The 802,626-nt window shown below is 69.2% G+C and carries 725 protein-coding genes, 13 tRNA genes, 2 other RNA genes and 1 pseudogene (1 of these 741 running past the window's edge); 427 read left to right on the forward strand and 314 right to left on the reverse strand.

What is annotated here, in order from left to right:
* The 10 genes from AC0N04_RS08730 to AC0N04_RS08775 all read left to right on the forward strand — a co-directional run.
* Positions 1 to 168, forward strand: the 3' end of a protein-coding gene (locus tag AC0N04_RS08730; RefSeq protein WP_474280619.1) for a glycogen/starch/alpha-glucan phosphorylase. Its footprint begins 2,337 nt before the window's first position; 168 of the gene's 2,505 nt are visible here — the last part of the coding sequence; its start codon lies beyond the left edge, outside the window; its stop codon occupies positions 166 to 168.
* A gap of 50 nt (positions 169 to 218) precedes the next feature.
* Positions 219 to 2,408 carry a 1,4-alpha-glucan branching protein GlgB gene (gene glgB / locus AC0N04_RS08735; RefSeq protein ID WP_474280621.1) on the forward strand — a complete coding sequence of 730 codons (2,190 nt, stop codon included), beginning with the start codon at positions 219 to 221 and terminating at the stop codon, positions 2,406 to 2,408.
* Positions 2,409 to 2,427: 19 nt separating this feature from the next.
* Positions 2,428 to 4,569, forward strand: coding sequence for a glycogen debranching protein GlgX (gene glgX / locus AC0N04_RS08740; protein ID WP_474280623.1), 2,142 nt, complete (start codon positions 2,428 to 2,430; stop codon positions 4,567 to 4,569).
* Between the two features lie 51 nt (positions 4,570 to 4,620).
* Complete coding sequence (malQ, locus tag AC0N04_RS08745; protein WP_474280625.1) at positions 4,621 to 6,147, forward strand: 4-alpha-glucanotransferase; 1,527 nt, start codon at positions 4,621 to 4,623, stop codon at positions 6,145 to 6,147.
* Between the two features lie 127 nt (positions 6,148 to 6,274).
* A complete protein-coding gene (locus AC0N04_RS08750) occupies positions 6,275 to 6,952 on the forward strand; it encodes a PEP-CTERM sorting domain-containing protein (protein ID WP_474280626.1) in 678 nt (225 codons plus the stop codon).
* A 30-nt stretch (positions 6,953 to 6,982) separates the two neighbouring features.
* Entirely contained in the window at positions 6,983 to 7,489 is a 507-nt protein-coding gene (locus AC0N04_RS08755) for a phage tail protein (RefSeq protein ID WP_474280628.1), read from the forward strand.
* 15 nt (positions 7,490 to 7,504) lie between these two features.
* Positions 7,505 to 8,008, forward strand: a complete 504-nt coding sequence (locus AC0N04_RS08760) for a phage tail protein (protein ID WP_474280630.1) — start codon at positions 7,505 to 7,507, stop codon at positions 8,006 to 8,008.
* Between the two features lie 11 nt (positions 8,009 to 8,019).
* The gene (locus AC0N04_RS08765; protein WP_474280632.1) at positions 8,020 to 8,541 is read left to right on the forward strand and encodes a phage tail protein; all 522 of its coding nucleotides are present in this window, start codon (positions 8,020 to 8,022) and stop codon (positions 8,539 to 8,541) included.
* Positions 8,542 to 8,553: 12 nt separating this feature from the next.
* Positions 8,554 to 9,093, forward strand: coding sequence for a GNAT family N-acetyltransferase (locus AC0N04_RS08770; protein ID WP_474280634.1), 540 nt, complete (start codon positions 8,554 to 8,556; stop codon positions 9,091 to 9,093).
* Positions 9,080 to 9,463 carry a DUF6916 family protein gene (locus tag AC0N04_RS08775; protein WP_474280636.1) on the forward strand — a complete coding sequence of 128 codons (384 nt, stop codon included), beginning with the start codon at positions 9,080 to 9,082 and terminating at the stop codon, positions 9,461 to 9,463. Before AC0N04_RS08770 ends, AC0N04_RS08775 begins: the two co-directional genes overlap by 14 nt.
* 57 nt (positions 9,464 to 9,520) lie before the next feature.
* Here the strand turns inward: AC0N04_RS08775 and AC0N04_RS08780 are convergent, their stop codons facing one another.
* The 5 genes from AC0N04_RS08780 to AC0N04_RS08800 form a co-directional block, all read right to left on the reverse strand.
* Positions 9,521 to 11,062, reverse strand: a complete 1,542-nt coding sequence (locus tag AC0N04_RS08780; protein ID WP_474280638.1) for an MDR family MFS transporter — start codon at positions 11,060 to 11,062, stop codon at positions 9,521 to 9,523.
* Entirely contained in the window at positions 11,059 to 11,517 is a 459-nt protein-coding gene (locus tag AC0N04_RS08785) for a MarR family winged helix-turn-helix transcriptional regulator (protein ID WP_474280640.1), read from the reverse strand. The genes AC0N04_RS08780 and AC0N04_RS08785 overlap by 4 nt, the downstream gene beginning before the upstream one ends.
* 129 nt (positions 11,518 to 11,646) lie before the next feature.
* Complete coding sequence (locus tag AC0N04_RS08790; protein WP_474280642.1) at positions 11,647 to 12,048, reverse strand: DUF3597 domain-containing protein; 402 nt, start codon at positions 12,046 to 12,048, stop codon at positions 11,647 to 11,649.
* A 146-nt stretch (positions 12,049 to 12,194) separates the two neighbouring features.
* The gene (locus AC0N04_RS08795; protein ID WP_474280644.1) at positions 12,195 to 13,856 is read right to left on the reverse strand and encodes an alpha-amylase family glycosyl hydrolase; all 1,662 of its coding nucleotides are present in this window, start codon (positions 13,854 to 13,856) and stop codon (positions 12,195 to 12,197) included.
* A gap of 10 nt (positions 13,857 to 13,866) precedes the next feature.
* The gene (locus AC0N04_RS08800) at positions 13,867 to 15,444 is read right to left on the reverse strand and encodes an alpha-amylase family glycosyl hydrolase (RefSeq protein WP_474280646.1); all 1,578 of its coding nucleotides are present in this window, start codon (positions 15,442 to 15,444) and stop codon (positions 13,867 to 13,869) included.
* 150 nt (positions 15,445 to 15,594) lie between these two features.
* Here AC0N04_RS08800 and AC0N04_RS08805 point away from each other — a divergent pair, with 150 nt between their 5' ends.
* The 23 genes from AC0N04_RS08805 to AC0N04_RS08915 all read left to right on the forward strand — a co-directional run bounded on the left by AC0N04_RS08805 (position 15,595) and on the right by AC0N04_RS08915 (position 41,386).
* Entirely contained in the window at positions 15,595 to 18,396 is a 2,802-nt protein-coding gene (locus AC0N04_RS08805; RefSeq protein ID WP_474280648.1) for an alpha-1,6-glucosidase domain-containing protein, read from the forward strand.
* A gap of 86 nt (positions 18,397 to 18,482) precedes the next feature.
* On the forward strand, positions 18,483 to 19,076 hold the full coding sequence (gene yfiR, locus AC0N04_RS08810; protein WP_474280650.1) for a regulatory sequestration protein YfiR: 594 nt from the start codon (positions 18,483 to 18,485) through the stop codon (positions 19,074 to 19,076).
* A complete protein-coding gene (dgcN, locus tag AC0N04_RS08815; protein WP_474280652.1) occupies positions 19,073 to 20,311 on the forward strand; it encodes a diguanylate cyclase DgcN/YfiN in 1,239 nt (412 codons plus the stop codon). The genes yfiR and dgcN overlap by 4 nt, the downstream gene beginning before the upstream one ends.
* A 104-nt stretch (positions 20,312 to 20,415) precedes the next feature.
* A complete protein-coding gene (gene yfiB / locus AC0N04_RS08820) occupies positions 20,416 to 20,880 on the forward strand; it encodes an outer membrane lipoprotein YfiB (RefSeq protein ID WP_474280654.1) in 465 nt (154 codons plus the stop codon).
* A 270-nt stretch (positions 20,881 to 21,150) separates the two neighbouring features.
* Positions 21,151 to 21,579, forward strand: a complete 429-nt coding sequence (locus AC0N04_RS08825; protein WP_474282011.1) for a division/cell wall cluster transcriptional repressor MraZ — start codon at positions 21,151 to 21,153, stop codon at positions 21,577 to 21,579.
* Between the two features lie 10 nt (positions 21,580 to 21,589).
* Positions 21,590 to 22,540 (forward strand): 16S rRNA (cytosine(1402)-N(4))-methyltransferase RsmH, encoded by a 951-nt coding sequence (gene rsmH, locus AC0N04_RS08830; RefSeq protein ID WP_474280656.1) that lies wholly within the window; start codon positions 21,590 to 21,592, stop codon positions 22,538 to 22,540.
* A complete protein-coding gene (gene ftsL, locus AC0N04_RS08835) occupies positions 22,537 to 22,830 on the forward strand; it encodes a cell division protein FtsL (RefSeq protein WP_474280658.1) in 294 nt (97 codons plus the stop codon). Before rsmH ends, ftsL begins: the two co-directional genes overlap by 4 nt.
* Positions 22,827 to 24,620, forward strand: coding sequence for a peptidoglycan D,D-transpeptidase FtsI family protein (locus tag AC0N04_RS08840; RefSeq protein ID WP_474280660.1), 1,794 nt, complete (start codon positions 22,827 to 22,829; stop codon positions 24,618 to 24,620). The genes ftsL and AC0N04_RS08840 overlap by 4 nt, the downstream gene beginning before the upstream one ends.
* A gap of 1 nt (position 24,621) precedes the next feature.
* Positions 24,622 to 26,133 carry a UDP-N-acetylmuramoyl-L-alanyl-D-glutamate--2,6-diaminopimelate ligase gene (locus AC0N04_RS08845; protein ID WP_474280662.1) on the forward strand — a complete coding sequence of 504 codons (1,512 nt, stop codon included), beginning with the start codon at positions 24,622 to 24,624 and terminating at the stop codon, positions 26,131 to 26,133.
* Positions 26,130 to 27,524: a UDP-N-acetylmuramoyl-tripeptide--D-alanyl-D-alanine ligase gene (locus AC0N04_RS08850; protein WP_474280664.1), complete on the forward strand. Its 1,395-nt coding sequence runs from the start codon at positions 26,130 to 26,132 to the stop codon at positions 27,522 to 27,524. The genes AC0N04_RS08845 and AC0N04_RS08850 overlap by 4 nt, the downstream gene beginning before the upstream one ends.
* Complete coding sequence (mraY, locus tag AC0N04_RS08855; RefSeq protein ID WP_474280666.1) at positions 27,515 to 28,696, forward strand: phospho-N-acetylmuramoyl-pentapeptide-transferase; 1,182 nt, start codon at positions 27,515 to 27,517, stop codon at positions 28,694 to 28,696. Before AC0N04_RS08850 ends, mraY begins: the two co-directional genes overlap by 10 nt.
* An 11-nt stretch (positions 28,697 to 28,707) precedes the next feature.
* Positions 28,708 to 30,567, forward strand: coding sequence for a Mur ligase family protein (locus tag AC0N04_RS08860; protein WP_474280668.1), 1,860 nt, complete (start codon positions 28,708 to 28,710; stop codon positions 30,565 to 30,567).
* Between the two features lie 11 nt (positions 30,568 to 30,578).
* Entirely contained in the window at positions 30,579 to 31,841 is a 1,263-nt protein-coding gene (ftsW, locus tag AC0N04_RS08865) for a putative lipid II flippase FtsW (RefSeq protein ID WP_474282013.1), read from the forward strand.
* Positions 31,842 to 31,914: 73 nt separating this feature from the next.
* Positions 31,915 to 32,994 (forward strand): undecaprenyldiphospho-muramoylpentapeptide beta-N-acetylglucosaminyltransferase, encoded by a 1,080-nt coding sequence (gene murG / locus AC0N04_RS08870; protein ID WP_474280670.1) that lies wholly within the window; start codon positions 31,915 to 31,917, stop codon positions 32,992 to 32,994.
* On the forward strand, positions 32,991 to 34,448 hold the full coding sequence (gene murC, locus AC0N04_RS08875) for a UDP-N-acetylmuramate--L-alanine ligase (RefSeq protein ID WP_474280672.1): 1,458 nt from the start codon (positions 32,991 to 32,993) through the stop codon (positions 34,446 to 34,448). The genes murG and murC overlap by 4 nt, the downstream gene beginning before the upstream one ends.
* Positions 34,445 to 35,422, forward strand: coding sequence for a D-alanine--D-alanine ligase (locus tag AC0N04_RS08880; protein WP_474280674.1), 978 nt, complete (start codon positions 34,445 to 34,447; stop codon positions 35,420 to 35,422). The genes murC and AC0N04_RS08880 overlap by 4 nt, the downstream gene beginning before the upstream one ends.
* Positions 35,423 to 35,425: 3 nt before the next feature.
* Positions 35,426 to 36,208, forward strand: a complete 783-nt coding sequence (locus AC0N04_RS08885) for a cell division protein FtsQ/DivIB (RefSeq protein WP_474280676.1) — start codon at positions 35,426 to 35,428, stop codon at positions 36,206 to 36,208.
* Between the two features lie 15 nt (positions 36,209 to 36,223).
* Entirely contained in the window at positions 36,224 to 37,453 is a 1,230-nt protein-coding gene (gene ftsA / locus AC0N04_RS08890; RefSeq protein WP_474280677.1) for a cell division protein FtsA, read from the forward strand.
* 89 nt (positions 37,454 to 37,542) lie between these two features.
* Entirely contained in the window at positions 37,543 to 38,772 is a 1,230-nt protein-coding gene (gene ftsZ, locus AC0N04_RS08895; protein WP_474280679.1) for a cell division protein FtsZ, read from the forward strand.
* Positions 38,773 to 38,854: 82 nt separating this feature from the next.
* Positions 38,855 to 39,790, forward strand: coding sequence for a UDP-3-O-acyl-N-acetylglucosamine deacetylase (gene lpxC / locus AC0N04_RS08900; RefSeq protein WP_474280681.1), 936 nt, complete (start codon positions 38,855 to 38,857; stop codon positions 39,788 to 39,790).
* Positions 39,791 to 39,836: 46 nt separating this feature from the next.
* Complete coding sequence (locus AC0N04_RS08905) at positions 39,837 to 40,022, forward strand: hypothetical protein (protein ID WP_474282015.1); 186 nt, start codon at positions 39,837 to 39,839, stop codon at positions 40,020 to 40,022.
* A 49-nt stretch (positions 40,023 to 40,071) separates the two neighbouring features.
* Positions 40,072 to 40,626, forward strand: coding sequence for a crossover junction endodeoxyribonuclease RuvC (gene ruvC, locus AC0N04_RS08910; RefSeq protein ID WP_474280683.1), 555 nt, complete (start codon positions 40,072 to 40,074; stop codon positions 40,624 to 40,626).
* A gap of 52 nt (positions 40,627 to 40,678) precedes the next feature.
* Positions 40,679 to 41,386 carry a dienelactone hydrolase family protein gene (locus AC0N04_RS08915; RefSeq protein WP_474280685.1) on the forward strand — a complete coding sequence of 236 codons (708 nt, stop codon included), beginning with the start codon at positions 40,679 to 40,681 and terminating at the stop codon, positions 41,384 to 41,386.
* A gap of 13 nt (positions 41,387 to 41,399) precedes the next feature.
* Here the strand turns inward: AC0N04_RS08915 and AC0N04_RS08920 are convergent, their stop codons facing one another.
* Complete coding sequence (locus AC0N04_RS08920) at positions 41,400 to 42,239, reverse strand: class III extradiol dioxygenase family protein (protein WP_474280687.1); 840 nt, start codon at positions 42,237 to 42,239, stop codon at positions 41,400 to 41,402.
* Between the two features lie 31 nt (positions 42,240 to 42,270).
* Positions 42,271 to 42,612, reverse strand: coding sequence for a protocatechuate 4,5-dioxygenase subunit alpha (locus AC0N04_RS08925; RefSeq protein WP_474280689.1), 342 nt, complete (start codon positions 42,610 to 42,612; stop codon positions 42,271 to 42,273).
* A 120-nt stretch (positions 42,613 to 42,732) separates the two neighbouring features.
* Between AC0N04_RS08925 and AC0N04_RS08930 the strand changes: the two genes are divergently transcribed.
* From AC0N04_RS08930 to AC0N04_RS08940, 3 genes are read left to right on the forward strand one after another with little or no spacing between them, the layout of a single operon-like run.
* A complete protein-coding gene (locus AC0N04_RS08930) occupies positions 42,733 to 43,683 on the forward strand; it encodes a LysR family transcriptional regulator (protein WP_474280691.1) in 951 nt (316 codons plus the stop codon).
* 30 nt (positions 43,684 to 43,713) lie between these two features.
* Positions 43,714 to 44,109, forward strand: coding sequence for an antitoxin Xre/MbcA/ParS toxin-binding domain-containing protein (locus AC0N04_RS08935; protein ID WP_474280693.1), 396 nt, complete (start codon positions 43,714 to 43,716; stop codon positions 44,107 to 44,109).
* Positions 44,069 to 44,791, forward strand: coding sequence for an RES family NAD+ phosphorylase (locus AC0N04_RS08940; protein WP_474280695.1), 723 nt, complete (start codon positions 44,069 to 44,071; stop codon positions 44,789 to 44,791). Before AC0N04_RS08935 ends, AC0N04_RS08940 begins: the two co-directional genes overlap by 41 nt.
* Before the next feature lie 24 nt (positions 44,792 to 44,815).
* On the opposite strand, the gene AC0N04_RS08945 is transcribed toward AC0N04_RS08940, so the two are convergent.
* Positions 44,816 to 45,754 carry a helix-turn-helix domain-containing protein gene (locus tag AC0N04_RS08945; RefSeq protein ID WP_474280697.1) on the reverse strand — a complete coding sequence of 313 codons (939 nt, stop codon included), beginning with the start codon at positions 45,752 to 45,754 and terminating at the stop codon, positions 44,816 to 44,818.
* 134 nt (positions 45,755 to 45,888) lie between these two features.
* On the opposite strand from AC0N04_RS08945, the gene AC0N04_RS08950 reads away from it, so the two are divergent.
* From AC0N04_RS08950 to AC0N04_RS08960, 3 genes are read left to right on the forward strand one after another with little or no spacing between them, the layout of a single operon-like run.
* On the forward strand, positions 45,889 to 47,067 hold the full coding sequence (locus AC0N04_RS08950) for a cytochrome P450 (RefSeq protein WP_474280699.1): 1,179 nt from the start codon (positions 45,889 to 45,891) through the stop codon (positions 47,065 to 47,067).
* 52 nt (positions 47,068 to 47,119) lie between these two features.
* Complete coding sequence (locus AC0N04_RS08955; RefSeq protein WP_474280701.1) at positions 47,120 to 47,443, forward strand: 2Fe-2S iron-sulfur cluster-binding protein; 324 nt, start codon at positions 47,120 to 47,122, stop codon at positions 47,441 to 47,443.
* On the forward strand, positions 47,440 to 48,693 hold the full coding sequence (locus AC0N04_RS08960; protein ID WP_474280703.1) for an NAD(P)/FAD-dependent oxidoreductase: 1,254 nt from the start codon (positions 47,440 to 47,442) through the stop codon (positions 48,691 to 48,693). Before AC0N04_RS08955 ends, AC0N04_RS08960 begins: the two co-directional genes overlap by 4 nt.
* 20 nt (positions 48,694 to 48,713) lie before the next feature.
* Here the strand turns inward: AC0N04_RS08960 and AC0N04_RS08965 are convergent, their stop codons facing one another.
* The 10 genes from AC0N04_RS08965 to lysS form a co-directional block, all read right to left on the reverse strand.
* Positions 48,714 to 49,709, reverse strand: a complete 996-nt coding sequence (locus AC0N04_RS08965; RefSeq protein WP_474280705.1) for an aldo/keto reductase — start codon at positions 49,707 to 49,709, stop codon at positions 48,714 to 48,716.
* Positions 49,710 to 49,779: 70 nt separating this feature from the next.
* Entirely contained in the window at positions 49,780 to 50,736 is a 957-nt protein-coding gene (locus AC0N04_RS08970) for a Gfo/Idh/MocA family oxidoreductase (RefSeq protein ID WP_474280707.1), read from the reverse strand.
* 1 nt (position 50,737) lies between these two features.
* A complete protein-coding gene (locus tag AC0N04_RS08975; protein WP_474280709.1) occupies positions 50,738 to 51,604 on the reverse strand; it encodes a class III extradiol dioxygenase subunit beta in 867 nt (288 codons plus the stop codon).
* Position 51,605: 1 nt separating this feature from the next.
* On the reverse strand, positions 51,606 to 52,046 hold the full coding sequence (gene ligA / locus AC0N04_RS08980) for a protocatechuate 4,5-dioxygenase subunit alpha (RefSeq protein WP_474280711.1): 441 nt from the start codon (positions 52,044 to 52,046) through the stop codon (positions 51,606 to 51,608).
* Between the two features lie 28 nt (positions 52,047 to 52,074).
* The gene (locus AC0N04_RS08985) at positions 52,075 to 53,007 is read right to left on the reverse strand and encodes an amidohydrolase family protein (protein ID WP_474280713.1); all 933 of its coding nucleotides are present in this window, start codon (positions 53,005 to 53,007) and stop codon (positions 52,075 to 52,077) included.
* Between the two features lie 43 nt (positions 53,008 to 53,050).
* Complete coding sequence (gene ligK / locus AC0N04_RS08990) at positions 53,051 to 53,734, reverse strand: 4-carboxy-4-hydroxy-2-oxoadipate aldolase/oxaloacetate decarboxylase (RefSeq protein ID WP_474280715.1); 684 nt, start codon at positions 53,732 to 53,734, stop codon at positions 53,051 to 53,053.
* Between the two features lie 21 nt (positions 53,735 to 53,755).
* Positions 53,756 to 54,784 carry an amidohydrolase family protein gene (locus AC0N04_RS08995; protein WP_474280717.1) on the reverse strand — a complete coding sequence of 343 codons (1,029 nt, stop codon included), beginning with the start codon at positions 54,782 to 54,784 and terminating at the stop codon, positions 53,756 to 53,758.
* Positions 54,785 to 54,825: 41 nt separating this feature from the next.
* On the reverse strand, positions 54,826 to 55,485 hold the full coding sequence (locus tag AC0N04_RS09000; protein WP_474280719.1) for a substrate-binding domain-containing protein: 660 nt from the start codon (positions 55,483 to 55,485) through the stop codon (positions 54,826 to 54,828).
* Between the two features lie 143 nt (positions 55,486 to 55,628).
* On the reverse strand, positions 55,629 to 56,210 hold the full coding sequence (locus tag AC0N04_RS09005; protein WP_474280721.1) for a pyridoxamine 5'-phosphate oxidase: 582 nt from the start codon (positions 56,208 to 56,210) through the stop codon (positions 55,629 to 55,631).
* Positions 56,211 to 56,278: 68 nt separating this feature from the next.
* Positions 56,279 to 57,802: a lysine--tRNA ligase gene (gene lysS / locus AC0N04_RS09010; protein WP_474280723.1), complete on the reverse strand. Its 1,524-nt coding sequence runs from the start codon at positions 57,800 to 57,802 to the stop codon at positions 56,279 to 56,281.
* A 157-nt stretch (positions 57,803 to 57,959) separates the two neighbouring features.
* On the opposite strand from lysS, the gene AC0N04_RS09015 reads away from it, so the two are divergent.
* The 10 genes from AC0N04_RS09015 (at position 57,960) to AC0N04_RS09060 (ending at position 68,185) form a co-directional block, all read left to right on the forward strand.
* On the forward strand, positions 57,960 to 59,243 hold the full coding sequence (locus AC0N04_RS09015) for a nucleotide sugar dehydrogenase (RefSeq protein WP_474280725.1): 1,284 nt from the start codon (positions 57,960 to 57,962) through the stop codon (positions 59,241 to 59,243).
* An 11-nt stretch (positions 59,244 to 59,254) separates the two neighbouring features.
* On the forward strand, positions 59,255 to 60,328 hold the full coding sequence (locus AC0N04_RS09020) for a Gfo/Idh/MocA family protein (RefSeq protein WP_474280727.1): 1,074 nt from the start codon (positions 59,255 to 59,257) through the stop codon (positions 60,326 to 60,328).
* A gap of 2 nt (positions 60,329 to 60,330) precedes the next feature.
* A complete protein-coding gene (locus AC0N04_RS09025; protein WP_474280729.1) occupies positions 60,331 to 60,924 on the forward strand; it encodes an acyltransferase in 594 nt (197 codons plus the stop codon).
* Between the two features lie 7 nt (positions 60,925 to 60,931).
* Positions 60,932 to 62,032, forward strand: coding sequence for a DegT/DnrJ/EryC1/StrS family aminotransferase (locus AC0N04_RS09030; RefSeq protein ID WP_474280731.1), 1,101 nt, complete (start codon positions 60,932 to 60,934; stop codon positions 62,030 to 62,032).
* Positions 62,025 to 63,323, forward strand: a complete 1,299-nt coding sequence (locus tag AC0N04_RS09035) for a lipopolysaccharide biosynthesis protein (protein WP_474280733.1) — start codon at positions 62,025 to 62,027, stop codon at positions 63,321 to 63,323. The genes AC0N04_RS09030 and AC0N04_RS09035 overlap by 8 nt, the downstream gene beginning before the upstream one ends.
* The gene (locus tag AC0N04_RS09040) at positions 63,323 to 63,955 is read left to right on the forward strand and encodes an acyltransferase (protein WP_474280735.1); all 633 of its coding nucleotides are present in this window, start codon (positions 63,323 to 63,325) and stop codon (positions 63,953 to 63,955) included. The genes AC0N04_RS09035 and AC0N04_RS09040 overlap by 1 nt, the downstream gene beginning before the upstream one ends.
* Positions 63,952 to 65,031, forward strand: coding sequence for a glycosyltransferase (locus tag AC0N04_RS09045; protein WP_474280738.1), 1,080 nt, complete (start codon positions 63,952 to 63,954; stop codon positions 65,029 to 65,031). The genes AC0N04_RS09040 and AC0N04_RS09045 overlap by 4 nt, the downstream gene beginning before the upstream one ends.
* Positions 65,028 to 66,266: a glycosyltransferase family 4 protein gene (locus AC0N04_RS09050; protein ID WP_474280740.1), complete on the forward strand. Its 1,239-nt coding sequence runs from the start codon at positions 65,028 to 65,030 to the stop codon at positions 66,264 to 66,266. The genes AC0N04_RS09045 and AC0N04_RS09050 overlap by 4 nt, the downstream gene beginning before the upstream one ends.
* A 120-nt stretch (positions 66,267 to 66,386) precedes the next feature.
* Positions 66,387 to 67,556 (forward strand): DegT/DnrJ/EryC1/StrS family aminotransferase, encoded by a 1,170-nt coding sequence (locus AC0N04_RS09055; protein WP_474280742.1) that lies wholly within the window; start codon positions 66,387 to 66,389, stop codon positions 67,554 to 67,556.
* A 23-nt stretch (positions 67,557 to 67,579) separates the two neighbouring features.
* The gene (locus tag AC0N04_RS09060; protein ID WP_474280744.1) at positions 67,580 to 68,185 is read left to right on the forward strand and encodes a sugar transferase; all 606 of its coding nucleotides are present in this window, start codon (positions 67,580 to 67,582) and stop codon (positions 68,183 to 68,185) included.
* A gap of 31 nt (positions 68,186 to 68,216) precedes the next feature.
* Here AC0N04_RS09060 and AC0N04_RS09065 read toward each other — a convergent pair whose 3' ends face one another.
* Positions 68,217 to 68,783 carry a Uma2 family endonuclease gene (locus AC0N04_RS09065; protein ID WP_474280746.1) on the reverse strand — a complete coding sequence of 189 codons (567 nt, stop codon included), beginning with the start codon at positions 68,781 to 68,783 and terminating at the stop codon, positions 68,217 to 68,219.
* A 211-nt stretch (positions 68,784 to 68,994) separates the two neighbouring features.
* Here AC0N04_RS09065 and galE point away from each other — a divergent pair, with 211 nt between their 5' ends.
* Together galE and AC0N04_RS09075 are read left to right on the forward strand one after the other, a co-directional pair.
* Positions 68,995 to 70,017 (forward strand): UDP-glucose 4-epimerase GalE, encoded by a 1,023-nt coding sequence (gene galE / locus AC0N04_RS09070; protein WP_474280748.1) that lies wholly within the window; start codon positions 68,995 to 68,997, stop codon positions 70,015 to 70,017.
* The gene (locus AC0N04_RS09075; RefSeq protein WP_474280750.1) at positions 70,014 to 71,903 is read left to right on the forward strand and encodes a polysaccharide biosynthesis protein; all 1,890 of its coding nucleotides are present in this window, start codon (positions 70,014 to 70,016) and stop codon (positions 71,901 to 71,903) included. Before galE ends, AC0N04_RS09075 begins: the two co-directional genes overlap by 4 nt.
* Before the next feature lie 50 nt (positions 71,904 to 71,953).
* Here the strand turns inward: AC0N04_RS09075 and asnB are convergent, their stop codons facing one another.
* The 10 genes from asnB to AC0N04_RS09125 all read right to left on the reverse strand — a co-directional run bounded on the left by asnB (position 71,954) and on the right by AC0N04_RS09125 (position 81,797).
* The gene (asnB, locus tag AC0N04_RS09080; RefSeq protein WP_474280752.1) at positions 71,954 to 73,936 is read right to left on the reverse strand and encodes an asparagine synthase (glutamine-hydrolyzing); all 1,983 of its coding nucleotides are present in this window, start codon (positions 73,934 to 73,936) and stop codon (positions 71,954 to 71,956) included.
* Positions 73,937 to 73,957: 21 nt separating this feature from the next.
* The gene (locus AC0N04_RS09085) at positions 73,958 to 74,758 is read right to left on the reverse strand and encodes a glycosyltransferase (RefSeq protein WP_474280754.1); all 801 of its coding nucleotides are present in this window, start codon (positions 74,756 to 74,758) and stop codon (positions 73,958 to 73,960) included.
* A 70-nt stretch (positions 74,759 to 74,828) separates the two neighbouring features.
* Positions 74,829 to 75,704: a glycosyltransferase family protein gene (locus tag AC0N04_RS09090; RefSeq protein WP_474280756.1), complete on the reverse strand. Its 876-nt coding sequence runs from the start codon at positions 75,702 to 75,704 to the stop codon at positions 74,829 to 74,831.
* Complete coding sequence (locus AC0N04_RS09095) at positions 75,701 to 76,978, reverse strand: O-antigen polymerase (protein WP_474280758.1); 1,278 nt, start codon at positions 76,976 to 76,978, stop codon at positions 75,701 to 75,703. Before AC0N04_RS09095 ends, AC0N04_RS09090 begins: the two co-directional genes overlap by 4 nt.
* Positions 76,941 to 77,927: a glycosyltransferase family 2 protein gene (locus AC0N04_RS09100; RefSeq protein ID WP_474280760.1), complete on the reverse strand. Its 987-nt coding sequence runs from the start codon at positions 77,925 to 77,927 to the stop codon at positions 76,941 to 76,943. The genes AC0N04_RS09095 and AC0N04_RS09100 overlap by 38 nt, the downstream gene beginning before the upstream one ends.
* Positions 77,924 to 79,240 (reverse strand): O-antigen translocase, encoded by a 1,317-nt coding sequence (locus AC0N04_RS09105; RefSeq protein ID WP_474280761.1) that lies wholly within the window; start codon positions 79,238 to 79,240, stop codon positions 77,924 to 77,926. Before AC0N04_RS09105 ends, AC0N04_RS09100 begins: the two co-directional genes overlap by 4 nt.
* Entirely contained in the window at positions 79,241 to 80,353 is a 1,113-nt protein-coding gene (locus AC0N04_RS09110; protein ID WP_474280762.1) for a DegT/DnrJ/EryC1/StrS family aminotransferase, read from the reverse strand.
* Complete coding sequence (locus tag AC0N04_RS09115) at positions 80,350 to 80,760, reverse strand: sugar 3,4-ketoisomerase (RefSeq protein ID WP_474280763.1); 411 nt, start codon at positions 80,758 to 80,760, stop codon at positions 80,350 to 80,352. Before AC0N04_RS09115 ends, AC0N04_RS09110 begins: the two co-directional genes overlap by 4 nt.
* A gap of 19 nt (positions 80,761 to 80,779) precedes the next feature.
* Positions 80,780 to 81,367 carry a GNAT family N-acetyltransferase gene (locus AC0N04_RS09120; RefSeq protein ID WP_474280765.1) on the reverse strand — a complete coding sequence of 196 codons (588 nt, stop codon included), beginning with the start codon at positions 81,365 to 81,367 and terminating at the stop codon, positions 80,780 to 80,782.
* A 31-nt stretch (positions 81,368 to 81,398) separates the two neighbouring features.
* On the reverse strand, positions 81,399 to 81,797 hold the full coding sequence (locus AC0N04_RS09125; RefSeq protein WP_474280767.1) for a MarR family EPS-associated transcriptional regulator: 399 nt from the start codon (positions 81,795 to 81,797) through the stop codon (positions 81,399 to 81,401).
* 401 nt (positions 81,798 to 82,198) lie between these two features.
* On the opposite strand from AC0N04_RS09125, the gene AC0N04_RS09130 reads away from it, so the two are divergent.
* Positions 82,199 to 83,371 carry a nucleotide sugar dehydrogenase gene (locus tag AC0N04_RS09130; RefSeq protein ID WP_474280769.1) on the forward strand — a complete coding sequence of 391 codons (1,173 nt, stop codon included), beginning with the start codon at positions 82,199 to 82,201 and terminating at the stop codon, positions 83,369 to 83,371.
* Positions 83,372 to 83,407: 36 nt separating this feature from the next.
* Here AC0N04_RS09130 and AC0N04_RS09135 read toward each other — a convergent pair whose 3' ends face one another.
* From AC0N04_RS09135 to AC0N04_RS09165, 7 genes are all read right to left on the reverse strand, one after another.
* Complete coding sequence (locus tag AC0N04_RS09135; RefSeq protein WP_474280771.1) at positions 83,408 to 84,415, reverse strand: NAD-dependent epimerase; 1,008 nt, start codon at positions 84,413 to 84,415, stop codon at positions 83,408 to 83,410.
* Positions 84,416 to 84,720: 305 nt separating this feature from the next.
* Positions 84,721 to 85,863, reverse strand: coding sequence for a Wzz/FepE/Etk N-terminal domain-containing protein (locus tag AC0N04_RS09140; RefSeq protein ID WP_474280773.1), 1,143 nt, complete (start codon positions 85,861 to 85,863; stop codon positions 84,721 to 84,723).
* A 10-nt stretch (positions 85,864 to 85,873) separates the two neighbouring features.
* Positions 85,874 to 87,736, reverse strand: a complete 1,863-nt coding sequence (locus AC0N04_RS09145; RefSeq protein WP_474280775.1) for an SLBB domain-containing protein — start codon at positions 87,734 to 87,736, stop codon at positions 85,874 to 85,876.
* Positions 87,737 to 87,941: 205 nt separating this feature from the next.
* The gene (gene rfbD / locus AC0N04_RS09150; RefSeq protein ID WP_474280777.1) at positions 87,942 to 88,829 is read right to left on the reverse strand and encodes a dTDP-4-dehydrorhamnose reductase; all 888 of its coding nucleotides are present in this window, start codon (positions 88,827 to 88,829) and stop codon (positions 87,942 to 87,944) included.
* 1 nt (position 88,830) lies between these two features.
* Positions 88,831 to 89,898 carry a dTDP-glucose 4,6-dehydratase gene (gene rfbB, locus AC0N04_RS09155; protein ID WP_474280779.1) on the reverse strand — a complete coding sequence of 356 codons (1,068 nt, stop codon included), beginning with the start codon at positions 89,896 to 89,898 and terminating at the stop codon, positions 88,831 to 88,833.
* A gap of 37 nt (positions 89,899 to 89,935) precedes the next feature.
* On the reverse strand, positions 89,936 to 90,814 hold the full coding sequence (rfbA, locus tag AC0N04_RS09160; protein ID WP_474280781.1) for a glucose-1-phosphate thymidylyltransferase RfbA: 879 nt from the start codon (positions 90,812 to 90,814) through the stop codon (positions 89,936 to 89,938).
* A gap of 26 nt (positions 90,815 to 90,840) precedes the next feature.
* Positions 90,841 to 91,938 carry an MraY family glycosyltransferase gene (locus tag AC0N04_RS09165; RefSeq protein ID WP_474280783.1) on the reverse strand — a complete coding sequence of 366 codons (1,098 nt, stop codon included), beginning with the start codon at positions 91,936 to 91,938 and terminating at the stop codon, positions 90,841 to 90,843.
* A 122-nt stretch (positions 91,939 to 92,060) separates the two neighbouring features.
* Between AC0N04_RS09165 and AC0N04_RS09170 the strand changes: the two genes are divergently transcribed.
* Positions 92,061 to 93,530: a DEAD/DEAH box helicase gene (locus AC0N04_RS09170; RefSeq protein WP_474280785.1), complete on the forward strand. Its 1,470-nt coding sequence runs from the start codon at positions 92,061 to 92,063 to the stop codon at positions 93,528 to 93,530.
* A gap of 193 nt (positions 93,531 to 93,723) precedes the next feature.
* Here the strand turns inward: AC0N04_RS09170 and AC0N04_RS09175 are convergent, their stop codons facing one another.
* Positions 93,724 to 94,572 carry an SAM-dependent methyltransferase gene (locus AC0N04_RS09175; RefSeq protein ID WP_474280787.1) on the reverse strand — a complete coding sequence of 283 codons (849 nt, stop codon included), beginning with the start codon at positions 94,570 to 94,572 and terminating at the stop codon, positions 93,724 to 93,726.
* Entirely contained in the window at positions 94,569 to 95,177 is a 609-nt protein-coding gene (locus tag AC0N04_RS09180; RefSeq protein ID WP_474280789.1) for a Maf family nucleotide pyrophosphatase, read from the reverse strand. Before AC0N04_RS09180 ends, AC0N04_RS09175 begins: the two co-directional genes overlap by 4 nt.
* Before the next feature lie 45 nt (positions 95,178 to 95,222).
* On the opposite strand from AC0N04_RS09180, the gene AC0N04_RS09185 reads away from it, so the two are divergent.
* The 22 genes from AC0N04_RS09185 to nagZ all read left to right on the forward strand — a co-directional run bounded on the left by AC0N04_RS09185 (position 95,223) and on the right by nagZ (position 114,899).
* On the forward strand, positions 95,223 to 95,777 hold the full coding sequence (locus AC0N04_RS09185; protein ID WP_474280791.1) for a YceD family protein: 555 nt from the start codon (positions 95,223 to 95,225) through the stop codon (positions 95,775 to 95,777).
* 255 nt (positions 95,778 to 96,032) lie between these two features.
* Complete coding sequence (rpmF, locus tag AC0N04_RS09190) at positions 96,033 to 96,215, forward strand: 50S ribosomal protein L32 (protein WP_474280793.1); 183 nt, start codon at positions 96,033 to 96,035, stop codon at positions 96,213 to 96,215.
* Between the two features lie 209 nt (positions 96,216 to 96,424).
* Positions 96,425 to 97,492 carry a phosphate acyltransferase PlsX gene (gene plsX / locus AC0N04_RS09195; RefSeq protein WP_474280796.1) on the forward strand — a complete coding sequence of 356 codons (1,068 nt, stop codon included), beginning with the start codon at positions 96,425 to 96,427 and terminating at the stop codon, positions 97,490 to 97,492.
* Positions 97,489 to 98,496, forward strand: coding sequence for a beta-ketoacyl-ACP synthase III (locus AC0N04_RS09200; protein WP_474280798.1), 1,008 nt, complete (start codon positions 97,489 to 97,491; stop codon positions 98,494 to 98,496). Before plsX ends, AC0N04_RS09200 begins: the two co-directional genes overlap by 4 nt.
* Before the next feature lie 39 nt (positions 98,497 to 98,535).
* Positions 98,536 to 99,474, forward strand: a complete 939-nt coding sequence (fabD, locus tag AC0N04_RS09205; protein WP_474280800.1) for an ACP S-malonyltransferase — start codon at positions 98,536 to 98,538, stop codon at positions 99,472 to 99,474.
* Positions 99,471 to 100,223: a 3-oxoacyl-ACP reductase FabG gene (fabG, locus tag AC0N04_RS09210; RefSeq protein WP_474280802.1), complete on the forward strand. Its 753-nt coding sequence runs from the start codon at positions 99,471 to 99,473 to the stop codon at positions 100,221 to 100,223. The genes fabD and fabG overlap by 4 nt, the downstream gene beginning before the upstream one ends.
* A gap of 70 nt (positions 100,224 to 100,293) precedes the next feature.
* On the forward strand, positions 100,294 to 100,533 hold the full coding sequence (gene acpP / locus AC0N04_RS09215; protein WP_474280804.1) for an acyl carrier protein: 240 nt from the start codon (positions 100,294 to 100,296) through the stop codon (positions 100,531 to 100,533).
* Positions 100,534 to 100,568: 35 nt separating this feature from the next.
* Positions 100,569 to 101,813: a beta-ketoacyl-ACP synthase II gene (fabF, locus tag AC0N04_RS09220; protein ID WP_474280806.1), complete on the forward strand. Its 1,245-nt coding sequence runs from the start codon at positions 100,569 to 100,571 to the stop codon at positions 101,811 to 101,813.
* Between the two features lie 20 nt (positions 101,814 to 101,833).
* Positions 101,834 to 102,340 carry a hypothetical protein gene (locus AC0N04_RS09225; RefSeq protein WP_474280808.1) on the forward strand — a complete coding sequence of 169 codons (507 nt, stop codon included), beginning with the start codon at positions 101,834 to 101,836 and terminating at the stop codon, positions 102,338 to 102,340.
* On the forward strand, positions 102,337 to 102,948 hold the full coding sequence (gene rpoE, locus AC0N04_RS09230; RefSeq protein WP_474280810.1) for an RNA polymerase sigma factor RpoE: 612 nt from the start codon (positions 102,337 to 102,339) through the stop codon (positions 102,946 to 102,948). The genes AC0N04_RS09225 and rpoE overlap by 4 nt, the downstream gene beginning before the upstream one ends.
* A 37-nt stretch (positions 102,949 to 102,985) precedes the next feature.
* Positions 102,986 to 103,657: a sigma-E factor negative regulatory protein gene (locus tag AC0N04_RS09235; protein WP_474280812.1), complete on the forward strand. Its 672-nt coding sequence runs from the start codon at positions 102,986 to 102,988 to the stop codon at positions 103,655 to 103,657.
* Positions 103,658 to 103,684: 27 nt separating this feature from the next.
* A complete protein-coding gene (locus AC0N04_RS09240; RefSeq protein ID WP_474280814.1) occupies positions 103,685 to 104,725 on the forward strand; it encodes a MucB/RseB C-terminal domain-containing protein in 1,041 nt (346 codons plus the stop codon).
* A gap of 73 nt (positions 104,726 to 104,798) precedes the next feature.
* The gene (locus AC0N04_RS09245; protein ID WP_474282017.1) at positions 104,799 to 106,274 is read left to right on the forward strand and encodes a DegQ family serine endoprotease; all 1,476 of its coding nucleotides are present in this window, start codon (positions 104,799 to 104,801) and stop codon (positions 106,272 to 106,274) included.
* A gap of 528 nt (positions 106,275 to 106,802) precedes the next feature.
* Positions 106,803 to 108,611 (forward strand): translation elongation factor 4, encoded by a 1,809-nt coding sequence (gene lepA / locus AC0N04_RS09250; RefSeq protein WP_474280816.1) that lies wholly within the window; start codon positions 106,803 to 106,805, stop codon positions 108,609 to 108,611.
* A 10-nt stretch (positions 108,612 to 108,621) separates the two neighbouring features.
* Positions 108,622 to 109,590 (forward strand): signal peptidase I, encoded by a 969-nt coding sequence (gene lepB, locus AC0N04_RS09255; RefSeq protein ID WP_474280818.1) that lies wholly within the window; start codon positions 108,622 to 108,624, stop codon positions 109,588 to 109,590.
* 23 nt (positions 109,591 to 109,613) lie between these two features.
* Entirely contained in the window at positions 109,614 to 109,985 is a 372-nt protein-coding gene (locus AC0N04_RS09260; protein ID WP_474280820.1) for a DUF4845 domain-containing protein, read from the forward strand.
* Between the two features lie 7 nt (positions 109,986 to 109,992).
* On the forward strand, positions 109,993 to 110,682 hold the full coding sequence (gene rnc, locus AC0N04_RS09265; protein ID WP_474280822.1) for a ribonuclease III: 690 nt from the start codon (positions 109,993 to 109,995) through the stop codon (positions 110,680 to 110,682).
* 88 nt (positions 110,683 to 110,770) lie between these two features.
* Positions 110,771 to 111,802, forward strand: coding sequence for a GTPase Era (gene era, locus AC0N04_RS09270; RefSeq protein ID WP_474280824.1), 1,032 nt, complete (start codon positions 110,771 to 110,773; stop codon positions 111,800 to 111,802).
* A gap of 30 nt (positions 111,803 to 111,832) precedes the next feature.
* The gene (gene recO, locus AC0N04_RS09275) at positions 111,833 to 112,612 is read left to right on the forward strand and encodes a DNA repair protein RecO (protein ID WP_474280826.1); all 780 of its coding nucleotides are present in this window, start codon (positions 111,833 to 111,835) and stop codon (positions 112,610 to 112,612) included.
* A gap of 16 nt (positions 112,613 to 112,628) precedes the next feature.
* A complete protein-coding gene (locus AC0N04_RS09280; protein ID WP_474280828.1) occupies positions 112,629 to 113,423 on the forward strand; it encodes a pyridoxine 5'-phosphate synthase in 795 nt (264 codons plus the stop codon).
* Between the two features lie 10 nt (positions 113,424 to 113,433).
* Entirely contained in the window at positions 113,434 to 113,838 is a 405-nt protein-coding gene (acpS, locus tag AC0N04_RS09285) for a holo-ACP synthase (RefSeq protein ID WP_474280830.1), read from the forward strand.
* Entirely contained in the window at positions 113,835 to 114,899 is a 1,065-nt protein-coding gene (nagZ, locus tag AC0N04_RS09290; protein ID WP_474280832.1) for a beta-N-acetylhexosaminidase, read from the forward strand. The genes acpS and nagZ overlap by 4 nt, the downstream gene beginning before the upstream one ends.
* Before the next feature lie 74 nt (positions 114,900 to 114,973).
* Here the strand turns inward: nagZ and AC0N04_RS09295 are convergent, their stop codons facing one another.
* Positions 114,974 to 117,895, reverse strand: coding sequence for an Rne/Rng family ribonuclease (locus AC0N04_RS09295; protein ID WP_474280834.1), 2,922 nt, complete (start codon positions 117,893 to 117,895; stop codon positions 114,974 to 114,976).
* A gap of 821 nt (positions 117,896 to 118,716) precedes the next feature.
* Here AC0N04_RS09295 and AC0N04_RS09300 point away from each other — a divergent pair.
* The 11 genes from AC0N04_RS09300 (at position 118,717) to AC0N04_RS09350 (ending at position 128,432) form a co-directional block, all read left to right on the forward strand.
* Positions 118,717 to 119,667, forward strand: a complete 951-nt coding sequence (locus AC0N04_RS09300) for an RluA family pseudouridine synthase (protein WP_474282019.1) — start codon at positions 118,717 to 118,719, stop codon at positions 119,665 to 119,667.
* Position 119,668: 1 nt separating this feature from the next.
* Entirely contained in the window at positions 119,669 to 120,334 is a 666-nt protein-coding gene (locus AC0N04_RS09305; protein ID WP_474280836.1) for an HAD family hydrolase, read from the forward strand.
* Positions 120,335 to 120,433: 99 nt separating this feature from the next.
* A complete protein-coding gene (locus AC0N04_RS09310) occupies positions 120,434 to 120,835 on the forward strand; it encodes a Rieske (2Fe-2S) protein (RefSeq protein ID WP_474280838.1) in 402 nt (133 codons plus the stop codon).
* 128 nt (positions 120,836 to 120,963) lie between these two features.
* Positions 120,964 to 121,827 carry a 3-methyl-2-oxobutanoate hydroxymethyltransferase gene (gene panB, locus AC0N04_RS09315; RefSeq protein ID WP_474280840.1) on the forward strand — a complete coding sequence of 288 codons (864 nt, stop codon included), beginning with the start codon at positions 120,964 to 120,966 and terminating at the stop codon, positions 121,825 to 121,827.
* Positions 121,828 to 121,873: 46 nt separating this feature from the next.
* Positions 121,874 to 122,713 (forward strand): pantoate--beta-alanine ligase, encoded by an 840-nt coding sequence (panC, locus tag AC0N04_RS09320; RefSeq protein ID WP_474280842.1) that lies wholly within the window; start codon positions 121,874 to 121,876, stop codon positions 122,711 to 122,713.
* Between the two features lie 13 nt (positions 122,714 to 122,726).
* Entirely contained in the window at positions 122,727 to 123,746 is a 1,020-nt protein-coding gene (gene bioB, locus AC0N04_RS09325; RefSeq protein ID WP_474280844.1) for a biotin synthase BioB, read from the forward strand.
* Positions 123,747 to 123,823: 77 nt separating this feature from the next.
* Positions 123,824 to 124,228: an aspartate 1-decarboxylase gene (gene panD, locus AC0N04_RS09330; protein ID WP_474280846.1), complete on the forward strand. Its 405-nt coding sequence runs from the start codon at positions 123,824 to 123,826 to the stop codon at positions 124,226 to 124,228.
* A complete protein-coding gene (bioA, locus tag AC0N04_RS09335; protein WP_474280848.1) occupies positions 124,149 to 125,615 on the forward strand; it encodes an adenosylmethionine--8-amino-7-oxononanoate transaminase in 1,467 nt (488 codons plus the stop codon). Before panD ends, bioA begins: the two co-directional genes overlap by 80 nt.
* On the forward strand, positions 125,605 to 126,291 hold the full coding sequence (gene bioD, locus AC0N04_RS09340; protein ID WP_474280850.1) for a dethiobiotin synthase: 687 nt from the start codon (positions 125,605 to 125,607) through the stop codon (positions 126,289 to 126,291). Before bioA ends, bioD begins: the two co-directional genes overlap by 11 nt.
* Entirely contained in the window at positions 126,288 to 127,499 is a 1,212-nt protein-coding gene (locus tag AC0N04_RS09345; RefSeq protein ID WP_474280852.1) for an aminotransferase class I/II-fold pyridoxal phosphate-dependent enzyme, read from the forward strand. Before bioD ends, AC0N04_RS09345 begins: the two co-directional genes overlap by 4 nt.
* Positions 127,500 to 127,559: 60 nt before the next feature.
* Positions 127,560 to 128,432, forward strand: a complete 873-nt coding sequence (locus tag AC0N04_RS09350; protein ID WP_474280854.1) for a Kdo hydroxylase family protein — start codon at positions 127,560 to 127,562, stop codon at positions 128,430 to 128,432.
* Between the two features lie 299 nt (positions 128,433 to 128,731).
* On the opposite strand, the gene ureG is transcribed toward AC0N04_RS09350, so the two are convergent.
* From ureG to ureE, 5 genes are all read right to left on the reverse strand, one after another.
* Positions 128,732 to 129,382 (reverse strand): urease accessory protein UreG, encoded by a 651-nt coding sequence (ureG, locus tag AC0N04_RS09355; protein ID WP_474280856.1) that lies wholly within the window; start codon positions 129,380 to 129,382, stop codon positions 128,732 to 128,734.
* A 55-nt stretch (positions 129,383 to 129,437) separates the two neighbouring features.
* Positions 129,438 to 130,001, reverse strand: coding sequence for a hypothetical protein (locus AC0N04_RS09360; protein ID WP_474280858.1), 564 nt, complete (start codon positions 129,999 to 130,001; stop codon positions 129,438 to 129,440).
* Between the two features lies 1 nt (position 130,002).
* The gene (locus AC0N04_RS09365; RefSeq protein WP_474280860.1) at positions 130,003 to 130,404 is read right to left on the reverse strand and encodes a DUF488 domain-containing protein; all 402 of its coding nucleotides are present in this window, start codon (positions 130,402 to 130,404) and stop codon (positions 130,003 to 130,005) included.
* A 111-nt stretch (positions 130,405 to 130,515) separates the two neighbouring features.
* Positions 130,516 to 131,247, reverse strand: a complete 732-nt coding sequence (locus AC0N04_RS09370) for an urease accessory protein UreF (RefSeq protein ID WP_474280862.1) — start codon at positions 131,245 to 131,247, stop codon at positions 130,516 to 130,518.
* Positions 131,213 to 131,944, reverse strand: coding sequence for an urease accessory protein UreE (gene ureE, locus AC0N04_RS09375; RefSeq protein ID WP_474280864.1), 732 nt, complete (start codon positions 131,942 to 131,944; stop codon positions 131,213 to 131,215). The genes AC0N04_RS09370 and ureE overlap by 35 nt, the downstream gene beginning before the upstream one ends.
* 176 nt (positions 131,945 to 132,120) lie before the next feature.
* On the opposite strand from ureE, the gene AC0N04_RS09380 reads away from it, so the two are divergent.
* Positions 132,121 to 132,591 (forward strand): rhodanese-like domain-containing protein, encoded by a 471-nt coding sequence (locus AC0N04_RS09380; protein WP_474280866.1) that lies wholly within the window; start codon positions 132,121 to 132,123, stop codon positions 132,589 to 132,591.
* A gap of 134 nt (positions 132,592 to 132,725) precedes the next feature.
* Here the strand turns inward: AC0N04_RS09380 and AC0N04_RS09385 are convergent, their stop codons facing one another.
* From AC0N04_RS09385 to AC0N04_RS09410, 6 genes are all read right to left on the reverse strand, one after another.
* Positions 132,726 to 135,779 carry an efflux RND transporter permease subunit gene (locus tag AC0N04_RS09385; RefSeq protein WP_474280868.1) on the reverse strand — a complete coding sequence of 1,018 codons (3,054 nt, stop codon included), beginning with the start codon at positions 135,777 to 135,779 and terminating at the stop codon, positions 132,726 to 132,728.
* A 7-nt stretch (positions 135,780 to 135,786) separates the two neighbouring features.
* Positions 135,787 to 136,914, reverse strand: coding sequence for an efflux RND transporter periplasmic adaptor subunit (locus AC0N04_RS09390; protein WP_474280870.1), 1,128 nt, complete (start codon positions 136,912 to 136,914; stop codon positions 135,787 to 135,789).
* An 18-nt stretch (positions 136,915 to 136,932) separates the two neighbouring features.
* Positions 136,933 to 138,471: an efflux transporter outer membrane subunit gene (locus AC0N04_RS09395; protein WP_474280872.1), complete on the reverse strand. Its 1,539-nt coding sequence runs from the start codon at positions 138,469 to 138,471 to the stop codon at positions 136,933 to 136,935.
* A 221-nt stretch (positions 138,472 to 138,692) separates the two neighbouring features.
* A complete protein-coding gene (ureC, locus tag AC0N04_RS09400; RefSeq protein ID WP_474280874.1) occupies positions 138,693 to 140,420 on the reverse strand; it encodes an urease subunit alpha in 1,728 nt (575 codons plus the stop codon).
* Positions 140,420 to 140,725 (reverse strand): urease subunit beta, encoded by a 306-nt coding sequence (locus tag AC0N04_RS09405; RefSeq protein ID WP_474280876.1) that lies wholly within the window; start codon positions 140,723 to 140,725, stop codon positions 140,420 to 140,422. The genes ureC and AC0N04_RS09405 overlap by 1 nt, the downstream gene beginning before the upstream one ends.
* A 98-nt stretch (positions 140,726 to 140,823) precedes the next feature.
* Complete coding sequence (locus AC0N04_RS09410; RefSeq protein ID WP_474280878.1) at positions 140,824 to 141,126, reverse strand: urease subunit gamma; 303 nt, start codon at positions 141,124 to 141,126, stop codon at positions 140,824 to 140,826.
* Between the two features lie 269 nt (positions 141,127 to 141,395).
* On the opposite strand from AC0N04_RS09410, the gene glgC reads away from it, so the two are divergent.
* The 6 genes from glgC (at position 141,396) to AC0N04_RS09440 (ending at position 150,242) form a co-directional block, all read left to right on the forward strand.
* Positions 141,396 to 142,679: a glucose-1-phosphate adenylyltransferase gene (gene glgC, locus AC0N04_RS09415; RefSeq protein ID WP_474280880.1), complete on the forward strand. Its 1,284-nt coding sequence runs from the start codon at positions 141,396 to 141,398 to the stop codon at positions 142,677 to 142,679.
* A gap of 5 nt (positions 142,680 to 142,684) precedes the next feature.
* Positions 142,685 to 144,130 (forward strand): glycogen synthase GlgA, encoded by a 1,446-nt coding sequence (gene glgA, locus AC0N04_RS09420; RefSeq protein ID WP_474282021.1) that lies wholly within the window; start codon positions 142,685 to 142,687, stop codon positions 144,128 to 144,130.
* A gap of 49 nt (positions 144,131 to 144,179) precedes the next feature.
* Positions 144,180 to 146,648 carry a glycogen/starch/alpha-glucan phosphorylase gene (locus AC0N04_RS09425; protein ID WP_474280882.1) on the forward strand — a complete coding sequence of 823 codons (2,469 nt, stop codon included), beginning with the start codon at positions 144,180 to 144,182 and terminating at the stop codon, positions 146,646 to 146,648.
* 94 nt (positions 146,649 to 146,742) lie between these two features.
* Entirely contained in the window at positions 146,743 to 147,096 is a 354-nt protein-coding gene (locus tag AC0N04_RS09430) for a hypothetical protein (RefSeq protein WP_474280885.1), read from the forward strand.
* Between the two features lie 82 nt (positions 147,097 to 147,178).
* A complete protein-coding gene (locus AC0N04_RS09435) occupies positions 147,179 to 148,909 on the forward strand; it encodes an ABC transporter permease (RefSeq protein WP_474280887.1) in 1,731 nt (576 codons plus the stop codon).
* A 22-nt stretch (positions 148,910 to 148,931) separates the two neighbouring features.
* Positions 148,932 to 150,242 carry an ABC transporter ATP-binding protein gene (locus AC0N04_RS09440; RefSeq protein ID WP_474280889.1) on the forward strand — a complete coding sequence of 437 codons (1,311 nt, stop codon included), beginning with the start codon at positions 148,932 to 148,934 and terminating at the stop codon, positions 150,240 to 150,242.
* 79 nt (positions 150,243 to 150,321) lie between these two features.
* Here AC0N04_RS09440 and AC0N04_RS09445 read toward each other — a convergent pair whose 3' ends face one another.
* The 4 genes from AC0N04_RS09445 to AC0N04_RS09460 all read right to left on the reverse strand — a co-directional run bounded on the left by AC0N04_RS09445 (position 150,322) and on the right by AC0N04_RS09460 (position 156,647).
* The gene (locus tag AC0N04_RS09445) at positions 150,322 to 150,624 is read right to left on the reverse strand and encodes a hypothetical protein (RefSeq protein ID WP_474280891.1); all 303 of its coding nucleotides are present in this window, start codon (positions 150,622 to 150,624) and stop codon (positions 150,322 to 150,324) included.
* Between the two features lie 248 nt (positions 150,625 to 150,872).
* On the reverse strand, positions 150,873 to 152,366 hold the full coding sequence (locus AC0N04_RS09450; protein ID WP_474280893.1) for a hypothetical protein: 1,494 nt from the start codon (positions 152,364 to 152,366) through the stop codon (positions 150,873 to 150,875).
* Positions 152,367 to 152,387: 21 nt separating this feature from the next.
* Complete coding sequence (locus AC0N04_RS09455; RefSeq protein WP_474280895.1) at positions 152,388 to 155,348, reverse strand: type VI secretion system Vgr family protein; 2,961 nt, start codon at positions 155,346 to 155,348, stop codon at positions 152,388 to 152,390.
* A 171-nt stretch (positions 155,349 to 155,519) separates the two neighbouring features.
* Positions 155,520 to 156,647: a GGDEF domain-containing protein gene (locus tag AC0N04_RS09460; RefSeq protein ID WP_474280897.1), complete on the reverse strand. Its 1,128-nt coding sequence runs from the start codon at positions 156,645 to 156,647 to the stop codon at positions 155,520 to 155,522.
* A 205-nt stretch (positions 156,648 to 156,852) separates the two neighbouring features.
* On the opposite strand from AC0N04_RS09460, the gene AC0N04_RS09465 reads away from it, so the two are divergent.
* The 4 genes from AC0N04_RS09465 to AC0N04_RS09480 all read left to right on the forward strand — a co-directional run bounded on the left by AC0N04_RS09465 (position 156,853) and on the right by AC0N04_RS09480 (position 159,707).
* A complete protein-coding gene (locus AC0N04_RS09465; RefSeq protein WP_474282023.1) occupies positions 156,853 to 157,230 on the forward strand; it encodes a COG4315 family predicted lipoprotein in 378 nt (125 codons plus the stop codon).
* A 19-nt stretch (positions 157,231 to 157,249) separates the two neighbouring features.
* Positions 157,250 to 157,768 (forward strand): RNA polymerase sigma factor, encoded by a 519-nt coding sequence (locus AC0N04_RS09470; protein WP_474280900.1) that lies wholly within the window; start codon positions 157,250 to 157,252, stop codon positions 157,766 to 157,768.
* Complete coding sequence (locus tag AC0N04_RS09475; RefSeq protein WP_474280903.1) at positions 157,765 to 158,580, forward strand: anti-sigma factor family protein; 816 nt, start codon at positions 157,765 to 157,767, stop codon at positions 158,578 to 158,580. Before AC0N04_RS09470 ends, AC0N04_RS09475 begins: the two co-directional genes overlap by 4 nt.
* Positions 158,581 to 158,726: 146 nt before the next feature.
* Positions 158,727 to 159,707: a recombination-associated protein RdgC gene (locus AC0N04_RS09480; protein ID WP_474280905.1), complete on the forward strand. Its 981-nt coding sequence runs from the start codon at positions 158,727 to 158,729 to the stop codon at positions 159,705 to 159,707.
* Between the two features lie 72 nt (positions 159,708 to 159,779).
* On the opposite strand, the gene AC0N04_RS09485 is transcribed toward AC0N04_RS09480, so the two are convergent.
* From AC0N04_RS09485 to AC0N04_RS09530, 10 genes are all read right to left on the reverse strand, one after another.
* Positions 159,780 to 163,178, reverse strand: a complete 3,399-nt coding sequence (locus tag AC0N04_RS09485; RefSeq protein WP_474280908.1) for a GH36-type glycosyl hydrolase domain-containing protein — start codon at positions 163,176 to 163,178, stop codon at positions 159,780 to 159,782.
* A gap of 50 nt (positions 163,179 to 163,228) precedes the next feature.
* Entirely contained in the window at positions 163,229 to 163,915 is a 687-nt protein-coding gene (locus tag AC0N04_RS09490; protein WP_474280911.1) for a carboxylesterase family protein, read from the reverse strand.
* An 86-nt stretch (positions 163,916 to 164,001) separates the two neighbouring features.
* A complete protein-coding gene (locus AC0N04_RS09495) occupies positions 164,002 to 167,244 on the reverse strand; it encodes a discoidin domain-containing protein (RefSeq protein WP_474280914.1) in 3,243 nt (1,080 codons plus the stop codon).
* Entirely contained in the window at positions 167,241 to 168,062 is an 822-nt protein-coding gene (locus AC0N04_RS09500) for a carbohydrate ABC transporter permease (RefSeq protein ID WP_474280916.1), read from the reverse strand. Before AC0N04_RS09500 ends, AC0N04_RS09495 begins: the two co-directional genes overlap by 4 nt.
* Positions 168,059 to 168,940: a carbohydrate ABC transporter permease gene (locus AC0N04_RS09505; RefSeq protein ID WP_474280918.1), complete on the reverse strand. Its 882-nt coding sequence runs from the start codon at positions 168,938 to 168,940 to the stop codon at positions 168,059 to 168,061. Before AC0N04_RS09505 ends, AC0N04_RS09500 begins: the two co-directional genes overlap by 4 nt.
* On the reverse strand, positions 168,937 to 170,241 hold the full coding sequence (locus tag AC0N04_RS09510) for an extracellular solute-binding protein (RefSeq protein ID WP_474280921.1): 1,305 nt from the start codon (positions 170,239 to 170,241) through the stop codon (positions 168,937 to 168,939). The genes AC0N04_RS09505 and AC0N04_RS09510 overlap by 4 nt, the downstream gene beginning before the upstream one ends.
* An 11-nt stretch (positions 170,242 to 170,252) precedes the next feature.
* Positions 170,253 to 171,776 (reverse strand): glucoamylase family protein, encoded by a 1,524-nt coding sequence (locus tag AC0N04_RS09515; RefSeq protein ID WP_474280924.1) that lies wholly within the window; start codon positions 171,774 to 171,776, stop codon positions 170,253 to 170,255.
* A 142-nt stretch (positions 171,777 to 171,918) separates the two neighbouring features.
* Entirely contained in the window at positions 171,919 to 174,870 is a 2,952-nt protein-coding gene (locus AC0N04_RS09520) for a TonB-dependent receptor (protein WP_474280927.1), read from the reverse strand.
* A gap of 39 nt (positions 174,871 to 174,909) precedes the next feature.
* The gene (locus tag AC0N04_RS09525; RefSeq protein ID WP_474280929.1) at positions 174,910 to 175,974 is read right to left on the reverse strand and encodes a LacI family DNA-binding transcriptional regulator; all 1,065 of its coding nucleotides are present in this window, start codon (positions 175,972 to 175,974) and stop codon (positions 174,910 to 174,912) included.
* Between the two features lie 5 nt (positions 175,975 to 175,979).
* A complete protein-coding gene (locus tag AC0N04_RS09530; RefSeq protein ID WP_474280931.1) occupies positions 175,980 to 177,341 on the reverse strand; it encodes a GH1 family beta-glucosidase in 1,362 nt (453 codons plus the stop codon).
* A 312-nt stretch (positions 177,342 to 177,653) separates the two neighbouring features.
* On the opposite strand from AC0N04_RS09530, the gene AC0N04_RS09535 reads away from it, so the two are divergent.
* The 3 genes from AC0N04_RS09535 to AC0N04_RS09545 all read left to right on the forward strand — a co-directional run bounded on the left by AC0N04_RS09535 (position 177,654) and on the right by AC0N04_RS09545 (position 182,828).
* Positions 177,654 to 181,160 (forward strand): hybrid sensor histidine kinase/response regulator, encoded by a 3,507-nt coding sequence (locus AC0N04_RS09535; protein WP_474280933.1) that lies wholly within the window; start codon positions 177,654 to 177,656, stop codon positions 181,158 to 181,160.
* On the forward strand, positions 181,141 to 182,106 hold the full coding sequence (locus AC0N04_RS09540; protein ID WP_474280936.1) for a response regulator: 966 nt from the start codon (positions 181,141 to 181,143) through the stop codon (positions 182,104 to 182,106). Before AC0N04_RS09535 ends, AC0N04_RS09540 begins: the two co-directional genes overlap by 20 nt.
* Positions 182,107 to 182,336: 230 nt before the next feature.
* On the forward strand, positions 182,337 to 182,828 hold the full coding sequence (locus tag AC0N04_RS09545; protein ID WP_474282025.1) for an aspartate carbamoyltransferase: 492 nt from the start codon (positions 182,337 to 182,339) through the stop codon (positions 182,826 to 182,828).
* Positions 182,829 to 182,850: 22 nt separating this feature from the next.
* Here the strand turns inward: AC0N04_RS09545 and AC0N04_RS09550 are convergent, their stop codons facing one another.
* A complete protein-coding gene (locus AC0N04_RS09550; protein ID WP_474280938.1) occupies positions 182,851 to 183,798 on the reverse strand; it encodes a CsgG/HfaB family protein in 948 nt (315 codons plus the stop codon).
* A 229-nt stretch (positions 183,799 to 184,027) separates the two neighbouring features.
* On the opposite strand from AC0N04_RS09550, the gene urtA reads away from it, so the two are divergent.
* The 5 genes from urtA to urtE all read left to right on the forward strand — a co-directional run bounded on the left by urtA (position 184,028) and on the right by urtE (position 189,690).
* On the forward strand, positions 184,028 to 185,287 hold the full coding sequence (gene urtA, locus AC0N04_RS09555) for an urea ABC transporter substrate-binding protein (RefSeq protein ID WP_474282027.1): 1,260 nt from the start codon (positions 184,028 to 184,030) through the stop codon (positions 185,285 to 185,287).
* Positions 185,288 to 185,386: 99 nt separating this feature from the next.
* Positions 185,387 to 186,970, forward strand: a complete 1,584-nt coding sequence (gene urtB / locus AC0N04_RS09560) for an urea ABC transporter permease subunit UrtB (RefSeq protein WP_474280940.1) — start codon at positions 185,387 to 185,389, stop codon at positions 186,968 to 186,970.
* A gap of 71 nt (positions 186,971 to 187,041) precedes the next feature.
* Positions 187,042 to 188,124, forward strand: a complete 1,083-nt coding sequence (gene urtC, locus AC0N04_RS09565; RefSeq protein ID WP_474282029.1) for an urea ABC transporter permease subunit UrtC — start codon at positions 187,042 to 187,044, stop codon at positions 188,122 to 188,124.
* On the forward strand, positions 188,121 to 188,996 hold the full coding sequence (gene urtD / locus AC0N04_RS09570; protein ID WP_474280942.1) for an urea ABC transporter ATP-binding protein UrtD: 876 nt from the start codon (positions 188,121 to 188,123) through the stop codon (positions 188,994 to 188,996). Before urtC ends, urtD begins: the two co-directional genes overlap by 4 nt.
* A 1-nt stretch (position 188,997) precedes the next feature.
* On the forward strand, positions 188,998 to 189,690 hold the full coding sequence (urtE, locus tag AC0N04_RS09575) for an urea ABC transporter ATP-binding subunit UrtE (protein ID WP_474280944.1): 693 nt from the start codon (positions 188,998 to 189,000) through the stop codon (positions 189,688 to 189,690).
* 60 nt (positions 189,691 to 189,750) lie between these two features.
* Here urtE and AC0N04_RS09580 read toward each other — a convergent pair whose 3' ends face one another.
* The 5 genes from AC0N04_RS09580 to AC0N04_RS09600 all read right to left on the reverse strand — a co-directional run bounded on the left by AC0N04_RS09580 (position 189,751) and on the right by AC0N04_RS09600 (position 192,949).
* On the reverse strand, positions 189,751 to 190,200 hold the full coding sequence (locus AC0N04_RS09580; RefSeq protein ID WP_474280946.1) for a hypothetical protein: 450 nt from the start codon (positions 190,198 to 190,200) through the stop codon (positions 189,751 to 189,753).
* 103 nt (positions 190,201 to 190,303) lie between these two features.
* Entirely contained in the window at positions 190,304 to 191,698 is a 1,395-nt protein-coding gene (locus tag AC0N04_RS09585; protein ID WP_474280948.1) for an 8-oxoguanine deaminase, read from the reverse strand.
* Positions 191,699 to 192,104: 406 nt separating this feature from the next.
* Positions 192,105 to 192,344, reverse strand: a complete 240-nt coding sequence (gene infA / locus AC0N04_RS09590; protein WP_474280950.1) for a translation initiation factor IF-1 — start codon at positions 192,342 to 192,344, stop codon at positions 192,105 to 192,107.
* A 2-nt stretch (positions 192,345 to 192,346) separates the two neighbouring features.
* Positions 192,347 to 192,517 carry a hypothetical protein gene (locus tag AC0N04_RS09595; RefSeq protein WP_474280952.1) on the reverse strand — a complete coding sequence of 57 codons (171 nt, stop codon included), beginning with the start codon at positions 192,515 to 192,517 and terminating at the stop codon, positions 192,347 to 192,349.
* A gap of 216 nt (positions 192,518 to 192,733) precedes the next feature.
* Positions 192,734 to 192,949 (reverse strand): cold-shock protein, encoded by a 216-nt coding sequence (locus AC0N04_RS09600; RefSeq protein WP_474280954.1) that lies wholly within the window; start codon positions 192,947 to 192,949, stop codon positions 192,734 to 192,736.
* Between the two features lie 390 nt (positions 192,950 to 193,339).
* Between AC0N04_RS09600 and AC0N04_RS09605 the strand changes: the two genes are divergently transcribed.
* The gene (locus tag AC0N04_RS09605; RefSeq protein ID WP_474280956.1) at positions 193,340 to 194,215 is read left to right on the forward strand and encodes a Crp/Fnr family transcriptional regulator; all 876 of its coding nucleotides are present in this window, start codon (positions 193,340 to 193,342) and stop codon (positions 194,213 to 194,215) included.
* A gap of 10 nt (positions 194,216 to 194,225) precedes the next feature.
* On the opposite strand, the gene AC0N04_RS09610 is transcribed toward AC0N04_RS09605, so the two are convergent.
* From AC0N04_RS09610 to xdhA, 4 genes are all read right to left on the reverse strand, one after another.
* Complete coding sequence (locus AC0N04_RS09610; RefSeq protein ID WP_474280958.1) at positions 194,226 to 195,014, reverse strand: sulfite exporter TauE/SafE family protein; 789 nt, start codon at positions 195,012 to 195,014, stop codon at positions 194,226 to 194,228.
* Positions 195,015 to 195,094: 80 nt separating this feature from the next.
* Positions 195,095 to 195,952 carry a xanthine dehydrogenase accessory protein XdhC gene (gene xdhC / locus AC0N04_RS09615; protein WP_474280960.1) on the reverse strand — a complete coding sequence of 286 codons (858 nt, stop codon included), beginning with the start codon at positions 195,950 to 195,952 and terminating at the stop codon, positions 195,095 to 195,097.
* Complete coding sequence (gene xdhB, locus AC0N04_RS09620; protein ID WP_474282031.1) at positions 195,952 to 198,303, reverse strand: xanthine dehydrogenase molybdopterin binding subunit; 2,352 nt, start codon at positions 198,301 to 198,303, stop codon at positions 195,952 to 195,954. The genes xdhC and xdhB overlap by 1 nt, the downstream gene beginning before the upstream one ends.
* 16 nt (positions 198,304 to 198,319) lie before the next feature.
* Entirely contained in the window at positions 198,320 to 199,843 is a 1,524-nt protein-coding gene (gene xdhA, locus AC0N04_RS09625; protein ID WP_474280962.1) for a xanthine dehydrogenase small subunit, read from the reverse strand.
* 70 nt (positions 199,844 to 199,913) lie between these two features.
* Between xdhA and AC0N04_RS09630 the strand changes: the two genes are divergently transcribed.
* The 9 genes from AC0N04_RS09630 (at position 199,914) to AC0N04_RS09670 (ending at position 208,973) form a co-directional block, all read left to right on the forward strand.
* Positions 199,914 to 200,894 carry a LysR family transcriptional regulator gene (locus tag AC0N04_RS09630; RefSeq protein ID WP_474280964.1) on the forward strand — a complete coding sequence of 327 codons (981 nt, stop codon included), beginning with the start codon at positions 199,914 to 199,916 and terminating at the stop codon, positions 200,892 to 200,894.
* Entirely contained in the window at positions 200,894 to 202,198 is a 1,305-nt protein-coding gene (guaD, locus tag AC0N04_RS09635; RefSeq protein ID WP_474280966.1) for a guanine deaminase, read from the forward strand. Before AC0N04_RS09630 ends, guaD begins: the two co-directional genes overlap by 1 nt.
* Positions 202,199 to 202,240: 42 nt before the next feature.
* Positions 202,241 to 203,779: an ABC transporter ATP-binding protein gene (locus tag AC0N04_RS09640; protein WP_474280968.1), complete on the forward strand. Its 1,539-nt coding sequence runs from the start codon at positions 202,241 to 202,243 to the stop codon at positions 203,777 to 203,779.
* Positions 203,766 to 204,830 (forward strand): ABC transporter permease, encoded by a 1,065-nt coding sequence (locus AC0N04_RS09645; RefSeq protein ID WP_474280970.1) that lies wholly within the window; start codon positions 203,766 to 203,768, stop codon positions 204,828 to 204,830. Before AC0N04_RS09640 ends, AC0N04_RS09645 begins: the two co-directional genes overlap by 14 nt.
* Positions 204,827 to 205,747: an ABC transporter permease gene (locus AC0N04_RS09650; protein ID WP_474280972.1), complete on the forward strand. Its 921-nt coding sequence runs from the start codon at positions 204,827 to 204,829 to the stop codon at positions 205,745 to 205,747. The genes AC0N04_RS09645 and AC0N04_RS09650 overlap by 4 nt, the downstream gene beginning before the upstream one ends.
* Before the next feature lie 81 nt (positions 205,748 to 205,828).
* Complete coding sequence (locus AC0N04_RS09655) at positions 205,829 to 207,001, forward strand: BMP family ABC transporter substrate-binding protein (RefSeq protein WP_474282033.1); 1,173 nt, start codon at positions 205,829 to 205,831, stop codon at positions 206,999 to 207,001.
* A 136-nt stretch (positions 207,002 to 207,137) separates the two neighbouring features.
* Positions 207,138 to 207,761, forward strand: coding sequence for a ParA family protein (locus AC0N04_RS09660; RefSeq protein ID WP_474280974.1), 624 nt, complete (start codon positions 207,138 to 207,140; stop codon positions 207,759 to 207,761).
* Between the two features lie 27 nt (positions 207,762 to 207,788).
* A complete protein-coding gene (locus AC0N04_RS09665; RefSeq protein ID WP_474280976.1) occupies positions 207,789 to 208,241 on the forward strand; it encodes a MaoC family dehydratase in 453 nt (150 codons plus the stop codon).
* A gap of 21 nt (positions 208,242 to 208,262) precedes the next feature.
* The gene (locus AC0N04_RS09670; protein ID WP_474280978.1) at positions 208,263 to 208,973 is read left to right on the forward strand and encodes a response regulator; all 711 of its coding nucleotides are present in this window, start codon (positions 208,263 to 208,265) and stop codon (positions 208,971 to 208,973) included.
* 24 nt (positions 208,974 to 208,997) lie between these two features.
* Here the strand turns inward: AC0N04_RS09670 and AC0N04_RS09675 are convergent, their stop codons facing one another.
* Complete coding sequence (locus AC0N04_RS09675) at positions 208,998 to 209,861, reverse strand: segregation and condensation protein A (protein ID WP_474282035.1); 864 nt, start codon at positions 209,859 to 209,861, stop codon at positions 208,998 to 209,000.
* Positions 209,862 to 209,926: 65 nt separating this feature from the next.
* Positions 209,927 to 210,130, reverse strand: a complete 204-nt coding sequence (locus AC0N04_RS09680; RefSeq protein WP_474280980.1) for a DUF3460 family protein — start codon at positions 210,128 to 210,130, stop codon at positions 209,927 to 209,929.
* 102 nt (positions 210,131 to 210,232) lie between these two features.
* Between AC0N04_RS09680 and AC0N04_RS09685 the strand changes: the two genes are divergently transcribed.
* From AC0N04_RS09685 to AC0N04_RS09695, 3 genes are all read left to right on the forward strand, one after another.
* Positions 210,233 to 211,795, forward strand: coding sequence for a CYTH and CHAD domain-containing protein (locus AC0N04_RS09685; protein WP_474280982.1), 1,563 nt, complete (start codon positions 210,233 to 210,235; stop codon positions 211,793 to 211,795).
* Between the two features lie 149 nt (positions 211,796 to 211,944).
* Entirely contained in the window at positions 211,945 to 213,747 is a 1,803-nt protein-coding gene (locus AC0N04_RS09690) for an EAL domain-containing protein (protein ID WP_474280984.1), read from the forward strand.
* 193 nt (positions 213,748 to 213,940) lie between these two features.
* Complete coding sequence (locus AC0N04_RS09695) at positions 213,941 to 215,848, forward strand: methyl-accepting chemotaxis protein (protein WP_474280986.1); 1,908 nt, start codon at positions 213,941 to 213,943, stop codon at positions 215,846 to 215,848.
* Between the two features lie 21 nt (positions 215,849 to 215,869).
* Here AC0N04_RS09695 and metG read toward each other — a convergent pair whose 3' ends face one another.
* Positions 215,870 to 217,915, reverse strand: coding sequence for a methionine--tRNA ligase (metG, locus tag AC0N04_RS09700; RefSeq protein WP_474280988.1), 2,046 nt, complete (start codon positions 217,913 to 217,915; stop codon positions 215,870 to 215,872).
* A 165-nt stretch (positions 217,916 to 218,080) separates the two neighbouring features.
* On the opposite strand from metG, the gene AC0N04_RS09705 reads away from it, so the two are divergent.
* On the forward strand, positions 218,081 to 219,361 hold the full coding sequence (locus tag AC0N04_RS09705; RefSeq protein ID WP_474280990.1) for an esterase/lipase family protein: 1,281 nt from the start codon (positions 218,081 to 218,083) through the stop codon (positions 219,359 to 219,361).
* A gap of 21 nt (positions 219,362 to 219,382) precedes the next feature.
* On the opposite strand, the gene AC0N04_RS09710 is transcribed toward AC0N04_RS09705, so the two are convergent.
* Positions 219,383 to 219,934 carry an Mpo1 family 2-hydroxy fatty acid dioxygenase gene (locus AC0N04_RS09710; RefSeq protein ID WP_474280992.1) on the reverse strand — a complete coding sequence of 184 codons (552 nt, stop codon included), beginning with the start codon at positions 219,932 to 219,934 and terminating at the stop codon, positions 219,383 to 219,385.
* Positions 219,935 to 220,053: 119 nt separating this feature from the next.
* Positions 220,054 to 221,109 (reverse strand): 2-dehydropantoate 2-reductase, encoded by a 1,056-nt coding sequence (locus AC0N04_RS09715; protein ID WP_474280994.1) that lies wholly within the window; start codon positions 221,107 to 221,109, stop codon positions 220,054 to 220,056.
* 86 nt (positions 221,110 to 221,195) lie between these two features.
* Between AC0N04_RS09715 and AC0N04_RS09720 the strand changes: the two genes are divergently transcribed.
* The 3 genes from AC0N04_RS09720 (at position 221,196) to AC0N04_RS09730 (ending at position 223,150) form a co-directional block, all read left to right on the forward strand.
* Complete coding sequence (locus AC0N04_RS09720; RefSeq protein ID WP_474280996.1) at positions 221,196 to 221,729, forward strand: deoxycytidylate deaminase; 534 nt, start codon at positions 221,196 to 221,198, stop codon at positions 221,727 to 221,729.
* Between the two features lie 94 nt (positions 221,730 to 221,823).
* Positions 221,824 to 222,717: a KPN_02809 family neutral zinc metallopeptidase gene (ypfJ, locus tag AC0N04_RS09725; RefSeq protein ID WP_474280998.1), complete on the forward strand. Its 894-nt coding sequence runs from the start codon at positions 221,824 to 221,826 to the stop codon at positions 222,715 to 222,717.
* Between the two features lie 16 nt (positions 222,718 to 222,733).
* Positions 222,734 to 223,150, forward strand: coding sequence for a DUF1801 domain-containing protein (locus AC0N04_RS09730; protein WP_474281000.1), 417 nt, complete (start codon positions 222,734 to 222,736; stop codon positions 223,148 to 223,150).
* 30 nt (positions 223,151 to 223,180) lie between these two features.
* On the opposite strand, the gene fliE is transcribed toward AC0N04_RS09730, so the two are convergent.
* Positions 223,181 to 223,522, reverse strand: a complete 342-nt coding sequence (fliE, locus tag AC0N04_RS09735; RefSeq protein ID WP_474281002.1) for a flagellar hook-basal body complex protein FliE — start codon at positions 223,520 to 223,522, stop codon at positions 223,181 to 223,183.
* Between the two features lie 189 nt (positions 223,523 to 223,711).
* Here fliE and fliF point away from each other — a divergent pair, with 189 nt between their 5' ends.
* The 13 genes from fliF (at position 223,712) to fliR (ending at position 235,087) form a co-directional block, all read left to right on the forward strand.
* Positions 223,712 to 225,394, forward strand: a complete 1,683-nt coding sequence (gene fliF / locus AC0N04_RS09740) for a flagellar basal-body MS-ring/collar protein FliF (protein WP_474281004.1) — start codon at positions 223,712 to 223,714, stop codon at positions 225,392 to 225,394.
* 84 nt (positions 225,395 to 225,478) lie between these two features.
* Positions 225,479 to 226,477 carry a flagellar motor switch protein FliG gene (gene fliG, locus AC0N04_RS09745; RefSeq protein WP_474281007.1) on the forward strand — a complete coding sequence of 333 codons (999 nt, stop codon included), beginning with the start codon at positions 225,479 to 225,481 and terminating at the stop codon, positions 226,475 to 226,477.
* Positions 226,464 to 227,297 (forward strand): FliH/SctL family protein, encoded by an 834-nt coding sequence (locus AC0N04_RS09750; protein ID WP_474281009.1) that lies wholly within the window; start codon positions 226,464 to 226,466, stop codon positions 227,295 to 227,297. Before fliG ends, AC0N04_RS09750 begins: the two co-directional genes overlap by 14 nt.
* On the forward strand, positions 227,294 to 228,694 hold the full coding sequence (gene fliI, locus AC0N04_RS09755; RefSeq protein WP_474281011.1) for a flagellar protein export ATPase FliI: 1,401 nt from the start codon (positions 227,294 to 227,296) through the stop codon (positions 228,692 to 228,694). Before AC0N04_RS09750 ends, fliI begins: the two co-directional genes overlap by 4 nt.
* A 26-nt stretch (positions 228,695 to 228,720) precedes the next feature.
* Positions 228,721 to 229,179, forward strand: a complete 459-nt coding sequence (gene fliJ, locus AC0N04_RS09760) for a flagellar export protein FliJ (protein ID WP_474281013.1) — start codon at positions 228,721 to 228,723, stop codon at positions 229,177 to 229,179.
* A gap of 19 nt (positions 229,180 to 229,198) precedes the next feature.
* Complete coding sequence (locus tag AC0N04_RS09765) at positions 229,199 to 230,452, forward strand: flagellar hook-length control protein FliK (RefSeq protein ID WP_474281015.1); 1,254 nt, start codon at positions 229,199 to 229,201, stop codon at positions 230,450 to 230,452.
* Positions 230,453 to 230,712: 260 nt separating this feature from the next.
* Positions 230,713 to 231,336 carry a flagellar basal body-associated FliL family protein gene (locus tag AC0N04_RS09770; protein WP_474281017.1) on the forward strand — a complete coding sequence of 208 codons (624 nt, stop codon included), beginning with the start codon at positions 230,713 to 230,715 and terminating at the stop codon, positions 231,334 to 231,336.
* Between the two features lie 112 nt (positions 231,337 to 231,448).
* Entirely contained in the window at positions 231,449 to 232,453 is a 1,005-nt protein-coding gene (gene fliM / locus AC0N04_RS09775) for a flagellar motor switch protein FliM (protein WP_474281018.1), read from the forward strand.
* A complete protein-coding gene (fliN, locus tag AC0N04_RS09780) occupies positions 232,443 to 232,880 on the forward strand; it encodes a flagellar motor switch protein FliN (protein ID WP_474281020.1) in 438 nt (145 codons plus the stop codon). Before fliM ends, fliN begins: the two co-directional genes overlap by 11 nt.
* 23 nt (positions 232,881 to 232,903) lie before the next feature.
* Positions 232,904 to 233,260, forward strand: a complete 357-nt coding sequence (locus AC0N04_RS09785) for a FliO/MopB family protein (RefSeq protein WP_474281022.1) — start codon at positions 232,904 to 232,906, stop codon at positions 233,258 to 233,260.
* Entirely contained in the window at positions 233,253 to 234,029 is a 777-nt protein-coding gene (fliP, locus tag AC0N04_RS09790) for a flagellar type III secretion system pore protein FliP (RefSeq protein WP_474281024.1), read from the forward strand. The genes AC0N04_RS09785 and fliP overlap by 8 nt, the downstream gene beginning before the upstream one ends.
* A 19-nt stretch (positions 234,030 to 234,048) precedes the next feature.
* Entirely contained in the window at positions 234,049 to 234,318 is a 270-nt protein-coding gene (fliQ, locus tag AC0N04_RS09795) for a flagellar biosynthesis protein FliQ (protein ID WP_474281026.1), read from the forward strand.
* 7 nt (positions 234,319 to 234,325) lie between these two features.
* A complete protein-coding gene (gene fliR, locus AC0N04_RS09800; protein ID WP_474281028.1) occupies positions 234,326 to 235,087 on the forward strand; it encodes a flagellar biosynthetic protein FliR in 762 nt (253 codons plus the stop codon).
* Between the two features lie 69 nt (positions 235,088 to 235,156).
* Here the strand turns inward: fliR and AC0N04_RS09805 are convergent, their stop codons facing one another.
* The 3 genes from AC0N04_RS09805 to flgA form a co-directional block, all read right to left on the reverse strand.
* Positions 235,157 to 235,567, reverse strand: a complete 411-nt coding sequence (locus tag AC0N04_RS09805) for a hypothetical protein (RefSeq protein WP_474281030.1) — start codon at positions 235,565 to 235,567, stop codon at positions 235,157 to 235,159.
* 94 nt (positions 235,568 to 235,661) lie between these two features.
* Positions 235,662 to 235,973 (reverse strand): flagellar biosynthesis anti-sigma factor FlgM, encoded by a 312-nt coding sequence (gene flgM / locus AC0N04_RS09810; RefSeq protein ID WP_474281032.1) that lies wholly within the window; start codon positions 235,971 to 235,973, stop codon positions 235,662 to 235,664.
* Positions 235,974 to 236,085: 112 nt separating this feature from the next.
* The gene (flgA, locus tag AC0N04_RS09815; RefSeq protein ID WP_474281034.1) at positions 236,086 to 236,835 is read right to left on the reverse strand and encodes a flagellar basal body P-ring formation chaperone FlgA; all 750 of its coding nucleotides are present in this window, start codon (positions 236,833 to 236,835) and stop codon (positions 236,086 to 236,088) included.
* A 195-nt stretch (positions 236,836 to 237,030) separates the two neighbouring features.
* On the opposite strand from flgA, the gene flgB reads away from it, so the two are divergent.
* The 14 genes from flgB (at position 237,031) to AC0N04_RS09885 (ending at position 252,547) form a co-directional block, all read left to right on the forward strand.
* On the forward strand, positions 237,031 to 237,444 hold the full coding sequence (flgB, locus tag AC0N04_RS09820; RefSeq protein ID WP_474281036.1) for a flagellar basal body rod protein FlgB: 414 nt from the start codon (positions 237,031 to 237,033) through the stop codon (positions 237,442 to 237,444).
* A 20-nt stretch (positions 237,445 to 237,464) separates the two neighbouring features.
* On the forward strand, positions 237,465 to 237,902 hold the full coding sequence (flgC, locus tag AC0N04_RS09825) for a flagellar basal body rod protein FlgC (protein ID WP_474281038.1): 438 nt from the start codon (positions 237,465 to 237,467) through the stop codon (positions 237,900 to 237,902).
* 33 nt (positions 237,903 to 237,935) lie between these two features.
* A complete protein-coding gene (locus AC0N04_RS09830) occupies positions 237,936 to 238,589 on the forward strand; it encodes a flagellar hook assembly protein FlgD (RefSeq protein ID WP_474281040.1) in 654 nt (217 codons plus the stop codon).
* 49 nt (positions 238,590 to 238,638) lie between these two features.
* Entirely contained in the window at positions 238,639 to 239,895 is a 1,257-nt protein-coding gene (gene flgE / locus AC0N04_RS09835; RefSeq protein ID WP_474281042.1) for a flagellar hook protein FlgE, read from the forward strand.
* A 39-nt stretch (positions 239,896 to 239,934) separates the two neighbouring features.
* Positions 239,935 to 240,660: a flagellar basal-body rod protein FlgF gene (gene flgF / locus AC0N04_RS09840; protein WP_474281044.1), complete on the forward strand. Its 726-nt coding sequence runs from the start codon at positions 239,935 to 239,937 to the stop codon at positions 240,658 to 240,660.
* A gap of 115 nt (positions 240,661 to 240,775) precedes the next feature.
* Positions 240,776 to 241,558, forward strand: a complete 783-nt coding sequence (flgG, locus tag AC0N04_RS09845; RefSeq protein WP_474281046.1) for a flagellar basal-body rod protein FlgG — start codon at positions 240,776 to 240,778, stop codon at positions 241,556 to 241,558.
* Complete coding sequence (locus AC0N04_RS09850; RefSeq protein WP_474281048.1) at positions 241,558 to 242,277, forward strand: flagellar basal body L-ring protein FlgH; 720 nt, start codon at positions 241,558 to 241,560, stop codon at positions 242,275 to 242,277. The genes flgG and AC0N04_RS09850 overlap by 1 nt, the downstream gene beginning before the upstream one ends.
* Positions 242,278 to 242,325: 48 nt before the next feature.
* On the forward strand, positions 242,326 to 243,468 hold the full coding sequence (locus AC0N04_RS09855; RefSeq protein WP_474281050.1) for a flagellar basal body P-ring protein FlgI: 1,143 nt from the start codon (positions 242,326 to 242,328) through the stop codon (positions 243,466 to 243,468).
* A 1-nt stretch (position 243,469) separates the two neighbouring features.
* Positions 243,470 to 244,354, forward strand: a complete 885-nt coding sequence (flgJ, locus tag AC0N04_RS09860) for a flagellar assembly peptidoglycan hydrolase FlgJ (RefSeq protein WP_474281052.1) — start codon at positions 243,470 to 243,472, stop codon at positions 244,352 to 244,354.
* Between the two features lie 22 nt (positions 244,355 to 244,376).
* Positions 244,377 to 246,344 (forward strand): flagellar hook-associated protein FlgK, encoded by a 1,968-nt coding sequence (gene flgK, locus AC0N04_RS09865; protein WP_474281054.1) that lies wholly within the window; start codon positions 244,377 to 244,379, stop codon positions 246,342 to 246,344.
* A 23-nt stretch (positions 246,345 to 246,367) separates the two neighbouring features.
* A complete protein-coding gene (flgL, locus tag AC0N04_RS09870; protein ID WP_474281056.1) occupies positions 246,368 to 247,591 on the forward strand; it encodes a flagellar hook-associated protein FlgL in 1,224 nt (407 codons plus the stop codon).
* Between the two features lie 7 nt (positions 247,592 to 247,598).
* A complete protein-coding gene (locus AC0N04_RS09875) occupies positions 247,599 to 248,822 on the forward strand; it encodes an EAL and HDOD domain-containing protein (protein WP_474281058.1) in 1,224 nt (407 codons plus the stop codon).
* Positions 248,823 to 248,918: 96 nt separating this feature from the next.
* Entirely contained in the window at positions 248,919 to 251,849 is a 2,931-nt protein-coding gene (locus AC0N04_RS09880) for a PAS domain-containing sensor histidine kinase (protein WP_474281060.1), read from the forward strand.
* 44 nt (positions 251,850 to 251,893) lie between these two features.
* The gene (locus AC0N04_RS09885; protein WP_474281062.1) at positions 251,894 to 252,547 is read left to right on the forward strand and encodes a response regulator; all 654 of its coding nucleotides are present in this window, start codon (positions 251,894 to 251,896) and stop codon (positions 252,545 to 252,547) included.
* Positions 252,548 to 252,602: 55 nt separating this feature from the next.
* On the opposite strand, the gene AC0N04_RS09890 is transcribed toward AC0N04_RS09885, so the two are convergent.
* Entirely contained in the window at positions 252,603 to 253,745 is a 1,143-nt protein-coding gene (locus tag AC0N04_RS09890; protein ID WP_474281064.1) for a substrate-binding domain-containing protein, read from the reverse strand.
* A gap of 139 nt (positions 253,746 to 253,884) precedes the next feature.
* Between AC0N04_RS09890 and selD the strand changes: the two genes are divergently transcribed.
* Positions 253,885 to 254,946 carry a selenide, water dikinase SelD gene (selD, locus tag AC0N04_RS09895; RefSeq protein ID WP_474281066.1) on the forward strand — a complete coding sequence of 354 codons (1,062 nt, stop codon included), beginning with the start codon at positions 253,885 to 253,887 and terminating at the stop codon, positions 254,944 to 254,946.
* Positions 254,947 to 255,004: 58 nt separating this feature from the next.
* Here the strand turns inward: selD and AC0N04_RS09900 are convergent, their stop codons facing one another.
* Genes AC0N04_RS09900 through AC0N04_RS09920 form a run of 5 tightly spaced genes read right to left on the reverse strand, consistent with a single transcriptional unit; the run spans position 255,005 to position 259,355 of the window.
* Positions 255,005 to 255,304 carry a hypothetical protein gene (locus AC0N04_RS09900; RefSeq protein WP_474281068.1) on the reverse strand — a complete coding sequence of 100 codons (300 nt, stop codon included), beginning with the start codon at positions 255,302 to 255,304 and terminating at the stop codon, positions 255,005 to 255,007.
* Positions 255,305 to 255,332: 28 nt separating this feature from the next.
* Positions 255,333 to 255,587: a sulfur carrier protein ThiS gene (gene thiS / locus AC0N04_RS09905; protein WP_474281070.1), complete on the reverse strand. Its 255-nt coding sequence runs from the start codon at positions 255,585 to 255,587 to the stop codon at positions 255,333 to 255,335.
* Positions 255,588 to 255,629: 42 nt separating this feature from the next.
* A complete protein-coding gene (locus AC0N04_RS09910) occupies positions 255,630 to 257,009 on the reverse strand; it encodes an NAD(P)/FAD-dependent oxidoreductase (RefSeq protein ID WP_474281072.1) in 1,380 nt (459 codons plus the stop codon).
* Between the two features lies 1 nt (position 257,010).
* Entirely contained in the window at positions 257,011 to 258,867 is a 1,857-nt protein-coding gene (locus tag AC0N04_RS09915; protein WP_474281074.1) for an aldehyde ferredoxin oxidoreductase family protein, read from the reverse strand.
* 11 nt (positions 258,868 to 258,878) lie between these two features.
* Positions 258,879 to 259,355: a 4Fe-4S dicluster domain-containing protein gene (locus AC0N04_RS09920; protein ID WP_474281076.1), complete on the reverse strand. Its 477-nt coding sequence runs from the start codon at positions 259,353 to 259,355 to the stop codon at positions 258,879 to 258,881.
* Positions 259,356 to 259,600: 245 nt separating this feature from the next.
* Between AC0N04_RS09920 and AC0N04_RS09925 the strand changes: the two genes are divergently transcribed.
* The 4 genes from AC0N04_RS09925 to AC0N04_RS09940 all read left to right on the forward strand — a co-directional run bounded on the left by AC0N04_RS09925 (position 259,601) and on the right by AC0N04_RS09940 (position 263,229).
* Positions 259,601 to 260,341, forward strand: a complete 741-nt coding sequence (locus AC0N04_RS09925; RefSeq protein WP_474281078.1) for a 2OG-Fe dioxygenase family protein — start codon at positions 259,601 to 259,603, stop codon at positions 260,339 to 260,341.
* Positions 260,342 to 260,356: 15 nt separating this feature from the next.
* Positions 260,357 to 261,874 (forward strand): S10 family peptidase, encoded by a 1,518-nt coding sequence (locus tag AC0N04_RS09930; RefSeq protein ID WP_474281080.1) that lies wholly within the window; start codon positions 260,357 to 260,359, stop codon positions 261,872 to 261,874.
* 1 nt (position 261,875) lies between these two features.
* A complete protein-coding gene (locus AC0N04_RS09935) occupies positions 261,876 to 262,952 on the forward strand; it encodes a 6-phosphofructokinase (protein WP_474281082.1) in 1,077 nt (358 codons plus the stop codon).
* Between the two features lie 112 nt (positions 262,953 to 263,064).
* Positions 263,065 to 263,229 (forward strand): DUF3149 domain-containing protein, encoded by a 165-nt coding sequence (locus tag AC0N04_RS09940; RefSeq protein WP_474281084.1) that lies wholly within the window; start codon positions 263,065 to 263,067, stop codon positions 263,227 to 263,229.
* A gap of 16 nt (positions 263,230 to 263,245) precedes the next feature.
* Here the strand turns inward: AC0N04_RS09940 and AC0N04_RS09945 are convergent, their stop codons facing one another.
* The gene (locus AC0N04_RS09945; protein WP_474282037.1) at positions 263,246 to 264,010 is read right to left on the reverse strand and encodes an SDR family NAD(P)-dependent oxidoreductase; all 765 of its coding nucleotides are present in this window, start codon (positions 264,008 to 264,010) and stop codon (positions 263,246 to 263,248) included.
* 53 nt (positions 264,011 to 264,063) lie between these two features.
* Between AC0N04_RS09945 and AC0N04_RS09950 the strand changes: the two genes are divergently transcribed.
* Complete coding sequence (locus AC0N04_RS09950) at positions 264,064 to 264,834, forward strand: hypothetical protein (RefSeq protein WP_474281086.1); 771 nt, start codon at positions 264,064 to 264,066, stop codon at positions 264,832 to 264,834.
* 19 nt (positions 264,835 to 264,853) lie between these two features.
* Here the strand turns inward: AC0N04_RS09950 and AC0N04_RS09955 are convergent, their stop codons facing one another.
* The 4 genes from AC0N04_RS09955 to AC0N04_RS09970 are packed head-to-tail and all read right to left on the reverse strand — an operon-like array spanning position 264,854 to position 267,786.
* Positions 264,854 to 265,417, reverse strand: a complete 564-nt coding sequence (locus AC0N04_RS09955) for a flavin reductase family protein (protein WP_474281088.1) — start codon at positions 265,415 to 265,417, stop codon at positions 264,854 to 264,856.
* Positions 265,418 to 265,442: 25 nt separating this feature from the next.
* On the reverse strand, positions 265,443 to 266,078 hold the full coding sequence (locus AC0N04_RS09960; protein WP_474281090.1) for an RluA family pseudouridine synthase: 636 nt from the start codon (positions 266,076 to 266,078) through the stop codon (positions 265,443 to 265,445).
* A complete protein-coding gene (locus AC0N04_RS09965; protein WP_474281092.1) occupies positions 266,075 to 266,845 on the reverse strand; it encodes a sulfotransferase-like domain-containing protein in 771 nt (256 codons plus the stop codon). Before AC0N04_RS09965 ends, AC0N04_RS09960 begins: the two co-directional genes overlap by 4 nt.
* Complete coding sequence (locus AC0N04_RS09970; protein ID WP_474281094.1) at positions 266,842 to 267,786, reverse strand: aminotransferase class IV; 945 nt, start codon at positions 267,784 to 267,786, stop codon at positions 266,842 to 266,844. Before AC0N04_RS09970 ends, AC0N04_RS09965 begins: the two co-directional genes overlap by 4 nt.
* Before the next feature lie 212 nt (positions 267,787 to 267,998).
* Between AC0N04_RS09970 and AC0N04_RS09975 the strand changes: the two genes are divergently transcribed.
* Both AC0N04_RS09975 and trhP read left to right on the forward strand, forming a co-directional pair.
* The gene (locus tag AC0N04_RS09975; protein ID WP_474281096.1) at positions 267,999 to 268,697 is read left to right on the forward strand and encodes a hypothetical protein; all 699 of its coding nucleotides are present in this window, start codon (positions 267,999 to 268,001) and stop codon (positions 268,695 to 268,697) included.
* Between the two features lie 33 nt (positions 268,698 to 268,730).
* Positions 268,731 to 270,095: a prephenate-dependent tRNA uridine(34) hydroxylase TrhP gene (trhP, locus tag AC0N04_RS09980; protein ID WP_474281098.1), complete on the forward strand. Its 1,365-nt coding sequence runs from the start codon at positions 268,731 to 268,733 to the stop codon at positions 270,093 to 270,095.
* A gap of 136 nt (positions 270,096 to 270,231) precedes the next feature.
* On the opposite strand, the gene acnB is transcribed toward trhP, so the two are convergent.
* From acnB to AC0N04_RS10000, 4 genes are all read right to left on the reverse strand, one after another.
* Positions 270,232 to 272,823 carry a bifunctional aconitate hydratase 2/2-methylisocitrate dehydratase gene (gene acnB, locus AC0N04_RS09985; RefSeq protein ID WP_474281100.1) on the reverse strand — a complete coding sequence of 864 codons (2,592 nt, stop codon included), beginning with the start codon at positions 272,821 to 272,823 and terminating at the stop codon, positions 270,232 to 270,234.
* A 273-nt stretch (positions 272,824 to 273,096) separates the two neighbouring features.
* Positions 273,097 to 273,597 (reverse strand): hypothetical protein, encoded by a 501-nt coding sequence (locus AC0N04_RS09990; RefSeq protein WP_474281102.1) that lies wholly within the window; start codon positions 273,595 to 273,597, stop codon positions 273,097 to 273,099.
* Between the two features lie 110 nt (positions 273,598 to 273,707).
* Positions 273,708 to 274,739, reverse strand: coding sequence for an HpcH/HpaI aldolase/citrate lyase family protein (locus tag AC0N04_RS09995; RefSeq protein ID WP_474281104.1), 1,032 nt, complete (start codon positions 274,737 to 274,739; stop codon positions 273,708 to 273,710).
* A gap of 114 nt (positions 274,740 to 274,853) precedes the next feature.
* Positions 274,854 to 275,840: a malate dehydrogenase gene (locus AC0N04_RS10000; protein ID WP_474281106.1), complete on the reverse strand. Its 987-nt coding sequence runs from the start codon at positions 275,838 to 275,840 to the stop codon at positions 274,854 to 274,856.
* Between the two features lie 208 nt (positions 275,841 to 276,048).
* On the opposite strand from AC0N04_RS10000, the gene AC0N04_RS10005 reads away from it, so the two are divergent.
* From AC0N04_RS10005 to AC0N04_RS10035, 7 genes are all read left to right on the forward strand, one after another.
* The gene (locus AC0N04_RS10005; protein WP_474281108.1) at positions 276,049 to 276,810 is read left to right on the forward strand and encodes a GntR family transcriptional regulator; all 762 of its coding nucleotides are present in this window, start codon (positions 276,049 to 276,051) and stop codon (positions 276,808 to 276,810) included.
* 154 nt (positions 276,811 to 276,964) lie between these two features.
* The gene (gene sdhC, locus AC0N04_RS10010) at positions 276,965 to 277,396 is read left to right on the forward strand and encodes a succinate dehydrogenase, cytochrome b556 subunit (protein WP_474281110.1); all 432 of its coding nucleotides are present in this window, start codon (positions 276,965 to 276,967) and stop codon (positions 277,394 to 277,396) included.
* Between the two features lie 20 nt (positions 277,397 to 277,416).
* Positions 277,417 to 277,782 (forward strand): succinate dehydrogenase, hydrophobic membrane anchor protein, encoded by a 366-nt coding sequence (gene sdhD / locus AC0N04_RS10015; protein ID WP_474281112.1) that lies wholly within the window; start codon positions 277,417 to 277,419, stop codon positions 277,780 to 277,782.
* Positions 277,783 to 277,791: 9 nt separating this feature from the next.
* A complete protein-coding gene (gene sdhA, locus AC0N04_RS10020; RefSeq protein ID WP_474281114.1) occupies positions 277,792 to 279,564 on the forward strand; it encodes a succinate dehydrogenase flavoprotein subunit in 1,773 nt (590 codons plus the stop codon).
* Positions 279,565 to 279,598: 34 nt separating this feature from the next.
* Positions 279,599 to 280,306 carry a succinate dehydrogenase iron-sulfur subunit gene (locus AC0N04_RS10025; protein WP_474281116.1) on the forward strand — a complete coding sequence of 236 codons (708 nt, stop codon included), beginning with the start codon at positions 279,599 to 279,601 and terminating at the stop codon, positions 280,304 to 280,306.
* Between the two features lie 34 nt (positions 280,307 to 280,340).
* Complete coding sequence (locus AC0N04_RS10030) at positions 280,341 to 280,607, forward strand: FAD assembly factor SdhE (protein WP_474281117.1); 267 nt, start codon at positions 280,341 to 280,343, stop codon at positions 280,605 to 280,607.
* 28 nt (positions 280,608 to 280,635) lie between these two features.
* Positions 280,636 to 281,946: a citrate synthase gene (locus tag AC0N04_RS10035; protein ID WP_474281119.1), complete on the forward strand. Its 1,311-nt coding sequence runs from the start codon at positions 280,636 to 280,638 to the stop codon at positions 281,944 to 281,946.
* A gap of 81 nt (positions 281,947 to 282,027) precedes the next feature.
* Here the strand turns inward: AC0N04_RS10035 and AC0N04_RS10040 are convergent, their stop codons facing one another.
* Both AC0N04_RS10040 and AC0N04_RS10045 read right to left on the reverse strand, forming a co-directional pair.
* The gene (locus AC0N04_RS10040) at positions 282,028 to 283,344 is read right to left on the reverse strand and encodes an SUMF1/EgtB/PvdO family nonheme iron enzyme (protein WP_474281121.1); all 1,317 of its coding nucleotides are present in this window, start codon (positions 283,342 to 283,344) and stop codon (positions 282,028 to 282,030) included.
* 70 nt (positions 283,345 to 283,414) lie between these two features.
* Positions 283,415 to 284,062, reverse strand: a complete 648-nt coding sequence (locus AC0N04_RS10045) for a GntR family transcriptional regulator (protein ID WP_474281123.1) — start codon at positions 284,060 to 284,062, stop codon at positions 283,415 to 283,417.
* A gap of 128 nt (positions 284,063 to 284,190) precedes the next feature.
* Between AC0N04_RS10045 and scpA the strand changes: the two genes are divergently transcribed.
* The 9 genes from scpA (at position 284,191) to AC0N04_RS10090 (ending at position 296,705) form a co-directional block, all read left to right on the forward strand.
* Entirely contained in the window at positions 284,191 to 286,350 is a 2,160-nt protein-coding gene (scpA, locus tag AC0N04_RS10050) for a methylmalonyl-CoA mutase (protein WP_474281125.1), read from the forward strand.
* Between the two features lie 31 nt (positions 286,351 to 286,381).
* Positions 286,382 to 286,843 carry a GNAT family N-acetyltransferase gene (locus AC0N04_RS10055; protein ID WP_474281127.1) on the forward strand — a complete coding sequence of 154 codons (462 nt, stop codon included), beginning with the start codon at positions 286,382 to 286,384 and terminating at the stop codon, positions 286,841 to 286,843.
* A gap of 116 nt (positions 286,844 to 286,959) precedes the next feature.
* The gene (gene meaB, locus AC0N04_RS10060; protein WP_474282039.1) at positions 286,960 to 287,952 is read left to right on the forward strand and encodes a methylmalonyl Co-A mutase-associated GTPase MeaB; all 993 of its coding nucleotides are present in this window, start codon (positions 286,960 to 286,962) and stop codon (positions 287,950 to 287,952) included.
* Positions 287,953 to 287,985: 33 nt separating this feature from the next.
* On the forward strand, positions 287,986 to 289,518 hold the full coding sequence (locus AC0N04_RS10065; protein WP_474281128.1) for an acyl-CoA carboxylase subunit beta: 1,533 nt from the start codon (positions 287,986 to 287,988) through the stop codon (positions 289,516 to 289,518).
* A gap of 26 nt (positions 289,519 to 289,544) precedes the next feature.
* Positions 289,545 to 289,667 carry a hypothetical protein gene (locus AC0N04_RS10070; RefSeq protein ID WP_474281130.1) on the forward strand — a complete coding sequence of 41 codons (123 nt, stop codon included), beginning with the start codon at positions 289,545 to 289,547 and terminating at the stop codon, positions 289,665 to 289,667.
* Entirely contained in the window at positions 289,660 to 291,735 is a 2,076-nt protein-coding gene (locus tag AC0N04_RS10075) for an acetyl-CoA carboxylase biotin carboxylase subunit (protein WP_474281132.1), read from the forward strand. The genes AC0N04_RS10070 and AC0N04_RS10075 overlap by 8 nt, the downstream gene beginning before the upstream one ends.
* Before the next feature lie 8 nt (positions 291,736 to 291,743).
* Positions 291,744 to 292,205 carry a VOC family protein gene (locus AC0N04_RS10080; protein WP_474281134.1) on the forward strand — a complete coding sequence of 154 codons (462 nt, stop codon included), beginning with the start codon at positions 291,744 to 291,746 and terminating at the stop codon, positions 292,203 to 292,205.
* A 101-nt stretch (positions 292,206 to 292,306) separates the two neighbouring features.
* Positions 292,307 to 294,238 carry a propionate--CoA ligase gene (locus AC0N04_RS10085; RefSeq protein WP_474281136.1) on the forward strand — a complete coding sequence of 644 codons (1,932 nt, stop codon included), beginning with the start codon at positions 292,307 to 292,309 and terminating at the stop codon, positions 294,236 to 294,238.
* A gap of 235 nt (positions 294,239 to 294,473) precedes the next feature.
* Positions 294,474 to 296,705 (forward strand): NADP-dependent isocitrate dehydrogenase, encoded by a 2,232-nt coding sequence (locus AC0N04_RS10090; protein WP_474281138.1) that lies wholly within the window; start codon positions 294,474 to 294,476, stop codon positions 296,703 to 296,705.
* 78 nt (positions 296,706 to 296,783) lie between these two features.
* Here the strand turns inward: AC0N04_RS10090 and AC0N04_RS10095 are convergent, their stop codons facing one another.
* The 5 genes from AC0N04_RS10095 to AC0N04_RS10115 form a co-directional block, all read right to left on the reverse strand.
* Entirely contained in the window at positions 296,784 to 297,263 is a 480-nt protein-coding gene (locus AC0N04_RS10095; protein WP_474281140.1) for a CZB domain-containing protein, read from the reverse strand.
* A 211-nt stretch (positions 297,264 to 297,474) separates the two neighbouring features.
* Positions 297,475 to 298,152: a PqiC family protein gene (locus tag AC0N04_RS10100; protein WP_474281142.1), complete on the reverse strand. Its 678-nt coding sequence runs from the start codon at positions 298,150 to 298,152 to the stop codon at positions 297,475 to 297,477.
* 15 nt (positions 298,153 to 298,167) lie between these two features.
* Complete coding sequence (locus AC0N04_RS10105; protein ID WP_474281144.1) at positions 298,168 to 299,193, reverse strand: MlaD family protein; 1,026 nt, start codon at positions 299,191 to 299,193, stop codon at positions 298,168 to 298,170.
* A gap of 120 nt (positions 299,194 to 299,313) precedes the next feature.
* A complete protein-coding gene (locus tag AC0N04_RS10110; RefSeq protein WP_474281145.1) occupies positions 299,314 to 300,084 on the reverse strand; it encodes an ABC transporter ATP-binding protein in 771 nt (256 codons plus the stop codon).
* Positions 300,084 to 301,205: an MlaE family ABC transporter permease gene (locus AC0N04_RS10115; protein ID WP_474281147.1), complete on the reverse strand. Its 1,122-nt coding sequence runs from the start codon at positions 301,203 to 301,205 to the stop codon at positions 300,084 to 300,086. The genes AC0N04_RS10110 and AC0N04_RS10115 overlap by 1 nt, the downstream gene beginning before the upstream one ends.
* Positions 301,206 to 301,483: 278 nt before the next feature.
* Here AC0N04_RS10115 and AC0N04_RS10120 point away from each other — a divergent pair, with 278 nt between their 5' ends.
* The 20 genes from AC0N04_RS10120 (at position 301,484) to AC0N04_RS10215 (ending at position 320,802) form a co-directional block, all read left to right on the forward strand.
* Positions 301,484 to 302,413 carry a LysR family transcriptional regulator gene (locus AC0N04_RS10120; protein ID WP_474281149.1) on the forward strand — a complete coding sequence of 310 codons (930 nt, stop codon included), beginning with the start codon at positions 301,484 to 301,486 and terminating at the stop codon, positions 302,411 to 302,413.
* A 16-nt stretch (positions 302,414 to 302,429) separates the two neighbouring features.
* Entirely contained in the window at positions 302,430 to 303,842 is a 1,413-nt protein-coding gene (gene leuC / locus AC0N04_RS10125; protein ID WP_474281151.1) for a 3-isopropylmalate dehydratase large subunit, read from the forward strand.
* A gap of 14 nt (positions 303,843 to 303,856) precedes the next feature.
* Complete coding sequence (locus AC0N04_RS10130; RefSeq protein WP_474281153.1) at positions 303,857 to 303,994, forward strand: entericidin A/B family lipoprotein; 138 nt, start codon at positions 303,857 to 303,859, stop codon at positions 303,992 to 303,994.
* Between the two features lie 63 nt (positions 303,995 to 304,057).
* Entirely contained in the window at positions 304,058 to 304,708 is a 651-nt protein-coding gene (leuD, locus tag AC0N04_RS10135; RefSeq protein WP_474281155.1) for a 3-isopropylmalate dehydratase small subunit, read from the forward strand.
* Between the two features lie 34 nt (positions 304,709 to 304,742).
* Complete coding sequence (gene leuB / locus AC0N04_RS10140; protein ID WP_474282041.1) at positions 304,743 to 305,846, forward strand: 3-isopropylmalate dehydrogenase; 1,104 nt, start codon at positions 304,743 to 304,745, stop codon at positions 305,844 to 305,846.
* 94 nt (positions 305,847 to 305,940) lie between these two features.
* Entirely contained in the window at positions 305,941 to 307,068 is a 1,128-nt protein-coding gene (gene asd, locus AC0N04_RS10145; RefSeq protein WP_474281157.1) for an aspartate-semialdehyde dehydrogenase, read from the forward strand.
* Positions 307,069 to 307,351: 283 nt separating this feature from the next.
* The gene (locus AC0N04_RS10150; RefSeq protein WP_474281159.1) at positions 307,352 to 309,859 is read left to right on the forward strand and encodes a motility hub landmark protein FimV; all 2,508 of its coding nucleotides are present in this window, start codon (positions 307,352 to 307,354) and stop codon (positions 309,857 to 309,859) included.
* Positions 309,846 to 310,688, forward strand: coding sequence for a tRNA pseudouridine(38-40) synthase TruA (gene truA, locus AC0N04_RS10155; protein WP_474281161.1), 843 nt, complete (start codon positions 309,846 to 309,848; stop codon positions 310,686 to 310,688). The genes AC0N04_RS10150 and truA overlap by 14 nt, the downstream gene beginning before the upstream one ends.
* Before the next feature lie 46 nt (positions 310,689 to 310,734).
* Entirely contained in the window at positions 310,735 to 311,394 is a 660-nt protein-coding gene (locus AC0N04_RS10160; RefSeq protein WP_474281163.1) for a phosphoribosylanthranilate isomerase, read from the forward strand.
* 17 nt (positions 311,395 to 311,411) lie between these two features.
* On the forward strand, positions 311,412 to 312,707 hold the full coding sequence (gene trpB / locus AC0N04_RS10165; protein ID WP_474281165.1) for a tryptophan synthase subunit beta: 1,296 nt from the start codon (positions 311,412 to 311,414) through the stop codon (positions 312,705 to 312,707).
* The gene (trpA, locus tag AC0N04_RS10170) at positions 312,704 to 313,516 is read left to right on the forward strand and encodes a tryptophan synthase subunit alpha (RefSeq protein ID WP_474281167.1); all 813 of its coding nucleotides are present in this window, start codon (positions 312,704 to 312,706) and stop codon (positions 313,514 to 313,516) included. The genes trpB and trpA overlap by 4 nt, the downstream gene beginning before the upstream one ends.
* Before the next feature lie 47 nt (positions 313,517 to 313,563).
* Positions 313,564 to 314,436, forward strand: coding sequence for an acetyl-CoA carboxylase, carboxyltransferase subunit beta (accD, locus tag AC0N04_RS10175; RefSeq protein WP_474281169.1), 873 nt, complete (start codon positions 313,564 to 313,566; stop codon positions 314,434 to 314,436).
* Between the two features lie 118 nt (positions 314,437 to 314,554).
* Entirely contained in the window at positions 314,555 to 315,847 is a 1,293-nt protein-coding gene (gene folC, locus AC0N04_RS10180; RefSeq protein WP_474281171.1) for a bifunctional tetrahydrofolate synthase/dihydrofolate synthase, read from the forward strand.
* Positions 315,848 to 315,978: 131 nt separating this feature from the next.
* Positions 315,979 to 316,839 (forward strand): SPOR domain-containing protein, encoded by an 861-nt coding sequence (locus AC0N04_RS10185; protein WP_474281173.1) that lies wholly within the window; start codon positions 315,979 to 315,981, stop codon positions 316,837 to 316,839.
* Between the two features lie 13 nt (positions 316,840 to 316,852).
* Positions 316,853 to 317,356, forward strand: a complete 504-nt coding sequence (locus AC0N04_RS10190; protein WP_474281175.1) for a CvpA family protein — start codon at positions 316,853 to 316,855, stop codon at positions 317,354 to 317,356.
* Between the two features lie 50 nt (positions 317,357 to 317,406).
* The gene (gene purF, locus AC0N04_RS10195; protein ID WP_474281177.1) at positions 317,407 to 318,939 is read left to right on the forward strand and encodes an amidophosphoribosyltransferase; all 1,533 of its coding nucleotides are present in this window, start codon (positions 317,407 to 317,409) and stop codon (positions 318,937 to 318,939) included.
* Between the two features lie 22 nt (positions 318,940 to 318,961).
* Positions 318,962 to 320,362, forward strand: coding sequence for a glutamate--tRNA ligase (gltX, locus tag AC0N04_RS10200; protein ID WP_474281179.1), 1,401 nt, complete (start codon positions 318,962 to 318,964; stop codon positions 320,360 to 320,362).
* A 97-nt stretch (positions 320,363 to 320,459) separates the two neighbouring features.
* Positions 320,460 to 320,535: transfer RNA gene (locus AC0N04_RS10205), tRNA-Ala, on the forward strand.
* Between the two features lie 33 nt (positions 320,536 to 320,568).
* Positions 320,569 to 320,644, forward strand: a tRNA-Glu gene (locus tag AC0N04_RS10210).
* Positions 320,645 to 320,725: 81 nt separating this feature from the next.
* A tRNA-Asp gene (locus tag AC0N04_RS10215) sits at positions 320,726 to 320,802 on the forward strand.
* A gap of 199 nt (positions 320,803 to 321,001) precedes the next feature.
* Here AC0N04_RS10215 and AC0N04_RS10220 read toward each other — a convergent pair.
* Entirely contained in the window at positions 321,002 to 321,481 is a 480-nt protein-coding gene (locus AC0N04_RS10220) for a BON domain-containing protein (RefSeq protein WP_474281181.1), read from the reverse strand.
* 213 nt (positions 321,482 to 321,694) lie between these two features.
* Positions 321,695 to 321,770: transfer RNA gene (locus tag AC0N04_RS10225), tRNA-Thr, on the reverse strand.
* A 301-nt stretch (positions 321,771 to 322,071) separates the two neighbouring features.
* Between AC0N04_RS10225 and AC0N04_RS10230 the strand changes: the two genes are divergently transcribed.
* Positions 322,072 to 323,229 carry a hypothetical protein gene (locus AC0N04_RS10230; protein ID WP_474281183.1) on the forward strand — a complete coding sequence of 386 codons (1,158 nt, stop codon included), beginning with the start codon at positions 322,072 to 322,074 and terminating at the stop codon, positions 323,227 to 323,229.
* Positions 323,230 to 323,245: 16 nt separating this feature from the next.
* Here the strand turns inward: AC0N04_RS10230 and AC0N04_RS10235 are convergent, their stop codons facing one another.
* From AC0N04_RS10235 to AC0N04_RS10265, 7 genes are all read right to left on the reverse strand, one after another.
* Positions 323,246 to 326,851 carry a PAS domain-containing hybrid sensor histidine kinase/response regulator gene (locus AC0N04_RS10235; RefSeq protein ID WP_474281185.1) on the reverse strand — a complete coding sequence of 1,202 codons (3,606 nt, stop codon included), beginning with the start codon at positions 326,849 to 326,851 and terminating at the stop codon, positions 323,246 to 323,248.
* Positions 326,852 to 326,878: 27 nt separating this feature from the next.
* Positions 326,879 to 328,012, reverse strand: a complete 1,134-nt coding sequence (locus tag AC0N04_RS10240; RefSeq protein ID WP_474281187.1) for an HD-GYP domain-containing protein — start codon at positions 328,010 to 328,012, stop codon at positions 326,879 to 326,881.
* Between the two features lie 158 nt (positions 328,013 to 328,170).
* On the reverse strand, positions 328,171 to 329,316 hold the full coding sequence (locus AC0N04_RS10245) for an ABC transporter substrate-binding protein (protein ID WP_474281189.1): 1,146 nt from the start codon (positions 329,314 to 329,316) through the stop codon (positions 328,171 to 328,173).
* Positions 329,313 to 330,008, reverse strand: coding sequence for a TetR/AcrR family transcriptional regulator (locus AC0N04_RS10250; RefSeq protein WP_474281191.1), 696 nt, complete (start codon positions 330,006 to 330,008; stop codon positions 329,313 to 329,315). The genes AC0N04_RS10245 and AC0N04_RS10250 overlap by 4 nt, the downstream gene beginning before the upstream one ends.
* A 26-nt stretch (positions 330,009 to 330,034) precedes the next feature.
* The gene (gene paaK / locus AC0N04_RS10255; protein ID WP_474281193.1) at positions 330,035 to 331,357 is read right to left on the reverse strand and encodes a phenylacetate--CoA ligase PaaK; all 1,323 of its coding nucleotides are present in this window, start codon (positions 331,355 to 331,357) and stop codon (positions 330,035 to 330,037) included.
* A 23-nt stretch (positions 331,358 to 331,380) separates the two neighbouring features.
* Positions 331,381 to 331,851 carry a hydroxyphenylacetyl-CoA thioesterase PaaI gene (gene paaI, locus AC0N04_RS10260; RefSeq protein WP_474281195.1) on the reverse strand — a complete coding sequence of 157 codons (471 nt, stop codon included), beginning with the start codon at positions 331,849 to 331,851 and terminating at the stop codon, positions 331,381 to 331,383.
* A complete protein-coding gene (locus tag AC0N04_RS10265) occupies positions 331,848 to 332,642 on the reverse strand; it encodes an enoyl-CoA hydratase-related protein (protein ID WP_474281197.1) in 795 nt (264 codons plus the stop codon). Before AC0N04_RS10265 ends, paaI begins: the two co-directional genes overlap by 4 nt.
* 375 nt (positions 332,643 to 333,017) lie before the next feature.
* On the opposite strand from AC0N04_RS10265, the gene AC0N04_RS10270 reads away from it, so the two are divergent.
* Positions 333,018 to 333,911 (forward strand): ion transporter, encoded by an 894-nt coding sequence (locus AC0N04_RS10270; RefSeq protein ID WP_474281199.1) that lies wholly within the window; start codon positions 333,018 to 333,020, stop codon positions 333,909 to 333,911.
* A gap of 23 nt (positions 333,912 to 333,934) precedes the next feature.
* Here the strand turns inward: AC0N04_RS10270 and polA are convergent, their stop codons facing one another.
* A complete protein-coding gene (gene polA, locus AC0N04_RS10275) occupies positions 333,935 to 336,721 on the reverse strand; it encodes a DNA polymerase I (RefSeq protein WP_474281201.1) in 2,787 nt (928 codons plus the stop codon).
* 57 nt (positions 336,722 to 336,778) lie between these two features.
* Here polA and AC0N04_RS10280 point away from each other — a divergent pair, with 57 nt between their 5' ends.
* The 3 genes from AC0N04_RS10280 to AC0N04_RS10290 are packed head-to-tail and all read left to right on the forward strand — an operon-like array spanning position 336,779 to position 338,935.
* Positions 336,779 to 337,099: a hypothetical protein gene (locus AC0N04_RS10280; RefSeq protein WP_474281203.1), complete on the forward strand. Its 321-nt coding sequence runs from the start codon at positions 336,779 to 336,781 to the stop codon at positions 337,097 to 337,099.
* 45 nt (positions 337,100 to 337,144) lie between these two features.
* The gene (locus AC0N04_RS10285) at positions 337,145 to 338,128 is read left to right on the forward strand and encodes a homoserine kinase (protein WP_474281205.1); all 984 of its coding nucleotides are present in this window, start codon (positions 337,145 to 337,147) and stop codon (positions 338,126 to 338,128) included.
* 9 nt (positions 338,129 to 338,137) lie between these two features.
* The gene (locus AC0N04_RS10290; protein WP_474281207.1) at positions 338,138 to 338,935 is read left to right on the forward strand and encodes a BPSS1780 family membrane protein; all 798 of its coding nucleotides are present in this window, start codon (positions 338,138 to 338,140) and stop codon (positions 338,933 to 338,935) included.
* On the opposite strand, the gene AC0N04_RS10295 is transcribed toward AC0N04_RS10290, so the two are convergent.
* The 3 genes from AC0N04_RS10295 to AC0N04_RS10305 all read right to left on the reverse strand — a co-directional run bounded on the left by AC0N04_RS10295 (position 338,888) and on the right by AC0N04_RS10305 (position 345,753).
* Positions 338,888 to 341,017 carry a GGDEF domain-containing protein gene (locus AC0N04_RS10295; RefSeq protein ID WP_474281209.1) on the reverse strand — a complete coding sequence of 710 codons (2,130 nt, stop codon included), beginning with the start codon at positions 341,015 to 341,017 and terminating at the stop codon, positions 338,888 to 338,890. The two genes, AC0N04_RS10290 and AC0N04_RS10295, sit on opposite strands and share 48 nt — an antisense overlap.
* 58 nt (positions 341,018 to 341,075) lie before the next feature.
* Positions 341,076 to 343,079 carry a GGDEF domain-containing protein gene (locus AC0N04_RS10300; protein WP_474281211.1) on the reverse strand — a complete coding sequence of 668 codons (2,004 nt, stop codon included), beginning with the start codon at positions 343,077 to 343,079 and terminating at the stop codon, positions 341,076 to 341,078.
* Positions 343,080 to 343,350: 271 nt separating this feature from the next.
* Positions 343,351 to 345,753: a UvrD-helicase domain-containing protein gene (locus AC0N04_RS10305; RefSeq protein WP_474281213.1), complete on the reverse strand. Its 2,403-nt coding sequence runs from the start codon at positions 345,751 to 345,753 to the stop codon at positions 343,351 to 343,353.
* 587 nt (positions 345,754 to 346,340) lie between these two features.
* Between AC0N04_RS10305 and AC0N04_RS10310 the strand changes: the two genes are divergently transcribed.
* Positions 346,341 to 347,318 (forward strand): GMP reductase, encoded by a 978-nt coding sequence (locus AC0N04_RS10310; RefSeq protein WP_474281215.1) that lies wholly within the window; start codon positions 346,341 to 346,343, stop codon positions 347,316 to 347,318.
* Positions 347,319 to 347,382: 64 nt separating this feature from the next.
* On the opposite strand, the gene AC0N04_RS10315 is transcribed toward AC0N04_RS10310, so the two are convergent.
* The gene (locus tag AC0N04_RS10315) at positions 347,383 to 348,747 is read right to left on the reverse strand and encodes a S41 family peptidase (protein WP_474281217.1); all 1,365 of its coding nucleotides are present in this window, start codon (positions 348,745 to 348,747) and stop codon (positions 347,383 to 347,385) included.
* A 203-nt stretch (positions 348,748 to 348,950) separates the two neighbouring features.
* On the opposite strand from AC0N04_RS10315, the gene AC0N04_RS10320 reads away from it, so the two are divergent.
* Together AC0N04_RS10320 and galU are read left to right on the forward strand one after the other, a co-directional pair.
* Positions 348,951 to 351,806 (forward strand): valine--tRNA ligase, encoded by a 2,856-nt coding sequence (locus tag AC0N04_RS10320; RefSeq protein ID WP_474281219.1) that lies wholly within the window; start codon positions 348,951 to 348,953, stop codon positions 351,804 to 351,806.
* 111 nt (positions 351,807 to 351,917) lie between these two features.
* Positions 351,918 to 352,784, forward strand: a complete 867-nt coding sequence (galU, locus tag AC0N04_RS10325) for a UTP--glucose-1-phosphate uridylyltransferase GalU (RefSeq protein ID WP_474281221.1) — start codon at positions 351,918 to 351,920, stop codon at positions 352,782 to 352,784.
* 25 nt (positions 352,785 to 352,809) lie between these two features.
* Here the strand turns inward: galU and AC0N04_RS10330 are convergent, their stop codons facing one another.
* The 3 genes from AC0N04_RS10330 to cysM all read right to left on the reverse strand — a co-directional run bounded on the left by AC0N04_RS10330 (position 352,810) and on the right by cysM (position 354,684).
* Positions 352,810 to 353,037: a sulfurtransferase TusA family protein gene (locus AC0N04_RS10330; protein ID WP_474281223.1), complete on the reverse strand. Its 228-nt coding sequence runs from the start codon at positions 353,035 to 353,037 to the stop codon at positions 352,810 to 352,812.
* A gap of 30 nt (positions 353,038 to 353,067) precedes the next feature.
* A complete protein-coding gene (locus tag AC0N04_RS10335) occupies positions 353,068 to 353,625 on the reverse strand; it encodes an NUDIX domain-containing protein (protein WP_474281225.1) in 558 nt (185 codons plus the stop codon).
* Between the two features lie 153 nt (positions 353,626 to 353,778).
* Complete coding sequence (cysM, locus tag AC0N04_RS10340) at positions 353,779 to 354,684, reverse strand: cysteine synthase CysM (protein ID WP_474281227.1); 906 nt, start codon at positions 354,682 to 354,684, stop codon at positions 353,779 to 353,781.
* Between the two features lie 117 nt (positions 354,685 to 354,801).
* Between cysM and AC0N04_RS10345 the strand changes: the two genes are divergently transcribed.
* Both AC0N04_RS10345 and AC0N04_RS10350 read left to right on the forward strand, forming a co-directional pair.
* Positions 354,802 to 354,886, forward strand: a tRNA-Leu gene (locus AC0N04_RS10345).
* Positions 354,887 to 354,954: 68 nt separating this feature from the next.
* Entirely contained in the window at positions 354,955 to 355,545 is a 591-nt protein-coding gene (locus AC0N04_RS10350) for a rhomboid family intramembrane serine protease (RefSeq protein WP_474281229.1), read from the forward strand.
* On the opposite strand, the gene AC0N04_RS10355 is transcribed toward AC0N04_RS10350, so the two are convergent.
* Positions 355,519 to 356,457, reverse strand: coding sequence for an SDR family oxidoreductase (locus AC0N04_RS10355; protein ID WP_474281231.1), 939 nt, complete (start codon positions 356,455 to 356,457; stop codon positions 355,519 to 355,521). The genes AC0N04_RS10350 and AC0N04_RS10355 overlap by 27 nt on opposite strands.
* Positions 356,458 to 356,535: 78 nt before the next feature.
* On the opposite strand from AC0N04_RS10355, the gene AC0N04_RS10360 reads away from it, so the two are divergent.
* Positions 356,536 to 357,570, forward strand: a complete 1,035-nt coding sequence (locus tag AC0N04_RS10360; RefSeq protein ID WP_474281233.1) for a CDP-6-deoxy-delta-3,4-glucoseen reductase — start codon at positions 356,536 to 356,538, stop codon at positions 357,568 to 357,570.
* Here AC0N04_RS10360 and AC0N04_RS10365 read toward each other — a convergent pair whose 3' ends face one another.
* Positions 357,571 to 358,491, reverse strand: a complete 921-nt coding sequence (locus AC0N04_RS10365) for a LysR substrate-binding domain-containing protein (protein ID WP_474281235.1) — start codon at positions 358,489 to 358,491, stop codon at positions 357,571 to 357,573.
* A gap of 111 nt (positions 358,492 to 358,602) precedes the next feature.
* Here AC0N04_RS10365 and AC0N04_RS10370 point away from each other — a divergent pair, with 111 nt between their 5' ends.
* The 4 genes from AC0N04_RS10370 to AC0N04_RS10385 all read left to right on the forward strand — a co-directional run bounded on the left by AC0N04_RS10370 (position 358,603) and on the right by AC0N04_RS10385 (position 362,635).
* Positions 358,603 to 359,790 (forward strand): acyl-CoA dehydrogenase, encoded by a 1,188-nt coding sequence (locus AC0N04_RS10370; protein ID WP_474281237.1) that lies wholly within the window; start codon positions 358,603 to 358,605, stop codon positions 359,788 to 359,790.
* Between the two features lie 305 nt (positions 359,791 to 360,095).
* Complete coding sequence (locus tag AC0N04_RS10375; RefSeq protein ID WP_474281239.1) at positions 360,096 to 361,292, forward strand: CaiB/BaiF CoA transferase family protein; 1,197 nt, start codon at positions 360,096 to 360,098, stop codon at positions 361,290 to 361,292.
* A gap of 186 nt (positions 361,293 to 361,478) precedes the next feature.
* The gene (locus tag AC0N04_RS10380; RefSeq protein ID WP_474281241.1) at positions 361,479 to 361,673 is read left to right on the forward strand and encodes a hypothetical protein; all 195 of its coding nucleotides are present in this window, start codon (positions 361,479 to 361,481) and stop codon (positions 361,671 to 361,673) included.
* Positions 361,674 to 361,861: 188 nt separating this feature from the next.
* On the forward strand, positions 361,862 to 362,635 hold the full coding sequence (locus AC0N04_RS10385) for a ferredoxin--NADP reductase (protein ID WP_474281243.1): 774 nt from the start codon (positions 361,862 to 361,864) through the stop codon (positions 362,633 to 362,635).
* 50 nt (positions 362,636 to 362,685) lie between these two features.
* Here the strand turns inward: AC0N04_RS10385 and AC0N04_RS10390 are convergent, their stop codons facing one another.
* The 7 genes from AC0N04_RS10390 to AC0N04_RS10420 all read right to left on the reverse strand — a co-directional run bounded on the left by AC0N04_RS10390 (position 362,686) and on the right by AC0N04_RS10420 (position 368,527).
* Positions 362,686 to 363,102 carry a DUF6691 family protein gene (locus AC0N04_RS10390; protein WP_474281245.1) on the reverse strand — a complete coding sequence of 139 codons (417 nt, stop codon included), beginning with the start codon at positions 363,100 to 363,102 and terminating at the stop codon, positions 362,686 to 362,688.
* Between the two features lies 1 nt (position 363,103).
* Complete coding sequence (locus tag AC0N04_RS10395) at positions 363,104 to 363,571, reverse strand: YeeE/YedE family protein (RefSeq protein ID WP_474281247.1); 468 nt, start codon at positions 363,569 to 363,571, stop codon at positions 363,104 to 363,106.
* Positions 363,572 to 363,713: 142 nt separating this feature from the next.
* Positions 363,714 to 365,036 carry a fumarylacetoacetase gene (fahA, locus tag AC0N04_RS10400; RefSeq protein WP_474281249.1) on the reverse strand — a complete coding sequence of 441 codons (1,323 nt, stop codon included), beginning with the start codon at positions 365,034 to 365,036 and terminating at the stop codon, positions 363,714 to 363,716.
* The gene (locus tag AC0N04_RS10405) at positions 365,033 to 365,572 is read right to left on the reverse strand and encodes a VOC family protein (protein ID WP_474281251.1); all 540 of its coding nucleotides are present in this window, start codon (positions 365,570 to 365,572) and stop codon (positions 365,033 to 365,035) included. The genes fahA and AC0N04_RS10405 overlap by 4 nt, the downstream gene beginning before the upstream one ends.
* A 2-nt stretch (positions 365,573 to 365,574) precedes the next feature.
* Positions 365,575 to 365,829: a DUF2783 domain-containing protein gene (locus tag AC0N04_RS10410; RefSeq protein ID WP_474281253.1), complete on the reverse strand. Its 255-nt coding sequence runs from the start codon at positions 365,827 to 365,829 to the stop codon at positions 365,575 to 365,577.
* 14 nt (positions 365,830 to 365,843) lie between these two features.
* The gene (locus tag AC0N04_RS10415; RefSeq protein WP_474281255.1) at positions 365,844 to 367,526 is read right to left on the reverse strand and encodes an FAD-dependent oxidoreductase; all 1,683 of its coding nucleotides are present in this window, start codon (positions 367,524 to 367,526) and stop codon (positions 365,844 to 365,846) included.
* A gap of 41 nt (positions 367,527 to 367,567) precedes the next feature.
* On the reverse strand, positions 367,568 to 368,527 hold the full coding sequence (locus tag AC0N04_RS10420) for an MBL fold metallo-hydrolase (RefSeq protein WP_474281257.1): 960 nt from the start codon (positions 368,525 to 368,527) through the stop codon (positions 367,568 to 367,570).
* Between the two features lie 102 nt (positions 368,528 to 368,629).
* Here AC0N04_RS10420 and AC0N04_RS10425 point away from each other — a divergent pair, with 102 nt between their 5' ends.
* On the forward strand, positions 368,630 to 369,421 hold the full coding sequence (locus AC0N04_RS10425) for an IclR family transcriptional regulator (protein ID WP_474281259.1): 792 nt from the start codon (positions 368,630 to 368,632) through the stop codon (positions 369,419 to 369,421).
* A gap of 19 nt (positions 369,422 to 369,440) precedes the next feature.
* Here AC0N04_RS10425 and AC0N04_RS10430 read toward each other — a convergent pair whose 3' ends face one another.
* Both AC0N04_RS10430 and AC0N04_RS10435 read right to left on the reverse strand, forming a co-directional pair.
* A complete protein-coding gene (locus AC0N04_RS10430; RefSeq protein WP_474281261.1) occupies positions 369,441 to 370,220 on the reverse strand; it encodes a SapC family protein in 780 nt (259 codons plus the stop codon).
* The gene (locus AC0N04_RS10435; RefSeq protein ID WP_474281263.1) at positions 370,217 to 371,521 is read right to left on the reverse strand and encodes a hemolysin family protein; all 1,305 of its coding nucleotides are present in this window, start codon (positions 371,519 to 371,521) and stop codon (positions 370,217 to 370,219) included. Before AC0N04_RS10435 ends, AC0N04_RS10430 begins: the two co-directional genes overlap by 4 nt.
* Before the next feature lie 66 nt (positions 371,522 to 371,587).
* Between AC0N04_RS10435 and AC0N04_RS10440 the strand changes: the two genes are divergently transcribed.
* From AC0N04_RS10440 to AC0N04_RS10450, 3 genes are all read left to right on the forward strand, one after another.
* Entirely contained in the window at positions 371,588 to 372,409 is an 822-nt protein-coding gene (locus AC0N04_RS10440; RefSeq protein WP_474281265.1) for a symmetrical bis(5'-nucleosyl)-tetraphosphatase, read from the forward strand.
* Between the two features lie 40 nt (positions 372,410 to 372,449).
* Positions 372,450 to 372,537 (forward strand) — tRNA-Ser (locus AC0N04_RS10445).
* A gap of 219 nt (positions 372,538 to 372,756) precedes the next feature.
* Positions 372,757 to 373,206 carry a host attachment protein gene (locus tag AC0N04_RS10450; RefSeq protein ID WP_474281267.1) on the forward strand — a complete coding sequence of 150 codons (450 nt, stop codon included), beginning with the start codon at positions 372,757 to 372,759 and terminating at the stop codon, positions 373,204 to 373,206.
* A 10-nt stretch (positions 373,207 to 373,216) separates the two neighbouring features.
* On the opposite strand, the gene AC0N04_RS10455 is transcribed toward AC0N04_RS10450, so the two are convergent.
* From AC0N04_RS10455 to AC0N04_RS10485, 7 genes are all read right to left on the reverse strand, one after another.
* Positions 373,217 to 373,621 (reverse strand): hypothetical protein, encoded by a 405-nt coding sequence (locus AC0N04_RS10455; RefSeq protein WP_474281269.1) that lies wholly within the window; start codon positions 373,619 to 373,621, stop codon positions 373,217 to 373,219.
* A gap of 145 nt (positions 373,622 to 373,766) precedes the next feature.
* Positions 373,767 to 374,780: an ABC transporter ATP-binding protein gene (locus AC0N04_RS10460; RefSeq protein WP_474281271.1), complete on the reverse strand. Its 1,014-nt coding sequence runs from the start codon at positions 374,778 to 374,780 to the stop codon at positions 373,767 to 373,769.
* A complete protein-coding gene (locus AC0N04_RS10465) occupies positions 374,756 to 375,559 on the reverse strand; it encodes an ABC transporter permease (RefSeq protein WP_474281273.1) in 804 nt (267 codons plus the stop codon). Before AC0N04_RS10465 ends, AC0N04_RS10460 begins: the two co-directional genes overlap by 25 nt.
* The gene (locus AC0N04_RS10470; RefSeq protein ID WP_474281275.1) at positions 375,556 to 376,383 is read right to left on the reverse strand and encodes an ABC transporter permease; all 828 of its coding nucleotides are present in this window, start codon (positions 376,381 to 376,383) and stop codon (positions 375,556 to 375,558) included. Before AC0N04_RS10470 ends, AC0N04_RS10465 begins: the two co-directional genes overlap by 4 nt.
* On the reverse strand, positions 376,374 to 377,186 hold the full coding sequence (locus tag AC0N04_RS10475) for an alkaline phosphatase family protein (protein ID WP_474281277.1): 813 nt from the start codon (positions 377,184 to 377,186) through the stop codon (positions 376,374 to 376,376). The genes AC0N04_RS10470 and AC0N04_RS10475 overlap by 10 nt, the downstream gene beginning before the upstream one ends.
* On the reverse strand, positions 377,183 to 378,256 hold the full coding sequence (locus AC0N04_RS10480) for an ABC transporter substrate-binding protein (RefSeq protein ID WP_474281279.1): 1,074 nt from the start codon (positions 378,254 to 378,256) through the stop codon (positions 377,183 to 377,185). Before AC0N04_RS10480 ends, AC0N04_RS10475 begins: the two co-directional genes overlap by 4 nt.
* A gap of 84 nt (positions 378,257 to 378,340) precedes the next feature.
* Positions 378,341 to 380,602 carry a TonB-dependent receptor gene (locus AC0N04_RS10485; protein ID WP_474281281.1) on the reverse strand — a complete coding sequence of 754 codons (2,262 nt, stop codon included), beginning with the start codon at positions 380,600 to 380,602 and terminating at the stop codon, positions 378,341 to 378,343.
* Positions 380,603 to 380,892: 290 nt separating this feature from the next.
* Between AC0N04_RS10485 and AC0N04_RS10490 the strand changes: the two genes are divergently transcribed.
* A complete protein-coding gene (locus AC0N04_RS10490) occupies positions 380,893 to 381,795 on the forward strand; it encodes a DMT family transporter (protein WP_474281283.1) in 903 nt (300 codons plus the stop codon).
* 25 nt (positions 381,796 to 381,820) lie between these two features.
* On the opposite strand, the gene AC0N04_RS10495 is transcribed toward AC0N04_RS10490, so the two are convergent.
* Positions 381,821 to 382,732 carry a DMT family transporter gene (locus AC0N04_RS10495; protein ID WP_474281285.1) on the reverse strand — a complete coding sequence of 304 codons (912 nt, stop codon included), beginning with the start codon at positions 382,730 to 382,732 and terminating at the stop codon, positions 381,821 to 381,823.
* Between the two features lie 100 nt (positions 382,733 to 382,832).
* Here AC0N04_RS10495 and AC0N04_RS10500 point away from each other — a divergent pair, with 100 nt between their 5' ends.
* Positions 382,833 to 383,825: a quinone oxidoreductase family protein gene (locus AC0N04_RS10500; RefSeq protein WP_474281287.1), complete on the forward strand. Its 993-nt coding sequence runs from the start codon at positions 382,833 to 382,835 to the stop codon at positions 383,823 to 383,825.
* Between the two features lie 68 nt (positions 383,826 to 383,893).
* A complete protein-coding gene (locus AC0N04_RS10505; RefSeq protein ID WP_474281288.1) occupies positions 383,894 to 384,424 on the forward strand; it encodes an SRPBCC family protein in 531 nt (176 codons plus the stop codon).
* A gap of 12 nt (positions 384,425 to 384,436) precedes the next feature.
* Here AC0N04_RS10505 and AC0N04_RS10510 read toward each other — a convergent pair whose 3' ends face one another.
* From AC0N04_RS10510 to AC0N04_RS10525, 4 genes are all read right to left on the reverse strand, one after another.
* A complete protein-coding gene (locus AC0N04_RS10510; protein ID WP_474281290.1) occupies positions 384,437 to 385,210 on the reverse strand; it encodes a YdcF family protein in 774 nt (257 codons plus the stop codon).
* A gap of 52 nt (positions 385,211 to 385,262) precedes the next feature.
* Positions 385,263 to 385,544 (reverse strand): GNAT family N-acetyltransferase, encoded by a 282-nt coding sequence (locus AC0N04_RS10515; protein ID WP_474281292.1) that lies wholly within the window; start codon positions 385,542 to 385,544, stop codon positions 385,263 to 385,265.
* Positions 385,545 to 385,554: 10 nt separating this feature from the next.
* The gene (locus tag AC0N04_RS10520) at positions 385,555 to 387,744 is read right to left on the reverse strand and encodes a prolyl oligopeptidase family serine peptidase (protein ID WP_474281294.1); all 2,190 of its coding nucleotides are present in this window, start codon (positions 387,742 to 387,744) and stop codon (positions 385,555 to 385,557) included.
* Positions 387,745 to 387,866: 122 nt separating this feature from the next.
* A complete protein-coding gene (locus AC0N04_RS10525) occupies positions 387,867 to 388,442 on the reverse strand; it encodes a YaeQ family protein (protein WP_474281296.1) in 576 nt (191 codons plus the stop codon).
* A 262-nt stretch (positions 388,443 to 388,704) separates the two neighbouring features.
* Here AC0N04_RS10525 and AC0N04_RS10530 point away from each other — a divergent pair, with 262 nt between their 5' ends.
* Positions 388,705 to 392,229, forward strand: coding sequence for a PAS domain S-box protein (locus tag AC0N04_RS10530; RefSeq protein ID WP_474281298.1), 3,525 nt, complete (start codon positions 388,705 to 388,707; stop codon positions 392,227 to 392,229).
* Between the two features lie 132 nt (positions 392,230 to 392,361).
* Here the strand turns inward: AC0N04_RS10530 and AC0N04_RS10535 are convergent, their stop codons facing one another.
* Together AC0N04_RS10535 and AC0N04_RS10540 are read right to left on the reverse strand one after the other, a co-directional pair.
* On the reverse strand, positions 392,362 to 394,128 hold the full coding sequence (locus AC0N04_RS10535) for a DEAD/DEAH box helicase (protein ID WP_474281300.1): 1,767 nt from the start codon (positions 394,126 to 394,128) through the stop codon (positions 392,362 to 392,364).
* Between the two features lie 341 nt (positions 394,129 to 394,469).
* The gene (locus tag AC0N04_RS10540; RefSeq protein ID WP_474281302.1) at positions 394,470 to 394,691 is read right to left on the reverse strand and encodes an RNA-binding S4 domain-containing protein; all 222 of its coding nucleotides are present in this window, start codon (positions 394,689 to 394,691) and stop codon (positions 394,470 to 394,472) included.
* Positions 394,692 to 394,827: 136 nt separating this feature from the next.
* Here AC0N04_RS10540 and AC0N04_RS10545 point away from each other — a divergent pair, with 136 nt between their 5' ends.
* The gene (locus tag AC0N04_RS10545; protein ID WP_474281305.1) at positions 394,828 to 395,718 is read left to right on the forward strand and encodes a hypothetical protein; all 891 of its coding nucleotides are present in this window, start codon (positions 394,828 to 394,830) and stop codon (positions 395,716 to 395,718) included.
* A 48-nt stretch (positions 395,719 to 395,766) separates the two neighbouring features.
* On the opposite strand, the gene AC0N04_RS10550 is transcribed toward AC0N04_RS10545, so the two are convergent.
* Entirely contained in the window at positions 395,767 to 396,297 is a 531-nt protein-coding gene (locus AC0N04_RS10550; protein ID WP_474282043.1) for a peroxiredoxin, read from the reverse strand.
* 307 nt (positions 396,298 to 396,604) lie between these two features.
* Between AC0N04_RS10550 and AC0N04_RS10555 the strand changes: the two genes are divergently transcribed.
* Positions 396,605 to 396,823, forward strand: a complete 219-nt coding sequence (locus AC0N04_RS10555) for a hypothetical protein (protein ID WP_474281307.1) — start codon at positions 396,605 to 396,607, stop codon at positions 396,821 to 396,823.
* A gap of 22 nt (positions 396,824 to 396,845) precedes the next feature.
* Here the strand turns inward: AC0N04_RS10555 and rarD are convergent, their stop codons facing one another.
* Both rarD and AC0N04_RS10565 read right to left on the reverse strand, forming a co-directional pair.
* Positions 396,846 to 397,724 (reverse strand): EamA family transporter RarD, encoded by an 879-nt coding sequence (gene rarD, locus AC0N04_RS10560; protein WP_474281309.1) that lies wholly within the window; start codon positions 397,722 to 397,724, stop codon positions 396,846 to 396,848.
* A 53-nt stretch (positions 397,725 to 397,777) separates the two neighbouring features.
* Positions 397,778 to 398,539, reverse strand: coding sequence for a pseudouridine synthase (locus AC0N04_RS10565; RefSeq protein ID WP_474281311.1), 762 nt, complete (start codon positions 398,537 to 398,539; stop codon positions 397,778 to 397,780).
* A 109-nt stretch (positions 398,540 to 398,648) separates the two neighbouring features.
* On the opposite strand from AC0N04_RS10565, the gene AC0N04_RS10570 reads away from it, so the two are divergent.
* On the forward strand, positions 398,649 to 399,110 hold the full coding sequence (locus AC0N04_RS10570; protein WP_474281313.1) for a hypothetical protein: 462 nt from the start codon (positions 398,649 to 398,651) through the stop codon (positions 399,108 to 399,110).
* Here AC0N04_RS10570 and AC0N04_RS10575 read toward each other — a convergent pair.
* A complete protein-coding gene (locus AC0N04_RS10575) occupies positions 399,100 to 399,540 on the reverse strand; it encodes a YchJ family protein (protein ID WP_474281315.1) in 441 nt (146 codons plus the stop codon). The two genes, AC0N04_RS10570 and AC0N04_RS10575, sit on opposite strands and share 11 nt — an antisense overlap.
* 102 nt (positions 399,541 to 399,642) lie before the next feature.
* On the opposite strand from AC0N04_RS10575, the gene AC0N04_RS10580 reads away from it, so the two are divergent.
* Both AC0N04_RS10580 and AC0N04_RS10585 read left to right on the forward strand, forming a co-directional pair.
* Positions 399,643 to 403,947, forward strand: a complete 4,305-nt coding sequence (locus tag AC0N04_RS10580; protein WP_474281317.1) for a DEAD/DEAH box helicase — start codon at positions 399,643 to 399,645, stop codon at positions 403,945 to 403,947.
* A 68-nt stretch (positions 403,948 to 404,015) separates the two neighbouring features.
* Positions 404,016 to 404,106: transfer RNA gene (locus AC0N04_RS10585), tRNA-Ser, on the forward strand.
* A gap of 263 nt (positions 404,107 to 404,369) precedes the next feature.
* On the opposite strand, the gene AC0N04_RS10590 is transcribed toward AC0N04_RS10585, so the two are convergent.
* Positions 404,370 to 405,356, reverse strand: coding sequence for a hypothetical protein (locus AC0N04_RS10590; RefSeq protein WP_474281319.1), 987 nt, complete (start codon positions 405,354 to 405,356; stop codon positions 404,370 to 404,372).
* Positions 405,357 to 406,131: 775 nt separating this feature from the next.
* Here AC0N04_RS10590 and AC0N04_RS10595 point away from each other — a divergent pair.
* From AC0N04_RS10595 to AC0N04_RS10645, 11 genes are all read left to right on the forward strand, one after another.
* Positions 406,132 to 408,177, forward strand: coding sequence for a M3 family metallopeptidase (locus AC0N04_RS10595; protein ID WP_474281321.1), 2,046 nt, complete (start codon positions 406,132 to 406,134; stop codon positions 408,175 to 408,177).
* An 83-nt stretch (positions 408,178 to 408,260) separates the two neighbouring features.
* A complete protein-coding gene (locus AC0N04_RS10600; RefSeq protein WP_474282045.1) occupies positions 408,261 to 409,679 on the forward strand; it encodes a phosphocholine-specific phospholipase C in 1,419 nt (472 codons plus the stop codon).
* Positions 409,680 to 409,822: 143 nt separating this feature from the next.
* On the forward strand, positions 409,823 to 410,566 hold the full coding sequence (locus AC0N04_RS10605) for a GntR family transcriptional regulator (RefSeq protein WP_474281323.1): 744 nt from the start codon (positions 409,823 to 409,825) through the stop codon (positions 410,564 to 410,566).
* Complete coding sequence (nagA, locus tag AC0N04_RS10610) at positions 410,563 to 411,693, forward strand: N-acetylglucosamine-6-phosphate deacetylase (protein ID WP_474281325.1); 1,131 nt, start codon at positions 410,563 to 410,565, stop codon at positions 411,691 to 411,693. Before AC0N04_RS10605 ends, nagA begins: the two co-directional genes overlap by 4 nt.
* Positions 411,683 to 412,693 carry an SIS domain-containing protein gene (locus tag AC0N04_RS10615; protein WP_474281327.1) on the forward strand — a complete coding sequence of 337 codons (1,011 nt, stop codon included), beginning with the start codon at positions 411,683 to 411,685 and terminating at the stop codon, positions 412,691 to 412,693. The genes nagA and AC0N04_RS10615 overlap by 11 nt, the downstream gene beginning before the upstream one ends.
* Before the next feature lie 225 nt (positions 412,694 to 412,918).
* Positions 412,919 to 415,621 (forward strand): TonB-dependent receptor, encoded by a 2,703-nt coding sequence (locus AC0N04_RS10620; RefSeq protein ID WP_474281329.1) that lies wholly within the window; start codon positions 412,919 to 412,921, stop codon positions 415,619 to 415,621.
* Between the two features lie 60 nt (positions 415,622 to 415,681).
* A complete protein-coding gene (locus tag AC0N04_RS10625; RefSeq protein WP_474281331.1) occupies positions 415,682 to 416,380 on the forward strand; it encodes an SGNH/GDSL hydrolase family protein in 699 nt (232 codons plus the stop codon).
* Positions 416,377 to 417,489, forward strand: a complete 1,113-nt coding sequence (locus AC0N04_RS10630; RefSeq protein WP_474281333.1) for an acyltransferase family protein — start codon at positions 416,377 to 416,379, stop codon at positions 417,487 to 417,489. The genes AC0N04_RS10625 and AC0N04_RS10630 overlap by 4 nt, the downstream gene beginning before the upstream one ends.
* A 5-nt stretch (positions 417,490 to 417,494) precedes the next feature.
* Positions 417,495 to 419,558 (forward strand): phosphoenolpyruvate--protein phosphotransferase, encoded by a 2,064-nt coding sequence (ptsP, locus tag AC0N04_RS10635; protein ID WP_474281335.1) that lies wholly within the window; start codon positions 417,495 to 417,497, stop codon positions 419,556 to 419,558.
* A gap of 80 nt (positions 419,559 to 419,638) precedes the next feature.
* Entirely contained in the window at positions 419,639 to 421,681 is a 2,043-nt protein-coding gene (gene nagE / locus AC0N04_RS10640; protein WP_474281337.1) for an N-acetylglucosamine-specific PTS transporter subunit IIBC, read from the forward strand.
* A 130-nt stretch (positions 421,682 to 421,811) separates the two neighbouring features.
* On the forward strand, positions 421,812 to 424,349 hold the full coding sequence (locus AC0N04_RS10645) for a family 20 glycosylhydrolase (RefSeq protein WP_474281339.1): 2,538 nt from the start codon (positions 421,812 to 421,814) through the stop codon (positions 424,347 to 424,349).
* A 16-nt stretch (positions 424,350 to 424,365) separates the two neighbouring features.
* Here AC0N04_RS10645 and AC0N04_RS10650 read toward each other — a convergent pair whose 3' ends face one another.
* Together AC0N04_RS10650 and AC0N04_RS10655 are read right to left on the reverse strand one after the other, a co-directional pair.
* The gene (locus AC0N04_RS10650) at positions 424,366 to 424,899 is read right to left on the reverse strand and encodes a 2,4'-dihydroxyacetophenone dioxygenase family protein (protein ID WP_474281341.1); all 534 of its coding nucleotides are present in this window, start codon (positions 424,897 to 424,899) and stop codon (positions 424,366 to 424,368) included.
* Between the two features lie 58 nt (positions 424,900 to 424,957).
* Positions 424,958 to 426,124, reverse strand: a complete 1,167-nt coding sequence (locus AC0N04_RS10655; protein ID WP_474281343.1) for a mandelate racemase/muconate lactonizing enzyme family protein — start codon at positions 426,122 to 426,124, stop codon at positions 424,958 to 424,960.
* A 113-nt stretch (positions 426,125 to 426,237) separates the two neighbouring features.
* Here AC0N04_RS10655 and AC0N04_RS10660 point away from each other — a divergent pair, with 113 nt between their 5' ends.
* The 12 genes from AC0N04_RS10660 (at position 426,238) to AC0N04_RS10715 (ending at position 441,337) form a co-directional block, all read left to right on the forward strand.
* Positions 426,238 to 427,152: a LysR family transcriptional regulator gene (locus AC0N04_RS10660; protein WP_474281345.1), complete on the forward strand. Its 915-nt coding sequence runs from the start codon at positions 426,238 to 426,240 to the stop codon at positions 427,150 to 427,152.
* Positions 427,153 to 427,335: 183 nt separating this feature from the next.
* Positions 427,336 to 428,052: a 3-oxoacid CoA-transferase subunit A gene (locus tag AC0N04_RS10665; protein WP_474281347.1), complete on the forward strand. Its 717-nt coding sequence runs from the start codon at positions 427,336 to 427,338 to the stop codon at positions 428,050 to 428,052.
* A gap of 14 nt (positions 428,053 to 428,066) precedes the next feature.
* Entirely contained in the window at positions 428,067 to 428,723 is a 657-nt protein-coding gene (locus AC0N04_RS10670) for a 3-oxoacid CoA-transferase subunit B (RefSeq protein WP_474281349.1), read from the forward strand.
* A 133-nt stretch (positions 428,724 to 428,856) separates the two neighbouring features.
* Positions 428,857 to 429,591: a DUF3348 family protein gene (locus tag AC0N04_RS10675; RefSeq protein ID WP_474281351.1), complete on the forward strand. Its 735-nt coding sequence runs from the start codon at positions 428,857 to 428,859 to the stop codon at positions 429,589 to 429,591.
* Complete coding sequence (locus AC0N04_RS10680) at positions 429,588 to 431,615, forward strand: DUF802 domain-containing protein (protein WP_474281353.1); 2,028 nt, start codon at positions 429,588 to 429,590, stop codon at positions 431,613 to 431,615. The genes AC0N04_RS10675 and AC0N04_RS10680 overlap by 4 nt, the downstream gene beginning before the upstream one ends.
* Complete coding sequence (locus tag AC0N04_RS10685) at positions 431,612 to 432,259, forward strand: OmpA family protein (protein ID WP_474281355.1); 648 nt, start codon at positions 431,612 to 431,614, stop codon at positions 432,257 to 432,259. The genes AC0N04_RS10680 and AC0N04_RS10685 overlap by 4 nt, the downstream gene beginning before the upstream one ends.
* Positions 432,252 to 432,944, forward strand: a complete 693-nt coding sequence (locus AC0N04_RS10690) for a DUF2894 domain-containing protein (RefSeq protein WP_474281357.1) — start codon at positions 432,252 to 432,254, stop codon at positions 432,942 to 432,944. Before AC0N04_RS10685 ends, AC0N04_RS10690 begins: the two co-directional genes overlap by 8 nt.
* A gap of 312 nt (positions 432,945 to 433,256) precedes the next feature.
* A complete protein-coding gene (locus AC0N04_RS10695; RefSeq protein WP_474281359.1) occupies positions 433,257 to 434,804 on the forward strand; it encodes a methyl-accepting chemotaxis protein in 1,548 nt (515 codons plus the stop codon).
* Between the two features lie 28 nt (positions 434,805 to 434,832).
* Complete coding sequence (locus AC0N04_RS10700) at positions 434,833 to 435,999, forward strand: GGDEF domain-containing protein (RefSeq protein ID WP_474281361.1); 1,167 nt, start codon at positions 434,833 to 434,835, stop codon at positions 435,997 to 435,999.
* Positions 436,000 to 436,131: 132 nt separating this feature from the next.
* Positions 436,132 to 436,965, forward strand: coding sequence for a translesion DNA synthesis-associated protein ImuA (gene imuA, locus AC0N04_RS10705; protein ID WP_474281363.1), 834 nt, complete (start codon positions 436,132 to 436,134; stop codon positions 436,963 to 436,965).
* Entirely contained in the window at positions 436,907 to 438,220 is a 1,314-nt protein-coding gene (locus AC0N04_RS10710) for a Y-family DNA polymerase (protein ID WP_474281365.1), read from the forward strand. The genes imuA and AC0N04_RS10710 overlap by 59 nt, the downstream gene beginning before the upstream one ends.
* Positions 438,221 to 438,229: 9 nt before the next feature.
* Complete coding sequence (locus tag AC0N04_RS10715) at positions 438,230 to 441,337, forward strand: error-prone DNA polymerase (protein WP_474281367.1); 3,108 nt, start codon at positions 438,230 to 438,232, stop codon at positions 441,335 to 441,337.
* Positions 441,338 to 441,567: 230 nt separating this feature from the next.
* Here AC0N04_RS10715 and AC0N04_RS10720 read toward each other — a convergent pair whose 3' ends face one another.
* Complete coding sequence (locus AC0N04_RS10720; protein ID WP_474282047.1) at positions 441,568 to 442,905, reverse strand: cytochrome-c peroxidase; 1,338 nt, start codon at positions 442,903 to 442,905, stop codon at positions 441,568 to 441,570.
* Positions 442,906 to 443,010: 105 nt separating this feature from the next.
* Entirely contained in the window at positions 443,011 to 444,729 is a 1,719-nt protein-coding gene (locus tag AC0N04_RS10725; RefSeq protein WP_474281369.1) for a phospholipase C, read from the reverse strand.
* Between the two features lie 223 nt (positions 444,730 to 444,952).
* Between AC0N04_RS10725 and pstS the strand changes: the two genes are divergently transcribed.
* A complete protein-coding gene (gene pstS, locus AC0N04_RS10730) occupies positions 444,953 to 446,029 on the forward strand; it encodes a phosphate ABC transporter substrate-binding protein PstS (RefSeq protein WP_474281371.1) in 1,077 nt (358 codons plus the stop codon).
* A 3-nt stretch (positions 446,030 to 446,032) separates the two neighbouring features.
* Here pstS and AC0N04_RS10735 read toward each other — a convergent pair whose 3' ends face one another.
* Entirely contained in the window at positions 446,033 to 447,178 is a 1,146-nt protein-coding gene (locus tag AC0N04_RS10735; RefSeq protein WP_474281373.1) for a GGDEF domain-containing protein, read from the reverse strand.
* A gap of 291 nt (positions 447,179 to 447,469) precedes the next feature.
* On the opposite strand from AC0N04_RS10735, the gene AC0N04_RS10740 reads away from it, so the two are divergent.
* From AC0N04_RS10740 to AC0N04_RS10755, 4 genes are all read left to right on the forward strand, one after another.
* Positions 447,470 to 450,067 (forward strand): hybrid sensor histidine kinase/response regulator, encoded by a 2,598-nt coding sequence (locus AC0N04_RS10740; RefSeq protein ID WP_474281375.1) that lies wholly within the window; start codon positions 447,470 to 447,472, stop codon positions 450,065 to 450,067.
* Positions 450,068 to 450,151: 84 nt separating this feature from the next.
* Positions 450,152 to 450,745, forward strand: coding sequence for a Spy/CpxP family protein refolding chaperone (locus AC0N04_RS10745; protein WP_474281377.1), 594 nt, complete (start codon positions 450,152 to 450,154; stop codon positions 450,743 to 450,745).
* A gap of 91 nt (positions 450,746 to 450,836) precedes the next feature.
* Positions 450,837 to 451,544, forward strand: a complete 708-nt coding sequence (locus AC0N04_RS10750; RefSeq protein ID WP_474281379.1) for a winged helix-turn-helix domain-containing protein — start codon at positions 450,837 to 450,839, stop codon at positions 451,542 to 451,544.
* A 73-nt stretch (positions 451,545 to 451,617) separates the two neighbouring features.
* Positions 451,618 to 453,093 carry a sensor histidine kinase gene (locus AC0N04_RS10755; protein ID WP_474281381.1) on the forward strand — a complete coding sequence of 492 codons (1,476 nt, stop codon included), beginning with the start codon at positions 451,618 to 451,620 and terminating at the stop codon, positions 453,091 to 453,093.
* A gap of 12 nt (positions 453,094 to 453,105) precedes the next feature.
* Here the strand turns inward: AC0N04_RS10755 and AC0N04_RS10760 are convergent, their stop codons facing one another.
* From AC0N04_RS10760 to AC0N04_RS10785, 6 genes are all read right to left on the reverse strand, one after another.
* On the reverse strand, positions 453,106 to 453,576 hold the full coding sequence (locus AC0N04_RS10760; RefSeq protein ID WP_474281383.1) for a DUF3717 domain-containing protein: 471 nt from the start codon (positions 453,574 to 453,576) through the stop codon (positions 453,106 to 453,108).
* 6 nt (positions 453,577 to 453,582) lie between these two features.
* Complete coding sequence (locus tag AC0N04_RS10765) at positions 453,583 to 456,273, reverse strand: bifunctional acetate--CoA ligase family protein/GNAT family N-acetyltransferase (RefSeq protein WP_474281385.1); 2,691 nt, start codon at positions 456,271 to 456,273, stop codon at positions 453,583 to 453,585.
* Between the two features lie 99 nt (positions 456,274 to 456,372).
* Complete coding sequence (locus AC0N04_RS10770) at positions 456,373 to 457,152, reverse strand: HvfC/BufC family peptide modification chaperone (RefSeq protein WP_474281387.1); 780 nt, start codon at positions 457,150 to 457,152, stop codon at positions 456,373 to 456,375.
* Positions 457,149 to 458,012, reverse strand: coding sequence for an MNIO family bufferin maturase (gene bufB / locus AC0N04_RS10775; RefSeq protein ID WP_474281389.1), 864 nt, complete (start codon positions 458,010 to 458,012; stop codon positions 457,149 to 457,151). The genes AC0N04_RS10770 and bufB overlap by 4 nt, the downstream gene beginning before the upstream one ends.
* Before the next feature lie 78 nt (positions 458,013 to 458,090).
* Complete coding sequence (gene bufA2 / locus AC0N04_RS10780; protein WP_474281391.1) at positions 458,091 to 458,366, reverse strand: BufA2 family periplasmic bufferin-type metallophore; 276 nt, start codon at positions 458,364 to 458,366, stop codon at positions 458,091 to 458,093.
* Between the two features lie 151 nt (positions 458,367 to 458,517).
* The gene (locus AC0N04_RS10785; protein ID WP_474281393.1) at positions 458,518 to 459,639 is read right to left on the reverse strand and encodes an aromatic ring-hydroxylating oxygenase subunit alpha; all 1,122 of its coding nucleotides are present in this window, start codon (positions 459,637 to 459,639) and stop codon (positions 458,518 to 458,520) included.
* Positions 459,640 to 459,948: 309 nt separating this feature from the next.
* On the opposite strand from AC0N04_RS10785, the gene xseB reads away from it, so the two are divergent.
* The 4 genes from xseB to folE2 all read left to right on the forward strand — a co-directional run bounded on the left by xseB (position 459,949) and on the right by folE2 (position 463,905).
* Positions 459,949 to 460,188, forward strand: a complete 240-nt coding sequence (gene xseB, locus AC0N04_RS10790; RefSeq protein ID WP_474281395.1) for an exodeoxyribonuclease VII small subunit — start codon at positions 459,949 to 459,951, stop codon at positions 460,186 to 460,188.
* The gene (locus AC0N04_RS10795) at positions 460,185 to 461,072 is read left to right on the forward strand and encodes a polyprenyl synthetase family protein (RefSeq protein WP_474281397.1); all 888 of its coding nucleotides are present in this window, start codon (positions 460,185 to 460,187) and stop codon (positions 461,070 to 461,072) included. Before xseB ends, AC0N04_RS10795 begins: the two co-directional genes overlap by 4 nt.
* Positions 461,073 to 461,077: 5 nt before the next feature.
* Positions 461,078 to 463,015, forward strand: coding sequence for a 1-deoxy-D-xylulose-5-phosphate synthase (gene dxs / locus AC0N04_RS10800; RefSeq protein ID WP_474281399.1), 1,938 nt, complete (start codon positions 461,078 to 461,080; stop codon positions 463,013 to 463,015).
* Positions 463,016 to 463,101: 86 nt separating this feature from the next.
* Positions 463,102 to 463,905 (forward strand): GTP cyclohydrolase FolE2, encoded by an 804-nt coding sequence (gene folE2 / locus AC0N04_RS10805; RefSeq protein ID WP_474281401.1) that lies wholly within the window; start codon positions 463,102 to 463,104, stop codon positions 463,903 to 463,905.
* A 26-nt stretch (positions 463,906 to 463,931) separates the two neighbouring features.
* On the opposite strand, the gene AC0N04_RS10810 is transcribed toward folE2, so the two are convergent.
* From AC0N04_RS10810 to AC0N04_RS10825, 4 genes are read right to left on the reverse strand one after another with little or no spacing between them, the layout of a single operon-like run.
* Positions 463,932 to 464,585, reverse strand: coding sequence for a GntR family transcriptional regulator (locus tag AC0N04_RS10810; protein WP_474281403.1), 654 nt, complete (start codon positions 464,583 to 464,585; stop codon positions 463,932 to 463,934).
* Complete coding sequence (locus AC0N04_RS10815; RefSeq protein ID WP_474281405.1) at positions 464,582 to 466,036, reverse strand: aspartate aminotransferase family protein; 1,455 nt, start codon at positions 466,034 to 466,036, stop codon at positions 464,582 to 464,584. The genes AC0N04_RS10810 and AC0N04_RS10815 overlap by 4 nt, the downstream gene beginning before the upstream one ends.
* A gap of 9 nt (positions 466,037 to 466,045) precedes the next feature.
* Positions 466,046 to 467,383, reverse strand: coding sequence for a glutamine synthetase family protein (locus AC0N04_RS10820; protein WP_474281407.1), 1,338 nt, complete (start codon positions 467,381 to 467,383; stop codon positions 466,046 to 466,048).
* Between the two features lie 59 nt (positions 467,384 to 467,442).
* Complete coding sequence (locus AC0N04_RS10825; protein WP_474281409.1) at positions 467,443 to 467,610, reverse strand: hypothetical protein; 168 nt, start codon at positions 467,608 to 467,610, stop codon at positions 467,443 to 467,445.
* Here AC0N04_RS10825 and aroQ point away from each other — a divergent pair.
* From aroQ to AC0N04_RS10845, 4 genes are all read left to right on the forward strand, one after another.
* Positions 467,609 to 468,049 carry a type II 3-dehydroquinate dehydratase gene (aroQ, locus tag AC0N04_RS10830; RefSeq protein WP_474281411.1) on the forward strand — a complete coding sequence of 147 codons (441 nt, stop codon included), beginning with the start codon at positions 467,609 to 467,611 and terminating at the stop codon, positions 468,047 to 468,049. The two genes, AC0N04_RS10825 and aroQ, sit on opposite strands and share 2 nt — an antisense overlap.
* Positions 468,050 to 468,263: 214 nt before the next feature.
* The gene (locus tag AC0N04_RS10835) at positions 468,264 to 470,396 is read left to right on the forward strand and encodes a TonB-dependent receptor family protein (RefSeq protein WP_474281413.1); all 2,133 of its coding nucleotides are present in this window, start codon (positions 468,264 to 468,266) and stop codon (positions 470,394 to 470,396) included.
* Positions 470,397 to 470,417: 21 nt separating this feature from the next.
* A complete protein-coding gene (locus AC0N04_RS10840) occupies positions 470,418 to 471,215 on the forward strand; it encodes a quinoprotein dehydrogenase-associated SoxYZ-like carrier (protein WP_474281415.1) in 798 nt (265 codons plus the stop codon).
* A 5-nt stretch (positions 471,216 to 471,220) separates the two neighbouring features.
* Positions 471,221 to 472,192 (forward strand): quinoprotein relay system zinc metallohydrolase 1, encoded by a 972-nt coding sequence (locus AC0N04_RS10845; RefSeq protein ID WP_474281417.1) that lies wholly within the window; start codon positions 471,221 to 471,223, stop codon positions 472,190 to 472,192.
* Between the two features lie 57 nt (positions 472,193 to 472,249).
* Here the strand turns inward: AC0N04_RS10845 and AC0N04_RS10850 are convergent, their stop codons facing one another.
* Positions 472,250 to 473,842: a sensor histidine kinase gene (locus AC0N04_RS10850; RefSeq protein WP_474281418.1), complete on the reverse strand. Its 1,593-nt coding sequence runs from the start codon at positions 473,840 to 473,842 to the stop codon at positions 472,250 to 472,252.
* A 252-nt stretch (positions 473,843 to 474,094) separates the two neighbouring features.
* On the opposite strand from AC0N04_RS10850, the gene AC0N04_RS10855 reads away from it, so the two are divergent.
* The 3 genes from AC0N04_RS10855 to AC0N04_RS10865 are packed head-to-tail and all read left to right on the forward strand — an operon-like array spanning position 474,095 to position 478,581.
* On the forward strand, positions 474,095 to 474,526 hold the full coding sequence (locus AC0N04_RS10855) for an Hpt domain-containing protein (protein WP_474281420.1): 432 nt from the start codon (positions 474,095 to 474,097) through the stop codon (positions 474,524 to 474,526).
* The gene (locus tag AC0N04_RS10860; protein ID WP_474281422.1) at positions 474,523 to 476,775 is read left to right on the forward strand and encodes a putative bifunctional diguanylate cyclase/phosphodiesterase; all 2,253 of its coding nucleotides are present in this window, start codon (positions 474,523 to 474,525) and stop codon (positions 476,773 to 476,775) included. The genes AC0N04_RS10855 and AC0N04_RS10860 overlap by 4 nt, the downstream gene beginning before the upstream one ends.
* A gap of 27 nt (positions 476,776 to 476,802) precedes the next feature.
* Positions 476,803 to 478,581 (forward strand): diguanylate cyclase domain-containing protein, encoded by a 1,779-nt coding sequence (locus AC0N04_RS10865; RefSeq protein WP_474281424.1) that lies wholly within the window; start codon positions 476,803 to 476,805, stop codon positions 478,579 to 478,581.
* A gap of 7 nt (positions 478,582 to 478,588) precedes the next feature.
* Here AC0N04_RS10865 and AC0N04_RS10870 read toward each other — a convergent pair whose 3' ends face one another.
* Positions 478,589 to 479,326 carry a ZIP family metal transporter gene (locus tag AC0N04_RS10870; protein WP_474281426.1) on the reverse strand — a complete coding sequence of 246 codons (738 nt, stop codon included), beginning with the start codon at positions 479,324 to 479,326 and terminating at the stop codon, positions 478,589 to 478,591.
* Between the two features lie 119 nt (positions 479,327 to 479,445).
* Here AC0N04_RS10870 and AC0N04_RS10875 point away from each other — a divergent pair, with 119 nt between their 5' ends.
* Positions 479,446 to 479,754 carry a hypothetical protein gene (locus AC0N04_RS10875; RefSeq protein ID WP_474281428.1) on the forward strand — a complete coding sequence of 103 codons (309 nt, stop codon included), beginning with the start codon at positions 479,446 to 479,448 and terminating at the stop codon, positions 479,752 to 479,754.
* 72 nt (positions 479,755 to 479,826) lie between these two features.
* On the forward strand, positions 479,827 to 481,989 hold the full coding sequence (locus AC0N04_RS10880; protein ID WP_474281430.1) for a TonB-dependent receptor: 2,163 nt from the start codon (positions 479,827 to 479,829) through the stop codon (positions 481,987 to 481,989).
* A gap of 269 nt (positions 481,990 to 482,258) precedes the next feature.
* Here the strand turns inward: AC0N04_RS10880 and AC0N04_RS10885 are convergent, their stop codons facing one another.
* From AC0N04_RS10885 to AC0N04_RS10895, 3 genes are all read right to left on the reverse strand, one after another.
* Positions 482,259 to 483,155: a DMT family transporter gene (locus AC0N04_RS10885; RefSeq protein ID WP_474281432.1), complete on the reverse strand. Its 897-nt coding sequence runs from the start codon at positions 483,153 to 483,155 to the stop codon at positions 482,259 to 482,261.
* Between the two features lie 40 nt (positions 483,156 to 483,195).
* Positions 483,196 to 483,660 carry a methylated-DNA--[protein]-cysteine S-methyltransferase gene (locus AC0N04_RS10890; protein WP_474282049.1) on the reverse strand — a complete coding sequence of 155 codons (465 nt, stop codon included), beginning with the start codon at positions 483,658 to 483,660 and terminating at the stop codon, positions 483,196 to 483,198.
* Positions 483,661 to 483,755: 95 nt separating this feature from the next.
* A complete protein-coding gene (locus tag AC0N04_RS10895) occupies positions 483,756 to 485,267 on the reverse strand; it encodes an Ada metal-binding domain-containing protein (RefSeq protein ID WP_474281434.1) in 1,512 nt (503 codons plus the stop codon).
* A 180-nt stretch (positions 485,268 to 485,447) separates the two neighbouring features.
* Here AC0N04_RS10895 and AC0N04_RS10900 point away from each other — a divergent pair, with 180 nt between their 5' ends.
* On the forward strand, positions 485,448 to 486,836 hold the full coding sequence (locus tag AC0N04_RS10900) for a phosphomannomutase/phosphoglucomutase (protein WP_474281436.1): 1,389 nt from the start codon (positions 485,448 to 485,450) through the stop codon (positions 486,834 to 486,836).
* A 4-nt stretch (positions 486,837 to 486,840) separates the two neighbouring features.
* The gene (locus AC0N04_RS10905) at positions 486,841 to 488,166 is read left to right on the forward strand and encodes a 3-deoxy-D-manno-octulosonic acid transferase (RefSeq protein WP_474281438.1); all 1,326 of its coding nucleotides are present in this window, start codon (positions 486,841 to 486,843) and stop codon (positions 488,164 to 488,166) included.
* Here AC0N04_RS10905 and AC0N04_RS10910 read toward each other — a convergent pair.
* Together AC0N04_RS10910 and AC0N04_RS10915 are read right to left on the reverse strand one after the other, a co-directional pair.
* Positions 488,144 to 489,508, reverse strand: a complete 1,365-nt coding sequence (locus tag AC0N04_RS10910) for a TolC family outer membrane protein (protein WP_474281440.1) — start codon at positions 489,506 to 489,508, stop codon at positions 488,144 to 488,146. The genes AC0N04_RS10905 and AC0N04_RS10910 overlap by 23 nt on opposite strands.
* 201 nt (positions 489,509 to 489,709) lie before the next feature.
* Positions 489,710 to 490,363 carry a protein-L-isoaspartate O-methyltransferase family protein gene (locus tag AC0N04_RS10915; RefSeq protein ID WP_474281442.1) on the reverse strand — a complete coding sequence of 218 codons (654 nt, stop codon included), beginning with the start codon at positions 490,361 to 490,363 and terminating at the stop codon, positions 489,710 to 489,712.
* A gap of 223 nt (positions 490,364 to 490,586) precedes the next feature.
* Between AC0N04_RS10915 and AC0N04_RS10920 the strand changes: the two genes are divergently transcribed.
* Entirely contained in the window at positions 490,587 to 491,144 is a 558-nt protein-coding gene (locus tag AC0N04_RS10920; protein WP_474281444.1) for a DUF1439 domain-containing protein, read from the forward strand.
* A gap of 91 nt (positions 491,145 to 491,235) precedes the next feature.
* Entirely contained in the window at positions 491,236 to 492,081 is an 846-nt protein-coding gene (locus AC0N04_RS10925; protein WP_474281446.1) for an undecaprenyl-diphosphate phosphatase, read from the forward strand.
* Positions 492,082 to 492,141: 60 nt separating this feature from the next.
* Here the strand turns inward: AC0N04_RS10925 and trmB are convergent, their stop codons facing one another.
* On the reverse strand, positions 492,142 to 492,876 hold the full coding sequence (trmB, locus tag AC0N04_RS10930; protein WP_474281448.1) for a tRNA (guanosine(46)-N7)-methyltransferase TrmB: 735 nt from the start codon (positions 492,874 to 492,876) through the stop codon (positions 492,142 to 492,144).
* 92 nt (positions 492,877 to 492,968) lie between these two features.
* Complete coding sequence (locus AC0N04_RS10935) at positions 492,969 to 493,418, reverse strand: DsrE family protein (RefSeq protein WP_474281450.1); 450 nt, start codon at positions 493,416 to 493,418, stop codon at positions 492,969 to 492,971.
* Between the two features lie 177 nt (positions 493,419 to 493,595).
* Here AC0N04_RS10935 and AC0N04_RS10940 point away from each other — a divergent pair.
* From AC0N04_RS10940 to AC0N04_RS10955, 4 genes are all read left to right on the forward strand, one after another.
* A tRNA-Gly gene (locus AC0N04_RS10940) sits at positions 493,596 to 493,669 on the forward strand.
* Positions 493,670 to 494,081: 412 nt separating this feature from the next.
* Positions 494,082 to 495,368 carry an AAA family ATPase gene (locus AC0N04_RS10945; protein ID WP_474281452.1) on the forward strand — a complete coding sequence of 429 codons (1,287 nt, stop codon included), beginning with the start codon at positions 494,082 to 494,084 and terminating at the stop codon, positions 495,366 to 495,368.
* A complete protein-coding gene (locus AC0N04_RS10950) occupies positions 495,361 to 495,870 on the forward strand; it encodes a hypothetical protein (protein WP_474281454.1) in 510 nt (169 codons plus the stop codon). The genes AC0N04_RS10945 and AC0N04_RS10950 overlap by 8 nt, the downstream gene beginning before the upstream one ends.
* Positions 495,871 to 496,196: 326 nt before the next feature.
* Positions 496,197 to 497,096 carry a GGDEF domain-containing protein gene (locus AC0N04_RS10955; RefSeq protein WP_474281456.1) on the forward strand — a complete coding sequence of 300 codons (900 nt, stop codon included), beginning with the start codon at positions 496,197 to 496,199 and terminating at the stop codon, positions 497,094 to 497,096.
* Positions 497,097 to 497,344: 248 nt separating this feature from the next.
* On the opposite strand, the gene AC0N04_RS10960 is transcribed toward AC0N04_RS10955, so the two are convergent.
* Positions 497,345 to 498,832, reverse strand: a complete 1,488-nt coding sequence (locus AC0N04_RS10960; RefSeq protein WP_474281458.1) for an NAD-dependent succinate-semialdehyde dehydrogenase — start codon at positions 498,830 to 498,832, stop codon at positions 497,345 to 497,347.
* 86 nt (positions 498,833 to 498,918) lie between these two features.
* Positions 498,919 to 500,235, reverse strand: coding sequence for a 4-aminobutyrate--2-oxoglutarate transaminase (gene gabT / locus AC0N04_RS10965; RefSeq protein WP_474281460.1), 1,317 nt, complete (start codon positions 500,233 to 500,235; stop codon positions 498,919 to 498,921).
* 120 nt (positions 500,236 to 500,355) lie between these two features.
* Between gabT and AC0N04_RS10970 the strand changes: the two genes are divergently transcribed.
* From AC0N04_RS10970 to AC0N04_RS11000, 7 genes are all read left to right on the forward strand, one after another.
* Positions 500,356 to 501,801: an aminotransferase-like domain-containing protein gene (locus AC0N04_RS10970; protein WP_474281462.1), complete on the forward strand. Its 1,446-nt coding sequence runs from the start codon at positions 500,356 to 500,358 to the stop codon at positions 501,799 to 501,801.
* Between the two features lie 182 nt (positions 501,802 to 501,983).
* Positions 501,984 to 503,039, forward strand: a complete 1,056-nt coding sequence (locus AC0N04_RS10975) for a beta-keto acid cleavage family enzyme (protein ID WP_474281464.1) — start codon at positions 501,984 to 501,986, stop codon at positions 503,037 to 503,039.
* A gap of 65 nt (positions 503,040 to 503,104) precedes the next feature.
* Positions 503,105 to 503,680: an RBBP9/YdeN family alpha/beta hydrolase gene (locus tag AC0N04_RS10980; RefSeq protein WP_474281466.1), complete on the forward strand. Its 576-nt coding sequence runs from the start codon at positions 503,105 to 503,107 to the stop codon at positions 503,678 to 503,680.
* 9 nt (positions 503,681 to 503,689) lie between these two features.
* The gene (locus tag AC0N04_RS10985) at positions 503,690 to 505,324 is read left to right on the forward strand and encodes a 3-(methylthio)propionyl-CoA ligase (RefSeq protein ID WP_474281468.1); all 1,635 of its coding nucleotides are present in this window, start codon (positions 503,690 to 503,692) and stop codon (positions 505,322 to 505,324) included.
* A 176-nt stretch (positions 505,325 to 505,500) separates the two neighbouring features.
* On the forward strand, positions 505,501 to 506,508 hold the full coding sequence (locus AC0N04_RS10990; protein ID WP_474281470.1) for a porin: 1,008 nt from the start codon (positions 505,501 to 505,503) through the stop codon (positions 506,506 to 506,508).
* 62 nt (positions 506,509 to 506,570) lie between these two features.
* Positions 506,571 to 507,917: an MFS transporter gene (locus AC0N04_RS10995; RefSeq protein ID WP_474281472.1), complete on the forward strand. Its 1,347-nt coding sequence runs from the start codon at positions 506,571 to 506,573 to the stop codon at positions 507,915 to 507,917.
* A gap of 43 nt (positions 507,918 to 507,960) precedes the next feature.
* Positions 507,961 to 508,944 carry a quinone oxidoreductase family protein gene (locus AC0N04_RS11000; RefSeq protein ID WP_474281474.1) on the forward strand — a complete coding sequence of 328 codons (984 nt, stop codon included), beginning with the start codon at positions 507,961 to 507,963 and terminating at the stop codon, positions 508,942 to 508,944.
* A gap of 28 nt (positions 508,945 to 508,972) precedes the next feature.
* On the opposite strand, the gene AC0N04_RS11005 is transcribed toward AC0N04_RS11000, so the two are convergent.
* Complete coding sequence (locus AC0N04_RS11005; protein ID WP_474281476.1) at positions 508,973 to 510,007, reverse strand: AraC family transcriptional regulator; 1,035 nt, start codon at positions 510,005 to 510,007, stop codon at positions 508,973 to 508,975.
* A 171-nt stretch (positions 510,008 to 510,178) separates the two neighbouring features.
* Here AC0N04_RS11005 and AC0N04_RS11010 point away from each other — a divergent pair, with 171 nt between their 5' ends.
* From AC0N04_RS11010 to AC0N04_RS11040, 7 genes are all read left to right on the forward strand, one after another.
* Complete coding sequence (locus AC0N04_RS11010; protein ID WP_474282051.1) at positions 510,179 to 511,027, forward strand: TauD/TfdA dioxygenase family protein; 849 nt, start codon at positions 510,179 to 510,181, stop codon at positions 511,025 to 511,027.
* Positions 511,028 to 511,163: 136 nt separating this feature from the next.
* Positions 511,164 to 513,884 (forward strand): alanine--tRNA ligase, encoded by a 2,721-nt coding sequence (alaS, locus tag AC0N04_RS11015; protein WP_474281478.1) that lies wholly within the window; start codon positions 511,164 to 511,166, stop codon positions 513,882 to 513,884.
* Positions 513,881 to 514,525 (forward strand): hypothetical protein, encoded by a 645-nt coding sequence (locus tag AC0N04_RS11020; RefSeq protein ID WP_474281480.1) that lies wholly within the window; start codon positions 513,881 to 513,883, stop codon positions 514,523 to 514,525. Before alaS ends, AC0N04_RS11020 begins: the two co-directional genes overlap by 4 nt.
* A gap of 211 nt (positions 514,526 to 514,736) precedes the next feature.
* Positions 514,737 to 515,279 (forward strand): GNAT family N-acetyltransferase, encoded by a 543-nt coding sequence (locus tag AC0N04_RS11025; protein ID WP_474281482.1) that lies wholly within the window; start codon positions 514,737 to 514,739, stop codon positions 515,277 to 515,279.
* A 73-nt stretch (positions 515,280 to 515,352) separates the two neighbouring features.
* Positions 515,353 to 515,874 (forward strand): DUF1993 domain-containing protein, encoded by a 522-nt coding sequence (locus AC0N04_RS11030; RefSeq protein WP_474281484.1) that lies wholly within the window; start codon positions 515,353 to 515,355, stop codon positions 515,872 to 515,874.
* 60 nt (positions 515,875 to 515,934) lie between these two features.
* The gene (locus tag AC0N04_RS11035) at positions 515,935 to 517,452 is read left to right on the forward strand and encodes a thymidine phosphorylase family protein (RefSeq protein ID WP_474281486.1); all 1,518 of its coding nucleotides are present in this window, start codon (positions 515,935 to 515,937) and stop codon (positions 517,450 to 517,452) included.
* Positions 517,449 to 518,357, forward strand: coding sequence for a ribose-phosphate diphosphokinase (locus tag AC0N04_RS11040; protein ID WP_474281488.1), 909 nt, complete (start codon positions 517,449 to 517,451; stop codon positions 518,355 to 518,357). The genes AC0N04_RS11035 and AC0N04_RS11040 overlap by 4 nt, the downstream gene beginning before the upstream one ends.
* A gap of 13 nt (positions 518,358 to 518,370) precedes the next feature.
* Here AC0N04_RS11040 and AC0N04_RS11045 read toward each other — a convergent pair whose 3' ends face one another.
* The 4 genes from AC0N04_RS11045 to AC0N04_RS11060 all read right to left on the reverse strand — a co-directional run bounded on the left by AC0N04_RS11045 (position 518,371) and on the right by AC0N04_RS11060 (position 520,981).
* Positions 518,371 to 518,820 (reverse strand): GNAT family acetyltransferase, encoded by a 450-nt coding sequence (locus tag AC0N04_RS11045; protein WP_474281490.1) that lies wholly within the window; start codon positions 518,818 to 518,820, stop codon positions 518,371 to 518,373.
* Entirely contained in the window at positions 518,817 to 519,407 is a 591-nt protein-coding gene (locus AC0N04_RS11050) for a TMEM175 family protein (RefSeq protein WP_474281492.1), read from the reverse strand. The genes AC0N04_RS11045 and AC0N04_RS11050 overlap by 4 nt, the downstream gene beginning before the upstream one ends.
* Before the next feature lie 70 nt (positions 519,408 to 519,477).
* Positions 519,478 to 519,966, reverse strand: a complete 489-nt coding sequence (locus tag AC0N04_RS11055) for a thioredoxin family protein (protein ID WP_474281494.1) — start codon at positions 519,964 to 519,966, stop codon at positions 519,478 to 519,480.
* A gap of 34 nt (positions 519,967 to 520,000) precedes the next feature.
* A complete protein-coding gene (locus AC0N04_RS11060; protein ID WP_474281496.1) occupies positions 520,001 to 520,981 on the reverse strand; it encodes a sulfurtransferase in 981 nt (326 codons plus the stop codon).
* Positions 520,982 to 521,153: 172 nt separating this feature from the next.
* On the opposite strand from AC0N04_RS11060, the gene AC0N04_RS11065 reads away from it, so the two are divergent.
* Positions 521,154 to 521,753 (forward strand): D-sedoheptulose-7-phosphate isomerase, encoded by a 600-nt coding sequence (locus tag AC0N04_RS11065; RefSeq protein ID WP_474281498.1) that lies wholly within the window; start codon positions 521,154 to 521,156, stop codon positions 521,751 to 521,753.
* A 6-nt stretch (positions 521,754 to 521,759) separates the two neighbouring features.
* On the opposite strand, the gene AC0N04_RS11070 is transcribed toward AC0N04_RS11065, so the two are convergent.
* The 5 genes from AC0N04_RS11070 to prfB form a co-directional block, all read right to left on the reverse strand.
* Positions 521,760 to 522,470, reverse strand: coding sequence for a hypothetical protein (locus tag AC0N04_RS11070; RefSeq protein ID WP_474281500.1), 711 nt, complete (start codon positions 522,468 to 522,470; stop codon positions 521,760 to 521,762).
* Between the two features lie 31 nt (positions 522,471 to 522,501).
* Positions 522,502 to 523,515, reverse strand: coding sequence for a class 1 fructose-bisphosphatase (locus tag AC0N04_RS11075; protein ID WP_474281502.1), 1,014 nt, complete (start codon positions 523,513 to 523,515; stop codon positions 522,502 to 522,504).
* Between the two features lie 38 nt (positions 523,516 to 523,553).
* Positions 523,554 to 526,208, reverse strand: coding sequence for an aminopeptidase N (gene pepN, locus AC0N04_RS11080; RefSeq protein WP_474282053.1), 2,655 nt, complete (start codon positions 526,206 to 526,208; stop codon positions 523,554 to 523,556).
* Between the two features lie 24 nt (positions 526,209 to 526,232).
* Positions 526,233 to 526,901 carry an HAD family hydrolase gene (locus AC0N04_RS11085; protein ID WP_474281504.1) on the reverse strand — a complete coding sequence of 223 codons (669 nt, stop codon included), beginning with the start codon at positions 526,899 to 526,901 and terminating at the stop codon, positions 526,233 to 526,235.
* Positions 526,901 to 528,005 (reverse strand): peptide chain release factor 2 gene (gene prfB / locus AC0N04_RS11090; protein ID WP_474281506.1). Its coding sequence is split into 2 segments (ribosomal slippage): positions 526,901 to 527,923 and positions 527,925 to 528,005, totalling 1,104 coding nucleotides; the frame shifts between segments, so codons are not numbered across the junction. The genes AC0N04_RS11085 and prfB overlap by 1 nt, the downstream gene beginning before the upstream one ends.
* A gap of 140 nt (positions 528,006 to 528,145) precedes the next feature.
* On the opposite strand from prfB, the gene AC0N04_RS11095 reads away from it, so the two are divergent.
* Genes AC0N04_RS11095 through AC0N04_RS11105 form a run of 3 tightly spaced genes read left to right on the forward strand, consistent with a single transcriptional unit; the run spans position 528,146 to position 530,782 of the window.
* Complete coding sequence (locus AC0N04_RS11095; RefSeq protein ID WP_474281508.1) at positions 528,146 to 528,403, forward strand: hypothetical protein; 258 nt, start codon at positions 528,146 to 528,148, stop codon at positions 528,401 to 528,403.
* The gene (locus tag AC0N04_RS11100; protein WP_474281510.1) at positions 528,394 to 528,669 is read left to right on the forward strand and encodes a DUF4212 domain-containing protein; all 276 of its coding nucleotides are present in this window, start codon (positions 528,394 to 528,396) and stop codon (positions 528,667 to 528,669) included. The genes AC0N04_RS11095 and AC0N04_RS11100 overlap by 10 nt, the downstream gene beginning before the upstream one ends.
* A complete protein-coding gene (locus AC0N04_RS11105) occupies positions 528,647 to 530,782 on the forward strand; it encodes a sodium:solute symporter family protein (protein WP_474281512.1) in 2,136 nt (711 codons plus the stop codon). Before AC0N04_RS11100 ends, AC0N04_RS11105 begins: the two co-directional genes overlap by 23 nt.
* Here the strand turns inward: AC0N04_RS11105 and AC0N04_RS11110 are convergent.
* Entirely contained in the window at positions 530,749 to 531,735 is a 987-nt protein-coding gene (locus tag AC0N04_RS11110) for an alpha/beta fold hydrolase (protein ID WP_474281514.1), read from the reverse strand. The two genes, AC0N04_RS11105 and AC0N04_RS11110, sit on opposite strands and share 34 nt — an antisense overlap.
* 61 nt (positions 531,736 to 531,796) lie before the next feature.
* Here AC0N04_RS11110 and AC0N04_RS11115 point away from each other — a divergent pair, with 61 nt between their 5' ends.
* Positions 531,797 to 532,309, forward strand: coding sequence for an N-acetyltransferase family protein (locus tag AC0N04_RS11115; RefSeq protein ID WP_474281516.1), 513 nt, complete (start codon positions 531,797 to 531,799; stop codon positions 532,307 to 532,309).
* Between the two features lie 9 nt (positions 532,310 to 532,318).
* Here the strand turns inward: AC0N04_RS11115 and chrA are convergent, their stop codons facing one another.
* A complete protein-coding gene (gene chrA / locus AC0N04_RS11120; RefSeq protein ID WP_474281518.1) occupies positions 532,319 to 533,701 on the reverse strand; it encodes a chromate efflux transporter in 1,383 nt (460 codons plus the stop codon).
* Positions 533,702 to 533,853: 152 nt separating this feature from the next.
* Here chrA and AC0N04_RS11125 point away from each other — a divergent pair, with 152 nt between their 5' ends.
* From AC0N04_RS11125 to AC0N04_RS11145, 5 genes are all read left to right on the forward strand, one after another.
* Complete coding sequence (locus tag AC0N04_RS11125) at positions 533,854 to 534,915, forward strand: aldo/keto reductase (RefSeq protein WP_474281520.1); 1,062 nt, start codon at positions 533,854 to 533,856, stop codon at positions 534,913 to 534,915.
* Between the two features lie 26 nt (positions 534,916 to 534,941).
* Entirely contained in the window at positions 534,942 to 535,430 is a 489-nt protein-coding gene (locus tag AC0N04_RS11130; protein ID WP_474281522.1) for an aminoacyl-tRNA deacylase, read from the forward strand.
* A gap of 89 nt (positions 535,431 to 535,519) precedes the next feature.
* The gene (gene plsY / locus AC0N04_RS11135) at positions 535,520 to 536,188 is read left to right on the forward strand and encodes a glycerol-3-phosphate 1-O-acyltransferase PlsY (RefSeq protein ID WP_474281524.1); all 669 of its coding nucleotides are present in this window, start codon (positions 535,520 to 535,522) and stop codon (positions 536,186 to 536,188) included.
* Between the two features lie 2 nt (positions 536,189 to 536,190).
* Entirely contained in the window at positions 536,191 to 536,535 is a 345-nt protein-coding gene (locus AC0N04_RS11140; RefSeq protein WP_474281526.1) for a RidA family protein, read from the forward strand.
* 10 nt (positions 536,536 to 536,545) lie between these two features.
* The gene (locus AC0N04_RS11145; RefSeq protein WP_474281528.1) at positions 536,546 to 536,917 is read left to right on the forward strand and encodes a glutaredoxin family protein; all 372 of its coding nucleotides are present in this window, start codon (positions 536,546 to 536,548) and stop codon (positions 536,915 to 536,917) included.
* Between the two features lie 42 nt (positions 536,918 to 536,959).
* On the opposite strand, the gene AC0N04_RS11150 is transcribed toward AC0N04_RS11145, so the two are convergent.
* Complete coding sequence (locus AC0N04_RS11150; protein WP_474281530.1) at positions 536,960 to 537,583, reverse strand: L-threonylcarbamoyladenylate synthase; 624 nt, start codon at positions 537,581 to 537,583, stop codon at positions 536,960 to 536,962.
* Positions 537,584 to 537,797: 214 nt separating this feature from the next.
* Here AC0N04_RS11150 and AC0N04_RS11155 point away from each other — a divergent pair, with 214 nt between their 5' ends.
* Positions 537,798 to 539,303: a porin gene (locus AC0N04_RS11155; protein ID WP_474281532.1), complete on the forward strand. Its 1,506-nt coding sequence runs from the start codon at positions 537,798 to 537,800 to the stop codon at positions 539,301 to 539,303.
* A 132-nt stretch (positions 539,304 to 539,435) separates the two neighbouring features.
* On the opposite strand, the gene AC0N04_RS11160 is transcribed toward AC0N04_RS11155, so the two are convergent.
* Entirely contained in the window at positions 539,436 to 540,326 is an 891-nt protein-coding gene (locus tag AC0N04_RS11160) for a 3',5'-nucleoside bisphosphate phosphatase (RefSeq protein WP_474281534.1), read from the reverse strand.
* Positions 540,327 to 540,578: 252 nt separating this feature from the next.
* Here AC0N04_RS11160 and AC0N04_RS11165 point away from each other — a divergent pair, with 252 nt between their 5' ends.
* The 6 genes from AC0N04_RS11165 (at position 540,579) to AC0N04_RS11190 (ending at position 549,698) form a co-directional block, all read left to right on the forward strand.
* Complete coding sequence (locus tag AC0N04_RS11165) at positions 540,579 to 542,129, forward strand: methyl-accepting chemotaxis protein (RefSeq protein WP_474282055.1); 1,551 nt, start codon at positions 540,579 to 540,581, stop codon at positions 542,127 to 542,129.
* Between the two features lie 76 nt (positions 542,130 to 542,205).
* Complete coding sequence (locus tag AC0N04_RS11170; RefSeq protein ID WP_474281536.1) at positions 542,206 to 544,506, forward strand: hybrid sensor histidine kinase/response regulator; 2,301 nt, start codon at positions 542,206 to 542,208, stop codon at positions 544,504 to 544,506.
* Between the two features lie 112 nt (positions 544,507 to 544,618).
* Positions 544,619 to 547,105, forward strand: coding sequence for a putative bifunctional diguanylate cyclase/phosphodiesterase (locus tag AC0N04_RS11175; RefSeq protein ID WP_474281538.1), 2,487 nt, complete (start codon positions 544,619 to 544,621; stop codon positions 547,103 to 547,105).
* A gap of 109 nt (positions 547,106 to 547,214) precedes the next feature.
* On the forward strand, positions 547,215 to 547,982 hold the full coding sequence (gene ypfH, locus AC0N04_RS11180; protein WP_474281540.1) for an esterase: 768 nt from the start codon (positions 547,215 to 547,217) through the stop codon (positions 547,980 to 547,982).
* Between the two features lie 4 nt (positions 547,983 to 547,986).
* Positions 547,987 to 548,784 (forward strand): peroxide stress protein YaaA, encoded by a 798-nt coding sequence (yaaA, locus tag AC0N04_RS11185; RefSeq protein WP_474281542.1) that lies wholly within the window; start codon positions 547,987 to 547,989, stop codon positions 548,782 to 548,784.
* Positions 548,781 to 549,698 (forward strand): 2OG-Fe(II) oxygenase, encoded by a 918-nt coding sequence (locus AC0N04_RS11190; protein WP_474281544.1) that lies wholly within the window; start codon positions 548,781 to 548,783, stop codon positions 549,696 to 549,698. The genes yaaA and AC0N04_RS11190 overlap by 4 nt, the downstream gene beginning before the upstream one ends.
* A gap of 57 nt (positions 549,699 to 549,755) precedes the next feature.
* On the opposite strand, the gene AC0N04_RS11195 is transcribed toward AC0N04_RS11190, so the two are convergent.
* From AC0N04_RS11195 to AC0N04_RS11240, 10 genes are all read right to left on the reverse strand, one after another.
* Positions 549,756 to 550,469 (reverse strand): RNA polymerase sigma factor FliA, encoded by a 714-nt coding sequence (locus tag AC0N04_RS11195; protein WP_474281546.1) that lies wholly within the window; start codon positions 550,467 to 550,469, stop codon positions 549,756 to 549,758.
* An 18-nt stretch (positions 550,470 to 550,487) separates the two neighbouring features.
* Entirely contained in the window at positions 550,488 to 551,279 is a 792-nt protein-coding gene (locus AC0N04_RS11200) for a MinD/ParA family ATP-binding protein (RefSeq protein WP_474281548.1), read from the reverse strand.
* A gap of 22 nt (positions 551,280 to 551,301) precedes the next feature.
* A complete protein-coding gene (flhF, locus tag AC0N04_RS11205; RefSeq protein WP_474281550.1) occupies positions 551,302 to 552,813 on the reverse strand; it encodes a flagellar biosynthesis protein FlhF in 1,512 nt (503 codons plus the stop codon).
* Positions 552,814 to 552,886: 73 nt separating this feature from the next.
* Positions 552,887 to 554,977 carry a flagellar biosynthesis protein FlhA gene (gene flhA / locus AC0N04_RS11210; RefSeq protein WP_474281552.1) on the reverse strand — a complete coding sequence of 697 codons (2,091 nt, stop codon included), beginning with the start codon at positions 554,975 to 554,977 and terminating at the stop codon, positions 552,887 to 552,889.
* The gene (locus AC0N04_RS11215; RefSeq protein WP_474281554.1) at positions 554,974 to 556,116 is read right to left on the reverse strand and encodes an EscU/YscU/HrcU family type III secretion system export apparatus switch protein; all 1,143 of its coding nucleotides are present in this window, start codon (positions 556,114 to 556,116) and stop codon (positions 554,974 to 554,976) included. Before AC0N04_RS11215 ends, flhA begins: the two co-directional genes overlap by 4 nt.
* A gap of 128 nt (positions 556,117 to 556,244) precedes the next feature.
* Positions 556,245 to 556,586 carry a YkgJ family cysteine cluster protein gene (locus AC0N04_RS11220; RefSeq protein ID WP_474281556.1) on the reverse strand — a complete coding sequence of 114 codons (342 nt, stop codon included), beginning with the start codon at positions 556,584 to 556,586 and terminating at the stop codon, positions 556,245 to 556,247.
* A 10-nt stretch (positions 556,587 to 556,596) separates the two neighbouring features.
* Entirely contained in the window at positions 556,597 to 558,105 is a 1,509-nt protein-coding gene (locus AC0N04_RS11225; RefSeq protein ID WP_474281558.1) for a serine/threonine protein kinase, read from the reverse strand.
* Entirely contained in the window at positions 558,095 to 558,838 is a 744-nt protein-coding gene (locus tag AC0N04_RS11230; RefSeq protein ID WP_474281560.1) for a metallophosphoesterase family protein, read from the reverse strand. The genes AC0N04_RS11225 and AC0N04_RS11230 overlap by 11 nt, the downstream gene beginning before the upstream one ends.
* A gap of 228 nt (positions 558,839 to 559,066) precedes the next feature.
* Positions 559,067 to 560,029, reverse strand: coding sequence for an ornithine carbamoyltransferase (argF, locus tag AC0N04_RS11235; RefSeq protein ID WP_474281562.1), 963 nt, complete (start codon positions 560,027 to 560,029; stop codon positions 559,067 to 559,069).
* Positions 560,026 to 561,219, reverse strand: coding sequence for an acetylornithine/succinylornithine family transaminase (locus tag AC0N04_RS11240; RefSeq protein ID WP_474281564.1), 1,194 nt, complete (start codon positions 561,217 to 561,219; stop codon positions 560,026 to 560,028). Before AC0N04_RS11240 ends, argF begins: the two co-directional genes overlap by 4 nt.
* Before the next feature lie 279 nt (positions 561,220 to 561,498).
* Here AC0N04_RS11240 and AC0N04_RS11245 point away from each other — a divergent pair, with 279 nt between their 5' ends.
* Positions 561,499 to 561,822, forward strand: a complete 324-nt coding sequence (locus tag AC0N04_RS11245; protein ID WP_474281566.1) for a DUF3579 domain-containing protein — start codon at positions 561,499 to 561,501, stop codon at positions 561,820 to 561,822.
* A gap of 90 nt (positions 561,823 to 561,912) precedes the next feature.
* Here the strand turns inward: AC0N04_RS11245 and rpsT are convergent, their stop codons facing one another.
* Positions 561,913 to 562,209, reverse strand: a complete 297-nt coding sequence (gene rpsT, locus AC0N04_RS11250) for a 30S ribosomal protein S20 (RefSeq protein ID WP_474281568.1) — start codon at positions 562,207 to 562,209, stop codon at positions 561,913 to 561,915.
* Positions 562,210 to 562,373: 164 nt separating this feature from the next.
* Between rpsT and murJ the strand changes: the two genes are divergently transcribed.
* From murJ to AC0N04_RS11295, 9 genes are all read left to right on the forward strand, one after another.
* Positions 562,374 to 563,930 carry a murein biosynthesis integral membrane protein MurJ gene (gene murJ / locus AC0N04_RS11255; RefSeq protein WP_474281570.1) on the forward strand — a complete coding sequence of 519 codons (1,557 nt, stop codon included), beginning with the start codon at positions 562,374 to 562,376 and terminating at the stop codon, positions 563,928 to 563,930.
* Between the two features lie 20 nt (positions 563,931 to 563,950).
* A complete protein-coding gene (locus tag AC0N04_RS11260; RefSeq protein WP_474281572.1) occupies positions 563,951 to 564,820 on the forward strand; it encodes a SirB1 family protein in 870 nt (289 codons plus the stop codon).
* A 100-nt stretch (positions 564,821 to 564,920) separates the two neighbouring features.
* Positions 564,921 to 565,982: an AI-2E family transporter gene (locus AC0N04_RS11265; RefSeq protein ID WP_474281574.1), complete on the forward strand. Its 1,062-nt coding sequence runs from the start codon at positions 564,921 to 564,923 to the stop codon at positions 565,980 to 565,982.
* The gene (gene hda / locus AC0N04_RS11270; RefSeq protein WP_474281576.1) at positions 565,979 to 566,653 is read left to right on the forward strand and encodes a DnaA regulatory inactivator Hda; all 675 of its coding nucleotides are present in this window, start codon (positions 565,979 to 565,981) and stop codon (positions 566,651 to 566,653) included. The genes AC0N04_RS11265 and hda overlap by 4 nt, the downstream gene beginning before the upstream one ends.
* Positions 566,650 to 567,324, forward strand: a complete 675-nt coding sequence (locus AC0N04_RS11275; RefSeq protein WP_474281578.1) for a histidinol-phosphatase — start codon at positions 566,650 to 566,652, stop codon at positions 567,322 to 567,324. The genes hda and AC0N04_RS11275 overlap by 4 nt, the downstream gene beginning before the upstream one ends.
* Positions 567,321 to 568,913 (forward strand): polynucleotide adenylyltransferase PcnB, encoded by a 1,593-nt coding sequence (gene pcnB / locus AC0N04_RS11280; protein WP_474281580.1) that lies wholly within the window; start codon positions 567,321 to 567,323, stop codon positions 568,911 to 568,913. The genes AC0N04_RS11275 and pcnB overlap by 4 nt, the downstream gene beginning before the upstream one ends.
* The gene (gene folK / locus AC0N04_RS11285; protein ID WP_474281582.1) at positions 568,897 to 569,403 is read left to right on the forward strand and encodes a 2-amino-4-hydroxy-6-hydroxymethyldihydropteridine diphosphokinase; all 507 of its coding nucleotides are present in this window, start codon (positions 568,897 to 568,899) and stop codon (positions 569,401 to 569,403) included. Before pcnB ends, folK begins: the two co-directional genes overlap by 17 nt.
* A gap of 169 nt (positions 569,404 to 569,572) precedes the next feature.
* Positions 569,573 to 570,220: a DUF47 domain-containing protein gene (locus AC0N04_RS11290; protein ID WP_474281584.1), complete on the forward strand. Its 648-nt coding sequence runs from the start codon at positions 569,573 to 569,575 to the stop codon at positions 570,218 to 570,220.
* A 24-nt stretch (positions 570,221 to 570,244) separates the two neighbouring features.
* Entirely contained in the window at positions 570,245 to 571,258 is a 1,014-nt protein-coding gene (locus tag AC0N04_RS11295; protein ID WP_474281586.1) for an inorganic phosphate transporter, read from the forward strand.
* A gap of 51 nt (positions 571,259 to 571,309) precedes the next feature.
* On the opposite strand, the gene AC0N04_RS11300 is transcribed toward AC0N04_RS11295, so the two are convergent.
* Positions 571,310 to 571,765 carry a hypothetical protein gene (locus AC0N04_RS11300; protein ID WP_474281588.1) on the reverse strand — a complete coding sequence of 152 codons (456 nt, stop codon included), beginning with the start codon at positions 571,763 to 571,765 and terminating at the stop codon, positions 571,310 to 571,312.
* On the reverse strand, positions 571,765 to 572,307 hold the full coding sequence (locus AC0N04_RS11305; protein WP_474281590.1) for an N-acetyltransferase family protein: 543 nt from the start codon (positions 572,305 to 572,307) through the stop codon (positions 571,765 to 571,767). The genes AC0N04_RS11300 and AC0N04_RS11305 overlap by 1 nt, the downstream gene beginning before the upstream one ends.
* A gap of 229 nt (positions 572,308 to 572,536) precedes the next feature.
* Here AC0N04_RS11305 and rpsP point away from each other — a divergent pair, with 229 nt between their 5' ends.
* From rpsP to AC0N04_RS11335, 6 genes are all read left to right on the forward strand, one after another.
* Complete coding sequence (rpsP, locus tag AC0N04_RS11310; protein ID WP_474281592.1) at positions 572,537 to 572,791, forward strand: 30S ribosomal protein S16; 255 nt, start codon at positions 572,537 to 572,539, stop codon at positions 572,789 to 572,791.
* A 44-nt stretch (positions 572,792 to 572,835) separates the two neighbouring features.
* Positions 572,836 to 573,429, forward strand: a complete 594-nt coding sequence (gene rimM / locus AC0N04_RS11315) for a ribosome maturation factor RimM (RefSeq protein ID WP_474281594.1) — start codon at positions 572,836 to 572,838, stop codon at positions 573,427 to 573,429.
* Between the two features lie 54 nt (positions 573,430 to 573,483).
* A complete protein-coding gene (trmD, locus tag AC0N04_RS11320) occupies positions 573,484 to 574,251 on the forward strand; it encodes a tRNA (guanosine(37)-N1)-methyltransferase TrmD (RefSeq protein ID WP_474281596.1) in 768 nt (255 codons plus the stop codon).
* Positions 574,252 to 574,354: 103 nt separating this feature from the next.
* Complete coding sequence (rplS, locus tag AC0N04_RS11325; protein WP_474281598.1) at positions 574,355 to 574,708, forward strand: 50S ribosomal protein L19; 354 nt, start codon at positions 574,355 to 574,357, stop codon at positions 574,706 to 574,708.
* Positions 574,709 to 574,852: 144 nt separating this feature from the next.
* Positions 574,853 to 575,572, forward strand: a complete 720-nt coding sequence (locus tag AC0N04_RS11330) for a CoA pyrophosphatase (protein WP_474281600.1) — start codon at positions 574,853 to 574,855, stop codon at positions 575,570 to 575,572.
* A gap of 46 nt (positions 575,573 to 575,618) precedes the next feature.
* Complete coding sequence (locus tag AC0N04_RS11335; protein WP_474281602.1) at positions 575,619 to 576,611, forward strand: CobD/CbiB family protein; 993 nt, start codon at positions 575,619 to 575,621, stop codon at positions 576,609 to 576,611.
* Positions 576,612 to 576,623: 12 nt separating this feature from the next.
* Here the strand turns inward: AC0N04_RS11335 and rsgA are convergent, their stop codons facing one another.
* Both rsgA and AC0N04_RS11345 read right to left on the reverse strand, forming a co-directional pair.
* Positions 576,624 to 577,550 (reverse strand): ribosome small subunit-dependent GTPase A, encoded by a 927-nt coding sequence (gene rsgA, locus AC0N04_RS11340; RefSeq protein WP_474281604.1) that lies wholly within the window; start codon positions 577,548 to 577,550, stop codon positions 576,624 to 576,626.
* Positions 577,547 to 578,812, reverse strand: a complete 1,266-nt coding sequence (locus AC0N04_RS11345; protein ID WP_474281606.1) for a M48 family metallopeptidase — start codon at positions 578,810 to 578,812, stop codon at positions 577,547 to 577,549. The genes rsgA and AC0N04_RS11345 overlap by 4 nt, the downstream gene beginning before the upstream one ends.
* A gap of 49 nt (positions 578,813 to 578,861) precedes the next feature.
* On the opposite strand from AC0N04_RS11345, the gene orn reads away from it, so the two are divergent.
* Positions 578,862 to 579,428 (forward strand): oligoribonuclease, encoded by a 567-nt coding sequence (orn, locus tag AC0N04_RS11350; protein WP_474281608.1) that lies wholly within the window; start codon positions 578,862 to 578,864, stop codon positions 579,426 to 579,428.
* Positions 579,429 to 579,456: 28 nt separating this feature from the next.
* On the opposite strand, the gene ftsH is transcribed toward orn, so the two are convergent.
* The 6 genes from ftsH to AC0N04_RS11380 form a co-directional block, all read right to left on the reverse strand.
* On the reverse strand, positions 579,457 to 581,286 hold the full coding sequence (ftsH, locus tag AC0N04_RS11355; RefSeq protein WP_474281610.1) for an ATP-dependent zinc metalloprotease FtsH: 1,830 nt from the start codon (positions 581,284 to 581,286) through the stop codon (positions 579,457 to 579,459).
* A gap of 187 nt (positions 581,287 to 581,473) precedes the next feature.
* Positions 581,474 to 582,271 carry a peptidylprolyl isomerase gene (locus AC0N04_RS11360; protein WP_474281612.1) on the reverse strand — a complete coding sequence of 266 codons (798 nt, stop codon included), beginning with the start codon at positions 582,269 to 582,271 and terminating at the stop codon, positions 581,474 to 581,476.
* Between the two features lie 184 nt (positions 582,272 to 582,455).
* Entirely contained in the window at positions 582,456 to 582,746 is a 291-nt protein-coding gene (locus AC0N04_RS11365) for a BolA family protein (protein WP_474281614.1), read from the reverse strand.
* A 10-nt stretch (positions 582,747 to 582,756) separates the two neighbouring features.
* On the reverse strand, positions 582,757 to 583,425 hold the full coding sequence (locus AC0N04_RS11370) for a septation protein A (protein WP_474281616.1): 669 nt from the start codon (positions 583,423 to 583,425) through the stop codon (positions 582,757 to 582,759).
* Positions 583,422 to 583,865, reverse strand: a complete 444-nt coding sequence (msrB, locus tag AC0N04_RS11375; RefSeq protein WP_474281618.1) for a peptide-methionine (R)-S-oxide reductase MsrB — start codon at positions 583,863 to 583,865, stop codon at positions 583,422 to 583,424. Before msrB ends, AC0N04_RS11370 begins: the two co-directional genes overlap by 4 nt.
* Positions 583,862 to 585,367, reverse strand: a complete 1,506-nt coding sequence (locus AC0N04_RS11380) for a protein adenylyltransferase SelO (RefSeq protein WP_474281620.1) — start codon at positions 585,365 to 585,367, stop codon at positions 583,862 to 583,864. The genes msrB and AC0N04_RS11380 overlap by 4 nt, the downstream gene beginning before the upstream one ends.
* Positions 585,368 to 585,493: 126 nt before the next feature.
* Here AC0N04_RS11380 and AC0N04_RS11385 point away from each other — a divergent pair, with 126 nt between their 5' ends.
* The gene (locus AC0N04_RS11385; RefSeq protein ID WP_474281622.1) at positions 585,494 to 587,143 is read left to right on the forward strand and encodes a 3-(methylthio)propionyl-CoA ligase; all 1,650 of its coding nucleotides are present in this window, start codon (positions 585,494 to 585,496) and stop codon (positions 587,141 to 587,143) included.
* Positions 587,144 to 587,180: 37 nt separating this feature from the next.
* Here the strand turns inward: AC0N04_RS11385 and AC0N04_RS11390 are convergent, their stop codons facing one another.
* The 4 genes and pseudogenes from AC0N04_RS11390 to AC0N04_RS11405 form a co-directional block, all read right to left on the reverse strand.
* Positions 587,181 to 587,516, reverse strand: a complete 336-nt coding sequence (locus tag AC0N04_RS11390; RefSeq protein ID WP_474282057.1) for an FKBP-type peptidyl-prolyl cis-trans isomerase — start codon at positions 587,514 to 587,516, stop codon at positions 587,181 to 587,183.
* A gap of 21 nt (positions 587,517 to 587,537) precedes the next feature.
* Positions 587,538 to 587,885: pseudogene (locus tag AC0N04_RS11395) on the reverse strand (FKBP-type peptidyl-prolyl cis-trans isomerase); the annotation flags it as partial.
* A gap of 9 nt (positions 587,886 to 587,894) precedes the next feature.
* On the reverse strand, positions 587,895 to 588,857 hold the full coding sequence (gene gluQRS, locus AC0N04_RS11400) for a tRNA glutamyl-Q(34) synthetase GluQRS (RefSeq protein ID WP_474281624.1): 963 nt from the start codon (positions 588,855 to 588,857) through the stop codon (positions 587,895 to 587,897).
* On the reverse strand, positions 588,847 to 589,836 hold the full coding sequence (locus AC0N04_RS11405) for a LysR family transcriptional regulator (protein WP_474281626.1): 990 nt from the start codon (positions 589,834 to 589,836) through the stop codon (positions 588,847 to 588,849). The genes gluQRS and AC0N04_RS11405 overlap by 11 nt, the downstream gene beginning before the upstream one ends.
* A gap of 102 nt (positions 589,837 to 589,938) precedes the next feature.
* On the opposite strand from AC0N04_RS11405, the gene AC0N04_RS11410 reads away from it, so the two are divergent.
* Complete coding sequence (locus AC0N04_RS11410; protein WP_474281628.1) at positions 589,939 to 590,643, forward strand: pirin family protein; 705 nt, start codon at positions 589,939 to 589,941, stop codon at positions 590,641 to 590,643.
* 21 nt (positions 590,644 to 590,664) lie between these two features.
* Here AC0N04_RS11410 and AC0N04_RS11415 read toward each other — a convergent pair whose 3' ends face one another.
* Both AC0N04_RS11415 and AC0N04_RS11420 read right to left on the reverse strand, forming a co-directional pair.
* Complete coding sequence (locus AC0N04_RS11415; RefSeq protein WP_474281630.1) at positions 590,665 to 590,970, reverse strand: hypothetical protein; 306 nt, start codon at positions 590,968 to 590,970, stop codon at positions 590,665 to 590,667.
* A gap of 184 nt (positions 590,971 to 591,154) precedes the next feature.
* On the reverse strand, positions 591,155 to 592,108 hold the full coding sequence (locus AC0N04_RS11420) for an alpha/beta fold hydrolase (protein WP_474281632.1): 954 nt from the start codon (positions 592,106 to 592,108) through the stop codon (positions 591,155 to 591,157).
* A 132-nt stretch (positions 592,109 to 592,240) separates the two neighbouring features.
* Between AC0N04_RS11420 and dnaE the strand changes: the two genes are divergently transcribed.
* The 3 genes from dnaE to AC0N04_RS11435 all read left to right on the forward strand — a co-directional run bounded on the left by dnaE (position 592,241) and on the right by AC0N04_RS11435 (position 597,783).
* Entirely contained in the window at positions 592,241 to 595,783 is a 3,543-nt protein-coding gene (dnaE, locus tag AC0N04_RS11425; RefSeq protein ID WP_474281634.1) for a DNA polymerase III subunit alpha, read from the forward strand.
* Between the two features lie 146 nt (positions 595,784 to 595,929).
* Positions 595,930 to 596,418, forward strand: a complete 489-nt coding sequence (locus tag AC0N04_RS11430; protein WP_474281636.1) for a hypothetical protein — start codon at positions 595,930 to 595,932, stop codon at positions 596,416 to 596,418.
* A gap of 120 nt (positions 596,419 to 596,538) precedes the next feature.
* Complete coding sequence (locus AC0N04_RS11435) at positions 596,539 to 597,783, forward strand: patatin-like phospholipase family protein (RefSeq protein ID WP_474281638.1); 1,245 nt, start codon at positions 596,539 to 596,541, stop codon at positions 597,781 to 597,783.
* A 42-nt stretch (positions 597,784 to 597,825) separates the two neighbouring features.
* Here the strand turns inward: AC0N04_RS11435 and AC0N04_RS11440 are convergent, their stop codons facing one another.
* From AC0N04_RS11440 to gyrA, 15 genes are all read right to left on the reverse strand, one after another.
* Positions 597,826 to 598,194, reverse strand: coding sequence for a ComEA family DNA-binding protein (locus AC0N04_RS11440; RefSeq protein ID WP_474281640.1), 369 nt, complete (start codon positions 598,192 to 598,194; stop codon positions 597,826 to 597,828).
* Positions 598,191 to 599,222, reverse strand: a complete 1,032-nt coding sequence (locus AC0N04_RS11445; protein WP_474281642.1) for a glycosyltransferase family 10 domain-containing protein — start codon at positions 599,220 to 599,222, stop codon at positions 598,191 to 598,193. Before AC0N04_RS11445 ends, AC0N04_RS11440 begins: the two co-directional genes overlap by 4 nt.
* A 10-nt stretch (positions 599,223 to 599,232) precedes the next feature.
* Positions 599,233 to 600,186, reverse strand: coding sequence for a WaaS/CpsH family glycosyltransferase (locus AC0N04_RS11450; protein ID WP_474281644.1), 954 nt, complete (start codon positions 600,184 to 600,186; stop codon positions 599,233 to 599,235).
* Between the two features lie 97 nt (positions 600,187 to 600,283).
* The gene (locus tag AC0N04_RS11455) at positions 600,284 to 601,291 is read right to left on the reverse strand and encodes a glycosyltransferase family protein (RefSeq protein ID WP_474281646.1); all 1,008 of its coding nucleotides are present in this window, start codon (positions 601,289 to 601,291) and stop codon (positions 600,284 to 600,286) included.
* A 21-nt stretch (positions 601,292 to 601,312) separates the two neighbouring features.
* The gene (locus AC0N04_RS11460) at positions 601,313 to 602,068 is read right to left on the reverse strand and encodes a glycosyltransferase (RefSeq protein ID WP_474281648.1); all 756 of its coding nucleotides are present in this window, start codon (positions 602,066 to 602,068) and stop codon (positions 601,313 to 601,315) included.
* Positions 602,068 to 603,216, reverse strand: a complete 1,149-nt coding sequence (gene lapB, locus AC0N04_RS11465; RefSeq protein ID WP_474281650.1) for a lipopolysaccharide assembly protein LapB — start codon at positions 603,214 to 603,216, stop codon at positions 602,068 to 602,070. The genes AC0N04_RS11460 and lapB overlap by 1 nt, the downstream gene beginning before the upstream one ends.
* Positions 603,206 to 603,505, reverse strand: coding sequence for a LapA family protein (locus AC0N04_RS11470; RefSeq protein ID WP_474281652.1), 300 nt, complete (start codon positions 603,503 to 603,505; stop codon positions 603,206 to 603,208). The genes lapB and AC0N04_RS11470 overlap by 11 nt, the downstream gene beginning before the upstream one ends.
* 122 nt (positions 603,506 to 603,627) lie before the next feature.
* Positions 603,628 to 603,927: an integration host factor subunit beta gene (locus AC0N04_RS11475; RefSeq protein WP_474281654.1), complete on the reverse strand. Its 300-nt coding sequence runs from the start codon at positions 603,925 to 603,927 to the stop codon at positions 603,628 to 603,630.
* Positions 603,928 to 603,956: 29 nt separating this feature from the next.
* On the reverse strand, positions 603,957 to 605,672 hold the full coding sequence (rpsA, locus tag AC0N04_RS11480; RefSeq protein WP_474281656.1) for a 30S ribosomal protein S1: 1,716 nt from the start codon (positions 605,670 to 605,672) through the stop codon (positions 603,957 to 603,959).
* Between the two features lie 176 nt (positions 605,673 to 605,848).
* Positions 605,849 to 607,867, reverse strand: coding sequence for a bifunctional 3-phosphoshikimate 1-carboxyvinyltransferase/cytidylate kinase (locus AC0N04_RS11485; protein ID WP_474281658.1), 2,019 nt, complete (start codon positions 607,865 to 607,867; stop codon positions 605,849 to 605,851).
* A 45-nt stretch (positions 607,868 to 607,912) separates the two neighbouring features.
* A complete protein-coding gene (locus AC0N04_RS11490) occupies positions 607,913 to 608,800 on the reverse strand; it encodes a prephenate dehydrogenase (RefSeq protein WP_474281660.1) in 888 nt (295 codons plus the stop codon).
* A 13-nt stretch (positions 608,801 to 608,813) separates the two neighbouring features.
* Positions 608,814 to 609,932: a prephenate dehydratase gene (pheA, locus tag AC0N04_RS11495; protein ID WP_474281662.1), complete on the reverse strand. Its 1,119-nt coding sequence runs from the start codon at positions 609,930 to 609,932 to the stop codon at positions 608,814 to 608,816.
* Positions 609,925 to 611,022, reverse strand: a complete 1,098-nt coding sequence (serC, locus tag AC0N04_RS11500; protein WP_474281664.1) for a 3-phosphoserine/phosphohydroxythreonine transaminase — start codon at positions 611,020 to 611,022, stop codon at positions 609,925 to 609,927. Before serC ends, pheA begins: the two co-directional genes overlap by 8 nt.
* 2 nt (positions 611,023 to 611,024) lie before the next feature.
* The gene (locus tag AC0N04_RS11505) at positions 611,025 to 611,600 is read right to left on the reverse strand and encodes a DUF2059 domain-containing protein (RefSeq protein WP_474281666.1); all 576 of its coding nucleotides are present in this window, start codon (positions 611,598 to 611,600) and stop codon (positions 611,025 to 611,027) included.
* Positions 611,600 to 614,242, reverse strand: coding sequence for a DNA gyrase subunit A (gene gyrA / locus AC0N04_RS11510; protein WP_474281668.1), 2,643 nt, complete (start codon positions 614,240 to 614,242; stop codon positions 611,600 to 611,602). Before gyrA ends, AC0N04_RS11505 begins: the two co-directional genes overlap by 1 nt.
* Positions 614,243 to 614,507: 265 nt before the next feature.
* Here gyrA and ompA point away from each other — a divergent pair, with 265 nt between their 5' ends.
* The 11 genes from ompA to ntrC all read left to right on the forward strand — a co-directional run bounded on the left by ompA (position 614,508) and on the right by ntrC (position 624,821).
* Complete coding sequence (gene ompA / locus AC0N04_RS11515; RefSeq protein WP_474282059.1) at positions 614,508 to 615,167, forward strand: outer membrane protein OmpA; 660 nt, start codon at positions 614,508 to 614,510, stop codon at positions 615,165 to 615,167.
* 118 nt (positions 615,168 to 615,285) lie between these two features.
* On the forward strand, positions 615,286 to 615,987 hold the full coding sequence (gene ubiG, locus AC0N04_RS11520) for a bifunctional 2-polyprenyl-6-hydroxyphenol methylase/3-demethylubiquinol 3-O-methyltransferase UbiG (RefSeq protein ID WP_474282061.1): 702 nt from the start codon (positions 615,286 to 615,288) through the stop codon (positions 615,985 to 615,987).
* A complete protein-coding gene (gph, locus tag AC0N04_RS11525; RefSeq protein ID WP_474281670.1) occupies positions 615,984 to 616,649 on the forward strand; it encodes a phosphoglycolate phosphatase in 666 nt (221 codons plus the stop codon). The genes ubiG and gph overlap by 4 nt, the downstream gene beginning before the upstream one ends.
* Before the next feature lie 15 nt (positions 616,650 to 616,664).
* Positions 616,665 to 617,037, forward strand: a transfer-messenger RNA (tmRNA) gene (gene ssrA, locus AC0N04_RS11530).
* An 89-nt stretch (positions 617,038 to 617,126) separates the two neighbouring features.
* The gene (locus tag AC0N04_RS11535; protein ID WP_474281672.1) at positions 617,127 to 617,939 is read left to right on the forward strand and encodes a TIGR00266 family protein; all 813 of its coding nucleotides are present in this window, start codon (positions 617,127 to 617,129) and stop codon (positions 617,937 to 617,939) included.
* A 54-nt stretch (positions 617,940 to 617,993) separates the two neighbouring features.
* A complete protein-coding gene (locus tag AC0N04_RS11540) occupies positions 617,994 to 618,878 on the forward strand; it encodes an EI24 domain-containing protein (RefSeq protein ID WP_474281674.1) in 885 nt (294 codons plus the stop codon).
* Positions 618,879 to 618,926: 48 nt separating this feature from the next.
* Positions 618,927 to 619,712 (forward strand): competence/damage-inducible protein A, encoded by a 786-nt coding sequence (locus AC0N04_RS11545; protein WP_474281676.1) that lies wholly within the window; start codon positions 618,927 to 618,929, stop codon positions 619,710 to 619,712.
* A gap of 341 nt (positions 619,713 to 620,053) precedes the next feature.
* The gene (glnA, locus tag AC0N04_RS11550; RefSeq protein ID WP_474281678.1) at positions 620,054 to 621,469 is read left to right on the forward strand and encodes a type I glutamate--ammonia ligase; all 1,416 of its coding nucleotides are present in this window, start codon (positions 620,054 to 620,056) and stop codon (positions 621,467 to 621,469) included.
* A 142-nt stretch (positions 621,470 to 621,611) separates the two neighbouring features.
* Positions 621,612 to 622,139 carry a hypothetical protein gene (locus tag AC0N04_RS11555; RefSeq protein WP_474281680.1) on the forward strand — a complete coding sequence of 176 codons (528 nt, stop codon included), beginning with the start codon at positions 621,612 to 621,614 and terminating at the stop codon, positions 622,137 to 622,139.
* Positions 622,108 to 623,220, forward strand: coding sequence for a nitrogen regulation protein NR(II) (gene glnL, locus AC0N04_RS11560; RefSeq protein WP_474281682.1), 1,113 nt, complete (start codon positions 622,108 to 622,110; stop codon positions 623,218 to 623,220). Before AC0N04_RS11555 ends, glnL begins: the two co-directional genes overlap by 32 nt.
* Before the next feature lie 98 nt (positions 623,221 to 623,318).
* On the forward strand, positions 623,319 to 624,821 hold the full coding sequence (gene ntrC / locus AC0N04_RS11565) for a nitrogen regulation protein NR(I) (RefSeq protein ID WP_474281684.1): 1,503 nt from the start codon (positions 623,319 to 623,321) through the stop codon (positions 624,819 to 624,821).
* A 24-nt stretch (positions 624,822 to 624,845) separates the two neighbouring features.
* On the opposite strand, the gene xth is transcribed toward ntrC, so the two are convergent.
* The 5 genes from xth to AC0N04_RS11590 form a co-directional block, all read right to left on the reverse strand.
* Entirely contained in the window at positions 624,846 to 625,613 is a 768-nt protein-coding gene (gene xth / locus AC0N04_RS11570) for an exodeoxyribonuclease III (protein WP_474281686.1), read from the reverse strand.
* Positions 625,614 to 625,626: 13 nt separating this feature from the next.
* Positions 625,627 to 626,202 carry a DUF4337 domain-containing protein gene (locus AC0N04_RS11575; RefSeq protein ID WP_474281688.1) on the reverse strand — a complete coding sequence of 192 codons (576 nt, stop codon included), beginning with the start codon at positions 626,200 to 626,202 and terminating at the stop codon, positions 625,627 to 625,629.
* Positions 626,195 to 626,716, reverse strand: coding sequence for a dihydrofolate reductase (locus AC0N04_RS11580; RefSeq protein ID WP_474281690.1), 522 nt, complete (start codon positions 626,714 to 626,716; stop codon positions 626,195 to 626,197). The genes AC0N04_RS11575 and AC0N04_RS11580 overlap by 8 nt, the downstream gene beginning before the upstream one ends.
* On the reverse strand, positions 626,713 to 627,507 hold the full coding sequence (locus AC0N04_RS11585) for a thymidylate synthase (protein WP_474282063.1): 795 nt from the start codon (positions 627,505 to 627,507) through the stop codon (positions 626,713 to 626,715). The genes AC0N04_RS11580 and AC0N04_RS11585 overlap by 4 nt, the downstream gene beginning before the upstream one ends.
* 102 nt (positions 627,508 to 627,609) lie before the next feature.
* Positions 627,610 to 629,400 (reverse strand): ABC transporter transmembrane domain-containing protein, encoded by a 1,791-nt coding sequence (locus tag AC0N04_RS11590; RefSeq protein ID WP_474281692.1) that lies wholly within the window; start codon positions 629,398 to 629,400, stop codon positions 627,610 to 627,612.
* A 117-nt stretch (positions 629,401 to 629,517) separates the two neighbouring features.
* Between AC0N04_RS11590 and AC0N04_RS11595 the strand changes: the two genes are divergently transcribed.
* The 4 genes from AC0N04_RS11595 to AC0N04_RS11610 are packed head-to-tail and all read left to right on the forward strand — an operon-like array spanning position 629,518 to position 634,370.
* Positions 629,518 to 630,009: a MarR family winged helix-turn-helix transcriptional regulator gene (locus tag AC0N04_RS11595; protein ID WP_474281694.1), complete on the forward strand. Its 492-nt coding sequence runs from the start codon at positions 629,518 to 629,520 to the stop codon at positions 630,007 to 630,009.
* 20 nt (positions 630,010 to 630,029) lie between these two features.
* A complete protein-coding gene (locus tag AC0N04_RS11600; protein WP_474281696.1) occupies positions 630,030 to 631,490 on the forward strand; it encodes an efflux transporter outer membrane subunit in 1,461 nt (486 codons plus the stop codon).
* Between the two features lie 44 nt (positions 631,491 to 631,534).
* Complete coding sequence (locus AC0N04_RS11605; RefSeq protein WP_474281698.1) at positions 631,535 to 632,773, forward strand: EmrA/EmrK family multidrug efflux transporter periplasmic adaptor subunit; 1,239 nt, start codon at positions 631,535 to 631,537, stop codon at positions 632,771 to 632,773.
* A 19-nt stretch (positions 632,774 to 632,792) separates the two neighbouring features.
* Positions 632,793 to 634,370: a DHA2 family efflux MFS transporter permease subunit gene (locus tag AC0N04_RS11610; protein ID WP_474281700.1), complete on the forward strand. Its 1,578-nt coding sequence runs from the start codon at positions 632,793 to 632,795 to the stop codon at positions 634,368 to 634,370.
* 2 nt (positions 634,371 to 634,372) lie between these two features.
* Here the strand turns inward: AC0N04_RS11610 and AC0N04_RS11615 are convergent, their stop codons facing one another.
* The 4 genes from AC0N04_RS11615 to AC0N04_RS11630 form a co-directional block, all read right to left on the reverse strand.
* A complete protein-coding gene (locus AC0N04_RS11615; RefSeq protein ID WP_474281702.1) occupies positions 634,373 to 634,594 on the reverse strand; it encodes a type II toxin-antitoxin system antitoxin in 222 nt (73 codons plus the stop codon).
* Positions 634,591 to 635,094, reverse strand: a complete 504-nt coding sequence (locus tag AC0N04_RS11620; RefSeq protein ID WP_474281704.1) for an SdpI family protein — start codon at positions 635,092 to 635,094, stop codon at positions 634,591 to 634,593. The genes AC0N04_RS11615 and AC0N04_RS11620 overlap by 4 nt, the downstream gene beginning before the upstream one ends.
* Positions 635,095 to 635,102: 8 nt before the next feature.
* Entirely contained in the window at positions 635,103 to 635,993 is an 891-nt protein-coding gene (locus AC0N04_RS11625; RefSeq protein WP_474281706.1) for an SPFH domain-containing protein, read from the reverse strand.
* A 146-nt stretch (positions 635,994 to 636,139) separates the two neighbouring features.
* Complete coding sequence (locus AC0N04_RS11630; protein WP_474281708.1) at positions 636,140 to 638,275, reverse strand: acetyl-CoA hydrolase/transferase C-terminal domain-containing protein; 2,136 nt, start codon at positions 638,273 to 638,275, stop codon at positions 636,140 to 636,142.
* Positions 638,276 to 638,474: 199 nt separating this feature from the next.
* Here AC0N04_RS11630 and AC0N04_RS11635 point away from each other — a divergent pair, with 199 nt between their 5' ends.
* Positions 638,475 to 639,287: a GGDEF domain-containing protein gene (locus AC0N04_RS11635; protein ID WP_474281710.1), complete on the forward strand. Its 813-nt coding sequence runs from the start codon at positions 638,475 to 638,477 to the stop codon at positions 639,285 to 639,287.
* A gap of 19 nt (positions 639,288 to 639,306) precedes the next feature.
* Here AC0N04_RS11635 and AC0N04_RS11640 read toward each other — a convergent pair whose 3' ends face one another.
* From AC0N04_RS11640 to mutL, 4 genes are all read right to left on the reverse strand, one after another.
* Positions 639,307 to 640,077, reverse strand: coding sequence for an oxygen-binding di-iron domain-containing protein (locus AC0N04_RS11640; protein WP_474281712.1), 771 nt, complete (start codon positions 640,075 to 640,077; stop codon positions 639,307 to 639,309).
* 43 nt (positions 640,078 to 640,120) lie between these two features.
* Positions 640,121 to 641,074 (reverse strand): tRNA (adenosine(37)-N6)-dimethylallyltransferase MiaA, encoded by a 954-nt coding sequence (miaA, locus tag AC0N04_RS11645; protein WP_474281714.1) that lies wholly within the window; start codon positions 641,072 to 641,074, stop codon positions 640,121 to 640,123.
* A gap of 45 nt (positions 641,075 to 641,119) precedes the next feature.
* On the reverse strand, positions 641,120 to 642,376 hold the full coding sequence (locus AC0N04_RS11650; RefSeq protein ID WP_474281716.1) for a pseudouridine synthase: 1,257 nt from the start codon (positions 642,374 to 642,376) through the stop codon (positions 641,120 to 641,122).
* Positions 642,377 to 642,476: 100 nt separating this feature from the next.
* Positions 642,477 to 644,399, reverse strand: a complete 1,923-nt coding sequence (gene mutL / locus AC0N04_RS11655; protein WP_474281718.1) for a DNA mismatch repair endonuclease MutL — start codon at positions 644,397 to 644,399, stop codon at positions 642,477 to 642,479.
* 60 nt (positions 644,400 to 644,459) lie between these two features.
* On the opposite strand from mutL, the gene AC0N04_RS11660 reads away from it, so the two are divergent.
* From AC0N04_RS11660 to kdpE, 7 genes are all read left to right on the forward strand, one after another.
* Complete coding sequence (locus AC0N04_RS11660) at positions 644,460 to 645,098, forward strand: DedA family protein (RefSeq protein WP_474281720.1); 639 nt, start codon at positions 644,460 to 644,462, stop codon at positions 645,096 to 645,098.
* 183 nt (positions 645,099 to 645,281) lie between these two features.
* Positions 645,282 to 645,374, forward strand: a complete 93-nt coding sequence (kdpF, locus tag AC0N04_RS11665; protein ID WP_474281722.1) for a K(+)-transporting ATPase subunit F — start codon at positions 645,282 to 645,284, stop codon at positions 645,372 to 645,374.
* Positions 645,371 to 647,167: a potassium-transporting ATPase subunit KdpA gene (gene kdpA, locus AC0N04_RS11670; RefSeq protein ID WP_474281724.1), complete on the forward strand. Its 1,797-nt coding sequence runs from the start codon at positions 645,371 to 645,373 to the stop codon at positions 647,165 to 647,167. Before kdpF ends, kdpA begins: the two co-directional genes overlap by 4 nt.
* Positions 647,164 to 649,242 (forward strand): potassium-transporting ATPase subunit KdpB, encoded by a 2,079-nt coding sequence (kdpB, locus tag AC0N04_RS11675; RefSeq protein WP_474281726.1) that lies wholly within the window; start codon positions 647,164 to 647,166, stop codon positions 649,240 to 649,242. The genes kdpA and kdpB overlap by 4 nt, the downstream gene beginning before the upstream one ends.
* A 32-nt stretch (positions 649,243 to 649,274) precedes the next feature.
* Positions 649,275 to 649,907 (forward strand): potassium-transporting ATPase subunit KdpC, encoded by a 633-nt coding sequence (kdpC, locus tag AC0N04_RS11680; RefSeq protein WP_474281728.1) that lies wholly within the window; start codon positions 649,275 to 649,277, stop codon positions 649,905 to 649,907.
* A 7-nt stretch (positions 649,908 to 649,914) separates the two neighbouring features.
* Positions 649,915 to 652,623, forward strand: coding sequence for a DUF4118 domain-containing protein (locus tag AC0N04_RS11685; protein WP_474281730.1), 2,709 nt, complete (start codon positions 649,915 to 649,917; stop codon positions 652,621 to 652,623).
* Positions 652,620 to 653,312, forward strand: coding sequence for a two-component system response regulator KdpE (gene kdpE / locus AC0N04_RS11690; RefSeq protein WP_474281732.1), 693 nt, complete (start codon positions 652,620 to 652,622; stop codon positions 653,310 to 653,312). The genes AC0N04_RS11685 and kdpE overlap by 4 nt, the downstream gene beginning before the upstream one ends.
* A gap of 37 nt (positions 653,313 to 653,349) precedes the next feature.
* On the opposite strand, the gene AC0N04_RS11695 is transcribed toward kdpE, so the two are convergent.
* Complete coding sequence (locus AC0N04_RS11695) at positions 653,350 to 654,699, reverse strand: N-acetylmuramoyl-L-alanine amidase (RefSeq protein ID WP_474281734.1); 1,350 nt, start codon at positions 654,697 to 654,699, stop codon at positions 653,350 to 653,352.
* Complete coding sequence (tsaE, locus tag AC0N04_RS11700) at positions 654,696 to 655,178, reverse strand: tRNA (adenosine(37)-N6)-threonylcarbamoyltransferase complex ATPase subunit type 1 TsaE (RefSeq protein ID WP_474281736.1); 483 nt, start codon at positions 655,176 to 655,178, stop codon at positions 654,696 to 654,698. Before tsaE ends, AC0N04_RS11695 begins: the two co-directional genes overlap by 4 nt.
* Here tsaE and queG point away from each other — a divergent pair.
* On the forward strand, positions 655,170 to 656,300 hold the full coding sequence (gene queG / locus AC0N04_RS11705; RefSeq protein WP_474281738.1) for a tRNA epoxyqueuosine(34) reductase QueG: 1,131 nt from the start codon (positions 655,170 to 655,172) through the stop codon (positions 656,298 to 656,300). The genes tsaE and queG overlap by 9 nt on opposite strands.
* Before the next feature lie 7 nt (positions 656,301 to 656,307).
* Here the strand turns inward: queG and AC0N04_RS11710 are convergent, their stop codons facing one another.
* Entirely contained in the window at positions 656,308 to 657,219 is a 912-nt protein-coding gene (locus AC0N04_RS11710) for an AEC family transporter (protein ID WP_474281740.1), read from the reverse strand.
* Between the two features lie 81 nt (positions 657,220 to 657,300).
* On the opposite strand from AC0N04_RS11710, the gene xerD reads away from it, so the two are divergent.
* A complete protein-coding gene (gene xerD, locus AC0N04_RS11715) occupies positions 657,301 to 658,257 on the forward strand; it encodes a site-specific tyrosine recombinase XerD (RefSeq protein WP_474281742.1) in 957 nt (318 codons plus the stop codon).
* Between the two features lie 86 nt (positions 658,258 to 658,343).
* Here the strand turns inward: xerD and AC0N04_RS11720 are convergent, their stop codons facing one another.
* Positions 658,344 to 659,339 (reverse strand): porin, encoded by a 996-nt coding sequence (locus tag AC0N04_RS11720; protein ID WP_474281744.1) that lies wholly within the window; start codon positions 659,337 to 659,339, stop codon positions 658,344 to 658,346.
* Between the two features lie 234 nt (positions 659,340 to 659,573).
* On the opposite strand from AC0N04_RS11720, the gene AC0N04_RS11725 reads away from it, so the two are divergent.
* Positions 659,574 to 660,173, forward strand: coding sequence for a MarC family protein (locus AC0N04_RS11725; protein WP_474281746.1), 600 nt, complete (start codon positions 659,574 to 659,576; stop codon positions 660,171 to 660,173).
* A 57-nt stretch (positions 660,174 to 660,230) separates the two neighbouring features.
* Here AC0N04_RS11725 and AC0N04_RS11730 read toward each other — a convergent pair whose 3' ends face one another.
* The 3 genes from AC0N04_RS11730 to AC0N04_RS11740 form a co-directional block, all read right to left on the reverse strand.
* Positions 660,231 to 660,983: an amino acid ABC transporter permease gene (locus AC0N04_RS11730; protein WP_474281748.1), complete on the reverse strand. Its 753-nt coding sequence runs from the start codon at positions 660,981 to 660,983 to the stop codon at positions 660,231 to 660,233.
* A gap of 16 nt (positions 660,984 to 660,999) precedes the next feature.
* Complete coding sequence (locus AC0N04_RS11735) at positions 661,000 to 661,869, reverse strand: basic amino acid ABC transporter substrate-binding protein (protein ID WP_474281750.1); 870 nt, start codon at positions 661,867 to 661,869, stop codon at positions 661,000 to 661,002.
* 94 nt (positions 661,870 to 661,963) lie between these two features.
* Positions 661,964 to 662,791 carry a ferritin-like domain-containing protein gene (locus AC0N04_RS11740; RefSeq protein ID WP_474281752.1) on the reverse strand — a complete coding sequence of 276 codons (828 nt, stop codon included), beginning with the start codon at positions 662,789 to 662,791 and terminating at the stop codon, positions 661,964 to 661,966.
* A 79-nt stretch (positions 662,792 to 662,870) separates the two neighbouring features.
* On the opposite strand from AC0N04_RS11740, the gene hslO reads away from it, so the two are divergent.
* Positions 662,871 to 663,827 (forward strand): Hsp33 family molecular chaperone HslO, encoded by a 957-nt coding sequence (hslO, locus tag AC0N04_RS11745; protein WP_474281754.1) that lies wholly within the window; start codon positions 662,871 to 662,873, stop codon positions 663,825 to 663,827.
* On the opposite strand, the gene AC0N04_RS11750 is transcribed toward hslO, so the two are convergent.
* The 6 genes from AC0N04_RS11750 to AC0N04_RS11775 form a co-directional block, all read right to left on the reverse strand.
* Positions 663,810 to 664,523 (reverse strand): AAA family ATPase, encoded by a 714-nt coding sequence (locus AC0N04_RS11750; protein WP_474281756.1) that lies wholly within the window; start codon positions 664,521 to 664,523, stop codon positions 663,810 to 663,812. The two genes, hslO and AC0N04_RS11750, sit on opposite strands and share 18 nt — an antisense overlap.
* Positions 664,513 to 665,142, reverse strand: coding sequence for a nicotinamide riboside transporter PnuC (gene pnuC, locus AC0N04_RS11755; RefSeq protein ID WP_474281758.1), 630 nt, complete (start codon positions 665,140 to 665,142; stop codon positions 664,513 to 664,515). Before pnuC ends, AC0N04_RS11750 begins: the two co-directional genes overlap by 11 nt.
* Positions 665,143 to 665,242: 100 nt before the next feature.
* Positions 665,243 to 665,521, reverse strand: a complete 279-nt coding sequence (gene ftsB, locus AC0N04_RS11760; protein ID WP_474281760.1) for a cell division protein FtsB — start codon at positions 665,519 to 665,521, stop codon at positions 665,243 to 665,245.
* A 48-nt stretch (positions 665,522 to 665,569) separates the two neighbouring features.
* On the reverse strand, positions 665,570 to 666,853 hold the full coding sequence (gene eno / locus AC0N04_RS11765; protein WP_474281762.1) for a phosphopyruvate hydratase: 1,284 nt from the start codon (positions 666,851 to 666,853) through the stop codon (positions 665,570 to 665,572).
* A 126-nt stretch (positions 666,854 to 666,979) separates the two neighbouring features.
* Positions 666,980 to 667,837 carry a 3-deoxy-8-phosphooctulonate synthase gene (gene kdsA, locus AC0N04_RS11770; protein ID WP_474281764.1) on the reverse strand — a complete coding sequence of 286 codons (858 nt, stop codon included), beginning with the start codon at positions 667,835 to 667,837 and terminating at the stop codon, positions 666,980 to 666,982.
* Entirely contained in the window at positions 667,834 to 669,498 is a 1,665-nt protein-coding gene (locus tag AC0N04_RS11775) for a CTP synthase (protein ID WP_474281766.1), read from the reverse strand. The genes kdsA and AC0N04_RS11775 overlap by 4 nt, the downstream gene beginning before the upstream one ends.
* Before the next feature lie 123 nt (positions 669,499 to 669,621).
* Between AC0N04_RS11775 and AC0N04_RS11780 the strand changes: the two genes are divergently transcribed.
* Positions 669,622 to 670,032, forward strand: coding sequence for a 4a-hydroxytetrahydrobiopterin dehydratase (locus AC0N04_RS11780; protein ID WP_474281768.1), 411 nt, complete (start codon positions 669,622 to 669,624; stop codon positions 670,030 to 670,032).
* Here the strand turns inward: AC0N04_RS11780 and AC0N04_RS11785 are convergent.
* Genes AC0N04_RS11785 through mutS form a run of 3 tightly spaced genes read right to left on the reverse strand, consistent with a single transcriptional unit; the run spans position 670,021 to position 674,194 of the window.
* Positions 670,021 to 670,815 carry an alpha/beta fold hydrolase gene (locus AC0N04_RS11785; protein WP_474281770.1) on the reverse strand — a complete coding sequence of 265 codons (795 nt, stop codon included), beginning with the start codon at positions 670,813 to 670,815 and terminating at the stop codon, positions 670,021 to 670,023. The two genes, AC0N04_RS11780 and AC0N04_RS11785, sit on opposite strands and share 12 nt — an antisense overlap.
* Before the next feature lie 11 nt (positions 670,816 to 670,826).
* Positions 670,827 to 671,651, reverse strand: a complete 825-nt coding sequence (locus tag AC0N04_RS11790; protein WP_474281772.1) for a proteasome-type protease — start codon at positions 671,649 to 671,651, stop codon at positions 670,827 to 670,829.
* The gene (gene mutS, locus AC0N04_RS11795) at positions 671,648 to 674,194 is read right to left on the reverse strand and encodes a DNA mismatch repair protein MutS (RefSeq protein WP_474281774.1); all 2,547 of its coding nucleotides are present in this window, start codon (positions 674,192 to 674,194) and stop codon (positions 671,648 to 671,650) included. Before mutS ends, AC0N04_RS11790 begins: the two co-directional genes overlap by 4 nt.
* A 191-nt stretch (positions 674,195 to 674,385) precedes the next feature.
* Here mutS and AC0N04_RS11800 point away from each other — a divergent pair, with 191 nt between their 5' ends.
* The 4 genes from AC0N04_RS11800 to AC0N04_RS11815 all read left to right on the forward strand — a co-directional run bounded on the left by AC0N04_RS11800 (position 674,386) and on the right by AC0N04_RS11815 (position 677,338).
* Positions 674,386 to 675,831, forward strand: a complete 1,446-nt coding sequence (locus AC0N04_RS11800; protein WP_474281776.1) for a tyrosine-type recombinase/integrase — start codon at positions 674,386 to 674,388, stop codon at positions 675,829 to 675,831.
* A complete protein-coding gene (locus AC0N04_RS11805) occupies positions 675,828 to 676,493 on the forward strand; it encodes a helix-turn-helix transcriptional regulator (protein ID WP_474281778.1) in 666 nt (221 codons plus the stop codon). The genes AC0N04_RS11800 and AC0N04_RS11805 overlap by 4 nt, the downstream gene beginning before the upstream one ends.
* A 97-nt stretch (positions 676,494 to 676,590) precedes the next feature.
* A complete protein-coding gene (locus tag AC0N04_RS11810) occupies positions 676,591 to 676,881 on the forward strand; it encodes a hypothetical protein (protein ID WP_474281780.1) in 291 nt (96 codons plus the stop codon).
* A gap of 136 nt (positions 676,882 to 677,017) precedes the next feature.
* Entirely contained in the window at positions 677,018 to 677,338 is a 321-nt protein-coding gene (locus tag AC0N04_RS11815; RefSeq protein WP_474281782.1) for a hypothetical protein, read from the forward strand.
* A 661-nt stretch (positions 677,339 to 677,999) separates the two neighbouring features.
* On the opposite strand, the gene AC0N04_RS11820 is transcribed toward AC0N04_RS11815, so the two are convergent.
* Together AC0N04_RS11820 and AC0N04_RS11825 are read right to left on the reverse strand one after the other, a co-directional pair.
* A complete protein-coding gene (locus AC0N04_RS11820) occupies positions 678,000 to 678,743 on the reverse strand; it encodes a DNA-binding protein (protein ID WP_474281784.1) in 744 nt (247 codons plus the stop codon).
* A gap of 82 nt (positions 678,744 to 678,825) precedes the next feature.
* The gene (locus tag AC0N04_RS11825; protein WP_474281786.1) at positions 678,826 to 680,898 is read right to left on the reverse strand and encodes a hypothetical protein; all 2,073 of its coding nucleotides are present in this window, start codon (positions 680,896 to 680,898) and stop codon (positions 678,826 to 678,828) included.
* Between the two features lie 421 nt (positions 680,899 to 681,319).
* On the opposite strand from AC0N04_RS11825, the gene AC0N04_RS11830 reads away from it, so the two are divergent.
* Positions 681,320 to 682,531, forward strand: coding sequence for an AlbA family DNA-binding domain-containing protein (locus AC0N04_RS11830; RefSeq protein ID WP_474281788.1), 1,212 nt, complete (start codon positions 681,320 to 681,322; stop codon positions 682,529 to 682,531).
* A 221-nt stretch (positions 682,532 to 682,752) separates the two neighbouring features.
* Entirely contained in the window at positions 682,753 to 682,992 is a 240-nt protein-coding gene (locus AC0N04_RS11835) for a hypothetical protein (protein WP_474281790.1), read from the forward strand.
* 38 nt (positions 682,993 to 683,030) lie between these two features.
* On the opposite strand, the gene AC0N04_RS11840 is transcribed toward AC0N04_RS11835, so the two are convergent.
* A complete protein-coding gene (locus tag AC0N04_RS11840) occupies positions 683,031 to 683,987 on the reverse strand; it encodes a hypothetical protein (protein ID WP_474281792.1) in 957 nt (318 codons plus the stop codon).
* A gap of 505 nt (positions 683,988 to 684,492) precedes the next feature.
* Here AC0N04_RS11840 and AC0N04_RS11845 point away from each other — a divergent pair.
* The gene (locus AC0N04_RS11845) at positions 684,493 to 684,906 is read left to right on the forward strand and encodes a hypothetical protein (RefSeq protein ID WP_474281794.1); all 414 of its coding nucleotides are present in this window, start codon (positions 684,493 to 684,495) and stop codon (positions 684,904 to 684,906) included.
* Between the two features lie 446 nt (positions 684,907 to 685,352).
* Positions 685,353 to 685,829 carry a hypothetical protein gene (locus AC0N04_RS11850; protein WP_474281796.1) on the forward strand — a complete coding sequence of 159 codons (477 nt, stop codon included), beginning with the start codon at positions 685,353 to 685,355 and terminating at the stop codon, positions 685,827 to 685,829.
* Here the strand turns inward: AC0N04_RS11850 and AC0N04_RS11855 are convergent.
* The 3 genes from AC0N04_RS11855 to AC0N04_RS11865 all read right to left on the reverse strand — a co-directional run bounded on the left by AC0N04_RS11855 (position 685,813) and on the right by AC0N04_RS11865 (position 688,434).
* Positions 685,813 to 687,057, reverse strand: a complete 1,245-nt coding sequence (locus AC0N04_RS11855) for an HNH endonuclease (protein ID WP_474281798.1) — start codon at positions 687,055 to 687,057, stop codon at positions 685,813 to 685,815. The genes AC0N04_RS11850 and AC0N04_RS11855 overlap by 17 nt on opposite strands.
* Positions 687,058 to 687,088: 31 nt before the next feature.
* Positions 687,089 to 687,325 carry a hypothetical protein gene (locus AC0N04_RS11860; RefSeq protein WP_474281800.1) on the reverse strand — a complete coding sequence of 79 codons (237 nt, stop codon included), beginning with the start codon at positions 687,323 to 687,325 and terminating at the stop codon, positions 687,089 to 687,091.
* A 761-nt stretch (positions 687,326 to 688,086) separates the two neighbouring features.
* Positions 688,087 to 688,434: a helix-turn-helix domain-containing protein gene (locus AC0N04_RS11865; RefSeq protein ID WP_474281802.1), complete on the reverse strand. Its 348-nt coding sequence runs from the start codon at positions 688,432 to 688,434 to the stop codon at positions 688,087 to 688,089.
* Between the two features lie 167 nt (positions 688,435 to 688,601).
* Between AC0N04_RS11865 and AC0N04_RS11870 the strand changes: the two genes are divergently transcribed.
* The 3 genes from AC0N04_RS11870 to AC0N04_RS11880 all read left to right on the forward strand — a co-directional run bounded on the left by AC0N04_RS11870 (position 688,602) and on the right by AC0N04_RS11880 (position 696,614).
* A complete protein-coding gene (locus tag AC0N04_RS11870; RefSeq protein WP_474281804.1) occupies positions 688,602 to 691,724 on the forward strand; it encodes a hypothetical protein in 3,123 nt (1,040 codons plus the stop codon).
* Positions 691,717 to 695,571, forward strand: coding sequence for a hypothetical protein (locus AC0N04_RS11875; RefSeq protein WP_474281806.1), 3,855 nt, complete (start codon positions 691,717 to 691,719; stop codon positions 695,569 to 695,571). Before AC0N04_RS11870 ends, AC0N04_RS11875 begins: the two co-directional genes overlap by 8 nt.
* A 473-nt stretch (positions 695,572 to 696,044) precedes the next feature.
* Positions 696,045 to 696,614 carry a hypothetical protein gene (locus AC0N04_RS11880; RefSeq protein ID WP_474281808.1) on the forward strand — a complete coding sequence of 190 codons (570 nt, stop codon included), beginning with the start codon at positions 696,045 to 696,047 and terminating at the stop codon, positions 696,612 to 696,614.
* Positions 696,615 to 697,111: 497 nt separating this feature from the next.
* On the opposite strand, the gene AC0N04_RS11885 is transcribed toward AC0N04_RS11880, so the two are convergent.
* The 5 genes from AC0N04_RS11885 to AC0N04_RS11905 are packed head-to-tail and all read right to left on the reverse strand — an operon-like array spanning position 697,112 to position 703,430.
* Positions 697,112 to 699,223, reverse strand: coding sequence for an N-6 DNA methylase (locus AC0N04_RS11885; protein WP_474281810.1), 2,112 nt, complete (start codon positions 699,221 to 699,223; stop codon positions 697,112 to 697,114).
* Positions 699,220 to 700,503 (reverse strand): 5-methylcytosine restriction system specificity protein McrC, encoded by a 1,284-nt coding sequence (locus AC0N04_RS11890; RefSeq protein ID WP_474281812.1) that lies wholly within the window; start codon positions 700,501 to 700,503, stop codon positions 699,220 to 699,222. The genes AC0N04_RS11885 and AC0N04_RS11890 overlap by 4 nt, the downstream gene beginning before the upstream one ends.
* 6 nt (positions 700,504 to 700,509) lie before the next feature.
* Complete coding sequence (locus tag AC0N04_RS11895; protein WP_474281813.1) at positions 700,510 to 702,276, reverse strand: AAA family ATPase; 1,767 nt, start codon at positions 702,274 to 702,276, stop codon at positions 700,510 to 700,512.
* On the reverse strand, positions 702,273 to 703,190 hold the full coding sequence (locus AC0N04_RS11900; RefSeq protein WP_474281815.1) for a DNA adenine methylase: 918 nt from the start codon (positions 703,188 to 703,190) through the stop codon (positions 702,273 to 702,275). The genes AC0N04_RS11895 and AC0N04_RS11900 overlap by 4 nt, the downstream gene beginning before the upstream one ends.
* Before the next feature lie 33 nt (positions 703,191 to 703,223).
* A complete protein-coding gene (locus AC0N04_RS11905) occupies positions 703,224 to 703,430 on the reverse strand; it encodes a hypothetical protein (RefSeq protein WP_474281817.1) in 207 nt (68 codons plus the stop codon).
* A gap of 290 nt (positions 703,431 to 703,720) precedes the next feature.
* On the opposite strand from AC0N04_RS11905, the gene AC0N04_RS11910 reads away from it, so the two are divergent.
* The 4 genes from AC0N04_RS11910 (at position 703,721) to AC0N04_RS11925 (ending at position 707,456) form a co-directional block, all read left to right on the forward strand.
* A complete protein-coding gene (locus AC0N04_RS11910) occupies positions 703,721 to 703,924 on the forward strand; it encodes a type II toxin-antitoxin system CcdA family antitoxin (RefSeq protein ID WP_474281819.1) in 204 nt (67 codons plus the stop codon).
* 392 nt (positions 703,925 to 704,316) lie between these two features.
* The gene (locus tag AC0N04_RS11915; protein ID WP_474281821.1) at positions 704,317 to 705,954 is read left to right on the forward strand and encodes a DUF5906 domain-containing protein; all 1,638 of its coding nucleotides are present in this window, start codon (positions 704,317 to 704,319) and stop codon (positions 705,952 to 705,954) included.
* 124 nt (positions 705,955 to 706,078) lie between these two features.
* On the forward strand, positions 706,079 to 706,552 hold the full coding sequence (locus AC0N04_RS11920) for a helix-turn-helix domain-containing protein (RefSeq protein ID WP_474281823.1): 474 nt from the start codon (positions 706,079 to 706,081) through the stop codon (positions 706,550 to 706,552).
* A gap of 148 nt (positions 706,553 to 706,700) precedes the next feature.
* Complete coding sequence (locus AC0N04_RS11925) at positions 706,701 to 707,456, forward strand: OST-HTH/LOTUS domain-containing protein (protein ID WP_474281825.1); 756 nt, start codon at positions 706,701 to 706,703, stop codon at positions 707,454 to 707,456.
* A gap of 67 nt (positions 707,457 to 707,523) precedes the next feature.
* On the opposite strand, the gene AC0N04_RS11930 is transcribed toward AC0N04_RS11925, so the two are convergent.
* Both AC0N04_RS11930 and AC0N04_RS11935 read right to left on the reverse strand, forming a co-directional pair.
* Positions 707,524 to 708,615, reverse strand: a complete 1,092-nt coding sequence (locus tag AC0N04_RS11930; RefSeq protein ID WP_474281827.1) for a hypothetical protein — start codon at positions 708,613 to 708,615, stop codon at positions 707,524 to 707,526.
* A 176-nt stretch (positions 708,616 to 708,791) separates the two neighbouring features.
* Positions 708,792 to 710,318, reverse strand: coding sequence for a hypothetical protein (locus AC0N04_RS11935; RefSeq protein ID WP_474281829.1), 1,527 nt, complete (start codon positions 710,316 to 710,318; stop codon positions 708,792 to 708,794).
* A 271-nt stretch (positions 710,319 to 710,589) separates the two neighbouring features.
* On the opposite strand from AC0N04_RS11935, the gene AC0N04_RS11940 reads away from it, so the two are divergent.
* The 4 genes from AC0N04_RS11940 to AC0N04_RS11955 all read left to right on the forward strand — a co-directional run bounded on the left by AC0N04_RS11940 (position 710,590) and on the right by AC0N04_RS11955 (position 715,361).
* Complete coding sequence (locus AC0N04_RS11940) at positions 710,590 to 710,745, forward strand: hypothetical protein (RefSeq protein ID WP_474281831.1); 156 nt, start codon at positions 710,590 to 710,592, stop codon at positions 710,743 to 710,745.
* 184 nt (positions 710,746 to 710,929) lie between these two features.
* Complete coding sequence (locus AC0N04_RS11945; RefSeq protein WP_474281834.1) at positions 710,930 to 712,195, forward strand: hypothetical protein; 1,266 nt, start codon at positions 710,930 to 710,932, stop codon at positions 712,193 to 712,195.
* Positions 712,196 to 713,148: 953 nt separating this feature from the next.
* Entirely contained in the window at positions 713,149 to 713,769 is a 621-nt protein-coding gene (locus AC0N04_RS11950; protein ID WP_474281836.1) for a hypothetical protein, read from the forward strand.
* A 71-nt stretch (positions 713,770 to 713,840) separates the two neighbouring features.
* A complete protein-coding gene (locus tag AC0N04_RS11955; protein ID WP_474281838.1) occupies positions 713,841 to 715,361 on the forward strand; it encodes a hypothetical protein in 1,521 nt (506 codons plus the stop codon).
* Between the two features lie 209 nt (positions 715,362 to 715,570).
* Here AC0N04_RS11955 and AC0N04_RS11960 read toward each other — a convergent pair whose 3' ends face one another.
* Positions 715,571 to 716,512 carry an inositol monophosphatase family protein gene (locus AC0N04_RS11960; RefSeq protein WP_474281840.1) on the reverse strand — a complete coding sequence of 314 codons (942 nt, stop codon included), beginning with the start codon at positions 716,510 to 716,512 and terminating at the stop codon, positions 715,571 to 715,573.
* A gap of 123 nt (positions 716,513 to 716,635) precedes the next feature.
* Here AC0N04_RS11960 and AC0N04_RS11965 point away from each other — a divergent pair, with 123 nt between their 5' ends.
* The gene (locus AC0N04_RS11965; RefSeq protein WP_474281842.1) at positions 716,636 to 717,421 is read left to right on the forward strand and encodes an RNA methyltransferase; all 786 of its coding nucleotides are present in this window, start codon (positions 716,636 to 716,638) and stop codon (positions 717,419 to 717,421) included.
* An 81-nt stretch (positions 717,422 to 717,502) separates the two neighbouring features.
* Positions 717,503 to 718,282: a serine O-acetyltransferase gene (cysE, locus tag AC0N04_RS11970; protein ID WP_474281844.1), complete on the forward strand. Its 780-nt coding sequence runs from the start codon at positions 717,503 to 717,505 to the stop codon at positions 718,280 to 718,282.
* 18 nt (positions 718,283 to 718,300) lie between these two features.
* Here the strand turns inward: cysE and AC0N04_RS11975 are convergent, their stop codons facing one another.
* Genes AC0N04_RS11975 through yjgA form a run of 3 tightly spaced genes read right to left on the reverse strand, consistent with a single transcriptional unit; the run spans position 718,301 to position 721,125 of the window.
* Positions 718,301 to 719,935: a FecR domain-containing protein gene (locus AC0N04_RS11975; protein WP_474281846.1), complete on the reverse strand. Its 1,635-nt coding sequence runs from the start codon at positions 719,933 to 719,935 to the stop codon at positions 718,301 to 718,303.
* A 9-nt stretch (positions 719,936 to 719,944) separates the two neighbouring features.
* Positions 719,945 to 720,535, reverse strand: coding sequence for a molybdopterin adenylyltransferase (mog, locus tag AC0N04_RS11980; protein WP_474281848.1), 591 nt, complete (start codon positions 720,533 to 720,535; stop codon positions 719,945 to 719,947).
* Between the two features lie 5 nt (positions 720,536 to 720,540).
* Positions 720,541 to 721,125 carry a ribosome biogenesis factor YjgA gene (gene yjgA / locus AC0N04_RS11985; RefSeq protein WP_474281850.1) on the reverse strand — a complete coding sequence of 195 codons (585 nt, stop codon included), beginning with the start codon at positions 721,123 to 721,125 and terminating at the stop codon, positions 720,541 to 720,543.
* 124 nt (positions 721,126 to 721,249) lie between these two features.
* On the opposite strand from yjgA, the gene pmbA reads away from it, so the two are divergent.
* The 6 genes from pmbA to AC0N04_RS12015 all read left to right on the forward strand — a co-directional run bounded on the left by pmbA (position 721,250) and on the right by AC0N04_RS12015 (position 727,345).
* Positions 721,250 to 722,620 (forward strand): metalloprotease PmbA, encoded by a 1,371-nt coding sequence (gene pmbA, locus AC0N04_RS11990; protein ID WP_474281852.1) that lies wholly within the window; start codon positions 721,250 to 721,252, stop codon positions 722,618 to 722,620.
* 106 nt (positions 722,621 to 722,726) lie between these two features.
* Positions 722,727 to 723,854 (forward strand): ABC transporter substrate-binding protein, encoded by a 1,128-nt coding sequence (locus tag AC0N04_RS11995; protein ID WP_474282065.1) that lies wholly within the window; start codon positions 722,727 to 722,729, stop codon positions 723,852 to 723,854.
* A gap of 76 nt (positions 723,855 to 723,930) precedes the next feature.
* Complete coding sequence (locus AC0N04_RS12000) at positions 723,931 to 724,812, forward strand: branched-chain amino acid ABC transporter permease (protein WP_474281854.1); 882 nt, start codon at positions 723,931 to 723,933, stop codon at positions 724,810 to 724,812.
* Positions 724,813 to 724,896: 84 nt separating this feature from the next.
* Entirely contained in the window at positions 724,897 to 725,751 is an 855-nt protein-coding gene (locus AC0N04_RS12005; RefSeq protein ID WP_474281857.1) for a branched-chain amino acid ABC transporter permease, read from the forward strand.
* 14 nt (positions 725,752 to 725,765) lie between these two features.
* Complete coding sequence (locus AC0N04_RS12010; protein ID WP_474281859.1) at positions 725,766 to 726,551, forward strand: ABC transporter ATP-binding protein; 786 nt, start codon at positions 725,766 to 725,768, stop codon at positions 726,549 to 726,551.
* Positions 726,548 to 727,345: an ABC transporter ATP-binding protein gene (locus tag AC0N04_RS12015; RefSeq protein WP_474281861.1), complete on the forward strand. Its 798-nt coding sequence runs from the start codon at positions 726,548 to 726,550 to the stop codon at positions 727,343 to 727,345. Before AC0N04_RS12010 ends, AC0N04_RS12015 begins: the two co-directional genes overlap by 4 nt.
* A gap of 33 nt (positions 727,346 to 727,378) precedes the next feature.
* On the opposite strand, the gene AC0N04_RS12020 is transcribed toward AC0N04_RS12015, so the two are convergent.
* From AC0N04_RS12020 to lysA, 3 genes are read right to left on the reverse strand one after another with little or no spacing between them, the layout of a single operon-like run.
* Positions 727,379 to 727,726: a protein tyrosine phosphatase family protein gene (locus AC0N04_RS12020; protein ID WP_474281863.1), complete on the reverse strand. Its 348-nt coding sequence runs from the start codon at positions 727,724 to 727,726 to the stop codon at positions 727,379 to 727,381.
* Between the two features lie 26 nt (positions 727,727 to 727,752).
* Positions 727,753 to 728,199 carry a GatB/YqeY domain-containing protein gene (locus AC0N04_RS12025; protein ID WP_474281865.1) on the reverse strand — a complete coding sequence of 149 codons (447 nt, stop codon included), beginning with the start codon at positions 728,197 to 728,199 and terminating at the stop codon, positions 727,753 to 727,755.
* 59 nt (positions 728,200 to 728,258) lie between these two features.
* The gene (gene lysA, locus AC0N04_RS12030) at positions 728,259 to 729,497 is read right to left on the reverse strand and encodes a diaminopimelate decarboxylase (RefSeq protein WP_474281867.1); all 1,239 of its coding nucleotides are present in this window, start codon (positions 729,495 to 729,497) and stop codon (positions 728,259 to 728,261) included.
* A gap of 69 nt (positions 729,498 to 729,566) precedes the next feature.
* Between lysA and AC0N04_RS12035 the strand changes: the two genes are divergently transcribed.
* Positions 729,567 to 730,484, forward strand: a complete 918-nt coding sequence (locus AC0N04_RS12035) for a LysR family transcriptional regulator (RefSeq protein ID WP_474281869.1) — start codon at positions 729,567 to 729,569, stop codon at positions 730,482 to 730,484.
* Between the two features lie 61 nt (positions 730,485 to 730,545).
* Here AC0N04_RS12035 and rpsU read toward each other — a convergent pair whose 3' ends face one another.
* Positions 730,546 to 730,758 (reverse strand): 30S ribosomal protein S21, encoded by a 213-nt coding sequence (gene rpsU / locus AC0N04_RS12040; protein ID WP_474281871.1) that lies wholly within the window; start codon positions 730,756 to 730,758, stop codon positions 730,546 to 730,548.
* A 258-nt stretch (positions 730,759 to 731,016) separates the two neighbouring features.
* On the opposite strand from rpsU, the gene AC0N04_RS12045 reads away from it, so the two are divergent.
* Complete coding sequence (locus AC0N04_RS12045; protein WP_474281873.1) at positions 731,017 to 731,865, forward strand: 3-hydroxybutyryl-CoA dehydrogenase; 849 nt, start codon at positions 731,017 to 731,019, stop codon at positions 731,863 to 731,865.
* A 31-nt stretch (positions 731,866 to 731,896) separates the two neighbouring features.
* Here the strand turns inward: AC0N04_RS12045 and AC0N04_RS12050 are convergent, their stop codons facing one another.
* The 9 genes from AC0N04_RS12050 to AC0N04_RS12090 form a co-directional block, all read right to left on the reverse strand.
* Positions 731,897 to 733,189: a BaiN/RdsA family NAD(P)/FAD-dependent oxidoreductase gene (locus tag AC0N04_RS12050; protein WP_474281875.1), complete on the reverse strand. Its 1,293-nt coding sequence runs from the start codon at positions 733,187 to 733,189 to the stop codon at positions 731,897 to 731,899.
* Positions 733,190 to 733,268: 79 nt separating this feature from the next.
* Entirely contained in the window at positions 733,269 to 733,736 is a 468-nt protein-coding gene (locus tag AC0N04_RS12055; protein ID WP_474281877.1) for an EVE domain-containing protein, read from the reverse strand.
* 28 nt (positions 733,737 to 733,764) lie between these two features.
* A non-coding RNA gene (gene ssrS / locus AC0N04_RS12060) (6S RNA) lies at positions 733,765 to 733,945 on the reverse strand.
* An 85-nt stretch (positions 733,946 to 734,030) separates the two neighbouring features.
* The gene (locus AC0N04_RS12065; RefSeq protein WP_474281880.1) at positions 734,031 to 734,360 is read right to left on the reverse strand and encodes a cell division protein ZapA; all 330 of its coding nucleotides are present in this window, start codon (positions 734,358 to 734,360) and stop codon (positions 734,031 to 734,033) included.
* Positions 734,357 to 734,581, reverse strand: coding sequence for a DUF904 domain-containing protein (locus tag AC0N04_RS12070; RefSeq protein ID WP_474281882.1), 225 nt, complete (start codon positions 734,579 to 734,581; stop codon positions 734,357 to 734,359). The genes AC0N04_RS12065 and AC0N04_RS12070 overlap by 4 nt, the downstream gene beginning before the upstream one ends.
* Before the next feature lie 44 nt (positions 734,582 to 734,625).
* On the reverse strand, positions 734,626 to 735,822 hold the full coding sequence (gene mltB, locus AC0N04_RS12075) for a lytic murein transglycosylase B (protein ID WP_474281884.1): 1,197 nt from the start codon (positions 735,820 to 735,822) through the stop codon (positions 734,626 to 734,628).
* 146 nt (positions 735,823 to 735,968) lie between these two features.
* The gene (locus AC0N04_RS12080; protein ID WP_474281886.1) at positions 735,969 to 738,026 is read right to left on the reverse strand and encodes a transglutaminase TgpA family protein; all 2,058 of its coding nucleotides are present in this window, start codon (positions 738,024 to 738,026) and stop codon (positions 735,969 to 735,971) included.
* On the reverse strand, positions 738,014 to 738,976 hold the full coding sequence (locus AC0N04_RS12085; protein WP_474281888.1) for a DUF58 domain-containing protein: 963 nt from the start codon (positions 738,974 to 738,976) through the stop codon (positions 738,014 to 738,016). Before AC0N04_RS12085 ends, AC0N04_RS12080 begins: the two co-directional genes overlap by 13 nt.
* 10 nt (positions 738,977 to 738,986) lie before the next feature.
* Entirely contained in the window at positions 738,987 to 739,916 is a 930-nt protein-coding gene (locus tag AC0N04_RS12090; protein WP_474281890.1) for an AAA family ATPase, read from the reverse strand.
* Between the two features lie 61 nt (positions 739,917 to 739,977).
* Between AC0N04_RS12090 and AC0N04_RS12095 the strand changes: the two genes are divergently transcribed.
* Positions 739,978 to 740,913, forward strand: a complete 936-nt coding sequence (locus AC0N04_RS12095) for a histone deacetylase family protein (protein ID WP_474281892.1) — start codon at positions 739,978 to 739,980, stop codon at positions 740,911 to 740,913.
* Between the two features lie 30 nt (positions 740,914 to 740,943).
* The gene (locus AC0N04_RS12100; RefSeq protein WP_474281894.1) at positions 740,944 to 742,209 is read left to right on the forward strand and encodes a mechanosensitive ion channel family protein; all 1,266 of its coding nucleotides are present in this window, start codon (positions 740,944 to 740,946) and stop codon (positions 742,207 to 742,209) included.
* 54 nt (positions 742,210 to 742,263) lie between these two features.
* On the opposite strand, the gene AC0N04_RS12105 is transcribed toward AC0N04_RS12100, so the two are convergent.
* Positions 742,264 to 743,787 carry a fumarate hydratase gene (locus AC0N04_RS12105; RefSeq protein ID WP_474281896.1) on the reverse strand — a complete coding sequence of 508 codons (1,524 nt, stop codon included), beginning with the start codon at positions 743,785 to 743,787 and terminating at the stop codon, positions 742,264 to 742,266.
* Between the two features lie 308 nt (positions 743,788 to 744,095).
* Between AC0N04_RS12105 and acs the strand changes: the two genes are divergently transcribed.
* The gene (acs, locus tag AC0N04_RS12110) at positions 744,096 to 746,063 is read left to right on the forward strand and encodes an acetate--CoA ligase (RefSeq protein WP_474281898.1); all 1,968 of its coding nucleotides are present in this window, start codon (positions 744,096 to 744,098) and stop codon (positions 746,061 to 746,063) included.
* A 91-nt stretch (positions 746,064 to 746,154) separates the two neighbouring features.
* On the opposite strand, the gene AC0N04_RS12115 is transcribed toward acs, so the two are convergent.
* Positions 746,155 to 746,466, reverse strand: a complete 312-nt coding sequence (locus tag AC0N04_RS12115) for a c-type cytochrome (protein WP_474281900.1) — start codon at positions 746,464 to 746,466, stop codon at positions 746,155 to 746,157.
* A 110-nt stretch (positions 746,467 to 746,576) separates the two neighbouring features.
* On the opposite strand from AC0N04_RS12115, the gene AC0N04_RS12120 reads away from it, so the two are divergent.
* Entirely contained in the window at positions 746,577 to 746,840 is a 264-nt protein-coding gene (locus AC0N04_RS12120) for a TIGR04438 family Trp-rich protein (protein WP_474281902.1), read from the forward strand.
* 51 nt (positions 746,841 to 746,891) lie between these two features.
* On the opposite strand, the gene ilvD is transcribed toward AC0N04_RS12120, so the two are convergent.
* Positions 746,892 to 748,739, reverse strand: coding sequence for a dihydroxy-acid dehydratase (gene ilvD, locus AC0N04_RS12125; protein WP_474281904.1), 1,848 nt, complete (start codon positions 748,737 to 748,739; stop codon positions 746,892 to 746,894).
* A gap of 103 nt (positions 748,740 to 748,842) precedes the next feature.
* On the opposite strand from ilvD, the gene lgt reads away from it, so the two are divergent.
* The 5 genes from lgt (at position 748,843) to AC0N04_RS12150 (ending at position 753,284) form a co-directional block, all read left to right on the forward strand.
* A complete protein-coding gene (lgt, locus tag AC0N04_RS12130; protein WP_474281906.1) occupies positions 748,843 to 749,673 on the forward strand; it encodes a prolipoprotein diacylglyceryl transferase in 831 nt (276 codons plus the stop codon).
* On the forward strand, positions 749,670 to 750,374 hold the full coding sequence (dnaQ, locus tag AC0N04_RS12135) for a DNA polymerase III subunit epsilon (protein WP_474281908.1): 705 nt from the start codon (positions 749,670 to 749,672) through the stop codon (positions 750,372 to 750,374). The genes lgt and dnaQ overlap by 4 nt, the downstream gene beginning before the upstream one ends.
* 63 nt (positions 750,375 to 750,437) lie before the next feature.
* Positions 750,438 to 750,512, forward strand: a tRNA-Val gene (locus AC0N04_RS12140).
* Between the two features lie 988 nt (positions 750,513 to 751,500).
* Positions 751,501 to 752,703, forward strand: coding sequence for an AAA family ATPase (locus AC0N04_RS12145; protein ID WP_474281910.1), 1,203 nt, complete (start codon positions 751,501 to 751,503; stop codon positions 752,701 to 752,703).
* Positions 752,700 to 753,284, forward strand: coding sequence for a DUF4276 family protein (locus tag AC0N04_RS12150; protein WP_474281912.1), 585 nt, complete (start codon positions 752,700 to 752,702; stop codon positions 753,282 to 753,284). Before AC0N04_RS12145 ends, AC0N04_RS12150 begins: the two co-directional genes overlap by 4 nt.
* A 449-nt stretch (positions 753,285 to 753,733) precedes the next feature.
* On the opposite strand, the gene AC0N04_RS12155 is transcribed toward AC0N04_RS12150, so the two are convergent.
* Positions 753,734 to 753,809, reverse strand: a tRNA-Ala gene (locus AC0N04_RS12155).
* A gap of 79 nt (positions 753,810 to 753,888) precedes the next feature.
* Positions 753,889 to 754,995, reverse strand: a complete 1,107-nt coding sequence (locus tag AC0N04_RS12160; RefSeq protein WP_474281914.1) for a YeiH family protein — start codon at positions 754,993 to 754,995, stop codon at positions 753,889 to 753,891.
* Between the two features lie 82 nt (positions 754,996 to 755,077).
* Between AC0N04_RS12160 and AC0N04_RS12165 the strand changes: the two genes are divergently transcribed.
* The 9 genes from AC0N04_RS12165 (at position 755,078) to minE (ending at position 763,053) form a co-directional block, all read left to right on the forward strand.
* Positions 755,078 to 755,950 carry a LysR family transcriptional regulator gene (locus tag AC0N04_RS12165; RefSeq protein WP_474281916.1) on the forward strand — a complete coding sequence of 291 codons (873 nt, stop codon included), beginning with the start codon at positions 755,078 to 755,080 and terminating at the stop codon, positions 755,948 to 755,950.
* A 173-nt stretch (positions 755,951 to 756,123) separates the two neighbouring features.
* Positions 756,124 to 756,543, forward strand: coding sequence for a rubrerythrin family protein (locus AC0N04_RS12170; protein WP_474281918.1), 420 nt, complete (start codon positions 756,124 to 756,126; stop codon positions 756,541 to 756,543).
* A gap of 69 nt (positions 756,544 to 756,612) precedes the next feature.
* Positions 756,613 to 757,959 (forward strand): (Fe-S)-binding protein, encoded by a 1,347-nt coding sequence (locus tag AC0N04_RS12175; RefSeq protein WP_474281920.1) that lies wholly within the window; start codon positions 756,613 to 756,615, stop codon positions 757,957 to 757,959.
* 31 nt (positions 757,960 to 757,990) lie between these two features.
* Entirely contained in the window at positions 757,991 to 758,569 is a 579-nt protein-coding gene (locus AC0N04_RS12180; RefSeq protein WP_474281922.1) for a DUF3501 family protein, read from the forward strand.
* A 64-nt stretch (positions 758,570 to 758,633) separates the two neighbouring features.
* Positions 758,634 to 759,965, forward strand: a complete 1,332-nt coding sequence (locus AC0N04_RS12185; RefSeq protein ID WP_474281924.1) for a TAXI family TRAP transporter solute-binding subunit — start codon at positions 758,634 to 758,636, stop codon at positions 759,963 to 759,965.
* Between the two features lie 92 nt (positions 759,966 to 760,057).
* A complete protein-coding gene (locus AC0N04_RS12190) occupies positions 760,058 to 761,029 on the forward strand; it encodes a tRNA dihydrouridine synthase (RefSeq protein ID WP_474281927.1) in 972 nt (323 codons plus the stop codon).
* 31 nt (positions 761,030 to 761,060) lie between these two features.
* Complete coding sequence (gene minC / locus AC0N04_RS12195; protein ID WP_474281929.1) at positions 761,061 to 761,912, forward strand: septum site-determining protein MinC; 852 nt, start codon at positions 761,061 to 761,063, stop codon at positions 761,910 to 761,912.
* Between the two features lie 56 nt (positions 761,913 to 761,968).
* Positions 761,969 to 762,784, forward strand: a complete 816-nt coding sequence (gene minD, locus AC0N04_RS12200; RefSeq protein ID WP_474281931.1) for a septum site-determining protein MinD — start codon at positions 761,969 to 761,971, stop codon at positions 762,782 to 762,784.
* 5 nt (positions 762,785 to 762,789) lie between these two features.
* Positions 762,790 to 763,053, forward strand: coding sequence for a cell division topological specificity factor MinE (gene minE / locus AC0N04_RS12205; RefSeq protein WP_474281933.1), 264 nt, complete (start codon positions 762,790 to 762,792; stop codon positions 763,051 to 763,053).
* Between the two features lie 10 nt (positions 763,054 to 763,063).
* Here minE and AC0N04_RS12210 read toward each other — a convergent pair whose 3' ends face one another.
* Together AC0N04_RS12210 and AC0N04_RS12215 are read right to left on the reverse strand one after the other, a co-directional pair.
* On the reverse strand, positions 763,064 to 763,948 hold the full coding sequence (locus tag AC0N04_RS12210; RefSeq protein WP_474281935.1) for an HDOD domain-containing protein: 885 nt from the start codon (positions 763,946 to 763,948) through the stop codon (positions 763,064 to 763,066).
* Positions 763,949 to 764,045: 97 nt separating this feature from the next.
* Entirely contained in the window at positions 764,046 to 764,453 is a 408-nt protein-coding gene (locus AC0N04_RS12215) for a GlcG/HbpS family heme-binding protein (protein WP_474281937.1), read from the reverse strand.
* A gap of 114 nt (positions 764,454 to 764,567) precedes the next feature.
* Between AC0N04_RS12215 and AC0N04_RS12220 the strand changes: the two genes are divergently transcribed.
* Positions 764,568 to 765,155: a M48 metallopeptidase family protein gene (locus tag AC0N04_RS12220; RefSeq protein ID WP_474281940.1), complete on the forward strand. Its 588-nt coding sequence runs from the start codon at positions 764,568 to 764,570 to the stop codon at positions 765,153 to 765,155.
* Here AC0N04_RS12220 and AC0N04_RS12225 read toward each other — a convergent pair.
* Together AC0N04_RS12225 and AC0N04_RS12230 are read right to left on the reverse strand one after the other, a co-directional pair.
* Positions 765,152 to 765,532: a methylglyoxal synthase gene (locus AC0N04_RS12225; RefSeq protein WP_474281942.1), complete on the reverse strand. Its 381-nt coding sequence runs from the start codon at positions 765,530 to 765,532 to the stop codon at positions 765,152 to 765,154. The two genes, AC0N04_RS12220 and AC0N04_RS12225, sit on opposite strands and share 4 nt — an antisense overlap.
* A gap of 52 nt (positions 765,533 to 765,584) precedes the next feature.
* Positions 765,585 to 766,388 carry a ParA family protein gene (locus AC0N04_RS12230; protein ID WP_474281944.1) on the reverse strand — a complete coding sequence of 268 codons (804 nt, stop codon included), beginning with the start codon at positions 766,386 to 766,388 and terminating at the stop codon, positions 765,585 to 765,587.
* A gap of 168 nt (positions 766,389 to 766,556) precedes the next feature.
* Between AC0N04_RS12230 and AC0N04_RS12235 the strand changes: the two genes are divergently transcribed.
* Positions 766,557 to 766,898 carry a DMT family transporter gene (locus AC0N04_RS12235; RefSeq protein WP_474281946.1) on the forward strand — a complete coding sequence of 114 codons (342 nt, stop codon included), beginning with the start codon at positions 766,557 to 766,559 and terminating at the stop codon, positions 766,896 to 766,898.
* Between the two features lie 61 nt (positions 766,899 to 766,959).
* On the opposite strand, the gene AC0N04_RS12240 is transcribed toward AC0N04_RS12235, so the two are convergent.
* Positions 766,960 to 768,786: a glutamine--tRNA ligase/YqeY domain fusion protein gene (locus tag AC0N04_RS12240; RefSeq protein ID WP_474281948.1), complete on the reverse strand. Its 1,827-nt coding sequence runs from the start codon at positions 768,784 to 768,786 to the stop codon at positions 766,960 to 766,962.
* Between the two features lie 128 nt (positions 768,787 to 768,914).
* Positions 768,915 to 770,474: a helicase HerA-like domain-containing protein gene (locus tag AC0N04_RS12245; RefSeq protein WP_474281949.1), complete on the reverse strand. Its 1,560-nt coding sequence runs from the start codon at positions 770,472 to 770,474 to the stop codon at positions 768,915 to 768,917.
* A gap of 154 nt (positions 770,475 to 770,628) precedes the next feature.
* Between AC0N04_RS12245 and AC0N04_RS12250 the strand changes: the two genes are divergently transcribed.
* The 9 genes from AC0N04_RS12250 to rng are packed head-to-tail and all read left to right on the forward strand — an operon-like array spanning position 770,629 to position 778,255.
* Positions 770,629 to 771,354 carry a YebC/PmpR family DNA-binding transcriptional regulator gene (locus AC0N04_RS12250; RefSeq protein WP_474281951.1) on the forward strand — a complete coding sequence of 242 codons (726 nt, stop codon included), beginning with the start codon at positions 770,629 to 770,631 and terminating at the stop codon, positions 771,352 to 771,354.
* Positions 771,351 to 772,640 carry a phosphoribosylamine--glycine ligase gene (purD, locus tag AC0N04_RS12255; RefSeq protein WP_474281953.1) on the forward strand — a complete coding sequence of 430 codons (1,290 nt, stop codon included), beginning with the start codon at positions 771,351 to 771,353 and terminating at the stop codon, positions 772,638 to 772,640. The genes AC0N04_RS12250 and purD overlap by 4 nt, the downstream gene beginning before the upstream one ends.
* Positions 772,624 to 773,262, forward strand: a complete 639-nt coding sequence (locus AC0N04_RS12260) for a 1-acyl-sn-glycerol-3-phosphate acyltransferase (RefSeq protein WP_474281955.1) — start codon at positions 772,624 to 772,626, stop codon at positions 773,260 to 773,262. The genes purD and AC0N04_RS12260 overlap by 17 nt, the downstream gene beginning before the upstream one ends.
* A gap of 5 nt (positions 773,263 to 773,267) precedes the next feature.
* Positions 773,268 to 774,188 carry an oxygen-dependent coproporphyrinogen oxidase gene (gene hemF, locus AC0N04_RS12265; protein ID WP_474281956.1) on the forward strand — a complete coding sequence of 307 codons (921 nt, stop codon included), beginning with the start codon at positions 773,268 to 773,270 and terminating at the stop codon, positions 774,186 to 774,188.
* A complete protein-coding gene (gene nadD, locus AC0N04_RS12270; RefSeq protein ID WP_474281958.1) occupies positions 774,185 to 774,799 on the forward strand; it encodes a nicotinate-nucleotide adenylyltransferase in 615 nt (204 codons plus the stop codon). The genes hemF and nadD overlap by 4 nt, the downstream gene beginning before the upstream one ends.
* Entirely contained in the window at positions 774,800 to 775,579 is a 780-nt protein-coding gene (rsfS, locus tag AC0N04_RS12275; RefSeq protein ID WP_474281960.1) for a ribosome silencing factor, read from the forward strand.
* A 59-nt stretch (positions 775,580 to 775,638) separates the two neighbouring features.
* Positions 775,639 to 776,106, forward strand: a complete 468-nt coding sequence (gene rlmH / locus AC0N04_RS12280; protein WP_474281962.1) for a 23S rRNA (pseudouridine(1915)-N(3))-methyltransferase RlmH — start codon at positions 775,639 to 775,641, stop codon at positions 776,104 to 776,106.
* Between the two features lie 7 nt (positions 776,107 to 776,113).
* A complete protein-coding gene (locus AC0N04_RS12285) occupies positions 776,114 to 776,728 on the forward strand; it encodes a Maf family protein (protein ID WP_474282067.1) in 615 nt (204 codons plus the stop codon).
* 54 nt (positions 776,729 to 776,782) lie between these two features.
* Positions 776,783 to 778,255: a ribonuclease G gene (gene rng, locus AC0N04_RS12290; RefSeq protein ID WP_474281964.1), complete on the forward strand. Its 1,473-nt coding sequence runs from the start codon at positions 776,783 to 776,785 to the stop codon at positions 778,253 to 778,255.
* A gap of 21 nt (positions 778,256 to 778,276) precedes the next feature.
* On the opposite strand, the gene msbA is transcribed toward rng, so the two are convergent.
* Positions 778,277 to 780,001 carry a lipid A export permease/ATP-binding protein MsbA gene (gene msbA, locus AC0N04_RS12295; RefSeq protein ID WP_474281966.1) on the reverse strand — a complete coding sequence of 575 codons (1,725 nt, stop codon included), beginning with the start codon at positions 779,999 to 780,001 and terminating at the stop codon, positions 778,277 to 778,279.
* 126 nt (positions 780,002 to 780,127) lie between these two features.
* On the opposite strand from msbA, the gene tolB reads away from it, so the two are divergent.
* The 9 genes from tolB (at position 780,128) to AC0N04_RS12340 (ending at position 785,612) form a co-directional block, all read left to right on the forward strand.
* A complete protein-coding gene (gene tolB, locus AC0N04_RS12300) occupies positions 780,128 to 781,405 on the forward strand; it encodes a Tol-Pal system beta propeller repeat protein TolB (RefSeq protein WP_474281968.1) in 1,278 nt (425 codons plus the stop codon).
* Between the two features lie 46 nt (positions 781,406 to 781,451).
* A complete protein-coding gene (gene pal, locus AC0N04_RS12305) occupies positions 781,452 to 782,024 on the forward strand; it encodes a peptidoglycan-associated lipoprotein Pal (protein ID WP_474281971.1) in 573 nt (190 codons plus the stop codon).
* 4 nt (positions 782,025 to 782,028) lie between these two features.
* On the forward strand, positions 782,029 to 782,802 hold the full coding sequence (gene ybgF / locus AC0N04_RS12310) for a tol-pal system protein YbgF (protein ID WP_474281973.1): 774 nt from the start codon (positions 782,029 to 782,031) through the stop codon (positions 782,800 to 782,802).
* Positions 782,803 to 782,914: 112 nt separating this feature from the next.
* The gene (locus AC0N04_RS12315) at positions 782,915 to 784,027 is read left to right on the forward strand and encodes a YeeE/YedE family protein (protein WP_474281975.1); all 1,113 of its coding nucleotides are present in this window, start codon (positions 782,915 to 782,917) and stop codon (positions 784,025 to 784,027) included.
* On the forward strand, positions 784,024 to 784,809 hold the full coding sequence (locus AC0N04_RS12320; RefSeq protein ID WP_474281977.1) for a tRNA threonylcarbamoyladenosine dehydratase: 786 nt from the start codon (positions 784,024 to 784,026) through the stop codon (positions 784,807 to 784,809). The genes AC0N04_RS12315 and AC0N04_RS12320 overlap by 4 nt, the downstream gene beginning before the upstream one ends.
* A gap of 47 nt (positions 784,810 to 784,856) precedes the next feature.
* A tRNA-Lys gene (locus AC0N04_RS12325) sits at positions 784,857 to 784,932 on the forward strand.
* A gap of 31 nt (positions 784,933 to 784,963) precedes the next feature.
* A tRNA-Lys gene (locus AC0N04_RS12330) sits at positions 784,964 to 785,039 on the forward strand.
* Positions 785,040 to 785,088: 49 nt separating this feature from the next.
* A tRNA-Lys gene (locus tag AC0N04_RS12335) sits at positions 785,089 to 785,164 on the forward strand.
* A 76-nt stretch (positions 785,165 to 785,240) separates the two neighbouring features.
* A complete protein-coding gene (locus AC0N04_RS12340; RefSeq protein ID WP_474281979.1) occupies positions 785,241 to 785,612 on the forward strand; it encodes an arsenate reductase in 372 nt (123 codons plus the stop codon).
* Between the two features lie 15 nt (positions 785,613 to 785,627).
* On the opposite strand, the gene AC0N04_RS12345 is transcribed toward AC0N04_RS12340, so the two are convergent.
* On the reverse strand, positions 785,628 to 787,145 hold the full coding sequence (locus tag AC0N04_RS12345; RefSeq protein WP_474281981.1) for a Ppx/GppA phosphatase family protein: 1,518 nt from the start codon (positions 787,143 to 787,145) through the stop codon (positions 785,628 to 785,630).
* A gap of 118 nt (positions 787,146 to 787,263) precedes the next feature.
* On the opposite strand from AC0N04_RS12345, the gene AC0N04_RS12350 reads away from it, so the two are divergent.
* Entirely contained in the window at positions 787,264 to 788,151 is an 888-nt protein-coding gene (locus AC0N04_RS12350; RefSeq protein ID WP_474281983.1) for a dienelactone hydrolase family protein, read from the forward strand.
* 49 nt (positions 788,152 to 788,200) lie between these two features.
* Here the strand turns inward: AC0N04_RS12350 and AC0N04_RS12355 are convergent, their stop codons facing one another.
* The 3 genes from AC0N04_RS12355 to AC0N04_RS12365 all read right to left on the reverse strand — a co-directional run bounded on the left by AC0N04_RS12355 (position 788,201) and on the right by AC0N04_RS12365 (position 790,546).
* Complete coding sequence (locus tag AC0N04_RS12355; RefSeq protein ID WP_474281985.1) at positions 788,201 to 788,635, reverse strand: universal stress protein; 435 nt, start codon at positions 788,633 to 788,635, stop codon at positions 788,201 to 788,203.
* Between the two features lie 123 nt (positions 788,636 to 788,758).
* Positions 788,759 to 789,625 carry a sulfurtransferase gene (locus AC0N04_RS12360; protein ID WP_474281987.1) on the reverse strand — a complete coding sequence of 289 codons (867 nt, stop codon included), beginning with the start codon at positions 789,623 to 789,625 and terminating at the stop codon, positions 788,759 to 788,761.
* A 30-nt stretch (positions 789,626 to 789,655) separates the two neighbouring features.
* Positions 789,656 to 790,546: a DMT family transporter gene (locus AC0N04_RS12365; RefSeq protein WP_474281989.1), complete on the reverse strand. Its 891-nt coding sequence runs from the start codon at positions 790,544 to 790,546 to the stop codon at positions 789,656 to 789,658.
* A gap of 42 nt (positions 790,547 to 790,588) precedes the next feature.
* Here AC0N04_RS12365 and purN point away from each other — a divergent pair, with 42 nt between their 5' ends.
* On the forward strand, positions 790,589 to 791,236 hold the full coding sequence (gene purN / locus AC0N04_RS12370) for a phosphoribosylglycinamide formyltransferase (protein ID WP_474281991.1): 648 nt from the start codon (positions 790,589 to 790,591) through the stop codon (positions 791,234 to 791,236).
* Positions 791,237 to 791,287: 51 nt separating this feature from the next.
* Here the strand turns inward: purN and AC0N04_RS12375 are convergent, their stop codons facing one another.
* Positions 791,288 to 791,926 (reverse strand): DUF1345 domain-containing protein, encoded by a 639-nt coding sequence (locus AC0N04_RS12375; protein WP_474281993.1) that lies wholly within the window; start codon positions 791,924 to 791,926, stop codon positions 791,288 to 791,290.
* An 85-nt stretch (positions 791,927 to 792,011) separates the two neighbouring features.
* On the opposite strand from AC0N04_RS12375, the gene AC0N04_RS12380 reads away from it, so the two are divergent.
* Together AC0N04_RS12380 and AC0N04_RS12385 are read left to right on the forward strand one after the other, a co-directional pair.
* A complete protein-coding gene (locus AC0N04_RS12380; RefSeq protein ID WP_474281995.1) occupies positions 792,012 to 793,271 on the forward strand; it encodes an RsmB/NOP family class I SAM-dependent RNA methyltransferase in 1,260 nt (419 codons plus the stop codon).
* Between the two features lie 147 nt (positions 793,272 to 793,418).
* Entirely contained in the window at positions 793,419 to 794,636 is a 1,218-nt protein-coding gene (locus AC0N04_RS12385) for a DesA family fatty acid desaturase (protein ID WP_474281997.1), read from the forward strand.
* 133 nt (positions 794,637 to 794,769) lie between these two features.
* Here the strand turns inward: AC0N04_RS12385 and rpmG are convergent, their stop codons facing one another.
* The 3 genes from rpmG to trxB form a co-directional block, all read right to left on the reverse strand.
* Entirely contained in the window at positions 794,770 to 794,940 is a 171-nt protein-coding gene (rpmG, locus tag AC0N04_RS12390) for a 50S ribosomal protein L33 (RefSeq protein ID WP_025564431.1), read from the reverse strand.
* Between the two features lie 19 nt (positions 794,941 to 794,959).
* Positions 794,960 to 795,193 carry a 50S ribosomal protein L28 gene (rpmB, locus tag AC0N04_RS12395; RefSeq protein ID WP_198101395.1) on the reverse strand — a complete coding sequence of 78 codons (234 nt, stop codon included), beginning with the start codon at positions 795,191 to 795,193 and terminating at the stop codon, positions 794,960 to 794,962.
* Between the two features lie 179 nt (positions 795,194 to 795,372).
* Entirely contained in the window at positions 795,373 to 796,332 is a 960-nt protein-coding gene (gene trxB / locus AC0N04_RS12400; protein WP_474282000.1) for a thioredoxin-disulfide reductase, read from the reverse strand.
* Between the two features lie 183 nt (positions 796,333 to 796,515).
* Between trxB and AC0N04_RS12405 the strand changes: the two genes are divergently transcribed.
* Genes AC0N04_RS12405 through lolA form a run of 3 tightly spaced genes read left to right on the forward strand, consistent with a single transcriptional unit; the run spans position 796,516 to position 800,176 of the window.
* A complete protein-coding gene (locus AC0N04_RS12405; protein WP_474282002.1) occupies positions 796,516 to 797,181 on the forward strand; it encodes a Crp/Fnr family transcriptional regulator in 666 nt (221 codons plus the stop codon).
* A gap of 54 nt (positions 797,182 to 797,235) precedes the next feature.
* A complete protein-coding gene (locus AC0N04_RS12410) occupies positions 797,236 to 799,545 on the forward strand; it encodes a DNA translocase FtsK (RefSeq protein ID WP_474282004.1) in 2,310 nt (769 codons plus the stop codon).
* 25 nt (positions 799,546 to 799,570) lie between these two features.
* A complete protein-coding gene (gene lolA / locus AC0N04_RS12415) occupies positions 799,571 to 800,176 on the forward strand; it encodes an outer membrane lipoprotein periplasmic chaperone LolA (protein WP_474282069.1) in 606 nt (201 codons plus the stop codon).
* A gap of 44 nt (positions 800,177 to 800,220) precedes the next feature.
* Here the strand turns inward: lolA and AC0N04_RS12420 are convergent, their stop codons facing one another.
* Positions 800,221 to 800,748 carry a chemotaxis protein CheW gene (locus AC0N04_RS12420; RefSeq protein ID WP_474282006.1) on the reverse strand — a complete coding sequence of 176 codons (528 nt, stop codon included), beginning with the start codon at positions 800,746 to 800,748 and terminating at the stop codon, positions 800,221 to 800,223.
* 186 nt (positions 800,749 to 800,934) lie between these two features.
* Between AC0N04_RS12420 and AC0N04_RS12425 the strand changes: the two genes are divergently transcribed.
* Complete coding sequence (locus AC0N04_RS12425; protein WP_474282071.1) at positions 800,935 to 802,302, forward strand: replication-associated recombination protein A; 1,368 nt, start codon at positions 800,935 to 800,937, stop codon at positions 802,300 to 802,302.
* A gap of 200 nt (positions 802,303 to 802,502) precedes the next feature.
* On the forward strand, positions 802,503 to 802,626 hold a 124-nt coding region (locus AC0N04_RS12430; RefSeq protein ID WP_474280484.1), incomplete at its 3' end, for an ABC transporter permease subunit.

The following is an 802,626-nucleotide window of genomic DNA, read 5'->3' on the forward strand; positions in this document are numbered from 1 at the left end:
GCCGCCTATGTCGACACCCAGCACGCGGTGGACGCGCTGTATGCCCAGCCGGCGGCCTGGGCCGCGCGGGCCCTGCGCAACATCGCCGGCATGGGGGGGTTCAGCACAGACCGTACCATCGCCGAGTATGTGCAGAAGGTCTGGCTCGCGCCGGGCCGGCCTGCCTGACCGGGGCCGGGTTCCGCCGGCTCCGAACGCCTGCCTGAAAGGTTGCCGCTGTGCTGTCTGCCGCCGATGTCGATGCCTTGCTGGGGGCGCGCCATGCCGACCCGTTCGCCGTGCTCGGCTTGCAGGCCGACCCCCAGGGCGGGCTGTGGCTGCGGGCGTTGCTGCCCGGTGCCACGACGGTGGCGGTGCACGAGGCCGCCAGCGGTCGCCGGCTGGCGGTGCTGGCGCAGCGCGATGCGGCGGGGCTGTTCGAAGGCCCGATCCCGCGCCGCAGGAACCGCTTCGCGTACCGGTTGCAGGTCGACTGGGCGCATGGCGCCTCGACCCGCCTGGCCGACCCCTATGCGTTCGGCCCGCTGCTGGGCGACCAGGACCTGCACTTCTTCAGCGAGGGCACCCACCTGCGGCCGTTCGAGATGCTGGGCGCCTTGCCGCTGACGCTGGGCGAGGGCGCGCTGGCGGTGGCCGGCGTGCGCTTCGCCGTCTGGGCGCCGAACGCCCGGCGGGTCAGCGTGGTCGGCGACTTCAATGCCTGGGACGGCCGGCGCCACCCGATGCGCTCGCGCGGGGCCTCGGGCGTGTGGGAGCTGTTCGTGCCGCATGCCGCGGTGGGCGACGCCTACAAGTTCGAGCTGCTCGGTCCGGACGGCCCGCCGCTGCCCTTGAAGGCCGACCCCTACGCCCGCGCGGCCGAGCTGCGGCCCGGCACCGCCAGCCTCGTCGCGCCGCTGCCGCCGCGGCGCCTGCGGGCGCCCGAGCGCTCGCACCCCGACACGCGCGGCGAGCCGGTCGCGATCTATGAGCTGCATCCCGGCTCCTGGCGCCGCCACCCCGACGGCCGCTACCACTCCTGGGACGAGTTGGCCGCCGCGCTGCCGGCCTACGTCGCCGGGCTGGGCTTCACGCACGTCGAGCTGATGCCGGTCAGCGAACACCCGTTCGACGGTTCCTGGGGTTACCAGACGCTGGGCCTGTACGCGCCGACCGCGCGCTTCGGCCCGCCCGAGGCCTTCGACCGTTTCGTCGAGGCCTGCCACAGCCACGGCCTGGGCGTGTTGCTCGACTGGGTGCCCGCGCATTTCCCGGCCGACGCGCACGGCCTGGCGCAGTTCGACGGCACCGCGCTGTACGAGTACGCCGACCCGAAGGAAGGCTTTCACCGCGACTGGAACACGCTGATCTACAACTTCGGCCGCCACGAGGTGCGCAACTTCCTGGTCGGCAGCGCGCTGTACTGGGTCGAGCGCCACGGCGTCGACGGGCTGCGCGTGGACGCCGTGGCCTCGATGCTGTACCGCGACTACAGCCGCCAGGCCGGCGAGTGGATCCCCAACGTCGACGGCGGACGCGAGAACCTGGAGGCGATCGCCCTGCTCAAGCGCTGCAGCGAGGTGCTGGGCGCCGAGACGCCCGGCGCCTTGCTGATCGCCGAGGAATCCACCGCCTTTCCCGGCGTGTCGGCGCCGACCTTCGCGGGCGGCCTGGGCTTTCACTACAAGTGGAACATGGGCTGGATGCACGACACGCTGGCCTACATGGCGCAGGACCCGGTGCATCGCCGCTGGCACCACGACAAGATGAGCTTCGGCCTGGTCTACGCCTACAGCGAGAACTTCGTGCTGCCGCTCTCGCACGACGAGGTGGTGCATGGCAAGGGATCGTTGTGGGCCAAGATGCCCGGCGACGACTGGCAGAAGTTCGCCAACCTGCGGGCCTACTTCGGTTTCATGTGGGGCCACCCCGGCAAGAAGCTGCTGTTCATGGGGCAGGAATTCGCCCAGCCCACCGAGTGGAACCACGACGCCGAGCTGCCCTGGCCCTTGCTGGGCGACGACCGCCACGCCGGCGTGCAGCGTCTGGTGGGCGACCTGAACCGGCTCTACCGCGACCTGCCGGCGCTGCACCGGCTGGACTGCGAGAGCCGCGGCTTCGACTGGATCGCCGCGCACGACACGGACAGCTCGGTGTTCGCCTGGCTGCGCTCGGACGGCGCCGGCGCGCAGGTGCTGGTGGTCAGCAACTTCACGCCGGTGCCGCGCGAGGGCTACCGCATCGGCGTGCCCGAAGGGCCTGGCGCCTGGCGCGAACGGCTCAACACCGACGCGGCGCGGTACGGCGGCGCCAACCTGGGCAATGCCGGTGCGGCGCTGCCGGTGCAGGCGCAGGGTGCGCACGGCCGCAGCCGCTCGATCGCGCTGACCCTGCCGCCGCTGGCGACGCTGTTCCTGGTGCCGGCCTGATGGCTGAATCACTGTCCGCATGACCGCCTCCCACCCGCTGCCCGCCGCGCTCGGCGAAGGCCGCCCCGAACCGATGGGCACGCTGGCCCGCGACGGCGGCGTCAACATCGCCGTCTTTTCTCAGCACGCCCAGGCGATCGAGTTCTGCGTCTTCGATGGCGACGGCACGCGCGAGCTGCGCCGCTACCGGCTGCACGGGCCGCACGACGGCGTGTTCCACGGCTTCCTGCCTGGCGTCGGGCCGGGCCTGGTCTACGGCCTGCGGGCCCACGGGCCGTACCAGCCCGAGCAAGGTCACCGCTTCAACCCGAACAAGCTGCTGCTCGATCCGTGCGCGCGCGAGATCGTCGGCCGCTTCCACTGGGCGCCGGAGCACCACGGCTACGAGCTCGGCCACCCCGAAGGCACGCGGTCCTTCGACGGCCGCGACAACGCCGTCTCGGCGCTGAAGGCCCGAGTCGCGCCGCCGCCCGCCGTGGCGCCGGGCCGCGCCCATCCGCCGCGGGTGGCCGCCGCCGATCTGGTGCTGTACGAGGTGCACGTGCAGGGCTTCAGCCAGGCCCACCCGGGCATCCCGCCCGAGCTGCGCGGCAGCTACGCTGCGCTGGCGCACCCGGCGGCGATCGCTCACTTCAAGGCGCTGGGCGTGACCACGCTGTCCTTGCTGCCGGTGCACTACCACCTCGACGAGCCCGGCCTGGTCGAGCGCGGCCAGGTCAACTACTGGGGCTACAACACGCTGGGCTTCTTCGCCGCCGAGCCGCGGCTGGCGCAGGCGGCGCACCGTGGCGATCCCGGCGCGGTCAACGACGAGTTCCGCCAGATGGTGGCCACGCTGCACCAGCACGGCCTGGAGGTGGTGCTGGACGTGGTCTACAACCACACGCCGGAAGGCAGCGAGGCCGGCGGCACGCTGAGCTGGCGCGGGCTGGACAATGCCAGCTGGTACCGCCTGGTGGCCGACGATCCGGGCCGCAGCGAGAACCTCACCGGCTGCGGCAACACTTTGAATGTCGCGCACCCGAGGGTGACGCAGTTCGTGCTCGATTCGCTGCGCTACTGGGTGCAGGAGATGGGCGTGGACGGCTTCCGCTTCGACCTGGCGCCGGTCCTGGGCCGCACCCGCCACGGCTTCGACCCGCAGGCGGCCTTCTTCACCGCGCTGCGCCAGGACCCGCTGCTGGCCCAGGTGCACCTGATCGCCGAACCCTGGGACGCCGGCTTCGACGGCTACCAGGTGGGCCGCTTCCCCGGCCGCTTCCTGGAGTGGAACGACAAGTTCCGCGACACCGTGCGACGCTACTGGCTGGACCGCAGCGTGCGCCGCGGCGAGCTGGCGCGGCGCTTCACCGCGTCCAGCGACCTGTTCCACCACGGCCAGCGCCGGCCCAGCGCGTCGGTCAACTTCATCGCGGTGCACGACGGGTTCACGCTGGCCGACCTGGTCAGCCACAGCCGCAAGCACAACACGGCCAACGGCGAGGGCAACCGCGACGGCCGCGATGGCGAGCCGTGCGCCAATTTCGGCGTCGAAGGCCCGACCGACGACGAAGCCGTGCGCGCGTTGCGCGGCCGGGTCCAGCGCGCGATGCTCGCCACGCTGCTGTTGGCACAGGGCACGCCGATGCTGGGTGGCGGCGACGAGATCGGCCGCAGCCAGCAGGGCAACAACAACGCCTACTGCAGCGCGGCCGGGGCCGACCCGGCGATCGGCTGGTACGACTGGGCGACGGCCGACACCGCGCTGCTGCGCTTCGTCGGCGACCTGTTGGCGCTGCGCCGCGCCGAGCCTTCGCTGCGCCATGACCACTGGTTCCAGCACCCTCCGGCCCAGCCTGGCGAGCGCAGCCTGATGTGGCTGACGCCGGCCGGCCGCGAGATGCAGATCACCGATTGGCATGATGCGCAAAGCCACGCCTTTGCCTGCCAGATCCTGCCCGGTGGCGTGGATGCGGCGCACCCGGATGCCGGCGGCAGCCCGCGGCTGATCCTGGCCTTCAACCCCGACATCCTGCCCACCCGCTTCAGCCTGCCGGGCGGCCGCTGGCAGCTGGCGCTGGACAGCAGCGGCGAGCTGCAGCGCGGCGGGCTGGCACCCGAGGACCAGCCGCTCCGGGTGCCGGCCCATGCGCTGGTGGTGCTGCGCAGCGTCGGCGCCTGATTCGATGTGACCCCCACCCCTCCCGACACGAGACAAGAGATCGAGCTTTCCATGGACCTTTCCCAACGCGCCTCCGGCGTGCTGCTGCACGTCACCTCGCTGCCCGGCCCGCACGGCATCGGCGACTTCGGTCCCGGCGCCTACCACTTCGTCGACTGGATGGTCTCCGCCGGCCAGCGGATCTGGCAGTGGCTGCCGACCACGCCGATCGGCCCCGGGAATTCGCCCTACATGAGCGTGTCGGCCTTTGCCGGCAGCCCGTTGATGGTGGCGCTGGAGCCGCTGGTCGACCAGGGCTGGCTGACCCTGGGCGCGTTGCCGCCGTTCGATCCGCAGTCGGTCGATTTCGGCCAGGTCGTGCCCTGGCGCATGGCGCGGCTGCGCGAGGCCTTCGCCGGCTTCGAAGCCCTTGCCACGGCTGACCAGCGCGCCGCCCTGGCCGCCTGGAGCCAGGGCCAGGCCCACTGGCTGGACGATTACGCGCTGTTCATGGCGCTGGAAACCGCGCATGGCGGCCAGCCCTGGTGGCTGTGGCCGGCGCCGCTGCGCCGGCGCCAGGCCGTGGCGCTGAAGAAGGCGCGGGACGAGCACGCCGCCGAGATCGCGTTCTGGCAGTTCGTGCAGTGGCAGTTCGACACCCAGGCCGCGGCGCTCAAGTCGCATGCCCATGCCCGCGGCGTCGCGATCATGGGCGACCTGCCGATCTTCATCGCCCACCACAGCGCCGACTGCTGGGCCCGGCCCGACCTCTACTTCCTCGACGACGACAGCCAGCCCACCGTGGTGGCGGGCGTGCCGCCCGACGTGTTCAGCGCCGAGGGCCAGCGCTGGGGCAATCCGCTGTACCGCTGGGACCGCATGGCCAAGGAAGACTTCGCCTGGTGGACGGCGCGCATCCGCCGCGCGATGGACCAGGCCGACGTGTTCCGCATCGACCACTTCCGCGGCTTCGCCGGTTACTACGAGATCCCCGCCCGCTGTCCGACCGCGGTTGAGGGCACCTGGCGGCCCGGCCCCGGCATCGCGCTGTTCCAGGCGATCGAGAAGGCGCTCGGGCCGCTGCCCATCGTCGCCGAGGACCTGGGCCTGGTCACCCCCGATGTCATCGACCTGCTGGAGGCTAGCGGCTTTCCGCGCATGAAGATCGTGCAGTTCGCGTTCGGTGGCGACGGCACGCACGAATTCCTGCCGCACAACTACGAGCGCAACACCGTGGTCTACACCGGCACCCACGACAACGAGACGGTACAGGGCTGGTGGGCCGACAGCGCGACGCCGCGCGAGCGCGAATACGCCTGCAGCTACCTGGCCTGCGGGCCGCAGGACCTGCACTGGGGCATGATCCGCGCCGCGGCGAACTCGGTCGCCAACATGGCCGTGTTCCCGCTGCAAGACGTGCTGGGCCTGGGGGCTGAGCACCGCATGAACCTGCCCGGCTCGCTGGGGGGGCGCAACTGGGCCTGGCGCTTCACCTGGGACCGCGTGGGCAGCGAGCCCGCGCGGGTGCTGGGCCTGATCACCGCCGCCAGCGGGCGCGGGCCGTTCGAGTTGCTGCGTCTTCCAGGCAGCGGCGCCTGAACCCGGCCGCCGCCGGGATGGGTGGGGGCAAAGGGTCATCCCCTCCCTAGCTTCAAGGTCGACCGGGCCACCCCAAACACGGTCGGGCCACCGATACTGAACCGACACACCAGCCTCTGGAGGGCCCATGGCAGTTCGGTTCACCCACAAAGGATTCCTGAGGCTGGGCATCGCGATGCTCTGTGCCATGGCGCCGGCGCTGCAGGCCTGGGCCACGCTGAACGACACGGTGAGCGTCACGCTGTCGGCGCCAGGCGGCATTGACGGCGTGGATTCCACGCCGATCAATGTCACCGATCCGGCGCCCTTGGCCACCGGGATCGCCGTCGGCGACGGCTCGAACATCGGCAGCGGCTACATGCTGGCCGGCGAATCGATCAGCTTCAATGCCGCCACCGATTCGATCGCGCTGCAGATCGCTGCCGGCGCCGTGGATGCCGGTGGCCACTTGATCACCGGCTACCTCGGCAGCGGCGGCAACCCGGCGCAGTACCTGTTCACCGGGCTGGGCGTCAGCGGCGCCCAGATCACCGGCTACAACGCCAGCTTCAGCGGGCTGGACGCGCCGACCCAGGCCAGCTCCTTCATCCACCTGCTGTCGCCCACCAGCCTGGCGGTGCAGCTCGACAACCTGGTGTTCACACCGGTCGCGGGCGGGCAGTCGAATGCCTACGCGCTGGTCAACATCAGCCTGGTCACGGCGCCGGTGCCCGAACCCGCCAGCATGGCCTTGCTGCTGTCCGGGCTGGCGGCGCTGTCGCTGGGGTCGTGGGTCCGCAGGCGCGCCGGGCAGGTCCGCCGCTGACCCTCGCCTTCAACACTCCGGGAGATTCGCATGGACCCGTATCTGGGTGAGATTCGCGCGGTCGGCTTTGCGTTCGCGCCCAAGGGCTGGGCCCTGTGCAACGGCCAGACGCTGGCGATCAATCAGAACCAGGCCTTGTTCGCGATCCTTGGCACGACCTACGGTGGCAACGGGACGACGACGTTCCAACTGCCGAACCTGAATGCCCGCATGCCCATGCATGCCGGCCCGGGCTATGTGCAAGGGCAGCTGGGGGGCGAAGCGGCCCACACACTGACGGTGGCCGAGATGCCGGCGCACGGCCATGCGCTGCATGCCTCGACCGATTTCGCCAACACCAGCCTGCCGTCCAACGCCTTGCCCGGGGCGAAGCCGCGGGGCGGGCAGAACATCTACGGCCCGCCGGGCTCGCCGGTCGGCCTGGCGCCGACGGCGGTGGCCGCCGCTGGCGGCAACCAGCCCCACGACAACATGCCGCCCTATCTGGTGCTGAACTTCATCATCGCCCTGCAGGGGATCTTCCCTTCGCGCAACTGAGCCACGAGGATCACCATGGCACAACCCTTTGTCGGTGAGATCCGCATGTTCGCGGGCAACTTCGCGCCGTATGGCTGGCTGTTCTGCGACGGCTCGCTGCAGAGCATCGCCAACAACGAGACGCTGTTCACGTTGATCGGCACCACCTACGGCGGCGATGGCGTCCAGACCTTTGCGCTGCCCGACCTGCGCGGTCGCGTGCCGGTTCACCAGGGCAACGGCGCGGTGATCGGGCAGATGGCGGGCGAGGAACAGGTGACGCTGGGCCTCTCGCAGCTGCCTTCGCACAGCCACACCCAGGTGGCCAGCGCGGCGCCGGCATCGGCTGCGGCGACGGCGTCGGGCAACCTGCTCGCCGCGTCTTCGGCGATCCAGTTCTACGGCCCGGTTCCGGGCACGGCGATGGCGTCGGGAGCGCTGGACACGGCCGGTGGCGGGCAGCCTCACGACAACATGGCGCCGTTCCTGACCCTCAGCTTCATCATCGCCCAAGTCGGCATTTACCCCTCGCAGAACTGAGGAGCACGACGATGTCGTACCAATACCTGGGCGAGATTCGGATCTTTGCCGGCAACTTCGCGCCGTCTGGATGGGCGCTGTGCAACGGCCAGTTGCTGCCGATCTCGCAGAACACGGCGCTGTTCTCGCTGCTGGGCACCTACTACGGGGGCGATGGCCGGAGCACCTTCGCGTTGCCGAACCTGCAGGCGGCCTTTCCGATGCACCAAGGCCAGGGCCCCGGGCTGTCGCCGCGCGTGATCGGCGAGTCCGGGGGGCAGGCGAGCGTGACCTTGGCCGCCGGCCAGATGCCGGTCCATCGCCACACGTTGCAAAGCGCGTCGTCGGCCACCACTGGCACGCCGGACGGCAGCGTCGCCCTGGCGACGGCCAGCGCGAGTGCGCCGATCTACCGCAGTTCCACCAACACCACGACGATGGCCGCGCAGAGCATCGCGGCGTCCGGCGGCGGTCAGCCGCACAACAACCTGCCGCCGTACCTGACGCTGACCTTCATCATCGCGATGCAGGGCATCTACCCGCCGCGGTCCTGAGGGGGCGGCCCGATGTCCCTGTACCACCCTCTTCGCGAGGCGCTTCCGAGCGATCAGGCCTGGCTGGCGACGCTGTACGCCGAGGTCCGGCACGACGAGGTGGCGTCCTTCGGCTGGGATGCGGCGAGCGCCGGGCGATTCCTGGCGCAGCAGTTCGCGGCCCAGCAGGCCGGCTACCGTGCGGCCTGGCCGCAGTCGCGCTGCCTGATCGTCGAGCAAGGCGACGGCACCGATCCATCGGCCGACCGCCGGATCGGCCGGTTCTGGGTCGACCGCTCGACCGGCGTCCTGCGCGTGCTCGACATCAGCCTGCTGCGGGCCTGGCGGGGGCGGGGCGTCGGCACGCAGGTCCTGCGCTCGTTTGTCGACGAAGCGGACCGCGCTCAGCAGCCGGTGCTGCTTCAGGTGGCCGACGGTAATCCCGCGCGCCGGCTTTATGAACGGTGCGGCTTCGAGGTCGATCAGCGCGTACCGCCCTACCTCGTGATGCACAGGCGCCCCGCCGCGGTTCGGCCCCCTGGTCAAGTGGAGGTGTGTGATGGACAAACGTGAATTCATGGTCGATTGCTGTGCGGGCACGCTGGCTTCGGTCGCTCTCGTCCGTGGGGCCTGGGCCGCCGACGCGATCGTGCCGGCGGCCCAGGGCGCCGATCACTGGCGCAACCAGCTGGGCCGGCATTTCGAGGCGCCCGCGATCGGTCGGCTGCGCCTGCACGAGGTCCGCCCGGCTCCGCCGTCCCGGGGATTGAGCCAGTTCACGCTGGTGTTCGTCGACGACACCGGCGCACACGCCCGGCCCGCCGGTGCAGTGGTGCTGCGCAGCGCCGGCGCCGGCCCGGTGGCGCTGTACCTGGAGCCGATGAGCGCGGACCGCACGACGGGGTGCGCGCGCTACGCCGCCCACTTCAGCCTGCTGGCCTGAACACGCCGCTGCCGACGGCGCTCGGTCGCCGCCTCGGGCGGCCGTCAGCCAACGAGGTCAGTGGGCGGCCTCGGCCGCCGTGCCGCCCATCGCTCGGCCGGTCGCCGGCGTCGGCCGGCGGATCAGCAGCAGCAGCGGCATCGCGGCCAGCGTGATCAGCATCATCACGCGGAAATCGTCGATGTAGGCCATCATCGCCGCCTGGCGCGTCACCTCGGCGTTGATGGCGGCCAGGCCGGCGGTGCTGTGCAGGTCGAAGGCCGGCGGCAGCCACGGCATCATCGGGTTGGTGTTCGAGATGTCGCTGGCCAGTTCGGCGTGGGCGCTGGCCAGGCGCTCGGTGAACAAGGCCTGCACGATCGAGATGCCCACGCTGCTGCCGATGTTGCGCATCAGGCTGTAGATCGGCGTGCCGTCGTTGCGCAACTGCGGGGCCAGCGTCGCGAAGGCGGCGGCACTCAGCGGCACGAAGGTGAAGCCGATGCCCAGGCCTTGCAGGAAGCCCGAGACGATGATCAGGCGGCTGCCCATTTCCAGCGTCATGCCGGTCATCTGGTAGAGCGAGATCGCGGTCAGCGAAAAACCGAAAGCCATGATCACCCGCAGATCGATGCGCTGCACCAGCCGTCCGACGATCAGCATCGCCAGCATCGTGCCGACGCCGCGCGGCGCCATCACCTCGCCGGTGTAGATCACCGGGTAGTTCAGCAAGCCCTGCAGCAGCGTGGGCAGCAGCGCCATCGTGGCGTAGAGGATCATGCCGACGACGAAGCCGAACAGCACACCGGTGACGAAGTTGCGGTCGCGCAGCAGGCCGCGGTTCAGGAACGACTGGCCGGTGGTGGTGGCGGTATGGACGATGAACAGCGCCAGGGCGATCGCGCAGCCGGCGGCTTCGAGGCGGATCTCGGTCGCGTTGAACCAGTCCAGCTGCTCGCCGCGGTCGAGGAACATCTGCAGCAGCCCGACCGCCAGGCTCAGCGTGGCGAAGCCGAACAGGTCCAGGCGCTCGCCCTCGGGCCGACTTTCGGGCAGGTAGCGCGCAATGCCGTACAGCGCCATCACGCCCACCGGCAGGTTGATGAAGAAGACCCAGCGCCAGTTGGCGTTCTCGGTCAGCCAGCCACCCAGCATCGGTCCGAGGATGGGGCCGATCATGATGCCGGCACCCCACAGCGCCATCGCCTGGCCGACCTTTTCCTTCGGGTTGATGTCCAGCAGCACGGCCTGCGACAGCGGCACCAGCGCCGCGCCGAACACGCCTTGCAGCAGCCGCGCGGCCACGATCTGCCACAGGCTGCCGGCCATGCCGCACAGCGCGGACGCGACGGTGAAGCCCACCACCGCGATCATGAACACCTGGCGCCGGCCCCACTGGCTGCAAAGCCAGCCGGTCAGCGGCGTGGCGATCGCGGCGGCGACGATGTACGAGGTCAGCACCCAGCTGATCTGGTCCTGCGAGCTTTGCAGGCTGCCCTGCATGTGCGGCAGCGCGACGTTGGCGATGGTGGTGTCCAGCGCCTGCATGATGGTGGCGAGCATGATGGACACGGTGATCATGCCCCGGTGCGGCACCGGGAAACGCAGGTCGGCACTCATGGCCTGGCGGCCTCGCTGAGGTTGGCATGGGCGCGCTGCAGCAGCGCCAGCAACTGTGCGCGTTCCGCGGCGCTGAGCCCGGCCAGGGCCTGGGTCTGCAGCTTTTCGCCGATCGCCAGCGCGGCGTCCAGCGCGTCCTCGGCCTTGGGTTCCAGCTCGATCGCATTGGCGCGCCGGTCGGTGCTGCTGGGGCGGCGGCGGATCCAGCCGGCCTGCGCCATGCGCTCGCACAGCGTGGCCACGCCCATCGCGGTCAGGTCCAGCCGGTCGGCCAGTTCGGCCTGCGACAGCGGCCGCTCGCCGGGGTGGCTCGCCAGCACCCCCAGCAAGCGGCATTGGGCGCGCGACAGGCCGATCTGTTCACGCGCGAGCTGGTCGAACCGGCGGCCGTAGAGCCGGCCGACCTCGTTGACGAGAAAGCCGAAGCGATGCTGGAAATTACGCACGGTGACCATGCGCAATGATAAGCATGTTTATTAAACCGACGAGAGGCCGGGGCGTTTCCGCAGTTGCGAGATCGACTTCCCGCCGTGCCGTCGTGCCAGCCGGAGCGACGCCCGAAAGCTGCGGCGGCGGACGTCGGATCAGAGCAGGTCGTCGGGGACGTTGCCGCCGTTGGCGGCGATCTTCTGCAGCACGGTCTTGTGCAGCCACAGGTTCATCGACGCCGAGTCGCCCATCGTGGCGGCCGGGCAGCCCAGTTCGGTCGCCAGCTGCTTGCGCGATGCCAGGCTGCTGTCCATGCCCAGCAGCTTGAGCAGGTCGACGATCGAGGTCTTCCAGTTCAGTGGCTCGGCGCTGTTGGCCGCCAGCGCTTCCAGGTTGGCGACCACGTCGACCATGTCCATGGCTTCGGGCGCGGCCGGCGCGGGCGGCGGCGTATCGGCGGCGGCCGGGTCTGCGGCGGCCACGGGCGCTGGCGCCGCTGCGGCGACATCCGGATGGCTGAAACCGAGTTTGTTGAGAATGGTGTTGAACAAGCCCATGGTCGCTCCTTGAATGTGGATGGAAGGAGCTGCAGGCTATCGGCGAAGCGGGCGGATTCGGGTGGCGGCTCGCGCATCGACCTCGGCACAACGGCAATGGCGCACACCGTCATGCCGTGCACGCAACACCCACGGCGCAGGCCGGGTCAGCGCGTGACCACCCGCACCTGCAGCGATTGCGGCGCCAGGGTCAGGACGGCACGTCCGTCGGTGCCGACGGCGATGTCTTCGGCGTCGCTCGGGTAGGCCGCCTGCAGGCGGGCGCCGGCGGGCAGTCCTTGCAGCGTCCAGGTGCGAGGCGTCAGGCCGTAGTTGATCAGGACCTGCACCGTCTGCGTGCCCAGGCGGCGCTGGTAGCCCAGCAGCAGGTCGTCGGCGAAGGCGTTCTCGAAGCGGCCCTGGGCGATCGCCGGCAGCGTGTTGCGCAGCCTCAGCATCGCCCGGTAGAACGCCAGCAGCGAGTTCGGGTCGTGCTGTTCGGCCTGGACGTTGAAACGGTCGGCGTTGGGCGCCAGCGGGCGGAACGGCCGGCCGGTGGTGAAGCCGCCCGGGGCCGTGGCCGGCGCCCAGCTCATCGGCGAGCGGATCGGCAGGTCCCCCTTCAGGCCGGTGACGCTGGCCTGGCCGACCTCCTCGCCGTAGTAGATGAACGGCGTGCCCGGCTGCAGCAGGTAGCCGGCGGCGGCGAGCCGGTAGCGCGCGAGATCGCCATGCACCTGGTCCCACAGGCGCAGGCCGCCGAAGATGTCGTGGTTCGACACGAACGTGTCCATCGTCGCGGGGGCGCTCTGGTAATACGTCGCCAGTTGCTGGACCGAGGCAGCCTGGCCCATCGCCGCACCGACGAAGTGCTGCGTGTAGCCGAACGCGAAGGCGCCGCCGCAGACCGACGCTGCGCCGTAGGCGAGCGGGTTGGCGGTGGCTTCGCAGACCACGAAGCGGTTCGGATAGGCGGTGATCAGCTGCTGCAGTTCGTGGGTCAGCGCGCGGCTTTCGGGCTGGTCGTTCCAGTGCCGGGCGTCGTTCTCGATCAGGTGCGGCACCGCGTCGAGCCGGAAGCCGTCCAGCCCCCGGTTGAGCCAGAAGCGCAGGTTGTCCTCATGCCAGGCGACGACCCGGGGGTTGCGCAGATTGAAGTCGGGCATGTCACCGCCGAAGGTGCCGTAGTAGTGCTGCTGCGCGCCGGCGGGCGGGGCGGGAAATGCCGTCCAGTCGCCGGTGTAGCGCCACGGCTTGGCGCCGGCCCAGTACCACGGGTTCTTGCCCCAGATGTTCCAGCCTTGGGGGGCATCGGCCGACCAGACGTACCAATCGCGGTACGGGTTGCCGGGTCCCTTGCGCGATGCGACGAACAGCGGGTGCGACGCCGCGCTGTGGTTGATCGCGTAGTCCATCACCACGCCGATGCCGCGTGCGTGCGCCTGGCGCAGCAAGTCGTCGAGATCGGCCAGCGAGCCGTAGTCGGGTTCGACCCGCCGGTAATCGGTGGTGGCGTAGCCGTGGTCGTGGTCGGCGCTGGCGGTGATCGGCATCAGCCACAGGCCGCGCACCCCCAGTGCCTGCAGGTAGTCCAGCCGGCGGATCAGGCCCTGGAGATCGCCGATGCCGTCGCCGTTGCTGTCCTGGTAGGCGCGGACGAAGATTTCCATGAAGGCGCCGTGCTGCCAGCCCGGGCTCAGCGCGCTGGGGGCATCCCTCTGAGGCTGAGGCGACAGATCGGCCGGTGCGTCCTGGCCGAGCGCGGTGCCGTGCAAGGTGGCGGCCAGGCCCAGCGCGACGAGCTGGCGGTGGAGGGGGAGTGCGGGCATCGGGACGGTCTCAGGCATGAAGATCGATCAGGCGCAGGCTTTGCGCCGGCACCGTCAGCGGGGCGGTGCCGCTGGCGTCGGCCTGGGCCGTGCCGCCAGCGGCCGGATACAGAGGGCTCATCAGCGTGTTCGCGCCCAGGGCGGTGACGCCGACGTGGGCGTCCGCGGTGCCGGTGTTGATCAGCACCAGCGTGCGTTCGCTGCCCAGCGTGCGTTGCCAGCCCATCACCGTGCCGCTGCTGAACGGGGCCTCATAGCGGCCCCGCGCCAGCGAGGGCCGGCGGTTGCGCCAGCCCAGCAGCTGTTTGTAGAACGCCAGGATCGAGTCGGGGTCGGCCCGCTGCATCTGGACGTTCTGCGTCGCGACGTTGGCGGACAGCGCGCGCCACGGCGTGCCGGTGGTGAAGCCGGCGCGCTGGGGGTCGGGCGTCCAGCTCATCGGCGTGCGCAGGCGGGCGTCGCCGCTCAGCGACGCGGCGCCGGCCAGGCCGATCTCCTCGCCGTAGTAGATGAAGGGCGTGCCCGGCAGCAGGAGGTAGATCGCCGCGGCCAGCTTGTAGTGCGAGACATCGCCGCCCAACTGATCCCACAGCCGCTGGCCGGCGAAGCTGTCGTGGTTCGACAGGAAGGTGGCCATGCCGGCCGGCGCGGTGACGAAATACTGCACCACGGCCGGCAGCGCCGACACGTCGCCTTGCGCGGCGCGAAGGATGTCGGCCGACAGGTCGAAGCTGAACGCGCCGCCGCCGGCGCTGTCGGCGCCGAAGCCCTGGGGGTCGGCCGGCGCCTCGCAGACCAGGTAGCGCTGGTCATAGCCGTCGATCAGGCTCTTGACCTCGCGCATCAGCACGTAGTTCTCGGGCTGGTTCTCCCAGGCGTCAGGGCCGTTTTCCACCAGGTTGCCGACCGCATCGAAGCGGAAACCGTCGACGCCGCGGTTGAGCCAGAAGCGCAGGTTGTCGTGGTGCCAGGCCACGGTGGCGCGGTGGCGCAGGTTGAAATCGGGCATGTTGGCCGAGAAGGCCGTGAAATAGCTGCCCGTGGCCGAGGGCCGCCACGGGTTGCCGCCGTTGATCCGCCAGCCGGTCGGTGCCGGGTCGGCCCAGACGTACCAGTCGCGGTAGGGGTTGTCGACGGCGGCCGAGGCATGGGCGAACAGCGGGTGCAGGGCGGCGCTGTGGTTCATCACGTAGTCCAGCACCACGCCGATGCCGCGGGCATGCGCCTGGGCGAGCAACTCGTCGAGGTCGACCATCGAGCCGTAGCTTGCTTCGACGCTGCGGTAATCGGTGACCGCATAGCCGTGATCATGGTCCTGACTCTGGGCGATCGGCATCAGCCAAAGGCCGCGAATGCCCAGGTCGTGCAGATAGTCCAGCCGCTGGATCAGTCCCCGCAGGTCGCCCTGGCCGTCGCCGTCGCTGTCCTGGTAGCCGCGCACGTAGATTTGCATGAAGGCGCCGTGCTGCCAGCCGGCGGGCAGCGTGCTGCCGGGGTCAGCCTGGGCCACCGGGCTGAGATCGACCGTCGGCAGCGACGCGGCGCCTCCCCCGGAAGGTGCGAAGGGCGGGTTGGGATGGGAATGCACTTTGTAGTTGAAGTACTTAATGAACGAATGATTGGCATCATCAATCAGAGCGATGCGATTTGAATCGGGGAATTCTCCTGTATTAAATAAATGTAGTTTAGGTACATTTCTAACCATTGGAGCGACGCGTAACGCGATCGGATCTTGACCATGATGAGACCGTTGGGCAGGTGGGTGTGGGTCGGTGGGCTGCTGGCGGGCGGGCTGCTGTCGGCGTGGGCGGGGGACGTGGCGGCGCCGCTGCCGGATCGCGTCGACCCGGCGCAAGGGGCCTCGCTGAAGGCTGCCTGCGACGGTCCGGCGTTCCAGACCGTGCTGCGCCGGGTCGAGCCGGCTGCGCCGTCCGTGCAGGCCGAGGCGTACTGGCTGGATCGGCGCCAGCTTCAATGGCCGGGCGTGCAAGCGGGAGGGGGCGAGGGCGGTACGTTCTGGTTGCTGAGCTCCCGCCGGGCCGCGCTGCAGGTGCAGGTGGGATCGGCGCCGCAGGGGGCTGAGCTGGCGTTGCCGCTGCAGGCGGTTCCGGCCGCCGAAGCCGCCGCGCTGCCGCCGGGCTTCGGCTTCATCGGCGCCGGCGTGCGCCTGGTCTTGCGCGCGGCCGACGAGGCGAGTCTGCCCGGCCTGTTGCGCGGCCAGACCGAGCTGGTGAAACTGGATGCGGCGGGGCGGGTGCTGCGTGCCACGGCCGCGCAGACGCCGGGGGCGCTGGACGATCGCTACGCGGCGGCCGAGGACCTGGCGCTGGGCGCGCAGCCCGGTGCCGCCGCCACCACGTTCCGGCTCTGGGCTCCGACCGCCCAGCAGGTGGCCCTGTGCCTTTATCCCGATGCCGAGGGCGCGGCCGACCGGGTTGTTCCCCTGCAGGCCGATGCGGCCACCGGAGCGTGGTCGCTGTCGCTGCCGGGCCAGCTCAGCGGGCGCTACTTCCGCTACCTGGTCGATGTCTTCGTGCCGGGCGTCGGCCTGGTGCGCAACCGCGTCACCGACCCGTATTCGCTGAGCCTGAGCGCCGATTCGCGGCGGAGCTACATCACTGGCCTGGCCGAGCCGGCGGTGACGCCGGCGGGCTGGCGCGAGGATCGCGCCCCCGAGACCGTGAAGGCGGCCACCGACATGGTGGTCTACGAGCTGCACCTGCGCGACTTCTCGGCCAGCGACGCCAGCGTGCCCGCCGCCGAGCGCGGCAAGTACCTGGCCTTCACCCAGGCCGACTCGAACGGCATGCGTGAACTTGCCGCGCTGGCGCGTGCCGGCGTGACCGACGTCCATCTGCTGCCGGTGTTCGATTTCGGCTCGGTGCCCGAGCGCGGCTGCGTCTCACCCGATCCGCGCGGCGCGCCCGATGGCACGACGCAGCAGGCCGCGGTCCGGGCGGCCGCCGGGCGGGACTGCTTCAACTGGGGCTACGACCCGGTGCACTACAGCGCGCCCGAAGGCAGTTATGCCAGCGACGCCGACGACGGCGCGGTGCGGCTGCGCGAGTTCCGGCAAATGGTGATGGCGCTGCACCGCGTCGGCCTGCGGGTGGGCATGGACGTGGTCTACAACCACAGTTTCGCGGCCGGTCAGCAGGAAAAATCGGTGTTCGACCGCATCGTGCCCGGCTATTACCAGCGCCTGGACGCACAGGGCCGCATCGAGCGCTCGACCTGTTGCGACAACACCGCGACCGAACACCGGATGATGGGCAAGCTGCTGGTCGATTCGGTGCTGACCTGGGCGCGGGACCAGCATGTCGACTCGTTCCGCTTCGATCTGATGGGCCACCAGCCCCGGGCCGTGATGGTGCAGTTGCAACAGCGGCTGAAGCAGGCGCTGGGACATGAGGTCTTCCTGATCGGCGAGGGCTGGAACTTCGGCGAGGTGGCCGACGGCCGGCGCTTCGTGCAGGCCTCGCAGGGATCGTTGAACGGCACCGGCATCGGCACTTTCAACGACCGAGGCCGCGACGCGGCACGCGGCGGCGGTGCCGGCGACCAGGGCGAGGCGATGGTCGCCCGCCAGGGCTGGGTCAACGGCCTGGTCTACGACCCGAATGGAGCCGCGCCGACGCCATCGCGCGAGGCCCTGCTGCGCAGCGCCGATCTGTTGCGCGCGACGCTGGCCGGTTCGCTGCGCGACTACCCGCTGACGACCTGGACTGGCCAGGTGAGGCCGCTGTCGGCCATCGACGACGCGGGCCGGCCCGCCGGTTACGCCAGCGAGCCCGCCGAAGTCGTCAACTACGTCGAGAACCACGACAACCAGACGCTGTTCGACACCGATGCGATGAAACTGCCGCGCGGCACCTCGCGCGAGGATCGCGCCCGGGTGCAGATCCTGGCGGCGGCGCTGCCGGCCTTCAGCGAGGGCGTGGCTTATTTCCATGGCGGGGTCGAGCGGCTGCGCAGCAAGTCGCTGGACCGCAACAGCTACGCGTCCGGCGACTGGTTCAACCGGATCGACTGGAGCGGGCAGACCAACCACTTCGGCAGCGGCCTGCCGCCCGAGCCGGACAACGGCGCCGACTGGCCGCTGATGCGGCCGCTGCTGGCCGACCCGTCGATCGCGCCGACACCGGCCACGCTGGCCTGGACCCGGGCCGCGTTCTTCGATCTGCTGCGCATCCGGGCCAGCAGTGCGCTGTTCCACCTGCCCAGCGCCGCCGAGGTGCGGGCCCGCCTGCACTTCTTCAACACCGGTCCGGCGCAGGAGCCGACCGTGCTGGCCGCGCACCTGGACGGTCGGGGTTTGCCCGGGGCGGGCTTTGCGGAACTGGTCTACCTGCTCAACGCGGACACCCGTGCGCACCGGGTCGTCGCGCCGGACCTCGCCGGCCATGCCTTCGTGTTGCACCCGGTGCTTCGCGACGGCCGCGCGGCAGACGCCCGGGCCGCAGCCGCGCGCTTCGACCCGCGGACCGGCGGATTCGAGGTGCCGGCCCGGACGGTGACGGTCTTCGTCGTCGATCGCTGACGGGCACCGCGGGAGAAGGGGGTGCCCGCCACGGGGCTCTCGGTAGAATGGAACCCATGCTCAGTCCTTGAGCGCAGGATCTTGCAGTGCCTGTCTTCCATCGTCGCTCGGCCCTGGCCCTGCTGGGTGCCGTATTTCCATGGTGCGTGATGCTGGCCGGCGGCGCGTGCCAGGCCCAGACTTCGCCGGCCGACCAGGGGGGCGCCCATGCGCAGTCCACCGCCGGCGCCGTGACGAGCGTGCCGGACTTGATCGCCGGGGTGCTGCACTACACCCGCTGGCCCACGGCGCTGGAGGCGGTGAGGCTGTGCGTCGATGCCGATGATCCCGATGCCGACGCGATCGGCCGCCGCTTCCTGGCGCGCGACGCGGCCCGTCCGCGGGTGGTGACCAGCCAGCGCCGGCTTCGTGCCGAGCCGCTGCTCGACTGCCAGGCGGTGTATTTCGGCCATGCCAATCCGAAGGACCTCGCGCCGCTGCTGATGCAATTGGTCAAGCTGCCGATCCTGACGATCGGGCAGGGCGAGGACTTCTGTTCCTATGCCGGTCTGTTCTGCCTGATCGAAACGCCGGTCGGGGTGCGCTTCGGCGCCAATCTCGATGCCATCTCCCGCAGCGGATTGCACATCAACCCGCAGTTGCTCCGGCTCACGGCGCGCGATCCCGGAGGCCGCCTGTGACCCGCCCGACGCGGAGCATCGCCACCCTGGTGCGCCAAGGGCAATGGCAGTCCGCAGGGGTCGCCCTGCTGTGTGTCAGCGCGCTGATGCTGGCGGTGTCGTTCGTCAGCCTGCATGAGTTCGCCGGCCGGGCCACCGACCTGGCGGCGCGCACGCTCGCCTTCGCGGGCGAGCCGGCGCTGCGCTTCAAGGACCGGGACGCGATGCGCGAGATGGCGCAGGAACTGGCCGATGGCCAGCAACTCGCGGAGGTGTCGGTCTTCGACCGCGACGGCCGGCTGTGGATGCGCTACGACAGCCCTTCGCCGGGGCGCCTGAATCAATGGGCCGTGGCCATCGACCGGATGTTGTTTCCGCAGCCGGCCCGCGCGGCGATCGAGTCCGACGGGCAGGTCGAAGGGATGATCGCGCTGCGTTCGAACGGGCAATTCCTGTTGCACTACCTGGCGTGGGCCTTGTCGGCGGTGCTGCTGGGCGTGGCGCTGACCGCGGTGGCCATCCTGGCGGTGTCGAGGCGGCTGTCGCGGGCGATCGTCGAGCCGGTCGATCGCCTGGCGGCGCTGACGCGCAGGGTCGGGACCAGCCGCAGCTTCGAGCACCGCGCCGAGGCGACGTCGGTGCGGGAGATCGACGCGCTGGCCGAGGACTTCAACGGGCTGTTGGCGGAACTGCAGGTGCAGCAGCGCAAGGTCGTGTCTCGCCACAACCACCTGCGCCGCGCCAACGATGTGCTGCGCCATGCCAGTCGCCACGATGGCCTGACCCAGCTGCCGAATCGGATGTACCTGATGGAACACCTGGGCCAGGTCCTGGCCCGCTGCAGCGAACGCCAGCAGCGGGCGGCGGCGCTGTTCATCGACGTCGACAAATTCAAGGCCGTCAACGACAGCCTCGGCCACGAGGCGGGGGACGCGCTGCTGGTCGAGCTGGCCGGCCGCCTGCAAGGCTCGCTGCGCGAGACCGATTTCGTCTCGCGCCTGGGCGGTGACGAGTTCGTGGTCGTGATCTCGCCGGTGACCGAGTTGAGCGAAGTGGACCGCTGCGTCGAGCGTCTGCGCGCGGCGATGGCGCCGCCATGGCAGTTCAAGAACGGGCCGCGCCTGTCACTGGAGGTTACAATTGGTCGCGCCATCTATCCGGATCAGGCGCAATCTGTGGACGAATTGATCCGCTGCGCCGATGCGGCCATGTACGTTGCCAAGACCGATACGGCCGGCTGGCTGGCCCAGCCCTAGCGAGTTCCATGCGTTTACCCCGTCCCTGCGCTGAAGTGAGCCGTCCACACCCGCACCCGCTTCCAGGGCAAACGCCCGCTGGTCAGCCAAGCCGGCGAAGCGTGGTGGGGGCGCTGCTCTTCCTGGCCAGTGCCGGATTCACCGCCTGCAGCACGCCCGGCTCGCTCGCGGCACCGCAGGCGCAGGCTCTGCGGGCCCTGGGATTCAGGCCGACCGACGAGGGCTGGGAGCTGGATCTGTCCGGCCGCCTGACCTTCGCGCTGAACGACGCCTCGTTGTCCAGCGAAGCGCTGCTCACCGTGGCGCGCGTCGCCAAGTCGCTGCTGGCGGTCGGGATCGCGCACGTCACGGTCGACGGCCACACCGACGACCTGGGCACCGAGGCCTATAACCAGGACCTGTCCAAGCGGCGCGCCGATGCGGTCGCGGCCGCGTTCATCGCCCAAGGCTTTGCCTCGGCGAACATCCGGCGGCGCTGGTTCGGCTACCACCGGCCGATCGACGACAACGCGACCGAAGCGGGTCGGCAGCAAAACCGCCGCGTGGCGATCATCGTCGAATCGGCCTAGCGAGCGCGTCGCGCCCGCGGCCGCGTGGGTCGGTGGGCTGGGCGCATGCCGGGCCAGGGTCCGAGGGCGGGTGGCCAAGGTCTTGAGGCTTCACTTTCGAAGCTTGGTGCAAGTCCTTATTTTTGAAGCATATTTTTCCACCTCCTGGATTTCAAATCGGATCTAAGTATCTGATTTGATTGATTTTTTTCCTGAGTTTCGTTGACCCACCCCTGTCCCTGCGTTAAAGTGGGGAAAAGTGCATTTTTGTGGGGTGATGTGTCCGAATTCGTGTTCCAGGGTGAGTCGGCGTTGACGCTGGATGGGAAAGGGCGGGTCACCGTGCCGGCCCGGTTCCGCGACGCGCTGTCGGCCCTGTGCGCCGGGCAGATGACCCTGACCAAACACCCCTCGCGCTGCCTGCTGCTGTTTCCGCGCCCGGCCTGGGTGGCGTTCCGCACCAAGCTGATGGGGTTGCCGATGGATTCCGAGGCCTGGCGTCGGCTGTTTCTGGGCAGTGCGATGGACGTCGACATCGATGCCGGCTCGCGCGTGCTGCTCTCACCCGAGTTGCGCGCCTGGGCGGGCCTGGGCAAGGACCTGATGCTGGTCGGCATGGGGCCGCGGATGGAGATCTGGGATCGCGAGCGCTACCTGGCCGCCGAGGACCTGGCGCTGTCCCAACCGATGCCCGATGGCTTGCGCACGCTGGTGATCTGAGGACGGCGCGGTGACCTTTTCCCACACCACCGTGCTGCTCGAAGAGACCGTCGCGGCGGTGCTCACCGATCCGGACGGCCTGTACATCGACGGCACCTATGGTCGCGGCGGGCATGCGCGACACCTGCTGGCGCGCCTGGGACCGAAGGCGAGGCTGATCGCGTTCGACAAGGACCCGGAGGCGGTGGCCGCAGCCACCGCGGGCGCCGACGCGATCGATGACCCGCGCTTCTCGATCCGCCACGCCAGCTTCGCCGCGATGGCTGCGGTGTTGCAGGCCGAGGCGGCCGGGCAGGCCGCCGGCGTGATGCTGGATCTGGGGGTCAGCTCGCCCCAGATCGACAACCCCGAGCGCGGCTTCAGCTTCCGCTTCGACGGTCCGCTGGACATGCGCATGGACACCACCCGTGGCGAGAGTGCCGCGGACTTCCTGGCTCGCGCCGACGAGCGCCACATTGCACAGGTGATACGCGACTATGGCGAAGAGCGGTTTGCTGTATCGATTTCAAAGGCGATTGCTGCTCGCCGCGCAAGCGGAGTCCCGCTCCGCACCACCCGCGAGCTGGCCGAGCTCGTGGCTGGCGCGGTCAAGACCCGCGAAGCGGGCCAGAACCCTGCGACACGGACCTTTCAGGCTCTTCGGATTCTCGTCAATGCCGAGCTTGAAGAGCTCGAACAAGGGCTGAAGGCGGCGCTGTCGCTGTTGCAGCCCGGCGGGCACCTGGCGGTGATCAGCTTCCACTCGCTCGAAGACCGCATCGTCAAGACCTTCATCGGCCACGAGGCGCGTGCCGAATTCGATCGCCGCGCGCCGTTCGCCGAGCCGACCCGGGCGCTGCGCCTGAAGGCGCTGGGGCGCATCCGCGCGACCGCCGCCGAGGTCGCGGCCAACCCGCGTGCGCGCTCGGCGGTGCTGCGCGTGGCCGAGCGCCTGGCCGACGTCCAGCGGGTGGCGGCATGACGCGCCTGTCGCTGCTGCTGTTGATGGCCCTGGTGGGCAGCGGCCTGTACCTGGTGCGCACCCAGTACGAGGCGCGTCGCCTGTTCGCCGACATCGAGAAGGCCAAGGCCGAGGCGGTTCAGCTGCAATCCGACGCCAAACGCCTGGATGCCGAGCGGCAGGCGCAGGCCACCAACCTGCGGGTCGAACGCGTGGCGCGCGACAAGCTGGGCATGCGTCTGGCCACGCCCGACGTCACCCGCTATGTCGCCGACGCCTATGCGCCGCCGGCGTCGGGAGCCACGCCATGAGCCGGTCGTCGCGCCGCACGAATGCCGCGCTGGGCGCCTCGGTGCGGGGCGTCAATTACTCCACCAGCCCGCTGTTGGCGGAAAAGACGCCGCCCTGGCGCAGCCGCTTCCTGGTGCTGCTGGTGGGCGTGGGCTTCTCGGTGCTGGTCGGGCGCGCGCTGTACGTGCAGGTGATCCAGGCCGACTTCTTCCAGAAGAAGGGCGAGGAGCGCTTCGCGTCGACGCTGGACCTGCCCGCCAGCCGCGGGCGGATCCTGGACCGCAACGGCCAGATCCTGGCGATCAGCGTCAACGCGCCGACGATCACCGTCAACCCGCAACAGTTCAAGGCGACCGACGACCAGAAACGCGAGCTGGCTGCGCTGCTGCACCTGAGCGCACGCGAACTCGATGCCAAGATCGACAAGGACAGTGCCTACGCGGTCCTGCAGCGCCAGGTGGACGACGGCGTCGCGCAGCAGATCCGTGCGATGCGGCTCAAGGGCCTGCGTTTCGAGCCGGGCTACATCCGGCGCTACCCGGAAGGCGAGGCGGCGGCGCATCTGGTGGGCTTCACCGACGTGTCCGATCGCGGCCAGGAAGGGGTCGAGTTCGCCTACCAGCAGCAGTTGCAGGGCACCGACGGCTCGCGCGGCGTGGTCAAGGACCGCATCGGCCGCATCGTCGAGGACCTGGGCGACCCGGTGCGCCCGCACGACGGCCAGGACGTGACGCTGACCATCGATTCGCGCCTGCAGGCCCTGGCCTACCAGCGCATCCGCGACGCGGTCGAGGCCCACAAGGCCAAGGCGGGCAGCATCGTGGCGCTGGACGCGCAGACCGGCGAGGTGCTGGCGCTGGCCAACTACCCCAGCTACGTGCCGGGCGACCGCAAGAACCTCAGCGGCGGCCAGTTGCGCAACCGCGCGATCACCGACGTCTTCGAGCCCGGCTCCACCGTCAAGCCCTTCGTGATCGGCAAGGCGATCGAGGAGGGGCTGGTGCGGCCGGACACAATGATCGACGCGCGCTCGTTCACCGTCGGACCGTTGACCGTGCGCGACGCCGAAGAGCATGCGCCGATGCTCACCGTGGCCCAGGTGGTGCAGATCTCCAGCAACATCGGCACGGTGCGCATCTCGCAAAAGCTCGATGCGCGCACGATGGGCGAGCTGTTCCAGAGCATCGGCTTTGGCCAGAAGCCCCAGATCGGCTTCCCGGGAGCGGCCAACGGCCGCCTGCGGCCGTGGCGGACCTGGCGGCCGGTCGAGAAGGCGACCATGGCCTACGGCTACGGCGAATCGGCCTCGTTGTTGCAGATCGCCCATGCCTACACCGCGCTGACCCGCGACGGCACGATGGCGCCGCTGTCGCTGATCGAGGGCCGCACCACGCTGCCGCCGGTGCGCATCTTCAAGCCCGAGACCGCGCGCACCATGCGCGAGATCATGCGCGGCACCGTGAGCAAGAACGGCACCGCGCCGCTGGCCCAGCCGGTGGGCTATTCGGCCGGCGGCAAGACCGGCACGGCCGCCAAGCTGGAAGGGCGCAGCTACTCCAAGACCAAGTACCGCGCCTGGTTCACCGGCTTCTCGCCGATCGAGCATCCGCGCGTCATCGTCTCGGTGATGGTCGACGAACCCACCGGCATTTACTACGGCGGCATCGTCGCAGCGCCGGTCTTCAAGTCCTTCGTCGAGCAGGCGTTGCGCACGCTCAATGTGCCGCCCGACCTGGACATCAAGACGCAGCCCGGTGGCCGGCCTCAAATCGTCGCTCAGGGGGGAGAGGCGCCTCCGGTGCCGCACTGACATGCCACTGACCCGACTCAAGAATCCCCAGGCCGCGGCCCGCTGGCTCAGCTCGTGGGTGCGCGGCGAGCTGCGCACCGACAGCCGCCAGCTGCAGCCGGGCGATGCGTTCATCGCCTGGCCGGGCTACGCCCGCGATGGACGCGCCTTCGTCAGGGACGCGCTGGCGGCCGGCGCCTCGACCTGCCTGGTCGAGGACGAGGGCGCGGGGGCTTTCCGCTTCGAGGACGCGCGGGTGGCCACGCTGCCGGGCCTGAAGGCCGCCACCGGCCTGATCGCCGACGCGTTCTACCGTCACCCCAGCCAGTCGTTGCGCATCGTGGCCGTCACCGGCACCAACGGCAAGACCTCCAGCAGCTGGTGGGTCGCGCAGGCGCTGACCCGCCTCGGGCTGCGCTGCGGCGTGGTCGGCACGCTGGGCATCGGCGAGCCGCCGCGGCCCGGCCACGACGACGGCCACATCGCGTTCACCGGGCTGACCACGCCCGATCCGGTGCAGCTGCAGGCCGGCTTGCGCAAGATGGTGGACGACGGCTTCTCGGCCTGTGCGCTCGAGGCATCGTCGATCGGCATCGTCGAACAGCGTCTGACGGGCCTGTCGGTCGAGGTGGCGATCTTCACCAACTTCACGCGCGATCACCTCGACTACCACGGCGCCATGGACGCCTACTGGGCCGCCAAGCGTCAACTGTTCGACTGGCCGGGCCTGAAGACGGCCGTGATCAATGTCGACGACGCGCAGGGCGCGGTGCTGGTGGCCGAGCTGGCCGGCCGGGGTCTGGACCTGTGGACGGTGTCGATGGCGGACGATGCCCGGCTGCGCGCGACCGACCTGCAGTACCTCGACAGCGGCCTGGCCTTCACCCTGGTCGAGGGGGGCGACAGCGCCGCCGTGAGCACCGGCCTGATCGGCGACTACAACGTCAGCAACCTGCTCGGGGTCCTCGCCAGCCTGCGCGCGCTGGGCGTGCCGCTGGCCGATGCCGCCGCCGCCGTGTCGGCCGTCACGCCGGTGCCCGGGCGCATGCAGCGCCTGCGGTCGGTGGCGGGGGCGCCCGAAGTGGTGGTGGACTACGCCCACACGCCCGACGCGCTGGAAAAGGCCCTGGTCGCGCTGGCGCCGCTGGCGCGTGCCCGACAGGGCCAGTTGTGGTGCGTGTTCGGCTGCGGCGGGGACCGCGACATCAGCAAGCGTCCGCTGATGGGCGCGATCGCGGCCACCCAGGCCGATCGGGTCGTGGTCACCAGCGACAACCCGCGCAGCGAGCCGCCGATGGGCATCGTCAAGCAGATCGTCGCCGGCATCCCGGGCGGCATGGCCGCGCCGACGCTGCAGGTCGAGTCCGACCGCCGGCTGGCGATCCTCGAAACCCTGGCGGCCGCGGCGCCGCAGGACGTGGTGCTGATCGCCGGCAAGGGCCACGAGGACTACCAGGACATCGCCGGCGTCAAGCACCCGTTCTCGGATGCCGCGGTGGCCGCGGCGGCCCTGGCCGCGAGGAGCGCCGCATGAGCCGGGACCGGCCGCTGATGACGCTGGGCCAGGCCGCGGCCCTGCTGCCCGGTGCGACCCTGAAGGGCGATCCGGCGCTGGTCCTGCGCCGCGTCCACACCGACACCCGCACGCTGGCGCCGGGGGATTTGTTCGTGGCGCTGCAGGGCGAACGCTTCGATGCCCACGACTTCCTGCCCGCGGCCCGCGACGCCGGCGCGGTGGCGGCACTGGCCCAGCGCGGCCTGGACGCCGCGGGCCTGCCGGGATTGCAGGTCGACGACAGCCTGGCCGCGCTGCAGCAGCTGGCCACCGCGTGGCGGGCCACGCAGCAGCTGCCGCTGATCGCCGTGACCGGCAGCAACGGCAAGACCACGGTGACCCAGATGCTCGCCAGCATCCTGCGGGCCGCCTGGGGCGACGAGGCCCTGGCCACCGCCGGCAATCTGAACAACCACATCGGCGTGCCGCTGACGGTGCTGCGCCTGAACGGACACCGCGCGGCGGTGGTCGAACTGGGCATGAACCATCCCGGCGAGATCGCGGCGCTGGCGGCGATCGCCCAACCCACGGTCGGGTTGATCAACAACGCGCAGCGCGAGCACCAGGAATTCATGCACACCGTCGAGGCCGTGGCGCGCGAGAACGCCAGCGTGCTGGCGGCGCTGCCGGCCGACGGCGTCGCGGTCTTCCCCGCCGACGATGCCTTCACCGCCTTGTGGCGCGAGCTGGCCGCAGGCCGCCGCTGCCTGGGGTTCGCGCTTGATGGCGATGCCGACGTGACCGCCGACGCGGCCTGGCAGACCGACCATTGGCAGCTGCGGCTGCGCACGCCCGCCGGCCCGGCCGCGCTGGACCTGCACATCGCCGGCCGGCACAACGTCAAGAACGCGCTGGCCGCCACCGCCGCGGCGCTGGCGGCCGGGGTGCCGCTGCCCGCCGTCGTCCAGGGCCTGGGCGCGTTCCGCCCGGTCTCGGGCCGCTCGCAGGTGCGTCCGTTGCAGCGCGGCGGCCTGGCGCTGACCCTGATCGACGACACCTACAACGCCAACCCCGATTCGGTGCGGGCGGCGATCGACGTGCTGGCCGCGCTGCCCGGGCCGCGCTGGCTGCTGCTGGGCGACATGGGCGAGGTCGGGGACCAGGGCCCGCGCTTTCACGCCGAGGTCGGCAGCCATGCGCAGGCCAGCGGCATCGAGCAGCTGTGGTGCGTCGGTGCGATGGCCCGTGAGGCGGCCGTGGCCTATGGACCCGCGGCCCGCCATTTCGACAGCGTGGCGGCGTTGATCGCGGCCTTGCCCGGGGCGCCGGCATTCCGCTCGGTGCTGGTCAAGGGCTCGCGCTTCATGAAGATGGAACAAGTGGTCGCCGCGCTGCAGGCCGCCGACGGGGAGGTCAAGGCATGCTGTTGAGTCTGGCGCAATGGCTGCAGGGCCTGTACCCCGAGCAACTGGGCTTTCTGCGGGTGTTCCAGTACCTGACCTTCCGGGCCGTGCTCTCGGCGATGACCGCGCTGCTGATCGGCCTGGCCTTCGGCCCGTGGCTGATCCGCCGGCTGACCGAGCTGAAGATCGGCCAGCCAATCCGCGGCTACGCGATGCAGAGCCACCTGGCCAAGAGCGGCACGCCGACGATGGGCGGCGCGCTGATCCTGATCGGCATCGGCGTGGCCACGCTGATGTGGAGCGACTGGAGCAACCGCTTCATCTGGATCGTGATGATCGTCACCTTCGGCTTCGGCGCGATCGGCTGGACCGACGACTGGCGCAAGGTGGTCGACAAGAACCCCGAGGGCATGGCCTCGCGCGAGAAGTTCATGTGGCAGTCGATCATCGGCATCCTGGCGGCGATCTACCTGGCGTTCAGCGTCTCCGAAACCTCCAACCTGCGCGTGCTGGAGCTGTTCCTGCGCTGGGTGCAGAGCGGCTTCTCGAACAGCCTGCCGCCCAAGGCCGACCTGATGCTGCCGTTCTTCAAGACGGTGAGCTACCCGCTGGGCGTGTTCGGCTTCATGGGCCTGACCTATTTCGTCATCGTCGGCGCCAGCAACGCGGTCAACCTGACCGACGGCCTGGACGGCCTGGCCATCATGCCGGTCGTGCTGGTCGCGGGCGCGCTGGCGATCTTCAGCTACGTGGTCGGCAACGCGGTGTATTCGAGGTACCTGCTGTTCCCCTACATCCCCGGGGCCGGCGAGCTGATGATCTTCTGTGCCGCGATCGCCGGCGCGGGCCTGGCCTTCCTGTGGTTCAACGCCCATCCGGCCCAGGTCTTCATGGGCGACGTGGGCGCGTTGTCGCTGGGCGGCGCGCTGGGCACGGTGGCGGTGATCACGCGCCAGGAGATCCTGCTGGGCATCATGGGCGGCGTGTTCGTCGCCGAGGCGCTGTCGGTGATGCTGCAGGTCGGCTGGTTCAAGTACACGAAGAAGAAGTATGGCGAGGGCCGCCGCATCCTCAAGATGGCGCCGCTGCACCACCACTTCGAGAAGTCGGGCTGGAACGAGACCCAGGTCGTGATCCGCTTCTGGATCGTCACCATGCTGCTGTGCCTGGTCGGCCTGGCGAGCCTGAAGCTGCGGTGAACGGGACGCGCGTGAAACACCTGCACGGTCTGCACATCATGATCCTGGGCCTGGGTGCGTCCGGCCTGGCGATGGCGCGCTGGTGCGCGCAGCACGGCGCCGCCTCGCTGCGGGTGTGGGATTCGCGCAGCGCACCGCCCCAGGCCGCGGCGCTGGCTGCCGAGCTGCCGTCGGTGCAACTGTTCAGCGGCGAGCTGACGGCGGCTTCGCTGGGCGACGCGCAACTGGTGTTGAAGAGCCCGGGCCTGGCGCCGGGCGACCCGCGCATCGCGCCGCTGCTGGCCGCGGCCCGCGGTGCCGGCGTTGCCGTGGCCGGCGAACTCGATCTGTTTGCCCGCGCGCTCGCCGACCTCAAGATCGAGCGCCGCTACGCCCCGAAGCTGATCGCGATCACCGGAACCAACGGCAAGACCACCACCACCGCGCTGACGGCGATGCTGGTCGAGCGTGCCGGCCGTCGCGTGGCCGTGGCCGGCAACATCGGCCCGACCCTGCTCGACACGCTGGCCGGCGTCCTGGCGCTGCAGCAGGCGGCGGATGCGGCTGCCCCGGAGGCCGTGGCGCGGGCGTCGACGCCCGAGAGCGAGCCGTCCGGGGACGGCGTCGGGACGGTGCCGGCGATCGGAGATGTCGTCGAGGCACAGGCCCCCGAGGCGCAGGTCGCTGAGGCGGCCGCCGAAGGTGGCGACGCGCCGACCGTGCCGGCCCCGTCGGCCGACGACGAGGCACCGTTGGTGCTGGCGCCGCCGCCCGAGCCCGAGCCGGTGTTCGAGCACCTGCCCGAGGTCTGGGTGCTGGAGCTGTCCAGCTTCCAGCTCGACGGCGTGCAGGGCTTCGAGCCGAGCGCGGCCGTCGTGCTCAACCTCACGCAGGACCACCTGGACTGGCACGGCAGCCTGGCGGCCTATGCCGCGGCGAAGGCGCACGTCTTCGGCGAGCACGCGCTGATGGTGGTCAACCGCGACGACGCCGGCGTCGAGGCGATGGTGCCCGCGCCGGTGATGGTCAAGGGCGGCCGTGGCAAGCCGAGCAAGGCGGTCGGCCGCGCGGTGCGGCGCTTCGGCCTGGAGGCGCCGACGCATCCCGGCGATTTCGGCCTGGTGACCGAGAACGGCATGGCCTGGCTCGTCTATGCACTGCCGGCCGACGAGACCCTCAAGCGGAAAACGCGGCCTCCGGGTCGCCGCAACGCGGCGGCCGTCCCCCAGGGGGAGCACGAAGCCGTGGGGCGGCCCGGCGGCTTCGAGGACGAGGACGAGGAAATCCACCTGCAGCGCATGATGCCGGCCGAGGCGCTGCGCATCCGCGGTCGCCACAACGCCAGCAACGCGCTGGCCGCGCTGGCGCTGGCCACGGGCATCGGTTGTCCGCTGGCGCCGATGCTGCACGGCCTGCGCGAGTACCGCGGCGAGCCGCACCGGGTCGAGCTGATCGGCCAGGTCGGCGGCGTCGAGGCCTTCGACGACAGCAAGGGCACCAACGTCGGTGCCACGGTGGCGGCGTTGAACGGCCTGGGCGATGACCGGCTCAGCGCCAAGCTGGTGGTGATCCTGGGCGGCGACGGCAAGGGCCAGGACTTCGGCCCGCTGGCCGCGCCGGTGGCCCGCCACGTGCGCGCGGTGGCCACGATCGGCCGCGACGCCGAGGCGATCGAACAGGCGCTGGCGGCGACCGGCGTGCCGCTGCAGCGCCACGCGACGCTGCAGGCCGCCGTGGCCTGGTGCTTCGCCCAGGCCCTGGCCGGCGACGCGGTGCTGCTGAGCCCGGCCTGCGCCAGCCTGGACATGTTCCGCGACTACGCCCACCGCGCCGAGGTCTTCGTCGCGGCCGTGCAGGCCCTGGCGGCCGAGCGCGGGGAGGTGCTGGCATGAAGCTCGGCGCGATGACCTGGCGGGCCGACGTGTCGGGCTGGAGCGAGCGCCTGCGCGGCGTCTTCGGCCGCCGCGGCGACGCCGGCGAGGCGCTGCCGATCCGCGACTGGATCAAGGTCGGCGAGAGCCGGCCTTCGCAGGCCTGGGGCTACGACCGGGCGCTGATCTGGGTCACGCTGTGCATGCTGGCGCTGGGGCTGGTGATGGTGTATTCGGCCTCGGTGGCGATGCCCGACAACCCGAAGTTCGCGCGCTACTCGTCGACCTTCTTCCTCAGCCGCCAGGCGATGTTCATCGCGATCTCGTTCGTCGCCGCGCTGGTGACGCTGCAGATCCCGATCGCGGTCTGGGAGAAATGGGCGCCGTGGCTGTTCGCCGCCTCGCTGGCGATGCTGATCCTGGTCCTGGTGCCGTTCATCGGCAAGGGCGTCAACGGTTCGCGCCGCTGGATCCCGCTGGGCATCATGAACTTCCAGCCCAGCGAGCTGGCCAAACTCTCGATCGCGATGTACGCAGCCAGCTACATGGTGCGCAAGATGGACGTCAAGGAGAACTTCATCAAGGCCGTCTGGCCGATGGCGGTGTCGCTGGCGGTGATCGGCACGCTGCTGCTTGCCGAGCCCGACATGGGCGCGTTCATGGTGATCGCCGCGGTGGCGCTGGGCATCCTGTTCCTGGGCGGCGTCAACGGCCGCATGTTCCTGCTCAGCGTGGCGGTGCTGGTGGGGGCGTTCGTGCTGATGATCGTGTTCAGCGAATTCCGGCGCCAGCGCATCTTCGCCTACCTGGATCCCTGGAACCCGGAATACGCCCAGGGCAAGGCCTACCAGCTGACCCACTCGCTGATCGCCTTCGGCCGCGGCGGCCTGTTCGGCCAGGGGCTGGGCGCGTCGATCGAAAAGCTCAACTACCTGCCCGAGGCGCACACCGACTTCCTGCTCGCGGTGATCGGCGAGGAGCTGGGTTTCGTCACCGTGGTGATCGTGATCGGCGCGTTCTTCTGGCTGACCCGGCGCATCTTCGTCATCGGACGCCAGGCGATCGCACTGGACCGTGTGTTCGCCGGCCTGATGGCGCAAGGCATCGGCATCTGCTTCGGCGGCCAGAGCTTCATCAACATGGGCGTCAACCTGGGCGTGCTGCCGACCAAGGGCCTGACCCTGCCGCTGCTGAGCTACGGTGGCTCAGGCGTGCTGCTGAACCTGGTCGCGCTCGCCATCGTGCTTCGCGTCGATCACGAAAACAGGCAGCTCATGCGAGGAGGCCGAGCATGATCGCCGCCGGGCCGCTCCCAAGGCGATCGCTCCCCCTCGGGGGGGCCGGCGCGCAGCGCCGTTGGGGGCCGACATGAGCAAGCACCTCGTGATCATGGCGGCGGGCACCGGCGGGCATGTGATCCCCGGCCTGGCGGTGGCGCGCGAGATGCAGTCGCGTGGCTGGAGCGTCACCTGGCTGGGCACCGCGGGCGGCATGGAGAACCGCCTGGTGCCTCCCACCGGCATCGCGATGGACACGCTGGCGTTTTCGGGCCTGCGCGGCAAAGGGCCGGGCCACGCGCTGGCCGGCGGCTTCAAGCTGCTCAAGGCCTTCTGGGATTCGGCCCGCATCCTGCGCCGCCGCTCGGCCGACGTGGTGCTGGGCATGGGTGGCTACGTGTGCTTTCCCGGCGGCTTGATGGCCTGGCTGCGCCGCACGCCGCTGATGCTGGTCAACGCCGACGCCGCCTTGCTGATGAGCAACAAGGCCTTGCTGCCGATGGCCGCGCGGGTGGCCTTCGGCTTCGACGGCCCGGACGTGGCCGCCGTCCGCCAGGCCCTGGTGACCGGCAATCCGGTGCGTGCCGAGATCGAGGCGCTGCCCGCACCGGACCAGCGCTTCGCCGGCCGCAGCGGTCCGCTGCGGGTGCTGGTGGTGGGTGGCAGCCTGGGTGCGAAGGTGCTCAACGAAACGATGCCGGCAGCGCTGGCCCACCTGCCGGCCGAGGCGCGTCCACAGGTCACGCACCAGACCGGCATGGCCCACCTGGACAGCGTGCGCGCCTGCTACGCCACGCTGAACCTGCACGCCGAGGTGCTGCCCTTCATCGACAACATGGACCAGCGCCTGGCCGAATGCGACCTGATCGTCTGCCGCGCCGGTGCGATCACGGTCAGCGAGCTGTGCGCGGCCGGCGTGGCCAGCGTGCTGGTGCCGCTGGTGGTGTCGACCACCTCGCACCAGCGCGACAACGCTGCCTGGATGGCCGAGCGGGGCGCCGCCATCCACCTGCCGCAGACCGAACTGGGCCCGCAGGCGCTGGCCAACCTGCTGCACAGCCTGACGCGCGAGCGCCTGCTGGCGATGGCCACCGCGGCGCGCGCGCTGGCCCAACCGCGGGCCGCCGCCAAGGTGGCCGATGAACTCGAAAGGCTGGTGAGGCCCTCATGAAACACGCGGTCAAGCACATCCACTTCGTCGGCGTGGGCGGTGCCGGCATGAGCGGCATTGCCGAGATCCTGCACAACCTGGGCTACGCGGTGTCGGGCTCGGACCAGGCCGACAGCGCCACCACGCGCCGCCTGGCCGGGCTGGGCATCCGCATCCACCAAGGGCACGACGCGGCCCACATCGCCGGCGCCGAGGCGGTGGTGACCTCGACCGCGGTCAAGGGCGACAACCCCGAGGTGATCGCCGCGCGCGCCCACCGCGTGCCGGTGGTGCCGCGGGCCGTGATGCTGGCCGAGCTGATGCGGCTGCGCAAGGGCATCGCGATCGCCGGCACCCATGGCAAGACCACCACCACCTCGCTGGTCACCAGCGTGCTGGCCGAGGCCGGGCTGGACCCGACCTTCGTCATCGGCGGCAAGCTCAATTCGGCCGGCGCCAATTCGGCGCTGGGCGCGGGCGAGTTCATCGTCGTCGAGGCCGACGAGTCGGATGCGTCGTTCCTGAACCTGATGCCGGTGCTGAGCGTGGTCACCAACATCGACGCCGACCACATGGACACCTACGGCCACGACTTCGCGCGGCTGAAGGGCGCCTTCGTCGAGTTCCTGCACCGCATGCCGTTCTACGGCGCGGCCATTCTGTGCGGCGACGACCCGGGCGTGAAAAGCGTGATCCCGATGATCTCGCGACCGGTGGTCACCTACGGCCTGGGCGAGGACGTGCAGGTGCGCGCCGTCCAGGTCACCGCGCTCGAGGGCGGACAGATGCGCTTCATCTGCCAGCGCCGCAACGGCGTGGTGATGCCCGACCTGGAGATCACGCTGAACCTGCCGGGCGAGCACAACGTGCGCAACGCGCTGGCGGCGATCGCGGTGGCGACCGAGCTGGAACTGCCCGACGCGCCCATCGTCGCCGCGCTGGCCCAATTCAGCGGCGTCGGCCGACGCTTCCAGCGCTATGGCGATCTTCCCGTCGTCGGAGCGGCAACGCCACCGTCGCAAGGTCGCTCCGAAGGCGGCGGCCGGGGCGCCACGTTCACGCTGATCGACGACTATGGCCACCATCCGGTCGAGATGGCCGCGGTGATCGCAGCGGCGCGCGGTGCCTTTCCGGGGCGGCGTTTGGTGCTGGCCTTCCAGCCGCACCGCTACACCCGCACCCGCGACTGCTTCGAGGATTTCGTCAAGGTGATGGGCCAGGCCGACGCGGTGCTGCTGACCGAGGTCTACGCGGCCGGCGAGGCGCCGATCGTCGCGGCCGACGGCCGTTCGCTGGCGCGGGCCTTGCGGGTCGCCGGCAAGACCGACCCGGTGTTCGTCGACGATGTGGCGCTGCTGCCGCGGCAGATCCTCGATTTCGCCCAGCCGGGCGACGTGGTGATCGCGATGGGCGCGGGCTCGATCGGCGCGGTGGCGGCCAAGGTGGTCGAACTGAGCGGAGGAGGGGCGGCATGAGCGGGGCGATCGACGTGAAGGCGCTGGGCCGCGTGGCGGTGCTGATGGGCGGCTCGTCCGCCGAACGGCCGGTCTCGCTGATGTCGGGCCAGGGCGTGCTGGACGCGCTGCGCAGCCAGGGCGTGGATGCCCATGCCTTCGACCCCGCCGAGCGCGATCTCGAAGCCCTCAAGCGCGATGGCTACGCGCGCTGCTTCATCGCGCTGCACGGCCGCCACGGCGAGGACGGCACGGTCCAGGGTGCGCTGGAGCTGCTGGGCATCCCCTACACCGGCTCCGGCGTGATGGCGTCGGCGATCGCGATGGACAAGGTCATGACCAAGCGGGTCTGGTCGCACGAAGGCCTGCCCACGCCGAAATGGCAGTTGCTGGGCAAGGGCCGGCACGGGCGCGAGCACAGCCGGGAGGTGCCCGACACCTTGGGGCTGCCGCTGATCGTCAAGCCGGCGCGCGAGGGGTCTTCGTTCGGTGTCTCCAAGGTCACGGGGTATTCCGGGATGATGGACGCGGTGACTCTCGCGGCACAATACGACTCCGACGTGCTCTGCGAAGAATTCATCGACGGCGAAGAGGTGACCTGCCCGGTCCTGGGAGACGCCGACGCCGCCGTCGCTTTGCCGGTGATCCGCATCCAGGCGCCTGGCGGCAACTACGACTTCGAGCACAAGTACATCTCCAACGACACCTGCTATCTGTGCCCGAGCGGCCTGCCCGAGGCCGAGGAGCGCGAGATCCAGCGTCTGGTCGTCGAAGCCTACCGCCTGCTGGGCTGCCGTGGCTGGGGTCGCGCCGACCTGATGATCCGCGCCTCGGACCGCAAGCCCTTCCTGCTGGAGATGAACACCTCGCCGGGGATGACCAGCCATTCGCTGGTGCCCAAGTCGGCGGCCTGCGCCGGCATCAGCTACGAGCAGCTGTGCCTGCAACTGCTGGCCGGCGCCACGCTGGATTCGACCGTGAGCCGGGAGGCCTGAACCATGGCTGCCGCCACGTTGCCGCCCGACGTTCGCCTGATGAACGCCACCGCCTCGCTGGCCTTGCTGCTGGCGGCCGGGCTGTTGCTGGCACTGGGGGCCCACTGGCTGGCGCGCCAGCCGATGTTCACGCTGCGCCAGATCCGACTGGAAGGTGATGTCTCGCACAACAACGCGGCCACGGTGCGCGCCAACGTGGCGCCGCGCCTGGCCGGCAATTTCTTCACGCTGGACCTGCAGTCGGCCCGCGAGGCCTTCGAGGCCGTGCCCTGGGTGCGCCACGCGGTGGTGCGCAAGGTCTGGCCGAACCGGTTGGTGGTGCAGCTCGAAGAGCACAAGCCGGTGGCGGTCTGGAAGGGCGACGAGGGCGATGACCGGCTGGTCAACTCCTTCGGCGAGGTGTTCGACGCCAACCTCGGCGACGTCGACGAAGACCAGTTGCCGGACTTCAGCGGCGCCGAATCGGCCGCGCCGCAGATCCTGGCGATGTACCGCCGCCTGGTGCCGGCGTTCAGCCCGTTGGGCGTCGAGCCCACCGCGCTCACCGAGTCGGTGCGTGGTTCGTGGCAGGTGCAGCTGGACGACGGCGCCGAGGTCGAGCTCGGCCGCGGCAGCGACGACGAGGTGCTGGCCCGCACCGCCCGCTTCGTGCGCACCGTGACCCAGGTCACCGGCGGCAATCGCCACCCGTTCGCATACGCCGACCTGCGGCACGCCGACGGCTACGCCGTGCGGCTGCAGGACGGTTCCGGCGCCCCGTCCGCGGCGCCCGCGGCCAAGCATTGAGATCAAGGAAGCAACGTGGCCAAAGACTACAAGGACCTCGTCGTCGGACTCGACATCGGCACCGCCAAGGTGATGGCGGTGGTGGCCGAGGTCGTCGGCGGCGAGCTGCGGGTGGCGGGGCTGGGGGTGTCGTCGTCGCATGGCCTGAAGCGCGGCGTGGTGGTCAACATCGACGCGACGGTGCAAAGCATCCAGCAGGCGCTGAAGGAGGCCGAGATGATGGCCGCCTGCAAGATCACCAGCGTCTACACCGGCATCACCGGCAGCCACATCCGCGGCCAGAACTCGACCGGCATGGTGATCGTGCGCGACAACCGCGAGGTCACGCCGGTGGACGTGGCGCGGGTGATCGAGACCGCCAAGGCGATCAACATTCCGAACGACCAGCGCCTGCTGCTGGTCGAGTCGCAGGAGTTCGTGATCGACGGCCACGAGGTCAAGGAGCCGATCGGCATGAGCGGCAGCCGGCTGGAGGTCAAGGTCCACATCGCCACCGGCGCGCAGAGCGCGGCCGAGAACATCGTCAAGTGTGTGCGCCGCTGCGGGCTGGAAGTCGAGCAGCTGGCGCTGAGCCCGACAGCCTCGGCCGCCGCGGTGCTGACCGACGACGAGAAGGACCTGGGCGTGGCCGTGGTGGACATCGGCGCCGGCACCACCGACGTGTCGATCTTCACCGGCGGCTCGATCCGCCACACCGCGGTGATCCCGATCGCCGGCGACCTGATCACCAGCGACATCGCGATGGCGCTGCGCACGCCCACCAAGGACGCCGAGGAGATCAAGGTCGAGTACGGCGTCGCCAAGCAGATGCTGGCCGACCCGAACGAACAGGTCGAGGTGCCGGGCCTGGGCGACCGCGCGCCGCGCATGCTCAGCCGCCAGGCGCTGGCCGGCGTGATCGAGCCGCGGGTCGAGGAGATCTACTCGCTGGTGCACCAGGTGATCCGCGAATCGGGCTACGAGGAGCTGCTGTCCTCGGGCATCGTGATCACCGGCGGCACGGCGGTGATGCCGGGCATGGTCGAGCTGGGCGAGGACATCTTCCTCAAGCCGGTCCGCAAGGGCCTGCCGACCTATTCCGGTCCGTTGTTCGACATGGTGGCCAACCCGCGTTCGGCCACGGTGATGGGGCTGCTCGAAGAGGCCCGGCTGGCCCACACGCGGGGCCACAAGGCCGCGCAGCAGGCCGGTTCGGTGAAGACGATGTTCGGCAAGGCGCGGGATTGGTTTCTGGGTAATTTCTGATTCAGGCACGACGACAAGGGGCGCACCAAGGCCTCGGGATTTTTGGTTTCAACACACACGGCAACTGCAACTAGCGACGGAGGTTCCACATGGCCATCGAAATGATCGAAGAATTTGACCAGGGCACGCAAATCAAGGTGATCGGCGTGGGCGGCGGCGGCGGCAACGCGGTCGACCACATGATTGCGCAGGGCGTGCAGGGGGTGGAGTTCATCGTCGCCAACACCGACGCCCAGGCGCTCAACCGCAGCGCCGCGGCGCAACTGGTGCAGCTGGGCGCGACCGGCCTGGGCGCGGGCTCCAAGCCCGACGTCGGCAAGTCGGCGGCCGAGGAAGCCGAAGGCCGCATCCGCCAGGCGATCGACGGTGCGCACATGCTGTTCATCACCGCCGGCATGGGCGGCGGCACCGGCACCGGGGCGGCGCCGGTGATCGCCCGCGTGGCCAAGGAAATGGGCATCCTGACCGTCGGCGTCGTGACCAAGCCGTTCGAGTTCGAGGGCAACCGCCGCGGCAAGCAGGCCGACCTGGGCGTGTCGGAGCTGGAAGCGAATGTCGATTCGCTGATCGTGGTGCTGAACGAGAAGCTGCTGGAAGTGCTGGGCGACGACGTCACGCAGGACCAGGCCTTCGCGCACGCCAACGACGTGCTGAAGAACGCGGTCGGCGGCATCAGCGACATCATCCACATCCCCGGCCTGGTCAACGTCGACTTCGAGGACGTCAAGACCGTGATGAGCGAGCCCGGCAAGGCGATGATGGGCACGGCGATCGCCAGCGGCCCGGACCGCGCCACCAAGGCCGCCGACGCGGCCGTGGCCTGCCCGCTGCTGGAGGGCATCGACCTGTCCGGCGCGCGCGGCGTGCTGGTGCTGATCGCCGCGGCGCGCTCGACCTTCAAGCTGGCCGAGAGCAAGAACGCGATGAACACGATCCGGCGCTACGCGGCCGAAGATGCCCATGTGATCTACGGTACCGCCTACGACGACACGCTGGGCGACCAGCTCCGCGTCACCGTGATCGCCACCGGCCTGTCGTCGGCCTCGCGCCGGGTCCAGGCGCCGCTGACCGTGGTGCAGACCACGCCGATGCTGCGCACCGGCACCGACAACCTACCGATGCTGAACACGCCGGTCGGCGCCAGCGCCGCGCCGACGCTGGGCGGCATGGCCCACCAGGCCACCGACTACGGCCAGCTCGCCACGCCCAGCGTCTGGCGCACCGGCCGCACACAGGCGGCGGCCAAGGTCGAGGCGCTGAGCTCGAACGGCATGGACGAGATCGAGATCCCGGCCTTCCTGCGCAAGCAGGCCGACTGATCCCGCACGGGCGGTCCGTCCGCTGCGGACGGACCGCCCGCGGCCGGCGAGGACCGCGGACTTCGCCGACAATCGGCCGTCCATGCTGAAGCAACGCACGATCAAGTCCCTGACCCGCGCCGTCGGCGTGGGGCTGCACAGTGGCCAGCGGGTCGAGATGACCTTGCGCCCGGCGCCGCCCGACACCGGCATCGTGTTCCGCCGGGTCGATCTGCCGGTGCCGGTGGAGATCCCGGTGCGGGTCGATTCGGTCAGCGACACCCGCATGGCCTCGACCATCTCGGCCGGCGGCGACCCGGGCGCGCCCAAGGTCCAGACCATCGAGCACCTGATGTCGGCCTGTGCCGGCCTGGGGTTGGACAACCTGATCATCGACATCACTGCCGACGAGGTGCCCATCCTCGACGGCTCGTCGGCGAGCTTCGTCTTCCTGCTGCAGAGCGCCGGCATCGACTTGCAGGACGCCCCCAAGCGCTTCCTGCGGGTCAGGAAGACCATCGAGCTGCGTGAAGGCGAGGGCGAGCGGCTGATGTGGGCCCGGCTCGAGCCGCACCACGGCTACACGCTGACCTTCGAGATCGACTTCAACCACCCCGCGCTCGACGCCACCGGCCAGCAGGTGAGCTTCGACATGGGGCAGGGCAACTACAAGCAGCAGATCGCGCGGGCGCGGACCTTCGGCTTCACCCGCGACGTCGAGGCGATGCGCTCGCGCGGGCTGACGCTGGGCGGCAGCATGGACAACGCGATCGTGATCGACGACGTGCGGGTGCTCAACAGCGAGGGCCTGCGCTACGACGACGAGTTCGCCAAACACAAGATCCTCGACGCGATCGGCGACCTCTATGTCGCCGGCCACCCCTTGCTGGCGGCCTACACCTCGTTCAAGGGCGGCCACGCGCTGAACAACAAGCTGCTGCGCAAGCTGATGGCCGACCCGAGCGCGTGGGAGCTGGTCAGCTTCGACGACGAGTCGCTCGCGCCGGCCGGCTTCGCCGCGCTGGCGCCGGCCTGGTGAGCGTCGTGGCCGGCGGCACGCTGACCGACCTGGGGGGGTGGCTGCGATGATGCTGTTTCGCCTGATCATCGGCCTGCTGTTGCTGGCCGGCCTGCTGTGCCTGGCGGCCTATGTCGCGACGCGCGACCCGCGCTGGCGCCGGCGCGGCCAGGTGATCATCCGCTGGACGGTGATCGCCAGCCTCGGCTTGCTGGCGGTGCTGCTGCTGGAACGCCTGCCGCTGCTGCTGTGAGCCGGCCGGCCGCCGCCGAGGCGCCGCGCCGGACGGTACCATCGCCGCCATGACACGCGTCTTGGGCATCGACCCCGGCCTGATGTGCACCGGCTTCGGCGTCGTCGAACAGCAGGGCGCCGAGCTGCACTACATCGCCAGCGGCACCATCCGCACCACCTCCGGCGTGGCCCAGGGCGACCTGCCGGGGCGGCTGAAGATCATCTTCGACGGCGTGCGCGAGGTGGCGGAGCGCTACCAGCCCACCGAGGCCTCGTGCGAGATCGTCTTCGTCAACGTCAACCCGCAGAGCACGCTGCTGCTCGGGCAGGCGCGCGGGGCCGCGCTCACCGCCCTGGTGACGGCGGGGCTGAAGGTGTCGGAGTACACCGCGCTGCAGATGAAGAAATCCGTGGTCGGCCATGGTCATGCCAGCAAGGATCAGGTGCAGGCCATGGTGATGCGGCTGCTGTCGCTGCCGGGGCTGCCCGGCAAGGACGCGGCCGACGCGCTGGGCATCGCGATCACCCACGCCCATGCCGGTGGCTCGTTCGCCGCGATGGCCCAGGCCACCCAGCTCAACCGTCGCACGCATGCCCAGTTCAAGGGCGGCCGAACCTACTGAACCCCGGGGCGGCGCACGCGCCGCCCTCCCTTGACCTCGAAGGATCTCGATGATGACGACCCCCGTGCACACCGCTTGGATGTCTCTGGCCGATGGCGACGGCGCGAACGCCTACGACGGTTACCTGGCCTTGCCGCCGGCCGGGCGCGGCCCGGGCCTGCTGCTGCTGCAGGAGATCTTCGGCGTCAACCGCCACATCCGCGCGGTGGCCGAGCAGTACGCGCTGGACGGCTTCGTGGTGCTGGCGCCCGATCTGTTCTGGCGCGACGCGCAGCGCGTCGATCTGGCCTACGACGGGGCCGACCGCGAGCGCGCCTATGGCTTGATGAAGAGCCTGCAGCCGCAGGCCGTCGCGGCCGACGTGCAGGCGGCGGTGGCGGCGTTGCGCCGGCACCCGGCGGTCACCGGCCAGGTCGGCGCGATCGGCTACTGCATGGGCGGCCGGCTGGCTTTCTCGGCCGCCGCGCAGGGCGGGGTCGACGCCGCGGTGGCCTATTACGGCGGCGGCATCCACACCCAGCTGGAACTGGCCTCGCAGATCGCCTGCCCGCTGCAATTGCACTTCGCCGAGCGCGACGATCACATCCCGATGAGCGCAGTCGAGCAGGTGCGCGCCGCGGTCGCCGGCCTGCGCGCCGAGGTGCATGTCTACCCCGGCGCGCTGCACGGCTTCAACTGCTGGGACCGCAGCGCCTACCACGCCGCCAGCGCCGCGCTGGCCCACGGGCGCAGTCTGCAGTTCCTGGCACAGCTGTTCTGATCGTCCCGGGGCGTCAGGCCACCGGCTCCATCAGCATCAGGCCGGAGGCCGTGTTCGAGATCGGGATGTGGTAGTTCTGGTGCAGGCACCTGACCTGGCGGCCCAGCGCCGCCCGGGTGGCCAGCCACATCAGCAGCTCGACCCCCTGGGTGCCGGCCTTTTCCACCAGTTCCAGGCTGCTGAAGCGGGTGGCCCAGGTCGGGTCGTGCAGCAGGCTTTCCATGAACTGCAGGTCGAAGTCCTTGTTGATGAAGCCAGCGCGCTCGCCGTCGAGCTGGTGGCTGAGGCCACCGGTGCCCAGCACGGCGACGCGGGCATCGCTGTCCCACGATGCCACGGCATCGCCGATCGCCTCGCCCAGCGCATAGCAGCGCTTGGCCGAGGGCAGCGGGAACTGCACGGTGTTGATGCAGACCGGCACCACCTTCACCGGCCACTTCTGGTCGGGCCACAGCAGCGCCATCGGCAGCGTGAAGGCGTGATCCACCACCATCTCCTGGCAGGTGGTGATGTCGAACTCGTGCTCGACCAGGTGGTTGATCAGATGCCAGGACAGGTCTTGCTCGCCCTGGAAGGCCGGCACCGTCGGGATGCCCCAGCCCTCGTCGGCGTTCGTGTAACCGGGCGCGGCGCCGACCGAGAAGGTCGGCATCTTGTCGAGGAAGAAGTTCAGGCCGTGGTCGTTGTAGAGCACGACGACGACGTCGGGCTCGTGCTGCGCCAGCCAGCGGTGCACCGGGGCGAAACCGTCGAAGAACGGCTTCCAGTACGGGTCCTGCTGCAGGTTCTTGGCAATCGCGCGGCCGATGGTCGGCACGTGGGAGGTGGTGATGCCACCGATGATCTTGGCCATGTCGTGAGGGTCCTGTGGTTCGGTGCGGGAATCAGCGCGCGTAGGCGGCCAGCTTGGCCTTGAATTCGTCCTTGCTCATGCCGGTCTGCTGGGCGCCGATGTCCTGCATGTCCAGGCCGAAGATGCCGGCGAACTTGGCCAGGTAATAGGCATTGCCGCCGGCGGCGATCAGCTGCAGCACGTTCCTGGCGCGGATGGCCGCGGCCTGCGCTGCGTTCAGGCCGAATTTCTTCATGTAGCCCTCTTCATCGGCCAGGAAGGCTGCGCGGTTGGCAGCCTCGTTGAACGAATAGCACATCTTGTTCAGCGCGTAGCCTTTGATGGCCTGGGTGCCATCGAAGGGCGTGGTGCCGGGAATCTCGGGGGTGCACATGGCGGGTCTCCTGGGCTCGGTGTCGTGGATCGGTGGCGCGCGCCGGTCCGGGGCGCTGCGACGGGGGGCAGTATTGCGAGCCCCACGGCATCGGTAAAGCGGGGCATACTCATCAGATTCATGAGCAATTTCGATCATTTGGATCTCGACGGCCATGGCCTGCAGCTGCTGCTGGCGGTGCACGAGGAGGGGTCGGTCACGCGTGCCGCGCAGCGTCTGGGCGTGACCCAGTCGGCGGTCAGCCACGGGCTGGACAAGCTGCGGGCGATCGTCGGCGACCCGCTGTTCGTCAAGTCGGGCCGCGGCATCGTGGCCACCGCGCAGGCGGGGCTGCTGGCGCGCCGGGCCCGCGGGCTGCTGGACGAGTTGCGCGCCTTCAGCGTCGCGGCGGGGTTCGAGCCGGCGCGGCTCGCCGCCCGCTTCACGATCGCTGCCAACGACTTGCAGCGCGACCTGCTGCTGCCGGCCTTGCTGCGCCGCCTGCGCGAACAGGCCCCCGGCGTCACGCTGCGGGTGATCGCCTCCGGGGCGCCGGAGCCGGCGATGCTGCGCGACGAGGCCTGCCAGCTGATCATCACGCCGCGCCCGCCCGACGGGGCCGACATCCTGCAAAAGCGCTTGTTCGAGGACCATTACCGGGTGTTCTTCGACGCCGGCCAGCGCGCGGCGCCGCGGAGCCGCGCGGCCTATCTGGCTGCCGAGCACGTGACCGTGCTTTACGAACCCCGCCGCGCCCTCGACATCGATCAGTGGCTGGACGGCCAGGGCCTGCAGCGTCGGGTCGTGGCCACGGTGCCAGGCCTGGCCGGCCTCGGCGCGCTGCTTCGAGGCGGGCCCTGGCTGGCGACGGCGCCTTCGCTGCTGGCCGGCGGTGCGCTGCGCGGCCTGGCATCGGCGGCGGTGCCGCTGGCCACGCCGCCGATGCCGATGTACCTGGTTTGGCATCAGCGCCACCACGCCGACCCGGTGCACCGCTGGCTGCGCGGCGAGCTGGAGTCCGTGGTCGCCCCCGCCCTGCGGCAGGCCGGGGGCGTGGTGCGTCCCGATGCCTTGCTTCAGAAACCCGCCTGACCTAAAATTTCCATAGAAACTGTGATCGCCATGTCCGCCGTCCTGCCCCTCGACGCCACGCCGCCACCGGCCGCACCCGCACAGGCCGCGGCGGTGTTGAGCAAGGCCGTCACCCGCGCCGCCGAGCGGCTGGGCCAGCCGCGCGCCTGGCTGGCCCAGGTGCTGGGACTGAGCCCGGCGACGGTCAGCCGCCTGTTCGCAGGTCACTACACGCTGGCGGCCGGCCGCAAGGAGTGGGATTTCGCGTTGCTGTTCGTGCGGGCCTTCCGCTCGCTGGATTCGATCGTCGGGGACGAGGCCACCGCACGGCGCTGGCTGCACAGCCCGAACCTGGCGCTCGGCGGCACGCCGGCCGAGCTGATGACCCGGACCGAGGGCCTGGTGCGTGTCGTCCACTACCTGGACGCCAGCCGCGCTGTCGTCTGAGCGCCGGCCCTGGCGGGCGCGCGCCTGGCGCGTCGTCGAGGCCCAGCACGTGGCCTCGACGATGAAGCTGGTCGACGATCTGGAGGAGCAGGCGTTGCTGGAACGCCTGCTCGACCAGCACAAGCCGCCCCCGCCACCGACGGCCCAGCCCCTGCACTATCTGCTGGCCACGCCGTTTCGTTACCCGCCGCCGCCGGGCGGCTCGCGCTTTCGCGCCGGCACCGACCCGGGGGTCTTCTACGGCGCGCAAACCGTGCGCACGGCCTGTGCCGAGCTGGCGTACTGGCGCTGGAAATTCCTGCACGACGCGGTCGACCTGCAGCGCCTGGAGCCGGTGGCCCACACCGCGTTCGCCGCGGCGCTGGAGGGCCTGGCGATCGATCTGCGCGTGCCGCCGTTGAACCGCGACCAGGCCGCCTGGACCGATCTGCGCGACTACACGGCCACCCAGCGTCTGGCCCGTGTCGCGCGCGAGGCCGGCACCGGCGCGATCGTCTACCGCTCGGTGCGCGATGCGCAGCCGGCCTGGTGCGTGGCCGTGCTGAGCCCCACCGTGTTCGCCCGCAGCGCGCCGGAGCCGGCGATGCAGACCTGGTGGTTGACGGTTCAGCCCGATGCGGTGCTGTGGCGGCGCGACCAGCAAGCGCACCGGGTCGCCGTGCCGCCGGCCTGGCGTCGCTGATGCCCCCTCGGCGGACCTGGCCGCTCAGCGCGCCAGCGCCTGCGCCCGGTAGTCGCGCGGCGACAGGCCGGCGTGGCGCTTGAAGAATCGGCAGAAATAGGCGGGGTCCTCGAAGCCCAGCTCGAAGGCGAGCTTGGACACCGGGGCGGCCACGTGCACCAGCCGCCGGCACGCCTCGCGCGCCAGGCGGGCGTGCAGCAGGGCCTGGGCGGGGAGGCCGGTCTCGGCCCGGACCAGGCGGTTCAGGCGTTCGGTCGACAGGCCCAGGCGCTCGGCGTAGCGCGATACCGGCCAGTGTTCGCGGTAGTGCTGCTCCATCAGCACCACCCAGCGCGTGTACAGCGCCGGCTGGGCGGCGCCGCCGCGCCGTGCCCCGCCTTGCGCTTCGCGCTGCGCGCGCTGGGCCAGCCGCCAGACCAGCGCGCGTGCCAGCCAGCGCGGCACCGGGCCGCCCGCGGGGTCGCCGGCGTCGTCCGCCTGGATGTGCGTCTGCAGGATCTCGAACAGCGCCCGCAGTCGCTGCACCTCGGCGGTGCCGGCGTCCAGCGCCACGCTGCGCGCGCTGGCGAACAGGGTCTGCAGGGCCTCGCCGGCGGCCGCGTCGCCCTCGGCCAGCAAGGCGGCGTTGAGCGTCAGCACATGGCCGTCGCAACCCGGCGAGAAACGGAAGGCGTGCGCGACGCCGGGCGGGATGACCAGCATCGCCGGGCCTTGCGCCACGACGCGAGATTCGTCCAACATCGCATCCACTTCGCCGGCTTGCAGCCACAGCACTTGGTGCAAACCCTGATGCACGTGGGCGTCGATCTCCCAGTCGTACAGGCGGCTGCGCGAATCGATCGATTCGATGTGCAGCAACGAGGCGCCGGGCGCGCCGGCCTCGCCGTAGAGGGCGAACGCGGGCAGGCTGCCGCGGCCTGCGGCGGCGCGGCGGCGGGGCGCGGGGCGGGAGGGGCCGGGCATGTCAGGCAATGTACGTCAAAAGTGCAAGTCAAGTGGGTCCTTTGTCCACTGCGCCGATGGCCCCGCTTGCCCAGAATCCGCTCCCAGGCTGACGCCGGCGCCCCGGCCTGCGAACCGACCCCAGGAGACACGCCATGCCCTTTCATTTCGATCCGTACTCGCCCGCCGTCGACGCCGATCCGTTCCCGTTCTACCAGCGGTTGCGCGACGAGCATCCCTGCTTCTGGAGCGAGGAGGCGCAGATGTGGGTGCTGTCGCGCTACGCCGACATCGTCTCGGCCGGCCAGGACTGGCAGACCTATTCGTCCGCCAGCGGCAACCTGATGACCGAACTGCCGGGGCGCGCCGGAGCGACGCTGGGCAGCTCGGATCCGCCCAAGCACGACCGCCTGCGCGGCCTGATCCAGCATGCCTTCATGAAGCGCAACCTGATGGCGCTGGAAGAGCCGATCCGCGACGTCGCCAGGCAGGTCTTCGGCCCGTTGAAGGGCGTCAAGGCGTTCGATTTCAAGGACGTCTCGTCGCAGTTCACCGTCAAGGTGCTGATGGCCGCGCTGGGCCTGCCGATGGGCGACGAAGCGCTGGTGCCCGAGGCCGAGGTGCGCGAGAACGCGGTGCTGATGGTGCAGAGCGATGCCCGGACCCGGGCCAAGGGCCCCGAGCACATCGCCGCCTACAACTGGATGCAGGCCTACGCCAGCCAGGTCGTCGCGATGCGCCGCGCCGCGCCGCGCAACGACCTGATCAGCAACTTCGCGCTGGCCGAGATCGACGGCGACCGCCTGGACGACCGCGAGGTGCTGCTGACCACCACCACGCTGATCATGGCCGGCGTCGAGTCGCTGGGCGGCTTCATGATGATGTTCGCCTACAACCTCGCGAGCTTCGACGAGGCGCGCCGCGCGGTGGTGGCCCACCCCGAGCTGCTGCCCGACGCGATCGAGGAAAGCCTGCGCTACAACACCTCGGCGCAGCGCTTCCGCCGCCGCCTGATGAAAGATGTCACGCTGCACGGCGAAACCATGAGGGAAGGCGATTTCGTCTGCTTGGCCTACGGCTCGGGCAACCGCGACGAGCGCCAGTATCCCGACCCCGACGTCTACGACATCGCCCGCAAGCCGCGCGGCCACCTCGGCTTCGGCGGCGGCGTGCACGCCTGCCTGGGCACGGCCATCGCCCGTTTGGCGGTGAAGATCGCCTTCGACGAGTTCCACCAGGTGGTGCCCGAGTACCGCCGCGTGGCCGAGCAGCTGCCGTGGATGCCGTCGTCCACCTTCCGCAGTCCGCTGGTGCTGGACCTGGCAGTACAGTGAGCCCCGGCCCGTTCCGCTACTTCTGATCCACCGCTGACTCACCGAATCCCTCATGGCCCACATCACCTACATCGAAGCCCATGGCGCCAGCGTCACCGTCGACGTGCCCGAGGGCTGGAGCCTGATGCAGGCCGCCACCGCCAACGGCGTGGACGGCATCCTCGGCGAATGCGGTGGCTCCTGCGCCTGCGCCACCTGCCATTGCTACGTGGACGACCTGCTGATGGCGGTGCTGCCCGCGCCCCAGGCCGGCGAGCTGGACATGCTGGCCAACGTCGCCGCCGAGCGCCGGCCCAACAGCCGGCTGGCCTGCCAGATCAAGGCCAGCGCGGCGCTGGAAGGCGGCACCGTCCACCTGCCCGAGACGCAGGAATGAGCGCGGCGGCGGCGCAGGTCGTGATCGTCGGTGCCGGCCAGGCCGGCGTGATGACCGCCGAGTCGCTGCGCAGCGGCGGGTTCGACGGCGCCATCACGCTGCTGGGCGACGAGGCGCACGGCCCCTACCACCGCCCGCCGCTGTCCAAGGCCTGGCTGGCTGGCGAGATCTCCGAGCCGCAGCTGGTGATGCGCGCGCCCGAGATGCTGGCCAGGAAGAACATCGACCTGCGCACCGGCGCCCGCGTGGCCGCGATCGACCGCGCGGCCCAGACCCTGACGCTCGCCAGCGGCGAGACCCTGCACTACACCGGCCTGGTGCTGGCCACCGGCGCCTCGCCTCGCACGCTGCCGCTGCCGGGCATGGAGGCGGCCAACGTGCTGCCGCTGCGCTCGCGCGACGACGCCAGCCGCATCGCGGCCGGCCTGGCGCGCTGCGCCGAGCAGGATCTGCCGGTGGTGGTGATCGGCGGCGGCTTCATCGGCCTGGAAGTGGCGGCCACGGCGCGCAAGAAGGGCCTGGCGGTCACCGTGCTGGAAGCCGCGCCGCGCCTGCTCGGGCGCGTGCTGCCGCCGCTGCTCAGCGACTGGTATGCTGAACTGCACCGGGGCCACGGCGTGACCGTGGTGCTGGACGCGCGCATCGCCGCCGTGGAGACGAAAGACGGCCAGGCGCAGGCCCTCCAGATGGCCGATGGCACGCGCCTGCCCTGCGGCCTGGTGGTGCTGGGCGTCGGCGTCGGCGCCAACGACGCGCTGGCGCGCGAGGCCGGCCTGGAATGCGACCGCGGCATCGTCGTCGACGCCTGCGGCCGTACCGCCGATCCGCGGATCGTCGCCGCTGGCGACTGCACCGCGCGCCGCCTGGACGACGGCACGCTGCTGCGGCTGGAGTCGGTCCAGAACGCCACCGAGCAGGCCAAGTCGGCCGCGGCCGCGCTGCTGGGTCAGCCGCGCCCCTTCGTGGCCACGCCCTGGTTCTGGAGCGACCAGTACGACAAGAAGCTGCAGATGGCGGGCCTCTCCGCCGGCGCCGACGCATGGGCCGTTCGTGGTGACATGGGCGGCGACCCGGCCGGCCCGGCGTTCTCGGTCTACCACTTCCGCGCCGGCCGCCTGATCGCCGTGGATTCGGTCAACGCCGCCAAGGACCACCTGCAGGCGCGCAAGCTGCTGGACGCCGGCGTCTCGCCCACGCCGGGGCAGGCGGCCGATCCGGGCTTCGATCTGGCCGCATTGCTGCCGGCGTGACGGCGCCCGCGCCGGCGGGCTCAGAACTCCTCGGTGTCGATCTCGGCCTGGGTGGCGGTGTTGTAGCGCGCGCCATGCACCGTGTGGCGGTTGATCGCCGCGTCCAGCCGCTGCATCTGGGCCGGGCTCAGCATGATGCTCGTGGCGGCGAGGTTGTCTTCCAGGTGGGCGAGGTTCGTGGTGCCGGGGATGGGGATGATGTCGGGCCCGCGCTGCAGCAGCCAGGCCAGCGCGACCTGGGCGACGGTGGCGCCGGCCTCGTCGGCCACGGCCTGCACGGCGGGCAGCAGGGCCAGGTTGGCGGCGTAGTTGGCCGGCGCGAAACGCGGCATGCTGCGGCGGATGTCCTTGGCGTCGAAGCCGCTCACGTCGGTGAGCGTGCCCAGGAAGCCGCGCGCCACCGGGCTGAAGGCGACGAAGGCCACGCCCAGTTCGCGGCAGACGTCGAGCACCGCGATCTCGGGGTTGCGGGTCCACAGCGAGTACTCGGTCTGCAGCGCGGTGATCGGGTGCACCGCGTGGGCGCGGCGCAGCGTGGCGGCCGAGACCTCCGACAGGCCCAGCGTGCGGACCTTGCCTTGCTCCACCAGGCGCGCCATCGCGCCCACCGACTCCTCGATCGGCACCTGCATGTCCAGGCGGTGCAGGTAGTACAGGTCGATCACGTCGGTGCCGAGGTTGCGCAGGCTGTCCTCGCAGTTGCGGCGCAGGGCCTCGGGGCGGCCGTCGATGACGCGCTTCACCCCATCGGGAGACTGCACGCCGGCCATGCCGCCCTTGCTGCACAGCGTGATGTGCCGGCGATGCGGTTTGAGCACCGGGCCCACCAGCCTCTCGTTGGCGCCGAAGCCGTACAGCGCGGCGGTGTCGAACAGCGTGCAGCCCAGATCCAGCGCACGGTGCAGCAGCGCGCGCCCGGCCTCGGGCGACGGCGGCTGGCCATAGGCGTGGCTGAGGTTCATGCAGCCCAGGCCGATGGCGCTGACCTGGAAGGGGCCGAGGGTTCGTGTGAGCATGGGCAAGGTCTCTGAAGGCGCAGCGGCGCCCGCCCGAAGGCGGGCGCCGGCGGGGGGCGATCCGGCGGGCTCAGGCAGCGAGCTGCTGCTCCAGCTGATGCAGCACCTGGTAGCAGGGCAGCACGCTGGCGACGCTGCTGTTGGGCTGGCGGCCTTCGCGGATGGCGGCGAAGAATTCGCGGTCCTGCAACTCGATGCCGTTCATCGACACCGCCACCTGCGAGACGTCGATCTTCTCGTCCTTGCCGGTGTACAAGTCGTCGTAGCGGGCGAGGTAGGTGGCGCTGTCGCCGATGTAGCGGAAGAAGGTGCCCAGCGGGCCGTCGTTGTTGAACGACAGGCTCAGCGTGCAGATCGCGCCGTTGGCGGCCTTGAGCTGGATGCTCATGTCCATCGCGATGCCCAGCGTCGGGTGGATCGGGCCCTGGATCGCGTTGGCCTTGACGATCGGGCTGCTGCATTGGTACGCGAACAGGTCCACCGTGTGCGCGGCGTGGTGCCACAGCAGGTGGTCGGTCCAGCTGCGCGGCTGGCCCAGCGCGTTCATGTTGCTGCGGCGGAAGAAGTAGGTCTGCACATCCATCTGCTGGATGCCGAAGGTGCCGGCCGTGACCTGCTGGTGCACGTACTGGTGGCTGGGGTTGAAGCGGCGGGTGTGGCCGCACATCGCGACCAGGCCGCTGGCCTGCGCCACGCGCGCCACTTCCTCGCCCTCGGCCAGCACGTCGCACAGCGGGATCTCCACCTGCACGTGCTTGCCGGCCTTCAGGCAGGCCAGCGTCTGGCTGGCATGCATCTGCGTCGGGGTGCACAGGATGACCGCGTCCACCTCAGGTCTTGCCAGGCTGTCGGCCAGGTCGGTGGTGACATGGCCGATGCCGTAGCGGGCCGCGACCTCGCGGGTCTTGTCCAGGTCGCGGCTGATCAGCGAGACGACCTCCACGCCCTCGATGTTCCGGATGCCGTCCAGGTGCTTGATGCCGAAGGCGCCGGCGCCGGCCAGCGCGACCTTGATGGGTTTGCTCATGTCAGTGGTTCTCCAGAATCAGATGGCCCACCGCCGTGTTGCTGGCGGGCACATGGTAGAAGCGGTGGCGCACGGTGGGCCTGGGCCCGCCGTTCACGTCGGCCATCGCGCCGCGGGCGATCAGCCACATCACCAGCTCGATGCCTTCGGAGCCGGCCTCGCGCACGTAGTCGATGTGCGGCGTCGCGGCGGCGGCGGCCGGGTCGGCGATCAGCTTGTCCAGCCAGGCGTTGTCCCACTCGCGGTTGATCAGGCCGGCGCGCGCGCCCTGCAGCTGGTGGCTCATGCCGCCGGTGCCCCAGATCTGCACGTTGAGCGGCTGGTCGTAGCTCTCGACGGCCTTGCGGATCGCCTTGCCGAGGTTGAAGCAGCGCTGGCCCGAAGGCACCGGGTACTGCACCACGTTGACCGCGAACGGAATCACCGGGCAGGGCCAGGCCGGGTGCTCGCCGGACGGCTGGCCGCACATCAGCGACAGCGGCACCGTCAGGCCGTGGTCCACGTCCATCTTGTTGACGATGGTGAGATCGAAGTCGTCCTGGATCACGCTTTGCGCGATGTGCGCGGCCAGTTCGGGGTGGCCGACGACCTTGGGCACCGGCCGCGGGCCCCAGCCTTCGTCGGCTGGCGTGAACTCGGCGGCGCAGCCGATCGCGAAGGTCGGGATCATTTCCAGGCTGAACGCGGTGGCGTGGTCGTTGTAGACGAGGAAGATCACGTCGGGCGTGTTCTCCTTCATCCACTGCTTGGAGGGCTCGTAGCCCTTGAACAAGGGTTGCCAGTAGGGCTCGGACGTCTTGCCCAGATCGATGGCCGCGCCGATGGCGGGCACGTGCGAGGTGTAGACGGATGCGGTGATGCGGGCCATGTCAGTCGGGCTTTCGGTGGGCTGCGCCTTGCGGCTGGTTCTGCGGCTGGGCGTCGCCGTTCTCCCCCAGGCGGCGATTGCCCTCGGCGGAGCGGCCGCCGCCCAGCATCATCGCCATGTACTCCTCCTGGGTCATGCCGGTCATGCTGGCGGCCATGTACTGGAAGCTCTTGCCGTCGGTTGCGCCGATCTTGGCCAGGAAGTAGATGTTGCCGCCGGCGGCGATGCAGCGGTTCAGGTCGCGCGCCAGCACCGCCTGCTTCTGCTCTTCGGTCATCGCCCATTCGTCGAGGTAGGCGCGCTCGTCGGCCTTGAAGCGCTCGCGGTTGGCGGCCTTCATCAGGCTCATGCAGAACTGGTTCAGCCAGTAGCCCTTGCGCGACTGCTCGGCGTCGAAGATGGTCGTGCCGGGCACGTCCTGGTAGGGTTTGTCGAGGGCCATGATCGTCCTGTGTCGTCCTGCGAGGGTTCTACGCTTCTTCGGGCCAGTAGAGCTTCATCGGGTTGTCCACCAGCAGCTTGCGCTGCAGTTCCGCGGTGGGTGCGATGTGCGGGATGAAGTCCACCAGCAGGCCGTCGTCGGGCATGTGGTCCTTCAGGTTCGGGTGCGGCCAGTCGGTGCCCCACAGCACGCGGTCGGGGAATTGCTCGACGATGCGGCGCGCGAACGGAACCACGTCGACATAGGCCTGGCGCTCGCCGTTCAATGCCTTGGGCCCGGTCACGCTGAGGCGTTCGGGGCAGCTCACCTTGCTCCACACGTTGGGGTGCTCGCGCATCAAGCGTTCGAACAGGGCGAACTGCGGTCCGTCCAGCGGCAGGCTCACGTCGGGCCGGCCCAAGTGGTCCACCACCACGGTGGTGGGCAGCGCGGTGAAGAAGTCCCACAGCTCGGGCAGGTCCACCGCCTCGAAGTAGATCACCACATGCCAGCCCCACTTCGCGATGCGGCCGGCGATCTCCATCAGCTCGTCCTTGGGCGTGAAGTCGACCAGGCGCTTGACGAAGTTGAAGCGCACGCCGCGCACGCCGGCGTCGTGCATGGCCTGGATCTCGGCGTCGCTGACCGTGCGCCGGACGGTGGCCACGCCGCGCGCCTTGCCGCCGCTGTGGACCAGCGCGTCCACCATCGCCCGGTTGTCGGCGCCGTGGCAGGTGGCCTGCACCACCACGTTGCGGGCGAATCCGAGGTGGTCGCGCAAGGCGTAGAGCTGCTGCTTCGACGCGTCGCAGGGCGTGTACTTGCGCTCGGGCGCATAGGGGAACTCGGCGCCGGGGCCGAAGACGTGGCAGTGCGCGTCGACGGCGCCGGCCGGCAGCGTGAAGCGCGGCTTGGACGGGCCGTCGTACCAGTCCATCCAGCCGGCGGTCTTGGTGAAGTCACCTGTGGTCGGTTTGCTCATGGGGGGCGATCCTCGGGGTTCAGACGGGCCGGCGCATGCCGGTTCAACCGATGTACTTCAGGCCGGCCTTCTCGAGCGGCTCGCGCATCTTGTACATGTCCAGCCCGAGCACGCCCGAGGCCAGCTTGGCGCGCTTCTCGCCCTCGAAGCTCTCGCGCTTGATCGCCGCTTCCAGCGTGGCCACGGCCTTGGCGGCCGGAACGCACACCACGCCGTCGTCGTCGGCGACGATCACGTCGCCCGGCGTCACCCAGGCGCCGGCGCAGACGATGGGGATGTTGACCGAGCCCAGCGTGGCCTTGATCGTGCCCTTGGACGAGATGAACCGGCTCCAGACCGGGAAGTTCATCTCCTTGAGCGTCTTCACGTCGCGCACGCCGGCCTCGATGATCAGGCCGCGCGCCCCGCGGGCCTGGAAGCTGGTGGCCAGCAGGTCGCCGAAGTAGCCGTCGCTGCATTCGGCGGTGACGGTGGCGACCACGATGTCGCCGGGCTGGATCTGCTCGGCGGCCACGTGCATCATCCAGTTGTCGCCCGGCTGCAGCAGCACGGTCACGGCCGTGCCCGACACCTGCACCCCCGTCTGGATGGGCCGCATGTAGGGCTTCATCAGGCCGACGCGGCCCATCGCTTCGTGCACCGTGGCCGAGCCCAGCGCGGCCAGGCCGTCGGCGGCGGCGCGGTCGGCGCGCGGGGTGTTGCGGTAACAGACGCCCAGTTCGTACATGGTTCATGTCTCCTTGAGGGATTACAGGCCCTTGGCCTGGAGGGCCGCGTCCAGACGCGGGAAGACGCGGCGCGCGTTGCCTTCGTAGACCATGAAGCGCTCTTCGTCGCTCAGGTTGGCGGTGGCCGCCACGTAGCGCTTGGTGTCGTCGTAGTAATGGCCGGTCTCGGGGTCGATGCCGCGCACCGCGCCGATCATCTCGCTGGCGAACAGGATGTTCTTCACCGGGATCACCTTGGTCAGCAGGTCGATGCCCGGCTGGTGGTAGACGCAGGTGTCGAAGAAGATGTTGTTCAGCAGATGGTCCTGCAGCAGCGGCTTCTTCAGCTCCTGCGCCAAGCCGCGGAAACGGCCCCAGTGGTAGGGCACCGCGCCGCCGCCGTGCGGGATCAGGAACTTCAGCGTCGGGAAGTCCTTGAACAGGTCGCTGGTCAGGCACTGCATGAAGGCCGTGGTGTCGGCGTTCAGGTAATGCGAGCCGGTGGTGTGGAAGCAGGCGTTGCAGCTGGTGCTGACGTGGATCATCGCCGGGATGTCGTACTCGACCATCTTCTCGTAGATCGGGTACCAGTGCCTGTCGCTGAGCGGCGGCGAGGTCCAGTGGCCGCCCGACGGGTCCGGGTTCAGGTTGATGCCGACATTGCCGTATTGCTCGACGCACTTCACCAGCTCGGGGAGGCAGGTCTTGGGATCGACACCGGGCGATTGCGGCAGCATCGCGGCGGGGATGAAGTGATCCGGGAACAGCTGGCTGACCCGGTAGCACAGCTCGTTGCAGATCGCCGCCCAGGTGCTCGAGGTGTTGAAGTCGCCGATGTGGTGGGCCATGAAGCTGGCACGCGGGCTGAAGATGGTCAGGTCGCTGCCGCGCTCCTTCATCAGTTTCAGCTGGTTCGTCTCGATGGTCTCGCGGATCTCGTCGTCGCTGATCTTCAGCGAGGCGGCGCTGGGCGCCTTGGACGGGTCCTTGAGTCCGGCGATCTGCAGGTCGCGCCAGGCGCCCAGGGCGGCCGGCGCGGTGGTGTAGTGGCCGTGTACGTCGATGATCATCGGGGTCTCCTGAGGAATCGGGGAACGGGACGGGGCGCGGCTCAGGCCGGCTCCATGCCCTGGCGGCGCTTGGCCTCGGCCGTGGCCGGCGAGCGCAGGAAGTCCAGCAGCGCGCGTGCGGCCTCCGGCTGGGTCGTGCCGGCGCACACGCCGGCCGAGAAGGTGGTGGTGATCTGGATCTCCGGCGGCAGCGGGCCGGCGACGGTGATGCCGGGCAGGTCGATCAGCTCGCTGAGCTGCTGCAAGCCCAGCGCCACCTCGCCGCTCGCCACCAGGCTGCCCACCGGCACGCCGGGCGGCGGGGTGACGATGCGGCCCTGCAATTCGCCGGTCAGGCCCCAGCGCTCGAACAGCCGGGCCAGGGCGACGCCGCTGGGACCGGTGGAGTAGCTCAGCTTGCGCGCGCCGCGCACGGCCTGGCGGACGGCTTGTTCCGAGCCCAGGTCCGGCAGCGGATCGCCCGCTCGCACGGCCACCGCCACGCCCGAATGCACCAGGTCCACCTTGCTGCCGGCCAGCACCTGGCCGCTGGCGATCAGCTTGTCGATCGCGTCGGAGGCCAGGATCACCAGGTCGAAGGCCTCGCCGGCCTGGACCCGCCTGGCGGCGTCCACGCCGCCGACCGACTCGATCACGACCTCGACGCCGGTCGCCTGCCGGTAGGCGGCGACCAGCTCGGCCAGCACCTGGCGGGTGGCCATCGATGAAATTCCCTTGATCCCAGTCTTCATATCGGCCCACGAACAGCGTGAGCGGATTCTGGCGAGGCTCCGCCATGCCGACTAGGCAGATGAGCGTCTAGCTGATAGTTCGGATCGGCATCGCCGCGGACGGCCCGCCGCGTTCAGGGCTGCAGCCAGCGCGGCCGGGCGGTGCCGGAAAAACAGGCCCGGCGCTGGCCTTCGCGGCGCAGGTCCAGCCAATCGATGGCCTGCACCCGGGCGGTGACCACGGCGAAGTGCTCGCGGGTGCCCCGCTCCGGCGTCGGGTGCGCGATCTCGGCGCCCGGCGGCAGCGGCGACAGGTAGTCGAAGGTGGCCGGCGTCATCTTCAGCCGGGCCCAGTGCGACGAGACCGCCAGCCCGCTGGTGGCGATCGTCAGGCCGACCGTCAGGCGCAACTGCCAGCCCAGGGCCGGCGACCACATCATCAGCACGCCCTGCGGCCGCAGCGCCATCTGCGCCACCTTGGGCGAGCGCGCGTCGGTGAAGAAGACCAGGTCGCGCTGTTCGACATTCACCTCGCGGATCACGACGCTGCGCGCATCGGCCTCGCCCTCGGCGGTGACGGTGGCCAGCACCGCGGTGCGCCAGGCGTGGCCCTTGTCGCGGGCGGCCTGGGCCAGTTCCTGCCACAGCCGGGCCTCGATCTCCGCCAGCGACGGGGCGGGGTCGGGCGACGGGGTCTGGGCGGCGGCGGAGCTCATCGCGTCACTGTCTCAAACCCCGGGGAACGGCGCCACAGGGCTTGCCCTTCCTCCGGGCTTGTGCCAGGTCATGCCTCGCGGCGCAGCGCCGGGAACAGGATCACGTCGCGGATGCTGGGCGAATCGGTCAGCAGCATCATCAGACGGTCGATGCCGATGCCGCAGCCGCCGGTGGGCGGCATGCCGTATTCCAGCGCGCGGATGAAATCGGCGTCGTAGTACATCGCCTCCTCGTCGCCGGCGTCCTTGTTGGCCACCTGCGAGTGGAAGCGCGCCGCCTGGTCCTCGGCGTCGTTCAGCTCCGAGAAGCCGTTGCCGAACTCGCGCCCGGTGATGAACAGCTCGAAGCGCTCGGTGATCGCCGGGTTGGCGTCCGACGCCCGGGCCAGCGGGCTGACCTCGACCGGATAGTCGATGATGAAGGTGGGCTGCCAAAGCTTTTCCTCCACCACCGCCTCGAACAGGCCGAACTGCAGCTGGGCCAGGCCCCAATGCTTGGGCGGCTCCTCGCCCAGCGCGGTCAGCCGGGCGTGGATGGCGCCGGCGTCGTCGGCCTCGGCCTCGCTCAGGCCCGCGTGCGCGACCAGCGAGTTGCGCACCGACAGGCGGGCGAACGGCTCGTCGAGCAGCACCTCCTTGCCGGCGTAGGTCAGGCGCGCGGTGCCGGTGGCGGCGCGGGCAGCGTGGCGCAGCAGGGCCTCGGTGAAGTCCATCAGGTCGTGATGGTTCCAGTAGGCCGCGTAGAACTCCATCATCGTGAATTCGGGGTTGTGCCGAACCGAGATGCCTTCGTTGCGGAAGTTGCGGTTGATCTCGAACACGCGCTCGAAGCCGCCGACGATCAGGCGCTTCAAGTACAGCTCGGGCGCGATGCGCAGGAACATCTGCTGGTCCAGCGCGTTGTGGTGGGTGATGAAGGGCTTGGCGTTGGCGCCGCCGGGGATGGGGTGCAGCATCGGCGTCTCCACCTCCAGGAAGCCGTGCTCGACCATGAAGTTGCGGATCGACGCCACGCCCTTGCTGCGGGCGACGAAGCGGGTGCGCGCCGCGTCGTCCATCATCAGGTCGACGTAGCGCTGGCGGTACTTCTGCTCCTGGTCGGTCATGCCGTGGAACTTGTCGGGCAGCGGCCGCAGGCTCTTGGTCAGCAGCCGCACCGACGAGGCCTTGACCGACAGCTCGCCGGTCTTGGTGCGGAACAGCAGGCCCTCGCAGGCGACGATGTCGCCCAGGTCCCAGTGCTTGAACGCGGCCAGCACCTCCGGCCCGACCGCGTCCTGCGTGATGTAGAGCTGGATGCGGCCGGTGCCGTCCTGCACCGTGGCGAAGCAGGCCTTGCCCATCACGCGCTTGAGCATCATCCGGCCAGCGACGCTGACGGCCACCGCCTGGGGTTCCAGCTCCTCGTTCGGCAGCTGGCCGTAGGTCGGGTGCAGGTCGGCCGCGCGGTGCTGCGGCTTGAAGTCGTTCGGGAACACCGCCGTCCCGCGCGCGCGGGCCTGCTCGCGCAGCCCGGCCAGTTTCTCGCGGCGCTCGGCGATCAGCTGGTTGTCGTCGTCGGGCGTCAGCGGCTGGGGAGTGTCTTGGTTCATGGGGCAGGGCAGGGGAGGTTCGGGGCTGCGGCGTGGCGGGCAGGGGCCCGGCGCAGGCGTTACCGGCAATTTTAGGGGCGCCGCCCGGGGCAAGACCTAAAATCGCCGCTTTTGTTCGCCGGAGCCGGGACTGCAGGGTTCGAGGTCCGCCTGATTCATGCATCGAAAACTCGCTGTCGTCGGCCTGGGCTACGTCGGCCTGCCCGTGGCCGTGGCGTTCGGGCGCCATGCGCCCATCGTCGGCTTCGACATCAACGCCACCCGCATCGCCGAGCTGCAGCGCGGCCACGACCGCACCGGCGAGGTCCCGGACGCCGACCTGCGCGCCGCCCAGGTGCGCTACACCGACCGCATCGACGACTTGCGCGGCGCCGACTTCTTCATCGTCGCGGTGCCCACGCCGGTCGACGGCGCGAACAAGCCCGACCTGTCGCCGCTGATCGCCGCGTCCCGCACCGTCGGCCAGGCGCTCAAGAAGGGCGACATCGTGGTCTTCGAGTCCACCGTCTATCCCGGCGCCACCGAGGAAGACTGCGTGCCGGTGCTGGAGCAGGTCTCGGGCCTGACGCACCGGGTCGATTTCTTCTGCGGCTACAGCCCCGAGCGCATCAACCCGGGCGACCGCGAGCACACCTTCACGACGATCCGCAAGATCGTCTCGGGCTGCGACGCCGCCACGCTGGACACCGTGGCCGAGGTCTACGCCTCGGTCGTCACCGCCGGCGTGCACCGCGCGTCCAGCCTGCGTGTGGCCGAGGCCGCCAAGGTGATCGAGAACACCCAGCGCGACCTGAACATCGCGCTGATGAACGAGCTGTCGGTGGTCTTCGCCCGCATGGGCATCGACACCGCCGAGGTGCTGGAGGCCGCCGGCTCGAAATGGAACTTCCTGCCGTTCCGGCCCGGCCTGGTCGGCGGCCACTGCATCGGCGTCGATCCGTACTACCTGACCTACAAGGCCGAGCAGCTGGGCTACATCCCGCAGGTGATCCTGGCCGGCCGGCGCATCAACGACAACATGGGCCGCTACGTGGCGCGCAACACCGTCAAGCGGATGCTGAAGAACGGCCTGGACGTGCCGCGCTGCCGGGTCGGCGTGCTGGGCATGACCTTCAAGGAGAACTGCCCCGACATCCGCAACTCCAAGGTGGTCGACCTGATCCACGAGTTGCAGGACCACGGCACGTCGGTGGTGGTGATGGATCCGCACGCCGATGCCGACGAGGTCCGGGCCGAGTGCGGCATCACGCTGGTCGACCCGGCCGCCCAGGCCCCGTTCGACGCCCTGGTGGTGGCTGTGGCGCACCGCGAATACCGCGCCCTGAGCGTCGCGCAGCTGCGTGCGATGGTGCGCGGCGAGCGGCCGGTGCTGGCCGACGTGAAATCGCTTTACCCGCGCGCTGAGCTGGACGCCGCCGGCTTCACCGTGTTCCGCCTTTGAAGATGCCTGCCATGACCGCCGTGCCGCTGCCCATCACCGATCGACGCATCCGCGTGGCCCTGGTCGGCTGCGGCCGCATCAGTGCCAACCATTTTGGAGCGCTGTCGCAGCACGCCGCGCGGGCCGAGCTGGTGGCCGTCTGCGATACCCATACCGGCCGGCTGCAGTCCGCGGTCGAACGCACCGGCGCGCGCGGCTACGGCTCGCTGGCCGCCTTGTTGGCCGAAACCGACCCGACCGTGCAGCCCGATCTGGTGGTGCTGACCACGCCCAGCGGCCTGCACCCGCAGCAGGCCATCCAGGCGGCGGCGGCCGGTCGGCACGTGCTGTCGGAAAAGCCGATGGCGACGAAGTGGGACGAGGGCACGGCGATGGTGCGCGCCTGCCGCGACGCCGGGGTGAAGCTGTTCGTCGTCAAGCAGAACCGGCTCAACGCGACGATGCAGCGGCTCAAGGCGGCGATCACCCAGGGCCGTTTCGGCCGCATCCACCTGGTGACCGTCAACGTGTTCTGGACCCGGCCGCAAAGCTATTACGACGACGCGCCGTGGCGCGGCCGCTGGGACATGGACGGCGGCGCGTTCATGAACCAGGCCAGCCACTACGTGGACATGGTGGACTGGCTGGTCGGACCGGTCGACAACGTGCACGCCTACACCGGAACGCTGGCGCGCGACATCGAGGCCGAGGACACCGGCGTGATGAGCCTGCGCCTGCGCCACGGCGGGCTGGCGTCGATCAACGTGACCATGCTGACCTACCCCAAGAACCTCGAGGGCTCGATCACGATCCTGGGCGAGAAGGGCACGGTGCGCATCGGCGGCGTGGCGGTCAACGAGATCTTGCACTGGCAGTTCGACGAGCCCCGGCCCGAGGACGCCGACATCGCGTCGGCCAGCTACGGAACGGCCTCGGTCTACGGCTTCGGTCACCCGCTGTTCTACGACAACGTGCTGGCCACGCTGCAGGGCCAGGCCCACGCCGAGGTCGACGGCTACGAAGGCCTGCGCTCGCTGGAAGTGATCATCGCCGCCTACCGCTCGGCGCGAGACGGCTGCCGCGTCGGCCTGCCGCTGGTGTTCTGATCATGGCCGCGGCCTGGCATCACCCCAGCGCGATCGTCGACGCGGGCGCCCAGCTCGGCGAGGACACCAAGGTCTGGCACTTCAGCCATGTCTGCGCGGGCGCCCGCATCGGCGCACGCTGCTCGCTGGGGCAGAACGTCTTCGTCGCCAACGACGTGGGCATCGGGCACAACGTCAAGATCCAGAACAACGTCTCGGTCTACGACGCGGTGACGCTGGAAGACGACGTGTTCTGCGGCCCGAGCGTGGTCTTCACCAACGTGCACAACCCGCGCGCGGCGGTGGTGCGCAAGAGCGAATACCGCCGCACCCGCGTGAAGCGCGGCGCCACGCTGGGGGCCAACAGCACACTGGTGTGCGGCGTGACGGTGGGCGAATACGCCTTCATCGGCGCCGGCGCCGTGGTCACCCGCGACGTGCCCGATTTCGCGCTGATGACCGGCGTGCCGGCGCGCCAGGTGGGCTGGATGAGCCGCCACGGCGAGAAGCTCGCGCTGCCGCTGGCGGCGCCCGCCGGCCAGGCGGTCGAGGCGGCCTGCCCCGCCACCGGCGAACGCTACCGGCTGGAGCCGGCCGGCCTGGCCCGAATCTCCTGAGGCTGCGATGCAATTCACCGACCTGAAGACCCAGTACGGCGCCCTGAAGCCGGCGATCGACGCACGCATCCAGCAGGTGCTGGACCATGGCCAGTACATCATGGGCCCGGAGGTCGGCGAGCTCGAAGCCGCGCTGGCCGCGTTCACCGGCACGCGGCACTGCATCACCGTGGCCAGCGGCACCGAGGCGCTGCTGATCGCGCTGATGGCGCTGGGCCTGCAGCCCGGCGACGAGGTCATCACTTCGCCGTTCACCTTCGCAGCCACCGCCGAGGTCATCGCGCTGCTGGGCGCGGTGCCGGTGTTCGTCGACGTGCAGCCCGACACCTGCAACATCGACCCGTCGCAGATCGAGGCGGCCATCACGCCGCGCACCCGCGCCCTGATGCCGGTCAGCCTGTACGGCCAGGTCGCCGACATGGCCGAGATCAACGCCATCGCCGCGCGCCATGGCCTGCCGGTGATCGAGGACGCGGCGCAAAGCTTCGGCGCGACCTACCAGGGCCGGCGCAGTGCCGGCCTGTCGACCTTCGGCGCGACCAGTTTCTTCCCCAGCAAGCCGCTGGGCTGCTATGGCGACGGCGGCGCCTTGTTCACCGACGACGCCGCGCTGGCGCAGGCCGCGCGCGAGATCCGCGTGCATGGACAGAGCGCGCGCTACACCCACACCCGGATCGGCGTCGGCGGGCGCATGGACACGCTGCAATGCGCCATCGTGCTGGCGAAGCTGCCGCGCTTCGAGTGGGAGCTGGCGTGCCGCCACGCACTCGGGGCGCGCTACGGCCAGGCGCTGGCCGGCCTGAACCTCGATCTGCTGAGCGTACGGCCCGATCGCGACTGCGTCTGGGGCCAGTACACCGTGTTCGTCGAGCAGCGCGAGGCGGTCCAGCAGGCGCTCAAGGAGCGCGGCGTGCCCACGGCCGTGCATTACCCCCGGCCGCTGCACCGCCAGCTCGCGTACCAGCGCTTCGCGCCGGCGGGCGGCTGCCCGGTGAGCGACGCGGTGGCGGCGCGCGTGCTGAGCCTGCCGATGAGCGCGGACCTGAGCGAGGCGGACCAGGACCAGGTTGTCGCCGCACTGGCCCAGGCCGTGGGCCGGCGTGGCTGATCCCGCGTCCTCGGCCGACGCCGCGCGTGCCGCGCCATCGGGCGGCAGCCCCCCCTTGCACGGCCTGGTGCGGGCCAGCCTGACCCTGGTGGCGGGCGGGGCCTTGGCCCAGGCCTTGCCGCTGCTGCTGGGGCCGCTGTTGACGCGGCTGTTCACGCCGGCGGCGTTCGGCCACTATCACCTGTTCGCGGCCGTCGCCGCCAACCTGGGCGTGGTGGCCTGCGCCCGCTACGAGTTCGCGCTGCCGATGGCGTCCGACGACGCCGAGGCGGAGGCGCTGCGCCGCCTGGCCTGGCGCATCCTGGTCGGGGTCACGGCCGGCAGCGCGCTGGGCGCGCTGGGCTGGTGGTGGGCCGGCGCGGCGGCCTGGGTGGCCTGGCTGCCGGCGGCCGTCGCGGCGGCCGGTGCCGTCTCGCTGGCCACCTTGTGGGCCACGCGCCGGCAGCAGTTCTCGGCGCTGGCGGCGGCGCGGGTGCTGCAGTACGGCGGGGCCGCCGTGGCCCAGGTGGCGGCGGGTTGGGCCGGCTGGGGCGTGGCGGGCTTGATCGCGGCGCCGGTCGCCGCGGCGGCGCTGGCCACGGTCTGGCTGCGGCTGCCGCTGCGCGCGGCGCCGCGGTCCCCGGCGGCGGACCCGGCCCGTGCCGGCACGTTGCGGGAGGTGGCGCGCAAGTACCGCCAGTTCCCGTTGCTCAACACGCCGCACGCCTTCACCGGCGCCTTGCAGGACACGGTCGCGGTGGCCTTGCTGTCGGCCACGCTGGGGCCGGCGGCGGCGGGCTTCTGGGGCCTGGGGCTGCGCTACCTGAAGGCACCGTCCACGCTGGTGGGCAGTGCGGTGTCGCAGGCGCTGTACCCCAAGCTGGCGCAGGCCGGCTCGCAACCCACCCGCGCCGCGCGCCAGGCGCTGCGGCGGGTGATGGCCACGCTGGCGCTGCTGGCGCTGCCGCTGGTGCTGGGTCTGTGGTGGGGCGGGCCGTGGGCGTTCGCCGCGCTGTTCGGCGCGCCCTGGCGCGCGGCCGGCGAACTGGCGCGGGCGCTGGCGCTTTACATCGGCCTGCACTTCGTCGCCGCGCCGCTGGCGGTGGTGACCATGGCCTGGCAGGCCCAGGCCTGGGCGCTCAAGCTGGCGCTGGTGGGGCAGGTGGCCTTCGTCGCGGCGCTGGCGCTGGGGCTCCACCTGGGCGGCCTGAACGGCGCCGGCTGGGCCGTGTCGGCGGCGATGCTGGGATATTTCGGCTTCTACTTCGTTCGCCTGGCGACCTGGCCGGTGGTGGAAGAATCGGCGCCGTGATGAATCTGCGTCCCTGGCTGAATCGTTGGCGCCGACGCGTGGTGCGGGCCTGGCTCTACCGCGTCGTGTTCGGCGAGCGCTCGGGTGGCCGCTGGCTGGCGCACACCCGCATCTCGCCCGCCGCGTGCATCGAGCACGAGGACCGGCTGGTGCTGGGCGACCATGTCTACATCGGCCCGTTCAACTTCATCGAGGCCAGCGGCGGCATCACGCTGGGCGACGGGGTGCAGGTCACCAGCCACGTCAGCCTGGTGACGCACGCCTCGCACCGCTCGCAGCGCCTGCTCGGCGCGGCCTACGCCGACTGGCCCGGCGCCGAGGCGCCGTCCACGCCGGACTGGGCGGCCGCGCCGGTGCCGCCGCGGCCGGGCTGGATCGCCGGGCCGATCCACATCGGCGCCTACAGCTTCATCGGCCCGCATTCGCTGATCGAGGCCAACACCCGGCTGGGGCGCGGCACGCTGGTGTGTGCCGGCAGTTTCGTGCGTGGCGACTACCCCGACTTCGCGATCCTCGAAGGCCGGCCCGCCCGCATCGTCGGCGACACCCGGCACGGCGACGAGCGGCTGCTGGCGCAGCACCCCGAGCTCAGGCCGCTGTACGAGGCCTGGGCCGCACGCGGCGAGCCATGATCCGGCTGGTGCTGATCGGCGACGGCGAGAGCCCGCACTTGCTGAAATGGGCCCGCGCGCTGGCGCCGCAGGTGGAACTGTGGGCGGCGTCCAGCCGCGGCTTTCTGCCCGGTTTCGACGCGGTGCTGCCGGCCGGGCGGCGGCTCGCGCTGGGCACGCGGCCGCGCTTCGGCGGCGGCAACGTGGGCCTGCTGCGGGCGCTTCCCACCCTGGTGCGCTGGCTGCGCAAGGTGCAGCCGGACTGGCTCGCGCCGCATTACCTCAGCTCGCACGGCACGCTGGCCTGGCTGGCGGTGCGCTGGGGCGGGGTGCACGCGCGCATCGCCGGTTCGGCCTGGGGCTCGGACATCCTGGTGGCGCCCGAGCGCAGCTGGCTGATGCGGGGCCTGACGCGGCGCGTGCTGCAGGCCTGCACGCTGGCGACCAGCGATTCGGCGTACATGGGGCAGCGCATGAAGGCGCTGGGCGCCGGCGAGTTGATGGTGTTTCCGTTCGGCCTCGAAGCCCTGCCGGCCCCGCCGGGGCCCAAGGATGCGGCGCTGTTCTTCGCCAACCGGGGCCTGGAGCCGATCTACGCCCCCGAGCGCGTGCTGGCCGTGTTCGCCTCGCTGGCCCGGGATTGGCCCGAGGCCCGCCTGGTGGTGGCGAACGACGGGTCGCTGCGCCCCGCGCTGGAAGCCCGCGCGGCCGAGCCCGACCTGGCCGGCCGGGTGCGCTTTGTCGGCCGGCTGGACGCCGACACGCAGGCCGGCTGGTATGCCCGCGCCCGCTGGTACCTGAGCCTGCCGCGCAGCGACTCGGTGTCGGTGTCGGTGCTGGAGGCGATGGCGCATGGCGCGATCCCGCTGCTGTCCGACCTGCCCGCCAACCGCGAACTGGTGGACGACGGCCGCAACGGCGTGATCCTGGCGGACGCCGAACGGCCGGGCCGCGAACGCCTGGCACCGCTGGCCGAGCGGGCCGATGCGGTGGCAGCCGAATTGCGCGACTGGGTCGGTCGGCATGCGATGTTTCCCGCCAGCGTGCGCGCCTATGTGGAGCGACTCGAGGCCCTGACGCCGCGGACGATGCGATGAACATCCTGTACCTGAACCACTACGCCGGCTCGCCGCAGCTGGGCATGGAATTCCGCCCCTACTACCTGGCCCGCGAGTGGGTGCGCGCCGGGCACCGGGTGCGCATGGTGGCGGCCGGCTACTCGCATGTGCGCGCGCGCCAGCCCGAGGTGGGCCCGCAAGGCGCATGCGAAGCCATCGACGGCATCGAATACCAGTGGTTCGCCGCGCCGCCCTACCAGGGCAACGGCCTGGGCCGGGTGAAGAACATCTGGGCGTTCCTGCGCCAGGTCTGGGCCGCCGCCGACGCGCTGGTGGCCGAGGTCCGGCCCGACGTGGTGATCGCCTCCAGCACCTACCCGATGGACATCTGGGTCGCGCGGCGTCTGGCTCGCAAGGCCGGCGCGCGGCTGGTGTTCGAGGTGCACGACCTGTGGCCGCTCTCGCCCATCGAGCTGTCGGGCATGTCGCCCTGGCATCCGTTCGCGCTGCTGTGCGGCTGGGCCGAGAGGACCGCCTACCGCGACGCCGACGTGGTGGTCTCGATGCTGCCCAAGGTGGCCGACCACATGGCCTCGCGCGGGCTGGACCTGCGCAAGCTGGCGATCGTGCCCAACGGCATCTCGCCCGACGACTGGGCTGGCGCACCGGCGCCCTTGCGCGACGACGTGGCCGCCGCGATCGCCAGTGCGCGCGCCGCCGGCCGCGCGGTGCTGGGCTACGCCGGTTCGATGGGCGAACCCAATGCGCTGGACATCTTGCTCGACGCCGCCGCGCTGCTGCGCGACGAAGCGGTGGAGATCGTGCTGGTGGGCGACGGCCACGAGCGCGAGCGCCTGCAGCGCCGCATCGCCGACGAAGGCCTGACGCGGGTGCACTGGTTGGCGCCGATCGCCAAGGCGCAGATCCCGGCGTTCCTGGCGGCGATCGACATCGCCTACATCGGCTGGCGGCGGGTGCCGATCTACCGCTTCGGCATTGCGCCCAACAAGCTGATGGACTACATGATGGCGGGCTGCCCGGTGCTGCATTCGGTCGAGGCGGGCAACGACCCGGTGGCCGAAGCCGGCTGCGGGCTGACCGTCGCGCCCGAGTCGGCCCAGGCCGTGGCCGACGGGCTGCGCCGCCTGCTGGCCGTGCCGGCCGACGAGCGCCGCGCGATGGGCCAGCGGGGGCGGGCCTTCGTGCAGGCCCGGCACACCTACCCGGTGCTGGCGGCGCGGTTTCTGCAGGCCTGCGAGTCCGCCCGGCGCTGATCGGCGACGGCGCCCGTGCGGCGCGCGCGGCGGCGGCCCTGCCGCGTCCCCACCCGTAAAATGCCGCGATCCCTCTGCCCGGCGCACGGCCTCCCGCCGCCCGTCACCCTGCATCCACCCATGACTGCCTCTGCCGCCCCCTTCCTGCCCTTCGCGCTGCCCGAGATCGGCGAGGAGGAAATCGCCGAGGTGGTGGACACGCTGCGCTCGGGCTGGGTCACCACCGGCCCCAAGGCCCGGCGTTTCGAGGCCGCGTTCACCGAGTTCCTGGGCGATCCGTCGCTGCAGTCCCTGGCCGTCAACTCGGCCACCGCCGGCCTGCATCTGGCGCTCGAAGCGCTGGGCATCGGCCCCGGCGACGAGGTCATCACCACGACCCACACCTTCACGGCCACCGCCGAGGTGGTGCGCTACCTGGGCGCCGACGTCAAGCTGGTGGACATCGACCCGGCCACGCTGAACATCGCCCCGGCGGCGGTGGAAGCGGCGATCACGCCCCGGACCAAGTGCATCATTCCGGTCCACTACGGCGGCCTGGCGGTGGACATGACCGCCATCCTGGACATCGCGCGCCGCCATGGCCTCAAGGTCGTCGAGGACGCGGCCCACGCCTTGCCCACCACCCACGCCAGGCAATTGATCGGCACGCTGGGCAGCGACGCCACCGTGTTCAGCTTCTACGCCAACAAGACGATGACCACCGGCGAAGGCGGCATGCTGGTCACGCGCGACCCGGCGATCGCCGCGCGCGCCCGCGTGATGCGCTTGCACGGCATCAACCGCGACGCCTTCGACCGCTTCACCGCCAAGGTGCCGAGCTGGTATTACGAGATCGTCGCCCCTGGCTTCAAGTACAACCTGACCGACATCGCTGCCGCGCTGGGCCTGCATCAGCTGGGGCGGGCGCGGGGCTTCCAGCAGCAACGCGCCGCGCTGGCGGCCCAGTACCGCGAGGCCCTGGCGGACTTGCCGCTGCTGCTGCCGCCCGAACCGGCGCCGGGCGAATTGCATTCCTGGCACCTCTACCCGGTGCGCCTGACCGATGCGGCCCCCATCGGCCGGGACGCCTTCATCGAAGCCTTGTTCGCCGACGGCATCGGCTGCAGCGTGCACTACATCCCGCTGCACCAGCATCCGTATTGGCGCGAGTGCTACGGCCTGCGGGCCGAAGACTTCCCGCACAGCCAGCACGCCTACGAGCGCATGGCCAGCTTGCCGCTGTACACCCGCATGACGGCGGCCGACGTGCAGCGCGTGGCGGCGGCGGCGCGGCGCGCGCTGCAGGCCTGAGCCCGCTTCGCGCGCGCCAGGCCATGGCCAAGCGCCTGTTCGATCTGCTGCTGGCCTCGGTGGGCCTGGCGGTGCTGGCGCTGCCCGGCCTGCTGGTGGCGCTGCTGATCAAACTCGATTCGCCCGGGCCGGTCTTCTTCCGACAGGAGCGCGTCGGCCGTGGCGGCCGGCGGTTTCGCATCCACAAGCTGCGCACCATGCGCGCCGACGCCGAGCGCCAGGGCGGCCAGCTGACGGTCGGTGCCGATGCCCGGATCACCCGCATCGGCGCCTGGCTGCGGCGCAGCAAGCTCGACGAGTTGCCGCAGCTGATCGACGTCTGGGTCGGCGACATGAGCCTGGTCGGCCCGCGCCCCGAGGTGCCGCGCTACGTGGCGTTCTATCCGGCCGATCTGCGCGACGTGGTGCTGTCGGTGCGCCCCGGCATCACCGACCCGGCCTCGCTGCGCCTGGCCGACGAAAGCGCGCTGCTGGCCGCGGCGGCCGATCCCGAACGCGAGTACGTGGAGGTGATCTTGCCGGCCAAGCTGCGCGAGGCGGCGGCCTACGCGCAGCAGGCCACCTTGATGAGCGATCTGCGCACGCTGTGGCGCACCGCGCTGTTGCTGGTCGGCCGGCTGGGCCGCTGAGCGCCTCGTGCTCGGGCCGTTGTTCAGCGGCTCACGGCGCCTCGGGCGGCCCCTCGGGCACGGCGCTCTCCACCTCGGCGAACAGCAGCTCGGCGTCCAGGCTCAAGGCCACGCTGGCCAGCGTCACCGTGGCACCGGCATCGAACGGATGCAACACCCACAGGCCATCGCCGCCTTTGCGGTAGACGTCGGTGCGGCGACTGTCCACATCGATGAAGGCCACTTCCTGCAGCGACGGGATCTGGCGGTAGTGGGCGAACTTCTCGCCGCGGTCATAGGCCGCCGTGCCCGGTGACAGCACCTCGGCGATGAACCGCGGTTCGCGCTTGATCATCGGGCTGGCGCGGTCGGCCTCGCTGCAGGTGACCACCACGTCGGGATAGAAGTACGCCTTGCCGTGCGCCGCCTCCACCTTCATGTCGGCGATGAAGGTACGGCAGGGGCCGCCGGACAGGTGCTGGCGCAGGGCCATCGCCAGATTGAGTGAGACCGTGACATGACGATCCTCGGCGCCGGCCATTGCAAACACCTCGCCCGCGACGAAATCGTGGCGTTCGGTCTGCGTGGCTTCCCAGGCCAGGTAGTCGGCGGCAGTCATGGCAAGTCGGGGAGTGGCGAGTCCCATGGGCGTGATCTCCGGCGGAGTGGGGCCAGGAGGAGGGGCGCGATCTACCTCCAGACCTCCATGATGATACGGCCGCGGCTGCGCCGCCTGACCCCGGGGCGTCAGTAGAATCGGCAGCCTGCGTCATGCCCCCAGGCCGGCCCCGGCCGCCGCCGGGGTCGATGCCCACTCCCGGAGCCCCATCTTGCCCACCGTCCTCCTGACCGGCGCCACCGGCTACATCGGCTCGCACACCTGGCTGGCCCTGCAATCGGCGGGTTTCCAGGTGGTGGGGGTGGACGATTTTTCCAACAGCTCGCCGGTGGTGCTGGAGCGCCTGGTGGCGTTGGGGGGGCGGCCTGTGGTGTTCGAGCAGGCCAATGTCTGCGACGCGCAGGCGATGGACGGCGTTTTCGCGCGCCATGCGATCGACGCGGTGGTGCATTTCGCGGCCTTCAAGGCGGTGGGTGAGTCGGCGCAGATGCCGCTGGCCTATTACGCCAACAACATCGGCGGGCTGGTGACGACCTGCGAGGTGATGGCGCGGCACGGCGTGAAGACGCTGGTGTTCAGCTCCAGCGCCACCGTCTACGGCGAGCCGAAATTCCTTCCGTACACCGAGGCCCACCCGCTGTCGGCGATGAACGTCTACGGCCGCACCAAGCTGATGGGCGAGCAGATCCTGCGTGACCTCGAAAGCTCGGACCCGGCATGGAACATCGCCTGGCTGCGCTACTTCAACCCGGTCGGGGCCCACGAAAGCGGCCGCATCGGCGAAGACCCACGCGGCGTGCCGAACAATCTGATGCCCTACGTCACCCAGGTGGCGGTGGGCCGGCGGGAATTCCTGTCGGTCTATGGCGGCGATTACGACACGCCTGACGGCACCGGCGTGCGCGATTACCTGCATGTGATGGATCTGGCCGAAGGCCATGTCGCGGCATTGCGCTACCTGCTCGGTGAACGGAAGTCGGTCACGGTCAACCTGGGCACGGGCGTGGGCTACAGCGTGCTCGATCTGGTCAAGGCCTTCGAGCGGGCCAGCAGCCGCCCCATTCCCTACCAGGTGGTGGACCGCCGGCCCGGCGACTTGCCCAGCTACTACGCCGACGCCTCGCAGGCCAAGGCCTTGCTCGGCTGGCAGGCCCGCCGCGGACTGGACGCGATGTGCGCGGACAGCTGGCGCTGGCAGAGCCAGAACCCCGACGGGTTTGCGCCGGCCTCATGAGCGACGCAGCACCGTCGGTCTGGCACCGGCTGGACCGCTTCCTGGCGCGCTTGCGCCCGCATCGCGAGCCGATCTCGATGGCCGTCGATGCGCTGATGATCGCGCTGGCCTGGAACGCCACCTACCTGTTCCGCCTCGGTTTCGAGCGCTGGCTCAAAGAGCGCCCGCCGTATGACGCCTGGGTGCTGCTGGGCGTGATCGCCACCTATCTGGCCGCCTTCGCGCTGCTGAAGGTGCCGCAGAGCATGTGGCGCTTCTCGGGCTTCGGCGAGGTCAAGCGCCTGACGCTGGGCTGCCTGGGCGCGGGCTTCGTCAGCGCCGCCGGGGTCATGGGGCTGGGTCTGTACGGCGTGCCGCGGGCCGTGCTGGCGATGCATCCGTTTGTCGCGCTGATCGCGGTCTGCGGCGTGCGCGTGTCCTACCGCATGCTGTACGAGCATGCCCGCTCGCGCATCACCGGGGGCGAGCTGGACGTGCGCCGCGCGCTGGTGCTGGGGGCCGGCGAGGCGGCCAAGCGCCTGCTGGCGGGCATCCACCAGCAAGGCTGGGTGGTGCTGGGTCTGCTGGACGACGATCCGCACAAGCAGGGCGCGCGCATCGCCGGCGTGCCGGTGCTGGGGCCGCTGGAGGCCGTCAAGGACAAGGGTGTGCGCGGCGGCGCCACCCACCTCATCATCGCGCTGCCGGCCGCCACGGCCGCACAGCGCCGGCGCGCGGTGGCCCTGGCCGGCGAGGCCGGCCTGCCGGTGCTGACCGTGCCCTCGGCTGAAGAGCTGCGCAGCGGCGGCGAGCGGGTGGACCGGGTGCGCGACATCGAGCCCGAAGACCTGCTGGGCCGCGAGCCGGTGCAACTGGACGAAGCCGGCATCGGCGAGGTGCTGCAGGGCAAGACCGTGCTGATCACCGGCGCCGGCGGCAGCATCGGCAGCGAACTGTGCCGGCAGGTGGCGCGCTTCAAGCCCGCGCGGCTGGTGCTGTACGAACTCTCCGAGTTCAACCTCTACACCATCGAACAGGAACTGACCGAGGCCTTCCCCGGCCTGCCGCTGGTGCGCCTGATCGGCGACGTGAAGGACCTGGCGCATGTGCGCGCCCTCTACGCCCGCTGGCAGCCGCAGGTGGTGTTCCACGCCGCCGCCTACAAGCACGTGCCCTTGATGGAGGAGCACAACGCCTGGGCCGCGCTGCGCAACAACACGCTGGGCACCTACCACGCGGCGCTGGCTGCGGCGGAGCACCGGGCAGAGCGCTTCGTGCTGATCAGCACCGACAAGGCCGTCAACCCCACCAACGTGATGGGCGCCACCAAGCGCGCGGCCGAGATGGTGATCTCGGCGCTGGCCGCGGAGCACCCCGGTACGCGCTTCATGGCCGTGCGCTTCGGCAACGTGCTGGGTTCGTCAGGCAGCGTGATCCCGAAGTTCAAGGAGCAGATCGCCAAGGGCGGCCCGGTGACCGTGACCCACCCGGACATCATCCGCTACTTCATGACCATCCCCGAGGCCGCGCGGCTGGTGCTGCAGGCCGCCGCCATCGGCGAGAGCGGGCAGGTGCTGGTGCTGGACATGGGCGAGCCGGTGAAGATCGTCGACCTGGCCCGGCAACTCATTCGGCTCGCGGGTTTGACCCTGGAGGACGTGCCCATCGTCTTCAGCGGCCTGCGGCCAGGCGAGAAGCTCTACGAAGAACTGCTGGCGGATGGGGATACCACCTTGCCCACGCCGTTCAAACGATTGCGTTTAGCCAAGCTGGACGATGCGGGATCGGGTGGGTTGGTGGCGAAGTGGCTGGTTGAATTGGACTCGAGTGTGTTCAGCGATGCTCGTGATGAGCTGGTGCGCGGCCAATTGCAAGCCTTGGTTCCGGAGTTTCAGCCTGCAATGTGAACTAGGAAAGACTTGGCACGTTGATGAACAGCGCTTCGATCCCGACCTCGTCAGCTTGCTCGCCTTTTCACAGGCTCGCTCGGTTGCCTCGACCACGACGCATCGTTGCGCAGCCACGCCTGTAGCATGAGCACTGTCCATAGTGCACGCTGGTGATTAGCCCGGCCGCACAAGTGTTCCTGCCAGATTGAACGGACCTGCCGGGGTTCCCAGATCGCCGAATGATCCAGGGACACAGGCTCCAGCAGGTCTTCCGCCCATGCCCGAAGGGGTCCCCTCAGCCACTGTGCGAGGGGCAACGTGAAGCCCTGCTTCGGGCGCTCCGTCAAGGCGCGCGGCACGTGCTGCTCAAGTAGTTGCCTCAAGATCCACTTCGTCGTTCCGCCGCGGATCTTGAATTGCATCGGCAGCTTCAGCGCGAGTTCGACCAGTCGATGATCGAGAAACGGGACCCGAGTCTCGAGGCTGCACGACATCGCTGCGCGGTCGACCTTTACCAAAATGTCGTCGGGTAGGTAGGTCTTCATATCCCACCACATCAACTCTTGTGCAAGTGGTGTTTTTTCGCGATTTTTTTCCAGCGCCGGCAGCCTCAGCGGAGCAATCATGTGCTTGACGGGCATGTCGCTGTCTCGTAGCCACTGCGAGACGGTTCGCTGGTACGCCTGCTCCGGCGAGGCAGCGGAAATGAATCCGGCTATGCGGGCGACCTTCTCGCCGATGCCGGGCGGCAGTCGCAGGCCACGTCGCAGGCTCGCGCTGCCTGACGCTGCGTCCCACATGCGGCTCGGCACGGCTTGGAGACATGCGCCGGATGCCGCGCGCAGCCAAACGGGCATCGACGCCAGCATCGGTTCGAGGCGCGATGCTGTCAGGTGCCGGTTGTAGCCGCCGAAGAGCTCATCGCCGGCATCGCCTGACAGCGCCACTGTGACGTGGGCGCGCGTCTTGCGACTCAGCAACACCGTGGGAACCTGGGAAGCGTCGGCGAACGGCTCGTCGTAGATCTGAACCAGGTCAGGGACGACGTCCAGCACGTCCTGGGGCGTCACCATCAGTTCGGTATGGTCGGTGCGCAGATGCCGGGCCACCAGGGTGGCATGTGCGGACTCGTCCTCCACAGAGTCCCGCACTCCCATCGAGAACGTGCGGACGGGCTGGTTGGCGGCGCGCTGCATCATGGCGACGATCAGCGACGAGTCGATCCCGCCAGAGAGGAACGCACCCAGCGGCACGTCCCCCAATAGTTGCTGCCGTACAGCCTGGTCTATGGCATCGCCCACCACCGTGATCCATTGAGACTCCGTGCGTACGGCATTGTCGCCGGTCGGCGATTCGAGATGCCCGGAGGGCTGCGGTAGCGTCCAGTAGACCTGCGTCGTTCCCTCATCTGCTGGCGAGTGGAGCACCAAAATGGTGCCAGGAAGCAGCTTGCGCACGGCTTTGTAGGCGCTGCCGGGTGTGGGAATGTAGCCGTAGCGGGCGTAGTGCTGCAGGGACTCCGGGTCAAGCGAGAGGTCCAAGCCGGGCACGGGGCGCATGGCCTTGAGCTCCGAGGCGAAGGCTAGGGTGTCGCGGCCGCGGCCGACGTACAGGGGCTTCTCCCCCATCCGGTCGCGCGCGAGCGATAACGTACCCCGAGCGCGGTCCCATAACCCGAGCGCGAACATACCCACGCAGGACTTGAGCGCCCGTTCCAGGCCCCATTGATCGATCGCCTCGAGTAGCGTTTCGGTGTCCGAGTGTCCGCGCCACGCGACGTCGCCCAGCTGCTTGCGCAGGTCCAAGTGGTTGTAGATCTCGCCGTTGAACGTGATCAGGAAGCGGCCACTGCGCGAGCGCATCGGCTGCGCGCCTTCGATGGTGAGGTCGATGATGGCGAGCCGGAGGTGGCCCAGGCAGATCCGCCCGTCGGGCGACGTCCATCGGCCGCTCGAATCGGGCCCGCGGTGGACAAGCGCCTCCATCATCGCGGTGACCGACGCTTCCGGGTCGCTCAGCGCCGTACTCCAGATTCCTGCAATGCCGCACATGTTGGTTCGTATGGGTAAGAGTCAGCGTGCCCGCCGGTAGGCCAGGCGCTTGAGGCGCTCGGGCGCGATGCGCGCGAGCAGCAACGCGAACAGCTTGGCCAAGTGAATGGGACGCAGCAGCTGCATCTCGCGGGCATATTCGATCCGCATTCGAACTTCTTTCAGCGCGCGAGTGAGGCCGCTGCGTCGCTGGAAGAATCCGTCGGCCATTCGATACCAGAGCAGGTACTCTGGAACGTTGGAGATCATGAATCCGGCGCGGACGAGTCGCGACCAGAGATCGTAGTCCTGCATCTGCAGCAGCGAAGGTTCGTAACGGAACCCCGCGTCGAAGATCTTTCGACGAAACATCACAGTCGGATGCGCCAGGGGGCTGCGGCACACCATGAAATCGAGCAACTCCGAACGTGTGGACGGCAGGCGTTTGTGGAATTGTGGGATGCCCGCTTCTGCGAATTCGATGCACCAAGTGCCGACCAGATCGACCTCGGGCGTCGACCGCATGAATTCGACTTGGCGCGCAATGCGCTCCGGCATTGACAGGTCGTCGGCGTCCATGCGGGCGAGGAATTCGACGTCGGTGTCCCGCATTGCGCGATCGATCAGTCGGTTGAGCGCGGTCGGCAGCCCGACTGACACCGCGCTGCGTAAGACGGCGTCGCCGGCCTGAGACTGCGTGTAGCGATCCAGCAGCGCCTCATGAGTTTCCGGGAGCTTGCCGTCGCAGAACAGGAACAGGCGCAGCCGCGCATGCGTCTGTGCTCGGAGGCTGGCCAACGACTCAGCCAAATGCTCGGCATCCGCGCCCGCATGGATGGCCATGAGGATAGCGACGGGGGTGTCGTGGCGGGTAGCGATCGGGCTGGAGGAAGGTGCAAGGGTCATACGCTGTTCACCGCGACAGGCGGGCAGCGGCAGCGCCGATGCCGCGGACCCGGCACAGCGCGTCTCGCACGCCCCAGAGCATCCACCGCACACGTTCGATGCCGTGGTCGAGGATGAATGGGTACACCATCATCTTGAGGGGCAGGACGCAAAGCAGCCGTAACTTCGAATACAGCGGAACATAGCGGCGCGGCAACAGCCGGAGGGTGTCGCGGAACTGGAAGTAGTGCCGGTATGGCGCGGGAACGTGGAAGCGGATTCCCATCCAGTGGCGCTCCGCCACGCCCAGCCGGTGGCGCATCTGCACCGACGTGTCGCGCAGGAAACGCCAGCCGCCAGAGCGCAAGCGCCAACACCATTCGAAGTCGGCAAGGTCGAGGAAGAAGTCGTCGGCGAAGCCATCGTCGGGTCCCAGCGACGCGACGTGGACCGTCATGCCGGACGTGGGCAGGCAGGTGACACCCTGGAACCTGTCGAGCGGCGTCGCCCCTCGCCGCCAGCGGCTGGCCTGGACGGTGCCAGTCGCGTCGTCGACATGCGTCGGCCCGACGCCCGTCAGCGGCCCGTGCAGGCGGATCGCCTCGTGCAGGGAATCGACCATGCCGCTCACGAACGTTGCTGACGGTGTGCTGTCCTGGTCGAACAAGATGATGTCGTCGGCGCCGAGTCGACGGGCTTCCGCCACGCCGGCGTTCAACGCCAGGCCCAGGCCGAGGTTGGTCATGTTGCGCAGCACGTGGAAGCCGGGCGGTAGGTCGAACTGCCGATGGCCGCCCGGCGTGTTGTCGACGACGACGACCGCTCCGCAGACTTTGAGCAGCGCCTCGAACCGGGCGCGCAGGCCGTTGTCGGGCTTGTAAGTGGTGATGACTGAAATGATCATGCGGGAGAGAGCGTCGAATTGGACGGCTTGGCAGTGGCTGCCGCATTGGTGGCGCGCCTCGTGCGTCGGCGCCGGCCCCTGCCGATGAAGAGAAGGTGCGTCAGGCCGTAGAACACGGCTAGGTAGGCCAGCACGGAGCCGTTGGCGAACAACTGCTCCTCGAAAATTTGCAGCAGGAGCGAATTGAGCACGATTGGATAGATGAAGGCACCAAAGCCCTGACGGTTGAAAGCGGAGAAATAGATGGCCTCAATCAGGTAGCCGACCGCGAACAGTGCGATCGGGTAGCCCCAGCCGAAGTCCTCCCAGTACGCGCGCAGGAATGTGTACACGTTGGTCGCTACCGGGACGAAGACGAAGTCCAGTTCCCGGACGTCGCAATGTTCGAAGAAGCCGAACTTCTTGGCCAGGTCGACCGGATAGGAAAAGATGTTGCTGCAGACGTTGGTCACTGATTGATGGTGGACGACGATTTCCTGCATCGCGGCCGGCGCGGAGAAAAAATAGACCTTTGCTAAGTTACTGACGGCCTCTAGGGCGTTGCCGTCGCCTAGGCCCTCCTTGCCGAGCGCCAGTGCGACGAGGAAGAACATAGCGATCGACAGCACAAAGAACGAGCCGATGATGCGCCGAGTCGTGTAAAGCCTGAAGCGCAGGCAGTAGACGGCGTAGCAGATGATCACGAGCAGGGGCGCCGTGCGGCCGGTGGTCAGCAGGCCGGCGCAGAAGGTTGCGATTGCGATCAGGTTGACCGGGGCGCGCGATTGCGGCTGCCCGAGCTTCGCGCCGAGCGCATGGTTGAGCGCCGCGTGATAGAGCGTGGCGATGCCCAGCAACGTAAGGTGGGTAGTGTAGATGAACAGCTTGTCGCGTTCGCCGCGCGTCTCCTCGAGGTAGACGTTGCGCATCTGGACCAGTCCCAGTGGATCGAGCGAGGGCACGACCAGCGAGTATTGGTAAATAAAGAACGCGATGGCAACGACGAGGATCACAAGCATGACGGACGACCAGAGACGTCCCCGCGCCCACTGGCGCAGGAGCTGCGGCGATGCAGGGACCGGGCCGGCGCGGCTAAAGCGTCTCATCGTGGTCAGGCGGCGCACGGCCATGCCGGCCATGTGCGCGCCGACGCCGAGGGCCATGAACGCCAGGAATTCGGGTGTTAGGTCGTTAAGATCACCCCAGGTGGCACCGGCCAGGACGAACGTCCACATGGCCAAGGTCACCCAGATCGGGTCAACGAATCTTGTTCGTGAGGCGATGGCGTAGTTCATTCAGGAACCAACGGAATATCCGAAAAATACCCGGTTTGGTGGCCAGCGCGGATCGGGAGAACGTGCGGGCCCGCCAGTGCTGGCCTCGCTTGAGCGAGGCCAGTACCTGCGCGGCATACAGCGCGAAGAGGTTGCGACCTAGTTCCTCGTTGCGCGCCAGGCGTTGGATCACCCGCTTCTGTCCGATGTACTGTCGATAGCGACGCTTCGAGACGTTGCTGTCGTGGCGGCGGTAGGCGCTCACTTGCCCGTCGACGAAGCGGCATCCATCCGGGAAGCGGTCGAACAGGCGGATGTTCAGCGGCCAGTCGTCGATGCCCAGTTGTTCGTCCCAGCCGTCGATGGCGTCCAGCGCCGTGCGCCGGAACAGCGCGCAATGGGTGAACAGCGCTGGCACCGGCTGGAACAGCGACGGCCGCTCGCTCGCCCGCGAAGCCTTAAGCAGCTTGAGCGCGTGCGCATCGTGGATTGGCGTGTCCGATAGCACGCCGGCGGCGTCGCAGACATAGCCGTTCGAATAGGCGAAAGCGGCGGCGGGGTCGGACGAGAGCTTCACCACCTGGGCGCCGAAGCGGCTCGGCAGCAGGTAGTCGTCCCCTGCGATGACGGCAATGAACTCCGCGCGCGTGGCCTCCCGGGCCCGATTCAGCGCCCAGGCGACGCCGGTGCCGCGCGGATTCGATTGCACCGAGGCGTCGATCCCGAGCGCACGGGCGGATTCGCGGAAGGTTATCAATGCCGCGAGAGAGGCGTCAGACGACCCATTGTCGACCAGGACCAGCTCGCGGATGTCGGCGCGGTTGAGGGCGATCGATTCGAATAATTGCGGGAGATAGCGCGCGTGGTTGAACGCGAGCACGAGCAACGCAACGCTGGCCGCCTGCGGCACATCCGGGACCGGCGTGGCGCGGTCCGGGGTCTCGACGGTGAATGTGGTAGAGATGTTCATCGTGCGAGACCGCCTTCTTCGAGTGCCGGATCAACTGCGTCGGCGTGCGTAGGAGCACGCTCGCCTAGCTCGGATACCAAGCGCTCGAACAGGACATACATCGTCATCCAATAGATGACATAGACCCCGATGTAGGCGATGGCTGCTCCCTTGAGCCCGAAGTAGTGGGTCATCACGATGATGCCACCCGCTGTTAGCAACGTGAATACGATCTCGGTTACGACGAATGTTCGCGTGCGCGCATGGCTAACCATCGTGAACGACATAACCCAACTGCACACCTTAAAGACGTCGCCGATCAACTGCAGGCCGAGAACTGGGGCGATTGCGGCGAATTTCGGCGACAACAGCATGCGCACAAGTGGATCCCGAAGCAGGAACAACCCCAGCGCGGAACAGACCACCAGCGGGACCACGAAGCGATAGGCGGACATCACCTCCTTGCGCAACTCGGAGCCGGTACGGATTTCGGACAGCCTCGGCAGGAAGTAGACAGACAGCACCGAGGTCAGGAGCAGCAGGTGCGTCTCGCTGACCTTCCACAGCGCCTGCCAAAGGCCGGCCACCGACCAGCCGAAGTCGGCTGCGATCGAGTTACGAGTGAGCACCTGACCGACCGGTACGACCAGCGCGGTGGTCGCCGCCATCAGGGCGAAGCTCCCCAGGCGCCGCGTCATGGCCGGATCAAATGCCCTCTTGAGGCCGGGCCAGTCGATGTGGCAGACGCGGCGGAAGACCAGCCACGTGGCGCCGCAGGCGCAGGCAGGCCCGACCGTCAGCGCCACAAGTGCGCCCCAGATCCCGAAGCGCAACACGAGCGCGGTGGAGATCGCCGCGCCCAGAAGGCTGCCGGCTACGTTGGCCGCGACCAGATGCCGCACGGCCTTGTAGCCGTTCAGGATCGCGAGGAAGAGTCCGTTCACGCCCGTGAACGCGAGCGTGAGGCCCAGGTATACGATGATGTCGGAGTATTCGGCGCTTCCGAAAATGACTTTCGAGAGCGGGATTCGAAGCAGCACGAGCACGATGCTGGCCACGACGGAGCCCAGCAGGCTCAGTGCCAGTGCGGTCGACCACACGCTTTGCTGGCGCGCCGGATCAGCGGAATACTCGGCTGTGTACTTAGTCACGCCGATCTGCACGGCACCGCCACCAAGGGCTGTGACGACCGACACCAGGCTCTGAAACTGGCCGATCAGCGCAAAGCCCGCAGGGCCAACCAGCACCGCCAGGATTTTATTCAGGTAGATCGAAACGGACAGCCGAGTGAATACTGCCAGCGCGCTCAGCAGACTCGTGCGGAAGAGCGTCATTCAGCCGGCAGCCAATGAGTGCGCGAGGTCAACTACGGTCCGGACGACCGCGTGCACTTGCGCATCCGACAGTCGTGGGCCCATGGGTAGGCTCAGCACCTCATGCTGCAGCGCCTCGGCGATCGGCAGGCTACCGCGCGCCAGGCCCATCGCCCTGTAGGCAGGCTGCATGTGCGGCGCGACTGGGTAGTGGATCAAGGTCCCGACGCCGTTCTGTTGCAGGCCGCGCGCCAGTTCGTCGCGCCGCGCGTGGCGCACCACGAACAGATGCCAGGAGGAGGCTATGCCTTCGGTGGTCGTCGGTAGCGTAAGGCCCGGGGCCTGCATATCGGCGAGATAGATGGCGGCGACCTGATCGCGCCGGGCATTGTCCGCGTCGAGCGTTCGAAGCTTGATGCGCAGCATAGCCGCCTGGATCTCGTCGAGACGCGAGTTGAAGCCCATGACCTCGTGGTGGTACTTCACCGTCGACCCGTAGTTGCGCAGCATGCGCAGGCGTTTGGCGAGAGTGTCGTCATCGGTGGTGATTGCTCCGCCGTCGCCAAGCGCCCCGAGGTTCTTGCCGGGGTAGAAACTCCAGGTCACCGCCTGGCCATGATGGCCGATGCGCTGTCCGCGGTAGCGGGCGCCGTGGGCCTGGGCGGCGTCCTCGACGACGTGGATGCCGCGGCGGACGGCGATGTCAAGCAGCGGCGCGAGGTCGCTGGGGCGCCCATAGAGGTGCACCGGCAGTACGGCACGCGTGCGCGGCGTGATCGCCGCCTCGACGCGACTCGGGTCCAGGTTGTACGTGGTTGGGTCGACCTCCACTGGCACCGGCACGGCGCCGGCATGGCTCACACCGAGCCAACTCGCGACGAAGGTATGAGATGGGACGATGACCTCGTCGCCGGGCTGGATGCCCAGTGCCAGCAGCGAGAGCGTGATCGCGTCGAGCCCGTTCGCCACGCCGATGCAGTGGCGCGCACCGCAATAAGCCGCGAACTCGCTTTCGAAGGCTTCAGTTTCGGCCCCGAGGATGTACCAGCCCGACTCGATGACACGCGCCGCAGCGGCCGTCAACTCTGCATTCATGGACTCGTTGACTTGCTTCAGGTTCAAGAAATCGATCACGTGCGCGGTCTTTCGTTCATGAATTGCTGGTAGTCCCGGTAGTAGTCGCTCTCGTCATAGCGATTCGACGCCAGCACCATGCACACCGACCCGGAAGAGAAATTGTTCAGATCTCGCCAGATCATTGGGCACACGTACAGGCCGAAGTAGGAGCGGTTCAAATGGAAGGTCTTCTTCTCGTCGCCATCGTCCAGAACGACGTCGAAGCTACCCGACATGGCGATGATCAACTGTTGCAGCGCCTTGTGTGCGTGCCCGCCGCGCTCGGAGCCGCCCGGCACGTCGTACAAGTAGTAGACGCGCTGGATATCGAAACCGACGTGGGTGCCGCCTTCGACGAAGGTCAGGTTGCCCCGCGGGTCGTTGATCCGGGGGAGTTCGATGATTCTGCAGTCCGACAGGGGCATGTTGGTTCGAGCGACGCGGTCAGGCGGTGAAGCGGCGAGGCATGTAGCCCGTCAACTCGGTGAGCGCGGGAAGCTTCGCCCGGAACCCGTTTGCTTCGAGCCTGAAATAGATATTGAGATCGTCCTGCGAGGTCTCGATCGCACCGAAGCGCTTGTGGAACGAGATGACTCCGACATTGTCGCGTCGCACGTCGAAATGGCTGGCCTTGTAGCCGAGCACGCCGAACGCGAAGTCGTAGACGAACATGGCCGACTCCACGGCTGCCATACGTGGCTTTGTGTGGTCAAGGATCCAACTGCCCCAGCAGAAGGATTCCGGCTGCAGGTCGTAGAGCCTCACCACGCCGCATGGCTCACCGGTCTGCCGCTTGATGATCACGAAATAGAACTCCGTTCCCGCATCTTCGCGTTCCCGGTAGCCCCTCAGGAACTCACGCTGTGCTTCCACTGACGGCGGCGCGGCGGAAAGGTGCTTGTTGTAGTCCGGATTGATGCGAAGGCCGTAGATGTATTGGGCGTCTTCGAGTCGCGCTAGTCGCATCGAGATGCTGGGGGGCGCATCGAACAACTCGATGTCAATGTGTTGCGGTCGGGCGGTTGACTTCATGCGAGCATCGCTCTGGATTGGTGAACTTCTGTCATGCTTCGTCGGACGCACTGCAAATTGGGGCGCGCAGTTCCTTGCTAAGCGATTCGATTTCTACGCGCAACTGCTCGAATTCGTTCATCTTGCGCTTGAGGAACCGTGTGGTCAGGCTCGCCTTGTGTGCAAGGCCTTTGGGGGTGAGCAGGTAGGCGAAAGCAAGCTTGTTCGAGCTTTGGCGGAAATTTTGGATCTTCACCCAGCCTCTTTCCACTAGAGCACGCAGACAGTAGTTGACGCCACCAAGGCTGATGCCGAGTGCATCCGCGAGTTCCCGCTGGGACATCCGCGGATTGTTTTCCAGCAGTCGCATCACTCGGAATTTGGTGTCTTCCTTCAACTGATCCTGGCGGCTTTGCTTCAAGGGGCGCGAGCTTTGTTCAACCTTGAACATTGTACCTTCGTCGGCCCTGGAAAGATGGCCGGTCCGGCGAGGCGGGTCGACCACCGGTGCTATGTGCGCGAATCTGTGTGCGCAGCACCGATTGGTGCCGGCTCGCGATGCCGCGTCGATCAACAGCGAGGTTCGGCGCTTGGAAGCCGCGCTTAACGCAGGAGGCGTGGCACACCGGAAAGATCCCTGATCCCGGTTGAAAAGAGGCTCTCCCGCCTACCGTCGTTTGCTCAAGGTCGCTGAGGGAAATCAATTACTGTTCCTCGCTCCAATGGATGGGTGAAAACGGGGGCCTCAGCGACATCAATTTCCGCGCCCGTGCTCACCAGCTATCGACCATGGCGATAATCACCAAACGTCATCGCACCGCCTATTTTTCTCACGCCTTACCGTACCATCTCATGACTCTCAAGATCGCCGTTGCCGGCACCGGCTACGTGGGCCTGTCCAACGCCGTGCTGCTGGCCCAGCACAACGAAGTGGTGGCGCTGGACATCGACGCGGCCAAGGTCGCGCTGCTGCAGTCCCGCCGCAGCCCCATCTCCGACCCCGAGATCGAGCACTACCTGGCCCACCAGCCCCTGCGCCTGCGCTTCACGCTCAGCCAGGCCGAGGCCTACGCCGGCGCCGACTTCGTCGTCATCGCCACCCCCACCGACTACGACCCGGTGACCAACACCTTCGACACTCGCTCGGTCGAGGCCGTGGTGCGCGACGTGATCGCGCTCAATCCCCATGCGGTCATGGTCATCAAGAGCACCGTGCCGGTGGGCTACACCCAGGCCCTGCGCGAGCGCCTGGGTTGCCCCAACATTCTGTTCTCGCCCGAGTTCCTGCGCGAGGGCAAGGCGCTGCACGACAACCTGTATCCCTCTCGCATCGTCGTGGGCGAGCAGAGCGAGCGCGCCCAGGTCTTCGCCGATCTGCTGCGCCAGGGCTCGCTCAAGCCTGACACCCCCATGCTGCTGACCCGCAGCACCGAGGCCGAGGCGATCAAGCTGTTCGCCAACACCTACCTGGCGATGCGCGTGGCCTACTTCAACGAGCTCGACACCTACGCCGCCAGCCACGGCCTGGACACCCGCCAGATCATCGACGGCGTCTGCCTGGACCCGCGCATCGGCCACCACTACAACAACCCCAGCTTCGGCTACGGCGGCTACTGCCTGCCCAAGGACACCAAGCAGCTGCTGGCCAACTACAGCCAGGTGCCTCAGAACCTGATCGAGGCCATCGTCAACGCCAACACCACGCGCAAGGACTTCGTCGCGCAAGACATCCTTCGCCGCAAGCCCAAGGTGGTGGGCATCTACCGCCTGATCATGAAGGCCGACTCCGACAACTTCCGCGCCAGCAGCGTGCAAGGCATCATGAAGCGCATCAAGGCCAAGGGCGTCGAGGTGATCGTCTACGAGCCCGCCCTGGCCGACGAGCACTTCTTCGGCTCGCGCGTCGTGCGCGACCTCGACGCCTTCAAACAGCAGGCCGACGTGATCGTCGCAAATCGGAGCAGTGCCGAACTGGCTGACGTCAAGCAGAAAATATACACGCGCGATCTGTTCGGCGGCGATTGAGCCAATACGAAACCAGCGCAGCGCAAGACAATCCCGTCAAACGCCGTGGTATGAACGATACCAAGCCACGAACCGCGCAATGCCTTCGCCCAACGAGATGTGCGGCTTCACGCTGGTCCAGGCTTCCAGGGCCGACACGTCGGCGTAGGTCGCCACCACGTCACCCGGCTGCATCGGCTGCATGTCCTTGATTGCCTCGCGACCCAGCGCCTTCTCCAGCGCGGCAATGAAGTCCGCCAACTCAATGGGATCGTTGTTACCGATGTTGAATACCCGAAATGGCGCGGTTGACCGAGCGGGGTGGGGCTCGCGCCCATCGAAATTACCATCCGGTGTGGCGGGGCGATCCAGCGCCGCAATCACCCCATCCACGATGTCATCGATGAACGTGAAATCGCGCTTCATCCTGCCCTGGTTAAAGACTTTGATCGGGCGCCCGGCCAAGATGTCTTGTGTGAAGCTGAAATAAGCCATATCCGGTCGGCCCCAGGGACCATAGACCGTGAAGAAACGCAATCCCGTGGTTGGAATGCCGTACAGATGACTGTACGTGTGAGCCATCAACTCGTTCGCCTTTTTGGTAGCCGCGTAGAGACTGACCGGGTGATCGACCGCATCGGCCTCCGAGAACGGCATCTTCAGATTGCCTCCATATACGCTCGAACTGCTGGCGTAGACCAAATGTTTGACCTGTGCATGGCGGCAGGCTTCGAGCATGTTTACGAATCCGGTCAGATTCGATTCGGCATATGCGCGTGGGTTGGTCAGTGAATATCGGACCCCAGCTTGCGCCGCCAAATGCACGACGCGATCTATCGAGTGCCTCGATAACAATGCCTCTACACCTTCATGATCGGCTACGTCCAAGCGCTCAAACGCAAAGTTCGGATTTGGGCTTAATTTGGCCAGACGCGCGCGCTTTAGTGCAGGGTCATAGTAATCGTTGACATTGTCGATGCCGAGAACTTGCTCACCTCTTTGGAGCAGTCGCTCACACACGTGCATGCCGATGAACCCGGCGGCACCGGTCACGAGAATTTTCATCGAATGTTGCATTAATTATTTAGCACTAACAATGTGCCTAAGCATTGAATCTGACAGCCTACTCCAGGACGTCTGGAAGGGAGGTCGGGGCAAGTTGAGAAAATGACTTGGTTAGTCATTGATTTATGGTTACACGAGGCGGACGGAAACCCTGCGCCTTGAAGACTGGACTGTAGATGTGCTTCTTATGGCGTGCTGATTTTTGACCATCAAGAAATTCAACCCACTAGACCTTTCACAGCTCGGTCAAAAAATCTCAGTTTCCACTTGTTCGTTATTCTTCCCTGTGCAGTCGCGTTCGCTGTTCACGATCCGATACCGGGATCTGAAACAGTATGTCGTTGCCGCTGTCTCACAATCAGCCAAACCGACAGCAGTAAAAAGGATGCTATGGCGGTTGCCATCGAGATCAGCGCACGTTTGGGTTTGCTCTTGCGTTCGGCGGGTTGGGCGGGGTCGACCACCTGGATCAGCGCACCTTCGCGGCTCTCGTCGACCCGGGCAATCTCGTATTGCTTGGACATCAGGTCGAACAAGGTTTCCTGGTACTTGAACTCGCGATATTTGTTGACGTAGTCCGGGTCGCTGGCCGACGGGCCGCTGCTGCGCTCCAGTTGGCTGACGCGTTCACGCAGGGCCTGGACGGTGGCCAGTTGCTGATGAACTTCCGGCGCGCCATCCGCCATCGCGCCGCGCAGGGTTTGAAGCCGCACTTCGGCGGCCGTGAGCTCGGCGCTCATGCGGGCGAACTCTTCTGCCGCCGCCTTGGGTTCGGTCTTCAGCGTGGCGGCAGAGATGCCGCTTTGCTGCAGCGCCAGTTGCGCGGCGGCCAGGCGGGTCTTGGTCTCCTGCATCTGCTTTTCGAAGAACACGCGGCGCTGCTGAGCCTCCGATACCGCCAGCACCGAGGTCATCCGGCGCAGCTCATTGACGTACTGGTTCGCGATGTCCGCGGCACGTTGGGGGCTGGTGTCTTCGACGCTGACGCTGATCAATCCGTCCTTCTTGCCGATCTGGATGGACGCGTACTTGCTCAGTGCCTTCCGGGCGTCCTGCCGCAGCTTGACGTCGTAGACCTTCAGCAGCTTGAACTGGTCGATTAGGCGGTCGCTGACTGTCACGCTTTGCATCAGCGCCACGTACTCTTCCGCTGGGCTTTTGACGCCAGCAATGCCACCCGCGATACCCGCCAAGGCACCCAGTGACGCCAGAGCAGACGCGGCGGTGCTCTGCTGCTGCTGTGGCGGGAGAAAGGTGGTGGTGGAAGTAAAAACCGGGGTGATGAGATAACTGCCCGCGGCGCCCAGCGCACCGGCCAGCACCGGCACGGCCAGCATCAGCCTCCAGTGCTGCAGCAGCGGCCGAAGCAACTCGCGCAGATTGATCTCGTCGTCAAAATCTTCGTCGACGGCCATATGGTGCGCGATGGGGGTCTCGTTCTGCGTCATGTCGGCCACCTCACAGCCCCACGGCCTTGATGCCTGCCACGCCCAAGCCGAACTGGTACAGGATCTGTGTCCAGTCCTTGGCGTCCTGCGTGAAGGTGCTCTTGTCCATCTGTTCGGGGACAAAGACCGTGTCGCCAGGCAAGGACCTTGCGGAGGCGAAGGCGCTGCCGGAGCCCCAGAACGAGGCACCCTGGCGTGCGCTGATCACCGAACCGTTGGCGCGGATCACGAACATGCTGCCCTTGTCGGCGCCGCGGGTCGGGCCCCCGGCCAGGTTCAGGAAGTCGGACAGCGTCTTGCCGTTGGCGAACACATAGCTGCCCGGGTTGAACACGCTGCCGAACACGCCCACCGACGTCGCGCGGCTGGGGATGTAGAGCCGGTCGCCGTCTTCCAGCGCCAGATCGGGCAGCTGCGTGGCGTCGGGGGCGAGCTGCAGCACGACGCGGCCGCTGGGCTGTACTTGGCGCAGTCGGTCGATCAGGCGAGAGGTGGCACTGGTGCTGCTGGTCAGGCTGGCGGCGTCTTCGGCCGAGCCGACGTGGCGGCTGGCCTGGTTCTTGGCCATGTCGGTTTCCAGATCGCGCAGTGCGCGCTCGTAGTTCTGCTGTTGGGTCTGGCGCACGCTTTCCCGGTCGAATTCGGTGCCGAACACATAGGCCTGGTTCGTCAGGCCGCCCGCTGCGCGCAGAGCGTCGGCGACGCTGCTGCCCGCGGGCAGCACGTAGTCGCCGGGATGCAGCACCTCGCCTTCCACGCGCACCCGCTTGCGCTGCTTGTCCTGCGGCAGCACGGCGGTGATGGCACTGAAGGCGCGCACCACGTCACCAGTGCCCAGGGGCAGGTCGCCGCCGCCCGGCATGGCCACTTCGGCCACCCGGCCTGTCGTGCGGTCGGCCAGGCGCTCCACCGCCACGCGGCTGCGGTCGGCCACGGCGTCGAAACCGCCGGCCATCGCGATCGCATCGTTCAGCGTCTCGCCGGGCTTCAACTCGAACACCGCCTGCTGGTTCACGCTGCCCAGCACGCCGACCTGGGTGCCGATCGGGCCGATGCGGATCACGTCGTCGGGCTGGATGATCTGGTCGGCCTTGCGGTCGCCCTTGAGCAGCAAGTCGTACAGGTCGAAATGGGAGACGACCTGGCCGCCGCGGATCAGCGCGATGTCGCGGAAGCTGCCGGCGGCCGAGGGCCCGCCCGCCCGCATGATGACATGCAGCACCGAGGACAGGCTGCTGACCGTCAGGCTGCCCGGGCGCTGGGCATAGCCGCTGACGAACACGCGCACCGCCCGCAGCTGGCCGAGCGTGGCGGTGAGCTGGAAGTTCTTGAAGACCTCGGCGACGCGGCGGCTGATGGCCGGGCCCAGATCGGCATTGCGCAGCCCGGCCACCGAGATCGCGCCGACGCGCGGCACCGAGATGCGGCCCGCACGGTCCACGACCAGGCGCAGATCGGCGTCGGCGGTGCCCCAGATCGTCAGCACCACCTCGTCGCCCGGCTTGACGATGTAGTCGGCCGGCACCAGCGGCAGCGGGTCCTGGCGCGAAGACAGGTTGCTGGGATCGGTCACCAGGTTGGCACCGAAGCGGCGAATCGGCGACGTCGTCTGGCCGGCCTGGTCCTGAACGTAGCGTTCGAACTCGCTGGGCACGTAGGGCGCGGGGCGCTCCGTCGGGAGGCGGGTCGTGTCCTCGTCCTGGCGGGTGTCGACGTTCACCGGCGCCTGCTTCAGCGTGACGGTGCCGGGGGCCTGCGCCTGCGCGGCCGGGCCGCTCGTGGACGTCAAGTCGTAAGACTGAGGTGTCAGTTGCTGCGCGCTTACGCTGCCCAGGCCGCCCGCCCAGAGCAGGGCCACGAGGGTGATGCCCATCAGGCGACGGACGGATCGCAGGCGCGTCGAAGTGAAGGAGCGTGTCGGGTGCATGTGGGGCATGGGCAAGGCGGGCCGGTGCGCGCGCCAGAAGAGACCGCCCGATGCAGGCGGCAGGGCGGCCGGCACACCCGAAGGGCGCACGCCAGCCACGGCAATCAGCGCGGATTCTAGCCGTCCACGCTGCGCGGCTTGGAGGCCGGGGTCAGTCCGCCAGCACCTCGGCCACCAGGCGCTTCACGCCCTGCTGCCAGGGTGGCAGCGTGAGGCCGAAGGCGTCGCGAAACCGCTGCGTGGCCAGCCTCGAGTTCAGCGGCCGCGCGGCCGGGGTGGGGTAAGCCGTGGTCGGGATGGGCAGCACGGCGTCCGGCCCCGCTTTGAGGGCTGCGCCCTGTGCGATGGCCAGGTCGATCACCTCGCGGGCATAGCCGTGCCAACTTGTCTCGCCGCGGGCAGCCACGTGGTACAGGCCGGCCAGTTCGGGTTGCGCGTCCAGCCGGCGCAGCGCGTGGGCGCTGACGTCGGCCAAGAGATCGGCGCCGGTGGGCGCACCGACCTGGTCATTGATGACCTTGAGCTGTTCTCGCTCGGTGGCCAGCCGCAGCATGGTCTTGGCAAAGTTGCCGCCGCGTGCCGCATAGACCCAGCTGGTGCGCAGGATCAAGTGGCGGCAGCCGCTGGTCTGGATCTGCTGCTCGCCTTCGAGCTTGGTGCGGCCGTAGACGCTCAAAGGACCGGTGGCCGCGGTCTCATCCCGCGCCTGCGCGCCCGAGCCATCGAAGACGTAGTCGCTGCTGTAGTGCACCAGGGTCGCACCCAGCGCGGCCGCTTCGCGCGCCAGCACGCCGGGAGCCCGCGCGTTGAGGGTGTGCGCGAGTTCGGGTTCGCTCTCGGCCCGGTCCACCGCGGTGTAGGCGGCGGCATTGACGATCCATTGGGGCTGGATGGCGCGCACCGTGGCGGCCAGGGCGTCCAGGTTCGCCAGGTCGCCGCCCTGGCCGCGGCCGCAGGCATGAACCTCGCCCAGCGGCGCCAACGCACGTTGCAATTCCCAGCCCAGTTGGCCATTCGGCCCCAGCAAGAGGATCTTCACGTCAGCGCGCCTGGTAGTTCTGGTCGACCCAGGCCTGGTAGGCGCCGCTCTGCACGTCGGCCACCCAGTCGGCGTGGTCCAGGTACCACTGCACCGTCTTGCGGATGCCGGTGTCGAAGGTCTCGGCGGGGCGCCAGCCCAGTTCCCGCTCGATCTTGCGCGCATCGATGGCGTAGCGGCGGTCATGGCCGGGCCGGTCGGTCACATAGGTGATCAGCCGGCGGTAGGGCCCGGCCGGGTCGGGCCGCAATTCGTCGAGCAAGGCACACACGGTCTTGACGATGTCCAGGTTGGCCTTCTCGTTCCAGCCGCCGATGTTGTAGGTCTCTCCGACGCGGCCTCTGGCCAGCACGGCGCGGATGCCGGCGCAGTGGTCCTTGACGTAGAGCCAGTCGCGGATCTGCTGGCCGTCGCCATATACAGGCAGCGGTTTGCCGGCCAGCGCGTTGACGATCATCAGCGGGATCAGCTTCTCGGGGAAATGGTAGGGGCCGTAGTTGTTCGAGCAGTTGGTGGTCAGCACCGGCAGGCCGTAGGTGTGGTGCCAGGCGCGCACCAGGTGGTCGCTGGCGGCCTTGCTGGCCGAGTAGGGGCTGTTGGGTTCGTAGGGGTTCGTCTCGCTGAACGGCGGATCGGTGGGCTTCAGGCTGCCGTAGACCTCGTCGGTGCTGACATGGTGGAAGCGGAACGCGGCCTTCTCGTCGGCGGGCAGTGCGCTCCAGTGCGCGCGCGCGGCCTCCAGCAGCGTGAAGGTACCGTCGACATTGGTCTTCATGAATGCGCCGGGGCCGTGGATCGAGCGGTCCACGTGGCTTTCGGCCGCGAAGTGCACGATGGCGCGCGGCCGGTGCGTGGCCAGCAGGCGGTCGACCAGCATGCGGTCGCCGATGTCGCCATGCACGAAATGGTGGCGTGGGTCGCCGGACAATGAAGCCAAGTTGGCGCGGTTGCCGGCGTAGGTCAGCGCGTCGAGGTTGACGACGCCTTCGTGGTGGGTGGCCGGGTCGGCCAGCCAGTCGAGCACGAAATTGCTGCCGATGAAGCCGGCGCCGCCGGTGACGAGGATCATGCTGGGAGGTCTCCGGGAGTCGAAGTCGATATCGACGTTAAAACACGCGTTCGCGCAAGATGTGTCGCAGGTACTGGCCGTAGCCGCTCTTGGCCAGCGGGGCAGCGAGGGCTTCGAGTTGCGCATCGTCGATCCAGCCCTGGCGCCAGCAGATCTCCTCGGGGCAGCAGACCTTCAGGCCCTGGCGCTTTTCCAGGGTCTGCACAAAGGCGCTGGCTTCCAGCAGGCTGTCGTGGGTACCGGTGTCCAGCCAGGCGTCGCCGCGGCCGAAGCGTTGCACGTCCAGCGTGCCGGCCTCCAGGTACAAGCGGTTCAGGTCGGTGATTTCCAGCTCGCCGCGTGGGCTGGGTTTCAGCGCCTTGGCGTAATCCACCACCTGCCGGTCGTAGAAATAAAGCCCGGTGACCGCGTGGCGGCTTTTGGGGGCTTGGGGCTTTTCTTCCAGGCTGATCGCCTGGCCGGCGGCATTGAACTCGACCACGCCGTAGCGTTCCGGGTCCGACACCGGGTAGGCGAATACGGTGGCGCCGCTGCTTCGCGCATCGGCCGCTGCGAGCCGATGCCCCAGGTCGTGGCCGAAGAAGATGTTGTCGCCCAGCACCAGCGCGCTGGGGGCTGAGCCGATGAACGATTCGCCGATCAGGAAGGCCTGGGCCAGGCCATCCGGGCTGGGCTGGACGGCGTATTGCAGGTCCAGGCCCCAGCGCGCGCCATCGCCCAGCAGTTGCCGGAAGCGCGGGGTGTCTTGCGGGGTGCTGATGACCAGGATGTCTCTGATGCCCGCCAGCAGCAGCGCGCTCAGCGGGTAGTAGATCATCGGCTTGTCGTAGACCGGGATCAGCTGTTTGCTGATCGCCAGCGTTGCCGGATGCAGCCGGGTGCCCGAGCCACCGGCCAGGATGATGCCTTTGCGCATTGTTCTATAACACTCCGTGATGTGATTTATTTTCGCCGAACCATCCATTGTGGCGTCTGAAATCGAACTATTCGCCAGTACACCGTCAAGTAAGCGCCTGCGAATGCGAGCATCGCCCCAAACATGGACCAGCTGTTATTCCACCAAACCATAGCAGGAATCACCGCAATGGCATGCAGGCACCACAAGTAAGGAGATGTCAGCGAATTGGCCAAGACCTTGGCGTGCGGCGCATCGTTCTGGGCAATCCACCGCATCCTTCGTCGGTAGATCAGCGTGTGCAGGTGAATGCCGTCTGGTTGGCTGACCGCCCTGCCTTTCAGGACCTTGCGCCGGTACATCGTAAACAAGGTCTCGAAGACGGGGTAGGCGACTAAGCAAAGAGGAGCGTAAGGTGAAACGGCGGGGTTGCGCTGGATCAGCATCAGCCCGAGTTCGGCAGACAGGAATCCAAGCAGGTAAGCGCCGCCATCACCGAGAAAAATCAGTCCGCGGGGGTAATTGCAGACGAAGAAACCGGCGCATGCGGCCAAGGTCGTCAGGGCAAGACCCGCCACCAGAGGGTCTCCGACCTGATGCGCAATGAACCAGAGAGCCCCCATGGACATCATGACGGTCATGGAGGCCAGTCCATTCAGGCCGTCGATGATGTTGGTGGCGTTGACAATCCCGGCGACGGCAAACACCGTCAGCAAGACGGCCAGAACGCTTCCTGGCAACCAGGCGTCCAGTGCGCTCCAACCCGTACGAACAAGTTCGGCGTTGACCAGATAAACGCCTAGCAGGGCCGATAGGCTTGCCGCCACCAGGCGTCGACGGGGAGAGACCGATTTGGTGAAATCCTCGATCAGACCGAAAAGGCACGCGGGACTCGCGGCGGTCGCTGTCAACACAGCGAGTTTTCCCAACTCGGGACCTTGGACGAACCAGATGGTCGCGACGCCGACGACCAGTCCCGACACGATCCCGATCCCCCCCACCCGGGGTACCACATGAGCGTGCATCTTTTGAGGACCGGATTGATCATGGTCTGCCGACCAATGTTCATGATGGTCGGCTGTCTTGATCACGGTGAGCGTGACAGCGAACGCCACGAAGGCGGTGAGCACCAGGGTCCAGATCATCAGGATGGGGGTTCTAGTTGGATTTCGAATTATCGTAGCTTTGTATTTCGGTCCCGGGTCGTGTCGGTGCTCCGAGGTCGGTCCAGGAACGGGGCTTTCGCCTCGGGTGATAATCGGGGAACATGAATTCCACCTCCCAGGCCTGCGCGGAGCCTGTCACTGAATCCGCGCCCCCCGCCCGTTTTGACACCCTGCCGCTGGACGCCAAGCTCCTGCGCGCGGTCGACGATCAGGGTTATGCCACGATGACGCCGATCCAGGCCAAGGCGATTCCCATCGTTCTGGCGGGCCGCGACGTGATGGGGGCGGCGCAGACCGGCACCGGCAAGACGGCGGCGTTTTCCATTCCGCTGCTGCAGAAGATGCTGCGCCACGAGAACGCCAGCGCCTCGCCGGCGCGCCACCCGGTGCGTGCGCTGGTGCTGGCACCGACGCGTGAACTGGCCGATCAGGTCGCCAACAACGTCAAGGCCTATGCCAAGCACTGCAACCTGCGGGCGGCGGTGGTCTTCGGCGGGGTCGACATGAAGCCGCAGACGCTGGAGCTGAAGGGCGGCGTCGAGGTGCTGATCGCCACCCCTGGCCGCCTGCTGGACCACATCGAGGCCAAGAACTGCGTGCTCAACCAGGTCGAGTACGTGGTGCTCGACGAAGCCGACCGCATGCTCGACATCGGTTTCCTGCCCGATCTGCAGCGCATCCTCAGCTACCTGCCCAAGCAGCGTCAGACGCTGCTGTTCTCGGCCACCTTCTCGCCCGAGATCAAGCGCCTGGCCAACAGCTATCTGCAAGACCCGGTGCTGGTCGAGGTGGCGCGCCCGAATGCGACCGCCACCAACGTCGAGCAGCGCTTCCTCAGCGTGTCCGACGACGACAAGCGACGCGCCGTGCTCAAGGTGCTGCGCGACCGGGAGATCAAGCAGGCCATCATCTTCGTCAATTCCAAGCTCGGCGCGGCGCGCCTGGCGCGCTCGTTCGAGCGCGACGGCCTGCGCACCTCGGCCCTGCATGGCGACAAGTCGCAGGACGAACGCCTGAAATCTCTGGCCGCCTTCAAGGCCGGCGAAGTCGACATCCTGGTGGCCACCGACGTGGCCGCGCGCGGCCTGGACATCGCCGATCTGCCGGCGGTGTTCAACTTCGACGTGCCGTTCAACGCCGAGGACTACGTGCACCGCATCGGCCGCACCGGCCGCGCTGGCGCGTCGGGCATCGCGATCACGCTGGTCACGCGCGACGATGCGCGCCTGATCGGTGACGTCGAAAAGCTGCTGAAGAAAAAGATCGAGCTGGAGCCCATCGAACTCGACGACGAGCGCCCGCGCCGTCCGCCGCGTTCCCGCGAAGAGGGCGCATACGAGCCGCGTCCGGTGGCCGCTGCGCCCTACGCGGCCGCGCCGCGCCGCGAATCCACTCGCTCCGCATCGCGCGATCCGTTCTTCGACAAGCCCTACGAGGCGTCGACCAGCGATGCGCCGGCCGCCTGGGAGAAGAACGCACCGTCGGCCCCCGCGGCCACGGGCAGCCGCCTGTCGCCCAACATCCGCCCGAAGCGCAAAGTCGCCGCCCTCCTCGGCGGCGTCAAGGCCTGAGCCGGACGAAGACTGTCCCTGCGGACAGGCTTCGCCTGCGAAGGGGCGGGGCCTCAGGCCCCGCGCGGGCTGCAAGCCTGAGCCGGACGAAGACTGTCCCTGCGGACAGGCTTCGCCTGCGAAGGGGCGGGGCCTCAGGCCCCGCGCGGGCTGCAAGCCTGAGCCGGACGAAGACGGTCACTGCGGCCGGTTCTCAACCGGCCAGCCACATGAACACGGCGGGCAGGTCGGCCGGCATGGCGGACAGCGGCTGCGCACCAGGCTGGCGCCACTGCGCCACCGCCATCGTGCGGCACCAGCCGCCGGGGGAGGTCAGACCGCAGGCCACGCTCAGGCGCGTGCTGGGCTGGAGTTGCTGGACCAGGGCGGCGAGCAGCGCGGCATTGCGATAAGGCGTTTCGATCACCAGCTGGGTCTGGCCTTCGCGCAGCGATCGGGCTTCCAGTTCCTTCACACGCTTGTGGCGCTCGTCGGCCTGTTGCGGCAGGTAGCCTTCGAAGGCAAAGCGCTGGCCGTTCAGGCCGCTGGCCGCCAGCGCCAGGGTCAGCGAACTCGGGCCCGGCAAGGGCTCGACGACGATGCCTGCGGCATGGGCGGCAGCCACCAGGGCGGCGCCCGGATCGGCCACTGCGGGCAGGCCGGCGTCTGACAGCAGGCCCAGGTCCTGCCCCGCCAGGGCGGGCGCCAGCAGCGCGGCCCAGTCGCGCGGATCCACGCCGGCATGGGGGCTGCCCTTGCGCGGCTTCGGCAGTTCTTTGAGGTCGAGCGCCTGCAGCGGCTGGGCCAGCGGCACGACCTCCCCGACGCGCTTCAGAAAGGCGCGCGATGCCTTGGCGTTTTCCACCACCCAGTGGCCCAGGCCGGCGGCGCGCTGCAGCACGCCCTGGCTCAGCACCTGCTCGATGGGGGTGGGCTCGGTGCCCAGGTCCAGCGTGCTGGGCACCAGCACCAGGCGGCCTGCCGCTGCGGAGCCGCCCTGGGGGTTGTGGCCCGCTCCCTCCGGGGAGGAATTCGCCCCTTCGGGCGGCCGGGCGGCGCTCATGTCCGCGCGCCCAGCAGTGGATCCAGCCCCGCCGCGCGCAGCATCTGGCAGGTGCGGATCAGCGGCAGCCCGACCAGGGCGGTCGGATCGTCGGACTCGATGGCTTCGAGCAGCGCAATGCCCAGCGTCTCGCACTTGGCGCTGCCGGCGCAGTCGTAGGGCTGCTCCAGCCGCAGGTAATGCTCGATCTCGTCGTCGCTGAGCGTGCGAAAGCGCACCGTCACCGGCGCCAGCGCGACCGCCTCGAACCGGGTGTCGGCCCGCACCACCGCCACGGCGGTCTGGAACACGATGGTGCGTCCGCTCATCATGCGCAGCTGCGCGACCGCCCGCGCATGCGTGCCCGGCTTGCCGATGGCGTGGCCGTCCACGTCGGCCACCTGGTCCGAGCCGATGACGACGGCGCCCGGGAAACGATCGGCCACGGCATGGGCCTTGGCCAACGCGAGCCGGCGCGCCAGCGCGGCCGGCGGCTCGTCGGGCTGCGGCGTTTCATCGACCTGCGGCGAGGCGACCTCGAACGGCAGGCGCAGGCGTTCCAGCAGCTCGCGCCGGTAGCGCGAGGTGGAGCCCAGGATCAGGGCGGGCGTTGAAGCATGTGACATGGGTCGGATTGTCCCTTGCGCGGCGCCAGCCTCTACACTGATCACATGACCCTCAAACCGATCGATGCACTGCGGCTGGACGTGGCCGCACTGGCTGCCCAGGGCGGCGAACTCGCGGGCGCCTGGCCGCTGGACGCGCTGCCGCGCTTGGCCGAGGCCGCGATGGCGGGCGAGACCCCGCGCGCCGAAGTGAACTGGCAGGTGCGGGGCGAACTGCGCCCGGTCACCGGAGGGCAGGCCGAGGTCTGGCTGCACCTGCGGGCCGAGGTGGAGCTGGCCCTGTGTTGTCAGCGCTGCCTGGGGCCGGTGCCGACCGCGGTGGCCGTGGACCGTCCGCTGCGCTTCGTCGCCGATGAGCATCAGGCGGCGGTGCTCGATGCCGAGATGGAAGACGATGTGCTGGCGCTCGAGCGCGAACTCGACCTGCGCGAACTGGTGGAAGACGAGTTGCTGCTGGCCCTCCCGCTGGTGCCTCGGCATGCCGAGTGTCCTGCGCCGCTGCCGATGCCGGAGAACGAGCCGGAGGCGGAGGAGCAGCCTCACCCGTTCGCGGTGTTGGCGGGCCTCAAGCGCGGGCCGGCAGACGGCAAGAGTGGTTGAAAACCGCCCGCATGCTATACTTCTCAGCTTTCCCGGATTTGCCCTGAGCGTTTTCGCGTCGGGGGTCGTGCTGGTGTTGCTGGGTGTTTGTGTCGGGTCCGCGTGTTTCATCGTGCGGCCGGCACCGCGTCAGGCGCCCGGCGGGCACCGGTTCCACCGTTTAGAAGTTGCGGTGCCGCTCCAGCGGGCTCAGAGCCAATGGATATCAGCGTGCACCTTTGATCGCCGGGTCTTTCGGCGTCCCAGGAGAACTCCATGGCCGTTCAGCAAAACAAGAAGTCGCCCTCCAAGCGTGGCATGCACCGTTCGCACAATGCGCTGACCACTCCGGGCACCGCCATTGAGCCGACCACCGGCGAGAATCACCTGCGCCACCACATCAGCCCGACCGGCTTCTACCGGGGCCGCAAGGTCCTGAAGACCAAGGCCGACGCCTGACGTCCTGGCTGCAGCGGGTCGGCCCATGCCTGCCCTGTGCCGCAGCGTCGTTGGTGACGAGGCGCCCTCTGCGGGCTCGGTCTCGTTGCTGCCAGTCCCCTTGTGGCGCTCGACCCTGGGTCGGTGCGTCCTGGGTGTGTCCGCGTGGGCTTCGCCCGACGCCTGCACGGGCCTGAGCCCCGCTTGACACCGTGCCTCATACTGCTTCCGTGACACCGCTGGACCGGGTCCGCATCGCCGTCGACTGCATGGGCGGTGACCACGGTCCGTCGGTGACGCTGCCTGCCTGTCAGGCCTTTCTGGCGTCCCATCCCCGGGCCGAACTGGTGCTGGTCGGCACCGCCGAGGCCTTGGCCCCCACCGTGGGCTGGGCGCGCTGCACGCAGGTGACGGCCGCCGAGATCGTCGCGATGGACGATCCGATCGAGGTCGCGCTGCGGCGCAAGAAAGACTCCTCGATGCGCGTGGCGATCGCGCAGCTCAAGGCCGACGAGGCGGGTGTGCCGGCGGCGGATGCCTGCGTGTCGGCCGGCAATACCGGGGCTCTGATGGCGCTGGCGCGCTACCTGCTGAAGACGCTGGACGGCATCGACCGGCCGGCGATCGCGTCGGTGCTGCCCAACGAGACCGGCGGCTTCACCACCATGCTCGACCTGGGGGCGAACGTCGACTGCACCCCCGAGCACCTGCTCCAGTTCGCGGTGATGGGCAGTGCGCTGGTGGCGGCCGTGGACGGCAAGCCCGACCCGTCGGTGGGCCTGCTGAACATCGGTTCCGAGGTGATCAAGGGCAGCGAGATCATCAAGCGTGCCGGCGACCTGCTCCGTGCCGCAGCCGCCGACGGTCACCTGAACTACTACGGCAACGTCGAAGGCGACGACATCTTCAAGGGCACGACCGACCTGGTGGTCTGCGACGGCTTCGTCGGCAACGTGGCGCTCAAGACCAGCGAGGGCCTGGCCCACGCGCTGGGCCATTTCATCCGCGAAGAATTCACCCGCAACTGGCTGACCAAGCTGGCGGCGCTGGCGGCGATGCCGGTGCTCAAGCGCTTTCGCAGCCGGGTCGATCCGCGGGGCTACAACGGCGCGGCCCTGCTGGGCCTGCGCGGTCTGGTGTTCAAGAGCCACGGCTCGGCCGACGCCTTCGCCTTCGCCAATGCGCTGGCGCGGGCTTATGATGCGGCCCGCAACGGTCTGCTCGCCCAGGTGCACGACCGCATCGTCGAAACGCTGCAGGCCATGCCCGACCATCCGGGCGAGCCGACGGCAGCATGACCTCCAACTCCTCGATCCGCGTGGACGCCCAACGATTTGCCCGCATCACCGGCACCGGCAGCGCACTGCCGGCGCGCCGCGTCACCAATGCCGAGCTGGCCGCCGATCTGGCGACGCGCGGTCACGACACCTCGGACGAGTGGATCGTCGAGCGCACCGGCATCCGGGCGCGCTACTTCGCGGCACCCGACCAGTCGTCCAGCGATCTCGGCGCCGCTGCGGCGCGCCACGCGCTGGAAGCGGCTGGCCGCCGACCCGACGATGTCGACCTGATCATCGTCGCGACCTCGACGCCGGACATGGTCTTCCCGTCCACCGCCACCATCGTCCAGCGCAAGCTGGGCATCGAGGGCTGCCCGGCCTTCGACCTGCAGGCGGTGTGCTCGGGCTTCATCTATGCGTTGACGGTCGCCGAATCGATGATCCGCACCGGCGCGGCGCAGTGCGCGCTGGTGATCGGCGCCGAAGTGTTCTCGCGCATCCTCGATTTCAACGATCGCACCACCTGCGTGCTGTTCGGCGACGGTGCCGGCGCCGTCGTGCTCGAAGCCTCCACCGAACCGGGCATCCTGGCCAGCCGGCTCCATGCCGATGGCCGGCATCGCGAGATCCTGTGCGTGCCGGGCACGGTCTCCGGCGGCCAGGTGCTGGGCGATCCGCTGCTGAAGATGGACGGGCAGGCGGTGTTCAAGCTGGCGGTCGGCGTGCTCGACGAGGTGGCGCGCGAAGTGCTCGAGGCCGCCGGGCGCACGGCGGCCGACGTCGATTGGCTGGTCCCCCACCAGGCCAACATCCGCATCATGCAGAGCACGGCCCGCAAGCTCAAGCTGCCGGCCGAACGCGTGGTGGTGACGGTGCACGAGCATGGCAACACCTCGGCGGCGTCGATCCCTCTGGCGCTGGACCACGCCGTGCGCAGCGGCCAGGTCAAGCCCGGCGAGACCCTGTTGCTCGAAGGCGTCGGCGGCGGCTTCACCTGGGGCGCGGTGCTGCTCGACCTCTGATGCCGGCGGCGCGGTGCCGCCCCCGTTCAGGAAGACCTCATGACTCCCTTTGCATTCATCTTTCCCGGCCAGGGCTCGCAAGCCGTGGGCATGCTGGACGCCTGGGGCGACCACCCTGCGGTGGCCGCCACCCTGGCCGAAGCCTCGGCCGCGCTGGGCGAGGACATCGGCGCGTTGATCCACGCCGGCCCGAAGGATCAACTCGACCTGACCACCCACACCCAGCCCGTCATGTTGACGGCCGGCATCGCCTGCTACCGCGCCTGGCTGGCCGACACCGGCCTCGTGCCGGCGGCCGTGGCGGGTCACTCGCTGGGCGAGTACACCGCGCTGGTGGCCGCGGGCAGCCTGAGCCTGGCCGATGCGCTGCCGCTGGTGCGCCTGCGCGCCCAGGCGATGCAGCAGGCCGTGCCGGTGGGCGTGGGCGCGATGGCGGCCATCCTGGGCCTGGACGCCGACGCGGTGCGTGTGGGCTGCGCCGAGGCGGCCGCAGCCAGCGGCGAGGTCTGCGAAGCGGTGAACTTCAATGACCCGAAACAGACCGTGATCGCCGGTACCAAGGCCGGTGTCGACAAGGGCTGCGAACTGCTCAAGGCCCGCGGGGCCAAGCGCGCACTGGCGTTGCCGGTCTCCGCGCCGTTCCATTCCAGCCTGATGAAGCCGGCGGCCGAGCGCCTGAAGCAGCGCCTGGCGGAGGTGGAGATCGCTGCCCCGACGATTCCGGTGGTCAACAACGTCGACGTCGCGGTGGTGAGCGATCCCGACGCGATCCGGGACGCGCTCTATCGGCAGGCCTTCGGTCCGGTGCGCTGGGTCGAGGTGGTGCAGGCGCTGCGCGCGCGCGGCCTCACCCATATCCTGGAATGTGGTCCGGGCAAGGTGCTGGCCGGCATGGTCAAGCGCATCGACGCCGAGGTGGTGAGCGCCACCGTGTACGACCCGGCCTCGCTGGCCGAAGCCAAGGGACTGCTGGCATGAGCGAGCTTCAAGTTTCGAGCGATCAGGTGGCCCTGGTCACCGGCGCGTCGCGCGGCATCGGCCGTGCGATCGCACTGGCACTGGCGGCCAAGGGCATGAAGGTCATCGGCACCGCCACCAGCGATGCCGGCGCCGCGGCCATCTCGCAGGCGTTGTCGTCCTTTGCCGGGTGCAAGGGCATCACGCTGGATGTCAACGATGCCGCCGGCGTCGACGCGGCGGTCGACGCCATCGTCAAGGAGCAGGGCGCGTTGCAGGTGCTGGTCAACAATGCCGGCATCACGCGCGACACACTGGCGATGCGCATGAAGGACGACGACTGGGACGCGGTGCTCGACACCAATTTGAAGGCGGTGTTCCGCCTGTCACGCGCGGTGATCCGGCCGATGATGAAGCAGCGCTACGGCCGCATCATCAGCATCACCTCGGTGGTCGGGGCTTCGGGCAACCCGGGGCAGGCCAACTATGCGGCGGCCAAGGCGGGCGTCGCGGGCATGACGCGTGCGCTGGCACGCGAACTCGGCAGTCGCAACATCACGGTCAACTGCGTGGCACCCGGCTTCATCGCCACCGACATGACCGAGGCGCTGCCCGAGGCGCAGAAGGCCGCGCTGCTGCAGCAGATCCCGCTGCAGCGCCTGGGGCGGCCGGAAGAAATCGCCCACACGGTCGCCTTTCTGGCCTCGCCCGAGGCCGGCTACATCACAGGAACTGAACTGCACGTCAACGGCGGCATGTTCATGAACTGATCCCCCGCCGGACGACTGGCGCTGCCAAGTTAGAATCCGGCCCGTTTTGCACCAACCTCCTGGAGGAGTCATGAGCGATATCGAAGCACGCGTGAAGAAGATCATTGCCGAGCAACTGGGCGTTCCCGAAGCGGACGTCACGAACGAGAAGGCCTTCGTGGCCGATCTGGGCGCGGATTCGCTGGACACCGTCGAACTGGTGATGGCGCTGGAAGATGAATTCAGCATCGAGATTCCCGACGAAGAAGCCGAGAAGATCACCACCGTCCAGTTGGCGATCGACTACGCCAAGGGCCACGCCAAGGCCTGATCGGCCGCTGGCCATCACCTACCCCTCCTGATCGCATGACTCGTCGACGCGTCGTCATCACCGGCCTGGGGCTGATCAGCCCGGTCGGCAACACGGTGTCCGACGGCTGGGCCAATTTGTTGGCCGGCCGTTCGGGCATTGCCAACATCACCAAGTTCGATGCGTCCGGCATCACCTGCCAGTTTGCCGGCGAGGTCAAGGGCTTCAAGGTCGAGGACTACATCCCCGGCAAGGAAGCCAAGGCGATGGACAGTTTCATCCACTTCGGCATGGCAGCGGCCATCCAAGCCGTGCAGGATGCCGGGCTGCCCACCGGCGACGCGCTGAGCGAGGAGGCGGCCGAGCGCATCGGCTGCATGATCGGCTCCGGCATCGGCGGCCTGCCCGAGATCGAGGCCACCACGCGCACCGTGGTGGAGCGCGGTCCGCGGCGGATCTCGCCGTTCTTCGTGCCGGCGTCGATCATCAACATGATCTCCGGCCATGTCTCGATCCGTTTCGGCTTCACCGGCCCCAACCTGGCCATCGTGACGGCCTGCACCACCGGGCTGCATTGCATCGGCGAAGCCGGGCGGATGATCGAATACGGCGATGTGGACGTGATGGTGGCCGGCGGGTCGGAAGCCACCGTGTCGATGCTGGGCGTGGGCGGCTTTGCCGCCGCGCGCGCGCTGTCGACCCGCAACGACGACCCCACCACGGCCTCGCGTCCCTGGGACCGCGATCGCGATGGTTTCGTGCTTGGCGAGGGCGCCGGCGTGATGGTGCTCGAAGAGTACGAGCATGCCAAGAAGCGCGGCGCCAAGATCTACGCCGAGCTGATCGGCTTCGGCATGGGCGCGGACGCCTATCACATGACCGCGCCGAACGTCGACGGACCCAAGCGCTCGATGAAGGCGGCGCTGCGCAATGCGCGCATCAACGCCGACCAGGTCCAGTACCTGAATGCCCACGGCACCTCGACGCCGCTGGGCGACCTGAACGAGACCAACGCGATCAAGCTCGCGTTCGGCGATCACGCGAAGAAGCTGGTGGTCAACTCCACCAAGTCGATGACCGGCCATCTGCTGGGTGGCGCGGGCGGCATCGAATCGATCTTCACCGTGCTGGCCTTGCATCATCAGGTCTCACCGCCGACGATCAACATCTTCAACCAGGATCCCGCGTGTGACCTGGATTACTGCGCCAACGTGGCGCGCGAGATGAAGATCGACCTGGCCGTGAAGAACAACTTCGGCTTCGGCGGCACCAACGGCACGCTGGTGTTCGGGCGCGTCTGACGCGCTCCGCACCGCGCCCGATGCGCGCCGCGCCTCCGGTCTCCGTTCGGGCTGCCTGGCACGGTGGCTGGTGGGCCGCCGCCGTCGGCCTGTGGCTGGCTTGCGCGGCGAGCGTCATCGGCTGGCTGGTCTGGCATCTGGGCACCGACGGCGTTTCGGTGGGGCTGGGCGCGGCCGCCCTGGGGGCTGTCGGACTGCTGGCCGTTTCGGCGGTGTCGATGCGGCGTGCTCGCCGCCGTCCTGCCTGGCTGACCTGGGATGGCACCCACTGGCGACTGGCGCCCGCGCAGGCGGACACCGATCGACCGTCGCCCGGGCGGGGGGCGGCCGTTGGCGACGTGGACCGGGTCCTGGATCTGGGAAGCGCCGTGCTGCTGCGCTGGCGGCCTGAACCGGAGGGCGCGCGGTCCGCGACGCCGGCGTGGCTGCCGCTGGCGCGCACCGCCCAGCCGGACGCCTGGCACGCACTGCGGGTGGCGCTGAATTTGCCGGGCCGCCCCGCGGCGCCGGCCGAGGGGGCGGCATGACCGCGCTGGGTCCCGATCCGGACGCGATCCTGGTGGATCGCGTCAAGAGGGGCGAGGTCAAGGCCTTCGAGATGCTGGTCGTCAAGTACCAGCGCCGCATCGAACGCCTGATCGGCCGCATGGTGCGCGACGTGGATCTGGTCCAGGACATCGCCCAGGAAACCTTCATCCGCGCCTACCGTGCGCTGCCGCAATTCCGCGGGGAGAGTGCGTTCTACACCTGGCTGTACCGGATCGCGGTCAACACGGCGAAGAAGGCGCTGCTGGAACTCAAGCACGACCCGCTGGTCACCGAGGCCGCGATGGCGCCGGATGACGACGACGAAACTTCCCGGCGCCAATCGGAACCAATCGACATGGCGACCCCGGACGCCCTGCTGGCGAGCAAGGAAATCGCGGGGGTGGTGAATGCGGCGATCGAGGCCTTGTCCGAGGATTTGCGCCAGGCGATCACGCTGCGCGAGATTGAAGGATTGAGCTACGAAGAGATCTCCGAGGCGATGAACTGCCCGATCGGAACGGTGCGTTCGAGGATCTTCCGGGCCCGCGAGGCGATCGCATTGCGTTTGCGTCCGCTGCTCGATACCCAGGAAGGCGAACGCTGGTAGCCCGTGGTGCGGGGCGAAGCGGCATGAAAGGTGTGACATGGACAACGTGAAGTCTGCTGCGGCTGCAGAGCCGTTCCTGGCCCCGAACGAGGGGCTGTCTGCGTTGGCCGACGGCGAGTGCGATGGCGAACTGGCCGGCATGGCCTGCCGGGCCTGGCGCGAGGATCCCGGTGCCCGCGCGGTCTGGCACGCTTACGCCCTGATCGGCGACGTGCTGCGGTCCGAGGATCTGGCGGCGTCGCCGGCCCACGATGCCGCTTTCCTGGACCGGCTGCGCCTGCGTCTGGCCGACGAACCGGTCGTGCTGGCACCCCGCCCGGCGATGTCGCAGGACGGGGCGGTGTCGAATCGGCGGCCCGCTCGCCGATGGGTGGCGGATCACCGTCGCTGGGGCGCGTCGGCGGCGGTGGCTGCCGGAGTGCTGGCCGTCGCAGGTGTCACCACGTTGATGCGCGGCGGGCCGGTCGACGATGGTGCGGCGACCCGGCTGGCTTCGGCCGGGCCGGTCGCGCTGCAAAGCCTGGCCGAGCCGGCGCCGGTCGTGGCCATGCTCGGCGGCGACAGCGCGGGTGACGGGGCCGCTGCGAGCTATGTGCGCGACCCGGACATCGATCGTTATCTGGCGGCGCACCGTCATTACGCATTGAACCCGGTGCTGGCGACGCCGGGAGGGCTGAGGCAGGTCCTGGCCTCGCCCGCCGAGCGCTGAGATCGGGCGCGGATGTCGGCGACCACCGTGAGTCTTCGTGCCGTGGGCCAGCGGGTCTTGTGGGGGACCACGATCGCCCTGGCCTTGTCGACGGCGCAAGCCCAGCCGGCCAAGCCGGCCGCAGCCGATCGCGCGCCGTGGCCGCCGTCGACCGAAGCGGTGCGTGACGCGCGGGCCTGGCTGGTGCGCAGCCACGAGGCCGCGTCGTCCCGCAATTACCAGGGCGTTCTGGTGTCCTCCACCGAGGGACAGTCCAGCAGTTCCCGGGTGGCCCACTATGTCGAAGGCCCGGTCCAGGCCGAGCGCATCGATGCGCTGGACGGCGAGGACCACGACGTGCTGCGGCTCAACGACACCGTCCACACGCTGTGGCCGCGTACCAAGCTGGCGGTGGTCGAGCAACGCGATGTGCGCGCCAATTTCCCGTCGATCTTTTCGGATTCCGAGCGTCAGGTGCTGGATTCCTACGAATTTCAGCCGATCGGCAAAGGGCGGGTGGCCGGGTTCGACGCCGATGTCGTGCTGCTCAAGGCGCGCGACCCCCTGCGTTACAGCGAACGCCTGTGGGCCGAGCGCCAGACCGGCCTGCTGCTGCGCACGGACATCCTGGGTCCGCAAGGCAAGGTGCTGGAGTCGTCCGCCTTCTCGGAGCTTCAGCTCGACGTGGTGCCCCAGATCGACGCGGTGAGGGCCCAACTCGGGCATCTGGCGGGCTACCGGGTGGTGCGTCCGGTGTCGATGCCGGTGTCGCTGGCGGCCGAGGGCTGGCAGATGCCGCATCCACCGGCCGGATTCCGCGAGGTGCAGTGCCATCGGCGCTCGCTCGATCCGCTGGAAGGCTCGCGTTCACCCGTCGTGCTGCAAGCGGTGTTCTCTGACGGGCTGACCTATTTGTCGCTGTTCATCGAGCCCTATCAGCCGGGTCGCCACCAGGGGCCGGCCAGCCACGCCATCGGCGCCACCCACACCTTGATGATGCGGCGCGGACCGGACTGGATCACGGTCATTGGCGACGTGCCGGCGGACACGCTGAAGGCACTCGCCGACGCGCTGGAGCGGCGACACTGAGGGCGGCCGATCCGCGGGCAGGCGGCGACGCGCTGCGGCGGGCGGCTGGGAATCGACGAGGGGAGGGATGAACATGTCTTTGTGGTCTGCAGGCGCCGGCACCGTGACTGGCGTGCGCGGTGGTTTCCCGGGCGCGGTCCGGCTGCTCGGCTGCGCACTGGTGCTGGCCGTGCCGCTGCAAGCGGCTCGGGCCCAGGTCCGCGTGTTGCCCGACTTCACCGACCTGGTCGAGCAGGTCGGCCCATCGGTGGTCAACATCCGCACGGCCGAGAAGGCACCGCCGGCGGCAGCGGGCGGGTCCGGTCAGATGGATCCGTCGTTGCAGGACTTCTTCCGCCGCTTCGGGATTCCGCTGCCGAACGGCGCCAACCCGCATGGCGGCAATGGCCCGGGCGACGATGGCGCGGCACCTCAGCGGCGCGGCGTCGGTTCCGGCTTCATCCTCAGCGCCGATGGGTTCGTGATGACCAATGCCCATGTCGTCGACGGCGCCGACGAACTCACCGTCACCTTGCCGGACAAGAGGGAATTCAAAGCGCGGGTGGTCGGTGCCGATGCCCGCAGCGACGTGGCGGTGGTGAAGATCGACGCCACCGGGCTGCCGGCCGTCAAGATCGGCGATGCCAACCGACTCAAGGTCGGCGAATGGGTGATGGCGATCGGCTCGCCGTTCGGCCTGGCCAACACCGTCACGGCGGGCATCGTCAGCGCCAAGCAGCGCGACACCGGCGACTACCTGCCCTTCATCCAGACCGACGTGGCGATCAACCCCGGCAACTCGGGCGGACCGTTGATCAACATGCGCGGCGAGGTGGTGGGCATCAATTCGCAGATCTACAGCCCGTCGGGCGGATTTGCGGGCATCTCGTTCGCGATCCCGATCGACGAAGCGACGCGCGTGGCCGACCAGCTGCGTGCGACCGGCCGGGTGATCCGTGGTCGCATTGGCGTGCGCATCGCGCCGGTGACGCCGGACGTCGCGGACGCGCTGGGACTGGGCAAGCCGATCGGCGCGCTGGTCCAGGGGGTGGAAGCGGGGACGCCGGCCGACAAGGCAGGCATCGAGGCCGGCGACATCATTCTCATGGTCAACGGCAAGACGGTCGAGAAGTCGGGCGACCTGCCGCGGGTCATCGGCAGCCTGAAGCCGGGAACGCAGGCGACGCTTCAGGTCTTGCGCCGCGGTAGCCGCCGCGACGTGATCGTGACCGTGGCCGAGATTCAAGCGGACGCGGCGACGAAGGTCGTGCCGCAGCCGAGCGCCCCGGCCGCCGCGAATGCGCTGGGCCTGAGCGTGTCCGATCTGAGTCCGGCCCAAAAGCGCGAGCTGCATCTGCAAGGAGGCGTCCGGGTCGATGCCGTGGAGGGGCTCGCCGCCAAGGCCGGCATCCGCGAAGGCGATGTGATCCAGACCCTGGGCAACACCGAGGTCCGCGACGCGCGGCAGTTTGCCGGGCTCGTCGCAGGCTGGGACAAGGCGCGCCCCGTCACGCTGCTGGTCCGTCGCGGCGAGTGGGTGAACTACATCGTCATCCGGCCGCTTCACTGACCCGCCGTCAGCCCATCATCCGACCCTGATGATGGGTCTTTTCATGTCGTGGGAGCTTTGACTCGAAAGCGCTGCCGGAGATCGGCAATGGCCGTGGCATGATGGCGACAAATTGGTGGGTGAGTGCAAACAAACATCCTGAGCGACGACCGATTGACCTGCGAGCTGTCTACAATGAGGCCGCAGATGGGCGCATTTAACGTCGAACGGTGTTGTCGTCAGACGCGCGTTCGACGGAACTCGTTGTGTGCATCCAACCTTGTGCATAAGCTGTGCATAAGATAATTGTTGGCACCCCGCAACGACGACTTCCGGCGCCAACAAGCGGCTTGCGGCGGGGGGCTTTTCGCTACAATGAAAGCCCAACATGCAGTTGCCAAACGTTTTGTTGGAAGGCGCGTCTTCTCTTGGACGTGCCTTTTTTTTGTTCATGGTCCAGCCCGCTGGGCCTTCCCTTCGTCTCGCGATTGAGCGCCTTTGCGGGCGACGCCCAGGTCGCCCCGTCGTGAGGCTTGCGCTCCCAAGTTCATGGACCACATCCGCAACTTTTCCATCATTGCCCACATCGATCATGGCAAGAGCACGCTGGCCGACCGGATCATTCAGCGATGCGGCGGCCTGAGTGATCGCGAGATGGAGGCCCAGGTGCTCGACTCGATGGACATCGAGCGCGAGCGCGGCATCACCATCAAGGCCCAGACGGCGGCGTTGCAGTACAAGGCCCAGGACGGCAAGGTCTACAACCTCAACCTGATCGACACCCCCGGGCATGTCGACTTCTCGTACGAGGTGAGCCGCTCGCTGTCGGCCTGCGAAGGCGCGCTGCTGGTGGTCGATGCCTCGCAGGGCGTCGAGGCGCAGACGGTGGCCAATTGCTACACCGCACTCGATCTGGGCGTCGAAGTGGTGCCGGTGCTGAACAAGATCGACCTGCCGGCCGCCGATCCGGACAACGCGCGGGCCGAGATCGAGGACGTGATCGGCATCGACGCGACCGACGCGATCCCCTGCTCGGCCAAGATGGGGATCGGCATCGACGAGATCCTGGAGGCGGTGATTCATCGCATGCCGCCGCCCAAGGGCAACCCCGAGGGGCCGCCGCGGGCGATGATCATCGACAGCTGGTTCGACAACTACGTCGGCGTGGTGATGCTGGTGCGGGTGGTGGACGGCGAGTTCAAGAAGGCCGAGCGCATCCGCATGATGGCGACCAACACGGTCTACCCGATCGAGCACCTGGGTGTGTTCACGCCCAAGAGCGAGAACCGCGAGGCGCTGAAGGCCGGCGAGGTGGGTTTCGTGATCTGCGGCATCAAGGAGCTGCAGGCGGCCAAGGTCGGCGACACCCTGACGCTGGAAAAGAAGCTGCCCAACAACGCCGGGCCCGCCACCGAACCGCTGCCGGGCTTCAAGGAAATCCAGCCCCAGGTCTTTGCCGGCCTGTACCCGACCGAGGCCAGCGAGTACGACCAGTTGCGCGACGCGCTGGAAAAGCTCAAGCTCAACGACAGCTCGCTGCGCTACGAGCCCGAGGTTTCCCAGGCGCTGGGGTTCGGGTTCCGCTGCGGCTTCCTGGGCCTGCTGCACATGGAGATCGTGCAGGAGCGGCTGGAGCGCGAATTCGACCAGGACCTGATCACCACCGCGCCCAGCGTGATCTACCAGGTCGAATTGAACGACGGCACCGTGTTCGAGGTCGAGAACCCCTCGAAGATGCCCGATCCCGGCCGCATCCGGGAGATCCGCGAACCCATCGTCACCGTGCACCTGTACATGCCGCAGGACTATGTGGGCGTGGTCATGACGCTGGCCAACCAGAAGCGCGGCGTGCAGCTGAACATGGCCTACCACGGTCGCCAGGTCATGCTGACCTACGAGATGCCGCTGGCCGAGATCGTGCTGGACTTCTTCGACAAGTTGAAGAGCGTCTCGCGCGGCTATGCGTCGATGGACTACGAGTTCAAGGAATACCGCGCCTCCGACGTCGTCAAGGTGGACCTGCTGATCAACGGCGACCGCATCGACGCCTTGTCCATCATCGTGCACCGTGCGCAAAGCCAGTACCGCGGCCGCGCGGTGGCGGCCAAGATGCGCGAGCAGATTCCGCGCCAGATGTACGACGTCGCGATCCAGGCGGCGATCGGCGCGAACATCATTGCCCGCGAGAACATCAAGGCACTGCGCAAGAACGTGCTGGCAAAATGCTACGGCGGTGACATCACGCGCAAGAAGAAGCTGCTCGAAAAGCAAAAGGCCGGCAAGAAGCGCATGAAGCAGATCGGATCTGTCGAAGTGCCGCAGGAAGCCTTCCTGGCCATCCTCCAAGTGGACGACTGAAACACATCACATGAGTGCATTGACCGCCGCGCTGTATGGCGCCCTTGTCGTCTATCTGGGCGGCTGGTACCTCGACTATTGGCATGGCGACTTCGCGCTGCTGCTGATGATCCTGACCGTCGTGACCTTCGTCTACTGGCTGGCCGAGCGCTACCGCTTCCAGCCGGCCCGGGTGGCGGCGGCGAAGAACCTTGAGGTGCAGGACGCGCAGCGCCGCGCCGAACTGGCCCGTCTGGGCATCGAGAAGGTCGACGGCGACGTCACGCAGGCGCGCGAGAAGCTGTTGATGCAGCCCTGGTGGCTGGACTGGACGGCCGGCCTGTTCCCGGTGATCGTGCTGGTGTTCGTGATGCGATCGTTCCTGTTCGAGCCGTTCAAGATCCCGTCGGGGTCGATGATCCCGACCCTGCAGGTCGGCGACCTGATCCTGGTGAACAAGTTCCACTACGGCATCCGCCTGCCGGTGTTCGACAAGAAGATCATCGCCAACCACGATCCCGAGCGCGGCGATGTGGTGGTGTTCCGCTACCCGGTCGACCCCAGCGTCGACTACATCAAGCGCGTGGTCGGCTTGCCGGGCGACGAGGTGTCCTACCTCAACGCGCAGCTCAAGATCAATGGCGTACCGGTGAAGACCACGCCGCTGCCCGATGCCTACGACGACGAGACCATGCGCTACATGTCGCGGTATACCGAGACGCTGGGTGCGGTGACGCATCCGATCCAGCGCTTCTCGCAGGTGCTGCCCTTCAATCCGACGGCGACCTTCGATTTCCCCAACAAGAAGCTGTGCACCTACAGCGTCGAGGGCTTCGTCTGCAAGGTGCCGCCCGGCCATTACTTCATGATGGGCGACAACCGCGACAACTCCGAGGATTCGCGCTATTGGGGCTTCGTGCCGGACCGCAACCTGGTCGGCAAGGCTTTCTTCGTATGGATGAACTTCGGTAACCTCGGTCGTATCGGCTCTTTCCAGTGACTCCAACTCAGGACGCCTCTGCCATGCACCCTCCGCTGACCTTGACCGGCCGCGCCCAGCGCGGATTGACCCTGTTCGGCCTGTTGTTCTGGGCGATTGCGATCAGCTTCATCGGGCTGGTCACGGTGAAGGTGCTGCCGACGCTGAACGAATACTTCACGATCCAGCGCGCGATCAAGACCGTGATGGCGGAGAACCCGACCTCGATTCCGGCGATCCGCGTGGCCTTCGAGAAGCAGAAGGCGATCGAGTACGCGATCAGCACGATCGGCGGCAAGGACCTCGACATCCAGCAGGATGGCGATTCGTTCACCGTGCGCTTCGCGTACGACAAGGAAATCGAGCTGATCGACCCGGTCTACCTGCTGATCAAGTACCACGGCGGCAACCGCTGAACCGGCCATGGACCCTCGCCTGGAGCACCTGCAGGATCGGCTGGGCTATCGCTTCGCCCAACCGGGGCTGATGGCGCGCGCGCTGACCCACCGCAGCTTCGGTGCCGAGCACAACGAGCGTCTTGAATTCCTGGGCGATGCGGTGCTGAACCTGGCCGTCTCGCGTCTGCTGTTCGACCGCTTCGGCGGTTCCGACGAAGGCGATCTGACCCGCGTCCGCGCCCACCTGGTGCGCGAGGACAGCCTGCACAAGGCGGCGCTGGTGCTGCGACTCAACGAGGCGCTGCGCCTGTCCGAAGGCGAGGCCCGTGGCGGCGGTGCCCAGCGCGCGTCGATCCTGGCCGATGCGATGGAAGCGGTGATCGGCGCGGTCTACCTCGATGGCGGGTTCGACGCCGCCAGCCGCCTGATCGAACAGCTGTTCGGCGAGGTGATCGCGTCGACCGGCATGGACAACTGGCGCAAGGACGCCAAGACCGAACTGCAGGAATGGCTGCAAGGCCGGCGGCTGCCGGTGCCGGTCTATCGCATCGTCTCCACGCGCGGCCAGGCACATGCCCAGACGTTCGAGGTCGAATGCGCGGTGGCCGCGCTGGACATCGCCGCCACGGGCGAAGGGCGCTCGCGCCGCACCGCCGAACAGGAAGCCGCGAGCAAGGTGCTGGCCCGGGTGCAGGCGGCCCCCCCAGGCGCCTGAGCCGATCGGGGAGCGGCCGGCCCTGGAAGGGCATCGTCTCCCGCATCTTGACCCGCCGCGCGCAGCGCAACTGACCGACAATCCCCCCGTGCCATCCTCATCCCCCGACCTCCCCGGCGACGCCGCCGCCGAACCTTCTTCCGAAGGCGCCGCCGCGCCCCAGCGCTGCGGCCTGCTGGCCATCGTCGGCCGCCCGAACGTGGGCAAGTCCACGCTGCTCAACGCGTTGGTCGGGCAGAAGATCAGCATCACCTCCAAAAAGGCGCAGACCACGCGCCACCGCATCACCGGCATGCGCACCGTCGGCGAGGCGCAGTTCGTGTTCGTCGACACGCCGGGCTTCCAGATGAAGCACGCCACGGCGCTCAACCGCAACCTGAACCGCACTGTCCAGGCGACGTTGAGCGATGTGGACGTGGTGCTGTTCCTGGTCGAGGCAGGCCGCTTCGACAGCGCCGATGCCAAGGTGCTCGCGCTGCTGCCGCAAGGCAAGCCGGTCGTTCTGATCGCCAACAAGCTCGACGAGATCCAGCGCCGCACCGATCTGCTGCCCTGGCTGCAGTCGATGCAGCAGCGCCATGCGTTCGCCGAGTTCGTGCCGATGTCGGCCACCAAGAAGGCCGATGTCGAGCGGCTGTTCGGCATCCTCAAGCCCTACCTGCCCGAGCAGGCCTGGTACTACGAGGAAGACGCGCTGACCGACCGCAGCGAAAAGTTCCTGGCCAGCGAGATCATCCGGGAAAAGCTGTTCCGGCTGACCGGCGACGAACTGCCCTACACCTCCACCGTCGTGATCGACAAGTGGGAGGAGGAAGCCGCCGACCGCCAGGCTTCGGCTTCGCCGTCGCCCCCCCCCGAGGGGGCTGGGGCCGCTTGGGACGGCCCGGCGCTGCCCCGGGCGTCCAGGGTGCGCATCAGCGCCTCGATCGTCGTCGAGCGCGACGCCCACAAGGGCATGATCATCGGTGCCGGCGGCGAGCGCCTCAAGCGCATCGGCAGCGACGCCCGCCAGGAGCTTGAACGGCTGATGCAGGCCCGCGTGTTCCTGGAGCTGTGGGTCAAGGTCCGCTCGGGCTGGGCCGACAGCGAGGAGCACCTGCGCTCCTACGGCTACGAATAAGCCTCGCCCCGGCCGATTCGAGAGACCGACGTGCGGCGCCCGCCCGCCTCCAGCCCCGCCTACGTGCTGCACCGCTACGACTGGAGCGAGACCAGCCTGATCCTGGACCTGTTCACCCGTGACCAGGGCCGGCTCACCGTGGCGGCCAAGGGCGCGAAGCGACCCTATTCGCAGCTGCGCTCGGTGTTGTTGCCGTTCCAGTGCATCCTGGCCGGCATCGGCCGACCGCCGCGCGACGAAGCCGCCGAAGTGTTGACGCTGCGCGGCGCCGAATGGGCCGGCGGCGCGCCGATGCTGGCCGGCGCGGCGCTGTTCACCGGCTTCTATCTGAACGAGCTGCTGATGAAGCTGCTGGCGCGCGGCGACGCCCACCCGGTGCTGTTCGACGCCTATGCCGCCACCTTGCCGGCGCTGGCGGCGGACGACGACACGCTGACCCAGGCGGCGCTGCGTGCGTTCGAGATCGTGTTGCTGCGCGAGATCGGTCTGTTGCCGCAGCTCGATGCCGTCACCGCCACGCAGCAGGCGGTGCAGGCGCAGGCCGACTACCAGCTGCTGGCCGACCAGGGCGTGGTCGCGTATCGCCATGGCGATGCGCCGTTGTCCGGCCCCCTGCTTGCCGCCCTGCAGCGGGCGCTGGACGGCGGCGATCTGCGCGCGCTCCAGGTGGTCTGTGCCCAGGCCTTGCCGCCGCTCAAGAGCACGCTGCGGCTGTGTCTTCACTATCATCTGGGCCATACCCCGCTGCGCACCCGCGATGTGATGCTGGCCGCGCAGCAATTGGTCGACCTGCCGCCGCGGGCGGCCTGAGCCTGGAACCGCTGCCATGAACCCCCTCGTCGCTCCCGAAGCCGGCCGCACCGGCCACCCCGGCACCGCGCTGTCGGTGAACCTGAACAAGGTCGCGCTGCTGCGCAACACGCGCCACCTGGGCCTGCCCAGCGTCACCCGAGCCGCCACGCTGGTGCTGCAGGCCGGCGCCGACGGCATCACCGTCCATCCGCGGCCCGACGAGCGTCACATCCGTCACCAGGACGTGCTGGACCTGGCCGCGCTGCTGCGCCGTGACTGGCCCGGCGTCGAGTTCAACATCGAGGGCAATCCGCTGCACAACCTGATGGACGTGATCCGCGAGGTCCGCCCCGATCAGGCCACGTTCGTGCCCGACAGCGTCGGCCAGTTCACCTCCGACCACGGCTGGGACCTGCCGGCCGACGCGCCCACGCTGCGCCCGCTGATCGACGAATGCCATGCACTGGGCGTGCGGGTGAGCCTGTTCATGGATCCGCTGCCGCAGGCCATGGCGGCCGCGCGCGAGGTCGGTGCCGACCGGGTCGAGCTCTACACCGAAAGTTATGCCGCCGCCCATGGCACGCCGCGCGAGGCCGAGGTGCGTGCGCAGTTCGCCGCCGCGGCCCGCGCGGCCTTGGCCGTCGGTCTGGGTGTCAACGCCGGGCACGATCTGAACCGGGACAACCTGGGCGCGTTCCTGCGGGAGGTCCCCGGCGTCTGCGAAGTCTCGATCGGCCATGCGCTGATCGGCGATGCGCTGGAGCTGGGCTACGACGCGACGATCCGCGACTACCTGCGCTGCATTCGGCGCGCGGCCGACGCGGCCTGAGGCCTCCGGGATGGTCTACGGCATCGGCACCGACGTCTGCGACCTGCGCCGCATCGCCGCCACGCTGGCACGGCGCGGCGACCGGTTTGCCGAGAAGGTCCTGGGTCCGTCCGAGCTTCAGGTTTTCCACGCCCGCCGGGCTCGGGCGCCATCGCGCGGCCTGGCCTATCTGGGCACGCGGTTTTCCGCGAAGGAAAGCTTCTCCAAGGCGATCGGCCTGGGCCTGCACATGCCCATGGCCTGGCGATCGTGCGAGATCCTCAATCACCCCAGCGGCCAGCCCTTCGTCCGCCTGCACGACGGGCTGGCCGACTGGTTCGCGGCGCGCCAGCTCCGCGCCCAGGTGACGCTGAGCGACGAGTCGGACTATGCCGTCAGCTTCGTCGTCGTCGAGACCCACACGCCCTCACCATGACCGTTCAATCGCCCGTCATCATCGACATCGCAGGCCCGCAACTCGATGCCAGCGACCGGCGTCGCCTGCTGCATCCGCTGACCGGGGGGCTGATCCTGTTTGCCCGTCACTGGCAAAGCCGGTTCCAGCTGGAGCAGCTGATCGCGGAGATCAAGTCGCTGCGCAAGGACCTGCTGATCTGCGTCGACCATGAAGGCGGCCGGGTGCAGCGCTTTCGCACCGACGGCTTCACCCACCTGCCGCCGATGCGCCGCCTGGGCGAGCTGTGGATGCGCGACGCGTTGCATGCCACCGATGTCGCCACCGCGGCCGGCTACGTGCTCGCCAGCGAGTTGCGCAGCTGCGGGGTGGACCTGAGCTTCACGCCGGTGCTCGACCTGGACCACGGCCCCAGCGGCGTCATCGGCGATCGTGCCTTTCACCGCGACGCGCGCGTGGTCACCTTGCTCGCCAAGAGCCTGATGCATGGCCTGCTCCAGGCGGGCATGGCGAACTGTGGCAAGCACTTCCCCGGCCACGGCTTCGTCGCCGCCGACAGCCACGTCGACGCACCGGTGGATCGGCGCACGCGCAAGGCCATCCTGTCGGACGATGCCTTGCCCTACGGCTGGCTCAGCAGCTCGCTGGCCAGCGTGATGCCGGCCCACGTGATCTACCCGAAGGTGGACCGACGCCCGGCGGGCTTTTCCAGCCGCTGGCTGCAGGACATCCTGCGCGTGCAGCTGGGTTTTCGCGGCGCGGTGTTCAGCGACGACCTCAGCATGGCCGGTGCTTGCCAGATCGACGGCAAGGCCGTCACGCCGGTGGAGGCCGCGGTGGCGGCCCTGCTGGCGGGCTGCGACATGGTGCTGCTGTGCAACCAGTCCCAGGTGGACGGCGGCCGCGCCGTGGACGACTTGCTGGAGGGCCTGGCCAAGGCCCGCGTGCGCGGCCAATGGGCGATGAACGGGCACAGTGAGCGGCGCCGGCTGGCGCTGTTGCCACAGGTACCTGCGTTGGTCTGGGATGACCTGATGCGCCACCCGCCCTACGTGAGGGCGCGCGATCTGCTGGGCGACTAGCGCGGCCCCACCGGGCAGAAAAAAGCCGCCCGAGGGCGGCTTTTTCGATGGGGCGGCGATGCCGCCTCGGACGCTCAGTTCGACGGGGTCGGGCTGGGCAGGTCGAACGGCAAGGACAAGGTGCTCAGGTCCTTTTTCGTCTCGACCAGCACCAGCGGACCCTCGTCGACGATCACCAGCGGCGGCCGCTCGCGCGGCACGTGCACCGGCCGCGGCTCGGCGGCGATCGCCTGTTGCGCGGCGCGGATCTTGTCGGCATCCGAGTTCACCCAGGTCAGGCCGGCCTGCGTCGCGATGCGGTGCAGTTCGTCCAGCCCCAGCACATAGGGCTGAACGCGGGCCGGTTGGACCGGCGCGGGTTGGACGGGCGCCGGGGCAGCGGCCGCCGGCGGGGCCTGCTGCAGGTCGGCCGCCGGCATGGGGGCCTCGGCGGTGGCTGCCGGTGCCGGCTCCGAGGCCTCGACGGAACCTTCGTCCGCCACGGCTTGCGGGGCGCCGCCCTCGTCGCCAGCGCCGCGGTCGCGCCGACCCCGGCCGCCTCGGCCGCGGCGGCGACCGGCGTCGCGCGCCTCGTCGCCGTCACCCGGCTCGGTGGCGGGTGACGCCTCGCCCGCGATCGTCGCCTCAGTGACCGTCGCGGCGGCCTCGCCGCCCTCGGCTTCGCCGGCGCCGGTGGCCTCGTCGCGGCTTTCCTCGCGGCCCTTGTCACGGCCGCGTCCGCCACGGCGGCGGCGGCGGCCTGCGCGCTCGGCATCACCCGCAGCGGCCTGTTCGGCGTCGACGCCTTCGGCACTTGCCAGGCCCTCGACCAAGGGCTTGACCTCGGCCTCGACCGGCGCCTGCGGCATCAGGTCGAGTTCAGGCTGCTGGCGCGCACGCCGGTTGTCCTGGCGTGCCTCGCCCTGGGCCGCCAGCGCCTGGGTGCGCTCGAATTCCTCCGGGCGGCCCGTGGTCTGGCCCTTGCGGCCGCTGTCGCCGCGCGGCTCGCCGCGCTGGCCGTCACGGCGGCGGTTGTCGTTGCCGCGGCCTTCGGCCCGGGGCGCGTCGCTTCGGCCGCTGCCTTGGCGCGGTGCGTCTCCGGGCTTGCCGCCACGGTTGCCACCACGGTCGTTGCGGTTGCCACCGCGGGCGTTGCCGCGGTTGCCGTCGCGACCGGCGTCGCGGCTCGCGTCACGGCCCTCCGCCGGGCGCGGCGCGGTGCCGACGCCGGCGCTGCGCGAAGGCGCTGCAGGCGGCGTCGCCGCGGGCATGCCGAACAAGGCCTTGAGCCAACCGATGAAGCCACCGCCGCTGGCCGGCTTGGCCACCGGCTGGCGTGGCACGCCCGCCGGGGCTGCCACGGCCACCGGCGCAGGCGCCGGAGCGGGAGCAGGTGCGGGGGCCGCCACCGGGGCCGGCTGGTCGGGCAGCACGCCCTTGATCACCGGCTCCTGCTTGGCCTTGGTCTTCTCGCGGCGCGAGATGGCGACTTCGTCATCCGGCTCCTCGATCATGGTGTAGCTGGCCTGCAGGTTCTCCAGGCGCGGATCGTCGTGGCGCAGGCGCTCGAGCTTGTAGTTCGGTGTCTCGAGATGCTTGTTCGGCACCAGCAGCACGGTGGTGCGCTGCTTCAGCTCGATCTTGGTGATTTCGGTGCGCTTCTCGTTGAGCAGGAAGCTGGTCACTTCCACCGGCACCTGCACGTGCACGGCGGCGGTGTTTTCCTTCAGCGCCTCTTCCTGGATGATGCGCAGGATCTGCAGCGCCGAGGATTCGGTGTCGCGGATGTGGCCGGTGCCGTTGCAGCGCGGGCAGGTGATGTGGCTGCCTTCCGAGAGGGCCGGGCGCAGGCGCTGGCGCGAGAGTTCGAGCAGGCCGAACTTGCTGATCGAGCTGAACTGCACGCGGGCACGGTCGAAGCGCAGCGCGTCGCGCAGGCGCTGTTCGACGTCGCGGCGGTTCTTGCTCTCCTCCATGTCGATGAAGTCGACCACGATCAGGCCGCCCAGGTCGCGCAGCCGGCACTGGCGGGCGATCTCGTCGGCGGCTTCGAGGTTGGTGCGGGTGGCCGTTTCCTCGATGTCGGTGCCGCGCGTCGAGCGGGCCGAGTTCACGTCCACCGCCACCAGGGCTTCGGTGTGGTCGATCACGATGGCCCCGCCCGACGGCAGGTTCACCGTGCGGCTGAAGGCGGTCTCGATCTGGTGCTCGATCTGGAAGCGGCTGAACAGCGGCGCGTCGTCGCGGTAGCGCTTCACGCGCGAGGCCGACTCCGGCATCACGTGGTTCATGAACTGCTGGGCCTGATCGTAGATGTCGTCGGTGTCGATCAGGATCTCGCCCACGTCGGCGGTGAAGTAGTCGCGGATCGCGCGGATCACCAGGCTCGACTCCTGGTAGATCAGGAACGCGCCCTTGCCCGACTTGGCGGCGCCGTCGATGGCCTCCCACAGCTTGAGCATGTAGTTGAGGTCCCACTGCAGCTCGGGCGCCGAGCGGCCGATGCCGGCGGTGCGGGCGATCAGGCTCATGCCCTTGGGGTAGTCGAGCTGGTCGAGGTTTTCCTTCAGCTCCTCGCGCTGCTCGCCCTCGATGCGGCGGCTGACGCCACCGCCGCGCGGGTTGTTGGGCATCAGCACCAGGTAGCGGCCGGCCAGGCTGACGAAGGTGGTCAGCGCCGCCCCCTTGTTGCCGCGCTCTTCCTTCTCGACCTGGACCAGCAGTTCCTGGCCGTTGGAGATCACGTCGGCGATCTTGGCGTCCCGGACCGAGACCCCTTCCTTGAAGTACTGCTTGGAGATTTCCTTGAACGGCAGGAAGCCGTGGCGATCTTCGCCGTAATCGACGAAACAGGCTTCGAGCGAAGGCTCGACGCGGGTCACGACGGCCTTGTAGATGTTGCCCTTGCGCTGTTCGCGGCCTTCGATCTCGGTCTCGAAATCGAGCAGCTTCTGCCCGTCGACGATCGCGAGGCGCCGCTCTTCCGGCTGCGTCGCATTGATCAGCATGCGTTTCATGTGCACTCCTTCCAGGCACGGCCTTGCGGTGCAAGCCGTGCCAGCCCTTTTGAAGGTGCCGGCCGGCCGAAGCCGATCAGCACCCCAACCGACGCACGAGAAACAAGGAACGGCCGGGAAGAAGGAATCGCCCTGGACTGTGGTGGCCGATACCGCTCGTGGCGGTGAAGGGCCTTACAGCGTTGGCGCGTGCGGTGCAGCCTGGACGGTCAGAGGGGGCAGGCTTGTCGCGTGCGGCAACCGGGCGCCGAGCGCCTGAGGTTGCGGCCGGCCGCCTTCAGGCCGAGCCGGCGTACTGCCGGGGCCTCTTGAGGGCGGGTGGGGGGCGCGTTGCGACAACATGCGGGGTTCTGAGCGAAATGCTGGACCGCCGGGACCGTGGCCCTCGCGCCAAGAACAGCGCAGGACCTCGTGCCCGCAATAAACCTTTTGGAAGTCCCTGCAGCGCAGGGCGGCACATCCGATATCTCTCTGCCACCGCTTGCGGCGCCGGCCGGCGGTCACGTGGGGACCCGCCATTCCGGCACCTCAGGCGGTGTTGCATCACCTGATTTGCACGCCGCAGGGGCGCGCATCGCCACGATCATCCCGCAAGTGCCCGGGTAAACTCTGAAAAATCAAGCACTTACGGCTCCATCGTGGCTCAGAAGATTATAAAGGCGAAATCCCGTCCGGCCGCGACCCGGACGGCGCTCGCCGCAAAAGCCGCACCGGCCCCCCGGCGTCCGCCGTCGGGCAGGGGCCTGCCGCCGAGGGGCACGCGGGTGCCCGCACCGCCGGCCGCCGTGGCGGCGCCTGCCGCAGCGGCGCTCGCGCCGGCCGTGCGTCTGGTGACCATCGACGAGGGCTCGGCCGGTCAGCGGCTGGACAATTTCCTGCTGCGCGAGCTCAAAGGCGTGCCCAAGACCCATGTCTACCGCGTCATCCGCGCCGGCGAGGTGCGGGTGAACAAGGGCCGGGCGGCGGCCGACACCCGTCTGGTCCTGGGCGACGTGGTGCGGGTGCCGCCGGTGCGCGTCGCCGCGCCCGCAACGGACGACGCGCTGGCCCGGGTGCCGCCGCGCGAGTTCCCGGTGCTGTTCGAGGACGATCACCTGCTGGTGATCGACAAGCCGGCCGGCGTGGCGGTGCACGGGGGCTCGGGAGTCAGCTTCGGTGTGATCGAGCAGCTGCGCCGGGCCCGTCCCGAGGCCCGCTTCCTGGAGTTGGTGCACCGGCTCGACAAGGAAACCTCCGGCCTGCTGCTGCTGGCCAAGAAGCGCAGCGCGCTCACCGCCCTGCAAGACCAGTTCCGCCAACGCGAGACCGGCAAAACCTACGCCGCGCTGGTGACCGGTGCCTGGCCGGCCGGCAAGAAGGTGGTCGACGTGGCGCTGCACAAGTACCTCAACGCGGAGGGTGAGCGCCGCGTGCGCGCGGTGGCCAACGACGACGGCGACGGCCGCCGTTCGATCTCTCTGGTGCGTATCGTGCAGGCCTTCGCCGGCTTCACGCTGCTGGACGTGACGATCAAGACCGGCCGCACCCACCAGATCCGCGTCCACCTGGCGTCCGAGGGCCACCCGATCGTCGGCGACGACAAATATGGCGACTTCGCGCTGAACAAGGCACTGGCATCGGGGCGTCATCTGGCGGGGGTTCAATTCGGGCGCATGTTCCTGCATGCCCGCCGCCTGGCCTTCGACCATCCTGCCAGCGGGGCCCGCATCGAACTGGCCGCCCCGCTGCCCACGGAATGCGAGACACTGCTCGCCCATTTGCCCCCGCCCTGACATGACGACCCGACTGCGCCGCTTCGACCTGATCGCCTTCGATTGGGACGGCACCCTGTTCGACTCCACCGCGCTGATCGTGCGCTGCATCCAGGCCGCCTGCCGCGATCTGGGGGTGCCGGTGCCCGGCCCCGAGCAGGCCGCCTACGTGATCGGCCTGGGCCTGCACGACGCGCTGCAGCATGCGGTGCCCGGCCTGCCGGCGGAGCGCTACCCCGAGCTGGGCCTGCGCTACCGCCATCACTACTTCGCCAAGCAGCACGAGATCACCTTGTTCGACGGCACGCTGGAGATGCTGCGCGCGCTCAAGACCCGCCACCACTGGCTCGCCGTGGCGACCGGCAAGACCCGCCGAGGCCTGGACGAAGCGCTGGCCAGCACCCAGTTGCACGGCCTGTTCGACGCCAGCCGCACCGCGGACGAAACCTTTTCCAAGCCGCATCCCCGCATGCTGCAGGAGCTGATGGCGACCTTCGGGGTCGATCCCGAGCGCACGCTGATGATCGGCGACACCACCCACGACCTGCAGCTGGCCCGCAATGCCGGCGCGCCATCGGTCGGGGTCAGCTACGGCGCGCACGACGCGGCCTCGTTCGACGCGCTGGAGCCGCTGTTCGTCGCCCACTCGACCGCCGAGTTGCGCGACTGGCTGCTGGCCAATGCCTGAGCGGCGCCCCCGGTGGCGGCGTACCGCAAGCCCTTGCCGCGGGGGCTCGCGACGCGCCAGAGCGGCCGCGGCCCGGTCGGGTCACCGGCAGGGCGACGCATGACGAACGGCGACGACTTGCCGCTGTGCGCCAGCGCCGACCTGGCCGAGCGCGGCCTGGCGGTGCTGTTCGACGTGCGGCTGTGGGGCGAGCCGGCGCGGGCCTTCGCCTTGCGCTTCGACGGCCGGGTCGTGGCCTACCTGAACCGCTGCGCCCACGTGCCCACCGAACTCGACTGGCAGGCCGGCGAGTTCCTCGATGGCGACCGCCGCTGGATCGTCTGTTCGATCCACGGCGCCACCTACGAGCCCGCCAACGGCCGCTGCCTGTGGGGTCCGTGCAAGGGCGCCGGCCTGATCCCGGTGGACGTGACCGAGCGCGACGGACAGGTCTTCTGGCGGCCGCGCGCCGAAGTCCAGTCACCGCTGCCGGCGCAGACTCCGCCGCCGCCAGCGGCCTGAGCCCGCCGCCGGCCGGCCGGCGCATGCCCCTGCGCCGCAGTGGGACATGCGTCAGCCAATGCAGGCAGAATGCGCGCCTTGTTGCAGCGCAACACCTGCCACACTGACGCCCAACCAGGATCGTGACGATGAGTGTCCACCCCGTCGATGCCGCATCACCCGCCCAGCGCCCGGGCCTGAGCCTGCCGCGCCTGCGCGAGATGGCCGCTCGCGGCGAAAAGATCGCCATGCTGACCGCCTACGACGCCACCTTCGCCCGGGTGCTGGACGACGCCGGCGTCGACGTGCTGCTGGTCGGCGACTCGCTGGGCAACGTGGTCCAGGGCGAACGCAGCACGCTGCCGGTGACGCTGGAGCACATGGCCTACCACACCGCCTGCGTCGACCGCGGCCGCCGCAGCGCCTGGCTGATCACCGACCTGCCTTTCGGCGCCTACGAGGCGAGCCCGCAGCTGGCGATGGCGTCCGCCGTGGCGCTGATGCGGGCCGGCGCGCAGATGGTCAAGCTCGAAGGCGGCGGCGTCACGGCCGAGACCGTGCGCTTCCTGACCGAGCGTGGCATTCCGGTCTGCGCCCACCTGGGGCTGACGCCGCAGCGCGTCCATGCGCTGGGCGGCTTTCGGGTCCAGGGGCGCGACGAGGCGGCGGCGGCGCTGCTGCGCGCCGACGCCGCCGCGCTGGCCCAGGCCGGTGCGGCGATGGTGGTGCTCGAACTCGTGCCCTCGGCACTGGCGGCCGAGATCACGCGGGCCCATCCGCAGATGATGACCATCGGCATCGGCGCCGGCGCGGCCACCGCCGGCCAGGTGCTGGTGATGCACGATCTGCTGGGCCTGACGCCGGGCAAGCGCCCGCGCTTCGTGCGCGACTTCACCCGCGTGCCCGGCAGCGGGGCGGCGGCGCCCGGCCTGGGCATCGCGCAGGCGGTGCAGGCCTATGTGCAGGCCGTCAAGGACGGCAGCTTTCCCGACGATGCGGTGCACGGCTACTGATCTCCAGGCGCCAGGGCGCCTTCCCCGGTGTTTGTGAAAGTCCGCGATGCAGATCATCCATACCATTGCCGAGTTGCGGGCCGCGCTGGCCGGCCAGGCCCGCACGGCCTTCGTGCCGACCATGGGCAACCTGCACGAAGGCCACCTCTCGCTGGTGCGCGAGGCCAAACGCCACGGCGGGCCGGTGGTGGCCAGCATCTTCGTCAACCGGCTGCAGTTCCTGCCGCACGAGGATTTCGACCAGTACCCGCGCACGCTGGCGCGCGACGCGGAGATGCTGCGCAGCGTGGGCTGCAACTTCGTGTTCGCGCCCAGCGAAGCCGAGCTCTATCCCGAACGGCAGCACTACAAGGTGGCGCCGCCGGCCGAACTGGCCGACTTGCTGGAAGGCGAATTCCGGCCCGGCTTCTTCACCGGCGTCTGCACCGTGGTGATGAAGCTGTTCCAGTGCGTGCAGCCGGCCGTCGCGGTGTTCGGGCAGAAGGACTACCAGCAGCTCAAGGTCATCAGCGGCATGGCGCGCCAGTTCGCGATGCCGGTGCAGATCGTCGGCGCACCGACGGTGCGTGCCGACGATGGCCTGGCGCTGTCCTCGCGCAACGGCTACCTGGGCGAAGCCGAGCGGCGCGAAGCGGTGGCCCTGCCGCATGCACTGCAGCACCTCGCCGCGGCGGCACGCAAACCCGGCCAGACCCTGGCGCAGATGGAGGCGGCCGCCGCCGACGAATTGCGCCAGCGCGGCTGGGTGCCCGATTACCTGACGCTGCGGCGGCGCAGCGACCTGCTGCCTCCCAGCGACGAACAACGCTGCGGCACCGAACCGCTGGTGGCACTGGGCGCGGCGCGCCTGGGCGCGACGCGGCTGATCGACAACCTCGAACTCTGAAAGCGCGAGTCCCATGACTTCTCCCACCTGCGCCGGCGACGTCCAGCCGCTCACCTTCCACAAGCCGGCCAGCACGCCGGCCGCCGGCACCGGCCGCTGGGCCGTGGCCGACATCGAGGCCTTGTTCGACCTGCCGTTCCCCGAGCTGCTGTTCCGCGCCCAGCAGGTGCATCGCGAGCATTTCGACCCGACCGAGGTGGAGCTGGCGACGCTGCTGTCGATCAAGACCGGCGGCTGCCCCGAGGACTGCGGCTACTGCCCGCAGTCGGTGCACTACGACACCGGGGTCGAGGCCGGCAAGCTGATGGATCTGGACGCGGTGCGCGAGGCGGCCGTCGCCGCCAAGGGCGCGGGCGCGACCCGTTTCTGCATGGGCGCCGCCTGGCGCGCGCCCAAGGACCGCGACATCGAGAACGTCGCCACGCTGGTGCGCGAGGTCAAGTCGCTGGGCCTGGAGGCCTGCTGCACCCTGGGCATGCTGAGCCAGGACCAGGCCCGTTCGCTGAAGGACGCCGGGCTCGACTACTACAACCACAACCTCGACACCGCGCCCGAAGCCTATGGCCGCGTCATCACGACGCGCGATTACCAGGACCGGCTGGACACGCTGGCCCACGTGCGCGAGGCCGGCATGTCGGTCTGCTGCGGCGGCATCGTCGGCATGGGCGAGAGCCGCGCCGAGCGCGCCGGCCTGGTCGCGCAGCTGGCCAACCTCGACCCGTACCCGGAATCGGTGCCGATCAACGAGCTGGTCCAGGTCGAAGGCACGCCGCTGGCCGGCACCGAGAAGATCGACCCGTTCGAGTTCGTGCGCACCATCGCCGTGGCCCGCATCACCATGCCCACCGCGCGCGTGCGCCTGTCGGCCGGCCGCCAGCAGATGGACGAGGCCTTGCAGGCGCTGTGCCTGCTGGCCGGTGCCAATTCGATCTTCTATGGCGACAAGCTGCTGACCACCGGCAATCCCGACGCCGATCGCGACCGCGCCTTGCTCGCCCGCCTCGGGCTGAAGCCGCGCCATGTGATGGGCTGACGCCCAGCGCGACGCGGCCGCGCCGCATCATCGCCGTGCCGCCCGTGGGCGGCGTGTCCCTCCGGAGCCGTCCGACCATGTTCCGCACCCTGCTGAAATCCAAGATCCACCGCGCCACCGTCACGCACTGCGAGCTGCACTACGAAGGCTCCTGCGGCATCGACCAGGACTTGCTCGATGCCAGCGACATCCGCGCCAACGAGCAGGTGCACATCTGGAACGTCAACAACGGCGAGCGCTTCATCACCTACGCGATCAGCGCGCCGCGCGGCAGCGGCATCATCTCGCTCAACGGCTCGGCGGCGCGCCGCGCCAGCGTGGGCGACCTGGTGATCATCGCGGCCTTCGGCATGGTGCACGAAGACAAGCTCGACGCCTGCGATCCCAGGCTCGTGTTCCCCGATGCGAACAACCGCATCGTCGAAGTGCGCAGCGAGCCGGCCGGGCCGCAGGCCGGCGACGCGACCACGCCCTCCCGCTGAGATGAGCCGCAACGACGACTGGCGCCGGCGCAGCCTGGCGGCCGTCTGGCACCCCTGCACGCAGATGAAGCTGCACGAGGCCGGCCCGGCCGCACAGCCGCTGATCCCGATCGCGCGCGCCGAAGGCGTCTGGCTGCACGACATGGACGGCCACCGCGTGCTCGACGGCATCAGCTCGTGGTGGGTCAACCTGTTCGGCCACAACCACCCGGTCATCCGCGAGGCGCTGGTCGACCAGTTGCAGCGCCTGGATCACGTGATGCTGGCCGGCTTCACCCATGCGCCGGTGGTCGAGTTGTCGGAGCGGCTGGCCGCACTGACCGGCCTGGGCCATGCGTTCTACGGCAGCGATGGCGCCTCCGCCACCGAGATCGCGCTGAAGATGAGCGCCCACCACTGGCGCAACGCCGGCCGGCCGCGCAAGTGCCGCTTCGTCGGCGTCGCCGGCGGCTACCACGGCGAGACCGTGGGCGCGCTGGCGGTGACCGACATCGCGCTGTTCCGCGAAGCCTATGCGCCCCTGGTGCGGCTGGCCGCCACGGTGCCCAGCCCCGACGTGCGGGGCGCCGCAGCGGGCGAAAGCGCGGCCGAGGTGGCCGAGCGCGCCGCCGCGGCACTGGAGGCCTGGCTGGTCGAGCACCATGAGGACACGGCGGCGCTGATCGTCGAGCCGCTGGTGCAGTGCGCCGCCGGCATGGCGATGCACGACCCGCTCTACCTGCAGCGGGTGCGGGCCTTGTGCGACCGCTTCGAGGTGCACCTGGTGCTCGACGAGATCGCCGTCGGCTTCGGCCGCACCGGCACGCTGTTCGCGCACCAGCAGGCCGGCATCCGGCCCGATCTGCTGTGCCTGTCCAAGGGCTTGACCGGCGGCACGCTGCCGCTGTCGGCGGTGCTGTGCAGCGACGCGGTCTACGCCGCCTTCTACGACGATGCGGTGGCGCGGGGCTTCCTGCATTCGCACAGCTACACCGGCAATCCGCTGGCCTGTCGCGCGGCGCTGGCCACGCTGGACCTGTTCGAGCAGACCGACGCGATTCGCGCCAACCGCGCCACCGCCGAGCGGCTGGCGGCGCAGTTCGAACCGCTGACCCGGCACCCGGCGGTGCGCCATGCGCGCCGGCGCGGCATGATCTTCGCCTGGGACGTGGCCACCGGCCTGCCCGATTTCGCCCGCCGCTACGCCCGCCACGCGCTGGCCGCCGGCGTGCTGCTGCGGCCGATCGGCCACACGCTGTACGCGATGCCACCTTATGTGATCTCGGACGACGAAGGCGCATTTCTCGCCGCCGGTGCGCTGTCCGCGCTGCAGGCCACGCTGGCCGACGATGCCGGCGGTGCCGACCGTGCCGCGGTGGTCCGGCCGGGGGTCATCGATGGCGTCTGAAGCCCTCAGTCTGTTCGTGACCGGCACCGACACCGGGGTCGGCAAGACCCGGGTCAGTGCCGGGTTGCTGCGTGCGCTGGCACGGCACCACGCCCGCGTGGTCGGCATGAAGCCGGTCGCGGCAGGGCTGGTGCAGCAGGGCGGTGCCTGGGTCAGCGAGGACGTGCAGGCGCTGCGGGCTGCGTCCACGCTGGCCGTGCCGCCGACCTGGGACAACCCGGTCGCGCTGCCCGAGCCGCTGTCGCCGCACCTGGCGGCCGCGCGCGCCGGGCGTCCCGTCTCGGTGGCTGAACTGAAGCAGGCGCACGACGCCCTGGCCGCACAGGCCGACGTGGTGGTGGTCGAGGGCGCGGGCGGCTGGCGGGTGCCGATCAACGAGCGCGAGACCCTGGCCGATCTGGCCCGGGCACTGGACGCACCGGTGGTGCTGGTGGTGGGGCTGCGCCTGGGCTGCCTGAACCACGCGCTGCTGAGTGCCGAAGCGGTGCGCGCCGACGGGCTGGTGCTGGCGGGCTGGGTGGCCAACGCGATCGACCCGGCGATGGCGTGCGCGGCCGAGAACCTGGCCTATCTGCGGGCCCACCTGGGCGCGCCGTTGCTGGCCGAATTGCCCTGGGCACCGACGGCGGATGCGCAGCCGACGGCGTTCCAGCTGCCCGAGGAGTGGTTGCGATGAGCTGGCTGGACGATTTCGATACCCGGCTGGCCGAGCTGGACGCCGCGCGCCTGCTGCGCCGGCGCCGCAGCGTGGTGCCCGAGCACGGCGCCCGCTTGAACGTCGACGGCCAGTCGCTGCTGGCGTTCTGCAGCAATGATTACCTGGGCCTCGCCACGGCGCCCGCGCTCAAGTCCGCGGTGCACGAGGCGGTGGATGTCTACGGCGTGGGTTCGGGGGCCTCGCCGATGGTCAGCGGCCACAGCGCCGCCAACGCGGCGCTGGAGCGCGAACTGGCCGAGTTCGTCCAGTTGCCGCGGGCCTTGTACTTCTATGCCGGCTTCGCCACCAACGCCAGCATCGTGCCGGCGCTGGTGGGGCCGGGCGACGCGCTGTTCTCCGATCGCCTCAACCATGCCTGCCTGATCGACGGCGCGCGCCTGTCGAAGGCCCAGATTCACCGCTTCGACCATGCCGACCTGGGCGCGCTGGCCGCGCAGCTGGCGGCCAGCCCGGCGCGGCGCAAGCTGGTGCTGAGCGACGCGGTCTTCAGCATGGACGGCGACGTCGCCGACGTCGCCGCGCTGCGCACGCTGTGCGAGCGCCATGACGCGCTGCTGCTGATCGACGACGCCCATGGCTTCGGCGTGCTCGGGCCGCAGGGCCGAGGCGCGCTGGCGGCCGTCGGCGGCACCGGCGGGGGCGCGTCGCGCCATGTGCTCTACATGGCCACGCTGGGCAAGGCCCTGGGCGTGGCGGGCGCCTTCGTGGCCGGCGACGAGCGGCTGATCGAATGGCTGCTGCAGACCACCCGCAGCTACACCTATGCCACGGCACCGCCGGCGCTGCTGGCCCAGGCGCTGCGCGCCAGCCTGCGCTGTGTCGCCGGCGCCGACGGCGACCGGCGGCGGGCCCATCTGCAGGCGCTGATCGGGCGGCTGCGCACCGGCCTGGCGCCGGGCGCCGATCCCGCCCTCGATGCAGCCGGCTGGCGGCTGCTGCCGTCGCAGACCGCCATCCAGCCGCTGGTGATCGGCGCCAATGCCCAGGCGCTGGCGGTGATGGAGGGCTTGCGCGAGCGCGGCCTGTGGGTGCCGGCGATCCGGCCGCCGACGGTGCCGGCCGGCACCGCCCGGCTGCGCATCGCGTTGTCGGCGGCGCACACCGAGGCCGATGTCGACGCCTTGCTCGGCGCGTTGCGCGTGCTGTGCCGGGTGTCCTGCGCGTGAGCAGGTGATTGATCCGGGCACCGACTTGTGCCAAGGTGGCGCGGCTATCGAAAGGCTGCGATGGACCCCATCCACACCCTGGCGCTCGATCGATGGACGCCCGCGGCGGCGGCCGGGACCGGGCTGGCCGCGGTGATCGAATCCGGCCAGGTACTGTACCTGCCGCAGCTGCGCTTCGCGCTCGCCGATGACGAGGCGCGCTTTCTCGATCCGCGCTGGCAGGACCCCGCCAGCAAGAACATCGCGTGGACCGGGGGGGACGCCGGCTTGCGGGGGGCCCGGGCCGCCGGCCAGGATGCCGATGACCTGCGCGCACTGATGGCACGCTTTCGCAGCCAGGCCTGCGCGCTGGTGGCGCGGCTGTGTCCGGGCTACGTCACGGCGATGCAGCCGGGCAGCACCAGCTACCGGCCGCTGCGCATCGACACCCGCCGCAGCGACTGGCGCAGCGACGACCGGCTGCTGCATCTCGATGCCTTTCCCCGCAGCCCGACCGGCGGGCGCCGCATCCTGCGGGTGTTCAGCAATGTGCACCCGCTGGGCGAGCCGCGCGAGTGGCGCTTGGGCGAACGCTTCGAGACCGTGACTCGCCGGCTGTTGCCCCGGGTGCCGCGGCCCTGGCCCGGCGCCGCGGCGTGGCTGCAGCTGACCCGGCGTACCCGCGGCCGGCGCAGCGAGTACGACCACCTGATGCTGGGCCTGCACGACGCGATGAAGCGCGACCCTGCCGAGCAGCTCGAAGCCCGCATGACCGCGCTGTCCTGCGCGGCCGGCAGCACCTGGATCTGCTTCGCCGATCAGGTGCCGCATGCGGTGCGCAGCGGCCAGTTCATGTTCGAGCAGACGCTGCTGCTGCCGGTCGCGGCCCAGGCCGACCCCGCGACCTCGCCGCTGCGCACTCTGGAGCGGCTCACCGGGCGCCGGCTGGCCTGACCGCGTCCCACGCCCGCCGGGCTTGCTCGGTCCGGCCTGTGCGTTCACACCCCACGCCCGGGCCTGCATGCCCGGGCGCTTCGGCAGGCACTCGCAAGCCCGCAGGGGCTTGCTCGGTCTGGCCTGTGCCTTCGCACCCCACGCCCGGGCTTGCATGCCCGGGCGCTTCGGCAGGCACTCGCAAGCCCGCAGGGGCTTGCTCGGTCCGGCTTGTGCGTTCGCATCCCACGCCCGGGCTTTGCATGCCCGGGCGCTTCGGCAGGCACTCGCAAGCCCGCAGGGGCTTGCTCGGTCCGGCCTCAGCCCACCAGCAAGCCCTGGGTTTCGATGAAGTGGACCACCTCGTCCAGGCCTTGCCGGGTTTTCAGGTTGGTCATCACGAAGGGGCGCACGCCCTGGGCGGTCTGGCGCATGCGGCGGGTGTCGGCCTCCATCACCGACAGGTCGGCGCCCACGTGCGGCGCCAGATCGGTCTTGTTGATCACGAACAGGTCGCTCTTGGTGATGCCGGGGCCGCCCTTGCGCGGGATCTTCTCGCCGGCCGCGACGTCGATCACGTAGATCGTCAGGTCGCTCAGTTCGGGGCTGAAGGTGGCGGCCAGGTTGTCGCCGCCCGATTCGATGAACACGATGTCGGCGTCGGGAAACTTCTCGAGCATCCGGTCCACCGCTTCGAGATTGATCGACGCGTCCTCGCGGATCGCCGTGTGCGGGCAGCCGCCGGTTTCCACGCCCATGATGCGCTCGGGTTCCAGCGCCCCGGCGACGGTCAGCAGGCGCTGGTCTTCCTTGGTGTAGATGTCGTTGGTCACCACCACCAGGTCCCATTGCTCGCGCATGGTCTTGCACAGCATCTCGACCAAGGTGGTCTTGCCCGAGCCCACCGGGCCGCCGACGCCGACGCGCAACGGAGGCAGGGTCTTGGTGCGATGGGCGGGGCGGTCGGTCATGGCGGGTGGAGCAGGGTGAGGGGAGTGGATGCGGGCATGCACGGAGCGTGCCGGCTCAACGTTTGCCGTCTGGCGGCGGGCGGGGCGCGGCCGGCGGGGCGCAATGCAGCGCCTGGCCCAGTCCTTTGAGGTAGGCGCGGCGCACGGTGCCCGCGGCCACGGCGGCGGCCACCGCCTTCGAGTGGCGATCGGCGCCGCTGAGCCGGCGTACCCAGGCGCGGAACGGGATCATGCCCTCGGCCGCGCTCTTGATCGTGTCGATCGCGGCATCGCCGGCTTCCTCGCCACCGCGTTCGAGCAGGCTGGGTTCGCTGGCGGGCTGGTCCAGGTCGGCGCCCAGGGCCAGGTCGATCTGGCCGATTTCGCGCGCCAGTTCGGGGCAGGTTCGGGGGGCGGGCGGGCGGTACGGCTCGCGCCGCGCCTCGGTCAGGACCGGCGGAATGCTGGCCTGCACGAGGTTCAGGTCGGCCAGCGGCGACGCGGCCGCGTCGGCCACCCGGGTCGACGCGTCGCCTTTCGACGGCGTGGTGCTGCAGGCGCCCAGCAAGGCCAGCAGGCCCATCAGTCCGGCCCGGGTGGCATGGGACCGCGTCGGCGGAGACAGGCCGGCACGCGCCATGTCAGGCCTGCACGGGCGGGGCGATCACGGCGCCGCGCTCGGCCAGCAGGGTGCGCAGCACCGCACGGTGGCAGCGGGCCTCGTCGGCGCAGTAGCAGCCGACGGAGAAGTCGGTCCGCGCCGACAGCGCGGCCAGCAGGTCCAGCGAGCGGCTGGCGTCGGGGGCTGCCATCTCGGTCCTGAACTTGCGGACGAATGCCTGCCAGGCGCGGTCGTCGGCGGCCTGCCGGCCCAGCACCATCAACTCGGCGCTGGGGGCGAGGTTGGGATACCAGAGGTCGTACCAGTCGGCCGAGGCGAACTCGGCCTTGGCAACCCCGCGGGGCGGTCGGCGCACGGTGCCGATGCGCAGGCCCTCATGCGCGCCGCGCGGGCTGCCCAGACGAACGATGTGCACCGACATGGTGTGATCCTTCCAGCGAGTTGGACGCCGCGCCAAGCGGCGTGGTGGCGAACCGAGTGGCCGACGGGCCGCGACAGGATTGGCCGTGAGCTGTCGCACCGCCGTCGTACCTCAGGAGCGGAACAGGCGCGAGTACTGCGCCTCGTGCTGGGCGCACAGGATGGCCAGCATCGGGGTGAAGGCCTGTCGCTCGTCGTCGCCCAGGGCCTGGGCGCCGCTGACCGTGGCCGGGATCGCCTCGCACAGCGCGCCCAGGATGCGCTGGCCGGCGCTCTGCCCCAGCGGCACCGCCTTCAACGCGGCCTGCACCATGTTCTCGGCCCAGCCGAACGCGTGGGCCAGCAGCGCCTCGTGCGGCGGCGCGCCGGTGTGCACGGCCGCCAGCGCGAACGACAGCGGCCAGGTCGGCGCCGGGCGCAAGGCCCCCAGCAGGGCGACCCGCGGATCGTCGGGGCGGCGCTGGCGCAGCCAGTCGTGCAGCGAGCGACCCATCTGCTCGGCCTGCTGTCGGCTTTCGCTGCCTTCCCGGGTTTCGCGAACCCAGCGGTTGAGCGCCTCGACGCGCGCCGCGTCGTGCTGCCGCCAGGCTGCCATGGCCTGGGCCACGACGGCCAGATCGGCTCGGCCCAGGCCCAGGCGGAGCTGGTCCAGCAGCCAGACCTTCGCCTCGGCCTCGGACGCGACCGCGCCGGCTTCGACCGCGGCTTCAAGGCCTTCCGAGTAGCTGAAACCGCCCACCGGCAGCGCCGGCGACGCGAGCCACATCAGCTGCAGCAGCGCGGCGCCACCGAGCGGCGCCACGGCGTCCTCAATGACCGTGGCGGTGTCCTGCAGGGTGGGCATGGCCGTGCTCGTCCGTGTGCGCATCGTCGTTCGGGTGGGCGTGGTCGTGGCCACAGCCCGGGCCGTGCACGTGGGGTACCGGTGCCGTGCTGACGCCGATGCCCAGCGGCCTGCCCCGCGATGCCGGCGCGGCGGCAGCGTGGTCGTGGCCGCAGCCCGGGCCGTGAACATGGCCGGCCACCGGCGCCGCGCCGTGGGCGTGGGCGTGGGCGTGGGCGTGGGCCGGCGAACCGGCTGCCGGTGCGTGGGCATAGGCGCCGCCTTCGGGCTCGAACGGGGCCTCGGCCTCGCTGACGATCAGGTGCATCTGCCGCAGCAGATCGGCCAGCACATGGTCGGGTTCCAGCGTCAGCACCTCGGGTGCCAGCGCCAGCGGCACGTGGCGATTGCCCAGGTGATAAGCCGCGCGCAGCAGATCGAACGGGCTGCCGTGCTCGGCGCAGACGCGCACCTGCAGCACCGGCTGGGCGGCCGCCTGGACGCGGATCAGCGAGCCGTCCTCGGCCACCAGCACGTCGCCGCCGCGCACCACGCTGCCGCGCGGCAGGAAGATGCCGAGTCGACGTCCCAGCGAGTCATGGGCCTCGAAGCGGCTTTTCTGGCGCAGGTCCCAGCCCAGTTCGACGCTGGCCGCGCGCTTGAGCAGCACAGTGGCCAGGCCGCGGCCTTGAGGAATGAGTTTGTGGATCGACAGCATGGGCAGGGGGGGCGCAGGCGCGCGAATCGGCGTGTACGGCGATGGTACCCGCCGTCCCCGCAGCGCGGGCGCCGGGGCGTGCGGGACGGCCGCGCGGCGGCACAATCGGGCCTCAGGGCAAAGCAGAGGCCGCACGGCGTTCGTGACGGTCCGAACGCCCGCCCGAGGAGTCCTTCATGTCCGCCATCGACGCTGCGCCCAGCCCTGACACCGATCCCGATCAGGCCGAACGCGACGTGCTGGAGATCAGTCTGGGCGCGGCGCTGGAGTTGTGCCGGCTGGAACTGGCGACGATGGTCGACATCCGGCAGGCCTTCGAGATCGAGATGAAGGGCGCGATGCCGGACACGGTGCACATCCCGCTGTTCGAGGTCAAGCTGCTGCTGGGTCACGCGCTGACCGAGGACGAGCAGGACATCCTCGACGCGGGTGAGCCCACGCCGATCGACGTGCAGGGGTTCTTCACGATGATCAACCAGGTGCACCACGTGCACGACCGCATCGTGCTGTGCGTCTGCAACAGCGGCCGGCGCAGCCTGTACGCGGCGCGCCTGTTGCGCTCGCTGGGCTACGCCAAGGCCTTGTCGGTGGCGGGCGGCTTCCAGGCCTGGAAGAAGCTGATGGCCGCGGCGGCGCCGAAGGCCTGAGGCCCAGGCCGATTCGGAAGGTTTCCGGGGGCTGACCCGGAACGGCCCGTGGCGGCCGTTCCCTTCATCAGGTCCCGAGCCGTGGGCGCGGGCGCAGTCGAGTTCCGCAGGGGAGTCGCTGCGCCCGGCCGGGCTCAGGCGGCGGCCACCTCGCTCGCGGGCCGGGTGGCGTGGCGGTCGGCACCGATGAACAGGTACATCGCCGGCACCACGAACAGCGTGAACAGCGTGCCGATCGACAGGCCGGTGAAGATCACCAGGCCCATCGCCTGGCGCCCGGCGGCGCCCGCGCCGGCGGCAATCACCAGCGGGATCACGCCGAAGACCATCGCGGCGGTGGTCATCAGGATCGGACGCAAGCGGATGCCGGCCGCCTCCTCGATCGCCTCGCGCTTGGACCTGCCCTCGCGCTGCAGGTGGTTGGCCACCTCCACGATCAGGATGCCGTGCTTGCTGATCAGCCCCATCAGCGTCACCAGGCCGACCTCGGTGTAGATGTTGATCGACGCAAAGCCCAGGAAGATGAAGATCATCGCGCCGAACAGCGCCAGCGGCACCGAGATCAGGATCACCACCGGGTCGCGGAAGCTCTCGAACAGCGCCGCCAACGCGAGGAACACGATAACGACCGCGAACAGCATCGTCACCAGGAAGCCGCCGGATTCCTGCACGAACTGGCGCGACTGCCCCGAGTAGTCGGCCGTGTAGCCCACCGGCGCAACCTCCTTGACGATGTCGCGCATCAACTGCAGCGCGTCGCCCTGCGAGATGCCGGCCACGCCGGAGATCGTCACCGAGTTCAGCTGCTGGAAGCGGTTGATCGATTCCGGCACGACCTTGTAGCTCAGGTGGGCCACGGTGCTGGCCGGGACCAGGGCGCCGCCGGGCAGCTTGAGGTTGTAGTCCAGCAGGTTGGCCGGGTTCAGGCGGTCCACCTGCAAGACCTGCGGAATCACCTTGTACGAACGCCCGGCGATCGAGAAGTAGTTGATGTAGCCGCCGCCCAGCGCGGCGCCCAGCGCACCGCCGACGTCCTGCTCGGTCAGGCCCAGCGTCGCCACCTTGTCCTTGTCGACCACCACGGTGGCCTGGGGCTTGTCGAGCTTCAGGTCGGAGTCCAGGAAGTAGAACTTGCCCGAAGCACGGGCCTTGTCCATCACCTGCTGGGCCACCGCGTTCAGGTTCTCGAACGGCTCGGTGGTGGTGATCACGAACTGCACCGGCAGGCCCGACGAGCCGGGCAGCGACGGGAACTGGAAGGCCACCACGCTCGCGCCGGCGATCTTGTTCCACTTCTGCTGCAGCTCGACCTGCACGTCGTGCGCGCTGCGCACCCGGTCGCCCCAGTCCTTCAGCACCAGGCCGCCGAAGCCCTTGTTGACGGTCGGCGTGCCGGTGATCTGGAACATCTGCTTGTATTCGGGCAGATCCTTGCCGATCGTGAAAACCTGGTCCGAGTAGCGCAGCATCTGGTCGGCGCTGGCCGTCGGCGGGCCGGTGACCAGCGAGCCGACGATGCCCTGGTCTTCCTCCGGCGCGAGTTCGGACTTCGACATCTTGAACATCGCCAGCAGCGCCGCGAACAGCAGCACCGCCATCACGATCAGCACCGGCCAGGTCGTCAGCAGGCTGTGCAGCAGCCGCTTGTAGCCGTGGCGCACGCGCTCGAAGACGCGGTCGATCGCCATCACGAAGCGTCCGCTGTCCTGCTCCCGCGTGAAGACGCGCGAGCACATCATCGGCGACAGCGTCAGCGCGACGATGCCCGACACCGTCACCGCGCCGGCCAGCGTGAACGCGAACTCGGTGAACAGCGCGCCGGTCAGGCCGCCCTGGAAGCCGATCGGCACATAGACCGCGATCAGCACCACCGTCATCGCCAGGATGGGGCCACCCAGTTCGCGCGCGGCCATCAGCGCGGCTTCGAACGGCGTCTTGCCGTCCTCGCGCATGTGGCGGTCGACGTTCTCGACCACGATGATCGCGTCGTCCACCACCAGCCCGATCGCCAGCACCAGCGCGAGCAGGGTCAGCAGGTTGATCGAGTAGCCCAGCGCCAGCATCACGAAGAAGGTGCCGACCAGCGACAGCGGCATCGCGATCACCGGCACCAGCACCGCCCGGAAGCTGCCGAGGAACAGGTAGATCACCACGGTGACGATCAGCAAGGCCTCGACCAGCGTTTTGACGACTTCGGTGATCGACGAATTGATGAAATCGGTCGAGTCGTAGACGATCTGCCCGGTCAGCCCGGTCGGCAACTGGCTCTGCACGTCCGGGAAAACCTTGCGCACCCGCTTGGCCACGTCGAGGATGTTGGCCTCGGGGGCGACCTTGATGCCGATGAACACCGAGCGCACGCCGCTGAAGGCGACGTTGAAGTCGTAGTTCTCGCTGCCCAGCGTGACGGTGGCCACGTCGGCCAGCCGCACGACGGTGTCGCCGCTGCGCTTGACGGCCAGCTGCTTGAACTCGTCGACCGAATGCAGGTCGGTGCCGGCGGTCAGCGGCACGGTGACCATCTGGCCCTTGGACGATCCCAGCGCGGCCAGGTAGTTGTTGGCGGCCAGCGCGGCGCTGACGTCGGCGGCCGTCACGCCGTGGGCGGCCATCTTGTCGGCGTCCAGCCAGGCGCGCAGCGCGAACAGCCGCCCGCCCAGGATCTCGGCGGTCTGCACGCCTTCGATCGAATCGAGCTTGGGCTTGACGACCCGGATCAGGAAGTCGGTGACGTTGTTGGTGGGCAGCTGGTCGCTGTAGAAGCCCATGTACATCGCGTCGGTGGTCTGGCCAGTCTGCACCGTCAGCACCGGCTGCTGGGCCTGGGCCGGCAGCTGGTTGCGCACCGAGGCCACCTGGGTGTTGATCTCGGTCAGCGCGCGGTTGGCGTCGTAGTTCAGCCGCAGCGTGGCGGTGATCGTCGAGACGCCGCTGGTGCTGGACGACGACAGGTAGTCGATGCCCTGGGCCTGGGCGATCGCCGATTCCAGCGGCTGGGTGATGAAGCCGGCCACGGTTTGCGCATCGGCGCCGTAATAGGCCGTCGACACCGTGACGACCGCGTTCTGGGTGCGCGGGAACTGGTTGATCGGCAGGCCGAACAGCGAGCGCAGGCCCAGCACGATGATCAGCAGGCTGATCACCGAGGCCAGGACCGGCCGGCGGATGAAGATGTCGGTGAAGTTCATCGTGGCCTCAACGTTCCTGCGGCGTCGGGTTCGCGCTGTTGGCGGGCTGCACCGAGTTGTCCACCAGCACCGGCGTGCCGGTCTTGAGCTTGAGTTGCCCGCTGGTGACGACCTGCTGGCCGGCCTCCAGGCCCTTCAGGATCGCCACCTGGTCGCCCCGGGTGTCGCCGGTGGTGACGAAGACCTGCTGCGCCACCAGGCCGGTCTTGCCGTCGGCGCCCGGCTTGTCGGCGGGCTTGAGCACGAACACGGTCGAGCCGTAGGGGTTGTAGGTGATCGCGGTCTGCGGCAGCGTCAGGTAGCGCTGCGGCGCGCCCACGTTGACGTTGACCTTGGCGAACATGCCCGGCAGCAGCTTGTGGCCGGCGTTGTCCAGCGTGGCCTCGACCTGCACGTTGCGGGTGGCCGGGTCGAGCTTGCTGTTGATCGCGCTGATCTTGCCGACGATGGCCTGGCCCGGCAGCGCGTCGACGCCGACGTCCACCGTCTGCCCGACGGCCAGCTGCGCAATGCGCTGCTGCGGCAGGTTGAAGTCGACGTAGATCGGGTTGACGTTCTGCAGCGTGACGATCTTGTCGCCGGTGTTCAGGTACTGTCCGGGCATCACGGTGCTGATGCCGAGCTGGCCCGCGAACGGTGCGCGGATCGTCTTCTTCTCGACGGTCGCGCGTTGCTGCGCCACCTGGGCCTGCTTGGCCTTCAGGTCGGCGCGGTCGGCGTCGAGCTGGGCCTGGCTGATCGCGTGGATCTCGGCCTGGGCGCTGTCGCGCTTGAGCACCACCGCCGACAGGTCGGCCGCCGCCTCGGCGACCTGCAGCAAGGCCTTGTCGCTGTCGGCATTGAGCTGCACCAGCACCTGGCCGGCCTTGACCGTCTGGCCCGACTTGAATTCGACGCTGCGCACCAGACCGGTGACCTCGGTGCTCAGGTCCACGCCGCGCACCGGCACCAGGGTGCCGATCGAGTTGAGCTGCGGCTGCCATTCGAGCGATTCGACCCGGGTCGTGCTGACGGTCTGCGGCCCGGGCTTGGGCGCGCTGGCGATCAGCTTCTGGATGTGCAGGTAAAAGCCGAAGGCGAGGGCGGCCACCAGCAGCAGCACCGCGCCGAGCATGATCAGCATGCGTTTGGTCATTGTTCTTCTCCGTGCAATTCAGGAATTCTTGGAAGCCAGGGCCGGCGCGTGCCACCAGCCGCCACCGAGCGACTGGAACAGCGCCGCGGTGTCGGCGTAGCGGGCGGCGCGCGCGCCCACCAGGTTGATGCGGGCCTGTTGCTCGCCGCGCTGGGCGTCCAGCAGCGCGAGGTAGCCGACGGCGCCGAGCTGGTACTGCTGGGTGGTCAGCGTCAAGGTCTGGTGCGCCAGCGCTGCCGCGTCCGTCTGAGTCTGCAGCACCTGGGCGTCGAACTCGATCGCGCGCAGGCTGTCGGCCACGTTCTGGAAAGCCTGCAGCACCGTGCCGCGGTACTGCGCCGCGGCGGCGTCCAGGGCGGCCTGAGCGGCGCGCTGCTTCGCGCTCAACGCCCCGCCGTTGAAGATCGGCTGGGTCACGCCGGCCAGCAGGCTCCAGAAGCCCCAGCCGCTGCCGAACAGGTTGCTCTCCTTGAGCGCGGCCGAACCCAGGCTGGCGCTGAGGTTGATCTGCGGGTACAGGTTGGCGGTGGCGACGCCGAGCTGGGCCGCTGCGGCGTGCAACTGGGCCTCGCTGGCGCGGATGTCCGGGCGCTGGCGCACCAGGTTCGAGGCCAGCGAGACCGGCAGGTCCTGCGGCAGGCTCAGCGCATCGAGGCTGAAGGGGCCCTGGCCCGGCTCGCTGGGCAGGCGCCCGGCCAGCACGGCCAGCAGGTGGCGCGTCTGGGCCAGCGATTTCTCCAGCGCCGGCACGCCGGCGCGGGTCGCGGCCACCGCGCCTTGCTGGGCGACCACCGGCAACTGGCCGACGGCGCCCAACTGGAACTGGCGTTGCAGCAAGGCCAACTGCTGCTCCTGCGCGGCCAGCAGCTCGTTCGTCGCCTGCAACTGGGCGCGCAGCGCCGCCTCGCGGATCGCCGCCGTCACCACGTTGGCGCTGAGCGCCAGCCGCGCCGCTTCCAGCTGGTACTGCTGGGTGTCGACCAGGGCCTGCTGGCCCTCCAGCGCGCGGCGATTGGCGCCGAACAGATCGACCGTGTACGAGACGTTGACCGCCGCGTTGTACAGCGTGTATTCGACGCCGCCGGGCGCGCCGCTGGAGACCGCCGAGGCGTGCTGGCGACTGATGCCCAGCTGGCCGGTCACGCTGGGCATCTCCAGCTGTCCCGAGGCGGCGCGATAGCTCTCCTGGGCCTGGCGCAGCGTGGCCTGGGCGGCGGCCAGCGTCGGGCTGTTCTTCAGCGCCTGGTCGATCAGCCGGTTCAGCGCCTCGGAGTGGTACAGCGTCCACCATTGGGCCGGGATGTCCTGGTCGGCGACGAAACGCTGGGCCACGCCGTCGGCGCCCGTCGAGGCCACCGTCTGGTCCGGCAGCGGGCCTTCGGTGTAGTGCGCACCTTGCGCGGCTGCGGGGGGCGCCGGCGCCTTGAAGTCGGGGCCCATGGCGCAACCGCCCAGCGCGGCACACACCAGTAGCCATCCCAGCGGTCGGCGCCGCAGCCGCGCGGGCAGCCTCGCCGTCTTGCACACCGCTCCGGGCGATGCTTCGAGTGTCAACATTTCGTCCTCCAGACGCAGGCGGCGGTCTCCGCGGCGAACCTTTCGCGTGATCGGCCAGCCGGCCACACCCCGAGCAAGGCCCTCGCCGTTGCTGCACCGCATTCTTCGCAGCCGGCGATTCTGGCAGGAGTCGCGCCGCCATGCTGGCGCGAGGTCGGGCTGCGATGTAAAGCCCCCGCAACGCCCGCCCGTTCGCGAGGTCGGCCACCGCGGGCGGCCCGTCAGAACAGGAAGTAGCGCTGCGCCATCGGCAGCACGGTGGCCGGCTCGCAGGACAGCAACTGGCCGTCGGCGCGCACCTGGTAGGTCTGGGCGTCGATCTCCATCACCGGCGTGTAGTGGTTGTGCACCATGTGCTGCTTCTTGACCGTGCGGCACGCCTTCACCGCGGCCAGCCGCTTGTGCAGGCCGTAGCCTTCGGCGGCACCGCTGGCCAGCGCGGCCTGGCTGACGAAGCTTAGCGAGCCGCGCGACAGCGCGCCGCCGAAGCTGCCGAACATCGGCCGGTAGTGCACCGGTTGCGGCGTGGGGATGCTGGCGTTCGGGTCGCCCATCGCGGCCATCGCGATGAAGCCGCCCTTGAGGATCAGGCTGGGCTTCACGCCGAAGAAGGCCGGGCGCCAGAACACCAGGTCGGCCCACTTGCCGACCTCGATGCTGCCGACCTCGTGGGCGATGCCGTGCGACAGCGCCGGGTTGATGGTCAGCTTGGCCAGGTAGCGCTTGACGCGGGCGTTGTCGTGGCGTTCGGTGTCGCCCGGCAACGGCCCGCGCTGCTGCTTCATCTTGTGCGCGGTCTGCCAGCAGCGGATGCTGACCTCGCCGACGCGGCCCATGGCCTGCGAGTCGGAGCTGAACATGCTGATGGCGCCCAGGTCGTGCAGGATGTCCTCGGCGGCGATGGTCTCGCGGCGGATGCGGCTCTCGGCGAAGGCCAGGTCCTCGGCGATGGAGGCATCCAGATGGTGACAGACCATCAGCATGTCCAGGTGCTCGTCCAGCGTGTTCACCGTGTACGGTCGTGTCGGGTTGGTGGAGGAGGGCAGCACGTTGGCCTCGCCCACCACCTTCATGATGTCGGGCGCGTGGCCGCCGCCGGCGCCTTCGGTGTGGAAGCTGTGGATGGTGCGGCCCTTGAACGCGGCGATGGTGTCCTCGACGAAGCCCGATTCGTTCAGCGTGTCGGTGTGGATCGCCACCTGCACGTCGGTCTGCTCGGCCACGCCCAGGCAGCAGTCGATCGCCGCCGGCGTGGTGCCCCAGTCCTCGTGCAGCTTCAGGCCGATCGCGCCGGCCTCGACCTGCTGCTCCAGCGCCGCCGGGCGGCTGGCGTTGCCCTTGCCGAAGAAGCCCAGGTTCATCGCGAAGCCGTCGGCCGCCTGCAGCATGCGGGCGATGTTCTCGGGGCCGGGCGTGCAGGTGGTGGCGAAGGTGCCGGTGGCCGGTCCGGTGCCGCCGCCCAGCATCGTCGTGACGCCGCTGGCCAGCGCCTCTTCGATCTGCTGCGGGCAGATGAAATGGATGTGGGTGTCGACGGCGCCGGCGGTGACGATCAGGCCCTCGGCCGCAATCACCTCGGTGCCCGGGCCGATGACGATGTCGACCCCGGGCTGCACGTCGGGGTTGCCGGCCTTGCCGATGGCCGCGATGCGCTGGCCGCGCAGGCCGATGTCGGCCTTGACGATGCCCCAGTGGTCGAGGATCAGCGCATTGGTGATCACGCAGTCCACCGCCTCGCGCACGCCCGGGCCGTTGGGCACCTGGCTCTGGCCCATGCCGTCGCGGATGGTCTTGCCGCCGCCGAACTTCACCTCTTCGCCGTAGCCGCCGGCGCGCAGGGTGTAGTCGTCCTCGACCTCGATGATCAGGTCGGTGTCGGCCAGCCGCACGCGGTCGCCGAGCGTCGGGCCGAACATCTCGGCGTAGGCACGCTTGCCGATCTGAGCCATCAGAGTTTTCCTTGCACTTGGCCGCGGAAGCCATAGACCGTCCGGCTGCCGGCGTAGTCCACCAGCTCCACGGTGCGCTGCTGGCCGGGCTCGAAACGCACGGCCGTGCCGCTGGCGATGTTCAGCCGCATGCCGAAGGCGGCGTCGCGGTCGAAGCGCAAGCCGGCGTTGGTCTCGGCGAAGTGGTAATGCGAGCCGACCTGGATCGGCCGATCACCGGCGTTTTCCACCACCAGGCTGCGGGTGCGGCGGCCGGGGTTCAGGGGCAGGTCGCCGGGGTCGGTGAGCAATTCGCCAGGGATCATGGGGAGCTCCGTTCAGGGGCGCCGCAGCCCGATGCGGGCGGGGCGCCTCGGGTCATGCGACGGTGGGGTGGGGCGCTCGACACCAGGATGGTGCATCCTCAGTCGATCGGTTGGTGCACGGTCACCAGCTTGGTGCCGTCGGGGAAGGTGGCTTCGATCTGGATCTCGGGCACCATCTCGGCCACGCCGTCCATCACCTGGCGACGGCTGAGCACGGTCTTGCCTTCGCTCATCAGCTGCGCGACCGACTTGCCGTCGCGCGCGCCTTCCATGATGGCGGCGCTGATCAGCGCGATCGCCTCCGGCACGTTCAGCTTCAGCCCGCGCGCCAGGCGGCGCTCGGCCAGCAGGGCGGCGGTGAAGATCAGCAGCTTGTCTTTTTCGCGAGGGGTCAAGTCCATCCAGGTCTCCTGCCGGCGGCGGCCGCGACGACGGCCGTGCGGCGGCACTTGGGTGCGTCGGCAAGTATCCAGCAAGGCCCGGGCCACCGCCAGCTTTCCGGCCGGGCCGGGTCTCGCTTCGGGTTCATCGCGAGGGGCCGCGCCAGAGAGGCGTCCGGTTTCCAGGGCAAGATGGGAGGCCGGCATGAAAAGCGCAAGACAGAATCGCAACATCCCAGCGTTCGTGCTGCCCGGCGCCGGCGGCATCGCGAAGATTCGGAGACAAGCCCATGGACCTCACCCGCAATGCTCGATCGCGCCAACTCGCCCGCCGCACCCTGGCCCTGGTGCTGGCCGGGGGGCGAGGCTCCCGCCTGATGGATTTGACGAACAACCGCGCCAAGCCGGCGGTGCATTTCGGCGGCAAGTTCCGCATCATCGATTTCGCGATGTCGAACTGCCTGAATTCGGGCATGCGCCGGATCGGCGTGATCACCCAGTACAAGTCGCATTCGCTGCTGCGCCATCTGCAGCGCGGCTGGAGCTTCATGCGCAATGAGATGAACGAGTTCGTCGACCTGCTGCCCGCCCAGCAGCGGCTGGACGAGGAGCACTGGTACCGCGGCACCGCCGATGCGATCTGGCAGAACCTGGACATCATCCGCAACTCGACGCCGCCCGACTACGTCGTGGTGCTGGCGGGCGACCATGTCTACAAGATGGATTACTCCATCATGCTGGCCGACCATGTCGACAGCGGCCGCGGCGTCACGGTCGGCTGCATCGAGGTACCGCGCGAGGAGGCCAAGGGCTTCGGCGTGATGGCGATCGACGCCCAGCGCCGCATCACCGAATTCGTCGAAAAGCCCGCCGATCCGCCGGCGATGCCCGGCAACCCCGGCCTGTCGCTGGCCAGCATGGGCATCTACGTGTTCAGCGCCGACTACCTGTTCCGGCTGCTCGAAGAGGACGCTGCCGAGCCGTCGTCCAGCCACGATTTCGGCAAGGACCTGATCCCCAAGGCCGTGCGCGAAGGCCAGGCGCTGGCGCACCCGTTCTCGATGTCGGCGATCGCCAACCCGCCGTTCTCGCGCGCCTACTGGCGCGACGTCGGCACCGTCGATGCGTACTGGGCCGCCAACCTGGATCTGGCCTCGACCACGCCCGAGCTGAACATGTACGACGGCGAATGGCCGATCTGGACCTACCAGGAGCAGCTGCCGCCGGCCAAGTTCGTGCACGACGAGCCCGCCGCCGGCCGGGTCGGCCAGGCCATCGACAGCCTGGTCTCGGGCGGCTGCATCGTCTCCGGCGCCACGGTGCGCGATTCGGTGCTGTTCTCGAACGTGCTGGTGCGCTCCTACAGCCAGATCGACCACACCGTGGTGCTGCCCGACGTGCAGATCAATCGCCACTGCCGGATCAAAAACGCGGTGATCGATCGCCGCTGCAAGCTGCCCGAAGGCCTGGTGATCGGCGAGGATGCCGAGCTCGACGCCAGCCGCTTCTACCGCAGCCCGGGGGGCGTCGTGCTGGTGACGCGCGACATGATCGCCCGCCTGGGCAAGGGGTGACTCCGATGCGCGTGCTGCAGGTTTGCGCCGAGATCTTTCCCCTGCTCAAGACGGGCGGGCTGGCCGACGTGGCCGGGGCGCTGCCGGCCGCGCTGGCGGCGGCCGGTGTCGACGCGCGTGTGCTGCTGCCGGGCTTCGAGGCCATCCTAGCCGGCCTGCACGAGCCGGTCGCCGTGGCCGAGCTGCCCCCGCATGGCCGGGTGCCCGGCGCCCGCCTGCTGTTGGGCGCGCTGCCGGCCTGCGGCTGCCAGGCCTATGTGGTGGACGCGCCGTCGCTGTACCGCCGCGACGGCGGGCCCTACGCCGACGCGCGTCAGCATCCGTTTGCCGACAACCACCTGCGCTTCGCCCGGCTGGGTTGGGCGGCCGCCGAACTGGCGCGCGGCATCGACCCGGCGTGGCGCGCCGAACTCGTGCATGCGCACGACTGGCACGCCGCGCTGGCGCCGGCGTGCATCAAGGCGCTGGGGGCGCCGACGGCCTCGGTCTACACGGTGCACAACCTGGCGTACCAGGGCCACTTCGACGCCCGGCTGTTCCCCGACCTCGGCCTGCCGCCGAGCTATTTCCAGCCCGAGGGGCTGGAGTGCTACGGGCAGCTCAACTTCATGAAGGCCGGGCTGTATTTCGCCGACCGGCTGACCACCGTCAGTCCCACCTATGCCCGCGAGATCCAGCAGCCCGAACAGGGCCAGGGGCTGGACGGCCTGCTGCGGGCGCGGGCTGGCGTGCTGTACGGCATCCTGAACGGGGTCGACGCGGCGGTCTGGCAGCCGGCGTGCGACCCGCTGATCGAATCGACCTACGACGCGGGCGAGATGGCCGGCAAGGCGCGCTGCAAGGCCGCCCTGCAGGCGCGGCTGGGCCTGGCCGGCGACGCCCGCGGGCCGCTGTTCGTCGTCGTCTCGCGGCTGACCGAGCAGAAGGGCCTGCACCTGGTCCAGGAGACGCTGCCCGCGCTGGTCGAGCGCGGCGGGCAGTTCGCCTTGCTGGGCAGCGGCGATGCGGGCATGGAAGCTGCGTTCACCGCGCTGGCCCAGGCCCACCCGCGCGCTGTGGCGGTGCGCATCGGCTACGACGAGCCGTTTGCGCACCAGTTGGTGGCGGGCGGCGACGTGATCATGGTGCCCTCGCGCTTCGAACCCTGCGGATTGACCCAGCTCTACGGCCTGGCCTATGGCTGCCTGCCGCTGGTGCGGCGCGTCGGCGGCCTGGCCGATACCGTCACCGATGCCTCGCTCGAAGCGCTGGACGAAGGCCGCGCCACCGGCTTCGTGTTCGACGAGTTCAGTCCCGCGGGGCTGGACGCGGCGATCCGGCGCGCCTTCGCGCTGTACCGGCGCGAAGGCGACTGGCGGGCGGTGCAGCGCAGCGCGATGGCCCAGCGCCACGACTGGGCCGTCGCGGCCCGGGCCTACGTGCAGGTCTACCGCCAGGCGCTGTCGCATTGACGCGCCGATGGACCGGCCGATTTCATTGACCCCCCAAGCGGATCCCCCGATGGACCTGACCCAGTTCGAGCACCAGTACGACCAACTCGCCGGCGATGTGCCGGCGCTCAAGCGCGCGATCGCCAACAAGCTGATGTACCAGGTCGGCAAGGACCCGATCTCGGCCCGGCCCGAGGACTGGATGCACGCCGCGGCCTACGCGGTGCGCGATCACCTGGTCGAGCGCTGGATGAAGACCACCCGCGCGCAGTACGCGCAGGACGTCAAGCGGGTCTACTACCTGTCGATGGAGTTCCTGATCGGCCGCACCTTCAGCAACGCGGTGCTCGCGCTGGACCTGATGCCGGCGCTCAGGCAGGCCTTGTCGGAGCTGGAGGTCGACATCGACGGCCTGTTCGAGCTCGAACCCGATGCCGCGCTGGGCAACGGCGGTCTGGGCCGGCTGGCGGCCTGCTTTCTCGATTCGATGGCGACGCTGGGCGTGCCGGGTTTCGGCTACGGCATCCGCTACGACTACGGCATGTTCCGCCAGCAGATCGTCGACGGCCGCCAGGTCGAGGCGCCGGACTACTGGCTGACCGGCGGCAACCCCTGGGAGTTCCCGCGGCCCGAGGTCACCTTCCGGGTGCGTTTCGGCGGCCGGCTCGAAGAGCAGGGCAGCGGCGCCGGCACGGTGGTGCGCTGGCTCGACACCGACGACGTGCTGGCGATGGCCTACGACACCATCATCCCCGGCTACGGCACCACCGCCACCAACACGCTGCGCCTGTGGAGCGCCAAGGCCACCGAGGAGATGGACCTCAAGGCCTTCAATCAGGGCAATTACTTCGGCGCGGTCGAGGGCAAGAACCACAGCGAGAACGTCTCGCGCGTGCTCTATCCGGACGACTCGACGCTGTCCGGGCGCGAACTGCGGCTGCGCCAGGAATACTTCTTCGTCAGCGCCAGCGTGCAGGACCTGGTGCGGCGCTACCTGCGCGGCCATGCCGGCTTCGAGCGCCTGGCCGACAAGGTCAGCATCCACCTGAACGACACCCACCCGGTGCTGGCCATCCCCGAGCTGATGCGGGTGCTGCTGGACGAGCACCGCCTGGCCTGGGACCAGGCCTGGGCGCTGTGCCAGAAGGTCTTCAGCTACACCAACCACACGCTGATGCACGAGGCGCTGGAGACCTGGCCGGTGGAGATGTTCGGCCGCGTGCTGCCGCGCCACCTGCGCATCGTCTTCGACATCAATGCCCATTTCCTGACCGAGCTCACGCGCAGCCACGGTGCCGACCCGGAGCTGATGCGCCGCCTGTCTCTGATCGACGAATCGGGCGAGCGCCGCGTGCGCATGGCCTACCTGGCGGTGGTGGCCAGCCACTCGGTCAACGGCGTTTCGGCGCTGCACTCCGAGCTGATGCAGCAAAGCATCTTCGCCGACTTCGCCCGGCTGTGGCCCGAGCGCTTCAACAACAAGACCAACGGCGTCACGCCGCGGCGCTGGCTGGCCCACGCAAATCCGGGCCTGGCGGCGCTGCTGGACGCCCGCATCGGCCATGGCTGGCGGCGCGATCTCGACCAGTTGCAGGGCATCAGGGCGGCGATCGAGCTGCCCGGCTTCCTGGGCGCGTTCCGCCGCGTCAAGCGCCAGAACAAGGAGCGACTGGCCGCGCTGGTGGCCCGGCAGCTCGGCGTGAACCTGAACCCCGACGCCTTGTTCGACGTGCAGGTCAAGCGCATCCACGAGTACAAGCGCCAGTTGCTCAACGTGCTGCACGTGATCACCCGCTACCAGCGCATCCTGGCCGATCCGGACGGCCACGGGGTGCCGCGGGCGGTGGTGTTCGCCGGCAAGGCCGCCTCGGCCTACAAGACGGCCAAGCTGATCATCCAGCTGATCAACGACGTGGGCCGGGTCGTCAACAACGACCCGCGGGTGGGCGACCGGCTCAAGGTCGTCTTCATTCCGAACTACAGCGTCAGCTTGGCCGAGGTCATCATGCCGGCGGCCGACCTGAGCGAGCAGATCTCCACCGCCGGCACCGAGGCCTCCGGCACCGGCAACATGAAGTTCGCACTCAACGGCGCGCTGACCATCGGCACGCTCGACGGCGCCAACGTCGAGATGCGCGATCATGTGGGCGCGGACAACATCTTCATCTTCGGCCACACCACGCCCGAGGTCGCCGAGTTGAAGGCCGGGGGCTACCAGCCGCGCGACTGGGTCGACAAGGACCCTGAACTCGCGGCCGTGCTGGACGCCCTGCGCAGCGGCGTCTTCAGCCCCGGCGAGCCCGGCCGCTACCAGGCCATCGTCGACGCGCTCGTCCACTGGGGCGACCATTACCTGCTGCTGGCCGACTACCGGAGCTACGTCGACACCCAGGACCAGGTGGACATGCTCTACCGCAGCGCCGATGCCTGGACCCGCAAGGCCGTGTTGAACGTCGCCGGCATGGGCTACTTTTCATCCGACCGCACGATCGCCGAATACGCCCACGAGATCTGGCACAGCCCGCCGGTGCAGCTGTAATCCAGCCCGGGCACGCGGCCCGCGCGGCCGCGGCGCCGGCGCCCCGCGGCTAGAATCCGCCGCTTCCTTCTTCCGACGCCCGAGGCACCCCGCCGTGGACCTGAAACTGCCCATCCGAATCATCGACGAGCTGGCCGACAGCGTGGTCGAATCCACCGGCGTGCTCGACCTGGCCAGCGGCGAGATCCGGGATGTCCGGCTGTCGGACGACAACGACCCGCCGTACGACGGCTTCCCGGGCGAGGACGAAGACTACGACTTCACCAGCGGCATCCTCAGCAACGGCAAGAAAGAGGTCGAGTTCCGGGTCGAGGTCGACGTGGTCGGCCGCAAGTACTCGGTCACGCCGAGCGAGTTGCTGGAGCTCAAGGGCCGGGCGGCGCGGCTGTTTTCGGCCGCTCCGGGCCAGCCTCCGGCGGCCGACAGCGGCGGCCGCACGCGACGCTGACCTTCCGCGCTTCATCGTTCCGTCACGCGCCAGCGCGACAATGGCGGGTTGACCGGGGCGCACCACGCACCCCCAGCCGGCCATGACCAACTTCAAGACCTACTTTCCTCGCCAGGTGGTGGACGCTGGCGGCAACCGCTGGGACTGGGCGCTGTTCCCGCTGGTGATGGCGATCCTGGTCGGCCTGGCCTATGGCGCGCGGCAGATGGCCACGCCCTACCAGCTGGGCACCGAGCTGCCGATCTCGCTCGATCCCATCGGCCTGCCTTATTACCTGCTGCGCACCACCTTGCGCATGTTCATGGCGCTGGCGCTGGCGCTGGGCTTCAGCATCGGTTTCGCGGTGTTGGCGGCACGTTACCGGGCGGCCGAAAAGGTGCTGGTGCCGCTGCTCGACATCCTGCAGTCGATCCCCATCCTGGGTTTCCAGGCGATCGCCGTCGCGCCGTTCATCGCGCTGTTCCCGGGCAATCTGTTCGGGGTCGAATGCGCGGCGATCTTCGCGATCTTCACCTCGCAGGCCTGGAACATGGCGTTCAGCCTGTACCAGTCGCTCAAGACCGTGCCGCCCGAGTTGCAGGAGGCCGCGCGGGTGTTCCAGATGTCGGGCTGGCAGCGTTTCTGGCGGCTGGACATGCCGTTCGCGATGCCCGCGCTGCTGTGGAACATGATGATGTCGATGTCGGGCGGGTGGTTCTTCGTGGTCGCGTCGGAGGCGATCTCGGTGTCGAACCAGAGCATCAAGCTGCCGGGCATCGGCTCGTACATCGCGCAGGCGATCGAGGCCAAGAACCTGGGGGCGATCGGCTGGGCGGTGGGCGCGATGCTGGTGGGCGTGCTGCTGTACGACCAGCTGTTCTTCCGCCCGTTGCTGGCCTGGGCCGACCGCTTCCGATTCGAGGAGATCGGTGGCGGCCAGGCACAGGACTCGTGGCTGCTGACCTGGCTGCGCCGTACCGATCGGCTGCAAAGCATGGCCGGCGTCGTCTCGCGCGGGCTGGATCGCTCGATCACGCTGTTTCGCATCTCGCACGACGGCACGTCGATCCGTGCCCGCGCGACACCCACCTCGCCGACCGTGACCCGGGTCTGGGACGCGGTGGTGGCCGCGCTGGTGATGCTGGCGGCGTGGCGGTTGTTCGATTTCATCCATGCCGAGGTCGGCTGGGCCGAAGTCGGCCACGTGGTCCTGCTCGGCTTCTTGACGCTGATCCGGGTGGTGGTGCTGATCGCGTTGGCGGCGCTGTTCTGGGTGCCGGTGGGCATCTGGATCGGCATGAATCCGCGGCTGTCCGAGCGCATGCAGGCGGTGGCGCAGTTTCTGGCGGCGTTTCCGGCGAACCTGATGTTCCCGGTCTTCGTGCTGGTGATCGTGCGTTTCCACCTGAATGCCGACCTGTGGCTGTCGCCGCTGATGATCTTCGGCACCCAGTGGTACCTGCTGTTCAACGTCATCGCCGGCGCGTCGACCATTCCCACCGAGCTGCGCTACGCGGCGCGCAACCTGGGACTCAAGGGGGCGCTGAAGTGGCGTCGCTACCTGCTGCCGGCAGTGTTTCCGAGCTTCGTCACCGGCGCCATCACCGCCAGCGGCGGTTCGTGGAACGCCAGCATCGTGTCCGAGTACGTGACCTGGGGCAGCACCACGGTGCAGGCCCACGGCATCGGCAGCTACATCGCCCAGATGACCGCCGCCGGCGACTTCCCGCGCATCGCGCTGGGCATCGGCGTGATGTGCATCTACGTGATGACGCTGAACCATTTCGTCTGGCGCCGGTTGTACCGGATGACCGAAGATCGACTGAATTTCTGAGCCTTGCAGGCGCACCCGCACCATGAGCCAACCCATCGTTGAACTGAAAGGCGTCGGCAAGTCGTTCAAGGCCGCCGACGGCGCGCCGCGCAACGTGCTCGACGCGGTCGACTTCACGCTGCGCGAGCGCGAGATCGTCGCGCTGTTGGGCCAGTCGGGCTCGGGCAAGTCGACGTTGCTGCGCATCATGGCCGGCCTGATCGAAGCCGACCGCGGCGACGTGCTCTACCGCGGCCAGCCGCTGTACGGTCCGGCCCGCGGCATCAGCATGGTGTTCCAGTCGTTCGCGCTGTTCCCGTGGCTGACGGTGCAGCAGAACGTCGAGATCGGCCTGGAGGCTCGCGGCATGCCGCCCGAGGAACGCGCCCGCCGCGCCGAGGCGGCGATCGAGCTGATCGGCCTCTCGGGTTTCGAGAGCGCGCTGCCGCGCGAACTGTCGGGCGGCATGCGCCAGCGGGTGGGCATCGCCCGAGCGCTGGTGGTCGACCCTGACGTGCTGCTGATGGATGAGGCCTTCTCGGCGCTGGACGTGCTGACCGGCGAGGGCCTGCGCGACGACATCCTGGAACTGTGGGAGGAGCAGCAGATCCCGACCAAGGCCATCCTGGTGGTCTCGCACAACATCGAAGAGGCAGTGATGATGGCCGACCGCGTGCTGATCTTCGCCAGCGACCCCGGCCGCGTGAAGTTCCAGATGGTGGTCAACCTGCCGCGCCCTCGCAATGCCGACAGCGCCGAGGTGCGCGCGCTGGTCGACGAGATCTACGCGGTGATGACGGCCGGCCGCGTGCGCACCGGCCGCGCGGCGGAGGAGCCGGAGCGCATGCGCCTGGACGAGCGCCTGCCCGAGGCCAACATCGGCCGCATGGAGGACTTGCTGGAGCGCCTGCTCGACGAGCCGTTCAAGGGCCGTGCCGACCTGCCGCAACTGGCCGAGGAAACCGAGCTCACCGACGAGGAACTGCTGCCGCTGGTCGAGGCACTGGCGATGCTCGACCTGGCGCAGCTGGCCGGCGGCGACGTCACCGTGACCCCGCTGGGCATCCACTACGTGGAAGCCGAAAACGCCGAGCGCCAGGTCTTGTTCGGCCAGCAGCTGCTGGCCCGGGTGCCGCTGGCCGCGCACATCCGCCACAGCCTGCTCCAGGAGCCTTCGGGCGAACTGCCCGAGGAGCCGTTCCTGCGGCTGCTGCGCGAGAGCCTGGACGCCGAAGAGGCCGAGCGCGTGCTGCGGGTGGCGATCGAATGGGGCCGCCACGGCGAAGCCTACGACTACAACTACAACACCGGCCTGATCCAGCTGCCGGAACCGACCCGGCCCGAGGCGGCCTGAGGCGCCCTGAGGCGCCCTGAGCCACGCGGTCCGCGCCCAGGGCGCCCGCGCGGTTCCGTTCACGCCGGCGGCGCACACGTCACTTCGGCAAAGGAACCTCTTCGGCGAACGGAATGGCGTCCTCCTCGGCCAGTCCGCCGCCGCGGCTGGAGTGCGGCGGCTCGATCATCTCGAACAGCCGGGCCCCCTTGGCGGGCGGTGTCAGCTTGCCGTCCTCGTAGACGAACCGGACGTTGTTCTTCAGCGCAATGACGCTGCGCTTCTTGCCCCACGACGCCCAATGGAATTCGTTGCAGGCGTTCTTGACGCCGAAGGCGATGACCTTGACGGGTTGGCGGGAGAGGTCGATCAGGTAGAGGTTGGTTGAGCAACCGGTCTCCACAGGGAAGTGTCCACTCTTGAAAATCCATACAGATAAGTCATCGCTTCGGTCTTCTCGAAAAAGGGCTTCGTCCTCAACGATCTTGGTCAGACCGACAGATAGGGAAACCTGATATTGCCCTTCCCCAACTTTGCAGGTTGTAGTGAAAAGTCTCCCGAACTGTGTGTCTACTCCTCGGCCCTTCTCGCAGGGCTCAACGCCAGAGCAGACCCCACACAAAGTCATCATCGCAAGGAATATCAATGGCCTCATAGTGAGGAAACCTCCTCTCCGCCAACCGCTACCAAAATGCCTGAAAGATCGTTGGGCAGCGCTGGGCTTGAACAGTGAAACCTCTTGCTCTCCCTGAATCGATCGTCGATGTACTTCGCAAGCCAAGATCTGTAGGCATCCTCAACGTCGTCACCAGATTCCCGCATTGCTTTTTCGACCCCGCTGTTCCCGATCTGCGCCACAAACTTCCGTCTGAGTGCCTGCTTGGCCTTGTCCGTCGGCGCCAGCGTGTTGCTGATGAACGCTGGCCCGGCCCCCTCGCCTTCGTGATGCATCAGGTACATCAGCTTGGCCTTGTCCATGTCGGCCAGTCCGTCGATCTTGAAACCCTTGGCCTTGAGGAGTTGAAGGTTGGCATGGCCATAGTCTGCGGCGGCGTTGATCGACCAGGTGGGGTCCATGCGCATCGACAGACAGGCCTTGACATGGGCATCCGTGCGATGTGACGCAGGCGCGAGGGTGGTCTGGCCATCGGCCAACACGAACACCCAGCGTTGACCGAGTTTGGGGACGTCTTCCAGGCGCACCCAGCCTGCGATTCTGCTTTGATCGTGGATGTAGCGTCCAGGGATGAGCACGTGGCCCAGCCAAGTGCTCGCAAGAAACTGCGTGAGCCCGGCCGCGCCGCTCTGCGCGTTGCCGGAGTCGGCCTTCCAGAGCTCGTGGACCGTTCTCATGCGAGCCTGGCCTGTCCTGTCCCTGAGCGGATTTCCGTCCCGATCTCGCAGCGCGATGTGCTCGGCCACCTTGGCGGCTTCGCAGTCGATGAGCGCGCAGATCGCCTGGGGGATCAGGCCCAGGCGCTGGGCTGCACCCAGGATGGCCTCGCGATAGACGTTGTTCTTGCCCAGCACCAGTTGGTCTTTGTTCGGGCACTCCGGTCCCGCCACCAGCGTCACCGGGTTGCCCGAGGTGGTCAGGCCATGCTGGGCCGCTGGGTTGCGCGCAGCTTGCAAAGTGTGCGCTGCAATGACGGGGGAAAATGCCGTCTCTGCCGCGGCCCGGGCGCCGTTGGCTTGCCACCAGGGCACCGACAGATCCACTTTCCGTGGCCTCGGCTTCGAGGGATGGGGGGGCGGTTCGGGGGCAGCCTGGTCCGCCGTCCGTGGTGCCGGGGGCAGCGTTTGCTGGTGCGCGCGCAGGGGCATGTCCACCACCACCTTGGGACTGCGGATGATCACGGCATGCGTGCATTGCGCCAGGTCGAGCACGCACACCTGTTGGCGCTTGCCGGTGGCATCGAGAACATCGACCGGCGCGTGAGCGGTGCTGTCCACATCAAACGCCATCGTGATGTCACCTGCTGCCGAGGTGACGGCTGCCAGCTCGCCAGCGGGCAGGCCGACGAACACCTGAAGGTTTCTGATGGGTTGATCCAGGGCATCCCGGAACAGCAGCGGAACCAGGTATTCCTCTTCGGCCTGGCTCCCATCCGGGGCGTGGGCAGGGGCGGTTTGCGTTTCTGACATGGCTCTGTCGCGACGGTGGATTCAGGGGACCAGGCCATCATCGACCGCTGCGGGTCGTGGGGCGTCCTGGAGGTAGCTCACTCGCCACGCGCCGGCGGGGCCGACGAGCAAGACGTTGTCTTCTGGACGCTCGCGCAGTCGTCGCGGCGCCATGGCGCCATGGCGGACGCGGGCCTGATCGACCAAGGACTGGTCAGCCACGAGTCGAACGCCCAACGGGGTGCCGTCGGCCTGCAAGGGGTGGTACAGCGCCAGGCGCTCGCTGTGCTGCGCCGCCGGAGCCGACATCAGCGGCATGGCGGCGACAGCCGTCGCCAGCCCACTTGGCAACTCCGCCGCCCCTGCCGCACCGCTCCCGCCCGCACGGAACCCATGCGCGCTGCCTCGGGCTGTCCAGGTGCCCGGGGTGGTGAAGGTGATGTCGGGGCCGTCGAGCGCGATGGCGCTGTCGCCACCGACGAGCTCGATCCTGTCGTGCGCGGTGAGGTGGATCTCGCCATTGACGCTGAGGATCTGGATGTTCTGATCGGCCAGGATCTGCAGGGCGTCGGTGTGGGCGCGCAGGCTGAGGGGACCGCGGGCGGCGATGGCCTGCAGGCCACCGGCGTGGGTGTAGAGGCTGGCGGTGCGGCCGGCCACGGTGCTGTGGGTGTGGGCGGCGGCGTCGTGCTGGTCGCCCTGGCTGGTCAGGCCGAGGACCTGGCCCGCCAGGTGGGTGAGGGCGCCATCACTGGCCCAGGCCAGGGTGCTGGGGGTGTCCATCACGATCAGCGGCTTGGCAAAGGCCTCCACCGGACCGGCCAGGTTCCGGTCGTGGGCCTTGAGCGCATCCTGGCCGTGGACCTGGGCCGGGTGCCTGCCCTCTTGCGTGGGGTCGATGGCCTGGGTGACTTGAGCCAGGGCCTGGCCGGCATCGACGCTGTGCAGGGCCTGCGCGGTGCCGGTCTGCGCGGCCTGGCTCAGCGCCTGGGCCAGGCCGCGGGCGGCCTGCAGGTGGCTCAGCGTCTCGGCGGCGTCCATCTGGGTGGCGTCGGCGCCGCCATCGCCGGCGCTGCGCACGTGGGTGCTGAGGATCAGGCCGCGGGCGGCGCGCAGGCTGGTCCAGGCCTGGGTACCGGCTTCGAAGCCCGAGCCGCGCCAGGCTCCGCGCCGGGCCCCCTGGGCCGGCTGGGCGATCAGATGGCCCAGGCCCAGTTCGGCCGCGCTGTAGCTGCACAGCAGGCGCATGCGCAACTGGCCGGTGGCGTCGTCCATCACCCATTGGTTGTAGCCTGCCGAGTCCAGGCTGGGCGTGTGCAGGCCGCTGAGGACGCCGGGGTGGTTCGCACCCGAATCCACGCCCGCCGCAAAGGGGGGCGTGTCCTGGCCGTTGTACAGGGCGGCGACGATGACCGGCCGGTCGATGTCGGCCTCGATGAAATCCACCAGCACTTCGCTGCCGACGCGCGGGGTGAACACCGCGCCCCAGTTGGCGCCGGCACTCGGGCCGGCCACCCGCACCCAGGTGCCCGAGTGCTCGTTGCCGGGGGCGTTGCCTCGGGCGTCGGGGCCGGGGTCATGGGCCAGGCCGCCGGCCAGCGGGCGCGTGCCGCGTTGCCAGGGGAACTGGATCTTGACCCGGTGGTCGCGGTCGGTGGTGAGGGCTTCGCCCGAGAGGCCGACCACGACGGCGGTCTGGCATCCGGGGGCGGTGGGTTTGCGCTGCAGGCGCGGCACCACCGGGGCGGCGGCCGGGCTGGCGAGGAAGTGGTTCTTGTAGCTGCCGCGCTCCAGGTCGGTGGTGCTCAGCAACAGGGCGGCCTGGGCACCGAGGTTGTTGGCCGCGTGGTGTTCGACGGCCAGCAGCGTGAAACGGTTGTCCGGGCGCGGATGGGTGCCGAGCGCGGCCGCCGGGAGGGTGGCGTGGGCGCCGTACAAGGGGTGGTCGATCAGCGCGAACTGGCTGCCAGCCTGGAGGTGTCGGGCGCTGCCCTGGCCCTCGAACTGCTTGACGCCCAACTCCAGCGCCGCCAGTGCCAGTTCGGCCGCGCGCCGGGCATGGGTGGTGTCCTGGTAGCGGTAGGCGCCCGCACCGTCGTAGAACTCCAGCGTGGGCAACTCGCCCAAGGCCAGCACGCTGCCGAGTTCGACGCCGGTGCCGGCCAGTTGGCGGTAGTTCCAGCTGCCCAGGCTCACCGCCGTCGGTTGCAGGCTGCGCCGCGCGGCAAAGGCGGTGACGGCCTCATGCTGGCCGGCAAAGCGCAGGTCGCCCAGGTCGGGGCGCGGTGCCTGGCGGTCGCTGACGACCAGGGTGTGCAGTGCGGCGCTGGCGCGGTCCACCGTGGCATGGGCGTCGTGTTCGAAGTGGTAGGCCAGGCCCTCTTCCGCCAGCAGCCGGGTGACGAAGTCCAGGTCGCTCTCGCGGAACTGGCAGCACAGGCTGCGGGTGCGCAGGGTCTCGGTGACCTCGAGCCGGTAGGCCGCCTGCGGGTAATCGGCAAAGATGTCCTCGATGATCTGGGTGGCCGTCTTGTCCTGGTAGATGAAACTGTCGCGTCGCAGGCCCAGCAACGACAGCCAGGGCCGCATCACCAGACGGTAGCGGGCCAGGCCGCCGTCGGAGCCGAGCTGCGCGGCTTCGAACACGTAGCCGTGCCAGGGCCGGTAGCGGCCATCGGCCTGCAGCAGACCGAGCGACATCTGCTGGCCGATCAGGCGCTTGAGCGGCAGATGGGCGCTGGTCGACAGGCTGTCGACGATCAGTTCGAAAGGCTGGCTGACGGCCTCGCGCATCACCAGCCGCTCGGGAATCAGCGCCAGTTCCGGCAGCGCGGTGTGCATTCGCAGCAGCCGGCCCTGCTGCGCGATGCTGGCGAGGAAATCCAGGCGCGACGCCGCGCCGTGCAGCAGGCTGGTTCCGACGTGATCGGCGACGCCCTCGGGCTGGTGGCCCTGTCCCTCCGGGAGGGCGTTCGCCCCGTCGGGCGGCCGGGCGGTGCTCATGACGGCTCCCTTGTCCGTGATTCGTTATGGCGGGGATTTTGTCGATGAACCGCGGGTTTGGGACGGGACTGGAATCACCCATTGGGGGGGGCGGCGACCGGGGCGTGCGCACAAGAAGGGGCGTCGACGCCCCCACGCCTGACGGTCTGCGGCACCGCGCCGCGATGCAGGTCAGTTCGCTTCGACGCGGTCGCGGCCGGCGGCCTTGGCCCGGTAGAGCGCCGCATCGGCGCGGCCAAGCAGGTCGTCGTCGGTGTCGCCGGGCTGCCAGACCGAGATGCCCCAGCTTGCGCTCGGAATCTGGATGCGATCGGCGGCCGGCCGGGCCAGACGACTGCGCAGGCGCTCGACCCGTTGCATGGCCGCGTCGGTCGTGCGGCCCGGCAGCAGCAGACAGAACTCTTCACCGCCATAGCGAAACGCCTGGTCCGGCGCCTGCAGGCCCGCCTGCAACTGGTGGGCAAAGCGGGTCAGCACCCGGTCGCCGACGTGGTGGCCCAACTGGTCGTTGACCGCCTTGAAGTGATCCAGGTCGACCATCACCACCGCAAACGGACGCTGGCTGCGCTGCGCCGTGCCCAGGCTTAGCGCCAGCGCTTCGCCCAGGGCGCGTCGGTTCGGCAGCCCCGTCAGGCCATCGGTCAGTGCCTGGTGGCGCGCCGCCGCTTCGGCGCGCAGCTTGCACATCAGCAGGTAGCCCAGATTGGTGACGACGATGTAGAGAAACCCGTAGACGTAAAGAGGCTGTTGCCAGCTGTCCGGCAGGTTCAGCGCGCCCGGTGTGCTCAGCGTCAGCCACAGCAGCGCCGCCCGGACCGGCAGGACCACGCCCATCGACAGGCACCACAGTGCGACCACCCGCTGCACGCGGCGCGCGTCGGCCGGTGGCTTGCGCCACAGCAGGCGACCGTTGAGCAGCTCGGTCGCGCCGTAGACGAAGCCGTTGAAGATCGTGCTGACGTGGGGATCGGCGCCGCCGGCCACGGCCACGGCCGTGACGGCCCCGACCATCGCCAGCAGCGCCCGCCACGGCACCGGACGCGCGAAATACTGCCGCAGCGCCGCGAAGATCAGCGCCACGCTGAGGCCGCCCAGCAGGTTTCCCACCGACGTGGCCAGCCAGGCCGGCCAGTGCTGCTGGTGGGCCAGCAGCAGGTAGGCCAATCCCTCGGCGGTCAGGCCCAGGGTCCAGGTGCGCAGGCCGTTGTCGCGGTCGCTCTTGCCCTGGGCGAGCCAGAACATCACCGCCGTGGCCACCAGGGCGCAGGTTTCGGCGATGAACAGGGTGCGTACATCCAAGGGAAGGGGCTCCAGGCGGGAACGGGCGCTCGCGAACGCGCGATGCTAGCCTGTGGTCGGCGCAGCGCGGGCCGCACCGCCCCCGGGGAAGACCGGGCGCCGTGACGATTCCCGGGATTTCGGCACGGACGACGGAATATTCAGCGCCGCTGCGGTGTTCATGCAGGTGTCCCTACCTCTTCACTGGAGACTTCCGATGACCAAGATGCCCTCTCTTTCGTCCCTGACCCTGGCCCTGGCGGCGGTCCTGGCCTCAGGCTGCGCGATGACCGGCGGCGGGCCGGCCCAAGTCAGCGAGGGCGTGCTGGTCAGCCCTGGCGGCCTGTCGCTCTACACCTTCGACATGGATCCGGCGGGCGGCGGCAAGAGCGCCTGCAACGGGCCTTGCGCCACCAACTGGCCGCCGCTGCTGGCGGCGATGGACGCCACGCCGCACGGCGACTGGAGCATCGTCCACCGCGACGACGGCCGTCTGCAGTGGGCTTACAAAGGCAAGCCGGTGTATCGCTGGGCCAAGGACACCAAGCCGGGCGACCGCAGCGGCGACGGCTTCAAGTCCGTCTGGCACCTGGCCCGGCCCTGAGCGCTGACGCCGTCGGCCCGTGGGCGTCGAACAGACCCTCGTTCACCTGTCCGCGTTGCGGCGTTATGCCCGCCTGCTGACGGGCGATGCGAGCCGGGCCGACGACCTGGTGCAGGACACGCTGGAGCGTGCCTGCGTCAAGTGGGCGCTGTGGCAGCCGGGATCGGCCCTGCGCGCTTGGCTGCTCTCGCTGATGCACAACCTCTACCTGAACCAGCGACGCGACTGGCGCCACGACGACGACCATGACGAGCTCGACGACCGCCACGAGCCCGCCCACGAGCCCTCGCTCGGGGCGGGCGAGCGCATGGACCTGGAGCGCGCGCTGGCCCGCCTGCCGGCGCCGATGCGCGAGGTGCTGCTGCTGGTGAGCGTCGAGGAATACACCTACGAGGAAGCGGCGGCGCTGCTGGGCGTGCCGGTGGGCACGGTGATGTCGCGCCTGCACCGGGCCCGCGAGCGGCTGCGGCAGCTGCTGGCCGACGGCGGCGGCGCTGCCGCACCGCGTCCGCTCCCCCTGCATCTGGTGAAGCGATGAATCCGTCCCCCGATCCGATCCGTGACGACGAACTGCACGCCTTCGTCGATGGCCTGCTGGCCCCAGAGCGCGCGCCGGCGGTGCTGGCCTGGCTGAGCGCGCATGCGGGCGACGCTGCGCGGGTGGCCGAATGGCAGGCCCACCGTCTGGCGCTGCGGCAGCTCGCGCGCCAGCTGGAACTGGGCGAGGCCCCCGCCGCGCTGACCGAGCGGGTGCGGCGCGAGGCCGGCGGGACGCCGCCGCGCGGCCTGCGCCGCACCCCGCTCTGGACGCAGGCGGTGGCGGCGCTGCTGCTGCTGGCCGTCGGCGTGGCCGGCGGCTGGGGGTGGGGCCGGCGCGAGGCCGGCGTTGACGCCTTGCTGGCCGCGGGTGCCGCGCCGGCCTTCGTCCACGAGGCCTGGGCGGCGCACGCGGTGTTCGTGCCCGAGACGCGCCACCCGGTGGAGGTGGCCGCCGCCGACCAGGCGCACCTGGTGCAGTGGCTCAGCCGGCGCCTCGGGGCGCCGCTGAAAGTGCCGTCGCTGGCCGCCGAGGGCTACCAGCTGCTGGGCGGCCGGCTGCTGCCCGGCGACGGCGTGCCGCGGGCGCAATTCATGTACCAGGACGCCGGCGGCACCCGCGTGACCCTGTACGTGGCGGTGTTCGCGCCCGGCCAGGGCCCGGCCGAGACCGCGTTCCGCTCGGCGCGCGAGGGCGACGGCGAGACGTTCTACTGGGTCGACGATCGCTTCGGCTACGCCCTCAGCGGCCAGATCCCGGCGGCCCGCCTGCAGCGCCTGGCCCGGGCGGTCTACACCCAGCTCGGCGCCTGATCCGGCACCGCGCGCACCCAGGTAGGCACGGCGGCACGGCCCGGGCGACGGGTCGAGGACAATCCCCGCTTTTGGCGGCGCCCGGCGCACGCTGCGCCAAGCCGGCGCAGCCCCGGCCGACGGCGCCCTGGCCCAGAGGGAATCGCTTGTTCAAGAATCTGATCGTTTATCGCGTCGGGCCGGAATGGTCCGCCTCGCTCAGCCAGGCGGAAGAGGCCCTGGCCAAGGCCCGCTTCACCGAATGCGGGGCGACCCAGCCGCAATCCAGCGGCTGGGTCGAGCCGCGCGGCGTGGCCCACGGGCCGCTGGTCGAATCGGTGGGCGGCCAGTGGCTGATGGCGCTGATGGTCGAGCAGCGCATCCTGCCCGGCTCGGTGGTCAAGCGCCGCGTCGAGGAGATGGCCCGCCAGATCGAGCAAAGCACCGGCCGCAAGCCCGGCCGCAAGGAAAGCAAGGACCTGCGCGAGGAGGCCACCCTGGCGCTGCTGCCGCAGGCCTTCACCAAGCAGGCCCGGATCCGCGTCTGGCTCGATCCGACGGCCCGCCTGCTGATGATCGACGCCGGCAGCGCCAAGCGCGCCGAAGAGGTGGCCACGCAGCTGATCAAGGCCTGGAGCGGCCTGGTGCTGCTGCCGCTGCAGACCACGCTGTCGCCCGCCGTGGCGATGGCCGCCTGGCTGGCCCAGGGCGAGGCGCCGGCGGGCTTCACGGTGGACCGCGAATGCGAGCTGAAGGCCGGCGACGAGACCAAGGCCGTGGTGCGCTACGCGCGGCACCTGCTCGACACCGACGACGTGCGCGGCCACATCGCGCTGGGCAAGCAGCCGACCCGGCTGGCGCTGACCTGGCACGGCCGGGTCTCGTTCGTGCTCACCGAGACCTTGCAGATCAAGAAGGTCGGCTTCGACGACGTGGTCTTCGAGAGCCACAAAGGCTCGCAGAACCACCAGGACGACGGCTTCGACGCCGACGCCGCGATCGCCACCGGCGAGCTGTGCCAGCTGATTCCCGATCTGATCGAGGCGCTCGACGGCGAACTGGTGCCGGGCGCGGCGCCGGCGCTCGCTCCGGTGTCCGCGCCGTCCGCCGCCGCAGCGCAGGGCGCCGAGGCTCCGCCCTGGGATTGAACTGGGCGCAGCGCCGCAGCAGGCGTCACGCGCCAGCCGCCGCAGGCGCCGGCGACCCGGCTGTCCAGCGCCTCAGTGCTGGCCGAGCGTCAACGCCAGGCGGGCCGGGGCCGTGCGGTCGCTCCGGGCCAGCGCCGCCTGCCAATCGTCGCGCGCCACCACGGCCGCGCCGAGCCGGTAGCGATGGGCCCGGCGGGTGAAGGGCAGTTCGACGTCGTTGAGCACGATGCGGCTGACGCCGTGTCCGCGCGGTCCGACCCGGTAGCTCAGCGCCAGGCGCTGGTCGCCCAGGGTCACGTCCAGGGCCAGCCCGTCCATCGAGGCCGGCATGACCGGGTCCAGCACCATCGCGCCGGCCTCGCTGCGCAGGCCCAGCAGATGCCGCATCACCAGCCCGAGACCGATGCCGGCGCCGCTCGAGTAGATCCGCCAGCCGCCCTCCAGGGTCACCGCGCCCTGGCCGATGCGGCCGTAGTGCCGGGCCGCCTCGTAGCGGTCGGCGAAGGCCGCGTCGGAGCTGGAGTAATAGCAGTTGGCTTGGCGACGCGCGCTGCTCGGCGAGCGTTCGTGCAGCCCCACCGGATGGGCCAGGCCCAGAGCCTGCGCAAAGGCCTCGGCCTCCCCCAGATGGGCCAGCGCCTCGGCCCAGCGCAGATGGGCGTGGGTGTACATCAGGCCGATTTCCCGGCCGAAGTAGCTGCTGCTCTCGGCGCGCTGGAACCAGGTCTGCGGACCGCCGCGGTAGTCCATCGGCCGGTCGAACAGCCGCGCGCCGTCCGGGCCGCTGAGGTGGCGCCGGATCAGCGCCACGTGATGGCGCGCCTGCTCGGGGCTCAGCAAGTCGTTGAGCAGGGCATGCATCATCGGCAGCAGGCTGTGGTGGACGCCGGTCGCTCGATCCTGCGGATGCAGCAGCGGCTGCACCGTGCCTTCGGGCTGGAACAGCGCATAGCCGGCGATCTCGCCGTCCACCACCAGCAGCCGGTGGAAATCGTCGTGGACACGTTGCGCCTGTGCGTCCAGCGCATCGGCCGTCGCGACGTCTCGCCCGACCGCGCGCAGCGCCCGCGCCAGCGTGGTCAGCACCTGATGGTGCAGGGTCACGGTCCAGCTGCTGCACAGGCGTTCGCGCAGCGCCGGGTCGGCCGGCTGCAGCGCGTCGTTCCAGTCGCCGTGGCCGTAGGCGGCCAGCGCGGTGCCGGCGATGGTGCGCTCGTCGGCCAGGCACAGCGCGCGCTGGGCGTGCTGCCACAGCGGTTCGGCGGCGCCGGGTTCGAAGTAGGGCAGCGGCTCGTCGAGCAGCGCGCCGTCGCCGGTGGCCAGCAGGTACTGGCCCAGCGCCAGCAGCGGCCAGTAGACGATGTCGCCGTGCGAGTCACCCGCCCGCAGCGTCCGCTCGCGCTCGAAGAACATGAACCATTGCGGCCAGTCGCCGCTGCGGCCTTGTGCAGCGAAGACCCGGCACAGCAGGTCGCGGATCGGCGCCGGCCGGCCCAGCGCCAGCAGCAGCTCGACCGGCCCCTGGCAGACATCGCGCGTGCCCCAGCCTCCGCCCGAGAATTGTTCCAGGCCGCGCGGCGCCAGGTAGTGCACCAGCGCGTTGTGCTGGAACCAGGGCAGGATGCTGGCCAGTTGCCGCAGCTGCGCGGCGGCCTCCGGATCGGCCGGCGGGGTCAGTGCCTGCCAGGGCGATGCGGCGACGGCGGGCGGCATCGCGCCCGGCGGTCGTTCGGGGGCGGCCTCGTCCACCAGCTCGCCGACCACGTCGAGCCGGCCTTCGGTCAAGGGCGCGCTGCGCAGGCACAGCCAGGCCTCGCCGCGCGACCTGCCATCCGGGTAGAGCAGCCCATCGCCGCCCACCTCGTCGAGCTGCAGGCCGGCCGTCGCGTCCAGGCGGAAGGCGCCACGCGGGAAGCGCTGGCCGAGCGTGCTTTCCGGCGCCGGCCTCACCCGCACGGCCTGGCCCTCGCGCTGCCAGCGCGGCGGGCCGGCGTCGAGGCCATCGTCGCCGTCGAGCGCGATCTGCAGGCTGAACAGGCAGCGCAGCGGGGCGCCGCGCCGAACGTGGATCGCCAGTTCCAGGCGGTGCGGATCCGAGCGGGCCAGGGCGCAGACCTCGATCAGCCCGCCGGCATGCGGGTAGTACCAGTGCGCGCGATCCGGTTCCATCGCGAAGGCGGCGGGCTGGTCCAGCAGCTGCCATCGGCCGTCGAGTTCGACGAACACGCGCAGGCCCTGCGAGCGGAACTGGCCCAGGTAGCCCCGCACGGTGCCGAGGAAGCGGTTGATGCCGACATGACCCTGGGTGACCATCGAATGGAAGACGCCGCCCATCCAGCAGGTGGAGGTGAGCGCGGTTTCGTCCGGCGTCAGGTGGGTGCCGGTGCGCAGCAGGTGGCCGTGCGGGCGCAGCACCTGCAATTCCTTGGCGCGCAGCACGACGTGCCGGCTGCCTTGGAAGAAGGACAGCAGTCGGCCATCGATGTCGTGCTCGGGCTGCTCGCGCAGCGGGCCGAACCAGGCCGCCAGATCGGCGTCGTCCAGCGGCGGCACCGACAGGCGGGGCGCGGTCGCGAACAGGCTGGCGGCTTCGCGCGGCCGTGCCGGGGCGTCGTCCGGCACCGGCGGCGGGCAGGTGGCCTCGGGCAGGGCCAGCGCCTGCTCGACCCAGCGCAGGTCGGCCGGGCCGCTGGCCTCGGGATGGTCGGCCACCAGCAAGCCATAGAAGCCCAGTTGCGCATGGGCGCGTGCGGGCAGGGTCAGCGGCTCGTCCTGCAGCGCGGCCAGCGCGTGTTCGTGCTGCAGCCGGCGGCCGGGCAGGCCCAGCGTGGCGGCCTGCAGCGCGGCATCGGCGCGGGTGCCCAGGCCGTGCCACTGCAGGCCGTCGGTGGCCCAGGCCACACAGCGCCGCAGCGAGCCGCTCAGCAGCCAGGGGTGCCGGCCGTCCACCGCCAGGTTCTGCCGCGTCGCCAGCACCGTGCCGTGGCGCGGATGCGCCAGCGGGGTGTGGTCGAGGTAGTGGCTGACGTAGTACTCGTTGGTGCGCAGCGCGGCCCAGGGCGCCAGGGCGAGGTCCTGCGCGTGCAGCAGATCGACCTCGCAGGACTGGTCGCCGTCGTTGTCCAGGTCCAGGTGCCAGAACCAGGCCGGCGCCTGGGCCGACAGCAGCAGCTGCAGCGTGTAGCGCAGCGCACCCCAGCGGCCCTGCGCGACCATGCCCAGCGGCGTGCGCCGGATCTGCGATGGGCTGCGTGGCCCCAGCAGCGGCACCCAGCCCCCGTCGCGGCCCAGGCGGCGCAGCACCAGGGTGTCGATGCCGCCTTCCAGCGTGTTGGCGGCGAACAGGTTGATGTTCAGGCCGTGCCAGGCCAGTTGCCGCAGGCTGCCGTGGCGGGTGAGACGGCAGCGCAGGCCCGAGGGGCTGGTCAGGTGCAGGTCGTCGGACGTGGAAGGGGCGGAGACAGCGGTCATGGCGATGAAGAAAGGGGGCTCGCGGGTCGCGCAGCCCAGGGGATGGCGGATCAGCGGTTGCCTGCGGGCCGGCGCTGCGCCAGCAGCCAGGCGTAGAGCGCGGGGTCGGCGTAGGCGGCCGTCCAGGCGTCGTGGCCGACGCCCGGGTATTCGGTCCAGCGGGGGTGGCCGCCGGCGGCCCGTAGCGTGGCGATGGTGCGGCGGTCCAGCTCAACCGGCACGACGGTGTCGGCGCCGCCGTGGAAGGCCCACACCGGCAGGTCGCGGATGCGCTCGACCCGGTCTTCGTCGCCGATGCCGCAGACCGGCGCGATGGCGGCCAGGTCGTGCGGGTACTCGATGGCCCAGGCCCAGGTGCCGTAGCCACCCATCGACAACCCGGTCGCGACGACGCGGTCCGGGTCCACCGGCAGCGTTTGCTCCAGCGACTGCAACAGCGCATGCAGCAGGTGCGGGTCCCAGGCCCCGCCCAGATCGACCTGGGGCGCGACGACGATGAACGGCAGGTCGGGCTGGGCGTCCAGCCAGTGCCAGGGGCCGTGCGCGCGGACCTGGTCCAGGTCCTTGCCGCGCTCGCCGGAACCGTGCAAGAACACCATCAACGGCCAGCGCCGGTTCGGCTCGGCGGAAGCGGCGCGCGGCATCTGAACCCAGTAGCGCAGCGTGGCCTGCGCGGTGAACGTGAGGGTCTGGCGGTGGGCCGACAGGCCGGCCGGGGGCAGGGAGGCGAGGGTCATGGTGGGGGGTGGGTGGGCGCAACCGGACAGCAGCGCGGGCAGGAGGGCGAGCCACCGGCGGCGGCGCAGGAGGTGAGGCGTGGTGGTCATGGCAGGTGGTGGGGATCGGGAGGGGATGCCGCGTCCGCCGCGGCGCCGGAGGCCGGCGGCGTCGGTGGTGCCGGGTCGATCAGGCGGACGTCGAGCACGCCGGCCGGCAGCACCAGCTCGCGTCCCTGCCAGAGCAGGCGCTGGCCGACCTCGTCGCGGGCGATCGGCTGCGGCAGATCGGCGGGCCAGACCAGACGCAGGCCGCCGGAGGGGAGCCGCAACCCGGGCGCCAGCGTCAAGCGCCAGCCCTCGCCATCCGGGCGCAGCGCATAGCCCAGCGTGCCGTGGCGGGTGTCCAGCCCAGCGATTCCGAACGGCTGGCGCGCACGCAGCCAGCGGCCGCGCAGGCCGGCGCCCAGCACCAGGGTGTGGTCCCGCTCGCGCTCGTAGGCGAACAGGTCGAGCGCGCTGCGCAGGAAGTCGGAGCTGATCCAGGCGTGCGGCATGTCGCCGAGAAAGTGGCGCTCGCGCGGGTCGTGCATCACCACCTCGGCCCATTGATTCCAGCCGGTCGGGCGCTGGTCGCGAAAGAAGAATTCCAGCATCGTCCAGGCGCGCTCGGGGTGGCCCAGGCGCAGCAGCGAGCCGACGGTGCGCAGTTCGTAGGGCGTGTAATCGGTCCAGGCGCGCCGGCCGCTGCGGCGGGCTTCGGCCTGCTGCCAATAGCGCTCGAAGGTGGCCTGCAGCCAGGCGGGGGGCAGGATGTCATCGGCCTGCGCCGGGCTCAGCGCGACGGTGGTCGAGGTGGCGTCGAAATCGCCCAGCTCGGCCGCCCCGGGGACGTAGTCGATCCGGTGCGCTGCCATCGCGGCGGCGATCGACGCCTTCAGCTCCACCTGGAATTCATCGCGCCAGCGCGCGACCTGATCGGCGTCGGCGGCATGGCCGTCGGCGCGGACCAGCTCGGCAGCGTCGCGGTAGCCCCGCAAGGCCCAGAAATCGTCCCAGTACGAGTGCATCGGCCGGGCCGAATAGCCTTCGTGGCTGATCGACGCCGGCATCAGGCCGAAGAAGGCCGCGCGGCCGGGCTGGCGGTTGGCGTCGCTGCGCTCGCTCTGGCGCATCTGCTCCATGTAGCGCACGGCCGCCCATACCTGCGGCTCGCGGCGGGCCAGGGCGGCGCGATCGCCGGTGTGCCGCCACAACAGCGCGACGGCATGGATGAACTCGCCGCTGCTGTCGTTCTCGGGCACCGGGTCGGCGCCGCGGTGGTCGACGCAGCAGGGCACCTTGCCGCTGGCGAACAGATGCGCGCCGTACCAGTCGACGAAGGCGTCGGCGGCATCGACTTCGCCCATCCGCAACAGGCCCTCGACCATCATCGCGCCGTCGCGGATCCAGCTGCGCGCATAGCTGCGCGTGCCGGGCTGCAGCGCGGGACCGTCGCGCGACATCAGGATCTGCGCCAGCGCGCTGCGCAGCGTGTCGGCCACCGGCGGGGCGTCGGCGGGCAGCGTCAGCCGCACGCGGTTGAGCCGGGCCCGCCAGCGCTCGGCCACGGCGTCGAAGACGGCGGCGTCGTCCGCTTCGGGCGCCGCGGCGCCCGGCGCGCGCGCGGCAAGCGCTGCGCCGGCGGCGTTCGACAACGGCAACTCGATGTCGATGCGCCGCGTTCCCCCTGCCGGCAGGTCCAGGCCATACGCGAGCGCGGCCGAGGCCAGAGCTTGCGGATCGTCGACGGTCGCCGGGTGGCGGCCGCCCCCGCCCGAGGCCTGGGCCAGCCCCGCATCAAAGGGGCGCAGGTCGATCTGGTCTGGCGTCTGCTCGCTGCGCAGCGCACGGTGACCGTTGACCTGCAGCAGGGGGTCCTGCCAGGCCAGCCGGTGGATCAGGCTGACGCCGCCCGGCGTGTTGAGGAACTGCTGCGGCGGGTTGACCTGCCAGGGCCGCACGCCCAGCATCAGGCGGCCCCGCAGCGCATGGTCGGCGGGCGCCCGCACGGTGTAGCGCACATGCAGTGTCGGCGCGTCGGGGGGGCCGTCGGCGACGGCGGCGACCTGCAACTGCGCCTGCGGGTGCCGCCATTGCACCGACGGGATCGGCAGATAGCCGTCGCGCAGCGTGTGCTGCACCTGCACGTTGGCCCAGGTCAGCAGCGGGCCACCGGCGATCTGCAGCGAGGGTTCGACGCTGAAGCCGTCGGCGCCGGCCTCGACCGCGCCGTCCTCCGAGATCAGGCCCGAGCGCGCGCCGCCACCGTCGACCCCGACCAGCGTCCAGTAGTTCTGCTGGCCCAGCGCCGAGCGCGGATAGGTGCCGGGCGGCGCGAGCGCCGCCAGCGCCGCGATCAGGTCATTGCGCGTCTTCCAGGCGCCGGGTTCGATGCGGGTGAATTCGGCCAGCGCGGCGCCGTGCGGGCGGCGCGGCAGGCTCAGGCGCAGGTAGCGCGCTTCGCCATCGGGCAGCCACAGCGCGTCGACGTCGCCGGTGGCGCCATGCACGGCGCGCAACCGCCGCCAGTGGCGTGCGTCGTCGGAGGCGTCGACGCGATAGTCGGCGGCACGCCGGCCCGGCAGCCAGCGCAGCATCAGGCCGCTGAATTCGCGCACCGCGCCGTAGTCCACTTGCCACGCGCTCGCCGCCGGGCCGGTGCGCCAGGCGGTGGCCAGGTCGCCATCGAGCGCGAGATCGGCGCCCGACGGGGCCTGCCGCGCCGGTGCGCTCGCCCGCGGCTCGGGCCAGTGCGCGGGAGGGGCTGCGGTTGCACGCCATCGGCCGTCGGCCAGGCAGACTTCGCCCTTGCCGCCGGCCTTGCCGGCCGCGACGGCCACCTCGATCGAGGCGACATGGCGCAGCGCCTGGTCCGGGTTGGGGCCCCAGGCGAACGACAGGTCGCGCTGGCGCAGCGACCAGTCGGTCAAGCGTGCCGGCATCACCTGGTTCGGCCGGAGGAACCACCAGACGTTGTCGCCCGAGGCGTCGATCAGCTTGATCTGGACATCGTTGGGGCCGCCGCTGCCACGCACCCGCAGGTCGAAGCGGTAGTGCGCCGGAAGGTCGATCGACAGCGGCCTGCGCATCGCGGCATAGCCCGAGACCGCGCCGAAGTCGTAGGCCAGGCACAGGCCGCCTTGCGGGCCGCCCGGCCGCAGCCTGGCCCGCACCTGGTCGGACGACGTGACCCGCCAGGCGCCGGGGTGGCGGAAGTCGTTCAGCCGGTGCGAGACGCTGCCGGCCCGGGCCGCCAGCGCCAGCGCGCAACCCAGCATCCCGATGGCGAAGCGGCCACACCGGTTCATTGCTTGACCCCGCCCATCGTCAACCCCTGCATGTAATGGCGTTGCAGCGTCAGGAACAGCAGCAGCACCGGAAGAATCGTCACCACCGCGCCGGCCATCATCAACTCGCTGTCCTGCACGTGCTCGCGCGAGAGGCTGGACAGCACCACGGGCAAGGTCTGCAGGTCGCCGTCGGTCAGCACGATCAACGGCCACATGAAGTCGTTCCAGCTGCCCAGGAAGGCGAACACCGCCAGCGTCACCAGCACCGGCTTGAGCAGCGGCAGCACCACCGCGAAGAAGATGCGGAACTCGCCGGCGCCGTCCATGCGCGCGGCCTCCAGCAACTCGTCCGGGATGCCGCGCGCGTACTGGCGCACCAGGAAGATGCCGAAGATCGAGGCCAGCGACGGCACCAGCACGCCGGCATAGGTGTTGACCAGGCCCATCTGCTTGAGCATCAGGAACAGCGGCAGCATCGCCACCTGGCCGGGGATCACCAGCGCCGCGATCAGCGTGTTGAACAGGCGCTCGCGGCCGACGAAGCGCAATTTGGCGAAGGCGTAGCCTGCGAGCGTGTTGAGCAGGGTCGACATCGCCGTGGCCGCGCAGGCCAGCCCGAGGCTGTTGGCGAACTGGCGCGCGATGCCGCCCTGCGACAGCAGCGTTCGGTAATGCTCCAGCGTCGGCGCGCTGGGCCACAGCGGCGGCGGGTAGGTGCTGGCCTGCCCGGCGGGCATCAGCGACACCGACAGCATCCACAGCAGCGGTGCGGCGGCGATCAGCGCCCCCAGCGCCAGCACGGCGTTGAGGCCCCAGGTGCGCCAGGGGTGCGTCATGCGGCACCTGCCTTGCGCGCCAGCGCCATCAGCACGCGGGTGACGGCGACGATGATCAGGAACAGCAGCACGGCCACGGCCGAGGCCTGGCCCAGGTTCCACCACCGGAAGCCCTCCTCGTACATCATGTAGAGCACGCTCACCGTGCTCTGCAGCGGGCCGCCCTGGGTCATCACATAGGGCTCGGCGAAGAGCTGGAAGTAGCCGGCCACGGTGAGGATGCTGACCATCAGCGTGGTCGGCGCGAGCAGCGGCAGCGTGACGTGGCGGAATTGGGCCCAGGCCCGCGCGCCGTCGAGGCGGGCGGCTTCGTACAGGTCCTCGGGGATGGCCTGCAGGGCGGCGATGAAGATGATCATGTTGCCGCCGAAGTTCTTCCAGGCGGCGAACAGGATGATGGTGGGCATCGACCAGCGCGGGTCGCCCAGCCAGTCGATCGGGCCCAGACCGGCGAAGCCCAGCAGGTGGTTGACCCAGCCGTAGCGCACATGGAACAGGTAGCGCCAGATCACCGCCACCGCCACCAGCGTGGTCACCACCGGCGCGAACAGCGCGGTGCGCCAGAGCGGCTTGAAGCGTGCCAGCCTGGACTGCAGCAGCACCGCGCTCAGCAGCGACAGGCCGATCGACAGCGGCACGCCCAGCACCACGAAATAGGCCGTGTTGCCCAGTGCCCTCCAGAACAGCGGCATCTGCAGCACGTGGACGTAATTGGCCAGGCCGACGAAGCGCAGATTGTGCAGGTCGGCCAGGGCATAGAGGTCGAAGTCGGTCAGGCTCAGCAGCAGGCCGGCCACGACCGGCACGCCGAAGAACAACCCGATCACGCTCACCGCGGGCAGCACGAAGGCCCAGGCGGCCAGGCTGGGGCGGCTCATGCGGAGGCTCCTGAGCGGGCTGCGCGGTCCAGCATCCAGCGCCGCTTGGCCAGGATGTCGTCGACGCGCGCGTCGAGCGCCTGGCCCACCCGCAACGGGTCGGCGTGCTCGTGAACGGCGCGGGCGGCGAACAGCTGCATCTCCTGCGCGATGCGCTCCCACTCGGGCACCGCCGGTGCGGGACGCACGCGTTCGAGCTGCTCGGCGAAGGCGCGCACCTGCGGGTCGCTGCGCAGCGGCTCGAAGGCCCAGGTGGCGCGGCGCGGCGGCAGGTTGCCGGTGAGCTGGAAGAACTTCAGCTGCACCGCCGGCCGGCTCAGGTACTCGATCAGCGCCCAGGCCTCGGGCTTGCGGCGCGAACGGCGGAACATCACCAGGCTGGCGCCGCCGGCGATCGAGGCGCCCGGGCCGGCCGGCCCGGGCAGCGCGGCGGTGGTCCAGCGCGACTGCTGGCCGGGCAGGCGGCTGCGGAACTCACCGATGTTCCAGGGACCGGAGAGGTAGAAGGCGAAGCTGCCGCGGCCGAATTCCTGCCACAGGTTGGCGATCTGGTTGTTGGTGACGTCCGGCGCCAGGCCCTGGTCGAACAAGTCCATGTAGAAGCGCAGCGCGCGCTGGAAGCCGGCGCCGGCGAAGTGGCCCCAGCGCCCGCCGTCGCGCAGCAGCGGCTCGTCCTGCTGCAGCGCAAACGCCAGCAAGGGCTCGTATTCGTTGACCGGCAGCAGCATCGGGTGCGGCACCTCGGTCTGCATCGCGCGCATCGCGGCGGTCCAGCCGACCCAGTTCGTCGGCACCTGGGCAAAGCCGGCGCGGGCCAGCAGGTCTCGGCGATAGAACAGCAGCCGGGTGTCGACGTACCAGGGCAGGCCGCGCATCACATGATCGATGCGGTTGGCCTGCCAGATGCCGGCGAAATGGTCGCCGGCCTGCAGGGCGGGTGTGCGCTCCAACCAGCCGTCCAGCGGCTCCAGCGCTCCCAGCGCCGCCATTTCCGGCAGCCAGGTGTTGCCCATCTGGGCGACGTCGGGCGTGGCGTCGCCGGCAAACGCGGTCAGCAGCTTTTCGTGGGCGGCCGTCCATGGCAACTGCTCGATGTGCAGGTCGATCTCGGGGTGCTCGGCGCGGAAGCCGGCCAGCAGCGCCGGCGCCACCTCGCCCTCGCGGCCCATCGCCCAGAAGCGCAGCCGCCGGTCGCTGGCATGCACGCCGCAGCCGGTCAGCACCGCGGCTCCGGCGAGCGCGGTCGCACCCAGCCAGCGGCGGCGCTCGGCGTCGGGCGCAGGAATGGGCGTTGCCGTCATCGTGCCGGTTCTCAGCCCAACCAGCCGCCGCGGAAGCCGGCCCGCTCGAGGCCGCGCACCAGCGCCGGCTGGCGCTTCATCGTGTTCCAGATCAGTCCGTTGCGATGGTTGGAGATCATCGCGACGATCGGACCCTGGTCGATGCCGATGACATCGGTGTCGACCCAGCCGAAGTCCGGGACGTAACGGCCATTGCCGAGCCGGGCGCCGGCGGCGCGGAAGCTCGGGTTGAAGGCGTCGACGAAGCCATAGCGGCCGTAGATCAGGCCACCGAAGCGCTCGCGCAGCGCGCGCAGCGTGGGCAGCACGATCTCGGGCGCGAACGGCAGCGACGACAGCGCGGCGGTCGGTGCGATGGTGCCGTCGTCGGCGGTGTGGCGCAGGCCGGCGCCGCGGGCGCGGTAGTCCCAGTACTGGCGCGTGCGTCCGAGGTGGTCGGGGCCGGCGATCATGCCCGGTCCGTCGCAGGCGGTCAGGCCCCAGACCGTGGCGCCGTAGTCGTTCCAGCCCATCGGGTTGCGGATCGCGTAGGCCTGCTGGGCCAGCGTGGCGCGGCGGCTGTTCTCGAAATAGTCCAGCCCCTTGGACCGCATGAAGGCGTCCTGGATGCCGCGAAAGTCCACCCACACCTGCGAGTACTGATGAAAGAACAGCGGCGCGCCGCCCAGGTGTTCCTGGCCCATGTAGCGGCCCCAACTGAGGTCGTAGCTGCGGGTGAAGTCGGCCCAGGCCTGAGGATGGGCCGGATGCGTGGGCGATCCCAGCGCCAGCAGCACCATCAGCATCGCCTCGTCGTAGCCGGTGTAGTCGATGAAATCGCGAAAGCCGTGCTCGGGATTCCAGCCCATGCTGATCAGCGCGCCGCGCTGCTGCATCCACGGCCAGTTCACGCGGCCGTGGATCTGGTCGACGCGGTCGCGGATCTCGCGCTCGGCGTGGTCGTCGCCGTCGAAATACGCCTGCGCGCAGAGCAGTCCCGCCAGCAGCAGGGCGGTGTCGATGGTCGACAGTTCCACGCCAGCGTCGAAGCGCTGCCCGGTCTGCCGATCGAGGAAGTGATAGAAGAAACCGTTGTGGCCGGCTACGCCCGTGGCCTGCGGACCTTGCGGCGCGTCGGCGAAGAAGCGGACGGTGGTCAGGACCCGCGTCCGCGCTTCGGCCCGGCCGACCCAGCCGGCGTCGACGCCGGCCACGTAGGCGGTCAGCGCGAAACCGACCGAGGCCACGCTGGCCAGGCGCGGGTGGGCCGGCCAGCGGTCGGGCACCAGGCCGTTGGCCGGGTGGGCGGTGTCCCAGAAGAAGCGGAAGGTGCGTGCCTGCAGGTCGGCCAGCAAGGCCGCGTCGCCGAGTCGGGCGGCCTCGGGGTCGCCGAAGGGCGACGCCGTGTCCGCCGCGGGGGTCGCGCAGGCTCCCAACGCCATCGAGGCGGCCAGGCCGCCCATCGAGGCGAGCCAGCGCCGCCGGGGCAGGTGGGGTGCGGCACGGGGCGCTGAGAGGGGCTGGTCGGGCAAGTTCATGCGAACGGCAGAGGACATCGACGAAAGAGCGCAGGCGCCGGCTCGCAGCGGAACCTGCCTTCAGCTCGGAACAGGAGGTGGCGCGATGGCGCAGCGCCGGTTGCACGCCAGTGTGCCCGCGGGCGGCGTCCGCGCGGACGCCGCCCGCGGCGCGGCTCGGTCAGAAGCTGTAGCCCAGGCCCAGGCGCACGGTACGCGGGTTGCCGCGAATGGCATTCGGCGTATCGAGGTTCGGGTTGTTGCCGCCCAGGCGGTTGGTCGGATCGCCGGCGGCGCGGGGCGAGCCGACCCAGTCGTCGAAGCCGCCGTAGTTGTAGGTGTTGAACAGGTTCAGCACGTCCATGCGCAGCGTCAGCTTGCCCGGGCCGGCCGAGATCGCCTTGCTGAGGCTGATGTCGAATTGCCGGAAGCTCGGCGCCTGTCCCTCGCGGTAGACGCAGTTGTTCCAGCCGGCCGAGCAATCGGTCAGCAGGCGCGGCAGGCCGCTGGCCCAGGTCATCTTCGGCGCCACGGTCATGCCCCAGGGCAGGTCCACCACGCCGGCGGCGACGATGCGGTTCTTGTCGACCAGCTTCGAGGGGTTCCAGCCGGCACGCCCGGGTTTGCCATAGGTCCAGTCGAAGATGTCGTTCGCCCATTCCTTGTTGGTGGTCTGGGCGTCGCTGTAGGTGTAGGCGACGGTCACGCCGTAGCCCGAGGCCTTGGTGTAGGGTTTCTCCAGCTTGCCCAGGACCGAGTTGGTCTTGGTCTCGTCGACGAAGGCGCCCAGCACCAGGCTGCCGTAGCCGTTCGGACCGCCCCACAGCGGGTCGATGATGCTCTGGTTGGCGTAGCCGCCGTTCGGATCGCGGTTGCCGCTGAACCAGGTGAACTGGTTCTTCGCATGGATCTGGCTCAGTGCGATGTCGGCGTTCCATGCGCCGAGGGCCTGGCGCAGGCCGATCGAGAACTGGTCGGCGTACGGCATCTTGAAGTCGTTCTTGATCAGCCAGATCTCGCCGCCGGGCTGGCTGTTCTTCTGCAGTTCGTCCAGCGTGTTGTTGGCCATCTGCCGGTCGTAGGAGCGACCCCAGCCGCCGTAGATCACCGATGACTTGTCGCCCTTCAGGTCATAGGACGCTCCCAGGCGCGGCGCGAAGGCGCCGGTGTAGGGCTTGCGGGAGTGGCCGTCGGCGATGTAGTCGCCGATGTTGACGCCGCCCTTGGCCAGCGACTGTGCGTAGGTCTGGCCGGGCGGCACGACGATGGGCACGCCGTTGTGGTCGGTGAAGCCGGTGCGCGTGTCCAGGCCCGTCAGCGCGGCCACGCGGTCGGCCGGCGTGACATAGCTGTTGTTCAGCATGTTGCTCTCGTAGTCCCAGCGCACGCCCAGGTTCAGCTCGAGCTGCTTGTTCACCGACCAGTCGTCCTGCAGGTACAGGCCGATCTGGTTGTTGTTGAATTTCACCGAGCTGCCCGGAATGGCCTTGCTGATGCTGCACTGGTCGCTGTTCAGCCCGTTGTTGATGATGTTGGTGCCGGTGCACAGGCCGTTGGCGTAGTACGGGTCGCCGGTGGTCGGGTCGATCACGGTGGTGACGGTGTCGACGCTGAACGCGGTGCCCGACAGGCTGTAGCTCATCGCGTTGAACTTGGCGCCGCCCTTGATCACATGGCCTTTGGCGCCGGTCCAGGTCAGGTCTTCGGAGACGAAATTGCTCTTCTGCGCACGGTCCTGCGAATCCGGCGAGCCGCCGACATAGATCACGTCGGCCGCCCCCGTGAGCATGGGCGGGTTGGCGTTCGAATACTGGTACTTGATGAAGGGCGTGGTGGCGCTGGAGTGCGGACTCCACTCGTATTCTTCGTGGCCCAGGCGAGCCTCGCTGAGCAGGTCGCCGCGCGACCATTCGTGCAGCAGGTTGATCGAGGTCTCGTCGTTGGTGCGGCTCTTGTCGTTGCCCGGCGCGCTGAAGGTGCTGTTCTCGGGCAGGTGGTCCTTCTCGCGGCGCAGCTTGGCGCTCAGGGTCAGCTTGTTCTCGTCGTTGATCTGCGCGTCGACCTTGCCGAACAGCAGGTCCTCGTGGAAGGTGCTGATGGTGCTGCCGGCGTCGGCCACCAGGGTCGGCACGATGCCGGCATTGGGCAGGTCGGCCAGGTGCTGCGGACTGACGATGCGCGAGTCGTTGATGTTCTTGCCGTCGTAGGCGAAGAAGAAGTGCACCTGGTCCTTCTTGATCGGGCCGCCGAGGTCGAAGCCGAACTCGTCCTGGGTGGACGGGGGCAGCTTGAGACCGGTGGCCGCCTCGTTCTGCTTCTCGAACGGCGTCAGCGCGCGCCAGTCGGTGCCGGTGCGGTCGAAGTAGGCGTCGCCATGCAACTCGTTGGTGCCCGAGCGCGTGACGGCGGTGATGGCGGCGCTGCTGACCTGGTCGAATTCGGCCTTGTAGTTCTGCGTCAGCACCTTGTACTCGGCGATCGCCGATTGCGGAAACGGATTGCCGCGCGAGCTGTCCTGGCCGACCATGCCGCCGCGCAGGATGTCGTTCTTCTGGCCGACGCCGTCGATGAAGACGTTGACGTGGTCGAAGTTCTGCGCGCCCGACTGGATGGTGGCATTGCCGTTGCCGTCGGTCTGGAAGGCCACGCCCGGCGCCAGGTCGGCCGAGCTCATGAAGTTGTGGGTCGACTGCGGCAAGGTGTCGATCAGCTTGCGCGAGACCGTCGTGCCGACCTGGGAGTCCTTGACGCCCTGGCGGCTGGACGCGCCGATCACGGTGATGGTCTGGGTGCCGCTGTCCGGCAGACGCAGGTCCAGCGACGCGGTCTGGCCGACCTCCAGCGTGATGATCTCGGCGCTCTGGCCGCCGCCGATGCGGATCTCGTAGCGGCCCGGGGCCATGCCGGGCAGCACGTAGCTGCCGTCGGCCAGCGTGTTGGTGCGGTAGGTGTTGCCGTTGTCCTTGTTGACCGCGACCACGCTCAGGCCAGGGCGTGCCGCGATGGTTCCCGCCGTGACCTGCCCGCGCAAGGTGGCGGTGCTGACCTGGGCCTGGGCCGCGCCGGCGGCCCAGGCCAGCACCACGGCGGCGGCGAGGGCGTGCCTGTGAAAACCTTTTCTCATCTGCGTCATGTGAGTCTCCGTTGTGGTTCGTGGCAGGAAAAAGCGGGCTCAGCGGCCGGCCGGCCCGAGGGGCGGATCGGCGCGGGGCGTCAAGGTCGGGGCAGATTCGCCGATGGGGCGCAGGAGGCACGACTGGCGCACGACCAGTTCGGCGCGCAGCGTGTGCTGCCGGGCGCCGGGGTGCCCGGGCATCTCGATCGACGAGGCCAACTCTTCCAGCGCCAGGGCGCCGAGCTCGACGATGGGCACCTTGACGGTGGTCAGCGCCGGGGTGACGTAGCGGGCGATGGGGATGTCGTCGAAGCCGGCCAGCGCGATGTCGGCGGGCACCGACAGGCCGGCCCGCTGCAGCGACGCGAGGCAGCCCAGCGCCATCATGTCGTTGCCGGCGAAGACCGCCGAGGGGCGATCCCGCAACGCGGCCAGCGCGTTGCCGGCGTGCCAGCCGGAGGCTTCGGTGAAGTCGCCCTGCAGCACCCGTTCGTGCGCGCCCGGCAGCCATTCGGCGAGCGCCTCGCGGTAGCCCGCCAGGCGCTGCTGGGCCTCGTAGTTGTGCTCGGGGCCGGCGATGAAGGCGATGCTGCGGTGGCCGCTTGCGACCAGGTGGGCCACCATCGCCCGGGCGCCGCCGCGGTTGTCCACGCCGAAGCAGGCATGGGCGCAGTCCTGCGGATCGGAATTCATCAGCACGGCGGGGAGGTCGGCCGGCAGGTTGCCGCCGAGAAAGCCCGGATCGGCATGGGGGGACATCACCAGCAGGCCGTCAACCCGGCCGTGCATCGCCCGCAGTGCCGCGGCGGCCTCGCTCGCGTTGCCGTGCGAACTCGACAGCAGCAGGTGCAGGCCGCGCGCCCGGGCGGCCAGGTCGATGCCGCGGATGAGCTCGGAAAAATACTCGCCGTGCAGGTCCGGCAGCAGCGCGCCGACGGCGTGGGTGCGCCGGGTGATCAGGCTGCGCGCGGCGCTCGACGGCGTGAAGCGCAGTTCGGCCGCCACCTTCAACACCCGCTCACGGGTCTCCGGGGTGACCCGGGCGTTGCCGTTGAGCGCACGCGAGACCGTCGCCACCGACGCGCCGGCAAGGCGGGCCACATCCTTGATCGTGACGGCCATGGTGCTCAGGCCCCGGCCGCCGGAGCGGGCAAGGCGTTGCGGGCGATCACCTCGGCGTAGGCCCGGGCGCTGGCCTTGAGGGTGCGGCGTTGGGTCTCGAAGTCGACATGGACCAGGCCGAAGCGCTTCGAGTACCCGTGCGCCCATTCGAGGTTGTCCAGCAGCGACCATGCGAAGTAGCCGCGCACGTCGACGCCTTGCCGCAGGGCGGCGTGCAGCGCCCGCAGGTGCTTGTGCAAGGTGGCGACGCGCAGCGGGTCTTGCAGCAGATCGCCTTCGACGCTGGGGGGATCGAAGAACGCCGAGCCGTTCTCGGTGATGTAGAGCGGGATGTCGCCATAGCGTTGGCGCACCCACAGCAGCGTGTCGGTCAGGCCTTGGGGGTAGACCTCCCAGCCGGTCTCGGTGTGCAGTACGGCCCGCTGCGGCACCGGGCTGGCCCGCACCGGCCAGGCCGCCGGATCGTCGCGGTTGACGCTGCGGGTGTAGTAGTTGATGCCGAGAAAATCGATCGGCTGGCGGATCAGGTCCAGGTCGGCCTGAGGCCAGTCCTGCCAGGCCTCGCCGAAGACCTCGCGCAACTCGTCGGGATAGCGGCCGAGGAAGACCGGATCCAGGTACTGCCGGTTCATGTAGGCGTCGGCACGGGCGGTGGCGGCGAGGTCGCGCGGGTCCTGGCTGGCGGGGGTCTTGGGCTCCAGGTTCACCACCAGGCCGATCTGGTGGCGGCCCTGCGCGCGGTAGGCCTGGACCGCACGGGCATGGGCGCGCAGCAGCTGGTGCGACGCGATCGTAGCCTCGAAGGCGCTGCGGTGGCCGGGCGCCAGCGTGCCGCGCAGGTAGCCGCCGTCGCTGACCACCCACGGCTCGTTGAGCGTGGCCCACAGCGGCACCCGGTCGTCGAGCCGGCGGAAGACCGCCTGGGCGTAGTCGGCGAACCACTCGGCGATGTCGGGGTTGAGCCAGCCGCCGCGATCGTTCAGCGCCGCCGGCAAGTCCCAGTGGTAGAGGGTGACATTGGGCTGGATGCCGGCGGCCAGCAGGGCGTCGACCAGACGCTCGTAATGGTCCAGCCCGGCGCCGTTGAGCCGGCCCCGGCCCTCGGGAAAGATGCGCGACCACGAGACGCTGAAGCGGTAGCTCTGCAGGCCCAGGCTGCGCATCAGGGCCACGTCGTCGCGGAAACGGCGGTACTGGTCGCAGGCGACGTCGCCGGTGTCGCCATCGCGCACCATGCCGGGCGTGTGGCTGAACCGGTGCCAGATGCTGGGCCCGGCGCCGTCGGCCAGCGGCGAGCCTTCGACCTGGTAGGCGGCCGTGGCGCAACCCCACAGGAAAGAGGACGGGAAGGCGAGGGCGTCAGACATGGGCGCAGCGTGGAATTGCGGAGGAATGGTGTCGTGTAAACGTTTCCACGGCATGTTAATGCCCCGTGAACGGCCTGGATACAGGGTTCACCCGAGTGGGGCGGCGGCACCAGAATGCGGCAAAGCCGTGCGGCGAAGGGCGATCCGCGATGCACTGCCTTGGTGCCATCGGCGCCGAAATGCGCCGTTGACGGGCCACCGGGCGCCCGACGTGCCCGTGCAGCGCCCCGCCAGGCTGGTGCGCTTCTTGAGTACGGACCGGCATGGGCACCCGGTGGTGCCGCGCCTGCTTGCCGTCTTCTCTCGCTGCCGATGTCTTCCCGCCCCGCTTCTTCAGTCGCTGCACGCTCCGCGCCGGCCGGCCCCGATGCGGCGGTGCAGCGCGTGGTGACGATCCGGCGCGACTACAACGCCTGGGTCGCCAGCGAGTCGCTGGAGGATTACGCGCTGCGCTTCACGCCACGGGCGTTCCGGCGCTGGAGCGAATGGCGGGTGGCCAACACCGCCTTCGGAGCGGCGTCGTTCCTGGTGCTCGAAGCGGTGGGCGCGACGCTGCTGGTCCGGTACGGCTTCGCCAACACGCTGTGGGCGATCCTGGCCACCGGCGCGGTGATCTTCGCGGCGGGCTGGCCGATCAGCGTCTACGCGGCGCGCTACGGGCTGGACATGGACTTGCTGACCCGCGGCGCCGGCTTCGGCTACCTGGGCTCGACCATCACCTCGCTCATCTATGCCAGCTTCACCTTCATCTTCTTCGCGCTCGAAGCGGCGGTGATGGCGTATGCGCTGGACCTGGCCTTCGACATCCCGCCGGCCTGGGGCTATTTGCTGTGCGCGCTGGCGGTGATCCCGCTGGTGACCTGGGGCGTGACGCTGATCAGCCGGCTGCAGGTCTGGACGCAGCCGCTGTGGGTGGCGATGCTGGTGCTGCCCTACGCCGTCGTGCTGCACCGCAACCCGGGCTTGCTGGGCCGCCTGGCGCGCTACGCCGGCGAATCGGGTACGCATGCGGGCTTCCAGTGGGCTGCCTTCGGTGCCGCCACCACGGTGGGCATCGCGCTGATCACGCAGATGGGCGAGCAGGCCGACTACCTGCGCTTCATGCCGGAATGCGCGCCCGGCCATCGCCGTCGCTGGTGGTTCAACGTGCTGGCGGGCGGGCCGGGCTGGGTGCTGCCCGGTGTGCTGAAGATGTTGGGCGGCGCGCTGCTGGCCTTTCTGGCGCTGGGCAACAGCGTGCCATCCGATCGCGCGGTGGACCCGAACCAGATGTACCTGGCAGCCTATGAGCAGGTGTTCGGCCGCGAGGGCTGGGCCGTGGCCGCAACCGCGCTGTTCGTGGTCGTCTCGCAGCTCAAGATCAACGTCACCAATGCCTATGCCGGCTCGCTGGCCTGGAGCAACTTCTTCTCGCGCGTCACCCACAGCCATCCGGGCCGGGTGGTGTGGATGGTGTTCAACACCTTGATCGCGCTGATGCTGATGGAGCTGGGCGTGTTCCAGGCGCTGGCCGCGGTGCTGGGCCTGTTTTCCAACATCGCGATCTCGTGGATCATGGCCGTGGTGGCGGACCTGGTGATCAACAAGCCGATGGGCTGGAGCCCCCGGGGCATCGAATTTCGCCGGGCCTATCTGCACGACATCAACCCGGTGGGCGTGGGCGCGATGGGCCTGGCGTCGGTGCTGTCGGTGGCGGCGCACCTGGGCGCCTTCGGGCCGCTGGCCCAGGCCTTTTCGGCGCTGATTGCGCTGCTCACCGCGCTGGTCGCCTCGCCGCTGATCGCCTGGGCCACCGGCGGGCGCTACTACCTGGCCCGCACGCCGCAGGCGGCGGCCGCGCCGGACGAGGGGGTGCCGCTGGCCGCCGTGCTGCGGCGCTGCGTGATCTGCGAGCGCGACTACGAGGCCGAGGACATGGCGCAGTGCCCCGCCTACGGCGGCACGATCTGCTCTCTGTGCTGCACGCTGGATGCGCGCTGCCACGACCGCTGCAAGCCCCAGCCCCGGCTGGTGGACCGGGTCTGGGCCGGCTGGTCGCACACGCTCGCGCGCCTGTTGCCGCGCCGGCTCGGCCCGCGGATCGACACCGGGCTGGGCCAGTACCTGCTGCTGATGGGCTTGATCGCGCCGTCGCTGGCGGGCCTGTTCGGCCTGCTCTACCACCATGACCGGTTCACGCTGGCCTCGCAGGCCGGCGCGCCGGTGCTGGACGAGGCCTGGCCGGCGCTGCTGGCGGGCACGCTGCGCGCCGGCTACCTCAAGGCCTACGCGGCGCTGCTGCTGGTGGCCGGGGTGGTCGCCTGGTGGCTGGTGCTGGCCCACCAGAGCCGGCAGGTGGCGATGGAGGAGACCACGCGCCAGACCGAGGCCCTGGTGCGCGAGATCGACTCCCACCGCCGCACCGACCTGCAGTTGCAAGAGGCCAAGCGCATCGCCGAGGCCGCGAACCTGGCCAAGACACGCTACATCAGCACCATCAGCCACGAGTTGCGCACACCGCTCAACAGCATCCTGGGCTATGCCCAGTTGCTGGAGGACGACCCGCTGCTGCCGGCCCACCGGCGCCAGGCGGTCAGCGTGATCCGCCGCGGCGGCGACCACCTGCTGAGCCTGATCGAGGGCACGCTGGACGTTGCCCGCATCGAGGGCGGCAAGCTCACGCTCGAGGTGCGGCCGATGCGCTTTCGCGAGGGCATGGTCGAGCTGGCGCGGATGTTCGAGCCGCAGGCCGCCGCCAAGGGCATCGCCTTCCATTTCGAGGGCGGCGACGACCTGCCCGAGGTGGTGCGGGCCGACGAGCGCCGGCTGCGCCAGATCCTGATCAACCTGCTGGGCAACGCGGTGAAGTTCACGTCGCAAGGCCAGGTCACGCTGCGCCTGCTCCACCAGCGCGAGATGGCGCGCATCGACATCATCGACACCGGGCCGGGCATGGGCGAGGCCGAGCTCGAGCGGGTCTTCGAGCCCTTCGTGCGCGGCTCGGCCGCCAGCGCCGGCGGCACTGGCCTGGGCCTGACCATCAGCAAGATGCTGACCGATCTGATGGGGGGCGAGATGACGGTGCGCAGCAGCCCGGGCGAGGGCAGCACCTTCAGCCTGCGCCTGTTCCTTCCCGAGCTGCGCGCCGAGCTGGCCGAGCGCGAATGGCCGCGCGTGCAGCGCCATGGCTATGCCGGCGCGCGCCGCTGCATCCTGGTGGTGGACAACGAAGAGGCCGACCGCCAGTGGCTGCTGGACCTGCTGCAGCCGCTGGGCTTCCAGATCGAGCAGGCCGAGTCGGGCGAAGCCTGCCTGGCGCGGCTGGCGACACTGCAGCCCGATGCAATCTTCATGGACCTGGCGATGCCCGGCATCGACGGCTGGGAGACGATCCGCCGGCTGCGCGAGCAAGGCCTGAGCGACGCGCCGGTGGCGATCGTCTCGGCCAATGCCTTCGACAAGGGGCTGGACAACATCGTCGACCTGCCGGCGGCGGACTTCCTGGTCAAGCCGGTGCGCATCGCCGACCTGCTGGACTGGCTGGGCACGCGCCTGCAGCTGCAGTGGCTGAGCGCGCCGCTCGCCGAGCCGGCGCCAACGCCTGCCGAGGCCGCCGAGGAGCCGACGGTCTATCCGCCGGCCGAGGCGCTGCAGGCCCTGCGCGAGCTGGTGGGGCTGGGCTACCTGCGCGGCATCACCCGTCTGCTCGACCGCATCGAGGCCGAGCATGCGGCGAGCGCCGGCTTCGTCGCGCGGCTGCGCGCCATGGCACGCGAGTTCCAGCTCGACGCGCTGAATCTGACCTTGGAGAGAGCGCTCGATGAACTCCGACGGGCTTGACCTCAACGCCTCCGATCTGGTGCTGATCGTCGACGACGTGCCGGACAACCTGGCCGTGCTGCACGACGCGCTGGACGAGTCCGGCTACACCGTGCTGGTGGCCACCAGCGGCGAGGCGGCGCTCAAAACGGCCGCGCAGAGCCGGCCCGACATCGTGCTGCTGGACGCGCTGATGCCGGGCATGGACGGCTTTGAGGTGGCCCGGCGGCTGAAGGCCGACCCGGCCACCGCCACCATCCCGATCGTGTTCATGACCGGCCTGACCGAGACCGAGCACGTGCTGGCCGCCTTCGGCGCGGGCGGCATCGATTACGTCACCAAGCCGATCCGGCCGCGCGAGGTGCTGGCGCGCATCGCCGCCCATCTGGTCAGCGCGCGCGCGCAGCGCCAGGCGCGCAACGCGCTCGACGCCTTCGGCCACGCGACGATGGTGGTGCTGGAACGCAATGGCCGGCGCGTCTGGCAGACGGCACTCGCACGCCGTCTGATGAAGGAATACTTCGCCGACACGCCCGAGGTGACCACGCCGGCCGAGGTGATGGCCTGGGTCGCCCGCGAATCGCTGCGCCGCCGCGCCGGCGCCGACCCGCTGACGCTGACCATCGCACGCGGCGCCCAGCGTCTGAACTTCACGCTGCACGCGATGAGCGACGAACAGGGCCACGAGGGCGAGTGGCTGCTGGTGCTGCGCGAGGAATCCGAGACCGCGCTGCTCGAGGCGCTGGCCCAGTCCTTCCCGACGCTGACCGCGCGCGAATCGGAGGTGCTGTACTGGGTCATCCAGGGCAAGACCAACCGCGACATCGGCGACATCCTGGGCACCAGCCCGCGCACCGTGCACAAGCACCTGGAGCACGTGTTCGAGAAGCTCGGCGTCGAGACCCGCACCGCCGCGGCCGGCATGGCGCTGACGCGCATCCGCGGCGGCCGCGGCGAGGGCGGCTGAGCGGCGAGCCGGCGGCTGCCGCGCGCCGCCGATCCAGCGGGCGCGGAGTTTCTGCCTATGATGACGCCCCTTGTCCTGCATCGCCGCGGCCCTCCGGCTCGCTGCAGGCTCTCCGGAGAATCACGATGTTCAAGACCGCTCTGTCCACCGCCGCGCTGCTGGCGTTCGCCGCCGGCTCCCAGGCCCAGGCTCCGTCCGCGATGAACCCCGGCGGGATGGACCCGGCCTCGATGGACCACGCCTCGATGGACCACGCGGCCCACATGGCCGCCATGGCCAGCGCGCAGCGCCAGGCCGAGGTGTCTCATCGCGGCAAGGACGTGATGCCGTTCAGCCTGTCGGCGACCACCCATGTCTTCACCAAGAATGCCGAAGGCGGGGTCCAGGCCGTGGTGGTCAAGCAGCCGGACGACGCTGCCCAGGTGGCGCTGATCCGGCGCCACCTGCAGGATATCCGGGCCCAGTTCCTCCAGGGCGACTTCTCCGGACCGTCCCACATCCACGGCCAGGACATGCCGGGCCTGGCCGATCTCCGGTCCGCCCGACCCGGCCAGATCGCGATCGCCTACCGGGAGATCAAGGGCGGTGCCGAGCTGACCTACGCCACGTCGGACGCCAGTCTGGTGGCGGCGCTGCACACCTGGTTCGATGCCCAGCTGTCCGATCATGGCAAGGACGCGATGGCGGGCCATGCCCACCACCCGGGCATGACGATGAACTGAGGGTGCGGGCCGCGCCACCCACTCAGGGCGCGACCAGGGTGCGCTGGACCCATCCGCTGACGTTGGCCGCGTCGACGCGCACGAAGCCGCCCTCGACTTCGCCGGTGGCGACCATCTCGTCCGAGCGCTGCAGGCTGCCCAGCACCCGGGCGTTGCGCGACGGACCGTCGTAGACCTTGACGTTGGCGATCTTGGGCCTGAGCATCGCCCCGGCGGCGATCGGTGCCCCGGCTTTCGTCGAGGCCGCGGCGTTGGCGTCGCCGGCGGCCGAGCTCTGGCGGATCAACTGGGGCTGGTTGCGGATCTGGACGACGATGTTGTTGTAGTTGTCGAGCAGGCTGGCGGCCACCATCTTGCCTTCGGGGGTGCTGGTGTAGCCTCCCAGCGCACCGGCGGCGGCGCCGCCGAACGCCCAGCCGCCGATGCCGAAATCGGTCTTGGTGGCCTTGCCTTCGGCCGCCGCCACCTGGATGCTGGAGCGCACGTCGGACACCAGGATGCTGGTCGAGGCTTCCTTGAACTTCAGGCCGCCCACCAGCGCACCCAGCGCGCCGAACCGGCCCGCCAGGGCCCCGCCCAGGCCGCCGGTGGTCGACGATCCGACCTGCACGTTCGGCGTCATCACGAAGTCGGCGGCCTGCATCTGGCCCTTGCCCAGGTTGGAGTCCTGGCGCAGCTCGCCGCCGGCGGCCAGCGCGCGCTCCTCCTGCAGGTTCTGCATCGCGGCGCCGCGCTCGACCACGTCGAAGCAGCCGGATTGCTGAACCATCATGCGCAGCAGGGCGGCCGGCGAGCCCAGGCCGTACTGCTGCAGGTAGCCCCAGCCGTTCTGCGGCTCGACCACGGCGAGCACGCCCAGCTTGTGCTCGCACCGCTCGACCTGCGAGCTGGTCTCCTGGGCCTGTGCAGACAGGCTGGCCAGCGTGGCCAGGCCGATCCCGGCGATCCAGGTCGCTTGTTGGCGTTCCATGAGCGTCCTCCTGTGAGGCCCGGTGACGGCGCGGGCCGGTCAGCTCGCAGTGTGCGCTTCAATCCGTCCGGTCGAGGTGCGGGCCGGGGCTGCCAATCGAGGGATTGAGGCGCGGCGGGGTGTCTGCGTACGCCATCCTGCGTATGGGTGCGAGCAAGGGGCGAGGGAACACTACGGACATCCGCTGTTTCCCCTCGTCCTTTCTTCACTCAGGAGCCCTTTCATGAAGATGTCCCGCCGTTCTCTCACCGCCCTGGCCGCTGCGGCCTGCGTGCTGGGCCTGCCGTCGCTGGCCAGCGCGGCCGACACCATCAAGGTCGGCATCCTGCACTCGCTGTCCGGCACGATGGCGATCTCGGAGACCGCCCTCAAGGACATGGCCTTGATGACCATCGACGACATCAACGCCCACGGCGGCGTGCTGGGCAAGAAGCTCGAACCGGTGGTGGTCGACCCGGCGTCGAACTGGCCGCTGTTCGCCGAGAAGGCCAAGCAGCTGATCGACCAGGACAAGGTGGCGGTGGTGTTCGGCTGCTGGACCTCGGTCTCGCGCAAGAGCGTGCTGCCGGTGTTCGAGGAGAAGAACTCGCTGCTGTTCTACCCGGTGCAGTACGAGGGCGAGGAGCTGAGCAAGAACGTGTTCTACACCGGCGCCGCGCCGAACCAGCAGGCCATCCCCGCGGTGGAATACCTGATGAGCAAGGACGGCGGCTCGGCCAAGCGCTTCGTGCTGCTCGGCACCGACTACGTCTACCCGCGCACCACCAACAAGATCCTGCGCGCCTTCCTGCATTCCAAGGGCGTGAAGGACGAGGACATCATGGAGGAGTACACGCCCTTCGGCCACTCCGACTACCAAAGCATCATCGCCAAGATCAAGCAGTTCGCCTCGGCTGGCAAGAAGACCGCCGTGGTCTCGACGATCAACGGCGACTCCAACGTGCCGTTCTACAAGGAGCTGGGCAACCAGGGCCTGAAGTCGACCGATGTGCCGGTGGTGGCCTTCTCGGTCGGCGAGGAGGAGCTGCGCGGCGTCGACGCCAAGCCGCTGGTCGGCCACCTGGCGGCATGGAACTACTTCATGTCGATCAAGAACCCGACCAATGCGGCCTTCATCAAGCAGTGGAGCGCCTACGCCAAGGCCAAGAACATTCCGGGCCAGTCCACCAAGCCGCTGACCAACGACCCGATGGAGGCGACCTGGATCGGCATGCACATGTGGGCGCAGGCCGTGGCGAAGGCCAAGTCCACCGACACCGACAAGGTGATCGCGGCGATGGCCGGCCAGACCTTCAAGGCGCCCGACGGCTTCACCGTGGAGATGGACCCGAAGAACCACCACCTGCACAAGCCGGTGTTCATCGGCGAGGTCAAGGCCGACGGCCAGTTCAACGTGGTGTGGAAGACCCCGGGACCGATCAAGGCGCAGCCCTGGAGCCCCTACATCCCCGAGGACAAGGGCAAGAAGGACGAGCCCGCGACCAAGTGAGGGCGGCGGCCGGCGCGAGCCGGCCGATCGCCTGAACGCTCTGCTGCCCGTCTCACCCCGGGCCGGCGCCGGCCGGCCCGCCACTCCCCGGCTGCCCCGATGTTCTTCCTGCGTCGCTTGCCCTTGCTTCTCGCCGGCCTGCTGAGCCTGTGGGCCGTGTCCGCCCAGGCACTGACGGCGGCCCAGGTCCGCGCCATCGCCGACGGCGGCACCGATGCCCGCATCGTCGCGCTGGACCAGGCGGCCGCAGCGGCCGATCCGGGTCTGCAGGCCTTGGTGCAGGCGCTGCTCGACGATGCGGTCAAGCTGACGCCGGCCCAGGTGCTGGTGGTCGACGGCGACAAAGTGCGCGATGCCGTCACCGGCGCCGCGGCGACGCTGCCCGACAGCGCCGAAGACATCGTCAACAACAACCGCATGCGCGGTGCGCTGCAGGCTGTGCTGTCCTCGCTGAAGCTGGCCTCGCCGGACCTCGCCACGCGCCAGGCCGCCGCCGCCGATCTGGCGTCGCAGGACCTGGACGAAAGCCAGCTGCCGCTGATCGACAAGGCCTTGCAGGCCGAGACCGACCCGGCGCTGAAGGAGGCGCTCGGCCGGATGCGGGCGCGCATGCTGATTTCGTCGAGCGACCGCGGCAGGCGCCTCGCCGCAGCGCAGGCGCTGGGGGCCAGCGGTCAGGCCAGCGTGCGCAGCCTGCTCGAGGACCGCCTGGCGGTGGAAACCGACCCCGAGGTGCAGAAGGCGCTGCGCCACTCGCTCGCCGAGGTGTCCGACAAGCTGGCCTGGGGCGAACGCCTGGGCGTGGTCTTCACCGGCCTGAGCCTGGGCTCGATCCTGCTGCTGGTGGCACTGGGCCTGGCCATCACCTACGGCCTGATGGGCGTGATCAACATGGCGCACGGCGAGCTGATGATGATCGGCGCCTACGCCACCTACCTGGTGCAGGTGGGCTTCAAGGCCTGGCTGCCGGGCCTGTTCGACTACTACGTGTGGCTGGCGATCCCGGCCGCGTTCCTGGCCAGCGCGCTGGTGGGCGCCGCGCTGGAGCGCACGGTGCTGCGCTGGCTCTATGGCCGGCCGCTGGAGACGCTGCTGGCCACCTGGGGCATCAGCCTGGTGCTGATGCAGACGGTGCGCACCTTGTTCGGCGCCCAGAACGTTCCGGTGGAGAACCCGGCCTGGCTGTCGGGCGGGGTGGCGGTGATGAGCAACCTGACGCTGCCCTACAACCGCATCGCGATCATCGCCTTCGCCCTGGCCGTGCTGGCGGCGGTGGCGCTGCTGATCGCCAGGACCCGGCTCGGCCTGTTCGTTCGCGGCGTCACGCAGAACCGCCGCATGGCCGCGTGCATGGGCGTCAACACGGCCCGCATCGACACCTACGCGTTCTCGCTCGGCGCCGGCATCGCCGGCCTGGCGGGCTGCGCGCTGAGCCAGGTCGGCAACGTCGGTCCCGATCTGGGCCAGAGCTACATCGTCGACTCGTTCATGGTCGTGGTGCTGGGCGGCGTCGGTCAGTTGGCGGGCACCGTCTATGCGGCGCTGGGGCTGGGCGTGCTGAACAAGCTGCTGGAAGGCTGGACCGGCCCGGTGCTGGCGAAGATCATGGTGCTGGTGTTCATCGTGGTCTTCATCCAGAAGCGGCCGCAGGGCCTGTTCGCGATGAAGGGGAGAGAGGCGTGACACCCACCTTGCAAGCGCCGCGCAGCGGCCTGTTGTTGCCCCCCGCGGGCTGGGCGGCGGTGTTCGCGGCCATGCTGGCGGTGATGCTGCTGGTGCCGCTGGCCAACCTGTGGCTGCCGCCGGCCAGCCCGTTCCACCTGGGCGATTTCTACGTTGCGTTGATCGCCAAGATCATGTGCTACGCGATCTGCGCGCTGGCGATGGACCTGATCTGGGGCTACACCGGCATTCTTTCGCTGGGCCACGGCCTGTTCTTCGCGCTCGGCGGCTACGCGATGGGGATGTACCTGATGCGCCAGATCGGCCGCGACGGCGAGTACCACATGGACATGCCCGACTTCATGGTCTTCCTGAACTGGAAGACCTATCCCTGGAGCTGGGCGGTCAGCGACTCCTTCGTGCTGCAGATGGCGCTGGTGGTGCTGGTGCCGGCGCTGCTGGCCTGGGTCTTCGGCTTCTTTGCGTTCCGCTCGCGCATCAAGGGGGTCTATTTCTCGATCATCACGCAGGCCATGACTTACGCGGCGATGCTGCTGTTCTTCCGCAACGAAACCGGCTTCGGCGGCAACAACGGCTTCACCGATTTCAAGCGCATCCTGAACCTGCCGCTGGCCCAGCCGTCGACCCGCATGGCGCTGTTCGTGATCACCGGGCTGACGCTGATCGGCTTCTTCCTGATGGCGCGGGCGATCGTGGCCAGCAAGTTCGGCCGGGTGCTGCAGGCCATCCGCGATGCCGAGACCCGGGTCATGTTCACGGGCTACGACCCGCTGGCCTACAAGCTCGCGATCTGGACCCTGTCGGCGGCGATGTGCGGCGTCGCCGGGGCGCTGTACGTGCCGCAGGTCGGCATCATCAACCCGAGCGAGATGAGCCCCGCCGCGTCGATCGAGATCGCGATCTGGACCGCGGTGGGCGGCCGCGCGACGCTGATCGGGCCCATCGTCGGCGCGTTCTTCGTCAACGGGGCCAAGAGCTGGTTCACCCAGGTCTTCCCCGAGTTCTGGCTCTTCTTCCTCGGCGGCCTGTTCATCGCCGTGACGCTGTTCCTGCCCGAAGGCCTGGTCGGACTGGTCGGGGCCTTGCGCAGGGCGGGCGGCTGGCGCGGCGTGTGGGCTCGCGTGACGGGTCGGGCCATCCAGGAGCCCGCATGACCCCCGAGTTGCAGGAAGCCGGCGCCCGGGTGCGGCAGCAGCACCAGGAGAAGGCCACGCCAGGGTCGGGCGACCGCGAGGCGTCGTTCGGCCGGCTGCTCAAGCACGGCCAACCCGATTTCGCCCATGGCGTGGCGCTGTACCTGGACGACATCACGGTCAGCTTCGACGGCTTCAAGGCGCTCGACAGCCTGAGCCTGGCGATCCAGGTCGGCGAGCTGCGCTGCATCATCGGGCCCAACGGCGCGGGCAAGACGACGATGATGGACGTGATCACCGGCAAGACCCGGCCCGATGCCGGCACCGCCTCGTTCGGCTCCACCATCGACCTGCTGCGGCTGCGCGAGAACGAGATCGCGCAGATCGGCATCGGCCGCAAGTTCCAGAAGCCCACCGTCTACGAGCCGCTCAGCGTGTTCGAGAACCTGGAGCTGGCGCTCAAGGCCGACCGCCGTGCGCGCGCCAGCCTGTTCGCGCGCCTTGGCGGAGCCCAGCGCGATCGCATCGCCGAGGTGCTGCAGCTGATCCACCTGCTGCCCGAGGCCGGGCGCACCGCCGGCCTGCTCAGCCATGGGCAGAAGCAATGGCTGGAGATCGGCATGCTGCTGATGCAGGAGCCGACGCTGCTGCTGCTGGACGAGCCGGTGGCCGGCATGACCGACGAGGAAACCGAGCGCACCGCCGAGTTGTTCCTGTCGCTCGAAGGTCGGCATTCACTCGTGGTGGTCGAACACGACATGAGCTTCGTGGCCCAGTTGACCCAGGGGCGCAAGACGGTGACCGTGCTGCACGAGGGCCGCGTGCTGGCCGAGGGGCTGCTGGCGGACGTGCAGGCCAACGAGAAGGTGGTCGAGGTGTACCTGGGGCGCTGACATGCTGAAAGTCGATTCACTCAACCAGTACTACGGCGGCAGCCACATCCTGCGCGGCGTCTCGTTCGAAGCCCGGCTGGGCGAGGTCACCGTGGTGCTGGGGCGCAACGGCGTGGGCAAGACCACGTTGCTGAAGAGCCTGCTGGGCGTGGTGCCGGTGAAGACCGGTACGGTGCAGCTCGACGGACGCGACATCACCCGCGATCCGCCCTACGAGCGGGTGCGCAAGGGCGTGGGCTACGTGCCGCAGGGCCGCGAGATCTTCGGCCGCCTGACGGTCGAGGACAACCTGCGCATGGGGCTGGCCTACCTCCCGGCGCGCACGCCGATCCCGGCCGAGCTGTTCGAGCTGTTCCCGGTGCTCAAGCAGATGCTGCACCGGCGCGGCGGTGACCTGTCGGGCGGCCAGCAGCAGCAGCTCGCGATCGCCCGGGCGCTGGCCGCGGGCCCGAAGCTGCTGGTGCTGGACGAGCCGACCGAGGGCATCCAGCCCAGCATCATCAAGGACATCGCCCGGGTCATTCGCATGCTGGCCGACCGCCGGACCCTGGCCATCGTGCTGGTGGAGCAGTACTACGACTTCGCCGCCGAGCTGGCCGACCAGTACCTCGTGATGGAGCGCGGCGAGATCATCCGCCGCGGCCGCGGCGATCAGATGCAGGCCGACGGCGTGCGCGCGCTGATGTCCATCTGACGGCGGCGGGGTCAGTCCTTCGGGCGCAGTGAAAAGCGCCGAGCCCCGCGGGCACCCAAGTCAGCGCCAGCCGAAGTGGCCGCGCAGCTGCTGTGCCGAGGTGTTGATCGGCTGGTGCAGCACGTTGGGAAAGCGCGCCACGTCACCCAGCTTGGGTTGCAACGGGTGGGCCCCCAGCAGCGCGACCCGGGCGATGTGCCAGCCTGCCGCCTGGAAGGCCGTCAGGTAGTGCTCGGCGTCCGGGTAGCGCTGCGTGTCGAGCGGATTGGCCTCGGGCAGCAGCGCCAGCACCACGTCGCTGCAGCGGCTGTGATAGGCCTCGGCGATGAAGTCCGCCGGCTCGGTGCGCGAGGCCTGCAGGGCCGCGACGCGGGCATATACGCGCACGCTGCCGCCGCGCAGCAGCTCGATGTCGCGCACGCTGCGGTTGAAGCAGCCGGTCAGGCAGCGGATCAGGGTCGACTTGCGGGTATGGGGCCCGCCGATCAGGACGTAGGCGTTCATGGGCATGGGGCGGCGTCCAGCAGGATCGGGGCCGTGGCTGCAGGCGAGGTCGCACCCATGTCGAGGTCACGCAACGGTGCCACCGGGTGGATCGCGGGCAGGACGGCAGTCATCGGGGCGCGGCGGCGAGTTGCACCGCCAGGCGGTTGTGGCGCTCGACCAGCGGCCCCAGGTCGACCGTGGTGAGCTGTCCCTCGCGCACCACCACCCGGCCAGCGACGACGGTGTAGGCCGCGGTGGCCGACGCGCACATCAGCAAGGCGCCGATGGCATCGTGCACCGCGCCGCCGGCGAAGCCCAGCGTGCGGATGTCGAAGAGGGCCAGATCGGCCGCCATGCCCGGCGCCAGGTGGCCGATGTCGTCGCGCCCCAGCACGCGCGCGCCGCCGCGGGTGGCCACCTCCAGCATGTGGCGGGCGGTCATCTCGGCGGGGCCGTGGTCGCAACCGAAGTGATCGAGCGCCCGGCCCACGCGCGCCAGCAGCATCGCCTGGCGGGCCTCGGCCAGCAGGTGGGCGCCATCGTTGCTGGCGCTGCCGTCCACGCCCAGGCCCACCGGCACGCCGGCGTCGAGCATCCTGCGGATCGGCGCGATGCCCGAGGCCAGACGCATGTTGCTGCAGGGGCAATGCGCCACCCCGGTGCCGGTGGCGGCGAAGCGGGCGATGCCCGCGGCGTCGAGCTTGACGCCGTGGGCATGCCAGACGTCGTCGCCCACCCAGCCCAGGCTCTCGGCATACTCAGCCGGGGTCATGCCGAATTTCTCGCGGCTGTACGCGACGTCGTGGTCGTTTTCGGCCAGGTGGGTGTGCATCCGGGTGCGCAGCGAACGCGCGAGCCGGGCCGATTCGCGCATCAGGTCGCGGCTGACGCTGAACGGCGAGCAGGGGGCGGCCACGACGCGCAGCATCGCGTAACGGCCTTCGTCGTGGTGGGTCTCGATCAGCCGCTGGGTGTCCTTCAGGATCGCATCCTCCCGCTCCACCAGCCGGTCGGGCGGCAGGCCTCCGGCACTCTCACCCACGCTCATGCTGCCGCGCGCGGCGTGAAAGCGCATGCCGATCTCGCGCGCGGCGGCGATGCTGTCGTCCAGCCGCACGCCGTTCGGAAAGAGATAGAGATGGTCGGAACTGGTGGTGCAGCCCGACAACAGCAGTTCGGCCATCGCCACCTGGGTCGAGACATGGATCATCTCGGGCGTCAACCCGCCCCAGATCGGGTAGAGCGTGCGCAGCCAGCCGAACAGCTCGGCGTTCTGTGCCGCCGGGATCGCCCGGGTGAGCGACTGGTACATGTGGTGGTGGGTGTTGACCAGGCCTGGAATCACCACATGGCCCTGGGCGTCGATCACCTCGTCGGCGTCGGTGGGCAACTCCGCCGCGACGCCGAGCGCCTCGATCACGCCGCCGCGGATCAACACGCTGGCACCGCTTAGCTCACGTCGCTCGGCGTCCAACGTGGCAATGACATCGGCGTTGCGGATCAGCAGGGTTTTCGGGGTCATGCGGTGGATTCTCCTGCGGACAGCGACGGCTTGGCAGCGCCGAAGTGTTGCACGCCGCCGCAGGCGGTGCCTGCGCACGGCGGCGGGCCGCGCGAAGGCCGCCCCGTTCACCGAGGGCCGGGACCGGCACAGCCTCGGAAATGGGGTGCGAAGACCTTGTTTTTTGTCATGGCGCCGTCACACGGCGCAAGCACAATGGGACCACTGCGACAACAACAACCGACCGCACCACTGGGCGGCAGCCGGAACCCGTCACCGGCGTCACAGAATCCCGCCAGGCTGAAGCCGGGCGGTCGCATGAAGGGCCACGAGAGTGGCCCTTTGTCGTTGGGGAAGCGCCCGGTCCGCTGCGCCGGCATCCGGCCGACGCAGCCCGGCGCCTGGAGGGCGCCCGGGCCAGCGGCATTCAGATCGGGCGGCGCGAATTGCCCAGGTGCCGGAAGGTGATGCGGCCCTTGCTCAGGTCGTACGGCGACAACTCCAGTGACACCGGGTCGCCGGCCAGGATGCGGATGTGGTGCTTGCGCATCTTGCCCGAGGTGTAGGCGACGAGTTGGTGGCCGTTGTCCAGCAGGACGCGGAAACGCGAGTCGGGCAGCACTTCCTGCACCACGCCTTGCATCTCGATCAGTTCTTCCTTGGCCATGATCAGTTTCCTTGGCCGTGCAGGCCGGTTGGTTCGGGATGGTGGGCGCCGCGCACCCAGGCCAGGCCTTGCTCGGTGGCGTAGCGTCCCGCAGACGGTGCGTCGGCGAAGATCGGCAGCAGCCGCAGCACCCTGTCGTGGGTACCTCGGCCGTGACCCGAACGGATGGACACCGACGCGGCGTAGCGGTTCAAACCAAGCTCGCGCGTCAGCGGTGATACCAGGTACTTGCCGACCTGGATGGGAATAAAGGTATCGATGAAAGTCTTCCTGTTCGCCGCGGGCTGCTCGGCATCGTCGCCGGAGGGCGATCGGCCGGGCCCCTCGCGGGGAGGTACCGGCCTGCGGTGCGCGCGGCGAAGGGGCGGGGCCGCGGCCCCGCCGTGGCGTCAGATGACGCGAATGTTCGACGCTTGCAGGCCCTTCTGGCCTTGCGTCACTTCGAACTCGACGCGCTGGTTCTCGACCAGGGTCTTGAAACCCTCGGCCTTGATCTCGCGGAAATGGGCGAACAGGTCCTTGCTGCCGTCGTCGGGAGCGATGAAGCCGTAGCCCTTGGAGTCATTGAACCAGGTCACGCGGCCAGTTTGGGTGGGGTTGCTCATGGAAATTCCTTAATTGAGTCAGTGATGAAGCGCGGTCGTGACGCAAAAACTGCACGACAGCGCGGCGCAGTCACACGCACAAGATCACCGGGGGAATTTCGACCGAGCCCAACCGGGCAGAAGCCGGTGGAATACAGCAGAGACCTTCAGAACGACGGTCCGGAGCGAGGATTACCGACGCATTCTACCCTGAATTGATCGACAAGGGTGAGGGCGCGTGATGCCGCGCTGCGCAACGCCGCGCACGGCGTGCTCGGGTTTGAGGCAGGTCGCGAGGACGCGCGGGTCCCGTCGCGGCGGGGAGCGTGCTTGATCTGGCGCAACACGAGGCCGCTGAGGCTGCGTGACAGTGCCCACCATCAAGCAGGGAAACAAGAGCGCGAGCATCGCATGGATCACCAGAGCATCAGCCCCCGTAAGGACGCCGCCGGCGCGGCCTCGGTGCCGCCAGGCATCCGCGCGCCGCAGGGGGCTCTCGGTGCGCTGGACGAGGGGGGGCTTCCCGAGCGCGCACCGCTGACCCGCCTGCGGGCGTCGGCCCGCCCGCCGGCCGCGCCGGCCCTGGGCGGCTTGCCGGCTTCCTTGCTGCCCGATGTGCGGCAGTGGGGTGCGCTGTTCGGCGGGCTGGCCGTCACCGCGGGCGAGTGCAACGCACTGAATGAAGTGGCGCGGGCCCGCCGCGTGGCCCCTGGCGCGACCTTGTTTGCCCGCCAGGAGCGGGCCCGCTCGTTGATCCTGATCACCGAGGGCGACGTTGCGCTGGGCGTGCGTGCCGACGAGGGCGCCTTCCGGACCGAGCGCCACATGCACGGTCCGGCCTGGTTGGACGTGAGCGCCGGCTGGCTGGGCGAGAACTACGCGCTGGATGCGCGGGCGATGAGCACCACCACGGTGGTGGATCTGCCGCGCGAGGCCTTGCAGTCGGTGCTGGAGCGCAATCCGGGGCTGTCGCGCCGGTTGATCACGTCGCTGGCACGCGAAGTCCGTGAACTGGCGGGCAATACCCACGACCTGATGCACAAGGATGCGCCGGCCCGCCTGGCCGCCTGGCTCAGTGAGCGCTGCCTGCCCGATCCGGCGGCGCCGGGACGCGGTCAGGTGCAGTTGCCGATGCGCAAGCGCGACATCGCGTCTCAGCTCGCGATCACGCCCGAGACCTTGTCGCGTCTGATGCGCAGCTTCTCGAGCCAAGGGGTGATCGCCGTTGCCGGCTACACGGTGCACGTGCTCAACCGGGCCCGCCTGAGCGATCTGGCGGGCACCTGACCCGCGCGGGTCAGCGCATCAGCATCTTCACCGCCACGGCGCTCAGCGTGGTGGCCATCGCATAGCGCACCAGCAGGCCCGGCGCCCGCGCGCTGACCAGGGCGCCGAGGACCACGCCAGGGACGGACCCCAGCAACAGGTTCAGCAGCAGGCTGCCGTTCACGTTGCCCAGGCCCAGGTGGCCCAGGCCGGCGATCAGGGCCAGCGGGATGGCGTGGGCCAGATCGGTGCCGACCAGCTTGCCTGAATTCAGGCGCAGCGGGTACAGGTAGACCAGCATCACGGTGCCCAGCGCGCCGGCGCCGATCGAGGTCAGCGTCACCAGCACGCCCAGCAGCAGCCCGGCGGCGACCGTCAAGGCCGGCTGGGCGAGCTTGAACTGCTGCGCCTGGCTCAGCCGCAGATGGCGGCCCAGCCCATGCAGCCGCTCTTTCAGCAGCATGCCGGTCGCGGTGACCAGCAGCATCACGGCCACCATGTCGATGATCACGCTGTCCTTGACCGGCGAGGTGTGCGAGAGCTTCATCCATGCCAGCGTCAGCGCCGCAGCCGGCAGGCTGCCCCAGGCCAGGCGTCGCACCACCGGCCAGTCCACCGAGCCGTGCCGCTGGTGGACGGCGGTGCCGAACAGCTTCGTGACGGAGGCGAACAGCAGGTCGGTTCCGACGGCGGTCTGCGGCGCGACGCCGAACAGCAGCACCAGGATTGGGGTCATCAGCGAGCCGCCGCCGACGCCGGTCACGCCCACCATCAAGCCCACGATCAGCCCGGCCAGGGCGGTCATGCCATCGATGTTCATCAAAACCTCCTCTGTCAGCGGGCCTGCGGCAGATTGTTGCACCGCGGGAGCGACGTGAGTGGCCTTTGAGCGTCCAACCCCTAAAACATTTTTTGACTGAACTTATGCTGCTGCAGCATTTGGGCCACCACCGAGACGGCGATGACCGCGGGCTCCTTGCCGGCGATCCCGGGCAAACCGATCGGGCAGACCATCCGCTCCAGCGTGGCGGGCGCGATGCCTCGCGCACTCAGCCGGTGGTCGAAGCGGGCGCGCTTGGTCGCCGAGCCGATCATGCCGAACCAACCGACATCGTCACGCCGCAGAATCGCCTCGGCCAGCGCGAGGTCGCGGTCGTGGCGGTGGGTCATCACCAGGTGAAAGGCGCCGGGCGGCGCGGCGGCCACTTCGTCGACGAGCGGCTCGGCGCCGACCGCCTCGATGTGGGCGGGCAGCGCGATGCCCGCGAACGCGTCGTCGCGCTCGTCGACCCAGCGCACCTGGCAGGGCAACTGGGCGAGCAGGCGGACGATCGCCCGGCCGACATGCCCGGCGCCATACAGCTGCAGGGCGAACCGCGGTGCCGGGGCCGGCCACGCGGCCACGCTGGCTGGGTTCAGAACCTCGAATCGCAGCGTCAAGGTGCCGCCGCAACATTGGCCCAGCGAGGGCCCCAGGGCCACCGGCCAGGCCGGGGGGGGGGCTTGGCCGGCGGCCAGGTACTGGCGGGCCCGTGCGATCGCCTGCCATTCGAGATGGCCGCCCCCGATGGTACCGGCCACGAGCTCGTCGCTGACCAGCATGCGGGTGCCGTCGTTGCGGGGCACCGACCCCCGGGTGGCTTCGACCGAGACCACGAGGGCGGCGATGCCGGCGTCCAGCCAGCGCTGCGCCAGCGCGGCATCGGCTTCAGGCTCGCCAACGGCCTCGTCGAAGGCGCCTGGGGCGGCCGACCCCATCACCGGCCACCCGTGGCCTGCACCGCGTGCACCGCACGCAGCAAGGCCTCGGGCGTGGCCGGGGCCGACAGCGGCGGCTGGGCGCCGGCCGGTCCGCAGGCGGCCACCGCATCGCGCAGCGCCAGGAACACCGCGAAGCCCAGCAGCAGCGGGGGCTCGCCCACCGCCTTGCTGCGATGGATGCTGTCGAGCGCGTTGGCGTTGTCGAACAGCCGGGTGTGGAAGGCGGCCGGCACGTCGTTGGCGGTCGGGATCTTGTAGGTCGACGGCGCATGGGTCAGCAGCGCGCCGCTCTGTGGGTGCCAGACCAGTTCCTCGCTGGTGAGCCAGCCCATGCCCTGGACGAAGCCGCCTTCGATCTGGCCGATGTCGATGGCCGGGTTCAGCGACCGGCCCACATCGTGCAGCAGGTCGGCGCGCAGCAGCCGCCATTCGCCGGTCAGCGTGTCCAGCACCACCTCGGCCACCGCCGCCCCGTACGCGAAATAGTAGAACGGGTGGCCGGTGAGGGTCTGGTAGTCCCAGTGCAGGCCGGGCGTGGCGTAGAAGCCGTCGCTCCACAACTGGACCCGGGCGACGTAGGCTTTGCGGACCAGCTCGGAGAAAGGCATCCGGCGGCCGTCGGGCGCGTGGACCGAGCCGCCGGAGAAGCTCAGCGTGTCGGCGGCCAGCGACCATTCGGCCGCCGCGACGGCGGCCAGCCGGTCGCGGATCCGGCGCGCCGCGTCCTGGGCCGCCTTGCCGTTCAGGTCGCTGCCGGTGGACGCCGCCGTGGCCGAAGTGTTGGCGATCTTGGCCGTGTCGGTGGCGCTGCTGCGCACGCGCTCCAGCGGCAGCCCCAGTTCGTGCGCCACCACCTGGGCCACCTTGGTGTTCAGTCCCTGGCCCATCTCGGTGCCGCCATGGTTGACCAGCACCGACCCGTCCAGGTAGACGTGCACCAGGGCGCCGGCCTGGTTGAAGTGGTTGACGTTGAACGAGATGCCGAACTTCACTGGCGTCAGCGCCAGGCCCTTCTTCAGCACCGGGCTGTGGGCGTTGAAGGCGTCGATCTCGCGCCGGCGCGCGATCGGGTCGGCCGTGCGGACCAGTTCATCGACCAGCGGCGCGATCACGTTGTCGCTCACCGTCTGCCCGTACGGCGTGACGTTGCGCTCGCTGCAGCCATACCAGTTGGCGCGGCGCACGGCCAGCGGGTCGAGCCCGAGGTGGCGGGCGATCTGGTCGATCACCAGCTCGATCACCAGCGCGCCCTGCGGCCCGCCGAAGCCGCGGAACGCGGTGTTGCTCTGCGTGTGGGTGCGCGGCAGGTAGCCGTGGATCTCGACCTCGGGCAGCCAGTAGGCGTTGTCCAGGTGGCAGATCGCCCGCGTCAGCACCGGCGCGGAGAGATCGGCCGAGTGGCCGGCCTGGCCCAGCATCGTCACGGCCAGTCCCAGCACCCGGCCGTCGTCGCCGAAGCCGGCCTCCCAGTCGAACTCGAAGCCGTGGCGCCGGCCGGTGATCAGAAAGTCATCGTCGCGGTCGACCCGCAGCTTGACCGGCCGGCGCAGACGGGCGGCCGCCAGCGCGGCCACGCAGGCGAACAGCGCCGATTGCGACTCCTTGCCGCCGAAGCCGCCGCCCATGCGCCTGCAGCTGACCTGCACGCTGTGCAGCGGCAGCGCCAGCGCATGCGCCACGACGGCCTGCATCTCGCTGGGATGCTGGGTCGAGCAATGCACCAGCAGGCCGCCGTCGTCCTGTGGCCAGGCGAATGCGACCTGACCTTCCAGGTAGAACTGCTCCTGTCCGCCCAGGCGAAAGCTGTCGGCGAGCCGGTGCGGCGCGCTGGCGATCGCGCCGGCGACGCCATCGGATCGGGTCGAGCGGGTCAGGTGCATCGGCGGCACCACGTACTGACCGGCGGCATGGGCCTCGCGCAGGTCCAGCACCGGCGGCAGTGGTTCGATCGCCAACACGTGGCGGGCCCGGGCGGCGGCGCGGCGGGCCGCGTCACGGTCGCCGGCGATCACGGCATACACCGGCTGTCCCAGGTAGCTCAGGGTCTGGTCCGCCAGGATCGGATCGTCGTGGACGATCGGCCCGCAGTCGTTCAGGCCCGGCACGTCGGCCGCGGTCAGCACCGCCACCACGCCCGGCATCTCGCGCAGCGCGGCAAGGTCGATCGACAGCAGCCGGCCATGTGCCACCGGCGACAGGCCGAGCGCCGCGTGCAGCGTGCCGGCGGGTTCGGGAAGGTCGTCGGTGTAGGCCGCGCGGCCGGTCACGTGCAGGTGCGCCGATTCGTGCGGCAACGGGCGGCCCACGGCGGATTCGGACGAGGCGGCCGGAGGCCAGGGCGAGGTCATGTCCATCGGTGGCACCTCAATGCGTGCCGGCGAACGCACGCAGCGCGTCGGCCGGCAGCGGGTTCGTGGTCCGGGTTTCCAGCCACAGCCGCTGCAGCAGGCCGCGTGCGGCCAGGCGGCGATAGCCGGCGCTGGCGCGCAGGTCGCTCAGCGGGCTGAAGTCGGTGTCGAGCGCGGTCATCGCGCCGGCCAGCGTGGCCTCGTCCCAGGGCTGCCCCTGCATCGCCGCCTCGGCGGCGGCGGCGCGCTTGACGATGCCGGCCATGCCGCCGAACGCGAGCCGGGCCTCGACCACCGCATCGCCCTGCAGCCGGATCGCCAGCCCGGCGCTGACGGCGGAGATGTCGCAATCGAACCGCTTCGAGATCTTCCAGGCCCTCAGGGTCCAGCCCTCGGCCGATGCCGCCGCGTCGGCCGGTATCCAAACGGCCTCGACGAACTCGCCCGCCTCCAGCGCGTTCTTCATGTAGTCGAGATAGAAGTCCTGCAGCGGCAGCTCGCGGCGCCGCGCGCCCCGGCGCAGGCGCAGGCGGGCCCCCAGCGCGATCAACGCCGGCGCGCTGTCGCCGATCGGCGAGCCGTTGGCCAGGTTGCCCACCAGCGTGCCGGCGTGGCGCACCGGCGGCCCGGCGAAGCGCCGGCCCATCTCGGTCAGCGCTGGCCAGCGCCGGGCCAGCGCGTGCCAGGCGTCCTCCAGTGGCACGGCGGCGCCGATGCTCAGCCCGCCGTCGGCAACGCGCATCTGCCGCAGCTCGGCCACATCGCCCAGCCAGAGAATGTCGCCGAGTGGGCGTAGCTGCTTGGTCACCCACAGGCCCACGTCGGTGGCGCCGGCCACCAGCCGCGCCTCGGGCAGGCGCACGCGCAGCGCCGCGAGGTCGTCCAGGCGGCGGGGCGCGTGGTATCGCCCGGGCCAGTCCAGCGCCGGGGCCGTCTGCAGCGCGCGCAGGGCGTCGGCCAGGCCCTCCAGAGCCAGGCCGTGCTGGGGCTGCTCGCCCATGCGCTCGGCGGCGTCGAGGATGGGTCGGTAGCCGGTGCAGCGGCACAGATTGCCGGCGAGGTCGTCCGCCAGTTCGGCGCGTCCCGGGCGCCGGCCGCTGCAGCGGTGGCGTTCGTGCGAGATCGCCATCGACACGGCGAAGCCCGGGGTGCAGAAGCCGCATTGCGATCCGTGCGTGTCCAGCAAGGCCTGCTGGGCTGGATGCAGCGTCGCGTCGGGACCGCTGCCGGCCAGGTCTTCGACGGTCAGCAAGGCCTTGCCGTCCAGCGTGGGCAGGAAGCGAATGCAGGCGTTGACCGGCCGCAGCGCGACGCCGTCGCGCACGACCGCGCGCGAGTCGCCCTGCACGGCGTCGGCCAGCTCGGCCACGATGACCGTGCAGGCGCCGCAGTCGCCTTCGGCGCAACCTTCCTTGCTGCCGCAGGCCCGGGCGTCCTCGCGCAGCCACTGCAGCACGCTGCGGGTCGGTTCGGCGGCGGGGACTTCCACGGTCTGGCCGCGAAAGACGAAGCGGATCGGGCGGGGCGAATCTTCAAGCATGGCAGGACAGTAGCCCGTGGATACGGGATTTCTATACGATATGACACATGAAGTGGATATGCAAAGACGTATGACCATGCGGCCGGAATTCGCGAACATCGACCTCCATCTTGTCAAGGTCCTCCACACCGTGATCTCGGAACGCAGTGTCTCGCGCGCCGCCCTGCGGCTGGGCAGCACCCAGCCCTTGGTCAGCGCCCAGCTGCGGCGCCTGCGCACGCTGACCGGCGACGCTTTGTTGGTGCGCGGCGGCACCGGCATGGTGCCCACCGACACCGCGCAAGCCTTGCTGGCGCCCGCCGAGCATCTGTTGCAGGAAGCGGACCGGTTGTTCGGGCGAGGCGCTGCCGGGGCCCGGTTCGACCCGAAGCGGGCCACCCACGTCGTGCGGGTGGCCGCCAGCGACTACCTGGATCCGCTCTTTCTGCCGGGCATCGTCCACCGGCTGCAGCGCGAGGCCCCGTTGCTGCAGATCGAGATCGACCCGCTGTCGGCGGATTTCGACTACCGGCGCAAGCTGGCCACCGGCGAGGTCGACCTGGTGATCGGCAACTGGCTGCAGCCGCCGGGCGAGCTGCACCTGGGGCGACTGACCTCGGACGAAGTCGTGTGCCTGGTCGCCGCCGATCATCCCGCGGTGACCAACCCGCGCCAGTGGAACGAGGCCCGCTATCTCGACAGCGACCACGTGGCGCCGACGGCGCTGCACGCGGGCGGGCGCGGCATCATCGACGAGCACCTGGCCCTGCAGGGCAAGCAGCGCCGCATCACGGTCCGCAGCGCCCACTTCAGCCTGGTGCCGACGATGGTTGCTCAGAGCCGGCTGGTGCTGACCACCGGACGCCAGTTCTGCCTGCGTCATCTGGGCCGCCTGCCGGTGCGCATCGTGCGCTGCCCGGTGAGCTTTCCGGCCTTGGCCTACTACCAGCTGTGGCACGAGCGCACGCACGCCTCGGCCGGTGCACGCTGGGTGCGTGAGCAGGTGCGCGAGGTGGCGCGCGGCTTGGCGGCCGACGCCGCCGGCCGCCCGGGCGGCAAGGCGGGCGCCTGATGCCGCACAGCCCGACCCGCCTGGCCTTGTTCGGCGACTTGCTCGACTTCGCCGGCGAGCCGGCGCTGGACGATCCGTCGCCGCACGGGGTCCGCTACCGCGCCGCGCACTGGCTGCTGATCGAGGACGGGCGTATCGCCGGCGTGCAGGCCGAGGCGCCGGACGCGAGCTGGCCGCAGCAGCGCCACGCCGGCCGGCTGATCCTGCCCGGCTTCATCGACACCCATGTGCACAGCGCGCAGATCGACGTGCTGGGTGCCTGGGGCTCGGCCCTGCTGGACTGGCTGGAGACGCACACCTTTCCCGCCGAGGCGCGGATGGCCGATCCGGCCCACGCGGCGGCGATGTCCGGCCTGTTCCTGGACGGCCTGCTGGCCACCGGGACCACGTCGGCGATGGTGTTTCCGACGGTCCACAAGGGCTCGGTCGACGCGCTGTTCGAGGCTGCCCGGTCGCGCGGCATGCGGCTGATCGCCGGCAAGGTGCTGATGGATCGCCATGCCCCCGACGCCTTGCGGGACGACGTGATCCACGCTGAGCGCGATTGCGCCGACCTGATCGCCCGCTGGCATGGCCGCGGCCGGCTGGCCTACGCGGTGACGCCGCGCTTCGCGCCGACCTCGAGCGAGGGCCAGCTGGCGATGGCCGGCGCGCTGATCGCCGCGCACCCGGGCGTCTACCTGCAGACCCACGTGGCCGAGAACCGCGACGAGGTGCGCTGGGTCGCCGAGCTGTTCCCCTGGTCGCGCAGCTACCTGGACGTGTACCGGCATTTCGGGCTGCTCGGCCCGAGGTCGATGCTGGCCCATGGCATCTGGCTCGACGATCGCGACCGCGCGCTGCTGCAGGACAGCGGCGCCGTCCTGGCGTTCTGCCCCTCATCGAACCTGTTCCTGGGCAGCGGCCTGTTCGATTGGCCGGCGGCGCGGGCGCGGGGCGCGGCGGTCACGATGGCCTGCGACGTCGGCGGCGGGACCAGCCTGTCCATGCTGCGCACGCTGGCCGATGCCTACAAGGTGCAGGCGCTGGCCGGCCGGCGGGTCACGGCCTGGGCCTTGCTGCATGCCGCGACCCGCGGCGCGGCCGAGGCGCTGGGCCTGGCCCACGAAATCGGCAGTTTCGACGCCGGTACACTCGCCGACGTCGTCATCTGGGATCGCGCGCGAAGTCCGGTGGAAACACGGAGACAGGCGGTGGCGCGAGACTTGCATGATGCGCTGTTTGCCTGGCTGACGCTGGCCGGTGACGACCATGTGGTCAGCACGCGGGTGGCCGGCGTCGAGTTGTACCGGCGCGCCGATTGAGTTGTTGTTCCGCTGTCCTTTCACCTCCCACCCGCCATCCCCATGCCGCCTCCACCGCCGCGCCTGCAACTGCAAGGCATCACCAAGCAATACCCGGCGGTGAGGGCCAACGACGGCATCGGCCTCACGGTCGCGCCGGGCCAGATCCATGCCGTGCTGGGCGAGAACGGCGCCGGCAAGTCCACGTTGATGAAGATCATCTACGGCGCGGTCAAGCCGGATGCCGGAACGCTGCTGTGGAATGGCCAGCCGGTGCAGGTCCACAGCCCGGCGCAGGCCCGGCAACTGGGCATCAGCATGGTCTACCAGCATTTCTCGCTGTTCGACACGCTGACCGCCGCCGAGAACGTCTGGCTCGGCCTGGACAAGGCGATGAGCCTGGCCGAGGTCACCGCGCGCATCCGCGAGGTGGCGGCCGGCTACGGGCTGGAGGTCGACCCGCTGCGCCCGGTGCACACCCTCAGCGTGGGCGAGCGGCAGCGGGTCGAGATCGTTCGTGCGCTGCTGACCCAGCCGCAGCTGCTGATCCTGGACGAGCCGACCTCGGTGCTGACGCCGCAGGCGGTCGACAAGCTCTTCATCACGCTGCGCAAGCTCAGCGACGAGGGCTGCAGCATCCTCTACATCAGCCACAAGCTCGACGAGATCCGCGCGCTGTGCCACCACTGCACGGTGCTGCGCGGCGGCAAGGTCACCGGCGAGGTCGACCCGACGCTGGAGACCAACGCCAGCCTGTCGCGGCTGATGATCGGGGCCGAGCCGCCGGCGCTGACGCACCGTGCGTCGGCCGCCGGCGACGTGGTGCTGCAGGTGCAGGGGTTGTCGCTGGCGCAGCAGGACCCGTTCGGCATGGCCTTGCGCGACGTCGCCTTGAGCGTGCGCGCCGGCGAGGTGGTCGGCATCGCCGGCGTCTCGGGCAACGGGCAGCAGGAGTTGATGGCCGCGCTGTCGGGCGAGGATCCGCGGGCCCCGCAAGGCTCGGTCACGCTGTTCGGGCAGGACATCTCGGCGACCTCGCCGCGCACCCGCCGCGACCGCGGCCTGCATTTCGTACCCGAGGAGCGGCTGGGGCGCGGCGCCGTGCCCACGCTGTCGCTGGCCCAGAACACCTTGCTGACCCGCACCGAGAACGTCGGCGCCTCGGGCTGGCTGGACCTGAAGGCCACGCGTGCGCTGGCGGCCGAGCTGATCGCGCGCTTCAAGGTCAAGGCCGGCGGGCCGGACGCGGTGGCACGCTCGCTGTCGGGCGGCAACCTGCAGAAGTTCATCGTCGGGCGCGAAATCGACGCACGGCCCAAGCTGTTGATCGTTTCGCAACCCACCTGGGGCGTCGACGTGGGTGCCGCGGCGCAGATCCGCGGCGAGTTGCTGGCCCTGCGCGATGCCGGCTGCGCGGTGCTGGTGGTCAGCGAGGAGCTGGACGAACTGTTCGAGATCTGCGACCGCCTGCAGGTGATCGCCCAGGGGCGCTTGTCGCCCTCGGTCGCCACCCGGGACGCCACGGTGGAAATGATCGGCGAATGGATGTCCGGACTGTGGCAGGGCGCTTCGGCGACCGGAGGCGCGCATGCTGAAGCTTGAAACCCGGCCCCAGCCGTCGCAGTGGATGTCCTTCGCCTCGCCGCTGATCGCGCTGGCGATCACGGTGCTGGTGGGCATCGGATTGTTCGTCTTGCTCGGCAAGAGCCCGCTCGCCGGACTGGAGCTGTTCTTCGTCGAACCGGTGAAGGACGCCTATGCCTGGTCCGAACTGAGCGTGAAGGCCGCGCCGCTCGTGCTGATCGCGCTCGGTCTGGCGGTGTGCTACCGCTCCAACGTCTGGAACATCGGCGCCGAGGGGCAGTTCGTGCTCGGCGCGCTGGCGGGCGGCTGGGTGGCGATGCAGGCCGGCCCCGCCACCGGGCGCTGGATCGTCGCGCTCATCCTGGTGGCCGGGGTGCTGGGCGGCATGCTGTGGGGGGCCATCGTCGCGCTGCTGCGCGACCGCTTCAACGCCAGCGAGATCCTGGTCAGCCTGATGCTGGTCTACGTGGCCAACATGCTGCTGGCCTACCTGGTGTACGGGCCCTGGAAGGACCCGAACGGCTACAACTTCCCGCAGAGCATCACGTTCCTGCCGGTGACCCAGATTCCCCGCCTGTTCGAAGGCCTGCGGGCCAACATCGGCGTCGTGATCGCGCTGGCCGGCGTCGGCGGACTGTGGGCCTTCCTGTTCCGCACCTACCAGGGTTTCGCGCTGCAGGTCGGCGGGCTGGCGCCGGCGGCCGCGCGCTATGCCGGCTTCTCGTCGCGCAAGGCCTTGTGGGTGGCCTTGATGATCTCGGCCGGCGCCGCCGGACTGGCAGGCGCCCTGGAAGTGGCCGGGCCGCTGGGCCAGCTCTCGCCCTATGTGCCGGCGGGCTATGGCTTCGCCGCGATCATCGTGGCCTACGTCGGGCGCCTGCACCCGGTGGGCATCGTGTTCTCGTCGATCCTGATGAGCATGTTCTACATCGGCGGCGAACTGGCGCAATCGCGCCTGGGCCTGCCCAAGGCGCTGACCGGCGTGTTCCAGGGCCTGCTGCTGTTCGCGCTGCTGGCCTGCGACACGCTGATCCACTACCGCATCCGGTTCCGGGGAGTGAAGGCATGAACGAACTGGCACTGCTGATCGCATCGACGCTGAATGCCGGCACGGTGCTGGCCATCGCCGGGCTGGGCCTGCTGATCAACGAACGCTCCGGCGTCATCAACCTGGGGGCCGAGGGCTTGTTGCTGGTGTCGGCGATCGCCGGCTTCGCGACCGCCTTCCACACCGGCTCGGACGTGGCCGGCTTTGCCGCCGGGGCCGTTTCGGGCGCGCTGCTGTCGGCGGTGTTCGGCTGGCTGGTGATCTGGCTCAACACCAACCAGTACGCCACCGGGCTGGCGCTGAGCCTGTTCGGCAGCGGCATCTCGGCCTTTGCCGGCATCAACTACACCCAGGCCCACCTGACCGACCGGGTCAACTACGCGATTCCCGGCCTGTCGCACCTGCCGTTCTTCGGCCCGGCCCTGTTCCGCCAGCACCCCATGGTCTACCTGACCGTGCTGCTGATGTTCGCGGTGACCTGGTTCCTCTACCGCACCCGCGCCGGACTGGTGTTGCGCGCGGTGGGCGAGTCGCCCGAGTCGGCGCACGCGCTGGGCTATCCGGTGCGCCGCATCCGCCTGGCCGCGGTGGTGGCCGGCGGCGCCTTGTGCGGGCTGGCGGGGGCCTACCTGTCGGTGATCTACACGCCGCTGTGGGTCGAGGGCATGGTGGCGGGCAAGGGCTGGATCGCGCTGGCGCTGACCACCTTCGCCACCTGGCGGCCGGCCCGCATCTTGCTCGGTGCCTACCTGTTCGGCGGCGTCACGATGCTGCAGTTCCAGTTGCAGGGTGAAGGCGTGCAGATCGCCAGCCAGTGGCTGACGATGCTGCCTTACCTGGCGACCGTCGTCGTGCTGGTGCTGATCTCGCGCAACCCGACCTGGATCCGCGTCAACATGCCGGCGTCGCTGGGCAAACCCTTCTTCCCGGGCGGCTGAGCGCCCCCTTGTTCCCTGCCGCAGCCCTCGCGTCGCGCGGCTACACTTTTTCACCCACCCACCGGAGAGCCCATGTCCGACATCCCGAAGTTCCAGAAACGTCGCCTGCTGCAACTGGCAGGCTGGTCCACGCTGGCCGCCACCGCGGCGCTGGTGGGTTGCGGCAAGAAGGACGAGGCGCCTGCCGCGCCGGCCGAGCCCGCGGCGGTCGCCTCGGCCCCCGCCGCCGCCGCGTCCACGGCCCCGCTGAAAGTGGCCTTCGCCTACGTCGGCCCGGTCGGGGACGGCGGCTGGACCTTCGCGCACGACAACGCGCGCAAGGCGCTGGAAAAGGAACTCGGCGACAAGATCAAGACCACCTATGTCGAGAACGTGCCGGAGGCGGCTGACGCCGAGCGCGTCTTCCGCGACCTGATCGGCCAGGGCAACACGCTGATCTTCGGCACCACCTTCGGCTACATGGAGCCGATGCTCAAGGTGGCCGCCGACAACCCCAAGGTCATCTTCGAGCATGCCACCGGCTTCAAGACCGCGCCCAACATGGGCACCTACGACACCCGCACCTACGAGGGCGCGTACATGTGCGGCATCATCGCCGGCGGCATGACCAAGACCAACACGCTGGGCGTGGTCGGTTCGATCCCCATCCCCGAGGTGATCCGCAACATCAACGCGTTCACGCTGGGCGCGCAAAGCGTGAACCCGAAGATCAAGACCAAGGTCGTCTGGGTCAACGAGTGGTTCAACCCGCCCAAGGAAACCGAGGCGGCCACCGCGCTGATCAACGGCGGCGCCGACATCCTGATGCAGAACACCGACTCGCCGGCGGTGCTCAAGACCGCCCAGGAGAAAGGCAAGCGCGCGTTCGGCTGGGACTCCGACATGAGCGCCTACGGCCCGAAGGCCCACCTGGCCTCGTCGGCGATCAACTGGGCGCCGTTCTACATCAAGGCTACCCAGGACGTGCTCAACGGCACCTGGAAGTCCAGCCGTGAGTGGTGGGGCGTCAAGGAAGGCGCGATCGACCTGGTGTCGGTGGCGCCCGACGTGCCGGCGGAACTCAAGGACAAGGTCGACAAGGTCAAGGCCGGGCTGAAGGACGGCAGCTTCTCGATCTGGAAAGGGCCGATCGTCGACAACACCGGCAAGGTCGAGATCGCCAAGGACGCGGTGGCGGACGACGCCTTCCTGGGCGGCGTGAAGTTCTTCGTCAAGGGGGTCGAGGGCAAGGTGCCCGGCGGCGACGGCAAGTAAGCCCCCCGTCCCTGCGACAGCAGTCCAGGCCGCCGGCGCACGCCGGCGGCCTTTTTTCGTCGCGCCGGCCCTGCCGTTAACATAGGGCTCATGCCGGCATCCCACGGAGGCGCCGGCTCAACGCGACGGAGGATCCATGCCCGTGATCGCAGTGGCCAACCCCAAGGGAGGGGTTGGCAAGAGCACGCTGGCCACCCAAGTGGCCGGCTGGTTGGCTCGCCAGGGCCACGCGGTGATGCTGGGCGACCTGGACCGCCAGCAGTCGTCCCGCCAGTGGCTGGCCCTGCGCCCGCCCCAGGCGCCCGCGATCCAGGGCTGGGACGTGCGCGAGGGCGGCCAGGCCCTGCGCCCGCCGGCCGGCACCACCCACGCGGTGATCGACACGCCCGCGGGCCTGCACGGCAAGAAGCTCGATGCCTTGCTGAAGGTGGCCGACCGCCTGCTGATTCCGCTGCAGCCCAGCCTGTTCGACATCCAGGCCACCCACGCTTTCCTGAGCGAGTTGCGCGCCCATCCGCGGGCCGGCCGCATCGCGCTGGCCCTGGTGGGCATGCGCGTGAAGGACCACACCTTCGCCCAGGAGCGGCTGCAGCAATACACCGCCACGCTGCCTGCGCCGATGATCGGCTCGCTGCGCGACACGCAGAACTACGTCCATCTGGCGGCCCATGGCCTGACGCTGTGGGACGTGGCACCGGGCCGCGTCGAGCGCGATCTGGCCCAGTGGGCGCCGATCCTGGCCTGGCTGGCCGCGCCCTGATCGACGGACTCCCGACCCGGACTTGCCATGAACCGCTTCGAACACCTCGCCGATCTTCAGTCCCGCGTCGGCCAGACCCTGGGGACCAGCGACTGGCTGACCATCACCCAGGATCGCATCCAGCAGTTCGCCGATGCCACCGGCGACCAGCAATGGATCCACACCGATCCGGTGCGCGCGGCGGCCGGACCGTTCGGGGCGCCGGTCGCGCACGGCTTTCTGACGCTCTCGCTGCTGCCCTGGCTGTTCGAGAGCGGCTTCGACATCGCCGATGTGCGCATGGGCGTCAACTACGGGCTGAACAAGGTGCGGTTTCCAGCTCCGGTGCCGGTGGGCAGCCGCCTGCGCGGCCACTTCCGCCTGCTGTCATTCGAGGCCCTGGCCGGTGGCGCGCAGCTCACCGTCGAGGTGACCGTGGAGCGCGAGGGAAGCGACAAGCCGGTCTGCGTGGCCGAATCGGTGACGCGCCGCTACACCTGAGCCGACCCGCCGCGCCCGTCCATGAAAGTCCTGCTGGTCGACGACCATCCGCTGATCCTCGCCGCGCTGAAGGCGATGGTCGAAAAGCTGCAGCCGGGCGTGCAGGTGACGGCGCTGGCCAGCGCCTCGGCGGTGCGCGAGACGCTGGCGCGCGATGCCGAGCACGATCTGGTGCTGCTGGACCTCCAGCTCGACGACGCCCACGGCTTCGAGCTGTTGAGCGAGCTGCGCAGCCACTGGCCGGCGCTGCCGGTGGTGGTGATTTCGGCGTTCGACCGCTCCAGCGACGTGATCCGGGCGATCGACCTGGGGGCGATGGGCTTCCTGCCCAAGCGCATGTCCACCGAGGCGCTGGTCGACGCGCTCAAGCTGGTCATGGGGGGCGGCATCTTCGTGCCCGCGATGACGGCCGGCGACGCGGCCGAGGCCTCGCCGCCGCCCTTCAAACCGGGCGACTCGTCCAACCTCGCGCCGTCGGTCTATCCGACGCAGGCGGCGATCGACCAGCTGGGCATCACGCCGCGCCAGACCGAGGTCCTGACCTTGCTGCTGCAGGGCAAGCCGAACAAGGACATCGCGCGGCGTCTGGGCCTGTCGGTCGAGACCATCAAGGACCACGTGCAGGCGGTGCTGCGGGCCCTGGGCGTCAGCTCGCGGACCCAGGCGGTGCTGGCGGTGGGGCAGATGACGCGCCAGCGCTGGAGCGGCGGTGCGGCCCGGTCCGACGGCTGAGCGCGCTCGCCGTCGGGCCTGCGCTCAGACGGGCGTGTAGGCCAGGCGCACGTAGATCGGCGCGAAGGCTTCGGCCTGGGTCAGTTCCAGCAGGCGCTCACGGGCCAGTTCCAGCATCGCGATGAAGGTCACCACCATCACCGGTGCGCCGCGGCTCACGTCGAACAAGTCCTGGAATTCGACGAAGCGCTCGCCCTGCAGGCGGCGCAGCACGCTGCTCATGAATTCGCGCACGCTGAGCTGCTCGCGCGAGATGCGGTGGTGCTGGTGCAGCTTGGCGCGCCTGAGGATATCGGCCCAGGCTTCGCGGATGTCGTCGACCGAGACCTCGGGGAAGCGAGGCACCAGCGATTGCTCGATCGTCACCTGCGCGCGCAGCACGTCGCGCCCGAGCTGGGGCAGCGCATCCAGGCGGGCGGCCGCCAGCTTCATCTGCTCGTATTCGAGCAGCCGCCGCACCAGTTCCGCCCGCGGGTCTTCCGGCTCCTGGCCGTCGTCGGTCTTCTTCGGCGGCAGCAGCATGCGCGACTTGATCTCGATCAGCATCGCCGCCATCAGCAGGTAATCGGCCGCCAGTTCCAGGTTGTGCTGCCGGATCTGATCGACATAGCGCAGGTACTGGCGGGTGACATCCGCCATCGGGATGTCGAGGATGTTGAAGTTCTGCTTTCGGATCAGGTAGAGCAGCAGATCCAGCGGGCCCTGGAAGGCTTCGAGGAAGACCTCCAGCGCGTCCGGCGGGATGTAGAGGTCGTTCGGCATCGCGAACAGCGGCTCGCCGTACAGGCGTGCCACGGCCACGCCGTCGATCTCCTGCGGCGTGTCGACTTCCGGCGCCACGGTGGGGGGAAGTTCGGTGGGGGGCGAGGCGTCGGCGGGCACCGGCAGGCGGCCGTCGGCGGCGTCGCGGAACTCAGCCAAGGCAGGCCAGGCGCCGGGCGCGGGACCCGCGCTCAGCGGTTCTTGCCGAAATAGACATAGGCCGGCTGGGCCACCCGGCCGGCGCGAAACTCGGCGTCGTCGTCGGCGGTCGTCGCCTTGTCCCACAGCAACGCGCGGCCGGCGCGCTGCTCGGCTTCCAGCGTCGGCTTGGCGGCCTTCAGCCCGTCGATGAATTGGGTGACGTCGGATTGGTACGGTGTCCAGAACAGCGGCATGGCGGGTCCAGCCCTCGGCAGGGCAGTGAGAGAGCAACAAGGCAGGGTCCAATTCTACGGGTCGGGCAGAATCGGCCGGTACACGGTCGTCGGCGCCGCGCCATGGAGGGGCAGTTGCAGGAAATCGAGCTCAAGTTCCAGGTGCCGCAGGCGGCCCGGGCCGCGGTGCTGAAGGCCGTGCAGACCGCCACCGCGCGCCAGACCCGCCTGCAGGCCCGCTACCTCGACACCGCCGAGCGCCACCTGGCCCTCGCCCGTGCGGCCTTGCGCCTGCGCCGCGAGGGCCGGCGCTGGGTGCAGACCCTCAAGGCGGAAGGCGACAACCCGATGCAGCGCCTGGAGCACGAGGTGGTGCTGCCGGTCGGCCAGGGCGCCCCGGTGCTTGACCTGCGCCGCCACCTTGATACGCCGGCCGCCGCGGCGCTGGCGCGGGCCCTCGGCCTGGATCCGAAGGTCTGTGCCGAGCGCATCCGGGACGGCGACGACCTGGGCCTGGCGGTGCGCTTCGAGACCGACATCCTGCGCACCCATCGCGAACTGCGCGTGGCCGGCGGGCGGGTCGAACTCGCCTTCGATCAGGGCCGCATCCGTGCCGCCGGCCGGACGCTGGCCGTGTGCGAGTTGGAGATGGAGCTCTGCGCCGGCACGCCCGCCGCGCTGGTGGCGCTGGCCCGGCGCTGGGTGCAGCGGCATGGGCTGTGGCTGGACGTGCGCAGCAAGGCCGAGCGGGGCGACCTGCTCGCCCGCGGCGCCTGGGCGTCGCCGCCGGCGCACGCCCGGCCGGTCCTGCTGAGCGCGTCGATGCCGCCGGGCGAGGCCGTGCGCGCGATGCTGCGCAACGGCCTGGTGCAGGTGCTGGCCAACGCTAGCGTGCTGGCCGACGACGCCGTCACGCGGCGACTGCCCCCGGGGGATCGCGAGGAACATCTTCACCAGTGGCGGGTCGGCCTGCGGCGCTTGCGCAGTGCGCTGCAGGTCTTCGGTCCGGCCTTGCCGGCCGAGTCCGAGGGCACGCCGGGCGGGTTCGCGCCTTCGCCGCAATGGGAGCCGGCGCTGTCGCGCTGCTTCGACGCGCTGGGCGCTTCGCGCGATCTCGACGCGATCTCCGCCAGCGTGCTGCCGGCCCTGCGCGAGGCCGGCGCGCCCTGGACCGCGTTGCCCCCGCCCACCCAGGCCGATGCCGCCTCGGCAGGCCGACTCGCGCGCGACCCGGAGTTCACGCTGCTGATGCTGGCGCTGCTCGGCGGCGCCCTGGCCCAGGCCGCGCCGCCTGCGCCCAAGGGGGCGTTGCGCGCCTGGCTGCAGTCCTGCCTGGCGGCGTCGGCGCACGCCGTGCACAAAGGGGGCCAGCGCTTCGAGACCCTGGACGACGCGGCCCGCCATCGCCTGCGCCGCCGCGTCAAACGCCTGCGCTACGGGCTGGAGTTCGGCCAGGCGGTGCTGCCGGCCCGGGCCACCGCGGCCCAGCTGGCGGCGCTCAAGCCGGTCGGCGAGGCCTTGGGGCGCTACCAGGACCTGTGCGTGGCGCGCCAGATGTTCGACGCCTGCCGCGATGCCGAGCCGCGTGCCTACTGGGCCCTGGGCTGGCTGGCCGCGCGGCGCGAGGCCGAGGTGGCCCAATGCGCCCGGGTCTTGCGCCAGGCCGCGCCGCTTTTCAAGCGCTGAGCGGGCATCGACCGACGGCAGGGCGCCACGACCTGCCGGCGTGATCCCACGCCTGTCACATTTGCCTGTCACATTGGCGTGACAAGCTCGGAAGGGCTCAATTGCGGCCGGGTCCAGCCGATATCCCGAGCTGAATTCGTAGGAACCCGATGGTCGACCTTCTTGCACCTTTCCGTCAGCCCCCCGCCAGCGTGACAGGCCTGATCGCGGCCGGCACGCTGCAGCCGAATTTCCAGCCCATCGTCCAGTTGCAGGATGGTGCGGTTCACGCCTACGAGGCCTTGATCCGCACGCCCCCGGATTGCCCGTGGCGCCACCCGGATGCCTTGTTCGCGGCCGCACGTGCGCAAGGCGAGCTCATCAACCTCGAGATCGAATGCGTCAGGCGCTCGCTGCTGGTCTGGTCGAGCGCCGGCGTGCCGGGGCGTCTGTTCCTCAACCTGAGCGCCGAGGCCCTGGTGACGGCGCTGGCGCAGCGCGATCTGGAACTGCTGATGAACCTGTCGCGCGGCTCGTCGCTGGCGCCCGACGGTGTGGTGATCGAGTTGACCGAGCACGAGCACGTGGCGGATTTCGAGGCCCTCGCCGCGGCGGTCGGCCGCCTGCGCCGCCACGGCGTCCAGCTGGCGCTAGACGATTTCGGCGACGGCCGCTCCAGCCTGCGGCTGTGGTCCGAGCTGAAGCCCGAGATCGTCAAGATCGACAAATATTTCATCCACGACCTGCCGCAGCATCCCGAAAAGCTGCAGACCCTGCGGGCGTTGCTCAAGATATCGGAGACGCTGGGGTCGACCTTGGTGGCCGAAGGCATCGAGACCCCGGCCGAGCTGCATCTGGTGCGCGACCTGGGCATCTCGCTGGGCCAGGGCTGGGCGCTGGGGCGGCCGCAGCCGCAGCCCGCCACCGAGGTGCTGGCGCCAGCGCTCGAAGTCATCCGCAGCCGCGATGTCGCGGTCTTTCCGGAGCGCCGCCGCGCGACCCAGCAGCGCGCCAACGCGTGGACCTTCCTGAACGAGGCGCCGGCGGTCAGTCCGTCGGCGACGAACCAGGAACTCTTCGACCGCTTTGACGCCGACGAATCGCTGCTGGCGCTGGCCATCGTTGACGAGGGGCGGCCGGTCGGACTGATCGGCCGCCAGCGTTTCGTCGATCGCTACGCCAAGCCCTTCGTGCGCGAGCTCTACGGCCGCCAATCCTGCACCTTGTTCGCCAACCTCTCGCCGCGCCTGGTCGACATCAATGCGGGCATCGACGACCTGACGGCCGTGTTGACCTCCGACGACCAGCGCTACCTGTCCGACGGCTTCGTGATCACCCAGGGCGGGCTCTACCGGGGCATCGGGCGCGGCGAGGACCTGGTGCGCGCGGTGACCGAGGCGCGCATCGAGGCCGCGCGCCACGCCAACCCCTTGACCCTGCTGCCAGGCAACATTCCGCTGACCCAGCACATCCAGCGCCTGCTCGGGTCCGGGCGCGATTTCGTCGCCTGCTACTGCGACCTGAATCATTTCAAGCCCTTCAACGACTTGTACGGCTATTGGCGCGGCGACGAGATGATCCACCTGGCGGCGCGGGCCATCCTCGGCCAAGCCGACGCGCGGCGCGACTTCGTCGGCCACGTCGGCGGCGACGACTTCGTGATCCTGTTCCAGAGCGACGACTGGGACCGCCGTTGCCAGGCGGTGGTCGACACCTTCAACGCGGACGCGCTGACGCTGTACGACGAGCCGGCGCGCGAGGCCGGCGGCGTGATGGCCGAGGACCGTTACGGCGTGCAGCGCTTCCATCCGCTGACGACGATGAGCATCGGCATCGTCCGCGTGGCCGGGCGAGACGAGTCGGTGCGTCCGGAAGACGTGGCCAATGCCGCCGCGCGGGCCAAGCGGCGGGCCAAGCAAGGCGGCTCCGGCTTGTTCGTGCTCGACTTGAAGACCGCGTCCGCCGGCGTATGAGGCGCGCTGCGGGCCCGTTCCGCAAGACGCCGGTCCGGGCGGGTCGAAGATGACCGCCATGTGACAGGCAAACACCGCGACAGCGCCTCGATGACAGCGCTTTTCATCTGCGCCGCGGGCCGATGAATTCCGATACTCACCAGCCATTGGCACTAGCGTCGCAGTGGCGGCGCGACACGGCATGGAGAACCCTGTGAACACACCTTTTCGATGGCTGTCCGAGGCCAGCCTGCGTTCGCGACTGTCCGCGGTCGCCGTGCTCTGCATGCTGCTGGCGCTGGTGCCCAGCACGCAGCTCTACTTGCGCGACAGCGGCGATCTCGCCTTCGTCCGTTCCGAGCGCAGTGCGCTGCCGGCCGACCGGGCCTGGCAGCAGGCGCTGACGCAGATCCAGCAGCATCGCGAGCTCGCGGCGCTGGCGCTGGCGACGCAGCCCGAGGCCGAGGCGCGCCGCGGCGAGGCCGCCCGGCAGGTCGACCAGCGCCTGGACGCGGTGGCCCAGGCCCTGAAGGCGGCCGGCGCCGACCCGCAGCGCGTGGCCGAACTGGGGCCGATCCGGCAGGCTTTCGACACCATGGCGCGTGCGGTCGGGGCGCACCAGCTCGACGTCCAGCACATGCTGCTGGCCCATCGCGAGGTGATGGACCGTGCGATGGAGGCGATGGCCCAGCTCAACGCCGACAAATCGCTGCTGCTGGACCCCGAGGCCGATGCCTACTTCGCGATCATCGCCGGTCTGCAGGACGGCCCGCGCGTCGCCGATGCGCTGTCCGAACTGAGCGCCGTGGCCAATGCAGCCGCGGTCGACGACGTGGGCACGGTGGCCGCGGCCCAGGCCCGCTACCAGGAAAACGCCGGGCTGCTGCAGCACGACCTGGACCGGGCCCGCCTGGCCAATCCGGCCCATGCGGCGCCACTGGCCCAGGCGCTGGCGCAGCTGGCGCCGCAGCGCCGCATGGTCACCCAGACCATCGATGCCGCCAAGCTGGACGTCAACTACCCGCTGCCGCGCATGGCGGCTGCGTTCACCCAGGCCTCGCACCTGCAGGCCGGGCTGTCGGACACGGTGCTGGGCAACATCGACGAGGTGCTGGCGCGGCGCGACGCCACGCTGACCCGCCAGCGCACCTGGCTGCTGGTGCTGATGCCGCTGCTGCTCGGCGCGGTGGGGCTGACACTGTGGCGCATCATGCGCGGCATCCTCGATCCGGTGATGGTCACCGTTCGCACCACCGAGCGCATCGCCGGCGGCGACCTGTCGGTGCCGGTGGCGCCAGGGCGCGACGACGAGCTGGGCCGCGTGCTGCGCGCGGTCGGGCTGATGCAGGACCGCCTGCGCGAGCTGCTGGCCGACATCCAGCGCGCCGCCGGCACGATGAGCCAGGCCTCGCGCGACATCGCGGCGGGCAACGACGACCTGCAGCGCCAGACCCAGGACACCGCGGCCCACCTGCAGGACGCCGCCGGCCATGTCGAATCGCTGGGCGACACCGTGCGCCACAGCGCCGCCGCGGCCCGCCAGGCCAACGGCCTGGCGGTCGAGGCCGCGAACTCGGCGGCGCGCGGCGGCGACGTGGTCGATCAGGTGGTCGGCACCATCACCGAGATCCACGACGCCTCGGGCCGCATCGCCAGCATCATCGGCGTGATCGACGGCATCGCGTTCCAGACCAACATCCTGGCGCTGAACGCCGCGGTGGAAGCGGCCCGAGCGGGCGAGCAGGGCCGCGGCTTTGCGGTGGTGGCTGCCGAGGTGCGCTCGCTGGCCCAGCGCAGCGCGGCGGCCGCGCGCGAAATCAAGACGCTGATCACCGGGTCGGTGGAACGCGTCGAGCATGGCACCCGCCTGGCACGCGAGGCCGGCCAGTCGATGCGCCAGATCGTCGACAGCGTCGGCCGGGTCTCGGGGATGATTGGCGGCATCGCCGGCGACGCCGAGGCGCAGGCGGCCTCGATGGCGCAGGTGGTGGGCACCGTCGGCAAGATCGACCAGATGACCCGCGGCAACGCGGTGCGGGTGCAGCAGTCCGCGGCGGCATCGCAGGCGGTGCGCGAACAGGCCGAGCAGATGAGCCGCCTGGTCGGCAGCTTCAGGCTGTAGGCGCGGTGCGCGCCGGCCGGGTCAGCGCACCCGCATGCCCGGCTGCGCGCCGGGGAAGGGCTCCAGCACGAAGATGCCCGGATGGGCCTTCTCGTCGGCGTGACTGGCGGCCAGCACCATGCCTTCGCTGAGGCCGAACTTCATCTTGCGCGGGGCCAGGTTGGCCACCATCACCGTCAGCTTGCCTTCCAGGTCCTCGGGGCGGTAGGCGCTCTTGATGCCGCTGAAGACATTGCGCAGCCGTCCCTCGCCCACGTCCAGCGTCAGGCGCAGCAGCTTGTCGGAGCCTTCGACGTGCTCGGCCTTGACGATCTTGGCGATGCGCAGATCGACCTTGGCGAAATCGTCGATCTTGATCTCGGGAGCCAGGTCTTCGCCGCCCGGCAGCGGCCGGGGTGCGGCGGGCGCCTCGAACAAGGCCTCCAGCAGCTTGGCGTCGACCCGCTGCATCAGGTGCTTGTACTCGCCGATGGCGTGGCCGCCGAGCGCGCGCGAGACATCGGCAAAGGCCAGCGGCTCGACCTTCAGGAAGGCCTCGACCTGGGCCACCAGGGCCGGCAGCACCGGCTTGAGGTAGATGCTGAGCAGGCGGAAGGCCTCGATGCAGGTGCTGCACACATCATGCAGGCGCGCGTCCGCGCCCTCCTGCTTGGCCAGCTCCCAGGGCTTGTTGGCATCGACGAATTCGTTGACCTTGTCGGCCAGCGCCATCACCTCGCGCAGCGCCTTGCCGAACTCTCGCTCCTCGTAGAGTTCTTCCACGGTGCTGCGGTGCGCACGCAAGGTGTCGAGCAGGCTGCGGCCTTCCACGCCCAGGTCCGCGCTGAGCATGCCGCCGAAGCGCTTGCTGAGGAAGCCGGCGGCCCGGCTCGCGATGTTGATGTACTTGCCGACCAGGTCCGAGTTGACGCGGGCGATGAAATCGTCGGGGTTGAAGTCGATGTCCTCGACCCGTGCATTGAGCTTGGCGGCGATGTAGTAGCGCAGCCACTCCGGGTGCAGCCCCAGTTCCAGGTACTTCAGCGGCGAGATGCCGGTGCCGCGGCTCTTGCTCATCTTCTCGCCGCCATTGACGGTGATGAAGCCGTGCACGTTGACCTTGTCCGGCGTCTTGCGGCCGCTGAAATGCAGCATCGCCGGCCAGAACAGCGTGTGGAAGTAGGTGATGTCCTTGCCGATGAAATGCACCTGCTCCACCGCCGGGTCGGCAAAAAAGGCGTCGTAGTCCCGGCCGATCTTGCCGAAGTAGTTCTTCAGCGACGCGAGGTAGCCGATCGGCGCGTCCAGCCAGACGTAGAAATACTTGCCCGGCGCATCCGGAATCTGGATGCCGAAGTAGGGCGCGTCGCGCGAGATGTCCCAGTCCCCCAGGCCGCCATTGCCTTCGGCGTCCTTGGTGAACCATTCCTTGATCTTGTTCAGCACCTCGGGCTGCAGCCGGCCGGGCGTGTTCGTCCAGCCTTCGAGGAAGTCGACGCAGCGCGGGTCGGAGAGCTTGAAGAAGTAATGGTCCGAACTCTTCATCACCGGCGTCGCGCCCGACAGCGCCGAGTACGGATGCTTCAGCTCGGTCGGGGCGTAGACCGCGCCGCAGCTCTCGCACGAATCGCCGTACTGATCCTTGGCGCCGCACTTGGGGCATTCGCCCTTGATGAAGCGGTCGGGCAGGAACATGCCCTTCTCGGGATCGAAGAACTGCTCGATCGTCTTCACGCTGATCAGCTCGTTCTTGCGCAGCGCAAGATAGATGTCCTGCGCCAGCTGGTGGTTCTCGGGACCGTCGGTGGAGTGCCAGTTGTCGAAACCGATGTGGAAGCCGTCCAGGTACTGCTTGCGCCCGGCCGCGACTTCGCCGACGAAGGCCTGAGGCGTCTTGCCGGCCTTCTCGGCGGCGATCATGATCGGCGCGCCGTGGGCGTCGTCGGCGCAGACGAAATGCACTTCGGCGCCCTTCATCCGCTGCGCCCGCACCCAGATGTCGGCCTGGATGTACTCCATCATGTGCCCGATGTGGAAGGGCGCATTGGCATAGGGCAGGGCAGTGGTGACGAAGAGTTTGCGGGTCATGGGGCGAGGCCTGGCGCCGCCACGGGCCGGCGGCCCGCGTGCGGGGAAGCCGGCATTTTAGGCGTTGGGGTGCGGCGGCAACGCAAGCGCCCGGCCCCGGGACGCGCGCTCCGGCATGCGGTGGGCCGTGGCAGACTGCACGATCGCATTCAAGGTCGATCATCCATGGTCCGCGCCCCCGCCACGTCCAAGCGCTCGCCGCTGCATCATCTGCGCGCGTCGGACCTGCGCGGCGCGGCGGGCCTTGCGACCGAGGCCGTGGTGGCGGTGTCGCGGGTGGCCGAAGGCGTGCACCGCTCGGTTCACGGCGTGCTGGGACTCAGCGCCGGCGCGCCGCCGGGGCGGACCGGCGGCCTGACCGGCTGGGTCTACCAGAGCGTGCGCGGCATGGCGCAGTGGGTGGGCGGGGGCGCCGAGCGGCTGCTGGGCGCGCTGCAGCCGGCGCTGGAAGCGGCCGAGGCGGCGGCGCCCGAATCGCCCGAACGCGAAGCGGTGCTGGCGGCGCTGAACGGCGTGATGGGCGACCGGCTCGCCGCCAGCGGCAGCCCGTTCGCCACCCCGATGACGCTGCGCTGCGATGGTGCGGTGTGCGTGGCTCCCGAGGGCGTGCGGACGATGCCGCCCGCCGCGCAAGCCCGCGGCCACCTGCTGCTGCTGTTGCATGGCCTGTGCATGAACGACCTGCAATGGCACCCGTTGCGCGGCGGCGCAGCGGTCGATCACGGCCAGGTGCTGGCCGAGGCTCTCGCCGCCACGCGGGTCCACGGGCGCTACAACAGCGGCCTGCACACCTCGCAGAACGGCCACGAGCTGGCCAGGCAGCTGGACCGCCTGGTGGCGGCCTGGCCGGTGCCGGTGGATTCGATCACCGTGCTGGCCCACAGCATGGGCGGGCTGGTGATGCGCAGCGCCTGTCACGCCGCTGCCGAGGCGGGGTTGCCCTGGCTCGGTCGGCTTCGGCACATCGTCTTTCTCGGCACGCCGCACCATGGCGCGCCGCTGGAACGCGCCGGCCACGGGCTGGACCTGCTGCTGGCGGCGACGCCGTGGACGGCGCCCTTTGCACGCCTGGGCCGGCTGCGCAGTGCCGGCATCACCGACCTGCGCTACGGCCACGCCCTGGACGCCGACTGGCAAGGTCACGACCGCTTCCGGCGCAGCCCGGACCGGCGCCAGCCCCTGCCGCTGCCGCCCGGCGTGGCCTGTTTCGCGGTGGCCGCCTGCCTGGCGCCCCGGCGCGGCCCGTTGGCCGAGCGTCTGGTGGGGGACGGTCTGGTGCCGCTGCGCAGCGCGTTGGGCGAACACGACGACCCGCGCCTGCGGCTGGATTTTCCGAAGCCGCGGCAGTGGATCGCCTACCGCATGGGCCACCTGGACCTGCTCAGGCGGCCCGAGGTGACGCAGCAACTGCTGCACTGGCTCGCGCCCGGATCGGCTCCGGCCTGACGCGGGCCGCTGCGGCCGGTCTCAGGTGGCGGGCAGCGTCAGGTCGCGCAGCCGGGGCGGGCCGGCCCGCTGCTCGATCTCGCGGCGCAGGGACTGGCCCCAGCCGAGCGCGAACAAGGCTTCGGCGGTGACGAACTGCGGCCCGACCAGCAGGCCCACCAGATCGTCGACGAAGGCGGGCTTGCGGCCCTCGTAGTAGTGGCCGATGAACTGGATGATCCAGCCGGCGACGAAGCTGCCGACGCCCCAGGCCAGCCAGTGCGCCGTGGCGCCATGCGCCAACGGCGCGCCCAGCGCCAGCAGGACGAAGTTCAAGGCGCTGACCGCCAGGCCCAGCACGAACTGGCCCCGCGTCAGGTACCACAGCGTGGCGGCCAGCCACAACAGCCACGCCGGCGTCAGCGCCAGCCCGGCGGCCAGCGGGTTGCCCAGCGCCGGGCGGGCCAGCAGCACGCCGATGGCGAAGACGATCAGCGGAATGCCGACGAAGTGCGTGACGATGTTGCGCGGATCCCGGTGATAGCGGGCGTACTGGGTCAGCAGGTCGGTGGCGGGGCGAAAGGGCGACGGCATGGGGATCTCCGTGGCGCGTTGAACAGTGGCGTCGATGCTAGCCCCGTTGGCCTTGCCTGCACAGCCGCGAGGGTGGGGGAGCGGTGCTTTTTGGCGGGCGGCGCGAGGGCGGGGTGCGCTCAGAGCCCCAGCGCCTTCTTCAGCGCGGCCGAGCTGGCGCGGACGCCGGGCGGCGGCCAGTGCCCGACCAGCGCAGCGATGCGCTCGTTCAGCGGCGCACTGCCGCCATGGGCCCGGGCCAGCCGCAGCACCGCGCCGCAGATCGCGTCGACCTCGGTCGGCCGGCCCAGCGCCAGGTCGTCGGCCATGCTGGAGCGGGCCTTCTCGTCGATGCGCAGCAGGCGCCGCGCCAGCACGCGGAACAGCGGGTTGGGCAGGCGCAGCAGCATGGGCAGGCGGTGCGGCGGCACGGTCGCCATCTGGGTCGGCGCGATGCCGGCCGCGGCCATCGCCGCCAGGGCCTCGGTCTGCAGCGCGGCGAAGATCTGGCGGTAGCCCCGGTCCAGCAGTTCGGCGCGCAGCGGCAGGCCCGACAGCGCGTTGACCGGGTTGTTCAGGTTCAGCAGCAGCTTGCCCCACTGCACCGGGGCCAGGTCGGCATGCAGCCGCAGCGGCAGGCGGGCGCGCTCGAACAGCGGCAGCAGGCGGCGCAGCACGGGGGCCTCCTGCGCCGCCAGCCGGCCCTGCGTGCCGCGGTGCAGGTGGCCGGGCGCCAGCTCGGCGATGTTGTACGGCACCATGCCGGCCAGCCAGACCAGGTCCGGCGCGACCTGCTCGCCGACCTGGGCATTGCCGATGCCGTTCTGCATCGACAGCACCGGCGTCCCCGGCGGCAGCGCCGCTGCCAGTTCGCGGGCCGCCTCGGCGGTGGCGCCGCATTTCACCGTGAGCAGCACCAGGTCGGGGCGCAGCCCGGCCGGCACCTGCGCGTGCAGCCGGAGCTCGGCGGGCGGGATGCGGGTGTCGCGGCCATCGAGGTCGCTGACGGTCAGGCCGTGCGCCTGCAGCGCCTGCAGCATGCGCGGACGGACCACGCAATGCACCTGTGCGCCGGCGGCCTGCAGCGCGCCGGCCAGGTAGCCGCCGACGCTGCCGGTGCCCATCACCAGCAGCGTCGGGGGGGCGGGCAGGGGGGCGAGGCCCGGGGAGGACGGCAGGGCGGAGGGGGTGGACATGGGCCGCAAGCATAGCGGCTGCCGGCATCGGCTATGCTGGCCGCCGACGGGACTTTGCGCGCCTGCAGCGCGCCGCGACACAGGGTATGAGCAACACGGCATTGATCGGCTGGCATGCGATGTTCATGGGCGTGGCCCTGCTGGCTTCGGCGCGCTCCAAGGACGGCCTGACCCGCAACGGTGCCTGCATCGCGAGCGCCGACCACCGCATCCTGGGCGTCGGCTACAACGGCCTGCCGCGCGGCTGCTCGGACGCCGACCCGGTGTACTGGTCCGACCAGGACGACGATCCGTACCTGTCGCGCCACAGCTATGTCGTGCACGCCGAGATGAACGCGATCCTGAACTGCGTGACCCTGCCGCTGACCGGCAGCCGGATCTACGCCACCCAGTTTCCGTGTCCGCGCTGCACCCAGTCCATCATCCAGGTGGGCATCAAGGAGGTCGTGTGGCTGCGCCGGAAGCCGCACCAGGCCCGCTACAACGAAGCCTCGGCCAAGATGCTGGCCGATGCCGGCGTGGGCATCGTCAGCCTGAACGAAGCCGACGCCAGCGCCGATGCCTGGGTGCTGGCGCTCGACGCGCACCTCGCCGGCACGCCGCCGCAGGCCGGCCGCTGAGCCGCACGGCCGGCCGGGGCGCAACTGGCGACAATGGCGCTCGCGGACCTGCCGGACCTGAGGCGGGCCGCGTTCCAACCACAGGGAGGCAAGCATGCGCTGGGAAGGCAATCGGGAGAGCGACAACGTCGAAGACCGCCGCGACGATGGCGGCAGTGACCTCGGAGGGGGCGGCGGATTCCGCATCGGCGGCGGCCACATCGGCGTGGGCAGCGTGGTCATCGCGCTGCTGGCCGGCTGGATCTTCGGCGTCAATCCGCTGACGGTGCTGGGGTTGCTCAGCGGCGGTGGGGGCGCCCCGGTGGCGACCCAGTCGGCCCCGGCCGCGCACCGACCGATCGCCAACGACACCACGACCCAGTTCGTGCGCACCGTGCTGGCCAGCACCGAAGACGTGTGGGGCGAGATCTTCAGCGCGTCCCAACGGCGCTACACCGCGCCGACGCTGGTGATCTTCCGCAACGCCACGCCCACCGCCTGCGGCACCGGCCAGACCGCGACCGGCCCGTTCTACTGCCCGGAGGACCAGAAGGTCTACATCGACCTGGCCTTCTACGACACGCTGCGGCGCCAGCTCAACTCGCCCGGCGAATTCGCCGAGGCCTACGTGGTGGCGCACGAGGTCGGTCACCACGTGCAGAACCTGCTGGGCATCACCGGCAAGGTCGACGCGATACGCGCGCGCCAGTCCGAGGTGCAGGCCAACGCCACCTCGGTGCGGCTGGAGCTGCAGGCCGACTGCTTCGCCGGCGTCTGGGCCCAGCATTCGAACGCCCAGAAGCACTGGCTGGACGAGAGCGACATCGAGTCGGCGCTGAACGCGGCCTCGCACATCGGCGACGACAGCCTGCAGCAGGCCGCCGGCCGCCAGGTGGTGCCCGACAGCTTCACCCACGGCAGCAGCGCGCAGCGGGTGACCTGGTTCAAGCGCGGCCTGGCCAACGGCCGCGTCCAGGACTGCGACACCTTTGCCGCGGCCCGGCTCTGAGCGCACACTGCACGGCATGCGCTCCACCACCCGCCCCAAGGCCCTGGTCGCGTCCTGGTTCGACTTCCAGCCGGCCGCGGTGCGCAGCGTGGCCGAGGCCTTGCAACAGGCGGTGCGCGAGGCGGCGCCCGACCTGAGCGAGACCGTCAAATGGGGCAACCTGGTGTTCCAGCTGGACGGCCAGGTGCTGCTGGCGATCGCGCCGCACAAGGCGCACGTCAACCTGCAGCTCTTCAACGGCCATCTGTTGCCGGACGAGCTCGGTCCGCTGGACGGCGTGGGCCGCGGCCCGCGCAGCTTGCGCTGCAGGCTGCACCAGGCGATCGACCCGGTGCAGGTGCAGATGCTGGTCTCGGCCAGCGTGGCGCTGGCGCGCCAGCAGGCCGACCCGCGTCCGCCGCGTCCGGCCCCCGGCGATGAGCCGATGGCCTGACGCCGGTGCGCCGCGGGGCGGTCGGGCCGCTCAGACCTGCATGTTCATCACGTCGGTGTAAGCCTGCACCATGCGGTTGCGCACGGTCAGCACCGCCTGGAAGCCGATCTGCGACTTCTGCATCGCGACCATGGTCTGCTCCAGGCTGACGGTCGGGTTGTCCAGCTGCAGGTCGCGCTGCATGCCCTCGGCCTGCAGCTGCGCGCTGCTGACGTCCTTGAGCGCCTGGGTCATCGCGCTCTGAAAGCCGCCCTTCGCCACCGCCGTCGCCGGCGTGGCCGCGCCGACCCGCGACAGCGGGGTGCCGTCGGGGGACATGCCGGCCCGGGCCACCGCCTGGGCGAAGTCGAAGGGTTTGAGTTTCAGGTCCATGGGGCCCCTCCGGAAAAGGGGAGGTGGGATGCTCGCCATCGTACGCAGCCCCGGGCCGGCCGAAGAAGCGAACTGCCGGGCGTTTGCCGGGCTTCTTGCGCCATGGCGGGGTCCGGCTTGGACCAACAATCAGACCCAACCCCAACACCGGGCGTGCCCCCCACGGACCGCCTGCCTGTCTGAACACCCATGGACCAAGCCGTCGTCACCGCTCCCACCCTGGTGCCCGTCCCCAGCGGCACCGGCTTTGCGTCGCGCCTGGGCGCCTTGCCCGCCGGCACCAAGATGAAGCTCGGCGCCGGCCTGGCCGCGCTGCTGGCCACGCTGGTGGCCATCAGCCTGTGGGCCAGCCAGGGCGACTACAAGGTCTTGTACGCCAACCTGCCCGACAAGGAAGCCGGCGCGATCATCGCCCAGCTGGCGCAGATGAACGTGCCCTACCGCTACACCGACGGCGGCGCGGCCATCCTGGTGCCGGCCGACCGGGTCTACGACCTGAAGATGAAGCTGGCGGCGGCCGGCCTGCCCAAGTCCTCGGTCACCGGCAACGAGTTGCTGGACAACGCCCGCTTCGGCCAGACCGACCGCCAGGAGCGCATGAACATGCAGCGCGCGCTCGAAGGCGAGCTGGTGCGCACCATCACCCAGCTCGACGGCGTCTCGGACGCCCGGGTGCACCTGGCGCTGCCGAACCAGAACGGTTTCTTCCGCGAGCAGCAAAAGCCCAGCGCCAGCGTGATGCTGACCCTGGTCGGCGGCCGAACGCTCGACCGCGCCCAGACCGCGGCGATCGTGCACCTCGTGTCGTCCAGCGTGCCGGACCTCAATCCCAAGGCGGTCAGCGTGCTCGACCAGCATGGCGAACTGCTGTCGGGCGGCGGCGACGACGCCGCCGCGACGCTCAACGACGAGCAGTTGCAGTACCGCCAGCAGGTGGAGGCGGGCTACCTCAAGCGGGTCAACGACCTGCTGGTGCCGGTGCTCGGCCGCGACAACATGCGCGCCACCGTCACCGCCGACATCGATTTCACGCAGACCGAGGCCACGTCGGAGCTCTACAGCCCCAACCAGGGCGGCCAGCCGGCGGCGGTGCGCAGCCTGCAGACCTCGGAGTCCGCCGCCCCCGGCAGCGTCACCCCGACGGGCGTGCCCGGTGCGGCCAGCAACCAGCCGCCGCTGCCGGTGAGCGCGCCGGTCAATGGCGCCTCGGCACCGCTGCAGGGCGCGCCCACCGGCGCGATGGCCGGCACCGAGCGGCGCGAGAACGTCACCAACTACGAGGTCGACAAGACGGTGCGCGTCACCCGCAACCCGACCGGCGTCGTCAAGCGCCTGAACGTCGCGGTGGTGGCCAACCTGCGCACCACGGTCGATGCCAAGGGCAAGTCCACCACCACGCCGCTGCCGCAGGAGGAGCTGGACAAGCTGACCGCGCTGGTGCAGGAGGCGGTCGGTTTCAACAAGGACCGGGGCGATTCGGTCAAGGTGATCAACGCGCCGTTCCATGTCGATGCGCCGGCCAAGCCCGACGCCGTGCCCTTGCTGAAGCAGCCCTGGCTGCTGGACCTGCTGCGGGCCGGCGCGGTGCCGGGCGCGCTGGCGGTGGTGGCGCTGGGCCTGATCTTCGGCGTGGTCCGTCCGGCGCTCAAGCAGGCGATGGCGCCGGCCGGCGGCGACGAGGCCGGGCGCGCGCAGCAACTCGACGCGGTGGTCGACGACGTCACCGCCCTGCCGGGCGCCGAGGGCCTGCCCGCGCTGGAGGCGCCCAAGGAGAACTCCCGGCTCGAAGCCGCGCGCCGGCTGGCCCGCGAGAATCCGGCCGCCGTCGCCAACATCATGCGCGAGTGGGTCAACGGCGAAGCCGCCGCCTGAGCATCGCACCATGGTCCACCACGCTTCCATCTTGGTGCCTCGGCCTGAACGCCGGGCTGCCACGGCCCGGCCAGGGAGGGTCTCGTGAGCGACGACGACCGCATCGAGAACGCCGCGATCCTGCTGATGTCGCTGGGCGAGGAGGAAGCGGCGCAGGTGTTCAAGCACCTGGGGCCGAAGGAAGTCCAGAAGCTCGGCGAGACCATCGCCAAGATGAAGATCATCCCGCGCGAGCGGGTCGAGCAGGTGCTGGAGAAATTCACCGACGTGGCGGCCGAGCAGCACATGCTGGTGCCCGACACCGACGAGTACGTGAAGTCGGTGCTGCGCAAGGCCCTGGGCGACGACAAGGCCAACCTGCTGATCGACCGCATCCTGCAAGGCAGCGACATCAGCGGCATCGAGAGCCTGAAGTGGATGGACGCCGGCTCGGTGGCCGAATTGCTGCGCAACGAGCATCCGCAGATCGTCGCGGCGATCCTGGTCCATCTGGATTTCGACCAGTCCTCCTCGGTGCTGAAGAGCTTCGCCGAGCGCCAGCGCAACGAAGTGCTGATCCGGATCGCGACGCTGGACGGCATCCAGCCGGCCGCGCTGAAGGACTTGAACGAGGTGCTGTCCAAGGTGCTGGCCGGTGGCGACCGCCTGAAGAAGGCCTCGCTGGGGGGCGCCAAGGCCGCGGCCGAGATCATCAACCTGATGGGCTCGTCGGTCGAGACCTCGGCGCTGGATTACATCCGCGAGGCCGACGCCGACCTCGCGCAGAAGGTGATGGACAACATGTTCACCTTCGAGGACATGAACAAGCTCGACGACAAGGGCTTCCAGGCCGTGCTCAAGGAAGTGCAGAGCGAATCGCTGGTCATCGCGCTCAAGGGCGCCACGCCCGAGCTGCGCGAACGGGTGTTCAAGAACATGTCCAGCCGTGCCGCCGAGACCTTGCGCGAAGACCTCGAATCGCGCGGCCCGGTGCGGGTCTCGGAGGTCGAGGCCGAGCAGAAGGAAATGCTGAAGACCGTGCGCCGCCTGGTCGACGAAGGCCAGATCGTGCTGGCCTCGGGAGCTGCCGATGACTTCGTCTAAGCCCGGCCCGCGGCCGGTGCCGCCGCCGGTGGGCGCCGCCCCCCGGCCGGCCAACGCCTATTCGCGCTTCATCCCGCGCGAGGAGCTGGCCGATTTCGCCAGCTGGACGCCCGACGCCTTCGCCGCGGCGGCCCACCCCGACGCCACCATCAACCCGGCCTCCGCCGCGCGCGCCGCGGCCGCCGACCGGCGCCAGGGCGACCGGCGCCAGTCGCCGCCGCCGGCGCCGCCGACCCCCACCGAGGCCGAGTGGCTGGCCCGCATCCAGGCCGCGCGCCAGCAGGGCTGGCAGGACGGCCACCGCGACGGCCTGGAGGCGCTGGAGGCCGCCAAGCGCCAGTTCGCCCAGCAGATCACCGCCCAGGTGGGCGCCGTCGTGGCCGCCTTCGACCAGGGTGTGCAAGCCCTCGAGGAGCGCATGGCCCAGGCCGTGATCGACACCGCCGTGACGCTGGCCCGTCAGGTGGTGCGCAGCGAACTCACCCAGCGCCCGGACTGCGTCGCGCTGGTGGCGCAGGAAGCCGTGGGCGCGGTGCTGCTGTCGGCGCGCCACCTGCGCCTGCGCATGAACCCGCAGGACCTGGCGCTGATCGAGGCCGGCGCCGGCGAAGCCTTGCGTGCCCGCGAGGTGGTGCTGCAGGCCGACGCCGCGATCAGCCGCGGCGGTTGCGTGGTCGAATCCGACCTCGGCCAGGTGGACGCCCGCATCGAGCGCCGCTGGGCCCAGGCGGCCGCGGTGTTCGGCGCCGGCCCGGCCTGGGACGAGCCGGCGAGCCCGCCGGCCGCCGGCGACGCCGAGGAAGAGGCAGGCCTCGCATGAGCGACCGCGACCAGCGCTGGGACGGCTTCCTGGCCGATCTGCGCAACTACGCCAGCCTGCCGCAGCCGCTGGAGATGGAAGGCTCGCTGGTGCGGGTGACCGGCCTGGTGCTGGAAGCCGCCGGGGTGCGCGCGCCGGTCGGCGCGGTCTGCTCGGTGGGCATGCCGGGCGATGCGCCGGTGACCGCCGAGGTGGTCGGCTTCAACGGCGACCGCGCCTACCTGATGCCCACCGGCGAGGTGCACGGCCTGGCCAGCGGCGCCCGGGTGGTGCCGTTGCCGGTGCCGCAGATTCCGCCGCGCCTGGGGGTCGAGAACCATCCCTGGCGCCGCACCGAGGACCGCGGCCTGCACCTGCCGATCGGCGACGGGCTGCTGGGCCGCGTCGTCGACGCCCATGGCCAGCCGATGGACCGCGGCGGCCCGCTGGGCGAGGTGCAGAGCGAGCCGATGGTGCGCCGGCCGATCAACGCGATGGACCGCGACCCGATCCGCCAGCCGCTGGACACCGGCGTGCGGGCGATCAACGCGATGCTCACGGTCGGCCGTGGCCAGCGCCTGGGCCTGTTCGCCGGCACCGGCGTCGGCAAATCGGTGCTGCTGGGCATGATGGCGCGCTACACCGCCGCCGACGTGATCGTGGTCGGGCTGATCGGCGAACGCGGCCGCGAAGTCAAGGAATTCATCGAGGACATCCTGGGCGAGGACGGCCGCCAGCGCGCGGTCGTGGTCGCCGCGCCGGCCGACGCGCCGCCGCTGGTGCGCATGCAGGGCGCCAGCTACGCCACCGCGATCGCCGAGCACTTCCGCGACCGCGGCCAGCACGTGCTGCTGCTGATGGACTCGCTGACCCGCTACGCGATGGCGCAGCGCGAGATCGCGCTGGCGATCGGCGAGCCGCCCGCCACCAAGGGCTATCCGCCGAGCTGCTTCGCCAAGCTGCCGCAGCTGGTCGAGCGCTCGGGCAACGGCCTGCACGGCCAGGGCTCGATCACCGCGTTCTACACCGTGCTGACCGAAGGCGACGATCCGCAGGATCCGATTGCCGATGCGGCGCGCGGCATCCTCGACGGCCACATCGTGCTCTCGCGCGAGCTGGCCGAGGCCGGCCACTTCCCGGCGATCGACGTCGAGCGCTCGATCTCGCGCGTGATGACCTCGGTGGCCCCGCGCGAGCACCTCGACGGCGCCCGCCGCGCCCGCCAATGGCTGGCCCGCTACAACAAGGCGCGCGACCTGATCCAGCTCGGCGCCTACACGGCGGGCTCCGACCCCGAGCTCGACGCGGCCGTGCGCGTGCAGCCGCAGATCAACGCGCTGCTGCAGCAGGACATGCACGAATGTGCGCCGCTCGACGCCAGCCGCCGGCAGTTGCTGGCGCTGAACCCTGCCGGATGAACTGAACCTTGCCACCGGAACCACCCATGGATCGCCTGCCACTCCTCGCCACCTTGCTCGATCGGGAAGAACGCCGCCGCGACGCTGCGCTGATCGAGTGGCGCGACGCCACCCGCCTGGCCGAGCAGGCGCGCCAGCAGGCCGACGCGCTGCAGACCTACCGCGACGACTACCGCCAGCGCTGGTCGGCGCAGTTCAAGCAGAGCGCGACGATGGAGATCCTGCGCTGCTACCAGGGCTTCATCGAGCGGCTGGACCAGGCCATCGCCGCCCAGCAGGCCCAGGTGGTGCTGAGCGGGCAGCGCGCCGAGCAAAGCCAGGCGCGGCTGCATCAGCGCGAGACCCGTGTCGCGATGGTGCGCAAGCTGATCGAGCGCCGCCGGCTGGCGCAGCGCCAGCAGAGCGACCGGCGCGACCAGAAGGCCTGCGACGAAGCCGCGCAGCGCCAGGGCTGGGCAGCGCGCCAGGCCCTGGCGACCCATTGAACCCGCAGGACGCCCAACCATGACCGCCACTTCGCCCCTGACCCCGCTCGCGCCCGGCGGCGCCCACGCGCCGGCCCGTGGCGGCGCCCGCCATGCCGTGGCCGCCAGCGCCGCCGATGCCGGCGACCCGTCCGGCGCCACGCCGTTCTCGCGGTGGCTGCGCGACCAGAACCAGGCCCCGTCCCCGCCCGCCACCGCGGCACCCGCCGCACCGACGAGCCATACGGCGGCCAAGACCGGCCATGCCGGCGCGGGCGCCGACGACGCGGCCGGCTCCGGGCCCACCGCCCGACACACCGACACCAAGGCGGCCGACGCCAGGACAAACGGCGACGGCGCCGCCGTGGCCCCGCCGCCGGCGGCCGCGCCGCTGGCCCTGCCGACGCCGGTCGTCGCCGTGCCGGCGGCAGGCGCTCCGGCGACGGCCCAGACCGCCGACGCCGCGACCTCCTCCGACCCGCTGGCCGCGTTGCGCGACGCCCTGGGCCGGGCGCCGGGCGCGGCGATCCGCGACGACGCGGGGGCCGATCCGGCGGCGGCTGGCGCTGGCGCCAGCGCCAGCGCGGCGGCCGGTGCGGCGGGCAGCCGCGCGCTCGCCACCGGCCACGGCGCCGCCGCGTTCGCGGCGGCCCACGACGCGGCCATGGCGGCGCTGGACCCCGCTGCCGCCGACCGCGGAACCCGGCACGCCACCTCGTCGACCGAAGGCGACGGCACGCTGCCCAGCCTGGGCACCGTTGGCGAGGCCCTGCTCGCGTCGACCCCGCCGGCGCCACCGCCGGTCAGCGACGCCCCCGCCGCGGCCCCGCCGCCCCAGGCCCAGGCCAGCCTCTCGGCCGCCCCGGGCACGGCCGCCTTCGTGCCGGCGCTGGGCCTGCAGCTCAGCACCTGGCTGCGCGACGGCGTGCAGCATGCGTCGCTGGAACTGCATCCTCAGGACCTGGGTCCGATCGAGGTGCGCATTGCCGTCCATGGCGGCCACACCCGGATCGACCTGGCCGCCGACGTGGCCGCCACCCGCCAGGCGCTGAGCGACGGCCTGCCGCAGCTGTCGGCCGCGCTGGGCGACGTCGGCCTGAGCTTGTCCGGCGGCGGTGTCTCCGATCAAGGCGCGCAGCGGCAGAACGCCCAGGCCGGAGCGCCCGGCAGCGGCAGTGCCGGATCCGGCCGGAGCGGCGTGACCGGCCCGGCGACCGGCGTGGCCGCGGCGGACGCCCGCGCGACGCCCGCCCGCGTCAGCCGCCACCGCAGCCTGCTCGACCTGTACGCCTGAGCCGCGCCGGCCGCCGGCCCCAGGCTTGCGGGCGGTGGGCAGGTGCGCCGTGCCCTTCCAAGGCCCTCTGCGGATTGCCGCCTTGTTCGGGGTCGGATCAGGTCCGCCGGGTTCTGGGGGACCGGGACGGCGGGATTTCCCCCGCTTTTCATGGCATCGATGCCGAGGGCTGCTCCCAATAATGGCTTGAACCCGGATCTCGGCGCCGCGACCCCCTTTTCCAGGGGCGCTGCGGGGCCGCCGCCACCGAAGGAGCCGACATGTCTGCAGCCGCCGCCCCCGTCAAAGCGGGCGAAGCCGCGCCCAAGAAGGGCAAGAAGAAGCTGATCATCCTCCTCGCCGCCGTGCTGCTGCTGCTCATGGTGGCGGGCGGGGGCGCGGTGTTCTACCTGAAGAAGAAGGCCGCCGACGAGGCCGCCGCCGAGGACGACGGCGGCGATGGCACGGCCCAGGTCGACCGCCACGCCAAGAAGGACAAGAAGAAGGACGAAAAGAAGACCCCGCCGGCCTTCGTGCCGCTGGACCCGTTCGTCGTCAACCTGGCCGACCATGACGTCGATCGCTTCGCGCAGATCGGCATCACGCTGCAGGTCGACGACGAGAAGGCCACCGAGGAAATCAAGACCTACCTGCCGGCGATCCGCAACAACATCCTGCTGCTGCTGTCGCGCAAGACCTCGCAGGACCTGGCGGGCGCCGACGGCAAGGCCTTGCTGGCACGCGAGGTGCTGCGCGCCGCCGTGCTGCCGATGGGCGTCGAGCTGCCCGATCCGGACGCCGCGGCCTCGCAGCCCGCGGGTGACGGCAAGCACAAGAAGCATGGCGACAGCCTGGACGACTCGCCGGTCAAGGCGGTCCAGTTCTCCAGCTTCATCATCCAGTGACCATGGCCCGTCTCCTGGCCCCAGGCGTTCCGCGGCCTGCCGATCGGCGGTCGCCGTGCGGCGCCGCCACCGGTTGCGGGCGTCCCGGCCTGCGCATCGCGAGGGTGACACGATGAACCAGCAGATCCTGTCGCAAGACGAAGTCGACGCGCTGCTGCAAGGCATCACCGGCGAGAGCCAGAAGCTGGAGCAGGAAGAGACGCCGACCGGCGGCATCCACAACTACGACCTGGCCAGCCAGGAGCGCATCGTCCGCGGCCGCATGCCGACGATGGAGATCATCTGCGAACGCTTCGCTCGCAACATCCGCGTCGGCCTGTTCAACCTGATCCGCAAAAGCCCCGAGGTGTCGATCGGCGGCATCAAGGTGCAGAAGTACAGCGCCTTCCTGCGCGAGATCGTGGTGCCGACCAATTTCAACATCGTGCAGGTGCGGCCGCTGCGCGGCTCGGGCCTGATCGTCTGCGATCCGGCGATCGTGTTCTCGGTCATCGACGCGCTGTTCGGCGGCGCCGGCAAGTTCCACACCCGCATCGAGGGCCGCGACTTCTCGGCCACCGAGCAGCGGGTGATCGAGCGCCTGGTCGATTGCATCACCGCCGAGTACAAGCGCGCCTGGGCCGGGATCTACCCGCTGGAGCTCGATTTCCAGCGCTCGGAGATGCAGCCCCAGTTCGCCAACATCGCCACGCCGAGCGAGATCGTGGTGGCCACCAGCTTCACGCTGGAGATCGGCGAGACCTCGGGCCAGGTGCACTTCTGCATTCCGTACTCGACGCTGGAGCCGATCCGCGACGTACTGTATTCGTCGATCCAGGGCGACTCGGTCGAGCCCGATCACCGCTGGGTCAACCTGCTCAAGCAGCAGATCCAGTCCGCCGAGGTAGACATGGTGGTCGAGCTGGGCACGGCACCGGCCACCGTGGAGCAGCTGCTGGCCCTCAAACCGGGCGATTTCGTCGAGCTCGACCTGTCACCGCTGGTGCAGGCCAAGGTCGACGGCGTGCCGGTGTTCGACTGCCACTATGGCACCGCCGACGGCAAGTACGCCGTCAAGATCGATCGTCTGTTGACCGGCTCGCAAGCGGGCTGGCTGGGAGAAAGCAATGTCGGCTGAAGACGCCAAGGGCCAGGATTCGATGGCCGATGAATGGGCGGCGGCGCTGGCGGAAGCCGGCGGTGCCAACGATGTGGCCAGCGAGCTCGCCTCGCCCGCCGAACAGGTGGCGCCGGCGGCGTTCACCAATTTCACGCCGACCGGCACCGCGCCGGGCGCGGGCAACGACATCAACATGATCCTGGACATCCCGGTCCAGCTCACCGTCGAGCTGGGCCGCACCCGGATCCCGATCAAGAACATCCTGCAGCTTGCGCAGGGCTCGGTGGTCGAGCTCGACGCGCTGGCCGGCGAACCGATGGACGTGCTGGTCAACGGCTTCCTGATCGCCCAGGGCGAGGTGGTGGTGGTGAACGACAAGTTCGGCATCCGCCTGACCGACATCGTCACCCCCAGCGAGCGCATGCGCCGCCTGAGCCGGGTCTGAGCGCCGCGGCGCCGGAGAACGCGATGAACGGTTTTTCCCTGATGCCGCTGCTGGCCTTCGCGGTCGTGGTGGCCTTGATCCCGGCCTCGCTGTGGCTGATGCGCCGCGCCGGCCTGGGCGGCGCCGCCCGCAACGACCTGCTGCGCACCGTCTCCAGCCTGTCGCTGTCGCCGTCGCAGAAGGTGGTGGTGGTCGAGCTGATGCAGGGCGCGCAGTCGCGCTGGCTGGTGCTGGGCGTCAGCGGCGACCGCATCTCCCCGCTGACCACGCTGGACGCGCCGGCCGAAACGCCGGTGGCGGTGCGCGAACCGCAGTCGCCCACCGTCAGCCAGCTGATGCAGCGCTTCCGCCAGGGCGGGCCGGGAGAGGCGAATGACTGAGCCCGTTCGCCGCGGCCTGCGCCGGGGGCGTGCGGCCGCGCTGGCGGCCGCGCTGCTGTGGCCGGTGCTGGGCTGGAGCCAGGCGGCGGCCACCGGGCCGGTGCTGCCGCTGCTGATCGGCCAGGGCGCCGGCGGCGCCAGCTATTCGGTGCCGATGCAGACGCTGCTGTTCTTCACCGCGCTGAGCTTCCTGCCGGCGGTGCTGCTGATGATGACCGGCTTCACGCGCATCGTGATCGTGCTGTCGCTGCTGCGCCAGGCGCTGGGCACGCAGGCCGCGCCGCCGAACCAGGTGGTGATCGGGCTGTCGCTGTTCCTGACCTTCTTCGTGATGTCACCGACGATCGACAAGGTCTACACCCAGGCCTGGCAGCCCTACGCGGCGAACCAGATCGGCTTCGACGAGGCGCTGGCCCGCGGCGAGGGGCCGATGCGCGAGTTCATGCTCAAGCAGACCCGCCAGTCGGACGTGGCGCTGTTCGCCCATCTGGCCAAGCTGGACAAGTCGGTCAAGGGCGAGGACGTGCCGTTCAAGGTGCTGGTGCCGGCCTTCGTCACCAGCGAGTTGAAGAGCGCGTTCCAGATCGGCTTCCTGATCTTCATCCCGTTCCTGATCATCGACATGATCGTGGCCAGCGTGCTGATGTCGCTGGGCATGATGATGCTGTCGCCGGTGCTGGTCTCGCTGCCGTTCAAGCTGATGCTGTTCGTGCTGGCCGACGGCTGGAACCTGCTGCTGGGCTCGCTGGCCGCGAGCTTCGCGACCTGACCCCGAGAGGACTTTCGCGATGGATTCGAGCCATGTGTTCACGATCGGCCAGCAAGGCCTGCTGATGCTGCTGACCGTGGCCGCGCCGATGCTGCTGACGGTGCTGGTCGTGGGGGTGCTGGTCAGCATCTTCCAGGCCGCCACGCAGATCAACGAGGCGACGCTGAGTTTCGTGCCCAAGCTGCTGGCGGCGGTGGCGGTGATGGCGGTGGCGGGGCCGTGGATGATCACCACGCTGGTCGACTACCTGCGCCACATGCTGCTGTCCATCGCCGGCGCCGCGACCTGAGCCGCACATGATCTCGTTCACCGAGGCCCAGATCCTCGGCTGGATCACGCCGCTGCTGTGGCCATTCCTGCGCGTGCTGGCCTTGCTGCAGGTGATGCCGGTGCTGGGCCAGAGCCCGGTGCCGGCGCGGGTGCGCATCGGCCTGGCGTTCCTGATCGCGCTGTCGGCGTCCGGCGTGGCCCCGCCCACCGCGCCGGTGGCGCTGGATTCGGCGCTGGCCTTGCTGCTGGTGGTGCAGCAGGTGCTGGTGGGCGTGACGATGGGTTTCGCGGTCAAGCTGCTGTTCACCGCGGTCGAGCTGGCGGGCGAGATCGCCGGGTTGCAGATGGGCATGAACTTCGCCGGCTTCTTCGACCCGATCGCGGCCGGCCAGACCACCGCCACCAGCCGCTTCTTCGGCACGCTGATCTCGTTCGTCTTCATCGTCAGCAACGGTCACCTCAGCGTGATCCAGGCGGTGGTGCAAAGCCTGGTGGTGTTCCCGGTCGGCCCGGAGCCGTTCGCGTTCCTGAAGGCCGTGCAACCCCAGACCTGGGGCGCCGAGGTGTTCCGCATGGGACTGTGGATGGCCACGCCGATGATCGCGATGCTGCTGCTGGTCAACATGGTGCTGGGCGTGATCTCGCGCGTCGCGCCGCAGACCAACATCTTCTCGCTGGGCTTCCCGATCACGATGAGCGTGGGCCTGGTCGGCATGATGTTCATGCTGCCGACGCTGGAGTCACCCTTCATCGCGGCGCTGGATCGCACGCTGGCGCTGTTTCGCTAGCGCACCGGCCGCGGGCCGCAACGACAGCGGCCCGCGCTGGGCGGGCCGTGGGGGGTGGGGATGGGGCGCTCAGGCCAGCGTCGAGCCGGTGCTCTGGGCACGCACGGCATAGCCCTGCGCGCCGTAGGCGGCCGAGGCGCCCAGCTGGGCCTGCGCCGGCAGCAGCACGTCGATCGCCCGGTCGAGCACGGCGGTGGCGCGGGCCACGGCGTCGCGCTGGGCGGCGACCAGGCCGGTGGCCAGTGCCAGGCGGCGGCGCAGCGCCGGCGGCACGCCGCCATGGCTGGCGGTCTCGCCGAAGCGTCGCACCGCCAGCGTCAGCGACCGGTGCAGATCGTTCGCAGCGGCTTCGGTGGCGGCCGGATCGCGGGCCTGCAGCGCCTCGCCCAGGGCCTGCAAGTGGGCCTCGACCGCGCCCAGCGTGGCTTCGAGTTCGCCGAGGTCGCGCACGGCCTGGTGTTCCTGCGGGGAGCTGAGCATGGTGAGGTGCCGGTGATCAGGCCGACCGGTGCGGGTCGGCAAAGGGGAGGGGCTCGACGAGCGGCCCGGCCGGGGCGAGCGCCCGGCCGGACGCTCAGTTCTGGGAGTTCTGGGTGTAGCGCTTGAGCAGGTCCTGCGCGTTCGAGATCAGCTTGTCGGCGATCTTGTTCGCGTCGACCGTGAACTTGCCTTCGCGGATCGCGGTGGCGATCCGGTCGACCTTGGCGGCGTCGAAGGTCGGTTCGCTGGCCGACTGCGCGAGCTGGCTGCCCGCGGCGGAGATGTCCACCGTGGCACTGCTGGGGCTGCCGGCCGCGCCGGACCGGCCGGCCGTCGTGGACGAGGTCTTGCGCTCCGTGCTCGGCGGGGTCGCGGCTGGTGGGGTATCGAGAGGTCCGATTTTCATGGTCTGCTCCAATGGGCCCTGAACAGCGGCGTGGACCCGAACGACATGCATCGTCTTTCGGAGTCCGGTGGCGGAACTTTAGCCCTTTTTGCATTCGGATCGGTACGGCGGTTCACAGGCTGACCTCCATCTCCCGGTCGGCCACCGCGCGGCCCTGCAGGACCCGGCCGCTGTCGGTGCGGACGCGGGCGACCTGGCCCTCCAGCCCCGGCGTGACGGCCTGGCCCTCGGACACGATCCGCCAGCCGGGTCCCGAGGCCACCAGCTTGACGGTGTCGCCGGCGGCGAACCACTGGCGAACCTTCAGGTCGGGCATGCGCAGGGTGCTGCCGGCGCTGAGCGAGCGGGCCAGCGTGCGGCCCACGGCCTGACCCATCTGGCCGATGGCGGCGCCGGGCTCGGCGGCCAGGTCGACCTCGGCCAGGCTGAGGTCGGCAGCGCTCAGCACCGTGCCGGCCGGCAGCGCCGCCGAGACCACCAGCGCCTGGGCGTAGACATGGATGGTGACCGGCAGCGTGACGTTCCAGGCCTTGGGGCCCTGGACGCAGCGCAGGCCGACGCGGGAGCGGCCCCAGGCGGGCACGCCGTTGGGCAGGTAGGGCTCGATCTTCTGGCAGGGCGCGAGCTTCAGCCGCGGATCGAGCTGGCCCACCTCCACCGCGACCCGCACCGGCGTGGCGCCGGGTGCGCGGGCGCCGTCGCGGGCCAGCGCGACGATGCGGTCGGTCAGCGTGCCGATGTCGGGGGGCGGCGCCTCCTGGGCCGAGACCACGGCGGCCCCGGCCAGCAGCGCGGCCAGTGCGGCACGCCGTGCGGCCAGGGCGGTGCCGGGCGGAGTCAGGCGGCGGGTCAGGGTAGGCATGGTGCGATGCTTCGGTGCTTGATCGGCATGGTGGCAGCGTGCGGGGCCGGGCAAGGGCGGGAATTGGCGGGTTCGGGCGCCCTTGTTTGCGGCTTTGGCGCACTACAGCGCTGCGCACAATCGGCCGACGCCCTGACTCCGTGCCGCCGTTGCGGTCCGCCGGCCAGGACATCGCCGACGCGAAGGACACACGCCATGATCAACCGCCTGACCGACTCGCTGGACTTCCAGTCGCAGGCCCTCGCGCTGCGCGCCGAACGCCAGCGCCTGATCGCCAGCAACATCGCCAATGCCGACACGCCGGGCTACATCGCCCGCGACATGGATTTCGCCACCGCGCTGCGCCAGGCCACCGGTCAACTGGCGGTGCCGGGCCAAATGGCCGTCACCGACCCGGGCCACCTGCAGCCCGGCGCCGGCGCGGCGTCGCCGGACGGGCTGGTCTACGCCACCGCCTCGCAGACCAGCCTGGACGGCAATTCGGTCGACATGGACCGCGAGCGCGCCACCTTCGCCGAGAACTCGGTCAAGTACGAGGCCTCGCTGCGCTTCATCAATTACGACGTCTCCAACATCATGAACGCGATGAAGAGCCCGTCGCAGGGCTGAGTCGCCGAAGGAGCCATGACATGAGCCTGTTCAAGGTCTTCGACATCTCCGGCAGCGCGGTCAGCGCGCAGAGCCAGCGCCTCAACGTGGTCGCCTCCAACCTCGCCAACGTCGACACCGTGGCGGGACCCGACGGCAAGGCCTACAAGGCGCGCCAGGTGGTGTTCCAGACGGTGATGATGGGTGCGCAGGGCCAGGCCGGCGCGACCGATCCCGGCGCCACCAGCGCCGGCGTGCGGGTCTCGACCGTGACCGAGGACCAGACGCCCGGGCGCAAGGTGCGCGACCCCAGCAACCCGTCGGCCGATGCCGACGGCTATGTCACCTACAGCAACGTCAACGCGGTCGAGGAGATGGTCAACATGATCTCGGCCTCGCGCTCGTACCAGGACAACATCGAAGTCATGAACACGGCCAAGACGCTGCTCGGCAAGACGCTGCAGATGGGCCAGGGGTAAGGCGCGCCCCCCGCGCGCCACGAGGAGATCGCCATGAGCACGACCGTCAATTCCAGCACCAGCGCCAGCACGGCGACCGGCAGCCCCTCTGCGCTGACGGCGACCTCGGCCGCCGACCTGTCGAGCCAGTTCCTGAAGATGCTGGTGGCCCAGATGCAGAACCAGGATCCGCTGAACCCGACCGACAACTCGCAGATCACCAGCCAGATGGCGCAGATCAGCACCGTCTCGCAGCTGGGCACGATCAACACCTCGATCGGCGGGTTGGGCACCCAGTTCGGCCAGCTGCAGGCGGTCCAGGGGGCCGGCCTGGTCGGGCACAGCGTGTCGGTGCAGGGCAACCAGCTGCGCGTCAACGGCGCGGCCGCCGACGCCGGCTTCCAGCTCGCCAGCGCGGCCGATGCGGTGCAGGTCCAGGTCACCGACCCGGCCGGCAACGTGCTCGACACGATCAACCTGAGCAACGTCAGCGCCGGCACGCACAGCTTCAACTGGACCGTGCCCAGCGCCAACCAGGGCGAGGCGCTGAGCTTCAACGTCAGCGCCACCGCCGGCGGCCAGCCGGTCAGTGCCACGCCGCTGGAGAACCAGACGGTGTCCTCGGTCAGCAGCAGCAACAACAGCCTGGCGATCGAACTGGCCAACGGCCAGCAGGTCGCCTACAGCGACGTGGTCGCGTTCCAGTGACTGCCGTGCATCCCTTCACGCCGGCGCGCCACTTCCACCAGGAGTCATCATGAGTTTTCAGCAAGCCTTGTCGGGTCTCAACGGCGCGTCGAGCAATCTCGACGTGATCGGCAACAACATCGCCAATGCCAACACCTACGGGTCGAAGGAGTCGCGCGCCGAGTTCTCGGACATGTACGCCAACGCGCTGAGCGGCAGTTCGGGCGTCAACATCGGCATCGGCACGCACCTGGCCACGGTGTCGCAGCAGTTCACCCAGGGCAACATCACCACCACCGGCAACGCGATGGACCTGGCGATCAACGGCGGCGGCTTCTTCGAGCTCAGCGACGGCGTGAACCCGACCGTCTACTCGCGCAACGGCCAGTTCAAGGTCGATGCCAACGGCAACGTGGTCAACAACCAGGGCCTGAAGCTGATGGGCTACGCCGCCGACAACACCGGCATGATCCAGCCGGGGCAGGCCGCGGCGCTGCAGCTGCCGACCGCCGGCGTCAGCCCCAACCCGACCGGCAAGATCGACCTGCAGTTCAACCTGGACGCCCGCCTGAACGTGCCGGCCGCGGCGGCCACGCCGACGATCAACTTCGCCGACGCGACCACCTACAACAACGCGACCTCGGTCACCGCCTACGACGCCAAGGGCCAGCCGGTGGCGTTGACCTACTATTTCCAGAAGAGCGCGACCGACCAGTGGAACGTCTACGCGACGGCCAACGGCACGACGGTGGGCGGCACCGCCGCCAGCCCGGCGCCGATCACGACGCTGGCCTTCAACAGCAACGGCACGACGCCGACGCCCAGCACCATGACGCTGAACATCCCCGCGTCGACCAATGCCAGCGGCGCGGCCACGCTGGCGATCCCGAACGTGGCGCTGAACTTCGGCGGTTCGACCGAATTCGGTTCGGGCTTCGGCGTGACCAACCTGTCTCAGGACGGCTTTGCCGCCGGTTCGCTGACCGGCATGGTGGTCGACGCCAAGGGCGTGCTGACCGCCAACTACTCGAACGGCCAGACCAAGCCGGTCGGCCAGCTGGAGATGGCCACCTTCCGCGACCCGCAGGGCCTGCAGGCGGTCGGCGGCAACGGCTGGCATTCGACCTCGGCGTCGGGCAGCCCGATCGTCGGCGCACCCGGCCAGGGCAACCTGGGGGTGATCCAGGCCGGCGCGCTCGAAGAGTCGAACGTGGACCTGACCGCCGAGCTGGTGAACATGATCACCGCCCAGCGCGACTACCAGGCCAATGCGCAGACGATCAAGACCGAGGACCAGGTGATGCAGACCCTGGTCAGCCTGCGCTGATCTGATCCCGCGGCAATGACCTGAACCGGAGCACCGAGCATGGACCGCATGATCTACCTGTCGATGGCGGGCGCCCAGGCGGCCATGCAGCGCCAGGAGGTGCTGGCCAACAACCTGGCCAACGCCAACACCACCGGCTTCCGCGCCGAGATGGCGGCGTTCCGCGCGGTGCCGGTGCAGGGCAGCGGCGCCTCGACCCGGGTCTACGCGCTGGAGACCACGATCGGCTACAAGTCCGATCCCGGCACGATCCAGGGCACCGGCCGCAACCTCGACGTGGCGATGCAGGGCAACGCCTGGCTGGCGGTGCAGTCGTTCGACGGCACCGAGGCCTACACCCGCGCCGGCAGCCTGGACGTCAATGCCGACGGCCTGCTGGTCAACGCCAGCGGGCTGCAGGTGATGGGCGACGGCGGGCCGATCACCGTGCCGCCGAACTCGGCGGTGCAGATTGCCTCCGACGGCACCATCACGGCGACCGCTCCGGGCGTCAAGCCGCAGTCGATCGGCAAGCTGAAGATGGTCACGCCGACCGACCCGCTGACCCGCGGCGAGGATGGGCTGTTTCGCGCCAGCAGCGGCGACCTGGCCGCCGACCCGACGGCGCGCCTGCAGGACGGCGCGCTCGAGGGCTCCAACGTCAGCCCGGTCGAGACCATGGTGGCGATGATCACCGCGGCGCGCCAGTTCGAGCAGCAGATGAAGATGCTGTCCACCTCGCAGAAGCAGGAAGATACCGCGGCCAAGCTGCTGGGCACCGGCTGAGCGCCGGCACGCCGGCAACGTCCCGAAGAGGCGGCCCAATGGCCGCCTTTTCCGCGTCTTGGAGGTCTCAAGTCGGGCGGATCATCCGCACATACCCCTTATCGGGAGACCGCCCATGTTCCGCGCCCTGTGGATTTCGAAGACCGGGATGGAGGCCCAGCAGACCCAGCTGGACCACATCTCGAACAACCTCGCCAACGCCGCCACCACCGGCTACAAGAGTTCGCACGCCGAATTCGAGGACCTGATGTATCAGAACCTGCGCCAGTCCGGCGCGGCGACCTCGGACCAGACCGCCCTGCCCACCGGCCTGCAGGTCGGCCTGGGCACGCGGGCGGTGGCCACGGCACGCGATTTCTCCCAGGGCACGCTGCAGCAGAGCAGCAACCCGATGGACGTCGCGATCAACGGCCAGGGCTTCCTGCAGGTCACACTGCCCGACGGCACCACCGGCTACAGCCGCGACGGCTCCCTCAAGCTCGACGCCCAGGGGCAGATCGTCAACAACGCCGGCTACACCGTGCAGCCCGGCATCACCATTCCGGCCAACGCGCAAAGCGTGACGATCAGCGCCACCGGCCAGGTCAGCGTCGCGCTGCCCGGCCAGGCCACGCCGCAGGTGCTGGGCCAGCTGCAGCTGGCCAGCTTCGTGAATCCGGGCGGCCTGCAGCCGATGGGGCAGAACATCTTCACCGAGACCGCGTCGTCGGGGACCCCCAACACCGGCGCGCCCGGCGCCAACGGCCTGGGCACGCTGCAGCAGGGCTTCCTGGAGACCAGCAACGTCAACATGGTGTCGGAGCTGGTCAACATGATCCAGACCCAGCGCAGCTACGAGCTGAACTCCAAGGCCATCACCACGGCGGACCAGATGCTGCAACGTCTGGGGCAGATGTGATGCGCGCCGCGCTGCTGGGCCTGGCGCTGGCCGGCTTCGGCCTGGCCGGCTGCACCACGCTCTACAAGGTGCCGCAGGTCGACTTCGCCACCGCCACCGCGCCCAGCCTGCCCGCCAGCGGCCCGGCGCCGATCCCCGCCCAGGTGCCGCTGCCGCCGCCCGAGGCGCCCGGCCTGCAGGCCAACGGCGCGATCTTCCAGGCCGCGCGCTACCGGCCGCTCTACGAGGACTACCGCGCGCGCATGGTCGGCGACACGCTGACCGTCAACATCGTCGAGAACATCAACGCCTCGCAGTCGGCCGACAGCACGGTCAACAAGACCGGCAAGGTCGACGCCTCGTTCAGCGCGCTGGGCGGCTTGTCGGCCTCGCTCCTGGGCCGGCTCGGCGCCACCGGCAGCAGCACCAACAGCTTCGAAGGCAAGGGAACGATCACCAACGCCAACCAGTTCTCCGGCACGATCACCGCGCTGGTCACCGGCGTGCTGCCCAACGGCGTGCTGATGATCGCCGGCGAGAAGCAGGTGGGCCTGAACCAGCGGGTGGACGTGCTGCGCTTCACCGGCCAGGTCGATCCGCGCTCCATCCTGCCGGGCAACGTCGTGCCCAGCGCGGCGATCGCCAACGTGCGGATCGAGAACCGCGGCCGCGGCGCGGTCGACGATGCCCAGGGAATAGGCTGGCTGGGGCGCTTCTTCTTGAACATTCTGCCGATCTGAGCCCGGCCAACAATGGCGTCCACCGCTCCTTCTTCCTGGTACCCCACCATGCACACCGACCGCACCGAACGTCTCCTGCGCCTGGCGATGACGCTGGCCTTCGTGCTGGCCAGCGCGGCGCTGTGGTGGCCTTGGCCGGCGCACGCCGCGCCGCGCATCAAGGAGGTGGCCAGCGTGCAGGGCGTGCGGCCGAACCAGCTGATGGGCTACGGCCTGGTGATCGGGCTCGACGGCACCGGCGACCAGACCACCCAGGCGCCGTTCACCACGCAAAGCCTGAATTCGATGCTGCAGCAGATGGGCATCACCGTGGCGCCGGGCACCACGATGCAGCTGAAGAACGTGGCGGCGGTGCTGGTGACGGCGCAGCTGCCGGCCTTCGCGCAGCCGGGCCAGCAGATCGACGTCAGCGTCGCCTCGATCGCCAACGCCAAGAGCTTGCGCGGCGGCTCGCTGGTGGCCACCCCGCTCAAGGGCGCCGACGGCCAGATCTACGCGATGGCCCAGGGCGGCCTGATCGTCGGCGGCGCCGGCGCGTCGGCCAACGGCTCGAAGGTGCAGATCAACCATCTCGCCGGCGGCCGGATTCCCGAAGGCGCCACCGTGGAGCGCGCGGTGCCGACGCCGCTGGACCACGGCGATTTCATCCAGCTGGACCTGGATTCGGAAGACTTCGCCACCGCGCGCGCGGTGGCGCAGGCGATCAACGCCGCCAAGGGCGACGGCACCGCGCAGGCGCTGGACGGCCGGGTGGTGCGGGTGCGCGCCCCGACCGACCGCAACGCGCGGGTGGACTTCCTGGCCGATGTCGAGAACCTGCCGCTCGAACTGGCGCGCCCCGCGGCCAAGGTGGTGCTGAACCCGCGCACCGGCTCGATCGTGCTGAACCAGAGCGTCACGATCGCGCCCTGCGCGGTGGCGCACGGCAGCCTGTCGGTGACCATCAGCACCACGCCGTCGGTGAGCCAGCCGTCGCCGGGGTCGACCGGGGGCCAGACCATGGTCACCCAGAAAAGCGACATCACCGTGTCTCAACAAGGCGGCGTGATCATGAAGCTGCCGGCCAGCGCCGAGCTGGCCGACGTGGTCAAGGCGCTGAACGCGCTGGGCGCGACGCCGCAAGACCTGCTGGCCATCCTGCAGGCGATGAAGTCGGCCGGCGCGCTCAACGCGGAGCTGGAGGTCATCTGACATGGCCGCAGTACCGGTCACCACCACCACAGGGTTCGGCGACGCCCGCGGCCTGTCGGCGCTGAGCCGGCAGGCCGCCACCGACCCGAAGGCCGCGGTGCGTGCGGCGGCCAAGCAGTTCGAGACGCTGTTCATGCAGCAGCTGCTGAAGACCATGCGCGAGTCCTCCAGCCACAGCGGTCTGCTGGAGAACGACGCCAGCAAGCTGGGCACCGAGATGCTGGACACCCAGTGGGCCGGCATGGCCTCGGGCCAGCCCGGCGGCCTGTCCGACCTGATCGCGCGGCAGCTGGAGCGGCAGATGGGCATGAGCCCGGGCCCGATCCCGAAGAACGACAGCGCCAACCAGGCCGCTGCGGCCGCGCCCGCCGCGATCACCGCGCCGCACGCCAGGATCGGCCTGCCGCAACAGGCGGCGGCGAGCTTCGTGCAGCAGCACGAGGTCGCGGCCAAGGCGGCCGAGGCCGCCAGCGGCATCCCGGCCACCTTCATGATCGCGCAGGCGGCGCACGAGACCGGCTGGGGCCGCAAGGACATCCGCGCCCACGACGGCTCACCCACCTACAACCTGTTCGGCATCAAGGCCGGTGCGAACTGGAAGGGGCCGACCGCCGACGTGACCACCACCGAGTACATCGGCGGCGTGGCGCGCAAGGTGGTGCAGAAGTTCCGCGCCTACGGCAGCTTCGCCGAGTCCTTCGCCGACTACGCGAACCTGATCAAGAGCAGCCCGCGCTACGCCGCGGTGATGGCGTCGCGCCACGATGCCAAGGGCTTTGCGATGGGATTGCAGAAGGCCGGCTACGCGACCGACCCGGCCTACGCGGCCAAGCTGACCCAGGTCATCAACACCACGCTGCGCCTGCAGCACAGCCTCAGCGCCTGACGCGCGATACCAGGATAGCGCCATGTCCAGTTCCGGTCTGATGAACATCGGCGTTCGCGCCATGATGGCCGACAACGCGGCGCTGCAGGTCACCAGCAACAACATCGCCAACGCCAACGTGGCGGGCTACACGCGCCAGCAGGCGGTGCTGGCCACCAGCCAGGGGCAGTACACCGGCTCGGGCTACTTCGGCAAGGGCGTGGACGTGGTCGACGTGACCCGCAGCGCGAACGCCTTTCTCACCACCCAGCTGCAGCAGACCCAGTCGGCGTCGGCCATGTACGACGCGCGCTCGACTCAGTTGCAGCAACTGCAGAACGCGTTCCCGACCGGCAGCCAGGACCTCAGCGCGTCGATGGGCAATTTCCTCAGCGCGGTGTCCGACATGGCCAACGCGCCGGCGGACAGCTCGGCCCGCCAGGTCGTGCTGGCCCGCGCGTCGGACGTCGCCGGGCTGTTCTCCAGCACCGCGGCCCAGGTCACCTCGATGCAGGCCGGCGTGGTCAACAGCCTCAAGACCTCGGTCGACAGCGTCAATGGCCTGACGGCGCAGATCGCCAGCCTCAACCAGCAGATTTCCGCGGTCAACGGACTCGGCGCCAAGCCCAATTCGCTGCTCGACCAGCGCGATGCGCTGATCAACCAGCTCAGCAAGTTCGTCCAGGTCTCGACGGTGCCGGCCAGCGACGGTTCGCTGGGCGTCTTCGTCGCTGGCGGCCAGCAGCTGGTGCTGGGTTCGCAGGCCTCTCAGCTGCAGGTGGTGGCCGACGCGCAGGACCCCAGCCGGGCCTCGCTGGCGATCGGCGTCAACGGCCAGATGACGCCGCTGACGCAGAACATGCTCACCGGCGGCTCGATCGCGGGCTTGATGACCTTCCAGAACACCGATCTGGTCGACGCACGCAACATGCTGGGCCAGATGGCCTCGGTCTTCGCCGGCGAGGTCAACGACGCCCAGGCGCGCGGCCTGAACCTGCTCAACCCGCCGACGGCGGGTGCCCCGCTGTTCGCCACCGGCGCACCGCTGGCGATGGCCAATGCCAACAACGCCCGCGACGCCAGCGGGCAGTTCATCGGCCAGGTCAGCCTGAAGGTGACCGACGTCACCCAGCTCAAGGCCAGCGATTACAGCCTGACGCCGGACCCCAGCGGTTCGGGCCAGTACCAGCTGACCCGCCTGTCCGATGGCACGACCCAGACCATCAGCAACGGCGCCACGGTGGACGGCTTCCAGATCAACGTCACCACGCCGCTGAAGCCGGGCGACCACTTCCTGCTGGAGCCAGCCGGCAACGCCGCGACCGGCATGGCCCGCGTGCTCGACGATCCGAACGGGCTGGCGGCGGCGGCGCCGGTGACCGCGACGATGGGCGCTGCCAACACCGGCACCGCGTCGGTGGGCTCGCTGAACGTGGTCAGCGCCGGCGTGGATCCCAACCAGACCGCCAGCATCAGCTTCACCTCGGGCACCGGCGCCTACACCTGGACCTTGACCAACGCCACCACCGGCGTCGTCACCAGCAGCGGCACCGGCACCTGGACGGCCGGCCAGCCGATCGCGCTCAATGGCTTCGAGCTGAACCTGAACGGCGTGCCGGCCAGCGGCGACACCGTGAGCGTGGCACGCACCGCCTTTCCGGCCTCCAACAACGGCAATGCGCTGCAGCTGGCCGGCTTGAGCAGCCAGCCGCTGATCGGGCGCAGCCTGCAGCCCGACGGCACGCTGGGCGGCGGCGCGACCGTCACCGACACCTACGCCAGCACGATCGCCAACATCGGCGTGCGGGTGCAAAGCGCCACCACTGCGTCGCAGATCGCCACCACGGCGGCCACTCAGGCGCAGAACGCGGTCGCGTCGAACTCGGGGGTCAACCTCGACGAGGAGGCGGCCAGCCTGATCCAGTTCCAGCAGAGCTACCAGGCCGCCGCCAAGGTGCTGCAGGTGGCGCAGCAGGTGTTCGCCTCGCTGCTGCAGGCCGCCGGCGCCTGACGCCACCGTCCAAGGATTCCGCCATGTACCGCATCGCCACCTACAACGCCTACGCCGGCGTGATCACCAACCTGCAGCAGCGCCAGCAGGCGCTGACCACGTCGCAGGAACAGCTCACCAGCGGCAAGCGCGTGCAGCAGGCCAGCGACGACCCGACCGCCGCCGCCCAGGCCGAGCGCGCCCGTTCGATGCAGCTGCAGGCCGACACCTCGCAGCGCGCGATCGACGCCAGCAAGACGGCGATGACCCTGACCGAGTCGACGCTGGGCAATGCCGGCGACCTGTTGCAGCAGGCGCGCCAACTGGTCGTGCAGGCCGGCGACGCCAGCTATTCGGACGCGCAGCGGGCCTCGATCGCGCAGCAGCTCCAGGGCATCCGCACCCAGTTGCTGGGGGTGGCCAACACCGGCAACGGCAACGGCGGCTACGTGTTCGCCGGCCAGGGGGCCAGCCAGACGCCATTCCTGGACCAGCCCGGCGGCGTGGCCTACGTCGGCACCGGCGGCCAGGCCCAGGTCGGCACCGGCACCTCGTACCCGGTGACGCTGGACGGCAAGGCGATCTGGATGTCGGCCCCCAGCGGCAACGGCGTGTTCAAGACCGGCCCGGCCCGGCCGCCGCTGCAGGCCAGCAGCGGGGCCTGGATCGATGCCGGCAGCGTCACCGACCCGAGCAAGATCACCGGCGACAACTACACGGTCAGCTTCTCGGTCAGCGGCGGGGCGACCACCTATTCGATCCAGCGCACCGATGCCGCGGGCAACGTCACCACGCCGGTCAGCGGCGCGGCCTACCAGAGCGGAACGGCGATCCAGGTCGACGGCATGTCGTTCGACGTCTCGGGCACGCCCGCCAACGGCGACGCCTTCCAGATCGCGCCCTCGAAGCCGAACCAGACGGTGTTCAACGCGCTCGACCAGGTGATCAACGAGCTGAAGACCCCGTCGCGCAGCCAGGCCCAGATCAGCCAGACGGTGTCCACCGGCCTGCGCGACATCGACGCGGTGGTCGGCAACGTGCTGTCGGCCCGCAGCATGGCCGGCGAAGTGCTCAACAGCCTCGACAATGCCACCACGCGCACGGCCGATCAGAAGCTGGCCGGGCAGACCAACGAATCGAACGCCACCGATCTGGACATGGTGTCGGCGATCGCGAAATTCCAGAATCAGCAGACCGGCTACCAGGCCGCGCTGCAAACCTACGCCAGCGTCCAGAAAATGTCTCTGTTCCAATACCTCAATGCCTGAGACCGTGATGGACACCCCCGTGCTGGAACACCTGCTGCTGGGCTGCAATGCCTTGTTCGATGCCAAGCGCCAGCCGGGCATCTCGCGGCTGAGCATCCATCCGGTGACCGGCGCCACCTTGACCGGCGCCGCTCCCGACGCCGCGGCGCTGCAGCAGGTGCTGGTGGAGGCCTGGCCGCCGGCGCTGGGACCGCTGGCGTTGAACCTGACCAGCGAAGCCTGGCTGCGCGCCTTGCTGGCGCACCTGACCGCCGAGGCGCCGGTGCCGCACTGGCAGGTCGAGGTGCCCGCGTTCATGCTCGCCGACGACGCCCAGGCACAGGCGCTGCAGGCACTGGCCGCGCGCGGCCAGCCGCTGGTGCTCAAGGGCCGGCCGCTGTCGCCCCTCAGCCCCGGGCTGATGGCGAGCTTCCGCTACGCCATCATCGAGATCGGCGAAGACCGCCGCGTCCCCGGTCCGGCGCCGGCGGGCGCACCGCCGCGGGTGCTGCCCTTCGTGCAGGCCGGGGCCGTGAGCCCGGCCGATGCCTCGGCCAGCTTCCAGCGCGGCGCGCAGTCGGTGCTCGGCTGGCCGCTGGGCGACGCCCCCGACGCGAGCACCGCCCGCAAGGAACTGCCCACCGGCGTCGCCACCGTGATGGACCTGATCCAGCGCCTGGACCGCGAGGAGCCGGTGGCCCAGCTCGACGCCGTGCTGCGCCGCGATCCGACCCTGGCCTACCGCTTGATGCGCTACATCAATTCGCCGGGGATCGGGCTGTCGGTGGAGGTCAACTCCTTCCAGCACGCGATCATGATGCTGGGCTACCAGCGCCTCAAGCGCTGGCTGGCCTTGCTGATGGCCGGAGCGGTCGACAACCCCGACGTCAAGCCGATGATGTTCCTCGCCGTGCGCCGCGGTCTGCTGATGGAAGAGCTGGCCCGCGAGCAGGGCGACGAGGCCTTGCGCAACGAGGCCTTCATCTGCGGCGTGTTTTCGCTGCTTGACCGGATGCTGGGCCAGCCCTTCTCGGCACTGCTGAGCCGCCTGCCGGTGCCCGAGCGCGTGGCGCAGGCGCTGGTCGACGGCATCGGCCCGCACGCGCCGGGCCTGAGCCTGGTGACGGCGATCGAAAGCGGCCTCTCGTTCGACATCCAGTCGGCCACCGAGGCGCTGATGCTGTCGCCCGGCGAGGTCAACCGCGCCACGCTCAAGGCCTTGGCGGCCTCGCGCCAGCTGCAGACCGACTGAGGCGCACCGCGCCGCCACGCGGCGGCCGCGGTGTGGTGCCGCTGCACCAATGGCGTGACCGCGTACACTGAAGAGGCCACTTTCTGCGGGTTCTTCATGTCGTCGACTCTCCAGCCGCCGCGCGCCGAGGCCCCCCGCCCTGGCGCCACCGCCGAAGCGCCGTCCAGCCTCGATGCCGATGATCTCGACCACTGCCTGGCGCTGAGCCCGCAGGGCCTGCTGCTGTTCAACGAGGCCGGGCGCGTGCTGCGTGCCAACACGGTGATGCGCGAGCTGGCCGGCGGCCTGGGCGCCACGGTGGCCAGCCTGCCGCCGCCCCTGAAGGCCTTGCTGGAAGGACCGGGGGGCTTGCCGTCGCCGGGCCGGATCCAGGAGACCCAGGGATGGGTCGAGGGCCGCGGCGGCCGCAAGCGCCGGTTGCAGGTGCGGGTACGCGGCCTGGCGCCCGAGGCGGGCCAGCGTCGCTGGCTGGCGCAGTTCGACGACCGCAGCATCGAGGACGAGCGCGACCTGGCACGGGTCGAGATCGCGGCCCTGATGGGCGATGCCGAGGTCGGCCTGGCCACCTGGGATTCGGCGCAGGGCTGGGTCCCGCCCACGCCGGCACCGCGTGCCGGCGCCGGCCGCCCGCGTGGCGAGAGCGCGGCGCTGAAGTCGATCGGCAGCGGCCTGGTCGAACCCGAATCGCGCGCCGATTACGAGCGGCTGCAGCAGGCCCTGCGTCAGCGCGAGCGCATCGAAGTGCGCTATGCGGTGCGCCACCCCGACACCGGTCTGCGCTGGTTGATGACGCGGGTCGAGCCGGCCCAGCTGGGCGCGGGCCGATCGGTCTTCAGCGTGATGACGCTGGATGTGAGCCAGGAGGAAATCGCCCGCCGCCGCAACGAGCAGTTGCTGCGCGAGCTGACCACGATCCTGGACGTGAGCCCGGCCGGCATCGCCTACCTGCGCGGCACCGAGCTGCTGCGCTGCAATCGTCGCTTCGAGGCCTTGCTGGGGCTGCCCGAGGGCGCGGCCCGCGGGGCGACGCTGGCCGACCTGCTGGTGCGGGGTGGCGTCAGCGCGAACCAGGCCCGCCTGGCGCTGCAGATGCTGGCCGAGCAGGGCCGCAGCGAGACCGAATTCCAGATCGCGCAGGCCGATGCGGGGGCGCCGCCGGTGTGGTGGTCGCTGGCCCTGCGCCGCTCCGACGGCGCCCAGGGCGGCGAGGAGACCGTGGCGGTGCTGAGCGACATCTCGGCCATGCATGCCCAGCGCGCCGAGCTCGAAGGCCTGGCGCGCGAGCGCGAGCTGATGTTCAGCCTGTCCGACGTCGGCATCCTGTACCAGCGGGACGGCCGAATCGCCCGCGCCAACGAGGCGCTGGCCCAGCTCACCGGCTATCCTCAGGCGGCGCTGCAAGGCCTGCCGATGCGCCAGCTTTTCGAGGATGCGGCGGCCTACCGGGACTACGCCGACAGCGAGTTGCGCGATCTCGCCACGCTGGGCCGCTCCAGCGGCGAGCGTCGCCTGCGCCGCCAGGACGGCTCGCCGCTGTGGGTGCTGGCCAGCCAGCGCCTGGTCGACGCGCAAGACCCGCTGGCCGGCAGCATCTGCTCCTTCGTCAGCGTGGACGAGCGGCGCAGTGCGCGCGAGCTGGTGATGGTGCAGGCCGACCGGACCCGCGCGATCCTCGATTCGGTGCTGGTGGGCATCGTCACCGTGGGCGACGGCGGGATCGAGTGGATGAACCGGTCGGCGCGCCGCATGTTCGCGGGCGAGCTGGCCGATTTCGTCGGCCAGGCAATCGGGGAAGTGGCGACCGACGAGGCCGATCACCCGCTGCGCCGCACCGACTGGCTGACCACGCTGGAAGAGGGTCAGGCCGAGACCTTCGAATGCCGGCTCAAGGCACGCGACGGGCGCGAGTTCTGGGTCGTGGGCAACGTGGTGGTCACCGGCAGTGATTCGAGCGCCCGGCAACTGACCTTCGCGCTGCTCGACATCGACGCGCGGCGCCAGGCCGAGGTCCAGATCGCGCAGGCCCGGGCGAGCCTGCAACGCATCATCGAGACCGCACCGCTGGCGATCGCGCTGTTCGACGCGCGCGACCAGCAGGTGCTGCAGCTCAACCAGATGATGGCCGAGTTCGCGCGCCGGCCGATGGACGAGATCCTGCACCGCCACCCGACGCGCTGGCTGCCGGCCGACGAATCGTCGACCCTGCTCACCGACCTGCAGCATGCCACCCGGACCCACGAGGCGGTGCACCGCGAGCTGCGCCGCGAGGCCGAGCCGGGCCGCGCCGCGAGCGACTGGGACATGCGCATCGTTTCGCTGCAGGCCAGCGCCGACGCGCCGGAGCAGTTGCTGCTGGTGGCCAGCGACGTGACCGAGCAGCGCGCCGCCGACCAGGCCCGGCTCGACGCGGCCATCGCGCAGCGCGAGATGCTGGTCAAGGAAGTGCATCACCGCATCAAGAACAACCTGCAGGGCGTGGCCGGCCTGCTGCAGCAGAACGCGCTGCGCAATCCGCAGGCCGCCTCGGCGATCGCCGAAGCGGTAGGCCATGTGCATGCCATCGCCCAGGTGCATGGCCTGCAGGTCGGCATGACCGGGCCGTTGCGGGTGCGCGGCGTGGTCGAGGCGATCGCCGCCTCGGTGCAGCGCATGTTCGGCCGCACGATCGAGGTGAGCGTGCGCGGCACCGCGCCGCACCGCTTCGCGCTCAGCGAGGCCGATTCGATCCCGATCGCGCTGACCGTCAACGAGTTGCTGACCAACGCGATCAAGCACAGCCGCGAGGGCGACATCGGCTGCGGCCTGCAGTTCGGTCAGAACGAGGTCGCGGTGTCGATCTCGAACCTCGGGTCGCTGCCGGCAGGCTTCACGCTGGCCAGCGTGCCGACCGGCATCTCCGGCCTCGGGCTGGTCCGGGCCTTGTTACCGCGCAAGGGCGCCGCGATGGCCATCGAACAGCAGGGCGAGCGTGTGGTGGCGACGCTGCACCTGGAGCCGCCCGGCGTGACGGTGTTGGAGCCACTGTGATCCCCCACGCATCGGCGCCGGCGACTTCGGCGAAAATGAAGCCCATGGCAGACACCGGCGGCGTGGCAAGCAAGGGCAAGATCCTGGTCGTGGACGACGACCGGTTGGTGCTGGCCACCGTGGCCCACGGGCTGGCGCAGGCCGGCTTCGATGTCATCGACGCCGACAACGGCGACGACGCGATCCTGCTGGCGCGCGAGCACCGGCCCGATCTGGCGCTGCTCGACATCCGCATGGACGGCAAGTCCGGCTTCGACGTGGCCGAGTACCTGCGCGAATCGCTGGGCACGCCGTTCATGTTCCTGTCCGCCTTCTCCGATGCCGCGACGGTGGCCCGGGTGCGGGAGCTGGGAGCCGTGGCCTATTTGGTCAAGCCGCTGGACATCGCGCAGATCGTGCCGACGGTGGATGCCGCGGTCGCCAACGTGCGCAAGCGGGCGGCGCCGGTGCTGCGGGCGGGCGCGGGCGCCGCACCGGCGCGGCGCGCCGAGCCGGTGGCCGTGGTGGCGCCGACGGCCGATCCGCTGGCCGACCCGGTGCCGTTGGCCGTCGGCGTGCTGATGCACCGCTACTCGCTGCCGCGGCAGGAAGCGCTGGAGCGGCTGCGTCGCCTTGCGTCGGACGATGGTCGCGCGCTGGGCGTGCAGGCGTCGGCCCTGCTCGACGCGGTCGAACTGCTCTCCAGGCCGGGCAGCTGAGACGACAGGGGCCGAGGCCCTCCGACCTCACCGGCGCCGCGGGGGCCGCGCCGGGTCAGCCGGCGTCGTGGTCCGCGCCCGCGTGCTGCTCGTGGTCCTTGTGCGTGCGGAAGTTCCACCACGGCAGCGCGCGGGTCAGCGACAGCACTTCGCCCGCCCGGGCGATGCTGTAACCCGGCAGTTCGGCCACCAGTTCGGCGAAGGCCGGGCCTTGCAGCACGTCGCAGAGCTTGCGCACCGCGGGGTGGTCCAGCGCGTCCTTGAGGCAGACCAGGAAGTAGTCTTCCTCCATCAGCGGCACGAAGTCGAGGCGGAAGCGCTCGGCCGCGGCGGCGATGCCCACGCCGGCATCTCCGACGCCGCTGGCCACGGCCGCGGCCACCGCCATGTGGCTGTCCTCGGCGGCATCGAAGTAGCGCTCGATGTGAGCCGGGTTCACGCCTTGCTGCGCCAGCAGATGGTCGGTCAGCAGTCGGGTGCCCGAGCCCTCCTGGCGGTTGACGAAACGCGCCGGGCTGGCGGCCAGGTCGGCCAGCGTGTGCAGCTTGAGCGGATTGCCGCGGCTGACCATCAGGCCCTGGCTGCGTCGGGTGCAGCCGATCAGTTTGTGCACGCCGGGTTTGAGCAGTGGCTTGAGCGCCTGCGCAAAGGTGTTGCGGCTGTCGGCCAGCGGCGGGACGTGGAAGCCGGCGACGATGCAACGGCCTTCCGCCAGCGCGCGCAGCGCGTCCATGCTGCCGGCGAACTTCAGCTCGATGTGCAACCGGTGGTGCTGGCTGGCGCGCTCGCGCAGCACCGGCAGGGCCAGGTCCTGGCTGGCGTAGACCGTGAGCACCTGCTGGCTGCCGTCCAGGGCTTCGCTCAGCACCCGCTCCAGCTCGGCGCGCAAGGCCTCGATGTGCGGCGTCATGCGGGTGCGCGCGCGGGCTTCGGCCCACAGCAGGCGATCGGCAAAGGGGGTCAGCCGGGCCGGCTGGCCCTGGGCCCAGGTGACCAGCTTCTCGCCCATCACCGCCTCCCACTGCTTGAGCGCGCCCCAGACGTGCCGGTACGACGCGCCGGTGGCCTTGGCGGCATGCTGGATCGAGCCGTGCTCGCGCACCGCGCTGAGCAGGTCGAACAAGGGGTTGTGCACCTCGGCGCCGCGCTGGCCGTCGGGCTGGAAGCTGTATTGCAGGTGAACGCCGCGCGATTGCATGGTCCGATTGTGCCCGCGCGCGAGGCGCCCGGGCTTCCTGGGGCCGAGCTTGCGGCTATGCTGCCGACCCTGCGTGCCCGCTTCGGGCGCGACGCAGGGCCTGGCGGCGGCGCCGGGCCCGTTCCTGCCGGAGACCCCGATGAGCCCCCCAGACGTCCGCGTCGAACCCCGATTGACCTCGCTTTCGCACGGTGGCGGCTGCGGCTGCAAGATCGCACCCGGCGTGCTGAGCGAGATCCTGCGCAGCGCTGCCGCGATGCCCCTGCCGCCGCAGTTGCTGGTGGGCATCGAGACCTCGGACGACGCGGCCGTCTACCAGCTCAACGACGAGCAGGCGCTGGTGGCCACCACCGATTTCTTCATGCCCATCGTCGACGACGCGTTCGACTTCGGCCGCATCGCCGCCACCAATGCGATCAGCGACGTCTACGCGATGGGAGGCACGCCGATCCTGGCGCTGGCCTTGGTCGGCATGCCGATCAACGTGCTGTCGACCGCCACCATCGCCCGCATCCTGGAAGGCGGCGCCTCGGCCTGCGCGGCGGCAGGCATCCCGGTCGCCGGCGGCCACACCATCGATTCGGTCGAGCCGATCTACGGCCTGGTCGCGCTGGGCCTGGTCCACCCGAAGCGGGTGCGCCGCAACGCCGATGCGCGACCCGGCGATCTGCTGGTGCTGGGCAAGCCGCTGGGCGTCGGGGTGATGTCGGCGGCGTTGAAGAAGAACGCGTTGGACGCCGCTGGCTACGCCAGCATGATCGCCACCACGACGCGGCTCAACACGCCGGGGCCGGACCTCGCGGCGCTGTCCGGCGTTCATGGACTGACCGACGTCACCGGCTTCGGCCTAGCCGGCCACGCGCTGGAGCTGGCGCGCGGCGCGCGCTGCCAGGTGCGCATCGATTGGCCCCGCGTGCCGCTGTTGCCGGGCGTGCGCGCGCTGGCCGAGCAAGGCATGGTCACCGGCGCCTCGGGCCGCAACTGGTCGGGCTACGGCGCGCAGGTGCAGCTGCCGGCCGATTTCTCGGCCACCGACCAGGCCTTGCTGACCGACCCGCAGACCAGCGGCGGTCTGCTGGTCACCTGCGATCCGGCGAGCCTGCCCGAGGTGATGGCGGTGTTTCGCCGCCATGGTTTCGAGGACGCGGCGGTGATCGGCGAGATCGCGGCCGGCGAACACGCGGGCTTGCTGGTGCGGTGAGCGCGCCGGGCCGGACCCTGCGCACCTCGCGTGATTCCGGCCCCCGGCTGCGAGCGGTTTACCCGCCCCCGCGCTGCAGATGCAGATCGAACGAGCGCATGAAGGCGGCACGCTGCGCCGCACCGACGCCCTCGAAGCGGTAGACCACGCGCATGCGTGGCAGGCTGATCAGCGCGATGCGGCGCGGCGGCAACACCTCCCAATGCAAGCACAGTCGGCCGGGTTCGATGGCGACGATCGCCCGTCCGGGCCCCGGCAGGCTCAGCGGGTGCCGGCCACAGGCGCCGGGCAGCGTGCGCAGCCATTCGGCTTCGGTGCCGCCGGTGTCGCGCTCGAAGGCTTCGGGGCAGTCGGTCATCGGCCAGGGAGCGTCCGCGACGGCCGGCCTAGCCCCCGGCGATCGGTGGCCAGATGGCCAGCACGTCGCCCTCAGCCAGGCGGCGGCTGTGGCGCTCGTCGGGCGGCACGTAGTGGCCGTTGATCAGCACCAGGTGCACCAGCTTCATCGGCAACTGGAACGGGTCGATGACCTCGGCGATCGAGGCGTCCGGCGCCACGTCCAGCGTCATCATGTTCGCGGTGCGGCGATCTGCCGGCAAGTACTCGGTGAGGCTGGCGTAGAGTTTGAACGTGATCTGCATGGAGGCCTATGCGAAGAACCGTCCGCACCGAGGCGGCGCGCCTCAGCGCGGCTTGACCAGCGCGTGGGCCTGCTGGCCTTGCGCGCTGGCGAGGTAGGCTTCCATCAGCTGCGTCGGGTCGGCCAGCAGCTTGTCCTTCCATGCGCCGAGCGCCACCTGGCCTTCGACCAGGCCGCGCATCACGCCGACATGCTCGGTCCAGCCGATGGCGTTGCAGCCGATCAGCTTGTCGCCGTCGAATTGCAGGCTCAGGTGGCGGCCGGCGGGCTCGTCGGTCAACTCGACGTGCTGCCCGCCGGGCAGGCCATCCCACTGGCCGAAACTGGCCGAGATCATCCCCAGCGTGTCCAGCACATTGATCTGGGTGACGCCTTTGAGTTCGGTCACCTGCCCGACCATGTTCAGCGCCGCCACCCGCGCCTGTTCGGCGGCGTTGGGCTGGATCGCGCTGACGATGGTCTTGCCGCTGACCTTGTCGAAGGCCTCGGCACAGTCGCCTGCGGCATAGATGCCCGGCACGCGGGTCTGCAGATGTTCGTCGGTCAGCACGCCGACCAAGCAGGTGATGCCCGAGTCCTTCAGGAAGCCGATGTTGGGCCGCACGCCGGTGGCGCTGATGACCAGGTCGGCCTCCAGCGTCTGGCCGGTGGACAGGCGAACCCGCATCGGCTGCGGGCCGGCCAGGGCGGCGGCGGCATCGCCGTTGCCGGTGACCCGGCCGATGGCCGCGGCGATCTTGCCGAACAGGCCGGTGTCAGCCGAGGGGGAGGGCGATGCGGCGGGCGCGCCGCGTTCGATCGCCTCGACCTTGGCGCCGGTGTGCACCCGGATGCCCTTGGCTTCGCACCATTGCTTGATCATGCGGCCCGCGGTGGGGCCCATCATGCGCGGCACCATGCGGTCGCCCATCTCGACCACGCTGAGCTCCACCCCTCGCGCCGCCAGCGCCTCCATGATGATACAGCCGATGAAGCCGGCGCCCAGCTGCAGCACCCGACTGCCGGGCCGGGCCGCCGCCATGATCGCGCGGGCGTCGGCCAGCGTCCAGCAGGTATGGACGCCGGGGCCGTCGATGCCCGGGATCGGCGGCGTGGCCGGCGACGAGCCGGTGGCGATCAGCAGCTTGTCGTAGGACACGACCGTACCGTCTTCCAGCTGCAGCTGGCGGGCGGCGGTGTCCACCGCCTTCGCCCGGCCGTGCTGCAAGCGGATGCCCAGCCGCTCGAAGTGCTTCGCGCCATGGCGCAGGTGCGTGCCCTCCTCGCCGACCTTGCCGATCAGCAGGTAGGGGATCGCCATGCGCGAGTAGGGCGCCTCGGGCTCGTCGCCGATGACGACGATCTCGTCCATCGGCGCGTGCTTGCGTATCGTTTCGGCGGCGATGATGCCGGCCGGGCCGGCGCCCAGGATGACGTGCTTCAAATCACAACCCCAGCCGGCTGCGGGTCTCGGGCTTGAGCTGGCCGTCGGCGTCCCAGCCGCGGACGTCGTAGTAAATCGGCAGCATCTCGCCGAGGTGGTTGACCATGCCCTTGGCCGGACCGGTCTTGGCCGGCTCGTTCAGCAGCCTGGGCGGCAGCGAGTCGTCCTTCGAGGTGAAGCCGGCGCGGTTGTTGAAGTCGCGCTCCATGTTCCAGATGCGCTCGCCGATCAGGCTGAGGTTGTCCAGCGTGAATTCGTCGCCGCAGGCGGCGGCGACCTGAGGCTGCACGTCGGCCAGCGTCCAGGCGAAGCTGGTGAAGATGCAGATGCCGGCCGCGTCGAAGGTGGCGGTGGCGTCCTGGAAGGCCTTGACCAGTTCCGGCTTGCCTTTGGATTCGAGCGGGTCGGTCTTGACCGGGATGCCCAGCACCTCGGAGGCGATGGTGTAGCCGCGCAGATGGCAGGCGCCGCGGTTGCTGGTGGCGTAGGCCAGGCCGATGCCCTGGATGCTGCGGCCGTCGTAGGCCGGGAACTCCTGGCCCTTGACGCTCATGCTCAGCTCGGGGTGGCCGTACTTGGCGGTCAGGCGCTTGGAGCCCTGGCCGATCTCCTTGCCGAAGCCCTCGCCCTTGGCGGTGATCTCGGCAAAGTGGGCCAGGGCGGCGGCCGAGCCGAACGGGGCGTCGACGCCGATCTGCTCCTTCGTCAGCACCCCCATCTCGTACAGCTCCATCACCGCGCCGATGGTGGCGCCGAAGGTGATCGGGTCCATGCCGTGCTCGTTGCACAGCACGTTGGCGTACTGCAGCGTGTCCAGGTCGTTGACGCCGTTGGCGGCGCCCAGGGCCCAGGCGGCCTCGTATTCCAGGCCGCCGGACGCGCCCCAGTATTCGGGCTTGTTCTGCACCGTGAAGTGGTTGTGGTCGATCTTCTGGATCCGGCCGCAGGCGATGGTGCAGCCGAAGCAGGCCTGGTTGGTCACCAGCGGCTTCTTGCCGTCGCTGCCGGGGGCGGTGCGCGGCCGGCCCATGGCTTCGGCACCGATGTCGCCCGCGCCTTCGAACTGCACGTCGCGGTGGTTGCGGGTGGGCAGGGCGCCGACTTCGTTGATCACGCTCATCAGCACCTGGGTGCCGAAGGCCGGCAGGCCCTGGCCGGTGACGCCGTTCTCGGCCAGGATCTTCTTCTTTTCGGCGGTGACCTTCATGAACTCCTTGGGGTTGGCCAGGTTGCCCACCCCCTTGGTGCCGCGCACGACCACCGCCTTCAGGTTCTTGCTGCCCATCACCGCGCCCACGCCGGAGCGGCCGGCGGCGCGGTGCAGGTCGTTGACCACCGCCGCGAACAGCACCAAGTTCTCGCCGGCGCCGCCGATGCTGGACACCCGTGCCAGCGGGTCCTGGTGGCTCTTCTTGATGAGTTCCTCGGTCTGCCAGACGGTCTTGCCCCACAGGTGCGACGCGTCCTTCAGCTCGGCCTGGTCGTTCTCGATCGACAGGTAGACCGGCTTGGGCGACCTGCCTTCGAAGATCACCATGTCCCAGCCGGCCATCTTCAGCTCGGCACCCCAGTAGCCGCCCGAGTTCGAGCAGGCGATGGCGCCGGTCAGCGGGCCCTTGGTGACCACGGTGTAGCGCCCGCCGGTGGAGGCCATGGTGCCGGTCAGCGGCCCGGTGGACCAGATGATCTTGTTGTCCGGCGACAGCGGGTCGACCTGGGGGTCGATCTCCTCGACCAGATACTTGCTGGCCAAGCCGCGCGAGCCCAGGTACGCCCTGGCCCAGTCCATGCGCAGCGGTTCGGAGGTGACGGTGCCCGCGCTCAGGTTGACGCGGAGGATTTTTCCTGCCCAAGACATGGTGCTGCTCCTTATGCTGCGGAAGGCTGGTTGCCCAGCTTGTCGGCCCACGCGGCCATCTTGTTCAGGCCCGTCCAGTTGGCATCGACGTAGGTGATGGCGCCGGTCGGGCAGGCCTCGGCGCAGGCGGGCTCGCCGCCGCACAGGTCGCACTTCTGGACCTTGCCGGTTTCCTGGACGTAGTTGATGGTGCCGAACGGGCAGCTGATGGTGCAGACCTTGCACCCGACGCAGGTGGTCTCGTTGACCACCTTGGCGCCGGTCGCCAGGTCCACCGTGATCGCCTCCACCGGGCAGGCGTGCAGGCACCAGGCTTCGTCGCACTGGGTGCAGGTGTAGGGCACCTTGCGGCCGGTGTCGTGGAAGTCGAACACCTTGATGCGCGACTTGGCCGGTGCGAACACACCGTAGTTCTCGTACGAGCAGGCCATTTCGCACTGCAGGCACCCCGTGCACTTCTCGGGGTTCAGGTGAAGGCTCTTCTGCATGGTGTTCTCCGCAGTCGGTCCAGAGGGGCTGGGTTGCTGTGTCGTGTCGCGCGGGCAGGACGGGCTCACCGGTGCCCCCTTGCGATCGGGCTATGCAATCATCTGCATACCGTTCGACGAACGATACCCCGGCTTAACCCTAGGTTCTTGCGTTGCGGCAAGGGGATTGCTCCAAGCTGACACGCGCGAGGCGCAGGTCGGGACGGCGTCCCGGATGCCGCGCACTTCGGGGCACACTTCGGGCTATGGTTCTCAACCCTCCCCTGACCCCTGCCGCCGAGGTCGATACGGCCTTGATCCGAGATGGCTTCGCGGTGCTCGACGCGGCCGCCTGCGCCCACCTGCTGGGCGCGCCCAGCGCGGCGCTCGATGCCTGGCGGCCCTTTTGGGACCGGCTCCCCGCGGACGCCTATCTGCGCGATGGCGGGCATTACCGCCGCCGTCGCCACGGCTGCTTCGTCGTCGAGGGCGACCGGGTCACCGCCGCGCCGCACCGGCCGCACTGGCAACCGGTCGAATACAACGCGCTGCATGGCGGCATCGAACGCCATTTCGAGCCGATCGATCCGGCGCTGGTCGGCCATCCACTGTGGCCGCGCTGGCTGGCGATGCTGGCGGCGCGGGCCTCGGCCCTCAAAGGAGCGCAGCGCTGGTATGTCGAAGCCCACCCGTTCCGGATCGACACCACCGACGGCATCGGGCGCCCGACGCCCGAAGGAGCGCACCGCGACGGGGTCGACCTGGTGGCGGTCACGCTGGTGTCGCGCGTCGGCCTCAAGGGCGGCGAGACCCGGGTCTTCGCCGCCGAAGGACGCGAAGGCCAGCGCTTCACGCTCACCGAGCCCTGGAGCACGCTGCTGCTGGACGACGAACGGGTGATCCACGAGTCCACGCCGATCCAGCCGCTGGACGCGGCCGCGGGCGGCCATCGCGACACCTTGGTGCTGACCTTTCGCGCCGGCGGCTTCCAGGGCCCCGACGCCTGAACCGGAGATCCCGAATTGAACGCCACTCCGACCCCGGACACCCCCGCCGCCGACCCCGTGACCCTGCAACGCCAGCGCCAGGCGGTCGAGCGCGCGCTTGCCGAGCCGCCCCGGCGCAGTCGAGGCGAGTGGCTGCTGGACGGCCGGGCCCACGCCTACCAGGTCGAGGCCTCGTTCGTGCCGGTGCCCACCGCCGCGCTGGGTGACGAGCACGGTCAGCCGGAGGCGGCGGTGTTCACCACCGCCTACCTGATGGAGGGCGCCGAGGCCGCCCGGCGCGGTGTCTGCTTTGCGTTCAACGGCGGGCCGGGTTCGTCCAGTCTGTTCCTGCACCTGGGCGCGCTGGGCCCGTGCCGGGTGCGGGTGAACGACGACGGCAGCCTGCCGCCACCGCCCTACGCGGTCGAGGACAACCCGCTGAGCTGGCTCGACCATGTCGACCTGGTCTTCATCGACCCGCCGCACACCGGCTACTCGCTCAGCGCGAGCGACGCGGCGCGCAAGCGCCACCTGTCGGTCGATGGCGACGTCGCAGCGCTGTGCGAGGCGATGCGTGAATGGCTGACGCGCCATCAGCGCTGGGGCTCGCCGGTCTACCTGTGCGGTGAGAGCTACGGCACGACCCGGGCCGCCGCCATGGCCGAGCGCCTGTGCGACCAGGGCCTGACGCTGGCCGGCCTGATCCTGGTGTCGTGCGCGATGGACATCCAGGCGTTGGAATTCTCGCCCCGCAACGATCTGCCCTACGCGCTGTACCTGCCGGCTTTCGCGGGCGTCGCCCAGTACCACGGCACGCTCAAAGGACCCCTGGCCGCCGATGGCGCCGCCGCCCGCGCCGCGGCGCTGGAGTTCGTCCACGCCGACTACCTGTCGGCGCTGCACCGGGGCGGCACGCTGACCGGGCGCGGGCGCCGCCGCATCGCGCGCCGGGTCGGCGAACTGTGCGGACTGGCAGCGGACCGGGTCGAGGCGAACAACCTGCGCATCAGCGACAACTGCTTCTTTGCCGAGGCGCTGCGCCCGCGCGGCCAGCTGGTGGGCCGCCTGGATGCGCGCGTCACCGCCCCGATGGGCGCCACCCAGGGCGCGAGTGCGGAGTTCGACCCGGCCATGGATGCACTCAACGGCCCCTACACGATGGCGGCACGCCACTACTTCGGCCAGACGCTGGGCTTCGGCGCGGAGCGCTGCTACCGCGTGTTCTCCGGAGAAGTTCACAAGCAGTGGAACTGGAACCGCGGCGAGGCCCAGGGCAATGGCTACGCCTGTACCAGCCCCGACCTGGCCCGTGCGCTGCGCCGCCTGCCGCATCTGCGCGTCTTCGTCGCCAGCGGCTGGTACGACCTGGCCACGCCGTACAGCGCCAGCGACTGGTCGCTCGACCAGCTCGACATCGCGCCGGCGCAGCGCCAGCGGGTCACGCACCGGCACTACGGCGCCGGCCACATGATGTACACGCGCCAGGCCGATCAGGCCCAGCTCAAGGCCGATCTGGCGGCCTGGCTGGCGGCGCCGGACGGACCGGAGGCCTGACATGCACGTCGGCATCCTCACCGGCGGCGGCGACTGCCCGGGCCTGAACGCGGTGATCCGCGCCGTCACGCTGTCGCTGGTCCATGAGTGTGGGGCGCGCGTCACCGGCATCGAGCGCGGCTTTCTGGGCCTGCTCAATCGCCGCGTGAGGCCGCTGGACGCCACGGCGGTCCAGGGCCTGCTGGCCCAGGGCGGCACGGTGCTGGGCACGCACAACGCCTGTGATCCGTTCCACTACTTCGGCGCCGGCGGGGCCGATGCGTCGGCCGACGCGATGGCCTATGTGCGCGAGCTGGGACTGGACGCGCTGGTCGTGATCGGCGGCGATGGCACGATGGGCATCGCCCACCGTTTCGAGGCCCTGGGTCTGCCGGTGGTGGGCGTGCCCAAGACGATCGACAACGACCTCGAACACACCGACCGGACCTTCGGTTTCGACAGCGCGGTGGCCGTGGTGGCCGAGGCGCTGGACCGGCTCGAGACCACCGCCCGCAGCCATGGCCGGGTGATGATCGCCGAGACCATGGGCCGCTACGCAGGCTGGATCGCGCTCGAAGGCGGCATGGCGGGCGCAGCCGACGTGATCCTGCTGCCCGAGGTGCCGTTCAGCGTCGACACGGTGGCGGCCGTCTGCCGGCAACGCGAGGCCCGCGAAGGCTACACGCTGATCTGCATCGCCGAAGGCGCCCGCGCGATCGGACACGAGCTGACCGTGCGGGCGGTGCGCCCGGACAGCCCGGATCCGATCCGCCTGGGCGGCGTCGGCCAATGGCTGCAGGCCGAACTGCAGCCGCGCATCGCCAGCGAGGTGCGCACCACCTTGCTCGGCCACGTCCAGCGAGGCGGCTCGCCGACGCCCTACGACCGGGTGCTGGCGACGCGCTTCGGCTTCCACGCGGCGCAACTGGTGCGCCGGGGCGAGTTCGGCCGCATGGTCACGCTGGCCGGGGCGACCTGCGACAGCGTGCCGCTGGCGGCGGTGGCCGGCCGCAACCGCTGCGTTCCGCCGCAGCATCCGCTGCTGGCCGCGGCGCGCAGCCTGGGGGTCGCGCTGGGCGACGCAGCCCCTCGAATCTGATGCGCATCAATGGCCGCCGGGGTCAAACCCCCCGGATTTGCCTTGACGCAAACGGACTTGCGCCCGGCGGGCGTCTGATCACGGCATCCAGCCATCCATCGAGGAGAGAGAAATGCATGCCCTGATCGACTTCTTCACCACCGACTACGGCTTGATGAGCGCGGCGGTGCTGGCCTTCATCCTGGGGATGTTCGTGTTCTTCCTGAGCTATTTCCGGCGCCACATCCGGATGGACGAGGCAGCCGAACGCGCGCGCCGCCTGGCCGGAAGCCACTGATCCGGGGCCTGCGGCGTCAGGCCGGGTCGCGCACGTCGGCCACGGCCGCAGCGCCGAAGTCGCTCCGCGCCAGGAAGGCCAGCACCCGCTCGGCCGCCGCGTCCGGGCTCAGCAGCTGGGCCTGCTCCTTGAGGCGGACGAAGTCGCCGCGCGCGGCGAAGCGCGACGGATCCGAGGCGCGCAGCTGCGCCTGCATGTCGGTGTCGATCACACCCGGGGCCAGCGAGACCACCCGGGCGCCGTTGGGTCGATCCGCCTGCTCCAGCGCGACCGCACGGCTGAAATGGTCCATCCCGGCCTTGGCCGCGCAGTACGACGCGCTGCCGGCCATCGCCCGCCGGCCCAGCCCCGACGAGATGTTCAGCACGCGGCGCGGGCCGGTCCAGTCGCGCGTCGCGTCGAGGAAGGCGCCGGTCAGCACCATCGCGGCCTCCAGGCCCACCCGCAGCGCCAGCACGGTGTCGGCCGCGTCGATGTCTTCCAACGGCCGCAGCGGCGCGATCAGGCCGGCGTTGTTGATCAGCGTGACCGGGGCCTGGCGGCGGCCGGCGTCCCGCGCCAGCACGCGCAAGGCCTCGCCCAGTTGGCGCGCCAGCGGCGCCGCATCGGCCAGGTCGGCCCGCCACTGCTGCAGTTGTCCGGCGGCCGCGGCCGCGGCCAGCGCGGCGCTCTCGTGGCGGGCGATGCCGATCACCCGGTGGCCATCGCGCAGGCAGCGCAAGGCCATCGCCTCACCCATGCCACGGGACGATCCGGTGATGAGGGTCAGCGGCGCGGTGATCGGGTTCAAGGCAGGCTCCTCGGGCAGGGGGTGGGCGCAGCGACAATCGCCGCATGGATGAATTGTCTTCTCAACGCCCTGCGGTCGCTCGCCGCGTGTGGTGGCAGCGTCCGGCGGCCCTGTCGCTGGGCTTCGTGGTCCTGGTGCTGGCGGCGACGCTGGGCTGGTCGCTCTGGCACGGCCCGGTGCCCGACGCGGCGCCGGCTGCCGCCGAGGCCAACCTGCCCTGGCGTGTCCGGCTCAAGGGCGACGGCAGCAGCGAGGTCTTCGGCCTGGCGCTCGGCAGCGCGACCTTGGCCGACGTGCAGAAGCGATTTGCCGGCGACCTGCACACCGGCCTGATCGTTCCCAACGGCGGCCGGCCGGCGTTGGAGGTGTACGTCGAAAGCTTCAACGCCGGCTTCGTCACCGGCAAGCTGGTGCTGGCCTTCGAGGCCGATGCCGCCTGGCTGCAGGGCGCGCGGGAGCGGGCGGCCAAGAGCGAGATCGGCGAAGGCGGCTTGAGCCGCCGCTACACGCTGGCCGCCGCGGACCAGGCGACGGCCCGCGCCGCTCCGCTGACGGCGCTGGCCTTCGTGCCTTCGGCGCGGATCGACGAGGCGATCGCCGTGGCCCGGTTCGGTGCTCCGGCCGAGCGGCTCACCGGGCCGACCGGCGAGCTGCAGCTGCTGTACCCGGCGCTGGGCGTGGCGGTGGCCTTGCCGCCGGCCCATGGCGACGCAGCCGACGCGCGGCCGGTGATCCAGTACGTCGCGCCGCGCGATTTCGACGCGCGGCTGCGCGCGCCGTTGCAGGCGGCAGCGGCGTCGAGCGTCGGGCGTTGACCGGCTTGAGGCGGGTCGCTCAGCCGTCGGTGTCCACCGGGTCGCCGATCGCCAGGTAGTGGCCGCCGGCGACGTGGTGCAGCGTGCGCAGCGCATCGTCGGCGGCGTCGAAGTGCCAGCGCCCGCCGTCGAACACGCGGCGGTCGGCCCAGGCGGCGGTGACCCGGCCGATGAACAGGTCGTGGCGCGTTTCGACGCCGTCTTCCGGCAGCCGTTCGCAGTCCAGCCAGGCCACGCAGCCGCCCACCAGCGGCGAGATGGCCGCGGGCTCGTCGAGCAGCGGCACCTGGAAGTCGGCCACCTTGTCCTGGCTGCGGCCGCTGTGGTTGCCCAGCGCGCTCACCAGGCGGGCCTGGGCGCGGCAGGGCACGCTCAGCGCAAAGCGGTTCGAGGCCTCGATCAGTCCGCGGGTGAAGGTCTGGCGGTCGAGCACCAGCGCGACCTTGGGCGGATCGAAGTCCAGCGGCATGACCCAGGCGGCGGCCATCACGTTGGCGCGTCCGCCATGGCGGGCGCTGACCAGCACGGTCGGTCCGTGGTTCAGCAGACGATAGGCCTTGGGCAGGTCGACGGGCATGCGCATCGCGGCTCTCCGGTGTGAGGGGCGGTCAGAAGGGCGGCGGCGATTCGATCACGATCGGCAGGCCGCTGGCCGGATGGGGCACCGCCAGCCGGTGGGCATGCAGCAGCAGCCGCGGTGCCGCGGCCTGGACGGCGGCCGGGGCATACAGCGCATCGCCCAGCAAGGGGTGGCCGATGGCTTGCAGGTGCACGCGCAGCTGGTGCGTCCGGCCGCTCAGCGGCGTCAGCGCCAGCCGGGTGGTGTCGGCGGTCAGATCGCGGGCCAGCACCCGCCAGCGGGTGAGGGACGGCCTGCCGTGCGCGAGATCCACCTGCTGGTGCGGTCGGTGGGGCCAATCGCAGGCCAGCGGCAGGTCGATCTGGCCGTTGTCCTGCGCCAGCAGACCGGCGGCCACCGCCGTGTAGCCCTTGTCGGTCCGCTGCAGCTCGAAGCAGCGCGACAGCGCCCGTTGCGCGGCCGGTCCGCGGGCGAACAACAGCACCCCCGAGGTGGCCATGTCCAGGCGGTGCACCACCAGCGCGTCGACGAAGCGCTCGCGCACCCGGGCCCAGGCGCAATCGGCCTTGTCCGGCCCCCGCCCGGGCACCGACAGCAGCCCCGCGGGCTTGTCGACCGCGACCAGCGTCTCGTCGGCGTGCAGCACGCGCAGCGGCTCGCTCACGTCGCGGTCTCGGGCGGCAGGCGCCAGCGCAGCGCGTGCAGCCGCTCGTAGGCGGGCCGGCAGGCCTCGGCGACGGCGAGCGCGGCGCCCTGCAACGCCGGCGCGCGCGGCCGCCAGGGCTCGAAGCCGGTGGACGCCCACACGGCCGCGTACCAGTACGGCGCCCAGACGCCGTCGCTCGCACGCGGGCCGGCCGGCCAGTGCAGCATGCGCTCGGTGAACGCGATGTCCAGGTGCGCGCACAGCGCCCTCAGATACGCCGCCGGGGCGCGCAGGAAATCGTCGGCATCGATCACCGGCGGCGCGGTGCCCCGATGCTGCGCGATGAGATCGAACAGGCGCTCCTGCTGCAGCAGGCCGATGTCCTCCGGCGCGACCGTGGCACGCGACTTGAGGTAGCTGTCCACCACCTGGGCCGGATCGCGGATCAGGAACACCGAGTCCAGCGCCAGCGTCCAGGCGAGGTCCAGCCCGGGCAGCAGGTGATGGGTCATGTGCTTCTGGTACCAGAGGGGCCGGGCCTGCGGGGCCGGCCCCTGGCTCAAGGCGCGGGCCACGCGGGCGGCGTCGCAGTCGCCCGCGGCGATCACTTCGGCCCGGCCCGGGTGGTCCAGCCCGGTGGCGGCCAGGTAGGCGGCGTAGAGCGGTTCGTCGCTGACTGCGCAGTCGCCGCGGTGCTCCCAGGCCCGCATCATCGCGGTCGAGATGTTGCGCGGCCCGCTCCACATCGCGATGCGCCGTGGCGCGTCGTGCTGGCGCGCCGTCATGCCGGCAGGCCCCGGCGGGCGATCTCGCGCGCCGCCACGTCGCGGCGCACGAGGTCGGCATACAAGGCCTGCAGGCGCTGCACCATCGGTCCGGGCAGCGGCGCCTCGAAGGCGCGGCCGTCGACCGAGCGCACCGGCACCAGACCGGCGAAGGTGCCGGTGCAAAAGGCCTCGTCGGCGCTGTAGACCTGGGTCAGGCTGAAGTTCTTCTCGAACACCGGGATGCCGGCCTCGCGGCAGACGCGGACCACGTTGGCGCGGGTGATGCCACCCAGGCAGTAGTCGCCGCTGCTGGTCCAGACCTCGCCCTGGCGGACGATGAAGAAATGGGTCGAGTTGCACGTGGCGACGAAGCCGTGCGGGTCCAGCATCAGGGCTTCGTCGGTTCCCGCCTCGGTGGCCTGGATGCAGGCGGTGATGCAGTTGAGCTTGCTGTGGCTGTTGAGCTTGGGGTCCAGCACGTCGGGCGCGCCGCGCCGCACATGGACCGTGAACAGGCGCAGGCCGGCGGCCACCGTTTCGGGCTTGGCCTGCTTGAACTCCGGCACGATGACCACCGTGGCCGGCCCGACGGTGGCACGCGGGTCCTGGTAGGGCGTGCGCTTGACGCCGCGGCTGACCATCAGGCGCAGATGCACGCCGTCGCGCATGCCGTTGGCGGCGAGCGTGGCATAGATCGCGTCGGCCAGGGCCGCCTTCGTCAGACCGATGTCCAGCGCGATCGCCCGGGCGCCTTCCCACAGGCGGGCCAGGTGCTCGTCGAGAAACGCCGGGTGGCCGGTGCTCACCCGCAAGCCTTCCCAGACGCCGTCGCCCAGCACGAAGCCGCTATCGAAGACCGACACGGTGGCCTGTTCGCGCGGCAACAGGCGGCCGTTGATCCAGATCCGGATCGTCGCGTTGCGGGGGTCGTCGTGGAAATCGTGGATGCTTTGGGTCATGGGCGGGCGCGGTCCGGAGAAACAGTGCGGTAACCAGTCTATAGCCGGGCAAGCCCGGGCGCGTCGCGGTGGCGGCAGTGGCATGATGCGCGCCGGGTTTGTGTTTCGCGTCGGCCGACGTCGGCCGCGCGGACGCAGGCCGCCCGCTGCGGCCATGGCCGCCCCGGCTGTGTCAGGCCGGTTTTCTCGACGATCCAGAGGACTGTTTGATCATGAAGACTTCTTTGCGCCAAACCCTGGCGCTGGCCGCGCTGACGGTGGCCGGCCTGGGCCTGACCGGCCCCGTGCGTGCCGCCGATGCGCCTGCGTCCAAGTCCCTGGGCGGCGGTGCGGCCACGGGCAAGATGATGCATTACAAGGAACTGGAGGTGTGCCTGAAGCAGCTTGACGAGCAGACCCAGCGCGCCGCCGACCTGAACCAGCGACGCAAGGCGATGAGCGCCGAGCGCGAGCAGATCGAGAAAGACGGCGAGGCGCTCAAGGGCGGCAGCCCCGAGCTGAAGCAACTGGCCGACAAGGTGCAGGACTTCAACCGCCGCATGACCGAGCAGGGCACCAAGGTGAAGGCCTGGCATGCGCGCGCCGATGCGCTCGCCGCCAACGACCACGGCGGTCCGTCGGTCGAGCGCGAGCGCGCGTCGCTGGAGACCGAGCGCAAGGCGCTGCACGACAACGAGCTGGCGCTGATCGACGAAAGCAAGACGCTGGGTGCCGAGCGGGACCGGCTCACCGCCGATTTCAACGCCAAGGCCGCTGCCCAGGCCAAGGCCGCGGGCGACTGGAACGAGCGCAGCCACCAGTTGGACAAGGAGTCGCAGGACTTCGAGGATTCGCGCGCCGACTGGAAGTCGCGCTGCGCCAACCGCCCGTATCGCGAGCGCGACGAGCAGCTGATCCGCACCGGCAAGTGACCGGGCGGGCGAACGCGGGACAATGGCGGGGTGATGCTCAAACCTCCTGAACTCCTCCTGCCCGCCGGTTCGCTGGCCAAGATGCGCGCAGCCTACGACTACGGCGCCGACGCGATCTACGCCGGCCAACCGCGCTACAGCCTGCGGGCGCGCAACAACGAGTTCAAGCTGGAGCAGATCGCCCAAGGCATCGCCGAGGCCCACCAGCGCGGCAGGAAGTTCTTCGTCACCAGCAACCTGCTGCCGCACAACGACAAGGTGCGCACCTACCTGCGCGACATCGAGCCGGTGATCGCGCTGCGGCCCGACGCGCTGATCATGGCCGACCCGGGGCTGATCATGATGGTGCGGGAGCGATGGCCGGACGTGCCCATCCACCTCTCGGTGCAGGCCAACACGGTGAACTGGGCGGCGGTCAAGTTCTGGCAGCGGCTGGGGGTGGCGCGCATCATCCTGTCGCGCGAGCTGAGCCTGGACGAGATCGAGGTGATCCGCAACGAGTGCCCCGACATCGAGCTGGAGGTGTTCGTGCACGGCGCGCTGTGCATCGCCTACTCGGGCCGCTGCCTGCTGAGCGGCTACTTCAACCGGCGCGACCCGAACCAGGGCACCTGCACCAACGCCTGCCGCTGGCAGTACGCGACGCAGGCGGCGGCCGAGGACCCGAACACCGGCGAGGCCATCCCGGTGCCCATGGAGGGCGACTTCGACGTCGCCAGCGCGCAGGCCGAGGCCGAGAGCAGCTTCGCCGCCTGCGGGGGCGGCCCGCGCCATCCCGCGGCCGACCGCGTCTACCTGCTGGAGGAGAAGGATCGGCCCGGCCAGCTGATGCCCATCATGGAAGACGAGCACGGCACCTACATCATGAACAGCAAGGACCTGCGCGCGGTGGAGCACGTGGAGCGGCTGGTCAGGATCGGTGTCGATTCGCTGAAGATCGAGGGCCGCACCAAGAGCCAGTACTACGTCAGCCGCACGGCGCAGGTGTACCGCCGCGCGATCGACGACGCGGTGGCCGGCCGGCCGTTCAACCCGCGGCTGCTCACCGAGCTGGAGGGCCTCTCGAACCGCGGCTACACGGCGGGCTTTCTGGAACGCCGCCCGAGCCAGGATTACCAGAACTACCTCAGCGGCAGCTCCGAAGCGCAGCGCGGACAGTTCGTCGGCGAGGTCAAGTCCCGGCGCGACGATGGCTGGGCCGAGGTCGAGACCAAGAACAGGTTCTCAGTGGGCGACCAACTGGAAATCATCCACCCCAGCGGCAACCGCACGCTGACCCTGGACGAGATGCAGAACGCGGACGGCGAATCCATCGAGGTGGCGGCAGGCAGTCCGATCCGGGTCTGGATTCCGCTTCCGGCGCCTTGCGACGGGGCGTTGATCACCCGGCTGCTGTAGTCTGTCGTCTGTCGCGAACGCCCGGTGCGGGCCGGTGGGCGGACCCGCGGACGAGACCATGAAAAAAGCCCGCCGGTGTGAACCGGCGGGCCTCTGCTTGTCTCCTCGACCTGTCAGCGGTCGCGCTGCGTGACGATCAGGCGGTGACGCCCTTGGCGGTGTCCGCGTACTCTTCGATCTGGTCGAAGTTCATGTACTTGTAGATCTTGCTGCCGTCCTGGTTGATCACGCCCATGTCGGCGTGGTATTCGGCCACGGTGGGGATGCGGCCCAGCTTGGAGCAGATGGCGGCCAGTTCGGCCGAGCCCAGGTACACGTTGGTGTTCTTGCCCAGGCGGTTGGGGAAGTTGCGGGTGCTGGTGGACATGGCCGTGGAGCCTTCCTTGATCTGCGCCTGGTTGCCCATGCACAGGCTGCAGCCCGGCATTTCCATGCGCGCGCCGGCGGCGCCGAAGGTGCCGTAATAGCCTTCCTTGGTCAACTCGGAGGCGTCCATCTTGGTGGGCGGGGCGATCCACAGGCGCACCGGGATGTCCTTCTTGCCTTCGAGCAGCTTGCCGGCGGCACGGAAGTGGCCGATGTTGGTCATGCACGAGCCGATGAAGACTTCGTCGATCTTGGCGCCGGCCACCTCGGACAGGAACTTGGCATCGTCCGGATCGTTCGGGCAGCAGACGATGGGCTCCTTGATGTCGGCCAGGTCGATCTCGATCACCGCCGCGTATTCGGCGTTCGGGTCGGCTTCCAGCAGCTCGGGCCGGGCCAGCCAGGCTTCGACCTTCTCGATGCGGCGGGCGAGCGTGCGGGCGTCCTGATAGCCGTTGGCGATCATGTTCTTCATCAGCACGACGTTGCTGCTGAGGTATTCCTTGATCGGCGCCGGGTTCAGCTTGACGGTGCAGCCTGCGGCCGAGCGTTCGGCCGAGGCGTCGCTGAGTTCGAAGGCCTGTTCCACCTTCAGGTCCGGCAGGCCCTCGATCTCGAGGATGCGGCCCGAGAAGACGTTCTTCTTGCCGGCCTTGGCCACGGTGAGCAGGCCGGCCTTGATCGCGTACAGCGGAATCGCGTGCACCAGGTCGCGCAGCGTGACGCCGGGCTGCATCTGGCCCTTGAAGCGCACCAGCACCGATTCGGGCATGTCCAGCGGCATCACGCCGGTGGCCGCGCCGAAGGCCACCAGGCCGGAGCCCGCCGGGAAGCTGATGCCGATCGGGAAGCGGGTGTGGCTGTCGCCGCCGGTGCCCACGGTGTCGGGCAGCAGCAGGCGGTTGAGCCAGCTGTGGATCACGCCGTCGCCCGGGCGCAGCGAGACGCCGCCGCGGTTGCTGATGAAGGCGGGCAGGTCGTGGTGCATCTTCACGTCCACCGGCTTCGGGTAGGCGGCGGTGTGGCAGAAGCTCTGCATCACCAGATCGGCCGAGAAGCCCAGGCAGGCCAGGTCCTTCAGCTCGTCGCGGGTCATCGGGCCGGTGGTGTCTTGCGAGCCCACCGTCGTCATCCGCGGCTCGCAGTAGGTGCCGGGGCGCACGCCCTGGCCTTCGGGCAGGCCGACGGCGCGCCCCACCATCTTCTGCGCCAGCGTGAAGCCGGCCTGGGTGGCGGCCGGTGCCTTGGGCAGGCGGAACAGCGTGCTGGCCGGCAGGCCCAGGAATTCGCGCGCCTTGGCGGTCAGGCTGCGGCCGATGATCAGGTTGATGCGGCCGCCGGCGCGCACTTCATCGAGCAGCACCTCGCTCTTGAGCCGGAACTCGGCGACCGTCGCGCCGTTCTTGACGATCTTGCCGTCGTACGGCAGCACCTCGATCACGTCGCCCATCTCCAGCTTGGAGACGTCGACCTCGATCGGCAGCGATCCCGAGTCTTCCTGCGTATTGAAGAAGATCGGGGCGATCTTGCCGCCCAGCGTGACGCCGCCGAAGCGCTTGTTGGGCACGAAGGGGATGTCTTGCCCGGTGGCCCAGATCACGCTGTTGGTGGCGCTCTTGCGGCTGGAGCCGGTACCCACCACGTCGCCGACGTAGGCCACCAGGTGGCCCTTCTTCTTCAGGTCCTCGATGAACTGCATCGGGCCGCGCTTGCCGTCTTCCTCGGGCTTGAAGGCCGCATCGGAGCGGGTGTTCTTCAGCATCGCCAGGTAGTGCATCGGGATGTCGGGGCGGGTGGTGGCGTCCGGCGCCGGCGACAGGTCGTCGGTGTTGGTCTCGCCGGGCACCTTGAAGACCGTGACCGTGATGCTCTTGGGCACCTCCGGGCGCGAGGTGAACCACTCGGCGTCGGCCCAGCTCTGCACCACGTCCTTGGCCTTGGCGTTGCCGGCCTTGGCCTTCTCGGCGACGTCGTGGAAGAAGTCGAACATCAGCAGCGTCTTCTTCAGGCCGGCGGCGGCCACGTCGGCGACGTCGGCGCGGTCGAGCAGGTCGATCAGCGGCTTGACGTTGTAGCCGCCCACCATCGTGCCCAGCAATTCGGTGGCCTTGGCCTTGCTGATGAGTTTGACGCTCACATCGCCGTGCGCCACCGCCGACAGGAAGCTGGCCTTGACCTTGGCGGCGTCGTCCACGCCCGGCGGCACGCGGTGCGTCAGCAGATCCAGCAGGAACGCGTCTTCGCCGGCCGGCGGGTTCTTGATCAGCTCGATCAGGTCGGCCACCTGCTTGGCGTCAAGCGCCAGCGGGGGGATGCCGAGGGCGGCACGTTCGGCAACGTGTTGGCGATAGGCTTGCAGCATGGAGGGGCTCCTGAGGGGCGAAGGGGCGCAGCGACGGCTGGCTGCGGATCAGCAGATACGGGTTAGTACCCTATTTTATATCTTATATAAGACTTGCCAAGCCCCCTTGCGAGGAGGCGGCGCCGGGGCAAAGGGCGCGGGCGCCATTTTCGCGCAGGGCCGGCAGGCGCCTGCAGCGAAAGGTGACACGAGGGGCGGGGCAAGCATGGCCCGGGCCGGCGACAGGCGCAAAAAAGCCCGGACAGGCCGGGCTCGGGTGCGGGCAGGGGCGACTCAGCGCGACGCCTGGGGCGACTCCATCAGGTCCAGCGCGTCGGCCGCCTTGGGCTGGTTCTCGGCGGCCTTGACAAAAGCCGCCTGCTGGTCGCTGACGCAATCGTCCACCAGGCGGTGCCCGGCCACGACGTCCATCAGCATCGACTTGTTGGCGATCTGCACCAGCAGCGTGCGGCCCTTGACGTCTTCCAGGCGGATCGCGCCGGTCGACGACAGCACCGGCTTCATCGTGTAGTGCGCCTTGCCGAACGCCAGGTCGACGTAGCCCTGGGCCTTGGGGTCGTGCTGGACGTTGATCGACTGCTTGAATTCGCAGCCATAGGCGCCGTAATAAACCATGCCCGCGGCGGCGGTTTGCGCGTCGGTGGCGGCAGGCAGCGGCGCCTCGACCGGGGCCGGCGGGTGGCGCACGGGGTGGTGCGCCGACTTCTTGGTCGTTGCGGCGGCGGGAAGCGCGAGGGCGGCCAGCAGGGCCAGGGCGAGCACACGGTTCGTCATCAAGAGGTCTCCAGGAAAGAGGGTCGCTGGCGATTGTCCATGCTCTTGCGGGCCGGCGTGGTGACGGTTGGTATCCGTGGCCGCCGCGGCGCTCCGGTCCCGGAGTCGCGTCACGTCGCCGGGAAATAGGCCTGCGCGACTTCGGCAGGCAGTTGCGGGCCGCCCTGGAACGACGTGCGGTGGGCGCGCTGCAACACCTGCCAGAAGTAACGGTAGCTCGCCCGGTCGTGCAACTGCTCGCGGCCGTGGTGGCGGTGGCGGATCGGCGCCCAGTCGGCGGCCTGCGCCGCCTGGATGATCGCGATCGCCTGGTCGACCTCGGCCGCGCTGGGCGCGAAGGCATCGACGATGGTGCGGATCTGATCCGGGTGGATGCTCCACATGCGCGTGTAACCCAGGCGCCGGCAGGCGACCTCGGCCGCGGCCTGGAGGGCGGCCTTGTCCTTGAATTCGGTGACCACGCAGTGCGAGGGCACCTTGGCGTGGGCGTGGCAGGCGGCCGAGATCTCCAGCTTGGCGCGCAACACCAGCGGGTGCTCGAACTGGCCGCCCGCTTGCCCGACGCCCATCGCGGACTGCGGGATCGCGCCGCGGTGGGCCGAGACGAAATCCATCAACCCGAATGACAGCGACTCGATGCGCGGGTGTGCCGCCAGCGCGAACACCTCGCGCAGCGCGCCATGGGTCTCCACCAGCGCGTGCAGCGGCACCTGGCGAGCCAGGCCGGCACGCTGCGCGAGGGCATCGATGCAGGCGACGGCGGCGTTCAGGTCGGCGGCGTCGCGCGGCTTGGGGATCATCAGATAGGCCAGCTTCGCGCCGGCCCGGGGCAGCAGCACCTCCAGCATGGCCTCGAAGGCGGGGTGGCCGTGGGGGACCACGCGCGCGCCCACCCGGCCGTGGGCGTTGAGCGGCGAATTCACCAGTTCGGCGATCAGGTGGGCGTGTTCCACCTCGCCGCCGACCGGGGCGCCATCCTCGCCATCGAGGGTGACGTCGAACACCGGCCCCATCTCGGCCTGCAGCGCCAGGCTCTTGCGCATGCGCGCCTCGACGCCGCAGTAGTGGTCGCAGACCGGCAGGTCGGCGACGCTGTCGCCTTCTTCGAACAAGACCTCGGCGGGGTGGCGCGGCAGGGGCATGGCAGGCGGGGGGCAGATCGGACCAAAGAAAAAGCCGGCGCCGCAGTCGCGGTCGCCGGCTTCGCAGCTTAATGCCTTCCGGCAAGCCTCAGCGCTGGCGCGAGGCCCGGTGCATCACAGCAGGTGCTTGACGCCGTCCTGTTCGCCCTGCAGTTCGGCCAGGGTCTTGTTGATGCATTCCTGCGAGAAGGCGTCGATGGACAGGCCTTCGACGATCTTGTACTCGCCGTTCGCGCAGGTGACCGGGAAGCCGAACATCACGTCCTTGGGAATGCCATATTCGCCGTTGCTGGGGACCCCCATCGTGACCCATTCGCCGTGGGTGCCCAGCGCCCAGTCGCGCATGTGGTCGATCGCTGCGTTGGCGGCCGAGGCCGCCGACGACAGGCCGCGCGCCTCGATGATGGCGGCGCCGCGCTTGCCCACCGTGGGCAGGAACACATCCTTGTTCCAGACCTGATCGTTGATCATGTCCTTGACCGAGGCGCCGTCGATGGTGGCGTAGCGGTAGTCGGCGTACATGGTGGGCGAGTGGTTGCCCCACACGGCCAGCTTCTTGATGCTGGACACCGGCTTGCCGGTCTTGGCAGCGATCTGCGACGCGGCACGGTTGTGGTCCAGGCGCAGCATCGCGGTGAAGTTGCCCGGCTTCAGGTCGGGGGCGCTCTTCATCGCGATGTAGGCGTTGGTGTTGGCGGGGTTGCCGACCACCAGCACCTTGACGTTGCGCGAGGCCACGGCGTTCAGCGCCTTGCCCTGGGCGATGAAGATGGCGCCGTTGATCGACAGCAGCTCGGCGCGCTCCATGCCCGGGCCGCGGGGGCGCGAACCGACCAGCAGCGCGTAGTCGGCGTCCTTGAAGGCGGACATCGGGTCGCTGTGGGCCTGCATGCCGGCGAGCAGCGGGAAGGCGCAGTCCTCGAGTTCCATCATCACGCCCTTGAGCGCCTTCTGGGCCTTCTCGTCGGGGATCTCCAGCAGCTGGAGGATCACGGGCTGGTCCTTGCCCAGCATCTCGCCGGAGGCAATGCGGAACAGCAAGGCGTAGCCAATCTGGCCTGCGGCGCCGGTCACGGCCACGCGAACGGGGGTCTTGCTCATGGTGAGGTCTCCGAGGAAGGAAAGAAAGAGGGGGCGGCAGGCGGGCAGGCGATCGACGAACCGCCCGCGCAAAGCGCAAGTTTAGCCCTTCAGTCTAAGGGTGAACCCGTGGCGTGTCAATATTCTTATGTCTTATATAAGACATTGTTCAGAGAAGCTGGACGGCGACGGGCCGGCTGTGCTGCAATGGCGGCCCATGTCCGCGTCGATGCCCGCCGAATCCCCGCCTGCCGAGAGCCCGTCCGCCTCGCAGACGCCGGCATTCAGTCCGCTCTACCAGCAGATCAAGGCCTTGCTGGTCAGGAGTCTGCAGGGCAGCGAGTGGAAGCCGGGCGAGGCCATCCCCAGCGAGCAGGACCTGGCGGCGCGCTTCCGCGTCAGCCAGGGCACGGTGCGCAAGGCGATCGACGAACTCGCGACCGAGAACCTGCTGGTGCGCCGCCAGGGCAAGGGCACGTTCGTGGCGACGCACGCCGAGGCGAACATCCAGTACCGCTTTCTGCGGCTGACGCCGGACGTCGGGCCGGTCACCGGCATGGAGCGCCGCTTCCTCGACTGCCGCCGCATGCGTGCGCCCGCCGACGTGGCGCGTGCCCTGGACTTGAAGTCGGGCGAAAGCGCGGTGTTGATCCGGCGCACCCTGCAGCGTGAGGCCGCGCCTGTGGTGCTGGACGAGATCTGGTTGCCCGCCGGGCCGTTCAAGGGCCTGACCGCCGAGCGGCTGTCGCAATACGCCGGGCCGATGTACGGCCTGTTCGAGTCGGAATTCGGCGTGCGCATGATCCGCGCCGAAGAGAAGATCCGCGCCGTCGCCGCAGACGCCGGCACGGCCGAGTTGCTGCAGGTGGCAGCCGGCACGCCGCTGCTGAGTGTGGAGCGCCTGTCCCACACCTACGGCGATCGTCCGGTGGAACTGCGGCGAGGGCTTTACAACACGGCGACCCATTACTACCGCAACGAGTTGAACTGAGCCCAGAGACTCTCCGGTGGCGGCTTGCCGGCAAGGCCGCTGAAAGCTTGTTGCGTTGCAATAAACTCCCGGGGTTCCAGGCTCGCGATCTGACGATCTGAATCCGACCGCTACCTCCTCCGACCCCGAGCGATCACAACAAGGACCCTCCCATATGGCTGAAACGCTCAAGAAACGGCCCGAGTTCCGCAACATCAACGCCTTTGCGGACCTGCCTCACTATCGGCTCCCTGTGGCCGGCATCGTCTCCATCCTGCATCGCATCAGCGGCCTGCTGCTGTTCCTGCTGATGCCCTTCATCATCTGGCTGTTCGACACCAGCGTCAGCTCGGAGGTGTCGTTCGGCGTCTTCAGCAATGCCTTCGTGGCCGGCATCGGCTTCGTTCCCGGCGTGCTGGTCAAGCTGGTCGCGCTGGCGCTGATCTGGGCCTATCTGCTGCACTTCTTCGCCGGCCTGCGCCACCTGCGCATGGACATGACCCACCGCGTTTCGAAAGAGCAGGGGCAAAGCTCGGCCATCGTCACGCTGGTGCTGAGCAGCGTGCTCACGCTGGCGCTGGGCGCCAAGCTGTTCGGCCTGTACTGATCACCTGAGGCAAGTTCATCATGGCTGTTAACTACGGATCCAAGCGCCTCGTCGTCGGCGCGCATTACGGCTTTCGCGACTGGCTCGCCCAGCGCGTCACGGCCTTCCTGATGGCGGCGTTCACCTTCGTCGTGCTGGCGCAGGTGCTGCTGACCAAGGGCGAGATCGGCTACGACAAGTGGTCGGGCATCTTCGCCGCGCAGTGGATGAAGGTGCTGACCTTCACCGTCATCGTCGCGCTGCTCTACCACGCCTGGATCGGCGTGCGCGACATCTGGATGGACTACATCAAGCCGGTCGGGATTCGCCTCGCGCTGCAGGTGTTCTCCCTCGTCTGGCTGGTCGGCTGCGCCGGCTGGGCGGTCCAAGTCCTCTGGCGTCTTTGAAGCATCACCATGGCACAGAACAACATCACCAAACGCAAGTTCGACGTCGTCATCGTCGGTGCCGGCGGCTCCGGCATGCGCGCGTCGCTGCAACTCTCGCTCGCCGGCCTGAACGTGGCCGTGCTGTCCAAGGTCTTCCCGACCCGCTCGCACACCGTGGCGGCGCAGGGCGGCATCGGTGCGTCGCTGGGCAACATGTCGGAAGACACCTGGCACTACCATTTCTACGACACCATCAAGGGTTCCGACTGGCTGGGCGATCAGGACGCGATCGAGTTCATGTGCCGCGAGGCGCCCAAGGTGGTCTACGAGCTCGAACACTTCGGCATGCCGTTCGACCGCAACCCCGACGGCACCATCTACCAGCGCCCGTTCGGCGGCCACACCGCCAACTACGGCGAGAAGCCGGTGCAGCGTGCCTGCGCCGCGGCCGACCGCACCGGCCACGCGCTGCTGCACACGCTGTACCAGCAGAACGTCAAGGCCCGCACCAACTTCTTCGTCGAATGGATGGCGCTGGACCTGATCCGCGACCAGGAAGGCGATGTGGTCGGTGTGACCGCGCTGGAGATGGAGACCGGCGACCTGCACATCCTCGAAGCCAAGACCGTGCTGATGGCCACCGGCGGCGCCGGCCGCATCTTCGCCGCCAGCACCAACGCCTTCATCAACACCGGCGACGGCCTGGGCATGGCGGCGCGTGCCGGCCTGCCGCTGGAAGACATGGAGTTCTGGCAGTTCCACCCCACCGGCGTGGCCGGTGCCGGCGTGCTGCTGACCGAGGGCTGCCGCGGTGAGGGCGCGATCCTGCGCAACAGCAACGGCGAACGCTTCATGGAGCGCTACGCCCCGACGCTGAAGGACCTGGCACCGCGCGACTTCGTCTCGCGCTCGATGGACCAGGAGATCAAGGAAGGCCGAGGCTGCGGTCCGAACAAGGACTACGTGCTGCTCGACATGACCCACCTGGGCGCCGAGACCATCATGAAGCGCCTGCCCAGCGTGCTGGAGATCGGGCACAACTTCGCCAACGTCGACATCACCAAGGAGCCGATCCCGGTGGTGCCGACCATCCATTACCAGATGGGTGGCATTCCCACCAATGTCCATGGCCAGGTGGTGATTCCGAAGAACGGCAGGCACAACGACGTGGTGAACGGCCTGTACGCGGTGGGCGAATGCTCCTGCGTGTCGGTGCACGGTGCGAACCGCCTAGGCACCAACTCGCTGCTCGACCTGATCGTCTTCGGCCGGGCCGCGGGCAACCACATCGTCGATGCGGCGCTGAAGACCAAGAACCACAAGCCGCTGCCGGCCGACGCGGCCGACCGGACCCTGGCACGGCTGGCGCGCCTGGATTCTGCCAAGGGCGGCGAGTACGCCCAGGACGTGGCCGGAGACATCCGCGCGACGATGCAAAAGCATGCCGGCGTGTTCCGCACCCAGGCCATGATGGACGAGGGCGTGGCGGCGATCAAGCAGGTGGCCGAGCGGGTCAAGTCCATCGGCCTGAAGGACACGTCCAAGGTGTTCAACACCGCGCGCATCGAGGCGCTGGAGGTCGACAACCTGATCGAGGCGGCCCGCGCCACGATGATCTCGGCCGCGGCCCGCCCGGAAAGCCGCGGCGCCCATGCCCACAACGACCACCCCGAGCGCGACGACGCGAACTGGATGAAGCACACGCTGTGGTATTCCGAAGGCGACCGCCTGGACTACAAGCCGGTGAACCTGCAGCCGATGTCCGTCGAATCGGTGCCGCCGAAGGTCCGGACCTTCTGATCGCCAACGGCACGACATTCAGAGAAAGAAGACCATGAGCGACAAGCGCACCTTCCAGATCTACCGCTACGACCCCGACCAGGACGCCAAGCCCTACATGCAGACCATCGAGATCGAACTCGATGGTCACGAACGCATGCTGCTGGACGCGCTGATCAAGCTCAAGGCGGTCGACCCGAGCCTGAGCTTCCGCCGCTCCTGCCGCGAAGGCGTGTGCGGTTCGGACGCGATGAACATCAACGGCAAGAACGGCCTGGCCTGCCTGACCAACATGCGCACGCTGCCGCAGACCATCGTGCTGCGGCCGCTGCCGGGCCTGCCGGTGATCCGCGACCTGATCGTGGACATGACGCAGTTCTTCAAGCAGTACAACTCGATCAAGCCTTACCTGGTCAACGACGAGCGCCCGCCCGAAAAAGAGCGGCTGCAGTCGCCCGAGGAGCGCGAGGAACTCGACGGCCTGTACGAGTGCATCCTGTGCGCGAGCTGCTCCACGTCCTGCCCGAGCTTCTGGTGGAATCCGGACAAGTTCGTCGGCCCGGCCGGCCTGCTGCAGGCCTACCGCTTCCTGGCCGACAGCCGCGACCAGGACACCTCCGCCCGTCTCGACAACCTCGAAGACCCGTACCGGCTGTTCCGCTGCCACACCATCATGAATTGCGTCGACGTCTGCCCCAAGGGGCTGAACCCGACCAAGGCGATCGGCAAGATCAAGGAATTGATGGTGCGCCGCGCCGTGTGAGCGGCCGCACGGTCAACTTCAAGCAAGCCTGGGCATGGAAACTGCATCCCTGACCGCCACCGACATCAGTCGCCTGAAATGGCGTTGCCGTCGCGGTTTGCTCGAAAACGATCTGTTCATTGAGCGCTTCTTCCGGCGGCACGAGAGTTCTCTCACCGTGGCGCGGGTCGAAGGCCTCCAACAGTTGATGGACCTGGCCGACAACGACCTGCTGGATCTCCTGCTTGCGCGCAAGCAGCCCGCCGGCGAACTCGACCGCCCCTGCGTGCAGGACGTGCTGGCGCTGCTGCGCCAAGCCTGAAGAACGAATTGATTGAAAGGACCCGACGATGACCCCGTCCGACGTGAAAGCCACCCTGTCGTTCTCCGACGGCAGCCCCAGCATGGACCTGCCGATTTACAAGGGCACCGTGGGCCCGGATGTGATCGACATCCGCAAGCTCTACGGCCAGACCGGCAAGTTCACCTACGACCCCGGCTTCCTGTCGACCGCGTCGTGCAATTCGACCATCACCTACATCGACGGCGACAAGGGCGAATTGCTGTACCGCGGCTACCCGATCGAGCAGTTGGCGGTGAACTGCGACTACCTCGACACCTGCCACCTGCTGCTGTACGGAGATCTGCCCAACGCCACCGAGAAGCAGAACTTCACCGCCCGCGTGACCAACCACACCATGGTCAACGAGCAGATGCAGTTCTTCCTGCGCGGCTTCCGCCGCGACGCGCACCCGATGGCGGTCATGACCGGCCTGGTGGGCGCGCTGTCGGCCTTCTATCACGACAGCACCGACATCAACAACCCGGAGCACCGCGACATCGCTGCGATCCGCCTGATCGCCAAGATGCCCACGCTGGTGGCGATGGCGTACAAGTATTCGGCCGGCCAGCCCTACATGTATCCGCGCAATGAGTTGTCGTACGCCGGCAATTTCCTGCGCATGATGTTCGCCACCCCCTGCGCCGACTACAAGGTGAATCCGGTGATCGAGCGCGCGCTCGACCGCATCTTCATCCTGCATGCCGACCACGAGCAGAACGCGTCCACCTCCACCGTGCGGCTGTGCGGCTCGTCGGGCACCAACCCGTTCGCGGCGATCGCGGCCGGCGTGGCCTGCCTGTGGGGCCCGGCGCACGGCGGGGCCAACGAGGCCTGCCTGAACATGCTGGAGGACATCCAGAAGATGGGCGGCGTGGCCAAGGTCGGCGAGTTCATGAACCAGGTGAAGGACAAGAACTCCGGCGTCAAGCTGATGGGCTTCGGTCACCGGGTCTACAAGAACTACGACCCGCGCGCCAAGCTGATGCGCGAGACCTGCCACGAGGTGCTGAGCGAACTGGGCCTGCACAACGACCCGCTGTTCAAGCTGGCGATGGAGCTGGAGAAGATCGCGCTGGAAGACGACTATTTCGTCGCCCGCAAGCTCTATCCGAACGTCGACTTCTACTCCGGCATCGTGCAGCGCGCCATCGGCATCCCGGTGTCGCTGTTCACCGCCATCTTCGCGCTGGCCCGCACCGTGGGCTGGATCGCGCAGCTCAACGAGATGATCGCCGACCCGGAGTACAAGATCGGCCGTCCGCGCCAACTGTTCGTCGGCTCGGTGCCGCGCGACGTCAAGCCGCTGGGGCAGCGCTGATCGCGTCGCGGCAGCCCGCCCGGGCTGTCGTGATCGTGCCGTTCGTCAGGCCGCCTTCGGGCGGCCTTGTTCTTGGTGGCGTCAGGCGGCCGGCCCCGGCGGGGCTTCGCCGTCCTGCGGCGCGGCCTCCAACGAGCAGCTGCGAAAGCCGGTGAACCCGTCGTTGCGGTCTTCGGCGGCAGCGCGGCGCGCGCTCGGCCACGCCAGGCGGGGGCTGCTCCCGTGCGAGTGGCCGCGCAGGCTGACCAGCGGCACCCCGCCCGGGGCCGACCCGCTAGCAGCCTGGCCGGCCCCGGGCGACGGAGCGTCGAAGGCGCTGGCAGTCCATTCGAGAACCTGGCCCCAGGTCAGCGCCGACCCCTCCGTCTCGGCCTGCCGCACGGCTGCCTCCCATTCCCATTCGCTGGGCAGCCGCCGGCCCGCCCAGCGGCACCAGGCCTGCGCCTCGTGGCGACACAGGTGCATGGCCGGCCAGGACGGGTCCAGCGGGACCCATTGGCCGAACTGGGCGAGTTGCCAGTGGCCGTCGTCGCCGCGTCCGAGGTGGCGCGGACGGCCCAGGCTGTGGCGACGCCGCCAGGCCCAGCCTTGCGGGGTCCACCGGGTCGGATCGTCGTAACCGCCGGCTTCCACGAACGGCAAAAAGCGGGCCCAGGTCACGGGGGCGCGGTCGATCCGGAACGCGGCCAACCGCAGGGCGCGGGCGGGGTGTGCCGAGCCGGGCAGGTCGCCTGGCTGGACGGCTCCCAGCATGTGTTGGGTTTCGGGGATCCCGAGTTCGCCGGCCGGGTGCGCGCAGCGGGTGGGCGTGGCCGCGAGCGGGCCGGGCGCGATGCCCAGCGTCTGCGCCATGCACAGCAAGCGCTCGGCCAGCAGGTCTTCGCGCCACAGCGCGTCGCGATAGACCTGCAGCGCCGTGTCGTCGTGGGGCGTGCCGCGCAGCAGCGCCAGCGTGCGTTGCCGGCTGGACTGCAGCAGGGCCAAGGTGTCGCGCAGGCCGGGAACGGGCTGGTGCCAGCGGTCCGCATGTGAGCGCCGCTCGCCGAAGCAGCGGTCGATCTGCGTCATCGGCGCCGGTCCGCGCCCGAAGCCCTCCGACGATGCGGTGCCGTGACGGCGCAGCGGGTTGCGCGAGATCCAACCGTCCTCCAGCCACGCCAGCTCGGCCAGCAGCCACAGCGGCGGGTCCAGTTCGGGCAGGTAACGCAGTTCCAGCTGCGGCCCCAGCCCGGCCACCAAGGCGTCGGTCAGCGCCAGCGTGTGGTGGCGGGCGTCGCGCAGCGCAGCCGCCAGGGCTCGCGCGTCGCCGCGGGCCACCACGGCGGGCAGATCCTGCAGGCCGGGTCGTGGAGCGTCAGGCTCGGGGGACGGGGTGGGCGCGGCGGCGTCGGGGGTCATGGGCGTCGTGGTGGGGCGGAGCGGCGCGAGGGCTCGCGCGCTGGGCCCGGATTATCCCGGCGCCTGCCGCTCAGGCGGTGGCCGCCGTCAGGCCGTTGTCGAAGTGCGCGCGCATCAGGCGGCTGGCCGCAGCCGGGTCGTGCGCCTCGAGGGCCTGCATCAGCGCCCGGTGCTCGGCCAGCGATTCGGCCAGCCGGCCTTGCTTGAACAGCGAGTGATGGCGGTTGAGCTTCATCACCTTGCGCAGGTCGGTGACGATCTGCTGGCGCCAGCGGTTGCCGGCCAAGGCCAGCAGGCGGAAGTGGAACTGCTCGTTGGCGTCGAAGAACGCGTCGCGCTTCCTGACCTGCCTTTCCAGCAGGTCGTGCAGCTTGCGCAATTCGCCGATCTCCTGGTCATTGCCGCGCTCGGCGACCTCGGAGGCCGCATCACTTTCCAGCAGGCCCAGCAGGCGGTAGACCTGCCGCACGTCGTCCGACGACATCTCGGTGACGTAGGCGCCGCGCCGCACCTTCATCGTCACCAGCCCCTCGACGGCCAGCACCTTCAAGGCCTCGCGCAGCGGTGTGCGGCTGATGCCGTAATCGAGGGCCAGCTTCTGCTCGTCGATCCAGCTGCCCGGCTCGAGCGCCCGGCTGAAGATCTGCTCGCGCAGCTTCTCGGCGACCTGCTGGTACAGGGCGCGCGGGGCGAACAAGGTGTCGGCTTCGGCAGGCACGGCGGTGTCAGGTCATCGTCAAATTTGAATTCATAATTATGCATCATGTATGATGGCGGGCAAGCGGGCCGAACCCTCAGGGTACGGCCTTCACCCCGGGACCTGTCACAGGACCGCCAGGAGTTTCCATGTCCAGCAAGAACGAGTTTCAGGCCGCATCTCTTGAGCAATGGGCCAAGGCGGCAGCGAAGTCCGCACCGGGCGGCGACGTGCAGGCGCTGACCTGGCACACGCCAGACGGCATCCGCGTCAAGCCCTTGTACACGGCCGCGGACACGGCGGCGCTGCCCTTCGCCGACACGCTGCCGGGCTTCGAGCCCTTCATCCGCGGTCCGCAGGCCACGATGTACGCGGTGCGGCCCTGGACCATCCGCCAGTACGCCGGCTTTTCCACCGCCGAGGAATCGAACGCGTTCTACCGCAAGGCGCTGGCCGCCGGCGGGCAGGGCGTGTCGGTGGCCTTCGACCTGGCCACGCACCGCGGCTACGACTCCGACCATCCCCGCGTCACCGGCGACGTCGGCAAGGCGGGCGTGGCGATCGATTCGGTCGAGGACATGAAGATCCTGTTCAACGAGATCCCGCTCGACAAGGTCAGCGTCTCGATGACGATGAACGGCGCGGTGCTGCCGGTGCTGGCCGGCTACGTGGTGGCCGCCGAGGAGCAGGGCGTTGCGCAGGACCAGTTGAGCGGCACCATCCAGAACGACATCCTCAAGGAGTTCATGGTCCGCAACACGTACATCTACGGCCCCGAGCCGTCGATGCGGATCATCGGCGACATCATCGAGTACACGGCGCAGAAGATGCCGAAGTTCAACTCGATCTCGATCAGCGGCTATCACATGCAGGAAGCCGGCGCCAACCAGGCACTGGAACTGGCCTTCACGCTGGCCGACGGCAAGGAGTACGTGAAGACGGCGATCGCCAAGGGCATGGACGTGGACGCCTTCGCCGGCCGGCTGAGCTTCTTCTGGGCCATCGGGATGAACTTCTATCTCGAGATCGCCAAGATGCGTGCGGCGCGCCTGCTGTGGTGCCGCATCATGAAGGGCTTCGGCGCCAAGAGCCCCAAGAGTCTGATGCTGCGCACCCATTGCCAGACCTCGGGCTGGAGCCTGACCGAGCAGGACCCGTACAACAACGTGGTGCGCACCACGATCGAGGCGATGGCGGCGGTCTTCGGCGGCACCCAGAGCCTGCACACCAACAGCTTCGACGAGGCCATCGCGCTGCCCACCGAGTTCAGCGCACGCATCGCCCGCAACACCCAGCTGATCATCCAGGAAGAGACCCACATTCCCAGCGTGGTCGACCCCTGGGCCGGCTCCTACATGATGGAGTCGCTGACGCAGGAGATGGCCGACCAGGCCTGGGCGATCATCGAGGAAGTCGAGGCGATGGGCGGCATGACCCGGGCGGTCGATTCGGGCTGGGCCAAGCTGAAGATCGAGGCTGCGGCCGCCGAAAAGCAGGCCCGCATCGATTCTGGCAAGGACGTGATCGTCGGTGTCAACAAGTACAAGCTGGCCAAGCAGGACCCGATCGAGATCCTGGAGGTCGACAACGTCAAGGTGCGCGAAGGCCAGGTCGCGCGACTGAAGGCCATTCGGGCCGGGCGCGACGGCGCCAAGGTGCAGGCCGCGCTGGACGCGCTGACCGACGCCGCGCGCAGCGGCTCGGGTAACCTGCTGGACCTGAGCATCCAGGCGGTGCGCCTGCGCGCCACGGTGGGCGAGGTCAGCGATGCGCTGGAAAAGGTGTTCGGCCGCCACCGCGCGGACATTCAGAAGGTGACCGGTGTGTACGCTGCTGCCTACGACTCCGCCGAAGGCTGGGACAAGCTCAGGGACGAGATCGACCAGTTCGCGCAAAGCCACGGCCGCCGACCGCGGGTGATGATCGCCAAGCTGGGTCAGGACGGCCACGATCGCGGCGCCAAGGTGGTGGCCACGGCCTTTGCCGATCTCGGCTTCGATGTGGACATCGGCCCCTTGTTCCAGACCCCCGAGGAGTGCGCCCGCCAGGCGATCGAGAACGACGTGCACGCCGTGGGCATCAGCACGCTGGCCGCCGGCCACAAGACCCTGGTGCCCGCCATCATTGCCGAGTTGAAGAAGCAGGGCGCCGACGACATCATCGTCTTCGTCGGGGGGGTGATCCCGGCGCAGGATTACGATTATCTGTACGAGGCCGGTGTCAAGGGCATCTACGGTCCCGGCACCCCGATTCCGGCCAGCGCCAAGGACGTGCTGGAGCAGATCCGCGGCGCCCAGGGCGCGGCCTGACACCGATCGATACCCACCGACGCCCGTCATCATGGTGTACCAGGACCGCGGACTGGAAGGTCTCTCGCTGGCGCCCGCCGGCGAGGGCGATTTCGAGGCCTTGCTCGCCTTGCGCATGGCCGCGATGCGCGAAAGCCTGGAGAAGGTCGGCCGCTTCGACCCGCAGCGCGCCCGCGAGCGCCTGTCGCGCGGCTATCTGCCGGCCTACACGCGCCACATCCTGAAAGACGCCGAACTGGTCGGCTTCGTGGTGGTGGTGCCGCGCGAGCACGACTGGCTGCTGGACCATCTCTACATCCATCCCAGCGGCCAGGGGCAGGGCATCGGCAGCTGGGTGCTGGCCAAGGTCCTGCAGGAGGCGGACGCGCAGCACAAGGCCGTCAGCGTCACCGCGCTCAAGCACAGCGATGCCAATCGCTTCTACCTGCGCCACGGCTTCGTGCTGCAGGCCGAAGGCGAGTGGGACCTGTACTACCTGCGTCCGGCCAGATGATCCCCCCCCGTAGCGCCTGCGTCGCTCCCCCCCAGGGGGGCGCAACGAGCGGCCCGGCAAAGCCGGTTCCGCCGTTGCCGCTTGATGGCGCCCATGCACTTTCCGCCACAGATGCACTGCTGCTGCAGCAACTGACGGCGGGCGAGGCCGCGCCGCGACGCCGCGCGATCGCCAAGGCCATCACGCTGCTGGAGTCGACCCGTCCCGATCACCGCGTGCGCGCCGACGCGCTGCTCAACGCCGTGCTGCCGCACAGCGGCCGTTCGTTCCGCCTCGGCATTTCGGGCGTGCCGGGCGTGGGCAAGAGCACCTTCATCGAGGTGCTGGGCCTGCACCTGATCGCGCAGGGCCACCGTGTGGCGGTGCTGGCGGTGGACCCGTCGAGCTCGGTGTCGGGCGGATCGATCCTGGGCGACAAGACCCGCATGGAGCAGCTCAGCGTCCATGACGCCGCCTACATCCGCCCCAGTCCCAGCAGCGGCACGCTGGGTGGCGTGGCCGAGCGCACGCGCGAAAGCATGCTCATCTGCGAGGCCGCCGGTTTCGACGTGGTGATCGTCGAGACCGTCGGCGTGGGCCAGAGCGAGACGGCGGTGCAGGGCATGACGGACATGTTCGTGCTGCTGCAGCTGCCCAACGCCGGCGACGACCTGCAGGCGATCAAGAAGGGCGTGATGGAGCTGGCCGACCTGGTCGTCATCAACAAGGCCGATCTCGACGAGCATGCGGCCGTGCGCGCCCGCGCGCAGATCACCTCGGCCTTGCGGATCTACGGCCAGCAAGGCCATCCGGACCATGCCCATCATGACACCGCGCTCTGGCACCCGACGGTGCTGCAGATGAGCGCGCTGAAGAACCTGGGCATCGAAGCGTTCTGGCAGACCTGCGGCCGCTACCGCGAGCTGCAGATGGCCAGCGGCCGCTTCACCGCGCGGCGCCACGCCCAGGACCAGGCCTGGATGTGGGAACGCATCGAGGCCGGACTGAAGCAGCGCTTCCGCGCCCATCCCCAGGTGCACGAGCAGCTGCCCGCGATCACCGCCGAGGTCCGCGCCGGCCGCATCGCCGCCTCCGTCGCGGCGCGGCGCCTGCTCGACCTGTTTTCCTGACGCAAGAGACATCTGAAACGAGGAGTTCCTCCCATGCATGACATCCAACACATGCTCGAAGAAAAGCGCGCCAAGGCGCGCCTGGGCGGCGGCGAAAAGCGCATCGCCGCACAGCACGCCAAGGGCAAGCTGACCGCGCGCGAGCGCATCGAACTGCTGCTCGACGAAGGCACCTTCGAAGAGTGGGACATGTTCGTCGAACACCGCTGCACCGACTTCGGCATGGACGGCAACAAGATCCCTGGCGATGGCGTGGTCACCGGCTACGGCATGATCAACGGCCGGCTGGTGTTCGTGTTCAGCCAGGACTTCACCGTCTTCGGCGGCGCGCTCAGCGAGACCCACGCCGAGAAGATCTGCAAGGTGATGGACCAGGCGATGAAGGTCGGCGCGCCGGTGATCGGCCTGAACGACTCGGGCGGCGCGCGCATCCAGGAAGGCGTGGCCTCGCTGGGCGGCTACGCCGACGTGTTCCAGAAGAACGTGATGGCCTCGGGCGTGATTCCGCAGATCAGCATGATCATGGGCCCGTGCGCCGGCGGCGCGGTGTACTCGCCGTCGATGACCGACTTCATCTTCATGGTGAAGGACAGCTCCTACATGTTCGTCACCGGCCCCGAGGTGGTCAAGACCGTGACCCACGAGGAGGTGACCGCGGAGGAACTGGGCGGCGCCAGCACCCACACCACCAAGTCCGGCGTGGCGGACCTGGCCTTCGACAACGACGTGGAGGCGCTGCTGATGCTGCGCCGCTTCTTCAACTACCTGCCGCTGAACAACCGCGAGAAGCCGCCGGTGCGACCCAGCGGCGACAGCGCCCAGCGCCTGGACCACTCGCTCGACACGCTGGTGCCGGACAACCCCAACAAGCCCTATGACATCAAGGAATTGATCGTCAAGGTGGTGGACGACGGCGACTTCTTCGAGCTGCAGCCCGACTACGCCGCCAACATCGTCATCGGCATGGCGCGCATGGAAGGTCAGACCGTCGGCATCGTGGCCAACAACCCGCTGGTGCTGGCCGGCTGCCTGGACATCAAGAGCAGCATCAAGGCCGCGCGCTTCGTGCGCTTCTGCGACGCCTTCAACATCCCGGTGATCACCTTCGTCGACGTGCCCGGCTTCATGCCCGGCACCTCGCAGGAGTACGGCGGCATCATCAAGCACGGCGCCAAGCTGCTCTACGCCTACGCCGAGTGCACCGTGCCCAAGGTCACGGTGATCACCCGCAAGGCCTACGGCGGTGCCTACGACGTGATGTCGTCCAAGCACCTGCGTGGCGACGTGAATTTCGCCTGGCCCAACGCCGAGATCGCGGTGATGGGGGCCAAGGGCGCGGTGGAGATCATCTTCCGCGAGGACAAGGGCGATCCGGAGAAGCTGGCCGCGCGCGAAGCCGAGTACAAGGCCCGCTTCGCCAACCCCTTTGTGGCCGGCTCGCGCGGCTTCATCGACGACGTGATCCAGCCGCACGAAACGCGCAAGCGCATCTGCCGCTCGCTGGTGATGCTGCGCGACAAGAAGCTGGAGAACCCGTGGCGCAAGCACGGGAACATCCCTCTTTGAATTCACGCTGCGCGGAGAAAAACACCATGTTCAAGAAGATCCTGATGGCCGATCGCGGCGAAGGCGGTCGCGTGGCGGCCGCTTCGGCCAAGCCCAATTGCACGGCGCGCGCAGGCGATTTGTCCGCGATGGAGACGACCCATGTTTAAAAAGATCCTGATTGCCAATCGCGGAGAAATCGCCTGCCGCGTCATCAAGACCGCCCGGAAGATGGGCATCCAGACCGTGGCGGTCTACTCGGAAGCCGACAAGGACGCCCGCCACGTCGAGCTGGCCGACGAGGCCGTGCTGCTGGGCCCGGCGCCCTCGCGCGAGAGCTACCTGGTGGCCGACAAGATCATCGCCGCCTGCAAGCGCACCGGCGCCGAAGCCGTGCACCCTGGCTACGGCTTCCTGTCCGAGAACGAAGCCTTCGCCAAGCGCTGCGAGGACGAGGGCATCGCCTTCATCGGCCCGCGGCACTTCAGCATCGCGGCGATGGGCGACAAGATCGCGTCGAAGAAGCTGGCGAACGAGGCGAAAGTCAACACCATTCCCGGCTGGAACGATGCGATCGAGACGCCCGAGCGCGCGGTGGAGATCGCCAGGGACATCGGCTATCCGGTGATGATCAAGGCCTCGGCCGGCGGCGGCGGCAAGGGCCTGCGCGTGGCCTTCAACGACAAGGAGGCCTTCGAAGGCTTCTCGTCGTGCCGCAACGAGGCCCGCAACAGCTTCGGCGACGACCGCGTCTTCATCGAGAAGTACGTGCTGGAGCCGCGCCACATCGAGATCCAGGTGCTGGGCGACAGCCACGGCAACGTGGTCTACCTGAACGAGCGCGAGTGCTCGATCCAGCGCCGCCACCAGAAGGTGATCGAGGAGGCGCCGTCGCCCTTCATCAGCGACGCGACCCGCAAGGCCATGGGCGAACAGGCCGTGGCGCTGGCCAAGGCGGTGAAGTACCAGAGCGCCGGCACGGTGGAGTTCGTGGTCGGCAAGGACCAGGATTTCTACTTCCTGGAAATGAACACCCGGCTGCAGGTCGAGCACCCGGTGACCGAGAACATCACCGGCCTGGATCTGGTGGAGCAGATGATCCGCGTGGCGGCCGGCGAGAAGCTGACCTTCACGCAGGCCGACGTGAAGCGCGAGGGCTGGTCCATCGAGTGCCGCATCAACGCCGAAGACCCGTTCCGCAACTTCCTGCCGTCCACCGGCCGCCTGGTGCGCTACCAGCCGCCGGCGCAGCAGCTGGAGCAGTCGCTGCCCACGCTGCAGGGGCCGGCCTACAGCCACGGCCGCTACGGCGGCGTGCGGGTGGACACCGGCGTCTACGAAGGCGGCGAGATCCCGATGTTCTACGACTCGATGATCGCCAAGCTCATCGTGCACGGCCGCGACCGCAACGAGGCCATCGCGATGATGCGCGAGGCGCTCAACGCCTACGTGATCCGCGGCGTCAGCAGCAACATCCCGTTCCAGGCCGCCTTGCTGGCGCACCCGAAGTTCGTCGCCGGCGACTTCAACACCGGCTTCATCGCCGAGCAGTACGGCAAGGGCTTCCGCGCCGAGGACGTGCCGCACGACGATCCGTTGTTCCTGGTCGCGCTGGCCGCTTTCGTGCGGCGCAAGGCGCGCGAGCGCGCGGCCGGCATCAGCGGCCAGTTGCCGGGCCATGGCGTGGCGCATGCGGCGGAGCTGGTGGTGGTGCAGCTGGGAAGCGAAGGCCGCCACGTGCACCATGCTGTGACGCTGGGCGCCTTCGATCCGGTGCTGTGCCAGGCCGAGATCGGCGTGGGCGGCAAGACCTTCGTCATCCAGAGCCACACCAAGCTGGGCGACGTGCTGATGACCGGCAGCTGCAACGGCCAGCCGTTCAGCGCCCAGGTGGAGCGCGGCTCGGCCAAGCAGCCGCTGGCGATGCGCGTCGCCCACAACGGCACGGCCATCGACACGCTGGTGCTGCTGCCGCGCGCTGCCGAGATGTTCAGGCTGATGCCCTACAAGGCGCCGCCGGACCTGAGCAAGTTCCTGCTCTCGCCGATGCCGGGGCTGCTGGTGGACGTGGCCGTCAGCGTCGGCCAGAAGGTCCTAGCGGGCGAGAAGCTGGCGGTCATCGAGGCGATGAAGATGGAGAACATCCTGCTGGCGACCCAGGACGGCGTGGTCAAGGAGATCCGCGCTGCCAAGGGCGAGAGCCTGAGCGTCGACCAGGCCATCATCGCGTTCGAGTGAGCACCGTCATGAGCAAACCGTTCAAGATCCTCGGCATCCAGCAGATCGCCATCGGCGGTGCCAGCAAGGACCGGCTCAGGAGCCTGTGGGTGGACCTGCTGGGCCTGACCGTCAAGAGCCGCTTCGTCAGCGAGCGCGAGAACGTCGACGAGGACATCTGCGCGCTGGGCCACGGCCCCGCCGCGGTCGAGGTCGACCTGATGCAACCACTCGATCCGGACAGGAAGCCGGCGGTCCACACCACGCCGCTGAACCACGTGGGCCTGTGGGTGGACGACCTGCCCCAGGCCGTGGCCTGGATGAGCGCCCACGGCGTGCGCTTTGCGCCCGGCGGCATCCGCAAGGGGGCGGCCGGCCACGACATCTGCTTCATCCACCCCAAGGGCAACGACGAGTTCCCGGTCGGCGGCGAGGGCGTGCTGATCGAGCTGGTGCAGGCGCCGCCGGAGGTGGTGGCCGCGTTGGGCTGAGCCGCTGCTTGCGGCGGCGCAAGGGCCGGCGCCGGCGCGGGCCAGTTTGACAGTACGGCGTCAGCCAGGCGCTGTGCAATCGAGCGCTGACGGCGCGCATCGTGCAGCGCCGGAGCCGATGGCAGGAGACACACAAGATGACGAACTACGCCGAGTTTCACCGCCGCTCCATCGAAGACCGCGACGGCTTCTGGCGCGAGCAGGCCGCGCTGATCGACTGGCACCGGCCCTTCGAGCAGGTCTGCGACTACAGCCGCCCGCCCTTCGCCACCTGGTTTGCCGGCGGCGTCACCAACCTGTGCCACAACGCGGTGGACCGCCACCTCGCGACGCGGCCGGACCAGAACGCGCTGATCTTCGTCTCCACCGAAACCGACACCGAGCACGCCTACAGCTTTCGCGAGCTGCATGCCGAGGTGCAGCGCATGGCCGCCATCCTCAAGGCGCTGGGCGTCGGCAAGGGCGACCGCGTGCTGATCTACATGCCGATGATCGCCGAGGCCTGCTTCGCGATGCTGGCCTGCGCGCGCATCGGCGCGATCCATTCGGTCGTGTTCGGCGGCTTCGCCAGCCATTCGCTGGCCAGCCGGATCGACGATGCCCGCCCCAAGGCCATCGTCAGTGCCGACGCCGGCATGCGCAGCGGCAAGGTGGTCGCCTACAAGCCGCTGCTGGACGAGGCCATCGCGCTGAGCCAGCACCGGCCCGACCGGGTGTTGATGGTCGACCGCGGGTTGGCGCCGTTTGCCCGCGTCGCCGGGCGCGACATGGACTACGCGGCGCTGCGCGAGGCGCACCGGGACACCGTCGTGCCCTGCGAGTGGGTGGCCAGCGACCACCCCAGCTACATCCTCTACACCAGCGGCACCACCGGCAAGCCCAAGGGGGTGCAGCGCGATACCGCCGGCTACGCCGTGGCGCTCGCCGCGTCGATGAAGCACATCTACATGGGCCATCCGGGCGAGACCTACTTCTCGACCTCGGACATCGGCTGGGTGGTGGGCCACAGCTACATCATCTATGGCCCGCTGATCGCCGGCATGGCCACGATCATGTACGAAGGCCTGCCGACCCGGCCGGACGCCGGCATCTGGTGGCGCCTGGTGGAGAAATACCGGGTCAGCGTGATGTTCAGCGCGCCGACGGCGGCGCGGGTGCTGAAGAAGCAGGACCCGGCGTTCCTGACCCGGTACGACCTGTCCAGCCTCAAGGCCTTGTTCCTCGCTGGCGAGCCGCTGGACGAGCCGACCGCCACCTGGATCGCCGATGCGATCCACAAGCCCATCATCGACAACTACTGGCAGACCGAGACCGGCTGGCCGATCATGGCCATCTGCAACGGCGTCGAGCAGGCGCCGACCAAGTTCGGCTCGCCCGGCAAGGCGGTCTACGGCTACGACGTGCGCCTGATCGACGAGACCACCGGCGACGAGATCACCGAGCCGCACAAGAAGGGCGTGATCGCGGTCGAAGGCCCGCTGCCGCCGGGCTGCCTGCAGACCATCTGGGGCGACGACGAACGCTATGTCAAGACCTACTGGTCCAGCATCCACCAGCGGATGATGTACAGCACCTTCGACTGGGGCGTGAAGGACGAGGACGGCTACTTCTTCATCCTCGGCCGCACCGACGACGTGATCAACGTCGCCGGCCACCGCCTGGGCACGCGCGAGATCGAGGAAAGCCTCAGCAGCCACCCCAACGTGGCCGAGGTCGCCGTGGTCGGCGTGGCCGATCAGCTGAAGGGCCAGGTGGCGGTGGCCTTTGTCGTGCTGAAGGATCCCAGCCAGGCCGGCACCGACCTGGACGCGCTGAAGCTGGAGGGCGAGCTGATGAAGGTTGTCGACGGCCAGCTCGGTGCGGTCGCCCGGCCGGCTCGGGTGCGCTTCGTCAGCGTGCTGCCCAAGACCCGCAGCGGCAAGCTGTTGCGCCGCGCGATACAGGCGGTGTGCGAAGGTCGCGACCCAGGTGACCTGACCACGATGGAGGACCCGGCGGCGCTGCAACAGGTGAAGGACACGGTGGCCCGCTGACGCCGCCGCCCCCCTCCCCAGGCCACCCTCGGTGGCCTTTTTCCTGCCCGCGGGCCCCGTCCATCGAAGAAATTTTCAGCCGGAATCGCGCTTGATTTCACATCGTGAGCTGTGAATTCAAAAAAGACGGTCCAGGTCAGACCCTCGAAAGCAAAATCCGGCAACGTCCAGGGGTTGTCACACCAGCGTTGCGATGCTGGTCGCGGCCCCGTACACCTACAGCCGGAGATACGCCATGAGCACCCAGCAGTCCACCATCATCTACACCCTCACCGACGAGGCGCCGGCGCTCGCGACCGCGGCCTTCCTGCCGATCGTGCGCGCGTTCACCCAGCCGGCGGGCGTCCAGGTGGTGACCAGCGACATCTCGGTGGCGGCCCGCATCCTGGGCGAGTTCTCCGATCTGCTGCCCGATGCCCAGAAGCGGCCCAACACGCTGGCCGAGCTGGGCAAGAAGACGCTGGAGCCGGACGCCAACATCATCAAGCTGCCCAACATCAGCGCCTCGCAGAACCAGTTGGTGACGGCGATCCGCGAATTGCAGTCCAAGGGCTACGCGCTGCCGGATTTCCCCGAGAACCCGCAGACCGACGAGGAAAAGGCGATCCGCCTGCGCTACAACAAATGCATGGGCAGCGCGGTCAACCCGGTGCTGCGCGAAGGCAACTCCGACCGCCGTGCGCCCAAGGCGGTCAAGGAGTACGCCCGCAAGCACCCGCACAGCATGGCCGAGTGGAGCCAGGCCTCGCGCTCGCATGTCTCGCACATGCACCGCGGCGACTTCTATCACGGCGAAAAGTCGATGACGCTGGACAGGGCGCGCGACGTGCGGATGGAACTGGTCACCAAGAGCGGCAAGACCATCGTGCTGAAGCCGCTGACCAAGCTGCTGGACCGCGAGGTCATCGACAGCATGTTCATGAGCAAGAAGGAGCTGCTGGACTTCTACGAAAGGGAGATCGAAGACGCGCACAAGACCGGCGTGATGTTCTCGCTGCACGTCAAGGCCACGATGATGAAGGTCTCGCACCCCATCGTGTTCGGCCATTGCGTCAAGATCTTCTACAAGGATGCGTTCGAAAAGCACGCCAAGCTGTTCGACGAACTGGGCGTGAACGTCAACAACGGCATGGCCAACCTGTACGAGAAGATCGCCACGCTGCCGCAGAGCAAGCAGGACGAGATCAAGCGCGACCTGCACGCCTGCCACGAGCACCGCCCCGAGCTGGCGATGGTGGACTCGGCCAAGGGCATCACGAACTTCCACTCGCCTAACGACGTGATCGTGGACGCCTCGATGCCGGCCATGATCCGCAACGGCGGCAAGATGTGGGGCGCCGACGGTCGCTTGAAGGACGTCAAGGCCGTGATGCCCGAATCGACCTTCGCCCGCATCTACCAGGAGATGATCAACTTCTGCAAGTGGCACGGCGCCTTCGACCCCAAGACCATGGGCACGGTGCCCAACGTGGGCCTGATGGCGCAGCAGGCCGAGGAATACGGCTCGCATGACAAGACCTTCGAGATCTCCGAGGATGGCGTCGCCAACATCACCGACATCGCCACCGGCGAGGTGCTGCTGAGCCAGAACGTCGAGGCCGGCGACATCTGGCGCATGTGCCAGTGCAAGGACGCCGCCATCCGCGACTGGGTCAAGCTGGCCGTCAACCGCGCCCGCAACTCGGGCATGCCGGTGGTGTTCTGGCTGGACGCCTACCGTCCCCACGAGGCGCAGCTGATCACCAAGGTCAAGATGTACCTGCACGAGCACGACACCACCGGGCTGGACATCCAGATCATGAGCCAGGTCCGTGCGATGCGCTATACGCTGGAGCGCGTCATCCGCGGCCAGGACACGATCAGCGCCACCGGCAACATCCTGCGCGACTACCTGACCGACCTGTTCCCCATCATGGAGCTGGGCACCAGCGCCAAGATGTTGTCCATCGTGCCGCTGATGGCCGGCGGCGGCATGTACGAGACGGGGGCCGGCGGCTCGGCGCCCAAGCACGTGCAGCAACTGGTGGAGGAAAACCACCTGCGCTGGGACAGTCTGGGCGAATTCCTGGCGCTGGCCGTGAGCCTGGAGGACCTGGGGCTCAAGGCCGGCAACGAGAAGGCCAAGATCGTGGCCAAGGCACTGGACGCCGCCACCGGCAAACTGCTGGACAACAGCAAGGGCCCCAGCGCCAAGACCGGCGAACTCGATAACCGCGGCAGCCAGTTCTATCTGGCCATGTACTGGGCGCAGGAGTTGGCCGCGCAGACCGATGACAAGGCCTTGCAGGCCCATTTTGCGCCGCTGGCTCAGGCCCTGGCCGAGAACGAAGCCACCATCGTGGCCGAGCTCGCGGCGGTGCAAGGCAAGCCGGTCGACATCGGCGGCTACTACCTGGCGGACCCGGCCAAGCTGGACGCGGTGATGCGGCCCAGCCGGACGCTGAATGCGGTGCTGGCGGCGGCCTGATCCCCGGCCTTCGCATCAAGTCGCAACGGCCACCTCCGGGTGGCCGTTGCGTTTTCCGCGCGACGCCGGCGGCTGCGGTCAGCGCGCCCGGCCCGGACGCATCGGGGTCGGGCAGGTCTCCACCAGCGCCTGAATCTCGCTCAACGCGTCCAGCACGCCTTTGGAGGCCCCCTCGTACGGGCCCTTGAGCATGCGCTCGGCGTCGTCCTTCCTGCCGGCCTGGGTCAGCGCCACCACGTTCGATGCGGCATGGTGAAAGGTCTTGTGGTCGGCCACCAGCTTGCGGAACTCGGGCAGGTGGCCCAGCGAGGGCTGGCCGGCACTGTAGATCCACTGGCCGAGCGCGCAGCGATCGTCGAAGCAGATCACCTCGGGGCGCAGGTCTTCGCCGGAGCGGCCGAGCAGGTAGCGCTCCAGCCGAATCTTCCATAGCTCGTGGGCGGCGATCGCGGCGCGCAGGTCCAGGCCCTGGGTGACGGCACGGACCAGGCGCTCATCGCTCTCGGGTTCGGAGGCGGCGATGTCGTCGAAGAAGAGGCGTCTGAAAAGGCCCAGCATGGATGTCCCTGAGGTCGTGAAAGCGCGTGCGGGCCGCAGCATAGCCAGCGCGCCGGGTTTGGGTGCACTGCTCTGGCCGGCGGCGCGGCATCGTGCCCGCAACCGGTGCAGGCTGCGGGGCCTCTACAACAAGCGGGTGTGATGTTGCCGGGGCCGCTACGGCCGCGCCGAGGGGCCGTGCGTGCCGGCGGCGCGGGCGCCGACGTCGGGTTCAGCGTGGCGCGCGGGCCGCGATGTCCTGCGCCAGACGCCACAGTGCCAGCCGGTGCGCACTGACCAAGGTGTCGGTGCGCGGATCGGCCAGCGGCACCTCGATCCGGCTTTGGTGCACTTCCGGTGCGGCGCTGCCGCGCGGGTCGATCAGCATCCAGCGCGCCTGCAGCACCACGGCGTGGCCGTCGGCGTCGGCGTCCAGGCGCTGGAGGTCGACGCGCAGCTGGCGGTCCACCTGGACGCCCGGCGGCAGCGGTGCACGCCAGACTTGCTGTTCGCCGCGCAGGCGGATCAGGTCCTGCAGCAGCAGCCTCGGCACCGCGTCGCGCAGCGGCTCGGCCCAACGCTGGCCGGGCAGGGTGGCGAGCGTGGCCTGGCCGCTGGGACGGACGATGGCATCGCGGTCCAGGTAGTCGGGCAGCTGCACCGGGCCCAGCGACCAGCGGATGGCGGCCGGTGTCGGCGCTGGTGCGCTGGCCGCTGCGCCCGGCGGGTCGGCGCGCAGTTGAAACAGCTGCACCGGGGGCGAACTGCCGCAGGCCGCCAGGGCCAGCGCCAGCGTCGTCAGGCTGGCGGTGACGAAGCCGCAGCGCGGCCTTGTTGCGAGTGGCCGCCGCCGCGCCACCGGGTGCGGCTGGCTGCGGAGGGGGGCGATGCGTTGCGCAGGGGGCTTCATCGGTCGCTCCGGCGTTCAGTGCCGGCCCTTGAGCACGGCTTCGGGTTGCTGGTCCAGCGTGTCGGCCAGTTCGCGCAGCGCCCGGGCGGCGGTGGCGACGTCTTTCAGCGCCTGCTGCAGGTCCTGGTTCAGCGGCGCGTCGTCGGCGGTGGTCCGGCGCAGCGCGGCCGCGGTCTGCGAGAGCTCGTCGGCCGAACGGCGCAGGCTCTGGATCAGCGGGGCGTCGGGCGCGAAGCTGCTGCCCACGCGTTGCGCGGTCTGGCCCACCGTCTGCGCCGAGCCGCTCACCGCACTGGCGGCCGCGCCCATCCGGTCCATCGCCTCGCGGGTCGAGCGCAGCGTCTGCTGGGCCGAATCGGCCAGCGGCCCGGCGCGGCGGTCGAGCTGTGCGGTGAGGTGCCGGAGGTTGGCGGTGATGGCCTGGATGTCCTTCACCGACTGGGCCAGCTCGGGGCCGGTGATGACGCGCCGGGCGGTGCTGGCGATCGCCGCCACGTCGTCGACCAGGCGTTTGATGTCCAGCCCGCCGACCTGGTTCTTGAGCTCCTGGATCGCAGTGGAAATGGTGGGGATCTCGGTCTCGGGGCGGTCCGTGTTGACGCGCCGCAGCGGCTTGTCGGGGTGGAAATCGAGGTCGACGTAGAGCTGTCCGGTGAGCAGGCTTTGCATCGCCAGCTGGGCGCGCAGGCCGCGGGCGACCAGGGCTGGCACGGACGTACCCGGGTCATCGGTCACGCTGGCGCCGCTGACGTTGCGCAGCATGTCGCGTTCGAGTTCCGCCTCGACCGGAATGGTCACGGTGTTGCGGGCCTTGTCGTAGGCCACGCCGATCGAGGTCACGCTGCCCAGCCGCACGCCGCGGAAGACCACCGGCGCACCGATCTGCAGGCCGTAGATCGAGCCGTCGAAGTGCATCACCACCTTCTGCTTGCGGATCAGCAGCGAGCCGCCCGCGACCGTGAACACGGTGACGAACAGGAGCACCAGCGCGCCGACCACGAACAGGCCGAGCAGGGCCGGGTTGCTGCGGTGCCGGCTCACTGGACTCCCCTGGGCGCTGGGCGCTGCGGGATGCGCGCGGGGGAGCGGACCGGCGCGCTCATGGTGCAACCCTCCGCGCTGCGCGCTGAGGGATTCGCGCTCGGGAGCGGCCCGGCGCGCTCATGGCCGCTCGGCGCGGCGCAGAAAGCGGCGCACGGTGTCGGGCCCGCTGTCCAGCAGGGTGCGGGGAGCGTCCAGCGCGGTCATGGTTTTCTCCTGGGCGTCGAGGAACAGGGCGCGGTCGGCCACGGCGAAGATGCTGTCGAGCTCGTGGGTCACCATCACGACCGTGGTGCCCAGATGATCGCGCAGGTTGAGGATCAGCTCGTCGAGCCGGGCCGAAGTCAGCGGGTCCAACCCGGCCGACGGCTCGTCGAGGTAGAGCAGCGGTGGGTCCAGCGCCATCGCACGGGCGATGGCGGCGCGCTTCTTCATGCCGCCGCTGAGCGCAGCGGGCGAGGCGTCGAAGCTGCCATCCAGCCCCACCAGCGCGAGCTTGAAGCGGGCCAGCGCCTCGATCTCGGCATCGGGCAGCTCGGTGAATTCCTGCAGCGGCAGCATCACGTTCTCACCCACGCTCATCGAACTCCACAACGCGCCCGCCTGGAACATCACGCCGAAGCGGCGGCGCAGCGCGTCGAGGGCGGCCTCGTCGGCCTGCGCGAGGTCGATCTCGCCGTAGCGTATGCGTCCGGCCGCGGGCGTGTGAAGACCGATCAGATGGCGCAGCAGCGTGCTCTTGCCGCAGCCGCTGCCGCCCATCAGCACCAGGATCTCGCCGGGCCGGATCTCGAAGCTGAGGTGGCGCTGGATCACGCGCTCGCCCCAGGCCAGCGTGAGATCGTCCACCCGCACCAGCGGGTCTGCATCGTGCGGGGGCCGCGCGCTCATCACCACCCCAGGCGCTGGAACATCATGGTCAGCGCCGACGCGGCCACCACGATCCAGACGATGGACTGGACCACGGCCGCGGTGGTGGCCTCGCCCACCGCCTGGGCGCTGCGGCCGGCGTTCATGCCCTGACGGCAGCCGGCTACCGCCACCAGCACGGCGTAGACCGTGCCCTTGAGCAGGCCGATGCCCACGTGGGCGAAGCTCAACGATTGCAGGCTGCGGACCAGGTACTCGAGCGGCTCGACCTGGAAGATGCCCACCGCCACCAGCAGCCCGGCCAGCATGCCCACCAGCGCGGCATAGGTGGTCAGCAGCGGGGCCATCAGCGCCATCGCCAGCACCCGCGGCAGGACCAGGTGCTCGACCGGGTTCAGGCCCAGGCTGGCCAGGGCGTCCACCTCCTCGTTGGCCTGCATGCTGCCGAGCTGGGCCGCGAAGGCGGCGCCGATGCGGCCGGACAGGATGATGCCGGTCATCAGCGCTGCGATCTCGCGCACCACGCCGATGGTGACCAGGTCGGCCATGTAGATCTGCGCGCCGAAGCGCTGCAGCTGCGCGGCCCCCATGTACGCGATGATCAGCCCGACCAGAAAGCTCACCAGCGAGACGATCGGCAGGCTGGACGGGCCGGTGGCCTGCAACTGCTGCAGCAAGTCCACGCCGCGCATGGCCGACTGACCGCGCAGCCAGCGGCCCACCGCGTGCAGCAACTCGCCGACGAAGCGCAGCGTGACCCGCGCATTCGCGGTGCTGCGCACCAGGCGCAGGCCGACGCGGGCCAGCCAGCCGTGCGGGGCTTCGGGCGCGTCGGACGACGGCGCCGGGGCGACGGCGGCCAGCGCGAGCACCTCGCGCAAGCCGGCGGGCAGGGTGGCGGCGTCCAGCGGCCGACCTTGTGCCGGGCCCAGGGCCCACAGCGCCGCGGCGAGCCGGCTGTCGTAATGGGTCAGGCCGTCGCCATGGATCCGCAGCGAGGCGCCCGGCGGCAGCACCGGTGCCGGGGGGAACGTGCCCTGGCCGCGCCAGTCGCCCGACAGCCGCAGCAGCGGGCCCTGGGCATCGGCTTCCCACAGCGCAATGGCCGGGGCGACGGCGGTGGGCGGCGGCGAGGGCGGCATGCGGTGACGGGAGGTGAAAGTGACAGCCTGACCTTGATCCTAACCGGGGGTGATCTGGCACCGTCCAGTGAACGGCCTGGCGGCGAGTATCCTTCGTGTTTTGCGAAGTCTTCATTGGCGATTGCCGTGAGCTGAGTTTTCTACCTTCGTGCACCATACGGTCCAGCGAGCAAAGGCGGGCCCGAGGTTCACCGGCCTCGCCCCCTCGGGTGCTGCCTGCCTGACCCGGGCGGTGCGGGGCCCGCACCCGCCCGGCTCGCCACCTTTCTCATGCTGCCATGCGCTTCGACCTGCTCACGCTCAACCTGGTGCTCGCGATTGCCGACGCGGGCAACATCACGCGCGCCGCGGAGCAGGAGCACCTGGCGCTTGCCGCCGCGAGCAAGCGCCTGAAGGACCTGGAGACGCGGCTCGGCGTGCAGTTGTTCGAGCGCCGCGCCCGGGGCGTCGAACCGACCGAGGCCGGCCGCGCCCTGGTGCGCCACATCCGCAGCCTCAATGCCTCGCTGCATGCGCTGGAGAGCGAGGTGGTCGAATTCAGCCGCGGCATCAAAGGGCATCTGCGCCTGGTGGCCAATGCATCGGCGATCGCGGAATGCCTGCCGCCGGATTTGGCGACCTTCCTGCGCGAGCATCCGCAGATCCGCGTCAGCCTGGAAGAGCTGACCAGCGCCGAGGTCCAGGCCGCCGTGGCCGAGGGCCGGGCCGACGTCGGCGTCACTGCGCCGCCGCAGGCCGACGCCCGGCTGCGCGCCTGGCCCTACCGCGAGGGTGAACTGGCGGTGGTGCTGCCCAGGGGGCATGTGCTGGCCCAGGCCGGTGCGGGCGGCGCCGATCGCGGCCTGCCGTTCGACGCGCTGCTCGACTTCGACATCGTCGGACTGCACATCGGTGCCTCGGTCCACGAGCTGATGCTGCAGCGCGCGCTCGAACGCGGCCGCACGCTGAAGGCGCGGCTGCAGGTGCACGGCTTCGACGCGATCGCGCAACTGGTCGACGCCGGCCTGGGCGTGGCCGTGCTGCCGGCCGCGGTCGCGCAGCGCTTCGCGAAGCTGTTCGAGATCGAGGTCCGCGCGCTGGCCGAACCCTGGGCGCGCCGCACCTACCTGCTGGTGGCCCGCGACCAAGCCGTGCTGCCCACCGTCGTACAGCGTTTTACAGATACCTTGTCGGCGCTGGCCGCACATCCCCGACAATCTCACCCCTGACCTGGAACTGCCTGACATGACCGCACGCACCCTCTACGACAAGCTGTGGGACGAGCACGTCGTCCATACCGAGGACGACGGCACCGCCACCCTGTACATCGATCGCCATCTGGTGCACGAAGTCACCAGCCCGCAGGCTTTCGAGGGGCTGGAGATCGCCGGGCGCAAGGTCTGGCGCCTGTCGGCCAATCTGGCGGTGAGCGACCACAACGTGCCCACCACCGACCGCTCGCAAGGCATTGCCGATCCGATCAGCCGGCTGCAGGTGGACACGCTGGACGCGAACTGCGACCGCCACGGCATCACCCAGTTCAAGATGAACGACCTGCGCCAGGGCATCGTGCACGTGATCGGCCCCGAGCAGGGCGCGACGCTGCCGGGCATGACCGTGGTCTGCGGCGATTCGCACACCTCGACCCATGGCGCCTTCGGCGCGCTGGCGCACGGGATCGGCACCTCCGAGGTCGAGCACGTGCTGGCCACGCAGACCCTGCTGGCCAAGAAGGCCAGGAACATGCTGGTGCGCGTCGAAGGTGTCGTGGCGCGGGGCGTCGGGGCCAAGGACATCGTGCTGGCCATCATCGGCAAGATTGGCACCGCCGGTGGTACCGGCTACACGATCGAGTTCGGCGGCTCGGCGATCCGGGCGCTGTCGATGGAAGGCCGCATGACGGTTTGCAACATGGCGATCGAGGCCGGGGCGCGCGCCGGCCTGGTGGCGGTGGACGACACCACGATCAGCTATGTGCAGGGCCGGCCGTTCAGCCCCAAGGGCGTCGAGCTCGACCATGCGATCGGCTACTGGCGCAGCTTGCACAGCGATGCTGGCGCGCACTTCGACAAGGTGGTGGAGCTGGACGCGGCGCAGATCCGCCCGCAGGTCACCTGGGGCACCTCGCCCGAGATGGTGTTGTCGATCGAGGACCGGGTGCCCGATCCCGACAAGGAAAAGGACGCGGTCAAGCGCGGCGCGATCGAGCGCGCGCTGACCTACATGGCACTGGAGCCGAACAAGCCGCTGGCCGACATCCGCATCGACAAGGTCTTCATCGGCTCGTGCACCAACAGCCGCATCGAGGACATGCGTGAAGCCGCCGAGGTCGTCCGTCGGGTGGGCGGCCGCATCGCCGCCAACGTGCGCCTGGCGATGGTGGTGCCGGGCTCGGGCCTGGTCAAGGCGCAGGCCGAGGCCGAAGGCCTGGACAAGGTGTTCAAGGCGGCCGGCTTCGAATGGCGCGAGCCGGGCTGCAGCATGTGCCTGGCGATGAACGCCGACCGGCTGGAGCCGGGCGAACGCTGCGCCAGCACCAGCAACCGCAATTTCGAGGGCCGCCAGGGTGCGGGCGGCCGAACCCACCTGGTCAGCCCGGCGATGGCCGCCGCCGCGGCGATGGCCGGGCATTTCGTTGACGTGCGTCGTGTGGCCTGAAGGAAGACATCATCATGAAGAAACTGATCCTGAGCGTGTTCGCGTTGACCCTCGTGCTGCTGATGGGCTGCAACACCGTCCAAGGCATGGGCAAGGACATCCAGAAGGCCGGCGATGCCATCGAAGGCGCCGCCAAGAAGGCCAAGGACTGACGAGCCCGACGCTGCGCGGCACGCCGCGCCGTCGCCGATCGTCGCCAAACGACTGAAAAAGCCATGCAAGCATTCACCCTCCACAAGGGCCTCGTGGCCCCGATGGATCGCGCCAATGTCGACACCGACGCGATCATCCCCAAGCAGTTCCTGAAGTCGATCAAGCGCACCGGCTTCGGCCCGAATCTGTTCGACGAATGGCGCTACCTGGACACGGGCGAGCCCGGCCAGGACCCGGCCAGCCGCAAGCCCAACCCCGATTTCGTGCTGAACCAGCCGCGCTATGCCGGCGCTTCGGTGCTGCTGGCGCGCGACAACTTCGGCTGCGGCTCCAGCCGCGAGCACGCGCCGTGGGCGCTGGCGCAGTACGGCTTTCGGGCCCTCATCGCGCCCAGCTTCGCCGACATCTTCTTCAACAACTGCTTCAAGAATGGCCTGCTGCCCATCGTGCTGCCCGAGAGCCAGGTGGCGCGGTTGTTCGACGAGGTGGCCGCCTTCCCCGGCTACCAGCTGGCCGTCGACCTGCCGCGCCAGGTCGTGATCAAGCCCGACGGCAGCGAACTGCCGTTCGAGGTGCAGGCCTTCCGCAAGTACTGCCTGGTCAACGGCTTCGACGACATCGGCCTGACGCTGCGCCACGCCGACAAGATCAAGGCCTTCGAGGCCGAGCGCCTGGCCCGCATGCCCTGGCTGAACCAGCGCCTGGTGCGCTGAGAAAAATACGACGAGAACCTGACCCATCATGACCATAAAGATTGCAGTGCTGCCGGGCGATGGCATCGGCACCGAGATCGTCGAGCAGGCGGTGCGCGTGCTGAAGGTGCTCGACCTGGACTTCGAGTTGGAAGAGGCCAAGGTCGGCGGCGCCGCGTACGAGGTCCACGGCCATCCGCTGCCCGAGAGCACGCTGAACCTCGCCAGGGCGGCCGACGCCATCCTGTTCGGCGCCGTGGGCGACTGGAAGTACGACAAGCTCGACCGGCCGCTGCGCCCCGAGCAGGCCATCCTGGGCCTGCGCAAGCACCTGGGCCTGTTCGCCAACTTCCGTCCGGCGATCTGCTACGAGCAGCTCACCCACGCCTCCAGCCTGAAGCCTGAACTGGTGGCCGGGCTGGACATCCTGATCATCCGCGAGCTCACCGGTGACATCTACTTCGGCCAGCCGCGTGGCCGCCGCACCGCGGTGGACGGCCACTTCCCCGGTGCCGAGGAAGCCTTCGACACCATGCGCTACAGCCGGCCTGAGATCGAGCGAATCGCCCACGTCGCCTTCCAGGCGGCGCGCAAGCGCGGCCGCAAGGTCACCAGCGTCGACAAGGCCAACGTGCTGGAAACCTTCCAGTTCTGGAAGGACGTGGTCACCGAGGTGCATGCGCAGTACCCCGACGTGGAACTGGAGCACATGTACGTGGACAACGCGGCGATGCAGTTGGTGAAGGCGCCGAAGAAGTTCGACGTGGTGGTCACCGGCAACATGTTCGGCGACATCCTCTCGGACGAGGCCTCGATGCTCACCGGCTCGATCGGCATGCTGCCGTCGGCCTCGCTGAACGCCAGCAACCAGGGCTTGTATGAACCGAGCCACGGCAGCGCGCCCGACATCGCGGGCAAAGGGGTGGCCAACCCGCTGGCTACAATCCTCTCCGCCGCCATGATGCTCCGCTTCTCACTCCAACAGCCCGAGGCCGCCGACCGGATCGAGTCGGCCGTGCGCGCTGTGCTGGCCGCGGGTTACCGCACGCCCGACATCTGGAGCGAAGGCACCCAGAAGGTGGGCACGCGCGAGATGGGCGATGCGGTCGTGGCCGCCGTCACCGGCGCGACCACCGGCAAAACGATTACCAAGCGCTGAGCGCTCGGTCTCGTCACGCCCCAACCCACTGGACCCGGCGCGATGAGCCGGGGCAGAGCAGGGTCTGGTGACTGGCATCAAAGGAAACACTGAAATGGCACTCGTAGGTTTGGTCGGCTGGCGCGGCATGGTCGGCTCGGTCCTGATGGACCGCATGCAGGCGGAGAACGACTTCGCGCACTTCGAACCGCTGTTCTTCTCGACCTCCAACGCCGGCGGCCAGGCCCCGGCGCAGGCCAGGAACGAGACGACGCTGCAGGACGCGTTCGACATCGACGCGCTCAAGCGCTGCGACATCGTCGTCACCGCCCAGGGCGGCGACTACACCTCCGCGGTCTTCCCCAAGCTGCGCGCGGCCGGCTGGACCGGCCACTGGATCGACGCCGCCTCGACGCTGCGCATGGACCGGGACGCCGTGATCGTCCTGGACCCGGTCAACCTGCCGGTGATCAAGTCGGCGCTGACCCAAGGCGGCAAGAACTGGATCGGCGGCAACTGCACCGTCAGCTGCATGCTGATGGGCGTCGGCGCGCTGTACAAGGCGGGTCTGGTGGAGTGGATGAGCACCCAGACCTATCAGGCCGCCTCGGGCGGCGGCGCCCAGCACATGCGCGAGTTGCTGACGCAGTACGGTACGCTGAATGCCTCGGTCAAGGCGCTGCTGGACGACCCCAAGAGCGCGATCCTCGAGATCGATCGCCAGGTCATCGCGACCCAGCGCGCGTTGACGCCGGAGCAGACTGCCAACTTCGGCGTGCCGCTGGGCGGCTCGCTGATCCCCTGGATCGACAAGGATCTGGGCAATGGCCAGTCCAAGGAAGAGTGGAAGGGCATGGCCGAGACCAACAAGATCCTGGGGCAGGGCGAGGGCTTCGGCTCGGCGGCCGTCCCGGTCGATGGCTTTTGCGTGCGCGTCGGGGCGATGCGCTGCCACAGCCAGGCGCTGACCTTCAAGCTCAAGAAGGACGTGCCGGTGGCCGATATCGAGGCCATGATCGCCGCTGACAACGCGTGGGCGAAGGTGGTGCCCAACAACCGCGAAGCGACGATCAAGGACCTGACGCCGGTGGCGGTGACCGGGACGATGACGATTCCGGTCGGCCGCATCCGCAAGCTGGCGATGGGACCGGAGTACGTCGGCGCGTTCACCATCGGCGATCAACTGCTGTGGGGGGCGGCCGAGCCGCTGCGCCGCATGCTGCGCATCCTGCTCGACCAGTGAGCGTGGCGGCCCGGCGAATGCCGGGCCGATGACCCCTCGGCCGCGCCCCTTGTTTCAAACCGTTGCGGTACGTTGCCGCGGGGCAACATGCAAGGGGCTGCGGATGGGTTAAATCGCATGCCGACTGAAATGTCAGGAAATGGATGAGCTTGCCTGCCTATATGCTTGATGCTATGGTGTTTTCTCGCCGATTCCCGCCCGCAGTTGGGCGAGGGGGCGAAAGAACCCTCGTTGGCGACCGGTCGGGCATCCAGACACGCCGGTTTGCGATCCCGGAGACGCTTTGAAGAACACCTCATTCAGGGCCTCGGGCCCGACCATGACCTGGGTGGCTGCGGCTGCCTTGATGCTGGTGCATTCGGGCGCCCTGGCGATGAGCCTGGGTCGGCTGTCGGTGCAGTCCGCGCTGGGCGAACCCTTGCGGGCCGAGATCGACGTCAACGATCTGACCCCCGATGAGGCGGGGTCGCTGAAGGCGGCGCTGGCCTCGCCCGACGCCTTCCGGGCCGCCGGGGTTGATTTCAATGCCGTGCTGTCCCATGCCCAGGCCAAGTTGGTGCGCCGGCCCGACGGACGGATGGTGCTGCGCCTGTCCAGCGAGCGGGCCGTCACCGAACCCTTCCTCGACGTCCTGCTTGATTTTTCGTGGAACAGCGGCCGGCTGCAGCGTTCCTACACCTTGCTGATCGATCCGCCGATCACGGCGTCGACCCCGTCGCCCGTGGCGGTGGCGGCCGCGCCGATCATGTCGGCCACGCCGTCCGGCGCAACGCCGCCTGCGCCGTCTCCGAGCGAGCCGGTGGCCCGTGCGAAGACGCCCAAGCCGGTCGCCGAGAAACCCGCCCCGACCGAGCGAAGCTATCGGGTGCGCGCAGGCGACACCCTGTCGGGCATTGCCGCGGCGCAAGTGCGCCCCGGCGTTTCGCTGGACCAGATGCTGGTGGCGCTCTATCGCAACAACGCCCAGGCGTTCAATGGCGGCAACATGAACCGGCTGAAGGCCGGCGCGGTGCTGAACCTGGGCGAATCGCAGGCCCAGGCGGATGCCGTGCCGCAGGCGGAGGCGCGGCGCATCATCCAGGCACAGAGCGCCGATTTCGCGGCCTTCCGGCAACGGCTGGCCGGTGCTGCGCCCGAGATGCGCGGCAACGGGCCCGCGCACCAGGCCAGCGGCAAGGTCGAGACCCAGGTGCAGGATCGCAAGACCGACAACGGCCAGCCGCCGGACAAGCTCCTGCTGTCCAAGGGGGGCTTGAAGGCCAGCGGGACCGAAGCCAAGATCTCGAAGGAAGCCGAGCGCCAAGCCGCCCAGGCCCGGGTGGCCGAGCTGGCGCGCAACGTCGCCGAACTCAAGGGCTTGTCGGCCAGCGGTCCGGCCGCACCGATCCGCAGCGAGGCGCCGACCCCCGCGGCGTCGCTGCCTGCGGTGCCGGTGGCGGCAACGGTCGCCCCCGTGGTGACCGCCGCGCCTTCGGCCGCGGCATCGGTGGCGGCGGCATCCGCGTCCGTCCCGGCGGTCGCGGCGTCCAGGGCGGCACCCAAGGGGGCCGCTCCGAAGCCGGCACCCGTCCCGCAAACGGGTCTGCTGGATGCGCTCAGCGACAACCCCTTCGTCATGCCGGGTGCCGCCATGTTGGCCGCGCTGCTGGCGGGGCTGGGCTTCATGCGCTGGCGCCGCAAGGGCCAGGACGGTGCCGGTGAGACGTCGTTCATCGAGAGCAAGCTGCAGCCCGATTCGTTCTTCGGCGCCAGCGGTGGGCAGCGGGTCGATACCCGCGATGGCCCGAGCAGCAACGCCTCGTCGTCGCTGAGCTATTCGCTGAGCCAGCTGGATGCCATCGGCGACGTCGATCCGGTCGCCGAGGCCGACGTGTACCTGGCGTACGGCCGCGATCTGCAGGCCGAGGAAATCCTCAAAGAGGCGCTTCGCAGCGATGGCGCCCGTCCGGCGATTCGCGTCAAACTGCTGGAGGTCTACGCCAAGCGTGCCGACGTCAAGGGCTTCGAAGCGCAGGCCCGGCAGTTGCACGAACTGACCGGTGGGGAGGGCGAGGACTGGCAGCGGGCCGCCGACATGGGCCGGCAACTGGATCCATCGAACCCGCTGTATGCGACGAGTGCGGCTCAGGAGCCGGTCGCCGCGACGCTGGTCGATGCCGCTCCGTTGGCGGGCAGCGTGTTGCCCGACAGCCGGTTCATGAGCGACCCGACCCTGCCGCTGGACGTGCCGGCTGCGGCGGCCGACGCGGGTGCGGCCGGAGGGAGCTTCGATATCGACATCGACCTGGATGCGCCGTCCCAGCTCAGCGGCCTGGAGCAGACCCGTCCGCTGGATACCGCCTCCGGCCTGCCCGATCTGGTCGAACCCGAGCCCGAACCCACCTCGCCAGGGGCGCTCGATGGTTTCCGGCAGCACACCACGCCGGGCGAGCTCGATGCGCCCGCGATGCACTCGGCGCCTGCGAAGGCGGCCGACGAGCCGCTTGATTTCACGCTCAACCTGCCTGACGACGTGCCGCCTCACAAAGAGGCCCAGGCGTCGGGGCCGGTGGACTTCGACTTCGGCGATCTGTCGCTGGATCTGGACACGCCGCCGCCCGTCGGTGGGAGCGCCGAGGCCGATCTCGACGCCGGCAGCGCCGACCCGTTGGCGCGCAAGATCGAACTGGCCGATGAGTTCCGCCGCATTGGCGACATCGAGGGCGCGCGTGATCTGTTGGGCGAGGTCGTGAGCAAGGCCGACGGGGCGCTGCGCGTGCGGGCCCAGAGCCTGCTCGATGAGCTCAAGTGACACGGCCCCGCTCGCAAGCCCGGGCGACGGGCAGCTGACCGGACTGCGCCGGCTCGCGCTGGGCGTCGCCTACCGGGGCGGGCGCTATCACGGCTGGCAGAGTCAGCCCGACGGGTGCACGGTGCAGGACCAGGTCGAGAAGGCGCTGGGCCAGTTCGCGGCCATGCCGGTGCACACGATCTGCGCCGGCCGCACCGACACCGGGGTTCACGGCCTGAACCAGGTGGTGCATTTCGACACGCCGCTGGAGCGCGATGTCTTCTCATGGGTCCGGGGCACCAACCGCTACCTGCCCGACGACATCGCCGTGCAATGGTGCCGCGAGGTGCCGGCCGACTTCCATGCTCGCAACCATGCCCGCGCACGTCGCTACCGCTACTTGTTGCTGGAGGCGGCGGTGCGTCCGGCGCTCGAGCAAGGGGCCTGCGGCTGGACCTTCCGGCCGCTGGACGCCGAGGCGATGGTGCAGGGCGCAGCGCACCTGATCGGCGAGCACGATTTCAGCTCGTTCAGATCGTCCGAGTGCCAGGCGCTGTCGCCGGTCAAGCAGATCCACCGCATCGACATCACGCGCCGCGGAGCCTACTGGCGCTTCGATTTCGAGGCGATCGCCTTCCTGCACCACATGGTGCGCAACATCATGGGCTGCCTGGTCGCCATCGGCGCCGGGCGTCAACCGGCCGGCTGGATGGCCGAGGTGCTGGCGGCGCGCTCGCGCGATGCCGCCGCCCCCACCTTCGCGCCCGAGGGGCTTTATTTCGTCGGTCCGGTCTACGATGCGCACCTGCAGATCCCGCAGGCCACCGCGGCGATGGACTGGCTGCCGTAAGCCTTCCGCGCCCGTCGGCCTGCGCCGAGCCGACCCTTGTTTCGCCATGCCCTCTCTTTTTCAGCACCGTACCCGCGTCAAGATCTGCGGCCTGACCCGCGAGGCCGACGTGGACGCGGCGGTGGCGGCCGGGGCCGATGCGATCGGCTTCGTGCTTTATGCCGCCAGTCCGCGCGCGGTCAGCGCGGAGCGCGCCGGTCAGTTGGCGCGGCGGCTGCCGCCCTTCGTCAGCCCGGTGCTGCTGTTCGTCAACGCCGGCCCGGACGAGATCGCGTCGGGCGTGCGGGCGGTGCCCCACGCGCTGCTGCAGTTTCATGGCGACGAACGCCCCGACGATTGCCGGCGGGCCGGGCGGCCGTTCCTGCGCGCCGCCCGGATGACCCCAGGCTTCGATTTGCTAGACTTCGCATCGCGCTACCCGGAGGCCGCCGGCCTTTTGCTCGATGCCCATGTGGAGGGCTACGGGGGGGGCGGAAAGGCGTTCGATTGGTCTCTCATTCCTACAGGCGTGCCCCGTCCGGTCGTTTTGTCTGGTGGGTTGAATCCTGCAAATGTGATCGATGGGGTGATGCACGTCCGGCCCTGGGCCGTTGACGTGTCGTCTGGCGTCGAAATCGGCAAAGGCGTCAAGAGCGCCGATCTGATGCGCCAGTTCTGCGACGCGGTGCGCGAGGCCGATATCCGCCTGGCGGCACCGCTCCCCTGATCTCGAAAGACCTGTTCATGTTCAGCTATCACCAGCCCGATGCGTCGGGCCATTTCGGCCCCTATGGCGGCAGTTTCGTGTCCGAGACCCTGGTCCACGCGTTGGACGAGCTCAAGGCGGCCTACGCCCATTACCGCAACGATCCGGCGTTCATCGCCGAATTCCAGCGCGAACTGAAGCACTTCGTCGGCCGGCCCAGCCCGGTCTACCACGCCGACCGCCTGAGCCGCGAGATCGGTGGCGCGCAGATCTATCTCAAGCGCGAAGACCTGAACCACACCGGCGCGCACAAGATCAACAACACCATCGGCCAGGCGCTGCTGGCCCGCCGCATGGGCAAGCCGCGGGTGATCGCCGAGACGGGCGCGGGACAGCACGGCGTCGCCACCGCCACGATCTGCGCCCGCTACGGCCTGGAATGCGTGGTCTACATGGGCAGCGAGGACGTCAAGCGCCAAAGCCCCAACGTCTATCGCATGCACCTGCTGGGTGCCAGGGTCGTTCCGGTGGAGTCGGGCAGCAAGACGCTCAAGGACGCGCTGAACGAGGCCCTGCGTGATTGGGTCACCAACGTCGAGAACACGTTCTACATCATCGGCACGGTGGCCGGCCCGGCGCCGTACCCGGAGATGGTGCGCGATTTCCAACGGGTGATCGGCGACGAATGCCTGGTCCAGATGCCCGAGATGCTCGGCCACGCCGGCCAGCAGCCGGACGCGGTGATCGCCTGCGTCGGCGGCGGCAGCAATGCGATGGGCATCTTCTATCCGTACATCGAGCACGAGAGCGTGCGCCTGATTGGCGTCGAGGCGGCCGGCCTGGGTTTGGCCACCGGCAAGCACGCCGCCAGCATCCTGGCCGGCTCGCCCGGCGTGCTGCACGGCAACCGCACCTACCTGCTCCAGGACGACAACGGCCAGGTCACCGAGACCCATTCGATCTCGGCCGGCCTGGACTACCCCGGTGTCGGCCCCGAGCACGCCTGGCTGCACGACATCGGCAGGGCCGAATACGTCGGCATCACGGACGACGAAGCGCTGGCGGCGTTCCATCGCCTGTGCCGCACCGAAGGCATCATCCCGGCGCTGGAGTCGAGCCACGCCGTGGCCTACGCGATGAAACTGGCGGCGACGATGCGACCTGACCAGCACCTGCTGGTGAACCTGAGCGGCCGGGGCGACAAGGACATCGGCACCGTGGCCGACCTGTCGGGGGCGGCGTTCTTCTGCCGGCCCTCATGCCAGGGCCAGACGGTCAAGGGCGGTGCCGAGGCCTCGCTGGCCTTTGCCAAGCAGGAAGGCGGTGTGCGATGAGCCGCATTGCCGCCACCTTCGCTGCGCTCAAGGCGTCCAATCGCCGGGCGTTGATCCCCTACGTCTGTGCGGGCGATCCCTTTGCCGACGCCACCACCGAGATCATGCTGGCGCTCGCCGAGGGCGGGGCCGACGTGATCGAACTCGGGGTGCCTTTCTCCGACCCGATGGCCGACGGCCCGGTGATCCAGAAGGCCGCCGAACGTGCGCTGGCCAGCGGCATCGGCATGACGCAGGTGCTCGACGCGGTGCGCCGGTTCCGGCTGACCAATCAAGCCACGCCGGTGGTGCTGATGGGTTATGCCAATCCCGTCGAACGCTACGACCAGAAGCACGGCCGCGACGCCTTCGTGGCCGACGCCGCCGCGGCCGGCGTGGATGGCGTGTTGATCGTCGACTACCCGCCCGAGGAATGCGAGGCGTTTGCCGCGACGCTGAAGGCCCACGGCCTGGACCTGATCTTCCTGCTCGCGCCGACCTCGACCGAGCAGCGCATGCAGCAGGTGGGCCGGATCGCCACCGGCTATGTCTACTACGTCTCGCTCAAGGGCGTGACCGGCGCAGGCCACCTGGACACCGCCGCGGTGGCCGAGGCCGTGCCGCGCATTCGTCGGCATGTGAGCGTGCCGGTGGGCGTGGGATTCGGCATCCGTGACGCGGCGTCGGCCCAGGCGGTCGGCCGGGTCTCGGACGGCGTGGTCATCGGCTCGCGGCTGATCCAGATCCTCGAGACCCAAACGCGCGACAATGCCGCTCCGGCGGCCCGCCAGTTCATGGCGGAGATCCGGGCGGCGCTCGATGCGCTCTGAGCGCCCGTGGCGCTGACGTCCCCCATCGCTGTGAGGAGCATCCGTTCATGAGTTGGCTAGAAAAGCTGCTGCCCCCGAAGATCCAGCACACCGACCCGAGCGAGCGCCGCTCGGTCCCCGAAGGGCTGTGGATCAAATGTCCGTCGTGCGAGTCGGTGCTGTACAAGACCGATCTGGAGCAGAACCTCAACGTCTGCCCCAAGTGCGATCACCACCATCGCATCGGCGCGCGGGCCCGGCTCGACGCCTTCCTCGACGCCGAAGGGCGCTACGAGATCGGGCACGAGGTCCTGCCGGTCGACGCACTGAAGTTCAAGGACAGCAAGAAGTATCCGGAACGGCTCAAGGGCGCACTGGAGTCGACTGGCGAGACCGACGCGCTGATCGTGATCGGCGGCGCGGTGATGAGCGTGCCGGTGGTGGTGGCCTGTTTCGAGTTCGACTTCATGGGCGGTTCGATGGGCTCGGTGGTGGGCGAGCGCTTCGTGCGCGGCGTCGAGACCGCGATCGAGCAGAAGGTGCCTTTCATCAGCTTCACCGCCACCGGCGGCGCGCGAATGCAGGAAGGCCTGTTCAGCCTGTTCCAGATGGCCAAGACCAATGCCGCCTTGACGCGCCTGGCCAAGGCCAAGCTGCCCTTCATCAGCGTGCTGACCGATCCGACCATGGGCGGCGTGTCGGCGTCGTTCGCCTTCGTCGGTGACGTGGTGATCGCCGAGCCCAAGGCGCTGATCGGTTTCGCCGGTCCGCGGGTGATCGAGAACACCGTGCGCGAGAAGCTGCCCGAGGGCTTCCAGCGGTCCGAGTTCCTGATGACCAAGGGCGCTCTCGACATGATCGTCGACCGCCGACAGCTACGCCCGACCATTGCTCATCAGTTGGCGATGCTGCAACGCCAGGGCGCCGACGCGGTGGCCTGAGTTCACCGAGCCCCCGGTCGCGGGGTGCCGCGACCACCCCCCGAGGGGGTGCGCGACCGCCTTGGGGCGGCCCGGCGCCGGTCGCGACTCGCCGATTCACACCTGATTCGTTCGCACTGTGATTCCCTTCGACACCCTGGCTGACTGGCTCGCCCATTGCGAGCGCCTGCACCCGACCGAGATCGAGATGACGCTGGACCGGGTGCGCGCGGTGCGCGACCGCCTGGGCCTGCGTTTTGACTGCCCGGTCATCAGCGTGGCCGGCACCAACGGCAAGGGCTCGACCTGCGCGATGCTGGAGAGCATCGCGCGCGCGGCCGGCTACCGCGTCGGCCTGTTCATCAAACCCCACCTCGTTCACTTCGAGGAGCGATGCCGCGTCGACGGGCAGATGGTCGGCGCTGACAGCCTGGTCGAGCATTTCGCGGCAGTGGAAGCCGCGCGCGGCGACGTCTCGCTGACCTATTTCGAGTTCACGCTGCTCGCGATTGCGCGGCGGCTGGCGGCCGAAGCGCTCGACCTGGTGATCCTCGAAGTGGGCCTGGGCGGCCGCCTCGACGCGGTGAACGTGTTCGACGCCGACTGCGCCGTGATCACCAGCGTGGCCATCGACCATGTCGACTACCTCGGCCCGGACCGCGAGAGCATCGGCCGCGAGAAGGCCGGCATTCTGCGAGCCGGCAGGCCGGCCATCGTGGCCGACCCGGTGCCGCCGGCCAGCGTGCTGGCGGCGGCCGAACGGCTCGGTGCGGACCTGTGGCTGGCCGGGCGCGACTTCACGCAGTCCGGCGATCGCCAGCAGTGGGCCTGGAGCGGCCGCGGCCGCCGCTACCACGCGCTGGCCCATCCGGCGCTGCGCGGGGCCAACCAGCTGCTCAATGCCTCCGGCGCGATCGCGGCCCTGGAAGCGCTGCGCGAGCGGCTGCCGGTGACCGCCCAGGCGATCCGGCTCGGTCTGGCCACCGTCGATCTGCCGGGCCGTTTCCAGATCGTGCCGGGCCAACCGGCTCTGGTGCTGGACGTCGCCCACAACGAGCAGAGCGTGGCCGCGCTGGCGCTCAACCTGGACCAGATGGGCTTCTTTCCGAGCACCCGGGCGGTGTTCGGCGCGATGCACGACAAGGACTTGCATGCGGTGGTGGCGCGGCTGGCGCCACTGGTCGAGGTCTGGCACCTCACCGACCTGCCGCTGCCGCGTGCCGCCTCCGCGCAACAATTGGCCGAGGTGGTGGCCGCGGTGACGGCGGGGCAGGCCCGGGTGCAATGCCATGCCAGCCCCGACGAGGCCCTGGCGGCCGCGGCGGCCGCGGCCGACCCCGCTGATAGAATCGTGGTCTTCGGCTCGTTCTATACCGTGGGCGGCGTGCTGAAGAAGGGCTTGCCACGGCTGTCGGCGCCTCACCAGGCGTGAATTCGGTCGGGCAGGGCGCCATGGCGGCGCCGCGGAGTGCCTGACTCGGCCGGCTGCGGTCACCAGGGCCATGCGGCCCGGCATCTGCAGGGCGGTTTGTGCGAACCTGCCCCGGATGCTCGCTGCCACGCATGGGTCTGCTTTCGAAATTCAAGTTCGGCTCGAAGACGTCCGCCCCCGCGCCCTCCGCGGCCGGCCTGGCCGAGGCGTCGGAAATCGTTCGCGAGGCGCGTGTGAAAGCCCGCCGCCGCCTGATTGGCGCCAGCCTGTTGCTGGGGGCGGGCATCATCGGTTTCCCGCTGGTGTTCGAGAGCCGGCCCCGCCCGATCCCGGTCGACATTCCGATTGAAATCCCTGCCCGTGAAGGCATGACCCCGCTGGCGCCGCCGGTGCCGCGGGTCGCGCCGATCGGCAGCAACGCCCCCGCCGCCGCGTCGGCGACGAGGTCCGAAGGGGACGTGCCGGCATCGTCCGCCTTGGGCGACCATGAAAGCATCGTGCCGCCAGCCGCGGCGGTGGTGGCGCCGTTCGCGGTGGCCGGGGCGTCGCTGGCCCGCCAGGCGGCTTCGGCCCCGGCGGCGGCGTCGGCCGCGCGCAAACGGCTTGCCGGGCAGGTCGTGGCGCCGACGGCCTCGCAGGTCGACGCCAGGCCGACGTCGGCCAAGAGCAGCATGCCAGCCGTGGCCGCCGCGGTGGCGCCATCGGCAGCCCGCCCGGCCAGCGCTGCGCCCAAGGGCCGAAGTGCGGACGGCGCCGTCGATCAAGGACGCTACGTGGTGCAGGTCGGCGCGTTCGCCGAAGTGCCGACGGCCCACGCGGCACGAATGAAGGTCGAGGCCCTGGGGCTGAAGACCTATACCCAGGTGATCGAATCGCCTTCCGGGCGTCGCATTCGCGTGCGCGTCGGCCCGTTCGCGACCAAGGCCGACGCCGCGAAGGCGGCGACCCGGATCAAGAGCAGCGGCCTGCCGGCCGCTGTGCTGACCCTGTGAGTCAGGCCGAGCCGTGAACCTCGGGACGCCCATTTCCCCGCTCGACTGGGGCTTTGCCGCGGTGCTGGGCCTGTCGATGCTGGTCGGGCTGTGGCGCGGGCTGGTGTTCGAGCTGCTCTCGCTGGCCGGCTGGGTCGCGGCCTGGGTCGTGGCCAAGGTCTACGGACCGGCGCTGGCCGCAAGCCTGGCCCTGGGCGAGGCCGGCTCCGCGGGGCAGCGCGCACTGGGTTTCACGCTGGCGTTCGTCGGCACGCTGGTGGCGGCTTCGCTGCTGGCGCGGCTGGCGCGCTGGCTGGTGGCGGCCACGCCGCTGAGCGTTCTCGATCGCCTGCTGGGAGCCGGATTCGGCCTGCTGCGGGGCCTGCTGGTGCTGCTGGCTGTGACCACCTTGGTCAGCCTGACGCCGGCGCGCCATTCGCCGATTTGGCAGGCGTCGCAGGGTGCCGGCTGGCTCGACCGGGTGCTGGAAGCGATGCGCCCCTGGGTGCCCGAGCGTGGGCATTTTCCGGTGGCTTGACATCGGCGACCCGTCCCCCATTTCTTTGTTTTCTTCAGGACAGACACCCCATGTGCGGCATCGTTGGCGTGATTTCCAGGCAGCCGGTCAATCAGCTCATCTATGACGCCTTGCTGCTGCTGCAGCATCGCGGCCAGGATGCGGCCGGCATCGTCACCATGCAAGGGACCAAGTGCTTCATGCACAAGGCGCGGGGCATGGTTCGCGACGTCTTCCGGACCCGCAACATGCGGGCCCTGCCGGGCACCGTGGGACTGGGGCAGGTGCGTTACCCCACGGCGGGCAATGCCTACAGCGAAGAGGAAGCGCAGCCCTTCTACGTCAATGCGCCGTTCGGCGTGGTGCTGGTGCACAACGGCAACCTGACCAACGCGGCGGCGCTGAAGAAGGAGTTGTTCGACATCGACCGGCGCCACATCAACACCGAGAGCGACACCGAGGTGCTGATCAACATCGTCGCGCACGAGATCGGGCGGGCGGCGCGCGATTTGCCGCTGTCGCCCGACGAGGTGTTCAAGGCGGTGGCCGCCGTGCACCGCCGGCTCAAGGGGTCGTATGCCGTGGTGGCGCTGATTGCCGGCTACGGCCTGCTCGCGTTTCGCGACCCGTTCGGCATTCGCCCGCTGTGCTTCGGGACCCGGGACACAGGCGACGGCCAGGAGGTGATGGTGGCCAGCGAGTCGGTGGCGCTGGAGGGCACCGGCCACCAGTTCGTGCGCGACGTGGCGCCGGGCGAGGCGATCTTCATCGATCTGCAGGGCCAGGTTCACAGCCGCCAGTGTGCCGACGCGCCGCTGCTCCATCCCTGCATGTTCGAGTACGTCTACCTGGCGCGTCCGGACTCGGTGATCGACGGTGTCTCGGTCTACCAGGCGCGGCTGAACCTGGGCGAGACGCTCGCCCAGCGCCTGATTTCGACCATGCCGCCCAACGAGATCGACGTGGTGATCCCGATCCCCGAATCCAGCCGCCCGTCGGCGATGCAGTTGGCGCAGAAGATCGGCAAGCCGTATCGCGAAGGCTTCGTGAAGAACCGCTACGTGGGCCGCACCTTCATCATGCCCGGGCAGGGCGTGCGCAAGAAGAGCGTGCGCCAGAAGCTCAATGCCATCGGCATCGAATTCAAGGGCCGCAACGTGCTGCTGGTGGACGACTCGATCGTGCGCGGCACGACCAGCAAGGAGATCGTGCAGATGGCGCGCGAGGCCGGTGCGCGCAAGGTCTACATGGCCTCGGCCGCGCCGCCGGTGCGTTTCCCCAACGTGTACGGCATCGACATGCCGACCAGCGAGGAGCTGATCGCGCACGGCCGCAGCATCGAGGAAATCCGCCAGTTCATCGGCGCCGACGCGCTGATCTACCAGGACGTCGACGCGATGAAGCGCGTGGTCGGCGCGCTGAACCCGGCGATCCATGGCTTCGAGGCGTCGTGCTTCGACGGCCAGTACATCACCGGCGACGTGTCGGTGGAAGACTTTGCCGCGATGAAGGCACAGCGGGCGTCGCAAGGCGACGAAGAAGAAGCGTCGGACCGCAGCCGCCTGGCCTTGCAGAGCGGGCCGGGCGACGACCGCGGCGCCTGATCCACCCTACGATTCCTTCCCCATGAGCTCTGGAAAAAAAATCCGCACCCGCATCGCGCCGTCGCCCACGGGCTTCCTGCACCTGGGCACCGCCCGCACCGCGCTCTATTCGTGGGCCTATGCGCGCCACCACGGTGGCGAGTTCGTGCTGCGCATCGAAGACACCGATGTGGCACGCTCGACCCAGGGCGCGGTCGAGCAGATCCTGCACTCGATGGACTGGCTGGGCCTGAATTACGACGAAGGCCCGATCTACCAGATGCAGCGACTGGACCGCTACCAGGCGGTGATCGATCGCATGCTGGCCGACGGCACGGCCTACCGTTGCTATGCCACGCCCGAAGAACTGGAGGCCTTGCGCGAGGCGCAGAAGGCGCGCGGCGAGAAGACCGGTTACGACGGCCGTTGGCGTCCGGCCCCCGGCAAGTCCTTGCCGCCGGTGCCCGAGGGCGTCAAGCCGGTGATCCGTTTCGCCAACCCGCAGGAGGGCGAGGTGCGCTGGGACGACCTGGTCAAGGGGCCGATCAGCATCGCCAATCGCGAGATCGACGATCTGATCATCGCCCGTGCCGACGGGGTGCCGACCTACAACTTCGCGGTCGTGGTCGACGACTGGGACATGGCCATCACCCACGTCTTCCGGGGCGATGAGCACATCAACAACACCCCGTGGCAGATCAATCTGTACCACGCGCTGGGCGCGCCGTTGCCGCTGTTCGGCCACTTGCCGGTGATCCTCGGGGACGACGGCCTGAAGCTGTCGAAGCGGCGCGGCGCGGTGGCGGTGTCCGCCTACGAAGACGGCGGTTACCTGCCCGAGGCGATGCTGAACTACCTGGCCCGCCTGGGATGGAGCCACGGCGACGACGAGTTGTTCAGCCCGCGGCAGCTGATCGACTGGTTCGACGGCTCGCACCTGTCGAAGAGCCCGGCGCAGTGGGACGCCGCCAAGCTGGCCTGGGTCAACGCGCAGCACCTGAAGCAGGCCGACGACCCGCGCCTGGCCGCGCTGGTGGCGCAGCAGCTGGGCCGGCGCGGCATCGCCGTGGCCGACGTGGCGGCCCTGGAGCCGATGTGCGCGCTGTTCAAGGACCGCTGCGCGACCACCGTCGAACTGGCCGATTGGCTGGCGATGTATTTCGCGCCGGTCAGCCCCAGCGCCGACGACCGGGCTCAGCACCTGGGCGATGCCGTCCGGCCTGCGCTGCAGTCGCTGGCCGCGCGGCTGGCCGAGGTCGCCTGGGACAAGGCCGCGATCAACCAGGCCATCAAGGACACCGTGGCCGAACACAAGCTGAAGATGCCGCAGTTGGCCATCCCGGTGAGGGTGCTGGTGTGCGGCCGTGCGCAGACGCCGTCGGTGGATGCGGTGCTGTCGCTGTTCTCGCGAACAGAAGTGCTCGGCCGCTTGCAAGACGTTTGAAAAACGGTATATACTCTTGGTCTTGCTTGAACGGCACAAACCGATTGAAGCGAAGCGATCTGACCGCTGAAAGGCAGCCAGATCGATGAGCCGAAATGGGGGTATAGCTCAGCTGGGAGAGCGCTTGCATGGCATGCAAGAGGTCAGCGGTTCGATCCCGCTTACCTCCACCAACAAGGTGGCGCCGTTGAAGCAAAAAGGTCCATGCGCCCTTCGTCTAGAGGCCTAGGACACCACCCTTTCACGGTGGCTACAGGGGTTCGAATCCCCTAGGGCGTACCAGGTTTGCTCCGGCAGGCCTGGAACAGGCGGTTGATGCCTGGAGCGGTTCAGCAATGAGCCACTTGAAGTTCAGCACCACGCGGAGTGGTAGTTCAGTTGGTTAGAATACCGGCCTGTCACGCCGGGGGTCGCGGGTTCGAGTCCCGTCCACTCCGCCACCTCTCAAGCGAAGCCGCTGCAAGTCATTGACTTGCAGCGGCTTTTTGCTTTTTCTGTGACCCGTCCGGCCGGACGCAGCGCAGCCGATGGCCTCGCTATGGTTCTTGTCGGTGTGTCACGTCGCCGAGGCGGACGTCATGTGCCACTGACCGGTCGCGGCGGGCAAGGTTGACCGTCAGCCAAGAGGCCGTGCCGGGCTCAGGGCGCTCGCTCATAGCGCACAGGGCCTTGCGTGCCCACGCTCAATTCGACAAGTACGCCTTCGACATCGTCAATGCGTCGGACCAACTGTTCGAGCTCGCGCGCCTGCTCGGGCGTCGAGACGCAGCCCTTCAGCCAGACCAGGCGCCGCTGACCGAGCGCCCAGACGCTCGTGTCGGCGTCGAAGCGTCCCGACGCGCGTACCGCGATCTCGACCCGCGGCATGATCTCCTTGTCGTACAGGTAGCTGTTTGCGAGGCGGCACCGACCATCGAGGTAGCAGCTGACGCCGCGCTGCGACCGACCGTGGGCCTCGGCCTTGGCCTCGTCGCGCGTGAGCAGCGGGCCGGCCGGCACGGGGCAGTCGGGCAGGCCGTGCGTGAGCTGCTGGAAGGGGTCACCGAAGACGTTGCTGCGTTCCTGCGCCGCAGCAGCTTGGGTGAGCACCAGCAGGAGCACGACGATGGACCGTTCCATGGCCCGACAGTATGCTTCGCTGGCGGCTGGTTGGGCTGCCATTCATGACCGACACTCAACGTCCGATCCGTGGACGACATGATCGCAGCAACGCACATGGCCGGAATACAGCGCCAAGGCGCGCGATCGCCAGCCCGCGTGAGCGGTAGGAGGGACGGGCAAGGAAAGAAAAAAAGGGTTGGCGACCCTGATGCCGCCAACCCTTGTTTTGTCTGGTGCCGGTGAAAGGAGTCGAACCCTCGACCTTCGCATTACGAATGCGCTGCTCTACCAACTGAGCTACACCGGCCTGTCTTGCTCCAGGCGCCGTGCCATCGAATGGTTGCGGCCCCCGAAATACAGCCTGCCATTCTAGCAACAATCCTGGTTCATCGCGCTGAAATCTCCCGTCGAACGGCTGACACGCTCGCACGCCGCATGCCCTCATGGGCGACTCGACACCGGCATGAGGTGCGCGGCGGGCTCGAAGTTGTATTTCGACAAATGTTAATATGCCGCGCGCGAACGACCGTCTGTCAAGGTGAGGGCCAGGCAAGTCTGAGCGCGTGTCTTCTCCGTGTCGCCGCCTTCCGGCCTAGCGTTTTTCGCCGATGCAGTTCTTGCCTGATTCGCCGCCCAGCGGCATTCGCGTTCGGGTCGATTCGACCGCGAGCCTGGAGCCGCAGCACCGCAGCCTGGCGGCATGGCTGACGCAGCTTGAGCTGCCGGGGGCGTGGCGCATCCAGCCGATCGCCGGGGACGGTCGTCCGCCGGCGCTGCACCTCCATCTCGATCCCGCGGTCGCCTCGCAGTGGGCACCCGGGCACGACACTTTGGCGCTCGCGGCGCTGCCCGGGGTTGCCCGAGGCGATGCGCAGGCCGACCTGATGCGCGAAATCCTGCTCGCGCTGCTGCTGGGCCCGGTGGAACTGGACTGCCCCAGCCTGGCCGAACTGCAGGCCCAGGTGCGGATGCGCCGGGACATCGCACTGGCGGCACGGGCGACGGCGCTGGCCTTCCACACCGCTCAGGCGTCGCGGCCCATGCAGCTGTGGCAGGGCGATGACGACCAGGGCTACACCGTGCGGCCGGGTGTCTCGCTGATCGACGCCTTGCGCGCCGCCACCCAGCCGGCGGCGGGCGAGTCGCCTTACGCGTTCTCCTGCTACCGCGCCACCGAGTATGTGATGCTGCTGGGCATCGCCCAGGAACTCGAGCGCAGCCATCCGGCCCTGCTCGACCGGCTGCAGCAGCAGTGCGAGTCGCGGGTGATCCGCTCGGCGGCGTTTCATGACGTGTTCCTGCGCGAGATCGGCTCCCTGCAGGCGCCGCTGCCGGCGTGCTACTACGTGCCCGGCGACCGGGTCTGGTTCCGCAATCCAGACGAGGCGTCGGCCGACGTGTCCGGCTTCGAGGGCTCGTGGGTGATCTATCTCGGGGGCGGGCTGTTCGCCAACTTCTGGCGCCGGGACGAGCCCTTCACGCTGCGCGCCAAGTGCCTGGAGGTCTACCACTGGCGCCACGGCACCTATGTCGACGCGCATGGCGAATTGCGCATCGACGAGGCCCGGGTCCTGGCGCGGGTCCGGGCCACCGAGGCCGATCCCGCCGCTGCCGGCGAGGTGCTGGCCAGGATGATGCGCATGCGCGACCCGCGTGGCGTCTACACGCAGGGCGGTTGCATCGATGCCACGCGCGAACATCCGAAGTGGGTCTGCCCCGGCACCGCCGATCTGGAACTGCCGGAACTGCACGCCACACCTGACTGAGCACGCGGATCGACGCTCAGGACCTTGCCGTGGCCGCGGGGCGCGCGGCGAGTTCGGCGTGCAGCAGCTCCAGGGCCGGTTCGTACTGAAACCCGGCGATCAGCCGCAACACCTCGTCGGCCCGAACCGTTCCCACGGCGGTGCGAAGCCGATCCGCGTGAGTGGCGGCCAGCTGGCTTGCGGCCAGTTCCCCGGCGGCGAGCAGCCCGCACAGGCGCGACACCAGGGCCCAATCGGCCTCGCCCGGCGTGGCTCCGGCGCTGGCGGGCGGGGCGGCCGGCGGCGTCTCGCTCGGGGCCTGGAGCAGGCTGTCGCCCAGGACCGTGGCGAGCCCGTCCAGCAGCGCCTGTTGTGCCTCGGCCACCGCGTGCGCGAGCGGCACCAGGGTGTCGAGTTGCGGTGCCTGCACCCGTGCGGCGCCCTCCAGCGCCGCCGCCTGCGCCTGCACGGCATGGGCTCCGAGGGCACCGGCCGAGGCCTTCAGGCTGTGGGCGATGTTGCGCAGTGCCGGCGCGTCGGCGCGCTGCGCGGCGTCGCGCAGACGCTGTGGATCGCCGCCATGGCTGCCCAGAAACACCGCCAGCAGTCGGCGATAACGCTCCGCCTGGCCCTGGACGATCCGCAAGCCCTGAGCCACGTCGAGGCCGGGCAGGGCGGCGGCCTCTTGCAGCCAGGCCGGGCGCTCGGTGCGCGGGGCTTCGGTGGCCGGTTCAGCCGGTGCCTTGGGGGCCGCATCGGTGTCGGCCGGCACGTCGGGCAGCCAGGTCAGCAGCGCCTGGTACAGCCGGTCGGGCTCGACCGGCTTGCCGATGAAGTCGTTCATGCCGGCGGCCAGGCAGGCTTGCCGGTCCTCGTCGAAGGCGTTCGCGGTCAGCGCAAGGATGGGCAGCGCGTCCGGTCCACGGTGCTGCCGCAGGATCCGGGTGGCCGCCAGCCCGTCGAGCTCCGGCATCTGCAGGTCCATCAGCACCAGGTCGTGGCGCGCGGGAGAGAACCGCGCCACGGCCTGCGCGCCGTCCGCCACCGCGTCCACCCGCAGCCCGACGGACTGCAGCAGTTCGACCATCACCTCGCGGTTCACTTCGTCGTCGTCGGCCAGCAGCACCCGCGAGGAGGCGGTGCGTGCGCGCAATTGCGACGCCGCCTCGCCGGCCGCCGAAGCAGGGGCGGCCTCCAGCGTCTGCCGGCCCGGTTCCAGCCAGGCCGTGAACCAGAACGTGCTGCCTTGGCCGGGCACGCTCTGCACCCCCGTCTGGCCGCCCATCATCGACGCGAGCCGTCGGGTGATTGCCAGGCCCAGCCCGGTGCCGCCGTGGCGCCGCGTGGTCGAGGCATCGGCCTGCTCGAAAGCCTGGAACAGGCGGGGTACCTGCTCCGCGCTGATGCCGATGCCGGTGTCGCGCACCTCGAAGCGCAGTTGCACGCGGCCGGCGTCCTCCTTCTCGCAGCGAACGCTCAGCCTGATCGACCCCTTCTCGGTGAACTTCACCGCGTTGCTGGCGTAGTTCAACAAGGCCTGGCGCAGCCGCATCGCGTCGCCATGCAGCACCCGGTCGGGCACCACCGGATCGACCTCCAGCGCCAGCGCGCGCGCCGCGGCCTGGGGCTGGATGAATTGCCGCACCTCGTCCATCAGGTGCGACAGAGAAAAGTCGACCGGCACCAGTTCGAGCCGCCCGGCCTCGATCTTGGACAGGTCCAGCACGTCGTTGAGCACGCTCATCAGGTGTTGCGCCGAGCGCTCGATACGACGCAGCCGGTCGGCCTGGGCAGCGGGGTCGGTGGTGTCGCGCATCAGCCGCACCAGGCCCAGGATCGCGTTCATCGGCGTGCGAATCTCGTGGCTCATGTTGGCCAGGAACGTGCTCTTGGCGCGGCTGGCGCTCTCGGCGCGCTCGCGGGCCTCGGCGAGTTGCGCCGTCCGCTCCGCCACCAGTTCTTCCAGATGCTGGCCGTAGTGTTCCAGCTGATCCAGCATCTGGCGCTGCGCGGTGATGTCGCGCGACAAGCCGTAGGTGCCGATCACCACGCCCTGTTCATCGCGCAGCAAGCCCTTGGTCGCCATGAAGATGCGTTCGCCTTGCGCGGTGCTGAGCCGCTCTTCGTAGGTGATGGTGCGCAGCTCCCGGAGCACGCGCTGCTGGACCTCGATCAGCATGCGGGCCTGCTCGGGGGGGAACAGCGCGTGGTCGTCCTGCCCCAGGACCGCCGCAGCCGGCTTGCCGGTGAACTGTTCGGCGGCGCGGTTGAACACCAGGTAGCGGCCGTCCAGGTCCTTGGCGAAGATGGCGTCCTCGGAACTGTCGGCGACCGCCTTCAGCAATTGCAGCGGCTGCATCTGGGCGGCCTGCCGCTGCTGGACTTCCATCGCACGATCCAGCCAGCGACCTTGCAGGCGCTGGCGGATGAGCGCGGCGGCCAGGCCCATGAGCAGCAGGCCCACCATGCCGAGCCAGACCAGGTCCGACGTCTGGCCAGCCAGGAACTCGCGCCGGTCGAGCTTGGCCAGCACCCGCCAGTCGGTGCCTGCGATCCGCTGCGCCACGCCCATCACCGGGCGGCCGTTCGGGTCGACGCCGGTCAACAACTCGCCGAGGCGCGACGGGGCGGCGAACACCTGCGCCACCAGTCGGTCCGGGGGGACATCGATCGCCGTGAGTCCGATCCGGGCGCTTGACGCGTGCTGCGGCGGATTGAGCCGCAGCACCTGATTCCCGTCGCGCTTGATTACCACCAGTTCGCCGCTGCGCGTCGGCACCGGCCAGTCGCTCAGGTGGGTGCGCATCCACGCGCTCGGGTCCACCTGCAGCCACAGCACCGGGCGGGAATGGCCGGGTGGGGCCGGCAACGAGGTCAGCAAGTCCAGGCGCAGATGGCCGCCGGCATCGAGACGGGGACCGAGGATGACCGGCGACTCGGGGGCCTGCGGGCGGGCTCGCACGGCGGCGGCCAGTTCGGGCGTCAGCGTTTCGGTGGCGGCCGGAGCCTCGACGCGGGTCGAACTGTCGGCGCTCAGGAGCGTCGCCGAACAATAGGTGCCTTGCGCGACGAAGGCCCGCAGGCGCACCGCCAGCCGGTCCCTGGCGCCGGTGTCGTGCCGCTCCGCCCAGGCCAGGTACAGCTCGCTCCAGTTGCTGCTGCTGTGGAGCAGGCGCAGGTCGGCGCGGCGCTCGTCCAGCCAGTCGAACACCTGGTCGGCCTTGAGGGCGGCGATCGCCTGCAGCCGGGCCGCCTCGGTGGCCCGGTGCTGACGCAGCACGACGCCCATCGTGCTGCCCACCAGCGCGGTCACCAGCAAGGCTGCCAATATCATTTGAAGCGCGCCATCGCGCCAACCGATCTTCGGCCGCAACGGCGCACGGCGGGACGCGGCTTGCAGACGCCGCATCAACAGGTACAGCAGCAGGCTGGTCACGCCGACGAACAGCCAGCCCTTGGCCACGGCCACCCACATCAGCATCTGCCGGTCGGTGACCAGCGCCGTCAGCAGCCGATCCGACAGCAGGATCCACAAGCCGGCGAACGCGGCGTAGATCAGCACCGCGCCGGCGACCCGACCGCTGCCGGGCGGGTCGGCCACCGGACGATCGGCGTCGTCGGCGGGGAGGGGGGCGGGTGCCATGGCGGGGTGGGGCTGCGGGCCCGGGGCTCAGGGCAGCGTCAGGCGGCCGGCCGCCGCGTTGTGCTCCACCGCCACCAGCACGAAGGCCTCGTAGCTCGCGATGAAGGCGTCGACGACGTCCGGGTCGAAATGGCTGCCGCGCGCCGACACGATGGTCTGGCGCGCCTGTTCGAAGCTGAAGGCCTGCTTGTAGACCCGCGGCGAGACCAGCGAATCGAACACGTCGGCCACGGCCATCAGCCGCGCCGAGACCGGAATCGCGTCGCCGGCCAGGCCGTCGGGGTAGCCGCTGCCGTCCCAGTGTTCGTGGTGCGAGCGGGCGATCTGCTTGGCCAGCGTCAGAAACGCCAGGGGCCGCTCGATGTCGCGCTCGGCCTGCTCGATCGCGTCGGCGCCGAGCCGGGAATGGGTCTTCATCACCTCCCATTCATCGGCCGTCAACGGGCCGGGCTTGAGCAGGATGTGGTCCGGGATGCCGACCTTGCCGATGTCGTGCAGCGGGGCCGACCGCACCAGCAGGTCGATCGTCGATTCGGTCAGCACCTCGCTGAAGCGGGCGCGGTGCTTGAGCTCCTCGGCCAGCAGGCGCACGTAGGTCTGGGTGCGCAGGATGTGGTTGCCGGTCTCGGGGTCGCGGGTCTCGGCCAGGTGGGCCAGCGCCCGGATCGTGACCCGCTGGATCTGTTCGTTCTCCGAGATGCGTCGGGCGACCTCGGCCTCCAGCGCGGCGTTCTCGTCGCGCAGCCAGTCGCGCAGGCGCTTGGCCTCCACCTGGGCGCGCACCCGGGCCAGCACGATGGGCGGATGGATCGGCTTGGTGATGTAGTCCGCCGCGCCCTGCTGCAGTCCGAACTCCTCGTCGCGCCGATCGTCCAACGCGGTCAGGAACATCACCGGCAGCGCCTCGGTCGCCGGGTCGTCGCGCAGCCGGCGCAGGACCTCGAAGCCGTCCATCACCGGCATCATCACGTCCAGCAGAATCAGGTCCGGCGGTGGGCTGGCACGGGCCAGGCGCAGCGCCGTCGCGCCGCTGTTGGCCACCTTGACCCGGTAGCCGGCGTCCTGCAACAGATCGCCGAGCACGCTCAGGTTCTCGGCGTTGTCGTCAACGATCAGGACGGACGCGGTGGTGGGGTCGAACGAGGTGTCGGACGTGCTCACGGTGGGGTGCGCAGTGCGGCGCACGAGAAACCAGTCTGGCTCGCAGGCTACCCCATTCGCCCCGACCCGGAAGCCCGAAGTGGCGGACTTTCAGGGATCGACAAAACCGAAGGGGTGCGCTGGACCCGCCGCACCCCTTCGAACAGGCCGTGCCGCCGTCAGGGCTGATACTTCCAGGTGCCCTTTTCGATGCGCACCATCACCCGGGCACGCTGGTCCAGGCCCAGGTGGTCGGTGGGCGACATCGTGAAGATGCCGTGCGCGCCGGGCATCTCGTGCACCTGTTCCAGCGCGTCGCGCAGCGCGGCACGGAAGGCCGGCGTGCCGGGCTGGGCCTTCTTCAGTGCTTGCGGCACGGCATGCGTCATCAGCAGACCGGCGTCCCAGGCATGGGCGCCGAAGGTCGAGACGCTGCCCTTGCCATACATGGCTTCGTACTTGGCCACATAGGCGCTGGCGCTCTTCTTGATCGGGTTCGACGCCGGCAGCTGGCTGGCCACCAGCACCGGACCGGCCGGCAGGTAGGTGCCTTCGACGCTCTTGCCGCCGACCCGCAGGAAGTCGTTGTTGGCCACGCCATGGGTCTGGTAGATCTGGCCCTTGTAGCCGCGTTCGGCGAGCTCGACCTGCGGCAGCGCGGCCGGCGTTCCCGAGCCCGCGATCAGCACCGCATCCGGGTGGGCGGCCATCAGCTTGAGCACCTGGGCGGTGACCGAGTTGTCGCTGCGCGCATAGCGCTCGCTGGCCACGATCTGCAAGCCCTTGAGCGCCGCGGCCTTGCTGAATTCCTGCGACCAGCCTTCGCCGTAGGCATCCGCGAAACCGATGAAGCCGACGGTCTTGATCTGGTGATCGGCCATGTGGCTGGCGATCGCCAGCGACATCATGATGTCGTTCTGCGGTGTCTTGAAGACCCAGTGGCGCTTGGCGTCCTGCGGCTCGACGATGTGCGCCGACGCGGCCATCGAGATCATCGGTACCTTGGCCTCGGCCACCACGTCGATCATGGCCAGCGAGTTCGGCGTGATGGTCGAGCCCAGGATCACGTCGACCTTGTCCTCGGTGATCAGGCGCCGGGTGTCGGCCACCGCCTTGCTGGTGTCCGAGGCATCGTCGAGCACGATGTAGTGCACCTTCTGCCCGCCGATCTCGGTGGGCATCAGCGCGATCGTGTTCTTCTCGGGGATGCCCAGCGACGCGGCCGGGCCGGTGGCCGAGACGACCACGCCGACGTTGATGTCGGCCAGCGCCTGGCCGGCGGCCAGCAGCGCCGCGGTGGCGAGCAGGGTCTTGATCAGCTTCATGAAGTTGTCTCCTTTTTGGATCGACGGGGGGAACGGGGGGGCGCCGCGTCGGCGGACGCCCGGGGTCGCGGCGGCAGTTCGGCGGACCGGGCCACGCCGGCCTCGACGGCGCCCAGGCCGCCGAAGAACAGGTCGGCCACCAGGGGCGCCATCTGCTCGTGGGTCAGCGGTTCGCCCGGGCGGAACCAGGTGAACAGCCAGTTGATCATGCCGAACAGCAGCATGGTCAGCGGCTTGTGCAGCTCGGCCTGCCGCAGCGCGGGCCGCACGGCCGCCACGGCCTCGGCAAAGGCCGCGACGACGCCGCGCTGCACGCCCAGCACCCGGTCGCGGCGCTCGGGCTCGAGCAGGCCGACGTCCTCGGTCAGCACGCGGTGCTCGTTGCGCGCGCTGGCGTACTCGCGCACGAAGCGAACGATCAGCTCGCGCAGCTGCGCCTCGGGGGCCAGGGCCTGCGCTCGCACCTCGGCCACGACCTGGGCCAACCGCTGCACGTGGCCTTCGGCCACATGGGCCAGCAACTCGTTCTTGTCGCGCACATAGTGGTAGAGCGCGGCCTTGGACACGCCGCAGGCCGCCGCCACCTGGTTCATCGAGGTGGCGGCGTAGCCTTGCTGCGCGAACAGCGCGGCGGCGTGGGTCAGGATCAGCTCGCGCTGGTCGTCGTAGCCGGAGGAGCGGGGGCGGGCCATGCAGCAGGACTGGAGGCGGTGAGGGCTCAGCGCGGCCGTTGGTCGACCACCCGCCGGGCCTTGCCGACCAGCGTGCGTTCGATCGATTCGGGCGGGCCGACCTGGACCTGGGTCGACACGCCGATCAGGGTCTTGATGCGATGCTGCAAGGTGCGGGCGATCGCCGCACGGTCGGCGTTGCCGGCGGTGGGCAGCAGTTCGCAGTGCACCGTCACCGCATCCAGCGCCCCGTCGCGCGTGACGACCAGCTGGTACTGGCCCGACAGGCCCTCGGTCTGCAGCACCAACTCCTCGATCTGGGTCGGGAACAGGTTGACGCCGCGGATGATCAGCATGTCGTCGGTGCGGCCGACGATCTTGCCCATGCGCCGCATGCTGCGCGAGGTGGGCGGCAGCAGGCGCGTCAGGTCGCGGGTGCGGTAGCGGATGATGGGGAAGGCTTCCTTGGTCAGCGAGGTGAACACCAGTTCGCCTTCCGGGGTGCCCGCGCTGTCGTCATACGGCAGCACCGCGCCGGTGTCGGGGTCGATGATCTCGGGGTAGAAGTGGTCTTCCCAGATCACCGGGCCGTCCTTGCTTTCCACGCATTCGCTGGCCACGCCCGGGCCCATCACCTCCGACAGGCCGTAGATGTCGACCGCGTCGATCGCCGCGTCGCCCTCGATCTGCCGGCGCATCTGCTCGGTCCAGGGTTCGGCGCCGAAGATGCCGATCTTGATCGACATCTCGCGCGGATCCAGGCCCTCACGGCGGAACTCCTCGATGATCACCTGCATGTAGCTGGGCGTGACCATGATGATGTCGGGCTGGAAGTCGCGGATCAACTGCACCTGCTTCTCGGTCTGGCCACCGGACATCGGGATCACCGTGCAACCCAGCTTCTCGGCGCCGTAGTGCGCGCCCAGGCCGCCGGTGAACAGGCCGTAGCCGTAGGCCACATGCACGATGTCGCCGGCACGGCCGCCGGCGGCGCGGATCGAGCGCGCCACCAGATCGGCCCAGCGTTCGATGTCGCCCCGGGTGTAGCCCACCACGGTGGGCTTGCCGGTGGTGCCCGACGAGGCATGCACCCGCGCCACCTGCGGTCGCGGCACCGCGAACATGCCGAACGGGTAGTTGGCGCGCAGGTCGTGTTTGGTGGTGAACGGGAACTTCGCCAGGTCGGCCAGCGTCTTGCAATCCGACGGATGCACGCCCTTCGCGTCGAAGGCCTGGCGGTAATGCGGCACGTGCTCGTAGACCCGCGCCAGCGTGGCCTGCAGGCGCTGCAGCTGCAGCGCCTGGATCTCGTCGCGGCTGGCGCGCTCGATCGGGTCGAGTTCGCCGGGGGCAGGGTGTCGCGCGGGCATGGGGCGGGTCTCCGGTGGCAGGGTCAGGTGGGGTCGGGCAGCGCGGTCACCGGGCGTCCCTTGAGGGTGTGGGAGCGGCCGCGAAAGGCCGCGATGCGCGTGCCTTTCTGGTTGCGCACTTCGATGTCGTAGACGCCGGTGCGGCCGCCGCGGTGGACTTCGTGGGCCTGGGCGCTGAGCACGTCGCCCAGGTGGGCCGGGGCGAACAGCTCGATGCTGAAGCCCGATGCCACGGTGACCTCGTTGTACGCGTTGCAGGCATAGGCGAAGGCCGAATCCGCCAGCGTGGCGATCAGGCCGCCATGGCAGATCTGGTGGCCGTTGAGCATGTCGGTGCGCACCGTCATCTCCAGCGTGGCCGTGCCCGGGCCGACCGCGGTCACCCGCAAGCCCATGGCCTGGCAGGCATGGTCGCCGACCCACATGGCGTCGCGGCAGGCTTCGGCCACGCGCTGGGCCTCGGCCGAAGAGGGGGGAGTCCGAGGTGGGTTCATCGGTCGGTGAAGCTCGGTGGCCGCTTCTGCTGGAACGCCGCCACGCCCTCGGCGAAATCGCGGCCCTGGCCCATCTCGCGCTGCACCGAGGCCTCCAGCGACAAGGCCTGGTCCAGGTCCATGCCGGCGGCCTGGTCGAACGCGTGGCGGGTCGCCGCGAGCGCACGCACCGGCATCGCGGCCAGCCGTCGCGCCATCGCCATCGCGGTGTCCATCAGCTCGGCGTCGTCGACGCACAGCCAGATCAGGCCTTGTGCGGCGGCCTGCTCGGCGCCGAGCTTGTCGCCGGTCAGCGCCAGGCCCAGCGCGCGCGCCCGGCCGAGCAGGCGCGGCAGCAGCCAGGTGCCGCCGCAGTCCGGAATCAGGCCGATCTTGGAGAAGGCCTGGATGAAGCTGGCCGAGCGGGCCGCGATCACGATGTCGCCGTGCAGCGCGAAGTTGGCACCGGCACCGGCGGCCACGCCGTTGACGGCCATCACCACCGGCACCGGCATCGAGGCCAGGCGCAGTGCCAGCGGCTTGTAGTGGGATTCGATCACCGCGCCGATGTCCACGGCCTCGCCGGGGCGGGCGACCATCTCGGGATCGTTCAGGTCCTGCCCGGCACAGAAGCCGCGCCCGGCCCCGGTGACCAGCAGCGCGCGCACGCCGGCATCGCCGGCCGCGGCGTCCAGCGCGGCGCGGAGCTGGCGGTGCATCGCGCCGGTGAAGCTGTTGAGCGAGGCCGGCCGGTTCAGCGTGATCACGCGCACCGCGCCGTCGTCGGCCACCCGTACCTCGGGCTCGGACATGGCGGTCTCCTGTTCTTGTGCCGGCGCTGCGATGAATTACCTAACCAACCGGTCGGCGAATGATAGAAGTCGCTTTGCATTGACGCAAGGCAAAGCGGCGCCGATCGGCTCGGGGGTTTCCCGGGCTGTGCAGCCGGGCAAAGTACGGCTCGTGGGCGAGCGTGCCGCGGCCTGCACCGCACGGGTTTACGTTGGGTGACTCGACACCTTGCGGCGCTCGCGCACATACTGAAGCTTGCCGGGGAGGGCGCTCATCCGACGTTCATGCAACGGTGTGTCGGCCTCGCGGCGAAAGGGCAAAATGAACGCCGGTCCAGACGTTCCCGCGCCGAACCCGCGGCCGTCCGGCCCTCTCCATCAGGAACCGCAGTCCCCATGAACGAGCCCGCCGTGCCGCCGCCTGTAGCCGTCCCGCTGTTGGTGGAACCCGCCAATTACGGCAAGCCCGCAGCCGGTTGGCGCCGACGCCTGTACGCCGTGATCTTCGAGGTCGACACGCCGGCTGCACGCCGGTTCGACATGCTGCTGGTGGCGGTCATCCTGGCCAGCGTGGTCGTGGTCATGATGGACAGCGTGACCTCGCTGCGCCTGGCCTACAGCCGCGAGTTCAGCATCCTGGAGTGGATCTTCACCGGCTTGTTCACCGTCGAATACATCGCGCGCCTGGTGTGCGTCGAACAGCCGTGGAAGTACGCCCGCAGCGGCTACGGCATCATCGACCTGCTGGCCTTGCTGCCGAGCTTCCTGGCGGTGCTGCTGACGCCGCTGCAGGCCTTCATCGACGTGCGAGTGCTGCGGCTGCTGAGGATCTTCCGGATCCTCAAGCTCAGCACCTATTTCGGCGAGTACCGACTGCTGGTGGATGCGCTGAAGGCGTCGCGCCGCAAGATCCTGGTCTTCCTGTCGATCGTGCTGCTGGTGGCGCTGGTGCTGGGCACGGTGATGTACGTCGTCGAAGGCCCGGAGCACGGCTACACCAGCATCCCGGTCAGCATGTACTGGGCGGTGGCCACGATGACCACCGTCGGCTACGGCGACATCGTGCCGACGACCGACCTGGGCCGCTTCGTGGCTTCGGTGATCATGCTGCTGGGCTGGGGCACGCTGGCCGTGCCGACCGGCATCGTCAGCGCCGAATTCACGGCCCAGCGTTTCGAGGAGCGCGATGCCCGCACCCGGGTCTGCCCGGCCTGCCAGGCGCTGGAGCACCACCCCGACGCGCATTTCTGCCACCAGTGCGGCGCCGCGCTGCCCGACCAGCCGGCCTGATCGCGTGCCCGGCAGGGCGATGCTCAGTGGGCCTCGTCCCAGTTCGCGCCCACGCCCACCTCGGCCAGCAGCGGCACGCTCAGCGATGCCACGCCGGCCATCAGGCGCGGCACGGCCTCGCGGATCCAGCCCAGTTCGGCCTCGGGCACCTCGAACACCAGTTCGTCGTGCACCTGCATCACGATGCGCGACGCGTGTCCTTCGTCGTCCAGTGCCCGCTGCACCGCGATCATCGCCAGCTTGATCAGGTCGGCGGCCGTGCCCTGCATCGGCGCGTTGATCGCCTGGCGTTCGGCGCCGGCGCGGCGCGGGCCGTTGCCGCCCTTGATCTCGGGCAGCCACAGGCGGCGGCCGAAGACGGTTTCCACATAGCCCCGTTCGGCCGCCAGCGCCTTGGTCTGGTCCATGAAACGGCGCACGCCGGCAAAGCGTTCGAAGTAGCGATCGATGTAGTTCTTCGCGGCCTTCTGGTCGATGCCCAGGCTCTGCGCCAGGCCGAAGGCCCCCATCCCGTAGATCAGGCCGAAGTTGATCGTCTTGGCGTAGCGGCGCTGTTCGCTGCTGACCGCATCGGGTGCGATGCCGAAGACCTCGGCCGCGGTGGCGCGGTGCACGTCCTGGCCTTCGGCGAAGGCGCGGGTCAGGCCCGGATCGCCGCTGAGGTGGGCCATGATGCGCAACTCGATCTGCGAGTAATCGGCGCTGACGATCACGTGGCCGGGCGGCGCGATGAAGGCCTCGCGCACGCGCCGGCCTTCGGGCGTGCGGATCGGGATGTTCTGCAGGTTGGGCTCGTTGCTCGACAGGCGCCCCGTGACCGCCACCGCCTGCGCGTAGTTGGTGTGCACCCGGCCGGTGGCGGGGTTGACCATCAACGGCAGCTTGTCGGTGTAGGTGCCCTTCAGCTTGGCCAGGCTGCGATGCTCCAGCAGCGTGGCGGGCAACGGGTAGTCGGCGGCCAGTTCCTGCAGCACTTCCTCGTCGGTCGACGGCGCGCCGCTGGCGGTTTTCTTCTTCACCGGCAGGCCCAGCTTGCCGAACAGGATCTCGCCGATCTGCTTCGGGCTGCCCAGGTTGAAGGGCTGGCCCGCGATCTCGAAGGCCTGCGCCTCCAGCGCCAGCATGCGCTCGGCCAGCTGCTGGCTTTGCGCCGCCAGGCGGGCCGCGTCGATCAGCACGCCGGTGCGCTCGATGCGCATCAGCAGCGCGGCGGTCGGCAGCTCGATCTGCTCGTAGACGAAGCTCAGGCCGGGGTCGGCCGCGAGTTGCGGCGCCAGGGCCTGGTGCACCTGCAGGCACATCTCGCTGTCCTCGCCGCTGTAGGTGCTGGCGCGCTCGATGTCGACCTGCGAGAACGGGATCTGGTTCGCCCCCTTGCCGCACAGGTCCTCGTAGCTCAGGCCGCGCCGGCCGAGGTGGCGCTCGGCCAGGCTTTCCAGGCCATGCGGCTTGTGGGCTTCGAGCACGTAGCTCTCCAGCATCGTGTCGTGGCGGTAGCCCTGGACGGCGATGCCGTGGTTGGCGAAGACGTGCAGGTCGTACTTGATGTTCTGGCCGAGCTTGGCGGCGCCGGCGTCTTCCAGCCAGGGCCGCAGGCGCGCCAGCACGTCCTGCAGCGGCAGCTGGTCGGGCGCGCCGGGATAGTCGTGGGCCAGCGGCACGTAGGCCGCCCGGCCGGGCTCGACCGCGAACGACAGGCCGACGATGCGGGCGCGCATCGCGTCCAGCGAATCGGTCTCGGTGTCCAGCGCCGCCAGCGGCGCCGCGCGCAGGCGGGCCAGCCAGTCGTCCAGTTCGGCCAGCGTGCCCACGGTGCGGTAGTCGTTGGGCAGCGCGGCGGACGGCGCCGCCGGCGCGGCGACCACGGGTCCATCCGCCGGGTCGGCGCCCGCCGCCGGATCGATCGGGGTCGCGCCGGGTGCCGACTCCAGCTCGCGCTTCCAGGTCTTGAAGCCGTAGCGGGTGTAGAAATCGAGCAGGCCGGCGCGGTCGGCCGGCTTCAGCGCCACCGACTCCAGGCTGGGCCAGTCGGGCACATGGCCGCTCAGGTCGCAGTCGGTCACCACGGTGATCAGCTTGCGGCCCGTCGGCAGCCAGTCCAGCGCCTTGCGCAGGTTCTCGCCCACGGCGCCCTTGATCTGCCCTGCGGCGGCCACCACGCCGTCCAGCGAGCCGTGTTCGGCCAGCCACTTCACGGCCGTCTTGGGGCCGACCTTCTCGACGCCGGGCACGTTGTCCACGGTGTCGCCGACCAGGGTCAGGTAGTCGATGATGCGGTCGGGCGGCACGCCGAACTTGGCCGTCACGCCGGCCACGTCCAGCCGCTCGGGCGGCTTGGCCATGGTGTTGATCAGCGTCACCCGGTCGGTCACCAGCTGCGCCAGGTCCTTGTCGCCGGTCGAGATGAGCACCTGATGCCCGGTCGCCGCGCCCACCCGGGCCAGCGTGCCGATCGCGTCGTCGGCCTCGATGCCGGGCACCTCCAGCACCGGCCAGCCGAGCAGGCGCACCACCTCGTGGATCGGCTCGATCTGCGTCCGCAGGTCGTCGGGCATCGGCGCACGATGGGCCTTGTAGTCGGGATACCAGGCGTCGCGGAAGGTCGGCCCCTTCGCGTCGAAGACGCAGACCGCGTGCTGCGCGCCGATCTTGTCGCGCAGCCAGTTCATCATCGCCACCATGCCGTGGATCGCGCCGGTGGGCTCGCCGCCGGGGCCGCGCAGGTCGGGCATGGCATGGTAGGCGCGGTACAGGTAGCTGGAGCCATCGACCAGCAGCAGGGTCGGGGCGGAATCGGTGGGCGTCGTCATGGCGCGATTCTCACCCGTGGAAACATGCCCGCCACGGCGACTGCCTACAATCGGCGCATGCTTCGAATCTTCTCCACCTGTTTCGCCGCGCTGGGCCTGGTGACCGCGCTGTCGGTGCGGGCCGAGGCGGCGCCAGCGCTGCCACCGGCCGAGCCGGCCAGCGCAGCGACCGGCGAACCCCAGGTGATCGATCGGGTGACCGAGGACGCCCACGTGCGCATCGAGGAGTTGCGCGTGCGCGGGCAGACGCGCAAGCTGACGGTGCAGCCCAAGATCAAGGGCATGCCGCCGTACGAGATCGTGCCGCCCAAGCCCGGCGAAGATCCGGCCCATGACCCGCAGGCCGGCCAGCGGGTCTGGTTTTCGCGCACCTTCTAACGTCCGGCCGCTGCGGCGGTCGTTCCTTTTCCTTTTCCCGACGCCATGGCGGTTTACACCGAAGTGGGCCCTACTCAGGCCCAAGCCCTGCTGAGCGACCTGGGGCTGGGCGCCTTGCAGGCGCTGACCCCGATCGCCAGCGGGATCGAGAACACCAACTACTTCGTCAGTTCGGAATGCGGTGAATGGGTGCTGACCCTGTTCGAACGCCTGAGCGCCGAGCAGCTGCCGTTCTATCTGCACCTGATGCGCCACCTGGCCCGCCACGGCCTGCCGGTGCCCGAACCGCAGGCCGATGCGCAGGGTACCCTGGTGCACCAGGTGGCCGGCAAGCCCGCCGCGCTGGTGAACCGGCTGGACGGCGAGACGCTGGACGCGCCCGACCTGCACCATTGCGCCCAGGTGGGCGCGACGCTGGCCCGGATGCATCTGGCGGTGGCCGATTTCCCGCTGCACCAGCCGAACCTGCGCGGCGCCGACTGGCGCGAGGCCACCGCCGCCACCGTGCGTCCATGGCTGGACGCCGGCGCTGCGGCGCTGCTGGATGCCGAACTCGCGTTCCAGCAGCAGCTCGGGCGATCGCCTGCGCACGCCGGCCTGCCGCGGGGGGCCGTGCATGCCGACCTGTTCCGCGACAACGCCTTGTTCGCCGGCCTGCCCGGGCGCGAGCGGCTGTCGGGCGTGTTCGATTTCTATTTCGCCGGCATCGACAGCTTTGCCTACGATCTGGCGGTGGTCTTGAACGACTGGTGCATCGACCTCGACCGCGGCACGCTGGTGCCCGAGCGGGCCGAAGCCCTGTGGCACGCCTACCAGGCCGAGCGTCCGGCCAGCGCGGCCGAGCGCCGCCTGCTGGCGGGGCTGCGGCGCACCGCCGCGCTGCGGTTCTGGCTCTCGCGCCTGGCCGACTGGCACCTGCCGCGCGATGCCGCGCTGCTGCAGGCCAAGGACCCGGCCCATTTCGAACGGGTGCTGCGCGACGCGGTCGCCCAGCCCTGGCATCCGCCCGACGACACCGTCGTGGCCTGAGAAAGACCGATGGGATTGAAACTTCACACCGTGCCCGCCGCCCGCGGCCTGCGCTGGGTCCGCCAGGGCTTTGCCGAGTGTTTCCGGCATCCGATGGGCTATGCCGGCCTGTTCGTGCTGTTCATGCTGGCGGCGCTGGTCTTCAGCGCCCTGCCGGCCGTCGGTGGCCTGTTGCTGATGATGATCGTGCCGCTGCTGAGCCTGGCCTTCATGATGGCGGTGGCCGGCGCGCAACGCGGCGAGCCGGTGCGCCCGGGCGTCTACCTGGCCCTGTGGCGCGACGGCGGGGCGGCGCAGCGCCGCACGCTGATCAACCTGTGCCTGGCTTATGCGCTGGCGACGCTGGCCATCCTGGCGCTGTGCAACCTGATCGATGGCGGCCGCTTCGACGACCTGGTCGACGCGATGGCCGGCGGCAAGGCCGGCAGCGCCGAGATCGAGCAGTTGGCGGCGGCGCCCGGCGTGCTGGCGGGGGCGATCGCGCGGGTCGTGCTGTCGGTGCTGTTGAGCCTGCCGTTCTGGCATGCACCGGCGCTGGTGCGATGGGGGCGGCAAGGCCTGCTGCAGGCCTTGTTCACCAGCCTGCTGGCGGTCTGGCGCACGCGCGGCGCCTTCGCCGTGTACGGGCTGACCTGGGCCGCCAGCCTGGTGTTCGCCGGGGCGATCACGGCGCTGGCGCTGACGCTGCTGGGCCTGGGTTCGGTGGCGCCGCTGGTGATGATGCCGATGGCGCTGATCTTTACCACGGCCTTCTACGCGTCACTGTATTTCTGCTTCGTCGACACCTTCGGGGCGGTCGACGACTGAGGTCCCGGCCGCAGCCGATCGGGTCTCCGGCACCCGGCTGTGCTGGTGCAGCGTGACCCGTCCGCTCAGGCGGGCGTCGTCGAACGCGGCCTCGGTCGCCACCAGGGCGGCGTTGTCGGCCGCCGCGAGCGAGACCACGCCGATCGCCCGGTCGCGGCCCATCGATTTGGCGGTGTACAAGGCCATGTCGACCAGGTTCACCGCGCGCTCCCAGCTCATCGGCAGCTGGTGGGCGGGGAGCGGAAAGCGGGCATAGCCCACCGACAGGGTCAAATCCAGCGCCTGGCCATCGGGCAGCCGCAGCGGTTCGTCGCCCACCAGGCCGAGCAGGCGCTCGGCCAGCGCCGCCAGCCCATCGGCCGACAGCGACGGCGAGAACAGCAGAAACTCCTCGCCGCCCCAGCGGCAGAGCAGGTCGTCTTCGCGCACCGCGGCCTGCAGGCGGCGGGCCAATTCGATCAGCACGGCATCGCCGCCCGGGTGGCCGTGGCGGTCGTTGACCTGCTTGAAATGGTCGACGTCCAGCATCATCAAGGCGCCGGTGAAGCCCCGGCCGTCGGCGCGCGCGGCCATCACGTCCTGGAACCGGTGACGGTTGGCCAGACCGGTCAGCACATCGCATTCGCGCTGGCGCTGGAGCAGGGCCTGACCTTCGCGCAGGCGACGGTTGGCGGCCAGCGCGCGCCGCACCAGCAGTCCCAGGAACGACAGCGCCGCCAGCAGCAGCGCGCCGCCCATCAGCCACAGGCGCTGGGTCAACCGCTGGTTGTCCAGCTCAGCCAGGTTGAGCGCCTTGGCGCGCTGCAGTCGGGCCAGCTCCCGCTGCTCGCTCTCGCTGCGGTAGCGCCGGCTCAGCTCGGCCTGCAAGGCCTGGCGGTTGGCTTGGTCCATGCGCGCGCCCAGCGCCTGCTCGCGGTGGTAGAGCGCCAGCGCATCGCCCGGCTCGCCGGCCTGCGCCAGCGCGTCGGCGTATTCGTGCAACGCGGTGCGCACGGTGCCTTCGGCGCCGGCCCGGGTCCAGATCAGCAGCGCCGCATCCAGGTCGGCGCGGCCCTGCCGGACCTGGCCCAGCGCCAGGCGGGCCAGGCCGCCGTTGTGCAGCAGCAGCGGCTCGCGCTCGAGGTCGCCGAAGCGGCGGGCCAGCGGCAGCGCCTGCTCCACCGCCTTCAAGGCCTGGCGCGGATGGCCGCCGTGCACCCAGGCGTCGGCGAGGTTGCCCAGCACCAGGGCTTCGAGCCGCTGCCAGTGCTGCGCACGGGCCAGCGCCAGCGCCTCGTCCAGCGCGTGCCGTGCGACGTCCGGCTCGGCCGAGGCGCTGGCCAGGCGCGAGGCGTTGTTGCGCACCCGGAACCAGGCCAGCCGGCTCTCGTCGTCCTGGGCGATCCGCTCGGCCTGGGCCATTTGCCGCCGCGCCAGCTCTTTGTCGCCAAGGGCGTTGCTGACGTAGGCGAGATCCGACAGCGACCAGGCCCGCAGCGTGTTGTCGCCCAGCCGGTCGGCCAGGTCCAGCGCACGCTGCTGCAGTGCGCGTGCCTCGATCTGCCGGCCCTGGGTGTCGGCTCGCATCGCTTCCTGGTGCAGCACCCGCCACCACGGCCGGGCATCGCATCCGGCCCCGTCGAGCGCCGGACCGCACTGGGCGGCGTAGGCCTGGTCGGCTTGCAGTTCCTCGGCTTCGGCGTCCTTGCTGCGCCATTGCCGCTGATACAGCAGGGACTGCAGCAGGTGCTCGTCGCCCAGCGCACCCAGGTCGCCCTGGCGAGCCAGGCCGGCCAGGACGGCCAGCGCCGCCGCCGCGTCGGCGGCGCGGTCGGATCGGGCCATCACGATGCCTTGCACGCGGGCGCGCATCCGGGTCCATTGGGTCTCGGACAAGGCGGCGGGGACCGGCCCGCCCGTCATGCCCGCCCACGGCAGGGTGGTGCTGTCGTTGCTGTCGTCGATCCAGCGGTCGGCCTGGCGCGACAGCTCGGCCGCCGTCTGCTGCAGCAGATCGTTGGCCCGCGCTGCCTCGGCGATGGTCAGCAGCCCCAGCGCCAGGATGAGCACGGCCGCTGCCAGGCGCTTCGGATGCGCGCTCATGGGGCGGCCCTCCGCGCCACGCGCTGCGGGATTCGCGCTGGGGAGCAGCCTGGCGCGCTCATGCCGGCATCTCCGCGGTCTCCAGGCCCTTCAGCGCGGTGAGGCGGACCTCGCCGCGCCGTTCGGCGGCTTCGAGGTCCAGCAGCGTGGCTGCCGCGGCCTCGTGGGACTGCGCCGTGCACGCGCTGACGCCGCAGGCCCGGTTGCGGCCCTGGGCCTTGGCGACGTACATGGCGGTGTCCACCAGGTTCACGGCCTGCTCCCAGCCCCACTCGAAGCCGCCCGGCCCGAGCGGGAAGGTCGCATAGCCCACCGACGCCGACACCACGATGCGCTCGTCGTCGACCGCCACCGGCAAGGCGGCCAGCGCGTTCAGCAGCCGCTGGGCCAGCGCGTCGACCTGGCCGGGCGAGGGCATCGGCACCACCAGCAGGAACTCCTCGCCGCCCCAGCGCACCAGCAGGTCCTGCGGCCGGATGACCGCCCGCAGGCGGCGCGCCACCTCGACCAGCACGGCGTCGCCACCGGCATGGCCGTAGCGGTCGTTGATGTGCTTGAACTTGTCCAGATCGATCAGGAACAAGGCGCCGGCGGCCCGTCCCGAGGCGCCGCGGTCCGTGTGCTCTGCGGTGCTGAAGCGCGCCTGGAAATGGCGCCGGTTGGCCGCGCCGGTGAGCGGGTCGTGGCGGCTTTCGTCGCTCAGCCGCTGGTTGGTTTCGAACAGCGCGAACTGGGTCCGCTTGACGCGCCGGTACGTCAGCGCCGCCAGCGCCAGCAGCAGCGCCACCGTGCCGACGCCCAGGATCCAGACGCGCTGGCGCAGCGCATGCTGGCGCAGCTGCGCCTGCGCGAGGCGGTTGTCGTCCATCAGCCTGGCGCGCTCGGCGCCGCGCCGGTCGGCCTCGAAGCGAGCCTGCAGCTCGACCACGTCGCGCTCGCGCGTGCGATGCGCCAGTTCCTGATTGACGCGGCGCAGGTCCTGGTCGGTGGTGTAGGCGTCGGCCAGGTAGCCGGCGCGCTCGAGGTAGCGGCCGAGGTCTTCCAGCGATTCGGCGGCGCTGACCAGGCTGTCGGCGCGCAGGTCCCGGTCGATCGACTGGTGCACCAGGCGCATGCCCTCGTCCTTGCGGTGAAGCGAGATCAAGGCCTCGCCGCTGTTGATCAGCGCGACGCCTTCCGCATCCTGGTTGTGGGCCGTCCGGGCCAGCGCCAAGCCCTGCTGGGCGATGTCGTAGGCCTGCTGGTAGCGGCCGCGCTGAAGGTAGAAGTCGCTCAGGTTGGAGCGGCATTGCGCCTCGACATAGAGCGAGCCCGCCTCGCGGGCGAACTTCAGCGCCCCTTCGGCGGCCGCGAGTTCCAGCGCGTCGCGCCCGGGGTCGGCGCCGAAGCTGTCGATCAGGATGTACTGCAGCGTCAGCGCGTGGGACTGGGCCAGCGCGTCGTGCTGATCCTGGGCCAGCTTCAGCGCCTCCCGGTTGATCTGCAGGGCTTGCTCGGTCTGGCCGGCGCGGCGCAGCACGTTGGCGAGCACCGAGCGCAACTCGGCGCGCTGCCAGGCGGGCCCGCGGAGATCGGCCTCGTGAATCGCCAGTTGGTTCAGCCGCACGGCGTCGTCCAGATGGCCCAGGTTCTCCTTGACGACCGCCTGGATCAGCAGGCAGCCGAGCCGCACCCGCTGCGACGATGTCGGCGTCAGCCGGTGCATCGCGTCGTCCAGCAAGGCCTCGGCACGCGCCAGCGGGCCGTCCGCCGCGATCTGGTCGGCGGTCAGGCAGTCGATCGCCGCCAGCGCGTCGTCGCGCCGCCGGACGTCGGCGGTGCGGGTCGACAAGTCGCCCAGGCGGGAGGTCACGGCGGTGACGTTGTCGGCGATGTGCCGGTCGGCCTGGAGCTTGCCGAGCAGGAACAGGCCATCCAGTCGGGTGGATTCGTCGACCCCCGCAGGGGCGAGCAGGCGCTCCAGCCCGGCTTCGGCGGAGTCGGGGTGGGCCCGGCCGATCTGCTCCAGCCGGTCCAGTTCCGCGGTGTCGGCAGTCGACGCCAGCGCCAGCGAATGCAGCATCGCGACGCCGATCCACCAGCCCCGCCATCGCCGCCCGTTCGCGCACGCGCCGCTTCGGGTCGGCGGACCTGAAGCGGAACAGCGGTGCTTGCGCGGGTGGGGCATGGATCGGTCCGAGGCAAAAGGACGATCGTCGCCCACGGTGGCGTGGACCGTGGCGACGCATCGAATTCGTCAACTCCCTGAGACGCCATATCGGGTACGGCGCGCCCGACTTGAGGGTTTTCGCGCTGCCCGCGGCCGCGCCGCTGAAGCCGCCCCCCCGCCGACCTCAGTCCACCGGGGTCAGTTTGGCGACCGACAAAGCCAGCCATTTCGGGCCGTGACGGCCGAAGTTGACCTGCGCACGGGCGTCCTCGCCGCCGCCCTCCAGCGTGACGACGACGCCCTCGCCGAACTTGGTGTGGAACACGCCCTGGCCGACGCGCAGCCCGTGGCCGGCGGCCTTGGCGGCGTTCTCTGCCATGGCCTTGGGCACGGGCGCTGAACTGGGCGCTGAAGGCGGCTGCCAGCCGCTGTGGCGCCCCGCGCCGACGACCGAGCCCAGGCCGCTGCCGCGCTGCCAGGCGGCCTGGTAATCCTGCGCGAAGCCCGAACCGAAGCCCTGGTGGCGCGGCGTGAGCCATTTCAGCGCGCCTTCGGGCAACTCGTCGAAGAAGCGGCTCTTGACGTTGTAGCGCGTCTGGCCGTGCAGCATGCGGGTCTGGCTGAAGCTCAGGTACAGGCGCTGGCGCGCGCGGGTGATGGCCACGTACATCAGGCGGCGTTCTTCTTCCAGCCCGTCGGCGTCGGAAAGCGAGTTCTCGTGCGGGAACAGCCCTTCTTCCAGCCCGGTGATGAACACCGCGTCGAACTCCAGCCCCTTGGCCGAGTGCACCGTCATCAGCTGCACCGCGTCCTGGCCGGCCTGGGCCTGGTTGTCGCCGGCCTCCAGCGCGGCGTGGGTCAGGAAGGCCGCCAGCGGGCTGACGATCTCGCCGGTTTCGGCGTCCGGCGTCAGGTCGACGCCGGCCACCGCCTGCGGCAGGCCGGCGGCGATCCGGCCCGGGCCGTGTTCGTCCACCGGCAGTGCGACGGCGTCCTTGCCGAAGCCTTCCTGGGTGACGAAGGCCTCGGCCGCGTTGACCAGTTCCTCCAGGTTCTCGATCCGGTCGGCGCCTTCCTTCTCGGTGCGGTAAAAGTCGACCAGGCCGGAGCGTTGCAGCATGTGCTCGATGATCTCGCGCAGCGTCAGGCCGTGGGTGTCGTTGCGCATCGCGTCGACCAGCGCGTTGAACGCGATCAGGTTGGCGCCGCCCTTGCCACCGACCGCGCCCACGCTCTGCCACAGGCTGCGGCCGGTCTGGCGCGCGGCGTCCTGCAACTGCTCCAGCGTGCGCGCGCCGATGCCGCGGGTCGGGAAGTTCACGACCCGCAGGTAGCTGGTGTCGTCGTTGCAGTTCTCGATCAGGCGCAGGTAGGCCAGTGCGTGCTTGACCTCGGCGCGCTCGAAGAAGCGCAGTCCGCCATAGACGCGGTACGGAATGCCGGCGTTGAACAGCGCCGATTCGATCACCCGCGACTGTGCGTTGCTGCGGTACAGGATGGCCGCCTCGCGCCGCGGCAGGCCGCTGCGGTTGAGCTGCTGCAGTTCCTCGAGCAGCCACTGCGCCTCGGCGAAGTCGCTGGTGTTTTCCTGCACCCGCACCGGCTCGCCCGGCCCGGCCTCGGTGCGCAGGGTCTTGCCCAGGCGACGGCTGTTGTGGCTGATCAGTTCGTTGGCCGCGTCGAGGATGTTGCCGTAGCTGCGGTAGTTGCGTTCCAGCCGGATCACTTGCTTGACGCGGAACTCGCGTTCGAAGTCCGCCATGTTGCCGACCTGCGCGCCGCGGAAGGCGTAGATGCTCTGGTCGTCGTCGCCCACGGCCAGCACCGCGGCTTCGGGACCGGCGAACATCTTCAGCCACGCGTACTGCAGCCGGTTGGTGTCCTGGAACTCGTCGACCAGGATGTGGCGGAAGCGCCGGCGGTAATGCTCGCGCAGCGCGGCGTCGTCGCGCATCAGCTCGTAGGTGCGCAGCATCAGCTCGGCGAAGTCGACCACGCCCTCGCGTTGGCACTGATCTTCGTAGGCCTGGTAGATCTCGACCAGCGTCTGGGTCTGGCCGTCGTGGATCGCGACGTCCTTGGGCCGCTGGCCGTCTTCCTTGCAGCCGGCGATGAACCAGTTGACCTGCTTGGGCACGAAGCGTTCTTCGTCCAGCTTCATCGCCTTGATCACGCGCTTGACCGCGCTGAGCGTGTCGCCGCTGTCGAGGATCTGGAAACTCTGCGGCAGGCCGGCCGCCTTCCAGTGCGCACGCAGGAAGCGGTTGCACAGGCCGTGGAAGGTGCCGATCCACATGCCGCGCACGTTCACCGGCAGCATGGCGGAGAGCCGCGTCAGCATCTCCTTGGCCGCTTTGTTGGTGAAGGTGACGGCCAGCACGCCGCCGGGCGAGACCTGGCCGGTCTGCAGCAGCCAGGCGATGCGCGTGGTCAGCACCCGGGTCTTGCCCGATCCCGCCCCGGCCAGGATCAGCGCCGGCTCGGCCCCCAGCGTGACCGCCGCCAACTGCTCGGGGTTCAGGCCCCGCAGCAGTCCGCTGGCATCGGGGGGCGGAGGTGCGTGGTCTGAGGGGTCTTGGAAGGGCATCCGGGGATTGTAGGGAGGCGGCCAGCGGACCGTTGCCGACCTCAGGTCTCGGGACGCGCCCCCCTGTCGAGCGAGGCGGAGGCCGTTGCGCGAGCGACTCCGCTCGTGTCCCCCGCCCGCAACCCTGGCGGGCTTCGGGCTCCTCCTTGACCTCGCTGTGCCACTCACCCAACGCCCTCCGCCGTCGACCACCGAGCTCTTCGTCGAGAGCCGCTCGCGGTGATGGATGAGAATGGCGGGGCTCTGTGCAGTGAAGCAAAGGCGGAGGCATCGGCCCGCAGGGTCGATGACGGAGGACATGGGCGGAGCAGAGCGCGCCGGCGTCCTGATCGCGCTCAGACGTGAGGCCGCAACGATCGAAAGTCCGAAACAGGCCGGCTTCAGCCATCGAAATCCCGCACTGCAGGCGACCCGTCCGACCTGCGTAGAATCAGCCACCGGGCCCAAATTCTGGCGTCCGGTTTGCCTGCCTGCACCATTCCGCGCTGAATGGCCTTCGCGGCAGAGCCGGGCCTCCAGGTCAAGCGCTCGCAGCCCATATCGGCGCACTGCGATCAAAGCGCCGAATCACCTCTGGAGCCTGTGAGATGGACATCTTCGATTACGACAACGTGCTCTTGCTGCCGCGCAAGTGCCGCGTGGAAAGCCGCGCCGAGTGCGACACCGGCGTGGACTTCGGCGGCCGCCGCTTCAAGCTGCCGGTGGTGCCGGCCAACATGAAGACCGTGGTGGACGAGAAGATCACCGAATGGCTGGCCGCCAACGGCTACTTCTACGTGATGCACCGCTTCGACCTGGACAACGTGGCCTATGCCCGGCGCATGCGCGAGCTGGGCCTGTTCGTGTCGATCAGCTCGGGCGTCAAGCCGGCCGACCGAGCGGTGATCGACCGTCTCGCGGCGGAGGGGGTGGGGGCCGACTACATCACGATCGACATCGCCCACGGCCACGCCGAGAGCGTGCGGCAGATGATCGACTACATCAAGCACAAGCTGCCGAAGACCTTCGTCATCGCCGGCAACGTCGGCACGCCGGAGGCGGTGATCGATCTGGAGAACTGGGGGGCCGACGCGACCAAGGTCGGCATCGGCCCGGGCAAGGTCTGCATCACGCGGCTCAAGACCGGCTTCGGCACCGGCGGCTGGCAGCTCAGCGCGCTGAAATGGTGTGCCCGGGTGGCGACCAAGCCCATCATCGCCGACGGCGGCATCCGCCACCACGGCGACATCGCCAAGAGCGTGCGCTTCGGCGCGGCGATGGTGATGGTGGGCTCGCTGTTCGCGGGCCACGAGGAATCGCCCGGCGCCACGGTCGAGGTCGACGGCCGGCGCTACAAGGAGTACTACGGCAGCGCGAGCGACTTCAACAAGGGCGAGTACAAGCATGTCGAGGGCAAGCGCATCCTGGAGCCGATCAAGGGCCAGCTGGCCGACACGGTGCGCGAGATGCACGAGGACCTGCAAAGCTCGATCTCCTACTCCGGCGGCACCCAACTGACGGACCTGCGCCGCGTCAACTACGTCATCCTCGGCGGTGAAAACGCGGGCGAACACCTGCTGATGTGAGTCGCCTGCCGGTGAGGCCCGCGTTTCGACGAGGCGCGCGCAACTCGACCCGCGTTCGTTCCTGTCAGCGCAGCAGCATGCCGCCGCGGTCCCCCGGTTCGTTGACGCGCGGACGCTGTGCGGCCGGCCTCCAGCCCAGCAGATGGGCGTGCGTCTGGGCCACGCCGGCGGCAGGGCAACTGCCGCTGTCGGCATGCGCCAGCGCGGTGGCCAGCAGCGGCTCGCTCGTCGTTCCCAGCACGCTGGCGAAGTTCTCGGCCACCGGGCAGGTGGCTGCCAGGCCGTTGAAGTAGCGGCCCGTGCCCTGGGCGTTGGCGGTCTCGAAGTTCACGATGCTCCAGGTGTTGCCGCAACCGTCATCGACCGGCACGAAGCCCACCGGCTTGCCGCAGGTGGTGTCGCCGATCGTGACCACCTCGACGAACGGCGCGAGCGCGTTGATCACCTGCTCGCTGGCCGAGCAGGTGCGCGGGCCGGTCAGCACGTACACCCGCGACAGGCCGGTGGCATTGGCGAGGCCCTGGAAGGCCACGGTGCGGTCGCTGTCGGTGTGGCGGTCGTTGAACAGCAGGTTGGCAAAGACCTGGCCGGTGGTCGTCGGCCCGGCCGGGTACGAGGCCAGCGCGGCGGCGGTGGAGACCAGGCCGCCGCCGTTGTAGCGCAGGTCGATCACCACGTCCTGCACGCCGGCGGCCTTGAACTGCGCGAAGGCGGCATCCATCGGCGCCAGCGCCTGGTTGACCATGTCCTTGACCATCAGGTAGCCGACGCTGCGGCCGCCGGGGCTGGCGAGGACCGCGGTGTCCACCACCGGCGCCAGCGCGTAGACCGCCGCGGTCAGCGTCAACTGGCGCTGGCCGGCGGCGTTCTGCACGCTCAGGCGCACGGTCTGCCCCGGTGCCGTGGGGCTCAGTGCGCTGTAGTCGTTGGCGGCGATCACCTGGGCGGCGGTCTGGTCGTTGATGGCGAGGATCTGGTCGCCGCGGGCCAGCCCGGCCGCCGCGGCCGGCGAGCCCGGTTCGATGTAGCGGACGTAGAGCGGCTGGCCGGGCTGGCCGGCCACCTCCAGCCCGGCCACCATCACGCCGTAGCCCAGGGTCTGACCCTGGACGAAGAAGTTGTCGAAGGCCTCGGTGCTGCTGCGGTAGCTCCAGCGGTCGGCCGGGAAAGCGGGATCGCTGCCGGTGTAGAGCAGGGCCTGGAAGTAGTCGTCCACCGTGGCGTAGCCGGCCGGGTCGGGATTCGGGCTGACGGCGTACCAGAAGTACCAGTCGTTCATGTAGCTGCGCAGGCCGATCTGCTGGTCGACGACCAAGCAACTGGGCCCGGCATCGCCACCGCCGCCGCAGGCGGTCAGCCAGGCGGTGGACGCGACGATCACTCCCCAGGCCAGGCGGCGGACGGCTCGGTTCAGGCGGCTTGCATGCATAGTGTGCTCCACGAGATCCCCAGGGGCGACAAGCTACCACGCCCTACAATCCTTGCAACTCCCCCGGCCCGGTGCGCTGCAGCGGTCGATGACTGCACGCCGCCGTTGCCGTGGCGTTTTCCCACCCTGGTTTCCGAGGCCGCGCGCTTCCGGGAGTCCTCCTCCGTGCTGCCCGTGGCAGCCTGCCGACTAGCCTTGCCGCCATGACCGAACTCGCCAAATCGTTTGAGCCCGCCGCGATCGAAGCCCGCTGGGCGCCGCTGTGGGAGCACTCGGGCGTCTACCAGCCCACGTTGGATGCCGCCAAGCCCAGCTTCTGCATCCAGCTGCCGCCGCCCAACGTCACCGGCACGCTGCACATGGGCCACGCGTTCAACCAGACCATCATGGACTCGTTGACCCGTTATCACCGTATGCGCGGCTTTAACACCCTGTGGGTGCCGGGCACCGACCACGCCGGCATCGCGACCCAGATCGTCGTCGAACGCCAGCTGCAGGAACAGAAGCTCAGCCGCCACGACCTGGGCCGCAAGAACTTCGTCGCCAAGGTGTGGGAGTGGAAGCAGCAGTCGGGCGCCACCATCACCCAGCAGATGCGCCGCATGGGCGACTCGGTGAGCTGGGAGCACGAGTACTTCACGATGGACGACAAGCTCTCGACCGTCGTCACCGAGACCTTCGTGCGCCTCTACGAGGAAGGCCTGATCTACCGCGGCAAGCGCCTGGTGAGCTGGGATCCGGTGCTGAAGTCCGCCGTTTCCGACCTGGAGGTGGAGAGCGAAGAGGAAGACGGCTCGCTGTGGCACATCCGCTACCCGGTGGCAGGCTCCACCGAGTCGCTGGTGGTGGCCACCACCCGGCCCGAGACCCTGCTGGGCGATACCGCGGTGATGGTGCACCCCGAGGACGAGCGCTACACCCACTTGATCGGCAAGCAGGTCAAGCTGCCGATCACCGGCCGTCTGGTGCCGGTGATCGCCGACGACTACGTGGACAAGGCCTTCGGCACCGGCGTGGTCAAGGTCACGCCGGCGCATGATCAAAACGACTACCAGGTGGGCCTGCGGCACAAGCTGCCGATGCTCACCATCTTCGACCTGGAGGCCAAGGTCAGCGCCGCCGAGGCCGTCGACATTCCGGCCCCTTACGTGGGCCTGGACCGCTTCGTCGCGCGCAAGCAGGTCGTCGCCCAGCTCGAGGCCGAGGGCCTGCTGGTCGAGGTGAAGAAGCACAAGCTGATGGTGCCGCGCTGCGCCCGCACCGGCCAGATCATCGAGCCGATGCTCACCGACCAGTGGTTCGTGGCCATGACCAAGGCCGGCACGAACGGCAAGTCCATCGCCGAAGAGGCGATCGAGGCCGTGGAATCGGGCGACGTGAAGTTCGTGCCCGAGAACTGGGTCAACACCTACAACCAGTGGATGAAGAACATCCAGGACTGGTGCATCTCGCGGCAGCTGTGGTGGGGCCACCAGATTCCGGCCTGGTATGGCACGGGCGGCGAGCTGTTCGTGGCCCGCAGCGAGGACGAGGCCCGCGCCAAGGCTACGTCCGCCGGCTACCACGGCACCCTGACCCGCGACGAGGACGTGCTCGACACCTGGTACTCGTCGGCCCTGGTGCCCTTCTCCACGCTGGGCTGGCCGGCCCAGACGATAGAACAAGACCTGTTCCTGCCCAGCAGCGTGCTGGTCACCGGCTACGACATCATCTTCTTCTGGGTCGCCCGGATGATCATGATGACCAAGCACTTCACCGGCCAGGTGCCGTTCCGCCATGTCTACATCCACGGCCTGGTGCTCGACGCCCACGGCAAGAAGATGAGCAAGTCCGAGGGCAACGTGCTGGACCCGGTGGACCTGATCGACGGCATCGCCCTGCCCGAGCTGCTGGACAAGCGCACCACCGGCCTGCGCAAGCCCGAGACCGCGCCCAAGGTGCGCAAGGCCACCGAGAAGGAATTCCCCGAAGGCATCCCCGGCTATGGCGCCGATGCGCTGCGCTTCACCTTCGCGGCCATGGCCACGCTGGGCCGCTCGGTCAACTTCGACTCCAAGCGCTGCGAGGGCTACCGCAACTTCTGCAACAAGCTCTGGAACGCCACCAAGTTCGCGCTGATGAACTGCGAAGGCCAGGACTGCGGGCTGAAGGAGCACACGGCCGCCGAGTGCACCAACGGCGGCGCGCTGGAAGGCTATCTGGTGTTCAGCCCGGCCGATCGCTGGATCACCAGCGAGCTGCAGCGCGTGGAAGCCGCGGTGGCGCAGGGCTTTGCCGAGTACCGGCTGGACAACGTGGCCAACGCGGTCTACCAGTTCGTCTGGGACGAGTTCTGCGACTGGTACCTGGAGATCGCCAAGGTGCAGATCCAGAACGGCAGCGAGGCCCGGCAGCGGGCCACGCGCCGCACGCTGATCCGCACGCTGGAAACCGTGTTGCGGCTGCTGCACCCGGTGGCGCCCTTCATCACCGCCGAGCTGTGGGACACGGTGGCGGTGGTGGCCGGCCGCAAGGCGGCAGGCAGCGCGCAGACGATCGCCACCGCCCCCTATCCCCAGGCTCAGCTGGAGCGTGTGGACCCGGCGGCCGACGCCTGGGTCGGCAAGCTCAAGGACTTCGTCGGTGCCTGCCGCACGCTGCGCGGCGAGATGAACCTCTCGCCTGCGGCGCGGGTGCCGCTGATCACGCTGGGCGACGCCGGCTTCCTCGACGAAGCTGCGCCGCTGCTCAAGGCGCTGGCCAAGCTCAGCGAGGTGCAGCAGCTCGGCGATGCCGGGGCCTTCGCTGCTGCCACCGAGCTGGCGCCGGTGCTGGTGCAGGGCGAAGCCCGCCTGGCGCTGAAGGTCGAGATCGATCTGGCCGCCGAGCACGAGCGCCTGGGCAAGGAAATCCTGCGGCTGGACGGCGAGGTTGGCAAGGCCCGCGCCAAGCTGGACAACGAGAGTTTCGTCGCACGCGCGCCGCAGGCCGTGGTGGCGCAGGAGCGGGCGCGCCTGGCCGATTTCGAGCGCACGCTCGCCAGCCTGCGCGACCAGAAGGCCCGGCTGCCGGCCGCCTGACGCGGCTCGGCCGCCGAGGTGGGCGAGCCGCGGCTTCGTGGGGGGCGGGAGTCATCCGGCCGCGCCGCCTGCATGCCAGAATCGATCATCCTTCTCTCGCTTGACACGTCCATGAAGATCAGCAAGGCCATCTTTCCAGTCGCGGGGCTTGGCACCCGATTCCTGCCGGCGACCAAGGCCCAGCCCAAGGAAATGCTGCCGGTGGTCGACAAGCCGCTGATCCAGTACGCGGTCGAGGAGGCTTATTCGGCCGGCATCCGCCAGATGATCTTCGTCAACGGCCGCAACAAGCGGGCGATCCCGGACCATTTCGACACCGCCTACGAGCTGGAGCACGAACTGGAGGCCGCCGGCAAGCAGGAACTGCTGGACCTGGTGCATCGGGTCAAGCCGGACGACATGGAGTGCATCTACATCCGCCAACCCAAGGCCCTGGGCCTGGGCCATGCGGTGCTGTGTGCGCAGTCGGTGGTGGTCAACGAGCCGTTCGCGGTGCTGCTGGCCGACGACCTGATGGTCGGCCAGCCGTCGATCCTGCAGCAGATGGTGTCGCAGTTCGCCGAATGGCAGGCCTCGATCCTCGCGGTGCAGGAGGTGCCGGCCGAGCACACCCGGCGTTACGGCATCGTCGCCGGCACGGCGGTCACCGACCGGATGATGGACCTGACCCACATCGTCGAGAAGCCGGCCCCGGAAGCCGCGCCGTCGCGCCTGGGCGTGGCGGGCCGCTACATCCTGACGCCCGGCGTGTTCCGCGAGATCGCGAACCTGCCGCGCGGTGTCGGCGGCGAGATCCAGCTGACCGACGGCATCGCGGCGCTGATGCGGCGCGAGAAGGTGTTCGCCTACCGTTACGAAGGCCGACGCTACGACTGCGGCAGCAAGGAAGGTTTTCTGGAGGCCAACGTGGAACTGGCGCTGGCCCATCCGCAACTCGGGCCGGGCTTCCGCGCCTACCTGAAGTCGCTGGCGCTGTAGGCGCCTTTCGTCCGGCGGGCCGGCGTCAGCGCCGGCGCAGCAGGTGAATGAATTCGTCGCCGACGTTCTGCTGTTCGAGCAATTCGTTGCCGGTCTGGCGCGCGAAGGCCTGAAAATCGCGCATCGAGCCCGGGTCGGTCGCCACCACCTTCAGCACCGCACCGCTGGTCATCTCGGCCAGCGCACGCTTGGCCTTCAGGATGGGCAGCGGACAGTTCAGACCGCGGGTGTCGATTTCCTTGTTCGCTTCCATGGGGTGTTCCTTGCTCGGCTCGCGCCCATTCTAGGGCGCGGCGCTCTCGTCGGGGCGGCTGTGCCAGTCGATGAAGCGGGGCTCGTGGCCGCGGCCGCGCAGCCACTGCGCCAGCAGCACGCCGGTGCCCGCCGGCCAGCACAAGACCTCGGCTGGCTCGAACAGCTTGTATTCGGCCAGCTCGGGCGACAGGCAGATCTCGCCGCGCGCCTGCACATGGTAGGCGATGATCACCTGGTTCATGCGCTGGAAGTCGTGGACGCCGATCAGCGCCATCGCCACGGCGTCGAGCGCCGTCTCCTCCTTCAGCTCGCGGGCGATGCCTTGCTCGGGCGTCTCGCCGGCCTCCATGAAGCCGGTGATCAGCGCGAACATCCGGCCCGACCAGGCGGCGTTGCGCGCCAGCAGCAGGCGCCCGCCGCGGTCGACGCATTCGACCACGGCGGCCAGCACCGGCGTCGGGTTGTTCCAGTGCGTGAAGCCGCAGGCCGCGCAGCGCAGCCGCGCCTTCGGGCCGCCGTCTTCGTCGACGGTGAGCAACGCCAGCGGTGTGGCGCACTGGGGGCAATAACGAAACTCAGCGCTCACGGGATGGACCTCCGTGCGGCGCGCTGCGGGATGCGCGCTTGGAAGCGGCCCGGCGCGCTCATGCGCCGGGCTCGCAGGTCGGCGCCGGGCCGCTCCCGGGCTGTCTCACCCTCGCGCTGGGGGCGCGACGGAACGCCGGCACCGGGGGCCCCATCACGCCGGAAACACACCCGTCGACAGGTAGCGATCGCCGCGGTCGCAGACCACGAACACGAGGGTCGCGTTCTCCAGCGTTCGTGCCAGTTGCAGCGCGACCCAGCACGCACCCGCCGCCGAGATGCCGGCGAACAGGCCTTCCTCGGCCGCCAGGCGGCGCGCCATGTCCTCGGCATCGGACTGGCTCACCAGCACCGTCTCGTCGACGGCGCTCGGGTCGTAGATCTTCGGCAGGTAGGCTTCGGGCCAGCGGCGAATGCCGGGGATGCGGGAGCCCTCGGCCGGCTGGGCGCCGACGATGCGCACCGCCGGGTTCCGGCTCTTGAGGTAGCGTGAGACGCCGGTGATCGTGCCGGTGGTGCCCATCGCGCTGACGAAATGGGTCACGCGGCCCTCGGTGTCGGTCCAGATCTCGGGACCGGTGGTCTCGAAGTGCACCGCCGGGTTGTCGGCGTTGGCGAACTGGTCCAGCACCCGGCCCTTGCCATCCTTCTGCATCTGCTCGGCCAGGTCGCGCGCGAGCTCCATGCCCCCCGACTTCGGCGTCAGGATCAGCTGCGCGCCATAGGCCTTCATCGCCTGTGCACGCTCCACCGACAGGTCCTCGGGCATGATCAGCAGCATGCGGTAGCCCTTGATCGCCGCGGCCATCGCCAGCGCGATGCCGGTGTTGCCCGAGGTGGCCTCGATCAAGGTGTCGCCGGGCCGGATCTCGCCGCGCTCCTCGGCCCGGCGGATCATGTTCAGCGCCGGCCGATCCTTGACCGAGCCGGCCGGGTTGTTGCCTTCTAGCTTGCCCAGGATCACGTTGCCGCGGGCTGCGAGGGCGGCGCCGGGCAGTCGTTGCAATCGGACCAGCGGGGTGGCTCCGACGACGTCTTCGAGGGTTTTGTAGGTCGGCATGGGGTGCGGCGTGATGCGGTTCGGTCCATTATGGGCTGTCGCCGGCCGGGCTGCCGACCCCATGCCATAATCCGCGCCCGACGTGTCGTCGGCCTCGCGCCGACCCACGCACGACCTGCCCGCGTGACGAAATCGGTAGACGTAGCGGATTCAAAATCCGCCGCCGCAAGGCGTGCCAGTTCGAGTCTGGCCGCGGGCACCACCGGCAGGCGCCGAGCCTGCTCCTTCCGCAGCGTTTGTTCAGAGGCCTGACCGGCCGCCCCGGAGCCCATGCCGCAGCTTCCTCCGATCACCAAGGCGCTGATGCTGATCTGCACGGCGCTGTTCTGCGTCGACCAGTTCGTGCCGCTGGCGGGAGCGTTCGCGCTGTGGCCCGTGGGCAGCGGCAACTTCATGCCCTGGCAACTGGTCACCTATGCATTCCTGCACGGCGGCTTCCTGCACCTGTTCTTCAACATGCTGGGCCTGTGGATGTTCGGGGCCGAGATCGAGCGCCTGTGGGGTCCGCGGCGCTTCTGGCAGTTCCTGCTGGCCTGCATCCTGTCGGCCGCGCTGAGTCAGCTGGTCGTCACCGCGCTGACGCAATCGGACGTGCCGACGATCGGCATCTCCGGCGGCCTGTACGGTCTGCTGCTGGCCTTCGGCATGCTGTTTCCGAACCGCATCATCATGCCGCTGTTCCCGCCCATTCCGATGAAGGCGCGCACCTTCGTGATGGTCTTCGGCGGCCTGGAGTTCATCCAGGGCTACCTGGACTGGGACGGCGTGGCCCACTTCGCCCACCTGGGCGGCATGCTGGGCGGCTGGTTGATGATCCGCTACTGGCGCGGCCAGTCACCGTTCGCGTCGCGCCGGCGCTGATGCGGCGTCGGCCGCCAGCGCCGCCGACACGTCGGGATAGCGGAGCTGCAGTCGCAGCTCCTTTTTCATGCGGGTGTTGATCAGCCGGCGTGATTCGCCCAGGAAGCTCAACTGCATCGGCGACAGCATCCGGCCCAGTTCGACGCGCGAACGGCGCGGCGGCAGCGGCAGGCCGTAATGGCGGGCGACGGTGTCGAAGTGTTCGCCCATCTTCGATTCGGCGTCGTCGCAGACATGGTAGATGCGCTGCGGTGCACCGCGGAACAGGGCCGCGACGCAGGCCCGCGCCAGGTCGTCGGCGTGGATGTGGTTGGTGTACACGTCCTCGTCGGCCCGCAGCACGGGCGCGCCGCGCGCCACCCGGTCGCGCGGATGACCGCCGTCGCGGTCCATCGCATAGATGCCCGGAATACGCAGGATGCTGACCGCGACGCCCAGGCGCAGGCCCGCGTCGCGCAGCCGCGCCTCGGCGTCGACACGGCGCTGTCCGCGGGGAGTGGCCGGGCCGGTGGGGCGGGTTTCGTCGAAACGCGCGCCGCCGCCATCGCCGTAGACCCCGCTGGTGCTGCCGTAGACCAGCCGCGCCGGACGGCTGCGGCGTGCCAGCGCCTGCAGCAGATGGGCGCTGCGGCGGTCCACCGTCCCCTGCGCCGGCGGCGGCGCGAGGTGCAGCACCCAGTCGGCCAGGCCGGCCAGGCGGGTGAGGGTGGCGGGGTCGTCCAGATCGCCTTGCAGCGGCACCGCACCGGCGGCGCGCAGCGCGGCCCTGCGCTCCGGCGACGAGGTCAGCGCCAGCACCCGCAGCCGGCCGCCCAGCAGCCGCAGCACGCGCAGGCCCACGTCGCCGCAGCCGACGATCAGCAGCACCGGTGCACGGGCGCGCCGGGCAACAGGGCGCTGGAATGGGGTCATCGGGTCATCGGGGACAATCCACGCTGAAGTTTACGTGCCCCCTGCGGCCCCGTGCGACCCCTGATCCCCTCTGCCTCCATGAGCTTTCGCATCACCCTGACGCCGTCCGAGCGCAGCTTCGACGCCTCCCCTGACGAACCGATCCTGGCCGCCGCGATCCGTGCCGGCGTCGGCCTGCCCTATGGCTGCAAGGACGGCGCCTGCGGCTCGTGCAAGAGCCGGCTGATCGAAGGCCGGGTGGTTCACGGCCCGCACCAGGACAAGGCCTTGTCGGCTGCCGAGGAGGCGCAAGGCCTGATCCTGACCTGCTGCGCCCGGCCGGCCGCGGACTGCGTGGTCGAGGCGCGCAGCGTGCCCGGCGCCGGCGAGTTCCCGGTGCTGAAGATGCCGGGGCGCGTGCTGAGCATCGAGCGGCCGGCGGCCGACGTGGCGATCGTGCGGGTGCAGTTGCCGGCCAACCAGTCCTTCCGCTACCACGCCGGCCAGTACGTCGAGTTCATCCTGCGCGACGGCTCGCGGCGCAGCTACTCGATGGCCAATGCGCCGCACCTGCTGGGCACGCCGCCGGCCATCGAGCTGCACATCCGGCACATGCCCGGCGGCTTGTTCACCGACCATGTCTTCGGCGCGATGAAGGAGAAGGACATCGTTCGCATGGAGGGCCCGTTCGGCAGCTTCTTCCTGCGCGAGGACGCGACCCAGCCGATCGTGCTGCTGGCCTCGGGCACCGGGCTGGCGCCGATCAAGGCCTTGATCGAACGCCTGCAGGCGCAGGGTTCGGCCCGTCCCGCCACGCTGTACTGGGGCTGCCGCTCGCGGGCCGACCTGTATCTGAACGACTGGGTCGAGGCCGCGGTCGCGCAGATGCCCGGCCTGCGCTACGTGCCGGTGCTGTCCGAGCCTCGGCCGGAAGACGCGTGGAGCGGCCGTACCGGCCTGGTCCACCAGGCGGTGATGGCCGATCTGCCCGACCTGTCCGGGCACCAGGTCTATGCCTGCGGCGCGCCGGTGATGGTCGAGGCCGCGCAGCGCGACTTCGTCGCGCGCTGCGGCCTGCCCGAGGACGAATTCTTCGCCGACAGCTTCACCTCCGCCGCCGACAAGCAAGCTTGATCAGCGCGCGGCCGGCGCGGCCCGATAGGCGGCGGCCTCGGCCTCCAGCCAGGCCCGGAACGCCGCCAGCGGCGGCAGGTCGGCCTTGTGCAGCGGATACAGCAGGCGGTAGCTGCGGTCGCTCAGGTGCTCGTGCCGGAGCAGCCGCAGCAGCCGGCCGCTGGCCAGTTCGCCTTCGACCAGCACCTGCGGCACCAGCGCCGCCCCCAGGCCTTGGGCGGCGGCTTCGCTGAGCATCGAGAACAGCTCCATGCGCGCGCCGGCCATGTCGTGGTCGACCTTCAGCCCGAGCGACTCGAACCAGTGCCGCCAGGCATAGGGCCGGGTGCTGGCCTGCAGCAGCGGCAGCCGGGCCACGTCGGCCGCGCTGCGGATGCGCTTGCCGCCCAGCAAGGCCGGGCTGGCGACGGCGATCAGGTGCTCGGGCATCAACACGCAGCCCTCGGTGCCCGGCCAGAACGCGTCGCCCGGGTGGATCGCCGCATCGAGCGGCGTGTCGTCGAACAGGAACGGCCGGGTGCGCGGCGTGAAGTGCACCGTGATGCCGGGGTGGGCTTGCTGAAAGCGCGCCAGCCGCGGCATCAGCCATTCGGTGGCAAAGGTCGGCACGACCGCCAGTTCCAGCGAGCCTCCCGCGCCGCCGCGGCCGGCCTGGGCCATCAGGTCCAGCGTGTCGCGCTCGACCGCGTCCAGCCGGGCGGCCACGTTGCGGCTGTAGCGCCGGCCCGCATCGGTCAACGTGACGCCGCGCTGGCCGCGCCGGAACAGCGGCACGCCGACGAAGTCCTCGAGCGCAGCCACCTGGCGGCAGACGGCGCTCTGGGTCACCGACAACTCGGTGGCGGCCTTGGTGAAGCTCTGGTGGCGTGCGGCGGCCTCGAAGGCCGCCAGCGCCGCGGTGGAGGGGATCTTGCGTCTCATGGTCAGGCCGATGTTCCCATATCGCACAGGACGATGCGAATTTTGCGTTTGATTCCCGGGGCCTGCGCGGCATAAGATTCCCAACAGGCACAACAAACCCCATCTTCCATCATGAGCATCCAGCCTTCCCGCGCTTCGTTCCAATGGGCCGATCCCTTGTTGCTGGACAGCCAGCTCAGCAGCGACGAGTGCCAGGTGCGCGACGCCGCCCGCGCCTACTGCCAGGACAAGCTGGCGCCGCGGGTACTCGACGCCTTTCGCCACGAGAAGACCGACGAGGCGATCTTTCGCGAGATGGGCGAGCTGGGCCTGCTCGGGCCGACGATTCCAGACACCTACGGCGGCGCCGGCCTGAACTACGTCTGCTACGGCCTGGTGGCGCGCGAGGTCGAGCGGGTCGACTCGGGCTACCGCTCGATGATGAGCGTGCAGTCCTCGCTGGTGATGGTGCCGATCCACGAATTCGGCAACGAGGCCACGAAGCAGAAGTACCTGCCCAGGCTGGCGACCGGCGAGTGGATCGGCTGCTTCGGCCTGACCGAGCCCAACCACGGCTCCGACCCCGGCAGCATGGTCACCCGCGCGCGCAAGGTGGCCGGTGGCTATGCGCTCAGCGGCGCGAAGATGTGGATCACCAACAGCCCGATCGCCGACGTGTTCGTGGTCTGGGCCAAGGACGACGAAGGCCAGATCCGCGGCTTCGTGCTGGAGAAGGGCTGGAAGGGCCTGTCGGCGCCGGCCATCCACGGCAAGGTCGGCCTGCGTGCCAGCATCACCGGCGAGATCGTGATGGACGAGGTGTTCTGCCCCGAGGAGAACGCCTTCCCCGAGGTGCGCGGCCTCAAAGGGCCTTTCACCTGCCTGAACAGCGCGCGCTACGGCATCGCCTGGGGCGCGCTCGGCGCGGCCGAATTTTGCTGGCACACCGCTCGCCAGTACACGCTGGACCGCCAGCAGTTCGGCAGGCCGCTGGCGGCCAACCAGCTGGTGCAGAAGAAGCTGGCCGACATGCAGACCGAGATCACGCTGGGCCTGCAGGGCTGCCTGCGCCTGGGCCGCATGAAGGACGAAGGCACGGCCACGCCCGAGATCACGTCGATCATGAAGCGCAACAGCTGCGGCAAATCGCTGGACATCGCCCGCGTCGCCCGCGACATGCTGGGCGGCAACGGCATCTCCGACGAGTTCGGCATCGCTCGCCATCTGGTGAACCTGGAGGTCGTGAACACCTACGAGGGCACGCACGACATCCATGCGCTGATCCTCGGCCGGGCGATGACGGGCATCGCGGCGTTCTGAAAAATCACCAAGCCGGGGTTGGAGCGGATCAGAGGGCAGGGAGCCCTCCTCTGCTCAAGTCCCCCGGCCTGCGGCCTCCTCCTTTACTTCGCTGAGAAGAGCTCCCTGCCCTCTGATCAGCCCGCGTCCGCACGCCGCCATCCCCAGGGCACGTTCGCCACGCTGGACGACCCAGGCTGCGGGGGGGCTCGTGAAGCGAAGTAAAGGAGGAGCCGAGGGCCTCCCGGGCCCTCGGCGGGGGACATGAGCGCAACGAGCCACTCCGCAGCCTGGGTCCGCACCCACCTTCATCGGAATCAAGCCCCATGACCACCGCCCTCCACGGCCTCAAGGTTCTCGACCTGTCGCGCGTCCTCGCCGGACCCTGGGCCAGCCAGTTGCTGGGCGATCTGGGCGCCGACGTGGTGAAGGTCGAACGCCCCGGGACCGGCGACGATACCCGCGCCTGGGGCCCGCCCTGGGTGCCGCGTGCCGACGGCGGGGACAGCCGCCAGGCCGCCTACTTTCAGTGCGCCAACCGCAACAAGCGATCGATCGCGGTCGACATGGCCAGCCCGCAGGGCCAGGCCTTGCTGCGCGAACTCGCGGCCGAGGCCGACGTGGTGATCGAGAACTTCAAGGTCGGCGGTCTGGCGGCGTACGGCCTGGACTACGGCTCGCTGAAGGCGATCAATCCGAGCCTGATCTACGCGTCGATCACCGGCTTCGGCCAGACCGGACCGTATGCGCCGCGCGCCGGCTACGATTTCCTGATCCAGGGCATGGGCGGGCTGATGAGCCTGACCGGCCGCGCCGAGGGCGAGGAGGGCGCCGGACCGCAGAAAGTGGGGGTGGCGCTGGTGGACGTGATGACCGGCCTGTACGCCACCGTCGCGGTGCTGGCGGCGCTGAACCACCGCGAGCGCAGCGGCGAGGGCCAGTTCATCGACCTGGCCCTGCTCGACGTGCAGGTGGCCGCGTTGGCCAACCAGGCCGCCAGCTACCTGACGACCGGCACGGCGCCGCGCCGCATGGGCAATGCCCATCCCACCATCGTGCCGTACCAGGACTTTCCGAGCGCCGACGGCGACGTCATCCTGGCGATCGGCAACGACGCGCAATTTGCAAAGTTTTGTAGTGTTGCCGGTCGTTCCGAGTGGAGCCGGGACGAGCGTTTCGCCACCAATCCGGCGCGGGTCGCCCACCGCGCCGAGTTGATCCCGCTGATGCGCCAGACCACGGTGATGAAGACCACCGCCGAGTGGGTGCGCCTGCTGGAAGCGGCCGGCGTGCCCTGCGGGCCGATCAACCGCCTGCCCGAAGTCTTCGCCGACCCGCAGGTGCAGGCGCGCGGCATGCGGATCACGCTGGATCACCCGGTCTTCGGCGCGGTGCCGATGGTGGCCAATCCGATCCGCCTTTCGCGCACGCCGGTGCAGTACCGCCAGGCGCCAGCGACGCTGGGCGAGCACACGGCGGCGGTGCTGCACGACTGGCTCGGCGCGCGGGGCCAGCCCGTTTGAGTCCGGTCGCGGGCGCGTCGCGTGGCCCCAACACCGGCCTGAAGGCGTCGGATCGCTCAGGCAGAATCGCCGCCGTTCCGCATCTTGAATGCGACCCGAACCGCGACGAAGAAAATGTTGTCAACCGGATTCGAACGGCCTGCGTTGAGCACGGGACATTTGTCACCCCCAACTGGAGATCTCCCCATGAACAAGCTGATTGCTGCCCTGATTGCTTCCGTGTTCGCTGTTGGCGCCTTCGCCGCTGATGCCGCTCCGGCCGCTCCGGCTGCTCCCGAAGCCGCCGCTGCCACCAAGGCCCCGGCCAAGAAGGCCCACAAGAAGCATCACAAGGCCAAGAAGGCTGCCAAGGCTGCCGCTGCCGCTTCTGAAGCCAAGTAATCCGGATCGCATCGGAACCCAGGGCTCCTTCGGGAGCCCTTTTTCATGGTGTCTACCAAAATGCCGCGGCGCGCGGCCTCGACGAATTGACGCATCCCAAGCGGAAGGGGTTTGGCGTTGCGCGACAATCAGCGGTTTCGCCCGCCGAGGCGAGCCTCAGATCGAACCCGACCCGCAGGATTGCTAGCATGAGTGCCTTCAACGACGAGCGCGTGCTGAGCGTGCATCACTGGACCGACCGCCTGTTCAGTTTCACGACCACCCGCGACACCTCGCTGCGTTTTTCCAATGGCCATTTCACGATGATCGGCTTGCGCGTCAACGGCAAGCCGCTGTTGCGCGCCTATTCCATCGTCAGCCCGAACTACGAGGAATCGCTGGAGTTCCTGAGCATCAAGGTGCAGGACGGTCCGCTGACCTCGCGCCTGCAGCACATCCAGGTCGGCGACACGGTGATCGTCGGCAAAAAGCCCACCGGCACGCTGCTGATCGACTACCTGCTGCCGGGCAAGCGGCTGTACCTGCTGTCCACCGGCACCGGCATGGCGCCGTTCCTGAGCATCATCCGCGACCCGGACACCTACGAGAAGTTCGAGCAGGTGATCCTGGTGCATGGCACGCGCGAGGTCAAAGAGCTCGCCTACCACGACTACCTGATCAACGAATTGCCCAAGCACGAGTTCCTCGGCGAGATGGTGACCCGGCAGTTCCTGTACTACCCGACGGTCACGCGCGAGGCCTTCGAGCACCAGGGCCGCGTCACCACCGTGATCGAGAACGGCCAGTTGGCCAGGGACCTGGGCCTGCCGGCGCTCAACGCCGCCGAAGACCGCGTGATGATCTGCGGCAGCCCCGAGATGCTGCGCGACCTGAAGACGATGATGGAGGTGCGCGGCCTGAAGGAAGGCAACACCACCACGCCCGGCGACTTCGTGATCGAACGCGCGTTCGTCAGCCAGTGATCGCAAGCCGGCGCGCGTGACGGCCGCCGAGCCGGCGGCGGCCAAGCGGATCAGGCCGACGGTCGGGTCGTCACCCCTTGCAGCCAGGCGCCGGCGAGGATGCCGCCCACCGCCCACAGCAGGTCGACGTTGCCGCCGCCCAGGCCGGCCAGCGCCGGGCCAGGACACACGCCGCACAGGCCCCAGCCGATGCCGAACAGCGTCGCGCCGATCACGGTGTCGCGTTCCAGCACGGCGACGTGGCGGCCGAAGGTCTCGCTCAGCATCGGCTTGCCCAGCCATGACGGCAGGAACTGATAGGCCACCAGCGTCACCGCGATCGCCCCCACCATCACCAGCAGCAGGCCCATGTCGCGGCCCTGCAGAAAGCTCAGCACGACTTCGGGCGTGGTCATCGTCGAGTAGGACAGGCCGAAGCCGAACAGCGCGCCGGCCATCAGCACCGCCACCATGCGTGCATGGCTCATGTCAGGCTCCCTTGACCGCGAGCACGAGGCGCGCGGTCGCGATGGCCGCGGCCATGAAGGTCAACACCGCCACCAGCGAAGCCGGGTTCAGCGAACTCAATCCGCACACGCCGTGGCCCGAGGTGCAGCCGTTGGCCCGGCGCGCCCCGTAGCCCACCAGCACGCCACCGACCAGCAATTGCCAGGCCGGCACGGCCGTGTGCATCGCATGGGACGGGCCGAACAGCAGCCACCAGAGCGCACCGCCCAGCACCAGGCCGGCCGCGTAGACCAGGCGCCACACCCGGCTGTCGAGCAGCCGGCGCTGCTGGAAAAAGGCCGCTCGCGACACATAGGACCAGGTCGACGAAAAGACCGTGCTCATGCCGCCGACCAAGCCGGTGGTCACGAAGAGGAAGGTCAGGCCCGAGCCGATCAGCAACCCGCCTGCCAGGTAGTGCGCCCAGCCCGTCGGAAACAGAGACATCATGGGCTGCGAGTATACCGGTGGGGGCATATTCCTCATCGGGATGACTACGGATAGGGGGACCCCGCGCGGCGTGGAGCCGGCCGGTCCCATCGCCTTGACGGCCGATCCTGGAAAACCGTTCCCGTCGAGCGCGCGTCTTCGGTCAGCACCGTGCCGGCAGCACCGTGCCGCTGCAGGTGCCGAAGCCGATCGACACCGCGCCGGGTGCGTCGCAGCGGGCCGTGAAGCTCACCTCATCGCCATCCTGCAAGAAGGTCCGCGTCTGGCCGTCGGACAGTGTGAGCGGTTGTTTGCCGCCGCGCGACAGCTCCAGCAGCGAGCCTCCCTGGCCCGGCGTCGGACCGCTCTGGGTGCCGCTGCCCAGCAGGTCGCCGGGCTGCAGGTTGCAGCCGTTGCTCGCGTGGTGCGCCAGCATCTGGGCCACCGTCCAATAGGCGTCGGCGTAGTTGCTCTGGCTCAGGCGCTGCGGCGGCAGGCCGGCCTCGCGCATCGCGGCGGTGTGCAGCCAGACCGCCAGCGCCACCGCCACCTGGCCCTGGCGGCGGTTCAGCGCCGAATCCAGGTAGGGCAGCGGCGCCGGGTCGCCGGCGGGCCGGCGGAAGGGCGCGCGGAACGGCGCCAGCGCCTCCTGGGTCACGACCCAGGGCGAGATCGTGGTGGCGAAGTTCTTGGCCAGGAACGGACCCAGGGGCTGGTATTCCCAGGCCTGCAGGTCGCGTGCCGACCAGTCGTTGAGCAGCACCATGCCGAACCAGTCGGCCTCGGCCTGCTCCATGCTCAGCGGCTCGCCGAGCGCGTTGCCGGCGCCGACGAACACGCCCAGTTCCAGCTCGTAGTCGAGCCGGCGGCTGGGGCCGAACGTCGGCGCCGGGTCGACCGGGGTCGCCTTGAACTGGCCCTGCGGACGGCGCACCGGCTGCCCGCTGACGACGATCGACGAGGCACGGCCGTGATAGCCGATCGGCACCCACTTGTAGTTGGGCAGCAGCGGCTCGTCGGGCCGGAACAGCGCGCCCACTGCGGTGGCGTGGTGGATGCCGGTGTAGAAATCGGTGTAGTCGCCGATGCGGCAGGGCAAGGCCATCTCGGCGGCCGCCTGGGGCAGCAGGCAGCCCGCCAGCGCCGCTTGCTGCGCGCTGCCTTCACGCAGCGCGGCGCTCAGGGTCGCGCGCAGGCCGCGCCGTGCCGCCGGGCCCATCGCCATGAAGGCATTCAAGTCGCCCTCGGCGAGGGGCGCCAACCAGCCGCGGGCGGCATCGGACCAGCCGCCAGCCGCCAGCGCCAGGCGCAGGTCCAGCACCTGGTCGCCGATCGCCACGCCGACGCGCAGCGCCTCGGCGCTGCCGCTGCGCCGAAAGCGCCCGAAGGGCAGGTTCTGGATCGGGAAGTCGCAGCCCGCTGCCTGGGCCGAGGCGACCCAGCTGCGCAGCGCCGGGTCAAGGGTCGGATCGGTCGACGGGCTCATGCCTTGAACTCGCGCGCGTGCAGGAAATCGGCGTGGCGCGGGGCCTTCTTGGTTCGATCCCATTCGTCCAGCATCGCCCACTTCACTGCGTCGAGCTTGCGGTGCATCTCGGCCTCGTCCGGGTCCGGGCAGGCCAGCTCGACGCGGTGGCCGTTCGGATCGAAGAAGTAGATCGAATGGAACGCGCCGTGGTCGGTGACGCCGAGGACGTCGACGCCCTGGGCTTCGAGGTGGGCCTTGAAGCGCAGCAGTTCCTCGCGGTCCTTGACCTTGAACGCGATGTGCTGGACCCACTCCGGGGTGTTCGGGTCGCGGCCCATCGGCGGCTGCGTCGGCAATTCGAAGAAGGCCAGCACGTTGCCGCCGCCGGCGTCGAGGAAAACATGCATGTACGGGTCCGGCGCCTTGGTCGACGGCACGCGGTCTTCGGCGATCGCCAGCACGAAGTCCATGTTGAGCATCTTGCCGTACCACTCGACGGTCTGCTTGGCGTCCTTGCAGCGGTAAGCCACGTGGTGGATGCGATCGATCTTCATAGTCAGGCCCCTTTCAGGTCGGTTGCCGCGTCGACACCGCGGCGGGCCGCGGCCAGCGCCTCGCGCAACACGCGCAGGTCGCCGATGTGATTGGCCAGCAGCAGCACCAGGCGGGCGTTGACGAGCTGGCTTTGTTCGTCGCTGAGGTCGCGGTGGGTGGCGATCAGCGCATCGTAGAAGTCGTCGCCCGGCGTGAAGGCGCGCACGAAGCGCTGGCCGGGGATGCCGAAGTTGGCTCGGGTGTTCAGGTGGTCCATGGTGGGGTCTCGCGTCAGCTCAGGCACAGGGCGCGGGCCATCGCGGCGCGCACCGCGCCGGCGTCGAACCCGCGCCAGCGGGCGGCCACGTGCTGGTCCGGGCGGATCAGGTAGACCGTGCCGGGCCGGCCGTCGTAGCGCCGCGTCACCAGGCCGTCGCTGTCGATCAGCTCGCCCGCCAGCACGACCGATCCGGGCGCCTTGATGCGCAGCACGCGCAGCGGCAGCGGCGTGACGGGCAGCGCGATCTCGGCGTCGCCGAAGACCATCAGCGTGAACCCGCCGCCGACGCGCCGCAGCAGCCAGTCGGCCTGGCCGTTGCGCACGACCGGGGCATCGTCCATCGGCGCGCCGGGCAGCATCCAGCCATCGAAGGCCTCGGCGTCCGGCGTGTTCAGTCGCGATTCGGTGAGGAAGGCCGGCACCGACAGCCGCCCCGAGTTGACCAGTCCCCGCGCGAAGGCATGCTCGCGCGCCAGGCCCAGCACGGCGTTGCGGAACAGCCGCGAGGTGGCGCTCTTGGGCGTGATGAAGTCGGTCGAGCGGGTGGAGTTCAGCAGGTTCTCGTCGGCGGCGAAGCCGCGCTCGTCGCTGTAGCTGTCCAGCAAGGCCTCGGGGGCCACGCCGTCCATCACCGCCTTGAGCTTCCAGCCCAGGTTGTCCACGTCCTGGATGCCGGAGTTGGCGCCGCGTGCACCGAACGGCGAGACCTGGTGGGCAGCGTCGCCCGCGAACAGCACCCGGCCGTGGCGGAACCGCGGCATGCGCCGGCACTGGAAGGTGTAGACGCTGACCCACTCCAGGTCGAATTCGGGCGGCGACGCCAGGCGGCCTTGCTGCGCCAGCATCGCCTGGATGCGGGGGATGACCCGCTCGGGCTTCTTCTCTTCTTCGGGGTCGGCATCCCAGCCGAGCTGGAAATCGATCCGCCAGACGTTGTCGGCCTCGCGGTGCAGGAGCACGCTGCTGGGTTGCGACGCCTGGCCCTCGGGCCCGCGCCGGCCGCGGTGGAAGGGCGGGTCGAACCAGAACCAGCGCTCGGCGGGGAAGTCGGCCTTCATCACCACGTCGGCGATCAGAAAGCGGTCCTGGAAGACCTTGCCTTCGATCTCCAGGCCCAGCATGCGGCGGATCGGGCTGCGCGCGCCATCGGCCACCACCAGCCAGTCGGCCTCCAGCGTGAACACGCCGTCGGGCGTCTCGACCTGCAGCGTCGCGCCCTGGTCGCGCGGCGCGATGCCGACGACCCGGTGCTGCCAGCGCAGCGCGATGCCGGGCAGCTCGCCGGCCCGCCGCACCAGATACTCCTCGAGGTAGTACTGCTGCAGGTTGACCATGCCCGGCCGTTCGTGGCCGGCCTCGGGCAGCAGATCGAAGTTGAAGACCTCCTCGGTGTCGAAGAAGGTGCGGCCGACGTTCCAGGTGACGCCCTTGTCGACCACCGCCTGGCCGACCCCCAGGCGGTCCAGCACCTCCAGCGCGCGCTTGGCGTAGCACAGGCCGCGCGAGCCGACGCTGACGGTCTGGTCCTCGTCCAGCAGCAGCACCGGCAGGCCTTGCTGGGCCAGGTCGATCGCAGCGGCGAGGCCCACCGGCCCCGCGCCGACCACCACCACCGGGTGGCGCCGCGGCGTCGTCTCGTCGAGTTCCGCAGCGCGCGGGCTGGCGTAGCGGGGGTAGGTGTAGGTGGAGAGCATGGCGTGGCGGGCCGCGTGGGTGACGAGCGCTGCGAGCGGCTTCAGCCCTCGAGCGACTTCCACATCTCGATGTCGCGCTCGGCGGTCCAGATGCGCGGATCGGGATACTGCGTGGCCTCGTCGTAGGCGCGGGTCACGTCGAAGGGCATGCAGTGGTTGAAGATCACCCACTGGCCATAGCGCGGCGCCAGCGCCCGCATCGTGTCTTCGTAGACCGCGCGCAAGGCCTTGCCCTGGGCGGCGCCGGCCTTCACCGCGGCGAACAGTTCGCTGACGAAGGCGCGCGTGCCGTCCAGGCCGGCCTTCACCGCCGCGGGGTCGGTCAGCGCCGCGCCGCGGCCGGGCACCAGCTTCTCGGGCTGGAGCGCGGCGATGTTGTCCAGCGTGCCGGGCCAGTCCTGGAAGTAGGCGTCGCCGGCGTAGGGCGTGGCACCGAATTCGACCAGGTCGCCCGAGAACAGCACCTTGTCCTGCGGCAGCCAGACGACCGTGTCGCCCTGGGTGTGGCCGCGGCCCAGCTGCAGGATCTGCACCTCCAGCGAGCCCATCCACAGCGTCATCTTGCCGCGGAAGGTCAGCGTCGGCCAGGTCAGGCCGGGCGGCACGCTTTCGACCGCCTGGAACAGCCGCGGGAAGCGGCCGATCTCGCTGGCCTTGTCCTGCTCGCCACGCTGCACGATCAGGTCGTAGGTGTCCTGGCTGGCGATGATCTGCTCGGGCCGGTAGGCCGAGGCACCGAGCACCCGCACCGCGTGGTAATGGCTCAGCGTGACGTACTTGATCGGCTTGTCGGTCACCTCGCGGATGCGGCGGATCACGTCCTGCGCCATCACCGGCGTGGCCTGGGTGTCGATCACCATCACCGCGTCGTCGCCGATGACGATGCCGGTGTTCGGGTCGCCCTCGGCGGTGTAGGCCCAGGCATGGGCGGACAGCTGGACGAAGCTGACTTTCTTCTCGTCCAGATCGGCTTGCGAAGCGAAGGTCTTGGGGGCGGTCATTGGCGGCTTTCGGGCATCGGGGCGTCGTCGTCGACAAGAGCCTTGATCTTAGTCTTGTGATTTGTTAATGTCTAACGCATTCGCTTTAGTGGAAACCCCAGCATGAGCTTGCCGATCGACGACGCGCCGGACGCGCCCACCGCAGACCGTGGCCCGCGCGGTATCCAGAGCATCGAGGTGGGCGGCCAGCTGCTGCTCGCGCTGGCCCACCACGGCCGTCCGCTGGCGCTGAAGGACCTGGCGCGCGAGGCCGGCATGAGTCCGGCCAAGGCGCACCCCTATCTGGTGAGCTTCCAGAAGATCGGCCTGGTCGAGCAGGACGGCGGCAGTGGCCGCTACGGCCTGGGGCCGCTGGCCTTGCAGATGGGCTTGATCAGCCTGCAGCAATACGACCCGGTGCGCCTGGCCACGCCGGTGATCGAACAGCTGGCGGTGCAGACCGGGCTGACGGTGGCGATCGCCGTCTGGGGCAATCGCGGGCCGACCGTGGTGCGGATCGCCGAGGCGCCCAACCCGGTGCACGTCTCGATGCGCCACGGCACCGTGATGAGCCTGCGCGACACCGCGTCGGGCCGCTTGTTCGCCGCCTGGCTGCCGCCGGAGCGGGTCGACGAGGTGCTGGGCCGCGAGGCGACCGCGCTGCGCGCCGACAAGGCCTTTCAGGGCTCGCTCGCGGCGATCCGCAAGGGTGCGCTGGCCCGGGTGTCGGGCGACGCCGTGCCGGGCATCAGCGCGCTGGCCGCGCCGGTGTTCGACGGCCACCGCCACCTGGTGCTGGGGCTGACCGCGATCGGGCCCAGCGCCACCTTCGATCCGTCGGACGACGGCGCCGTCGCGGCGGCGCTGCGCCAGGAGGCGCAGGCCTTGTCGACGCGGCTGGGCTGGCGCGCCTGAGCGGCGCGGCCGGTGGCGCTCAGGCCAGCGCCGGCGCCGGCTGGGCCTGGCCGGTCAGCGCCATGCGCCGCTCCAGCAGCGCGCGCATGTTGGTCATCGACACCTGGTGGGTCAGCAGCACGCTGAGCAGGCCGCCGCGCTGCAGCTCGACGATCTCGGCATCGGTCAGCGTGCTCAGGCGCTTCTCGTCGACCGCCAGGAAGCCATCCACCGTGATCGGCGTGCCGTCGGGCATCTTGGCCTCGAAGCGCTTGTCCTGCAGCAGGTTCAGCTCCAGCAGGCGTTCGCCCGCCGCGCGGGTGCGCTCAACCTCGGTTTCCAGCTGCTCGACGAAGCCGCGCATCTCGTTCAGGTACGGCGTCGGCTCGCCCTGGGCGTCGAACAAGGCGCGGCCCTGCTCGGTGGACCATCCGCCCCAGGCGCGGTCGATGCACACGACCCATTGCGACTTGTCGACCTGGGCCATCGTGAACGGGTAGGCCCGCAGCATCGCCGGCATGTAGTGCGCGCGCCAGGCCATCGTGCCGCCTTCGAAGGTCTCGACGAACAGGTTCTCGCCCGGGCCCAGGCCCATCACCGCGACCGGCGCCACCTGCGGCTTGCCTGCGGCGTTGGTGCCGGCGTGCAGGAACAGGATCGGGAATTCCTTGCACGCGTCGCCGAACTCTGCCGCGGTCAGGAACACCGAGTTCATCGCGGTCGCCGCGAGCAGGATGTTGACGTCCTCGCGCAGGCGCAGCGAGCGGTGTTCGACGCGGTCAAGCGCCACGGGCTGCTTGTGCAGTTCTGAGTTGATCATTCCTTGTCTTCCTCTGGGTTGTGCAGCCGGCTGGCCAGCACCTTGTCCACCCGCTTGCCGTCCAGGTCGACCACTTCGAAACGCCAGCCGCCCCATTCCACCGCGTCGGCGGTGCTTGGCAGGCGTCCGAGCAGCAGCATGATCATGCCGGCCAGCGTGTTGTAGCGCCCGCGGTCTTCCTCGGGCAATTCCTTGAGCCGCAGCCGGTCCTTCAGCTCGGGCACGGGGATCAGCCCGTCCACCAGCCAGCTGCCGTCCTCGCGCTGCACCGCCCAGGCGTCTTCGTCGGTGGGCGTGCCGAATTCGCCGGTGATGGCTTCCAGCACGTCGCGCACCGTGATCACGCCCTGCACCGCGCCGTACTCGTCGACCACGAACACCAGCTCGGCGCCCGAGGTGCGGAAATGCTCCAGCAACTCCATGCCCGACAAGGTCTCGGGCACGAACACTGGCGGGTCGAGGTGGTCGGCCAGCGAGGCCATGCGGTTCTCGGACAGCGGCCGCAGCAGGCTGTGCGCCGCCACCACGCCGATCACGTCGTCCAGCCCGCCGCGGCAGACCGGGTAGCGCGAGTGCTCTTCGGAGGACACCGCCTCCAGCACCTCGGCGATCGAGGCGTTGGCGTCGATCCAGCGGATCTCGGCGCGCGGGATCATCATCGAGCCGATCTGCCGGTCGTCGAGGCGGAACACGTTGCGCACCATTTGGTGTTCCTGGGCCTCGATCACGCCGGCGTCCAGGCCTTCCTCCAGGCTGGCGGCGATCTCTTCCTCGGTCACGCTGCGTGCCGCGCCAGTCCGCACGCCCAGCAGGCGAAGAATGCCTTCGGTGCAGGCGCCCAGCAGGAACACCACCGGCCTCGCCGCGGTGGACAGCCACTCCATCGGACGCGCCGCGAGCCGCGCCACGGTCTCGGGAAACATCAGGCCGATGCGCTTGGGCACCAACTCGCCGAAGATGATGCTCAGCACGGTGATGATCATCACCACCATCGCGGTGGCGCTGACATGCGCGGCGCGCTCCGACAGCGGCAGCGCGCCCGCCAGCCAGGTGGCCAGCGGCCCGGAGAACGCCGCATCGCCGACGATGCCGTTGAGCACGCTGATCGAGGTGATGCCGATCTGCACCGTCGACAGGAACTTGGTCGGATTGTCGTGCAGGTCGATCGCCGCCTGCGCACCGCTTTCGCCGGCTTCCAGCATCACCTGCAGGCGCGCCTTGCGGCTGGCCGACAAGGCCATCTCCGACATCGCGAACAGGGCGTTGAGCAGGATCAGGAAAGCGAGAAGGGCAACGTCCATGCGAAGCGGCCGGCCAGACCCGACCGCCAGAGAAGAAACGGGGTCAGAGCGTAGCAGAATCGGGCCATGCATTACCTGATCGGCGACCTGCAAGGCTGCTGCGGCGCCCTCGACAGGCTGCTCGCCAAACTCGACTTTTCTCCCTCGCGCGACCATCTCCACGTGCTGGGCGACCTGGTCAACCGCGGCCCCTCGTCGCTGGCCGTGCTGCAGCGCCTGCGCGGCTTCGGTGCGTCGGCCACCTGCCTGCTGGGCAACCATGACCTGCACCTGCTGGCCGTGGCCGCCGGCGTGCGCAAGCCGCACCGCAAGGACACGCTGGACGCCATCCTGGCCGACCGCGAGCGCCCGGCCTGGCTGGCCTGGCTGCGCCAGGGCAAGCTGGCCGACCTGGCCTGCGGCTGGCTCACCGTGCACGCCGGCGTGGTGCCGCAGTGGACCGCCGAGCGCACGCTGGCGCTCGCCGCCGAAGTGCAGCAGCTGATCCGCGGCCCCGGACTGGTCGATTTTCTCCAGGTGATGTACGGCAACCAGCCGGCCCGCTGGGACGACGCGCTGGGCGGCAGCGAGCGCTGGCGCTTCATCGTCAACGTGCTGACCCGCATCCGCTTCTGCAGCGCCGACGGCACGCTCGAATTCGACACCAAGGACAGCGCCGACGCCGCGCCGCCCGGCTTCGCCCCGTGGTTCGAACAGCCCGGCCGGCTCAGCGCCGGCCAGCCCATCGCCTTCGGCCACTGGTCCACGCTGGGCCTGATCAACCGGCCCGACCTGCTGGCGCTGGACACCGGCTGCGTCTGGGGCTGCGCGCTCACCGCCGTGCGCGTGGACGGGGGCCGCCGCGAGGTGATCCAGGTGGCCTGCGACCAGGCCCAGGCACCCGGCTGAGCCATAATTGCCGCCGCGCCGCCACCGCTGCGGCGCACCAGGAGGCTTGGGGGAGCGGTTTAACCCAACAGTCTTGAAAACTGTCGACGGGCAACCGTCCGTGAGTTCGAATCTCACAGCCTCCGCCACGGCTCCACCAACAGCGTCTCGCGGGGCGCTCCTTCCTGTTTCTCGGTGCCCTCGCTCCTGCCGGAGACCGGCGGTCCGGCGACCCGAGTTGGGGGGGATGACCTCGCCAAAAGTTACCTTTCGCCCGCCGTCGCTGCGGGATTGAGCATCGTCAAGGCCGATGGTCACCGGGGTGGCATCCTGACCCGGGGAGGTAGACCAAAAGCAGGAGAGTCGCCATGAAGAACTGGGTTGTCGTCGCCAATGCGGCAAGAGCGCGTGTGCTGGAAGCGTCCGATCCCTCCGGCGCGTATGTCGACGTGGTCGACCTGACGCACCCGCAGAGCCGGCAGAAGGGCACGGACTTGGCCGGTGATCGTCCCGGCCATGTGCCCGGGACCCGGGACCACGGCGCGGGCAGTTCCGCGTTCGATCCCAAGACCGCGCCGCGCGAGCGCGAGCACGATCAGTTCGCGCGCGAGGTGGCCGCCACGCTGAACGAGGGGATCGCGGCCGGGCGCTGCGCCGGCCTGATCCTGGTGGCGTCCAACCCGTTCCTCGGGCTCCTGAAGGGGCACCTGGGCGAGCAGGCGCACAAGCTGTTGCTGCGCACCGTGGCGGCCGACTACACGACCCTGGACGGGCTCGAACTGGCACGGCGCCTGAGGTCGATGGCTGGCGAGGCCTGAGGTCTGCGCGTCAAGGCGCGCGCCGATGCGCGAAGTGCCTGACGGCCAGCGGTGCCAAGAACACGACCAGCAGGACGAGCGGCCAGAGATTGCCGTCTTCGAAGCGGTAGGCGGCCAGCAAGTCAGGCCAGGTGCGGTGTTGAATCAGGCCCCCGAATCCGAATTCGAAGGCCAGCGTCATCAGCAGCCAGAGGGCACCGATGGCCAGCGCCTGTGGCGTCGTGAGGGCGCCCAACCGAGGCAGTGTCAGAAAGGCGATGGCAAGGATGAGCGCCGCCAGGAGAAGGCCGCTGAGCGTCAGCGCAACGGGCAGGCCCATCGCAGGAATGAGGATCAGCTCGCGAAGCGCCCCGTTCAGAAATGCGAGGACGAGGATCAGCAACCAAATGGGCAGTGATTTGAGAACGCGATTCATGAGCGCTGGCGTCCGGATGTGAGGACCGTTCTTGGCGTCGTCTCGATCGGAAAAGCGATCGATGGGCGACCCGGTCTCGATTGTTGCGCAGTGCGCCCGGTTCCGGTCGGGCCTGGCCCAGCCCCGTCGCTTCCGGCGCGCGTCGTCACTCCGCCAGGTGGTGCAGATCGGCGGTCGCGACGCTCAGCGTGATGGCTTCTCCCACGTCCGGCAGCGCCTCGCCGTGCGGGCACCACAGCACCAGCGCGTCGCCGGCATCGCTGCGCGCTTCGACGGTGATGCGCTGCTGGCCGACGTAGCGGGCCAGCACCCGCGCCTGCAGCTGCCAGGCGGCGTCGGAGGCCGGCGCGGTGCTGCGCCGCAGCGCGGCGATCGGGGCCATCCAGTGGCCGCTGTCGCGGCGCCAGCCGGACGGCGCGTGGCGGGCGTCGAAGGCATTGAAGGCACCCAGGAAATCAGCCACCTGGCGGCTGGCCGGGCGGTGCCACAGATCCGTCGGGGCGCTGCACTGGGCGATCCGGCCGTCGAACATCACGGCCACCTGGTCGGCGAGTTCGAACGCCTCTTCGCGGTCGTGCGTGACGAGCAGGCAGGTCTGCCCCAGCTCGCGCTGCAGGCGCCGGAAGGCGCGGCGCAGCGGCACGCGGAAGGATTCGTCCAGCGCCGAGAAGGGCTCGTCCATCAGCAGCAGGCTGGGCCGGCGGGCCAGTGCGCGCGCCAGCGCCACGCGCTGGCGCTGGCCGCCCGAGAGCTGGGCCGGTCGCTTGTCGCGGTGGCTTTCCAGCTCGACCAGGCTCAACAAGTCCTGTGCCCGCGCGGTGGCCTCGGCCTGGCCCAGGCCATCGGCCAGCACGCCGAACTTGACGTTCTCGATCACCGACAGGTTGGGGAACAAGGCGTAATGCTGGAACACCACGCCGATGCCGCGCTGCTGCGCGCTGAGGTGGGTGATGCTGCGGCCGGCCAGCACGATGTCGCCGCCTGACAGCGGGGTCAGTCCGGCGATCGCGCGCAGCAGCGTGGTCTTGCCGCAGCCCGAGGCGCCGAGCAGCGCCAGCACCTGGCCCTTGGGCAGCGCGAGGTCGATGCCGCCCAGCACCGGGCGCCCGCCCAGGTGGGCGCTGGCCTGACGGACTACGAGTTCTTCGAGGTGTTCCATGCCATCAAACTTTGGACGAGCAGGCCCGACGCCGTCACCACGGCCAGGCTCAGCACGATCAGCGCAGCGGCCTGGTGGCCGTTGACGCCGCGCAGGCTGTTCATCAGCGGCTGCAGCATCTCCACTTCGCCGCCGAGCAACAGGTTGGCGATGGCGAACTCCATCGCCGCGGTGATCCAGCACAGCAGCAGCGTGGCCGCCAGCGCCGGGGCGAGCAGGGGCAGCAGCACCCGGCGCAAGGTGGTGCCGTCGTCGGCGCCCAGCGTGCGGCCGGCCTCCAGCAACGGCGCGGCGTCGATCTGGTGCAGCGCCGTGACCAGGGTCTTGTGCACCAGCGGAAACAGCAGCGGCGAGGCGACGATCACGTAGACCGCGCGCAGATCCAGCCAGCCGCCCCAGCGGCCGACGAACAGCTCCAGCGCGCCGATCGCCACCACCACCGGCGGGATCGCGTAGGGCAGCAGCGCCAGCGCATCCAGCCACGCCCGCATGCGGGAGCGGGTCAGGTGGGCGGCGACGCTGGCGGCCCCGCCCAGGCCCACGGCCAGCAGCGCGCTGGCCAGCGACAGGCCGACGGTGTTGCCGACGGCCGCCCGCACGCGCGCGTCCCGCGCGACGGCCCCCAGCCAGTGCAGCGTGGCGCCTTCGGGCAGCAGGCTGCGGTCCCAGCGCTGGGACAGCGCGTACAAGGCCACGGCCAGCGGCGGCAGCAGGGTCAGCGCCAGCATCAGCAGCAGCGCCAGACGCGACGGGCGCAAGCCGTTCCGGAGCGCGCTCACCAACGCCCCCTCAGCCGCGAGGCCAGCCGGCGGGCGGCGACGATCACCAGCACCAGCATCGCGAACATGATCAGCGCCAGCAACGACGAGAGCTCGGGCTGCGCGAAGATGTCGCCGCTGACCAGCGACGCGATGCGCACCGCCAGCACATTGGCCCCGGTGCCCGACAGCGCGAAGGGCGTGGCATACGCTGCGGCCGCGTTGGCGAACAGCAGGCTGCCGGTCTCGACCAGGCTGGGGGCCAGCAGCGGCAGGCCGACACGGCGCCAGAACCGCAGCGGCCCGGCACCGAGCGTGGCGGCGGCTTCGATCAGGCCGGCTTCCAGCATCTGCACCGGCGCCATCAACAGCAGACAGGCCAGCGGCACCTGGAAGCAGATGTAGGCCACCAGCAGGCCGGAATCGCGGTACAGATCGAACGGCAGCGCGAGGCCCAGCGGCGCCAGGCCCAGCGTGACCACGCCTTCGGCGCCGAACAGCAGGGTCATCGCCGCGGCCAGCGGCACGCCGGAGAAATTGCTGCCCAGGCCGGCCAGCACGCTGACGGCGCCACGCCAGCGCGGCATCTGAGCCAGCGCCACCGCCGCCCCCAGGCCGACCGCCAGGCCGACCCCGGTCGAGACGGCGGACAGCCACACCGTGCTCCACAGAGCGCGCAGGTACGAGGGGTCGTCCAGCAGGTCCTGCACCGCGCAGTCCGCGCCGTGCAGGCAGGGACCGACCAGGCCGGCGCTGCGCCAGGCGAAGGGCAGCACCACGCCGACGGCGGCCAGCACCAGCACCGGCAGGCCGGCCCACAGGGCATTGCGCCGGGTCAGCTGCATGCGCGCGGACCCAGCACCTGGGCTTCGATGAAGGCGGCCAGGCCGGGTTGGTGGTCCGGGCAGGCCGGGCCGTCGGCCAGGCGGCCGGCGTCGTGCGGCGCCCACACCAGCGGCACGTCGCGCTCGGCGGGCGGCACGCCGCCGTGCATGCGCGCGGCGTCCATGCCGTGGTCGCTGGTCAGCAGCAGGTCGTAGCCGGCGGCATGCCAGCGCGGCAGCATCAGCGCCAGCATCATGTCCAGCTTGCGCGCAGCGTAGGCATAGGCGGGCGACTCGCCGCCGTGCTGGTGGCCGGCGTGGTCGGGGCCCATCGGATGGATCAGCAGCAGGTCCGGCGCGTGCGCCAGGCGCAGATGCTCGGCATCGGCCAGCAGGTGCGAGTCGGGGTAGTCGTCTTCGAAGTACCAGTGGCCGCCCACCACGCCGCGGCCGGGCACGGCGGCGTGGCGGTGTCGCAGCGGATCGAACACTTCGCCGGCCAGCAGTTCGTAGAACCAGTGGTAGGCCGCCACGGCCGAGCACCGGCCGGCCGCCGCCAGGCGGTCGAACACGGTGGCGCCGCAGCGCTGGCCGGCCTGCAGGTTGCTCAGGATGCCGTGCTGCAGCGGCGCCTGGCCGGTGACGACGGTGGCGTACAGCGGGCGCGACAGGCTGGGCAGCTCGCAGCGCAGCGAGGTCCAGTGCGCCCGGCCCGCGTCGGTCAGGGCCTGGACGTAGCCCAGCGTGTCGCGGGCGGTGTCGGCGCGCAGGCCGTCGGCCAGCAGCAGGATCAGCTTGCGCCCGGATGCGTTCTCCGGGCTCACAGGCCGGCGTCCACCACGTCGCGCTGCCAGGCCCGCGGCAGCTGCTTGACGGCCTCGGTCCAGATGGCCGGGCGCACGGCGCGGGCGCTGCGGTACTGGGCGTTGTCGATCAGCTTGTGGCGCAGGTCGACGGGCAGGCTCAGGCTCTCGGCGCGGATCGGTCGGGCGTTGCCGCGTGCCAGGTTGATCTGGCCGGCGTCGCTGAAGATGTATTCGCGCGCCAGCATCGCCGCGTTCGGATGCGGCGCGTTCTTGTTGAGGATCGTGGTGTAGCCGCTGGTGATGGAGCCGTCGGACGGGATCAGCACCTCGTAGTCGGCGGCGTTCGGAATCTTGTCGCGGTACGACAGCGCGTTGAAGTCCCACAGCACGAACACGTCGGCCTCGGCACGCTCCATCAGGGCGGGCAAGGGCTCGGCGGTGATCAGGCGGTGTTGGCGGGCCACCTGCGCCAATTGGGCCAGCGCAGGCTGCAGGTGGGTCTCGTCGCCGCCCAGCGCCACCGCGGCGGCGAGCACGCCGGCATTGGCCTGCGCCTCGCGGCCCACCTGGCCGATCAGCACGCGGTGCGAGCCCTGGAACAAGGCCTTCCAGCTGCGCGGCACCGCGGTGACCTTGCGGGTGTTGACCGCGAAGGCGATGGTGCCGGTGTAGGCCAGCGCCCAGTGGCCGTCGACGTCCTTGGCCCAGTCGGGCACCTGGGCCCAGGTGCTGGGCTTGTAGGCGCGGGTCAGGCCGCGGGCCTTGGCGATCGCGCCGAACTCGAAGCCCACGTCGCCCAGGTCGACGCTGGCGTGGTTGCGTTCGGCTTCGATCTTGGCGATCTCCTCGGCGCTGCTCATGTCGCTGTCGACATGCTCCAGGCCATAGAGGCGCTTCAGGTCGGCCCAGGTGGCGCGCCAGTCGGCCCAGCCGTCGGGCATGCCGACGCTGGCCAGCCGGCCTTCGGCGCGGGCGGCGTGGATCAATGCCGGCAGGTCGGGGTTCGAAGCGGCGGGGGAGGCGATGGCCGAGGCGGCGCGGGCACCGAGGCCGGCGGCCAGCAGGCTCAGGAAGGGGCGACGTTGCATGGGGATCTTCGCGGGCCCGAGGGCCCTTTCGCGGGATGGAAGCGGGATCGCCGCGCCGAGGCGCGGCGATCCCCGGGCACGGCGTTACAGCTTGGCCGAGAAGGTCACGAAGACCTGGCGCGGGGCGCCCGCCAGCAGGGTCTGGGCGGTGCCGTTCGGGTCGCTGTTGACGAAGCCGTTGCTGCCGACGGTGGAGACGTAGCGCAGGTTGGCGAGGTTGTCCACGCCGACCTGGATGCTGGCATCGCGCACGAAGCCGAGCGTCTTCATGCGGTAGCCGCCGCTGACGTTGACCAGCGTGCGCGCCGGCACCGACGCGTCGTTCAGGTAGCTGTAGTAGCGCTGGGACATGTAGTCCACGCCCAGGTTGCCGAACAGCGTGCCGTTGTCGTAGCCCAGGATGGACTTGAGCATGGTGTCCGGCGCGTCCACCACGTGCTTGCCGGCGGTGGCCACGGTGACGCCGTTGCTCACCACGTCGTTGCGGTAGGTGCTGTTGCTCTGGCTCAGGCTGTTGTACCAGCTCACGCCGGGCATCAGGCGCAGCGACAGGGCGGCTTCGATGCCGGTCGAGCGTACGCTGCCGACGTTCGACAGCACGACCGGGTTGCCGACGATGCCGGCGCCGCTCTGCACCGCCAGCAGCCGGTTGTGGAAGTTCACCATGTAGGCGGTCAGCGTGCCTTCATAGAAGTGCCCGTGGGTGCGCCAGCCGGCTTCCAGGTTGTTGGAGGTCTCGGGCTTGAGGGTGTTCTTGATCGCGTCGAAGCCCGCCGCCGTGGTGGCGAACGGCGTCGTGCCGGTGGCCGAGCCCTGGAACGCGCGCATGTTGCGGGCCGCCGAGGCGAACACCTCGTCGGTCTTGGACAGGCGGTAGTTCAGGCCCAGCTGCGGCAGGAAGCCGTTGCTGGCCGTGATGCTGCCGGACGGCAGGCCGCTGCCCACCAGCAGCGCGGCGTCGGTCGTGACCTTGAGCGACTTGAAGCCCACGCCCAGGCTCAGGTCCCGCGCCAGCTTGACCGTGTCGGCCAGCGAGAACTGATCGGTGTTGGTCTTGAAGTGGTACTGCCACTGGGTACGGAACGGGTTGCTCGGGAAATCGTACGGCGAGGGCACGGCGTTCACCGGGGTCGCGTAGAAGCGGCGGGCCTGGTCGAAGTCATTGCCTTCGTGCCACACGCCGGCCTTGATCAGGTGCGACGCCATCTCGTATTCCAGGCTGGCGACCACGCCGCTGCGGTGGATGCCGTATTCGGTGGTGCGCAGCGAGACCGGCGTGCCGTCGGGCGACGGCACATAGGGCGTGAACCAGAGACCGGCGCCCTTGTCGTTGTGGGTATAGCCGGTGGCCTTCAGGCGCAGGTTGGCGCTCAGGTTGCCGTCGAAGCTCAGGCCGGCCAACGTGTCGTTGCGCAGGCCCGAGCCGGCGTAATAGGCGTCGTCGCACTGCGAGACGTAGGTGCTGCCGCCGTTGCCGCACAAGGTGTTGGAGGCGTTCACCGCCGCCGTGAAGTCGGGATAGAAGTTGTCCCAGTTCCAGCCCAGGCGATGGATCATCTCCAGCGACATGTCCTGGTAGTCGATCTCGCGGCGCTGCGAGGCGTTGACGAAGGCCGAGACCCGGTTGTCACCGAAGTTGCGGACGTACTTCAGGTTCAGCTGGTCCTGGCGCTGCTGGCCGTGGCCCTTCCACTTGTCGGCCGCCTGGTGGGTGGCGCTGACGTAGAACTGGCCCAGCGCCGTCGCGCCGCTGTCCAGGCGCACGTAGGTGCGCTGTTCGTTGCTGCTGCCGAAGGTCTGGTGGGCCTCGACGCCGAACGTCTCCTTCGGATCGCTGGAGACGAATTGCAGCGTGCCGCCCAGGTTGCTCGACGAGGCCGTCTCGAGCGAGCCGGTGCCTTGCGACAGGAAGGCCTGGACGACGTTCTCGCTGGAGATCGCGCGGCTGATGTGCAGGCCGTTGAAGTTGCCGTACGACATGTCGCCCAGCGGCACGTCGTCCAGCGTGAAGCCGAGCTGGTTCTGCGAGAAGGAGCGCACCGTGATGCGCGTCGACCATTCGTAGTTGCCCAGCGGGTCGGCGGACTGGAAGTTCACGCCCGGCAGGCGCGACACCGTCACCAGCGGGCTGGTGCCGGCCGGCACCGAGGCGAAGTCGGCCTTGCCCAGGCCTTGCACCGAGCGCAGCTGGCCCAGGCCGGTGGAGATGACGATGCGCTGGGTGTCGGCGCTGTCGGGGGTGGCGGCGCCGGTGGTGTCGGCGCTTTGTGCGTGTGCCGAGGCCATCGCCACCAGGGCCAGCGCCAGGGCGGTCGCCAGGGTGTTCAACGGATGCGTGGGTTTCATGGAGATCCTTGTGGGAAAGCTTGAAATAGGCTGCGAGCGCTGCCTCGCGGCAGCGGTGACGGCACTGTTTCAAAACTCCATGACAGCGGCGCGAAATCGGTCGTGTCCGGCCGGTTCTGCGTCGTCGCCGCCACATCACGAAATTGCCGCGAAACAGTCATCGGTGTGACATGGCGGCTTTGCAGCGTCCCTGCCGCGCCGCGAAGCCAGGCTGTCGCATCGGTGAACGCTGGCCGGCGCGGGGGCTGCGATGATGGCGGCCCCAGCGTCCCTCCGTCAGCGCCTCGCACATGCTTTCCTCACACCCCGAACGGGCCGCGCCGATCTGGCCCGGCCTGCTGCTGGCCGCGGCGGGCTCGATCGCCTTTTCCGGCAAGGCCATCCTGGCCAAGCTGATGTACCGGTACGGCGTGGACGCGGTGACGGCGGTGATGTACCGCATGCTGTTCGCGCTGCCGATGTTCCTGGCCCTGGCCTGGTGGGCCGGGCGCGGCAAGCCGGCGCTGACGCGGCGCGACCGCTTGGTGGTGCTGGGCCTGGGCTTCTCGGGCTACTACGCCGCCAGCATGCTCGACTTCATGGGCCTGATGTACATCACGGCCAGCCTGGAACGGCTGATCCTGTACCTCGGCCCCACCGTCGTGATGCTGCTGTCGGTGTTCTGGTTCAAGCGCCCGGTGCAGGCGCGCCAGTGGTTGGCCGCGGCGCTCAGCTACGCCGGCACGGTGGTGGTGTTCGGCCACGAGATGAAGCTGCAGGGCAGTGGCGTCGCGACCGGCGCGGCGCTGGTCTTCGGCAGTGCGGTGAGCTATGCCGTCTACCTGGTGGCCAGCGGCGAGGTGGTGCGCCGGCTGGGCTCGCTGCGCCTGACCGGCCTGGCCACCAGCGCCGCCTGCGGCTTCTGCCTGCTGCACTTCCTGCTGTTCCGGCCGCTGTCGGCGGCGATCGTGCCGCAGCCGGTGCTGTGGCTGTCGCTGCTGAATGCCGTCGCCTGCACCTTCGCGCCGGTGCTGATGGTGATGATGGCGATCGAACGCATCGGCTCGGCGCTGACCGCGCAGATCGGCATGATCGGCCCGCTGTCCACCATCACCATGGGCGTGCTGCTGCTGGGCGAACCCTTCACGCCGCTGTTGCTGGTCGGCACGGTGCTGGTGCTGTCGGGCGTGTGGCTGCTGGCGCGCTGGCGCTGAACCCGTCGGGGCCGCGGGGCGCGGTTCAGTGCCGCGACGAGACCACGATGCCGGCGACGATCAGCGCGAAGGCGACCGCATGGAACGGCTGCGGCGACTCGCCCAGCAGCGCGGCCGACAGCAGCGCCGCGAACACCGGCGTGAGGTTGCCGAAGAAGGCGGCCACCGCCGGCCCCACCGTGGCCACGCCCAGCCCCCAGCAGCGGTAGGCCAGCAGCGACGGTCCCAGCGCCACGTACAGCAGCATCACCGGCAGCCAGGGCGTCCAGTGCCAGCGGCCGTCGCCGACCACCGCCTCGACGCCGCTGGCCAGGCCGCACCAGCCCAGGCCGAACACGGTCTGTGCCAGCAGGAACGCCGCCCAGTCCCATTCCGGCCGCGCCGCGCCCTGCATCGAGGCGGGCGGACGCGCCAGCAGCCAGCTGTACAGGGCCCAGGTGACGATGGCCAGCAGCATCAGCAGGTCGCCGACGGCCACGTGCAGCTCGCGCAGCCGGTGCAGATCGCCACGGGTGATCACCCACACCACGCCCAGCAGCGACAGCAGCGCGCCCAGCACGTCCTGCCGGCGCGGCCGCACGCCGTGCCGCAGCGCGCCGATCGCCAGCATCCAGACCGGCGAGCTGGCGGCGATCAGGGTCACGTTGAGCGGGCTGGAGCTGTGCAGCGCCAGGTACTGCAGCGCGTTGTAGCTGCCCATGCCCAGCAGGCCCAGCGCCGACAGGTAATGCCGGCGTTGCCACAGCGCGGCGCGGTCGGCCAGCGCCCGCCGGCCCAGCGGCCACAGCACCACGAACGCCAGCAGCCAGCGTGCGAAGTTCAGCGCCACCGGCGGGGCCGAGCCCACCGCCAGCTTGCCGGCCACCGCATTGCCGGCCCACAGCAGCGGCGGCAGGGTCAGCAGCAGGGCGATGCGCGGGGTCAGGCGGTGGTTCATGAAAGAGGCGGGTCCGGGCCGGGTTGGCCCCGGACCGGCGGGGACGGAAGAATGCTGGCACGATAGCCGACCTTACCGATTCCCCGACCGGAGACGCCCGATGACCTTGACCAGCCGAGCCATTCAGATCGCTGCCTTTGGCGGCCCCGAGATGTTGCAGATGGTGGAACTGCCCGTGGGCGAGCCCGGACCGGGCGAGATCCGCATCCGCCACCACGCGGTCGGGCTGAACTTCATCGATGTCTACCAGCGCACCGGCCTGTACCCCAACGCGCTGCCGCTGAACCTCGGCATGGAGGGGGCCGGCGTGGTCGAGGCGGTCGGGGCCGGCGTGACCCATCTGGCGGTGGGCGACCGCGCCGCCTACGCCAGCCACCCGCCGGGCAGCTACTGCGAGCGCCGGGTGATGCCGGCCAAGTGCGTGGTGCGGCTGCCGGAGGCGATCAGCTTCGAGCAAGGCGCGGCGATGATGCTCAAGGGCTTGACGGCGCAATACCTGCTGCGCCGCACGCTGCCGCAGGAAGGCTTGCGCGCCGGCGACTTCGTGCTGTTCCACGCGGCGGCCGGCGGCGTCGGCCTGATCGCCTGCCAGTGGGCAAGGGCGCTGGGCCTGCGGCTGATCGGCACCGCCGGCAGCGACGAGAAGTGCGCGCTGGCGGCGGCGCATGGCGCCGAGTTCACGATCAACTACCGGCGCGAGGATTTCGCCGCCCGGGTCCGGGAGATCACCGGCGGTGCCGGCGTCAAGGTGGTCTACGACTCGATCGGCCAGGACACCTTCGACAAGTCGCTCGACTGCCTGTCGCCGTTCGGCCTGCTGGCCAGCTACGGCAGTGCGTCGGGCCCGGTCTCGGCCTTCAACCTCGGCGTGCTGGGGGCCAAGGGCTCGCTGTACGTGACCCGGCCGACGCTGTTCACCCACATCGCGACGCGCGAACGCACCCAGGCGATGGCGGACGACCTGTTCGCGATGGTCACCTCGGGCCAGGTGCGCATCCCGATCGAGCAGCGCTACCCGCTGGCCGAGGTGGCGCAGGCCCACCGCGACCTGGAGGCGCGCAAGACCACCGGCTGCAGCGTGCTGCTGCCCTGATGGCCGACGCCAGCGCGCGATCGGCCCCGCCGCGGCGCTGCGGGTGGCGGGGGCGCGGCGCGGCCGCCATGCTGGTCATGGCCACGGCCGCCGTGCAGGCCGATCTCCCGCCCGTCGACGAGGTGGCCGATGCGCAGGTGCAGGTCCAGCGCAGCGGCGCCGTCTTCACGGTCGATCTGCAGGTGCGCGCGCCGGTGCCGCCGGCACAGGCCTGGGCCGTGCTGACCGATTTCGAGCACATGCCGCAGTTCGTGCCCAACCTCCAGTCCAGCCAGGTGCAGGTCGAGGCGGACGGGCGCCTGCGGGTGACGCAGCACGGCATCGCGCGGCTGGGCCCGCTGAGCGTCGACGTCGGCTCGGTGCGCGAGGTCGAGCTGTGGCCGGAGCACGAGATCGTGGCGCACGCCGTGAGCGGCGACGTCAAGCGCAGCGACAGCGTGATGGACCTCGCGCCGGACGGCGACGGCACGCGGCTGCACTATCACGCGGTGCTGGAGTCGGGCCGCTGGTACGGCGTGCTGATCTCGGTGGCGCGCGTGCAGCACCAGACGGCGCAGCAGTTCAGCGCGCTGCTGCAGGAGATGCGGCGGCGGCGCTGACGCGGGCCGGCCTCAGGGCGGCCGATGGCCGGCCACGGCCGCCGCCGCCAGGCCCGCGACTTCGTGCATCAGCAGCTGCCAGTTGCGCGCGCCGCGCGTGATCGAGAACGCGTACCACGGCGTGCTGGCGCCGGTGCGGAAGTCGACCGGGTAGGGCGTGACCTGCCAGCCCGCGGCACGGAATTCGGCCATCGCGCGCGGCAGGTGCCAGGCCGAGCTCATCAGCAGCCAGGGTCGGTGTCGGTCGATGCCGGGCAGCGCGGCGCCCAGGCGTGCGTTCTCGGCAGTGGTGCGCGAGGCGCGCTCGAAGCGCAGCCGCTCGCGCGGCAGCCCTTGCTGCAGGAAGAAGCGTTCGGCCAGGTCGGCCTCGGGCACGCCGGCGTGGTCCAGGCTGGCGTCGCCGCCCAGGTACACCAGCGTCAGCTGAGGCGCCTGGCGCATCAACGCCACCGCCATCGTCAGGCGTTCGGCGGCATCGTTCAGCGCGACCTGCGGCCGGCCGCGCTGGACCTCGGCCCGTTCGGTGCTGCCGCCCAGCACCAGCACGCCGGCAAAGCCCGGCAGCGCGGCGTCGGGGGGCACCGGGTAGCGATTCTCCAGCGGTCGCAGCAAGGCGTCCGAAGCCGGCAGCCAGCCGGTCAGCAGCGCCAGCGCGAGCGCTGCGGCCAGCGCCCGGCGGGCCCGGCGCGGCTGGGCCGGCAGGTGCCACCAGGCCGCCAGCACCAGCGCGCCCGCCCAGGCGAGCGGCTGCAGCACCGACGAGACCAGCCAGGAGATCAGCAGCATGGCCGCAGGCCCGGGCAGGGCGCGATGCGGGCCGCCGGTCTGCGGGGGGACCTCATCGCGCGAGCAGGTCCAGCGTGTCGGGATGGCGGCGCATGTAGACCGCCACGTAGCTGCAGCTGGGCTCGACCTTCAGCCCCTGCTGGCGCGCCCAGGCGAGCGCCGTGGCCACCAGGCGGGCGGCGATGCCGCGGCCTTCGAGCGCGTGCGGCACGCCGGTGTGGGTCATCCACATCACGCCGTCCGCCAGCCGGTAGTCGGCGACGCAGTCCAGGCCGTCGACGTGCGCGACGAAGCGCTGCCGGGCGGGTTCGTGTTCGACGAGGAGCTTGTCCATCACGCGGTCCTCAGCGGTCGAGCTGCTGGTGCAGGAAGGCCAGCTCCAGCGCGGTGCGGTCGGCGATGCTGGCGTTGTTGGCGCCGGCGCTGTGGCCGCCCTCGATGTCCTCGTAGTACAGCACCTGGTGGCCTTGCTCGATCATGCGCGCGGCCATCTTGCGGGCGTGGCCCGGGTGGACCCGGTCGTCGCGCGTCGAGGTGTCGAAGAAGACCGGGGGGTAGTGCACGTCGGCCCGGACGTTCTGGTACGGGCTGTACTTCGAGATGTAGGCCCAGTCGGCGGGGGTGTCCGGGTTGCCGTACTCGGCCATCCAGCTCGCGCCGGCCAGCAGGTGGCTGAAGCGGCGCATGTCCAGCAGCGGCACCTGGCAGACCACGGCGTTGAACAGGTCCGGCCGCTCGACCATCACCGCGCCCACCAGCAGGCCGCCGTTGCTGCCGCCTTCGATGCCGAGGTGGCGCGGCGAGGTGACCTTGCGGGCGATCAGGTCCTGCGCCACGGCGATGAAGTCGTCGAAGCTGTGCTGCTTGTTTTCCTTGACCGCGCCTTGGTGCCAGGCCGGCCCGAACTCGCCGCCGCCGCGGATGTTGGCCACCACCAGCACGCCGCCGCGTCGGTACCAGCCGATGCCCAGCCCGCCCGAGTACCAGGGTTGCAGCGAGACCTCGAAGCCGCCGTAGCCATAGAGCAGCGTGGGGTTGCTGCCGTCGGCCGTCGCGCCCTGGGGCCAGACGATGAAGTAGGGCACGCGCGTGCCGTCTTTCGAGGTGGCGAAGCGCTGCTCGACGTGCATGCCGCTGGCGTCGAAGAACGCCGGCCGTGCTTTGAGCGCTTCCAGCGGGCCACCGGCGGTGCTGCCGAGGTAGAGCGTGTCGGGGGTCAGGAAATCGGTGTAGCTGGCGGTGAAGGCCTCGGCCAGCGGGTCGTCGGCCACCTGGGGGTCGTGCAAGCCGTGGACCTCCAGCGTGCCCGGGAAGGGCGCGGCGATGTCGTGCCGGGTCCAGTGGCCGTCGGCCGCCTGCGACCAGGCCTCGGCGCGCCCGGCGACATCGTCCAGCACGTTCAGCAGCACCGCGCTCGCGGTGAACGAATGGCTGGCCAGCGAGCGTGTGGCGGTGGGCGTGAACAGGGCGTCGAAGCGGCGCTCGCCGCGCAGGTAGTCCGCGGCCGGCGCCACCAGCAGCGAGCCGCGCGGCCAGGTGCGGCCGGCGACCGTCCAGTCGCTGCGCAGTTCGATCAGGACCTTGTCGCGCCAGAATTCGAACTGGGCGTCGGCGGGCTTGTCGATGGGCTGCAGGTGGCCGTCCTGCCACAGCGCGCTTTCGGTCGTGTAGAAATCGGGCGAGCGACCGAGCACGACGCGCTCGAAGCCCGGCGTGTGGTCCACCGTGGCGAAGGCCGAGACATCGGTCTTGCGGCCCTCGAACACGGTCTGGGCCGCGGCCAGCGGCTGGCCGCGCCGCCACAGCTTGATGATGCGCGGGTAGCCCGCGTCGGTCATCGAGCCGGCGCCGAAGTCGGTGCCGACGAAGAGGCGGTTCTCGTCCAGCCAGTCGACCTCGGACTTGGCCTCGGGCAGCGTGAAGCCGCCGGCCACGAAGGCCCGCGTGGCCAGGTCGAACTCGCGCACCACCACCGCATCGGCGCCGCCGTGCGAGAGCGAGATCAGGCAGCGGGTCGAGGCGCCGCCCAGGCAGACGGCGCCTTTCCAGACCCAGTTGGTGTGCTCGGCGGCGGCCAGCGCGTCCAGGTCGAGCAGGGTCTGCCAGGCGGGCTCGGGCTTGCGGTATTCGGCCAGCGTGGCGCGCCGCCACAGGCCGCGCGGATGCGCCTGGTCGCGCCAGAAGTTGTAGAAGCCGTCGCCACGCCGCGTGGCGTAGGGAATGCGATCCTTCGAGTCGAGCACCTGCAGGATGCGTTCGCGGTCGCTCTGGAAGTCGGGCTGGGCCTCCAGCCGCTGGCGCGTGGCCTGGTTGCGCTCGCGGACCCAGCTCAGGGCCCGTTCGCCCAGCACGTCTTCGAGCCACCGGTAGGGGTCGGCGGGCTGATCGGCCACCGCGGAGGCGGCAGCGGCGGGCGGGGGCGAGGGCAGGGTCTGGGCCATGGCGGAAAGGGCGGTCGCCAGCAGGCAGGCGGCCCACAGCGAGATCCGTGCAAGGGCGCGCCTTGCGGCGGCGGGGTGGGACAGGCGTTGCATCGTCGGGGCGCGGGTGACGCGGGTTGCGAAAGGTGCTGGGCGTCGCCCGGGTGAGGCGTCGCCGGCCAAGGCCGTCGATGATAGGCGGGTCGGGCGCGCGTGGCCCGAGGGACAGCCCGGGGTCAGCGCGCCGCCGGACCGCCGCTGGCGGCCTTGAGCAAACGTGGCTCGATGGCCACCGAGCGGCTGGCGTTGCCGACCCAGATCTGTCCTTCCTGCACGGTGACCTGCAGCTGCATGCTGCGTTCGGCCAGCCGCGCCAGCTCCTGGCTGGCTTCGGCCGGGATCTGCCAGACGCTCAGGTTGGCCAGGCGCGCGACCTTGTTCTCCAGGCCTCGCCACCAGATCGGGGTGGCGGCGTTGAACGACCAGACCGCGACCGACTCGGCGCGACCGCAGGCCTTGGCCAGGCGACGCTCGTCGGGCTGGCCCACCTCGATCCACTGCAGCAGGTCGCCGGTCAGATCCTTCTGCCACAGGTCCGGCGCTTCGGTGTCGGACAGGCCGGCGGTGAATTCGAGCCGGCCGCGGTGGTCGTCGGCCGGCACGCTGAGCGCGAAGGCCAGCAGGCGGATCATCATGCGCTCGTCGTTTTCGGACGGATGGCGGGCCAGGGTCAGCACATGATCGGCATAGAGTGCGCGGTCCATGTCGGCGATCTGCAACTGGGCCTTGAAGATGGTGGATTTGAGAGCCATGGGCGGGAGCGGTCGGGCCGCCGCGGCGCGACGGGTGGGGCAGTGTAGTGGGGCGGGCGGTGACCGCTTCCGGCGCGGTCGTCCATACCCCGATCGGGGGGCTTCAGTTCCTGCCGTGGCGGCCGACATCAGACGTGCAGCGGCATACTTGGGAGTTGCCACGGCCATCCGCTGCGCAGGCCGCCGGTCTGAAATCTCCTGACACCATGGTTGTCGTCTACACGTTCATGTCAGCATGCCAGATCGATCCCGGCTCCGCACCATGACGAGGCCATCGCGGCCGGCCGGCGGCGGAGCCATTGGGCGGCGCGAATGGCTGCTGCTGGCGGCCGGGCTGATCGCGCTGGGCCTGCTGGTCGCGTGGGGTCGTTACGCCAGCCACCGCGAGATCGAGACCGAGCAGCGTGCGCTGCTGGCCTCGCAGGCGCTGGCGATGGATGAAAGCCTGACCGAGCAACTCGCGGGCATTGCGGCCGCGACGCGCAGCGTGCGGGCCTCTTTGCCCGCCTGGCGAGCCGATGATCTCGGCCGGCACGCCTCGACGCGACTCCAGGCGCTGTGCGGGGTGGCGCCCGCGTTGGCGGAGATGCGACTGGTCGATCGCAGCGGGCAGGTCGTGGCGGCCAGCGTGCCCGGCGTCGTCGGCCGCCACGAGGCCGATCGCGCCTATTTCCGCCAGGCCCGCGCGCAGCCGGACCCCGGGCGGGTCTTCCTTGCCCCTCCGGAGGTCGATGCCCGCGGCGCCGCCGCGATGACGCTCTCGGTCGTCGTGCTCGACCGGGCGGGCGCCTTCGACGGCGTGGTCAGCGCGACGCTCGCGCCCGACTTCCTGCGCAGGCTGGCCGGGTCGCTGCGCTACGCGCCCGACGTCCGGGTGTTGGTGGCCCACGGCAACGGCACGGTCATGCTGGTCGAGCCCCCCGTGGCCCAGGCGACCGGCCTGCACCTGGACCTGCCGGGGACGGCGTTCTGGCGTCACGTCCGGTCGGGCCAGGTCCTGACCCTGTCCGCGGCGACCAGCGTGGTCAATGGCGAGAAGCGCCTGTTCGCGGTCCGCACCGTTCGCCCGCCCGGGCTGGAGCCGCCGATCGTGGTGTCGGTCAGCCGCAGTGTCGACGCGATGTTCGCCCGCTGGCGCCGGCAGACCGCGCTGGATGCCTTGCTCTACCTGCTGTTCGCCGCCGCCACCTCGATCGGCCTGGTCACGCTGCAGCGCCGCCAGCGCGCGCTCGACGCGCTGGTGGCACAGCAGTTGGCGTCCGAGCGCGAGGCGGCGGCGATCGTCGAGTTCAGCGACGACGCGATCATCCGCAAGTCGCTCCAGGGCGTGATCAGCAGCTGGAACCGAGGCGCCGAGCGGATCTTCGGCTACCGTGCGGACGAAGCGATCGGCCAGTCGCTGACGATGCTGTTCCCGCCCGACCGCCTGGCCGAAGAGGAAGGCATTCTGGCGCGGGTCGCCCGCGGCGAGACGGTCGACCACCTGGAAACCGTCCGCCGCCACAAGGACGGCCGCGACATCGACGTGTCGCTGACCATCTCGCCGATCCGGGACGATGCCGGCCAGGTGATCGCGGTGTCCAAGATCGCGCGCGACATCACAGCCCGCAAGCGCACCGAAGCCGCCTTGCAGGAGGCCCAGCGCAGCGCGCTCGAGCAGGCCCACCGCGAGCGCGACGAGCAGCGCCGCCAGTTGCGCACGCTGCGGCTGCACGAGGCCATCACCGAGAACTCGGCCGACGCCATCTACGCCAAGGACCTGGAAGGACGCTACATCTTCTACAACCGGGCCGGTGCCGCGCAGGACGGCCTGGCGCGCGAGCAGGTGCTGGGGCACACCGATCTGGCCTTGTTCAGCCCGGAGGTGGCGGCCCGGCTGATGGCCAACGATCGTGCGGTGATCGAGTCCGGCAGCGTTCAGGTCTTCGAGGAGCGCTTCCCAATGCCGGACGGCGAGCGCATCAGCGTCAGCGCGAAGGGCCCGCTGTTCGACGAGGACGGCCGCGCCTTCGGCGTCTTCGGCGTCTCGCGCGACGTCACGCAGGCGCGGCGCGCCGAGGAGCGCCTGCACCGCGCCAACCGCGCGCTGCGGGTGCTCAGCAGCAGCAATCTCGCGCTGGTCAAGTCGGCCGACGAAGCCCGGCTGGTGCGCGAGGTCTGCCGCGTGATGGTCGACGACGGCGGGTACCTGATGGCCTGGATCGGCTATGCCGAGAACGACGTCCATAAGTCGGTGCACCCGGTCGCCTCGGCGGGCGCCGACGACGGCTATCTCGACAAGATCCGGATCTCGTGGGACGGCGCCAGCGCCCTCGGCCAGGGGCCGACCGGCACCGCGATCCGGACCCGGTGCGCGCAGGTCAACCAGGACTGGACCCGCAATCCGGCGATGGCGCCCTGGCGGACGGCCGCGTTGGAGCGGGGCTACCAGGCGAGCGTCGCGCTGCCGCTGGTCAGCGCCGACCGCACGCTGGGTGCGCTCACCATTTATTCGGCGGAAGCGGATGCCTTCGATCCCGAGGAGGTCGAGTCGCTGAAGGAGCTGGCCCGCAACCTGACCTTCGGCATCGAGGCCCTTCGGACCCGCGCCGACCGCGACGCCGCCGAAGGCGCCAACCGGGCCAAGAGTGCCTTCCTGGCCAACATGAGCCACGAGATCCGCACGCCGCTGAACGCAATCCTCGGGCTCAGCCACCTGCTGCGCAGCGGCGGCATCACGCCCTTGCAGGCGGCGCGCCTGGACAAGCTCGACGAGGCCGGGCAGCACCTGCTGTCGGTCATCAGCGACGTGCTCGACCTGTCCAAGATCGAGGCCGGCCAGGTGTCGCTCGACGAGGGCGACTTTCTGCTGTCGACCGTGCTCGACAACGTGCAGTCGATGATCGGCGACGCGGCCCGCGCCAAGGGGATCGCGATCGAGGTCGATGCCGGGGACGTTCCGCCCTGGCTGTGGGGCGACGCGACGCGCCTGCGCCAGGCGCTGCTCAACTTCGCCGCCAACGCCGTCAAGTTCACCGAACGCGGGCGGATCGCGCTGCGCGCCCGGGTTGACGAAGCGCGCGAGCGCGACCTGGTGGTCCGCTTCTCGGTCGAGGACACCGGCATCGGCCTGTCGGCCGAACAGCGTGCGCGGCTGTTCAAGGCTTTCGAGCAGGCCGACAACTCGACCACGCGCCGCTATGGCGGGACCGGCTTGGGCCTGGCGATCACCAAGCGGCTCGCGCAGCTGATGGGGGGCGAATGCGGCGTCGACAGCGAGCCGGGTGCGGGCAGCACGTTCTGGTTCACCGCCACCTTGCGCCGCGGCCACGCGCTGGCCACGCTGCCTTCGGACGCCGCTGCGGGATCGTTCGAGGACAGGCTGCGCCAGCGCCACCCGGGCGCGCGCATCCTGCTCGCCGAGGACAACGCGATCAACCAGGAGGTGGCCCAGGCCATCCTGGAGCGGGTCGGCCTGCAGGTGGACACCGCGTCCGACGGGCGCCAGGCGGTGGCGCTGGCGCGGCGCCGGGTCTACGACCTGGTGCTGATGGACATGCAGATGCCCGAGATGGGCGGGATCGAGGCGACGCAGCTCATCCGGGCGTTGCCCGGCTGGCAGGCGCGCCCCATCCTGGCGCTGACCGCGAACGCGTTCGACGAGGATAGGCAGGCCTGCCGGGCCGCGGGGATGAACGATTTCATCACCAAGCCGGTGGACCCGGCGTCGCTCTATGCGGTGCTGCTCAAGTGGCTGGAGCGCGACCGGCCGGGTTCCGGCGCGGACACGCCAACCCCGGCGCCGTGAGCCGGGCCGGGCCGCGGGCCGATGGCTGGTGGCTGGAAGCGCGTGCGGTGGCGCGCCGGGCAAAAAAAAGGGCTCAGCGATGGCTGAGCCCCAGGCAGACGAAGGGGGCGACGCGGTCGCCTCCCGAACGCCTTACACGTCCTTGCGCTGGCGCTTGCCGAAGCTCGGGCCGCTGCTGGCAAAGCGCGACTTGCCGGCCGCGGGCTTGCCGGCGGGGTGGAACCCGCCTTCGTGGCGCGGCTTGAAACCGCCTTCGTGCGGCGGCTTGAACCCGCCGTCATGGGCCGGACGGAAGCCGCCGGCAGCACCCCGCGGCGCCTGGCCCGGCGCGCCTTCCGGGCGGCGCTCGAACGGGCCGCGGTCGGCGCGCTCGGTGAAACGCGGCCGCTCGCCATAGCCGTTGCCGGCACCGGCCTTGCGGTCGAAGTAGCCGCCGCCGGCGTTGCCGCCGCGGTCGGCGAAGGCCGGACGCTGCGGACGGTCGAAGCCGTTGCCGCGATCGCCGAACGGGGGCCGATCGCCCTGGGCGCGTTCGCCGAAGCCGCCGCGGTCGTTGCCACGCTCGAACGGCGCACGCTCACCGCCGAAGCCTTCGCGGCGCGGGAACGGGCCGGCGTCGCGCGGGCCGCTGCGGAAGTTGTTCGGGCGGTTGCCCTGGTAGCCACCGCCGTAGCCGCCCTTGCCACGCGGGGCGCCATCGCGCACGGCGCGGCCCAGGGTGTCGGGCGCGGCGCGCTGCGGTTCCAGGCCGGCCACGGTCGCCACCGGGATCGGCTGCGTGGTGTAGTGCTGGATGCGGCGGATCATCGGCAGGTCGCGCCGGTCGGCCAGCGTCACGGCACGGCCCGAGCGGCCGGCACGGCCGGTGCGGCCGATGCGGTGCACGTAGTCCTCGGCCTTCAGCGGCAGGCCGTAGTTGATGACGTGGGTGATGGTCGGCACGTCGATGCCGCGGGCGGCCACGTCGGTCGCCACCAGGATGCGCAGCTGGCGCGAACGCAGGCCTTGCAGCACGCGGTTGCGGCGGCCTTGCGGCATGCCGCCGTGCAGCGCGGCGACCGAGTGGCCCATCTCGTTCAGGCGGTCGGCCAGGCGGTCGGCGTCGATCTGGGTGCTGGTGAAGACCACCGCCTGGTCGACGTCGCGTTCGGTCAGCAGGTGGTCGAGCAGGGCGTGCTTGTGGTCCAGGTCGTCGGCCCACATCAGCTGCTGGGTGATGCTTTCGTGCTTGTCGGTGTGGCCGGTGATCTCGATGCGCTCGACCTCTTCGTTCTGCAGGCGCTGGGCCAGGCGGCCGACTTCACCGGCGAAGGTGGCGCTGGCCATCAGGGTCTGGCGCTTGGCCGGCAGGCGGGCGGCGATGTGCTCGATGTCTTCGATGAAGCCCATGTCCAGCATGCGGTCGGCTTCGTCGAGCACCAGCATTTCGACGTTCTCGAGCACGCAGCGTCCGCTCTCGATGTGATCGATCAGGCGGCCCGGGGTGGCGATCAGCAGGTCCAGCGGGCTGCGCAAGGCCTTGAGCTGAGCCGGGTAGGGCACGCCACCGACCACGCTGGCCACCTGCAGGAAGGGCACGTTGCGGCCGTAGTTCGAGGCCGCCTTGGCGACTTGCAGCGCCAGTTCGCGGGTCGGCACCAGCACCAGGATGCGCGGGCCGCGGATCTCGCCCTTCTTGGGCTTCTGCGCCGGGTCCTGACGGGCCGCCAGCACCTTCATCAGCGCGGGCAGCACGAAGGCCGCGGTCTTGCCGCTGCCGGTGTTCGAGCACACGCGCAGGTCGCGCCCGGCCAGCGCGGCGGGAATGGCGCGCGCTTGCACGTCGGTGGGGTGTTCGTAGCCAGCGGTGGTCAACGCGCGGACCAGGGCCTCATCGAGGCCGAGAGATTCAAAGCTCATGGTTTTTTCCAAAGGCGCCTTTCGCCATGACTGCGCAGGGCGACGGGGACGCACGGTAGGGGCAAACATCGCCGCCGACCGTGCCTGTCAGCGCGCACGAGATGCGCCTGGTCAGGCCTTCAAGGGCTCACACCGAACGGGTTCGGTGCGGCCATCAAACCGGAGAGGTCAGAGGGGATGGACGAATCAGCAGCGAGGAAAGCGCTGATCGGGGAAGTTCACCGCGTGGCTCCCAAGCTGAACTTGGGTACGGCGACATGTTTCCGACAGGACTTTTTCAATGCAGCCCGCGATTCTAGCGTAAACCCTGAAAAAAGGCGAGACCCCTTTTCGAGCCCGCTTCAGGCACCGGCCCGCACCAGGATGCGCACGTCGCCGAAGCCCACCTGCTGGCCTGCGCGGATCTTGCAGGTCTTGCGCAGTTCGGTCTGACCGTCGACCCGCACCTGGCCCTCGCTGATCAGCACCCGGGCGCTGCCGCCGCTGGGGGCCAGGCCGGTGGCCTTGAGCAAGGCGTCGAGGGCGATGTGTTCGCCGCGCAATTCGAAATCGAGTTCATCCATCGGGCGATTGTCGCCGCGGCCCTCGGCCGACACCGCGGCCCGCGAACAAGGGGGAAGGGATTGCCAGCCGCGGGGCCGCGTGACACCGTTCGGGCCTCCTGGGCTCAGCCCATCACCGACGAACCGGAGGTTCTCCATGTCTTGCTTGTTGCGCAAAGGGATTCTTTGTGTCCTGGCCGTGATGGCCTGGGGCCTGATGACGACGGCGCGGGCCGAGCGCGTCGGCGCGTATCACATCTTTCCGACACCCGACTATCTCGCGCGGACCGGACGCATGCCGCAGGCGGCCAGCGGCGCGATGGAGTACTTCGGCGGCTCGGTGCTGGCCAGCGCCAAGGTGGTCTCGGTGATGTGGGGACCGGACGTCAACCCGACGACGGTGGCGGGCATTCCCGGCTTCTCGGCGGCGATCGTCAACAGCACCTACGTCGATCCGATGTCGCAATACGACACCTTCCTGCGGGCCGTCGACGGCCGGCGCGGCACCAAGCAGCACATCACGCGCGGCCAGTTCCTCGGCCAGGTGCAGATCACGCCGCGCAACGGTTCGTTCACGCTGACCAACGACGACATCTGGAAGGAGATCCGCTACCAGATCAAGGCCGGCGTGCTGCCGCCGCACGACCTGGACACGCTGTACATGATTTACTTCCCGGCCAGCATCACCATCACGCTGGACGGCCTGACCTCGTGCGTGGACTTCGGCGCCTACCACTTCGCGTCCAACGACCTGAAGATGACGCGGGGCAACATCTTCTACGCCGTGGAGCCCGACTGCAACGCCGGGTTCAACTTCATCACCTTCGCCGCGTCGCATGAGTTCGCCGAAGCCACCACCGACAACATCCCGACGCCGGGCTCCAGTCCGGCCTATCCGCAGGCCTGGAACACGGCCGACGGCTACGAGATCGGCGACCTGTGCGGCAGCAGCGGCAAGCTGGTCGCCGGCACCAGCAGCTACGTGGTGTCGCAGTACTACCTCAACACCACGGGCGCCTGCAGCACCGGCAACTACACCAGCCCCTGACCGCGCCGCCCCGGCCGCCGGCCGGGGCCTGAACCGGGCGTCCGGCGCTCAGGGGGACGCCGGCTTCGGGTGGGCGGCGGCCCACTGCTGTACCGCCTTCATCGCGGCGCCGACATGGCCGTCGGGGTTCATGCTGGCATAGCTCGCCAGCACCTTGCCCTGAGGGCTGATCACGTACGAGATGCGGTCGGCGACCGGCAACATCATCAGCCGGGCGTCGTACTGCGTCATCACCTTGCCGCCCGCATCGGCGCCGACCGGGAACTTGCCGCGGCAGGCTTCGGTCGAGAACCGCACCTGGGTGGGCAGGTCGTCGTTGGACAGCCCGATCACGCTGGCCCCCAGCGCGGCGAAGCGCGCGGTCGCGTCGGAGAAATCGTGGGCCTCGACCGTGCAGCCTGCGGTGAAGGACTTCGGATAGAAGTACAGCACCACCGGTCCCTTGACCAGCGCCTGCGACAGCGTGAAGCGGAAGGTCTTGCCGCCGACCGCCGCGTCGACGCTGAAGTCCGGCGCCGCTGCGCCCACCGCCAGCGCGGCGTGCGCAGGCACCGCCACCCACGGCGCCAGGGCCACCATGCCCAGGCGCAGCAGGCGATGCAGGGGGGCGGTCGAACGCGGCGGCAGGCAGGTGGTCATCGGGCGGAGCATAGCCAAACGGCGGCCGGCGCCGGCGCGGCAGGTGGCGAATCCCCTGCGCGCGTCAGGGGCCGGCGGGGTCGGCGAGCGAGCCGGGCGGGCCACCGCGTGTCGGACAAATGCGGACACCGCGTCGCGTGCCGCGCCGACCCGCGGTCGCGGCGGGCGCCGGCTGTCAACGGCCGGGGTTCGGCGCACATTGACCTCTCTGTCGCACCGTGGGGTGTGCCGTCACCGGGAGCCTGCCGTGGCCGCTCTTCTTTGTCTCCGCCCGCAAGCCGATACCGGCTTCGAGCTGCGCTTTCAGTCGCTGTTCCACCAGGGGCGGGCGATGGCCTTTCCCTGCGATGCCGGCGGTCACGTGGATCTGGACGCCTTGAGCGAACACGCACGCGAGAACTATCTCTACGCGCGGGCCGTGATCGGCCGCGAGTACGCCGTGCCGGCGGTGTTGCCCGCGGCGTGACGCGCGCGCCCCGAGCGGTGCCTCAGGTGGCCAGCGCCGGCCGCCGCAGGCCCCACAGCGCTTCGAGGCTGTACAGCGTCAGCGCCACCCAGATCAGCACGAAACCCAGCAGCCGAGAAGGCTGCAGCGGCTCGTGGTACAGCCACACCCCCAGGCCGAACTGGATCGACGGGCTCAGGTACTGCAGCAAGCCCAGCGTGGCCATCGTGACGCGCCGCGCGCCATGGGCGAACAGCAACAGCGGCACGGCGGTCATCGGGCCGGCGGCCATCAGCCACAGCCACAGCGACGGTTCGGCGTGGCTCAGCGTGCCGCCATGCCACGACACCCAGGCCAGCGCCGGCACGGCCAGCGGCGCCAGCCACAGCGTCTCGAGCGCGAAGCCTTCGAGCGCGCCCAGCGGCGCCGTCTTGCGTAGCAGACCGTAGAAGCCGAAGCTGAATGCCAGGCCGAGCGAGATCCACGGCGGCGTGCCGGCACTCCAGGCCAGCCACAGCACGCCGGCTGCGGCCAGCGCGACGGCGGCCCACTGCAAGGGCCGGGGCCGCTCGTGCAGCACCCCCACCCCCAGCAGGACATTGACCAGCGGGTTGATGAAATAGCCCAGGCTGGCTTCGAGCACGTGGCCATGCTGGACCGCCCAGACGTACAGCAGCCAGTTGGTCGACAGCATCGCGGTGCTGGCGCCGAACACCGCGAGCGAGCGGGGCCGGCGCAGGATCTCGCCCAACCATCGCCAGCGCCGCTGCCAGGTCAGCACGCCCAGCACGAAGACCAGCGACCAGACGCTGCGATGCAGCACCATTTCCAGCGTCGGCACCTGGGCCAGGTGGTGGAAATACAAGGGGAACGCGCCCCAGATCACATAGGCCAGGGCGGCCGAGGCAAAGCCAGATTGCATGAGCGCGCCGCAGGGCGGATCGGAAGGGGCGCCGATTGTCGCAGGCGGCTTGCTCAGCCGGGCTGCGGCGGCCAGGGCTGAGGCCACTCCTGCCAGGCGCCTTGCCGGGCCAGCACCTGCCATTCCGGGCCGGGCGGCGCGGCCAGGGTCAGCGTCACGCCGCTGCGCGGGTGAGCCAACTGCAGGCTCAAGGCATGCAGCCACAGGCGGTCCAGCCCCAGGGCCGCGGCCAGCGCGCGGTTGTGCGGGCCCTTGCCGTGGGTGGCGTCACCCAGCAGCGGGTGGCTGACGTGCTTGAGGTGGCGGCGGATCTGGTGCCGGCGGCCCTGCTCGGGCTGCGCCAGCACCAGCGCATGGCGCGTGCGGTCGTGCCGGCTGTCCACCGCCCAGGGCCATTCGACCCGCGCCAGTCGCGTGAGCTCGGTGCTGGCGGGGCGGTGCGGCTGGCCTTGGCTGGGCTGCTCCGGATCGCGCGCCAACGGGTGGTCGATGCGTTGATGCGCCAGCGGCCAGCCCCGCACCAGGCCCAGGTAGCGCTTGTCGACCTGGTTCTGCGCGAAGGCAGCGCCGAGCTGGCGCGCCGCGTCGGCGTGGACGGCGAACACCAGCACGCCCGAGGTGCCGCGGTCCAGCCGGTGCGTCGGCGCGAGGAAGCGCGGCCCGCCGGGACCCAGCTGGCGGCGCAGGCGGGCGAGCGCGGTGTCGCTGTTGTGGGCGTCGAGTGCGCTGGGATGCACCAGCAGGCCGGCGGGTTTATCCACCACCAGCAAGTCGTCGTCGCGGTAGAGAAGGGGCAGCGGGGTGTCGGGGTCCATCGGGTGTGGCGTCGCGGCAGCGTTCTGGCGGGCTGAAAAATCCCTGTCATGTGATCGGCTCAGCATCTGCGCCGGGGCCCGATCCAGGCCCGACGCGCAGGGGGTTTCGATGCCGCAGACGGTTTACCTCGGATTCCGATCCACGTCGGTCACGGTCGTGGCCTGGGCCTTCATTGTGCTGGGCGCGCTGGCGATCCTGCATCCGTTCGCCAGCGGATGGCAGCCCTGGATCGACGCGGCCGGCCGGGTGGCGGCGCTGGGCGTGCTGGCGGTGGCGATCGGACTGTTGCGCCGCCACGAATGGGCGCGGCGCGCCGTCATCGTGCTGGCGGGCCTGGCCATTGCGGCCAGCCTGGGCGGGTTGTGGCTGCAGCCGGCCGTGGTGCACTCGCTGGTGCTGGCCCCGTTGCAGGCCAGCGCCTTGCCGGCGCCGGTCGCGGGGGCGCTGGACGGCGTCGTCACGCTGGTGCGGGTGATGGGCGGCCTGGTGACGCTGCTGCTGTGCGGGTTGCTGGCCGTCTTCATCCACCGCCTGACGTCGCCCCCGGTGCGACAGGAGTTCAGCGCGTGAACAGCTCGCCGTCGCGGTAGACCCAGCGCGGCGGGCCGCCGTCTTCGCCGATGCGCTCGAAGCGGCTCCGCTCGTGCAGCCGGTGCGCGCGGCCGCCCAGCTTGCTCAAGGCGACAAACTCGACCTCGGCGTGGTCGGCATCCAGCACCCGGTGGTGCTTGACGCTCAGCCCCAGCCAGCGCAGGCCGGGCTCGTCGGGCGCCAGCGCGTGCGGCCGGGTGGCGGGGTGCCAGGTGGCGCGCAGGTAATCGGCCAGGCCGAGCACGTAGGCGCTGTAGCGCGAGCGCATCAGCGCTTCGGCGTCGGGGGCCTGGCCTTGCAGCGGACCGTGGTGCCAGCGGCCGCAGCAGGTGCCGTAGGCCAGCAGGGCGGGCGCGCGGTCCGGCGAGACGCGGCCGCAAGGGCAGGGGGCGTGGTCGTCCAGCATCATGGCCGGTATCTTGGCAGAGCGCCGGGCGCCGCGGCGCGGTGGCGGCCGCACGTCGACAATGCACGGCCTCACCGTCGATGCCTTCCCCTCGCCTGACCTGCCATGTCCATCGCCCCTCGCCTGACCTCGATCGCCGCGCCGCCGGACCTGTCGCCCTTGCACCAGGCGGTGCTGCGCGGCCTGGCGCTCGGTGCGGTGCCGCGCGCCCGGACCTGGCTCCACGAGCTGCTGGCCGATCCGGCGGCGCGGCCGGGCGTGACGGCACGGCCGACGCAGGACCAGCTGCGCCTGGCGATGGCCCAGCTCGCCGCCGGGGCGTGGATCGTCGAGGACGCGCGGCGCATCGGCTACTGGACCGTGGCGGCCGAGAAGACGGGCGCGGTCTACGCCGCGTTGCTGGACGCCGAGCCGGCCGAGACCTTGCGCGTGCGCCTGGCCCAGGTCGACCGCTATCCGGCGCAGTTCGGCGCGCGCGACCTGTATCTGCGCCTGCCCAGCGTCGAGGCCGCGGTGGCGCGGCTGCGGCTGGAGTTGCTGAGCGGCGCCTCGCCGCAAGCCTTGCAGGCGTGGCGCGCCCACCTGCCCTGGGGGCTGAACGAGGTCGACGAGTTTCTGGAACTGGTCGCGCAGACTGCCGCCGATCCGCAGCTGATGCCGCGTCTGCACCCCGCGATGCAGGCCCGGCAGCTTGAGACGGCGCTGCAGCTGCGGCTGACGGCCTTCGGCGATCAGCCCGGGTTGATCGAATCGATCGCCGCCTGGCTGGCCGCCCACCCCTCGCCCGACAGCGACCCGCTGCGCTGGCTGTACGCCGAGTACCTGGTGCTGGCCGACCGCGCGGACGAACTGGACGCCGTGCTCGGCCCCGCGCTGGCCCGCGATCCGGCCGACCCGATGGCCGCCGCGCTGCGCCAGGGGCTGGAGGCGGCGGTGCGCGCCTGGCGCGGCGACTGGCCGGGTGCCGAAGCGGCGGGGGACGATGCGCTGGCGCGGCTGCGCAAAGCCAGCGGCAAGCGCCGGCTGCTGCTGTCCTCCTACCAGAGCGCGGCCTGGACGCTGGCGCTGCTGGCCCAGCGCAGCCCGGCGCATCTCGCCAAGGCGCTCAAGTTCAGCCTGGGCGAAGGCGGCAAGCGCGAGCCGGTGCTGGACGGGCCGCACGGCTTCATCGCGCTGGCGATCCGCATGAAGCTGGGCGAGCAGGCGCGCGACATCGGCCCGTTCAAACCCTACCTGGCCCGCGCCGGACACTACTTGTCGCCGCTGGACCCGTGGCGCTGGCTGATGCGGGCCTGGCTGAAAGATGGCCCGCAGGCCGAGCCGCTCTCGGCCCCCGAGGCCGATGCCGCGGGACGGCTCAAGGCCCGGCTCGACGGCGCGGGCCTGGTCGTGCTGGCCCGGCAGCTCGACGCGGCGATGCGGGTGTTGGGCGGCGAATCGGCGCCGCCCGGCTTCTTCGTGCCGGCCGGCCAGGAACGCTGGCAGAGCGCGCTCGCCGCCTTGGCCGCGCTGAGCGACGCGGACCGTCCGGCGGCCAAGGTCGATGGCGGCGAGGGCGCGACGCGCCTGTTGTGGCTGCTGTCGCTGGGGGAGCAGGGCCAGGTGCAGGCGCTGGTGCCGCATGAGCAGAAGCGGGGCGTGCGCGGCTGGAGCAAGCCCAAGGAGGTGCCGCTGTCGCGCCTGCAGAAGACCGCCCAGGCGCTGGCACCACAGGACACCCCGCTGGCGCTCGCGATCCGGCAGGACAGCTATGGCCGCCAGTTGCGCATCGACCTGGCGGCGGCGATGGGCGCGCTGGTCGACCATCCGGCACTGGCCCTGGCGGACCAGCCCGACCAGTTGGTGGCGCTGAGCGAGGCCAGCCCCGAGCTGGAGGTGTTGCGCGAGGGCGAGCGGCTGCGCGTGCGCATGCAGCCGCCGATGCACGTGGCGCGCGACGAGGCCCTGGCGCGCTGGGGCGCCAGCCCGGCCGAGCAGAAGGAGCTCGACGCGCTGCGCCTGGTGACGGTGCTGCGCGACGGCCCGCAGCGCGCGCGGCTGATCCGGCTGAATCCGGCGCAAAAGCGCGCCGCGCAATTGCTGGGGGCCGAGGGGCTGGACATCCCGCAGCAGGGCGCGGCCCAGCTGCAGCAGGTGCTGGCCGGGCTGGGCACCCATTTCCGCATCCAGGCCGACGACGCCGGTGCGGCGCAGGCGGCGCGCGAACGGGTTGCCGAGACCCGGCTGCGGGCCGAGCTGCAGCCGGTGGCCGACGGCTTGCAGCTGCGGCTGGTGGCCTTTCCGTTCGGTGCCGACTACGCGGCCGAGGGCCCGCGCCTGGTGCCGGGCGCCGGGCGCGCCCGGCTGGTGAGCCTGCTGCGCGGCGAGCAGGTGGGCGTGCAGCGCGACCTGGCGCTGGAACGCGAGCGATTGGAGACGGTGCTCGACGCCTGCCCGATGCTGATCGAGCTGCCGCCCGGCGCGCCCTGCGAATGGCAGATCGACGAACCCGAGCAGGCGCTGGCCCTGGTCGAGCGGCTGAACAGCCTGAACGCGGTGGCCGCGCTGGACTGGCCGCAGGGCCGTCCGGTGCGCGTCACCCCTGGGGCGCTGAGCCAGCTGGTGCTGAAGGTGCAGACCCGGCAGGACTGGCTGGGCCTGCAAGGCGAGCTGAAGGTGGACGAGGAACTGGTGGTCAGCCTGCAGCAGCTGCTGGGCTGGGCCGGCACGCACAAGAGCCGCTTCATGCCGCTGGGCGAGGGCCGCTACCTGGCGCTGACCCAGGAGTTGCGCGAGCGCATGGACGACCTGGCGGCGGTGGCCGAATCGCACCAGCAGCGCGGCGGCGCACTGGCCGACCTGCGCGTGCCCAACGTCGCCGCGCCCTGGCTGCAGCAGATCAGCGAGGGCGCGCAAGTCGAGTTCGATGCGGCGTTCTCGCGCCGCCTGCAGGCGCTGGACGACGCGCGCAGCGTCGTGCCGGCGGTGCCCGCCAGCCTGCAGGCCACGCTGCGGCCGTACCAGGAGGAGGGCTTCGAATGGGCGATGCGCCTGGCCCACGCCGGCCTGGGCGCCTGCCTGGCCGACGACATGGGCCTGGGCAAGACGCTGCAGGCGCTGGCCGTGCTGCTGGCGCGCGCCCCGCAGGGCGCGGCCCTGGTGGTGGCGCCCACCTCGCTGCTGGGCAACTGGCGCGCCGAGGCACGGCGCTTCGCGCCCTCGCTGAAGGTGCATCTCTACGCCGAAGGCGGCGCACCGGGCGGGCGCCGCGACGCGCTGGCGGCGATGGGCCGGCAGGACGTGGTGCTGGTGTCCTACCCGATGCTGCTGATCGACGGCGCGGCCTTTGCCGCACGCGAGTGGACGACGCTGGTGCTGGACGAAGCCCAGGCGATCAAGAACGCCGCGGCCAAGCGCAGCCTGGCGGTGTTCGAGTTGCGCGCCGCGTTCCGGCTGGCGCTGTCGGGCACGCCGATCGAGAACCGTCTGGCCGAGCTGTGGAGCGTGATGAACGCCTGCAACCCCGGCCTGCTGGGCAGCGCGCACCGCTTCGGCGAGCGCTTCGTCGCGCTGATCGAACGCCAGAAAGATCGCCACGCCCAGCGCACGCTGCGCCGCCTGATCGCCCCCTTCATCCTGCGCCGTACCAAGGCCCAGGTGCTGGACGACCTGCCGCCGCGCACCGAACTGGTGTTGCGCGTCGCCTGCGACGCGCAGGAGGCCGCGCACTACGAGGCGCTGCGCCGCGAGACACTGATCGAGGCCGAAAAGGCGCTCAACGGCGACGCCGCAGGGCAGGCCCAGCTCAACATCCTGGCCGGCCTGACGCGGCTGCGCCGCGCCGCCTGTGACCCGCGCCTGGTCAGCCCGGCGCTGACGATGCCCGGCGCCAAGGTGCAGGCCTTCGCCGAACTGGCCGCCGAACTGGTGGCCAACGGCCACAAGGCGCTGGTGTTCAGCCAGTTCGTCGATTTCCTGGCCCTGCTGCGCGAGCCGCTGGACGCCGCCGGCATCGCCTACCAATACCTGGACGGCAGCACGCCGGCGAACGAGCGCACCAAACGCGTCGATGCCTTCCAGGCCGGCGAAGGCGACCTGTTCCTGATCAGCCTGAAGGCCGGCGGCTTCGGCCTGAACCTGACGGTGGCCGATTACGTGGTGATCGCCGACCCCTGGTGGAACCCCGCCGCCGAGGACCAGGCCAGCGGCCGCGCCCACCGCATCGGCCAGCAGCGCCCGGTGACGGTCTACCGCCTGGTCCGCGAAGGCACGCTGGAGGAACGCATCATCGCGCTGCACCAGAGCAAACGCGAACTGGCCGACAGCGTGCTCGACGGCATCGACGGCGTGCGCACCGCGCCGGCGCCGGCCGAACTGCTGGCCCTGATGCGCGGCGACGACGCCTTGGCCGCCGAGTTCGACACCCCCTGATAGGAAGCTGCCGATCCTGCGCTAGAATACGCGGCTTCACCCAGTGGACCACGGGTGCACCGAATGCAGGAGAGGTGGCAGAGTGGTCGAATGTACCTGACTCGAAATCAGGCGTACGGTATCCCCGTACCGAGGGTTCGAATCCCTCCCTCTCCGCCACAGATCAGTTCAGCAAGGTCCATCAAAGTCCACTGAACACCTCGAAAAGCCCCGCACTGCGGGGCTTTTCCGTTCAAGGGCGTCCGTCAGCGTCCGTTGACAGCCAGGCGAAACCGGGGGCATTTTGGGGGGCACTGGCTGGGAATGCTGGGGGCATGCTTCCTAAGAGCCGCGCCATCGAGGTTGAACCGTGCCCCTGACCGACACTGCCTGCCGCAATGCCACGTGTGCAGACGCCTGCACGCCGGCAAGCGCGCCGGCGGTTACCGGTCCTGCATGTTCGCCTCGGCCGGCAATGTGGCCCTGATCGCGTCCTTCAGAAGCTGCATGGCGGCGGCCGGAGCATCGGGCCTCCACGTGATGATGAGTTGGTGGGCGATGTCGAAGTGCGGATGGAACTCGTGCTCGCGATCTTTCAACACGTCCTCCTTGCAGATGTAGAACACCGGGCGCCCCAGCCCTTCTGCGAAACCGGCCTCCCAGTAGGCGCCGCGGTTGCCGTGCGTCAGATCGCAGATCAGGAATCGGCTGGTGCGGATCTCAACCCGCATGCGGTTGTCGATCGATCCTGCGGTCTGGTGGCCACCGTTCAAGGTGCGCAGCTCGAAGCCCGCCTGGGCGACGGCCGGCACCAGATGCGAGGTGAACAACGCATCAAGCTCTGGCACGCCAAATTTCATGGCCATGAAGGCATGGCGGCTACCGGCGCCGTCGCGCATCAAGGCCTCGTGGCGTTGCCAGCCGGCGATGGTCAGGGACGCGTTCAGGAACTGCCTACGGTTCCCGAAGATGACCTCGGCCATCTCCCGATACGCGACCAAGCCCATGCGCTGCGCCTCCTGGACAACCCAGCACGCTTGATCGTCGGTTGCAACGCCGAGTCGAGCCTGAATCGATTCAGTGTGCAGCGTGGTCGGCTCGCCAGGCGCGAACTCGGTCGCGAGGAAGTGCACCAGGTTGTCTACGGTCTCCATGGCGGAGGGAAGCGCCGTTCGTTCTGCGAGCGACTGCAGAAGTTCGGTGCTCAATACGGTCCCCTCTTGCACGCGGCGCAGCCCGTAGGCCACGCGGATGCGCTGCTCTTGGCTCAGCGGTGCGCCTCGCAAATCCTGCAGCGTTTCATGAGGCATGACGAAGGGGCCGCAGTTGACGCAGGCAAAGCCGATCGTCCCGACAGCTCTATCGACAACCGGTGCCCCCAGCTCACGTGCGCAGATCGGGCACTGGGTGACGGTGACGGCGTTGGACATGACAAGGGCTCGCTGGCTGTTGGTCCGCGCATTCTGACCCGCCAGGCGCAGGCTTTCCCAGTTCGTGGCGCCGCGTCGAGGTGTGCGGGCGTCTGTACGGGGCAGGCGAGGGCCGGAAGAAGGCACTCCAACTTGAAATGGGCGAGGCGGTGCGCTATCGGCAGCGGCCTTGCGCTGGGGGCATTTATGGGGGCATAGAGTCTGATCGACCTTCAGCAAACCCGCATGAATGCTTGATTTCCTGAGTTCTTATCGATGCCTCCCTCCCGCCAGCAAGTCAGGGCCTTCGCAGTGCGAAGGCCCTTTCTTCTTCCAGGGCCCCTTTGTCAGTCGCCACCTGGGCCAGCAGGACAAGGTCTTCGGCCTGACGGACGTCGTCGGCTGACAGCCTCTCAGCGCAGGGCGGGGCGCGGCGGTGCCCCGCATCCGTCGGCGGGCGATGTTCAGGCTTCGGAGCCCAGTCGCCTCCTCTGCTCGCTCCCATCGATGGGCAGCGACATCATCGCCGGCGGCCGGGTGGCAGGGAGGTCGGACACAGGCTCGCCCTCGCCCTCGCCCTCGCGCCTGCGCTTGCGATGGGATTCGGCCGTCTTGCCGCGGATCTGCGCGCCGGTGACCTCTCGCTCGAACGGGGCAAACGAGAGCGGCCAGGACGATCGTGCTTAAATTCCCCGCGCTGAATGTCCTGCCCTACAGGAAGCCCCGGCCACGTCACGGCGCCGCACGACGGTCACGCTGCGGGGAGTCGGGCCAACGACCAGAATGGAATGCCTGAATGCTGAATCTTCGCTCGCCCTTGCGCGTCGGCGCCTCGCTGGCCGCACTCGCCCTCCTGCTTCCGGCGCTGCCGGCGTCCGCCGAGACGACGCCGCGGGCCGTGCCGCTCGTCATCGACTTCGGGCTCACGCCCGCGCAGATCGCGTCGACCTGCAAAGCGCAACTCATGCTGGCTCGCAAGCGAATCGACGCGATCGTCGACCGCCGTAGCGCGCGCACCTTCGACAGCGTGACGCTGGCGCTGGAGAACGTCGAGGCGGATCTCGGCGACAACCTCGCCGCGCAGACGTTCCTGTTCCAGGTCTCGGGCGACGCGAAGGTGCGCGACGCATCGCAGCGCTGCAACAACGACGTCAGCAGCTTTTACGCGCAGGAGAGCGCGCGACCGGATCTCTATGCCGCGCTCGTGGCGGCCGAAAAGAGCAACACCGCGAAGGGCGCTGCGGCGCACAAGCTGCAAGAGCTCTACCGGGTCGGCGGTCAACGCGCCGGCGCGGGACTCGCGACGCCACAGCGGCGCGAGTTCGTCGCGCTCGAATCGAAGATCAGCAACGAAGAGACCCAATTCGCAGCGAACCTCGCCAACGACACCTCGACCGTCGCCGTCAACGCGGATCAAGCGGCCTTCCTGCCGGCCGACATGCGCACCGCACTCAAGACGAATGCCGACGGAAAGCTGCTCGTTCCCGTGAACGAGAGCACCTACGACAACTTCATGTCCAACGAAAAGGACGCCGAGGCGCGCAAGGCGTTCTACATCGCGTACGCCCGCCGCGGCGGCCAGGCCAACGTCGACCTGCTGCAGACCGCGATCGTCCAGCGCGACCGGGTCGCGGCGCTGCTCGGATACCCGAATTGGTCCGCCTACGTCGCCGCCGACCGGATGGCGCAGACGCCGCAGCGCATCGCCTCGTTCCTGCACAAGCTCGACGACGCGCTGCTGCCCAGTGCGCGCCAGCAGCGCGACGACTTGGCGGCCGCCAAGGGGGCACCGCTCGACCCGTGGGATGTCCTGTTCTACGCCAACCAGGTCAAGAAGTCGAAATACAGCGTCGACCGCGACGTGGTCAAGCAATACTTCCCGGCCCCGCACGTGATCGAAGCCGTGCTCGGTATCTATTCCAAGATGCTGGGCCTGACCTTCACGCTCGCGCCGGACGCACCGAAGTGGCATCCCGATGTCGTCGCCTACAACGTGACCGACACGAAGACCGGTGCCATGCGCGGTACGTTCTATCTGGACCTCTATCCGCGGCCGGGCAAGTTCGACCACTTCGAGAACGCCGGCCCGACCGCCCGCCGCACCCTGCCCGACGGCACGGTACGGCCCGTCGTCAACTCGATCCTGGGCAACTGGCCGCTGCCGGCCGCAGGCAAACCGTCGCTCCTGTCGCACGGCGATGTGATCACCTTCTTCCACGAGTTCGGCCACAACGTCGCCGCGCTGTGCTCCGACACGCCGTACGAATCCCTCAATTCGGGCTTCCGGCTCGACTTCGTCGAAGCACCCTCGCAGATGCTCGAGAACTTCGTCTGGGATCCGATGGTGCTCAAGCAGATCTCGTCCCAGGTCGACACGGGCGCGCCGCTGCCCGACGACCTGATCGCGAAGATGATCGCCGCGCGCCACTACAACGAGGCCTACGACACCGTCCGCCAGGTCTTCTATGCCACGGTCGACCAGCGCTACCACACGCTGCCGCCGCCGGTGGACACCACCGCGGTCTGGAAGACGTCGCTGACCGAACTGACCCCCAGCGATTTCGTCAACGGCACGATGCCGCAGGCAGGCTTCGGCCACCTGATGAACGGCTACGAAGCCGGCTACTACGGCTACCTCTGGTCGCTCGTCTACGCGCAGGACATCTTCACGGTGTTCCAGGCCGGCGGACTCGAGAACCCTGCGATCGGTGCGCGCTACCGTGCCGACATCCTGGCCCCCGCTCGTTTGAACGAGCCGGATGAGGAACTGCGCGCCTTCCTCGGTCGCGCGCCCTCGCCCGAGCCGTTCTACCGCGAACTCGGGATCGCCCCGCCGAAGTGATGCCGCTTATCCGCCTTCGGTGAACTCCCCCTTGGCGTGATCGCGCACCTCGCCCTGACGCGCCGATGTCGGCGCCCATCCCCATGCAGAACCCGACTCGACGCCGCCTACTTCGACAAGCCGCCCGCGCCACGGGGCTGAGCCTGCTGCCCTTGAGCGTGCAGCGTGCGCTGGCACGGGCGCCTGCTCCGCTGGCCTCGCTGAAGGACATCCAGCATGTGGTCCTGCTGATGCAGGAGAACCGCTCTTTCGATCACTACTTCGGCACCCTGGCCGGCGTGCGTGGCTTTGATGATCCGGCGGCGATGAGACTGCCGAATGGCAACTCGGTCTTCCTGCAGCCCGATCCGAAGAACCCGAGCGGTCATCTGTTGCCCTTCCACCTCGACACCCGCAGGACCAGCGCGCAGAAGATCCCGTCCACCGACCACAGTTGGGAGGTGCAGCACGAGGCCTGGAACCACGGACGGATGGACAACTGGGTGCCCGCGCACCGCAAGGCCGAAGGAGCGAACGGACCGTACACCATGGGGTACTACCGGCGCGCGGACATCCCGTTCCATTTCGCGCTGGCCGAGGCCTTCACGATCTGCGATGCCTACCATTGCTCCGTGCTCGGCCCCACCTGGCCGAACCGGATGTATTGGATGACCGGCACCATCGATCCCGACGGTGAGCATGGCGGGCCCGTCACCCGCAACAAGATGCCGCCCGGCGGCTTCACCTGGACCACCTACGCGGAGCGGTTGGAGGCGGCCGGCGTGAGCTGGAAGGTCTACCAGCAGCAAGACAACTACGGAACCAACGTGCTGGAGTACTTCAAGCAGTTCCGCGATGCTCCCACGGATTCGCCGCTCCACCGCAAGGGCATGGTGCGCGGCCCCGAGGGTCAGTTTGAGGCGGACGCGTACAACGATCGCCTGCCCGCCGTCTCGTGGATCATGCCCGCCAGTACCGAGTCGGAGCACCCCGACTACACCCCCGCAGACGGCGCCGCGTTCATCGCCAGCAAGATCGAGGCGCTGGCAGCCAACCCCAAGGTCTGGGAAAAGACCGTGTTCATCCTGACCTACGACGAGAACGACGGCTTGTTCGACCATGTGGCGCCGCCCACGCCTCCGACGGGCACACCGCATGAGTTCGTCCGGGGGGCGCCGGTGGGCGCTGGCTTTCGTGTGCCGGCCATCATCGTTTCGCCCTGGACCGCGGGCGGCTGGGTCTGCAGCCAGGCCTTCGACCACACGTCCGTGCTGCGATTCCTGGAGCAGTTCACCGGTGTGAAGGAAAGCAATATCAGCGCCTGGCGGCGCGAGACCTTCGGCGATCTGACGGCGGTGTTCCGATTTGCCGACCGCAAGGCCGGTGCCCCGGCCTTGCCCGACGCGCACGCCGAACAGGCCGCCGTGCGCAAAGCGTCTGCCACGCTGCCGAAGCCGGCGCTACCCGGCGCGGAGCAGTTCGCACCGGGACAGGAAAAGGGAACGCGCAAGCGCATCGGTTGATGCGCTTGGGGTTTGGTGCGTCGGGTTGACTTTTATTGGTATTTTAGTGGTATTATTATGATCTTCCGCCCGATCGCAGCAAGGCCGTTGGCGGCGTTTCAGCAAAGGGCAAGGATGAATCAGCAATCCTCGGAGAAGGGCTCATGACCCAGGGCGGCATCTTCGAATTCAAACCCGATTCGCACGACAGTTCGCCGCTCTACTTGCAGCTGTCACGCAAGTTGGAGCAATGCATTCGCGAGGGTCACTACAAGCCCGACGAAGCGCTGCCTTCGGAGCGCGTCCTGGCCGAATCCCTGAACTTGTCCCGGGTCACCACGCGCGCAGCCATCAATCAGCTGGTCGAGCAGGGGTTGATCATTCGCCGGCAGGGGTCGGGCAGCTACATCGCCCCGCGCTTCGAGCAACCCTTGTCGCATCTGACGAGCTTCTCGGAGGAACTGCGGCGTCGGGGCTACACGCCGTCGTCGCGCTGGGTGCATCGCCAGATCGTTCTCGCGACGATCGACGAGCAGATGAGCCTGGGGCTTCCCTCGGGTGGCAAGGTGGCGCGGCTGGAGCGCTTGCGCCTGGCCGACGACGTCGTCATGGCCCTCGAGGTCAGCGCGCTGCCGCAGCACATCCTGCCGAACCCGGCCGCGGTCGAGGGTTCGCTGTACGAATACCTGAGCCTCAGCCATCACGCCCCGGTCCGCGCGTTGCAGCACATCCGTGCGCTCAATGCGCAGCCTCGGCTGGCGGAGCAGCTGGGCATCCCCGAGCGGCAGGCCGTGCTGTTCATCACGCGCATCGGCTACCTGGAATCGGGGCAGGCGGTGGAACTCACGCATTCGTATTGCCGGAGCGACTACTACGACTTCGTCGCCGAAATGAGGCGCGACGGATGAGCCGGATCGCGGGCTGCATCCTGACGCCGCGAGGCTTCCTGCGAGGCTTCCTCGAGTGCGACGAGAACGGACGCATCGCCGACTTGCGCGGCGAGCCGGTGGACGAGGCGGAGGTCCGGGATCGGGGTGAGCCCCTGTTGCTGCCGGGTTTCATCGACCTGCACGTCCATGGGGGTGGCGGCGCCGACGTGATGGATGGCGGCGATGCGCTGACACGGGTTGCCGAGTTGCACGCGCGGCATGGAACGACCGCCATGCTGGCGACCACGATGACGGCGCCGGTGGCCGACCTGGACGCGGCCTTTGCCGGCATGCGGGTCGCCGGCGCCGGTCGGAGTCCGAGGGGTGCGCGGGTCCTGGGCGTGCATCTCGAAGGTCCTTACATCAGCAAGAACAGGCTCGGCGCGCAACCCGATTTCACCCGGTCGATCTCGATGAGCGACCTGCTGCGCTGGCATGCCCAGTTCCCGGTCAAGCTGGTCACGCTCGCGCCCGAAGTGCCGGGCAACATGGAGGCCATCATGTCGCTGAGTGCGGCAGGCTTCCGGGTGCAGATCGGCCATACCGCCGGCACCTACGAAGAAGGACGACAGGCGCTGTCGATGGGCGCGGCGGGCTTCACGCATCTGTTCAATGCGATGACCGGCTTGCAGCATCGGGAGCCGGGAATGGTCGGCGCGGCGCTGGCCCATGCACGTCATGCCGAGATCATCCCGGACCTGCTGCATGTGCATCCGGGCGCCATCCGCGTCGCGCTGCGTTCGATTCCAGGCTTGTACTGCGTGACCGATTCCACCGCCGCCGCGGGCATGCCCGACGGCGAATACCGATTGGGCCGCCACAGCGTCACCAAGTGCCTGGGCGGCGTGCGCCTGGCGGACGGCACGCTGGCGGGATCGACGCTGACGATGGACCAGGCGTTGCGCAATCTGGTCGATCACCTGGGGCTGTCGCTCAGCGAAGCGTCGGGACGCGTATCGACTCATGCGGCCGACTACCTCGGCTTGGGCGATCGTGGCCGCCTGGTTGCCGGCGCCTGGGGTGATGTGGTGCTGCTGGACCGCGACCTGAAACTGATCGACGTCTGGATCGAAGGGAGATCGATTGAAAACGAGAATGCTCGTTGAGGCCTGCGAGGCCGCTGATGCGGTCGCTGCGCAGCTGGCGCACGACGTCCGCGAGTACGGCGATTTCGGCACCTTTCTGCGAGACAGCGACCCCGGCGCGATGCTCACCGTGGCGCGCGGCAGCTCGGACCATGCGGCGCATTTCATGGCCTACCTGATCATGGCGCGGCTGGGGCGGCTGGTGACCTCGCTGCCGATGTCGCTGGTGACGCTTTACCAGTCCCGGATCCGTTGTCAGGGGCTGGTGTCGATGGCGTTTTCCCAGTCCGGACAAAGCCCGGATCTGGTGGCGCCCCTGCGCTATTTCACGCAAAGCGGCGCATGCACCGCCGCCTTCGTGAACGACCCGGGCTCGCCGCTGGCGGGTGCGGCGCAATGGGTGTTCCCGCTGCACGCGGGGGCGGAGACCAGCGTCGCCGCCACCAAGAGCTTCATTGCCCAGATGGTCGCGGGGGCGCGCGTGGTCGCTGCATGGCAGCAGGACCCGGCGCTCCACGCGGCCTTGCTGGCGCTGCCGGACACCCTGGCGAGGGCGGCCCGGGCCGATTGGTCGGCGGCGGTGGACACGCTGCGCCCGGTCGACCGTCTGTTCGTGATCGGCCGCGGCACCGGCTTGCCGGTGGCGATGGAGGCGGCGCTGAAGTTCAAGGAGACCTGCGGCATCCAGGCCGAAGCCTTTTCGGCCGCCGAGGTCAAGCATGGGCCCATGGCGTTGATCGAACCGGGCTACCCCTTGCTGGTTTTCGCGCCGCGCGGCCCGGCGCAGGCGGGCTTGCTTGCGCTGGCCGAGGAAATGCGCGTCCGCGGGGCCCAGGTTCTGCTGGCGGCGCCTGCCGGGACGGTCGGTGCGAATCTGCCCATCGTGGAAGCGGCTGCGGCCGATTTGGACCCGATTTCGGTGGTCCAGAGCTTCTACCCGATGGTCGAGTCGCTGTCTCGCGCCCGCGGGATGAATCCGGACCAGCCTCGACACCTCGCCAAGGTGACGCGGACGCAATAGGGATAAATCCCAACGGGCGATCGGCGGAACTGGCTTGTCAACGACAGGCAGTGGTAGCATAGTGGCATCTTCTGGTATTTTTAGTGGTATGTAACTTCTACATACTGCCTTTCGCCCTATCGAAGCCCCTGCATACCGGCAGGCCAGGCTGGGGCGCAAGGCGGGATGGCGGGTTGTTGCTGCCGGTCGTCGCTGGCCCCCTCTGAAACGTCGAAAAAGGAATCTATGAAGTTCAACCGCACGCCGGTCGCCACTGCGGTCGGGCTGAGTCTTCTGGGCGTCACGCTTCCCGTCCTGGCGCAGCAGGCCACCGTTCAGGGGGCGCCGGACACCCCGGTCGCGGACACGATCGTCGTCACCGGCATCCGCTCCAGCATCGAGAGCTCGATCGCCGCCAAGAAGAACGCCGATTCGATCGTGGAAGTGGTCACCGCAGAGGACATCGGCAAATTGCCGGACACGAGCATTGCCGAATCGCTGGCGCGACTGCCTGGCCTCGCGGCGCAACGTGTCGACGGGCGGGCTCAGGTGCTCTCCATCCGGGGCATGCCACCGAGTTTTGCGGTGACGCTGCTCAATGGTCGCGAGATGGTGAGCACCGGCGACGATCGATCCTTCGAATACGATCAGTTCCCGTCGGAACTGGTGAGTGCCGCCACCGTCTACAAGACGCCGGATGCCTCTCTGGGCACCCAGGGTCTCGCGGGCACGGTGAACCTGCAAACGGTGCATCCGCTCGACTACGCCACCCGACAAGTCAATCTGAACGCACGGGTGGAAAGAAACTCCCTGGGCAACATCGTCCCCGGGAGCGACAGCGTCGGCAACCGCCTGAGCGTCTCGTACATCGACCAATTCGCCAATCACACCATTGGCGTGGCGGTGGGGCTTGCGCGCCTGAACAGTCCGAGCCAGCAGCAGTACATGAACCCCTGGGATTTCGGGTCGGGCGCCTACCTCAGCAATTGCTGTGGTGCGGTCAATGGCCTTCCCGATGGAACCTATGCGTTTGACGGACTGGAGGCGGGGGTCGCGTCCACGCAGGCGGTGCGTGACGGCCTGATGGCCGTGATCGAATACAAGCCCAGCAAGGATTTCCACAGCCAGATTGATCTTTTCTCGTCCAGGTTCGCGCAGCGAATGAATGGCCGGGAGTTGGTGGCCTACTGGAATAACTGGTCAAACGGCACCACGCCGAACTGGGCTCCGCTGGCCAACTCGAATTACGGCGGCGCCATCACCAATCTCACCCCGTTTGTCACCATGCGCCAGGACAACCGGGACGACAAGGTCGACGCCATCGGCTGGAACACCGAGACCCGGTTGGACAAGTGGAAGCTCACGACCGATCTGGCCTATTCGCGCGCCCGGCGCCATGAATTTGTCGGTGAGGCCTACGCGACGAGCGATACGCCGACGTCCCTGAACGTCGGCTTCGCCCCCGACTTTTCTCATTTTGGAACGCTCACATCGCCTTTCGACTACGGCAATGCAAGCAACTTCCAGCTGAGTTCGGCATGGTGGGGCGGCGGCGGTTATGGCTCCGCCGTGGATGTCAACGACGAGATGAAGTCCATTCGTCTGTCTGGCGAGCGCGATCTCGACTGGGGTGCGATCAACAGCGTGGAGGCGGGGCTCATCTACTCCGATCGCGCCAAAACGCTGAATGATGTGGGCACCAGCTACAACCTGAACAACACCAGCAGTTGCAGTGTGGGTGTCTGTACCTCGATTCCGCCCGGCATCTTGCAGGCACCCGTGAATCTCGGTTTTGTTGGCATTCCCAGCATGATCAGCTTCAATGTCTTGAACGCCTTCAACAGCGGCGCCTACAGCACGGCCGGTCCAGATTCGCTGAGTCCCGCATGGAATTGGGGGGTGGATGAGAAGGTGACCACCGCCTTCGCCAAGTTCAATTTGGATTTCCAGGCGGGCATCCCGGTCCATGGCAATCTGGGGCTGCAGATCGTGAATGCGCGACAGAGCGCGACCGGCCTTTACAACGACAACAATGGCGGCTTGACGCCGTCCGGCGGCGGCACCAGCTACACCGATGTCCTGCCCAGCCTGAACTTGATCGGCGACCTCGGTGCGCAAACCGTCCTGCGCGTGGGCCTGGCAAAGCAGGTTGCAAGGCCCAACATGGTGGACATGCGCGCCGGCTGGACCGCATCGGTGGATCAAACCTCCCGGACCTGGTCTGGCAGCGGCGGAAATCCGGAACTCAAGCCGTGGCGGGCCAACGCCCTCGATATTTCCTTGGAAAAATATTTCGCCAAGGATACTTACGCGGCCGTCGCGGCGTTTGACAAGCAGATCACGTCGGGCATTTACACCCAAGACGTTCAATACAACTTCGCCAAGTTCACCAACCCGACGGCCATCATTCCGGTCAGCGACATCGGCACCATGACGACGCCGACCAACAGCGAAGGGGGCTATGTTCGCGGCTTGGAACTCAGCGGATCGCTGGGCGCCAGACTGCTGAACAAGGCGCTGGATGGGTTCGGCTTGCAGGCCAGCTACGCGCGAACCATCAGCAACCTGCCCGGAACCGACATCAACGGCCTGCCCACCAGCACGCCGCTGGACGGCTTGTCGGGTTCGGTCTGGGATCTGGCTGCGTACTATGACAAGAATGGCTTCCAGGTCCGCATTGCGCAACGCGATCGATCGGGTTTCTCCGCCACACGACACGATGCCTTCAAGTTCGTCATGGACACGATCCGGCCGGAAAAGATCACCGATTTCCAGATCGGTTATGAAATGCAAGCGGGTCGCTACAAGGGTCTGGGTGTTTTGCTGCAGGTGAACAATCTGTTTGATACGCCTTATGTGACGACCCAGACGGTGGACGGCATCACCGCGCTGAAGGAATTCCATCGGTACGGCCGGCAACTGCTGCTGGGCTTGAGCTACAAGCTGTAAGACGCCACGCCAAGCCTTCGTCGCATCGAGGCGCCGGGGATCTGATCACGCAAGGATCGCATGACATCGTTGAAAATCTGGTTGGGTGCGGCGTTGGTGGGCTTCAGTCTGGGGCAGGCCTTGGCCGCCGAGGCGGACGCCGCCAAAATGGATTGGCCCAATCTGGCCGCCTATCGCCATGCCGACGCTCAAGCGGGCTTGCCTGCCGAGGGTGAGCAGCGCGTGATCTTCATGGGCGACTCGATTACCGAGTTCTGGACCAAGTCCTATTTCAACCAGACCCGGATCAACCGCGGCATCAGCGGCCAGACCTCGCCGCAGATGCTTCTGCGCTTCCGCTCGGACGTGATCGCTCTGCACCCCCGGGTGGTGGTCATTTTGGCGGGGACGAACGACATCGCCGGCAATACCGGTGTGGCAACGAACGACATGATCCTGGGCAATATCGAGTCCATGGTCGAGCTGGCGCGCGTGCACGGTATCAAGGTGGTGTTGTGTTCCGTCCTGCCGGCGGCCGGTTTCTACTGGAACGTGGCGGTGCACCCTGCACCCCAGATTGCCGCGTTGAACCGGTCGCTGCAGGCCTACGCCCAGAGCGAGCATCTGATTTACGTGGACTACTACGCGGCCCTGGTGGATGAGCACCTCGGTCTGAACAAAGCCTACTCTGAAGATGGCGTGCATCCGAACGAGGCTGGTTACAAGGTCATGATCGCGCTGGTCGACAAGGCGATCGCCGCGGCCATCGAGGGCCCATGAAGCCCGCGCAGCGTTCACAGGCCATCGACGTCATGCGCGGGCTCACGCTCGCGCTGATGATCGTCGTCAACATGTCGATCAGCGAGGAGAAGTCGTACGCGCCGCTGCTCCACGCTGCCTGGAACGGGCTGACCCTGACCGATCTGGTGTTCCCCAGCTTTCTGTTCGTGGTCGGCGCCGCCATGAGTTTCACGCTGGAGAAATACCAGAGCCTGGGCGATGCGGCCGTGCTGCGCAAGGTCCTCACTCGCACCGCGCTGATATTTCTCTGCGGCTATCTTCTGTATTGGTTTCCGTTCTTCGGAATGGACAAGACTGGAAGCCTGTTCCTGTTGCCGCTGGAGACGACGCGCATCATGGGCGTGCTGCAGCGTGTCGCGCTGTGCTACGGCTGCGCGTCGCTGATCCTGCATTACGGCAAGGTCACGGGATCGGTCGTCTTCAGCGTCGCGGCCCTGCTGGGGTATGCGTGGATGCTTGCCGGGCTGGGCGATCTGAGCATGGCCGGCAATGCCGAGATCAAGCTCGACCGCCTGATCCTGGGCGAGGCGCACATGTACCACGGCGAAGGCATGGCCTTCGACCCGGAAGGCATCCTCAGCACCTTGCCCGCGGTCGTGAACGTGTTGGCGGGCTACTTCGCCGGGCGTCTGGCCCGCACGAAGGGCCCCGGTTTCGAGACCATCGCCAAGCTGATGATGGCCGGCACGGTCTGCGTCGCGGTGGCGCTTTGCTGGACCGGCTTCCTGCCGTTCAACAAGAAGCTGTGGACCAGCTCCTACGCGCTGTGCACCATCGGCATCGATCTCTTCGTGCTGGCCTGGCTGGTCTACGTCATCGATTTTCGGAAGATCACCCACTGGACCTACTTCTTCCAGGTGTTCGGCAAGAACACCTTGTTCATCTACCTGCTCAGCGAAGTGCTCCAGACCATCCTCTGGTCCACTCATGTCGGTACGCAGGCCTTGTTCGAGTGGATCTACTCGAACGCGTTTCAGTGGTGGGCCGGAGACAAACCCGGCTCGCTGGTCTTCGCTCTGGCGTTCATGCTCTCGTGCTGGCTCGTGGGCTACGCGTTGGACAAGAAGCGCATCTACATCAAGCTCTAGGGAATATGACCACTGCGGCCAACCCACTCGCAGGCGCTGCCGGCGACGAAGTGACCGGCGAAGCCATTGCGCTGCCGAACATGACGGGTCTGCACGCGCGGCCGGCGGCGCTGCTCGTGGCCGTCGCCAAGAAGTTCAAGTCCGAGATCCGGCTGGTGCGTGGCAGCGAGGAGGTCAACGCCAAATCCGTCGTGGCCATCCTCGGTCTGGGCACCCAGCAGGGAGACGCGCTCCGCGTCCGAGCCCGGGGCGACGACGCGGCGCAAGCCGTCGACGCCGTCTCCGAGATGCTGCGCGAGGGCTGCGGCGAGCAGCGTCCCATCGAAGCGAAGGCGGGCGCCGAGCCGCTGCCGGCACCACGCGGTGCCGCGCAGAAGCCGGCCGATGCGCTGACCGGCGTCTGCGGGTCTGCGGGCCTGGCCGTCGGACGCGTCGTTCAATACCGCCCGGACGACATCTTTGTCGCCGCGGTGGCGGGGACCGTGGCGCGCGAACACGGCAAGCTCGAGGCGGCGCTCGAGCAGGCGCGTGCCCAGATCACGGCGCTCAAGCTGCAGCTCGGCGACCTCACCGGCACCCAGGTGCTCGATGCGCACCTCGAATTGCTGGTCGACCCGGGTCTGATCGACCTCGCGCTGAGCGGCTTGGCGCGTGGAGAAAGCGCAGGCCAGGCCTGGCGCGCGGCCTTCCAGCAGATGTCGGCTCGGGTCGAGGGCCTCGAAGGCGCACACAACGCGCTGCTTCGTGAGCGCGGCAACGACATCCGGGACGTGGGCCGGCGCGTGCTGTCGTTGCTGGCCGGTGTGACGCCGGCTCGGATCGAACTGCCGGACGCTGCCGTTCTCGTCGCCGAGGAACTCACGCCCAGCGACACCGCGGCGCTGGACCGCAGCCGGCTGGTCGGGATTTGCACGACCCGGGGCGGCGCGACCAGCCACGTCGCCATCCTGGCGCGCTCTTTCGGCATTCCCTTGCTGTGCGGCGTCGAGCACGACGCCCTGTCGCTGGCCGATGGCACGCTGGTCGTGCTGGACGCGGATCAAGGCCTGCTTCGCCACCGGCCGTCCGGCGAGGACCTCTCCCGTGCCAAGGAACTGGCCGCCCACCGTGCCGCCCGCAGCGCCCGGGAACGGGCCTGCGCCCATGAGGCCGCGGTGACGTCGGACGGCGTGCACATCGAGGTCGTGGCCAACGTTCGCAACGAGCACGAAGCAAGCGAGGCCATGGCCCTGGGCGGGGAGGGCGTGGGCCTGTTGCGGTCCGAGTTCCTGTTCGACGATCGCCACACCGCGCCGGATGAGCAAGAGCAGGCCGCCGCCTATGCGGCCGTGGCGAAGGCCGTGGGGCCGCGAAGCAAGCTGGTGATACGCACGCTGGATGTGGGCGGCGACAAGCCGCTGTCCTACCTGCCGTTGGCGCCGGAAAGCAACCCCTTCCTGGGTCTGCGCGGCCTGCGCGTGAGTCTGGGCCATCCGCAGATGTTTCGCACCCAGTTGCGGGCCATCCTGCGGTGTGCCGGGCAGGCCCGGCTGCACGTCATGTTTCCGATGATCTCGATGCTGGAGGAGTTGCGCGAGGCCAAGGCGATCCTCGCGCAGGAAGTCGCTGCCGCTGGGCACCCCGACGTCAAGGTCGGCATCATGATCGAAGTGCCGTCGGCGGCGCTGCTGGCGGAATCGCTCGCGCGCGAGGTCGACTTCTTCTCGATCGGCAGCAACGACCTGACCCAGTACACGCTGGCGATGGACCGCGGCCATCCCCAGCTGGCGCCGAAGCTCGACGGTCTGCATCCCGCCGTGCTGAAGATGATTGCGCTGAGCTGCGAAGGGGCCGCCCGGCACGGCAAATGGGTCGGCGTGTGCGGCGGCCTGGCCGCGGACCCGATCGCGGTTCCGGCCTTGATCGGCCTGGGCGTGCACGAACTCTCGGCGCCGGCACCGACACTGCCGGCCATCAAGGCGGTGGTGCGGCAGCTGTGTGTCGCCGATTGCCGGTCGATGGCGCAGCAACTCCTGCAACTGGGAACCGCGGGCGAAGTGCGCGCCCGCCTGGCCGCGTTCGCGTCCTGACGGCGAACCCGAGCTCGCCCCCCTTGATCCAGATGCGGCGAGCTGCCCGCTGAAACCCGACACCGGAACCTGACCACGCCATGAATGTCCTCGGATATTTGCAGAAAATCGGCCGCGCCCTGATGGTGCCGGTGGCGACGCTCCCCGCGGCGGCCATCATGATGGGCATCGGCTACTGGATCGACCCGACGGGTTGGGGCGCGAACAGCGCCGTGGCCGCCCTGCTGATCAAGGCCGGCGCGGCGATCATCGACAACATGCCCCTGCTGTTCTCGGTGGGCGTGGCGTACGGCATGTCGAAGGACAAGGAAGGCGCGGCGGCGCTCGCGGGCCTGGTGGGTTATTACGTGCTGACCAGCCTGCTGTCGCCCAGCGCCGTGTCGCTGATCCAGGGCATCCCGCTGGAACAGGTGCCCAAGGCCTTCGGCAAGATCAACAACCAGTTCGTCGGCATCCTGACCGGCGTGATCGCGGCGGAGTTGTACAACCGCTTCAGCGAAGTGGAGCTGCACAAGACGCTGGCGTTCTTCAGCGGCCGTCGCTTGGTCCCGATCGTGACGTCGTTCGTCATGATCTTCGTGGCCTTCGTCCTGATGGCGGGGTGGCCGGCGATCTATGACAGCCTCGTGGTCTTCGGCGTGCGCATCAAGGACCTGGGGCCGGCGGGCGCGGGCATCTACGCCTTCCTCAATCGGCTGCTGATCCCGATCGGCCTGCACCACGCGCTGAACTCGGTGTTCTGGTTCGACGTGGCGGGCATCAACGACATCCCGAATTTCCTCGGCGGCGCCAAGTCGTTGGCCGAAGGCAAGGCGGTGCTGGGCGTGACGGGCATGTATCAGGCGGGCTTCTTCCCGATCATGATGTTCGGCCTGCCCGGCGCCGCACTCGCGATCGTCCACACGGCGCGGCCTGAGAACCGGGCGCGCGTCGCCTCGATCATGCTAGCCGCAGCCTTCGCGTCGTTCTTCACGGGCGTGACCGAGCCGCTGGAGTTCTCGTTCATGTTCGCCGCGCCCCTGCTGTATGTGCTGCATGCCGTGCTGACCGGCGTGTCGGCCTACATCGCCGCGTCGATGCACTGGATCGCCGGCTTCGGCTTCAGCGCCGGCCTCGTCGACATGGTGCTGTCCTCGCGCAACCCGCTGGCCGTGCGCTGGTACATGCTGCCGCTTCAAGGCCTGCTGTTCTTCGGCGTCTACTACGTCGCCTTCCGCACCGCGATCACAGCGCTGAATCTGAAGACCCCGGGACGCGATGACGACGGGGAGGCTCCAGCGATGCCTGCGGTGACCGTCGCCGCCGGCGATCATGCGGCGCTGGCGCGGGCCTACCTGGACGCCGTCGGCGGAGCGGCCAACCTGTGCGACGTGGATGCCTGCATCACGCGGTTGCGCCTGAAGGTCCACGACGCGGAGCGGGTCGATGTCGCCGGTGCCACGCACCTGGGCGCCAGCGGCGTCATCAAACTGAACCGGCAGAACGTGCAGATCGTCGTCGGGCCGACCGCCGAACTCATCGCCAACGCGCTGCGCCAGGCACTGGCGGCAGCGCCTGCAGCGTCTGCACCACCTGCACCACCTGCGCCACCTGCGCCACCTGCGCCACCTGCGCCACCGACCGTCCTTGACACGCCAGCCTCTCCGGTGGCCGTCGACCACGGCGAGACCCTGATCCTGGCGCCCGTGAGCGGCGAGGTGGTGAGCTTGAGCGACGTGCCCGACGCGGCCTTTGCCAGCGGCGCCGTCGGCACCGGCGTGGCCATCCGACCCAGCGACACGAAGGTCGTCGCGCCCTGCAATGGCAAGCTGGTGAGCATCTTCGGCACCAATCACGCCTTTGCGATGGTGACGGACAACGGTGCCGAACTGATCGTGCACGTCGGCATCGACACCGTGAAGCTGGGCGGTCGGGGCTTCAAGCGCCTGGCGCAAGCCGGCAGCGACGTGAAGGCCGGCGATCCGGTCCTGGAGATCGACCTCGACGTCCTGCGCGCCGATGCGGTGTCGACACTCAGCCCGGTGGTGCTGTCCAACGCCGACGAGTTCGGGCCGTTGACGGAGATCGCCGCCGGCACGGTGCAGGCGGGACAGACGGTGTTGTTCAAGTTCAGGAAAGCCTGAGCGGCCTGTCGCGGACAGGGGGATGGCCGGACGATCGATGTCGCGGGCGCCCCCACGGAACACGGGACTCCCGGAGTCCCGGCGGAATAGGGAAAGCGGGGCAGGAATGAGAACGCACGGGCGGCACCGGATGCCTTGGAGATTTCTGACGGCGATGGCGCTGTGGCTGGGCGCGGCGCTCGCGTCGGCGGCGCAGGTCGCGGCCGATGCCCCGTTGAAGCTGCGTTGGGAAGTGCAGCGCAGCGTCTTCACGGCCGATGCCCCGGAGGGCCGTTCCTGGTCCTCGTTCACGCTCACCAATCTCGCCCCCCAGGCGTTGCCCGCGCGGGGCTGGGCCCTCTACTTCAATTGCATCGCGGGGGTCGACACGAAGGAGGTGCAGGGGCCGTTCGTGATGGAGCGTGTCGCCGGCACCTGGTACCGCCTTCGGCCCGGCCCGGGATTTCCGGGGTTGCCGGCGGGCAAGAGCACGCGCCTGTCCTTCTTCCATCCGGAGGTGATGGTCAAGGCGGCCAAGGCGCCCACCGGCCCCTATCTCGTGTTCGACGACGCGCCAGGCATCGGCCACCCCATCGCCGACTACGCGATCGTCCCGCTCACTCGCCCGGAGCAATGGGACCGCGGCCCCGGTGATCCGATGCCCCTCCTCACCGCGCAAGAGGTCTACCGCCGCAATGCGGGCGTCGTCGACCTGCCGGAAGACGCGTTGCCGCCCGTGTTCCCGACGCCACGACAGGTGGACAGACGCGCCGGCTCGCTGCGCCTGAGGTCTCGCCCCGACGTCGTCGGCCCGCCGGCCCTGCGGACCGAGATGGCCTCGGTCGGCCCCTTGTTCGAGCCCTACCTGGGAGCGGCAGAGCCGGGCCGCGGCACGCCACCCGTGAGGTTGGCGATCGGGCCGGTCGAGGGCCAGACGTCGGACGAAGCCTACGAGCTGGTCGTCGACCCGGTGGCCGGCATCACGATCACCGGCAGGACCGCGGCGGGCGTCGCGTGGGGCCTGCAGTCGCTGCGCGAGCTGTTGCCGCTTCGCAAGGGTCAACACACGGGTCTGACCCTGCAGGCCATGCGGATCATCGACGCGCCCCGGTTCGCATACCGCGGCCTGCAACTCGACGTTGCTCGCAACTTTCAACCCAAGGCCACGGTGCTGCGGCTGCTCGACCTGATGGCGCGCTACAAGCTCAACCGGCTTCACCTGCACCTGACCGACGACGAAGGCTGGCGACTTGAAATTCCAGGCCTGCCCGAACTCACCGACGTCGGTGCCAGACGCGGCCACACGCGCGATTCGCTCGACCACCTGCCGCCCGCCTACGGTTCAGGTCCGGCGGTGGACGATCCCCACGGCAGCGGCTACTACAGCGCCGCCGACTACATCGAGATCCTGCAGCATGCGGCCCGCCTGCACATCGACGTGATCCCGGAGATCGAGATGCCGGGCCATGCCCGTGCCGCCGTCAAGTCCATGGAGAGCCGCGCGCTGCGCCTGAGGGCGGCGGGACGCCAGGACGCCGACCAATACCTGCTCAGTGACCCGCAGGACGAGTCCGTCTACCGGTCGGCACAGCTCTACTCCGACAACGTGATGAACCCGGGGCTGGCGTCGACCTATGCGTTCATCGATCACGTCGTCGACGCGGTCGTGGCTTTGCACCGACGAGCCGGCGTGAGACTCGACACCCTTCATGTCGGCGCCGACGAACTGCCCGAAGGCGCCTGGGAGCGGTCGCCTGCCTCGCGCGCGCTGATGGCGCGCGAGAAACTCACCGGGACGGGCGCGGTGTGGGACTACTTTTACCGCCGCGTCGACCGCATTCTGCGTCGCCACGGGCTGGTCGCGTCGGGCTGGGAGGAACTCGGCGCGCGCCGGGTGATGCAGTCGGGCCGTGCCCGGCTGATCCCGAATCCGGTCTTTGCACGGAGCGGCTTCCGGCTCTACGTCTGGAACGATTTGGACGATGCGCAGGATCTCGCCTACCGTCTGGCCAACGCGGGTTACGACACCGTGCTGACGCCGGCGACGAACTTGTACTTCGACATGGCCTACAACCAGAATCCCGACGAGCCCGGGGTGAACTGGGCCGGCACCACCGATCTGCAGACGGTGTTCGATTTCGTTCCGCTGGACTTCATCCGCAGGTCGCCGACCGACCCGGTGTCCAAGCCGGGCATGGTTGCGCTGACCCCGGGGGGCCGGCGCAGGACCGTGGGCCTGGAGGGCACCTTGTTCAGCGAAACCGTGCGATCGCGCGATCTCATGGACTACCTGCTGATGCCGCGCTTGCTGGCGCTGGCCGAACGTGCCTGGGCGGCGGACCCGTCCTGGACACGGCAGCGGGACCCCGCCCTGGCCCAGCGGCTCCACGACAGGGATTGGTCGATCTTCGTGAACGAGCTGGGCAAGCACGTCCTGCCGCAACTCGATGAGCAGTTCCCCGGCGTGCAGTACCGGATCGCGCCGCCCGGGCTGGCGCTGTCCGGCGACAAGGTCTTGGTGAACCAGCAGCTCCCGGGTTTCGAATTGCGCTACACCCGCGACGGCAGCCTGCCGCAGGCGGACAGCCCGTTGGTGAATGGGCCGATCCCTGCCAAGGGCGTCATCCAGGTCTCCGCGTTCAGCCGCACCGGGCGGCACAGTGCGCCGGCGCGCATCGAATGCCGCTGACGCACCCCGCGCCGCGTCACCGAAGGAACTGCTTGATGTGGTCCGGGCCCAGCCCGACGGCTTCGTAGTGGCGTGCGGCCGCATCGGCCTTGGTGAAGACGTCTTCGTGGCCGACCGGGCGCCCCGCTTCGTCCAGGTAGGTGTAGGCGCCGGTGACGTGGAACAGCGTCATCATCTCGTCGACGTCGTCGGGCACGTACAAGGTGTGCACTTCGCCGGGGACCTCGTGGGCATAGGCCCCTTCGATGGCCGTCCAGTCGTGCTCCAGGTAGTACCAGCGGCCCTTGATGACGAAGGCGTGCACCGGCCCGTCGTGACGATGGCGTGACAGCACGCCGCACTTGCGCACGCGCAGGATGTTGACGAAATAGCCCTGGGTCACGTTCAGGATCAGCGGGCGGAACCAGACATCGGGCGCCTGCGGCACCCACTCGCGCTCGTCGTCCGCCACGGCCTGCGGCACGACCAGGTCGGGGATCGCAAAGCGCGGCAAGGGCTGATCGAAGCCGATCAGCGTGCTGGGATGGGTGCGGGTCGTGGAGGTGGACATGGGCGGTTCGCTGCGGGCCGGGGTCGGCGGATTGTGCCGCGCCCCGGCCGTCGGTGCGTCAGGCCGACAAGGCCTGCATCTCGCGATAGAGGTCGGCCTTGCCCTCGAAGCCGATGCCCGGCAGTGCCGGCAGCGTGACGAAGCCGTTGTCGACCTTCACGCCGTCGGGGAAGCCGCCGAAGGGCTGGAACAGGTCGGGGTAGCTCTCGTTGCCGCCCAGGCCCAGGCCCGCGGCGATGTTGAGCGACATCTGGTGGCCGCCGTGCGGGATGCAGCGTCTGGCCGACCAGCCGTGCTCCTTGAGCATCGCCAGCGTGCGCAGGTACTCGACCAGACCGTAGCTGAGCGCGCAGTCGAACTGCAGCCAGTCGCGGTCCGGCCGCATGCCGCCGTAGCGGATCAGGTTGCGCGCGTCCTGCATCGAGAACAGGTCCTCGCCGGTGGCCATCGGGTTCTTGTAGTAGTGGCGCAGCGTGGCCTGCAGCTCGAAGTCCAGCGGGTCGCCCGGCTCCTCGTACCAGAACAGGTCGTACTGCGACAAGGCCTTGGCGTAGGCGACGGCGGTGTCGAGATCGAAGCGGCCGTTGGCGTCCACGCACAGCTTCTGACCGTCCTGCAGCACCTCCATGATGGCGTCGATGCGGCGCAGGTCTTCATCGAGCGAGGCGCCGCCGATCTTCTTCTTCACCACCGTGTAGCCGCGGTCGAGGTAGCTCTTCATCTCGTCCTGCAGCTGCTTGTGGTCCTGGCCCGGGTGGTAGTAGCCGCCGGCGGCGTAGACGAAGATCTTGCGGTCGGGCTGGCCGTCGCCGTAGCGATCCGACAGCAGCTGGAACAACGGCTTGCCTTCGATCTTGGCCACCGCGTCCCACACCGCCATGTCGATGGTGCCGATCGCCACCGAGCGCTCGCCGTGGCCACCCGGCTTCTCGTTCCTGAACATGGCGTTCCAGATCTTGTGCGGGTCCAGGTTCTGGCCGCTGGCGTCGACCAGATCGTCGGGCCGGGTTTCCAGGATGCGCGGGATGAAGCGCTCGCGCATCATGCTGCCCTGGCCGTAGCGGCCGTTCGAGTTGAAGCCGTAGCCGACCACCGGTTTGCCGTCGCGGATCACGTCGGTGACGACCGCGACCAGGCTCAGCGTCATCTTGCTAAAGTCGATGTAGGCGTTGCGGATGGCCGAGCTGATCGGCAGGGTCTTTTCGCGGATGTCGACGATCTTCATGGTGGCTTGTCGGTGCGGTGGTGTGGAGGACGAAGCGCATCATCGTCGGCGCCTGGCCGCAGCGCCAATGCTCTTTTTTTCGTCTTTGATGTCTTGAAAGCACCGCGCTCGCCATGTCGATGAATCTCTCGTGGCTGGAGGATTTCCTGGCCCTGGCCGCGAGCGGCAATTTCTCGCGCGCGGCGCAGGAACGCCACATGACCCAGCCCGCGTTCAGCCGCAGGATTCGCGCGCTGGAGGAGTGGCTGGGGACCGAGCTGTTCGATCGCAGCAGCCAGCCGGCACGCCTCACCGCGGCGGGGGAATGGTTCAGCGACACGGCGCAGGAACTGCTCGCCCGGGTGGCCCGGGTGCCCGGCGAGGCGCGCGCGGTCGCGCAGGCCGGCTCGACCACGCTGCGCTTCGCCGCGACGCATGCCTTGTCGCTCACCTTCCTGTCGGCGTGGCTGCGCGGGCTGGAGGCGCGCACGACGATCGGCCCCGTCACCCTGGTCTCCGACGTGCTGGCGCGCTGCGAGGCGATGCTGCTGGCCAGCCAGGTCCAGTTCGTGATGAGCCACGCCCATCTCCAGTCGTCGAGCGAGCTTCTGGCGCAGGACTTTCCGTTCGTCAAGATCGGCAGCGACCGGCTGCTGCCCGTGTCCGCTCCCGATGCCGCAGGGCGTGCGCGCCATGCGCTGGCGAGCGCGACGGCCGGCTCGCCGCTGCCGGTCCTCGGCTACAGCGCCGAATCGGGCCTCGGCCGCATCCTGCGCGAGCTGCGCGGCGCGGCGCTGGAGCGATGGCCCGTGCAGGCCGTCTTCCAGGCGCACCTGGCGTCGGTGCTGCGCACCATGGCGCTGGACGGGCGCGGCATGGCCTGGTTGCCGCTGAGCCTGATCGCCGACGATCTGGCCGCCGGCGGCCTGGTCGAGGCGGCGTCGCCGGATTGGCAGATCGAGCTGGACATCCGGCTCTACCGCGACCGGGCGCCGCTGGGGCAGGCCGCCGAAGCGTTCTGGACGGCCGTGTGCGCTGCGGCCGCCTGAGCCGGGCGAGGCCTGCCCGGGCCGGTCTCGGGGCGAATCGCCTTGGCGACATCCACCGGGCCGAAGCCAGGGCACATTACGATGGCTGGCGTTTCGCTCGCACCGGGTCGATGCGATGGACGGCTGCGCGACGGGGCACCCGTGGCGCAGCGCCGGCGCGTCGGACTTCATGGAACAGGATCGATGATCAACAAGATAGCCGCCTCGATCGGTGAGGCCTTGTCCGGCGTGCAGGATGGCGCCACGGTGCTGATCGGCGGCTTCGGCACGGCGGGCATCCCCACCGAACTGATCGACGGCCTGATCGAGCAGGGGGCGCGCGAGCTGACCGTGGTCAACAACAACGCCGGCAATGGCGACACCGGCCTGGCGGCGCTGCTCGCCACCGGCCGGGTGCGCAAGATCATCTGCAGCTATCCGCGCCAGGCCGATTCGTGGGTCTTCGACGGGCTTTACCGCAGCGGCCGGATCGAACTCGAATTGGTCCCGCAGGGCAATCTGGCCGAACGCCTGCGCGCCGCCGGCGCAGGCATCGGCGCGTTCTTCTCGCCCACCGGCTTCGGCACCGAGCTGGCGTTGAACGCCGACGGCAGCCCCAAGGAGACCCGCGTCATCGGCGGCAGGCCCTATGTGCTGGAGCACCCGATCCACGGCGATCTTGCACTGATCAAGGCCGAGTGCGGCGACCGCTGGGGCAACCTCGTCTACCGCAAGGCGGCGCGCAACTTCGGCCCGGTCATGGCCACGGCCGCCCGGGTGACGGTGGCCACCGTGCACCGCATCGTCGAACTCGGCGGGCTGGATCCGGAAGCCATCGTGACGCCGGGCATCCACGTCTCGAAAATCGTGAAGATCGATCACGCCGCCACCCCGGCCGGCGGCGTCGCCACCCCGGCCTGAAGGACATCGACGCCATGACCACTCCCCCACGGCGCAGCAAGGACGAGGTCGCGCGGCGCGTGGCCCGGGACATCCACGACGGGGCCTACGTCAACCTGGGCATCGGCATGCCCACGCTGGTGGCCAACCACATTCCCCGGCACATCGAGGTCATCCTGCACAGCGAGAACGGCATCCTGGGCATGGGTCCGGCCGCGGCGCCCGGGTCGGCCGACCACGACCTGATCAATGCCAGCAAGCAGCCGGTCACGCTGCTGCCCGGCGGCGCGTTCTTCCACCACGCCGACAGCTTCGCGATGATGCGTGGCGGTCACCTGGACATCTGCGTGCTGGGCGCCTTCCAGGTCTCGGCCACCGGCGATCTGGCCAACTGGAGCACCGGCCAGCCCGGTGCCATCCCGGCGGTCGGCGGCGCGATGGACTTGGCGGTGGGCGCCAAGCAGACCTGGGTGATGATGGATCTGCTGACCAAGCAGGGCCACAGCAAGGTCGTCGAACGATGCTCCTACCCGCTGACCGGCATCGCCTGCGTCAGGCGCATCTACACCGACCTCGCCACGCTGGCCTGCACGCCGCATGGCCTGCAGCGCATCGACATGGTCGACGGCCTGACGCACGCCGACCTGGAGCGGCTGGTGGGCCTGCCCATCGCGGCCCCGGATTGTCTGTAAAATCGCGCGCTTTCCGGCGTCGGTGCCGAGGCGGACCGCCCGTCCTCTCGTTCCTTCGCCCGCCTGTCAAGGCCTCCGCGTCGCGGGGGCCTTTTCCTTTGTCAAAGGCTTGTTCCATGCGGGTCACTGCCCCATGACGATCGGTATCGCGCCCGGGTTGCCGCGCGCCGCAGTCAACAGCTCGAAGCTGGTCCACGCGCTGGCGTCCCTGGGTCTCGTCGAGGTCGCGGAGTCGAAGCAGACCTTCGGGGAGCGGCTCGGCCTGTGGCTGGACTGGACGGATGCGGTCGCGCTGTCGGCGGCGCTGCAGGGCGGCGACGACGGGCGGGCCGTGCCGGCGCGCGGCGGCACCTCGCCGTCCGTCGATGCGCTCGCCGAGACCCTGGCCCGCGTGCACCAGCGCCTGACGCGAGCGATCACCACCGACGAGCTGCTGACGGCCGGGCACGACGGCGGCCCGCGGCCCGGCGTGGCGCACGGCGGCGATGCCGACGCCGACGCCGCGCGCTACCGCCGCTGCCATGTCATGCATCAACAAGCGATGGACCGGGACCTGCGCCCGTTGCGCGCCGAGCTGCGGGCGGCCTTGTCGAACCGGTCGCCGGCCCTGGGACGGCTGGCGGCGCTGGACGCCGTGATGGAGGCGGCCCTGGCCGCACGTGAGCGCGAGCTGCTGGCCACCGTGCCCGCCTGGCTCGAACGCCACCACGAGCGCCTGCGCGACGGCGCCACCGGGTCGCCGGCCGATGGGCTGGCCGGCTATGGACAGGACCTGCAGCGCGTGCTGCTCGCGGAGCTGGACCTGCGATGGCAGCCGATCGAGGGCCTGATGCAGGCGCTTCGCCGAGAGGACGATCCCCGCTCATGAATCGACAACTTGGTGTGGCCGCCTTCGGCCTGGGCCTGATCACGGTGGGATGGGTGGCGGCCGGCTATGCCGGCGCCAGCCCGCTGGCGCTTGCGATGACGATGCTGATCGGCGCGGTCTACCTGGCGGGCGCGCTGGAGCTGAGGCGCTTCGATCAGGCCACGTCGTCGCTGGGACGGGCGCTGGCCGCCATTCCCGCGTCGCTGTCGTCGCTGGGCGATTGGCTGGACAGCGTGCCGGCGTCGCTGCAGAACCCGGTGCGCCTGCGCATCGAAGGCGAGCGGGTGGCCCTGCCAGGGCCGTCGATGACGCCGTTCCTGGTCGGTCTGCTGGTGCTGCTGGGCATGCTGGGCACGTTCCTGGGCATGGTCGTCACCCTCAAGGGGGCGGTGCAGGCGCTCGAAAGCACCAGCGACCTGTCGACCATGCGGGCCGCGCTGACCGCCCCGGTCAAGGGCCTGGGGCTGGCGTTCGGCACCTCGGTCGCCGGGGTCGCCGCGTCGGCGGCGCTGGGCCTGGTGTCGGCGCTGTGCCGGCGCGAGCGGCTGCGGGTGGCGCAGCAGCTGGACCACCGGATCGCCACCGTGCTGCGGGCCTTCTCGCTCGCCCATCAGCGGGAGCAGACGCTCGGCGCCCTGCAGTCCCAGGCCCGGCTGATGCCCGCGGTGGTCGACCAGCTGCAGGCGATGATGGCGCAGATGGACAGGCAGAGCGTGCAATGGGGCGAGCGACTGCTGGCCCAGCAGGATCGCTTCCACGTCCAGGCCACGGCGGCCTATTCGGAGCTGGCCGCGTCGGTCGACCGGTCGCTGCGGCACAGCCTGGCCGAAGGTGCCCGTGTGGCGGGCGAGGTCCTGCAGCCGGCGGTCGAAGCCACGATGGCCGGCATCGCGCGGGACACCCGCCTCCTGCACGAGCAGGTGGCCGATGCGGTGCAACGCCAGCTGGACGGGCTGTCCGTCCGCCTGGACGGCACCGTCACCACGCTGGCCCAGGGCTGGACCCGTGCGCTGGCCGAACAGGATCGCCGCAGCGAGGCGCTGGGCGAGGGCTGGCGGGCCTCGCTGGACGGCTTCCAGCACGGATTCGAGCAGCGCTCGGCATCGCTGCTGGCCTCGGTCGCGGACACGCATGCGGGCGTGCAGGACACGCTGGCGGCCACGCTGGCGAGCCTCGCGCAGACCTTCGAGCAGCGTCTGACCGCGCTGCAGGCCGAGCTCGACCAGGCCCGGCGCGCCGCGCAGGCCGACCAGGCGTCGCGCGACGAACAGCGCCTGGCGGCGTGGCGCGAATCCCTGGCGGCGACGGCGGCCACGCTGCAGCAGGCCTGGCAGCAGGCCGGCGACCAGGCCCAGCGCCAGCAGCTGCAGCTCTGCCAGACGCTGGAGCAGACCGCCCGCGAGCTCACCGCCCAGTCGCAGGCGCAGGCCCGCAGCACGATCGGCGAGATCGGCCGGCTGATGCAGGCGGCCTCCGAGGCGCCGCGGCTGGCGGCCGAGGTGATCGCCCAGCTGCGCGAGCAGCTCTCGTCCAGCCTGGCCAACGACGCCACGATGCTGGAAGAGCGCAGCCGCATCATGGCCACGCTGGCCACCTTGCTCGATGCCGTCCAGCATGCCACCACCGAGCAGCGCGGCGCCATCGATGCGCTGGTCGCGTCGTCGGGTTCCGTGCTGGAACGGGCCGGCACGCGGTTCGGCGAGCAGGTCGAGCAGGCTGCCGCGACGATGGGAGGCGTCGCCGCCCAGATCACCGGCGGGGCGATCGAGGTGGCCAGCCTGGGCGAGGCGTTCGGCTTCGCCGTCCAGCGCTTCGGCGAGTCCAGCGACCAGCTGGTGGCGCAGCTGCAGCGCATCGAAGGGGCGCTCGATCAATCCCTGGCGCGCAGTGACGACCAGCTGGCCTATTACGTGGCGCAGGCGCGGGAGATCATCGACCTGAGCATCCTGTCGCAAAAGCAGATCGTCGACGACTTGCAGCAGTTCTCCCGCGGCCCGGCCCGCCTGGCCGGCGAGCTCGCGTGATGGACGAGCTCGACGCCGGCATGGAGCACGCCACGCCGGTCTGGGCCGTGTTCGGCGACCTGATGGCGGGCCTGCTGGGTGCTTTCGTGCTGATGCTGATGTGCGTGCTCGGTGCCCAGATGCAGCTGGCGAGCACGCTGGAGGCCGAGGTCCGCAAGCGCCACGCCGAGGAGCAGCAGCGCCAGACGCTGGAGCAGGCCCTGGCGGTGCCGCTGGCCAGCGGGCGGGTGACGTTGCGCGACGGGCGCATCGGCATCCGCGGCAGCGTGCTGTTCTCGCTGAACTCCGACCAGTTGCAGCCCGAGGGCCGGCAACTGCTGAAGAGCCTGGCGGCGCCGCTGACGGCCTACCTGCGTGCCAGCGGCGAACTGCTGATGGTCAGCGGCTTCACCGACAACCTGCCGGTGCGCCAGAGCAACGGCCAGTTCACCGACAACTGGGAGCTGTCGGCCCAGCGTGCTTTGACGGTGACCCGGGTGCTGATCGAAGAGGGGCTGCCGTCGTCGGCGGTCTTCGCGGCCGCGTTCGGTCCCGAGCAGCCGGTGGCGTCGAATGCCGACGGCGCGGGCCGTTCCCAGAACCGGCGCGTCGAAATGGCGCCGGTGCCGCGATCGGCGGGTGGCAACGCCCGGCCCCATGGCTGACGCGGGGCTCCCGGCGGGGGCCGGCGACGCGCCCCTCGATCCCGGCCTGACGATCGAGGCGCTGCGCGCACGGGGGGCGCACCGCGCCGATCCGGTCCGCTTCCGGTTCATCGAAGCCTTCGCCCGGCGGACGGCCGCCCACCGCGGCGAGGCCCGGCGAGTGCTCGATGCCCGCCTGGCCCAGTTGTCGAGCGAGTGCGCCCGGCGACTTGACACCGTTCCGCCCGAATCCCCTGGCGTCCGGCCGGACCGGCCGACCCTTCCAGCGCCACGGGCCGAACTCGTCCGCCAGACCGCACGGCTGTCGTCCGAAGGCGGGGCGCTGGACCCGTCCGGCACGGCGGCGGCCCCGCTCGGCGCACCCGCCGAACTGAAGGCCTTGCGGTATTTCAGGGGCACCTGGTCCCGGCTTCGGGTCGATCAGCAGCTGAGCCGGTCGCTGGCGACGCTGCCGGAGAACGCGGGCCCGCTCAATTCGCAGCGCCTTGTGCTCCAGGCGCTGCAACAACTGCGGGACCTCGCACCGGATTACCTGGAGCGGTTCATGTCCAGCGTCGATGCCTTGCTGTGGCTGGACCAGGCCGGCCTGGAGCGCGCCGCAAGGCCGGGCCGGCCCGGCCGCGGCGAAGGCGACAAGCCGCGCAGGCCCGGCCCGGGCCGATCGGCGCCGCCGCGCCGCGGCTGACGCGCGGCCTCGGAACGGCCCACGGCCATCGCGGAGCCCCCGGCGATGCGCAGGCACCGTGGGGCGCCGCCCCGCATCAGGCGATGAAATGGCCGGGTTGTCTGTCTTTCATCCGTGGTTTGACGTGCTCGCCTTTCCAGACAATTCGATCTCAGCAGGCCGGCTGCTGCCGGCATGGTCCCGTTGGACGCATGGGGTGGGTGACTTGGCCGGCACGCTGTCGTCGCTCATCGCGCGCGCATGCTTCTGACCGGAGCGGGGCGCCGCGCAGCGGCGCAGGACCCACCGGATTCCATCGCAGAGGCCCCCGCCATGAGAGACAACCAGCCCGTCACCCAGCGCGAGTTCGAGTTGGCCGACAACGCGACGCTGATGTCGACCACGGACGCCAAGGGCCGCATCACCTACGCCAACGCCGCGTTCATCGAGGTCTCCGGGTACAGCCGCGAGGAACTCCAGGGCCAGCCGCACAACGTGGTCCGGCATCCCGACATGCCCAGCGAGGCGTTCGCCGACATGTGGGCCACGCTCAAAGGCGGCGAGCCCTGGACCGGCCTGGTGAAGAACCGCCGCAAGAACGGCGACCACTATTGGGTGCGCGCCAGCGCGGTGCCGGTGATGCGCGGGGGGCAGCCCATCGGCTACCTGTCGGTGCGCACCAAGGCCTCGCGCGAGGAGATCGCCGCGGCCGAGTCGCTGTACCGCGAGATCCGCGAAGGACGGGCCGGCGGCCGGCGCCTCCACAAGAGCCTGGTCGTGCGCAAGGGGGTGCTGCACACCTGGCAGCGCTGGCGGCAGATGCTGTCCACGCGCGGACGCATCCGCCTCACCATGGCCGCCATGGTGCTGGCCTGCATCGTCTTTGGCGCGCTGCTCGGCCTGAAGTCGTTCGATCTGCTGAAGCTGGCCGGCCTGTGCGCCGGGGCGGGTGCGGTCGGCTCGTGGATCTTCGAGCTGCAGTTCGCCCGGCCGCTGGAATGGCTGCGGCGGCAGGCGCTGGGGGTCGCCACCGGCGCGGCCCGCGATGTGACGCCGATGGACCGCGTCGACGAGATCGGCATGGCGATGCGCACCATCAGCCAGCTTGGCCTGATGTTCCGCTGGATCATCGACGACGTCCGCCAGCAGGTGGTCACGGTGCAGACGGCGACCCACGAGATCGCCCAGGGCAACACCGACCTGAGCGGCCGCACCGAGCAGGCGGCGGCCAGCCTGCAGCAAACCGCTGCCTCGATGGAACAGATGACGGCGACGCTCCAGCACAGCGTCGCGACCGCGCAGCAGGCGAGCCAGCTCTCGGTCTCGGCCAGCGACGCGGCGACGCGCGGCGGGACGGCGGTCTCGCAGGTGGTGGCGACGATGAGCGACATCACGTCGAGCTCGAAGAAGATCGCCGACATCATCGGCGTGATCGACGGCATCGCGTTCCAGACCAACATCCTGGCGCTCAATGCCGCGGTGGAGGCGGCGCGCGCGGGCGAGCAGGGGCGCGGTTTCGCGGTGGTCGCGTCCGAGGTCCGGTCGCTGGCGCAGCGCTCGGCCGGCGCGGCGCGCGAGATCAAGACCCTGATCGGCGCCAGCGTCGAGAAGGTCGAGGTCGGCGCCCGCCTGGTGGACGACGCCGGCAAGACGATGGACGACATCGTGGACCAGGTCCGGCGGGTCTCGGGGCTGATCGGCCAGATCAGCTCGTCGACCACCGAACAGGGCGCCGGCATCGCGCAGGTCGGGCAGGCCGTTTCGCACCTCGACCACATCACGCAGCAGAACGCGGCGCTGGTCGAGCAGGCGGCGGCGGCATCGCAAAGCCTGCGCGAGCAGGCCGGCCATCTGGTCGAGGCGGTGGCCGTGTTCCGTTGACCGCGCCCGCCGTCCCCAGGGTGCATTCGTGAGTGACGTCGACGCCCAGATCGAGGCCCGGGTCGCCTTGGACCGGCTGCGCCTGTTGTTCAGGCAGTCCTTCATCGCCAATTTCGGCAGCTTCATCGGTGCCTGCCTGCTGGGCGGATTGCTGTGGGAGGCCGTCGATCACGTCCTGATCAGCCGCTGGCTGGCGCTGCTGGCCGCCAGCAGCGTGGTGCGGCTGGCGGTGTTCGTGGCCTACCTGCGTGCGCCCGAGGCCGACCGCACCCCGGACCGCTGGGAGCGCCCCTACTGGATCACGCTGCTGAGCTCCTCCACCGTCTGGGGCCTCGGCGCGCTGGTGTTGATGGCCCGCGGCGATCCGTTGACGCAGGTCCTCGTGCTGTTCTTCGCCATCGGGATGGCCGGCAGCGCGGTATCGGTCTACACCGCCTACCGCTCGATGACCCTGGCGGCCATGGCGATCGTCCTGCTGCCGGGTACGGTCTTCCTGCTGTGCCAGCCGACCGCGATGCAACGCGGGCTGGCCGTGGCGGCGCTGCTGTTTTCCGGGTCGGTCGTGCGAGCGACGCGCGTGCTGTCCGACGCCTTGCAGACGGCGTTCCGGTTGACGCACGAGCTGGACCGGGCCCACGAGATCGCCGTCAGCGCGGCGCGGACCGACGTGCTCACGGGGTTGAACAACCGACGGGCCTTCGTGGAGCGTGCCGAACAGCTGTTCTGCGAGAGCCGGCTGTCCCGGCGGCCCCAGTGCGCGCTGGTGATCGACATCGATCATTTCAAGCAGATCAACGACCGCCACGGCCATGCGGTGGGCGACCTCGTGCTGTCCACGGTGGGGGCGTTGTTGCGGGCGCGGTTGCGGCATTCCGATCTCTGCGGCCGGCTCGGCGGCGAGGAGTTCGCCGTGCTGCTGCCGGACACCGGGCCGGGCGCCGCGATGGCGGTCGGCGAACAGCTGCGCAGCGCGATCGCTGCGCTGGACATCGAGGCGGCCGGCGGGCGAAGGGTGCGCCTCACCGCGAGCCTGGGCCTGGCCGCAGGCCGCCAGACCGACGATCTGCAGAGCCTGCTGATGCGTGCCGACCAGGCCATGTACCGGGCCAAGGCCGACGGCCGCGACCAGGTGGCCGGCCTGCAGGCCGAGTCCTCCGAGTCCTCTTTGCACGTGCCCTCCATCACCGCGTCCTGAGCGTTCGCCCGCGATCCGGCGGAGATGGGAGAGGCGAGATCGGAATACTGTATATTTGTACAGTCTTGTTCCCGGTCTTGCGTCTTGCGCCGCGCGGGCCCCTCCGGTGTCCACCCTGTGATCGAACCCTCCATGGCAACCGTTCTGGCAACCGCCCTGCCGGGAGGCGTCGACCCGTCGGCGGCGCCGGCCTTCCCGCCGCGCCGCGCCGCGCCGGCCTGGCCTGCCGAACTGGCGTCGGCCCTCTGGCGTGGCAGCGAGATGGCGTCCCGGCGCTCGGCCGTCGTGGCGAGCGGCTTCGAAGCACTCGACCCCGAGCTGCCCGGTGGCGGTTGGCCCTGCAACGCGCTCACCGAGGTGCTGAGCCCGCAGCCCGCGGTGCTGGAGTGGCGCCTGCTCGGGCCGGCGCTGCGCCGGGTCGTGTCGGCCGGGGGGCAGGTCGTGGTCGTCGGTCCGCCGAGGGTGCCGCACCTGCCGGGATTACGGCATGCGGGCATCGACGACCGGCACCTGGTCTGGGTCCAGGCCGAGACCCTGGCCGAGCGCCTGTGGTGCACCGAGCAACTGGTCCGCTCCCAGGCCTGCGGCGCGCTGCTGGCCTGGCTGCCTCAGGCGCGGCCGGAGCAGGTCCGGCGCCTGCAGGTCTGCGCGCAGGGCTGCGACGGCCCGGTGTTCCTGCTCCGGCCGGCGACCGCACGGCGCGAGGCCTCGGCGGCGCCCCTGCGCGTCATGGCGACCTTCGATGTCGACTGGGCGGTGCAGGTGCAGGTGTTCAAGCGCAGCGGGCCGGTGCACGACGGCTGGCTGCGCCTGCCCTGCGTGCCCGGCGGCCTGTCGTCGGTGCTGACGCCGCGCCTGCAGCGGCCCAGCCGCTTGATCTCTTCCCGTGTTCCTGCCGAGGTGCCCGATGCTGTGGGCCGCGCTGTCCCTCCCGCCCGGCCCCGACGCCACGCCGCCGTCCCGTGACGCCCTCGAGGCGTTGGCCGCCTGGGCGCTCCAGTTCACGCCCCGGGTGGCGCTGCGCGACGAGGCCATCGTGATGGAGGTGCAGGCCAGCGTGCGCCTGTTCGGCGGCCGGCGGGCCTTGCGCGACCGGGTGGTCCAGGAAGGGGCCGAACTGGGGGTGGCGGCCGTGGCCTGGGCAACCAACAGCCTGGCCGCGCTGGCGCTGGCGCGGGCCGGCATCGAGAACGGTTTCAGGCGGCCCCTGCCGGTGCTGCTGGAGGCCTTGCCGATGGAGACGCTCAGCGCCGTCCAACCGCACCGGGCCACGCTGGCGCGGCTGGGCTGCCGGACGCTGGGCGACCTGCGGGCCTTGCCGCGCGGCGGCCTCGTCCGGCGCTTCGACCCGGCGCTGCTGGCCGCCCTGGACCAGGTCTACGGCCTGCAGCCCGAGGTTCATGACTGGGTGGCGCTGCCCGAGCGCTTCCAGGCCCGGCTGAGCTTGCCCTGCCGCGTCGAATACGCCCCGGCGATGCTGTTCGGCGCCCGGCGCCTGCTGCTGCAGATGGGCGGCTGGCTCGCCGCCCGGCAGTCCGGCATCACGGCCTTCGCGCTGCGCTGGGCGCATGACTCGGTGCGCGCCCGCCGGGCCGGCGAGGGCGGCGAGTTGATCCTCCGCACGGCCGAACCGACCCGGGACATCGAGCACCTGTGCCGCCTGCTGGCCGAGCATCTGGCCCGGGTCGAGCTGCAGGCACCGGCCGGCGACCTGATGCTCGACGCGCTGGAGCTGCGGCCGCTGGCACCGCCCAGCGGTTCCCTGTTGCCCGATCCGGCGCGCAGCGGCGAGTCCCTGTCCTGGGTCCTGGAGCGCCTGGCCGCCCGGCTGGGGCCGGCGCGGGTGCTGTGCCCGGTGCTCGCCGAAGACCACCGGCCGGAGTGGATGCAGCACTGGCAGCCGGCGGACCGGGCCGTGCCGCGCAAGAACGCCGAGCCACCGGACCTGCCTCAGCCGACCTGGCTCCTGCCGCAGCCGCTACCGCTCGCGGTGCGCGGGCACCGGCCGCTGTACCAGGGCGTGCTGCACCTGCTGACCGGCCCGCACCGGGTCGAAGGCGGTTGGTGGCACCGCCTGGGCGATGGCGGGCCGGCCGCCACGGCCCATGTGCAGCGCGACTACTGGGTCGCACTGAGCGAGCGCGCCGGCGTGCTCTGGATCTACCAGGAACGCCTGGCGAACGAGGCCAGCGCCTGGTATTTGCACGGCGTGTTTGCGTGAGGGCAAGCCATGGCCCGCATCCCCGAATACGCCGAGCTGCGCTGCGTCAGCAACTTCTCTTTCCTGAAGGGGGCCAGCCAGCCGGAGGAGTTGGTGGCGCGCGCCCTGCAACTGGGGTACCGCGCGCTGGCGCTGACCGACGAATGCTCGATGGCCGGCATGGTGCGAGCCCACGTGGCGGCCCGGGCCGGCGGGCTAAAGCTGCTGGTCGGCAGCCAGTTCCGGGTCGAGCCGGAGGCCGGCGGGACCGCCTTCGACCTGGTCGTGCTGGCCTGCAACCTGAACGGCTACGGCAATCTGTGCAGCGTCATCACGACGCTGCGGCGCAGCTCGGAAAAGGGACGCTACCGGTTGTCGCCGTCCGGGATCGACGGGGCGGCGCTGGCCGACTGCGTGGTGCTGGCCGCCCCGCAGCGTTCGGCCACGCCGGAGCAGTTGCTGACCCTCGCCCGCTGGATGCTGACCCACTTCACCGGCCGCTGCTGGCTGGCGGTGGAATTGCTGCGCCAGCTCGACGACGAAGCCTGGCTGCACAGGCTGCGTCAGGTCGGCGAGCTGACCGCCATTCCGCTGGTGGCCAGCGGCGACGTGCACATGCACGTGCGTTCGCGCAAGGCGCTGCAGGACGTGATGACCGCCACGCGCGTCGGGCGGCCGCTGACCGACTGCGGCCACGCGCTGCAGGCCAATGCCGAGCGCCACCTGCGGACCCGGCTGCGGCTGGCGCAGACCTGCCCGGAAGACCTGCTGGCCGAGACGCTGAACGTGGCCGCGCGCTGCGCGTTCTCGCTGGAGGAACTGCGCTACCAATATCCGGACGAGGTGGTGCCGTCCGGCGAGACGGCCACGTCCTACCTGCGCCGCATCACTGAGCAAGGGGCAGGGCGTCGCTGGCCCGGCGGCGTGCCGGCTCCGGTGCAGGCCCAGATCGAGCACGAGCTGGGCCTGATCGCCGAGCTGCGCTACGAGCACTACTTCCTCACGGTCCACGACATCGTGGCCTTTGCGCGCTCGCGCCGCATCCTGTGCCAGGGGCGCGGCTCGGCGGCCAACTCGGTGGTCTGCTACTGCCTGGGGATCACCGAGGTCGACCCGGCCCGCCTGGCCACCTTGTTCGAGCGCTTCATCAGCAAGGAGCGCAACGAGCCGCCGGACATCGATGTGGATTTCGAGCACGAGCGGCGCGAGGAGGTCATCCAGTACCTCTATGCCAAGTACGGCCGCGATCGCGCGGCGCTGACCGCGGTGGCCATCACCTACCGGCCCAAATCGGCGCTGCGCGACGTCGGCAAGGCGCTGGGCTTTCGGCCGGAGGTCGTCGATGCGCTGGTCAAGGGGCAGCACGGCTGGGACGGCCTGGAGCTGAGGCCCGAGCGGCTGGCCTCGCTGGGCTTGTCGACCGAGGATCTGGCGGTCCGGCAGCTGGCCCAACTGGCCGGCCAGCTCATCGGCTTTCCGCGCCACCTGTCGCAGCATCCGGGCGGTTTCGTGCTGACGAAAGGGCCGCTCTCCCGCATGGTGCCGATCGAGAACGCGGCGATGCCGGACCGCACGGTCATCGAGTGGGACAAGGACGATCTGGATGCGCTGGGCCTGCTCAAGGTGGACGTGCTGGCGCTGGGCATGCTGACGGCCCTGCGCAAGTCGCTGGACCTCATCGGCCAGCGCAAGGGGCGCGACTTCGTCCTGCAGGACATCCCGCCGGAAGACCCGGCCACCTACGAGATGATCTGCCGTGCCGACACGGTGGGCGTGTTCCAGATCGAGAGCCGGGCCCAGATGAGCATGCTGCCGCGGCTGCGCCCGGCCTGCTTCTACGACCTGGTGATCGAGGTCGCCATCGTCCGGCCCGGGCCGATCCAGGGCGGCATGGTGCATCCGTACCTGAACCGGCGCCAGGGCAAGGAGCCGGTGAGCTACCCGAGCGCGGCCCTGAAGCAGGCGCTGGGGCGGACCCTGGGCATACCGGTGTTCCAGGAGCAGGTGATGCAGGTCGCCATCCTGGCGGCCGGTTTCACGCCGGGGGAGGCGGACGGGCTGCGGCGCTCGATGGCGGCCTGGAAGCGCAAGGGCGGGCTGGAGAAGTATTACGACAAGATCGTCGACGGGATGACTTCGCGCGGCTACGACCCCGCCTTCGCCGAGGCCATCTTCGAGCAGATCAAGGGCTTCAGCGAGTACGGCTTTCCGGAAAGCCATGCCGCCAGTTTCGCGCTGCTGGTCTATGCCAGCAGCTGGATCAAGCGGCACCACCCGGCGGAGTTCCTGGCGGCGATGATCAATTCGCAGCCGCTGGGCTTTTATTCATCCGGCCAGCTGGTGCAGGACGCCCGGCGCCATGGCGTGGAGGTGCGGCCCGCCGACGTGATGCACAGCGACCTGGATTGCACGCTGGAGGGCCTGCCGGACCCGCCGGCCGTGCGGCTGGGGCTGCGGCTCGTCGGCGGCCTGTCACGGGCCTCGGTCCGGCGCCTCGTCGACGCCAGGCGCCAGGCCCCGTTCGACAGCGCCGGCGACCTGGCCCGGCGGGCCGGCCTGGATCAGCGAGAGATGACGCTGCTGGCCGGTGCCGATGCGCTGACGAGCCTGTCCGGCCATCGGCGCCAGCAGGTCTGGGCGGCGGCGGCGCTGCGCGCCACGCCCCCGCTGCTGCGCGAGGCGCCGGTGCACGAGGCCCCGCTGGCCCTGCCCGTTGCGCCCGAGGGCGAGGAGGTGGTCTGGGACTATGCGGCCACCGGGCTGACGCTGCGGCGGCATCCGTTGGCGCTGCTGAGGCCGCGGTTGGCCCGGCACGGGTGGCTGTCGGCGGCGCAATTGCGCGACCTGCCCGACGGGCGCCTGGTGCGGGCCTGCGGCATCGTCACGGTCAGGCAGCGGCCCGAGACCGCGCATGGGGTGACCTTCGTGTCGCTGGAGGACGAGACCGGCGATGTGCAGGTGATCGTCTGGCGCAGCCTGCGCGAGCGCTTCAGGGCCCCGCTGCTGGAGGCCCAGCTGATGGCCGTCAGGGGCCGCTGGCAGCGCGAGGGCGAGGTGCGGATGCTGGTGGCGGGGCACCTCGAGGACCTGACGGCCTGGCTGGGTCGGCTGGCGACGCAGAGCCGGGATTTCAGGTAGGCCCGCCGGGACCGGGACGACCCCCTGCCTGCGAAGGCCGGGCGCCCGGTCCGCAGGCGTTCAGAACCAGCACCACAGCTGGCGCAGCCAGCGCGGGACCCGGCCGGCGGACGCGGGGCGGTAATGGGCACGGTACGGCAGCTGCATGGTCGACTCCGAAGACTGTATGAAAACACAGTATATCGGCCGGCCTCCGCCGTGCCAAGCGTCCGCCGACCTGGCCCGCTCCCTCAGCGCGCCGTGTCGCCGTCGCTCAGGGTCTGCAGGAAGGCGATGAGGTCCTGGACGTCCTGCGCGCTCATCGCCGGGGCCTGCCCCGGGTGGCGGTCGAGCGGCGCGTCGACCGTGTCCACGTTGGCCCGGTAGGCGGCCGGCAGGTCATTGAACTTCAGGACCCTGCCGCGGCGGTCGGGCGGGTAGATTTTTTGCGGCGCGATGTCGCGCTGGTTGTAGAAGTCCAGCACCTGGGCCAGCGTCTGGAACGTTCCGTTGTGGAAGAACGCATGCCGCGTCGCGACGTTGCGCAGCGACGGCGTGCGGAACATGCCGCAGTACTGCGTTTGCGTGCGCAGGTCGGTGCGGTACGGGCCGCACAGGCCCAGGTCGGCATAGGCCGCATCGCGGTTGGCCGGGATGGCCGGGTTGCGCGGCACGCCCAACGCCTCGTACTGGCCGTCGGTGAACAAGGGCGGCAGGTGGTCGGCGGTCGGCCGGTCCGGATGGCAGGCCGCGCAATTGCCCTTGGCGGGGTCGTTGAAGGCCTGGTAGCCGCGCGCCTCGGCCGGCGTCAGGCGGGCCCGGCCCTGCAGCCAGGCGTCGTACTTGCTGGTGAACGGGTGAAAGCTCGGGTCCTCGATCTGGAAGCGGCCGATGGCGAACAAGGCCTCGGCCAGCAACTGCGGCGGGTTGCCCAGGATGCCGGCGCCGAAGATCTGCGTGAACTGCGATGCGTAGCGTGCGCTCCTGAGCTGGGCGGCGACACGGGCGACGCTGCCGGCATCCATTTCGAGCGGATTGAACAGCGGGCCGCTGGCCTGCTGCTGCAAGGTGTTGGTGCGGCCGTCCCAGAACAGGCCGCCCTGCGGCACCCGGTTGGTGGCCGCGGCCTGCGGCTGGCGGGCGCTCTTGGGGGCGTTCGACGACGAGGCCGAGGCCGCCACCGGCTGGAGTGCGGCCGATTCGCTCTCGGCGTTCTCCGGCCCGATGCTGAAGGCCGGCTGGCGGTAGAGGTACCTCAGCGAGGGCACGGCCCGCCGGCCGGCCTGGGCCAGTCCCTTGCCGCCGTACATCACCGCACCCGAGTCCGCCGGCGGACCGTAGGCCCGGCGCGGGTCATGGCAGGACGCACACGACTGCCGGCCCGAGCCCGACAGCGCGGCGTCGAAAAACAGCTGCCGGCCCAGCTGGGCGACCGCGCTCAACGGTGCCGACGCCGGCAGCGCCAGGACCATCGGCGCGGGGTTGCGGCCCTCGGCCAGCGCGTCGGGGTGGGGGGCGGCGTGGCTGTCGCAGCCGGCCAGCATCAGCCCACTGGCGCTGACGGCGGCGGCGATCATCATGAAGCGCAACGACACGGGATTCTCCACACAGGAAAGCAGCGCGCGGCCGCGGTCATCCGGTGGGACGACCGCGGCCGCGAGCATCGGCCCCCAGGCCGGATCGACGCAGGCCGGTCAGAGCGAGGTCGGGGTCGAACTGCCGGCCGGCGGCGCGTTCAGCACCGTGCCCAGGTTCGGGTCGAGGAAGAGCGCCGCGGCGTTGCCGCTGCCGGTGAAATCGAACATGTCCATGATCGAGCCGGCGCTGGCGTCGAACGAACCGCCGCCCAGGCGGGTGCCGGCCAGCCAGTTGTCCTCGATGAAGCGCACGATCGAGGCTTGCGAGATCTGCACGTGGCTGACGTAGTTCGTCTTGGCCCAGGGCGAGATCACCATGAACGGGATGCGGGTGCCCGGGCCGCAGCGGCCGTTGACCGGCAGGCCGTTGAGGCCCGGCAGCGCGGCGCCCGTGCCGCACACGCCGGCCCCGTTGAGCTGATCGGCACCGCCGTCGAACGACGGGCTGGTCGGGTTGGCGTAGGCGTGGTCATACCAGCCGTCCGAATCGTCCCAGGCGACGATCACGACGGTGTTCTTCCAGTCGGGCTGCTGCTGCAGGAAATTGACCACCTGGGTCAGGAAGGCCTGCTCGCTGAGCGGGTCCGAGTAGCCCGGATGGCTGTCCTGGTAGGCCGGCGCCTTCAGGAAGCTCACGGACGGGAAGTTGCCTGCCTCGACCGCGGCGTAGAAGTCGTTCAGGCCGTACTGGTGGTTGGCCGGCTCGGGGGTCTTGCCGTCGGTCTGGACGCTGGAGCCGATCGCCGCGACCGAGCTCGGCCGGGCATGGGTCGGGTTGGCGGTGGAGGCGTAGTACTGGAACCAGTTGTGGTGCGGGATGTAGTCGATCATCGCCGATCCGCCGACCACGGTGTTCAGCGTGCTGCGGCCGCAGCCGGTGCTGCCGTTGGCGTTGGTGGTGCCCAGGTTGAAGCCGCCCATGAAGCCGCCCCAGCTGATCTTCTGCGCGTTGAGCAGGTCGCCGATGTTCTTGCCGGTCATCATCGCGGTCTTGCTCGTGCTGGAGCAGGCGTCGTAGCCCGGGTCCACGTCGTTGACCATGGTGTAGCCGCCCTGGCCGTCGTTGACGTAGAACGAGGGCACGGCGACGGTCGACGACTGCGCGTTGCCGGTGTTGAGCACGATCTGCATGCCGTTGGTCTGGCCCGAGATCGCTTCGAGCGCGCCGGGGGTCGACGGGCCGTAGGTGTCGGTGTAGGCGTTGTCGCTCATCGCGAAGTGCTGGGCGTAGTTCCACAGCGCGGTGACCGTGTTGCCGTCGTAGTAGCCCATCACCTGGCCCTTGGTGCCGAACGCGCCGGCGCCGCCGGTGCTGCCCTTGCCGGTGTACAGCGGGAACAGGTCGGCCGCGCCGTTGTCGTTCGCCATCTGCTCGGCCGAGTAAGCGTGGTTCTGGTCCGCGCTGGCCGCCTGCGTGCGATCGAGGCGGAACGGGTTGGCCGCATTCGTGCCGTTGGCGGGGTTGGTGAAGTTGGGATTGCTGGTCAGCAGCGCGCCGCTCAGGCCGTTGACCGTCGGCGTGCCGCCGGCGGCGGTGAAGGCCGGCTCGCCGGTGACGTTGGCCGCATTGGGGTAGGTGGCGAAGTAGTGGTCGAACGAGACGTTCTCGTCGTACAGCACGACCACGTGCTTGATCGGCGTCGCGGTGGTCAGCTTGTCCTGAGCGCTGAGGGCCGCGGCGACGGCGGGCGCGCCGGTCGACGAGCCGTCGGCGCAGGCGCCCAGGCTGAGCACGGCGCAGGCCAGCGCGGCACTGAAAGCGGTTTTTTGAAGCATGGCAAGAACCCGTTGGTTGAGGAGCGGCGTGCCCGCAGCTCGGCACGCCAGGACCCGCACGTTACGGGCCGGCGATGACAAGGACATGAAAGCAAGGACCCGGCGGACGCCTGCCCGGACAGGTGTAACACCTGGCGGACCCGCCTGCCGGAGCCCGGCCTGCCCGCAGGCCTGCGCGATACTGCCGCCGGCGCGAAGTTTGCGCTGCGATCCGATCCTGGTGATGTGCAGTTTCCCGAAGACCGTTGTTTCGTTGTTCCTGGCCGGCGCCTGCCTGGTCGCCGGCGCCCCTGCGGCCCGCGCTGAGACCCTCTCCGGCGCCGGCTCGTCGGCGGCGGCGCCGGTCTACCGGATCTGGGCCGCCGAATACGCCAAGGACCATGGCGACGCGCTGAACTACCGGCCGGTCGGCTCGGGGGCCGGCATGGCCAGCATCGTCAAGCGCGAGGTCGATTTCGGCGCGTCGGATTTCATCGCCAGTCCGGCCGAGCTGCGCAAGAACGACCTGATCATGTTCCCGACCGTGATCACCGGCGTCGTGCCGGTCGTGAACCTGCCCCATGTCGAGCCCCACGCGATGCGCCTGACCGGCGAGGTGCTGGCGCGCATCTTTCTCGGCCAGATCACGCAATGGAGCGATCCGGCCCTGCGTGCGCTGAACCCGGACCTGCGCCTGCCCGCGCAGCGGATCCAGCTGGTGGTCCGCGCCGACGGGTCGGGCACCACGTACCATTTCTCCGACTACCTGAGCCGCGTCAGCCCGGCCTGGAAGCAGCGCTTCGGGGTCGCCAGCCGCTTCGACTGGCCGGCCACCGCGCTGGCCGTGCAGGGCAGCGGCGAGGTGTCCAGGACGGTTCGTGCCACCGCCGGCGCGATCGGCTACATCGACTACAACTATGTCGTCGACGACGGCCTGACCGACGTGCTGATGCGTAACGCCCAGGGGCGCGACGTGCAGGCTGCGGTGGAAGGGTTTCGCGAAGCGGTCCGGCACAGTACCTGGTACAGCCGCGGCGATTTCTCGACCGAGATCAACGACGCGGCCGGCGACAGCACCTGGCCGATCACGATGGGCACCTACATCGCCGTGCCGCGCGTGAGCCGGCAGCCCGCCAGGACCGAGCGCGCGCTGCGCTTCGTCACCTGGGCCTACCTGCACGGCGACGCGCTGGCCCGCCAGGCCCGCTTCGTTCCCTTGCCCGACAAGGTGCAGGCCAGCGCCTATGCCGAGATCTCCAAGGTCGTCAGCGCCAGCGGCGAGCCGATCGGCGTCAAGACGATCGGCGAGCTGGTGCGCTGAGCGTCAGCTCGCCAGCACGATGGTGTCGCGCCCCTGGCGCTTGGCGTCGTACATGCCGGCATCGGCCCGTGCGATCAGCGACGCGACGTCCTGATCCTCCGCCCGCCGGGTGGCCACGCCGATGCTCAGGCTCAGTGCCGGGCTGCCCGGCGGCAGATCGACCTCGGCGGACCTGACGAAGGCCTGGATGCGCTGCATCGCCTGCAGCGCGCCCGCAGGGCCGGTGTGCCGCATCAGCACCAGGAATTCGTCGCCGGCCCAGCGTCCGACGCGGTCGCTGTCGCTGTCGCGGGCGTGGTGCTGCAAGGCCTCGGCGACCCGCTTGAGAATTCGGTCGCCGGCCTCGTGCGTGCCCAAGTCGTTGAAGCGCTTGAAGTGGTCGACGTCGATGAATGCGATCGACAGCGGCTGCGGGTGGTGTTGGCCGAGGCGCCAGGCCGCGGCCAGCTCGCGCTCGATGCCGCTGCGGTTCAGCAGCTCGGTCAGCGAATCGGTGTGGACCAGCCGGCGCAGGTCCGCGATCAGGCGGCCGATGACCAGACCCAGGAACGAGATGTTGAAGGCCGCCGCCGCGATCAGCGTCGAGGCGACGATGCCGGGATTCGACAAGGGCGCGGGCGGGTTGCGCGAGACGCTGGCCGGGTCGAGGGCGATCTCGGCGATGCGGGCGACCACGAACAGCGCGAACAGCGCCCCCGGCGCCCAGGCCAGCGCGCCCCAGCGGCCGAATTCGCGGTGCAAGGGCTTGCGGATCAGCAGGATGGGCAGCAACAGCAGGCCGACGATCGTGGCGTCGTAGGCCACCGCGCGTGCGGCCGGCGGCACCGCCACGGCGAAGTCCAGCGCCTGGAATCCCGCGCCGGCGAACAGCAGGCCCAGCCACAGCCGGCGCCACCTGGCGTGGCCATTGACGAAGACGTCGATGCCCAGGTCGGCACAGGTGTAGGCCAGGATCATCGCCATCAGCACGCCCGCCGGCAGCGGGCCCGGCACCACGGCCAGGCGGCGGATCGCCTCCAGGCCGATCGCCTGCACGAAACAATGCGCGGCCCACAGCAGGCTGGCGCGGCGTTCCTCGCGCACCAGCGCCGACAGCAGGGTCCAGCCCAGGCCGTAGAGCACGAACTGGATGACGAGCAACGGCGCCACGCGGCCTATCTCGGCCGGCCACGCGCCGCGCCGCGATGCCGCGCGGCCGCCGGCGGTTCGGCCGGCTGGCGGTGCAGTACAGGGGCCGTGTCGATGTCCATCGGCGCGATTGTCGACGATGGAAAGGTTGTGCCGCTGCCACGACGCCGGCGCCTTGCCGAGCGGCCGGCTTGCAGTCCGGCCCGGGCGAGTCAAAATGCGCGCGGCCGGCCAGGCATCGCGCCCGGGGCGCCGCCGGCTGACACCGCATTACCTTGAAGGCCGACACGACGGGCGACGACGCAGTACCAGATGCCCCGACACGACACCCCCTCCCGCGGGGCGACCGGCCTGACCTGGCTGGCGCTGGCGCTGTTTGCCGTCTTCGTGGCCAATTTCGCGCTCTATGTCGTGTCCGAGAAGCAGATCGACCGCGCGAACGAGGCCCGCCAGCGCTCGTTCGCGCTGGCGCAGGAGTTGCGCCAATCGTCGGACGACCTGACCCGCATGGCCCGGACCTACGTGGTCACGGGCGACCCGCTCTACCGCCGGCACTACGATGACATCCGGCGCATCCGCGACGGCCGCGAGGCGCGGCCGGTGGATTACCATGACCCGTATTGGGATCTGGTGCTCGGCGACGACGTCCGCCCTCGTCCTGACGGTGCCGCCGTGCCCTTGCTGACGCTGATGCGCCAGGCCGGATTCACGCCGGACGAGATCGCGTTGCTTTCGCAAGCCGAGCGCAGCTCGAACGCGCTGACCCGCACCGAGGTCGAGGCGATGGCGCTGATCGGGAGCGCCCGCACGCCGACCGAGGCCGAGCGCCGCCATGCGGTCATGATGTTGCACGACGATGCCTATCACCGGGCCAAGGCGGACATCATGCGGCCGATCGGGACCGCCATCGCGATGGTCGATCGGCGCACCCGTGCCGCGGTCGGCGCGGCGGCCGACCGGGCCAGCGTGCTGCGGGCGTGCCTGATCCTGTTCGGGCTGGCACTGGTGGGCGTGCTGTGGCGGGCCCGTCGCCACCTGCAGATGGTGCTGGGTGGCTCGGTCGAGGAGGTGCAGGCCGGCATCGCCCGCCTGGGCGGGGGCGACTTCGCGGCCCCGCTGCCGCTCGCGCCGGCCCGCGGCGACAGCGTGCTGGGCTGGCTGGCCCAGACCCGGCACCAGCTCGCCGAGCTGGCCGCACAGCGCCGGCAGGCCGAAGAGGGGCAGCACCGGCTGATCCGCGCGCTGCGCGTGCTGAGCGACTGCAATTTCGCGCTGACCCAGGCGCGCGACGAAACCGGCTACCTGGCCGAGGTCTGCCGCATCGTCGTCGGCAGCGGCAGCTACCGGATGGCCTGGGTCGGCTATGCCGAGCACGACGAGACCAGGACGATCCGCCCGGTGGCCCAGTCCGGCGACCTCGGCGACTACCTGGGCAGCGTGCGGATCTCATGGGACGCATCGCATGACGTCGGCCTGGGTCCGGCCGGCCGGGCCATCGTGACCGGACATACCCAGGTCAACCAGAACTACGACAGCAACCCGGAGATGGCGCCGTGGCGGACGGTGGCGACGCGCCATGGCTTCCAGTCCAGCATCGGCCTGCCGCTGGCCGGCGAGGGCGTCGTTTTCGGCGTGTTGAGCGTCTATGCCGCCGCGCCGGACGCGTTCGAGCCGCAGGAGGTCGAACTGCTGGAGGAGCTGGCCCGCAACCTGACGCTGGGCATCGCCGCGCTGCGCATGCGGGCCGAGCGCGACCGGGCCACATCGGCGAACACCGCCAAGAGCGTGTTCCTGGCCAACATGAGCCACGAGATCCGCACGCCGCTGAACGCCATCGTCGGGCTCGCGCACCTGTTGCGGCGCACCGCGGCGCCGGCCCAGATCGACTGGCTGGACAAGATCAACGCGGCGGCCGACCACCTGCTGGCGGTGATCAGCGACATCCTCGACATGTCCAAGATCGAGGCCGGCAAGCTCGAGCTCGACCAGGTCAACTTCTCGCTGGATGCCTTGCTCGACCATGTGCGTTCGCAGAGCGCCGACCCGGTCGCTGCCAAGGGACTGCGGCTGAGCGTCGATCCGGGCGACGTGCCGCTCTGGTTGCGCGGCGACCTCACCCGGCTGCGCCAGGCCTTGCTCAACTACACCAGCAACGCCATCAAGTTCACCGAGCGCGGCGACATTCATCTGAGGGCCCTCCTGGTCGAACGGGGCGCTGCCGACGTGCTGGTGCGCTTCGAGGTCGAGGACACCGGCCCGGGGATCGCGCCCGACGCGCTCGACCGGCTGTTCCAGGCCTTCGAGCAGACCGACGCCGCGGTCGGTCGGCACTTCGGCGGCAGCGGCCTGGGGTTGGTGATCACGCGGCGGCTGGCCGAGCTGATGGGGGGCCAGGCCGGCGCGAGCAGCCAGGTCGGCCGCGGCAGCACCTTCTGGTTCACCGCGCGGCTGGGCCTGGGCCATGGCGTGATGCCGAGCGACGAGACCCGGTCCCGCGTGCAGCCCGACGACATGCTGCGCGCGGAACATCGAGGCGCGCCGGTGCTGCTGGCGGAAGACAACCCGGTCAACCGCGAAATCGCGCTGGAACTGCTGCATGCCGCAGGGCTGGATGTCGACGTCGCGGTCGACGGCCAGGAGGCGGTCGACCGGGCCGCGGCGAAGGACTACGCACTGATCCTGATGGACATGCAGATGCCGCGCCTGGACGGCCTGCAGGCCACCCGCGCGATCCGCGCGATGGAGGGCCGGACGTCGACGCCGATCCTGGCGATGACCGCCAATGCCTTCGAGGAAGACCGGCGTGCCTGCCTGGAGGCCGGCATGAACGATTTCGTCGTCAAGCCGGTGCAGCCGCGGACCTTGTACGCCGCGCTGCTGAAGTGGCTGCGGCGGCGGTCCACCGTTTAACGCTTCTTTACGGCGGGGCCAATCCCAGCTGACATGCTGGACGGACCATGCGGACATCGCCTTGATGGCGCTGAAAGGATGATCATGAACTTCCCGCCCCTGTCGCGCTTCGCCCGCTGGACGGTGCTGGGCCTGCTGGTCTCGGCCATCGGTGGCCTGGGCCTGGTGGCGCTGGCATCGGCGCACGAGCGGCCCGCGGACGGTCCGGCCTGCGGCCACGGCATGCCGCCGATGCGCGGTCTGGGCGGCGGCATGGGCGGCCTGCCGATGGGCGGCTGGATGCTGGACCACCTGCTCGCCGACGTGAAGGCCACCGACGCGCAGCGCGACCAGATCCACCAGATCGCCGAAGGCCTGCGCCAGGACGGTCAGGTCCAGGCCGAGGCCGCCGCCGCCGATCACGAGCGGATGATGGCCTTGTTCACCGCACCGACGGTGGATGTCCAGGCGGCCGAGGCGTTGCGCGAGCAGATCGCGGCGCGGCGCGACGAGGCCAGCAAGCATCGGCTGGTGGCGATGGTCCAGATGGCCAACGTGCTGACGGCGGCCCAGCGCCAGCAGATCGCCGACCACATGAACCGCCTGCATGCCCACCTGGCCCAGATGCACCGCCAGGGCCGCCTGCCGGGTCGCCGTCCGCAAGGCCCGGCCGCTGCTGCCAGTGCCGGTGCCCAATGACATTTCCGAAAGGGGGGCGATGATGTCGTATTCTCTGCCAGGCCTGCATGCCGTTCGCCAAGGGGCGAGCGGCGTGGTCACGGCCCAAGACATGCAAAACGCCCGACTGCTCCTGATCGACGATGACAGCCGTTTGACCGCCATGGTGGGGGATTACCTGCGCGGTCACGGCTACGAGGTGGACACCGCCGGCTCGCTGGCGATCGGCCGTGACCGCCTGCGCGGCGCGCCCTACGACGCGCTGGTGCTGGACCTGATGCTGCCCGATGGCGACGGCCTGGACCTGACCCGCGAGCTGCGCAGCGACGCCCGCACCCGGCGCCTGCCGCTGCTGATGCTGACGGCGCGCGGCGAACCGATGGATCGCATCATCGGCCTGGAGATCGGCGCCGACGATTACCTGCCCAAGCCGTTCGAGCCGCGCGAGCTGCTGGCGCGCGTCAAGGCCTTGCTGCGCCGCGCGGCGCCCGAGCCGCAGGGCGACGACGTGCTTCAGTTCGGCCGCCTGGAGATCGACCTGGGGGCCCGCGAGGCGCGCCTGGACGGGCAGCGCTGCGATCTGACCGGCCACCAGTTCGAGTTGCTGGTGGTGCTGGCCCAGAGCCCGGGCCGGGTGTTGAGCCGCGACCAGATCATGGACGCGTTGCGCGGCCATCCAATGGAAGCCTTCGATCGCTCGATCGACGTGCACGTCTCGCGCATCCGCTCGGTGATCGAGGACGATCCGAAGAACCCGAAGCGGGTCCTCACGGTGCGCGGCACCGGTTACGTCTTCGCCCGCAAGCAGGACGGCGAGTGATGTCGGTGGCGCGCGGCGGGCCGGCCGCTGCGGCGGCGACCCGCGCGCTGCCGGCCGGGGGCGCGATCCGGCCGTGAAATCGCTCTACCTTCGCATCTGGCTCACCGTGGTGGCCGCGCTGGCGCTGTTTGCGCTGGTCACGGGCTGGCTGGTGCAGCACCATCTGGAGCAGGAGCGCGTCCGCGGCGAGGCCGAACTGGCCGAACGCATGTCGGGTTGGGGCGCGCTGATCCAGAGTTCGCTGCCGGGCGCGGATGCGCCGGTGGAAGTGCAGGCCGACGCGCTGCGCGACTGGTCGCGCCACCTGCGCCTGCCGCTGGCGCTGGACGACGCCAACGGCAAGCGCATCGGCGCCAGCGAGTCCTACCTGCGTCGCGAGGCCGATGGCCAGGCCGCCCGCCGCAGCGCGTCCATCCGCTTGAGCGATGGCCGCCGGCTGTGGATGCTGCGCCCGTTCCTCAACCGCCTGCGCCGCAGCGATCTGGGTCTGGACGGCTCGCTGGCGCCGCCGGGTGCGCTCGACGACGACCGCGGCGGCGGCGCGCCGTCCTTCGGCGCGCCGGGCGAGCGTCCGCCGCCGGACGGGACCGGCCCGATACCGCCCGAGCTGGCGCGGATGCGGGTCGAGGTGCCTTCGTCGTGGCCCTTCGTGCCTCACGATTGGCCGGCCAGCCTGGTGCTGGCCATGCTGCTGGGCCTGCTGTTCCTGGCCGTCGCCGGCGGGGCCTATCCGGTGGTTCGCGGCCTGACCCGGCGGCTGGAGCAACTGCGCCAGGGGGTCGAGGCCTTCGGTGCCGGCGCGCTGCACCAGCGAGTCGCCGTGGTCGGCCACGACGAGGTCGCGGCGGTGGCCAACAGCTTCAATCTCGCCGCCCAGCGCATCGAGGCCCTGGTGCAGTCGAACCAGAACCTGCTGGCCAACGCCAGCCACGAACTGCGCTCGCCGCTGGCCCGGCTGAAGATGGCGGTGGCGATGCTCGACGGCGCGCCGCTCGCGATGCAGGCCTCGCTCGGCCGCGAGATCAACACCAACATCGCCGAACTCGACGCGTTGGTCGAGGAAGTGCTGTTGTCCAGTCGGCTGGAGGCGGGTGCGCCGATGGAACTGCAGGACAAGGTCGACCTGCTGGGGCTGGCCGCCGAAGAAGCGGCGCGGGTCGGGGCCGAGGCCGATGGCGCGGCGATCACCGTCCTCGGCAGCGACCGCCTGCTGCGCCGGGCGGTGCGCAACCTGCTCGAAAACGCGCGCCGCTACGGGGGCGACGAGGTGAACATCGAGGTCCTGTGCGCCCAGCCCGGGGCCGACGTGCAACTGAGGATCTGCGACCGCGGCCCGGGTGTGCCGGCAGAACTGCGCGAACGCATCTTCGAGCCGTTCTACCGACTGCCCGGCCATGCCGAGCGCGAGGGCGGCGTGGGCCTGGGCCTGGCGCTGGTGCGGCAGATCGTCGAGCGCCACCACGGCAGCGTGCGGTGCGAGCCGCGCGACGGCGGGGGCAGTTGTTTCGTGATCAGCCTGCCGGCCGAGCGGGTGCTGCCGTCCGCCTGACGCGGTGCAGCTTCAGCCGACCCGGTCAACCCGGCTGCAGCCGCTGGCCGCCCCGGGGTCCGGGCCGTCGGGCTGCCGCAGCGGCGTCGCCCGCTCGGCATAGCGGTTGAACCGCCAGGCGGTGGCCTCCCGCGTGATGCGGTGCCACACCTGGCGCTTCTCGGCGGGGCTCAAGCGCGGCCAGTGCTGCACCTCGGCCTCGGTGCGCCCGCAGCCCTTGCACAGCGGATCGCCCTGCGCCGTGGTGCAGATCGCGATGCACGGTGCATCGGGGGTGCTGGCGTACCAGTCCAGCCAGGCCTGCCGGGCCGCCGGGCTCAGCCGGTCTTCATCGACCTCGGCTTCGCGGCGATAGGCCATGCGGGCGTAGACGTCGGCCAGCGCGCGGACCTCGGCACAGGCGCTCAAGCCGTCGCGGGACGGCCGGCGTTCGCGCCACCAGTTGATGGCCAGTTCGAGATCGTCGATGGGGATGCCCGCCATGGCCGCTCACAGCGCCTTGGTGCAGAGCTTGAAGTCGGCGTCCTCGGCGAAGGTCTTGACGCCGAAGCCCAGGCTGCGCATCAGCCTCAGCATGCCCTCGTTGTTGGCCAGCACCAGCCCCTCGATCTCCGCCAGCCCCTTGCTGCGGGCCACGTCCATGATCGACAGCATCAGGCGCGAGCCCAGGCCCTGGCCGGCATAGCCGTCGGCCACCACCAGCGAGAACTCGCAGCTGGTCTGGTCCGGGTTGGTGATGTAGCGCGAGACGCCGATGATTTGCTCGGTCTCGGTGACCGATCCATCGTCGTGGACGGTGCGGGTGCGGTGCACGGCGGTCAGCGCCATCTCGCGGTCGTAATCGATCAGCGTGTAGCGCGCCAGCATGCGCGCCGGCAGTTCCTGCATCGAGCTGACGAAGCGGAAGTAGCGGCTTTCGGGCTTGAGGCCGCGCACCAGGTCCTGCAGCATCTGCGCGTCGTCGGGCTGGATCGGCCGGATGGTGTAGAGGTCACCGCCCTTCATCGGCCACTCGCGCTCCAGCCCGGCCGGGTAGGGCAGGATCGCCAGGTGGTGGTAGGCCTGGGTCTGCGGCCCGGCATGCTCGATCACGACGCGCGCATCCACGGCCACCGCGCCGTCTTCGTCGACGATGATGGGGTTGATGTCCATCTCGCGCAGCTGGGGCAGCGCGCAGACCATTTCCGAGACCCGCAGCAGCACCTGCTCCAGCGCCTCCAGGTTCACCGGCGGTGCGCCGCGCCAATGGTCCAGCGTCTCGGCGACGCGGGCCCGCTCGATCAGCCGGCGCGCCAGGAACTGGTTCAGCGGCGGCAGCTCCATCGCCCGGTCGGCGATCAGCTCGATCATCGTGCCGCCGGCGCCGAAGGTGATCACCGGGCCGAAGGGATCGTCGGTCGACAGGCCGATGTAGACCTCGCGCCCGCGCGGCTTGCCGCTCATCGGCTGAATCGTGACCCCGTTGATGCGCGCGCCCGGCTGGGCCTTGGTCACCGCGGCCAGCATGTCGTTGAAGGTATCGCGGACCTGCGTGGCGGTCATCACGTTCAGCGCCACGCCCTGCACGTCGCTCTTGTGGCTGATGTCGGGCGAGTCGATCTTCAGCGCCACCGGGTAGCCGGCCTGGGCGGCGATCAGCATCGCCTCGCTGGCGCTGCGCGCCAGCGTGGTGCGGGTGACGGGGATGTGGAACGCGGCCAGCAAGGCCTTGGATTCCATCTCGGTCAGCACCCGGCGGCGCTCGGCCAGCACGCCTTCGATCAGCAGCCGCGCGCCTTCGGCGTCCGGCGTGGCGAGCGTGGAGAGCGGCGGCGGCGTCTGCTGCAGCAGCTGCTGGTTCTGGTAGAAGCTGGCGATGTTGCCGAAGGCGTCCACCGCGGCTTCGGGCGTGCGGAAGCTGGGCAGCGGCTTGGCGGCGAGCAGCACGCGTGCCGCGCCGACGCTGTGGTCGCCCATCCAGCACGCGATCACCGGCTTGCCCAGGCGGGCAGCGGCGTCGACCACGGCCTGCGCGATCAGCTCGGCGCCGGCACCGGGGTAGCTGGCGGGCTTGGGCGAGTAGATGGCCAGCGCGCCGTCGACGCTGGTGTCGGCGCCGCAGGCCTCGATCGCGGCGCGGTAGTGCGCGTCGGTGGCGTCCTCGCCGAGGTCGATCACCTGGGTCAAGGTGGCGCAGGGCGAGAGCAGGGGTGCGAGGGCGGCGCGCGTGGCGTCGCCCAGGCGTGCCACCTCCAGGCCGATCTCGTTGGTCCAGTCGGCGGCCAGCACGCCCGGACCGCCGCCATTGGTGACGATGGCCAGGCGCTTGCCCACCGGGCGGTAGCGCGAGGCCAGGCATTTGGCGGCCGAGAACATCTGCGTGAAGGCGCGCACCCGTACCACGCCGGCGCGGCGCAGCGCGGCTTCGAAGACATCGTCCGATCCGACGATGGCGGCCGAGTGGGTCAGCGCCGCCGTGGTGCCGGCGGGCTTGCGTCCGGCCTTCATCACCACCACCGGCTTGATCGATGCGGCCGCCCGCAACGCGCTCATGAAGCGGCGGGCGTGGGTGATGCCTTCCATGTAGACGAGGATGCTGTGGGTGTTGCCGTCGGCGGCCAGGAAATCGAGCACCTGGGCCAGGTCGACGGCGGTGTTGGCGCCCAGCGAAACCACGGCGGAAAAACCCACGCCGTTGGACTGGGCCCAGTCCAGCACCGACGCCGTCAGCGCCCCGGACTGCGAGACCAGGGCCAGCGGCCCCGGGTTCGCCAGCGGTCCGGCGGCACTGGCGTTGAGTTTGAGCAGCGGGCGCTGGAAGCCCAGGCTGTTCGGGCCCAGCAGGTGCATGCCATGGCGCCGGGCCACCGCTTGCAGCGTGGCGCACTGGGCGGCGGGCAGGTTGGCCGACAGCACCAGCGCGGCGCGGCAGCGGATCCGCCCGGCGATCTCCAGCGCCGCTTCGATCTGCTCGTGGGGCAGCGCGATCAGCGCCAGATCGGCGCGCGAATGGGCCAGATCCGACAAGGTGCCGGTCATCGCGACGTCGAGGAAGCTGACCTCGCCCTTGAAGCCGTTGTGGGTCAACTGGGCCAGCATCGCCCGGGCCATCGGGGTGGCCTGATCGGGCTGGGCCGGATCGCCGGCAAAGACGACGATCGAGCGAGGCGAAAACAAGGGCGTGAGAAAGTGCTGATCCACGACGGCAGGCCGGGGCGACCCCCGATTGACATGATGGCGCGAGCATACGCCTGTCAGGGCGTCGCCACGGTGGCGCCGACCCCACCGTCTTGCCCTGCGTCAAGCGGCGTCGCAGAGCAGGCCGTCGGCGATCCAGCGTTGCAACTGGGTGGCCACGATCTGCGCCGCCGCGGGCGTTGCCTGTCCGACGGCCGCCAGCTCGCTCCAGGCCGACAGCGGTTCGCCGCGCAGGGCGGCGCGCAGCAGGCGGGCCTCGGCGTCGGGCAGCGAGCGCCAGTGCGTGTCCAGGCCCTGGCGCCACACCAGCAGGTCATGGGCCAGCGCCTCGGGCTCGGCGGTGGCGGCGTCGTGATCCGCGGTCAGCGCCTGCCAGATCGGCTCGACCGCCCACCGCATGGGCACGAGCCGCACCGAGGGGTGGGGCCTCAGGCGCAGCGCCGGCCAGTCGTCTGCGGCGAGGCCCGCGAGCGCGTCGCGGTCCAATGCCGTGGCGTCGGCCGCGTCGAAGCTGCTGCCCAGCGCCCATTCCATCCGCACCAGATCGACCAGCGCGGGATGGGGGACTCGCCGGTCCGGCGCGTCGGCCAGATGCTCGGCCAGCGCGTCGCCGAACCAGCGGATCGACGGCTGGCGGTGCGGGCGGTGGGCCAGGTAGTCCAGCGCCAGGGCCTCGAAGTCCTCGTCGCCCAGCACCCGGTGCAGCACCGGATAGTTGCTGCGCAGCGCCGCCACCAGGCGGGCGCGGTAGGCGTGGCGATAGATCTCCAGCCGCGGCGGCCGGCCCTTCAGCGGCTTCAGCAGGTCGCCGACTGAACCGTTCTCGGGACCGCTCAGGCCGCGTGCGAACAGGCGTTGCAGGCCACCCAGATCGGCCGTCATGCCGCGGCTCCCACCGCCGGTCGGGCCGGGGCGCAGGAGGCTTGCGCGGCGATCGCACGGGCCTGGTCCAACTCGGCGACCAGTTCGGCCAGCGGCGGGATGTGGTCGTCGCGTTCGATCATCGTCGGCACCGGGCCCAGGCGGCGGACGGCGTGCCGGTACAGTTCCCAGACCGCATCGACCACCGGGTGGTCGTGGGTGTCGATCAGGCCGTCGCCAGTGTCTTCGTGGCCGGCCAGGTGGATTTGCCGCACCCGGTGCGGTGGCATCGCATCGATGAAGGCGCGCGCGTCGAAACCGTGGTTGACGGCACTGACGTAGACGTTGTTGACGTCCAGCAGCAACTCGCAGTCGGCCCGGGCCAGCAGTTCGGCGATGAAGTCGGCCTCGCTCATCTCGTCGGCCGCCCAGGCCACATAGCTGGAGACGTTCTCCAGCACCAGGCGGCGGCCCAGCGCGTCCTGCACCTGGTGCACCCGGTCGGCGACATGGCGCAGCGCGGCCTCGGTGTAGGGCAGCGGCAGCAGGTCGTGCAGGTTGTGGTGATCGACACCGGTCCAGCACAGGTGGTCCGACACCCAGGCCGGCTCGACCCGCCGGATCAGCGTGCGCAGTTCGCTCAGGTAGCGGCGGTCAAGCGGATCGGCGCTGCCGATCGACAGCGACACGCCGTGCATCACCAGGGGCACGTCGCGGCGGATCGCGTCCAGGTGGGCCAGCGGCTTGCCGCCGGGCACCATGTAATTCTCGGAAATGATTTCCAGCCAGTCCACGCCCAGCGCCCGGGCCGGGGTGGCGCGAAACTCGGCATAGTGTTCGGGACGCAGTCCCAGGCCGAAGCCTTGCAGCGGCGCGTTCATGGCATCGAAGTGGGGATGTTGCGGCGAGGGCGCAAACGCCCTCGCCGCAAGGGGCCGGCGATCGGTGCGGCGCGGTGCTTACATGCCCACCTTGCCGCCGGCGGCGGTGCATTCCGCGGCCGACTTCTTGTTGACCCAGCCCTGGCCCTTGCAGGCGTTCTGGCCCTTGCATTGGTTCTTGGCGCTCGCGCACTCGGACTGGCCCTTGCAGGCGTTGGCGCCGGTGCAGTGCACGGCCATGCTGCCTTGGTCGGCGGCCGGCATCGGCTGTGCCGCCTGGGCGGCACCGAGGGCAAACAGGGCGGCCGCGGCCGCCGCGATGGCAACGCCGGAACGAGAGGCGGATGACGTCATGGGGATCTCCTGGATCGATGGGATGGGTTGAGAACTCGCTTGGTGCCGCCGCCTTGTCGCACGGCAGTCACCTTGCCGTCGTTCGTCGATGCGCGAGTGGCTTCCTTACATCGACGGCAAAGAAAATCCGGCGCCGGGCGACCGCCCGCGATCACCAGGATGCGCGCCCCATGCCCATCACGGTGCGGTACCACTCGTGGAAGTGCTTCATGCCGTCTTCCATCGGGCTCTGGTAGGGGCCGGCCTCGTCGTCGCCGCGCTCGAACAAGGCCTTGCGGCCGGCGTCCATGCGCTCGCCGATCTCGTCGTCCTCGATGCAGGTCTCCATGTAGGCGGCGCGCTGGGCCTCGACGAAGTCGCGCTCGAACGCGGCGATTTCCTCGGGGTAGTAGAACTCGACCACGTTGAGCGTCCTGCCCGCGCTCTGCGGGTACAGCGTCGAGACGGTGAGCACGTGCGGATACCACTCGATCATGATGTTCGGGAAGTAGGTCAGCCAGATCGCGCCCTGCCGGGGCGCCACGCCGCCGTTCAGGCGCATCACCGCGTCGCGCCAGCGCCGATAGACCGGCGAGCCGGCCTGCTTCAGCTCGTCGAGGATGCCCACGGTCTGCACCGAATGGTGCTTGCCGAATTCCCAGCGCAGGTCCTTGCAGGTCACGAACTGGCCCAGGCCGGGGTGGAAGGGACCGACGTGGTAGTCCTCCAGATAGACCTCGATGAAGGTCTTCCAGTTGTAGTTGCAGGTGTGCATCTCGACGTGGTCGAGCACGTAGCCCGAGAAGTCGAGGTCGGCCCGCGGGCCCAGGTGGGCCAGGTCGGCGGCGATGTCGCGGCCGTTGTCCTCGAACACCAGGCCGTTCCAGGTGCGCACCTTGTAGTTGTTCAGGTGCAGGCAGGGGTCGTGCTCGAAGTGCGGCGCGCCGATCAGTTGGCCCTGCAGATCGTAGGTCCAGCGGTGCAGCGGGCAGACGATGCTGCCGCGGGTGTTGCCGCGCCCGCGCAGCATCACCGCCTGGCGGTGCCGGCAGACGTTCGAGACCAGCTCGACGCCCTGTGGGGTCCGCACCAGGGCGCGGCCCTCGCCTTCCTGCGGCAGCGCGTAGTAGTCGCCCACCTCAGGTACGGACAACTCATGCGCCAGGTAGCGCGGTCCGTGCTGGAAGATGAGTTCCTGCTCGCGGCGCAGCAGGTTCTCGTCGAAGTAGGTGGAAACAGAGAGTTGAGAGCGCGCGCGCTCCAGAGCTTCCAGCGTGATGCTCAGGTTCGACATGATCCCCAGGATCTCCAAAAAACATGTCTGGTGGGCTTCGCTGGATCGCGCGCGCAGCGCGCGACGACGGGTTTGGCGAGGCCCACAACCCCCCACCCGGTGGCCCCGCGGGTGGGTTTGTTGACGGTGAGTCGCGGGCCCGGGAAGGGCCTGCGGGGCCCGGATTCTAACCGCGACCGTGGCGGCAACCGCCGCGGGGCCGCCCAAATGTCGCATTTGGTATCAGTCGGAGACCTTTGAAGTCCCGCGGCCCTCGGGAAAACGCGCTGCCGCTGACTACAATTCCAGATTGTCTTTTCATCTGCCGAAATGTCCCGACCCGCCGTCAAACCTGCCGACCAGACTCCCGCGAGCTACGAAGAGGCGCTCGGCGAACTGGACCGGCTGCTGGTCGCCATGGAAGGTGGGCACCTGCCGCTGGATCGCCTGCTCGAGAGCTATCAGCGCGGCGCGCTGCTGCTGGAGTTTTGCAGGGCACGTCTGGAGGCGGTGGAGCAGCAAGTGAAGGTCCTGGAGGAAGGGCAGCTCAAGCCCTGGACATCGACATGAAGATCGAAAACTGTGAAACCTGGGTCGACCGGCAACTGGCCGCCGTGGAGTCCGCGCTGGATCAACTCGTGCCGGCCGAAGCGCCGGCCGGGTTGGGCCAGGCGATGCGCTACGCCGTGCTCGATGGCGGCAAGCGGCTGCGGCCGTTGCTGGCGTTGGCGGCCTGCGAGGCCGTCGGCGGCGACGCCTTCGCGGCGATGCGCGTGGCGGTGGCGGTCGAGCTGATCCATGCCTACTCGCTGGTGCACGACGACATGCCCTGCATGGACGACGACGCGCTGCGGCGTGGCAAGCCCACCGTGCACGTCCAGTTCGGCGAAGCCCAGGCGATGCTGGCCGGCGATGCCATGCAGGCCCTGGCGTTCGAAGTGCTGACCCCCGAGGACGGTATCGAGCCCGCGCTGCAGGCCCGCCTGGTCGGCCTGCTGGCTCGCGCTGCCGGTCAGGCCGGCATGGCCGGCGGCCAGGCGATCGACCTGGCCAGCGTCGGCCAGCCGCTGGACGAAGCCGCGCTGCGCGACATGCATCGCCGCAAGACCGGCGCCTTGCTGCAGGCCAGCGTGCTGATGGGGGCGGCCTGCGGCGCCACGACGCCGCAGACCTGGCACGAGCTGTCGACGTTCGGTGCGGCCATCGGCCTGGCCTTCCAGGTGGTCGACGACATTCTCGACGTCACCCAGGGTTCCGAGACGCTGGGCAAGACCGCGGGCAAGGACCTGGAAAACAACAAGCCGACCTACGTCACGGTGCTGGGGCTGGACGCCGCCGGCCGCCACGCCGCAGAACTGCGCGACCAGGCGCAGAGCGCGCTGGCACGGGCCGGGCTGGACGCTCCTCAGCGCCTGTCCTGGCTGGCGGACAAGCTGGTCGATCGCCGGAGCTGAGCACCATGCCTCACCTGCCCATCCCGTCCGGTTCCGCCGCCTTGGCCGAGGCGGGGCACCCCCTGCTCGAAGGCATCCACAGCCCGCAGGATCTGCGGTCGCTGTCGCGCCAGCAGCTCAAGACGCTGGCCAACGAACTGCGCTCCTTCCTGCTCCACAGCGTCAGCCGCACCGGTGGCCATCTGTCGTCCAACCTGGGCACGGTCGAGTTGACGATCGCGCTGCACCACGTGTTCAACACGCCCTACGACCGCCTGGTCTGGGACGTGGGCCACCAGTCCTATCCGCACAAGATCCTGACCGGCCGGCGCGAGGCCATGGCCTCGCTGAAGGCGCTGGGCGGCATCAGCGGCTTTCCGCGCCGCAGCGAAAGCGAATACGACACCTTCGGCACCGGGCACTCGTCGACCTCGATCTCGGCGGCGCTGGGCATGGCCCATGCTGCGCGACTGAAGGGCGAGAACCGCAAGGCGGTGGCGATCATCGGCGACGGCGCCTTGACCGGCGGCATGGCCTTCGAGGCCCTGAACCACGGCGGCTATGCCGGCGGCCACGGCCTGCCCGACATGCTGGTGATCCTGAACGACAACGACATGTCGATCTCGCCGCCGGTGGGGGCGTTGAACCGCTACCTGGCGCGCCTGTTGAGCGGCAAGTTCTACGCCGCGGCGCGCGAAGGCGCGAAGAGCGTGCTGCGCCACACGCCGCTGTACGAGTTCGCCAAGCGCTTCGAGGAACACACCAAGGGCATGGTCGTGCCCGGCACGATCTTCGAGGAGTTCGGTTTCAACTACGTCGGTCCGATCGATGGTCATGACCTGGACTCGCTGGTGCCCACGCTGGAGAACCTGCGCGAGGCCAAGGGACCGCAGTTCCTGCACGTGGTGACCAAGAAGGGCTACGGCTACCCGCTGGCCGAGGACGACCCGATCAACTACCACGGCCCCGGCAAGTTCGACCCGGCGGTCGGCCTGCAAAAGCCCGCCACGGCCCCCAAGCCGACCTTCACCCAGGTCTTCGGCCAGTGGTTGTGCGACATGGCCGAGGCCGATCCGCGGCTGGTCGGCATCACGCCGGCGATGCGCGAAGGCTCCGGCCTGGTCGAGTTCGAGCGCCGCTTTCCCAAGCGCTACCACGATGTCGGCATCGCCGAGCAGCACGCGGTGACCTTCGCCGCCGGCCTGGCCTGCGAGGGTCTGAAGCCGGTGCTGGCGATCTATTCCACCTTCCTGCAGCGCGGCTACGACCAGCTGATCCACGACGTGGCGCTGCAGAACCTGCCGGTGGTGTTTGCCCTGGACCGCGCCGGCCTGGTCGGCGCCGACGGCGCGACCCATGCCGGCGCCTACGACATCGCGTTCCTGCGCTGCATTCCGAACATGAGCGTGCTGACGCCGGCCGACGAGCGCGAGTGCCGCCAGGCCTTGAGCGCCGCATTCCAGCAGAATCACCCGGTGGCGGTCCGCTACCCGCGCGGCAGCGGCGCCGGCACCGCCGTGCTGCCCGATCTCAGCGCGCTGCCCTGGGGCCAGGGTGAAATCCGCCGTGAAGGGCGGCGCGTGGCGATCCTGGCGTTCGGCACCTTGCTGTATCCGGCCCTGCAGGCCGCCGAGCGGCTGGACGCCACCGTGGCCAACATGCGCTTTGCCAAACCGCTGGACCGCGATCTGGTGCTGAAGCTGGCGCGCAGCCACGACGCGCTGGTCACGGTGGAGGAAGGCTGCGTCGCCGGCGGCGCCGGTGCCGCGGTGCTGGAGTTGCTCGCTGCCGAGGGCGTCGTGCTGCCGGTGCTGAACCTGGGCTTGCCCGACGAGTTCATCGAGCATGGCGACGCCGCCAAGCTGCTGGCCCTGTGCGGCCTGGATGCCGTGGGCATCGAGCGCGCCATCGTGCAGCGCTTCGGCGCCGCGTCGCTGGCGCTGGTCAAGCCGGTGGCCGCCTGAGTTTCAGAACGCCGCCAACAACCCTATCGAACCCTGGCGCTTGACATTGCTGCCATGCTGTCGGTCCGAGACGTACCGGCCCTTTCATGAACCACCTGACCGACGCCCTGCACATTCCCGACACCCAGAGCGAGCGCGATGAACGCCATCTGGCCATCCAGCGCGTGGGGGTCAAGGACGTGCGCTATCCCCTGACGGTGCGTGTCGGCGGCGCCGACCAGCCCACCGTGGCGACCTGGACGCTGGACGTCGCGCTGCCCGCGGACAAGAAGGGCACCCACATGTCGCGTTTCGTGGCCTGGCTGGGAGACCAGACGGCGCCGATGGACGCGTCGCGGCTGCTGACGCAGTTGACCGCCATGCTGGACAAGCTGCACGCCGGCGAGGGCCGGGTGGAGGCCCGCTTCCCGTTCTTCATCCGCAAGCGCGCGCCGGTGTCCGGCCTGCAAAGCCTGCTGGATTACGCGGGGGCCTGGATCGCCGAGCGCCGCGGCGGCCTGACGTCGATCTGGGCCGAGGTCGGCGTGCCGGTCAAGAGCTTGTGCCCGTGCTCGAAGGAGATCTCCGACTACGGGGCCCACAACCAGCGCTCGCTGGTGACGATCCGGGTCGAGATCCTCGATCCGCTGGCGGCGCCGATCGAATGGCAGGAACTGGTCCGCTTCGCCGAGGAATCCGCCTCCAGCGAGATCTGGCCGATGCTCAAGCGCGCCGACGAAAAGTGGATCACCGAGCACGCCTACGAGAACCCGAAGTTCGTCGAGGATCTGGTCCGCGACGTGGCGCTGCGCCTGAACGCCGATGGCCGCATCGGTCGCTATGCGGTGGACGTCGAGAACTTCGAATCCATTCACAACCACTCGGCCTACGCGCGCATCGAGCGCACGTGACCGCTTGCCTTGCCCCAGGGCACGCGTCAACCCTCGCGCAGCCGGGCGCGCAGGTACTGCCCGGCGACGAAGATGTCCTTTTCGACCGCTCGCCGCACTCCCGCGCTGTCCTTGAGGGCGAGCGCGCGCAGCAGATCTTCGTGCGCGTCGTTGAGTACCGCCGACGCCTCGGGGCGGTCGAAAAGCTGGTTCGAGATCGGTCCGGCCTTCAGCCACAAGGTGTCGATCAGGCTCAGCAGCAGCGGTGACCCCGCCGCGCGGTACAGCAGAAGGTGGAAGTCTTCGTTGGCCGCCAGGTAGTCGCCGGGCTGGCCCGCCTTCAAGGCGCTGGCCATCCGCTCGGCCAGGACCTGCAGCGATGCCGCGTCGGTCGCGCCCAAGCGCAGGCAGCCGCGCTCGGCGGCTTCGCCTTCCAGCAGCATGCGCATCTGCAGCAGGTCGTCGAACTCGGGGATGCCCAGGCGCGGCACGGCCACGCCGGCGTTGGGCACGTTGACCAGGGCGCCCTCGGCGGCCAGGCGCTGCAGCGCCGCGCGGACCGGCATCTGGCCCACGCCCATCGCGGCGGCGACCGTGCGGATCTTCAGCCGCTCGCCAGGCAGGAAGCGGCCCACCGTCACCCACTGGCGCAGCGTGGCATAGACCGTGTCCTGCTGGGTGGTGGTCGCGGCACCCGTCATCGGCACAGGTCTGCCAGCACCGCATCGAAGGCGGCCAGCAAGGCCGCCACGTCTGCTTCGGTGGTCGCCGGGCAGATCAGCATCATGTTGTGGAAGGGCGTGATCAGCACCCCGCGATTCAACAAGCCCAGGTGGATCGCGTGCTCCAGCGCCGGGTTCATCGCCGCGCCCGCCTGCGTGCCGTTGACCGGCGGCACGGCGCAGAACTGAAACTCGACCCGCGCGCCGACCTGGGTCACGCACCAGGGCAGGCGGTGGCGGGCGATGCCCTCGCGCAGGCCTTGCGCCAGGCGGGCCGCCAGCGACAGCATCGGTGCGAAGACCTCGGGCGTCATCCACTGCGACAGCGTGGCGCGCATCGCCGCCATGGCCAGCAGGTTGGCGGTGAGCGTCGTACCGATGCCCGAATGGCCGGGCGGCGCGGCCCGCTTGGCGGCTTCGGCACGGGCCGCCAGTTCGGCGCTGAAGCCGTATGCGGCGCAGGGCATGCCACCGCCCAGGGCCTTGCCCACCACCACGGCGTCGGGCCGCAGGCCATGCGCCTGGCCATAGCCGCCGGGGCCGCTGCTCAGCGTGTGGGTCTCGTCCAGCACCAGCAGGCTGCCGTGGCGGCGAATCAGCTCGCCGGCCTGGGCCCAGTAGCCGGGTTCGGGCAGCACCATGCCGATGTTGGTCATCACCGGTTCGGCCAGCACGCAGGCGACGTCGCCGGGGGCCAGCGCGGCCTCCAGCGCGGCCAGGTCGTTGAACTCGACGACGCGCGTGGTGGCGGTGAGGTCGTGCACCTGGCCCAGCAGGCTGTCGCGCTGCACCGGGCGGCCGGCCTCCAGGTCGACGAACACGTCATCGACCGTGCCGTGGTAGCAGCCGTTGAACACCAGCAGCGTCGGGCGGGCGGTGGCCGCGCGCAGCCAGCGCAGCACGAAGCGGTTGGCGTCGCTGGCGGTCATCGCAAACTGCCACTTCGGCAGGCCGAAGCGCTGGGCCAGCAACTCGCCCACCGCCGCTGCGTCCTCGCCGGGCAGCATGGTGGTCAGGCCTCGCCGGGCCTGGGCCGCCAGCGCGTCGGCCACCCCGGGGGGCGAATGGCCGAACATCGCGCCGGTGTCGCCCAGGCAGAAGTCGGCCAGCTCGTGGCCGTCCGCGGTGCGCAGGTGGGCGCCTTGCGCCTCGGCCACCTGCAGCGGGAACGGCGTGCCCCAGTCGTTCATCCAATGCAGCGGCACGCCGAACATCAGGTGGGCGGCGGCGCGCTCGGCCAGTTCGCGCGAGCGCGGGTGGCTCCGGGCATAGTGCTCGCGCTCGCGCGCGAGCAGCGCCTGGGCGCGCTCGGGGTCGATGCCGGTGGTGCTCACCGGAGCGCTGTCGGGCCGGTCACCCTCTCTCTCCGAGAGGGAGGTCACCCCTTCGGGCGGCCGGGCGGGGCTCTTGGGCAGGGCAGGGGATGGCATGGGTGTCTCTCAGACCAGCAGCAGCAGGTGTTCGCGTTCCCAGGAGCTGATGACGCGGTTGTAGGTCGCGAATTCGAGTTTCTTGACCGCGCAGAAGGCGTCGACGAAGCCCGTGCCCAGCACCTCGCGCATCGGTTCGCAGGCGCGCATCGCCTCGATCGCGTCTTCGAGGTGACGCGGCAGCTCGTGGCTGACGTTCCAGGCGCTGTCGGTGGTCGGCTCGCTGGGCTGCAGGCCGTCGCGCAGGCCGATGTAGCCGCAGGCCAGCGTCGCGGCCATCGCCAGGTAGGGGTTCACATCGACCCCCGGCACGCGGTTCTCGACCCGCCGGGCCTGTGGATTCGATTGCGGCACGCGGATGCCGCAGGTGCGGTTGTCCAGCCCCCAGCGCACGTTGATCGGCGCCGACATGAAGGGCGCCAGCCGGCGATACGAGTTCACGTAGGGCGCGAACATCGGCATCACCTGCGGGATGTAGGCCTGCAGGCCGGCGATGAAGTGCGCGAAGGCGTCGCTGGCGCGGCCGTCCTCGCGGCTGAAGATGTTGCGGCCAGTGGCGGCGTCGTTGATGCTTTGGTGGATGTGCATCGCGCTGCCGGGCTCGAGCTCCATCGGCTTGGCCATGAAGGTGGCAAAGATGCCGTGGCGCAGCGCGGTCTCGCGCACCGTGCGCTTGAACAGGAAGACCCGGTCGGCCAGGTCCAGCGGCTCGCCGTGCGAGAAGTTGATCTCCATCTGGCCTGCGCCGGCCTCATGGATCAGCGTCTCGACACCCAGCTGGTGCAGCTCGCAGAAGTTCGACAACTCCATGAAGAACGGGTCGAAGTCGTTCACCGCGTCGATCGAATAGCTCTGGCGCCCGGCCTCGGGCTTGCCGGTGCGGCCCAGCGGCGGCTGCAGCGGTTCGTGCGGGTTCTGTTGGCGCGCCACCAGGTAGAACTCCATCTCGGGGGCGACCACCGGCTGCCAGCCGCGCGCTTCGTACAGCGCCAGTACGCGGCGCAGCACGCTGCGCGGCGAGAGCTGCACCGGGCTGCCGTCCCACTCCAGGCAGTCGTGGATCACCACCGCCACCGGTTCGGCCGCCCAGGGCACCAGGCGAACGGTGGCCGCATCGGGCTTGCAGACCATGTCGGGATCGGTGTCACCGACGAAGGGCCCGTTGTCGGGCTGTTGGCCGTTGACGGTGTTTAGCAGCACGCTCTTGGGCAGGCGCATCTCGCCCGATGCCATGAACAGGTCGCGCGGCAGGATCTTGCCGCGCGCGATGCCGGTCATGTCGGGGATCACGCATTCCACCTCGTGGATACGGTGCTGGATCAAAAAGTCTTCGAGCGTCGGATTCATGGGAAGACATCATACCGATTTTTATTGATGTGATCACAAATTGCCATTTAATCGGCAAATCAGAAGAATTTCACTTCCCATGAGATCACATGGCATCGCGTGCGCCAGACCGTGGAGGCATGGCGCGCCGGGTCCTGGGCGGGCCGCCGCGCCGGCGAGCACAATGGGCGCGCCGGCATGGTGGGCATGCCGGCCTTGCTGACGCTTTCCTCGACGGCATCTTCCATGAGCATCCTGCTGCTGAACGGCCCGAACCTGAACCTGCTGGGCACCCGCGAACCGCACATCTACGGCGCCGACACGCTGGCCGATGTCGAACGCCGCTTCGTCGAAGAAGCGCTCGAACTGGGCACCGCCGCCCAATGTTTCCAGAGCAACCACGAAGGCGCGCTGATCGATCGCATCCACGCCGCGCGGCTGGACGGCACGCGGGCCATCGTCATCAATCCGGGCGGCTTGACCCACACCAGCGTGGCCCTGCGGGATGCGCTGGCGGGGGTCGCCCTGCCGGTGGTCGAGGTGCACATCAGCAACGTGCACCGGCGCGAGGAATTCCGCCACCATTCCTACATCTCCGGGATCGCCGAAGGCGTGATCGCCGGCTTGGGCGTGGCCGGCTACGGTGCGGCGCTGCGTTTTCTGGCGGCCCGGCTGGTGCGGACCTGAGCGGCGCCCGGAGGGGGTGGTCGCGCTCCCGGGGGGGGCGCGCCGTGGCGGGACACCGGGTGTTCCGTCCTGACGCAGGGTGCGGGTTTTTGCGCGCTAGGCGGCCCCGCCGCGTGCGGGTCTGATACGGGCATCGCAAGCGGTGTCCTGGCCGCGCAGCGTTCCGGATTGCCCACTCGCCATGCCTGCACATCGCCTTCGTTCGCCGTCTTCCTTGCCGCACGCTCGCGCCTGGCGTTTGATGCCGCTGGCCGCGGCCTGGCTGTGGCTGCCGGCGTCGGCGCAAGCGCAGGCGGCGGGCGGCCCGGCCGATCCGGCGAGTCAGCAGGTGGTCGTCACCGGATCGGTGGCGGCCCGGCCGGCGGCCGACGTGCCGTTTGCGATCAGCGTGGTCGACCGCGACGCGCTGCGCAACGCCGGGCCGATGATCAACCTCAGCGAGGCCCTGGCCCAGGTGCCCGGGCTGGTGGTGAACAACCGGTCGAACTACGCGCAAGACCTGCAGATCAGCTCCCGCGGCTTTGGCGCGCGGGCCGGCTTCGGCGTGCGTGGCCTGCGGCTCTACACCGACGGCATTCCCGATGCGGGCCCGGACGGCCAGGGCCAGGTGTCCAACTTCGATCTGGCCGATGCCCAGCGCATCGAGGTGCTTCGCGGCCCGTTCTCGGTGCTTTACGGCAATAGCTCGGGCGGCGTGATCGCCTTGTTTACCGCGCCGGTGCGCCAGGCCCGCGCCGAAGCCGAGGCCGACCTCGGCAGCTTCGGCCTGCACCAGGCACGCGGGGTGCTGGAGTCGCCGCTGGGGAACGGGCTGGACCTGCGTGTGGCGCTGCAGGACATGTCGATCGACGGCTTCCGCCCGCACAGCCAGGCCCAGCGCACGGCCGCCAACCTGCGGCTCGGGTGGCGCACCGCGAGCGACCGCGTCACGCTGCTGGCCAACCACCTGGACCAGCCGGCGCAGGACCCGCTCGGCCTGAGCCGTGCGCAGTTCAACGCCGATCCGCTGCAGACCACGCCCGAGGCCACGCTGTACAACACCCGCAAGACCCTGGGCCAGACGCAGGCGGGCGCGAGCTGGCAGCACGACTTCGGCAGCTCGGCCTTGCGCGACAGCACGCTGGCCGTCTATGGCGGCCGCCGCGCCGTGATGCAGTGGCAGGCGATCCCTCCGGGGGCCCAGGTGCCGGCCGGCAGCGCCGGCGGCGTGGTCGCCTTCCAGCGTGACTACAGCGGCGCCGAAGGGCGGCTGCGCTGGTCCTGGCGGGCGGTGGACCTGGTGGCCGGCGCGGCGCTGGACAGCCAGCGCGACGACCGCCAGGGGTACCAGAACTTCGTCGGCACCGGGGCCAGCCAGCAACTCGGCGTGACCGGCGCGCTGCGGCGCAATGAATTCGACGTGGCGCAAAGCCGCGACGTCTTCGTCCAGGCCGAGTGGGCGCTGAGCCCGGCGCTCAAGGCGAGCGCCGGCGTGCGCAACGGTCGGGTCGATTTCAGCACCGTCGATGCCTACCTGGCCAACGGCAACGACTCGGGCAGCATGGCCTACAGCCACACCAATCCGGTAGCCGGCCTGCGCTGGCGTCTGAACCCCGAGTGGCAGCTGCATGCCAGCGCCGCGCGCGGCATCGAAACGCCCACCCTGACCGAGCTGGCCTACCGACCCGACGGCAGCGGTGGCCTGAACACCGCCCTCAAGGCCCAGACCAGCCGCCAGGTGGAGCTGGGCAGTGTCTGGCAGCGCGGGCCCTGGCGCGCCGACGCGACCGTGTTCGACGTGCAGGTGGCGGACGAGCTGGGCGTCCTCACCAACAGCGGCGGCCGTGCCACCTACCAGAACGTCGGCCGCACCTCGCGCCAGGGCATGGAGCTGTCCGCCGCCTGGCAGCCGGCCGATGGCTGGCGGGTCGCCACCGCACTGACCTGGCTGGACGCCCATTACCGCGACCGCTTCCTGACCTGCACCAGCTCGCCATGCAAGACGCCCAACGTCGCGGTGGCCGCCGGCAACCGGATCGCCGGCACCCAGAGGGGCTCGGCCTGGCTGGGCCTGACCTGGCGCGACGCGCGGCGTGGCGAGATCGGGTTCGATGGGCGCGCCGTGGCACCGACCGCGGTCAACGACGTCAACAGCGATGCGGCGGGCGGCTATGCGCTGGCGGGCCTGCACTGGAGCCGGCGCTGGGCGCTCGCCGGCGGCGGGCAGATCGAACTGCTGGCCCGCGTCGACAACCTGTTCGACCGCCGCTACGCCGGCAGCGTGATCGTCAACGACGCCAACGCGCGCTTCTTCGAGACCGGCGCGCCGCGCAATCTGCTGCTGGCCGTGCGCGTCAGCGGCGGCTGAACGATCGTGCTGGAGGTCGCCATGGATCGACGCAGTCTGCTGGTCTGGTCGCTGCCGGCGCTGGTCGCAGGGGCGGCGTTGCCGCGCGCCGCCCGCGCCGCCGACGAGTTCGAGGGCGACCCGTTTCGCTCCTACCCCTGGATCGGCATGCGGCGCGAGTACCTGCCTGGCGGTCCGGTGGTGTACGACCCCCAGGTCGTGGTCCAGGCCCCGGCGTTCGCCGAGGACCCGATGAACGTGCCGGTCAGCGTGAAGGTGGGCGCCGCGCTGGGGCCGATCCGCCAGATCGTGGTGCTGGTGGACCGCAACCCGATCCGGCGCGTGCTGGCGTTCTTTCCAGTCCATGCGCTGCCGTCGGTCGCGTTCCGGTTCAAGCTCGAGCAGGCCTCGCCGGTGCGCGCCGCGGCCCAGACGGGCGATGGCGTCTGGCATGTCGGCGGCACCTGGGTCGACTCCGGCGGCGGCGGCTGCACCGTCAGCGGCGCCACGCGCAAGGACGGCAGTTGGTCGCGCACGCTGGGCGAGGTCAGCGGCCGCCTGTTCCCCGCCGCCGTGGGCGAGCCGGCCGGCGGTGCCCGCCTGCGCCTGCGCGTCATGCATCCGATGGACACCGGGCTGGTGGGCGGGGTGCCGGCCTTCTTCATCAACCACCTGTCGGTGCGCGACGGCGATGACCACGAACTGGCGCGCCTGCAGACCTGGCAGCCGGTCAGCGAGAACCCGGTCTTCAGCTTCGATTTCACACGTCCGCCGGCGGGCGGCGTGCACGTCGTCGGCACCGACAACGACGGCAATCGCATCGCCAGCCACCTGGAATGACGCCCATGTTGCGCAGTCTGCTGCTGGCCTGCCTGCTGGTGCTGCTGGCGTCGGCGCCGCTGTGGGCCCAGACGGCACCGCGCGCCGATCCCGCGACCCTGGACTACCACCTGGCCGCGCGCGAGCTGGCGCCTGGCGCCTACGTGGTCGAGGGCAGCAACGCCGACTTCAGCCCGGCCAACGGCTGCAACATCATCAACACCGGCTTCTTCACCACCGGCGCCGGCGTGGTCGTGATCAACACCGGCACCAGCCGCCTGTACGGCGAGCAGCTGCGGGCCTTGATCGCACGCACCACGCGCGAACCGGTGGTGCAGGTGCTGAACCTGGATCACCACCCCGACTACTTCCTGGGCAACCAGGCCTTTGCCGACGTGCCCCGCAGCGCCACCGCCGCCACGCGAGAGGGCATGGGCCGGCTCGCGGGCAGCTACGAGACCAACCTCTACCGCCTGTGCGGCGACTGGATGAAGGGCACCGAGGCGCTGCTGCCCGATCGCACCCTCGATCCGTCGGCCGGGGGCGGCCACTGGCGGGTGGGCCGGCGCGACTTCGAACTGCACGAGCTGTCCGGCCACACCGAATCGGATCTGGTGGTGATCGATCGCGCCAGCGGCGTGGCCTTCGTCGGCGGGCTGATCTTCGCCAACCGCATCCCGACCACGCCCGACGCGCAGTTGCCGGCGTGGCAGCGCAGCCTGGCGGCGCTGGCGGCGATGGACCTGCATACCGTGGTGCCCAGCCACGGCCCGGTGCATGCCGATGGTTCCGGCCTGGCGCAGACCCGGCGCTACCTGCAATGGCTGGACGCCGCGTTCAGGAACGCGGCCGCGCAGGGCTGGGACATGAACGAGCTGCTGCAGGCCCCGGTGCCCGACGAGTTCCGCCACTGGGCGGCCTTCGACACCGAATCGCTGCGCAACGTCGCGCACCTTTATCCGGCCTACGAGCAGCAAGCCTTGCCGGCAGGTCGTTGAGCGGAGGCGGGTCGGCCGATGGGTCGAGATCGACCCGTCACGGCCGGTCCGGCCGGTTCAGCTCAGCGTGAAGTAGAAGCGGGCGCCTTTGCCGACTTCGGATTCGGCCCAGATGTCGCCGCCGTGACGGCGCAGGATGCGGCGCACCGACGCCAGCCCGACGCCGGTGCCCTGGAAGTCCTTCGGGCTGTGCAGGCGCTGGAAGACGCCGAACAGGCGATCGGCGAAACGCATGTCGAAACCGGCGCCCTGATCGGCCACCACCATCACCGGACGGCCGTCGCGCTCTTCCTGGCGGAATTCGATCCGCGTCACCTGGCACTGGCTGCTGTACTTCCAGGCGTTGCCGATCAGGTTGTCCATCGCGATGCGCAGCAAGGTCGGGTCGCCATGGACGACGATGCCCGGCTCGACGTGGATGTCGGCCGCACGGTCCGGGCTCTCGCGGCGCAGGTCTTCCAGGATGAAGCCCGCCAGTTGCGACAGATCGACCGGCTTGCGCTGCAGCGGCTGCGATTGCAGGCGGGACAGCGCCAGCAACGCATCGATCATGCTGTTCATGCGCGACGCTGCCGCCAGCACCCGGTCGAGGTGGTCGTTGCCGATGCGGTCCAGGAAACGGCCGTAGTCCTCCTTGAGGATGCGCGCAAAGCCGTCCACCACGCGGATCGGCGCGCGCAGATCATGCGAGATCGAGTAGGTGAAGGACTCGTGGTCGGCGGCGCTGACGCTGTCGTCCGGCGTCGTGCGCACCTGCGGCCGCAGCAGCAGCAGGCGGCCATCGCGGCCATCGGGCGTGCCCAACGCCTGCAGGCTCAGCGCCCAGTCGCCCTCGTCGCGGTTCTGGCCCGGCGCCAACGCGGCGGCGGCGCGGCCCAGCGCCTCGGGCAGGGCCAGGCGGGCCCGGTCCCAGTCCAGGCCCTGCGCCGCGACGCCGTCCAGCTTGAGCAGACGGGCAGCGTCGTCGCTGACGGCATCGACAACCCAGCCGCCGCTCGCACCGGGGCGCAGGGCCACCGCAGCCAAGTTCAGCTCGGGCCACAACTGCGCCAGCAAGGCCTGGTCGAAATGCTGCTGCTCGGCGTCGGCCAGCGGCTGGGCGCTGCCGATGTAGCCGGCAAATCGCCCGTCGCCGTCGAACTGGGGCACGGCGCGCAGACGCCAGGGCAACGGCGTGCCGCTGTCGCGGCGGTACACGCGCAGATCGGCAATCGGCGCCTGACCGTCGAGCCGGGCGCGCAAGGCGCTGCCGCCAGCGCCGTCGGGCAACAGGTCGAAGCGCTGCCAGAGCCGCGTTTCGGAGGGGGTTCCACTCGCCCAGGCCGAAGCGGGGGCGTCGTGCGGCGGGCGCCAGACCGTCAGGCGATGTTCGTCGTCGCTCTCCCACAGCCAGGCATCCACCAGCTGAAGCAACTGCTGCTGGCCGAGGCGGGCATCACGCGGGTTCCGGCCGGTCTGCTGCCGGCCCCAGAGCAGGCCGGCCAGGCCGCAGACGGCGCCAAAGCTCAGCATCGGCAGCCAGACCCAGGGACCGCTGGGATCGCCCGCGACGACCGGCTCGCCGGCCAGATGCCAGAGCAGCGCGGCGCCGGCCGCCAGCACCGCCACGGCCACCCAGGGCAGACCTCGCAGGCCGGCGGCAGGGGGCATGGATGACGAGCGACGGGACGGAGGCCACATGGGCCGATTGTACGAAGCGCATTCCGGCCGACCGGGGCCGGTTGCGGCCGCATCAAAGCGCGGTTCAACCGGGAGATCCTGTGCCAATTCAAGATTGACGGCGAGGCGGACGCGGCGGCATGCTTGCACGATGTATATTGCCGCCGTTCCCCCGTCGATCACCGTGTCGCCGAGCCGCGCGCGGCACTGCAGCCCGCCGTGGTCGACACACTCCTGAACCCCATGCCCGACGTCTCCCCGCCCGCCGTGCCTGCCAGCCCATCGACGCCCGTGCTCCAGGCCGCCAGCCTGCGGGCCCTGCAGGCGCTGGATCCGACCGGTGGCGAGGCTTTCCTGCGACGTGTCCTGAACACCTACCTCAGCTCGCTGGATCGTCACCTGCAAGCCACCGCCAGCGCCTGCGACCAGGCCGATCTGGCGCAACTGCGTGCGGTGGCCCACACGCTGAAATCGTCGTCGCAAAGCATCGGGGCGCTGTCGTTCGCGCAGCTCTGCGCCGCGCTCGAACAAGACCTGCGCCAGCGCCTGGAGACGCAGGCGACCGCGTCGACCCTGGATGCCGGGCTGGCGGCGGCGGTCAAGGCCTTCGTCGCCATGGCCGAGCAGGTGCGCGAGGCGGTGCGCGAGCGGCTCGAAGAGACTCCGCCGACATGACCTGGTCGCTTGCCCATCACGGCAGCCACGGGTCGGACCGTCCGAGGGTGCTGCTCGTCGACGACGACGAGGTCAACCTGATGCTGACGCGGGCCGCGCTGGCCGCCGATTTCGACATCACCGAGGCCACCGGCGGCGAGGAGGCGCTGCGCCTGCTGCGTGAATCGACGCCCGACCTGATCCTGCTCGACGCCCGCATGCCCGGCCTCGACGGGTTCGAGACCTGCCGCGAACTGCGGGCCATGTACGGCTTCGAGCATGTGCCGGTGCTGATGCTGACCGGGCTCGACGACGACGCCTCGATCCAGCGCGCCTTCCAGGTCGGGGCGACCGATTTCTTCGTCAAGTCCAACCAGTGGAGCCTGCTGGTGCAGCGGCTGCACTACATGCTGCGCGCGGCGCGGACCACGCGAGAACTGGAGCGCAGCAAGGCGAATCTGGCGCGCGCGCAGGACCTGGCCCGCATGGGCAGTTTCGATTGCTGGTACGACGCCGAGGTGCCGATCAGCCGAGGGCTGGAGTTGTCGGAGCAGGCCTTGCGCGTGTTCGGCTACGGCCCCGACGATGCGCTCGGCCTGCGCGAGGTGTTGCGCATGATGAGCGCCCCCGACCGGCGCGAGATCTTCCGCTCGCTGCGCTTGCTGCTGCGCAATGTATCGGTGATCGCCAACGATGTCCCGCTGCAGCTCGCCGAAGGTCGGGCACGGGTGTTCCACATCGAGGCCGAGCCCGAATTCTCGGAGCAGGGCCGCTGCATCGGCTACAAGGGCATCGTGCAGGACGTGACGGACCGCCGCCACGCCGAGGACAGCATCCGCCGCCTGGCCAGCACCGACGCGCTGACCACGCTGCCCAACCGGCGCCAACTGATGTACCGCGCCGAGCGCGCGCTCGAATACGCCCGCGAGCGGGGTTTCTCGGTCGCGCTGCTGATGATCGACCTGGACCGGTTCAAGAACATCAACGACACGCTCGGGCACTTCGCCGGCGACGAACTGCTGATCGAGGTCTCGAACCGCCTGCGTGCCTGCGTGCGCCACTCCGACCAGTTCAGCGACGGCCTGATCGAATCGGCCGGTGCGCGCATCCACCGTTCGCTCGAAGCGGTGGCACGGCTGGGTGGCGACGAGTTCGTCGCGCTGCTGCCCGAGGTGGTCGACGTCGAAAGCGCCGAGCGGGTGGCCTATCGCATCCTCGAATCCCTGCGCGAGCCGGTCTATGTCGCCGGGCAGGAATGCTTCGCGACCGCCAGCATCGGCATCGCGATGTACCCGCGCGATGGCGCCAACGTCGCGGACCTGCTGCGCAATGCCGACGTGGCGATGTACGCCGCCAAGACGGCCGGCCGCAATGCGGCGGTGTCGTACAGCCCGCGCCTGGCCGGTCGCGGTCCCGAGGTGCTGGAGCTGGAAACCGCGCTGCACAAGGCACTGGAACGCAACGAACTGCTGCTGCACTACCAGCCCAAGGTGGACGTGACCCGCTCGCGCATGGTGGGCGTGGAGGCGCTGATGCGCTGGCAGCGAGGCGATCGCCTGGTGCCGGCGGGCGAATTCATCCCGTTGGCCGAAGAGACCGGACTGATCGTGCCGATGACCGAATGGGCGCTGCGCGAAGCCGCCCGCCAGGCCCGCATCTGGCAGGACGATTTCGGCTTTTCCGAATCGATCGCGGTGAACATGCCCAGCCGGATGTTTCACCGCTCCGACCTGATCGACCAGATCGTCGCGGCGGTCGGCCCGCATGGCGTGCCGCCACGTCGACTGCTGCTGGAGATCACCGAAGGCACGCTGATGACCAACCTGGAGCAGATCCTGCCCACGTTGCACCAGCTCAACGAGCTCGGCGTCGAGATCTCGGTCGACGACTTCGGCACCGGCTACTCCTCGCTGGCCTACCTGACGACCTTGCCGATTTCCGAAGTGAAGATCGACCGGTCTTTCGTGCAGAAGCTGGGCGTCACGCCCAAGAGCACGGCCGTCATCACCACCATCGTCGCGCTGGCGCGTGCGCTCGGGCTGCGGGTGATCGCCGAAGGCGTAGAGACGCTGGCCCAGCAGAACACGCTCCACCGCCAGGGGTGCGTGCTGATGCAGGGCTTCCTGTTCAGCCGGCCGATGCCGGCGGCCGAGATGGCGGCGTGGGTCCGGAGCTTTTCGCAGCGCTCGGTGCTCGGGCCCGGCAGCGGCGATGACGAGGGCTGGATGCACGAGTCCGCGCTGCTGCCGGGTCATGACGCCACGGGCTGAACCGCACCACGGCTCGCCGCTGCCGCGATGAAACCGTCGGATACGCTGACACCGGCCCAGATCGCCAAGGCCGCGTTGCGCCGCCTGGCCTTGGCCAAGCAGGAACCCACGCCCGAGAACTACGCCCAGGCCTGGGCCGAGGAAGCGGGGGAGGGCAAGGCCACGGGGTCGGCGCTGCCAGCGAGGGCGAAGGTCGTGCTGGACAAGCTGGCCGCCCGTGCCAGCGACGACCCGGCGCTGCGCGCCGATCTGGCCAAGGCGCTGGCGCAAGGGCAGTGGGACGACGCCTTGCGGCAGCTGGACCGCGGCGCCGAGTCCGCATCCGCGCAGTCGCAGGCCTGGGCCCTGGTGATCGAGCGCCTGGCGCGCGGCCTGGAGCGGGGCGGCCGGCAATGGACGCTGGCCCGCAAGAAGGACAGCCTGCAACGGGTGCTGGACTCCAGCCGAGGTGACATGCAGCGCCTGCTTCACCGCGTGCGGCAACTGGTCGGCTCCTGGGACAGCGACGAAGCCCAGCCTGACGCGTCGACCGGCCTGGCGGCCGAGGCCACCCGCGGCGGCGACGAGCCGGCTTCCGCGCAAGCGACGGTCGCGTCCACCGACCTGTCGTCGCCCGCGCCGTGGCCCGACCTGGTGGCGCCGCTGGAGGCCACGGTGCGCGCCGCGCTGCCGCTCGATGCGCCGCGCGCCGTGGCGCTGGCCGACGAGCTGAAGGCGCTGGCAGGGCGCATCGCCGCCGAGGGCGCCAGCGCCGAACTGGCCGCGGCGGTGGCCGAGGTCTGCGAGCGCGCACGACGCCTGCTGGCGCATCGCCACCACCTGCTCGACCAGGTCCACCGCCTGAGCCGGGAACTGGCGGGCGGGCTGGGCGAGCTGTCGGAGGACGACACCTGGGTGCGTGGCCAGATCGACAACCTCAACGAGCGCCTGCAGGAAGGCCTCAGTGCCCGTGCGCTGCAGGCGGCGAGCGATCTGCTGGCCGAAACACGGGCCCGCCAGCGCGAGTTGCGCGGCGGCCGCGACCAGGCCCGCCTGGCGCTCAAGGAGCTGATTCACCGCATGCTCAGCGAGCTGGGCGAGCTCGACCAGCACACCGGCCGCTTCAGCGAAGGCATGCTGCGCTACGCCGACACGATCGAGCGCGCCGACTCGCTCGAAAGCCTGGCCGGGGTGGTGCGCGAACTGGTCGACGAGAGCCGCAGCGTGCACGCCCTGGTCAGCAGCACGCGCGAGCGCCTCAAGGACGAGCACGGCCGGGCCACCGAACTTGAAGCCAAGGTGCGCGAGCTCGAAGCCGAGTTGCGCCGCCTGTCCGACGAAGTGGCCACCGATGCGCTGACCCAGGTCGCCAACCGGCGCGGCCTGATGGCGCAGTTCGAGACCGAACGCGCCCGGCTGGACCGCAACGGCGGTGAATTGGCCGTGGGCCTGCTGGACATCGACAACTTCAAGCGCCTGAACGACAGCCTGGGCCATGCCGCCGGCGACCAGGCCCTGGTGGCGCTGGCGGAGCGGGTCCGGACCTCGCTGCGGCCGGTGGATCAGGTGGCCCGTTTCGGCGGCGAGGAATTCGTGGTCCTGTTGCCGGGGACACCCGTGGCCGAGGCCCAGCAGGTGCTGACCCGCTTGCAGCGGCTGCTCAGCGCGAGCCTGTTCATGCACGAGGGCCGGGAGGTCTTCGTCACCTTCTCGGCGGGGGTCACCGCCTATCGCCCGGGCGAGCCGCTGGAAGAGGCGCTGGAGCGCGCCGACGAGGCCTTGTACGAGGCCAAGCGGACCGGCAAGAACCGCACCTGCATCGGCTGACGCGGCCTCAGGACAGCGCGCGCGTGACGGCGAAGATGAAGGCCGCACCCAGGCAGGTCAGGCCGATCAGCTTCAGCGACGTGGCCGGGCGCGCACCCGAGTGGGCTTCCGGCAGGATGTCGGCGACGCCGATGTAGAGCAGGAAGCCGGCGAAAAATCCCAGATAGATCATCAGTCCGCGCGGGGGGATGTGCAGCGCCAGCGTCGAGGCCGCGCCCAGCACCGGGGCCAGCGCGTCCACCAGCAGCATGGCCTGGGACCGGCGGGTGCTGTTGCGATGCCGCAGCATCAGGCTGACGGTGTTCAGGCCGTCCGAGAAGTCGTGTGCGATCACCGCCAGGCTGACGCTCAGACCGACCACCGTCGAGACTTGGAATCCCAGCCCGATGCCCACGCCGTCCATGAAGCTGTGTCCCGCCAGCGCCAGCGCCGACACCAGGCCCGAGGTCGGGTGGTGGTGCACCGCGTAGTCCGCCTCGTGCGCGTGGTGGACCAGGAAGAACTTCTCCAGCCCGTGAAAGAGCAGGAAGCCGACCACCAGCGCCACCATCGCCAGATTGGCGTCGAGGTGCTGTTCACCGGCCAGCGCGAAGATCTCGGGCAGCACGTCGAAGCTGACCACGCCCAGCAGCACGCCGGCGGTGAAGCCGAGGATGTAGTGCAGATCGTCGCGGAACTTGAAGGCCAGCAGGCCGCCGCCCAGCGTCGAGACGAAGGCGGCGAGGCTCAGGAGGACGGGCGTCATGGGGGGCGATGACCAAGCGTGTTCACGGCCGCCATTGTCGCGGCAGATCATGCGGATCGACGGCGCCGCCATCGCGCGGCGGTCGGCGGCGGAGGCCCTGGGCGACAATCCGCGCCGCGATGCGCAAGCTCCTGGTCTCCTGTCTGGCTCCGCTGCTGATGCTGCTGGCTCAGCAGGGCGCGGCCATGCACGAGCTGGGCCACCTGAGCCAGGACGCGGCACGCACGGCACAGGCCGGCGAGGTCCACGGCGACCGCCTGTGCCTGTCCTGCCTGGCGTTTTCGGCCGTGGCCGGCCTCGTCCGCCCCGACCCGTTCAGGGCGCTGCTGCTGAGCTTCGACCACCCGCTGCCGGCCGCCTTGGCGGTGTCGCGCCGGGCCGCCGAGGCCCCCACGCCGCAGGCCTGCGGCCCCCCGCCGGTCCTTTGATCCGATCGACCTGCCCGAGGGCGCCTGCATGGCGCCACGGGCAGGGCCTTGTTCATTTCAAAGGAATTTTCGATGCCCGGTTTTCGACACCAGGGCACGGCATGGGCCGTGTTCCTGCTCGCTCCCCTCTCTTCGTTGGCGTCCGAGGCGCCGCCGGCCGGCGACGCGGTGGCGCTGGCTGCCGCGCCGGACGGCGATGCCGCGACGGCCGCCGTCCAACGGATCCAGATCACCTCGGTGCGCCGCCGCCTGGACGCCGCACGCAACGGCCTGTCGCCCGACACCGGCAGCAGCCTGTACCGCTTCGACCGCCAGGACCTGGCCCGGCTGCCGCAGGGCGACAGCACGCCGCTGAACCAGGTCGTGCTGCAAGCGCCCGGGGTGGTGCAGGATTCGTACGGCCAGCTGCATGTGCGCGGCGACCATGCCAACGTGCAGTACCGGCTCGACGGCGTGGTGCTGCCGGAATCGATCAGCGGTTTCGGCCCGTCGCTGCAGACCCGGCTGGCCGATCGGGTGGACGTGCTCACCGGCGCGCTGCCGGCGCAGTACGGCGATCGCACCGCAGCGGTGGTCGATATCAAGACCAAGGGTCAGGCGGCCGGGCACGTCGGCAGCCTCAGTCTGAGCGCGGGCAGCCAGGGGCGCCGCGAGTTCGATGGCGAGCTGGGCGGTAGCCACGGGGCGTTCAGCTACTACCTGACCGGCTCGGCCCTGCGCGACCCGGTCGGCATCGAGAACCCCACGCCCGCCCGCAGCGCGATTCACGACACGACGAACCAGGGCAAGGGCTTCGGCGACGTGTCGTACCTGATCGACGACACGAGCCGTGTCAGCCTGATGGCCGGCGTGTCCGACAGCCGCTTCCAGATTCCCGACCTGCCGGGCGTTGCACCGGTCTACACGCTGGCCGGTGCCGGCGCGCCCGACTCGGCGACGCTGGACGCGCGCCAGCGCGAGCGCAACCGCTTCGGCGTGCTGTCGCTGCAAAGCAGCGTCGGCGACGCGCTCGATGACCAGGTCGCGCTGTTCCACCGTGTCTCGGAGGTGCACTACACGCCGGATGTCGCCGGCGACCTGGTGTTCAAGGGCATCGCCGCCGACATCCTGCGCAGCAACACCGCGGACGGCGTGCAGGCCGATCTCAGCGCGCCCCTGGGAGCGCGGCACACGCTGCGCAGCGGCCTGTTCCTGCAGCACGAGCGCTACCGCGTCGGCAACACCGCGCAGGTCTTCCCGGCCGATGCGGGCGGCCAGCAGACCGGCACCACGCCCGAGACGCTGGTCGACAACAGCGCGCTGGCCGGCACGCTGTGGGGGGTGTACCTGCAGGACGAGTGGCAGCCGGTCAAGGCGCTGACGGTGAACTACGGCCTGCGCTACGACCGGGCCCGCACCGTGGTCGACGAGCATCAGTTCAGCCCGCGCTTCGGCATCGTCTACGACCTCAGCGCCGACCTGCGGCTGCATGCCGGCTACGCGCGGTATTTCACACCGCCGCCGACCGAGAAGATCGACACCACGTCGGTGCAGAAATTCCTCGGCACCACCAATGCGCTGCCGTCGGACGCGAACACCGCGGTGCGCTCCGAGCGCGCGAATTACTTCGATGCCGGGCTGTCGTTCCAGCTGACGCCGACGATCACACTGGGCGTCGACGCCTATGACCGCGAGGTGTCTCATCTGCAGGACGAAGGTCAGTTCGGCAACGCCTTGATCTACTCGGCCTTCAACTATGCGCAGGGTCGGATCCGGGGCATCGAGTTCTCGGGCAGCTGGCATGCGCGGGACTGGGGCGGCTACGCCAACCTGGCCTGGTCGCGCGCGATGGGCCGCGGCATCGAGACCGGCCAGTTCAACTTCGATCCGAACGAACTCGCCTACCTCGCTGGCCACTGGGTGCACCTGGACCACGACCAGTCGGTCACCGCCTCGGCCGGCCTGTCGCACCGCGGCCCGCAGGGCCTGATGCTGAGTGCCGATGCGCTGGTCGGCAGCGGCCTGCGCCGCGGCTTCGCCAACACCGCGCATCTGCCCGGCTACGCCCAAGTCAACCTGGCGGCCCGCCGACCGCTGGCGCTGGGCGGCGCGGCGGGCTCGGTCGAGCTCCGGGTGTCGGTGCTGAACCTGTTCGACCGCGTCTACGAATTGCGCGATGGCACCGGCATCGGCGTCGGGGCGCCGCAGTACGGGCCGCGCCGCACGCTGGAACTCGGGCTGCGCAAGTCGTTCTGATCCGGCCGCAGCGGGCTCAGTGTCGCTGTCGCACGATGAACCAGAGCATCAGCACCACCAGCGCGCCCATCCAGGCCAGCATGGCCAGCAGGGACCAGAGCAGTTCGGGATGGCTGTTCATGACAGGCCCTCCAAAAGGCGGCGCTGCCAGGGCGTGGACCCAACGCCTTGCGGACGCCGGTGTCGATGGTGATCCGGGCGCCCGCGGTCCGCCACCATCGGCGCCGATTGGCACTGCCCCGAGCAGGGTCGGCCGGGGCTGGCCGCCGTCAGGGCGCCCTGGCCGCAACGCGCGGTCCGATCAGGCCGGTGACCAGCGCGGTGCCGGCCAGGATCACCGCGCAGGCGCCGACCATCGTGGCGCTGAGGGCCTCGTGCAGGAACAACCAGCCCCACAGCACGGCGAATGCCGGGATCAGAAAGGTCACGCTCATCGCGTGGGTCGCGCCGACGCGGGCGATCAGGCGAAAGTACATCACGTAGGCCACGCCGGTGCAGGCCACCGCCAGCGCCAGGATGGCGCCCCAGGCCGGCGCACCGGGCGGCGTGGCCGGCCACTGCCACAGCGCCAGCGGCACCAGCAGCAGGCTGGCGGAGAGCTGGCTGCCGCAGGCCAGGGCCATCGACGGCACGCCGGCCAGATAGCGCCGCGTGAAAACGGCCGAGAAGCCGTACAGCGAGGTGGCGGCCAGGCAGGCGAGCACCGCCAGGCCGGGGCTGATCGCCGTCGCACCGGACTTGAAGCTGGCCTTGTCCCAGGCCAGCCACAGCACGCCGGCGAAGCCCAGCGCCAGTCCGGCCAGCTTGAAGCGGTGGGGGCGGTCGCCCAGCCAGGCCCAGGCGATCAGCGCTCCCCACAGCGGCGTGGTGGCGTTGAAGACTGACGACAGCCCTGCGTTGATCGCCAGCGCCGCGGCGCCATAGCAGAGGAAGGGCAGCGCCGAGTTGGTCAGGCCCACCAGCAGGATGGGGCGCCAGTGGCGGCGCAGCGCGCCCGCCTCGCGCCGCCACAGCAGGATCGGCAGCAGGAACGCGCTGGCGCCCAGCACCCGCACCCCGACCATCGCCAGCGGACCGAAGCTGCCGGCGCCGACACGCATGAACAGGAAGGACGCGCCCCACAGGGCGGCGAGCAGCAGCATCTCGATCAGGTTGGGCAGGGACATGGCGTGGGGACGGAGTCGGGTGGGGCGCGGCGAGCCGGCTTCAGCGGGCCTGCGATTCTCGATGCAACAGCGCGCGCTTGCGTTCCAGCCCGCCGGCATAGCCGGTCAGCGAGCCATCGCGGCCCAGCACGCGGTGGCAGGGCACGATCAGGCTGATCGGGTTGCGGCCCACCGCGGCACCGACCGCCCTGACGGCTTGCGGGCGGCCGATGGCCGCGGCGATCTCGCCGTAGGTGGCGTTGGCGCCGCAGGGGATCGCGGCCAGCGCGCGCCAGACCGCCTGCTGAAACGGCGTGCCGCCGGCATCCAGCGGCACGCGGAAGGACGTGTCGCACGCCCGGCGCCAGTAGGCGTCGAGTTCGTTGGCGGCCTGCCGCAGCACCGGGTGGCCGGGATCGATCGGCGCCGCCAGCGGCCCCGGGTGGTGCGCCTGGCCCTCGAACCACAGGCCGCCCAGGCCCTGGGCGGTGGCGGCCAGCCGCATCGGCCCCAGCGGCGACGCCATCAGGGCCTGGGCGACCCAGGGCCGCTGCGCCAGGCGCGTGGCGGGCTCGCGGCGAATCGGGAGGGGGGGGATCATGTCGGGCAGCGCAAGGGGTCTCATGGGAGGATCTCCGGGTTCGTCGGCGTGGTCAGCGATTGCCACAACTGCATCACCGCATACGAGCGCCAGGGCCGCCAGGCCTCGGCGCGCTGGAGCGAGGCGGGTGGGCGCAGGCCGCCCAGCGCGCGCACCACCCCGGCATCGGTCGCGGGAAACGCGTCCGGCCAGGCCAGCACCCGCAATGCCACCAGCTCGGCGGTCCAGTCGCCGATGCCGGGCAGGGCGCGCAGGCGGGCCAGCGTGTCGGCCAGCGGGGCGGCGGGATGGAGGGCCAGCTCGCCGCTCGCCACCCCCCGCGCCAGCGCCTGCAGCGCCGCGACCCGGGTCCGCACGATGCCCAGCGTGCCGATCGCCTCGGCCGGCGCGTCGGCCAGGCACCGGGCGGTCGGGAACAGGTGGGTCAGTCCGGCGAACGGGGTGTCCAGCCGTTCGCCGAAGCGCGCCACCAGCCGGGCGGCCAGCGTGCAGGCGGCGGCCACGCTGACCTGCTGGCCCAGGACGATGCGCACCGTGGTTTCGAACCCGTCGATGCAGCCCGGCACCCGCAGGCCGGGCCAGGCCGGTTGCGGCAGTCCCTGCAGAGCAGGGGCGATGGCCTCGGGATCGGCATCCAGATCCAGCAGGTGCCGCACCCGCGCCAGCACGGTGCCCAGTGCCGGCGCCAGCGAGGGCGATACCGCCAGCAGCACCTGGGCCCCGTCGGCGTCGAACTGCAACGACAGCCAGCCGCGATGGACCTGGCCCTGCACGCCCAGCGCGAGCGTGCGGCGCCAGGTGGCGGTGTCCGCGGCTTCGATCCCCAGCAAGGGGCGGGCGGCGAGAAAGCCCTGCATCGCCGCGATGTCGTAGGGCGGACGCCAGGGCAGCCGCAGCGCGAACGGTTCGTTGTCGATACCTGGATCGGGGGCCGGAGGCGTTTGCGCCGCCTTGCGCAGGGCGCTCGGCGCCAGCCGGTAGCGCTCGGCAAAGGCCGCGTTGAAGCGGCGCAGGCTGGCGAAGCCGCTGGCGCCGGCGACCTCGGTGACCGGCAAGCGGGTGTCGGTCAGCAGGCGCTTGGCCAGCAGCAGCCGCTGGGTGGCCAGCCAGTCCATCGGGCTGACGCCGTGCGTGGCCTGGAACACGCGCCGGAAGTGCCGCTCGGTCACGCCCAGGCGGCGGGCCACGGCGGGCAGCGCGAGCGGCTCGCCGCAGGCCACGGCGTGATCGATGCAACGGGCGCCCGCCCGTGCGAGCGCCTGCGAGGCATCGGTGCCGGACAGGCCGGGCGCCAGTTCGGGCCGGCAGCGCAGGCAGGGCCGGAAACCCTGGCGCTCGGCGCTGGCCGCATTGGCAAAGAAGCGGCAGTTCTCGGGCTTGGGCAGACGCACCCGGCAGACCGGCCGACAGTAGATGCCGGTGGAGGTGACGCCGACGAAAAAGCGCCCGTCGAAGCGTGCGTCGCGGGTCCGCAGCGCCTGGTACAAGGCCGCATCCTGAAGGGCGGGTGACGAGGGCGAGGCGGCGGGCATGCGGCCATGATAGGCCGCGGGCCGGCCGGTACTCGCCGTTTTCGGACCTCTTGTTCGACCGGGCGACGCGCCCGGGATGTACCCCGCTTGTACCCGGCGGCGGCCGTGGGCCTCCCTACAATCGGGCCAGCCCGTCGCCCAGCGCGGTGACGGGCGTCCAACCCACCAGGCTCCATCGCCATGCACGTCACACCGTCCATCTTCAAGGCCTACGACATCCGCGGCATCGTCGGGCAGTCTCTCAACGAATCGGTGGCCGAGCACCTCGGCCGGGCCTTCGGCACCGAGGCGCTGAAGGTGGGCGAGAAGGCCGTGGTGGTCGGGCGCGACGGGCGCTTGTCGGGCCCGGGCCTGGTGGCGGCGCTGATGCGCGGGATCGCGTCGACCGGGCTGGACGTGGTCGACATCGGCGCGGTCACCACGCCGATGGTCTATTACGTGGCCGCGACCCGCGCCCGGCACGGCTGCAGCAGCGGCATCCAGGTGACCGGCAGCCACAACCCCAAGGACTACAACGGCTTCAAGATGGTGCTGGCCGGCCGTGCGATCTACGGCGAGGAGATCCAGGGCCTGCGCCGCCGCATCGAGGCCGAGGACTATGCCCGCGGCCGCGGCCGCATCGGCACGATGGACATCGTGCCCGAATACAGCCACCGCATCACCAGCGATTGCAGGCTGGCGCGGCCGATGAAGATCGTGGTCGATTCGGGTAACGGCATCCCGGGTGCGACCGCGCCGGCCATCCTGCGCGTGCTGGGCTGCGAGGTGATCGACCTGTACTCCAAGGTCGATGGCGACTTTCCCAACCACCACCCCGATCCGTCCAAGCCCGAGAACCTGGCCGACCTGATCAAGGTGGTGAACGCCACCGATGCCGAACTGGGCCTGGCCTTCGACGGCGACGGCGACCGGCTGGGCGTGGTCACCAAGGACGGCCAGATCATCTACCCCGACCGCCAGCTGATCCTGTTCGCGCGCGACATCCTCGGCCGCGTCAAGGGCGGCACGGTGATCTTCGACGTCAAGTGCACCCAGCGCCTGGCACCGGCGATCCGTGCGGCCGGCGGCGTGCCGCTGATGTGGAAGACCGGCCACTCGCTGGTCAAGGCCAAGCTGAAGGAAACCGGCGCGCCGATCGCCGGCGAGATGAGCGGCCACATGTTCTTCAAGGAACGCTGGTACGGCTTCGACGACGGCATGTACACCGCGGCCCGGCTGCTGGAGATCCTGTCGCGCCACGCCGATCCGAGCGCGGTGCTCAACGCCCTGCCCACCAGCTTCAACACGCCGGAGCTGAATGTCGCGTGCGCCGAGGGCGAGCCGGCCCAGGTGATCGAGAAGATGCTGGCCACCGCGGCATTCCCCGGCGCCGAGATCATCACCACCGATGGCCTGCGCGCCGAGTATCCCGACGGCTTCGGCCTGGTCCGCGCCTCCAATACCACGCCGGTGCTGGTGCTGCGCTTCGAGGGCCACACCGAAGCGGCGATGCACCGCATCGAGGCCGACTTCATGGCGGCGCTGCGCGCGGTCAAGCCCGACGCGCAGATTGCCGCCGCCGCCCATTGACGCCGTGACCGCCACCGCGGCCGGCGCACCGGTGCTCACGCCGCGGCAGCGTCTGGCGCGGGCCGTGTATTCGACCGTGCTGCGGCTGGCGACGCCGGCCTACCTGGCCCGCTTGTGGTGGCGCGGGCGCCGCGAGCCCGGCTACCGCGAGGCCCTGCTGCAGCGGCTGGCGATCGGCGGCCCGGCACCGGCACCGGGGGCGCTGTGGCTGCACGCCGTCTCGCTGGGCGAAACCCTGGCCGCCAAAGCCTTGTTGCAGGCGCTGCGCGAGGCCCGTCCCGAACTGCGCCTGCTGTTGACCCATGGCACGGCCACCGGCCGCGCCGCCGGCCGGGCGCTGCTGCGGCCGGGCGATCTGCAGACCTGGCTGCCCTTCGATACGCCGGGCGCGGTGCGACGCTTTCTGCGGCGCCACCGCCCGGCCGTGGGCGTGCTGATGGAGACCGAGATCTGGCCGAACCTGCTGCACGAGGCGGCCCAGCAGGGTGTGCCGATGGTGCTGGCGAACGCGCGCCTGAGCGAGCGCAGCGCGCGCCGTGGCGAACGGCTGGCCGCCTTGCTGCACCCGGCAGGCCGGCGCCTGCGCCTGGCGCTGGCGCAATCCGAGCCCGATGCCGTCCGGCTGCGCGCGGCCGGCGTGCCCGAAGTGGTGGTGTGCGGCAACCTCAAGTACGACCTCGATCCGGACGCCCACCAGCTCGCGCGCGGTGCGCGCTGGCGCGACGCCCAGCCGCGGGCGATCGTCGCGATGGCCAACAGCCGCGAGGGCGAAGAGGAACGGCTGCTGCAGGCCTGGCGCGGGTGGCCGGCGCCGCGGCCGCGGCTGCTGATCGTGCCGCGCCATCCCCAGCGTTTCGATGCGGTGGCGGACGTGGTCGCGGCGGCGGGCCTGAGCCTGGCGCGCCGCAGTACCTGGACCGGCGACCTGCCGCCCGCCGAGGCGATGGACGCCGAGGTCTGGCTCGGCGACAGCCTGGGCGAGATGGCGCTGTACTACGGTGCCTCGACGCTGGCGCTGCTGGGCGGCAGCTTCGCGCCGCTCGGGGGCCACAACCTGATCGAGGCGGCGGCCTGCGGCTGCCCGGTGCTGCTCGGACCGTCGACCTTCAATTTCGCCGAGGCCGCCGAGCGGGCGCTGGCCGAAGGGGCGGCCTGGCGCTGCGCCGACCTGCCGGCGGCCGTGGCTCTGGCCCAGGAGCTGCTGGCCGACCGTGACCGCCTGGCCGCCGCCGCCGCCCAGGCGCGGGCTTTCAGCGCGCGCCATCGCGGCGCGGCCCGGCGCATGGCCGGGCACATCCTCGGCTGCGTCAGTGCGCCAGCAGCGCGTTGACGGCGGTGATGTCCTCGGGTTTGAGCACGCCCGCCGCCTGACGCAGCTTCAGGTCGCCGACGATCACGTCGTAGCGTGCCTTGGCCAGATTGGTCTGGGTCTGGAACAGCTGGGTCTGCGCGTTCAGCACGTCGATGTTCACCCGCACGCCGACCTTGTAGCCCAGCTGCGTGGCTTCGAGCGCCAGCTTGCTCGACGATTCGGCGGCTTCCAGGGCCCGCACCTGGGCCTCGCCCGACTGCACGCCGTAGTAGGCGGCGCGCGTGCCCTGCGTCACGCCGCGGCGCGCGGCGGCCAGGTCATCCTGGGCCTTTTCCTCCAGCGACAGCGTCTCCTTGACCCGGTTCTGGATCGCGTAGCCGGCGAACAAGGGCACGTTCAGCGCGATGCCCACCGTCGTGTTGTTGCCGGTGCCGGTGCTGTTGTAGGACTGGGTGGCCGAGTAGTCGCCATTGACCGACACGTGCTGGCGCGCGAAGCTGCCGGTCAGTGCCACGGTGGGCAGGTGGCCGGCCCGCGCCTTCTCGGTTTCCAGGCTCGCCACCTCCAGCGCCAGGCGGGCCTGCTCGATGGTCGGACTGCTGCCTTCGGCGGAGGCGATCCAGGCATCGACCCGGGCGGGCTGCAGCGGCGGCAGCGCCACCGGCTGGGCCAGCGGCAGGGGTTTCAGGTCGGGCTTGCCGACCAGTTGCTCCAGCGCCAGGCGCTTGACACGCAGGTCATTGTCGGCGGCCAGCTCCTGGGCCAGCGCCAGGTCGTAGCGGGCCTGGGCTTCGCGGGTGTCGGTGATGGTGGCGGTGCCGACCTCGAAGTTGCGCTGGGCCGACGCGAGCTGCTCGGCGATCGCCTTCTTGCTGGCCTGCACCGTGTCCAGCGCATCGCTGGCCGCCAGCACGTCGAAATAGGCCTGCGACAGTCGCACGATCAGGTCTTGCTCGGCGGCCCGCAGTTGCGACTGCGCGAGGCTCACGCCGCGCTCGGCCTGGTCGATCGTCGCGCTGTTGGCGCGGTTGTACAGCGTCTGCGACGCGGTGATGCCGATCTGGCTGGCGGTGGAGTCGGTGCTGAGCGGCGTCGCGTACGGCGTGTCGGCGATGTTGCGGGAGACTCCTGCGTTCAACCCGACGGTGGGGCGCCACAGCGCATGGGCCTGGTCGGCCTTGTAGCGCACCGAATCGGCCTGGGCGCGGGCGCTGAGGTAGGCGGCGTCGTAGGTGCGGGCGGTGTCGTACATCGCCTGCAGGCTCTGCGCGCGGGCCAGCGGACTCAGCGCCAGCAGGGCCAGCGCGAGCGGTGTCAGCATGGCGGCGCGTGGCGGGAACAGGCGGTGCAACGGCATCATGGGGCTTTCCTTCGGGTATCGGGTCGGGCGCGACGGCGGGCGTGGGCCATGGCCTCGGCGGGAGGCCCTCGTCGCGTCATCGCATTTGTACACGCACCGCGACCGGCCTCGGCGGCGCATGCGATCAGCTGCACTTCGGGCGGCCTGGTCCGCCGCTGCGGGCGGATGAGCGGCGCGGGCGGCCAGGCGGTCATGCCCGGCTCAGAAATGGAAGCGGCTGGGTTCGGCAAAACCGTCCAGACGGGCCGCGACCGTGTCGAACAGATCCACCTTGCTGAACGCACCGTCGTCCAGGCGGGTGTAGCGCGTGGCGCGCATCACCGGCTCGTGGCCCTCGATGGCGAGCAGGCGGCCGCCCGGCTTGAGCTGGTCCAGCAAGGCCTGCGGCACGCTGGCCACCGAGCCCGACAGCATGATCACGTCGAACGGGCCTTCCGACGGCAGGCCGGCGCTGCCATCGGCCTCGCGCACCTCGGCGTTGGTGATGCCGGCCCGGCGCAGGTTCTCGGTCGCCAGGCGGGCCAGCGGCGGACGGATCTCCAACGACACCACGCGCAGCGCACGGTGCGCCAGCAGCGCGGCCATGAAGCCGGAGCCGGCCCCGATCTCCAGCACGCTTTCGTGGCGCTGCACCTTGGCCTCCTGCAGCAGCCGGGCTTCGACGCGCGGGGCCAGCATCACCTGCCCGCCGGGCAGCGGCACCTCGGTGTCGACGAAGGCCAGTGCGCGGTAGGCGGCGGGGACGAAGTCCTCGCGCCGCACCACGGCCAGCAGCGAAAGCACGGTGGCATCCAGCACATCCCACGGGCGGATCTGCTGCTCGATCATGTTGAAGCGGGCTTGTTCGGTGTTCATACGGTGTCCTGGGGGTGGCGACGCATCGCCTCAGCTGTCGATTTTAGGTGCCTTCGCGAGGGGCTGCCCGGCCGCGGCGCCACAGCGGGGCGGCCGATTGCTCCAGATCATCCGACTCGCAGTAGATCACGGGTGGAGCGAGAATCCATCCCCTCTCCATCGCGCCGCGGCGCCCCCCGGCCCGCAGGCGTCCGCCATGCACGCCTCCACCGATCACCTCGCCATGCGTATGCGTTTGCGATTCCTGTGCTTGCTGGCGGTCGTCGCCGGCTTGCTGGCGGGTTGCGCCCAGGTGATGGGCCCGCGCACCTTGAGCTGGAGCCAGGCGGAGCTGAACCAGATGCTGGCGCGGCGCTTTCCGATCGATCGGCGGCTGTTGCAGGTGATCGACGTCCAGGTGTCGCAGCCGGCGCTGACCCTGCTGCCGCAGAGCAACCGGGTGGCGGTCGACATCCACCTGGCGCTGACGGACCGGTGGTCCGGCCAGCCGGTGCAGGGCCATCTGGCGCTGACGTCGGCACTGCGCTACGAGCCGGGCGACCACAGCCTGCGCCTGGCCGACGTGCAGGTGACGGCGTTCACCCTCGACGCCGCGGGCGCCCGGCCGCCGCTGCCGCTGGAGGACTTGGGCGCGGTGGTGGCCGAGAACCTGCTCGACGGGGCGGCGATCCACCGCCTACCGGCCGAGCAGTTGCAGCGCCTGGCGCGCTGGGGGTATCGGCCGGACCGGGTCGAGGTCACGCCGCGCGGGCTGAGCCTGACCGTGGTGCCGGTGTCCTGACGCGCCGGCCATCCGGCGGCCGGTATGATCCACCGCCTTCGGTGCCCGGCCGCGCGGTCGGCACCGTCCTTCCCTTCCTTGCTGAGCTTCCATGGACCTTGTTCAAATCCTGATCCTCGCCATCGTGCAGGGCGTGGCCGAGCTGCTGCCGGTGTCGAGCTCGGCGCACGTGATCGTCGCCGAAAAGCTGATGGGCCTGGACCCGACGCTGCCGCAGATGACCTTGCTGCTGGTGATGCTGCACACCGGCACGATGTTCGCGGTCATCGCCTATTTCTGGTCGGCTTGGCGCGAGGCCTATTTCAGCTCCCGGCAGGCGTTTCGCCACCACGCGGTGATGGTGATCCTGGCCACGCTGGTGACCGGCGCCGTCGGCCTGTCGCTGCAGGCGCTGATCAAGCATGTCTTTTTCGGCGGCAGCTCGGCCTTCGAGATCGAGCACCTGTTCGGCAACGCCAAGCTGATGGCGGGCGCGCTGGCGGCGGCCGGCGTGCTGATCATCGCCTCGTCGCGCTTTGCCGAGCGCGGCAGCGGCGACCTGAGCCTGCGCAGCGCCGGCTGGATCGGCGCGGTCCAGGGCCTGTGCCTGCCGTTCCGCGGCTTCTCGCGCTCCGGCGCGACGATCTCCACCGGCATCGCGATGGGGGTCAGCAAGAAGCGCGCGGAGGAATTCAGCTTTGCGCTGGCCGTGGTGCTGACGCCGGCCGTGATCGTCAAGGAAGTCTGGCGGGTCCACAAGGACCACGCGCTGGAAGGCGCCGCGCAGGCCGGCGGCCTGATGCACGCGCTGGTGCCCGGCCTGCTGGGCATGGTGCTGAGCTTCGCCGCCGGCCTGATCGCGCTGCGCTGGCTGTCGCGCTGGCTGGAGCAAGACCGCTGGCACCTGTTCGGCGGCTACTGTCTGCTGGCCTCGCTGGTGGTGCTGTGGGTCGGCTGACGAACTGAGCAGCGCGACGGCCGGCTGCCGGCGAACCCGTGCCTGCGCGCCGGGGGCCGTTCAGGCGCCGGCGCGTCGCGTGAACACCAGGTCCCACACCCCGTGGCCCAGCTTGAGGCCGCGGGCTTCGAACTTGGTCAGCGGACGGTAGTCGGGCCGCGGCGCGTAGCCTTCTGCGGTGTTGGCCAGGCGAGCTTCGGCCGACAGCACCTCCAGCATCTGCTCGGCATAGGGCTGCCAGTCGGTGGCGCAGTGCAGCGTGCCGCCCGGCGCCAGGCGCGAAGCCAGCAGGGCCACCAGCGGGGGCTGGATCAGCCGCCGCTTGTGGTGCTTCTTCTTGTGCCAGGGATCGGGGAAGAACACATGCACGCCCGCCAGCGAGGCCGGTGCCAGCATGTGTTCCAGCACCTGCACTGCGTCATGCTGGATGATGCGCAGGTTGTCCAATCGGTCTTCTCCGATGCGCTTGAGCAGCGCGCCGACGCCGGGGGTGTGGACCTCGACGCCGATGAAGTCGGTGTCCGGCCGTGCGGCGGCGATCTGCGCGGTGGCCGCGCCCATGCCGAAACCGATCTCCAACACCAGCGGCGCGCGGCGGCCGAAGACGGCGACGCGGTCCAGCACCTGCTCGGCATAGGGCAGCACGAAGCGCGGCCCCAGGTCGTCGAGCGCGCGCTGCTGGCCGGTGCCCATGCGTCCGGCGCGCAGCACGAAGCTGCGGATGCCGCGCCGCGGCGGCTCGTCGGCGGGCGTGGCGACGGCGGAATCGACAGGGGCGTCCGGGGGCAGGGGCATGGCGCGGCGGGCAACGGGGGAGCGGGATCGGGCGGCGATTGTGCCCGATGGCCGGGCGCTCCCTGCCGCATCAGCGCGCCGCGGGCGGCGCCTTATGGCCGGATGTAGGCGTAGCCTTCCTTCTCGCGCTTCATCAACTCGACCACGCCGCCGGGCACGTAGCCGATCTCCTTGAGCATGTCGGCCTCGGTGAGCTTCATCGCCTTCATCGTTTCCCGGCAGGCGACCACGGTCACCTTGTCGCCGACGGCCTCGGCCACGCGCTGGGCCACCGGCGAATCCGACTTCAGCATGCCGATGCCCGGGCCGTAGACGACGATCTCGACCTTGACGTTCCCGGCGCCCAGCAACTGCTGCACGTTGTGCGCGTTGTTCAGTGTCAGGTTCCACTTGGCGGGCACCGGGTCGCTGACCTGGAAGACGACCTTGTCCTGGGCCCAGGCGGCGGCGCCGCAGAACAGCCCGAACGCGATGAGGGCCAGCGCCCGCCATCCCGGCGTGCGTGCTGATGCGTGTGCTGATGGATGTCCCGAATACGGCATGTCGAAGTCCTTTTCCGGCCCGGTGATCGAGCCCGGCGTGGATCTTCGGGGCGAACTGTGGGGGGCGCACTCCCGACGAACCCCAGGTGATGGTCGCGACCCCGGGGGCGCCCCGTGAGGCCGGCGCGCAGGGCGGCTGCCCTGGTGTGCCAATGCCACGCTAGAATCTGCGGCGCTGCGGGTGTAGTTCAATGGTAGAACGGCAGCTTCCCAAGCTTCATACGAGGGTTCGATTCCCTTCACCCGCTCCATATCTCGGTAAGTGCTTGTCCCGTCTGGGAAAGTAGCGCTGCCAACCTTCCTCTAACAAGCGCCTCAACCAACTTGGGGTGGTAGTGGGAAGTCTTCATCGGCGCCGTAGCGGCGTCTACATCGCGCGTCTGACCGTTCCTGAGCGCTTGCGGGTGCGGAGCGAGGCCACATCGTGGTCGCCAGCGAGATTCTCGCTGGGCTGGCGGCGGTGCCTTTGTGAGTTGGACGGATTCTCGGTTGGAGTGGTTGGGTTGGACATCTTGAAGGTGGTGGCCGGCTCGCCGGTGCTGGGCAGCATGGGCCACTTACGCGCTGTCGGCGCGCGCGAGTCGCGCTCCGGCTGTGCAGGGCTCTGATATCGTCGCCTCAAATGATGGAGAACTGGCGCCCCGTCAACAGTGAAGGATTTGCATGATCTCGGAGCTTCATCTCGAAGGTTGGAAGAGCTACGAAAAGTCGGTGCTGCAGATCGACCCACTGACGGTCCTCATTGGCACCAATGCCAGCGGGAAGTCGAACGCGCTCGACGCATTGGCATTTCTAAATCGTGTCGCAAACGGCGCGATGTTGACCGCAGCGTTGCAGGGTGACGGATTGCTCCCTCCCCTGCGGGGCGGCGTCGAGTGGGCGGCGAAGCAGCCTGGATCAACGTTCGCCATTACCGTTGTGTGTCGGGCTGACGACGTTACTGACTACGAGTATCGTCTTGAATGCACGGTTACAGATAACAGGTGCGACGTCAGCGCAGAGCATCTGCACCGCACGAAATATCGCGCGGGCAGAGACGGGACGAGAGGTTCTGTCGCCGGCGCAATTAAGATTTTTCGAACCGACCCTTGCGTTGGCGGATCTCCAACGATAGTTGCGCGACTTTATAACGAGAAGCAGGGAACGCCTCGTCAGTTAGGGCGCTCTATGCCGGCTCTCTTTCAGCTAATGGGGCAAAAACTTCGGCAAGAGATCCAAGATGCTGTAGCAGTGACTCTTGGGTCTCTTCGTGAAATATTTATCCTCGACCCGATTCCGGCTCACATGCGAGGATATTCCTCTCTTGCGGATAAATTGGAGTCTGATGCGCGCAATATCGCGGGTGTTATCGCGGCGATGCCTAAACCTCAACAAACGGAAATCGAGACGGTGCTCACCAGATATGCGAGTCGGCTTCCCGAGCGAGATATTCGCCGCGTCTACGCTGAGACCGTCGGGAAGTTTAATTCTGACGCAATGCTTTATTGCGAAGAGGCCTGGGTTGACGGCGGACCGCCGCCAACCGTTGATGCCCGAGGAATGTCGGATGGAACGTTGCGGTTTTTGGCGATATTGACGGCCCTGCTTACCCGTCCTGAGGGTAGCCTCCTCGTTATCGAGGAGGTAGATAACGGGTTGCATCCGTCTCGAGCCAAAATGCTGCTGGAGATGCTAAAAGCGGTGGGTGCGCAGCGTCGCGTCGATGTGCTCGCCACGACGCATAACCCGGCGTTGCTCGACGCGATGGGGCCAGCCATGGTTCCATTTATCACGGTTGCGCATCGGGATCCCGTAACCGGCGCAAGTGTTCTGACTCTTCTGGAAAATATTAAGGAACTGCCTAAGCTCTTGGCGCAGGGAACAGTCGGTCGCCTGTCGACAAAGGGTTTGATAGAAAGATCTCTGCAGCGAAGCTTCGATTTTGAGTCGACGGAAGCTGCCGATGTCTAACCGGGTTCTGATTATCGATACATCAGTGTTGTGTTGTTGGCTCGAAATTCCTGGCAAAGAGACAGCCGGGCCGACTGACGACCGCTGGGACCACGCACGCATAGACGCACTGTTGACCACCGAGCGCGACCTGGGAAGCACGTTTGTTCTACCACTCGCCACCCTCATCGAGACGGGGAACCACATAGCTCAAGCACATAGCGAGCGCTTCACGCTCGCCACGCAACTCGCTGGGCACCTGCGCGCTGCTGCGGACGCAACAGAGCCATGGGCAGCGTTCACTGATCAGGCTGATTTGTGGGACCCCCAGGAACTTCGGAGGCTGGCAGATGAGTGGCCCCAACTGGCCGCCACACGGTTAACGATTGGTGATGCAACGATCAAGGCGGTTGCAGACTTCTATGCTGCCACCGGTATGCATGTTCAGATATTGACGGGTGATGTGGGGCTGAAAGCCTATGAGCCCATCGCGCCCCCTCCGATTCCGCGACGTCGCCGTTAGATGAGACGCTGGAACTTGTCGACAACGCGCTCGCGAACGACAGCTACGGGTGCATGCACAGGGTAAGGATGCAACGAAACTTTGACATGCTTGGCGCTGTAGGGGCAGACGTGACTGGAGCCCAGTTCCCTTCACCCGCTCCACCGATTTCCACAGCGCCCCTCGCCTGACGGACGCACAAAAGCCCACCGTCTGTGGGCTTTCGTGTTTCAGCGACGTCCCATCGGCCCGCATCGACGCAGGGCGATCGGTGTTTCCCGCGAGCCGGCTCGTGGCCGGTATCGGGCATGATGCCTGCGAACCCGTCTTGTTTCGAGCAGGCAGCCATGTCTCCCACGCCCTTCCAAGTGCTTTGCCTGTGCGGCCAGACTCCCGATCTGGTCACGTCCTCGTTCGGCCCGTTCATCGTGTTGCCGTGCGAGGGACTGGCGCAGATCGACGCCTGCCTGAACCAGAACCGCCATGACGCCGTGGTGATCGATCTGGCCTCGGTCGGTGGGCTCGATCGCCTGCTGCCCTGGCCCGGGCTGGCGCGCGCCACGCTGGAATCGGCGCTGGTGGTGGCGGGCCCGGAACCGACCGCCGCCGACTGCCTGCGCCTGCTGCAGGCGGGGGTGTGCGAGGTGTTGTCCTCGCGGGACCTGGTGTCGGACGGGCTGGGACGGATGCTGCGCCTAGCGATCGAACGCAAACGGCTCGATGACAGCGCGCGCCGCGCCTACAGCATCGACCTGGCCACCGGATTGCCGAACCAGCACCAGTTGCTGGAGCACATGACCCACCTTCTGGCCTTGCGCGAGCGCGAGCCGGCGCCGATGGCGCTGATCGTGCTGCAGCTCGACGGCTTTCAGGCGATGGAGGCGACGATGGGGGCCGAGGCGGCCAACGTGCTGCGCCGCAAGGCCGCCGTGCGGCTGCGGGCCTCGCTGCGCGCCAGCGACGTGGTGGCCTCGCTGGGGCGCGACATGTTCGGCGTGCTGCTGGCCTGGATGGATGCCGAAGACGACGCCGAGCGTGTCGCGCGCAAGCTGTTGCAAGCGGTCAGCGGGCCACTGACCGTGGCGGGGCAGTCCGTTCCGGTGGGCGCGCGCTACGGCCTGGGGCAGTACCCGGTGCATGGTCGCGACGCGCAAGGCCTGCTGCGCCGTGCGGTCGGCCAGGCGGTCGGCAGCGGTGTCGGCCGGATGATGGGCCTGACCACCGCCGCGAACGACGACGCACCGTGAGCGCCGGGCCGCTCCCAAGCGGCCTGCGAGCCCCCTGGGGGGCGGTCGCAGTACCCCGCGGCCGGGGGCCGACACACCGCAGGCCAGCGCCGGGCGGCTCCCAAGCGGCCTGCGAGCCCCCTGGGGGGCGGTCGCGGTACCCCGCGGCCGGGGGCCGACACACCGCAGGCCAGCGCCGGGCCGCTCCCAAGCGGCCTGCGAGCCCCCTGGGGGGGCGGTCGCGGTACCCCGCGGCCGGGGGCCGACACTTACTTCTGGATGTCGCCCAGGCAGAGGTACTTCAGCTCGACGTAGTCGTCCATGCCCTGGTGCGCGCCCTCGCGGCCCAGGCCCGACTGCTTGACGCCGCCGAACGGCACCTCGGCGGTGGAGATCAGGCCGGTGTTGATGCCCACCATGCCGTACTCCAGCGCCTCGCCGACGCGGAAGATCCGGCCGATGTCGCGGCTGTAGAAGTAGCTCGCCAGGCCGAACTCGGTGGCATTGGCCAATTCGATCGCCTCGGCCTCGGTCTTGAAGCGGAACACCGGCGCCACCGGGCCGAAGGTCTCTTCCTTCGAGCACAGCATCTCGGGGGTCACGTCGGCCAGCACGGTGGGGGTGTAGAAACGGTCCCCCATGCCCGGCACGCGGGTGCCGCCCACCACCACCTTGGCGCCCTTGGCCAGGGCGTCGGCCACATGCGATTCGACCTTGGCGATCGCCTGGTCGTCGATCATCGGGCCCTGCTGGATGCCGGTCTCGAACCCGTTGCCCACCTTGATCGCGCCGGCCTTGGCGGCCAGTTTCTCGACGAAGGCGTCGTAGACGCTGTCCTGCACGTAGAACCGGTTGGTGCAGACGCAGGTCTGGCCCGAGTTGCGGTACTTGCTGATCGCAGCGCCTTCGGCGGCCGACTCGAGATCGGCGTCGTCGAAGACGATGAACGGCGCGTTGCCGCCCAGCTCCAGCGAGAGCTTCTTGACCGTCGGCGCGCACTGCGCGGCCAGGATGCGGCCGACCTCGGTCGAGCCGGTGAACGACAGGTGGCGCACCACGTCCGAGCTGCAAAGCACCTTGCCCACTTCGATCGATTGCTCGGCGTCGGCGGTGACGATGTTCAGCACCCCGGCCGGCATGCCGGCGCGCTGCGCCAGCTCGGCCACGGCCAGCGCCGACAGCGGCGTGGCTTCGGCCGGCTTGATCACCACCGGGCAGCCGGCGGCCAGCGCCGGCGCGACCTTGCGGGTGATCATCGCGATCGGGAAGTTCCAGGGCGTGATCGCCGCACAGACGCCGATCGGCTGCTTGATGACCAGGTAGCGCTTGTTGGCGTCGGTGGTCGGAATGGTCTCGCCATAGACGCGCTTGGCCTCTTCGGCGAACCATTCGAGGAAGCTCGCGCCATAGCCCACCTCGCCCTTGGCCTCGGCCAGCGGCTTGCCCTGTTCGGCGGTCATGATGCGCGCCAGGTCGTCGGCGTTGGCGTGCATCAGCTGGAACCACTTCATCAGGATCGCCGCGCGTTCCTTGGCGGTCTTGGCGCGCCAGGCCGGCCAGGCCTTGTTGGCGGCCATGATGGCGTGGTGGGTGTCGGCGGCACCCAGGTTGGCCACGTCGGCCAGCTTCTGGCCGGTCGCCGGGTCGGTGACCTCGAAGCGGGTCGGGCCGGCGACCCATTCGCCGTTCACCAGCGCGTCGGTCTTGAGCAGGCTGGCGTCGTTGAGGGTGGCCAGCGGGGAAGTCTTCATGTCCATGGTGTCTCCTTGCCGCGGGCGGTGGGCGGGCGGCTTCTGTCGGTCACTCTACCAAGCCCGGCCGGCGTGCGCCGGCCGGCGCTGGTTCAGGCCTGCGCGGCGGCCAAGGCCTGGGCCAGGATCGCCAGGCCTTCGTCGAGGTTCGCGTCGGTCGCGGTCAGCGGCACCAGGATGCGGATCACGTTGGCATAGACGCCGCACGACAGCAGCACCAGGCCGCGCTTCAAGCCCTCGGCGCAGACGCGCTTGGTCAGCTCGGCATCCGGCTGGCTCAGGTCGCCCCCCTTGAACAGCTCGATCGCAATCATCGCGCCCAGGCCGCGCACGTCCTGGATGCTCTTGTGCTGGGCGGCCAGTGCCTTCAGGCCGGCGCGCAACTTCTCGCCGACCGCCTTGGAGCGATCCAGCAGCTGTTCCTCGTCGAACACCTCCAGCACCGCCAGCGCGGCCGCGCAGGCCAGCGGATTGCCCGCGTAGGTGCCGCCCAGGCCGCCGGGCAGTGGCTTGTCCATGATCTCGGCCTTGCCGATCACGGCCGAGATCGGGAAGCCGCCGGCCATGCTCTTGGCCATCGTGACGATGTCGGGCGCGACGCCCCATTGCTCGCAGGCCAGCCAGGTGCCGGTGCGGCCGGCGCCGGTCTGTACTTCATCCGCGATCAGCACGATGCCGTGCTGGTCGCAGAGCTTGCGCAGCGCCTGCGCGAAGGCGGGCGAGGCGACGTAGAAACCGCCCTCGCCCTGCACCGGCTCCAGGATGATGGCGGCCACGCGACCGGCCTCGACGTCGTACTTGAAGATGTGCTCGACCGAGCGCAGCGCGTCGGCTTCGCTGATGCCGTGCAGCGGGTTCGGGAACTCGGCGTGGTAGATCTCGGCCGGGAAGGGGCCGAAGCCGGCCTTGTAGGGCGCGACCTTGCCGGTCAGCGCCATGCCCAGCAGGGTGCGACCGTGGAAGCCGCCGCCGAAGGCGATCACCGCCTGGCGCTGCGTCGCGGCGCGGGCGATCTTGATCGCGTTCTCCACCGCCTCGGCGCCGCTGGACAGGAAATAGGCCTTCTTCGCGAAATCGCCCGGGGTGCGGGCGATCAGCTTCTCGGCCAGCTCCACATAGGGTTCGTAGGCCAGGACCTGGAAGCAGGTGTGGTGCAGCTGGTCGAGCTGGGCCTTCACCGCGGCGACGATCTTCGGGTGGCGGTGGCCGGTGTTGAGCACCGCGATGCCGCCGGCGAAGTCGATGTAGCGCTTGCCTTCGACGTCCCACACCTCGGCGTTCTCGGCACGCTCGGCGAAGATCTCGTAGGTCTGGCCCAGGCCGGTGGGCAGGGCGGCGCGGCGGCGCGCCATCAGGCCGGCATTGGTCTTCTCGGCGGTGGAGAGGTGGTCGGGGGCGTCGCGGTGCATGGCAGATCCTCGTGGGTTCGAACGGTCCGCCACTCTATGCCGGTTCGGCCCGCCGCTACCATGTACACCGGGCCGTCGCCGCCAGCGCACTGTGCAGGTCCGGCCCCCAGTACAGATGCCATGCTGAACCTCTCGCCCCAATCCGCCGTGCCCCTGGTCGCCCAGATCGTCGAGGGGCTGGGCGCGCAGATCGACGCCGGGGCCCTCAGTGCCGGCACCAAGCTGCCGTCGATCCGCCAGTTCGCCCACGCCCACCAGGTCAGCGTCTTCACGGTGGTCGAGGCCTACGACCGGCTGGTGGCCCAGGGCTACCTGGTGTCGCGCCCGCATTCGGGCTTCTTCGTCCGGCGTCGCGTCGCGGCGGGCGTGCCGACGGCGGCCGCGCGCGGCCCCGAAGGCTTCGACGCGATGTGGTACCTGCGCAAGATCTTCGAGCACCGCCATCTGGCGATCAAGGCCGGTTGCGGCTGGTTGCCCGGCGACTGGCTGTTCGAGGACGGCCTGCGCCGTGCGCTGCGCGCGCTGGCCGCCGACGACGCCGACTTGGGCGGCTATGGCGACCCCAAGGGCTTTCCGCCGTTGCGCCAGTACATCGCCGAGGCCTTCAGCGAGCAGGAGGTGCAGGTCCACCCCTCGCAGGTGCTGCTCACCCAGGGCTCCAGCCAGGCGCTGGACCTGGCCGTGCGCCGCCTGGTGCGCGCCGGCGACGCGGTGCTGGTGGACGATCCCGGCTACGCCAACCTGCTGTTCAGCCTGCGATTCCAGGGCGCGACGCTGGTGGGCGTGCCGCGCACCCCGCAGGGCTACGACCTGGCGGCGCTGGAGCGGCTGATCCTGCAGCACCAGCCCAAGGTCTTCTTCACCCAGCCGCGGCTGCAAAGCCCCACCGGCTCGGTGGCCCAGCTGGCCCACCTGCACCGCGTGCTGCAACTGGCCGAGAAGCACGACCTGACCGTGGTCGAGAACGACATCTACGTCGACCTGGATCCCGAGCCGCGGCCCTCGCTGGCCAGCCTGGACCAGCTGCACCGCGTGATCACGATCGGCAGCTATTCCAAGACCATCTCGCCCAACATCCGCGTCGGCTACCTGGTGGCGCATCCCGACATGGTGGAAGACCTGGCCCAGCTGAAGATGATCTCGGGCCTGACCAGCGCCGAGTTCGGCGAGCGCCTGGCCCATGGCGCGCTGACCGAAGGACGCTGGCGCAAGCACCTCAAGAGCCTGCGCGAGCGCCTGGCCGCGGCCCACCAGCAGACCGCGGCGCGGCTGGCCGAGCTGGGCTTCGAGCTGTTCGCCGAGCCGCGGGCCGGCATGTTCCTGTGGGCGCGCCATCCGGCCGTGCCCGACGCGGTCGCGCTGTCGAACCAGGCGGCCGAGCACGACATCATGCTCGGCCCCGGGCACCTGTTCACCACCCACCTGGCACCGACCGCCTGGATGCGCTTCAACGTCGCGTTCTGCGGCGACGAGCGCCTGTGGCAGTTCCTGGCCGAGGCCTGTCGCGCGCCGGCGCCGGCCGGGGCCGCGCTGCGGCGCGCCCGGCCGACTGCGGGTGATCCCTGACTGGCGCGAACCGATAAGCCCGGGTCGCGTTGCGCCAATCGGTGCGCGCCTCGGCTGCGAACAATGGGCGGCATGCAACGGGCCCTGGGGCGTTCACCCTCCCCACCGGCTCGCGGCGCTGCTCAGGCGGACCGTGATGGTCGTGCCTGCTTCGTTCGACACCGATGCCGGAGACCTTCGCCATGAACTTCCCAGACGGATCCCTGTTCCCAGAAAACCAGGAAAAGCTGGTCATCACCTGCGCTCCCTACGGACCCGAGTGGATGCCTGACGACTTCCCCGAGGACATCCCGGTCAGCATCCCCGAGCATGTGCAGAAGGCGGTGGACTGCTACAACGCCGGCGCCACCGTGCTGCACGTCCATGTGCGCGAGTCGGACGGCAAGGGCAGCAAACGCCTGTCGAAGTTCAACGAATTGCTGGCCGGTCTGAAGCAGGCCGTGCCCGACATGATCCTGCAGGTGGGCGGCTCGATCTCGTTCGCCCCCGAAGGCGAAGGCGCCACCGCCAAGTGGCTCAGCGACGACACCCGCCACATGCTGGCCGAGCTGACGCCCACGCCCGACCAGGTCACCATCGCGATCAACTCCAACCAGATGAACGTGGTGGAGCAGATGTGCGAGGCCGACATCGCCGGCACCTCGCTGGCGGCGCCGGACATGTACCGCGCCTACCGCGAGATGACGATCCCGGCCGGACCGGAATGGGTGGAGGAGCACATCAAGCGCCTGTCGGCCAGCGGCATCCAGACCCACTTCCAGCTCGCCAACATCACCCAGCTGGAAACGGTCGAGCGCATGATGCGCCGCGGCGTCTGCAACGTGCCGCTGATCCTGACCTGGGTCGCCATCGGCGGCGGCTTCGATGCGCCCAATCTCTACAACCTCGCCAACTTCGTGCGCGCGGTGCCGGACGGTGCGGTGCTGACGCTGGAGACCAGCATGCTCAACGTGCTGCCGGTCAACATGATGGCGATCGCGATGGGCCTGCACGTGCGCTGCGGCATCGAGGACAACATCTGGCAGCAGGACCGCAAGGCCAAGCTGGGCTCGGTCAAGCAGATCGAGCAGCTGGTGCGCATCTCGCGCGAGTTCGGCCGCGAGGTGGCCGACGGCAAGGAAGCGCGCCGCATCTACCGCATCGGCGAGTTCTACAAGAACGCCGACGAGACGCTGGCGAAGAACGGCTTTGCGCCGAACCGTCGCCACGGCCAGCGCGGCTTCGTGCAGCACGCCTGATTCCGTTTCCTAGGTCACCCCGTCCGGGCCGCCTGGTCCGGGCGGGGTGTTTTTTTGGAACCCCCATGCCGAACACCCCCACCTTGCTGATCGTGCCGGGCCTGCGCGACGCCGTCGCGCAGCACTGGCAAACCCTGCTGGCCGAGGGCCGCGACGATGTGCGCGCCGTGCCGCCGATGGGCCGCGACGACCTCGATGTCCAGGCCCGCGTCCAGGCCATCGAGCAGGCTGCCCAGGCCATCGACGGCCCGCTGGCCGTCGTCGCCCACAGCGGCGGCTGCATCATGGTCGCGCACTGGGCGCGCCAGACCCGCCGTCCGGTGCTGGCCGCGCTGCTGGCCACCCCGCCCGACTTCGAGACGCCGATGCCCGCGGGCTACCCGACGCTGGAGGCGCTGCGCGAGGGCGGCTGGCTGCCGGTGCCGCGCGCGTGCCTGCCGTTTCCAGCGCTGGTGGCGGCCAGCCGCAACGACCCGCTGGGCCGCTACGAGCGCGTGGCCGCGCTGGCCGCCGACTGGGGTGCCGGGTTGGCCGACCTGGGCGAGGTCGGCCACCTGAACCCGGCGTCGGGCTTCGGCCCCTGGCCCGAGGCCGATACCCTGATCGCCCGCGCGCTGGCGCGGGCCTCCAAGACGGATTGAAGGACGCCCATGAACGGACACATGATGCAGCTGCCGCTGCTGATCTCGTCGCTGCTGACCCATGCCGAGCGCCACCACGGCGAGCAGCAGGTGGTGTCGCGGCGCGTCGAGGGTGATCTGCACCGCCAGAGCTTTCGCGAGCTGGCGGCGCGCACGCGCCGCCTCGCCAACGCGCTGGCCGCGCTGGGCGTGGGTCCCGGCGAGCGCGTGGCCACGCTGGCCTGGAACGGCCACCGGCACATGGAGCTGTACTACGCCGTCTCGGGCTCGGGCGCGGTGCTGCACACGCTCAACCCGCGCCTGCACCCGGACCAGCTGAGCTGGATCGCCGACCACGCCGAAGACCGCGTGCTGTTCTTCGACCTGAGCTTCCTGCCGCTGGTCGAGGCGATCGCGCCGCGCGTGCGCACGATCCAGACCTGGGTGCTGATGAGCGACCGCGCCCACCTGCCGGCCGAGACCCAGATCCCCGGCCTGCGCTGCTACGAAGATCTGCTTGCGGCGCACGGCGACGACTTCGCCTGGCCGCTGCTGGACGAGCACAGCGCCTCGTCGCTGTGCTACACCAGCGGCACCACCGGCCATCCCAAGGGCGTGCTCTACAGCCACCGCTCGACGCTGCTGCACACGATGGCCTCGGTCAGTCCGGATGCGCTCAACCTGTCCTCGCGCGATGTGGTGCTGCCGGTGGTGCCGATGTTCCACGTCAACGCCTGGGGCCTGCCCTACGCGGCCTGCATGGTCGGCGCGCGCCTGGTGTTCCCCGGACCGCACCTGGACGGCAAGAGCCTGCACGAGCTGTTCGAGGCCGAAGGCGTGACCGTCTCGGCCGGCGTGCCCACGGTCTGGCAAGGCCTGCTGGCGCACGTCGAGGCGAACCAGCTGGGCTTCAGCACGATGCGCCGCACCATCGTCGGCGGCGCCGCCTGCCCGCCGGCGATGCTGCGCGCCTTCCAGGAGCGCCACGGCGTCGAGGTGCTGCACGCCTGGGGCATGACCGAGCTGAGCCCGCTGGGCACGGCGGGCGTGCTGAAGGGCCACCAGCTCACGCTGCCGTCCGAGCAGCGCCTGGCGGTGCAGGCCAAGCAGGGACGGGCGGTGTTCGGCGTCGACATGAAGATCGTCGGCGACGGCGGCGCCGAGCTGCCCTGGGACGGCCAGGTCTCGGGCGAGCTGATGGTGCGCGGGCCGTGGATCGTGGCCGATTACCTGAAGGGCGAGGGCGGCCACCCGCTGGTGGACGGCTGGTTCCCGACCGGCGACGTGGCGACCATCGACGCCGACGGCTTCATGCAGATCACCGACCGCAGCAAGGACGTGATCAAGTCGGGCGGCGAGTGGATCGGCTCGATCGACCTGGAGAACATCGCGATGGCCCATCCGGCGGTGGCGATGGCCGCGTGCATTGCCGCGCGGCATCCGAAGTGGGACGAGCGGCCGCTGCTGATCGTCGTGCTCAAGCCCGGCGCGGCGCTGACGCGCGACGAACTGCTGGCCTTCTACGAGGGCCGGGTCGCCAAGTGGTGGACGCCCGACGACGTGGTGTTCGTCGACGCCATCCCGCTGGGCGCGACCGGCAAGATGCTGAAGATGCGGCTGCGCGAGCAGTACGGCGAGCGCCTGCTGCAGGCGACCCCGGGCTGAGGCCCACGGCCTGCGGGTTGCCCCGGGGAGGCTTTCCCCGGGGCTGTCATGAATCGGAAAGCCGACGTCGTGGTTTGCGACACATCAAAGCGTACCGCTGCAAAAAATGCCTTCAGCGTGATCCGGGCCGCACCGCATTCCGCACCCAGAGCCCTCAGAACCCCAGGAGACACCCCATGAAGCGCACCCTCATCGCCGGCTTGACGCTCGGCGCGTTCGCCGGCCTCGCCGCCGCCCAGTCCACCGTGACGGTGTACGGCGTCATCGACAACAACCTGGGCTGGGGCTCGGGCTCGGTGTCCAGCAACAAGACCGTCGGCACCGGCGGACTGGCCGGCAGCCGGCTGGGCTTTCGCTCCTCCGAGGATCTGGGCGGCGGCCTGCGGGCCAACGCGGTGATCGAGCACGGCATGAACACCAACGACGGCTCGGCCGCGTCGCCCGCCTCGTTCTGGAACCGCCAGGCCTATGCCGGCCTGGCCGGCACCTGGGGCGAGGTGCAGCTGGGCCGCATCTACACCCCGACCTTCCTGGTGCACGCCACCTACGATGCCTTCGGACCGCAGGGCGTGGCCGCGCAGCAGGTGCTGTACGGTTCGATGGAGCTGGCGCAGCCCGCCAACATCCGCGCCAACGGCGCGGTCAACTACCAGACGCCCGCCACGTTGGGCGGCTTCGTGCTGCAGGCCATGGACAGCGACGGCACCGCCGGGCCGGGCAAGTACGTCGGCGCGCGCATCGGCTACGCCGGCGCGGCGCTGATGACCGACATCGCGTTCGCCAAGTACACCAACGCCGCCATCGGCGACCTGAAGACGGTGACGCTGGGTGCCCGCTATAAGGTGGATGCCTTCAAGTTCTACGGCCTCTACGATCGCGCCGACAGCGGCAGCGGCCCCGACACCCACGGCCTGCAGGTCAGCGCGTCCTACACCGTGGGGCTGACCGAGTTCAAGGCCTCGGTGGCCGAGTCGGTGATGAAGTCGGCCGCCGGAGTGAACGCGGGCACCACGCGTCGCTACGGCCTGGGCTTCGTGCATGCCTTGTCCAAGCGCACCTTCCTGTACGGCTCGCTGGCGCACCTGGCCAACAGCGACGGCGCGAAGATGGCGGTCAACGGTGCGGTGACGGCGCCGAACCAGGGGGCCAACGGCCTGGACCTGGGCATCAGCCACGCGTTCTGACGCGGCCACACCGCCGCGCTCCCTGTCGGGCGCGCGGCCCTTCCCCCTCTGCGAGACCGGCCATGCACCTCACCTCTGTTGATTCCGCCGCCAGCGACCGTGACGCCTACCTCGTCAGCCCCGGCCGGGCCTGGTTCGCCTTTGCGATGACCTTCGGCCTGATGCTGTTCGACTACATCGACCGCCAGGTCATCGTGTCGCTGTTCCCTCACCTCAAGGCCGCCTGGGGCCTGTCGGACAAGCAGCTCGGCAGCCTGGTGTCGGTGATCTCGCTGGTGGTGGCGCTCGGCGGCATTCCGGTGGCCCTCGCCGCGGACCGCTTCAGCCGGGTCAAGAGCGTGGTGGTGATGGCCGTGCTGTGGAGCCTGGCCACCGTCTCGTGCATGTTCACGCGCAACTTCAGCCAGCTGCTGGCGGCGCGGGCGATGGTCGGCGTGGGCGAGACAGGCTATGGCTCGGTCGGCGCCGCGTTGATCGCCAGCCTGTTTCCGGCCCGCATGCGCTCGATGCTGCTGGGCGCGTTCTTCGCCGCGGCCTCGCTGGGCTCGGTGCTGGGCGTGCTGCTGGGCGGCGTGATCGCCGCCCGCTGGGGCTGGCAGGCGGCGTTCGGCGTGGTGGGCGTGCCGGGCCTGGTGCTGGCGCTGCTGTACCTGTTCGTGCGCGACTACCGCACGGTGGAGCTGACCCAGACGCTGAACTACGCCACCCGCACCCCGGGCAACCTGGTGCGCCACATCGTGCGGGCGCTGACCGCGTCGCGCACCATGCTGTGGGCCTGCATCGGCTCGTCGCTGCAGCTCATCGTCGTGTCGGCGCTGTGGTCCTGGCTGCCCAGCTACCTCAACCGCTACCACGGCGTGGCGCCCGATGTGGCCTCCAAGCAGGCCGCGCTGATGGTGCTGGCCGGCGCGCTGGGGGCCTTCGTCTGGGGCGGCGTGATCGATCGTTTCGCGATCCACCGCCTGCGCAACCGGCTGATCGGCGTGGCCATCGTCTGCCTGGCGTCGCTGGCGATCTTCGCCGCCGCGTTCTGGGGCGTGGTACCGGCGCGCGGCCAGCTGATGCTGGTGGTGCTGGGCGGCTTCCTGATGACCTGCACCGTGGGCACCATCGCGGCGGTGGTGATCGACGTGATCCACCCCGGCGTGCGCTCCACCGGCGCCGCCGTGCTGTCGCTGTTCCAGAACCTGTTCGGCCTGGCGCTGGGCCCGGTGATCGCCGGCGCCTTGTCCGACCAATGGGGCCTGCAGACCGCGCTGTCCCTGATGCCGCTGTTCAGCATTCCGGCCGCGTTCTTCCTGCTGAAGGCGGCCGGCAGCTATGAGGCGGACGTCCGCGCCGTCGCCCAGGTGCGGCTGGACCGCCAGGACGAACCGCTCGCCCCTCCCACTGCCCGCGCGGCCGCCTGAGCGGCCCGGTGTCACTCCCTTTCCTCCACGAGACCCGACCATCATGACCCTCGCCATCCGCTTCCACGAAACCGGCGGCCCCGACGTGCTGCGCCTCGAAAGCGTCGAGGTCGGCGAACCCGGACCCGGCCAGGTCCGCGTGCGCCACACGCGCATCGCCGTCAACTTCATCGACGTCTATTTCCGCATCGGACGCTACCCGGCGCCGCTGCCGGCCGGCATCGGCTCGGGCCTGGGCTCGGACGCCGTGGGCGTGGTCGAGGCGGTGGGCGAGGGCGTGACCTTCCTGACCCCGGGGGACCGGGTCGGCTACATGTTCGGTCCGCTGGGCGCCTACGCACAGGCCCGGGTGATGCCGGCCGACGTGCTGATCAAGCTGCCCGACGGCATCAGCGACGACACGGCGTCGACCCTGATCATGAAGGGCCTGACCGCGCAGTACCTGTTCCGCCAGGTCCGTCCGCTCCAGGCCGGCGACACCATCCTCTACCACGCGGCCGCCGGCGGCGTGGGCCTGATCGCCTGCCAATGGGCCCGGGCGCTGGGCGTGACGATGATCGGCACCGTCGGCTCCGACGAGAAGGCCGAGGCCGCCAAGGCCGCCGGCTGCACGCACGTCATCAACTACAAGCGCGAGAACTTCGTCGAACGGGTCAAGGAGATCACCGGCGGCAAGGGCGTGCCGGTGGTGTACGACTCGGTAGGCAAGGACACCTATCTGGGCTCGCTGGACTGTCTGCAGAAAAGGGGCACGCTGGTCAGCAACGGCACCAGTTCCGGGCCGGTGGTGCTGGACGTGACCCTGCTGGCCGCCAAGGGCTCGCTGTGGGTGACGCGGCCGGCGATGGTGGACTACGCGCTGCCGCGGCCCAACATGCTGAAGATGGCCGACGAGCTGTTCGACCTGGTGCTGCAGGGCAAGATCGTCAGCGAGCCCAAGCAGCGCTTCGCGCTGGCCGACGCGGCCGACGCGCACCGCGCGCTGGAGTCGCGCAGCACCATCGGTGCCACCGTCCTGATGCCCTGAGGCCGAGGACGACCCGTCCTGCGGGGCTTCAGCGCCCGGCCGGCGCCTTGGTGTCGCGCGGGCGCCGCTCCTGGCGGCTCTGCGACGGGCTGCAGCCGAACTGGCTCTGGTACCAGCGCGACAGCCCGCTGGGGGCGGCAAAGCCCAGCAGCGCCGCCACCTCGGTCAGCGGGCGGTCGCTCTGGGTGATGTAGCGCGTGGCCAGCTCCAGGCGCTGCGCGTTGACCACCTCCGAGAAACTCAGGCCCTGCTCGGCCAGCCGCCGCTGCACGGTGCGGCACACCACGCCCAGGTGATTGGCCACCTGCTCGATGCTGCAGCGCCCGCTGGGCAGCAGCAGCAGCACGGTGCGCTGCACGTCGCCGAGGATGGTGGCGCTGGGCGGCGGCAGCGCGGCGTCGAGCAGGCGCTCGGCGTAGCGCGCCATCACCGGATCGGCCGACGGGTTGGCGGTGTCCAGTTCGGCGCGCGAGCAGACGATGCCGTTGAAATCGTGGTTGAACTCGACGCAGGGTCCGAACACCCGCAAGTGGGTGCGGGTGTTGCGCGGCGCCGCATGCATGAAGCAGACGCGGCTCGGATGCCACTGCGCGCCCAACACCTGGCGCATCAGCCGCAACAGCACGCCGATGGCCAGTTCGGTGGCCTGGCGCACGGCGACGCGGCCGCCGACCAGCACTTCCTCGCGGATCACCACGACGCCGGCCGACTCCTCCATCATCACCGCCAGCGAGCCGTTGAGCGCCGCGTGGTAGCGGATCAGCACGCTCAGCGAATCGCGCAGCGTCGGCTGATCGCGGATCACCAGGCCCACCGGCCCCAGGTTGGACAGGTGTCGCGTCTCCGCCATGCGCAGGCCGAAGCTTTCTTCGCCGGTGCGCTCGGCCGAGGTCTCCAGCAACTGGCCGACGCGGTCCGCCGGGATCATCAGGTCCGGCTCGTCCAGCGCGCTGGGGCTGAGCCCGGCATCGACCATCGCACGCACCGGGTCCAGCCCCAAGGCCTTGGCAATCTCGGGGAAATTCTTGAGACTGGCGGCTCGGACCAAGGGGCTGGACGACATGGCATGCAATGGTAAGTGGCGGTCGGGTCAGGTCAAGCCGGATCGACCCCGGTTGACGAACACTGCACGCGGACCCTTTCCAATCCGAGACGAGACAGGAGACAAGACATGAGCCCCACTTCACTGGCCGGTGCGCCGGCGGTCGTCCGCGCGGCATCGCGGCCCGACTCGATCCGCGTCGAGCCGCTGACCTGCGCGATCGGCGCCGAACTCTCCAACGTGAACCTGGGCGTCGCGTCGCGCGACCCGGCGTTGGTGGCCGAGATCAAGGCCTTGCTGCTGCGGCACAAGGTGCTGTTCTTCCGCGACCAGGACATCAGCCGCGCCGAGCACGTGGCCTTCGCGCGCCACTTCGGCGACTTGGAGGACCATCCGGTGGCCGGCAGCGACCCGGAACACCCGGGCCTGGTGCGCATCTACAAGAGTCCCGACACCCCGATCGACCGCTACGAGAACGCCTGGCACACCGACGCCACCTGGCGCGAGAAGCCCCCGATGGGCTGCGTGCTGCGCTGCGTGGAATGTCCGCCGGTGGGCGGCGACACCCTGTGGGCCAACATGGCGCTGGCCTACGACAAACTGCCCGAGACCGTCCAGCGCCGGATTGCCGGCCTGCGCGCCCGCCACAGCATCGAGGCCAGCTTCGGCGCGGCGATGCCGGCCGACAAGCGCCTGGCGCTGAAGGCCCAGTTCCCCGATGCCGAGCATCCGGTGGTGCGCACCCACCCCGAGACCGGCGAGAAGATCCTGTTCGTGAACGCCTTCGCGACCCATTTCACCAATTTCCACACCGCCGAGAACGTGCGCGTGGGCCAGGACTACACCCACGGCGCCAGCGACCTGCTGCGCTACCTGATCAGCCAGGCCTTCATTCCCGAGTACCAGGTGCGCTGGCGCTGGAAGCCCAACTCGATGGCGATGTGGGACAACCGCAGCACCCAGCACTACGCGGCGATGGACTACCCACCGTGCCACCGCAGGATGGAGCGCGCCGGCATCATGGGCGACACGCCGTTCTGACCGCGGCCCGCCGGGGTGGCGCGGCGCCCGGCGGGGCCGGGGGGCACTTCTATAATCAAAAGTTCCCTTCCACGGCCGCCCGGGCCCTGGCGTCTCGCTGCCGCCGGGGGGGCGCCACCTCTGACGAAAGTCCCGGATGAAAGCCTCCGAGATCCGCAACACCTTCCTCAAGTTCTTCGAGGGCAAGGGCCACACCATCGTCGCCTCCAGCCCGGTGGTGCCCGGCGACGACCCGACGCTGCTGTTCACCAACGCCGGGATGAACCAGTTCAAGGACGTGTTCCTCGGCTTCGACAAGCGCCCCTACAGCCGCGCGACGACCAGCCAGAAATGCATCCGCGCCGGCGGCAAGCACAACGACCTGGACAACGTCGGCTACACCGCGCGCCACCACACCTTCTTCGAGATGCTGGGCAACTTCTCGTTCGGCGACTACTTCAAGCACGACGCGATCCAGTACGCCTGGGAACTGCTGACCCAGGTCTACAAGCTGCCGTCCGAGAAGCTGTGGGTCACGGTGTACGCCGAGGACGACGAGGCCTACGAGATCTGGAACAAGGTGGTGGGCGTGCCGGCCGAGCGCATCGTGCGCATCGGCGACAACAAGGGCGCGCGCTACGCCAGCGACAACTTCTGGATGATGGGCGACACGGGCCCCTGCGGCCCCTGCACCGAGATCTTCTACGACCACGGCCCCGACGTGGCCGGCGGCCCCCCGGGCAGCCCGGACGAAGACGGCGACCGCTACATCGAGATCTGGAACAACGTCTTCATGCAGTTCAACCGCACCGAAGACGGGGTGATGCACAAACTGCCCAAGCCCAGCGTCGACACCGGCATGGGGCTGGAGCGCATCACTGCGGTGCTGCAGCACGTGCACAGCAACTACGAGATCGACCTGTTCGTCACCTTGCTGGCCGCGGCCAAGAACGCGGTGGACTTTGCCGCCGGCGTGAAGTCCGGCGAGCCCGGCTGCGATGCGGCGTCGCCCAGCCTCAAGGTCATCGCCGACCACATCCGCGCCTGCGCCTTCACGGTGGCCGATGGCGTCATCCCCGGCAACGCCGGTCGCGGCTTCGTGCTGCGTCGCATCGCCCGCCGCGCGATCCGCCACGGCTACAAGCTGGGCGCGCGCGCGCCGTTCTTCCACACCCTGGTCTACCCGCTGGCGGCCGAGATGGGCGGGGCCTACCCCGAGCTGAACCGCGACGCGGCACGCATCTTCGACGTGCTGAAGCAGGAAGAGGAGCGCTTCTTCCAGACCATCGCCCGGGGCATGGAACACTTGAACGCAGTGCTTGGTGCGTTGGCGCAGGGTGCATACACGGTTGGAGATGGCGGCGTTCAGGCGATGTTGAAAGGCGATGTGCGGCCGGTGGCCAAGAAGGCGCCAGTCCTCGATGGTGAAACCGCCTTCATGCTCCACGACACCTTCGGCTTCCCGGTCGACCTGACCGCGGACGTCTGCCGCGAGCGCGAGGTCACCGTCGACCAGGCCGGCTTCGAGGTGGCGATGAACCGCCAGCGCGAGCAGGCTCGCGCCGCCGGCAAGTTCAAGATGGCCGCTGGCCTGGAGTACAGCGGCGCGCCCACGGCGTTTCACGGCTACGAGCACCTGGTCTGCGAGCAGTCCAAGGTGGTCGCGGTCTACGTGGACGGCACGCCGGTGCCGTCGGCCCAGGCCGGCGACGATGCCGTGATCGTGCTGGACCACACGCCGTTCTACGCCGAGAGCGGCGGCCAGGCCGGCGATGCCGGCGAACTGCGCAACGGCACGACGCGCGTTGAGGTGGCCGACACCTTCAAGATCCAGGCCGACGTGTTCGGTCACCACGGCCACATCGCCGAGGGCTCGGTCGGGGTCGGCGATGTCTTCGTCGCCAAGGTCGACGCCGAGCAGCGCGCCCGCACCGTGCGCAACCACAGCGCCACCCACCTGATGCACAAGGCGCTGCGCGAGGTGCTGGGCGGCCATGTGCAGCAGAAGGGCAGCCTGGTCAATGCCGAGCGCACGCGCTTCGACTTCGCCCACACCGCGCCGCTGACCGAGGCGCAGATCCGCCAGGTCGAGGCCCTGGTGAACGCCGAGATCCTCGCCAACGTCGCTGCGCAAGCCCAGGTGATGGCGCTGGACGACGCGCAGAAGAGCGGCGCGATGATGCTGTTCGGCGAGAAGTACGGCGAGACCGTGCGGGTGCTCAGCATCGGCTCCAGCAAGGAGCTGTGCGGCGGCACCCACGTCAAGGCCACCGGCGACATCGGCCTGTTCAAGATCGTCGCCGAAAGCGGCGTGGCCGCCGGCATCCGCCGCGTCGAGGCGGTGACCGGTTCAGGCGCGCTGGCCTATCTGCAAGGCCTGGAGGCCACGGTCCATGGCGTGGCCGGGGCGCTGAAAGCCACGCCGGCCGAGGTGGCCGGGCGCCTCCTGCAGTTGCAGGAGCAGACCCGCGCGCTGGAAAAGGAAGTGGCCGCGCTCAAGGGCAAGCTGGCCTCCAGCCAGGGCGACGACCTGGTCGGCCAGGCGGTCGACATCAAGGGCCTCAAGGTGCTGGCGGCGACGCTGCAAGGCGCCGATGCCGCCACGCTGCGCACCACGCTGGACCAGTTGAAGAACAAGCTCAAGACCGCCGCCATCGTGCTGGCCGCGGTGGACGGCGGCAAGGTCCAGCTGGCCGCCGGCGTCACCACCGACAGCGTGGGCCGGGTCAAGGCCGGCGACCTGGTGAACTTCGTCGCCAGCCAGGTCGGCGGCAAGGGCGGCGGCAAGCCCGACATGGCGATGGCCGGCGGCACCGACGCGGCCGCGCTGCCGGCGGCGCTGGCCGCCGTGCCGGCCTGGATCGCCGAGCGGGTGTGAGCCTGAGCCCGCGTGCGCTGGCGGACGGGCTGCTCGGCCTGTCCGATCTGCCCTGGCCGGTCTGGCTGCTGGCGCTGGCGGCGCTGCTGATGCTCAACGCGCGCGCCGGCCTGCCGCGCTCGCGCCGCGACCTGCGGCTGCGCGGCCTGGGCTTCGGCCTGTTCCTGCTCGCCGCGGTGCTGAGCCTGGGCCGCGTGCTGGCGGCCGCCTGGCCTGGGCCGGTGGGCTCGGCCCTGCTCGGCGCGCTGCTCGCGCCGATGGCCGCCGGGTGGGCGCTGCGGCGAGGGCGTTGGGGCCTGGCCCTGCTGCTAGGCCTGAGTTTTCCGCTGTTCCTGCTGGTCTCGCTGACGGCCGTGTTCGGTCGGGTGCTGAACCTGCAGGCCGTCAACAGCGGTCTGCTGCTGTGGGCCGCCGTGCTCAGCGTCTGGGGCGCCGCCGTGACCTGGCGCACCCCCCGCCCCGCCCAGGGGCCGGCCTGGGCCGGCGTCTGGCAGTTCGGCCAGGGTGGCTTCGGCGGTGTCGGGCCGGCGGGCCGCAGGCGCCCCGCGGCCCCGGACGACGTGATCGACATCGAGGCCCGCGACGTCGATGCGCCACCCGCGCCGCGCCTGCCAAGCGCGGACCCCGACCCGCCGCGTTGACAGCACGGCGGGCGGACCTCTAAGCTTGGGCCGTGTCGCGCGGCCCGAACCCCCCCGTGTCCCTGACCGCCGTTCTGGTGGGCATGGCTCCGTGCCCGGTCCACAGTCCGTAGCGGGTCCTGCGACACCCCGGCCGCCTCGACGGCCACCCGTCCCAGGCCCGCGCACCCCGCGGGCCTTGTCTTTTTTGAGCCCCTACCAGGAGCCGATGTTGAACCGACCCGACCACTCACCGTTCCGCCTCAGGCGCGCCCGCGTCGACGATGCCGCTGCTTTCGCCGCCCTGATGGGCGACCCCGAGGTGCTGCCCGGGACACTGCAACTGCCCTTTCCGTCGGAAGGCCTCTGGCGCGAGCGCCTGGCGGCGCAGGACAAGGGCGGCACCTCGGAGCTGGTGCTGGTCGCCGAGCGCGACGGGCAGGTGCTGGGTCAGGCCGGCCTGCACCCATCGGGCGGGTCGCCACGGCGCCGTCACGCCGTGGGCCTGGGGATTTCGGTGGCGCGCGAGGCGCAAGGGCAGGGGGTGGGCCGTGCGCTGATGGCCGCGTTGCTGGCCTACGCCGATGGCTGGGCCGGTGTGTTGCGGATCGAGCTCACGGTGTTCGCCGACAACGACCGCGCGATCGCGCTCTATCGGAGTCTTGGCTTTGTGGAAGAGGGCCGCTTGCGTGGGTACGGCCTGCGCGATGGCGTCTATGCCGACTGCCTGAGCATGGCGCGCTGGCATCCTCGACCTCCGGGGCTGGCCGCTTGACCCGTGCCCTGCAAGGGCGAGGGCTGGCGCGTAGCATGCGCGCCAGCTTCATTCACTCCCGGGAGATCTGCTCATGTCCATCACCCTCGGCAGCGCCAGCCTGCCTGTCTTCACCACCGCGCTGACCAACCTCGCGCACTGCCTGGACAAGGCCGAGGCGAACGCCGCCGCGCGCAAGTTCGACCCGAACGTGTTCCTGGCGATGCGCCTGGCGCCCGACATGCTGCCGTTCACCGCGCAGATCCGCATCGCCTGCGACGCGGCGAAGAACGGCACGGCGCGCATGGCCGGCATCAAGGCGCCGAAGTTCGACGACAACGAGGCCAGCTTCGCCGATCTGAAGGCCCGCATCGCCAAGACGCTGGACTGGCTGGCCACGGTGCCGCCGTCGGCGCTGGATGGCCGCGAGGCGGCCGACGTGACCTTTCCGGTCGGTCGCGACGCCACCCGCACGATGAAGGCCGAGGCCTACCTGAAGCATTGGGCGATCCCCAACATGTTCTTCCACATCACCACCGCCTACGCGCTGCTGCGCCAGGCCGGCGTGGACCTGGGCAAGGCCGACTACCTGGCCGGCCCGCAGGCCGCCGCCTGAGCGGGGCGGGCGCGCGGGCGTCGCCGCGGCGGTGCCCGCGCGCCGCGGTAGAGTGCGCGGATGGAACTGCAAGAGTTGCGCATCCGCCGCGTCGGCATCGATACCTGGCGCGAAAGCGTCGTCTACCTGCACCGCGACTGCGCGGTGGTGCGGGCGGCCGGCTTCCAGGCCTTGTCCAAGGTGATGGTACGGGCCAACGGCACCACGATCAGCGCGGTGCTGAACGTGGTCGACGACGACCAGATCGTCGAGCGCGGCGAACTGGGCCTGTCGGAGGACGCGTTCGCGCGGCTGAACGTGCTGGCCGGCCACGCCGCCCATGTGTCGCCGGCCGAACCGGCGGCCTCGCTGTCGGCCCTGCACCGCAAGATCGCCGGCGAACGGCTGTCGCGCGACGACCTGCGGGCCATCATCCGCGACGTGGCGGCCGCGCGCTACTCGAAGATCGAGCTGGCGGCCTTCGTCGTCGCGACCAACGGCTACGACCTCGAACGCGACGAGGTGCTGTACCTGACCGAGGCGATGATCGAGTCCGGCCGCCAGCTCGACTGGCAGCACAGCGTGCGCGGCGGCCCGGTGGTCGACAAGCATTGCATCGGCGGCATTCCGGGCAACCGCACCTCGATGCTGGTGGTGCCCATCGTCGCCGCGCACGGCATGCTGTGCCCCAAGACCTCGTCGCGCGCCATCACCTCGCCGGCCGGCACGGCCGACACGATGGAGGTGCTGGCCCAGGTCGAGCTGCCGTTCGAGCGCCTGCAGCAGATCGTGCGCGACACCAACGGCTGCCTGGCCTGGGGCGGCACCGCCGACCTCTCGCCGGCCGACGACATCCTGATCTCGGTCGAGCGGCCGCTGGGCATCGACTCCTCGGGCCAGATGGTGGCCTCGATCCTGTCGAAGAAGATCGCCGCCGGCTCGACTCATCTGGTGCTGGACATCCCGGTCGGCCCCAGCGCCAAGGTGCGCTCGATGGCGGAGGCACTGCGCCTGCGCAAGCTGTTCGAGTACGTCGCCGGCAGCCTGAACCTGCAGCTCGACGTGATGATCACCGACGGCAGCCAGCCGATCGGCAACGGCATCGGACCGGTGCTGGAGGCCCGCGACGTGATGCGCGTGCTGCGCAACGACCCGCAGGCACCGGCCGACCTGCGAGAGAAGGCGCTGCGCCTGGCCGGCCGCGTGATCGAGTTCGACCCGGACGTGCGCGGCGGCGACGGCTGGCGCATCGCCCGCGACATCCTCGAATCGGGCCGCGCGCTGGCGCAGATGGAGGCGATCATCGACGCGCAGGGGCGACGCCCGCAGCCGCCCGAACTGGGCACGCTGGTGCACGAGGTCACGGCGGCAGCGCCCGGCGTGGTCCGCGCGATCGACAACCTGCGCCTGGCGCGCATCGCCCGTCTGGCCGGCGCGCCGCAGATGCCCGGCGCCGGCGCCGACCTGCTGTGCAAGGTCGGCGACACGGTGGTGGCCGGACAGACGCTGTACCGCCTGCACGCGCAGTTCCCGGCCGACCTGGACTTCGCCCGCGAGCTGGCCGCGCGCGGCCACGGCTACACCGTGGAGGCCGCGTGACGGCCGCGCCGCTCGGCCCGCCGCGGCAGGTGCTGGCCTTCGAGGACGAGCGCGAGCCCGCCGGCGCGCTGGCCCGGGCGCTGGATGTGCCGCTGGCGCTGATCGAGCGCCACCGCTTTCCCGACGGCGAGCTGAAGCTGCGCCTGCCGCCCGTGCTGCAAGGCCACGTGCTGGTCTGGCGCAGCCTGCACCAGCCCAACGAGAAGCTGGTCGAGCTGCTGATCGCGGCGCCGGCCGCCCGCGAGCTGGGCGCCGCGGCGCTGACGCTGGTCTGCCCCTACCTGGCCTACATGCGGCAGGACATCGCGTTCACGCCCGGCGAAGCGGTCAGCCAGCGCCACATCGCCGGCTGGCTCGCGCGCCAGTTCGACGGCTTGCTGACCGTCGACCCGCACCTGCACCGCATCGCGTCGCTGGACGAGGTGATGCCGGGCTGCGCGGCGCGCTCGCTGACGGCCGCCCGGCTGATCGGGCGCTGGGTGGCCGAGCGGGTGAGGCGGCCGCTGCTGCTGGGGCCGGACGAGGAGTCGGCGCAATGGGTGCGCGAAGCGGCGGCCGCCTGCCAGCCGGCGGCCGACCATGCCGGCTGCCTGAAGCAGCGCCACGGCGACCACGCGGTCGACGTCACGCTGCCGTCCGGCCTGGATTGCCGGGGCCGCGCGGTGGTGCTGGTGGACGACGTCGCCAGCACCGGCCGCACGCTGGTCGCCGCCGCGCAATTGGCGCGGGCGGCCGGCGCGGCCAGCGTCGACGTGGCGGTGACCCACGCGCTGTTCGTCGGCGATGCGCTGGCCGACCTGCAAGCGGCGGGGGTGCGCCACATCTGGAGCACGGATTGCGTGCCGCACGCCAGCAACGCGATCAGCGTCGTGCCGCTGCTGGCCCAGGCCCTGAAAGCGGCCTGACAGGGCGCGGGGCTCAGCCCGTGCTCGGCGGACCGTCCTCGATCAGGCGCTTGCCCAGGCCGACCGTGTGGTCGTCGCCATAGCCCAGGCGGGCGTAGAAGGCCAGCACGGCATCGTTGCCGGCGCGCACCTGCAGGTTCAGCTTGGGGCAGCCCAGCGTCGTGAGCCACTGCTCGATGTGCCGCATCAGCGCGCGGCCATGGCCGCGGTGACGGCAGTCGGGCGCCACCGCCAGGTAGTTGACCCAGCCGCGGTGTCCGTCGTAGCCGGCCATCGCGCTGGCGACGATCCGGCCATCGGCCTCGCCGACCAGAAAGCCCTCAGGCTGCACGCCGAGCTTGCGCTGGATGTCGCGGTGCGGGTCGTTCCAGGGCCGCGTCAGGCCGCAGGCCTGCCACAGCGCGACCACCGCCGCCTCGTCGCCGGGCCGGAACGGCCGCAGGATCAGTGTGGCGCCCGTCATGGCGTGGGCTCGTGTTGCGCCAGTGCGCGCGCCACGCGCCGGTCGGGCACCAGCCACATCAGCGCCACCAGCACGTACAGCGCACCGGACAGCCAGGGCGACACGAAGGCCAGCGGCACCGCCGCGGCGTACATCAGCAGCGGCAGCTTGCCCTTCCAGTCCTTGCCGATGGCGGCCTGGAGCAGCGACTGCGGGCCCTGCGAGCGGATGATCGCGCGGCTGAGGATCCAGTAGGCGACGGCCGACATCAGCAGCACGAAACCGTAGACGGCCATCGGCACGGCGGCGAAGTGGGTCTCGCCCATCCAGGCCGTGGTGGCCGGCATCAGCGAGAGCCAGAACAGCAGGTGCAGGTTGGCCCACAGGATCGCGCCGTTCACCGTCTTGCAGGTGTGCAGCAGGTGATGGTGGTTGTTCCAGTAGAGGCCGACGTTGGTGAAGCTCAGCACGTAGCCGAGCAGCACCGGCCACAGCGGCAGCAGCGCCTGCAGATCGTCGCCGTGCGGCACCTTCAGCTCCAGCACCATGATGGTGATGATGATCGCGATCACGCCGTCGCTGAAGGCTTCCAGACGTCCCTTGCCCATGGTGTTCGAAAGTGGGTTGAGCCACCGGCCATTGGAGCACGGACCGGGCCCGCGCCGGCGGCGCGCGGCGTCACGGCGCCGGTGCGACGCGCTGGCTGACCCGCTGGAAGAAGTCGTAGATGCCGGTGTCGCTCATGTGCCGCGCGTCCGCCAGCTCGCCCGCCCGGGTCGAGTACAGCACCTGGTTGTCCGGCGAGACCACGACCGCCGCAGGAATACCGTTCTTGATCGGATTGCCGTAGGCCCGGACCAGGTCGAGGTTGTGGTCGAAATTGCCGACGTCGACCTTGACGACCCGGAAGTGGCGTGCGATCAGCTCGGCATTGCGGCCCTGGTGCAGGGCCTGGTCCAGCGCGCGGCAGTCCTCGCACCAGTTGGCACCGAGGATCAGCAGCACCGGCCGGTGGTCGGCCTGGGCACCGGCCAGGGCCTGGCGCATCGCGGCCGGCGCATCGGCACCCTCGTCGTAGGGCAGCGGTCCGGCCGACAGCGGGTGGGCCAGCGCCGCGGCCAGCGCGACGCCGGCGAGGGCTCGCAGCAGGGTGGGCGGGCGCGTCATCGCCGGTGCTCGGACGGGTGGGTGGATCGCGGCGTCACGGGTTCACCGGCAGGCCGCGCTGCACCCATTCGTTCATGCCGCCGGGGTATTCGCGCAAGCCCTTGATGCCGACGATGCGGGCCAGCGCGTACCACGCGCCGGCGGCGTACTGCCCGGTGTTGCAGTACAGGATCGCCGGGCCGAGCCGCGGCACGCCGTTGAGGGCGAACACCGCCTTGTACCGGTCGGCGGAGAGGAAGTGCCAGGCGCCGTCGGGCGACGGCGCATACAGCAGCTCGGCGGGCAGCGGGCTGGCGCCCGGCAGCCGGCCATAGACCGGGATCACCGGCGTGCGGTCCAGCCCGGCGTATTGGGCCAGCGGTCGGGCGTCGAGCAGGCGTTGGCGGGCGCGCGGCGCGGCCTGCACCTGGGCCACGGTGGCGAGCAGCTCGGCGCGCGGCGGCTGGGCGGTCCAGTGGCCGGCGGTCATCGGCGCGATCGCGTCGTCGTCCACGTCGTAGCCGGCCATGATCCAGGCGTGGGTGCCGCCGTCCAGGATCGCGATCTGGTCGGCCGGCTGGCCGAACAACTGCAGCTCCCAGGCCAGGAACGCGGCCTCCTGCAGCGACACCGCGTCGTCGCCGGTGGGCGCCAGCACCACCGGCTTGCCCGGCTCCAGCTGCGAGGCGCGCATCACGCCCTGGAACTCCTCGGCCGTGGGCAGCTGGAAGTCGATCTTCTTGCCGTCGATCGTGTGCGACTCGCGCAAGGCCCAGAAGTTGGCCGACAAGGCGTCCGGGATGTGGCCGCCGACCTGGTCGAGCACCTTCTTGCCGTTCGGGGTGCTGAAGCTGGGTTTGTTGGTCAGCGAGTTCATGTCGTCGCGGATGTCGACCACCTGCACGTCGCTGGCGTGCTCGTGCAGCCATTGCGGCGTCACCAGCGGGCCGGGCAGGCCGATCGCCTGCGCCAGACCCCAGGCCGCCATCGTCGCGATGCCGGCCGTCCACCGTCCCACGTTCACCCGCTGGATCATTGCGTTTCCCGACTGATTGAAAGTTGAAGGACAGCCATTCTTGCAGCGATACCGTGCCGGGTGTCTGCCGGTTTGCCCTGATGGGCGCCGCCGCCAAGGCGACGAAGTGGGCGGCCTAGGGGCCGCTTTCCCGGCCTTTGGTGGGCTGGCGGGCCTGCGACGATGGCGCACCATGAGCCTTGTCCCGGATTCCGCGACCGCACCGCTGCCGGCATCGAGCCCCGGGCAGCCCGGCGGATTCGCGCGCGCCCTGCAGGCGCACCAGGCGCAGTTCCGATCGATGGGACGGCTCGAAGCGGAGGTGCAGGCAGTCGCCGAGCGCCTCGCCGCCTGCCTCGGTGCGGGCGGCAAGCTGTTGATCGGCGGGCAGGCGGCGTCGGCCGCGCTGAGCCGCCACCTGGGCAACTGGCTGGCCGGCAACGGCCACCGGCCGCTGGCGGTGCTGGCCTTGTCGAGCGACGGGGTCGGGTCAGCCTGGACCGCGGACGAGGTGTTCTCGCGCCAGGTCGAGGCGCTGGGCCGGCCGGGCGATGCCTTGCTGGTGATCTGCGCCGGCGACGGCGGGGCGGCGCTCAAGCGCGCGGCCGACCGCGCCGGCGAGCGCGGCCTGCTGACCGTCGGCCTGCTGGCCCCGGGCAGCCGGGGCCTGGCCGAGAGCTGCCATCTCGCGATCGTCGTGCCGGGCGGTGGCACCGCCCGCGTGCTGGAGGCCCAGCAGTTCGTCGGCCACGTGCTGTGCGATCTGGTCGAGACCGCCTTGCTGGGCGACTGAGCCCGTTCAGGCGATCTGGCGAATCCGCGCCAGGGCGCCGCGGACCCGCTCGATCATGCCGAAGTCGGCGTCCTTCACGTCGCCGTGCACCAGCAGGTTGCGGTACTTGGCGAGCTCCTGCACCTCGGCGCACAGGTCGTCGGTGATCAGGTCCAGATGCAGCAGCTCCTCGGCCAGCTTGCGCACGCTGGTGGTTCGCTTGGTCTCGGCTTCATCGGGCGCGATGTCGTGCCGGGTCGCCAGGTCGCGCAGCGCGCGGTCGAGCTTGCGGTAGGCGCGGAAGTAGTCGATCACCGGCGCCACCATGCCCGACGGGTCGGCCGCCTGCACCTGTTCCAGCTCGCGCTCGGCCGCCTTCTGGTACTTGGCCGGGTCGATGATCGAGACCACGAAGGCCAGCCCGGTGATGATCGCGGTGATGTCCAGCGTCGCCGCGACGGCCAGGATCGCGCCGGGGGCGGGCACGCCGGAGCGGTTCAGCCACACCGCCAGCAGGCTCAGGATGACGGCGATCGCCGTCAGCCAGGCCAGACCGGTGAGGCGCGCGTGGTAGATCTTGCGCAGCGCGTCGTGCAGCTCCTGCAGCGATTCGTCGCGCTCGCGCGCCGCCTCGATCTGCGACAGCACCAGCGCGTAGCCGGTCAGCAGCAGGGCCACGAAGGTCGACACACAGCTCGCGGCGGAGGTGAAGGTCCAGTAGATGTAGTCGGTGTTCATGGCGCTGCGGGGCGGGCCGTCGGCAGGGCGCTCAGGCGCCGGCCGGCTGGTGGTGCTCGACGACGCGCTGCACCTCGTTCTTCGAGCCCAGCACGACGCTGACGCGTTCGTGCAGCTTGGTCGGCATCAGGTCCATGAGGCGCTCGTGGCCGTTGCTGGCCATGCCGCCGGCCTGCTCGACCAGGAAGCTCATCGGGTTGGCCTCGTACATCAGGCGCAGCTTGCCGGGCTTGTCGGGTTCGCGCTGGTCCCACGGGTACAGGAAGACGCCGCCGCGGGTCAGGATGCGGTGCACGTCGGCCACCATCGAGCCGACCCAGCGCATGTTGAAGTCCTTGCCGCGCGGCCCCGTCTTGCCCTGCAGGCACTCTTCGATGTAGTGCGCCACCGGGGCGGCCCAGTGGCGCTGGTTGGACATGTTGATCGCGAACTCCTGGGTGTCCTCGGGAATCCGGACGTTCTCGGCCGTCAGCACGAACGAGCCCTGCTCGCGGTCGAGCGTGAACATCGCCACGCCTTCGCCGACGGTCAGCACCAGCGTGGTCTGCGGGCCGTAGACGCAGTAGCCGGCGGCGGCCTGCTGCCGGCCGGGCTGCAGGAAGTCTTCCTCGCTGACGCCGCGGTTGTGGGTGACCTTGCGCAGCACCGAGAAGATGGTGCCGATCGAGACGTTGACGTCGATGTTGCTGGAGCCGTCGAGCGGATCGAACAGCAGCAGGTATTCGCCCTGCGGGTAGCGGTTGGGCACGACGTGGATCGAGTCCATCTCCTCCGACGCCATCGCCGCCAGGTGGCCGCCCCATTCGTTGGCCTCGATCAGCACCTCGTTCGAGATGATGTCGAGCTTCTTCTGCACCTCGCCCTGCACGTTCTCGGAGCCGGCCGAGCCCAGCACCTCGCCGAGCGCGCCCTTGTTGACCGAGATGGCGATGCTCTTGCAGGCCCGCGCGACGATCTCGATCAGCAGGCGCAGCTGGGCCGGGATGTGGCCGTGCTCGCGCTGCTGCTCGACGAGGTACTGGGTCAGGCTGATGCGTTTGCTCATGAATCCTCCGGGATGGGAATGTCGATGCGGCGCCGGGCTCAGTCCTGCAGCGCGCGGGTGACGATCTCGCGGGTGTCGTCGCTGAGGTCCGGCCGGGCGGCGACGCGGGCGATCGCCTCGCGCGCGGCGCTGCGGTAGGGCTCGGCCAGCGCGCGCCAGCGGTCCAGCGCGCGGGCGAAACGCGACGCCAGCTGCGGATTCAGCGCGTCCATCTCGATCACCTTCTCGGACCACAGCACGTAGCCCGCGGCATCGGGACGGTGGAAGGCCGCCGGATTGGTGTACCAGGCGGCGATCAGCGCGCGGGCGCGGTTCGGGTTGTGCAGCGTGAAGTCGGGATGCGACAGCAGCTGCTTGACGCGGGCGAACACTCGCCCATCGCGTTCGCTGGCCCGGGCCTGCATCTGGAACCACTTGTCCAGCACCAGCGCATCGCCGCGGAACTGGCTGTGCAGGCGTTCCAGCGCGGGCGCGGCCAGCTCGGAGCCGGCCAGCAGCAGCGCGTCGAGCGCGCCCAGCCGGTCGGTCATGTTGCTGGCGTCCTTGAAGCGCTGGTAGGCGCGGCCCGGCCAGACCGTGTCGCCATGGGCCTGGGCATGCAGCGTCAGCATCGCCAGCGCCAGATTGGCCAGCGCGCGCTGGCCGCTCTGCGCCGCGTCCGGCCGGTAGCCGGCGCTGACCTGATGGGCCTCGAAGGCCCAGACCCAGTCGTCATGAAGCGCCGCGGCGAGCTCGGCCCGCATCGCGTCGCGCACCGTGTGGATGCGTTGCGGGTCGACTTCGGCCAGCTGTTCGGCGACGTAGCCTTCGGTCGGCAGCAGCAAGGCCAGGGCCTTGAAGGCCGGGTCCAGCGCCGGGTCGCGCAGCAGCGTGCGCAAGGCGTTGACGTAGGCCGGGTCCAGGGCGAGCGGGGTCGCGCTGGACAGCGCGGCGCGCAGCCGCGCCAGCGCCAGGCGCTGGCCGGCTTCCCAGCGGTTGAAGGCGTCGCTGTCGTGGGCCAGCAGCACCAGCAGATCGGCGTCGCTCAGGTCGTCGCGCAGCTCGACCGGGGCCGAGAAGCCGCGCAGCAGCGAGGGGATGCAGTCCTCGGCGATGCCGGTGAAGGTGAAGCGCTGCTCGGCCTCGGTCATCACCAGCACGCGCTCGGTGGCCGACCCCGCGTAGGCGTCGTTGTCGAGCTGCACCGTCAGCGCGCGACCGTCGCGGGCCAGCAGGCCCATCGCGATCGGCAGCACCTGCGGCGGCTGGCCGTTGTTCGACTGGGTGAGCGTGAGCGTGTAGGTGGCGTTGGCCGCGTCGCGTTCGCCGCGTGCGGACAGCCGCGGCGTGCCGGCCTGGCCGTACCAGCGCTTGAACTGCGGCAGGTGCCGGGCCAGCGGGCTGGCGGGGTTGGCGTCGGCCATGGCCTGCGCGAAGTCGTCGCAGGTCACGGCCTGGCCGTCGTGGCGCTCGAAGTAGCGCGCCATGCCGGCGGCGAAGCCGTCACGGCCGACCAGGCTGTGCATCATCCGCACCACCTCGGCGCCCTTTTCGTAGACGGTGGCGGTGTAGAAGTTGTCGATCGCCTGGTAGGCGTCCGGGCGCACCGGGTGGGCCATCGGGCCGGCGTCCTCGGGGAACTGGCGTTCGCGCAGCGAGCGCACGTCGCCGATGCGGCGCACCGCGCGGGCCGAGGCGCTGCCGGCCATGTCCATGCTGAATTCCTGGTCGCGGAAGACGGTGAGGCCTTCCTTCAGCGAGAGCTGGAACCAGTCGCGGCAGGTGACGCGGTTGCCGGTCCAGTTGTGAAAGTATTCGTGCGCGACGACGCTCTCGATGCCGTCGAAATCCTCGTCCGTCGCGGTGGCGGCGCTGGCCAGCACGTATTTGGTGTTGAAGACGTTGAGGCCCTTGTTCTCCATCGCGCCCATGTTGAAGTCGTCGACCGCGACGATCATGAAGCGCTCCAGGTCCAGCGGCAGCTTGAAGCGGGCTTCGTCCCAGACCATCGAGGCGACCAGCGAATTCATCGCGTGCTCGGTCTTTTCCAGCTGGCCCCGCTTGACGAAGATCTGCAGCAGGTGATCCTTGCCGGCGCGGGTGCGCACCCATTGCTCGCGGGCCACCAGGTCGGCCGCCACCACGGCGAACAGGTAGCTGGGCTTGGGGAAGGGGTCGTGCCAGGTCGCGTAATGGCGGCCGCCGTCGAGCGCACCCTGCTCGACGAGGTTGCCGTTGGACAGCAGCACCGGGTACTTCGCCTTGTCGGCGCGCAGCGTGACGGTGTAGACCGCCATCACGTCGGGTCGGTCGAGGAAGCAGGTGATGCGGCGGAAGCCCTCGGCCTCGCACTGCGTGAACAGGCCCGAGCCCGAGGCATAGAGCCCGCTGAGCTGGGTGTTCTTCTCGGGCGAGACGGTGTTGCGGATCTCCAGCGTGAAGCGCTCGGCGGCCGGGGCCTCGAGGGTCAGCAGGTCGTCCTCGTGGCGGAACGACACGCTCTGGCCGTCCACCAGCACGCGCAGCAGGTTCAGCCCTTCGGCGTTCAGCCGCAGCGGTTGAGCGGCCTGGTCCGGGTTGCGTTCGATCGCCAGCTTGCTGGCGACGATGGTCTTGGCCGGATCCAGGTCCAGCGTCAGCTCGGCGCTGCGGATCCAGTAGGCCGGGGCCAGGTAGTCTTCGCGGCGCACCAGCGCCGCCGTGCCTTCACGCATCATCATGAGGAGCGTCCTTCTTGGTCAAGCCAACAGCAGGGAAGGATCGAGCGCGGTGAAGTCGTTCACCGTGGCGATCAGGTGGGGAGGGGTGCCGAAGGCGCGGGCCTCCAGCGTGGTGGCGAGGGCGATCGCCGGCATGCCGGCCCGGCGGGCGGCCTCGATGCCCAGCGGCGCGTCCTCGAACACCAGGCAGCGCTCGGGGCTCACGCCGAGGCGGCGCGCGGCCTCGCTGAACAGGTCCGGGTGCGGCTTGCCGCGCAGGCCGTCCGCCGGGCTGGTGACGGTGTCGATCTGGCGCGCCAGATCGAAGCGCTCGAAGGCCAGCGCGATGTTGGCCGGCGGCGCCGCGGTGCACACCGCCAGTTTCAGTCGTTGCGACCGGGCCAGCGCGAGCCAGGCCAGCGCGCCGGCCACCGGCGCCAGTTCGCGCGCCGCCAGCTCGCGGTAGCGCGCCTCGCGGGCCTCGGCCATGGCCTCGATCTCGGCGGCCGAGGCCGTCGGGAACAGGTCGGCCAGGATCTCGTGGCCGCTGCGCCCGGCGGTGCGGGCGAAGAAGGCCGGATTCTCGTCCAGCGGGCGGCCCCGGTCCGCGAACCAGGTCGTCCAGGCGCGCTGATGCAGCGGCATGCTGTCGATCAGCGTGCCGTCGAGGTCGAACAGCAGGGCATCGAAGCGGGCCGGCGCCGGCATCACAGGCCTTGTTTCAGGCTGGCGGCGATGAAGGCGTCCAGGTCGCCGTCGAGCACCTTCTGGGTGTTGGAGGTCTCGACGTTGGTGCGCAAGTCCTTGATGCGGCTCTGGTCCAGCACGTAGGAGCGGATCTGGTGGCCCCAGCCGACGTCGGTCTTGGTGTCTTCCAGCTTCTGCTGCTCTTCCATGCGCTTGCGCATTTCATGGTCGTACAGGCGCGAGCGCAGCCGCTTCCAGGCCACGTCGCGGTTGCTGTGCTGGCTGCGGCCGTCCTGGCATTGCACGACGATGCCGGTCGGGATGTGCGTCAGCCGCACCGCCGAATCGGTCTTGTTGATGTGCTGGCCGCCAGCGCCCGAGGCGCGGAAGGTGTCGGTGCGGACGTCGGCCGGGTTGATGTCGATCTCGATCGAGTCGTCGACCTCCGGGTAGACGAACAGCGACGCGAAGCTGGTGTGGCGCCCGCCGGCCGAATCGAACGGGCTCTTGCGCACCAGGCGGTGCACGCCGGTCTCGGTGCGCAGGTGGCCGAAGGCGTAGTCGCCCTCGACCTTGATGGTGGCGCTCTTGATGCCGGCGATGTCGCCCGGCGTCTCGTCTTCCATCGTGGTCTTGAAGCCTTTGCGCTCGCAGTACTTCAGGTACTGGCGCAGCAGCATGCCGGCCCAGTCGCAGGCCTCGGTGCCGCCTGCGCCGGCCTGGATGTCGACGAAGCAGTTCATCGGGTCGGCCGGGTTGCTGAACATGCGGCGGAATTCCAGCCGCTCGACGATCTCGCGCAGTTCGGCCGCCAGGCCTTCGATGGCTTCCAGGCCGGCGACGTCGTCATCGGCCTTGGACATCTCGAACAACTCGGTGTTGTCGGCGAGATTGCTGGTCAGGTGGTCGATGGTGCCCACGACCTCGTCCAGCGTCTTCTTTTCCTTGCCCAGTTCCTGCGCCCGCTTGGGGTCGTTCCAGATGTCGGGGTTTTCCAGCGTGGCGTTGACTTCGTTCAGGCGCAGGACTTTGCGGTCGTAGTCAAAGATACCCCCGTAAGTCGAGGGTCCGCCGGGTCAGGTCGGCCAGGGAGTTGCCGATGGCATTGATGCGTTCGATGTCCATGACGCGGGTCCTTTTTTCAAACCTCGCATTTTCGCATGCCGGCGCCGACGGCCCGCCGCCTGCGCGCCGCGAATGCCGCGACAATGCGGCGCAACACACATGCGGCCGGTGCTCGCCGGCCGTGGGACGAGGCGCAACGGATGCTGTGGCTGGCGGTGAGCGTGAAATGGGTCTGCGAGGTGGCGTTGATGGCGCTGCTGGGGCGCTTCGTGCTGGGGCTGATCGCCGGGCCGGCCCGCGCCGCCAATCCGTTCCATCGCCTGCTGGGCTGGGTGGTCCAGCCCTTCGAGCGCCTGGCCGGCCGCCATGCCGGCTGGTGGCTGGCGGCCTGCTGGCTGCTGGCCACACTGGCCAAGATCCGCTTGTGCCTGGCGTTGGGGGTGCAGGCATGCCGCTAGCGTCGCACGCCGCCGGGGCCGAGCGGCGCCGTGCCTATTGGGTGCGGGTACGCCGCCTGACCGCGCTGTTGCTGCTGCTGTGGGCAGCGGCCAGTTTCGGCGTCGTGTTCGAGGCCCGGCGCCTGACGTTCTCGTTCTTCGGCTGGCCGTTCAGCTTCTGGTGGGCCGCGCAGGGCGCGCTGCTCGTCTTCCTGGCGCTGGTGGCGGTCTACGCCTGGGCGATGAATCGGCTGGATGCGAGCCATGGCGTCGACGAGCAGGACTGAGCCCGCCGCGGCCGGCGGGCGGGTGCTGGCGAGCCTGGGCTTCCGGCGGCGCCTGCACATGATCTACCTCGGCTACGCGCTGTGCTTCCTGATCTTCATCGCGCTGATGACCGTGCTCGAGCGGCTGGGCCTGCCGCGGCAGTACATCGGCTTCGTGTTCCTGGCCGCGCCGGTGGTGATCTACGCGGTGATCGGCGTGATGAGCCGCACCACCGATGCGGTCGAGTACTACGTGGCCGGGCGCCGCGTGCCGGCGGTCTACAACGGCATGGCCACCGCGGCCGACTGGATGAGCGCGGCCTCGTTCATCGGCATGGCCGGCACGCTCTACCTCACCGGCTACGACGGCCTGGCCTTCATCCTCGGCTGGACCGGCGGTTACTGCCTGGTGGCCTTCCTGCTGGCGCCGTACCTGCGCAAGTTCGGGCAGTTCACCGTGCCCGATTTCCTGGGCATGCGCTACGAGGGCCACCTGACCCGGCTGATCGGCCTGGCCGCCGCCATCCTGTGCTCGTTCATCTACGTGGTCGCCCAGATCTACGGCGTGGGGCTGATCACGACCCGCCTGACCAGCATCGCGTCGTTCGAGATCGGCGTCTTCCTCGGCCTGGGCGGGATCCTGGTGTGCTCGTTCCTGGGCGGCATGCGGGCGGTGACCTGGACCCAGGTGGCCCAATACATCGTGCTGGTGATCGCCTACCTGATGCCGGTGGCCTGGCTCAGCCTCAAGCAGACCGGCTCGCCGCTGCCGCAGGCCGTCTACGGCTACACCTTGCAGAAGGTCAGTGCGATCGAGCAGCGACTCAAGAGCGACCCGGCCGAGCGCGACGTGATCGCGATCTACCAGGCCCGGGCCGATCTGCTGGGCCGCAAGCTGCATCACGTGCCTGCGGCGATGGCCGCCGAGCGCGCCGACGCGCTGCGGCACGTCGCCGAGCTCAAGCGGGCGCATGCCGCCCAGCACGTGATCCAGGCGGCCGAGCGCGAGCTGGCGCAGCTGCCGCGCACCGCGGACGATGCCGTGGCGCTCTGGACGGCTCAGCGGGCCGAGCTCCGCCTGCGTGCGGTGCCGCTGGCGGGCATGCCCGATCACGCGACGCCGTTTGCCGGCAACCCGGACGGCACGCCGGCCGAGCGCACGGCCTTCGACCTGTCGCGGCGCAACTTCATCGCGCTGGTGTTCTGCCTGATGGTCGGCACCGCCGCCCTGCCGCACGTGCTGATCCGCTACTACACCACGCCGTCGGTGAAGGAGGCGCGCAGCTCGGTGACCTGGTCGCTGCTGTTCATCGTCATCCTGTACCTGACCGCCCCGGCGCTGGCGGTGATGCTCAAGTACGAGGTCTTCACCTCGCTGGTCGGTACCCATTTCGACCAGCTGCCGGCCTGGATCGCGAGCTGGTCCAAGGTCGACCCGACGCTGCTGAGCGTCGAGGACGTCAACCACGACGGCATCCTGCAGCTCGGCGAGCTGAAGATCGACGGCGACATCCTGGTGCTGGCGATGCCCGAGATCGCCGGCATGCCCTACGTGATCTCCGGCATGGTCGCGGCGGGCGGCCTGGCGGCGGCGCTGTCCACGGCCGACGGCCTGCTGCTGACGATCACCAGCGCGCTGTCGCACGACCTGTACTTCAAGGTCATCGATCCGACCGCGTCGACCGCGCGGCGCGTGATGATCTCCAAGGTGCTGCTGCTGGCGGTGGCGCTGGCGGCGGCCTTTGTCGCGGCGCAGAAGCCGGCGAACATCCTGTTCCTGGTGTCGGCGGCGTTTTCGCTGGCGGCGGCGGCCTTCTTCCCGGCGCTGGTGCTGGGGGTGTTCTGGCGCCGCGCCAACCGCTGGGGGGCGGCGGCCGGCATGCTGGCCGGCCTGGGCGTGACCTTCTGGTACATGGCCACCACCCAGCCCTGGCTGCGCGGCGTCTTCGGCCTGACCGGGCCGGTGCAGCTGTGGTGGGGCATCCAGCCGATCTCGGCCGGGGTGTTCGGCGTGCCGCTGGGCTTCGCGGTGATCGGGGTCGTCAGCCTGCTGACGCCGCGGCCGGCGCCGTCGACGATGCGCCAGATCGAGGCCTTGCGCTACCCGGGCGACCCCGCGGCGGCGGCCGACTGATCGGGCCCCGGCGCGCTGAGGAAGTCGAGCAGGCGGCGGGCCAGCGCCTCGGGCTGGTCGTGGTGCAGCATGTGGCCGCTGGGTGACAGCACGCGGCGTTCGACCTGCCGCACCACGCCCAGCCGGGCTTCGAAATCCGCCCGCGGATAGCGGTGGCCCCACCACTGGGTGACATCGGTCTCGTCGCCCTCCAGCCACAGCAACGGGGCCGCGATGCGCTGCCAGAAGGCCAGCGCCTCGTCGACCCGGTAGAGCATGGCGCTGACCCGCTTGTGCGCTGGGTCGCCCAGGATGTGCCAGCGGCCGTCGGCGCGTGGCGCGGCCCACTGGTGGGCCAGCCAGGCGGCGCGGTCGGGGCGCAGCCGCGGGTTGTTGCGGCACAGCCGCTCGGCCACCGCGTCCGCGCTGGGGTAATCGCGCAGGCTTTGCGGCGCGGCCAGCGCGTCGAGCCAGTCGGCCAGGCGCTTGGGCGCCTCGTCGGCGATGGTGCGCGGCATGCCGAAGCCTTCCAGGTTCACCAGCCGGCGCACATGGGCCGGCCGCGCACCGGCATAGCTCATCACGATGTTGCCGCCCATGCTGTGGCCCAGCAGATCGATCGCGGCGGTGCCGGCGGCCAGGCCGGGCACGCGGCCGTCGAGCAGCGCGTCCAGGTCGCCCAGGTAGTCGGCGAACCAGTAGCTGTCGGTGTGCGGCACCTCGGTGCGGCCGAAACCGCGCCAGTCGGGGGCGACGATGTAGCGCGTCGGCCCTTCCAGCAGGGCCAGCGCATCGACCACGAACTGGAACGACGCGCCCACGTCCATGAAGCCGTGGCCCAGCACCAGTGCCGGGCGCTCGGGGCTGACCAGATCGGGTTCGCCCCAGACGCTCAGGTGGTAGGCCAGGCCGCGCACGGGAACGACCCGGTCGCGGGCCGGGCGCCGGGGGGTGTAGACGAGGGCTTCGGACATGATCGGATGGTAGGGGCTGGCGCCCGGCGGCGCTGTCGGCACGGTGACAAAATCGGCGTCCATGACGCTGTCCGATGCAACCCTCGACGCCTCGCCGCTGCGGCCCGCGCGTCCCGCCGATGTGCCCGTGGTGGTGGCGCTGATCCGCGAGCTGGCGGAATTCGAACAACTCTCGCACCTGGTCGAGACCACCCCGGAGGCCTTGCACCAGCACCTGTTCGGCGAGCGGCCGGTGGCCGAATGCGTGGTGGCCGAGGTGGCGGGCGCGGTGGTGGGCTTCGCGCTGTTCTTCACCAATTTCTCCACCTTCAAGTGCCGCCCCGGGCTGTATCTCGAAGATCTCTACGTGCAGCCCGCGCACCGCCGCGCCGGCCTGGGCCGGGCGCTGCTGCAGCACCTGGGCGCGCTGGCGCTGCAGCGCGGCTGCGGCCGCTTCGAGTGGAGCGTGCTGGACTGGAACGCCGCCGCGATCGCGTTCTACGAAAAGATGGGCGCCACGGTGTTGCCGGACTGGCGTATCTGCCGCGTCAGCGGCGATGGCCTGCAGGCGTTTGCCGCCCCGGCGCCGGGCTGACCGGAGACGTCAGCGAAGCAGGGTCCACAAGCCGCCCAGCGCGGCGCTGGCCAGCAAGACCTCGATCACGCCCCGGCGCAGCACCATCAGCGCCAGCCCGGCGGCCAATGCGAGCAGCGCGGCCACTGCATCCGTGCCGGCCGCGCGGCCGTGCGGCCACAGCACGTTGCCCAGGAAGTACAGCGCCAGGTTCAGCACGACGCCGACGATGGCGGCGCTGATCGCGGTCAGCGGCGCGCTGAGCTGCAGGTCGTCGCGGGTCGCCTCCACCAAGGGCCCGCCGGCCAGGATCAGGATGAACGACGGCAGGAAGGTGAACCAGGTGACGGTCGTCGCCGCCAGCGCGGCCGCGGCGAAGCGGTGGTCCGCCCCCATGGCGGCGATCAGCGACGGGCTTTGCCAGCCGCCGACGAAACCGACGAAGGCGACCACGATGATCAGCGGGCCGGGCGTGGTTTCGCCCAGCGCCAGGCCGTCGATCATCTGCGAGCTGCCCAGCCAGGCGAAATGGCCCACCGCCCCCTGGACCACGAATGGCAGCACCGCATAGGCGCCGCCGAAGGTCAGCCAGGCCGCCTGGGTGAAGAACCAGGCCATCTGCGCCAGCGTGCCGTGCCAGCCCTGGAACGCCACCAGCAGCAGCAAGGGGCCGGCCCACAGCAACGCGCCGGCGCCCAGCACCCGCAGCAGTCGGGCGGTCGTGAAGCGGGCGTGCGGCGGCGGCGGGGTGGCGTCGTCGATCAGCGCCGGTGGGTGGCCGGCCACCAGGGCGGCCGCGCGGCGGCGCGGTCCGAACAGGTCCGGCCGCCACCGGCCGCCGAGCGCGCCTGCCAGCGCGGCGGCCAGCAACACCCAGGGGAAGGCCAGATGCAGCACTGCCACCGCCAGGAAGGACGCGATGGCCAGCGTCCACAGGGCGCGGTTGTGCAAGCTGCGCATGCCGATCCGCTGCGCGGCCTGCACCACGATCGCGGCCACCGCGGGCTTGACGCCGTAGAACAGTGCGGCCACCAGCGGCACCTGGCCGAACACCAGATAGAGGCCGCTCAGCGCAATCAGGATGAACAGCGACGGCAGCACGAACAGCACGCCGGCCGCCACGCCGCCGCGGGTCCGGTGCATCAGCCAGCCGATGTAGGTGGCGAGTTGCTGGGCTTCGGGGCCGGGCAGCAGCATGCAGTAGTTCAGCGCGTGCAGAAAACGCTGCTCGCTGATCCAGCGCCGGCGTTCGACCAGTTCGCTGTGCATGATGGCGATCTGGCCGGCCGGTCCGCCGAAGCTGATGAAGCCGAGCTTGAGCCAGAAGCGCAGCGCCTGGGCGAAGCTCACCGGCGCCGGCGGGGTGGGCAGGACGTCGCCGCGCGGGGCGAGCGGTTCGGCGGCGGGTGTCATGGCCGGCGACGATACCCGAGCCGGCGGCGCCACGGGTCGGTGCCCGGTCGCCGCGCAGTGCGGCTGCGGCCTCACCGCACATCCCCGACGCTGCAGTGCGGCGCCGACTGCGGCACACTGCGGCCCTTGTCGATTCCTGAAGAGAACTCCGCATGCAACACCGCACCCTGGGCCGCAGCGACCTGGCCGTGACCCCGATCTGCCTGGGCACGATGACTTTCGGCGAACAGGTCGGCGAGGCCGAGGCCCACGCCATCCTCGATCGCGCGTTGGCGCGTGGCATCAATTTCGTCGACACCGCCGAGATGTACGCCGTACCGCCCCGGCGCGAGACCTTCGGCGCGACCGAGACGATTCTCGGCAATTGGTTCGCCCGGCGCCCCGATGCGCGCCGCCAGGTGGTGCTGGCCAGCAAGGTGGCCGGGCCGAGCCGCAACATGGACTGGATCCGCGGCGGCGCGCGCGACCTCAAGCCCGAGCACATCGTCCAGGCCTGCGACGACAGCCTGCGCCGCCTGCAGACCGACGTGATCGACCTCTACCAGATCCACTGGCCCAACCGCAACGCGCCGGCCTTCGGGGCGATCTACTTCGATCCGGCCAAGGACGGCGACTACTCGTCGATCGAGGTCCAGCTGCGCGCGATGCAGACGCTGGTCCAGGCCGGCAAGGTGCGGCACGTCGGCCTGTCCAACGAGACGCCGTGGGGCGTGATGAGCTTTCTGTGCGAGGCCGAGCGCCACGGCCTGCCGCGGGTCGCCACGGTGCAGAACCCCTATGGCCTGATCCATCGCATCGTGGACAACGGCCTCGACGAAGTCCTGCACCGCGAGCAGGTGGGCCTGCTGGCCTACTCGCCGCTGGGCTTCGGCAGCCTGACCGGCAAGTACGACGCCACCGGACTGGATCCGCAGCGCCCCGAGATCGGCCGCCTGGCCCGGTTCGCGTCGATGCGCCAGCAGCGCTGGGCGCGGCCCGAGGCCCTGCAGGCGGCGGCGCGCTACAACGCCCTGGCCCGCGAGCACGGCCTCACCCCGACCGAGTTGGCGCTGGCGTTCTGCTACCGCAGCTGGCGGGTGGCCTCGACCATCATCGGCGTGACCAGCGTCGCTCAGCTCGACGAATGCCTGAACGCCTGGGACGTCGCCCTGAGCCCGGACCTGCTGAAGGCCGTCGACGCGATCCGCTGGGAGTTGCGCGACCCGGCCCAGTGACGGCCTGCCCGCCCCTGATTTGAACCATGGCCAAGAAAGACAAGCACGTCAGCGAAACCCCCGCCACGCAGTGGCTCAAGACCCGCGGCGTGCAGTACACCGAGCATGTCTACGACTACGTGGACCACGGCGGCACGGCCGAGTCGGCCCGCCAGCTGGGTCGCCCCGAGCACGAGGTGATCAAGACCCTGGTGATGCAGGACGACCGGGCCGAGCCGCTGATCGTGCTGATGCATGGCGACAAGCAGGTCAGCACCAAGAACCTGGCGCGGGCGATCGGCGCCAAAAGCGTCGAACCGTGCAAGCCTGAAGTGGCGCAGCGCCACAGCGGCTACCTGGTGGGCGGCACCTCGCCGTTCGGCACCCGCAAGACGATGCCGGTGTACGTCGAGGCCACGGTGCTCGCCTTGCCCGGCCTGCTGATCAACGGCGGGCGCCGCGGCTACCTGGTGGGCCTGTCGCCGCGGGTGCTGAGCGAGGTGCTCGGCGCCCGCGCCGTGAGCTGCGCGATCTGAGCCCCGCCCGGGCTCCCCCACCGGGTCGAGCGGCGCCCGCGTACACTCCACGCCCGTCGATTCCACGTTCCCGGGCGACCATGCCATTGATGACTTCCCTGCTGGCGATCTTCGCGTCCTACCTGATCGGCTCGTTGTCGTTCGCGGTCATCGTCAGCCGCCTGATGGGCCTGTCGGACCCGCGCTCCTATGGCTCGGGCAACCCCGGCGCCACCAATGTGCTGCGCTCGGGCAACAAGCTCGCGGCCGTCCTGACCCTGTTGCTCGACGCGCTCAAGGGGGCGATCCCGGTGCTGGTCGCGCAGCAGTGGCAGGCGCACTGGGGCTGGGGCGAGATGACGGTGGCGCTGGTGGGCCTGGCGGCCTTCCTGGGCCACCTCTGGCCGGTGTTCTTCCGATTCGTCGGCGGCAAGGGCGTGGCCACCGCGGTCGGCGTCTTGCTGGCCCTGGTGCCGGTGACGGCGCTGGCGGCGCTGGGCCTGTGGCTGGCGGTGGCCTACTTCAGCCGCTACTCGTCGCTGGCGGCGATCCTCGCCGCGCTGTTCGCCCCGTTCTTCCAACTCGTCGTCTACGGCGTGTCTCCGTCGGTGCTGGCGATCGCGCTGATGAGCGCATTGCTGATCTGGCGTCACGGGGGCAATATCCGCAAGTTGCTGGCCGGCACCGAATCGAAGATCGGCGGCAAGGCCGGCGGGACTGCGCCGGCCGGCCACAAGCCATCCCACCCTCATCGTCATCAACGCAAGGAAAGACCCTGAACATGGTTCAACGTCACGAGATCGGTGCCCGCATGTCCGAGATGGCCGTGCACAACGGCGTGTGCTACCTCGCCGGCCAGGTGGCCGCCGATGGCACGCAGGACATCGCCGGTCAGACCCGCCAGGTGCTGGCGGCGATCGACGCGCTGCTGGCACAGGCCGGCAGCGACAAGACCAAGATCCTGCGCGCGCAGATCTTCCTGGCTGACATCGCCGATTTTCCCGGCATGAACGCGGTCTGGGACACCTGGGTGGTGGCCGGCCACACGCCGCCGCGCGCGACCGTCCAGGCCGCGCTGGCCAAGCCGGAGTGGAAGGTAGAGATCGTCGTCACCGCGGCGGTCTGAGAACCGGGCCATGGCTTCGCTCAGCCGGCGTGACCTGATCGTGCTGCTGCTGATGCTGGCGCTGGCCAGTTTCGGCTGGCCGCTGGTGCAGGGCTGGCAGCAGCGCAAGCTGGGCCCCGAGATCGCCCGGCTGGCCAGGCCGGGCGACATCCGCATGCTCTCGTCGCAGACCTGCCTGTTCTGTGCCAGCGCCCGCCACTGGCTCACGTCCAACCACGTGGCGTTCCAGGAATGCATCGTCGAAAAGGACGCGGCCTGCGCCGCTGCCTTCAGCGCGCAACAGTCGCCCGGTACGCCGCTGCTGTTCGTGCGCGGCCGGCCGCAGGTGGGTTTCGACCCGCAGCAGGTGCTGGACGCGCTGCAGGCACCGGCCGGCGGCTGAGCGGGGCGCCCGAGGGCTGCCGGCCGGCGTCGATGCCCGGCCTCAGAGCCCCAGCAGCGCCGGGTCGCCGCGGCCCTGGCGCACCAGCACCGGCTCATCGCCCGTGAGGTCGATCACCGTGGTCGGCTGCATCGCACAGGCGCCAGCATCGACCACCACCTGCAACTGCTTGTCGAAACGCTCGCGGATCTCGTCCGCGTCGTTGAGCGGCTCGGTCTCGCCGGGCGGGATCAGCGTGGTCGCCAGCAGCGGCTGGCCCAGTTCTTCCAGCAGCGCCTGCAGCACCTTGTGCTCGGGCACGCGCAGGCCGATGGTGCGGCGCGACGGATGCGAAAGCCGGCGCGGCACTTCCTTGGTCGCTTCGAGGATGAAGGTGAACGGCCCCGGCGTGCCCAGCTTGAGCAGCCGGTACAGGCGGTTGTCGACCTTGGCGTAGGTGGCCAGCTCGGACAGGTCGCGGCACAGCAGCGTGAGGTGATGCTTGTCGTCGACGCCACGGATGCGTCGCAGCCGCTCGGCGGCGGCCTTGTCGTCGAGGTGACAGACCAGCGCATAGCTGGAGTCGGTGGGCACGGCGGCCACGCCGCCGGCATGCAGGACCTGCGCGGCCTGCTTGAGCAGGCGGACCTGCGGGTTGTCGGGGTGGACATCGACGAATTGGGACATCCGTGGATTGTCGCAGGCCCCGCCAGGGCGGGCCTGCGCGGGCGAGCGCCGTGCCGTGCGTGGCGCCCGACCCCCCCGCGGCCGTGGCGACGCTTTACAGCATGCAGGAAGTAAAAGAGAATGCGAATCAATCGCAATAAAGATGCCGCGATCGATGCGCTGTGCGCCTGCTTCCGACGCCTCGTCGTTCCTCGTGTCCACCGGAATACCCACCATGTCCTGCCTCTCTCATCCGCGGTACCGTCCCGCCATCCGCACCACTGCCGCGCTGATCGGGCTGTTCTCGATCGGCCTGGCGCCGCTCGCCCAGGCGGCGCCAGGCAGCGCGGCGACGATCAAGCACCTCGAAGCCGAGAATCAGGCCCTGGCCCGGGCCTTGAACCAGATGCAGGAGCAGATCCAGGCCTTGCAGCAAGCGGTGCGGCAACTCGGCCGGCAGGACAACGCGCAGGCCCGCCAACAACAAGCCCAGGCAAGCCAGGTCCAGGCCGAACAGCAGGCCTTGAAGGCCGAGGTGGCCGCCGCCGCCCGGAGCGCCGCCGCGGCCACCCGGCAGGCCAGCCTTCAAGCCGACAGGCCGGGCGCCTGGGACAAGCTCTCGCTGTGGGGCTACGGCGAGCTGTATGGCACGCATCCGATCCACAACGCCGGGCAAAGCGTCGCCGATCTGGCGCGCGCGGTGTTCGGCATCGGCGTGCAGTTCGACCCGCAGACCCGCTTCAATTCCGAGTACGAGGTCGAGCACGGCGTGGCCTCGGCCAGCGATCCGGGCGAGTTCGAGGTCGAGCAGTTCTATGTCGACCGGACCTTGAACGCCCAGGCCTCGGCACGCGCCGGCCTGTTCCTGATCCCGGCCGGCCTGCTCAACGAGAACCACGAGCCCGGCCGCTTCTATGGCGTGCAGCGCAACTTCGTCGAGACGCTGATCATCCCCAGCACCTGGCGCGAGGCCGGCCTGTCGTTCTACGGCAGCAGCGACGCCGGACTGGACTGGAATGTCGGGCTGACCACCGGCGTGGACTTGTCGAAGTGGGACTTCGCCCCCGCAGCCCCGCTCTACGCCTCGGCGCTGGAGATGGTCAACAACGGCGTCGCACCATTGCAGGCGACCCATCAGGAAGGTGCGTTGGCCAAGGCGCAGCACCTGTCGCAGTACGTGGCGCTGAACTACCGCGGCCGGCCCGGCCTGACGCTGGGCAGCAGCTACTTCGGCGGCCAGGTCACGCCAGCAGCCGACGGCATCGGCGCCCAGCGCGCGAGCCTGTGGGAAGTCCATGGCCGCTACCAGCCGGGCCGCTGGGATCTCTCGGCGCTCTATGCCCAGGGCGGCATCAGCCACGCCGGTGCGGCCAACGCGCTCCATCCCGGGACGGTCAACCCGCTGCCGTCGAAGTTCGACGGCGGGTACCTGCAAGGCGCCTACAACCTGCCGCTGGCCGGGGGCATGCGCCTGGCGCCGTTCGGCCGCTGGGAACGCTACGACATGGCTGCGGCCTACCAGGGCATCGCCCCGGGCTTGGGCACCCCCCCCACCGGCGCCATGCCCAACCCGAACGAACCCGGTCAGGTTGGGTATGTCGCCCAGCCGCGCGACCATGTGGTGACCGTCGGCGCGAACTTCTACCTCAACCCCGATGTGGTGTTCAAGGTCGATCTGCAGCACTTCCTCACCAACACCGACTTCTCGCGGATCGATGTGGGCATGGGCCTGGAGTTCTGAGCGCTGGCGCAGCAGCAGCGGTACGCTCTGGCCGCACGTGGCAACCCACCGCCCTCGACCGCGGGCCGGTGCCTTGTCGAGCGCCGCCGGTTCAGACGGTTCAGGGTGCGTCGCCGAACCCGGCCGCGGACGCTAGACAGCGGCCGCGGCGAGCACCGCCGTGCGATCCAGCGCGGGCCAGCGGTCCTGCCACAGCGTCCAGATCGGCGTGCAGCCGCCGGGCAGGTCGGGCAGGGTGCCCAGCGCGACGCGGCTCTCGCCCGGCGCGTGGAAATCGCTGCCGCGCGAGGCCAGCAGGCCGAACTCGCGCGCCATGCCGGCGTAGGCCATGGCTTCGTCCGGGAAGTGCGCGCCGCAGGTCACTTCGACGCCGACGCCGCCGTGGGCCTTGAACTCGCTGAACAGCGCGTATTCCTCGGTCGGCGTGAAGCGGTAGCGCGCCGGGTGGGCGATCACCGCCACCCCGCCGGCGTCACGGATCCAGCCCAGCGCCTGGCCCAGGCCGGCCCAGCGGTGCGGCACGAAGCCCGGCTTGCCTTCCTTCAGGTAGCGCTGGAACACCTCCTGCACGCTGGCGCAGTGGCCGTGCTCGACCAGGAAGCGCGCGAAGTGCGTGCGCGACACCAGTTCGGGATTCGTCGCATAGGCGCAGGCGCCATCGAAGGCGCCTGCAATGCCGGCCCGCGCCAGGCTCTCGCCCATGTCGCGGGCACGCTGATCCCGGCCGGCGCGCAGCTCGGACAGACCTTGCAGCAGGCCGGCATGGGTCGGGTCCACATCGAAGCCGAGGATGTGCACCGTCTCGCCGATGAAGCTGACCGAGACCTCGACCCCGGTCACGTAGGCCAGCCCCAGCGCCTCGGCGGCGGCCTTCGCCGGCGCCTGGCCCGCCAGCTCGTCGTGATCGGTCAGCGACCACAGCTGCACCCCGCCGGCCAGCGCGCGACGCGCGAGTTCTTCGGGGGGAAGACTGCCATCCGAGCAGGTGGAATGGCAGTGCAGATCGGCGTTCAGGAGGTGCACCGGCGGGATTGTAGGGAAGGACGGTGATCGCGGCGGGCGCAGGGGGATCGGCTGCCATCTGGCCGCCGCGTACGCCGCCGGGATGTCATGGCGCGCTTGCCGGGAATGGCGGGGAAACGGGCCGTTGTTCCCTCATTTGACTTTGGGCTTGACATCGATCATTCTTGCCATCTTTGTCAGACATCGATCAAGTTTCCTGTAAGAAAACTCGGGGCGGCCACGGCCTCGCCACCAGAAGCAAGGATTCAAGTCATGCGCAGCAATCTTCCCGTCAGCCAACGCGAGTTCAAGGTTCCGGCCGGTGTGACGCTGATGTCCACCACCGATGCGCAAAGCCGCATTCAGTACGCGAACAGCGCCTTCATCCAGGTCAGCGGCTATTCGCGGGAGGACCTGATGGGGCAGCCGCACAACCTGGTGCGGCACCCCGACATGCCGGCGCAGGCCTTCGCGGACATGTGGCGCACGCTCAAGGCCGGCCAGTCCTGGACGGCCCTGGTCAAGAACCGGCGCAAGGATGGCGACCATTACTGGGTGCGAGCGAATGCGACACCGATGCGCCGCGGCGGCCAGATCACCGGCTACATGTCGGTCCGCACCCAGGCCAAGCCCGACGAGGTTCAGGCGGCGGAGGCGCTGTACGCCCGGTTCCGCGACGGCCGGGCGCGCCATCAGGCGTTCGACCGGGGCCTGGTGGTGTACACGGGGATCCGCAAGCTGCGCTCGGCGTTCCAGGTGATGCCCATGGCGATGCGCCTGCTGATCGGGTCGACGCTGGTGGCAGCCAGCACCCTGCTGCCCGCCTTCTTCATGGCCTTGTCGCTGGCGCAACTTGCGGGGCTCGTGGCCGGTGCTCTGCTGGGCGTGGTGCTGTGCTCCTTCTGCGCCCACCTGCAGGTCGTGGCACCGATCCGGCGGGCGCTGGCCCAGGCGAATGCGGTGGCGAGCGGCCAGCCGATCGAGCCGGTGATCATGAACCGGGTCGACGAGATCGGAATGTTGATGCGCTCGGTCAATCAGGCCGGACTGAATCTCCAGGCGCTGGTCGACGACGTGTGCGCCCAGGTCGGCGGCGTCGACACGGCCAGCAGGGAGATCGCGGCTGGCAGTCAGGATCTCAGCTCTCGCACCGAACAGACGGCAGCCAACCTGCAGCAGACGGCCTCGTCGATGGAGCAACTGACGCACACCATCCGGCAGAACTCCGCATCGGCGCTGCAGGCCAACCAGATTGCCGCGCAGGCCTCGGACGTGGCGCGCCGCGGCGGTGATGTCATGAGCGATGTGGTGCGCCAGATGAGCGAGATCAGCACCTCCAGCCAGCGGATCGCCGACATCACCGGCGTGATCGACGGCATTGCCTTCCAGACCAACATCCTGGCGCTGAACGCCGCCGTCGAGGCCGCACGTGCCGGCGAGCAGGGCCGCGGCTTCGCGGTGGTGGCCGCGGAGGTGAGGGCGCTGGCGCAGCGTTCGGCGGCGGCGGCGCGGGAGATCAAGGTGCTGATCGGCGATTCGGTGGCCAAGATCGCCTCGGGCGGCGACAGCGTCGAAGAGGCGGGCCGCACGATGGCGCAGGTGGTCGAGCAGGTCGAACGGGTCACCGGGCTGGTCTCCGGCATCGCGACGGTCTCGTCGGAACAGGCCACCGGCGTCGAACAGGTGCACCTGGCGGTGACCGCCCTCGACACCACCACGCAGCAGAACGCGGCCCTGGTCGAGCAGAGCGCCGCCGCCGCCGCGTCGCTGAACGTACAGGCCGGCCGCCTCAACGAAGCGGTTTGCGTCTACAAAGCGTCATAAGCCGCGCGCGGCGTTCCTCGCAGGGCCCGGTCTTTCGGGCAGACTTCCCAATCTGTCATACCCCACCCCGTTTCCCGTGTCTTCCAATTCTTTTTCGGCCGCGCTGCTGGCCGCCCTGGATGAGCATGCCGTGGTCAGCGTGACCGACGGCGACGGCCGCATCCTCCATGTCAATCGGAAGTTCTGCGACCTCAGCGGCTACGAAATGCGGGAGCTGATCGGGTCCGACCACCGCCTGCTGAAGTCCGGCGAGCACGAGGCCGGCTTCTACGAGGACCTGTGGCGCTGCATTGGCGCCGGCAAGACCTGGCGCGGTGAGCTGTGCAACCGACACAAGTCCGGCGAGCGGTACTGGGTGCAGGCCAGCATCACGCCCGAGCTCGACGACGCGGGCCGGCCGCGCCGCTACGTTTCGATCGGCACCGACATCACGCCGGCCCAGCGGGCTCGGCGGCGCGCCGAGCTCGCCGAGCAGCGCTACGCCCGAAGCCAGACGTACGCGGACATCGGCACCTGGGATCTCGACCTCCGCACCCATGAGCTTTACTGGTCCGAGCGCATCGGCCCCTTGTTCGGCTACCCGCTGGGCGCCTGCGAGACCTCGTACGAGCGTTTCCTCGCCGCAGTGCATCCGGACGACCGGTCCGCCTTGACGCAGGCCGTGGACCGCAGCATCCGGGACGGCGCGCCCTACCAGGTCGAGCACCGCTGCGTGTGGCCCGACGGCACCGTGCGCTGGCTGCTCGAACGGGGCGGCGTCACCCGCGCGGCCGACGGCCAGCCGCTGCGCATGCTGGGCGTGGTCCAGGACATCACCGAGCGCAAGGAGGCTCAGGCGCAGTTGGCGCTGTTTCGCCAGGCGGTGGAATCCACCAGCGAAGGCGTTGCGCTGTGCAGCCTGGCGACGCGGCGGCTCGAATACCTGAACCCGGCCGCCCGGGAGATGCTGGGCTGTGCCGACGACGAACTGCTGGGCGTGCGGGTGACCGAGCTCGTACCGGAAGCCGCGCAGGTCGAGTTTGCCGAAGCGATGGAGCGCGTGAAGCAGGGGAAGACCGCGCAGATCGACATCGACCACGCGCGCCCGGACGGCCGCAGCATTCCGCTGCACAACACGCTGGCGCCGGTGCTCGACGAGGCGGGCGCGGTGCGCTTCGTGGTCAACATCTTCAGCGACCGCAGCCACGAGATCGAGCGCCAGAGGGCGCTCAGGATGGCACTGGACGACGCGCGGCGCGCGAATCGCGCCAAGGCCGAGTTCATGTCCCGCATGAGCCACGAACTGCGCACGCCGCTGAACGCCGTGCTCGGGTTTTCGCAGATCCTGCTGGTCAGCCTGCATCTGAACGAGGCGCAGGAGGACGGCGTGCGCGAGATCCTGAAGGCCGGCCAGCACCTGCTGGAGCTGGTGGACGAGGTGCTGGACATCGCGCGCATCGATCTGGGCATGTTGCGCATCGCCCTGCAGCCGGTGCCGCTGCGCGAGGTCGCCCAGGTGGCGATGAAACTGATGGCGCCGATTGCCGACGATCGGCGCGTCTCGCTGGTCTGCGAGGTCGATGCCGGGTGCGTGGTGCTGGCAGACCGCTTGCGGCTCAAGCAGTGCCTGATCAACCTGCTCAGCAACGCGGTCAAGTACAACCGGTCGCCGGGAACGGTGCGGCTTCGCGCCGCTCCGTCGGCGCCGGGGCGCATCCGGATCGAGGTCGAGGACACCGGCCACGGCATCCCCGACGAGGCGATCCCGCACCTGTTCAAGCCGTTCGCGCGCCTGGCCGAACGGCGCGAAAGCGAGGAAGGCGTCGGCATCGGCCTGTCGATCACGCAGAAGCTGGTGGGCCTGATGAACGGGAGCGTCGGCGTTCGCAGCCGGGACGGCGTCGGCAGCGTGTTCTGGATGGACCTGGAACGCGCCCTGCCGAGCGGCGCCAGCCGCGAAGCCGCGATCTCGTTCGCGGGGCTCGGTCCGCTCGACGACGCCGCCAGGACGTCTCACAAAAGGGTGCTCTACGTCGAGGACAACCTGGCGAACCTGAAGCTGGTGAGGTCCATGCTTCGATTGCTGCCCCAGCTGCTGGTGACGACGGCCACCAGCGCGGCCGAAGGCCTGCAACGGGCGCGTGAGGAGCGTCCGGACCTGATCCTGCTGGACGTGGGCCTGCCGGACATGAGCGGCATCGAACTGCTGGGCCAGCTCCGGCTCGACCACGCGCTCGCGCAGGTCCCGGTCGTCGCCATTTCGGCCAATGCGATTCCCGCGGACGTCCAACGCGGCCTGGACGCCGGCTTCGACGACTACCTGACCAAGCCGGTCGACGTGCACAAACTGCTGCTGACGGTCCGGGCGCTGGTGTGGTTCGAGGAGTCCAAGTCATGAAGGCCTGGAACCTCGCCGCGGCGACACGTGCGGCGCGCGAATCGCGGACGCAGTCCGCCGGGCCAGCGTGCCTGCACGGGCTGGGCGCGCACGGCCGGCTGGGGTCTCGGGCATGAAGAGCCACCATCATCCGTTCCAGTTCTTCGCCGGCATCGCGCTGATGGTGATGGCCCTGCCGCTGCTCTGGATCGTCTCGCGCAGCATCGGTCAGCCGGGCGCGCTGCCGCCGTACTTTCCGGCGCTCCACTCGGCGATGGAGCTGGTGGCGGTGGTGGTCGCGATGCTGGTGTTCGTCACCGGCTATCGCGCCGTCGTCTCGCGGCGTGCGGGTGCGATCGTGCTGCTGGGCCTGGGATTCCTGGCGGTGGGTCTGCTCGATGCGCTGCACCTGCTCAGCTCGGCCGGCATGCCGGACCTGGTCAACCCCAACACGCCGCACAAGACCACCTTCTTCTGGCTGGCAGCGCGCTACATCGAGGCGCTGGCCGTGGTGCTTTACGTGGCCTTGCCGGTCGCGTTCCAGATCGGCCGCGCGGCCAGCCGGGCGGGCCTGGCGCTGACCCTGCTCGTCGTGCTGGCCCTGGCCTGGGGCGGCCTGCGCTGCTCGGCCCACCCGCCCGCGCTGGTCGCGAGCCTCGGGGGGCTGCCGCTGCGCAGGATCCTCCTCGAATGGGGGCTGCTCATGCTGGACCTGACCGCGCTCGGCGTGCTGTACGCGCGACGGCAGGCGCTGGTCGGCGAGTGCCTGATGGCCTTGTCGTTCGGCATTGGCTTCGCCGCGGTGTCGGAGCTGTTCTTCACGCTGAACACGGCCGTTGGCGGGGCACTGGCAGGCCATGTCTATCAGCTGGTGTCCTACCTGTTCCTGTTTCACGCGACGTTCCACGAGGCCATGCGCCGTCCCCTGGACTTGCTGCAGGTCCAGCAACAGCGCCACGAGGCCATCATCAATTCGGCGCCCGAAGGCATTCTGGTGGTCGACGAGTCCGGCAGGATCGTCCAGGCCAGCATCTCGATGCAAAGCCTGTTCGGGCTGGCGCCGGCCGCGCTGATCGGCCAGGGGGTGGAGATCCTGCTGCCGCCGGCGTTGCGGGAGCGGCACGTCGCGAGTTTTCGCGCCTTCTTCGACCATCCCGTCGTGCGGCCGATGGGCCGGCTCAGCGACCTGAAGCTGTACAAGCCCGACGGCAGCCTGGTGCCGGTGGACATCGGCATCGGCTACTGGCAGGACGAAACAGGCCACGCCATGGCGGTGGCCTTCGTGCGCGACATCTCGGAGCGCAAGCGCTACGAGGAGGAACTGCGCCACCAGGCGAGCCACGACGCGCTGACCCATCTGCCCAACCGGTGGCTGTTTCGCCAGCATCTGGACCACGCGTTCGAGCGCGCTCAACGGCACGGCAAGCACGTGGCGGTGATCATGCTCGATCTCGACGATTTCAAGCAGGTCAACGACGCGTACGGCCACCAGGTCGGCGACCAGTTGCTGATCGCGGCGGCGGCCCGCATGAAGTCGGCGCTGCGCGAGACCGACACGCTGGCCCGCCTGGGGGGCGACGAGTTCGCGATGCTGCTGGCCGATCTCGATTCGACCCATGAAGCCCTGGTGGTCGCCAACCGGCTGCTGACGGTGCTCTCGCCGGTCTTCCAGCTCGAGGCCTGCGAAGTGGTGTGCGGCGCCAGCATGGGCATCGCCTTCCACCCCGAGGACAGCCTCGATCTCGACCAGCTGCTGGCCCGGTCCGATTCGGCGATGTACCGCGCCAAGCGCGCCGGACGCGGCGGCTACGCCTGCTTCACCCAGGAGATGAGCGACCACGCCCACGAGGACCTGCGCATCGCCGCCCGGCTGCGGCGGGCGATCGAGGGCGACTTCCTGACGTTGGTGTACCAGCCCCAGCTCGACCTGCGGACCCACACCGTGCTGGGGGTCGAGGCCTTGCTGCGCTGGCATGACGAGGAACTGGGCGAGGTGTCGCCCGCGCGCTTCATTCCGGTGGCCGAATCGTCCGGCCTGATCCTGCCGATCTCCGACTGGGTGCTGCAGACCGCCTGCCGGCAGATCGCCGCCTGGCAGGCCCGGGGGGTGACGCTCAAGGTGGCGATCAATCTGTCGGCCCAGCAGCTTCGCCAGACGCATGTCGCCGATCGCATCGCCGAGGTCCTGGCTCAGCACCGGGTGTCGCCGTGCCAGCTGGAGATCGAGATCACCGAGACCTCGGCGATGCAGAACGCCGCCGAGGCCAAGCTGCAGCTCGATCGCATCGCCGCGCTGGGCGTGACGATTGCGCTGGACGACTTCGGCACCGGCTATTCCTCGCTCAACTACTTGAAGGATCTGCCGGTCAGCAAGCTCAAGATCGACCGCAGCTTCATCCAGCACCTGCCCGACGGCGGTAACGACGCGGTCATTGTCCGCGCCATTCTGGCCATGGTGCGCGAACTGGGGCTGCGGGCGATGGCCGAGGGGGTCGAGACCGAGGACCAGCTGGCGTTCCTGCGCGTCAACGGTTGCGAAGCCTACCAGGGCTGGTTGTTCTCGAAGGCGCTGCCGCCCGACGACCTGCTGGCGAAGGTCCTGGGCTTGGCGCCGGCCTGAGCACCGGGGCGGCCCGCCCCCCGGTCCGACGGTGGCCAGGCAGCGTCCGCCGGGCGCGGCAAAGCCCCCCGCGGTCGTTGAATGCTCCAGTCCCGGCGACAATTCACCGATGCATCTTCCCGTCAAGACCCTCCAGTGGGCTCCCGAGCAGGGGGCTCCCGAACAACTCTTCGTGCTGCTGCACGGCGTGGGCGCCAACGCCGCCGACATGACGCCGCTGGCCCAGGCGCTGCGGCGTGAATTTCCGCAGGCCGCGGTGCTGGCCTTCGATGGCTTCGACGCCTTCGACGCGGTGCCCGGCGGCGGGGCCGGCCGGCAGTGGTTCTCGGTCCAGGGCGTCACCGAGGACAACCGTGCGGCCCGCGTGGCGGCCGTGCTGCCCCGGTTGGCCGACGCCGTCGCCGCGGCCCAGCAGGCCTGCGGCCTGGGCCCGCAGGCCACCGCGCTCGTGGGCTTTTCGCAAGGCTCGATCTGCGCGCTGGCGCTGGCCCAGGCGCAGGACGGCATCGCCGGCCGGGTGCTGGCCTTCGCCGGCCGCTATGCCGCGCTGCCCGAGGCGGCGCCGCAGCACACCACGCTGCACTTCTTCCATGGCGGCGCCGATCCGGTGATCGACGTCCAGCATGCCCGCGCCGCGGTGCAGCGACTGGCCGATCTGCATGGCGACGCGACCATCGACATCGCCGAGGGCGCCGGCCATGAGATCAACGGCGCGTTGCTGAATCGCGCGCTGTTCCGCCTGCGCAACCACATCCCGCACCGTTCGTGGGCCGCGGCGATGGGCAGCGTGCCCGGACTGGCCGCGAAGGAGGCCGAGCTCCGCGAGCGCCGCCCCGCGTCCGACCGTGCCGACGACCACGACGACCCGAACGACTGACGCCATGCTGTTCCTGCTCTCGCCGGCCAAGACGCTGGACTACGACAGCCCGGTGCCCGCCGAGGTCGCGGCGCTGGCCACGCGGCCGCATTTCGTCGCCCGCGCGGGCGAACTGATCGATGTGCTGAAGACCCGCACGCCGGCCGAGGTCGCGACGCTGATGGATCTGTCCGATGCGCTGGCCCGGCTCAACGTCGGGCGCTATGCGGCGTGGTCGCCCCGCTTCACGCAGCACAACAGCCGGCCGGCCGTGCTGGCCTTCAACGGCGACGTCTACGAAGGCCTGCAGGCCCGCACGCTGGCGCCGGCCGACCTGGCCTGGGCGCAGCAGCACCTGGCCATCCTCTCGGGTCTCTACGGTGTGCTGCGTCCGCTCGACCGGCTGCAGCCCTACCGCCTGGAGATGGGCACCCGGCTGGCCACCCCGGGGGCGCAGGATTTGTACGGTTTCTGGGGCACCTCGCTGGCCGCCCATCTGAACCGCCAGCTCGCCGGCCACGCGGCGAAGGTGGTGGTCAACCTGGCGTCGCAGGAATACGCCCGGGCGGTGCCGCGCGCGGCGCTGCGCGCGCGGGTGCTCGACTGCCAGTTCGAGGACTGGCATGGCGGTGCGTGGAAGGTCATCAGCTTCCACGCCAAGCGCGCCCGCGGCCTGATGGCGCGTTACGCCATCGAGCAGCGCATCGCCGAGCCGTCGGCGCTGCAGGGTTTCGCGGCCGAAGGCTATGCCTTCGATCCCGGCGCCTCCGGGCCCGACCGCTGGGTGTTCCGGCGCCGCGCCGCTGACACAATCGCCCCATGAGCAAGAGCGTGTTGCGTGGCCGTGCCGCTGCCCCGGCGGTGACGGCGGAATTGACCGCCTGGATCGTCGCCCAGGCGACCGCCGGCTGCCGGCCCGAGGACGTGCTGAAGGCGATGCAGGCCAGCGGATGGCAGGAAGACGTGGCGGTGAAGGCGCTCGAAGACACGCTGGAGCAGCATCTCCAGCAGGTCGCCGCGGCGCAGACCGGCGAGTCCCTGCATCGGCGCGGCGGCCCCGATCATCCGGTGCCGATCGACGTGGCCGTGCCCGAACCGGCGCTGGTGGACGGGCGGCAGGTGCTGGACGCCGGCGACCGCGAGGTGGCGGTGCTGATGAGCCTGCAGCGGCCCCGTGTGGTGGTGTTCGGCGGGCTGCTGTCGCACGAGGAGTGCGACGCGCTGCGGGCGCTGGCGGCGCCGCGCCTGGCGCGCTCGGAGACGGTCGCCACCGACTCCGGCGGCAGCGAGGTGAACGAGGCACGGACCAGCGACGGCATGTTCTTCGAGCGCGCCGAGTTCGAGCTGTGCGACCGCATCGAACGCCGCATCGCGGCGCTGGTGAACTGGCCGCTGCAGAACGGCGAGGGCCTGCAGGTGCTGCGCTATCGCCCTGGTGCCGAGTACCTGCCGCACCACGATTATTTCGATCCCGAGCAGCCCGGCACGCCCAGCGTGCTGGCCCGCGGCGGCCAGCGCGTGGGCACGGTCGTGATGTACCTGAACACGCCCGAGCGCGGCGGCGCCACGAACTTCCCGGACTGCGGCCTGTCGGTGGCCCCGATCAAGGGCAACGCGGTGTTCTTCAGCTACGACCGGCCGCATCCGGCGACGCTGACGCTGCACGCCGGCGCGCCGGTGCAGGCCGGCGAGAAGTGGGTCGCGACCAAATGGCTGCGCGAACGCGAGTTCGTCTGAGCGCCCGGCCGTTGCCCTGAAACCCGCGCGCGTCGGCGCTGGCGGCGCGCGGCCGTCTCACCAGGCGCGCAGCTTGGCGCGCAGGCGGGCGATCGACTGGCTGTGCAGCTGGCAGACCCGCGATTCGGTCACCTTCAGCACCGCGGCGATTTCCTTCAGGTTCATGTCGTGCTCGTAGTACATGCTCATCACGTACTGCTCGCGCTCGGGCAGGTGCTTGATCGCCTCGACCAGCGCCTCGCGCATGCGGTGGTCCTGCAGCATGGCCAGCGGGTTGGCCTCGTCGCTGACGACGTGGCGGTCGAGGTAGTCGTCGCTGCCCTCGTCGCCCGACATATCTTCCAGGTACACCAGCTGGGTGCCGCGCACCTTGGTCAGCAGGTCCTGGTAGGCCGACAGGCCCAGGCCCATCTCGGCGGCGATCTCGCTTTCCTGCGGTGCGCGGCCCAGGCGCTGCTCCAGGCGGTGCACGGCGGCTTCGATCTCGCGCTGCTGGCGCCGGTTGCCGCGGCTCATCCAGTCGGTGCCGCGCAACTCGTCGAGCATCGCGCCGCGGATGCGCTGGGTGGCGAAGGTCTCGAACTGCACGCCCTGCGCGGCGTCGAAGCGGCCGAGCGCGTCGTGCAGGCCGATCATGCCGACCTGGATCAGGTCGTCGATCTCCACGTTCGCCGGCAGCTTGGCGATCATCTGATGGGCCAGGCGGCGAACCAGGGGGCTGTGCTGCTTGAGCAGCGCCTGGGTGTCGAGACGGCCGTTGGCGGTGTACATGGACGGTCTCCGGGCAGGTCAGTAGAGAAGCGGCGCGGGCATCGTGCGGACGGGCGCGTCGGCCGGCATCAGCACCGGCAGGCCGGCGTCGTCGTTGAGCAGTTGTTCGGTCGCCAGGCGGATCAGCGCGGCCTCCAGCGGGGCGTCCAGCGGGCGGCCGCAATCGACGCCGGCGAAGGTGCGCAGCACGCTGCCCAGGAAGCTGTCGCCGGTCTGCGCCAGCCGCTCGGCCACGCGCAGCGCGCGGCGGGGGCCGTCCTGCACGTCGGCCAGCAGGTCGAAGGTCAGCAGGCCGGCGCGCTGGGCCAGCAGCTTCATCGAGGTGTAGGCGTCGGTCAGGCCGGCGCCGTCGAGCGAGGCCATCAGCACCGGTCGCACCGGGCGGCGGCCCAGCAGGCGCACCAGGTCGCGGGCATTGGCGTGGAGCACGATCGCGTCGGCGCGTGGTGCGGCGCTTTCCACCGCGGCCAGCCAGGCCTCGGACGAGCCGCGGGCGTTGACATGGCGCAGCGGCAGGCCGCGCGCCGCCAGGTAGTGCACCTGGCTGCCCAGCGGTTCGATGCAGGCCGGCAGATCGATCTCGGCCATCTCGCTGGCCTCGGGTGAGGTGTCGGCGGCGTCGACCACCAGCGTGGTCGCGCCCAGCTCGGCGAGCGCCGAGCTCAGGCGTTCGAGCAGCACGCTGGTGCGCTCGACGTGCGGGTTGGCCACCAGCGGCACGATGCGCTGGCGCGAGCCGGCGAAGAGCCGGCGCAGGCCATCGGCCTGGTCAGCCGGACTGCGCTGGGGGTAGGCGTTGAGAGCGGCCATGCGGTTCACCGTCTCGGGGGCGTCAGGCCTGCAGGGCGCGGGCGGCCAGCGCCGGGCGTTGCGCGGAGGCGAACACCAGTTGCACGTCGGTGGCTTCCATGCGGTAGGTGGCGGTGCCGCCGCCCTTGAGCGCACGTTGCAGCAAGGCGTTGGAGGACAGGCGGTGCCAGTCTTCCGGCACGCGCTGGCCGTTGGCCACGCCCCAGACCTTGAGCTTGTGGCGGATCACGGCGTCGAGCGCCGGCGCCAGCTTCACCGCCTCGTCGATCTTGGACAGGATCACGCCCTTGCAGCGCGAGGCGCGCCAGGCGGCGATCACGTCGTCGATGGTCTCGCCCTGCGACGAGGCGTCGACCACCAGCAGGCGCTGGATCGACGGGTGCGAGAGCATGTCCAGCAGCTCGCGGGTGCGGCTGTCGCGCTGGGCCATGCCGGCGGTGTCGATCAGCACCATCTTCTTGCCCGCTAGCAGCTCCAGCAGGTCTTCGAGCGAGGCGCGGTCGTGGGCGGTGTGCACCGGTACGCCCAGGATGCGGCCGTAGGTGCGCAGCTGTTCGTGGGCGCCGACGCGGTAGGCGTCCAGCGTGATCAGGCCCAGGTTGGCGGCGCCGTAGCGGGTGGCGAAGGCGGCCGCCAGCTTGGCGGTGCTGGTGGTCTTGCCGACGCCGGTCGAGCCGATCAGCGCGAACACGCCGCCTTGCTCTTCCAGGGCCGGTTCGTGCTCGCCGGTCAACAGGTTGCGCTCCAGCACGCCGGTGGCCCAGCTGGTTTCGTCGCTGGCGTTGGCTGGCAGCGCCTCGACCAGCTTGCGGATCAGGCCGGGCGAGAAGCTGCAGTCGAGCAGCTTCTGGGCGAGTTGCGCCTGGCGCGGATGGCGCTGCAGCTTTTCCATGAAGGCCAGCGCGCCGAAGCGCTCTTCGATCAGGCCTTTCATCGCGCGCAGCTCGTGCACCATGTCGAGCTGCTCGGCGCGGTCGCCGGCGGCCTCGCCGAGCGCCGGCAGCGCGGCCGGCTCGGGGCGCACCTCGCGGGTCGGCGCGGGGGCCGGTGCGGCGCGGGCGGCGACGGCGGCGCGCGGCGGCGCCGGGCGGGCGGCCGGCTGAGGGGCAGGAGCGGGCAGGTCGCTGTCGTCCTGGGCGTCGGACAGCGCGGCCTGGCGGCGCTTGAGCATGCGCTCGCGCACATAGTCCTGGAACGACAAGGTGCTCATCGCCAGTTGCTCGACATCGCCGTCCACGTCGCCGTCGCCGCCGTGCTGCAGGCGCTCGGCCAGGCGGCGGCCGGGCAGCGGACGCTCGGCGGTCTGGCGTTCGGCGCGCGAGGCCAGCGAATCACGCTGGGCCGTGCGCTGGGCCGCGGCCGAGGGGCTGGAGACGCGCTCGAACTGCTCGACCGTGTCGGGGGCCATCGCCAGCACCTCGACGCCGTCGCTGCAGGGCTTGGTCGACAGCACCACGGCGTCCTCGCCGAAGGCCTGGCGCACCAGCGCAAAGGCTTCGCGCGAGGTGCGCGCGGTGAAACGCTTGACGTTCATACGGCCTCCTTGAAAACTGCCGAGGCAACGGCGCCGGGCTCATGGCCGTCGGCCGAAGGGATCAGGTTCGTGTTCATGCATTGCTCCCGATGACCTGGCCGATCCGGATCGAGTGGGTTTCGGGAATCTCGCTGTGGGCCAGCACCTTCAGGCGCGGCGCGGCGCGCTTGAGCAGCCGGGCCAGCGGCGCGCGCAGCGTGTCGGGCACCAGCAGGCAGGCCGGGTGGCCGAGGTTTTCCTGCTTGCGCACGCTCTCGGCGGCCTGGCGGGTCAGGGTGTCGGCCACGCCCGGGTCCAGCACCGGGCCATGGGCCGAGTTGAGCGCCTGGTTGACCAGGCGTTCGAGTTCGGGCTCGAGCGCGATCACGTCCAGCTCCTTGGCCGGGCCGTAGATCTGCTGCACGATGGCCGGCGCCAGCTGGACGCGGATGCGGCGGGCCAGTTCGGCCGGGTCGGTGACCACCGCGGCGTGTTCGGCCAGGCATTCGACGATCGAGCGGAAATCGCGGATGTGGACGCCTTCTTCCAGCAGCAGCTGCAGGACTTTCTGCAAGGTGGAGATGCCAACCATCTTCGGTACCACGTCGTCGATCAGTTTGGGGTTCAGCTTGGTCATGTGCTCCACCAGGGCCTGGGTCTCGGCGCGACCCAGCAGCTTGGCGGCGTTCACTTGCATCAAGTGTGAGAGGTGGGTGGCCAGCACGGTCGAGCAATCAACGACCGTAAACCCGTTCATTTGGGCCTGCTCCTTCTGGCGCTCTTCGATCCAGACGGCAGGCAGGCCGAAGGCCGGGTCCACCGTCTTGGTGCCGGGCAGCTGCGGCACGCCGCCGGCCGGGTTGATCGCCAGGTACATGCCCGGGAAGGCCTCGCCTTCGCCGACCGTGGCACCGCGCAGCGTGACGCGATAGAGGCTGGGCTTGAGCTCCAGGTTGTCGCGGATGTGCACCGACGGCGGCAGGAAGCCGACCTCCTGCGCGAACTTCTTGCGCACGCCCTTGATGCGGCCCAGCAGGTCGCCGCCGCGGGCCTTGTCGACCAGCGTGATCAGGCGGTAGCCCACTTCCAGGCCCAGCGTGTCCACCGGCTGCAGATCGTCCCAGGTGGCTTCGGCATTGGCCTGCGGGGTGGGGTCGTTCTTGGTCGCCACCGGCGCCTGGGCGGCGCGGCGGGCCTGGCGCGTCAGCCACCAGGCGTAGTAGCCGATCAGGCTGGCCATGAACAGGAACACCAGGTGCGGCATGTTCGGGATCAGGCCCAGCGCGCCGATGATGCCGGCGGTGATGCCCAGCGCCTTGGGCGAGCTGAACACCTGGGTGCGGATCTGGCTGCCGATGTCGAATTCCGAGCCGACGCGCGAGACCACCATCGCCGCGGCGACCGAGATCAGCAGGCCCGGGATCTGGGCCACCAGCGCGTCGCCGACCGCGAGCAGGATGTAGGTGCTGGCCGCCTCGGACACGCTCAGCCCGTGCTGGGCCACGCCGATGATGAAGCCGCCGACGATGTTGATGACCAGGATCAGCATCCCCGCCATCGCGTCGCCGCGCACGAACTTGCTGGCACCGTCCATCGAACCGAAGAAGTCGGCTTCCTCGCCGACCTCGGCGCGGCGCTTGCGGGCGGTGGCCTCGTCGATCAGGCCGGCGTTGAGGTCGGCGTCGATCGCCATCTGCTTGCCGGGCATCGCGTCCAGGGTGAAGCGCGCGCCGACCTCGGCGATGCGTTCGGCGCCCTTGGTGACGACGATGAAGTTGATCACCACCAGGATCGCGAAGACGATCAGGCCGACCGCGAAATTGCCGCCGATCAGGAAGTGGCCGAAGGACTCGATCACCTTGCCGGCGGCGGCGGCGCCGGTATGGCCGTTCATCAGCACCACCCGCGCCGAGGCCACGTTCAGCGACAGGCGCAGCAGCGTGGTGACCAGCAGCACGGTCGGGAAGGCCGCGAAGTCCAGCGGCTTGATCATGTTGGCCGCCACCATCATCACCATCAGCGACATCGCGATGTTGAAGGTGAACAGCAGGTCCAGCGCGAAGGGCGGCAGCGGCAGCACCATCATCGACAGGATCATGACGATGAAGATCGGCGCCATCAGCGCCTTGACCACCCCGGCGTTCTCGCCGAACAGGGCTTTGAGTTGGGCTTGCATCGCGTTCATGTGGCGTCAGCGCGCGGGCGCTGGGTGTGCGGATCGAGGTCAGGAGGGACCACCACATCGGGCGGCGCCAGATGCAGGTCCGGTGCGCGGCGCAGCTGGTAGACCCAGGCCAGCACCTGGGCGACCGCGGCGAACAGGGCGGCCGGCACTTCCTGGTCCAGCTCGACGTGGGCGTACAGCGCACGGGCCAGCGGCGGCGCCTGCAGTACCGGCACCTTGGCTTCGCGGGCCAGGTCGCGGATCTTCATCGCGAGCAGGTCCGTGCCCTTGGCCACGACGCGCGGCGCGCCCATGCGGGCCTCGTCGTACTTCAGCGCCACGGCGTAGTGGGTCGGGTTCATCACCACCAGATCGGCGGCGGGCACCGCGGTCAGCATGCGCTTGCGGGCCATCTGGCGCATGCGGGCCTTGATCTTGTTCTTGACCTCCATGTTGCCTTCGGCCTGCTTGTGCTCTTCCTTGGCCTCTTCGCGGCTCATCTTCAGCCGGTCGGCCCACAGGTAGCGCTGCAGCGGCACGTCGACCAGCGCCCAGGCGCCCAGGCCCAGCAGCATCAGCCCGAAGCCGCCGGCCATCAGCGATCCGATCTGCTGAACGGCCTGCGGCAGCGGCACCGCCAGCAGGCCGGTCAGGCTGGCGAAGCGGCCCTTGACGTAGCTGAAGCCGGTCGCCCCCATCAGCGCGGCCAGCGCCGACATCTTCAGCAGGTCGATCAGGTGCTGCTTGTTGACCAGCCGGCCCAGGCCGGCGATCGGGTTGAAGCGACCGAGGCTCGGCTGCAAGGCCTTGAAGCTCAGGTTCCAGCCGCCCGACACGGTGGCGGCCGCGATCGCCACGGCGCTCATCAGCAGGCCCATCGGCACGATCACCAGCAGGGCCTGGGTCATCAGGCGGGCCAGCGCATCGGTCATCGCGCCGGGCTGCAGCACGGCGTGGCGGTCGAACTGCAGCGCACCGGCCAGCATCGTGCGCAGCCAGCCCGACAGCGGCGAGGCCGCGGTCATCAGCATCACCCCGCCGGCACCCAGCGCGGCGAAGTGGGCCAGGTCGCGCGAGCGTGGGATCTGACCGTCCTCGCGGGCACGGCGCTTTTTCCGCTCGGAAGCGGGCAGGTTGCGGTCTTGGGCGGAATCAGCCATGGTCAGGCCTGATCGTGCCCCAGGGCACCGCCGAACTTGAGCGGGAAAAGCGGGCGGTTAGCGGCCTTGATGCGGGCTTGGGCCGCCGCCGGGCCGGGCGCCGGGCCGTCGGGCGGTGGGGTCGGCGGCTAGTCGGGCAGCGCGGCCAGGCCGTGGCGGCGGCGGGCGCGGGCGCAGGCCTCGTCGCCCCGGCCCAGTGGCGCGAGCGGGGCGAATTCCCGGCAGGGGGACGGGCGCCATTCGTAGATGCCGCAGTGCGCATCCCGGCCGACCCGGCCCACCAGCGCGGCGCAGCGCGGCGCGGCATGGTCGGTGCCGCGCATGCGGCACAGCGAGCCGGTCACCGGTACCGCCAGACCGTCGGGCACCGGGCCGCCCTCGCTGGCGAGTTCGTCGCGGGCGAAGTCGACCCGGAAGCAGGCGCAGCAGGCGCCGCAATGCAGGCAGGGGTTGTCGCTCGGGCGGGTCACGGCGGCGGGGTCAGCTGGCGGCGCCGTCGTCGGGGGCCGAGGCGCGCACCACGGTGACGCTGCAGTCCGATTCGGCCACCACCTGCGAGGACACGCTGCCGAGGTAGCGGCGCAGCGCCGAGCGGCCGCGCGCGCCCATCACGATGTGGTCGACCTGGTTGCGGCGCGCGAAGTCGACGATCGCCGCCGCGGCGTCCGGCGCTTCCAGCACGTGGAAGGTCAGGCGGCCCTCGGCGAGGTTCAGCGATTTGCTGATCGGCCGGGCCCAGTGCTTCAGGTTGACGAGCTGCTTGACATGCACGCTGCGGCCGGCACTGTCGACCAGCTCGTCCATGCCGATGCGGGCGGTGCGCATCACGCTGACGCAGGCCAGCCGGGCGCCGGGCTCGGTGTGCACGATGCGGCGCACGGTCTCTCGCAGCGCTTCGAGCAGTGCCGTCGAGGCGCTGTCGATGTCCACCGCCGCCATGATGATCGGGCTGCGCTGCACCAGTTCGGCGGCGCTGACGCTGCGGCTCTCGGGTTCGCTGCCGAGCGCGAAGAACCAGCGCTTGAGGCGGGTGAAGGCGCTGCTGCGGGTGAGCTTGTCGGCGCGGCGGGTCAGCGGTACCTGACTCGGGTCCTGCAGCGCCAGCGACAGCAGGGCGGCGCTCTGGTAGCGGTGGGCCGCATCGACCTCCAGGCATTTCAGGATCACTTCCTGCAGCCAGGGCGGGCAGTCGGGCCGCAGGGCGCGCGGCGGCACCGGGTCCACGTAGAGCCGCTTGCGCAGGCCGCTGACCGAACTGGGGGCGCCGAACGGGCGCTCGCCGGTGGTGAAGTGGTAGAGCATCACGCCCAGCGCGAACAGGTCGCTGCGCAGGTCGTTGCGCACGAACTGCACCTGCTCGGGCGACATGTAAGGCCCGGTGCCCATCGGCAGGGTGAACTCCTCGTCGAGCAGGTCGGGCAGGTGGTCATGGCGCGACAGGCCGAAGTCGATCAGCACCGCGGTGCCGTCGGGCCGGAACAGGATGTTGCTGGGCTTGATGTCCAGGTGCACCACGTGCTGGCGGTGCAGGTCGTGCAGCGCGGTGGCCACCCGGGCGCCGATTTCCACCACCTCGTCGAGCGCCAGCGGCGCTTCGTCCAGGCGCGGCCGCAGCGTCGGGCCGGCCAGGTGTTCCATGACGATGTAGGGCTGGCGCGTGAAGTCGCCCTTGGCGACGAATTTCGGCACGTGCGGGCCCGACAGCATCGGCATGATCATCCGCTCGACCTCGAAGCCGACGATGGTGGCCGGATCCTCGCCGCCCTTGATGCGCGGCACCTTCATCATCAGCGGCATGGCGTCCGGCCCGTCGGCCGGGCTGCCGTCGGGGTGGACGCGCAGCACCCGCCACAGCGCCGCCATGCCGCCCAGGTGCAGGCGCTCTTCCAGGCGGAAGCCGTCCACCACCTGGCCGACCTGCAGGGCGCGCGGACCGGTGTCGGGCGCCGCCGAGCCGGCAGGCGCCGGGAAGACGCCGCTACTGTCCATGGGCCAGGCGATCGGCGAGGCGTTCGGGCAGGCCGGCCGCGCGGATCTTGGCGGCGGCGGTGTCGACGTCGTAGGGCACGCGGTGGAAGGTCAGCGTCTGGTCGCTCAGGTGGAACATCGCGTAGCAGGCCGCGGGGTTGCCGTCACGCGGCTGGCCCGCTGAGCCGGGCACGATCAGCCATTGGCGATGCGGTGGGATCGGGATGGCGATGCCCGGCGTCGGCACGAAGTCGCCGGCCTTGCCGGTGCCCGACAGGTGGAACAGCTTGGGTTCGTGCATGTGGCCGCAGAAGGTGTAGTGGCAGGTCGTGGCGTGCAGGCTGCGCACGGCCTCGATCCGGCTCTGGATGTATTCCCACTCGGCCGGCGCGAAGGCGTTGGCGTGGACGAACAGCAGATCCCCCTCGGAATGGGACAGCGGGCGGCTGGTCAGAAAGCCCAGTTGCTCGTCGTTCAGCTGCGCACGGGTCCATTCCAGCACCTCGCGGGCTTCGGGCCGCATGGAGGGCGAGACGGTGTCGGCCACGCCCGAATCGTGGTTGCCGCCGACGGCGATCGCGCCGTCGGCGACATAGCGCTGCACGGTGTCGATGACCCACCCCGGGTCGGCGCCGTAGCCCACGTAGTCGCCCAGGAACGCATAACGCTGGGCACCGTGGGCGTGGGCGTGGTCCAGCACCGCCTGGACCGCTTCGCGGTTGGCGTGCAGGTCGGTGATCAACGCGAGTTTCATGGTGCTGGTGTCTCCTCGGCCTCGACTGTGCGCTTCGGCGCTGACGGCAAGCTGCCGTCGCGACTCAGCCGATCCGACCCAGCAGCGGGTACTCCATGAAGGCACGTTTGCACGTGCATTCGATGCTGGCTTCGGCCCGCGCCCCTCGCGGGGCTCTTCACGTCCGCTGCGCGGGCATGAGCCTGCGCCGAAACAGGATGCCAGCGCTGCGGGCCGCCGGCCCGGCCTTCAGCCGATCCGGCCGAGCAGAAGGTACTCCATCAGGGCCTTTTGCACGTGCATCCTGTTTTCCGCCTCGTCCCAGACGACGGATTGGGGGCCGTCGATCACCTCGGCCGTCACCTCTTCGCCGCGGTGGGCGGGCAGGCAGTGCATGAACAGCGCGTCGGGCTGGGCCGCGGCCATCATCTCGGCATCCACGCACCAGTCGGCGAAGGCCTTGATGCGGGCCTCGTTCTCGGCCTCGTAGCCCATGCTGGTCCAGACGTCGGTGGTCACCAGGTGGGCGCCGCGGCAGGCTTCGAGCGGGTCGGCGAAGACCTTGTAGCAGTCGGTGCGCGTGATGCCGGCCACCCCGGGGTCGACCTCGTAGCCGCCGGGGGTGCTGACGTGGACGGTGAAGCCCAGGATCTCGGCCGCCTGCAGCCAGGTGTTGGCCATGTTGTTGCCGTCGCCGACCCAGGCCACCACCTTGCCCTGCAGGCTGGCCATGTCGTAGCCGCGTGCGCCCACCGGGGCCCGGTGTTCCAGGTAGGTGAAGATGTCGGCCAGGATCTGGCAGGGGTGGTATTCGTTGGTCAGGCCGTTGATCACCGGCACGCGCGAATGGGCGGCGAAGCGCTCGATCTTGGTCTGCTCGTAGGTGCGGATCATCACCAGGTCGACCATGCGGCTGATCACGCGCGCCGAGTCGTCGATCGGTTCGGCGCGGCCGAGCTGGCTGTCGCCGGTGGTCAGGTGCACCACCGAGCCACCCATCTGGTACATGCCGGCCTCGAAGCTGACCCGGGTGCGGGTGCTGGCCTTCTCGAAGATCATCGCCAGCGTCCGGTCGGCCAGCGGCTGGTAGCGCTCGTAGTTCTTGAAGCGCTGCTTGATGATGCGGGCACGCTCGAACAGGTAGGTGTATTCCTCGGCGCGGAAGTCCTTGAACTGCAGGTAGTGTTTCATCAGGCTGAATCCCGGTTTCATGCGGCGGCTTCCGACAGGAAGGTCTTGATCAGCGGCACCAGCAGGCTGACGATCTCGTCGGCCTCGTCGACGCTGAGGATCAGCGGCGGCACCAGGCGGATCACGCTGTCGGCCGTGACGCTGAGCAGCAGCCCGGCCTGCATCGCGCGGGTCAGGATGACGCCGCAGGGTCGATCCAGCTCGATGCCCAGCATCAGGCCCTGGCCGCGCACGTCCTTGACGCCGGCCAGGCCGCCCAGTTCGCGCTCCAACGCCGCCTTGAGGTGGGCGCCGACCGCCGCGGCGTTGGCCATCAGGTCGTCGTCGATCATGATGTCCAGCGTCGCGATGCCGGCGCGCATCGCCAGCGGGTTGCCGCCGAAGGTGCTGCCGTGGTTGCCGGGGCCCAGCACGTTCTTGGCCTTGTCGCCGACCACGATCGCGCCGATCGGCACGCCCGAGCCCAGGCCCTTGGCCAGCGGCATCACGTCGGGCAGGATGCCGGCCCACTGGTGGGCGAACCACTTGCCGGTGCGGCCGATGCCGCATTGCACCTCGTCGAGCATCAGCAGCCAGTTCTGTTCGTCGCAGAGTTGGCGCACCGCGCGCAGGTAGTCCCACTGCATCGGGCGGATGCCGCCTTCGCCCTGGATGGTTTCGAGGAACACCGCCACCACGTCGGGATGGCGGCGGGCGGCCTCGCGCATCGCCGCCACGTCGTTGGCCGGCACGCGCACGAAGCCTTCGACCAGCGGCCCGAAGCCTTCCTGCACCTTGGGATTGCCGGTGGCCGACAGGGTGGCGATCGAGCGGCCGTGGAAGGCCTTCTCGAGCACGATCACCTCGGGGCGCTCGATGCCGCGGTCATGGCCGAACTTGCGGGCGATCTTCAGTGCGCCTTCGTTGGCCTCCAGGCCGCTGGAGCAGAAGAACGCCGCGGACAGTCCCGACAGCTCGCACAGGCGGGCGGCCAGGCGCTCCTGCAGCGGGTTTTCGTAATAGTTCGAGCAGTGGATCAGCTTGGCCACCTGGTCTTGAAGCGCCGGCACCAGCTTGGGATGGGCATGGCCCAGCGTGTTGACCGCGATGCCGCCCAGCGCGTCCAGGTAGCGTCGGCCCTCGGTGTCCCAGACGCGGCAGCCTCGGCCGTGCGACAGCGCGATCGGCAGTCGGCCATAGGTGTTCATCACGTGGGGCATCGAGGCGGGCATCAAAGGACTCCGATTGCTGAGCGGTTGCGAGGTCGTCGGGAAGACGACAAAAGGGTCGGCGGCGCGAGGGTGCGTGCGCCCCGACCCCGCCAAATTCTAAGGGGCAGGCCCCGCGGCGCCGAAACGGGGGCCGTCCGGCCCCGGGGCATGGATCATGCTTGCTGCGCCGCAACACAATCAGGGCACAATGCGCCCCTGCTTCCTGCCGGCTGCCGGGCGGCGTCATGCCAGACGCCGCCGATACGATGGCCGCCCTTGCTCATCACCTTTCCCACGCCCGTGTCCAAGCCCCGCGAAGTTTTCATCCAAGGCCTGACCAAGGAGGGGCGCACGTTCCGCCCCAGCGACTGGGCCGAGCGGCTGGCCGGCGCGATGTCGTGTTTTCGTCCCGGCGGCGTGCAAGGCGGGATCGGGGCCTTTATCGGCTATTCGCCGCTGTGCGTGCCGCGGGTCATCAACGGGCTGAAATGCGTGATCGTCAGCGAGGCCTTGCGCGATGTCGAGCCGATGGCCTGGGACTTCGTGATGAACTTCGCCCGCGACAACGACCTGCAGGTGACCGAGGCCTGCCTGCTGCCCGAGGAGCCGCCGCGCAAGGGCTGACGCTTAGGCCGTTCGTCGGTGTCGCCACGGACCGACCAAGAAAAAGGCCCCGCACTGCGGGGCCTTCGTCATTCCACCTGGAGTGGGCTGTCAAGCAGCCAGCGCCTTCACCTTGGCCGACAGGCGGCTCTTGTGGCGGGCAGCCTTGTTCTTGTGGAACAAGCCCTTGTCGGCGATCGAATCGATCACGCTCTGGGCCGTCTTGAACAGTTCGGTGGCCTTGGTCTTGTCGCCGGCGGCAACTGCCTTCAGGACGCTCTTGATCGAGGTACGGAACTTCGAACGCAGCGACGTGTTCGCGGCGTTCAGCTTGACGTCCTGGCGGGCGCGCTTGCGGCCCGAGGCCAGGCGCACGGTGCGCTTCTTGGCTTTGGAGGAGGTGGCCATGCTTCTGTGGATTTCCAGGTGGGTAAAGACTGTCGAGTATAGCATTTCCGCGCCACATCGGGCAAGCGGGCGCCGGACCGGCACGCTGCACCGTCCCTATAATTCGCGGACCCGGGGCGTTCAGCCCCTTGCTTTTTTCCGTCACGACCCGTGCCGGCTCTCGCATGAACCTGCTGAAAGCGGCATCGACCGTTTCTCTCTGGACCCTGCTGTCGCGGATCGTGGGCCTGGCGCGCGAGCAACTGGTGGCCCATGTCTTCGGCGCCAGTGCGACGACCGACGCGTTCAACATCGCCTTTCGCATTCCCAACCTGCTGCGGCGGCTGTTTGCCGAAGGGGCGTTCTCGGCCGCCTTCGTGCCCATCCTGGCCAACTCGCGCGAGACGCAGGGCGACGGCCCCACCCACGCGCTGCTGGACGCGGTGGCCACGGTGCTGTTCTGGATCCTGGTGCTGACCTGCGTGGTGGGCGTGGTCGGCGCGCCGGTGATCGTCTGGCTGTTCGGCGCCGGGCTTGAGAAACTGGATCTGGCGGTGCTGCTGACCCGCTGGATGTTTCCGTACATCGGTTTCATGTCGCTGGTGGCCTTGTCGGCCGGCATCCTGAACACCTGGAAGCACTTTGTGGTGCCGGCGGCCACGCCGGTGCTGATGAACGTGGCGGTGGTCAGCAGCGTGCTGTTCGTGGCGCCCTGGCTGCAGCGCCATGGCATCGAGCCGATCCACTCGATGTCGGTCGGCGTCCTGCTGGGCGGCGTGCTGCAGCTGGGCATCCAGGTGCCGGCCTTGCTGCGCATCGGCTGCCTGCCGCGCATCGGGCTGTCGCCCCGGCGCCTCCTTTCGGCGTGGCACCACCCGGGCGTGCACCGCCTGATGCGGCAGATGGCGCCGGCGCTGCTGGGGGTGTCGGTGGCGCAGATCTCGATTCTGATCAACAGCCAGATCGCGTCGCACCTGGGGCCCGGCGCGGTTTCCTGGCTGACCTATGCCGACCGCCTGATGGAGTTTCCCACCGCCTTGCTGGGCGTGGCCCTGGGGGTGGTGCTGATGCCGGGCCTGGCGGCCCTTCGCGCGCGCCAGGACGACGTCGGCTACGCCGGTCACCTCGATTGGGGTCTGCGGCTGGCGGCCTTGCTGGCGCTGCCATGTTCGGCTGCGTTGATGGTGTTTGCGCTGCCGATGGTGACGGTGCTGTTCCATCACGGCCGCTTTGATGCCGAGGCGGTCGGCATGACCAGCCGCGCCGTGCAGGGCTACGGCGTCGGCCTGATCGGTCTGATCGGCGTGAAGGTGCTGGCCCCCGGGTTCTATGCCCGGCAGGACATCCGCACGCCGGTGCGCATCGCAATCATGGTGCTGATCCTCACTCAGTTGATGAATGCGGTCTTCGTGCCCTGGCTCGGCCATGCCGGCCTGGCGCTGGCCACCAGCCTGGGCGCGGTCATGAACGCGTCCTGGCTGCTGACCGGGCTGTGGCAGCGGGGGGCCTACCGGCCTTCGCCAGGCTGGCGGGCCTTCCTGGTCCGCGTGGTCGGCGCGACGGCGTTGATGGCGGCCTGGCTGGCCTGGGTGGCGCAACGGGTCGACTGGATCGGCCTGCGGCCCCACTGGGCCGAGCGGGCCGGCCTGCTGGCGGCGACCCTGGCGGCGGCCGCGCTGGTGTATTTCGGCACCCTGCGGGCGCTGGGGTTGAACCTGCGTCAGTTCGCGCGCCAGGGCTGAAGCCGTTCTACACTCGACCCATGGTCGTCCCGTTGCGATTCGAGGTTCCCAGTCCGCTGGCGTACTTCGCGGCCCTGGTGGCCGAAGACGAGGGCTTTTCGCTGCTGGAAGCGGCGATCGTCCTCGCGCAGGACGACTGGCCCGAGCTGGATCCGCAGTCGGTGATGTCCGACATCGACGCGCTGGCCGAGCGGCTGCGGCGACGCCTGCCTGCCGATGCCAGTGCGCTCCACCGGGTGCGACTGCTGAACCGGTTCTTCTACCGCGAGCTCGGCTTTGCCGCCAACACCAACGATTTCCACGACCCGGCCAACAGCTTCCTGCACCATGTGCTCCAGACCCGGCGGGGCATTCCGGTGTCGCTGGCCGTGCTGTACATCGAACTGGCCCAGCAGATCGGGCTGGTGGCGCGCGGGGTGTCGTTTCCGGGGCATTTCCTGGTCAAGCTGAAGCTGCCCGATGGCGAGGTCGTGCTGGACCCGGTCAACGGCGAATCGCTGACCCGGGAGATGCTGGACGAGCGGCTGGAGCCCTACCGCCGCCAGCACGGCCTGGTCGGCGATTTCGACGCGCCGCTGGGCCTGTTTCTCCAGCCCGCCACGGCCCGCGAGATCATCGCCCGGATGCTGGGCAACCTGAAGACCCTGTACTCCCAGCTGGGCGACCTGGCGCGCTTGCTGGCGGTGCAGCAGCGCCTGGTGTGCCTGCTGCCCGCGGCCTGGGAGGAGCGGCGCGACCGCGGCCGCACGCTGGCCGAGCTGGGGCAGCGCGAACTGGCCATGGCCGATCTGGCGGCCTATCTCGAGCATCGTCCGCGTGCCGCCGACGAGCCGGCGGTGAGCCGTGAGCTCGATGCGCTGGAGCAGCGCCCGCGCCGCTTCCTGCATTGAGGGCCGCCCTACAATGGCGGGTTGACGATGCGGCGGCGGTGCCCCTGACCGTGCCGCCCGCGGCGCGTGCCGCGACGCGTCGCCCCACTTCTCGGCCATCATGACCCTGACTCCCGCCCAGCGCCAATTCCTGAGCTGGCTGCTGATCGCCGCAGCCACGCTGGCGCTGCTGTGGGCGTTGGCGCCGGTGCTGGCACCGTTCCTGGTGGCGGCGGTGATGGCCTATGCCTTGCAGCCGGCGGTGGAGGCCCAGGTGCGGCGCCGCGTGCCGCGGGCGGTGGCGGTGGCGCTGGTGGTGCTGCTGGCGGCGCTCGCCGCGATGGCCCTGCTGCTGTTGCTGGTGCCGGTGCTGGCGAGCGAACTGCCGGCGCTGCGCGATCAGATCCCGTTGGCGGCGGACCGCCTCAACCGCAGCCTCGCGCCGTGGCTGGCGCAGTACGGCGTGCCGGTGCAGTTCGACGTCGCCGGCATCAAGGCGCTGGCGCTGAAATTCATGGGCGGCAACCTCGAGGACTGGCTGATCAGGCTGATGAGCTCGGCCCGCGTCGGCGGCAGCATCGTGCTGGGCGTGCTGGGCAATGCGGTGCTGGTGCCGGTGGTGTTGTTCTACCTGCTGCTGGACTGGCCGTCGCTGATCGCCCGCCTGCAGCGCCTGGTGCCACCGCGGCTGCACGCGTCGGTCGACGGCTTCCTGACCGAGTGCGACGCGCTGCTGGGGCAGTATCTGCGTGGGCAGTTGCTGGTGATGCTGACGCTGTCGGCCTGGTATGCCGGCGCGCTGGCGCTGGCCGGTCTGCACCTGGCGCTGCCGGTGGGGGTGTTCACCGGCATGGCGGTGTTCATCCCCTACCTGGGTTTCGGCCTGGGCCTGTCGTTGGCGGCGTTGACCGCGGCGCTGCAGTTCAGCAGCTGGACCGGGCTGGCCGGGGTGCTGGTGGTCTACGGCCTGGGGCAGTTGCTCGAAGGCTTCGTGCTGACGCCGCGTCTGGTCGGCGAGCGCATCGGTCTGAATCCGCTGGCGGTGATCTTCGCGTTGCTGGCCTTCGGCCACCTGCTGGGCTTCGTCGGCGTTCTGGCCGCGCTGCCGCTGTCGGCCGTGGCGATGGTGGCCGGACGCCGGGTGTTGGCGGTCTACCTGCAAAGCGAGCTCTACCGCGGATGAAGCAGATCCCGCTGGCGATCGGCCCGGACGCCGAACCCGATTTCGATACCTTCGTGGCGGGGAGCAACGCGCTCACGCTGGCGGCGCTGCGCGCGCTCAGCCCGCCGTCGGCGCCCGTCTACCTGCATGGCCCGGCCGGCTCGGGCAAGAGCCACCTGCTGGCGGCGCTGGCGCGCCAGGTGAGCCGGCAGGGCGGACGGGTGGCCTGGTTCGATGCCGATGCACCACTGCCCTGGGTCGCCGACGAGGGGTTCGCGCTGATCGTGATCGACGGCGCGGAGCGCCTCGACGCCGCCCACCAGCACGCGGCCTTCACGCTCTTCGTCGACGCCGCCACGTATGGCGTGCAGATGGCGTCGGCGGGGCGGCTGCCGCCGATCGACCTGCCGGTGCGCGAGGATCTGCGCACGCGCTTCGGCTGGGGGCCGGTGTTTGCGCTGCAGCCGCTGGACGAGGCGGGCACCCGGGCCGCGCTGCGCCACGAGGCCGAACACCGCGGCATCGTGCTTTCCGATGACGTGATGAGCTACCTGCTGACCCGGTTTGCGCGCGACCTGGCGTCGCTGATGGCCTTGCTGAACCGCCTCGACCGATTTTCGTTGGCCGAGCGCCGCGCGGTGACCGTGCCGCTGCTGAAGAAGATGCTGAGCGAGGAGGGCGCCGAGGCATGAGACTGACGCTGTTCGACCTGGATGGCACGCTGCTGCCCACCGATTCCGACCACGCCTTCGGCGAGTTCATGGTGACCATCGGCTGGGCCGATGGCGAGGCCTGGCGGGCCCGCAACCAGCAGTTCTACGAGCAGTACCAGGCCGGCACCCTGGTGCTCGCCGAGTACGTCGACTTCGCCACGTCGGTCTGGCGGACGCGGCCGGCGGCCGACGCGGCTGCGGCGCGCGAGCGCTTCATGCGCGAGGTGATCGGCCCGCAACTCAGGCCGGCGGCGCGTGCGCTGGTGCGACACCACCAGGCGGCTGGCGACCTGGTGGCGCTGGTCACCGCGACCAACGAGTTCATCACCCGCCCGATCGCGGCCGAGCTGGGGATCGAACACCTGCTTGCGGTCGAGCTGGAGCGCGACGCCCACGGCGCCGTCACCGGACGGGTGCAGGGCGTGCCCACGTTTCGCGAAGGCAAGGTGACCCGCGTCGACGCCTGGCTGGCCGGGCAGGGCCGCCGCCTCTGCGATTTCGAGGAGGTGCTGTTCTACAGCGACTCCACCAACGACCTGCCGCTGATGGAGCGTGTCTCCACCCCGGTCGCCACCAACCCCACGCCTGCGCTGGCGGCGATCGCCGCCGAGCGGGGCTGGCGCATCCTCAACCTGTTCGAGGACTCATGATTCGCAAATTCATCGACAAGCTGCTGGGCAAGCCCGCAGCGCCCGCCGCGACGGTGCCGGCCGGGATTCCCAAGGGCCGGCGCGTCGAGGTGCCCGCGTCCGAGCACGGCATCGATCCGTCGCTGGTCGACGAGCGCGCGGTGCGCGTGGTCACCACCTTGCAGGATGCCGGCTTCGAGGCCTACATCGTCGGCGGCGCGGTGCGCGACCTGCTGGTCGGCCGGCGCCCCAAGGATTTCGATGTCGCCACCAGCGCGACGCCGGAGCAGGTCAAGGGCTTGTTCCGGCGCGCCTTCATCATCGGCCGGCGCTTTCGCATCGTGCACGTGATCCATGGCCGCGGCCGGGACCACGAGGTGATCGAGGTGTCGACCTTCCGCGCCTACCTGGACAATGCCGCGGCCGAGCCGGCCGAGGGCGTGCCGGCCAGGCAGTCGCGCGACGACATGGCCGGCAAGAGCCACGTGGTGGACGCCAGCGGCCGGGTCCTGCGCGACAACGTCTGGGGTCCGCAGGTCGAGGACGCCGCGCGGCGCGACTTCACGATCAACGCGATGTACTACGACCCGCGCTCGCAGGTCGTCGTCGACTACCACCACGGCCTGCGCGACATGAAGGCGCAGACGCTGCGCATGATCGGCGACCCCGAGACGCGCTATCGGGAAGACCCGGTGCGCATCCTGCGCGTGGTGCGCTTTGCCGCGAAGCTGGGCTTCAAGATCGAGCCCAAGACCCACAAGCCGATCAAGGCGATGGCCAAGCTGCTCGCCAACGTGCCGGCATCGCGCATGTTCGACGAGATGATCAAGCTGCTGCAGACCGGCCACGCGCTGGCCAGCCTGGAGCAGATCCGGGCCCAGGGTCTGGACCGCGGCGTGTTCCCGATCCTGGACACGGTCCTCGCGCCCGCCGCCGTGGGCAGCGCGCGCGAGAAGTTCGTCCATCTGGCCTTGGCCGATACCGACCGGCGCGTCGGCGAGGGCAAGGCCGTGGCCCCCAGCTTCATGCTCGCCTGCCTGTTGTGGCACGACGTGCAGGCCGGTTGGCAGCAGCGGCGCGAGCAGGGCGAGCCGACCATGCCGGCGCTGCAGCAGGCCATCGACGCGGTGTTCGACGCACGCATCGGCGACATCTCAGGCCGCGGCAAGCTGGCCGCCGACATGCGCGAAGTGTGGATGATGCAGCCGCGTTTCGAGCGCCGCACGGCCAGCCAGGCCTATGCGCTGATCGAGCAGGTGCGCTTCCGCGCCGGTTTCGATTTCCTCCGCCTGCGTGCCGACGTCGGCGAGGTCGAGGCGGAACTGGGCGAGTGGTGGGAAGACTTTTCCCTGGGCGACGATGCCGAGCGCGAGGCGCTGATCGAGGCGGTGCGCGAAAGCCAGGGCAGGGGGCGGCGACCTGCGCCGGTGTCGGCCGCGGTCCGCCGGGTCGAGGCCGCCCCGGCGCAGGCCCCTGTCGACGAAGGCGACGCAGGCGCCGGCGATGCGCCCAAGAAGCGCCGTCGGCGTCGCCGCAAGCCGGCCGGACGAGGCGCCGCAGGCGATGCCGGCGCAAGCACCGGCGCTGGTTCGGATGACGCGGGCCACTGAATCGGCAGCGGGCGTGACCCGGGCCTATGTCGGCCTGGGTGCCAACCTCGGCGATGCCCGGGGGACCGTGCTGGAGGCCTGGCAGGCCCTGGCCGCGTTGCCGCACTGCCGGCCGCTGGCCTGTTCGTCCTTGTACCGCAGTGCGCCGATCGATTCGGGCGGACCGGATTACGTCAATGCCGTGGCGTCGATCGCGACCTCGCTGACCGCGCTGCAATTGCTCGATGCGCTGCTGGGCATCGAGGCGCGCTTCGGCCGCGAGCGGCCCTACCGGAACGCGCCGCGCACGCTGGACCTGGACCTGCTGGTCTTCGGCGAGCAGGTGATCGCCGAGCCGCGCCTGCAGGTGCCGCATCCCCGCATGGGCGAGCGCGCCTTCGTGCTGAGGCCGCTGGCCGAACTGGCGCCCGCGCTGATGGTGCCGGGCCGCGCGTCGGTCGCCGAGCTGCTGGCGGCGGTGGCGGGTCAGGATGTCGAGCGCCTGGGCTGAGCGGCGCCGGCGGAGCGGGGGGAGGCGAGGCCTGCCTACAATGCCGCGGTGACATCGATGTGACGTTTGCGTGACGACGCTCGTCGTGCTGCGCATGCGCCCCGACGCTCGACCGGCCGCACCGAGGCCGCCGACCCACCCCAGCCGCCCGCCCCGCGAGGAGATCCGGATGTTTTTCGGCAAGCTGTTGCCCAAGGATGGCAACTTCTTCGAGTTGTTCAACCAACACGGCAAGCACATCGCCGAGGGCGCGCGCGCCTTCAACGCGATGATCAGGCACTACGGTACCCACGACCTGCGCGAGAAGTACGCGGCCGAGGTCGACCAGGCCGAGCACGCGGCCGACAAGATCACGGCCGAGGTCAACCGGCTGCTGCATCGCACCTTCATCACGCCGATCGACCGCGAACAGATCCACGGCCTGATCCACGCGATGGACGACATCCTGGACCTGCTGCAGGATTCGAGCGAGGTGATGGCCTTGTACGACCTGCAGCACATCACCGAGGACGTGGGCCGCCTGGGCGACATCTCGATGAAGTGTTGCGAACGGGTCCAACACGCGGTGACGCTGCTGCCGCGCCTGAACCAGGCCGACGTGGCCGAGGCGGCGCTGAAGACCTGCGACGAGATCGACCGGCTGGAATCGGACGCCGACCGCGTGATGCGCAGCGCGATGTCGCGCCTTTTCCGCGAGGAGCAGGACACACGCGAGCTGATCAAGCTGAAGGCGATCTACGAGCACCTCGAATCGATCTCCGACCGCTGCGAGGACGTGGCGAACCTGATCGAGGGCATCGTCCTCGAGAACTCCTGATCTGACCGAAGGCGCAGGCTTCGCATGGGTGCAGTTTCCATCGCGTTATGGGTCGTGGTCGTGCTGGTGCTGCTGGCGCTGGTGTTCGACTTCATGAACGGATTCCACGATGCGGCGAATTCGATCGCGACCGTGGTATCCACCGGCGTGCTGAAGCCGCAGCAGGCGGTGTTGTTCGCCTCGGTCTTCAACGTGATCGCGATCTTCGTGTTCCAGCTCACGGTGGCCAAGACGATAGGCAAGGGCATCGTCGACGCCGGGGTGGTCGATCAAGAGGTGGTGTTCGGCGCGCTGGTCGGCGCCATCGTCTGGAATGTCTTCACCTGGTGGTACGGCATCCCGTCATCCAGTTCGCACGCGCTGATCGGTGGCCTGATGGGGGCGGTGACCGCCAAGGCCGGCGTCTCGAAGCTGATCGGCGCCGGCATCATGAAGACGGTGCTGTTCATCTTCCTGTCGCCGCTGCTGGGATACCTGCTGGGCTCGCTGATGATGGTGGCGGTGGCCTGGATCTTCCGGCGCACGCCGCCGCTGCGGGTCGACCGCTGGTTCCGGCGCCTGCAACTGGTTTCGGCCGGCCTGTATTCGCTGGGCCACGGCGGCAACGATGCGCAGAAGACCATCGGCATCATCTGGATGCTGCTGGTGTCGGCGGGCCTGGTGTCCGATGCCGCCACGACGCCGCCGACCTGGGTGATCGTCTGCTGCTACACCTCGATGGGTCTGGGCACGCTGTTCGGCGGCTGGCGCATCGTCAAGACCATGGGCCAGCGCCTGACCAAGCTCAAGCCGGTGGGGGGCTTCTGCGCGGAGGCGGGCGGGGCGATGACGCTGTTCCTGGCCACTGCGCTGGGGGTGCCGGTGTCCACCACGCACACCATCACCGGCGCCATCGTCGGCGTGGGATCGGTGCGCAACGCCGGGGCGGTCCGGTGGGGGCTGGCGAGCAACATCGTCTGGGCCTGGATCTTCACGATCCCGGCCTCGGCGGTCGTCGCCTGGGCCTGCTACTGGATCAGCGCAGTGGTGTTGCGCTGACGCCCGCCGGCCCGGGTCGCACCGCCTGAGGGGCGTCGCGAGACGCGGCGGTCAATGGTTGGCCGCGGCGGCAGCGGCATCGGCCTTGAGCTGTTGCCACTCGAAATAGCGTTGGCCGGCGAACGCGATGCTGCCCATCAGCACGGCGCCGCCGACGAACAGCGCCAGGATGACCCCCAGGACCGGCGCCCAGCGGGTTTCGCGCAGCGGTTCGTCGACGCCGCTGCGGGCGGCCCATTTCTCGTCCGGCGTCAGGCCGATGACCATCGCGTTGATCATCGCCGCGCTGATCGACAGGCCCAGGATGGGGATCAGCACCCAGGCCACGACGTCGTCCTGGCCGAGGTTGAGCATGCGCACCACGCCCACCAGCCCGATCAGCGTGGGCAGCGGGAACAGCCACCCCACGGGGTCCTTCAGGCCATGCAGATAGAAGCGGTGCAGGCCGAGCGGGCCACCGATCACGGCCAGCCAGGTGGCCAGCGTCTTGGAGCGCGGCGCTGCCATCAGGAGGCGTCCACCGGGGCGGTCGCGTCCCCTAGGCCCAGCGGGCGTTGCATCAGCACCACGTCCAGCCAGCGATCGAACTTCCAGCCGGCGCTTTTCATCACCCCGCTGGCCTCGAAGCCGAGGCGGCGATGCAGGCCGACCGAGCCCAGGTTGGCGCTGTCGCCGATCAGCGCCAGCATCTGCCGGGCACCGGCGGCTTCGCAACGGGCCATCAATTCGGCCAGCAGCAAGCTGCCCAGCCCCTGGCCGCGGGCCTCGGGGTGCAGGTAGACCGAATCCTCCACGCAGAAGCGGTAGGCCAGGCGTGGACGAAAGTGGTTGGCGTAGGCATAACCCAGCACCCGCCCCGCCCGTTCGGCCACCAGCCACGGCAGTCCCTTGCCCAGCACGTCGGCGCGGCGGCGGGCCATTTCGGCGACATCCGGCGGGTCCAGTTCGAAGGTGCCGGTGCCGTGCAGCACGGCTTCGCCGTAGATGGCGGCGATGTCGGGCAGGTCGGCATCGGTACTGGAGCGGATCAGCAAGGTGGCAGCGGTCATCGTGAGCGGTAGTGGTGACGCAACGGTCGTTAGCCGCCTATAATCTCATGTTTTCGGCCACGGTCGCCCGGTCTCACGCGGGGCGGCGTATCTACGGGGCCGGAGTTGAACGGGCCTGCGAGGGCCCCGGCGCCGACGGTGGGGTGACTCCGCCACAGGCAAAGGACTGGCCAGCCATGCGGTGTCTCCCTGGTGCGGCGGTCAACCATTGATTCTCAAGGAACGACAAATGGTCGTGATTCGTCTGTCCCGTGGTGGCTCCAAGAAGCGCCCTTTCTACAACATCGTCGTCGCCGACTCGCGCGAGCGCCGTGATGGCCGCTTCATCGAGCGCCTCGGTTTCTACAACCCGGTGGCCTCGGCGGGCGACGAGGGACTGCGCATCGCGCAGGACCGCATGACCTACTGGACCGGTGTCGGCGCGCAGGCGTCCGAGACGGTCAAGCGCCTGGTCGAACAAGCCAAGGCCAAGGCAGCGGCCTGAGTGTGGGCGACGGCCGCGCCCGGGTGCAGTCTGTGAAGACGGCGTTGCACGCCAGCACTGGGGAGCCGGCCTGGCCCGACGATGCGGTCGAGGTCGGCCGCATCGTCGATGCCTGGGGCATTCAAGGCGGGTTCAAGGTCCAGCCTTTCTCGGCCGACCCCCAGGCCTTGTTTTCCACCCGACGCTGGTTCCTCAAGCCTGCCCAGGCGCAGGCCGGACAGGCGCCGCGCCCTGCGGTGGTGCCGCCCGAGGTGCTGCGGATTTCCTCCAGCCGCGAGCAGGGGGATCTGATCGTCGCAACGGCGCAGGAAGTGCCCGACCGCAATGCCGCCGAGGCGCTTCGCGGCGCGCGGGTGTTCGTCTCGCGCCAGAGTTTTCCCACCGCCGAAGCCGACGAGTTCTACTGGGTCGACCTGATCGGCCTCGACGTGGTCAACCGCGACGGCGCCTTGCTGGGCACGGTGACCGATCTGCTCGACACCGGCCCGCACAGCGTGCTGCGGGTTCGGCGGCCCGACGCGCTGCCCGATGCCAAGCCGGACGAGGCCGAACGCCTGATTCCGTTCGTGGCGGCTTTCGTCGACGCCGTCGATCTGGCCCGGCGCCGCGTCACGGTCGACTGGGGCCTGGACTACTGACGGCCGGTGGGCGCGCGCGGCGTTCCGGCACCCTGGCCACCGACGACTTCTGCGATGCGCTTCGACGTCATCACGCTTTTCCCGGATGTGTTCGCGCCGTTTCTGGTGCAGGGCGTGACGCGGCGCGCCTACGCTTCCGGCCAGGTCGACGTCACGCTGTGGCCGCTGCGCGACTTTGCCGATGATCCCTACCGACGGGTCGACGACCGTCCCTACGGCGGCGGTCCGGGCATGGTGATGCTGGCCGAGCCGCTGGAGCGGGCGCTGGCCCAGGCCCGTCGTGCACGGGCCGACGCGGGGGCCGCCGATGCGCCGGTGGTGCACTTCAGTCCCACCGGCCGGCGGATCGACCAGGCCCTGCTGCGCGAATGGGCGCGCGGCCCGGGGGCGATCCTGCTGTGCGGCCGCTACGAGGGTATCGATCAACGCTTTCTGGATCGGCACGTGGATCTGGAGTTGAGCCTGGGCGATTTCGTGCTTTCGGGCGGCGAACTGCCGGCTCTGGCGCTGCTCGACGGCGTGGCGCGCCTGCAGGACGGTGTGCTGGCCGATGCGCGCTCGCATGAGCAGGACAGTTTCGAGAACGGCCTGCTGGATTGCCCGCACTACAGCCGGCCCGAGCGCTGGCAACCGGGCGATGGCGACGCGCGTGACGTGCCGCCGGTGCTGCTCAGCGGCCACCATGGCGAGATCGAACGCTGGCGCAGGGAGCGCTCGCTGGAACTGACGGCCCGCCGCCGCCCCGACCTGATCGCGGCGGCCCGGGCGGCAGGGCGTCTGTCCAAGGCCGACGAGCGGTACCTGGCTCAGCTTGCGATATAATCAAAGGCTTTTCGATCCTCTGCCGAGCTCAGGGGTGCGCTGAACCCGGCGCGCCCTGCCAGAAATCTCAACCCAGCGTCGGCACGATCTCTTGGAGAAAACCGTGGACCTGATCCAGACCCTAGAGCAAGAAGAAATTGCTCGCCTGAACAAAACCATCCCTGCGTTCGCCCCCGGCGACACGGTGATCGTCAGCGTGAACGTCGTCGAAGGCACCCGCAAGCGGGTCCAGGCCTACGAAGGCGTGGTGATCGCCAAGCGCAACCGCGGCCTGAACAGCAGCTTCATCGTGCGCAAGATCTCCAGTGGCGAAGGTGTCGAGCGCACCTTCCAGCTCTACAGCCCGCTGATCGCGTCGATCGAGGTCAAGCGCCGCGGCGATGTGCGTCGTGCCAAGCTGTACTACCTGCGCCAGCGCTCGGGCAAGTCGGCGCGCATCAAGGAAAAGCTCTCCTGAGGCCGTCGGACGCGCCGTCCGGCGTCCGGGATCCCGCGGGGTCCTTTCGAGCCGGAGCGTCGCCCGCCGTCACGCAAAGCCGCCTTCAGGGCGGCTTTGTCGTTGCTGCGGCGTCTGCGCCGGAACTCGTCTACGCTGTCTGCCATGCCCAATGAATCCCTGCCGCTGCGGCGCTCGCCGATCCGGGACCCGCAGGCCGTTCCCGTGGTGGGTACCGATGCCGGTTTGCCCGCGGTACCCGTCGAGCGCCTGACGCCCGACTGGGTGCGCGACCGCGTTGCGGCTGCGGCGCGATTCGTCCCGCCGATTCCCGGCGATGGCGCGCAGGCTCACTTTTTTCCGGAGCGGCCACCCGCAGCGGCGGCGGTGCTGGTCCCGCTGGTGTCGCGTCCGCAGGGCCTGCAGGTGCTGCTGACCCGGCGCACCGAGCATCTGCGCGACCATGCCGGGCAGATCAGCTTTCCGGGCGGCCGCAGCGAGCCCGAGGACGCCGATGCCGTGGCCACCGCGTTGCGCGAGGCCGAAGAGGAGGTCGGGCTCGCGCGCGACCAGGTCGAGGTGATCGGCTGCCTGCCGCTCTACACCACGATCACCCGCTTCGAGGTCACCCCGGTCGTCGCGCTGGTGGCCCCCGGCCATGTGCTGAAGCTCGATGCCTTCGAGGTGGCCGAGGCCTTCGAGGTGCCGCTGGCGTTCCTGATGAACCCGGCCCACCACCGGCGCCATGCGTTCGAGCAGGGGGGCACGGCGCGCCAATTCCTGTCGATGCCCTGGGTCGCGCCGGAGACTCCCGCGCGGGAGTATTTCATCTGGGGCGCGACGGCGGCGATGTTGCGCAATTTCTACCACCTGCTGCAAGACTGAAGGTCGCGGCCGCGACAGGGGCCGGGCGTCGGTATCATGCTCGGCAATGAGCTTCTTCGCTGTCCTCTTCGCGCTGCTGCTGGAACAGGTCAAGCCGCTGCCGCGCGACAACTGGGTTCATGATTCACTCGCCGACTGGGTCGGCTGGACCGGGCGCAACTTCGATGCGGGCCAGCCCCGGCACGCCCGCATCGTCTGGGTCGTGACCGTGATCGTGCCGGCGCTGCTGGCTGGCGCGATCCACTTCGTGTTGGCGCACTGGGTCAGCTTGCTGCTGGCCTTGGCGTTCGACGTGGGCGTGATCTACCTGACGCTGGGTTTTCGCCAGTTCAGCCACTATTTCACCGACATCCGCGACGCGCTGGAGCGCGGCGACGAGGAGCAGGCGCGCCAGTTGCTCGCGCAATGGCGCCACCTGGACGCCAGCGAGTTGCCGCGCACCGAACTGCTGCGCCATGTGATCGAGCATTCGTTGCTGGCCGCACACCGCCACGTGTTCGGTGTCTTCTTCTGCTACGTCGTGCTGGCCGCGCTGGGCCTGGGGCCGGCCGGCGCGGTGCTGTACCGGATGGCCGAATTCGCCAGCCGCTACTGGTCGTTCCGCAGCCGCTCGCTGGGCGTGCCGGTGAACGACGGCCTGCGCGACCTGTCGCAGCGCGCGTTCAATGCGATCGACCACGTGCCGGCCCGTCTCACGGCCTTCGGCTTTGCGGTGGTGGGCAACTTCGAGGAAGCCGTTGCCGGCTGGCGCCGCGACGCGACGCTGTGGAAGCATGCGAACGAGGGCATCATCCTCGCCGCTGCGGCCGGCGCCGTGGGCGTGCAACTGGGCGGCAGCGCGCCTCCGGGGGTCACCCCGGACCGGTCCAAGACCTTCGCCGATGGCGCCGATGCCGGCGACGCCGATGCGGCCGGGTCCACGCCGGGCCTGCCGCCGGAACTGGGCCACCTGGGCAGCGTGGTCGGCCTGGTGTGGCGCTCGGTGGTGCTGTGGATGCTGCTGCTGGCGCTGCTGAAGCTGGCGAACCTGCTCGGCTGAGCCGGCCTGTGTTCAGCCTTTGCGCTGGCCGGCCTCGAGTTCGGCCCACAAGCCTTCGTAGAGCCGGTAGCGGCTGGGGCTGATCTCGCCCCGCTCGACGGCTGCGCGTACGCCGCAGCCGGGCTCGTGGCGATGGCTGCAGTTGTAGAAGCGGCAATGCCCCAGCTGGGCGTTCAGGTCCGGCATCAGTTCGGCCAGTCGTTGGGGTGCGAGGTGCATCAGGCCGAATTCCTGGAACCCCGGTGAGTCGAGCAGTGCGGCACGCCGGCCGTCGGCGGCGGCCGGCACCGTGTCCAGCCAGTACCAACTGGTGGTGGTGGTGGTGTGGCGGCCCGCCTGAAGCGCCTGGGAAATCTCGCCGACCTGGGCGGCGGCTTGTGGCACCATCAGGTTGATCAGCGTGCTCTTGCCCATGCCGCTGGCGCCCAGCACCAGGGTGACGCGGCCGCTCAGCAGCGGCGCAAGCAGGCTGCGGGCGGCCTCGGGCGCGGTCTTCAGCGCCGTCTCGATCACCGGCAGGCCCATCGCGCGGTACGGGGCCAAACGCTCGCGGGCCTGGGCCGCGCCGGGCAGATCGGTCTTGTTCAACAGCAGCGTCGCCGCAATGCCGGCGTCGGCTGCGGCGATCAGCGCCCGGGTCAGCTGCGACTCGCTGAACATCGGCTCGCCGGCCAGCACGACCAGCAGCAGGTCGATGTTGGCGGCGAAGGACTTGCTGCGCCATTCGTCCTGGCGCATCAGCAGGTTGCGCCGCGGCTCCAGCGCCTCGATCACGGCTTCGTCGCCCGAGGCCTGCCAGCGCACTTGGTCGCCCACCACGCAGTGGCTCTTCTTGCCGCGCGGGTGCGCGATCAGGCGCCGGCCCTCGGGCGTTTCGATCACCGCGTGCCGGCCATGCACGCCCACCACCAGGGCCAGATCGAGCGCGGCGTGCTTCATCCGCGCTGCATCGCCGCCAGCCGTTCGGCGGCGGGCGGGTGCGAGTAATAGAAGCGCACGTAGAGCGGGTCGGGCGTGAGCGTCGAGGCGTTGTCCTCGTACAGCTTGAGCAGCGCGGCCGAGAGGTCGCTGCCGCTGGCCTGCGCGCAGGCGTAGGCATCAGCCTCGAACTCCGCCTTGCGCGAACTTCGGGCCACCAGCGGGGCGATGAAGAACAGCACCGGCGGCACGGCCAGCATGAACAGCAGCAGCGCCAGCGCATGGTTGGGCGCGTCAAGGTTGGGGCGCACCCCCAGGCCCAGGTAGAAGCCGCTTTGGCCCGCCAGCCAGCCCAGGCTGGCCAGGCCGGCAAAGCTGAGCGCGAAGATCACCAGCATGCGCTGGCGCACATGCTTGTGGTGGAAGTGGCCCAGTTCGTGGGCCAGCACCGCTTCCACTTCGGCTGGCTGCAGGCGCTGCAGCAGCGTGTCGAAGAAGACCACCCGCTTGGCCTTGCCCAGGCCGGCGAAATAGGCGTTGCCGTGGGCCGAGCGGCGGCTGCCGTCCATCACGAAAAATCCCTTGGCCTGGAAGCCGCAGCGCTGCATCAGGCCTTGAACGCGCTGGGCCAGGCCGGCGTCGGTCAGCGGCGTGAAGGAGTTGAACAGCGGCGCGATCACGGTCGGATAGATCACCTGCATCAGCAGCATGAAAGCGGTCCACAGCGCCCAGGCCCACAGCCACCACCACGCGCCCGTCGCCGACATCACCCACAGCACGGCGGCCAGCAGCGGGGTGCCGATCAGCAGCCCCACCAGCGCGCCCTTGAACAGGTCTGCGACGAACAGCCCGACCGTCATGCGGTTGAAGCCGAAGCGGGCTTCGATGCGGAACGCGCGGTACCACTCGAACGGCAGATCGACCGCCCCGCTGATCAACGAAAACGCGCCGAACAGGGCCAGCTGGTAGGCCATCGCACCCCAGCGCGGCTCGACCGCCTGGCGCACCAGCGCGTTCAGCGCGTCCAGGCCGCCCAGCAGCGTCCAGGCCAGCAGCGTCGCCGCGCCGAAGGCTTCGCTGAACAGGCCGAAACGGGCCTTGACCACGGTGTAGTCGGCCGCGCGCTGATGGCCTTCCAGTGCGATCTGGGCATCGAACGGCGCGGGCACCTGGCCGCGGTGGCGGGCCACGTGGCGGATCTGGCGCCCGGCGAGCCAGAACTTGACGGCCAGCGAGGCGAGCAGCACGGCACAAAAGGCCAGCGAAACGAAGCGGGGTTGCATGGGACGCGAGTGTATGTTGTCGGACAATCCGGGCCTTGAATCGCCAAGGATGACCATGACCGAGCCGACGCTGAGCAAGAACGAACACAACCTGATCTGGATCGATCTCGAAATGACCGGGCTGAGCCCCGAGACGGACCGCATCATCGAAGTGGCCGTCGTCGTGACCGATCCCCAATTGACGCTGCGCGTCGAAGGGCCGGTCTTCGCGATCCACCAGAGCGACGCGGTGCTCGACGGCATGGACGCCTGGAACAAAGGCACCCACGGCAAGAGCGGGCTGATCGATCGGGTCCGGGCCTCGACCATCCACGAGGCCGAGGCCGAGGCCCGGCTGATCGAGTTCCTGGCGGCCTTTGTGCCGGCCGGCAAGAGCCCGATGTGCGGCAACTCGATCTGTCAGGACCGGCGCTTTCTGGCCAAGGACATGAAGGGCCTGGAGGCCTTCTTCCACTACCGCAACCTGGACGTCAGCACGCTCAAGGAACTGGCGCGGCGCTGGAAGCCGGCGGCGATGGAGAGCTTCAAGAAGGCCCAGGCGCATACCGCGCTGGCCGATATCCACGAATCGATCGACGAACTGGCGCACTACCGTACGCACCTGCTCGACGTCTGACGCCTGGCGGTGTGGCCGGCCGGCGGCGTCAGCCAGGCAGAGGGCCGCGCAGCTCGGCGGTCAGGGCGGCCAGCTGGGCCTCGTCCAGCGTCTCGTGTTCCAGCAGGGCGGCGGCGCAGCGGTCCAGCAGCTGCCGGTGCGCGACCAGCACCGCCAGGGCCTGATCCAGCCCTTGCTTGACGATCAGCCCGATCGCCTCGTCGATGCGCTGCAGCGTCGCCTCGGACAGTGCGGGACGGGCGGCCGGAAAGCCGCCCGTCGGCTCCAGGGTGAGCGCCGGGCGCGCGTCCCAGGCCACCGCACCGAGCTGCGCGTCCATGCCGTACCGGGTCACCATCTCGCGGGCGATGTCGCTGGCCTTGGCCAGGTCGTCGGCGGCCCCGGTCGACACGTCGCCGATCACCAACTGCTCCGCCGCCCGGCCGCCCAGCAGCACCCTGATTTTTTGCGTCAACTCGCCGCGTGTCATCAGGTAGCGGTCTTCGGTGGGGCGTTGCAGCGTGTAGCCCAGGGCACCGATGCCGCGCGGAATGATGGACACCTTGTGCACCGGATCGCAGCCGGGTTGCGTCAGCGCCACCAGCGCATGGCCCATCTCGTGGAAGGCCACGGTACGGCGTTCGACCGGGTTGAGCAGACGGTTCTTCTTTTCCAGGCCGGCGACGATGCGCTCGATCGCCGCGGTGAAGTCGTCCAGCGTCACCCGGTCGGCGCCGCGGCGGGTGGCCACCAGGGCGGCCTCGTTGACCAGGTTGGCCAGGTCGGCGCCGCTGAAGCCCGGCGTCAGCGCCGCCACTTCATCCAGCGCCAGCGCCGGGTCCAGCGTGATCTTGCGCACATGGACCTTCAGGATGTCGATGCGTCCCTTCTTGTCGGGTCGGTCCACCAGCACCTGGCGGTCGAAGCGGCCCGCGCGCAGCAGCGCCGGGTCGAGGATCTCGGGCCGGTTGGTGGCCGCCAGGATGATCAGCCCGGCGGTCGCGTCGAAGCCGTCCATCTCGACCAGCAGCTGGTTCAGCGTCTGCTCTTTCTCGTCATGACCGCCCAGGCCCGGAAAGGCGCCGCGCGCCCGGCCCAGCGCATCCAGTTCGTCGATGAAGATGATGGCCGGTGCCTGCTTGCGGGCCTGCACGAACAGGTCGCGCACCCGGGCTGCGCCGACGCCGACGAACATCTCGACGAACTCGCTGCCCGAGATCGAGAAGAACGGCACCTTCGCCTCGCCGGCCACCGCGCGCGCCAGCAGCGTCTTGCCGGTACCGGGCGGGCCGACCAGCAGCACGCCCTTGGGGATGCGTGCCCCCAGCCGCCCCAACTCCTTCGGGCGCTTGAGGAAGTCGACCACCTCGGAGAGTTCCTGCTTGGCCTCGTCGACCCCGGCCACGTCGGCGAAGGCCACGCCGGTGTCGGTCTCGACGTAGACCTTGGCTTGGCTCTTGCCGATCGCCATGAAGCCGCCGAGGCCCCCCTGCTTGTCGGCGAAGCGGCGGAAGACGAAGAACCACAGGCCGAAGAAGACGGCCGCGGGGAGCACCCAGGACATCAGGTCGCGCAGCCAGGTGCTGTCCACCTCGCGCCGATAGGGCACATGGAAGCGGTCCAGCCGGGCGGCCAGCTCGGGTTCGACGCGGGTGCTGACCAGCGTGGTCTTCTTGCCGTCGGGGTTCTTCAGGCGACCGGTCAGGAGCTGGTCGGAGATCACCACGTCGCTGATCCGGCCGTCGGCCAGCGCCTGCTCGAAGGCGCTGTAGGGGACGGGCTCGACCTGGCGGATGCCCTGCCAGAGGTCCTGCAGCAGCGTCAACGCCATCAGCGCCATGCCCCAGTAGAGCAGGTTCCAGGTGTGCTTCTTTTCCATGAGGTCCGGGTCCCGCGGTCGCGGCCGTCGGCCGTGCGGCCAGTGTGGCATTCGGGGCGGCGCGATCCTTGACCAAAGGCAAGGGTGTACGGCGGTGTGGCGGCGCCGCATGGACATGAAAAAGGGCGCCGATGGCGCCCTGGGTTCGATCCACGAGGGAGCGGCGGCCTGCAGCCGCCGGTCCGACTCAGGGTTGGGTGAACTTGTAATCGGTCTTCGCGGCCTTGCGCATTTCTTCCTGGAAGGCCTGCAGCTTCTGCTGGCTCAGGCGCTGCATCAGCTGCGGCTTGACCTCGTCGAAGCTCGGGAACTTGGCTTCGCGGGTGTCTTCCAGCTTGATGATGTGGTAGCCGAACTGGGTCTTGACCGGCGTGTCGGTCATCTCGCCCTTCTTCAGCTTGGTCAGGGCCTGGCTGAATTCCGGCACATAGGTTTCGGGCTTGGCAAAGTCCAGGTCGCCACCGTTCGGTGCCGAACCCGGGTCCTTCGAGTACTTCTTGGCCTCGTCCTCGAAGTTCGCACCGCCCTTGATCTCGGCGATGATCTTCTTGGCCTGGTCCTCGGTCTCGACCAGGATGTGGCGGGCGTGGTACTCCATGCCCGACTGCTGGGCCTTGACCTTGTCGTACTCGGCGCGGGCGTCGGCCTCGCTGGGCGGATTCTTCTTCTCGAAGTCGTTGAACAGGGTGCGGATCAGCACGGTCTGGCGCAGCAGTTCCAGCTGGGCCTTGTATTCCGCGGTGGCGGGAATGCCGCGCTTCTCGGCTTCCTGGGCAAAGATCTCGCGCAGCACCACCTCATCGCGGGCACGGCCTTCCATTTCGGGAGTCACCGGCTGGCCGGCGCGGGTGGCCTGCTCCAGCAAGGTGGTCAGGCGCGCCTTCGGCACGGGCTTGCCGTTGACGATCGCGATGTTCTGCGCTTGCGCAGCCAGCGGCAGCACGACGGCGGCCGCGGCCAGCACCAGGAGGGACTTGAGTTTCATGCAAGAGGCCTTTCCGAGGCTCGGGGGAGGAGGGGTTGTCGGGGAAACGCTGCGGGGACGACCGGTCGCGACCTCGTCTCGGCCAGGCAACGCCGGCCGGGGCGAACGATCGCGCGTCAACAGGGTATGCGGAAATGGATCTTGGCCATACGGCCCATGTCGCTGCGGGGGCGCACGGTCGGTCTCAGGGGTGCTCGCCCGGCGCGCGGGCATCGATCGCCAACGCGTGAATGCCACCGGGCATCAGCGAGCGAAGGGCATCATACACAAGCCGATGGCGGGCCACCCGGGTCAGCCCGGAAAAGCGGGCGCTGACGATGCGCACGCTCAAGTGGCTTCCTTCGCGGGCACCGGCGTGGCCGGCATGCGCGGCGCTGTCGTCGCGCACCAGCAGGTCCAGCGGCGCCAGTTGCGCGCGCAGGGCCGCTTCCACTGCCGCAGCGCCGACGTGACCCGAGCCTGGCAAGCCGTCCATCGCGTCCGCCTCAGGAGTGCCGGCCGGCGCCGTCGACCGGTTCCGCCGTCTTGGCGGGCACCCCGTCGTCCGGCAGGTAGCGGTTGATGTAGAGGCCCTGGCCCACCGTGAACAGCAGCATCAAGGCGGTGGTGCCGAAGACCTTGAAGTTGACCCAGGTGGCGGTGTCGAAGTGAAAGGCGACCCAGAGGTTGAGCACGCCCATCACGCCGAAGAAGACGACCCAGGCCAGGTTCAGCTGGCGCCAGATCGGCTCGGGCAGTTTGAGCTGTTCGCCCAGCACGCCCTTGAGCAGGTTCTTGCCCCACAGCGCCTGGCTCAGCCAGAAGGCCAGCGCCAGCGCCCAGTACAGGCCGCTGGGCTTCCACTTGATGAAGGTCTCGTTGTGGAACCAGACCGTCAAGCCGCCCAGGCTCACCACCAGCACCAGACTGACCCACAGCATCAGGTCGACCTTGCGGCCGCGCAGCTTCAGATACAGCACCTGGGCCAAGGTCGCGACGATGACGACCACGGTGGACAGCAGCACCGGCGCCTGCGCCGCGTCGACCACGCCGCCCGAGACCAGGCCGCCGAAATGCGAGGTGGCGAACTGCGCCGCCCAGTCCTTGTGCCCCTCCGCGTATTTGAAGGTGGCGAAGAACAGCAGGATGGGCAGGAGGTCGAGCAGCAGCTTCATGGGGTGTCGGTGTCCGGCGCGAAGTGTATCGCCGCGGAGTTGATGCAGAAGCGCTCGCCGGTGGGTTCGGGGCCGTCGTCGAACACGTGGCCCAGGTGGGAGCCGCATTTCGCGCAGCGCACCTCGACGCGCAGCATGCCGTGCGAGCGGTCCTCGATGCGCTCGATGCGGCCGTCGTCCACGGCGGCCCAGTAGCTGGGCCACCCGCAGCCGGCGTCGAACTTGGTGTCGGCGCTGAACAGCACCTCGCCGCAGCCCACGCAGCGGTAGTGGCCGTTCGCGTCCCAGTGATTCCAGTAGGCGCCGGTGAAGGCGCGTTCGGTGGCAGCCTGGCGCGCCACCGCGTACTGCGCGGGGCTGAGCCGGGCGCGCCATTCGGCCTCGCTGCGCCGTACCGCGTAGCGCGGGTCGTCGTGGGAAGGCGGTGTGTCGTGCTTCATGAGGAACAGCTCACTTCCAGATGTCGGGCCCAATCGGGCGGAAAGGCGGCGTCGCCGTCGTGCTCGGGCTGTTCGTCGAACGGCCGGCTCAGCACCTTCAGCAGTCGCTGCAGCTCGGAGAAATCGCCGGCCTCGGCACGCTGGATCGCGATCTCGGCCAGGTGGTTGCGCAGGATGAACTTGGGGTTGGTGCGGCGCATCCGTTCGCAGCGTGCGGCGTCGTCGCTGGCCTCGGCGCGCAGCCGCTCGGCGTAGCGTGCGGCCCAGGCATCGAAGGCGTCGCGATCCAGGAACAGGTCGCGCAACTCGGGGTTGCCGGCCCCCTCGGCGCTGCGGAAACCGCACAGCCGGCGCATCGCGATCGTGTGGTCCACCCGGTCGGCGGCCAGGCGGCGCATCAGGTCGTCGATCAGCGCGGCGTCGCCCGGCAGCACCTCGAGCAGCCCGAAGCGCGCGCGCATCCTGCGCGTCAACTCGTTGCTGAAGCGTTCGCCGAACGGGGCCAGCGCGGCCTGCAGCCCTTCCACGGCGGCGCCGTCGCCGTCGCCGGTGCCGACCAGCGGCACCAAGGCCCGGGCCAGCGCGTTGAGGTTCCACCAGGCGACCTGGGCCTGGCGCGCGAAGGCATAGCGGCCCTGGGTGTCGGTGTGGTTGCAGACATGGCCGGGATCGAAGGCGTCGAGAAAGCCGAACGGGCCGTAATCGATCGTCAGGCCGAGGATGGACATGTTGTCGGTGTTCATCACGCCGTGGCAGAAGCCCAGCGCCTGCCAGTGCGCCAGCAGCGTCGCGGTGCGGCCGACGACCACCCGCAGCAGCGCCAGCGCCGGCTCGGCGGCGTCGCGGCATTCGGGGTAGAAGTGCTCGATGACGAAATCCGCGAGGCGGCGCAAATCCTCCGGCTGGCCGTGGTGGCAGAAATGCTCGAAATGGCCGAAGCGGATGAAGCTGGGCGCCGTGCGCGCCAGCACGGCGGCGGTTTCGGCCCGCTCGCGGCGCACCGGCAGCGGCGAGCCGGTCAGGCACAGGGCCCGCGTGGTCGGCACGCCCAGGTGGTGCATGGCCTCCGAGCACAGGAACTCGCGGACCGACGAGCGCAGCACCGCCCGGCCATCGCCCATGCGCGAGTACGGCGTCAGCCCGGCGCCCTTGAGCTGCACTTCGATCAGGCCTGACGGCGACGCGACCTCGCCCAGCAGCAACGCGCGGCCGTCGCCCAGTTGTCCGGCCCAGTGGCCGAACTGGTGCCCGCTGTAGACGCTGGCCAGCGGCCGCATGCCGGGCCACAGCGCGTTGCCGCTGAACACGGCCAGGGCGTCTTCGGACTGCCACCAATCGGCGGGCCAGCCCAGCGCCCGGGCGCAGTCGTCGCTGGTGGCGACCCAGTGCGGTTCAGGCAGCCCGGCGGCGCGCAGTTCGGTATGGAACGCCGGGCCCAGCGCGGCGAATCGCTGCTGCCACTGCGGGGCGAACGGGGCTGGGTCGGACTCCTGGAGACGCATGGCGCGAGTGTAGGCAGGCGGGGTGTCGCCTCCGCGACGCAGGGGCATTAGGGGCAATCCGCCCCAGGATGGGCGCGGGCCCTGCCTATGATGCGGGCAGACCAATTTCTCACGCAGGAGAACGCCATGAGCGCCTTGATGGGCCAGATGATGCAGATGCCGATGATGATTTCATCGCTGATCCGACATGCCGCGCGGCACGCTGCCGATACCGAGGTGGTGTCCAAGCGCGTGGAAGGCGACATTCACCGTAGCACCTGGGCGCAGGTCGAAAAGCGCGCGCGCCAGCTGGCCCAGGCGTTGGCGCGGCTGGGCTGCCAGCCCGGCGACCGGGTGGGTACGCTGGCCTGGAACGGCTACCGGCACCTGGAGATCTACTACGGCAGCGCCGGTTCGCAACTGGTGACCCACACCATCAACCCACGCCTGTTCCCGGAACAGATCGCGTGGATCGCCAACGACGCCGCCGACACCGTGCTGTGCTTCGACCTGAGCTTCCTGCCGCTGGTCGAGAAAATCGCGGCCGAGCTGACCACGGTTCGCCATTTCGTGCTGATGACGGACCGTGCCCACATGCCGGCCAGCAGCACGATCCCCCAACTGCTGTGCTACGAGTCGCTGATCGAGGCCGAGGACGGGCGCTATGCCTGGCCCGAATTCGACGAGAACACCGCCTGCACCATTTGCTACACCTCGGGCACCACCGGCAACCCCAAGGGCGCGGTCTACAGCCACCGCTCTACGGTGCTGCACGCCTACGGGTCGGCGCTGCCGGATGCGATGAACTGTTCGACGCGCGACGTGATCCTGCCGGTCGTGCCGATGTTCCACGTCAACGCCTGGGGCATCCCCTATTCGGCCGCGCTGGTGGGTGCCAAGCTGGTGTTCCCGGGGCCGCACCTGGACGGCAAGTCGCTGTACGAATTGTTCGAGAGCGAGAAGGTCACGTTCTCGGCCGGCGTGCCCACGGTCTGGCTCGGCCTGCTGACCTACATGAAAGCCAACCAGCTGAAATTCAGCAGCTTCAAGCGCACGGTGATCGGCGGCTCGGCCTGTCCGCCGGCGATGATGAAGACGCTGCAGGAGGATTTCGGCATCGAGGTGATCCACGCCTGGGGCATGACCGAGCTGTCGCCGCTGGGCACCTTGTCCAAGCTGATGAGCAAGCACGACGGCCTGCCGCACGAGGCGCAGCAGCGCCTGCTGGAAAAGCAGGGTCGGGTGCTGTACGGCATCGACATGGCGATCATCGACGACGATGGCAAGTCGCTGCCCTGGGACGGCGTCAGCACCGGCAACCTGGTGGTGCGCGGCAGCTGGGTCATCAGCCGCTATTTCGGCCGCAGCGATTCGCCGCTGGTCAGCGTGGATGGCGAGCCGGGCTGGTTCCCGACCGGCGACGTGGCCTCCATCGATCGCGACGGCTTCATGCAGATCACCGACCGCAGCAAGGACGTGATCAAGTCCGGCGGCGAGTGGATCAGCTCGATCGACCTGGAAAACATCGCGATGGCCCATCCGGACGTGCATGAGGCCGCCGTGATCGCCTGCCGGCACCCGAAGTGGGACGAACGCCCGCTGCTGGTGGTGGTGAAGAAGCCGGGTGCGCAGCTCACCCGCGACGCCTTGCTGGCCTTCTTCGAGGGGCGCATCGCCAAGTGGCAGATCCCCGACGACGTCGCGTTCGTCGACGAACTGCCCCACACCGCGACCGGCAAGCTGCAGAAGCTCAAGCTGCGCGAGCAGTTCCGCGACTACAGGCTGCCCACCGTCTGACGGGTTCCGGGCGACCGGCCGGATGGCCCGGCCGGCGTCAGACCGACAGCAGATCCACCTCGAACACCAGCGTGGCATGCGGCGGGATCACGCCGCCCGCGCCGTGCGCGCCATAGCCCAGGTGCGGCGGGATCACCAGCACCCGGGTGCCGCCCACCTGCATGCCTTGCACGCCCTCGTCCCAGCCGGCGATCACCATGCCCTGGCCGAGATCGAATTCGAACGGGTCGCCGCGGTCCTTGCTGCTGTCGAATTTGCGTCCGCGCTGGTTCGGCGCCGACGCGTCGTGCAGCCAACCCGTGTAATGCACCGTCACGCTGCGGCCGGCCCGGGCCACGTCGCCGCTGCCCACCACCAGGTCGGTGATCACCAGGGGCGGCCGCTCGGGCGTGGGCAGCAGCGAGACCTCGAACACCAGCGTCGCATGGGGTGGAATCACGCCGCCGGCGCCGCGCGCGCCGTAGCCCAGCTCGGGCGGAATCGTCAGCACCCGGGTTCCGCCGACGCGCATGCCCTGCACGCCTTCGTCCCAACCGGCGATCACGTTGCCGGCACCGAGCTCGAATTCGAACGGATCGCCGCGATCCTTGCTGCTGTCGAACTTGCGGCCGCGGCCTTCGGGGGCGGTCGCATCGTGCAGCCAGCCGGTGTAATGCACGGTCACGTGCTGGCCGGCGCGGGCCGCCTCGCCGGTGCCGGGCACCACGTCGTCGAATTGCAGGCCGCTGGGGGTGGTGGTCATGGGAGTCCGTCAGGTCTCATCGGGCAAAACAAGGGCCGCATCATGCCATCGCTCGCGCCAGGCTCCGGTGGCGGCCGAGAGGAAGTCGGCCACGCTGGCGCCGGGCAGTCCGGCGGGCAGGCCCAGGTGGTCGGCGGCGCGTCGCAGGGCCGCCAGCGGCGAGCGCAGGTCGAGGGCGGCAGCGCCGTTCTGTTTCGACAGCTTCTCACCGTCGGCCGCGAGCACCAGCGGGGTGTGCAGGTAGCTCGGCGTGCGCCAGCCGAGCAGGCGCTGAAGATGGATCTGGCGCGGCGTGTTGTCGGCCAGGTCTTCTCCGCGCACCACGTGGGTCACGCCCTGCCAGGCGTCGTCCACCACCACGGCCAGCTGGTAGGCCCACAGGCCGTCGGCGCGGCGCAGCACGAAGTCGCCGACCTCGCGCGTCAGGTCCTGGCCTTGCGGCCCCAGCCGCCGGTCCAGCCACGCGATGTGCAGCGGCGCGCCGTCGGGCGCATCGCTGCGCACGCGCCAGGCCCGCGCCGGGCGGCCCCGCAGGCCCGCGCGGCAGGTGCCGGGGTAGACGCGTTCCTGGTGGCGCGCCGGCTCGGCGCCGCGCGCCACCAGCGTGGCCTCGATCTCCTTGCGGCTGCAGGCGCAGGGATAGGCCAGCCCGCGCGCCTGCAGCGTGGCCAATGTGGCGCGGTAGGCATCGTCGCGGGTGGATTGCCACACCGGCGGCGCGTCCGGCAGCAGGCCGCAGGCGGCCAGCTGGCGCAGGATCTCGTGGTCCGCTCCAGGCACGCAACGCGGCGTGTCGACGTCTTCGATGCGAACCCACCAACGACCTTCGTGGGCACGGGCGTCCAGCCAGCTGGCCAGCGCCGCCACCAGCGAGCCTTCGTGCAGCGGGCCGGTGGGCGAGGGCGCGAAGCGGCCGGTGTAGCCCGCCGGCTTGCGGCGGGCGGGTCGGCGCGCCCTGGGCTCAGTCGACATCCGAGGGCAGGCCGCAGTGGCGCTCCAGCAGCGCTTGGCGTGTGGTGGCGCTCTCGAGCTGGTTCAGCCACCATTGCAGCGCCAGGCCTTGCGGAGCCTTGCGCGCCCCGCCCACGCTGGCCCGGCGCCAGGCGTAACCCAGCCGGACGGTGCGGCGCTGGCGACTGACCGCCTTGGCCACCAGGCGGCCGGTGCGGAGGTGGTCGCGCACCATCACTTCGGGCACGAAGCCGCAGCCCAGGCAGCGCAGCTGGGCCTCGATCTTGGCCTGCATGCTGGACACCGTCAGCACGTCCTGGCCAGGCAGCAGATTGACGGTGATCGGCGACAGGCGCTTCGCCGAATCGGCCACCGCGACCGCGCGGTGGCGCAGGATCTCGGCATCGTCGATCGGCTCGGCCAGCGCGGCCAGGGGATGGTGCGGCGCGACCGCGAAGACCAGGCTCAGGTCGCCCAGCGGCTTGACGTCGATGCCGCTGGCGGTCGCATCCAGCGGCACGCCCAGCGCCAGATCCACCTGTCCGGAGAGCAGCGCCTCCCAGGTGCCGGCCAGCACCTCGGTGCGCAGGCGCAGGCGGGTGCCCGGTCCGCTGTCGCCGCCGGCCGGGCGCAAGGCGTAAAACGATTCGCACAGCTCAAGCAGGGTCAGGCGCGACAGGATGCCGTCGCAGGCGATGGTGAGCTGGCTCTCCCAGCCGGTCGACACCCGCCGGACCCGGTTCGCCACCGCATCCATCTCCAGCAACAGCCGGCGGCCTTCGGCCAGCAGTTCCTCGCCGGCGGCGGTCGGGCGGGCCTGGCGCGAGCGGCGATCGAACAGCAGCACGTCCAGCGCGTCTTCGAGCTGGCGCACGCTGTAAGTCAACGCCGACGGTACCTTGCCCAGTTCGCGGGCGGCGGCGGCAAAACTGCCGGTGCGCGCGATCGCGTCCATCATCAGCAGGGCATCGGGCGTCAGGGCGTGGCGGCGGTCGTTCATCGCGGTTCATCTTATTTGAAGTCTCGCTTCAGCGGCTTGCGATCCGCCCTGCGGCGGCGCGTCCTACAGTCGAGGCCTCCTGGCAATTCCGAGGGCCCGACGATGATCATCCTGCGCAAATCCGAAGACCGCGGCTTCGCCGACCATGGCTGGCTCAAGAGTCAGCACAGCTTCTCGTTCGCCGACTATGTGGACCCGGCCCAGATGGGTTTCGGCAACCTGCGGGTGATCAACGAAGACCGCATTGCGCCGGGCACCGGCTTCGGCACCCATGGGCATCGCGACATGGAGATCCTCAGCTACGTGCTGGAGGGCGAGCTGGCGCACCGCGACAGCATCGGCAACGGCGCCGTCATCCGTCCCGGCGAAGTCCAGCGCATGACGGCGGGGAGCGGCGTGCGCCACAGCGAGTTCAACCACGCGGCCGATCAGACCACGCACTTTCTGCAGATCTGGCTGCTGCCCGCGGCGCGCGACCTGGCGCCGGGCTACGAACAGCAGTCGTTCTCCGAGCAGGATCTGCGCGGCCGCCTGCACCTGGTCGCTTCACCGGCCGGCGGGGGCGGTGCCGTGACGCTGCACGCCGACGCTTCGCTGCGCATCGGCCGCTTCGACGGCCTGCAGCAGCGGGCCGAACTGGCGCTGGCGCCGGATCGCCTGGCCTACGTCCACGTGGCGCGGGGGCGGCTGCGGGTCAACGGCCTGGACCTGGGCCCGGGGGATGCCGCCAAGCTCAGCGCCGAATCGACGCTGACGCTGGATCACGCCGACCAGGCCGAGGTGCTGGTGTTCGACCTGGCGCCTTGAGCGGGCCAGGGGGGCGGCCCTTCACTGGGGCAGGGCCGCCTTGCTCTGCTGTTTCTGCGCCCGCGCGGCCTTGGCCGCTGCATGAGCCGCCTTGGCCGTGGCGCGGTCTTGCTGCAGCTTGGCCTTGGCGGCCGCCAGCGCGGCGGGATCGCCGCTCGCCTTGGCGGCCTTCACATTGGCGCGATCGGCCTGCACCGCCGCCTTGTCCTGTTGCAATGCGGCCTTGTCGATGGCTCCGGTGCCGGCCGGCATCGGGGGGGTCTGCGCGACCGCCAGCGTCGTGGCAGTGACGGTGGCGAGCAGCATGGCGATCAGCGGCGTCTTCATGGCGAACCTTTCTTCAGCGGCGGCGGGCGATGCCAGAGGTCGGGCAGGCGGCCCACCCGAGGCGCGACGGCAGTCCGACAGCGCGGTTGACCAGCTTGCCACCGGCGCTCCTGCCGGAGCGTGAATGCGAGGTAAAGAAACGGCGCAGGCCCGACGACACACCCCACCGCCGTCCGGGGGCCCGTCAGTGCAGGCCCAGGAATGGCCGCAGCACCCGCAAGCTGCGCTCCGGATCTTCCTCCTGGGGCACGTGGCCCAGGCCGTCGAACACCACCAGTTCGCTGTGAGCGATGTCGTGCGCGAAGCGCTGGGCGGTGTCGGGCGGGATCAGCCGGTCGCTGCCGCCCCACAGGACCAGCGTGGGCTGGCGCAGTGTGGCGATGCGCGCGCTGTCGTCGCCCATCGACATCTGCTGCAGGCGCAGCGCCAGGGCGCGGCGGTTGCCGGCGCGCAGGTTGAGTTCCAGGTAGCGATCGACCAGCGCCGGCGTGATCCTGCGCGGGTCGGCGTAGACGCCTTCCAGGGCGGCCTGCACCAGCGGGCGGGGCAGCGTGTACCGCAGCAGGCGGCCGGTGATCGGCCATCGGGCCAGGCGCCACACCAGGGGCACCGAACCCGCCACGAAGGGGTAGCCCGACGCGTCGACCAGCACCAGCCGGTCCACCCGCTGCGGTGCCAGCGTGGCCACCCGCCAGGCCACTTCGCCGCCCAGCGAATTGCCGCCCAGCACCACGTGGCGCAGCTTCAGAGTGTCCATCAGGTCGAGCACGAAGCGGGCCAGGGTGTCGCCGCGGTAGTCGTCGGGGGCGTACTGGCCCGCGAAGGGTCCGGTCAGCCCGAAGCCCGGCAGGTCGAAGGTGACGACGCGGCGCTGGCCCTTCAGCCCGGCGACCCAGCCTTCCCAGGTGTGCAGGCTGGATGCGGTGCCGTGGATCAGCACGATCGGCGAGGGATCGCCGCGGGGGCCTTCGTCCCGGTAGTGCACGATCTGGCCCTTGACGTCCAGGAAGTTCGATGGCGGCGGCGCCCAGCGCGCCACCAGCGACTCCAGCGGGCGGTCCGGATCGCGCAGCATCGGCACGGCCAGCGACGTCAGCAGCAACAGCACGCCAAAGGCGCGAAGGAGCAGCGAGATCATGCGGCGGCCTCTTTCATGGCCCGGCGCGCGGAACCGATTCGCCCTGCGGATACTGCGGTGGAGGAGCAATGGTCCATCGCCCATTCTATGCACCGCGGCCGGCGCCGATGGGGCGCTTCGTAGAATGACGCGATGCCCTTTGTCCACCTGCGATCCCACACCGAGTATTCCGTCGTCGACGGCACCTTGCGCATCGACGACGCTGCGGCGGCGGCACGCGCCGACGGCCAGGTGGCCTTGGGCATCAGCGATCTGGCGAACCTGTTCGGCGCGGTCAAGTTCTACAAGGCCTGCCGCGGCAAAGGGGTCAAGCCCGTCATCGGCGCCGACGTGTGGATCGAGCCCTTGCCCGAGAGCGGCGACAAGTCCGCGACCCGCCTGCTGCTGCTGGTGCAGAACGCGCAGGGCTACCTCCACCTGTGCGAGCTGCTGGCCCGGGCCTGGACGAGCAACGTGCAGCGCGCCCAGGCCTGGCTGCGCTGGGACTGGCTGGCCGAGCTGAACGGCGGCCTGATCGCGTTGTCGGGCGCCGAGTTCGGCGCTGTCGGCATCGCGCTGCTGGCGGGCGACCGGCCGCGCGCGACCGCGGCGGCGCACGCGATGGCGGCGTTGTTCCCAGGTCGCTTCTACCTGGAATTGCAGCGCGGCGGCCTGCCGCACCACGAAGCGCTGGTGCGCGCCAGCGTGCCGCTGGCGGCCGAACTGCAGCTGCCGGTGGTGGCGACGCACCCGGTGCAGTTCCTGGCGCCGGACGACTTCGAGGCCCACGAGGCGCGGGTCTGCGTGGCCGAGGGCGAGACCCTGGCCAACCCCAAGCGGGTCAAGCGCTTTTCGCGCGAGCAGTATTTCAAGACCCAGGCCGAGATGGAGGCGCTGTTTGCCGATCTGCCGTCGGCGATCGCCAACACCGTCGCCATCGCCCAGCGTTGCAGCCTGAGCCTGGTGCTGGGCAAGCCGCAACTGCCCAACTTCCCGACGCCGCTGCTGGCCGATGGCACGCCGATGCCGATCGCCCAGTTCTTCCGCGAGGAAAGCCTGGCCGGCCTGGAAGCGCGGCTGGCGATGCTGTTCCCCGACCCGGCGCGGCGCGAGGCCGAGCGCCCCCGCTACCTGGAGCGGCTCGAATTCGAGCTGGACACCATCCTGAAGATGGGTTTTCCGGGCTATTTCCTGATCGTGTCGGACTTCATCAAGTGGGCCAAGAGCCACGGCTGTCCGGTCGGCCCGGGGCGGGGTTCGGGAGCGGGCTCGCTGGTGGCCTACGCGCTGCTGATCACCGACCTGGACCCGCTGCAGTACAACCTGCTGTTCGAGCGCTTCCTGAACCCGGAACGGGTCTCGATGCCCGACTTCGACATCGACTTCTGCCAGGGCAACCGCGACCGCGTCATCGACTACGTCAAGGACAAGTACGGCCGCCAGGCGGTGAGCCAGATCGCCACCTTCGGCACCATGGCCGCCAAGGCGGCGCTGCGCGACATCGGCCGGGTGCTGGGCATGGGGTTCGGCCATGTCGACTCGATCGCCAAGCTGATCCCGGCGCCGCCGGGCAAGACGGTGACCCTGGCCAAGGTGCCCGACAAGCCCGACGAGAAGCTGATCTACGCCCGTCTGGAAGCGCCGGAGCTGGAGCAGCGCGAGGCCGCCGAGGAAGAGGTGGCGGCGCTGCTGAGCCTGGCCGCACGGGTCGAGGGCATGGTGCGCAACATCGGCATGCACGCCGGCGGCGTGCTGATCGCGCCCGGCAAGATCACCGATTTCTGTCCGCTCTACCAACAGCCCGGTAGCGACTCGGCAGTGAGCCAGTTCGACAAGGACGACGTCGAGGCGATCGGCCTGGTGAAGTTCGACTTCCTGGGCCTGGCCACGCTGACCATCCTGGAGTTGGCCAAGGACTTCATCGTCGCGCGCTACCCGGAGCGCAAGGACTTCGCCTACGAGACGATTCCGCTCGACGACAAGTCGGTCTACAAGCTGTTCTCCGACGGCCTGACCGAAGCCGTGTTCCAGTTCGAAAGCCGCGGCATGCAGGGCATGCTGCGCGACGCCAAGCCGTCGCGCCTGGAAGACCTGATCGCGCTGAACGCCTTGTACCGGCCGGGTCCGATGGACCTGATTCCCAGCTTCGTCGCCCGCAAGCACGGCCGCGAGCCGGTGGAGTATCCGCATCCGTTGGTGGAGAAGGTGCTGGGCGAGACCTACGGCATCATGGTCTACCAGGAACAGGTGATGCAGACCGCCCAGGTGCTGGGGGGCTACTCGCTCGGTGGCGCGGACATGCTGCGCCGCGCCATGGGCAAGAAGAAGGCGGAGGAGATGGCGGAGCACCGCGCCATCTTCCGCAAGGGCGCGGCCGAGAAGGGCATCAGCGAGGCCAAGGCCGACGAGGTCTTCGACCTGATGGAGAAGTTCGCCGGCTACGGCTTCAACAAGTCGCACGCGGCCGCCTATTCGCTGCTGGCCTACCACACCGGCTGGTTGAAGGTGCACTACACGGCCGAGTTCTTCGCGGCCAACATGACCATCGAACTCGGCGACACCGACAAGCTCAAGGTGCTGCTCGCCGACGCGACCAAGAACTTCAAGCTGGCGTTCGAGCCGCCCAACGTCAACAGCGGCGTCTATCGCTTCGAGCCCATGCCGGGGCCCGAAGGACGCAAGAAGATCCGCTACGGCCTGGGGGCCATCAAGGGCACCGGCCAGGGCGCGATCGAGGCCATCGTCGCCGCGCGCGAGGCGGATGGCCCGTTCGCCAGCCTGTTCGACTTCTGCGCGCGCGTGGACAAGGCCCGGTGCAACAAGCGCGTGGTGGAGGCGCTGATCAAGGCCGGCGCGTTCGATACCTTGCACGCCGACCGGGCCAGCGCGCTGGCCAGCGTGGGCCTGGCCTTCGACTGGGCCGAGACCCAGGCCGTCAACGCCAACCAGGGCGGATTGTTCGATTTCGACGGCGGCGACGGCCACGGCTCGCACACCCAGGAGCCGCCGCTGGTGCCGGCCGAGCCGTGGAGCGTGCGCGAGAAGCTCTCGCTGGAGAAGACCGCCCTCGGCTTCTACCTCTCGGGGCACCTGTTCGACCAGGACGAGGCCGAGGTGCGGCGCTTCTGCAAGCGCCGTGTGGCCGACCTGATCGACTCGCGCGAGCCGCAGCTGCTGGCCGGCATCGTCAGCGACCTGCGGGTGGTCAATGGCCAGCGCGGCCGGGTCGCGATCTTCAAGGTCGACGACAAGAGCGAGCCGATCGAGGCAGTGGCCAACGAAGAACTGCTGGACGCGAACAAGGAACTGCTGCGCGACGACGAACTGGTCATCGTGCAGGGCAAGGTCCAGCCCGACCGCTTCAGCGGCGGCCTGCGCCTGAACGTGGCCCAGGTCTGGAGCCTGGCCGCCGCGCGGGCCCGTTTCGGGCGCTACCTGTCGGTCCGCGTGCAGGACGGGACGCCGCCGGTGGCCGAGGTCGTGGCCAGTTTCCCGGCCCACGTCGAGCGCAGCGAGCAGGGCGACTTGGTGCAAGGCCTGGGCGTGCGCCTGAGCCTGCGGCGGCCGACCGTCTCGGCGGAACTGGACCTGGGCGAGCAGGGCCGCTTCTGGCCCAGCGACGAGGCGCTGGCGCGCTGGATGGCGGTGGCCGACCAGGGGCAGGCCCGCATCGTCTACGACGACGCCGGCGCCTGACGCCACGGCGCGTGGCCCCACGGCGTCTGCGGGTAAGTCTTCGTTTCAGCGGCCGGGTCCTGCCAACCAAGAGACCGGCTCGCGCGTTGAGCTGTCGTGGTACTTCCCGCGACACTGCGCCGGACTCAACCTCCGGCATTTCCATCATGAACCAGCTTTCTTCCCTTTCCCGAAGCGGCCGGCCGATGCTGCGCTGGGCAATGGCCGCTGCGCTGGCGGGCCTCGCCGGCACCGCGGGCGCCACCGACGTGGGCGTCTCGCTCTCGTTCAGCCAGCCGGGTGTCTATGGCCGCGTCGACATCGGCCAGTTTCCGCAGCCGGCCGTGATCGTTCCGCAGCCCATGATCATCCAGCCGCCGATGGTGCAGGTCGGCCCACCGGTGCAACCGGTCTACCTGTGGGTGCCCCCGGCCCATCGCCGCAACTGGCGCCACTACTGCGCGCGCTACCAGGCCTGCGGCGTGCCGGTCTACTTCGTGCGTGAAGACTGGTATCGCCAACACGTGGAGCCGGCGCAGCGCTACCGCGGAGGCCCGCCGCCGGGGCGCGGCTGGGACCGCGGCGACGATGGCGGTGATCGGGGTCATGACCGGGGCCACGGCCGAGGCCATGGCCGGGACGACGGCGACCGCTGAGCACCGCACGGAGGATGTCTTGGCCGGGGCCGGCCCGCGGCCAAGACCCCGGTCTGTACCGGGTGAACCTGCCAATTGGACGGATCAGGACCAGGGTGCGCCGCTAGACTGGCTCGCACCATGGCTGAACCGATCACCGGCCTGATCCTCTCCGGCGGCGGCGCGCGCGCTGCCTACCAGGTGGGCGTGCTGTCGGCGATCCGGCAGCTTCGCTCCGGCAGCCTCGCTCCGCTGCACAACCCGTTTCCGGTGATCGCCGGCACGTCGGCGGGCGCGATCAACGCCGCGGCGCTGGCCGGCGGGGCCGACGATTTCGATGCCGCGGTCGAGGGCATGGTCGCCGTCTGGCGCGCGTTCCACGCCGATCAGGTCTACCGGGCCGACTCGCTGGGTGTGATCCGGTCCGGCGCCGGCTGGCTGACGATGATGTCGATCGGCTGGATCATCGCCCGCTGGCGCAGGCTCAAGCCGCGCTCGCTGCTCGACAACACGCCGCTGGTCGGCCTGCTCGAACGCATGGTCCGGCTCGACCGCGTGCCGGCGATGCTGGCCGAGGGTCATCTGAAGGCCCTGGCGGTCACGGCGTCGAGCTACACCTCGGGCCTGCACGTGACCTTCTACGAGTCGCTGCGGGAAGCCACTCCTTGGGTGCGCTCGCAGCGCCGCGCGGTGCGCGACCGCATCGGCCTGCGCCACCTGCTGGCCTCGTCGGCGATCCCCTTCGTGTTTCCCGCCACCGCCTTGCCCATCGGCGACCAGCGCGAATGGTTCGGCGACGGCTCGATGCGCCAGGCGGCGCCGATTTCACCGGCGGTGCACCTGGGGGCCGACCGCATCCTGGTGATCGGCGCGGGCCGCATGCACGAACCGCCCGGGCGCCGGGTGGTCGATACCGGCTATCCCAGCATGGCGCAGATCGCCGGCCATGCCTTGTCCAACATCTTCCTGGACGCGCTGGCGGTGGATGTGGAGCGGCTGCAGCGCATCAACCACACGCTGAGCCTGCTCCCGCCGGAAGCCCGCGCCAGGACCACCCTGCGGCCGCTCGAAGTCCTGGTGATCGCGCCCAGCCAGCGGCTGGACGACCTGGCCGCGAAGCACCTGAATGCACTCCCCGTGCCGATCCGCGCGCTGCTGCGCGGTGTCGGCGTGTCGGGGCAGGGCGACGACGCGCGCGGCGCCGCGCTGGCCAGCTATCTGCTGTTCGAGGCCGACTACACCCGCGATCTGATCGCCCTGGGCGAGGCCGACACCTTGGCCCGGCGCGACGAAGTGATGCAGTTCTTCGGATGGCAGCCCTGGCCGGTGAACGGACCGGGGGCCACCCCGCGGGCGGCCGCGATGCCGCTGCACGCGACGCTCTGAGCGCACCGCTCGCGCGTGTCACGGCGGTGCGGGGCCCGAGCTTCAGCGCCCGCCCGGCGTCCCGAGGATCTCTTGGGTGCTGGCCTGCGCGCTGGAGGCGGTCGCGGCCGGCGCGGCCACCGCCGCCGCCCAGGCCTGCCCGGCCACGGTCAGGCCGGCCGCCGACAGCCGGCTCGCGCGAGCCGGCCCGATGCCGCGCAGTCGCGCGATGAAATCCGACCAATCGCGGAACAGCCCCGCCTGCCGTTCGGCCAGGATCTGGTCGGACAGGGCCGGCCCGATGCCTTGGACCTGTTCCAACTCGGCCTGATTGGCGTCGTTGACTTCGGTCGCACCCGCCGTCGTCAGGCCGGCGGCGAGCAGCGCCATCGACGCCAGCGCGCAGCGCAGGGCAGGCAAGGCGGGTGTCATGCGGCGCTCCAGGCGGCCCGGTCGGCGACGATCGTGTCGACCAGGACCTGGCACCAGTGGGCATTGCCGAAGCGCTCGGCCGCCGGGCTGGCGAGGAACTGCCGCATCGCCCGCTGGTAGGCGGCAAAACCGGCCGGGGTGATGTCATCCAGGTGGCGGCGCAGGTCGGCCGGGCTGGCGAAGGCGTCGCCATCGACGTAGCAGTCGGCCGGGATCGGCGGCTGCGCGTGCCGCGTGCCGATGTAGACCGGCACGCAACCGCTGGTGAAGCAGTCGAAGATCTTCTCGGTCAGGTAGCCCGGGCTGCCGCGCGAGTTCTCGTAGCAGATGCAGAAACGGGCGCGGTCCAGCACCTCGGCCTTGCGCCGCACCGTGCCGCGGTAGCTCGGAAAGGGACGCCGCCAGGGAAACAGCCTGCGTGCCCATTCGTTCAGGCGCTTCTCGATGCGGCCCAGGTGGCCGGGGCGCACGGGGGGGATGTCCCAGCCGTGGCCATACAGCGCGAAGCGATCGGGCGCGTGGCGCTCAAATTCGCGGATGGCGGCCACCCGCTGGGCGTGCAGATTGCGCGGGTCGGGATGCAGCAAGGCCTTGTTCGAGGCGATCAGCACGCAATGCAGGTCACGCCCGTCCCAGCCCGGCACGTCGCGCAGCGACAGGTCGTTCGGGTAGTCCAGGCGCAGGATGTGGTCGCCGTCGATCAGGTCTTCGTTGCTGGTGAAGACCCGCCGGTAATGGGCCAGCACCCGGCGCTCGGCATTGATCGGGCGCACCACCGGATCTTCGTACAGGTAGGCGTAGCAGGTGGCGGCGCTGGGCTGGTTCAGCCGCCGCTGGGCGTTCAGGTGCAGTTCGAACGCCACCGGCCGGCCGGCGTTGCGGTCGGCGGTGTTGAGCTCGATCCCACGTTCGGCGAAGGCCTCTCGCAACCGGCGCCAGGGTAGAAAGAACTCGCCGCCGTTGGGCCCGGCCCCGGGCGTGAACGGGCGGTTGTCGCGCATCCTGCCGACGACCAGGGTGGCGAGCATCGGGGCGGCTTCAGCGGTCAAACTGCTTGATCCAGTGGTCGATGTCATGGGCTTGCAGGACGGCGGGATCCACCGGCGCTGCCGGTCGGTTCAGGAAGGATTTCAACTCGGCGGGCTCGTGTTCGCCGATGATGAACACGCGGTCCGGGCTGTAGAGCGGCGAGTCCTTCAGCGACCGGTTGTTGGTGATCAGCTTCTTGTTCAGAAACGCGGCTTCCAGGCTGCGGAGGGTCGGTCCGCTTTGGGTCGATTGAAGAAGTTCCAGCAGGCACCGCGACTGTGCCACGAGCGCGAGGTTGTCTGCATATGGCAGCCAAAGGGGGGTGACCCAGACCTGCTCGTCCGCAGCGTATGCCTTGCGCTTGTCTGCGACGATGTGGAAGTGGGTGCTGAGGCCGTCGCGTTGCAGGCGTTGTTGCCATTGCCTCAGCTCGTTCAGGCGCCCCTTGTCGATGCCTAGAAAATAAACGTCGTGCAGCAACGGGACGGTCGGCGGCATGTCGATGTGCCGATAGACCTGCGGGAGCGTGCGAAATCCGAAATCCTGGGCGTCCTGCGGATCGAAACTGTACGAGGTGATGCCGGCGCGGCGCAGCCAGTAGCGATAGAACATCCGGCTGAGCAGGTGCTTGCGGTAATTGCGCACCGGGTTCCAGATCCATTGGTGCAGTTTCCGCGTGTTGATGAATTTCCGGATGATCTGGAGATCCTTTCGGTTCTCGATCGCGAAGAACAGCACCGAGTCGTCCGGCGTGATTCGCGACAACTGCTGGAGGTAGTCGTCGTCAAAGAAAAGGGAGCGGCGCAGCCCTGGCAGGAGATAGACCTCGACGGCCCGGCACAGCGTTCGACGCATGCTGCGAGCGGGCAGCGGATGCTCGATCACGGTGACGTGATCGGATTGCCTGAGTTCCTCGAACAGGAAGTCCGTCAGCGCGTAACTCGGAACGATCGCGTAGAGCATGGGTCGCCTGCCTTCGAGGTGCCGGGGCCGAGGCTGGTTTCAGGTCGCGGGTCCGACGGACATCGGGCAGCAAGCGTCCCGCATTCCTGCGATGCCGTCAGTGAATCAGGTCGAAGGCCTTCAGCCGCCATCGTTCGGACCAGGTGGCCGGGCGGATCGCCGGCGACTCGGTGCCGGTGATGGCGGCTCGCACCTGCTCGTAGAAGCGGTCCCAGTGGTAGTGCGTGTCGAGTTGGCGCTGACCTTGCGCTTGCAGGCTCATCAGTTCGGCATCGCTGAGGGCTTGAAGGCGCTGGAACACGGGTTCGGCGGCAGCCACGTCGTTCAACGGCACGTTGACGATGCCCTCGCGGTGCTCATAGCCGCTCTGCATCGTGACCACCGGGATCAGACCCCAGGCCATCGATTCCAGGATCGTCGTCGGGTTGGCGTCCATCGCGCCGACCGTGATCATGAAGTCGAATTCGGCCACCGCCTTGCGTGCAGCGTCGGTGGAGAAGTCCATGAAACCGAGGGGATGGACGCCCGGGATGCGCTTGCGGCCTCGGCCGATCCACGAGATGTCTGCCGACGGGCAACCCGCCTGCAGCCGGGCCAGATAGCCCACGTTCTTGTTGTGTGCGGTGTGACCGATGTAGACGAATTTGCGCTGCCCCGGCGGGTTGAAACGGGTCTTGACGAAGGGAAAGTGCTGTCGATTGACCGCCAGATCCATGTGGCGCATCTTGGGTTGCCAGCGCCGCATGGCAGCGTCGCCGATGCGGTTGAACCAATAGTTGCCCGTGATCGCGAGGAACAGGTCGCAATGGTCCAAGTGGCGATCGTAGAACGCCACTTGGCGCAGGTCGTCGGCATACGGCGCCATCAGGATGCGGCGCGCAAAGCCGGGCTGGCGCACCGATTGGTTGAACACCGAATCCTTGCGCCAATGGGGGTGGCCGATCAGCACGTCGCCAGGTTCGGGTTCGATGCGTACCTGGTCGCGCCAGTTGTAAAAGCGGACCGTGAAGTCGCGCTGCAGCCGGTCACCGACCTCGTTGCCGATGCAGAACGGCGAGGCGTTGCGGGCGAGGTCGCGCGGATAGATGAAATGGACGGTGCTCATGGGCGCGTTCGGTAGCGGCGCTCACTCGCGCCAATGGTCGGCGATCCAGGGGGCGGGGCGGGCATGGCGCCAGTTGCCGTTGCTGCGGCCGGCCAGCGCGTCGGGCGGGTTCATCACGCCATGGAAGATCAGGATGCGCGCGCCTTCGGGGATGGCGGGCGGGCGCAGGTAGTTCATCGGAAAGCGCGGGATGCAGTGGTACTTCCAGCTCGCGCACCACGCCGCCGGCCAGTAGCCCAGCCGGCCCTGACGGTGCAGCACCTCGGAAAGAAACGCCTGCTCGTTGCGCAGGCGCTGGCGTACCTGCTCCTGGGTCGCGAGAAACTCGGCCAGCACGTCGGCATGGGCGCCCAGCGTGAAGCGGTAGACCGATGAGTTGCCGGTGATGCGCCAGGGGCGCTTCCAGTCGTGGATGATCAGGAACTCGCCCGGCTGCTCGAAGAACGGTGTGATGTCGTCGACGATGACCACGTCCAGGTCGAGGAACAGCGCGGTACCGCGCAGGCCGTGCAGATCGGCCTCGAAGGTGGTGAGCTTGGTCCAGCCGCGCTCCGGGATGCCGGGCGGCAGCGCCAGGCTGGGGATCGGCAGGCATTGCACCTCGGCGCGGATGCCGTCGCTGCGGTCGGTCAGGCAGACGAAGCGGAAGTCGCCACGCAGGTGCCGTCGCACCATCGCATAAAGGCGGTTGACGTACTCGGGGCCGTACTTGCTGCCCCATTTCATGCACAGCACGACGCGGGCGGGCGAGGGCGCTGGGGGGGAGGGCAGGGTCATCAGAGTTCTTCGAGTTGCCGCGGCGGGAAGCTGTCCCAGCCGTGGCAACCCGGGCATTGCCAGAAGTAGCGCTGGGCCTCGAAGCCACAGGCGGCGCAGCGGTAGCGTTGCAGCGGACGGGCAGCGCGGGCGACGGCTGCGCGCACGGCGCCGGCAGCGGCTTCGTCCCAGGCGTTGGCCGGGCGGGCCAGCATGGCTTGTGCGGCGCTCAGCGTGGGCAGGCTCGTCAGATGAGCCTGCAGCAGCGGGGAGTCGCTCAGCGATTGTCCGTCCAGCCGGGCCAGGGCGCGCAACAGGTCGAGACCGGGGGCGAGCTCGTAGGCCTGGGACAGCGTCTGGCGGGCCGCGTCGACCTGGCCGCAGGCCAGCGCGGCTTCGGCATACTCGGTCGCCACCAGCGGAAAGCTGGCGGGTGCATTCAGCCTCAGCGTGGTCCAGCGGGCCAAGGCCTCGTCGGCGCGGCCGGCCTTCATGGCACGCTGTCCGGCCAGCAGCAGCGGGCGGGGGGCCTGCGGGTCGGCCTCGAGCGCGCGGGCCAGCGCGGCGTCGGCTTCGGCCGTCTGGCCGCGGGTCTGCGCCTCCAGCATCAGTTCGCAGTGGTGGTGGGCGATGCGGGTCCGGAAGGTGCCGGTGCCGCTTTGTTCGAGCGCGGTGGCGGTCTCGGCAGCGGCACGCCAGTCGCGCGAGCGCTCGTACAGGTTCAACAGCGCCAGCCGGGCTTCGGTGTCGAACGGACTGCCCCGCAGCGCCTGGTAGGCCTGCTCCGCGCGGTCGAACAGGCCGGCCTTCATGAAGTCGAGCGCCAGCTCGTGCTGGGCGCGGTCGCGGTCGGCGGCGATCAGGTCGGCGCGGCCGAGCAGATGCTGATGGACACGCACCGCCCGTTCGAACTCGCCGCGCCGCCGGAACAGGCTGCCGAGTGCGAAGTGCAGCTCGGTGGTGTCCGGGTTGTTCTGGACCGCCTCGATGAAGGCGTCGATGGCCTTGTCCTGCTGTTCGTTCAGCAGCAGGTTCAAGCCCTTGAAATACGCGCGGGGCGATTCGCGGTGCTCGCGCCGGAGTTGGCGCAGGTCGAGCCGCGACGCCAGCCAGCCCAGCGCAAAGAACGCAGGCAGACCCAGCAACAGCCAGCGCAGGTCAAAGTCCATCGACCGGCGGAGCTGAAAGCGGGGTGGCGGGCGCCGCCGGCGCCGGATCCGAAGGGGCCGGGCGGGCCAGGCGTTGGGCCCGGCGGCGGTGGCGCCACCAGCTGGGCGTGAGGGCCAGCACGCCGATCACGACGCCGGCCGTGAAGGCGGCCAGCACGATGATGACCAGCGGCGCGGTCCACGCATAGCCGAAGAACCAATGCAGCGCGACGCTCTGCTGGTTGTTGAGCGAGAACGCGAACAGCGAGAAGAAGATGAAGGCCCGGAAGAGCCAGACGAGGATGCGCATCGGTGCCCTGTTGGTGAGGCCATTTTAGGCAAGCTGGCCCACCCCCTCGGGTCCCGGAAAAGAAAAGGGCCCCGAACGGGGCCCTTTGATGGGTGGGACGGCGGCGGCAGGGCCGCGCCCACTCAGTCCGGCATCACAGGCAGGCTGGCATCGACGCCTTCGCGCAATGCCTTGCCGGGCTTGAAATGCGGCACCAGCTTTTCGGGAATCGTCACCTGCTCGCCGCTGCGGGGGTTGCGCCCCAGCCGCGGCGGGCGGCGGTTGATCGAAAAGCTGCCGAAGCCCCGGATCTCGATGCGGTGCCCGCGCGCCAGGGCGTCGGTCATCGCGTCGAGGATGGTCTTGACCGCGAATTCGGTGTCGCGCTGGGTCAGCTGCGCGAAACGATCCGCGAGCCTGGCAACGAGATCGGATCGGGTCATCGGGGTTCAGTGCCGCTTCGGTCCGACGATCAGGAGTTGCCCGGGTTGTCCAGCTTGGCGCGCAGCAGGGCGCCCAGGCTGGTCGTGCCGGCGTTCTCACGCTCGTTCGACTGCGACAGGCGCTGCATCGCTTCCTGCTGGTCGACGTTGTCCTTGGCCTTGATCGACAGCTGGATGTTGCGGGTCTTGCGATCGACGTTGACGATCATCACCGAGACCTCGTCGCCTTCCTTCAGCACGTTGCGCGCGTCTTCGACGCGGTCGCGGCCGATTTCGGAAGCGCGCAGATAGCCCATCACGTCGTCGGCCAGCTGCACTTCGGCGCCGCGCGGATCGACGGTCTTGACCACGCCGTTGACCACCGCGCCACGGTCATTGACCGAGGTGTAGGTGGCGAAGGGGTCGCCATCGAGCTGCTTGATGCCCAGCGAGATGCGCTCGCGCTCGACGTCGATGCCCAGCACCAGGGCTTCGACTTCCTGGCCCTTCTTGAAGTTGCGCACGGCCGCTTCGCCGGTTTCGTGCCACGACAGGTCGGACAGGTGCACCAGGCCGTCGATGCCGGCCGCCAGGCCGACGAAGACGCCGAAGTCGGTGATCGACTTGATCGGGCCCTTGACCTTGTCGCCGCGCTTGACCGTGGCGGAGAACTCCTCCCACGGGTTCGCCTTGCACTGCTTCATGCCCAGCGAGATGCGGCGCTTGTCTTCGTCGATCTCCAGGACCATGACCTCGACCTCTTCGCCCAGGCTGACGACCTTGGACGGCGCGACGTTCTTGTTGGTCCAGTCCATCTCGGAAACGTGCACCAGGCCTTCGATGCCCGGCTCGATCTCGACGAACGCGCCGTAATCGGCGATGTTGGTGATCTTGCCGAACAGGCGGGTGCTGTTCGGGTAGCGGCGGGCCACGCCCATCCAGGGGTCGTCGCCCAGCTGCTTGATGCCCAGCGAGACGCGGTTCTTCTCGGCGTCGAACTTCAGGACCTTGGCCTGCAGCTCTTGACCGACCGTCACCACTTCGCTCGGATGACGGACACGGCGCCAGGCCATGTCGGTGATGTGCAGCAGGCCGTCGATGCCGCCCAGGTCGACGAACGCACCGTATTCGGTGATGTTCTTGACCACGCCGTTGACGATCGCGCCTTCGGACAGGGTTTCGAGCAGCTTGGCGCGTTCTTCGCCCATCGAGGCTTCGACCACGGCGCGGCGCGACAACACGACGTTGTTGCGCTTGCGGTCGAGCTTGATGACCTTGAACTCCATGGTCTTGCCCTCGTACGGGCTCATGTCCTTGACCGGACGCGTGTCGAGCAGCGAGCCGGGCAGGAAGGCGCGGATGCCGTTGACCAGGACGGTCAGGCCGCCCTTGACCTTGCCGCTGACCGTGCCGGTGACGAATTCGCCGGACTCCAGCGAAGTTTCCAGCGACAGCCACGAGGCCAGGCGCTTGGCCTTGTCGCGCGACAGGATGGTGTCGCCGTAGCCGTTCTCGACCGCGTCGATCGCGACCGAGACGAAATCGCCGACCTGGACTTCGACCTCGCCCTTGTCGTTCTTGAATTCTTCGATGGGCACATACGCTTCGCTCTTGAGGCCGGCGTTGACCACGACGTGGCTGTGCTCGATGCGGACCACCTCGGCGGAGATGACCTCGCCGACGCGCATGTCAGCGCTCTTCAGCGATTCCTCGAACATGGCTGCGAACGAACCGGCAGCAGGGGAGGCGGCTTGGACTTGGGACATTGGGGGTTCCTGAGCCGGCTTGAGACAGCCGGCAACATGTGCGATGCGAGGCACCGCGGGGTTGAGGTTGCGAGATCACCGATCTCTTCGGGGCACGCGTTGCGCGGGCGCCGGGGAGGGCGGTGGGCCCTTGTTCCTGGCCTGAAAACGCCTGTAGCGAAACTAGCGAAGCGCGGTCATGCCGGAAACGGTCTGCATTGCTGCCACCAACCCAGGCACTGCGCCACCGAGTCTTCGATGGTGAGGTCGGAGTTGTCCAGCCGCTTTGCATCTTCTGCCGGCTTCAAGGGCGCCACCGAGCGGGTCTTGTCCCGCAGGTCGCGCGCCTCCAGGTCGGCGCGAAGACTGTCGATATTAGCCGAAATTCCCTTTGTAATCAATTGCTTGTGCCGGCGAAGTGCACGCTGCTCGGCGCTGGCGGTGAGAAAGACCTTCAGCGCGGCGCCGGGGAAGATCACCGTGCCCATGTCGCGGCCGTCGGCTACCAGCCCGGGCAGGCGCCGGAAGCTCAGCTGCAGCGTCGTGAGGGCGTTGCGCACCTGGGGGTGCACCGAGACCTGCGAGGCCATGCCGCCGGTGGATTCGAGGCGCAGCGGGTCGGAGATGTCGCGGCCGTTCAGGAAGACCTGGTGGCCTTCGAAACGCAGATCCAGCGTCGACGCCATCGCGGCCAGCCGGTCCGCGTCGTCGAGCGGGATGCCGGCGTCCTGCGCGGCCAGCGCGGTGGCGCGGTACAGCGCTCCCGAATCGAGCAGGTGGTAGCCCAGCCGGGAAGCGAGTTCGGCGGCCAGCGTGCCCTTGCCCGAGGCGGTGGGGCCGTCGACGGTCAGCACCGGCACGGCGTCCGGTGCCGGCTCGACGCAGGCGAACAAGGCCTCGAAGTAATCGGGGAAGGTCTTGGCCACGCATTTCGGGTCTTCGATCCGCACCGGCACCGGCGGCGCGGCGCCGGCCAGCGGGTTGAGGGCGGCCAGCGACAGGCACATCGCGATGCGGTGGTCGTCGTAGGTGTGGATGCTGGCCGCCTGCCAGCGGGCCAGCGGCTGCACTTCGATGAAGTCGCTGCCTTCCAGCACCTCGGCGCCGAGCTTGCGCAGCTCGCAGGCCATGGCCGCGATCCGGTCGGTTTCCTTGACGCGCCAGCTGGCGATGTTGTTCAGCCGGGTCGGGCCGTCGGCATACAGCGCCATCACCGCCAGCGTCATCGCGGCGTCGGGGATGTGGTTGCAGTCCAGCGTCAGGCCCTTGAGCGGCCAGCGGCCGCGCCGCACCTCCAGGTGGCCCGGTCCGCCGGTGATCTCGGCACCCATGGCACGGGCCGCCTCGACGAAGCGGATGTCGCCCTGGATCGAATCGAGGCCGACACCCTCGATGCGCACCGGCGCGGCCACGCCGGCCAGCGCGCCCAGCCCGATGAAGTACGAGGCCGATGAGGCGTCGCCTTCCACGTGGATCGCGCCGGGCGAGCGGTAGACCGAGCCTTGCGGCAGCACGAAACGCTGGTAGCCCTCGCGCTGCACCTCGATGCCGAAGCGCGCGAGCAGGCGCAGCGTGATGTCGATGTAGGGTTTGGAGATGAGCTCGCCGTCGACCTCGATGGTGACCGGTCCGCCGGCACTGAGCAGCGGCAGCGCGAGCAGCAGCGCCGTCAGGAACTGGCTGGAGACGTCGCCGCGCACGTGGATGGCCTGGGCGGTGTTCAATGCATGGACCCGGCCGTCGCCGACGCGCAGCGGCGGGTAGCCCGGCTGGCCCAGGTCGTCGACCGGACAGCCGAGCTGGCGTAGCGCGTCGACCAGGTCGCCGATCGGCCGCTCGTGCATCCGTGCCACACCCGAGAGCTCGAATGCCCCACCCTGGGTGGCGGCCAGCACCGCCAGCGCGGCCGTCAGCGGCCGCATCGCCGTGCCGGCGTTGCCCAGGAAAAGGTGGGCCTCGCGGGTGGCCAGGCGGCCGCCCAGGCCGGTGACCTGAAGCACCGCGCCGTCGCGGCGCAGCGTGCAGCCCAGCGCCTCAAGCGCGGTCAGCATCACCCGGGTGTCGTCCGAATCGAGCAGGTCATGAACGGCGGTCGTGCCTTCGGCCAGTCCGGCCAGCAGCAGCACGCGGTTGGAGATGCTTTTCGAGCCTGGCAGGCGGACGGTGCCGGCAGCGCGCACCAGAGGAGGCAGATCGAGAAAGGCGGTGGCGTACATGGCGAGAATGCGTCGACCCGCCGGGCGGCAGCGCCCGGAACGGGTTCATTGGTGGCGTGAGGCGGCGTCCATGCGCCAGTGGCTGCGGGCCTGCGAGACGCCGCGGATCAGGGCTTCCAGCGATTCGCCCTGGCAATCCTTCATCACCTGCTCCAGCACGCCCAGCGCGCCTCGGAAGCGTTCGGATTGCTTGATCACCTCCTCGCGGTTGGCGATCAGGATGTCGCGCCAGATCGCCGGATCGCTGGCGGCGATGCGGGTGAAATCGCGAAAACCCGGTCCGGCCAGCGAGAGGAAGGCTTCGCTGTCCTTCTGCTGCAGGATGCCGGTGAAATAGGCGAAGGCCAGCAGGTGCGGAAAGTGGCTGACCGCGGCGAAGGCCGCGTCGTGCGCCTCGGGGGTCATGATCTTCACGCGGGCGCCCAGCGCCGACCAGAGGGCCTGCGCCTTGTCGACCAGGGCCGGCGAGGTCTGGGCGATCGGCGTGAGGATGACCTGGCGGTCCTTGTAGAGCGCGGCGTCGGCATGCTGGACGCCGGCCTGCTCCTTGCCGGTGATCGGGTGCGCCGGCACGAAGGCGCCGACCCGTTCCTTCAGCACCCGGCGCGCGGCGTCGACCACATCGCGCTTGGTGCTGCCCACGTCCATGAACAAGGTGTCGGGGCCGACCAGATGGCGGATCGCCCGGAGCGTGGCATCGGTCGCGGCCACCGGCACCGCGATCAGCACGACGTCCGCGCCCGACACCGCCAGCAACGCCGACTCGGCGGTCTGGTCGATCACGCCCATCTGGCGCGCACGCTCGGTGGTCGACGGCGACTTGCTGTAGCCGATCACCCGCTCGACCAGGCCGGCCTGCTTCATGGCCAGCGCGAACGAGCCGCCCATCAGGCCGCACCCGATCAATCCCAACTGCTTGAACTTTGCGGCCATCGTGTGGTTGTCGTCAGTGCACGTCGATCGGGTAGGTGCCCAGCACTTTGAAAAAGGCGCAGGCCTGGCGCAGCTCCTGCATCGCGGCCTGCACGCGGTCTTCGTCGGGGTGCCCCTGCAGATCGATGAAGAAGTAGTACTCCCACTGGCCGGAGCGGGCCGGGCGCGATTCCAGGCGGCTCATCGACACGCCATGCTTCTTGAGCGGGGCGAGGATGTCGTACATCGCTCCGGGGCGGTTGGTCACCGACACCACCAGGCTGGTGCAATCGTGGCCCGAGGCCTTGGGCGCCGGGTGGCGGTGCGGGTCGGTGACGATCGCGAAGCGGGTGCGGTTGTGGGTGTCGTCCTGGATCGCCGGGGCCACCACATGCAGGCCGTATTCGCTCGCCGCGCGTGCGCTGGCGATGGCGGCCAGCGCCGGGTTCTGGGCCGCCAGGCGTGCACCCTCGGCGTTGCTGGCCACCGGCCGCCGCTCGACCTGCGGCAGGTGCAGCGACAGCCACTCATGGCACTGCGCCAGCGCCTGGGGGTGGGCGCAGACGGCCTCGATGCCTTCCAGCTGATGGTCCTTGCGCAGCAGGTTGTGGCGCACGAACAGGCTGGTCTCGCCGATGATGAACAGCGGCGTGGTCAGGAAGATGTCGAGCGAGCGCGCGACCATGCCTTCGGTGGAGTTCTCGACCGGCACGACGCCGAAGTCGGCCGACCCGGCCGAGGTGGTGCGGAAAACCTCGTCGATGCTGGCGCAGGGCACGCGCACGATCGAGGAGCCGAAAAAGCCCAGGGCCGCTTCTTCGCTGAAGGTGCCGGCCGGGCCGAGGTAGGCGACCCGGGTCGGGGTTTCGAGCGCGCGCGAAGCCGACATGATCTCGCGCCAGATCGGCGCCACGCTGTCGGTCTTGAGCGGGCCGGGGTTGGCGGCCTTGAGGCCGTCGATCACCTGGGCCTCGCGCTCGGGGCGGAAGACCACCGAGCCTTCCTTCTTCTTCAGCTCGCCGACGGCCAGCGCCAGGCCGGCGCGGCGGTTCAGCAGCGCGAGCAGGTCGCGGTCGAGCGCGTCGATCTGCTGGCGCAGCGCGAGCAACTCGGGGGTGATGTCGGGCGCGCGGGGGTCGTGGGGATCAGCCATGGCGGCGGGCAAAGTCCTGCAGGTAGCTCACCAAGGCCTGCACGCCGGCCAAGGGCATCGCGTTGTAGATCGACGCGCGCATGCCACCGACTGACTTGTGGCCCTTGAGCTGCAGCAGCCCGGCGTCGCGGGCGCCGGCGAGGAAGGCGTCGTTGAGCGTTTCGTCGGCGAGGTAGAAGGGCACGTTCATGCGCGAGCGGGCCGGCTTGGCGACGCGGTTGGCGTAGAAGCCGCCGCTGCCGTCCAGGCAGTCGTACAGCAGGGCCGACTTCTGGGCGGCACGGCGGTCCATTTCCGCCACGCCGCCCTGGCGCCGCAGCCACTGGAACACCAGGCCCGCGATGTAGATGCCGTAGGTCGGCGGCGTGTTGAACATCGAGCCGTTGTCGGCCACGGTCTTGTAATTGAAGGCCGAGGGGCAGATCGACAGCGCATGACCCAGCAGGTCCTCGCGCACGATCACCAGGGTCAGGCCGGCCGGGCCGATGTTCTTCTGGGCCCCGGCGAAAGCCAGCCCCACTCGCGTCCAGTCGATCGGCCGCGACAGGATGTGCGACGAGCAATCCACCACCAGGGGCGCGTCCGAGCCCAGGGCCTTCAGGTCCGGCAATTCGGCCATCTCGACGCCGTGGATGGTCTCGTTCGAGCAGACATGAACGTAGGCGGCACCGTCGCGCAAGCGCCAGCCGGCCGGTGCGGGCAGGGTGGTGTGAGCGTCCGGCTCGTTGCTGGCGGCGACCTGCGCGTCGGCATAGCGCCGAGCCTCGGCCAGCGACTTCTGGCTCCACGCGCCGGTGACGACGAAGTCCACCGCGCCACCCCGTGAGAGGTTCATCGGCACGATGGCGTTTTCGCCCAGGCCACCGCCCTGCACGAACAGGATGCGGAAGTGGGCCGGCACGTCGAGCAATTCGCGCAGATCGCGCTCCGCCGCCTCGTAGATCGAGATGAACTCCTTGCCGCGGTGGCTCATCTCCATCACGCCCATGCCCGAGCCGTGCCAGTCCAGCATCTCGGCCGCGGCTTCCCGCAGCACTTCCTCCGGCAGCACGGCCGGTCCGGCCGAGAAGTTGAAGGGCCTGGCGCTCATCGTCACTTCTTCGCGGGCGCCGACGGGCTGCTGGCCGCCGCAGCCGGCGGCAGGCCCAGGCGCTGGCGCAGCGACTGGTCCAGCGCGGTCAGCTTGGGCTCGACCGTCCCGCGGGTGTCGGCAATCAGTTTCTGGGCCATGGCCTGTTGCATTTCGCCGCCCAGTTGCTGGTATTTCTTCGCGGCGCTGGAACTCAGCCAGGTGATGATCTGCTTGAGTTCATCGCTGCTGAACTTGGCCTCCAGCATCGGCCCCAGCGTGGCCGGCGCGTCCTTGGTGGCGCGGTCGATCAGCGTGGGCACGATGTCGTCGTAGAACTTCTTGACGTCGGCCTGGATGTCCTTGCCCACGGCTTCGCGCTTGTCGGCAGGCACATTGCCCAAGGCCTGACCCGCCGACTGCAGCGCCTGCTGCGCGGTCTGGCCGGCAATGCTGCGGGCGATGCCTTCCACCGCGGGTTGCTGCAACTGCACCACCTTGGCGGCCAGCTCCTTCTTGCTTTGCGCCAGCGCCGGGCCGGCCAGGGTCAGGCCGGCGGCCAAGGCCAGGGCGGCCGGAAACGTGAAACGAGCGGTCATCAGGTGTTGTCCTCGGTGGCAGGGCCATCGCCCTCGGTGGTGGAGTCGGCGGAAACGTCGTTGGCATCGTTTTCGGCGATGCGTTGCAGGCCCGACAGCTGCGCGCCGTCGTCCAGCGCGATCAGGGTCACGCCTTGCGTGGCGCGACCCAGTTCGCGGATTTCGGAGACGCGGGTGCGCACCAGCACGCCCTTGTCGGTGATCAGCATGATCTCGTCGTTGGCGCGCACCAGCGTGGCGGCGACGACCTTGCCGTTGCGCTCGCTCTGCTGGATCGCGATCATGCCCTTGGTGCCCCGGCCATGGCGGGTGTATTCGACGATGCTGGTGCGCTTGCCATAGCCGTTCTGGGTGGCCGTCAGTACGCTCTGCGTTTCGTCTTCGGCCACCAGCATCGCGATCACCGTCTGGCCGTCTTCCAGCATCATGCCCCGCACGCCACGGGCCTGGCGTCCCAGCGGGCGCACGTCGTCCTCGTCGAAGCGCACGGCCTTGCCGCCATCGCTGAACAGCATCACGTCGTGCTTGCCGTCGGTCAGCGCGGCGCCGATCAGGTAGTCGCCTTCATCCAGATCGACCGCGATGATGCCGGCCTTGCGGGGGTTGCTGAACTCGTCGAGCGCGGTCTTCTTGACGGTGCCGCGCGCGGTGCACATGAAGATGAAATGGTCGGCCGGGAACTGACGGTTGTCGCCGGTCAGCGGCAGCACCACCGTGACCTTCTCGCCGGGCTGCAGCGGGAACATGTTGACGATCGGCTTGCCGCGGCTGGCGCGGCCACCCTGCGGCACTTCCCACACCTTGAGCCAGTAGACCCGGCCGCGGTCGCTGAAGCACAGGATCCAGTCGTGCGTGTTGGCGATGAAGAGCTGGTCGACCCAGTCGTCTTCCTTGGTGGTGGTGGCCTGCTTGCCGCGGCCGCCGCGCTTTTGCGCCCGGTATTCGGCCAGCGGCTGGCTCTTCATGTAGCCGGTGTGGCTGAGGGTGACCACCATGTCGGTGGGCGTGATCAGGTCTTCGGTGCCGAGCTCCTGCACGTTGTGCTCGACCACCGAGCGGCGCGCGCCGACCTTGGTCTGGCCGAACTCCTGGCGCACCGCGATCAATTCCTCGCCGATGATGAAGGTGACGCGCTCGGGCTTGGCCAGGATGTCCAGCAGGTCGGCGATCACCGACATCACCTCCTTGTATTCGCCGACGATCTTGTCCTGCTCCAGCCCGGTCAGGCGCTGCAGCCGCATCTGCAGGATCTCGCCGGCCTGGTCGTCGGAGAGTCGGTACAGGCCGTCGTCCTGCATGCCGTAGTTCGCCGGCAGGCCTTCGGGGCGGTAGGCGGCGCGGCCGCCGGGCGTGTCGGCCTCGGCCCGGGCCAGCATCTCGCGCACCAGCGACGAGTCCCAGCTTCGCTCCATCAGGGCCGCCTTGGCCACCGGAGGCGTCGGCGAGTTCTTGATCAGTTCGATGAAGTCGTCGATGTTGGCCAGCGCCACCGCCAGGCCCTCCAGCACATGGCCGCGCTCGCGCGCCTTGCGCAGCTCGAACACGGTGCGGCGGGTGACGACCTCGCGCCGGTGCTCCAGGAAGATCTCCAGCAGTTGCTTGAGGTTGCACAGCTTGGGCTGACCATCGATCAGCGCCACCATGTTGATGCCGAAGGTGTCCTGCAACTGGGTCTGCTTGTACAGGTTGTTCAGGATCACTTCCGGCACTTCGCCGCGCTTCAATTCGATCACCACCCGCATGCCGGACTTGTCCGACTCGTCCTGGATGTGGCTGATGCCGTCGATCTTCTTCTCGTGAACCAGCTCGGCGATGCGCTCCAACAGCGTCTTCTTGTTCACCTGGTACGGGATCTCGTCGACGATGATCGCCTGGCGCGCGCCGCGGTCGATGTCCTCGAAGTGCACCTTGGCACGCATCACCACCTTGCCGCGACCGGTGCGATAACCCTCGCGCACCCCGTTGACGCCGTAGATGATGCCGGCGGTCGGGAAGTCCGGCGCCGGGATGATTTCCATCAGCTGTTCGATGGTCGCGTCCGGTGCCTTCAGCAGGTGCAGGCAGGCGTCCACCACCTCGTTGAGGTTGTGCGGCGGGATGTTGGTCGCCATGCCCACCGCAATGCCGGCCGAGCCGTTGACCAGCAGGTTGGGCAGGCGGGCGGGCAGCACCAGCGGCTCCTTCTCGGAACCGTCGTAATTGGGGCCGAAGTCCACCGTCTCCTTGTCGATGTCGGCCAGCATCTCGTGGGCGATCTTCGACAGGCGGATTTCGGTGTAACGCATGGCCGCGGCGTTGTCGCCGTCGACCGAGCCGAAGTTGCCCTGGCCATCCACCAGCATGTGGCGCAGCGAGAAATCCTGCGCCATGCGCACGATGGTGTCGTACACCGCGGTGTCGCCGTGCGGGTGGTACTTACCGATCACGTCGCCAACGATACGGGCTGATTTCTTGTAAGGCCGGTTCCAGTCGTTGTTCAGTTCGTGCATCGCGAACAGCACGCGCCGATGCACCGGCTTCAATCCGTCGCGGGCATCGGGCAGCGCGCGCCCGACGATCACGCTCATCGCGTAATCCAGGTAGGAGCGCCGCATCTCCTCTTCGAGGCTGATGGGCAGGGTTTCCTTGGCGAATTGAGTCATGTGTGGAACATGCCGGCCCAGCAAAGGGACAGCAGAGCCAGAAAGAGGCGGAAGCGGGGATTCTAAAGGCGGTGGCTTGTGGCACTGGCGCAACATGTGCTGCACCGCAGCGCATGCCGGGCCGCAAAATGCCGACCTTCGGACGCCCTATGGCACAATGAGTCATCGGTGGTGAGCGCTCGCAAGGACCGGGTGTTTGCCAGGTTATCTCGCTTCCGATTTGGACGTATCGCAGGCCCCTGCGGCTTTCCTTGAGAGGAGAATCATGAAGAAATTGAACAAGGTGGCAATGCTGTTCGCAGCTGCCGCGCTTGCCGCTCCGCTGTCGAGCGCTTTCGCCCAGGCGACGGTTGACAACTGGCGCAACGCCGATGGATCGCTCGTTTGGAAGAACGGCACCAACGAACTCTGCTGGCGCGATGCCAACTGGACGCCTGCGACCGCTGCTGCTGGCTGCGATGGCGCTCCGGCTCCGGCACCTGCCCCGGCGCCCGCTCCGGCACCTGCTCCGGCGCCCGCTCCGGCACCTGCTCCGGCACCCGCTCCTGTGGTGGCCCCGGCTCCGGTGAGCGAGAAGGTCACCTACGCTGCCGATGCATTCTTCGACTTCAACAAGTCGGTGCTGAAGCCCGAAGCCAAGGCCAAGCTGGACGATCTGGTCAGCAAGACCCAAGGCGTGAACCTGGAAGTCATCATCGCCGTCGGCCACACCGACTCGATCGGCTCCGACGCCTACAACCAGAAGCTGTCGGTCCGCCGTGCCGATGCCGTCAAGGCCTATCTGGTCGAGAAGGGCATCGAGAAGAACCGCGTCTACACCGAAGGCAAGGGCAAGAAGCAACCGGTTGCTTCGAACAAGACGGCCGAAGGCCGTGCGAAGAACCGCCGCGTCGAAATCGAAGTGGTGGGCACCCGCGCCAAGTAATCACGGATTCCTCCGTGAATCTGAAACCCCGCTTCGGCGGGGTTTTTCCGTTTGGGGCGACGCTGTCCTTGGTCGCCTCGTTGAAGCCCCGCGGGCCATCTCGGATTACCATCTCGCCATGATCAACGCCGACCCCCTGGAACTCGACAAATTCGGAGATCTCGCACATCGTTGGTGGGATCCGGCGGGTGAATTTCGCCCGCTTCATCAGATCAATCCGCTGCGCCTGGACTGGATCGCGTCACGGGCGCCCTTGCAGGGGGTGCGGGCGATCGACGTCGGCTGCGGTGGAGGCATCCTGGCCGAGGCCATGGCGCGGCGCGGCGCGAGCGTGCTCGGAATCGATTTGTCGACCAAGCCTTTGAAGGTGGCGCGCCTGCATGCGCTGGAGGCCGGTGTGGCCGATCTGACATACCGAGAGGTCGCGGTGGAGGCCTTGGCGGACGAAAGCCCTGGCAGTGCCGACGTGGTGACCTGCATGGAGATGCTGGAGCACGTGCCCGACCCTGCGTCGGTGGTGGCGGCCTGCGCACGCCTGGCCAAGCCGGGCGGCATGGTGTTCTTTTCGACGCTGAACCGGAACCCGAAGGCCTTCCTGCTGGCCATCGTGGGTGCGGAACATGTGTTGAAGATGCTTCCCAAGGGCACGCATGAATATGCCCGCTTCCTTCGTCCCAGCGAACTTGCCCGCTTCATCCGCGGTGCGGGTCTGGATCTGCAGGCCTTCAGCGGCATCGAGTTCAGCCCGCTGACCGACCGCTACCGACTCAGCGACAACACCGACGTGAACTATCTGGTGGCTTGCCGCAAGCCGGCATGACGATGGCCGTTCGCGCCCTGCTGTTCGATCTGGATGGCACGCTGATCGACAGCGCGCCCGATCTGGCTGCCGCCGCCAACACGCTGCGCGGTGCTCACGGCATGCCGCCATTGCCCTTTGAGCAATTGAGGCCGATGGTGGGAACGGGGGCGCGGGGCATGATCGGCGAGGCCTTCGGCATTGCGCCGGGTGACGCACGCTTCGAGCCGCTGCGCGATGCCTTCCTGGCGGCCTACGAGCAGGGCATGCTGAGCCTGACGCGGGTCTTCGACGCGATGGCGCCGGTGCTGGACGCGCTGGACCGCCGCGGCCTGCCGTGGGGCATCGTCACCAACAAGGCCGAGCGATTCGCCCTGCCCGTGGTCCGCGGCCTGGACCTGGAGCGGCGGGCTGCCACGGTGATCTGCGGCGACACGACGCCGCATGCCAAGCCGCATCCCGCGCCGTTGCTGGAAGGTTCGCGCCGCATGGCCGTGGCGCCGGAGCACTGTGTCTACGTCGGCGACGACTTGCGCGACATCCAGGCCGGCCGGGCGGCGGGCATGGCGACGCTGGCCGCGGGTTGGGGCTACCTGGGCCAAGGTGCACCCATCGCCGACTGGGGGGCCGACGCGGTGATTGAATTCCCGCAAGGCCTCTTGAAGTGGCTTGAACAAGCCTAAAATAGCCATTGTCCTGGGGCCGACCTGGTTTCGACGTGGGTGCGGAGTTGGGACAGGGCATGTCGAGCACCAGTTCGCTCGTAAAACCACTGGAAACAAAGTAACTGCGAACGATACTTCGTACGCCCTCGCCGCTTAACACCGGTGAGCCTCTCAGCGGTTGGCCAATGGGCCGCGTCTGAAGTCGCAAGACCCAGGACAGAGAGGTCATTCACATTGGCTGGTTTTCCGGTGGGCCACTCATCAGAAAACGAGATTCAGTGGCTGGCATTCCCGACAGCGTGCTGCTGCGCGGTCGGGCGTGTGAGATCCAAATCAGTCAGCTAAACATGTAGATCTGCCTGGCGAAGGCTTGCGGACGGGGGTTCAATTCCCCCCGGCTCCACCAGCTTCCGAAAAGCCGACCGGTTCACGCCGGTCGGCTTTTCTTTTTGTACGATGGATGCCTTTCAAGGTCCGACGGGCCGAGGGGATGCAATGGCAATGGACGTGGTGGATTTCGAGATCAAGGGCGCCGAGATGCAGTTCGTCGAGGTGGAACTCGATCCCGGCGAGGCGGCGATCGGCGAAGCGGGTAGCCTGATGTTCATGGACGCCGGCATCGACATGGACGCGGTGTTCGGCGACGGTTCGACCGGATCGGGCGGCTTGTTCGGCAAGTTGCTGGGGGCCGGCAAACGGCTGATTTCCGGCGAATCGTTGTTCACCACGGTGTACAGCAATCCGACCACGGGCAAGCGGCGGGTCGCGTTCGCGGCGCCGTACCCGGGCAAGATCGTGCCGATGGATCTGCGCCAACTGGGCGGGACCTTGATCTGCCAGAAGGAGGCGTTCCTGTGCGCTGCGCGGGGCGTGTCGCTGGGGGTGTTCTTCCAGCAGCGGCTGTCGGCGGGGTTCTTCGGTGGCGACGGCTTCGTGATGCAACGCCTGGATGGCGACGGCCTGGCCTTCGTGCATGCCGGCGGCACGGTGGTGCGCCGCGAGTTGCAGGCCGGGCAGACGTTGCTCGTGGACACCGGTTGCGTGGTGGCCTTCACGCCGGGTGTTTCTTTCGAGATCCAGTATGTCGGCAAGGTGAAGACGGCCTTGTTCGGCGGCGAAGGCTTGTTCCTGGCGAAACTGACGGGCCCAGGGACCGTGTGGATCCAAAGCCTGCCGTTCTCCCGCCTGGCCAGCCGGGTGTTCGCGGCGGCACCGCAGACCGGCGGCGCCACGCAAGGGGGAAGCATGCTGGGCGGCATCGCTGCGGGCGGACTGCTAGGCGCGGTGCTGGGCAGCGATGACGATTGAGCGTTTCGTGCGCGCGGCGTCGCGCGGCGCGGCTTCTGCCTTATCCTCGGCCTCATGAAGCTCCTGCTCGATTCGTTCTGGCGCGCGTTTGCCTACCTGTTCCTGCCCCGCGTCATCGGCCTGTCGCTGCTGCCCTTGCTGATTGCCGGCAGCCTGGCGGTCGGGCTGGGCTGGTTCTATTGGGCCGACGCGGTGGCGGCGGTGCGCGCCACGCTGGAAAACTGGTCGCTGGTGAGCGCGATGCTGAAGTGGCTGGATGGCACGCTGGGTGCCAACTTTCGTGTCGTGCTCGCGCCGATGATCGTGGTCGCGTTGGCGGTGCCCTTCATCGTCGTTTTGAGCCTGCTGCTGGTGGCCTGGCTGATGACGCCTGCGGTGGTCGGCATCGTCCATGAGCGGCGTTTTGCGGCGCTGGAGCGGCGCCACGGAGCGGGGATGTGGCGCAGCGTGCTGTGGGCGCTGGGCTGCACCGTGGTGGCCTTGCTGGCGATGATGATCACCGTGCCGCTGTGGTTCGTGCCGCCGCTGGTGCTGATCCTGCCGCCGCTGATCTGGGGCTGGCTGACCAAGCAGGTGATGAGTTTCGACGTGCTGGCCGATCATGCCAGCGCGGTGGAGCGCCGAGCCGTGTTGCGCGAGCACCGCTGGCCTTTGCTGATCATCGGCATCGTCACCGGCTACTTGGGGGCGGCGCCATCGCTGATCTGGGCCATCAGTGCGGCCACGCTGGTGCTGGCACCGCTGCTGGTGGCCGTGTCGGTGTGGCTGTACACGCTGGTATTCGCGTTCTCCGCGCTGTGGTTCGCCCATTACGCATTGGCGGCGCTGCAGGTGCATCGCCGTCAGGCCGAGGTGGATGTCGAGGCCATGCCTGCGAATGCCGGCCCCGCTGCGTCGCTCCATCCTGCGGATCTGCCGCCGGTCCTGCCTCCGGCCTGATCGGTGCCCGCCGCACCGCAGGAATTCGCGCCATCGATCGGAATCTCCATGCGTTTCGGACTCATCATCATCGGCGACGAGATCCTCTCGGGTCGCCGTCAGGACAAGCACCTCGCACGGGTGATCGAACTGCTGGCCGCGCGTCACCAGACGCTGGCCTGGGCGCGATACCTCGGTGACGATCCGGTCGACATCACGGCGGCGCTCAAGTCGGCCCTGGCGGGGGAGGAGACGGTGTTCTGCTGCGGCGGCATTGGCGCCACCCCCGACGACCACACGCGCCAGTGTGCCGCCGCCGCCAGCGGGCGACCCCTGGCGCTGCACCCGCAGGCGCGCCTGCTGATCGAAGAGCGCATGCGGGAGATGGCTGCCGAGAAGGGCGAGGTGTGGGACCCGGAGCTGCCCGACAACCTGCATCGCTTGAACATGGGCGTGTTTCCGCAAGGGGCGAGCCTGATTCCGAATCCCTACAACAAGATTCCCGGCTTCAGCGTCGGCAACGTTCATTTCGTGCCCGGCTTCCCGGTGATGGCCCATCCGATGATCGAGTGGGTGCTGGACACTGTGTACGCGGGCCTGGCGCCCAAGGCGCACGCCGAGCGCGCGGTCTACATCGACGGCGCGATGGAGGCGACGTTGACGCCGCTGATGCTGGCGATCGAGGCGCGTCATCCCGGCGTGAAGGTGTTCAGCCTGCCCAGTGTCGATCACCCGCAGCGCGGGCGTCACATCGAGCTGGGCGTCAAGGGCGAGCCCTCGGCCGTGGTGGCGGCCTACGACACGCTGGTGGCCGGCTTGCAGGCCATGCCCGACTTGCGCTGGCGTGCAGCCTGATCTGGCTGGCATGAGCCTAACTGGTGCGCGAAAACCCAATTTGGTGCAATGTCGTCTGTTTCCAGGAATCGATGGTCGGCGTCGTGCAGCGCGGATTCAGTCGCGCGCGCGGGGTGCGGTCTTCGATGGCGGCAGCCGGCTTGTCCTGGCGCATTGGAAAGCGATACCGCCCCGGTGCGGCACAACTTTGCTGGCATCGTTCACCATTTCTGGGCACGCTTTCTGCTACATTCCCCGCGCCGTGGTGAACACGGGCACCCCGGCTGCAGTCAGGCCGTGGCGCTCCTGCCGCCATCGACCCCGAACCTCTGTTGACAACTCATCCGCCAGGAGCCCTATTGATGGCCAAGACCGTCGCCGATGTGATGAAGATGGTGAAGGACAACGAAATCAAGTTCGTTGACTTCCGCTTCACCGATACCCGTGGCAAGGAGCAGCACGTCACCGTGCCCGTGTCCGCATTTGACGAAGACAAGTTCAGCTCGGGCCACGCGTTCGATGGCTCGTCGATCGCCGGCTGGAAGGGGATCGAAGCCTCCGACATGTTGCTGATGCCGGACCCGAATACCGCCAACGTCGACCCCTTCTTCGAAGAGCCGACGCTGCTGCTGACGTGCGACGTCATCGACCCGACCGACGGCAAGCCCTACGAGCGCGATCCGCGCTCGCTGGCCAAGCGCGCCGAAGCCTACATGAAGGCTTCCGGCCTGGGTGACGTGGCCTACTTCGGTCCGGAACCCGAGTTCTTCGTCTTCGACAGCGTGCGCTGGGCGAACGACATGTCGGGTTGCTTCTTCAAGATCGAATCCGAAGAAGCCGCCTGGAACTCCGGCAAGGAATACGAGCACGGCAACACCGGTTATCGTCCCAGCGTCAAGGGCGGCTACTTCCCGGTGCCGCCGGTCGACAGCGCCCAGGACATGCGTTCGGAAATGTGCCTGCTGCTCGAACAGCTGGGCATTCCGGTCGAGGTGCATCACCACGAAGTGGCGAACGCAGGCCAGATGGAAATCGGCACCAAGTTCAGCTCGCTGGTCCAGCGTGCAGACTGGCTGCAACTGCAGAAGTACATCATCGTCAACGTCGCCCATGCCTACGGCAAGACGGCGACCTTCATGCCCAAGCCCATCGTCGGCGACAACGGCTCGGGCATGCACGTGCACCAGTCGGTCTGGAAGGACGGCAAGAACCTGTTCGCCGGTGACGGCTATGCCGGTCTGTCGGAATTCGCGCTGTACTACATCGGCGGCATCATCAAGCACGCCCGTGCGCTGAACGCGATCACGAACCCGGGCACCAACAGCTACAAGCGCCTGGTGCCGGGCTTCGAAGCCCCGGTGAAGCTGGCCTACTCGGCCAAGAACCGCTCGGCCTCGATCCGCATTCCGTACGTGGCCAACCCCAAGGGCCGTCGCATCGAGGCGCGCTTCCCCGATCCTTCGGCCAACCCGTACCTGGCCTTCGCCGCACTGCTGATGGCCGGCCTGGACGGCGTGGAGAACAAGATCCACCCGGGCGAAGCCGCCACCAAGGACCTGTACCACCTGCCGCCGGAAGAAGACGCGAAGATCCCGACCGTCTGCCACAGCCTGGACCAGGCGCTGGAGTACCTGGACAAGGACCGCGCGTTCCTGACCAAGGGCGGCGTGTTCACCGACGCCTACCTCGACGCCTACATCGAGTTGAAGATGCAGGAAGTCACCCGCTTCCGCATGGCCACCCATCCGGTGGAATACGACATGTACTACGCGCTCTGATTCTTCGGAATCATCGGGCTCGCGAAGGGGACGGCATGCCGTCCCCTTTTTCTTTGGCGCTCACGCGTCGGCGGCGTGTCGCATTGACGCGTTGAACCCGCTTCGACACGCCAGGTCAACGACTTCGGGAGAGAATGACGCCATGAAAACGACCGCCCTCTCGCGCTGGCCGATGGCTTGGACGGCATGCTGGTTGTTGACGGCCGGGCCGGGCGTCCATGCGCAGCCCGCGCCATCGGTCTACTACGTCTGTCCCGGCAACGTGTTCACCAACACCATCACGCCGCGCGAAGCCGAGATGCGCGGGTGCAAATCGCGCGAGACGCACGAGCCCACCACCATCGCCGCCCCGCGCCCGCGGCCGGCGGCCTCGGCCCGTGCCAGCGATGCCCGGGTCGGTGCCGGCGAGCAGCGCGCCCGCGACTCCGACGCGCGTCGCATCCTCGAAGGCGAATTGCGCAAGGAGCAATCGGCGCTCGACGACCTGAAGCAGCAGTACAACAACGGCCAACCCGAGCGCCAGGGCAATGAGCGCAATGCCCAGCGCTACCTCGACCGCGTCGAGCAGATGAAGGAAGCGATTGCGCGCAAAGAGTCGGACATCGCCGCGATCCACCGCGAACTGAACAAGCTGACCGATGCCTCCGCGAGACCCGGCACCAACCCCTGAGGGCGCGGCCGCGCTGCAGGCCCAGGCCTTCGAGGGCTTCGATCAGCTGGCCACGATGGTCGCGGTGGTCACGCCGGCCGGCGACTGCCTGTTCGTCAACGCCGTGCTGGAGTCGGTGATCGGCCTGTCACGCCGGACGCTGAACACGCGCGGCCTGTTCGAGTGGTTTCGCGAACCCGCGGCCTTGGCCGAGGCCTTGCAGGCGGTGGCCCGCAACGAGTTCGCCACCCGCCGATTCGAGGGGGCCTTGCGCCGAGCCGTGGTGGGCCATGCCGAACCCTTGCCGGTCCACGTGATCGTCAGCCAGACCGAGCCGACCCACCAGAGGTTGCTGGTCGAGATGATAGAGATCGAGCAGCAGACCCGGCTGGACCGCGAAGAGCGCGCACTGGGTCAGGCCGAGGTCACGAAGGAGCTGATCCGCAACCTGGCCCACGAGATCAAGAACCCGCTGGGCGGGATCCGGGGGGCGGCCCAGTTGCTGGCGATGGACCTCGAATCGCCCGAGTTGATCGAATACACCCAGGTCATCATCCACGAGGCCGATCGGCTGCAGAGCCTGGTCGACCGGCTGCTGGCGCCGCATCGCAAGCCGCACGTGGTGGGCGACGTCAACATCCACGAGGTCTGCGAGCGGGTGCGGTCGCTGGCCCTGGTCGAGCATTCGCGCGGCCTGCAGGTCGTGCGGGACTACGACGCGTCGATCCCCGAGTTCCGCGGCGATCGCGAGCAACTGATCCAGGCGGTGCTGAACATCGTGCAGAACGCCTGCCAGGCGTTGGCCGACCGGATCGACCAGGGCGACGCCGTGATCACCTTGCGCACCCGCGTGGCGCGCCAGGTGACGATCGGCAAGCAGCGCTGGCGTCTGGCACTGGAATTGCATATCCAGGACAACGGACCGGGCGTCCCCGAAGGCTTGCGAGACCGTATCTTCTATCCGCTGGTGTCGGGGCGGGAAGGCGGCTCCGGGCTCGGACTCACGCTGGCGCAAACCTTCGTGCAACAGCATCAGGGCACGATCGAATGCGACAGCGAACCGGGACGCACGGTCTTCAAGATCGTGATTCCGTTGCCCTGATGCACTTGCCCCGAGACCATCGTCACCGGTGGTCGTCTCCCAAGAGGGGGTGAGTCAGCTCGCAAGCGGCCCTTCGTTGATTCAACTGCTGCCTTGACATGAAACCCATCTGGATCGTTGACGACGACCAATCCATCCGCTTCGTGCTCGAAAAGGCGCTGGCCCGGGAGCAACTCCCGGTGCGCAGCTTCGCCAATCCCCGCGAGGTGCTGCTGGCGCTGGCGGACGACGAACCGCAGGTCCTGGTCAGCGACATCCGCATGCCCGGCGGCTCCGGGCTCGAACTGCTGGCCAAGATCAAGGAGCGCCTGCCGGGTCTGCCGGTGATCATCATGACGGCGTACTCCGACCTGGACAGCGCCGTCTCGGCCTTCCAGGGGGGCGCCTTCGAGTATCTGCCCAAGCCCTTCGATCTGCCCAAGGCGGTGGAGCTGATCCGCCGCGCCGTCGACGAAAGTCTGCGTGAGGAGGTCAACGACGAGCGCAGCCTGCCGGCACCCGAGATCCTCGGCCAGGCGCCGGCGATGCAGGACGTGTTCCGCGCGATCGGGCGCCTGTCGCAGAGCAACGTGACGGTGCTGATCACCGGCGAGTCCGGCTCCGGCAAGGAGTTGGTGGCGCACGCACTGCACCGGCACAGCCCGCGCGGCGATGCTGGCAGCAAAGGCCCGTTCATCGCCATCAACACCGCGGCGATTCCGAAGGACCTGCTCGAATCCGAGCTGTTCGGCCATGAGCGCGGCGCCTTCACCGGCGCGCAGACCATGCGCCGCGGCCGCTTCGAGCAGGCCGATGGCGGCACCTTGTTCCTCGACGAAATCGGCGACATGCCGTTCGATCTGCAGACCCGCTTGTTGCGGGTGCTGTCCGACGGCCAGTTCTACCGGGTGGGCGGCCACCAGCCCTTGAAGGCCAATGTCCGCGTGATCGCCGCGACCCACCAGAACCTGGAAGAGCGGGTGCGGCAGGGGGCTTTCCGCGAGGACCTGTTCCACCGCCTGAACGTGATTCGGCTGCGCCTGCCGCCGCTGCGGGAACGCTCGGAGGACGTGCCGGCGCTGGCGCGCTTTTTCCTGCAGAAGAGCGCCAAGGAGCTGGGCGTGGAGCCCAAGCGCATCACCGACGAGGCCCTGGAGCGGCTCAAGGCCTTCGAGTTTCCGGGCAATGTGCGCCAGCTCGAAAACGTCTGCCACTGGCTGACGGTGATGGCCCCGGCCCAGGTGATCGAATGCAAGGACCTGCCGCCCGAACTGCTGAGCCCCGAACGGGCCGATCCGGCCGTGGAGGCCCTGGCCAGCGTGGTCTCGCCGGTGTCGGTGCCTGCCGTGGCCCACGCTGTCGGGCCGACCCCGGCGGCGGTGGCTGCCGCCGAGACCGTGGCGTCGCCGGCCTGGCTCGATGACCTCGAGCAGCAGGCGCGCCAGCTGCTTGAGGCAGGATCGCCCGACGTTTGGGACCAGCTTACCCGTCAGTTCGAAGCCCGGGTGATCCGTACCGCCCTGACGCTGACCCGCGGCCGCCGCATCGAAGCCGCGCACAAGCTTGGCATCGGCCGCAACACCATCACGCGCAAGATCCAGGAACTGTCGATCGACGAGTGAGTGCCGTGGCGACCGCCGCCACGGTCAAGGTGCCAGGTCGACCCACACCGGCGCGTGGTCGCTGGGGCGCTCGTTCTTGCGGGGCTGCTTGTCGATCTCGCAGGCCGTCACCGCAGCGCCCAGCGCGGCGCTGACCAGGATGTGGTCGATGCGCAGGCCCTGGTTCTTGCGGAACGCCAGCTGGCGGTAATCCCACCAGCTCCAGCTCTTGGCCGGCTGCTCGAACAGGCGAAACGCGTCGACCAGGCCCAGGCCCAGCAAGCCACGGAAATGGGCCCGTTCTTCATCGGTGCAATGGATCTGCCCGGCCCACGCCACCGGGTCGTAGACGTCGCGGTCTTCGGGGGCGATGTTGAAGTCGCCCATCAACACCAGCTTGGGGTGGCGCTCGAGCTCGCCTGCCAACCAGTGGCGCAGCGCGTCCAGCCAGCGCATCTTGTAGGCGAACTTGTCGCTGCCCGGTGCCTGGCCATTGGGAAAGTAGCCGCCGACCACCCGCACACCGTTCACGGTGGCGGCGATCACGCGCGCCTGATCGTCATCGAAGCCGGGGATGTTGCGCACGACCTGCTGCGGCTCCTCGCGCGCCAGCAAGGCCACGCCGTTGTAGGTCTTCTGGCCATGAAAGGCCACCCGGTAACCGGCGGCCTCGATCTCGGCCCACGGGAACTTGTCGTCGCTCAGCTTGGTTTCCTGCAGCACCAGCGCATCGACCGGATGCTCGGCCAGCCAGGCCAGCAATTGCGGCAGGCGAACCGCCAGGGAGTTGACGTTCCAGGTCGCGAGTTTCACGTGCGGCTCCAATTCATAGGTGGAACCAGGCCAGGGCGCCGATGACCACGCCGCCCGCGCCGACGCCGATCGTGGCCCAGCGCAGCCAGTTGCGCCGTGTCAGCAGTGTGATGGCGGCCATCGCGATTGCGACCTGCAGCGCCGTGGTGGCTTGCGCCCAACGGTGGTGCTGGTGCATCTTCGCTTCGGACCGCTGTTCCCAGGTTTCGGATTCCTGGTCCAGCGCCTCGGCCGCCGCCTTGACGCCGGCTTTCTCCTTCTGGTAGCGCTCGGCCTCCCGGAGGTAGGCCGCCTTGCGTTCGGCGGGCACCAGTTCGGCGGCCAGTTCGGCCAGGTTCTGCTTGGCGCTCTTGGCCTGGTAGAAGCCCCATTGGTCGGCTGCGGCGGTCTTCTTGATCGCCGCGGTGTTCTTGTACAGGCCGGCGTCCGCCTGGGTGGCGCCGCCCATGTACGAGAACATCGCGCCGACGGTGGCCAGCAGCGCGGTGATCACCGCCAACTGTCCGCCCAGCCCGTCGGGGTCGTGGTGTCCGGCATGCTCCAACGCGTGGTCGTGCGGGCCGTGAACGTCGAATCCCTCTTCAGCCATGGTGCGTGTCCGGTGCGTGCTTGCGTTGATAGGTGACGAAGGAAAACTCGAAAAGGTTCGGCGCCGCGGCGCGGTGGCGCTCGCGCTGGATCTCGTCGAAGTCCTGATGCCGCCAGGCGGGGAAGAAGGCGTCTGCCTCGGCCTCCTGCTCGACCTCGGTGAGCAGCAGGCGATCGGCGCGGGGCAGGGCCTCGGCGTAGAGCTGGGCGCCGCCGATGACATACGCCGTGGCGGCGCCGGCCACGCGTGCCAGCGCCTCGTCCAGGCTGGCGCAGGGCTCGGCGCCGGGCAGGGCCAGCCCGCGCTGGCGCGTCAGCACCAGGTTGCGCCGGCCGGGCAGCGGCCGGAAGCGCGGGGGCAGCGAGTCCCAGGTCTTGCGGCCCATGATGACCGGGCAGCCCTGGGTGTGGCGACGAAAGTGCGCCAGGTCCTCGGGCAGGTGCCAGGGCAGCCGGCCGTCGCGGCCGATGGCGCCGTTGCGCGCGACGGCGGCGATCAGCACCAGCTCCGTCATACGGCCACCGGTGCCTTGATGGCCGGGTGGTGCTGGTAGTCCAGCACCTCGAAGTCCTCGTAGTCGTAGTCGAAGATCGAGGCCGGCCGGCGCTTGATGTTCAGCATCGGGTAGGGCAGCGGAGAGCGCGCCAGCTGGGTCTCGACCTGCTCGAAGTGGTTGGCGTAGAGGTGGCAGTCGCCGCCGGTCCAGATGAAGTCGCCGACGTCCAGGTCGCACTGCTGCGCCAGCATGTGGGTCAGCAGCGCGTAGCTGGCGATGTTGAAGGGCACGCCCAGGAAGATGTCGGCACTGCGCTGGTAGAGCTGGCAGCTGAGGCGGCCCCGGCCGCCGGCTGCCGTGGCCGGGGCGACGTAGAACTGGAAGAACGCGTGGCAGGGCATCAGGGCCATCCGGTCGAGCTCGGCCACGTTCCAGGCGCTGACGATGATGCGGCGCGAATCGGGGTTGCTCCTGAGCTGCTTGACGACCTCGGCGATCTGGTCGATGTGGCCGCCGTCAGGCGTGGGCCAGGCACGCCACTGCACGCCGTAGACCGGACCCAGGCTGCCATCCTCGCTCGCCCATTCGTCCCAGATCGTGCAACCGCGCTCCTGCAGCCACTTGACGTTCGAGTCGCCGCGCAGGAACCACAGCAGCTCGACGATGACGGCCTTCAGGAAGACCTTCTTGGTGGTGACCAGCGGAAAGCCTTCGTTCAGGTCGAAGCGCATCTGGTGGCCGAACACGCTGCGTGTGCCGGTACCGGTGCGGTCACCCTTGGCCACGCCATGCTGGTAGACATGGCGCATGAAATCTTCGTACTGGGAGCGGATGGGACGGGTCACGGCGGAGGGCGGGTCGGGCGCTGAAGCGGCGATTATCCAGCCTGGGACGGCGGGCGAGAGAGCGGCTCAGGCGTCATTGAACTGCATCGCCGCCAGGCGGGCGTACAGGCCGCCTTGTTCCACCAGTGCCGTGTGGCTGCCCTGCTCGACGATGCGGCCGTGTTCCAGCACCACGATGCGGTCGGCCCGCTGCACGGTGGCCAGACGGTGGGCGATGACCAGGGTGGTGCGGTCCTTCATCGCGGCTTCGAGCGCGGCCTGCACCATGCGTTCGCTCTCGGCGTCGAGTGCGCTGGTGGCCTCGTCCAGCAGCAGCAGCGGCGGGTTCTTCAGGATCGCGCGGGCGATGCTGATGCGCTGGCGCTGCCCACCCGACAGGCGCACGCCGCGCTCGCCCAGGAAGCTGCCGTAGCCGCCTGGCAAGGCCAGGATGAAGTCGTGCGCGAAGGCGGCCTTGGCGGCGGCGACGACCTCCTCGTCGCTGGCCTCCGGGCGGCCATAGCGGATGTTTTCCAGCGCGGTGGTCGAGAAGATCACGCTGTCCTGCGGCACGATGCCGATGCGCTGGCGCAAGGCGGCCAGATCGATCTGCCGCACGTCGACCCCGTCCACCCGCACCGTGCCGGCACTGACGTCGTAAAAGCGCAGCAGCAGCTGCAGCACGGTGGACTTGCCCGCGCCGCTGGGGCCGACCAGCGCCACCGTCTCGCCCGGACGGACCTCCAGCGACACGCCTTCCAGCGCCGCCTGCAGCGGGCGCGACGGATAGTGGAACCGCACCGCCTCCAATTGCAGGGTCGAGCCGCCGCGGGTCGGCGGCAGCGCCACCGGCTGCGGCGGCGAGACCACCGGCGAGCGCGCATGCAGCAGCTCCATCAGGCGCTCGGTCGCGCCGGCCGCTCGCAGCATGTCGCCATAGACCTCGGACAGCACCGCCACCGAGCTGACCAGCACGATCACGTAGAGCACCGTCTGGCCCAGGTGGCCGGCGGTGATGCTGCCCTGGAGCACCGCCTGCGTGCCCTGGTACAGGCCCCACAGCAGCGCGCCGAAGGTGGCACTGATGAGGAAGGCCACCAGCACCGCGCGCACCTTGTTGCGCTTGCGGGCGGTGTCGAAGGCGTCCTCGGTGGCGGCATCGAACCGCGCCGATTCGCGCTGCTCCTGCAGATAGCTCTGCACCACCGGAATCGCATTCATCACTTCGCTGGCGATGGCGCTGGAGTCGGCCACGCGGTCCTGGCTGGCGCGGCTGAGGTTGCGCACCCGCCGGCCGAAGAACAGGGCCGGCAGCACCACCAGCACCAGGATGCCCAGCACCTGGGTCATCACGTAAGGGTTGGTGACGATCAGCATGCCCAGCGCGCCGATGCCCATCACCGTGTTGCGCAGGCCCATGCTCAGGCTGGAGCCGACGACGGTCTGCACCAGCGTGGTGTCGGTGGTCAGGCGGCTCAGCACCTCGCCGGTGGCGTTGGTCTCGAAGAACTCGGGGCTTTGCCGGATCACGTGGGCATAGACCGCGTTGCGCAGATCGGCGGTGACTCGTTCGCCCAGCCAGCTGACCATGTAGAAGCGCAGCGCCGAGAACACGCCCAGCGCCACGCCCACCGCGAACAGCGACCCGAAGTCGTGGCGCAGCGCCATCAGGCGGTCACCCGGCGAGGCGGCCACCAGGCCACCGTCGATCAGCGAACGCAGCGCGACCGGCAGCACCAGCGTGGCCGTGGCCGCCAGCACCATGAACGCCAGGGCCAGCGCGATGCGCCAGCGATAGGGGTGCAGAAAAGGAAGCAGCCCCGACAGCGAGCGGGGTGAGGTGGCCTTGGGGCGTTCGGCGGGGGAGGAGGTCGGCATGCGCTGCAGTGTAGGCAAGGCCCGGCGTCGCGCGTGTGACGACAAGACCTTGCACGGTGATGGGCTATTCAATGATTGTCTCTGCAATCATTGCATAAGCAATTACATTGACGCTCCATGTCCCGCAAGCCCGCTTCCCGTTCCGTCTTCTACGTCCCCGGGCAGTACCGCCCCGACCAGAGCGTGGGCTATCTGATGCGGCGGGTGCTGAACTCCATCCTGGCGCATGCGGACGGCCAGCTGGCGGCCTACGACCTGACCTACGTCCAGTGGTTGCCGCTCTACAAGCTGGCGATGAACGAAGGCAACACCGGCGCCTGCCTGTCGCGCGACCTGGACATCGACCCGGGCGCGATGACCCGCTCGATCGACCGCCTGGAGGCCAAGGGCCTGATCCGGCGCGAGCGCTCGACCGAAGACCGTCGCGTCGTCCATCTGATGCTGACCGACGAAGGACGCCAGGTCGCCAGCAAGATGTCGGCGGTGCTGGCCAGCGTGCTCAACGATCACCTGAGCGGTTTCAGCCACGACGAATGGCAGACCTTGCTGGGCCTGCTGACCCGCATGCTGGCCAACGGCGAGGCCTTGCGCGACCCACCGGCCGCTTAACCCTTATGCAATACCGGACCATGACCTCATCTGTCTTGTCGCGGCGGCCGATCGCGCCGCCCCGTGTGGCCGCTCTGGCGGCGCTCGGCCTGGCCGCGCTGCTGGTCGGGTGCGCCAGCCCCGGCCCGGCACACCCGCCGCTGAAGGCGGTGGCGGCCCCCGCGCTGGGCCTGACCGCCGCCGAGTCGGCGCCGGTGGCGCCGCAGTGGTGGCGTTCCCTGGGCGACGAGCGCCTGAGCGCGCTGGTCGAGCAGGCCCTCCAGGACCAGCCCAGCCTGGCGGTCGCGCGGGCCCGCATGCAGCGCGTCGCGGCACTGGCCCAGCTCACCCGGGCGGCCACCGGTCCGCAGGCGGCGCTGACCGCCCAGGCCTCGCGCCAGCTCTACTCGGCCAACGGCCTGCTGCCACCGCCGCTGGGCGGGCGCTTCTGGAACGAGGGCACGGTGCAGGCCGGTGCCAGCTGGTCACCCGACTTCTTCGGCGAGCACGCGGCCGAGCTGGCCTCGGCGGTCGGCCAGGCGCGTGCCGCGCAGGCCGACGCGGCGGCCGCCGCCAACGCGCTGGCGGCGCAGGTCAGCCGGGGCTACATCGGGCTGGCGCGCCTGATCGCGCAGCGCCAGGTGCTTGAGCAGACCCGCAGCCAGCGCGAGGCGATGCTCAAGCTGACCCGCGAACGTGTGAGCGCCGGCCTGGACACCCGGGTCGAGCTGACGCAGGCCGAGGGCGGCCTGCCCGAGATCGCCACCCAGGTCGAAGCGCTGGACGAACAGATCACGCTGGCGCGCCGTCAACTGGCCGTGCTCAGCGGCCAGGCCCCCGACGCGCTGAGCGGCCTGTCCCCGCGTCTCGCGTCGCTCCAGCTGGCGTCCATGCCCGACACGCTGGGGGCCGACCTGCTGGGCCGTCGCCCCGACGTGGTGGCGGCGCGCTGGCGGGTCGAGGCGGCGACGCAGGACGTCAGCTCGGCACATGCGCAGTTCTATCCGAACATCAACCTCAGTGCCTTCATCGGCCTGGACGCGCTGAATCTGGCGCACGTGTTCCGCAGTGCCAGCCGCGAGATGGGGGTGCTGCCGGCGCTGCACCTGCCGCTGTTCGACGGCGGCCGGCTGCGCGCCCAGCTGGGCGGCCGCCAGGCCGAGCTCGACGCGGCCATCGCCCAGTACAACGGCGTCGTGCTGGGGGCGGTCAAAGAGGCGGGCGACGCGGTCAGCTCGGCCCAGTCGCTGGAGCGCCAGCAGCGGGAACAAGCCGCCGCGATGGCCCACGCCGAGTCCGCCCAGGCGCTGGCCGCCAAGCGCTACCAGGCGGGCCTGGGCAGCTACCTGATCGTGCTCGGCTCCGAAAGCCAGGTGTTGGCCCAGCGCCGCCTGGCGGTCGACCTGCAGGCCCGGCGGCTGGACACCCGCGTGGCCCTGCTCCAGGCGCTGGGGGGCGGCTGGGCCGACGACACCCCGGCCCTGGGCCTGGCCCAACACTGAAGCGCCGCGAGGCCACCGAACACAACGCCTTCGAAAGACTTCCCATGAGCGACATCGACAACACCAGCAACTCCGGCAACAACGCGCGCCGCCGCGGCCTGACCGCCATCGCCGCCATCGTCGTGGTGGCCGGCCTGGCCTGGGGCGGCTGGGACTGGTTCAACGGCCGCAACCGGCAGGACACCGACAACGCCTACGTGGCCGGCAACGTGGTGCAGATCACGCCCCAGGTCGGCGGCACCGTGGTGGCCATCGACGCCGACGACACCGACTTCGTCAAGGCGGGCCAGCCGCTGGTGCGGCTCGACCCGGCCGATGCGAAAGTGGCGCTGGAGCAGGCCGAAGCGGCGCTGGGGCAGACGGTGCGCGAAGTGCGCACGCTGTTCGCCAACAACGCCACGCTGAACGCCCAGATCAGCCTGCGCGAAGCCGACCTGGCCAAGGCACGGGCCGATCTGGCGCGCTCGCAGGCCGACGTCGACCGCCGCACGGCCCTGGTGGCCGACGGCGCGGTGGGCAAGGAGGAATACCAGCACGCCACCGCCCAGCTGGCGGCGGCCAAGAGCACGGTGGTGGCGGCCGAATCGGCCGCGCTGGCCGCACGCGAGCAGCTCACCGCCAGCCAGTCGCAGACCGAAGGCATCAGCGTCGCGCAGCACCCCAGCGTGCAGCGGGCGGCCGCCCGGGTGCGCGAGGCCTACCTGGCGCTGCAGCGCGTCGTGCTGCTGGCACCCACCGATGGCACGATCGCCAAGCGCGGCGTGCAGATCGGCCAGCGGGTGCAGGCCGGTGCGCCGTTGATGACCCTGGTGGCGTTGAACCAGGTCTGGGTCGACGCCAACTTCAAGGAAAGCCAGTTGCAGGACCTGCGCATCGGCCAGCCTGCCGAGTTGCGCGCCGACGTGTACGGCAAGAAGGTGGTCTTCCATGGCCACGTCGAAGGCCTGGGTGCCGGCACCGGCGCGGCCTTCTCGCTGCTGCCGGCGCAGAACGCCACCGGCAACTGGATCAAGGTCGTGCAGCGCGTGCCGGTGCGCATCGCACTGGACGCCAAGGATCTGGCCGCGCACCCCTTGCGCGTCGGCCTGTCGATGGACGTGACCGTCGACACCACGGACCACAGCGGCAAGGCGGTGGCCGACGTGCCGCGCAGCGAGCCGGTGGTGGCGACCGCGGTCTTCGACGCGCAGCAGCAGGCCGCCGACGCCGACGTGCAGCGCATCATCGCCGCCAGCCTGGGGCGCGCACCGGCTGCGGCAGGCGTTGCGCCGGTCGGGCGCTGAGCCAGGACCGGGAACCCCGATGGCCGAACCCGCCGACACCGCCCGCGCACCCGCCGCCGCGCCCGCGCCGCTGCACGGGGTGCCGCTGATGCTGGGCACCTTGTCGCTGTCGCTGGCGACCTTCATGAACGTGCTCGATTCGTCGATCGCCAACGTGTCGATCCCGGCGATCGCGGGCGACATGGGCGTCAGCCCGAACCAGGGCACCTGGGTCATCACCAGCTTCGGCGTGGCCAATGCGATCTCGGTGCCGCTGACCGGCTGGCTGACCCAGCGCTTCGGCGCGGTGCGCTTGTTCACCGCCAGCGTGCTGTTGTTCGTGCTGGCCTCGTGGTTGTGCGGCTTCGCGCCGTCGCTGTCGTGGCTGATCGCGTTCCGGGTGCTGCAAGGCCTGGTCGCCGGGCCGATGATCCCGCTGTCCCAGACCTTGCTGCTGTCGACCTACGAACCGCGCAAGGCCGGCCTGGCGCTGGCGCTGTGGGGTGTCACCACGCTGGTGGCGCCGGTGGTGGGGCCGTTGCTGGGCGGCTGGATCACCGACAACATGACCTGGCCGTGGATCTTCTACATCAACGTGCCGGTGGGCTTGCTGGCCGCCGGCATCACCTGGGGCATCTACCGGCACCGCGAGACGCCGACCCGCAAGCTGCCGATCGACAGCGTGGGCCTGGTGCTGCTGGTGCTGTGGGTCGGCTCGCTGCAGCTGATGCTCGACAAGGGCAAGGAACTCGACTGGTTCGCATCGACCCAGATCGTCGTGCTGGCGCTGGTGGCGGCGATCGCCTTCGCGATCTTCGTCGTATGGGAGCTGACCGACGAGCACCCGGTGGTCGACCTGCGGCTGTTCGGCGGGCGCAATTTCCTGTTCGGCGTGGTGACGCTGTCGGTGGCCTACGGGTTGTTCTTCGGCAACGTCGTGCTGCTGCCGCTGTGGCTGCAGCAGTTCATGGGCTACACCGCCACCACGGCCGGCATCGCGCTGGCTCCGGTGGGCCTGTTCGCGATCCTGCTGACGCCGCTGGTGGGCCGCAAGGTGGCGGTCTGGGACCCTCGCCGCATGGCCACGGTGGCGTTCATGGTCTTCGCGCTGGTGCTGTGGCTGCGCTCGCGCTTCGACACCCAGACGGATTTCGCCCACATCATGGTGCCGACGCTGATCCAGGGCATCGCGATGGCCTTGTTCTTCATCCCGCTGACCACGATCACGCTGGCCGGCATTCCGCCTTCGCGCATGCCTGCTGCGGCGGGCTTGAGCAACTTCGTGCGCATCACCGCAGGCGCGATGGGCACCTCGATCGCCACCACGCTGTGGGAGAACCGCGCGGCGCTGCACCACGCACACCTGACCGAACCGCTGGCGCAGGGCCAGGGCGCGCTGGCATCGGCCCTGCAAGGCCTGCAGGCCGCCGGCCTCAGCACGCAGCAGGCGCTGTTCATGGTGAATCAGCTGATCAACCAGCAGGCCTTCACGCGCGCGGCCGACGACATCTTCCTCGGCTCGTCCTTCATCTTCCTGAGCCTGATCGGCTTGATCTGGCTGACGCGCCGCCCGGCACCGCATACCGGGATGTCGGCCGACGCGGGTGGGGCGCACTGAGGTCAGCCAGGCTCGTCGCGAGGCAAACCTTGGGGTCGGCGGGGGGGCGCGACGGCGACACGGCCTCGCTTGGCCAGGGCTTCACGCAGCAGGAACTCAACCTGAGCGTTGGCGCTGCGCAGTTCCTGGGCAGCGAGACGCTCGATCTCGGCCCACAAAGCCGGGTCGATGCGCAGCGGGTAGCTCTTCTTGCCGGGGCTGGCCATCCCGTCGTCCGTGCTCAATCCGGCATTCTGAATCGCCACCATAGCCTGACCGTCAAGGCGGCGACGAAGGCGAGGAACAGCGCCAGCCTAGCCTCGACCGACGCCATCGGAAGCGCTGCAGGCGTGCTCAGGTTGGCGTCGACCACCATCGCATGCAATGCCGCCAGGAAAATCGCCATGCCCAGGGCCAGCCAGCGCAGGGAGCCGCGCAGCCAGGCCAGAGTGTCGGCGCGGCGATCCGGCGCCAGCCAATAGTCACGATGGGGTAGGTTGAGCCCTCGGCCCTTGCTGGCGCTGATGACCCCGGGCAAAAGATAGCCGATGGCCAGCGGGGCAGCACATTGCATCAACGCCATCAGCTGCAGATAGACGGAACGTGCCATGTGACCGTCTGCACGGCCGTCGGCAGCAAAGTGAGAGACGACGACAGGCGGCAGCTGTTGTCCGCTGGTCAGCACCCAGGCTGTCAACACCAGCACCAGAGAAATCAGCAGGGCGTCGATCACGCGCGGGTTCATGAGCAGCGTCAGTTGTACAGCGTGCCGGCGTTGATGACCGGCTGGGCGTCCTTGTCCGAGCACAGCACCACCAGCAGATTGCTGACCATCGCAGCCTTGCGTTCGTCGTCAAGTTCGATGATGGATCGCTCGGACAGTCCCTTGAGCGCTGCTTCGACCATGGTCACCGCGCCAAGCACGATTTTCGATCGTGCGCTGATGATGGCCTCGGCCTGTTGGCGACGCAACATCACCTGGGCAATCTCGGGAGCGTAGGCCAGGTGGGTCAGCTTGGCGTCTTGCACCACCACGCCAGCGGCAGCCAGACGCTCCTGCAGTTCTTCCATCAGTGCCTGGGCAATTTCGTCGATGCTGCCTCGCAACGTGGGCCTTTGGCGTTCGCTGGTATCGGTGTCGCCGCTGTCGTAGTCGTAACGTGAGGCGAGGTGGCGCAATGCTGTTTCGGCTTGAACACCCACGTAACGTTCGTAGTCGTCCACTTCGTAGACCGCCCGCGCGGTGTCATCGACTTTCCAGACCACCGCAGCGGCGATCTCGATCGGGTTGCCGCGCTGATCATTGACCTTGAGCGCTGGCATGTTCAGGTTCCGTGCACGCAGCGAGAGCTTGCGCTTGAGGCACAGTGGATTCGCCCAGCGCAGGCCAGTGCCACGGTCAGTGCCGCGGTACGCACCGAACAGCGTTAACAATGCGGCCGTGTTGGGTTGAAGGATATACAGGCCGGCGAGTACCAAGGCGCCTGCAACGAGCAAGCCACCGGCCGGAATCAGGTCCCCGCCGTTGTTTGCCGTCTGCAGTACCGATCGGGCACCCGCGCCTATCAGCGCCACGCCCAACGCGGCCATCGCGTACCCGTTGAACGATGTGTAGCGGCGTTCCTCGTGAACGATGCGTGACATGGTGCCTCCTGTGACATCTTTGTGATATCACTTTAGGCCACCTTGGTGGCGGCGTCAACAAGCCTGGAGTTCGCGCACCAGGGGCAGATGGAACTGGCGCTGATGTAGCGCTTCGCGCCGCGCCCGAAGACCGGGCCTGCCAGCGTTCACAGATTGCCGGCAAACAGCTTGCGCACCAGCATCTGCTTGAAGCTGCTGGCGTCGGTCAGGCCCAGGCGGTCGAGGTAGGCGGGCGGGGCCTCGCGGTCCTCCCACAAGGCCTTGAGCGCCATCGTGACCAGCTCGACCGGGTGGCTGGCGGCGTGCTTGAGTTTCTGCAGGGCCCGTACGATGTGGAGTTCGTCGGAAGTGAGATCGGTGCCGAACGGGAAGTCGGGCAGGGTGCCGGCGTGGCGCCAGGGGTCGAGGATCGCGTCCAGGCGCTCGGGCAGGTTGTGGCGAAAGGCCTCGGGTAGCTCCCAGCCGGTTTCCAGCTTGCCGTGCTGACGGGCGGCGGCCAGCAGTTCGGGCTGGAAGCGCGAGTCGGCGATGCAGATCAACCGCTTGATGACCTCGGCGTCGGCCTGTCCGCGCAGGTCGGCGACGCCGTACTCGGTGATCACCACGTCGCGCAGATGGCGCGGAATCGTCACATGGCCGTAGCTCCACACGATGCTGCTCTTGAGCCCGTCGCGGTGCTGGTGGGTGGCGCGCAGCATCAGGATCGACCGGGCGTCCGGCAGGGCATGGGCCATCGCGACGAAGTTGTACTGCCCGCCGACGCCGGAGATCACCTGGCCGCTTTCCAGGGCGTCGGAGACCGCCGCACCGAGCAACGTGACCATCATCGTCGTGTTCATGAACGCGGCGCGGCGGCGCTGCGCCAGCTTCAGCTCGCTCTGGCCCGGCGTGCGGCTGTAGAGCTGGTTGATGAAGTCGATGCGGGTCATGTCGATCTTCGCGAGTTCGCTCTCGGGCATCTGGCGCAAATGCTGGTAGAAATCCTGCGGACCGAGGAAGAAGCCTCCGGTCATGACCACGCCGCCCTGCAGGCGGGTGCCCAGCGCGTGCCGGCACAAGGCGTCGAAATGGGCCGGGTCGTCGAGATCGTTGACGCAGCGGTGCGCACCTGCCACCAGGTGCCGGCCGTCCAGCCGCACGCCCGGGCGCAGCACGCCGAAGCGGGTCAGGAAGTCCAGGTCGTCGGGCTGCAGCGGCGACGCGACGCGCCCTGACTGCCGCAGCGCGCGCAGGGTCTGCGGCGTCACCGCCGTGCCGTCGATGTCGCCATGGTTGAGCAGCAGTTGCAGCTGCGTGTCGCCGAAGACCTCGCGGCGGATGACGCCGGCCTCGATCAGCTTGAGAAAGCCGTTGACGAACATCTCCGAGCAACCGTAGAGGCCTTGCTCGAAGTGCTCCAGATGCCGGCCCGCCAGCCCGGTGGGGCAAAGTTGTTCGAGCACCCGGCGGTAGTCGGCGCCGTGCTGATCGCGGACGATCAGCGACCGTGCGATGGCGTCGCCCAGCGAGCCGATGCCGATCTGCAGCGTGCCACCATCGGCCACCAGGCTGGAGGCATGCAGCCCGATCGCGTAGTCCGCGTTGCCGACGCGGCTGTTGGGCGGGCCGAACAAGGTGTGGGTCGCCGCCGGATCGGTCACCACCAGGTCGAACAGCGCCGGATCGACCACGGCGCCATTGGGCATGAACGGCATCTGCCCGTTCACCACCGCCACCTTCAGCAGCGGACGGCCCAGTTCGGCAAAGTGTTCGAAGATCTCGAAGCTGACGTCCGGGTTGCTCGACAGCGACAACTGCCACCCCTGCTCGCCGTGGCGCGACGCCACCGCCTGGGCCAGCACGTTCATGCCTTGCAGCGCCATGTCGCGGGCCACGAAGGTGTAGTTCGTGGCGATGTAGCCTTGCTGGGCGGCGGGGTTGTCGAGGTAGTCGCCGGTCTTCATGAAGAACTCGCGCACTTCGACGTTCGGCGGCAGCGTACCGGCGCGGTTGTCCTTCAGGTAGTCCAGGTCCGGGTAGTCGGCGAACACGCGCTCGACCAGCGGCTGCAGGAAGTGCTGCTCCAGCTCGCTCTTGCCCACCGGCTTCTCCAGCGACAACGCGGTGACGATGCGCAGCCGCCGCTCGGGCTGGGCCTTGAGGCGCCGATACAGCGCGTTGACGAAGGGGTTGGGCTTGCCGATGCCCAGCGGGATGCCGAGCACCAAGTCGCCCGGCACGCGGGCGAGCAATGCGTCGACGGCGCGCTCGATCGAATCGATGACAAGGGGTGATCGGCTCATGGGCGTCTCCTGATCGTGGGGTTCCTGGCGATCGCTGCGGATCAGTGTCCGGCTCGCGATGGCGGATCGTCTTGACGCCGGGCAAGGCCCGGGGCGGCTGGCGAAGGGGGACTATGTCACGCCCAGCTTGACCCAAAAGGGCCACGGCGCGGGGCTTTTATGTTGGAATCGATGCTCTGGAACTGATTGGGAACCGCCCGTGGCCCGTGCCGAGTCCTCCCTCCCATTTGTCCACCGCCTGGCCCTGCTGGTGCGGCGCGTCGGGCTGGGTTCCGCCTGGCTGTTCCAGGCCGCCGTCGGCCTGGCGGTCGCGGTGGGGGTGGCGGCGCTGCTGGTCGGGCTCGATGGCGTTTCCTGGGCGGCGGCGCTGGGCGGTGGCCTGCTGGCGCTGGTGCCGGCCCTGCTGGCCGGCGGGGTGGCGCTGCATCTGGCGCGGGCCCTGGCCGAATCGACCCAGCAGCGCGAGTTGCTGCTGATGGATGACGAGCTCACCGGGGTGAGCACGCGGCGCCAGTTCCTGCGCGTCGCCGATCGCGAGTGGTCGCGCTGTCGGCGCTATGGCGACGACGGCGCGCTGCTGCTGGTCGACACCGATCACCTGCGCCGCATCAACGAAAGCATGGGCCTGCGTTGTGGCGACGAGATCCTGCTGGAGGTGACACGGCGGGTGAACGCCACGCTGCGCCAGTCGGACGTGCTGGCCCGTTTTGGCGGCGCCGAGCTGGCCGTCTTCTTGCCGCACACCGACCCGCTGGGCGCACTCGATGCCGCCGAACGGATCCGCCAGCAGGTGGCGGCCACGCCGTTCCGCTGGGAGCGGGCGCACCTGGTGGTCACCGTCAGCGTCGGCGTGGCGCATGTGCACCTGGGCCAGCAATCGCTCGACAGCCTGATCCAGGAAGCCGAGGTGGCTCTTCAGGCCGCCAAGGACGCCGGCCGCAACTGTGTGCGCGCGGCACCCATCTTGCCCCGCAGCAACAGCGACGAAGCGCGCCCGCTGGCGCGGCCGTGACCGGCCTGCCGGCGCGCGCTCAGGCCGGCACCTGGTACAGCGAGGAGCCGACCAGGTCGACGCCGCACTGCAGCTCGCGCGCCCAGGCGATGAAGTCCTTGATCGCCGGACCGGCCAGCGGCGCGCCGTGCTGGGGCACGATCATGTCGATCTCCAGCGGGCTCACCATGTCGGCCCACAGCCGCATGACCTTGTTCGACACCATGTAGCGGCGGTGGAAGGCCTCCATCGACGGCAGCAGCGAGGCGAGGTCGGTCACCGGCTGCTTGGCCACCTGTCCGCCGACCAGCGACACGCCCAGGTCGCCCGAGAACAGGATGCGGCTGACTGGATCGTAGAACTGGAAGTTGCCCTCGGCATGCAGGAAATGCGCCGGCAGCGCCCACAGCTCCGTGCGGCCCAGCGCGATGCGCATGCCGGCGTCCGGAATGCCGACGATGCGGCCCACCGTCTTGCCGGGTTTGCAGAAGTGCGGAACGAAGCGCTCCCACACCTTGGAGACATAGAGCTTGGCCTGGGTCGAGGTGGTCCAGCGGTCCAGCGACGCGATGATGTCCGGATCGGCGTGCGAGGCCAGGATGGCCGACAGCTTGTGCGGCGGAAAGTGCCGCGTCATCGTCAGATACAGCTCGCTGTAGGCCAGGTTGCCGCCCGGATCGAGGATCGCACCGGTGCCGTCGTCGATGATCAGGAACTGGTTCGATTGCACCGCTTCGCCAACGGCATCGTCGGCCAGATCGGTGAACATCAGGCAACTATGGCCTGAATCGTCGTACAGGGTCGTGGGCATCCGGCACTGTAGAAGCGACAGACCCGCCTGAGCTTGATGCTCGTCAAGACAGGGCGGCCTGGACCTGGTCCGTCAGGTGTCGGGCCGCGTGGGGGTCTTCGGCGCCCAGCACGGTCCGCTGCAGGCTGCGCAACCAGGTGAGCTGCCGTTTGGCGAGTTGCCGGGTGGCCGCGATGCCCCGCTCGCGCACCACGGCGTGCAGGGCATCGCCCGTCAGGCCGGCGTCGAGCGCCTCCCACGCCTGGCGATAGCCGACGCAGCGCATCGAGGGCAGATCGGCCCGCAGGTCGCCCCGTGCGCGCAAGGCCCGGACTTCGTCAAGCAGGCCCTGGTCCAGCATCTGCTCGAAACGCTCGGCGATCCGCCGGTGCAGCCAGGCCCGGTCGTCGGGCTCGAGCGCGAACAGGCGGTGGCACGGGGCCCGCGCCGCGGCCTGCGCGCGGGTGTGGAAGGCCGACAGCGGCCGACCCGAGATCCGCCACACCTCCAGCGCGCGCTGGATGCGCTGCGCATCGTGGGGCGCCAGGCGCGCCGCAGTGGCCGGGTCGACCCGGGCCAGCTGCGCGTGCAGCACCGGCCAGCCCAGCGCCACGGCTTGGGTATCGATCTCGGCACGCACCGACGCGTCGGCTTCGGGCAGCGGGTCGATGCCGTCGATCAAGGCCTTGAAATAAAGCATCGTGCCGCCCACCAGCAGCGGCCAGCGGCCCCGCGCGGTGATGTCGTCGATCAGCCGGTTCGCGTCCTGCACGAAGCGCGCGGCGGAATAGGCCTGGCTGGGGTCGATCAGGTCGATCAGATGGTGCGGAACCTGGGCTTGCTCGGCGAGCGACGGCTTGGCGGTGCCGATGTCCATGCCGCGGTAGACCAGGGCGGAATCGACGCTGATGATTTCGAGCGGCAGCACCCGCGCCAGCGCCAGGGCGGCGGCGGTCTTGCCCGAGGCGGTCGGTCCGGCCAGGCCGATCCAGCGTGGGCGGGGCCGGGCCTCGCTCATCGCCCAGGTGGCCCGGACGGCGCAGGCATCGCCATCGCCGTGGCCTTAGAAGCGCTCGTCATCGCGCAGATAGCGCCACTGGCCCGCCGGCAGCTTGCCCAGCACCACGCTGCCGATGCGCACCCGCTTCAATCCCACCACCTTGAGGCCGACCAGCTCGCACATGCGGCGGATCTGGCGCTTGCGGCCTTCACGCAGCACGAAGCGCAGCTGGTCTTCATTGGCCCAGCTGACCTTGGCCGGCTTGAGCGGCTTGTCGTCGAGCATCAGCCCGTGGTTCAGCAGCTTCAGGTCGCTGTCCGGCAGCGGATCGGGCCGGACGTGCTCCACCCGCACCAGGTACTCCTTCTCAACATCCGAGTCTTCGCCGATCAGGTGCTTGGCCACCCGGCCGTCCTGGGTCAGCACCAGCAGACCGGTGGAGTCGATGTCCAGGCGGCCGGCCGGCGCCAGGCCGCGTGCGTGGCCGGGGTGGAAGGGCTTGCGCGACGGGTCCTCGGCCCAGTGGTTGGCGGCGGTGATCAACACCACGGCCGGTTCGTGGTCGTCCTCGGGCTGGCCCGAGACGTAGCCGATCGGCTTGTTCAGCAGGATCGTGACCCGCTTGGCCTGCTGGCCGTGCGCGGCCGGGTCGATCTCGATCCGGGCCTGCGGGCCCACCCGCTGGCCCAGCACCGCCATCTCACCGTCGACCCGGACCCAGCCGGCGGCGATCCAGTCGTCAGCCTCGCGCCGCGACGCCAGGCCGCGGTCACCCAGCACCTTGGACAGGCGGACACCCTCCTGCGTCGACACCGGCCGCTGGGCCGGTGCCGCCACGCGGCGCGGCGCGGCACCGGGCTCGGTGCGCCCGGCGGACTGCGGTGCCGGCCGAGGCGTCGCCAGCGGTCTGGCGTGGTGCGGCGGGGCCGGGGGGCGTTCGGTCGGGGCCGCGCGCGGACTCCGTCGTTCGCTGTCCGGCGTGGCCGGCTGGGCGCCTGCCGGGCCACCGCGCGGCCGGTCACCGGACGCTGCGGCACGCGGGTCGCGCTCCTCGCGTCGAACGCGGTCGGTCGCTCGCGGGTCGGACGGACCGCGGCGGGGTGCGGCGTCACGGTCGCCACGGGCGGGGCGGCGTTCGTCCCGTCGCTCGTCGCCACGGGCCGGGCGGCCCGGGTGCTCGCCGCGGCTGGCGTAGCTGACCGGGATGTCGCGTGCCGGCGGTGCGGGGGGCGTGGCCGGCTTGGCGGCCGCGTCGCGCTCGGGCAGGCGGTCGGTCAGGGCGCGTTTGGGCGCCCGCTTGATATCGCGTTCGGAACGCATGCAAATCCTTCACGGGGGCCGGCTCCGCAACAGGCGGGACCAGCCAAAACCGCATTGTCCCCCAGGCGTCGTCGCGCGAGAGGGTCAACGCCCGCGCGGGTCAACGCCCGCGCAGGAACAAGGCGTCGAGTTCCTTGAGCGTCAGCTGGCGCCAGGTCGGGCGGCCGTGATTGCACTGGTCGGCGCGTTCGGTGGCTTCCATCTGCCGCAGCAGCGCGTTCATCTCGGGCAGCGTGAGCTGGCGGTGGGCGCGCACCGCGCCGTGGCAGGCCATCGTGGCCAGCAGGTCGTCGCGGGCGCGGGTGATCAGCCGGCCGGCGTCGGCGGCGTCGAGTTCGGCCAGCTCCTGCAGCACCGAGCGGGCCAGCTCCACCGGGTCGGCGTCGGGCAGCGCAGCCGGGCGGGCCCGCACCGCCAGGCGCAGCGGGCCCAGTGGCGAGAGGTCCAGGCCGAGCGCGAGCAGCTCGTCATGGCGGGCTTCGGCGATCGCGACCTCGGTGGGGGTGGCCGCGAACGTGGCGGGGATCAGCAAGGGCTGGGACGCCAGCGTCTGCGCCTGCGCCGCCGCCTTCAGGCGTTCGTAGACGATGCGCTCGTGAGCGGCATGCATGTCGACCAGCACCAGGCCGCGTGCGTTCTCGGCCAACACGTAGATGCCGGCCAGCTGGCCCAGCGCGCGGCCCAGCGGCCAGGCGGCGGTGTCGTCGGGTGGCGTGGCAGCGGCGTCCGGCGCCAGGACCGTGTCCGAGCCGGACGGGGCCGGCTCGCGCGGCCACGAGGGAGGGGCCTCGTTCACCTTGAGCCTCGCCGCAGCGTCGGCGTTCCCGGCCTCGGCGCGGGGCTCGGGGGCGTACAGCGCCGACAGGTCGGCCAGGCTGAGCGGACGCTGGGTCGACGATGCCGGCCAGGCCGCGAAACGGGCGCCGTCGCGGGGCGAATCCGCAGGGGGCGGGCGGTCCGTGGCGGCCGGCGCCGCGGGGGCCGTCGCGCCGGTCGGCAGCGGCTGCGGCGTTGCGCCGCCGGGCGCGGCGAGCGCACCCTCCACGGTGCGCCGCACCGCGCCGTAGACCTCGCCCGGGTCGCGGAAGCGCACCTCGATCTTGGTCGGGTGGACGTTGACATCGACCCGGGTCGGCTCGATCGCCATGAACAGCACATAGGCCGGCTGGCGCTGACCGTGCAGCACGTCCTCGAAGCCGCTGCGCACCGCGTGGGTGACCAGCTTGTCGCGCACGAATCGGCCGTTGACATAGGCGAACTGATGGTCGTTGCGCGCGCGGGCCGCCTCGGGCAGGCCGATGCGGCCCATCACCCGCATCGGGCCGACCGCCACGTCCACGCCGCGGCTGCGATCGACGAAGTCTTCTCCCAGGATGTCGGCGATGCGCTGCTCGTGGGTGGCGCGCCGCCACTGCTCGATCAGCTTGCCCTCGTGCCAGATCGCGAAGCCGACGTCGGGCCGCACCAGCGCATGGCGGCGCACGGCTTCCACGGCGTGGGCCAGCTCGGTGGCCTCGCTCTTGAGGAATTTGCGCCGCGCCGGCGTGCTGAAAAACAGCTCGCGAACCTCGATGCTGGTGCCAGGGGCCCGCGCGGCCGGCTGCAACTCGCCGCTGCGCGCGTCCAGCCGCTGCGCGTGGGCCGCTTCGGCCGTCCGGCTGAGCACGCTCATGTCCGAGACCGAGGCGATCGCGGCCAGCGCTTCGCCGCGGAAACCCATGGTCTGGACGCCTTCCAACTCGGCCAGCGAGCGGATCTTGCTCGTGGCGTGGCGCTTCAACGCCAGCGGCAGTTCGTCGGCCGGAATGCCCAGCCCGTCGTCCTCGACCACGATCGAGCGGATGCCGCCGCCGGTCAGCCGCAGCGTGACCTGGCTGGCGCCGGCGTCGAGCGCGTTGTCCACCAGCTCGCGCACCACCGAGGCCGGCCGCTCCACCACCTCGCCGGCCGCGATCTGGCTCACCAGCTCGTCGGGCAGTTCGAGGATGGCGCGGCGCGCGGGCGGGGGCAGGGGGGACGTCATCGGCGGCGATTGTAGGCAGCCGGCCGTCCCGTCACAGGGCGGCAGCGATAATCCCGGCCCATGGAATTCCTTGCCTTTCTGGTCGACTTCGTCGTCCATGTCGACCAGCATCTGCGCCATTTCGTCGCGTTGTACGGCCTGTGGGTCTATGCGCTGCTGTTCCTGATCATCTTCGTCGAGACCGGCGTCGTGGTGATGCCGTTCCTGCCGGGCGATTCGCTGCTGTTCGTGGTCGGGGCGATGTGCGGCGCCGGCCTGATGCACCTGGGCACGTCCTTGCTGCTGCTGTGGGCTGCGGCGGTGGCCGGCAACCAGAGCAACTACACGATAGGTCGCTACTTCGGCCCCAAGGTCTTCCAGTGGGAGCAATCGCGCTGGTTCAACCGCCAGGCCTTTCTGCAGGCCCACGCGTTCTACGAGCGCTATGGCGGCATCACCATCGTGCTGGCGCGCTTCATGCCGTTCCTGCGCACCTTCGCGCCCTTTGTCGCCGGCGTGGCGCAGATGACGCGGCGCCGCTTCAGCCTGTACGACGTGACCGGCGGCGCCCTGTGGGTGGGCGGCGTGACGACCGCCGGCTACCTGTTCGGCAACATCGACTGGGTCCAGCACAACCTGGAGAAGATCATCTGGAGCATCGTGCTGCTGCCCGGCCTGCTGGTGATCTGGGGTACCTGGCGCGCGCGGCGCCGGTCTTGACGCTTTCTTGATGCGCGCGGCCGGCATCTTGCGGCCGTCTTGACGCCTGCCTGCCTAGCATCCCTCCATGTTCTTGGAGGATGTGATGGACTTGCTCTACATCGCACTGGCTGCCGCGTTCTGGCTGGCCATCTGGGTCATGGCGCGAGGCTGCGACCGCCTGCAGCAGCGGGAGGGTCGGCCATGAGCGCGCTCACCGTTGTGGCCGGCGTGCTGGCCGCCGGCCTGCTGGTCTACCTGGTGGCCGTGCTGCTGCGGCCCGAGGACTTCTCATGACCGGCGCCTCCTGGATGCTGCTGGGGGCCTACTGCCTGGCCCTGGTGGCCATCGCGTGGCCGCTCGGACGCCTGATCGAGACGGTGATGGCGGGGCGCTTCGCCTGGGGCGGCAAGCTCGAGGCGCCGCTGTATCGCCTGACCGGTGTCAAGCCGAAGGTCGAGTCGGACTGGCTGCGCTATGCCTGCGGCCTGTTGATCTTCAACGGCCTGGGGGTGCTCGCGGTGTATGCGCTGCAACGCCTGCAGGCCTGGCTGCCGCTGAACCCTCAGGGCTTTGCCGCGCCGACCACCGACCTGTCGTTCGACACCGCGATCAGCTTCGTCACCAACACCAACTGGCAAAGCTACGGCGGCGAATCGACCCTGAGCTATCTGACCCAGATGCTGGCGCTGACGGTGCAGAACTTCTTCTCGGCCGCGACCGGCATCGTCGTCGCGATCGCACTGATACGGGGCTTCGCTCGCCACTCGGCCCAGGTGATCGGCAATGTCTGGGTCGACCTGACCCGGGTCACGCTGTGGATCCTGCTGCCGCTGTCGCTGGTCTTTGCGATGGTGCTGGTGGGCCAGGGCGTGATCCAGAACCTGTCGCCGTACACCGACGTCCGCACGCTGGAGAAATCCAGCTGGCAGGAGCCGGTGCTGGGCGCGGACGGTCAACCCGCCAAGGACGCCAAGGGCCGGCCGGTGATGCAGGACAAGTCGTCCGCGACCCAGTCGCTGGCGATGGGGCCGGTGGCCTCGCAGTTGGCCATCAAGATGCTGGGCACCAACGGCGGCGGATTCTTCAACGCCAACTCGGCGCACCCGTACGAGAACCCGACGGCACTGAGCAACTTCCTGCAGATGCTGAGCATCTTTGCGATCCCCGCCGCGCTGTGCTTTGCCTTCGGTCGCATGGTGGGCGACCGGCGCCAGGGCTGGGCGGTGTTTGCCGCGATGTCCGTGCTGTTCGTGGTCTGCGCGGTGGCGGCGATGAGCTTCGAGCAGCAGGGCAACCCCCGGCTGGCGGCTTTGGGCGTCGACGACGCGGCCAGCGCGCTGCAGTCGGGCGGCAACATGGAAGGCAAGGAGGTGCGCTTCGGCATCGGTGCCTCGTCGCTGTTCGCCACCATCACCACGGCCGCATCCTGCGGCGCGGTCGACGCGATGCACGACTCGTTCACGCCCCTGGGCGGCGCGGTGCCGCTGGTGATGATCCAGCTCGGCGAGGTGGTGTTCGGCGGCGTCGGCTCGGGCCTGTACGGCATGCTGGTGTTCGCGATGATGGCGGTGTTCATCGCCGGTCTGATGATAGGCCGCACGCCCGAGTACCTGGGCAAGAAGATCGAGGTCCACGAGATGAAGATGGTCTCGATCGCGATCCTGGTGACGCCGCTGCTGGTGCTGGGCTGCACTGCGGTGGCGGTGATGAGCGACGCCGGCAAGGCCGGTGTGGCGAACCCGGGTGCCCACGGTTTTTCTGAAATCCTGTATGCGTTCTCGTCGGCGGCCAACAACAACGGCAGCGCCTTCGCCGGCCTGACCACCAACACGCCGTTCTACAACGTGCTGCTGGCGCTGGCGATGTGGTTCGGCCGCTTCGGCGTGGTCGTGCCGGTGCTGGCCATGGCCGGCTCGCTGGCGGCCAAGAAGCGCATCGCGGCGGGCGAGGGCACGCTGCCCACGCATGGGCCGCTGTTCGTCGCGCTGCTGATCGGCACCGTGCTGCTGGTCGGCCTGCTGAACTACGTGCCTGCGCTGGCCCTGGGGCCGGTGGTCGAGCACCTGATGTTGTGGAGCCGTTCATGAGTCGCCAAACCCTGCCCCTGTTCGATCCGGTGCTGCTGCGCCCGGCACTGGTGGATTCATTCCGCAAGCTGAACCCGCGGGTGCAATGGCGCAACCCGGTGATGTTCGTGGTCTTCGTCGGCAGCGCGTTCAGCACGCTGCTGGCCTGGCAGCAGCCCAGCGGCTTCACCATCGGCGTGGCGCTGTGGCTGTGGTTCACGGTGCTGTTCGCCAATTTCGCCGAGGCCCTGGCCGAAGGCCGCAGCAAGGCCCAGGCCGCCAGCCTGCGCGGGCTGAAGAAGAAGACCTGGGCCAAGAAGCTGCAGGGCGCCTACCGGGCCGGCACCGTGCGCACTGCGATGAAGTGGCTGCCCACCGAGGCCGACGGCCTGCACAAGGGCGATGTGGTGCTGATCGAGGCAGGTGACATGGTGCCGGCCGATGGCGAGGTGATCGACGGCGTGGCCGCGGTCGACGAGAGCGCGATCACCGGCGAATCGGCACCGGTGATCCGCGAGTCGGGCGGTGATTTCTCGGCGGTGACGGGCGGCACCCGGGTGCTGTCGGACTGGATCGTCGTGCGCGTCACGGTCAATCCGGGTGAGACCTTCGTCGACCGGATGATCGCGATGGTCGAGAACGCCAAGCGCCAGAAGACCCCGAACGAGATCGCTCTGACGATCCTGCTGGTGGCGCTGACCATCGTCTTCCTGGGCGTGGTGGCCACGCTGCTGCCGTATTCGCAGTTCAGCGTGCAGGTGGCGGGAGCAGGGCAACCGGTCAGCCTGGTGGTGCTGGTCGCGCTGCTGGTGTGCCTGATCCCCACCACCATCGCCGGCCTGCTGTCGGCCATCGGCGTGGCCGGCATGAGCCGGATGATGCAGGCCAACGTGATCGCCACCTCGGGCCGGGCGGTCGAGGCTGCCGGCGATGTCGATGTGCTGCTGCTGGACAAGACCGGCACCATCACGCTCGGCAACCGCCAGGCCAGCGCCTTCCTGCCGGCCCCCGGCGTCAAGGAGTCCGAGTTGGCCGATGCGGCGCAACTGGCGTCGCTGTCCGACGAGACGCCCGAGGGTCGCAGCATCGTCGTGCTGGCCCGTCAGCGGTTCCAGCGACGGGACCGCGAGGTGGATTGCCCGGGCGCCGAGTTCGTGGCCTTCAGCGCGCAGAGCCGCATGAGCGGCGTGGATCTGGCGGTCGGCATGGCGCCCGCGCGCAGCATCCGCAAGGGCGCGGCCGATGCCATCCGTCGGCATGTTCAGGCACTGGGGGGGAGCTTCGCGCCACCGCTGCAAATCCTGGTCGACGACGTCGCGCGGCGCGGCAGCACGCCGCTGGTGGTGTCGGAGGGCAGCCGGGCGCTGGGCGTGGTCGAACTCAAGGACATCGTCAAACCCGATATCAAAGAGCGCTTCGCCGAGTTGCGCCGGATGGGCATCAAGACCGTGATGGTGACCGGCGACAACCGCCTGACCGCGGCCGCCATCGCCGCCGAAGCCGGGGTCGACGACTTTCTCGCCGAAGCCACGCCCGAGGCCAAGCTCAGGCTGATCCGCGAACACCAGGCGGCCGGCAGGCTGGTGGCGATGACCGGCGACGGCACCAACGACGCACCAGCACTGGCCCAGGCCGACGTGGCGGTGGCGATGAACACCGGAACCCAGGCCGCCAAGGAGGCCGGCAACATGGTCGACCTGGACAGCAACCCGACCAAGCTGATCGAGATCGTCGAGACCGGCAAGCAGATGCTCATGACGCGCGGCTCGCTGACCACCTTCAGCATCGCCAACGATGTCGCCAAGTACTTCGCCATCATTCCGGCGGCCTTCGTCAGCACCTACCCCCAACTGGCGGCGCTCAACGTGATGCACCTGGCCAGCCCGACCACCGCGATCCTGTCGGCGGTGATCTTCAACGCGTTGATCATCGTCTTCCTGATTCCGCTGGCGCTCAAGGGAGTGGCTTACCGCGCGGTGGGCGCGGCCGCGCTGCTGCGCCGCAACCTGCTGATCTACGGCCTGGGCGGGGTGGTCGTGCCCTTTGCCGGCATCAAACTGATCGACATGCTGGTCGCCGCGGGCGGCCTGGCCTGACCCCGTCGCCTCCAAGAAACCAAGGGACTCCCATGACCGACCTTTCCATGGCCACCGATGAGCCTGTCTCGGCCGCCGAAGGGCTGTTGCGCCCGGCGATCTCGCTGTTCGTGCTGCTGTCGCTGCTGACGGGCCTGGCCTACCCGCTGCTGGTCACCGGTCTGGCGCAGGTGGCCCTGCCGGGCCAGGCCAACGGCAGTCTGGTCACGCGTGCCGGCCAGGTGGTCGGCTCAAGTCTGATCGGCCAGTCCTTCACCGAAGCTCGCTATGTCTGGAGCCGTCCCTCGGCCACCAGCCCCATGGCCTACAACGCCAGCGCGTCGGGCGGCTCCAACCTGGGGCCGCTGAACCCGGCGCTGAGCGACGCGGTCAAGGCACGCATCGCGGCCTTGCGCGCCGCCGACCCGGGCAACACCGGGCCGGTACCGATCGACCTGGTGACCGCGTCCGCCAGTGGGCTGGACCCGGACATCAGCGTCGCGGCGGCCCGGTACCAGGCCGCCCGGGTGGCGCGGGCGCGCGGCCTGCCCGTGGCGACCGTTCAGGGTCTGATCACCCAGCACACCCGTGGCGCCTGGCTGGGCTTGTTGGGTGAGCCGCGGGTCAATGTGCTGGCGTTGAACCTGGCGTTGGACACCGTGACGCCGGCCGCTTCGCTGCGATGATGGGCAGATGAGTTCCGAACGCCCCGATCCCGATGCGCTGCTGCAGCGCGTGCAGGCCGACGAGGCACGCGCCCGGCGCGGGCGCTTGAAGATCTTCTTCGGTGCGTCGGCGGGGGTCGGCAAGACCTGCGCGATGCTGGCCGCCGCCCGTGTCGCGGTCGACCAGGGGCGCGCCTTGGTCGTGGGTCTGGTCGAGACCCACGGCCGTGGCGAGACCGATGCGCTGGCGCGGGACCTGCCTCGTCTGCCGCTCAAGGCCGTTCCGTACCGGGACCGCGTGCTCGAGGAATTCGACCTGGACGCCGCACTGGCTTTTGCGTCCTCTCGGACCGATGCGCTGGTGCTGCTGGATGAACTGGCTCACAGCAATGCGCCGGGTTCGCGCCATCCCAAGCGCTGGCAGGACGTCGAGGAGATGCTGGAGGCGGGGATCGACGTCTGGACCACCGTCAACGTCCAGCACCTTGAAAGTCTCAACGACATCGTCAGCGGCATCACCGGCATCCGGGTGCGCGAGACCGTTCCGGACCGCGTGTTCGACCGGGCCGACGAGGTCGTGGTGGTCGACCTCCCGCCCGACGAGTTGCTGGCACGTCTGCGGGCCGGCAAGGTCTATATCGCGCCGCAGGCCGAACGCGCCTCGAAGAACTTCTTCCGCAAAGGCAACTTGCTGGCACTGCGCGAGTTGGCGCTGCGGCGCACCGCCGATCGGGTCGATGGCGAGATGCAGGCTTACCGGCGCGAGCGTGCGGTGCTCGCCGTCTGGCCCAACCGCGAGGCCTTGCTGGCCTGTGTCGGGCCCGGCCTCGACGGCGAGAAGATCGTGCGCCGCTGTGCCCGCCTGGCGAGTCAGCTCGACGTGCCCTGGCATGCGGTGCTGATCGAAACCCCTGCGCTGATGCGCCGTCCCGAAGCGCAGCGGCAACAAGCATTGAAGGTGCTGAAGCTGGCCCAGGAACTGGGGGCCGTGGTGGCCACGCCGTCCGGCCCCGACGTCGCCACCGCGCTGGTGCGGCACGCGCGCGAGCACAACCTGGCGCGCCTGGTGATCGGACACAGTCGGCGGCGCTGGCCCTGGCAGCGCGGTCTGGCCGACCGGGTGGTCGCCGAGGCGCAGGACCTGGACGTGCTGCAGGTGGCCTTGCCTGCAGCGACTGCGGCGCCCCCCGAGCCTGCCAAGCCGGCCGTCGAGGCGAGCGAGCGGCCTCGCTGGAGGGCGTATGGCGCAGCCGTGGCAGCCTGCGCCGCGACGGCGCTGCTGGCGACGCCGCTGCTGCGGGTGTTCGAGCTCAGCAACATCGTGATGCTGTTCCTGCTCATGGTGGTGGCTGTCGCGCTTCGCTACGGTCGCGGCCCGGCGGTGTTGGCCGCCTTGGTCGGCGTGGGCTGCTTCGACTTCTTCTTCGTGCCGCCTCGCTTCTCGTTCGCCGTCAGCGACGTGCAGTATCTGCTGACCTTTGCGGTCATGCTGGTCGTGGCCTTGGTGATCGGTCAGCTCACGGCAGGCCTCAAGGTGCAGGCCGAGGCGGCGATGCAGCGCGAGCGTCGGGTGCGCAGCCTCTACGAGATGTCACGCGCGCTGTCGGCCGCCTTGCTGCCCGACCAGGTGGGCGAGATCGGCGCCCGCTTCCTCGCGACGGAGTTCGGCGCCCGCAGCGCGGTGCTGGCCAGCGACGAAAGCGATCGCCTGCAGACGCTGACCGGAGCCACCGCCGAGGTCGACATGGGCGTGGTGCAGTGGGCTTTCGACCGCGGCGAGGCGGCGGGCCGCGGCACCGACACCTTGCCCGCCAGCGCCTGCCTGGTGTTGCCGCTGAAGGCGCCGATGCGCGTCCGCGGCGTGCTGGTCGTGCAGCCGCCGGACGCCCGCACGCTGGGGCCGGAGCCGCGTCGCCTGCTGGAGACCTGCGCGTCGCTGCTGGCCATCTCGCTCGAGCGCATCCACTACATCGAAGTGGCCCAGACCAGCACCTTGCAGATGGCCTCCGAGCGGCTGCGCAATTCACTGCTTTCGGCGATCTCTCACGACCTGAGAACGCCGCTGGCGTCGCTGGTCGGATTGGCCGATACCCTGGTCCTGACCGTGCCGCCGCCGACCGAAGCCCAGCGCGAGATCACGCAGGCGATCCGCCAGTCGGCGCTGCGCATGAATGCATTGGTCAGCAACCTGCTGGACATGGCCCGGTTGGAGTCCGGCGCGGTCCAACTGAACCTGCAATGGCAGCCGCTGGAAGAAGTCGTGGGAAGCGCGTTGGCGGCCGTCGCGCTGCCGCTGTCCGGTCGACCGCTCCGCGTGCACCTGGCACCGGATCTGCCGCTGCTGCACCTGGACGCGGTGCTGATCGAACGGGTGCTGGTCAACCTGCTCGAAAATGCCGCCAAGTACACCCCGGCCGGCTCGGCGATCGACATCGCCGCACGGGTCGATGGCGCGCACGTGGTTCTGACGCTGGACGACCAGGGACCGGGCTTGCCTGCCGGGCGCGAGGAGGCGATCTTCGAGAAGTTCGAGCGCGGACGAAAGGAGAGCGCGCAACCCGGCGTCGGTTTGGGGTTGGCGATCTCGCGCGCGATCGTTCAGGCCCACGGTGGCATCATCAGTGCTTCGAACCGACCCGAGGGCGGTGCCCGCTTCACGATCCTGCTGCCGCGCGGCGAGCCGCCTGCTGATGATGGCGCCGACGACGCCATACCTGCCGACGATCATGCCCGATGAGTGAACCCCGCGCCCGCGTGCTGCTGGTCGAGGACGAAGCCGACATCCGTCGCTTCGTCCGCCTGGCGCTGCAGACCGAAGGCTTGGACGTCCTGGAGGCCGACAGTCTGCAGCGCGGCCTGATCGTCGCGGGCAGTTCTCGACCGGACCTGGTGGTGCTGGACCTCGGCCTGCCCGATGGCGACGGCGTCGACTTCATCCATGACCTGAGAACCTGGTCGGCGATGCCGGTCATCGTGCTGTCGGCCCGCAGTGACGAAGCGGACAAGATTGCCGCGCTGGACGCCGGTGCCGACGATTACCTGGTCAAGCCGTTCGGAGCCGGTGAACTGATGGCGCGGGTGCGAGCCCAGTTGCGTCGCCATGCGGGCCAGGGCGGTGCCGGCGAGCCGGTGATCGCGTTCGGCGAGATCCGCATCGACCGGGTGCGGCGCGTCGTCGAGAGGGCCGGCGACGCGCTGCACCTGACGCCGATCGAATACCGCATGTTGACCCATCTGGCTGCCCAGCCCGACCGGGTGATCACCCATCGGCAGCTGCTGAAGGCGATCTGGGGCCCGGGCCATGTCGAGGACACCCATTACGTGCGGGTCCACATGGCCAACCTGCGCAAGAAGATCGAGGCCGATGCGTCGATGCCTCGCCATTTGCTGACCGAATCGGGCATCGGCTATCGCTTCGTGCCTTGAGCCGCACTCGCCGCCATGCCGCACCGAGGTGTCGACATCAGATCTCGCGGTGACGCGCGAGCGGTGGGTTCTTCGCGAAGTAGCGGCCGATGCCGGCGTTCAGGGCTTCGACCAGCTTGAGCCGGTAGGCCGGGTCGCGCAGCTTGTCTTCTTCTTCCGGGTTCGAGATGAAGGCGGTCTCGACCAGGATGGACGGAATGTCCGGTGCCTTCAGCACCGCGAAGGCGGCCTGCTCGACGCTGCCCTTGTGCAGCCTGCCGACGCGGCCGATGCGTCCCAGCACCTCGCGGCCGACGCGCAGGCTGTCCTGGATCTGCGCGGTGGTGCTCATGTCGAGCAGCGTGCGCAGCACCGCCCTGTCCTTGACGCGGGTGTTGACGCCGCCGACGCTGTCGGCTGAATTTTCCTTTTGCGCCATCCAGCGCGCCGCCGCACTGGAGGCGCCGTTCTGGCTGAGGGCGAACACGCTGGCGCCACGCGCCTCGGGCGTGAAGAACGCGTCGGCGTGGATCGACATGAACAAATCGGCCTGGACCCGGCGTGCCTTGTTGACGCGCTCGTACAGCGGCACGAAGAAGTCGTCGTCGCGGGTCATCATCACCCGCACGCCCGGCTGCTGGTTGAGCCGGTCGCGCAGCTGCAAGGCGATCTGCAGCACCACGTCCTTCTCGCGCAGGCCGCTGGGGCCGATCGCGCCGGGATCCTCGCCGCCGTGGCCGGGGTCCAGCGCGACGATCAGCAAGCGGTCGATGCGGGCGCGCTGGGCCGCCGTCGGCGCAACCGGGGGGGCGCTGACCTGGGGCGGCGAGGTAGGCCGGGAGGCCGCGTCCGCCACGGGGGCCGTGGCGGGCGCCGGGAACGGGCGATCGAGCTTGCCGATGAACTCGCCCAGCGCATCCTGCACCGCCTGCGTAGCGGCGCGCTCGGCGTGGTCGCGTTCGTTGATCAGGGCCAGCAGCGGGTCCGGCGCCTCGACCGGGTAGAGGTCGAACACCAGGCGGTACTGGTAGGCCGCCACCGGTTCGAGCGCGAACTGCTGCGGCTTGACCGGCTGCTTCAGGTCGATCACCAGGCGGACCACACGCGGCTGGTTCTGGCCGACGCGCACGCCGGCGATGTAGGGGTCGTCCGGGCGCACCTTGCCGACCAGCTCCCGCAGCGCCGGGCTCAGCTCCAGGCCGTCGATGTCGATCACCAGCCGTTGCGGCGGGTCTTCGGTGAGGAAGTGGTGCGCGGTCAGCGCCTGGTCGGATTCGATCGTCAGCCGGGTGTAGTCCTGCGCCGGCCAGACCCGCACCGAGACGATGGTGGAGCCCATCGCCACGTGGGTGGCGCCGAAGCTGAGGGCCAGGGTGCCCAGCGAGCGCAGGGTGTCGCGTCGATTCATGCCAGCAGCTCCTTGCCGAGCGCGCTGAAGGCCTGGGCCGCGACCTCGCGGCTGCCATCGGCCTGCGGTGTGATCGTCAGGCGCAGATCGGGTTCCGGCAAAGCCGGTGCCACGTTGCGGGCCCATTCCGACAGCTTCAGGCCGGGCGCCGCGAACAGGTCGCGAAAGCCGGCGTCCTCCCACTCGCGCGGATCGCTGAAGCGGTAGAAATCGAAATGCGAAACCGGCCAGGCCGAGCCGGCCTGCTGCACCTCGTAGGGTTCGAGCACCGCATAGGTCGGGCTCTTGATGCGTCCCTGCACGCCGAGCGCACGCAGCAGGTGACGAACGAAGGTGGTCTTGCCGGCGCCGAGCGGCCCGTCCAGCTCGACGTGCGCCCGAAGCAGGGCCGGGTGCCGCGTCAGCCCGGCGGCGAAGCGCTGGCAGGCCGATTCGTCGGGCCAGTGCAGGTGGGTTTCTAGAATCGGCGTATGGCTCAAGGTTCGGATTCGGCAGCACGTGCAGCGCACGAGGTGGCGCAGCACGTGGCGCGGTGGCTGCCGCAATGGGGGGCTGAGTTCGGATTCTCCCAGATCGGCGTGGCCGATGTGGACCTGGCGAGCGCCGAACCCGGCCTGCTGGCCTGGCTGGCGGCGGGCTTTCATGGCGACATGGGCTACATGGCGACGCATGGCCTGCGGCGCGCGCGACCGGCCGAACTGGTTCCCGGCACGGTGCGGGTGATCACCGCCCGCATGGACTACCTGCCGCGCACCACCGCCGATGGCTGGCAGGCGCTCGAGTGGCGACGCCTGGCGCAGCCCGAGCTGACCGTGGTGTCGCTCTACGCCCGGGGGCGGGACTATCACAAGGTGCTGCGCCAGCGCCTGCAGGCGCTGTCCGACCGCATCGCCGGCGAGATCGGGCCGTTCGGCCACCGCGTCTTTACCGATTCGGCGCCGGTGCTCGAGGTGGAGCTGGCCCAGCGCAGCGGTCAGGGCTGGCGCGGCAAGCACACGCTGGCGCTGGCTCGCGACGCGGGTTCGACGTTCTTCCTGGGCGAGATCTACGTCGATCTGGCTCTGCCGCCGACGCCGCCGGCCAGCGCCCATTGCGGCCAGTGCCGTGCCTGCCTGGACTGCTGCCCGACCCAGGCCATCGTCGCGCCGTACCGGCTGGATGCGCGGCGCTGCATCTCGTACCTGACGATCGAGCACCCGGGGGCGATTCCCGAAGCGCTGCGGCCCTTGATCGGCAACCGCATCTACGGCTGCGACGACTGCCAGCTGGCCTGCCCCTGGAACAAGTACGCGCGGCCCAGCGTGCTGGCCGATTTCGATGCCCGCTCGCCCTGGCCCCAGGCCACGCTGGTCGCGCTGTGGCAGTGGGACGAGGCGGCGTTTCTGCATCACACCGAAGGCAGCCCGATCCGGCGCATCGGCCACGAGCGCTGGCGCCGCAACCTGGCGGTGGCCATCGGCAACGCGCTGGCGGCGGGCGCGGCGGCCGAGCCGCTGGTCGCGGCCCTGTTGCAGTCTCGGCCGGCGGCCGGCGATCTGGTGCGCGAACACATCGACTGGGCGCTGCGGCAAGCGGATGCCGCGGTGACGCCGCCGACCTGAGCGGTGCTCAGTAGGCGGTCTGGACCCAGTTCAGGCCGGCCAGCGCGAGCGGCAGGCCGACCATGCCCACCAGGGTCGAGACGCTGACCAGCCCGGCGACGAAGCTGCCGTGGCCGCCCATCCGGGTGGCCAGCACGTAGGCGCTCGACGCGGTGGGCAGCGCGGCGAACGCCACCACCACCGTCTGCTGTCCCGCAGGCAGGCCCGCGATCTGCACCAGCACGATCGCCAGCAGCGGCAAGACCAGGTGCCGAATGCCCAGCAGGCCGGCGGCCAGGCCGGGCGCCTCGCGCAAGGCGCCCATGCGCAACCCGGCGCCCACGGCCATCAGGCCCAGGGGCAGGGCGGCACTGCCGACCCGGGTCAGCGTGACCCAGAGCATGTCGGGCAGTTGCAACCCCAGCAGATTGCCGAGGAGACCGGACACGGTGCCCAGGATCAGCGGGTTGCGCGCCAGTTCGCGGCCGAAATGCTGGCCGGAGTGGCGCGCCAGCGGCCATACCGCGGCCACATTGCAGATCGGCACGCACACCGCCACCAGCAGCGCGATCCAGGCCACCGCCTGCACGCCGCCCAGACGCTCGGCCAGCGCCAGGGCCACGTAGGAATTGAAGCGGAATGCCGTCTGTGCGCCGGAGGCATGGGTGCGCGCATCGACGCCCGGCCAGCGACCCAGAGCGTAGGCCAGCGCGATGCCGCAGGCCACGACGGTCAGGCCGCATCCCGCGAAGGTCAGCAAGGCGCCTGGTTGCAAGGGCTGGCGCAGGATCGCAACGAACAGCAGCGCCGGAAACAGCAGCCAGTACACCAGGCGCTCGACGCCGTCCCAGACGCTGCGGTTCAAGGCGGTGTAGCGGCAGATCACATAGCCTGCGACGATCAGCAGGAAGTCGGGCAGCAGCATCAACATCTGGGACATGGCGGCAGTGTGCCAGCAACGGTCCCGGCGGCTCGGCTATGCTGGTCGCTTTGCACCGGCCAGGCCGACGTCTTTGCCCGCATGTCCACCCGCCAGCCCAGAAAGCCCACGGCCGCCGAGCCGGTCACGCCACTGTCGGTCGAGAGGCTGGCAGACCAGGCGCTGATCCGCCGTTTCACCGACGCGCTGTGGCTGGAGGACGGCCTGTCGAAGAACACGCTGTCGGCCTACCGACGGGATCTGGACGCCTTGAGCGCGTGGTTGGCGGCCGAAGCAGGCGGCGGGCTGGCCGGCACCACCGAAGCCAAGCTGCGCGGTTACGGTGCTGCACGCCATGCCGGCAGCCGGGCGACGACCGCCAACCGGCGGCTGGCCGTGTTCCGCCGCTTTTATCGCTGGGCCTTGCGCGAACGGCTGGTGGACGCCGACCCGACCTTGAAACTGGAGGGGGCGCGCCAACCCTTGCGTGTGCCCAAGACGCTCAGCGAAGCCCAGGTCGAGTCCTTGCTGGCGGCGCCGGACACGGCCACGGCCTTGGGCCTGCGCGACCGCTGCATGCTGGAGCTGATGTACGCCAGCGGCCTGCGGGTGAGCGAACTCGTCGACCTGCAGAGCGTGGACTTGGCGATGGCGGACGGCGTGCTGCGGGTCACCGGCAAGGGGGCGAAGGAGCGGCTGGTGCCGTTCGGCGTCGAGGCCCGGGACTGGATTTCGCGCTATCTGGCCGAGGCCCGCGCAGACATCCTGGGCGGGCAGAGCAGCCCGGCTCTGTTCGTCACCGCGCGAGGGGGGCCGATGACGCGGCAGATGTTCTGGACCCTGGTCAAGAAGCATGCGCTGGCGGCCGGCATCCATGCGCCGCTGTCGCCGCACACCCTGAGGCATGCGTTCGCGACCCACTTGCTGAACCATGGCGCCGATTTGCGCGTGGTGCAGATGCTGTTGGGCCATGCCGACATTTCGACGACCACCATCTACACCCACGTGGCACGCGAACGGCTGAAGGCGCTGCACGCGCAACACCATCCGCGTGCCTGATCGCCGTCGTGCGGGCCCTTGGCGTGAAAAAGCCGGCACGAGGCCGGCTTCGGAGGTCTGACCGGCAGCCCGGAGGCTGCGGACGATCAGAAGTTCTGGCGGATGCCCAGGGCGAAGGAGCTGAAGTCCACGCCGGCGGCGTCGGTCATGTAGGCGCCGTTGGTCTGGTTGTTGACCTTGGTGTAGAACGCGTAGACCTTGGTGCGCTTGCTCAGGTTCTGGTTGACGGCCAGCGTGAACTGGGTCGCGCCGCTGTCGCTGACGCTGCCCGTGTTGCCGGCGTGGCCCACGTTCAGGTGCAGCTCGGTGGCGCCCATCACGTACTTGCCCGACAGGCGGAACGTGGTGCGGTTGCCCAGGCCGGCCACTTCCAGGCCCTGGTTGGCGTCGAACGCGATGTTGTCAGCGCGTTGCACGTAGCCACCGAAGGTGAAGTCGCCCATCTCGTACAGCGCGCGCACGCCGAAGGTCGAAGCCGCGTCATGCTTGGTGTAGCCGGCGCCCAGGTGCAGCGGGCCGCCTTCGTAGTTGGCTGCCACGTCGTAGCCGCGGGCCACCGGGTTCGCGCCGTTGGCGGTGGCGTTCTGCGCCGCCACTTCCACCTTCACGCCACCCAGATCCGGCGTGCGGTACGACACCTTGCTGCTGCCGTTGAAGCCGTTGGCATCGGCGAACAGCGCATCGGCCGAGGTGCCGGTGTCGTGGTTGTGCATGCTGACGTAGTCGGCCATCGCGAAGTAGGCTTCGCTGGTGAAGCGGCCCATGCGGATCATGCCGAAGTCGCCGCCCAGGTTCACTTCCGACTGGCGGGCCCAGAACTGGCCTTGCGATTGGGCGCCGGTGGCGGCGTTGAAGCCGTGCTCGAGCTGGAAGCCGGCCTTCAGGCCGCCGCCCAGGTCTTCGGTGCCCAGGAAACCGATGCGCGAGGCGTCGTTCTGCACCGTGTTGTCGGTGACGTTGCCGGTCTTCTGGTGTTCCAGCGACAGGTTCAGGCGACCGTAGATGGTCACCGAGCTTTGTGCGAAGGCAGCCGGCGCAGCCAGCGTGGCGGCCACTGCGGCCAGGATGAAAGTCTTCTTCATAAGAAACCTCGGGTCAGAGAGAAAAGGTGATGGTCATCAATGACGGCGTGTACGACGCCGTCTCGACACAGGCGCTCTATGGCGACATCGTGACAGTTTAGCGGCGAGGGCCGCATCGGCCTGTGTTCCGGTGCATCCGAGCCGCTGGCGATCGGCATTCTGTTGTGAATGCGCAACCTCGGGCCGGCGGGCAGGGGTCGCCGCGACGAAGTGCCGCCCCCTCACAATGTGGCGATGGAACATACTTTTTCCTCTGCGGTCGTGCTGTTGCTGCTGGTGCTGGATCCGTTCGGCAGCCTGCCGGTGTTCATTTCGGTGTTCAGCGCGGTGGCGCCGGAAAGGCGCCGGGCGGTCGCGCTGCGCGAAGCCAGCATCGCCTTCGCCGTGCTGTTGCTCTTCATGGTGGCGGGCCAGGGTTTCCTGAGGCTGATGCACCTTTCCGAGCGTTCTCTGGAGGTGGCCGGCGGCGTGATCCTGATGATCATCGCGATCCGCATGATCTTCGCCACCGGCGGCGAGATCTATGCGGTCGATGGCGATCGCGAGCCGGTGGTCTTCCCGCTCGCGGTGCCGCTGCTGGCCGGACCCTCGGCGATGGCCACGGTGCTGCTGCTCGCGTCGCGGCAGCCGGACCGCATGTGGGAGTGGGTCGGCGCGCTGACCCTGGCGATGGCGGTCAGCACCCTGGTGATGCTGTCGGCCGAGCGCTTGCGCCGGTGGCTGGGCGCGCCGGTGGTGTCGGCGATCGAAAAGCTGATGGGGCTGGTGCTGACCGCGATGGCCACCGAGATGGTGCTGGCCGGGCTCAAGCGCTATTTCTTCGACGCACCCTGAGCGGACTCGAAAAAAACGGCAGCCCGCAGGCTGCCGTTCGGGTGGTGCGTTCGAGGCTCAGCGTCCGCGCAGGTGCGCCGGTGCCTCCAGGCGCTTGGCCAGCGTCGACAAGATCAGCGTCAGCATCAGGTACAGCGCCGAGATCGCCAGGTAGGGCTCCCAGTAGCGCGAGTAGGCCCCGGCGACGGTGCGCGCCGCCAGCGCCAGCTCGGCCAGGCCGATGGCCGAGACCAGCGACGAATCCTTGATCAGCGTGACGCCTTCGTTGACCAGCGCCGGCACCATGCGGCGAAAGGCCTGCGGCAGGATCACGTGGCGCATCGCCTGGCCGTGGGTCAGGCCCAGGCTCCAGGCGGCCTGTGTCTGGCCGGTGTGGATGCTCTGGATGCCGGCACGGAAGATCTCCGAGATGTAGGCGCCGGCGTTCAGCGACAAGGCCACGATGCCCGAGAAGAAGGCACCGTGGTCCTGCCGGAACGTCCGCGCGGCATCGCCCGATAGCAGCAGGCCGTGGTCCGGATGGATCAGCGCCGGCATCACCGCGAAGTGCACCAGCAGGATCTGCACGAACAGCGGCGTGCCCCGGAAGAAGGTGACGTAGGCCGTCGTGACGGCCCGCACGACACGCATCAGCCAGTCCGCCGCCAGCGACTTGGGACGGGGCGCGTCACGCGAGCTGCTGATCAGCCCCAGCAACGCCCCCAGCGCCATGCCGATCACGATGGCCACCAGCGTCAGTTCGATGGTGGTCAGCAGACCGTCCATGAACAGAGGCCAGTAGCCGGTCAGGATGCTCCAACGCAAGTCCATCGACCCGCCTGCGCAGTCAGTTCGACGCGGCCGATGCCGGCGCGGCGGCGGTCGCGGGCGGATCGGTGTTGAAGGTCTTCTTGTAGATGGCGGCGTAGGTGCCGTCGGCCTTGATCGCCTCCAGGCCCTTGTTGATCATCGCCAGCAGAGCGGTATTGCCCTTCTTCACCGCGATGCCGTACTGCTCGGGCGAGAACGACTTGGTGTCGGCCACGGTCTTGAACTTCGAGCCGGGGTTGTTGGCCACGTAATGGATCACGACGCCGTTGTCCGCCACGACCGCGTCGATGCCGCCGTCTTCCAGTTCCTTGAGCGCCAGCGGGGTCGATTCGAAGCGCTTGATCTGGGTGCTGGTCTTGCCGAGCAGCTTGGTCACCACTTCGTCGCCGGTGGTGCCGGTCTGCACGCCGACCTTGAGCTTCTTCAGGTCCTCGAATTTGGTGACCTTCGAGTTCTCCTTCACCGCGATCAGCTGGATCGCGTCGAAATAGGGCTCGGAGAAATCCATCGTCTGCTGGCGCTCGGGGGTGATGGTGATCGACGAGATCAGCAGGTCGCGGTCACCCTGGGTCAGCGCATTGAAGATGCCTTCCCACGGGGTGTTGACGAACTTGACCTTGAAGCCACCCTTTTCCGCCACCGCGTTCAGCAGGTCCACCGAGAAGCCGACGATCTCGCCCTTTTCGTTCTGTAGTTCGAACGGCGCGTAGGAAGCATCGGTGCCGACGGTGTAGACCTTCTCGGCCGCCGGAGCGGATGCGGGCGCCGAGCCGGCGTCGGCCACCGGGGCCGGGGTGGGTTCTGGCTTGCTGCAGGCGGCGAGCGCCAGTCCGGCCAGCAGGGCGCCGGCGACTTTCAGGAAACGACGGGTAGGGAGATGTGCCATGGAGGTCCTCGTGGGCGTCAGGGACGCGAAGAATCAACAAACGGGCAGTGTACGGCTTGAAAACGCCGATATTTCACCGTGTTGCCCCGGGCCTTTAGTCGCTTGTTCGGCGCGCCGGCGGTGCCGCCAACGCCGAATCCAGCCAGGCCAGTTCCGCGTCGGTGAAGCCCGCGGCACGGCGTGCCGCCAGGTTCAGCGGGCCGCGCAGGCGGGGCGCCTGGTAGCGCTGGGCCAGTTGCGGGTACAGCGCGACCGCGTCGACGCCCGCCCGTTCGCAGAGCCACCGATACCAGCGGTTGCCGATCGCGACATGGCCGATCTCGTCGCGCAGGATCACGTCGAGGATCTCGACCGCCCGGGCATCGCCGGCCTGGCGCAGGCGCGCCTGCATCGGCGGCGTGGCGTCCAGGCCGCGCGCTTCGAGCGTGCGCGGCACCAGCGCCATGCGCGCGACGATGTCGCCCGCCGTGGCCCGGGCCATGGTCCACAGGCCGTCGTGGGCATCGAAATCGCCGTAGTCATGGCCGAGGTGGCGCAGGTGCTCGCGCAGCAAGCTGAAGTGCAGCGCCTCTTCGGACGCGACGCGAAGCCAGTCGCGGTAGAAATCCTCCGGCATCGCCGCGAAGCGCCAGACCGCGTCCAGCGCGAGGTTGATCGCGTTGAACTCGATATGGCAGACGGCATGCAGCAGCGCGGCGCGGCCGCTGGTCGTGAACGGGGAGCGGCGCGGGACGGCGTCGCCGCGCACCAGCAACGGCTGGAGCGGGCGTCCGGGCAGATCGCCCGGCTCGACCAGAACGGCCACCGGGTCGACTCGGGTCTGGCCGCTGGCGACGGCCGCGTACAGCGCGCTCGCCTGCGCGGCCTTGGCCACCGGATCGGTGATCCGCAAAACCCTCAGCGCGTCGACTCTGGCCTCCATCCGTAAAATTATCGCCTTCGCGCGCTGCGCACTCCGTTGAACCGCCTTGGGGCCTGCCGGGCCTGCGGCCGGGTCCCCCATGAGCGAACTCCACACATTCCTGTTTGAAGGCCTGCCGGTGCGCGGCATGCTGGTGCGGCTGACCGACAGCTGGCGCGAGGTGCTGGCCCGGCGCGAGGCGACCGGGCCGTTCCCGGCGCCGGTGCGATCGCTGCTCGGCGAGATGGCCGCAGCGGCGACGCTGATGCAGGCGAACATCAAGTTCAACGGTTCGCTGATCCTGCAGATCTATGGCGACGGGCCGGTCAAGCTGGCGGTGGCCGAGGCGCATGCCGACCTGAGCTTCCGGGCCACCGCCAAGGTGGTGGGCACGGTGCCGGAGGATGCGCAACTGGCCGCGATGCTGAACCTGCGCGGCCAGGGCCGATGCGCGATCACGCTGGATCCGCGCGATCGGCTGCCGGGACAGCAGCCGTACCAAGGGGTGGTTCCGCTCCATGGCGATCAGCGCGAGCCGCTGCAGCAGCTGTCGCAGGTGCTGGAGCACTACATGCTGCAATCCGAGCAGCTCGACACCCGGCTGGTGCTGGCCGCGAATGACGAGGTCGCGGCCGGCCTGCTGATCCAGCGGCTGCCGGTGCAGGGCGAGGGCAATCTGGCGGGCCGCCGCAACGAGGACGACATCGGCCTGTCCGAGGGGTTCAACCGCATCGCCCACCTGGCCGCCACGCTGAGCGCATCCGAGTTGCTGACGCTGGACGCCGAAACCGTGCTGCGGCGCCTGTTCTGGGAGGAGCGTGTCCAGCGCTTCGCGCCGCGCGTGCCGCGCTTCGCCTGCACCTGCTCGGTCGACCGGGTCCGCTCGATGCTGTTCGGCCTGGGCCGCGAGGAAGCGGACAGCATCGTGGCCGAGCGGGGCGAGGTCGAGGTGGGCTGCGACTTCTGCGGCCGCCAATACCATTTCGACGCGGTCGACGTGGGCGCGCTGTTCACGCCCGACCGGGATCATCCGCCCGGCTCAGCGGCGGTTCAGTGATTCGACGGCGGCGCGCTGCAGCAGCGCGTGCTCGCATTCCGGCGAGTCGCAGTGCTCGCAGACCCAGGGCCAGGGAGCCTGGGCGGCGTCGCGCCGGGCCAGGCGGGTGAACAGCCCGGCGCGCGGCTGCACCAGCGGGCGCAACGCGCTTGCCACGGCATCGAGCGCGGCGTTCAGCCGCTGCTCGCCGGTGCCGGCGACGACCGTGAAGGGCAGTCCCTGGCCGACCAGCAGCGCGCGCAGCGTGGCATCCACGGGTTCGCGCACCTGCGGGCCGTCGCGCTGAAGGCCGTCGGCCTGCCAGGGCAGGTCCAGTGCCGTCAGCAGGCTGAGCGTGCAGCCGCGCTGCCAGCGTAACGCCGGGAGGTCGAGCGACCGGTCGCCGAACACCTGACGGTGGTAGACCGCGGTCATCAGCGGCGTGGTGTCGCAGATCACCACCGGATGACGCTGGCTGGCGTCCACGATGCGCCTGGCCTGCTCGGCCGCGATGCCGGCCTGTTCGTCGATCCGGGGCGTGCGACCCATCGCGCTGCACCACTCGCGCAGCACCTCGGGCACCCAGGTGCAGGCCAAGCCGGTGAGAGCGCCGATGCGCTCCGGCAAGGCCTCGGCCAGCGTGCTCTTGCCGGTGCTCTCTGCCCCGACGATCGCGAACACCGCGCGCTGCGGCGAGGGCGTCAGTTCAGCCCACATCGGAAGGCCCGGCCTGCAGCGCCCGCCAGCCCCGCCAGCCGACCACGGCCATCGCCGCGAACAGCAGGTACAGGATCACGGTCAGCCACAAGGCCTTGTAGGCGAACAGCCCGGTGCTGAACAGGTTCACGGCGATCCAGACGGGCCAGTTCTCCGTCAGCTTGCGTCCGAGCAGCAACTGGCCGGTGACGCTGCCCACGGTGGGCAACGCGTCCAGCCAGGGCACGTCGCTGTTGGTGACCCGGTGCAGCACCCAGCCCAGCAGCGGCCAGGCCGCCAGCGTCAGCGCCAGCAACTGCCAGCGCCGACGCGGGCTGAGCAGGTGCACGCGCAGCGGCTGGCCGTCGTCGCCCTGACCGCGCAGCCACTGCCACCAACCCCAGGCCGCGACCACGACGAACAGCAACTGCAGGCTGGCCTCGCCGTACAGCCGGTAGCTGACGAACAGCAGCGCATACAGCAGCGAGCTGGCGATCGCCAAGGGCCAGCCCAGCGGATCGACGCGGATGTTGCAGACGACCATCCACACCGACAGCACGAAGGCGACGATTTCGATCCAGGTCACCGGACTGCCCCACAACGTGAAGGCGACGGCGAGCCAGGCAGGCAGGGTATGCATCAGCGAATCGCGAGGAGGAGGGCGGGGCGGCGGGCCGCGGCCTGGGCGGCGCCACGCGCCGTCCGCCGCTCGGTGCCGGCCGGCGGCAGGATCCGGCCGCTCACTTCTTGGCCGGTGTGACGATCACCAGCCATTCGTCGGGCTTGATCATGCCCAGTTCGTGCCGGGCCTTTTCCTCGACCATCTCCAGGCCCTCCTTCAGGTCGGCCACCTCGGCCGCCAGACGCACGTTGCGCGCCCGGGCCTGGTCGTTGCTCGACTGCTGGGCCGCGAGTTCGGCCCGCAAGGCCATCACGTGCGGCAGGCCGCCATGGCCGAACCAGAGCCCGGCCTGCACCAGCAGCAGCAGCGCGAAGAGAACCAGGGGCGTGAGTCGCATCGGCGAATTGTGCCGCAGCGCCCGGCGCAGCGCGCCGGGCCGGGGGCATCAGCGCAGGTTGTAGAACGCGCCGCGGCCCGGGTACACCGCCACGTCACCCAGATCCTCTTCGATGCGCAGCAGCTGGTTGTACTTGGCCATGCGGTCGGAGCGGCTGATCGAGCCGGTCTTGATCTGGCCGGCGTTCAGGCCCACCGCGATGTCGGCGATGGTCGAGTCCTCGGTCTCGCCCGAGCGGTGGCTGATCACCGCGGTGTAGCCGGCGCGCTTGGCCATCTCGATCGCGGCGAAGGTCTCGGTCAGCGTGCCGATCTGGTTGATCTTGATGAGGATGGAGTTGGCGATGCCCTTGTCGATGCCTTCCTTCAGGATCTTGGTGTTGGTGACGAACAGGTCGTCGCCGACGATCTGCACCGTTTGCCCCAAGCGGTCGGTGAGGATCTTCCAGCCGTCCCAGTCGCCCTCGGCCATGCCGTCCTCGATCGAGATGATCGGGTACTTGCTGACCCAGGTGGCGAGGATGTCGGTCCACTCCTGGGCGCTGAGCGTCAGGCCTTCGCCGGCCAGGTGGTACTTGCCGTCCTTGTAGAACTCGCTGGCGGCGCAGTCCAGGCCGATCGCGATCTGCGTGCCCGCCGTGTAGCCGGCTGCGGCGATCGCTTCGAGGATCAGCTGGATCGCCGCCTCATGGCTGGCCAGGCTGGGTGCGAAGCCGCCTTCGTCGCCGACCGTGGTGCTCATGCCCTTGGCGTCGATGATCTTCTTCAGCGCGTGGAACACCTCGGCGCCGTAGCGCAGCGCCTCGCGGAAGCTGGGCGCGCCCACCGGGATGATCATGAACTCCTGCAGGTCCAGGCTGTTGTTGGCGTGGGCGCCGCCGTTGATGACGTTCATCATCGGCACCGGCAGCTGCACGCCGCCCATGCCGCCGAAGTAGCGGTACAGCGGCAGGCCGCTTTCCTCGGCGGCGGCACGGGCCACCGCCATCGAGACGGCCAGCATGGCGTTGGCGCCCAGGCGGCTCTTGTTCTCGGTGCCGTCCAGGTCGATCAGGGTCTTGTCCAGGAAGGCCTGCTCGGTGGCGTCCAGGCCCAGCACGGCCTCGTTGATCTCGGTGTTGATGTTCTGGACCGCCTTGAGCACGCCCTTGCCCAGGTAGCGGCTCTTGTCGCCGTCGCGCAGTTCGATCGCTTCGCGCGAGCCGGTCGAGGCGCCCGACGGCACGGCCGCGCGGCCCAGCGTGCCCGATTCGAGCAGCACGTCGCATTCGACGGTGGGGTTGCCGCGGCTGTCGAGGATCTCGCGGCCGACGATGTCAACGATGGCACTCATTTCTCACTCCGTTATCAAGGAAAGTCACAGAACTGACGGCGCGCAGCATGCCGGAAATCGGTTACCTGGGCACGTCAAGTCCAGGGGTGCCGACGCCGGGATGGCGGCGTGATGGCCGAAAAGAGGTCACGCCACGAAGTCGTTCTCGAGCAGCGGCTGACGCTTGACCACGCGGTCCAGCGCCACCAGTTGCTCCAGCAGCGCCCGCATGTGCCTGAGCGGCACCGCGTTGGGGCCGTCGGACAGCGCGTTGGCGGGATCCGGATGGGTCTCCATGAACAGGCCCGCCACGCCGACGGCGACGCCGGCACGCGCCAGCACCGGCACGAATTCGCGCTGGCCGCCCGAGCTGGTGCCCTGGCCGCCGGGCAGCTGCACCGAATGGGTGACGTCGAAGACCACCGGAGCGCCGGTCTCGCGCAGGATCGCCAGGCTGCGCATGTCGGAGACCAGGTTGTTGTAGCCGAAGCTCGCGCCGCGCTCGCAGGCCATGAAGCGATCCTCGGAGAGGCCGGCGTCGCGGGCGGCGTCGCGGGCCTTCTGGATCACGTTCTTCATGTCACCCGGGGCGAGGAACTGGCCCTTCTTGATGTTCACCGGCTTGCCGCTCTGGGCCACGGCGCGGATGAAATCGGTCTGGCGGCACAGGAAAGCCGGCGTCTGCAGCACGTCCACCACGGCAGCCACCGCGGGAATCTCGGCTTCCGAGTGCACGTCGGTGAGGATGGGCACGTTCAGTTCCTTGCGAACCTTGGCCAGGATCTCCAGGCCGCGCTCCATGCCGGGGCCGCGGAACGAGGTGCCGCTGGAGCGATTGGCCTTGTCGTAGCTCGATTTGAAGATGAACGGAATGCCCAGCGCCGAGGTGATTTCCTTGAGCTGGCCGGCCACGTCCATCTGCAACTGCTCGCTTTCGACCACGCAGGGACCGGCGATCAGGAAGAAGGGCCGGTCCAGGCCGGCGTCGAATCCGCAGAGTTTCATGCCGTGGCCTTCGCGCGCGCCGCCTTGTGGGCCAGCGCGGCCTTGATGTAGCTGATGAACAGCGGATGGCCGCCCCAGGGTGTGCTCTTGAACTCCGGGTGAAACTGCACGCCGACGAACCAGGGATGGACGTCGCGCGGCAGCTCGACGATCTCGGTCAGCTTCTCGCGCTGGGTGATCGCCGAGATCACCAGGCCGGCCTGCTGCAGCGGCTCCAGGTAATGCTCGTTGGCCTCGTAGCGGTGGCGGTGGCGCTCGGTGACGACCGGCCCGTAGATTTCGAAGGCCAGCGTGCCGGGCTTCACGTCCGAGCTTTGCGCTCCCAGGCGCATCGTGCCGCCCAGATCGGAATGGGCATCGCGCTTCTGGATCGAGCCGTCGGCGTCGTGCCACTCGTCGATCAGCGCGATCACCTTGTGCGGCGCATCGGGGTCGAACTCGGTCGAGTTGGCGCCCTCCAGCCCGGCCATGTGGCGGGCGTACTCGATCGTGGCGACCTGCATGCCCAGGCAGATGCCCAGGTAAGGCAGCTTGTTTTCGCGCGCGCAGCGCGCGGCGCTGATCTTGCCCTCGACGCCGCGCTTGCCGAAGCCGCCGGGCACCAGCACGGCGTCGAAGCGGCCGAGCTGCTGGACCGCGTTGTCGTCGTTCAGCGTCTCGGAGTCGACATACTCGATCTTGACCCGCACGTGGTTGTGCAGCCCGGCGTGGCGCAGCGCCTCGTTGAGCGACTTGTACGAATCCGACAGGTCGGTGTACTTGCCGCACATCGCGATGCTGACCTCGCCCTGCGGGTGCTCGACCTCGTGAACCAGGTTGTCCCAGGTCTTCAGGTTGGTGGGCTTGGTCAGCAGCTGCAGCTTCATGCAGATCAGCTCGTCCAGCCCCTGCTCGTGCAGCATGCGAGGCACCTTGTAGATGGTGTCCACGTCCCACATCGAGATCACGCCCTGCTGCGCCACGTTGGTGAACAGCGAGATCTTCTCGCGTTCGTCGGCTGGCACCTCGCGGTCGGCCCGGCACAGCAGCGCATCGGGCTGGATGCCGATCTCGCGCAGCTTCTGCACCGTGTGCTGGGTCGGCTTGGTCTTGAGCTCGCCGGCGGCCTTGATGTAGGGCACGTAGGTCAGGTGCACGAAGGCCGTGTTGGTCGGCCCCATCTTCAGGCTCAGCTGGCGCACCGCTTCAAGGAAGGGCAGCGATTCGATGTCGCCCACCGTGCCGCCGATCTCGACGATCGCCACGTCCACCGCCTCGGGCGTGCCGAAGCCGGCGCCGCGCTTGACGTAGTCCTGGATCTCGTTGGTGACATGCGGGATCACCTGCACCGTCTTGCCCAGGTAGTCGCCGCGGCGTTCCTTCTCGAGCACGCTCTTGTAGATCTGGCCGCTGGTGAAGTTGTTGGCCTTCCTCATGCGCGTCGTGATGAAGCGCTCGTAGTGGCCCAGGTCGAGGTCGGTTTCGGCGCCGTCGTCGGTGACGAACACCTCGCCGTGCTGGAACGGGCTCATCGTGCCCGGATCGACGTTGAGGTAGGGGTCCAGCTTGATCAGGGTGACCTTGAGGCCGCGCGACTCGAGGATCGCAGCCAGCGATGCCGACGCGATGCCCTTGCCCAGCGAGGACACCACACCGCCGGTGACGAAGACGAACTTGGTCATGTGCAAAGGCACTCCGGCGACCCGGGGAATCGGGCCAGCGCACGAGTGCCGTGGTGGTAAAGCGCGATTATACCGACCACCTCCCCCCGGATGCTCCGGGGCCGACCCGCCGAAAGGGACGCGATGACCGACAACACCCTGCCCGTGCTGAGCGATGCCCAGGTGGCCGAGCGCCTGGCCCGCGACCTGCCGCACTGGACCTTCGAGGGCGGCTGGATACGCCGGCGCTTTCGTACCTCGGGCTGGAAGGCCACGCTGATGGTGGTCAACACGGTGGGCCACCTGGCCGAGGCGGCCTGGCACCATCCCGACCTGACGGTGTCCTACGCCTTCGTGATCGTCAAACTCTGCACCCATGCGTCCAAGGGCATCACCGAGCGCGATCTGGCGCTGGCGCGCAAGATCGAGGAGGTGGTGGGCTGGCAGCCGGGGCGCGAGCCCGGCGGGGCGCTGGAGGGCACGCCGCAGGACGATCCGCGCTTTCGTTACATCAAGTACGACGACCCGCCGGCTGGCGAGGCGTCAGCCCATTGAGGCGATCAGGCGCAGCACCTGGCGCGCCGTCTCGTCGGGGCGCTCCATCGGATACAGGTGCGTGCCTTCCAGCCACTCGAAGCGGTCGCGCGCCAGCGCCCTGGCACCCTCGACGCCGCCCTGACGGATCTCGGCCGACTGGGTGCCCGCGATGAAGCCGACCGGGCAGGCCGGCGGATGGCGGCGCAGCAGCGCGCCCAGGTGGTGGGGCAGGGTGTTGTAGATGCGGGTCTCGATCTCGCGGCGAAAACCCAGCTCGATCCGGCCGTGGGCGTCGTCGAAGCCGGCCGCGACGTAGTCCCTCAGCACCCGGTCGTCCCAGCGAGCGAAAGCGGTCTTGGGCTTGAAGTGGGCATAGACCGCGTCGCGGTCGGGCCATTGATACCGACGGCGCTGCGAGACCTTGCCTGGCGAGACCCGCTTGATCAAGCCGGTCTGCTTGAACACCTGCAGGCCGTGGGCGCGCCAGCCGGTGATCACGGGCGAATCCAGCATGACCAGGCCCGCGCACCGGTCGGGCCGTTTGCACGCGGCCAGCAGGCTCAGCAGACCACCCAGCGAATGGCCGACCAGGTAGACCGGTTCCCGGGCTTCGGCATCGATGAAGTCGAGCAATTGGTCGCGCAGCGCCCGCCAGTTGCTGGCCACCGGGTACTTCGGGTCGTGGCCGAAGCGCTCGACCGCCAGCACCCGCAGGCCGGCGGCCCGCCAGGCGTCGAACAGGACGGTGTAGGTGCCGGCCGGAAAGCCGTTGGCGTGCGAGAAGACGAGGGTGCGTGACATCGGCGTCGGGGTCAGACGATCTTTTCTTCGGGCCGGGTGATCTTGCGCATCGGCTCGAAGCGGCCCTCGCCGGGCAACAGCGGATGGGCGGCGTCGCCGCCGTCCCAGCGCGGGTCGTCGATGCCCTCGAAGACTTCCCGCAGCCGCTCGCCCCAGGTGTTGTGGATCATCTGGAAATACGGGTTCTGGTCGTCGATGCAGACGATCCGGTCGCTCTTGAGCGCGCCCTCCTCGTAGACCAGCAGATCGAGCGGCAGGCCGACCGACAGGTTGGACTTCAGCGTCGAATCCATCGACACCAGCGCACACTTGGCCGCCTCGTCCAGCGGCGTGGTGGGGGTGAGCACACGGTCCAGGATGGGCTTGCCGTACTTGCTTTCGCCGACCTGGAAGAAGCAGGTCTCGCGCGTGGCCTCGATGAAATTGCCGGCCGAGTAGACCAGGAACAGTCGCATGCCCTCGCCCTTGATCTGGCCGCCGAAGATCATGCTGCAGTTGAATTCGATGCCCGAGGCCTTCAGCGCCGGGCCGTCCTGCTCGTAGACCCGGCGCACCGCGCTGCCCAACACGCGCGCGGCGTCGAACAGGCTTTTGGCGTTCCAGATGGTGATCGGCTCGTCGTCTCCATTGGGCAGCTTCTCGACCTGCAGGATCTCACGCACCGACTGCGAGATGCTCAGGTTGCCCGCCGACAGCATCACCATGAAGCGGTCGCCGGGTTTCTCGTAGACCATCATCTTGCGGAAGGTGCTGATCGCATCCAGGCCCGCGTTGGTCCGCGAGTCCGACAGGAAGACCAGGCCGGCGTTGAGCCGGATGCCGACACAGTAGGTCATGGGGTGTTCTGCTGCTGCAGTTTCTTGAGGTGGTAGAGCGCGTCCAGCGCCTCTTTGGGCGTCAGCGCGTCGGGGTCCAGGCGTTCCAGGGCTTCGTCGGTGGCCGATCGCAGCGGGGCCGCTGCGGCCGGGGCGGCGGCGAACAGGTCGACCTGGGCGTCGCCGGCGCGCGACTGCGCTTCCAGTGCTTCCAGCGTGGCCCGCGCCTGGCGGATCAGCGAGCCCGGCATGCCGGCCAGCCGCGCCACCTGCACGCCGTAGCTGCGGCTGGCCGGGCCGGCTTCGATCGCGTGCAGGAACACGATGTCGTCGCCGCTCTCGGCCGCGCTGACATGCAGGTTCAGCGCGCGCTCGTGGCGCCGGGGAAACTCGGTCAGCTCGAAGTAGTGCGTCGCGAACAGCGTGAAGGCCTTGCTGCGGTCATGCAGGTGGGCGGCGATGGCCGAGGCCAGCGCCAGTCCGTCGAAGGTCGAGGTACCGCGGCCGATCTCGTCCATCAGCACCAGCGACTGGTCGGTGGCGCCGTGGATGATCTGAGCCGCCTCGGTCATCTCCAGCATGAAGGTGGACTGGGCGTTGGCCAGGTCGTCGGCCGCGCCGATGCGGGTGTGGATCGCGTCCATCGGCCCGAGCCGGCACGAGGTCGCAGGCACGTACGAGCCCATCGCCGCCAGCAGCGCGATCAGCGCCACCTGGCGCATGAACGTGCTCTTGCCACCCATGTTCGGGCCGGTGATCACGAGCAGGCGGGTCCGCGCGTCGAGCCGGCAGTCGTTGGCGATGAAGGCGCCGCCGCCGGTCTCGGCCAGCCGGGCCTCGACGACCGGGTGGCGGCCGGCCTCGATCTCGATCGCCGGGTGGCCGACGAACTCGGGTCGGCACCAGCCCAGCGTCTGCGCGCGCTCGGCCAGCGCGGCCAGGGCGTCCAGCGTGGCCAGCGCGCGGGCCAATGCGGCCAGCGGGCGCAGGTGGGCCTGCAGTTGATCGAGCACCTGTTCGAACAGGAATTTCTCCCGCGCCAGGGCGCGTTCCTGCGCCGACAAGGCCTTGTCTTCGAAGGCCTTCAGCTCCGGCGTGATGAAACGCTCGGCATTCTTCAGCGTCTGGCGGCGCTGGTAGTCGGCCGGCACCTTGTCGCGGCCCGACGAGGTGACCTCGATGTAGAAGCCATGCACCTTGTTGAACTGCACCCGCAGGTTGGCAATGCCGGTGCGCGCGCGCTCGCGGTTCTCCAGGTCCAGCAGGAAGGCATCGCAGTTCTGGCTGATGGCGCGCAACTCGTCGAGCTCGGCGTCGAACCCGGTGGCGATCACGCCGCCCTCCCGCAGCAGCACCGCAGGCTCGTCGGCGACGGCTCGCAGCAACAGCTCGGCGATGGCCGGATCGGGCGACAGGTCCGCCCGCAGGTCGTCCAGCAAGGGGGCGCCGCTGGCCGCGACCCGGCGCAGCGACGGCAGCAGGGCGAGCGTGTTGCGCAAGCCGGCCAGTTCGCGCGGCCGCACCTGGCGCAGCGCGACGCGCGAGCTGATGCGTTCGACATCGCTGACGCCGCGCAAGGCCTCGCGCAAGGGCGCGAAGCCGGCGCTCAGCAGCGTCTCGATCGCGGCATGGCGGGCCTGGGCGACGCGGCGATCGCGCAGCGGACGGGTCATCCAATGGCGCAGGGCGCGGCTGCCCATGCCGGTGCGGCAGGTGTCGATCAGCGACAGCAGCGTGGGCGCGGCCTCGCCGCGCAGCGTTTCGGTCAGTTCCAGATTGCGGTGCGTCGCCGGAGGCAGGTCCAGCAACTCGCTGCTGCGGCCCACGTTCAGCGTGTGCACATGCGCCAGCGCCCGTCCCTGGGTGTGCTCGGCGTAGCTCAGCAGCGCGGCGGCGGCGGCATGCGCGGTGCTCAAGGCCTGGGCATTGAAGCCGGCCAGCGAGGCCACGCGCAGCTGCTCGCACAGCTTGCGCAGGCCCAGCGCGGCGTCGAACTGCCAGCCCGGCCGCATCGTCCGCGCCGCGCGCGCCTGCACCACGGCAGCCGGCTGTTCGTCGCGATCGATCAGGATCTCGGCCGGCGTCAGCCGCGCCAGCCAGCCGGCCAGCTCGCCCTCGCTGCATTCGGCCAGCCCCAGCTCGCCGCTGGCCAGGCCCAGCCAGGCCAGACCGAAGGTGGCCCGGTGCTTGTGGACCGCCAGCACCAGGGTGTCGGCCCGGTCGTCCAGCAATTCGGCGTCGGTCACCGTGCCGGGGGTCACCACACGCAGCACCTTGCGCTCGACCGGCCCCTTGGCCGTCGCCACGTCGCCCACTTGCTCGGCCACCGCCACGGCTTCGCCCAGCTTCAGCAGCCGGGCGAGGTAGCCTTCCACCGAGTGCACCGGCACGCCGGCCATCACCACCGGCTCGCCCTTGCTCCGGCCACGCGTCGTGAGGGTGATGTCGAGCAGGCGATGGGCCTTGCGAGCGTCGTCGAAGAACAGCTCGTAGAAGTCGCCCATGCGGTAGAACAGCAAGGTGTCCGGGAAGTCCGCCTTGAGCCGGAAATACTGGGCCATCATGGGGGTGTGTGCACCTAAGTCCTTGTCGGGCAACGACTTTTCTTTATCCGACAACGACTTAGCGACTTCTGACATTGCAAATAGGTGCAGGGGATACCGGCAAAAACCGGGCTTTTGCGGCTGTTTTGTAGCTATGGCGTAGCTAAGGGCGTTGCTACAACCACACGTAGGACGATGGGAGCAAGCCGCCCGTGAAAACCGTATTAGACAAGAAGCTCGTAGCTGACCTGACCTTCGCAGCCAAGCCGGTGTTCGATGCAGCCGGAAAGCTGACTGGCACAGTGCCGAACACCGCGCGGGTCGCGTACGACGTGCATGACGCGCACAAGGACGCGCCGACCGGCTTCCGGCTCCGGGTGAGCCGAACGGTCAAGACGTACGTGCTCGTGCAGCGGCAGGGTGGCAAGGTCGTGACCACGACCGTCGGCCGGCACCCAGACTTGCTCATCGGTAAGGAGGTTGCTCCAGACCGAAACGCGAGATTGGTTGCCGCCGAGCTCTCGTCTCGTGTCCGTCGCGGCGAGGACGTCAACCAGACCAGACGGGCTGCAAAGGTCGCAGCAACCGTTGGCTCCCCTACGCTGCGCGTGCTGTTCAACAAGTGGCTGGAGGACTATCAGACGGACGCCAAACGCGACCCCCGACAGAACACGCTTGCTGCAGTGCACAAGGCGATGGACCGACTCGGGGACAAACTCCTCGACCGGCAAGCAGATGACATCACGTGGCGGGACCTGGAAGGTTTCTTCAAGGACAAGGCCACAACGCAGGGGCATCTGACTGCGGCGGAGCAGACCATTCGCTGGGTGAGCACGGTCTACAACAAGGCGAACCTGCGACTGACCCTCGATGCGCTACAGGTAAAGACCCAGCCACAGCTCTACGTCAACCCGGCCGGCATCTTTGTCCAGACCGGAGCGCTTCGCGACGGCGCGGAACTGCAGCGCGATTACGACAAAAAGGGGGTTCGGCGTCCGCTGTCTGGCAAGCGCGACGACTTCACGGCATGGATGGATTACGTGCTCGACGCTCGTGGCAGGGAGTCCGCCAGGACGGGTGCCGACTACATGCTCGTGACCGTCGTCCTTGGGCTGCGCCGTAGCGAGACCATGGGTTTGCTTTGGCAAGACAGGATTTCCAAAGTGGCTCGCCCCACCCACCCCAAGGCTGGTATCAACTTCATAGACATGGACAACGCGGTCTTGGTGCTCAATCAAACCAAGAACCGGTACCAGCACAGGTTGCCGATTCCCGGCTTCCTGCTTCACCTGCTCAAAGAGCGCCGGCTCATGGTCGGTGACTCGCCGTTCGTCTTTCCCAGGGTTTCGAAGTCAAAGCTTGCTCAGGCTCTGCACTACAACGACCCGCGAGCGTTCCTGGAGTCGGTCAAGAAGAGCATCAAGGTTGCGTTCAGCGTCCATGACCTTCGACGGACCTTCGGCAATGTGGTCACCAACATGGAATTGCCTGACCGCCTGGCGAAGCAACTCCTGAATCACAAGAGCAGTGGCGCGACTGGCCGATACACGGACCAGTCGCTTGAGCAACTGAGGCCCGTGATGGACCGGGTAGAAGACGAGATGCTCGGGTACGCCACCCACAACCCCAAGACGAAATCGAGGAAGGCAGCCGCATGATGATGGCACGCGCCGCAAAGAGGGTGATGTCCCCAGACGAGCTTCAGCGCGTCCTGGGGCAAGAGTTCCTGATGCCCGTGGAGCAAGCGGCGCTGTATCTGTGCGTCTCCGTCTCGACGCTGAACCACTGGCGCTCCGACGGCAAGGGGCCGCGGTTCGTTAAATTGTGCGGCTCCTCCCGGGGCGCCATCCGATATCGGCTTGGGGACCTTCGAGCGTTTGTTGAGAGCAACACATTCGAAAGCGTGGCCGAGGCAGAACTAGCGGACGCCATGTCCCGTGTGACCAATTTCTGGGATGACTGGGGCAAACCGCACCCCTTCATTGCCAAGGGTCCGCACTTCCTCGTCGACTCGGCCGTCGCCGACCGAGAAACCTACCTGTCGGTCTTCATGGACCCATACGCGAAGGTTGTCTGGCTCAAGCCCGAGAAGGCATTGGCAAAGCTTTGGTGTCGTCCAGAGCGGAGGACAGAGTTGCTCGGGCTGTTTCTGAACGGCGAGAGACGGGGGGCGCGCGCAGAGGTGGGCGCGGCCTACACGAGAGCGATTGCTAAGGTGCCGGACAGTCTGTGGGGTTCGCACCCGGACCTCACCCTCGAAAAGTTGCAAGAAGTCGCTGGAGGTGGGCCCTATCCTGTTGAGTTCGGGGGAGGAGGTTAGACCAGCTCGCTGGCTTCAATGGCTCCTCGCAAAAACGGCACTGTAGGCTGGCCTTCTCTTTCTTTTACCTGGGTGAGGCACGCGTACAGTTGCTGCTGTGAGCACCACACATCCGGAAATCGTCTATCTGTTCGACATCGGACCCTCTGTGCCGAAACTGCACATCACGGGTACGTACATCTGGCGCCCGGGCCATCCGGCGCCGATGAGCTTTCCGGCGCTTGACGAGGCCGTGCGGTATGCCGTCGAACAAGGGTGGGCTATCGAGCCAGTGCCGACTGAAAGTGATGACTCCCAGGACTTCCCGCACAACTGGTTCCAGTTGACGGAGGCTCGGTGGAAGCTGGTCCGTGCCCTGGAGCGGCGTTTGGCCAAGACGGGCCGATGAAAGTTTTGACCTGGCGGCCTCAACAGTCGGTTGCTAACAGTCTTCCTGACTGTAACGCGGGCCCATTCCGACGCCGGCTCACGGCGCTGTAGAGTGGTCGTCCATGACGACAGGCGCGACGGCTCCGGAAAACCGCGTGAGCCAGGCCGAGTTCGTGTGCCAGAAGTGCGACCACACCGACAACGCCGACCACAACGCAGCGCGCGTGCTCAAGGCGCGCGGCATCAAGCTGCTGACGGCTGGCAAGGTGGCGTTCAAGACGAAGAGAACCGTGCGAGTGCGCGGCAAAGACAAGCAATCAACGGTAGGGCCGGTGCGGTCCGAACCGAGTGGCACGTCCCACCCAACGCCTGTGGAGAACACATCAGACGCTGTTGCCGGCTACGCCGCCAATGCCGCAATGTTCCGAGAAGCAGGAAACCGCCACTTTGACGCTTCGGCGTCAGGTGGTCGGTAGTCCATACTCGAGTCCAGTGCAATGTCGACCGAACAAGAGCGTCAGGCGATTGACCTGGCCAGGACCATCGAAGCCCTCCGCCGAGACCTTCTGCGGTTGGCACCATCCCCTGCTAGAGCACCCGCCGCATGGACTACGGCATTTGCGCTAGCCGACCTCATCCGCGAGCAGGCAACAGCTGAACCAGATGGTCCAGATTGGTTCATCGTCCGAGGCCTGTTGGCCCAGTTGCTGCCAGCGATGCAGGGGCTGCTACCCGTACAAGGGGAGCCGGCCCGTATCGACGACTGGCTGCCTCCGTTTGATAGGCACATATACCTTGCAGACCTTGTAGACGCTGCCCTCGAAGGTGGGGCGTCGCGGTAGGCCTGGACGCGAGTTTCAACGTTGAAACTCCGCGCGTTGTCCGAGCCATGGCCGAGCGCCGGTCGCTGATTGTCAGGCCCGAGTTTCAACGTTGAAACTCGGGCCACAGCCGGCCCGAAGGTATCCCACGTCTCGCCCTAGGGGAGACGGTCCGAATCGACGACTGGCTACCTCGGTCGACGCTCATGCCTGCCTCAGGACGCTCCCGGACCTGGCCATCGACCGGGAGAAGTAGGTGGTTCGAACGTCGAGTTTCAACGTTGAAACTCCGGCTACGCTCGACCAAAAGGTGGCCTCACTTCGCGCGGCCGTTGCTTGGTCTTTGAGCGCGCGGTGAACGGCCGTCGGGCGCCTTGGCCCCGGGCGCCGGTTTGGTTCCGCATGTGAGAAGCGCCTGCAACGTCGCCACACTACCGCGAAGTTCCGACGCAGTCGCGTCGGCGGCAGCGACCCTAGCTGCGAGAGTCGCGTGCCCGTCCAACGCTCGCTGCATCTCCTGCAACCTCGCTGCATCCATGGCGCGCATCGAACGTTCGGCATCAAGTTGCGCCTGCAGGCTTGCGCGAGCCATTTGCTCTGCTGCCAGCTTTGCGGCCAGGCCAGCGGCCTCGCCAGAACTACGTTCGAGCTCGCGCCGCAGCTCGGATTCGCGCCCTCGGCCCTCATCGGCAGCGCACTCGGCTGCAGCCAACTCGGAGGCCACCACCTTCAGTTTATGTTCGAGGGCCTCGCTTTCTGCGAGCAACTCGTCGATAGTCTTGTGCGCGATATCCATCTGCAGACCAGCCTCGGCACGAGCATTGGTCTCAACTTCGGACATGGCGCGACGCACTGCCAAGACAAGCTCACCCGGCAGGTCCCGAGGCTGACGTTGAACTGCATCGCGTGCTTCGTGCCAGGTCCGCAGATGCCGAACAAGCGTGGTGTTGCTGCCTCCGAGTCGTTCGCGGACCGCGCGCACGCTGGGCTTGAGCCCTTCTGTAATCAACTCGTTGCTCACTTTCGCAACGGCTTCATAAGTGACATTGGCTTGGGTCACGGCATGTCCTTCGATATCGTTACCGTAACGGCCGCGCTACTGGTTACCGTAGCGCGACCGAGGTTTCACCTCGGCTGGCTGCTCAGACCGGAGCCCCGACCCCGTCCTGGCTGTCGTCAGGGTTGAGCCGCTTGCTTTGGGCGACCTCGTCGATACCGAGCGCGCGTTTGAACTCAAGACTCGCAGCGTCGTAGTGCGCATTCAGCCCGTCTTGCGCCGACACGTGTCCGTACGCCTCGAGAACGGTCTTCAAGCTGTCGTTCAGGAGGTGGGCCACAAGCTGAAACGCGCCTGGCATCCGCTTCAGATAGTCAGTGGCCACAATGTGGCGAAATGCGTGGGGACCAAACGGCGGTAAGCCATTCCGCAATCCGCGTGTGATGATGCGGACTCGGGCACTGATGAGCTCGGTCGTCCACATGCCAGGCTGTTCGGGAACCTCAGAGCCTGTCGCGTCGTAGATGGAGGCACCGTTCGCGCGTTCCGAAACGAAGACGTAGTCGCCTTCGGAAGCGCCGCCCAACCAAGGTCTTCCCTCGGCGAGGTATTGCTCAATCGCTTCGCCGACGAAGTCCGGAAGTGAGACGTCGTAGTCGCCCGGCGAGTTCTTGAAGTCATCGCTCTTGCAGCGGTAGTGCCATGTTCCCCCTTCGGCGCGATACAGGTTTCCGGTTTGGTCTCGCCGGTAGGTCATCACCGAAAAGTGCTGGACGCGCAGCGGATTCGCGATGAGCCAAGAAAGGAGCAGTACGTCGCGGAGCCAAACAGCGCGTCGCTTCCGAGCGTTGAGTGGCGGGGGATTCCTCTTCAGAACTGCAAGCATCTTCATCAATTCCGCCATCGGACTCGGTGAGCCCAAAATGTCCTGGATGGGTTCCTGGGGGTCACGTGCCTGCCGCAGCGCCTTGCTGTTCTTGTAGGCGCGAATCTGGTCGATGTATGTCTGCCAGGCCCGTTCACACTCGGCGCGCCACGCCTGGGGAAAACCTGCAGATTTCAGGTCAAACCCCGCGAGTGCAGTCGGCATATCGGCGTTGTCCATAGCCTGCGCCAGCTTGGGGTTCAACCAAACCCACCCTGTCTGCGCCCGAAGCAGCATGCAGCAGTAGCGAAGGGTCTCAACCATGCCGAGATGAACGATGCCTCCGGACCGAGCGCGCATCCATTTGATGAAGTCCGTGACAAGGTCGTCACGTGCAAGCCAAGCTAGCGACCTGACACGTTCTGGCTCGATGCCCGCGCCGCCCTTTCCCTCATCCAAGCACAACCATGCCAAGTATCGTGAAATGAATCCCCACGCTGCGTCGGCGGCGGCCACGAAGCCGTTCCCGTAGACACCTGACCAGTCGTACTTCTTTCCTGTTCTGCTTGCCGGCTTGACCCGCCATGTGTCGCTCCTTGTTGAGTGAGGGCGGATGTCGTCGACCTTGTAGGAAATCAGGCGGGCCCATTCGCTGCGAATGTTCTCGTTCGGGTCTCGCAAGTAGTTGAGCCGTGCGCCGGACGAGTACTGCTCGCGCAAGCGCTTGCCGTAGGTGGTTTGGACTTCGGACTGCGCTCGGGCTGCGCGATGAACCTGAAATCGTTCAATGACGAAGCCAAGCCGCTTGGTCAGCGTCTCAGCGGGGAGTCGTAGCACCACTTCAAGCTTGCCAATCTGGTCTTGGACATGTCGTGTTGGCCGGCGTTCTCCACTACACCAATTGCAGATGGTCGTGGCCCCGATACCCGAGAGCTTCGCAACCTTGTTACGCGTGAATCCGCGCAACTGAATGGCTTCGGACAAGGCCTCGGGGAAGGACTCGGGCAGTGTGTCTGCACCCGACAGGCGGCAGGTCAGTTCCTGCCAGGGAAGAATGAGTTCGAGCCGGTCGGAAATGGTCCGAGCGGCCTTTCCATCGCTCTCCATCGCATCGGCCCAGAGTCCGAGATTGCGCTCGAAGTCCAAGTCAAACTCGCGCCCGATTGCATCCTTGTCTGACAGACGAGACCAGCGCATCCACGCATTCAGGGCTGAGACTAGGTTTCTGACGACAAGTGGCGACTTGCCGCCGGCAGTGAACTCGTTGATACCGAAAGTCTTGAGCGTCTCATAGCGGATGGCGATGACTGACTGGGTTGCAGAATTTTTAGTGAGGTGTGTATTCGTTGGCATTGGTTGTATGAACAGTTGGTAGATGTCTGTTCTCACGGACTGCGTGAGATGCTGAAACGGGAAATTCACCCTAAGTTGTTGATTTCATTGAATGTGGGCCGTCGTTGTGTCGTGGGTCTTCCGTCGGCGACTCCAACAAGAAGGGCGTTTTCTGCCTTGTTGCTGAAAGGCAGTTCCGGACTTTTCAGATGGACGCTGAGAGTGCGACGGGCCTTCGCGGACCGCGGATACCGCACGGATGGCCGAGTAGTACCGAATTCGTATAGCGACCGGCTGTTTAGCCTTCGAAGTCCACTACGAGTGGTGGCAGCGAAGCCGGGGAGTGGCTCGCTGGTGTGCGGCTCGGCGCGCGCCAAAGCGCCGCTGGCGACCCAGGCAGGCGCATTGAGTGGTCTCAGCTTCAGGCCGCTACGATGAAGGCATGACACTTCCCGCAAACCTCTCCGACGCCACCCAGGCACACCTCGAGCAACTGGTCGCTGAACAGGCGCAGGAGGGTCCGCATCTCGACTTCAAGCGGGACTTACCCGCGAGCTGGGACGCGTCCGCGAAGAACGAGTTCGTCGCGGATGTGACGGCATTCGCCAACTCAGGCGGCGGGGACGTCATCTACGGCATAGACGAGGACGGTGACGCCAAGGCCTCGGTTGTCGTGCCGCAGGTAATCAATCAGGACCAAGAGGTCCGTCGCCTGCAAGATTTCCTGCTGAATCTGATTGAACCCCGAATCCCCGGTGCGCAGGTACAGGCAGTTGCGGTCGACATAGGTGGCGCAATTGGTCACGCCATAGTCGTCCGCGTGCCGCAAAGTTGGGTGGGTCCGCACCGCGTCAGGACCAACCAGCACTTCTACCTCCGCGAGGGTGCGCGCAAGCGGCAGCTGGACGTGCCTGAAATCCGCGGCCTGTTCCTACGGTCTGAAAGTCAGGCCCAACGTGTGCGCGACTTCCGTACCGAGCGCATCTCGCGCATCTTGACCGGTGAAGGCACTCCGAAGCTCGCGCCCGGCGCCGTGCTGGTGATGCATCTGATACCAAGCGAAGCCGCGCTAGGAGGAATGCAGGTTGACCCGCTCGGGTACGTCCCTTCGTTGCGAGCTGGCGCCAGGTATTTGCCGCTGCTGGACAGGACCGGCGGCGGAAGTCCGAGCATCAACTTGGATGGCGCGCTGTTCGTACAGCACGGCGCGACGGCAGGGATGTTGCCGGGCTACTCGCTCTTCTTTCGCAACGGGTTCTTTGAAGCGACCCAGGTGGTTAACTCCGTTCACCGACACGATGACGCTGGTCGATTCAACCTGCCAAGCCGTGCGTACGAGGACGTCTGCATCAAGCTGGTGGATGGCTTCCGCGCCGAGCTGAAGTTCTTGAATCTCAGCGTGGAGATGACCGCGATGTTGACCTTGCTGCACGCGGACCGGGTGCGAGTTGGCTTGTCTCCCATGGCCTACGGCCAAACGGATTCACACGGGCTGTTCGACCGCCAGCACGTTGTGCTTCCGGACGTCCAACTTCAAGCGGACCTTGTTGCTGGTCAAGCGCTGAAGCCCGTGTTCGACTTGATGAGCCAGGCCTGTGGTCTGGCGGGCTCGCCTTACTACGAAGAGAACGGACTGCGCACCTCGGGGCGATAGAGGCCACTGCAGACTGGTGTGCCCAGCCTCGTTGCGGGCACATCAGAGGTTCATCGTCTCCGGCCCGCGTACTGCCCACAAGGCGTTGTTAGCGGCCGGCGCCAGCTCTGCCCTAGGTCGCGTCAACCCTCGTCGATGTAGGCGAAACGTCGAAGGGCGTCAAGGCTCCAAAGCCTTCTCCTCGGACAGATATCCTGACGCCCAACATTGCGGAGGAACCTATGACCGTTGAAGAACGACTGGAAGACCTGGAAGCAAAGGTAGGCGCACTAAATCTGATGGTTTTTGCAGCCTTCTCCTGCTTGAAACCCGATGAGGTGCTGGGGATGCTGAGCACCATCAAGAGCGCTTTTGACGACAACGAGAGCCCCAGCTCGGCGAAGGTACTTGCGCATATCGAGGTCATCGAAGACATGTTTCGCAAGCAGGCGATGACCACCCGGCAGATTCTGCTGGGGTGATAGTGTGGGCGGTCAACCGGCGGTCAGCGCAGTTCCAGTCAAGGCGTCTCGCTTCCTTGCTCGCCCGCATGCTGCTTGATAGCTTCCCGGATGGTCCCGGATAACGCCACACACAGCAGCGCGTTGTTGATGTCGTCGAATTGGCGTTGCCAGCGAGTCATGCGGAGACGAAGCGCATCGCGCATAGCCAAGACGTCCGCAGGTGCGGCGTCATCGCACTCGGTCGCGTCAACCGGCTCTGGGGGCGCCTCGAAGAACGGCCGGTCGCCCAGCAATTTTTCCAATCCAAGCGTCCACGCGACGTCTTCCTCGTTTAGGGAGTACAGGCCGTGCTGCGCTAGCAGGCACTTCAGGACCAACGGGTAGACGAACGCCCCGGCAACCAGGTGCTCCTGTTGCGTCCATTCGTTCGGCTGCCAGTGCGCTGGCTTCCCATGGGCGACGTTGCCGCGGAGTTTGTAGATGTGCTTTAGCCAGGAGCGCAGCATCGGCCTCGCGGCGTCGGGAGCTAACTCGAGCTCTAGCCGCATCTGCGCGGTCCAAGGCGAGGCGTCGACCACCGCGAGGATGTCGGGAACCTTTCCCTGGATGTCGTCCAGCCGCTGCGAAGAGTTGCTCACACGTTCGAGAGCAGCGTACGTGGCGATGCTCTCGGCTTCGAGTGGCACGTCCGGCGAGTCGCTGTTTGCCAGCAGAAACTGGGTGACCGAAGCATCGACGTGTTCGTGGATTGTCCGAGGAAGCGACTGGACGGCCTGCAAAGCCTTCAGCAGTCGCAGATTCAGGTTCGATTCTCCCTGGTTCACCAGATGGGCTGGCCGGACGAAATGGGCGTCGCTCTGGCCCATCGTGACGCTGGCGTGCCCGCCCTTCCGGCGGTGAGTCAGGCTGATGCTGCCGGTGTACGGCCCGGGGAATTGTTGAATGACCACTTGGTAGTGGCCCGTGGCGGTGTAGTCGTTCAGGAAGCCGCCGATGAAACGGCGGTCACTCATGCCGCTGACAGCCAGATGCTGGCCGAACCGGAAGATGGCGGTGCGGTCAGCCTCATCGAGGTCGGCGCCAAGGGGCCGACCGTCGTACTGCAGGACCGTGACGACGCAGCGGCAAATGCGTCGAGTCGCGGTACTGGCCTAGCACTTTGGCCAACGTCTCGAGAGGGACGGTCGAGGCAACACCCTCGGGTGGTACATCGCCGACCCCCTGCGGGAACACGTGAAACGCCCCCTCGTTAAGAGGCTCCTTGATGCGCAGCCAGGGAAGGAACGCGAGCATGGGCATGCTCGCAATTACACCTGAATGCGCCGGACTAGGGCGACTGCCTGCGCAGGTGAGTCCTCTGCCTGCTGCGGCCCGGGCGCGTCTTCCAACTCGCGCCATTGTGCGAGGGATGCAAGGTGCCGCTCAGCCTCATAAAACGCTTGCGAGACACGCCTCGGCGTTCCAATAGTGCTGCATAGTGCTATGATAGTTTCACGCCAACCAGCTCCTAAGCCTGCCATGACTGCTGCCTCTCTCGACGATTTCGTCTGCGTGCCCATCCCGCTTGACCTGTACGCTGAGCTAGCTCGACGCCAGCCGCGTGGCGTTGCAACTCTGCTCGCCGACGTGGCCTGGGACTTCGTCGACCGAACTGCCGACGACGTGGATGCACGACCCAAAAGTAAGAGTGGCGTTCGATGGGATGCGGTGTTCCTGCCCGACGGCACTGAGGTGCGCACGAAGTACTTCGGTGAGCTCAAAGTGGCGACCATCGAAGGCAACGAAATTCTTTGGGGGGGCAAGTCCTTTGAGTCGATGTCACAGCTTGCGCGGGCCATGCGCGGCGACACGTCGAACAATGCGTGGAAAGTGCTAGAGGTCAAGCGGCCCGCCGATGCCAGTTGGAAGCTCGCCGACTTCCTGCGCAGCTGACTCCCGCGATGCCGCAACCAATGCCGTCTATGCGCTGACGCCTGGCGCAACAACCGTTGGTTGGCAGAGTCAGGCTTCGAGCCGGGAGGCTCTGACGGAGCTACCTACTTCGAACACTTCCGTGAGGTCGAGTTGACGGAGGCACTTGGGTACAAGGACCTCCGGGTACTTGGATGATGTGGGTTCCCAAGTGAGCGAGCCCGGCGCAACTACCAAGGGGTCGCGGCCTTGACAGCGCTGAGGGCGAGCTTGGATGCTCTGGGCTATGCGCATCCTTTCTGAACGCCTCGCCTTCTGGTTCCTGCGCCTGAACGGCTTCCTTACCATCCCGAACTTCATCGTGCATCCCGAAGGACCGCGAGAGGACGGTGCCTATCCCCAGCAGACCGATGTCGGATGTTCTCGGTGTGCGGTTCCCGTTCCGAGCGGAGAACAGGGGGCGACCAATGCCAGACCATGCACTCTTCGCGGCTGAACAGCGCCGACCGCTGGTCGTGCTCTCCGAGGTGAAGACCGGCCAGTGTGGCCTCAATGGGCCTTGGACCGACCCCAAACGCGAGAACCTGCAAAAGGTGCTGTGTGCTGGCGGCTTCCGGCCCGCCGACCAGGTCGAAAGCATCGCCGAAGCGCTATACAAGACCGGCATCTGGGAGGACGATGACCTCGTCATCCGCATCGTTTGCTTCGGGGACAAGCACAACTCCGGAGTGGCCAGGAGTCACTCGAGCGTGCCTCAGCTCCTGTGGAAGCGGGACGTGCTGCCCTTCATCTATCAGCGCTTCGACCAGTACAGGCTAGAGAAGCAGATGCATCACCAATGGGACGACGACGCCAAGGAGCTGTTCGCGGAGGCCGGGCAATCACCAGGCAACGATGGCGAGCAGTTTGTAAGGTCGGTCGAGGTGGTCAGTGAGCTGCCGTAGCCTCCGGGAAGCCCATGCCCATGCCCATGCCCATGCCCATGCCCATGCCCACGGCAACGCCTTCCCACTCGGCGTAGTAACTTCGGACACGCTCGTCAAGCTTGACCAAGCCCTGGTCCGATATCGTCAGCAGTCCGCGGTCGTACAACGTGTGCAGGTCGCGCCGTAGCAGGATGCCGTCCCCGGCAGAGTTTTGACCAGCGCGCCAGTCGCGGCCATCCAGGTGGGCTGCTTCAAGCGCCTCGGGCACGGAACACCCACTGACCACGCAGCGGCCGCTGCAGGCCCGAAAGACGGCGTTTCGGAAGGCACTTTGCTGTGGCCGAACTTCGACCTGGGCAAAGCGCGCGGCGCGGTGCTCAAGGTCGTCTACGGAAATTGGTGTGGGGTCTGGCGCCGGTGCCGGTGCAGGCCCGGTAGTCGGTCCGCCTGGCGCGGCAGTCTCGGCCGCGCGCCAGTGGGCGTAGCAGCGTTGCCGCTCGGCCTCGTCGTTCTCGACGCCGAACTCCTTCAGTATTCCGTCTGAACAGCGCCTCGTCTTCGCATCGACCACGATAGCAGTGATGACGGGCTCTCCCTCTCGAAGGCAATCATGCCCAAGTCGGCCAAGTGCGCTGGTCATCGGGAAGAACGTAAGGCCGAACCGGTCCATCAGTTCACCGTACGTGATGGTGCCTTCAGCTCGGCAGACCTCCTCGAACCAAGCACGCATCGCCGGTATCTTCAGCTGGAAGGCATTGGTGGAGACTCCGGTGTTCATCGCCGGGTCTGCAGGGAAGGGGCCTTCACCCGCTGCCGTTCTGTGCGACTGTGCGTGGACGGCAAGGTCCTTCAGGGAGACAAAGGCTCCCAAGACTGCGGCCAGCGAGCCGTTGCCACGCGGTTCCAGGCGCTCGATGGAGAAGACCCCGTCGTCGCGGTAGTCCTTGATTTCGCGGGGACGCACGGCGGGGTCGACGACCGTCGCCATAACGGTGTAGCCCGCCACGCCCCCAGCCCACAGCGCCTCCAGGTGCCGATAACGCTCATCGAGACCGTAGGAATCGGCGTTGCGATAGCCGCTGGCGTCGCGTAGGGCAGTGACTCGACGGACGTCACCTTCCTTCTTGAATTCGTCCGCCCATGTGCGTAGCAAAAGCAAGTCGCCCGAGCGCGCGCCCCAAGACCATCGGATGTTGTTGAGCGGCAGTCCAAGGTCGCTGAAAAAGCGGCTGATAGGTTTGACCATGGGTTGCTGCAATTCTGGCTCAGCTAAGGAATCAGTCTTCGGCCATGACTTTCGCTCGAACTCCAGACGCCGCGCAGAGCTTGTCCTCAAGCCCGGCCAGCCACTCTTCGCGGTCATCTGGCGCCGGGAAATTGCTCGAGCGACTTGGCACTCCACGTCGTACGCGCACGAGCCAGCGTCCCCTGTCGTCCACCCTGACAGAGGCCCGAATGTTCAGGGACGAAAGCTCGAGGTGCAGCTTGTTGGCGATGTCGCGGTCAGTGTCCATCGGTGGTCAACGAGTTAGCGAGCGGGATGACACGATGTCGTGTTGCAAGAGCTTCGCGGACCATACGCGCGAGCCCAGAACGAGGCGGCGATGCCGAGGACAGCTCTTCGAGGGCAGCGCTCTCGCCGTCGAGCGCTGCCGCTCGGGCCCGGACTTCGACTGCGCGAACTATCTCGACGCCCTGGGTCAGGCTGGCTGTTGCCAGCCAGCCGTCCGTCGCGGGGTGGGAGGTCACCTGCAGTACTGCGCCGTTGGCCAAGACCAGCTGCAGAGCGTACCCATCAACGCTTGTCGGCACGCGCTTGCCTTGAAGCGTGGCTATTTGAAGCACAAATCGGTAGGGCGAGGTCATGTTGGTAGGGGACCTCGCAAGTCGGAATCACTTCGAGTAGTTCGTCAACAGAGCAACTTGCCGAGCGAGAACATCAGGCGGCACCGGCGAAGTCGGCTGAACTGCGACATGCAATGGGCCGCACGCCGTGCTCTGAACAATGGTGCCGCACACCACCGTTCCCGCTGCTACTGTCCTGTGGCTAGTCCAGGGCCCCGTGCTGCATGTCCGCTCGGCATCTGTGGTGGACTCTACGAGAGTTGGCGGCACTTTTGCTCATAAGGCCCACGTTACAGTCGGGAAGACTGAAATAAGCCGACTGTTGATGTCGTTTACGTTGGCCTGTCCTGCATGGACACGGCTGGGCAGTCAATATGAAAAATTATAGTGAACCACTATAATTGCACCGAGATGGTGCGTTAATTTTTTCTCAGCCATCGCCGATGCCGAGCCGGCGGGCGCTAGCTCGAAGCTTCATGGTTCTCAGCCGGTCATCGAGGGTTGCGGTCGTCGGCGCCCGGGGGTGGGCGGCGAAGAGCATCAGCAGGTACTGGGTGCGCTCCATCGCCCGCAGCACCTCGATGAACGTTTCCAGATTTGCCTTGCCGTGAGACTCGAATCGCTTGTAGGTGCGCAGCGGCACTCCGGCCTGGCTCGCGAAGTCCGCTTGCGACAAGCCGATGTCCTGCCGGTGTTTGCGGACCTTCATCGCCAGGTAGTGGCAAACCTCGCCGCACGTTCCAGTCCTGAGTCGTTCGATTTCGTTGGGATGGTCCACGGTTCTGACAAGGCCACTTTTGGCACCAAATCTGTGGACAACTATAAACGGCTCCCACCGACCTAGGGATTCTGCCTACACTGGCTCACCCAATTGATAACCCGCCTCGCGGACTCGGTCTGTCTGCCCGGTGAAGTGGCTTTCCCTGCCATTGAAAGGAGAGACCCATGACAGCATCCCGCCTTCGGGGTGGGTCGCGCATTTCCGCGCGCGACCGCGCCCCGACCGTCAACCTATCGAAGTTGGCGGACCTGCTTTCCAAATCCATCGAAGCCAACGGCGCTTCGGGCGTCGACGGCCTACCGCTGGCGTCAGCTGCCGATGGAAAGATTCGGCTCAACATCCGCGGGGTGCTCGGCCGCCTGCTCAAGCACCCGGATTTCGCCTCAGCCTTCGCCCCCGGCGACGAGACCGGGTTCCTTCGCGATGCTGAGCTCCCGCCTTTCGGCATGACCGCCAAGATGGGCGGCCGGCTGGTTCACGGCTCTGAGGCTACGACGGCCAAGGCCATCAACGCCTTGCGCGACGCGATTGCGACGGACCTCGACCGTGGCATGAATGGCTTCGACGTTGCCAGTCTCTCCAGCGGTGAGTTGCAAGCAGCATTGAAGGCGATGGCCGCGACCATCGGCGCGAACCCACCAGAGCTTCCGCAGTTGGCCACGATGGTGCCGGTGCAGTTTGCCGATGCGGGCCGTCCAACTGCCGAACGTGAGCAGGACGTAGCCCGAGTACTTTCCGGCATCGAAACTGTCGATGGTCGGGACTGGCTTCAGCTCATCCTCTCGGGCGTCGAGCGCAAGCTGCAGAACGACAACGAGGACCAGGACGACATCGACGAAATCGTCACTGCCATCCGAAGTCAGAGCACCCGTCCCGGCTCCCAGATTCGACGCTTCCTCGACTTCCTTGAAGACGAAGCGATGGCCCGTGTACGCCTCCAGGTGTGCATGCGCCTGATGAGCGCCGTTGCCGCGCAGAGCAACAAGGACGGCCTCAAGAGCTACGTTCGCCGCGTGCGAGAGTGCTTCGACGCCTTTGCTGGTGCTGATGGCGAGTCCTTGGCGTTGGAGGCGGGCACCGTCTACGGCGTAGCGAACAACACCGAGCTTGCCGAGCAACTGCGCAAGGCAATGTTCTACAACTGCTTGCCGGTCTGGGCAGAAGGGTCCGTGCAGTTGTTCGAGCGCCGCATTGACCCCGCGCAGAACCAGCCGACGCTCCGCGAAGTCTCGTATCGATTCCGGGTGAACGGGAACAACCCCAGTACTGGAAAGTCCGCTTTCGACTCCCGCCTTGACCGCTTCTACGGTCGAATGCTGGAAGAGCCCGGCACGAACCAGAACATCAAGCGGTCCGTTGCGGAGCTTGTGTTCCTGGCCCTGGTGGTACCCGCGAGCATCACGGACGAGAACGTCGGCAGCGTGGCTGAGGAGGCGGCGGCCATCGCAGCAGACTTGAAGGTCGACCCGGTGGGCACTCTGAGCCGCTTGCATGCCTCTCTTCTCAAGCGCAGTCGCGTCTTGGACGACTTGGCAGACGAGCTCATCCGAGTCCTCAAGTCGAAGTCCACGTCGCTCGTGACCGCAGCCAACCGGGCTGCCGACAAGTTGATGGTGTCCGTGCACCGAGACGTAGTCGACTGGCCCGTCGTCAAGGGCATGAGCTCGCCAAACGAAGATGTGCTCGTGAAGCCCGAGGCAGGTCCAGACACCATTGCCTGGTTCGACCACATCCGCGTCAGTGAACACTCTTGGCCAGGGAGTATTGCGTCCATCTCGGTCGAGACGCAGCTGCAGGAGCGTTCGCTGGCTCCGGCCGGAGATTCACATGAGCTTCGCATGGGCAAGAGCTTGGCTGCCCCTGTGCTTCCGGTTCGACTCGTCCCATACGCATGGTCCAGCGCCGCATCTGCGTGGGAGCCTGCTGTGCCGGCGTTCAAGGTGCTCGATGCCGGCCGCGGTATCGACGTCGAGTACGACTTGCGCCTGCTGACCTTGAAGCGAACCAAGGACGACGAGAAGGCACGTTCCGAGCAGTACCGTACGGCCATGGTCGCGAGCGTCGGCCTGGTGGTCTACATGGCGCTGTGGGAACTGGTTCAGCGCGCGAAGGCTCATGCCCCGAATCTGACCATGACGCTGGTTCGCCTGCAGCAGACAGGCAAGGCTACGACCCGCGAAGCTGACGCCCAAGACGGCAACACTGCCATCTACGCGGTCAGTCAGGCCATTGAGAAGGCGCTGGCACGTGAGCTGCCGGTGAAGCTCCAGGGCCTAACCACCGACAACGACGCAAAGGACTCAATCCGATGGAAGAACCGTGGTGCCCTCGCTGCACTACTGGGAGGCCAACCTGTTCGGTTCCAGCAACAGGGAAGTCTCGACAAGGTTGCCATCGTGACCTACGTGACCCGGCCCTGCGACGTTCACCCGGCCTTTCCGGATGCGGATGGCTACCTGTTCCTGAGCCGGACCTACGTCGCCGATAGCAGCGCCGGCAATACCGAACTACGCGTCGACCAGATGCTCTCGCGGTTGGTGGATAACCGGAAGGACTTCCGCACGCCTCATCTCATCCTTGAGGAAATCGCACGCCTGCGAAAGGCCGGCTATCAGCACATCCTGATGCTGTCGCATCACTTTGGTAACCGGCACATCGGCCGCGCTGCCGAGCGCCATGCACCGCACGGCACGCTTGAGTTCCTGGATGAGGCTGCGGCCCGCTTTCCGGACGTGCACCTGTATCCGCTTCGTCGCGACGTGTTCCCGGCGACCCGGCTGCGCAAGCGGCAGTCGCTCGAAAGCGGCTTTGAGGTTGTCAGGTACGACGCGCACCAGAAGATGTACCTGGATGACGCCATGGACGTGCTGCGCAGCCTGCTGCCCATCTACACCTTCGCGACGCTTCACGTGGTTGGTGACGAAGGCCGGCCGCAGTCCGGCTTTTGCACCTACTTCTTCGATGCTGAGCATCGCCTGACCAACTTCAACTTGAAGGAATCCACCCGCGCCAACATCCTCGGCACCGGCGAAGCCGAGACGGTTCGAGAGTCGCTGGTCAGCGTTCTCCGCGGCATCCACTTCATGGAGAGTGAAAAGCCATCGGACAAGAACCGTCTGCTGCCGGTGTTGGACCCGTTCGACTGGGCAACCCCTACCACCACGGCGGCGGCTGGTGAGGTTGAGGTGATGTCCCGGCGCGGCGGTCGTAGCATCTTGCTGTCAATGCCCGCTGTGCTGGCGCATGTGACCAAGGTTCTGCACAAGGAGGCGCTGGAGAATGAGTGAACTCCCGTTCCAGAAGCAGGCAGAACTGTGGGGCCAGGCCTACGAAGTCCTGGTCAAGCGCGGAGTCCTGGCGTGCTTGGTCGAGTGGAAGCTGCTCGACCCCAATCATCCTTTGCTACAGCCCTGGCACGAGCATCGGCTGCTTGACGTCTCCAAGGCGCTGAACCAGAAGCTGGAAATCCTGGATGAGACCGTTCGCGACCAGGTCAAGGCGGCGGTCGAGCATATGGCGCTTACCGCTTACGGCGTGGGCTACACGTCGACCCGCGAGTACCTGAAAGCCATTGGGAAGCCGCTGCACACGGGCAAGCTGAAATTGCGCGCGCTGTGGTGCCCGCTGATGCTGCCGGGCGATTCAAGGGAGCCAGGTCCACGCATGGAGCGAGACCGGACCGTGTTCCACACCGAGTTCGGGATGCAAGGCATCCTCGATGAGCAGCTTTCCGGCAAGGGCCAGCCGGCGAACGCGGACTTCGTCCTGTGGCTGTCCGGCGACTACCGCGAGGACTACCTGCTCGTTCAGGAGTACTCGTTTGACATGCCACGCGAAGTGCCGGACTTCAAAGACCAGGAGGCGCACCTCGATGAGCTGATGCGTCACCGCCGGCTCATCGACAATCGCAGCGTGTTCGCTCGCGTCACCGCTGAGGTCGAAGGTGAGTCCTTCGAACTGTCGGAAGACATTCGGCATCACCTGGGCGCCCTGACCAGCGGCAACAAGCCGTTTTACAAGCTTTGCCAGGCCTGCTCCTACGCTGAGAGTACGGCCACTTGGCTGCGTCGTGATGGTGTCCTTACCAAGCCCTGCAACGTCCGGGCGCTGGCTCTGACGCCCAACGGGCTCGAAAGCTTGGCCGCGCGCTTCCTGGCCGTAGAAGGGACGGACCCGCGTCGTCAGCTCATGGAGCAGATGGGCAAGGCATATCGCGACACGCGCAAGCTCCTCGACGGCGACGACCAAGGGCTGACCGTCCAAATCGAGAGCGTCTTCGCCAACCTCCTTCGCAGGTTGCCCTCGGAGCTTAAGAATGGCATGAAGGGACTTCGCGCCATGCCAGCACCGGGTGAGGACTACAGCTTTGTGTTCGAAGAGACCGTGCCAGAGTTTGCCAACCCGGCCGACGAGTACGACTTGGCTGTCGCGCGAGGGATGGTGGACGACACCGGCCCGCTGACTGGCTTCTTTGGCCAGGCAGCACCGGATGCACTGGCACTGCTCATGACCGAACGCGCGAAGCACGGGCGCGTCAGTCTTCGCGACATCCATGCTTCGGCCATTGTCGCGGGGATGCATCGTTCTGTGAAGGGCCAGGTGAACGTGATTGCCTTGGAGGGCAACCCCGGCATCGGCAAGACCACGGCAGTTCGCCAGTACCTAGAGAAGAAGCCTGAGGGCTACCTCTTCCTGTACGTCAGCCCTCGCGTGGTCATCAACCGTGACGTTACCGAGAGCTTGGCGCGCAAGGACGGCGCGCCCAGCGGCATCCTCACTGTCACCACCAACGCCGCGCTCATTGCTTCGGCGCCTCGGTGGCACCTGAACGAGGTCAAGGCCGGGCGCGCAGCACACAAACACGTCGATGGCGCTGTCGTTGCCGATGGGGTCGAGCACTTGAGCAAGCCGAACGGGTCGGTGCTGGTCATCAGTCCGGAGGATGAGCAAGAAATCGAAGCTGCTCACGCCGGCTCCCGCATCGCCAAGACGACTATTTCCGAGAACGAAGACGTTGTTGAGGAGCGTGCGCTGCCGGGCGTGCTCTCCTGCATGTCCGACACGACCCGAGAACTGCTCGCGTTGAACCCCGACATCAATCGTGTCGTGTTGACCGCAGCCCTCCAGGGATTCCGGGAGAAGGGCGGCGGCAAGACCACCATGGACGCGCTGTCGAAGCTGTTCAAGAGCAAGGCGGCCGACCCTGCTGGCATTCGGGAGCGCAAGGTGTTCGCAGGCCGGATGCCCAACATCGTTGTGATGGTCGACGAACTCGCTGGCGACGGCGCCGGCGCCCCATTTGTTCACGCCGTGGCCAGCTGGCTCAACAGCGAGTTCATCGGATGCTTCGAGGACGAGCCGAGTCCGTTCACGGTCACCCTTGTGGTCTCCGACGCCTCGCTTGGCAACGACGTCGTGCTGACTCGCTACCTCAACGCTGGGCCGAGAACACCGGACAAGGTGCTGGTATCCAAGTCCAGGGGCAAGCGTGCATTCGCGCTCGCGGCGTCTGACCTGCGCATTGGCGACGGACCGCTGAAGCGAACGCTGCACGTCATGACCAACAGCTTCCCGGCGAGCACGCTGTCGGTCCAGTACAAAATCAACCTTACGCAGATTCGGCCTGAGAACAAGCCAACTGGTGAGCTTGAGACCGCGCGGCAGGCTGTTCGTCGAGTGGCTGCCGACGCTGTTTTGGCAAGTGCCAGGGGCGAAATCCTGGCGGCCCTCGACAAGGGCGCGCAGCAAGTCATCTACTTCGCGCAGGACAAGAACTTTCTTGGAGACCTTCGTCGTGTGCTCTCGGCGGAGCCAGGTCTGCACGGCGAGTTGGTTCAAATCCTCGACGCCTCAGTCCCGGGCTACAAGCGAAAGAAGCTCATCGAGCCGGCGACCCGCGACGGAGTCAAGGTGTTCTTGATGACTTCGTCCGGAGCTCGAGGCGTCTCGTTCCCCAAGACCGACTGGATTATTGCGACTGTGCCCCGCTTCAACGTGGAAGCTGCCCTGATGGAAATCGCGCAGCTCATCTACCGCGGCCGGGGCCTATACCGGAACGACGACGGCGACATTGTCTCGGGCGACAAGGTGCCCCGGCATCTCGTGATGCTCGTTGACGACTACCTGATGTCGTACGAGGACATGGACCCTCGCCAATGGCTCCGACATTCCATCGACTTGATGACCCTGCTGGTGATGCTGCGGGCCACCGTCCTCACGCGCATCACTGGCGACGCCGGCCTGCGTCAATCTCTCGCGCTCGTGCCCGTTGGCGCCGTAGGCTTGGAAGAGTTGGTTAGCCTGATGTCCCAGAACGTCACCCAGTTCGTCAAGGAGGCTGAAGTCATCTGGCGACGCCTTAAGGATGAAGAGAAGGTGAAGCTGGTCAAGAACGCGCAGACCAATGTGACTGAGTTGTTTTCGCACACGAAGCTGCAGGCGTCGGCGCGCAAGGACAAGGACCGCAGGACCATGGTGCGCTACCAGGACGCCAAGGACCTGTCCGAGCTGGCGGCCAGCCCCCTCAATCCGCTCCTCGTGCACGCACAGGAGGGAACGTCCGTACCGGACCATCTCTACGTATCGGGACCCGCCTTCCTGGAGAACTGGGGCGACTTCGACAAGCTTGAGGTATTCAGCTTCGAGGGGCACACCACGGAGGTGAACCAAGTCGCGCGCCGCGTCATTGCCCAGCTGCTATCCATCGACGAAGACCGGGCGTTTCCGGCGAACCTGCGCCAGCCGGCCGCGAACCTTTTGCGGCTGCTGCAGCGAGAGAAGAAGGACGCGGCCAACGAGTTCAACACGCTCAAGAGCTTGAAGTCGCCGAACACCTGGATTTCGGTTCCTACGGGCTACGTGCAGTTCATGGCCGTCGAGCGCCAGCTTGAAGGGCGACCTTTCGAGGTGGTCGACCCCGACCTGTGGCGCGAGGGCCTCGCCCTAGGGCTGTCGGCTTCCAGCGCGGTGATGCCGCCTATCCCGCGCTACGCGGAATACCCCTGGGCAGCTTCCGTCGGCAACGCCAATCCGCTCAAGCTCGACACTGTGTTCGACGACCGGTACTTCATGGCGTCGAATGAGCTGAACTTGCTGAATACGCTACTCCTGGCTGACCAACCTGGTCCGAATTGAGAGAGAGTTTCAACGTTGAAACTTTCGCACCGGCCGTCCACCGGTCTCCCAACGATGCCGCAAATGTGAAGTTTCAACGTTGAAACTTCGCGCGCTGCGACCCAGCGTTTCGAGTGTCAGGCCGAGGTGCGTTCAGTTGTTGATGGACCACTCTTTTGCTAAAATGGTAACCCTGCGCGAGACCTTTCCGCGCAGCTGACCGCACGCAACGAGCGGTGGCACCGAGAACTCCCCAGAGAAGCTGGATGACCAGTCAAGGAGTCGAGCAGTGACCGGTCCAAGATGCTGAAGACCTAGCCCAGCCGCACCTCTCGGTGTCGCAATCGGGGCAACGCATAGCTGCCACCCCTCAGCGCCATTGCCGGTGAGCGATATCGTCGCGGCGAGGCAATTTCGGGGTTCCAACATCCACTGCATCTCCAACTTCGGGAGGGCAGTTCATCGCGCTCTCTCGGGCGCGCGGAGCACATCCCATGAAGAACCAATCTAAGAACAAGGTCACTGGCGGCAACGAACCCTCCTGGCACGCGCTGACGGTGATGCACGCTGCAAACGCAGGCTACTTCGCCAAGCGCTACGCCGCAGAGCAATCGCTCTACACCTACATCGCCCCGATGCTCTGCAGCTCTGATGGCAGGATGCTCGAACTCGAGGTTGTTAGCCACACCGAGCTGTCTCGCCGATACCCGGACATGGGCCTGGTCGGCGCCATGGCACGGTACACAAAGGACCTACTGACCGTCGGCCATCCAGCTTTGCGACATTTCGTCAAACGGCATCGCTTTGCGCCCAACGTGGTGCTGCAGGTCGGGGAGGTTACCGCCCGACCGCTCATCGCGCTGGAGCGCCTTCCTGCAGCGTTTCGCGACAAGCTTTCGGCGGACATGGTCATGACCAGCTACACGACGCGCAGCCGACAAGTCGTAGTGACGCACCCGCTGGTCCAAGCTGACGAAACAGGTCGACTGGAGATGGAGGTGCAGCCATTTCCCCTCCAGGGTGACGAGCCTATGCTGGAAGGTCGTCTTGCCATTCACGCTTGATGGCCCGCAGAGCGCTGTAACATTGTTGCGCGGCGCTCAACAAGGGTGGGCGGGGCGGGCCGAGCGACGGTTAGCCTCGCATCGGCCCTGACGTTGATGGTGCGGCTACCGTCTGGGACAAGGTACGCTGACCCCGGCACGTCTAAGTGCCTCCTTGACTCGATGGACCTGACCTGGGCGGCCCTGGCCGCGCGAGCAAAGTTCTCGCGTGACCATAAGCGCATCGGTCAGCGCCTGGGGTGACAGGCCAGTCCCACCTCCGCGCCCAGTCGTACGCGGTTGCGCAGTGGTCGGGTGGCCCGCGGTTCGCCGCTCGTGCGCAGGGCTGCAAAGGATGCTACTGGCACGACCCCAAGAAGTTCAACGAGGTCGTCAGCGCGCAATACGTTGTGCCGGCTCCTCCAACTGAGCGCCCTGGCAATAGCCGAGCCTGATAAAGGCTCACCAAGCGGAAAGCGCGTCCTCTCTCTCAGATAGTAAGTCGGTTGGCCACTCGGCTACCACGCTCGAAGAGCCTGCTTGACGACGTCTCGTGCGCGCGAATTCGAATCGTAGAACCGCCAGAACCCGCGCCGGTCGCTCCGGTCCTCGTCAAACACCGCTTCGAACTGCGCTCGGCTGAGCCCGAGCCCTTTTGCAACCATCACCTCGAGCAGTGCACCAGCCGCGACCTGCTCAAGCGGTCGGCGACGTGCCTTGGAGAGCTTCGTTGTTTGCCACGGTGGCGCAGACATCTCGGCGTCCTGAAGGCCCGCCCGAGGCCTGGAAACGCAGATGCTCCAAGCGGCATGTGCGGCCGTAGCGACGTCCGTGGCGTCGAGGGTGGGCCAAACCAATCCTTCGAGGATGAACTTGTTGAGGTGCAGGCCGCTTGCGAGCCGCCGCGCAACCCAGTCAAAGACCATCGTATTCATCACACCCAAACCGGCGAAGGCGTACTCGTCGGTTTCAAATTCCAGCACGGGCGCTGTGTTGCCGCATCGCCAAGTGCTCGGTACTCGGGTGGCTATCACGGTGCGGGTGTTGGTCGACGCTGTCACATCGCAAAGCGCGATACGTGGCGGAAGGTCCGGCTGCGGTTCTATGACGTACTGCGGGCTGCATTGCGAGAGTGGCTGGTCTGCGTTCTCGCGCCAAACTGCCGTGCGTCCACTGCCGGAGACCCAAGTCTTCTGGAAGCAGTCGTATGCCCCAACACAGCGTCCCTCAAGAAGGGGAACATACCGCTTGCCCTTGGCGTCGATGAAGGTGGCGTCACCGTAGTTGCTCACCTTCTTGCTCTCGATGTGGTGGAACTGTGACTTCCCGAGGCTGAGGTCTACCTCTCGGCGGTAGACAACAGTGCCGAGCGGCCCTGGTTCGAATAGGCCAGTACCGGTCCGAAGTGCTGCCCGGAGGATGCCAAGTTCTCGCGCCTGGAAAAGCTCCGGAATGATGTGATACCTGCGACCGAGGAGTTGGATATCGCTTCTATCGAGCGCAATGTGCGGCGCGTCGACCTCGTCGGGTTCGACCGCGAAACTGCGGACCGAGAGCTGGCGCGTCCCAACGTCCGAACGAGTCGCCGCAAGCAGGCCGAACTTGTAGCGACTGTCGATGGGGAAGTAGCCGCCGCGGTTCTCGAAGCTGGTCCAGCGAGCAATTTCGAACTGACGGAAGTACCTCTCGCGCAACTCAGTCAGCCCGGCGTCGGAGGCAAACGCCGCGGGAACAAGCGCACCCAGCCTTCCCCCTTGCACGAGGAGGTGAGGCACTAACTCGACAAACGCCTTGAATAGGTTCTTGTCTCCGCCGCCCTGTGCAGAGTACAGAAGCGGCAGACTGGGCGCACCGGCAGCCAAAGTCGACAGCCGCGCGACTGTCAAAGCGCGTTCGCCGCCCGCGTCATCCTCGACTGAATGTCGCAGAGACTCCCATGGCGGGTTCATCAACAGAACTTCGTAAAGGTCTTGGCCCTTCCACCAATCTCGCGTCAGGGCGTTCTCGTGGTGGATGTTCTTCGCGACCTGCTTGAGTGTCACCCCGGCGGACGCGCCCATCAGCCAAATCAGCAGGCAGCAGAGTTCGCGAGCACGTGGGTCAAGCTCGACTCCGTGGAGGGACAGAATGAACTTCTTGAGGTGCGCATCTGTGCTACCTCGACCGTACAGCTCAATCGCGGCAAGCAGGAGGTTTCCGGCTCCAACGCTCGGGTCCACCATGCGGTGGATACGTTGTTTGTCGAGGGGGCCGAACGTTATCCTCGCCAGAGCCGACGCGAATGCGTTGTGGGTGGCGTAAGCCCCCATCGCCTTCTGTGTGGCGGACGCTCGTTGGTATGCGGCAGCCCAGGAATGCATGCCTTCAGGCGACTGACCAAGGTGGGCTCCTTCTCGGGATAGCTCGGCCAAACGCTGCCATTGACGGTCGTCGCCAGTGAGTGGCGGCAACGTGGCCAGCGCAAACTCTTCGACTAGAGCTCGCAGTACGGCCGCAGACCATGCACTTGCCCGGCGCGTCTTGCTTTCGTGGTGAGCCGCCGCGGCAATGCTGAGGTTCGCGAGTCGTGAGGCCTCGGAAGCGCAGATTGCCTTGGCTGCTACGTGAACGGCGTCCCAGACGGCGCTCATGTGAGCAAGGCCGCGCCGGACGGCACCTTCGTTCCGTCAATCGCAGCAAGCAGACGTTCTGCTTGACGAGTCATTTCGTCTGGAGTTCGCCACTTGTAGAGGTCCAGGCCGACAGCAATGAGAACGCCGGGCCCGCCGGAGTGCCCGGACACATCCCATGCCTGCGGCTCAAAGCCTTCCGGGTACACCAAAACAGATTTCTCGGCGCCGCATGCAGCAGCCGTACCCAATGCTTGGTAGATGTGCTCTCGCTGCGGCACAGTTCCGTCGTAGGCCGAGTACTTCGCCTCAAAGGCCGCGATGAGCTTTCCGTTCTCAAACAGCCTGCCGTCAGGCGCCGGTGAGAACCGGGCCTGCGGAGATTTGCCCCGAGGTACCAGGAGGGGTACCTCCCCCTGAACTTGGTACGAGAGCGCCCGGCCCAAGGCCTTGCCGCGTCGTTCGGCATACTGCAGTGTTCGCTCCAGCAGCGTCTCTAGCAAAGGCCATGCTTCTATCGCCAACCCAACGCCAGCGTGTCCCCCAGTCGGGCCAAACAACGAGCTTCTGGAAAGAATGGCCATCGCCAGTGACCAGGCTGGCTTGTAGGCGCTCCACTGCTCGGGCAGAGTGCGGCTGGCAATGCCATTGGGCGGGGGCGCGCTCCGAGGCAGGCCCACAGAAAGGTCTCGGCTCAACGCGCGAAGGCCGTTGCGAGTCTTCTGGTTCGTTGAGGCTTGCGCGAGGGTATCAGCCACGAGGAGCATGCCGCGCGTGAACGGGTTGTCTTGGGCAAACTCCGTACGGACGACGGGAAATACATGCGGCCGCCATAGCGCAGTCCTTGCCCACCGGGAAACATCGAGCTTGCCGTGAAGGTAGGGCAGTTCGCTACTCTTGCGCTCCATCAGGACGATGGGTCCTTCTTGCCGGAACGCGCGCTCCAAGCGCTCGAGATACGTGGCCGCTACAGCGTCCAGCAGTCGGTTGTGGTTCTTCGACAAGCCGGACCGCCGTTCGCCGGCTACATCTATGCCTTCCTTGCCAGTGAGCAAGGCAACCACCGCTGTCGTCCAGTCTTCGTTGGAGCCGACCTTTGGCGAAACCTGGATGACAGTGCCCGCTCCGAGGTCAATGGTGCCAACGACGTTGGACAGTCGGAAGCTGCCCGCCCGCTCAGACAGCAGAGAGAACGATGGACGCAGCTTCACGCGGAGCCGCTCAACAGCGTCCCTGAGGCGTTCGCCTTCCGCACGCGTCAGCGTGAAGTCCTCGCCTTCAACGACATCAATGCAGCGCATCAAAAATCAGCTTCTTGTCAGCGCGACGATTGAGGCCAGTTGCTGCTCGGCTGTCATCACATGGAGCGTCTGCACCATCAACCGCTTCGGTGCTATCGCGGACAGCGAGGCCGGCGCGGTGCGCCAGTAGGCAACAGTTCCAGTTGGAGCTTTTTCGCCGTGTCCGACCTGTTGGCTGTCCGGCACTCCGAGGATGGGTGCGAGAACCTCGTCTTGGTCGACGAACGTCATCCGCAAGGTCGGGACGACCTTCGCATCAATTGCGTGAGCAAGCTGAACCAGCGTGTCTGTCGGGGTCGCCCGCTTTAAACCCCAGACCAAGGCGTGCCCAAGCAGGAAATCTTCGCCAAGGCAGTACTCGATTCGCTCATTGAGCTTTTCCAGGACCTGCACTGCGAGAGAAGACACCTGGTCGACGGTCCACTTGGCTGGGTCCGGCTCGGCGGGGAGTGCACTATGTGCCGCTGCCGGGTCGAGGCCGAGATGCTCCGCCAACGCGTCATAGTCCGGGCGGACTCGAATCACCGTAAACCGCCGGCGCATAGCTGCGTCCAACGGCGCGACCGACCGGTCGGTGCTGTTCATGGCCGCGACAATGTGTACCCCAGCCGGGAGCCGTACTTCCCTCTCGATTTGCTCCTTGTCGTCCGTGGTTACGCGTCGATAGCTCTCCGGGACCGGCATCTGCTGCTGCGGATATGGGCGCTGAATGTGCACACCCAAGTGACCCTGGCCGGAACGCTTGTCCTTGTCGAGTAGGCCCAGCGTGTCGCCGAAGATTGCAGCTGCGGGGCCGCGGTTGAACTCGTCCAAGATGAGCAGCGCTCGCCGGTCAGTCGTGCCGACCCAGTGACTCAGACAGAGGAGGGGACCTGCTTTGGCCTCCAGTTCGATTGCGCCGTTGGCCGACTTTGGGAAGAGCCCGGCCACGAAGTTTTCGTACGAGTACGAAGGGTGGAAGACAAGCGATTCGCTCCGAGCGTCAGCGCCAGCTGTTCCCCAGTTGCCGGGCCAGGAGTCAGGGTCGAAAGTCGGGGTGTCTTTGGAGGCACGCTTCGAGTAGATGTTGCGGAGGTCTTCCAGCGCAACGCTTTTACCCGTCCCAGGTGGCCCTACGAGAAGTACGTTGGGGTCACGTGACAACGCGTCCAGGATTTCTTTCACCAGCTTCTTGGCTCGTACTTCGGGTGCCGGCATGATGTCTCCGCTCCAGTCGACAAAGCCGGTGCCGGCTGTGCCTAGTTTCGCAATCTCGTCGCGTATCTTTTTCGGGACCAGGGCGAGCGCGCGGTCCTCAAACCCTGTTGGAGGGTTCTCGAAGTACACGCGCAGATGCAGGCGACGACCTTCGCCCGCCAGCTTCACGGCCAACAGCCAGGGCTTGAGGTTCGCGCCTTCGATGGCAGCAAGCTGCGCGTCTGCGTCCTTTTCGTCGCGCTTTGAGGTATCACCTGGAAGGCTTGCAGTCGGGTCAGAACCGACAGTTCCTAGTTTCCAAGGCCGCGGTGGGTTGTCTGTTTCCCATTTGAGGTGGTACCGGTCAACCGACCACGCGAAGTGCCCATGTTGGCTTCCACCTGGCCATGCATACTCGACCTCGACGCGGTCAGAGCCGCTGCCCAAGACTGGCTTGAGTCGCGCCGAAACGGTCTCGGGTATTTGGATGTAGTCCTTGGTGTAAGTCGTGCTGCTGCGCAAGCGACCGTACAACGCTTTGAAGTTGGACTGGTTGTAGCGCGCGAAGAGCACGGCCTGGACGAGTTTTCCGCTCATCGGCGAGGCCCTCCGATGACTACGACCTCCGGTGAGTCCTTGGGCTGGACGTGGCGCTTGTTTTGAGCCGAAACCGAGCGTCTCGTCGTAAAGGGCATGACCGTGCCATGCGAGAAGATTTCTCGAATGTGCTCGTTGTCTCGGTTGGACACCATCCAGTGCACGCCCCGCTTGGTCAGGTGCTTGCACAGGTCGGCAAGCTCCTCGAGGTCGTGCTTTCGGAAGCGCTTTCCGTTGTAACCCGCAAACTTGCTTGTGTCGGAGACCGGAAGGTACGGGGGGTCGAAGTAGATGAAGTCCCCCTGCTGCGCGTCCTTGGCCGCGTCGCGGAAGTCCAACTCACGAATTTCGACGTCTTCGAGCACTAGGCTCACATTGGCCAAGACGTCGGGGTCGATGCCCCTGAACTGTCGAGCCCCCCATGGAACATTGAAGACCCCCCACCTGTTCTCCCGCCACAGACCGTTCCACGCGGTCTGGTTCAGGTAGAAGAACCGGGCGGCGCGCTCCAGGTGATGGTCTGGGGACTCGGCGCGCACAACGTAATACTCGTCTTCGCCCTGCCTCTGTTGGTAAGGCTTAAGGTGCTCGTAGAACGCCTTGGGCTCCGTCTGGATGACGCACCACAGGTTGACCAGTTCAGTGTTCAGGTCCGCCAAAAAGCAGGTTTGAGCACGATGGCGAAGAGCAAAGAACATGGCGCCCGAGCCGATGAACGGCTCGTGGTAGTTCCGGAACTTCTCGGGCACGAACGGCAGTAGGGCGCCCAGCAGTCGAGTCTTGCCGCCCGCCCATCTGAGGAACGGCTTTGCCTGGAGCTCTGGCTCCAATAGTGCGGCTTCGTCGAACGGAAGCGATGCTTGCTCGGTTGCGCGAGCTGTGCGCTTTAGGGTCTGTACGTCGGGTTCGCTCATTTTGGTTTTCTTTGCGCGCGGGGCTGAGCCGGCTTAGTTCGTTGTCGAGGCAGCTTGCTTTGCCACTTCCGTTGTACCGGAGGCCGCCAGCGTGAGGTCTTTCACCTGGCAGTAGTCCTCGATGAGCACCTCAAGCATGTTGGACAGCGTTCGCCGCTCGTGAGCCGCGGCAAGGCGCAGTAACTCCTTGACCCTCGGCGACATGCGCAGGTTTACGACTTCGGTCTTCCGCTCAGACATCTGGTTCGCCTACCGATTGTCTTTACAATGGGTAGACTTTACCCCACTTCTGGGCGAACGCAATCGTCGCAGCCTTCTGGCTCACCAGATGAGCTAACCGTTGCAACCGTGGCGATGGGCCCGGTACTCCCGCCGGTGCTGCGCAGCGCCGACCGCATGTCTGGCTTGGGGGAGTTTTGCGCCGAGGTCATTCGGGCAGGTGCCCGACGCCACGTTTGCTCGAACGGACTGTGCCGGCCTCGGGCAGCGCGTGCAACCATGCAAAACTAGGCGACCAAAGGACGGCAGGAATGACCAAGAACATCGACACAGCCGAACGTGAGCCAAACAAGCTGCCTAGCGAAAGCGCCAGGGCATCAGCTCCTCGCGTCGTGCCCACGTCCGAGCAGGAGAACGCGGCACATTGGCTGAGCGAGAACGGCGCGGCGCTGGAAAGCTCGAACGAGTTCGTCGCGGCTCACGGACTGCCGCTTTCGAAACACCGCCAGTTCTAGCCGCTACCGGCCCTGAGCCCGTGCTCAGCGGGACGGTCTGAGTGGCAACCGAGGCGAACATTTGCCAACCGACCTGCCCGGAAGTCGGCACCTTCCTAGGAAGGCGAGAAGCGGCTTTGGTGACCGCGACCACAGGCCTCCGGACGGACTGGCTGGCCTATTTCTCTTATTTCCACTATTTCAGCCGACCCTTGGTAGGGCTGGCCCGTCCAAGGTCGCAGTTGTCCTCTGGCGAGGCTGCGGGGAGAGCCTGAAGGGTCCTGCTACTTCCAGCATTTCCTCTGTTTCCTGCTGCCTTCGACCACCCCTTCCAACTTTCGGCGCGAAGAAGGATTCAGCTCGCCGCGATAGTGTCGATAACGGCAGGCTGAGGCTGTCGGGAAGGAGACCGCATGAAGTCGCGCAGGGTACCCATTCACCACGCGCTGGGACCGCAGGAGCACTTCACGGTTGTGGAGCACCAGCGAGGCATTGACGGTCCTTTCGTCTACACGGTGACGGTCACGCACCCAGACGGAGGGCCGCTGTTCCCCCCTCTGGAGGTCGAGAACCCCCGCGAGGCGGCCGATATCGCTATGGCTACCGCGCAGGCTATCGTTCGCACCCGCGGCGTGGCGTTCGGGTACAACAACCAGCCCTACCTCTGGCGCGGCAACCGCTGGGTGAACTCCGACAGGTGGCTCAAGGCGTTGTCGCTGTCAGTGAATGTGCTGCTGCGCACCGGCCGGCACGTGAACCGACAGTCTCACTCCGTCTACAACTTTGTATACGACATGTGGGCGGCAAAGTGCGAGCGGCCCATGGATTTGAGGCCGTTTGGCCGATGCGAGGGGATACCGGTAGAGGACTGTGTCATCGTCATCGACGCGGCTGGCCAGCCGAACTTCGTTCCACATTCGCCAGACCACGAAAACCTGCACGTTCTGCCGGTCCAGTCGCACGAGGTTTCGCACGAGTACCTGGAGATGCAGATGGGACAGCGTGACGAGTCGCTGCTGTTCCGCTTCCTTGAGTCCTCACTGACCGAGGACCAGCGCGTGACGCTGCGGCGGTGGTTCGGGCTTCACCTTGTGGTGCACCGGGTCGGAAACCCCGAAAAGCTTCTGTACATGTTCGGGCCTGGTGGTAATGGCAAAGGCGTCGTGACCGGCCTGCTCCGCGCGCTCATCACCTCGGATGCCGTGGCGACGCTGAGGTTGAAGGACCTGCTCGTATCGTCCAATCTTGAACTGCTCATCGGCAAGCTCTCGATGATTGGCACGGAGAACAAACCCGAGACCGACAACAACATTCTCAAGACGCTCACGAGCTGGGAGCCGATTACGGTGAACCCCAAGTACCGCGACCCATTTGAGGTAAGAGCTCAGTGCTTGATTACACAGGCGTCCAACCCTGCTCCGCACTTCGACGACGACTCCGACGCGATGGTCAGGCGGGTCATTGCACTGGACATGCAGTTTCAGCCGGGTGCCGACCGCATCGTCGGCATAGCGGACAAGGTTGCGCTGCTGGAGTACCCACTGCTGGTAGCCTGGGCGCTACAGGGCGCCGCTGAAGTCGTCGCAGACGGGACCATCACCGTGCCCCCGGCCATCGTGGAGTCTTCCGCCCGGGTTGTACGGCCTGTGCGTGCCATCGACAGGTTCATGGGCCAGCTCGAGTTCGGCCCCTGGGAGGTTGCTGAAGATGAGCTCTACCAGGCCTATTGCATCACCTGTACCAAGCAGCGCCTGACGCTTCGGCCGCGAGGCGAGTTCGTTGACGAACTCAGAACAAGGTTGACCCGAGAGGGCAAGGTGTTCGAGCGTCGGGAGAAGGCGGTGGGCTACAACCCCGCCGTGGCAATCAACGACCGAGGTGAGCGTGGGCTTTTGGTGCCTCAGTTGCACGGCGTGAAGTCAGTGACCATCTATCTAGGCCTACGCATCGCCGAAGGGCCCTATGGCGGACCCATCGGGCAGCCAATCCCAGCCACACGACGGGGCCTGCCAAGCTTCGAGGCCGTCGTCGAAGAGCCTGCTGCCCCCTGAGCTATCGGGAGGCGCGAGGGGCCTTCATCAGGGCGTGCGCAGCAAGCGGCCGTACGTTCGCGCGGTCAGCTTGCCATATGCTTGAGGTCCGTTCAAACACCCGCAGACCGGCACCACCAAAGCAATGCCAAACCTTGCATCAGTTTTGAAGGCCGAGGTCGCCCGGCTCGCCCGCAAAGAGCTGCGCGATGCTACCGATGGCCTGAAGAAGTCAGTCGCAGCCCAGCGCACCGAAATCGCCGCGCTCAAGCGGCGGGTGCAGGACCTTGAAAAGCAGCTCAAGGCGCAGACGCGTGCCGCAGCAAAAGGGCGCCCCGCGACGTACCCGGGGGCTCAGGCAGATGCCGCTGAAGGTGGGGACGCCGCCGCTGGCAAACTTCGCTTCCGCGCTGCAGGCATGGCCAGCAATCGGAAGAGGCTTGGGTTATCTGCCGAAGACTTCGGCCTTCTGGTCGGCGCCACGGGCCAAAGCATCTACGCTTGGGAGGGCGGAAAGGCGAAACCGCGAACCAAGAACCTAGTCGCTATCGCGGCCCTGCGAGGACTCGGAAGGCGCGAGGTGAACGCTCGGCTCGCCGCCCTGAAGCAATTGTCATAGCCTCGTACTAGCTATGAGCGACTCCACTGACCCAGAGGGCGAGAGCTCGCAGGGGTCCGCTGCCGCAGCCGAAGTAGTTGAAGGGCAGCGGCATGTCCAGCGGCTCCTCGGTCGGTGCCTGCTACGTATCCAGCAGTACGAGCGCTTGATGAAGACCATCTTGGCCCATCACGAGCTGGCGGGACCTGTAGATACGCTGGAAGCCCAGCGGGCGTCTCGTCTCGAAAAGTTTTCCGACAAGAGCTTGGGAACGCTGGTTAAGGCGCTGTTCGAGACGTACGTCGTCAAGGAAGGTTTCGAACGCGAGCTGCTGCCGGAAGACAAGACGCCCGCCGACAGAGTGTCGATGGCATTCACGTCGCGGCTCTCGATGACAGCAGAGCGTTGGGAGCTGACGAAAACGGCCGTCGAGGACCTGGTCGATATGCGGAACGGCCTTGTCCACCACTTCATCGAACAGTTTGACGTTTGGACCACTGATGGATGTGCGCACGCGGCTGCGCATCTGGATGAGTGCTACGACCGAATAGACCGACATCTGGCAGAGCTGTCGCGTTGGGCCAAAGGAATGGATAACGCTCGAACGATGGCCGCGCAGTTCGCGCAGTCGCAGGTATTCGTCGACTTGCTCGTCAATGGAGTTGCGCCGGATGGCAGCTTCGAGTGGCAATACACAGGCATCGTGCGTGCCTTGCGGGATGCTGCTCAGGCTCTGCAACAGGGTGGTTGGGCGTGTCTTGACCAGGCACGGGCCTGGATTAGGGAGCGCCACCCTGAGCAGACGCCTGAGAAGTATGGTTGCAAGAGCTTCGCGCAGGTGCTCAACGATTCAAGGCTCTTTCGCATCGAGTACCGAGCACTGGAAGAGAGCGGGCGAAGGGGAGCTTGGTACCGAAGTAGATAGCGGGCCCGTTTTGCAAACAGCCCACGCGGTATCCACAAGTTTGATGCCCTACCCGACATGCTGACGTTTACCAGTCGAGAACCACCGAAACGGGTTTGTGGTCGCTAGGTCGATTGTCTCGAGCGGCGTCAGGGTCGCCGACAACGCCCATCTGCCAAGCGGCCTCCTCAACCTGACAACTCCCTGGTTTGATTCGATAGGCGCCCAGGCCGCTCCAGATTGCTGGTGACACAACCATGTGGTCTATGAGCTCGCCTACGATTTGGCCGTCTTGCAGGGGGTCGGCAAAGCGCGTCGTACTGGATGACGAGAGAACCGCAGGCTCCATCGCGTGTTTGAAGTAGGTGTTCGGGTCAAGGAACGAGCCGACCAGTTCGTCGAGGATGCTCTTGACGAGGAACTCGTTCTCCATCAGGTCCTTAAAGGGTCCATCGTTGAAGTCCCCTACGACCATTACGCTCGCCTGCTCGGGGCCGACGGCTACGATTGAAGTCAAAACCTCCCGAAGGCGTGCGACTTCGGCTGACAGCTTCTGTCGACTGTCCAGGGCGTCTAGCACCGGCTCTGGGTTGGCAGCGCGGTCTTCCCACTGCTTCTTGGTCTTCAGCAGCGAGAACTTTGACTTGGTGTGCAGGCCACCGAGGATGAGGTCCTCGCCCTGCGTCAGCTTCGCCCGAAGCAAAAGGGGGTAGCGCGCAAAACTGTGCTGCTTGCGGTCGCCTGGCGCAATCTTTCCCCAGGGGTAGTACGGAACGTTTCGCCAGAGACTTTGCGGTGTCGCGCCGTCAGGCAGCCAGGGCTCGACTTGGTTCGATAGGTCGTTTCGAACAAGGGCATGCACCGCCTGGTCAGCTCGGTTCGACCGATGCACGACGTACGCACCGCCCAGAAACATCTTCACGAACAGTTCCATCTGCTCGAGCAGCGGTGGGCCTTCCTCGACGAAGAGAACGTCGGGGTCGACGGCCTGAATGCCCGACGCGATACGCTGGCACAAGCCGTGAACATCAGTGATGGGGCTGAGCTTGATGCCGCCCGCATTCTTGCCGGGGAACGACGATGGGATTTTCTGGTCGGCAAGCCAGTCGGCATCCTTGCGGGCGCCAAAGAATGACGTCATCCACTCGAGGTTGTACGTGCATACTTTGAGTTGAGTCACGGTGCTTCCTCCTAGCCGCGGTGGCGCGGCATCCTGCGGGTTTGTCTTGGCAACAGTCAGCTTAGCTGGAAATTCTGTCGCCATGTATCGCTTGGACGCTCCCCGACAACTCCGCAACCGGCTACTCGCCGCATCGTCAGTTACCTGGCTCGTAGCGCCGCGGAGCGCCGACAGCGCTACTTCCGCTTCCGGTTCTCTCGCTTCGATTTCTGCTGCATTTTCTGCCTACGCTTTGCCGCCTTGCGTGCATCGTTCTGGCGTTCCTGGGCTACCCTCGTCTCGCCCGTCATCAAGCGCTGCATGGGGCTTGACTGAGACGCTTGAGGGTACTCATCCTGGCGATAGCGCCACCGCTCGATTCGGTCTTCTTTCCAGAGGCCAAGGTCCTTGCGTATCTCCTCGAGCTCCGCGAGTTCTTCGTGGGACCATGTCTGTTTAATGAGGACGAAGAGGTCTTCAGACCCGCCGCGGTAGTCCTTGTGCGGGTTGTCGAACGCAATCCCTACGAAGGTCGTGCCAGACTCGGACTGCAGCTTGGCCGTACGCACATACGCATGCAAGACGGCCATCCTGCACTGGCGATAGTCGTCGTAGTCCCGTTCCCCTCGCATCGGCATGACCAGGAACACAAACACCGTTTCGCCCGGCACCTGTCCATCGACGACCCGGCCGAGGCGCATGCCTGGTTCCACCCGGCGAAGCGCGCCAACGAGGCTCTCAGCTAGCTGCCGGCGCCGGAAGCGCGACTCCGCGGCCAGCAGACGCAGGCCCTGTTCGGTCTCGGCCGCTGATTGGTCGACCAGCCTCTCGTGGAGGCTTGGGTCTCCATACGTGAGGAACCGGTCTATCAGCGCATCCCACTCGTAGCTGATGCGGTCTGCGTCCTTCTTTCGAAGGTAGCCGGGGTCGCGGTACAGCCCTTCAAAGTGGGAGCCATCCAACATGACCAGGTCGGGCAGCTGAGCATCGGTCCCAACATCGAAAAAGACATGCCGAGAGCCTGTGCGGTCCATCGTACACAGGTAGGCGGCGAGCAGTTCCTCCTCTCCGGGTGCAATCACCTGGCTGCCTTGCCTCCCAAGCAGTTCCTCCCGTGCCTTGAGGAAGTCGAGTAGGTCGACAGCGGTGTCGAGCTCGTTCATGACGAGTTCGATGCTCACCTCGTCAAAGACGTGAACGAAGGACTTCTGGGGCTCGGGCCTGCCGAGCACGAAGGGGGACTTCAGGTGGACGCCGCCCTCAAGTGCGCTGTTCACTCCAAACGAGCCAAGCCCTTCACCGCCTTGGTGGGCGATGGCAGCCTCACGGCTTCCTCGCGTGACTGCAACCAGGTGAAAGCGTAAGGCTGGGCCCGTCGGCACGGCGATAGGCAGTTTTCGGGTGCACTTTGAATCAAGGAACGCGCGCTCGGGGAAGCGGGACAGCCACGACCTGGCGCCGTGAAGCTGTTTGCAGGAGTCCGAGACGGCTCGCTTGAACCATCGTGGCCAAGCAACTTCGAGTTCCCGGTCAGCCTGAAACTTGATGTGCTTGTCGGAGAAGATGACGACGTCATCCCCGAAGATGACGAGCGCGTCGCACAACTCCTTGGTCGCACCCTTGCCGTCCTTGAAGCCCTCGTCGGTGTAGACGTTCGTCTGCGACCAGAGCCGAAGGAAGGAGCGCTGGCACAGCTTGGTCAGGATGCGCTCGGACTCGTTCACCCCCTCGGACGACGTTAGGTCAAACAACGGCTGAGGGCTGCTGGCAGAGGCGGCGCTATCTGGCATTCCCGAAGTATCTCGCGTGGCAACCAAGGACCCCTTGATGCTCGGTTAGCTTCACTGTCTAGTCGCAACTCAAGAAGTGCTACTCGCCGTTCGCGAAAGGCGTAGATGCAGGGGCTAAAACCGTTCGCTTCACTCACATCAACAACTTAGTTTGCAAGCTATGTTCAGCTTCCGAGACCCGCAGCGCCAAACCGACAACAGATACATGCGCAAACCCTACGACGCGCCGCCCCGGCCAACCTACTGGCGTCGCCTGACTTGGCGGCTCATTGCGGGGCTTAGCGTGCTGGTGCTTGCGGGCTGCATCGTGCTCAGCGGCATCATGCACATCTTGAGCTGGTGGGAATGGTCGCTGTTCTGAGCCGACCAAGCGAGTCGCCATCTACTCAATGCCGCAGCGGCGCCAGCCGACCGGGGGCGGGCGAGCCCTTCAGCGTTCGGCCTGCAGCTTAGGGTCTATGCCTCGTAGAGGTTCTCCCCTAAGCTCTCCCCGGGCGGCATCTACTGCACGTGGTCGCGTGCAGGTTGCGACCTTGGGGGTTCGGATGAAGTATTCCGTCGTCTCGGCGTCTCTGCTCCTCTTGATGACTTGCGCTCAGGCGCAAAGGCCGATTGACCCGGTGGCGGGGTATCTCGACCAAGCAGAACGCGGAGCTCTCAACGTCTTGAACGAGGCCGGCGCCCAGGGGAAGGGCATCGCCATGACCGCCGCCCAGGGCGTGCTGTCGGCCATCGCGCTGTTCCGGCAGGAATACTCCGACTCGCTCAAGGAGACGGTCAGTGCGCTGGGAGGCGAGCGCTACCGGTTGTTCCAAGACATTCGAACGACGACCGATGCGCTGAACGACACCGCAACCAACGCGACGGAGGCCATCGAGCGCACCAGCGGCGCCCTCGCGATGACGGTCTCGAACCTGCCGTTCACCAAGGACATTCCGCGCGTCACTAGGGTCTATCCGCTCTTCAGCGTGGCGACCGACCCGAAGCGAGAGTTTGCGGTCAAAGGGCTGTCGCTCACCAACGCCCCGCCGACCCTCAGGCATGGCAAGGCGGTGACGTCGCCGGTAACCGCTTTCGACACGGAGCTCCGATTCGCGGTTCCTCCGCACGACCCGGTAACCGACCGGCCGGTGGTAGTGCCATCGACGGTCCAAGTCTTCGAGCGGAAGACGAAATGGGTGTTCTTCGACGACTTCGTACCGAAGACTTACCCGGTGCAGCTGGTCGTCTATCCGAAGGTCATCGGACCTGCGACGCTCACTCCTCGTTTGCGCACCACCCGCGTGGAGACGGTGGCCAAGGTCACACCGCGGCGTTGCGAATCGCCCCGCGGTGAGGGCATCGAGAGAGTGGCCGTGTCCGTGACGCCGACGCCTGGATACCTCATCGACGTGAGCAGCGTTGACTGGCGGCAGGAGTTTGCGAGCAATGGCGTCTGGCTGCTCGAAAGCACCACCCCGACCGGCATCACCGCCAGGCTGGTGTGTACTGGAACTGGCAAGAACTGGGTCGACGCAGGAAGCATGGGCTCCATCAGCGGCAGGCTGCATTACACCGAATCGCGGTCGGTCCCGGACTTGGTGACGGGGCCAGCGGTGACGTTCGACCTCAGCTGGGGGGAGTCACGTGTCGATTCCTGGCCTGAAAATACGGAGACCGTCATTTTCCAGTTGAACCCGTTTCGGACAGGGCGCATGGAGTCGATTGAAGGCTCGGCCAGGGGTCGCTTTGCGGTGGTTGAATACAACCCGCAAGCCAAGACAACGCGCGTGACTGCACGGCCCATCGAGCTGGTGATGCGCGAGCCTTAGAAATGCTCCTGCAGGCAACACCCCTGACTTAGACCCTCACCAACAGACTTGCTTCCTCGGGGCGCGGAAGCGTTCTATGTCGAACTCGGGGACCGCTCGGCCCGTAGGCACGGCCAACTTGGCGCTGTGGGCAGGCAAAGCTGGTCACGTGGGGAGGGTAAGCAAGTTTCGACAGCGAGGCCCGTGGCTGATATGGGCCTGGTTCGCCCGCGCTGCCGCAGCGCCACATTCTCACGCTTGCCCCGGTGGTGCAATAGCTGCAGCATCGTCGGGCTAGTAGCCGAGTGTCCTTTGCGTACCACCACAAACTCGGCTCTGCGAGGTCGACCTTCTGGCGAAACGAGCGCTTGACTGGCCAAGTCTGGGCGGACGGCGTCGTCAATACCGCAGGGGTTTGGGGCAGACATAAAACGACTCTCTACACCAAGCATCTGCAAGATTCGGCCCGAACCATCACGTTTGGAGCCTAAGCACTGCAGACGACTTCGGCGGAACTGCGGCAGCCTGTGTTGCGCGGCCGCGTCGGCGCGGCCATGCGGTTCTTGCTCTCGATGTATGCGCTTCCGTCTGGAGTCAGGTTAGAGAGTGAGTTTCCCCGGGTCTGCCGCACGGCGGAGCCGGGGTCTTTTTGCGTCGCACGGACAGTTTTCAGAGGCAGGTCACGGCGCGCTTGGGATTGGCCCGAAGCCGGTGCCGAATGTGTCAGGCCTTTGCCGTTAGGACGCGGCGTTGCCCTTGGGCAGCCTCCTGAGCACAGGTGGTCTTGTCCCTCGGCTATGTACCTGTTCTATAACGCTGCGCCTCGTCTTCGTGCCAGGTCGCCGAAGTGCGTGGGCAAGTTGAGCTGACGCTTGGCGACGTAGAAGGCGCTGTAGTCGGGGATGCGCAGCGGGTCTGCTTAAGAAGCGGCGCGCCCTGCCGATACTGGCGAAATACTCGCACTCAGCTTGAACATGACTGCTACCGTCGTCGCCTTTCGGCCGAACTTCGCTTCGGCCAAGAAACCCCGCAAACAGCCCGGTGTCCTCACCTTGAAGGCACTTCCCGGGGCCGGAAAGTCTTTGGACTTCGAGAGCGGGCACTTCATGGGCACGCTGACGGTTGGCGAACACGTTGTGAAGGCCGATGACGGGCATCTCCTGGGCTTGGCCGCCTTCGTCATGGGGGCGAGCTCGGTGAAAGTCCACATGCCCAGCTTCAAAGAGGACGAGCCGCTTCGTCTGCGTTCAAACGCCCACTTTCACAGCGTGAAGGTGGAGACGCTCAGCTACGACAAGGCCGGCCGCAAGCGTCACGAAGCCTGGTTCATCAAGCGCTTCGGTAGTGGCTTCTACATGGGCTCGAACGGTGCGCGTTCCCAACTGGGGCTGATTGAACAATGGGAAAAGAAATCGTTGCCCAAGGTGCTCGCCCTGGTCCCTGCCGAAGCTCAGCTCTTCACCCGATTTGCCCGTGCCGCGGCCTATGACGACGAGGGGCACCCACTGTCCGCCGGCGCCATTGCCCGCGAGGCGCATGACAAGAAGGTGATGGACGCCTTCAGGGCGGCGGCAGAAGCCCCATCCGAGCCTTGAGTCGACTGGTGCCGCGTTGTTCGAGCTGAGGAACCGCATGGTCCTGTGGCCACCGGTCAGGCTGACGCGACATGAGCACCGCGCCGCGGAGTACCGCGGAGGTCGTCAGCTTGGCCGATGTGCTGGCTCGCCGCAATACAGCAAGGAACGCTCCTGTCGACGAGGCTCAGCCCACTACACACCAGTTCGGCTTGGGGCTCTACGCGGACCCGTGGAAGTTCTCCCTGGCTGACGTCTGCTTCGACGCGGATACCGAAAAGGTGTGCTTTGAAAGCAAAGCCATCTATGACCACCTGGTCTCCGTGTTTGCACGCTGGGGCCTGAACCTGGCCGAATTCACCGACAGCTTCGAGGACATGTTGGCGGCCCACCAGGTCCTCAACCTTGACTTCTCCAGTCATCTGCGAAGCTTGCCCCCGGAGCTGGCGAGCATTCGGCTCACCTCCGAGAGCATGATTTCCAGGCGGGAGCGTGAGCAGGTCGAAGCCTGCGGCCCCTACATGGCGGATTATCTGGCGGCAGTCAAATCGGGCGACGCCAAGAAGGTGAAGGCGCTGATGCCCAAGTCGGGCATCCAAAACCACCTGCGCGCTGCGCGGGAGTTCGTGCATGCCAAGGCGGCAGCAGCTGAAGCACCTCGCCTTCACCGAGGCGACGCACGACAGAACCCTGTTCTCGGGCCTATGCTGTCGACGCCCATCAAGTCAGCCCGCAATGGCGAGACCTTCGCGCAGTTTCTGGCCGAGTTCCTTGAGCTCGGCATCTGGCATGAACAGATGTTGACTTCACGCCTCAGCGACAAACCCGACAAGCTGTCCGATGCCGAACAAGCAAAAAGCCAACGCTGGTACCAGTTTCGGGAAAGTCCGGCTTACAAGCAGCTGCTCGATTGGGGACTACAACCGGTCACGCGCTGCCCCCGGCTTGATGAGGCGGCTGTCCTCGTCGCCACTGACCGTTTTGTCGACTCCCTCGACGGCTCGCAGCTTCGGGATACCTGGCGAGCCGCACTGGGCCCCTTTGTCGGGTTCGACCAGGACTTCCGCCTCATTCTCGAGAAGGGCTTGGCTTGGTGGCGCCTGGACCACAAGCACAGCGAGAAGTGGGCTGGAAACCCGTGTAGCGCCCCTCTGGGAGCCGCCGCAGCCCGTCCTGAGCGCTTCGGTGCCTCGGCCAAGCCCGTGGATGCCAAGCCAAGGGTGACGCTTCACTCAGCCAAGAGGGGTGTGCGCCTGAAGCTTCACGTCGCGGGGAAGGTCGTCGAGAGCACCGACGCCTTCGAGCTCGGAGCGGCCGCGGCCCTCTGTGGACTTTCCACCGTGACAACTGACTTCGAGATGACGCCCTATGAGCTGCTGGTCCTCAAGTGCCGCAAGCAGTTGGGCGTCGGCTCAGACCTCATGAAGGCGCTGAGAACCCGCGCAGCACCCGAATACCTTCCGCTGCTTCAGTTCCATGAAGGGCTGTTCGCTGCCTCGAACCCCGACAAGGCGCGCTCCGGCGGTGACTTCCCGGGCTGGTTCAACAAGACCTACCTGCCGCGCATCCTGAAGATTGTTCCCAAGGAGCTACTGAAGCGCACGGCCTTCTGAACGGAGCGCCTCCGCATTCTCCTTCGGCTGGGCTCCTGTCTGTGAGCTGTAGCTAGAGCGTAGCCAAGACCTGTAACATCGCGCTAAGTCCTTGTCATGCAAGGCTTAGAAAACACTGGGACATCATGGGCGTGTGCCCATGAAAGTCCTCGCCCGCCGCGGGCGCGATCGTGGCCTGACTCACCGCCGCTGTCGCCTGGCCGACCGGGTCACTTCGCCGCGTCGTCGGCCGCGGCCTTGCGCAGGCGGATCGGCTTGCGCGCGGCGGGTGCTGCAGCGAGCGCTGCGGCCACCGCGTCCGCGGCGTCGGCGGGGGTGCCGGCGGCCGGCATCTCTTCGTCCGAGATCACGCGGGTGAACGGCGTCAGCAACTGCACCAGCTGGCCATAGACCTTGGGCGAACCGGCCACCACTTCGCGCTGGTGGAGGAAGTCCGCCTCGCCGGTGAAATTGCCGATCAGGCCACCGGCCTCGGTGACGATCAGCGAGCCGGCGGCGACATCCCAGGGCTGCAGCCCGGTCTCGAAGAAGCCGTCGTAGTAGCCCGCCGCCACGTAGCACAGGTCCAGCGCGGCCGAGCCGGGGCGGCGCACGCCGGCGCAGTGCGGCAGCACCGCCTCGAACATCTTCAGGTAGCGCTGGATGTTGTCGCCCTTGCGGAACGGAAAGCCGGTGCCGATCAGCGCGTCGGCCAGCCGCGTGCGCTTGGACACGCGCAGGCGCTTGTCGTTCAGGTACGCGCCACGCCCCTTGGAGGCGATGAACAAGTCGTTGCGGGTGGGGTCGTAGACGACCGCCTGCTCGATCTTGCCGCGGAAGGCCAGCGCGATCGACACGCAGTAGACCGGGAAGCCATGGATGAAGTTGGTGGTGCCGTCGAGCGGATCGATGATCCAGACGAAGTCGCTGTGCTTGGCGCCGTGGGTCCGCCCGGATTCTTCCGCCAGGATGCCGTGGCCCGGGTAGGCGGTGAGCAAGGTGTCGATGATCGCCTGCTCGGCCGCCTGGTCGACCTCGGTGACGAAATCGTTCGGTGCCTTGGTGTTGACCTTCAGCGTGTCCACGTCCAGCGACGCCCGGTTGATGATCGCCCCCGCGTTGCGGGCCGCCTTGACGGCGATGTTGAGCATGGGGTGGAGCGCTTGCGACATGGAACAACCTGCGGGAGGGGCCGCGGCGTGCGGCGGGGTGGGCGATCTGGCGGCGGACAAAGAGCGGCCGGGGCGACAATGGTGCCCCGTGACAAGCCGCGAATTCTAGCGCCGGACCGCCTCGTGACGCCTGACAGCTCCGCATCTCCCGCCGCCGTGCCGGCGTCGCCGCACGACCCCACCCGCTTCGTGCTGATCGCCACCAGCCATCCGGGCAACGTCGGCGCCGTCGCGCGGGCGATGAAGGTGATGGGCTTCACCGACCTGGTGCTGGTGGCGCCGCGCCACGCCGATGTGCTGCAGCGCGAAGAAACGCGGGCGATGGCCAGCGGCGCCGACGATGTGCTGCGCCAGGCACGTGTGGTGGCCAGCCTGCCGGAGGCTTTGGACGGCGTCACCTGGGCCTGCGCCACCGCGATGACGCCGCGCGATTTCGGGCCACCGACCGTGGCGCCGCGGCCGCACCTGGCCGCGCTGGCCGGGCAGGGCCATCGCCTGGCGTTCGTGTTCGGCAGCGAACGCTTCGGCATGGCCAACGAGGACGTGTACCGCTGCCACGCCTGCCTGTCGATACCGACCCAGCCCGACTTCGGCTCGCTCAACCTCGCCCAGGCGGCCCAGGTGCTGGCCTACGAGTGGCGACAGGCGCAAGGCGGCTTTGCCGTCGTGCCGCGCACCGCCGAGACGGCCTGGGCCGATGGTGCGTCGATCCAGGGCTTGCTGTCCCATTGGCAGCAGGCGCTGGTCCAGATCGGCTTTCTCGACCCGGCCGCTCCGAAGAAGCTGCTGCCGCGCCTGAACCAACTGGCCAACCGCGCGCTGCTGACGACGGAGGAGGTGCACATCCTGCGCGGCATCGCGCGCGCCATCCAGAACCCCCGCCCCGCGGGCGATCGGGGCCGTCGCTGAGCGCCGAGCAGCCTGCGTCGCCGCGGGCTACACTGGCCCGACACCGATCTGCCACCCACCGTCCACTGCATCGCTGCCGCCATGTTTTCCCGATTGCGCGACGACATCGCCTGCATCCTCGAGCGCGACCCGGCCGCGCGCACCGCCTGGGAGGTGCTGACCTGCTACCCGGGGCTGCACGCCCTGGTCCTGCACCGGCGCGCGCATTGGTGCTGGACCCACGGGTTGAAATGGGCTGGACGGTTCATCTCGCACCTCAGCCGCCTGCTCACCGGCATCGAGATCCACCCCGGGGCGACGATAGGCCGCCGCGTCTTCATCGACCACGGCATGGGCGTGGTCATCGGTGAAATGGCCGAGATCGGCGAGGGCTGCACCATCTACCAAGGCGTGACCCTCGGCGGAACCTCGCTGGTCAAGGGCGCCAAACGCCACCCGACGCTGGAGGCGGGCGTGATCGTCGGCGCCCATGCGGCCGTGCTGGGGGGCTTCACGGTGGGCGCGGGGGCCCGCGTCGGCTCCGGCGCGGTGGTGACCAAGCCGGTCCCGGCCGGTGCCACGGCAGTGGGCAACCCGGCCCGCATCATCCAGGCCGAGGCCGACGCGGCGCGCGAGACCGCAGCGGCGCGGATGGGTTTTTCGGCCTACGGCCTGACCGCCGGCGACGACCCGGTGGCCCAGGCGATGAAGGGGCTGATCGACAACGCGTCCTCGCACGAACACCAGATCGCGCTGCTGTGGCAGGCGATCGAGAAACTGTCGGAGCGGGCGCGCGAACTGCCGGGGCCGGACTGCGTGCCGCAGGACGCGCAGACCACCGAGCAGTTTGACGCCGAGCGCTTGAACCGCCTGGTCAAATAAGGGCTTGCCGCGCGCGGTTCAAAGGCCGAAGGCCAACGGCAGCAGCAGCCACAGGAAGTGCCAGTCGCGCGGGAGGTCGATCACCAGCGTGCTGCTCCAGGGCGTGACGAAGCCGTCCGATTCCACCGACCGATAGCGGAAGTAGGCCTTGCCGACGATCGGAGGCCGGGGCAGGGTCCAGCTGGCCGCCGCGAGATCGGCCTGCGCGATCGGCTGTTGAAAGGCCGGGTCGCGGGCCAGTTCCACCTGCTGCCGTTCCTGCGGCTCCGCGCTCCAGCGCACCTCCAGGCTCTTGCCGTCGGCGCTCAGACCGCCGGTCGGCGGGCTGGGCAGGGGCCGCAGCACGAAGCGCTGCGGGTCGCCCCAGGGGCCGCGGTCGCCGCCGGCCCGCACGCTGGCCAGGCGCCAGTGGTAAACGCCCTCGTCCGGCAGGGTGAGCGCGCTGCCATGGCTCCGGACCTGGTCGTCCTCGTGAACGATCTGGGTGAACGCCGCGTCGCGCGCCACCTGCAACACGTCGTGGTCGGCCTCGATGTTGTCGGCCCAGGACAGGCGCACGGTGCCCACCGGCAGCTTGGCGCGGGCGGCCGGCGTCATCGGTGCCGGCGGCTCGGGCCGCGCCTTGAGCACCACCGAGCGTTCGGCGTCGTAGCCCTCGATGCCGTCGGCGGCGATGCGGCGCACCCGCAGGTGCCAGGTCCCGTCCGGCAGGCCGGCAATGCGGGCCTCGGTGCCGGGAGCGACGCGTTCATCGCGCACCAGGTGTTCGAAGGCCGCATCGGAGGCCACCTGGACCCGCAGCGGCAAGGTCTCGCCCGGCAGCGCGAAGCGCAGCAGCGGCCGCTCGAAGCGGGTCGGCAGCGCGGACAGGTCGGGTGCGGCCGCCAGAGGCACGGCCTGCGGCGTCTGGCCGGCCCGGACTTCGGCGCCGAATCCCGCGGGGACGTCGACACCGCCGCCGGCATCGGCGTCGGCGCGCACCTTGCCCTCCAGGGTTTCGGTGCCGGAGGTGGCGTCCGCGGCATGGACCCGGTATTGGGTCCCGCGCACGCCGATCACGGCGGTCGGGGTGGTCACCTCCAGCGGCTTGGCGCGCAAGACCTTGGTCGCCAGCACTTCGATCGAGCCGCGCACCAGACGCATCGTGGTGGCAAACACGCCGTCGTCGCCGGCCGCCGCGTCGGCGGGATGCAGGGAGAAGCGCCGGTTCTCGATCAACGCGCTATCGCTCAGCGGTGCCAGCGTGACCTTGGAGCCGTCGCCCAGTTGCAGCAGGGCCGAACTGGATTCGGCGGTGCTCATGCGCTGTCCTGGCGCCAGCATGTCGCCGGCCTGGGCCGGCCGGTCGTCAATGCGGACCTGGCCATCGACGCTCAGCACGCGCGCCGGCACCTGGGCCGAGCGCAGCAGGTGCAGCGGTACCTGCAGCCGTTGCCCGGGGTAGATCAGGTTCGGATTCGGCAGGCGGTTCAGCCGGGCCACCTCTGGCCAGGCGGCCGGGGCCACCAGCAGGGTGCGGCCGAGGCCGATCAAGGTGTCGCGCGGCGACACGGTGTAGGTCAGGGCCGCTTCGGCGGACCAGCCGGGCGCCGCCGCGGCGCAGGCCGCCAGCGTCAGGACGAGAGTGCGCAGGCGGTGGGGCATCAGGGACATGGGCAGCGATCAACTTCGGGCGGGCCGTTGCGCGGATTTGGGACGGAAGGCGGCGCAGATCGCCGGGTCGGTGTCGAGGTAAGGGCCACTCAGCAGGTCGATGCAGTAAGGCACGGCGGTGAAAATGCCGGGTGCCGGCGGCATGGCCTCGGGCAGCCCCTGTAACGTTTCGGCAATGGACTTCGGTTGACCGGGCAGGTTGATGATCAGGGCTTTGCCGCGAATCACGGCCACCTGGCGTGACAAGATGGCGGTCGGGACGAAGCGCAGGCTGATCGCCCGCATCTGCTCGCCAAAGCCCGGCATCAGCTTGGTGGCCACCGCCAGCGTGGCCTCGGGGGTGACGTCGCGCGGCGCCGGGCCGGTGCCGCCGGTGGTCAGCACCAAGTCGCAGGCAGCCTCGTCGACGAGCTCGCGCAAGGCGGCGCTGATCGTGTCGAGGTCGTCCGGTACCAACCGGGTTTCCCACTTCAGCGGATTGCGCAGCGCGCGGGTCAACCAGTCCTGCAGCGCGGGAATACCCTTGTCTTCGTAGATGCCGGCGCTGGCGCGGTCGCTGATCGAGACGAGGCCGATGCGGACGGGGTCGAAAGCAGTCATGGCGGTCATTCGGAGGATTCGGTGTCGAGAGGGGCCGGCCGCGCCGCTTCGGCAAGCGCGGCCTTGATTAGCTGGAACAGGTCGCGATAGCTGCGCGCGTGGCGGGCCTCGCCGGTCGGCAGGGCGCTCGGGTCGTTCTTGCGCGCGGAGCGGACCAGGCTGCGCAGTTGTTGCGCGTCGGTGGCGGGATGGGCGTTGACCCAGCGGGTGATCGCATCGTCCGACGCCAGCAGTTCCTCGCGCCAGCGTTCGGCCTCGTGCAAGGCCAGCGTCTCTTTGGCGCTGCCGAGGCGGAAGGCGGCCACGGCTTCGCGGATCGGCGCCTCGTCGGTCTGGCGCATCAGCTTGCCGATGAATTGCATCTGGCGCCGCCGGCCCTCGTGGGACCGGGTGCGGCGGTATTCGGCCAGCGCGTCGAGCAGCGCCTCCGGCAGGTCGAGCGCCTGACAGCGCGAGGCCGGCAATTCGCACAAGGCCTCGCCGAGGGACTGCAGATCGTGCATCTGGCGCTTGAGCGCCGATTTGCTGGGGCGGTTGGCTTCGCCGGCGTCGGGCGCGGCGTCTTCGATGGGCGGGGGCGCGCGGCGCATGGAGGGCGGAGGGGCAAGGCTCTCAGGTGGCAATGGCTATGATTGTCCCGCAATTCACCAGCCGCGAGCAGTCCCGCCCACCCCGGGCGCCGCCTGCCGACCGCGGCCCGACCACGAGCATTCGATGATCTCCTCCTCCGACCAGGGCTTTGCCTATTCCCGCGAACAGTTCCAGCAGATCGTCGACGACGTGCTGGCGATGGCCCAGTCCTTGGGCACCAGCGATGCCGGCGTCGAGGTGTCCGAGGGCAGTGGCCTGAGCGTGTCGGTGCGCAAGGGCGAGGTCGAGAATGTCGAGCGCAATCGCGACAAGTCGGTCGGCGTGTCGGTCTATCTCGGCCAGCGGCGCGGCAATGCCAGCAGTTCCGATTTCTCGCGCCATGCGCTGGAGCAGACGGTCAGGGCGGCCTACGACATCGCGCGTTTCACGGCGGAAGATCCGGCCGCGGGCTTGCCCGACGAAGCCGATCTGGTCAGCCCGGAAGAGGCTGCGATGGACCTCGACCTGTTCCACCCCTGGGCCCTGGACGCGGACGCGGCCGCCGAGCTGGCGCGGCGTGCCGAGGATGCCGCGCTGACAGTGGATCGCCGCATCACCAATTCCGAGGGCGGCTCGGTGTCGGCCCAGCAGTCGCATTTCTGGGCCGGCAACAGCCGCGGTTTTCGGGGCGGCTACGCCAGCTCCCGGCATTCGCTGTCGGTGGCGCCGATCGCCGGCAAGGGCCGCGACATGCAGCGCGACTACTGGTACACGTCGATGCGCAATGCCCTTGACCTGGCATCGCCGGAATCGGTCGGGCGCTATGCGGCCGAGCGTGCGCTGTCGCGCCTGAAGTCGCGCAAGATCGCGACCTGCGAGGTGCCGGTGCTGTTCGAGTCCACGGTCGCGGCCGGGCTGCTGGGGGCCTACGTGCAAGGCACCAGCGGGGGCGCGCTCTACCGCAAGGCCAGTTTTCTGCAGGACACGCTGGGCCAGCAGGTCTGGGCCGGCCACATCGACGTGATCGAGGAGCCGCATCTGCGCGGAGGCAAGGGCAGCGCCCCGTTCGACGACGAGGGCGTGCGCACCCGCGCGCGCAGCGTGGTGCGCGCCGGCGTGGTGCAGGGCTATTTCCTGTCGAGCTATTCGGCGCGCAAGCTGGGGCTGGCGACCACAGGTCACGCCGGCGGCTCGCAGAACCTGCGCCTGACGAGCCGGCTGACCCAGCCCGGCGACCACCTGGAGCAGATGCTGCGCAAGCTGGGCCGCGGCCTGTTCGTCACCGAGCTGATGGGCCAGGGCGTCAACTACGTCACCGGCGACTATTCGCGCGGCGCCGCGGGCTACTGGGTCGAGGACGGCCGTATCGCCTACCCGGTGCACGAGATCACGATCGCCGGCCACCTGCGCGACATGCTGCGCGATGTCGTGGCCGTCGGCGCGGACGCCTTCAACATGGGGGCCAAGACGACCGGCTCGATCCTGCTTGACCACATGAAGGTGGCCGGGAACTGAGGTCGTCGGTGTCGGCCGGGGTGCCGGCCGACCGGGCTATCATGCGCGCTTCGCTCTTCGCCAACAGGAGACTCCCTTGAAGTTCCCGTCCCATTCTTCCAAGACCCTGATTGCCACCGCATTGCTCAGCCTGGGTCTGGCGGCCCAGGCCGCCGAGGTCAAGATCGGCGTCGCCGAAGCCCTTTCCGGCGGCGCCGCCCAATACGGTCAGAGCATCCGCAACGGCTTCCAGTTGGCGACCGACGAGATCAATGCGGCCGGTGGTGTCAACGGCAACACGCTGGCGCTGACGATCGAAGACGAGCAGGGCAAGAAGGAAGAGGCGATCAACGCCTTCAAGAAGCTGATCTTCCAGGACCGCGTGCTAATGGTCTTCGGCCCGACGCTGTCGAATTCGGCGCAGGCCGCCGACCCGATCGCGCAGGCCTCGGGAACCGTGGTGTTCGGCACCTCGAACACCGCTGACGGCATCACCTCGATCGGCGACCACGTGTTTCGCAACTCGGTGACCGAAGCCGACGTGCTGCCGGTGACGATCGCCGAGGCCGTCAAGATCAACCACATCAAGAAGGTCGCCGTGCTCTACGGCAACGACGATGTGTTCACCAAGAGCGGCTACGACAACTTCAAGAAGGCGCTGGAGGCCCAGCACATTCCGGTCACGACGACCGAGACCTTCGCCAAGGGCGACGTGGACTTCAAGGCCCAGCTCACCAAGATCAAGGCCACCAACCCGGATGCGATCGTGCTGTCGGCCCTGCTGGCCGAGGGCGCGCCGATCATGGTCCAGGCCCGCCAGCTCGGCTTGAACCTGCCGATCATCGGCGGCAACGGCATGAACTCGGTCAAGGTCTTCGACCTGGCCAAGGGGGCGTCGGATGGCCTGTGGGTCGGCAGCCCCTGGTCGATCGAGAACCAGGCCAAGGAAAACGCCAGCTTCGTGGTGGCCTACACCAAGAAGTTCAAGACGGCGCCGGACCAGTTCGCCGCCCAGGCCTACGACGCGATGCACATCGCGGCCGCCGCGCTCAAGAAGGTGCACCTCAGCGGCGACCTGAACCGCGATCGCGCCGCCATGCAAGCGGCGCTGCCGGGCATCAAGTGGGTCGGCGCCACCGGTCCGTTCGCGTTCCGCCGGGCCACCGACAAGGCCGGCAAGCCGGCCGGTTACGACGCCAACCAGACGGCGATCGTCAGCGTGACCCACAACGGTCGCTTCGCGATCCAGAAGTAAGCCGCGCGCCGGCTCGCTGACGGCCCGCGGCAGCGTTGTCGCGGGCCGTCGTCTTTGACCTCTGCCAGTCCTTCCCGTGCTCGAACAGCAACTTTTCAACGCCTTGTCGCTGGGCAGCGTCTACGCCTTGTTCGCGCTCGGCTTCACGCTGGTGTTCGGCGTGCTGGGTGTGATCAACCTGTCGCACGGCTCGGTCTTCATGGTCGGCGCCTATGCGGCGCTCGAGGCCATCACCCGGCTGCACCTGCCGCTGGGCGCCGCGCTGGCGTTCGCCTTCGTGTTCTCTGGCCTGCTGGGGCTGGTGATCGATGCGCTGGTGCTGCGCCCGCTGCGCGCCCGCGACGCGCCGCACCTGATTCCGATGATCGCCACGATCGGCCTGGGCATCGCGCTCAACAGCCTGGTGCAAGGCTTGTTCGGGGCCGAGAACCAGCGCTTCCCGGCCGAGGTGCTGCCGCAGGCCAGCCTGAACCTGGGCGGGCTGGACGTGACCGTGCTGGAGCTCGGCATCATCGGGCTGTCGTTCGGCTTGATGGCGGTGCTGCTGCTGGTGTTGCGCAAGACGCAGCTCGGCCGGGCGCTGCGGGCGATCGCCGAATCGCCGCGTGCCGCCGCGCTGCTGGGCATCAATGTCGGCGGCCTGTTCATGCTGACCTCGTTCGCCGCCGCCGGCCTGGGCGGCGTGGCCGGTGTGCTGATCGGCCTGTACTCGAATGCGCTGTTCCCGATGATGGGTCAGCCCATCATGCACAAGGGCATCGCCGTGATCATCCTGGGCGGCATGGGCGACATCCGCGGCGCGATGCTGGCGGGCATGTTCCTGGGCTTCGCCGAGGTGCTGTCGGTGGCCTACATCGGCTCGACGATGCGTGACGCGGTGGCCTTCGGCCTGCTGTTCGCGGTGCTGCTGGTGCGCCCCAAGGGCCTGTTCGGCACCGTCAACGAGCGCAAGGTCTGATCGATGGTCACCACGCTCGCTTTGTTCGCTGCCCCCGGGAGGGCTCCCGTCCTGTGGGGGCAGCCCGGCAGGGGCTGATTTGTCATGGAAGAACTTCAGACTTTCTGGGCCGTCTACAGCAATCTGGTGCTGACCCTGGGCACCAATGCGCTGCTGGCGCTGTCGATCTACCTGACCTTGTCCTGCGGCCTGCTGGCGATGGCCAACGCCGCGTTCATGGGCATCGGGGCCTACACGGCAGCGCTGCTGACGATGTCGGCCGGTGCGCCGTTCTCGCTGGCACTGGCGGGTGGCATGGCCGCACCGGCGGTGGTGGCCTTCCTGATCGGCAAGCCGACGCTGCGGCTGTCGGGCGTGTACCTGGCCATGGCCACGCTGGCCTTCGGCGAGGTGGTGCGCATCCTGATCCTGAACACCGAAGACCTCACCGGCGGTGCCTTGGGCCTGAACGGCATTCCGCCGCTGACCCAGTGGTGGCACGTGCTGGCGGCGTTGCTGGTGGCGTTGGCGGTGCTGGCGCGGCTGCGGCGCTCCAAGGTCGGCCGTGCGTTCGAGGCCATCAAGCTCGACGAGACGGCGGCGGGCCTGATGGGCATCGATGTCAACGCGCACAAGATGCTGGCCTTCGTCGGCGGGGCGGTGCTGGCCGGCCTGGCGGGGGCTCTGAACGCCCACCTGACTTTCTTCATCGGCCCGAACGAGTTCGGCTTCGACCGCGGCGTGGAGATCCTGACCATGACGATCCTGGGCGGCATCAACGGCCTGATGGGCCCGCTGTCCGGTGCCGCGATCCTGACGCTGCTGCCCGAATTGCTGCGCTCCCTGCAGGACTATCGACTGGTCGTCAACGGCCTGATCCTGGTCGCCATCGTGCTGTTTTTGCCGCGCGGGTTGTGGGATCCGGCGCGGCTGCGCCGCTGGTTCGGCCGGTCCGCTTGAGCATGGGCGCGACGATGCTGAAACTGACTTCCGTCTCCCGCCATTTCGGCGGTCTCAAGGTGCTGCAGGACGTCAGCTTCGACGTTCCTGCGGGTGGTATCTTCGGCCTGATCGGGCCGAACGGTGCGGGCAAGACGACCGTGATCAATCTGGTCACGGGCCTGTTGCCTCCCAGTTCGGGAACGATCGCGTTCGAGGGCCGCGATCTGGCGGGCATCCCGCCCCACCGCATCACGGCAGGGGGGATCGCGCGAACCTTCCAGAACATCCGCGTGTTCAAGGAAATGAGCCTGCTGGACAACGTGGTGGTCGGCATGCATTCGCGCCTGCACTATGGCGCCGCCGGCCTGCTGTTCGGGCTGGGGGGCTTTCGCGCGGCCGAGCGCCAGGCCCGCGACCGGGCCCGCGAGCTGCTGTCCTGGATGAGGCTCGACCACAAGGCCGACGACATCGCCGACAACCTCTCGTACGGCGAACAGCGCAAGCTCGAGCTGGCGCGCGCGCTGGCCACCGAACCCAAGCTGCTGCTGCTGGACGAGCCGGTGGCCGGCATGAACAGCGTCGAGAAAACCGAGTTGATGGACGAGATCCGCAACATCCAGGGCCGCGGCTACACCATCTTCATGATCGAGCACGACATGCGATTCGTCATGGGCCTGTGCGAGCAGATCGCGGTGCTGAACTTCGGCCGCATCATCGCCCAGGGCGGACCCGAGCAGATCCGCAACGACCCTCAGGTGATCGAGGCCTACCTGGGCCGCGAGGACGACGAGGCGACGGTGGCGGAGGGGTCGCGATGAGCACGCCCGCGCGTCCGACGGAGCGCGACGCCCGCGTCGCGCCAGACGAATCCGGCCGCCAGGCCGTCGGCGCAGCGGCCGCCAGCCTGCTGAGCGTGCAAGGCCTGGCGGTGCGCTATGGCCACATCGAGGCGGTGCGCGGCATCGACCTGGAGCTGCCGGCGGGCCGCATCACGACGCTGGTGGGGGCCAACGGGGCCGGCAAGTCGACCACCTTGCTGGCGCTCTCAGGCCTGATCCGGAAGGCCGCCGGCCGCGTGCTGTTCGACGGGCAGGACATCACCCACTGGCCTTCTCACCGCATCGTCGCCGGCGGCCTGGTGCAGGTGGCCGAGGGCCGCGCCACGCTCACCACGCTGACGGTGCGAGAGAACCTGGAACTGGGGGCCTACACGCGCAAGGACGGTCACGCCGCGCGCCTGCGCGACCTGGACCATGTCTACACGCTGTTCCCGCGCCTGAAGGAGCGCGAGCATGGTCTGGCGGGCAACCTGTCGGGCGGCGAGCAGCAGATGCTGGCGATCGGGCGCGCGCTGATGGCCAGGCCACGCCTGCTGCTGCTGGACGAACCCTCGATGGGATTGGCGCCCATCATCGTGCAGGATATCTTCCGGACGCTTCGGCGCATCAACGCCGAAGGGCTGACCATCTTCCTGGTCGAGCAGAACGTGCGCCAGGCGCTGAAGATCGCCGACCGCGCCTATGTGCTGGAAAACGGCCAGATCGTGCTGCAGGGCAGCGGCGCCGAATTGCTCGACGAACCCCGCGTGCAGCAAGCCTATCTGGGCAGCTGAGACGGCTGGCGGCGCCGGAGCCCGCCGCCTTGCTCAGAGCATCATCGCCGCGTGGTACAGCTTGGTCGAGCGTGCGCCCGAACGGCAGAAGCACAGCAGCGGCCGCGGCAAATCCTTCAGCAATTGCGCGAAGGCGGCGATCTCTTCGGGCGATTGGTAGGCGCCGTTGACCGGCAGATGACGGTACTGGAGGCCGGCGGCCTGGGCCGCCGCGCCGATGGCTGCGCTGGTCGGCTGATCGGTGCCGCCTTCGAAGTCCGGTCGATTGTTGATCACCGCCTTGACGCCCAGGCGGGCCAGTTCGGCCATGGCGGCGGCGTCGAGCTGGGGCGAGGCCCAGACCTGGTCGGCGATCGGGTGGAGCGACAAATGGGTTTGCATGGCGAGTCCTCAAACGGGCGGTGGATTCAGCGGGCGAGGGCGGCTTTGACGGCGGCAGAGACCAGGCCCATGTCGGCCTTGCCGGCCAGGCGGGTCTTCACCGCGCCCATCACCTTGCCCATGTCGCCCGGGCCGCTGGCCCCCAGTTCGGCCGCGATGGCGGCGACCTCCGCAGCGATCTCGTCGGCGCTCAGCCGTGCAGGCAGATAGGCCTGCAGCACGGCCACCTCGGCCGCTTCCTTGTCGGCGAGGTCTTGCCGCTGGGCCTGGACGTAGGCGGCGATCGAGTCCTTGCGCTGCTTGATCAGCTTGTCGACCAGGCCGACCACCATCGCGTCCTCGAGCACGATGCGCTCGTCGACTTCCTTCTGCTTGCAGGCCGCCAGCAGCATGCGGATGGCGGACAGGCGATCACTGTCCTTGGCGCGCATCGCGGCCTTCATGTCTTCGGTGATGCGGTCTTTCAGGCTCACGGGGGGGGTCCTTGGAATACGGTCCGGGGGATTGTCGCGGATGCGAAAGCCCCCGGCATTCAAAGCGCTTCGAGCGCCAGCAATTCGTCCACGGTCTGGCGACGGCGGATCAGCCGCTGCGACGCGCCGTCCACCAGCACCTCGGCGATCAGCGGCCGGGTGTTGTAGTTGCTCGACATGGACGCGCCGTAGGCCCCGGCGTCATGAAGCGCCAGCAGGTCGCCGACCCGCGCCTCCGGCAGATCGCGGGTCAGCACCACGCCGCCTTCGCCTTGGGTGAACACGTCGCCCGATTCGCACAAGGGGCCGGCCACGACGCTGGCCTGCAGCGGGCGCACCGTGTCGTCGGCCGGGATCAGGCTCATCGCATGGAAGCTGCCGTACATGGCCGGGCGCATCAGGTCCGAGAAGCCGGCATCGACCAGCACGAAGCGGTTGCCCCCCATGCGCTTGGTGGCGCGGACTTCGGTCACCAGCACGCCGGCCTCGGCCACCAGGTAACGGCCCGGCTCGATCTCCAGGTGCACCGCATGGCCCAGGTGGCGTTCGATCTCGCGTCGCGCCGCGTCCCACAGGCTGAAGTAGTGCGCGGTATCGATCGGAGTCTCGCCGTCGCGGTACGGCACCGACAGGCCGCCACCGGCGGAAATGGCGTTCATATCGACCCCGGCCTGCTTGACCAGGGCCACCATCGCCGCGCAGACCTGTTCGAGGTGGCTGTAGTCCACCCCCGAGCCGATGTGCATGTGCAGACCCACCAGCCGCAGTCCGTGGTGTGCAACGGTGGTCAATGCCAGCGCCAGGTCGGCGTGCCAGATGCCGTGCTTGCTGTGTTCGCCGCCCGTGTTGGTCTTGTTGCTGTGGCCATGGCCGAAGCCGGGGTTGATGCGCAGCCACACCGGATGTCCGGGCGAGCGCGGGCCGAGCTGCGCCAGCATGTCGATCGACCCGGCGTTGACCGGGATGCGGTGCTGCACCACGGTGTCCAGCGTGGCCGCGTCGAACAGGTCGGCGGTGAAGACGATGCCGGACGCGCCACGGGCGTCGACCGCAGCGCTGTAGCCCGCCGCCAGCGCGCGCTCGATTTCGCCACGCGAGACCGCGTCCACCACCACCCCTTCGGCGCGCATCAGGCGCAGCAGGTGGGTGTTGGAGTTGGCCTTCTGGGCGTAGCGGATGGTGTCGAAGGCGCGCAGGTCGGCGATGCGCCGGCGGATGGTCGCGGCGTCGTACACCCACAACGGGGTGCCGTAGGTGGCGGCCAGCGAACGCAAGCTGAGAGGGGGGAACGGATTCATGGGAGCATCTTCGGGCATGGATTGCATATTGGAAAATACTTTCTCATTCGAAATGCATTCAATATTGATATGACCATCAGCCATCGACAGATCGACATCTTCCGCGCCGTGATGCGCAGCGGCCAGGTCACCCGCGCGGCCGAAGCGCTGCACACCTCGCAGCCCACCGTCAGCCGTGAACTGGCCCGCCTCGAGCGGGAGCTCGGTTTCACGCTGTTCGAGCGGGTCAAGGGGCGTTTGCGGCCCACCGTGAGGGCCTTGGCGCTGCAGGAGGAGGTCGAGGCGTCGTACGTCGGCCTGGAGCGCATTGCCGCCACGGCCGCGTCTCTGCGGCACTTTGCCCAGGGCCGATTGCAGGTCGCCTGCCTGCCCGCGCTGGCGCACGCCTTGCTGCCCGACGCGTTCGCCCGGTTCGCACTCCGTCAGCCGTTGGCATCGGTGGTCCTCACGCCGCTGGAGTCGCCCTCGTTGGAGGCCGCGTTGACCGAGCAACGCTTCGATCTCGGCCTGACCGAACGCCGCGACGCGCCCGTGGCCACCCGACTGCAGACCTTGCTGGTGGCCGACGAGGTCTGCGTGCTGCCGCCGGGGCATGTGCTGGCGGCACGATCGCGCCTCATGCCCAGCGACTTCGAGGGGCAGGCCTTCATCAGCCTGGCCGCCACCGATCCCTACCGTCTCCAGGTGGATGCCGTGTTCGACCAGGCGGGCGTGCAGCGCGACCTGCGCTTCGAGACCGCCAGCGCCGTCTCGGTCTGCGCGCTGGTGCGCCAGGGCCTGGGGGCGGCGATCGTCAATCCGCTGACGGCGCTGGAACTGGCGGCCACCGGGCTGGAGATCCGCCCGTTCAGCGTGTCCATCCCGTTCCACGTCGCGATCGTGCAGCCAGAATGGCGCGCGGCGCATCCGCTGCGCGAGGATGCGATCGTCTCGCTGCAGGAAGCGGCTCGCGCGCTGACGCAGCGGCTGGCAGGGCCCCAGACGTGAAAAAGCCCGCAGCGGCGTCCCGCGCGGGCTGGTCTTGTTGCGGCTTCGAACCGCAGCGCGATCAGTACAGCTTCTTGGGCAGCTGCATGCTGCGCACGCGCTTGTAGTGGCGCTTGACGGCGGCCGACTTCTTGCGCTTGCGCTCGGTCGTCGGCTTTTCGTAGAACTCGCGTGCGCGCAGCTCGGTCAGCAGGCCCAGCTTTTCGATGGTGCGCTTGAAGCGACGCAGGGCGACGTCAAACGGCTCGTTTTCCTTGACTCGGATGGTGGTCATTTAGCGAAGAATCCTTCGGGAGGGAATGCGCTCGGTGCCCGGTGCTGAAAAGCAATTCCGGAAGTTTCACGGCACTGGGTCGACGCGCGGTTTTGCCAGCAAAGACGAACATTCTACTCTGAAATATGCCTTGCTGCCAAGCGGGACGGCGAGGCCGCGTGCGGGTGCTGCACCCGCACGCCCGCGACCGGCCGCCTCTCGCGATCGGCTGGGTAGACTGTCCGGCATGGGCAGATCGCCCGATTCACAGGAGTTTTCATGACGATTCAGACGGTGGGTGTGATTGGCGCGGGCACGATGGGCAACGGCATTGCGCAGGCCTGCGCCGTGTGCGGGATCGACGTGGTGATGGTGGACATCAACGAAGCCGCCGTGCAACGCGGCCTGGCCACGGTGGCGGGCAGCCTGGACCGCCTGATCAAGAAGGAAAAGATCACCGAGGCCGACAAGGCCGCGGCGCTGGCGCGGATCAAGGGCTCCACCGATTACGCCGCCCTGGCCGCGGCACCGCTGGTGATCGAGGCGGCGACCGAGAACGAGGCCTTGAAGGTCAAGATCCTGCAGCAACTCGACGCCTTGCTGCCGGCCGAAACCCTGGTGGCGACCAACACCTCGTCGATCTCGATCACCAAGCTGGCGGCCGCGACGCAGCGCCCGGACCGTTTCATCGGCATGCATTTCTTCAACCCGGTGCCGATGATGGCGCTGGTCGAGATCATCCGCGGCCTGCAGACCAGCGATGCGACGCACGACGCGGTCAAGGCGCTGTCCGAGCGCCTGGGCAAGACCCCGATCACGGTGAAGAACGCGCCGGGCTTCGTCGTCAACCGCATCCTGGTGCCGATGATCAACGAGGCCTTTTTCGTGCTCGCCGAGGGCACCGCGTCGGCCGAGGACATCGATGCCGGCATGAAGCTGGGCTGCAATCAGCCGATCGGTCCGCTGGCTCTGGCCGACATGATCGGGCTGGACGTCTGCCTGGCGGTGATGAATGTCTACATGGCCGAGTTCAACGACTCGAAGTACCGGCCCTGTCCGCTGCTGAAGGAAATGGTGGCTGCGGGCTGGCTGGGCCGCAAGACCGGCCGCGGCGTCTACCGGTACTGAGCGCGGTGGCCGGCCTGGCCAAGTCCGGGCCTCAGGCCTGCCCGGCGCCGCCCGGCGATCCGGTGGGACCGTCCGGGTCGCCCGCCGGGGCGAGGGCCTGGGCGCAGGCCGCGGCGCTCGCCCAGGCCCACTGGAAGTTGTAGCCGCCGAGCCAGCCGGTCACGTCCACCACCTCGCCGATGAAATACAGGCCGGGGTGGCGCTTGCTCTCCAGCGTCTGGGAACTGAGATCGCGGGTGTCGACGCCGCCGGCCATCACTTCGGCCTTGTTCCAGCCCTCGGTGCCGCTGGGCGTCAACTGCCAGCCCTGCAGGCTGGCCGCCAACTGCTGCAGGGTGGCGTCCGGCACCTGGTCCATCGCCAGGGTCGCGGACACGCCCAGCCTTGCCAGCCACGCGTCGGCCAGTCGCTGGGGGAGCAGGGTGCCGAGCTCGTTGCCCAGCTGGCGGCGCGAGCCGCGCTTGGCCTGCTGCAGCAAGGCGGCCAGATCCCGACCGGGCGCGAGATCGATACGCAGTGCTTGACCGGGCCGCCAGTAGCTGGAGATCTGCAGCACCGCCGGTCCGCTGAGGCCGCGGTGGGTGAACAGCAGGTCTTCGTGAAACTCGATGCGCGGCGCCTGCTTGCGGGCTTTGCCGGGGCCGGGCACATCGGTGCTGATCAACACGGGCAGCGCGATGCCGGCCAGCGCCGCGAACGGCGCCCATTCGGTGGCGGAAAAGGTCAGCGGCACCAAGGCCGGGCGCGGCGCCACCAGGCGATGGCCGAGCCGTTCGGCCAGCCGCAGGCCGAAATCGCTGGCGCCGATCTTGGGCACCGGCAGGCCGCCGGTCGCCACCACCACGTTGCGGGTGCGCACCGGCCCGCGGTCGGTCCGCAGCAACCACGCGCCGGACGCGTCGGCCAGGACCTCACGCACGGCGCAGGGCTGCCAGCGCGTGACGCCACCGCGCTCGCACTCGTGGACCAGCATCGCGATGATCTGCTCGGCCGAGTCGTCGCAGAACAGCTGGCCGCGATGTTTTTCATGAAAGGCGATGCCGTGCCGGCGCACCAGATCGATGAATTCGCTGGCCGGATAACGCGCCAGCGCGGAGCGGCAGAAATGCGGGTTCTCCGACAGGTACTGGGCCGGGCTGGCGTCGCGGTTGGTGAAGTTGCAGCGGCCTCCGCCGGAGATGCGGATCTTCTCGGCCAGCTTGGCGGCATGGTCGATCAGCAGCACCTTCAGGCCGCGCTGCCCGGCCAGTGCGGCGCAGAACAGGCCGGCCGCGCCGGCACCGACGATCACCGCGTCGAACGCGCTTGCTCCCGCGCCGGACATCAGTGGCGCGCCACGCTCAGGGGGCCGGCGAACGCGCGCCGGATCGGCCGCCTGGCTGCGCCGGCGGGACGTCGCGCACTCATGCCGCGTCCAGCAAGGCCAGCACCGTCTGCCACTCGGCCGGCGTCACCGGCGTGATCGACAGGCGGTTGCCGGGCTTGAGCAGCAGCAGGGTGGCCAGCGCAGGGGTCGCCCGCATCTCGCGCAGGGGCAGCAGCCGGGTCTTGCGGCGCAGGCGCACGTCGACGTTCAGCCAGCGCGGCGAGGCGGGCTGCGACTTGGCATCGTGGTAGCGGCTGAGCGGGTCGAACTGGGTGGCATCCGGGTAGGCCGTGCTGACCACTTCGGCCAGGCCGGCGACGCCGGGCTCGGCGCAGGAAGAGTGGTAGAACAGCACGCCATCGCCCACGTGCATCGCGTCGCGCATGAAGTTGCGCGCCTGGTAGTTGCGCACCCCCACCCAGGGCACGGTCTGGCCGGGCAGGCCGGCCAGGGTGTCGATGGAGCACTCGTCGGGCTCGCTTTTCATCAGCCAGTACGAGGGCATGCGCAGGGCTAGGTGGAGACAGCAGAAAGGTGTCCGCCGCAAACCGTGGGCCGCATTCCTGAACCCAGGGGATTCAGGTGGGCGAGGTCAGCACGACGTCGGGTTCATCTGACGCGAGACGATCACACCAGTCGGGCAATGTTCCAAGCCCTGGCTCGCGAGAGCATCGGTTCAAGGAAATATAAAACCCACGCAGATGCGACGGACGCCTGCATTCTAGGCCTGCCGGGGCGCGATCGGCCGATGTCCGCGCCAACGAGGGGCCTGAAGGGATTGCGCCCTGCGCGCGGGCGCCTACAGCAGCCGGCCGTCGTCGCCCAGGGTGGCGTCGACGCGCGCGATCAGCCACTCGACCAGATCGGCATCGTCGCTGGCCTCGGCGCCGGTCGGCACCGTTCCTGTCTTGGGCGTTGCCGGGACGGCCGGTCGATCGGCCAGACGGTAGGCCAGGTTCAGCGCGGCCAGCACGGCCATGCGTTCGCGGGCCTTGACCTTGCCGGCGTCCCGGATCGCGCTCATTTCCTGGTCCACCGTGTGCACGGCGGCGTGCAGCAGCGCTTCGCCGCCTTCGGGGCAACCCAGCAGATAGCTTTGACCGAGGATGGTGACTTCGATCTGCTTCATTCGGCGGCTCCGGGGGGGGCCGCCGGTGCGGGTTCGACCGGCAGGCGTTCGAGCAGCGCGTCGACGCGCGAGCGCGCTGCGGCCAGGCGCGACTTCAGGCTGTCGCGTTCGGCCACCGTGGCCTGCAATTGCTGTTGCAACAGCGTGTTGGTTCGCTGGAGTTCCTCGTGACGCAGCACGAGGCGTTCGATGCGCTCGGCAAGATCCGGCAGTCGTGACATGGGCCGTGGTGCCTTGTAGGAGGGGGCGGACGACGGGGGCGGGCTCATTGTAGGCCGCTCCCCGACGCGGCCGAAGCGGGCGCCGAGGCCGCTTCGGCCGCCTCGGCAGCGACCGGCGCTGCGGCCGGCGGCGGTTGCATCCGGCGCAGTTCGCGAGCCAGGTCGATCACCGCCATCGCGTAGTAGCTCGACCAGTTGTAGCGTGTGATCACGTAGAAGTTGCGGGTGCCGGCGACGTAGCTTGGGGCCTGGTCGCCGTTCTGCAATTCCACCAGGGCAAGCAGGCCGACATAGACCAGGCCGGCCGGCTCAAGCACGGCACCACGCTCGGCCATCTGCCGGGCGCTGAACGTCGGCTGGACGTCGGGTGCGAGCAGTGCGGCACGCGCCGCGGTGTCCACCGGGGGAGCGACTTCGAAATGGGTCGGTCCACCGCGTTCCCAGCCGAAGCTGGCGAAGTAATGTGCCACGCTGCCCACCACATCGGCGCCGCTGTGATCCAGGTCGATGCGGCCGTCGCCGTCGAAGTCGACGGCATAGGTCCGGAGGCTGGTGGGCATGAACTGCGGCAGGCCGATGGCGCCGGCGAACGAGCCCTTGACCGAGGTCGGATCGCGCTGTTCGGCGGCGCACCAGGCCAGGAAGGCGCCCAGTTCGTCGCGGTAGAACCCGCTGCGGTCACTGCGGCCGCTGGGGAAATCGAAGGACAAGGTGGACAGCGCGTCCAGCACCCGGAAATGGCCGCGGATCCGGCCATAAAAAGTCTCGACGCCGACGATGGCCGTGACGATTTCCGGCGGCACGCCCCAGCGCTGCTGGGCTGCGTCCAGCCAACGGCGGTTGTCGTCCCAGAAACGCAGCCCCTCGCGTACCCGCTGAGGTTCGACGAAGCGCGCCCGATAGGCCTGCCAGTTCTTGGCCGTGCCGGCCGGCGGCGGCATGACCAGGCGCGCGACGCGAGGCTGGTAGCGCGCCTGTGCGAGTTGGTCGGCCACCCAAGTCTCGTCCAGCTTCTGGGCTTGCGCGATCTGGTGCGCCAGCGCCATCACGTCGGGCCGGTGGCCATAGATCACCACGTCGGGCGCGTCGTCGGCTTGAACGGCCACGTCGGCGTGCCGCGGCCGGGCGGGGGACCGTGCCGTCGCGGGCAGGCAGGCCAGCGCGCCGGTGGCCAGGCAGATCAGGGCCCGGGCCAGGACCGGAGGGCGTCGAGCAGAGGTCAGCGGGGTGGCGTGGCGCATGGGGGACGGGCGTTCTGGCCGGTTTAGTGGAGAGGCGCCGGAGGCGGCAGACCGCGTCCGTGCCCGGCCGGGGCGGCAAGCGGCGCTCTGGCTCGCGGAGCACGGTGTCTCGGCACCGGTGGAGGGGGCGGTGGTGCCGCACGGAATTATCGCGGTCGGGCCGGCGCGCGGCGCAACTGCACGCAGCGGCGGTGGAAATCGCGCTGCCAGCGCCGCCATCGGTCACCGGTCTGAGGTGCGCCAGCCACGGCGGGCGGACCATAGCGCATGCGCTGCAGATCGCGCAGGGCCTCGGCGATGGCGTGGCCGGCGTCCCCGCAGGCCTGGTCGACCCGGTCGGCACACTGGCCCGGACTGGCCGATGCAGGCACCTCGACGCCCAGGCGCAGCAACTCGCCGCTCACCGCCGCCTGCAGGCGTTGCCAGGGCGTGCGCCGCCGCGCATCCCACGCCGCCCAGGCCGCGCCCGCCAGCGCGACCGCGGCCAGCAGCACGCCCAGCGCCTGCGCCAGTGCGGCCGGATCGGCATCGCGCAGGCCCAGCGCCCGCAGCAGCTTGTCCTGCTGCGGTCGGCCGTAGCCCAGCACCCATTGGTTCCAGCGGTTGTCCAGCGTTTCGAAGGCACGGCGCAGGCGCCACGTCAGGCCGGGATCGAAGGCCTCGAGCGCGCCGCCGATCAAGCCCGGCGCGGGCAGCAGTTCGCGGCCGTGCAGGATGCGGTCCGGTGCGACGGCGGCGGTCGGATCGACGCGCAGCCAGCCGTGGCCGGCCTCCCAGACTTCGGCCCAGGCATGGGCGTGGCTCTGGCGCACCACCCAGAAGCCGTCCTCCGGGGCGTCGTCGCTGCCCTGGTAGCCGGTGACGATGCGGGCGGGCACGCCCATCGCGCGCATCACGACCACGAAGGCCGCCGCAAAGTGTTCGCAAAAGCCCTGGCGACGGTCCAGCCAGAACGCGTCGACCGGCTCGCTGCCGTAGTGCCCGGGACTGAGCGTGTAGCTGAAGCCGGCGCTGCGGATGTACCGGAGCACGGCGTCGGACAAGGTGGCGGCGTCGGCATCGCGCAGATCGGCACGTGCATGGAAGTCCGCGGCCCAGGCGCGGGTGCGCAGGTCGTGACCTGGCGCCAGCGCCGTCAGCTCGCGCTGGCGTCGGCGGCTCAGCTGCGGCTCGGTCAGGGCATCGGGCCAGGCGCGGGCCTGCAGGCGCACCCGCTGGCCCAAGGGGCTGCGCAATTGCCATTGGCCGCCGGTGCCGCGGCGCAGGTCCGGCAAGGCCGGGAGGCTGGTCGGGGCCTGCGGGGTGAGGTCGAGCAAGGGCAGCCATGCGATATGCAGCGGCTCCAGCGTCATCTCGTAGGCGATGCCCGGGCCGCGGGTGAGCACGGCCGGGCGGCCATCGTCGGCCGATTCGGCGTCCGCGCCGCGCCACTGCCGGCCGTCGTAGCGCGACAGCACCGGCCCCCGGAAGTACAGTGCCTGCGGCGGTGGGGCCGGGCCCATGAACCGCAAGCGCAGCGCGATGCTGTCGTCCTGCGCCAGTTCGGCGATGTCGCCGAGCCGAAGGTGGTCCGACAACCCGGTGCGGGCGGTCTCTGCGGGCACGCCCCACAACGGGGACAGGCGCGGAAACAGCAGGAACAGCGCCACCATCACCGGCACGCCCAGCCCCGCTGCGCGGGCGGCCAGCGCGCCGGCGTCGCGCAAGCGAGGCACGCCGGCCGGCATGTGGGCCAGCGTCAGCGCGGTCAACCAACCCCAGACCGATACGCCCATGGCCAACGCGGTGATCAGCGACTGCGAGTACAGGAACTGGGTCAGCACCAGGAAGAAGCCGAGGAAGAACACCACCAGCGCGTCGCGACGGGCGCGCAGTTCCAGCGTCTTGAGCGTCATCAGCAGCACCAGCAGGTCGACCGCGGTATCGCGCCCCAGCCGGCCATGCTGGCTGATCCAGACCGAGGCCAGCGCCAGCCCGACGGCGCCCAGCAGCAGCCTGCGTCCCGGCAGCGGTGCCTGGCGCCAGGCCAGTCGCGCCCGCCACAGCAGCACCCCGCCGCTCAGCAGCGCCAGGCCCGAAGGCAGGCGTGGCAGGTGCGGCGCGATCGTCCACGCGATCAGGGCCAGCAGGAACCAGGTATCGCGGGTCTCGCGCGGCAGCGCGGACAGGCGCTGTCGCCACGGCGACGGATTCAGCGCGTCCATCGTGCCAGCGCCTGCAGCGCTTCGTGCTGATGGGCGGTGCCGGCGGCCTGAGCGATCTCGGCACCGGGAAGACGCAGTCCCCACACCTGGCCCTGGGCTTCGGCCGCCAGCACCCAGGCGGCCAGTCGCGACAGCCGCGCCTCGGGATCCGGCCCGCGGGTGTCGTCCCACGCCAGCCAAAGCTGCGGGCGGGCCGCGTGGCTTGATTCACGGCTGATCAAGGTACCGCTGCGGGCGAGCTGCTTCCACACCACCTGGCGCAGGGCGTCGCCGCGCCGCCACGGCCGCAGGCTGTCGAACTCGTCCGCGCCGCCACGGCTCGTCGCAGGCCCGGCCTCGGCGGCCCGACGTGCCGGCGGCAGTTCAGGCGCGGGCCGCTCGGGCGCGGGGTAGACCCAGACGCGCGCCGCCGGCCGCCAGAGCGACCAGGCGCGGAACAGGCCGAAGGGAAACCGGCTCTCGATGCGCAGCACCGGCAGCGCGTGGTGGCCGCGCCGCGCGAAGCGGCAGCTCAGGCCCAGCAGCGAGCGGCCGCGGGCGTCGATCTCGACCCAGCTGAAGTCCGCGGCGCCAGCACCGGCGCCGTCGACCGCGAAACCCAGGCCATGGCGCGCCGCGCCGGGGTTGTCGATCGCGATCTCCAGCAGCGTGGCGTCGCCGGCGAAGCAGGGCGAGGGCGGTTTCAGGTGCAGCGTCAGCCCGCGCAGGCTGCCGTGGGTCATGTGCATCGAGGCCAGCGCGCTGCCCGCGAGCAGGAAGGTCAGCGCGTAACCCAGGTTGAGCTGGTAGTTGATGGCGCCGACGAGCAGCAGCAACAGAGTGATCGCGAACGCCAGGCCGGCGCGGGTCGGCACGATGTAGACGTTGCGCTGGGTCAGCGTCCATTGATCGGTCGGCGGCAGGCGCGCCAGCCACCAAGCTTGCAGGCGCCGTCGGAGTCCGCCGGTCATCGCCGTCGGCTCAGGGCAGCGCGACCGCTTGCAGCATCGCACGCACCTGTTCGCGGCGGCCGCGGCCGGCACCGGGCACCGGCACCAGCCGGTGGGCGATGGCCTGGGGCAGCAAGGCCTGCAGGTCGTCCGGCGTGACGAAGCTGCGCCCGGCCAGCAGGGCGCGGGCGCGGCCCAGGCGCAGCACGCCGATGCCGGCACGCGGCGACAAACCCTCGACGAACCAGCGTCCGTCGCGGGTGGCCGCGATCAGCGCCTGCAAGTAATCCAGCAAAGGGTCCGAGACATGGACCTGAGCGACCTCGGCCATCAGCTGCAGCACCTCGGCGGCGTTCATCAGCGGCTGCAGACGCGCCATCAGCCCGCGCCGGTCTTCACCGGCCAGCAGGGCTCGCTCGGCCGCGGCATCGGGGTAGCCCAGGCGGATGCACATCAGGAAGCGGTCGAGCTGGCTTTCGGGCAGCGCGAAGGTGCCCAGCTGCTCGCTGGGGTTCTGGGTCGCGATGACGAAGAAGGGGTGCGGCAGCGGGCGGCTTTCGCCGTCGATGCTGACCTGCTGTTCCTCCATCGCTTCGAGCAAGGCACTCTGGGTCTTGGGGCCGGCGCGGTTGATTTCATCGGCCAGCAGCACTTGTGCGAAGACCGGGCCGGGATGGAACACGAAGCCCTCGCGCTGGCGCTCGAAGACACTGACGCCGAGCAGGTCGCTGGGCATCATGTCGGCGGTGAACTGGACGCGCGAGAACTGCAGTCCGAGCGAGATCGCCAGCGCGTGCGCCAGCGTGGTCTTGCCGACGCCCGGCAGGTCCTCGATCAGCAGGTGGCCGCCGGCCAGCAGGCAGGCCAGCGCGTCGTCGATCTGGGTCGGCTTGCCGACGATGATCGTGCTAATCTGCCTCTTGAGCAGAGTCAATCGTGTAGGCCAATGGGCGCTCGTCATGGGTCCACGATAGCTCAGAATACCCACGAGACAACTTGCCGGATCGCACCGGCATGACCCCATGACCACGGCCTATTTCTCACATCCCGATTGCCGCGCCCACGACATGGGCAACGGCCACCCCGAGTGCCCGCAGCGACTGGACGCGATCGAGGATCATCTGCTGGCCACCGGACTGGACATCGCACTGACCCGGCTCGACCCGCCGCTGGCCGGCCACAGCGATTTGATGCTGGCCCACTCCGAAGGTTATCTGCTGGAACTGGACGAGTTCATGCAGCAGGCCACCGCGACCGGCGAGCACCGTGCGCTGGACCCCGACACGATGGTCTGCCCGCACACCTGGCGCGCGGCGCTGCGTGCCGCCGGCGCCGCGGTGGCGGCCACCGATGCGGTGATCGACGGCAGGGTCGAGAACGCTTTCTGCGCGATCCGCCCGCCGGGCCATCACGCCACGCGCTCGCAGACCATGGGCTTTTGCTTCTTCAACAACGTCGCGATCGCGGCCCGCCATGCGCTGGACGTGCGTGGCCTGAAGCGGGTGGCGATCGTCGATTTCGACGTGCACCACGGCAACGGCACCGAGGACATCATCGCCGGCGACGAGCGGGTGCTGATGGTCAGCTTCTTCCAGGATCAGCTCTACCCGTTTTCCGGCGGGGTTCCGCTGGGGACCAACATGGTCAACCTGCCGATCCCGGCCTACACCCGGGGTGGCGAGATTCGCGAACTGATCGAGGCCAACTGGATCCCGCGGCTGGATGCGTTCGCGCCGGAGATGATCTTCGTCTCGGCGGGCTTCGACGCCCACCGCGAGGATGAAATGGGCCAGCTCGGCCTGGTCGAAGCCGATTACGAGTGGATCACCCGCCGGCTGGTCGACCTGGCCAGGCGGCACAGCCGGGGGCGCATCGTCTCGTGCCTGGAGGGTGGCTACTCGCTGAGCGCGCTGGCGCGCAGCGTGGCGGCCCACCTGCGTGCACTGGCCGACGTCTGAGCGGCCCGCGGCAGCGGGGACAATGGCGGCATGAATGCGAACGTCCTGCCTGTCCTGACCCTGGATGAATTTCTTGCCGCGCTGACGCACCCCAGTGCGCTGATCGAAGGCTCGGTGGTGCTGGGCTGCCTGTTGGTGGCCTGGACCGCGGTGCGCGTGCTGCGCGGCCCGCAGGTGCCCTCAGGGTCGGTCTGGTTCGGGCGGCGCATCATCGACGGCGTGCTGTTCCCCGTGCTGGCGCTGGCACTGTCTTACGGTGCGCGCCACCTGCTGATCCGGCGCGGCGTGCCGCTGGCGGTGTTCAAGATCGTCATCCCGGTGATGGTGTCGTTCTGCGTCATCCGCCTGCTCGTGCGGGTGCTGAGCGCGGCCTTTCCGAAGTCGACCTGGATGCGGGCCGTCGAGCGGACCCTCTCCTGGCTGGCCTGGCTGGCCGTGGTGGGCTGGCTCACCGGCGTGCTGCCCGAGGTGCTGGACGCGCTGGACGACATCCGCTGGAAGGTGGGCGGCAGCACGGTCTCGGTCACGACCCTGCTCGAAGGCACGCTGTCGGCCGGGCTGATGCTGGTGTTGGTGCTGTGGCTGTCTGCGGCCATCGAGGCGAGGCTGCTCGAAGGCGCGCGGGGCGAGCAGCTCTCGATCCGCAAGGCCGCCGCCAACGCGGTGCGGGCGTTGCTCACCTTCGTGGGCCTGCTGCTGGCGCTGTCGGCCGTCGGCATCGACCTGACCACGCTGTCGGTGCTGGGCGGCGCGGTGGGCGTCGGCATCGGCTTCGGCCTGCAGAAGCTCGCTGCGAACTACGTCTCGGGCTTCGTGATCCTGGTCGAGGGCTCGCTGCGCATCGGCGACACGGTGCGGGTCGACAACTTCGAAGGGCGCATCACCGACATCGCCACGCGCTACACGGTGATTCGCGCGCTCAACGGCCGCGAAGCCATCGTGCCCAACGAAATGATGATCACCCAGCGGGTCGAGAATTCGTCGCTGGCCGACCCGAAGGTGCTGGTGTCGACGGTGGTGCAGGTGGCCTACGGGACCGACCTGGACGCGTTGTTGCCGCAGGTCGTCGAGACCGTGAGAGGGGTGCCACGCGTGCTCGCCGACCCGTCACCGGGCGTGCAACTGTCGAACTTCGCGGCCGACGGGCTGGAGTTGACCCTGCTGTTCTGGATCGTCGACCCGGAAAACGGACTGGGCGGCGTGCGCTCGGACGTCAACCTGGCCGTGTTGCGGCTGCTGAACCGGCAGGGCGTCGAGATCCCCTTTCCACAACGCGTGCTGCACCAGGCACGCTGAGGCCACCCGCAGGGCCTCGCCCATGCGCGGCAGCTTGGCGGGTGGACGGTGTGATCAGGCCTCGACGACGGGGATCTTGCCGATCCTGGCCTGCCAGAGCTTGGGCCCTTCGATGTGGGCACTGGTGCCGCCGGCGTCCACCGCCACGGTCACCGGCATGTCGACCACGTCGAACTCGTAGATCGCTTCCATGCCCAGGTCGGCAAACCCGACCACCTGGGCGGCCTTGATCGCCTTGGACACCAGGTAGGCGCTGCCGCCCACCGCCATCAGGTAGGCGCTCCGGTTGTCCTTGATCGCCTGGATCGCGACCGGGCCGCGTTCGGCCTTGCCGACCATGGCGATCAGCCCGGTCTTCTCCAGCATCATGCGGGTGAAGCCGTCCATGCGGGTGGCGGTGGTGGGGCCGGCCGGGCCCACCACTTCATCGCGCACCGGGTCCACCGGGCCGACGTAGTAGATGACGCGGTTGGTGAAATCCACCGGCAGCGGTTCGCCCTTGGCCAGCAGCTCGGCAATGCGCTTGTGCGCGGCGTCGCGGCCGGTCAGCATCTTGCCGTTGAGCAGCAGGGTGTCGCCGGGCTTCCAGCTCGCGACCTCGGCCTTGGTCAGCGTGTTCAGGTCGATGCGCCGGCTCTTGTTGTAGTCGGGCGCCCAGTGCACGTCGGGCCACAGCGACAGGCTGGGCGGATCGAGGTAAACCGGGCCCGAGCCGTCGAGCACGAAATGCGCATGGCGGGTGGCGGCGCAGTTCGGGATCATCGCGATCGGCTTGCTGGCGGCGTGGGTCGGGTAGGTCTTGATCTTGACGTCCAGCACCGTGGTCAGGCCGCCCAGGCCCTGGGCGCCGATGCCCAGCGCGTTGACCTTCTCGTACAGCTCGATGCGCAGCTCTTCGAGCTGGTTCTGCGGGCCGCGCGCCAGCAACTCGTACATGTCGATGTCGTCCATCAGCGCTTCCTTGGCCAGCAGCGCGGCCTTCTCGGCCGTGCCGCCGACGCCGATGCCCAGCATGCCGGGCGGGCACCAGCCGGCGCCCATCGTCGGGACCGTCTTGAGCACCCAGTCGACGATGCTGTCGCCCGGGTTCAGCATGTACAGCTTGGACTTGTTCTCGCTGCCACCCCCCTTGGCGGCCACGGTCACTTCCACGGTGTTGCCTGGCACCACTTCCATGAAGACCACCGCGGGCGTGTTGTCCTTGGTGTTCTTGCGCGCGAAGATCGGGTCGTCCAGCACCGAGGCCCGCAGTTTGTTGTCGGGGTTGTTGTAGGCCTGGCGAACACCCTCGTCGACCGCGTCCTGGAGGCTGCCGGTGAAACCTTCCCACTGCACATTCATGCCGATCTTCAGGAACACGTTGACGATGCCGGTGTCCTGGCAGATGGGCCGATGGCCCTCGGCGCACATGCGCGAGTTGGTGAGGATTTGCGCGATCGCGTCCTTGGCGGCGGGGCTTTGCTCGCGCTCGTAGGCGCGGGCCAGGTGGGCGATGTAGTCGGCCGGGTGGTAGTACGAGATGTACTGCAGCGCGGCAGCGACGGATTCGATCAGGTCAGCCTGGCGGATGGATGTCATGGTCGGTCTCTTGAGAAGCTAAGAGAAGGTGGGGATGCGATCCTGCGCCGGCAGGCTTGCATCACGCTGGCACGCCGGCTCAGGGCCCGCCCTGAGCCGCGGGCATCGGGAGACGCAGTGTACCCACGGGCAATCCCTTGGTTTCGCCCGCATCGCCAGGTCGCGGCCGGGGGTTCTAAACTTGGCACGGACTGTGCGGAGACAGCGCTCCACCCGGGAGTAAGGCCTTCGTCAGACGCCCGGAACACAGTTCCGCTCGGACGCAGTTGCGTGCAATGGATCACATCGAGCCCTGAGGAGACATAACCATGAGTGAAGAACTCAAGATCTACACCCCCGACCCGGCGTTCTCTGCGCAGGCGGCCGTGTCCGGCATGGCGGCCTACGAGGCCTTGTGCCAAGAAGCCGACACCGACTACGAAGGCTACTGGGGGCGGCTGGCCAAGGAGTTGCTCACCTGGAAGACGCCGTTCACCAAGGTGCTGAACGAAGCCGAGGCGCCGTTCTTCAAGTGGTTCGAGGACGGCACGCTCAATGCTTCGTACAACTGCCTGGATCGCAACATCGAGCGCGGTCTGGGCGACAAGACCGCGATCATCTTCGAAGCCGATGGTGGCGAAGTCACCCGGATTTCCTACAAGGACCTGCTGGCCAAGACCTGCCAGATCGCCAATGGCCTGAAGTCCATCGGCATCGGCAAGGGCGACCGCGTGGTCATCTACATCTCGATGTCGATCGACGGCGTGGCGGCAATGCAGGCCTGTGCCCGCATCGGCGCGACCCACTCGGTGGTGTTCGGCGGCTTCTCGGCCCAGAGCGTGCGCGACCGCGTGGAGGACACCGGTGCCAAGGCCATCATCACCGCCGACCATCAGGTCCGTGGCGGCAAGCAGTTGCCGCTGAAATCCATCGTCGACGAGGCGCTGGCGCTGGGCGGCTGCGACGCCGTGAAGAACGTGCTGGTCGTCAAGCGCTCGGGTTCGCCGATCAGCATGACCGCCGGCCGCGACGTGTGGATGGACGACCTGGTCGCCAAGCAATCCAGCACCTGCGAGCCGGAATGGGTGGAAGCCGAACACCCGCTGTTCCTGCTCTACACCTCGGGCTCGACCGGCAAGCCCAAGGGCGTGCAGCACAGCACCGGCGGCTACCTGCTGCACGCGGCACTGACCACGAAGTGGACCTTCGACCTCAAGGCCGACGACGTGTTCTGGTGCACCGCCGACATCGGCTGGGTCACCGGCCACACCTACATCACCTATGGCCCGCTGGCCCTGGGCGGCACCGAGGTCGTCTTCGAAGGCGTGCCCACCTACCCGGACGCGGGCCGTTTCTGGAAGATGATCCAGGACCACAGGGTCAGCGTGTTCTACACCGCGCCCACGGCCATCCGCTCGCTGATCAAGTCGGCCGAAGCCAACGATGCAGTCCATCCCAAGAGCTACGACCTGAGCAGCCTGCGTCTGCTCGGCTCGGTGGGCGAACCGATCAACCCTGCGGCCTGGGAGTGGTACCACCTGCACGTGGGTGGCGGTCGCTGCCCGATCGTCGACACCTTCTGGCAGACCGAGACCGGCGGCCACATGATCACACCGCTGCCGGGCGCCACGCCGCTGGTGCCGGGTTCGTGCACGCTGCCGTTCCCGGGCATCATGGCCGCGATCGTCGACGAGACGGGCAAGGACGTGCCGAACGGCCAGGGCGGCATCCTGGTCGTCAAGCGGCCGTGGCCTTCGATGATCCGTACGATCTGGGGCGACCCCGAGCGCTTCAAGAAGAGCTATTACCCGGACGACTTCAAGGGCAAGTACTACCTCGCGGGCGACGGCGCCATCCGCGACGAGAAGACCGGCTACTTCACCATCACCGGCCGCATCGACGACGTGCTGAACGTTTCGGGCCACCGCATGGGCACGATGGAGATCGAGTCGGCGCTGGTGAGTTGCACCGAACTGGTGGCCGAAGCCGCGGTGGTGGGCCGCCCGGACGACACCACCGGCGAGGCCGTGGTGGCTTTCGTCGTGCTCAAGCGCTCGCGCCCCACCGGTGACGAGGCCAAGGCGATCGCCAAGCAGTTGCGCGACCATGTGGGCAAGGAGATCGGCCCGATCGCCAAGCCCAAGGACATCCGTTTCGGCGAGAACCTGCCCAAGACCCGTTCGGGCAAGATCATGCGCCGCCTGCTGCGCTCGATCGCCAAGGGCGAGGCGATCACGCAGGACACCAGCACGCTGGAGAATCCGGCGATCCTGGACCAATTGTCCGAGAACAACTGATCTGGCGGCGACCTGGACGGGTTGCCTGATCGCCCACAAAAAAGCCCCGCGTCGCGGGGCTTTTTATCGTGGCACGTCGGCCAACGGGAGTTCACTTCTTCAGCGACAGCACCCAGGTCACCAATTCCTTGGCTTCGGCCGGAGTGACTTGGTTGGCCGGCATCGGCACCTGGCCCCAGACGCCGACGCCGCCCTTGATCACCTTCTCGCTCAGCTTGGCAACGGCGGTTTTGTCGCCGGCATACTTGGCGGCGACATCCTTGTAGGCCGGGCCCACGATTTTGGCGTCCACCGAGTGGCAAGCCAGACAATTCTTCTTCTGTGCCAGGGCCATGCCGTCATCGGCGGCGAAGGCGGAGGCAGACACGGCGACCGTGGCGACCAGGGCGAACAAAGCTTTCATGGGTTCCTTCCAGGAGGGGACAGAGTGGCTTACAGTGGGATCAACGAATTCTACGGAAATTTGTTGACAGGGCGATTCATGGTTTCGCCTCATCCTATGGGAGGCAGGGTATGGCGTTTGTCGTGCTGGGGGTGGCGTTCGCAGTGCTGAAGCTGCTGTCCTGGACCCCGTTGGCGGCGTGGAGTTGGTGGTGGATGGTCGGGCTGTTCGGCGCGGCCCTGGTGTGGTGGCAGTGGTCGGACATGACGGGCATGACGCGGCGGCGCGAAATGCAGCGTGACGCCGACCGCAAGGAGGAGCGGCGCCTGCGCGGCATTGCCAACATGGGGCTGGGGCCCAAGGACAAGAACAGCCGTTCGTTCCGGCGCCATTGACGCGCCACGGCACGGGGCCGACGGGCCTCTGCCCACCCGCCCACCTGGTGCTCAGTCGTCCAACTGCGACAAGTCGCGCACGGCGCCCTTGTCGGCCGACATCGCCAGCTTGGCATAAGCCTTCAGCGCCGCAGAGACTTTGCGCGGGCGAGGCAGCGCCGGCTTCCAGCCCAGGCGATCCTGCTCGGCGCGGCGCTTCGCCAGTTCCTCGTCCGACACCAGCACGTCGATGCGGCGCTTGGGGATGTCGATGCGGATCCGGTCGCCGTCGCGCACCAGGCCGATCGCACCGCCGGCCGCCGCCTCCGGCGACACGTGGCCGATCGACAGGCCCGAGGTGCCGCCCGAGAAGCGGCCATCGGTCAGCAGCGCGCAGGCTTTGCCCAGGCCCTTGGATTTGATATACGAGGTGGGGTAGAGCATCTCCTGCATACCCGGCCCGCCCTTGGGGCCTTCGTAGCGCACGATCACCACGTCGCCGGCCTTGACCTTGTCGGCAAGGATATGGGCCACCGCTTCGTCCTGCGATTCGGTCACGTGGGCCGTGCCCTCGAAGACCATCAGTGCGTCATCCACTCCGGCGGTCTTCACGACGCAGCCGTCGAGGGCAATGTTGCCCACCAGCACCGCCAGGCCGCCGACCTGCGAGAAGGCGTGCTCCGCGGAGCGGATGCAGCCCTCGGCGCGGTCGGTGTCCAGGCTGAGCCAGCGGGTCGCCTGACTGAACGCGACCTGGGTCGCGATGCCGGCCGGGCCGGCGCGGTAGAAGGTCTGGACCTCGGCGCTGGGCGCACGGGCGATGTCCCACTCGTCCAATGCCATCTTCAAGGTCTTGCTGTGCACGGTGGGTACGTCGGTGTGCAGCTTGCCGGCGCGATCGAGTTCACCGAGGATGGCCATGATGCCGCCGGCCCGGTGCACATCCTCGATGTGGTACTTGTTCGTGTTGGGCGCCACCTTGCACAGCTGCGGCACGACGCGCGAGAGGCGGTCGATGTCGGCCATGGTGAAGTCGATCTCGGCTTCCTGGGCGATGGCCAGCAGGTGCAGGATGGTGTTGGTCGACCCTCCCATCGCGATGTCCAGCGTGATCGCGTTCTCGAAGGCCTTGAAGCCCATCGACCGTGGCAGCACGGAGGCGTCGTCCTGCTCGTAGTAGCGTTGGCAGAGTTCCACGGCCAGACGGCCGGCGCGCTTGAACAACTGCTCGCGGTCGGCATGGGTGGCCACCACCGTGCCATTGCCCGGCAGCGACAAGCCCAGGGCCTCGGTGAGGCAGTTCATCGAGTTGGCGGTGAACATGCCCGAGCAGGAGCCGCAGGTCGGGCAGGCCGAGCGCTCGACCTCGGCCAGGTCGGCGTCGCTCACCTGGCTGTCGGCGGCCATCACCATCGCATCGATCAGGTCGAGCTTCTTGATCTCGACGCTGCCTGCCAGGCGGGTCTTGCCCGCCTCCATCGGCCCGCCGGAGACGAACACGCAGGGGATGTTCAGGCGCATCGCGGCCATCAGCATGCCCGGCGTGATCTTGTCGCAATTGGAGATGCACACCAGCGCGTCGGCACAGTGGGCGTTGACCATGTATTCGACCGAGTCGGCGATGATGTCGCGGCTGGGCAGCGAATAAAGCATGCCGTCATGGCCCATCGCGATGCCATCGTCCACGGCAATGGTGTTGAATTCCTTGGCCACGCCGCCGGCGGCCTCGATTTCGCGCGCCACCAGCTGGCCCAGGTCCTTCAGGTGCACGTGGCCGGGAACGAACTGGGTGAACGAGTTGGCGATCGCGATGATGGGTTTGCTGAAATCGCCGTCCTTCATGCCGGTGGCACGCCACAGCGCGCGGGCCCCGGCCATGTTGCGGCCGGCGGTGGAGGTCTTGGAACGGTAGGCAGGCATCGAGAAATCCTTTGGTCGGTCCGGGCGAGAAGAACGTCAACCGCTGCAAAGTGCGGCCTCGCGGGCGATTTTCGCCCAGTCCAGGCGCTTATGATCCCGGCCCATGCTGATACACCCACAGTTCAATCCGATCGCGCTGGACCTGACCCGCATCGGCGTACCGATCCAGGTCCATTGGTATGGCCTGACCTACTTGGTGGCGTTCGGCCTGTTCCTCTGGCTGGCCAATCTGCGGGTGCGCAAGCCCTGGTTCGCCGATGCAGGCTGGACCTCGGGCGACGTCGAAGACCTGCTGTTCTTCGGGGTGCTCGGCGTCGTGCTGGGCGGACGCCTGGGCTACGTGCTGTTCTACAAGCCCGACTGGTATGTGCATCATCCGCTGGAGGTGTTTGCGGTCTGGAAGGGCGGCATGTCGTTCCACGGCGGATTGCTGGGCGTTGCGACCGCGATGGCACTGTTCGCCTATCGCCGCGGCCGCAGCTTCCTGCAGGTGACCGACCTGATCGCGCCCTGTGTGCCCACCGGGTTGGCCAGCGGCCGCATCGGCAACTTCATCAACGGCGAGTTGTGGGGGCGGGCTGCCGACCCGTCGCTGCCATGGGCGATGGTGTTTCCGCAATCGGGTTCCAGCATCCCACGCCACCCGTCCGAACTGTACGAATTCGGCATGGAGGGGCTGATGCTGTTTGCGCTGCTGTGGTTCTACGGCCGGCGTCCGCGCGCCACCGGCCAGGTCAGCGGCGCCTTTCTGCTCGGGTACGGCATCTTCCGGTTCATTGCCGAGTACTTCCGCGAACCGGACGATTTCCTCGGCCTGCTGGCCTTGAACATGAGCATGGGCCAGTGGCTGTGCATTCCGATGATCCTGGCCGGCGGTGCGCTGTGGTGGTGGGCCGGGCGGCGCGGACCGTCCGCGGGCGGAGCGCCGGCATGAGGCAGATCTTTCTCGACACCGAGACCACAGGCCTGTCGCCCGAGAGCGGCGACCGCATCGTCGAAATCGGTTGCGTCGAAATGCTGAATCGCCGCCTGACCGGCGGGCACAAGCACTTCTACCTCAACCCCGAGCGCAAAGGCAGTGAAGAGGCGATCCGCATCCACGGCCTGACCGACGACTTCCTGGCCGACAAGCCCCTCTTCGCCGCCATCGCCGATGAACTGCTGGAGTTTGTCGCCGGCGCCGAGATCCTGATCCACAACGCCAGCTTCGACCTGGGCTTCCTGAACGAAGAGTTGCGCCGCATCGGCAGGCCGAGGTTCGCGGAGCATGTGGCGTCCGTCACCGACACGCTGCTGATGGCGCGCGAGATGTTCCCGGGCAAGAGCAACTCGCTCGACGCGCTGTGCAAGCGCCTGGAAGTCGACAACTCGAACCGCAGCCTGCACGGCGCGCTGCTGGACGCCGGCCTGCTGGCCGACGTCTACATCAACATGACCCGCGGGCAGGGCACGTTGGTGATCGACGCCAGCGAGGAGGGGCCGAACCCGCAACTGCAGATCCAAGCCATCGACCTGAGTTCGTTCAGCCTGCCTGTGCCCGGTGCCAGCGCCGACGAATTGACGGCGCACCAGGCCGTGCTGGCCGAACTCGACAAGGCCAGCAACGGCAAGACGCTCTGGCGCCTGCTCACGTGATGCAGAGCAGAAAATCTGTGGCACAATAGCGGGCTTCCCGGGACCGAAGTTCCAACAGCACCCGGGCGGTTAGCTCAGCGGTAGAGCACTGCCTTCACACGGCAGGGGTCGCAGGTTCGAACCCTGCACCGCCCACCAGGTTTCAGCAATGAAATCAACGACTTACGCCACCCATGAGGTGGCGTTTTCGTTGGTGATAAGGAAAAGTACGGGAAAGCGTTCTTGAACAGCTTGGGATTCCGGTGTGCTTCACACCGATGGCTCGGTGGGTCTTCATGATTTCGGACGGGCCGGGTGGTCATCCACTCAGCCCTGCGCATCTCCAAGCACGCTCTGCACCTCGGGTAGTTCGTGCAGCTCCAAACGGCCCGGCCGCCGTTCTTGGGCTGGCGTTCCGCCAGCTTGATGCCGCAATTGGCACACGTAGGAGGCCAGCAGTCGTCCTCCCGCGCCACCGACAGTAGATTGCTTTGCTGTTCGGGCGCGCGCACTGCGAGCAGCACGTTCAGGTCCAGCAAATTGATCTCGTTGCTCTGGGCAAAGAGCGGTCGCGTCAGGCGTGAAGCCTGCAGTGCCAACGAACTGGCCGCGGTTGACGCCGTGGTATGGCCGACTTGGCAAACCCCGGCACGGAGGGCCCGCGGGTCAACGACGCGGTCAGGACCATCGCGGATGAACGCGCCAGGCGACAGGGGGGGGCCCCCATCGCGTCGGAGCCGACTCGAAATCTCTCGGGACGCGCGTTACAGCCGCTCGAAGTCGGCGGCCTCGGGGGCCGCGTAGCGGCCGCGCATGCCGATCACTGCGCAGGCCTCTTCTCGACGCGGCTACTTGCTGACGCCAGACGCGGGGTCTGATGCAACTGCTGCCGCAGCCGCCGCTGCTGCGGTCGTCGTTGGATTGGAGGCGGAGTTCTGCGCTGGCGCGAGGCCAAGAACCTCGCCAGCGCGACGCAATTCATAATGGGTGCCGACTACCCGAGTGAGACCTTCCGGGTCTTGAAGGAAGGCGAGATGCGGGCCTACGGGGAGTACCGGACGCGCAGGATAGTGCTGGAGGCGTGGGACCAGCTTTCGGCCGAGCCTGTAACCTGCACCAGTGAAGCATCAAGAACGGGCCTTCCAGTATGAATTCGACGACCTTCATCCATCGCGTCAGGGCCAAGAACTTCAAGAGCATCGCGGCCTGTGACGTCAGGCTGGGACCGCTGACCTATCTCGTCGGCCCCAATGGCACCGGCAAGAGCAACTTCCTCGACGTTCTGCACTTTGTGAAGGATGCGCTCGAAGGCTCTTTGGAAAACTCGCTTCACTTGCGCGGCGGGTTGTCTGAAGTCCGGCGCCGCTCCAACGGCCATCCGACACACTTCGCGATTCGACTTGACTTCAGCCTGCCTGACAAACGACTTGGCCATTACGCCTTCAATGTTGGCGCCAAGCCGGCGGGTGGCTTCGAGGTCCAGAAGGAAGAATTGAGTATCGGTGAGCTTGGTGATGGGCCGCGCTATCTGGTGGAGAGGGGAATAGCTAAATCACATAGCGAAGACGTTTTCCCTGTCAGCACACCAGACCGTCTAGCCTTAGTGAACGCAGCGGGTTTGCCGGCGTTTCGTCCCATCTACGACGCGCTAGTCGGTATGGGCTTTTACAACCTGAATCCACGGGTCATCCGTGACCTGCAGAAACCGCAGGATGGTGCTTCGCTGAAGCCTCTTGGCGAAAACATCGCCAGTGTCCTGGCCTACATGGAACGCTACGCGCCGAGGGAGAAGGCCCAAGTCGAGGAATATCTTGGGTTGGTCGTGCCTTCCGTGCATGGGGTGCAACGCGTGGGAATTGGACACATGGAGACGCTGGAGTTTCGCCAGGATACGGCCGGCGCCAAGCACCCATGGCGCTTCAATGCCAACAGCATGTCGGACGGCACACTGAGGGCACTGGGTATCTTGGTAGCCCTGTTCCAGGGCGGCGAGGGTGCGCAGCCATCTGTGGTGGGCATCGAAGAACCCGAAGTCGCCTTGCACCCGGCGGCGGCATCGGTGGTGCGCGACGCGTTGGCGCGTGCTTCGTCTCGCTGCCAGGTCATTGTCACCAGCCACAGCCCTGAGTTGTTGGACGACAAGAGTGTGGATGTGGACAGTCTGCTGGCTGTTTCTGTAGACGACGGGGCGACGTTAATTGCGCCGTTGGACGACGCCTCGCGTGAGTCGGTCCGCAGGGGCCTGTTTACGCCAGGCGAACTGCTAGTGTTGAATCAGCTCAGTCCCGACCCTAAGCACCGTGTTGAGCCGGAAAGTCGGCAGATGAAGCTCTTCGAGGCCAACGCATGACCCGGACTATTGTCTGCATCGTGGAGGGAGATGGCGAGGTCAGGGCCATGCCTGTCCTCTTGCGTCGGTTGGCTGAGGCAAAGGGTGTCTTTGACTTGGAGGTTCCTCCGCCGATTCGCGTGCATCGGGACCAGTTTCTTCGGCGCCCGGAAGAGTTCGAGCGCAAGCTCCTGCTGGCTGCGGCGAAGGCGCAGGGAGGAACCGTGCTGGTCTTGCTAGATGCCGACGACGATTGTCCAGTCGAGTTAGCCAGGGACCTGCATGCTCGTGGGCAAGTGTTCGTTCATGGTGCGACGCTGCAGGTGGTTATTCCGAATCGCGAGTACGAGGCCTGGTTCTTGGCGGCGGCTGAGTCACTCGCAGGCAGGCGCGGGTTGAGTGCCGACATCACCACGCCGGAACAACCTGACGTGCCTCGAAACGCGAAGGGCTGGTTGAGCGAACGTATGCCCGGTGGCCGGTACCACGAGGTCAGCGACCAGCCAGCATTGACGGCGATGTTCGACATTGCGTTGGCCAACTCGCGAAGCCGCTCGTTCCGAAAAATGGTCAAGACCCTTGACGCAGTTATTGCTGCCTGAGAAGCGGAATGGCCGAGACGCTATTCAAAGAAGTCCACTACTCGCTGGGCGGCCTCATCGGCGACATTAGCCTGCCCGACATCCAACCCCCATTCGCCTGGGTCAACGCCGCGATCCAAGTCCTGTTAATTGGATTTTCCACCCTTACTCGGGTGGCCAAATTCAGTCTTGGCGCACCGGCGACGAGGGCGTGGAAGCCGAGGTCATCGGCGATACAAGCAAGCAGACGGACACGTCTCTGCTTATCGTGAATGTGCAGACCTTTGGCCATCGTGGTGAACTTACTGGCGCGCTGACAACTGTTTAGAGGGCCAAACGGCATTTGGCACTGGTTGCAGGGGTGGCGGTTTGCCACAAATCCGCCACAACGCGAGTGCAAAAACCTGCCTCCAAATGCAAAACAACGCGGTACACCGCAAGGCGTAACGCGTTGATTTGACTGGAATGATTGGTGGAGATGAGGAGGATCGAACTCCTGACCTTCGCATTGCGAACGCGACGCTCTCCCAGCTGAGCTACACCCCCAATCGAGCGGGCATTCTAGCATTGGATGCAGCAATGTCGCCGGCGCTTCCGCCGGAAGGCGGTGCGTCGGGGTGAACGGTCAGGCACCGTCGATGCCCAGGCTGCGGATCAACAGCCAGGCCACGGCGCCCAGGGCCAGCAGCGACAGCGACACCACGCTGGCGACGCGGGGGCCGGCTTGGGCGACCACGCGCACGTCGACGCCGAGGCCCAGGGCGGCCATCGAGATCACCGTCAGCCAGGACGAAGCCTGCCCCATGGCGGTCACCGTGGCCTGCGGCAGCGTGCCGGCGGAGCGCAAGGCCATCAGCGCCATGAAGCCGACGATGAACCAGGGCAGCAGCCGTGGCCGTCCCGGCGGGACCGGGCTCGCGTCGGCGGTGCGGATGCGGCAGCCGCCGTCGGCCTCGCCCGGCGCGGCGGCGCGGCGGGCATGCCCGGACAGCATCGACAGCACCAGCACCACCGGCCCCAGCATCAGCACGCGCACCAACTTCACCAGCGTGCCCACCTGCGCGGCGAGCGCGCCGGCGGGTGCGGTCGCCGCCAGCACCTGCGGCACGGCATACACCGTCAGGCCGGCGAAGACGCCAAAGCCGCGCGGCGTCATGTGGGCGGCCGCGGCCAGCACCGGCAGGCCGAGCACGACGAGCACGCCCAGCACGGCGGTGAAGGCGATCGACGCCGTCACGTCTTCGGCGTCGGCGCCGATCACCGGCGCGACGGCCGCGATCGCCGAGTTGCCGCAGATCGAGTTGCCGCAGGCGATCAGCATCGCCAAGCGCCGCGGCAAGCCGAACGCCCGCCCCAGCGCGTAGCTGAGCGTGACGGCCACGCCGACGACGGCGGCGATGCCGATCAGCAGGGCCGGACCGGACCGCAGCACCGTGCCGGCGCTGATGCTGGCGCCCAGCAGCACGACCGCGAGCTCCAGCAGCGTCTTCGCGCTGAAATCGATGCCGGCCTTCCAGCGCACCCCCAGGGGCCAAAAGGTACGGATCAGCGTGCCCAGCAGGATCGCCAGCACCAGGGCTTCCAGCCAGGCGCGTCCGAAGTGCTTGATTTCGAGGGCTTGCAGCGCGAGTGCGAGGCCGGTGACGGCGAAGCACAGCAGCACGCCGGGCAGGGCGGCACGGGACCAGTGCAGGACCTGGTTGGCGCGGTGGATCAGGGACGATGAAGGCATGGACGCGACTCTCGCAAACGTGCTTCAATCCGTCCAACGAATTGTTTTTGTTCATTCAATCGATTTTTGTGATGATGAAGCCATGACCCTGGATCAGCTTCGCGTCTTCGTGGCGGTGGCCGAGGGCCTGCACATGACGCAGGCGGCGCAGCGCCTGCACATGACCCAGTCGGCCGCCAGCGCGGCGGTGGCGGCGCTGGAGCAGCGCTACGGCGTGCGCCTGTTCAACCGGGTCGGACGGGGGCTGGAGCTGTCGCAGGCCGGCGAGGTGCTGTTGCCCGAAGCGCGGGCCGTGCTGGCCCGGGCGGACGTGGCGGAGCAGGCGCTCGACGAGGTCGCCGGCCTGAAGCGCGGCCGGGTCCGCCTGGCCGCCAGCCAGACCGTGGCCAGCCACTGGCTGCCCGCCCGCATGGCGGCGTTTGCGATGGCCCATCCGCAGATCGGGCTGAGCCTGACGGTCGGCAACACGCAGCAGGTGGTGCAGGCGGTGCTGGCGGGGGAGGCGGACCTGGGTATCGTCGAAGGCCTGGTCGATTCGCCCGTGCTCGGCCGCAAGACCGTGGGCGGCGACCGGTTGTCGCTCTACGCCGCGCCCGGTCACCCGCTGCAGCGCCTGCGCTCGCTCAAGCCGGAGCAACTGAGCGCGTCGCCGTGGGTGATGCGCGAATCGGGCTCGGGCACCCGCGCCGACCTGGAAGCGGCGCTCGCCGCGATCGGCCTGGAGCCGGCGCAACTGCCGGTGTTGCTCGAGCTGCCCTCCAACGAGGCGGTGCTCGCCGCCGTGGTCCAGGGGGGTTGCCTGTGCGCGGTGTCCGACCTGGCGGCGGCGCCGCATGTGGCGGCTGGCACGCTCAGGCGCCTGGCGTTCGACCTGGGCGCGCGCTCGTTCAGCGCGATTCTTCATCGCGACCGGCCGCCGAGCCGGGCGCTTGCAGCGCTGGCCGGAGCCTGGTGAGCGCCGGCTGGCGGACCGGGTCCAGGTAAACCCTCGCCGACATAGCCCCTTGCTATGCGTCGCATTGACGCATTGCATTGGATGGTGCCGCGGCGTTCTGTTAGGGTCAGACCGTGTCGCTGCGCGGCGCGTGGCGGCCACCGTCCCCCCAACATCTTGATGAGGAGCGCGACATGGGCTTGAAAGGTTCCAAGACCGAGCAAAACCTGAAGGACGCCTTCGCAGGCGAATCGCAGGCCAATCGCCGGTACCTGTACTTCGCGAACAAGGCCGACATCGAGGGCCAGAACGACGTGGCGGCACTGTTCCGTTCGACGGCCGAGGGCGAGACCGGCCACGCCCACGGCCACCTGGAGTTCCTGGAAGCCGTCGGCGACCCGGCCACCGGCCTGCCGATCGGCTCCAGCCGCCAGAACCTGGCCGCGGCCGTGGCCGGCGAGACCCACGAGTACACCGACATGTACCCGGGCATGGCCAAGTCGGCGCGCGAGGAAGGCTTCGACGAGATCGCCGACTGGTTCGAGACCCTGGCCAAGGCCGAGCGTTCGCACGCCAACCGCTACCAGAAGGCGCTCGACGCGCTGGTGGACTGAGCAGCGGCGTCGCAACCGAAGACAAGGGGCTCGCGGGCCCCTTGTCCGATCTCCAAGGACGGACACGCCATGGCCCAGCGCGAAGGCAACCTCGAAGCACCGACCCGGCACCCCATAGCCTGGCGCAGCGCGCCGTACTACGACGAAGCCGATTGCCAGCAGGAGATGGAGCGGGTGTTCGACATCTGCCACGGCTGCCGCCGCTGCGTCAGCCTGTGCCAGTCGTTCCCGACCCTGTTCGACCTGGTCGACGCCACCGCCGACGGCGAAGTGCACGGCGTCGCCCGGAAGGACTACGCCCAGGTCGTCGACCAGTGCTACCTGTGCGACCTCTGCTACATGACCAAATGCCCCTACGTGCCGCCGCACCCCTGGGGCCTGGATTTCCCGCACCTGATGCTGCGTGCCAAGGCGATCAAGTTCAAGCAGGGCCGGGTCGGCCTGGGCGAGCGCCTGCTGGCGTCCACCGACGTGCACGGCCAGTTCGCCGGCATTCCGGTGGTGGTGCAGGCGGTCAATGCGCTCAACCGCACGAAGCCGATGCGCCGGCTGATGGACCAGGCCGTGGGCGTGCATCCCGAGGCCTGGCTGCCCGAGCTGGCGAGCCGCCGCTTCCGCTGGAGTGCCGCGGACAGCACGGCGACGGTCGTGACGAACGGCCAGCGCACGCCCGGCAAGGTGGCGATCTTCGCGACTTGCTACGTCAACTACAACGAACCCGGCATCGGCCACGACCTGCTCAAGGTGCTGGAGCACAACCGCATTCCGTACGAGGTGGTCGACAAGGAGGCCTGCTGTGGCATGCCCAAGCTGGAACTGGGCGACCTGGACGCGGTGGCGCGCCACAAGGACGCCAACATCCCGGTGCTGGCCAGGTATGCCCGCGACGGCTGGGCCATCGTCAGCGCCATCCCCAGCTGCACTCTGATGTTCAAGCAGGAACTGCCGCTGATGTTCCCGGACGAGGCCGACGTGCTGGCCGTGCAGGCGGCGATGTTCGACCCCTTCGAGTACCTGATCGCACGCCACAAGGACGGCTTGTTGCAGACCGACTTCAAGACCGCGCTGGGCAAGGTCAGCTACCACATCCCGTGCCATGGCCGGGTGCAGAAGATCGGCAGGAAGACCGAAGAGATGTTCAGGCTGATCGGTCAGACGGTGACGGTGACGCTGAACACCGTCGAGCGCTGCTCGGGCCATGCCGGCACCTATGGCGTCAAGACGGCGACGCACCCGGTCGCGATGAAGATCGGCAAACCGGTGTTCAAGGCCATGGCGCAGGACGCGCCCGACGTGATCAGCAGCGATTGCGCGCTGGCCGGCCACCACATCGCGCAGGGCATGGCCCAGGCCGGCAGCCCGGCGGCCCGGCTGCAACACCCGCTGAGCCTGCTGCGGCGCGCCTACGGCCTGTGAGCGGGCCGGCTTGCGAGCGAAGGAGAACCCCATGAGCATCACCCGAGACCAGTTGCTGACGCTGGAGGCCTACGCCAGGATCCGCCAGAGCAGCCGGCCCGAGGCCATCGCCCACCGCCGGCTGCGCAGCGTCGCGCTCGGCGAGCACATGACGCTGCAGTTCGAGGATCTGAACACCGTCCGCCGCCAGATCCAGGAGATGCTGCACATCGAGAAGATCTTCGACGAGGCCGGCATCCAGGGCGAGATCGACGCCTACGCGCCGCTGGTGCCCGATGGCGGCAACTGGAAGGCCACGATGCTGATCGAGTACCCCGACCCGCACGAGCGCCAGCGCGAACTGGCGCGGCTGATCGGCGTCGAGGACCGCATGTTCGTCGAGGTCGAGGGCCACGCCCGCGTCTACGCCGTCGCCGACGAGGACCTGGACCGCGAGACCGACGAGAAGACCTCGTCGGTGCATTTCCTGCGCTTCGAGTTCCCGGCCGCGGCGCGGCAGGCGGTGCGGGCGGGTGCGGCGGTGACGCTGGGCTGCGACCACACCCGCTATCCGGCGCACCGCAGCCTGCCCGCCGACACGCTGGCCAGCCTGGCGGGCGACCTGCGCTGACGCGCCGAGCGGGCCGCGTCCGGGCACAGGGTATCGTTGCGGGCCCGCGTCCGCTCCACGCCCCATGCCCTTGCCGCCGATTCTTGCCTCGCTGCGCGTCTACCTCGGCTCGTCGCTTGCCGTCGGGCTGATCGCGCTGGCCCTGCTGGCGCTCGCCTACGAGGTGCTTCAGCCGTCGCCACCGCGGCATGTGGTGCTGGCCACCGGCGTGCCGCACGGCGCCTACGACGAATTCGGGCGGCGCTATGCGGCGCTGCTCAAGCAGCACGGCATCGCGGTGGAGCTGCGCAGCACCCAGGGTTCGGCCGAGAACCTGGCGTTGCTGCGCGACCCGCATTCCGGTGTCGATCTGGCGTTCGTGCAGGGCGGATCGGACCCGCGCCCGCAGCTCGAAACCGCCGCCGAGGACACCGGCCTGGTGTCCCTGGGCAGCGTCTGCTACGAACCGGTCTGGCTGTTCTACCGCACCGACAGCGCCCAGCGCCTGTTGAAATCGCCGCGGCTCACCGCCTTGCCGCAATTGGCGGGCTGGCGTCTGGACGTCGGGGCCGCCGGCAGCGGCGGGCCGCCGCTGATGGCCCGGCTGCTGGAGGCCAACCACCTGGCCGACGGGGCGGTGACGCTCTCGCACCAAGCGCTGACGCCCGCGGTGGTGGCCTTGCTGGCCGGTCGCATCGACGCGCTGGCGATCGTCTCGGCGCCGGAGTCGTCGATGGTGCAGATGCTGCTGCAGACACCGGGGATCGCGCTGTTCGATGTCGTCCAGGCCGAGGCCTACACCCGGCGCTTCCCCTTCATGAGCGCGGTGCGCCTGCCGCGCGGCGTGGTGGACCTGGCCGCCGACGTACCGCCCGCCGACGTGCAGCTGATCGCCCCCACCGCCACGCTGGTGGCGCGCCAGAGCCTGCACCCGGCGCTGGTGCAATTGTTCATGCAGGCGGCCACCCAGGTGCATGGCGAGGCCGGCTGGTTCCAGCACAAGGGGGATTTTCCGAACCCGACCGACAGCGAGCGCCCGCTGGCGCCCGAAGCCCAGCGCTTCTACCGCAACGGCCCGCCGTGGCTGCAGCGCTATGTGCCGTTCTGGCTGGCCAACCTGGTCGACCGGATGTGGGTGGTGCTGTTGTCGATGATCGCGCTGCTGATCCCGCTGGCGCGCGTCTTGCCGCCGCTGGTGGAGATGCGCATCCGCTCGCGGGTGTTCCGCTGGTACGCGCAGCTGCGCGAGGTCGAGGACGCCCGCCCCCTGCGCCCGCTGGTGGACCTGCAGCGCGAGCTCGACGAGATCGAGGCGCGGGTCGGCCGCGTCAAGGTGCCGCTGAGCTATGCCGACGAGCTGTACGCGCTGCGCAGCCACATCCAGATGGTGCGCCGCCGCCTGTCTGCCGGCGCATGAGTCCCGCCCGGCCGCCCGCAGGGGCCCATTCCCTCTTCGAAGGCGAGGGCCGCGGACCTCGCGCAGGCGCTGCGAACATCCTGCTCGCCCCGATGGAAGGGCTGCTCGACCACGCGCTGCGCGATGTGCTGACGCGGGTCGGCGGCATCGACCGCTGCGTCAGCGAATTCATCCGCATCACCGACCAGTTGCTGCCCGAGCGGGTGTTCCTGCGTGTCGTGCCCGAACTGGCCCAGGGCGGGCGCACGCCGGCCGGCGTGCCGGTGCGGCCGCAATTGCTGGGCTCGGACCCCGCCTGCCTGGCCGACAACGCCGCCCGCCTGGCGACGCTGGGGCCCGAGGGCATCGACCTGAACTTCGGCTGCCCGGCCAAGGTCGTCAACCGCCACGGCGGCGGCGCGGCGCTGCTCGACGACCCCGAACTGCTGCACTGCATCGTCGCCGCGGTGCGCCGCGCGGTGCCGGCGCACCTGCCGGTGTCGGCCAAGATGCGGCTGGGCAATGCCGACGACGCGCGGGCCGCCGATTGCGCCCGTGCGCTGGCCGGCGGCGGCGCCAGCGAGATCGTGGTCCATGCCCGCACCCGCGCCCAGGGCTACCGGCCGCCGGCGCACTGGGCCCGCATCGCCGAACTGCGCGCCGCGGTGGCCGTGCCGCTGGTCGCCAACGGCGAGATCTGGAACGTGGCCGACGCCCGCCGATGCCGTCGGGCCTCGGGCTGCGATGCCTTGATGCTGGGCCGCGGCCAGGTGGCCGATCCGGCGCTGGCCCAGGCCTTGAGCGGACCGGCACCGGGCGAACCCGCCGGGCCGGCCGCCGGCTTGAGCACCGAGCGCCTGGGCGAACTGCTGCGCCTGTACGCGCGCCTGATCGAGGGCCACGTCGAGCCCAGGCACCGCGCCGGACGGCTCAAGCAATGGCTGAACTACCTGCGCCGCCGCTATCCGGTGGCCGAGACGGCGTACCAGGCACTGCGCACCGAGAACGACGCACGCCGGCTGGTCGACGGTCTTTTCCATTGGTTTCCACCGAGCGCGGCCGAGGCCGAGGGGGTGGGCCGCTAAAATCGCGCCTTTTGCGGGATTTCCGTCGCCCATGCCCGTTTCCTCCAAGGCCAGCGCCACCGCCGTCTTCGACCTCAAAAGCACCGCGCTGACCGTGCTGGTGCTGCTGCTCAAGACGCCCGATCTGGGCCTGCTGGCCGACGCGCTGACCCAGCGCTTTGGCGGTGCCGGCGGCCTGTTCGAGCAGGAACCGCTGTGCGTCGACCTGTCGGCGCTGCCCGATCCCGACGCCGAGCTCGACTTCGGCGCGCTGGCGGCCCTGCTCAAACCCTATGGCCTGAACGCAGTCGCGCTGCGCGGCGGCAGCGCGGCCCACAAGGTGGCGGCCCTGGCGGCGGGGCTGGCCGAGGCGCCGGACGCCACCCCGCCGGCGCGCTCCGCTGCCGCGGCTGCCGAACCGGGTGAGGACGGCGAATCGCCTGCCGAGCCCGACACGGCGCAGCCGCAGCCGGGCCTGTTCGACGTGCCGCAGGGCGCTGACCCGGCGGCGGGCGAGGCGGCTGCGGACGCTTCGGATGAGCCGGCCGCCACGGCCCTGCGGCCGGCCGCCGCCACGCTGATCATCGACAAGCCGCTGCGCTCCGGCCAGCAGGTCTATGCCCGCGGCGGCGACCTGATCGTGCTGGCCGTGGTCAGCCACGGGGCCGAGGTGATCGCCGATGGCAGCATCCATGTCTACGCGCCGTTGCGCGGCCGGGCGCTGGCCGGCGCCACCGGCAACCCGGACGCCCGCATCTTCGCCGCCAGCATGGAGCCGCAGCTGGTGTCCATCGCCGGCACCTGGCGCACGCTGGAAGCCGGCCTGCCGCCCGAGGTGGCCGGCAAGCCGGCACAGGTGCGGCTGGACGGCGACAAACTGATCTTCGAACCGCTGAAGTTCTGACGGTTCCCCCTGAAAACTCCGGCCCCGTGGCGGGCCTTTCGAAAGGACTTGTACCGATGACCAAGATCGTCGTGGTGACCTCCGGCAAGGGAGGGGTCGGAAAGACCACCACCAGCGCCAGCTTCGCCTCCGGCCTGGCCCTGCGCGGCCACAAGACCGCCGTGATCGACTTCGACGTCGGCCTGCGCAACCTCGACCTGATCATGGGCTGCGAGCGGCGCGTGGTCTACGACCTGATCAACGTGATCCACAACGAGGCCAAGCTGACCCAGGCGCTGATCAAGGACAAGCAGTGCGACAACCTGTTCGTGCTGGCCGCCTCGCAGACGCGCGACAAGGACGCGCTGACGCAGGACGGCGTCGAGCGCGTGCTGGGCGAACTCGCGGCGATGGATTTCGAATACATCGTCTGCGATTCGCCGGCCGGCATCGAGACCGGCGCGCTGATGGCGATGCACTTCGCCGACGAGGCGCTGGTGGTGACCAACCCCGAGGTCTCGTCGGTGCGCGATTCCGACCGCATCCTGGGCATCCTGGCCAGCAAGACCAAGCGCGCGATCGAAGGCCGCGAGCCGGTCAAGGAACACCTGCTGATCACCCGCTACAACCCGAACCGGGTCGACACCGGCCAGATGCTGTCGCTGGCCGACATTCAAGAGATCCTGCGCATCGAGCTGATCGGCGTGATCCCCGAATCGGAGAGCGTGCTCGACGCGTCGAACCAGGGCCTGCCGGCAGTGCACCTGAAGGGCACCGACGTGGCCGAGGCCTACCAGGACGTGGTCGGCCGCTTCCTGGGCGAAACCCATCCGATGCGCTTCACCGAGGCCGTCAAGCCCGGCTTCTTCAAGCGCATGTTCGGCGGGAGGTGAGCGGCATGTCGTTCCTCTCATTCCTGCTCGGCGAGAAGAAGAAGACCGCCAGCGTCGCCAAGGAGCGGCTGCAGATCATCCTGGCCCACGAGCGCAGCGGCCGCAGCGCCGCCACGCCCGATTACCTGCCGGCGCTGCAGCGCGAGCTGGTGGCGGTGATCTCGAAATACGTGAAGATCAATCCGGACGACATCAAGGTCAACCTGGAACGCCAGGACAACCTCGAGGTGCTGGAAGTCAAGATCGAGCTGCCCGACGCGGTGCGGTAGCGAGAGGCGGTCAGGCCGCTTCCAGCACCGGCCCCAGGGCTTCGTCCCACAGCGCCAGGTCGTCGGCGTCCAGCGACAGCCAGGCCAGCGCGTCGGCGCCGTGGGCGACCCAGTCGGCATCCGGGTCCAGGCCCTCGTGGCGGCGCATCAGGTGCTCGGCCACCAGGCCGGCGGCCACCAGCGTGTGGATGCCGGGGTCGGTGGCCTGGTCGCCCAGCATGTCCAGATCGTGGTGACGGCGGATCGCGGCCATCACCTCCGGGGCGAGGCGCCAGACTCGCGCCACCAGCGCCCCCACGACCGCGTGGTCGGTGCGGTGGTTGGCGTTCTCGGTCGCGATGAACGGCCGGTCGATGCGCGCGCCGGCTTCCACCAGCGTGCCACCGTAGCCGCGCAGGCTTTGCATCATCACCGGCATGCCCACGTCGCAGAACAGGCCGTAGGTGTGCGCCACGTCGGGCGACATGCCCGCCAGCCGACGGGCGATGAAGCCCATGGCCAGCGCGCGCTTGGACGCCCGTTCCCAGAAACGGCGCAACTGCGGGCCGCCAGCCGGCAGCGCCTGGCGCACCAGGTAGCCGGCCATCACCGCGGCGGTCTGCTCCAGGCCCAGGCGGTTCAGCGCCTGGCCCAGGGTCTGCACCGGCTGGCCGGTGGTGAAGGCCGCGCTGTTGGCGGCCTTGATCAGCGACGCCGACATCGCGACGTCGCTGGCGGCGATGCGAGCCACCTCGGTCAGGTCGGGCTCGGGCTGCGCCAGCGCGTCCTGCATGCGGCGCAGCAACTCGGGGCAGGGCGGGATGACGATGGTCTTGAGCGGGCCCTGGGCACGGGCCTGGTCCAACTCGTCCTGGACGGCGCGAACGCCGGTGCGGGCAGGGGCAACAACAGTCATGGCGGCGCGGGCCTCGGGCGGGGTGACCCCCGGGATATCGGCCGGCCCGCCCCGGAATGAAGCGCCGCCGCCCGGTGCCGGGCGGCGGCGGCCCGCGTCAGGGCAGCACCGCGGCGATGCCGGCCTTGGCGATCTGCGCGTCCTCGCTCGACTTCACGCCGCTGACGCCCACCGCGCCCGCCACCTGGCCGCCTACCACGATGGGCACGCCGCCTTCGAGCATGCCGTCCAGGTCCGGCGCGCTGAGGAAGGCGATGCGGCCGTTGTTGATGATGTCCTCGTAGATCTTGGTCTCGCGCTTGCCCAGCGCCGCGGTGCGGGCCTTGGCCGGTGCCATGCGGGCCGACATGGGCGGCGCGCCGTCGAGCCGGTAATGGCCCAGCAGGTGGCCGCCGTCATCGACCACGGCGATGCTGACCGCCCAGGCGTTCTTCTGCGCTTCGGCGCGGGCGGCGTTGAGGATGGCGACCACGTCGTCGTGGCCGAGGCAGGGCTTGGTGTTCATCGTGAAATCGGGATTGTGAAATCGAAGCGCCCAGTATCGCGGCAAGCCGCGGGCCGATTGCGGTGTTTGGCGTCAGGTCTGCTGCAACCCCGGCCGCACCGACAATCCCTCCCCATGACGTCGTCCGTACCGCCCCCGCTGAAGTACCTGGCCGGCTATCCCGAGGCGCTGCGCCAGCAGGCTCAGGCGCTGATCGCCAGCGGCCGCCTGGCGGCCTGGCTGGCCGCGCGCTACCCGGAGCCGCACGAGGTGCGGACCGACCGGGCGCTGTACGACTACGTCGAGGCGCGCCGCCAGCGCCACCTGCGCAACACCGCACCGCTGGCGCGCGTGGCCTACGACAGCAAGCTCAAGCTGCTGCAGCAGGCGCTGGGCACGCACACCACGGTGTCGCGGGTGCAGGGCGGCAAGCTCAAGGCCAAGCGCGAGATCCGCATCGCGGCGCTGTTCCGCGACGCGCCGGCGGCATTCCTGGAGATGATCGTCGCGCACGAGCTGGCGCACCTGAAGGAGCGCGAGCACGACCGCGCCTTCTATGCGCTGTGCTGCCACCTGCTGCCGGACTATCACCAGCTCGAATTCGACCTGCGCCTGTACCTGACGCAATCCGATCTGGACCGGCGCGCGTCCGCCACCACCACCGCCACCGCCACTGCCACTGCCACCGCCACCGCCACCGCCACCGCCACCGGCGCGAGCTAACGCGCGGCCTGCCGGTCGGCCAGGCCGCGCAGCATCAGCCGGGCGCTGCTGAGGTTGGTGGCGCAGGGCACGTCGTGCAAGTCGCAGGCGCGCACCAGCGCGTTGATGTCGGGCTCGTGGGGCTGCGGTGTCATCGGGTCGCGCAGGAAGACCACCGCGTCCACCTCGCCCATCGCCAGCCGGGCGCCGATCTGCAGGTCGCCGCCCAGCGGTCCGCTGAGCAGGCGCTCCACGGCCAGGCCGGCCTCGGCCACCAGGCGGCCGCCGGTGGTGCCGGTGGCCATCAGCGTGCAGCCGGCCAGCACGGCCTGGAACTCGGCGGCCAGCGCCACCATGGCGTCCTTCTTGCGGTCGTGGGCGATCAGGGCAATCTTCATCCGCGCGATGCTACCGGCCGCCGGTTACCGCGGCAGAACAAGCGAGACCCGCTCAACGACCGGCCTTCTTCTTCTTCGGCAGCGGTGCGGCGCGGTTCAGCAACGCGTGCAGCGCGACGAAATCCAGCGTCAGCTTGTGCCGCGGCTCCAGGTGGATCATCGGCATCGACTGCTCGTGCGATTCCTTGATCTTGACGCTCGCGCCGAGGTAGGGCTGCAGCACCGGCAGGCCCTCGTCCACCAGTTCCTGGACCAGCCGCGGCGGCAGCTTGGCGCGCGGCTGGAACTGGTTGACGACGATGCCCTCGACCTTCAGCCCCGGGTTGTGGTCGGCCTGGATCTCCTGCACGCTGTCCAGCAGCGAGTAGAGCGCGCGGCGCGAGAAATCGTCGCAGTCGAACGGGATCAGGCAGCCGTCGGCGGCGATCAGCGCGGAGCGGGTGTAGAAGTTCAGCGCCGGCGGCGTGTCGATCCAGACCGCGTCATAGGCGTCGCCCAGTTCGGCCAGCGCGTCGCGCAGCTTGTAGATCTTGTAGCGGGATTCGAGCTTGCCGTGCATCTCCTCCAGCGAGGGGTGCGAGGCCATCAGGTCCAGGCGCTCGAACGGTGTCTCGACGATGAAATCGCCGGTCGTGCCATTGCGCAGCGTGAACTTGAGCTGCTGCTCGAAGAACGGGGCCACGCCGGCCGGCTCGCCATCGGCCCCGTCGCCCAGCAGGTAGCGGGTCGAATTGCCCTGCGGGTCCAGATCCACCACCAGCGTGCGCAGGCCCTGCGCCGCCCCGATGGCCGCCAGGTTGCAGGCGATGGTGGACTTGCCCACGCCCCCCTTCTGGTTGAAAACGACGTGACGCATGGCGGGAAGCTCCGAAGGCGAGAGTCAAACAGGGCCGGGCAGGCTCGCCCGGTAAGTCTGATTGTGCACCGCAACAATGGCGAATGGCTGACAGATCGAGGGTGCCGGTGTGGCACGACAATCTCCAGGTCTGCATTCGGCCCCCCGCCTGTCTTCAAGGACCCGTCCATGTTCTCCGTCACGTCGATCCCTGCCGCCTGGGCCGTGGTGCTGGCCTCCGGCCTGCTCGAAATCGTGTTCTCGGTGGCGCTGAAGCTGTCCGACGGCTTCAGCCGGCCCCTGGCGGGTGCGGTGGCCGTGCTGGCCGGCGGCCTGAGCGTGTGGCTGATGAGCCTCAGCCTGAAGCTGTTGCCGGTGGGGACGGCCTATGCCGTGTGGGCCGGCATCGGTGCGCTGGGCACCGCCGTGATCGGCATGGTCTGGTTTGCCGAGGCGGCGTCGCTGGCGCGGCTGGCCAGCATCGCCGCCATCGTTGGCGGCATCGTGGCGCTGCAGTTGCAGAGCGCCTGACGCCGCGGCGGACCGCCAGGCCGGGCGGCGAGCTGAAAACGGATCGCCCGGTCGGGCGCGCCTACTTCGCCCAACCGTCCTTCAGCCCGGTGATGCGATTGAATACCGGCGTGGCGGCGCTGTGGTCCAGCCGGTCGGCGACGAAGTAGCCGTGGCGCTCGAACTGGAACTTGTCGTCGGGCAGGGCCCGGGCGAGCGACGGCTCCAGCACCGAGCGCAGCACCTGCTTGCTGGCCGGGTTGAGCACGCTGAGGAAATCGCGCCCGCCGGCGTCGGGTTGGGCCTCGGTGAACAGGCGGTCGAACAGGCGCATCTCGCATTCGATGCCGTCGTGCACGCCGACCCAGGTGATCACGCCCTTGACCTTGACGCGGTCGGCGCCGGGCGTGCCGCTCTTGGTGTCGGGAACGACCGTGGCGGTGACGGCGGTGAGCTTGCCGTCGGCATCCTTCTCGCAGCCGGTGCACTCGATGATCACGCCGTACTTCAGCCGCACCTTGTTGCCCGGGAACAGGCGGAAGAAGCCCTTGGGCGGCACTTCGGCGAAGTCGTCGCGCTCGATCCACAGCTCGGGCCCGAGGCTGAACTGGCGCTGGCCCAGCTCGGCGTGGTGCGGGTGGGCCGGCGCGCTGCAAGGCTCGCGGTGCTCGGCGCTGCCGAAGACCTCGGCGTAGTTGGTCAGACGGAGCTTGACCGGATGGATCACCGCCATCGCGCGCGCGGCCTGCTCTTCGAGGTCGGCGCGCAGCGCGATGTCCAGCACCGAATAATCGAGCCAGATGTTGGTCTTGCTGGCGCCGGAATCGTCGGCCACCTTGCGGATGCTGGCGGGGGTGTAGCCGCGCCGGCGCATGCCGGCCAGCGTGGGCATACGCGGGTCGTCCCAGCCGCTGACGTGCTTTTCGTCGACCAGCTGCTTGAGCTTGCGCTTGCTGGTGATGACGTAGCTGAGGTTGAGCCGGCCGAACTCGTACTGCTTGGGCAGCGGGTGCGCCAGCAGGCCGCCCACCACGCGACCGTCAGGGAGCGTTTCCGTTTCCGCCAGGCGCTCCAAGAGCCAGTCGTAGAACGGGCGCTGGTCCTCGAACTCCAGCGTGCAGATCGAGTGCGTGATGCGCTCCAGCGCGTCCTCGATCGGGTGGGCGTAGGTGTACATCGGGTAGATGCACCACCGGTCGCCGGTGTTGTGGTGGGTCGCGCGGCGGATGCGGTAGATGGCCGGGTCGCGCAGGTTGATGTTGGGGCTGGCCATGTCGATCTTCGCGCGCAGCACCATCGCGCCATCGGCGTGCCGGCCGTCGCGCATTTCGCGAAAGCGCGCCAGGTTCTGCTCGGGCGTGCGGCTGCGGAACGGGCTGTCGGTGCCGGGCGTGGTGAAGTCGCCGCGGTGGGCACGCATCTGTTCGGGCGTCTGCTCGTCCACGTAGGCCAGGCCGCGCTCGATCAGGTGTTCCGCCGCGCGGTACATGAAGTCGAAGTAGTTGCTGGCGTAGTAAAGATGGGCCGTGCCGAAGGCGGTCCAGTCCCAGCCCAGCCAGCGCACCATCTCCTCGATCGCGTCGACGTACTCCTGCTCTTCCTTCTCGGGGTTGGTGTCGTCGAAACGCAGGTGGCAGACGCCGCCGAAATCACGCGCCAGGCCGAAGTTCAGGCAGATGCTCTTGGCGTGGCCCACGTGCAGGTAGCCGTTGGGCTCGGGCGGGAAGCGCAGCCGCACGCGGGCCGGGTCCGGCGCGCCGGCCGCATGGTGGGCCGCATCGCCCGGGCTGCCGCCGAAGGGGCGCTGCGCATAGGTGCCGGCGGCCAGGTCGTGCTCGACGATGGCGCGCAGGAAGTTGCTGGGCTTGGCGGATTCGGTGCCGGTGCCGGCAGGGGTGGGCTCGCTCATGAAAAGCGTGGTGCTCTCAGGGTAGAAAGGGCGGTCAGACGCTGACCCGCCCGGGGCCCGGACGACGGGGCGCAACAGGATTTGATTGTAGCCAGCGGGTGCCGGCGCCCGGGGCGCCGCGCGGTGGTTCAGCGGCTCTTGCCGCCGCCCAGCAGTGAGCCCAGCACGCCGCGGATGATTTCGCGCCCGACGGACGAGCCGATGCTGCGCACCGCCGAGCGCGCCGCCGCCTCGGCCAGGCCTTCGCGGTGGCCTCCGCGCGGGCCGGTGCTGCCGAACAGCACGCTGCCCAGCTGACCCATCAATCCCCCGCCGTCGGCGGCCGGCGCGCCCGGGGGGGCCGTGCCTCGGGTGGCGCTGACGGCTTCGTCGGCCATCGGGGTGGGGCCGGCGGCCGCAGTGGTGGCGGTGGCGGCCGCGCGGCCCTTGAGCTTCTCGTAGGCCGATTCGCGGTCCACCGCCTTCTCGTAGACGCCGGCGACCAGCGAGCCGGCGATCAGCGCCTGGCGCTGGGCAGGCGTGATCGGGCCGATCTGGCTGCCGGGTGGCAGCACGAACGCGCGTTCGGTCACCGAGGGCCGGCCCTTGTCGTCGAGGAAGCTGACCAGCGCCTCGCCGACGCCCAGGTCGGTGATCGCGGCGGCGATGTCCAGCGCCGGGTTGGGGCGCATCGTGTCGGCCGCGGCCTTGACGGCTTTCTGGTCGCGCGGCGTGAAGGCGCGCAGCGCGTGCTGCACCCGGTTGCCGAGCTGTCCGAGCACGCTGTCGGGCACGTCGAGCGGGTTCTGGGTCACGAAGTACACGCCCACGCCCTTGGAGCGCACCAGCCGCACCACCAGCTCGATGCGCTCGATCAGCGCGGCCGGCGCGTCGTTGAACAGCAGGTGCGCCTCGTCGAAGAAGAACACCAGCTTGGGCTGTTCCAGGTCGCCGACTTCGGGCAGGCGCTCGAACACCTCCGACAGCATCCACAGCAGGAAGGTGGCATACAGCCGCGGCGCATTCATCAGCTTGTCGGCGGCGAGGATGTTGACGACACCGCGGCCGTCGACGCACTGTAGAAAGTCGTCGATATTGAGCATCGGCTCGCCGAAGAACCGGTCGCCGCCCTGTTCGGCGATCTGCAGCAGGCCGCGCTGGATCGCGCCGATGCTGGCGGCGCTGACGTTGCCGTACTCGGTGGTGAAGTCGCCGGCGTTGTCGCCGACGTACTGCAGCATCGCCCGCAGGTCCTTCAGGTCCAGCAGCGCCAGCCCGCGGTCGTCGGCGATCTTGAACACCAGCGCCAGCACGCCGGCCTGGGTGTCGTTCAGCGCCAGCATGCGCGCCAGCAGCAGTGGGCCCATGTCGGACACGGTGGCGCGCACCGGGTGGCCTTGTTCGCCGAAGACGTCCCACAGCGTCGCCGGGCAGGCCTGCGACGCCGGAGCGGGCAGGCCGCGCTCTTGCAGCAGCGCCGCGAGCTTGGGGCCGATGCTGCCGGCCTGCGTGATGCCCGTCAGGTCTCCCTTGACGTCGGCCAGGAAGACCGGCACGCCGAGCCTGGAGAAGCCCTCGGCCAGGGTCTGCAAGGTGATGGTCTTGCCGGTGCCGGTGGCGCCGGTGATCAGGCCGTGGCGGTTGGCCAGGGCGGGCAGCAGCTGGCAGGCGATGTCGCCGTGCCGCGCGACCAGGATGGGGTCGGCCATCGGGTTCCTCCGTCTGATTTGCGATGCGGCCCCGCCACCCGCCTCGGTCGGGGCCTGGCCGGGGCAGGCCGCCCCGGTAAAATCGCAGTCTATACAGAAATCACACACGCGCCAGCGGCCCCCGGGGCCGGTTGCAGCGCAGGAGAAAACTTCCATGGCTGGGCATTCCAAGTGGGCCAACATCCAACACCGCAAGGGTCGGCAGGACGAGAAGCGGGGCAAGGCGTGGACGCGGGTGATCCGCGAGATCATGGTCGCCGCGCGTCTGGGCGGCGGTGACATCAGCGCCAACCCGCGGCTGCGCCTGGCGGTGGAGAAGGCCAAGGCGGTGAACCTGCCGGTGGACACGGTCAAGCGCAACATCGACAAGGCCACCGGCAACCTCGAAGGCGTCAACTACGAGGAAATCCGCTACGAGGGCTACGGCATTGGCGGCGCGGCGATCATCGTCGACTGCATGACCGACAACCGCGTGCGCACCGTGGCCGAAATCCGGCACGCCTTCAGCAAGTACGGCGGCAACCTGGGCACCGAAGGCTCGGTGGCGTTCCAGTTCAAGCACTGCGGCCAGCTGATCTTCGCCCCGGGCACCTCGGAAGACAAGGTGATGGAGGTGGCGCTGGACGCCGGGGCCGACGACGTGATCACCGACGACGACGGCGCCATCGAGGTGCTGACGCCGCCGGCCGATTTCGAGGCGGTGAAGAACGCGCTCGAAGCCGCCGGCCTGAAGCCCGAGGTGGCCGAAGTGACGATGCGGGCCGAGAACACGATCGAGCTGGCAGGCGAAGATGCGGCGCGCATGCAGAAGCTGCTGGACGTGATCGAAGACCTGGACGACGTGCAGGACGTCTTCCACAACGCCGAGATGGCCCCATGAACATCCTCGTCATCGGCAACGGCGGGCGCGAGCACGCGCTGGCCTGGAAGCTCGCCGCCAGCGAGAAGGTGCAGCGCGTGTTCGTCGCGCCCGGCAACGGCGGTACCGCGCTGGACAAGCGACTGACCAACGTCGCGATCACCGATCCGCAGGCCCTGGCGGATTTCGCCGTGGCGGAAAAGGTCGGCCTGACCGTGGTCGGCCCGGAGGCGCCGCTGTCCCAGGGCGTGGTGGACATCTTCCGGGCCCGCGGCCTGCGCATCTTCGGCCCGACCCGGGCGGCCGCGCAGCTGGAGAGCTCCAAGGCCTTCGCCAAGGACTTCATGGCCCGCCACGGCATTCCCACCGCCGCTTACGGCAGCTTCACCGACGCCACCGAGGCCCATGGCTACGTGGACCGGCTCGGCGCGCCCATCGTCGTCAAGGCCGACGGCCTGGCGGCGGGCAAGGGCGTGGTCGTCGCGATGACGCTGGCCGAGGCCCACGAGGCGATCGATTTCATGCTCGAAGGCAACTCGCTGGGCGTGCAGCACAACGCTGGCGGCGCGCGGGTGGTGATCGAGGAATTCCTGCAGGGCGAGGAAGCCAGCTTCATCGTGCTGTGCGACGGCAAGAACGTGCTGCCGCTGGCGACCAGCCAGGACCACAAGCGCATCGGCGACGGCGACACCGGCCCCAACACCGGCGGCATGGGCGCGTATTCACCGGCGCCGGTGGTGACGCCCAACGTGCATGCGCGGGCGATGCACGAGATCATCCTGCCGACCATCGCCGGCATGGCGCGCGACGGCATTCCGTTCACCGGCTTCCTGTACGCCGGGCTGATGATCGACGAGCAGGGCCAGCCCAAGACGCTGGAATTCAACACCCGCATGGGCGACCCGGAAACCCAGCCGATCCTGATGCGGCTCAAGAGCGACCTGGTCGACGTGCTGCTGCATGCCGTCGACGGCACGCTGGATCAGGTCGCGCTGCAATGGGACCGTAGGGTCGCGCTGGGCGTGGTGATGGCGGCCGGCAACTACCCGGGCACGCCGCGCAAGGGCGACGTGATCCACGGCCTGCCGGCGCAGCCGGCCGGTACCGAGGACACGATGGTCTTCCACGCCGGCACGATCGCGCAAGGAGGCCAGACGCTGACCAGCGGCGGGCGCGTGCTGTGCGTGACGGCGCTGGGCGAAACCACCAAGGCCGCGCAGCAGCGGGCCTACGAGGTGCTCAAGCCGATCCACTTCGACGGCGCGCAGTGGCGTACCGACATTGGCTACCGTGCCATCAAGCGATGAGGCCCCCCGGGCGCCGCGGCTGATCGCCGACCGGCCGCTGCAGTTCCGCGGCAGCCGGCTCGCCGCCTGGTTGCTGCGGCGCTGGGGTTGGCAGCTGGTGTTCGACGGGTTGCCGGGACCGCAGGGCCTGCTGATCGCTTATCCGCACACCTCGAACTGGGACTTCGTGGTCGGCATCCTGGCCAAGTGGGCGCTGGGCCTGAAGGTCAGCTTCTGGGGCAAGGACAGCTTGTTCAGGATGCCGCTGTTCGGCGCGTGGCTGCGCTGGGTCGGCGGCGTGCCGGTCGATCGCTTCAATGCCCACGGCGTGGTCGCCGGCATGGCGCAGCGGTTCCGGCAGGCGCGCCAGTCGGGCCAGTTCCTGTGGCTGGCACTGGCGCCCGAGGGCACGCGCGAGTACGTGGCGCAGTGGCGCAGCGGCTTCTACCCGCTGGCGCTGGCGGCGCAGGTGCCGGTCGGGCTGGTGTTTCTGGACCATGGCCGCAAACGCGTGGGCATGAGCCGCTTCCTGATGCTGGGCGGCGAACCCGAGGCCGACATGGCGGCCATCGCCCAGGCTTACGAAGGCGTGATCGGCCGTCGCCCCGATCAGGCCGCACCGATCCGCTTACGACAAGGTTGAGCCTGATGGACACACGAGCCCTTCGCACCTATTTCCTCGGCCTGCAGGAGCGCATCGTCGGTGCGGCCGGCGAGCTCGACGGCCAGAATTTCCTGACCGACGCCTGGCAGCGCGAGCCCGGCGGCCGGCTCGAAGGCGACGGCATCACGCGCTTGATCGAGGACGGACACCTGTTCGAGCGCGGCGGCTGCAACTTCAGCCACGTCAAGGGCCAGGCCCTGCCGCCGTCGGCCACCGCGCACCGGCCCGAGCTGGCCGGTGCGCCGTTCGAAGCGATGGGCGTGTCGCTGGTGTTCCACCCGCGCAATCCCTACGTGCCGACGGTGCACATGAATGTGCGCTGCTTCGCCGCGTTGCCCGTGGGACGCGAGCCGGTGGTGTGGTTCGGCGGCGGCATGGACCTGACGCCGTACTACGGCTTCGAGGCCGATGCGGTGCACTTCCACCGGACCTGCCGCGATGCGCTGGCACCGTTCGGCGCCGACCTGCATCCGCGCTTCAAGGCTTGGTGCGACGAGTATTTCTTCCTCAAGCACCGCAACGAGCCGCGCGGCGTGGGCGGCGTCTTCTACGACGACTTCAGCGAACTGGGCTTCGAGCAGAGCTTTGCGATGACGCGTGCCGTGGGCGACGCCTTCCTCGACGCCTACCTGCCGATCGCCCGCGCCCGCCGCGACCTGCCCTACGGCGAGCGCGAGCGCGAGTTCCAGGCCTACCGGCGCGGACGCTATGTCGAATTCAACCTGGTGTTCGATCGCGGCACCTTGTTCGGCTTGCAGTCGGGCGGTCGGACCGAGGCCATCCTGATGTCGATGCCGCCGGTGGTGCACTGGCGCTACCAGTGGGCGCCGGAGCCGGGCACGCCGGAAGCCCGGCTCTACACCGATTTCCTGCGCCCGCGCGCGTGGGCCGACGAGGCCGCGTGAGCGCAGCTGCTGCGCGCCTGGGGGTGTTCGGCGGCAGCTTCAACCCGCCGCATCTGGCGCATCTCGCGCTCGCCCGCGTGGCGCGCGACGATCTGCAGCTGGATGAAGTGCGTTGGCTGCCCGCCGGCCAACCGTGGCAGAAGCCCGCCGGCAGCCTGGCGCCCGCCGAAGATCGCGCTGCGATGGTGGGCTTGTTGATCGGCGGCGAGCACGGCTTCGTGCTCGACCGGCGCGAGCTGCAGCGCAACGGACCGAGCTACACGATCGACAGCGTGCGCGAGTTGTTGGCCGAGCGGCCGGGGGCCGAGATCTTCCTCGTGATCGGGCAGGATCAGTACGCCCGGCTCGACACCTGGCGCGATGCGGCACAATTGCGCTCCCTCGTGACCCTGGCCGTTGCCGCCCGAGACAGCCAGGCGCCTGCGCCACCGGCCGCCTGGACCGGCCTCATCCATCGCTCCGTACCCCTGGCGCTGCCGCCGATGGCGATCAGCGCCACCGACATCCGCCGCCGCGCAGCCCGGCACCAGCCAATCGAGGCGCTGGTCGGCAGCGCGGTGGCAGGCTATATTGACCAACACCACCTCTACCGGGCAGCCCCCGGCCTTTGAATGGACATCCGCAAACTGCAACGCGCCATCGTCGACGGGCTCGAAGACGTGAAGGCCCAGGACATCCTGGTCTTCAACACCGAGCACCTTTCGCCGCTGTTCGAGCGCGTGATCATCGCCTCGGGCACCAGCAACCGGCAGACCAAGGCCCTGGCCTCCAGCGTCCGCGTGGCGGTGAAAAGTTCGGGCCAGGCGGTGTTGCGCACCGAGGGCGAAGACAACGGCGAATGGATCATCGTCGACTGCGGCGCGGCCGTGGCGCACATCATGCAGCCGTCGATCCGCGACTACTACCGCCTCGAAGAGATCTGGGGCGGCAAGCCGGTGAAGATGAAGCTGGGCGAGGCCAAGACCCGGCTGGTCAAGGCCTCGGAAGCCGAGCCGGACGAAGACGAAATCCCGGCGAGCCGACCGGCCGCCCGCAAGACTGCACTGCGCAAGACGGCCACCGCGTCGTCCAGCGCCGGCCAGGCCGCGCTGGCGGGTGCGGCCAAGTCGGCAAAGGCCCGGGCCGCCAAGCCTGCGAAGACCGCTGCCGAGCCGGCCCCGGCGGTGAAGAAACCGTCGGCGCCGCGCAAGGTGACGGCCGGCAGCGCCTCGGCAGCCACGCCGGCCGCGCGCAAGACGGCGGCCAAGGCGCCGCTGAAGACGACGGCGGGCGCCAAGACCGCGGCGCGCAAGACGCCGGCCGGCAAGGCGGCGCCGATCAAGACCATCGTGGTCAAGCCCCCGGTGCGCAAGTCGGCCGGCAAGGCGGCAGCCCCCAAGCGGGGCCGTTGAGGCGCTGCCCGGAGGGGGCGTGGCTGGCGGACCCCAGTTGACTTGTTGGTGATGCGCCGATGCGCCTGGTGATCGCCGCGGTGGGCCAGCGTCAGCCGGCCTGGGCGGATGCCGCCTACGAGGACTTCGCCAAGCGCTTTCCGGCCGACCTGCGGCTGGAATTGAAGGCCGTGAAGGCGGAGCCTCGCGGCTCCCGGACCGCCGAACAGCTGATGGCGGCCGAAGCCCAGCGGCTGGACGCAGCCGTGCCCAAAGGGGCGCGCCGCGTGCTGCTGGACGAGCGCGGCAGCCGCTTGACCACCGCCGAGCTGGCCAAGCGCTTCGAGTTCTGGCTCGGTGACGGACGCGACGTGGCCTTCCTGATCGGCGGGCCGGACGGCCTGGATGCCCGGCTCAAGGCCAGCGCCGACGAAAGCCTGCGCCTGTCGGACCTGACCCTGCCCCATGCCTTCGTGCGGGTGCTGCTGGCCGAGGCCTTGTACCGCGCCTGGTCGCTGCGCAACGGCCATCCCTACCACCGCGAATAAGGCCTGGCTGGTGCCGACTTTCCACGACCTCATCTACCTGGCCTCACAAAGCCCGCGTCGCCGCCAGCTGCTGGATCAGCTGGGGGTGCGCCACGAGCTGCTGCTGCCCGGGCCGGACGAAGATGCCGAGGCGCTGGAGCACGAGCGCCCGGGCGAGTTGCCGCTGGCCTACGTCGAGCGGGTGACGCGCGCCAAGCTGGCCGCCGCGCGCCGGCGCCTGGTGCAGCGCGGCCTGCCGCCGGCCCCGGTGCTGTGCTCGGACACCACGGTGGCGCTGGGCCGGCGCATCCTGGGCAAGCCCGCCGACGCCGCCGACGCCACGGCCACGCTGAGCGCGCTGTCCGGGCGCAGCCACCGCGTGCTGACCGCCGTGGCGGTGTGGGATGGCCGGCGCAGCCGCCTGGCAGTGAATGTCTCGCGGGTGCAGTTCGCCGCGATCCCGGCCGAGGTGATCGCGGCCTACGTGGCCAGCGGCGAGCCGTTCGGCAAGGCCGGCGCCTATGCGATCCAGAGCGCGCTGGCGGGCTGGATTCCGCGGATCGAGGGCAGCTACTCCGCTATCATGGGTTTGCCCCTTTACGAGACCACCCAGCTGCTGAACCAGGCCCGCGTGCGCTTCTAGCCGGAAGCCTCCGCGGCCTGCCGGCCGGGTCCGGAACACACGACCCTGCCGCACATGCACGACATCCTGATCAACTGGGCTCCTCAGGAGACCCGCGTCGCCATCATCGAAAACGGCGCGGTGCAAGAGTTGCATCTGGAGCGCACGCTGGAGCGAGGCCTGGTGGGCAATGTCTACCTCGGCAAGGTGGCGCGGGTGCTGCCGGGCATGCAGAGCGCGTTCATCGACATCGGGCTGGAGCGCGCCGCGTTTCTGCACGTGGCCGATCTGCACACCTCGGGCTACAACGGCCGCAGCGACGTCACGCCGCCGACGCCGATCGAGAAGCAGGTCTTCGAAGGCCAGACGCTGATGGTGCAGGTGGTCAAGGACCCGATCGGCACCAAGGGGGCGCGGCTGTCGACCCAGATCAGCATCGCCGGGCGCATGCTGGTCTACCTGCCGCAGGACAACCACATCGGCATTTCGCAGAAGATCGGCTCGCCCGAGACCCGCGAATTGCTGCGCGCGCGGATGCAGGCGCTGGTGGGCACGCCCGAGCAGGGCGGTGGCGGTGGCTTCATCCTGCGCACCAATGCCGAGGAGGCCACCGACGCGGAGCTGGCCGACGACATCGCCTACCTGCGCAAGACCTGGGCCCAGATCCGCCAGCGCGCCCTGGAGCAGCCGGCGGGCACGCTGCTGCACCAGGACCTGAGCCTGGCCGAGCGCGTGCTGCGCGATCTCGCCACCGAGCAGACCCAGGCGATCCGCATCGACTCGAAGCTGCAGTTCGATCGCCTGACCGAGTTCGGCCACGCCTACACCTCGACCTCGATCGCCAAGCTGGAGCATTACCGCGGCGAGCGGCCGATCTTCGACCTGTTCGGCGTCGAGGAAGAGATCGCCCGCGCGCTGGCCAGGCGGGTCGACCTGAAGTCGGGTGGCTATCTCATCGTCGACCAGACCGAGGCGCTGACCACGGTCGACGTCAACACCGGCGGCTTCGTCGGCGCGCGCAATTTCGACGAGACGATCTTCAAGACCAACCTGGAGGCGGCACTGGCCATCGCGCGCCAGTTGCGGCTGCGCAACCTGGGCGGCATCATCATCGTCGACTTCATCGACATGACGCGCGAGGAGCACCAGCAGGCGGTGCTGGCCGAGTTCCGCAAGCAGCTGGCCAAGGACCGCACCAAGACCACCATCAGCGGCTTCACCCAGCTGGGCCTGGTCGAGATGACGCGCAAGCGCACCCGCGAGAGCCTGGCCCACATGCTGTGCCAGCCCTGCCCGACCTGCGAGGGAAGAGGCCAGGTGAAGACCGCGCGCAGCGTCTGCTACGACATCCTGCGCGAGATCCTGCGCGAGGCGCGCCAGTTCGACCCCAAGGAGTTCCGCGTGCTGGCCAGCCCCGGCGTGGTCGAGATGCTGCTCGACGAGGAGAGCGCGCACCTGGCCGATCTCTCGGCCTTCATCGGCAAGCCGATTTCGCTGTCGGCCGAAGCGGCGATGAACCCGGAACAGTACGACATCGTGCTGATGTAGCGGGTCCGGGCCCGCGCCCGCTCAGGTGCGGAACTGCATGGCGTGGAGGCGCGCGTAGAGGCCGTCGGCCGCCAGCAGGGCGCGATGCGGGCCTTGCTCGACGATGCGCCCGGCGTTCATCACCACGATCCGATCGGCGCGCTGGATAGTGGTCAGCCGGTGCGCGATGACCAGCGTCGTGCGGCCTTGCATCAGCCGGTCCAGCGCCTGCTGCACCAGATGCTCGCTCTCGGCATCCAGCGCCGAGGTGGCTTCGTCGAGGATCAGCACCGGCGCGTTCTTGTACAGGGCTCGCGCAATCGCCAGGCGCTGGCGCTGGCCGCCCGAGAGCTGCCCGCCGTTGTGGCCCACCCGCGTGTCCAGCCCCTGCGGCAGCGTCATCACGAAATCGAGCAGGTTGGCGTCGCGCAGCGCCTCGCGCACCCGCATCGGGTCCGGGTCGCCGCCCAGTGCGACATTGGCCGCCACGCTGTCGTTGAAAAGCACCACGTCCTGGCTGACGAGCGCGAACTGGCGCCGCAGCGAGGCCAGGTCCCAGTCGGGCAGTGCCACGCCGTCCAGCGTGATGCGGCCGGCGTCGGGTTCGAGGAAGCGCGGCAACAGGTTCACCAGCGACGACTTGCCGGCGCCCGACGGGCCCACCAGCGCCACCGTCTGGCCCGCCGGCAGTTCGAGGTCGACGTGGTCCAGCGCCGGCGGCTGGTCGGCCTTGTAGCGCAGGCACACGCCCGTCAGCTTCAGGTCGCCTCGGGCATGCGCCACCGCATGCTGGCCGCCTTGTTCGGCCGGCGAGTGGTCGATCAGGTCCAACCCGCGCTCCAGCGAGGTCAGACCGCGGGTGATGGGCGCCATCACGTCGGTCAGGTGGCGCACCGGGGTGATCAGCATCAGCATCGCGGTGATGAACGAGATGAAGTCGCCCGGCGTGGTGTGGTCGGACTGGCTTTGCCACAGTGCCGCCACCACCACCATCGACAGCGCGATCGACGCCAGGATCTGGGTCAGCGGCGTGATCGCGCTGCCGGCGGCCACCGACTTCATCAGCAACCGGCGCAGCGCCTGGCTGTTGCGCTCGAAGCGCCCGGCCTGCTCGTCGCCCGCGCCGTGGAGCTTGACGATGCGCCAGGCCAGCACGTTCTCCTCGATCACATAGGCCAGCTCGTCGGTGGCCGCCTGGCCGGCCACGGCCAGCCGGCGCAGGCGCTTGCTCGCGGTGCGCATGACCCAGCCGATCGCCGGGATCATCACCGTGATCAGCATCGTCAGCTTCCAGTTCTTCAGCAACAGTGAACCGAACAGGCCGACCACGGTCAGCGAGTCCTTGAGCAAGGTGTTGACCGCGCTGATCAAGGTCTGGGCGCCGGTCTGCACCTCGTAGACCACGGTGTTGGTCAGGTTGCTCGCGTTGTGTCGCGCGAACAGCGACGGCGCGGCCTTCTGCAGGTGGCTGAACATCGCACGGCGCAGCGACACCACCGCCTGGCTGGTGGACCACGCCAACGCGTACTGGGCGGTGAAGGTGGCGATGCCGCGCACGACGAACACGCCGATGACCACGACCGGGATCCACCACAGCGGGATGCTGCGATCGTGAAAGCCCTTGTCGATCAGCGGCCCCATCAGCTTGGCGGTCAGCACCTCGGTACCGGCGATGAACATCGACGCCACGAAGGCCACCACCCAGGCCGAGCGGCTGTTCTTGAAATACGGCGCCAGGCGCGCCAGTCGCTGTCGGAGAAGGCTCATAGGGGCTCGGGGCGGCCCGAATCCCGGGCCAGCGCGGATTATCGGCGCGCCTGCCTACAATCCGCCCGACCGTTGCGCATGTGCTGCGCGGAACCAATGCCAGGCCGAAGGACTCGATTGCCGGTGATGTGGACACGACGTGAATGGACGGGCGCCCTGTGCGCCCTGGGGTTGGCCGCCTTTGGCGCGCCCGCGGGGGCCCAGTTTCGGGTCGACATTGCCGGCATCGGCGCCACGCAGCTGCCGATCGCCATCGTGCCGTTCCGAGGCGAGGCGGCTGCGCCGCAGCCGGTGTCGGCGATCATTCGCGCCGACCTGGAGCGCAGCGGACGGTTCCGTTTCGTCGATATGCCGCTGGCGATCGACGAAACCGCCCAACCGGGCTTTGCCGACCTGCGCCAGCGCGGGGCCGACGCCCTGGCGGCCGGCTCGATCAACCGCCTGGTCGATGGCCGCCTGGATGTGCGTTACAAGCTGTGGGACGTGGTCAAAGGGGCCGACCAGGGCGGCCAGAGCCTGGCCGTGCAGCCCGCCGACCTGCGTCTGGCGGCGCACCGCGTCGCCGATGCCATCTACGAGAAGCTCACCGGTGAGAAGGGCGTGTTCGCGACCCGGATCGCCTTTGTCACCAAGAGCGGCGGCCGTTACACGCTGAAGGTGACCGACGCCGACGGCGAGGGCGGCCAGGTGGCGCTGACCAGCCCCCAGCCCATCATCTCGCCGGCCTGGTCTCCCGATGGCCGCGAACTGGCCTATGTCTCGTTCGAAAGCCGCAAGGCGGTGGTGTGGACCCAGGACGTGGCCAGCGGCAAGCGCCGGCAACTGGCGAATTTCCGCGGCTCGAACAGTGCACCGGCCTGGTCGCCCGACGGCCAGCAACTGGCCGTGACCTTGTCGAAGGACGGCGGTTCGCAGATTTTCCTGATCTCGCGCAGCGGGGCCATCGTGCGCCGGGTCACCCAGAGCGATTCGATCAACACCGAGCCGGTGTTCGCGCCGGATGGCGCCTCGCTGTACTTCGTCAGCGACCGGGGCGGCGGCCCGCAGATCTACCGCCAGGCCTTGGCCGGCGGCTCGGCCGCGCGGGTCACGTTTTCAGGTGATTACAACATCAGCCCGGCGATCAGCCCGGACGGGCGCACGCTCGCCTTCGTGCAGCGCAGCGCCGGACGCTTCGATGTGATGACCATGGACCTGGCCAGCGGCACGGTGCAGCAGGTCAGCGACACCGGCAACGACGAGCGGCCGACGTTCTCGCCCAACGGCCGCTTTCTCATCTACGCCACCCGCGTCCAGGGTCGCGAGATGCTGATGACCAGCACGCTGGACGGCAAGATCAAGACCAAGCTGCTGAGCAGCGGACTGGATCTGCGCGAACCGGTCTGGGGTCCTTTCGGCCGCTGAGGCCCGCCCGCGAATTTCAATGGCTTTCAATCGAGGAGTACGTTCGATGTCGACACCTTCCAAGTGGATTCGCCGGGGCAGCGGGCCCGGCGTGCTGGCGTTCGCGCTGGCGGCCGGGCTGCTGGGCGGCTGCGCGTCGGGCGTCAAGCTGAACAACCCGGTGCCGGTCGAGAGCCGTGACGTGACGGGCGGCGGTGCCGGCGCAGCCGCCGGCGGCTCGGCGAGCAGCCAGGGGGCCCAAAGCAACGTGGCGACGGTCGATCTGGGCCGCCAGGGCGAGGGCGCGGCTGCGGTCGGGCGGGTGGTCCATTTCGACTTCGACAGTTTTGTCATCAAGGACAGCGACCAGCCGGTCATCGAGGGCAACGCGAAGCTGCTGGTCGCCCATCGCGACAAGCAGATGATCATCGAGGGCCATACCGACGAACGCGGCGGGCGCGAATACAACCTGGCCTTGGGGCAGAAGCGCGCCGAAGCCGTGCAGAAGGCGATGGAACTGCTGGGCGTCAAGGACAACCAGCTCGAAGCGGTGAGCTTCGGCAAGGAGCGTCCGGTGGATCCGGGCCACGACGAAGCCGCCTGGGCGCAGAACCGTCGTGCCGAATTGCGGGACCGCTGACGCCATGGCCGCCTTTACGTGGCGCCGTACCGGCGCGTTCCTGGCGTTGCTGGGTTGCCTGGCGGGCAGTGCCCGGGCCGGGATGTTCGACGACGACGAGGCCCGAAAAGCGATCCTCGACCTGCGCAGCCAACTGGCCGACCAGCAGCAGCAAAACACCGCGGCCCAGAAGCAGCTGGCCGACCAGGTGCAGCAGTTGCAGCGCAGCCTGCTGGACCTGAACAACCAGAACGAGCAGTTGCGCTCGGATTTGGCGCGCCTGCGCGGCCAGGACGAGCAGATGCTGCGCGACCTGGCCGATGTGCAGCGCAAGCAGCAGGACATCGCACAAGGCGTGGACGACCGCATCCGCAAGCTGGAGCCGCAGAAGGTCTCGCTCGATGGCCGCGATTTCACCGTCGAGCCCGATGAGAAGCAGGCTTACGACAGCGCGATCGCCGCATTGCGAAGCGGCGATTTCGAACATGCCGCGTCGGGTCTGGTGGCCTTTCTGAGCCGCTACCCCGCATCGGGCTACGCGGATTCGGCACGCTACTGGCTCGGCAACGCGCAGTACGGCGAGCGGGCGTATCGCGACGCGATCGCCAGTTTCAAGGCCTTCATCGGCGCCGCGCCGGGCCATCCGCGTGCCCCTGAGGCGCTGCTGGCGTTGGCCAACTGCCAGATCGAGCTGAAGGACACGCGCAGCGCCAAGCGGTCCCTGGGCGAATTGCTCAAGACCTATCCCAAGTCTGAGGCCGCACAGGCGGCCCGCGAGCGCCTCGCCGCACTGAAGTGAGGGCTCTGCCTGCACGGCCCGCGGCGCGGGCGGTGCAGGCCGGTGGCAGGGTTCAGGGTTTTCGCAGGCGGCCGCCGTCGCGTCCGGGGTTGCGAACCTAAAATGGGCCCCGATGCAAACGGCCGATGTCACCCTGCTCACTCACCAGGTGCTGGCGGCCGCCTTCGCGCTGGCCGTGGTCTATGGCGCGCTGGCCCAGGCCAGTCACTTCTGCACCATGGGCGCCATCGCCGACGTGGTCTCGATGGGCAACTGGTCGCGGGCCCGGATGTGGATCATGGCCATCGGTGTGGCCGCGATCGGCTTTGGGCTGATGTCGGGGCTCGGGGTGATCGACCCGAAGGCCGCGCTCTACACCTCGCCTCGCATCTATTGGGCCTCGCTGAGCGTGGGCGGGCTGTTGTTCGGTGCGGGCATGGTGCTGGCCTCGGGTTGCGGCGGCAAGACCTTGGTGCGCATCGGCGGCGGCAACCTCAAATCGCTGGTGGTGCTGGTGGTGATGGGCGTGGCCGCGGCGGCCACGCTGCGCGGCATGATGGCCGTGGTGCGGACCGGCACGGTCGATCTGTGGGTCGCGACCTTGCCGACCGGGCAGGACTTGCCGTCCTTGCTGGCGGCGGCGACGGGTCTGTCGCCGCCGATGGCGTCGCTGGTGATGGGGATGGCGATCGGTGTCGCCCTGTGCCTGCTGGTGTGGCGTCAGGAGCGCGGAGAGCGCCGAACCGTGATAGGGGGCGGCGTGGGCATGGGCATGGTGGTGGCCGCGATGTGGTGGATCAGCGGGCATCTGGGCTTCATCTCCGAGAGCCCGGACACCCTGGAGCCCGCCTATCTCGGCGGCGCGGGCCACGGCATGGAAGCCCTCAGCTTCGTCACGCCCGCGGCCCAGGTGCTGAACTGGCTGATTCTGTTCAGTGACAGCAACACCACGCTCAGTTTTGGCGTCGTGATTCCGTTCGGCGTGGTGCTGGGATCGACCGTGGCGGCGGTGTGGACCGGCCGCTTCCGTTGGGAGGGATTCGCCGGCGCGCAAGACACGGCCCAGCATCTGGTCGGCGCCCTGTTGATGGGCGTGGGCGGCGTGACGGCGCTGGGCTGCAGCGTGGGGCACGGTTTGTCGGGCCTGTCGACGCTGTCGCTCGGCAGCCTGCTGGCCACGGTCTCGATCGTCGCCGGCGCCGTCGCTGCCTTGCGCTGGCAGATCTGGCGCATGGAGCGCCCATGACGCCGCTGCCAGCCGAGTTCGACGCCGATCTGGAGCGCCGCTTCGGCGGACTGCGCCGCCTGTATGGCGACGCCGCCTACCGTCGTCTGCGGGCGTTGCGGGTCGCGGTCGTCGGCCTGGGCGGGGTGGGCTCCTGGGCGGTGGAAGCGCTGGCGCGCTGCGGCGTGGCCGAGTTGGTGCTGATCGACCTGGACCAGGTGGCCGAGTCGAACATCCATCGCCAGGTGCAGGCACTGGGTACGACGATCGGGCAGAGCAAGGCCGGTGCCCTGGCGCGACGGGTGGCCGACATTCATCCGGGGTGCCGGGTGGTCGAGATCGAGGAGTTCGTCGATGGCGACAACTGGCCCTCGCTGCTGCCCGGCCCGGTCGATGTGGTGATCGATGCCTGCGATCAGGTGCGCGCCAAGCTCGCTCTGGCCGCGTGGAGCGTAGTACAGGGCCAGACGCTGATTTGCTGCGGTGCGGCTGGCGGCAAGCGGCAGACCGAGCGGATCGAGATCGACGACCTGGCGGCGGTCACCCACGATCCCTTGCTGGCGTCGCTGCGCCAGCGCCTGCGCAAGGAGCACGGCGCGGCGCGGCAAGGTCGCATCGGGCTGCGCTGCGTTTTCTCCCGCGAGAGCGTCGCGTCGCCGCAGGCGTCGTGCGACAACGACGGCAGCCTGAACTGCCACGGTTACGGCTCCAGCGTGATGGTGACGGCCAGTTTCGGCATGGCGGCCGCCGGCGAGGCGGTGCGGCTGGGCATGCAGGCATCGCGAAAACTTGATGAGCAATAGGCTAGCCAAAATGGGTTTCATGCTATAGTCGCAGGCTCTGCCGGTAAGGGTTGTTAGCTCAGTCGGTAGAGCAGCGGACTTTTAATCCGTTGGTCGCAGGTTCGAATCCTGCACAACCCACCACTCCGAGGCTCGCAAGCGCCTGGGAGCGAAGGGGCTCTTAGCTCAGTTGGTAGAGCAGCGGACTCTTAATCCGTTGGTCGAAGGTTCGAATCCTTCAGGGCCCACCAAAATTCGTCCGATCGCCTGCCAGGGCGGTCTCAGCGTCAGGTCTCTGACGGGCTCTTAGCTCAGTTGGTAGAGCAGCGGACTCTTAATCCGTTGGTCGAAGGTTCGAATCCTTCAGGGCCCACCATCCATTCCTTGTATCGATGCCCCGCGGCAGCCGGTCGGAATGGGTGACCGAACGCCGTTCCATCGTCGGTCCTGCGATGGCATTGGCTACCATCACGCCCATGATCACCGTGTACGGCATTCCCAACTGCGACACCGTCAAGCGCGCCCGGGCCTGGTTGCTCGAGCACGGGCTGGCCTATCGCTTCCACGACCTGAAGAAGAGCGGTGTGCCGCAGGCTCGCCTGGCAGCCTGGTGCGATGCGGTAGGCTGGCAGCGCGTGCTCAATCGCGCCGGCACGACCTGGCGCAAGCTGCCGCCCGAGGTGCAAGCGAGCGCGCAGGATGCCGATTCGGCGAGCGCCGTGATGTGCCTGAACGCCAGCGTCATCAAGCGGCCGGTGGTCGAGTGGCCGGACGGAAGCATCACGGTCGGATTCTCGGCCGAGGCCTGGGCCGACCGCGGCTGATCCGGGGCGAGGGGCTCAGCTCGGCAGGCTGAGGTCCAGCGCGCCGGTGCGGGACCAGCTGTCGGCCTCTTCGCGCAGCAGGTAGAGCGTGCGCGGATGACTTTCAAGCCAGCGGGTCGGGAAACTCAGGCGCACGGCCTGGCCGCGCCGCTTCAGGGTCAGCGCGTTCAGATCGACGTCGCTGCGGGCATGGCATTTGATGACGGCCAGCCGCAGCGACATCAGTTGCAGCGCGACGCTGTCCTGGCTGAGCGCGGCCTCGACCTTGCGCAGCCCGCCGCGCTGGCCCAGCACCAGTTCGCTCAGGCGACGCTGCTGGCTTTGCGAAAAGCCGGCAGCGTCGACATGCGCGAGCAGGTAGGCGCTGTGCCTGTGATGATCGTGGTGCGACACCATCATGCCCATCTCGTGCAGTTCGGCGGCCCAGCGCAATTCGCGGCAGGCCTCGGCCGAGGCCTCCGGCGCCAGCTGCCGATGGAGCGCCTGGGCCACTGCGGCGACCCGACGGGCCTGCGGCACATCGATGTGGAACCGCTGCTGGAGGGCGCGCACCGAATCGTCGCGCAGGTCGTGACCGGGGCGGTGCTGGCCGGCGAGCAGACGGTCGTGCAGATCGACGATCACGCCCTGGCGCAGCGCGCCCTTGGCTGGCGCCAGACGTTCGATCTTGAAGTGGGTGGCCAGCGTGTAGAGGATGGCCAGGCCGCCCGGCAGCACGGCGCGGCGCTCGGGCTTGAGCCCGGGCAGGTCCAGGCGTTCCACCGAGCCGGCGGCGATGCAGGCCTGGATCAGCCAGCGCAGGCCGGCCGGCGTCAAGCTGCCATCGGTGATGCCGGCGGCGCGCAGCACGTCGGACACCGCGCCTGCGGTGCCGGACGACCCGAGTGCTTCATCCCAATGGCGCGGCGCGAACTCGTCGAGGGACTCTTCGAGTTCGGCGCCGGCGGCGACCTGGGCCTCGCGAAATCCTTCCGCGCTGATGATGCCGCCTGGAAAGAAGCGCATCGACAGGCTGACGCTGCCGATCTGGAACGATTCGGCATCGCCGGGACTGCGCTGCTGGCCCAGGATCATTTCCGTCGAGCGGCCGCCGATGTCGATCACCAGCCGCCGGCGTTCCGAGGGCTGCAGAAAGGACACGCCGGCGTAGATCAGTCGCGCCTCTTCGCGCCCCGAGATGACTTCGATCGGCAGGCCCAGCGCGGCCTCGGCGCGTTGCAGGAAGGCGTTGCGGTTGCGCGCCTCGCGCAAGGTCTGAGTCGCGACCGCACGCACCTGGCCCGGCTGCAGGCCCTCCAGCGCGTCGCGGAACTGGCGCAGGCATTGCAAGCCGCGCTCGGCGGCGTCCTCGGTCAGCAGGCCGGCTGCGTCCAGTCCGGCACCCAGGCGCACCATGTCCTTGCGATAGAGGTGTCGACGGTAGCGGCCATCGCGCACCTGGCCGATTTCCAGCCTGAAACTGTTCGACCCCATGTCGATGGCGGCCAGCAGGCCGGTGGGGGAAGGCGGGGTGGCGTGGGGTGACATGGGCATGGTGAGCGCGGATTATCGCGGCTCGATCGCTCTTTCGACCGCAGGCCGCCGGCCGCGGGATGGCGCCGGTGATCGGCCACTCCTAGAATTTGGCTCCCATCCATCCCAGGAGCACCGCATGTCCCTCCCGCAGATGACCGAGGACGCGCTCGCCCTGCTGCCGTCGCGTGATTTGTCGCGTCGCGACTTTGTGCGCGCCTCGGTGGGCACCGGCTTTGCCGCGGCCGTGTTGCCGATCGCCGCCCAGACGGTGGTCAAGACGTCGTCCGACGGACTGCTGGCCGGCGAGGTGACGATCCCGGTCGGCGACTTCAAGATGCCCGCCTACCGCGCGGTGCCGCTGGGCAAGACCCGGGCGCCGGTGGTGCTCGTGGTGAGCGAGATCTTTGGCGTGCACGAACACATTGCCGACATCACCCGACGCTTCGCGCACCTGGGCTATTGCGCCATAGCGCCCGAGTTGTTCGTGCGGCAGGGTGACGTGGGCGCCTATGGCGAGATCAGCAAGCTGATGAGCGAGGTGGTCTCCAAGGTGCCGGATGCGCAGGTGATGGGCGATCTGGACGCCAGCGTCGCGTGGGCCCAGGCGCAGGGCATGGACACCGATCGTCTGGGCGTCACGGGCTTTTGCTGGGGTGGCCGCATCACCTGGCTGTACGCGGCGCACAGCAGCCAGGTGAAGGCGGCGGTGGCCTGGTATGGCCGGCTGGTGGGCGATACCAGCGCGCTGACGCCGCAACAACCGATCGACCTGACGACCCGGCTTCATGCCCCGGTGCTGGGTCTGTACGGCGGGCTGGATCCCAGCATTTCGCAAGACAGCATCGGGCGCATGAAAGCGGCGCTGGCCACCGGCAGCGCGGCCGCCAAGGCCTCCGAATTCGTCGTCTATCCGCAGGCCTCGCATGCGTTCAACGCCGATTACCGCGCCAGCTACCAGCCCGAGGCCGCGCACGATGGCTGGCAGCGCTGCCTGGCATGGCTGAGACGCTACGGCGTGAGCTGAGCCTGCGCCGAGCCAAGATGGGCGCCGGACAGGCACCCACCGGACCGGCTCACTTCACGACCAGGACCGGCACCGAGCAATGGGTGAGCACCTTCTGCGTCTCGCTGCCGAGCAGCAGGGCGCTGACGCCGCGCCGACCGTGCGAGGCCATCACGATCAGGTCGCAACCCTGGGCCTTGGCATGCTCGACCACGGCTTCCCAAGGATGCACGGCTTCGACCGTGCTGGCGTTGCACGCCACGCCTGCGGCGGCCGCGGCATCGGCCACGGTCTTGACCCGGGCGGCAGCGATGCGCTCCTGCGCGTCGTAGAACTCCTGTGGCGGCACCGGCTGCATTTCCGAGATGGCGCTGTAGGGAAACGGCTCCTTGACGCTGATCGTGGTCAGGCGCGCGCCCAGGCTCTTGGCCAAGCTGATGGCCGTGTCCACGGCCTTGCTGGTGATGTCCGAGCCATCGGTCGGGAGAAGGATATTGCGATACATGCGGAACTCCTGTTCTCTGACGTACCGGCGACGCCGGCCTTGACGACAAGTGTTGCCGCTGGCGGGCGACGGGACTTGACGCGCATCAAGGCTGTTGCAGTGTAGGCGCGTGATCGGAAGGCTTCAAGCGCGTGCGATCGGGCGTGTCGGGTCGCTGCTCCATTCGCTCCACGAACCCGGGTACAGGCGCGAACCGGTCCGTCCGGCGAGTTCCATCGCCAGCAGGTTGTGGCACGCGGTCACGCCCGAGCCGCACTGGTGCACGATCCGTCCCGGCGCGACGCCATAGGCATCGAACGCCTCACGCAACTCGGTCGCCGGGCGAAAGCGCTCGTCCGGGCCGAGGTTGCTTCTGAAGAAGCGGTTGCGTGCCCCGGGGATGTGGCCGGCTTGCGCATCGAGCGGCTCGACCTCGCCGCGGAATCGCTCGGGGGCCCGCGCGTCGACCACGGTCAGCGTGCCCAGGCCGCCGAGCAGGTCGGCGGCGCTGACGGTGTCGACGCGCGGCGCGGTGCAGGCATAGGGTCGGGTCGCCGGCGCGGGCGGGGGGGCCTCGCCTGTGGCTTGCGGCCCACCCACCGCCTGCCAAGCGGACCAACCGCCATCGAGCACGGCCACCGGGCCGTGGCCCAGCCAGCGCAGCATCCACCAGAGGCGGGCCGCATAGGGGGATCCTTGGCGGTCATAGGCCACCACCGGCCGGTCTGGCGTCAGGCCCCAATCGGCGACCCGCTGTGCGAAGGCTTCGCGTAGCGGCAGCGGATGCCGGCCGCCGTCGGCCGACCCGCGGACCGACGGCGGCCTCGACAGATCCCGATCAAGGTGCGCGTAGACCGCCCCGGGGAGATGGCCGGCGGCGAAAGCCCGCTCGCCGGCGGAGGGATCGGCCAGATCGAAGCTGGCGTCGATCAGCAGCGGTGCAGCGGCACCGGATTGGAGAAGATCGAGCAGGGCCGTCGCGTCGATCAGCGGCGTCGGAAAGGCGGACATGGAAACTCCCGGAGCGAAACAGACAGGGCGTCAACGGCCGGCGATCGGCATCGAACTGCCGGTCGTCGCAGGCTGGCGAAGCTGGTTGGCGGCCAGGCCGGCACCGACGATCAGTGCCATGCCGGCCAACGCCGACAGCGTGACCGGATCATCGAACAGCGCGACGCCGTAGGCAAACGAGAAAGCGATGCCCAGGTACTGCAGGCTGGCATTGGACAGGGTGCGACCGATCGCGTAGGCGCGCGTCATCAGCATCTGCGCCACGGTGGCCAGGATGCCGATCGCCAGCAGCAGCGCCGCACCACGCGCCGTCAACGGGTGCAGGCCGTTGTGCAGCGCCAGCGCGCCGCCCGCCACCATGCCACCGAGCGAAAAGTAGAACACCACCCGGTACTCGGGTTCGCCCGCCCGGCCCAGCGCCGTCACCTGCAGGTAAGCCATGGCCGCGAGCATCCCGGACAGCAGCCCCGCCAACGCGCCGACCAGTTGCTGGGGGCCAGCCAGACTGGGCCGCAGTACCAGCGCGACGCCGCCGAAGCCGACCAGCACGGTCCAGACCAGCCGGCGATCGACCCGTGCGGTGCGAAGCCAGGCGGCGCTGGCGATCAGGAACAAGGCCATCCAGACCGACGACATGTAGTTCAAGGTGACGGCAGTGGCCAGCGGCAGCTGGCCGATCGCGTAGAACCACAGCACCAGGGCCGCCACGCCCACACCGCTGCGCCGCAGATGCATCAGCGGCATCCGCGTGCGCACCGTGCCGCCGCGGGCGCGGGCCAGCGCGAACAGGAACAAGGCGCCGATCAAGCCCCGCCAGAACACGATTTCGCCCGCGCCGTACAACGACGAGGCCAGTTTCACGCACACCCCCATGGTGGCGAAGAGCAGCGAGGCGAGGATCATCAAGGCGGATGCGGACATCGCCGGATTGTCCACGGCCGAACACGTACACTCTCGCGCCTCATGAAGCGCATCGTGATTCTTCTGTCGGGTCGGGGCAGTAATCTGCAGGCCTTGGTCCGGCATTGCCGCGACGAACAGTGGCTGGCCCGCATCGCCGCGGTGGTCAGCAACCGGCCCGATTCGGCCGGCCTGGCCTGGGCCGCGGGCCAAGGCCTGGCGACCGCGGTGGTCGATCACAAGGCGCATGCCGACCGACAGGCCTTCGACGCCGAGTTGCAACGCGTGGTCGATGGCTTCCGCCCCGATCTGCTGGTGCTGGCCGGCTTCATGCGGATCCTCGGCGCCCCGTTCGTGCGGCACTACGACGGGCGCATGCTGAACATCCACCCGTCCCTGCTGCCGGCGTTCGCGGGCCTGGACACCCACCGGCGAGCGCTCGATGCGGGTTGCCTGCTGGCCGGCTCGACGGTGCACTTCGTGACACCCGAACTGGACCATGGCCCCATCGTCGCGCAGGCCGTGGTCCGGATCCGTCATGACGACGACGAGCGCAGCCTGAGCTCGCGCGTGCTGGCGCTGGAACACCGGCTCTACCCGATGGCCGTGCGCTGGTTCATCGAAGACCGGCTGGCGATCGAGGGCAACCGCGTGCGCCAATTGGACGACGCAGCGCAGGTGCTGGACGAGCGCTCGCTGGTCGGCGGCTGACGGCGCCGGAGGGTTGCCGGGCGATCGAACGACGCGCCAGCGAGGTTCGCCTCAAAAAAGCCCGGCGGCGATGTTGATGGCCAGCGACAGGATCGCGGCATTGAAGGCAAACGCCAGCACCGACTGCAGCAGCACCAGTTGCCGCATGCGGCGGTTGCTGACGGCAATGTCCGCGGTCTGGGCGGCGACCGCGATCGTGAACGAGAAATACAGGAAATCGCTGAAACCGGGCCGGAAGGCCGGATCGGTGTCGGGAAAGATCAGCCCCCCGTCGGTCTGCCCGTCGGTGCGGTGGTAGTGGCTGGCATAGGTCAGCGTGAAGATCACCGGCATCAGCAGCCAGGCACCGATCACCGTGAACGCCGTCAGCACCAGCCGCGACGCGGCGTGAGTCACACCCGCCTGATGCACCTGGGCCATTTCGTAGCCCAGCGCCACCAGGCTGGCCACCGCCGCGGTCACCACCATCACCAGCACCACCACCGCCTTGTCGGACTGGGCCCGTGCCAGCCGGTACAGATGCCCATGGTCGGCGCGGGCCATCAGCCAGGCCATCAGCGCGAGGTAGGTCCATACGCCCAGGTCCCAGCCGGTCAGGCAGCGGGTCACGAGCGGGGTGCCGGCCGGCATCAGGACGCCGGTCGAGATCCCCAGCGCGATCGCGGTGGCCATTCGGGGACGGGCGCGCATGGGCGCAAAAATCGGTCTGAGCATGGTTTCGAGCCGGTGCGCGAGGCAAGGCGGTGGAAGCAGGGCGGGCGGGGATAATCGCGCCATGCATCCTAATGCCCTGCTCGACCTGAGCACCGACTTGTTGCGCCAAGTCCTCAAGCTAGACGCGCCTGCCGACGCCATCGTGTCGGCCTTCTTCCGCCACCATCGGCAACTCGGTCAGCGCGAACGCCATGCCCTGGCCGAAACAGCCTATGCCGTCCTGCGTCGGCGGCTGCTGTTCGCTCACCTGGCCAACAGTGGCAGCGGCGCGCTGGAGCGGCGACTGGCGATCCTCGGCTGGCAGGGCAGCGACAGCTTTCTGCGCAGCGCGATGGGGTCGAACGAGCAGAAGTGGCTGGCGCAGGTCAAGGCCATTGATCTGGCCACCTTGCCTGAGAAACTGCGCCACAACCTGCCCGACTGGCTGGCTGCGCCGTTGAAGGCGGAACTGGGCGACGACTTCTGGCCCCTGGTGTCCGCGCTCGACCAGTCGGCACCGCTGGATCTGCGCGTCAACACGCTGAAGGCCGACCGGGAAGCCATCCGGGCCGAGTTGCGCGAAGCCGGGATCGAAGCGGAATTGACCCCTTATTCGCCCTGGGGCCTGCGTCTGGCGGGCAAGCCGGCATTGCAGAAGCTGCCGCTGTTCATCCGCGGCGACGTGGAGGTGCAGGACGAGGGCAGTCAGCTGCTGGCGGCCATGCTCGCTCCGAAGCGTGGCGAGATGGTGGTCGATTTCTGCGCCGGTGCCGGGGGCAAGACCCTGGCGCTGGGTGCGGCGATGCGCAACACCGGGCGCCTGTATGCCTTCGATGTCTCGGGGCACCGCCTGGACGGACTCAAGCCGCGGCTGGCACGCAGCGGGCTGTCCAACGTCTATCCGGCCCAGATCGCGCACGAGCGCGACGACCGCATCAAGCGCCTGACCGGTAAGATCGACCGGGTGCTGGTCGATGCTCCCTGTTCCGGCCTCGGCACGCTGCGGCGCAATCCGGACCTGAAATGGCGCCAGTCGCCCAAGGCGCTGGAAGAGTTGGGCATCAAGCAGGCCGCGATCCTGGACAGCGCGGCGCGGCTCGTGAAACCCGGCGGGCGGCTGGTGTACGCCACCTGCAGCCTGCTGAAGCGCGAGAACGAGGACATCGCCAAGGCCTTTGCTGCCAGCCACCCTGGTTTCAAGCCGCTGGCTGCCGCGGAACTGCTGGCGGCGGCCCAGGTGGCGCGCAGCGAGGAACTCGACAGCGCCGGGTCGCTGCGGCTGTGGCCGCACCGGCACCAGACCGACGGCTTTTTTGCCGCGGCCTGGGAGCGGACGGCCTGAGGCGGCCGCGCGCGGCGGGTCCGCTGACCGCGCGGCCGCCTGCAAGTGGTTGCTCACAGCAGGGTTTACGGACCTTGCAATGGCGCCTGCTCGCCTAAAATAGGCAGGGTGTCCATGGTGCATGGGCCACAAGCTTGGGAAATCACTGTGCTTCAATCTGTTTTCAATGTCGTCATCGACTGGGCGGCCCATGGCGTGCTGCACGCCGGTCTCTGGCAGGTGCTGGCCTTCACGCTGGTGGTGACGCACGTCACCATCGCGTCGGTGACGATCTTCCTGCACCGGGCACAGGCGCACCGCGCGCTGGAGTTGCACGCGCTGCCCTCGCACTTCTTCCGCTTCTGGTTGTGGATGACCACCGGCATGGTGACCAAGGAATGGGTCGCCATCCACCGCAAGCACCACGCCAAGTGCGAGACCGAGGAGGATCCTCACAGCCCGGTGACGCGCGGCATCGAGACCGTGCTGTTGCGCGGCGCCGAGTTGTACCGTGCCGAAGCCAAGGTCGCAGAGACGGTCGTCAAGTACGGGCACAACACGCCGGACGACTGGATCGAGCGCCACCTGTACACCCGCTTCAGCGCTCTGGGCGTGAGCCTGATGCTGATCTTGAACGTCAGCCTGTTCGGCGCGATTGGTCTGACCGTGTGGGCGGTGCAGATGCTGTGGATCCCGATCTGGGCCGCCGGCGTGATCAACGGCATCGGGCACTATTGGGGTTACCGCAATTTCGAGGCTCCGGATGCCTCGACCAACGTCTCGCCCTGGGGGGTGCTGATCGGCGGCGAGGAACTGCACAACAACCATCACACCTACCCGACCTCGGCCAAGTTCTCGGTCAAGCCTTACGAGTTCGATATCGGCTGGGTCTACATCCGCGCGATGGAGATGCTGGGGCTGGCCAAGGTGCGCAAGACGGCGCCGCAACTGGTACTCGGTTCGATCAAGCCGGTGGCCGATGCCAAGACGCTGGAAGTCATCATCGCCAATCGCTATGAGGTGATGGCGCATTACGCGCAGGAATTGCGCCGCGCCTGCGCCACCGAGTTGTCGCGCCTTCGCGCCCAGGGCGTGGCCAGAGGCAGCGTCTGGACCGATCTGCGCCTGGCCGAGCGCTGGCTGCACCGGGATGCCGAGAAGATCCCCGGCCATGTGCGCGGCCAGCTCGACAAGGTCATGGACACCACGCCGGCGCTCAAGAAGCTGGTGACGATGCGCGAGGAACTGCGCCAGCTCTGGACGCGTACCAACGTGTCGGCCGAGCAACTGGTCGCCGAACTTCAGGATTGGTGCAAGCGTGCAGAAGACAGCGGCATCGCCGCGTTGAGGGAATTCTCGGTGCGCCTGCGCGCGGCGCGCGCCTGACCCCAAGGCGGTCGGCGCATTGAACAGCGGCCCGCTCGATGCGGGCCGTTTCTTTGGCGAAGTCGACGTCTGATCGACCCCGCAGGCATGAAAAAACCCGCCATCGGCGGGTTCCTGGGCAAGGAGCGCTGAATTATTTCAGCTTGATTTCCTTGTAGAGCACGTGCTTGCGCGCCTTCGGATCGAACTTCATGAATTCGAGCTTTTCGGGCGTCGTCTTCTTGTTCTTGTTCGTGGTGTAGAAGTGGCCGGTCCCCGCAGTGGATTCCAGCTTGATCTTTTCGCGTCCGCCTTTGGATGCCATGGTGTCGCTCCTTCAGTGATTAGGCTTGACCGCGGGCACGCAGGTCGGCCAGCACGGCGTCAATGCCCTTCTTGTCGATCAGACGCAGGCCAGCATTGCTGATGCGCAGGCGAACCCAGCGGTTCTCGCTCTCGACGAAGAAGCGACGATATTGCAGGTTCGGCAGGAACCGGCGCTTGGTTTTGTTGTTGGCGTGGGAAACATTGTTCCCGACCATGGGCTTCTTGCCCGTCACTTCGCAGACGCGTGCCATGAGGACACTCCGTTCTTCTACAGCGGCCGCCACAAGTCGCTGGTCAACAAGGACTCCAGACCCGAGGCGGCGGCCTCACCTCGCCAAAAGGGTGGCGGTAACCCACTCGCGCCCCGTACGGAGCGCGCAATAAAACCACGCATTGTAGCGGATTTGCCGGCGCCGGGCGTGGCAGCCGATCAGCTGCCGCCTTGCTCCAGGAAGCGCTGGGCGTCCAGCGCCGCCATGCAGCCGGTGCCGGCCGAGGTGATGGCCTGGCGGTAGACGTGGTCCTGCACGTCGCCAGCGGCGAAGACGCCCGGCACGCTGGTCATCGTGGCGAAGCCGTTCTGCCCGCTGCGGGTCACGAGGTAGCCGTCATTCATCTCGAGTTGACCCTTGAAGATGTCGGTATTGGGTTGGTGACCGATCGCGATGAAGCAGCCCTTCAGCGCGATCTCGGTGGTGTCGCCGCTGGTGACGTGCTTGAGCCGCACGCCGGTCACACCAGAGGCATCGCCCAGCACTTCGTCCAGTGTGTTGAACAGATGCAGTTCCATCCTGCCGCTGGCAACCTTTTCGTGCAGCTTGTCGAGCATGATCGCCTCGGCGCGGAACTTGTCGCGACGATGGATCAGATGCACCTTGCTGGCGATGTTCGAGAGGTACAGCGCCTCTTCCACGGCGGTGTTGCCGCCGCCGACGACACAGACCACCGCGTCGCGGTAGAAGAAGCCGTCGCAGGTGGCGCAGCCGCTGACGCCCCGGCCCATGAAGGCCTCCTCGGATGGCAGGCCCAGGTACTTGGCCGACGCGCCGGTCGCGATGATCAGGCTGTCGCAGGTGTACTGACCGCTGTCGCCGGTCAGCACGAAGGGCCGGCGGCTGAAGTCGACCTGCTGGATGTGGTCGAACACGATCCGGGTGTTGAAACGCTCGGCGTGCTGCTGGAAGCGCTGCATCAACTCGGGGCCTTGCACGCCCATCACATCGGCCGGCCAGTTGTCGACCTCGGTGGTCGTCATCAGCTGACCGCCCTGGGCCATGCCGGTGATCAGCAGCGGTTTCAGGTTGGCGCGGGCGGCATAGATGGCCGCGCTGTAGCCGGCGGGGCCGGAGCCAAGAATCAGGACCTGGGCGTGGGAGGTGGGGGTGCTCATGCGGAGTAAGAGGTGAGAGGACCGGAGGCGAGGCGACCCGGACGGCCGCTGGAGGTGCAAGGCGAGGCTGGCAAACCAGATATGCTCGCGCCTGCAACTCGCTGGGAGTTGCGTCTATTTTAGGCAACGGGCGGTGGTGGTGCTGGCCGTCTCGCTGATGCGGTCGTTTCGAGGGGGTATTTGATGTCGATGCTGTCCAACTTGGATCTGATTCGCCGGGTTCCGCTGTTCTCGATGCTGACCAACGATCAGGCTCGGGCGGTCGCCGATGGCGTGGTCAAGCGTCGCTATCGGCGTGGAGAACTGGTGGTCGAGCAGGGCAAGAAGAGCAATGCGCTGTTCATCTTGCTCAACGGCCGGGCGCGGGTGCTCACCGCCGACGCCCGGGGCAGGGAGGTCATTCTGGCCGTGCTGGAGGCCGGCGACTACGTGGGCGAGATGAGCCTGATCGACAACCAGCCCCATTCGGCATCGGTGCGCTGCGAGGTGCAGTGCGACATGCTGATCCTGGGCCGCGCCGAGTTCGCGCGCTGCCTGCCCGAGAACTCCAGCCTGTCGTATGCGATCATGCGCGGCCTGGTCACGCGGCTGCGCAGTGCCGACCGGCAGATCGAATCGCTGGCGCTGCTGGATGTCTACGGACGTGTTGCGCGGACCCTGCTGGACATGGCCGAAGACGTGGATGGCGAGAAGCTCATCCGCAGCAAGGTGTCGCGGCAGGACATGGCCAAGATCGTCGGCGCCTCGCGCGAAATGGTCAGCCGGGTGATGAAGGACCTGGAAGAACGCGGCGTCATCGAGACACTGGAAAATGGGTCCGTGCTGCTGAAAAATCGTCTGCCCGAATGAGTGCCGGACGCTTTATCCGCAGTGATGCGCCGAACGCGAGGAGTGTGAGTCTTGATGCGGCAAAGCGCTAGCTTGGGTGGCCTGTCGCCGCCGGTTCGCCCTGCATCCGAAGGAAGCCTTCGCAGCCACCTGCGAGTGCTGCTGAGCGGCGTGCTGCTGTTCGTACTGGCGCTGGCCCTGGCCAGCCACAACGCGGACGACCCCGGTTTCTCCACGTCGGGAACAGGCTCGGCCATCGTCAACTGGCTGGGCGCCCCCGGGGCGTGGCTGTCCGATGTCTTGTTGATGTCGTTCGGCTTCTCGGCCTGGTGGCTGCTGATCGTCGGCGCACGGCAATGGCTGAGCGCGTTGGCGCAGTCCTTGCGCAGCGGCGAGGCGGGCACCGAGGCGATGCCTGCGCGCCGCGCCGGCCTGCGCGTTGCGCTGGGCTTGCCGTTGCTGATGATGGCCAGCACCGCGCTCGAGTGGACGCGGATCTACGGGTGGGAATCCCGCCTGCCGGGTCACGCCGGAGGCATTCTGGGCTACGTGCTGGGTCCGCTGTCGATGCGCGGACTGGGCTTTGCCGGCTCGGGCGCGCTGTGGATCGCGTTGCTGGTGGCTGCGTTGCCGCTGGCCTTGCGCTTTTCGTGGCTCCGGGTGGCCGACACGCTGGGCGGATGGGTCGACGGAGTGCGCGAGCGCCGGACCCTGAGGCGCGAACATGCCGAGGATGTGCGTCTGGGTGAACTGGCGCAGCGCGAGCGTGATTTCGAGGTCGAGGTCGAGCGTGAGGAACTTCACGAGCACGTCCCCATCGTCATCGAGCCGCCAGTCCTGGAGGTGCCGAAGTCCGAGCGGGTGGCGCGCGAGCGTCAGAAGCCGCTGTTCAACGAGATCGCCAACAACCATCTGCCTCAGATCGATCTGCTCGACAAGCCACCCGGCCGGGTGGAATCGGTGACTGCCGAGACGCTGGAGATGACCAGCCGGATGATCGAGAAGAAGCTCAGCGACTTCGGCGTCGAGGTGCGCGTCGTCGCCGCCCAGCCGGGGCCGGTGATCACCCGCTACGAAATCGAACCGGCCACCGGGGTCAAGGGCTCGCAGGTGGTGAACTTGGCCAAGGACTTGGCGCGCTCGCTGTCGCTGGTGTCGATCCGGGTGGTCGAGACGATTCCCGGCAAGAACTTGATGGCGCTGGAGTTGCCCAACGCCAAGCGCCAGACCATCCGCCTGTCGGAGATCCTGGGCTCCCAGGTCTACAACGACGCCACCTCGCTGCTGACGATGGCGCTGGGCAAGGACATCATTGGCTTGCCGGTGGTGGCCGATCTGGCCAAGATGCCGCACTGCCTCGTGGCGGGCACCACCGGTTCGGGCAAATCGGTCGGCATCAACGCGATGATCCTGAGCCTGCTGTACAAGGCCGAGCCGCGCGACGTGCGGCTGATCATGATCGATCCGAAGATGCTGGAGATGAGCGTCTACGAAGGCATCGGTCATCTGCTGTGTCCGGTCGTGACCGACATGAAGCAGGCCGCCAACGCCTTGAACTGGTGCGTGGGCGAGATGGAGCGCCGCTACAAGCTGATGAGCAAGCTGGGCGTGCGCAACCTGGCCGGCTACAACAAAAAGATCGACGAAGCCCGGGCTCGCGGCGAGTTGCTGCCGAACCCGTTCAGCCTCACGCCCGAGTCGCCCGAACCGCTGGAGCGCCTGCCCCACGTCGTGATCGTGATCGATGAGCTGGCCGACCTGATGATGGTGGTGGGCAAGAAGATCGAGGAGTTGATCGCGCGCCTGGCGCAAAAGGCGCGCGCCGCCGGCATCCACCTGATCCTGGCCACTCAGCGCCCCAGTGTCGACGTGATCACCGGCCTGATCAAGGCCAACATCCCGACCCGCATCAGTTTCCAGGTGTCCAGCAAGATCGACAGCCGCACCATCCTCGACCAGATGGGGGCCGAGGCCTTGCTGGGCATGGGCGACATGCTCTACATGCCCTCGGGCACCGGGCTGCCGGTGCGGGTCCATGGTGCCTTCGTCAGCGACGACGAGGTGCACCGGGTCGTCGAATCGCTCAAGGCGCGGGGAGGACCGGATTACATCGAAGGCATTCTCGAAGGTGGCACGCTCGATGGCGATGGTGCCGAGGGTGCAGGCCCCGGTGGCGGCGATGCCGAGGCCGACCCGATGTACGACCAGGCGGTGGCCATCGTGCTTCAGCACCGCAAGGCATCCATCTCGCTGGTCCAGCGCCATTTGCGCATCGGCTACAACCGCGCCGCGCGATTGCTGGAACAAATGGAGCAATCCGGGCTCGTATCGTCCATGTCCACCAATGGCAACCGCGAACTGCTGCTGCCCAAGCGCGATGAATGAGAGTCCCCGTCGGCGAACGTTCCTGATGTCGGCCGCCCTGGGTTGGGCGATGCTGGCGATCGCGTCGCCCGCCCGTGCCGACGCGACCGACGCGTTGAGGGCGTTCGTGCGCGATGTCCATAGCGGCCGTGCCGACTTCACACAGACCGTGACGGCCCCCGATGGCGTGAAGAAGAAGACGTCCAGCGGGCGCTTCGAGTTCGAGCGACCGAACCGGTTCCGGTTCAGCTACGCCAAGCCCTACGTACAAATCATCGTCAGCGACGGTCGAAAGGTCTGGTTCGACGATCCCGATCTGAACCAGGTCACGGTGCGCAAACTGGGTGATGCGATGGGCAGCACGCCTGCGGCCTTGCTGGCCGGCCAATCGATCGATCGGGATTTCGAATTGGCCGCTCGTCCCGACCACGATGGCCTGAGCTGGGTGCGCGCCACGCCGCGGCGCAAGGACGGCACGATCCAGTGGATGGAGGCGGGCTTTCGCGGCCCGGATCTGGCGGCGGTGGAAATTGCCGACAGTTTCGGCCAGCGGTCGCTGCTGCAGTTCGCCAGTTTCAAGGCCGACCTCGCCTTGCCGGCAGACACCTTCCATTTCGTGGTGCCAGCGGGCGCCGACGTCGCCGAGCAATAGGCCGGCGTGGCGAAACGGCGGTGCCGCAGGCCCGCCGTGGCCGGTCAGTGCATCACGGCGTCCATCAGGCCCATGTCGGCCGCAGTCATCATGTCCTCGATGTCCATCAGGATCAGCATCCGTTCTTCGTCGCCGTGCTTGAGGGTGCCCAGGCCGGTGATGTAGGCGGCATCGATCGCTCCGTTGAATTCCGGCGCCGGCTTGATCTGGCCGGCCGGCAACTCCAGCACGTCGCTGACCGAATCGACCACCATGCCGACCGTGCGATGGGCCACGTTCAGGATGATCACCACGGTGAAGCTGTCGTACTTCACGTCGGGCAGGCCGAAGCGCAGACGCATGTCCACGATGGGAACGATCACCCCGCGCAGGTTGACCACGCCCTTGATGAAATGCGGTGCGTTTGCGATGCGCGTCGGTGGCTCGTAGCCCCGGATCTCCTGCACCTTCAGGATGTCGATGCCATATTCCTCGTGGCCCAGCTTGAAGGAAAGAACTTCGCGCGGCGTGGCGGTCGGCGTTGACGAGACGGCGGGCAGCGAGCGTGGTTCGGTCGACGCGGTGGCGCTCATGGATGGGACTCCTGGCAAGGTTCGGGGGCTGGGTCGGCGGGCCTGGGGCGCGATCCGCTCATGGTCGAACGGCAACCCATCGAGGTGGCTGCCAGTGTGCGGCTTTCGCACCGATGGCAAGCGAGGAAAAGCCGGCAGGAAACCGCCCAATCCGGCGCGGACCGCAACTGCCACAATCACGGGACCATGAGTCGCCAGGATCTGTTGTTCGACGAATTTCCGTCACCCGTCGAGGGGGCTGCCGCCGAGCGCGACGGCGGCACGGTCGCCGATGCGCCGCTGGCCGAACAGCTGCGGCCGCGCCGCCTCGACGAGGTGATCGGCCAGTCGCACTTGTTGGCGCCGGGCAAGCCGCTTCAGGTCGCTTTTGCCCAGGGACGATTGCACTCGATGATTCTCTGGGGCCCCCCCGGCGTCGGCAAGACGACCCTGGCGCGGTTGATGGCGGGCGCGGTGCAGGCGCGGTTCGTCGTGATGTCGGCGGTGCTGGCCGGCGTCAAGGACATCCGCGAGGCCGTCGCCGAGGCAGAGGCGGCACGGCGAGCCGGGCGACGAACCATCGTCTTCGTCGACGAGGTGCACCGTTTCAACAAGGCGCAGCAGGATGCGTTCTTGCCGCATGTCGAATCGGGACTGCTGACCTTCATCGGCGCCACCACCGAGAACCCTTCGTTCGAGGTCAACTCGGCGCTGTTGTCGCGTGCCACGGTGCACGTGCTGAAGGCTCTGGAGACGGACGACATGGCGCTTTTGCTCGATCGCGCGCGCGAAACGCTCGGGGCACCCGTACTCAGCGAGCCGGCCCGGCAACGCCTGATCGGCTATGCCGACGGTGATGCACGGCGGCTGCTGAACGCCTACGAAAACCTGGTGAACCAGGCCGGTCCGGTGGGGGAACTCGACGAGACCGTGCTGGAGAGGTCGTTGGGGGAGCAACTCCGTCGCTACGACAAGGGGGGCGACCAGTTCTACGACACCATCTCGGCCTTGCACAAGGCGGTCCGCGGCTCGGACCCCGACGCGGCGCTCTACTGGTTCGCACGCATGCTCGATGGCGGCGTCGACCCGCGCTATCTCGTGCGCCGCTTGCTGCGCATGGCCAGCGAAGACATCGGCAATGCCGATCCGCGGGCCCTGCGCCTCGTGCTCGATGCCGCAGAGACCTACGAGCGGTTGGGCAGCCCGGAGGGCGAACTCACGTTGGCGCAGGCCGTGGTCTACCTCGCCGCCGCGCCGAAATCCAATGCGGTCTACACGGCCTGGGGCGAGGTGCGGTCGTTCGTCAAGCAAGGCGGAACCCAGCCGGTTCCGATGCACTTGCGCAATGCGCCGACAGCACTGATGAAGGGACTTGGGCACGGTCAGGGCTATCGCTATGCCCACGATGAAGACGGCGCCTTCGCCGCCGGGGTGTCGTACTGGCCCGATGGCATGCCGGCGCAGACGTTCTATCGCCCTGCAGCGCGGGGCCTGGAGCTGAAGATCGGCGAGAAGTTGGCGGAGTTGCGCAGGCTCAACGCCGAGGCCAGGGGCTCGAAACCCCCGGCGGACTGACGCCTCGATGTCAGCTCGGCGCGGGGGAAAGCCCGCTACTGAAACCGGCCCGAGCCTCCCTACAATCCGCGCAACCGGCCGTCGCGCCGGCAGCGGTTCGCCCGGGTGCCTTCCCGGATCCAGACGCTCGCCTTTTGGCACCCCATCCGCCGGTGTGCGGGCTCGGCAGCGCCGCGCAAGACACAACCTGGAGCCCATTCATGGACACATTCGTACAGCAGATCGTGAACGGTCTGGTGCTGGGGAGCATGTATGCGCTGGTGGCGCTGGGGTACACGATGGTGTACGGGATCATCAGTCTGATCAATTTTGCGCACGGCGAGA

The sequence above is a fragment of the Ideonella sp. sgz306126 genome, from assembly GCF_056032705.1.

Excerpts from the sequence above, each read along its gene's own strand:
- glgX (WP_474280623.1), top strand. The coding sequence starts at position 2,428 with ATGACCGCCTCCCACCCGCTGCCCGCCGCGCTCGGCGAAGGCCGCCCC.
- malQ (WP_474280625.1), top strand. The coding sequence starts at position 4,621 with ATGGACCTTTCCCAACGCGCCTCCGGCGTGCTGCTGCACGTCACCTCG.
- AC0N04_RS08750 (WP_474280626.1), top strand. The coding sequence starts at position 6,275 with ATGGCAGTTCGGTTCACCCACAAAGGATTCCTGAGGCTGGGCATCGCG.
- AC0N04_RS08755 (WP_474280628.1), top strand. The coding sequence starts at position 6,983 with ATGGACCCGTATCTGGGTGAGATTCGCGCGGTCGGCTTTGCGTTCGCG.
- AC0N04_RS08760 (WP_474280630.1), top strand. The coding sequence starts at position 7,505 with ATGGCACAACCCTTTGTCGGTGAGATCCGCATGTTCGCGGGCAACTTC.
- AC0N04_RS08765 (WP_474280632.1), top strand. The coding sequence starts at position 8,020 with ATGTCGTACCAATACCTGGGCGAGATTCGGATCTTTGCCGGCAACTTC.
- AC0N04_RS08770 (WP_474280634.1), top strand. The coding sequence starts at position 8,554 with ATGTCCCTGTACCACCCTCTTCGCGAGGCGCTTCCGAGCGATCAGGCC.
- AC0N04_RS08775 (WP_474280636.1), top strand. The coding sequence starts at position 9,080 with ATGGACAAACGTGAATTCATGGTCGATTGCTGTGCGGGCACGCTGGCT.
- AC0N04_RS08780 (WP_474280638.1), bottom strand. The coding sequence starts at position 11,062 with ATGAGTGCCGACCTGCGTTTCCCGGTGCCGCACCGGGGCATGATCACC.
- AC0N04_RS08785 (WP_474280640.1), bottom strand. The coding sequence starts at position 11,517 with ATGGTCACCGTGCGTAATTTCCAGCATCGCTTCGGCTTTCTCGTCAAC.
- AC0N04_RS08790 (WP_474280642.1), bottom strand. The coding sequence starts at position 12,048 with ATGGGCTTGTTCAACACCATTCTCAACAAACTCGGTTTCAGCCATCCG.
- AC0N04_RS08795 (WP_474280644.1), bottom strand. The coding sequence starts at position 13,856 with ATGCCCGCACTCCCCCTCCACCGCCAGCTCGTCGCGCTGGGCCTGGCC.
- AC0N04_RS08805 (WP_474280648.1), top strand. The coding sequence starts at position 15,595 with ATGATGAGACCGTTGGGCAGGTGGGTGTGGGTCGGTGGGCTGCTGGCG.
- ftsL (WP_474280658.1), top strand. The coding sequence starts at position 22,537 with ATGACGCGCCTGTCGCTGCTGCTGTTGATGGCCCTGGTGGGCAGCGGC.
- AC0N04_RS08840 (WP_474280660.1), top strand. The coding sequence starts at position 22,827 with ATGAGCCGGTCGTCGCGCCGCACGAATGCCGCGCTGGGCGCCTCGGTG.
- AC0N04_RS08845 (WP_474280662.1), top strand. The coding sequence starts at position 24,622 with ATGCCACTGACCCGACTCAAGAATCCCCAGGCCGCGGCCCGCTGGCTC.
- AC0N04_RS08850 (WP_474280664.1), top strand. The coding sequence starts at position 26,130 with ATGAGCCGGGACCGGCCGCTGATGACGCTGGGCCAGGCCGCGGCCCTG.
- mraY (WP_474280666.1), top strand. The coding sequence starts at position 27,515 with ATGCTGTTGAGTCTGGCGCAATGGCTGCAGGGCCTGTACCCCGAGCAA.
- ftsW (WP_474282013.1), top strand. The coding sequence starts at position 30,579 with ATGACCTGGCGGGCCGACGTGTCGGGCTGGAGCGAGCGCCTGCGCGGC.
- murG (WP_474280670.1), top strand. The coding sequence starts at position 31,915 with ATGAGCAAGCACCTCGTGATCATGGCGGCGGGCACCGGCGGGCATGTG.
- murC (WP_474280672.1), top strand. The coding sequence starts at position 32,991 with ATGAAACACGCGGTCAAGCACATCCACTTCGTCGGCGTGGGCGGTGCC.
- AC0N04_RS08880 (WP_474280674.1), top strand. The coding sequence starts at position 34,445 with ATGAGCGGGGCGATCGACGTGAAGGCGCTGGGCCGCGTGGCGGTGCTG.
- AC0N04_RS08885 (WP_474280676.1), top strand. The coding sequence starts at position 35,426 with ATGGCTGCCGCCACGTTGCCGCCCGACGTTCGCCTGATGAACGCCACC.
- ftsZ (WP_474280679.1), top strand. The coding sequence starts at position 37,543 with ATGGCCATCGAAATGATCGAAGAATTTGACCAGGGCACGCAAATCAAG.
- lpxC (WP_474280681.1), top strand. The coding sequence starts at position 38,855 with ATGCTGAAGCAACGCACGATCAAGTCCCTGACCCGCGCCGTCGGCGTG.
- AC0N04_RS08905 (WP_474282015.1), top strand. The coding sequence starts at position 39,837 with ATGATGCTGTTTCGCCTGATCATCGGCCTGCTGTTGCTGGCCGGCCTG.
- ruvC (WP_474280683.1), top strand. The coding sequence starts at position 40,072 with ATGACACGCGTCTTGGGCATCGACCCCGGCCTGATGTGCACCGGCTTC.
- AC0N04_RS08915 (WP_474280685.1), top strand. The coding sequence starts at position 40,679 with ATGACGACCCCCGTGCACACCGCTTGGATGTCTCTGGCCGATGGCGAC.
- AC0N04_RS08920 (WP_474280687.1), bottom strand. The coding sequence starts at position 42,239 with ATGGCCAAGATCATCGGTGGCATCACCACCTCCCACGTGCCGACCATC.
- AC0N04_RS08925 (WP_474280689.1), bottom strand. The coding sequence starts at position 42,612 with ATGTGCACCCCCGAGATTCCCGGCACCACGCCCTTCGATGGCACCCAG.
- AC0N04_RS08930 (WP_474280691.1), top strand. The coding sequence starts at position 42,733 with ATGAGCAATTTCGATCATTTGGATCTCGACGGCCATGGCCTGCAGCTG.
- AC0N04_RS08935 (WP_474280693.1), top strand. The coding sequence starts at position 43,714 with ATGTCCGCCGTCCTGCCCCTCGACGCCACGCCGCCACCGGCCGCACCC.
- AC0N04_RS08945 (WP_474280697.1), bottom strand. The coding sequence starts at position 45,754 with ATGCCCGGCCCCTCCCGCCCCGCGCCCCGCCGCCGCGCCGCCGCAGGC.
- AC0N04_RS08950 (WP_474280699.1), top strand. The coding sequence starts at position 45,889 with ATGCCCTTTCATTTCGATCCGTACTCGCCCGCCGTCGACGCCGATCCG.
- AC0N04_RS08955 (WP_474280701.1), top strand. The coding sequence starts at position 47,120 with ATGGCCCACATCACCTACATCGAAGCCCATGGCGCCAGCGTCACCGTC.
- AC0N04_RS08960 (WP_474280703.1), top strand. The coding sequence starts at position 47,440 with ATGAGCGCGGCGGCGGCGCAGGTCGTGATCGTCGGTGCCGGCCAGGCC.
- AC0N04_RS08965 (WP_474280705.1), bottom strand. The coding sequence starts at position 49,709 with ATGCTCACACGAACCCTCGGCCCCTTCCAGGTCAGCGCCATCGGCCTG.
- AC0N04_RS08970 (WP_474280707.1), bottom strand. The coding sequence starts at position 50,736 with ATGAGCAAACCCATCAAGGTCGCGCTGGCCGGCGCCGGCGCCTTCGGC.
- AC0N04_RS08975 (WP_474280709.1), bottom strand. The coding sequence starts at position 51,604 with ATGGCCCGCATCACCGCATCCGTCTACACCTCGCACGTGCCCGCCATC.
- ligA (WP_474280711.1), bottom strand. The coding sequence starts at position 52,046 with ATGGCCCTCGACAAACCCTACCAGGACGTGCCCGGCACGACCATCTTC.
- AC0N04_RS08985 (WP_474280713.1), bottom strand. The coding sequence starts at position 53,007 with ATGAGCAAACCGACCACAGGTGACTTCACCAAGACCGCCGGCTGGATG.
- ligK (WP_474280715.1), bottom strand. The coding sequence starts at position 53,734 with ATGTACGAACTGGGCGTCTGTTACCGCAACACCCCGCGCGCCGACCGC.
- AC0N04_RS08995 (WP_474280717.1), bottom strand. The coding sequence starts at position 54,784 with ATGATCATCGACGTACACGGCCACTACACCACCGCGCCGGCCGCCCTG.
- AC0N04_RS09000 (WP_474280719.1), bottom strand. The coding sequence starts at position 55,485 with ATGGCCACCCGCCAGGTGCTGGCCGAGCTGGTCGCCGCCTACCGGCAG.
- AC0N04_RS09005 (WP_474280721.1), bottom strand. The coding sequence starts at position 56,210 with ATGAGCTCCGCCGCCGCCCAGACCCCGTCGCCCGACCCCGCCCCGTCG.
- lysS (WP_474280723.1), bottom strand. The coding sequence starts at position 57,802 with ATGAACCAAGACACTCCCCAGCCGCTGACGCCCGACGACGACAACCAG.
- AC0N04_RS09015 (WP_474280725.1), top strand. The coding sequence starts at position 57,960 with ATGCATCGAAAACTCGCTGTCGTCGGCCTGGGCTACGTCGGCCTGCCC.
- AC0N04_RS09020 (WP_474280727.1), top strand. The coding sequence starts at position 59,255 with ATGACCGCCGTGCCGCTGCCCATCACCGATCGACGCATCCGCGTGGCC.
- AC0N04_RS09025 (WP_474280729.1), top strand. The coding sequence starts at position 60,331 with ATGGCCGCGGCCTGGCATCACCCCAGCGCGATCGTCGACGCGGGCGCC.
- AC0N04_RS09030 (WP_474280731.1), top strand. The coding sequence starts at position 60,932 with ATGCAATTCACCGACCTGAAGACCCAGTACGGCGCCCTGAAGCCGGCG.
- AC0N04_RS09040 (WP_474280735.1), top strand. The coding sequence starts at position 63,323 with ATGAATCTGCGTCCCTGGCTGAATCGTTGGCGCCGACGCGTGGTGCGG.
- AC0N04_RS09045 (WP_474280738.1), top strand. The coding sequence starts at position 63,952 with ATGATCCGGCTGGTGCTGATCGGCGACGGCGAGAGCCCGCACTTGCTG.
- AC0N04_RS09050 (WP_474280740.1), top strand. The coding sequence starts at position 65,028 with ATGAACATCCTGTACCTGAACCACTACGCCGGCTCGCCGCAGCTGGGC.
- AC0N04_RS09055 (WP_474280742.1), top strand. The coding sequence starts at position 66,387 with ATGACTGCCTCTGCCGCCCCCTTCCTGCCCTTCGCGCTGCCCGAGATC.
- AC0N04_RS09060 (WP_474280744.1), top strand. The coding sequence starts at position 67,580 with ATGGCCAAGCGCCTGTTCGATCTGCTGCTGGCCTCGGTGGGCCTGGCG.
- AC0N04_RS09065 (WP_474280746.1), bottom strand. The coding sequence starts at position 68,783 with ATGACTGCCGCCGACTACCTGGCCTGGGAAGCCACGCAGACCGAACGC.
- AC0N04_RS09075 (WP_474280750.1), top strand. The coding sequence starts at position 70,014 with ATGAGCGACGCAGCACCGTCGGTCTGGCACCGGCTGGACCGCTTCCTG.
- asnB (WP_474280752.1), bottom strand. The coding sequence starts at position 73,936 with ATGTGCGGCATTGCAGGAATCTGGAGTACGGCGCTGAGCGACCCGGAA.
- AC0N04_RS09085 (WP_474280754.1), bottom strand. The coding sequence starts at position 74,758 with ATGGCCATCCATGCGGGCGCGGATGCCGAGCATTTGGCTGAGTCGTTG.
- AC0N04_RS09090 (WP_474280756.1), bottom strand. The coding sequence starts at position 75,704 with ATGATCATTTCAGTCATCACCACTTACAAGCCCGACAACGGCCTGCGC.
- AC0N04_RS09095 (WP_474280758.1), bottom strand. The coding sequence starts at position 76,978 with ATGAACTACGCCATCGCCTCACGAACAAGATTCGTTGACCCGATCTGG.
- AC0N04_RS09100 (WP_474280760.1), bottom strand. The coding sequence starts at position 77,927 with ATGAACATCTCTACCACATTCACCGTCGAGACCCCGGACCGCGCCACG.
- AC0N04_RS09105 (WP_474280761.1), bottom strand. The coding sequence starts at position 79,240 with ATGACGCTCTTCCGCACGAGTCTGCTGAGCGCGCTGGCAGTATTCACT.
- AC0N04_RS09115 (WP_474280763.1), bottom strand. The coding sequence starts at position 80,760 with ATGCCCCTGTCGGACTGCAGAATCATCGAACTCCCCCGGATCAACGAC.
- AC0N04_RS09120 (WP_474280765.1), bottom strand. The coding sequence starts at position 81,367 with ATGAAGTCAACCGCCCGACCGCAACACATTGACATCGAGTTGTTCGAT.
- AC0N04_RS09125 (WP_474280767.1), bottom strand. The coding sequence starts at position 81,797 with ATGTTCAAGGTTGAACAAAGCTCGCGCCCCTTGAAGCAAAGCCGCCAG.
- AC0N04_RS09130 (WP_474280769.1), top strand. The coding sequence starts at position 82,199 with ATGACTCTCAAGATCGCCGTTGCCGGCACCGGCTACGTGGGCCTGTCC.
- AC0N04_RS09135 (WP_474280771.1), bottom strand. The coding sequence starts at position 84,415 with ATGAAAATTCTCGTGACCGGTGCCGCCGGGTTCATCGGCATGCACGTG.
- AC0N04_RS09140 (WP_474280773.1), bottom strand. The coding sequence starts at position 85,863 with ATGACGCAGAACGAGACCCCCATCGCGCACCATATGGCCGTCGACGAA.
- AC0N04_RS09145 (WP_474280775.1), bottom strand. The coding sequence starts at position 87,736 with ATGGGCATCACCCTCGTGGCCCTGCTCTGGGCGGGCGGCCTGGGCAGC.
- rfbB (WP_474280779.1), bottom strand. The coding sequence starts at position 89,898 with ATGATCCTCGTCACCGGCGGCGCCGGCTTCATCGGCAGCAATTTCGTG.
- rfbA (WP_474280781.1), bottom strand. The coding sequence starts at position 90,814 with ATGCGCAAAGGCATCATCCTGGCCGGTGGCTCGGGCACCCGGCTGCAT.
- AC0N04_RS09165 (WP_474280783.1), bottom strand. The coding sequence starts at position 91,938 with ATGATCTGGACCCTGGTGCTCACCGCCTTCGTGGCGTTCGCTGTCACG.
- AC0N04_RS09170 (WP_474280785.1), top strand. The coding sequence starts at position 92,061 with ATGAATTCCACCTCCCAGGCCTGCGCGGAGCCTGTCACTGAATCCGCG.
- AC0N04_RS09175 (WP_474280787.1), bottom strand. The coding sequence starts at position 94,572 with ATGAGCGCCGCCCGGCCGCCCGAAGGGGCGAATTCCTCCCCGGAGGGA.
- AC0N04_RS09180 (WP_474280789.1), bottom strand. The coding sequence starts at position 95,177 with ATGTCACATGCTTCAACGCCCGCCCTGATCCTGGGCTCCACCTCGCGC.
- AC0N04_RS09185 (WP_474280791.1), top strand. The coding sequence starts at position 95,223 with ATGACCCTCAAACCGATCGATGCACTGCGGCTGGACGTGGCCGCACTG.
- rpmF (WP_474280793.1), top strand. The coding sequence starts at position 96,033 with ATGGCCGTTCAGCAAAACAAGAAGTCGCCCTCCAAGCGTGGCATGCAC.
- AC0N04_RS09200 (WP_474280798.1), top strand. The coding sequence starts at position 97,489 with ATGACCTCCAACTCCTCGATCCGCGTGGACGCCCAACGATTTGCCCGC.
- fabD (WP_474280800.1), top strand. The coding sequence starts at position 98,536 with ATGACTCCCTTTGCATTCATCTTTCCCGGCCAGGGCTCGCAAGCCGTG.
- fabG (WP_474280802.1), top strand. The coding sequence starts at position 99,471 with ATGAGCGAGCTTCAAGTTTCGAGCGATCAGGTGGCCCTGGTCACCGGC.
- acpP (WP_474280804.1), top strand. The coding sequence starts at position 100,294 with ATGAGCGATATCGAAGCACGCGTGAAGAAGATCATTGCCGAGCAACTG.
- fabF (WP_474280806.1), top strand. The coding sequence starts at position 100,569 with ATGACTCGTCGACGCGTCGTCATCACCGGCCTGGGGCTGATCAGCCCG.
- AC0N04_RS09225 (WP_474280808.1), top strand. The coding sequence starts at position 101,834 with ATGCGCGCCGCGCCTCCGGTCTCCGTTCGGGCTGCCTGGCACGGTGGC.
- rpoE (WP_474280810.1), top strand. The coding sequence starts at position 102,337 with ATGACCGCGCTGGGTCCCGATCCGGACGCGATCCTGGTGGATCGCGTC.
- AC0N04_RS09235 (WP_474280812.1), top strand. The coding sequence starts at position 102,986 with ATGGACAACGTGAAGTCTGCTGCGGCTGCAGAGCCGTTCCTGGCCCCG.
- AC0N04_RS09245 (WP_474282017.1), top strand. The coding sequence starts at position 104,799 with ATGTCTTTGTGGTCTGCAGGCGCCGGCACCGTGACTGGCGTGCGCGGT.
- lepA (WP_474280816.1), top strand. The coding sequence starts at position 106,803 with ATGGACCACATCCGCAACTTTTCCATCATTGCCCACATCGATCATGGC.
- lepB (WP_474280818.1), top strand. The coding sequence starts at position 108,622 with ATGAGTGCATTGACCGCCGCGCTGTATGGCGCCCTTGTCGTCTATCTG.
- AC0N04_RS09260 (WP_474280820.1), top strand. The coding sequence starts at position 109,614 with ATGCACCCTCCGCTGACCTTGACCGGCCGCGCCCAGCGCGGATTGACC.
- rnc (WP_474280822.1), top strand. The coding sequence starts at position 109,993 with ATGGACCCTCGCCTGGAGCACCTGCAGGATCGGCTGGGCTATCGCTTC.
- AC0N04_RS09280 (WP_474280828.1), top strand. The coding sequence starts at position 112,629 with ATGAACCCCCTCGTCGCTCCCGAAGCCGGCCGCACCGGCCACCCCGGC.
- acpS (WP_474280830.1), top strand. The coding sequence starts at position 113,434 with ATGGTCTACGGCATCGGCACCGACGTCTGCGACCTGCGCCGCATCGCC.
- nagZ (WP_474280832.1), top strand. The coding sequence starts at position 113,835 with ATGACCGTTCAATCGCCCGTCATCATCGACATCGCAGGCCCGCAACTC.
- AC0N04_RS09295 (WP_474280834.1), bottom strand. The coding sequence starts at position 117,895 with ATGAAACGCATGCTGATCAATGCGACGCAGCCGGAAGAGCGGCGCCTC.
- AC0N04_RS09305 (WP_474280836.1), top strand. The coding sequence starts at position 119,669 with ATGACGACCCGACTGCGCCGCTTCGACCTGATCGCCTTCGATTGGGAC.
- AC0N04_RS09310 (WP_474280838.1), top strand. The coding sequence starts at position 120,434 with ATGACGAACGGCGACGACTTGCCGCTGTGCGCCAGCGCCGACCTGGCC.
- panB (WP_474280840.1), top strand. The coding sequence starts at position 120,964 with ATGAGTGTCCACCCCGTCGATGCCGCATCACCCGCCCAGCGCCCGGGC.
- panC (WP_474280842.1), top strand. The coding sequence starts at position 121,874 with ATGCAGATCATCCATACCATTGCCGAGTTGCGGGCCGCGCTGGCCGGC.
- bioB (WP_474280844.1), top strand. The coding sequence starts at position 122,727 with ATGACTTCTCCCACCTGCGCCGGCGACGTCCAGCCGCTCACCTTCCAC.
- panD (WP_474280846.1), top strand. The coding sequence starts at position 123,824 with ATGTTCCGCACCCTGCTGAAATCCAAGATCCACCGCGCCACCGTCACG.
- bioA (WP_474280848.1), top strand. The coding sequence starts at position 124,149 with ATGCGAACAACCGCATCGTCGAAGTGCGCAGCGAGCCGGCCGGGCCGC.
- bioD (WP_474280850.1), top strand. The coding sequence starts at position 125,605 with ATGGCGTCTGAAGCCCTCAGTCTGTTCGTGACCGGCACCGACACCGGG.
- AC0N04_RS09345 (WP_474280852.1), top strand. The coding sequence starts at position 126,288 with ATGAGCTGGCTGGACGATTTCGATACCCGGCTGGCCGAGCTGGACGCC.
- AC0N04_RS09350 (WP_474280854.1), top strand. The coding sequence starts at position 127,560 with ATGGACCCCATCCACACCCTGGCGCTCGATCGATGGACGCCCGCGGCG.
- ureG (WP_474280856.1), bottom strand. The coding sequence starts at position 129,382 with ATGACCGACCGCCCCGCCCATCGCACCAAGACCCTGCCTCCGTTGCGC.
- AC0N04_RS09360 (WP_474280858.1), bottom strand. The coding sequence starts at position 130,001 with ATGGCGCGTGCCGGCCTGTCTCCGCCGACGCGGTCCCATGCCACCCGG.
- AC0N04_RS09365 (WP_474280860.1), bottom strand. The coding sequence starts at position 130,404 with ATGTCGGTGCACATCGTTCGTCTGGGCAGCCCGCGCGGCGCGCATGAG.
- AC0N04_RS09370 (WP_474280862.1), bottom strand. The coding sequence starts at position 131,247 with ATGCCCACCCTGCAGGACACCGCCACGGTCATTGAGGACGCCGTGGCG.
- ureE (WP_474280864.1), bottom strand. The coding sequence starts at position 131,944 with ATGCTGTCGATCCACAAACTCATTCCTCAAGGCCGCGGCCTGGCCACT.
- AC0N04_RS09380 (WP_474280866.1), top strand. The coding sequence starts at position 132,121 with ATGTCCGCCATCGACGCTGCGCCCAGCCCTGACACCGATCCCGATCAG.
- AC0N04_RS09385 (WP_474280868.1), bottom strand. The coding sequence starts at position 135,779 with ATGAACTTCACCGACATCTTCATCCGCCGGCCGGTCCTGGCCTCGGTG.
- AC0N04_RS09390 (WP_474280870.1), bottom strand. The coding sequence starts at position 136,914 with ATGACCAAACGCATGCTGATCATGCTCGGCGCGGTGCTGCTGCTGGTG.
- AC0N04_RS09395 (WP_474280872.1), bottom strand. The coding sequence starts at position 138,471 with ATGTTGACACTCGAAGCATCGCCCGGAGCGGTGTGCAAGACGGCGAGG.
- ureC (WP_474280874.1), bottom strand. The coding sequence starts at position 140,420 with ATGGCTCAGATCGGCAAGCGTGCCTACGCCGAGATGTTCGGCCCGACG.
- AC0N04_RS09405 (WP_474280876.1), bottom strand. The coding sequence starts at position 140,725 with ATGATCCCTGGCGAATTGCTCACCGACCCCGGCGACCTGCCCCTGAAC.
- AC0N04_RS09410 (WP_474280878.1), bottom strand. The coding sequence starts at position 141,126 with ATGGACTTGACCCCTCGCGAAAAAGACAAGCTGCTGATCTTCACCGCC.
- glgC (WP_474280880.1), top strand. The coding sequence starts at position 141,396 with ATGGACCTCACCCGCAATGCTCGATCGCGCCAACTCGCCCGCCGCACC.
- glgA (WP_474282021.1), top strand. The coding sequence starts at position 142,685 with ATGCGCGTGCTGCAGGTTTGCGCCGAGATCTTTCCCCTGCTCAAGACG.
- AC0N04_RS09425 (WP_474280882.1), top strand. The coding sequence starts at position 144,180 with ATGGACCTGACCCAGTTCGAGCACCAGTACGACCAACTCGCCGGCGAT.
- AC0N04_RS09435 (WP_474280887.1), top strand. The coding sequence starts at position 147,179 with ATGACCAACTTCAAGACCTACTTTCCTCGCCAGGTGGTGGACGCTGGC.
- AC0N04_RS09440 (WP_474280889.1), top strand. The coding sequence starts at position 148,932 with ATGAGCCAACCCATCGTTGAACTGAAAGGCGTCGGCAAGTCGTTCAAG.
- AC0N04_RS09450 (WP_474280893.1), bottom strand. The coding sequence starts at position 152,366 with ATGTCAGAAACGCAAACCGCCCCTGCCCACGCCCCGGATGGGAGCCAG.
- AC0N04_RS09455 (WP_474280895.1), bottom strand. The coding sequence starts at position 155,348 with ATGAGCACCGCCCGGCCGCCCGACGGGGCGAACGCCCTCCCGGAGGGA.
- AC0N04_RS09465 (WP_474282023.1), top strand. The coding sequence starts at position 156,853 with ATGCCCTCTCTTTCGTCCCTGACCCTGGCCCTGGCGGCGGTCCTGGCC.
- AC0N04_RS09475 (WP_474280903.1), top strand. The coding sequence starts at position 157,765 with ATGAATCCGTCCCCCGATCCGATCCGTGACGACGAACTGCACGCCTTC.
- AC0N04_RS09485 (WP_474280908.1), bottom strand. The coding sequence starts at position 163,178 with ATGACCGCTGTCTCCGCCCCTTCCACGTCCGACGACCTGCACCTGACC.
- AC0N04_RS09490 (WP_474280911.1), bottom strand. The coding sequence starts at position 163,915 with ATGACCCTCGCCTCCCTGCCCCCGGCCGGCCTGTCGGCCCACCGCCAG.
- AC0N04_RS09495 (WP_474280914.1), bottom strand. The coding sequence starts at position 167,244 with ATGAACCGGTGTGGCCGCTTCGCCATCGGGATGCTGGGTTGCGCGCTG.
- AC0N04_RS09500 (WP_474280916.1), bottom strand. The coding sequence starts at position 168,062 with ATGACGCACCCCTGGCGCACCTGGGGCCTCAACGCCGTGCTGGCGCTG.
- AC0N04_RS09505 (WP_474280918.1), bottom strand. The coding sequence starts at position 168,940 with ATGAGCCGCCCCAGCCTGGCCGCCTGGGCCTTCGTGCTGCCCGCGGTG.
- AC0N04_RS09510 (WP_474280921.1), bottom strand. The coding sequence starts at position 170,241 with ATGACGGCAACGCCCATTCCTGCGCCCGACGCCGAGCGCCGCCGCTGG.
- AC0N04_RS09515 (WP_474280924.1), bottom strand. The coding sequence starts at position 171,776 with ATGTCCTCTGCCGTTCGCATGAACTTGCCCGACCAGCCCCTCTCAGCG.
- AC0N04_RS09520 (WP_474280927.1), bottom strand. The coding sequence starts at position 174,870 with ATGACGCAGATGAGAAAAGGTTTTCACAGGCACGCCCTCGCCGCCGCC.
- AC0N04_RS09525 (WP_474280929.1), bottom strand. The coding sequence starts at position 175,974 with ATGGCCGTCACGATCAAGGATGTGGCCCGCCTTGCCGGCGCGTCGGTG.
- AC0N04_RS09530 (WP_474280931.1), bottom strand. The coding sequence starts at position 177,341 with ATGTCTGACGCCCTCGCCTTCCCGTCCTCTTTCCTGTGGGGTTGCGCC.
- AC0N04_RS09535 (WP_474280933.1), top strand. The coding sequence starts at position 177,654 with ATGTCTTCCCGCCCCGCTTCTTCAGTCGCTGCACGCTCCGCGCCGGCC.
- AC0N04_RS09540 (WP_474280936.1), top strand. The coding sequence starts at position 181,141 with ATGAACTCCGACGGGCTTGACCTCAACGCCTCCGATCTGGTGCTGATC.
- AC0N04_RS09545 (WP_474282025.1), top strand. The coding sequence starts at position 182,337 with ATGGACCACGCCTCGATGGACCACGCGGCCCACATGGCCGCCATGGCC.
- AC0N04_RS09550 (WP_474280938.1), bottom strand. The coding sequence starts at position 183,798 with ATGGAACGCCAACAAGCGACCTGGATCGCCGGGATCGGCCTGGCCACG.
- urtA (WP_474282027.1), top strand. The coding sequence starts at position 184,028 with ATGTCCCGCCGTTCTCTCACCGCCCTGGCCGCTGCGGCCTGCGTGCTG.
- urtB (WP_474280940.1), top strand. The coding sequence starts at position 185,387 with ATGTTCTTCCTGCGTCGCTTGCCCTTGCTTCTCGCCGGCCTGCTGAGC.
- urtC (WP_474282029.1), top strand. The coding sequence starts at position 187,042 with ATGCTGGCGGTGATGCTGCTGGTGCCGCTGGCCAACCTGTGGCTGCCG.
- urtD (WP_474280942.1), top strand. The coding sequence starts at position 188,121 with ATGACCCCCGAGTTGCAGGAAGCCGGCGCCCGGGTGCGGCAGCAGCAC.
- urtE (WP_474280944.1), top strand. The coding sequence starts at position 188,998 with ATGCTGAAAGTCGATTCACTCAACCAGTACTACGGCGGCAGCCACATC.
- AC0N04_RS09580 (WP_474280946.1), bottom strand. The coding sequence starts at position 190,200 with ATGCCCATGAACGCCTACGTCCTGATCGGCGGGCCCCATACCCGCAAG.
- AC0N04_RS09585 (WP_474280948.1), bottom strand. The coding sequence starts at position 191,698 with ATGACCCCGAAAACCCTGCTGATCCGCAACGCCGATGTCATTGCCACG.
- infA (WP_474280950.1), bottom strand. The coding sequence starts at position 192,344 with ATGGCCAAGGAAGAACTGATCGAGATGCAAGGCGTGGTGCAGGAAGTG.
- AC0N04_RS09600 (WP_474280954.1), bottom strand. The coding sequence starts at position 192,949 with ATGAGCAACCCCACCCAAACTGGCCGCGTGACCTGGTTCAATGACTCC.
- AC0N04_RS09605 (WP_474280956.1), top strand. The coding sequence starts at position 193,340 with ATGGATCACCAGAGCATCAGCCCCCGTAAGGACGCCGCCGGCGCGGCC.
- AC0N04_RS09610 (WP_474280958.1), bottom strand. The coding sequence starts at position 195,014 with ATGAACATCGATGGCATGACCGCCCTGGCCGGGCTGATCGTGGGCTTG.
- xdhC (WP_474280960.1), bottom strand. The coding sequence starts at position 195,952 with ATGGGGTCGGCCGCCCCAGGCGCCTTCGACGAGGCCGTTGGCGAGCCT.
- xdhB (WP_474282031.1), bottom strand. The coding sequence starts at position 198,303 with ATGACCTCGCCCTGGCCTCCGGCCGCCTCGTCCGAATCCGCCGTGGGC.
- xdhA (WP_474280962.1), bottom strand. The coding sequence starts at position 199,843 with ATGCTTGAAGATTCGCCCCGCCCGATCCGCTTCGTCTTTCGCGGCCAG.
- AC0N04_RS09630 (WP_474280964.1), top strand. The coding sequence starts at position 199,914 with ATGACCATGCGGCCGGAATTCGCGAACATCGACCTCCATCTTGTCAAG.
- guaD (WP_474280966.1), top strand. The coding sequence starts at position 200,894 with ATGCCGCACAGCCCGACCCGCCTGGCCTTGTTCGGCGACTTGCTCGAC.
- AC0N04_RS09640 (WP_474280968.1), top strand. The coding sequence starts at position 202,241 with ATGCCGCCTCCACCGCCGCGCCTGCAACTGCAAGGCATCACCAAGCAA.
- AC0N04_RS09645 (WP_474280970.1), top strand. The coding sequence starts at position 203,766 with ATGCTGAAGCTTGAAACCCGGCCCCAGCCGTCGCAGTGGATGTCCTTC.
- AC0N04_RS09650 (WP_474280972.1), top strand. The coding sequence starts at position 204,827 with ATGAACGAACTGGCACTGCTGATCGCATCGACGCTGAATGCCGGCACG.
- AC0N04_RS09660 (WP_474280974.1), top strand. The coding sequence starts at position 207,138 with ATGCCCGTGATCGCAGTGGCCAACCCCAAGGGAGGGGTTGGCAAGAGC.
- AC0N04_RS09665 (WP_474280976.1), top strand. The coding sequence starts at position 207,789 with ATGAACCGCTTCGAACACCTCGCCGATCTTCAGTCCCGCGTCGGCCAG.
- AC0N04_RS09670 (WP_474280978.1), top strand. The coding sequence starts at position 208,263 with ATGAAAGTCCTGCTGGTCGACGACCATCCGCTGATCCTCGCCGCGCTG.
- AC0N04_RS09680 (WP_474280980.1), bottom strand. The coding sequence starts at position 210,130 with ATGCCGCTGTTCTGGACACCGTACCAATCCGACGTCACCCAATTCATC.
- AC0N04_RS09685 (WP_474280982.1), top strand. The coding sequence starts at position 210,233 with ATGGAGGGGCAGTTGCAGGAAATCGAGCTCAAGTTCCAGGTGCCGCAG.
- AC0N04_RS09690 (WP_474280984.1), top strand. The coding sequence starts at position 211,945 with ATGGTCGACCTTCTTGCACCTTTCCGTCAGCCCCCCGCCAGCGTGACA.
- metG (WP_474280988.1), bottom strand. The coding sequence starts at position 217,915 with ATGACCCGCAAACTCTTCGTCACCACTGCCCTGCCCTATGCCAATGCG.
- AC0N04_RS09705 (WP_474280990.1), top strand. The coding sequence starts at position 218,081 with ATGGTCCGCGCCCCCGCCACGTCCAAGCGCTCGCCGCTGCATCATCTG.
- AC0N04_RS09710 (WP_474280992.1), bottom strand. The coding sequence starts at position 219,934 with ATGCCGTCGCCCTTTCGCCCCGCCACCGACCTGCTGACCCAGTACGCC.
- AC0N04_RS09715 (WP_474280994.1), bottom strand. The coding sequence starts at position 221,109 with ATGTCCACCCCCTCCGCCCTGCCGTCCTCCCCGGGCCTCGCCCCCCTG.
- AC0N04_RS09720 (WP_474280996.1), top strand. The coding sequence starts at position 221,196 with ATGAGCAACACGGCATTGATCGGCTGGCATGCGATGTTCATGGGCGTG.
- ypfJ (WP_474280998.1), top strand. The coding sequence starts at position 221,824 with ATGCGCTGGGAAGGCAATCGGGAGAGCGACAACGTCGAAGACCGCCGC.
- AC0N04_RS09730 (WP_474281000.1), top strand. The coding sequence starts at position 222,734 with ATGCGCTCCACCACCCGCCCCAAGGCCCTGGTCGCGTCCTGGTTCGAC.
- fliE (WP_474281002.1), bottom strand. The coding sequence starts at position 223,522 with ATGGACCTGAAACTCAAACCCTTCGACTTCGCCCAGGCGGTGGCCCGG.
- fliF (WP_474281004.1), top strand. The coding sequence starts at position 223,712 with ATGGACCAAGCCGTCGTCACCGCTCCCACCCTGGTGCCCGTCCCCAGC.
- AC0N04_RS09750 (WP_474281009.1), top strand. The coding sequence starts at position 226,464 with ATGACTTCGTCTAAGCCCGGCCCGCGGCCGGTGCCGCCGCCGGTGGGC.
- fliI (WP_474281011.1), top strand. The coding sequence starts at position 227,294 with ATGAGCGACCGCGACCAGCGCTGGGACGGCTTCCTGGCCGATCTGCGC.
- fliJ (WP_474281013.1), top strand. The coding sequence starts at position 228,721 with ATGGATCGCCTGCCACTCCTCGCCACCTTGCTCGATCGGGAAGAACGC.
- AC0N04_RS09765 (WP_474281015.1), top strand. The coding sequence starts at position 229,199 with ATGACCGCCACTTCGCCCCTGACCCCGCTCGCGCCCGGCGGCGCCCAC.
- AC0N04_RS09770 (WP_474281017.1), top strand. The coding sequence starts at position 230,713 with ATGTCTGCAGCCGCCGCCCCCGTCAAAGCGGGCGAAGCCGCGCCCAAG.
- fliM (WP_474281018.1), top strand. The coding sequence starts at position 231,449 with ATGAACCAGCAGATCCTGTCGCAAGACGAAGTCGACGCGCTGCTGCAA.
- fliN (WP_474281020.1), top strand. The coding sequence starts at position 232,443 with ATGTCGGCTGAAGACGCCAAGGGCCAGGATTCGATGGCCGATGAATGG.
- AC0N04_RS09785 (WP_474281022.1), top strand. The coding sequence starts at position 232,904 with ATGAACGGTTTTTCCCTGATGCCGCTGCTGGCCTTCGCGGTCGTGGTG.
- fliP (WP_474281024.1), top strand. The coding sequence starts at position 233,253 with ATGACTGAGCCCGTTCGCCGCGGCCTGCGCCGGGGGCGTGCGGCCGCG.
- fliQ (WP_474281026.1), top strand. The coding sequence starts at position 234,049 with ATGGATTCGAGCCATGTGTTCACGATCGGCCAGCAAGGCCTGCTGATG.
- fliR (WP_474281028.1), top strand. The coding sequence starts at position 234,326 with ATGATCTCGTTCACCGAGGCCCAGATCCTCGGCTGGATCACGCCGCTG.
- AC0N04_RS09805 (WP_474281030.1), bottom strand. The coding sequence starts at position 235,567 with ATGCTCAGCTCCCCGCAGGAACACCAGGCCGTGCGCGACCTCGGCGAA.
- flgM (WP_474281032.1), bottom strand. The coding sequence starts at position 235,973 with ATGAAAATCGGACCTCTCGATACCCCACCAGCCGCGACCCCGCCGAGC.
- flgA (WP_474281034.1), bottom strand. The coding sequence starts at position 236,835 with ATGCCTACCCTGACCCGCCGCCTGACTCCGCCCGGCACCGCCCTGGCC.
- flgB (WP_474281036.1), top strand. The coding sequence starts at position 237,031 with ATGATCAACCGCCTGACCGACTCGCTGGACTTCCAGTCGCAGGCCCTC.
- flgC (WP_474281038.1), top strand. The coding sequence starts at position 237,465 with ATGAGCCTGTTCAAGGTCTTCGACATCTCCGGCAGCGCGGTCAGCGCG.
- AC0N04_RS09830 (WP_474281040.1), top strand. The coding sequence starts at position 237,936 with ATGAGCACGACCGTCAATTCCAGCACCAGCGCCAGCACGGCGACCGGC.
- flgE (WP_474281042.1), top strand. The coding sequence starts at position 238,639 with ATGAGTTTTCAGCAAGCCTTGTCGGGTCTCAACGGCGCGTCGAGCAAT.
- flgF (WP_474281044.1), top strand. The coding sequence starts at position 239,935 with ATGGACCGCATGATCTACCTGTCGATGGCGGGCGCCCAGGCGGCCATG.
- flgG (WP_474281046.1), top strand. The coding sequence starts at position 240,776 with ATGTTCCGCGCCCTGTGGATTTCGAAGACCGGGATGGAGGCCCAGCAG.
- AC0N04_RS09850 (WP_474281048.1), top strand. The coding sequence starts at position 241,558 with ATGCGCGCCGCGCTGCTGGGCCTGGCGCTGGCCGGCTTCGGCCTGGCC.
- AC0N04_RS09855 (WP_474281050.1), top strand. The coding sequence starts at position 242,326 with ATGCACACCGACCGCACCGAACGTCTCCTGCGCCTGGCGATGACGCTG.
- flgJ (WP_474281052.1), top strand. The coding sequence starts at position 243,470 with ATGGCCGCAGTACCGGTCACCACCACCACAGGGTTCGGCGACGCCCGC.
- flgK (WP_474281054.1), top strand. The coding sequence starts at position 244,377 with ATGTCCAGTTCCGGTCTGATGAACATCGGCGTTCGCGCCATGATGGCC.
- flgL (WP_474281056.1), top strand. The coding sequence starts at position 246,368 with ATGTACCGCATCGCCACCTACAACGCCTACGCCGGCGTGATCACCAAC.
- AC0N04_RS09875 (WP_474281058.1), top strand. The coding sequence starts at position 247,599 with ATGGACACCCCCGTGCTGGAACACCTGCTGCTGGGCTGCAATGCCTTG.
- AC0N04_RS09880 (WP_474281060.1), top strand. The coding sequence starts at position 248,919 with ATGTCGTCGACTCTCCAGCCGCCGCGCGCCGAGGCCCCCCGCCCTGGC.
- AC0N04_RS09885 (WP_474281062.1), top strand. The coding sequence starts at position 251,894 with ATGGCAGACACCGGCGGCGTGGCAAGCAAGGGCAAGATCCTGGTCGTG.
- AC0N04_RS09890 (WP_474281064.1), bottom strand. The coding sequence starts at position 253,745 with ATGCAATCGCGCGGCGTTCACCTGCAATACAGCTTCCAGCCCGACGGC.
- selD (WP_474281066.1), top strand. The coding sequence starts at position 253,885 with ATGAGCCCCCCAGACGTCCGCGTCGAACCCCGATTGACCTCGCTTTCG.
- AC0N04_RS09900 (WP_474281068.1), bottom strand. The coding sequence starts at position 255,304 with ATGACCGACTGCCCCGAAGCCTTCGAGCGCGACACCGGCGGCACCGAA.
- thiS (WP_474281070.1), bottom strand. The coding sequence starts at position 255,587 with ATGCAGATCACGTTCAAACTCTACGCCAGCCTCACCGAGTACTTGCCG.
- AC0N04_RS09915 (WP_474281074.1), bottom strand. The coding sequence starts at position 258,867 with ATGTCTTGGGCAGGAAAAATCCTCCGCGTCAACCTGAGCGCGGGCACC.
- AC0N04_RS09920 (WP_474281076.1), bottom strand. The coding sequence starts at position 259,355 with ATGCAGAAGAGCCTTCACCTGAACCCCGAGAAGTGCACGGGGTGCCTG.
- AC0N04_RS09925 (WP_474281078.1), top strand. The coding sequence starts at position 259,601 with ATGGTTCTCAACCCTCCCCTGACCCCTGCCGCCGAGGTCGATACGGCC.
- AC0N04_RS09935 (WP_474281082.1), top strand. The coding sequence starts at position 261,876 with ATGCACGTCGGCATCCTCACCGGCGGCGGCGACTGCCCGGGCCTGAAC.
- AC0N04_RS09940 (WP_474281084.1), top strand. The coding sequence starts at position 263,065 with ATGCATGCCCTGATCGACTTCTTCACCACCGACTACGGCTTGATGAGC.
- AC0N04_RS09950 (WP_474281086.1), top strand. The coding sequence starts at position 264,064 with ATGGATGAATTGTCTTCTCAACGCCCTGCGGTCGCTCGCCGCGTGTGG.
- AC0N04_RS09955 (WP_474281088.1), bottom strand. The coding sequence starts at position 265,417 with ATGCGCATGCCCGTCGACCTGCCCAAGGCCTATCGTCTGCTGAACCAC.
- AC0N04_RS09965 (WP_474281092.1), bottom strand. The coding sequence starts at position 266,845 with ATGACGGCGCGCCAGCACGACGCGCCACGGCGCATCGCGATGTGGAGC.
- AC0N04_RS09970 (WP_474281094.1), bottom strand. The coding sequence starts at position 267,786 with ATGACCCAAAGCATCCACGATTTCCACGACGACCCCCGCAACGCGACG.
- AC0N04_RS09975 (WP_474281096.1), top strand. The coding sequence starts at position 267,999 with ATGAAGACTTCTTTGCGCCAAACCCTGGCGCTGGCCGCGCTGACGGTG.
- trhP (WP_474281098.1), top strand. The coding sequence starts at position 268,731 with ATGCTCAAACCTCCTGAACTCCTCCTGCCCGCCGGTTCGCTGGCCAAG.
- acnB (WP_474281100.1), bottom strand. The coding sequence starts at position 272,823 with ATGCTGCAAGCCTATCGCCAACACGTTGCCGAACGTGCCGCCCTCGGC.
- AC0N04_RS09990 (WP_474281102.1), bottom strand. The coding sequence starts at position 273,597 with ATGACGAACCGTGTGCTCGCCCTGGCCCTGCTGGCCGCCCTCGCGCTT.
- AC0N04_RS09995 (WP_474281104.1), bottom strand. The coding sequence starts at position 274,739 with ATGCCCCTGCCGCGCCACCCCGCCGAGGTCTTGTTCGAAGAAGGCGAC.
- AC0N04_RS10000 (WP_474281106.1), bottom strand. The coding sequence starts at position 275,840 with ATGAGCAAGACCCCCGTTCGCGTGGCCGTGACCGGCGCCGCAGGCCAG.
- AC0N04_RS10005 (WP_474281108.1), top strand. The coding sequence starts at position 276,049 with ATGCCCGCCGAATCCCCGCCTGCCGAGAGCCCGTCCGCCTCGCAGACG.
- sdhC (WP_474281110.1), top strand. The coding sequence starts at position 276,965 with ATGGCTGAAACGCTCAAGAAACGGCCCGAGTTCCGCAACATCAACGCC.
- sdhD (WP_474281112.1), top strand. The coding sequence starts at position 277,417 with ATGGCTGTTAACTACGGATCCAAGCGCCTCGTCGTCGGCGCGCATTAC.
- sdhA (WP_474281114.1), top strand. The coding sequence starts at position 277,792 with ATGGCACAGAACAACATCACCAAACGCAAGTTCGACGTCGTCATCGTC.
- AC0N04_RS10025 (WP_474281116.1), top strand. The coding sequence starts at position 279,599 with ATGAGCGACAAGCGCACCTTCCAGATCTACCGCTACGACCCCGACCAG.
- AC0N04_RS10030 (WP_474281117.1), top strand. The coding sequence starts at position 280,341 with ATGGAAACTGCATCCCTGACCGCCACCGACATCAGTCGCCTGAAATGG.
- AC0N04_RS10035 (WP_474281119.1), top strand. The coding sequence starts at position 280,636 with ATGACCCCGTCCGACGTGAAAGCCACCCTGTCGTTCTCCGACGGCAGC.
- AC0N04_RS10040 (WP_474281121.1), bottom strand. The coding sequence starts at position 283,344 with ATGACCCCCGACGCCGCCGCGCCCACCCCGTCCCCCGAGCCTGACGCT.
- scpA (WP_474281125.1), top strand. The coding sequence starts at position 284,191 with ATGTCCAGCAAGAACGAGTTTCAGGCCGCATCTCTTGAGCAATGGGCC.
- AC0N04_RS10055 (WP_474281127.1), top strand. The coding sequence starts at position 286,382 with ATGGTGTACCAGGACCGCGGACTGGAAGGTCTCTCGCTGGCGCCCGCC.
- AC0N04_RS10065 (WP_474281128.1), top strand. The coding sequence starts at position 287,986 with ATGCATGACATCCAACACATGCTCGAAGAAAAGCGCGCCAAGGCGCGC.
- AC0N04_RS10070 (WP_474281130.1), top strand. The coding sequence starts at position 289,545 with ATGTTCAAGAAGATCCTGATGGCCGATCGCGGCGAAGGCGGTCGCGTG.
- AC0N04_RS10075 (WP_474281132.1), top strand. The coding sequence starts at position 289,660 with ATGTTTAAAAAGATCCTGATTGCCAATCGCGGAGAAATCGCCTGCCGC.
- AC0N04_RS10080 (WP_474281134.1), top strand. The coding sequence starts at position 291,744 with ATGAGCAAACCGTTCAAGATCCTCGGCATCCAGCAGATCGCCATCGGC.
- AC0N04_RS10090 (WP_474281138.1), top strand. The coding sequence starts at position 294,474 with ATGAGCACCCAGCAGTCCACCATCATCTACACCCTCACCGACGAGGCG.
- AC0N04_RS10095 (WP_474281140.1), bottom strand. The coding sequence starts at position 297,263 with ATGCTGGGCCTTTTCAGACGCCTCTTCTTCGACGACATCGCCGCCTCC.
- AC0N04_RS10100 (WP_474281142.1), bottom strand. The coding sequence starts at position 298,152 with ATGAAGCCCCCTGCGCAACGCATCGCCCCCCTCCGCAGCCAGCCGCAC.
- AC0N04_RS10110 (WP_474281145.1), bottom strand. The coding sequence starts at position 300,084 with ATGAGCGCGCGGCCCCCGCACGATGCAGACCCGCTGGTGCGGGTGGAC.
- AC0N04_RS10115 (WP_474281147.1), bottom strand. The coding sequence starts at position 301,205 with ATGCCGCCCTCGCCGCCGCCCACCGCCGTCGCCCCGGCCATTGCGCTG.
- AC0N04_RS10120 (WP_474281149.1), top strand. The coding sequence starts at position 301,484 with ATGCGCTTCGACCTGCTCACGCTCAACCTGGTGCTCGCGATTGCCGAC.
- leuC (WP_474281151.1), top strand. The coding sequence starts at position 302,430 with ATGACCGCACGCACCCTCTACGACAAGCTGTGGGACGAGCACGTCGTC.
- AC0N04_RS10130 (WP_474281153.1), top strand. The coding sequence starts at position 303,857 with ATGAAGAAACTGATCCTGAGCGTGTTCGCGTTGACCCTCGTGCTGCTG.
- leuD (WP_474281155.1), top strand. The coding sequence starts at position 304,058 with ATGCAAGCATTCACCCTCCACAAGGGCCTCGTGGCCCCGATGGATCGC.
- asd (WP_474281157.1), top strand. The coding sequence starts at position 305,941 with ATGGCACTCGTAGGTTTGGTCGGCTGGCGCGGCATGGTCGGCTCGGTC.
- truA (WP_474281161.1), top strand. The coding sequence starts at position 309,846 with ATGAGCTCAAGTGACACGGCCCCGCTCGCAAGCCCGGGCGACGGGCAG.
- AC0N04_RS10160 (WP_474281163.1), top strand. The coding sequence starts at position 310,735 with ATGCCCTCTCTTTTTCAGCACCGTACCCGCGTCAAGATCTGCGGCCTG.
- trpB (WP_474281165.1), top strand. The coding sequence starts at position 311,412 with ATGTTCAGCTATCACCAGCCCGATGCGTCGGGCCATTTCGGCCCCTAT.
- trpA (WP_474281167.1), top strand. The coding sequence starts at position 312,704 with ATGAGCCGCATTGCCGCCACCTTCGCTGCGCTCAAGGCGTCCAATCGC.
- accD (WP_474281169.1), top strand. The coding sequence starts at position 313,564 with ATGAGTTGGCTAGAAAAGCTGCTGCCCCCGAAGATCCAGCACACCGAC.
- AC0N04_RS10185 (WP_474281173.1), top strand. The coding sequence starts at position 315,979 with ATGGGTCTGCTTTCGAAATTCAAGTTCGGCTCGAAGACGTCCGCCCCC.
- purF (WP_474281177.1), top strand. The coding sequence starts at position 317,407 with ATGTGCGGCATCGTTGGCGTGATTTCCAGGCAGCCGGTCAATCAGCTC.
- gltX (WP_474281179.1), top strand. The coding sequence starts at position 318,962 with ATGAGCTCTGGAAAAAAAATCCGCACCCGCATCGCGCCGTCGCCCACG.
- AC0N04_RS10220 (WP_474281181.1), bottom strand. The coding sequence starts at position 321,481 with ATGGAACGGTCCATCGTCGTGCTCCTGCTGGTGCTCACCCAAGCTGCT.
- AC0N04_RS10230 (WP_474281183.1), top strand. The coding sequence starts at position 322,072 with ATGCAGTTCTTGCCTGATTCGCCGCCCAGCGGCATTCGCGTTCGGGTC.
- AC0N04_RS10235 (WP_474281185.1), bottom strand. The coding sequence starts at position 326,851 with ATGGCACCCGCCCCCCTCCCCGCCGACGACGCCGATCGTCCGGTGGCC.
- AC0N04_RS10245 (WP_474281189.1), bottom strand. The coding sequence starts at position 329,316 with ATGAAGCTGATCAAGACCCTGCTCGCCACCGCGGCGCTGCTGGCCGCC.
- AC0N04_RS10250 (WP_474281191.1), bottom strand. The coding sequence starts at position 330,008 with ATGGCCCGCCCCCGCTCCTCCGGCTACGACGACCAGCGCGAGCTGATC.
- paaK (WP_474281193.1), bottom strand. The coding sequence starts at position 331,357 with ATGCCCGCGCGACACCCTGCCCCCGGCGAACTCGACCCGATCGAGCGC.
- paaI (WP_474281195.1), bottom strand. The coding sequence starts at position 331,851 with ATGAACCCACCTCGGACTCCCCCCTCTTCGGCCGAGGCCCAGCGCGTG.
- AC0N04_RS10265 (WP_474281197.1), bottom strand. The coding sequence starts at position 332,642 with ATGTCCGAGCCCGAGGTACGGGTGGCCGACGACGGCGCGGTGCGCGTG.
- AC0N04_RS10270 (WP_474281199.1), top strand. The coding sequence starts at position 333,018 with ATGAACGAGCCCGCCGTGCCGCCGCCTGTAGCCGTCCCGCTGTTGGTG.
- polA (WP_474281201.1), bottom strand. The coding sequence starts at position 336,721 with ATGACGACGCCCACCGATTCCGCCCCGACCCTGCTGCTGGTCGATGGC.
- AC0N04_RS10280 (WP_474281203.1), top strand. The coding sequence starts at position 336,779 with ATGCTTCGAATCTTCTCCACCTGTTTCGCCGCGCTGGGCCTGGTGACC.
- AC0N04_RS10285 (WP_474281205.1), top strand. The coding sequence starts at position 337,145 with ATGGCGGTTTACACCGAAGTGGGCCCTACTCAGGCCCAAGCCCTGCTG.
- AC0N04_RS10290 (WP_474281207.1), top strand. The coding sequence starts at position 338,138 with ATGGGATTGAAACTTCACACCGTGCCCGCCGCCCGCGGCCTGCGCTGG.
- AC0N04_RS10295 (WP_474281209.1), bottom strand. The coding sequence starts at position 341,017 with ATGAGCGCGCATCCGAAGCGCCTGGCAGCGGCCGTGCTCATCCTGGCG.
- AC0N04_RS10300 (WP_474281211.1), bottom strand. The coding sequence starts at position 343,079 with ATGCTGCATTCGCTGGCGCTGGCGTCGACTGCCGACACCGCGGAACTG.
- AC0N04_RS10305 (WP_474281213.1), bottom strand. The coding sequence starts at position 345,753 with ATGCCCTTCCAAGACCCCTCAGACCACGCACCTCCGCCCCCCGATGCC.
- AC0N04_RS10310 (WP_474281215.1), top strand. The coding sequence starts at position 346,341 with ATGGACATCTTCGATTACGACAACGTGCTCTTGCTGCCGCGCAAGTGC.
- AC0N04_RS10315 (WP_474281217.1), bottom strand. The coding sequence starts at position 348,747 with ATGCATGCAAGCCGCCTGAACCGAGCCGTCCGCCGCCTGGCCTGGGGA.
- AC0N04_RS10320 (WP_474281219.1), top strand. The coding sequence starts at position 348,951 with ATGACCGAACTCGCCAAATCGTTTGAGCCCGCCGCGATCGAAGCCCGC.
- galU (WP_474281221.1), top strand. The coding sequence starts at position 351,918 with ATGAAGATCAGCAAGGCCATCTTTCCAGTCGCGGGGCTTGGCACCCGA.
- AC0N04_RS10330 (WP_474281223.1), bottom strand. The coding sequence starts at position 353,037 with ATGGAAGCGAACAAGGAAATCGACACCCGCGGTCTGAACTGTCCGCTG.
- cysM (WP_474281227.1), bottom strand. The coding sequence starts at position 354,684 with ATGCCGACCTACAAAACCCTCGAAGACGTCGTCGGAGCCACCCCGCTG.
- AC0N04_RS10350 (WP_474281229.1), top strand. The coding sequence starts at position 354,955 with ATGCCGCAGCTTCCTCCGATCACCAAGGCGCTGATGCTGATCTGCACG.
- AC0N04_RS10355 (WP_474281231.1), bottom strand. The coding sequence starts at position 356,457 with ATGACCCCATTCCAGCGCCCTGTTGCCCGGCGCGCCCGTGCACCGGTG.
- AC0N04_RS10360 (WP_474281233.1), top strand. The coding sequence starts at position 356,536 with ATGAGCTTTCGCATCACCCTGACGCCGTCCGAGCGCAGCTTCGACGCC.
- AC0N04_RS10365 (WP_474281235.1), bottom strand. The coding sequence starts at position 358,491 with ATGAGACGCAAGATCCCCTCCACCGCGGCGCTGGCGGCCTTCGAGGCC.
- AC0N04_RS10370 (WP_474281237.1), top strand. The coding sequence starts at position 358,603 with ATGAGCATCCAGCCTTCCCGCGCTTCGTTCCAATGGGCCGATCCCTTG.
- AC0N04_RS10375 (WP_474281239.1), top strand. The coding sequence starts at position 360,096 with ATGACCACCGCCCTCCACGGCCTCAAGGTTCTCGACCTGTCGCGCGTC.
- AC0N04_RS10380 (WP_474281241.1), top strand. The coding sequence starts at position 361,479 with ATGAACAAGCTGATTGCTGCCCTGATTGCTTCCGTGTTCGCTGTTGGC.
- AC0N04_RS10385 (WP_474281243.1), top strand. The coding sequence starts at position 361,862 with ATGAGTGCCTTCAACGACGAGCGCGTGCTGAGCGTGCATCACTGGACC.
- AC0N04_RS10390 (WP_474281245.1), bottom strand. The coding sequence starts at position 363,102 with ATGAGCCATGCACGCATGGTGGCGGTGCTGATGGCCGGCGCGCTGTTC.
- AC0N04_RS10395 (WP_474281247.1), bottom strand. The coding sequence starts at position 363,571 with ATGATGTCTCTGTTTCCGACGGGCTGGGCGCACTACCTGGCAGGCGGG.
- fahA (WP_474281249.1), bottom strand. The coding sequence starts at position 365,036 with ATGAGCCCGTCGACCGATCCGACCCTTGACCCGGCGCTGCGCAGCTGG.
- AC0N04_RS10405 (WP_474281251.1), bottom strand. The coding sequence starts at position 365,572 with ATGAAGATCGATCGCATCCACCACGTGGCTTACCGCTGCAAGGACGCC.
- AC0N04_RS10410 (WP_474281253.1), bottom strand. The coding sequence starts at position 365,829 with ATGGACCACCTGAACACCCGAGCCAACTTCGGCATCCCCGGCCAGCGC.
- AC0N04_RS10415 (WP_474281255.1), bottom strand. The coding sequence starts at position 367,526 with ATGCTCTCCACCTACACCTACCCCCGCTACGCCAGCCCGCGCGCTGCG.
- AC0N04_RS10420 (WP_474281257.1), bottom strand. The coding sequence starts at position 368,527 with ATGACCGCCCCCAAGACCTTCGCTTCGCAAGCCGATCTGGACGAGAAG.
- AC0N04_RS10425 (WP_474281259.1), top strand. The coding sequence starts at position 368,630 with ATGAGCTTGCCGATCGACGACGCGCCGGACGCGCCCACCGCAGACCGT.
- AC0N04_RS10430 (WP_474281261.1), bottom strand. The coding sequence starts at position 370,220 with ATGATCAACTCAGAACTGCACAAGCAGCCCGTGGCGCTTGACCGCGTC.
- AC0N04_RS10435 (WP_474281263.1), bottom strand. The coding sequence starts at position 371,521 with ATGGACGTTGCCCTTCTCGCTTTCCTGATCCTGCTCAACGCCCTGTTC.
- AC0N04_RS10440 (WP_474281265.1), top strand. The coding sequence starts at position 371,588 with ATGCATTACCTGATCGGCGACCTGCAAGGCTGCTGCGGCGCCCTCGAC.
- AC0N04_RS10450 (WP_474281267.1), top strand. The coding sequence starts at position 372,757 with ATGAAGAACTGGGTTGTCGTCGCCAATGCGGCAAGAGCGCGTGTGCTG.
- AC0N04_RS10455 (WP_474281269.1), bottom strand. The coding sequence starts at position 373,621 with ATGAATCGCGTTCTCAAATCACTGCCCATTTGGTTGCTGATCCTCGTC.
- AC0N04_RS10460 (WP_474281271.1), bottom strand. The coding sequence starts at position 374,780 with ATGGAACACCTCGAAGAACTCGTAGTCCGTCAGGCCAGCGCCCACCTG.
- AC0N04_RS10470 (WP_474281275.1), bottom strand. The coding sequence starts at position 376,383 with ATGCAGCTGACCCGGCGCAATGCCCTGTGGGCCGGCCTGCCGGTGCTG.
- AC0N04_RS10480 (WP_474281279.1), bottom strand. The coding sequence starts at position 378,256 with ATGCAACGTCGCCCCTTCCTGAGCCTGCTGGCCGCCGGCCTCGGTGCC.
- AC0N04_RS10485 (WP_474281281.1), bottom strand. The coding sequence starts at position 380,602 with ATGAAACCCACGCATCCGTTGAACACCCTGGCGACCGCCCTGGCGCTG.
- AC0N04_RS10490 (WP_474281283.1), top strand. The coding sequence starts at position 380,893 with ATGCTTTCCTCACACCCCGAACGGGCCGCGCCGATCTGGCCCGGCCTG.
- AC0N04_RS10495 (WP_474281285.1), bottom strand. The coding sequence starts at position 382,732 with ATGAACCACCGCCTGACCCCGCGCATCGCCCTGCTGCTGACCCTGCCG.
- AC0N04_RS10500 (WP_474281287.1), top strand. The coding sequence starts at position 382,833 with ATGACCTTGACCAGCCGAGCCATTCAGATCGCTGCCTTTGGCGGCCCC.
- AC0N04_RS10505 (WP_474281288.1), top strand. The coding sequence starts at position 383,894 with ATGCTGGTCATGGCCACGGCCGCCGTGCAGGCCGATCTCCCGCCCGTC.
- AC0N04_RS10510 (WP_474281290.1), bottom strand. The coding sequence starts at position 385,210 with ATGCTGCTGATCTCCTGGCTGGTCTCGTCGGTGCTGCAGCCGCTCGCC.
- AC0N04_RS10515 (WP_474281292.1), bottom strand. The coding sequence starts at position 385,544 with ATGGACAAGCTCCTCGTCGAACACGAACCCGCCCGGCAGCGCTTCGTC.
- AC0N04_RS10520 (WP_474281294.1), bottom strand. The coding sequence starts at position 387,744 with ATGCAACGCCTGTCCCACCCCGCCGCCGCAAGGCGCGCCCTTGCACGG.
- AC0N04_RS10525 (WP_474281296.1), bottom strand. The coding sequence starts at position 388,442 with ATGGCTCTCAAATCCACCATCTTCAAGGCCCAGTTGCAGATCGCCGAC.
- AC0N04_RS10530 (WP_474281298.1), top strand. The coding sequence starts at position 388,705 with ATGACGAGGCCATCGCGGCCGGCCGGCGGCGGAGCCATTGGGCGGCGC.
- AC0N04_RS10535 (WP_474281300.1), bottom strand. The coding sequence starts at position 394,128 with ATGAGCTTTGAATCTCTCGGCCTCGATGAGGCCCTGGTCCGCGCGTTG.
- AC0N04_RS10540 (WP_474281302.1), bottom strand. The coding sequence starts at position 394,691 with ATGGATGAACTCGATTTCGAATTGCGCGGCGAACACATCGCCCTCGAC.
- AC0N04_RS10545 (WP_474281305.1), top strand. The coding sequence starts at position 394,828 with ATGTCTTGCTTGTTGCGCAAAGGGATTCTTTGTGTCCTGGCCGTGATG.
- AC0N04_RS10550 (WP_474282043.1), bottom strand. The coding sequence starts at position 396,297 with ATGGTGGCCCTGGCGCCGTGGGTGGCGGTGCCTGCGCACGCCGCGCTG.
- rarD (WP_474281309.1), bottom strand. The coding sequence starts at position 397,724 with ATGCAATCTGGCTTTGCCTCGGCCGCCCTGGCCTATGTGATCTGGGGC.
- AC0N04_RS10565 (WP_474281311.1), bottom strand. The coding sequence starts at position 398,539 with ATGGACCCCGACACCCCGCTGCCCCTTCTCTACCGCGACGACGACTTG.
- AC0N04_RS10570 (WP_474281313.1), top strand. The coding sequence starts at position 398,649 with ATGCCGCAGACGGTTTACCTCGGATTCCGATCCACGTCGGTCACGGTC.
- AC0N04_RS10575 (WP_474281315.1), bottom strand. The coding sequence starts at position 399,540 with ATGATGCTGGACGACCACGCCCCCTGCCCTTGCGGCCGCGTCTCGCCG.
- AC0N04_RS10580 (WP_474281317.1), top strand. The coding sequence starts at position 399,643 with ATGTCCATCGCCCCTCGCCTGACCTCGATCGCCGCGCCGCCGGACCTG.
- AC0N04_RS10590 (WP_474281319.1), bottom strand. The coding sequence starts at position 405,356 with ATGTCCAACGCCGTCACCGTCACCCAGTGCCCGATCTGCGCACGTGAG.
- AC0N04_RS10595 (WP_474281321.1), top strand. The coding sequence starts at position 406,132 with ATGCTGAATCTTCGCTCGCCCTTGCGCGTCGGCGCCTCGCTGGCCGCA.
- AC0N04_RS10600 (WP_474282045.1), top strand. The coding sequence starts at position 408,261 with ATGCAGAACCCGACTCGACGCCGCCTACTTCGACAAGCCGCCCGCGCC.
- AC0N04_RS10605 (WP_474281323.1), top strand. The coding sequence starts at position 409,823 with ATGACCCAGGGCGGCATCTTCGAATTCAAACCCGATTCGCACGACAGT.
- nagA (WP_474281325.1), top strand. The coding sequence starts at position 410,563 with ATGAGCCGGATCGCGGGCTGCATCCTGACGCCGCGAGGCTTCCTGCGA.
- AC0N04_RS10615 (WP_474281327.1), top strand. The coding sequence starts at position 411,683 with ATGCTCGTTGAGGCCTGCGAGGCCGCTGATGCGGTCGCTGCGCAGCTG.
- AC0N04_RS10620 (WP_474281329.1), top strand. The coding sequence starts at position 412,919 with ATGAAGTTCAACCGCACGCCGGTCGCCACTGCGGTCGGGCTGAGTCTT.
- AC0N04_RS10625 (WP_474281331.1), top strand. The coding sequence starts at position 415,682 with ATGACATCGTTGAAAATCTGGTTGGGTGCGGCGTTGGTGGGCTTCAGT.
- AC0N04_RS10630 (WP_474281333.1), top strand. The coding sequence starts at position 416,377 with ATGAAGCCCGCGCAGCGTTCACAGGCCATCGACGTCATGCGCGGGCTC.
- ptsP (WP_474281335.1), top strand. The coding sequence starts at position 417,495 with ATGACCACTGCGGCCAACCCACTCGCAGGCGCTGCCGGCGACGAAGTG.
- nagE (WP_474281337.1), top strand. The coding sequence starts at position 419,639 with ATGAATGTCCTCGGATATTTGCAGAAAATCGGCCGCGCCCTGATGGTG.
- AC0N04_RS10645 (WP_474281339.1), top strand. The coding sequence starts at position 421,812 with ATGCCTTGGAGATTTCTGACGGCGATGGCGCTGTGGCTGGGCGCGGCG.
- AC0N04_RS10650 (WP_474281341.1), bottom strand. The coding sequence starts at position 424,899 with ATGTCCACCTCCACGACCCGCACCCATCCCAGCACGCTGATCGGCTTC.
- AC0N04_RS10655 (WP_474281343.1), bottom strand. The coding sequence starts at position 426,124 with ATGAAGATCGTCGACATCCGCGAAAAGACCCTGCCGATCAGCTCGGCC.
- AC0N04_RS10660 (WP_474281345.1), top strand. The coding sequence starts at position 426,238 with ATGTCGATGAATCTCTCGTGGCTGGAGGATTTCCTGGCCCTGGCCGCG.
- AC0N04_RS10665 (WP_474281347.1), top strand. The coding sequence starts at position 427,336 with ATGATCAACAAGATAGCCGCCTCGATCGGTGAGGCCTTGTCCGGCGTG.
- AC0N04_RS10670 (WP_474281349.1), top strand. The coding sequence starts at position 428,067 with ATGACCACTCCCCCACGGCGCAGCAAGGACGAGGTCGCGCGGCGCGTG.
- AC0N04_RS10675 (WP_474281351.1), top strand. The coding sequence starts at position 428,857 with ATGACGATCGGTATCGCGCCCGGGTTGCCGCGCGCCGCAGTCAACAGC.
- AC0N04_RS10680 (WP_474281353.1), top strand. The coding sequence starts at position 429,588 with ATGAATCGACAACTTGGTGTGGCCGCCTTCGGCCTGGGCCTGATCACG.
- AC0N04_RS10690 (WP_474281357.1), top strand. The coding sequence starts at position 432,252 with ATGGCTGACGCGGGGCTCCCGGCGGGGGCCGGCGACGCGCCCCTCGAT.
- AC0N04_RS10695 (WP_474281359.1), top strand. The coding sequence starts at position 433,257 with ATGAGAGACAACCAGCCCGTCACCCAGCGCGAGTTCGAGTTGGCCGAC.
- imuA (WP_474281363.1), top strand. The coding sequence starts at position 436,132 with ATGGCAACCGTTCTGGCAACCGCCCTGCCGGGAGGCGTCGACCCGTCG.
- AC0N04_RS10710 (WP_474281365.1), top strand. The coding sequence starts at position 436,907 with ATGCTGTGGGCCGCGCTGTCCCTCCCGCCCGGCCCCGACGCCACGCCG.
- AC0N04_RS10715 (WP_474281367.1), top strand. The coding sequence starts at position 438,230 with ATGGCCCGCATCCCCGAATACGCCGAGCTGCGCTGCGTCAGCAACTTC.
- AC0N04_RS10725 (WP_474281369.1), bottom strand. The coding sequence starts at position 444,729 with ATGCTTCAAAAAACCGCTTTCAGTGCCGCGCTGGCCTGCGCCGTGCTC.
- pstS (WP_474281371.1), top strand. The coding sequence starts at position 444,953 with ATGTGCAGTTTCCCGAAGACCGTTGTTTCGTTGTTCCTGGCCGGCGCC.
- AC0N04_RS10740 (WP_474281375.1), top strand. The coding sequence starts at position 447,470 with ATGCCCCGACACGACACCCCCTCCCGCGGGGCGACCGGCCTGACCTGG.
- AC0N04_RS10745 (WP_474281377.1), top strand. The coding sequence starts at position 450,152 with ATGAACTTCCCGCCCCTGTCGCGCTTCGCCCGCTGGACGGTGCTGGGC.
- AC0N04_RS10750 (WP_474281379.1), top strand. The coding sequence starts at position 450,837 with ATGCAAAACGCCCGACTGCTCCTGATCGACGATGACAGCCGTTTGACC.
- AC0N04_RS10760 (WP_474281383.1), bottom strand. The coding sequence starts at position 453,576 with ATGGCGGGCATCCCCATCGACGATCTCGAACTGGCCATCAACTGGTGG.
- AC0N04_RS10770 (WP_474281387.1), bottom strand. The coding sequence starts at position 457,152 with ATGACGGCCGATCTGGGTGGCCTGCAACGCCTGTTCGCACGCGGCCTG.
- bufB (WP_474281389.1), bottom strand. The coding sequence starts at position 458,012 with ATGAACGCGCCGCTGCAAGGCTTCGGCCTGGGACTGCGTCCCGAACAC.
- bufA2 (WP_474281391.1), bottom strand. The coding sequence starts at position 458,366 with ATGACGTCATCCGCCTCTCGTTCCGGCGTTGCCATCGCGGCGGCCGCG.
- AC0N04_RS10785 (WP_474281393.1), bottom strand. The coding sequence starts at position 459,639 with ATGTCGAACCTGAGCATCACGCTGGAAGCTCTGGAGCGCGCGCGCTCT.
- xseB (WP_474281395.1), top strand. The coding sequence starts at position 459,949 with ATGTCCCGACCCGCCGTCAAACCTGCCGACCAGACTCCCGCGAGCTAC.
- AC0N04_RS10795 (WP_474281397.1), top strand. The coding sequence starts at position 460,185 with ATGAAGATCGAAAACTGTGAAACCTGGGTCGACCGGCAACTGGCCGCC.
- dxs (WP_474281399.1), top strand. The coding sequence starts at position 461,078 with ATGCCTCACCTGCCCATCCCGTCCGGTTCCGCCGCCTTGGCCGAGGCG.
- folE2 (WP_474281401.1), top strand. The coding sequence starts at position 463,102 with ATGAACCACCTGACCGACGCCCTGCACATTCCCGACACCCAGAGCGAG.
- AC0N04_RS10810 (WP_474281403.1), bottom strand. The coding sequence starts at position 464,585 with ATGACGGGTGCCGCGACCACCACCCAGCAGGACACGGTCTATGCCACG.
- AC0N04_RS10815 (WP_474281405.1), bottom strand. The coding sequence starts at position 466,036 with ATGCCATCCCCTGCCCTGCCCAAGAGCCCCGCCCGGCCGCCCGAAGGG.
- AC0N04_RS10820 (WP_474281407.1), bottom strand. The coding sequence starts at position 467,383 with ATGAATCCGACGCTCGAAGACTTTTTGATCCAGCACCGTATCCACGAG.
- aroQ (WP_474281411.1), top strand. The coding sequence starts at position 467,609 with ATGAGCATCCTGCTGCTGAACGGCCCGAACCTGAACCTGCTGGGCACC.
- AC0N04_RS10825 (WP_474281409.1), bottom strand. The coding sequence starts at position 467,610 with ATGGAAGATGCCGTCGAGGAAAGCGTCAGCAAGGCCGGCATGCCCACC.
- AC0N04_RS10840 (WP_474281415.1), top strand. The coding sequence starts at position 470,418 with ATGGATCGACGCAGTCTGCTGGTCTGGTCGCTGCCGGCGCTGGTCGCA.
- AC0N04_RS10845 (WP_474281417.1), top strand. The coding sequence starts at position 471,221 with ATGTTGCGCAGTCTGCTGCTGGCCTGCCTGCTGGTGCTGCTGGCGTCG.
- AC0N04_RS10850 (WP_474281418.1), bottom strand. The coding sequence starts at position 473,842 with ATGCCCCCTGCCGCCGGCCTGCGAGGTCTGCCCTGGGTGGCCGTGGCG.
- AC0N04_RS10855 (WP_474281420.1), top strand. The coding sequence starts at position 474,095 with ATGCCCGACGTCTCCCCGCCCGCCGTGCCTGCCAGCCCATCGACGCCC.
- AC0N04_RS10860 (WP_474281422.1), top strand. The coding sequence starts at position 474,523 with ATGACCTGGTCGCTTGCCCATCACGGCAGCCACGGGTCGGACCGTCCG.
- AC0N04_RS10865 (WP_474281424.1), top strand. The coding sequence starts at position 476,803 with ATGAAACCGTCGGATACGCTGACACCGGCCCAGATCGCCAAGGCCGCG.
- AC0N04_RS10870 (WP_474281426.1), bottom strand. The coding sequence starts at position 479,326 with ATGACGCCCGTCCTCCTGAGCCTCGCCGCCTTCGTCTCGACGCTGGGC.
- AC0N04_RS10875 (WP_474281428.1), top strand. The coding sequence starts at position 479,446 with ATGCGCAAGCTCCTGGTCTCCTGTCTGGCTCCGCTGCTGATGCTGCTG.
- AC0N04_RS10880 (WP_474281430.1), top strand. The coding sequence starts at position 479,827 with ATGCCCGGTTTTCGACACCAGGGCACGGCATGGGCCGTGTTCCTGCTC.
- AC0N04_RS10885 (WP_474281432.1), bottom strand. The coding sequence starts at position 483,155 with ATGTCCCTGCCCAACCTGATCGAGATGCTGCTGCTCGCCGCCCTGTGG.
- AC0N04_RS10890 (WP_474282049.1), bottom strand. The coding sequence starts at position 483,660 with ATGGCGTCGCCGCTGGGGCCGATGCGGCTGGCCGCCACCGCCCAGGGC.
- AC0N04_RS10895 (WP_474281434.1), bottom strand. The coding sequence starts at position 485,267 with ATGCCCGCCGCCTCGCCCTCGTCACCCGCCCTTCAGGATGCGGCCTTG.
- AC0N04_RS10900 (WP_474281436.1), top strand. The coding sequence starts at position 485,448 with ATGCACGTCACACCGTCCATCTTCAAGGCCTACGACATCCGCGGCATC.
- AC0N04_RS10910 (WP_474281440.1), bottom strand. The coding sequence starts at position 489,508 with ATGATGCCGTTGCACCGCCTGTTCCCGCCACGCGCCGCCATGCTGACA.
- AC0N04_RS10915 (WP_474281442.1), bottom strand. The coding sequence starts at position 490,363 with ATGAACACCGAACAAGCCCGCTTCAACATGATCGAGCAGCAGATCCGC.
- AC0N04_RS10920 (WP_474281444.1), top strand. The coding sequence starts at position 490,587 with ATGCGTATGCGTTTGCGATTCCTGTGCTTGCTGGCGGTCGTCGCCGGC.
- AC0N04_RS10925 (WP_474281446.1), top strand. The coding sequence starts at position 491,236 with ATGGACCTTGTTCAAATCCTGATCCTCGCCATCGTGCAGGGCGTGGCC.
- trmB (WP_474281448.1), bottom strand. The coding sequence starts at position 492,876 with ATGCCCCTGCCCCCGGACGCCCCTGTCGATTCCGCCGTCGCCACGCCC.
- AC0N04_RS10935 (WP_474281450.1), bottom strand. The coding sequence starts at position 493,418 with ATGCCGTATTCGGGACATCCATCAGCACACGCATCAGCACGCACGCCG.
- AC0N04_RS10945 (WP_474281452.1), top strand. The coding sequence starts at position 494,082 with ATGATCTCGGAGCTTCATCTCGAAGGTTGGAAGAGCTACGAAAAGTCG.
- AC0N04_RS10950 (WP_474281454.1), top strand. The coding sequence starts at position 495,361 with ATGTCTAACCGGGTTCTGATTATCGATACATCAGTGTTGTGTTGTTGG.
- AC0N04_RS10955 (WP_474281456.1), top strand. The coding sequence starts at position 496,197 with ATGTCTCCCACGCCCTTCCAAGTGCTTTGCCTGTGCGGCCAGACTCCC.
- AC0N04_RS10960 (WP_474281458.1), bottom strand. The coding sequence starts at position 498,832 with ATGGACATGAAGACTTCCCCGCTGGCCACCCTCAACGACGCCAGCCTG.
- gabT (WP_474281460.1), bottom strand. The coding sequence starts at position 500,235 with ATGCACCGCGACGCCCCCGACCACCTCTCCACCGCCGAGAAGACCAAT.
- AC0N04_RS10970 (WP_474281462.1), top strand. The coding sequence starts at position 500,356 with ATGCTGAACCTCTCGCCCCAATCCGCCGTGCCCCTGGTCGCCCAGATC.
- AC0N04_RS10975 (WP_474281464.1), top strand. The coding sequence starts at position 501,984 with ATGAACTTCCCAGACGGATCCCTGTTCCCAGAAAACCAGGAAAAGCTG.
- AC0N04_RS10980 (WP_474281466.1), top strand. The coding sequence starts at position 503,105 with ATGCCGAACACCCCCACCTTGCTGATCGTGCCGGGCCTGCGCGACGCC.
- AC0N04_RS10985 (WP_474281468.1), top strand. The coding sequence starts at position 503,690 with ATGAACGGACACATGATGCAGCTGCCGCTGCTGATCTCGTCGCTGCTG.
- AC0N04_RS10990 (WP_474281470.1), top strand. The coding sequence starts at position 505,501 with ATGAAGCGCACCCTCATCGCCGGCTTGACGCTCGGCGCGTTCGCCGGC.
- AC0N04_RS10995 (WP_474281472.1), top strand. The coding sequence starts at position 506,571 with ATGCACCTCACCTCTGTTGATTCCGCCGCCAGCGACCGTGACGCCTAC.
- AC0N04_RS11000 (WP_474281474.1), top strand. The coding sequence starts at position 507,961 with ATGACCCTCGCCATCCGCTTCCACGAAACCGGCGGCCCCGACGTGCTG.
- AC0N04_RS11005 (WP_474281476.1), bottom strand. The coding sequence starts at position 510,007 with ATGTCGTCCAGCCCCTTGGTCCGAGCCGCCAGTCTCAAGAATTTCCCC.
- alaS (WP_474281478.1), top strand. The coding sequence starts at position 511,164 with ATGAAAGCCTCCGAGATCCGCAACACCTTCCTCAAGTTCTTCGAGGGC.
- AC0N04_RS11030 (WP_474281484.1), top strand. The coding sequence starts at position 515,353 with ATGTCCATCACCCTCGGCAGCGCCAGCCTGCCTGTCTTCACCACCGCG.
- AC0N04_RS11035 (WP_474281486.1), top strand. The coding sequence starts at position 515,935 with ATGGAACTGCAAGAGTTGCGCATCCGCCGCGTCGGCATCGATACCTGG.
- AC0N04_RS11045 (WP_474281490.1), bottom strand. The coding sequence starts at position 518,820 with ATGACGGGCGCCACACTGATCCTGCGGCCGTTCCGGCCCGGCGACGAG.
- AC0N04_RS11050 (WP_474281492.1), bottom strand. The coding sequence starts at position 519,407 with ATGGGCAAGGGACGTCTGGAAGCCTTCAGCGACGGCGTGATCGCGATC.
- AC0N04_RS11055 (WP_474281494.1), bottom strand. The coding sequence starts at position 519,966 with ATGACGCGCCCGCCCACCCTGCTGCGAGCCCTCGCCGGCGTCGCGCTG.
- AC0N04_RS11060 (WP_474281496.1), bottom strand. The coding sequence starts at position 520,981 with ATGATCCAGCGGGTGAACGTGGGACGGTGGACGGCCGGCATCGCGACG.
- AC0N04_RS11065 (WP_474281498.1), top strand. The coding sequence starts at position 521,154 with ATGAGCCTTGTCCCGGATTCCGCGACCGCACCGCTGCCGGCATCGAGC.
- AC0N04_RS11070 (WP_474281500.1), bottom strand. The coding sequence starts at position 522,470 with ATGAACACCGACTACATCTACTGGACCTTCACCTCCGCCGCGAGCTGT.
- AC0N04_RS11075 (WP_474281502.1), bottom strand. The coding sequence starts at position 523,515 with ATGAGCAAACGCATCAGCCTGACCCAGTACCTCGTCGAGCAGCAGCGC.
- pepN (WP_474282053.1), bottom strand. The coding sequence starts at position 526,208 with ATGCGTGAAGGCACGGCGGCGCTGGTGCGCCGCGAAGACTACCTGGCC.
- AC0N04_RS11085 (WP_474281504.1), bottom strand. The coding sequence starts at position 526,901 with ATGCCGGCGCCGGCCCGCTTCGATGCCCTGCTGTTCGACCTCGACGGC.
- AC0N04_RS11095 (WP_474281508.1), top strand. The coding sequence starts at position 528,146 with ATGCTGTGGCTGGCGGTGAGCGTGAAATGGGTCTGCGAGGTGGCGTTG.
- AC0N04_RS11100 (WP_474281510.1), top strand. The coding sequence starts at position 528,394 with ATGCCGCTAGCGTCGCACGCCGCCGGGGCCGAGCGGCGCCGTGCCTAT.
- AC0N04_RS11105 (WP_474281512.1), top strand. The coding sequence starts at position 528,647 with ATGGCGTCGACGAGCAGGACTGAGCCCGCCGCGGCCGGCGGGCGGGTG.
- AC0N04_RS11110 (WP_474281514.1), bottom strand. The coding sequence starts at position 531,735 with ATGTCCGAAGCCCTCGTCTACACCCCCCGGCGCCCGGCCCGCGACCGG.
- AC0N04_RS11115 (WP_474281516.1), top strand. The coding sequence starts at position 531,797 with ATGACGCTGTCCGATGCAACCCTCGACGCCTCGCCGCTGCGGCCCGCG.
- chrA (WP_474281518.1), bottom strand. The coding sequence starts at position 533,701 with ATGACACCCGCCGCCGAACCGCTCGCCCCGCGCGGCGACGTCCTGCCC.
- AC0N04_RS11125 (WP_474281520.1), top strand. The coding sequence starts at position 533,854 with ATGCAACACCGCACCCTGGGCCGCAGCGACCTGGCCGTGACCCCGATC.
- AC0N04_RS11130 (WP_474281522.1), top strand. The coding sequence starts at position 534,942 with ATGGCCAAGAAAGACAAGCACGTCAGCGAAACCCCCGCCACGCAGTGG.
- plsY (WP_474281524.1), top strand. The coding sequence starts at position 535,520 with ATGACTTCCCTGCTGGCGATCTTCGCGTCCTACCTGATCGGCTCGTTG.
- AC0N04_RS11140 (WP_474281526.1), top strand. The coding sequence starts at position 536,191 with ATGGTTCAACGTCACGAGATCGGTGCCCGCATGTCCGAGATGGCCGTG.
- AC0N04_RS11145 (WP_474281528.1), top strand. The coding sequence starts at position 536,546 with ATGGCTTCGCTCAGCCGGCGTGACCTGATCGTGCTGCTGCTGATGCTG.
- AC0N04_RS11150 (WP_474281530.1), bottom strand. The coding sequence starts at position 537,583 with ATGTCCCAATTCGTCGATGTCCACCCCGACAACCCGCAGGTCCGCCTG.
- AC0N04_RS11155 (WP_474281532.1), top strand. The coding sequence starts at position 537,798 with ATGTCCTGCCTCTCTCATCCGCGGTACCGTCCCGCCATCCGCACCACT.
- AC0N04_RS11165 (WP_474282055.1), top strand. The coding sequence starts at position 540,579 with ATGCGCAGCAATCTTCCCGTCAGCCAACGCGAGTTCAAGGTTCCGGCC.
- AC0N04_RS11175 (WP_474281538.1), top strand. The coding sequence starts at position 544,619 with ATGAAGAGCCACCATCATCCGTTCCAGTTCTTCGCCGGCATCGCGCTG.
- ypfH (WP_474281540.1), top strand. The coding sequence starts at position 547,215 with ATGCATCTTCCCGTCAAGACCCTCCAGTGGGCTCCCGAGCAGGGGGCT.
- yaaA (WP_474281542.1), top strand. The coding sequence starts at position 547,987 with ATGCTGTTCCTGCTCTCGCCGGCCAAGACGCTGGACTACGACAGCCCG.
- AC0N04_RS11190 (WP_474281544.1), top strand. The coding sequence starts at position 548,781 with ATGAGCAAGAGCGTGTTGCGTGGCCGTGCCGCTGCCCCGGCGGTGACG.
- AC0N04_RS11195 (WP_474281546.1), bottom strand. The coding sequence starts at position 550,469 with ATGTACACCGCCAACGGCCGTCTCGACACCCAGGCGCTGCTCAAGCAG.
- AC0N04_RS11200 (WP_474281548.1), bottom strand. The coding sequence starts at position 551,279 with ATGGCCGCTCTCAACGCCTACCCCCAGCGCAGTCCGGCTGACCAGGCC.
- flhF (WP_474281550.1), bottom strand. The coding sequence starts at position 552,813 with ATGAACGTCAAGCGTTTCACCGCGCGCACCTCGCGCGAAGCCTTTGCG.
- flhA (WP_474281552.1), bottom strand. The coding sequence starts at position 554,977 with ATGAACGCGATGCAAGCCCAACTCAAAGCCCTGTTCGGCGAGAACGCC.
- AC0N04_RS11215 (WP_474281554.1), bottom strand. The coding sequence starts at position 556,116 with ATGGCTGATTCCGCCCAAGACCGCAACCTGCCCGCTTCCGAGCGGAAA.
- AC0N04_RS11225 (WP_474281558.1), bottom strand. The coding sequence starts at position 558,105 with ATGGACAGTAGCGGCGTCTTCCCGGCGCCTGCCGGCTCGGCGGCGCCC.
- AC0N04_RS11230 (WP_474281560.1), bottom strand. The coding sequence starts at position 558,838 with ATGAAACTCGCGTTGATCACCGACCTGCACGCCAACCGCGAAGCGGTC.
- argF (WP_474281562.1), bottom strand. The coding sequence starts at position 560,029 with ATGAAACCGGGATTCAGCCTGATGAAACACTACCTGCAGTTCAAGGAC.
- AC0N04_RS11240 (WP_474281564.1), bottom strand. The coding sequence starts at position 561,219 with ATGCCCGCCTCGATGCCCCACGTGATGAACACCTATGGCCGACTGCCG.
- rpsT (WP_474281568.1), bottom strand. The coding sequence starts at position 562,209 with ATGGCCACCTCCTCCAAAGCCAAGAAGCGCACCGTGCGCCTGGCCTCG.
- murJ (WP_474281570.1), top strand. The coding sequence starts at position 562,374 with ATGAACCTGCTGAAAGCGGCATCGACCGTTTCTCTCTGGACCCTGCTG.
- AC0N04_RS11260 (WP_474281572.1), top strand. The coding sequence starts at position 563,951 with ATGGTCGTCCCGTTGCGATTCGAGGTTCCCAGTCCGCTGGCGTACTTC.
- AC0N04_RS11265 (WP_474281574.1), top strand. The coding sequence starts at position 564,921 with ATGACCCTGACTCCCGCCCAGCGCCAATTCCTGAGCTGGCTGCTGATC.
- hda (WP_474281576.1), top strand. The coding sequence starts at position 565,979 with ATGAAGCAGATCCCGCTGGCGATCGGCCCGGACGCCGAACCCGATTTC.
- AC0N04_RS11275 (WP_474281578.1), top strand. The coding sequence starts at position 566,650 with ATGAGACTGACGCTGTTCGACCTGGATGGCACGCTGCTGCCCACCGAT.
- pcnB (WP_474281580.1), top strand. The coding sequence starts at position 567,321 with ATGATTCGCAAATTCATCGACAAGCTGCTGGGCAAGCCCGCAGCGCCC.
- folK (WP_474281582.1), top strand. The coding sequence starts at position 568,897 with ATGACGCGGGCCACTGAATCGGCAGCGGGCGTGACCCGGGCCTATGTC.
- AC0N04_RS11290 (WP_474281584.1), top strand. The coding sequence starts at position 569,573 with ATGTTTTTCGGCAAGCTGTTGCCCAAGGATGGCAACTTCTTCGAGTTG.
- AC0N04_RS11295 (WP_474281586.1), top strand. The coding sequence starts at position 570,245 with ATGGGTGCAGTTTCCATCGCGTTATGGGTCGTGGTCGTGCTGGTGCTG.
- AC0N04_RS11300 (WP_474281588.1), bottom strand. The coding sequence starts at position 571,765 with ATGGCAGCGCCGCGCTCCAAGACGCTGGCCACCTGGCTGGCCGTGATC.
- AC0N04_RS11305 (WP_474281590.1), bottom strand. The coding sequence starts at position 572,307 with ATGACCGCTGCCACCTTGCTGATCCGCTCCAGTACCGATGCCGACCTG.
- rpsP (WP_474281592.1), top strand. The coding sequence starts at position 572,537 with ATGGTCGTGATTCGTCTGTCCCGTGGTGGCTCCAAGAAGCGCCCTTTC.
- trmD (WP_474281596.1), top strand. The coding sequence starts at position 573,484 with ATGCGCTTCGACGTCATCACGCTTTTCCCGGATGTGTTCGCGCCGTTT.
- AC0N04_RS11330 (WP_474281600.1), top strand. The coding sequence starts at position 574,853 with ATGCCCAATGAATCCCTGCCGCTGCGGCGCTCGCCGATCCGGGACCCG.
- AC0N04_RS11335 (WP_474281602.1), top strand. The coding sequence starts at position 575,619 with ATGAGCTTCTTCGCTGTCCTCTTCGCGCTGCTGCTGGAACAGGTCAAG.
- rsgA (WP_474281604.1), bottom strand. The coding sequence starts at position 577,550 with ATGAAGCACGCCGCGCTCGATCTGGCCCTGGTGGTGGGCGTGCATGGC.
- AC0N04_RS11345 (WP_474281606.1), bottom strand. The coding sequence starts at position 578,812 with ATGCAACCCCGCTTCGTTTCGCTGGCCTTTTGTGCCGTGCTGCTCGCC.
- orn (WP_474281608.1), top strand. The coding sequence starts at position 578,862 with ATGACCATGACCGAGCCGACGCTGAGCAAGAACGAACACAACCTGATC.
- ftsH (WP_474281610.1), bottom strand. The coding sequence starts at position 581,286 with ATGGAAAAGAAGCACACCTGGAACCTGCTCTACTGGGGCATGGCGCTG.
- AC0N04_RS11360 (WP_474281612.1), bottom strand. The coding sequence starts at position 582,271 with ATGAAACTCAAGTCCCTCCTGGTGCTGGCCGCGGCCGCCGTCGTGCTG.
- AC0N04_RS11365 (WP_474281614.1), bottom strand. The coding sequence starts at position 582,746 with ATGGACGGCTTGCCAGGCTCGGGTCACGTCGGCGCTGCGGCAGTGGAA.
- AC0N04_RS11370 (WP_474281616.1), bottom strand. The coding sequence starts at position 583,425 with ATGAAGCTGCTGCTCGACCTCCTGCCCATCCTGCTGTTCTTCGCCACC.
- msrB (WP_474281618.1), bottom strand. The coding sequence starts at position 583,865 with ATGAAGCACGACACACCGCCTTCCCACGACGACCCGCGCTACGCGGTA.
- AC0N04_RS11380 (WP_474281620.1), bottom strand. The coding sequence starts at position 585,367 with ATGCGTCTCCAGGAGTCCGACCCAGCCCCGTTCGCCCCGCAGTGGCAG.
- AC0N04_RS11385 (WP_474281622.1), top strand. The coding sequence starts at position 585,494 with ATGAGCGCCTTGATGGGCCAGATGATGCAGATGCCGATGATGATTTCA.
- gluQRS (WP_474281624.1), bottom strand. The coding sequence starts at position 588,857 with ATGTCGACTGAGCCCAGGGCGCGCCGACCCGCCCGCCGCAAGCCGGCG.
- AC0N04_RS11405 (WP_474281626.1), bottom strand. The coding sequence starts at position 589,836 with ATGAACGACCGCCGCCACGCCCTGACGCCCGATGCCCTGCTGATGATG.
- AC0N04_RS11410 (WP_474281628.1), top strand. The coding sequence starts at position 589,939 with ATGATCATCCTGCGCAAATCCGAAGACCGCGGCTTCGCCGACCATGGC.
- AC0N04_RS11415 (WP_474281630.1), bottom strand. The coding sequence starts at position 590,970 with ATGAAGACGCCGCTGATCGCCATGCTGCTCGCCACCGTCACTGCCACG.
- AC0N04_RS11420 (WP_474281632.1), bottom strand. The coding sequence starts at position 592,108 with ATGATCTCGCTGCTCCTTCGCGCCTTTGGCGTGCTGTTGCTGCTGACG.
- dnaE (WP_474281634.1), top strand. The coding sequence starts at position 592,241 with ATGCCCTTTGTCCACCTGCGATCCCACACCGAGTATTCCGTCGTCGAC.
- AC0N04_RS11430 (WP_474281636.1), top strand. The coding sequence starts at position 595,930 with ATGAACCAGCTTTCTTCCCTTTCCCGAAGCGGCCGGCCGATGCTGCGC.
- AC0N04_RS11435 (WP_474281638.1), top strand. The coding sequence starts at position 596,539 with ATGGCTGAACCGATCACCGGCCTGATCCTCTCCGGCGGCGGCGCGCGC.
- AC0N04_RS11440 (WP_474281640.1), bottom strand. The coding sequence starts at position 598,194 with ATGACACCCGCCTTGCCTGCCCTGCGCTGCGCGCTGGCGTCGATGGCG.
- AC0N04_RS11445 (WP_474281642.1), bottom strand. The coding sequence starts at position 599,222 with ATGCTCGCCACCCTGGTCGTCGGCAGGATGCGCGACAACCGCCCGTTC.
- AC0N04_RS11450 (WP_474281644.1), bottom strand. The coding sequence starts at position 600,186 with ATGCTCTACGCGATCGTTCCGAGTTACGCGCTGACGGACTTCCTGTTC.
- AC0N04_RS11455 (WP_474281646.1), bottom strand. The coding sequence starts at position 601,291 with ATGAGCACCGTCCATTTCATCTATCCGCGCGACCTCGCCCGCAACGCC.
- AC0N04_RS11460 (WP_474281648.1), bottom strand. The coding sequence starts at position 602,068 with ATGACCCTGCCCTCCCCCCCAGCGCCCTCGCCCGCCCGCGTCGTGCTG.
- lapB (WP_474281650.1), bottom strand. The coding sequence starts at position 603,216 with ATGGACTTTGACCTGCGCTGGCTGTTGCTGGGTCTGCCTGCGTTCTTT.
- AC0N04_RS11470 (WP_474281652.1), bottom strand. The coding sequence starts at position 603,505 with ATGCGCATCCTCGTCTGGCTCTTCCGGGCCTTCATCTTCTTCTCGCTG.
- AC0N04_RS11475 (WP_474281654.1), bottom strand. The coding sequence starts at position 603,927 with ATGACCCGATCCGATCTCGTTGCCAGGCTCGCGGATCGTTTCGCGCAG.
- rpsA (WP_474281656.1), bottom strand. The coding sequence starts at position 605,672 with ATGTCCCAAGTCCAAGCCGCCTCCCCTGCTGCCGGTTCGTTCGCAGCC.
- AC0N04_RS11485 (WP_474281658.1), bottom strand. The coding sequence starts at position 607,867 with ATGTACGCCACCGCCTTTCTCGATCTGCCTCCTCTGGTGCGCGCTGCC.
- AC0N04_RS11490 (WP_474281660.1), bottom strand. The coding sequence starts at position 608,800 with ATGGCCGCAAAGTTCAAGCAGTTGGGATTGATCGGGTGCGGCCTGATG.
- pheA (WP_474281662.1), bottom strand. The coding sequence starts at position 609,932 with ATGGCTGATCCCCACGACCCCCGCGCGCCCGACATCACCCCCGAGTTG.
- serC (WP_474281664.1), bottom strand. The coding sequence starts at position 611,022 with ATGAGCGCCAGGCCCTTCAACTTCTCGGCCGGACCGGCCGTGCTGCCG.
- AC0N04_RS11505 (WP_474281666.1), bottom strand. The coding sequence starts at position 611,600 with ATGACCGCTCGTTTCACGTTTCCGGCCGCCCTGGCCTTGGCCGCCGGC.
- gyrA (WP_474281668.1), bottom strand. The coding sequence starts at position 614,242 with ATGACTCAATTCGCCAAGGAAACCCTGCCCATCAGCCTCGAAGAGGAG.
- ompA (WP_474282059.1), top strand. The coding sequence starts at position 614,508 with ATGAAGAAATTGAACAAGGTGGCAATGCTGTTCGCAGCTGCCGCGCTT.
- ubiG (WP_474282061.1), top strand. The coding sequence starts at position 615,286 with ATGATCAACGCCGACCCCCTGGAACTCGACAAATTCGGAGATCTCGCA.
- gph (WP_474281670.1), top strand. The coding sequence starts at position 615,984 with ATGACGATGGCCGTTCGCGCCCTGCTGTTCGATCTGGATGGCACGCTG.
- AC0N04_RS11535 (WP_474281672.1), top strand. The coding sequence starts at position 617,127 with ATGGCAATGGACGTGGTGGATTTCGAGATCAAGGGCGCCGAGATGCAG.
- AC0N04_RS11540 (WP_474281674.1), top strand. The coding sequence starts at position 617,994 with ATGAAGCTCCTGCTCGATTCGTTCTGGCGCGCGTTTGCCTACCTGTTC.
- AC0N04_RS11545 (WP_474281676.1), top strand. The coding sequence starts at position 618,927 with ATGCGTTTCGGACTCATCATCATCGGCGACGAGATCCTCTCGGGTCGC.
- glnA (WP_474281678.1), top strand. The coding sequence starts at position 620,054 with ATGGCCAAGACCGTCGCCGATGTGATGAAGATGGTGAAGGACAACGAA.
- AC0N04_RS11555 (WP_474281680.1), top strand. The coding sequence starts at position 621,612 with ATGAAAACGACCGCCCTCTCGCGCTGGCCGATGGCTTGGACGGCATGC.
- glnL (WP_474281682.1), top strand. The coding sequence starts at position 622,108 with ATGCCTCCGCGAGACCCGGCACCAACCCCTGAGGGCGCGGCCGCGCTG.
- ntrC (WP_474281684.1), top strand. The coding sequence starts at position 623,319 with ATGAAACCCATCTGGATCGTTGACGACGACCAATCCATCCGCTTCGTG.
- AC0N04_RS11575 (WP_474281688.1), bottom strand. The coding sequence starts at position 626,202 with ATGGCTGAAGAGGGATTCGACGTTCACGGCCCGCACGACCACGCGTTG.
- AC0N04_RS11580 (WP_474281690.1), bottom strand. The coding sequence starts at position 626,716 with ATGACGGAGCTGGTGCTGATCGCCGCCGTCGCGCGCAACGGCGCCATC.
- AC0N04_RS11585 (WP_474282063.1), bottom strand. The coding sequence starts at position 627,507 with ATGCGCCATGTCTACCAGCATGGCGTGGCCAAGGGTGACCGCACCGGT.
- AC0N04_RS11590 (WP_474281692.1), bottom strand. The coding sequence starts at position 629,400 with ATGCCGACCTCCTCCCCCGCCGAACGCCCCAAGGCCACCTCACCCCGC.
- AC0N04_RS11595 (WP_474281694.1), top strand. The coding sequence starts at position 629,518 with ATGTCCCGCAAGCCCGCTTCCCGTTCCGTCTTCTACGTCCCCGGGCAG.
- AC0N04_RS11600 (WP_474281696.1), top strand. The coding sequence starts at position 630,030 with ATGACCTCATCTGTCTTGTCGCGGCGGCCGATCGCGCCGCCCCGTGTG.
- AC0N04_RS11605 (WP_474281698.1), top strand. The coding sequence starts at position 631,535 with ATGAGCGACATCGACAACACCAGCAACTCCGGCAACAACGCGCGCCGC.
- AC0N04_RS11610 (WP_474281700.1), top strand. The coding sequence starts at position 632,793 with ATGGCCGAACCCGCCGACACCGCCCGCGCACCCGCCGCCGCGCCCGCG.
- AC0N04_RS11620 (WP_474281704.1), bottom strand. The coding sequence starts at position 635,094 with ATGAACCCGCGCGTGATCGACGCCCTGCTGATTTCTCTGGTGCTGGTG.
- AC0N04_RS11625 (WP_474281706.1), bottom strand. The coding sequence starts at position 635,993 with ATGTCACGCATCGTTCACGAGGAACGCCGCTACACATCGTTCAACGGG.
- AC0N04_RS11630 (WP_474281708.1), bottom strand. The coding sequence starts at position 638,275 with ATGAGCCGATCACCCCTTGTCATCGATTCGATCGAGCGCGCCGTCGAC.
- AC0N04_RS11640 (WP_474281712.1), bottom strand. The coding sequence starts at position 640,077 with ATGCCCACGACCCTGTACGACGATTCAGGCCATAGTTGCCTGATGTTC.
- miaA (WP_474281714.1), bottom strand. The coding sequence starts at position 641,074 with ATGAGCGAGGCCCGGCCCCGCCCACGCTGGATCGGCCTGGCCGGACCG.
- AC0N04_RS11650 (WP_474281716.1), bottom strand. The coding sequence starts at position 642,376 with ATGCGTTCCGAACGCGATATCAAGCGGGCGCCCAAACGCGCCCTGACC.
- mutL (WP_474281718.1), bottom strand. The coding sequence starts at position 644,399 with ATGACGTCCCCCCTGCCCCCGCCCGCGCGCCGCGCCATCCTCGAACTG.
- AC0N04_RS11660 (WP_474281720.1), top strand. The coding sequence starts at position 644,460 with ATGGAATTCCTTGCCTTTCTGGTCGACTTCGTCGTCCATGTCGACCAG.
- kdpF (WP_474281722.1), top strand. The coding sequence starts at position 645,282 with ATGAGCGCGCTCACCGTTGTGGCCGGCGTGCTGGCCGCCGGCCTGCTG.
- kdpA (WP_474281724.1), top strand. The coding sequence starts at position 645,371 with ATGACCGGCGCCTCCTGGATGCTGCTGGGGGCCTACTGCCTGGCCCTG.
- kdpB (WP_474281726.1), top strand. The coding sequence starts at position 647,164 with ATGAGTCGCCAAACCCTGCCCCTGTTCGATCCGGTGCTGCTGCGCCCG.
- kdpC (WP_474281728.1), top strand. The coding sequence starts at position 649,275 with ATGACCGACCTTTCCATGGCCACCGATGAGCCTGTCTCGGCCGCCGAA.
- AC0N04_RS11685 (WP_474281730.1), top strand. The coding sequence starts at position 649,915 with ATGAGTTCCGAACGCCCCGATCCCGATGCGCTGCTGCAGCGCGTGCAG.
- kdpE (WP_474281732.1), top strand. The coding sequence starts at position 652,620 with ATGAGTGAACCCCGCGCCCGCGTGCTGCTGGTCGAGGACGAAGCCGAC.
- AC0N04_RS11695 (WP_474281734.1), bottom strand. The coding sequence starts at position 654,699 with ATGAATCGACGCGACACCCTGCGCTCGCTGGGCACCCTGGCCCTCAGC.
- queG (WP_474281738.1), top strand. The coding sequence starts at position 655,170 with ATGGCTCAAGGTTCGGATTCGGCAGCACGTGCAGCGCACGAGGTGGCG.
- AC0N04_RS11710 (WP_474281740.1), bottom strand. The coding sequence starts at position 657,219 with ATGTCCCAGATGTTGATGCTGCTGCCCGACTTCCTGCTGATCGTCGCA.
- xerD (WP_474281742.1), top strand. The coding sequence starts at position 657,301 with ATGTCCACCCGCCAGCCCAGAAAGCCCACGGCCGCCGAGCCGGTCACG.
- AC0N04_RS11720 (WP_474281744.1), bottom strand. The coding sequence starts at position 659,339 with ATGAAGAAGACTTTCATCCTGGCCGCAGTGGCCGCCACGCTGGCTGCG.
- AC0N04_RS11725 (WP_474281746.1), top strand. The coding sequence starts at position 659,574 with ATGGAACATACTTTTTCCTCTGCGGTCGTGCTGTTGCTGCTGGTGCTG.
- AC0N04_RS11730 (WP_474281748.1), bottom strand. The coding sequence starts at position 660,983 with ATGGACTTGCGTTGGAGCATCCTGACCGGCTACTGGCCTCTGTTCATG.
- AC0N04_RS11735 (WP_474281750.1), bottom strand. The coding sequence starts at position 661,869 with ATGGCACATCTCCCTACCCGTCGTTTCCTGAAAGTCGCCGGCGCCCTG.
- AC0N04_RS11740 (WP_474281752.1), bottom strand. The coding sequence starts at position 662,791 with ATGGAGGCCAGAGTCGACGCGCTGAGGGTTTTGCGGATCACCGATCCG.
- hslO (WP_474281754.1), top strand. The coding sequence starts at position 662,871 with ATGAGCGAACTCCACACATTCCTGTTTGAAGGCCTGCCGGTGCGCGGC.
- AC0N04_RS11750 (WP_474281756.1), bottom strand. The coding sequence starts at position 664,523 with ATGTGGGCTGAACTGACGCCCTCGCCGCAGCGCGCGGTGTTCGCGATC.
- pnuC (WP_474281758.1), bottom strand. The coding sequence starts at position 665,142 with ATGCATACCCTGCCTGCCTGGCTCGCCGTCGCCTTCACGTTGTGGGGC.
- ftsB (WP_474281760.1), bottom strand. The coding sequence starts at position 665,521 with ATGCGACTCACGCCCCTGGTTCTCTTCGCGCTGCTGCTGCTGGTGCAG.
- eno (WP_474281762.1), bottom strand. The coding sequence starts at position 666,853 with ATGAGTGCCATCGTTGACATCGTCGGCCGCGAGATCCTCGACAGCCGC.
- kdsA (WP_474281764.1), bottom strand. The coding sequence starts at position 667,837 with ATGAAACTCTGCGGATTCGACGCCGGCCTGGACCGGCCCTTCTTCCTG.
- AC0N04_RS11775 (WP_474281766.1), bottom strand. The coding sequence starts at position 669,498 with ATGACCAAGTTCGTCTTCGTCACCGGCGGTGTGGTGTCCTCGCTGGGC.
- AC0N04_RS11780 (WP_474281768.1), top strand. The coding sequence starts at position 669,622 with ATGACCGACAACACCCTGCCCGTGCTGAGCGATGCCCAGGTGGCCGAG.
- AC0N04_RS11785 (WP_474281770.1), bottom strand. The coding sequence starts at position 670,815 with ATGTCACGCACCCTCGTCTTCTCGCACGCCAACGGCTTTCCGGCCGGC.
- AC0N04_RS11790 (WP_474281772.1), bottom strand. The coding sequence starts at position 671,651 with ATGACCTACTGTGTCGGCATCCGGCTCAACGCCGGCCTGGTCTTCCTG.
- mutS (WP_474281774.1), bottom strand. The coding sequence starts at position 674,194 with ATGATGGCCCAGTATTTCCGGCTCAAGGCGGACTTCCCGGACACCTTG.
- AC0N04_RS11805 (WP_474281778.1), top strand. The coding sequence starts at position 675,828 with ATGATGATGGCACGCGCCGCAAAGAGGGTGATGTCCCCAGACGAGCTT.
- AC0N04_RS11825 (WP_474281786.1), bottom strand. The coding sequence starts at position 680,898 with ATGCCAACGAATACACACCTCACTAAAAATTCTGCAACCCAGTCAGTC.
- AC0N04_RS11830 (WP_474281788.1), top strand. The coding sequence starts at position 681,320 with ATGACACTTCCCGCAAACCTCTCCGACGCCACCCAGGCACACCTCGAG.
- AC0N04_RS11835 (WP_474281790.1), top strand. The coding sequence starts at position 682,753 with ATGACCGTTGAAGAACGACTGGAAGACCTGGAAGCAAAGGTAGGCGCA.
- AC0N04_RS11840 (WP_474281792.1), bottom strand. The coding sequence starts at position 683,987 with ATGAGTGACCGCCGTTTCATCGGCGGCTTCCTGAACGACTACACCGCC.
- AC0N04_RS11845 (WP_474281794.1), top strand. The coding sequence starts at position 684,493 with ATGACTGCTGCCTCTCTCGACGATTTCGTCTGCGTGCCCATCCCGCTT.
- AC0N04_RS11850 (WP_474281796.1), top strand. The coding sequence starts at position 685,353 with ATGCCAGACCATGCACTCTTCGCGGCTGAACAGCGCCGACCGCTGGTC.
- AC0N04_RS11855 (WP_474281798.1), bottom strand. The coding sequence starts at position 687,057 with ATGGTCAAACCTATCAGCCGCTTTTTCAGCGACCTTGGACTGCCGCTC.
- AC0N04_RS11860 (WP_474281800.1), bottom strand. The coding sequence starts at position 687,325 with ATGGACACTGACCGCGACATCGCCAACAAGCTGCACCTCGAGCTTTCG.
- AC0N04_RS11870 (WP_474281804.1), top strand. The coding sequence starts at position 688,602 with ATGACAGCATCCCGCCTTCGGGGTGGGTCGCGCATTTCCGCGCGCGAC.
- AC0N04_RS11875 (WP_474281806.1), top strand. The coding sequence starts at position 691,717 with ATGAGTGAACTCCCGTTCCAGAAGCAGGCAGAACTGTGGGGCCAGGCC.
- AC0N04_RS11880 (WP_474281808.1), top strand. The coding sequence starts at position 696,045 with ATGAAGAACCAATCTAAGAACAAGGTCACTGGCGGCAACGAACCCTCC.
- AC0N04_RS11885 (WP_474281810.1), bottom strand. The coding sequence starts at position 699,223 with ATGAGCGCCGTCTGGGACGCCGTTCACGTAGCAGCCAAGGCAATCTGC.
- AC0N04_RS11890 (WP_474281812.1), bottom strand. The coding sequence starts at position 700,503 with ATGCGCTGCATTGATGTCGTTGAAGGCGAGGACTTCACGCTGACGCGT.
- AC0N04_RS11895 (WP_474281813.1), bottom strand. The coding sequence starts at position 702,276 with ATGAGCGGAAAACTCGTCCAGGCCGTGCTCTTCGCGCGCTACAACCAG.
- AC0N04_RS11900 (WP_474281815.1), bottom strand. The coding sequence starts at position 703,190 with ATGAGCGAACCCGACGTACAGACCCTAAAGCGCACAGCTCGCGCAACC.
- AC0N04_RS11905 (WP_474281817.1), bottom strand. The coding sequence starts at position 703,430 with ATGTCTGAGCGGAAGACCGAAGTCGTAAACCTGCGCATGTCGCCGAGG.
- AC0N04_RS11910 (WP_474281819.1), top strand. The coding sequence starts at position 703,721 with ATGACCAAGAACATCGACACAGCCGAACGTGAGCCAAACAAGCTGCCT.
- AC0N04_RS11915 (WP_474281821.1), top strand. The coding sequence starts at position 704,317 with ATGAAGTCGCGCAGGGTACCCATTCACCACGCGCTGGGACCGCAGGAG.
- AC0N04_RS11920 (WP_474281823.1), top strand. The coding sequence starts at position 706,079 with ATGCCAAACCTTGCATCAGTTTTGAAGGCCGAGGTCGCCCGGCTCGCC.
- AC0N04_RS11925 (WP_474281825.1), top strand. The coding sequence starts at position 706,701 with ATGAAGACCATCTTGGCCCATCACGAGCTGGCGGGACCTGTAGATACG.
- AC0N04_RS11940 (WP_474281831.1), top strand. The coding sequence starts at position 710,590 with ATGCGCAAACCCTACGACGCGCCGCCCCGGCCAACCTACTGGCGTCGC.
- AC0N04_RS11945 (WP_474281834.1), top strand. The coding sequence starts at position 710,930 with ATGAAGTATTCCGTCGTCTCGGCGTCTCTGCTCCTCTTGATGACTTGC.
- AC0N04_RS11950 (WP_474281836.1), top strand. The coding sequence starts at position 713,149 with ATGACTGCTACCGTCGTCGCCTTTCGGCCGAACTTCGCTTCGGCCAAG.
- AC0N04_RS11955 (WP_474281838.1), top strand. The coding sequence starts at position 713,841 with ATGAGCACCGCGCCGCGGAGTACCGCGGAGGTCGTCAGCTTGGCCGAT.
- AC0N04_RS11960 (WP_474281840.1), bottom strand. The coding sequence starts at position 716,512 with ATGTCGCAAGCGCTCCACCCCATGCTCAACATCGCCGTCAAGGCGGCC.
- cysE (WP_474281844.1), top strand. The coding sequence starts at position 717,503 with ATGTTTTCCCGATTGCGCGACGACATCGCCTGCATCCTCGAGCGCGAC.
- AC0N04_RS11975 (WP_474281846.1), bottom strand. The coding sequence starts at position 719,935 with ATGTCCCTGATGCCCCACCGCCTGCGCACTCTCGTCCTGACGCTGGCG.
- mog (WP_474281848.1), bottom strand. The coding sequence starts at position 720,535 with ATGACTGCTTTCGACCCCGTCCGCATCGGCCTCGTCTCGATCAGCGAC.
- yjgA (WP_474281850.1), bottom strand. The coding sequence starts at position 721,125 with ATGCGCCGCGCGCCCCCGCCCATCGAAGACGCCGCGCCCGACGCCGGC.
- pmbA (WP_474281852.1), top strand. The coding sequence starts at position 721,250 with ATGATCTCCTCCTCCGACCAGGGCTTTGCCTATTCCCGCGAACAGTTC.
- AC0N04_RS12005 (WP_474281857.1), top strand. The coding sequence starts at position 724,897 with ATGGAAGAACTTCAGACTTTCTGGGCCGTCTACAGCAATCTGGTGCTG.
- AC0N04_RS12010 (WP_474281859.1), top strand. The coding sequence starts at position 725,766 with ATGCTGAAACTGACTTCCGTCTCCCGCCATTTCGGCGGTCTCAAGGTG.
- AC0N04_RS12015 (WP_474281861.1), top strand. The coding sequence starts at position 726,548 with ATGAGCACGCCCGCGCGTCCGACGGAGCGCGACGCCCGCGTCGCGCCA.
- AC0N04_RS12020 (WP_474281863.1), bottom strand. The coding sequence starts at position 727,726 with ATGCAAACCCATTTGTCGCTCCACCCGATCGCCGACCAGGTCTGGGCC.
- lysA (WP_474281867.1), bottom strand. The coding sequence starts at position 729,497 with ATGAATCCGTTCCCCCCTCTCAGCTTGCGTTCGCTGGCCGCCACCTAC.
- AC0N04_RS12035 (WP_474281869.1), top strand. The coding sequence starts at position 729,567 with ATGACCATCAGCCATCGACAGATCGACATCTTCCGCGCCGTGATGCGC.
- rpsU (WP_474281871.1), bottom strand. The coding sequence starts at position 730,758 with ATGACCACCATCCGAGTCAAGGAAAACGAGCCGTTTGACGTCGCCCTG.
- AC0N04_RS12045 (WP_474281873.1), top strand. The coding sequence starts at position 731,017 with ATGACGATTCAGACGGTGGGTGTGATTGGCGCGGGCACGATGGGCAAC.
- AC0N04_RS12050 (WP_474281875.1), bottom strand. The coding sequence starts at position 733,189 with ATGTCCGGCGCGGGAGCAAGCGCGTTCGACGCGGTGATCGTCGGTGCC.
- AC0N04_RS12055 (WP_474281877.1), bottom strand. The coding sequence starts at position 733,736 with ATGCCCTCGTACTGGCTGATGAAAAGCGAGCCCGACGAGTGCTCCATC.
- AC0N04_RS12065 (WP_474281880.1), bottom strand. The coding sequence starts at position 734,360 with ATGAAGCAGATCGAAGTCACCATCCTCGGTCAAAGCTATCTGCTGGGT.
- AC0N04_RS12070 (WP_474281882.1), bottom strand. The coding sequence starts at position 734,581 with ATGTCACGACTGCCGGATCTTGCCGAGCGCATCGAACGCCTCGTGCTG.
- mltB (WP_474281884.1), bottom strand. The coding sequence starts at position 735,822 with ATGCGCCACGCCACCCCGCTGACCTCTGCTCGACGCCCTCCGGTCCTG.
- AC0N04_RS12080 (WP_474281886.1), bottom strand. The coding sequence starts at position 738,026 with ATGGACGCGCTGAATCCGTCGCCGTGGCGACAGCGCCTGTCCGCGCTG.
- AC0N04_RS12085 (WP_474281888.1), bottom strand. The coding sequence starts at position 738,976 with ATGACCGGCGGACTCCGACGGCGCCTGCAAGCTTGGTGGCTGGCGCGC.
- AC0N04_RS12090 (WP_474281890.1), bottom strand. The coding sequence starts at position 739,916 with ATGACGAGCGCCCATTGGCCTACACGATTGACTCTGCTCAAGAGGCAG.
- AC0N04_RS12095 (WP_474281892.1), top strand. The coding sequence starts at position 739,978 with ATGACCACGGCCTATTTCTCACATCCCGATTGCCGCGCCCACGACATG.
- AC0N04_RS12100 (WP_474281894.1), top strand. The coding sequence starts at position 740,944 with ATGAATGCGAACGTCCTGCCTGTCCTGACCCTGGATGAATTTCTTGCC.
- AC0N04_RS12105 (WP_474281896.1), bottom strand. The coding sequence starts at position 743,787 with ATGACATCCATCCGCCAGGCTGACCTGATCGAATCCGTCGCTGCCGCG.
- acs (WP_474281898.1), top strand. The coding sequence starts at position 744,096 with ATGAGTGAAGAACTCAAGATCTACACCCCCGACCCGGCGTTCTCTGCG.
- AC0N04_RS12115 (WP_474281900.1), bottom strand. The coding sequence starts at position 746,466 with ATGAAAGCTTTGTTCGCCCTGGTCGCCACGGTCGCCGTGTCTGCCTCC.
- AC0N04_RS12120 (WP_474281902.1), top strand. The coding sequence starts at position 746,577 with ATGGCGTTTGTCGTGCTGGGGGTGGCGTTCGCAGTGCTGAAGCTGCTG.
- ilvD (WP_474281904.1), bottom strand. The coding sequence starts at position 748,739 with ATGCCTGCCTACCGTTCCAAGACCTCCACCGCCGGCCGCAACATGGCC.
- lgt (WP_474281906.1), top strand. The coding sequence starts at position 748,843 with ATGCTGATACACCCACAGTTCAATCCGATCGCGCTGGACCTGACCCGC.
- dnaQ (WP_474281908.1), top strand. The coding sequence starts at position 749,670 with ATGAGGCAGATCTTTCTCGACACCGAGACCACAGGCCTGTCGCCCGAG.
- AC0N04_RS12145 (WP_474281910.1), top strand. The coding sequence starts at position 751,501 with ATGAATTCGACGACCTTCATCCATCGCGTCAGGGCCAAGAACTTCAAG.
- AC0N04_RS12150 (WP_474281912.1), top strand. The coding sequence starts at position 752,700 with ATGACCCGGACTATTGTCTGCATCGTGGAGGGAGATGGCGAGGTCAGG.
- AC0N04_RS12160 (WP_474281914.1), bottom strand. The coding sequence starts at position 754,995 with ATGCCTTCATCGTCCCTGATCCACCGCGCCAACCAGGTCCTGCACTGG.
- AC0N04_RS12165 (WP_474281916.1), top strand. The coding sequence starts at position 755,078 with ATGACCCTGGATCAGCTTCGCGTCTTCGTGGCGGTGGCCGAGGGCCTG.
- AC0N04_RS12170 (WP_474281918.1), top strand. The coding sequence starts at position 756,124 with ATGGGCTTGAAAGGTTCCAAGACCGAGCAAAACCTGAAGGACGCCTTC.
- AC0N04_RS12175 (WP_474281920.1), top strand. The coding sequence starts at position 756,613 with ATGGCCCAGCGCGAAGGCAACCTCGAAGCACCGACCCGGCACCCCATA.
- AC0N04_RS12180 (WP_474281922.1), top strand. The coding sequence starts at position 757,991 with ATGAGCATCACCCGAGACCAGTTGCTGACGCTGGAGGCCTACGCCAGG.
- AC0N04_RS12185 (WP_474281924.1), top strand. The coding sequence starts at position 758,634 with ATGCCCTTGCCGCCGATTCTTGCCTCGCTGCGCGTCTACCTCGGCTCG.
- AC0N04_RS12190 (WP_474281927.1), top strand. The coding sequence starts at position 760,058 with ATGGAAGGGCTGCTCGACCACGCGCTGCGCGATGTGCTGACGCGGGTC.
- minC (WP_474281929.1), top strand. The coding sequence starts at position 761,061 with ATGCCCGTTTCCTCCAAGGCCAGCGCCACCGCCGTCTTCGACCTCAAA.
- minD (WP_474281931.1), top strand. The coding sequence starts at position 761,969 with ATGACCAAGATCGTCGTGGTGACCTCCGGCAAGGGAGGGGTCGGAAAG.
- minE (WP_474281933.1), top strand. The coding sequence starts at position 762,790 with ATGTCGTTCCTCTCATTCCTGCTCGGCGAGAAGAAGAAGACCGCCAGC.
- AC0N04_RS12210 (WP_474281935.1), bottom strand. The coding sequence starts at position 763,948 with ATGACTGTTGTTGCCCCTGCCCGCACCGGCGTTCGCGCCGTCCAGGAC.
- AC0N04_RS12215 (WP_474281937.1), bottom strand. The coding sequence starts at position 764,453 with ATGAACACCAAGCCCTGCCTCGGCCACGACGACGTGGTCGCCATCCTC.
- AC0N04_RS12220 (WP_474281940.1), top strand. The coding sequence starts at position 764,568 with ATGACGTCGTCCGTACCGCCCCCGCTGAAGTACCTGGCCGGCTATCCC.
- AC0N04_RS12225 (WP_474281942.1), bottom strand. The coding sequence starts at position 765,532 with ATGAAGATTGCCCTGATCGCCCACGACCGCAAGAAGGACGCCATGGTG.
- AC0N04_RS12230 (WP_474281944.1), bottom strand. The coding sequence starts at position 766,388 with ATGCGTCACGTCGTTTTCAACCAGAAGGGGGGCGTGGGCAAGTCCACC.
- AC0N04_RS12235 (WP_474281946.1), top strand. The coding sequence starts at position 766,557 with ATGTTCTCCGTCACGTCGATCCCTGCCGCCTGGGCCGTGGTGCTGGCC.
- AC0N04_RS12240 (WP_474281948.1), bottom strand. The coding sequence starts at position 768,786 with ATGAGCGAGCCCACCCCTGCCGGCACCGGCACCGAATCCGCCAAGCCC.
- AC0N04_RS12245 (WP_474281949.1), bottom strand. The coding sequence starts at position 770,474 with ATGGCCGACCCCATCCTGGTCGCGCGGCACGGCGACATCGCCTGCCAG.
- AC0N04_RS12250 (WP_474281951.1), top strand. The coding sequence starts at position 770,629 with ATGGCTGGGCATTCCAAGTGGGCCAACATCCAACACCGCAAGGGTCGG.
- purD (WP_474281953.1), top strand. The coding sequence starts at position 771,351 with ATGAACATCCTCGTCATCGGCAACGGCGGGCGCGAGCACGCGCTGGCC.
- hemF (WP_474281956.1), top strand. The coding sequence starts at position 773,268 with ATGGACACACGAGCCCTTCGCACCTATTTCCTCGGCCTGCAGGAGCGC.
- rsfS (WP_474281960.1), top strand. The coding sequence starts at position 774,800 with ATGGACATCCGCAAACTGCAACGCGCCATCGTCGACGGGCTCGAAGAC.
- rlmH (WP_474281962.1), top strand. The coding sequence starts at position 775,639 with ATGCGCCTGGTGATCGCCGCGGTGGGCCAGCGTCAGCCGGCCTGGGCG.
- rng (WP_474281964.1), top strand. The coding sequence starts at position 776,783 with ATGCACGACATCCTGATCAACTGGGCTCCTCAGGAGACCCGCGTCGCC.
- msbA (WP_474281966.1), bottom strand. The coding sequence starts at position 780,001 with ATGAGCCTTCTCCGACAGCGACTGGCGCGCCTGGCGCCGTATTTCAAG.
- tolB (WP_474281968.1), top strand. The coding sequence starts at position 780,128 with ATGTGGACACGACGTGAATGGACGGGCGCCCTGTGCGCCCTGGGGTTG.
- pal (WP_474281971.1), top strand. The coding sequence starts at position 781,452 with ATGTCGACACCTTCCAAGTGGATTCGCCGGGGCAGCGGGCCCGGCGTG.
- ybgF (WP_474281973.1), top strand. The coding sequence starts at position 782,029 with ATGGCCGCCTTTACGTGGCGCCGTACCGGCGCGTTCCTGGCGTTGCTG.
- AC0N04_RS12315 (WP_474281975.1), top strand. The coding sequence starts at position 782,915 with ATGCAAACGGCCGATGTCACCCTGCTCACTCACCAGGTGCTGGCGGCC.
- AC0N04_RS12320 (WP_474281977.1), top strand. The coding sequence starts at position 784,024 with ATGACGCCGCTGCCAGCCGAGTTCGACGCCGATCTGGAGCGCCGCTTC.
- AC0N04_RS12340 (WP_474281979.1), top strand. The coding sequence starts at position 785,241 with ATGGCATTGGCTACCATCACGCCCATGATCACCGTGTACGGCATTCCC.
- AC0N04_RS12345 (WP_474281981.1), bottom strand. The coding sequence starts at position 787,145 with ATGCCCATGTCACCCCACGCCACCCCGCCTTCCCCCACCGGCCTGCTG.
- AC0N04_RS12350 (WP_474281983.1), top strand. The coding sequence starts at position 787,264 with ATGTCCCTCCCGCAGATGACCGAGGACGCGCTCGCCCTGCTGCCGTCG.
- AC0N04_RS12355 (WP_474281985.1), bottom strand. The coding sequence starts at position 788,635 with ATGTATCGCAATATCCTTCTCCCGACCGATGGCTCGGACATCACCAGC.
- AC0N04_RS12360 (WP_474281987.1), bottom strand. The coding sequence starts at position 789,625 with ATGTCCGCCTTTCCGACGCCGCTGATCGACGCGACGGCCCTGCTCGAT.
- AC0N04_RS12365 (WP_474281989.1), bottom strand. The coding sequence starts at position 790,546 with ATGTCCGCATCCGCCTTGATGATCCTCGCCTCGCTGCTCTTCGCCACC.
- purN (WP_474281991.1), top strand. The coding sequence starts at position 790,589 with ATGAAGCGCATCGTGATTCTTCTGTCGGGTCGGGGCAGTAATCTGCAG.
- AC0N04_RS12375 (WP_474281993.1), bottom strand. The coding sequence starts at position 791,926 with ATGCGCGCCCGTCCCCGAATGGCCACCGCGATCGCGCTGGGGATCTCG.
- AC0N04_RS12380 (WP_474281995.1), top strand. The coding sequence starts at position 792,012 with ATGCATCCTAATGCCCTGCTCGACCTGAGCACCGACTTGTTGCGCCAA.
- rpmG (WP_025564431.1), bottom strand. The coding sequence starts at position 794,940 with ATGGCATCCAAAGGCGGACGCGAAAAGATCAAGCTGGAATCCACTGCG.
- rpmB (WP_198101395.1), bottom strand. The coding sequence starts at position 795,193 with ATGGCACGCGTCTGCGAAGTGACGGGCAAGAAGCCCATGGTCGGGAAC.
- trxB (WP_474282000.1), bottom strand. The coding sequence starts at position 796,332 with ATGAGCACCCCCACCTCCCACGCCCAGGTCCTGATTCTTGGCTCCGGC.
- AC0N04_RS12405 (WP_474282002.1), top strand. The coding sequence starts at position 796,516 with ATGTCGATGCTGTCCAACTTGGATCTGATTCGCCGGGTTCCGCTGTTC.
- AC0N04_RS12410 (WP_474282004.1), top strand. The coding sequence starts at position 797,236 with ATGCGGCAAAGCGCTAGCTTGGGTGGCCTGTCGCCGCCGGTTCGCCCT.
- lolA (WP_474282069.1), top strand. The coding sequence starts at position 799,571 with ATGTCGGCCGCCCTGGGTTGGGCGATGCTGGCGATCGCGTCGCCCGCC.
- AC0N04_RS12420 (WP_474282006.1), bottom strand. The coding sequence starts at position 800,748 with ATGAGCGCCACCGCGTCGACCGAACCACGCTCGCTGCCCGCCGTCTCG.
- AC0N04_RS12425 (WP_474282071.1), top strand. The coding sequence starts at position 800,935 with ATGAGTCGCCAGGATCTGTTGTTCGACGAATTTCCGTCACCCGTCGAG.